Here is a 922,746-nt window from a genome sequence, read left to right as displayed (position 1 = left end):
GCGTTATCAGCCTCGTCAGAACCATCTACTGCCACAATAATGTTTTGATAGTTTACGTTCATAAGCATTCACTCCTTAAGTTTATCTACTTCTATTATATACCCAATTCATGCATAAGTTTAACTTTTCAATCAAATAATAGGGGGAAAAATAAGAAAGGAAGGAATAGAGATGCACAAACAAAATGAAAGTATACAGAATGATTTTCAATTTGATGAAAAAGGAAGCGAAGAAGTAACTGCCCAAGTGATGGAATCCTATAACGACGGTGCGGTTGATGCCTTCTTGGATAAAGAGCAGAAACAAATAAAGGACTAAACAAAAAAGACTGTAGGAAGAGCCTGAGCCTTAAATGATAGGCGAATAATAACTAATTCCACCTATCATTTAAGATAAACTAGTTTTAAGTTACTATGACCTGCGGCTGAATGGAGGAGGCTGAACCTCCATCAACGCTCTCCTGGTGGAAAGCAATATATACCATTCAGCCTGTGAGTACTGTTGCAAAACAAATCGTCCTTTTTAAATGAATAACTGCCCTAATTTTTAATCCATCATCTGCACTCAACTTGTTAGTAATTTCTTGGAATGTAGTAAGGCTGGTAGATAGGCTGAGGATAAGGGGCGTCTGCATAATAATTTTGACTAGAACTATTTCTACTAATCACTGGGCCAAGAATTGTTGTTTTATTAATGGGAGAGATGGTGGATTTCCACTTATGAAGATCCAATGAATAAGTATGTGCCATTAAGTCTGGAGGAGTTAGACGAAGTAAATCAGAGCCAAAGATTGCTTCAGGTGTAGGTGCATTGAATATAGCTAATAAATGTGTCTTATTTGTATTTGCGATTTCATAATGCCACCAGCCTTGGGGAACATTAGCTACTTGGCCAGGCGTAATGGTATAGTTTAGGATTTTTTTTGTAAAAGGATTTAATAGTGAAACAGTAGCAGAACCGGAAATGCAGTATACGAGCTCTGCCGCATTTTGGTGAATATGTGGTTCAACTACAATATCTCTGCTTAAATAGATATCTAGCAATGACACATTCTCTAACGAATTTAACTGTTGTTCTCCTAAAACATTAATATAATTATGACTATCTCTTGTGAAAAAATTACTTTTATTTACATCAAAATGGTATTGGATTTTTGGGTCTGTATAATCTACATATTTAACCATTCTCTTCTCCCCCATTTATTCCTTTTTAAGTTTAGGTATCTTATGTAAAATATAAATTTAGGTGCAAGTACATTAAAAGAGCAGATAATAGATTCGTTTTTTTGGGGGCATGAGTATTTCAATCACATATAAACCCCAACGATTATACGGAGATGCTAGGGGAAACTCCGAATTATCGTTGGGGTTATTTAGAAAACAGGTTTGTGGTTAACATCCGCATGACAGATATAAAAAAACAGGCGGATTTTCTTGTTTACCATTTATTGAATAATTTGAAGCTCTTTCGGAAATTTAGTTAAAATCTCCACTCCATCTTTTGTAACATAAACATCATCTTCTATCCGAACTCCTGCAACATTCGGTACATAAATTCCCGGCTCGATTGTATATACCATACCTTCTTGTAAAACTAGGGAATTTGTTTCAGTTAAGGAAGGGAATTCATGAACACTAATCCCTAATCCATGCCCTAAACGGTGAGGGAAAAACTCGCCATAACCTGCTTCTCTTATTGTGTTTCGAGCAGCTAGATCAACAGTAGCACAAGAAACGCCTGGCTTAGAGGCTTCAATCGCTGTAAGCTGAGCTTTTAAAACTGTATCATAAATATCCTTTTGCTTCTCATTAATGTCGCCAAATGCCACTGTTCTGGTTATATCGGAACAATATCCATCAACAACAACCCCTAAGTCAAATAATACTAGGTCTCCTTTTTTGATTTTTGTCTCTCCTGGATTACCATGAGGGGAAGCACCGTTCACACCAGTTAAAACCATGGTTGAAAAGGACATCTTACCAATTCCTTTTTTCTTCAATTCATATTCAATTGCAGCTAGAATTTCCATTTCAGATTTGCCTTCTGCTATTTCATTACAGCCTATTTCTATAGCGAAATCAGCCCATTTACAAGCTTCTTTTATCTTAGCTAATTCATCTGATGTTTTTATCATGCGCAAAGTATTAATTTTTTCTTCTGCTGAAACATATCCTTCAATGTTTGGAAATGACGTTTGAAGTGCCTGATATCTTGCCACATTCATGTGATCTATTTCAAGAGCTACTTTTGTTGTACGGTTTGTACGGCTTTGAACCATACTTTGAATAGCCTCCCATGGATTTTCTGTATCACTATAGCCGATGATATCATAGCTCCACCCAGCATTTTTAGCATCATTTGTTTCCATTGCAGGACAAACTAATATCGGATCGTTTTCTGGGAAGACAATCAAAGCCAATAATCTTTCATGTGGATCACTATAGAATCCGCTAAAATAGAAAATATTATCTGTAGAAGTTAAAAAAGTGAAATCAATTTCTTCCTGCTTCATCCAATTTGCTAGAGACGCTATTTTTTTTTTCAATTCAACCTACCTCCAAGTGTTTCTTAACAAGTCTATACTTTTTTTCATTTCCTTATATTGTAGGACCAGTTAAATATTATTCTTATCCTATAAGATTATCAACATAAGTCGTGTATGTAAATATTTAGACTTACGAAACTTTCTGTGTGATCAGATGCTTTAGCTAATTTTTAAATACTTTTTTTGTCCTTGTCCGCATAGGATAGTATCAAGGAGGTTTTAGCGACTATGAATAAGAATAGATATTTACTATGTATATTATTATGTGGTGTCCTTTTATATTATGGAATGCCAAGACTTTCTCCCTTCAGTAACGGGGCTGAAGGAATATTTTCGATTACATGGCTAGCCTTTGCCTTAATGGTAGTAGCGGGAAATTTAACTGCATTACTATATACCCCTAAAAAACCACGACCAGCCAAAAGGTCCTATAGTAAAGCACAGAAAAAGAAGAAAATCTATTATTACCAATAAGATGAAAAGAGGAGAGAGATAGAACTAAAACGAAAATCTATCTCCCGTTATCAATAAATAAGGGTCCGTATGCTGGTAAATGATTATGCGGGTCTTTATTGCCGATATCCGTATAATGTGGTTCGATTTATTTACGGCTGGAATTATTTTCTTCCAGCCCTTTTAGCATGTAATATTTTAATACCAATCAGATTTTTTTAAAGAAATAAAGATGTCCACAAAAGACATACTCCACTCAAAAAACAAAATGACTGAATGTTTTAATGGCGATTAACAGAGAATTCATTGAATACCCTAGTAGTTCACTCTATAATAAAGATATACAAGCTTTTTTCAATAGATTTTTTACCTAGGGAAATCATAGATATTAAAGAAGGCAGCTTTAAATGAAAGAAATTAATAGTTAGCCGAAAACTATTGAAACATAGATGGATAAATTGTAATAAATAGAAATAAATGGTATGAAAATGTCTAGTACAGGCAGTTTTCGCATAGAACAAACGAGAGAGTTTAACCAATAGAATTTTCTAAGTTTGTCTGCGAGAAGCAGTGTGCTTTTCTTAAAAGAGGGTGGTAATTTGGCTACAAAACATGAGCAAATATTAAATTATATTGATGAATTACAAGTAGGAGAAAAGATTTCTGTTCGACAAATTGCGAAAGCATTAAATGTAAGTGAAGGAACAGCTTATAGAGCGATAAAAGAAGCAGAGAATAAAGGGTATGTAAGTACCATTGAAAGAGTTGGTACAATTAGAATTGAACGAAAGAAGAAAGAAAATATTGAGAAGTTAACCTATGCAGAAGTAGTTAATATTGTGGATGGACAAGTTCTTGGTGGGAGAGCTGGTTTACATAAAACCTTAAATCGGTTTGTTATTGGGGCAATGAAATTAGATGCAATGATGCGTTATACAGGTCCTGGAAATCTCTTGATTATAGGGAACCGTGTGCGGGCACATGAACATGTATTAAAAGCTGGTGCTGCGGTTTTAATTACAGGTGGCTTCGATACAGAGGAACATGTGAAACGTTTAGCAGACGATTTGCAGCTCCCGATTATTTCAACAAGCTATGATACATTTACTGTTGCAACGATGATAAACCGGGCAATCTATGATCAGCTCATAAAAAAAGAAATTGTTTTAGTAGAAGATATTTTAACACCGCTTAAAGAAACGATTTACTTAAAGACAACGGATGATGTTGCTTTGTGGCATAAATATAATAAAGAAACGTTACACGGTCGGTTCCCAGTAGTGGATCATAGTTTAAAAGTACAAGGGATGATTACATCAAAGGATATCATTGGAAAATCGATGGATATGACGATTGATAAAGTCATGACAAAACACCCAATGACGGTTAGTGGCAAAACAAGTGTTGCTTCTTGTTCGCATATGATGGTATGGGAAGGAATTGAAGTCTTGCCAGTTGTAGATGAAGCAAACAAGCTAGAAGGGATTATTAGTAGACAAGATGTATTAAAAGCGCTGCAAATGAACCAAAGACAGCCTCAAATTGGCGAAACGATTGATGATATTGTCACAAAGCATGTCTTGTTGACTAAAGGAAAAAACAAAGGGGAAACAGCCTTTTCCTGTGAAGTAACTCCGCAGATGACGAATCACTTAGGGACCATATCTTATGGGGTGTTTACAACGATTGTTTCCGAAGCGGCGAACAGAGTACTTAGAGGGTTTAAAAAAGGTGATTTAGTTGTCGAAAATATGACCATCTATTTTATCAAGCCAGTTCAAATGGATAGTGTTATTGAAATAGTTCCCAAAATTTTAGAAGTTGGACGAAAATTTGGGAAAGTCGATGTAGAAGTTTTTAACCACGGAGTACTTGTTGGAAAAGCGATGATGATGTGTCAATTAATCGATCGTCATTAATGAAAGGAGAAATAAATGAAACAGAAAATACTAGATGCGATAAGAGCCTTTAATACTATCATTATTCATAGACATGTCCGTCCAGATCCAGATGCATATGGATCGCAAGGTGGATTAGCAGAAATTATAAAAACTTCTTATCCCGATAAAAACGTCTATACGGTAGGAAAAGAAGAAGCTTCCTTAAACTTTTTACGAAGACTCGATGTCATTGATGACAGCACCTATGCTGATGCGCTGGTCATTGTATGTGATACAGCTAATCAAGAAAGAGTATGTGACCAGCGCTATCTGACTGGGAAAATGCTAATAAAGATCGACCATCATCCAAATGATGATGCATATGGCGATATAGTTTGGGTAGAGACTGCAGCTAGTTCGACAAGTGAGTTGATCTATGAGTTTTATTTGTTTGGAGAAGATCAGGGGCTAAAGATGAGTGATGAGGCTGCAAGGCTGCTATATGCGGGAATTGTTGGAGATACTGGGAGATTTCTATATCCAAGTACATCGGAAAAAACATTTCTTTATGCCGGAGAATTAATCAAATATTCTTTTTCGCGCACAGAAATGTATGACCAAATGTATGAACTCGATCCCCATATTGTCAAGCTGAGTGGCTATGTTCTGCAAAATTTTCAAGTTCATGCAAATGGAGTAGCAAGTATGAAGCTCAATAAGGAAATATTAGCTCAATTTCAGGCAACTCCTGCAGAGGCATCGTTACTTGTTAGCAGTCTAGGGAGTGTAAAAGGTTTAAAAGCATGGGTCTTTTTTATTGAAGAAGCAGATCAAATTCGTGTAAGATTGCGTTCAAAAGGACCAGTTATTAATGGAATTGCAAAAAAATATAATGGTGGAGGACATCCAATGGCCTCAGGCGCAACCATTTATCAATGGGAGGATGCCTGTAAAGTAGTGAAGGATTTAGAAGCAGTTTGTAAATAAGGTAGTTTTCTTATGGCTTAATTATTCAACAAGAAAGAAAAAGGGTGCAATCCGTTACGTTATAATGGATTGCACCTCTTTTTAATCGCCAAAGGTGACTCTTAATTCGACATGAACCGTTGTATAAATAATCAACTCTGTTACTTTAAATTTATAACGCTTTTTATCGGAAACAACTACTTTGTTTTCAATCGACTTTTTTAACAGTGCGCGACTTTTATAGACCATATCGAGGTCTTTTGCAATAATGGTCGATAAATCTTCTTTAATGGCATCTTCCATTTCTAAGGCATTAAAGGGTTTAATATCATATTTTTCTTTATCTGTATTGTTTATCTTTACAACGATATCCTCCACTGTCAGCTTTTCTTCGGTCGTTTTATTTTGTGCAGCAAATTCCTCTTGCCATATTTTTTTCTCTCTTTCTAAATCCTCAATAGTTGCTTTTTGTGTTTTAATTTCCGAGCTATATCGTTCCTGCCATACACCAAAAATAAAGACAAAAATACACCAACTGATTACTCCACCGATAACCATTCCGGCAAAAAAACGTTGTACAGCCTGATTTTTATAATATGGTGGAATTCTCATTTATATATACTCCTGTGTAATCCACTTAATAATTGTAATGCCTGTATGAGCTCCTCCGAAAGCAGAAACGATTAATAAGATTTGTTTGAATAGGTCTTTTGTGCCAGCATCATAGATTCCTTTTTCAATCGTATCAATAGCATCAAAGGTCCCGCCAATCGCTGTAACAATCGCCCAAATTTTGATGATTCCAGAAATGCGTATGATTTCAGTAAGGAGTGGTTTTCCGGTTAGAAATGCAGCAAGTCCACCTAAAAGTGCGCCTCCTAAAATTACCCCTAAGGCAATAAAGTAGCTTTCGATGAAGGTAGGGAAGAATGGTTGTTGATTCATACGTTTACCTCTCTAACTTTTATTAGTTTTTGTTTCTAAGCAGGCAACAAATCAAATAGAATGAAGTCTTCTCCATAGAGCAAAATATTTATTCTCACGGTTGTATATTTTTCTCATATCTTGTAATCTTCTATTCTTCTTCTTATTATTATGGACAATCTATTGCATTTATGAATGAATTTAAAGGTCAATTATACAAGTGTTGAAGTTTCACGTCATTCCTTAATAAAGAGAACATATTTTCTTTTTTTGCTGTGAACATCTATAATGAAAGGAAAAAGTCTTTTATTTTGAGGCAAACTAATAAGATAGAATAACAATGATTGCTTTTTTAAGGGAATAGCCTTTAAAGTGGTAAAAAGGTTTGTAAATAAAGAAAAAATGACACCTTCTCTAGCATTTTTATATATTTTTTTGTTATAAGGAAAAAAATTTTTTAAGAAAAGTGGTGAATTAATTTATGTCTTTTATACATCTTCAAGTATCTAGTGCATATAGCCTTTTATCTAGCACGCTTTCGATAAAAGAGTTAGTTACAAATGCTAAAAAGCATGGCTATCGTTCTATTGCTTTAACAGATCGCAATGTGATGTATGGTGCAGCTTCTTTTTATAAAGAATCATTAAAGCAAGGGATAAAACCGATTATCGGACTAACAGTAGATGTAATAAGTGAATGGGAAGAAGATAATGTTTATCCATTGGTCTTATTAGCTAGAACTAGTCTAGGATTTAAAAATTTATTGAAAATTACGAGTGCTGTTCAAACAAAAAATCCACAGGGAATTCCTGTGAAATGGTTAAAGCATTATGCTAAAGGTCTCGTTGCAATCTCACCTGGATTTGATGGGGAGATTGAACAAAATTTACTGAGGGATGATACGGAATCAGCAAGAAATACATTAATGCTATGGAAGTCCATTTTTGAACCTGGTCAATGCTTTTTATCTATTCAAAGACACGGCATTGCGGTGGAAGATGCACTAAATGAAAAGTTACTCAGATTAGCTTCTGAAGAAAAAGTCAAGCTGGTAGCAACAAATAATGTATTTTACCTGGAGGAGGAGGACCATTTTGCTTATGAATGCTTAAAGGCAATCAAAAATGGGGAGAAGCTTTCCGATATAGAGCAAGATGAATGGAGTTCTAATCAGCATTATCTAAAAAACAAAGAAGAAATGATCACATTATTCAATGATCAACCAGATATTCTGGAAAACACATGGAAGGTAGGAGAGTCTTGTCAGATTGAAATGAATGGCATACTTGCTACCTTACCTAAATATACTGTACCTGCAGGAAAAAATGCTCTTAGTTATTTAAGAGAATTATGTATGGCTGGTTTAAATGACAGATATTCTCATCCTTCTCCAGAACACACAGCACGGTTGGAATATGAATTGGACATCATTGGGAGAATGAATTATAGTGACTATTTCTTAATTGTTTGGGATTTTATGAAGTTTGCGCGAGAGAACGGAATTCTAACAGGTCCTGGAAGGGGGTCAGCTGCGGGATCAATCGTTGCCTATGTTTTACATATTACAGATATAGATCCTATTAAATATCAATTGCTTTTTGAAAGATTTTTAAATCCAGAGAGAATTTCCATGCCAGATATCGATATTGATTTTCCTGATAATAAACGGGATAAAGTTATTTCATATGTGAAAAATAAATATGGAGAGCTGCATGTTGCGCAAATTATTACCTTTGGTACGCTTGCTGCTAAAGCAGCTTTGCGCGATGTTGGGCGAGCCTTTGGCTTATCTGTTAAAGAGTTGGATGAACTGTCAAGAATGATCCCATCTAAACTAGGTGTTAATCTCAAACAAAGCTATCAAGAATCCATCCGTTTGCAGCAATTTGTTGAATCATCTCCTCGAAATCAAAAACTATTTGATACTGCATGTAAAATCGAAGGGCTTCCAAGGCATACATCAACCCATGCTGCCGGCGTGGTTCTTAGTCAACAGCCCCTTGTTGATATTATTCCGATTCAAGGTGGTCATGACGATATTTATTTAACACAGTATAGCATGGAATATTTAGAGGAACTTGGCTTATTGAAAATGGATTTTCTTGGTTTAAGAAATCTTTCTTTTATTGAAGCTATTCTTGATATGCTTTATAAAGCAACAAAGAAAAGAATAGATATAAGAAAAATACCAATTGATGACCCAAATGTTTTCAAGCTATTAAGTAGAGGAGATACAACAGGGATCTTTCAATTGGAATCAGAAGGAATGCGCAATGTATTAAAGAGGTTACAGCCAACTAATTTTGAAGATATTGTAGCTGTTAATGCGCTTTACCGTCCTGGACCTATGGAGAATATACCGCATTACATCAATAGAAAACATGGCAAAGAATCGATTAACTATTATCATCCTGATTTAGAAGAGATACTAAAGAGCACCTATGGAGTGATTGTTTATCAAGAGCAAATTATGCAAATCGCTTCTAAAATGGCTGGGTTCTCACTAGGAGAGGCGGATTTGTTAAGACGAGCTGTGAGTAAGAAACAAAAGGAAATTCTGGAAAAAGAAAGAATTCATTTTGTAAAAGGAGCAGAAAGAAAAGGATATCATGAAAAAACAGCGAATGAAATATATGAGTTAATTGTGCGTTTTGCCAACTATGGTTTTAATAGAAGTCATGCAGTAGCATATAGTATGATTGCTTATCAGCTTGCCTATTTAAAAGCAAACTACCCCCTGTATTTTATGGCGGCACTATTAACATCTTCCCTTGGAAACACAGGGAAAATAATTCAGTATATTCAAGAGTTAAAACAGATGAATATTGAATTGACTCCGCCTTCTATTAATCAAAGTAATTACTTTTTCCGTGTAGAAAAGGATAAAATCCGTTATAGCTTAGCAGGCATAAAAGGTATTGGCGGAAATGTATTAAGAGAAATATTAAAGGCGAGAAGTCAGAAAAAATTTGAAGATTTGTTTGATTTTTGTATACGAGTTTCCCCGAAGACGGTTAACAGAAGAGTCTTGGAAATGCTTATTTATTCCGGAAGCTTCGATGAATTCGGAGTAGATCGTGCTATTTTGCTGGCATCTATTGATGTAGCCATACAGCACGCCCAATTAGTTCATCCAGAGGATGAAGAGCAAAATGATTTATTTAGTGAGGATGATTTCTTTTTTAAACCGAAATATGTAGAAGTAGAACCACTCAGAGTGGAAGATAAATTAGCTTTAGAAAAAGATGCCTTAGGATTTTACTTATCAGACCATCCTGTGTCTATCTATAAGCCGTATCAAGCAACTTTGCAAACCATTGCTATTAATGGAATGGAAGTAGGAAAAAAACATAAAAGCATTGTCTATATAACAGAAATAAATATCATTCGCACTAAAAAAGGGGAGCCGATGGCATTTATCCAGCTGAGTGATCAGAGCGGAGAAATGCAAGGTGTTATATTTCCAACTATTTTTAAGAAATATCAAAGTCTGCTTAACTCGGGTGAAATTGTATATTTGGAAGGGAAATGTGAAGAAAGAAACGGCAGTAAACAATTTGTTATTCAATTAGTTGAATCGATGAGGACGATTGTCCAGTCACTTTCTAAAAAGGAACATAAGTTGTTTATTAAAGTGATGAATGAGAAGCATATGATGAACCAAAGATTAGAGTTACTGGCGGTTATGAGAAAATTCCCGGGAACTACTCCAGTTATTATTCATTATGAAGAAACAGGAAAAAACATCGTTTTAAACGAAGAATATAAAATTTCACCAAGTAAGGAATGTATCGCTGAATTATCTACTTTACTAGGTACTAATCGCGTTTTCTTATCCGAATAAAACTTTACAACTTTAAAAAGTTGTTATATTGTTTAATAAGCTGACTGGTCAGACCACTTAGCCTAAATTTTTGGATTGGATATTTTGTACTTATACTTTATTTATTTTCTTATAACATTGCCAAAAAAGGCAAGAAAGAAGTGAGTGATGACATAAGGTGAATGAATCATCTTCAAAAGAATCCAAATTATATGTGGATATCGTGAATCATTTACGAGAAATGATTGATCAAAACGGCCTGAAACCAGGGGACAAGCTTCCCTCTGAACGAGTATTGAGTGAAACCCTGCATGCAGGCAGATCATCCATCAGGGAAGCTCTGAGAGCATTAGAGCTGCTTGGGCTGATTGAAACAAGAAAAGGGGAAGGAACCTTTCTTCGTGATTTTCAAGGTCATAAATTAGTAGAATTGATCAGTACTTTTATATTGCAGAATGATAAAGCAAAACAAGACGTTTTGGAAACAAAGAACTATATTCAATTAAATGCTCTATATATTGCCATGGAAAAAATTACAGAAGATGAATTGGCACATTTAAAACAGTTGGTAAATGAACGAGAAATATCAGAAAGTGAGTTTTTCTTTCAAATCATTAAAATAGCTGATAATTTCTTGGTCCATCGTTTATGGACTATTTTAAATGACTATTATCATTCACTAACAATTCCTGCGAAAGAATGGAAGAGGGAGGATTACCTCCTTCTTTTAGATTCATTAAAAAAAAAGAATCAAATGCAATTATGGAGTGTATTTAGTAATTACAATAATTTCAACTGATTATTGGTGCTTGGAAATGATAGGAATCCGATTCAAATCTAAATTGTTACTTATGGGGAGGTTTCCATATTGATTAAGGGAATATTTTCGAAATCAAAAAAACTTAAGTATGCAACATTACCTTCAGAATTATCAAAGAATGAAGTTCCAGAAGGGATTATGACAAAATGTTCTAATTGTAAGAAAATAATGTATACACGTGAATTACAGAAGAATCATAAGGTTTGTTTAAACTGTGGGTATCATCTGCCTATGAAGGCTTATGAAAGAATGAATTGCATTTTGGATGAAGCAACTTTTGTTGAGCTAAATGCAGAAATGAGAACCGGAAATCCTTTGCAGTTTCCTGGTTATGAAGATAAAATTGCCGGCGATATTAAAAAAACGAATATGAATGAAGCTGTTGTTACAGGAACAGGCGAAATAAATGGCAGAAAAGTAGTAATAGCTGTAATGGATTCTTCTTTCCGGATGGGAAGTATGGGTTCAGTAGTTGGAGAAAAAATTACCCTCGCTGTCGAAAAGGCTGATGAGCTTTCGGTACCCTTTATAATTTTTACGGCTTCTGGTGGAGCAAGAATGCAAGAAGGCGTGCTAAGTCTTATGCAAATGGCGAAAACAAGTGTAGCATTAAAACGATTTAGCGATAATGGCGGTTTATATATTACCATTATGACCCACCCAACAACAGGAGGCGTTTCTGCAAGCTTTGCCTCACTTGGAGATTATAATTTTGCTGAACCAGGTGCATTAATTGGTTTTGCGGGACGTCGTATTATTGAACAAACGATAGGAGAAGAGCTTCCGGAGGACTTCCAAACGGCAGAGTTTTTACTAAAGCATGGTCAATTAGATGCGGTAATACCTAGATTAGAATTAAAAGAGAAGCTTAGCCTCGTGCTTGAAATGCATCAAACAGGTGGTGAATTAGAATGGTAGGATTAGATTTTGATAAACCAATTAATGAATTGAAAGATAAAATCCAAGAATTAAAAGACTTCTCGGAAAATGCAAATGTTGATTTAAGTACAGAGATTGAAAAATTAGAAATACGCTTAAAAAAATTGGAAAAAGATGTATACGATAATATGAAGCCTTGGGATCGAGTTCAAATTGCTAGACATCCAAATAGACCAACGACCCTTGACTATATTCCCCATTTGTTTACCGATTTTATCGAATTACATGGAGATAGAGGCTTTGGAGATGATGAGGCAATTGTAGGTGGAATTGCGAAATACAAAGGATTACCAGTAACGATTGTCGGCCATCAAAGAGGAAAAGATACAAAGGAAAATATTCGCAGAAATTTTGGAATGCCTCATCCAGAAGGATATCGAAAAGCCCTGCGTCTAATGAAGCAAGCGGATAAGTTCAATCGTCCCATTATTTGTTTTATTGACACAAAAGGTGCATACCCTGGTAAAGCTGCAGAGGAAAGAGGACAAAGTGAAGCTATTGCCAAAAATTTATTTGAAATGGCATCGATGGAAGTCCCAATTGTCTGTATTGTAATTGGAGAAGGTGGTAGTGGTGGTGCTTTAGCACTTGGCGTTGGTAACCATATTCACATGCTAGAGAACTCCACATACTCAGTTATTACACCAGAAGGAGCCGCATCTATTTTATGGAAAGATGCTGGGCAGGCTAAACAAGCAGCTGAAAAAATGAGAATTACTGCACCAGACTTAAAAGAGTTAAGCATTATTGATTCCATCATTAAGGAAGTAAAAGGTGGAGCACACCATAATATAAAAGAACAAGCAGAACAAATTGATGAAGTATTATATGCATCTCTGAAAGAATTAAAAGGAATGACAAAGGAAGAACTTGTGAATCACCGCTATGCTAAGTTTAAAAATATGGGTATCTATTTAAATCATTGATAAGAGTTTTTAAACGAGACTAAGAATAAATATTCCAAGCGAAGATAACCCCCCATAATTATGCGGAGATAGTAAAACTATTTCGTATGATTGTTGGGGGGTTTTTATTCATTTTTTATGCGTCATAAAGGCTCTAATTTCCCATCCAGTGCATCGTTTGATTATAACGTAATGGACGAGTTCTATTCTAAACATACATAATCAAATAGCGGAAAACGTTTGTCCGATCCAATTTAGGAAGTATTTTTGTTTTTTCTTCTCTTTTTATTGGTATGAAAATGCGGTAAGAAGGTAAAAATGTAGTTTGCAGAATAAAAAATGTTTATTTTATTTTATTTTATTTTATTTTATTTTAAAACTATTAACACTATTTTTATGATTTTTCTTTTCTGAATGCCAGTTAATAGGTTTAAAGTTTGCGATAAGGGGAAATAGCTACAAAAATAGCGATAGATAAAACGTTTGCATTTTGCTGATTATTCCGTCTTTTATTTTTTTTTCATATTAAGTTGAGATACACGATTCTTCATGATATGGTAGAATTGTTTAATGGATAATTGGATAAATGCAAGATAAATTAATAGAGAAAAGCCAATTTCTTGATTAATTTACAAAAGTTAGCATTACATAAATTATATATGTAAATTTTGTGAAAAATGTTACAGACAAGTAATTTGTTATATAATAGTATATGTATGTTATGCTACATAATTTATTTGTTAATGAAATTATGAGGTGAGGAAATTGACAGTTAAAAGAATTGGTGTATTAACAAGTGGCGGTGACGCACCAGGAATGAATGCAGCTATTAGAGCCGTAGTTCGTAAAGCGATATTCCATGGTGTGGAAGTATATGGGGTAGTTGGTGGTTATGCTGGGCTAATTAGTGGCAACTTCAGAAAATTAGAAGTTGGTTCAGTTGGTGATATAATCCATCGTGGTGGAACCTTCCTTTTCTCTGCACGTTGTGAAGAATTTAAAACAAAAGAAGGACAACAAAAAGGGATTGAGCAATTAAAGAAACATAATATCGATGGACTAGTTGTCATTGGTGGAGATGGTTCTTATATGGGTGCGAAGGCGCTTACAGAACAAGGTTACCCTTGTGTTGGAGTTCCAGGAACAATTGACAATGATATTCCAGGAACAGAATTCACAATCGGTTTCGATACTGCATTAAACACAGTTATTGATGCGATTGATAAAATCCGTGATACAGCTACATCTCACGAGAGAACATTCATCATTGAGGTAATGGGAAGAAATGCTGGAGACATCGCATTATGGGCTGGTTTAGCTGGTGGTGCTGAAACAATTCTTATTCCAGAAGAAGGCTTTAACTTGGAGGAAATTGTAGGCAGATTGAAAAAAGGTCAAGAGCGTGGTAAAAAGCATAGTATTATTGTCGTAGCTGAAGGAGTAGCCAGCGGTGTTGAAATCGGTAAATTGATTGAAGAAAATACAGATTTCGATACTCGTGTGTCTGTGTTAGGACATATGCAGCGTGGTGGATCACCTACAGCCCAAGACCGTGTGTTAGCTAGTCGTCTAGGTGCATATGCAGTTGAGCTTTTAGTAGAAGGAAAAGGTGGAAGAGCTGTTGGTATCGAAAAAAATCAATTGGTTGATTATGATATCATTGAAGCGTTAGCACGTAAACATACGATTGATAATAATTTATATCACTTATCAAAAGAATTATCCATTTAAATCAGTAGGAATTTATGATTATCTAGTGCATTTTATGATTAGATCATCCATAAATTCCTAAAATGCTGTTTTAGTTCGCTATTATTTTTTACTAATATTTATCGGAGGTTATTATTAATGCGTAAAACGAAGATTGTATGTACTATTGGTCCTGCAAGTGAAAGCGTAGAAAAATTAACGCAATTAATGGAAGCTGGAATGAATGTTTCACGCCTTAACTTTTCACATGGTGATTTTGAAGAACATGGAGCAAGAATAAAAAACATTCGTGAAGCTGCTGAAATTACTGGTAACAATATCGCGATTCTTTTAGATACAAAAGGTCCGGAAATTAGAACAAACAACATGAAGGATGGCGCTATTGAACTAGTTGCTGGTAATGATATTATCGTATCTATGACAGAAGTTGAAGGTACTACAGAGAAATTCTCTGTTACTTACGAAGGTTTAATTGATGATGTGGAGCCAGGTAGCAAAATTCTATTAGATGATGGTTTAATCGGCCTTGAAGTAACGAAAATAGACAAAGCTGCTGGAGAAATACATACAAAAATATTAAATTCAGGGACTTTGAAGAATAAAAAAGGTGTAAACGTACCTGGTGTTGCTGTAAATCTTCCTGGTATCACGGAAAAAGATGCAAATGACATCCTTTTTGGTATTGAACAAGGAATTGACTTCATTGCAGCATCTTTCGTTCGTCGTGCATCTGATGTTCTAGAAATTAAGCAATTATTAGAAGATAATAATGCTTCTCATATCCATATCATACCTAAAATCGAAAACCAAGAAGGTGTGGATAATATTGATGAAATCCTTGAGGTTTCTGATGGGCTAATGGTTGCTCGTGGAGATTTAGGGGTAGAAATTCCTGCTGAAGAAGTACCATTAGTTCAAAAAATGCTAATTAAAAAATGTAATACATTAGGAAAACCTGTTATTACAGCAACACAAATGCTTGATTCTATGCAGCGTAACCCACGTCCAACTCGTGCAGAAGCAAGTGATGTAGCAAACGCAATTTTTGATGGAACAGATGCTATTATGCTTTCTGGAGAAACAGCTGCAGGATTATATCCTGTGGAAGCAGTACAAACAATGAATAATATTGCAGCAAGAGCAGAAGAGGCATTAAACTATAAAGAAATCCTCTCAAAACGCAGCAAAGATTCAGAGCATTCTATTACAGACTCTATCGGACAATCTGTTGCTCATACAGCGTTAAATTTAGAAGTAAAAGCAGTAATCACACCAACTGGCAGTGGTCATACTGCAAGAATGATTTCTAAATATCGTCCAGAAGCTCCAATTATTGCAGTAACATATGATGCAAAAATTCAAAGACAATTAGCGCTAGTTTGGGGAGTATATCCACGTCTTAGCCAAAAATCAGAATCAACAGATGAAATGCTAGATGTAGCAGTTCAAGAAGGTGTTAACAGCTCAATTGTTACACATGGTGATTTAGTTGTGATTACTGCTGGGCTTCCTGTGGGAGAAGCAGGTACAACAAACATCATGAAAATCCATGTAATTGGCGATGTACTTGCTAAAGGACAAGGAATTGGCCGCAAAACAGCCTTTGGTAAAGCAGTAATTGCTACTAGTGCAAAAGAAGCACTAGATAAAGTTAATTTCGGTTCGATTCTTGTAACAAATGCTACAGATCGCGATATGGTACCAGCATTAGAAAAATGCAGTGCCTTAATCGTTGAAGAAGGTGGCTTAACAAGTCATGCTGCGGTTGTAGGATTAAATATTGGAATTCCTGTTATTGTAGGAGTAGAAAACGCAACTAGCATCTTAAAAGATGGCTTAGATATTACAGTTGATTCTCGTAGCGGCTACGTATATAGCGGACATGCGAGCGTACTTTAATCTGTAAAGCATAAAAATTGGAAGAGTAGCTATACCTAATAATCATTAGGCAATGGCTACTCTTCTTTTTCAGTTCTTAAATATCCAAGGTATCGACTATAAGCAGCAACGCGTTATTACATTATTTAACAGGGAAAAGGAAGGCAGCTTACTATCAGACCAGATAAAAAAAAGGTATAATAAAAAAAGGAAATGAAAAGGAGGATGGTGACAATTTGAGAAATTTTATGATCAGCTTGCTGCTATTACCACTAATTGAACTTGTGGTTTTTCTGATAGCCGGAAACATAATTGGTATACCAGAAACCTTAATTATTGCAATAGGCACTGGAATTCTAGGCGGTATTTTACTGAAGAAACAAGGTTTAAAGGCGATACGTAATGTACAAATGCAAATAAATCAGGGAATCATGCCAGGAGATGCGATATTAGATAGCTTTTGTATTCTTATTGGCGGGCTTTTATTGCTGTTTCCAGGATTTTTAACAGATATTGCAGGTGTCCTTATTCTATTTCCGCCAACGAGAAGAATTGGAAAGAATTTATTTATAAGAAATATACAAAGAAAGCTGCAAAAGAGAAATCGAGTTACCATTATCCATTCATATAAATAAGAATAAAAGTAGAGGCTGAATTTTTTACAATTGTAAATAGTCAGGCTCTTTTTTTGGTTAAATAAAAGATAAAAATTTTAGATAGCAGAATAATTATTATGTTTATTTGTATAATGAATAAACAAAGTAAAAAGGATTTTTGGTATAATAAGTTGCAAATGGGGCGAAAGGCGATAAAAATCTATGTTCAGCTTATTAAGGAAATGGAATACACTCCGAAATCAAATTTTATTTGTATTTTTATCCGTAATGATAGTCGTGCTTTTATTTGTAAGTATATTGATATTTAATCAAGTATCTACTTTATTAGAAAATAATGCAGAAAAACAAATTCAGCAAGTCGCAGTGGAAGCAAGTGGAAGAATTGAGACACTGTATGAGCAATTAAATATGGCCTCGAAATTAGCGGCGACGAATGATAAAGTACAAAAGCTGCTAACAAAGGAATACGAACAAAAGAAAGTGACCTTCTATGAAAAACAAGAATTAATGGGCACTGTTAATACAGTTACAGCCAATTCTGATGGGATTTTTTCATTTCAATTATTTACCAGGGAACAGGAACGAATACTACCACTTGATGATGCAAAAATAATGACCGATTTGTATGCTAATTGGGTAGAAAAAGCGGACCAAGCAAAGGGAAGTCTAGTTTGGATTGGAGAAGATCCAAATGACAGCAATTATTTTCTTGCTATAAGAAGAGTAAATTTAATTAATCGCAGTTTTACAAATGGAGGGTATTTACTCTTTAGTATTTATGCTAATTATTTTCAGTTTGCTAATCAAACATTAACAGACAAAACGGATCAGTATTTTATTCTTTTAGATGAATTAAGTAAACCGATTATTACTAATTATGAGCAATCAAGTGAGTTCATTTTACAGACTAAGAAAAAAACGGTGCAGATAAATGAAAGGGATTACATGATTACGAAAAATTCTTCGTATATGACAGGATGGACTGTCCTTATTTTAACTCCCTATAAGACGCTAACGGAAGGCATAACGGTTGTGCGCACAAGCATTCTTCTTGCTGGCATAATTGGATTAATGATTTTCTTTGTATGCTCTTTTTTTCTTTCTAACATGATTACTCGCCCGATTATCCGCTTAACGAACACAATGAGATTTGCAAGTGAAGGGTCTTTGCCGCTGACACCAAAGATTCCCTCTGTAAATGAAATAAATGAATTAAATAGTACATACAATCAGCTCGTAAAAGAAACAAACCATTTAATCACCATGGTTTATCAAAAAGAAATTACTCGAAACCGTAGTGAATTAAGAGCTTTGCAAGCACAAATTAATCCTCACTTTCTATTTAATACATTAGATGCTCTCCATTGGTCATTAGAGGAAAATGACGAAGAAGAATTAGCCGAACTCGTTGTTACCATGTCTAATTTATTTCGCTATACCATTTCACGATCTACAGAGGATGAGTGGGTTCGCATAAAAGAGGAGATTGCCCATATTGAAGACTATATGGAAATAATGAAAATGCGATTTGGAGAACAACTGAATTGGCAAATACAGCTTCCAAAGGTATTTGAAGAAGTGAAAATCCCCAAATTTTTAATACAACCATTAGTAGAAAATGCTGTCCTGCACGGAGCAGAGAATAAGGTAGGACAATGTACTGTTGACGTTATTGTGCAACAAGGAGAGATAGATAATAACATAAAGGTAATAGTTAGAGATGATGGAATTGGCATAAGCGAGTCTAAATTAAAGCAGATTAAGGAATCGATGGAAAAGGAAGGAATTACTTCAATCACAGGTAAGGGAATGGCTATTTCTAATGTATATAAAAGGCTTACGCTCTATTATCAGGAAAGACAGCAAAAGGGATTAATGATAGAAAGTATGGAGAATAAAGGTACATTCATTTCTTTTGAAATTCCAAAAGATGGGGGTATGTAAGATGCATGCAAAAACAATATTGATTGTTGATGATGAACCGAGATCGAGAGAAGGAATCAAAAAAGCACTAGAGAATTGGTCTAGCGGTCAATATCAAATTTTAATTTCGGAAAATGCAGAATCGGCCATTGATATAATGCAAAAACAAAAAATAAATATTCTTCTAACAGATATTCGCATGCCTAAAATAACTGGAATAACGATGTTGAAAACTATCAAAAGCCAAAAACATCTGCCTGTTGTTATTGTTATCTCAGCATATTCAGAATTTGAATATGCGCAAGAAGCTCTTCGCTTAGGCGTTATTAATTATTTATTAAAGCCAATTAGTAAACAGAAATTAATAGAAGCCGTCGAAGATGCTCTTAAGATTGATAGAGATAAAGACAGAAATGATATTATCTCAAGAGTAGTTGATAATAAGCTGATTGATGCAAGAGTAACAAATGAATCAGTAAGAGAGCCAATCCAGAAAGCCTTGCAATATATTGATAATCACTTAAATGAGGAATTGACACAACGTGACGTAGCCGCCCATGTGTATTTGAATCCAAGTTATTTTAGTGTGCTGTTTAAGGAAGAGATTCGGTTAACGTTTAGTGAATATATCACCAGAAGAAGAATTCAGCATGCGAAAAATCTACTTATCTCCACAAAACTTTCCATTACGGATATTGCAGAAGAGTCAGGATACAAAACGGCCAAATATTTTATTAAAATATTTAAAGAATTAGAAGGAATAACACCGAGCGGTTACCGAAAAATAAATAACGAAAAATAATGAAAGGGCTTTCTAAAAATAGTAGAACTTTTCCTAATCATTGTTACCTTTTTTAGAAAAATCATTAATGATAGACTTTAGATTGTTAGAAGGAATAATTAAAAAGGAAAGTATAGGGGGTAGTTTAAATGTTTCATAGAAAAGCACTGTCAGCATGTCTATCTGTTGCTTTATTGCTGGTTTTAGTTTTAGCAGGATGTTCTTCATCCACATCTTCCAAAAATGAAAACGCTTCAAAAAATGGAGATAAAACAGTGATTAAATTCATGCATCTTTGGCCAGAGGGAAGTTCAAAAGCACAGTACACTATTGTAAACGATATCATTAAACAGTATGAAAAAGACCACCCAGATGTAAAAATTCAGACAGAAATTCTTGGAAACGAGCAATATAAAGATAAAATTAAAGTATTATCAGCTTCAAATGAACTACCAGATATTGGGGTGACATGGGCAGCAGGATATATGCAGCCGTTCGTTAAAGGAGAAATGTTTGCTCCGTTAGATGATATAATTGATAGCAATTTTAAAGACCAATTTGTTGCAGGTACAACAGAGGCATTTGCTATGGATGGGAAAACATATGGTCTTCCACTTGAATTAAATATCACACCTGTTTATTACAATAAAGAAATCTTTGAGAAATATAATTTAGAAGTTCCTGCAACGTATGATGAGTTTTTAAATATTGTTAAAACGTTAGCTGATAACGGCGTTACACCAATTACTTTAGGTAATAAAGACCGTTGGACTGGTTCTATGTGGTATATGTATCTTGCAGATAGAATTGGTGGGCCTGAAGTGTTAACGAATGCAATTAATCGTACTGGAAGCTTTGAAGACCCAGCGCTTGTTCAAGCAGCCGAAGAAGTAAAAAAATTAGTAGATATGGGCGGATTTGTCAAAGGGTTTAATGGTCTTTCAAATGATGAGGCAAAAGGGTACTTTATGAATGAACAAGCAGCTATGTATTTAATGGCGACTTGGGAATTGCCAAACTATACAACAAGCCCAGATGTTACGCAAGAATTTAAAGATAAAGTAGGATACTTTAAGTTTCCAACATATGTAGGCGGAAAAGGAGACATAAACAGTTTTGTAGGTGGCCCTGGGGTTGGACTATTTGTTTCTGAAAAATCAAAGGTAAAAGACGAAGCGAAAAAATTTGTCGCATATTTAGTAGAAGAATGGGGCAAAAATTCTGTTAAGGATGCAGGTGTAATTCCAGCGACAGTTGTAGACACTTCCAATATTGAACTAGATCAAATGTATATCGATATTTTAAATGACCTTGGAAATGCTTCTAATTTAACATTATATGCAGATGTTCAAATGAGCTCTAGTGTTGCACAAGTGCACTTAGATATGATCCAATCACTATTTGGCGGTCAGGCAGCACCAAAAGAATTTACAGCCAAACAAGAGCAAGCTTTAGCGGAAGAAGAATAATAAAGAATGGGTGGAATCTATCGAAAAAAAAGGTGGATTCCACTATTTAAAAGATAATCACTTTAGATAATTGGGAAGATACATTATTGATTTTTGAGAAAGCTCTGTTAAACGATGATATTGGTTACATGAATAACTCATGAACAATTATATATCATTTAACAAAGCTCCTCCCAATCAATAAGGAGGGAAAGCAGAAAATGAAAAACGTGATGTCAAACAAATGGGTAATCACTCTTTATGTGCTCCCTGCACTGTTGCTCATTTTGGTTTTAATCTATATTCCTATTGTATTAACAGGATATTATGGCTTAATGGATTGGGATGGTATCGGGGCTAAGACTTTTATTGGCTTAGATAATTATATACAGCTTATGAAAGATAAAATGTTCTGGTCTAGTACGTATCATTCCGTTTTATTAGCTGTTTTTTCTGCAGTAAGTCTTATTGCATATTTAGTAATTTCACTTATATTAGCAAGCAAGATTAAGGGAGCTGGAATTCTTCGCAAAATATATTTAATTCCGATGTTATTATCGTCTGTAGCTATTGCACAGCTATGGTTGAAAATTTTTGATCCAACAAATGGAATGCTGAACAAGCTTTTAACCATGTTTGGAGTAGAAAATACACCCTTATGGCTTGCGGATCCCAATTTAGTACTATACTCCATTTTCATTCCAATTGTTTGGCAATATGCTGGATTTTACATCATTATTTATTATGCAGCTTTAAAAGGAGTAGCAGATGAAATTATTGAGGCAGCTAAAATTGATGGGGCAACCCCATTACAAATTGCTTATAAAATCAAAATTCCATTAATTGCACCAGTAATAAAAGTAACTATTGTTTTAGCCATTGTAGGATCTTTAAAATATTTTGATTTAATCTATGTTATGACTGGTGGAGGACCAAATGGAGCAAGTGAAGTGATGGCCTCTTATATGTATAAAGAAGCATTCAAAACATATGATTTTGGCTACGGTAGTGCCATTGGCTTTGCGTTATTAATCATTTGTCTTGTGATGACATGGGTTATACAAAAATTAACAGCATCAAAAGAAGATGCTCAGTATTAAGGAGAGAGGTAATCATGAGTGAAGTAATCCTGAAAAAACAAAATAAAACTGAATTATCCACATCTCCTAAAACGAAAGGATCTCTGGGAAGTAAGATTGGATACGGTATTTTGTATCTAGTGCTTGGAGTAATTGCCATTTTTCAAATATACCCACTCGTTTGGTTATTCTTCTTTTCCTTAAAAACGAATCAAGAAGTTTTCGGCTTATCTCCATTTGCTCTTCCGAAAGACCCACAATGGGGGAACTATGTAAAAGTATGGACCCAAGGAAATATCAGCTTATATTTCTTCAATAGTGTATGGATTACAGTTGTAGCAGTAGTTTTGACGGTTATATTAGCAAGTTTTGTTACCTTTGCGATTACAAGAATGCACTGGAAGTTAAGTAAACTTGTTCTTGGTTTGTTTATGGTGGGCATTATGATTCCATTACATTCTACGTTAATCCCTTTATTTAGTTTTTTTAATAACTTGGAGCTAATTGATAATCCTATTTCTATTCTTTTATCCTATACAGCGTTTAATTTGCCGCTAACTATCATGATTTTATTAGGATTCTATCAGGCACTGCCAAGAGAATTAGAAGAGGCCGCTGTAATGGATGGTTGTTCGATTCACCGTATATTCTTTCAAATCACATTGCCAATGACGACTCCTGTTATGGCTACAGTTGTTATTATAAATATGATTTATAATTGGAATGAATTTGTATTTGTTAATACGTTCATTAGCTCTGATCAATGGAAGACATTAACAGTTGGTGTAAATAACTTCGTAGGTCAATATTTAACAGATTGGGGAGCAATTGGAGCAACTTTAATGATTAGCATTATTCCTATTTTAATCGCTTTCATTTTATTAAGTAATAAAATTGTAGAAGGTTTAGCAGCTGGGTCTGTAAAAGGATAATAAAGGGAGGGGTTCATCCGACTTCAAAATATTTTTTTGATGCGCACCATTCTCCGATTGGAGCATTCTCAAACTTTACATTAGGTTTTCCAGGTATAGGGGATGGATTAGAATTAGAATTTGGCCGTTCTCCGAAACACAATATTTAAATTGGTGCTTAAAAAAGGAACCATATCAAGCTTTTCCTATCAAGAAAGTATATACGGCTCTATGTGGAATGGCTCACATATCCAGAACCATCCATTTGGAGTTGGAGCGATCAAATAATTTCAGGAGAAATTGCGGGAAGCAAATATCATCCAAGAGGTGTAACAAACATACTTTGGTTAGACGAGCGGCAGAAAAGGTTCTAATCCGCAAATAAGAAAACAATGCTTAGAAGGAAAAAGAAAGAAGAGGGGATAGTATGACAACAAAACCAATGGGAAAATTATATACCATCTGTGAATGGATAATGAAGCTGGCTTCCGTTAATTTGTTATGGATTATGTTCACTGCAAGTGGTCTTTTCCTATTTGGTTTTATGCCAGCAACAGTTGCACTTTTTACCATTGTCCGTAAATGGTTTCGGAAAGAAACGGAAGTTCCTATTTGGAAAACATATCTATCTGTCTATAAAAGCGAATTTATCAAAAGTAATACTTTTGGATTCGTATTTATAGTGGCTGGTATAATCTTGTATGTAGATTACTATCTAATCTTAAATTTAGGGGGATTTATTCGGATTGTTTCCATAAGTATTTTACTACTTATTACATGCATATATGCTATCACTCTTTTATTCTTCTTTCCTGTCTATGTACATTATCAGTTAAGATTCATCGATTACTTTAAATACTCCTTTTTTCTAGGAATTCTAAATATCCATATTACATTATTGATTATACTTGGGTTAGCAGCAGATATTTTTCTATTATTATATATACCTGGACTTCTCCCTTTTTTTAGTGGAATTTCCGCAGCATGTATACTAATGTCGAGTAGTATTCTGCTTTTTCAGCGGTTGCAAAAACAGAATATGAATAAAGCGATCACAGAATAAGAGGAAGTCAATGACTTATTGATTATAAAATATAGTAAAAGTTGTAAAAAAAATATAGTTTGTATATTGAATAAACAAACTTGAGCGTGGTATAATTGGATTAACTTGATGGGAGAGATAGAATGACAACTATTCAAGAAGTAATAGATAAGTTATTGGAGCCCGCAAAAATGGTTGAATCCACAACAGATGTATTAATAAAAGGTTCAGCAGATTCTAATGTGAAAGGAATTGTAACCGCATTCATGTTGACGCAGCAAGTATTGGAGAAAGCGATATCTATTGGAGCAAATATGATTATAAGCCATGAAGGACCATTTTACAGCCATGAGAATTGGAAAAAATTATATGAGAAAGATTCAGTATACATGACTAAGCTCCAATTAATAGAAGATACTGCTATCCATATTTTTCGCTTTCATGATTATTATCATCGTTACAATCCAGATGGCGTTATGGCGGGATTAATTCAAAAACTGGAATGGGAGAATCATGTCGAAGAGCATCTGTCCATCGCAACCACTATTGTCACACCAAAGAAAACTGTCGCTGATATTGCAAAATACGTGAAAGATAAGCTTGATGCCCCGTTTGTAAGAGTTGTGGGGGAGTTATCCATGGAATGCCAAAGAATTGGCTTGTTAGCAGGTTATCGCGGAGGAGGCGAAGTAGTGATCCCTTTATTTCAAAATCAAAATTTAGACCTGATTATTGCAGGAGAAGGACCAGAATGGGAGTCTCCTGAGTATGTCAGAGATGCCGTCCAACAAGGAAAGAAAAAAGCATTTATCCTAATTGGCATGCAGTTAGTGAAGAACCTGGCATGGAATACTTAACCAATCTAATAGCAAATAATTTTCCGCATATTCCTGTACATTACATAAAAGAAAAGCCACTGTTTCAGATTATTTAAATAACAATATTTTTTTGGTTAATCTGCCATACTAGTATGGCTAAAATCAAGTTGACAAAAATCTACTTCATACAACAAGTTAAATTTTCTCATTTCACTGATCACTCCATTACCGAGATTATCATCATAAATATTGCTTGCACCATCTATTAGCTATTTTATAAGGGGTATTGATGCAAAATAAAGTAAGCGCTTTAATTTTTATGTGTGTTTGCTTCATCCTCTAAAAAGATGAAGCTTTATAATAGTCAGCTGCTATAGAAAGATTTAGCAAAAGGCTATAGATATTATTAAAACAGAGGGGGGTACTTATGGAAACAGAGGTTGTGCATTCACATGTAAATAAAACAATGAAGACAAAAAGAAACAAATTTAAAACAACATTAGCTGCAATTAGAAAGGATTGGCAGCTCTATTCATTATTAGTCTTACCGCTTATTTATTTAATTATTTTTAAATATGGTCCAATGTTAGGAAATGTTATTGCTTTTAGAAGATATATGCCAGGTGGAAAAATTTATGGTGAACAATGGGTTGGGTTTTATTACTTTAATATGTTTATTAACGACCCAGTTTTTTGGAATGTATTTAAAAACACATTAATTTTGGGCGGAATTACCTTGTTATTTTGTTTTCCTATGCCCATTATATTCGCTCTTCTTTTGAATGAAGTTAAATCCAAAAAGTTTAAGAAGTTTGTACAAACAGCTTCCTATCTACCGCATTTCTTATCTATTGTTATTATTGCTGGAATGATCTTGCAATTAACAGCTCTAAACGGTTCCATTAATGGAATAGTCGAATTTTTCACCGGAGAAAAAATAAGCTTTATCCAAAGTCCAGAATGGTTCCGGACAATTTATGTTACCTCTGAAGTCTGGCAAGGGATGGGATGGGGGGCCATTCTATACTTAGCGGCATTAACAACGATTGACGATTCCTTATATGAAGCAGCAAAAATTGACGGTGCGAACAGATGGAAACAAACCCTTCATATTACGATACCAGGGATATTGCCAACTATTGTTACCCTATTGATTTTGAATATTGGCAGCTTTCTTGCAATTGGCTTTGAAAAAATCTTATTAATTTATAACCCATTAACCTATGAAACTTCTGATGTTATTTCAACTTATTTATATCGTGTTGGTTTAGAATCCAATAATTTTAGCTATGCAGCAGCTATTGGATTATTTGAATCTATTATTGGCTTAGTGCTTGTATTAACGGCGAACAGCATATCAAGAAAACTAACAGAAAGAAGTTTATGGTAGGGAGGGAGATTTAATGAAAGAATCGAAACAGTACAAAGTTTTTAAAGTCTTTAATGTTTGTATTCTCTTAATTATTATATTTTGTACTTTATATCCATTTATAAATGTAGTTGCACAATCCTTTAGTAGTGAGTCTTATATTAATTCTGGACAGGTAAATTTAATACCAAAAGGATTCAATGTAGACACATATGAGAAGGTTCTTTCTGACACCATGTTTTGGATTAATTATAAAAATACGGTTGTATACACAGTGGTAGGCACAATAATTTCCATGTTTTTAACAACAATGTTTGCATATGCGCTTTCTAAAAGAAGATTAGTAGGACGCAGGTTTTTAACTGTATTTGCCGTATTTACGATGTTCTTTAATGGCGGCTTAATTCCCAATTATGTTTTAATCAACTCATTAGGCTTTGCCAATACAATGTGGGCTATTGTCATTCCGGGTGCAATTAGTATTTATAATATGCTGATCATGAAATCCTTTTTTGAAAATATGCCAGAAGAATTAGAAGAGGCAGCTTCTATTGATGGTTTAAGCACATATGGTATTTTACTAAAAATAGTATTGCCCCTGAGTAAAGCAGTAATCGCCACTATGGTGTTATTTTACGCAGTAGCTTATTGGAACTCTTGGTTCAGCGCTTTTATTTATATGGATAAAAAAGAATTATTTCCAGTAACGATTTATTTGCGGAATATGATTGCGGGAACAACAGGTGGAATGTCAGCAGGTGCTACTTCCGCTGATAATTTAACTCAAATTTCCGCTAATATTAAATCCGTAACAATGGTCTTAACGATATTGCCAATATTAACGGTATATCCATTTGTACAGAAATATTTTGTTTCGGGAGTAATGCTAGGCTCTATTAAATAGTCAAAATAGGACCTGCCAAAGTTAGGGAGTTCAGCGTAGGTTATTATTCCATATGCCTGTTTCAAGGAAACAACTTACGCTTTTCCTATATATATAAGGGGAGGAAATGCCATGAAAGAAAGTTGGAAAAAGGTTGGGTTATTTCTAGGTCTAATAGTGTTCGTAATAATTGCTGCTGCTTGTTCAAAGGATGATTCAGCAAGTAAGGAAGTGGAAGTAGCAACAAAAGGTGCAATGGAATCATATACCGCAGGTGACACATTTAAAGCAACAGAGCCATTTGATTTATCTATTTTATTTATGGATCAGCCGACATATCCGTATAAAAAAGACTGGCTATTATGGGATAAGATAAAAGAAATTACGAATGTTACCTTGAAGCCGACAATTGTTCCATTAAGTGATTATACGCAAAAGAGAAGTTTGTTAATTAGTTCAGGAGAAGCCCCAATCGTTATTCCAAAAACCTATCCAGGAGAAGAAGCTGCCTTCGTGGCATCGGGGGCGGCACTTCCGGTAAGCGATTACATTGATAAAATGCCTCACTTCAAAGAAAAAATTGAAAAATGGGATATGGGTCCAGAATTAGATACATTACGACAAAATGATGGGAAGTTCTATGTCTTGCCAGGTTTACATGAAGAGGTTTGGCCAGATTATACGTTAATTGTAAGAACCGATATCTTTGAAGAAAATAATATTGCTATTCCAACAACTTGGGATGAATTATATACAGCAATGAAGAAATTAAAAGAAATCTATCCAGATTCTATTCCATTCTCTGATCGTTTTACATTTAACAGTACACTAAATATTGCTGCAACAAGTTTCGGAACGAAAGCTGGTTGGGGATTTGGAAATGGATTATCGTATGATCAAGATGCTGATAAATTTGTGTATGCAGCAACAACAAATAACTATAAAGAAATGCTCACATACTTTCACAAATTAGTAGAAGAAGGATTGTTAGATGAAGAGAGCTTTACACAAAGCGATGATCAAGCGGTACAGAAATTTGTAACAGGAAAATCATTCATTATAAATGGAAATTCTCAAACAATCAACCTCCATCGAGTTGATATGGATAAAACGTTAGGTAAAGGGAAATATTCTATCTCCAAAATTACTGTTCCCGGCGGTCCTGCTGGTCAATTAATGTCAGGCTCTAGATTAGAAAATGGTGTAATGATTACCTCCAAAATTAAAGAAAGTGAAAACTTTGAAGCAATTCTTCAGTTTATTGACTGGCTATATTACAGTGATGAAGGGCAGGAATTCACTAAATGGGGAGTAGAAGGAACAACATTCACAAAGGAAGATGGAGTAAGAAAATTAATGGATGATATTAATTACAATGGATTAAATCCAAAGGGAACAAAGGATTTACGGGTTGACTATGGATTCTCTGGTGGAGTTTTTTCCTATGGAGGAACAACCGATTTACTTCATTCGATGATGAGTGAAGAAGAGATTAAGTTCCAAAATGATATGAAAGCAGTAAAAACACCAATTCCAACTGATCCGTTAATTCCATATTCAATTGAAGACAGAGAAAAAGCAACATTACAAAGTACACCTTTAAAAGACTATACGAATCAAAATACATTAAAGTTTATTTTGGGAACACGTGATTTAAGTGAGTTTGATGCTTTTGTAAAAGAATTACAAAGTCAAGGATTAAAGCAATATGTGGATACCGCAAATAAGACATATCAAGAATACAAGAAAAATAACAAATAAAATGGATAAGTTAATTCCTAGCCATCCTAATGAAGGGCAAGAAGAACTAACTTAAAACTACTCCTAAGAGTTCTGTTATGTGAGGCTAACCAGCAGTGGGGAATAAAGAAACACACACTGCTGGTAATATTATTATATTCTGAAAGAAGGTGACAGGGATGAAGCAGCAAAGAGAGTTTGGGCAAGGAATTTTATATACATTTTGTAATTATGTGTACTGGATTTTACTAACGAATATCTATTTTGTCGTAACAAATCTCATCTTTATTTTTTTCTTCATGACATTAACTCCATCGTTTTCAAATATACTCATCTATGCTCTTGCCTTAATACCGTCTGGACCTGCTATATCTGGACTGCTTTATTCGATGGAGAAATTAGTAAGAACGAAAGAGCTATCACCGACAACTGACTTTTTCTATGGATATCGATCGAATTTAAAAGGCACATTTTTTCTGTGGATAATAATCTTAGCTGTATTCTTTGTCTTATTCATCGACTTACAATACCTTCAAATAACCATAACACCAGTTAATCAAATCATTTTTATTGTTGTGCTTGCACTTACGCTTATCTGGACAATGCTTAGTATAAATATGTTAATAATTAATGCGAAATATACTTTTCGAATAAGGGATTTAATAAAGTTGTCTGCGTATTATCTATTCATAAAATGGAAAGAAACAATAGGTAATATATTGATTCTCTTTTTAACTGCTGTTGCAACAGTAATCACTACTGATTTTTTAATTGTTTTCATTGCTAGTTTGCTTGCATGGATAATGACGTTTAATTCTAGAGAGCTGCTTAAACATATAGATCGTAATTTTTTGAAAAGATCTCCTTCTAACAATATAAGTAAAAAATATGATGCACCACCTATTCGAGGTTCATAAATGAAAGAATCGAGATCGATTTTAAAAGTGTTTTAAAAGGAGAAGTACTAAGAAATGACTCTATATAAAAAATAGTTTAAAAACTCTTCATTTCATTCAAAAGAAATTTTGATTTAGAAGGATACATATAGATGGAAAGAGAAGTAGTTTAGAGATTATGAGAAAAAAGTTAGGAGGAAGATAAAATGTTACCATTAATGAAGAATTTATCCGGAAAAGTAGCAGTTATTACTGGAGGTGGGGGCGTACTTTGTGGCTGTATGGCGAAAGAGTTAGGCAGACAAGGAGTAAAGGTAGCCATTTTGAATCGTACATATGAAAAAGCACAAAAGGTAGCGGAGGAAATTAATAACGAAGGTGGTATGGCGATTGCTATAGCATGTGATGTTGTAGATGTAAATAGTGTGAAGGAAGCGGAAAAAATAGTCTTTGATACTTTTGGAAACTGCGACATTCTTATTAATGGGGCTGGAGGAAATCATCCAAAGGGAATTACTTCAGAAGAAATTCTGCGATTAGAAGATCTTGATAAAGAAGGAATTACTAGTTTTTTTGATTTAACAATGGAGGGATTCTCCTTTGTATTTAATTTAAATATAATCGGTACATTAATTCCTACCCAAATATTTTCGAAACAAATGGTTGGAAAAAGTGGAACAGTTATAAATATATCCTCTATGAGCGCTCCAAGTCCAATGACGAAAGTACCTGCTTACAGTGCAGCTAAAGCTGGGATAGAGAATTTTACAAAATGGTTAGCTGTTCATATGGCTGAAACAGGAATTAGGGTCAATGCAATTGCTCCAGGTTTTTTCTTAACAAAGCAAAATGAAGCACTGCTTAAAAATCCAGACGGGTCTTATACAGAGCGGACGAAGAAAATATTAGCTCATACACCAGTAAAAAGATTAGGAAAACCAGAGGACTTATTGGGAACATTACTATGGCTAGTGAATGAAGAAACAAGTGGATTTGTTACGGGGATTAGTGTGCCAGTTGATGGAGGATTTATGGCATACTCAGGTGTTTAAACATACTCTCTAATAATAACAGATTAAATTTTAAAAGATCTTCCACTAATCCTTAAAGAAATTGTAGATTTATAGTTTTATTTAGTCCCCTTAGTAGTAGGTTGAGGTAAATCCTCACTATTATCCTATAAATATAAATAGTTAAATATTCACTTTGGTAAACCCATCATTTTCTAGAATGGCCAGAAGCCGAGGTTAAACATAGGAAAAAAGATGGAACATGTTATCAAAATAATATTTCCCGGAAAATTTCATTATGCTCAACCAGTTGGGATTTTTGTATTCTATTTGGAGAATTTCTTTATCCAAGTATCTCTAAGCTTTTAGAAAGAGGCTAAATACTTATTCAACCTTGAGTCAGGAAGTAATGTTGGGATCTAACCGTGATTATTTATAAACGATAGCGGTCTATTCTAATGGGCAGTATTCGAAATTTTGTTAAGCTGAAGAATAATGTCTAAAATATTTTATAAAAGTAGAGAAGAGGAGAGATAAGAAAATCGTATAAAATGGAAATGTATTATTAGAAAGGATTATGGCATTTTTATAGGGATTCCTATCGAGTTGCCGCATAAATTGGACTTGAGTGGAAGAAATGAGCGGGAAAGAGAAGATGTTAATAAAATACAGCGCTTTTTTTCAGATAAGATATAAAATAGATGAAGCGGCATTTGTAGAGAAATCCCTTCATCCAAATGGATTAATTGCTACAAATGCAACGGCTTCCTTAGTGGCAGATGGACTTTTTCACCCTAAAAATGGCTGAATTTTTGGAATACATCGATTAAAAAAGGCGAAAGTATCTAAGGTGATAATTGTTTATCCTTTTCTAGTTTACTTGCTTTTAAGTAGTAAATATCGAATAATAAAGCCAAAATAACTTAATATATATATGCTTCATCTAAATTTAAAGAGATATTATTATTCTGGATGAAGCATAAATTTTAAAAAATTCTCAGTTGAGAAGGCTGCAGCACCTAATGCAGAGGAAGCAAAATTGATATCAGAGAATTGGATAGCAAGCTGGGAATGGTGAAAGGGTAGAGTATAATTGTTAATTATTTTTTTCACTTGTGGCTCTATCCATTTTTTAGCTAGGGTAAGTCGATTGCCAATAATGATTTGCTCTGGATTGAAGATATGAATAATATTAATAATTCCAGCACCTAGATGATAGCCAACTTCATTAAATAAATGGATAGCTTGGGTATTTCCTTGGTCGGCAAGCTCAATCAAATCATTCAAATAAACCTGACCATTTATGCTTAACTTTAATTCGACAGCTTTGTTAAGTAGATATTGTTCGGAAGCATAAAGTTCCCAGCAACCTTTATTGCCGCAGCGGCATTCTAATCCATCCTTTTGAATGGTCATATGGCCGATTTCTCCAGAATATCCGAGTGCTCCTTTATACAATTCTCCATTAATGATAATTCCAGCGCCAATTCCAATGGCTGCACTTACATAGATTAAATTTTGATAAGGCTGACCTACTCCGAATTTCTTTTCTCCATAGGCCCCAGTGTTTGCTTCATTTTCAACTAACACAGGAAGATGGAATTCTTCTTCCAGCTGGCTCTTTAGTGAAACATTATTCCAACCTAAGTTTGGAGCGAGGAGAATGTCACCGTCCATATTTGTAATCCCTGGTACCCCAATCCCTATGCCAATTACTCCATAAACAGATTTAGGAGCAGCGTTTATCAAAGTAGTAATAATCTTTTTTATTGTTCGGAGTGTATCTTCATAAGATAAATTTTCATATTTTTCATTTATACGGTATATGATATTTCCTTGCAAATCAGTTAAAATTCCTAAAATGTAGTTAACACCTAAGTCAATACCAATGGAATAACCGGCCATCTCATTAAATAGCAGCATAACAGGTCGTCTTCCGCCATTAGATTCACCATGTCCTGATTCATAGATCAATTGTTCGTTAATAAGCTCTGATACTAAGGAGGAAACAGTCCCTTTTGTTAATCCTGTTTGCTGGGCAATATCTGCTCGAGAAATAGGAGCAGTGTTCTTGATTAAATTTAAACAAAGTGACTTATTTTCTTTTTTTACTAACTGCTGATTCCAAGTAATATGCATCCTGTTCGCAATCCCCTCTTATTCTATTTCTGAACTTCATAGGAATATCATTTCTTTCCGAAAGGTCGTCCTCTACTAATTGATTAATTATACTACAGTTTATCTATTAACCAAACAGAGGGATTGATAAAGTTAGTTTGTTTATTTAATATACAAACTTATATGCAATTGATATAATTTCTATAGAAGTGGTTATCTATTTAGAGGAAAAATAGGGTATTTTACTTGAGAAAATTCTAGCTTCTTTTTTATAGTGGCCATTCAAGAAAAATCAAAAATATCATAGCTGGTGGAGGTGCTAATGGAAATGAATTATAGAAATTTAGGGGATACAGGTCTAAAAATCAGTGAAGTAAGTTTCGGTACATGGGCTATTGGTGGTTCATGGGGAAAAGTCGATGATACAGAGGCATTAAAATCCTTACATATGGCGATGGAAAAAGGCGTAAATTTTTTTGATACGGCCGATGTGTATGGAGATGGACATAGCGAAGAGCTTCTTGCTAAGGCAACGAAGGGGAAAGAGAATCAAATTCATATTGCCACTAAGTTTTGTCGTGGCGGCGATATTTTCGCAAATGAGACTTATTCGGAGGAAAGGGTACGCCAGTACTGTGAAAATAGTTTGAAGCGATTAAATAGAGAAACAATCGATTTATATCAAATCCATTGTCCACCAACAGAAATTTTAAAAGATGGGAGAGTTTTTGAAGTGCTTGATAAATTACAAGAGGAAGGTAAAATTCGCCATTATGGAGTAAGTGTCGAAACAGTGGAAGAAGGACTTATATGCTTGCAGAATCCTAACGTTAAGGCTCTACAAATAATTTTTAATATTTTTCGACAAAAGCCACTTGAGTTATTGATTCCTGAAGCAAAGAGGAAGGGGGTCGGTATTCTTGTGCGCCTTCCGTTGGCTAGTGGATTGCTTACTGGGAAATTTACAAAGGAGCATACTTTTGAGAAAGATGATCATCGTAAATTTAATGAGAATGGGGAAGCTTTTAATGTAGGAGAAACATTTGCTGGACTTGGATTTGAAAAAGGCGTTGCATTAGCAGATGAGCTTGCTTGGATTGGAGAAAGTCGTCAATCAATGGCAGCGGCAGCATTACGCTGGATATTGGATCAACCGAGTATTTCTTGTGTCATTCCTGGTTTCAAAAATCGTCAGCAAATCAATGAGAATTTAAAGGCATTAGAGGAAAAACCATTTAATACAGAGGAATTACAGAGATTGAGAACATTTTATGAGGAAAAGGTCAAAAACGCTATTAGAGGTCCTTATTAAATGGTTAACATACTAAGTATAGAAAAGGTGGGGCAAAACAAAGCGGCTTAGATATAGTCCTATGAAAAGTGAAGTATATTCAGTCTGCGGCTCGTTACTACAAACCTTTTTTAATGAATAAAAAATCAAACAATTATACGAAGTGTTTTTTAGCATCTCCGTATAATTGTTCGGTATAAATTGGTTGGAATGTTAATATTCCAGCTTCTTTTTTTATATGCGTTTATTTTGGTATTTCACTATCCCCTTTAATAAATTTCCATATATCATGAAATACATTTGCTCGATGCAGGGAAGTCACGATAACGAGGGAAACTGGACCAACAATAAGTCCGATAAAACCAAAAAGCTTAAAACCAACAAATAAGGCAATTAAAGTAGCTAATGGATCAAGTCCGATATTGGAAGAAAGGATTTTTGGCTCCATGATTTGTCTTTGAACTAAAACAATAATATATAGCACGGACAATCCAATTGCCAGCACAATCTGCCCTGTGATAATTTCGTAAATAATCCATGGAACAAAGATTAACCCTGTACCGAGATAGGGGATAATATCTACAATTCCAGTTAACAGTGCAATAGTAATAGCATAATCCACTCGAAGTATTAACAGACCAATTAGAATAATGACAGTCGTAATGGAAACAAGCGTTAATTGGGCTTTTAAAAAACCAAACAAAGCTTTTTTTAATTCAAAGAATACTGTTTTACCACTATTTAACCACTTGGAAGGAAAGAACTTTCCAAATTTTAATGATAACCGTCCCCAGTCCTTGCTGATAAAAAAAGTAGCTAATAGAGAAAAAATGAGGACGCTTGCTGCATTTGGAAACCAGGACAGGAAAATAGGAATATTAAGAAAGAAGGATTGTAAAAAATCTCCCATTACCGTTCCAACTTGTTCGCCCACTTTATCTATATTTGTCATAATGGTATCTTGTTGACCAGTACCGAGATTATTGAACGTTTGAGAAATTTTATTATATAATGGAATAATTTGCGCTGCGAACAAATCTTCTATGTATCGAATAATGATGTCTATATGTTTGGGAACAACTTCTCCAAGATAGGCAGCTCCTGCTACAATTTCAGCAATTAGTAAAGAAACCAAACCAGCAAAAACGGATAAAATGAGTAAAATACTTAAAACAACAGCAAAAGCCCTTGGTAATTTGCATTTGAATTGTAGAAAATTAACGAGTGGATTCATTAAAAAAGCAATCAGAAATCCAATAATAAAAGGATAAGTTACTTTGGATAAATAAAAAAAGCTAACAAATAATAGGAATGTAGCTGCTATCACTATGATAAACCGAATTGTTCGGTTAAGATAAGTTAAATTCAAAGTCAATCCTCCCGTTTTTAGTATAATAGAAAATGGGTCATTAGTGATTAGGAACTAGATATAGATTATATATATTCCTTTTTATTTATATTCTCTATACTTATGCTTTTTTAATCGAAATTCCTGCTTTTTAATTTAAATAAAGAAGAGAGAATTTTTAAGTCAATTGCTTTCGAAAAGGAGAGTTAGTTATGTTTTTATTTAGCCAGCCATATTTATTTCTATATTTGCTGTTAGCAATTGCTCTTATAGCTAAAAACAATTCCTTGATTATCGCAGTTATTTTCTTATTAGTGCTGAAACTAATTGGGGTAGATAGTAAGTTATTTTCATTGATTCAATCTAAAGGTATCAATTGGGGCGTAACGATTATTACGATAGCTGTTCTTGTTCCGATAGCCACTGGAGATATTGGTTTTAAAGATCTTACAGCTACCTTTAAATCACCGTATGCATGGATAGCTTTAATTTCTGGAATTATGGTTGCTCTGCTCGCAAAAGGAGGAGTTAGTTTACTAGCCGATTCTCCAGAAATTACAACAGCACTTGTTCTAGGAACTATTTTGTCTGTATCGGTTTTCAATGGAGTGGCAGTAGGACCATTGATTGGGGCGGGAATAGCGTATGCAGCCATTAAAGTAGTCGAGTGGATAACCTAATCCGCTCTCTTATTCTAATTTACCGTTGTAAGATAAAAGACAGGCTATAGGAATTTATGGTATAATTTTAAAAAGAAAGAAATATAGTGTAAAGGAGAATTAGAAAAAATTTTTTTTACTATATCTACAGTTTTTAAGTATAAAATATGAGACATTTTGAAGTTTTTTGTTTATAATGAATGTGTAGTTACAGTTTATCTCATCTATAACGTACCAAATAGTTTATTTTTTTAATTGAAAATGTAAGCATTTTCAATTAGTTTATGCTCACTTTAATTTTTGAAAAAAACTCCCTCCATCTTTTTATAAAATAAATCCGAATTACATTATTAATTGATTTTTTGGTACATATTCAGTTAATCTAACAAAATAGTAAACATTTATTTAAGATGAATTCCATTGTTTTGTTTTACAGATTTTCACAATATTGGTAACTACAACAGGGACAATACTGGGAGTTTGAATGAGTTGTACTAACTATTAAAGAAAAGTTGTAAAGGAGAGATATGTATGGCTGTTACAAAAGGGCTTGAGGGGATTATTGCTACAACATCTTCTATCAGTTCCATTATAGATGATTCACTTGCTTATGTGGGTTATGATATTGATGTGTTAGCAGAGCATTCCAGTTTTGAAGAAGTAGTGTTTTTATTATGGCATCAAAAGTTGCCAACTGATACGGAACTGGCAAAGCTAAAACAAGAATTGGCAGATAATGCTGAATTACCTGTTTCTTTGATTGAACAAATGAAGCTAATGCCATTAAATAACGTACATCCAATGGCAGTACTTCGTTCAAGTGTGTCTTTACTAGGAGCGTATGATGAACACGCCGATGCAATGGATTCTGAAGCAAACTATTTAAAAGCTGTAAGACTTCAAGCGAAAATTCCGACTATCGTAACAGCTTTTTCAAGATTAAGAAAAGGGCTGGAACCAATTTCGCCAAGAAAAGATTTAGGATTTGCTGCTAATTTCCTTTATATGCTTAATGGCAAAGAACCAGAGGCGATTGCTATTGAAGCCTTTAATAAAGCACTTGTACTTCATGCTGATCATGAATTGAATGCGTCTACATTCACTGCAAGAGTGTGTGTAGCTACATTGTCTGATGTATATTCTGGAATTACTTCAGCTATTGGGGCATTAAAAGGACCGTTGCATGGCGGGGCAAATGAGGCAGTAATGAAAATGCTGAAAGAAATCGGAAGCATTGAAAATGTGGAGCCATATATTCGAGAAAAGATGGCCAACAAAGAAAAAATAATGGGATTTGGCCATCGAGTATATCGAAAGGGCGATCCTCGTGCCAAACATTTAAAGGAAATGGCAAGAAAATTAACACAATTGACGGGTGAACCTCAATTATATGATATGAGTGTTAAGATTGAGACACTGTTAAAAGAAGAGAAAAATTTAGTTCCAAACGTAGATTTCTTTTCAGCTTCTGTTTATCATAGTTTAGGTATTGATCATGACTTATTCACCCCGATTTTTGCAGTAAGCAGAGTTTCTGGCTGGCTGGCTCACATTCTGGAGCAGTATGATAATAATCGCCTTATTCGACCTAGAGCAGATTATATTGGGCCAGAGCGTTTGGAATATATTCCAGTTCAAGAGCGATAAAAAAAGGATATAATTTCCCATAGAGTAATAGAATAATATATACTTAATGATGGGTTAATTTACTTTGCGTATTGGCGTTTTCCTTTTTTATTCGTCAGAATAGTAAATATAATTAGCTTATAAAAGCTTGTTATAATAAATTTATTTCATTCTTTTTCCAATGAACGTTGTTACATTGGAAAAGGAAACTATTTTTTACGGAGGGATAGAAACATGCAAGGAGAAAAAATTACAGTAGTAGATGGAGTATTAAATGTACCAGCAAATCCGATTGTACCTTATATTGAGGGAGATGGAATTGGACCAGATATATGGGCAGCATCATCAAGAGTTTTGGATGCAGCTGTTGAAAAAGCATACAATGGGGAAAAGAAAATTGTTTGGAAAGAAGTATTAGCTGGTGAAAAAGCATTTAATGAAACAGGGGAATGGTTACCTTCTGAAACATTGGATGTAATTAGAGAGTATTTAATTGCTATAAAAGGACCATTGACTACACCAGTTGGTGGCGGTATTCGTTCTTTAAACGTTGCCTTGCGCCAAGAATTGGATCTTTTTGTTTGTTTACGTCCAGTAAGATGGTTTGAAGGAGTTCCTTCTCCGGTAAAAAGACCTCAAGATACAGATATGGTTATCTTCCGTGAAAATACTGAAGATATTTATGCAGGAATTGAATATGAGAAGGGCTCAGAGGCTGCTTCTAAATTAATTAACTTTTTACAACAAGAGATGGGAGTTAATAAAATTAGATTCCCTGAAACATCTGGAATTGGAATTAAGCCGATATCAGAAGAAGGAACAAGTCGTTTAGTAAGAGCTGCGATTAATTATGCGATTAAAGAAGGTCGTAAATCGGTAACTCTAGTACATAAAGGAAACATTATGAAATATACAGAAGGCGCATTTAAAAACTGGGGTTATGAATTAGCTGAAAAAGAATTTGGAGATAAAGTATTTACATGGGCCCAGTATGATCGTATTAAAGAAGAACAGGGTTCTGATGCAGCAAATAAAGCGCAATCTCAAGCAGAAGCAGAAGGTAAAATCATTATTAAAGATTCTATTGCTGATATTTTCTTACAACAAATTCTTACTCGTCCAAAAGAATTTGATGTAGTTGCGACAATGAATCTAAACGGAGATTATATTTCTGATGCTTTAGCAGCACAAGTGGGTGGAATCGGTATTGCTCCTGGAGCAAATATAAATTACGAAACTGGCCATGCTATTTTTGAAGCTACACACGGAACTGCTCCTAAATATGCTGGTTTAGATAAAGTAAATCCATCTTCTGTTATTCTTTCAGGTGTTCTATTGCTTGAACATTTAGGCTGGACTGAAGCTGCACAATTAGTGATTCAATCCGTGGAAAAAACAATTGCTTCCAAAGTTGTTACATATGACTTTGCTCGTCTAATGGATGGTGCTACAGAAGTGAAATGTTCCGAGTTCGGTGATGAATTAATTAAGAACATGAATTAATAACAAATTGAAGAAGAGATTGTCTCATCTCTTCTTCCTTTTTGTCCAAAATAGAAGATTTACGGTATTGGATTAGAATGAGATAAGCTGGGAAAAGTATTTACTAAATAGAGTAAAAGGGGACTCTGCTTAGTATCTGCTTATTGGGGGCTTCATTCATTCTCGGTCTAATAAGGGGGAAATAATATGGTTAAACGTAAGAAAATTTCCATCATTGGTGGAGGCTTTACTGGGGCCACAACTGCTTTTTTGCTTGCTCAAAAAGAACTTGGTGATATCGTATTATTAGATGTTCCGCGAAATGAAAACTCCACAAAGGGAAAAGCATTGGATATGTTTGAAGCAAGTCCTGTACAAGGGTTTGATGCAAATATAACGGGAACTTCCGACTATAAAGATACAGCTGATTCTGATATTGTCGTAATAACTGCTGGTATGGCTAGAAAGCCGGGTATGAGTAGAGATGATCTTGTGCAGACAAATCAAGCAATTATGAAATCGGTAACTAAGGAAATTGTTCAATATTCGCCTAATTCTGTTATTATCGTGCTCACTAATCCTGTTGACGCTATGACATATACTGTTTATAAAGAATCGGGCTTTCCTAAAAATAGAGTAATTGGGCAGTCGGGTGTTTTAGATACAGCACGCTTTCGAAGCTTTGTGGCAATGGAGTTAAATCTTTCCGTTAAGGACATTACAGGATTTGTATTAGGCGGACATGGTGATGATATGGTTCCGCTTATACGGTATTCCTATGCAGGTGGTATTCCATTAGAAGCACTAATTCCAAAACATCGCTTGGATGAGATTATTGAAAGAACAAGAATTGGCGGAGCGGAAATTGTAAATTTACTTGGAAACGGAAGCGCTTATTATGCTCCAGCAGCTTCTGTGGTAGATATGTGTGAAGCTATAATTAAAAGTCAAAGACGTATCCTACCTACCATCGCTTATTTAGAAGGAGAATATGGCTATAACGATCTTTATCTAGGTGTACCTACAATTCTTGGCGGAAACGGAATCGAACAAATTATCGAACTGGAGTTAACAGAGGAAGAAAAGGCAGCTCTAGATAAATCTGTTCACTCCGTTCGTAGTGTATTGACAGTATTAAATTAAGTATAAAAGTCGGCAGCTCGATAAAAAAGAGCTAGCCGATTTTTTGTATTTCATTTAATCAATAAAGCTTGATGCTTTATCAGAGACGAATACGAAAAGGTTTAAGTACTATTTCCTATTTGTAAACAGGAAATAAATGTTTTTTCCATTTTTAGTGAACAATATATTATAATGAAAATAGGTATAAGGGGACTTTAGGGGAATTAACATATTTGGAGGCTGTATATGAAGAAAAAGGTTTTAGTTGTAGATGATGAACAATCTATCGTAACTCTACTTAAGTATAATTTACAACAGGCAGGTTATGATGTATTAACTGCCATGGATGGAGAAGAAGGATTGAATCTAGCACTAACTGCTAATCCAGATGTCATCTTACTAGATTTAATGCTGCCAAAAAAAGATGGGATGGATGTTTGTAAAGAATTACGCCAACAGAAAGTGTTAACTCCTATTTTAATGTTAACAGCTAAAGACGATGAGTTTGACAAAGTTTTAGGGCTTGAACTAGGTGCAGATGATTATATGACTAAACCTTTTAGCCCCCGTGAAGTCATTGCTCGAATTAAAGCTGTATTAAGACGAATTCAAATGCAAGTGCCAGCAGCCTCGGATGAAGTAGACGAAGAAGAGGACGATGGTATAAAAATAGGCGAACTAAGAGTTCTTCCTAATTATTATGAAGCATATTTCAAAGGAGACTTATTAGAGTTAACTCCGAAAGAGTTTGAGTTATTATTATATCTTGTAAAAAATAAGGGAAGAGTTCTTACAAGGGATCAACTATTAAGTGCAGTTTGGAATTATGACTTCGTCGGAGATACAAGAATTGTAGATGTACATATTAGTCACTTACGTGAAAAAATTGAAGAGAATACGAAAAAACCAATATATATTAAAACGATTCGTGGATTAGGTTATAAGTTAGAGGAACCAAAGTAAATGAAGAGCTTTAAATCTCGATTAATGGCGAGTGTTTTATTTACTATATTTATCGTGTTTTTGTTCGTAGCAATATTTATCGAATCATATAATAAAAAGACGTTTATGGACTCCTTTGACAGTCGATTGAAACGAGAAGGCACTTTAATCGCAAATCAAATAATGCAAAATGGCGAAGGGTTAGACATTAATAATCGTTTATTACAAGAATATAGCGAAGCATTAGATATACAAATTACTGTTATGGATGAAACTGGAGAGATTCTCTTCAACGAAGGAGAACTGCAGACAGATACAGAATATGAAAATCGAATGCAGAGACTGCTTTCAAATGAAAAAGCTAAAGCGGTAACTATTAATGGAAATCCTAACTTTCATTTTTATCAACAAAAGTTAACTGGTGAAGAGGGGAGATTAGGATATCTATTAATTGGTGCAAAAATCGAAGAAATAGAAAATGCTTATCAGCACATTAATTGGATTATTTTTGCTTCATTTTTCTTGTCGCTTTTAGTGATTTATTTAATTGGCTATAAATTAATTTATCGTTATATAAGACCCATTGAGTCGGCTACTAAAGTTGCTGTCGATTTAGCGAATGGTAATTATCATGCGAGAACCTATGAAGATCGAGTAGATGAAACAGGAGTACTTAGTTCTTCGCTAAATAAAGTAGCTAAAGATATGCAAGAGATGGTAAAAGCACAAGAAATTCAAGAAGATCGTTTAGGAACATTGATTGAGAGTATTAGTAGTGGATTACTATTAATTGATAGCAGAGGATATATCAATTTAATCAATAAATCCTATAAGGATATGTTCTTTGTCCGTTCTGCTGATTATCTCTATAAACAATACTACAAAGTCATTCCATACAGACAAGTGATGGATCTAGCGGAAGAAATATTTATGACTGAGCATAAGGTAATCCGAGAAATGACCCTTGAAATTAAAAATGAGAAAAAAAGTTTCCAAGTATACGGAGTGCCTATTATAGGGACGAATGACCGATGGATGGGGATTTTACTTGTTTTTAATGACATAACAGAATTGAAAAAGCTCGAGCAAATTCGTAAAGACTTTGTAGCCAATGTCTCACATGAATTAAAAACACCTATTACTTCTATTAAAGGCTTCTCGGAAACACTTCTTGACGGTGCTATGGAAGATAAAGAGACGTTAGAGGAATTTTTACGAATTATTTTAAAAGAGAGTCACCGATTACAGACGTTAATTCAAGACCTTCTCGATCTATCAAAATTGGAACAACACCATTTTGCCTTAAATAAAGAGGAGTTTAATCTGGTGGAAATTCTCAATAAAGCGACAAAAATGTTGAAAGGTAGAGCAGAAGCGAAAAATATTAAGCTATTTTTTCCTCAAGCGAATGAAATTATTCAAATTGAGGGTGATAGAAGTAGATTAACGCAAGTTTTTCTAAATCTTATAACGAATGCGGTCATCTATACCCCGAATGATGGAGAAATCACTGTCTATGTCGTGGAAAAGAAACGGAAAATCGAAGTGAAAATCCAAGATACTGGGATTGGAATAGAGCAAGAAGAAATTCCTAGAATATTTGAACGCTTTTATCGGGTGGATAAAGCGCGAAGTAGAAATTCTGGAGGTACTGGATTAGGACTGGCGATCGTGAAGCATTTAGTAGAACTTCATAGAGGAACCATTCAAGTAGAGAGTAAAATGGGAGAAGGAACGACCTTCACTGTTATTTTACATAAGGAATTTCCATTTTAGGAAATAGACTGGAGATTAAGTTTTTTAACCAAATATAATCCCAAACGATTATACGTAAAGTGCTGAAAATTTCGTATAATTGTTTGGGGTTTTAATTATTTTCAGAAAGAAGATTATCCTTTATCTCAGTCGATAGTCTCCAGTTTGTACACCGATAAACATCCTCCTCCGCTTTTCTACTTGTCTAGCTCTAGGTACCAGCGCCAGCTAAACTTCACGATTATCCCTACGATAAGTCAACATCCATTCACTAGCGTTCATGGTGTATCCTTTATCTTGAGAGAATCGCTCCAGTTTACAAGGCGCTAAACGGTACCTTCCGCTTTTCATTGTCTAGCTGCGGAGCCTATCGGTTAGCAAACTTCCGACGATCTCCCTACGATAAGTCAACATCGACTCTCTATCGTTCGTCGTGTATCCTTTATCTCAGTCGATAGTCTCCAGTTTGTACACCAATAAACAGCCTCCTCCACTTTTCTACCTCCTTTACATTGTTTTTACATTTGGTTTATGGTGGGTTTACACTTTGTTGGTACAATTATTTTTGAAGTCCCCCTTATCCATTTGGTTAAGGACTTAAGCTGAAAGCTACCCCGCTTTTGGCTTCCCCTTTTAATAGTGGGTATGGCAGGAAAGGAATCGTAAATGATTGGTGGTAGAATTGTGATCCTCTAATCCATGCCAGTGTCGATATACCTAAATTGTTTTTTTCTTCTGTAAAAATAGCGGAGTTTGTTGTTAAAAGATGTGTACTGCACGCATATTTCCTTGTAGGGTGAAATATGCACGTGTCTAGTAAGACCTCTTTTATCACAATCTCTGCTTTTTTACATTTATGAATATGTCATGTAAAATAAATAGTATTGAGTCGTGTAATAATCCCCGTTTATATACGAGAAAATATACCTTATTAAAAGGATGGAGGAGGATTTCTTGAAAAAGAAATTAATCTTAATTGACGGTAATAGTATTGCGTATCGAGCGTTTTTTGCTTTGCCTCTATTAAACAATGATAAAGGTGTGCACACTAATGCTGTTTATGGTTTTACTATGATGCTTATGAAAATTATCGAAGAAGAAAAGCCAACACATGCTCTTGTTGCCTTTGATGCAGGGAAAACAACTTTCCGTCATAAAACGTTTAGTGAATATAAGGGGGGGCGTCAAAAAACGCCACCAGAATTATCGGAGCAATTCCCTTATATTAGAGAGTTGTTGAAATCCTATGGTATCCATCATTACGAATTAGAAAATTATGAAGCTGATGATATTATCGGAACACTTTCTCTTCAAGGAGAAAAAGATGGTTTTGAAGTGGTTGTTATTTCTGGAGATAAAGATTTAACCCAATTAAGTTCGGATAAGACAACTGTCTATATCACCAGAAAAGGAATTACAGATATGGAGTCCTATACTCCAAGCCATATCCAAGAAAAATATGGACTGACACCTGACCGAATTATTGATATGAAAGGTCTAATGGGGGATAGCTCAGATAATATTCCGGGTGTTCCTGGTGTTGGTGAAAAAACAGCTATCAAACTGCTGAAGGAATTTGATTCCTTAGAAAATTTAGTCCAATCTATTGACAAAGTAAGTGGTAAAAAGCTGAAGGAAAAGTTAGAAGAATTTAAGGACCAAGCTTTAATGAGTAAAGAACTTGCTACTATTTTCAGAGAAGCTCCTTTAACCATAACATTAGAAGATACAGAATTTCCGGGCATGCAAATAGAGAAATTAAAGGAGATTTTTAAAGAACTTGGCTTTAATTCTCTTCTTGAAAAATTAGGAGATGCACCAGAAAAAGAAGAACTTGTATTAGAAGATATCGAATTTAAAACAGTGGAAAATATCACAGAGGATATTTTTTCTGATAGAAATATGATGTATGTTGAAGTACTAGAAGATAATTATCATTATGCACCTATTCTGGGAATTTCTCTTTTAAATGATAACGGCGCATACTATCTTCCAATTGACCATGCTTTAAAGTCGTCTGCTTTTAAAAATTGGGCAGAAGATGAAAAGAAAGAAAAGATTGTTTATGATGCTAAAAGATCGGAAGTATCGTTACGTCATCAAGGAATTCATTTAAAAGGAATTACATTTGATGTTCTTATCGCAGCATATTTAGCGGATCCTTCTGCAACCATTGAAGATGTTGCCTCTGTTGCTAAAAAATATGATTTTACTAATTTGCAATCAGATGAAGTATTTTATGGAAAAGGAGCAAAAAGAAAGGTTCCCGAACAAGAAATATTAGCAGACCATCTCGTGAGAAAAGCATTCGCTTTGAAGGCTATTCAAGAGAAAATGGAAGATGAATTGAGAAAGAACGATCAAGAAGCTTTATTTTACGATTTAGAAATGCCTTTAAGCTTGGTACTTGCTGATATGGAATCAACTGGAGTAAAGGTGGATGTATCTCGACTAAAAGCAATGGGGCAAGAGCTTTCCGAAAGGTTGAAAGAAATTGAAGGTCGAATTTATGAGCTGGCTGGTGAAACCTTTAATATTAATTCTCCGAAGCAACTTGGTGTGATTTTATTTGAAAAACTTGGATTGCCAGTTGTCAAGAAAACGAAGACAGGCTATTCCACATCTGCTGATGTATTAGAGCAACTTGCTAGTTCACATGAAGTAATTAGAGAAATATTAGAATATAGACAGCTGGGGAAATTGCAATCAACCTATATAGAAGGCTTGCAAAAAGTGGTCCATAATGGAAGAATTCATACAAGATTTAACCAGGTACTAACACAAACAGGTCGCTTAAGCTCGATTGATCCTAATTTGCAAAATATCCCGATTCGTTTAGAAGAAGGAAGAAAAATAAGACAAGCGTTTGTTCCGACAGAAGAGGATTGGGTTATTTTTGCGGCTGACTATAGTCAAATAGAGTTACGGGTACTTGCTCATATCGCTAATGATGAGAAATTAATCGAAGCATTTAGAGAAGATCATGATATTCATACAGAAACAGCTATGTCTGTTTTCCATGTAGAAGCTGACGAAGTAACCTCCAATATGCGGAGACACGCTAAAGCAGTTAACTTTGGTATTGTATATGGTATTAGTGATTATGGTCTTTCCCAAAGTCTGCATATTACAAGAAAAGAAGCGGCGAAATTTATTGAGCGTTACTTAGAAAGTTATCCAGGAGTAAGAAATTATATGGAAGAAATAGTAGCAGATGCAAAGCAAAAAGGCTATGTCTCCACTTTGCTTCAGAGAAGAAGATATTTAGCTGATATCACGAGCAGAAACTTTAATCTTCGCAGTTTTGCAGAGAGAACGGCGATGAATACACCAATCCAAGGAAGTGCAGCTGATATCATCAAAAAGGCGATGATTGATATGGCAAAGCGCTTGGAAGTAGAAGGTTTGAAAGCAAAACTATTGCTGCAGGTTCACGATGAATTGATTTTTGAAGCTCCTAAAGACGAAATAGACAAGCTAAAAGAAATTGTTCCAGATGTAATGGAACATGCAGTTGAATTAAGTGTGCCTTTAAAAGTGGACTATTCTTACGGCCCAACTTGGTATGATGCGAAATAATAAAGTCTTGTTTTCCAAAAGATTACTATTTTTTCAATGGTAATAATTAGGCGATGGTTTAAAGTAACAAATTTTACGAACCATAAAATACAAAAGAAATTTTTTACAAGAAAGGAGGAGATAGAAGTGCCAGAATTACCAGAAGTTGAAACGGTACGTAAAACGCTGAAACAGCTGACGCAAAATAAAATAATAAAAGAAGTGGTTGTATCATGGGCAAAAATGATTAAAAAACCAGAAAATGTGGAAGAATTTTCAGATGCATTGGTTGGTCAAACCATTTTAGATGTTAAAAGACGTGGGAAATTTATATTAATTGAAACAAATGATTTTACCATCGTCTCCCATTTGCGAATGGAAGGTAAATATGGAGTTTTTCAAGCGCAAGAGCCAGTTGATAAGCACACACATGTTATTTTCTTTTTTGAAGATGGTTCAGAGCTAAGATATAAAGATGTCCGGAAATTCGGTACTATGCATTTATTTAAAAAAGGGGAAGAATTAAACGCCATGCCCCTTTCCCAATTAGGACCTGAACCTTTTGCTGCTGACTTTACGATAGCGAATTTTTCAGAGCGTTTATCCAAAACGAATCGCAGTATCAAAACAGCATTGTTGGACCAAAAGATTGTGGTTGGGTTAGGAAATATATATGTAGATGAATCTTTATTCCGGAGTGGCATTCATCCGGAGAGAGTAGCAAGTTCTCTAGAAGAGAAAGAAATAGAAAAATTATATAAAGAAATCATTGCTACTTTATCTGAAGCGGTTGAAAAAGGTGGTAGTACGATCCGCTCTTATGTAAACACCCAAGGACAAATTGGAATGTTCCAGCTTGAACTATATGTATATGGTCGTAAAGGCCAAGAGTGCAAAGTATGTGGCCATACTTTAGAAAGAATTATAGTCGGTGGAAGAGGAACCGTTTTTTGTCCTAATTGCCAAAAAAAATAAAACAATAATCCTGAATTAACATTGGATGGGCTCTTTCCATATAGTATATTACTATTGATTTGGAAGGAGCTTATCTTTATGGTCCAGGTGTTTTCTCTTTTATTATTAGCAATCGCTGTTAGCATCGATAGCTTTAGTGTTGGTTTTACGTACGGACTTCGAAAAATGAAAATGCCCCTAAATTCTATTTTGATTATCGCCTGTTGTTCCGGTTTGACACTTCTGATTGCGATGTTAGTTGGTCATGTTATCTCAAGGATATTCTCCCCTTCGTTTGCAGAGAGTATAGGTGGGATTATTTTAATCCTATTAGGTGGTTGGATTCTTTATCAATATTTTAAGCCAAGCAAGGAAAAAGAAATACTAACAGAAGAAAAGAATATTATTAATTTTGAAATAAAATCTTTAGGGATTGTCATCAATATTTTAAAGAAGCCATTAACAGCCGATTTTGATAAATCAGGAACAATTACTGGGCTAGAAGCAGTTGTGTTAGGTTTCGCCTTGTCTTTGGATGCATTTGGAGCTGGAATTGGTGCTTCTATGCTAGGATTTCCTCCATTACTTTTAACGCTTGCTGTGATTTTTATGAGTACTTCCTTTGTTTTATTAGGGATTTATCTAGGGAGATTTCTTTCAGAGAAAAGTTATATGGATAAATTCTCCTTTATTCCTGGGATTATCCTAATCATTATTGGCATCTTTAAACTTTAATTTTTTATTTATGAAATTGGTTTTTTTAAGGCGGTGAACCTCCTTGGCTAATCGCCTTTAGAATTATCTATCTTCTTTCCTTTAAAAAGAGAAGGCTTTTTTCTCGATTTTGTTACATACTAAAAATCAATAAGGTAGGTATTTTTATGACGTTAATAGTTGGATTAACGGGAGGAATTGCGAGTGGAAAATCAACAATTTCCTCTTATTATCAATCACTAAATATTCCGATTATCGATGCGGACATTGAATCAAGACTCGCTGTGGAAAAAGGAGAACCAGCATATATAAAAATAGCGGCTCATTTTGGTAAGGAAGTTTTACATTCAGATGGAACGCTAAATCGCCAAAAGCTGGGAGAAATTATTTTTTCAAATGAAGAGGAACGGCGTGTGCTTAATAGTATTGTGCATCCTGATGTTAGAAGAAGGATGGAGGAGAAGCAGAGACAAGCAGTGGAAGCTGGCGAAAAAGTGGTGATTTTAGATATTCCCTTGCTGTTTGAAAATAAATTAAATCATACAGTTGATCGAACAATCTTAGTATATGTAGATCAGGATACTCAAATTGCGCGATTAATGAAAAGAAACGATTTAAGTTATGAGCAAGCGCTTAAAAGAATAAACGCTCAAATGCCGTTACAGGAGAAACTTGCACTTGCTGATGAAGTAATTAATAATAATGGATCGATGGAAGAGTCAATCCACCAAGCAAATAGAATTTTAAAAAAATGGGGAGTTTCCCCTCGCTGAATTTCATCTTTTAATAGAGAATTTTAGATAATTACTTGTACAAGCTTGTAATTTTATATAATATGAAGATAAGTATATACATGGAACAAAGAATTCGGAGCTGATAATAGAGATGAGATGTCCTACCTGTCAACATAATAACACCCGCGTTCTTGATTCACGACCAGTTGATGAGTATAAATCGATTCGAAGAAGAAGAGAATGTGAAGCTTGTGGGAATCGATTTACTACTTTTGAAAAGGTAGAAGAAATTCCTTTGATTGTAGTGAAGAAGGAAGGGACGCGTGAAGAATTTAGCAGGGATAAAATATTGCGCGGCTTAATAAGAGCTTGTGAGAAGAGACCGGTAGCTTTAAAACAATTAGAGGAAATAACAGCAGAAGTAGAGAAAGAACTTCGCAGTAATGCTGCTTCCGAAATAAAAAGTGAAGCAATCGGTGAGATGGTAATGGATCGACTGGCGAAAATCGATGAAGTAGCGTATGTACGTTTTGCATCTGTATATCGCCAATTTAAAGATATTAATGTGTTTATTGATGAATTGAAAGAATTAATTAAAAAAGATTAAAAAGTTACATGGAAAAGATTACTAAGGGAGCTAAAGATTTCTTTGGCTCTTTTTTGCCTTTCCTCCCTGTGGCGGAAAGGATTGAAATAGAAAGGAAGGATGAGTATGTCTCAGCATTGGCAAGACCTGCTTCCCGTCGATAGATATCGAGTAGCGGTGAATGGACTGTTGAGTGATTATGATCGAAAGACAATCACCTTCTTATATCAACCATTAATTGGGACAAAGTGTTTAGCTTTATACATGACCTTATGGGCAGAAGTGGAAGAAAATCGCTTGTGGTCTCTGACAAATACACATCATAGCTTAATGAATTTTATGAGTTGTGGTTTAAATGATATATATGAAGCAAGATTAAAGTTAGAAGGAATAGGTCTTTTAAAAACATATTTAAAGAAAGAAGATGGCAATCGGTCGTTTATCTATGAACTACAGCCGCCTTTATCACCAGCTCAGTATTTTCTTGATGGAATGTTAAATGTTTATTTATATAGAAAAATTGGAAAAGCACAGTATAGCAGATTGAAAAAATTCTTTTCGGATGAAAAAATCGTGGATCCTAGTTTTCAGCCCATAACGAAAGCCTTCCAAGAGGTGTTTGTGTCTGATCATAGTGGAGCTGTTCGAGCAATGCATGAATTAGAGGAAGAAGAGACTGCTGATCAAACCTATATGGGAAGAGAAGAACAAGTTGGAATACAAATTACTAAGAGCGATTTTGACTTTGAATTGTTATATGCAGGAATACACGATTCTTTATTATCGAAAAAGGCATTTACGAAAAAGGTGAAGGAAGCAATCCATAATCTTGCCTTTATTTATGGAATTGATCCGATTCAAATGAAGAATATTGTCATTAGTGCGATTAACCAACAGGATGAGATTGATATTGAAGAACTGAGAATAGCTGCTCGTGATTGGTATCAATTTCAACATAATGACTTGCTGCCGATGTTAGTGGATCGGAAACAGCCGCAAAAGGATTATTCATCAACTGATGCGCCAAAATCACAAGAGGAAGAATTAATCTATTATTTAGATCATACCTCCCCGCGTCAAGTGTTGAAGGACGTTTCAGGAGGGGCAGAACCTTCCAAAACAGATTTGCAAATAATCGAAGAAATAATGTTTTCGCAGAAGCTGCTTCCAGGTGTAATCAATGTACTAATTCAATATGTTATGCTAAAAACAGATATGAAATTGACAAAGGGATATATGGAGAAGATTGCTGGCCAATGGGTTAGAAAGAATATCCGTACAGTAAAAGAGGCAATGGCTCTAGCCAAAAAAGAGCATAAGCAATATATGGAATGGGCTCAAGGTAAAAAAAATCCACAGTCGAAGTCAACCCGAAAAGTTATTCGGACAGAAAAAATTCCCGAATGGTTTGGGCAAAATCAGGATAACGAAGGAACGAAGAAAACGGAGGGAAATACTTCTTCTAAGGAAGCAAACGATCAAGATTTGGAACAAAAAAAGCGTGAGCTGGAAGAACGCATAAAAAAATTATAATATCAGGTGGTGGAGTAAACGGTGGAAAGAATTAACGATACCTTAAAGAAATTTGGTGCGGGTAATAATTTTCAGGAACGATACCGTGCTATGAAGCAGGAAGTGCTTGCACATCCTGATGTAAGAGCCTTTCTACGAGAGCATGAGGATGAGCTTACTTCCAATGCGGTTGATGTTGGCATGATAAAGCTATATGAATATGCCAATCAAAGCAAAGCTTGTAATAAATGCCCTAGTCTTCAGGAATGTGTAAATATGATGCAGGGATACCATCCTAGTCTAGTAATAGTCAGAGGGAATATAGAGATTCAGTATGACCGTTGTCCCCGTAAGTTGACGGAAGATAATCAGAAGAAAAAAGAGAAGCTGATTAAAAGCTTATATGTACCAAAGGATATTCTAGAGGCTTCCTTTAATACCATTGATCTTGACGGAGAGAGAATGGAGGCAGTGGAAGCGGCTATCCGATTTGTAGAAGATTATAAACCTGGTGAAAGACATAAAGGGATCTATTTTTATGGAGAGTTTGGTGTAGGAAAATCGTATATTTTAGGAGCAATTGCTAATAAGCTTTCACAAAAGCAAATTTCCTCTATGATTGTATATGTTCCTGAATTATTTAGAGAAATGAAGAGCTCCATTGCTGATAGTACATTAAATGATAAAATCGAAAGTATAAAACGTGAGCCTATTTTAATGCTGGACGATATCGGAGCAGAAACAATGTCTAGTTGGATTCGAGATGAGGTGCTTGGGCCGATTTTGCAGTTCAGAATGTTAGAGAATTTACCAACGTTATTTACGTCCAATTTTGACTTTAGTGGCTTAGAGCATCATCTTACTTATTCGCAAAGAGGAGAAGAGGAAAAGATGAAAGCGATGAGAGTAATGGAGAGAATTCGTTATTTATCTACACCTATTCGCGTCAAAGGGAAAAATAAGCGACTATAATAAGTTAAAAAGTTTCAATTTCTATGAAGGAGAAATGTGTGTTGACGGAAATTTCAAATGCGGAAAAATTAGCAATAAAGCGATATAATCAGTTTCTTTTCTTTGTATCAATAACGATATTGTTATTGTTAATTCCCTTTTTTCTATCTTTTTACAGCCCGGGAATCTATAAGATAATCCTAGCGTTATTAGTATTTGGTTTAACCTATACGTATATAACAAAGAATAGAAGATTACTTGCATATATTAGAACTCGATGCGAAAAGCGTTCTATTTCGTTTCAAAAATTGTATATAGGATATATTATTTTGTATGCTCTCGTATTAGGAGCTATCCTATTTTTTTTATGATTGGTTTATAAAGTGGTGAGGACAGACTAAGTGGATAGTCTGTCTTTTTTGTTTTTTAACTATTTTTTATAATCGTCCATTAATCTGCATACATATTTTAAGTCTATTTTCTACCTCCCCCCCATATATATGAAATCGAGGACTTCTTTATAAAGGGGGGATACGGTTGATTGAAATTCAATTTCATGATCAAAAAGATGCTTTGAGATTTTTGCGCATACTGAAGAAACAGGTAAAATATGTGGAGTCGTTTGACAGAGTGGACGACGACAATAAGTGTATAGTCGTTAAAACAGATGGAAGCAGTCAGGAGATAAAGAAATGCTTAACCGCTTTTATCTTGCATATAAAAACAGATGATTGGGCGAGAGAAATATTAAAAAATCGTTATTTCTATATGGATGAACTAGAACAGCGGAGTATATTAGAAATACTTCACAGTTTAGTGGAGGAAGAGCGGGAAGGACTTACCACTTTAATAAAAGAGATAAACATAAAGAGTTGTCTTTCAGAGTGTATGAATAACTTCATAATAGAACAACATAAAGAATTTTCCTTTGATTCCTTTGTGACCTTTCGATTAAAGTCTTTTATTGGAAAGTTGATAAAATACATAGAATTATCGATTGATGAGTACAAAATGGAACAAGAATATCAGGTGTTTATTCATACTTTGCGAAATTCCCTTTCCAAAAAGGCTGCAAAAGTGAATCATATTCATGTGTTAATTGATCTAGAAATACAATTTTTTGATACAGAATACCGGGAAATTCCCCAGCAAGAGCTAATGATGCTGTATGATCAAAAAAATGTTGTTTCTTCTACCCATTATATCGATCCCTATTCTCTAGGACCATTGCTTGCGATCGCACCGAAAACTATCTTTTTGTATACAGAGGATAGAGAATTACCTATTGTGCGAACTATTTTAAATATTTTTGAAGAACGAGTACAACTTTTAGATAAAGAACAGTTTTTTCTAAGAATAAGCACACAGACAGAAATGAAGTAAGTTTCCCTTTAATTCCCTTGATTTTATGTCTAGAAAAGCATATAATAACGTACATAAATTAACTATAACTTATACATGTAATGATAAGGACAATAGTTTTCTTGTACGGTTTCAAGAGAGGGAAGGATGCTGGGAACTTCCTAACACGATAAGATTGCTTACCACCTTTAAACTTCAGTCAGGAACGGGATTATCCTCAGTAATGACTGGCGGTTTCAGCAGCCGTTATCTGTTTAAACTAAAGCCAGACATTTTCATTGTTTGGGAATTAGGGTGGAACCACGTGTTTTTACTATAAAACTCGTCCCTTCGCATAGGGATGGGTTTTTTTGCGTTTTAATCGGTTCTTATCGTACAAGAAAAGCTTAATGGCAAAAATAAAGGAGGAAGTTTCATGTCAGAATTAATTAAGATTACATTTCCAGACGGAGCGGTAAAGGAGTTTCCAGAAGGGACTACAACAGAAGATATTGCGGGTTCCATTAGCCCAGGCTTAAGAAAAAAAGCACTAGCAGGGAAAATTAATGGCTCTTTATATGATTTGAAAAGACCTATACTAGAGGATGCTTCTTTTGAAATCATTACACCGGATAGCCCAGATGCTTTAGAAATCTTACGCCATAGCTCTGCGCACTTAATGGCACAAGCTATTAAACGAATTTATGGAAATGTTAAGCTCGGTGTAGGGCCAGTTATCGAAAATGGATTTTACTATGATATTGATTTAGAGCAATCGTTAACACCTGAAGATTTACCGGCTATTGAAAAAGAAATGAAAAAAATTATTAACGAAAATCTGGAGATTGTCCGCAAAGAAGTAAGTCGCGCAGAAGCGATTGAGCTTTTTAAAGAAATGGATGATGAATATAAACTAGAGTTAATCGATGCAATTCCTGAAGACGAGACAGTAACATTATACCAACAAGGAGAATTTATTGATCTTTGTCGCGGTGTTCACGTACCATCTACTGGAAAACTAAAAGAGTTTAAATTGCTGAACATTGCAGGTGCATACTGGAGAGGGAACAGCGATAATAAAATGCTTCAACGTATTTATGGAACTGCCTTTTTTAAGAAGAATGAGTTAGAAGAGCACTTACGCTTTTTAGAAGAGGCAAAAGAAAGAGATCATCGCAAAATCGGAAAAGAATTAGATTTATTTATGACTTCTCAAAAAGTCGGACAAGGCTTGCCGCTATGGCTGCCAAAAGGCGCAACAATCAGACGCATTGTAGAACGTTATATTGTAGATAAAGAAGAGCGATTAGGGTATAACCATGTGTATACACCAATCATGGGAAGTGTTGATTTATATAAAACATCTGGACACTGGGATCACTATCAAGAAGATATGTTCCCTGTGATGGAAATGGATAATGAGCAGCTAGTTCTTCGTCCGATGAATTGTCCGCATCATATGGTTGTATACAAAAATGATATTCACAGCTACCGCGAGTTACCAATCCGTATCGCAGAGCTTGGCACAATGCATCGTTACGAAATGTCTGGTGCTTTATCTGGATTACAGCGTGTTCGTGGAATGACTCTAAATGATGCCCATATTTTTGTAAGACCAGACCAAATTAAAGATGAATTTAAGCGTGTTGTAAACTTAGTGCTAGAAGTATATAAAGACTTTAATATTACAGATTACTCGTTCCGTTTATCTTATCGTGATCCTGCAGATACAGAGAAATACTTTGATGACGATGCGATGTGGAATAAAGCACAAAGCATGCTGAAAGAAGCAATGGACGATCTAGGTCTAGATTACTTTGAAGCAGAAGGAGAAGCAGCATTCTACGGTCCGAAATTAGATGTGCAAGTGAAGACTGCCTTAGGAAAGGATGAAACACTTTCTACTGTCCAATTGGACTTTTTATTACCAGAACGCTTTGACTTAACATATGTTGGAGAAGATGGAAAGCAGCATCGTCCAGTAGTGATCCATAGAGGTGTAGTGTCAACAATGGAGCGTTTCATTGCATTCTTGATTGAAGAATACAAAGGAGCATTCCCTACTTGGTTATCACCAGTACAAGTACAAGTTATTCCAGTATCACCTTCTGTACATTTTGAATATGCAAAAAAGGTGCAAGAAAACTTACAAAGACACGGTTTCCGCGTTGAGCTGGATGAGCGCGACGAAAAAATCGGCTATAAAATTCGTGAAGCACAAATGAAAAAAATTCCATACATGCTAGTAGTGGGAGACAATGAAGTAGAAGACAAAGCCGTAAATGTCCGCAAATACGGAGAACAAAAATCAGAAACAGTTTCTTATGTAGATTTCTTAGAAAATTTAACACAAGAAGTGAAATTATCCAATTAAATGAGTTGTATTTCCAAGCCGGAATTTCTGATTTTCAACCTATATTCCGAGCTTTTCTGAATTTATGTATAAAAAGTATTGCATTGAATCCATTATTTTGATAAAATTTTTCTCGTTGTGATATTTCTTTCGTTGACTTATAGATATCAATTGTGATATAGTTACTAAGGTAAATTGAATACGAGTTTGAGGAAAAGAAGAAGCACCCGCTTCTCACCTGATTGACACAGATTCCAAGTAGTTAACAGGTATTACGTAAAACATTTTAGGTATTACTTTTGTTTCGTAAGTGTGGGTGAATTGATCATCCACACTTTTTTATTTGGATGATAAAGATTACAAAGCCTACGATGTCAACTTGGGAGTCAAGTGTCAATTAGTATCTAATCTAGAGAAGGTGACCTAGAATAGATTATTCTTGACCCGAACGTTGTATTCGTCATTAACCTTGGAGGTGTTTAACTATTAGCAAAGATATGATTTTAAATGAAGGCATTCGTGCTAGAGAAGTTCGTCTTATTGACCAAAATGGAGAACAGCTTGGGATTAAAACGAAATTTGAAGCTCTTGAAATTGCAACACGTGTTAATCTTGATGTGGTTCTTGTTGCTCCAAACGCAAAGCCGCCAGTAGCTCGAATCATGGACTACGGTAAATACAAGTTTGAACAGCAAAAGAAAGAAAAAGAAGCACGTAAAAATCAAAAAATCATTAATATTAAAGAGGTTCGCCTTAGTCCAACTATAGATGAGCATGACTTTAATACAAAGCTTCGTAATGCTATTAAGTTCCTAGAAAAAGGCGATAAAGTAAAAGCATCCATCCGTTTTAAGGGACGTGCTATTACACATAAGGAAATCGGTCAACGTGTACTTGTTCGTTTTGCAGAAGCTTGTGCAGAAGTTGCCACTGTGGAATCACATCCGAAAATGGACGGTCGAAGCATGTTCATGACTTTAGCGCCTAAAAACGACAAGTAAGAGGAGGAATACCAAATGCCAAAAATGAAAACTCACCGCGGAGCTGCTAAACGTTTCAAAAAGACAGGCTCTGGTAAATTAAAACGCTCAAAAGCTTATACTAGTCACTTATTTGCTAACAAATCTACTAAGCAAAAACGTAAACTTCGCAAAGCTGGATTAGTATCCAAAGGCGATTTCAAACGCATTCGTCATTTATTAGACAACATTAAGTAATTTTTTCAATATAGGAGGGAAATAATATGCCACGTGTTAAAGGCGGTACAGTTACACGCAAACGTCGTAAAAAAGTTCTTAAATTAGCTAAAGGTTATTATGGTTCAAAACATACATTATACAAAGTTGCAAACCAACAAGTAATGAAATCATTAATGTATGCATACAGAGATCGTCGTCAAAAGAAACGTGATTTCCGTAAATTATGGATTACTCGTATCAATGCAGCTGCTCGTATTAACGGTCTTTCTTATAGCCGTTTAATGCACGGATTAAAATTAGCTGGTATCGAAGTAAACCGCAAAATGCTTGCTGAACTTGCTGTAAGTGATGAAAAAGCATTTGCTGAATTAGCAACAGTTGCAAAACAAAACTTAAAATAAGTTTTTTAAAAAGAAGGTACCTTATACCTTCTTTTTTTCTATACTTTTTTGCGAAAGGGGAGAACATGTGATTACATATGTATTAATCTATTTGGCAGTCGTGAATATATTCGCTTACTCTCTAATGGGGATAGATAAAAAAAGAGCAATTAAGCATCAGTATCGGATAAGTGAAAAAACATTGTGGATTACTGCTATTCTATTTGGAGCGCTGGGTTTATTTATTGGAATGAAAAAGTTTCGTCATAAAACAAAGCATGTTTCTTTCAAATATGGTTTACCTCTCTTGACATTACTAGAAGCTGGGATTGTACTTTATGTACTAAATGTTTAGGCATATTCTCATCTCTTTTCTTATACACTGTAATAACAACATGATTCTTTAGAGCAGAAGGTGATAAGATGGAAGAGCAGTTATCAGTCCTATTTGTAATGGTAGAAGTTAGTGGGATATTAGCACCGATTATTTTTATTTTATTCCATACACTTCGGCAATTTTTGTTTATTCCTCCTATTCTAGTCTGTATTGCGGGAGGAGTTTTATTTGGAGTGACGCTTGGTACCATCTATTCTATTATCGGCTTAACCATTAATTGTCTCTTATTCTATGCGGTCATTCACCGCTTGCCAAAAACTCATAACAAACTATCTCATCTAAAAAAAAGATGGTTTGGTGAATATCGTAATTTAACACTCGGACAAATCTCCGTTTTAAGATTGATCCCTGTGTTTCATTATCATTTATTAAATTTCTGCTTGTTGGAAAAAAGAAAAAGTTTAAAGGAATATAGTAAAACTTCTTTTATAAGCAATATTCCTTTAGCATTTTTCTATACTATTTTTGGCCAATTTATCAGTCAATTCTCGTTGACAATGGTTGTGATCATTTTGTTTGCGTTAGCGATACTTGTTTATATCTTACGGGAAAAAATTACGGTAATAAAATGGAGAGAATTTTTTAAAGAGGCCCATGAATAAAAAGGAGAATTTAAGACCTTCTTTCTTAAATGAATATAACCCCTGAACCATTATACGAAGCTTTCTTGTATGCATGTATAATGGTTCAGGGGTTTATTTGGTTGATTACGGAAGTTCGAGCTTCCGTTATTTACGACTTTTTAAACCGTGTCCATTCGATTTTTGCCTTTGGATAGATAGACAATAGTGACTGTTCTATATCGGCTTTATCTTGAGTGGACAACTTTGTATTATAAGGATTTGTAGGAAAGAGTAAAATGTGATCCACTTCTTCAGCAGCAGCGTATTTTTCCCCCTCAAGCAAATGACCTTTATATGTTAGTAAGAGATTCATTCTTATATTATCTTTTTTATCAAACAAATAAAATGTTCCACGCTTTTGCGCGAATGTTAATCTTCGCTGCGGATTCGTTAAGAAAGAAGTGAGTCGAAATAACCCATAAATAAGAAATGAGAGAAGAACGATTAACAAAAGCCATTTCATAAAAGAGCCTCCAGTAACTTAAATTTTCAGGATTAACTAATAGAATACGAAAGAGAACATAAAAGGTTTCATTTTTAGAAAAATATTTTAAAAAAGAAATAAAAATAAATAGAAACAAAGAATTGATACATAATATAAGCAAGTGTTCTTTTCTATACCCGTAAGACGAAGGAGTAACCTCTTTTGAATAAAGCTATACTTAAGAAGTATCTTATACTTTGTACTATAATTATTTTCTAGTATAATGATGAAGAATATATTATATTGAGGGAGTCGAAATAATGGCGAAATTAGATGAAACATTAACAATGCTTAAAGACCTTACTGATGCAAAAGGGATTCCAGGAAATGAAAAAGAACCCAGAGAGGTCATGAAAAAGTACATAGCAGAATATGCAGACGAGGTAACAACAGATAATTTAGGAAGCTTAATTGCTAAGAAAGTTGGCCAAGCAAATGGACCGAAAATAATGGTTGCAGGTCATCTTGATGAAATTGGTTTTATGATAACCCGTATTGATGATAAAGGTTTTCTCTATTTTCAAACAGTAGGCGGCTGGTGGTCACAAGTAATGTTAGCCCAACGAGTAACAATTGTGACAAGCAAAGGAGAGATCACTGGTATTACAGGATCAAAACCACCTCATGTAATAAGTCCAGAAGCAAGAAAGAAACCAATCGACCTAAAAGATATCTTTATTGATATTGGCGCATCTTCTAAAGAGGAAGCAATGGAGTGGGGCGTAAAACCGGGCGATATGGTCGTTCCATATTTTGAGTTTACGGTTATGAATAATGAAAAAATGCTGCTTGCAAAAGCATGGGATAATCGTATTGGCTGTGCTATTGCGATAGATGTATTAAAGAATTTAAAAGACAGCAATCACCCTAATATAGTCTATGGTGTGGGCACAGTTCAGGAAGAGGTTGGCCTTCGTGGAGCGAAAACAGCTGCAAACTTTATTGAGCCGGACATTGGTTTTGGCGTAGATGTTGGTATTGCTGGTGATACACCAGGAGTAACAGAAAAAGAAGCATTAAGTAAAATGGGCAAAGGTCCTCAGATTATTTTATATGATGCTTCCATGGTGTCTCATAAAGGACTACGTGACTTAGTTACAGATACTGCTGATGAGTTAAATATTCCTTATCAATTTGACAGTGTGCCAGCAGGTGGAACAGACTCAGGCTCCATTCATTTAACGCATAAGGGAGTGCCGGCTTTATCTATCACGATTGCAACTCGCTATATTCATTCACACGCTGCAATGCTGCACCGTGATGATTATGAAAATGCTGTTAAGTTAATCGTTGAGGTAATTAAAAAATTAGATCGTGAAACAGTAAATTCATTAACATTTGCATAATTAAAAGGGAATTTGATTTTTTAATCAAATTCCCTTTTTTAAGAAGCTTTATCAACAAGTCATATATCTTATCCTAATAACCACATGATTTTTATTCTAGTGGAGGTATCTTAGTATTCAAGATCGCTGCCTTCCTTGCTTTGAGCAGACGGTTAATATTGATTACAATCGTTTTAACAGCAGCGTAAGTTGGTACTGCAAGAATCATTCCTAAAATACCTGCTAAATTTCCGGCTACTAATAACAGAATAATAATGGTTGCTGGATGTGTATCCAATCTTTTTCCAAGAATTAAAGGAGATAGAATATTTCCTTCAATCTGTTGAGCAATGGTAATGACGATAATAACTAGTAAGGCTTGTGTTGGTGATGTGAAAATAGCGATAATAACAGCAGGCGCACCACCGATTAATGGTCCAACATATGGAATCATGTTTGTTACAGCCACAAGTAAAGCCATTACAAGCGCATAATCAAGACCGATTATTAAATAACCAATCAAAGCCAAGGTTCCTACAAATAGAGCTACAATAACTTGTCCTTGTATGTAGGCAGCAATTGTTTCGCTTGTATCTTTGATAATATGTAATCCTTCTTTACGATAAGACGCAGGGAAAAATTTAGAGAGTGCCTCCGGAAATTTGCTGCCATCTTTTAAACAATAGAAAAGTAAAAATGGAACTGTAACAATTGTAATGGTGATATTAGTCATAGTACTAATGATTTTACCGATTCCATTTGTTATATTGCTTGGAATTGTTTGAGCATAGGCCTTTAGGTTTTCTGTTATATCTTCAATTTTTACATATTCTTGATTCATAATCCATTTGTACTGTTTTGTATCATTTAAGTATTGGAAATATTGCACTGCTTCATCAGCATATTTAGGTATATTTTTAAATAACTCACTAAATTCTTTGCTGATCATAGGTACGATACTGCCAATAACCAAAATCAAAATTCCGATAACACCAACATATAGAATAATAATGGCAAGTGTCTTTGGAATTTTATTTTTTTGCAAAAACTTAACGATTGGATTAAGTAAAAAGTATAAGAAACCAGTAATGATAATGGGAACAAAAAGAGTTGAAAATAACACTGCCACTGGTTTAAATAAAAATGAAATTTTTGTGCATAGATAAACAATCGCAACAATGATAAGAACTTGTAATAACCAATAATGAAACTTCTTTTTTGTCAAAATTTTTCACCTTTTTCATATTTTGTATAGCAAGTATAGCATATTCGCTCTATTTCTTGTAATGATAGTTATGCATTATATAAAACGATTATAGCACCCTATAAATCCATCATGATATTAACGAAATAGCTGGGAAAAAAGTTTCAAAAAAATATAAAAAATAATGGTATTTTGGGAAGGATATAGGTAGAAACAAAAAGAAATGATACAATCCACTCCAATTTGTTGAAAGGAGCAAAGGATTGTATCATCCTTTAACTTAAGCAAAAAAGCCGTGTTACTCAACATTGATAATTTTTAAATGGGAAATATTTAAGAAATTACGAATGTTTAAAGCGGTAGCGCCGAATAAAGATGCCTTAGAACCAAGACGTGAATTTTCAATGACAATATCTTTATTAAAAGAACTTTCTAGGTTATCACGAATGAATGAAAGTATATCAGGGACTCTTCGAATGACAGAACTATTCATGTATATAATCTTTGGAGCAAAAGAAGTCATTATATTATTTAACCCTTTTGAAAGATTATAGCAATGTTGCTGAATCAGTTCTTGTACTGCTAAATCATTAGCATAGTAATGCTCAGCTAATAAATCTGGCGTAACATCGGATAATTGTTTTAACTCTTTAAACTGCTCAAGAAGAACCTTATCGGAACAATATTGCTCTAAGCAGCCTTTATTTCCACAAGGGCAAGTTCTGCCATCTGGATAAAGAATAGAATGACCAACTTCACCAGCTCTTCCGTCTAAACCTGTAAACAATTGCCCATCAATAATAATTCCAGCACCAATACCACTATGGATACTTAAACTAATTAAGTTATTAAATTCTGTTGAAAAAGTAGACTCTCCAATGGCAGTTAAATTAGCTTCGTTTTCAATATGAATAGGATACTGATACAGTTTCGTTAACTCTTCATAAAGTTCTATTTTCTCTAAATCATAATAAGGAGTAAATAAAATATTATTTTTATTAACAATACCATGTATAGCAATCCCAATCCCAACGATACCATAGGTTGTCAGATTACTTATTTTTTCATATTTTTCAATAATATCAGAAATATGGGAAAGAACATTTTCTTTCTTAATAAACGTACCCCTTTCTTTATTATAAAAAACCACCTCTCCATCTAAATAAGTAACCATTGTAGAAATAAAGTCATAGCCAAGCTCTATGGCAATCGAAAGACCAGCTTTCTTATTTAGTTGTAAAAGAATTGGCTTTCTTCCCCCAGAGTGACTACTTTCGCCAATTCCGATTTCTTCTATTAGTTTCTCTTCAAGTAACTTCTTTGTTATATCAGAAACAGTTGCTTTATTTAACCCAATATTAGCCGAAAGGGTTGCCCGAGAGATAGGGGCATGCTGAACAATTTGCTCCATAACAAGAGAAGCATTTTGTTCTCTAATTACATATTTGTCTGTGACCATTATTTTCCTCCAAACAGTTTATCACCTAGTAACGATGTATGTATTGTTAGGTTACCATACTAATTATAATTCTTCTATCAAATTTGTTAATAAATTAACAAATTTGATATTGTAAGCGCTTGACAAAAAACGAAGTTAGATTTATGATGAATTCAGTTAGTATATTGAACTAACAAATAGAAAGTAAATTAAATAGATTTGTAGAAAATAGTTGAGAAAAGAAAAAGTAAGTTAAAGATGATCATGATTTTTATAACAAATAGGAGGGAATTAGAATGGAATTTTTTCCAATGATTAAAAAAGTAAAATATGAAGGACCAAAAACAGAGAATATTTATGCATACCGTCATTATAATCCAGAAGAAGTTGTATTAGGAAAAACGATGAAAGAACATTTGCGTTTCAGTATGGCATGGTGGCATACATTAACGCAGGATGGTTCTGATCCATTTGGTGCTGCTACAAATGTTCGTAACTGGTTTGGCGAAACACCAATGGAAACAGCAAAAAATCGTGTAGAAGCTGGATTTGAATTAATGGAAAAAATGGGTTTTGAATTCTTCTGCTTTCATGATGTGGATATTGCTCCAGAGGGCGATACGCTTCAAGAGTTCTTCGATAATTTAGATGTAATCACAGATTTAATTAAAGAAAAAATGGATCAAACAGGGATTAAATTACTGTGGAATACAGCTAATATGTTTACAAACCCTCGCTTTGTACACGGGGCTGCTTCTTCATCCAATGCAGAAGTTTTTGCGTATGCTGCAGCACAGGTGAAAAAAGGCTTAGAAATCAGTAAGAAGCTTGGCGGCAAAAACTATGTATTCTGGGGTGGACGTGAAGGATATGAGTCTTTATTAAACACAGATTTACAATTAGAACAAGATAATATGGCTCGCTTCTTCCATATGGCAGTTGATTATGCCAAAGAATTAAACCATGAAGTTCAGTTTTTAATTGAACCAAAACCAATGGAGCCATCCAAACACCAATACGATTTTGACGCTGCTACGGCAATGGCCTTCTTGCAAAAATACAATCTTGATAAACACTTTAAACTAAACCTAGAAGCAAACCATGCTACATTAGCAGGACATACTTTTGAACATGAAATGGCCGTTGCGAGAAGCTACAATGCACTTGGATCCTTAGATGCGAACCAAGGAGATGTAATGCTTGGATGGGATACAGATGAGTTCCCAACTAATATCTATGATACAACTCTGGCAATGTATCAAGTACTTGAAAATGGAGGAATTGCTCCAGGGGGTATTAACTTTGATGCGAAAGTTCGCCGTTCTTCATTCTCTATGGAAGATTTAGTGCTTGCACATATTGCTGGTATGGATACATTTGCACGCGGACTTAAATCAGCTGCAAAACTAAAAGAAGATGGTTTCTTCGATAAAGAAATTGAACGCAGATATAAGAGCTATACAACTGGAATTGGTAAATCTATTGTAGACGGAAAAGAAAATCTGAAAACATTAACTGAATATGCATTACAGCATGATCAAATTGAAAATGAGCCAAATCATCTAGAATTCTTAAAATCTCGTTTGAATGATTATTTAGTATAATACAAATAGAAAAACAAGTAGAATAACATCAATAAAAGGGGTGTCTCAAATAGAAGGAGTTGGCATCACAAGTTTATTAGTAGTAGCTCATTGAAAAAATCTACTAGAAATACTTGTGAAGGTCGAAATTTCTATGAATGAGACATCCCTTTGCATTGGTCTTCAGGAGGGAGCGTTTATAAATGTCATATGTAATAGGGATTGATTTAGGAACAAGTTCCTTAAAGGGATTGTTAGTGGATAAAGAAGGGAAGGTTCTTATCACAAAGAGCTCTGAGTATGAGCTTTTAACTCCACAGCCGAAGTATAGTGAGCAAAATCCAAATGTTTGGATAGAAGCATTAGACATTGTGCTAAAAGAAATTATTGAAGCATTTCCAGAAGCAGCATCCAAAACAGAAGGAATTAGTTTTTCTGGACAAATGCATAGCTTAGTTTTATTAGATGCAAATGGAACTCCCCTCAGAAATGCTATCTTATGGAATGATGTAAGAACAAGTAAGCAATGTCAGGAGATAATGGATAAGGCAGGACAAGAAGTTATTAGCATCACAAAGAACAAAGCACTAGAAGGATTTACCTTGCCTAAGCTGTTATGGGTAAAAGAAAATGAACCGACTATATGGGAACAAGCAAAGCACTTTCTATTGCCTAAAGATTTTTTAGGATTTTATTTAACCGGTAATAAGCAAATGGAGTATTCAGATGCTGCTGGAACATTAATGCTGAATGTAGAAGAAAAGATGTGGAGTGAATCAATTGCTGAATTATTTGATCTTCCTTTAGGTATTTTTCCTAAGCTTGTTGAGTCCTCTGACAAAATAGGCATAATGAAAGAAGAGCTTGCAAAAAAGTATGGCTTTACAAATGATATTGCTGTATTTTCTGGGGGAGCAGATAATGCCTGTGCAGCAGTTGGCGCAGGCATTGTTAAAGAAGGTATGGGATTAGCTAGTATCGGAACATCAGGTGTATTTCTTTCCTATGAACAAGATGGTAAAGAAGATTATGCAGGGAAAGTTCATTATTTCAATCATGCAATAAAAAACAGTTTTTATTCCATGGGGGTAACATTATCTGCTGGTTATAGTTTAAATTGGTTTAAAAATACGTTTGCAGCAGAGAAAAGTTATGATGAATTACTTGGAAATATTGATAATATTCCAATCGGTTCAGATGGATTAGTGTTTACTCCTTATATAATGGGAGAAAGAACACCCTATACAGATAGCCAAATAAGAGGCAGTTTTATTGGCATGGATGCAAGGCATACACTAGATAACTTTGCACGCGCTGTTGTTGAAGGTATTACTTTTTCATTGAATGATAGTAAGATTTTGATGGAGGAAAATGCGAATAAGCAGTTTGCACGCATTGTTTCCGTAGGCGGAGGAGCAAAAAACAGCAAGTGGCTACAAATTCAAGCAGATATTTTTAATACGCCAGTTGTTAATTTAACAGTGGAACAAGGACCAGGTTTAGGTGCGGCGATGGTTGCTGCAGTTGGATTAGGGTGGTTTGCAACGATGAATGAGTGTGTAGAAAAGTTCGTTCAATATAAAGAAGAATTTCAGCCTATTCCAGAAAATGTGAAAAAATACGAACAAGTATATAATATTTATAAAGAAGTTTATGCAGCGACGAAAGAAACTTCGCATAGACTACAAGCGTTAATGGAATAGTTTTTTGTTAAAAGGCTAAGCTGACATTTCTATAAGAAAAATCTTTATTAGGAAAAAACACGTAGCCTCCTCCTATGGGAGGCTCAGTGCTCGCCAGATGAAAGTGAAGTGTATTCAGTCTAACCTTCTATTCTAATGAATAAAAACCCGAATAATTATGAGAAAATCCTATTATATTGGCATTTCCCAATAATCGTTCGGGTTTATAATTGGAATAGTTGTTTTTACTTTAGTCCATTTTCTAATGTCTGCAGCATTTCTACTTTATCTTCTTCAGAAGAATTTTTCCAAATTACTTCGAATAAAACGCCTAAACCAGGCAGCATTTTTTCTTCTCCGTTTTGGATAGCATCCACGATTGTATCTTTTAATTCATCTTGAGAATTGCCAGAAACATTATGGATTATTGCATTACGTAAATTTAAATTCATAATAAGCACCCTTCTTTCTCATTGTTACCTATCCATATCCATTCACCTTATTGAATAATATGGAATAGAGTTTTTGTAAAACATATCTATTTTTAGCATTTCACTAATGGCGTTTATTATGTATTTTATTTACGCTATAATAAAAGCAATAGAGAATAATTGGTGATTGTGAAGGAGAATAGCAAGTGAAACACATACTTTCGGTAAAAAATCCACAAATTAAAGAATGGAAAAAACGATTAACAAAAAAGGAAAGAGATAAGACGGAAACGTTTTTGGTGGAAGGCTTTCATCTTGTGGAAGAAGCATTCAAAGCAAATTCTATTATTGATTTAATCGTTTCAGAGGAGATAGATGTACCTGCTTGGGATTATGGAGATACTCCGATAACGATCGTTACAAAAGAGATTATTAAAGAACTTTCAGATACAGAAACACCCCAAGGTATTCTGGCCTTATGTAAGCAGCAAAGCCATTTAGAAACTTTGTCTACTGCTCAAACCTTTATTGCGATTGATCAAGTTCAAGATCCCGGTAATTTGGGAACGATTATCCGCACAGCTGATGCAGCAGGGATCGATGCAGTCATTATCGGAGAAGGAACGGTTGATATATATAATCCAAAGGTAGTTCGATCAGGCCAAGGAAGTCATTTTCACTTGCCAATTATAAAAACAAATTTAGCATCGTTTATGGATGAATTAAAAGAAAGGAATATTCCCATTTATGGGACTGCCCTTGAAAATGGCAGGGATTATCGGGAGATAGAAAAAACAGCCTCATTTTGTTTAATTGTTGGGAATGAAGGCAATGGTGTAAGGAAAGAAGTATTAAGTAAGACTGATACAAACTTATATATACCAATTTACGGGAAAAGTGAATCATTAAATGTGGCAGTGGCAGCAGGTATTTTAATGTATTATTTTAAATAATGTGTTAGTTACAACCAAAAGCAAAAAAGGCATTTGAAAACTAATTAGATATATATTATAATTAAAATCAAATTACATGAATAAAGACATTGATGGAGAAAAGTAATTGATGATTTTTAATTAAGGGAGAAAATGCCGCAGACTGTAAGCATTTTTATTAAAAACATGAATGAAGTTCACCTCCTGAGTCGGCATCGGGACCATTTTTCTTGTTTTAGAAAGATGTAAAGATGTACCGGTATAGACTACCGTTATCCAAATGAAGTGAACTTGTTTTTATTATACATACAAGTTAATTAGGGTGGTACCGCGACAATAACCTCGTCCCTTTTTGGGGATGGGGTTTTTTTATGCCAATTTTCATGCGAGAACAAACCATATATAAGGAGGAAATGTAATGGAGGATAAATTAAAAGAATTGCAAGCTGAAGCACTAACACGCATTGAAAGCAGTAACGATATGAAAGAATTAAATGAAATTCGTATCGCATATTTAGGAAAAAAAGGCCCAATTACAGAAGTATTAAAAGGAATGGGCAAACTATCTGCTGAAGAAAGACCAAAGATGGGGGCGTTAGTCAACGTTGTTCGTGACGAAATTACTAGCCGCATTGAGGCTAAACAAAAGGCGTTAGAAGAAGCGCTCGTTCAAGAAAAAATTGCTTCTGAAACAATTGATATAACTCTACCTGGTCGTCCTGTTTCTACAGGTAATCACCATCCTCTAACAAGAGTCGTAGAAGAAATTGAAGATTTATTTATTGGAATGGGCTATACCATTGAAGAGGGTCCAGAAGTGGAAAATGATTACTATAATTTCGAAGCATTGAATCTGCCTAAGGATCACCCAGCAAGGGATATGCAAGATTCATTCTATATTACAGAAGAAACGTTACTTCGAACGCAAACATCACCAATGCAAGCAAGAACATTAGAGAAACATAAAGGGAAAGGACCAGTGAAGATTATTTGTCCTGGTAAAGTATATCGTCGTGATAATGATGACGCGACACACTCCCATCAATTTATGCAGATTGAAGGACTTGTGGTTGATGAAAACATTCGTATGAGTGATTTAATTGGTACGCTTGAAGTTTTTGCAAAGAAAATGTTTGGAGAAGATAGAGAAATCCGTTTACGTCCAAGCTTTTTCCCATTCACAGAGCCTTCTGTTGAAGTGGACATTTCTTGTTTTATCTGTAAAGGTGCTGGCTGCAGTGTGTGTAAAAAAACAGGCTGGATTGAAATTTTAGGAGCTGGAATGGTTCATCCAAATGTATTGGAAATGTCCGGTTTTGACTCTAAGAAATATTCTGGGTTTGCCTTTGGAATGGGGCCAGAGCGAATTGCGATGTTGAAATATGGAATTGATGATATTCGTCATTTCTATACAAATGATGTACGTTTCTTAAAACAATTTTCAGTACCGGAATATTAAGGGTGGAGGAGAAAAAATGTTAGTATCCTATAATTGGTTAAATGAATATGTAGATTTAAATGGCATAAGTCCTAATGAATTAGCAGAAAAAATTACAAAGAGTGGTATCGAGGTAGAAGGCGTCGAGGTTCTTGATGAAGGAATTAAAAATGTAGTAATCGGTTATGTTGTCGAGCGTGAACAACATCCGAATGCAGACAAATTAAATAAATGTTTAGTCGATGTTGGCGAGGGAGACCCAATCCAAATTATCTGTGGCGCTCCTAATGTAGATAAAGGCCAAAAGGTAGCTGTAGCAAAGGTTGGCGCAGTTCTTCCAGGTAACTTCAAAATTAAAAAAGCGAAGCTGCGTGGGGAAGAATCAAACGGGATGATTTGTTCCCTGCAAGAGCTTGGTATCGAAGGGAAAATTGTCGCAAAAGACTATGCACAAGGCATTTTTGTTTTTCCAAGTGATGTAGAGGTCGGAAAAAATGCATTAGAATATTTGCAACGAAATGATGCCGTACTAGAACTGGGGTTAACTCCAAACCGTGCTGATTGCTTAAGCATGCTTGGAGTAGCGTATGAAGTAGCTGCCATTTTAGAAAAAGAAGTAAAATTACCTAATACAGAATATCCAACAATTAACGAAAAAGCATCTGATTATATTAAAGTTTCAGTAGAAGAGAATGCAGATGTACCATTATATACAGCAAGAGTAATTAAGAATATCAAAATCTCTCCATCTCCATTATGGATGCAAGGAAAATTAATGGCTGCAGGAATCCGCCCACATAACAATGTGGTCGATATTACGAACTATATTTTACTAGAATATGGTCAACCGCTGCATGCCTTTGATTATGATAAAATTGGCTCAAAGGAAATTCTTGTAAGAAGAGCACAAAGTGGCGAAAAAATTACGACACTTGATGAAACGGATAGAACATTATCAGAAGATAATCTGCTTATTACGAACGGAAAAGAAGGAATAGCTGTTGCTGGTGTAATGGGTGGTGCGAATTCTGAAGTTCAAGCTGACACTACTACTGTTTTATTAGAATCTGCTTATTTTGACAGTAAAGTAATTCGCAGATCTTCTAAAGTAATTGGTTTAAGAAGTGAAGCAAGCGCAAGATATGAAAAAGGAATTGATCCAAATCGAGTACGTAAAGCTGCAGATAGAGCTTGTCAATTATTACAATTATATGCTGGCGGAGAAGTGCTTGAAGGGGAAGTCGCAGTTGATACACTCACTGCTGAGCCAAAAGTAGTTTCGATTACGCTCGGAAAAATCAATCAAACATTAGGAACAACATTAAAGACGGATGCAGTAACGGCTATTTTTGATAGTCTTCAATTTGCAACACAAATGGAAGGTGACACATTCACGGTAACTGTGCCAACAAGAAGAAATGATATTGTTATCGAGGCAGATTTAATCGAAGAGGTTGCCCGTCTTTATGGCTATGATAACCTGCCGAAAACATTGCCAATAGGTGCGGCTACACCAGGTTCTTTAACTGCTTATCAGAAAAAACGTCGTATGGCACGCAGATATTTAGAGTCAGCTGGATTATATCAAGCAATTACCTATTCATTAACAAATGAAGCGAAAGTGCATAGCTTTGCTTTAGAGAAAAGAAACCCAATCAAACTTGCAATGCCAATGAGTGAAGAACGTGCATTATTACGTCAAAGCATCGTGCCGCAGCTGTTAGAGGTGCTTAAATACAATGCAGCAAGACAAAATGAAAACATAGCTGTTTATGAAACAGGGGTTGTCTTCTTAGCGAATGGAGAACAGGAGCTTCCCGAGGAAAAAGAACATTTAGCTGGTGCAGTTACAGGCATTTGGAGTATGCATCCATGGCAAGGAGAGAAGAAAACTGTTGATTTCTTTGTTGTAAAAGGGGTATTAGAAGGGTTATTCCAAAAGTTAGGTGTTCATGAGCAAATTACATTTGCTAGAGCGGAATTGGATGGAATGCATCCAGGAAGAACAGCTGAAATCGTCCTTAATGGGGAGATCATTGGATTTGTCGGCCAAGTGCATCCGCAAATGCAAAATGATTTAGATTTAAAAGAAACGTATTGTTTCGAACTAGACCTAAGTAAGTTATTTGCTGTAGAAGTAGAAGCATTACATTATACGTCCATCCCTCGTTTCCCGTATGTAACAAGAGATATAGCACTTGTTGTAGAGAAGGACGTGTTAGCTGGTAGTCTTCAAGAAATTATTATTGAAGCTGGTGGAAAGTTACTAAAAGATGTTCAAGTGTTTGATTTATATGAGGGTGAAAAAATGGAAGCAGGCAAAAAATCGATTGCATTCTCCTTAACATATTTTGATCCAGAACAAACATTAACAGATGAAATGATTAGCAAGACTCATGATAAAGTACTTGCTGCAGTAGAAGAAAAAGCTGGTGCTTCGCTAAGAGGCTGAGGCGGATAAAAAACATCCCAGAGTTCAATTCTGGGATGTTTTTTAATTGAAGCTGGGACATAAGTATTTTCAACTAAATAACCCCGAACAATAATACGTACACATTAAAAAATATTCGATAATTGTTTAGGGATTTATATTTATTTTATTAAAGAAAATTTGGGTTATCACCCGCAAGACTAATAAACTTCGCTTTACAAGGGGCGAGCGCCCAACCTTCTCGGCGTATCGTGTGTCTGTAGTGTATGGGAACGAAATTGCTTCGACACTCAATTAGAGATCGTTCGTTTTTATCCATTTGTCCTAGCTTCTTTTGCGTTATTAAAATTTGTTACTTTATTTGCATTTTCGTAGCGGATGTAAGAGATAACAGTATATTATTGCGAAAACGGTTTCGAATAGTAATTCTTGTGAAGTCACTATTTATGGCGGGAATATTGAATAAATAAATTAAAACCACATATTTTTTTAAAAAAATTCTGTAAATTGGTTATTTTTATGTTGATTTTTGGAAGTAATGATATTATTATATGTTTTGTAAGCGATTTCTTTAATTGTTTACGAAACCGATTTCGTTGAAATTGAAATCTATCATTTTTGGGGGTGTTCATTTCTTTATAGAAATCTCATATTTGTGAAAAACTATTAAAATATTAAATAATTTGGGGGGTTATGATTTTGAAAAGAATGAAAAAGTTTGCTGCCTTAGGTTTATCGTCATTGCTTGCACTGTCTTTAACTGCTTGTAGTGGGAATGATACATCAAGTAAAACGAGTGGTAAAGATGAAAAAATCACGTTGGATTTTTGGACATTTGGCTCGACTGGTTATGAGGATTTAGCAAAAGAATACGAGAAAGAAAACCCAAATATTAAAATTAAAGTAAAAGCATCTGAAACAGCTGATCATCATGATGCGCTTTTTACCGCATTATCTGCTGGTAGCGGTGCACCTGATATTACAATGTTAGAGATTGACCAATTTGACCGTTTTAAAGTGGCTCAAGATCGTTTCGAAAATTTATATGATCTTGGTGCGAAAGATGTGAAAGACCAGTACTTGGATTGGAAATGGAAGAGTGGGGAAAACCAGGACGGAGATTTCTTATTTGGTCTTCCTACAGATATTGGACCTAAAGGGTTGTACTACCGAACAGACGTATTTGAAAAAGCGGGACTTCCAACTGATCCACAGGAAGTAGCCAATCTGATTAATTCACCTGAAGCATTTGAAAAAGCTGGATTACAAGTTAAAGAGAAAACAAAATTGCCATTTGTTGATAGTATTGAAATGGCATATAGAGCTTATCTAGATTCTGCCGAAACAGCTTACTTGACTACTGATAATAAATTAAATTTAGGAGCAGACAGTGACGTGAAAAAAGCATATGACTATGCTATTCGCTTAAATGAACTTGGAATCATAGGTAAATATGATATGTGGACTCCAGAGTGGGCAAATGCCGTTAACAAAGGTGAATTTGCGGCAGAGTTAGGAGCAGGATGGTTAAAAGGATGGATGGAAGGAAATGCTCCTGATGCTGTAGGAAAATGGAGAGTTGCTACATTACCAACTGAGTTTGCTGCAAACTGGGGTGGTTCATACATTGCTGTACCATCTGAAACAAAACATTCCCAAGAAGCTTATGATTTTATTGAATGGCTTGTATCACCAGAAAATCAATTAAAATCATTCCAAAGCCATGGATTATTCCCATCTGCCCAATCTGTATATGATATGGAAGAATTTAAGACGAATGCAGATGAATTCTTTGGTGGTCAAGCAACAGCTCCAGTATTTGCAGAAGCTGCAAAGGACATTAGTGGCATAGGATATAAAGGTGAAAAATATGCTTCCATCCACAGCGAAGTATTGAATGCGCTTAAGAATGTCCAAAATAAAGGAGCAGATCCAGAAAAAGAATGGAAAGCTGCAGTGAAGCGCGCAGAAGATTTATTAAGCCGTTAATCTAATATTTGTTCTATAAAAAACAGGGTCACTAAAATCTACTTACTTTTAAATAATACGAAAAAATCGGTCGGCTTACACATACGAGCCTCTAGCGAGAAAAAGGTTTGTGGTAGGCCGGCGATTCTTCACATATTGGTTTTTTTGTGAGGAAAAAGAATAGTGATTGATAGATAGGGAAGTTTGGACGTTTATATGGTACCATGCTCCCTTGAATATGAAAAGAGGTGGGGAAATGAATCCTATCAGTAATAAGGAAACTGTGAACACTATCAGTAAGAAGCAGCCTATTCATAAAAAGCAGAAAAAATTTAGGTCTGAGCAAAAAAAGGATATGCTGTCAGGATATTTATATATAGCGCCTTTCTTCATAATTTTTGCAGTTATCGGCCTATATCCTATGCTTTTTAGTATTTACCTAGCCTTTCAAAAATGGAATGGCTTAAGCCCGATGACATTTAACGGACTGGCTAATTTTGAGACTGTACTAACAGATCCTCTATTTTGGAAATCAGTTTATAATACGATAATTATAGGAATTATGGGAACAGCTCCACAGTTAGTCGTCGGCCTTATTTTAGCTTATTTGTTGAATATGGCTTTTCTTAAGTTTAAAAGTTTCTTTCGTGTAACAATTTTTATGCCCTATTTAACTTCAATGGTTGCTGTAGCCCTTATCTTTAGTGTGTTATTCAGTAATCATGAATCTTCTTTAGCCAATTATGTATTAACTCATTTCTTTGGACTTGACCCAATCCATTGGGCAGCCTCTGAATGGGGAACGAAAATTGCGATATCCATTATGGTGTTCTGGCGGTGGGTAGGATATAACACGATTATCTATCTAGCTGGAATTCAAGGTATACCAAATGATTTATACGAGGCAGCTACCATTGATGGTGCCAATAAATTTCATCAGCTTTTTTACATTACCATCCCAATGATGAAACCATTTATTATCCTAACGGTATTCACTTCAACAGTTGGTGCCATGCAGTTATTCTCTGAACCGACTGTATTTTTAGGAACTGATGCTTTCACAAGGGACGAAGCTATGACAATTGTTATGTACTTGTATAGAGATGCATTTAAATTGCAGTCATTTGGAACAGCATCCGCAACTGCAATCATTCTATTGGTTATCATTTCATTATTTGCTGTCATAAACTTAAGTTTAACGCAAGGATTTGGAAGAAAAAAGAGAGGTGTGGATAAATGAGTAAACATGACAAAAGAAAACGGAAAAAGTTTTCCATAGGCAGATTATCCATTTACTTATTTTTATTTATTGCTGCTATCGTTTCGTTGTTTCCATTTTACTGGATGTTTGTCATGGCAACAAGACCGAGTGCTGCCTACAATTCAATCCCGCCAACTTTAACACCAGGAAATATGCTGGTTGAAAACTTTAAAAAGGTATTAAGTCAAATTGATTTTTTTGGTGGGATGTGGAATTCATTTATACTGTGTTTGGTTGTAACAATCATAGTACTACTCATTAGTTCATTAGCAGGCTTTGCTTTTGCTAAATTTAGATTCCCGGGAAGAAACATATTTTTTATTGCGATTTTGGTAACCATGATTATTCCACCGCAATTAGGGTTAATCCCACAATACTTCTTAATTTCTAAAATAGGACTTCTAGATACCTTACAAGGAGTTATGATTGTATCCTTTTTAAATCCTTTAGGGATATTTCTAATGCGCCAATATATATCCGAGGGTGTTCCTGATGAATTAATAGAAGCAGCGAAATTAGATGGGTGTTCGAATTTCCGTATCTATTGGGGAATTGTATTACCGATTATCTTACCAGCGTTTGCTACTCTTGGGATTATTGTATTTACTGCTGTTTGGGGAGAGTTCTTATGGCAGTTTACGGTTTTAAGAGATCCGGAAATGTATACTATTCAAGTTGCATTGGCACAGTTGGGCAATACTCATAATATTGATTTCGGTATGATTTTATCTGGTGTGTTCTGGGCAACTGTTCCATTATTAGTCATTTTCTTATTATTTAACCGATTATTTATATCAAGTATTACGGAAGGGTCTGTGAAATAAAGACTATTTCCTGCCGTGCTATTGTTTCATTCTCCAACTTTTATTAATCTAATATTAGGAATGAATTTAGACGGAAATAGAAGGGATAAAACGATGAGTTTAACAATAAAGGACATTGCACAATTGGCAGGGGTATCACCATCAACCGTTTCGAAAGTATTAAATAATTATGGCGAAATAAGTGAGATGACTAGAAAAAAGGTCATGACAGTTATTAATGAAATGGGCTACGCACCAAATTTTTCGGCTCGGTCACTGGCAACGAAAAAATCAAGTCTCATTGGACTTATCTATGCAGGTAAAATCAATGTAGACATGACTCATCCATATTTTAATGAAGTTATTTCGACTTTTAAGAAAAATATTGGATTGCTTGGATACGATATCTTAATGTTTTCTAATGAACAATTTCAAGGAAGTTATTTAGCAAGATGCAAGCACTTTAATTTGGATGGTTGTTTGATAATTGCAGGTGAAGAAGTGGAGGATGCTACATTTGAACTTGCTGAGAGCGGTTTTCCTTGTATTGGAATTGATATTGAATTAGTTGGTCCAAAAGCGAGCTACGTCATGACGGACAATGTAAATTTATCAAGGAAGGTAGTAGAACATTTTTATTTGAATTCTCTTAGAAAAATTGGTTATATCGGCGGGATGAGTGAATCCGTCATTTCTAATCTAAGGTTAAAGGGGTTCAAGGATGCGATGAATCAGTTTGGCCTTGAAATCAGGGAAGATTGGATTCAATATGGAGATTACCATGAAGAAAGTGGTTATATCGCAATGAAGAGAATACTTGAGTTGAAAGATTATCCAGAAGCTATTTTTGCTGCATCCGACTTAATGGCTTTAGGTGCACTAAGTGCTATTAAGGAAGCTGGACTTCATACACCTAGAAATATCCGAATTGTAGGATGTGATGATATTGCTGCTTCCCGCTATAGCGATCCTAAATTGACCACGGTCAAACAGGATAAGGAGAAAATCGGTAAATTATCTGCTTTTATGCTAAATGACTTGATAGAAGGAAAATCAAAATTAAAGCCAGTGTATACCGACTCTGAAATTATTGTAAGGGAAACGTGTGGGACGAACAAAGCCTTTAGGTGAGTTCAGGACTGATTTAGGAGCTTTCTTACATGAATAATAAGACTTGGATGGATGTTAGGAGGTTTTTTGGTGAACTATTATGCAGTATTTGATGTGGGAGGCTCCGCAATAAAATTTTCGCTTATGGATGAATTGGGAAACTTTATAGAAAAGTCTTCTGTTCCAACTCCCAAAGACGGAATTGATTCTTTCGTGGATACAATCGAAACTGTGGTGAAGAATTTTCAAGAAAAGAATGAGATAATCGGCATCGCCTTAAGTATGCCAGGAGCAGTAGATGTAGAAACAGGATTTATTAAAGGAACCTCAGCTCTTCCTTATATTCATGGGCCAAATATAAGGAATGTCATCCAAGAACGGACAAAATTACTTGTTGAGCTTGAAAATGATGCTAATTGTGCAGGGTTAGCGGAGGGATGGATGGGTGCTGCAAAAGAAGTCGATGATTATATATGTATTGTAATTGGGACTGGTATTGGTGGTTCTATTTTTCTAGATAAGAAAATTCGTCATGGCAGCCATCTTTTTGGAGCAGAATTTGGTTACATGATTTTAGAGGATTATCTGAATCAGCCGCTAGGGGAATCATGGAGTTCTCTTGCAGCAACTGGAGGTTTAATTAAGCAAGTTGCGAAACGGAAAAATTTGGATCCGATTACTCTGGACGGGCAAATTGTATTTAAGATGGCAGACGAAGGTGACTGGGAAGTACAGGAAGAAATAGAGAAATTTATTAAGCGCTTAGCTGTAGGAATTTATAATTTACAATACATTATTGATCCGGCAAAAATTCTAATCGGAGGAGCAATCAGTAAACGCGAAGGGCTTATTGAACAGATTAACGAAAAGCTAAAAATTATGAAACCAACTGAAGAGTGTTTAAACATCCAAGTTCAGCCATGCCGATTTGGAAATGACTCGAACTTAATTGGAGCTCTATACCATTTCTTACAAAGAACATCTAGTCCGTTAAGTGGTGTAACTGAAGGGGAAATGAATATATCTTCTTTAAAAACTATTTCTAGTTAAGCACGAATAGAAATTGGATTATGGATTCTGTTGTAAGGTTTAAACATAGGGGATAATTGCTTTTTAGTATTTTTTCTCATTCTCATTCACTTCTAGAGCTGGAAGGAATGTCATTTACGTGTTATAAGTTCCAGTAGTAATTATTTGATTGCACATAAAATCATCCTTTCTTTTAATGTTGTGTGGTAACTTCATTTTACTAAAAAAGGATGATTTTTTTGTGCGTTTATTCAGAAATATATATGAAAGGGAGTCCAAAAAATTAGCTTTCACTCACATTTTGGACAGCCCCCCTTCTTACTATTTGAAGCTAGTTTTGTTCCAGCCTCTTATTTTATCAAGTGAATTATAATTCCTGCCCTTTATTAAAAGTCTTAAGATAGAATCTATTCGAATGACTTCCCTAGCAAGAATAATTCATGATATGATAGAAACTAGGATTCTTTAGAATGGAGGCATGGGCGTGTCAAATACCCCTAAAAATCGTACAAATGTTGATATATATGGAACACAATATACAATAATAGGGAAAGAACCTTCTAACCATGTTAGACTGGTTGCCTCCATAGTTGATGAAAAAATGCGTGAAATTCATGTTTTGAATCCCTCACTTGATACCAATAAACTTGCAGTACTTACCGCAGTAAATATAGTAAACGACTATGTAAAGCTAGAAGATCGAGTGAAAGAATTAGAGGAAGAATTAAAAAGAAGAGAAAAGGACTGACAATGTTCATGTTAGATATTATTTTGGTTATATTGCTGCTTTTTGGTCTTCTTAGAGGACTAAAAAGAGGATTTATTATGCAAATTATACACTTAACAGGATTTATTGTTGCGTTTATTGTTGCTAATAAATATTACATCCCGCTATCGCAAAAATTAACACTATGGATTCCATATCCAAATATAGGAGAAAGTAGTTTGCTGCAATCTTTTATTCAAACGGCAAATATAGAAGACGTCTTTTACAGAGGGTTCTCCTTTGTTGTGATATTTTTTGTGGTGAAAATCGTTTGGCAAATTATTGGAAGTATGATAGATTTTGTTGCTAGTATTCCAATCTTAAAACAGTTAAATACATGGGCTGGAGCGGTCCTAGGATTTGTCGAAACGTATTTGCTATTATTCCTTCTATTATTTATTTCTATTTTAATCCCGGTTGATTTTATTCAAGCTCAATTAAATGAATCCTCGGTTGCCGCATGGATGATAGAAAACACTCCATATTTTTCAGAGAAAATAAAAGATTTATGGTTTGATTATATGGCTTCATAGAAAGAGGAAACTCTTCTAGCTTTATATGTAGCTAGAGAGTTTTTTTGTTTAGTTTAAACAGGTACTACATAATTATTGAATTTATATAGTTCATGGTATGATAGGTAGATGAGAAGAAGAGTTATTTTACATATGTGGGTGATAAAGGATGATTACAAATAAAGATATTATTCGATTATTAGAGCAAATTGCGATATATATGGAGCTGAAAGGAGAAAATCCATTTAAAATCTCTGCCTTTCGAAAAGCGGCCAATACGATTGAAACAAGTGAATTGAACTTAACCGACATAACCGATCTAACGGAACTGCCGGGAATAGGAAAGGGAACAGCTGCTGTTATAGAAGAATATCTAAAAGAAGGCAAGTCGTCTGTTTTACAAGAGTTAAAAGACGAAGTTCCAAAAGGATTAATACCATTGCTGCAGCTGCCAGGTCTCGGTGGGAAAAAAATCGCAAAATTATATAAAGAGTTGTCTGTCGAAAATGCAGAGGATTTAAAAAATGCATGCTTAAAAGGAGAAGTGCAAGCATTAAAAGGTTTTGGCAAAAAGACAGAAGAAAAAATTATGGAAGCCCTTCAAAATGCCGGATCTCGCCCAGAGCGACTGCCAATTGCATTTATGATTCCGATAGCAGTCTCCATTGAGGAACAACTAGCTAAGATGGAAGGGGTTGTGCAATACTCTAGAGCCGGAAGTTTAAGAAGAGTTAGGGAGACGATTAAAGATTTAGATTTTATTGTCGCCACAAATGCTCCTGATCAGGTGAAAGAGCAATTGCTTCAGCTTCCGTCTATAAAAGAAGTAATAGGAGCAGGATTGACAAAAGTTAGTGTAATACTAGGGCTGGATTATGACGTTTCTATCGACTTTCGGTTAGTGAAACCAGAGGAATTTGCAACAACCTTACATCATTTCACAGGTTCAAAAGAACATAATGTGCGAATGAGACAGCTAGCTAAGGAACGCGGAGAAAAAATAAGCGAGTATGGCGTTGAAAATAATGAAACAGGCGAAATAAAAACCTTTAAGACAGAAGAAGCGTTTTATCATTATTTCGAACTGCCCTTTATTCCTCCTGAAATAAGAGAAGATGGAAAAGAGGTAGAAAATTATTCAGATGATAGTGAGCTTATTTCCTTGGAAGATATTAAAGGAGATTTGCATATGCATACCACTGCAAGCGATGGTGCACATACATTAGAAGAAATGATAGAAGCAAATCGAAAATTAGGCTATCAATACATGGCTATTACAGACCATTCTCAATATTTAAAGGTTGCCAATGGATTAACACCAGATAGAGTGAGAAAGCAAATAAAAGAAATTAAAAGGTTAAATGCTAAATATGAAGATATAACTATTTTAGCTGGTGCTGAGATGGATATATTACCAGATGGCACACTAGATTATGATGATGAATTATTGAAAGAATTAGATATTGTGATTGCCTCTATCCATTCTGCTTTTTCACAATCGAAAGATAAGATAATGAATAGATTAAAAGCTGCCATGGAAAACAAATATGTTGATATCATTGCACACCCAACTGGTAGGAAAATTGGCAAAAGAGATGGTTATGATGTTGACATGGAAATGCTCATTCAATTAGCGAAAGAAACGAATACTGTCTTGGAATTGAATAGTAATCCTAACCGCTTAGATTTAAATGCAGCACATGTCAAAATGGCACAGGATGCTGGCGTAAAGATTGTCATAAATACAGATGCTCATTATAAGCATGAGCTTAATAATATGGCCATCGGAGTATCCACCGCGAAAAAGGGCTGGATAAAAAAATCTACTGTATTGAATGCTATGTCCAAAGAGGAATTATTAGCCTTCTTATATAAAGGTAATTAAGTATGCTTGGATGAGAATGGGGGAATCTGCAAGGTATAGCTGTTTTCGCCTCCGTCCAAGTCATGACGTGAAAAGCATTCTCTCTGTTGAAAAGGGATAGCTTAATGGAAAAGAACGCTCTAAAAGTCAGAAGAACCAATAAAAAATATGATTAAACCCGAAATGGGGATAGCAAAGGAGATTACTCCATGCAGGAAAGAGTATTTAAAACGTTAGAATTTGATAAAATTAAAGATCAATTAATCGAGCATGCATCTTCTTCATTGGGAAGAAATAAAGTGGAGGAATTAGTTCCATCTACTGATTATAATGAAGTTGTAAGCTGGCAAGAAGAAACAGATGAAGCTGCTAAGGTATATCGCATGCGTGGATCCATCCCTCTTGATGGAATCTATGATATCCGCGCCCATGTGAAAAGATCCTCTATTGGCGGTATGCTTAGTCCAGCTGAATTAAATCAGATTGCCAGTACCGTTCATGCTAGTAGACAAATGAAACGATTTATTGAAGAATTTCATGAAGAAGAGCCTATTCCGATACTGTTTACTTTAACAGACAGTATCATGGTGCTTGTCGAAGTAGAAGAAGAAATCAAGATGGCTATTGATGAACAAGGTGCAGTGATGGATAGTGCAAGTGATGCCCTTAGAACATTAAGAAATCAGCTGCGTAGAAATGAATCAAAAGTACGAGAGAAACTAGAAAGTATGATTCGTTCTTCAAGTGCCCAAAAAATGCTGTCTGACAGTATTATTACAATCAGAAATGATCGGTATGTTATCCCGGTTAAGCAAGAATATCGAGGCAATTATGGGGGGATTGTTCATGATCAAAGTGCCTCTGGGCAAACCCTCTTTATTGAACCACAGTCTGTAGTGACACTAAATAATGAACTTCAAGCTATTCGGGTCAAAGAACAACAAGAAATTGATCGTATCTTAACGCAATTAACGGCACTCGTAGCACAATATGAAGAAGAGCTATTGCATATTGTCACTGTATTAGCAGAAATTGATTTTATGTTTACAAAAGCAAAATATGCTCATCGGTTAAAAGCATCCAAACCAAAAATTAATAATGAAGGAAAGATTGTTCTGCTTAAAGCGAAGCATCCACTTATACCGCCAGAGGTTGTGGTGGCGAATGATATTATTCTTGGGGATTCCTATACATCTATCGTTATTACCGGACCAAATACGGGCGGTAAAACAGTAACTTTAAAAACAGTAGGTCTATGTACTTTAATGGCACAAGCAGGCCTGCAGATTCCAGTATTAGACGGTTCGGAAATGGGCGTTTTTAAATCTGTATACGCAGATATAGGGGATGAACAATCCATTGAACAGTCTTTAAGTACGTTCTCTTCCCATATGGTTAATATTGTTAGTATTCTTGAAAAAGTAGATCATGAAAGTCTTGTTTTATTTGATGAGTTAGGAGCTGGAACAGATCCTCAAGAAGGAGCAGCTCTAGCTATTTCGATTCTCGATGAAGTAAACAAACGCGGAGCAAGAGTTATTGCGACTACTCATTATCCAGAGTTAAAGGCTTATGGATATAATCGCGAAGGCGTTGTAAATGCAAGTGTGGAATTTGATATTGAAACATTAAGCCCGACATATCGATTACTTATTGGAGTACCGGGAAGAAGTAATGCCTTTGAAATTAGTAAGCGGTTGGGCTTAAAGGAAGATGTGATTAATACAGCTCGGTCACATGTAAGCGAGGATAGCAATAAAATCGAGAATATGATTGCCTCCCTGGAGAATAGTCGTAAGCAAGCGGAAAGAGAGCATGAAGAAGCGAAAGATTTATTAAAACAAGCGGAAATGCTACATCGTGATTTACAGAAACAAGTAATGGAATATTACGAGAAGAAAGAAACACTGCAAGAAAAAGCAAAAAGAGAAGCGAAAGAAATTATCGAAAATGCTAAAAAAGAGGCCGAAGCTGTTATTGGCGATTTACGAAAAATGCAGCTCGAAAAACGAGCAGAAGTAAAAGAACATGAACTAATTGATGCAAGAAAACGTTTAGAGGATGCAACACCACAAATAGAAAGACAAAAACAACCAGCTGCGTCGAAGACGAACCATGTTTATCAGCCTGGCGATGAAGTAAAGGTTCTAACCTTTAATCAAAAAGGACAATTACTAGAAAAAGTTTCCGATAAAGAATGGCAAGTCCAAATTGGTATTATGAAAATGAAGGTCAAAGAAAAAGATCTTGAATTCATCAAAGCACCAAAGGTGGTAGAAACAAAACCACTAACCACGATAAAAGGAAAGGATTATCACGTTAGCTTGGAGTTAGATTTACGTGGCGAGAGATTCGAAAATGCTCTTGCTCGAGTAGAAAAGTATATAGATGATAGTCTGCTTGCTGGCTATCCACGAGTCTCCATTATTCATGGAAAAGGAACAGGAGCCCTTCGTTCAGGTGTTCAAGAGTATTTGAAAAATCATCGGGCTGTAAAAAGGATTCGTTTTGGAGAAGCAGGAGAAGGCGGCAGTGGTGTAACGGTTGTCGAATTTAAATAAACTTTCTTTTGGGAGAATAAAGGTAGAGGAGAAACCTTATGGCACAATTTTGGGAAAATGAATATGTAAAAACGGCCGGCGATTATAGTGTTGTTATTTTAAGCCTTGTTGTATTTTTAGCTATATTTGAACTTGTAACAAAATATAATAATTGGGATGAAATAAAAAATGGGAATCTAGCAGTTGCGATGGCGACAGGCGGGAAAATCTTTGGAATAGCGAATGTTTTCAGCCATTCGATTATGCAAAATGATTCTTTACTGAAAATGATTATCTGGGGTGTATATGGTTTTGTCCTATTGTTAATTGGTTATTTCATCTTTGAATTTTTAACCCCTAAATTTAATATTGACGATGAAATAAAAAATGATAATCGAGCAGTCGGCTTTATTTCTATGATTATTTCTGTTGGTTTATCTTTTGTAATTGGGGCAGGTATCTCTTAATAAATATAGTATTTTAAAGGGAGCTAGGACATAAAAATTCCAGCTAAAAAGCCAAACAAATCACATTCGCATGATTGTTTGGCTTTTTTAGTTACATTTAAAAAGGCTGTTTTTTATGCGGAATTGTGTCAATTAAGGGGAAAGTAGGCTTATACATAATCCAATGAATATGTTCCTCCATATAATAAGCTAGTACAACAATAGAATTAAATGGAGGAATTGTGTTGGAAACAGAGAAAAGATGGTTAAAACTTTATCCTGATCAAATTGCCAAAAATGTTTATTATCGTGCAGATACTCTCCCACAATTATTAAAATACGCGGCAAATGAGTATCCAAAACATAAAGCTATTCATTTTATGGGAAAAGAAATGACGTTTAAAACACTTTATAAGAAAACATTGCAATTTGCAGCATATTTGCAGCACTTAGGTGTAAAAAAAGGGGACAGGGTTGCAGTAATGCTGCCGAATATTCCACAAACAGTTATTAGTTTCTATGCAATCTTGCAGGCGGGAGCTATTGCTGTACCAGTAAATCCGCTTTATCAAGAGCGAGAAATAGAATTTATTATGAAAGATTCAGGGGCGAAAGTAATTATAACATTAGATATGCTCTACAACAGAGTGGAAAGAGTAATGAAGCAAACAGATCTTGAACATATTATTGTTACATCTATTAAAGATTATCTCCCATTTCCCAAAAATATTGTCTATCCATTCATTCAAGCGAAAGAGCAAGGAAAACCTCCAACAATTACATCATCAAACTCTACTCATCTATATACCCAAACATTAAAGTCCAAAGAATCAGTCCTAAAGGAAGTACCGATAAATTTTGAAGAAGATATAGCGATTCTACAATACACTGGCGGAACGACAGGTTTTCCAAAGGGAGTTATTCTCACCCATCAAAATTTAGTAGCCAATACTTCTATGTGCAGACAATGGCTATATAAGATGGAAAAGGGAAAAGAAAAAATGCTTGCCGTCATGCCATTATTTCATGTGTATGGACTTATGACAGTTCTTGTATTATCAGTAATGGAAGTATATAAAATGATTCTTGTTCCGAAATTTGATGCGAGTGGTTTGTTAAAAACAATCCATAAACAAAAGCCAACTGTCTTTCCAGGAGCACCTACTATCTACATTGGTTTAATGAATCATCCAGACATAAGCCAATACGATCTTTCCTCGATTAAAGGAGCGATTAGTGGTTCTGCTCCATTACCAGTTGAGGTTATTGAGAAATTTGAGGAAAAGACAGGCGGGAAAATAGTAGAGGGCTATGGATTAACGGAAACATCTCCTGTTACCCACGTGAATTTTCTTTGGGACAATGAAATTGTAAAAGGAAGTATTGGTGTTCCTTGGCCAGGGACTGATGCAGCTATTTTTTCATTAGAGTCAGGTGAAATATTGCCAGTGGGAGAAGTTGGGGAGCTTGCAATTAAGGGGCCGCAAGTGATGAAAGGATATTGGAACAATGATGAAGAAACCAATAAGGTTTTAAAAGATGGCTGGTTACTAACTGGTGATATCGCATATATGGATGAGAAAGGGTATTTTTATATCGTCGATCGGAAAAAGGACATTATCATTGCAGGCGGCTTTAATATCTATCCTCGTGAAATTGAAGAAGTTTTGTATGAGCACCCAGCTGTCATGGAAGCATCAGTTGTGGGAGTGAAGGATCCTTATAGGGGAGAGACAGTGAAAGCATTTATTGTATTGCGCGAAGGAATGACGGTTACAGAAGAAGAACTGAATCAGTTTATGCGTAGGAAATTGGCATCTTTTAAAGTACCTCGTATTTATGAATTTAGAGAAGAACTTCCGAAAACAGCAGTAGGAAAAGTATTAAGAAGACAATTGAAGAAAGAAAGTGAAGAAGAAAATGAGTAATGAATCATTGCAGATTGTGGTTTTATTATCGAGAACCGTTTCTCCTGAGGCTACCCTCGTACTTGAAGAAGAACAAGTACTGGTAGAGGAAAAAGAGTTTATCATCAATCCACCAGATGCGATAAGTTTAGAAGAAGCCCTACAATTAAAAGAAAAATATGGTGGGCATATAACGGTGCTGATGGTAAGTAAAAAAGAAGGAGAAAAGCAATTGAGAACAGCTTTAGCTATGGGAGCAGATCAAGCTGTTTTAATAGAATCTAATCCTGATGAAGATCATCCAGCTCATATAGCTAAAAAGATACAAGAATATTTGCAAAATATAGACTACGATGTTCTATTAGCAGGAGATTTTTCTACAGATGGAGCAACAAGTCAAGTAGGTCCTAGGGTTGCTGCTTTATTAGATATTCCCTACTTTGTGAAAGCAATTCGAATCGAACAAGAGGAAAAACATGCAAAAATTAAAAGAAATGCAGATGGAGACATCGAAACATATCAAGTTCCGTTTCCTTTTTTAGCTACCATTCCACAAAGTTTACACGTTCCAAGATTGCCATCACTTGCTGGGATCATGAAAGCAAAAAAGAAGCCTTTTCGATTTATCCAGGTAAAGGAAAACCACGCAAAAACGCTCAGCCACTATTCATATCCACAATTAAATCGTAAAAAAATGATGTTGCAAGGGGAAATAAAAGATCAAGTTGCTTCCTTATCCAAATTATTAAAGTCATTGTAATGGAGGAGTTAATATGAAGGGAAAAATCGTTGTGGTGGGAGAACATCAAGAAGGAAAAATTGCCTCCATTACCCTTGAGTGTATTTCAGCAGCAAAGGAATTAAAAACGGAGGCAGAAACAATTCTCTTGCTAATGGGAGAGGATATGAGAACGAACGCATCTGAATGGAATGAAACGGATGTCGATCAAATCATTATCGTGGAACACCCTTTGTTAGCTAGATTTTCGAATGAATCATATATAAAAGCCCTCTTATCTGTTTGGGAACAACTTGAACCCTCTATTCTTTTATGTGGACACAATGATATCGGCAGATCCATCTTCCCGTATTTAAGTGAGAAATGGAATCTACCCTTACTTTCAAATATAGAGAGTTTTGTCCTTCATGATAACAAACTGTCTATAACTCGGTCTGCTTATTCTGGTAAATTAACGGAACGAACAGAAGTGGAAGGTTCTTCTTTTCTTATAACAATAAAGCCTAAAAAATGGAAGCCTCTCCCAAAGAAGGAGAAAACAAAACCAGCTGTCCATTCTTTGAAAGTAAATATCGATAAGCCAGTAGCTACTTTAATTGGACTCGAACAAAAAAGAGAAAAGGCAGCTGGCTTAGTGGATGCAAAAATTATCGTGGGCGCTGGAAGAGGTATTCAAAATGAAGAGGGATTTGCACTAGTGAAGAAATTAGCTGACACTCTTGGAGGAACAGTCGGTGTTTCCAGAGGTGCAGTAGAATTAGGAGTATGTGATGCTTCCATTCAGCTTGGACAGACAGGAAAAACCGTGGCTCCAGATATATACATCGCCTGCGGAATTTCAGGGGCTATTCAACATCTTGTTGGCGTTACGTCTGCCAAAACCATTATTGCTATTAATAAAGATCCAAATGCTCCAATTTTTGAAGTAGCTGATTATGGGATTGTGGGAGATATTTTTGAAATAATACCTTCTTTATTAAAAGAATGGGAATGATCTAATTATAGGTGAATGTATTAGCTGATAGTAGGGGAAAATGATATTTGAAACATATTATTAGTATCATCAAAGAAACCATGGTATACTTTCGATATTGTTAGTTTATCAAATAAGGAGGCAAATTATAAATGGCCATTACACATGCAACAGATCAAACATTCCAAGAAGAAACAGGTTCAGGTGTAGTATTAGTAGATTTCTGGGCACCATGGTGCGGACCTTGTAAAATGATCGCTCCAGTTCTTGAAGAACTTGACGGCGAAATGGGAGATAGCGTAAAAATCGTTAAAGTAGATGTAGACGAAAACCAAGGATCAGCATCTAAATTTGGCGTAATGAGCATCCCAACTTTACTTGTTCTTAAAGACGGTGAAGTAGTAGATAAAGTAGTTGGATTCCAACCAAAAGAAGCTCTTTCTGAACTATTAGCTAAACATGTTTAATGAACTCTTTCTTTTTTTGAAAGAGAAAGACCTGTAGACACTCCTAGTGTCTGCAGGTTTTTTGATGGAGAAAATAAACTTGTGGTATAAAAGTGAAGCATAAGAATAATCCGATAAAAGCAGATCAAGTTATCAACATTACATCGCAATAAAATCCTAATTCTTCATGTAAGCATAAACCGTTTTCCCTAAAATATTCCCATTCCATACTTTTTCCTTGATGAATCGATGAAATTCTCTATAATTAGAGAAGATAGTATATATGTTCGTTTATAAGGTTTGTGAGCTGGGAGGGAAAATTGTGAACGACATCATTAAAAATAAATTAATGATCTTACCTGATCAGCCTGGATGTTATTTGATGAAGGACCGACAAGGTACCATTATTTATGTAGGAAAAGCAAAGGTATTAAAAAATCGAGTTCGCTCCTACTTTACAGGCTCTCATGATGGTAAGACATTAAGACTAGTCAATGAAATTGAAGATTTTGAATACATCATAACCTCTTCCAATATTGAAGCATTAATATTAGAAATAAATTTAATTAAGAAGCATGATCCAAAATATAATATTATGCTGAAGGATGATAAAAGCTATCCATTTATTAAATTGACGGCTGAAAGGCATCCAAGGCTGATTACAACTCGAAATGTAAAGAAAGATAAGGGCAAGTACTTTGGCCCATATCCAAACGTCCAAGCAGCAAATGAAACGAAAAAACTTCTTGATCGTATTTACCCTTTACGTAAGTGCAATGTGCTGCCAGATAGAGTTTGTTTATATTATCATTTAGGACAATGTTTAGCTCCTTGTGTAAATGAGGTTACCGAACAAGAATACAAGAAGATGACTGATGATATCACCAAGTTCTTAAATGGTGGATATAAAGATATTAAAAAAGAACTATCTGAAAAAATGATGGCAGCATCAGAAGAATTAGACTTTGAGCGCGCCAAGGAATACCGCGACCAAATCGCTCATATCGAAGCAACAATGGAAAAGCAAAAAATGATGATGACGGATTTAGTAGACAGAGATATTTTTGGCTATTCCTATGATAAAGGCTGGATGTGTGTTCAAGTATTTTTTGTTCGTCAAGGAAAGTTAATTGAACGCGACGTAAGTACGTTTCCAATTTATCAAGAGCCTGAAGAGGAAATGCTAACATATCTAGGTCAGTTTTATGAGAAAGCCAATCATTTTAAACCAAAGGAAATTTATCTTCCAGACGAGATCCAAGGAGATATTGTCGAAGAATTATTAAAAGTAAAAGTGATAAAGCCACAGAGGGGGCAAAAAAAGGAACTTGTATTATTAGCTAATAAAAATGCGAAGAATGCTTTAACAGAGAAGTTTGCATTAATCGAACGTGATGAGGAGCGTACGATAAAAGCAGTGGAAAACCTAGGCAGACAAATGGGGATTTACACACCTCTGCGGATTGAAGCATTTGATAACAGTAATATTCAAGGGACGAATCCGGTTTCAGCGATGATTGTCTTTATCGATGGAAAACCAGCGAAACGAGAATACCGCAAGTATAAAATCAAATCGGTAAAAGGACCAGATGATTATGAATCCATGCGGGAAGTAGTTCGAAGAAGATATCAGCGCGTTTTAAAAGAAGGGCTGCCACTTCCAGATTTACTATTAATTGATGGTGGAAAAGGGCATCTTGAAGCAGTTAGAGAAGTTCTACTCGATGAATTAAGCTTAGATATTCCAGTTGCTGGCTTAGTAAAGGATGATAAGCACCGCACTTCTCAACTACTATTCGGAAATCCATTGGAGATTATCCCGCTTGAGCGAAATAGTCAGGAATTCTATTTATTACAAAGAGTCCAAGACGAAGTTCACCGCTTTGCAATTACGTTTCATCGTCAATTAAGAGGGAAGAATGCTTTTCAGTCTTTATTGGATGACATTCCTGGAATTGGAGAAAAGCGCAGAAAATTACTTTTAAAAACCTTTGGATCTGTGAAGAAAATGAAAGAAGCTACGATCGAAGAATTTGTGGAAGCAGGTATTCCCGCAAATGTGGCTGAACAATTACTTGCTAAATTAAAGGAATAAAAAATTTATTTGTCGGAATGAATCCACTGTGCTATAATGATGGCAACTTATAACTTAATAAGTGAAGGTAGAGGTGCGAACTTCAAGAGTAATAATTCGGAGAAGAATGAGCTTCAGGGAAGAATTATGAAAGGGATAGATCGCCGAAGTAAGGAAAGTTCTCATGACTTTCTTTGCTGGTTTTGCATTGAATAAATGTAAGACTGTCAAAACAAGGAACTGTTTTGGAGAGCTATCTCACTGTTTGTGCATAAATATATTATATTCAACTGCACGGCAATGAGATATTCTCATTGCTTTTTTTATTTGTCTTTTATTCATTAAGATAGCCAAAGAGAAATAAAAAGTACATAAAGAAAAGTAATGAGAAATAAAAAGAAACCTCTAAGATTACAAGAAGGTAGGGAATGAAGTGGGATTAGTTGTACAAAAGTTTGGTGGTACTTCCGTAGGCAGTGCAGAAAGAATTCTTCATGTAGCAGAAAGAGTAATCGAAGAAAGAAATCGTGGCAATGATGTAGTCGTCGTCGTATCCGCTATGGGGAAAACAACCGATTCGCTTGTAACGCTTGCAAGTGAAATAAATCCAAAGCCATCTAAAAGAGAAATGGATGTCTTACTATCCACAGGAGAGCAAATTACCATCAGCTTACTATCTATGGCTTTACAGGCAAAAGGAGTAGACGCCATTTCCTATACTGGCTGGCAAGCAGGAATAGAAACAGAGGATGTTCATGGGAATGCGCGAATAGTAAAGATACAAACAGAAAAAGTACAAGAACAGCTACAACAAGGAAAAGTAGTAGTAGTTGCTGGATTTCAGGGAGTGACTGACACAGGGGATATAACAACACTTGGACGTGGTGGATCTGATACAACGGCGGTTGCGATTGCAGCAGCTTTAAAAGCAGATAAATGTGATATTTACACAGATGTAACAGGCGTTTTTACAACCGACCCTCGTTTTGTGAAAAGTGCACGAAAACTATTAGCGATTTCTTATGATGAAATGTTGGAATTAGCTAATTTAGGGGCAGGAGTCCTACATCCAAGAGCAGTAGAATATGCAAAAAACTATCAAGTACCATTAGTGGTTCGCTCAAGTATGGAACAAGAAGAAGGAACAATCATCGAGGAGGAAGTTTCCATGGAACAAAATTTAGTTGTACGCGGAGTGGCATTTGAGGACAATATTACGAGTGTGACGGTATTTGGCTTAAGAAATCCCTTAACAAGTCTCTCTACTATTTTCACCACCCTTGCGTCCCATCATATAAATGTCGATATTATTATTCAAAGCTTAACAAATGACCAGCTGACAAACTTATCTTTTTCGATAAAAGATAGTGACTTAGAAGAAACATTGAATGTGCTAGAAGAAAATAAAGCGGAATTAGGATACGATAAAGTAACTTCTGAACAAGGATTGGCAAAAGTATCGATAGTCGGTTCTGGAATGATTTCAAATCCTGGTGTTGCAGCAGATATGTTTAAAGTATTATCACAAGAAAAAATTATTATTAAAATGGTAAGCACATCCGAAATTAAAGTATCAACAGTAATTGAGAAAGAGAAGATGGTGAAAGCTGTAGAAATTCTTCACGATGCATTTGAATTAAGCAAATTGCCTGTGCATGCATAAGAAATGATTAGTAGAAGCAAAAAAGACTCCAAAGGAAGGAAGACTATTAAAATTCTTCTCTCCTTTAGAGTTCTTTTTACTCTTCTATAGGATCTTTACTATCCCAGCGAACCGTTATGGTTACTTTTTTTTCTTTTCTTTTTGGATCTTCAAAGGCTTCAGCAATAACCTTTTTTGTCTGTTCATATTGTTGAGCTAAATAACCTGCTTCTAATTGAAAGGTGCATTTCCCTTTTTCCTTTAATCTTTTTTCAATCAGCTCGCTGGATAATTGATAGATAATTTCATTTTTTGTTTGCTTAACTACTTCTAAATTTCCCCATCCGACTTTTTGAAAAAAAGCGTACGCTTCTTCTACAGCATTTAAAGGAAATAATCGGGCAATACGTTTACCGGCCCAATATAACAGATCAGGCGTATCCCGGCCTAATAATTCGGGGATAAGTATCTCTCGAATTAATTCATATCCATATGCGGGAACAGTAAGGGGATCTGACTCCACCTGTGTTTTTTCTTCTAAGGATGTTAAATCACTCAATATGCTCTCCTCTTTCTATGATTCTATTATATTTACATAATTACAAGATAGTCTCTTCATAAAAGTAATCATTTTGGCATTTGCAATATTTCCATACATTGGTTATGCCAAAAGTACGGAATCCAAATAAAATAGAATAAAATATATTGTCTAAATAGTATACTGTAAAAACGGAAAAAAATCATAAGAAAAGGGAACGATTTTTGAATTAGGGTGACTAAAAAACGGGAAAAATCTATTTGAAAATAAGCGATTTTTTAAATTATGTTTTAAAATATCTTTTCCTTTTAAAGGAAAAAGTTTTGCTTTCATAACGATAAAATCAATATTTGTTCATGTCCTTTGCATTGATTCTATTATTTGATTTGTATGTTAAATTTATGCGAAGAAGAGAAAAGAGGAAATTTTTCCTTTTTTTGGACATATAGATAGAAAAAAAGCGAAAGAAAATTTATTTAATGTATCCGTTTTCTTGACCGCATTTTTTTTTAAGAGTACAATTAAATTGTCACTAAATTGTAAGAATTTTTGGTTATGTTATCGCTTTATGGGCAATGGGAGTATGTCATCAATTAGGGGGGAATTTTATGGCAGCAAATCGAGAGTTTTTATTCAGAAGGCTTCACTCGTTATTAGGAGTGATCCCAGTAGGTGTATTTTTAATCCAACATTTAGTTGTCAATCACTTTGCAACTAGAGGTCCAGAAGCTTTTAACAAGGCAGCTGGCTTTATGGAGCATTTACCTTTTCGGTATTTTCTTGAAATTTTTGTAATATTTTTACCGATTTTGTATCATGCAATTTATGGAATTTATATTGCGTTTACAGCCAAAAATAATACAAAAAATTATAGTTTCTTTCGAAATTGGATGTTCTATATCCAAAGAGTGACAGGGATCATTACGTTAATTTTTATCGTTTGGCATGTTTGGGAAACAAGAGTAGCAGCTCAATTAGGCCAAGAAGTAAATTATGACATGATGAGTGAAAATTTAGCAAATCCTTGGATGCTTGCATTTTATTTAGTGGGTGTAATCTCCACGATCTTCCACTTCTCAAATGGTTTATGGTCATTCTGTGTAAGCTGGGGAATTACTGTTTCGCCAAAGTCTCAACGAATTAATACATATGTAACGCTAGGAATATTTGTTGCATTATCAATTGTAGGTGTACGAGCAATCTTCGCGTTTGTTTAATAAATACTAGATTAGTAGAGCAATAGATGAAGGAGTGAACGTTTGTTATGAAGAAAGGGAAAGTGATCATCGTTGGCGGTGGTTTAGCAGGATTAATGGCAGCAATCAAAGTAGCAGAGACAGGGACTCCTTTAGAATTATTTTCCCTTGTGCCTGTAAAAAGATCACATTCTGTTTGTGCTCAAGGCGGGATCAATGGAGCGGTGAATACAAAGGGAGAAGGAGATTCTCCATGGGAGCATTTTGATGATACGGTTTATGGCGGTGACTTCTTAGCAAACCAGCCACCGGTTAAAGCAATGGCGGAGGCAGCCCCGGGCATTATCCACTTGATGGACCGAATGGGAGTTATGTTTAATCGTACACCGGAAGGATTACTGGACTTCCGCCGTTTTGGAGGAACACAGTATCACAGAACCGCTTTTGCAGGTGCAACTACAGGACAACAGCTTCTATACGCATTGGATGAGCAAGTAAGAAGATACGAAGTCGACGGGCTTGTCGTGAAATATGAAGGCTGGGAGTTCCTTGGAATTATCACAGATGATGAAGGGGTATGCAGAGGAATTAAGGCACAGGATTTAAAAACAATGGAGATTAAGTCCTTCCCTGCAGACGCTGTTATTATGGCAACTGGCGGCCCTGGAATTATCTTTGGGAAATCCACAAATTCCATTATAAATACTGGTTCAGCAGCATCTGTTGTTTATCAGCAAGGAGCTTATTATGCAAATGGTGAATTTATTCAAATCCATCCAACTGCAATACCTGGTGATGATAAATTACGTTTAATGAGTGAATCAGCTCGTGGAGAAGGCGGTCGTATCTGGACGTATAAAGATGGAAAGCCATGGTATTTCTTAGAAGAAAAATACCCAGCTTATGGAAACCTTGTGCCAAGGGATATTGCCACACGCGAGATTTTCCATGTATGTGTCGATCAAAAGCTCGGCATCAATGGAGAAAACATGGTGTATTTAGATTTATCCCATAAAAATCCAAAAGAGCTTGATATTAAACTGGGCGGCATTATCGAGATTTACGAAAAATTCACTGGTGAAGATCCTCGTAAACTTCCGATGAAAATTTTCCCTGCTGTTCATTACTCCATGGGTGGATTGTGGGTAGATTACGATCAAATGACAAATATTCCAGGCTTATTTGCTGCTGGTGAATGTGATTATTCACAGCATGGAGCAAACCGCTTAGGTGCCAACAGCTTGCTTTCAGCAATTTATGGCGGCATGGTAGTAGGTCCGAATGCGGTTAAATATATAAGCGGATTAAGCAAAAGCGCAGAAGATTTATCATCATCCATATATGATTCCGCTATTAAAGCAGAAGAAGCTAAATGGCAGGGTATTTTGAAAATGGATGGAACAGAAAATGCCTATGTGCTTCATAAAGAGTTAGGGGAATGGATGACAGATAACGTTACAGTAGTTCGTTACAACGATAAGCTGCTGGCAACAGATGACAAGATTCAAGAGCTGTTAGAGCGTTATAAAAATATTAATATCAATGATACAGCAAAATGGTCTAACCAAGGAGGCGTATTTACGCGTCAATTAGAAAATATGCTTCAGCTAGCACGTGTGATTACCCTCGGTGCATATAACCGAAATGAAAGCCGTGGAGCACATTATAAACCAGAATTTCCAGAAAGAAATGATGAAGATTTCTTAAAAACAACAATGGCTAAATTTGTGGGCGCAAATGAGGCACCAGATTTCCATTACCAAGAAGTAGATACCTCCTTAATTAAACCGAGAAAAAGAGATTATTCAAAGCAAAAAGAGGGAGTGAAATAAAATGGGGGAGCAAAAAACAGTAACATTACAAATTGAAAGACAAGATGACCCTAATTCACCATCTTATGTAGAAGAATTTACTTTGCCTTATCGTCCTAATATGAACATTATTTCTGCATTAATGGAGATTCGCAGAAATCCAGTTACAAGCGACGGAAAAAAAACTTCTCCAGTTGCTTGGGATATGAACTGTTTGGAAGAAGTTTGCGGAGCCTGTTCTATGGTCATCAATGGTAAACCACGCCAATCCTGTACAGCGCTTATTGATCAATTAGAACAGCCGATTCGTCTAGAGCCAATGAGAACATTCCCTGTGGTGCGCGATCTGCAAGTCGATCGAAGCCGCATGTTTGACAGCTTAAAGAAAGTTAAAGCATGGATACCAATTGATGGCACATATGATTTAGGACCTGGGCCAAGAATGCCAGAGAAAAAACGCCAGTGGGCATATGAGCTATCGAAATGTATGACATGTGGAGTCTGCTTAGAAGCTTGCCCGAATGTAAATAGTAAATCTAATTTCATTGGACCAGCACCGCTTTCTCAAGTTCGTCTCTTTAATTCACATCCAACAGGAGAGATGAATAAAGAGGAAAGACTGCATGAGATAATGGGAGATGGCGGACTAGCTAACTGCGGTAACTCTCAAAACTGTGTGCAGTCCTGTCCAAAAGGCATTCCACTGACAACATCGATTGCAGCCTTAAACCGAGAAACAACGTTCCAAGCATTTAAAGAGTTCTTTGGAAGTGATCATTAAACAAAAGACCACCAGTTAAGGTGGTCTTTCTTGTGTTAATATTTTTCCTTAAATTGATGATAAGTGAACATGAATTCCTCTGCTATTGTTTGTTCCTCGCTAGCTAGTCTACTAACATTTGTCTCTAGATATTCAATGGCATCTTCCAGGGCTTGCAGATTCTCTGTTAAGATACGTTTATCTTCCTCATTTTTTATATCAGCAGTCTTTTGCCCGTAATCATACTGGTATAATGTATCATATACTTCATTATTACTGGCCGCTAAGGCCATTTTTCTTTGCAAGCATGGCAGACAAATTCCGCATGGTACTTTCGCTGATATATACCCATCTCCTCTCATCCGGAGACACTCTGCCGTGTTTTTTATTTGCAGCTTATATTCTTTAGGCATCTCATTGATCACACGATAGAAGGGGCGATGTAAGATAGGCGTTTGGATAGTCAAATCAAGCTCCAAACCGGAATAAAGAGCATTTAATAAATTAAATGTTTTTGGATGAGTAGCTTTAAGCAGTACATTCCCATCGATAGAAATGTCCTTATTAATTTTGCTATTTTGATAGACATATACATTGCCTTTCCCGTTAAAATATGTTTTTGCTGCTGCAATCGATACAAGCAAGCATATGCTTGCGGCTGATCGTTTTCTTCTGACCTTCTTGCAAATCGCCGAACCTAAATGAATGATCTCTCCAGAATCTGAAACATTACTGCGCAAAAAAGCAGCTAGTTTTTCCTGTTTACTCTGTTCATTGTTCATGTTTTTAAGTCGAATGTAGTCTGAGGCGATGGGCAGATCTGGGAATTTATTTTTCGCAACACCCACAAGTGATGCCATATCATCCAAAAACAATGTTACTTCCTGATTATTTGGAAGGAAAAATGATGGAGCCAACAGCGCTGCTTCATTTTGCTGGAAATTCAGATAAACTGGTTCATCCATTATCCAATCTATTAGCTCTTTTAAGACATCGTTATTTTTTTCCCAGAGACTTAAATTGAAAACAGGTACAATTAAGTGATTATTTTTTCGCGCCTTTTTCGTTTGTTGTTCAAAGTAAAATAGACTCCCCATAATCGTTACCATATCAATATATGGAGTACTGTTCTCTTCATAATCAAAATACATATCCTGAAGAATTTTTTTATGTAAATTTGTCAATAATTCAATGTTAAAGTCCATCTATATCACCAAAACTTTCTTTGATAACAGAAATTTACTACGATACCAAGGTTCATTGTTTAAATTATAACACGGTTTTTTAGAAAGTTTGGAAAAAGTGATTATAATTGCACGTACTACATTTTGACTATTTCATCCTGAAAATTCGTGTGTTGAAAGTTCATAAGTACGTAAAATTATAGTCAAATGATGGAAATGGAGTACTAATGATGAAAAACCGAAAAAACCTTTCCTAATTTGCTTAAATCCAGTCACTCCAAGGTGTCATCCTACATAATATATTCAGACTATAACTATACCCATCCCAAAGTTCATAGCTGGCAAAGGCAAGGAGGGTTACACTACTTGAAGGAGAATGAATTTACTCACAAGCCATTATTAACCAAAAGAGAAAGAGAAGTATTTGAGCTGTTAGTCCAAGATAAAACGACTAAGGAAATCGCGAGTGATTTATTCATAAGCGAAAAAACAGTTCGAAATCATATTTCTAATGCTATGCAGAAGCTGGGCGTGAAGGGGCGTTCACAGGCTGTTGTAGAACTCCTTAGAATGGGAGAACTAGAACTATAATAAAGAAGATGATCATGTATAAGCAGGCAGGAAATTCCACTCCTTACCCCGCTTATATGGGTCATCTTCTTTTTAATGTGAATAAGTAGTGGAATCATGGCTTTATTCGGCAATTTTTACATGGACATTAACTTTTCACCTTATACATTTACGAGGGGAGAATTGTAGATTATAATTAAAGGTACTGATTTATAGAAAATTGTCGGATATTCATTATATTTGTATATTTATATATGGGAGTTGTAATCATGATGACTGAAGAGAAAGATGTAAAGGAATACTTAGAGAATATAGCTACAATCGAAAAGGATATGCGCTACATATCTGGTATTATCAAACAAAAGGGGAGAGAGATTTTAAGTAATTATACGATGACTCCTCCTCAATTTGTGGCCTTACAATGGCTATTTGAAGAAGGAGATATGACGATTGGGGAATTATCTAATAAAATGTTCCTTGCGTTTAGTACTACGACAGATTTAGTTGATCGAATGGAAAAAAATCAGTTAGTCCAAAGAGTGAAGGATCCCAATGATCGACGTGTGGTTCGTATTCATATGCTAGAAGAAGGAAAAAGATTAATTGACGAAGTTATCAAGAAGCGTCAGGGCTATCTTCAAGAGGTATTAAATGAGTACTCAACGAAAGATATTGAAGAATTAAAGAAAAATTTTATGCGGTTACATCAAGTAATGCGAGAAAAATGAGGCGGTTTTTTGGAAAGAGCAATAGGGGTTATAGATTCTGGGGTTGGTGGATTAACAGTTGCAAAGGAGATAATGCGCCAGCTTCCTTTTGAAAATATCGTTTACTTAGGGGATACGGCAAGATGTCCATATGGCCCAAGAACGGGAGAAGAAGTGAAGAAATTTACATGGGAAATGACTAGGTTCCTGTTGAAGAAAAATATAAAGATGCTTGTGATTGCCTGTAATACAGCTACTGCGGTCGCACTAGAGGAGATACGCGAACAGCTGTCTATTCCGGTGATTGGCGTAATCGTTCCAGGTGCACGGACAGCAATAAAGGTAACGAAAAATAATTATATAGGCATGATTGGAACAATAGGTACTGTTCGAAGTCGGGCATATGAAACAGCACTAAAGAAGATTAATAATCGAGTTAGAACAGTTAGTTTAGCATGCCCGAAATTTGTCCCTTTAGTGGAGAGCGGCGAATATGATGGACCAGTCGCAAGGAAAATTGTGAAAGAAACGCTGTGGCCATTAAAGAATAAAGAGATAGATACTCTAATTCTTGGCTGTACCCATTATCCTTTGTTAGCAAAAGTTATACAGGAAGAGATGGGAAAAAAGGTTAAGGTAATTAGTTCTGGAGCAGAAACTGCCCGCGAAGTTAGTACTATTCTCAACCATCATGATGAACTTGCTTCTGAAGAGAATCAAGTAGAACATTATTTTTATACAACTGGATCAAAAGAGATGTTTGCCCGCATCGCGTCCAATTGGCTGAATCAAGAAATACATGCTGTTGAAACAGTTAAATTAACATAATAAAGAAGACTGCCTTCTGTCTCATTACATCATGTTTAGACGATTTTCTATCTAGACATTTTGCAATGAAAATAGGGAGACAGTCTTTTTTTTGAAAAAAATATCCTAAAGACGGTCTAAAAAAAATATAGGCTCGTATATATATTAGTACAAACTGTCTTAGGAGTGATGAAGATGTCTAAGAATAACAAATTGACCATTGTTTCAGCGGTTATCATATCATCTGTGTTGATCTCTGGTTGTAGCTTGTTAGGAGATAAAGAAAAAGTCGATCCACCGCAAACTACTTCGTATGAAGAGGATGCAGTTAAAAAGGAGGCGGACAAGGAAACGACAGGTGAAGTTGCGAAAGAGGATTCAATGCCAGTTGAATTATACTTAATGGATAAAAACGGGTATGTTGTTCCTCAAACTTTAAACCTGCCAAAAACGAATTCGATTGCAAAAGAAAGCCTGGAATATTTAGTTAAGGGTGGGAAAGTTTCTGAATTGCTGCCAAATGATTTCCAAGCAGTAATTCCTCAAGATACAAAAATAAGTATTAATGTAGATAAAGATAAAGTGGCTACTGTAGATTTTTCTAAGGAATTCAAAGAATACGAGGCTAAAGATGAAGAGAAAATCCTGCAATCCATTACATGGACATTGACACAATTTGATTCCATTGATAGTGTGAAACTTTCGTTAAATGGTCATGAGCTGACAGAGATGCCTGTAAATAAAACGCCAATTCAAGGTGCATTAACAAGAGCTGATGGCATCAACATTAATACAGATGATGTCACAGACATTACAAACACAAGACCATTGACTGTTTATTATATTGGCGGAGAGTTGGACTCCTATTATTATGTGCCAGTAACGAAGCGTATTAGCAATGGCGAAGAAAATAATGTCGCTGCTGCAGTAGGAGAGCTAATAGAAGGACCTGGTATGGGCGGAGCAGCAGCACTAACAAGTTTATTACCTAATGACGTAAAGCTGTTGGATGATCCAATTGTAGAAGATGGCAAGGTTACGTTAAACTTTAACGAGAATATATATTCTAGTGGCTTAAATGGAGAAGAAAAGGTACTGGCTGATGAAGTATTAAATTCATTAGTATTATCCTTAACAGAGCAAGAAGGCATTGAAAGTGTTGCTGTTACTGTGAATGGAGAAGCAGATTTAGTGAACGCAGAAGGGGAAAGCTTAACTAAACCAGTGACTCGTCCAGAAAATGTAAATACTGGCAGCTTCTAATATTAATGGGTAAAGGGGATGAGAATGGTTATATTCTTATCCCCTTCTTCGTATGAGCGTTATTTTTTAGGAGACAAAAACTTTCCTTAGCAAATAATAAATATTACCTTATCACTTTACATTCATTTGGTAAAACACCTTTTTGAATCCACGTTTCGACCATATGATTAAAAAAATCAGGCATAGCGAAAGATACTCCATGGCCAATATTAGGGATAATCACGCCGATTCCATTCGAATTTGCCTCCACAATATCTTTTGCGGATTTTTTCATCATGGCTTTTTCCTTTTCACCAACCGTAACCAATATTTTTCCAGTGGCCTCTGCAAAATTTTTAGGGAGTTGAAAGGACATATTTTCTTCCAATACTCGAACAAGGGTATCAGAACTTATTTGACAACTTTCTTCATAATATTTTTCAAAATAGTCATCGCTGATATATAGTGTACTGGCTTGCAGTTTGGAAAAGGTTTTATTTTGAATTAATGGGTAGGTTAATGCAATAGTAGGTTTTATTATTTTCTTTGCCCATAAAATCGGTCTAACTGAAGCGCTATTGATTATGGCAAGATTCATTATATCTGGTTTCATACTGATCATTTCCACAATGACTTGAGAACCTAAAGAAAATCCAATTAAGATTACTTTCTTTCCTCTGGCTTTATCTTCCACTAATTTAATTTATGCTTGTGCACTCCCTTTTATAGTAAATTTAACTTTATCATTATTCAATCCATGTTCAGGTAAGAGGGGAACAACACAGTGATAATGAGTGAAGTATTGAATTTGCTTATCCCACATCCAATCACTTACTCCACCACCATGTATAAATAGCATCAGTGGAGCACTTTTATCACCATATTCCTGATAGTGTAAAGACATGTTTTACCTCTTTTCTTTGATTAGTGGTATAAATTGGCTTGTTATAATAAATACGTTCTAAGGGTGAAATTGTTTCGTTCAAATGAAATAACAATTTTATTTGAAGGTGTTATTTTTATTTAGTGATAAGTGATTCTAGGAATAATGGTTTGCTTTCTGTAGGTGAGCGAATGGATATCATCGCATAAACTTCACAAAACTGCCTTTGGAAATAAGAAAGAAAGGGTATATACTGATATTAGACGGATGATTTTAAGCGTAGTAAACTATAAGAAAGTACATAATTTACATAGTTCAACATAAGAAAATAACAAATAGAGACTAAAGGAGTTTTACAATGAAAGAAATTATTATTGCAACTAAGAATACAGGCAAAGCAAAAGAATTTGTACAAATGTTTTCACCACTTGGCTATGAAGTAAAAACACTATTAGATTTCCCAGATGTCCAAGATGTAGAAGAGACAGGAACAACATTTGAAGAAAATGCTCTCCTTAAAGCAGAAACGATTTCTAAGCTGCTAAATCGTGTCGTTATTTCAGATGATTCTGGTCTTGTTATTGATGCATTAAACGGGAGACCAGGAGTATACTCCGCACGTTACGCAGGAGAACAAAAGAATGATCAAGATAATATGGACAAGGTTTTGCATGAATTAGAGGGTGTACCATTAGAAAAACGAACTGCTCGTTTTTGTTGTACATTAGCAGTTGCGATTCCAAATGAAGACTCCTTAACATTTACTGGAACTTGTGAAGGGGTTATTCTGGAGGAAAGAAGAGGAGAATATGGATTTGGCTATGATCCAATCTTTTATGTAGAAGCAGAAGAAAAGGCAATGGCGGAATTGCCGCCTGAGAAGAAAAATAAAATTAGTCATCGTGCAAACGCATTGAAAAAACTAAAAGAACAGCTTCCGACTGTTTTTAAAGAAGGGAAATAGAACTGGATGAAAATTTTGATTGTAAGTGACAGTCATGGATTGGTATCCGAGTTAGGTACTTTAAAAAAAAGACATGAAGAAGATGTCGAGTTATTTCTGCATTGTGGAGATTCTGAACTATCAGCAAGTGAAGAAGTGATGAAGGGATATATTACTGTTCAAGGTAACTGTGATTATGAAGACAAATTTCCAACAGAGACCACTCAAGAAATTGCAGACAAAAAGATTTTTTTAACACATGGACATCTATATGGCGTCAAATCCTCCCTTAATAACTTGCTGTATAAGGCAAAGGAAGTGGGAGCAAATATTGCCTGTTTCGGCCATTCTCATTTCTTGGGGATGGAAGTAGTTGATGATGTTCTTTTCATTAATCCCGGTAGTTTAAGACTGCCTAGAGGAAGAAAAGAACAAACATATGTTATTTTAACTATTGAAATGGACCGATTTGTAACGGAAGTTTATGATTTTTATAGTGGATTGCTACCAGAATTAACAAGTGAATTTCCTTTTTAGTCGGCTTTTTCCTAATGAGGAAGAAAAAAATTCCTCATTAGGAAAAAAAGCTTCACTAAACTATTGACTTTATGTTGCTATAATCATATAATAACTATTGTCCTCATAAGGACCGAATAAATACATAGCATGTCCCAGTAGCTCAGCTGGATAGAGCAACGGCCTTCTAAGCCGTCGGTCGGGAGTTCGAATCTCTCCTGGGACGTATTTTTGTAAGTATTTAAATAGATTGTTTCAGGATGTACGTTTGTATGTATTACAGATGAATAATGAACCAGAAGATTTGCTTAGAAGAACTATTCTAATTACCTGGTATATGATATACTATTAAAGGTAGTTATCGCTGAAATAATTAATTACAAATAAAACATGTCCCAGTAGCTCAGCTGGATAGAGCAACGGCCTTCTAAGCCGTCGGTCGGGAGTTCGAATCTCTCCTGGGACGTACCAATTAAGGATTCTGTCATGACTTCGGTCATCGATTCAGAATCCTTTTTTCTATTATCCAAGCATTTTTAAATGTGCTTGAAATAACCTCCAGTTTTAAATGTAACTGAAGGATTTTTATGTACAAGAAGAATAAATTTCACCTAATTAAAAGAAATTACTTCCTGGTCTACTTTTCTTAAAATAAAGTAGATAACGAAATCCTTTGGAACGGAGCATTGACTTTTTTATAATTAGAGGCTTGACTATAACGGAATAAGTTAGAGGTGAATTCTTCACTATTTAATAAATGCTGATTTCATATAGAGGTGAATTTAATCTCAAAAAAAAGAGGGTTTAGTCCACCCTCTTTTTCTATTTATACTTTTTTGCGTTCTACTGTTGTATTCATCGTTTGAGATGGCATAACTTCTACTTCATTATTATCGAAGTTTAATTTATTTAGCTTCTCTTCTTCTGATTCGGCGTCATTATCAAGAAGAACAATGTATTTCCCTTCTTGTAACTCTTTTTCATATGGCTCTGTATCAGTATCGGAAAAGAAAGTCTTTAACCGATCTAAAAAAGATGTGGGTTCTACTTCATCAATTCCACTTGCAGTGTCTACATTAGTCTCTTGCTCGATTAATGCAGTTTGTTCACTTCTTGTAATAACGGAAATATGATTTGGTGAATATCCTTTAGAGAGTAGTTCCTCAATAGCATTTACTGTAGCTTCAGGAGAATCATATATACCTACAATACTTTTTGTCATATACCTATTCCTCCTTTAAACAATTAATTCTTGCATATAGTATATATTCCCACTTATGAAAAGAATAAACGGTAAATATCTTTGGCAAAAAAGATTCCTTTTTATAATTGTTGACAAGTTTGTTTTTCAAATGGAAAGAAAATACTTCTATCTTATTTTAGAATAATGATGGAGAAATATCCTTTATTAAATCCTTTTATAAGCTCTTTATTAGTTATCTTTTTTAACAAACAATGTAAGAGTTGAAAAGATATAGCTCTTTCCTATTTAAGTGTTTGTTCGCGCTTAATTTCCAATCCCTTCAGGATACAAATTTCCAGGAAAGAGGATGATGAAATTACCTGCAAAGGTATAAAGAGAAATAAAATAGGTAATAATGGAAGTGAGAAAAATAATGTTCAGAAAATCACGTAAATTACTTGAAAACGCTTACTATTATTGTGTATAATAGATTTAAGTTAAATAAACAAGAAATGAAATAATGTGAATAGATGAACATTAATATAAAAAATGTAGAAGGAGATATGCACCATGATTCTCAAGGAATTAGGAAGAAGTAGGCTTATAGTCATTAACTATTATAAGAATGGATTATTAGAAACAATTAAAGGACAGGTTCAGAAGTTAAATCTCATCGATCAAACGATTGATTTAAAAGATGACAAAGAAAATACGTATCAAATCCGCTTATCGTGGATTCAAGATATTTGTGCTGTATCTTAATTTAACCCACTAATGCAATCGCTTTCTTCGGGAACGATTGCATTTCTTTTTTTAGGGAGAAGGTTCCATAATGAAAATACCATGTTAGATTTTTTAACACTTTTCTTTAAAAGAAAGAATTATTTTATTATAATGAGCACCATAGGAAAATGAAAATGTAAGAAAGTAGATATATTTTCAGTAAAAAAAGAATTTTAAAAAATTTTTTGAACGATTAAAAAGTACAGGCATTCTTTATAGACCAATAATGTAAGCGTTTCCTGATTAGTGGATTGTTGTTTAAATAATCAAATAATTCTCAAAAATGGTGTTGACTCTTGTTTAAATTCAGCGTAAGATAACCTCAATAAATGAAAAACACAAGATGTTTAACTTGTAAAAACATCCAAAAGACAACATGACAAACTGACTTTGTTTAACATAGTAAATATAGTAATTCGATGAAGAGGATAAGTAGTTTTCTATTTGGATTCCAAAGAGAGCCGGTGGTTGGTGTAAATCGGTGAACCAATAGTTAATGAACTCACCTCAGAGTGTTAGCTTGAAAGGTCTCCCTATTAGAGCTAACCGAGTGTTTCCACTCGTTATCAAAAGAGAACGAACCGTTCATAAAGTGCATACACATATCCGTTAGTGTATGAATGAGGGTGGTACCGTGGAAAGGAAATGCCTTTTCACCCCTTTGTTTACTAAAAAACCATTAGTAATCATTGGAGGTGGGAAGGTTTTTTTATTAGCAAAGCCTTTCTTGGTAGTATTTATGTAAAGTAGTAAGAAGTAAAAGGAAAGTATTTTAGGGAGGTTATACAAATGTTACAGGAGACTGCCTTTGAAAATACAAAGGCCCAAGTGAAACCGTTAACTGGTGCTGATCTCTTATTGCAGGCTTTGGAGAAAGAAAATGTAGAATTTATTTTCGGATACCCAGGGGGAGCTGTCTTACCAATTTATGATAGGATCTACGATTCGAAAATATTTCATGTTCTACCTAGACATGAGCAAGGCGGTATTCATGCAGCAGAAGGGTATGCGAGAATTTCCGGTAAACCAGGAGTAGTCATTGCGACATCAGGTCCAGGGGCAACTAATATTGTAACAGGGCTTGCCGATGCGATGATGGATTCATTACCGCTAGTTGTCTTTACAGGCCAGGTAGCAACAGGGGTGATTGGTACAGATGCTTTTCAAGAAGCAGACATTTTAGGGATCACTACCCCAATAACAAAATATAATTGTCAGGTTCGTAACCTTGAAGATATTCCACGAATCATTAAAGAGGCGTTCTATATAGCGACAAGTGGAAGACCTGGTCCTGTATTAATTGATATTCCAAAGGATATTGCTGCAACCATTTCGGATGTTCCTGCTGAACAGGATATTGAGCTTCCTGGTTATCAGCCAAAGACACAGCCGAATTACTTGCAGATTCGAAAATTAACTGAAGCTGTAAGTGCTGCAAAAAAACCAGTAATTTTGGCAGGTGCTGGTGTCAATTTTGCAAAAGCGAGTGCAGAATTACTGGAATACGCAGAACAACAACAAATTCCAGTTGTACACACGCTTCTTGGATTAGGCGGTTTCCCAGCTGATAATAAGTTGTTTGTTGGGATGGGAGGAATGCATGGGTGTTATGCCGCTAATATGGCCTTATATGAGGCAGATTTGTTAATCAATGTTGGAGCAAGATTTGATGATCGATTAACAGGAAATCTAGTTCATTTTGCACCAAATGCTATTAAAGCCCATATCGATATTGATCCAGCAGAAATCGGCAAAATTATCCCAACGAAAATTCCAATTGTTGCAGATGCGAAAGAAGCATTAACTATGTTAATAAAGCAAAAAGGCTTGCAATCAGACCATAAAGAATGGTTAGAAAAGATTGAAAATTGGAAAAATGAGTATCCGTATTATTACAAAGAATCCGATCTTCTAAAACCGCAGCAAGTATTGGAGATGCTCTTTGAAAAAACAAAAGGGGAAGCGATTGTTACAACAGATGTTGGACAGCATCAGATGTGGGCAGCGCAATACTATCATTTTAAAGAATCCAATCGATGGGTAACATCTGGAGGTTTAGGAACAATGGGATTTGGTCTTCCATCCAGTATTGGAGCGCAATTAGCAGATCCAAAAGCAACAGTGCTTGCAATCAGCGGGGATGGCGGCTTCCAAATGTGCAGTCAAGAGCTTGCCTTAATAAGAGAATTGAATTTGCCAATCAAGATTATTATCTTTAATAATCGGGCGTTGGGTATGGTAAGACAGTGGCAAGAAATTTTCTATGAATCTCGTTTTTCACATAGTAAAGAATCTTATCAACCGTCGTTCGTTGCTTTAGCAGAAGCATATGGAATAAAGGGATATCAGATCACATCAGTTGATGAAGCTGCTAATATTCTAGATGAAGTGTTAGCGATAAGAGAACCCGTGTTATTGGATTTCCGTATTGATCCAGATGAGAATGTCTATCCAATGATTGCACCAGGTAAAGGATTACACGAAATGGTAGGGATGAAGCCATGAAGAAAATAATTAGCCTAACTGTTATGAATAAATCTGGTGTGTTAAACCGAATTACTAATCTTTTTTCAAAACGAAACTACAACATTGAAAGTATATCGGTAGGGCATACGGAGCATGAAGGAATTTCAAGGATTACTTGTGTGGTGCATGTTGAGAGTGATGGCATCATTGAACAAATCACAAAACAGCTAAATAAGCAGATTGATATTTTGAAAGTGGTGGATATCACCGATCAAGCAATTGTCCAAAGAGAGCTAGCTTTAATTAAAGTACTTGCAACACCGCAGACAAGGCATGAATTATATTCTGTAATTGAACCATTTAGAGCTTCTGTAATCGATGTAAGTAAAGAAAGTCTCGTTATTCAAATTACAGGAGAATCATCTAAAATTGAAGCTTTTATTGAACTGCTTAGACCATATGGGATTAAAGAATTGGCTAGAACAGGCACAACCGCCTTCCCTCGTGGCTCTCAAAAAATAGCAGCTCATAAAAGTAACTATTCTATCGTTTAATTCTAATATTAAATAAATCTAATTTTACAGACGAAAGGGAGATTAATCATGGCAAAAATGTATTATAACGGAGACGCAAATTTAGGATATTTTAACGGGAAAACAGTTGCAGTGATTGGTTATGGATCACAAGGCCACGCACATGCTCTAAATATGAAGGATAGTGGTGTTTCAGTAATCATCGGGTTAAGAAAAGGGAATTCATGGAATAAAGCAGTGGAAGACGGATTTGACGTATTCCCAGTTGGAGAAGCAACAGCTAAGGCTGATATTGTGATGATTTTGCTTCCAGATGAATTACAAACAAAAGTATATAATGAAGAAATTAAACCTAACTTAACAAATCAAGCTTTAATGTTTGCCCATGGATTTAATATTCATTTTAATCAAATTGTCCCACCAAGTGAGAGTGATGTACTATTAGTTGCTCCTAAAGGTCCAGGTCACCTAGTAAGAAGAACATATGAACAAGAAGCAGGAGTTCCAGCATTATTTGCAATCTATCAAGATGTAACTGGTGAGGCGAGAGAGCTTGCACTTGCTTACGCAAAAGCGATTGGGGCATTACGTGCAGGTGCGCTGGAAACAACGTTCAAAGAAGAAACAGAAACAGATCTTTTTGGTGAACAAGCGGTTTTATGTGGAGGGCTTACAGCACTAGTAAAAGCAGGCTTTGAAACATTAGTAGAAGCTGGATATCAACCAGAATTAGCATATTTTGAATGTTTACATGAGTTGAAATTAATTGTTGACTTGATGTATGAAGATGGAATGGCGGGAATGAGATATTCTATTTCCGATACAGCACAGTGGGGCGATTTTGTAACAGGACCACGTATTGTTACAGATGAGGTGAAAAAAGAAATGAAAGCTGTTCTTACAGATATTCAAGAAGGAAAATTTGCAAAAGGATGGATTCTTGAAAATCAAGCGAATAGACCAGTATTCAACGCAATTAATGATAGAGAGAGCGAGCATCTAATCGAGAAGGTTGGGAAAGAATTGCGTGCAATGATGCCATTTGTTAAAAGCTCGCGAAAGAAAGAAGTGGTTGGTAGTGGCAAAAATTAAGATATTTGATACGACATTGAGAGATGGGGAACAATCTCCCGGCGTAAATTTAAATTTGGCTGAGAAGCTGGTTATTGCTGAACAGTTAGAAAAATTGAATGTAGATATTATAGAGGCAGGCTTTCCTGCTGCCTCTAAAGGTGATTTTCAATCTGTTCAACAAATTGCACGCACTATTAAAAATAGCTCTGTTACTGGTCTAGCAAGAGCAGTAACATCCGATATCGATGCTGCTTGGGAAGCATTAAAAGACGGAGCAGAACCGAGAATTCATATATTTTTAGCAACAAGTCCCATCCATCGGGAATATAAGCTAAAACTTTCGAAAGAGCAAGTGATTGAAAGAGCGGTTTCAGCTGTAAAGTATGCAGCCGAAAGATTCCCAGTTATTCAATGGAGTGCAGAGGATGCATGTCGGACAGAATTGCCTTTTTTAGCAGAAATAATAGAAGAAGTTATTCAAGCAGGAGCGCGGATTATTAATATTCCAGACACAGTAGGCTATATAACACCCAACGAATATGGAGAAGTTTTTCAATATTTAAAAAATAATGTGCCGTCTATTGACAAAGTTTCTCTCTCTACTCATTGTCATGATGATTTAGGGATGGCAACAGCAAACTCATTGGCAGCTATCGAAAATGGGGCAACACAAGTAGAATGTACGATTAATGGTATCGGAGAGCGTGCTGGCAATGCTTCTATGGAGGAAATTGTGGTAGCGCTTCATATTAGAAATGATCATTATCAAGAAAAGACAAGAATTAATTTAAAAGAAATTAGTAGAACAAGCGGACTTGTGAGTGAATTAACCGGTATGCTAGTTCCTGGAAATAAAGCAATTGTTGGTCGCAATGCCTTTGCTCACGAATCTGGTATTCATCAGGATGGTGTTCTTAAGGAGAAAACGACTTATGAAATTATTTCTCCAGAGCTTGTAGGCAATGTAAATAACAATAATATGGTTCTTGGGAAACATTCAGGCAGCCATGCATTCAAAACAAAGCTGAATGAACTAGGGCTGGGAGTGAATGAGGAAGATGTGAAAGATCTTTTTATGGCATTCAAGGATTTAGCAGACCATAAAAAAGAAATTTCTGATGAAGACATTATTGCTATTGTATTAGAGAAAAAGCTGGCTAAAGAAGAGAAATATTATGAGTTAGTGGACGTAAAGGTTCAACATAAAAATGATAATGAAGCAGATGCAACAGTGAAAATTTCCGGTCCGAAAAATGAACTGATTATTCAACATGGCACTGGTTCTGGAAGTGTTGAAGCATTATATAACACATTGGAAATGTCTATATCTGGCCAAGTGCAGTTGGAAGATTATCGAATTCAGTCACTGGGTGCTGGCAGAGATGCGTTAGCTCAAGTATTTGTCAGAGTTCAATATGACGAAAAAGAAAGTACTGGAAGAGGTTTAGACCAAGATGTATTAATAGCATCTGCAAAGGCCTATATAAATGCGATTAATAGAGGGATTCTTGCCAAAGAACAATTTCTTGAAAAGGTGTAGGATTCCGTGGCTAAAACATCAAGCTTTGATATAGGGAGCGAGTAGAAATGAAAAAAAGAATCGCCGTATTGCCAGGTGATGGAATTGGACCTGAAATAGTAGCAGGCGCTATAAAGATTTTGCAAACAATAGAGACATTATTTAGTCATCAGTTTGAGATTACATTCGCAGATATTGGTGGATGCGCGACAGATAAAACAGGTACGCCATTGCCTAATGAGACGATTGCCATTTGTAAAAATAGTGATGCAATTCTTTTAGGGGCAGTAGGGGGACCGAAATGGGATGCGCTTCCTGTTGAAAAACGTCCAGAACAAGGATTATTAAAAATAAGAAAAGAATTGAACTTATTTGCAAATATTCGTCCAACAACCTGTTATGAAAGCTTGGCGGAAGCATCTCCCCTTAAAGCAGATATTATTGAAGGAGTAGATTTGGTTGTTGTCCGCGAATTGACAGGCGGCATCTATTTTGGAAAGCCAAGCGAACGAACGACTATCGATGGGAAACCTGGTGCTGTAGATACACTATTATACAAAAATGAAGAAATCGAGCGAGTTATCGAGAAAGCATTTGAAATTGCTAAAACGCGTTCAAAAAAAGTTACATCTGTTGATAAAGCAAATGTTTTAGAGACTAGTAGAGTATGGCGGGAAATCGCAAGCAAAATAGCGGAAAAATATCCAGATGTTATGCTTGAACATATGCTTGTAGATAATGCAGCAATGCAGCTTGTTCGAAATCCAAAACAATTTGATGTGATTGTCACAGAAAATATGTTTGGCGATATCTTAAGCGATGAAGCATCTGTTTTAACAGGGTCATTAGGAATGCTGGCATCTAGCAGCATGTCAGCAGATGGACCATATCTTTATGAACCGATCCACGGATCTGCTCCAGATATTGCCGGAGAAAATATCGCTAATCCCCTTGCGACAATTTTATCTGTAAGTATGATGCTGCGATTATCTTTTCAAATGGAGAAAGAAGCTGCGATTATAGAAGAGGCGGTAAATAATGTTCTAAATCAAGGTTATAGAACAAGAGATATACTTTCACCGAATTGTAAAATTGTTTCGACAACTGCGATGGTGGAAGCAGTAGAGAAAGAAATTCATCAGCTTGTTAAAGTGACACAAGTTATATAAAAAGGCTGCTGTTATGCTGTGGGATTATGAGTTTGGCTGATAACAAGTTAGCTGAAAAAAATAGAAAACCACCTTGAGAACAGCTCAAATTTATGTGAAAACTGCACAACAGGCATATAAAAAAACACAGTTCGTCAAAAGTGGCAGTGATTGGATAAGGGACTAATATTAGAGAGAAATAGAATGTTAAAGGGCTTGTCAAAAGAATACTTTGACAGCCCTTTAATCAACAACAGGGAAAAAATATGGATTGGAGGGTAAAGTAATGGGAAAATCCATTATCGATAAAATTTGGGAAAAACATGTAGTACATAGAGAAGAGGGAAAACCGGATTTATTATATATTGATTTGCATCTTGTCCATGAAGTAACCTCACCACAAGCATTTTCCGGATTAAGAATGAAAAATCGCAAAGTGAGAAGGCCAGACCGAACGTTTGCCACAATGGATCATAATGTGCCAACGATTAACCGTTTTAAGATAGATGACGAAGTTGCCTTAAATCAAATGACGACATTAGAAAAGAACTGTTTAGAATTTGATATCCCATTAGCTGGTCTGCAAAGTCCGGAGCAAGGGATTGTTCATGTGATTGGTCCGGAACTTGGATTAACACAGCCAGGTAAAACAATCGTCTGTGGGGATAGTCATACATCAACACATGGTGCGTTTGGGGCGCTAGCATTTGGAATAGGCACAAGTGAGGTAGAACATGTACTCGCCACGCAAACATTATGGCAGACAAGACCAAAAACATTAAAAGTAGAGGTCAATGGAAATCTAGCATTTGGTGTAAATGCGAAAGATGTTATTCTTTATGTGCTTTCTAAGCATGGAGTCAACTTTGGAACTGGTCACGTTATTGAATATACAGGGGAAGTAATTCGCAATTTATCGATGGAAGAAAGAATGACTATATGTAATATGTCTATTGAGGGCGGAGCGCGTGCAGGCTTAATTTGTCCAGATGAAACGACTTTTGCCTATTTAAAAGGCAGAAAACACGCGCCGAAAAATTGGGAGGAAGCAGTACGAGAATGGCGTAATTTAGCTTCAGATGAGGATGCTATTTATGATAAAGTTATCACGATTGATGGCAATGATATTGCGCCAATGGTAAGCTGGGGTACCAATCCATCTATGACTGCTAAAGTAGACGAAAAGATTCCAACAGCAGATTCTTACCAAGAGGAAACGGATCGCCGCGCTTTACATAGTGCCCTTCAATATATGGGTCTAAAAGAAGGAATGGCGATCACCGATATCGAGATACAGCATGTGTTTATTGGTTCTTGTACGAATTCAAGAATAGAAGATTTAAGACAAGCTGCATCGGTGATTAAAGGACAAAAAGTTTTTCCAGGAGTAAGAGCACTAGTTGTACCAGGTTCACAGCAAGTTAAAAAACAGGCAGAAGCAGAAGGCCTAGATAAACTGTTTGTTGAAGCAGGGTTTGAGTGGCGGGATGCAGGATGCAGTATGTGCTTAAGCATGAATAACGATGTAGTTCCAAGCGGTGAGCATTGTGCTTCCACTTCTAATCGTAATTTTGAGGGAAGGCAAGGAGCTGGTGCTAGAACCCATTTAGTCAGTCCTGCAATGGCAGCAGTAGCAGCGTTAAATGGGCGATTTGTTGATATTCGCAAAATGAATGCAGAATTACAAACAACAGTGTAAAGGAGGAGTCTCTTATGAGTGGTTTTAAGAAGCTTTATGATAAAGCAGTAGCAATGGATCGAGTAAATGTGGATACAGATCAAATTATCCCTAAACAATTTTTGAAGCGTATCGAAAAGACTGGATTTGGTAGATTTGCGTTTTTTGATTGGCGCTATTTGAAAAATGGCGAACCGAATCCTGAATTTGAACTGAATCAACCTGAAAATCAAGGAGCCTCTATTTTAATTGCGAATAAAAACTTTGGATGTGGATCGTCAAGAGAGCATGCACCATGGGCATTGCAGGATTTTGGCTTTTCCGTTGTTATTGCTCCCTCTTTTGCAGATATCTTTTATCAAAACTGTTTGAAAAATGGGATGCTTCCTATTCAATTGCAGACAGACGAAGTAGAATATCTTTTAAAAGCTGCCCAAAGTCAACCCTATTTTCTTGATATAAATCTTGAAGATGAAACGGTAGAGGATGACCAAGGGTTCTCCACATCATTTTCTATTCATCCATATTGGAAAAAAATGTTGATTAACGGCTGGGATGAAATCGAAATCACCCTTCAATATAGTGATAAAATAGCAGAATACGAAAATAAAACCATTTCAAAGTAATCGAATGAAATAGATAGGACCCTTAGGAGATCACATTATTATTTTCTAAGGGTCTTTCCTTTTGCTTTATGGTTATTGTAGATTGAAAAAATTACTGCAACCACATTATGGAAGAGTCAAGTTGCATCTGAGAGAAAAAAAAGCTACACTAGCAACAAATAGAATATGTATAGGCGGTTAAAAGAATGAAGAAACGGGAGCAGGAAAAAAAGGATAACGTTGTTTTTTTTCCCGATTTAGATAAACGGTTATTGCAAAAAGGACTAGATGCAATTCAAGAAAAGCAATTCAAAGAGGCTATTTTATTTTTAGAAGAAGCAAAAGAGCGAAATCCATTTCATCGTGACATAAACATTGGACTCATTCTCGCTTACTATGAATTAGGATTGTTGGAACAGGCAAAACATCTAGCGAAAGAAACACTGAAACAAGATGACGGGGACTATATTCATGTACTTGAATTGTATATTATGATTCTGGTCCAGTTACATGAATATGAAGAAATAGTTACTACGATTGAAGGTTTGTTAGAAGAACACCAAATCCCAGCAAATAAAATAGAGCATTTCTCTAAAATGCTTTTATTTAGTAGAAAAATGGCTGAGTCTGCATCCCAGTCGCAAACAGATGATTATCGAGAAGAGGAATCTGAAGACATAAATAATAGCTTAATGAACTTAGGTGATCCACAGGAAGAAATGCTGCAAATAGCTAAAATGTCCAGCCAAAATATTCGTGCATATATAGAAGAAGTAAAGCAGTATCTTCTTGATATGGAGAAAAATCCTTTTTTAAAAACGATGCTAATCAATATTTTAAGAGAGCAAGAATATGAAAAAGAAATAGAAATTCAGAAGTTTGACCGAAAGATTGTCATACAACCAACAGCACTAAAGGATATGAAGGAACAGGAACAATATAAGAAAATTATTACTATTCTTGTTGATTATGTGGAAAGTAATAACCCTATTTTATTTGAAAATATTAAAATGTTAATTGATCGACAAATGTTTTTACTTTACCCATTTGCACTAGAAGAATACAAGGATGAAACATGGGCTGCGGCTTATCATGCAGTTGTAAACCAATATTTTGGCCAAGAGGATGAGGAAGAAATATTTGTATTATATGAACTAGATGAGACTGAATTTGAACAAGCAAAAACGTTTATTTATCAGTTGGAGCAAATTTCTTATCCTAATATTTAGGCAAGGATGTTGAAACAACTAGAACCTATGATATAATGTAATGGTTGCATTTAGAAAATGCGAAGATGCATATTTCTTACTAGATAACTTTTTTCCCATTAGGAGGTTCTTTCTGTTTCGATAGAAATAGTAGCCAAACAAGAATAAAGAAGTTAATCTATACATTAGTAGAAGTAATGAAAAAGTAGAATAGATTGTTGGAGGGAATTTATAGTATGTCAGCTAAATGGGAAGTTTTAGAAGGGAACCGCGGTGTTCTTACAATTGAATTAGATGCAGAAAAACTAAACGAAGGTTTAGATTTAGCATTTAAAAAAGTAGTTAAGCAAGTAAACATTCCAGGTTTCCGTAAAGGTAGAATTCCACGTGGAATGTTTGAACAACGCTTTGGTGTGGAGTCTTTATACCAAGATGCAATTGATATTCTTTTACCAGAAGCTTATGCAAATGCAATTGATGAAACTGGAATCGAGCCAGTTGATCGTCCTGAAATCGATGTAGAACAAATCGAAAAAGGAAAATCTTTAATTTTCAAAGCAACTGTTACTGTTAAACCTGAAGTAACATTAGGTGAATACAAAGGGTTAGAAGTACCTGCTGTAGAAACAACAGTTACAGATGAAGAAGTAGAAGCAGAAATTAAAGCATTGCAAGAAAAACAAGCTGAATTAGTAGTAAAAGAAGAAGGAACTGCTGAATTAGGAGATACAGTTGTTATCGACTTCGAAGGATTCCAAGATGGAGTTGCTTTTGAAGGTGGAACTGCTGAGAACTTCTCATTAGAACTTGGTTCAGGTCAATTTATCCCTGGATTTGAAGAAAAATTAGTGGGAGTTGCAACTGGTGAATCAACTGAAGTTGAAGTTACATTCCCTGAAGAATACCATGCTGAAGATTTAGCTGGTAAGCCTGCTACATTTAAAGTAACGGTTCACGAAATCAAAGGGAAAGAACTTCCTGAATTAGATGATGAATTTGCTAAAGATGTAGATGAAGAAGCAGAAACATTAGCTGAATTAAAAGAAAAAATTAAAACTCGTTTAGAAAATGATAAAAAACATCAAGCAGAGCACACAGTTCGTGATACAGTTGTAGAAAAAGCTTCTGAAAATGCGAAAATGGATATTCCATCAGCAATGATTGATACAGAAATTGACCGCATGATGAGTGAATTTGAACAACGTTTACAAATGCAAGGGATGAATCTTGAGCTATACTTCCAATTCTCAGGACAAGATGAAGCAGCACTTAAAGATCAAATGAAAGAAGACGCTGAGAAGCGTGTTCGTTCAAACTTAACACTTGAAGCAATCGTTGCTGCAGAAAACATCGAAGTAACAGAAGAAGAAGTGAATGCTGAACTTGAAAATATGTCTCAAATGTACAATATGCCAGTAGATGCTATTAAACAAGCACTAGGCGGCGTTGAAAACTTACAAATGGACATAAAAATGAGAAAAGCAATCGATTTCCTTGTAGAAAACAGTAAAACTGTTGCATAATAGAAGTAAGTAAAAAAACTAAGGCGCGACTATTTCGTGCCTTAGTTTTATATTAGTGTTAAATAACATATAATATGGGTAACTATAAAATAAGTTACTCTAACCGTACAGGAGAATACAATCAAATAAGAGATAATTTTCCAGATTTAAAGAAGCGAAATCTGGTTATGATTAAAGAAGTATATCCATTTTACCGTTATTGGATGATAGAGAACTGCAAATCCGAGTTGTATTATTTCCTGTACATTACTATCATGTGATACAATTCAATACATAACTGTTGAAAAAAGTAAAATTTGTTTCTGAACAAATAATAATCCGTAACGGTAAAAATATACAAAAAGAAGTTTTAAGGGGTGAAGGCATGTTTAAATTTAATGACGAAAAGGGCCAGCTAAAATGTTCATTCTGCGGAAAGACACAGGATCAAGTTCGTAAATTAGTTGCTGGACCTGGTGTATACATTTGTGACGAATGTATAGAACTATGTACAGAAATCGTAGAAGAAGAATTAGGGACAGAAGAAGAAGTAGAATTTAAAGATGTACCAAAGCCAGCAGAAATTCGCGATATTCTTAACGAATATGTAATTGGACAGGATCAAGCGAAAAAGGCTCTTTCTGTTGCAGTGTATAATCATTACAAACGTATTAACTCAAATAGTAAAATTGATGATGTAGAATTATCAAAAAGTAATATTGCGTTAATCGGACCAACTGGTAGCGGTAAAACACTTCTTGCCCAAACATTGGCAAGAATATTAAATGTACCATTTGCTATTGCAGATGCAACTAGTCTAACAGAAGCTGGATATGTAGGAGAAGATGTCGAGAATATTCTTTTGAAATTAATCCAGTCTGCAGATTATGATGTAGAAAAAGCAGAAAAGGGTATTATTTATATCGACGAAATTGATAAAGTAGCACGTAAATCTGAAAATCCTTCTATTACACGTGATGTTTCCGGTGAAGGGGTTCAGCAAGCATTATTAAAAATTCTAGAGGGTACCGTAGCAAGTGTTCCACCCCAAGGTGGCAGAAAGCATCCTCATCAAGAATTCATTCAAATTGACACAACGAATATTCTCTTTATTTGTGGTGGAGCATTTGATGGCATTGAACCAATCATTAAAAGACGCCTAGGTCAAAAAGTAATTGGATTTGGTTCTGATGGTAAACAAGCTGAAATAGAAGATAAAGATTTATTATCTAAAGTACTTCCAGAAGATTTATTACGTTTTGGGTTAATACCTGAATTTATTGGGCGTCTTCCAGTTATTGCTAGTCTTGGTCAATTAGACGAAGAAGCATTAATGGAAATATTAACAAAACCAAAAAATGCATTAGTAAAACAATTTAAGAAAATGATGGAATTAGATGATGTCGAATTAGAATTTGAAGAAGAAGCACTGAAAGAAATTGCAAAAAAAGCAATTGAAAGAAAAACAGGTGCACGCGGATTACGTTCTATTATCGAAGGCATTATGTTGGATGTAATGTTTGACCTGCCTTCAAGAGAAGACATTGTTAAATGCGTCATTACGAAAGAAACAGTAACGGATAATGCTTCACCTAAGCTTGTTCTAGAAGATGGAACAGTGGTGGATAAAGAAACAAAAACTTCAGCTTAACAACAGTTACAAGAAAGAATCAATGATATCTATCATTGGTTCTTTTTTTTGGTGAAAGTAGAAGGATGCAACAATTCCTCCAAGATCATACTCAATTTCTAATCATCAATTATCTTATCGTTCCTATATATTTTTTCCATGAAATCTTGTTTATTCCAACAAAGGGAAGGAGATACTATTTTTTATAGACAAGGCACAATTTGTATATAGTATTTATGGAAGAATTTATTTATAGACTGATATGACTGCCGAATTAAATGCTGGCATTCAGTCTAAAAAAAATTCCTTCCCATCCAAGCTGTAGGGATAGATACATATCGCTAACCATTGAAGGAAACTTGAGCTAATACATGTGCGAAGTTTTAAAACAACAAGATTTCAGGAGGTAATTTTTTTATGAGTTGGGCGGAGATTGCTTTATTTGTACAACTATTCTTTGGAATTATCATCGGACTATATTTCTGGAATTTATTAAAAAGCCAGAGAACCCAAAAAGTTTCGATTGATCGGGAATCAAAAAAAGAAATGGATCAATTAAGAAAGATGCGCGCCATATCATTAACGGAACCTCTTTCTGAAAAAGTACGTCCAACAAGCTTCTCAGATATTGTGGGACAAGAAGATGGAATCAAAGCTTTAAGAGCCGCTCTCTGTGGACCCAATCCCCAACATGTCATTATTTATGGACCACCAGGGGTTGGAAAAACAGCGGCAGCTAGGCTTGTATTAGAAGAAGCGAAGAAAAATCAGAAGTCACCCTTTAAACCAAACTCTGTATTTGTAGAATTAGATGCTACGACAGCTAGATTTGATGAAAGAGGGATAGCGGATCCATTAATCGGTTCTGTACACGATCCGATTTATCAAGGGGCTGGAGCCATGGGACAAGCTGGAATCCCACAGCCAAAACAAGGTGCTGTTACAAATGCACATGGTGGTGTTCTATTTATTGATGAAATCGGAGAATTACATTCTACACAAATGAATAAGCTTCTAAAAGTGTTAGAAGACAGAAAAGTTTTTTTGGAAAGTGCTTATTACAATGAAGAGAATACGCAAATTCCTTCTCATATACATGATATTTTTAAAAATGGACTTCCGGCTGATTTTCGGTTAATAGGGGCAACGACAAGAACGCCAAACGAAATACCTCCAGCAATTCGCTCAAGATGTATGGAAGTATTTTTTCGAGAATTAACGAAAGAAGAAGTGATTCAAATTGGCAAAAAAGCTGCTGATAAGGTGAAGATGCGGATAAGTGAGAAAGCCCTTGATACACTTTCTGAATATGCAAGAAATGGAAGAGAGGCTGTTAATATGGTCCAGATATCTGCTGGACTAGCAATTGGAGAAAATCGTGATTTTATAAAAGATGATGAAGTAGAATGGGTGATTCATTCTAGTCAACTTTCTCCAAGAATGGAAAGGAAAATTAATAACCATTCCGTTATTGGAGCGGTTAATGGACTAGCAGTATATGGTGCTAATATCGGGGCACTGTTGGAAATTGAGGTAACGGTAATTCCAGCAAAAGATGGAAAAGGAAGCATAAATATTACGGGAATTGTCGAGGAAGAGAGTATTGGTGGACAAGGCAAGTCTATTAGACGGAAAAGTATGGCGAAGGGTTCCATTGAAAATGTCATTACTGTTTTACGTTCTATGGATGTTCCCGCTGATCAATTTGATATTCATGTAAACTTTCCAGGCGGTATACCAATTGATGGACCCTCTGCGGGCATTTCAATGGCTACAGGGATTTATTCAGCGATCTACAAGCAACCTGTTGATCGCCAAGTAGCGATGACTGGTGAGATCAGTATTCACGGAAAAGTGAAGCCTATTGGCGGAGTTGTTGCAAAGGTGAAAGCTGCTAAAGCTGCGGGCGTTCAAAAAGTTATTATCCCGCAGGAAAATATGCAGGCGATATTAGAGGAAATAAAGGATATCACCATTATACCTGTGCAAACATTAAATGAAGTGTTGGAGAATGCGCTCCTTAAAGAAGAATGGAAAGAAGAAGCAATCCCAGCTTCCACCATTGCATTATCAAAGAAAGATAGTATCTAATTTTAAGCTAAAATGCTACTTAAATAAAGCATTGTCATGGTCGGCTAATTCGGTATAGGGAGAGTTAGTCGGCGTTTTTTTTGCGGAAAATAATCTAAACGAGCTTTATATGTATTTCGTGCAGAAAGATCCCTCTAAATGAAGGCTATATTTTCATAAATCCAATTATTATTATATAATTGAATATATATGTATAAGCATAAAAACAGTCTTTTTTCTTGAATGGAAATCGTTTAAATAAGCCATTTTAAATAAGGAAGGCTTGTTTTTAATTGCAATCTTCTCTTTTTATCTTTCTGCTTTCTTTAAGGAGCCATATCCATAAGGATCAGCAAAAAAATCGAGGGAGAAAAGTAGTTCTATTTTTACGGCTTGTCTAATAACCCTAGTTAATAGACACATTTTCATAAATAAGATAGAATTGTACAAAGCATTAGAATGCAAAGGGAGCCTATGTGGTAAATAATGATTAGAAATAGGCGATATAAGGAAAGAGATTTTTAAAGCTGGAGGTGCAACGTGATGGAGGAAAATAAAAAAACAGTAGTCCCCCTCCTGCCGCTTCGAGGTTTGCTGGTTTATCCAACGATGGTGCTTCATTTAGATGTTGGTCGTGATAAGTCAGTGCAAGCTCTCGAAAAAGCAATGGTAGAAGACCATTTAATTTTTCTTACAATGCAAAAAGATATGGATATAGATGAACCTGAAGAAGAGGATCTATATAAAATGGGAACTTTAACAAAGGTAAAGCAAATGTTAAAGCTGCCAAATGGAACAATTAGAGTTCTTGTTGAAGGGGTACAAAGAGCAGAATTAGAAGAATTGATAGAGGAAGATGGTTATTTTGCTGCAAGTCTACGTTTGTTTGAAGAAGAAACTACCAAAGACGTAGAAGATGAAGCATTAATGAGAACAATGCTTCAATATTTTGAGCAATACATAAAAATTTCAAAAAAAATATCGCATGAAACATATGCAGCTGTTTCCGATATGGAAGAGCCTGGAAGAATGGCTGATATCATTGCTTCCCATCTACCGATTAAATTAAAAGAAAAACAGCAAATTTTAGAAACTTTAAATAATAAGCAGAGAATGAATTATGTTATCGACATTATTCAAAACGAAAAAGAGGTGTTAAACCTCGAGAAGAAAATAGGTCAGCGCGTAAAGAAATCAATGGAAAGAACACAAAAGGAATACTATTTACGCGAACAAATGAAAGCCATTCAAAAAGAATTAGGCGACAAAGATGGCAAAACTGGCGAAGTCAGTACACTGCTTGAAAAAATTGAAGAGGCTGGTATGCCAGACCATGTAAAGGTAACTGCATTAAAAGAATTAGATCGCTATGAAAAAATTCCTTCCACCTCTGCAGAAAGTTCTGTCATCCGCAATTATATTGACTGGCTCTTGGCATTACCATGGACCAATGCAACAGAGGATGACTTGGATCTTATTAAGGCAGAAAAAATCCTTAATGACGATCACCATGGCTTAGAAAAGGTAAAAGAAAGGGTATTGGAGTATTTAGCTGTACAAAAGCTGACAAATTCTTTGAAAGGACCCATTCTTTGTCTTGCAGGACCTCCTGGAGTGGGGAAAACAAGTCTTGCTCGTTCGATAGCTCGTTCTTTAAATCGTAACTTTGTCCGCATCTCTTTAGGTGGTGTGCGTGATGAATCAGAAATTAGAGGGCATAGACGAACTTACGTTGGAGCGATGCCAGGAAGAATCATTCAAGGAATGAAAAAAGCAGAAACCATTAATCCAGTATTTTTATTAGATGAGATTGATAAAATGTCTAATGATTTCCGCGGTGATCCTTCTTCGGCCATGCTAGAAGTACTTGATCCAGAACAAAACCATAACTTCAGTGATCATTATATTGAAGAAACTTATGATTTATCGAAAGTTATGTTTATCGCAACAGCTAATAATTTAGCTACCATTCCTGGTCCATTACGTGATAGAATGGAAATTATCTCGATAGCTGGATATACAGAAATCGAGAAAATTCATATTGCGAAAGATCATCTATTGCCTAAACAAATTAAAGATCATGGATTATCGAAAGCACAGCTTCAAATTAGAGAAGATGGATTCCAGAAAATTGTTCGTCTCTATACTAGAGAAGCGGGAGTACGTACTTTAGAAAGACAATTAGCTACAATTTGCCGCAAAACAGCAAGAATGATTGTAACAGCTGAGAAGAAAAAAGTCGTTATTACAGCTAAAAATGTGGAGGATTTCCTAGGTAAGCCAATTTTTCATTATGGTCAAGCAGAGGAAGAGGATCAAGTTGGCGTAGCAACTGGCCTTGCCTATACTACAGTTGGCGGTGATACTTTGCAAATTGAAGTATCCTTGGCACCGGGAAAAGGTAAATTAGTCTTGACGGGAAAATTAGGGGATGTAATGAAGGAATCTGCCCAAGCGGCATTCAGCTATATACGTTCTAAATCGGAAGAGCTGGGCATTGATGCGAATTTCCATGAGAAATATGATATTCATATTCATGTTCCAGAAGGTGCTGTTCCAAAGGATGGTCCATCTGCAGGAATCACCATGGTAACCGCACTTGTTTCTGCTCTTTCTGGAAAGCCAATCAAGAAAGAGGTTGGAATGACGGGAGAGGTAACATTGAGAGGCCGTGTTCTTCCAATTGGAGGATTAAAGGAAAAATCTCTTGGTGCTCATCGTGCTGGATTAAAGACAATTATTATCCCGAAAGATAATGCGAAGGATATCGATGATGTTCCTGAAAGTGTAAGAGAAGAACTAGACTTTATCCTTGTTTCACATGTAGATGAAGTATTAAAACACGCGTTGAACGGAAGTGTAAATCTTTGAAAGTAAATCAAGCAGAAATAGTAATTAGTGCCGTAAAACCCAATCAATATCCGGAAGGAAATCTGCCAGAGTTTGCTTTAGCGGGTAGATCGAATGTTGGTAAATCTTCTTTCATTAATCGCATGCTTGGGCGAAAAGCGTTAGCTCGCATTTCCTCGAAACCAGGGAAAACACAAACATTAAATTTTTACTTAATTAATGAAATCATGCACTTTGTAGATGTACCTGGTTATGGATATGCAAAAGTTTCGAAAAAGGAACGAGAAGCATGGGGAAAAATGCTGGAAACGTATTTCACCTCAAGAGAACAATTAAAAGCAGTAGTTTTAATTACAGATCTTCGCCATCCGCCAACTGCTGATGATATTTTAATGTACGACTTTTTAAAGCATTATGGGATTCCATGTGTGGTAATTGCGACAAAAGCCGATAAAATATCAAAATCTCAATGGCAAAAACATTTAAAGGTAACAAAAGAAACATTAGGACTAAGTGCAGATGATTACCTTATCCTATTTTCTTCTGAAACTGGAGAAGGTAAAGATAAAGTTTGGTCATTACTAGAGCATTTAGCTAATAAATAAAAAAAGCGACTCACATCAGCTAGTAAGGTTGAAAAGTGAGTCGCTTTTTATATTTGTGTATAAATGAAATATTTTCCTGATTAGCCAGCCTATAGAACTTCCGACCCGCGGAAAGCGAAGAGGAAATCAGGCAGTGAGTTTTACTGAAAGACACCCTGCACTATGTATGAACATCTTTATTTCCCCTTTTTCGAAACTAAATAATATCCCCCCAGGATAATGAATAAAATAGGTATTAAATTATTTAACGTGTGAGGACTTATCTTTAAGAATGTTAGCGAACCAAGAATTTCTTGATAGAAGAGCAAAAGAACAGCTAACAAAAGAAAAAGAAGACCATTTAATAAGCCATGACCTGTTTTATGATTTTGAAGAATAAAGCCAAGGGCGATAATCAGAATAAAAGTGCCCGTATGATCAGGCCAAATAGCAAGTTTATTCACTAAGTGAAAGTGTAAACCAAAGCCAGTTAAAATCACACCTGGCAAAATGACGCCATAATCCTTTCCCCCATAACCTTGAAAAAGAAAAGCAATTCCAATGATAATTAACAGGGTTGGCCAAGTATACAGATTGGGTAGAATAGTAATATCAAATTCCTTTAAGATAAAATAAATTCCAAAACCGATTAATACGATACCAGAGAACCATTTTTGTGTTTTCATTATTTCCTCCACTTCCAAAAAACTAAGCTTGAATACATAGAAGATTTTTGTTACTGTACAATGAGTAAAGTGCTATATTGTACAAAAAAACGAATAAAATAACGATAATTTTGCAAAAGAAGTACAAACTATTATAGTAAATAACGTAAGTATAATTCTTTTTCTATTATCAATACTATATCTTACCATATGAATTCACAATTTGTTCACAATTAATAGGCAAATTGTTACCCATTTTTGAAATGATTTTGTTATAATAACTACATGTTAATAATTATTATAATTTAATCCATTTATATAAAGGGTTTAAAAATATTCGATAGGAAAAATTAGGTACTAACTTACTTTGGGGGTGTCATAAAGAAATGCATATAGTAGCTGTCGGACTAAATTTTAAAACGGCCCCAGTAGAAATTCGTGAACGTTTAACATTTGATTCAGAGCAAATAGGGGAAGCTATGAATCAATTACAAAATAAAAAAAGCATTTTAGAAAATGTGATTATATCAACATGTAATCGTACGGAAATATATGCAGTAGTAGATCAGCTTCATACTGGTCGCTATTATATCAAACAATTTTTAGCAGAGTGGTTTCAATTGGAACAAGAAGAGTTTGTTCCTTATTTATTTGTGTATGAACAAGATGGTGCATTAAACCATTTATTCCAAGTGACATGTGGCTTAAATTCCATGGTTGTTGGAGAAACACAGATTTTAGGGCAGATACGAACTAGCTTCTTAACAGCGCAATCCATTAAATCGACTGGATCGGTATTTAATCAGTTATTTAAGCAAGCTATTACCTTTGCGAAAAAAGCACATACAGAAACAGACATTGGTGCGAACGCTGTCTCTGTAAGTTATGCTGCGGTAGAATTGGCGAAAAAAATATTTGGGACCTTGCTAAATAAGAATGTCCTTATATTAGGTGCAGGAAAGATGGGCGAGCTTGCTATTCAGAATCTGTATAGCAATGGAGCAAAAAACGTAACTGTGATAAATCGCACATTTGAGAAGGCGGAAGTTCTTGCTCATCGTTTCGAAGGTCAGGCCAAACCAATGAATGAACTTCAATGTGCATTAATAGATGCAGATATTGTGATTAGTTCAACTGGATCCAATACATTTGTTATTACAAAGGCAATGATGAAGGCTGTGGAGAAAATTCGTAAAGGAAATCCGCTATTCATGGTTGATATTGCTGTGCCAAGAGATTTAGATCCGGAAATCGCGGAGTTAGATAGCGTATTCCTTTATGATATTGACGATTTGGAAGGAATTGTAGAAGCAAATCTGCAAGAACGACAAAAAGTAGCAGAAAAGATTATGATCATGATAGAGGCAGAAATTATCGAGTTTAATCAATGGCTTCACTTATTAGGGGTGGTGCCGGTCATTTCTGCTCTTCGTGAGAAGGCACTTGCTATTCAAAGTGAAACAATGAAAAGTCTAGATAGAAAACTGCCTAACCTTACTGAAAGAGAAAGAAAGATTTTAAATAAGCATACGAAGAGCATTGTGAATCAAATGCTAAAAGATCCAATTCTTCAAGCGAAGGAATTAGCGGCTCAACCTGATGCAGATCAATCGATGCAGCTATTTATGAAAATCTTTAATTTAGAAGCCGATGCACCGAAAGAAGTGAACGATATAGGAAGGAAAGAAGAAAAAGAAGCATTTTCTCCAATTGCACAGCCATCTATTCAAGTGTGATGGTGATAATGATTGGAGGGCTTATCCTGTGTGTGAATGAAGCACTTGATTCCTTTCCTTTAATCAGCCGATAATAAACTTTGTCGGGGCAGAGTTTCACTTTCCTTTTCCTAGGTTAAAATATAGATGGGGTTACAGAAATAAGAGTTATATTAAGTTAAAAAACTTGGTATTATGATCTTTTATGTTCGAAGGGGAAGCGTTGATGCAGGATATTTTTATGACTAGGCTCCATGAATTCACGATTATTCTTTATGCGTTATCTGTGCTATTATATTTTTTTGATTTTATGCATAATAACCAGAGAGCAAATCGAGTCGCTTTCTGGTTACTTTTATTTGTCTGGATATTACAATCATCTTTCCTAATTATCTATATAATGGAGATGAATAGGTTTCCGATTCTCACAATTATGGAAGGACTATACTTTTATTCTTGGGTATTGGTAACCTTTTCTTTGGTAATAAATAAGTGGTTGGAAATTGATTTTATTGTGTTTTTTACTAATGTTGTCGGATTTATTGTTATGGCAATACATACTTTTGCGCCTGCACGCGATTCTGCGATAACTCATGCGGAACAGGTTGTTTCTGAGTTACTGTTCATTCATGTAACAGCAGCCCTTTTAGCCTATGGTATGTTTACGATCTCTTTTATTCTTTCTGTTCTTTATTGTATACAATATGATTTATTGAAACAGAAAAAATGGGGAAGGAGAGTTATGCGGATCGCTGATTTAGCCAAACTAGAACATATATCTTACTTATTAAGTGTGTTTGGTGTACCATTATTATTAATTGGTTTAATTCTTGGGGTGCAATGGGCCATTATTCAAAAACCAGATTTTCTCTGGTATGATCCGAAAATAATCAGCTCCTTTATTGTGTTACTCGTCTATAGCAGCTTTTTGTATTTACGAGTTTCCCAAAAAATGAGGGGGAAAAATATTGCCCTCTTAAATATTGCTAGTTTTTTAATTATGTTAATTAATTTCTTGTTAGTAGGTAATTTTTCCACCTTTCATTATTAAAAGGAAGACTACATAACGGAAATGTTGGAGGTACTTTTATGCGTAAAATAATTGTTGGTTCGAGGAAAAGTAAGCTTGCCATTACTCAGACGAATTGGGTAATTAATCAGCTGAAGAAATTAGATTCTTCTTTTGAATTTGAAGTGAAGGAAGTGGTTACAAAGGGAGATGTTGTGCTCGATGTCACTTTATCCAAGGTTGGAGGAAAGGGGCTATTTGTAAAAGAAATCGAGCAAAGTATGCTGGATAAGGAAATTGATATTGCTGTTCACAGTATGAAAGATATGCCGGCTGAGCTTCCAAAAGGATTAACCATTGGCTGTATTCCTGAGCGTGAGGATTATCGAGATGCTTTGATTAGTAAAAATCATATCTCTTTAAAAGATTTAAGAGAAGGGGCAGTCATTGGGACAAGCAGCTTGCGAAGAGGTGCTCAATTACTTGCAGTTCGTCCTGACCTTGAAATCAAATGGATACGCGGAAATATAGATACCCGTCTAAATAAGCTAGAAACAGAAGAATATGATGCCATCATATTAGCTGCTGCTGGGTTAGCGAGAATGGGATGGACAAGTGATGTAGTGACAGAGTTTTTAGAGCCTGAAGTCTGCTTGCCGGCAGTTGGTCAAGGTGCCCTTGCTATTGAATGCCGTGAAGATGATAAAGAGGTATTAGAACTTCTAAGCAAGCTGTCCAACCAAGATACGACGCGTACTGTTTATGCAGAAAGAGCCTTTTTACAGCGTATGGAAGGCGGCTGCCAAGTTCCGATCGCAGGATTTGCACAAGTGAAAGAAAATGAAGTGTCATTAACAGCATTAGTTATTTCACCTGATGGGAAACAGATATATAAGGAAGAAGTATCAGGAGAAAATCCAGTAGAAGTAGGGGAGCAAGCAGCAGCCATTTTAACAGACAAAGGTGCAAAGGGCTTGATTGATCGATTGAAAGAGGAGAATATTATCGATGGCTAATCAGCTTCTTGGAAAAAAAATTCTCGTCCCACGATCAAAAAAACAAGCGAGTGTCTTGTCAAAGCAGATTATTGATTTAGGCGGTATTCCAGTTGAAGTACCATTAATCGCGTTTCGAGAAAAACAACTTCCAGATGAAGTAATTGCTTCTTTAAAAAATAAAGCATATGATTGGCTTGTCTTTACGAGCCGTAATGGAGTCGATGCTTTTTTTAAAGAAATGCACAGATTAGAATTAACCATTGTTGCTCAAATAGCCGTTATCGGTGAAAAGACGACAGCTGCTATTGCGGAATATGGGTATCAAGCAGATTTTATGCCGACATATTTTGTTGCTGAACAGTTTGCAACAGAGTTTGCAGCAGTGCTGGAAAAAAAACAGAGAGTTTTAATTATAAAAGGAAACAGATCAAGAGAATTTCTAGCAGAGCAATTAAAGAAAATATGTTTACAAGTAGATGAAGCTATATTGTATGAAACGTATTTCCCACTAGAGAGTGAAGAGCTGCTTGTTGATGAAATAAAGAAGAATGATATAGAGGTATTGCTTTTTACCAGTTCCTCCACCGCCCATCATTTTATGCAAATCATCAAAAAACATCAATTGATTGATAGGGTGGAAAGGTGTATTGTGATTAGCATTGGGCCAATCACAACAGAAACTTTGCACAGCTATGGGATGCATGTAACGATTACAGCAAAACCATATACAACTGATAGTATTCTGGAACATTTAGTGCAGTATTTAACAAAATAATTTGGAGGTAAGACCATGGTTGAATTTAAACGTCATCGCAGATTAAGACAATCTGCTTATATGAGAGCATTAGTGAAAGAAACATATGTACATTTGGATGATTTAATTTATCCGATTTTTATTACAGAAGAAGAAAATAGCAAGACTGAAATTTCTTCTATGCCTGGCATTTATCAGTTTTCAATTGATCGGTTGAAGGAAGAAATGGATGAAGTTCAGGCGCTGGGAATCAAATCTGTGTTATTATTCGGTATTCCAAAGGAAAAAGACGAATGTGGAACACAAGCATTCCACGATCATGGTATTGTTCAGGAAGGTATCAAATATATTAAAGCCAACTATCCGGACATGATTGTCATTGCAGATACATGCTTATGTGAATATACTAGCCACGGACATTGTGGTGTAATTGAAGCTGGAAGAGTGCTTAATGATGAATCATTAGAATTGCTTGTGAAGGCTGCGGTCAGCCAAGCGGAAGCTGGAGCGGATATTATTGCTCCTTCTAATATGATGGATGGCTTTGTAGCAGCTATTAGAAAAGGTTTAGATGAAGCTGGATTCATTGATATACCAATTATGAGTTATGCTGTAAAATATGCTTCTGCTTTTTACGGTCCATTCCGTGAAGCTGCTGATAGTACCCCACAATTTGGCGATCGCAAAGCCTATCAAATGGATCCCGCTAATCGTCTGGAAGCATTTAGAGAAGCAGAAAGTGATGTGGCAGAAGGAGCAGATTTTCTTATTGTTAAGCCAGGTCTTCCTTATTTAGATATTGTTCGTGATATGAAAAATGAATGGAATTTGCCGATTGTTACCTATAATGTAAGTGGAGAATACAGCATGGTAAAAGCTGCGGCACAAAATGGCTGGATTGAGGAAGATAGAATTATAATGGAAACTATGACTAGTATGAAACGTGCTGGAGCAGATTTAATTATCACCTATTTTGCTAAAGATGTTGCACGTATGTTAAAAGAACAATAAAGGAGGAAAGTTAAATGCGTTCCTATCAAAAATCAGAAGCTGCATATAAAGAAGCAGTAGAGTTAATGCCAGGAGGGGTAAATAGCCCGGTCCGTGCTTTTAAATCTGTTAAAAGAAACCCAGTGTTTATGGAGGCAGGGAAAGGCTCGAAAATCTTTGATATTGATGGCAATGAATATATTGACTATGTTTTATCATGGGGGCCGCTTATTTTAGGACATGCTGATGATCGAGTAGTCGAGGGAATTAAAAAGGTTGCTGAAAAAGGAACTAGTTTTGGAGCACCAACGTTAATTGAAAACGAGCTTGCTGCTCTTGTAAAAGAACGTGTGCCGAGTATCGAAATCGTTCGGATGGTTTCCTCCGGCACAGAGGCTACAATGAGTGCAATCCGTTTAGCTCGCGGCTATACGGGTAGAAATAAAATTCTGAAATTTGAAGGCTGTTATCATGGACATGGCGATTCTTTGCTTATTAAAGCAGGATCTGGGGTAGCTACACTTGGTTTACCAGATAGTCCTGGAGTGCCCGAAAGTGTTGCAGCAAATACGATTACAGTTGCTTATAATGATTTAGAGAGTGTAAAATATGCCTTTTCTATGTATGGGGAAGACATTGCAGCTATTATTGCGGAGCCGGTTGCGGGAAATATGGGAGTTGTTCCTCCAAAGCCAGGATTTCTGCAAGGACTGCGTGATGTGACAACAGAATATGGTGCATTACTTATTTTTGATGAAGTCATGACAGGATTCCGTGTGGACTACGGATGCGCACAGGGTTACTTTGGCATTACCCCTGATATAACTTGTCTCGGAAAAGTAATTGGAGGAGGATTACCTGTTGGTGCATATGGTGGAAAAGCAGAAATTATGAACCAAATTGCACCAAGCGGACCGATATACCAAGCTGGTACATTATCTGGTAATCCACTTGCAATGACAGCAGGTTTTGAAACAATATCGCAATTAACAAAAGATACGTATAAAGAGTTTATCCGAAAAGCGGATCGTTTAGAAGAAGGCTTAAAAGCAGCAGCTGCAAAATATGAAATTCCGTTTACAGTAAATCGTGCTGGCTCTATGATTGGTTTCTTCTTTACTAATGAAGATGTAAAAGATTATGAAAGTGCAAAAACATCTAATCTAGATTACTTTGCAGCCTTTTATAATAGTATGTTAGAACATGGCGTATTTCTTCCTCCTTCTCAATTTGAAGGGATGTTCTTATCTACGGCATTATCGGATGAGGATATTGAGCATACGATTCTTGCTGCTGAACAAGCTTTTTCTACGTTGAAAGCTTAAATTAAAACTGTAAAATAACTTATTAGTTATAGCAAAATAAAACAGCCTAAAATCCCCATGGCAATTTATCGGGATTTTAGGCTGTTTTAGTTGTTCCCATCTTTCTATGCGTTCAAATTACCTAGAACTGTCGATTTTTTGCCACTTTATGAAGGGAAATAGTATGTTATGATGCAACTATTAATAGGACAAGAAGGGATTTTTTCATGGATTCATTTGTAAAGATGCAGGACGTTAGTTTTACGTATGATCATACTACTATCTTAAATAAAATCAATTTGAATTTAGAAAAGGGCAAATCATATGCTTTAATTGGTAAGTCTGGAGTGGGGAAAAGTACACTTCTCCATCTTCTCGCTGGTTTCTTAAACCCAACGGAAGGAGAAATATTAATGGATGGGAAGAGAATCCAGCATCCACAAAAGGATATTGGCTTTATGTTTCAAGATTTAGGCCTTTTTCCTTGGTTAAATGTATTTGATGCTATTTCAATGCCTTTAAAATTAGATAATAGAAAAGCGAAACAGGAAATAAAGGATAGGGTAACAGCGTTAATAAGAGAAGTTGGGTTAAGTGGGATGGAGAGTAAATATCCAACGGAGTTAAGTGGAGGGCAGCAGCAAAGGGTAGCTTTAGCAAGAACACTTATTAATAAACCTGATTTGTTGTTAATGGATGAGCCAACATCTACATTAGATGAAATGACAAAAGAACAAATTCAACAGTTAATTGCTGAGCAGGTGGAAAAACGGCAGACCACGTTACTGTTTGTTACGCATAATATTGAAGAGGCAGTCCTTCTGGGGGAGTTTATTTTATTGCTACAAGAAAATGGGGATATCGAGACGATTGAAAATCCGCTATTTAGAGTAGAGAGAGCAAAGGACAATCTATCCTTCTATAAGGCTTGTATTGAAGTACGAAAAAGATTAGCGGCGGTACATGTATGAACAAAATTATGAAAAAAATCATCGTGAATCAACTATTCTTAGGTTTTATAAGTGTCGGTTTATTTTGGTATACTGTCTATTTTCTCCTCCAGTCTCACACTATCCCCTCCCCGCTTTTAACAGTTACTTATATGTGGCAAGAAAAATATATATTGCTTCTTCATTCAGGAGCTAGTTTGTTAAGAATTTTCATTGCTTTATTCATTTCTTTGGTAATAGGTATTCCAGTGGGAATTATTTTAGGGAAAAATAAGCGAGTTAATACCTGGCTATCCCCTTTTTTATATTATATATATCCAATTCCCAAAGTAGCATTTTTACCGATATTTATGATTTTGTATGGTCTGGGAAACCAGTCTAAAATCATGTTAATTATTTGGATTATTATTTTTCAAATCATTTTGTCTGTCAGAGATGGTGTCTTACAAATACCAGCAAGCTATTTCAAAGTGATGAACGGCTATCGGGCATCTATTTTCCAGCAATTTATCTATTTAATTTTTCCAGTAATACTACCAGCGATATTTACGGGGATAAGAATCAGCATAGGGATTAGTTTAGCAACCTTATTTTTTGCCGAAAACTATGCAACGACATATGGAATTGGCTACTATATTATCAGCGCTTGGACAAAAATGAATTATGAAGAAATGTTCGCAGGAATTGTAGCCTTAGGATGTATTGGTTTATTGCTATTTATTTTATTAGATAAACTAGAATTAAAAACGACACCTTGGAATTATAAGTAAAAAGAGATAAATATAGTTTAGGGGGAAGGGGATAATTTGCCCCATTTAAATTTAAGAAAGTAGGCTGGGGAAATCACCCGCAGATTGAATACATTTGGCTTGGTTTTCTCACAACTCTTATAGGAGCGTTTTAGGGCTTGTATAAATAAAAAGATTCTCCTATATGCTGCATGTATCAATGCAATCAATACGCAGTAAGGAGAATCTACTATGATAATAACCGTAATCAAAATAAATCAAGTATACTTGTATTCAGTCTGCTCTGTTTTCCTAAAAATTGTCCCTTTTAATTTGGCAACAAAGTAAAGTCGGTTAAATCTTCATAGGAATAGCTTTCTTTAATTTGCCCTTTCTCTTTTGTCCATTGAACAATGGAATCAAAGGAATTTTTTGGCACTACACTTGCATAAGGAAAGCTTTCTTTTGTTGTTAAATAGTTGCTCATAGCTTCAGGAAATTGGTATTTAGTTAATATATCAGCATATTCCTTTGCTTTTGTATTGTTCATATAGTCAATAGCTTCATTATAAGCTTTATAGAACGCTTTGATATCTGCTGGTTTAGAGGATATTAGTTCATCTGAAAATAGAATGGATCCTCCTTTAATTCCTGCATCTGTTGAGCTTCCTAAAAGGTGAGCACCTAGGCTGACTAGCATGCTAGCCTGTGGTTCTGTAAAGACAACTCCATCCACTTTGTCTGCCATAAGTGCTTCTGCACGACCAGAAAAAGAAGGGATTTCCACGATATTATAAGTGAAGTCTTCTTTCGCTGCAAAATCATCCATAATATATTCCAAGATAAAATTCGGCACAAGGGAAACATTTTTTCCATCTAACTCTTTCATCTCTGTCACTCCTGAGTTTGGAGAGGATAGTATTTTAAAATCTTCACTTATATCAGAAGTAATCTTCATCTTTATGCCATTTTCCATAAAAGCTGCTGCTGTCATGACATCTGCGATTGTTCCGTCTACTTCATTCGCTTGGATGGCAACATTTCGATCAGTTGGAGCAGAGAAGGATTTGATGGAAACCTTTATTCCTTCTTTATCAAAGTAGCCATTTTCCTTTGCTAAAATAATTGGTATTGCTGATTCTGCTGGCAAAATGCCGATAGTTAGTTCTTCACTGGATGGTTTTTCAGACGTGTTATTTTCTGGATTATCTGTTTTAGTTGTGGCTGTCTTTTCACAAGCAGCAGTAATTAAAACGAAAACGAAAACGAGTATGAAGGATAGTGTCCATATTTTTTTCATCATCTTCCTCCTAAATGGTTACAATTTTCTTAAATGCCTCTAAGTCTATTAAATAAGGAATGGCATTTCTTTTTAGTAAAAGGGAATTAGTCCGCATATCATTGTGACCATTTTCACAAGTGAATGCAAGTTTAAATTCTTTTTCTTTTAAAGTGAGTATATTGGATTCATTGAATAGGCCAAATGGATAGGCAAATACATTTTTATGGTTGATTAGAATATGTTCGTTGCATTCGTCTAGATCTTTGGCAAAAGTTTCTTTACTAGAAGTCATTAATAGACTTTCTGACTCACTTGTACGTATATGCATTTGATGTGTGTGATTGGCATATTCAAATACGTCTTTCATTTCCTCTAGGTCACTTGTAGATAAACAGACAGATTTATCTTTTGCAAATATGCGTTTGTTATCATGCAGCCATCCTGTTACCACAAATGCTGTTGCGTGAAATTGATATTTTTTTAGAATCGGGTAAGCATATTCTTTGATGGATTGAAAGCAGTCATCAAAAGTAAGTAATATTGATTTTTCGGGTAAGGAATTGCCTCCTTCATAATATGCCTTTACTTCCTCTAAAGATAAAGTGTGGAAACCATTGTTAAATAAATACTCCATTTGTTGTTCAAATTTTTCTAGTGTAATGAAAAGGGGAGAGGGCAAGAAATCCTTATATGCTTGTTTGACATCAATTGGATGGAGTTCTGCTGCTTGAAAATCTTCCTCTTTTCTTATTTCGTGGTACATTAACACAGAAAAAGCCATCATAAAACCTCCTCTTTAATAAAATGCAGAATTCCTGCATTTCCAATTTAAGTAATTTTGTTAACTTACAAAATCTTCTTTTATTATATCGGACCATAATGGGAAAAAACGGCTAGAAGTATAAATAGTTTTAACAATTTGGTGTATAAATTCAGAAAAATAAGATTTTTTGTTGAGATTCGATTCTTTCTTAGCCAAACAAATAAAAGAAATATTCATAAAGTGTTACAGATAATCATAAGTTTTTAAAGACAATAGTGATATACACGTGAAAGGAATGAGAGGAGGAGTCGCTTTGTCTCAAGAAAATTCGTCTATTTTACGGTTTTCATTGGAAGAGTCCGTCTGGTTTCAAAAAGGACAGGAAGTAGCAGATCTGCTTTCCATTTCACTTGATCCCAATATAACGATCCAAGAGAACGATCAGTATATTATCATTCAAGGCTCTTTAGAGCTTAGTGGTGAATACAAGCGCTACAATGAAGGGGAACAAGAAGAGGAGGAGGTTTTTAAGGCTCCTAAATTAGTTCATTCTGTAATGGAGAGAGAGGAAGGGGTATGTGAATTTTTACACCATTTCCCTGTTGATATTACGATTCCTCTTGAAAGAGTGACAAGTCTTGATGATGTGGAAATCGAGATTGACACTTTTGATTATGTTTTTCCCGAAAGAAGCTGCTTAAATTTAACGGCTGATTTAACTATTTCTGGCTTGGCTGCTGAAGAAGTGGAGGAAGATATAGCGGAGGAAATAGAAGAAGAGTTGGAAGTAGCACGGCATACGGAAAAAGAGGCAGAAATAGTGGAAGAGAAGGCAGAAGAAGTGGAACTAGTACGGGATCATTCGAAGGAAGAGGAGGAGGACGTTTTAACTGATTCCATAGAAGAACCTGTTGAAATTGCGGTTAGTCCATTTCAAATTGTTAGTCCCTTACTAGAAGAATTGCGTGAAGAGAAGGAAACAGAGGATGACTTATACTCTTCCTTCGAGTTAGAGGTTAGAAAGACTCCAGAAGAGGAGGATGAATGGAGCACAAACGAACATACAAAGATCCCTTATTTTTCTGAGGCAGTTAGAAAGGAGGATGAGACTACTCCTGCAGAGCCAGAGATGAAAGTTTCCATATTACGGAGTGAAGAAAAAGTATTTTCTGCAGAAGAAGTCTTTCAAAAACCAGATCACGAATCCTCCACTGAAGTAAAGCAAGAAGAGGTTGTTTTGGAAGAAGAGGAACTAGAAGAATCATCTTCTTCTCCTAATGAGGAGCCTAAAAAGAAGAAAGGCTTCTTTAATAAAACAAAGTCTCTTACTTTTACAGAGTTTTTTGCTAGAAAAGAAGAAGAGAAGCATACAAAAGTGAAAGTTTGTATTGTACAGCAAGGCGATACATTAGAAAAATTAAGTGACCGATATAATGTAAATATCCATGCATTGTTAAAAGAAAATCGCATGGAAGCAAATCAAGATATCTATGAGGGGCAAGTTTTGTATATTCCTAGGAATTTTGTAGAGAAATAGGGCACAAACAGCAGGCAGGAGAAAATCCTGCTTGACTGTTTTTCTTGGCTTTTCAACCGTCTTTTGCTCTTGAAGTTTAAACAGTAAGAGAGTGAAAGGAATTGGGGAGGAAAACAAAATAGAGTCGATTGTTAATCGAATATATGGTAAATGCCCGAATCGTCAACTAACCATCGATAGAAACGGAGAAGATGGCAGTTTCACTTTATGAGAAAGTGTGGGCGGATATGAATGAACAAAATATATTAAAGAAGTATACACCAATTTTGAAGCCATATGCAGTCGAACCGAATTTTGTAGAGGAGTTCGGAAAAGTAGCGAAGATTTACAGTAGTAAAGGAACTTTTGCTTTGAAACGAATGGATCCTCATCAAGGTGCAGATTTCACCCGTCATATTCGAATGCTATATCAAAAAGGATATAATCGGATTGTCCCGATCTATCCAGCTGTGGATGGAAGATACGCTATTTTTTATGACAATAAGCTGTTTTACTTAATGCCATGGTTACCAAATGAGGAAAGAGAGAATTATTCCAGGAAGCATCAGCAAATGTTTCGCGAGCTTGCACGACTTCATATCTTATCTTCGAAAGAAGTGAAAATTGAGAAGGAAGATCGACAGGAGCATTTTGAAAATACACAGTTAGATATTGAAAAAGAACAAGAGTTTTTAAATGGTTTTATTGAGCTATGTGAAAATAAAGAGTATATGTCACCATTTGAATTAATGTTCTGTCTGTATTACCATGACATTCGGCAGGCGTTGATCTATTCGGAAACAAAGCTAAAAGAATGGTATGAGGAAACGAAAGAAGATGAAAAGGCAAGAGTCTCCATTATTCATGGGAAACTGTCATCAGAGCATTTTCTTTATGATGATAGAGGATATGGTTACTTTACTAATTTTGAAAAAGCTAGGTATGGAACGGCAAGTCATGATTTACTTCCATTTCTCTCACGCTCCTTAAAAACTGGACCGAAGCAGAATGATGAATGCATTGAGTGGCTATATACGTACTTTAAGCATAATCCGTTAAAATACGATGAAATGCTATTATTTTTAAGTTATTTAGCTCATCCTGGCCCCGTTATTCGAGTTTGTGAGAAATATATGAAAGCAAATAAGAAAGACATTAATGAACGGAAATATGTTCAAAAGCTGCTTAAACAATATTGGCTTTTAAAAAATACCGAATATGTTGTCATGCGGGTGGATGAGATAGAAAGACAAAAAAAAGCACAGCAGGATGCTGCGGAACAAGCAGAGGCCCAGGATTAAAAAACTTGGGTCTATTATTATTGGGTACTATAATTGTCACCATTTTTTCTCGTGTTCATAAAGTAAAGACAAACAAAAAAAGGAAATGAATAAAATTAAAAAATTTAGGCAATCCTTATTGACGAGATTAAGTTATTTTCGGTAGTATAGCATATATAAAATAAATTATTAAAGCAATGACAGGGAGTAGTACAGTGTAAGTTGTTTCAAAGAGAGGAAATCATTTGCTGTGAGATTTCTATTCAACCCATTGGAAGGTAGCCCTCGAGCTTCTTTTGCGAACGGTGTGCTTATTAGTAAAAGACGGACAGTATCCGATATCATCTTTTAAAGAGCCAATACCTATTTTGTATTGGAAAAAAGGTGGTACCGCGAACAAACTCCATTCGTCCTTTTAAGACGAGTGGAGTTTTTTTATTTGCATTTAAAAAGTACAAAGGAACAGGATAAGGAGGAAATTAGGATGGAAATGAAAGAAATCTCCATGCCGACAAAGTATGATCCAGCATGTATTGAAAAGGGTCGCTATGATTGGTGGTTAGAAGGCAAATTTTTTGAGGCAAAGCCAGATGAAGGAAAAAAGCCTTATACAATCGTAATCCCGCCTCCAAATGTAACAGGTAAACTGCATTTAGGGCATGCATGGGATACAACATTACAAGATATATTGACAAGAATGAAAAGAATGCAAGGCTATGATGTACTATGGTTACCTGGAATGGACCACGCCGGTATTGCTACCCAAGCAAAAGTAGAAGAAAAGCTGCGCGCCCAAAATATTAGCAGATATGATCTTGGCCGTGAAAAATTTGTAGAAGAAACATGGAAATGGAAAGAGGAATATGCAAGTCACATTCGTGCCCAATGGTCTAAATTAGGTCTAGGATTAGATTATTCTCGTGAAAGATTCACATTAGATGAAGGGCTATCCAAAGCAGTTCGTGAAGTATTCGTTTCTTTATATAATAAAGGGCTTATCTACCGCGGAGAATACATTATCAACTGGGACCCAGCTACCAAAACAGCGCTCTCTGATATTGAGGTAATCTATAAGGATGTACAAGGTGCCTTTTATCATATGAAATATCCTTTAGCAGATGGATCTGGTTATATTGAAGTAGCGACAACTCGTCCAGAAACAATGTTAGGCGATTCAGGTGTTGCTGTTCATCCTAAAGATGAAAGATACCAGCATTTAATTGGTAAGAAAGTAGTTTTACCGATTGTAGGAAGAGAAATTCCGATTGTTGCGGATGATTATGTGGAAATGGACTTTGGTTCAGGCGCTGTTAAAATGACTCCAGCCCATGATCCTAATGATTTTGAAGTTGGAAACCGTCATAATTTAGAAAGAATCCTGGTAATGAACGAAGACGGTACAATGAATGAGCGTGCTGGTAAATATGAAGGAATGGACCGTTTCGAGTGTCGTAAACAAATCGTCAAAGATTTACAAGAAATGGGTGTTTTATTCAAAATCGAAGAGCATATGCATTCTGTTGGTCATTCTGAGCGAAGTGGGGCAGTAGTAGAGCCATATCTATCTACCCAATGGTTCGTTAAAATGCAGCCATTGGCTGATGAGGCAATCGCCTTGCAAGATAAAGAGGATCAAAAAGTTAACTTTGTTCCAAATCGCTTTGAAAACACATATATGCGCTGGATGGAAAATATTCGTGATTGGTGTATTTCTCGTCAGCTTTGGTGGGGACATCGTATTCCTGCTTGGTATCATAAAGAAACAGGTGAAGTTTATGTAAATCATGAAGCACCAGCAGATATAGAAAATTGGACACAAGAGACAGACGTATTAGATACATGGTTCAGTTCAGCGTTATGGCCATTCTCTACATTGAACTGGCCAAATACAGAGGCAGAAGACTATAAGCGCTATTATCCTACTGCTGCTTTAGTAACTGGATATGATATTATTTTCTTCTGGGTATCTCGCATGATTTTCCAAGGTCTTGAGTTTACTGGGGAAAGACCATTTAAAGATGTATTAATTCATGGACTTGTTCGGGATGAACAAGGTCGCAAAATGAGTAAGTCTTTAGGAAACGGTGTCGATCCTATGGATATAATTGCTAAGTATGGTGCAGACTCCTTACGTTATTTCTTATCAACAGGAAGTTCACCAGGTCAGGATTTACGTTTCAGTATTGAAAAAGTAGAGTCTACTTGGAACTTTGCGAATAAGATTTGGAATGCTTCCCGTTTTGCGTTAATGAACATGGATGGTTTAACGTATGATGAGATTGATTTATCAGGTGAAAAATCAGTTGCGGATAAGTGGATCTTAACGAGATTGAACGAAACAATTGAAACAGTGACACGTCTATCTGAACGCTATGAGTTTGGAGAAGTAGGAAGAGTCCTTTATAACTTTATCTGGGATGATTTCTGTGACTGGTATATTGAGATGGCGAAGCTTCCATTATACGGTGATGATGAAGCGGCAAAACTAACAACTCGCTCTATTTTAGCGTACGTGCTTGATAATACAATGCGTTTATTACATCCATTTATGCCATTTATCACAGAAGAAATCTGGCAAAACCTTCCGCATGCTGGCGAATCGATTACCGTTGCGGACTGGCCAGAAGTAAATCAGGCATTCACAGATGAGAAAGCTGCAAATGATATGAAACTGCTTGTTGAGATTATTCGCTCTGTTCGTAACAGCCGTGCAGAAGTAAACACACCAATGAGCAAGAAAATCAGCATTTTATTAAAAGCTAAAGATGAAGAGGTAAAAGCTACCCTTCTTGAAAATAAATCTTTTATTGAGCGTTTTTGTAACCCGGAAACATTAAGTATTGATACAGATATTGCTGTTCCGGATAAAGCTATGACGGCTGTAGTAACAGGTGCTGAAATCATTCTTCCTTTAGAAGGTTTAATTAATATGGAGGAAGAAATAGCTCGATTAAATAAAGAGTTAGAGAAATGGAATAAAGAAGTAGAACGTGTTCAAAAGAAATTAAGCAATGAAGGCTTTGTAAAAAAAGCGCCAGAAAAAGTAATTAACGAGGAAAAGGCAAAAGAAAAAGATTATTTAGAAAAACGTGCTGCAGTTGAAGCGCGTATTAATGAACTAAAAGGTTAATTTCATAGTAGAACGAAGGGTGTCTCCGCTATCAAACCTTTGAGGCACCCTTCTTCTATGGAGGAAGCATTTACTTTTCATAACACTAGCTAAAGTTAATTAGAGCATATACTGGCAATCATTAATCTTATAAGAGGGTGTAGCAATGTTTCATAATTATGAAGAAGCATTAAATTGGATTCATTCTCGTTTGCGTTTTGGAATAAAGCCTGGGTTAACAAGAATGGAAATGATGATGGAAAAGCTAAACCATCCGGAAAAACAGATAAAGACAGTTCATATAGGTGGAACAAATGGAAAGGGATCTACTGTAACTTACTTAAGAAATATTCTGCAACAAGCAGGATTAACAGTTGGAACCTTTACCTCTCCATACATCGAACAATTTAATGAGAGAATTAGTGTAAACGGAATACCAATTAGCGACGAAGAAATTTTAGTATTAGCAAATAAATTATTACCAATTGTCGAAGAAATGGATCAGATGGAGATTGGCGGACCAACTGAATTTGAAATTATTACAGCGATGTCTTTCTACTATTTTGCTTATATCAATAAAATAGATATTGTCATTTATGAGGTAGGATTAGGTGGTCGTTTTGACTCAACAAATATCATCTCCCCTTTGCTTTCTATTATTACAAGTATAGGATTAGACCATACAGCGATTTTAGGAGACACCTATGAAAAAATCGCCTTTGAAAAAGCTGGCATTATTAAAACAGATACACCGATTATTGCAGCAGTGAAACAAAAGGGTGCTCAAAAAGTAATCGTAAATCAGGCAAATGAAAGGAAAGCGCCTATCTATCTATTAGATAAAGATTTTATGATAGATAAATACCATTCAACACCTACTAGTGAATCATTTGGATTAAAGTCCATATTTTTTAAATGGGAAGATTTACAGATTACCATGTTTGGTAAGCACCAAGTGGAAAATGCATCACTAGCTGTAATGGGTGCCCATCTATTGCAGGATACCTTTGAATCCATAAATGAAGATAGTATTCGAAAGGGATTATTTCAATCCAAATGGCCTGGCAGATTGGAAATTCTGTCAGAACATCCTTTTGTCGTAGTAGATGGGGCACATAATGAAGAAGGAATCGATGCACTGGTAGATGTATTAATTAATCGCTATAAAGATAAGAAAAAGCATATTATCTTTGCAGCACTTTCTGATAAAAAAACGGACAAAATGATTGCTAAATTGGATCAAGTGGCAACAACAATTACTTTTGTTACATTTGATTTTCCACGAGCTGCAAGCAGCAAGACATTATATGAAGAAAGTAATCATCCATTAAAGGATCAGAACAGTGATTGGAAGAAAGCTATTCTCAATCAATTGGAAAAGCTTACAGCAGATGACCTATTCCTCATAACGGGATCTTTGTACTTTATTTCGGAAGTGAAGGAATTTTGGAAAAATTATCAGAAATAACTACATCGCTTAAAAAAATATAGATTATTAGAATAGAAAAAGGTAGTATATATTTATTAGGCTGAAAATGTGGGAATTTTAAGAATATGATGGGGTTTTCACTTTTCATATAGTAAATAAAAATGATGAAATACAAACTTAATTGATAGATGAATGGATATAAAAGGAAGGGGGAGATGTGTATGATTAACCCAGTCTACAAAAAATTAATATGGACAGTTTGGACACTCCTCCTTCCTTTTGGTTTGTGGTTTTCTTATACATTGTATCCTCCGCAAATTTATGATAAGGGTTGGGAGTTAGTTGCTTTTTTACTATTTATGACAATTGTCGCTAGTATGCCGATGATTATAAATGGCATTCCAGTGTTTTTTCTGCAATGGGCAACTTTATCTGTTTTCTTAATCTTTGGATTAGTTATGGAAATCATTCTTGTTCAAATCGCATTATTAGCTGTACTCTATCAAGCTAAATTAGATAGGAAGTCGCTATTCCGCTTACCGATGAATTCTATTATGTTTTTCCTTGTTTCCTTTATTAGTGGGATTATTTACTATAGTTTCGGAGGCGGACATGGATTTGATATTGCCTTAAATTTTAAATCATTTGCTTTAATTAGTGTATATCTCATTTCCTATCTCTTACTCAATACTTTGGGGATATTTTTTATTGTTCGCTTTATCTATAAGCGAAAGCAACGATTTATCACCAAGGATTTGGTGTGGGAAATATTCACAACGATTATCACATATCCGGTAGGCATCGCTTTATATCTTATGTATGAATATATCGGGCTAGCTGCCTTAATCTTAATCGGTGTTCCATTTATCACGTTATCACTTATTTTAAAACTATATCATTCTAGTCAAACGGCGAATGATTATTTACGGAAAACAGCAGAGATTGGCCATCAGCTATCTCAAAATTTGTATGTAAATGAAACAATCGATTTTTTTATCGAAAAGCTTTATGAATTATTTAAAGTTGATTTCGTGTTTATTCATCAAGTTAATACGAATGAAGATTTAGAAATGATATCACGTGTGGAGCAGCAAGAGAGATTACCTCTATTACCTGAAATAATGAAAGAAAATGAGGGGATTTGTGGGAAAGTGCTGGCGTCGAAAAAAGCAGAAGTATACCATTCTAAGCAGGAATGGCAGATCGTAAACAAGGGATATATGCCGGAGGGCGTTCAAAGTGTACTCTGTATGCCGCTAAATAAAAATAATAAAGTAATTGGTGTATTATTGCTGGGAAGCAGACAAAAGAAGGCATTTGCAAACATCAAGTTAATGGTTTTAGACCTTTTATGCAGCCAATTTGCCATTGCGCTTGAGAACGCTAAATATTTTGAAAAAACAAAGGAAAATAGTGAGAGGTGTGCTCTGACGAAGCTTTATAACTACCGCTATTTTGAAAAAATATTAAGTGAGCAGTTTACTAAATTGAATGAAAAGAATTTGGACAATCTTGCGCTCATCATGTTGGATATTGACCATTTTAAAGCGATTAATGATCAATATGGTCATCAAGCTGGAAATGAGATTTTAATAGGTTTCGCCAAAAGAATTCAAAATCTTATTGGTGACCACGGATTGGTTGCTAGGTATGGTGGAGAAGAATTTGTCATCCTATTAAGCAATATAGAGAATAAAGAAGCATTTGATTTAGCTGAGTTTATCCGCAAGAGGATTGCCTCTAGGCCATTTGTCATTAAACAAAATATCGACGATCGTCAACAAATAAAGAATGTAAATATAACTGCTTCCCTTGGATTAGCTTATGCGCCAGTAGATGCGGATGAGCCGTTAGCTTTGATTCGTCATGCGGATCGCGCATTATATGTGGGCGCTAAACGAGCAGGACGTAATCGTGTCGCAGGTTATGTAAAATAAAGGCTTCTTGCAAAAAGGATCGAATAACCTGAAAGTTTTTTATCTAACTGATGGATAGTTGGATGAAAAGACAATGAATTAAAAGCTCTTTGAACTTCCTAGGTGAAGTTCATTTTTTTTGGAGAATTTATCGTGAACGATTAGAGAATGTAACTTATTCCCCCTATAAAAAGGCTATACTAGTTCAAAAGTACTTGATATAATGATGGTAATATTGTGTTTATAAAATAAAACTAGTAAAAGGGTAATAAATAGGGGTGCGATTTTATGAGGAGAACGAAATTAGCTAGTAAATTTTTCATCGTGTTATTGATATTATTATTCATCTTACCTACTACAGAGACTAATGCATCTGCCACTACTCCATCTGTAGGCTTTTCTGTTACCCCATCTCAAAATATTATTGTAAAACCTAGTGGTGGAGTAGCACAAGGAAATTTAGATGTTCGTTTGACTCCAGAAGGGAAAGTGACCAGCAGCAATCGTTCTCCCATTGAATTAGCATTTGTATTCGATAAATCAGGATCGATGGACGAGCTTGGTTATAATCCAAATAAATTTAAAAGTGCAAAAAATGCAATTACACAGGCTGTTGATTACTTTAGTGAAGATCCGAATATATATGATAGATTCGCATTTATTCCCTTTTCAACGGATGTAGAAAAAGAAAAAATGGTTTATTTTCCTATTTATGCATATAATTCAGCGGATAATGTTAGAGAAAATTTAAAGACTATTAATAATGTAGCGAATCGTCTCGTTGCAACTGGGGGAACAAATTATACTCAGTCCTTTCAAACAGCGGGATCTATGCTGGCAAGCGGCAATAATAATGCTAATAAATATATTGTATTTTTAACAGATGGCGAACCAACTTCTTCTATTATGGAGGAAACATTTACAGATAAAGTTTGCACAAATTATTATTTCTGGCAAACATGTTCAAATAAGCAGGTTAAGGATACGGTTACGTATACTATTTATACAAATAACACTGCTAGAGCTGTTAGATCCAATGGAACTATCGTTTCAACAAGTTTAAGTTATGTGGAAAAAGCAATAAAATCTCATATCGAAACAGAAGTAAACAATCTTGCCGCCAATAACTATAAACTCTATTCCATCGGTTTTGGAACAAACAAGGAAGTAGATATGAGTTATTTGAATAAATTGTCCGAAACAACAGGCGTAACAGCCCAACAAGCATCTGAACAATCTATTGCAAAAATATTTGAGACGATTTCGGAAAAAGTAAATACACCTACTATTTCAGCTGCGATAAAAATAAATATTTCGAAGTTTGGTGACAAGGTCAAATTAAGTAATAATGCAAACGTAACAACAGATAGTGTGGGAGATATCATTATTAAGAAAGACATTCTTTTCCCTGTCAATCAAGATCCATCAGGTTCTATTGATATATCTTTGCCGTTGACTTTTAGTGAAACGGGAACGTATGTATTTGATGATATAACTTTGCAATATAAAGATTTAGACGGAAATACGCAAACAAAGAAAACAAGTACAACAATCCAAGTAAAAGAGGATGCGCCAGCTAGTTTTTCTTCGACCATGACGTTAGAACAAGTAGTAAATGAACTAAATGATTTAATCAAGACAAGCAATTCATCAGATAAAACGAATCATTTTAATGTCAAATACACGTTGAATCCAATTGGTCTTGTGAATAATACAGTAAGTGGCACGCTAGCTAATTTAATTATCGAACAACCACTACCAGATAGTGTATCCATAGTCACCACAGATAGCGTTAAAGAAATTACAAAAAATGGTAGTCGATATGCCGTTATTACTTTACCGAATGAGATTCATTACTCGAATGGAAGTTTTATTCCTTCGACAATCAATAGAACAGTTGAATATAAGATCAATTATGCTGTAAATAATTTAAGTATGCCAAGAGCAGACTTATATTTTAAGGATTCTCGTTTCCAGTTTATAAATGCCACAACTATATCTCCATCTGCGCAAACAATGAATATGAAAGTACAATTAAAAGAGTTTACGATGATTAAATATACTGGAGATGCAGCAGGGATAATCGAAAAAAGGGAACAAGAAACAAATAAGAAATTAGCTAATACCGAATATCCAAATGATTATAATCTTGCCAATAAGTCTGTAAAAGAAATGGTATTTGAACAAGAATCTAAAAATCAAACTATTGAAATTACGTATTCGGATAACAGTAAAGCATATTTGCACTTTTTACCTGACTTTGAATTAATTGGACAGGATACAAAAAAACATTATAAGAGTGGTTCTACTTCAACAGAGTTTATTGATACTGTATTAACCCAGAAAATACCAGGACAAGATGTGACTTATGCTTATAAAATCGATAACGGTTCTGGTAGTACTGGCTGGAAAACGTTCAAGTCAAAAGATAAAATCAGCATTGAAACATCAGGAGAAAATACAATATCGATTAAAGCAGCTGGTGGGTTTGCGAATAATACAGAGATCGTAAAAACGATTAAAATAGCATGGCCGATAACTTCCATAACAATCGAGCCTAATCCGATAGAAATAAACGTTGATGGCACAAAGAGTTTTACGATAACAATCGAGCCGAATAATGCTACGAATAAGACTTTGGATATAGCTGTGGCTAATCCATCTATCTCAAGCTTAATTCCTGGACAAAATACACTAATAGGAAATACAGCAGGAACGACTGAATTAATTGTGAAGACGACAGATGGATCCAACCTTATACAGCGGATTCCGGTGCATGTTAGAGATCCCTATGTAAAACTAGAGAATATTTCATTTACGAAGCCAGTTTATACAATCGAACGTAGTGCTGGAACAAATGACAAGCTTATAGCGGTAGATGATCTCTTAATCTTTAATCCTTCTAATGCGACAGATAAAGATATAGAACAAGTTCTGTCTAATGCTCCTGATACAGTGGAAGTAATTAGGCAGGATGGACAATATTATTTGAAAGCAGCAGATGTTGGTTATGCAGAAATAACCGCTATTGCAGAAAAGCAAAAAGATGGTACCCAGCCTAAAGATTCTACCCTTTTCAAAATAGTAAAAGAAAAGGAAGGAAATAATGGCAATGGAGAAGACGGAGATGGACGCTGGTAAATTGTTTGTACCCTAGCGGAACCAAAGATTGGGACACAAGTATCCCACAAGTAAAACCCGAATGATTACGGAGAGGTAAATGATATGCTCCCCTACAAGTAACCAGATTTTTATTTTTTAATCTGTCTACCTAAAGGGGAGCATATCAAAATAGCCTCTCGTGTAATTGTTCGGGTTTTTTATGATTTATAGGAAAGGTGTTTGTGGTTATCACTTTCAAACTAACTACAAATTATTCAATCACAAAATCATCTGGTATAATTTGTAGTCGATCTACTATAGGAAGTGCATCTATTCCTCTTAATAAAACATCTTGGTCATAATCAACGATAAATCGTGAAAGCATTCCTTCCCTTGAATTTGGGATATCAGAAATGGAAGAGAACTCTCTGTTGGCGCGAATTGCATTTATTTCGAGAGAATCTTTTGCAAAAACGCCACCCTTAATATAGAACAGGGAACCAACACCATATAATTCAGCTTTTTTTTCTGTGTAAAAGAAAGCTTTTAAAGGTTGGATGATTGTCTCCTCATCTGGAAGATAAGGAAAACCAGTTTCTTTCATTGGATGGAAATGATTAAACTCATTCATTCTTGTAATCGTAAGTTTTTCCTTAGCTAATAAAATGAGCTGTCCCACTTTTTGGGCATTCGTTCTTTTATCAATATATGGCAAGCCAAGAATATTAATATTGGAAACAAAGGTCTCATTTAATGTGTAAACAACAGAGTTAATTTTGACTATATCATTTTCTCCAGACTCTTCTCCTTTTTCATCTCCGTTTATAGTAAATGAATCTAGACTGATCATATTGCTATTTAAAGAAATGGTTGTATTTAAAGGACGGATATGGATAGACTTCCCTGTAAGAATATCTCCGTTGATGCTGACACCGTTATGAGGATTACTTTTATTGTTAGCCGCAGACTCGATATTTAAATCACCTGCAACAAAGAGATTTCCTTGTAAATTCATTTCACCATCAAAATTGATTAGATGTAAATCACCAGATACATAAATATTATTTGCTAACTTTAATTGGCTGTTGCTTACTAAATATAAATCACCGTTAACAACTAAGTCCTTATCGAATGTAATAGGATAATTGCTGCTGTTAATAACAGTATCTCCGTTGATGCTTACTTTTTCCTTGAAATCTAATGGATTATTGTCACTCTTAATCTGAAAACTATTGGAGAGACGTTTGAGAGAATCTCCTAATACAGAAGAAGGTGCTTCTTGCTCTGGGACATTTTCAATCAAGGGAGCACTGTTTGATTGACCGTTTACGATACTAGCTACTATGTTCTGAAGAAGACTTGGAAAATTAGCTGTTTCGCTTATATCTCTAATTGTTATATTGTTCAAATTATCATCTGTTCTTAACAAAGTATCCATTCGTTGGATAAAAGTACGATTATAATCAATATTAATAAATTGACTATCATGATTTAAAGAAGGTACTTCTCCTTTATAGAAATTCTTATCTTTCAGCACCGGTATTAAGTTTGCAGAACTACTATAAATATTACCGGTAATAGAAGGGGGAAGAGATGATTTTTCTTCTCTAGTACCATTTTTTAGCTGGTATTTCGCCCGATCACTAATTTGAAGCTGATTTGCATAAATATTGCCATTTACATTAGGTGATCCATTAATAAATAGTCCTTCTTCATTCTGTTTAGAGTAAGCTCCTAGCGCATACTTTAAAAAGCTAGGAAGGGGAGATAAAATTACTCGCTTCTTTAAGGTTCTTGTAATACTTCCTTCTGTTTCGTTAGGATTATTGGTTACAAGAATAATTTCTAGCACTCTGGTGAAATCTAATTCTCGATCGATCGTATAAGTACTATCCAAATCGTAGGTTTTTTTAGAACACGCTTTATTAGAAGGAATCTCTACTTTAGTAGCATCGCTTAAATCCACTACACTTAGACAACTAATCGATTCATTATACGTTTGATTTGTTAAAATTTTATTTAACGTTGGCATAATAACCATGGATGCAAGCTGTGTATCAAAAGAATCACTTACGATATATTGGTTATCGATCTGCCGATAATCTAAAGGTAAAGATTGTAAGGCATTAGCCATTTCATAGGTTATTTCTTCGAGTACTTTTTTGCTCTCATACGTAATATTGATGTCCGTTTCTCTCGTTTCTACCCTTTTTGTACTGCTTATACTAGATGCTACAATTGCCAGACCTATTGTTGTAAAAACTAATGAAATTAATAATACGGTAATTAGGGCGTTCCCTTTTTGATTCCAATTGAACATAAATGGTATTCTCCTTAAAAGCCAAATTGACTTTCTAAAGTTAAAGGTCGATTTAATCGTGCTTGATCGATGATAAAAGTGATATGGATTAACCCATGAAGGCAACGATTTTTATTTTCTGGGTCTGTTTTACTACAGGAAAGCCTTACTTTAGAACCGGTAAAATCCCCGCTTCCCTCTAGAATTTGATTATTGATCGAAACAGAAGTAATCGTTTCCTTTTTAAGCTGGTGGTCAACAAATGCAATACTACTTACTTTTGCATTCTCTGGTTTTATTTTTTCTTTATCATAAGTATAAAAAGAAGAATTCTCTTTAGTATTCTTCTCAAATACAGTCTTTTCTGTATCATATAAGCTGATTTTTGAATCTCCTTCTATCGTTACATAGTCAAAAGGGATGCTATTAAAGGAGTTCATCATCATAGAAACGGCATAATCAGCATCATCTCGGATTTGTCCTTCTATCTGAATTTTATTGTATAAGGATAAACCAGACTGAAAGACTCCATAGATGACTGGCAATACGATTGCAAGAATGGTGATGGCTGCCAATAGTTCATATAGTGTTATTCCTTTTTCATCGAAGATCCTCACTTTTGATGGCTCCCTCCATGGAAGTATTATACTCTTTTTTGTTTACACTCCATGTAACAGTTACTGTTAAAGGAATGAAAAAATTGCTGTAATTTTTATCTAAAATAGGCTTAATAATTACATGATAATCAATATTATTAATTTTAATAGGTGTACAGGATGCTTGATTATCTTTGTCCCAGATTACTTTATACTCATTATTGCAGATGAATAATTCACCTGTTGTCTCCTTATTATGATCTATTCTATTTTTTATGCTGATAAAGGAGTCTTCTTGGGTAGTTTGTTCCATGTATGTCAAAGCATTTCTAGCAACATTTATACCAGCAGTTTTTTTCTGATTAAGATTCGTATAAGAATAAGCTTGAGTAAAAAAGTTCATTATACCTAAAATGATTATACTAAGGATAGTAAGAGACAATAAAACTTCTATTAATGTTAATCCTTTAGAACTAGATATCAGCTTTGAAATTTTCATATTTTTTCCCTGCTTTCAAAAATGCTATTCTTATTATACAATACTAAATAGCTATTATATGATGAAAAGTATCAAAAAAATAATACAAAAGTTTTAGATAATTTACAAAAAATGTCGTATGATTAGATAAATGGTTCGAAAAGAGGAGGTGTATGAATGACTGTATACATTTTGGCGCTTATGTCCTTAATTTTTGTTGTGCCTGTTTTGTATTTCTTGCCATTAGGACTTTCGAATCGAGGGAAATTTACTATTATTGGATTAGCGTTTTGTATTTCTGCGATCGGATTACTTTCAAGGGAGCTATTTTCTTTCTGGCAAAGTATTTTAATTATGCTATTATTCCTTATTAGTGCAAGCTATCTTTTGTTGAAAAATTGGTCAACAATACTTTTTGTCATGCCAGAAGACGTAGAAGATTCTGTTATAGAGAAAAGACAAGAACCACGAGAAACAAAGGATTTAAAAACTACTCAGAATGACGTAGAACTAGAAGAGGATATTATTCCCTTTGTTCCAGAGGTAAATCAAGAAGACATTTTAACAAATGAAGCAGCTATCATTCAAGAGGAAACAGTCGAAAGCATAGGCATGAATCTTGATGTGATGAAACATTTAGAAGTTGTTAAACAGGAAGAAGAATTTTTACTTTCCATAGAGGAAGAAGTTATCGATAGAGAAATAGATAAAGAAATAGATAAAGAAATAGATAAAGAAATAGATAAAGAACCAGTAGAGACGAACTATCTAGCTGAAATTGAAAAAATGCTGGAAGAAAACGATCCTTCCACTGCTATTAAAACAAGCGAGGGAATTGACGAAGAAGATCAAATAGAGGAAATCTTTTTTTCTATTGGTGAGGATGCTGAAGTTGCAGTGTCAGTGGAAAAGATGGAACAGGAACAGCTCTGGAATGATCTAGCGGATAATGCCATAACGGAAGAGGAGAAAACAATCCTATCAGAAGAAATGACTGCTATAAGTGAACATATAGAGGAAGTGCAGGAGGATTCTGCTGTTGAAATGATGGATGAACAAGCAGAACTTTCACTGGAACAAAGCCAAGAAAATCAAATTGGATTAGATGGTGATAAACACGAAAATGTGGTAAGTGGCTTAGCTCATAAGATTATCAACAATACTTTAGCACAATTAGAACTGTTGCAGAATGCCATGGATATGGAAGAATTCGAGACTGTATTAACTCAGTGTTTGAAGAAGCCTATTCCTTTAAATGAATATTTTGCTTATTCTGCTTTGTTAATTGATGTATATGTTCAAAATAAGGAAGAGGGTAAATTAGAAAATTTATTATATTCGCTTAGAGAAAAATTTATGGAACAACCGATTGTATTAGAACAAATTAAATTTATGGAAGAAAAGTATCTGAAAGTATAGGGGAGATAGATTATGAAAATTAGCACACAGTTAAAAGGTTTACCGATTATCAGCATCTCTAACGGACAACAAGAAGGAAATGTACAGTCTTTAATCATTAATCCAGAAAAAGGTTTTGTGGATTTTTTAACACTAGAGCAAGAAGAATGGCAAGAGAGTATTCAAGCAATCCCTTTTAAAAAGGTGATCGGTGTAGGGGAATATGCTGTAACAATCGAAAGTGCAAACTCTATCATTGATTTAACACAGATTCCTATTGCTAGTGAGCTGGCAAGCAAAAAAATCGCGATTATTGATACAAATGTTATTACTAGAAAAGGAGATCTTGTAGGTAAAGTGACAGAGTATCAAATTGACGAAGAGACAGGTGAAATCATTGGACTTGTTTTGGAGGATCGAGAATCAGTCATTTCATCCGATATTGTTATCACCTATGGTAAAGATATTATTATTGTGAAAGAAGAAGTAGCTGCACCTTATTCTGTTCAAGAAGAAGCTGTATCTTCAAATGACCACTTATTCCAAGGGTTGGAAGTAGTGGAGCGAGAAGATGAAGCTAGTCTTAATGGGTTAAAAGAAAAACAAAGAGAATTATTGCTCAATAAACAAGTAACAAAAGATATTTATGCAGCAGATGGTGAATTGATTGCTGCGGAGGGTTCTATATTAACACTAGAGGATATTGAGAAAGCGCAAAATGCGGGGCCAAGTGTAGTAATTGATCTATCCATGAGTGTTAATGCATAACAAAAGGAGTCATTACTTCATGAAAAACGTTCAAAGTGTAAAGCTATTTGTAGCTATGGTAGTTACAACTGCATTTATTTTTAGTTTTTCGCATTTTGGTGTAAATGCATATGAAAGGATTTTTTCGACCAAGGAAGGTTATGCGGAGGGAACAACTGTAGGTGGAGTAGATATTTCTGGAATGTCACTAGAAGAAGCTTTAAAAGTATTGAAGGATTCTCAAAAAGAATGGCTTCAATCAACCTCCATAAAATTAAAATATAAAGAAAAAACAGTAGATTTTGCTACTGATTTATTTACATTCCAATTCCAAGAAAGTTTAGAAAAGATACATCAGGGCACAGACAATTCATTGATTGTATCGTTAAATCAAGATGATTTAATCGGATTACTTTATTCGATATCTCCCTATCTCATAGAAGAAGATGTTTTTTCTGTGAATAAATGGAATGATTCTTTAATAGCGATAGCTTCCCAGTTAGACAAAGGAAATCACGAACTTGCGCTTCAAGAATATCTAGTCAGCCAAAAGGAAGAAGAAGTAATCTTAACAGATACTACATTAGAAGTTAAGGAAAATAAGAAAAATGTCGCTAAATGGGTAAAGCAATTTCCGAGTATTAAAGTGGGTCAAGAAGAAACGGTCTCGTTGCTAGATATAATGGGAAAACAGACAGATTCTTATTCGGATACTACATTAAGTATGGTTGCGACAGCTCTTCATCAACTAGTTTTAACAACTAACTTTACTATTACAGAGCGGTTTATAAGTAATCAATTGCCCAACTATGCCCAATTAGGCTATGAAGCGAAAATCAATCAATCTAAAAAAATGGATTACCGGTTTTATAATCCTAATGCTGCTGCTTATCAGCTTCAATTCAAAATGTCTGGCAATAAATTATATGCGTCGATAGTGGGAGTTCCGTTTTTATTTAAATATGATGTCGTTCTCTCCGATCAGCAAGCATTTAAGCCTAAAACGGTTATCCGATTTGATTCTTTATTAGGGTTTAATGAATATAGGACCGTTTCAGAAGGAACAGATGGGCTTTTAATTAAAGTCTATCGTTTAGCCAAAAATGACGATGGAGTAGAAGTGAAAAAAGATTTAATGAGCGAAGACTTTTATCCTCCAATCAATAAAGTAGTTGCTTCTGGATTAATAAAAGAACAGGAAACAGTGATTGATACAGATAATGTCGAAGATTCACTCGATTTAAATGATCCTTCTGATTCTGAAGAAAACATCAAGGAGGAAGAGACGGATACCGATAATCCAACGACAGATAATCCTCCACAGACAGAATCGGATAATCAGCATGTAAAAGAAGATGAGGACAAGGAAGAGACTCCACAAGCAGTAATAGAAAAATAATAAGTATAGAAATCGGGAGCTAAAGCAATGAAACAAATAAGAAAGCGGTTAGGAGATTTGTTGGTGGAGGCTGGCTTGTTGACAGAAGATCAATTGCAGCAAGCACTTAAAGACAAGCATCCAGATCAAAGGCTTGGAGATAGTCTGCTTCAAAAGGGTTATATTACAGAACAACAATTGATCGAGGTATTAGAATTTCAATTAGGTATTCCACATGTTAGTTTGTATCGCTACCCTTTTGACCCAAAGTTATTTACGATCGTTTCAAAAGAAACAGCGAAAAGACAATTAATTATTCCGCTAAAAAAAGAAGGAGAAAAGTTATATGTGGCAATGGCTGATCCAATGGATTTTTATACAATAGATGATTTGCGCTTATCTACTGGTTTTCAAATTGAGACAGCTATTGCGACAAAAGATGATATTTTGCGTGCGATCAATAAATATTATGATATGGATGAAGGGTTTGAAGAGTTGCTGTCTGATAATGGAGCAGTTGGCGAAGATGTGAGCGATAGTATGGATGAACAACAAGATACGCCGATTGTCCGCTTAGTAAATCAGATATTATCGAATGCTGCTGCCCTAAAGGCAAGCGATATTCATGTGGACCCTCAAGAAACAAAAGTGGTAATCCGTTATCGGATTGATGGCGTATTGCGTATAGAAAGAGTTTTGCCAAAACATATGCAGAGTGTATTGATAGCACGGTTGAAAATTATGGCAAACTTGGATATTACAGAGCACCGCATCCCGCAGGATGGAAGAATGAAGTTTAATTTGGACTTTCATCCCATTGATCTCCGTGTTTCTACACTTCCGACTATTTATGGAGAAAAGATAGTTATGCGGATTTTGGATCTTGGAAGTACACTAAATGATTTAGATAAACTTGGTTTTAATAAAGTAAATTTGGCTAGATTTACAAATCTTATTGAGAAACCAACCGGGATCATACTTATTACAGGTCCTACAGGATCTGGTAAATCCTCCACACTCTATGCAGCACTAAACCGTTTAAACAGTGAAGAAGTCAATATTATTACAGTAGAGGATCCGGTAGAGTATCAATTAGAAGGAATTAACCAAATTCAGGTAAATACGAATGTAGGGATGACATTTGCAAAAGGATTACGAGCAATATTGCGTCAGGATCCTAATGTAATTATGGTTGGTGAGATACGAGATAAAGAAACAGCAGAGATAGCCGTGCGTGCTTCTTTAACTGGTCACCTTGTTTTTAGCACCTTGCATACAAATGATTCACTAGGCTCTGTTACAAGATTGTTAGACATGGGCGTAGAACCATTTTTAGTGGCTTCATCTGTAACAGGAATTGTGGCGCAGCGTCTTGTTCGTAAAGTTTGTAGAGACTGTGGACAAGTTCATGCTGCAACAGTAAGAGAAAAAGAAATCTTCGCAAAACGGGGGCTAACAATCGATAAAGTTGTTAGAGGAAAAGGGTGTGCTTCCTGTAATATGACGGGTTATAAAGGAAGGGTAGCTATTCATGAAGTGCTAGTTATCAATGATGAAATGAGAAAAGTCATTATGAATGGTGAATCTTTTTCTAGATTACGAGATCTTGCAATGAAAGCAAAAACTATCTTCCTAATTGATGATGGATTATTAAAGGTGAAGCAAGGAATTACGACTACAGAAGAAGTATTAAGAGTAGCTATCCCTGATTAGGAGGGACATTATTGAACCATAGTATTGATTACTTATTGAGAGTAGGCTTTGAATTAAAAGCTTCTGATATTCATCTTACAGTTGGTGTTCCTCCTGTTATGAGAATAAATGGAGATTTAAAGCGGTATGGGAAAAATAATTTAGAACCAAATGATACTGAGATAATGGCAAGAACAATGATTCCTGAGAAGTTATGGGAAGTATTCCAAGCTCGTGGTGAACTTGATTTCTCATACAGTTTAAAAGGAGTATCCAGATTTAGGGTTAATGTATATAAGCAAAGAGCATGCATTGCATTAGCTATTCGAGTTGTACCAACATCGATCCCTAGTCTAGATGATTTAAAGCTTCCTGCTATTATAAAGAAAATTGCTGAAAGGCCTCAGGGTCTTATTTTAATTACAGGACCAACAGGCAGTGGCAAGTCAACGACCTTAGCGGCGATGATTGCCTATATGAACGAAACTATGCGCAAGCATATTATCACATTGGAGGATCCGATTGAGTATTTGCATAAGCATGGAAAGTGTATTATTGATCAGCGGGAGGTTGGATTTGATACCAATAATTTTGCTAATGGCTTGCGAGCATCTTTGCGCCAAGATCCGGATGTGATTCTTGTTGGGGAAATGCGTGATTTAGAAACAATTCAAACAGCCATTACAGCAGCGGAAACAGGTCATTTAGTACTAGGAACACTGCATACATCAAGCGCTCCAGCAACCATTAACCGAATTATTGACGTTTTTCCGCCCGCACAGCAGGATCAAATTCGAATCCAGCTGGCTTCTGTTTTAGTAGGCATTGTAGCCCAACGACTATTCCCAACCCCAGATAAATCGGGAAGGGTTTCAGCAACAGAGATTCTTGTTAACAATTCAGCTGTAGCCAATTTGATTCGTAATGAAAAAATCCATCAGATTTTAAATATTATGCAAACCTCCAAAGCAGCTGGAATGCATACATTGGAAAGCAATGTAAAAGAATTAGTTCATGCTGGTGCTGTTTTAAGAGAGGCTGCACTTCCTTATCTACAAGAAAAGGAGCAATAAATATGGCTCGCTATAAATATACGGGAAGAGACCGAAAAGGAACAAAAAAAGGAATAGTAACAGCTTCATCCAAAAGAGAAGCGATGGTGCAGTTAAAAGAGAAAGGGATTAAGATAACAGAAATAAATGAAGTTCCTGAAACTCTTTTAACAAAGGAAATCACATTTGGCAGTCCTGTAAAGCTACAAGACTTTGTCATTTATTTACGCCAGTTCGCTACCCTGATAAAAGCAGGGATATCAGTAGTGGATGCAACTGCGATACTTGCTGAGCAAACAGAAAGTAAGGCATTGCGTAAGGCTTTACTAGTGGTAGAACAAGATTTAAAGGATGGGAATCCTTTATCTTCAGCAGCAGCGAAGCATAGAAAGGTTTTCTCCAGTATGTTTGTAAATATGATTCGTGCTGGAGAAGCTACAGGGAGTATGGATGAGACTTTAGAAAGATTAGCTAATCATTTTGAAAAACAGCATTACACAAAGCAAAAAATTATTTCAGCCCTAACTTATCCTATAGCGATTGCGATTATTGCTTTTATAGTTGTTATATTTTTATTGGTGAGTGTTGTACCAACGTTTGTGGATATGTTTGCTGATTTTGATAGTGAGTTACCCGCCATTACACAATTTGTTCTATCGGCAAGCAGCTTTATGCAAAAATTTTGGTGGCTTGTATCTTTGCTGTTGATCGCATTTATTATTGCTATCATGGTTATACGAAATAATAAAGCAGCGAAGTTTTATCTCGATTATTTTCTATTAAGAGTGCCGATTTTCGGAAAAATTCTGCAGAAAGCAGCGATTGCGAGAATGACACGCACACTTAGTTCACTATTTTCAAGCTCTGTTCCCATTTTACAGGCTATTTCGATAGTCGAAAGAGTTATTGAAAATGAAGTAATGGCCAAAGTCCTTGTTCAATCAAGAGGTGCGCTTGAACAAGGTCAGTCATTAACTGTGCCAATGAAAGCCCATTGGGTGTTTCCACCACTTGTGACGCAGATGATAGCAATAGGGGAAGAAACAGGTTCATTAGATGAAATGCTTGCAAAGGTAGCTGACTTCTATGAAAAAGAAGTCGATACAGCAACTGATCGACTAAAGTCCTTGATTGAACCTATTATGATTGTTTTTCTTGCAAGCATTGTTGGGACAATCGTGTCATCTATCCTAATACCAATGTTTGAGATTTTTAACCATGTCCAATAATTTTTAGCTGATTCTATTAAAAAAAGATATAATAAAAACACATAATCTAGTATAATAGTAATGGATTTAAAACAAAATATACCAATTTTAAGGAGAAAGATATATGCGTCAATTAATTAAGCAACGAATCAAAAATGAAAAAGGGTTAACACTTATCGAGTTATTAGCAGTTATTGTTATTTTGGGGATTATTGCTGCGATTGCAATTCCTAGTATTTCAGGAATTATTCAAAAATCAAAAGAAGATGCAGTTAAGGCTGATGCGATTACAATCCTTAATGCAGCTAAAAACTATGTTGCGGGTAATGATATGGCAAAAGGCGGTACTATTAATGATGAGGAGCTCTCAAGTTATGTTAGTGGTGTAAATTTAAAAGAATTTGGTAAGTATACTGTTACTGTAGGAGAAGGAGGCACAACTTTTGGTTTGAATGCTTCGGGAGTTAGTGCAGGGAAAATAGATATTACGTTCAATAATGCAACAATCGATCAAATTAATAAATCAAAAAAAGGCGAAACATCAATACCTAGCACGAAAGGTAGTTAATTTAGTTTCTTAAAGATAGGAGTTTAAATCGTGATCTACCTACTAATCTTCCTATACGGCATAACCCTAGGCTCGTTCTACAATGTAGTAGGCTTAAGGGTGCCATTAAATGAATCGATTGTTAGGCCGAGATCTCATTGTTCAAGCTGCGGGCGCATGTTATCAGTGATGGAACTTGTACCAGTTTTAAGCTATGTATTATTAAGGGGGAAATCAAAATGCTGTAAAGCATCGATTTCCCCCTTCTATCCTATATTCGAGCTTTTGACTGGTCTTCTCTTTGTCGTTAGTCCGCTTCTGCTTGGCTGGAGTTCTGAGCTGTTTGTATCCTGGACACTGATTTCTTTATTTATCATTATTACTGTTTCTGATTTGAAATATATGATTATCCCAGATAAAGTACTGCTGTTTTTTTCGATTGTTTTTATAATCGAACGATTCTTTCTCCCTTTGCATCCATGGTGGAGTTCCTTGCTGGGGGCAGCGGTTGGTTTTACGCTTCTTCTAGTTATTGCGATTGTATCAAAAGGAGGAATGGGGGGAGGAGATATTAAGCTTTTTGCAGTAAATGGCTTGGTTTTAGGGGCTAAGCTAGTTCTTGTCTCCTTTTTTCTTTCTACCTTTCTGGGGACAATTGGAGGCATTGTCGGAATGGCTATTGGTAAATCAAAAAAGAAACAACCAATTCCTTTCGGTCCGTACATAGCCTTAGGAACTCTCATAACCTATTATTTTGGTAATCAAATTATTCAATGGTATTTAAGTATTTTTCTTTAAATGGCTGATGCCTTTTTTGGGGAGCAATCTTTCTTCCTCCATCTAGTAACAATAAGGAGTTTTCAATATGGCATTAAATTTTAATTTTGGAAAAAATAAAGTAGTTAACTTAACCATAAAGGATCATGTAATTCGATTTGTGGAAATAAAGAATTCCCAAGATGTTGTAGTGCAAAATTTTGGAGAACGCTATTTGCCGCCTGGATTAATTCATGATGGAGTGATTCAGGATGTCGAGAATTTTTTATGGATTCTAGAAGAATGTGTGGATGAATGGAAACTATCAAAAAAACAAGTTCGTTTTCTAGTTCCTGACTCCTCTGTTGTCATTCGAAAGCTCCCTATTCCTGAAGATGTAAGCGAAGATGAAATTAAAGGGTACTTGTATATGGAACTCGGAACATCGATTCATTTGCCATTCGAGGATCCTGTATTTGATTATTATCTATTGAAAGGAAAAGAAAAGAATAAGCAGCAAATTATATTATTTGCTTCACCAGAAGAAAGTGTTGCCCAATATGCAGATTTACTAGAAGAGGCGAAATTATCGCCGCAATCTGCAGATGTATCCGCATTAGCTCTGTATCGCTATTTCTATCGCTCTGAAAAAGTCGAAGACAATGATATTATCATGTTAGTTGAAATTGATATTAAAACAGTGAACGCAAGTATTTTTGAAGAACATTATCCTTTATTGATGAGACATTTATTACAAGAAATGGAGGAAGACCACTGGACCGTTACGACAGAGAAGTCATCACAGCAAGAAAAGCTGACATTTACAGGTGATCATGCTGAAGTTTGGAATGGTCTTGAGGATGTTTATAAAGAATTAGAAAAAGTGATGAGCTTCTATCGATATACTTTAAATAAGGGCGACAAACTAGTAACAAAATTAGTAGTAACAGGAGATCATCCATGGCTTTCTGCCATTATTGAAAATATGGTGAATCGTTTTGAGATTCCTGTTCTTGAATTAAAAGTGAACCAATCAGATTCTAATAAGCCTATACCATCAAGTTTCCTTTTAAACATTGGTTTAGGATTAAAAGAGGTGTAAAAATGTTAGTAGAAATTAACCTCCTTCCTAAAAAAGAACGAAAGAGAAAGTCGCAATTGCTTTGGGTGATCCTAGCTTTCTTGATTACTTTTTTATTAATAGGCTTATTTATCTGGCAGTATATGACTAAAAAAGCTGAATTAGCGGCAACAGAAAATTCGTTAAAAATGACAACCAATCTGATTGATACATACAATCAGAGGTTAGAGAGCTACAAAAGTTCAGAGTCTGTCCAAAGCCTTGAATCAGCAATCAAGTGGGCGAATAATCAATCAGTGGATTATGTTCTATTTCTGCAGGAATTAACAAAGAATTTGCCGGAAAGAGGCTTTATTCAGGAATTAAAGGTATCTGATGATTATAAGACAAACATGATTGTCCAGTTTGATACTAAAAGTGATGCAGCCTATTATTTAAATTCTTTGCTTGAAATTAGCTGGATAGACGATGCGCTTTTAACGGAAGGAAAATCAACCGATGCACTTGAAAATAAAATTAGCGATCAAGTAGATCAAGTGATTGATAATTTAAAGCAATCAGAAGTGGAACCTCGCTATTTTGCAAGTTACGAATTTGTCCTAAATAAAGCAAAGCTGCGAGATGAAACCGAAAAGCAAAAAGACGAAAATGAAAAAGGGGAGGATTCCCCATGAGATTAAGCGATCATAAGCAAATGGTATGGTTTGCATTTAGCATTATTCTCCTAGCCTTAGGAGCGATATATAGTTATTATTGCTATTTAATGCCTTTAACCAATGAGCTGAACATGAAAAAAATGGAGCTGCAAATGACCGAGCAGCAAGCGGATATTTTGCAATCCAAACTAAAGTCGACTGGTTCAGAAACAAGTTCGAATACTATCGAGTTGCAGAAAAAGATACCGGTTAAACGGTTATTGGAACAGGCACTCCTTGAAATAGAAAAAGCAGAAATTATTTCTGATACGAATATATTAGAAATAAGTGTGAATGGATCCAACGCTGATGAAGAGGTTGCAAATGGAGAAGTTACTACAGCAGATAATGCAATCGATGATGCAAATAAGGAAGAAAATAGGGAAGCAGATGAAAAGAAAAATACAGAAGAAATCGTCCTCCCAAATGGAATCCATCAAACAACAATCAATATGCTAGGAGAAGCATCTACTTATTTTGAACTAGAAAAATTTTTAGAAAAAATAGAATCCTCTCAGCGTATTATGACCGTTGATTCTTTAAATATTACTGGACCAAAAGAAATCATCGCCGTTGAAGAAAGTGATCAACAAATAGATTTTGAACTAACGGTGTCTGTATATTATTATCCTACATTAAATGATTTAATAGAGGATCTTCCACAATTGGATACACCAAAGGTATCTGAACGAAAGAACCCTTTTGATACTGGAACATTAGAAAATAGTAAAGATCAATAGAGGAAGTGAAAAAAGAAGGTGGGTCTAGCGATGCTAATAACTAGACTAAATAATAAGGGATTTACCTTAATGGAATTGCTTGCTGTAATTGTCGTACTCGGAATAATAGCCGCAATAGCGATTCCCTCAGTCTTAAAAGTAATAGGAGAAATGCGCGATCGAGCTTTTATCGCAAACGCATGGAATATGAAGGAAGCTGCTGATTTTTATATTAAAGAAGCGACAACTAGTGGAGCAGGTGCAAAGGAAAGAATCACTTACTTTGAACTTGTTGAAAATGGGTATATGGGAACGTTTAATGATCCAGATACAGACCGAGAGTTAGTTCCATCAGATAAAAGCTATGTAACCCTTCAAAATAACATAGCGATTGCTGTTTGTTTAAAAGGGGAACATCGAAAGCTTTGTACAGAAGAAGAGGGAGTAGACCAAGCAATACAATATAAGGATCTTTCTCCAAGTCAGATTGTGTCTAACAACAACTGAATTTGACGAAATCATTCTATAACAAGACGACAAAAGTCTTGTTATTTTTTTTTGCTTGTATGATAGGATAAACGAAATAAATGGAAATGGGGGTAGGACGAGTGAATGAAAAACCGGAGAATCGCAAAACGATAACGATTAAGATCAACGGAAAAGACCGTCCATTCCAAAATAAGGACAATGAGGACACAGTAGAGCGGAGTGAACCTTCTGTTTTTTATAAGGACCAAAAGAGCGAAGGGAAAAAACAGGATATTTTTAGAGAAGAGTCTGCGGCTGGACAAGAAGCTGAATTTGAGGAAAGTTTTGATTGGATTTTGCCCGCACCAGAGGAAATTCCAGCAAAAAATAAAGAAAAAAGTATGTTTAGCTTTCAATCGTCTGTAAATAAAAAGGACAAGCAGCCATTAACAAAAGGCAAAAAGGAGAAAGAGGGAAAGAAAAAGCGGTTGCCAAAGGAAGTAATTGCCTCTATTTTCTTTGCTGTTTTTTTTGCTGTCATCTTAGGCACTAGCTTTGGATTTATTTTATTAAACATGGTAAACAATGATCAAAGCAGCACTACAAATGGAAAAATAACAGCTTCGGCCAATGATTCTTCCAATACAACTAAAGGTGGACAAGCCGTGTCGATAACAGAAAGTGCAACCAAACCGGATATTACTACATATGTCCTTCAAAAGGGAGTTTTCTCTAATGAAGAGCGTGCGAAAAGCGAGCAGCAGAAGCTGACAGATGCAGGGAAGAAGAGTCAAATTCTTCCCATAGATAAGCAGCAGTTTCTACTAGTTGGTGTTGTGAGTAATTTGGAGGATGCGAAAGCATGGCAGAAACAAGTAAAAGATACTTATGCAAAAGAGATGGTATTTAGTGGAAATGAAGTGAAAAATGTATCGAAAGAAGAGAAGGAGGTTATTGAAGGATCGTCCGCTATCTATTCTGCCATTCTGGAAATGGTAACAAGTGTTCAATTTAATCACTCTATTGCAACGGAGGATAAAAATAAGTTAGAGAAGGCACTCTCTCTTGTAGAAGAGAAAAAAACAGCCAAGTTGGCCAATGAAAAAGTTAAAAAAATGGCAGCCTATCTTTCCGAAGGTGGTGAGCTTACCATAAAATTAAAAGAAAAGAGCAGCGAGAACGAAATAGCGGAAATTCACCAGAAATTGCTAGACTACTTAGCTGTATATGTCTCACTATAAGGGAGTAGGGGAGCACATCGTCTATTAAGCGGTGGCTCCTTTCTTTTTGTAGAGGAGTTTATGGGGGAATGCTACCACACCCATACAGCTTCGAACTATTAACTAGAGCAAAGATTATCTGTCTAAATACAACTTAAAAGGCAAAAAATATCTTTTATATTAATTGTATAAATATTTCTACAAATTTCGTCATATTACATTTTATTTACTATTATATAAAAATTTCCGTTTCAAAATTGTGTATCGGCGAATTCTTTGATAGGATTAATCTGTATCTCACAATTTGAAATAGTAGGTAGGTGTTATCATGTTAAAGCAAACCCTCATATTGGCCTCTTCTTCTCCTCGACGAAAAGAGCTCCTTGAAGAACTCCAAATACCATTTGTAATATCCAGTAGTAATGTAGATGAAAGTTTCAATCCTTCTATTTCTCCTAATGAAATTGTCATGGAATTAGCGAGACGAAAGGTTGAAGCAATTTATGCCGATGAACAGTATCCATTTATATTAGGTGCTGATACGGTAGTATATCTTAATGGTGCGATATTAGGCAAGCCTGCTTCGCCTGAAGAGGCGTTTCGCATGTTAAGGGAACTTTCTGGCAAAACGCATTCTGTCTACACTGGTGTCGCCATTATGGCAAATGGAATATGTTCCACTTTTTATGAAAAAACAGACGTGTTATTTTGGGAATTAACAGATGATGAAACACACGATTACTTAGACACCGGGGAACCATTTGATAAAGCAGGTGCGTATGGAATTCAAGGAGTAGGCAGAACGCTCGTAAAAGAAATAAAAGGAGATTATTTCACCGTAGTCGGTCTTCCGATTTCTCGAACGGTACGCGAATTGAAGGCGAAAGGCTTCAATATGCCTAAATAAATCAAAGGTCCCTTATTCTTTTCTTCCCAAAAACCAATGATAGGGAGGAACTTAGAAAGAATGGATTCGCTATTAATAAGAGATTTTCCGAATGATGAACGACCAAGAGAACGTTTTGTGAAACAGGGACCAGAAAGTTTAGCAAATCATGAGCTGCTTGCTCTCTTGATTCAAACAGGTTCCAAAAATGAATCCGTATTAACATTAGCGAACAAACTTTTAGTCCATTTTGATGGGCTTCGCTTGTTGAAGGATGCAAGTCTTGATGAGTTAAAAGAAATGAAAGGAATTGGAACGGCAAAAGCAATTCAATTGATGGCAGCAATTGAATTGGGGCGGCGCGTTTCCAATTTAGAATTTACCGATCGATATTGTATTCGGTCACCAGAGGATGCTGCCAAATATATGATGAATGAAATGAGATTTCTAACTCAGGAGCATTTCGTCTGTTTATATTTAAACACCAAGAATCAAGTTATGCATAAGCAAGTCGTTTTTATTGGTAGTTTAAATGCTAGTATCGTCCACCCAAGAGAAGTATACAAAGAAGCATTTAGAAGATCTGCAGCTTCTATCATTTGTCTCCACAATCATCCATCCGGCGATCCGTCCCCCAGCAGAGAGGATATTGAAGTGACAAAAAGATTAGTGGAATGCGGAAAAATAATTGGGATTGATCTGCTAGATCATATCATAATTGGGGAAAATAAATTTATCAGCTTAAAAGAAAAAGGGTATGTATGATACTGTTCTTTTTTGTAGAAATAAGCTATAATATAATTTATGATTTTTTGGCTATTTATGTCTAAACATGACAAAATATAGATAAGTAACAATTAAAGGAAATTACAAAGAGGAGAACATCTACCTACTTTATAATATTGCATTAGTTTCAGAAAGGGAGATACATTTATGTTAGGTTTTGGAACAAGAGATCTTGGAATTGATTTAGGAACAGCGAATACGCTAGTTTATGTAAAAGGCAAAGGAATAGTACTAAGAGAACCGTCAGTTGTCGCACTACAAACTGATACAAAGAGCATTGTAGCGGTTGGTAACGATGCGAAGAATATGATTGGTAGAACACCAGGAAATGTTGTTGCACTTCGTCCGATGAAGGATGGTGTAATTGCAGATTATGAAACAACAGCAACGATGATGAAATACTACATTAAGCAAGCAACAAAGAATAAGGGCTATTTTTCTGGCAAACCGTATGTAATGGTTTGTGTACCATCAGGCATTACAGCTGTAGAAGAAAGAGCGGTAATTGATGCAACACGTCAAGCTGGTGCGAGAGATGCCTATACGATTGAAGAGCCGTTTGCTGCTGCTATTGGTGCTAATCTTCCTGTATGGGAGCCAACTGGTAGTATGGTTGTTGATATCGGTGGTGGTACAACAGAGGTAGCTATTATTTCCCTTGGTGGAATTGTTACTAGTCAATCTATTCGGATTGCTGGTGATGAGATGGATGACGCAATTGTTAATTATATTCGTAAAACGTATAATTTGATGATTGGAGAAAGAACTTCTGAAAGCATTAAAGTGGAAATTGGCAGTGCTGGAAATCCAGATCAAATTGAAAACATGGATATTCGCGGAAGAGACTTATTAACTGGTCTTCCAAAAACAATCAAAATTACTGCAGATGAAATTTCAAAAGCGTTAAAAGATACAGTTGCTGCAATTGTTGATGCAGTCAAAGTAACATTAGAAAAAACGCCTCCAGAACTAGCTGCAGATATTATGGATCGTGGAATTGTTCTAACAGGTGGTGGAGCATTGCTTCGTAATCTTGATAAAGTTATCAGTGAAGAGACAAAAATGCCTGTTGTTATAGCAGAAGATCCATTGGATTGTGTAGCTATCGGAACTGGTAAAGCTTTAGACCATATTCATTTATTCAAAAATAAAGCAAAAGATTCACGATAATTTTAGTAGAGGTGTAGAAGCATGCCACAGTTTTTTATGAATAAACGCTTGATTATTTTGCTTGTTAGCATCATTATTCTCGTGGCATTAATAGGGTTTTCATTAAGTAATCGAAATAAACTAACCTGGCCGGAACAATTCGTAAAGGACACTACCGGCTGGGTTCAAACCCTTGTATCTAGACCTGCCCAATATGTGGTGGGTTTTGTTGATAATGTCCAATCCTTGCAAGATACATATAAAGAGAATAAAGAATTAAAGGCAAAGCTAGAGGAAAATGCTCAGCTTAAATATCAGGTTCAAGGTCTCAAAAAAGATGTACAGTCATTACAGGAAACGTTGGAAGAAAAAGAGTCATTAAGTGACTATACAATTATGAAAGCAACGGTAATTCGGAGAAATCCTTCTCAATGGACAGAACTAGTTACCATCAATCGAGGAGAAAATGACGGCGTAGAGAAAAATATGGCTGTTATCACTTCTGCTGGATTAATAGGGAAAATAAAGTCAGTAGCACCTAATACTGCAACTGTACAGCTGCTTAGTTCTGAAGATCCAGCTAATCGCATTTCTGCTTTTATTCAGTCAAAAGAGGATGATAAAAAGAAGAAAGAAAAATCCGAAGTTTTTGGGATTATTGCTGATTATGATAAAGAAACAAAGCAATTAATTATGACTTGGGAAGAAGCTCCTAATGGGTTGAAAGTGAAAAAAGGTCAGCTTGTTACAACCTCAGGAATGGGTGGGGTCTTTCCAAAAGGGTTAGCTATTGGTACAGTAGATAAAGTAGAGCCAGATGAAAATGGACTGCAGAAAAAAGTATATATTAAGCCGGCAGCGGACTTCTATGATATTGAGCATGTGATGGTGGTAGACAGGGCAGCATTATCTCCTAAAGAGGAAGACCAATGAGAAAAGTTTTAATTGGCTGTTTAATTTCCTTTATGTTTATTTTTGAGAGTGTTTTTCTTGAGTTGCTCCCTACAGATCCTTTTGGTAAAAATTGGATTTTCGTCCCATACTTTTTGCTCATTACTATCCTTTTCTTTTCTGTTTATGGTAATAGAAATGTTGGTGTCATATATGGCTTTGTTTTTGGGCTGCTTTTTGATATTGTTTATACAGAAATTTTAGGTATCTATTTTTTTACTTTCCCTTTTATCATTTATATTTTTAATAAATTGATGAAAATTTTTCATAGTAATATTGTTGTTGTATCTGTAATGAATTTACTCGCTGTTTCGTCACTGGAAATGATTGTGTATCAAATGATAAAAGTGATAAATTTGACAACGATTGATTTTGCGAGTTTCCTTCATTTACGGCTTCTGCCGTCTTTAGGATTAAATCTTATTTTTATCATCATTGTCGCTTATCCTTATAAACGTTTATTTGAGAAGTATGCAGCAGAGTTAAAAGAATGATATAGTTAGAATGCATGATAATAAATTTCAGATTGGACATTAAGTTGTCAACAATCTGAAATTTATTTGATTAGTGACTATTTGTCTTTTGTTCTTTTTGAGAAGAAATATATTTAGCTCGAAAAGGAATTTTAAAAGCGTTTGTCGAATGATATAAAAAGGAATTAGAAATAAAGGTCTAAAGTCCTTACTCTTATATCATAGTGTTGATGAAAGACACTTGTTTAAAAAGTGAACGGAGAAGTAAAACATTATTTTTGCATGTTGAAACAGCATTTATGAAAAGCAGTAAGTGCTTTAAGTTAAAGTGCCAACCATCTATCAAATGAAATTGTTGGATCGATTAGGAGACAAGTATCATCTAATAGGCAGCATGATACTTATTTAGAATCGATAACCCTTCTTTATTTGATAAGGATGTTTGCGCTTTTTTATGCAAAGTGAGATTTATAAGTATAACGATATCCGAGCATTTGCGTCTTATATCTAAGGAACGATAGACTATTAGTATTGTTTGATAAAATAGATGTATTATGTCTATAGGTCCGTGCAGGATAAAGAGACGCTTACGCTTTTCTTACAGAGGTGAACAACTTGAAATGAAAAAAAGGCAACTAGTAACAATTAAAGGAACAAAAAATGGGCTGGGTTTGCATCTATATGATAATTGTTCGTACGAGGATTTACTAAAGGAATTACAGTATAAATTGAATGAGAGCTCCAGTCTACATAATGAAAATCGAGACATAAAAGTGACAGTAGAGCTTGGAAATAGATATGTAACAGATGAACAAAAAGAAACCATTGTTCATCTCATTCAGGAAAAACAAAACCTAACTGTTCAATCGATTAATAGTAATTTAGTGACAAAGAAAGAAGCGGAGAACTGGCTAAAACAAAATGAATTAAAATCGATAACCAGTATTGTGCGCTCTGGTCAAGTTTTAGAGGTGCCCGGTGATTTATTATTAATTGGAGATGTGAATCCAGGTGGAAAGGTAATCGCCGGCGGCAACATCTATATTATGGGACAGTTAAAAGGAATAGCTCATGCTGGATATAATGGGAAGGATGACGCGGTCATTGCTGCATCCGTTATGAAACCGACACAAATTCGGATTAGTCGTTTTATTGAGAGAGAGGTTGGAAATACCTTATCTGAAAAAACAAGAGAAATGGAATGTGCGTATGTGAATGACAATGTTATTAAGATTGATAGATTACAAGTACTACCACATTTAAGACCGAATTTGCTGAAATTGGAAGGAGGATATTAAGATGGGAGAGGCAATTGTTATAACATCAGGTAAAGGTGGAGTTGGAAAAACGACCACTTCTGCAAACATTGGAACAGCACTTGCGTTACAAGGGAAAAAAGTTTGTTTAATAGATACAGATATTGGCTTGCGAAATCTTGATGTCGTGATGGGATTAGAAAATCGTATCATTTATGATTTAGTAGATGTGGTGGAGGAAAGATGTAAAATTCATCAAGCGCTTGTGAAAGATAAACGTTTTGATGATCTATTATATTTATTACCTGCTGCGCAAACAAGTGATAAAACGGCTGTACGACCAAATCAAATGAGAGAATTAGTTCTCCGCTTAAAGCAAGATTATGATTATATCATCATTGATTGTCCTGCAGGAATTGAACAGGGGTATCAAAATGCAGTCGCTGGCGCGGATAAAGCCATTGTGGTTACGACTCCTGAAGTATCTTCTGTTAGAGATGCTGATAGAGTAATTGGATTATTGGAAAAAGAAGAGCAGATGGAACCTCCAATGCTTGTTATCAATAGAATTAGAAATCATATGGTAAAAAATGGTGATATGTTAGATGTTGATGAAGTAACCAGCCATCTCTCCATTGATTTATTAGGAATTGTTGCAGATGATGATGCGGTTATAAGAGCTTCTAACAACGGGGAGCCGATTGCTTTAAACCCAAATAGTAAATCTGCGATTGCCTACCGAAATATCGCAAGAAGAATTTTAGGAGAAACGGTTCCTTTGCAGCAATTAGAAGAAGAATCCAAAGGCGTGTTTGCAAAAATTAAGACGTTCTTTGGTGCTAAATAAATATAAAGATAGTAAATTTATACATGTTTAAATAAGTCGGTTGCGAAACAACTATCTGTTGATAAGCGATAATCGTAATAGCTAGCCCTGTAAAGAGATAAATTGATTCATGCGTAATCAATTTATTTCTTTACAGGGTTTTTTATATCAGTACCATTCTTTTATTCCCCTTTTATTAGTGGCATAACTTATAGCTCCTTAACATAAATATAGGGTAAAGAGGACAAGTATGTAAGGGGAGAGGAGTATATGGGGTCAAGAAATGATGAGGTTAGAAAAAAAATCGAAAGAAGAAGAAAAGAACGAGCGAGAATAGAAAAGAATATTGATAACCGAGTACTTTGGTCTGATGAAGAAGATACCTTCGACTATACATTTTCATCAAAAGAGGAAAATTACCCTCCTAAAATTCACCCTTTATTTCGAAAAGATTTATTTATGTTGAAAATTTTAGGAGCGGCTATTCTATTTCTTGCTGTTGCCATCATTGTAGACCATCCATCCACAAGATTAGGAAAAGTCGAAAATACGATTAGACAAGCAATGTCGACAGAATTTAATTTTATGGTTGTTGCAGATTGGTATGAAGAGAAATTCGGAAAACCATTAGCTTTTTTACCAGAACAAAAAGGAAAAGAACAAGATACAGAGCGATTGCAGCAATACGCTTTATCTGCTTCTGGTAAGGTATTAGAAGAATTTCAGAAAAACGGACAACGTATTGCGATAGAAACTGGAGTAGATACAACAGTACAATCTTTTAATGAGGGACAAATTACCTTTATTGGCGAGAAAGAAGGCTTTGGAAAAACAGTCGTTATAAAGCATAGTGATCAGAGTGAATCATGGTATGGCAACTTAGAAGAAGTGGATGTAAAGTTATATGAAAATATAAAAAAAGGAACAAAAGTAGGAAACGCTTCAAGATATGAAGGAGATGAAACATTAGGTCTATTCTTTTTTGCGATTAAGCAAAATGATGATTTTATCGATCCTCTACAGGTGATGGAAATTGAATAGGTTTTTTAGTGTTTTTAAGTATCTTCATATTCATCCACTATTATGGGTTGTCATTGCCATTGGGGTAATGACTGCCCATTTTTATGAATTATGCTTATTGTTTATGATTATTTTTATTCATGAATTAGGTCATGCGTTTGCTGCCGCATTTTTTTCGTGGAGAATAAAGAAAATATCTTTATTACCCTTTGGCGGAGTAGCGGAAATGGATGAACACGGAAATCGCCCTTTGCGAGAAGAGGCAATCGTTATTATATCTGGACCGATCCAGCATATTTGGCTGGTTGGATTAGGATTTCTTTTATGGCAGTGGGGGATTTTCACAGAATCTTTGTATCAAACCTTTATCCAATATAATTTTATGATTCTTTTCTTTAATTTACTTCCAATTTGGCCATTGGACGGTGGCAAATTAATGTTTCTTTTATTTTCCTTGAAAAATCCCTTTCCAAAATCTCATAAATATACACTTTATTTTTCTATTATTGGAACCTTAATCTTTCTGTTAATGGTTCTTATTATGATGCCGCAGAATGTAAATGCATGGATTATTATTAGTTTTTTAGTTTTTTCTATTTATTATGAATGGAAGCAAAGAAGGTTTTTGTTTATGCGATTTTTACTGGAACGATATTATGGAAAATCGAATGAATTAAGAAAGTTACTTCCCCTAGAAGTCCAAGAAGACGATTCGGTATTGGATGTATTAGAACGATTTCATCGAGGGTGTAAACATCCAATTATTGTAAGGTCCAAGCGGAAAGACAATGCGATTCTGGATGAGAATGAGCTATTACATGTTTATTTTAAAGAAAAGAACGTAACGGCGAAAATAAAAGAAATACTTTGCGTCTTATAGGATACATAGAGAAAACGGTGAATACTGACGATAGCTCTTTAGTTAGAGCATACTTGAAATTTGTCCAAGAATAGGTCCTTAAGTTTACTAAAACATTTCATCTAAGCTACAATAATAAGATAACCAGAAAAAGAGGATGTATGATATTGAATCAAGTAATCGTTAATATAAAAACTAGAGAAAATAGATTTGCTTATCTAATAGATGGGAAAGTAGAAAAAATGTATGTCCAGCAGCCGCAATATAAAACAACTGTTGGAAATATTTATTTGGGACAAGTGACAAAGGTAATTCCCGGAATGAATGCTGCATTTGTAGAAATTGGGGAAGGCAAAGGAGCCTATTTGCCGAGAGAGAAAATGATTTCATTTGTGCGGAGTGAGGGAACTTTAGAAGAGAAAAAAAAGATAAGTGTCTCCTCTTATATAAAACAAGGAGAACGAATATTAGTTCAAGTAATAAAAGATGCTGCGGGGCCAAAGGGTGCTAAAATAACGGGGATAATTGAAATTAGCGGAGAGCATTTAGTGTATATGCCTTATGGTCGATATGTGGCGGTCTCTAAAAAGATTCATTCTCATACTGCGCAAAAAGAGTTAAGAAATATAGGGAGTCGTATAAAAACAGACAACGAAGGCATAATCTTTCGCACAACAGCAGCGAATAGTTCAGAAGAAACATTAAGGTTGGAGCTTGAAGCATTACGGCAGGAATATAAAGGATTGGAACAAAAAGCTAGACAAAAGAAAATAATGCTTGTCCATGAAAATGATGAATTTACTAAACAGTTGAATATTCTCTTTAAGCAAATGAAAGAGGGAGAAATCATTGTCGATAGTCTAGAAGAGCGGAAAAATTGGCAAGCAATGTACCCCCATTTAACTGTTTCGTTTTATCAAGGTAGTGAAGATTTATTTTCTTATTACCATGTTGAAAGGGAAATAGATAAAGCTTTGAAAAGAGTTGTCTGGCTCCCAAATGGCAGCTATCTGATAGTCGATCAGGCAGAGGCTGCAACTATTATTGACGTAAATACAGGTAAATATGAAGGGAAACATCAGTTAGAGCAAACGGTCTTTCAAACAAATATGCTTGCTGCAAAGGAAGCTGCAAGGCAAATTAAATTAAGAGACCTTTCTGGTATTATATTAATTGATTTTATTGATATGAAGAGCGAGGAAGAAAAGAAAGTGATGGATATCCTAGAGAAGGAATTGCAGTCAGATAATAGACAATCGAAAGTAATTGGATTTACTTCACTAGGGATATTACAGCTCACCCGAAAGAAAACAATGAAATCCTTATCCGAAACACTGCAAAGTAAGTGTGTAATTTGCGAAGGCACAGGCTTGGTGAAAAGCGCAAGTAGTATGGCCTTTCAATTAGAAAGAGAGCTATGGGAATATCGCAATAAGGATATGGAACTTGTGGAAGTTATCGTCTCACAAGATGTCTATCCTCTATTTATGGGTGGAGGAAATAATCATAAAAAACGATTAGAGGAAGTATTAGGCTTTATGATTAAAATGGAAATAGCTGAGTTTCCAAAGCCAGACTATTTTATTCGAATGGTTAAATGATTCACCATAAAGCTAATAATAGAATATGATTGACAGTATCTTTTAAACATGTTAGTATTTTAATGTTGTTTGTAGCACCCGTGCTCTACAACCGCACATAGCAGGTAATGAAGCTTTTGCTTTTGCAAAACGCCTGTCATTGGCGAGTCTTAGTCTATTAAGGAGGTGCAGTTTAATGTACGCAATTATTGAAACAGGCGGAAAACAAATCAAAGTTGAAGAAGGTCAAGCTATCTACATCGAGAAATTAAACGGTGAAGCTGGTGACACTGTTACTTTTGATAAAGTTCTTTTCGTTGGCGGAGAAAATGTAAAAGTAGGAAGTCCAGTTGTTGAAGGAGCTACTGTTACAGCTAAAGTTGAAAAACAAGGCCGTCAAAAGAAAATCATCGTTTTCAAATACAAAGCGAAGAAAAATTATCATAAAAAACAAGGTCATCGTCAACCTTACACTAAAGTTGTTATCGAAAAGATCAACGCTTAAGGTTGAATTTGTATGATCGAAATTACGATTAACAAATCGAATGATGGTCTCATTCATTCCTTTACGATAAGTGGTCATGCTCTTTTTGCGAATAGTGGGGATGATATAGTGTGTGCTGGAGTATCAGCTGTTTCTTTTGGAAGCATTAATGCTGTTATTTCTCTTACTGGTATTACACCCATTATAAAGCAAGGAAAAGATGGAGGTTTTATTTCTTGTACGATTCCTGGAAATATTCCGGGAGAGACAAGAGATAAAATTCAACTTCTTTTAGAGGGAATGATTGTTTCTTTAGAAACAATTGAACGAGACTATGGAAAATACGTAACTATCACTTATAATTAAATAGGAGGTGGAACGAAATGTTAAGATTAGATCTTCAGTTTTTTGCATCTAAAAAAGGGGTAGGTTCTACTAAAAACGGACGTGACTCCATTTCTAAACGTTTAGGAGCTAAACGTGCAGATGGTCAATTAGTAACTGGTGGAAGCATTCTTTACCGTCAACGCGGTACAAAAATCTATCCAGGAGTAAACGTTGGTCGTGGTGGCGATGATACACTATTCGCAAAAGTTGACGGAATCGTTAAATTTGAGCGTCTTGGTCGTGATCGCAAACAAGTTAGCGTATACCCAGTAGCACAAGAAGCATAAGATAATGATCAGATAGGCTGGCTCGTTTAGGGTCAGCCTATCTGTTTGTTAAGGGATAAATTTTTTGATTAAGATGTATGTTGTGACCAGATTAGGTGGAGGATGATTTCAACACTTAGACAAAAAGCAGGAGGGGCTTTTTGTCTAAGTGTTGAAAAAAGAGAGAAATCAATTGCTTTTTCGTATGCAATCAAGAATAAAGGTTGCCTCTTATGTATATAGTTTGTTATTACCACAGTCTTCATACACTTCGCTTTCAACATTTCTTTATCAAATCAATCCAAAATAACTTGGTGTATAAATTGGATAGACCTTTTAGGAAACGGGAATTTTTTGTCCTTATTCATTATGAAAACCTAAAGTTCAAGTGGATATAATTTAGTGGCTACCGTGATGGAGATATCGTTTTTGTTCATTGATGATACATTTTTTGTTATACTTACTTAAAACAGTCTTCTAAGACTTAATAACCTTTGTAGGAGTACAAGAATGAATAAAGACTGGAATACGATAGAGTTTTTAAGACATGTTCGCCATGATTGGCTAAATAAAATTCAATTGATAAAAGGAAATTTGGATTTAAATAAACCGGATCGAGTAAAAGAAATTATTAATGATATTATTACAGAGACAAAACAAGAAGCTAAGTTATCTAATCTAAATATTCCACAATTTGCTACAAAATTATTAATTGCAAACTGGGAAAATTATTATTTTCGATTGGAATATGAAGTGTTGGCCGAAGAAAAATGTCGCGGGACAGAAGATGAAATACTTACCGAATGGACAACCTTATTTTTCCAAACGTTAAATCAATATAGCAAACCCTTTGCAGATAATCATCTATACATTTCCATTCATTCAATGGTGGAAGGATTTCGTTTGTATGTTGATTTTAACGGAGAGCTGCTAGATAGTGAATCCATGTTTCAATTTCTTCATCAACCTTTTTCTTATTTGAAATTGGAAAATATTGAAATGAGCAAGGACGAGCTCCTATTTGAAGTTTGGATGGATAGAGAGCAAACAGGTAAATAATAAGAAGGACTTGTTTGAATAGCATAAAAGGAAATTGTGATTTTTAGAAAAAATAGCTGCAAATGTTTGTAGGAATAAAATAATTGGTCCTTCTAGTGAGGAGAGCAACCCTCCTTTCATAAGGATTAATCCTTGTTACTATTAGACAAATAAGCTGCTTATGTTTTTCTTAATAGGAGGAAATAAATTTATGTTTGTGGATCAGGTTAAGATTTATGTGAAGGGCGGAGATGGCGGAAATGGTATGGTAGCTTTTCGCCGAGAAAAGTTTGTCCCAAAAGGTGGCCCAGCTGGTGGAGATGGAGGAAAAGGTGCAGACGTAATATTCCAAGTAGAAGAAGGTCTGCGTACTTTAATGGATTTCCGATATCAACGACATTTCAAAGCACCACGTGGAGAGCATGGGATGTCAAAAAATCAGCACGGTCGCAATGCAAAAGATATGATTGTCAAGGTTCCGCCGGGTACAATCGTTGCCGATGCGAATACAAAGGAAGTTATTGCAGATTTAACTGAGCATGGCCAACAAGCTGTAATTGCACGTGGCGGCCGTGGAGGAAGAGGAAATTCTCGTTTTGCAAGTCCATCTAACCCTGCCCCAGAATTATCGGAAAATGGGGAACCAGGTCAGGAAAGAGATGTTACTCTGGAGTTAAAGGTATTAGCAGATGTTGGTTTAGTAGGATTTCCGAGTGTTGGTAAATCTACATTACTGTCTGTTGTATCTGCTGCGAAACCTAAAATAGCTGACTATCATTTTACAACAATCGCCCCTAATTTAGGAATGGTGGAAACGGAAGATAATAGAAGTTTTGTTATGGCTGATTTGCCAGGGCTAATTGAAGGAGCACATTCGGGTATCGGATTAGGTCATCAGTTTCTTCGTCACATTGAACGTACAAGAGTTATTGTCCATGTGATTGATATGGCTGCTATTGAAGGCAGAGACCCATATGAGGACTATGTTACGATTAATAACGAGCTGCAGGAATACAATATGCGTTTATTAGAAAGACCGCAAATTATTGTTGCTAATAAAATGGACATGCCAGATGCAGAAGAAAACCTAAAAGTATTTAAAGAAAAATTGGAGGAGGACTATCCAATTTTCCCAGTGTCCGCTTTAACTAGATCAGGTCTGCGTGAACTTCTTTTTGCGATTGCGGATAAATTAGAGAATACTCCTGAGTTCCCATTAGAGGAAGTAGAAGAGGAAGCAGGTATTCACCGCGTTGTTTATAAACATGAAGTAGATGAGCGTCAATTCTATATTACAAGAGATCCAGATGGCAGCTTTGTTCTTTCAGGTGAAGGTATTGAAAAACTATTTAAGATGACAGATTTCTCCCGTGATGAGTCTGTTCGCAGATTCTCTCGTCAAATGCGCGGCATGGGCATCGATGAAGCATTACGTCAGCGAGGCGCTAAAGATGGAGATACTGTAAAGTTAATGGAATATGAATTTGAATTCATTGACTAAGAAAACATGGTTTAAAAAAAGATGAAAGATCTTCCCTCTCGTCAAAGCTGAATAATACGAGAGGGCAGTTTTTCATACGAAATAGAAAATAATGACTAATTCGAAAAAGTCTAGTTGTTAAACCAGAGTTATTTCTATCATACATAATTAGTATCCGTTATACCTTATAGGGGTGAGCAGATGAAACAAAGTAAAATAGATCATAAATTTTTTATAGTAAGAGAAGATGTACTGTCAGAGGCAATGCGCAAAACCTTAGATGCCAAAGAGCTCTTAGAAAGAGGAAAAGCAGAGTCTGTCCATGAGGCAGTAAAAAAGGTAGATTTAAGCCGAAGTGCATTTTATAAATATCGTGATACCATCTTTCCTTTCCACACAATAGTGAAAGAAAGATTGATTACGTTATTCTTTTATATTGAAGATCGATCGGGAACCTTATCTAAATTGCTAAGTGTTGTTGCTTCTGCTGGATGCAATGTACTGACAATTCATCAAACGATTCCACTGCAAGGAAGAGCCAATGTAACACTGTCGTTAAATACCGCAGAAATGGAAATATCCATTGATATGTTGTTAGAGCGATTGCGTATGCTTGAATTTGTGGAGAAAGTGGACGTTCTGAGTACGGGCGCATAAAAAGTCATTTATTTATAAGGAAATCCTGTTGTTATTAGGAAGATGGCTTTTTCAGTCAATCTTCTTTTTATAAAGGTTAAATTCAGAATAAATAATTTTTTTGGAGGAGAAAGAAGTGAAAGTAGGCTACTTAGGTCCAAAAGCAACATTTACAAATATGGCGGTAAATCAGCAATTTCCTGGGGTGGAATCCGTTCCTTTTCTAACCATTCCCAATTGCCTCGATGCTGTGATGGCAGATAAAGTGGATGTTGCTTTAGTTCCGGTTGAGAACACATTAGAAGGATCGGTCAACATTACATTAGATTATTTAATCCATGAAGTATTTTTACCTATTCATGGGGAAGTGACGGTTCCGATAAAACAACATATAATGGTTCATCCATTCCGGGAAGACAAATGGAGAGAAATAGAAGTAGTCTATAGTCATTCCCATGCAATTGCTCAATGCCATAAGTTTCTACATACAGAATTAAACGGGATTGCTTGTGAGTATATGACGTCAACAGCAGCAGCAGCACAGTTTGTTAAAGAAAATCCGCATATCAACGGGGCAGCTATTGGAAATTTGCTAACAGCTGAAGAATATGGTCTGAAGATTGTAAAACATAATATTCATGATTCAATGAATAATCATACCCGTTTTCTCATTTTATCGAAAAATCCTGTACATTATTCAGCAGCAACAAGTCATCTGGTTGGTCATAAAACAAGTCTTATGGTCACTTTGCCTGCCGATCGTTCTGGTGCTCTCCATCAAGTATTGTCTGCCTTTGCATGGAGAAAACTAAACTTAGTGAAAATTGAATCAAGGCCAACAAAAACTGGATTAGGGAATTATTTCTTTCTTATTGACTTAGATAGAAAAATGGATGACGTATTAATACCAGGCGCTATTGCAGAATTAGAGGCAATAGGCTGTGAAGTAAAGATACTGGGGAGTTATCCTTATTACATGACGGAATAGATAGAACCACTATACGAAGAATGCAAAAAAATCACTAATGACGATTAAAGTCTTAGTGATTTTTGTCATTTACCTTAAGCTTCTTCTTCCATTAAAAAATCTGCCTTTCGTAAAGCTTCTTCTGCCTCTAGTAATGTATCAAGGGATGGTGCGGTAATGGTATGCAGATGAATACCTGCCGTTAATTCAGATAAATAAGCAGCATTTGTATGCTTAATTTTCTTCATAAATTGTTTCACTTCTTTTCGATTAGAGACGAGGATAGAAGCCGTCAAATCGCCGTATACTGGATGTTCAATTGTGACATCCTTAACCGTTACTCCATTATCAACAAGGATATTTAACTCTTCCTCCGTTTTTTCTGGTGGATGATTACACGCAATAATTCTTTCGTAGAGCATCGGTTTTGATTCTTGTAAATATAAATAGCCTTGACTAGTTGCCAAAATTGGTTCGTTTTTCGCCTTTAGCAGTGTAATATCTCCAACAATTATTTGTCTACTAACATTTGTCAATTTTGAAAGTTCACTGCCAGTATAAGGTCGATTTTTCTCTTTTAGTAAAGTAAGAATATAAGCCCTTCTTTCTTCACCAAGCATTTTTTTTGATTCAGTCATCCAATCTCTCCTTTTGTTGCAGTTACTCTGATTAAAAAATTACCTTTTTTTATCTGCTATCTACGGTAAAGTCATTAACACAAATTTATTGGTATTTTATTTGAAAAATAGTGGCAGCTCCCTGTTTTGCTTGAAAGGCAGAACTCAGTATTTATTTTTCCTTCATTCTATTTTACCAAAAGAATATCTAAATGAATAAACCAAATTATTTTTCATAGGAAACGAATAAATTAATTGGCGAAAAGAAGGACAAAGATCTGAGCAATCTTTGTACGACTAGAACACATATTTTAAAAAAAAACGCATAGATTTTTGAATAGAATGATAACCATTTTGCCGTGTGAACATAGACTATATGGACATATGCATAGGAGGGAATCTATAGTGAAGATCCATATTGTTCAGAAAGGGGATACTCTTTGGGAAATTGCCAAAAAATATGGGGTGAATTTCGAAGAGTTAAAGTCGTTAAATTCCCAATTGACTAATACAGATATGATTATGCCTGGCATGAAAATTAAAGTTCCTACTTTAGGAGGAAGTATAAAGAAAGAAGCTCCTCAAATGGGAACAAAAAAAGAAATGCCGATTACAATGGAACCAATTGTGAAAGAAGCACCGAAAAAAGAAATGCCAGTAAAAGAAACACCAAAAAAAGAAATACCTAAAAAAGAAGTACCAAAGGAGAAACCTTTTACACCAAAAATGCCTACTCCAATCATTCCGGAAATTGATGTTACGAATTATTATTCCATGAATATGACTAATGTTGATGTAGATATTGATGTCGAAATGAAAGAAAAACCAGCACCAGTAAAACCAGCACCAGTGAAACCGGCACCAGTAAAGCCGGCACCAGTAAAACCAGCACCGACAAAACCTGTACCACCAAAACTTGCACCAGTTTTACCAAATCAAGAACCAATTCAAAAAGATGTATGTCCACCAATTGTCCCTTATCAGCCTTATTGTTATGAAGTATCGCCAATGATGCCAGGAAGCGGTTTTCCTCCAGGGGTTTGCCCGCCAGAAGGAGTTCCGGTTGAACAAATAGGATCCCAAGTTTATCCAACATTTCCTGGAGTAGAATATACAGAAAAACACCATTGGGAAGAGTCTTCTTCGTCCTATTCTGCTTTTATCAATCAGACACCTTCCCATGTTAATCATGCACCACAGCAAAATAATCAAAAACCATGGGTTCAGTATAGTCAGCTGCCTAAGGAGAATCTTCATCATAAAGTAGAAGAACCTTTTTCCCATGTAGCAGGTGCAGCGCATAAAGCAAATGCCCCTACCCACACAGCAGTTCATCCGACCATTACACTTCCTGTTAAAGAGGATTGTGGTTGTGGTGGTCCATCATTCCCTCCAGCAAGCAATTTTCAAGTAGAGGGAATGATGCAAGGAGCCGTTTCTGGAAAAGGAGGAATACCGCAAGGATTTAGTCCGGAAATGGGAGGCCATCCAATGGGCGGAGGATTTAATCCAGGAATGGGAGGAATGCCGCAAGGATTCGGTCCGGAAATGGGAGGCCATCCAATGGGCGGAGGATTTAATCCAGGAATGGGAGGAATGCCGCAAGGATTAGGACCAGAAATGGGAGGCTATCCAATGGGCGGAGGATTTAATCCAGGAATGGGAGGAATGCCGCAAGGATTTGGTCCGGAAATGGGAGGCCATCCAATGGGCGGAGGATTTAATCCAGGAATGGGAGGAATGCCGCAAGGATTTGGTCCGGAAATGGGAGGCTATCCAATGACGGGGGGATTCAATCCAGGAATGGATATGAGAGGAATACCGCAAGGGTTTAGCCCAGAATTAGGAGGTCATCCAATGGCGGGGATGTTCAATCCAGGAATGGAAATGGGAGGAATGCCACAAGGATTTGGTCCGGAAATGGGAAGCTATCCGACCGGATATAATCAATCTTCAATAAATCAATCTCCTTATCCTCAAGATGCTGTTGGAAATACGCCAAACTCCTATTCAACGGAAAATAATGGTCCAGTTCAAGAGGCGCCATCTTATGAAGGGCCGATTACTTCAGAAGTGGCATCACCTGCTTATGGACCGGGAGGGAATGCTCCAGTATTCACACCTCCTTATAATCCTACTATTGGGCAGCCGCCATTTATGAATCCATATGGCATGAATCAAGGTACTCCATTTGGAATGCCAAGATACCAAGAGGATGAAAGCAGTGATCTATGATTTTTTTCATAGAGGGGACGATACTTTTTATTATCGTCTCCTTTCTTTATTAGAAAAAAAAATACCGTTCCAAATCATCGAATTAAGCAGGATTAGAAATGATGTATACCTAATAAAAACGAAGCAATATTGGATAATTTTAAAAGGTTTTACTAGTTATCAAAAACTCAAAGTTCAAGTTGCTTTTACAAGAGCTCTTAAACAAGAAGGTTTTACACAGACATATCAATTTTATGAGTTCGAAGAGGAGCCAATTGTTATCGATAATAAAGTGTATGGGCTGATTGAATATCTTCCCCCACATAAAGATTCTTTTTCATATCATAGTAAGCGGAATAGACGGGAAGCACTTCAATTATTGGAACATTATTATTCGGTTACAGAGCGACTGGTAGAAATATATAAGTATATCTTGCCAACTTTTCATTTAATGAAAAAATTTGAACACAGACTAGAAGAATATCGAATGAATATACCAATTATTGAGCAATATGTAAAAAAAGACATAGTAAAGGAAATAATGGAATGGGCTGATTATTCATTTGGTTCAATAAAAAACAAAATAGACTATTTGGATACAAACCCAAACGTAATCCTGCATGGGGATGTTGCTCATCATAATTTCTTACGTGTTAGGAATAATGAATTATACTTAATTGATTTTGATTTAATTAGTATTGGTCCACGAATTGCAGACTATTTACAATTTGCTAATCGCATTCTTCCTGATATAGGATGGTCTATACAAGATTTACAAAGTATGCAAGGCTACGCCGATCTTTTTAAAGATAAATGGTTTTTAATGGCTTTAATATATCCGACAGATATTCTGAGGGAATGGAATAGAATAATCAGAAATAAAGATGTAGATAATGCCTACTTGTTAGAACAAGTACAATTATTAACAACCAATCAGTTTCACAAAAGGAAGAAATTTTATCAAAAACTGCAACAACTTGTAGGAACATAAGACATAAAAAAAGACTGGCTAGACTTTACAGTATGTTTCTTTCCGAACAGTAGAAGATAAAAGAGAGCAAGGAAATTGCTCAAGTTTTACATGAAGGGGAGAATTCTACTATGCGTAAAGTTAAACTAGTTGCTCCAGTTCTGTTGACATTGTCTTTTGGATTAACAGGTTGTGGTGTAAATGAGGATCAAACTGCTGATCGAAACCGCCTTAATAATACTAGGCCAATTGGATATTATTCAAATGAACAGCATGAAGGAAACAATGGCGTTGGGAATGCCGATAATGATGGACCAATTACAGAAATGATGGACCATACTTTTGGGGATGAAGGAAATACAAATGGATCCAATGTTCGGAATGTAAACAATAGAAACAGAACAAACGTAAGAAATGTAAATAATCACAACAATCGTGATAACGTAAATATAAATGATCAGAATGAAAGAGTATCTTATGACACAGAATTAGCTGAAAAAATATCCGATCGAGTTACTAAAATGGATAATGTAAAAAATGCACGTACGCTTGTTTATGGAGAGAACGTTTTAGTTGCATTGGAAGTGGAAAATACAAAGAATGTGGCCAAAACAAAAGCGCAGGTAAAAGACAAACTAAATGATTCACTAAACGGAAGAGACATTTCAATCATCACAGATAGAGGAATATTTAACAGTATAGAAGATATAAATCGTTCGATTCGAAATGGTCAGCCGCGGCAAACGATTAACCATAATATTGAAAATATTTTTCAGGATTTAAATCCAGCTAGAGACAATAGATAATAAAAAAAAACTAACTTTGAGTGGTATAACCACTTGGGGTTAGTTTTTAGTCCATTCGTTCTTTATTAGAAACATTTTAAAAGTGATAGACGAAATTCCCCCAAATATACAAGAAGAAAAGCATGATTATAATAGAAAAAATCGTTCTATATAATGAATTAGTTATTGAAATTACAGGAGAAAAGAGATATACTTTATAATGAAAAATATATTCGTTATAAAGAACTTATAAAATGTTAGTTAAAAGCCGAAAATGGCGGAGGGATATATAGTGAGAGTGCTAATCGTAGGTGGACAAGAGAATAAAATTAGACATGCTCTAATGCAAGAACTTTCAAACAAGCAAGTTTGTTACATAGTAGCTGATCGGAAAAAAGAAAATAGCATCCTGTCCTCTCTAGTTCATCATCAAGTAAACACTTTCTTGAACAAGATGGAATTAGCAGATTTAATGGAAAAGTATCAAATCGATTGTGTAATTGACTTATCAAATGAGCCAATTATGTCTAACAAAATGAAAGATTCCTTTGAACATTCAGAGAAGAATATTGCTCGTACGCTTGAAGTACTGGAGGCATGTGTGGAAGCTAAAGTAGGAAAAATTATTTTTCCGTCTACCATAGCAGTTTATGGGGACTTGGAAGATGTGATCACAGAGGATATGGCTTTACAACCCGTGCTATTTGAAGGATTATCGAAAAAGATAGTGGAGAAATATATACAACATTATCATACATTATATGGTCTCTCTTATACGATTTTACGATTTCCTATTTTATATGGAGAATATTCCTTCCAGAAGCAGAACGAAAGTATAGTGGAAACAACAATCAAAAATGTGTTGGAAAATCGTCCGTCTATTTGTTTTAAAGACGGAGAAGATAAGAAACATTTTTTACATATTAGTGATGCTGTTAAAGCCTTTATTTCTAGTTTAAATAAAGGCACGAATGAAATTTTTAATATTTGTCCGATGGAAAAATATTCAATGAAAGAAGTTGTCTCTATTATTCAGTCATTGATAAATGAAGATTCTCTTCCTCGCGTGGGTTTGAAAAAAGGAGAGAAAAGTAGAATTTCAACAAAGAAGGCACAAGTCCATCTTGGATGGCATGCTCAAGTGTCGTTTATAGAGGGGATTAGATTAGCGATGGTTAATATAAAACATGCCCTAAAACAGAAAAACGAACTATTGAAATAGGATTCATTATGATTCCACCTGGAGAGAGTTACTACGATACGCTATGAGAGAACCCTCTAATATAAGATTGCTAAAAATTAGGAATGAAATTATTTTTTATGGTGAGAATAATAGAGAGTAAGGTTGTTTAAAACCAAACTGTAGATTGACAGTACCTTATTTCCTTGGAAATAAGGCTGCTGTTGTGAGTAATGTGAAGAGGTGGTTATAATGAAAACCAGATTCCTTTTATTTTCAACTGTTTTTCTTGTCAGTATTCTTACTGTCTTTTTATCAAACGGACAAGTATATGGAAAGACTGGAAGCGGTGTCTCTCAAAATGAGAATCCTAAAAAATTGGAAGTCGTATTGCAAAGGATTTATTTAGACGGAGAAGTGAGTGAAGAAACAATAGAAGAGACAGTATGGTCGATGGAAGATTTCTGGTCAAAGTATGATAAATGGCAGCTGGTAGATATGACAAGCAGGGAGCTTGTTTTTAAACAAGAAGTTGATGATATATCTCCATTGTTGAAAACAAATGGTTATTTTGGCATTAATGAAGAAGGGATTTTAACCATTTATAATGGAAAACCGGCTGAAGAGAACATTATTCAGTCCTTTTTCCAGCTTGATTTAAAGAAGCTGGAGTCGAAACAACATGAAGATTTACAAAAAGGTATTCCGATTAAATCAAGAGATCGTTATGTAAAAGTACTTGAAACCTTTAAAAACTTAACAACAATTGAAACTACTAATTAAGGAATTATCAGTGAACAGAGGAAACACAGTAAACGTGTCGAATCTGCTCACTTTTTTTTGCGAGAATATTATGAAAATCATCTATAATAGCAGTTCTACAAAATAGTATGATAAAATAAGGGCTAGGATTTATCCCACACTTAAGGGGCACGGAGCCCTACTTTTGGAAGTTTTCTTTATAAGGGAGAGAATATAATTTGTACGAATATATAAAAGGGAATGTAGAATTTGTTGGACCAGAATACATCGTAGTGGAAAATAATGAGATTGGTTATCAGATTAAAACACCTAATCCATTTTCGTTTTCTGCCTTTTCTGGTAGTAAGATTACTGTATATACATACCATTATGTTAGAGAAGATAATATTAGCTTATACGGTTTTCGTTCGCAAGATGAAAAAGCTTTATTTACCAAGCTCCTTAACGTTTCAGGAATCGGACCTAAGGGAGCATTGGCTATTCTTGCATCTGGAGAACCGAGCCAAGTAATATCCGCTATTGAAGCGGAAGATGAAGCATTCCTTGTGAAGTTCCCTGGTGTTGGCAAGAAAACAGCAAGACAAATGATTTTGGATTTGAAAGGGAAACTAGCAGAGTTTATGCCAGATTTCTCCCCGGATTTATTTACAGTAGAAAGGCATGTAGCGAAAGCAGAAAGTGATTCAGCAATGGATGAAGCGATGCTTGCTTTAACCGCACTTGGATATTCGGAGAAAGAAGTCAAAAAAATTATCCCACATTTAAAGAAGGAACAGTTATCAACAGATGGTTATATCAAATTGGCATTGAAGCTTCTTTTAAAAAGATAAATGTGGATAAACGATTATCTAGAAGAAAGGAGTGAATGTTATGGATGATCGAATTATTTCAAGTGAAGCAGATACACAAGATTTATCATTTGAAAAAAGTCTTCGACCCATTCAATTACAGGAATATATTGGGCAAGATAAAGTAAAAGAAAATTTAAAAGTGTTTATCGAAGCGGCTAAATATAGAGAAGAGGCTCTTGATCACGTATTATTATATGGTCCCCCTGGTTTAGGGAAAACAACACTTGCAACGATTATTGCGAATGAAATGGGAGTTAATATTCGTACAACTGCTGGTCCAGCAATCGAAAGGCCAGGTGATTTAGCAGCAATTTTAACTGCCTTAGAGCCTGGGGATGTGTTATTTATTGATGAAATACATCGTTTGCCGCGAGCTATAGAAGAGGTCTTATATCCTGCCATGGAAGATTACTGTTTAGACATTGTAATAGGCAAAGGTCCCAGTGCTCGATCAGTTCGCCTAGATTTACCTCCATTCACTCTTGTTGGTGCGACTACTAGAGCGGGTTCCGTTTCTGCACCGTTAAGAGATCGTTTTGGGGTTCTGTCTAGATTGGAATATTATGAGGTAGATCAACTCAAAGATATTGTTTCCCGAACAGCAGATGTACTTCAAATTGGAATAGAGGACCTTGCAGCATGGGAAATTGCTAGACGATCAAGAGGTACACCTCGAATTGCGAATCGCCTTTTACGAAGAGTGCGGGATTTTGCACAAGTAAAGGGTGATGGAATGATTACGAAAGAATTGGCAGACCATTCCCTTGAACTTTTGCAAGTGGACCGTTTAGGGTTAGATCATATTGACCATAAATTATTACTAGGAATGATTTATAAATTTAAAGGTGGACCAGTAGGATTAGAAACCATTGCTGCAACAATTGGGGAAGAAGCACATACGATTGAAGATGTCTATGAACCATATTTACTGCAGATTGGTTTCTTGCAGCGCACTCCTAGAGGGAGAAGCGTCACACATCTTGTTTATGAACATTTAAATATAAAATTGGATTGATGGAAACATTTAAATAATAGAAAAGAATAAGCGGTATGAAGGACGAAAATAATGAATGATATTCCTAAGTATATAATGACTATTGGTGTGATTGTATTTCTTATTGGATTAGTAATGCAGTTTGTGCCGATTGGAAAACTTCCTGGTGACATTTTGATTAAAAAAGAGCATTCAACTTTTTATTTTCCAATTACAACTTGTATTGTGATTAGTATCATTTTATCTTTAGTTTTTTATTTTATCGGGAAATTTCGCTAAAAAAGATTGTATAAAAGAGAATAGGTGGACAGATATGAAAGTAGATTTATTTGATTTTTATTTACCAGAAGAATTAATTGCGCAGACGCCTTTAGAGGATCGTACAAGCAGCAGACTCATGATCGTTAATAAAGAAACTGGCGATTTAGAACATCGCAAGTTTAAAGATATATATGAGTATATTAATCCTGGAGATTGTTTTGTATTAAATGATACAAGGGTATTGCCAGCTAGATTACATGGTGAAAAAGAAGATACTGGAGCACATATTGAAGTTTTATTGCTGAAGCAGCAAAAAGATGACAAGTGGGAAACACTTGTCAAGCCAGCCAAAAGAGTCAAAGAAGGTACCGTTATTTCCTTTGGAGATGGAACACTAAAAGCAGTTTGTGTAAAAGAGTTGGAACACGGTGGGCGTATTCTTGATTTTCAATATGAGGGCATTTTTTACGAAATCTTGGATCAGCTTGGCGAGATGCCGCTGCCTCCCTATATTAAAGAAAAACTAGACGACCAAGATCGTTATCAAACTGTTTACGCGAAGGAAAGGGGTTCTGCGGCAGCTCCAACAGCTGGGCTCCATTTTACAACAGAATTGTTAGATGCACTAAAGAAAAAGGGTGTACATATTGCCTTTATTACTCTGCATGTTGGTCTTGGCACCTTCCGACCAGTAAACGTTGAGGATGTAGATAAACATGAAATGCATGCGGAGTTTTATCAGCTTAATAAGGAAACAGCTGCCTTATTAAATAGTGTAAGAGGTCAAGGCGGACGAATAATTTCTGTAGGTACAACCTCAACTAGAACGCTTGAAACAATTGCCTCTGCCAATAATGGTGAATTTGTAGAAAGTAGTGGATGGACAAGTATCTTTATTTACCCTGGATATGAATTTAAAGGAATTGATGGCATGATTACGAATTTCCATTTGCCTAAATCGACGTTAATTATGCTAGTAAGCGCACTGGCAGGAAGAGAGAACATTCTTCATGCGTATGAAACAGCAGTCAAAGAAAGATACCGCTTCTTTAGTTTTGGCGATGCAATGTTTATACAATAAGTAATCGATCATCATGATAGGTTATCAATTGCTTGAGTTTCGCAGTAATATTCTTTAGAATAATATAGTCGATTCTACTGTTTTTTAGTTACTAGATATTTTTTCATTAAAAACGGAAAATTAATCATGAATCTGAGAAAGATTCACTTTATATGAAGGAGAAAATAAATTTGACAGCAATACGTTATGAATTCATAAAAACTTGTAAGCAAACAGGCGCCAGATTGGGGATTGTCCATACGCCCCATGGATCTTTTGAAACGCCGGCTTTTATGCCAGTTGGAACGTTAGCAACAGTAAAAACAATGGCACCAGAAGATTTAAAAACGATGGGAGCAAATATCATTTTAAGTAATACCTATCATTTATGGTTAAGACCAGGTCATGACATTGTGAAAGAAGCAGGCGGGCTTCATAAATTCATGAATTGGGATAAAGCGATATTGACGGACTCGGGCGGATTTCAAGTCTTTAGTTTAAGTGATTTCCGCAAAATCGAAGAAGAAGGCGTACATTTTCGCAACCACTTAAATGGGGATAAATTATTCCTTTCCCCAGAAAAAGCAATGGAAATACAAAATGCCCTAGGGTCAGATATTATGATGGCATTTGACGAGTGTCCGCCCTACCCAGCAGAATACGATTATATGAAGAAATCAGTGGAACGAACTTCTCGTTGGGCAGAACGCTGCCTAAAGGCACATAAACGTCCAGAGGATCAAGGTTTATTTGGTATTATTCAAGGTGGAGAATACGAAGAGCTTCGCAAACAAAGTGCAAGAGACTTAGTTTCTTTAGATTTACCTGGCTATGCAGTCGGTGGATTATCAGTTGGGGAACCTAAGGATGTGATGAATCGTGTCCTTGAATTTACAACGCCATTAATGCCAGATAATAAACCGCGTTATTTAATGGGAGTAGGTTCACCAGATTCATTAATCGATGGTGCAATTCGTGGGATTGATATGTTTGACTGTGTGTTACCAACCAGAATAGCAAGAAATGGTACGGTGATGACAAGTGAGGGCCGTCTTGTTGTGAAAAACGCTAAATATGCTAGAGATTTTGGACCATTGGATCCTGAGTGTGATTGCTATACTTGTAAAAATTATAGCCGGGCATATATTCGTCACCTTATTCGATGTGACGAAACATTCGGAATAAGGCTTACATCTTACCATAATCTATATTTTCTGTTAAACTTAATGGAGAATGTCCGAGACGCAATCAGAAACGACCGTTTAGGAGATTTTAAAGAAGAGTTTTTCGAACGTTATGGTTTTAATAAACCCAACGCTAAAAACTTTTAATAGAGAATTTGAAAGGAGGGGAAATATAGATGGGAAATTTAGCTGGTTTACTACCGTTTATTTTAATGTTTGTACTATTCTATTTCTTGCTAATTCGTCCACAGCAAAAGCGTCAAAGAGCTGTGCGTGATATGCAAAGTAGCTTAAAAAAAGGGGACAAGATTGTCACGATTGGCGGCATGCATGCTACAATCGATGCAATTGATGAAGGAACGGTTGTATTAAAATCAAAAGATGGCTCACGCCTGACATTTGATCGTAATGCAATTCGTGAAGTAGTAGAATCCTCTGCTGCAGTAGCTAGTCCAACATTAGAAAAAACAGAACAATAAGTAAAAAAAGTGCAGTCTTAAAAAATAAGATTGCACTTTTGTATTTTATCGAAGGATTTTTGGTTATTTATTTTTTGGAAAGATTTACCCCCAAAATACCTCCCATCATACAAATAAGGGTATAACATACATGATAAATGGTTTGTTCTATCGTAAATAGTTGGTCAGAGCCTAGAAAGGAAAATAAAAAAATGATGATGGAATAGATGAACCCTGTGAGTCCCCCAAGAAACCAACCTCTTTCCTTACCTTTCCCTCCGGAAATAAAACCACCTGCAAATAAAGTTATAAAGGATACGGCTGTAATAATATATCGCAGGGATGATTCTTGAATAGATGTAAATCTTAATAATAGGGAAAAGAACAAACTGCTTGCTATTAACATAATGAAAATGGCAATTAGACCGTATAAAACAGAACTGCCAACATGTTTACTCTCTTCGATTGTAAACCTCTCCTTTCCAAAACATTTAAAGTTTTCTATAAAAGTTCTCTAGTACAAGCATATTCGGGAAGGAAGAAAATAGAATTAAAAAATATTTAAAAACACATTTTTCTCTCATCCTTATACTGCTGCTTTTCTGTATTATTTTTATCGTATGGAGCAGATTAAAAGAGAACATATTTGATCGGAGGAGATAATGTGGACCAGTATTTGATCATTTTGTTTAGAACGATTTTGATCTACTTTTTAATCGTTCTTATTTTTCGAATGATGGGAAAAAGGGAAATAGGGGAATTAAGCATATTAGATCTTGTTGTATTCATTATGATCGCAGAAATTGCTGTTGTTGCTATAGAAGATTATAAGGATCCCATTTTACCAACGCTATTCCCAATGTTTATCCTACTAGCCATTCAAGTGCTTCTAGCGTTCTTTTCTTTAAAAAGCAAAAAAATGCGTGATTTTATTGAGGGAGAACCAACATTAATTATCAAAAATGGTAAGATTGACGAAAAAGCAATGAGAAGCCAGCGCTATAATTATGATGACTTATTAATTCAGCTTAGAGAAAAAAATATCCGCAATATTGCAGATGTAGAGTTTGCCATATTAGAAACATCAGGTAAACTTTCTGTATTTGAAAAAGAAGAAAATAAGTCATCTATTACTATTCCATTAATTATGGATGGAATTATTCAAGAGAGCAACCTAGAGAGAATAGGAAAAACTAATCTATGGTTAAGACAGCAATTAAAAGATAAAGGATATGTTAATATAAAAAACATCTCCTTTTGCAGTTATCAAGACGGTGAATTTTATATTGATGTGATTGATCATTAAAGAAAGAACAACAGTGAAATCTTTCAGTAAAAAAGCAACCAGTGAGAAGCGGAATTCTCATTGGTTGCTACAGTTGAAAAAGTTTTAAGAAAAAAATGGACCAATCCAAGGGATTTTTGCTAAATCTTTTTTGTTCATTAAACGGAAAAGAAAAAGCAATATGATATAAAAGATACAGATTATACTAGTAATACTGATGATTTGTATCAGAATGGAAGGGAACGTTATTGTTTTGACTAAAAGAGAGCCAAGATAAGCAGTCAGCAAAATAACAAGCAGCATTTTTATATAATCTTTCACAATAATCGAGAAACTAATTGTTTTTAATATTGTAGCAAAATGAAGGATCGTTACTAAAACAAACCCAACAATTAAGGCAATAGCTACTCCGAAAATTCCAAACTCTGGTCGACTTGCAAGAATAAAAATTAATGCTGTTTTAACGGCTGCTCCGATAAAGCTGTTAATCATTGCTGCTCTCGCAAAATTTAAGGCTTGCAAAGTAGCCTGAAGTGGACCTTGGTAATAATTAAGAATAAAGAACGGTGCCATTAGCTGAATAAAGGAAGTGCCTCGCGTGCTTCCGTACATAACGGTCATTAAAGGCTCAGCCAACACATATAGGACTACAATGGCAAGTCCACCTGTCATAAAGGTGAATTTAAGTGCTTGCTGTAATAAATGTTCGATTAGCTTTAGTTGATTATTAGCTTTTGCTTCACTAATAGCAGGCACAAGAGATGTTGATAATGATTGAGTAAAGAAGGATGGCAGCATTAAGAGTGGGAGTGCAAAACCAGTTAATACTCCATATTGTTTTGTTGCATTGATAGCAGTAAGACCAGCTAATGATAAGCTATGTGCTACAACAATGGGTTCAATAAACCAAGCGATGCTGCCAATCATTCGGCTTCCTGTTGTTGGTAAAGCAATTGTCATTAGTTCTTGGAAAGTATTTTTTCCATTATGTACATAGTGGAAGAATTTTTTCCGTAAATGAAATTTTTTTTTCCATTTAAATGATGCTAGTAAATAGAATAAAGACGCTAGTTCTCCAAGAACAGAAGCGAGCATTGCCCCTGCAGCAGCATATTCGACTCCAAGAGGCAGAAAGGCTTTTGTTAAAGTCGCAATTAACGCAATCCGAACGATTTGTTCAATCACTTGAGAAATTGCAGCTGGCTTCATATTTTGTCTGCCTTGAAAATACCCTCTCAAAACAGATGAAACAGCGATTATTGGGATAATTGGCGTAATCGCAAGAAGTGGTAAAAGAGTTCTTTCATCTGTAAATAGGGTTTGAGAAAGATAGGGTGCTAAAAGAAATAAAGCTGGAGTAAAGATCACTGTTAGACCTAAAGTTGTACTTAAGGAAACGATTAAGATGCTCTTTACTTTTCGTAAATTCCCTTCGGCTTCGGCTTCGGCTACATTCTTAGAGATTGCTACAGGCAGTCCAAGCTGAGTGATGGTTACAACTAATATCATTGTCGGGTAAACCATCATGTAGAGTCCAACACCATCATCTCCGATAAATCGTGCGATAACAATTCGATTTATAAATCCAAGAACTCTAGTAATAAATCCTGCTATAAGTAAAATCATTGTTCCTTTTAAAAACTTAGACATTCTATTACCTGCCTTCTCAAATAGCGAATAATACTATACAATTATCTATATGCAACAGAGTGGACAAAGCATGACAAGGTTTTTTTATAAAAGTAAGTTTGTTGTAAGGAAGAGACGATATTTTATTGTTAGTATGAAAAAGGAATCATATTTTTTTCTAGGTAAAATGGTTTGCTTAGCATTATGGAGGTATAGAAGTAAAAGGAGATAGCTCCCATGTTTAAAAGTAAGATAAAATGACTGTAATGGAGTGAATAGGAATGTCGTCAACATCAACACACATATATGACCAATATCGTTCACAAGTTAAACCTGTATTAAACAGCAAGTTAGAAGAGTTTCACTTACTTGGCTATGAGACTATTAAGGAAGACGAGCTATGGGCATTTTTAACGAATAAAAAATGGAGAAAGCCCGCTCAAGATATCAGAATTTCGGAGCTTGTACAGGATATACTGAATGTTAAGGTAGTAGACTATATGAACTTTGCCACTATCGAGGCATATAAAACGGCAGATCTATTCTCTGTCTTATCAGAAGAAGAAAAAAAAGAATTACTGAAGTAAAGGAGTTTTATTAATCAGAAATTCTTCCATTATTCTTTTTTATAGTTGATGATGGTTTGGAGATGGTGGTAATAAAAGACAAGTCGTTAACTTTATGTGACAATTAGAATAACTTTACTAGTATATTTTTCTATACAAATTGACAGTCATGATAAACTGTTCCATAATGAGTTTATTCTAAGTTATAGAAGAAATTGTTAGTTTAATTACTGGAAAGAAGTGAGCCGCAGAAATAGAATAACAGCTGATTGCAAGGTTCATATTAAAAGAGGACATCATTTTTGATAAATAACAATGAATATGGCTAGTATTAGTTGAGGAAGTTTCTGCTTTGTATTTCATGAGGAGGATTAATACATAATGGTTAAACGCAGTAGAATTGTTGCTTTTTTGTTAATCATTGTCTTGGCGGCAGGATTAATGGGAGGAACAACAAATAAAATTTTGGACAATATTAAGCTTGGATTAGACCTTCAAGGTGGATTTGAAGTTCTTTATAAAGTAGAACCACTGGAAAAGGGGAAAGCGAAAATTGATGAAGCCGCTTTAAAAAGCACAGCTCAAGCTTTAGATAAAAGGATAAATGTTTTAGGAGTAAGCGAGCCTGTTATTCAAATAGAGGGAAAAGACCGAATAAGAGTGCAGCTTGCTGGTATAACAGATCAAAATGAAGCAAGAGAAATGCTTTCAACTGAAGCTAACCTAACATTCAGAGATATTCAAGATAAGAAATTACTAGATGGCTCTGATTTAGTGCAGGGAGGAGCAAGTCAAGAATTTGACCAGTATGGAAAACCTAGTGTTTCTTTAAAACTAAAAGATGCAAATAAGTTTAAAGAAATAACACAATCAGTTTTAGGTAGTCCGTTAGTCATCTGGTTAGACTTTGAAGAAGGGGATTCTTATAATGCGGAAGCAGCGAAAGAAGAACCAAAATTCTTATCTGCACCGATGGTAAGTGAAGTGATTAATTCGGATACTGTATCTATAACTGGTAATTTTACAGTAGATGAGGCGACCAGATTAGCTGAATTATTAAATGCTGGTGCATTGCCGGTTAAATTGACGGAAGAATATTCGACAAGTGTTGGCGCACAGTTTGGAGATCAAGCGTTAAAAGATACAGTATATGCGGGTATCATTGGTGTAGGCCTAGTATTTTTATTTATGCTTCTCTATTACCGTCTGCCTGGATTAGTTGCTATCATTACATTGTCCATCTATGTTTATTTAAATCTGTTGGTTCTTGATTTAATGAAAGGGGTATTAACACTTCCAGGAATTGCGGCACTTATTCTCGGTGTTGGAATGGCCGTAGATGCTAATATCATTACCTATGAAAGAATTAAGGATGAACTGAGGGTAGGAAAGTCGCTGCGAGCTGCTTTTCAAGCAGGTAATAAAAACTCCATCGGAACCATTTTTGATGCAAATTTAACTACCATTATAGCTTCGATTGTTCTATTTATTTATGGGACAAGTTCAGTAAAAGGGTTTGCTACACTCTTAATTGTTAGTATATTAGTAAGTTTTATTACTGCTGTATATGGTTCTAGATTATTACTCGGTTTACTAGTGAAAAGTAAATTGTTTGATAAAAAAATTACGTGGTTTGGAGTCAATCGTAAAGACATTAAACATATTAGCGAAAATTACGATACTTTAACATTGCCAACCAAATTTGATCGTCTTGATTTTGTAAAATATAAAAATGTATTTTTCACAATTTCTAGTGTTTTAATTGTGGCGGGAATTGTGATTATGTTTATATTCAAGCTTAATCTTGGAATTGATTTTGCAAGTGGATCTCGTATAGAAGTTATGGCAGATAAAGCATTAACAACTGCTGAAATTGAAGATCACTTAGATAAGCTGAATGTAAAAGCAGACGATATCGTAATTTCAGGTGACAAGCAAGATACTGCTGCTATTCGTATTAAGGGTGATTTAAGTCGAGCTAAAATTAATACGATAAAGTCAGAGTTTAATAAAACGTATGGGCATGATCCGAACGTCAGCAGTGTATCACCAACTGTTGGGAAAGAACTAGCTAAAAATGCCTTTAAAGCGATAATTTTTGCCTCCATCGGAATCATTATTTATGTGGCAATTCGCTTTGAAGTATATATGGGTCTTGCAGCTGTATTAGCATTACTGCATGATGCTTTCTTTATTGTCGTGATTTTCAGTCTCACACGACTAGAAGTAGATATTACCTTTATCGCTGCTGTGTTGACGATTGTCGGTTACTCGATTAATGATACGATTGTTACCTTTGATCGTATAAGAGAAAATTTAGCGAAGAAGAAGCGAATCAAAACACCACAAGAAATTAAAGATATTATCAACAGAAGTATTAGACAGACATTTGCACGTTCGATAAACACTGTAATAACGGTTGTGATTTGTGTAGTGGCTTTATTAATATTTGGAAGCAGTGCAATCACAAACTTCTCTTTAGCGTTACTAATTGGTTTAATTGGCGGTGCCTATTCTTCTATCTTTATTGCATCCCAGCTTTGGTATGTCTGGAAGAAGAGAGAATTAAAGAGAAAAGGTGTCTTAATTACGTATAAAGAAAAACGTCCAATTTCAGACGAGCCACAAGTATAAGACAAAACAAAAGCCTGTCTCCTAAAGGAGCGGGTTTTTGTATATTTGCTAAAAAAATCCTTGTTTATGATAGTGGAAAGATGGAAAATAGGAAATAATAGAACCAAAAAATACAAAGGGAGGGAAGTAAATGAAATTTCAATGGAATATGCTTTGGGGAATTATTTTTGCTTTAATCGTTGCGGTCTTTGCAGTTATTAATGTCGAACCGGTTTCCGTTAATTACTTATTTGGAGAAGGGGAATGGCCGCTTATTTTAGTTATATTAATTTCTGTTCTTCTTGGTGGATTAATCATTGGCTCTGCTGGAATTATTCGTATTTATTCATTGCAGCGTAAAATTAAAACATTGGAAAAAGAAAAAAAGGCATTAGAACAAAAATCGGATGATAAAAAAGAGAAGGAAAAGGTTCTAACAGATCTAAAATAAAAAGGGATGTCTGCAAGGAGAAATTCGTTGGAAGTGTTTACTTCGATTAATTTCTTCTCAGACATCTTTTTTGTCTATTTAGTTATTTGGAATGATAATTGAACAATTTTTTTAATATTAAAAAGTAATTATAAAAACAACCACATGTTTTTCCATTCTTCTTGCATTGAAAGGACTTCTTTTAACTTGTATAATAGTTAGATTGAGGTGATTGAATGTTACGTTCCAAAAAAAGATGGATACAAGAAGAAACTTCAAATAAAGAAAATATTTTACTATTAGCAGAAGAGTTAAAACTAGCACCAATTGTTGCCTCACTTTTATTGAAAAGAGGTTACCATACACCAGAGGAAGCAAAAGCCTTTTTATTTGATGATAATAATGATTTTCATGATCCTTTCCTGCTTTTAGGAATGGATATAGCCGTAGATCGAATACAAAAGGCAATTACTAACAAGGAATTAATTCTTATATTCGGAGATTATGATGCCGATGGAGTAACTAGCACGACCGTTATGATGAAAACATTAGAGGATCTTGGAGCCAATGTACAATTTTATATTCCAAACCGATTTACCGAAGGATATGGCCCTAATGAGAGGGCTTTTCGCTATGCTAAAAGCATTGGTGTTCAATTGATTATTACAGTCGATACGGGTATTGCTGCTGTTCATGAAGCGGAAGTGGCAAAGGAATTAGAAATAGACTTAATCATTACCGATCACCATGAGCCTGGACCAATATTGCCAGAGGCACTTGCGATTATTCATCCGAAGATAGAAGGCAGCGGATATCCGTTCCGTGATTTAGCAGGGGTAGGCGTTTCTTTCAAGTTATCTCACGCTCTTTACGGAAAAGTTCCCCATCATTTATTGCCATTTGCGGCAATTGGAACAATCGCTGATCTTGTCTCTTTAACAGGAGAAAATCGCCTTCTTGCGAAAAAAGGAATTAAGGCACTGCAAGAAACGGATAATATCGGTTTAAATGCATTATATCGTCAAATGAATATCGACAAAAATACGATTAATGAAGAAACAATCGGGTTTATGCTTGCTCCGCGAATTAATGCTATTGGCAGATTAGGAAATGCGGATCCGGCTGTTGACTTATTATTAACGGATGATTCAGAGATTGCAAAAGAACTAGCATTAGAAATGGAAGAAACGAATAAGGAAAGACAAGCGATTGTAAATCAGATAACATTGGAAGCGATGGAACAAGTGGACGAGCTCTATCCATTAAATGAAAATCGTGTTCTAATTGTAGGGAAAGAAGGCTGGAACCCCGGTGTAGTTGGGATAGTTGCTTCTAGATTGGTAGAAAAGTACTATCGACCAACGATTGTATTAAGTTATGACAAGGAAAAGGGAATAGCAAAAGGATCTGCTCGCAGTATTGAGGGATTTGATTTATATAAAAATCTATCGACGTGTAGAGATATTCTACCTCATTTTGGTGGGCATCCAATGGCTGCAGGAATGTCTTTAAAAATAGAAGATGTAGAAGTTCTTAGAGATAGTTTAAATAGATTAGCTTTTGAACAATTAACAGAAGAAAATCTCATTCCATTAACAAAGGTGGATGGCAGTTTTTCAATTAGTGATATATCTATTAAATCAATAGAGGAAATGCAAATGCTCGCCCCATTTGGAGTCGACAATCCCAAGCCAAAATTAACCTTCTGTGATCTAGAAATCGACAATATGCGGAAAATAGGTTCCAATCAAAACCATTTAAAGATTATATTAAAAGATAATGATTTTGAATTAGATGGAATAGGATTTGGAATTGGAGACCTATGTGATCATATCTCTCCAAGTGCAAAAGTTTCTGTATTAGGGGAGCTTTCGATAAACGAATGGAATAATCGTAAAAAACCGCAAATCTTTATTCAAGATATGGAGGTTGCTCATTGGCAGCTGTTTGACTATCGAAGTTTAAGAAAAGTGAATCAATTATACGAAGTAGTGCCTAAAAATGCCCAGTGGATTTTTTTTCATCAAGATTCTGTTCCTAAGGATATGGATGAACAAGTCTCTTATCAGGTAATTGAATCAATAGAGCAAGCAGCATTCCTAGAATCAATGAATAATGCTATGGTACTGGCAGATTATCCCCCTAGTTTGGATATGCTAAAAACATTGTTAACTAACAATGCCCCTGAAAGAATATATGCTGTTTTTTATAAACAACAAAGTGACTTCTTTAGTACAATGCCAACTCGTGATCACTTTAAATGGTTCTATGCTTTTTTAGCAAAACAGGGGAATTTTCACCTCCAAAAATTCGGTGGAGAGCTTGCTAGAAGAAAAGGCTGGAGTAAAGAAACGGTAGATTTTATGTCAAAGGTGTTTTTTGAATTAAATTTTGTTACAATGAAGGATGGATTTATTTCACTGAATAAGAATGTTCCAAAAAGAGATTTAACAGAATCTATCTCTTTTCAACAAAAACAAGCGCAATTTGAGCTGGAAAATGAATTAATTTATTCATCTTATGAACAACTTAAAAATTGGTTTGATCTTATTCTAAAGAAATCCGTCAATAATGAGGAGGAAGTAAAAGAATGGATTTAAAACAATATGTTACGATCGTTGAAGATTGGCCAAAAGAAGGGATCAGATTCAAGGATATAACAACATTAATGGATAATGGTGATGCATATAGATATGCAACAGATCAAATTGTAACGTATGCAAAAGAAAAAGAAATTGATCTTGTTGTAGGACCAGAAGCAAGAGGCTTTATCATTGGCTGTCCTGTTGCTTATTCGCTTGGAGTTGGCTTTGCTCCAGTTCGTAAAGAAGGAAAATTACCGAGAGAAACGATTAAAGTAGAATATGGATTGGAATATGGAAAAGACGTATTAACAATCCATAAAGATGCGATTAAACCAGGTCAACGTGTTTTAATCACAGATGATTTATTAGCGACAGGCGGTACAATTGAGGCGACAATTAAATTAGTCGAAGAACTTGGCGGGATTGTTGCTGGTATTGCATTTTTAATTGAATTGTCTTATCTTGAAGGACGTAAAAATTTAGACGGATATGATATTTTAACTTTAATGGAATATTAATCCACATACATGAAAAAAGGGCGCTGATTAAGCGCTCTTTTTCATAATCGAAAAGAAAAGAAAGAAAAAATTACTAGGAATAGGTAGAAATCGCCTTCATTCGACATTTTTCTTTCTTTCCGTATAAAATTTACTTCCAATCCCTTTACAATCTCCCTTTTTTTTTCGATAATAGTAATAATCATTCTAAAATAAATTTTATTCTTTTTTGTAATCTTGCATAAAAGTAGTAGGATAGAAAGAATGTCTAAAATATGCTAAATTTTAATAATATAATTGTAATATGAAAGGTGATTACATGGCGAACGATCAAGTATTAACCGCCGAACAAGTCATCGATAAGACTAGAGGATATTTAAACGAAGAGCACGTAGCTTTTATTGAAAAAGCTTATGACTATGCAAGAGAGGCTCATCGTGAACAATATAGAAAATCTGGGGAACCATATATTATTCATCCAATCCAAGTAGCAGGAATTTTGGCTGATTTAGAAATGGATCCAGCAACAGTAGCAGCAGGTTTTCTCCATGACGTTGTTGAAGACACGGAAATTACTTTACAAGATATAAGTAAAGCATTTAACAGTGAAGTGGCCATGCTCGTTGACGGTGTAACGAAGCTCGGTAAAATTAAATATAAATCACATGAAGAACAACAAGCAGAAAATCATCGTAAAATGTTTGTAGCGATGGCGCAGGACATTCGTGTTATCCTAATTAAATTAGCAGACAGACTTCATAATATGAGAACATTGAAGCATTTACCTGCAGAAAAGCAGCGTCGTATTTCAAATGAAACATTGGAGATTTTTGCCCCACTTGCTCATCGTCTAGGAATCTCTACTATTAAATGGGAACTAGAAGATACTGCATTACGCTATATGAATCCACAGCAATATTATCGTATCGTAAATTTAATGAAAAAGAAAAGAGCAGAAAGAGAACAATACCTAGATGAAGTAGTTACTGAAATTCGTGAAGGAACGGCAGAAGTAAAAATTCAAGCAGATATTTCCGGAAGACCAAAGCATATATACAGCATATATCGCAAAATGGTTTTACAGAATAAACAGTTTAATGAAATATATGACTTATTAGCAGTAAGAATTGTCGTCAACAGTATTAAAGATTGCTATGCCATACTAGGGATTATACACACAAGATGGAAACCAATGCCTGGGCGCTTTAAAGACTATATTGCGATGCCAAAGGCTAATATGTATCAGTCTCTCCATACAACTGTTATCGGTCCTAAGGGCGATCCTTTAGAAGTGCAAATTCGTACACAAGACATGCATCGAATTGCTGAATACGGGATTGCAGCTCATTGGGCATACAAAGAAGGAAAATCTGTAAATGAAGGATCCTCATTGGAAGAAAAATTAACATGGTTTAGAGAAATATTAGAATTCCAAGATGATTTCGTGAATGCCGAAGAGTTTATGGAAAGTCTGAAAATTGATTTATTTTCAGATATGGTTTTTGTTTTTACACCAAAGGGAGACGTGTTTGAGTTACCTTCTGGCTCTGTACCAATTGATTTTGCTTATCGTATCCATTCAGAAATTGGAAATAAAACGATTGGAGCAAAAGTGAATGGCAAGATGGTCACCCTTGATTACAAGTTAAAAACAGGCGATATTGTTGAAATTCATACGAGTAAACATTCGTATGGACCAAGTCAAGATTGGTTAAAAATAGCTCAAACATCCCAAGCAAAAAATAAAATTAGACAATTTTTCAAAAAACAACGTAGAGAAGAAAATGTCGAAAAAGGGAAAGAATTAGTTGAAAAAGAAATTCGTAATATGGAATTTGATTTGAAAGAAATTCTTACACCCGAAAATGTGAAGGCAGTAATTGAAAAATTTAATTTTATGACAGAAGAAGATATGTATGCGGCTGTAGGCTACAATGGAATTACAGCACTCCAAGTGGCCAATAGGTTAACAGAAAAATGGCGGAAGAAAAGAGATGCAGAACAGATTTCAACTATTTCAAATGCAGTTGCGGAATTAAAGTCTTTTTCCAATAATAAAAGGAGCGCTTCTGGTGTTCGAGTAACGGGAATTGATAACCTATTAATCCGTTTATCTCGCTGCTGTAATCCTGTTCCAGGTGATGACATAGTTGGCTTTATTACAAAAGGAAGAGGCGTTTCCGTTCATCGGGCAGACTGTACAAATATTGACACAGATGATGCGAAGGCACGACTAATTCCTGTTGAATGGGAAACGAATTTAAATAACCGCAAAGAATATAATGTTGAAATTGAAATAAGCGGCTATGACAGAAGAGGTTTATTAAATGAGGTTCTCCAGGCAGTTAATGAATCGAAAACAAATATATCGGCCGTATCTGGTAAGTCTGACCGTAATAAAGTTGCGACGATTAACATGAGTATTATGATTCTAAATGTCAATCATCTTCAAAAAGTTGTTGATCGAATCAAACAAATTCCAGATGTCTATTCTGTACGAAGAATAATGAACTAAGGAGTCTTAAATGTGCGTGTAGTATTACAAAGATCAAGAGAAGCAAAAGTAGAAGTAGACGGAGAGATAGTTGGCGCTATTGAGAAAGGATTCGTTCTTCTTGTAGGTATTACACATAGCGATACATTGGAAGAGGCTAAATACCTTGCAGATAAAATTGCCCATCTTCGTGTTTTTGAAGACGAGAATGGGAAAATGAATCAAAGTATTTTAGATAGGGAGGGAGCCGTTTTATCGATTTCCCAGTTTACCCTATATGGAGATACACGTAAAGGAAGAAGACCTAACTTTATGGATGCCGCTAAACCAGAGCAGGCAAAGGTGTTATATGATCAATTCAATAAACTTTTACGCAGCCATGGTCTAACTGTTGAAACAGGTATTTTTGGTGCGATGATGGATGTCCAGCTAATAAACGATGGACCGGTAACATTAATATTAGATAGTAAATAATGTTAAATGAATGCTTCCTATACAATTAAAAAAGGTTAGACCATAAGTAATCTGGATAGAAATAAAGCCAAACAATCACGAAAGCTCAGATGATTGTTTGGCTTTTATTTGCTTCTTATATGACCATTCATTTAACAGGCTTAATAACTAAAATAATTCTCTAAGCCATTATAGATAGCTGTAGTAATGGTCTCTTGATACTTGTTAGAAAGTAACGTTTGTTCTTCAGCAGGACTACTTAGATATCCCAATTCTAACAGAGAGGCAGGTTGTCTATTTTGCTTAAGGACGACATATGAATTTTGTCTAACGCCTCTATCCTTTCGATCTGTTGCTTCAATGATACTTTTATGTATGCTGGTAGCTAATTTTTTCTGATTTGATGTGTAGTAATAGCTTGTAACACCATTTACGGAACGATCACTGATGCTGTCATAATGGAGGCTGATAAAAGCATCTGCATGATAGAAATGGCTTATATCGACCCTTGTTTGTAACGGAATAAATAGATCGTTTTTTCTAGTTAGGATTACCTTTGCTCCAGAGGCTTCTAGTTTATTAGCAAGTAACTTAGCGGTACGAAGATTTAATGTCTTTTCAAGTGTTCCGACAAAGCCTATTGTGCCACTATCCTTTCCGCCGTGCCCAGGATCCAAAACGATTGTTTTTCCCTTTAAATCATTTGTAGCTGTAGTATTGGTAATTTGGGGATCATTTGATGCTGAATCTTCAACCAGCCATTCCGCAATATATCCAAATTCGCCGTCTGCAAGTTTAATTTTATACCAATCATCAATTATTTCTACTGCTTGAAAGGTTTCGCCGCTATCTGCGACAAGCAAGATTTTTGAATTGACGGTTGCATCGCTTCTAATATTTGTTCTATCGTAGAGAAGTTTAACTTTCTTATCGATTGTTTTTCCTTTTCTGCTTTCTATATCGCTGCTCTTTAAAAGATCTTTATGAACCCAGCCGATATTACCAGAGTATTGAATTTTTGCCCAATTAGATTCTTCTGCTATTATAGTAATTACAGTGCCAATGCTGATTTTTCCGATGATTTCTGCACTAGTAGATGGATTACTGCGAAGATTAATCTGATCTTCTGTAACAGTAGCTATTTCCTGTTTAGGCTTTTCTTGTACTCCTGTTTCTGTATGAATAGAAGAATCTTCAAACAGGAGATAATCATTGTGAACCCATCCAGACCCTAAATCTGTACTGATTTGATACCAATCGTTATTTGTGGAAAGGATGGTGACTTCAATTCCTTCACCTAAAGTGGTAATCACTTGATAATTTGTACCTGGTCCTTTTCTTAAGCGAAGACCATTCTCTGTAATCGTGGCTTTGTTTGAATGGGAAGTAATTGTTTCTTCTTCTTTTTCCATTGGGCCGTCATTTGTACTTTGTCCGTTTTTTGTTACTAAATAGGCGGCTACCCATCCAGTAGAAGAGGGAGTATATTGAATTTCAATCCAATCATTTTCTTCCTTTATTAAAGGATATGCTTTTCCTATCTCCATTTTCCCAATAACATTTTGATCAAGCCCTGGATTTTCTCTAACGTTTATGACCATATTAGCTTGAACAGTTGATTGATTTTCTGCTGATACAAGTTGATACTGTGTAGGAATGAAGAAGATGCTGACTAAAAGTAATAGCATCCATCTTATATTCTTCAAACAAGCTGCACTCCTTCCGTAATTGTCTAAAGCTGACTAGTATAATTTCACATACAATAAGATTCTACTTTTTGAAGGTATATTCCTTTATGCTATTCTTATTTTTTGTAATCAAATTTAGACAAGAAACTATTTTTTGATGAAATTTTTTAGCCTCTCATGGTAATACTATAAATAAATAACAGAAAAAAGGGTGAAATGCATGAGATTTGGTGAAAAAAGTTCATCAACTAGTGAAATTGATTCCAAATTACTAGGCGTCGATTTTCACGATTTTATTCAAAGAGAAGGAAATTCAAATGCGATTGAGCTAGCTTCTGAATTCGGACTTTCATTAGGGGAAGTAAAAAAGCTAAAGAAACAACTAGGAAAATTATAATAGAGCGGGAAATCATTTTCATATCCTATTGACAATACAATCTTTCCTATTTATTATTAATTAAATAATAATAAATAATCTAGTAAAGCCATTGATCGAGAAGAGTATCTAAGAGACACATGAACAGAGAGGAAATGTCATAAAGGCTGCAAGCATTTCTACATGATGACTTAGAGAAAGAACACTCAGGGAGGCTTTCTTCTGAAAATATTCTTCATTAGTAGGTAGAAACGTGCGCAGGCGTTAACTGCAAAGTGGAAGATTTAAGAAAATCTTCAATTAGGGTGGTACCACGGGAAAAATCTCGTCCCTTGTATTCAGATGGATGCAAGGGACGAGATTTTTTTATTTGAAATATTACAAATAAAGCGCGGATATCAGACGCTTTTCTAATAGCAGGGAGGATACATAAAATGCATATTAATATTCCAAGAGGAACCCAAGATATTTTGCCAGGGACTGTAGAAAAGTGGCAGTATATTGAAGGGAAAATTAAACAACTTTGTGATCGATATCAATATAGCGAAATCCGCACTCCTATATTTGAACATACAGAACTATTTTTACGAAGTGTTGGGGACACAACGGATATTGTTACAAAGGAAATGTATACTTTTGAGGATCGAGGAAAAAGAAGCTTAACATTAAGACCAGAGGGAACAGCGGCGGTTGTTCGTTCATTTGTGGAGAATAAAATGCATGGATATGCATCTCAGCCAATTAAGCTCTTTTATTTAGGGCAAATGTTCCGGTATGAGAGACCACAAGCTGGACGTTTCCGTCAATTTGTCCAGTTTGGTGTGGAAGCAATTGGGAGTAAAGATCCTGCTATTGATGCGGAAGTGATTGCACTTGCTTATTCCGTTTATCAAACAATGGGATTATCAAAGTTAAAGGTAGTTGTTAACAGTTTAGGTGATAAAGAAAGTAGACAAGCTCACCGTGAAGCGCTAATTGCACACTTTAAACCGAGCATCGGGGAATTTTGTCATGATTGCCAAACAAGATTAGAGAAAAACCCAATGAGAATCTTAGATTGCAAAAAGGATCATGAACATCCATTAATGAAGTCTGCACCATCCATCCTAGAGTACTTAAACGAAGAGTCAAAAGCATACTTTGAAAAGGTACAAAAATATTTAACGGCTTTAAACATTCCCTTTGTTGTTGACTCTAATTTAGTTAGAGGTTTGGATTACTATAACCACACAGCTTTTGAAATAATGAGTGAAGCTGAAGGATTTGGCGCCATTACTACATTATGTGGTGGAGGCAGATACAATGGCTTAACAGAAGAATTAGGCGGCCCTGAAGCTCCTGGAATCGGCTTTGCTATGAGTCTAGAACGATTACTTTCTGCCCTTGAAGCGGAAAAAATCGAACTACCTATTGAAAAGAAGGTGGATTGCTATTTAGTTTCATTAGGAGAAGAAGCAAAGGATTACACGGTAGGATTAGTAAATGAACTTAGACAGGCTGGTTTCTCTGCTGAAAGAGATTATCTTGATCGCAAAGTAAAGGCCCAATTTAAAGCAGCTGATCGTCTTCACGCTAAATATGTCGCTGTTTTAGGAGAAAATGAATTGCAAAACAACAAAATTAATTTAAAACAGTTAGAAACAGGAGAACAAAAAGAAATTCCGCTTACAGAGCTTGTAAGTGCGCTAAAAGACTTTGGCTCATTCTAAGCAAGGATGTTTTCTTTGTTTTTAATAGGAAAGCAAAGAAAGCATCTGAATGAGTCGTTAGGAAGATAAAAATGTGAATACACAAATGTTGATTATAGGGAGGATACTTCATGTTTGGAAGAACATATTTTTGTGGTGAAGTAACAGAAAAATCGATTGGTGAGAGTATTGTTTTAAAAGGATGGGTGCAAAAAAGACGTGATCTAGGCGGGCTGATTTTCATTGATTTACGTGACCGTACAGGTATCGTTCAGGTAGTATTTAATCCAGAGATAAATAAAGAGGCCATCGAAATCGCTGATAAGGTAAGAAATGAATTTGTATTAGATATAAAAGGAAAAGTAGTTGCGCGCCAAGAAGGTACAGTCAATGAAAACCTTAAAACAGGAAAAATTGAAATAATCGCCGATGAAATTAAAATCATTAATGAAGCAAAAACTCCTCCATTCGTTATTTCTGATCAAACGGATGTTACAGAAGATGTACGTTTAAAATATCGCTATTTAGATGTTAGAAGACCTGTTATGTTTGAAACCTTAAAAATGCGTCATCAAGTCACAAAAGTGATGAGAGATTTTCTTGATAGTGAAGGGTTTTTGGATATTGAAACACCAATCTTAACAAAAAGTACGCCAGAAGGGGCAAGAGATTATTTAGTACCTAGCCGAGTTCATCCAGGTGAATTCTATGCATTGCCTCAGTCACCGCAAATTTTCAAGCAATTATTAATGGTCGGTGGAGTAGAGAGATACTATCAGATTGCTCGTTGTTTCCGTGATGAAGATTTACGTGCAGATCGACAGCCAGAATTCACACAGCTTGATTTGGAAACAAGCTTTATGAGTCAGGAAGATATTATGAACATGATGGAAGCAATGATGGCAAAAATCATGAAAGAAGTTAAGAATATCGATGTGACGCTCCCATTTCCAAGAATGCCTTATGATGAAGCAATGAGTAGATATGGATCAGACAAACCAGATACTCGTTTTGAGATGGAATTAGTTGACCTTTCTGAAATAGTGAAAGAATCTAGCTTTAAAGTATTTGCTTCAGCAGTTGAAACAGGCGGTCAAGTAAAAGCAATAAATGTAAAGAATGCAAGTGGAAACTATTCTCGTAAAGATATTGATGCATTGACAGAGTTTGTAAAAGTGTATGGAGCAAAAGGTCTTGCTTGGTTAAAAGCTGAAGAAGACGGCTTAAAAGGGCCTATTTCTAAGTTTATTTCCGAGACAGAGCAAAAAGGCTTTGAGCAAGCGTTAAATATTGAAGCAGGAGACCTGCTTTTATTCGTAGCTGATAAAAAGAATGTCGTTGCCGATGCATTAGGAGCACTGCGTTTAAAATTAGCAAAAGAGCTAGATTTAATTGATCAAAGTAAATTCAATTTCTTATGGGTGACAGATTGGCCGTTATTTGAATATGACGAAGAAGAAGGCCGTTTTTATGCAGCACATCATCCATTCACAATGCCTCAAAGAGCGGATTTAGAATTATTGGATACGAATCCTGAAGCAGTGAAAGCACAAGCTTATGACATTGTGTTAAATGGTTATGAGCTAGGCGGTGGTTCTCTACGTATATTTGAAAAAGAAATCCAAGAAAAAATGTTTAGCTTATTAGGATTTACTAAGGAAGAGGCTTATGCTCAATTTGGTTTCTTATTAGAAGCGTTTGAATATGGAACTCCACCACATGGAGGAATTGCAATTGGTTTAGATCGCTTAATTATGCTGCTATCTGGGCGCACGAATCTTCGTGATACAATTGCATTTCCTAAAACAGCAAGTGCAAGCTGTCTTTTGACAAATGCTCCAAGTGAAGTAAGTGAAAACCAATTAACAGATTTACATTTATCTTTGCAACTGAATAAATAATGATTAAGAGACTGGAATAGAAGTATTCCACCAAATATAGACCCGAACAATTATGCGGAGATATCAACAATATTTCGTATGATTGTTCGTTTTTTTATGTCGAAAAAGACGTTTTGTGATTCTTTTCTGGAGCTAAATACGCATCGCTTTCCAACTGGCTAGCCCATGAGGTTTAGCTATGAGATTGATTCTCTTTACTTATTACATATTTTGTTCCAACTCTCTCTTTTAGTACTTGCAAAATTTATACCTATCATTCAATAGAAAAAATTTAATTCTTATCGGGAAACAAGGAAAGGGTAGTGGTAGCTGATAAAAATTTATGTTATATTTCTTAAGTAATAATTTTATTCTTTCAGAATGAGAATTCCTGATAAGGGAATATGTAAACATAATTAGCTGGTAGGAAAAATTAAATGGAGTTGAAAACAGATGTTGCATCAATTTTCGAGAAATGAGCTAGCCATTGGCAAAGAAGGGCTAGAGACAATGAAAAACAGTACGGTTGCTGTTCTAGGAATCGGAGGCGTTGGTTCCTTTGCTGCAGAAGCGTTAGCTCGTTCAGGCGTAGGAAAATTAATCTTAATTGATAAGGATGATGTGGATATTACGAATGTCAATAGACAGGTAATTGCATTATTATCTACAGTTGGCCGTCCTAAAGTAGATATTATGAAAGAACGTATTGCAGATATTAATCCAGACTGTGAAGTAATTGCATTGAAAATGTTTTATACCGAAGAAACGTATGAAGAAATTTTTGCTTATGGCTTAGATTTTGTCATAGATGCATCTGATACGATTGCTTATAAAATTCACTTAATGAAAGAGTGTTTAAACCGAAATATTCCAATCATTTCAAGCATGGGCGCTGCAAATAAAATGGATCCTACTCGTTTCCAAATTGCAGATATTAGTAAAACACACACAGATCCAATTGCAAAAGTTATTCGTACAAGACTTCGTAAAGAAGGAATTAGAAAAGGGATTAACGTCGTATTTTCAGATGAAAGTCCCATTGTAATTCGTGAAGATGTTCGTAAAGTGGTCGGAAAAGATAATGCGCCAATTCGAAAGGCGAAAATGCCTCCTTCTTCTAATGCGTTTGTTCCTTCAGTGGCTGGGTTAATAATGGCTAGCCATGTCGTAAAAGAGTTGCTAAAAGAGATAAAAATCACACGTGTAAAAGATGAGAAATAATACCATAAAATGGCGGTAAATGTTTCTGGATTGAAAAGAGATTGGAACATAAGTGTCTAGCTTCCTTTAAACCAAAACAATTATACGAAAATGCTATGAAAAGCTACGTATAATTGTTTTGTTTTTTTACATGGAGATTATGGTGACTTTTCGTTCATCTAAATGGTGAGAAAAAGAGCCGAAGCCTATTGACTAGTATCGGAGTATTAGTGTACTATGTAGATAATACACTAATACAATGAGGTGGTTTAAGTGAATTCGTTTAATGGGCTATTAAAAAAAGATTTAAAGCTTGGTCTTCCTTTTCTGTACACGAGTATTATTATTGTCAGTTTGGGATTGATAACGTCTATTGTACTATCTAGTTATTACAAAACAATTATGTTGGTCGCAATTTTTGCCATCACTTTCTGTTTTGCGCATGTGTTTTATCTTCCATCTTTTTTATTAACTTCTTTGAATATAGAAGGGAAAACACAATTATGGCTTCATAATCCAAACAGCAGCATAAAACTCCTTTTATCAAAATGGATTACAGGAATCCTGTATTCGATAATATCATTGTTTTTAATGTTTAGTGTGGCAGTGATTAGTATGTATGTTGGAGAATTGAAACTAGCTTTCAATCAAACAAATTTATTTTTTATGTGTTTAATCCTATTAGGAATATCCATATACCTCAGCAGCTGGGTCTTTTTCTCATGGACACTTTATCACAGCATGAAAAAAATCGTATGGTTGAATAAAATACGCTGGGTCGTTTTAATCCTTCTTTGGAATATTTGGAATATTGCTGTCTACTGGTTTAATAGAATCCCGGTTATTGATGCTCTTAAAAGGAAATCAGTAATTTCTGTAGACAATACACTTGCTTTTGAAGCACGTCGGGATTTTTTTAAGGCTTCTATAGAAACAACAGAGATATCTATTTTTTCATTATGCGGATATATTCTAACACTCTTCTTCTTATTTCTAATAGCTTCTTGGTTATTGGAAAAGAAAGTGGAGGTGTAGATTACCATGGGAGATGAATTTGAATCATCCAGACCAATTTACATGCAGATCGTAGAAAAAATTACACAGCAAATTGCACGCTATGAACGGATGCCAGGAGATAAGTTGCCATCTGTTCGAGAAATGGCTATTGCATCTGGAGTAAATCCAAATACGATTCAACGGACGTACGGTGAATTGGAAAGGATGAAGATTGTGGAAACGAGAAGAGGTCAGGGTACATTTATAACCGAATCAGAAGATATTATAGAGGAGCTAAGAACAAAGCTTCAACATGATTTACTGGAACAGTTTATTCGTAATATGCAAGAGCTAGGAATCAAAAAAGAAGAAATGGTTCAGTTATTAGAAATCTATCTTCAAGAGAAGAAGGGTGAAAAGTAAATGATACAATTTCGCAATGTAACCAAAAGATATGGTAGAGAGTATGCAGTGGAAAATGTAAATTTAACCTTAGAAGAGGGAAAAATTTATGGTCTTCTTGGTACAAATGGAAGTGGAAAATCAACCACGTTGAAAATGATTGCTGGTCTTGTCCAGCCGACTAATGGCAAGGTGTTAGTCAATGGAAAAAATGCTACGCGTAGAATTGCAGAGGATGTTTCATATTTAACGGAGCTAGACCGTTTTTATGAATCTTTTACTATTCAAGAAATGATACGATTTACAGCCTCGCAGTTTCATGATTTTCAGCTTGGCAAAGCGCAAGAATTACTAGAATTTATGCAGTTAGAGCAACATAAAAAAATAAAGAATCTTTCGAAGGGAAACAGAGGAAGACTGAAGCTTGTTCTTTGTTTAGCTCGGTCAGCGCCAATTTTATTACTCGATGAACCTTTTTCAGGTTTAGATCCACTGGTGCGGGAATCAATCGTTAAAGGATTATTAAACTATATTGATTTTGAAAAACAGACCGTTGTGATAGCAACACATGAGATAGTAGAGGTTGAATCCATTTTAGATAATATAGTTGTTTTAAATAATGGGAATGTAATCGCCAATCTTTCAGTAGAGGATTTAAGGGAAGAAAAAGGTCAATCCATTATCGAGTGGATGAAGGCAAATATAAACAAATGAAAGGCTGGTAAAAAATAGTGACATCCGTAGTGGAATTAAAAAATGTCTCAAAAATAATCAAAGGAAGAAAAATAATTGATTCGTTGAGTTTCCAAGTAGAAGCAGGAGAAGTATTTGGTTTTCTTGGTCCAAATGGTGCAGGGAAAACAACAACGATCCGGATGATTGTTGGTCTCATTAATATGAGTGATGGGGATATCACTATTTGCAAGGAGAGTGTTCGCGATCAGTTTGAGAAAGCAATCCAGCATGTTGGAGCCATTGTAGAGAACCCGGAAATGTACAAATTTTTGAGTGGGTATGAAAATCTTCTGCACTATGCTCGAATGGTGAAAGGTATATCAAAGCAAAAAATAATGGAGACAGTTGAATTAGTTGGTTTAAAAGATCGAATTCATGATAAAGTTCGCACTTATTCACTTGGAATGCGACAACGTTTAGGCCTTGCGCAAAGCCTTTTGCATGATCCTAAAGTATTAATCTTAGATGAGCCAACGAATGGATTAGATCCTGCAGGGATAAGAGAGATAAGAGACCATTTAAGAATGCTAGCTAGAGAGAGAAACATGGCAGTTATTGTTTCCAGTCACTTGTTATCAGAGATGGAAATGATGTGTGATCGCATCGGCATTATTCAAGAAGGTAAACTGGTCGATGTCCAGTTAGTAAAGGACTTTGTTGCAGTAGAGCAAGTATTTGAAATGGAGCTTCATCCTGTTGATAAAGCCATAAGTCATATACATGGAATGATGCCGGAAGTGCAAGTTATGCCAAAAGAGCAGGGAATTCATATTACGGTAACAAAAGAACAAATACCTGGAATAATAAAAGCACTTGCTTTACAGGACGTTCAGATTTTTGGCATAAAAGAAGTATCGAAAACATTAGAAGATCGATTTTTAGAATTGACTAACCACAGGAAGGATCTGAATTAATGCAGCTAATAAGAAATGAATGGATGAAGATATGGAAACGTCCAGCAACATTAGTAATGATCGTGCTCTTATTAATTGCTGTTTTATTGCTTGGTGCTTTTAATAAATATCAATCAAGTGGATTTTCTGTCCCTGATAATGAGAACTGGAAACATGGACTTGAATTAGAAAATAAGCGCTATAATGAACAGCTGGAAGATGAACACCTTCCTGAAGAAACAAGGAATTATTATACAAAAAAAATAGCTATAAACGAGTATAGAATTACACATAATTTTAGTACAAATGTAGAATACTCTGCATGGGATTTTGTTGCTGATAGTATCCAACTTCTTAGTCTTGCAGGCTTATTTACAATTATTATTGCAGCTGGAATCGTAGCAAACGAGTTTAATTGGGGAACGATAAAACTTCTCCTTATTCGTCCATTAAGCAGAATAAAGATTCTATTATCAAAATATTTAACGGTATTACTTTTCGGGTTTTTAACTATTTTTATCATCTTTGCCTTTTCTTTTATATTAGGTGCCATTCTGTTTGGACTGCCGAAAGAAGTGTATCCATATTTATTTTATTCCAATGGGGTAGTGAAGGAACAAAGCATTCTCATGCATTTAATAAGCTATTATGGATTAAATTCGATCAGTTTATTTATGCTCACTACAATGGCATTTATGATTTCTTCCGTTTTCCGGAATAGTTCACTCGCAATTGGGATATCGATTTTCTTAATGTTTATGGGTAATACAGTCACTTTATTATTAGCGAACTGGTTTGATTGGGCGAAATATTTATTATTTGCTAACACTGATTTAACACAATATTTGGAAGGAACTCCTTTAGTGAGCGGCATGACTTTGTCTTTCTCGATTACTATGCTCGTTATTTATTTTGTCGTATTCATCGGCTTAGCTTTTTGGGTGTTTAGGAAGAGAGATGTTGCGGCGTAATCATAGAATGAGGTCTTTTATGGACTTCATTCTATTTTTCTTCTTTCCTATCTTTACGTTATAATGGATGTAAGAAGTTAAACAAGAAGGTGTATAAATGAACGGGGAACCACTTGCTTATCGAATGCGCCCGACGAATCTTGATGAAGTAGTCGGGCAAAAGGATATTATCGGAAAAACAACCAGTTTATATAAAATGATTAAAAATGGTCATGTTCCATCGATGTTATTGTATGGAGAGCCTGGCATTGGGAAAACCTCGATTGCCTTTGCTATTGCTGGTACAACAAAATTACCTTTTATTGCACTAAATGCGACTACATCAGGAAAGAAGGATGTGGAAGCGGTAGTGGATGAAGCAAGATTGACAGGGAAAGTCATTCTTTTTTTAGATGAAATTCATCGTTTTAATAAAGCGCAGCAGGATTATTTACTTCCTCATGTGGAGAGAGGGGATATTGTTTTAATAGGTGCTACTACGGAAAATCCCTACCATGATGTAAATCCTGCGATTCGCAGTAGATGTGGACAAATCAAGCAGTTAAAAAGATTAACGGATGATGATATTGAAGAATTATTGCATCGAGCATTACAAGATGAAAAAGGGCTTGCGAATCTGTCCATTCAAATTTCAAAGGAACAAATTGCAAAAATTGCAAAAGGCACTAATGGAGATGCAAGAAAATCATTAACTCTTCTAGAGTCTATTGTCTATTCATCTGATAAAGAGGACGACGTTTTTATTATCAAGGATGATACCATTGACCAAATGATTGAAAAGGTCGGTGTTTTTGGCGATAAAAAAGGCTCGCATTTCTATAATTTATTATCTAGTCTGCAGAAAAGTATCCGAGGTAGTGATGTAGATGCCGCCTTATATTATCTCGCTCATTTATTAGAAACAGGAGATTTAGTTGCCGTAAATAGGAGATTGTTAGTCATTGCCTATGAAGATGTTGGCCTTGCCAATACATCTGTCGGCAATAATGTTTTAGCAGCAGTGACGGCGAGTGAGCGACTTGGTTTACCAGAAGCGCGAATTCCTTTATCTGTAGCGGTAGTGGAAATGTGTTTATCCTCTAAATCGAACGCAGCCTATAAAGCATTAGATGCCGCCATAGCAGATGTCCGCAATGGCAGAGTCGGGGATATCCCTATGCATTTAAGGGATGGTCATTATGAAGGAAGCAAGAAGTTAGGACATGTTGGGTATATTTATCCGCATGACTATCCAATTGGAACGTTTGGTGGATGGGTTGATCAAGAATATTTCCCGGAAAAACTTAAAGGAACTCAGTATTATCATCCAACTGAAGCTGGTGAGGAGAAGAAGCTGGGGGCAATATATGATAAGCTTAAAGGATTTAAAAAAAATAAATAAGCATAGACTTATATAATGGAGTCTAGTTAAATGACACGCACGAATGGTAAGGCAGTCATTTAACTAGGCTTCTTTTTTAAGGTTTTTTTAAAATTTCTAAACAAACATTTTCAAGAGATGGCAGATAAATATCGTTTCCGCCAATCTATATTTTTTGTTATAATCTTCATTTTTTCAATTATCTAAGAAAAATACTGACTTTCCTTTATTTTATAGATTGAAAAAGAGGCGTCTAAAGATTAAATTGAAAGTGCTTACATTTTAGTGAGCGGTTATTTCACTAACGAATAATTAAAAACAAGGGGTTGAAAAAATGAAAAAGTCGATTAAAAAAGTATTTTTGCTTCTTTTATGTATTCCGTTTTTATTAATTGGTTGTTCAAGCGAAAGTAATTCAACATCTGATGATGGGAAGGTTGATGGAAAAACCCAGATTAAAATTACATGGAGAGATGTAGGAGAGCATGATAAATTAAAAAAATATTTAACAAACACGTTTATCCCAGAATTTGAAAAAGAAAACCCAGACATAAAAATAGTTTTATCGCCGATTACAGCTAGTGAGGGGGATTATTTTTCTAAAGTGGCTTTATCGATGCAATCAGAAAGTACAGCACCTGATGTGGTTGCAGAAGACTCCTTTATGTTAAATTCAGATGCGAATGCAGGCTATCTCTTACCACTTGATGATTATGTGCGTGATTGGGATCAATGGCAATATTATACAGAAAATTTAAAGTCAGGTTCGATTGGAGAAGATGGGAAATTATATGCCATTCCAGGAACATCTGATTCTCGCGGGTTATGGTATAACAAAAATGTTTTCAAAAAAGCTGGTCTGCCGGAAGACTGGCAGCCTAAAAACTGGGATGAGATTATAGAAGCTGCTGAAAAAATAAAAGATTCAGCTAAGGATGTTATTCCTCTTTCTATGGGAGTAGCTAAAGCAAACGGGGAATCCGTATCGATGCAGACTTTTGAAATGCTGCTCTACGGGACAGACGATGTGTTATTTGATGCTGATACAAAGAAATGGCATGTGAATACAAAAGGAATAGAAGAATCCTTACAATTTATTGATCTAGTATATAATCAGAAAAAATTAGGACCGCCTCTATCTATTGCCATTAACAGCAACTATAGTTCCGTTTTATTCCAAGAAAAGTTCCCAAATGATGAAGCAGGAATTATATTAGATGGATTTTGGAATACAGGTAATTATACAGAAATAGGAGCAGTTCCAATGGATAATGTCACGGAACGATTTGGTTTTGCGGCCATGCCGACTCAAAATGGACAAGAGCCTGGCACTACGACTATGTCTGGAGGATGGACATGGGCAATTCCATCTAAAGCAAAAAATCCAGATGCTTCATGGAAGGTTATCCAAGCTTTAGGTGGGAAAGAACAGCAGGCAGCTCGCGCTGTTGCAGAAGGAAACTTAACAGTACGTGATGATTCAGCGGAAGTTCCCGCCTATAAAGAACAAAATTTCATTTCGGAAGCAACGGAGTATTTGAAGAATGCTCATTTCCGTCCTGCTAATGACAAATATCCGAATGTTTCCGTAGAAATACAAACGATGGTGGAGGCAGTCGCAACTGGTAGCAAGACACCAAAACAAGCTGCCGAGGATTATGCAAACAATGTAATCAGGATTGTCGGCGAAGAAAACGTAGTTAAATAACTGTACAAAAGGCTGAACACTTGACCAGCAGGGAAATTTACTCCCTATTCCTTGTATGGTCATCACCTGTTGTTATAGTGATAACCTTTTTAAAGGTGGGATGAAATTGGAAGCAGTATTAGGAAAAAAGCCAAAACGAAAAGGACAGTCGGATCATGTTAAGGCAGCTATTTTTCTCGCTCCGACCTGGCTTTTATTATTGATATTTTTCATTGGACCGATGCTATTAACATTACTTTTTTCATTTACAAACTTAGCTCTGACTGGTGCAGAAGCTAGTCAGCTAAGGTTTGTAGGATTTGAAAACTTTACCCGGATGTTTCAAGATCCCGACTTCCGTGTCAGTGTGTGGAATACAATTGTTTTTGTTTTTTTCTCAGCGGTGCTCGGACAATGTTTCTTTGGCTTTTTGATCGCCTTTTTAATGAAAGAGAAAAATAAAACATTTAGAAGAATTGTTGGTTTAATCATAATTGCCGCCTGGGTAACTCCAGAAGTTGTGGTAGCATTTTGCTGGGTGGCATTTCTTGGTGAAAGCGGAACTGCTAATTGGCTGTTGAGTCTTTTTGATATTAAACCGATTGCCTGGTTATTTACTTTCCCAATGGTGAGTGTTGTGATTGCGAATATGTGGAGAGGAACTGCTTTCTCCATGATGGTATTTCAAGCAGCTTTAGACGATATTCCAAAAGATGTGGAAGAAGCAGCCATTATGGATGGTGCCAGTCGATTTCAGGTTATTCGCTATATCACCATCCCTATGGTAAAAGGAACAATCGCCACAAATATGATGTTAGTTACGCTGCAAACACTTGGAGTATTTGCTTTAATTTATACAATGACTGGAGGAGGTCCAGGGGTAAGTACAGCAACGCTTCCTGTATTTATGTATAAACAGGCATTTGTCAGTTATCAGTTAGGCTATGGGACAGCGATTTCCTTTGTGTTATTAGTATTGGGTGCAATTGCCAGCTTCATATATATGAAAACCTTGAAAGTGAAAGTGTAGGTGAAGTGAGTTGGTTCAAAAAGGATATAGAGTGGAAAAACTTATTCATTATTTAATCTTGTCTATTCTGGCAATTTTGTTTTTGCTGCCGTTATTATGGATGCTATTTGCATCAGTGGATCCAGGGGCAATTCAGGCACTGAAGATGCCAGAAAAGATAACCTTAGACAACTTTAAGTCAATATTATCTGAAGCTGCGATTTTGCGTTCGTTTTTTATTGGAATAGGAATATCGACTTCACAGGCATTGTTGGTTGTGATTTTATGTGTGCTGGCTGCTTATCCATTGTCTAGGTATACATTAAAATATAAAAATAGTTTTATGATGACCATTTTGTTCATGACTTCCTTACCAATGACAGCCGTTATTGTACCGGTGTTTCAGTTATTTCTTTATTTGAAATTTCAAGATTCCTTGATAGCGATGACGCTTTTTTTAACAGCTTCTTCCTTGCCATATGGTATTTGGATGATGAAGAATTTTATGGATTCTATTCCCTTGGATTTAGAAGAATCAGCCTGGGTCGATGGAGCATCTATCTTTCAAGGAATAAAAAAAATTGTTGCTCCCTTAATGCTTCCCGGAATATTCACAGTTGCTATCTTTACTTTTACAGGCAGCTGGGGAAATTATTTTGTTCCTTATATCCTCATTCAAAGTCCAGAAAAGCTGCCGGCTTCTGTAACGATCTTTCAATTTTTCGGTAACTTTGGAATGGTTAATTACGGCAGGTTGGCAGCATTTTCAGTAATGTATACACTGCCTGTTGTTATTTTGTATACAATTTCACAAAATTTCATGTCAAAGGGCTTCAGTTTAGGTGGAGCTACGAAAGGATAGGGTGCTATGTTTTATACAATCGAAAAATTAGAAAATAGAATGAAAGAATTAAATCCTTACCGTTACATGGAAAGAAAAAGTCTTAACAATTGGAAAGCAAAAGAAAGCATAGAAGGAGCCGAGAAATATCCACCTAGTAATTCGACTGAGTGGCAAGACTTTTCGTTAGGCGATATTTGGGAAGGAAGGGACTATTATTTATGGATTCAAACAACGTTTAAAGTTCCTAAATCAGATGGAAGAATAGTCTTACTATTGGATTTTGGTCGAACAGGCGGCGGCTATAATTCCGGATTTGAATCCTTGCTTTTTGTGGACGGCCACCCATACCAAGGCGTTGACTCTAATCATAAAGAAGTCTTTCTTGACCCTGAATATTATGGAAAGGAAGTAACACTTTCCTTGAAATTATGGTCCGGATTGGAAGGTGGTGGACCTGAGCAAATCCAATCACATACATTTAAGGTGGCCGAATATGCAATTTTAAATGAAGAATGTGATGATTTATATTTTACTGCAGATTGTATTTTAAAAACGATTAAACAATTAAAAGAGGATGACCCAAAACGATATGAACTTTTGCCTTTATTAGAAAAAACCATGAAATATATCGACTGGTCCTATCCAGGGAGTCCTGCTTTTTATAAAAGTATAAATTTAGCTAATGATAATTTGCAAAAAGGAATAGACGCTTTAGAAAAGCGCGAGTTAGTGACAATCACCGCGATTGGTCATACCCATATTGATGTCGCTTGGTTATGGAGACTGAAGCATACAAGAGAGAAAGCCGCACGTAGTTTTTCGACTGTTCTACAGTTAATGAAGCAATATCCAGACTATATCTTTTTACAAACTCAGCCCCAACTCTATCAATATATAAAAGAAGATTATCCGGAGATCTATGAACAAATAAAAAATAGAATAGAAGAGGGCCGTTGGGAAATAGATGGTGCTATGTGGCTGGAAGCTGATTGTAATATACCATCTGGCGAATCACTAACTCGGCAAATTCTCCATGGAACACAATTTATAAAAAAAGAATTCCATAAAGATGTCCACTATCTATGGCTGCCAGATGTTTTTGGTTATTCATGGGCATTGCCTCAGATTTTAAAAAAGAGTGGGATAGATACATTTATGACGACAAAAATAAGCTGGAATCAATACAACCGGATGCCACATGATACTTTTGTCTGGCGGGGGATAGATGGATCAGAGGTGTTAACCCATTTTATTACTACACCAGAACCAGGAAAAGACTTAGTAGATAATCAATGGGCATCTCGCTGGTTTTATACGTATAATGGACAGTTGGAACCAGAAACAGTGTTAGGCAGCTATAAAGCTTATCGGAATAAAGATGTAAATAAACAACTGCTTATATCGTATGGGTATGGAGACGGTGGCGGTGGAGTCACAAGAGATATGTTAGAAAATCGCCGTCGTATGGATAAAATCCCGGGTCTTCCACATGTGAAAACAGGGCGTGCGGATGAATTTTTTCAACAGCTTCATGACACTATTGATTCTGCAGATAATTACGTTCATACATGGGATGGGGAATTATATTTAGAATATCATCGAGGAACCTATACATCTCAAGCCTTTGTCAAAAAAATGAATCGCAGATTAGAGTTAACTTTAAGAGAACTAGAAATTTTGTATACAGCTGTACAAGTATCAAAAGGAATTCATTATCCAAAGGAAGAAATAACGAACATATGGGAAGTGTTATTGCGTAATCAATTTCATGATATTATCCCTGGTTCATCTATAAAAGAAGTTTATCAAGATCATAAGGTAGAGATAGAAGAAGCGATGGAAAGCTCTACCCAACTCTTAGCACGGTTAGATGATGCAGCAATAAATCAATGGACTGTCTTTAACTCGGCTGGCTGGGTGAGAAAGGAATTAGTAACAATTGATAAAAAGGAATCTGGCAAATTTTTAACGGATTCTGGAGAAGAATTGGAAGCAGTGCCGTGTGAAGAAGGATATCTTGTCCAGACACCGACTATTCCAGCTTTCGGAACTTGTATTCTGAAATTTGAGCCGATGGAAGTAAAAAGAGTGGAAGCTCCTTTTGTAAAAGCAGTAGAAAGCGGTATAGACACGAATAATTATCTAATTCGCTGGAATGAGAAAGGACAGTTAATTAGCATTTATGATAAACAGTATCATCGCGAGGTACTTAAAGAAAATGGCTTTGGGAACAGGCTTCAATTATTTGAAGATAAACCAATGAACTTTAATGCATGGGATATCGACATATTTTATCAAGAAAAGTATAACGAGTTAGCCGCAGAATCGATTACCATTAAAGAACAAAACAACCTATACGCAAAGGTTGAATTTGTTTATTCATTTGGTACTTCGAGAATTATTCAATATATGCAGGTTTATAAACATTCACGTCGAATAGATTTTATTACAAAGGCAGATTGGAAAGAAAGGGAACAATTACTGAAAGCAGGATTTGATGTCGATATTCGCAATACTGTCGCAACGTATGATATTCAATATGGCAATGTCCAGCGACCTACACATTGGAATACCAGCTGGGATCTGGCGAAATTCGAGACAGTAGCACACCAGTGGGTGGACTATTCACAAAGGGACTATGGAGTCAGTATACTTAATGACTGTAAGTACGGCCATGATATAAAAGACCAAACAATGAGAATTACCTTATTAAAAGGGGGAATATATCCAGACCCATCAGCTGATATAGGAATGCATGAATTTACGTATAGTCTTCTACCACATACAGGAGATTTCGTAGATGGAAGAACGGTTGAAGAAGCTTGGGCTCTAAATCAGCCATTATCTATATTAAAAGGGAATCAAGTGAATCGGAGACTATTTAAATGGCATACAGAAGAAAGCGTATACATCGATGCTGTTAAAGCGGCGGAAAATGGTCAAGGGATTATATTACGAGTGCATGACCACCTAGGAAGTAATAGAGTGCTAACTTTAGAACCATTATTTGATTGTCGACAATGGAATGAAACAAATTTGCTGGAGAAAGACATGGAACCTCCTGTGGATATAGAGGGAAATATTACATTGGAGTTAAGTCCCTATGAAATAAAAACAATACGTATTGTATAAAGCTAATCATTTTTTTAGCGGTTAATAGGTGGAAGGCTTATTCCCACCTATTAATCATCTTTATACCATAAGTTTACATACCTCTTCTAAATATTGTTTTTTATTATAACTTAGAAAATATAATTGGAATAATAACAAAAAGAGGGGGATATTATGTTTCGGAAAACTATTTTTAAGAAATTATTTCTATCATTCTCCGTGGTTATCATTATCTATACTTCTATTATTTTATTTGTGACAATCTCGCAAGAATATTCCCAAAATCGGCTAGAAATAAATAAATTAAATGAAATGTTTTTGGAAAGAGAAAGTAATATAATTGACTATCGCCTAGATGTTTCCTTAAATGTAGTCAAGCTGTTATCCCAGCAAGATGTTATTGCAGAATTTTTAAAGGAAAATCAGTTTAATTATAGTATATATAGTAAATTGTTTAATGAGTTAACAGGCAATCATTTTTCAAATGATCAGTTAGGTTTTAATCTTGCTGTTTTAAAAGATTATGGGACAGATGTAACTAGTTCAGATGGTTATTTTTTGTTTAAAGACTATATGAAATTTATTCACATGGATGAAAATTTCACAGAATTAGAAGCTTTTATGGATTCAAAAGGAAACAATGATTTACAGTGTTATGACGCCAAAGATAAACTGGTTATTGTCAATAAAATCTATTATCAGCAGGAAAAGCAATATCTCTATTTTTTCATTGTGTGGGAGAAAAAGGACTTATTAACGAGCAATTTACCAGATACGAATAGTATTCTTGCGATTGTTAATAAGTCTGCCTTAGCCTCTACTACCATAAAGGGAGAAAACGTACTTGCTAGTTTTTTACCGGTGAAAAAAACCCATGAAAATCAAATTGTTTATCGTTCGGTTAATCAATACAATGGCTATCAAAAACGTTCCAATGCGATACCAACTATTCATTATTTATATATAACGAATGTACATACAGGAATTGGATTACCCATTCATACCCTTACAAGTATCGGAGTAATTTTATTTGTGCTCCTTTTGTTAGGTTTTGTTCTAACTACCACCTTAAGCAGAAAATCTTATTCACCCATTGAAGAAATTATCAAAAATATTAAAAGTGGAGAGGAAAAGAATAGTTCGGACAGTTATATAAAAAATGAGTTGGACTATATTATCTCTAAAATTCATACTATCAATAAAACCAATCAAAACTTAGTACAGCTCCAACAAAGCTCATTAGTTGATTTGCAAGAAAACTTTCTCAAAAACATTATTTATGAAAATTATGATAAGCAAAATATGGAGAGAAGGTTGAAACTCCTCCAATTAGATCCATTCTGTCAGGGTGGAATTCTTGTGATTATATCCATGCAGGGGATTTCTGAATGGGAATCCAATTTAAGTGAAGGGAATATTTTAACATTAAGAAAAAAAGTATTAGCTTTATTTAATGAAAAAGAAACCAATCAAAAATTTATTTCTTTTCCCATTGATTATAAACATTTTTGTTTGTTTTTTGCAGAAAAAAATCAGCACCTAATTTTAGATGTTTTACATCGAATGATTGGGAGGATAGAGCAAGAATTAGGAGTAGAAATCGTTTTTACCCTCTCGCAAGCCTTTTCATCGTTAATAGAATTACCAAAAATATTTAAAACTTCCTTTCAACTTATGGAACAGAAATATTCTTTTATTGATACAAAATCTCTATGCAGCAGCCATATTCCATTATCATCTGGGAAGGATTATTCCTATAGTGTAGAAACGGAAAGCATTTTAATAAATTTTATGCAGAAAAGAGAGCTGAAGTATGCCAAGAAGTTGATAAATGAGATAGTTGAAACAAATTTTAGAGAAGAAAGCATGGATATCTATAATATTTATGATTTTCGAAATGCTCTCATCAATACGATAAAGAGAATCTTGAATAAATGTAATCTGTCTTTTAGCGATTTTTTAAAGGATAATAAAGCTCTATTCTTTCATTTAAACAGTACAGATATCGAGATACTAAAGAACACCTTCATCGATATATTCAATGAGTTAATGTTACTTTTAGAAGAAAAACATTCCATTAAACTTTCCACTGTAGAAAATGTTCTTCGTTATATTCAAGAAAATTACACAAGCGATCTATCTTTAGGGGAAGTAGCAGATCATTTTCAATTAAGTGAATCCTATGTTAGCAAGTTGATTAAAGATCATTTAAAATCCTCGTTTAAAAATTATGTAAATCAATTAAAGGTAGAAAAATCAAAAATTTTATTGGAATCAGGTAAATATATGGTATCCGAGGTTGGCGAAATGGTTGGCTGTAAAAATGTGAATACTTTTATTAGGATTTTTAAGCAGCATGAAGGAATAACACCAGGAAAATATGTTATCAATAAAATGGCTAAAACATAAGAATTCTCAACCAAATAACCCCGCGTAATTATACGTACATACTAAGAGAAGTTCGTATAATTGTTCGGGGTTTTATTAATTTTAGAAAAAAGGTTCCGCAGCCTGAATACACTTCGCTTTCCATGGGGCGAGTGCCAAGCTTCCAGCAGGGCTTGGGATTTCTCGAATCTCCCATAGGAGTCTCCGTGTATTCAAGCTGCTTTGTATTTCCTAATAATTATATATTCTTTAAAAAAATGATGGAACGAGTTGGTTTCGCTACTAAATTAGAGATTGTTCGACTTAATTTATTATATATTTTGTTTGTCCCACTTCATTTATGTTAAAAAATTTTTAGTAGATATTTCGATTTTTTAAATAAATTTCTACCAATAATCCAAATTACTATTAAAATAGAAGAAAGATACTAGACGAGAAGGACGTGAAATGGTGAAAATTGATAAAATCGAAGTCCAACATGTAAAAATGCCCCTGGTTAGTCCGTTTAAGACAAGTTTTGGCGAACTGTTAGAAAAGGATTTTCTTATCATTAAAATATATAGTGGAGAGCACATTGGGTATGGAGAGTCTGTCGCTTTACCTGATCCTACTTATAGTGAGGAAACAACTGGAACTGTTATCTATATGCTAAACGAGTTTTTGATTCCCCTCTTGTTAAAAGACGAGATAACGCATCCAGATGAAGTTACAAAAAGATTCGCTCCAATCAGAAGAAATAATATGGCAAAAGCTGCTTTAGAAGGAGCAATATGGGATTTATATAGTAAGCAGCAAGGTATTTCTCTTTCAAAAGCGCTTGGAGGTGTTCAAACGTCGATTGATGTAGGGGTAAGTATTGGAATCGAACCAACTACTGATATGCTTTTAACAAAAGTGGAACGCTTTTTGAACGAGGGCTATAAAAAGATAAAAGTGAAAATTAAACCTGGCTATGACTTAGAGCCTTTAGCAAAAATAAGACAAACCTTTGGCTATGACATCCCGCTAATGGCAGATGCGAATTCTGCCTATACATTAGCAGATATTGAGCGAATCAAAGAATTAGATCCACTTAAGTTGATGATGATTGAACAGCCATTAGCATATGATGATATTATTGACCATTCTATTTTGCAAAGTGAGCTCGCAACACCTATATGTTTGGATGAAAGTATTCATTCTGTAGAAGATGCTCGAAAAGCGATTGAATTAGGAAGCTGTAAGATAATAAATATTAAAATTGGCCGTGTCGGCGGTTTGACGGAAGCAAAGAAAATACATGATGTATGTAAAAAACACGATATTCCTGTATGGTGCGGCGGCATGCTGGAAGGCGGAATCGGAAGAGCGCATAATATCGCGATAACCTCCCTTCCGGCATTTACTATTGCTGGGGATACATCTGCATCGAATCGATACTGGAAAAAAGATATTATTTGTCCAGAAGTCACATTGTCTACGCCAGGAAAAATAGAAGTACCAAAAGGAGCCGGCATTGGGTTCGACTTAAACGAAACAGTGATTAATCAACATTTAATTTCTAAGAAGGTATATGCTAATCCATTTATTTAATAAGGGGGAACAAAGACAGTGGATCCTTATATAATAAGAGAAGTAACCGAAAAAGCTGAAATCCAACTGGTAGTTTCCCTTCAAAATTCAATTTGGGGCAGGACGAATACTACTCCATTTCCATTTTTAGTTGCCTCCATTCAAAATGGAGGAATAATTATAGGGGCTTTTTTGAAAGAGGAACTAGTGGGCTTTTGCTACAGTTTCCCTGGTTTTCATCAAAAGGAAATCTATTTAGTGTCCCATATGATGGCAGTGAAGGAAGAGGATAGAAATGCTGGTTTGGGCTTTAAAATGAAAGAAAAACAAAAGGAAATGGCCTTGGAACGTGGCTATACGAAAATTATCTGGACTTTTGACCCGCTAGAATCACGGAATGCCAATCTAAATATAGCGAAACTAGGAGGGGTAGTGAAAACATATTATTCTAATCATTATGGAGACATGGAGGATGAATTAAACGGCGGTCTTCCTTCAGACAGGTTATTGTTAGAGTGGGACATTGGGAAACGATCGGATAATCGTCATCCGGAAGGGGAGCAAATTCACTCCCTTGTTACTTGGGAAACAAGGGGAGAAATCCCTATTCCTTTATCTTTTGATGTCCTATCCATAAAAGCGAATACCTATAAGGTTCCTGTTCCTAAAGATATACATACAATAAAAGAAATAGATTTTGCTGCAGCCGAAACGTGGCGTATAATGCATAGAAATGTCTTTACCCAATTGTTTGTAAGGGGATATATCATTCACAGCTTTCAAAAGACAAATGAACCAGTGAATTATTATATTGTAAGCTTAAACAAAGAGAATGAATGAAGCCATTTGAATTACGAATTACATATACGAGGAGGGGAAAAATGCACGAACAAATAGACAGCTGGGTAGACAGGAAAAAGGAACAGATAATAGCTATGTACCAGTTTCTTCATAATAATGCAGAAATAAGCTGGGAAGAAGTTGAAACGACGAAATTTATAAAAAATGAATTGGAGAAATTATCTATTCCCTATCAATTATTCGATGATCAAACTGGGATCGTTGGGGTATGGGGGAAAGAAAATAATCCTGTTATAGGGCTTCGAGCAGATATGGATGCGTTATGGCAGCAAGTGAAGGGAGAATGGAAGGCCAATCATTCATGTGGTCATGATGCACACACGACGATTTTGCTTTTTACTTTAAGATGTCTGAAGGAATTAGGCCAAGAACCAAAGGGGAGAATTAAGTGCCTGTTCCAGCCAGCTGAAGAGACTGGTGCAGGTGCAATTTCCTTTATTAATAAAGGGCTTTTAGATGATGTTGATTATTTATTAGGCTTACATGTACGACCAATTCAAGAAATGAGATTTGGAGAATGTTCTCCTGCAATTTACCATGGAGCAGCGGCAAGCTTTAAAGGAAAACTGTATGGAATGCAGTCACATGCCGCAAGACCGCATTTAGGGATAAATGTAATCGACAGTCTTACAGCTATTAATATGGCTATTCGTTCTATTCCACTAAATCCGATTATACCTGCCTCCGCGAAAATGACTTTTGCCCAGGCGGGAGGAAAGAATTTTAATATTATTCCCGATTATGCGGAGTTTGGCATTGATGTTCGTGCCCAAACCAATGAAGCGATGGAACAATTGATTTCCAGACTTGAAAGCCAAGTGAAACTAGCAGGTGAAGCGAATGGAGCTCGAGTAGAATTAGAACTACTATCCGACATGCCAGCAGCAAGACCAAATAAATCGATGGAAGAAATAGTAGCTAAGAGTATTAAAGAAATACTAGGAGAGAAAGGGCTTGTAAAGCCTCCAGTAACACCTGGTGGAGAAGATTTTCATTATTATGCGAAAGTAAAGGAACAACTGCAAACAACGATGATTGGCTTAGGCACAGATTTACAGCCCGGATTACATCATCCGGACATGTATTTTCAGTTAGAAAGCCTACTGCATGGGATAAAAATTATGGCTTTATCGACAGTCAAATTAATGGAAGAAAAACAATAGATTGAAGGGATTTCTTCTTTTGCTAAAGGAGGAATTCTTTCTTTTTAATCTAGAGATGCTTCTATATACAGCAATAAAAAAAGCAAGTTTAGCGAAAACGAAAAAATATGATATCCTATTGAATAGATAGGATATAAACTAATTATACTGGATAAAGAATGAATATCAGTTCTTTACTGCAACAATTATAAAAGTAATTATGCTATAATGCTTAATGGCAATTATACTGAAAAAACACTTACGATAGGGATAGCAAAAGGGGCACCAGATGAAATCATTAATAGGCCAAGATAAACCAGTTCAACGACTTTTTATTTTTATTATAGGGCTTTTGATTATGTCATTAGGCATTGTGTTAGTTATTACAGCAAATTTAGGTTCAGCCCCATGGGATGTCTTGAATATTGGATTGCATATTCAGTTTGGTCTGACCATCGGCAGCTGGGCAATAATAGTTGGTTTTTTAATCCTATTGATAGCTGCCATCCTTTCAAAAAAACTTCCTCCTTTTGGTGCTTTATTAAATATGGTGTTAGTAGGAGTATTTATTGATATTTTTCTACTTCTTCCCTTTATGAATACCCCTGCGACCCTTTATCAAAAATGGATTATGTTTTTAATTGGATTGATTATAATGGGCTATGGAATGGGATTCTATATTTCTGCGAAACTTGGTGCAGGACCGAGAGATAGTCTTATGATAGTCTTATCAGAAAAATTTGGCGGGAGTATTGCAAGAACGAGATTATTGATGGAGGCAATTGTTTTAATAGTAGGATGGATACTTGGTGGACCTGTATCATGGGGAACGATTATCTATGCTGCTTTAATAGGAAGAGTTGCGGGATGGAGTATCCCACAGTGTACTAAATGGACGAACTATATATTGGACCGAAATAAAAGAACGGTGAATAATATTCACCAACATAATATGGAGCGGGAGGCAAAATAATGAAGATATCTACTAAAGGAAGATATGGATTAACTATTATGATGGAATTAGCAAAGAAGCACGGAGAGGGACCGATTTCATTAAAATCAATTGCTCAAACCAATAATTTATCAGAGCATTATTTGGAACAATTAGTTGCTCCATTGCGTAATGCTGGTTATGTGCGCAGTATTCGTGGAGCGTATGGTGGATATGTATTAGGCGATGAACCTAATAAAATTACCGCTGGAGACATTATTCGTATATTAGAAGGGCCTATTAGCCCTGTCGAGGGAATCGAAGATGAAGAACCAGCCAAGAAAGCTCTATGGATGAAAATCAGAGATGCCGTAAAAGATGTATTAGATTCAACCACAATTGAAGACCTAGCTAACCATCAAGAAGATGATAGCACAGATGGTTATATGTTTTATATTTAAGAAGCTGCATTTTAGAAAAATGATGGCTGTTTCCGTATAATAGCAATCAAGTGTGTAGAAAGCTCTTTGTATGATTTTTTTTAAGTATTGGGCAAAAATAGAAAACTGAAATGATCACAACTAATTAATTGTAGGTGAATAACTTGGAACATATTTATGTGGATCATGCGGCAACTTCACCCATGCATCCAAAAGTAATCGATAGAATGTATGAAGTCATGAAAGATCAATTTGGCAATCCTTCAAGTATTCATGCCTATGGAAGACAGGCAAGAAATATATTGGATAAGGCTAGAGCAGTAGCTGCTTCTAGTATAGGTGCTCACGAAAATGAAATTATTTTTACTAGCGGTGGTACAGAGGCAGATAATTACGCTATCTTTGGAATTGCAGAAGGAAAAGAAGCAAAAGGAAAACATATTATCACAACGGAAATTGAACACCATGCCGTATTACATGCTTGCCAAGAATTAGAGAAAAAGGGCTACGAGGTTACTTATCTTTCTGTAAATGAATACGGACTAATAGATTTGAATGAATTCAAATCAGCATTAAGAGAAGATACAATTCTTGTTACGATTATGTATGGCAATAATGAAGTGGGTGCGATTCAACCGATAAAAGAAATTGGCTTATTGTTAAAAAATCATCCTGCTGTCTTCCATACAGATGCGGTACAAGCCTACGGTTTAGAAGATATTGATGTAAAAGAACAGCACATCGACCTTTTATCTGTTTCTTCTCATAAGATTAATGGTCCTAAAGGAATAGGGTTTTTATATGTTAAAAACGGCATTAAACTAAATCCTCAATTATTTGGTGGAGAACAAGAGAAAAAAAGAAGAGCTGGCACTGAGAACGTTCCTTCTTTAGCAGGCTTTCAGCTAGCAGTAGAAATTTCTCAACAGGATAGATTGCAAAAGAAAGAGCAGTTTAAAAAATATAAAGAAATCCTTACAGGTATCTTAAAAGATAATAATATTTCTTTTAAGCAAAACGGATTAGTTGATAATACCTTGCCACATGTTTTAAACTTAAGCTTTCCCGGTACAAATGTGGAAGCAATGTTAGTTAATCTTGACTTAGCGGGTATTGCTGCTTCTAGTGGTTCTGCATGTACTGCTGGATCAATCGAACCTTCTCATGTGTTAGTAAGCATGTTTGGCAAAGAATCGGAAAGAACAAAAAATTCCATTCGATTTAGCTTTGGATTAAATAATACGGAACAACAAATAGAAAAGGTCGGTCATGAGTTAGTCAAAATCATTAACCGTCTGACAAAATGATAACCTTCCCTTCCATGTAAAGGGAAGGGCTAAGGGGGAAATGGAAAATGGAAAAAGCACCAAAAGATACCCGTGTAGTAGTAGGAATGTCTGGTGGAGTTGACTCATCAGTTGCTGCACTACTTTTAAAAGAACAAGGCTATGATGTTATCGGTATATTCATGAAAAACTGGGACGATACAGACGAATTCGGTGTCTGCACTGCAACAGAGGATTATGAAGATGTCATTCGTGTCTGCAATCAGTTAGAGATTCCTTATTATGCGGTGAACTTTGAAAAACAATACTGGGATAAAGTGTTCACTTATTTTCTTGATGAATATAAAGCGGGGAGAACACCTAATCCCGATGTAATGTGTAATAAAGAAATTAAATTTAAAGCTTTCTTAGAGCATGCAATGAGTCTTGGAGCTGATTATCTTGCAACAGGGCACTATGCACAAGTAGTCAGAGAAGATGGTCAAGTGCGCATGCTTAGAGGGAAAGATGATAATAAAGACCAAACATATTTTTTAAATCAACTAACAGAAGAACAATTAAGCAAAGTAATGTTCCCTATTGGCGGTATGGAAAAATCAAAGGTTCGCGAACTTGCTGCTAAAGCAAATCTAGCAACGGCAACCAAAAAAGACAGCACAGGTATCTGTTTCATTGGAGAGCGTAATTTCAAAGAATTCTTAAGCGGATATCTTCCTGCGCAAAAAGGAAATATGGAAACAATGAATGGAGAAGTAATTGGCCGTCATGATGGACTTATGTATTATACAATCGGTCAAAGACATGGTCTTGGCATCGGCGGAAGTGGAGAACCTTGGTTTGTTATAGGCAAAGATTTAAAACGAAATGTCTTATTTGTTGGACAAGGCTTCCACCACGAATTGCTTTATTCTGACAGCATTATTGCGACCAATGTTAGCTGGGTATCAAAAGATCGCATTGGTACATCATTTGAATGCACAGCTAAATTCCGTTACCGTCAACCAGATAATAAAGTGACGGTAGAGGTTATCGATGAAAATACAGTCAAAGTTATCTTCCACGAACCAATTCGTGCGGTAACGCCAGGACAAGCAGTTGTATTCTATCAAGGAGAAGAATGCTTAGGCGGAGGAACGATTGATAAAGTGTTCCGTGATAATGAAAGATTAACATATGTAGGTTAAGGATGAACTGTCGACTAACATTAATTAGTCGACAGTTTTTACATATGGCAAAAAGCAGCTAGCAATTCTCCTGTAATAAGAGGATTTGCTAGTTGCTTTTCTCATTTTTTGATTAGAAAATATGCTATACTACCAATAAGAAATGGAGTGTTTTAAGATGGATAATAGTCAATTAGGAATACAATATATGCAAGAAGGTAAATGGGAAGAAGCAGCAAAGTTTTTTATGGAAGAGATTGAGAAGAATCCGAACAATGCTGTTTCTTATGTTAATTTTGGCAATGTTTTATCAGCTTTAGGAGATGATACAAGGGCATTATCTTTCTACCAAAAGGCGATTGAAATAGATGATACAACGGCAGCAGCCTATTATAGTGCAGGGACCGTTTATTATGAAAAAGAAAATTTAGAATCCGCAAAGAATATGTTTGAACTAGCATTAGAAAAGGGCCTCGAAACAAGTGATAATTTCTTTATGCTTGGACTTACTTATGTTGGATTAGATAAAGGGAAACTGGCAATTCCTTATTTTCAAAGAGCAGTGGAACTTAATAGTCAAGATGCGGAGGCATTCTTTCAGCTAGGGCTCTGTTTGGCACAGAATGAATATATTGAAGAAGCAATCACACAATTTCAATCCTGTATAGCATTAGATGCCACTCATGCAGATGCTTATTACAATTTAGGGGTTGCCTATGGTTTTAAAGAAAAAACAGCGAAAGCAGTTGAAATGTTCAATAAGGCGCTGGAAATTCAGCCAGATCATCTTCTTGCTGGTTACGGAAAGCAAATTATCGAAGAAAAGTAAGGGAAAGAGACATGAAATATAAAGGAAGAAAGGAGGAATTCAGTTGAACGAGCAGAACTCTTTGGATCTTTTTGAAAATGAAAAAAAGTATGTAAAGGGACGGCATCTTGTTACCATTTTTCACAATGAACAGAATCTTTACTCCGTGATAAGAATACGAGTTGATGAAACGAATCATGATTATGACGATAAAGAAGCGGTAATTACTGGCTATTTACCAAAGATGAACGAAGAAGAGACGTATACTTACTTTGGTGATTTTAAAGAGCATCCAAGATTCGGTTTACAGCTGCAGGCGACTTCCTTTCGAAAAGAAATGCCACAAACAAAGCAAGGTGTTATTGCTTATTTATCGAGCAACTTATTTAAAGGGATTGGGGAAAAAACAGCAGAGAATATTGTGGATACTTTAGGAGAAGAAGCAATCTCTAAAATCATGAATCAGCCATCGATTTTAGAGACAGTGCCCAAACTTGCATCAGATAAAGCGAAAATCCTCTATGATACATTAATGAAAAATCAAGGGTTAGAGCAAGCGATGGTTTCACTAAATCAATATGGGTTTGGTCCGCAATTGTCGATGAAAATTTATCAGGTATATAAAGAAAATACGCTAGAAATAGTCCAGACAAATCCATATAAATTAGTGGAGGATATTGAAGGAATCGGTTTTGGAAAAGCAGATGACCTTGGATCTCAGATTGGAATTACTGGGAATCATCCAGATCGATTAAAGGCTGGCTGTTTGTATATTTTAGAGCTGAGCAGTAATCAGGAAGGCCATGTCTATCTCCATGCGGAATTTTTACTAGAAAAAGTAAAAGCGCTGCTTGAAGAAAATCAAAAAGAGGAGATAGAATTTTCGCAAATAGCAGATCAGGTTATTCAGCTAGAGGAAGAAGGAAAAATTATAGTTGAGGATAAAAAAATATATTTACCTTCTTTGTTTTTTTCAGAAAAAGGACTTGTACGAAATATAAAGCGAGTAATGGAGCAATCTGAATATAAAGACCAATTTCCAGAATCGGAATTTCTGCTGGCGTTAGGAAACTTAGAGGACCGTATCGGTGTTCAATATGCTCCCTCTCAACGAGAGGCGATTCAAACAGCGCTTATGTCCCCGATGCTAATATTGACAGGTGGTCCCGGAACGGGTAAAACAACTGTCATAAAGGGAATTGTTGAATTATATGGTGAATTGCACGGTTGTTCTTTAGATCCTAATGATTATAAAAACGATGAACCCTATCCGTTTATTCTTGCGGCGCCAACTGGCCGAGCGGCTAAACGAATGGCGGAATCGACAGGTTTACCAGCAGTTACTATTCATCGATTGCTGGGCTGGAATGGCACTGGAACATTTGAACGGGATGAGGATCAACCTTTGGAGGGGAAAATCCTCATCGTCGATGAAACATCGATGGTTGATATTTGGCTAGCCCATCAATTATTTAAGGCTTTGCCTGAACATATTCAAGTAATTATTGTCGGAGATGAAGACCAGCTGCCATCAGTAGGGCCGGGCCAAGTATTAAAAGATCTGCTTGATTCAGCATGTATTCCTACGGTTAAGTTGAAAGATATTTATCGACAAGCCGAAGGATCATCGATAATCGAGCTGGCACATGAAATGAAAAAGGGCCAGCTGCCGGCTAATCTTCTTGTGCCCCAAGGGGATCGATCTTTTATAAAGTGCTCTTCCAGTCAAATTCCGCAGGCAATTGAAAAAATTGTTTTGAATGCGAAAAACAAAGGCTTCGCGCCAATGGATATTCAAGTATTGGCCCCGATGTATAGAGGACCAGCAGGAATTGACCGCTTAAATGCTATCTTACAAGAAATATTAAATCCTAATCCCGATGGCACCAGAAAAGAGCTGAAATTTGGAGAGGTTACATACCGGATCGGTGATAAAGTCCTTCAACTCGTCAATCAGCCAGAAAGCAATGTTTTTAATGGTGATATGGGTGAGATTGTATCGATTTTTTATGCGAAGGAAAATACGGAAAAGCAAGACATGGTTATTGTTTCGTTTGATGGAATAGAAGCAACCTATACGAGACAGGATTTAAATCAAATTACGCTGGCATATTGCTGTTCTGTCCATAAATCGCAAGGCAGTGAGTTTCCAATCGTCATCATGCCCGTTGTTAAAAGTTATTATCGCATGTTAAGAAGAAATTTAATTTACACCGGAATAACTAGAAGTAAACAATTTTTGATTCTATGTGGAGAACTGGAAGCAATGGAATTAGGTGTCAGCCGAAATGATGAACTAAACCGGCAAACAACCTTAAAAGAAAAGATCAAAGAGGCATTTGCTGATGTATATCAACCAGACGAGACGATGGAAATGACAAAAGAGAAGTCATTTGATTTATTGTATGAAGGTAAAATCAATCAAATCGATCCAATGATCGGAATGGAAAATATCACCCCATATGATTTTATGGAAGCATCCGAATCCTAAATTACTTAGGTACAAACTTTTTAAGAAAATCTCTATTTTTAAAAGAGAAATCCCCATATTAGGGGATTTTTTTTGCCAATGTTTGTACTACATGTTTTTAAGTTCTAGGTGAAAAATAGTAATGCTATCTTCTTCGAAAAAATCCAGTTGGATTCTAACTTGCCAATAAAAACAGCCAACTCCTAAAAACACTGGTATATTTGGACGGGATATAGAGCATAATGGGAATACTTACCTGGAAATTTCATGTTAAGTGGAATATTTCATGAAACGAATAAAGATGAGGTGTTTCCTATGCTCAAATGTCCAAATTGTCAGAGCAAAGATATTGGGAAAATTGGAATCAATCAATATTACTGCTGGAATTGCTTTATTGAATTATCGCTTACGAAAGGGATTATTCATACACATCAAGTAGAAGAAGATGGAAGCTTAAGTTCTTTAGACGACTTATTTGACGAAGATGAGCGTCGATTAAGCTAAGTTTGTCTTTGTGTAATCTTGGCGCTCACTTCCATATAAAAGGGGTGCAAAGTAATGGGTAAAGCGATAAATACAGCAATAGCTATTGGAGCTAGTGTAGTGGCACTTAGCTATATGCAAAAAAATAATATGATAAGTCAAAAACAACTGAAAAGAGTGCAGAGAAAAGTAATGAAGATGTTTTAATGGTGAGTCAGAAGATAAGGCTGGAAAAGAATTCCTGCCCTATTTTAACCCAAGCACTGATACGAAGAACTCAAAAAAATTTCGTATCAGCGCTTGGGCTTTTTCATTTTATTATTATGTTTTGAAATTATAGTCAAGCAGGCTTTCCATTGTGCAGCAGCCACTATGTGACGGAAACAAACATAAGTCGATTACACAGATAGTTTATTTGAAATGGAGAACTAGATAAAAAATGCATAAAAATTCCTATTATCTCTCACAATACATTAAGGAGGGAGGAAAGGAAATGGATATAAGAATAAAATGGTATTATCGATTAGGATTTACCTTATTACTTTTTATTGTTTTATTTATTTTTATAAAACTATCGCCGATATGGTTACCCATTTTAAGTCTTATAACAAAGGTTATAACTCCTTTTATTATTGGTGCGTTTTTTACGTACTTACTTCATCCAATAGTAGAATTATTACATAAAAAAGGTTTACATAGAGGATTGTCTGTTGCATTTATTTATATTTTATTTTTTGGCGGGATTGGATATGCAATCTATAAAGGTATCCCAATTCTTATTGATCAGCTGGAAGAGCTGACAGTTAGTGCTCCAAAACTTGCAGAGCGATATAAAGATTTAATTGATTCGATTCAAAATAAAATGGAGTCTTGGCCGCTCAATCTACAGGATAAAGTTGACCGTGGAATTGACATATTTGAAAGGAAAATGGAATCCCTTTTGAATAAAGTAATTAATGGGGCCATGGGGATTGTCAATTATTCGATTATAATTATGCTTATTCCCTTTATCTCTTTTTATATGTTAAAGGATATAAATGCGGTAAGAAAAGGCTTTAATGGATTAATTCCTAATAAATGGCGCAATAGTGCTCGCTTATTTTTAGAGGATGTAAATGAATCATTAGGCAGCTATATAAGAGGACAATTATTAGTTTGTACAATTATTGGAGTTATTTCTATGATTCTTTTTCTGATATTTCATATGAAATTTGCCCTTGTATTAGGAATGATCATAGGAATAACTAATGTCATTCCATACTTTGGACCGGTAATCGGAGCTGTTCCAGCATTAATTGTAGCAAGTACTGTTTCTGTGAAAATGATTATTATTGTCGTGATTATCATTATTATTCTGCAATTTCTCGAAGGAAATATATTATCGCCATATATAGTAGGGAAAAGCACTCATATGCATCCTCTGTTTATTATGTTTGCGCTATTGCTAGGAGAAGAGATAGGCGGGATGATTGGAATGATTGTAGCAGTTCCTTTATTATCAATTGTAAAAGTGGCCATCATTCATATGAAAACCCATTTTGGAAAAAAAGAACGAGAAATGAAACGTATATAAATAGACCAATATTGACAATACTGCCTAATAATCAGTATAATTCGAATGAAGCATATATCGATAAAATGGTGAGAGAAATAAGTAGATTATAGACCACTCTAAAGAGAGGAATTCCCTTTGGCTGAAAGGAGTTCTAGGTGAAGGATAATTGAAAGCTAATTCTTGAATGCAGCTAATCACTGCCGTTTTCCGCGTTAAGGAATATTGAGAGATGGATATTATTTTTTATTATTTTTATATATTTTTATCCATAATCAGGGTGGTACCGCGAGCAATACTTTCGTCCCTGTCCAGGGATGGGAGTTTTTTTTATGCCTTAAAACGGTAAACTTTAGTGGTTGTAGCAAATACATAAGAAAAAATAGGAGGATATGTGATGAAAAACTTAACTGGTGCAGAAATAAGAAGCAAATTTTTAGAATTTTTTCAGGGCAAAGGGCATGCGATTGAGCCAAGTGCCTCTTTAGTCCCTCATGATGATCCGTCATTATTATGGATTAATAGTGGTGTAGCTACTTTAAAAAAATATTTTGATGGTCGTGTTATTCCTGAAAACCCTAGAATAACAAATGCACAAAAATCAATTCGCACTAACGATATTGAAAATGTGGGCAAAACAGCGCGTCACCATACTTTCTTTGAAATGCTTGGTAACTTTTCGATTGGGAATTATTTTAAAGAAGAAGCAATCGAATGGGCTTGGGAGTTCTTGACAGATGAAAAATGGATTGGCTTTGATAAAGAGAAGCTTTCTGTAACCATCCATCCTGAGGATGAAGAAGCATATGTTTTATGGAGAGATAAAATTGGCATACCGGAGAATCGCATCATTCGCTTAGAAGGTAATTTCTGGGACATAGGTGAAGGTCCAAGTGGCCCTAATACAGAAATATTCTATGACCGTGGTCCAGAATATGGAAATGATATCAACGATCCAGAATTGTATCCAGGTGGAGAAAATGATCGTTACTTAGAAGTATGGAACCTTGTTTTCTCTGAATTTAACCATAATCCAGACGGCACTTATACACCACTGCCAAAGAAGAATATTGATACAGGTATGGGCTTGGAGCGTATGGCGTCTGTTGTTCAAAATGTTCCAACAAACTTTGATACAGATTTATTTATGCCGATTATTCGTGCGACTGAACAATTGGCAGATGCCGAGTATGGAAAGGATTCTTTAAGCGATGAAGCATTTAAAGTAATCGCAGACCATATACGTACAGTTGCTTTTGCGATAGGAGACGGAGCTCTGCCATCAAATGAAGGTAGAGGCTATGTATTACGACGTTTATTGCGCAGAGCAGTTCGTTATGCAAAGAAAATTAATATTAACAGACCATTTATGTTTGAATTAGTTCCAGTAGTTGCAGAAATTATGGTTGATTATTATCCAACTGTAAAAGAAAAGACAGAATTCATTCAAAAAGTAATGAAAAGTGAAGAAGAACGATTCCATGAAACATTAAATGAAGGTCTTGCAATTCTTTCAGAAGTAATGGAGAAAGCAAAAGACAATGGAGTTATTGCTGGAGAAGATATTTTCCGTTTGTACGATACATATGGATTCCCAGTTGAACTTACAGAGGAATATGCAGAGGAGCAAGGTCTGGCAATTGATCATGAAGGTTTTGAAAAAGAAATGGAAAGTCAGCGGGATCGGGCCCGCAAAGCACGTCAAGAAGTTGACAGCATGCAAGTTCAAAGTGGAGTGTTAGGCAATATTAAAGTAGAAAGTGAATTTATTGGTTATGACCAGTGGTCAACTGAAGCGCAAATCGTGGCTTTATTAAAAAATGGTCTAGAAGTAGAGAGTGCAGAAGCAGGCGATGAAATCCAGTTTATATTAGATAAAACGCCATTCTATGCTGAAAGCGGTGGTCAAATTGCTGACAAAGGAATGTTAAAAACCGATCATGTAACAATTAGGGTGGAAGACGTTCAGAAAGCGCCAAATGGTCAAAATTTACACAAAGGAATAATTGAAACAGGAGCTGTTAGGTTAAATGATCGATTAGCAGCTAAAGTGGATAGTAAAAATCGTTCCAAAATAGTAAAGAACCATACAGCAACTCATTTATTGCATCAGGCATTAAAAGACGTTCTAGGAACACATGTTAATCAGGCAGGATCTCTTGTACAACCAGATCGTTTACGTTTTGATTTTTCTCATTTTGGGCAAATTACTGCAGAGGAATTAGATGAGATTGAACGCATCGTTAACGAAAAAATATGGGAAAGTATAGCAGTCCAAATTGATTACAAAGATATCGAAGAAGCGAAAGCAATGGGTGCAATGGCTTTATTTGGTGAGAAATATGGAAAAGTAGTACGTGTTGTTCAAGTTGGTGAGTATAGCTTAGAATTATGCGGCGGCTGTCATGTTGATAATACTTCAGCAATTGGTTTATTTAAAATTGTTTCGGAAGCTGGAATTGGTGCAGGAACAAGACGTATTGAAGCAGTAACTGGACAAGCAGCATACCAACAACTGACAGATCAAATTCACTTATTAAAAGAAGCGGCGAATAAATTAAAAACAAGTCCCAAAGATGTTGCTACTCGCGTTGACAGTCTTCTTACAGAAGTAAAGCAATTACAACGGGAAAATGAATCACTTGCTGCAAAACTAAGCAATATTGAAGCAGGAAATCTTGTTGATCAAGTAAAATTAGTCAATGAAGTCCCAGTATTAGCAGCTTCTATCCCAAATGTAGATATGAATAATCTTCGTACAATGGCAGATGAATTAAAACAAAAAATAGATTCTGTCGTATTAGTACTTGGAAGTGTCAATGAAGGAAAAGTAAATATTATTGCAGGTGTAACCAAAGATTTAATGGATAAAGGTTTCCACGCAGGAAAGATAGTAAAAGAAGTAGCTTCCATTTGTGGAGGCGGCGGAGGCGGCCGTCCAGATATGGCTCAAGCAGGCGGTAAAGATCCTTCTAAATTAAATGAAGCATTAGAATTTGTACAAGAATATGTAAAATCCGTTTGATATTAAGGACAAGTAGTGTAAAATGTAGATAACTCTTAACAGAAATTGTTCGAAAAGGAAATGGGGTGTTCAAAATGAGCTCATTTGATAAAACAATGAGATTCAATTTTCCAGAAGAACCATATGAACATGATGTAAAAGAAGTACTTTATCAAGTATACGATGCATTGCAAGAAAAAGGCTATAATCCAATTAATCAAATTGTTGGTTATTTACTTTCTGGGGATCCTGCTTATATTCCCCGTCACATGGATGCACGCAATATCATCCGAAAATTAGAACGTGATGAAATTATTGAGGAACTTGTAAAGTTTTATTTAAAACAGCAACGAGAGGAATAGACTTATGCGATTAATGGGCTTAGATGTTGGCTCAAAAACAGTAGGAGTTGCTGTTAGTGATGCTTTAGGATGGACAGCACAAGGAATTGAAACAATTAAAATTGATGAAGAGAAAGAACAATTTGGGCTTGAACGTATTGCGTCCTTGATTGTTGAGTATGATATAGGTAAAATAGTGGTTGGACTTCCTAAAAATATGAATGGCAGCATAGGCTTTCGTGGAGAAGCTAGTCAAATGTACGGGCAGCTTTTAGAAGAACGATTTGAACTGCCGGTTGTTTTTTGGGATGAACGACTAACAACGATGGCTGCCGAAAGAATTCTATTGGAAGCAGATGTTAGTAGAAAAAAACGTAAAAAAGTAATCGATAAAATGGCTGCATCTATCATTTTGCAAGGATATTTAGACAGTCAAAAATAATGAGGTGGAAATATGGAACACGGCGAGACTAATACAATTACAGTTGTAGATGAACAAGGAAATGAACAATTATGTGAGATTCTATTTACATTTGAATCAGATGAATTTGGAAAATCATATGTATTATATTATCCTCTTGGAGATGAAAGCGATGATGAAGAAATCGATATCCACGCATCTTCCTTCATTCCAAATGAAGAAACAGGCGATGGTGAACTTTCTCCAATTGAAACAGAAGAAGAATGGGATTTAGTCGAAGAAATGTTAAATACATTCCTTGCTGAACAAGAAGAAGAGTAATAACAGATAGATGAAAAAAGAGTCCTTTTGGGCTCTTTTTTATTTTTTTGTGCACTTCTAGTCCCAGCTTTGAGTAGCATGTAAATTTCACTTAAAGCTACAACTTCCTTAGCAAAATATAGTATAATAGGTCGAGATATGTAAAAAATGTTTGAGTGGTGAGTGTCAAGGAGGGAAAAGATTGACGAATAATAAAGACGAGAACAATACAATAAATAGTAAGAAGGAGTTATTTATAGCTAATTTAAATCAGAGACAACAAGAAGCCAAATTAGTCAGAAGAGTCGTGGTCATTGTTGCCTTAGTATTAATTATGATTGTAGCAGTGGTAGGGACGTCTGGTTATTTTTACATAAAATCAGCATTAAAACCAGTTAATCCAGATAGTGATAAAGATATTGTAGTGGAAGTTCCGATCGGTTCTGGCGTGAGCACTATTTCTCAATTACTGGAAGATAAGGGGCTCGTAAAAAATGCAAAGGTGTTTAAATATTATGTGAAATTTAAAAATGAGTCGAACTTCATGGCTGGAGAATATCATATGAATCCATCTATGTCGATTCAAGAGATTATTGACAGCTTGAAAACCGGAAAAATTATGCAAGAACCTGTCTTTACCATGACAATACCTGAAGGAAGACAATTAAAAGAAATTTCCGCTATTATCGCGAAGAAAACAAATCAAAAGGAAGAAGAGATTTGGAAACAATTAAACGATGAAGCGTTTATCAAAGGGTTAATGGCCAAATATCCAGATTTACTAACAACAGAAATTTGGGCGAAAAATATCAAATATCCGCTAGAAGGCTATTTATTTCCTGCTACTTATTCTTATTATGAAGAAAAGCCAACATTGGAAGCGATTATTTCCGTTATGCTTGATAAAACAGAAAGTGTAGTAAAAGCATATGAAACGGAAATTGAACGAGATAAATTAACCGTCCATCAATTTTTAACAATGTCTTCGTTAATTGAAGAAGAAGCAACCAAAAATGTGGATAGAAAGAAAATTGCCAGTGTGTTCTATAATCGTATCGAACAAGGGATGCCATTGCAAACAGACCCGACGGTACTTTATGCATTAGGTGAGCATAAGGATAGAGTTTATTATAAAGATCTAGAGGTAGATTCGCCTTATAATACCTATCAAAATGTAGGCTTACCACCTGGACCAATTGCCAATGCAGGAACTGTTTCTATGGAAGCAGCACTGCATCCGGATGATACAGATTATCTCTATTTCTTAGCTTCGAAAGATGGAAAAGTGTACTTTTCTAAATCGCTTAATGAACATAATGAATTGAAAGCAAAATATATTACGAATGACTAACATTCTTCACCAAAAAACTACAGTCAAACAAAAAGATGTTTGGACTGTAGTCTTTTTTTAAAATTACGTTATATTGTTCGGAAAATTGTCATCTTTTATGTAGATTGCTATTGATATCTGAAGATTTATTAGCATTCTACTATATTTTATGATAAAATGGTACAAGTGTTTTTGAGTATACCTTTAATGAAATACCCAAATTATATACACTTTTTTGATGTGTTAGGTTCTTAATAAGAAGCTAACTATTTTTAGGTAGAAGACAAAAGGATAGGGCTTTATGGATTAATTAGGAGGGACTCATCCTTGCAAAATAAACAAATCCTGGAGTATATTGAAAATTTAATTCCAGAAAGAAATAACCAGATAAGTGAAATGGAACAATATGCGAAACAAAATGAAGTTCCCATTATGGAGTTAATAGGGATTGAAACATTATTACAATTACTACGAATTCAGCAGCCTAAAAAAATATTAGAAGTAGGCACGGCGATAGGATATTCGGCAATAAGAATGGCGGAAGCATTACCATCGTCTCAAATAGTTACGTTGGAAAGAGATGAACAAAGGTATTTAGTAGCGAAGGAAAATGTCGAAAAGTTAAAGCTTGAAGCACAAATTGTCCTATTACAAGGTGATGCCCTTGAATTAGGTTCTATAGTTCAGCAATATGGGCCGTTTGATGCTATCTTTATCGATGCTGCAAAGGGACAGTATCAAAAGTTTTTCGATCTTTACAGTCCGTTTTTATCGAATGACGGAATCGTGTATACAGATAATATATTGTTTCATGGTTTAGTGGCAGCAGAAGAGATAGATAGTAGAAACCTTCGTCAATTAGTACGTAAAATAAGAAATTATAATCAATGGCTTATGGGAAATCAGGATTATCACACAGCAATCTTGCCTGTGGGAGACGGTATTGCAATTAGTAAAAAGAGGGGATAAGAATGAAAAAACCGGAATTACTAGTAACGCCAACCAGTATAAACGATATAGAGCCGCTTATTGATAATGGGGCAGATGCTTTTGTTATTGGTGAACAAAAATTTGGTTTGAGATTAGCCGGTGAATTTAATCGGGATGATGTAAAAAAGGCAATTGAAATCGCACACCAAAGAGAGAAAAAAGTATATGTGGCTGTAAATGCAATTTTTCATAATGATAAAATTGAAGATGTAACAGAATATCTTCGGTTTTTAGTGTCTGTAAATGCGGATGCAATATATTATGGGGATCCAGCTGTTTTAATGCTTGCCAGAGAAGTTGCACCAAATATGAAACTGCATTGGAATACAGAAACAACAGGGACAAACTGGTACACGTGTAATTATTGGGGACGAAAAGGTGCAAAAAGAGCGGTCCTTGCAAGAGAAATTAGCATGGATGCCATCATTGAGACGAAAGAAAATGCAGAAGTGGAGATTGAAATCCAAGTTCATGGAATGACAACGATGTTTCAATCAAAACGTACTTTACTAGAACATTACTTTCAATATCAAGGGAAAGAAGTAGAATTGGAAGCAAGCAAATCAGATAAGAACTTCTTCTTGCATGATAAAGAAAGAGAAAACAAATACCCGATTTTTCAGGATGAAAATGGGACACATATTATGAGTCCAAATGACATTTGTATCATTGATGAGCTTTCAGACCTATTGGATGCTGGCATTGATTCATTTAAAATCGACGGTCTTTTGAAAGAACCAAGCTATATTCTTGCTGTTACTGGACTATATCATCAAGCAATGACTTTGTATTTAAATGATCCAGATCGATATGAAGAAGAAAAAGATCATTTACTTGCTGAGATAGAAAAAATTCAACCACCTAATAGACCATTGGATACAGGATTTTTCTTTAAAGAAACGGTTTACTAAACAAGTGGAGGAGAAGGGAAAATGACATTAGTTAAGGATCCTATTTCTGAAATAAGAGATGGAAAAAGAGTAATTGTAAAGAAACCGGAACTGCTAGCGCCTGCTGGTAATTTAGAGAAATTAAAAATTGCTGTTACATACGGTGCAGATGCTGTCTTTATTGGTGGACAAGAATATGGACTTCGTTCGAATGCTGGAAACTTCACTTTTGAAGAAATGAAAGAGGGAGTGGAGTTTGCTAAGAAATATCAAGCCAAAATATATGTTACTACCAATATATTTGCACATAATGAAAATATTGACGGTTTAGAAGATTACTTAATGGGCTTAAAGTCAGCAGGTGTACATGGAATTATTGTGGCAGACCCATTAATTATCGAGACATGCCGTAGAGTAGCACCTGAAATAGAAGTACATTTAAGTACACAGCAATCTCTTTCTAACTGGAAGGCAGTTCAGTATTGGAAGGAAGAAGGATTAGAACGGGTTGTGCTTGCTCGTGAAACAAGTGCAGAAGAGATAAAAGAAATGAAAGAAAAAGTAGATATTGAAATCGAAACGTTCATTCATGGCGCAATGTGTATCGCATATTCTGGTCGTTGTACATTGAGTAATCATATGACTGCTCGAGATTCTAACCGCGGCGGCTGTTGTCAGTCATGTCGCTGGGATTATGATTTGTACAAGCTAGATGGTGCGGAGGAAAAGCCTTTATTCTCTGAAGGTGATGCTCCTTTTGCGATGAGTCCAAAAGATTTAAAGCTTATCGAATCTATTCCACGTATGATTGAACTAGGCATAGACAGTTTAAAAATTGAAGGTAGAATGAAATCCATTCATTATATTGCTACAGTTGTTAGTGTATACCGAAAAGTGATTGATGCCTATTGTGCAGATCCAGATCATTTTGTCATTCAAGAGGAATGGCTGAGAGAACTAGATAAATGTGCAAATCGAGATACAGCACCTGCCTTCTTTGAAGGTCAGCCAGGGTATAAAGAGCAAATGTTTGGAAATCATAGCAAAAAGACCACTTTTGACTTTGCTGGTTTAGTGCTCGATTATAATGAAGAGACAAAAATAGTAACATTACAACAAAGAAACTTCTTCAAACAGGGGCAGGAAGTGGAGTTTTTTGGTCCAGAAATTGATAATTTTACAATGGTTGTTGATAAAATTTGGGATGCAGACGGGAAGGAAATCGATGCTGCAAGACATCCCTTACAAATTGTTAAATTTAAAGTGGACCACCCTGTTTATCCAAATAATATGATGCGAAAGGAGCTTTAATCAGCATGCAGCCGAAACCAGTAGTTATTGGTGTCGCAGGTGGCTCCGGATCTGGAAAAACAAGTGTGACCAAAGCTATATTTGACCATTTTAAAGGACATTCGATTTTAATGATCGAACAGGATTATTACTATAAAGATCAATCTCATTTACCATTTGAGGAAAGATTAAAAACAAATTATGACCATCCATTAGCATTTGATACAGAATTATTAATTGATCATATTCAAAAATTATTAGATTATGAAGCGGTGGAAAAGCCAGTATATAATTATGCTATGCATACTCGCTCTGATGAAACGATCTTAGTTGAACCTAAGGATGTAATCATTGTGGAAGGTATCCTCATACTGGAGGATGAAGGTCTTCGTGATTTAATGGATATGAAGTTATTTGTTGATACAGATGCAGATTTACGCATTATCAGAAGATTAATGAGGGATATCAAAGAAAGAGGTAGAACGATTGACTCTGTAATCGAACAATATGTTAATGTAGTTCGTCCCATGCATAATCAATTTATTGAACCAACAAAAAGATATGCAGATATTATAATTCCAGAGGGCGGTCATAATCACGTCGCCATTGATCTTATGGTTACTAAAATTCAAACAATTCTTGAACAAAAATCACTTTTATGAAACAATAGATAGTATTCATGCAAAATTTCTGAAAGATAGGCTGTTCCATTATAGACAGCCTATTTTTCCAAATATGGATTATGTAAGAAACCAATGGGGTAAAATAACGGGATGAGTAAAAGAAGCTTTCTGTAATGATATTTGATTATTTATAACCTATTGTTAATTTAACAAAAATCACTAATTAGTGAAAAAATGTTAAATCATTACAGACAATCTAATAGAAAATGCTTTCTTTTTTCTTCAATCCGTATTAAACTCATTCTATTAGAAAAAAAAGCGCGTCCATTTCTAAGTTGTCGTGCTGTTATCTTTAAATACATAATTATTAGGGGGTTTACAAATAGCTTCATGGCTATTCATTAATCCCATACTTGAAGGAGTGAAGATTTTGGCAATCGAAAAAGAATTTCCAATGACATTAGCAGGTAAAGAAAAATTAGAACAGGAACTAGAACAGTTAAAAACAGTTAAACGTAAAGAAGTTGTAGAACGTATTAAAATTGCACGTAGTTTCGGTGACTTATCCGAAAACTCAGAGTATGATTCTGCAAAGGAAGAACAAGCCTTTGTGGAGGGACGTATCACTACGATCGAAAATATGATTCGAAATGCGAAAATTATCTCGGAAGATGAGCTGGATCGCGACACGGTTTCCCTTGGTAGTTCTGTTACATTCGTCGAGCTTCCAGACGGTGAAGAAGAAACATATACAATCGTTGGTAGTGCGGAAGCAGACCCATTCGAAGGGAAGATTTCAAACGATTCTCCAATTGCTAAAAGCTTAATTGGCAAAAAAGTTGGCGATAAAGTAATTGTACAAACTCCAGGTGGAGAAATGAATGTACAAATCGTTACAATTAAATAAGTAATTTAATGGAATGGATAACCGAATAAAAAGTTATCACTGACTTGTTTATAAATGAGACACCTCGTCAACACTCTTGATGAGGTGTTTTATTTATGTGGAGAAAAAGAATAGTTGGCATCGGTATCCTTTTTTTATTTGCTTTATGTATATTGCTAGGAAGGCTAATACAAGTGCAGTTAATAGAGACAAATCATTTTACCAAGCATAATATTAATTTGGTGGAAGCAAGTGTAAAACAAAGATCACAAGAAATGCTTTTGGATAATGGTCGTGGAACCTTTCTTGATAAACATGGAAATTCACTTACACATCAGACAAAAGCAGTTTTAATATTATTTCCTTTTTTAAATAAAATGGATTGGGATAGCAAAAAAGTAGCGGATATTATTGGGACAAGTGAATACAATGTAAAGAATAGCATAATCGATGCAAAAGATCCGGTAGTCTTTGGAGGAAAGGAACCATTGGAATTAACAAGCAGGCAGATGTCTGCTATCAATCAACTGAAGATTCCAGGTGTTTTTGCAGCAGAGAAAAAGTTTCATATCAATAATACTATCGCTGAACAACTGCTAGGAATCACTGGTCAAAATGAAGAGCAATTAGGAAAGCGATATCCTGATAGAAAGCTGGGGGGTTCAACATTAATTGGATTAACAGGCTTAGAAAGAAGCTTTGATGAATTTCTTTTGCCTGATGGCGAATCGAAGCTTGTCTATCATGTGGATGCAAAAGGAGGACCACTCTTTGGCTTAAATGTTAAATATGTGGAACCAGCAAATCCCTTTTATCCTGTAAATGTACGCACCACCATAGACACGGATTTACAGCAGATGGCAGAAGACTTGGTAGATGAGCAAGGCATAAAGAAGGGTGGATTAGTTCTGTTAGATCTAGAGGATAATTCGGTTGCTGCAATGGTTTCTAGGCCGAAGATAAATGCAGCAGATCCTTATCAGACAGACGGAGTTAATAACTATATGCTAAAACAGCAGATTGTCGGCTCTGTCTTTAAAACAGTTATTGCAGCAGCTGCAATCGATCATAAATTAGATGATAACAATAAGCAATATGATTGTAGCAAGAAGATCAATGGCGAAGAAGATTTAACATATCAGCATGGGATGTTAAACTTTACAGAAAGCTTTGCGGTTAGTTGTAACAATACTTTTGGGACAATAGCGAAGGAGTTAAGTGATATAGATGAGAATTTAATCGAGGAATATGCAGCTAAATTATCGTTGACTAGTCTAGTGGGGTGGCGAGGCAGTGTTTTTCATTCTACTGATTTTAAACAGTTTAGTGGCGAAGAAATGGGAAGAGTTTTTTTGAATGAGGAAGCGAAAAGGGATAAGAACTATGTTGCATTAACGGGAATCGGACAGCATGAGGTACGGGTTACACCATTAGAAGTGGCAAATATGATGGCGACTATTGCTAGAGGAGGAGAAAAGGAAAGTGTCAGAGTTGTTTCAGATATTCAATACAAAAATGGCACAACCTTTTACTCCTTTGATAAGCAAGAGTTAGATGGAGAAAAAATATCTCCTTATACCGCCTCAAGACTCCAAAAATTACTAAGAGAAGTTGTTACAAACAATAAAGGAACTGGCAGATGGTTTCAAGAGCTACCCTATAAAGTTGCTGGAAAATCTGGAACCGCAGAAACTGGCGTATATAAAGAGGAGAAGCAGTTACATAATAAATGGTTTGCAGGTTATTTTCCTTATGAGAAGCCTAAATATGCCTTAGTAACAGTGAATTTAGATGTTTATTCAGATGAAGGCGGGGTCAATCAACTATTTGCAGAGGTGGTTAAAGGAATCGATAAAAAGCAGAAAAATGCAGCCTCCTAATACTCCGATAGGGTTCCTGCTTTTCTAAAAGTGTACTGCCATGTTAAAATATGTACAGTGAAAGAAGAAAAGTAAGAGTTAAATCAACTTATATAAAGAGGAAATGGAAAGGAAATAGGAGGAGAAACACCTTGAGTAATGAAATAAATAATGAAGGTAAAACAAGATACGCACAACGTTCCAAAAGAAAGAAAACGAATCTTATTTTAAATGGATTAATCGTTGCTGTGATTATACTAATTGTATTCGTATCGTATTCTATTTTTCATACAAATGATGAAAAAAATACAGCTAAAAATAAAGCAAACGAACCGAAATCAGGACAAGAAGTATCGGATGAGCATGAAACAGCTGCTTCGACGACTGAATCAGATAATAAAGAGGAGAACACTACTTCAGAAGAGGAAAAAGAATCTGATGGGGAGGAAATTGTCACAGAAGGCGGCAGTGACTCGAATGTTATTAAAACGATTGAGAATACTTCCTGGCAGCCTGTTGGAACATCCCAAACAGGAGAGCATGTAGCTACTTATTCAGAAGGGGTAGACTGGAACGAACAAATTAAAGCATTATCTTATGCAACCGGCTTAGATAGCGGGAATATGACTGTTTGGTTCCTTGGTAATAACAATCATGATCCTCAGAAGTCTATTGGAACAGTATCATCTAAAGATAAATCTGAAAAATATAGAGTATATATAGAATGGGTAGATGGAAGTGGCTGGAAACCAACGAAGGTAGAAGAAATAAAAGACTTAAATATTCGTTAAACTCGAACTGGAGAATAAAGCTCCAGTTCTTTTTTTTGTTTAAAACTGCTTTTTCATTTTAAAATGGACAACGGCTGTGTAATAAGGCCGACCATTCTCTAGTAAAGTAACTTGATGGGCGACAGAGTGTACTGATAGCAATATAGCTTTATTGACTTCTACTTGTTCATTGATTTTTTTCTCGATTGCTTTTAGACTCTCTCCTTCAAAAAACTCTACCTTATCTTCTATCATTTCTAATTGGATATTCATGCTTAAAACTTCCTTTCTTCCTAATAGTAAAAATATCATAACATAAGGAGACAATGGAATAATAATAATACATAAAAACAGTCTGATAAAAGATTGAAAATAGGGAATAAACTTACTATTTTTAACATCTTGATTACAAAAAGAAAGATATGATAAATTAAGAACAAGAAATATTTATAACCATAGTATACTTATAGGAATTATATATTTAAGATAACAGGGGTGCAATGCTATGGGAAAAGAGTTTCTTGAGATTTTTGAACAATGGGCGGATTCTTACGATGACAGTCTCACTAACAATAAAGAATACGAAGCTGTTTTTCATAAGTACGATTATATATTAAAAATGGTGGCAGAACGCGCCACAGGGCATGTTGTTGAATTTGGGCCAGGTACAGGAAATCTAACTGTTAAACTGATTGAGAAGGGTTTAACGGTTACTGCCATAGAACCATCGCCTGCGATGAGGAAGTTGGCGCTGGAGAAAATTAATACAAAAGCAACAATAATAGATGGGGATTTTCTTCACTTTAAGCTAGATCATCAACCAGATACCTTTGTAAGTACTTATGCTTTTCATCACTTAACCGATCAAGAAAAAGAAGAAGCGGTTAAACAGTATAGTAATCTCCTCCCTTTAGGTGGTAAAATAGTGTTTGCAGATACCATGTATGTCACTAAAGATGCGTACAATGAGGCAATTAAGAATGCCAAGGAGAAAGAGCAGCATCATTTAGCAGAAGACTTGCAAAGAGAGTATTATACAACAATTCCCATTCTAACTGAAATTTTAGAGAAGAACGGTTTTTCCACATATTTTGAGAAGATGAACGACTTTGTATGGATGATGGAAGGGGAAAAAATAAGCGAAAGAGGTAAGTGAATTGAAAATCGCAATAATCGGTGCAATGGAAGAAGAAGTAACTTTATTACGTGCAAAAATAGCAAATAAAAAAGAACAGACAATCGTTGGATTTCAGTTTATTGAAGGTGAATTATTTGGGAAAGAGGTTGTTTTACTTCGTTCCGGCATAGGAAAAGTGAATGCAGCAATGAGTACAACAATTCTATTGCAAACATTTAAACCAGACTATTTAATCAATACGGGTTCAGCAGGAGGATTAAATCCAACACTTGAAGTTGGAGACGTTGTTATTTCGAATGAAGTACGTCATCATGACGTAGATGCCACTATTTTTGGTTATGAATACGGCCAAGTTCCACAAATGCCAGCAAGCTTTAAGGCGAATGAAAGGTTAATTGCCGCAGCAGAACAAAGTGCAAAGGAAATTGGCAATCATTCTGTAGTGACAGGTTTAATTACAACTGGTGACTCTTTTATCAATCAACCAGAAAAGGCAGCCTTTATTAAATCAAAATTTGAGAATCTTCAAGCTGTTGAAATGGAAGCAGCTGCAATCGCTCAGGTTGCTTATCAACATAATATTCCATTTGTTATTATTCGCTCTTTATCTGATATTGCTGGGAAGGAATCCCATTTATCTTTTGACCAATATTTAGAAAAGGCGGCTGTTCATTCAGCAAATCTCGTATTAGGAATAGTTGAAAGAATATAAAGAAGGACAGAAGGGGAAACCCTTCCTTTCTTTCTTTTTAAATGCGAGTAAACAACTGTGAATAATAAGTTTAAAGAATTTTTTTGTTAGGAAGAAACTTGTTATATAGGGGAAAAATAAGTGGGAGGTGTGGAGTTTGAATGTTTATCGAAATGTACATGAGTTAATAGGTCATACACCAATGCTTGAATTGACTCATTTTTCATTACCTAAAAATGTTCATTTATATGCGAAATTAGAATTTTGTAATCCGGGTGGAAGCATAAAAGATAGACTGGGTTATGAATTAATTCAAGAAGCGATAAAGAGTGGAAAGCTTACTAAAGGTGGAACCATTATCGAGCCTACTGCCGGTAATACAGGTATTGGGCTAGCTCTTGCCGCATTAAATACAGGAATAAAGGTAATAGTTTGTGTGCCTGAAAAATTTAGTATCGAAAAGCAGGAAATTATGAAGGCATTAGGGGCGGAGATAATTCATACGCCTACTTCCTTAGGCATGCAAGGGGCAATTGAAAAAGCGAGAGAGTTGCAGCGGAACATACCTAATGCTTATGTACCAGGACAATTTGAAAATGAAGCAAATCCAAATACTTATTATAAAACACTGGGGCCAGAAATATGGGAGCAATTAAATCATCAGGTTGACATATTTGTTGCTGGTGCTGGCACAGGCGGTACTTTTATGGGAACAGCCCGCTATTTAAAAGAACAAAATCCAGCTGTCAAAGCGGTAGTAGTAGAACCAGAAGGCTCTATTTTAAATGGCGGGAAAAGTGGACCACATAAAACGGAAGGAATTGGGATGGAATTCATACCAGCCTATATGGATACCCGCTATTTTGACCAAATTTATACCGTTTCTGATTTAGATGCATTTGAGTATGTGAAGCTTGCAGCTCAAAAAGAAGGTTTGCTTGTAGGAAGTTCCTCTGGAGCCGCTTTATATGCCGCTGTACAGGAAGCGCAGAGAGCAGAAAGTGGCAGTAATATCGTTGTAGTTTTTCCAGACTCAAGTGATCGTTATATGAGCAAAAAAATATTTGATGGAGGGATTTAAATGAAAAGAAAAACAAAATTAATACATGGTGGAATTCCTGGAGACCCGCACACAGGAGCAGTCAACGTTCCGATTTATCAAGTAAGCACTTATAAACAAGACGGAATTGGCAATCATAAAGGCTTTGAATACTCTAGAACTGGAAACCCTACTCGCCATGCATTAGAAGAGCTTATCAAGGATTTAGAAGAAGGTACAAGGGGCTTTGCATTTAGTTCTGGTATGGCGGCAATTACTGCGGTTATGATGCTATTTAAGAAGGGGGATCATATCCTCTTAACAGACGATGTATATGGAGGAACCTTCCGTGTGATGACAAAGGTTCTAAATAAGTTTGGAATAGAGGCAACCTTTATTGATACAAGTGATATTAACAATATTCAAGAGGCTATAAAAGAAAATACAGTAGCTTTGTATATTGAAACACCAACGAATCCCTTATTAAAAATCACAGATATTGAAGCCGTTTCACGAGTCGCAAAAGAAAATGGATTATTAACGCTTGTTGATAATACTTTTTCTACTCCTTATTGGCAAACGCCATTAACATTGGGAGCGGATATTGTCCTTCATAGTGCCACAAAGTATCTTGGTGGTCATAGTGATGTGGTATCCGGCCTTGTTGTTGTAAAGGACGAAAAATTAGGAGAAGAGCTTCATTTTGTGCAAAATTCAACAGGAGGTGTGTTAGGACCCCATGATTCTTGGCTATTAATAAGAGGGATGAAAACACTAGGAATTCGAATGGAAGAGCATGAAAGTAATACAAGACAAATCGTTGCATTTCTAGAAAAACATCCAGCCATTACAAAAGTATATTATCCAGGACTGCCTGCACATCCAAACCATGAAATTAGCAAGAAACAAGCACTTGGTTTTGGAGGAATGGTAAGTTTTGATGTGGGAAGTGCCGAAAATGCTGATAAGCTGTTAGATAAAGTGAAGTATTTTACACTTGCAGAAAGTTTAGGGGCTGTAGAAAGCTTAATCTCAGTTCCAGCAAGAATGACACATGCCTCCATTCCTGCTGAAAGAAGAGCAGAGCTAGGGATAACAGATGGTCTTGTGAGAATTTCCGTTGGATTAGAAGATGTAGAAGATTTAATGGAAGATCTAAAACAGGCATTACAATAATGATTGACAAGAGATTTACGGATAGTAAACCTATTTGTAAATCTCTTTTTTATGGATGAATCGTGATGGAGAACAATAATATTTCCATAATATCACAATTTAGCTATTGATTTCATAAAGCTTATTCTACTATTCCTATGTTATGGTAATTATATAGTTTAGTAGAAAGTAGGGGAAGAAATGGAGAAAAAGATAAAAATTTTAACAGATAAGATATCTGATTATCAGCAATTTGGCACCGTTTTGCTAGCTGTTGGAGCATTTTTTTATATAGGAGTAATTATTCCTAAAATGGATAAGGTAACAGGTTATAATGAGGGCATGCTTATTACTTCGATTGTCTTCTTAAGTGTCTCGATTTTATTCTTTGCCAAAGCGAAGAAATTAAAAAAACTTTTGGATAAATGGAAAGAATCGTGATGGAGAGGAAAAGGATGTTAGACAATGAGATGCCAGCTAAAGCAACACCCGAACTTATAGGAAGTGGCTGTGGAAACTTCGTATAATTGTTTGGGTTTTTTATTTGTTTAAAGATTGCTTTATGATGTTTGTTGTTATCACGATCTGCGCTTGAAAGGAAGAGGAAGAAGGTAACAGAGAAACGAGATCAGTGCACGGAAGGAAGAGAGACCGAGAAAAAAGGTAAAAGAGTGTTTGCTGGTCAATGAAAAGAGACTTGAGATGCTGAACCCCTTTAATTGTTCCTCTGTCGACACCCTTGCGTAAATCCCTATCAAGGTTATTTTGCTCCTCTCTTTATTTCTTTACAATATAATGATAGCAATCTTGGATAACTTTATTCGTATTAGGACCTTCGATAATGTTGATCTTCAAGTTGTCATCACCTCATTAATCTATATGAAGTAATGGCTTGTACTTAGTAGTCTGAAAATTTGACTATTTAAGGCCTTTATTAAGAAAGTCATAGGCTTTGTTTACTAACTATTAGGTTATCCCTATATAACTGCGCTTATTGATCAATTAAAGCAGTTCCTCTAGTGTTGTGTGGAAAATATTCTTATATAATAAACAGGGCAGATTAGCACAAGTAGGGAAAATTTGGATTAATAAAGAATAAATATATTATTAAAGTGAATGGAGGCCGATATGATAAAAGAAAAAACACCATTTGTTATTGCCATTTCTGCTGTATCTGGAGGAGGAAAAACAACAATAACCAAGCTATTAAATCAGAAATTACATAATTCAAAGATACTGTTCTTTGATGAATATAATTTCAATGGTCCAGATGATATTATTAACTGGGTAGATAATGGAGGAGACGCTAATGATTGGGATGTAAGTCCTTTAATAAAGGACTTACAAGTTTTATTAACGGAATCGCTTGATTATATAATCTTAGACTTTCCATTTTCTTATAAACATAGTCAAGTAAGTAAATTCATTGATTTCTCCATATTTATTGATACTCCATTAGACATTGCATTGGCACGGAGAGTAACTAGAGATTTTTGCAATAGCTCAACGGAGGATATTTTATCGGAGATGAAAAATTACACTTCTAGAGGTAGGCGTGGTTATCTAAATATGCTTGAAACAATTAAACCTGATGCAGACTTTGTTATTGATGGTACATTACAAGCAGCAGAAGTAATAAATATTATACTGGATAATTTAAAAAATTAATCTCCTATCTTATCAGTAAAATTATTTGCAGCATTACATGTAAAGTAACCAGGTTCGTTGATTCAAGATGGATTAACGCAATTGGATATATATAAGTCTTCTGGGGAAGAATAGCGAATATAGTTAATGGTTATCTATATGAAATTTATAATACTTGTTATTTTATAAGAGGTGTTTAAATGAAAGACAACAAAAGGACAGCCATACTTATTCTCTCTGTTATAATTATCGTTGTAATTGTTTCAAATATTTTAAAGTAATAGATTAAATACCAGAAGAACCGAGCTGCCATAAGTTCTATGCAAAGGAAATAAACTTAGTGGATGCCGCGAGCTTCTTTTTTATTGTCCTTTATTCCCTTCTATATAGCCGAATGGAAAGACTATTCTTCCTCTTCATCAACTGTTTAAAAATAAGACTGTCCGCAAAAGTGGACAGTCTTATTCTTTTCCAAGTTCATTTATACTTAAGCAGATCCAAAACTCCTTGCGGTGGATGCAAAAATTGGGTGCATACAAACTAAAAGTCCCATTTTCCAAAACCTTGATTTAGAAATCAGATAGTAAGAAAAGGATCCAGATCACTAAACGGCCGAGGGTGCCTTTCTCGATACTCCTTTGGTGTACATTGTTTTATCTTTAGAAAGTTTCGATTGAATGAACGTATACTTTCATAACCACATAAAAAAGCTATCTCCGAGATATTTTTCTCTGAATAAATTAAAAGATAGGATGCATGATTCACTCTTGTTCCGTTTAAAAAATCAACAAAAGACATATTAACATTGTTGTTGAAATATTTCGATAAGTAATTATAATTGTACCCCAAGTTACTAGCGATATTTTTTAAAGAAATGGCTTCGGTAAAATGATTCTGGATGTAAGTTAATAATTTATGTAATAAATCTTGATCTTGCTTTTCTCCTTGAATTAAGCTTGTTTGTTCCATTAGCTCAGATAATAACAGATAAAGAGATGCTTTTTGTTCAAGAAGATTTGCATTATCGGTAAAAAGCGCCTTAGTGAACAGGGTATTGGCTGCCAATGATAGGTTAAAAATCGGATTTTTCAGGGAACTATTTTCTATCATCTTATAAAAAGTGGGGACATATTCAGGCGAAAAGACACAAATATTAGCACGAGAATGAGATTTTGTAATAAATGAATGAATTTCATAAGGCAATATTAATAAAAATTGTCCAGCCCTCACATGATAATTTTTTTGACTAATAATAACTTCCATTTCTCCCTCAAGGAGGAATAATACTTCAAAGCAACGGTGCAGATGACTTGGAAAGTTTAAATCAACCGTTTGATAGTTTGCTATTAAATTAAAATGGTGTGCTTCATATATTAACATACGAAAAAACCATCCTTTAGTGAATACTAAATTTTGTCTAGGATTATATAAGTTTTTACTTGTTGTGTCAAACCTATTGATGATAGATTTATTGGTAACATCGTTATTTTATTATATGAAAAGGAGACACGCTATGGAAAAACTTCGAATTGGAATGGTCGGCTATAAATTTATGGGTAAAGCACACAGTCATGCTTATCGGGATCTTCCACTCTTTTTCCCAAATACTGTTCATCCTGAAATGAAGGTTATTTGTGGACGAGATCAAAATGGTGTGACAGTTGCAGCCAAACAATTTGGCTGGGAGGAATATACAACCGACTGGCAGAGCCTCCTAGAACGAGATGACATTGATTTAATCGATATAAACGCACCTAGTAATGTACATAAAGAAATTACTATTGCCGCTGCTAAGGCCGGCAAGCATGTTTTTTGTGAAAAACCGTTAGCGCTTACATTGGAAGACTCACGTGAAATGCTTGATTTAGTGGAATCTGCTGGTATCAAACATATGGTTGGATTTAACTATCGCTTTGCCCCTGCTGTTATGCTCGCTAAGAAACTTATAGAAGAAGGACGTCTTGGAGAGATCTATCATTTCCGTGCTTGGTTTTTACAGGATTGGCTTGTAGATCCCAATTTCCCTCTAGCCTGGAGACTTCAAAAGGAAATTGCTGGTTCCGGTTCTCATGGGGATCTTGGAGCGCATCTCATAGATCTGTCTCACTATTTAATCGGAGATATTACAGAAGTTATCGGTATGAATGAGACCTTTATAAAAGAACGGCCAATTCCTTCACAGATGATGGGCTTATCAGCAAAAGGTAGTGATAGTGATAAAAAAGCTGAAGTGACTGTAGATGACGTGACACTATTTTTGGCTCGTTTTGCGAACGGTGCTTTAGGAAGCTTTGAAGCTACCCGTTTTGCTACAGGGCATCGCTGTACAAATTCTTTTGAAATCAACGGAAGTAAAGGAAGCGTTATCTTCGATTTTGAACGGATGAATGAGCTACAAGTGTATTTCACAGATGATAAGGAGGATGTGCAAGGATTTCGCCGTGTATTAGCAACTGACCCTTCGCACGCCTTTGCTGAAAATTGGTGGCCGCCAGGGCATACGATTGGCTATGAGCATACATTTATTCACGAGATGGTTGAACTTATGGAATCCTTCCGGCAAGATCGACAGCCTGTTCCGAACTTCCGTGATGGTGTAAAGTGCCAGGAAGTCTTAGAAGCCGTTGATTTATCCATTCAAAATCGTCAATGGATACGAATTTCTGACGTTTAAAAAAAGTTAAGGGAGTTGCTTATACTATGAAAAAAAATGCATTAATCGTTTGGGGTGGCTGGGATGGTCATCAGCCTGAACAGATAGCAGAAATTTTTAAAAGAATCCTCGAAGAAGAGAACTTCCAAGTAGAAGTATCTAATTCATTAGACTCCTACGCAGACAAAGAAAAATTAAAAGGGTTAGATCTAATTGTTCCCCACTGGACAATGGGAGAAATTGAAAAAAAGTATATCTTAAATATTTCTGAAGCAGTAGCTTCTGGTGTTGGTCTAGCTGGATGCCATGGTGGAATGTGTGATTCCTTTCGTAATAATGTTGACTGGCAATTTATGACTGGCGGTAATTGGGTTGCCCATCCTGGAAATGATGGCGTAGAGTACATGGTCAATATAAAACATACTTCTAGTCCACTATTAGAGGGGCTCTCGGATTTTAAAGTTACTAGTGAGCAATATTATCTTCATTACGATCCTGCCGTTGAAGTGCTCGCTACCACCCGCTTCCCGGTTATTCATGGACCACACTCTGCCAATAAAGCAGTAGATATGCCTGTAGTTTGGACCAAACGCTGGGGCTTGGGAAATGTGTTTTATAATTCATTAGGGCATCAAGCTAATATCGTTGCTATGCCAGAAGTTTCACTCATTATGCGCCGCGGATTTCTATGGGCCTCTGAAGGAAAAAAACGTATTGAAAATGTAGACACGGCTTCTAGTTATGAAAACGTACGTAACTATACAGGTATGGGGGACAGTCAATAAGGAAGGATACAGCAAATATTATAAGAAACATAATGAAGCGGAGGATTTCTTATGAGAAAACTTAAAATTGGCATCATTGGTTGTGGAAATATCAGTTCCATTTATATGGAAAACTGCCCGAAGCTTCCTTATCTCGAGCTTGTGGCTTGTGCAGATTTAGATACAGAGCGTGCCCGTTCTCAAGCCGAAAAATTCGGTATACCATTGGCCTATTCCGTTGCAGAACTACTCTCGGATCCAGAGATAGAACTAGTGATAAACTTAACAATTCCTAAAGCGCATGCCTCCGTAAGCATCCAGGCATTAGAGGCCGGTAAACATGTCTATACAGAAAAGCCACTTGCTGTGACACGCGAGGAAGGACAACTAATTTTAGAAGCTGCTAAAAAGCATAATCTTCTCGTTGGTAGCGCGCCAGATACCTTCTTAGGTGCTGGTATTCAAACTGCTGTTAATCTGATTGAGCAAGGAGAAATAGGAGTACCAATTGGTGCATCTGCCTTTATGATTGGCCGTGGTCATGAGCATTGGCATCCAGACCCTGCCTTTTATTATGATACTGGCGGCGGTCCTATGTTTGATATGGGACCGTATTACTTAACAGCATTAGTGGCTCTATTAGGACCGATTAAACGAATTTCTGGTTCCACTCGCATTAGTTATCCAGAAAGAACGATACTTAGCACACCAAAAGCAGGCACAAAATTAAAAGTATCAATACCTACGCATATTTCAGGAGTGATTGATTTCGCTTCAGGTGTAATTGGAAGCATTACAACAAGCTTCGATGCCTTCGGCGGTACATCATTACCTCCTATTGAAGTCTATGGAAGTGAAGGTACATTACTTGTTCCTGACCCTAACACTTTCAGCGGTCCTGTGAAAATAAGAAAACGGGACGAAAAAGAATTTAAAGAAGTTCCTCTTACTTATGGATATACCCAAAATAATAGAGGTCTAGGCGTTGCTGACATGGCCAGAGCAATTATTGAAGGTGGAAAATATCGCGCAAATAGTGATTTAGCCTATCACGTTTTAGAAGCAATGTATGGATTCCATGATTCATCAGATAATGGTCAGCATTATCTGATGAAAAGTACATGCGACCGCCCAAAATCCTTGCCCTTAGAGGGAAAGGAAGAGGAATTCGATTAAAAACACGAGCAAAATAAAAATATCTTCCCCTGTACTTCGAGCTTTTATCGAAGTACAGGGTTAAAATTAAAGACTAAACAATAAATTGCCTTTATCTCCTTGCTGGAGAAAATTTGATGAACGTAATCAATTACTATTATCTTGCCGATTAAGATATACCTTACTGCGAATCAATTCATCCATAGCCTTTCCTATAAACATCTCTTCTTCTTTGTTAAAAGCACTAGGAAATAAGTAAGGATTTGGCTCCTCAAAAGAACCTTCATTATTTTCGAGCTGTTTTCTCGCTACATCATCTAATAGTGGTTCTACTTTAGGTTTCATAACAGATATCATCTCTTCGATGTGTGCAAGAACGTTAGTATCATTAGGTGCCTTTCCTTCTTGAATAAATCGTTTCATTTTACCAGTCCATGTGGCCATTTCCTTTTCTAATTCAAGTTGCACCGTATGCGAGTGTAGCTTATTATGCACCGAATCGGACGAATGTTCACTAATCCAACGATTTCGAGCCTCCTCATTTTTCAAAGCATGAATGAGTACAAGCAACGAATCGTGATTGATGGGTTCGGGTCCGGAAACGATACTTTGAACGCGGGTAATGGCTTGTAAAACCGTTTCAATCTGTTTTCGCTTTTCTTCCAGCATCTGTGCCTGATTGACCAGTGTCATTGCTAAATTTTGCTCCGGTTGCTTAAGATATTCTGAAATTTCTCCAAGTGACAAATCCAAAAACTTTAGTATTAATATTTTTTGAAGCTGGGCGATGGAATTGTTGTTATAGATCCGATGTCCATGTTCTGTGTATCCAGAAGGTTTCAATAGCTCCATCTGATCATAGTGACGCAGTGTTCGTTCAGTGACTCCAGTTAGCTTTGCAAATTCTCCAATAGAGTAATTTTTCTCCATTGACATTTGTTATCACTCCCTTTCATATTGAACTTTAACACTTGACGTTACGTCAAAAGCAAGGGCTTTTTTAATTTTAATTTTATTATTAGGAAAATTTAAATTAATGATTGTCTGTTTATTACCAAATCTGATACATTAGCTGCCAGTAATTACAACATCCAACTAGTTTTTTTATAATACATTGCAACTTTTTTCGAATTTATCATTATTCTTGTTTTTTTTCATTAAAAATAGTTAACATACCTTGTCGTCCCCCTAACATCATTTCTTTTAACTTAGGCTTAAATTCTAATGCATGAGACACAGCATTAATTTCTGGTAATAAGACTAATCACCATGACCAACCAATGATTTCAGTTTACTTTAAAATAATAAAAAACATAATAAAAAAGATACCAAATAGTAAATCTTCTAATTGCCAAACTTCACCAAATCACTTACAATAAAAGGTATAAATGACCATATTTGGAGGTATTTATGAAAACAAAACAATTTACAATAGGTTATAATTGGGTTGTAACAATCCACGAAGAATATTCCTTATTCAAAGATTTAGCCAATGAATTTAAATACTCAGTTGTTGACTCAGATAATGAAACAATTACTATCTTTACAGTTTCTAATTCTCATGTAGATTTTGAACACACATCTTATAATCTACATCCTGTAGTTGGTTTCGATGACCAACGTACCATTGAAATCAAACATAAACCTTATGAAGAAGAATAAGGCATTGTGCCTTATTTTTTTGTATAAAAAAGACCTCACCAGTTAAGTGAAATCTCTAAAACTTTTGTTTTGGTAGTTTTTTTAATATATATAAAGTGATGTGCCTATTATGAGTAAAAAGAATCAAATTTTAGTTGCTATATTACTTATTATGATGTTAGTTTATTTTATTTGGGGAATGTTATTACCAACCTCTAGCTTATGGCTCAAAATTTTTAATTTATTAATCATGATTGGTTGGGGAATATTATTTTTTCGCATATGGAAAAGTAAACAAAAAGAATAACAAGATTATTTACTTTTCATTTTATTTTTATCTGCATAGGCAGGTTGTTTTAAAAGAAATATATCTAGTAAAATATTCTTCCACCTTTAACATATAAATTACCCATAAAATTTTGTTTAAAGGCTGTTCAGCTGATGAGATTATTAAAGTTCTAAAAATTTAATTTTGAAGAGAGATGATTCACATGGAAAGTTTATTGCAAAAGATTAATTTATTAAATTTAGTTACTGATATAACAGATTATAAGAATTTTATAGTAGCTGAAATCAATGATCATGTTTTGAGAATTGCTGTAATTGATGGTGAATTTCATTGGCATGAACATGACACTGACGAATTATTTATGGTTCTAGAGGGAGAACTCATAATCGACTTAGAAAACAATAAGACTATTAAATTACTACCTGGTGAAATTTTTAATGTACCAGCACATACACAACATAGAACCCGGTCTAATGGTAGAACTGTGAATCTCTGTTTCGAGAAAAAAGATAATGATATAAATGGATCCACTTATTAAGTGCCAATACCTTGATGCAGCTTGAATCAAAAAACGTATGCTCATCCAGATTCCAATATCATAAGCCGATTTCTTTTAGGGAGAATCGGCTTATTCTAACTAAAAATTTTTGAGGTATATTTTTGAATTATCTTTTACTGTTTTGCCATAGCTAAAAAAATAATGATGACAAAAATAATTACAAATACAATTATGATAATATTTAAGCGCTATTTTGAATTAATATTCTTTAAGAACCAAAGGCTTTTTGACTTTTATAATTTTTCTTTATCAGCTTGGTTTGGAAAGGGAAAAGCTGGAGAGATTATGATTGAATATAATTTTCTTTATAATAAAAATTCCATACCATGAATTTTCCATTTTCTAAGAACAGGAGATAAGACCCAAAAAAAGAACTTGAAAAAGACAAATTTGAATGTTGCTACCAGCAAAAATAGAACGTGTTTTCCTTGTCCTCATTCTACAAAAATTCCGCTTGCAATCAGATACTTCCTCAAGTTTTTGGCTCGAAGCCTTGTGAACATACTGCACAATGAAACACATTATTTCTTCCATTTGAACAGCAGGCAGAAATAACAAAAAACCCTAAAAAAGCGAGTGGAATATCCATTTTTTCAAAAAAAGGTTTACAAGATTGGCATTCGAGGATATAATTACCAATGTGAGAACAAAAAAATCGAAGGAGGTTGAATAAAATGATCAGAATTTTACCAGAATTAAACAATGTAGTACTAATTGAATATTTAACGTACACGAATTCAACCGCTTCGGAATGGGATTATTTATCTTAGTTTTCATTTAACTAAAAATATCCAACCGCAGGGTAATCGTGTCCTGCGGTTTTATTATGCCCTTTTTAAGCCGCAGATCAGTCTATTTGCGGTTTTTTTGTGCACTAACAAGAAAAAAATTCCATTTATGGAAAAATTTAAAGTTAGGAGTAAAAAAGATGACATTAAATCTAATTTTTTTAACAGTTACGTTTAAGAAAAAGCAATATACAAATGCAGAATTTTTACAAGAAATTGAAATGGAAAAGAGAATAGAAGAAAATCGCAGAAAACTACATGAAATGGGCTATAGGTTGTAAAACATTCACGTTTAGGAGGTGAAGACATGACCTTAAATATTTTCTTTATTACCATAACTATAAATAGGAAAAGACCGACGGAAGAAGAACAAAATCATTTACAAAAAATCGAGCAAATATTCGAAGAAACGAAAACAAAGCAAATTCGTTCTGGATATTTTTCGAATTTCCATTACTAATAATAATAGGAGGTAATAACTATGATAATAAATATGCTGTTTTTTACCATTACCGTTCATCCCAAAAAGATGACAGCAGAAGAAATTACTCATCAGCAAATGATTGAAGAAATCATGGAAGAAAATAGAAGAAAACAATATTCAATAATACGTTTCTAAGAAAAATAGAAAAAATATAAATTAAGGAGAGGTGGATAAAAATGTTTTTAATTATTTTACAGAGTCGACAATCAATCTTATGGGCGGATAAAGATACAGACTAACGTAGGAAAAGAAATGTAATGTAACAAGTTCACAAAACAGAAGTTCACCAGAAAGAAGAATACCGAAAAGAACAAGCAGTGGGAAATAGAAAGCCACACTACTTGTTCTTTTCTTATTTTTTTAAATAGCGATACTCTAATAATCGATTTAAATCATTCATTTGCTCTAGTAATTTTTGCCCTACATTTGTTTCAAGTACCTTTTTTCGTTTTAATTCTCTGTCTACTACTCTTTTTACCGATAAGACATCGGTACCATTTTCTAACACATCTTCTTTTGAAGTAAAGCGCTTATGGGCAACCAATTGCATGCCATAGGAATTATATAATAAGGTGTAACCGGCAATTCCTGTTTTGGATTGATAGGCTTTGGAAAATCCTCCATCTATCACAATCATTTTTCCATTCGCTTTAATTGGGTTTTCTCCATTAATTTCCGCAACAGGTGTATGACCATTTATAATATGCCCCTGATCAGGATTTAAATCAAATTCCTCCAAAATATGGCGGCATACCTCTTCGTTTTCCCGTAAGGAGTAGTAAGGATTCTTTTTTTCTTTATGTGTTTCTTTTTCTTTAATAAAATATCGTTCAAATGTAGTCATATCTTTTTTGCCAAATAACGAGGAATTTTCCCCAGTCCATAAATACCAAACTAAATCTGTTGCAAAGTCATCGGTTATTTCAGGATGATTAAAGCTATAACGCAAATAATATTCAAAAAGATCAAATAATTCTTTTCCTCGATAATCTTTCCCGTCAATACACATCGATTTCATTGTTCCATCTTCATTTAATGGAATACAACCATGGATTAATAAATTGCTATTATATCTTAAATATAAACTCCCCTTATTTATAAGAAAATGAATATGTTTTGCTAGTTTCTCAGAATGTTGAATCGAAAAAAGCAATTTATTGATTACTTGCTCCTCTTCTTCTAAGAGGAGAGATGGATCTTTCGGATCGATTGTATTAAAACAGGTATTTTCTAGTGAATAAATTCTGCCATTTAAATCAATGGTATTATTCTCATAATCGATTTTTTCTAGAAGCAGGCGGTGGTGCATTTGAAAATCAGGTCGTCTTTTAATAATAGGCATTTCAAGTTTAAATTGAATAATAGAAATAGCTTGATGAATTTTTGTGATTTGTAAAATATTTTCGTCTGTATTTTCTTTGGCATTCATTTTTGGACGAAAAGCTTTATTATCTTTATAATACTTATTTGCTAAGTTTAAGAGCGGACGTAAATTTATCCCATAGGCATCCTCGATAATATCTAAATTATCATATCTAGCACATATCCGAATAATATTAGCAAGACAGACTTTAGATCCTGCATATGCACCAATCCATAGAACATCATGATTCCCCCATTGAATATCCACGGAATGATAATCCATTAATGTATCGATGATTTTATCAGGGTATGGCCCCCGGTCGTATATATCACCAACAACATGCAAATGATCGACAACCAGTCTTTGAATAGTATAGGAAAGTCCGATAATTAGTTTATTAGCTTGTCCCAGTGTAATAATTCTGTTAATAATGCTTGAATAATAATCTGTTTTATTATTTAATTCATTTTTTTCATATAATAATTCTTCAATAATATAAACAAACTGTTGTGGTAATGCTTTTCGAACTTTTGAATTGGTATACTTGGAGGATGCATAAGAAACTAAGCGAATCATTCGTTCAATTGTATCCGCATACCATTGATCCAGTTCTTTTGTATGAACAAATGAATTCACTACTCTTTTCAATTTTTCTTCTGGATAATAAACCAAAGTGGCGAATTCATCGATTTCAGCACTGGAAAGCTCTTCTTTAAATAAATCGCGAATTTTTTCTTTCACATTTCCTGAACCATTTCTTAACACATGTTGAAAAGCGTGAAACTCACCATGCAAATCGCTGACAAAATGCTCCGTTCCCTTAGGAAGATTTAATATTGCGTCCAGATTAATGATTTCTGTTACTACTTTTTCTTCCGAATCATATTTTTCTGTAAGCAAATCTAAATATTTCGTATCCATTTGGTCCACCCCCGAGTAATAGAAAAAAAGTTATTAATATATGTATTATACAAGGTAATAAAGAGAATTTAATAAGATTTTAATAATAAATGGAAAATAATGCATAGCTTCGTATCGAACAAGGAGATCTTCTATGTTCAGCCTGTGAATTACTAGCAGCAAATAGCACCTTTACAGCCTGCCTTTTTATCGTAGAAAGGTATTTCCTGCTGATACCCACTATATGCAGACTATAAACCAAAATAAAATATATTTTCCAAAGTTTATTGTCGTTTGGACGTGCAAAACCTACTCTCTTTTCACATAGTAATGAAGTATAGGCAAATGTCCTTGAATGTGGAGGTGGAAAAATGTCTGGAATCTTATTGTCAATTGGGGCTTTACTCAAAGAATTAGTTTTTCTTGTGTCCTATGTAAAGAATAATGCATTTCCCCAACCATTATCAGCGAGTGATGAAAAAAAATATTTACGATTGATGGCTGAAGGAGATTCGCATGCAAGAAATATGTTAATAGAGCATAATTTACGCTTAGTTGCTCATATTGTAAAAAAATTCGAAAATACAGGTGAAGATTCTGAGGATCTAATTTCGATTGGAACCATTGGACTAATAAAAGGGATAGAAAGCTTTTCTGAAGGAAAAGGAACAAAATTAGCTACTTATGCTGCCCGATGTATTGAGAATGAAAACTTTATTACAGTAGGGGAGTGCGAGGTTCGGGATGAGAATAAGAGAAATAAAAAGGAACTTATTGTTCCTTTTTATTTGATTCGAGATGAATGTTATTATTTACCGCAATAGCAGCTTCATTTTTATTACTTTGAATTTCTTCATTTAAAAGCTCAATTTCCTCAGCAGAAATATTTATTTCTGGTTCTTCAGGTACATCTTCAGAATTAAGTAATTCTACATATATTTGATAAAGTGTATTTTTAAAATTAAAAGTTATATTATTTTGAGTTTCAGTATCAAATAGGTTTTTAATCGTTCGGATCCCAAGGCCATCTTCTTCATAAAATCCACTTGAAACAATATTAGTCTCGCATCTTTCTGGTCTTGATTTAAAATCAATAACCAGCTCAATAAATTCTGGCGTACTCTGGTTCTCAAATTTCATAGTTGCCATTGAAAAGTAAAAACCATTTTTGAGTGTACTTTTAACAAAGTTATTTTCAATTAGATTCTTACCATCTAATAAAGCGGAATTTATTCCTGCAAGTTGATCTTTACTAATGTCAGTCTCTTCTTCATCATTTTTATCTCTTTTTACCTTTAATTTCGTAATCTCCACTAAGCTCCATGATTCATGCTTATAATTAAAAAAATTATCAAAAAGAGATATTCTTTTTTTCTTTGTCAAATTTGATAAGCTTATTTCGGAAAAATTAAAGGAAAAATCATCCGAGTTTTTATGAACCTGCTTAATAACTTCTGTAACTTTTTTATAGTCATGGGGAGTTAGTAAACTAAAATCTAGACTAGTACTTTCACCCTGCTCATTGACATTTACAGTGATTTTTCTATTAGTAACATCTAATAAGTTAATTAAGCTTGGTTTGTATTCTGTATAATCAATTTCAAACATCCAAGTCCCATCGGGATTTGATAATACTGTAACTCGAGTATCCTCATCATTATCTAGTTTTTGTCCTGTAAGACTAGTAAGAGTAGATTTCAATTCATCTACTTGATTGGTAGGAATATTAATCCTACTAGTTTTTTTATAATTTGTTGGACTATCAATTTTTTCTTTTAAATCAACAATATTAGCCATTGAATAATAATAATCTGCACCAATCCTAGAAAGATCTTCTTTTCTGAATGCATGTACCAAAATTCCTTTTTCTTTTAAAAATGATTTTACGTCTCTTGTAGTTACATGCTTGTTTAGTACTCGTCTTAAGTGTGATCTATAGGGATAGTTCTTTATTTTCATATTTTATATACCTCGCGAAAAGGAATAATTTTCAGGAACATCTTTTAGAACTGTTAGATAATCAGCTTCTATACGCAAATAATGTCCCTTTTCTTCGTAATATTGATTTTTATCCCGAATAAACATTTCTATATGGTTTCTATATTTTGTTTGTTCTCCATAAAAATGAATTATTAATTTTTCAGCATCTTCAAACTGAAGCCTATCAAAACCTGAATATAAGAATTCTAATTCATCTTTTGTCGGCTCCGCAAAGAAAAACACATGGTGTACAATTTTATTTAAAGTTCCTAGTCTATTTCTTTCTTGATAATTACTTTTAGCAAAAATATATTTAGAGAATAATTGAATAAGAGTTAAGTGCTCTTTACGGTAGGGCATACTTTTTCCGCCACTATAATAATCACTTGGATAAAAAAATGCAAAATCAGTATATATATTGGATAGTTCTTTTTGTTTTTCCAATATAGAGCACCATTTTAATATTTCGGTATTACAGGCAATATGGATGGTGATTGGCTTTTTTCTTGTTTTAACTGTTAAACTTGTTAAGTATTCTCTAAATTTTTCTTCGTCATATAATGTTGGTTCATTACACCAAATCATCAGTAAACCTGTATCAATACTATTACTTCCTAGTGCCTTCAACTCGGCATTTTGGTCAGCACACTCTGTTGTCATGAAAACTTGATCGACAAATTGTTGCAATGTACTCGCAGTTATTCCACTCCATTTTCTATGCTTCGATTCAACAATGATACCTATATCTTTATTTTTATATGGGTCAAAATAAGTAAACAATAAATCTACACCATGGGGGTTCTTTCTATTAGTATCCCCTGTTTTATGTGCACTTCTATTTGTACATGGAATATCAAAGTTTGAGTCTCCAATCTGTTTCCATCCTAAACGAGAAAGTATATTTAGAGACTGTGTTGTCCAGCGATCCCCTTGATATTGTTGTTCTTCTGACATACTATTACTCCTTAAGGTTATTTAATGATTCTTTCACATTTTCATAATCAATCTCTCTATACTTATCCATATCAATAGTTGCGTCACCTTTTTTAAGATTAAAATTTATAAAGGCAACTTCATCTTCTTTAAAGTCAATGCATAATTGAAGCTCAGAAGGTGATGATTTTAATTTTTTAATCATGTTTAATGCATCTTGATTTGTTGAAAACTCTAAGGTTAGTGAAGGTAACTTTGTTTGAATAAAATTCACATTTTTATAGCTTAACTTTTTAATTGAGTAATTGTATTGGTTAAATTTTCTATAAATTGATTCAAGACTAATTGGATTATTAGTGATAGATAGATTACTGTATGTATCTATGTACTCTTCTAAAAGTCTGCTTGAATTTCTTGTTCCAGTGATTCTAATATCATACTTAATCTTTGAAAAATATAGTTCAGATTCATATAATTTTTGAGTGTTTTCTATAATCATTTTTTCAGTTCTATTATTATAAAGAAAGTCGGCTGAAGGGAGTTTTTTATAATAGTAAATACGAAAAAAATCATCTGAGTTCTCGAGGATATTAAAACCTTCGTTCTTAGTAGATCTTTTTATAGCATCATAAATGAATTTTTCAAAATCCACTATTGAATGATCTGTATTTAACTTTCTATATTTAATAGTGAACACCCCGCCACCTCCTTTATAATATATAAATAATCTTATAGCATTATAGCATATAAAATTTACCAGTTATATATTAATTTGCTTAAGATATCACCTCCCATAATAATGTAATAATAAGTCATTTTTTAATCTTTAATTAGTCTTTGATTAATTAAAACATCTCCAAACTCCACAATCGCTCCTTAATCTGAACAAACCCATCCACCTTATGTTTATAAATCAACTCTAACCGATAGTGTGCAAATTCCTCTGTCACAAGGAAGTGATCCGCAATGTCAGAAATAAGAATTGGTTCATTGATGGCGGTTTTATATAGTGCCTTTAAAAATTTATTAGGCATAAGCAGATAGGCAGCCATTCGTTTAGCCTGGTGTTCTTGTTTGTTGCGAATATACTCATCAGTTAATAGCTGTGAAGAATAGTGGGAATAGCAATGACAAAATTCTTCTGCAAGAAGAATTCTTTTTTCAATAGGGTCAAGCTCTGGCCGAATGAAGATGGTGCCGCGTCTACCCACAGTGTCAGGAATAGCGTAGGATTTTAGATGTTTGATAGACTCATAATCAAAATTAGGGTCAAAGAAGTTAACGTCTAATGGTTTGATATTGACTCCATATCGCCAGCAAATATCGTACATATCAATTTCATCTGGTTGCTGGTAGTTAAAATGTGAAAGGACTAGGTTTGCTTTTTTCTCCCATCTATCTGTGGTTGTCTTGATTTGTTGCATTATCTAACTCCTATAGTAGATGTTTTCATAGATTTCAATTAATTTTGGAAGGAAGTTGAAGGAGTATTTTGAAAAGACAAGTATATAGACCTATCTTCCTATAAATCCAAAATTAGTGCTTAATTACCATATGGATGTTAAAAATATACACGATTACAAGTAATCGTGTTATTCATCATCTAGTTCTCCAAATCCATATCCCTTTTTCTCATCATCATCTTCTTTTAGAAACATATCTCTAGCTTTCTGTAATCTGATGAGTTCTTTTATTTTCTTTTCTGGATCTTTAGCAAGGTCATGGAAAAGGATAGGGTGTTTCTTCAGTTCTTCGAAAATTTTATATTCTTCTTCAGTAAGGTTAATCTGCTGACCTGCAATAGTTATATTATTATGTCCTGAAATTAGATAATCGGTAGTTACCTCGAAAAAATTAGATATTTTTAATAAGGTATCATAATCAGGTTGACGATTTCCTTGTTCATACATTGCGTATGTGGTTCTACCTACACCAATAATTTTAGCAACATCTTCTTGTCTTAATTTGGCCTTTTTTCTTAATGATTCGAGCCTTTTACCAAGCATGTATTTTCCTTTCCCTTCCATACTTTTATTTTATTATAACGTCACAAAATGTGACTTGAAAAGTTTTTCTTCAAAATGTGTAATTTGATATTTACAAGTCACGAAATGTGTAGTATATTTTAATTACACAATATGTGACACAAAGAGAGGAGGCGGTTTATGAGACAGTGGTTAATTGATTTAAGAATTAAGAAAGACTTAACTCAATCTGAGGTTGCTAAACAAGCCGAAATAGCAAGATCAACTTATGCAATGATAGAGTCGGGAGATAGAAATGCATCAGTGACTGTAGCCAAAAAAATCTCTCAAGCTTTAGATTTCGACTGGATAATTTTTTTTGAAGATTAATGTCACGAAATGTGTATTTTGCTAAAAGGTAGTGATACTTGAATAAAAGATAGAACAAATTAAAACATTTCAGCCAATAAAGAAAGGTGGTACCAAAGTGAAAGTAACAGTCATAAAGGGCCCCAATTATAAATTAGCAGAGAGGGAAGCCCACAAAATAATTTACCGAATTATCAGCGATAAACTAAAAAAGGAATCCTTAAAAACTAACAAGGAGGCTATGTAATGAATCGATTAGTACCGACTATTCTAAATGGAAAAAGAGTTTTAACTACTGCTCAATTAGCTGAAGCTTATGGAACTGAACCAAGAATTATTAATAATAATTTCGGGCGTAATATCAGCAGATACAAGGCAGAGAAACATTACTTCCTTTTAGAAGGAACAGATTTAAAAGAATTTAAAAGGAATCATCAATTTGATGAATCGTTAAACAGAGTAAACAAACTTTATCTATGGACTGAAAAAGGGGCATGGCTCCATGCAAAGTCACTCAATACAGATCGGGCATGGGATGCATATGAAATGTTAGTTGATGAGTACTATACCATTCAGGAAAATGTTGTTCCACTATCCAAGGACCAAGCGCTTGTGACTGTATTACGAACTACAGCAGATTTGGTTGAGGGACATGAGTCCATAATTAAAGAACAACATGAAATTCGAAAATTAATTAGTCAAGTAGATCAGAAAGTAGACGAACAAATAACCTTAGATTATGGAGAGCAACGAAGACTTCAAAAAGGTGTGGCAACCAAAGTATATGAAGTCTGTGATGACCCTCAATTGCGGCCAAAATTATTTAGAGAACTTTACCGAGAAATAAAGGATCGTTTTGGCGTTGCTAGTTATAAAGATGTAAAACGAAAAGAATTACAGGCAGCTTTACGCTATATCGAAAATTGGATACCTAGAAAAGTATCTTAACCTATTAATATTGTATTCTTGAAAACTAAATAGATGGAGGCGAACAGAGTGGCGAACACTTTGAGCAAAACAAGACTTTACTCTCCTTCAGCGATAGGAGATATCTTAAGAATTTCAAGAGAGCGGGCACGTCAAGAGGAACAACGCACGAAAAAGTATATGGCCGAAGCCCTTGGAATTACAGTTGAAAGATTAACAAGAATGGAGCAAGGAACATCGCAAGTTCCCTTTGAAATTGCCCAAGAATGGTGCTCCATTCTAAAAGATTATACGGCATTGAAAAAAATCAAGCATATATACGGACTAGCATTACCGCCAGTAGATCCATGGCTTCTGCAATCAATTCCTAATCAATTAACTAATTTTATTCAACAAGCTACTGGTGCGATTGAAGCAGCTAAGAAATTGCTACATATGAGTAAACAACTAAGATACAACGATCCAATTTCAGAATCTATGAGGCATGACATGCTTAAATATGCGGAAGAAGTTCTAGACGTGCAACAAGCATCTGACTGTGTACTAGCTGCACTTCGAATAAATTGGGATCTAGATTACGAAATCCTCGTAAAGAACTGGATTCAAGAAGCGATTGCCGATAGAGTCATCATTCCGTCTGTATCACAGTTTGAAACGATTAGAAAAGAAACATTTTTCCAGGAACGTGCAGGGAGGTAATTATGGAAATCAATCAATTCTTGGAGCAGGACAAGAAAAAAGTAATAGCAGAGCATAGAGCAGCTATGGCATGCCTTAGTATAAGTGAACATGCATTAATGCTCGGAGATTTAAAGAAAGCAGAAAGATATGCAATTGATTATATAAAGTCGGTACGTGAACTAAAGAGAATGGAGCAACGAAAAGTGGACCGGGAAAAACTAGTTGAAGTAACGGAAAGATTAAAAAGCCAAGGTATTCTATCTGCGATTGTAATGAAAATATAAGGAGGGAAACAAGATGAAATTTATCTTATCTGCAAGCAAATTAATGAAGGCTAGGGAAGTAAGTAAACTTTGTAGAGAAATGAAAGCTAATCCAGCTTTATTACTTGATATAGAGTTTCAATATCGTAAGAAAATCTATGATTTACAAAAAGAAAAAGCAGCTAGCTAAGCGGCAACTTAACTAACTGCACAATCTCAAACAATAGATTAGCTTTATTTTATCACTGTTAAAACAGTGTGGCAAGAACTCTTGTTCCTGCCATGATGAACAGGAAATTCAAATATCCCCCTCATTTGAAGATACTTTCCTGTTTGTCATGGTGTGAATAAGCACCACATTGATCTTTGATAACGTTATAGAAAGGAGGAATTAGATTGCTAGAACATCCACTAATTACACAAATCAATCAACTTGGTTACCCAGCAGAATTGGAAGAAGAAATAGAACATGCTGGATTAGATTATTACGGTGATGAAATTATTGAAGGGGATTCAGTGGCTGAATATAACGGAGAGACCATTCTGCAAAGTAATTTGCAGAGATACTTGAATGAAGAGTTTGGTTTTATCTTCAAAACAGCAGAATAAAAGCCCACTTGGCAGAGTGGGCTTAAGTAAAGCACATGTATTAAAACACTTACTTCTATAGTAAACAGAATCTATAAAAAAATCAATGTTGGAGGAATGTTTAATGGCAATTAATGAAAATGCAATTCCCACGAAAGAAATGTCTCGGCATGATTGGTTATTAGCAAGAACAAAAGGTATAGGCGGAAGTGATGCAGGGATAATCTTAGGACTAAATAAATATCGTACTGCATTTGAATTATGGCTTGAAAAAACTGGACAAGTTGAGCCAGCTGAAATCAGTAACGAGGCAATTTACTGGGGAAATGAAATGGAAAATGTGGTTGCTAAAGAGTTTGAAAAAAGAACAGAGAAGAAGGTACGTCGCTCCAACTATATGTACAGTCATTCAGATTATCCATATATTATGGCTAACTTAGATCGCATGGTTGTTGGAGAATCCGCCATTTTAGAATGTAAAACAGCTTCAGCATATCTTGCTAAGGAGTGGGAAGCAGATGAAATTCCAGCAACTTATCTAGTTCAGGTCCAACACTATCTTGGAGTAACTGGAAAAGAAAAAGGATACATTGCTGTTTTAGTTGGCGGTAACAAGTTCATATGGAAAGAAATAGAGCGTGATGAAGAACTTATCAATATGATTTTTGAAGCAGAAAAGCATTTTTGGGAGCACCACGTACAGCAAGGTAATCCACCAGAACTAGATGGTTCAAGTGCAGCTGAACAGTATTTAAAAGAAAAATACGATAAAGCGGAGAAAGATAAAGAAATCATTCTTCCAACAGATTTTAAATCTTTACTTGAACAATACGAAAAGATTAAATCAGATGAAAAGTTAGTTAAAACTGCTAAGACAGAAATTGAAAATAAAATTAAAGCAGAGTTAAAAGATGCTGAAACAGGTATAGTTGATAGCTACATCGTTTCTTGGAAGAATCAAGTTCAAAACAGAGTGGATACTAAGACACTTAAAGAGAAGTACCCAGATGTTTATAAGAATGTGTTGAAGCCTTCTTCCTTCCGTAAATTCGCAGTGAAGGAGGCTAAATAATGGCTACTAATCAAGCGCTAAAGAACCAGTTAGCAAATAAACAAAGTGGAACACCACAGCAAGTATCAGCACAAAATTTAGGGTTGAAATCCTTGCTAAATACACCGACCATGCAAAAGAAATTTGAACAAGTTCTTTCAAAAAAAGCACCACAGTTTATGGCTTCTATTTTGAACTTATATAACGGAGATCCAGGTCTACAAGCTGCAGAACCAATGTCTATTATCTCGAGTGCAATGGTTGCTGCATCATTAGACTTACCAGTGGACAAGAACCTCGGTTATGCATGGATTGTTCCTTTCTACGACTCAAAAAAAGGAGTGAAAGCAGCACAGTTTCAATTAGGATACAAAGGCTATATCCAATTGGCCCTTAGAACAGGTCAATATAAGAATATTAACGTTAGTCCTATATATGAAGGTGAGTTAAAGCGTTGGAACAGAATTACGGAGGAACTGGAGCTAGACCTAGACGGAAAGGCTAGTGAAAAAGTAATCGGTTATTGCGGATTTTTTAAACTAACAAACGGCTTCGAAAAGACAGTCTATTGGACAAGAGATGAAGTAGAAGCTCATCGTATTAAGCACAATAAGATGAAGGATAAGAAGGCTATGAATAACGTATGGAAGTCTGATTATGATGCAATGGCCATGAAAACGGTAGTGAGAAATATGCTAAGTAAATGGGGAATTCTTTCTGTTGAAATGCAGAAGGCTGTTTCAGAAGACGAAAATGAAGAACGTGAATTAAAGGATATAACAGATGAAGTAGAAGAATCAACAATAGATGATAATGCAAACATTATTGATTATGAAATAGATAATGAATCAAAAGAAGAAAAGCCTAGTTTTGATCAAGGAAGTATTGATTTTGAATGATAGGTAATAAAGTTCCTTATCGTGTGCTCTTGCCAGAAAGACTGTTTAAAGAAGCGCAGGATAGGGACCATTTAAAGACACTTGTCCTACTGTATATGCGACATTATCCAGATTATGTTGTGAAATCTGTTAGAGATGGTTTTGCGATATGTTATAGGAGATAGGAGGGGTTAAACAGCATGAACTACATAAAAGAGCTTAACGCATTCTATGATTGGCTCGAAATAAATGAACTGTCACCATCAGCAATTAATTTATGGTATGCATTGATGCACATAAATAATAAGGCTGCATGGGCAGAAACATTTACGGTAGCCGAATCGGTGTTATGCGTTAAGACAGGTTTAACCGATCGTACCCTTCGAAAAGTAAGAAACGAATTGAAGCAAAAGAATAGAATTGATTTTATTTCTAGAAAAGGAGGAAGGGCTCCAATATATAGAGTCATTTCCTTCTACTCTACGGAAAATAATTCCGCGGATAGTTCCGAAGAAAATAAACCTACGGAAATAAATTCCGCAGATAGTGCCGGGGTTAGTGCCGAGGGTAGTTCCGTAGGTAGTGCCGGAGATAGTTCCGCATTAAATAAAAGAAAAGAAACTAAACCAAACGAAACAAATACAGCTGCTGTTACTAAGCGTTCAAATTATTTTGATGAATACATGATCTGCTTTAGTGGACAACCTTCTCCAATACAGATTCAGGAGATAAATAGCTTTATAGACAAAGATGGTCTACAAGAAGAGGTAATTTGCTTAGCATTCCGTAAAGCTTCAGAGAATGGCGCCAAGTATCCTTATGCCAGGTCTATCTTAAACAGCTGGTCTAAAAAAGGAATACGAACTGCTGAGGATGTCCAAAAAGAGCAAGAACAATTTGAGGCTAATCGTCAGCAACAAGCTAGCCAAAGGAAAGGCTTTGCTCCTATACGAAAAGAAAAAATACCAGAGTATTGGGACAGCGAAAATTCTCACGAAGAGCAGCAAATGGATTCTGACGAATTAGAAAAACGAAGAATCGCACTACAAGAACGTATAAGAGCATTGAAGTGAGCCTGAAAGGAGCACATATATGGCAAGAAATAAGTATGGCAATAAAAAGACAGTGGTAGATAATATCACCTTTGACAGCCAAGCCGAAGCTACGTATTACTTGCAGCTCAAATGGCTATTACAAGCAAAACAAATCAAGTCTTTTAAATGCCAACCTAGATTCCTTCTTCAAGAAGCATATACCAAACCAGATGGAACGAAAGTCCGAAAGATTGAATATGTAGCAGATTTTGAGATTCATAACTTGGATGGATCAGTGGAAGTAATCGACATCAAAGGAGCAGAAACGAAGGAGTTTTTGCTTAAGAAAAAGATTTATGAATATAAGTTCGATATTCCACTAAAGGTGCTGGCTTATGAGGAATCATTGGGCTTTATTGAGCTAGATAAACTAAAAAAACTAAGAAAGGGTGCTGTTAGTGGCAAGAAGAGTCGTAGTAACAAAAGCAGTCAGTCTCGATCGCGAAATATTACAAGTCCTAACAGTATACGAGGAAGGATTAGGCAAACAAGAAGTACGTAAGGAAAATCCATATAGCAAGAAACATGGGGTGCTATATCCAAGAGGTAAAAGTTATGAATACAAGTGAAATGATCCAAGGAATATGCGTGGATACTGCCAATACAACAGTACTAATAGAGGGCCAAACATACTTTTTATTTCCTAATGGTCCTAACTACTTTTATGTATCGGTATTCCCAGATAGTAAAGCGCATAAGGGGTGTTACCAATCAAGGTATTTTCAAATCATAAAAAAGATTAAAGAAGAATGGCCAGCAGAACCGAAAGGACCATGTTTGGTAAGTGATTATGACAAAGAGAAGGTCTATAAAGCACAGCTGGTATGGAGGAAGCCAGGATATAGAGGAACGGAGCTAAAAGAGTATTTTATTCGTTTGAAAGTAGAGTATCCAGAACAGAAATTAAAGATTAATTTGGTGGATAGCTGCTACTTCTATGATCAATACGAAAACGGACAATTCGAAGGTTTTAGAGGATGTTTTCCACTCCATTGGTTTGGAGAGATGGAGGAAGTACTAGACACTTATAACCAAGAGTTTAGTGAGAAGGAGCAAATAGTTGTCACAGAACCAGTTATAAATGGATATGAACAGTTATCCCTATTTGATTAAAAGAAGAGGGATTAATAGAATAAGAGACTTTAAAAGTCTCTCAAAGATAGAACAGGTGTTCGGGTAATACCTATTATACATCTTTGAGAGGAGAAAAGAAAATGAGTTTAAAAGAAAACACTATTTATCAAATGGATTGCTTAGAAGGAATGAAGTCTATTCCTGATAATTCAATCGATCTTATTCTATGTGATCTTCCTTACGGAACGACACAATGTAATTGGGATAGCATTATTCCGTTTGAACCACTTTGGGAACAATACAAAAGGGTTATTAAAGAAAATGGTGCTATTGTTCTTACAGCGAGTCAACCGTTTACTACAGCGTTAATTGCATCAAATATGAAGTGGTTTCGATACGAATGGATTTGGAAGAAAGGGAATCATATAACAGGATTTCCAAATGCAAACCGAATGCCATTGAAAAATCATGAAAATGTATGTGTATTTTATAAAAAATTACCAACGTATCATCCGCAGGGCTTAATACCAATACAGGCTAAGAAAGTGAAAAAAAGTCCTAAAATGAAAGTTCTAGGCGAACGAAATGCAACATTAACAAAATCACATTATGTAAGATACAAAAACTTTCCTAAGAGCGTTTTGGATTTTCCAAGAGATAGTAAAACCTTTCATCCCACTCAAAAACCTTTGTCGCTTTTTGAGTACATCGTTAAAACATACACAGATGAAGGGGAAATAGTTTTGGATAATTGTATGGGCGGATTTACAACGGCGGTAGCTTGTGACAATACAAATAGAAGATGGATAGGGTTTGAATTACAGAAAGAATATTGCGAGGTTGGGTTAGAACGCATCAATGAAAATAGAAAAAATCTGGGATTACCTATGGTAAAGATAGAAACACATATTTAATGATGGAGGCATATCAAGTGATTTTACCACTTGATATGCTTTGGAAAATACAGAGGATAAAGAAATAATATGAAATTCTAATATGATAAGCAGTTTATTTATTGCCCAGGATGCAAAACATTTGTTGCACCAAGTAAATTTCCGTCAGGATCTTGAAAACTAAAACCTCCATAGCCGTGGTTGGGATCAATATTTAATGTACCGACAAGTACGTCTTGCTCTTTAAGCCAACTATGAAACTCGGCTAATGAAGGAGTGAAGAAGTCGATTATGCTATGTACGTTTTCTGTAATTGTATTTTTGAATGATAGTTTGTTTAATTCTTCTGTTTCGACCAAGTAGATTGTTGGTACTCCTTTAGATTCAAATGTAAGCATAGCAGTAACACTATCTTGATAATGAACTTTTAAGTCAAAGATAGCTAAATACCAATCTAGTGATTTTTTTAGATTCGAAACCGGAATTTCCAAGGTTGCAACATGTGGTGTGAATTTACCCATTATAAGACCTCCTAAAATTAATCGTTATTTAATTATTAGCTAAAGAGATAAAATTTCCTTTATTTTATTCAAATAATATAAGAATTATTAAGTTTACTAGGTTCATTACGGATCACCATCACTAGTAGCAATGAGAGGAATAAAAGAATCTAGTTATACAAAATGTGAATTTGAAGAAGTTTAGTAATTTATGTGGGTTAGAAAGGAGTAAAAATGGTGATACCAAGAATTTTACATTATCCAGGTTCGAAATGGAGTATGGCCAGCTGGATAATTAGCCATATGCCTGAACATAAGACATACTTGGAACCTTTCTTTGGATCCGGAGCAGTGTTTTTTAATAAACCAAAATCAAGTATTGAAACAATAAATGATATGGATAGCAGTGTGGTTAATCTTTTTAAAGTCATAAGAGATAATCCGGAAAAGTTAGCCAAACTTATTGAATGGACACCTTTTTCAAGAGAAGAATATTATTCCTCCTATGAATTTGAGACAGGAAATGAACTCGAAGATGCAAGAAGATTCCTAGTTAGGTGCTGGCAAGCGATAGGAGCTAAAACAAGTGATAGAACAGGATGGAGAAGTCTTATTTCTTCAAATGGTCCAGATGTAGCAAAAGAATGGAGTAAACTTCCTGAAAAAATAATAATAGTTGCTAAACGTTTAAAGGAAGCACAAATTGAGCATCAACCAGCTGTAAAGTTGCTTGAAAGGTATCAGAGAAAAGAAGTTCTCATTTATGCAGATCCTCCTTATATATTGGAAACTCGAACTAAAAGACACTATAAACACGAAATGACAATAGAAGATCATATTGAGTTGTTAGATATATTAGACCAACATCCTGGTCCAGTTATTCTTTCGGGATATGCACATCAGGTTTATGATGAACGCTTAATTCATTGGCGAAGAGTAACTATGAAAGTATCTGCCGAAGCAGGAGCAAAAAGACAAGAAGTTTTATGGATAAATCCGATTGCAGCAGTACAAGGAAGTTTTCAAGAATCGTTATTTTAGGAGTGATCCTTTATGAGCATAACAAGCCTGTTAGATATGACAGTATGCTTGATGTGCAATGGACATGGGATGATTGGGAATAAGGTTTGTCAGAATTGTAAGGGTACTGGCGAACCACCTTTAAAATTCAAGCGTAAGAGTATGAAAGAGGGTGTCATATTGATAGGAAAAAAGATTAAAGCAATAAAAATAATGAACGTTAGAGATATAGAAGACGAATCAATTCCACCGACAATTATAAAACCAAATGACATTGGCGTTATTAAAGGAGTAGACGATTATCCTAACGGAAAAGCATATGAAGTGAAAATTAATGGAGAAGATATTTTTATTTACGGGATTTCCAATAGATATTGGGAGATCATTGACTAATCTTTTTAATTCGAAACTTATCCGCAGAAAGGAAGGGTGAAATATTGGACAAAGATAAACAAATAGATGAACTAATCACTATTGCATTATGGGCGATAAGAAGATTGCCGACAAACGGACAGAAACACTTTGCGTATCATGATTTACAAAAAGTTGTAGAAAAAAAAGACCATAAATACCGCGAGTATATTGATAAGTGTAAAGATGAAGTACTAATTGATTCACTAAAGGAAGGGTGAAGGGAAATGGTAATACATCATTTAAAAATACAACCGGAATATTTCGATTCGGTTTCAAAAGGAACCAAAAGCTTTGAGATAAGAAAAAATGACCGTAATTATAAGGTCGGAGATGTATTGCTACTTCAAGAATACATTCCTTCTGAAGCCAAGTTTACAGGTAGAGTACTAGATAGGAAGATTACCTATATTACTGATTATGCACAACAAGAAGGTTATGTTGTGATGGGAATTAAATAAGATTACAAAGTCAAGGGGAGAAAATATAAACTACAGGATTGCCTAACAAACAAGAATAACAGATAAATAAATTTAGGGAAGTGATCCTCATGAGGCTTAAAGAATTAGAGATTAATACTAGTACAATGCGCCTAGAAGTTGATATAATGGAACAAAAAGGAAGCTTTGCCATTGTTGTGTGTGATGGACGAGCTAAACTTACTAGGCTACCTGAACATGGAGAGACAAAGATTGTAACTCATCAGGGGAAGGTGAAGCGGGTTAAGTTTGATGAGGGGGAAGAGTTTTGATAACGTTTTTACCTTTGTTTTCTGCTTTTATAGGTGCTGTAGTAGCGCAATTATTAGCTCACGCTTTAACTAGTTGTAGAGAACGTAAAAAAAATAATAAAGAAATTTTTCAAGAATTCATTTCTCCATTTTTAAATGAAATAATGTTGTTTATTGAAACAGAGACTCGTTTTAGAAAAGAGCATGATGTAGAGAAAACAATAGACGGAACATCTTTATTAAGAGAAATTTTTACAAAAATAAAATATGGAAATTCTTACTTAATAAACGCAAAGATAAAATATGATTATTCAATTTCTTTTTTTAATGGGAAACAGGATACAACTAATAATCATATGTTAAGAGTATTTTTTTGGTTTCTTGATTACTCAAGATCTATTTTGAAAAGTATAATTAGCTCTGATGAGGATCTATTAATTAAAATAGTAAAAATACAGAAAAAGTGCGGCTTATGGATTATTTTATCAGATGCATTCACTTATGAAATAGCTACAGAAATTATGAATTGGAGTTGGACTTGGAATAAAGACTTTTATGAGTATATAAGTATTGAAGATATTCAAAATCTTTTAGAAGTTGAAGAGCATGAAAATTCTTATGCGATTAAAAAGCTTATAGAATCTATATATAAAGAATTTACTAATAGCAAAAATGAAATACCTAAAGAAATAATAACTAACTTTATTGAAAATGAATAAGTTCTACCAGCCAACTGGAGGACACTGAACAAGCGGTTAACACCGTTTCGTTTGGTGTCCTTTTTTATTTATCTAAATGAGGTGATAAAGATGAATCCGCCATTAAAAATACAGCTTAAAGAATGGGAAAAACAAAATCTTAAGACTCAATCACCTAAGAAAAAATTAGTTACAAAAAAGGAAGAAGGGCTTTCACATAGAGACTTAGAAGAGCTAATGGGTATGAGAAAGCCTACATATAGAAGACGTAATGGGGCATTAAGACAAAGGGGGTAATGGTGAATGGAGATAAATATTGCAGAATTAATTAGAGATTACCGAATGATGAAAAGAGAAATTGAAAGGTTACAAAGAATTATTTATGGGAAATCTGTACCTATGCGATCTTGGGGAGTGGCTCAATATGGGGTTGAAGCAACATTACCTCATGGAAGTTCTGGCAAAAGCCAAGCAGAATTGAGGGATATAGATATTCGAGAACAGAAGCAAATAATGAGATTGCAAGAATATCAACGAAAAGTGTTCGCCATTGAAAGTGCTGGGGATTTTCTAGATAAGGAAATACTGAAAATTGTTTATGATTGTATGCTTAGTGGAATGACTAGGCAGCAAATAGCGGTACATTTAGAAATTTCTAGAGATTCTGTTGATAAATTAAGAGCTGACATAAAGGCGCAAATCGGCACAAATACGACTTTTTCCAAACTTTTGCATGGTGAAAAATCGGCAGTGTAAAATGGAAGGCAGGACGGGGAAGCAGCTTATTAACTGCTTCCCCTAATTTTTATCTATAAGATTTAGAATCACTTAAAGCCCAAACTACAACCCATACGATGATCAAAAGCAAAATAAATGAAAATAAAAGTAAAATAAAATATGAGAAAAAGTATGCTGCAGCAACGATAAATCCTATACCCATTAAACCAGAAAGAACTAAAAACCAATTATTATAGTAGTTTCTATTGTGTGTAGCAAAGTAAATTAAAGAGATACCAACTAATAACCAAGAAATTAAACTTAATAAGTTTAAACCTGTATTTAGTAAGTAACCTCCAGGTGAAATGAAGTAGTATTTCATCAATTCAAATGGCGTTTCAGGTTTTGGTAATGCAGCATTATATAAAAATGCAAAATAACTGGAAATGCTGCTAAAAACTAATGAGAAAATAAAATTTGTTTTATTCTGTGTAATGGACGTAATAAAATCCCAAATTTTTTGCATATAATCCCTCCAATTTTTTTAGTAATAATAGCATTCGACTAAATAACTATAAAACCTTCAAATAAATTAAAAAAAGGTATTATTACCTAATAAAAAGTTTGGATTTTTGGGTTATTTTACTTACTTTATGCAGGAATATCTCTCCTTCTGTCGAAATAAGTACTAAAAGGAGAGATAAAAAGTGGAATTACATGAAGAAAGAAAAATCAAATATGATGGTTTAGAAATTCAAGTTAATATCTTTTTGTTGGATTACCATACACAAAAATTTAGAGTTTCTGTATTTTATCAGAAACACCAGGAAAGAGCTATATTTAGAGAGGGATATGATAAAGAAATGGTTATAGATCAAGCCATTGAAATCCTTAAATATAAGTATCCGTCTGGTGTAATGAAAATTATATGAAAAAAAGCATCCGTACGGGTGCTTTTTATTTTGTTTAAAAACAATTATCGGAGGTGGCAGGTGAATGTAAAATGAATTGGGAAGAAATCAGAAATGAGTTTGAAACAACAAACATTACATTGAAAGCACTGGCCGAAAAACATGATATCAAACTCGGTACATTAAAGAGCAGAAAAAGCAGAGAAGGATGGTCGAGAGGTGCACCAAAAAAAGAAGCAACCAAAGCTAAAAAGGATGCAACCCAAAAACAAAAGGTTGCAACCAATAAGATAAGAGATGCAGCTACTTCAGTTGAGGAATATGCTCCAGAATTATCACTTGATGACTTCTCAGAAGAGAGCGGATTAACTGATAAACAAAGCATGTTTTGTCTTTTTTATGTGAGAACTTTTAATGCGACACAGGCAGCAATCAATGCGGGGTATTCTCCAGCAACTGCTCATGTACAAGGTCCGCGCTTGTTAGGAAATGTTAGAGTTCGTGAGGAAATCAAACGAATTAAGCAAACAATGACAGGTGAGTTATTTATAGATGCTATGGATGTGCTAAATAAGTACATTAAGATAGCCTTTTCTGACATTACAGATTATCTCACTTTTGGCCAAAGAGAAGAGCCAGTTATCGGAGCGTTTGGGCCTGTTAAAGATGAGCATGATAATCAATTAATGCAAGAAGTAAACTTTGTAGATTTCAAGCATTCTAATGTAGTAGATGGAACACTTATTACAGAAGTAAAACAAGGCCGTGATGGTGTTTCTATTAAGTTAGAGGATAGAAAATGGGCATTAGACAAGCTATCGAAATACTTTGATCTATTCCCTGATGAGTTTAAACGGAAGATTGAGGAAGAGAAGCTTAAGATTGCTCACTTTAAACTTCATGGTAAAGAGGACGAGGATGAATATGAAGATGATGGATTTGAAGATGCTCTAAATGCAGTTACTTCGGAGGTGTGGTCAGATGGTAGTGACTCAACCGAAGAAGACAGTTAAAGAGTTTTCCTTTTTAACAAGAGCACCAAAGAAAAAGAAACCTGCGCCTTTTAAATTCAAGCCTTTTTCTATAAAGCAGAAACAAGTACTTACCTGGTGGAGAAAAGATTCGCCGATGAAAGATAAAGATGGAATCATTTGTGATGGTTCTGTTCGTGCTGGTAAAACAGTTGTTATGTCTTTATCTTATGTTATGTGGGCGATGGATACATTTCATGAATGTAATTTGGGTATGTCGGGTAAAACGATAGGCTCTTTTCGTCGTAACGTGATAACTCCATTAAAAAGGATGCTAAAGGCTAGAGGATATAAAGTTAAGGACCACAGAGCAGATAACTTCATGACTATTACTTATAAAGGTAAAACAAATTACTTTTATATTTTTGGTGGTAAAGATGAAGGCTCACAGGATCTTATACAGGGTATTACGCTTGCTGGGATGTTCTTCGATGAAGTAGCTTTAATGCCACAATCTTTCGTTAACCAAGCGACTGCTCGTTGTTCTGTTGACGGAGCGAAATTTTGGTTTAACTGCAACCCAGCTGGTCCATTTCATTGGTTTAAAGTTGAGTATCTAGACCAATTGAAAGAAAAGAACATGGTTCATATCCATTTTACAATGGATGATAATCTTTCACTTACTCACAAGACGAAAGAGCGCTATAAGAGGATGTATAAAGGTATATTCTATCAGCGCTTTATTCTTGGTTTATGGGTACTTGCAGAAGGTATTATTTTTGACATGTTCGATAAGGAAAAACATGTTGTTGCAACTGAAACAAGAAAATACTCCAAGTACTATGTCAGCATTGACTACGGTACTCAGAACCCGACAACTTTTGGTTTGTGGGGTCTTTGTGGTGATGTCTGGTATAAGACAAAGGAATATCATTATGATGGCCGTCAAAAGAGCAAACAAAAGACAGACCAAGAATATCTTGATGATTTAAAGGAATTTGTTGCAGATATCAGTAATTTTAGAGGGGTTATCGTGGATCCGTCTGCTGCTAGTTTTATTGCTCTGCTTAAAAAGAATGGATTTAAAGTAATTAAAGCCAAAAATGATGTATTAGACGGTATACGTAATATGGCGAGTGCTTTAAATAATTTAATGATCAAATACAACGATTGCTGCAAGGAAACATTTCGTGAGTTTTCCTCTTATATTTGGGATGAAAAAGCAGCTGATCGTGGAGAAGATAAACCAGTTAAACAGAATGATCACCAGATGGATGGTGACAGATATTTTGTAAATACGATTCTGTTTAATAGAAATAAACTTAGTACCATGGATAAAAAATCATTTGGTTTATAGGAGGTGATTACTTGCTGAAAATAAGAGTTAATAAAGCTGTTGGAATCACAGAAGATCTTATTACAAATATACTCGCTATGTGGGATAGTGGAAAAGAAAATGAACGTCTTTTAAAGCTAGAAAAGTATTATAAAGGCGAACATGATATTCTTGATCGTCCTATAGATGGAGATAAGCCGAATAATAAGTTGGTAATTAACTATGCAAAGCTTATTACTGACAATGCTACTGGCTATTTTATGGGCATTCCAGTTACTTACGAGAGTGACGAGAAAGAATTTATCAATAAAGTATTTGAAATCTTGGATGATAATTCGGAAGAAGATATCAACTTTGAACTTGCTAAAACCATGAGTAAGGCTGGAAGAGCTTATGAACTTATTTATGCAGATGAAGAAGCTAATGTCCGATTTAAGGAAATTGATAATAAATCAGTTATCCCTGTTTATACAGATGACATTCAAGAGAGGTTACTTTTCGCAATTAGACATTACACAAGTGAAGATATATCAACTGGTGACAAAACGAATAAAGCAGAGGTTTATACGTCTGATGAAATCATTTATTATGAGTCAACCTCAAATAAACTAACAGAAGTAGAAAGAAAAGAACATCATTTCGGAGAAGTGCCAATTAATGAGTACATTAATAATAATGAAATGATGGGTGATTTCGAAGTAGTTCTTTCTCTAATTGACGATTACAATAAATCTCAATCAGACACTTCAAATGATTTTGAGTACTTTACAGATGCCTATTTAAAACTTGTGGGAATGGATGCCACTGAATGGGATGACGTAAAAGAAATGAAGAAAAATAGGGTTATTATTGTTCCGCAAGAAGGAGATGCCGGATGGCTAATTAAAGAGGTCAACGATGCTGCAACGGAAAATTATAAAAATCGATTGCAGAATGATATTCATCGAATTAGCCAAGTACCTGATCTTACAGATGAAAAGTTTGCTGGAAATGTATCTGGTGAGGCAATGAAATATAAGTTATGGGGTTTAGAGCAAATAGCCGCAATTAAAGAGCGTAAATTTAAAAGCCCCTTAATTAAGCGCCTTAGATTGATTACTAACTTTTTAAATAAAAAAGGCGCCAATTATGATTACAATAAAATAAATCTTAAATTTCATCGAAATATCCCTAAGAACCTTATTGAATTAGTAGAGATGGTACAAGATTTAGGTAGTACTGTTAGTCAAAAGACAAAACTTGGTCTGTTGCCATTTATTGATGATGTGGATGCAGAGATTAATCGTATTCAAGAAGATGGAAAGCGTACAATAGGAGAAATTTATGACGGTGCAACTAAAATTATTTAATAGATTGGAGGGAGGAAGATGAATTTTAGTCAAGCTCTTGATAAATTAAAAAAGGGTGAAAAAGTTGCTCGTTCAGGTTGGAATGGTAAAGGGATGTTCATTTATCTAGTTCAAGGTAATGAAATTTCAGTACCTAATTTACGGAACGAAGCTTTAAAACATGTTGGAATGAATAGGGCTACTGCGGATAAAGTTAAAATCAATTCCCACATTGATATGCAATCAGCTGATGGTTCAATAGTCGTTGGATGGGCAGCTTCACAAATTGATATGTTGGCGGAAGATTGGCGAGTCGTTTAATAACGGCTTTTTATTTTGCACAAATTTCTGCAACTTACAGGCGCGAACTGTAAGGGGCATTAGGAGGATATAAAGATGTTTGTAAAAATTGGCGGTAAATTAGTTGGAGTACCATTAATGTCACCAGATACTGGTGGAGCAGGAGATGTTGGAGGGACTCAAGGAACAGATACTGGTACTGGGCAAGGGCAAAATAATCTCAATCCTGATGACGGAAAAGGAACAATCGAACTTCCTAAATCAGAAGAAGAATTAAAAAAGATACTACAGAGCGAATCCGATAAGAGGGTCACAGATGCTTTAAAAACAGCCCAAGCAAAGTGGGAAGCTGATTATAAGCAAAAGTTAGAATCAGAGAAAGCAGAGGCAGAGAAACTTGCTAAAATGACTGCTGCAGAGAAGGAGCAAGCACTTCTTGATAAACAGAAAAAAGAGATTGAGGATAGAGAAAGGGCCATTCAACAAAAGGAACTTAAGCTTGAGACAATCAACATTCTGAATGAGAAGAAGTTGCCTATTACATTTGCTGACCTTTTACTTGCTGATGATGCTGACAAAACAAAAGGAAATGTTGATACTTTTGAAAAAGCTTTTCGTGAAGCAGTTGATGCTGCTGTAACAGAAAGATTAAAAGGAAATACACCAGGTAGCGGTAGCACTAATCCTAATGTGGTCAACTATGGTCAAAAGGCTGCGGAAGCTAATAAACAAAATAATGCTTCTCTTGAAGAAGCTAGAAAATCTTATTTTAAGTAAGGAGGAAATATAGATGAGTAAATTTGTAACTACATCTTATACAAATAAAAAAGAAATTCTAAAGTTTCCAGATCATTACGTGAATGTTGCTGTAACTGTGAGTGACACAGGTGTTACAGCAAATTCTGACGGTAAGAAAATTGTACCTGCAGGAACGATTGTAGGTGGAGGTTTCTTAGCAGACGAAGCAGCTAATGCAGTTAAAGCTACAACGACAGAGGGTGAATCTAATGCAGAGGGTGTTCTATTTAATGATGTAGATGTAACTCATGGTCCAGCGCCTGGAGCAGTACTTATTCATGGGTTTGTAGCAATCGATAAATTACCTGCAGCACCTTCTGCAGAAGAACAAGCAGCATTAAAACAAATTACATTTTTGAAATAAGAGAGGAATGAATATATATGCCAACAATTTTTGATTTAGTAAATGCTCCAAATATCGCAACATATTATCAAGCTAATCCATCTAATACTATCCCTTATTTAGGAGCAACGCTTTTCCCAGCTAAGAAACAACTTGGATTAGATTTGAGTTGGATTAAAGGTTCTAAAGGATTGCCGGTTGCTTTAATGCCTTCTGCCTTCGATTCTAAGGCGACTTTAAGAGATCGAATTGGATTCGACAAAATCCAAACGGAAATGCCTTTTTTCCGTGAAGCAATGAGAATTGGTGAAAAAGATCGTCAAGAATTAAATCGTCTTTCAGCATCTAATTTAGATAGCATGATTATGCCTTTAATCAATAACATTTACGATGATGTTACGAACTTAGTAAATGGGGCAATGGTTCAGCCAGAGAGAATGATCATGCAATTACTTTCAACTGGTAAAATTGCAATCACAGCAAATCGCTTAAGTTACGATTACGATTATAAAATGTCTTCTGAACATAAAGAAACATTAACAGGTAGTGCGGTTTGGAGTGATTACACAGGTTCTGATCCAGTAAACGACATCATTGAATGGCAGGACAAAGTAGAAGATGATACAGGTGTCCGTCCTACGAATGCTATTTGTACTCGTAAAACTTGGAATTACTTGATGAAGAACAAGTCTATTCGCTTAGATATGAACCCTATTGGTGGGCAAAATATCATCATGACAGATGCAATGCTTAGAAGCTATTTATCTGAAAAACTAGGATTATCTGTTGCTGTTTATAACAAAAAATTCGCATTGCAAGATGGATCCACTAGCTTATTTTATCCAGATGATCATTTTACTTTGGTTCCAGATGGTAATCTTGGTAGCACGTATTTTGGTACAACTCCAGAAGAATCCGATCTAATGACTGGCCAATCTACTGCTGACGTTTCAATCATTAACACTGGGGTTGCCATTACTACAATCAAAGAACCGCATCCAGTAAACGTTGAAACAATTGTATCTATGATTTCACTGCCAAGCTTTGAAACGATCGATAACATCTTTATTGCAAAAGTTAACTAAGGAGAGGGGTATCCCTTTCCTATTTTATTTGAAAGGAGATAATGAAAATGGCTAAAAAAGAAACTGCGGAAGATAAAAAGGTAAGAGAAGACGAAGAAAAAAAGAAAGCTGAGGAATCAGCAAATCTTGAAGAGAATAATCAATCAGAAGTAGAAGAAACAGTTAAAGTGAAACTTAAAGAGAATATCAAATATAATACAGAACGATTTAAAAAAGGACAAAAAATAGAGATTAAGAAGTCTGATTATGATTCATTTTTAAAAGAAGGGCTTATCGATGAGAAATAAAGTCCTTGAAATTATTAAGCGACGACTAAAACTTGATGATGAGTCTCTAGATGATTTAATCATGGATTATATCGAACAAGCAGAATGGAAAATAAGAAACTATTGTAATCTTAAAGTGGTTCCAGAGGGATTATTGTTTACTTGGGCATCTATTGCTATAGACTTATTCAAAATAAATCATCCAAATGAGGAAGTAGTTCAAAGTATAACAGATGATTCATTCAATTCTTTTACTGTAGGGAAGTTTTCAACTACGAAAAATAGTGGCCAGAATCAAGGAACAACTAATAGTGCGGATAATTTACTTACTTCATATACTAGTGAATTAAACGCATTTAGGCGGTTGAAAACAATATGAATCCTGAAAAACAGCAAGAGTTATCAAATTCAGTTACAGAAATTTATCTTGCTATTGAGGAACAAATATTAATTAATTTTGCGAGACAACTAAAAAAAAGAAAAAGGCTGTTAAAACAAGATTCTATTGAGAAGTGGGCAGAATATCAACTATCTCAATTAGAAGCCTTATCACAACAAAACATCATCACTATAGCTAAATATAGTGGATTAGCAATCGATGAGATAACTAAGCTACTTCAAGAGATTGGATATGCTGCTGTTAATCAAGTTGATAAGGATTTACAAAAAGCGGTGAGACAAGGAGCTATTATCAAGCCACCAACAGAACCCAGATCTACAATTCAGCCTATATTATTAAGTTATCAGCAACAAGCAATAGATAAATTTAACATGGTTAATACAACCATGCTAGAACAGTCAAAACAACAGTATAAAGACGTTTTGAATAAAACAGTAGGGAAAGTATTAACAGGTACTATTACACCTCAAAAAGCGTTAAGAGAGACGGTTAGTGAATGGGCAGAAGATGGCGTTCCTGCTTTAATAGATAAAGCAAATAAGGAATGGACTCCTGAAGCTTATATAAATACAGTCGTGAGATCCATAAGTAATAGAGTTTCTAACACCATACAGGATAATCGAATGGATGAATATGGTGTTGATTTGATTGAAGTCTCAGCACATATGGGAGCAAGGCCACTCTGTGCTCCTTACCAAGGAAAGATATATTCTAGGAGTGGGAAAAGTAAAAAATACCCGCCATTCAGTGAAACTAGCTATGAAAAACATATAGCTGGTTTATTTGGCATCAATTGCGGCCATGTAAAGTATCCATTTATTGAGGGAGTTTCTGTTAAAAGAGAGATTGAAATCAATAAAGAAGAGAATGATGAAGCTTATAAATTGTCTCAACAACAGAGATATCTAGAAAGGCAAATTCGACATGCTAAAAAGCAATTAAATGTCTTAAGTGCTATGGGTGATGATGTAGGTGTACAAATGGCCAAGCAAAAAGTAAGAGAACGACAGGCTAATATGCGAAGATTCATAGATGAGACTGGAAGAACCAGAAGACGGAATCGAGAACAATTAGCTTAAATAATCCTAGAGTTTAAAGAGGTGTAAAAAGTGAATATACCTCCAATACCAAAGAAATTATTGATCCATACAATTGAATATGAAGAATTTGTAAAAGATGGCTCCTTTGGTGAAGAATTTGCACCAACTGAGACCATCTCTTATGTGTTGGTGCAACCATCTAGCAAGTTGCGAAGGGATGGTAATGGAGAAGAAGTCCAAACGCTTGGAGTAGTCTTTTTAGACGCGGTAAACACACCTAACTTTAAGCGTTTGAAAGAAAAGTCTAAAGTTAGATTTAAAAAGAAAGATTACCGAGTGATTGAATGCGAAAGCCTTTATGCATTAGATCCAGATACGCCCCACCATTATGAGGTGAGTTTGATATGACAAGGATTAGAGTACGAACTAATCTAAGCGGTATAGCTAGACAAATATCAAGAGCAAAAGAAAGAACTCAATACGCACTGGATACTCAGATTTTAAAAGATGATAACGAATTTATCCCAGCAGATACATGGAATTTACGTGATTCTTCTATACGTGGTTCTATTATTGGACAAGGAATATTGCAATGGTCAACCCCATACGCAAGAAATCTATACTATAACCCGCAATATAACTTTTCTTTGGATAAGAATCCTAAAGCGGGTGGTCTATGGCATGAACGTGCTAAAGCAGCATATGGAGATGACTGGACTAGACTTGCACAAAAAGAAATGGAAGATAACCTATGACAATGGATTTTTTAGAAAGATTAGTTTATTTATTAGATGCCCAAAAGTATTACTCAACGGTGCTATCTCCTATTCTTGGGACCGGAAATAGCATTGCAGTGACAACTTTACCATCGAGAACTTATCAATACTACATGGATGGATCATATAGCCAAGGATACGCCTTCCAAATCAGTACAAAGCATGAACAACAATTAACAGCACTAAATACATGTCAATTGATTGTTGATTTTTTAAAAGATAGAAAGTCTATACCTAGTGAAAACAATTCATATGAGTTTGAAGGAATAGACATTCAAACAAGCCCAAACCTTCTTATGAAGGATGATAAGTATTACATTTTCACAGCGCAACTAAGCGCAAATTTACTAGTTTACAAGGGGGATTAACAATGCCATTTCATTTAAACTATTTGACTACCTATAAAATCGGTGAAACAAAAGAAGAACTATTACCATTAGCTGCAGGTATCTCTACTGTTGATCCATCAAATGAGGAATCTACGGAAGAATACAGCTATTATGATGGAGCAGGCGGAACAGAAACAGAAACTACTGGATTAACTTCATCTTATGCATTCAGTGGTAACCGTAAATATGCTGACGATCCAGCGCAAGAACTAATTAGAAACAAATTATTTACGCTTGGTCAAGGTAGAGAAGTGTATTTTCAAGTAACAGAGCCGGATGGACGTGTAATTGAAGGTCCTGCAACATTACAAGATATCACTCCTCATGGTGGAGATGCGAATGCTCGTGCAACGTTTGAATTTACAGTTACGTTTAAAGGTCTTCCAACTGATACAAAGCCTGGTGAAACAGGAACACAAACAACTACAGAAGAATAATTAGGAGGTAACATATGTCTATTAATATTAATTTAAGTAACCAATCCATTATCCCCGTGAGATTCGGGGAATTTGATTTTAATGTAGATATCTCAGATGCTGGTAAAGAAAAGCTAATGGGATTAATCGAAGAATTTGAAAATCGAAATACAGATATCGGTGAGGTAAAAGATAAAGAATCATTTGCTAAAGCGATTGAAGAAACCAAATCTATTTTAAAAAGCATCTATGATCCATTATTCGGGGAAGGTTCATTTGATAAGATTTATAACAAGTATCCTGATGTGACTTTGCTCTCTAATAGCTTTATCGATGTTGCAAATGGTGTAATGGTCGAGTACGAAAAACGTACAAGACGAGAACAAAAAGATAATTATGTAGCAAATCTAAAAAAGTAAGTAGGTGAGGGCAATGTTTTCCCTTGCTCGAAAATTACAGAATTCGATAGATTATGATGGGGTTACTTACAAATTAAATTTAGCTTTTGATAATGTACTTTTAGTGTTTGATGTACTAAAGGATGATACCATTGATGATTTGTTCAAGGTAATTGTTATATTGGATTTACTTTTAATCGATGGTCATGAATTGCCTGACGAACAAATGGTTGAACTATATACACTCATTATGGAAACGGTCATCCTTCAAGGTAAAAAGCAAGAGATCAAACGAGACCTTGCTGGTAATGTCATTGATGAAGATGAGGATGATAAAAAACTATATAGCCTAGAAGAAGACGCACAGTATATCTATGCGTCTTTTTTATATGACTACAACATCAATCTTTTCAAAGAACAAGGTACATTACATTGGTTTGAATTTAACGCACTGCTAGCTTCATTAAGTGATGACACGATGTTTAAGCGGGTTATTGATATTAGACAACGTAAGCCAAATAAACACATGACTGCTGAAGAGAAAAGCAATCTTACGCAACTTAAAAAACTATATGCATTAAAGAAATCCCAAGAAGAAATTGAGTTTGAGGCAATGGATTTAGCGGAGAAGCAAGCTTACATCAAACAAAAGATGGCTGAGAGGGGTGAGTAGATGGCAGCAGATGGATCAGTTGTTATTGAGATATCCCTTGATGATTCAGACGTATCTGGTCAGATACGAGATATAGACCGTGACTTTAACCGTGTAGGAAGTAACTTTCCACAAACTTTTCGTAATAACATGAGACAAATACGTACTAGTCTAGGACAAATACGAACAAGCATTAGTGATACTTTTTCTGCTGCAGCCAACTCAATCCGTAATACATTTACCCGAGCTAATCCATTTCGTTCGATGTTTACTGGTTTGCGATCAGCAACTAGTAGTATAACTTCTCGGATGACAAGCGGTTTTTCTAACGCGTTCAGCCGTATGAGGAGTTCAGCAAGTAACTCAATCAGTCGTATGAGACAGGAATTTTCCTCTTTAGATCGCTCTGTCGAAAGTCCGTTGAAAAGCATGCTGAAAATGGCAGCAACAATAACTGGAATTACTGGTTTAATGAATTTAATGGGGCGGGCTATTAGTCGTGTAGATACGATAGATACCGCAACTAAATCATTAACGGTTCTAACAGGCTCCGCAGAAGATGCGAAGTTGGTTATGAACGACTTGGTTGATGCAATTGACGGCACACCAATAGCGTTAAATGATGTTGCCCTTGGAGCAAAGAAAATGGTGGCTGCAGGGATGAAAGCTGAAAAGGTAAAACCTGTTTTCAAGTCCATCGCAGATGCTGCCTATGGAGTTGGTGATGGCGCTCAATCTATAGACCAAATTACAAGCGCTATAGCTTCCATGCAATCAGCTGGGACGGTTTACGCAGATGATATTAATAGATTAGTAGATGCTGGGATACCAGCATGGCAAATGCTCGCTAACCAAACCAACCAATCAGTAGCTGATATTAAGAAAGACACATCTAAAGGTTTGCTAGAATCAAACGATGCAATCGATATGCTTGTTGATGGTATCCAGAATGGAACGGACGGTATTGCAGGAAGTACTGCTGCTATGGCTGGATTAGCCAAAACAGCAGGAGACACAATTTCTGGTTCATTCGGTAATATGCGAACAGCAATTGTTAAAATAATGGCCAACGTTGCAGACGTATTAAAAGGCGATATTATCAATGCCTTAAAAGGACTAACAAATGCTTTTAAAGCTGTTGCTCGTGTAACTGGTAGTGAAACTTTCGCTAATGGTTTAAGACGGATGGTAGACGCTTTGAAATTACTATCCCCTGCTTTACTAGGAGTAGTAACTGCCCTTGCGATATTTAGCACTTATATGGGAATGACTAAATTAATCGGTATGTTAGTAGGTGCCTTTACAGCGTTAGGAACTGCTATAGCAACCAATCCAGTTGTTGCATTGGTTGCAGCTCTTGGTGGATTAGCGGTAATGCTGGTCAATTTATATAAAACGAATGAAACTTTCCGGAATGGAGTACAAAAAACATGGTCCTTTATAACTGATATATACGAAAAATCATTAGAAGGGATTAAAACGGCCTTAGGTTCCATAATGCCAGGACTCCAAGCATTCGGTAATTGGTCAGCAGATAAACTAATTGCTGGCTTTGCTTGGTTAGGATCTGTTGGTGTAAAAGCTATAAGCGCAATTTCTGCAGGTCTGGCTATTGCAGGAGATGCTATTTCGTCATTCTTTGATTATTTTGCCAATAGTGCTGTAGGCCAAGCGGTTTTAAATGCATTGAAATTATCTTTTGAAAATATTACGAACGTTTTATTAACTCTTGTTCCTTTCCTTAGTAGACTAGCTCTTGGGTTCATAGGGGTTACAGGCCCACTTGGAATAGTAATTTCTTTAGCTATAACGTTTGCTGCTACACTCCTTAAAATGGGCGGTTTTTCAGCAGAAGGAATAAATAATGCGTTAAAAGATATTGGCAAAATGCTTATGGGAATCCTAGATACGGCACTAGTCTTAATTCCACAATTTATCAAAATCGGAGCCGATTTAATTGTTAAATTGATGGAAGGGATTGCTCAAAGTATTCCAAAACTTGTCGCTATCGCAGAGCAATTAATGAATTTTTTTAATGAAGCGATAACAACATATCTACCAATGATTATTCAAGTTGGTCTACAAATCATTACAGCAATAGCAAATGGATTAGTTCAATATTTGCCCATTATGATTAACTCATATATTTCCCTAGTGACTTTACTAGTCGATACGATCGCTCAATATTTGCCAACAATCATTAGTGTTGGTATAACAATTCTTACTAATTTACTGGAAGGTATTTTAACTGTACTTCCTGAGGTTATCAATACAGCAATTTTAATTATCACTTCTTTATTAGGGATTTTGGTTGATAATTTGCCAATGATTTTATCAGCCGGGATTGATATTCTGAATGCACTGATTGGCGGATTGACTGCTGCCTTACCTGCATTACTAACAGCAGCCCTAACGATTATTATATCTTTAGCAACGGCTCTTCTAGACAATTTACCGCAAATACTATCAGCTGGAATTGAATTACTGATGGCCTTGATTGATGGAATCTTGTCAATTCTTCCGATGCTTATTGAAACTGCACTAACCTTAATTATTACTCTTGCAACTGCTTTGATAAAAGCTTTGCCACAGATTATTGCAGCTGGTATAAAAATTCTAAATGCTCTTATTCAAGGAATTGTTCAGCTGATACCAGCATTAATTGCCTGTGCCTTAAAATTAATCATTACTTTAGCCGGTGCAATTATAAAAAATCTACCACAGATTTTGTCAGCAGGAGTAAAAATCTTGAAAATGCTTGTACAAGGAATCTTAAGTATTATAGGTACTTTGCTAAAAGCAGGAGCAGACTTGATTATAAAATTAGCAAAAGCGATAGGTGATAAGCTTTCAAAAATCAAGGACAAAGGAAAAGAAATAACAGGAAAAGTTGTTGATGGAATAAAAGGCACTATTTCTAAGATGGTTTCAATCGGTGAAGATATAGTCTCAGGCATTGTGGAAGGGATAGGAAATGGATTTGGATGGGTTAAGGATAAAATTAGCTCACTTGGTGGAAAAATTACAGATTGGGCTTCTAGCGTTCTAGGTATACATTCTCCATCAAGAGTTATGAGAGATGAAATCGGTAAATGGATTCCTGCGGGTGTAGCTGTCGGAATAGATGCAGATGCATCCAGAGTTGAAAAATCGATGAAGAATATGCTATCTATTCCTAAGTTTACTGCAGAAGGTGCATTAGGTATTAACGGTATTGGGCTAAACAATCAATTATCTGCAAGAAATCGTGTTAGAAGTGCTACGGTAAATAATTCTTCTAATTCTGATACTAAATCAAACATTGCTCAGAAGGTTGAAGCTGTGATAAATATTGGAGGATATCAAGCCAGAGGATTGATTGAATATATTTCTTCTCAACAAAGTAATAACAAAAAAAGAGATAAAAGAAATTTTAGTGGGGGTGTTTCATATTGAGTTTTAATATTACTTTTAATGGACATATTCTCCCTATTAGAGTCAGACAAGTTGGTGGAAGAGGTCCTATTAATCAAGAAGTTATCGGCCAATCTAAACCCAATTCCCCTGGTAGTTATTTTTTAAAGAGAAGATTAATAGAAAGGCAGATACCTGTTGATTTTGTGTTGACAAGTAGGGGATTAAGTCATACGAGAAAAATAATAGATGCCTTAAATAGTGTTTTATATGTTTCAGAACCATCACCAATTATTTTTTCTGATGAACCAGACAAAACTTATTATGGTTTAATGAATGGGAATCCGGATTGGGATGAGATTGTTTTTAGAGGTAGGGGAACCCTACCTTTTCTTTGTCCTGATCCATTAAAATATGGTCAAGAGAAAACAGTAGCATTGACAACAATTATTAACGAAGGAACAGCATCCTGCACACCAGTATTTAATATTGAATTTACAGCACCAGCAAATGAGTTTCGCGTTCAAAATGAGGATGGGAAGTTTGTTAGAGTCATATGGGCATTTGTGGCTGGTGATAAGTTAAAAATCGATTTCAAGAAAAGAAAAATCACGATTAACTATACCGTAAGAATGACAAGCTTAGATTTTAGTAGTAACTGGTTTGAATTGAGACCAGGAGAAAATAAATTGACGGTTACTCCTGCTGGTGTAGCTGCCACAACAATAACTTATACCCCGAGGTGGTTATGATATGTTAGAAAAGAGAATTAAAGAATTAGAAAAGAAAATATCGGTGGTAGAACAATTGAATTTGTCATTAGAAAGTAAAGTAGAATGTTTACAGGGAGAAGTAAAGGAACTGAGAAAAGAAAAAACAAGGCTTGAAAGTATTCTATCGCAATTTATTTCAAATCCCAGTCACTAACCATCAATTAGTGACTGGGTAAAACTTATTCGAATTTTAGAATGTGTTCTCTAGGTTGGGATACTTTATAACCTTGTGTTTCTGCTTCAGAAATAATTTCTTCTTTTGTCATAGAATACTGACGTACATCAATGGTAGGTACAAAGCTTCCCGGGCTTTTGAAATGCAATTGAAGATAATCATTTAAGTCTTCCCATGTGTATAATCTATTTTTCTCCGGTTTCGGGTCTAATTTAGACATATTTTTTCACCTCCTATCATACAAGATAGGAGTATTTTACCATATATAAGGTTTTCTAAAAGTTAAGAAAGGAGGAAACCTATGTCCAATTTATTAATATTTGATCCTGCAGACAATTTGCTTGCTATTTTATCGAATGAAGCAGAAGATGCATGTGCGTTTTGGGATGCACCATTTAAGGAAATGCTTAATCAAGGATCAACATTTGAGTTCATGGCAGACGGAGCACATGAAGATTCAAAATATATCATAGCTGAAAACCAAGTAGCTTTTATAGATAAAGACGGAGCATTTAGACTATTTGTAATTAAAGAACCTGAACGAATTGATGGAGAATCTGGACCAGAGATACACGCCATTTGTGAGCCTGCTATGCTTGAGCTAAACGACGAGATTATCACAGATGTAAGACCGTTTAATACAACTTTACGAGATGCACTTACGAGAGCATTAAATGGAGTACGATGGCAAGTCGGACAAACTGCCGAAGATTTCGGATTAAACTCTACAAACTTTTATTATATAAGTGTAACAGAAGCTATCGAGAAAATCGTAAATACCTGGGGTGGAGAAATCCGCGATAGAGTGGAAATACAAGGTAATAGAATTGTAGCCAGATATATTGATATTTTAACCATGCGTGGAACCAATACGGGTAAACGATGGGAAATGGATAAGGATATCTTAAGCATCCGGCACCAAGTGCAATCCTATCCTAAAACTGCTTTGTATGGTCGAGGTGCATCTTTAGAATTGGAAGATGAAGAAGGAAATGCTACTGGCGGTTTTTCCCGTAAAATCTCTTTTGCAGACGTAGAATGGAAAAAAGCTAAAGGAGATCCTGCTGACAAACCGCTGGGACAAGAATGGGTTGGCGATCCGGAAGCTTTAAGTATTTATGGCCGTCCAAATAAAGACGGTACCACTCGCCATCGATTCGGAATTTTCGAATCCAGTGAACAGGAAGACCCAGCACAATTATTATTAGAAACCTGGAACGCACTTCAAGAACAAAAGCATCCACTCGATAATTATGAGATGGATGTTTTTTTGATGGAAGAACTGACTGGATATGAACATGAGAAAGTTCGTTTAGGAGATATTACAGTAGCTATAGACCGTTCTTTTGCCAAACCAATTGAAGCAGAAGAAAGAGTGATATCCTTTGAATATGATGTTGCGGACCCAGACCATTCCGGAAAAGTAGAACTTGGTCAGTTTATTAATTTATATGACACGGAGATAGATAATCGTATTGACCAGCTAGAACGCAAAATCAATGATCGCTCTGGCATTTGGGATAAAGCTACTAAAGTAATCGACTCAGCTAATGGGAAAAATAAAAACTATTACAGTGCAGTAGAGCCCACAGGTGAATTTATTGAGGGAGATTTGTGGTTTAAGGTCATTGATGGAGAGTATACACAAACGTATCGATGGAATGGAGAACAATGGCAACTAATCGTGGATATGGATGTTAATGTCGCGAAAGAAGAGGCAGCAGAAGCAACAGAACGAGCAGAGGATGCTTTTAACAGAGCAAACGAGGCAACCGAAAATGCACAAAAAGCTATTGAAGATGCCCAAATTTCATTTGATAAAGCACAAGATGCATTAGATACGGCAAGTGCTGTTAATGGCATAGCAGTTGATGCGGTTAATGTGGCTAATACAGCTAAGCAAAATGCACAGAATGCTTTAAATAAAGCTAGTTCTTTAGAGACAGAAGTAGAGTCAATAAGTGATGATTTAGCAGAAGCAGGCGGTAAGATAACCACCATTGAACAAAATGTGGATACGATTAATAATTCTTTAACTACAACAATTAGAACGCTATCTAATTTAGATGGAGTTGTATCGGAACAGCAAACAGCCATTACTGCATTAGATGAAAAAATAGAGTTAAGAGCGACCAAGACAAGTGTAGACAAGCTGACAGGGCGTGTAACAAATGCAGAGAGTAATATTACATCTATGTCTGGACAAATTTCCCTAATGGCTAAGGCGGAAGATGTTTATACGAAAGCTCAAGTTGATTCTTCTTTGAAGGGAAAAGTTGATACGTCTACTTATACAAGCAAGATGTCTCAGATTGATTTAAGTATCAACGGCATTTCTAATCGTGTTTCTTCCACAGAGTCAAGCATAACTGGCTTAAATGGTGAGATAAATACCTTTAAAAGTAATGTGGCTAGTCTTGATATTAAGGCAGATAGTATAGTTTCTAGTGTAGCTGGTATATTGTCAAACTCTAATAATTTGATACCCGATCCAAGTTTTGAAAATGAAGCTTGGGACTTACCATCTAATTGCTCTTTTGTTGAATCAGATTTACACGAAGGAACAAAATGCTTAAAGGTAACAAAGGGTAATGGGTATTATAGACCAAAAAATCTTGCACTAAAGTACCCTGTTGCAAAAGGAACTATCCTAAAACTTTCTTGGTGGGTAAAGATGGTTTCCGGTACTACATTTGATACGGGCAACTTTAAGATTCGAATTGCAAGGATAGATGGAAGTTTAATTTCAGATTTACAGTTAGGTGGTGTTTTTACTAGTTGGACAAAGAGAGAACGCACTATAACTCTTCCATCGGATGTAACTGGTATATCAATTACTTTTCCTGTTTCAGTTAATGAAGGTACTGTTTATGTTGATGATATAAATGTGTCTGATGCTACAAATGAAATAGCAATTCAAACTCAATTCAGTACAATCGAACAAACAGTTAGCGGTATTATAACAAGGGTTGGTACTTCAGAAGGAAATATAAGTTCTTTACAACAAACTGCAAGCAGTTTAGCGAGCAGAATAACAAATGCTGAAGGAAGTATTTCTTCTATATCACAAACTCTAAGTGGTGTTCAAACTACAGTGTCTAATAAGGCGGATAAATCAACCGTTACCCAATTAGCTGGCGTTGTAGATACAAAGATTAGCACAACAGACGCAAATAATAAATTTGCTACACAAAGTCAGTTAACTCAAACTAATAACAGTTTAACTAGTACCATTTCAAGCTTATCAAGCGAAGTTGATAAAAAAGTAAGCAGGCTAGGCTATACAACTAGTAGTACTCAAGAAAATAATAGTGGTAAGTGGACATTGTTTGCAAGAACTAGAGTTGCTAGAAGATACCAACATGGAGAAATATCATTCGACATTACAGGTGGAGCAGATGGATCTTCAAGAGGTAAATTCGCATCATTATTTTTGAGACATAAACAGCAAAATGAATTAGGTATAGCAACTTTTGTAGATTTATCTTTATCTAATTCTAACTTTTTATCTAGCTCTGACTTTTTAGCTATATGCACTACTAATAATTCTAGCGGAGTTGTTGTAGAATATTACGTTAAAATAAGGTCTACTTATGAACAGTTTTATTTTCAGCCATTTAATGAGTCTGGAACTTTGGATAAAATAGAATATTTATCTAACCAAGGATTTAAAACTGATGCAGAATTACCAAGCGGAAATAGGTTCACTGGTATTAATAGCGGAGCATTAGGAAGAATTGTTACAGCTGAGTCCCAAATAACTCAACTATCTGATGCAATTAATCTAAGAGTTACAAAAAATGATATTATTAATCAGATAAACATTGATACAAGTGGGGTTCTTATACAAGGTAAAAAATTAGTTCTTGATGGAAATGTAACAGTCAACGGAACCTTCAAAGTAGGAAATGCTAATATCACATCAATTGATGCAGGAAAAATAACTGCAGGCACACTGGATGCTGCGAAAGTAAGTGTTGTAAATCTTAATGCCAGCAACATTAAAACAGGAACCTTAAGCGGGGTTACAATTCGTTCCGTATCGGGTGGAGATACAACTGAAATAAAAGGTGGTAACGTTTCGTCTACTGGAACATTCACTAGAACATTCGGAACGTCCAGTACCGCCACGTATATTTCTACTTTTGACTCATACAACGGTGTCGTTCGGGTGGGTATAACTAGCAAAAAATCAAATGGAGTGGAAAGGGTAGATTCTGCGGGTGGTAGAGCAACCATGCTGACCGATAAAGGAATAACAACACAGCGGGCAATTCATTCTGGTTCTTCCGACAAAAACGGCGCTAGATTCATAGATTTCTTCGCTGATGAAACATTAACTTCGGGTGTGCAAGGTTTGGGTATGCACATATTCTCGGGTCAGAGCATGAGGATTGAAGCAACCCAAGGAATCACATTAACTCGTGCTGGAAATAGTGATAATGTATTATTCGTTGATGGTGATATGAGGGCAAGACAAGCGCTTGTTAATACTATTCAATATAATAACGATTTTAGCGGCGTGAATATCTATATTAAACCGTCAGCAACTGGTGAAGTGAGATTTACAGCTGCAAACACTACGGAAAACTATGTTGATATAAGAGCAAGACAAGTTTTCTCAAACACCCTTCAAAATAATAGTGGTGTTGATGGCGGAAATATGTATATCAAACCTGCCGGAAGCGGAGAATTAAGAGTTACGAGGGAAAATACCACAGATACTTATCTTGATTTTAGAACTAGACAGGTATTTGCTAATACAATACAATATAACAATTTAGTTTCCGGGATAAATATTTATATTAAACCAAGCGCAACTGGAGAAGTAAGGGCAACAGCTGCAAATACCACAGATTCTTATGTTCCTGTGCGAGCGTCTGGTTTTCCCACTGCTTCCCTTGCTAAATATAAGCAGGATATTAGACCACATACTGATAGTGCGTTAGATGTTATCAATAGCGCCACGATTTACGATTATCGATTACGTTCCGAGGTAGAAGTTGGGAAGGATAGAATCAGAACTGGTCTGGTTATTGGTGAGAACTATAACACTCCATCATGTGTTATCGATGGAGATGGGGTTGAACAGTACATGATGAGCAGTTTAGCATGGCTAGGTATTCAAGAGTTGGATAAAAAATATAAAGCATTAGAAGTTGAAAACTTTGTTTTAAAACGCAGAGTAGAAGAATTAGAAAAAGCTGTTTATGCAGCATAAAAAAATTAAAAGCAAAGCTGATCGTAAAATTCGGTCAGCTTTTTATTATGGAGGAAAAGTCATGAAAATATCAATCAAAGTATCTTATTTACCCGCAGCAGTAGAATTTTTATATAACTTAACACTGAAAGGAAAACAATCTCGACATCGTTCTCGCTTTGTTAAAGCTATGCAAGAAAAGTGGAAACAAGTTGTGGAAGAAGAACAAGAATTGCTAAAAGAGTACGCAGGCACAGATGAGGAAGGAAACCCGAATAAAAAAGAAGATGGTTCATTTGATGTAAAAGATGTAAAAGGATTCAAAGAACAACAAAAAGAATTATTTGATGAACTTTTTGTCATTGAAGGAGGCGATGCCACTGGTTATTTAAAAACAGTGAAAGAAATCTTATTAGGTTATGACGGAGAAGTCAGCGGGAAAGATGCAGAAGTCTATGATTATCTTTATGAAGTCTTTGAAAATAGCGATGAGAACAAGGAGGAAAATAAATAATGATTACAATTGAAGTAACCAGCGTAAATATTGCATACAACAAAGGAACAGTCAGTGGGGTTAATGTTAACTTTTTTGCAACACATGAGCACCAAACAATCAATTTAAATGGATATATTCCTTTAACATTCGAGGAATACACTCCAATCGCGAATGACATCAGTGGTTTGCAAGCTAAAGTCAAAGAAAAGGTAATCGAATCTATTGTAGGAACAGAAGCCGAATAGGCTTTTTTATTATGTCTGGAAGGGATATGTGGAAATAGTAAAACAACAATTGGAGCAAAATATAGCTAAAATGAAAACGAGGGATACCAAACCAATAGGTATGTAATATAACTTGTAGAGGTGATATTTATGAAAGTAACATTTATAAATGATTTATTAAAAAGAAAAAAACAAAAGCAAAAGAAAGATAAAGATAAAGGTAACGAAAATTTTATTATTTTAGAAGCATATAATTTTCTGGAATTAATAGCATTAATAAATATATTTAAAGATGCTTCCACAAGGAGGAGTCTTTTTTGTGATTAATACATTATTTACATATTTTTTAGGTTAAAAGTATTGGTCTTAAAGTTCTAGACAATCTATCTTTAAAATGTTAATCTACTTGGGAATAATTACATATTGAAAGTGGGGAAATATTTTGAGAAAGATTGTGTCTTTATTTTTGGTATTTGTATTAGTAGTTTCTTTTATATTCACAGAAGGGTCTTCTCATATCTCAGCAACAACAGAGAATCCAAGTCCTATTGCAGAGTATAATTTTGATAATGATAATGGAACAACCGTTACTGACTCAACAGGAACTTTTAATGGCACAGCTAAAGGTGCTACTTTGGTTGATGGTTGGAATGGAAAAGCTAGAAGTTTTAACGGAACAAATAATTATTTAGAATTTAATAAAAAGGTGATTCCTGTGGGTGAAAAAAGTATTAAATTTATGTTTAAGAGGGATGGAATACCAAAACAAGAATTTGAGGTACTTTTATCAAACGTAAGTCAGGGTACAGAACAATATGGATTTCAAGTTGGAATTACTAATCTAGAAGGTGGATATCTATATGTTGATGGGACGAGCAATGGATGGGGAAAATTGTTTCCGCGTTTAAAAACAACTTCTTCCGAAAATATATTTGATAATAAATGGCATGAAATTTTATTTAGTTGGGATGGGAAAATTGGAACAGGAAATGCAAGGTTATATGTAGATAACAAACTTGTAGCAACTTCAGATAGTATAGCAGAGGAAAAAAATAATCAAACTTATAATTTATTTATTGGTGTTACGCCATCTTTAACTCATTATTTTAAAGGTGATTTAGATCAAATAGAAATTTATGATAAAGTGATAAATCCAAAAGTTGAGCAACCCGAGCAACCCGAAAAGAGTACAAATAAACTATATACAAGTGAAAAATCTTTCTACAAACTAACTTCAAATGGTGAAGTTTATGCATGGGGAGAAAATAGCTATGGTCAACTAGGTTTAGGTGATACAAGTAAAAGGACATTGTCTAAAAAAGAAAAAATAAATCTTCCAGAAAAAGTTACAGATATATCTGTTGGACAAAATTTTGTAATTGCATTAGGTGAAAGTGGAAAAGTATATGGATGGGGAGATAATTCTTCTGGGGTATTATCTGATGAAATAGGTAGTATTAAGAATCCAGTAGAAGTAGAATCTGAAATATCCGAAATCGTTAGCGAAGATTAATAAATTTATAGGTTTAAAGAGTCCTTATTATGGGGGCTCTTTTTTATGCCCTTTTAAGGAGGTGAGTCCATGATTTAGAAACGAAAAATGAGTAAGTTGTTTTAGTTAAAACTATATATTGGCTAAAAGTCATCAAACGATGCTTTTTATTATGCTATGAAAGGATAAGGGGAAAATGGAAAAACAACATGGATTAAGTATTGCGATAGGTGTAATTGGGGGAATTTGGTCAGTAATGGTGGGGAGTTTTGGTCTAGCGGTGTCAGTACTGTTGGTAGTAATGCTTGCTGATTATGTGACCGGAATATTTTGTGCGTTTGTTAATAAAGAATTAAATAGCGCAAAGGGGACAAGAGGCTTTATAAAAAAGTTGATTGTCCTTATTTTAATTGGTCTATTATATCTTATTGAAATATCTTTGAACGGAACTGCAGCTGGTGGAGAAGGAGCAGCATGGGCATACATTGCAATTGAATTTATAAGTATTACAGAAAACGCAGGAAAGATTGGCGTTCCACTGGGTCCATTAGGAAATATCATTGCAGTACTTAAAGAAAAAGTGAACGGTAAGTAAGAGTGGCTTTACGGCTGCTCTTTTTCTTTTATAAAATTATTTGGAGTGTGAAGGAAAAATGGTAAAAATTTTTATTGATGCAGGACATGGTGGTACTGACCCGGGAGCCGTGGGATATGGATTAAAAGAGAAAGAATTAACATTAAAAATTGCAAAAAAAATCCAAGCGTTACTAGGTAATTACCAAAATGTTAGTGTGAAAATGAGTCGCACTGGTGATTCTTCCCTTACCCTGAAACGGCGTACAGATGCAGCTAATGCATGGGGAGCAGACTTTTTTCTATCTGTTCATATTAATGCTGGTGGGGGTACTGGATATGAGGATTATCGATATAATGCCTTGTCAACTACAAGCACCACAGGTAAAATTCAAGCAGCAATTCACGATGCAGTAATGGCAGAATTAAAAGCATATGGGGTAAAAAATCGCGGCGCAAAATCAGCTAATTTCCATGTACTACGTGAAAGCAATATGTCAGCTGCACTTTCTGAAAATTTATTTATCGATACAAAGGCAGATGCTGATTTACTAAAACAAGATACGGTCTTAGATGCAATTGCACGCGGTCATGTTGTGGGATTAACTAAAGCTTTTAATCTAATAAAAAAGGGAACTAATAATCCAGCAAAAACAGTGATATCTCCATCTAAAACACCAGCGAAGCCTTCTGTTGTATACGAAGCGCATGTACAAGGAATTGGCTGGCAAGGTAAGAAAAAAGATGGTCAAACAGCTGGAACAACTGGACAATCCAAGAGATTAGAAGCCTTGACGGTTAAATTAGAAAATACTTCTGCAGAATTGGAAATGGAAGGACATGTACAAAAAATTGGTTGGACCAATCTTAGAACAGATGGAGAAGTAATTGGAACCATCGGAGAGAGTTTACGGTTAGAAGCAGTTAAAATAAAAGCTAAAGGGTTAGATATTCAATATAGAGTTCACGTAGAAAAAGACGGTTGGACAGCATGGAAGAAAAATGGAACAGTTGCTGGAACAACAGGCCAAAGTAAACGCATCGAAGCAATTCAAATTAAAATTGCATAAAATAATGCGGATGGATATAAAATAGTTATACAGCATGATTATCTCACACAGCCCTGCTCATTTGAGTGGGGCATTTTTGACTTTTAGAAAAACATTCCCAAAATCCATTGAATAGTTAAAATGGTAATAGTAATATTATACTAGAAATGGTCAAATTTACATACATTATTGGAGGTAAGAAATGAAAAAGAAGTTATTTTTACTTATAGCAACATTTACAGTTATTTTATCAAGTTTTTCTGTTTATCAGATTAAAACTAATAAAGTTGAAGCTGCAACTATTGGACAACAATTAACGGAACCAGAAGAAGGTTGGACTAGATACGAAGAAACAAATAAAGCCTTTATATATACAGGAACATGGAATATTGATAAGGGGACTTATAATTCTGGAGGATCAGGAAAGTTCTCTAGTTCAGCTGGTACGAAAATAACATTTTCTTTTAAGGGAACAGATATTAGAATAGTAGGTTTTAAGGATACAAATAGAACAACTGTTGTTAATGTTACTATTGATGGAGTTACAGAGAAATATAACCCAAGGGGTTCAAAGCTAAATAAAACTTTACTTTATGAAAAGACAGGTATGACCGATACTGTACATACTGTAGTTATAAGTAATCCAAACTCGGGAACTTCAAATTTTTATGATTTAGATGCTATTGATATTAATAAAGATGGTATACTACTTGAACCGGGTCAAAAATTAATTGATTCTATAGGTCTTGTTGAATCTGCATTAGAATTGAATGTTGGATCAAGTAAATCATTAGTAGTCACTATAGAACCTGAAAATGCAACTAATAAAACCATTAAATGGTCAAGTAGTAATCCTGAAATTGCGACTGTAGATGATAATGGAAATGTAATTGGAAAAAGTCCCGGGAAGGTCACTATTACAGCAGAAACTACTGATGGTAGTAATCTAAAAGCAACAGCTGAAGTGACAGTTAAAGAAGCAGAAGTAGAAGGTAATAAAGGTATCCTTAAATTAACTACCACTACTGGTGACTTGCATGAATATGACTTATCTAGAACTGAGATTAATAATTTCATAGCTTGGTTAGATAAAAAAGGAGAAGGTAAGCCATATTATGAATTTAAATTAAATGTAACAACTGGGAATATCAAATCAAGAACAGAATACATAATGTTTGATGAGATTGTCAGTTTTGTAATTGATGAATATTAATATTGGTGCCCTGCTCTATGGAGTAGGGCTTAGTATATATTTTTTTAACATTTTTTTGGGGTTGTATCCTTTTAAATAGTAGGATAATAATATATAATCTTTATATTAATAGCATAAACAAATAAACTAGAAAACAACAATAAAAGATTATAAAGGTAATACATAAAATTAAAATTAGACAAATATAAACAAAAAAACACGTACTGGCAGTACGTGCTAGAGCTCTAGTATATTCTCTGATAACTTAATAGTAACATATTTTGATTGAAAATGTCTAGACTAGAGCCCGCTAATAAGAATTAGAGGGGTAGGTTTTTTGTTTGAGTAATTATCCTAATGTACCGAAATTATATATTAACCAATTAGCAAAAGCTAACAAAGTTGTATTTTCTGGTAAAGATAGAGAAGTAGTGATTGATGGATTAATAGAAAAAAACCAAAAAGAAAAACTCAATTATCTAAATGAACAATTTAAATTTACGAGTCCTTATATGACAATATGTAAACCAGAATCTAATTTTCCAGATAAATCAAAAACACCAGAGTTATTTATTTCAACGTTAATAAAGGAAAATTTGATAACAAAAGAGAATATAAATACACAATGGCAACCAGAATTAGATTCTAACATTAAAATATGTGCAATAAAGCAAGATGGTTCTGCGGTGTACTTGAAATTTGTAGAGAGAAAAAGCTTTATGAGAAGATCTGGTTATGGAACCATACCTGACTTTTATGCGTCTTTTAGATCTGTAGTCATCCACTTTGGACAAGATGAAATAATCCAGTTAAGGTGCCCAAGCACTGAAGTGAAAAAGTATTCGGAACATGTAATGAAAATTATGGGCTTTGCTACACCTTTTAAATGGTTCCCTGTACCTAAACTAACAAAAGACAATGCGGTAGAGTTATGTACTATATTATCTGCTGGTGTTGCTTCAAGACATATCGCAATGCCATCAACAGTAGGAAGTTTAAAATTTAATGGGAAAAAGGGTGTCAACCTTTCAAATGATAAGACTTTTCACACAATAAATAAAGCTATTCAGGATATAGGTCTTCCGACAGATCAAACAATGGATGAAACATGCTTTTTTTCTTATGTAGATAATGTTACTGGCATAACAATCGAAGCTACTTTTGAAGTTAATATTCAATCTGGTTATTTTAAATTTACTAAACAAGTCCCTGAAGTAGTGTTTGATCATGTTTTAGAAGCTTTAGTAAAGGTTAATAATGGAAGTATTAATATAAAAGAAACGGCAGTAGCGAAAAATTAAAATTAAAGGGGGTTCATTATGTCAATACCAATTTTTGAAATATATGATGTACTATATAAATGGGCTACTAATGAACCTTCTATAGATGAATTCACCGTAGAAAACATATTAAATGCTGTAGGATTAGATTACTCTTTTTACGAAGAAATATATCGATATCTTATGTCAAAAAGCGGATATGAATTAATTCCCAAGAAGATTGTTTTATGTCCAGATAATCATAAATGCGATACCTTTTTGCTCGAAGAACCTATAGAGGGTGAATTGTTTGATTGTTTTTGTGGTCAAAATGAATTTGAAGCGCATAACTTATTATTGGTTTTCTCATTTACAGATGATTTTATAGAAAATGCTATAAAAAAAAAGGGCAATTTCAAGACCAGAGTGAAGACAAGGGAACTTATCTTAACATAAGACATTCAAAGCAGTTAATGATTTCGGATTTGGTTGAATTAGGTTTGCTAAAAGATGAAGGGAAAGGTGTATATATTTATATGGATAATAGAAGTGTAAATATTTCTGGTGGAACAAATAAAAATCTGAACATTACTACTGGTGATGGTGAAAGTCATCAAACTATAAACAATTATGAAAACGGGAAGGATAACGAGGAGTTAGATGTATTAATAAATAAACTTATAGAAGAAATAAAAAAAGGTCCTCAAGAAGAAGTAGAAGATGCTATGGAAAACGCTGAGAAATTAAGAACAGTTATTGAAAATGGGGATCAATCACGAGCAAAAAGAATATTTGGTTGGTTACCATCTGTCGTACAAGCAAGTACTGCAGCACTAGAATTAATTAAACTGATCAATGAAATGAATCCAGCATAATAAAGATAAAAAGACTTCTTTTTTATTAAAAGGGTCTTTTTTAATACTACTTGTGAACTTAGCAGAATTTATTTTCCCAAAAATGAATCCTTCTTTAAGATGATAGAATTTAAAGGATATGACGGTATCTCTGGAAGTAGAAAGTTAGCAGTTATCAAAAAATTCAGAAGATAAGGGGTAAACTATGGACGGTATAGTTGGTCCTTTAACTTAGAGTAAATTGTTTTAAATTTAGGGCATAATAACCATGATAACTTACAAAAACCATGCTGCCATAAAGCAGGGTTTTTGTATTTCAGGAAAGTAAGAAGACCTATATAGCTTCAATAATTACGACAAGATTAGGTGGAATTTAGATGGAAGGAGATGAATGAGACAATGGGCTTTTTAGGACCAATTATTAACGCACTTATAGCTTTGTTTAATAGTCTGATAGGAAAGAGAGAAAAGGAAAATCTGAATATAAAAGTGATCCTAGCACCAAGTAGTATTGGTGCAGGCAAAGAATATGCAAATGAATTTATTGTCATTAATCATTCTGTAAAAACAACTTTTATAACGAAAATATACATAGAGGAATACAAATTTAATAAATTTATTAGAAGAATCTTATGGATAAATGAAATAGATAATCCAAATCAAGATGAATCATTTAGAGATATTTTACCAAATGCAACTGTAAAAGAATTCCTTCCTTTATTTGAAGATTACATTGAGCCTAATACTTATGTAAGGCTGGCAGTATTTACAACGGAGAGAAAAGTATTCCGTTCTAATTTTTATTCCCCTGTTACTAATACTCCAATTAGTTATTTTGAGATTTTAAAAATAAAGTGGAAATTCAAGTTGAAAAAGAAAGATTCTAAATAATTGTGTTGTAAATATAAAAAAACTTAGCAATGAGGTTATTCATATTAATTGCCAACTTCATAAAAAGTTATTTATTTTGTCCATTTTGTGAACTACAAGGAAAAACGGATTATAAAAAAGAATCCATCCTAATAAAAGAAGGGAGCGAAGTATGAGTGTTATAAGACTATCTAAAAGCCATTTTATATATAATAATCAAATCCGCTGCACAATTTGCAATAGGAATATTTTGTTGAACGAAAAAATATATGTAGATACAGTACATACCCTAACACACCAACAATGCGGTTGTTATAGAAAAACAATCGACTCTGGAACTTTAAAAGAAATAATAGCTAAGCACCCAAAATGGTTTCCACTAGATCACTAATCTGCATGCCGATGGAAGAAGTAATAATTAAGTAACTTTTCTGTGTTATTCCTTAGATTGTGGTTGAAATAACGATGTACTTCATGATAGCCATCAAAATAGAAATTGTATTCCGTAAATGCTTCGTCACTTTCACCTTTGACCAGTTTCCAGTTTCGTTTATACATCTTTGTATTATTGTCTCGCATATCCTTTTGCACTTTTTTCATTGTATGTTCAATTAAGTTTAGATAGACTTGATTGAGTTTAAATGGTGCAGTCTCAGCTACCTTAAAGTCACGATCAAGCACGGTTAACAGCATTGGTAAATATATAGCATTCTCAAAAATGTCTCTTTCTTTATCATTAAGTCTACTCATAACATATGCTCCATTTATGCTTTTTCTACGTCCACAAGTTTTCTAAAAGAGATGTAATGTATATAATCTTTCTCGTCTTGAATACGCAGCTGGTTATTAAGGTAGTCAATATAAACAGTACGGCCAATCAAAGTATCTATATAACCGTTGTTAAAAAGGCTAAATTTAAGCAGTTGATTATATTCCATGCCTTCATGTATTAGTATGTCTATATCATTCAATTTATCCTCATCTAAAACAGGCTGTTCAATCTTATTTTGGCTCTCAATAACTTCTTTTACTCCTGCTACATGTTCAGGCAGCATCATCGCTACCCACTTTTTAGTACCCCGGTCTTTTAACATATCCCCAACTCCTTTTCGATAGGATAATTATATAAGAACAATTGTTCGGTTTCAATATTGTTTTCGAACGAATGTTCGTATATAATATATCCAAAAGGGAGGTAGTTTATGATGATAAAGCAACTAGAAAGAGCATTTGTGGAAGGTAAACCAATTGAAATTATCTATATTAAGAAAGATAATTCAGTGTCTCAAAGATCAATTTTAGTAAATAGAGTAACCGAAACATATATAAAGGCATATTGCTTAGCGAAGAAACAGCCACGTATCTTTAAAGTTGATTCCATCTTAGCTGCTTCCTTCAAAAAAGAGAAGTGGGAATTATTGCATGCATAAGCCTTTTTGAAAAACCATTTGACTTAGTCATTGGAACTTTATAAACGATGCACAAAAAAAATCCCCGCTCTTTGTAAGTGGGGATTACTATTATTATTGAAATGCAAAGTCTGCTCCGTGCTGTGCCTGTTCATTAGTAAATCCATCAAATACTAGTTGGTCAACAAGTCCAGACTGTGAAAAACTTGTGTAATCCAGATAGCTTTGTGCTGTCAGCTCTGCTTGTTCGTTCCAATCTACTTCCGTGTCCATTATTTCCATAGCATAGTTAATTGAGTCTTGTGAATAGCCTTCAAATGATAATTGATCAGCAAGTCCTTTATGACTGAAAGAAGTGTAGTCGATATATCCTCTAGCAGCACTTAAAGCATTAGCACCTTCAACTCCAGCGGCCGCAGCTTTCTTCTCTGCTGCTTCTTCTTCAGCTTTCTTCTCAGCTTCAGCTTTTGCCTTTTCTGCTTCTTCTTTAGCTTTCTTTTCTTCTTCCTCTTTGGCTTTTTTCTCTTCTTCAGCTTTTTTCTTTTCGGCTTCCTCAGTTGCAGCCTTTTTTTCGGCTGCTTTCTTCTCAGCTTCTTCTTTTCCAGCTTTTTCACTACTATCATTTGTTGAAGCTACTTCTTCACTTGTCTTTTCGTCTGTAGTTGGAGCGGTTTGATCAGAATCTTCGCCCATATTTGCTAAGGAACCGATAATGATGACCGCTAATAACCAAACCCACCACTTTTTATAAAATGGTTTTTTTACTTTCTCTTTCTTAGCCAAGTTGACTTCCCCCTAATTTCCTGTATTTATCTATCTAGCAACAGTATTTTACATTTACAGAGAAAATAATACTATAGATTCGACAAAACTAGACAAAAGGAAAATGATAGAAAAGACCCGACTCGTTTGAGAAGGGCTTCTTTTTATAAATCCAATAGTTGTTTCTTCTTGTCTTCAAACTCTTCTGCTGAAATAATTCCATCATCTAGTAATTCTTTGAATTTACGAATTTCACTTGCTGCATCTATTTTTTGCTGTTTTTCAGAATGACGAATACTTATCATGCTTGATAGTATAGAGTATTCATCAACGGTACATTTAACAGCTATTGTTAATTCTCTTTTCTCGTCTATATCATATAGTGTAACTTGGGCAACTGATTGATCTTTTTTTCCACTCCCCATTCCTGCACCAGCAATGGTTCCAAGTGGTCCAGCTACTAAGGTTCCAACCAGAGCACCACCAGCAATTTTTCCACCACTTCGTCCTTCTTGAAAGTTCCATTCTACATTAGTTACGTAATACTTTTTTGCTTTACTTTTATTAAGTAATAAATATACTTTAGTAATACCGTTTTCTAGTTGTCTAAAGCAGACGTACTGGTCATTACTAGCATTTTTCTTATTCAATATGAGAGAAGCGCCTGAAATAAGCCTTAAATCTAATTTGTTTATTACCTTTTCTTTATCATCTTTTGATTTTTTTGAAAATAACCCCAATTATATAACCTCCTTGATTATGTCATCTTAGAAAAAATAAGATGATTTTTCTATACATTCGACAAAAATAGACATGATTATAAGTCAAGATTCCATCCATTTATAAAAGTCATCAACTTTACAATTTAATAGACGAGCTAAAAGAAGTTTTTTTCTATATGAACATTTCCACATATAATCACCCATGTCTATATTTCTATATTTATTGAATAAAATCCTTTATGAAATATTTGGTCAAATAGTTAGGTATAAAATTATGATGAATTGTAGTCTAGGGTATGTATCCATAAATCTTCCCCTTATTTCTATCTTTATTGGCTGATGTAGGTAAAGCAATCTAGATACCTTTAATAGGCATTTTTTTATAACTAATAAATACAAGCTCTCACCTCATATAGATTAATGAGGTGATGACAACATGAAGGTCAACATTATCGAAGGTCCTAATACTGACAAAGTTATCCAAGATTGCTATCATTATATTGTAAAGAAATATAGAGAGGAGCAAAATAAACTTGATAGGAATTTACGCAAGGGTGTCGACAGAGGAACAATTAAAGGGATTCAGCATAAACGGCCAGATTGAAGAGTGCATTCAATTAGCTGGAAATGAAGAATACCTAAAATACGTTGATGAAGGAATAACTGGCGAAATAATGAATAGACCTGCTTTGACTAGATTACAAGACGATATTGAAAATGGACTTATTCATAAAGTGATATGTTATGATCCTGACAGGTTATCTAGAAAGTTATTAGTACAGCTAATGATTACGGAGACACTGCAGAAGAATAACGTAGAGTTGCAGTTTGTCAGAAGTGATTACAAAAACGACGCTGAAGGACAATTGTATTTCCAAGTTAGGGGTGCCTTTTCTGAATTTGATAAAGCTAAGATTAAACATAATACTATGACAGGAAGATATCGAAAAGCCAAGTCTGGCAAGGTTGTTAAAAACAATCATTTATATGGCTACCATTATAATAAAGAGAAAGAAACATACGAAATAAATGAAGAAGAAGCAAAAGTGGTCAAAATGATCTTTGACTATTACACCAATCCTAACAGTAAATTTCAGGGGATAAATGGTATTGCTCTACACCTAACAGATATAAGTATTCCAACAAAACGTGGTGCAAAGGTCTGGCATCGGCAAGTAGTCCGTCAAATATTGATGAATGAAGCATACACAGGTAATTATTATCAAAACAAATATGATACGGTTGGTAATTATGTAAAAAAACAAGCAGGGGAAAAAGTGGAATATGGAAAAATCAGGCCGGAAGAAGAATGGTTAAAAACGGAGATACCTGCAATTATTTCACTAGAACAATTTGAATATGCCCAGTCCCTATTAGAGCAGGGGAGAAGACGCCAAACAAAAGTTAGCTTTCATCAGTATTTATTATCTGGTCTAGTAAGATGTGATCGTTGCGGAGGAACTATGACAGGTAAAAAAACGAAATCACACGGTAAAGATTTTTTTATTTACACATGTCGTAAAAACTATGCTGGTTCAAAATCAAAGGGATGCGGTAAACAGATAAGTGAAAACAAATTAAATAAGTATGTATGGGACACTATAGTGGATTTACTCAGTGATCCAAAGAAAATTGCTGAATTTAGAGAACAAGATGAAAAGACCTATTTAAAAGAAGAAATGGAATATGTCTTAGCAGAAATAGAAAAAGCTAAAAAGGGCCGCAAGCGTTTATTCCAACTTGTCAGCCTAAGTGAAGATGATGATATGGATCTGGAAGAAATCAAAGAACAAATAAGAAATCTTCAAATAAAAGAAAAGAAGTTACAAGATAAGTATAACGAAATGTTAAATGAAAATGAAGTAGCTGCAGGTAAAGAACCAAGTGTGGTTGCCTTGGAATCTGCGATCAATATGTTTATGAAGAATAAGAAAAACGAATTTTCTTTTGAACATAAACAAGAAATATTGAGAAGGGTAATTAAAGAAGTAATTGTTGTAGACAGTGAGACTATAAATATACAAATCTTTTAATGTAGTACCCTATTGTAATCAAGAACGAAATCCTTATGCACCTGAGAGCTTTGAAAAAAACCAAAAAGGATGTTTCCCTGCATGATCCAATTGGTCAGGATAAAGAGGGGAATGAAATTAGTCTTATTGATGTTCTAAAATCAGAATCGGAAGATGTTGTCAATACGATTCAGTTGAATATGGAGCTTGAGAAAGTAAAGGAATATATTGATGTTTTAGATGAAAGAGAAAAAGAAGTAATCATCGGCAGGTTTGGTCTAGATTTAAAGAAGGAAAAGACGCAACGAGAAATTGCAAAAGAATTAGGGATTTCAAGAAGCTATGTTTCAAGAATAGAGAAAAGAGCATTAATGAAAATGTTCCATGAATTTTATCGAGCAGAAAAGGAAAAAAAGCGGAAAAATGAATAAAAACTTTACATAAGGATGTTCTATAGATTTGCATTCTTATGAGGAAATCGTTTTATATAGACACATCGATAACGTATTTAAAGGATAGAAGAGCAGCTTAGTCGCTTAGTTTTTTAAGGTTGACTAAGCGGCTTTTTCTATCTTTTATATTTTGCGTAATGAAGGGATTCTGTATTGTCGGTTGCTACCGTTTTTACAACTTCGCCTTGCCGATTTTTATAAATTTCATATTCACGGTAAACTTCCACTATAAACCCATCTTCTTCTTTTGTTTCTTCTAATTTATATTCAAGATCCGGAGCTCCAAATATTTCATCTCCATTACTGCTAACTTCTTGCTCTTCCTTTATAGCTCCGTAAAAGAGAACATTATTTTTGTTAATTTTTGCGGTTGGTGTTTCTATGTAAGCAATAAAACCCAATAGAATGATAATGGATATTAAAGAGATCTTTTTCATTTTGTCTCTCCTCCTTCCATACATTGTATGCATGTCCTTTAGAAGTATGCGAATAAGAAAAGGGGGAATGACTGCATAATTGGAAAATTTAATCATTTTTGGAGTGGGTAAATCATATCGTTAGAAAGGTACAGGCCTTCCTTTTTTTATAATGAGAAGGGAACATTAACAAACTTAGAATGCAAAAAATGTCTCACAAAAATTTTCACTTCTTGTAAATGTTTTATAACATTTGTAATATACATGAAATATAAAGATGCTGCAAAGCAGAAAAGATTAAAGTTTATCGAAGGGGTTGAAGACCTGTGTTTATGAGACATATACTATTCATTACATTATTGATATCCTTTATTAACAATTTCTGGCCCATTCCTAATATAGATGATTTGCAGGGTGTTGCATATCAAGAGGGTGCCGAAATTTCCATTTCTGAGCTAAAAGATACGGTAAGAAGTATGCAAAAAAAAGCTGATATCAACTCCTATTTAACGATGAAGCATGAAGTAGTAAGTGGGGAATTATATAACAATGAAGTTTGGAGATTTGACTTGGGTTTAAAAACACCATATCAATTTACTGCTGAAAATGACAGCATCGACATAGAAGGTCTGCAAAAAGGAATGGTTAAATTTATCGTGTTTTTTAGTTTTGGAGAAGATGAGAATTCCATTATCAGTAAGTCCATATATTATTGTGATGAAAATGATTCCATTCATGAGGTGAAATTTATCGAGAATACAGAAAGAGAGAGTATTATCTTTTCATAAAAGAAGTAAATCAAGAGAGAAAAATTATCTATCTTTTCAGCTCTGCCTATTATGCAAGCAGTTTCCCGGAGATAATAGGGGTAGATCTAACATTCGATATATAGGCTTTTAAACAAGCGAATTTTCACCACCTATCTATACTATTAGAAAGGTGGTGAAAAGCATGGTTAAAATTTTTATCGATCCTGGTCATGGTGGTTCAGATTCTGGTGCAGTTGGAAATGGGCTGCAAGAAAAAAATATTACCTTAAGTATTGCCCGACAGGTTAGAAGTTTTCTTCTGAATGAATATGAAGATGTGGAAATTCGGATGAGTCGCAATAATGATTCAACTGTAAGTTTACCCGCAAGAGTGAAAACTGCCAATAACTGGAATGCTGATTTTTATCTTTCTATTCATGTAAATGCTGGTGGGGGTAATGGCTTCGAAAGTTATATTTATCCGGGAGTTGGCGCACCTACGACCACTTATCAGAATGATATTCATAAGGTAGTTATAGATGAGACAGGATTTAATGATAGAGGAAAGAAAAAAGCAAATTTTCACGTATTAAGAGAAACAATCATGCCTGCTTTGTTAACAGAAAATGGGTTCATTGATACAGTAGCAGATGCGAATCAGCTAAAAGATAGTAATTTTATTACGAAGATTGCAAGAGGGCATGTCCAAGGATTAGAAACGGCCTTTTCTCTGCAGAAGAAGAAAAGTCAATCACCAATCTATCGTGTACAAATTGGAGCATTTAAGGAAAAGGAAAACGCAGAAAAAAAAGCAATGGAAGCAGCTGAAAAGGGATTTGATACAGCTATTTTATTTCAAAACAATCTGTTTAAAGTACAAATCGGTGCATTTAGTAATAGAACGAATGCGGAGCGTTTAGCAGAAAAAGCGAAGGAAGCTGGATTTCATACGTTTATATCTCCTTAGAAAGAGAAATAACATTTTTAAATAATTAGTGGATATATAGGAAAAAGTTAGAAACGGGACAATTGCCTAAAACATTCACAACAAATTAAGAATATTTTATAGAAAGAGAGGAGGAGAATAAATGGCTGGTTATGGATACCCAAACCAAGTACCAGCAGCTGTTCCGCTTGGTGGAATGGGACCTGCACCATTTGGCTATGGTGCCCCTTATCCTGCTTATGGCGGTGTATATGGTGGTTTCTGGTACGCATTTTTAATCATTCTTTTTATTGTTATCATTTTATTTTGGGGTTTTTGGGCATTTGGTAGTTTTTATCGCTAAGGGAAATAGAAAAAAAATTTAGATGTTGGAATAGTAAATATAGTGATTGCTGATGAAATAATGGACAATACAAGCAAGCTGCTTCATATCGACTCTAGCATCATGTATCTTTTTAAGATAACGATGCTTTTTCTTTTGTTATCAGAAATATTTTACTATTTTTACAGAAAGAATGGAAATATTTCGATAGTCAAACTATAATGACATAGTAGTAGCAGTGAAAGGAGTGGAGAAAAGTGAAGATAGAAGAATATCAAGCTACATGGGATTTAGAGGGTTTATTTCCTGGAGGAAGTAATTCTCAAGAGTTTAGAGAGCATTTAGCTATGTCAATGGATGAAATCGAAAAATTATCAGCATATGTACATAAGTATGAGCCATTACAGGAGACGGACAAAGATTCTTTGCAGCAAATTGTGAATCAGTTTGAAGTTGTCGCAAAAAAAGTAAGACAAGCAGGTGCTTTTGTCAGCTGTTTAGAGGCGCAGAATATGGAGGATAAAGGAGCAAGTACATTAAGAGGTAGAGTAACTGAATTAAGTGCTGTGTTTCAAAATGTGTTAACGGTTCTTGATGGGAAATTATCCTTATATAGTGATATGGAATGGGATTCCTTATTTAAAGGAAATAATCTAGAAGAACTTTATTTTGTGCTGTCAGAAAGAAGAGCGGCTGCTAAAGAAAAATTATCTGAAGAAGAAGAAACATTGATAAATAAATTAAGTGTTGATGGCTATTATGGCTGGGGCCAAATGTATGATACCGTCGTTGGGAAAATTCAGATTCCTTTTGATGAAGAAAATCTCTCCGTTGGACAAGCTGCCAATAAATTTTCAAATCCTGAACGCGCAGTTAGAAAAAAGGTGTTTAGAGAATGGGAAAAAGCATGGGACGCAAATGGGGAAATTCTTGCCAAAACATTAAACCATTTAGCTGGTTTCCGATTAAATGTTTATGGGATGAGAGGCTGGACTAATTTCTTAAAAGAACCGTTAGCGATTAATCGGATGCAAGAAGAAACATTGCAGGCAATGTGGAATGCAATTTCAAAGAAAAAACAGCCATTTGTACAATTTTTAAATAGAAAAGCTAAATTGTTAGGATTAGAAAAATTAAGCTGGTATGATCTGGATGCTCCTCTTGGTAAAATAGAAACAAAAATGTCTTACCAAGAAGGTGCCGAATTTATTATTAAACATTTCGAGCAATTTGGTACGGAAATGTCAGGATTCGCAAAGAAAGCGTTCGAAGAGAGATGGATTGAAGCAGAAGATAGAAAAGGGAAAAGGCCAGGGGGCTTTCACACCTATTTCCCTGAAAGTGCTCAGTCACGCATTTTTATGACGTATTCTGGTACGCCGTCAAATGTTTCAACTTTAGCCCATGAATTGGGCCACGGTTTTCATACATACGCTATGCGGGATATGCACACATTAAATAGAAATTATGCAATGAATGTGGCAGAAACAGCGTCTACATTTGCGGAAATGATAGTATCAGATGCAGCATTAAAGGCTGCATCATCAGAGGATGAAAAGCTGGTCTTATTAGAAGATAAAATTCAGCGATCTATAGCATTGTTAATGAATATTCATGCTCGTTTTCTTTTTGAAACAAGATTTTATGAAGAACGTCAAAATGGATTAATTTCAAAAGAGCAATTAAATATGTTAATGCTTAACGCACAAAAAGAAGCATATGGGGACGCTTTAGATGAATATCATCCTTCTTTCTGGGGCTCAAAATTGCATTTTTATATTACAGGTGTACCTTTTTATAATTTCCCTTATACATTTGGTTTTCTATTTTCACTTGGAATCTATGCAAAAGCATTGGATGAAGGAAAAGGCTATGAAGAGAAATACATTGCCCTATTAAGAGATACAGCAAGCATGACAGTAGAAGAATTGGCATTTAAGCACCTTCAAATTGATTTAACAAAAGAGGATTTCTGGAATAGTGCCATAGATCTTTGTATTAAGGATGTAGAAGAATTTTTAGCGTTAACGAATGAATGAAAGAGCTTTTAATCTGATTTTTCAAAGGATACAGTAAGGAATAGAATTACAGGCATTCGTTTAAAAGGAAAAATGTAGATAAAAGACCTCCTACATACCAAAAGCTGCTGGTGTGTAGGAGGTCTTAATTTTTTGATGAATAGCTTTAGTAAATGCTTAGATTTTTCTCCATTTGAAACTTCCAATCATCAGAATGGAAAGAATAAGCATAAGAAATAAATAAATATGGCTCGGTATAAAAGTGAAAAATAGACAGCTAAAGGTTAAAATACAGCCAGCTGCAGTTATCGGCAGGCCTGTAAAAAAACCATGACTTTCCGTAATGTTAAATCGAGCTAATCGAAAAGCGCCACACACAATATAAAGGACTGTAAAGAAAGATCCTGGTGCTCCCAACTCAAATAAAATACCTTGGTACACTAATAATGCCGGTGCTACCCCAAATGAAATGATATCACTCATAGAATCAAGCTGTTTGCCAAGCTCTGATTCGATATTGAATTTTCTGGCAGTCATTCCATCCAGTCTATCTGCTAATGCAGCGATAAAAATAAGCAGTAGACTTAATTGGAGATGTCCCTTTAAACTATAGATAATTGCAAAAGCACCTAATGAAATATTTGTTAAAGTTAACACATTAGCGAGTTGAGTTTTAATTTTCTTGATGGTTTGTTCTAAAACTCCATGTAAAAACATTAGATTCACTCCTAGTATGAAATGAATTGCATTTCATACAACTATTTTTTTATATAATCATATATAATTCTAATTAGTATATGATTATTCGTAAAGAAAAATTTTTATTTATTGGAGGATTGCTTCATTGAAAGAAACAATTTATCGATTTTGTATTGAACTGACAAATGGAAGATGGAGTTCCTATTTGATTAAGAAATTTGCTTATTCTAGATGGAGCCGATATATAATTCCTTCCTTTGCAAAAGTTTATAAAATAAATATAGAGGAAATGGACAAACAACTAAAGGAATACGGATCCTTGCATGAATTTTTTATTAGAAAATTAAAAGCTAACTGCCGAAATATTCATGCTGATCATGGAGAAATAATTAGTCCTGTTGATGCTGTGATTGAGGATATTGGAGAAGTAAGAGAAGATTGCTCTATTTTAGTTAAAGGAAAAACGTATTCTATTCATGAAATGCTTGGGGATGAAAAAACAGTGGATAAGTATATTGGTGGAACTTATTTAATATTTTATTTAAGCCCAAGTCATTATCATCGTATTCATTGTCCTGCCACAGGTACCGTAACAAATCGTTGGACACTTGGAAATAAATCGTATCCTGTTAATAAATATGGTTTAAAGTGGGGCAAATCTACCCTCTCCAAAAATTATCGTTCTATAACGGAATTAAAGACAGAGGAAGGAAACGGGATTTGTATTGTGAAGGTTGGTGCCATGTTTATTAACTCTATCGTCCTAAATCATAAGAAAGACCGCGTAGTTCAAGGAGAGGAAATTGCCTATTTTTCATTTGGCTCAACTGTTGTGTTGCTATTTGAAAAAAATACATTTAAACAGAAAGGCTTTCATTCCATTCCATATCCGGTTAAAATAGGAGAGGTTATTGGAGAGCTTCGCAAAGCGTAATGATACAAATTTAATAGTTTAAAAGAAAAACAGCCTTTTTAAGGCTGTTTTCAAATGGAATGTATAATTATTACTATTGGTTTAAGAGGAGACTTTTATCTTGTTGCTTAAAGAACGTCGGTGAATCTCTGTTTCGATGAGACGAATAAATTCAGGGCTTAAATTTAATTCCCTTGCTTTATGATAGGACTCAATCAATAATTCATCTGACAGTTTTCGCATGCCAGAAACACCTCCATTCGAATATAATGAGAAGATTTTCATAGAAAACATATATAAATGTAGTTGTTTTCAGTGTTGAAATAAGGTTTTAAAAAAATTTGCTGATTAAAAAGTGCATACAAGATGGATCAATCGACAATGTTTATCAGAAAACGAGCTTGTCTATGTAAAAAATTTGCTATGTAGAAAACACTTTTAATCTTCTTTTTTAGTAAATTAATCTTGGAAGTTTTTTGGATATTATATTGTATCCTTACTTTAACAAAAATAAACATAGAGAACAACTGTTCGTTTATCCACAGCGCTCAGTGGATAACCTGTGATTATTTTGTTGAGAACTATGTGGACTATATGTAAATCAATGGGTATTATGTGTATAATGTTATCCACATATGTTGAAAAATGCGTATTTTGTCGAAAATTATTTTGCTATTATTAAAAAAAGCAAGAATATGGTATCTTCTTTAAGAAGAAAAACGGTATAATATTATTTTCTTCTATCGCAAAAATGGTTACCATAACAATAGGAAGACATACTGGTTAAACTATAGAAATGAAAGAGTTAAGAGGTGTTTTTTAGTGTTAAATCAATTTTTGCCAAATCAGTTTGTTAAAAATATATTTGAAATTTCCCCAGATGATTTAAAGAAAAAAGGAATAAAAGGCATCATAACAGACTTAGATAATACGTTAGTAGAATGGGATCGCCCGCTTGCGACTCCACAAATAATTGAATGGTTTGCAGAAATGAAGAGAAATGACATTAAAGTCACAATTGTTTCCAATAATAAAGAAGCAAGAGTAAAGTCATTTTCTGACCCGTTGCATATTCCTTTTATTTTTGCTGCTAGAAAGCCGCTTGGCCGTGCTTTTAAAAAAGCTATCATGCAAATGAATATAAAAAAAGAAGAAGCAGTTGTAATTGGGGACCAATTATTAACAGATGTTCTAGGTGGGAATCGTAGTGGGTTTCATACCATTTTAGTCGTGCCTGTTGCGCAAACAGATGGGTTTATGACCAGAATTAATCGTAGAATCGAAAGAAGAATTTTAAATTGGTTTCGTAGAAACGGAAAATTAACTTGGGAGGATTAATACGTGACAGAAAGAATACATTGTATCGGCTGTGGAGTAGTTATTCAGACAGAGAACAAGAATGAATTAGGCTATGCACCTTCTTCTTCATTAGAAAAAGATGAGGTTATTTGTCAAAGATGTTTCCGTTTAAAGCATTATAACGAAGTACAAGATGTTTCTTTAACAGATGATGATTTTTTAAAGATTCTAAATGAAATAGGGAAAAGTGACAGCTTAATTGTAAAAATAGTAGATATTTTTGATTTCAATGGAAGCTGGCTACCTGGCCTTCATCGTTTTACTGGGAACAATAAAGTTATACTAATAGGAAATAAAGTAGATCTTTTACCAAAATCAGTGAAACATCAGAAGGTTATCAATTGGATGAAAAAAGAAGCGAAGGATTTAGGATTAAGACCAGAGGATGTATACCTTGTCAGTGCAGAAAAAGGAAAGAATATTAAAGAAGTACTGGATGCTATTGAATATCATCGCAACGGAAAAGATGTTTATGTAGTGGGCTGCACAAACGTAGGAAAATCTACTTTTATTAACCGAATTCTAAAAGAGGTATCTGGAGAAGAAAATGTAATTACTACATCACATTTTCCTGGTACAACGCTAGACATTATTGAAATTCCATTGTCGGATGGTAAATATCTAGTGGATACCCCTGGAATTATTAATCACCATCAAATGGCTCATTTTGTAGATAAAAAGGATTTAAAAATTATTACGCCAAAAAAAGAAATAAAATCAAGAATTTTTCAATTAAACGATCAACAAACGTTATTCTTTGGCGGCCTGGCTCGATTTGATTTTGTAAAAGGCGAGCGCAGTAGCTTTGTATGCTATTTCTCTAATGAAATAACAATCCATCGGACGAAGTTGGAAAAAGCAGACGAGCTGTATAAAAAACATGCGGGTGAATTATTGACACCTCCTAAAAGAGAGCATTTGGATGCTTTTCCTGAGTTGGTAAGGCATGATTTTTCTATAAAAGAACCAAAAACAGATATTGTGTTTTCCGGATTAGGCTGGATAACGATGAATGAACCGAATATTCAAGTTTCTGTTTATGTGCCTAAAGGGGTACATGCCTTGTTGCGTAAATCATTAATATAATCTGTTTTGCAATAAAGCAAGGGGAAAAGGAGAGCGGCTATTTATGAAGAACTATGCAGTAATTGGTGATCCAATTCAACATTCGATGTCACCTGTTATGCATAATGACCTTTTTCATTTCTATGGTTTCGATGCTGAAATGAAAAAAATGCATATTAAAACAGAGATGCTCGAAATGGGACTAAAAAGTTTGAGGGATAGTAATATAGATGGCTTTAATGTGACCGTCCCCCATAAACAAGCAATCATTCCCTTTTTGGACGAACTAGACCCATTGAGTGAAGCAATTGGCGCTGTTAATACGGTGGTTTGTAAAAATGGAAAGTGGGTTGGGTATAATACGGATGGAGATGGGTATTTAAGAAGTCTATTAGACCAGCTTACCGACTTGAAGCAGAAAAAAACATTGATTATTGGTAGTGGTGGTGCCGCAAGAGCGATCTATTTTTCATTAGCTAATTATGGAGTACACCAAATAGATATTTGTAATCGTACGCTTTCAAATGCAGAAAGGCTGAAAGAAGCCTGTCCTTTTCCAGTCGTAACTAATATACTGGAAGTTGCTTCAGTGGAAAAAAATCTTGAGGAATATGAACTTATCATCCAAACAACTTCCATTGGAATGTCACCAAAGATAGATGCTTCGCCTATTCAAGTAAGCAATTTGAAGAAGGGCACATTCGTTAGTGATATTATCTATAATCCATTAGAAACAAAAATATTAAAAGATGCAAAAGCCAAGGGCGCTATAACCCAAAATGGGATTGATATGTTTGTATATCAAGGAGCTTTAGCATTTGAGAAATGGCAAGGAATTTTCCCAGATACAGCTAGAATGAGACAAAATGTTTTAACACAATTAGGAGGATCATCATGTTAAGAGGTAAACAAAAAAGGTTTTTACGAGCAAAGGCACACCATTTAAGCCCTATATTCCAAGTAGGAAAAGGTGGCGTTAATGACAATATGATTAAACAAATAAGTGAAGCTTTAGAGGTAAGAGAGCTATTAAAGATAAGTATTTTGCAAAACTGTGATGAAGATAAAGATACGGTAGCAAGTGAGTTAGTAAACGGAACAAAAAGTGAGCTAGTTCAAATTATAGGAAATACAATTGTATTATATAAAGAATCAAAAGAAAATAAAACGATAAATTTACCATCATAAGTCGGTAGAAGAGGCGATTTTTTTGAAAAAAGTTGGAATATTAGGAGGGACGTTTGATCCTCCTCATATAGGGCATCTAATTATAGCAAATGAAGTACTGCACGCAAAAAAATTAGATGAAATATGGTTTATGCCAAATCAAGAACCTCCACATAAAATAAAAACAGGGACAGTAACAAATACTCAACGAGTAGAAATGTTACAATTATCGATAGAATCTACTTCCTCTTTTCGCATCGAAACGATGGAATTAGACAGAGAGGGAAAATCGTATACGTATGATACAATGAAGCTTTTAAATGAGGCTTACCCAAACAATGATTTTTATTTTATAATTGGAGCCGATATGGTAGAATATTTGCCAAAATGGTATAAAATTCAAGAACTTATGGAAATCGTACAATTCATAAGTGTAAACCGCCCAAAATATCAACTAGAAACGGAATACCCAGTGCAGTATGTAAAGGTTCCTGATATAAATATTTCTTCGAGCTTAATTCGTGAAAGAGTTAAGGAAGGGGAAACCATTTCCTTTTTAGTCAGAGATGAAGTAAAGAGATATATTGAGGAGAATCGTCTATATGAATCGTGAAGAAGCATTACAAATAGTAAAAGAACAAATAACGGAAAAGCGTTATATTCATACAATCGGTGTAATGGAAACAGCAATTAAGTTAGCGAATAAGTATGGTGGAGATGCTAAAAAGGCTGAAATAGCAGCGATTTTTCACGATTACGCAAAATTCCGCCCAAAGGAGGAAATGAAAAAGATTATCATACAGCAAAATATGGATCCTAATCTTTTGTTATTTCATTTTGAACTTTGGCATGCTCCAGTCGGTGCCTTTTTAGTTGAGAAAGAAGTCGGAATAAAAGATAGAGAAATATTAGATGCTATTAGATACCATACATCAGGAAGACCTGAAATGAGTATGCTAGAAAAAATAGTCTATTTAGCCGATTATATTGAACCTGGCCGAGCTTTTCCAGGAGTAGATGAAGTAAGAGAATTGGCCGAAGTGAGTTTGGAGAGAGCCTTTTTGCAAGCGGTGAAAAACACGATTATGTTTCTTATTCGGAATAATCGAGCTGTATTTCCTTTAAGCTTTGAAACATATAACAGTTATTGTATAAAAATGGAGGTTGATTGAATGGATGAACGTACTTTATTATGGACTGCTGTAAAGGCAGCTGATGACAAAAGAGCAGAGAATATTGTTGCCCTAAATATGAAAGGTATATCTCTTGTTGCTGATTATTTCGTAATCTGTCATGGTAATTCTGACAAGCAAGTACAGGCTATTGCGAATGAAATTAAAGAAAAGTCTGGTGAACTTGGAGTTACGGTTAAACGTTTTGAAGGTTATAATGAGGCAAAATGGATTTTAGTTGATTTAGGAGATATTATTGTCCATGTCTTTCACCGGGATGAAAGAACCTATTACAATTTAGAACGTCTTTGGGGAGATGCACCAGTGGAAAATGTGGAAAGTGTGATCAGTCAATGAGTTATGAGCAGTTTGCCTATCTTTATGATCGATTAATGAATGATGTACCTTATGAAAAGTGGATACAGCTTATCAAAAAGGCAGCAGATGATTATAAAGTTAATGGAGCAAACCTTTTAGACCTAGCCTGTGGAACAGGAGAGTTATCGATTAGGCTGGCCCAGACTGGTTATAATGTAACTGGGGTTGATTTATCGGAGGATATGCTGAGTGTTGCTCAAGCGAAGACGATGGAAGCAGGAGAATCAGTATTTTATATAGAACAAGATATGTCTCAGCTAGAGGGCTTACCTGTTTTCGATCTTATTTGTATTTGCTGTGATTCCATCAATTATTTAAGAACGGAAGAAGAAGTCATAAACACTTTTAAAAGTGTTTATGCCCATTTAGATGAAAAAGGCTTATTTATATTTGATGTACATTCCTTATATAAAATGAATCAATTATTTATCAATCAAACCTATACAGTCAATGATGAGGATTTAAGCCTTATATGGCAATGCTATGAAGGAGAATATCCTAATAGCGTCGAACATGATTTAAGTTTCTTTGAATTGGATGAAGCCTCAGGTTTGTATCGTCGTTATGATGAACTCCATTTTCAACGAACTTATTCTGTTGAACAGTATTCGAAATGGCTCGAACAAACAGGGTTTACTTTATTGAAAGTTACAGCAGATTTTTCTCAAGATACACTAGATGAAAAGGCAGAGAGAATTTTCTTTTATTGTAAGAAAAAATGAGATGTTTCCTCATTGTGAAGCAGGTTAGTATTTTGCAAGTAAATGCTTGGAAACATCCTTCCTACATATTGTCTTTTTATGGCGATAACGTAAAAAAGGGAAATGGTCCTTGGGTGGATCATTTCCCTTTTTCCTATTCTGATAGCAGCCTTTTGAAATTTCTTTTGAAAAAATTGAAATGGGAGAAGGAATTCGAATGGATAGAGTCGAAAGTAAGGAGGAGCATTATATATTTTTATGTCCTGTGACAAGATTTTTAAGGGATTGTTTATCATCCTCATATTTTGCCTGTGTTGCTTGAAATAATTGATTAAAAGTATCTCCTAATTGACGTTCCAAAACATTTATTCCTTCGCCTGTAATCCCGCCCTTTACACATACCTTTTCCTGTAATGTAGGTAAAGTGTAATAGCCCTTCTTTAATAATTCTCCTAAGCCAATAAGCATTTCACTAGCTAATTTTGTTGCCGTTTCTGTATCAATTTCTGTTTCATCCACTGCGCCTTCTATAAATCTTTGGGTAAGATAGCTGAAAAAAGCTGGTCCGCAACTTACTATATCAGAGGCAGCCCTCGTAATGTCATCTTCAATTTCTAATGGTGTCGAAAATTTTTCATACAAACTTTCTAAGTGTTTTTTCCACTCTTCCGTACAATTGCTTCCAAAGGAAAACAAAGAAACGCCTGCCAATGCTCTATTTGTAATGCTTGGGATAATGCGAGCAACAGAGCACCTAAATAAAGAATCAAGCTGGTCAGGGCTTATTGGACTAGTAATCGAAATAACGCATTTTTCTTCTGTTAAAACGGGAGAAATAGTATGGGCTACCTCATACATATCATGTGGCTTTACACATAAAAAGATAAGCTCTGCTTTTTTTGCTATTTCCATGTCACTATCGCATATATTTATGGTAGGATACTCTTCCTTAATTTCTAAAGCTTTGTTTCTTGTTCGATTGAAAATAAATAAGTCTTCGGGGGAAACAGCTTTTCCGTCAATCATTGATTCTATTAGTATTTTCCCCATATTTCCTGTACCAATCATTCCAATTTTCAATCTTCCATCCCCCCCTTATATTGAGCGTTTTCTCATATAACGATATGTCGCAGCATTTCAAAATATACCTGAAAGGATGATTAGTTATCATGGACTGGCTTCGTAAAAATAAGAAAATGATTTTCTTTTGTATAGGTGGTATCGTACTTTTATTGCTATATCGGTTTTACCCTATTTTTATCTCGAGTAATGAAGAAGAACAAATTCCCCAAGAAAACTTGTTTGCTGAAAGAAACATAGAGGAGAAGCCAGAAGAAGCATCGGAGGAAGACCCTCCTGTTACGGTAATGCTGGTAGATGTAAAAGGTGCGGTTAAGAATCCAGGTGTGTATGAAGCGAATGACGGAGAACGAGTGAATGATATGATTGAAAAGGCAGGCGGAATTTTGAAAGATGGTGAAAAAAACGCAGTGAATTTTGCAATGAAAGTGACAGATGAAATGATTATCTATGTTCCTTATATAGGAGAAGAAGGGGAAGCAGCTAATGGGAATGCAGTTGGTAACGAGACTGCCGTCCCTTCGAATGAAGGAACAGTAAATATTAATAAAGCAAGTGAAACAGAATTGCTTGAGTTACCAGGAGTGGGTCCATCTAAAGCAGCTGCCATTGTGGAGTATCGTGAACAGAATGGAGGGTTTTCTACAAAAGAGGATTTAAAAAACATAAGTGGAATTGGAGAGAAAACATATGAAAAATTAGAATCCTTTATTTCGATAAAATAAATCTCTTGTAGATTAGGGATACATATTCAAAGCAATATATTGATTTAAGCGCCATGAGCATCCTTTTCGTAATTGACTGGTGACATAGTTCTCGATAAACTTAATGAGGAATGAAAAGTAATAGTGTTTTTCTCAATTCGGTTTATTTATGGGAGTGAAAGTGAAAGTGGAAAGAATTTCATGGAATGAGTATTTTATGGCACAAAGCGAATTACTGGCTTTAAGAAGTACATGTACAAGATTGGCAGTAGGGGCAACGATAGTTCGAGATAAACGGATAATTGCCGGGGGGTACAATGGCAGTATAGCTGGTGGTGTTCATTGTATAGATGAAGGCTGCTATGTAATTGACAACCATTGTGTGAGAACAATCCATGCGGAAATGAATGCTATCTTACAATGTGCTAAATTTGGCGTTCCAACTGCTGGGGCGGATATATATGTTACTCATTTTCCTTGTCTTCAATGCTGTAAGGCAATTGTACAAGCAGGTATTAAAACAGTTTATTACGAATTGGATTATAAAAATCATCCATATGCGCTAGAGTTGTTTGAACAGGCTAATATTGAAACAGTACAGGTGGAAAGAAAAGAGCTTGAGAACAAAGAGGAGAAAAAGGCATTGGTAGAAGCGCTTGTAAAACAATTAAAAGAAAATAATGCAGATTCTGTAGAGATAGAGGCTTTGGAAAAAAGAGCGGCAGAATTATTCTCCATTATACCAACCACAAAGACGTCTATTTAATAAAACCTCTCTACTGCCGGTCTACAGCTGTCTCGTGAGGAGCGATTTATGATTCAAACAAAGTTATTGTACTTCGCAGTATCAGCTTTATTCGGCTTATTATGTGCCTATACACAACAGTTAATGGTCTATATCCTCTATTTTCTATTTATAGGATGGCTACTTCTAATGAAGAAAGGAAGTTGGAAATTAGCTGCTTTTCTGCTGTGTACATTTTTTTTGTTCGTTGTTCGAGGAAGTTATGATTATCATGGGAATAGCTCGAAAATAAAGGAGGATACTTCCTCTTTTTTCGTTACTTTTATAGAACCAGCTGAGATAGATGGAGATAGGTGGCGGGTAGTAGGTAGGGAAAAACGAACAGAGGAAAAACTGCTGCTTTCCTACAAAATAGAAACGAAAGCAGAAAAAGCTATTTTAAAAACGAAGAGGGTGATAGGAAAGACGTGCGCTATTAGGGGATCTTTATCACTTCCCTCTTCACAGCGAAATGAAAATGGCTTTAATTATCAGCAATACCTGGAAAATACTTCGATTTATTGGCTAGTATCAGTGGAAAATTTGGATTTAAGCAGCTGTGTGACAGAAAGAAATATTATTCTATCATTAAAGCAGCTAAGAGAAAAAGGGACTATTTGGATTGAAAATCATTTTTCAGAAACAACTATTCCAATTGCAGAAGCTTTAATTTTTGGTGATCGTAGTATGATGGAGGAAGATTTGCAAGATGCGTTTCAACGTATAGGCATTATTCATCTATTAGCTATTTCTGGTTCCCATGTCGTTGTTTTAATAGGTATCATTTATTTTTTACTAATACGAGTTGGTTTAACGAGAGAAAGGGCTAGTACTATTCTTCTGCTGCTTTTACCAATATATGCAGTTTTAACCGGGCTCAGCCCATCCGTAATTAGAGCTGTATTTACTGCTTTTATCCTCTTAGCCATTAATAAATTTTATACTTCCTCTCCTTTGCCGATGATCGATATAATTAGTATAGTATTTACCGTATATTTATTGATTCAACCAAGAATGTTATTTAACGTTGGATTTTTATTATCTTTTATCGTCTGTTTTTTTCTCATTGTATCATCCTCACTTATTAAAGAATATCATTCCTCAACCATTAAAATGTATTTCTTCCTGACATTTATTTCTGAATATGCTGTTATCCCTGTTATTCTATACTACTTTTTTGAAATTCCGACCTTATCCTTACTGGCAAATCTTATTTTTATCCCTTTTTATACGGTTATTATTTTGCCGTACTTACTTGTTCTCTATGTCCTATCCTTTATATTTCCACCATTTATTTCTTTTTTTTCTTTCCCATTAGATTTTATCATCCTGTTATCTGATAAGCTGGTGTTGAAATTATCGAGTTTTCCATTTAGTACCATTATATTGGGAAGGCCATCCTTATTTTTTTTATGCGCTTATAGTCTCAGCCTGCCCATATTCTTTTATTTATACGAGAATTTGGCGAAGAATTTAAGAAGGTGGTTATATTGTCTTCCACTTTTGCTTATGAGTGTTCAATTTATAAACAATGTCTATCCGTCAAAAGGAGAAATCACTTTTATTGATGTTGGGCAAGGGGACAGCATTCTTATTCAGCTGCCATTTAATAAAGGAACTTATTTAATAGACACCGGTGGTACTGTCAATTTCCCGAAAGAAGATTGGCAAAAAAGGAAAGACCCATATGAAGTGGGAGCCAAGACAGTTGTCCCCTTTTTAAAAAGTAAAGGGATTCGTACAATTGATAAATTAATTTTAACCCATGGTGATTTAGACCATATAGGCGGAAGTACTGCTATTATCGAACAATTACATGTAAAAGAAATAATGTATCCCAATGTGAAAGGAGATTGGTCTATAGAAGAAGAACACTTATTAAAATTAGTGGAAAAGAAACAAATCCCCATTCGTTTTATACAAGCAGGACAGAAGTGGAGTACAGGGAAGGAGTCTTTTATGGTTTTGGCACCAATAGAGAAGGAGAATTTAACAAAAAATAATAGTTCGATTGTCCTTTTTGCTAAGATCGCTGGCATTACATGGCTATTTACCGGAGATTTAGAAAAAGAAGGAGAACTAGCACTTATGAACAAATATCCGGATTTAAGAGAAATAGACGTTTTAAAGGTGGGACATCATGGTAGTAAAACTTCTTCAACAAGTGAATTTATGGAGCGACTTAAACCGAAAATTGCTGTTATATCAGTTGGGATAAATAATAGGTATCATCATCCCAGTCTGGATGTGCTCACTATTTTAGAGGATTATCAGGTGAAAGTATTCAGAACAGATGAAAATGGGGGGATTTCTTTTTATTTTTCGGAAAAAGGTGGCACATTTGAATTGCGAATTCCATAGAATATAGCAATAGTGAATGGCTATAATAATGGAAAAATGTCATCTAAATACCTATCCGATTGGAATAAAAAATACTTACCTATATGGACATGAATCGTACTGATTTTCCTTTGTTGTCAAGAGTTGACACAAATAGAATCTAGCCATTGGAGTACACTATTAATATAATTGCACCGTTACACATTAAGTATCCTAGGCCTTAATGTGTAACGTTAATTATAGATTGAAGGAAGGTCCTTAAGATAATCATTTCATTGCTGCTAGTAAATCTTCCTAGAGCTTATACCAAAGCTTTAGGAAAGAATTTCGTTAACAAGAGAGATGATGTCGAAAGGATCTTCTTTCTGTATGTAAATTTTCGAAAAGAAGGACAACTGTTAGGAATTTCGTATATAATAATTGATTAGGGATTGTTTTGTTGGAAAATAAGGAGCAATGGTTTTTTTAGGGAATGGGGAGAAGAAATGATCGAAGAATTATGGAAAAAAATAAAAAATAGAGATTTTTCTTTTGTCTATCTATTATATGGGCTTGAGTCTTTTCTAATAAATGAAACAAAATATTTATTATTGCAATCATTATTAAACGAAGAAGATGAGGATTTTAATTTATCTACATATGATTTGGAGGAAACACCAATAGAAGTCGTGATAGAGGATGCGGAAACAATCCCCTTTTTTGGCGAAAGAAAGGTTGTTGTATTAAATAATCCTTTTTTCTTAACTGCTGAAAAATCTAAGTCCAAAGTGGAACATAATGTAAAAAAACTAGAGGAATATTTAAAAGAACCATCTCCGTTTACAATTATGATTTTTATAGGAAGTTACGAAAAATTAGATGAGAGAAAGAAGATAACCAAACAACTAAAAACAGCTGCATCTATTTTAGAAGCGAAAAAATTAAATGAACAAGAACTAAAGAAATGGTTAAAACAACGTGCCGCATATAATCATGTAGAGATAAATGAAGATGGACTTGACACTATTTTAAGTCTCGCTGGAACTAATTTGTCTCTTTTGACAACTGAAATTGATAAGATGGCTTTATACGTCCAAGATTCAAAGTTAATTACGAAAGAGATTGTGGAAGAATTAGTTGCCAAATCGCTTGAGCAAAATATTTTTTCCCTTGTCGATAAAGTGATCTCTAAAAAAATAGATGAAGCCTTGCGGATATATTATGATTTATTAAAACAAAATGAAGAACCATTAAAGATTCTTTCTATCATTACGAATCAATTTCGTTTAATTTATCAAGTAAAAGGACTTGCGCAAAAAGGATATGGACAACAGCAAATTGCTAGTGTTTTAAAAGTTCATCCATTCCGAGTTAAATTGGCAGCAGGACAAGCTAATCGATTTACAGAAGAGGAATTAACAAAGTGTATCCGTCTATTTGCAGAAGGTGATTATCAATTAAAAACGGGAGCAATGCCTAAAAGCATGGTCATAGAAATGATTCTCTTTCAAATAGGACGTGGAGTATAAAGGCGATCTAAAACAATCTAAATGAGGTCGGACTGCCTCTGCGTTCCTATAGGTGTCTTGAGTGTGGTTACGATAAACTTTTTAACCTGAACAATTGTATGGAATTGTTCAGGTTTTTCTCTGTATAATTCTGCCCAAGCTTTATAAATAAAAAAAGACTATCAGGAAGATAGTCTTTTTTACTCATTATGCGTTTAAAGCATTTTTTCTTTTAGCTAAACGAGATTTTTTACGAGCAGCAGCATTTTTATGAATAAGACCTTTAGCAGCAGCTTTGTCTAACTTACTAGCAGCTTCTACAAAACTTTCATTTGCAGCAGTTGTATCATTAAGAGCAATAGCAGCTTCAGTCTTTTTAACAGCAGTACGCATTGCAGATTTAACTGTAGTGTTTTGAGCGTTACGAGCTTCACTAGTTTTCACACGTTTAATAGCAGATTTAATATTTGGCATTTACGTTCACCTCCTAAAACGAAGCATCAAGTTCATTATTTAAACTCGATATATACATTCCTAAAAAACTTAAAGAACAAGTGATATTTTATCAAACGAGGACTAATAATGCAATACCTCCAGTCAAATTGCACAATATGAATTTTTTTTGAGAGAAAGGCAATGCTAGTAATAATAAAATGATTCTTTGGATTGGAAGGGGATAACAATGGAGGAAAAACTTGATTTAAGCATGTATTCAGTACGAACAGATTTGGCAATTGAAGCAAAAGATTTAGCTTTACATAATCAAGGACTTGTTCAAAATGAACAAGATCAGTCACATCTAGATGGGGTAATCATCAAGGAGAAAGAAGAGAATGGTATTAAGATGTCCTATGTGGAGGTCACCGAAAAGGGAGAAGAACTAATCGGGAAAAAACAAGGAAAATATTTAACGATAGAAGTGTTAGGTATTAGACAGCAAGATACGAAATTGCAAGAAAAAGTAGAGCAAGTATTTGCAAAAGAGTTTTCTCAATTTTTAAAGCAGAGCGATATAAAAGAGGATGCATCTTGTTTATTAGTTGGTCTAGGGAACTGGAATGTTACACCTGACGCATTGGGGCCACAGGTTTGTGAGAATATACTTGTAACAAGACATTTATATGAATTACAGCCAGAAAGTGTAGAAGAGGGCTATCGACCGGTATCAAGCTTAGCCCCAGGTGTAATGGGATTAACAGGAATTGAAACAAGTGACATTATAAAAGGGGTTGTCGAGAAAACAAATCCTGATTTTGTAATTGTTATTGATGCTCTTGCATCCCGTTCCATTGATCGTGTGAATTCGACGATTCAAGTTTCCGATACAGGTATCCATCCTGGTTCTGGTGTAGGAAATAAACGGAAGGAACTAAGTAAAGAAACGTTAGGAAGACCAGTGATTGCTATCGGTGTTCCAACTGTCGTAGATGCAGTGTCTATTACAAGTGACACAATTGATTATATATTAAAGCATTTTGGTAAGGAGTTAAAAGAAGGAAATAAACCATCGAGAGCATTGGCTCCAGCTGGGTTGACCTTTGGTGAAAAAAGAAAATTAACGGATGAAGATTTACCAGAAGAGCAGCATCGTAAGACATTTCTAGGTATTGTTGGAACATTGCCTGAGGAAGAAAAGAGAAAGTTAATCTATGAAGTGTTATCACCAATTGGTCATAACTTAATGGTCACACCTAAAGAGGTCGATGTTTTTATAGAAGATATGGCGAATTTGCTTGCAAATGGTTTAAATGCCGCACTTCATTCAGCGATAAATCAAGAGAATGTAGGGTATAATACCCACTAAATTTACTAAAAGGGTTCTACCATTCCTAGTTACTTCATATATTTTCAATAGAGTTACTAGGGATGGTAGATTTGGAAAATACAAACTTGGTACTGATACTAAAGGAGATTGATCAAGTTGAAACTATATACATTAAGTGCTGTCGGAATTGTTTTGTTGATGTTTATTTGTGTATTATTTGGTATGCAGCAAGCAAATAGTAGGATTCACAAAATGAAAGGATATGAAGATGAGGGATTCCAAAGTGCTGTAGCTATAAATAAAGAGGATGGAAATTTAGAAGCGTCTGTCCTTGGACAAAATATCACTAGTCACGATCTGGATGAAAAGAAACAGCAATTAGAGGAAATGAAAGCTTTTAATTTATTGTCTAGCATCGGAAAAGGAGTAGCAGATACGATATCTTCTGTAGCAGAAAAAGGAGTCAATCTTGTTGCAGATATAATGGAAGAAAAAGAAAAATAAAAGACTGTTTAGTAAATCATTTTACTTTTCGTTGAATCTTATTCTTCACACTGCTATAATCAAAAATAGTGTACATGCGCGATTATTGTAGGAGTGAACTAAATGAACAGAGAAGAGATGTTAAAGAGACAATCAAAAATTAGAAATTTTTCTATTATTGCACATATAGATCATGGGAAATCAACTCTCGCTGATAGAATATTAGAAAAAACAAATGCACTTACAGCACGTGAGATGAAAGATCAGCTTTTAGATTCAATGGATTTAGAAAGAGAACGCGGAATTACGATTAAACTAAATTCCGTCCAATTAAAATATCAAGCAAAAGATGGCGAAATTTATACACTACATCTCATTGACACACCGGGACATGTGGATTTTACATATGAAGTATCTCGAAGCTTGGCTGCTTGTGAAGGAGCTGTATTAGTAGTGGATGCCGCTCAAGGAATTGAAGCACAAACATTAGCTAATGTTTATTTAGCGATTGATAATGATTTGGAAATTGTTCCGGTTATTAATAAAATTGACCTGCCAAGTGCTGATCCTGAAAGGGTTAGAAATGAAATTGAAGATGTTATAGGATTAGATGCTTCTGAAGCTGTGCTGGCTTCTGCGAAGGCTGGTATTGGGATAGAAGATATACTAGAACAAGTCGTAGAAAAGGTTCCAGCACCACAAGGGGATCCAGAAGCACCATTAAAGGCACTTATTTTTGATAGTTTATATGATGCTTATCGTGGCGTTGTCACTTATATACGTGTAGTGGATGGAACAGTTAAACCTGGTGATAAAATCAAAATGATGGCAACAGGAAAAGAATTTGAGGTTATTGAAGTAGGTGTATTTACACCAAAAGCAGTTAATACTGATCATTTATCTGTTGGAGACGTAGGTTTTTTAACTGCAGCAATTAAAAATGTTGGCGATACGCGAGTAGGTGATACCATCACTAATGCGAAGAACGGTGCAACAGAAGCGCTGCCTGGCTATCGTAAGCTAAATCCAATGGTTTATTGTGGTTTATATCCAATAGATAGTGCAAAATTTAATGATTTGCGTGAAGCATTGGAAAAATTAGAGCTTAATGATTCTGCATTACAATTTGAACCAGAGACATCTCAAGCATTAGGATTTGGTTTTCGTTGTGGTTTCCTTGGTTTGCTTCATATGGAAATTATTCAAGAACGTATCGAGCGCGAATTTAAAATTGACCTAATTACTACTGCTCCAAGTGTTATTTATGATGTTATTTTGACAGATGGAACAGAAATAAAAGTAGATAATCCATCAGCAATGCCAGATCCTCAAAAAATCGACAGAATTGAAGAACCATATGTAAAAGCAACGATGATGGCACCGAATGAATATGTTGGAGCAATTATGGAATTATGCCAGCAGAAGAGAGGTGTCTTCATCGATATGCAATATATGGATGAGACTCGCGTTAAAATTACGTATGAAATTCCTTTGTCGGAGATTGTTTATGATTTCTTTGACCAATTAAAATCAAATACAAGGGGATATGCGTCATTTGATTATGAACTTATTGGCTATAAAACATCGACGTTGGTGAAAATGGATATTCTGTTAAATTCAGAACAAGTAGATGCACTTAGCTTCATCGTTCATAAGGATTTTGCTTATGAAAGAGGAAAAGTTATTGTAGAGAAATTAAAAGAGCTTATTCCGCGTCAGCAATTTGAAGTGCCGATCCAAGCTGCGATAGGGCAAAAGATTGTTGCTCGTTCTACCATTAAGGCGATGCGCAAGAATGTATTGGCTAAATGTTATGGTGGGGATATTTCTCGTAAACGTAAATTGTTAGAGAAGCAAAAAGAAGGGAAAAAACGAATGAAACAAGTTGGTTCGGTTGAAGTACCGCAAGAAGCGTTTATGGCTGTATTACGTATGGATGACAATAATACGAAAAAGTAAAAATGACAATAAAAGCATTGCATGGTCATTATGCAAGAAACTTGCTAATCGCAACATGGACTGCTATAAGTAAAGGGGTAGGTGCCAGGTAGGTATCGACCTCTTTTCTTATTTTAATTGAAACAAATAGGAAAAAACTTGTTAGTTAAGATAGTTTAATTAATTTAAAGGTTGTGAAAAATTGATACAAGCAGCATATATCCATATTCCATTTTGTGAACATATTTGTCACTATTGTGATTTTAATAAAGTATTTTTAAAAGGACAGCCAGTTGATGAATACTTAGACTCTCTAGAGAAAGAAATGAAGCTAACCATTGAAAAATATGGACAACAAGAACTGTCAACGATTTTTGTCGGAGGAGGTACACCAACAAGCTTATCTGCATCCCAATTAGAAAGACTTTGTGGAATGGTGAATAAAGAACTTAAGCTTCGCCCGCAGCAAGAATATACGTTTGAAGCCAATCCTGGTGATTTAACAGAAGATAAATTAAAAGCTTTGTATGAAGGAGGCGTGAACCGCCTTAGCTTTGGAGTACAATCTTTTAATAATGAGCTGCTAAAGAGAATTGGCAGAACGCATAAAGCGGAAGATGTGTTTTCATCCATTGAAGCAGCTAAAAAAATTGGTTTTAATAATATCAGTGTTGACTTAATTTATAGTTTACCAGGTCAAACGTTAGAAGATTTTCAAGAAACATTAAAAACAGCATTTACATTAGATATTCAGCATTATTCAGGATATTCTCTAATTATAGAGCCTAAAACGGTCTTTTATAACTTAATGAGAAAAGGGAAACTACCTACACCCGGAGAAGATGTGGAAGCAGGTATGTACAGCGTCTTAATGGAAGAAATGGCAAGACATGGTTTTCAACAATATGAAATTAGTAATTTTGCGAAGCCTGGATTCGAAAGTCGGCATAATCTCACATACTGGAATAATGAAGAGTACTTTGGGTTTGGCGCTGGATCCCATGGTTATGTACATGGGAATCGCTATTCTAATTATGGACCTTTAAAGAAATACATGCAGCCTTTAGAACAAGGTGAGTTTCCGATCATGCATGAACATAAGGTAACCGCTATAGAACAAATGGAAGAGGAATTATTCCTTGGCTTAAGGGAAAATAAAGGAGTAAGTTTATCTTCATTTGAACAAAAATATAATAAAAATGTATTAGAGCTATTTGACAAGGAAATAAACGAACTAATAAGCAGAGAGCTTATTGAAATAGAAAGTGATTATTTAAAATTAACACATAAAGGCAGATTTTTAGGGAATGAAGTGTTTCAATCCTTTATTGGAGTTCTTGAATAATCATAATCTTGGTTTGTCAGGAAGTAGTATGCGAGAAGGGAAAAATTTCTTATAGAAATAAGGTTCAAATTATTGACACAGCCCCTTTGTTTTTGCTACTTTATATATAGATTTAGCACTCGTTAATAAAGAGTGCTAACAGAGGTGATTAATGTGTTAACTGATCGTCAATTATTAATATTACAGGTGATTATTGATGATTTTATTTCAACAGCACAACCAGTAGGCTCAAGGAGCTTATCAAAGAAAGAAAACATTACATTTAGCTCCGCCACCATTCGCAATGAGATGGCAGATTTAGAGGAATCTGGTTTTATCGAAAAAACCCACTCTTCTTCTGGGCGCGTTCCTTCAGAGAAGGGTTATCGTTTTTATGTTGATCATCTTTTATCACCACAGAAATTAAAGCGTTCAGAAATATTGAGAATTAACTCACTGTTTGCAGAAAAAATATATGAATTAGAAAATATTGTGCAAAAATCTGCTAAAATATTGTCTGATTTAACAAATTATACTACTATTGTCCTTGGGCCTGCCGTTAAAGAAAATAAATTGAAGAAAATTCAAATTGTTCCTTTAAACAACCATACGGCCATTGCTATTATTGTGACAGACTCAGGACATGTGGAAAACAGAATGTTTCACTTGCCAGATTCTATTCACGCAGGGGAAATAGAAAAACTAGTAAATATCTTAAATGACCGGTTAACGGGTGTGCCGATTGATAAGCTTCATAATAAAATCTATAAGGAAGTTGCTACCTTATTGAAACAGCATATTAGCAATTATGAGTATTTTATCAACTCTCTTTCCGAAACCGTGAAAATCGATACCCATGAAAAGTTATTTTTTGGTGGCAAGACAAATATTTTAAGACAGCCTGAATTTCATGATATTACGAAAATAAGAAATTTGTTGAATATGATTGAAAAAGAGGATGGAATACCTGAGCTCATTCGTAATAACTCATCCGATATTAGTATTAAAATCGGAAGAGAAAATAATAATACAGCAATGGAAAATTGCAGCATTATCTCTGCTTCTTATCGGATTGGGAATGAGCAAATTGGATCGATTGCCATTCTTGGCCCAACAAGAATGGAATATTCACGAGTTGTGAGCTTATTAAATATATTATCGAATGACCTGACAAAAGTACTCACTAATTTGTATCAAAAGTAACTTCTGTGGAATATTTAAAAGTGTGTAATGAAGGACTAAAGTTAGTAAATTTAAGATTGGTGAATTTCTATTTGCCAATCTGCACCGTTTTATGTAATTAATCCTTTAAGGGAGGTGAACAAGTTGGCAGAAGAAAAAGCAACGAACAATGCAGAGATGGAACAACAAGCAGCACAAGAAGACGTTAAAGTCGAAGAAACAGTTGAAGAAGTTTTCGAAGAGGTAGAAGCGTCTCCTTCCAATGAGGAAAATGTAGCTGAAGAATTAAAGGCTGCTAATGAAAAAATTGCAGAGCTAGAAGCTAAATTAGAAGAAGAATCTAATCGCTATCTTCGCCTGCAGGCTGATTTTGATAATTCACGCCGCAGATCAAGGCTCGATATGGAAGCGGCTCAAACATACAGAGCGCAAAGTCTTGTCATGGACTTATTACCAAGCATCGATAATTTGGAAAGAGCATTAAAAATTGAGGCAGTAGATGAACAAACACAAAGTTTATACACAGGTGTTGAAATGGTTTATCGCGGAATCCTTGAAGCTCTCAAAAAAGAAGGTGTAGAGGCTATCGAAGCAGTTGGAAAAGAATTTGATCCACATCTTCATCAAGCAGTAATGCAAGAAGAAGTAGAAGGAACGGATTCAAACATTGTGGTGGATGAGTTCCAAAAAGGGTATAAGCTTAAAGACAGAGTCATTAGACCTGCAATGGTGAAAGTAAGCCAATAAGCGTTACATATTAAAAAATAGGAGGGAAATTTCCATGAGTAAAATTATTGGAATTGATTTAGGTACAACAAACTCTTGTGTTGCTGTACTTGAAGGTGGAGAACCAAAAGTTATCCCAAATCCAGAAGGTAATAGAACATCTCCATCTGTAGTAGCATTCAAAAATGGAGAACGCCAAGTAGGGGAAGTTGCAAAACGTCAATCTATTACAAACCCAAACACTATTATGTCTATTAAACGTCATATGGGTACGGATTATAAAGTAGAAGTAGAAGGCAAAAACTACTCTCCACAAGAAGTTTCTGCGATTATTCTTCAATACCTAAAAGGTTATGCAGAAGAATACTTAGGAGAAAAAGTAACGAAAGCAGTTATAACAGTGCCTGCATACTTTAATGATGCAGAACGCCAAGCTACGAAAGATGCTGGTAAAATTGCTGGTTTAGAAGTTGAACGTATTATTAACGAACCAACAGCTGCAGCATTAGCATATGGTTTAGATAAAACAGACGAAGATCAAACTATCTTAGTATATGACCTAGGTGGAGGTACTTTTGACGTATCTATCCTTGAACTAGGAGACGGCGTATTTGAAGTAAAATCTACTGCTGGTGATAACCGTCTTGGTGGAGATGATTTTGACCAAGTAATTATCGATTATTTAGTAGACCAATTTAAAAAAGAAAATGGCATCGATTTAAGCAAAGATAAAATGGCTCTACAACGTTTAAAAGATGCTGCAGAGAAGGCTAAAAAAGATCTTTCTGGTGTAGCTTCTACACAAATTTCTTTACCATTTATCACAGCTGGAGAAGCTGGACCACTTCACTTAGAAGTAACTTTATCTCGTGCTAAATTCGAAGAAATTTCTGCTTCATTAGTAGAACGTACAATGGGACCAACTCGTCAAGCACTTAAAGATGCTGGTCTAAATGCATCTGAAATTGACAAAGTTATCCTTGTAGGTGGATCAACTCGTATCCCTGCTGTTCAAGAAGCAATTAAAAAAGAAATCGGTAAAGAGCCGCATAGAGGAGTAAATCCTGATGAAGTTGTTGCAATGGGTGCAGCTATCCAAGGTGGCGTTATTACTGGTGATGTAAAAGACGTTGTGCTTTTAGACGTAACACCACTATCATTAGGAATTGAAACAATGGGTGGAGTATTTACGAAGTTAATCGAACGTAATACAACCATCCCTACTTCTAAATCACAAGTATTCTCAACTGCTGCTGATAACCAAACAGCTGTAGATATTCATGTGCTTCAAGGGGAACGCCCAATGGCTGCGGATAACAAAACATTAGGCCGCTTCCAATTAGCTGATATTCCACCAGCACCACGTGGAATTCCGCAAATCGAAGTTTCATTTGATATCGATAAAAATGGTATCGTAAATGTTCGTGCGAAGGATCTTGGTACAAATAAAGAACAAACAATTACAATTAAATCTTCTACAGGCTTATCAGATGAAGAAATCGATAAAATGGTAAGAGAAGCAGAAGAAAATGCTGAAGCTGATAAAAAGCGTAAAGAAGAAGTGGAACTAAGAAATGAAGCAGATCAATTAGTTTTCACTACTGAAAAAACATTAAAAGACTTAGAAGGTAAAGTGGACGAAAGTGAAGTTGCAAAAGCAAATGAAGCAAAAGATGCTTTAAAAGCGGCTATCGAGAAAAACGAATTAGAAGAAATTCGTGCGAAAAAAGACGCTCTTCAAGAAATCGTTCAAGCTCTTTCTATGAAATTATATGAAGAAGCAGCACAAGCAGCACAAGCGGCTCAAGGTGCAGACGGCGGTGCATCCGATAAAGATGACAACGTAGTAGATGCAGAGTTTGAAGAAGTAAAAGACGATAAATAAAAGAAATAAAACCAATTACGTTTAGTGAAAAGTCAAAGTCAGGTTATCTTGACTTTGACTTTTCTTTTCAATCAGAAGTTTTTTAGCGATAATTAGGAAAGATAGCAATAAACTATTGTACTTTAGAAAAGCAAAATGATACAATAGCATCTATGTGAAAAGAATCGGGGAGTGGTAATCAATTATGGATAAACGGGATTACTATGAAGTCCTTGGAGTCAGTAAAGGGGCTTCTAAGGATGAAATAAAAAAAGCGTATCGTAAGCTATCAAAAAAGTATCATCCAGATATCAATAAAGAAGCTGATGCGAATGAAAAGTTTAAAGAAGTGAAAGAGGCCTATGAAGTACTGAGTGACGATCAAAAAAGAGCGCACTATGATCAGTTTGGCCATACAGATCCTAATCAAGGCTTCGGCGGCGGCGGAGACTTCGGTGGTTTCGGTGGTTTTGAAGATATTTTCAGCACTTTCTTTGGTGGTGGAGGATCAAGAAGAAGAGATCCGAATGCTCCTCGTCAAGGGGCTGATTTACAATATACGATGACACTATCATTTGAAGAAGCAGCATTTGGGAAAGAAACGGAAATTGAAATACCAAGAGAAGAAAATTGTGAAACATGTAATGGCACGGGAGCAAAACCAGGGACTAAGCCAGTTACATGTAAGCATTGTAGTGGTACTGGACAATTGAATGTGGAGCAAAATACACCATTTGGTCGTATTGTGAATAGAAGAACATGTAATTACTGTAATGGAACTGGTAAAGAGATTAAGCATAAATGTTCAACTTGTGGCGGAACTGGAAAAGTGAAAAAACGTCGTAAAATTAGTGTTAAAATTCCAGCAGGTATCGATGATGGTCAACAATTAAGAGTCTCTGGGCAAGGAGAACCTGGTATAAACGGCGGGCCAGCAGGTGATTTATATGTTGTGTTCCACATAAGAAGACATGACTTCTTCGAGCGTGATGGAGAAGATGTATACTGTGAAATGCCGATTACTTTTGTTCAGGCTGCACTAGGTGATGAAGTGGAAGTACCTACTATTCATGGCAAAGTGAAATTGAAAGTACCTGCGGGAACACAGACTGGAACAAAATTCCGCCTTAAAGGCAAAGGGATTCCAAATGTACGTGGATATGGCCAAGGTGACCAGCATGTAATCATTCGCTTAATTACACCTACAAAATTATCTGATAAACAAAAACAACTATTACAGGAATTTGCTGAAGTATCTGGAGATACTCCTCGTGGAGAAGAAGAGGACAGTTTTTTCTCTAAGGTAAAAAAAGCATTTAAAGGTGAATAATCAAAAAGGAGTTGGTAGAAATGAAATGGTCAGAAATCACAATTCATACGACAAATGAAGCGATTGAACCTATTTCAAATATTTTGCATGAAGCAGGTGCTAGTGGGGTAGTTATTGAAGATCCCTTTGAATTAATTAAAGAAAGAGAAGACCAATTCGGCGAAATCTACCAACTAAATCCTGATGATTATCCAGAAGAAGGCGTTCTAGTTAAAGCGTATTTACCAATCAATAGTTTTCTTGGTGAAACAGTAGAGGCAATTAAAGAAAATATCAATAATTTAGTACTGTTTAATATTGATATTGGATTAAATAAAGTTTCCATTATGGAAGTAAATGAAGAAGAATGGGCAACAGCTTGGAAGAAATACTATCATCCTGTTAAAATATCTGAGAAATTTACGATTGTACCTACCTGGGAGGATTATACACCAGTCCATACGGATGAATTAATCATCGAATTGGATCCAGGGATGGCTTTCGGTACAGGAACACATCCGACAACTGTATTATGTATACAGGCTTTGGAAAGAATAGTAAAAAAAGACGATGTGGTTATCGATGTTGGTACAGGATCTGGTGTGCTAAGTATTGCAGCAGCCATGCTGGGAGCTAAATCTGTGCTTGCTTTAGATCTGGATGAAGTGGCTGTCCGTTCTGCTAAATTAAATATTAAATTAAACAAAGTTCATGAGAAAACATCTGTCCGTCAAAATAATCTTTTAAGTGGTATAGAGGAACAGGCAGAGGTCATTGTTGCAAATATTTTGGCAGAGGTAATTGTTCGTTTTACAGATGATGTTTATCGTTTACTTCAAAAAGATGGTTTCTTTATTGCTTCTGGCATCATTCTTCAGAAAAAAGAAGAAGTAAAGGATGCTATTATCGCATCAGGCCTAGAAATAATAGAAACAGTACAAATGGAAGATTGGGTAAGCATTACCGCTCAGAAAAAGAGTTAATAGAAGAAAAACTTTCACAGCAACAAGCTATAAGAGTAAGCGTATATTCAAAAGGAAAAAGGGAAGTTTCGTCTTACGATTCTTCCTTCTCTATTGCTTAAAAGAAAGTAGGAATTCGATTGCAGCGTTATTTTGCTAAAAACGAAGAGGATACATTTTTTATTCAAGAGGACGATTATCATCATATTGTACGTGTGATGCGAATGGATATTGACGATGAAATATATTGTGTCAACAGTCTTCAGCAGGCAGCACGGTGCAGAATAGAAAAAATTTCCGAAAACGAAGTCATTGCAAAAGTGGTACAATGGTTAGAAGGAGAAATAGAATTACCTATTTCGGTTTCTATTGTGAGCGGACTGCCAAAAGGGGATAAGCTGGAATGGATTATCCAAAAAGGAACAGAATTAGGCGCTTTTAAGTTTATCCCTTTCATCGCAGCTCGCTCAGTCGTTAAATGGGATGAGAAAAAGGGTGGAAAAAAACTAGTTCGCTGGAATAAAATTGCAAAAGAAGCAGCAGAACAATCCCACCGAACCATGATACCAGAAGTAAGTTCTCCAATTAGTATAAAAGAGTTGATAAAACTTTCAGAAGGTTATAATGTAAAATTAATAGCCTATGAAGAAGAGGCAAGAGAAGGCGAATCGTCTGTGTTAACGAAAAGCTTGGAATCGATGACAAAAGGACAATCTATCCTTGCGGTATTCGGCCCAGAAGGTGGCCTGACTGAATCAGAAGTAGCATTATTAAAAGAGCATGGTTTTGTGACATGCGGACTTGGTCCAAGAATATTAAGAACAGAGACTGCACCATTATACCTATTGTCTGCTGTATCTTATCATTTTGAATTGATGGAGTGATAAAAATGCCAACAGTTGCTTTTCACACTTTAGGATGTAAAGTAAACCATTATGAAACCGAAGCGATCTGGCAGTTGTTTAAACAACAAGGCTATGAACGTGTAGAATATGAAAATATATCTGATGTATATGTTATTAATACATGTACCGTTACAAATACAGGAGATAAAAAGAGCCGCCAAGTAATTCGTCGTGCAGTTCGTAAAAATCCAGATGCAGTTATTTGTGTTACAGGGTGTTATGCCCAAACTTCTCCAGCAGAAATTATGGCTATTCCTGGAGTTGATATTGTAGTTGGTACACAGGATCGCGTGAAAATGCTAGAGTATATTACGCAGTATAAAGAAGAAAGACAACCAATAAATGCTGTTGGAAACATTATGAAAAATCGTGTGTACGAAGAAATGGATGTCCCTGCTTTTACGGATAGAACAAGAGCTTCCTTAAAAATCCAAGAAGGATGCAATAATTTTTGTACATTCTGTATTATTCCATGGGCACGGGGATTGATGCGCTCAAGAGATCCGCAAGAGGTTATTAAGCAAGCACAGCAATTAGTGAATGCTGGTTATAAAGAAATTGTATTAACAGGAATTCACACAGGTGGATATGGCTCAGATATGAAGGATTATAACTTAGCTAATTTACTGCGTGATTTAGAATCCCAGGTAAAGGGTCTAAAGCGCCTTCGTATTTCTTCTATCGAAGCAAGCCAAATAACAGATGAAGTGATTGAAGTCTTAGATAAATCAAAAATAATTGTAAATCATCTTCATATCCCGATTCAATCTGGATCGGATACTGTTTTAAAAAGAATGAGAAGAAAATATACAATGGAATTCTTTGCCGAAAGAATTACAAGATTAAAAGAAGCCTTGCCAGGATTGGCCATTACCTCTGATGTAATCGTTGGTTTCCCAGGAGAGACAGAAGAAGAGTTTATGGAAACTTATGATTTTATTAAAGAACATAAATTCTCTGAATTGCATGTGTTCCCATATTCAAAACGGACAGGAACACCTGCTGCGCGAATGGATAACCAAATTGAGGAAGATGTAAAGAACGAACGAGTACATCGTTTAATTTCGCTTTCTGATCAATTAGCAAAGGAATATGCGTCTAACTATGAAGGCGAGGTAGTAGAAGTTATTCCAGAGGAAGTCTACAAAGAAGATGGCAATGGAAAGCTTTATGTTGGATATACAGACAATTATTTAAAAGTAGTTTTCCCAGCAACAGAAGAAATGGTTGGGAAAATTGTGAAAGTCAAAATAACGAAAGCAGGCTACCCTGTAAATGAAGGACAATTTGTCCGTGTTTTAGAGGAAGTAGAAGATCAAGCTGCGATTGTTTCTTAAGTTTAGCCAGCTACAATTGTTTCCTTTTTGTTTTATAAAATTAATTTTAATAACTTTAATATGGAAGCTCTTTGTTCGTTCAAAGAGCTTGGCATATATTTTTAATTAGTACATATATCAAAGGAGAATCTTAATGAACATTGCTAAAATGATTGATCACACTTTATTAAAAGCTGATGCGACGAAAGAACAAATTGTGACTCTTTGTGAAGAAGCTAAGCAATACACATTTGCTTCTGTCTGCGTAAATCCAACATGGGTCAAAGCTGCAAGTGAATTGCTTAATAGAACAGAGGTAAAGGTATGTACAGTGATCGGTTTCCCTTTAGGAGCATCTACTTCAGCAACAAAAGCATTTGAAACAGAAGATGCCATTAAAAATGGGGCAACAGAAGTAGATATGGTTATTAATATTGGTGCTTTAAAGGATAAAAATTATGATTTAGTTAAAGAAGATATTAAAGCGGTAGTGGATGCGGCAAAAGGTAAAGCATTATCGAAAGTAATTATTGAAACTAGTCTCCTAACAAATGAGGAAAAAGAAATTGCTTGTAAATTAGCAGTAGAAGCAGGAGCTGACTATGTAAAAACATCAACAGGTTTCTCAACAGGCGGAGCAACTGTTGAGGACATTACATTAATGAGAAAAACGGTTGGACCAGATATAGGTGTGAAAGCTTCTGGAGGTGTACGCAGCAGTGAAGACACGGAGAAAATGATTGCTGCTGGAGCTACTAGAATCGGAGCAAGTTCTGGAGTTGCAATCGTGAATGGTTTGACAAGCAATAGTGATTATTAATATATCCTTTAAAAAAACCTTAGAAAACAAATAGGTGTTCTAAGGTTTTTTTTGTCAATCTAACGCTGCGTTTATTAATAACTTTCCATATAAATTTTTCGATAATTACTCGGGGTAGTGTTCATGATTTTTTCGAAGTTTCGATTAAAGCTGCGAATGTTTCGATAGCCAACCATATCGGCAATTTCGGTAATTTTACTATCCGTTGTTTTTAATAATTGAGAGGCTAACGTTACACGATGCCCATTTACAAAATCAACAAATGGTATATGCAGTATTTTTGTGAAAAATCTTGATAGGTAGGAATAATCGTATCCAAATTTTTGTGATAAATCTTTTAAGGAAAGTTCCTCGGTAAAATGATTTTGGATATAGTTGAGTAAATCATGTAATAAATAATCATCTCTCCGCGTTTCCTCTTTGAAAGAAGTTTGATTTAGCAATTCCGCACAAATTAAGTACAGAACCCCTTTTTTGGCAAACAGCGAACTATTATTGTTGAAGAATATCTCCTTTATCATCTCTCTTGTGGCAGCCTGTAACTGGAATATTGGATGAATTAAGTCTTTGTTTTTACTAAGCTGATAAAATTGATTAACCAATTCTGGAGAAAAGACATAAATCCAGGAGTGATTTTTCTGATTACTTTGTAAACTATGTATTTGATTCGAAAGAATGAGAGCGTTTTCTCCTTCGTGGAGAGTATAAGATTTATCTTGTATGGTAAGCTCCAGTGTGCCTTCATCAACCATCACCAGTTCCAAGCTGCGATGAAAATGAGGAAGGTTGGTAGGATTGAATGCTGATATACGATCAAAATCTCCATTTTGTCCAAAGTAATTTGATTGATAGTATAACATTCAATGTACTCCTTTCAAGTCAAATTTTGTCCATAATTATACAATTTAAGTACTAGTTACGTCAAACCTTCGTGACTAAAATTAATCTGTGATAAGAAAAGGTTTTCTCTTTTCTTATTATAGTATGTTGCATAACAATATAAAATGGTAACCGTTCACATTTATTGCGTTCATTCATGGCTAAAAAGGAGGATTAAGATTAAGTCATTTGCAGCCTGGTTGTAATAATTGGAGAACAATGCCAAGGATGGGAGAGAAAGTGAAAATGAATATAAACCTTGTATACACGCCCTTACATGTTTTAAGAGATATTATTGATTTTACTTAGTGAAAAAATTTTACCAAGCCAGTTAAAGGTAAATATCCATCATTAAGGAGGAATAAAAATCTCCTCCTCTGAAAGTTTATTTAAAAGTATATTTAGCTATCTTTTGAAATATTATTTTGGAAGTAAACAAATTAAAAAAAGAAAGAGTGTAGATTCCTATTGAATAATTACCAATGGATTTGGAGTTACGTAAAGAAGAATAAGAAAAAAGTAATTGTTGCATCCTTGATTTTATTAGCAAATTCTTTCTTTGTAGTGATTATTCCTATTTTAAGCGGAAGATTGATTGATGAAGTCATTGAGAATAATCAAGTCCAACTCTTAGTACCCATTTTACTAGCGATGATAGGAGCGACACTGATCAGAACCGTTACTCGATACATCTACCAAATGTTATACGAACATGTTGGTCAAGACGCACAGTTTGATATAAGACAAGATATGTATAAAAAGCTTCAAGAGCTTGATTTTGACTTTTTTAATCATAATAGAGTAGGAGATATTATGGCGAGAATGACAGGTGATATGGACGCTATACGCCATTTCGTTTCATGGGTCTGCTATAATATCGCTGAATGTGTTATCTGGTTTGTCGTTGCCATTATCGTAATGATGAACATTGATTGGAAATTAACGTTAGCATTACTCGCTGTTACACCGTTTATCTTTATTTTTACACAAAAAATGTCCAAAGCAGCTCATCCAGTATTTCTAGAAATCCGTGAAAGTTTTTCCAGACTGAATTCCATGGTGGAAGAAAATATTAGCGGCAACCGAGTAGTTAAGGCATTTTCCCGGGAAGAGTATGAAATCGAAAAGTTTAATCATTTTAATGATGATTATCGAAAACGTAACCTTGATTCTGCTAATGTTTCTAAAAAGTATTTACCATGGCTGGACGGATTTGCCGGAGTATTAGCTGTTATTACTTTATTATTAGGTGGCTTATTTGTGATTCAGGGGAACATGTCCATAGGTGACTTGGTTGCATTTAACGGGTTTATGTGGCTCTTAAATATGCCAATGCGCATGAGTGGATGGTTGATAAATGATGTACAGCGATTTAATGCATCTTGTGTAAAAATTAGAAATTTATTAATAACGGAACCACAAATTATGGTAGAAGACAAAAAGAAAGGCAAGAAAATTGCTGGATATGTAACGTTTAAAGATGTCTCTTTTGCGTTTTCCGATGACCCTGAAACCCCTATCTTAAAAAATGTATCCTTTACCGTCCGACCGGGGCAAACTGTTGGGATTTTAGGGGAAACTGGATCTGGTAAATCAACGCTTGTTAATTTAATTGCAAGATTCTATGATCCAACAGAAGGAGAAGTATTAATTGATCAAATAAATGCAAAAGAATGGCCAGTGAGGAAGCTTCGCGATCAAATTTCGATGGTTATGCAAGACATTTTTTTATTTTCAAATACTATTGAGGAAAATATCTCCTTTGGAAAACCATATTTAAACATGGAGCAAATTCAACGCGTGGCAGCAATTGCCGACGCCCATAACTTTATCGTTAAAATGCCGGAGGGATACGATACAATCGTAGGAGAGCGCGGAGTGGGATTATCTGGTGGTCAAAAGCAAAGGATCTCCTTAGCAAGAGCATTAGCGAAGGATCCATCTATCTTGATATTGGATGATACAACATCAGCTGTAGATATGGAAACAGAAAGTAAAATCCAAAAGGAATTAAATCAGTTGACACAAGATAAAACAACCTTCATAATTGCACACCGTATTTCATCTGTAAGGGATGCAGACTTTATTTTAGTTCTTGATAAAGGGGAAGTGAAAGAACAAGGGACGCATACAGAACTTGTTGCGAAAAAAGGGATGTATTACGATGTGTATAGAAGACAATTAGGATTAGTAGAGCAGGAAGAAGGAGGAGCAGCCATTGGCCCGTAATAAATTTAATGTCGACGAAGAATTAGAGACCGAATTTAACTGGAGTCACTATAAACGAATCGGTGCTTATATTAAACCTTATAAGAAGGCATTGTTTATTACATTGCTAATCATCTTAACAGCCAACGTGGCAGGAATGCTCGGTCCGTTTTTTACAAAAATAGCAATTGATGAAATTATCCCAGATAAAAATATTCCATTATTAATCGGGATTAGTATTTTATTTGTTCTTTCTCTATTTGTAATTGGTATATGTATGCGGTATCGCATTCAATGGATTACTCAGATTGGTCAAAATATTCTAAAGGATATGCGTTTAGATATTTTTCAGCACTTACAGAAGCTGCCCTTTTCCTATTTTGATAATCGCCCTCATGGGAAAATCTTAATCAGAGTCGTTAATTATATAAATACATTAAGTGATCTATTAAGTAATGGGCTGATAAACCTGATCTCTGATATCATCAGTGTAATTATAACGTTAATGTTTATGTTTGCCATCGACGCAAAACTAACATTATATAGTTTAGCACTTCTGCCGATTTTAGGAGTATTAGTATGGGTAATCAAAAATATGCAGAGAAAAGCGTATCAAGTGTTAAGCAATAAACAATCTAATATGAATGCCTATATTCATGAAAGTATTGCCGGCATAAAAATTACGCAATCCTTTGCAAGGGAAGAAGAGAATTTTGAAATTTTTGATGAAGTAAGCAATGAAACCCGAACATCTTGGCTTAAGGCAGTTTCAATCCAGTTTCTTCTATGGCCAGGTGTTCAAAATATCTCTGTTTTAACAACAAGTTTAATTTACTTCGTAGGAATACGGCAAATTGGGGTAGATGTTAGTACAGGTACACTTGTAGCGTTTATTGGCTATGTCAATAATTTCTGGAACCCAGTTATTAATATGGGGAACTTCTATAATGCGCTTATCACTGCTTCTGCTTATTTGGAACGTATTTTTGAAACTCTGGATGTTGAACCAGATATTAAGGATCAGCCAAAAGCAATCCCAATGCCAACGATTAAAGGGAATGTCACCTTTGAACGAGTTACCTTCCGTTATGAAGAAGGGAAAAACATACTTAGTGATGTCAGTTTTCATATTAATGCAGGTCAGAGTATCGCCTTAGTCGGCCCCACAGGTGCAGGTAAATCTACTATTATAAATTTGTTAAGTAGGTTTTATGATGTAAATGAAGGCAGTGTCAAAATTGATGGGATTGATGTAAGAGATGTAACATTAAAATCTTTACGGTCGCAAATGGGTGTGATGCTTCAAGATACCTTTGTATTTTCTGGAACCATTCTAGATAATATTCGCTATGGGAAGCTAGATGCAACGGAAGAAGAAGTGATTACCGCAGCTAAAATTGTTAGAGCACATGACTTTATAAAAGACTTAAAGGATGGATATCATACTGTTGTAGAAGAAAGAGGTAGTACTTTATCAGCGGGACAAAGGCAGTTAATATCTTTCGCAAGAGCCCTCTTGGCTAATCCTAAAATATTGATATTAGACGAGGCAACCAGCAGCATTGATACAAAGACGGAAGAACTTCTCCAAGAAGGAATTACTGAATTGTTAAAAGGAAGGACATCCTTCATCATTGCCCATCGTCTATCAACAATTAAAAATAGTAGTCAAATATTTTATGTGGATGGTGGGAGAGTTGCAGAAAAAGGCACACATGATGAGTTAATGGCACAAAAAGGATTGTATTATCATTTATATCAATCACAATATGATTTATTGAAGGTTATGTAAAAAAGGGCTGCAGACATATATCCATGTTTGCAGCCTTTTATAGCATTTCACCCCAATCCATCAGCTGTGTAATCGCATAATCAATTTGCCAAAGCGCTCCGCAAAGGGGAGAACTAGGAGCGAAGATAGAACATTAAATAACAGGCTTGCATGAGCTAATTGAACATCCATTTCTGCTGTCATATTTTTGACAATAGCAGCTAAATCATTGATAAACGGATAAAACAAAATGACCCCTCCAATATTTAACCAAATATGGGCATAAGCACAAAGTTTTGCACTTTTTTCTGTTCCTATTGATGCTAAAAAAGAAGTTATACAGGAACCAATATTAGATCCCAACATAATGGCTATAGCAATTTCAATCGGAAGCAATCCTGCTGATAAAAAGCCCATTATAATACCAATTGTCGCTGTACTTGATTGGATTAGGGCAGTTATAATAATGCCGACTACAAGGGCGATGAAAGGACGGTCTGCTAATGAAAGGAAAAACGAATTTAGAGCAGGATGATGTTCCATCATCCCAGCAAAATATTTAAAACCTCGCATTGTTGTAAAGACAATCGACATACCGAATAAAATGAAGCCGATACTTCTTAATTGATATTTGTTAATGATGATCAAGAGCACACCTAGGATGGCAAGCGGAAGTAGATAATTATTCATGTTAAACGTAATAAATTCAGTTGTGAAGGTGGTTCCGATATTTGTTCCTAAAATAATCCCGATAGATTGAGGAAAGGTTAAGACTCTTGCTGAAATTAGTCCAATCGTTAAAACCATAACGGCAGCGCTGCTTTGAAGAAGTGCTGTAATAATGATGGAAACAATTAACCCCTTCCATGGCTTATCTGTTAATTTTTCGAGCGAGTTTTTTAATGATTGAGAAGATAAATTAAATAAACCTGTCCGTAAGAGAGTCATCCCATAAATAAATAAAAGGATAAGGATAATAAAAAGTATAAGATAAATCATTCTAGGCTTCCTCCTTATTAGAACTATATGAAATAAAGAAGGTGGACATGTCATTTTTAGCTAATTAATGATGACAAAACTAGCTTCTTATACTAGATTTGACAGGGTGTTTAAAAACATGACTAGAGGGAAAAATACAAAAAGAGAAGGGATCGGAGGGAGAAAAAGGCTAATTCCTTGTATAAAACACCTTTTTTTTACGTTTTTTTAAAACAATTTGTCTAACAAGGTCAAATACAGTTGACCTTGTAACTTTGATATATTATAATGTCAAGGTACATGGAAACCATGTTGATGTTAGTGTGTTGTGTTCGGAGGGAGGGAAAGAGAATGTCTAAAACCGTCGTTCGTAAAAACGAATCGCTTGAAGATGCTCTTCGTCGCTTCAAACGTTCAGTATCAAAAACTGGTACTTTGCAGGAAGCTAGAAAGCGCGAATTCTACGAGAAACCAAGTGTGAAACGTAAGAAAAAATCAGAAGCAGCAAGAAAACGTAAGTTCTAAGAGAGGGTGTAGCAAAATTGAGTCTTCTCGAACGCTTAAATAATGATATGAAGCAAGCGATGAAAAACAAAGAAAAAGATAAACTAGTTGTAATTCGAATGATTAAGGCTGCCATTCAGAATGAAAGTATTAAGCTTGGTAGAGATCTTTCTGAAGAAGACGAGTTATCTGTCCTTTCTCGCGAAGTAAAACAACGCAAAGACTCCCTCCATGAGTTTGAGAAAGCAGGTCGTGAAGATCTTGTTGACAAAATACGTGCGGAGTTAAAACATGTTGAAATATATATGCCAGAACAACTTTCAGAAGAGGAGCTAGCAGAGATTGTGAAACAAGCAATCGCTGATACTGGAGCTTCTTCAAAGAAAGAAATGGGAAAAGTGATGGCTGCTTTAATGCCTAAAGTAAAAGGAAAAGCAGACGGTTCACTAGTAAATAAACTTGTACAACAACACCTTTCATAAATAAGTTTATGTTTTAAAGGCTGCAGATTATATCTGCAGCCTTTTTACATAGTTAAAAGATTTTCTGTTTTATCCATTTCTAATATAACATATAATAAAATTAGATGATTTTTATTAAATATAGTTAGATCTGTTAATTTCCTTTGCAGGACCATATTTTGTCCTTTGTTTTTCTCGATTTAAACGATAGAAATTATTAATTAAATAAAAATTAAAAAAAATGAAACTTTTTATTTAGTTAAACGTATACATAGCCATAACATTTTTCTATTACCATTTGGAAAGGAGGGAAAATTTGAGAAGACAAAAGAAAATATTGTTGATCCCTCTTCTTTTTATTTTTTTTCTATCCTTCATTCCTAGTATCATTTACGCTAATAATGAAGAAAAAGTATATGTAGTGCCAATAAAGGATACGGTTGAAAAAGGTTTAAGTCAGTTTGTAGATCGGGCAATTACCGAAGCAGAAGAAAATCAGGCTAGTGCGATAGTCTTTGATATGCATACACCTGGTGGAGATATATCTGCTGCTATTGAAATAGGAAAGAGAATTGCAGAAACTGACATAAAAACGGTTACTTTTATTAACCAAGATGCCATTTCTGCTGGTTCCTATATTGCATTAAATACCGATGAAATCTATATGGTGGAGGGAGGCAGAATAGGATCCTCTGGGGTGATAGACGGACAAGGGAATGCAGCAGATGAAAAGGCTCAGTCTTACTGGATTTCTGCCATGAAAGGGGCAGCAGAAAAAACAGGAAGAGATCCACTTTATGCAATGGCGATGGCAGATAAATCTATTTCCATTCCAGGTATGAAGGAAGCTGGCAAGTTTTTAACTTTAACTTCATCTGAAGCAGAAGAAATAAACTATTCCAATGGTACGGTAAATAGTTTAGAGGATGTGCTAGATCATTTAGGGATACAGAACGCAAAGATAGAAAAGGTTGATGAAAGCTTTGCAGTGAAAATTGCAAGGTTTGTAACAAATCCTATTATCATTCCTATATTATTATCAATTGGAAGTTTGGGATTAATCATCGAATTATATTCACCTGGGTTTGGACTGCCGGGAATAGCGGGAATTTCTGCTTTATTGCTCTTTTTCTATGGGCATCTAGTTGCAGGACTTGCGGGATACGAAAGTCTCATTCTCTTTGTGATTGGAATCCTTTTGATTATACTGGAGTTCTTTGTCGTCGGTGGAATAGCTGGAGCAATTGGGATTGTTTCTGTCATTGCTAGCATGTTTCTTGCAAGTGGAGATATTGCGGTCATCGGGATAAGTCTAGCAATCGCAATAGGGGTTTCCATTATAGCATCTATCTTATTAGTAAAGGTGTTTGGTAGAAAAATGAAATTCTTTAAAAAAATAATTTTAACAGACTCAACCAATACAGAAAGTGGGTATGTTTCTAATCAGAACCGCAATGATTTGATGGAGAAAACAGGAGTTACCTTAACTGCCTTACGTCCTGCCGGAGTCATACTTATTGAGGATGAAAGAATCGATGTGGTGAGTGATGGAAGTTTTATTGATAAGGGCAAGAAAGTAAAAGTAGTAAAAGCAGAAGGTTCAAGAATTGTTGTAAGGGAAATACTAACGATAGATATACAAAAGGAGGATGAGTAATGCTAGTAGGCGGATTTGAAATATTTTGGATTATTGTTGTAGTATTGGCAATTATTTTATTAGGGGTGCTATTAACATTTGTGCCAGTAATGCTCTGGATTTCTGCTTTAGCAGCAGGAGTGAGAATTAGCATTTTCACATTAGTAGGGATGCGTTTAAGAAGGGTTATACCAAGTCGTGTTGTAAATCCGTTGATTAAAGCCCATAAAGCGGGATTAAATGTAACAATCAATCAATTAGAAAGTCATTATCTTGCTGGTGGTAATGTTGATAGGGTAGTAAATGCGCTGATTGCTGCCCATCGTGCCAATATTGAGCTATCATTTGAAAGATGTGCTGCAATTGATTTAGCAGGACGTGATGTATTAGAAGCAGTGCAAATGAGTGTAAATCCTAAAGTAATTGAGACACCTTTTATTGCTGGTGTAGCGATGGATGGTATTGAAGTAAAAGCAAAAGCAAGAATTACAGTGCGTGCCAATATTGAGAGACTAGTAGGGGGAGCTGGAGAAGAAACAGTCGTAGCCAGAGTTGGGGAAGGGATTGTTTCGACAATTGGTTCTTCTGATAATCATAAAAAAGTATTAGAAAATCCAGATATGATTTCTCAAACAGTTTTAGCTAAAGGGTTAGATGCTGGTACAGCTTTTGAAATTCTATCGATTGATATTGCGGATGTAGATATCGGTAAAAACATTGGCGCTGAATTACAAACAGAGCAAGCAGAAGCAGATAAGAAAATCGCTCAAGCAAAAGCGGAAGAGCGTAGAGCGATGGCTGTTGCCCAAGAACAAGAGATGAAAGCAAAAGTTCAAGAAATGCGTGCGAAGGTTGTCGAAGCAGAAGCGGAAGTTCCTATGGCTATGTCTGATGCGTTGCGTTCAGGCAATATTGGAGTAATGGACTATATGAATTTACAAAATATCACGGCTGATACAGAAATGAGAGGCTCGATCGGTAAATTAACAGATGACCAGAAAAATAAAGGTGATAATGAGTAAACTTTAAGAAAGGGAGGGAAAAGATTTGGAAATTGTTCCAATAATAATCGGGGTTTTAGCTTTTCTCTTCAAAGTAATTTTTGAAAATGATAAAAATAAACAAGCGCCTAAGCCAACAAGACAACAGGTTCCCAAGTCTAAGCCTGTAATGCCTCAAGAGGTGAGAGAGCAGACGGTTATTCCACCAGTAGTTAAGCATAAGGAGCCGAGAAAGCAGCAGGTTGAAAAACCACTTTCTGAGCTGGAAAGGCTGCAAAGGGAAAATGCAAGTTTACAAAAGAAGATTAATATGATGGAAAAACAACGAAATCGAGTCGTTCAAGGACCAATTATAAATAAGAATCAACCTCTGGAAGAATCTGAAGGCTTATTTACAAAGGATAATATTGTTCAGGCGGTAGTGTTTTCGGAAGTATTAGCTTCGCCTCGTTCAAGAAATCCACATCGAGCTTCTATGCAACACAGCGTAACAAGCAGAAAATAAAAACATAGAGAGTTATTATCAAGCGTTATTTCTCTTTGGAGAAGTGATTTGCTAGATAATAGCTCTTTTTTTGTATAAAAGGATATTTAAAGAAAATCTCCACGAATGCGTGTCGTAAAAGTTTTTCTTAGCATAATGTAGGACTCCGTGAATATGATGATAGTAAGTGTAAGAAAGCGTACTGTCTATACAGAGAATCTCATAAAAGAGAGGAAAGGGGGTTCTTTTTTTATGGCTAAAAAATGGGGACACAACTTGCGGAACTGGATGATAAAAAACTTAGAACTTCCTCAAGATGTCATGATGGACTTACCTAGAATTACAATGATTGGACAAATACATATTTATGTAGAGAACCACCGAGGGTTAATAACCTTTTCAGATAAAGAATTGCGATTGCTTTTAAAACAAGGGCAGCTGTTGATTAAAGGAAAAGGGTTTGTTATTAAGACAATTTTACCAGAGGAAATATTATTAGAAGGGAAAATAGATCAAGTTTTATACATAAATGAATGATTTGGGAGGAAATTATGAAAAATCATTGGATAGAATATTTAACAGGGATTATTACAGTGAAAGCAACAGGCAAAGGTTTAGAAAGGTTTTTAAATAAGTTATTAAAAAATGGTATGTCTGTTTGGAACGTAAAGAAGCACGGACCGCAAGCTGTAACCTTTCAGATTAGTCTAAAGAATATCCATTCTCTTCGTCATTTAGTTAGAGGAAGCGGTATAAAAATAGAGTTTCAGCGCCGAGCTGGAGCTCCGTTTCTATATAAAAGAATGTGGAAAAATAGCGGTTTTGTACTCGGATTATTCCTTTTTTTAGGACTAGTTCTCACTTTATCTAATATGGTCTGGGGAATAGAAATCAAGGGAGCAAATCCTGCGACTGAATATCAAATTCGTAAGCAGCTGGATAAGATGGACATAAAAATTGGTAAATCGCAGTTTTTTGCGAAGGAATTAGATGAAATTCAGGCAGAATTAACAAATAATATTGATGCGATTACATGGATTGGTGTGGAGTTAAAAGGGACAACTTATCATTTCCAGGTGGTTGAAAAAAACGAGCCGAAGAAAAAGAAAGAAGCGGGCCCGCAAAATTTAATAGCAACGAAGAAAGCGACAATTGTAACAGATTTTGTGGAATCTGGTACAAAACGCTATGCCATCAATGAGGTTGTGAGAAAAGGACAATTGTTAGTTGCAGGCAAAATAGGAAATGAAGATCGTGTGAAGAGTGTATCTGCTAAAGGGAAAGTATGGGGAGAAGTGTGGTATACGACAAAAGTGACTGTTCCTTTGGAAACAACTTTCCAAGTATTTAATGGAGCGGAAAAGCAAAAAATTTATATGAAGCTTGGTAAGTGGAGTATTCCTGTATGGGGATTTGGCAAAATAGAGTATAAGGAATATGAGGAAGAGGAGAATGAGTCAAACGTTAAGTTCTTTAAATGGGAATTGCCAATTAAGATTGTAAATAAAACATATCGGGAAAAAGAGATTGTAATAAGAGGATATAGTGAGAAGGATGCTATCGAGAAGGGGAAGGAGGATGCGAGAAAGGATATTATGAAACGAATTGGTGAAGATGGGAAAATTAAGGAGGAAAAAATTTTACAACAAGATATAAAGAATGGTAAAGTTAAATTAAATATAGCTTTTACAACAATAGAAAACATTGCGAAAGCACAACCTCTAACTCAAGGAGATACAGAATGACAGAAGATTTAAAAACGATGAATGTAAAGTTGAAAGATCCAAACGAAGCAATTGCTTTACTTGGTAATGGAGATAGCAATCTGCAAGTGCTTGAAAAAGAATTAGATTGTAACATCGTAACGAGAGGAGAAACGCTGCTTGTTTCTTCTGAGAATCCTGATTCAATAGAGCTCGTTGGGGATATTGTTGATAAACTTTTACAAGTAATCCGAAAGGGTGTTTCCATCAGTCAACGAGATGTGGTATATGCGATCTCACTGGCAAAGAAAGGAACGCTTGAATATTTTGGGTCACTATACGATGAAGAAATAGCGAAAACGATTAAAGGAAAATCAATTAGAGTAAAAACGATCGGCCAAAGTGAGTATATACGCACTATTAGAAGAAATGATCTAGTTTTTGGGATTGGGCCTGCAGGAACAGGTAAGACTTATTTAGCCGTTGTGATGGCGGTAAATGCTTTAAAGAGCGGGAAAGTAAATAGAATTATTTTAACAAGACCTGCAGTGGAAGCGGGGGAAAGTTTAGGTTTTTTGCCAGGGGATTTGAAAGAAAAAGTAGATCCATATTTACGCCCGTTATATGATGCATTGCATGATGTGCTTGGTATGGAGCATACTGCTCGTTTGATTGAAAGAAATACGATTGAAGTAGCTCCACTTGCCTATATGCGCGGGAGAACACTGGATGATGCTTTTGTAATATTAGACGAAGCACAGAATACAACTCATGCCCAGATGAAAATGTTTTTAACAAGACTTGGTTTTGGATCCAAGATGGTGGTTACAGGGGATAAAACACAAATAGATCTGCCAAAGGGCGTGAAATCAGGATTAGTAGTTGCAGAACAAATTCTGCAAAACGTAAATGGGATCGGCTTTGTTCATTTAGAAGAAAGCGATGTAGTGAGACATCCATTAGTCGGAAAAATTATTCATGCGTATGGAAAGCAAGTTATGTAAAAGAAAGAAGGACAATATCTTAAGTTTATTTGAGCTTAAGGATATTGTCCTTCTTTCTATATTGGATTGGATACGTTCCGGATACATGAAATATTCGAAAAAGGATGAAAACGATCGAAAAAACTGTTATCATTTTACATATCATCAGATTTTTTTGTTTTTAATTATTGGTGGTTTTACTGATCTATTGAGGAAAGTGACAAGTGCTTGAAAATCAGCTTTCAGAAGGAGAATTTACATCTAGATAGGTTAAGGATTAAAAAATAGGTTTAAGATGATAGAATAATCAACTGAACCTATTTTTTTGAAATAGGAGGTAAATATGAACGTTTGGCAGAGAATGCGTAATAATTTAATAAAACTAATGAATATTACCTTTTTTAAAATAATTCTCTTTATTTTACTTGGTGTCATTTTATTCTTTACACTCTATGGAAACGTAAAGCCGGAAAAATTAAATGTACAGTTATTTTCTGTAGCGGATCAGACTATAAGGTCACCCATAACAGTGGAAGATAAAGAGAGTACAGAGAAAAAGAAGGAAGAAGCAAAAAATCAAGTACAGGATGTCTATGTTGTTAATAAAGAAATTGCTCAGAATCGTGTAGATTTAATATCTTCTATATTTGATTCTGTAACAGAAGTAAATAACGAAGTAGAGAAACAAATGGAAGAAAAAAGAAAGAAAGCAGAAGAGGAAGATAAGAATAAACAATCAATAAAAGAGCCATCCGTTGACGAGAAGCTTGAATTACTAAAAGGCAAGCTGACAAATGAAGTAACGAATGAAATTATGGACCGCTCTTTAAAATCGCTTATTCCTTATTCGGAAGATCAGTTAGAAATCGCAAAAGATATTACGGTAACAGCTATACATACAGTAATGAATGGTAAGATTCCTTCAGATGAGGTGGAGAATGCCAAAAAAAGAGTGGAGGATATCTTAAAGGTAAACGATGGTTTAACTTCTGATTTAAAGAGTGCAAGTATCGATTTAGGAAGATTTGCAATCATTCAAAATGAGTTCTACGATCCTACTGCGACAGAAGAAATGCGTCAGCAAGCTGTTGATGGTGTGGAGCCAATAAGAGTACTTCAAGGCCAAGTTCTTGTGGAAGAAGGCCAACTGATAAGTAGAGAGATACATAGACAACTTGAACTTGTTGGATTATTAGATAGCGATAATTCCATTCAGCCATTTATTGGTTTAGGTTTAATCATCTTGACGATGCTAGCGGCACTTTATTTTTATACACTTAAAAGAACATCGAAAGAGAAGGAGAATAATATCCAGTTCTATTTAATGTTCTTTCTTATAATTAGTGTAACGATTGTATTAATGAAAACAATAAGCGCCTTCCAACAGTTTGAATACACAGAGATTGGCTATATATTTCCAGCTGCTATGGCGGTTATGTTAATTAAGATATTAATGGAAGAAAAATCTGCTTTATTAGTAACGATTATTCTTGCGGTTTGTGGAATGATTATGTTTAATGAAGGAGTTGCTGGAACTTTTAATGTAGGAATGGGTATATATATTATTGCAAGTGGTTTAGCCAGTATTTTATTTTTATATAAAAGAAATCAGCGGACCAATATTCTTTATGCAGGATTCTTTATTTCTTTTATAAATATTGTTACGATATTAGCGATTTTATATTTACAAAACGGACATTATGGTGCAAAAGAATATGGTGTATTCCTTTTACTGGCCGTTATTTCCGGAATAAGTTCAGCTGTTTTAACAATCGGTTTCTTGCCTTTCCTTGAAACCGGGTTTGGGGTGCTTTCTACCATTAAGTTAATTGAGCTCTCTAATCCTAACCATCCATTATTACGTAAAATCTTAACTGAGGCACCTGGTACGTATCATCATAGTGTGATGGTTGCTAATTTAGCGGAATCAGCATGTGAAGCGATTGGCGCCAATGGGTTATTGGCAAGAGTTGGTTGTTATTATCATGATATCGGGAAAACAAAAAGGCCGCATTTTTTTATTGAAAATCAAATGAATATGGGAAATCCACATGACCGTATTCCTCCCCAGGCCAGTAAAAATATCATTATTGCCCACGCAACAGATGGAGCTGAGTTATTAAGAAAATATAAATTACCGAAAGAAATCGTCGATATTGCTGAACAGCATCATGGAACCTCCCTCTTAAAATATTTTTATTTTAAGGCAAAGGAAAAAGGGGGAGAGGTAAAAGAAAGTGATTACCGCTACCCAGGCCCAAAAGCCCAAACGCGTGAGGTAGCAATTATAGGAATTGCGGATAGTGTAGAAGCTGCTGTAAGAAGTTTAAATGCACCAACCACCGAGCAAATTGACTCTTTAATTAAGAATATTATTTCTGACCGTTTGCAAGATGGACAATTGGATGAATGTGATTTAACATTAAAGGAATTAGATATTGTTCGAAATACATTAAGTGAAACGTTAAAAGGAATTTTTCATTCACGAATCGAATATCCAGAAATGAAAAAGTAAAGGAAGTCGAATATGAATTTAGAAATTGATTTTATTGATGAAACAGAAAAAGTGAAGGAAAGTGAGATTGCGAAAATCGAGAAACTTTTACAATTTGCGGCCGGTAAACTAAATCTCCAAGGAGAAATTGAGCTTTCCATTACCTTCGTTCATAATGAACAAATTAAACAAATAAATAAAGAATATAGAGAAAAGGATCAACCGACAGATGTTATTTCTTTTGCGCTAGAGGAATTAGGAGAAGGCGAATTGGAATTGGTTGGAGAGGGACTTCCTAGAATGTTAGGAGATATTGTCATTTCTATCGATAAAGCGGAGGAACAGGCTAATGATTATGGTCATTCTTATATGAGAGAACTTGGATTTTTATCTGTTCATGGCTTTTTGCACTTACTAGGATATGACCATATGACAGAAGAAGATGAAAAAGTGATGTTTACTCTTCAAAAGGATATTTTAGATGAGTTCGGATTACAAAGATAAAAGAATTCGAAAGAACAGTCAATTATCCTCCTTCCGTTTAGCGATATTGGGAATACTAACTGCTATTAAACAAGAAAGAAATGTAAAAATTCATTTGGTTATTACCATTCTTGTTATTGTATTGGGCCTTTTAAATGATTTGTCTAAACAGGAATGGATGTTAATTGCTTTTTGTATTGGATTAGTAATTAGCCTAGAACTGATAAATACGGCAATAGAACGTGTGGTGGATCTTGTTACTAGTGAATATCATCCATTGGCAAAAGAGGCAAAGGACATAGCTGCTGGTGCTGTTTTTGTCGCAGCAATTCTTTCGATTGTGATTGGCGGAATCATCTTTATCCCGAAAATCTGGAGCGCTATAATAGGTTAGAGAATAAAAGCTATCTGATAAAAATTAAATCTTCAACAAATAGTTATTTGTTGAAGATTTAATTTTTAAAAGGTAGTTTTTTATTTTTGGGTTTTCTACGTTCATTAATAACTCCCTACTTCTTTCTCTTTATTGTGCTTCCAAATTAGTATATAATTTTAAGACAGTACATTTAACATCATATTAAGTGTTACTGAAGTTTGAAAACGTTCCATTTATTCTTTAAAATAATGTGTAAGGCGAGAATAGGGCTTACTAAAAAGAGATACTCACTAAAATGAAAATTATTTTAAAATAAATCTTAGCGCTAAAGGGGAAAGTATTTGGCTAAACAAGAACCTTTTCGGCTTGTGATATAGCCAAAAGTGAACTTGAAATAGCATGAAAAGCTGCTTAAAGAAAAGAGGGATTTGTATGAAAAAGGAACTTCTAATGGAAGAAGCAAAACTTGCACGTGATAAAGCGTATGTACCTTATTCAAAATTTAAGGTAGGAGCAGCTCTGCTTTCGGAAAAGGGTATCGTTTATCACGGTTGTAACATTGAAAACGCAGCGTACAGTATGACGAATTGTGCAGAACGAACGGCATTATTTAAAGCTGTGTCAGAAGGTGATACTACTTTCAAGAAGCTTGTTGTTGTGGCAGATACAGAGGGACCAGTTTCTCCATGTGGTGCTTGCAGACAAGTAATTTCTGAACTTTGTCCAAAAGACATGGAAGTAATATTAACGAATTTAAAAGGCGACGTACAAACATTAACTGTGGCAGAGTTATTGCCAGGAGCATTTTCACCGGAGGATTTAAATGAACATTAATAATCAAACAGAACACAAATCAGGATTTATCTCCATTATAGGAAGACCTAATGTTGGAAAATCAACCTTTTTGAACCGTGTAATAGGCCAAAAGATTGCGATTATGAGCGACAAGCCACAGACTACAAGAAATAAAGTTCAAGGTGTACTTACAACAGATGATGCACAGCTTATTTTCATTGATACACCTGGAATTCATAAACCGAAACATAGACTTGGCGATTTTATGATGAAGGTAGCGCAAAATACACTGAAAGAAGTGGATCTAATCCTTTTTATGGTTAACGCTGAAGAAGGCTTTGGTAAAGGGGAAGAATTCATTCTTGAGAAATTTCAGTCTGTAAAAACACCAATATTTTTAGTGATTAATAAAATTGATACGATTCACCCAGATCAATTATTTGCCATTATTGAATCATATAAAGAGAAGTATCCATTTAAAGAAATTGTCCCAATCTCTGCTCTAGAAGGAAATAATGTCGAAACATTATTAACACAAATCAAAAAGTATTTACCAGAAGGACCGCAATTTTATCCAGCTGATCAAGTGACAGACCATCCTGAACGCTTTATTGTTTCTGAGTTAATAAGGGAAAAAGCACTGCACCTAACAAGAGAGGAAATTCCTCACTCCCTTGCAGTAGTAATTGAAAAGATGGAGAGAAAATCAAACGATGTCATTAACGTAATGGCCACTATTATCGTTGAACGAGATTCTCAAAAAGGGATAATTATCGGTAAACAAGGTAGTATGCTGAAAGAAATCGGAAAAAGAGCAAGAACGGATATTGAAAATCTTCTTGGAAATAAAGTCTATTTGGAATTATGGGTGAAAGTACAAAAAGATTGGCGCAATAAAATGACACAATTGCGTGATTTTGGGTTTAGAGAAGACGAATATTAATAATTAGAACGGAACAGCTTTAAAGGCTGCCATAAGAAAAAATGGAATCCTGTTGTTCCCTTTATTGCAGCAATAGGAAAACGGATTAAACTAGAAGGCATTCGGTTATTTGAAAATTATACATGCAATCAATTAGCAATATTTTCGTCTCATGATTTTATAAAGACAGGCTATGATAAGATTAAGGTTGTAAACAGCTAGTTAAAAATCGAAAGGTGGGGTTTTACATGTTAGACTTTACCTGGAAAGTTTTTTCCCAAACAGGTAACATTGATACTTATCTACTCTTTAAAGAATTAGAAAAGCATAATCATGAAATACCAGGAATGCAAGAAGAGGAACTAGCGGAACTTGATTATCCCATTTCATAGTTACTGTCCTTATAGTAGGGGATGGTGAATGGTGATGCTCGAAAAGTGTGAAGGGATTGTAATTAGATCCATCGATTACGGTGAATCCAATAAAATAGTAACGTTGTATACAAGAGAATGGGGAAAGGTTGGGGTAATGGCTAGAGGTGCAAAAAAGCCAAACAGCAGGCTTTCTGCTGTAACCCAGCCTTTTGTCTATGGATATTTTCTCGTCCAGCGAAGTAGTGGATTAGGGCTTTTACAGCAAGGGGATATTATATCGAGTATGCGTTCATTGAAAGAAGATATTTTTCTTACTGCATACGCTAGCTATATAGTAGAGCTTACAGATAAATGTACGGATGAAAAAAAGCCAAATCCTTTTCATTTTGAATTATTATATCAAACGTTAAATTACATGAATGAAGAATACGATCCGGAAATATTAGTAAATATCTATGAACTAAAAATGTTAAACAGCTTAGGATTATATCCAATACTAGATCGCTGTGTTTTTTGCGGGGCGACAGAGGGGCATTTTTCGTTTTCTATCCGAGAAGGTGGATTAATCTGTCATCAATGCTTGGACAAGGACCCGTATCATTATAAAATCTCGCAGGCTACGGTAAAGCTACTTCGGATTTTTTATTATATGGATATTTCCCGTCTAGGTAGTATCTCTGTCAAAGATTCAACTAAGAAAGAGCTAAGTATGATTATTGATGCTTATTATGAAGAGTATTCTGGGTTGTATTTGAAATCTAAAAAATTTATTCAATCAATGAAAAACTTAGGGGATTCCTTTACATAAAAGTAATTGAATGAAGAGTGAATCTTCTTCGAGAATAAATCGAAGCAAGGTTGACAACTAATATTTTTTTCGTTATTATTCATGTAAATAAGAGTGTTGCATTGAAAAGAAAGTAGTACTTAATTCACCTCATGAAAAGCGAGCTTGGGATAGTGGAAGCCAAGTTCATGAGCATTAAGGAAGGCGTTCTTGGAGCAACTGCGTATGAAAGTGGCTGTATCTTACAGCAAATAGGGTGGAACCGCGGGTTAACTCTCGTCCCTATGTCAAGCAATATTTGGCATAGGGACGAGAGTTTTTTGTGTTCCTTACGAGAACATACTCTACATAAATCTATGCTGAATATACGTTTTATAAATTCGGAGGTGTAGGAAAGCAATGAATATTCAAAACATGATTTTAACATTGCAAAAACATTGGTCTGACTATGGTTGTATCCTAATGCAGGCATATGATGTAGAAAAAGGTGCGGGGACGATGAGTCCTTATACTTTTTTAAGAGCGATTGGTCCTGAGCCGTGGAATGTGGCTTATGTAGAGCCATCTAGAAGACCGGCAGATGGAAGATATGGAGAAAATCCAAACCGTTTATATCAGCATCATCAATTTCAAGTAATCATGAAGCCTTCTCCTGACAATATTCAAGAATTATATTTAGATTCTCTAAGAGCACTAGGGATTAATCCGTTAGAGCATGATATTCGCTTTGTAGAGGATAACTGGGAAAATCCTTCTCTAGGCTGCGCAGGTCTTGGATGGGAAGTATGGCTTGATGGAATGGAAATTACTCAATTTACGTATTTTCAACAAGTTGGCGGTATTGAATGTAAGCCAGTATCGGTTGAAATAACTTATGGAATTGAGCGATTGGCTTCCTATATTCAAGATAAAGAAAATGTTTTTGATTTAGAGTGGACAGATGGGTTCACAATCAAAGATATTTTTTATCAACCAGAATTTGAACATAGTAAATATACATTTGAAACGTCTGATACCGATATGCTGTTTAACCTATTCTCTATCTATGAAAAAGAGGCGCATAGACAAATGGACGAAGGGCTAGTACACCCTGCCTATGACTATGTATTAAAATGCTCTCACGTTTTCAACCTATTGGATGCTAAAGGGGCTATTTCTGTTACAGAAAGAACTGGTTATATTGGAAGATGCAGAAATTTAGCACGTAAAGTGGCAAAAACTTTCTACGAAGAAAGAGAAAAATTAGGATTCCCAATTTTAAAAAGTAAGGAGGGAAAAAGTCATGAATAAAAGAGACTTATTATTGGAAATTGGTTTAGAAGAAATGCCAGCTCGTTTTATCTCTGCTAGTATCCAATCATTAAAAGAGAAAATGGAGGCTTGGCTTGCGGAGAAACAATTGGGTTATGTTTCTGTTCAGGCTTTTTCTTCCCCGCGCAGATTGGCCCTTCTTGTTACTGATTTAGATGAATCGCAACAAGATATGGAAGAAGAAGCAAAAGGCCCTGCTAAACGTATTGCATTAAACGAAGCTGGCGAATGGTCTAAAGCAGCTGCGGGATTCACAAGAGGGCAAGGCTTAACAGTAGAAGACATCTATTTTAAAGAGATAAATGGTGTGGAATACGCTCATGTAAAAAAATTTATTAAAGGGAAACAGACAAGTGAATTATTATCAGAATTAAAAGAGTTAATTCTAAGCTTAACATTCCCGAAAAATATGCGTTGGTCCAATAATGAATTACGATATATTCGTCCAATTAAATGGCTTATTGCCTTATTTGGAGAAGAAATTATTCCATTCTCTATTACTAATGTAGAAACGTCTAATCAGTCACGTGGTCATCGTTTTTTAGGTGGAGAAATCGTCTTTCAAAACCCTTCTGATTATGAGAAGAAAATGTTGGCTCAATATGTGATGGTTAATGCAGCAGAACGAAAAGAAGCTATCGTTTCGCAAATAAAAAAATTAGAAGAAGAAAACAATTGGATTATTCCAATTGATGAAGATTTATTAGAGGAAGTTACTAATTTAGTTGAATACCCAACTGCTTTGTATGGTACTTTTGATGAGTCATATTTAGAGTTACCAACCGAAGTATTAATTACAAGCATGAAAGAACATCAACGCTATTTCCCAGTTAAGTCTAAGGAAGGAAAGTTGTTGCCTTATTTTGTAACTGTTCGGAACGGGGACCATCAACATCTTGACAAAGTTGCAAGGGGAAATGAGAAAGTATTAAGAGCTAGACTTGCTGATGCAGCCTTCTTCTACAAAGAAGATCAAAAGTTAGCGATAGACGATCTTCTAAAAAAACTAGAAGCAATCGTATATCATGAAGAAATTGGTACTTTAGCAGAAAAAGTAGCTCGTGTTCGCTTACTTGCTTATAAGTTAGCCGACGAATTACAGTTAACTTCTGAAGAAAAACAAGATGTCGACAGAGCTGCGCAAATTGCTAAGTTTGACCTTGTAACAAATATGGTTTATGAATTCCCCGAGCTGCAAGGATTAATGGGAGAACGATATGCTATTCAAAAGGGAGAAAAGGCATCAGTAGCGAACGCTATTAATGAGCATTATATGCCGCGTCATGCAGATGACGAAACAGCACCAAGTAATGTGGGGGCAGTACTTGCGCTAGCAGAGAAACTGGATACAATTGTTTCGTTCTTTAGTATTGGATTAGTACCAACTGGTTCACAAGATCCTTACGCATTAAGAAGACAGGCAACTGGAATTGTTCAGACCCTAATAGATAAAAACTGGAATATTCCAATTGAGCAATTGGTTGAACTGGCGATACAGGCTATAGAGAATGTGTCAAAAGTTTCCGGGCAAGAATTAGTTGATTCAGTGCTGTCATTCTTCAAATTACGTGTGAAATATATTTTACAAGAACAGGGCATCCGCTATGATATGATTGATGCAGTGTTGGCAGAAAAAATTGGTGGGGCTGCAAGTGTTTTAAGAAAGGCAAAAGTTCTTGAACTTCACAAAGATGATGCTAATTTCAAGGAAGGGATAGAAGCATTAAGTCGAATTATCAATATTTCTAATAAGGCAGTAACCGTTTCAGCGGTTGATTCTAGCTTGTTTGAAAATGAATATGAAAGTGATCTATATAATCGTTTTACAGCGGTTAAAGAAAAAATTAATACCAAAGTGGAAGAAAAAGAGTATTTTGAGTTATTGTTCTCTTTACAAGAAGCAATCTCTGCATATTTTGACCACACCATGGTAATGGCTGATAATGAGAAGATTAAAGAAAATCGCTTAAATCTAATGGCGGAAATTGCTGCATATATTAAAGGTTTCGCAAGTGTAAATGAAATAATTGTGAAGTAGTAACTAGATAGTTTAACAAAAAGCTAGGCAGGGGATTCCCCTACCTAGTTTCCTTTTGTTATGATTAGGCATAATGAATATGTACTTGAATGTTAAATATGGTTGTAGCAAAAGAGTTATCTTTAGATTCTTTTTCTTTTGATTCTGGCTATTTCGTATATAATAGTTAGTAGATATCGTTACCTAAATGAAGGTGGTGAATAGGAAATCGAACTGAATAAACGTCAAGAAAAAATTATTGAAATTGTAAAAGAAAATGGGCCGATAACGGGCGAGCATATTGCGGATAAATTAAACTTAACAAGAGCTACACTTCGACCAGATTTAGCGATATTAACAATGGCTGGATTTTTAGATGCAAGACCACGTGTAGGCTACTTCTATACAGGCAAGAACTCAGAGCGGCTAGTAATTGATAATATCCGTAATATTCTTGTGAAAGATTATTATTCACATCCAGTAGTTGTTCACGAGAATTCCTCTGTCTATGATGCCATTGTCATTATGTTCACAGAAGATGTTGGAACTATTTTTGTTATTGATGAAGCTTCCACATTAACTGGAGTTGTTTCCCGCAAAGATCTATTACGAGCAAGCATTGGTAAACAAGAGTTAAACTCTTTGCCTGTCGCGATTATTATGACAAGAATGCCGAATGTCACATATTGCTTTAAAGAAGAGATTTTAGTAGATGTTGGCTGCAAGTTAATGGATCACGAAATAGATGCACTTCCAGTTGTAGAAAAAAATGAAAATGGTCTTCTTGTAATAGGAAGAGTTTCGAAAACAAATATTACTAGGGCGTTTGTAGACTTGTCTAACAATCGTAAAGGAATTGTGGAGGAACATAATGACTGAAAGACAAATTATCTATGTTGTATCTGATTCAGTTGGTGAAACAGCTGAACTAGTAACAAAAGCAGCAATTAGCCAATTTTCTGGACATAACGTAAATGTATTAATTAAAAGATTCCCGTTTGTGGAAGATAAATCGAATATACATGAAGTAGTTATGCAAGCTAAAATGGAACATGGGATGATTGCTTATACGCTTGTTAAACCAGAAGTTCGCAATTATATGAGTGAATTGGCTCGCCAAGAAGGCGTATACGCCTGTGATATAATTGGTCCGATTATCGATCAATTCCAAGTTTTATGGGGAAAGACGCCTTTATATGAACCAGGGCTTGTCCGCAAACTTGATGAAGATTATTTTAAAAAAGTAGAAGCAATAGAATTTGCTGTGAAATATGATGATGGCAGGGATCCAAGAGGGTTAGAAAAGGCAGATATTATCTTAATTGGTGTATCACGAACATCCAAAACACCTTTATCGCAATTTTTGGCACATAAAAGAGTGAAAGTGGCAAATGTTCCAATCGTGCCAGAGGTTGATCCGCCAAAAGAACTTTTTCAAGTTCCAGCAAGTAAATGCTTTGGCTTAAAAATAAGCCCGACGAAATTAAACAATATTAGAAAAGAGCGCCTTATTTCTCTGGGTTTAAGTGATCAAGCAAGCTATGCGCAAATTGAAAGAATAAAAGAAGAATTAACCTATTTTGATGATATCGTAAATCGCATCGGCTGCCCGGTTATCGATGTTACGAATAAAGCAGTGGAAGAAACAGCAAATATTATACACAATTTATATTATCGCTCTAAGTATAATGCAGATAATTAGTTTTTTCTTATAAAAATAAGTGGTAAAGACTTGGTTCTCCAAAGTAGAATCAAGTTTTTCATTATGGCTGTTTTGTACTTATTATCCAACAGAAAAGTTCCTTATATTTTATTTTTTGTTCTAGTATGATCTAAAAGGAATAATTATAGATAAAAAAAGATGGAATTTCAAGCTGATTTATACTATAATAAAAAATTGTGATAAAAAAGTATCATGTTTTAGGTTTAGACTTGGCTTATTACGAATAAACTATTTATTGTGAGAAGTCAAGGGAAGGGATAAAAAAATTTTCGACATTACTTCTTTCGTGAAAAAATAATTTAGGAAGAAGGAATATGTGGAGTGATGTAGAATTAATAGTACATTAGGAAAACACATGATTTATGTTGATGCTGATTCCTGTCCTGTAAAAGAAGATATTGTCGAAATAGCTTCTTATTATCATTATGAATTACAGTTCGTTGCTTCCTACGCCCATATGAAGCGGGAGAATGACGGACAAAAATGGAAATATGTGGATAGTGATAAAGAAGCTGTTGATTTATTTATTATGAATGCTACCAAGAAACAGGATATTGTCGTGACTCAAGATATTGGCTTGGCCTCCACTTTATTGCTAAAGCAAGTTACTGTTCTTTCACCTAGAGGAGTAATCTATGAGGAAGAAACGATAAATACTGCATTAGATATGCGTTATTTATCTGCTAAAGCAAGGCGAAAAGGGGTATATGGAAAAGGGCCTAAACCATTTACAGAGGAGGATCGACAAAAATTTAGAAGAAATTTTATAAGGATTTTGTCGAAAAATGAAGGAGATTCGACTGGACACGTCGAATAATTCATTAAAGTAGGCAATAAGTAGGGAGATGTGTTAGAAAATGGTGGCGCGCATTCCTGAAGAAAAACTTAATGAAATTAAACAGGCAACTGATATTGTAGAGATCATTGGAGAACATGTATCCCTTACAAGACAAGGGCGCAATTTCATCGGTCTTTGTCCTTTTCACGGCGAAAAAACACCTTCTTTTACTGTATCGCCAGATAAGCAGATATTCCATTGCTTTGGCTGTCATGCAGGTGGAAATGTATTTACCTTTCTAATGGATTTAGAAGGCACTTCTTTTGTAGAAGTAGCTACAAGTCTTGCAGACAGAGCAAGCATTGATTTAGGAATTGAAATCAATGAATTGGAAAAAAAACCAGCTATCCCCAATGATTTACAGCAAATGATTGATGCACATGAATTATTATCTAAATTCTACCATCATTTGCTCGTAAATACAAAGGATGGTCAGCACGCATTGGAATATTTAACTAATAGGGGCTTTACATTACCTATTATTGAAAAGTTCCAAATAGGCTATACATTAAACTCTTGGGATTTAGCTGTGAAGTTTTTAGGGAAACGTAAATTCGATGTTTCACTACTAGAAAAAGCTGGTTTGATTGTAAAAAGTGAGAGGGATGAAAAATATTTTGATCGTTTCCGCGATCGGATCATCTTCCCAATCAGTGATCGAAATGGTAACACAATTGCGTTTTCGGGACGTGCATTAGGGGATAATAATCCCAAATATCTTAACAGTCCCGAAACACCAATTTTTAATAAAAGCAATACACTTTACAATTTTCATAAAGCAAGGCCGATTATAAGGAAGCTACAACAAGCTGTTTTATTTGAAGGGTTTGCAGATGTTATAGCTGCTAATAGAGCGGGAGTGGAAAATAGTGTTGCGACAATGGGTACGTCCTTAACGGAAGAGCATATCGCAATTCTAAAAAGAAACGCGCGAAATATAACGATTTGTTATGATTCTGATTCAGCAGGGATAGAAGCGGCCTTTCGTGCAGGACAGCTTCTTACTAAGGCTAATTGTGTTGTTAAAGTAGTAATGTTACCAGATGGAATGGACCCTGATGATTATGTGAACAAATTTGGGGAAGATAAACTACAGCAGGAAATTCTTCATGGAAGTATTCCTTTTATGGGATTTAAAATGCTGTACTATCGAAGAGGGAAAAATCTTCAAAATGAAGGAGATAAACTCGCCTATATAGAAGAAGTAATAGGAGAAATTGCTAAACTGGATAAGGCGGTTGAAAAAGACCTCTATTTAAGACAATTGGCGGATGAATTTTCGCTATCTTTAGAGGCATTAAAGCAGCAGGAAATGCAGATGGAACAATCAAGTCCAAATGAATATGTTGATGAAAAAACGGTTGTTCCTGTAAAACAATATACAGTAAAAAAAAGAGCAGCCGGATTATTACCCGCATATCATACTGCAGAAAAAAGACTGCTTGCACATATGTTTAAAAGTGAGGATATTGCCTACAAAGTGCAAAGCTCATTACAGGGAAGAGCATTTAATATTGATGAACATCAAGCAATTTTTACTTATCTCCTTGCTTTTTATGAAAAGGGTCTAGGCACTGATACAAGTTCATTTATGAATTTTATTGATGATCCAGATTTGCAGCGGATTGTAGCCGAGATCGAAATGATGGAAGTGAATGAAGAGGTAAGTGAATTAGAAATTAGTGATTATATGAAACAAGTTACTAATTATGAAAAACTGCTTGAAATAAAGGAAAAAAAACAAATGCTTAAAGAAGCAGAACGTCAAAATGACTATATAAAAGCTGCACAAATTGGCATGGAAGTTCTATTATTAGAAAAAACGTTAAAATAGGTATATTATTGTCTTGATTTTTTGGAAGGAGGGGGACATATGGCTGAAAAGTCTGCCCGTTCAAAAGAGATTGAAACGGAACTAACCCTTGATCAGGTAAAGGAACAATTAACAGAAGTAGGTAAGAAAACAGGTGTGCTCGCATATGATGATATTGCGGAGAAATTATCTAGTTTTGAATTAGATTCACACCAGATGGATGAGTTTTATGAATTTTTAGGTGATCAGGGAGTCGAATTAATTGGTGATGGAGAAGAAGAAGCTCCAAATGTCCAAGAACTCGCTAAAGGGGAGGAAGAATTCGATTTAAATGACTTAAGTGTTCCCCCAGGTGTAAAAATAAATGATCCAGTTCGTATGTATTTGAAAGAAATCGGAAGAGTTGATTTGCTTTCAGCAGAAGAAGAAATAAACCTAGCAAAACGTATTTTACAAGGTGACGAAGAAGCAAAACGTCGTTTAGCAGAAGCTAATTTACGTTTAGTTGTAAGTATTGCCAAACGCTATGTTGGCCGTGGAATGCAATTCCTTGATTTAATCCAAGAAGGTAACATGGGCTTAATTAAAGCTGTTGAAAAATTTGATTATGAAAAAGGATTTAAATTTAGTACGTATGCAACATGGTGGATTCGTCAAGCAATTACGCGTGCAATTGCCGACCAGGCAAGAACAATCCGTATTCCTGTTCATATGGTGGAAACCATTAATAAATTGATACGTGTTCAACGTCAATTACTACAGGATCTTGGCCGCGAACCATCTCCAGAAGAAATTGGAGAAGATATGGATTTATCACCAGATAAGGTAAGAGAGATATTAAAAATTGCTCAAGAGCCAGTTTCCTTAGAAACACCGATTGGTGAAGAAGACGATTCCCATTTAGGCGATTTTATTGAGGACCAAGATGCTACATCTCCTTCAGAGCATGCTGCATATGAATTGCTTAAAGAGCAATTAGAAGATGTATTAGATACACTAACAGATAGAGAAGAAAATGTGTTAAGATTGCGTTTTGGACTAGACGATGGTCGTACACGTACACTAGAAGAAGTTGGTAAAGTATTTGGTGTTACACGTGAGCGTATTCGTCAAATTGAAGCAAAAGCATTAAGAAAGTTAAGACACCCAAGCAGAAGCAAACGATTAAAAGATTTCTTAGAATAAGTTGCCAAAGGTTTAAGTGGTCTTCAAGTACGATCCTATAAAGAAATAGTTTACTTCCTGTAAGAAGTGGCTATTTCTTTTTTTTAAGGTTTTATTTTTTCTTGGTTTACTTAATTTAAACTACAGGAAGTGATACTTAAAAATGCAAGATCAGCGAAAAACGATTATTGTTAAGGAAATCGCTTATTGGAAAGAAAATAAAATGCTTCCAGAACATTATTGTGATTATTTACTTACCCTATATACTGAAGGTAATGGGGTAGAGGAAAATACAATTAGTAAAAAAAGAAGGGGTTTCTTACTTTCTTCTTTACTATTTTTTTCTTTCATCCCAATAACTATATTTTTATTATATTTTACTGAATTGTCTTTTATTTTGCAAATGGCTATTTCACTAATTTTTCTGATTTTTTGTTTTGTCGGTATTTTTTTGTATAATAAAAAACAGTTAAATGTAGATATCCCAGCCACTGTTGCTGCTATTATTTTTCTTTTATTTAGTGTAGCATTTGTTTTATACTTTTTTGTAAATGAAATAATATTTTTATATATCATTTTATTTCTTAATTGTTTATTTTGGTATATGTGCGGTAAAAGGTATAAACTGCTATATTTTACGATTTCTGCTTATATTGGAGCCTCTTTATTAGTCATACTTGTTGTATCCAAGTATATGTTTAACTAGAACTTGAAATGTGGGGGATATAATGAATACAGATAGATTATCAAAACGATTAGAAACCGTTGCTAAATACATACCTAGAAATTCAAAATTTGCGGATATTGGTTCAGACCATGCTTATTTGCCATGTTATATGGTAAAAAGAAAAGAGGTTCAGTCTGCCATTGCAGGTGAGGTGGTGGAAGGACCATATCAATCAGCGATTAAACAAGTAAAACAAGAAGGTTTAACTTCGAAAATATCTGTACGCAAAGGAAATGGTTTAGAAGTAATTGGAGAAAATGAAGTAGATTGTATTACCATTGCAGGAATGGGAGGGGCATTAATTACATCCATTTTGGAAAATGGAAAAGATAAATTACAATCTGTGCAGAGATTAGTCCTCCAGCCCAATATTAGTGCATTTTCAATTCGCGAGTGGCTATTAAAAAATAACTGGACTTTAGTGGCAGAAGAAATTTTAGAAGAGGATGGGAAAATATACGAGGTTCTAGTAGCGGAAAAAGGGGAATCTCCATCTTTATCCGAAGAAAGAGCCTTATTATTTGGACCATTTTTAATGAAAGAAAAAGATGCAGCATTCGTTAAAAAATGGAAGCTTGAGAAAAAGAACTGGCAAAGAATTCTTGATCAGTTAGAATCTGCACCTGACTCAGTGGAAAATACGCAGAAACGGACCGAACTACAGAATAAGATAAAATTAGTGGATGAGGTGATAAACAATGAAGAATATTAATGGTTATGAAATAATATCTTTATTTGAACAATTTTCCCCTAAAGTTTATGCAATGGAAGGAGATAAAATCGGGCTGCAGGTGGGAGACTTAAGTAGGCCAGTACAACGTGTTATGATTGCTCTAGACGTTCTCGATGAGGTAGTCGAAGAAGCAATATCTAAAAAGGTGGATTTAATCATTGCTCACCATCCTCCTATTTTTCGCTCTCTTTCTAAAATAACAATGGACAATCCTGCAGGAAAATTAATGCATAAATTAATTAAGAATGATATTGCTGTATATGCTGCTCATACGAATCTTGATGTTGCAAAAGGCGGGGTAAATGACCTTTTAAGTGACGCTCTAGGCATTCAGGATGCGGAAGTTTTAGTTCCTACTTATGAAGAAAAATTAAAGAAATTAGTAGTATATGTCCCGAAAGAACATGTAGAACAAGTGAAAAAGGCGATTGGCGATGCAGGCGCAGGATCAATAGGGAATTATAGTCACTGCGTTTTTTCGACGGAAGGAATTGGAGAATTTCAGCCATTGGAAGGAGCTGTTCCCTATATAGGAAGTGTTAATAAGCTGGAGCAAGTAGAAGAAGTCAAGATAGAATCGGTTTATCTTGCTTCGAAAGAAAAGAAAATAGTAAGAGCAATGGTAAAGGCCCATCCATATGAGGAAGTGGCTTATGATATTTATGATTTACAGATAAAAGGAGAGCAGTTAGGATTAGGGCGTATTGGAAGAGTAGAAGAGACAACACTGGGAGAATTTGCTGACCATGTCAAAAAAGTCCTTGATGTAAATGGAGTACGTGTAGTGGGGAATTTAGATTCTCGAGTTAAAAAAGTAGCAGTATTAGGTGGAGATGGCAATAAGTATTATTCACATGCTTTAATGAAAGGGGCAGATGTCTATATTACAGGGGATATGTATTATCATGTTGCCCATGATGCCCAAGCAGCGGGACTAAATATTATTGATCCAGGACACAATGTTGAAAAAGTGATGAAGAATGGTGTAACAAAAGTTTTAAAGAGGATGTGTGATGAGAAAGGATATGATGTGGAAATTTTCCCTTCCTTAACTCACACCGATCCTTTTACATTTGTATAATCTAGATTCAAGGTAAAAAGCGGACAAACTTTTGGAGGGAGACCAAGGGAATGTCTGCTTTTTTCTTTGTAAAGAAAGTATACAAGAGGCGTTTTTCAAGGGGGAACGCTGAAAAAGGAGTTGAACGCCGAAGTTAGAGAGAGAAAAGAGTAAAGCGGTGTTCATGAAAGGGATGAACACCGAAACCGAAGAGGGAAGAGAGCAAAATGGCGTTCATGAAAGGAATGAACGCCGAAATCGGAGAGGGAAGAGAGCAAAGTGGTGTTCATAAAAGGGGTGAACGCCGAAATTACCAGTGAAGGAAGAAAACAAGCGTTCATAAAGAGAGAATGTACCAAAATAAAAACAAGCACTCCATTTAAAGAAGAGAGCGCTTGTTCTATACATTATTTTGCCTTAACTTTCGGCAAAATCTTATTTAAAGGAACTTTCTTTTCAAATTGCCATGTTTTCTCGTCTTCTGGATCGTATTGGTCTAGAAAATTTATTACCTCTTTCGTAATAGGAGTCGGAGTGGATGCACCAGCAGTCACTGCCACACTGCTCGCTCCTTTCAACCATTCTAGCTTGAGTTCTGAGATGTCTGCTATGCGATAAGCAGTAGTATGGGCAATTTCTTCGGAAACTTGTGCTAATCGGTTAGAGTTATTGCTCTTAGGGTCGCCAACCACAATTAATACATCTGCTTCACCTGCTTGTTTAGCAACAGCTTCTTGTCTAACTTGAGTTGCTAAGCAGATTTCTTTATGAAATTCAGCTTGTGGAAATTTTTCTTTAATGCTTTCCATTAAATCAGCTACATCCCATTGACTCATCGTTGTTTGGTTTGTTACAAGGATTTTCTCATGGTTAATTTCTAAGCCGCTAAGGTCCTCAAGTGTCTCTACTAGTGAGACGGCGTGTGGAGCGACACCAACAGCTCCTTCTGGTTCCGGATGGCCTTTTTTTCCTATATAAATGATGTAATAACCTTCTTTAACCTTTTCGCTAATTAAATCATGAGTTTTGGTTACATCTGGACAGGTTGCATCCAATGTTACTAACCCTTTTTCTTTCGCTATTCTGCGGACTTCTGGTGATACACCATGGGCAGTGAAAATGATTGTTCCTGAATCAACTTTATCTAATATTTCTTTTCTATTTTCTCCATCTAATGTGATAATACCTTCCTCTTCAAATGCATCTGTTACATGTTTATTATGAACAATCATCCCCAGAATGTAGATGGGGCGAGGTAATGTTTTATCTAAAGCAGCATTTCGAGCAATTACCATAGCATCAACAACACCGTAGCAATAACCTCGTGGTGCAATTTTAATAACTTTCATTCTCCGATTCCTCCTGCATGATCCTACTATATAACAAATATATTAAGTTATAGATACTATTATTTCCTTTATAATATAACATGTTTATTATATATAACATAAGAGAGGTTTACAAAGCATAAGTGTCTGGAAAATAAGTTAGCCAAAAAAGGATAAAAAAATACTGACCAACTGAAGCAAAAACCGATCCAATTCAAATATACTGAATGGTTTTGCTAGTTATGGCCAGCCGAATTTATACATAAAGTTTTGGTTTTGAGGCACCAGTAGTTTTTTCTGGTAATGATTCTGTTTCTGTTTCCAAATCATGATGATCTGTTTCGGGATTTTTAATTTTTTTCTTAGTTTGTGGTTTGCTAGTAGTTTTTTTATTTATTTCCTTACTTGTCTTTTGCTCCGTTACTTCTGTCTCTTCTGTCTCCTTATTTGAACTTGTTAGTCCTCTATACATTTTCCATATCGCAGGGATGTTTTTCACCATTGGTCCATATTGGTTAATCATGGGACCGATTTGGCTTGCGGTATTAAGGAATTTTTGAGAATTAGCCAAAAATCCATTAATGGAGGAAGGGTTAGTTAACGTTTTTAGCAATCCACCGCCTCCAGAAGCGGCACTTCTTGCTCCAGCATTCGTAGCTGCCCCAGCAGCATTATTGCCTCCTCCAAGTAATCTTGATAATAGTCCTCCGCCTCCGCCATTTCCTCTGCTAGGCATTGTACCTCTCCCCATCGGTCCGCCAGGAAAATTTGAAGGACCTCTCATTCCTGGCATTCTTCCGCCCATTGGCGGTCCTTGAAACGGTCCACGCTGTCTTGGTGGCATCATATTTAAAACGCCTCCTTTCACTTATACTACTTTATAGAATATGCAACAGATACTAATATGTTTAGGTTTTAACAGAAAATCTGGATAGCTAGCAAAAGAAAGATAAAAGCTAGAAATAGAGTAAAATACATTGGTAAAAATAAAAAGGGCGCACGTTATAGCCTTTTAAGCGATTTTTTATTATAATTAAATGATGGACAAAAGAGCTATAGGTAAATGTCAAATCTGTGCACACTCATTTATCTGGCTAATAAGGAGTTTTTATATGAGTAATAATCTATTTAACCAATATGAATTAAAACCATTTATTATAGATGCAATTGATGAATTAGGTTTTTATGAACCGACAGAAATTCAGCAGAAGGTCATTCCACTTATCTTAAAAGGGGAAAGCGCCATTGGTCAGTCACAAACAGGGACAGGCAAAACGCATTCTTATGTTTTGCCAATCATTGAAAAAGTCAATCCGGAAAAGCAAGCAGTGCAAGCAGTTATTACAGCGCCGACCAGAGAATTGGCTAATCAAATTTACCAAGAAATACAGAAAATTACGAAGCATTCTGATCAGCCGATTTCTTCGCGATTATTTATTGGGGGAACGGATAAACAACGTTCGATTGAAAAATTAAAAACGCAGCCACAAATTGTTGTTGGAACGCCAGGTAGAATTAATGATCTTGTCAACGAGCAAGCATTATTTGTGCATACAGCAAAAATCCTTATTGTCGATGAAGCAGATCTGATGCTAGATATGGGCTTTATTGAAGATGTGGATCAAATTGCTGCAAAAATGCCTAAGGATTTAAGTATGTTTGTTTTCTCAGCAACAATACCTGAGAAATTAAAACCTTTCTTAAAGAAATATTTAGAAAATCCAACCTTTATTCATATTGAGCCAAAGCAGTTAACGGCAGCAAAAATTGAACATGTGTTAATTCCTTCTAGACATCGAGATAAAATTACAACGGTATATGAGGCATTAGTAAGCTTTAATCCTTATCTTGCTATTGTATTTACAAATACAAAACAGATGTGTGATGAAGTTGCAAATGGTTTATCAAGTAAAGGTCTTAAAGTTGCTAGAATTCATGGTGGCTTAACACCTCGTGAACGTAAAAAAGTAATGAAACAAATTCTTGATTTAGAGTTTCAATATATTGTGGCAACAGACCTAGCAGCAAGAGGAATAGATATTAAAGGAATCAGTCATGTTATCAACTATGAGCTTCCGTCAGACTTAGATTTTTATGTACACCGTGTTGGTAGAACGGCCAGAGCTGGTTATTCAGGTATAGCATTAACGATTTATGAGCCTTCCGATGAGGACAAGCTTAATCAATTAGAAAAACTTGGCGTTGAATTTAAGCATATGGATCTAAAAAAGGGTGAGTGGATTGAATTAGATGATCGCAATCGTCGAAAAAACCGCAAAAAACAAGTAGATGAAATTGATTTAAAGGCAAAATCCCTTGTCAAAAAACCGAAAAAAGTGAAACCGGGCTATAAGAAGAAAATGCAGCAGCAAGTAGAAACAATTAAAAAGAGAGAAAAGCGTATTAAGAGTAGAAGAAAATAGGGAAAGAGGAGAGATTGAATTGCTGAAAATAGGTTCACATGTATCAATGAGCGGGAAAAAGATGTTATTAGGCGCAAGTGAAGAAGCAGCCTCCTATGGGGCAAATACTTTTATGGTCTACACAGGCGCACCCCAAAATACGAGAAGAAAAAAAATAGAAGATTTAAATATTGCTGCAGGACAGCTTCATATGGAGCAAAATGGAATTGGCGATATTATTGTACATGCACCGTACATTATTAATATTGCTAATACTACGAACCCGGCAACCTTTGAATTGGGTGTAAATTTCTTACGCAGTGAAATCGAAAGAACAGAAGCGCTAGGAGCAAAACAAATCGTGTTACATCCCGGTGCTCATGTAGGTGCTGGTGCGGATGTAGGGATTAAAAAGATTATTGAAGGCTTGAATGAAGTACTTACAGGAAATGAAAACTTACAGATTGCTCTTGAAACAATGGCTGGAAAGGGCTCTGAATGCGGTCGTACATTTGAAGAACTAGCGATGATTATGGAAGGCGTTACACATAATGATAAATTATCTGTATGCTTTGATACATGTCATACACATGATGCTGGTTACAATATTGTCGAGGATTTCGATGGGGTTTTAGAGGAATTCAATCGAATCGTTGGAATAGATAAATTAAAGGTATTGCATATTAATGATAGCAAAAATATCGTTGGTGCAAGAAAAGATAGACATGAGAATATAGGGTACGGGCAAATTGGCTTTGATGCCTTAATGAAAATTGTTCATCATCCAGAGTTAGCGGATGTTCCAAAGATATTGGAAACACCGTATGTCGGTATCGATAAAACAAATAAAAAAGCGCCATATAAACATGAAATTGAAATGATTAAAAATAAAACCTTTAATGAAAACTTATTGCAAGAAATCCTAGAAAGTTAAAAAAACGCTCATCTGAGCGTTTTTTATTTCCATTAAGTAGATATTACTGTTCGGCAAATAAATTAAATAAATCATTTAGTTCTTTTGCTGTCGCAGGACTTGTTAATTTAGCTACCTCTCTAATTAATTGTGCACGTTCATTAGGCTTAAAAATATTTACCTTTCGGCCGTTAAGATGATTAGCAAGCTTTACTGCTTCTTCATTTGTAATTTTAATTTTGAATTGCTTACTGTATTTCAATAATTCAGTAGAGGTTATGTTGTTAATTTTATGATTGATTATGTTTTCAAAAATTTTCATGTCATCACTCCCCATTCTAACATATGTGGCGAATAACAAAAATGTGCTAACTTTTTTTGATTTCTTTGGCAAACTTATCTGGATGAGATATCTTTACAACAATCAATCGTTCTTGTATACTGATTTTGAATCATTTATTGTAAATAAATCGTAATGATTACTATAGATTTATATTTGTATATTGGGGAAATGAATATTTAGAGAGTATTATGTTTTTCTTCCTCATTATTCAATGAAATTATTTTAAAAAAGTGTAAGAGATGAGGTGGAGAAATGAATGTACAAACTGCACTTGATATTCTGAAGGAAAAAGGGTATAAACATACCGATAAAAGAGAAGATATATTGGCACTATTTTCTAATGAGAATAAATATTTAACAGCTAAGGATGTTCTGGAATCGCTAAAGGATGATTATCCTGGTCTTAGTTTTGATACAATTTATCGTAATTTATCCTTATTTGAAGAATTGGATATTTTTGAAATGACGGAATTAAATGGAGAGAAGCATTTTCGTTTTACTTGTTCGCACCAGCACCACCATCATCATTTTATTTGTTTAGATTGTGGAAAAACAAAAGAAATTATTACTTGCCCAATGGAAGAGCTATCAGAAAGCTTGAAAGGATACGATGTATCTGGTCATAAATTTGAGATTTACGGGAAATGCCCAGAGTGCAGAAATTAAAAAAACGAAGCATATCATAAGATATCGCTTCGTTTTTTTATAGAGATAGTATCTTGCAACGAATAAAGGAGTTATTTAACAGAAGACTTAGCCCATTCATCTACCCATTTTTTTGCTTCACTCCAAGAAGTTACGCGTTTAACACCCTTAGGAATCGGTTTCCGATTATAAGGTGTGTCAAAAAGAATAACTGGTATCCCTAATTCTTCATGGAGCATCACTGCATTATCATGCTTATCTTCAAAGAAAATATCAACCTTATTTTTTTGGGCGGCCGCTATTTTATGATGGGAACCAATTAACTCGATATGGTTAAAACTGATACCTTGATTAAGAAACCATTCTTTTGTCAATTCAAGCATTCCTTCGCCTCTAGCACTAATAAAGATAAGTTCATGTTGTTCAGCCCATTCTTGGAGAACAATATTTGCACCCTCTGCAAGAGGAGAGGCTGCATAAATTCTTGCCTCGTTTTCGATAAACCATTTGTCAAATTCCTCATTAGATACATTTACAAGAGGGTAAAATTCATACTGTACAACATCTTCTAGCGTAATATTTAATTGAAAGCTTTCATTTAAAAAAGGAACAAATGCAGCTGGGCTGGTTACTGTTCCATCAATATCGATTCCAAAACGCAATTTCTTCATTTTGTGCTCCTTTTCCACTGTTGTTCCTCTCTAGCTTACCAAATTATAAAGATAAGGAAAAGAAGGAAGAGAAAAATCATGTAAAACTTTAACAGACATAAGAATCAAAAACTTGGTGATGATAATAAATGCTCCTATGAAAGAAAGCGAGGGATTATCATGGCAGATCAAAATAGCAATGAAGGATATAGTCACGATTTTCAGGATAGAGAGCGAACTAAATCACCTGTAGATTATTTGGAAGAAACATCAGCAGAAATAACACCTCCAATGACTTATAATGCTACACCTCCGATGACCTCTGCTGATACACGCCCTGTCACCTCTGATGTAGAGGGGGACAGAGGAGTAGTAGGCGGTAAAGGGGTTGGTATTGCGGCGTTAGTAATTTCTATCCTATCATTATTTGTAATGCCTATCATTTTAGGGATTGTTGGGATAGTATTAGGTTTCGTCGCAAGAAGCAAAGGAGCAAGTTCATTAGGAACATGGGCTATTGCACTAGGTGCTATCTCCATTATCATTGGAATTTTTATTGCTCCATTCTTTTAGCAAGAAGCAATTAAAAAATCTAACCTCTTATTTGAGGTTAGATTTTCCTAAAGTTATGGCTGGACACTGATAGTATCCATCTCTTTTTCTTCTGCAGCTTTTTTTGCAAAGTATTCGGCTGCAATTGCATCGATTTCTTTCTTTAATTCTTCGACCATCGTATCTTCTGGAACCTTGCGGACTATTTTGCCTTTACGGAAAAGTAGGCCCTCTCCACGAGCTCCAGCAATGCCGATATCCGCTTCTCTTGCTTCTCCTGGTCCATTTACTGCACAGCCTAGCACAGCTACCTTAATAGGTGCCTTTATAGTAGAGATATAATCCTCTACTTCGTTTGCAATACTGATAAGATCAATTTCAATACGGCCGCATGTTGGGCAAGAAATTAATGTTGCAGCATTAGAGGAAAGTCCAAATGACTTTAACAGTTCTCTAGCAACTTTTACTTCTTCAACTGGATCAGCACTTAAGGAAATACGTAAAGTATTACCGATGCCTTTGCTTAAAATAGCACCTAACCCAGCCGCGCTCTTTACAGTACCAGCAAATAACGTACCAGATTCTGTTATTCCTAAATGTAGTGGGTAGTCAAAAGCCTTTGCTGCCTTTTCATATGCTTCTATTGCTAAGTTAACATCAGAAGCTTTCATGGAAACAATGATATCATGAAAATCAAGGTCTTCTAGTATTTTGATATGATGCAGGGCACTTTCAACCATGCCGTCTGCTGTTGGATATCCGTATTTCTCCAAGATTTTCTTTTCTAGCGAGCCGGCATTAACCCCAATTCGGATAGGAATTCCTTTCGCTTTTGCCGCTTTTACAACAGCTTCCACTTTTTCTCTTTTCCCAATATTACCTGGATTGATTCGGATTTTATCTGCTCCGCCTTCAATTGCTTTTAAAGCTAAACGATAATCGAAATGGATATCCACGACTAGTGGTATATTTATTTGCTTTTTAATTTCACTGATAGCATTTGCCGCACGTTCATCTGGACATGCTACGCGCACGACTTGACAGCCAGCTTCTTCTAAGCGTTTAATTTGGGCTACAGTAGCTTCCACATCATGTGTTTTAGTTGTGGTCATACTTTGGATAAATAATTCATTACTTCCCCCAATAGTAATATTACCTACTTTTATTGGTCGGGTTTTTGTACGATGTATAATTTCACTCAATGGTGATTCGCTCCTTTTATATTGGACAAGCCAAAATAATTTAGCTTTTTATTTAATTCTTGATATCCTTACCTATTGTATCAATGAAACATTGAAATTGACAAGAAACTTGCTGAAAAATACTTAGCTTTTTACTGGGAATACTTCTAGGATAGGTAAAAATGAACTTGTTGGTTAAAACAAAAAAACTTCCTCAAATTAGATTATTTTTGGAAGTTCTCTTTTATGCTATTTATAAATCGGAAATAGATAGGTTTGGCCAATTTGAATATCTTCCGGTTTTAATCCATCATTTAATTTTTGAAAGTCATTCACTACTGTCTCAAGACTAACGGATAAACCGCCAGTTGAATATTGTTCAACAATTGAAAGAACGGTGTCACCAGATTTTACTTTTTGCTCAAAGGATAAGGACGAATCTTGAGGAGTGCCCTGTGTCTCTATTGTAGGTTCTTGTTCTTTTTGGGAGGAGAGTGTGCCTTCGTTTAAATCAATATAGATGACATATATGGTAACTAGAACTGCAAAGGTAATAAAAAACCTTTTCATCGTAAATCCCCCTAAACTGATTATAGGAAATTATATGCTTGTCCACTATTGGTTAGAACCAATGAAAATGCTAGGAAGGTGGATATAGGTAAAAAGTCATAAAAATTAACATTAAATTACTTTGCCTTTACATGTCCTTAACAAATATTTGTGAAAATGTTTGAGTAGGGGGGACGAGGAGATGAATAAAATCAAGGACAGGAAAAAAGAAAACGAAAAGCTTTCTATTCAAAATCGGTTATTTCTGTTTATCTTACCGTTATTTATTATTACTATCTTAATCTTGACATTTATTTCTATTAATAGTTCTACCAAAATGACTATTAAGATGATGCATGAAAGATTAGAAAAAGAGGCAAATACTATTTACGTAATGGCACAAAATACGATGTTAATGTATGTTGGCCAAGAAGAAAAGTTCCAAACAAAAATGGAACAAATAATTAGAGATCAAGATGCTAGTTTTGCCCAAGAAGGTTTAAATGCCTCTTTTTTTGTACTCACAGAAAAGGAAGTCAAGCCTTTTAAAGTAAGTCAAACATCCAATTTTACGTGGGAGGACTCCTTCATTCAAAAGGTAACTGATTTAGAATCGGGAGTATTGGAAACGAAATGGAATGGACAAACATATACCGTTGCCTTTCAGCAAATTCAAGAATTGAAGGGGATATATTTATTAGCAGTTCCACAAGAAGAATACCTGCATAATGTAAAGCAATTAAAAAATAGTTTATTACTGTTTTCGGCATTGAGTATTATTGTTATTGCAATTGTTATTCGTTTTTTTGTTAAAACGATGGTAAGTCCCTTATTGAAATTACGGGAAATCATGCGGATTGCCAGAAATGGCCATTTAACAGAGGTAACATCCATTAAAAACTCGATACCAGAAATAAATTCGCTTATAAACAGTTACAATTTATTGATTAAGCGGTTAAAGCATGTCCTATCTGAGATGCAAGCAACAAGTGTTCATTTATCTAAAACAAACGATATATTACATACAGAAGCTGTGCAGATGATTGATAGTGGAGAAAACCTCACGGAAATGATAAATACGGTGAAAAATGGAGCTGAGCAGACAGCTATTAGCTCCGAACATAATATCAGTGTTTTTCAAGAAATGAAGGCATTAAGCGAGCAAATTGAAAAAAGCAGCCAGAAAATAAAGGAGCATACGGAAGAAATGAATCTTGCTGCCATTCATGGCGAAGAAAATATGAATAATTTGTTTGCCAGCCAACATGTACTGCAAGACAAAGTGAAAGTGATATATAGCAATAATGATTTATTAAATAACCATGCTTTATCGATTAAAAAGGTAGTAGAAGATATTAAAGGGCTGGCTGAACAAACCAAGCTTTTAGCTTTGAATGCCACATTAGAAGCGGCTCGAGCAGGCATCCAAGGAAAGGGATTTGCCGTAGTAGCTAATGAAGTAAGAAAACTAGCTGTTTTATCATCTAAATCCGCTGAGGATATTAAATCATTTACGCTCGATATGGATCAAATTATTCAAAAGTCATCATCTGATTTAGAAGATATTCAAATGAACTTCACGAAAAGTGCGGATTTAGTTCAAACAGCAACAGTTTCAATTGATCAGTTATTGGAGGGAATTTCTCTTGTTATTTTTGGGCTAAAAGATAACCATCATTTATTAAATGAACTCCAAGCTTTTTTTCCTAAAATGGAACATAGTACACTTCATGTTACATCGATTAGTCAACAAACACTTGCTAGTTCCGATGAAATGAAAAGGATAGGAGAAATACAGCAAGAGAGTATTCGCGTAAATGCCGAGATAAGCGCTAGATTAGCAACGTTAGTAGCCGCTTTAGAAGAGAATATTAAGATGGAGGAAAAAACTGCTCCTGAGGATGGGAGTGAATTAAATAGATAAACTGATGATTAAACCGCAATTGTAGCTTAATGTAGACAATTCCACTTTATAAATGAAAAAGCCAAACAATCGCACGAAGCGTTTATGATTGTTTGGCTTTATTTCTAAAATACCAAGAGTATTTTTCTTTATGGTTGCAGTGGCTTTTCTGTTTGTATTTCTTTAATAGCTAAGCAGACAAGGAATAAACTAATAAACCAATTTAATAAGTAGCCATTAGGAACAACTGTCTGTAAACAATCCATAATAGCAAAGAAAATTACTGGAATAGTGATACTGTAGACAGTGATTTTCCAGCATTGTGCATAAGTCAATCCTTTGCCGAATATTCTCGCGAAAAAGCTTCCAAACATAGAAAGCACAAGAGTTTGTAATGCTTTATAGAGAAGCATGAACAGAATGTAAATAACAACTAATATAATAATAAACACATAGGATAATGAATCCATTCCTTGGATAAAGTCAATGAGCTCCTCACTTGTCATTGTAAAGTTACCGAATGAGGAATATGCAAATGTTTGAGCTTGTCCAGAAGTTACTATTACGAATTCATTCTTTAAAAGGGCAACTGTATTTCCATAGGAACTAACCTTCGCGTGATCATAAGTTCCTGAGGAATCGACAATGATTGTTAAATCCGGCTTTTCAATAATAGTAGGTTCTTCATCATTATCTGTATGTAGGATATTATCACTTATTGTAAAAGAAGGTACTTCGTCCTCCATGGTTACACTAAACGTATGTATTGCTTCATTTATTCCCTTATTTAAATAATATAAATTAGGTAGTGATGCAATAATCGTCAAAAGCAACAAATAAATAATGGTTTTTCCGATACCTTGAAAACGGAAGCTTGCTATATCTTTTGGAGAATAGAGGCTTCGATAAAACTGCTTAAAAATATTCATTCTTACACATCCTTCAAAAGTTTCATTCCTATTGTATCTTTTTACAACCGATAGATACAAGTCCGAGCATTTGATTTGCAGAAAAAAGTGTGGTAAACAAGATGAATGGGTAACATAATAGATAAATAAGAAGAAAAGAGGATCGGTATGGATATTATTTATTGGACAATTATCAGTGTATTATTCATTATTGCGTTTATTGGATTGATTTATCCAATCATTCCAAGCGTGATCTTTATACTAGCCGGTTATCTTTTATATGGTCTGTTCTTTTCTTTCGAAGAACTTAGTATCCTATTTTGGATTATCCAAGGGATGTTTGTTATCTTATTATTCTTTGCCGATTCCGTATCTAATTGGATTGGAGTAAAGAAATTTGGAGGGACAAAGGCTGGTATCTGGGGAAGTACAATTGGATTACTTATAGGTCCTTTTGTTATTCCTGTGCTCGGAATTCTTCTTGGTCCATTTATTGGGGCAGTCCTAGCTGAGCTCGTTGTAAGTAAGACAAATTGGAAGAATGCCTTGAAAATTGGAGTAGGTTCATTAATAGGATTCCTAAGTAGTGTAGTAACAAAAGGAATTATCCAAGCAATCATGATTATTTATTTCCTCATTAAAATATAAAACAGGGTATAAGCTGAAATCCACAGACCTTCTTTCTGAAATTGATAAAACAACCTGAACGATTATTCGAAAGCATTGCCATTTCAGAATAATTGTTCGGGTTACTATTTGCTTAAAGTAAGTGTGTGCCAGCTTCTTTTAATTAAGTCCACAAATATCGACTGGACAATTTTGACAATCAACTGCTCTTTTTAAATAGGCAAGGTTTTTCACGGTGATTTTTTGGTTACTATAGTCTATTACTTCCCTTTCTCTTAAATCTTTTAATATGCGTTGAATCACTTCTCGTGTCCCAAAAGTTAAGTTTGCTAATTCTTGATGAGTGATAGGGATATCAATCAAAATGCCTTCATTATTTTTTATCCCAAAGGAATGACATAATCGGATTAAAATACTGTAAAGCCCCCCTTTTTTTCCATTCATAATAAGATCCTGGCATTTCATATGTGCTTTTAGATAGCCTGTACTTAACCAACTCGTAATAGAAGTTAATAAGACGGGGTCTTTTAATGCTAATTGTTCAAATTCTGTTCGGTCAATAGCAAGGACATCACAATCAGTCATACTTTTCGCAAAAAAATAGTATTTAGGAGAATGTTTAAATAATTGGTATTCCACTAATAACTCCTCATCATGAAGGATTTTAATGACGAATTCTTTTCCTTTTTCGTGTACTCTTCCAAGTGAAATGGTTCCATTTAATAATATATATATCTTTTGGACATGGTCTTTTTCTTGGAAAAGTAAAGTCCCTTTTTTTATATGTTCTATTTTTTCAATCTCAAAAAAATGTTGTATGAGTAAACTATATAATGATAGCTGCACTTCATTCATAGGAAAGCACTCCTTAAAAAGCCTCTTTTCTTGATTAAAAAACATTGTGAAATATTTGTCAATCTCAAAATGGAATATAATGGAATTGTAGAAAGTATAATAATTTTTAGGAATATCAGGAATGCTGATGCATTGGGCGAAAATGAAAAAATGACAATTTAACGAACTTATTCTAGGAGAATCTTAGTAGTATATTTATAAATAGGTAATACTTAAGGGTGATGTTAATCACAAGAGAATACAAAGCATTTTTACTTAAGGAATCGAAGAGAGATAGTTAATATATATAAAGAAATAAAATGCTTTTCTCCTTACTGATAGTTAAAGGAAAAAAACATTTGGTATTAGAACTTTAGATTCTTTTATTGAGACGTTTTAAAATGATAACAAATGGGTACTTTAAAAAGGGAATCTTTTCAAGCAAATTGATTGAAAGTAAGCACTTTATTTGATAAGGTATTGTTAAAGGCTTCTCATATAATAATTGTCGGAATAGGGCAAACTATTAGAGGGAAGAACATAATACATAAAATATTAGGAGGAATTAGACATGGCATATTCATTACCACAATTACCTTATGCTTATGATGCATTAGAACCACACATTGATAAAGAAACGATGAACATTCACCATACGAAACATCACAATACTTATGTAACAAATTTAAACAATGCATTAGAAGGAAATGATGAATTACTTTCTAAAACAGTGGAAGAGCTTGTATCTAATCTTGATGCAGTTCCAGAAGCTGCTCGCACTGCAGTTCGTAACAATGGTGGCGGTCATGCTAACCATTCATTATTCTGGGAAGTAATTTCTCCAAATGGTGGCGGTCAACCAACTGGTGATTTAGCTGCTGCTATCGACAGCAAGTTTGGAAGCTTTGAAAACTTTAAAGAAGAATTCTCAAAAGCTGCTACAACTCGATTTGGTTCTGGTTGGGCTTGGCTAGTTGTGAACAACGGTGAATTAGAAGTTACTAGCACACCAAATCAAGATAATCCATTAATGGAAGGTAAAACACCTGTTTTAGGATTAGATGTTTGGGAACATGCTTACTACTTAAATTACCAAAACCGTCGTCCTGAATATATTAGTGCATTCTTTAATGTTATTAATTGGGATGAAGTAGCAAAACGTTTTGCTGCTGCAAAATAAGAAATAGAAATGCAAAAACCTGTGAGCATATATTGCTTACAGGTTTTTTTTATTGTTCCATTTTATCAATCATAATTTGGTCTTATTTTCATAATTGTTAGTTTTTATATATAATGCATAACGAAATTTGTTTTGTTAGAAACTACTCTAGAACAAAGGGGAGTTTCTATGATGAAAATAGGAAAATTAATAGGTGATGTAGAGCTGACAAAAGATTTGAAAATTTTGTTGGTTACAGGAGGGCTGTACTCACTTAGTGTAGCACTTTCTAATACTTTCGTTAACGTGTTTCTATGGAAACAATCAGGTGAATTTAGAGATTTAGGCTTATATAATCTTGCTATCATTTTGTTGCAACTATTTACCTTTACACTTGCTGGCAGATGGGCGAAGAAAATTGACCGAGTTATTGTATTTCGAATTGGAGTAGCTTTTCTTACCATATTCTATTTAACAGTATTACTGATAGGAGACAAAGCATCATCGTTTCTGTTAGTACTAGGGGCCATTCTTGGAATTGGCAACGGATTTTATTGGTTAGCCTATAATGTCTTAACTTTTGAAGTAACAGAACCAGAAACGAGAGATTTCTTTAATGGTTTTTTGGGATTGTTAAATTCTGTTGCTGGTATGATTGGACCAATGATTGCAGGATATATTATCTCCCAGCTCACGAAGTCTACAGGGTATATGATTGTTTTTGGAATGTCTCTTGGTCTTTTTCTTCTCGCGGTTGTTTCAAGTTTCTTTCTAAAAAGACGGCCAGCAGAAGGTAAATATTTTTTTAAAAGAATTGTCAAAGAGCGAAAACATAATTATAACTGGAAATTGATTACGAATGCTCATTTTTTCCAAGGGTTACGAGAAGGTGTCTTTGCATTTATGATAACTGTCTTTGTTTATATAGCAACAGATAGTGAATTAGCTTTAGGAAAATTTGGGTTGATCAATTCAGGAATTTCCTTTATTGCCTATTATATTGTTTCAAGGACAGTCAAAAATAAGAATCGGAATAAGTCCATTTTAATTGGAGGAATAATGTTGTTCTTATCGATGTTTATTATTGTTTTTGACTTTTCTTATACGAAATTATTGATTTATGCAGGTATAATAGCTATTGCTTACCCATTAATTTTAGTACCTTACACCAGCTTGACCTTTGATGTTATCGGAAAAGGCTGGAAAGCAGGAGAAATGAGAATAGAATATATAGTAGTGAGGGAATTGTTTCTCAATCTGGGAAGACTTTTATCGGTTCTTCTTTTTATCATTGGCGTCAGTGTATTCAATCCAAATAAAGTAATCCCGATACTGTTATTTATACTAGGAAGTGGACATTCTGTGATCTATTTCTTTGCTCGAAAGATTAGGTGGAAAACAGCATAAAGCAAAAAAGGATTTGTCATATCTACAGATCCTTTTTTGCTTTATTAATAAGGTGAAGAAAAGAGTATTCAGTTAAATATAAAATAATCATATAGTAATCTTTGTAAATTTCCTTTAAAATAGAAAATAGGAAAGTTTTGGAGGAAAAGGTGGAATCGATCGTGGGGGAAAAAAAGAAAAAAAAGAGAAATCCAATACCTTTAAGAGTTAACATTATATTCTTTACGGTATTTTTATTGTTTTCAGCACTTATTTTAAGATTAGGATTTGTTCAGATTGTTTATGGAGATGAATATAAAAAGCAAGTCGAGAAGAAAGAGGACATTATCATCAGCACATCTGTCCCAAGAGGAGAAATCTATGATCGAACGGGAGAAAGCATTGTAAGTAATGTCGGTAAAAATGCGATTACCTATACGAATTGGAAAAAATATAAACCGAATGAAATGCGGGATACCGCCGAAGAATTAGCAAAAATTATTAAGATGGACAGTGAAAAAGATCTTAAAAAGATATCAGAAAGAGATAAAAAAGATTACTGGATTCTTATTCATCCGAAAGAAGCAAAGAAGAAAATACCCAAAAAAGAAAATGAGAAACTACAAGAACAATATAAGAATGACAATAAAGAATACCAAAAAGCATATGATGAGCTTTTGCGTGAGCGGATAACAGAAAAGGATTTAAACACACTTACAGATCTAGATATGGAAACATTAGCTATTTATCGGGAATTTCAAAGCGGATATTACTATACACCACATATTGTTAAAAATGAGGGGGTTACCGATAAGGAAATCGCTGTAATCAGCGAAAATTTGGACAAACTGCCAGGTGTCGATACAGTTCGGGACTGGGACAGAAAATATGATTTTGGGTCGACATTAAAAACCGTATTAGGGAATGTCAGTACTTCACAAAGAGGGGTTCCTGCAGAAGAAAAAGACAGCTATATAGCAAAAGGTTATAGCATGAACGATAGAGTCGGACTTAGCTATTTAGAAAAGCAATATGAAGATATTTTAAAAGGACAAAAGAAGAAAGTTAAGTTTATGAAAGATAAAAAAGATGAAATAGTTAATTCGGAAGTGATTGCCAATGGAGCTGCCGGTAATGACTTAGTATTGACAATTGATATGAAATTACAGCTAGAAGTAGAAAAAATTATTGAAGAAGAGCTGAAAAAGACGAAATATGGCTATGCTGGCACTCAATATTTAGATAGAGCATTTGTCGTATTAATTGATCCTCATACGGGTGAAGTATTAACGATGGCCGGAAAGCAGTTAGGCAAAGATGAGAAAACAGGCAAGCAAGTTGTGCAGGATTTTGCGTTAGGTAATATTACTACTTCTTATAATGTTGGCTCCGTTGTCAAAGGTGCAATGGTATTGACAGGATATAAGGAAGGGGTTATTTCTCCGGGAGCTCCCATACTAGATGCAACCATGCAAATTAAAGGATCGCCTCCTTTTAAATCATGGAAACCAATGGGCATGATCAATGATTTAACAGCGTTAAAAGAGTCATCTAACGTCTATATGGCTAAAACAGCTATTAAGATTGGGAAAGGGCATTATGGTTATATGCAGCCATTAAACATTGATTTGGAAGCATATCCTAAAATCAGGAATTCCTTTTCAGAATTTGGGTTAGGTATTCGGACTGGAATTGATTTACCAAATGAAACGGCTGGGTTGAGAGGAGTAGTGGATCCAAACCAGCCAGCAAACCTAATGTTCTTGTCGATTGGACAATATGATACGTATACGAACATGCAGTTAGCCCAATATGTTTCAACAATTGCTAATGGAGGGTATCGTATTCAGCCACACTTAGTGAAAGAAATACGTGAAACTTCTAAGGAAGAAGGGAAGTTAGGACCGATTGTTCAAGAAATTCAACCAAAAGTATTAAATAAGTTGGAATTGAAGCCTGGATGGATGGAGCAAATTCATAGAGGATTTCGTCTTGTTATGACAAGTGGTACAGGAGCTAAAGCTTTCGCGGGTTCTTCTTATAGTCCAGCGGGAAAAACTGGCACGGCTGAGGCCTTTTATGATGGACCATTAAGAAAAAATAGAGATGGAGAACCGCCCCAAGTAATGAATGTAAGCTTAATCACCTATGCGCCTTCCGAAAACCCAGAGGTTGCCATGGCTGTCATGGTTCCTTGGGTGTACACAACCAACAATGGACCATCACCAAACTTAACTATCGGAAAACGTGTTATGGATAAATATTTTGAATTAAAGAAAGAAAAAGAATAGATTAAGAGTTTCTTAAATAAAAAACACTATCTATGGGTATGTACATTGCTGCCTTTTAGATAGTGTTTTTGGTTTTTTTTGGATAAAAGAAAGGTGGATATATAGATGTATTTCCTCCCATATTAATGAATAACAGAGCAACTTATAGCAAGATTTGATACATTCAACAATCCTAGCATATTATTCCAATTAGTTATTAATAGAATAATCTACGATTTTCTATTACAATAGAAAAAGAATATCGAAGGAAAGTGTGATTAAACGTTGGGAAAAAAGAAAAAGAAAAAAACGATACCTGTACGTCTTAACATTATTTTCTTTTTTGTCTTTTTATTATTTTCAGCATTGATTCTGCGCCTAGGCTTTGTGCAGATTGTTTATGGTGAAGATTATAAAAGAGAATTAGAGAAAACAGAAGATGTTACAGTAAATACCTCTGTACCACGTGGCAAAATGTATGATGCAACAGGAAAAGTGATAGTAGATAATGTAGCAGAAAAAGCAATTACTTATACGAATTCTGGTGCGAAACAAGAAGATATGCTCAAAACCGCTGAATTACTTTCAAAATATATTATAAAAGATACGAAAAAGGTGACGGAGCGCGAGAAAAAAGACTATTGGATTATAAAAAATAAAAAAGAAGCGGAAAAGAAAGTCACTGAAAAGGAAAAAAAAGCTTTAGCTGAGAAGTATCCAGATCAAGAAGAATACAATAAGCAAGTGTATCAGTTGCAGCTGGATCGGATTACCGCGGAGGATATAAAAACACTTACTAATCATGATTTAGAAGTGCTAGCTATCTATCGTGAGTTTATCAGCGGTTATAAACTAACACCGCAAATGGTCAAAAATAAAGAGGTAAGCGACGAAGAATTTGCTGTAGTTAGTGAGAATTTAGAAGCCTTACCTGGTGTCGATACGACAACAGATTGGGAGAGATCCTATGCATTTGGGGATACCCTGAAATCTGTTTTAGGGAATGTGAGCTCCGCTGAAAGAGGACTGCCAGCAGAGAAATTAGATTATTATGTTTCCCGAGGATATAGCAGAAATGATCGGGTCGGTACCAGTTACTTAGAACTTCAATATGAGGATGTTCTTAAAGGGCAAAAAGAGAAAATCCGCAATAAAACAGACAAAAAAGGTAATATTGTTAGTACCGAAGTCATTACAGAAGGAAAACGTGGCAATGATTTGGTACTATCAATTGATATGGAGCTTCAATTAAAAATAGAAAAAATCATTGAGGAAGAATTAAAAAAAGCAAAAACATTTGCGGGAACGAAATTACTTGATCGTGCCTATGTTGTTTTAATGAATCCCAATACAGGGGATGTCCTGTCCATGGCAGGGAAACGACTAGTGAAAAATGATAAAACAGGTAAAATAGAAGTTCAAGATGATGCACTTGGTAATATTACAACTACTTACAACGTAGGTTCTGTTGTAAAAGGTGCAACTGTTTTAACTGGTTATAAAACAGGAGCGATTTCTCCTGGGACAGTATGGAATGATACACCTGTGAAAATTGGAAATACCATCAAAAAATCGTGGACGACAATGGGACCAATCAACGATCTTACCGCTTTACAACGCTCATCCAATGTTTATATGTTTAGAACGGTAATGAACATGGCTGGTGCTAACTATGTATACGGTAAACCACTATCTGTTTCATTAGCTGACTTCTCGTTAGTGAGAAATGAATTTGCCCAATATGGACTTGGAATCCGTACTGGTATTGATTTGCCGAATGAGCAAGTTGGCTTTAAAGGACAAGACACACTGCCAGGTTTCTTACTGGATTTATCCATTGGACAATATGATACGTATTCCAATATGCAGCTTGCCCAATATGTTTCCACCATTGCTAATGGCGGAAACAGAATGGAACCACATATTGTAAAAGAGATCCGCGAACCAGTGGCGGATGACAGTACACTTGGACCGGTAGTAGAAACAGTTAAACCAAAAGTATTAAATAAGGTTGATGTCAAACCTGAATGGATCAAACGGGTACAGCAAGGATTTAAAATGGTGGCACAAACTCCAAAAGGTACTGCTTATTCTAATCTAGGTGGAAAGGATTATTCACCTGCAGCAAAAACAGGGACAGCAGAGGCATTTTACGATGGACCTTCTCGCAGTGATTATGGAAAAGAACCGCCGCAAGTTATGAATTTAAGTTTAATCAGCTACGCACCTTCCGATAATCCAGAAGTTGCCATGGCTGTAATGGTTCCTTGGGCATACCAAGGAAGTGTGGATAATGGTGCCAATAAGAAAATTGGAGAACGCGTTTTGGATGCGTATTTTGATTTGAAAAAAGAAAGACAAAAAGAAGAGAAAAAAGACAAATAATAGGATCAAAAAGGACAAAACTAGCATTTACTAGTTTTGTCCTTTTTTTATTTGAAAAAGAGTACGAAAACCTTCTAAATTTACAATGTGTTTACATTGATTTACAAATAGTTAAAACCAAGTTAATACTAAAGTCTTATAGTTATCTTGTAAACAAAACAAGCATCCTTAGGGGGTAAAGAGAAAAAATGAAGAGCCTTAAAACAGTAGGATTGACAGCAATGATTGGAACAATGTTAGCATTATCAGCGTGTGGTGGAAATAACGACGCTAGTCCATCAAAGTCATCTGATTCATCAAAAGATAAAGGATCTGAACAATTATCAGGTCAAATCAAATTAGACGGATCATCCACTGTATATCCAATTATGGAAGCAATCGTTGAAGAATACCAAGCAGAGCAGCCCAACGTGAAAGTTTCTGTAGCATCATCTGGTACAGGTGGCGGCTTCAAAGCATTTATCGCAGGGGAAACAGATTTCAGTAATGCATCCCGTCCAATTAAGGATGAAGAAAAATCCGAGTTAGAATCAAAAGGAATTGACTATACAGAATTAAGATTAGCATATGACGGTTTATCTGTTGTGGTGAATAAGGATAACACATGGGTTGACCACTTAACTCTAGATGAATTAAAGAAAATCTGGCTTGAAGATGGTACAACCAAAAAATGGTCTGATATCCGTGAAGGATGGCCAGAAGAAGAAATTAAATATTATTCTCCAGGAACTGATTCTGGAACTTTCGATTATTTTGATGAAGTAATTTTAGAAGATCAGCCAATTGCTAAAGCAGCGACATTATCAGAAGACGATAATATTTTAGTACAAGGGGTAACAGGCGATAAAAACGCAATTGGATACTTTGGTTATGCTTACTATGCTGAAAACAAAGATAAATTGAAAGTAGTACCAATAGACGGAGGGAACGGCCCAGTTGAACCAACAAATGAAACGGTTGAAAGCGGCGAGTATTCTCCATTATCAAGACCATTATTCACTTATGTAAAAAATGAATCGGTGAAAAAAGAAGAAGTAGCTGATTTTGTAGAATTCATAATTGAAAATGCGGCTGATTTATCAGAAGACGTAGGCTATGTAAAATTGCCAGATGAGGAATACAAAAAAGATTTAGAATTAATCGAAGGACTTAAGTAATAAGTTTTGATGGAAAGCTTTGTACTTAGCTTTCCGTCTTGCTGTTGGATTAAGGGGGACTTAAAGCATGATTAAACAAACGACAAATGTGAATGCAAGATCTGTACAAGAGTTAATTGCTGAAAAAAAACAGAAAAATAATCTAAGTAAGATGTTAGAAAAAATTATGCCTAAAGTATTATTGATTACTGCAATCTTTTCGGTATTAACGACGCTCGGTATCCTATTTACATTAGTAATTGAAACATTTACTTTTTTCGAAAGAGTAAATATAAAAGAGTTCTTAACAAGTAAATCATGGTATCCATTTTCTGATCCAGGTTCTTTTGGAATCATGTCACTTGTGTCTGGGACATTAAAAGTAACGCTGATTGCTGGGATTGTTGCTGTGCCGATAGGGTTAGCATCTGCCATTTTTTTAAGTGAATACGCGAGTGATAGAACAAGAAGAATAATTAAGCCAATTTTAGAAGTACTTGCTGGTATTCCTACAATTGTCTACGGGTTTTTCGCTTTAACATTTATAACGCCATTACTTAGATCCATTATTCCTTCTTTAGAAATGTTTAATGCTTTAAGTCCAGGAATTGTTATTGGGATTATGATTACGCCAATGATTGCTTCTCTATCAGAAGATGCAATGAGTGCCGTTCCAAGGGCAATGCGGGAAGGAGCATTAGCAATGGGTTCTACTAAATTTGAAGTTGCTTTAAAGGTAGTCTTGCCTGCAGCAGTTTCTGGAATTGTTTCTTCCATTGTATTAGCTTTATCAAGAGCGATTGGGGAAACAATGATTGTCGCAGTTGCAGGAGGCAGTACACCTAATCTAAGCTTCAATGTAACAGAATCTATACAAACTATGACAGCCTATATTGTTCAAGTAAGTCAAGGAGATGCAGGATATGGAACAACGATTTATTACAGCATTTATGCGGTTGGATTTACCTTATTCCTATTCACTTTCTTGATGAATCTGCTTGCTCAGTACATTTCTCGTCGTTTTAGGGAGGAATATTAAGATGAAGTTAGTAAACCATTCAGAAGTTATTAAGCGAATGAAACCAAGATTAATGAAAAACGTCATAATGAAAGGATTATTCTTTAGCGCAACTTTATTTGGTTTAATTGTTCTGGGTGTCCTTTTTTATCGAGTATTGACTCAAGGAATTGGCTATTTAGATTTTCAGTTTTTAACAAGCCTGCCTTCCCGTAAACCTGAAAATGCAGGCGTCTATACCGCATTGATAGGAACAGTTTGGCTTATGGCAGTAGTTGCACCTGTATCACTTTTAATTGGAGTGGGCACGGCGATATATTTAGAAGAATACGCAAGTAAAAATAAATTCACGAATTTTATCCAGATTAATATATCGAATCTTGCAGGTGTACCATCCATTGTTTTTGGTCTATTAGGATTGACACTCTTTGTTCGTGCTTTATCACTTGGAACAAGTGTCCTTGCGGCAGGGTTAACAATGAGCTTATTAGTATTGCCAATCATTATCGTTGCATCTCAGGAAGCTATCCGATCCGTTCCTAGGGAATTAAGAGAAGCCTCCCTTGGTATGGGAGCAACGAAATGGCAGACAATTGTCAGAGTAGTCATGCCTGCAGCTATACCAGGTATTTTAACTGGAGGGATATTGGCACTTTCACGGGCAATTGGCGAAACTGCTCCACTAGTAGTATTAGGTTTACCTTTATTCCTAGCATTCTTGCCGAGAACTGTTTTTGATATGTTTACAGTGCTGCCAATGCAAATCTATAACTGGACCGGAAGACCGCAAGAAGAGTTTCAGAGTCTTGCAGCAGCAGGAATAATTGTTCTTTTAGTTTTATTGATTTTAATGAATTCTATTGCAGTATTGATTCGAAATAAATTTCAAAAACGTTATTAAACGTATAGGGGGAACTTCAAATGAGTACAGTCTTTGCAGATAAAATTAAGAAAGCAGTAGAAATGAATGCTACAGACGGTAGAGTGAAAAACTCTGTTTATAAAACAAATCAGCTTAATTTATGGTACGGGGATAACCATGCGCTGAAAAATATAGATTTAGACATAATCGAAAACGAAGTAACTTCTATTATTGGACCATCAGGCTGCGGTAAATCGACATATATCAAAACTTTAAATCGGATGATTGAATTAGTGCCAAGTGTAAAAACATCAGGTGAAATTAATTATCGTGGCAGAAATATTTTTGATAAAGACTATGGAGTGGAAGAATTAAGAACAAAAGTCGGAATGGTTTTTCAAAAACCAAATCCATTTCCAAAATCTATTTATGAAAATGTAGCATATGGACCAAAAATTCATGGGATACGAGATAAGAAAATTTTAAATGAGATTGTGGAGAAAAGTTTAAGAGGAGCGGCAATTTGGGATGAAGTAAAAGATAGATTACACCAAAATGCATATGGACTTTCTGGTGGACAGCAACAGCGCCTTTGCATTGCAAGATGTCTTGCGATTGAACCAGACGTTATTCTTATGGATGAGCCAACCTCTGCACTTGATCCAATTTCGACATTAAAAGTGGAAGAGTTAGTTCAAGAACTAAAAGAAAACTACAGCATTATTATTGTTACACATAATATGCAGCAAGCAGCACGTATTTCTGATAAAACAGCATTCTTCTTAAATGGAGAAGTAATAGAGTTTGATGTAACCGATAAAATATTCTCTAATCCAAAGGATAAAAGAACAGAAGATTATATTACAGGTAGATTTGGATAATTATTTAAGCTGAATTCAAAAAAAGGAGATCTTACTATGCCAGTTAGAGAGAAATTTGAAGCAGGGCTTAAGGAACTGCAAGAGAAACTGACAGAGCTTGGTGAATTTTCGATTCAAGCACTTGAAAGATCGTTAGAAGCACTTGAAACACAAAATATAGAAATGGCTTTAGAAATTATTGATGATGATGTAAAGGCTGATAATTTGTATGAAGAAATAAATGACTTTGCTATTCTATTAATTGCGAAGCAGGCACCTGTAGCAATTGATTTAAGACGTATAATTGTTGGAATTAAGATTGCAACCGATATTGAAAGAATCGCAGATTTTGCCGTTAATATTGCAAAAGCTACTATTCGAATTGGGAATCAAGACTTAGTGAAACCAATCATTCATGTAAAAAAAATGTTAGAGATTACTAATGAAATGCTGCGCTTATCCTTAACTGCTTATAATAAAGAAGACACAAAACTAGCTCGAAAAATCGCGGAGATGGATGATGAGGTAGATGGTTTAAATAAACAAGCGTTTGTGGAGCTTTTAGAAATTAGTAAAAATAAACCTGAGTATTTACAGCAAATTTCGCAATTGACATTTGTTTGTCGTTATTTAGAAAGAGCAGCAGACCATACAACTAATATAGCTGAGAATATTTTCTATTTAGTTAAAGGCAGACAATATGATTGGTAAATAAAAAAAGACTGGAACATAGGATTTCACCCCAAATATTATACGGAGATACTTACAACATCTCTATAATATTTGGGGTTTCATTATTTCATAGCTTTTAACTAGTTAGTGTGCTTCATTTATACTTAATAGCTAAATAAGGATTGTTCGACCTTTTAGATCACTTATTTAATTATGTTCCAGCTCGTTTATTTCGTAAGAGTTTCGGCAATTTTTTTATGACTCATGTCACTAGTTAAAGGAAAGCTGCCGACTTGAATTTTTGTATGGTAGCCATTATCAATTAAGTATGTTTCAAACTCTTCTTGATCTTTGACGATTTTTTCTTTATATAATAACTCAGCAATTTGAGAGATGCTCATACCACTTTTAACTTTTAACGTATAGGCAATGTTCTCGTGTTGTTCTTCTTTTGGCTCTTCCTGCTTCTTTTCTTTTGCTGCTGATTTTGCTTGTTCTTGTTTCTTCTCTGCTATTTGCTTTTGTAAATTCTTATATTCGACCTCTGCTAACACAGTAAAACCCTTTTTTTGTAGATAGGATGTTGCTTCAGATACACTAATCGTTGCATGTTCTTGACTTTTTTGTTCGAGATAGTAATAAAAACTACCAATAATGCTTGCTGAAAGGAGCATTCCGATGGCAAATGAACGTAAACTATACTTTTTCATTTAGTTACTTTTCGACCCTTTCCTTTATAATTTGCTGAACTTGAGTGATAGATAAGGAAGATTGATTGGCAATCTGCTCAATCGGTACTCCGCTTGCTGCAAGGGTCCAGACTTGGTTTTTAATAATAGCGTGAATGGGCTGTGGTTTATCCATTTCCATTGCGGATGGGTTTTTTAGGGTAGAAGATGGCTTTAAAGAAAAATCTTCCTCACCGATCATTAACTCTTCTTCTAATAGTTTTAATTTCTTTTTTATTTTGTATAGCTCTTGTACTTGTTGAATGGAAAGCTGATCTATTTCCTCTCGTAAATCTTTAATGGGATCACGAAGGAAAAGAGACAGAATAAGAAGGAATAAAGAAATTCCTATAATTACTAACATTACAATTAACATAATTCACCTCAGAATAAAATCTTCATTTCAAATGATATAAATAATAAGAGACCTAAAGAAGAACAATGCAAGCTAAAGATATTTTATCATTATCTATCGGTAATTCCTATTAAATCAAGATTGTGGATGACAATATTCGAATAGATCTGCGAAACAGTTAAGAATATGTCGTAATTCATCTTGAATTTTTAAAAACATATGTCGAATCGATGTTGTACTAGCTAATGGAAAAATGCAAAAAAAATTTTTTTGCATTATTACAATAAACGTACGTAAGTTTAAGCATATTCCGACAAAATCTGTTCGTTGTGGCAATGCCCATTCAGTGGTAACATAATAAATATAAATAGCGAACTAAATGGAATCTTGTATGCATATACTAGTAAATTGCGATCATACACCACAGAAATTAAATGACATTGGATAAATAAAATTTAGAAAGAGGTGCAATTTCTATTGATTGAACAAATTGTAAATTTAAGACGTAAAGGACTGTCTTTCCGGAAAATTGCCATCGAACTAAATTCAACTGTAGGAAAAGTACAATACCAATGGAAAAAATATGTGAAGGAACAAGAACATCATGGGAATGCTGGACAAGCCGAGGAGCAAAAGAATGTAATCCAAATGCAAAAGCAGGAATCATATATAACGGAAAGTTTTTGGACAAGCGTGGATTTATTAGTAAAGAAAAATGGGATGGAAGCTTGGTTAACATCGGAAGACACTGCATTAGTATTTTGGAGAATTCCCGAAGGAAAATGGCAGTTAATTTCAACTTATTATGATATTGATCCGGAAACTTGTTCGCTAGCAGTAAAGATTAATGATATAACTAGCATTATCTATAATGGAAGAAATGCGCATAATTCTCGCATTCTGCCTGTTGAAAATAGGCAAGAATCAGTTGTGTTACAAGACTTATCACCCAATAGAAGTTTTTGTTTCGAAATTGGGGTTCTTGATGTGTATCAATCCTTTTTACCGATATTACAGTCAAATCCTTTGCATACACCGAGAACTGCACATAACCAAACAGGCCAATTAGCAAAGGATTTACAGGAGTGGGAGAATGGGGATGTTTCTGTCCCAAATTGGATTGAACACGTAAGCACCTATAGCTATTATGAATTAGAAGAGCAAGAGGATGTGAAAAAGAAATGAATGGTTCCTATTTTCAATTGATTGTAATTAATAAGATTCCTTTTATGAACTATTTTTCAAAAGATAAACAGAAGAAAAAGGAATTATATGCGCAGACTATTAACTTTATCAAGTTTCTTTTCGAAACGGAAAAGAATCAACTTCCATATACCATTCAAATTGTTGTTCCGCCAATTTATCTCGAACAACTTGATGCGCAGTCATTTCGAGAAGAAATAACAGAATTTTTAGAAAAATACTATCCCGATGATGAATTGTATTCTTTCTGGATAGATAAAGAAACAAATCTATTAAAGGTTCTTAAATCGCTTCTCCAAGAAAAGCGGATCGAATTGCTGGCATGTCCCGCTTCCTTTTCGCCTTTATCAAATGTATCGACAAGTACAGGTATTCAATTACAAATAGAGTTAGGTTTATCCATTATAGATGATTATTTAGACTACCGGCCGACAGGATTTTGGTTTCCAGAAGGGAATTTTTCACCTGGTTTAGATTTATATTTGAAAAAAGAGAACTTTTCTTATAGCTATCTAAATAGTAGGACAATCGATCATAGTGATCCTTTACCGAGTGATACAGGTATTGCGGTTAAATCACCACATAATATTGTGTTCTTTCCTGTGGAAGAAAAGCTGTATCAACTTTTTAAAGAGGAGAAAGCAACAAAACAAGTATGGGATAAATGGATCTTAGATTTGCTAGAATCCTATCCTTCTTACATAAATGAGTCCATTTTAACTTTCCCAATTGATTTAGCTGATTATGTAAAGATACAAGACGAGTTGAATAAAAGTATTCGTTATTTAAATGATGAAGGCTATATGGTTCATATTACGCCTGAAACATATATAAAGCAATTCAGTCAAGGAATGGATTGTGTCCATCTCTGTGCTTCCTTCTTAGAGCGCAGAGGGAGAGAAGAGGTTGTTAAACATCGTTCTTCCTATGCTGCTTTAGCATTTTTGGAAAGAGAGCTTCATGAATGGAGACAAATTTCTTTACCGCCAGCAACTCATAGAGTACAGAAGCAGATGGAAAAGGAATGGTTGTTATTAAGCGCTCTCCTTTATCAAGATAATAATTGGACAAGTGAAGAAGTAACAAACCATCTAGAGGCGGCAAACAAATTAAACGGTTATTGGAAAGGACCAATCGATAAAGACTGGCTTTCCTTAAGAGAAAGTAAATATCCAATTTTAAATACAACGATACAGATCCATAAACCGGTTCGGTCTCAAAAGGAACCGACAAACAAGAAGAGTGTTTTAATCTTATCTTGGGAGTATCCGCCCAATATAGTTGGTGGTCTTGGTGCTCATGTAGTTGGGTTAACAAATAGCTTAATAAAAAATGGCTATGAAGTTCATCTTGTTACAGCACAAGAGATGAATAAAAATCCCGAAGACGTAGAAGAAAAGGCTGGATTATTTGTTTATCGGGTCAAGCCAATTTATAGTAAAGATCAAAACTTTATTCACTGGATTGGCGGCTTAAATTTAGCAATGTGGGATAAAGCAATAGAAATAGGAAAGAACACAACATTTGAATTAGTGCAGGCACATGATTGGTTAGTAGGTGCAGCTGCTATTTCTTTAAAGAATCAATTAAATGTTCCTTTAATAGCCACTATACATGCAACAGAGCATGGAAGAAACGGTGGTATCTATACAGAAATGCAGAAATTTATCCATAGGAAAGAAAGCCAGTTAATGGACACAGCTGATTCTTTAATTGTGTGCAGCGAATATATGCAGAATGAGTTAATGACAATTTTTGAAGTAGAACAAACGAAAATTAATATCATTCCCAATGGAGTAGAAATCTTGAAGAAGGGAGCCATATCGGCTGCTCCGGTTGAAAATTTTTCAAAGGACAACAAAAAAGTGGTTTTTGCTATGGGGAGATTGGTAAAAGAAAAAGGCTTTGGAACTTTATTAGAAGCAGCAAGAAAGTTGCATAAAAAGCGAAATGATCTATGTTTTGTTATTGCTGGAATCGGTCCAATGTATGATGAATATCAACAATTTATTGAAAGACATCAATTAGCAGAAAGTGTTCACTTAATAGGCTATTTGCAGGAAGAACAGAAGAATGCACTCTATGCACTAGCAGATATAGTTGTTATACCAAGTTCCTATGAGCCTTTTGGAATCGTAGCATTAGAATCCCTTGTTTTCGCTATTCCAACAATTGTATCCCAGACAGGCGGCTTAAAAGGAATCATTAAGGATAGAGAAACAGGACTATATATGGAACCAAATAATGCAGAAAACTTAGTAAAGAATATCGAGTATTTAGTAGAAAATCCAGCCGTGGGTAAAAAAATTGGTAAGAAAGGGCAAATATTAGTTAGCCAGCTTTTTAGCTGGAATCGAATTGGCGAAGAGACAAAAAGAATTTTTGATGAATTGATTGTACAGGCAAAGGTGAAGGAATCCATTTCTAATTAAAAATATTAGAGTAGGTGAAGGAAGAATGAAAATTGAGGCCAATTTACAAAAAGACTATCAAAGTGTTCAAAGAAAGTTATTAGTAAAAAAAATAACGACAACTCCTGGAATCTGGGTTGATGGAAAAACGTATTGGATTCAAAATGGTTATGAAAAATTAATACCAGAACATTCTATTTCCGTTCATGTAAAACAAATACACAAGCACTCAAAAATTCAATACAATGAGATTTTCGTCAGAAATCACTCTCAAGAACCGAAAAAAATGAAAGTTTTAGTTTTGAATTATTTTCCAAAAGCTTTTCATAATCATCTTTCTTTTGTATCACCTACGGAAAACGTCATCTATCATTCCATTGAGGAACAGCTATATTTAGTAAATGGAGAACATAATTCAAGCTGCATGGAACAGAGAACCGTACAACCTCTCTGGAATGTGCACACTGATCATATTTGGAGCAATAATCAAAATGGTACCCTCAAATATCAGCCTATGGCAAAAGGCTCCAGTGTAAGTATTTTTTCTTTAAATATGGAGGTAATGCCTCAATCAATTGGTATTAGTCGGGCTTGGTCCATTATGGGGACAGAAAAAAAGGATATTTTAGATATGAATCATATTCTAATGAAAACAAGTACTAGCATTTCCTAACAAAAGATGTTATCATATAAAAGTCGTATGCACGAACTAGCAACCTATAGTTTGGAGGGAAATAAACATGCGTGTAAACATTACGTTAGCTTGCACTGAATGTGGTGATCGTAACTACATTTCTAAAAAAAATAAACGAAATAATCCAGATCGTCTTGAGCTAAAAAAATATTGCTCAAGAGAAAAACGTACTACAGTTCATCGTGAAACAAAATAAGCAGAAGGGGGATATCCCTTCTGTTTTTTTCATATTTATAACGAAAATGTAAGGAAGGTGTACATAAAATGCAGGAAAAAAAACAATTCCGATCAGATATGATAAAACTACTCCAATCAATCAATAAACCACAATATGAGCATATGTCCTACCAAATAGCTTCCCAATTATATAATGATGCTTCCTTTATTTCTGCTAGTCATATAGGGATTACCATTTCCAAATTTCCTGAGGTGGATACATACCAAATTATTCGTACAGCTTGGCAATTAGGTAAAAAAGTAAGTGTTCCCAAGTGCATCCCTGCATCTAGACAAATGATTTTTCGCGAATTAGAGCAATTTAATCAACTTGAATCGGTTTATAGTAACCTGTTTGAACCAGTTATAGAAAAAACGAAACCAACAGATTCTAAACTAATTGATTTACTTCTTGTTCCTGGATTAGCTTTTTCGCCAAAAGGATATAGATTAGGATTTGGGGGCGGTTATTATGACCGCTTTTTGCAAAATTATGATGGACAAACAATATCACTAGCATTTTCTATGCAAATACAGCAGCAAATTCCCGTTGAGAATCATGATTTAGCTGTTCAGAAAATAATTACAAATGAAGGAATTATTTACGCAAATGAGTAGTATGATGTATGCAGTAGTCATTTTATTTGTCTCTTATTTGGCATATAAACGCAGATCATTAACGATGAGTGGCGCAATTGCGGCTTTTTTTGTTGGGAGCGGAATTGCGCTAGGATTTGGCTCTAAAGGATTAGTAGTTCTAGGAGTATTTTTTGTTTCTTCTAGTATGCTTTCAAAATATAAAAGCAAAACTAAACAGGCGATGGAGGACAAAACCAAAAAAGGGTCACAACGAGATGCATGGCAAGTTATGGCAAATGGAGGTTTTGCAGCAATTGTTGGTATCATCTATTATTTTGCAAAAGAATCAGTTTGGATTAGTGTATTCGCCATACTTCTTGCAGCTGCCAACTCGGATACATGGGCATCAGAGATTGGATCCTTAAGCAAGAAAAAGCCAATCTCTGTTCGAACGTTTAAACAAGCGGCCACTGGAACATCTGGAGCAGTCAGTGTCCTAGGAACAATTGCTGCATTTGCTGGATCACTCTTAATAGCGTTAACAGCGAATTTCTTATTTGCTTTGGAGTTTGGTAGTTTTTTTGTCATCCTTGTATTTGGATTCTTAGGTAATATCGTGGATACTCTTTTAGGTGCCTTTGTACAAGTGGAATATATATGTCCTGTTTGTGGTCGAATAGTTGAATCAAAAGTAGAATGTCACACTAACTTAGTGAAAATAAAGGGTTTTGCACTTTTTAATAATGATATGGTAAATGTTCTTTCCGGCTTCTTAGCTGCGTTGATATATATACTTTTCTTTTTGTAATAATTTTAATCACGTCAATACATTAACATTTTCATTCGTTTACACGGATAAAAAATAATATTATTACCAAACTAGTTAGTAGGAGGGATTTCAAAAATGTCAAAAGTATTCTCCATTTTACTAATTGTTTTAGGTGGATATTATTTATTTCAAAAACGGTATCGTGTCATTAATACGGTATTAAGAAGTCCATTTATTCGTAAATATGCAGTTAGAATATTAATGAATATTCCAAGTGTAAAAAGAATGACAATGAACTCTGTTTTTGGACGATCGCAAAATACGATTTATCAATGAATAAAAAAGAACAGATGCGACGGAAAATAGCGTTTAAATGAGCTGGGAATAAGTAGCCTGCACAAAAATAAGGCCGAACAATTACAAGAAGTAACGTAATTGTTTGGCTTATTGGCTTCTAAAAGTGTAAGGGACAGCTACTGTAAGCTTGAATACACAAGTCATGTTAATCCTATGCTCTGCTTTTAGACTGCCGAAACTCAGCTGTCTTGCTAATCTATGCCAAGGTGTACATTTAGTATTACAAGGATATCTTCTTGAACTGTTAAAGTGGTGGATTGTCTTTGTCTAGTCCTACAAGAATCCAACCTTCCTTTGATGGTCCATAAACTCCAAATGGTTTGACTCTTGCTGCATCAGAATTGTAACTTGTTGTCCACGGTGATGAACAATATGCTTAATGAGCCCCATTAAAATTTGAGCATTTGTTTCTTCTCTGCCAAAGGCTGATTGCACTTCCTTCAAGGATTCGTCTGTCCATTGTTCTTCTATCACTTTGATTGCAGTAGAACTGAGAAGTTTAAATGTATCGGTTATTTCTTTAGCTGCAGCAGGAATATTTTTTGCATTATCTAGTTCATTTATTTTCTGCCCGAATTTGAGCTAAATATTCCGGTCTTCCTAATGTACGACCTTCAGGGGAGACTTTTTGCTGTAAAGAATCATCGGTTAAACCTTCTAAAATCTTTTGAGTCAGCTCTCTGCCTCCCGCTTCCATTCTCTAATAAAATCTGCAATCGTTACATACATATTATAAAAGACCTCATAGTTAAATTTTAAAGATTTTTATTTGATACAGTAAGACTTTCCGCTTTTTGTATACGGTAATTGGTTGATATCCTTTGACATAGTGCTAAATAATTGCTATCTTAATATCTATTCGAACGTTCGTTCTCAAATGGATAATATCAAGATTTTGTTCATATATCAAATATCTTTAATTGGATTTTTTGAAAATATGATAAATAGATCCCAAAAAGGGAGAAGGTATACACAGAGTGTCCGCAACATAATGGTACCAATTGGTTACTTTGTTCTATCCTTTTTTCCTTTTACCAAATGTGTTTTTAATCTTTTTAAAAAGGTAATAACAAATAATAACGTTCATATCTTCAAGCGATATGCTTGTCGAATGTCACTTTCATTTATAAAATACATAAAATAAGCTAAAATGAAAGATGGATTTTGTGACATTTAAATGAAATGAAGGAAAAAAGAAACATATATAGTGTTGTTACATAGAAATCGTATTTCCTTAAAAAGCAACTATTTTTAAGAACTTGAAGAATATAGTGTCATTACCTTTCAGGATGTTCGGAGAGTAGGGAGAGAACAGATGGAGCTAGAACATTATAAGTATTGGAGAATCATCCATATACTAGTAAATGAATATCAGTATAAAATTATCTACTTATCAGAAGATCAACAAGAAATATGGCTAGAGGCTCAAGAGAATAAATCAAAATCTCCCGTTATTCGCTTATTTCAAATCGATATTAACTGGAGTAATTGGTTAAGCAGGGATATAGAAAGGACAGCGTTAAATGCTGAAAGGATAAGAAGTTCGCTGCATAGTCGTTCCCTTAGGGTGGTGAGCATTTATATATCTGCTTATCCGCCTGTAGATTCATATGAACATATTATCAATCCAGTATTTTTAAGCCCAAATAAAAAAATACAAATTGAAACAGTTCTTCTTGATCGATCCGTCCAAGACTGGGAAATAGGAGAGTATAAAATAGCAGAATTACAAGGTATGCCAGAAACGGAAGCAGAGCGAGAAACGCATATTCAAAAATATAAAGATGCTATCTTTACACGCTTAAGACAAAATGAAAAAAAAGAAAGACAGTTATTTAATTTTGGAAAACCATGTATCACGTATTTTTTCATTGCTATTCAAGTGATTGTATTTTTCTTAATGGAATTAAGTGGCGGAAGTACAAACAGTGAAACGTTAATTAGATGGGGAGCAAAAGTAAATTATTTAATTGCCAATGGGGAATGGTGGCGATTTGTAACACCTGTTTTTTTACATATTGGTATTTTGCATTTACTTATGAATTCCATTGCTCTATATTATGTTGGACCATTAATTGAGCGGATTTTTGGATCGAGCCGATTTATGTTTATTTATTTATTTGCTGGGTTTAGTGGGGTATTTGCTAGTTATTTATTAAGTCCGTCTTTATCGGCTGGTGCAAGCGGCGCGATTTTTGGCTGTTTTGGTGCACTTCTTTATTTTGCGTGGCGCTTTCCCCAGCTATTTTTTCGTGTAATGGGCTGGAATGTCATTATCATCATAATTATCAATCTTATTTTTGGTTTTACTATACAAGGAATCGATAATGCAGGACATATTGGTGGTTTGATAGGCGGCTTCTTAGCCACAGCGATTGTTCATTTTCCAAAGAAAAAAAACTGGAAAATCCAGCTTGGTGCCGCCTTTGTTACTATACTGCTTTTGGGAATAGGTGTCCTTTATTCATTCCATCAAGATGTATTGCAAAGACAAGAACAATCAGCCTATATGCTGATCCATGATTATATCCATGATGAGAAATTTCATCAGGCTGAATTGGCTTTGGAGAAACTGGAACCAAAGAATAATGAAGATTACTACTTTTTACTTTCTTATATTCAACTTAAGAAGAGTAATCTAAATGATGCAGAGAAGAACCTGCAAAAAACAATCGCGATAAATCCAGAATTTCATGAAGCATATTATAATTTAGCGGTTGTAAGTATATATAATAAGAACTTGGAAGAAGCAAGGAAGTATTTACAATCAGCGATAAATTTGGACGAAAACAATTCTAAATATCTTCTATTATGGGATAAAATTAAAGAGTAGATATTTGTTGTCTTAAAACAATTGACTCACCATCTACTGTTGTAAATAAGATAAGAAGATGGTTATCATTAATTAATAATACAGGAATAGAACTACCGATGGGATCAGCAATGGTTCCATCTTCTTTTATAACGCCAAGAAAATAATTTTTATAGAGCCCCTCTGTTAGTTGTCCAATTATTTTTGCGCTTTGTTCTTTTGAAAAGTTCGGGAGAGGTGCATCGTTATAGTTGATTAAGTCTGTAAGTAATAGTTTTGTATGATATTGCTCAGGTGAAATATGGAATTTTTTTAATACTTGAAGATAAGCATACTCTACATTGTTTAATGCTTCTTTCTCTAAGGTCTTTGCCCAATCCTTTTCTGTTAAGTTGCTGGCAGTATGAAAAGTTAGGGGAGCATTTTCAAACTTGGAGTTAATAATATATAAGTTGTCCGTGGAAGTTTTTTGTGAACTGAAAATTCTTTCACTACTATCGTGTATTTCCGCATAATGAAAAGTTATTGCTTGTAAAAAGTTACTTTCTCTTTCCACGATTGTTTTTTTTCCTGAAAGCTCCAAAGTGTTTTGTTTCCATTCTCCCATTGTGTTTATTAGTTTTCCATTTGCATACAATAAGCTCATATCCTGCCGTAAATATGCGACCTTATTAATGGATGAATGGCTCTCCCAAAGAATACTGTATTCATCAAATCTTTTTTTACTAAAAGTAAGAGTTGTGTTTGCTTTCGGAAAAGTGACAGTAGGATCAATCGGAAAATAGGTGATACTCTCCTTAGCAATCTGCTTTTGTTGAAAAATATAGAAAATAGAAATAAGGATAATAAGAGAAAGACTTAAACGAATAAAATCTTTTTTCATTATTTTCACCGCTCCATGTTAAGTATGCTCAAAATATGAGCCTGTCTCATCTATACTTCTTTAAATATATGTATGGAAAAGAAAATTATGATAAAAGAAGAAAGAGGAGGGAATATCTTTTGTTTTCTAGCTTTAAACATATATTTACTTTCCTAATAAGGGAAAAGAATCTGCTGTTGAGGAAACAGTCCGTATCCTTTATACTTAATTTGAAAACGATTAATTTATCACTTTATGCAAACCTTTGCAGTGGATAGAAAAAGAATGAAATCGAGGGGTACCATGCAAACAATTTATGACGTGCAGCAGTTTTTAAAAAAGTACGGGACAATCATTTATGTTGGAGATCGAGTAGGCGATTTACAATTAATGAAATCCGAAATTAAAGAATTATATCAATCTCAATTAATAAAAGAACAAGAATTCGATTCTGCTATGCGACTGCTTAATCAAGAAATACAATACTTAGAGGATAAGAGAAATCGGGGGAATGTGTGATGCAAGAAAAATGGGTAGCTGGAATAGATTTAGGCGGAACAACGGTGAAAATTGCTTTTTTATCTTTAAATGGCGATTTAATTGATCATTGGGAAATCCCGACAGATAATTCTGAGGAAGGGAAAAATATAACATCTGATATTGCAAAATCCATTGATGCTAAATTGAAGGAATTAGGTCATTCGAAAGAGGATGTTTTAGGTGCAGGAATGGGTGCGCCAGGTCCTTTTGATTATGAAACAGGAATTATTTTTAATACGGTAAATTTAGGCTGGCCCGATAATTTTCCTTTAAAGGCTCGCCTTGAAGCAGATTTAGGATTGCCAGTAACGATTGATAATGATGCTAACTGTGCTGCTTTAGGTGAAATGTGGAAGGGAGCTGGAGAAGGAGCAAAGGATTTAGTTTGCGTAACACTGGGGACTGGTGTTGGCGGAGGCGTTATTATTAATGGAGATATTGTGCAAGGCGTTAAAGGAGCTGCTGGTGAAATAGGTCATCTAACTGCAATTGTGGAAAATGGAGCTCCTTGTAACTGTGGGAAAACTGGCTGTTTAGAAACGATTGCATCTGCAACGGGAATTGTTCGTTTAACGAAAGAAAGATTAGCGGAAAGACATACATTAAGCGAGCTTCATTCGTTACTAGATCAAGAAGGGGCGATTACAGCAAAAGATGTGTTCGATGCAGCTAAAGGAGGGGACGAATTAGCTAATGAAATCGTTCAATTTGTTGCATTTCATTTAGGGCTAGTATTAGCAAATATTGCTAATACGTTAAATCCTGAGAAAATTGTCATAGGTGGAGGAGTATCAAAAGCTGGAGATGTCCTGTTAGATCCTGTAAAAGAGAATTTTATGAAATTTTCCTTTAAAAGTGTAGCAGAGTCAACTGTCATTGATGTTGCGACTCTTGGAAATACAGCAGGGGTAATTGGTGCTGCGTGGTTGGCTAAAAGTTAATCGAGCTAGGTACAAATAGATAGGATTATTAAGAATGAAAAAAATCTTCTTCCGTTTGGAAGGAGATTTTTTTTAGCTATTTTAAATGATAGGAATAATTACGATAAAATTTCTGAAACTTTTCGTCTGATTGGACGTTTAAAAAAGAGTAAGCTATTATAATAATACACAAAGATGAAAATTAGATTAAAATTTCATAAAGATTAGCTTTATATAATAAAAATATTGTAAAATGTGTAAAGTGATAATTTTCGAGATTTTGTTTGATCAATAGTTAGGAGGATTCACCATTGTTTAAGAAAAAATTGGAGTGGTCAAAGCTATCACTTATAACGATTGCAACAGTTTTACTATGGATTAAAACAAATATTGCCTATATTACAAGCTTTGATATTAAAATTGAAAATTGGATTCAACAATTCATATTAATCATTAATCCTTTAAGTTCCATATTATTTATACTAGGAATATCCATGTTTTTCTCAGAAAAAAATCAAAAGAGATATATATTAATTTCAAGTTTGATTCTCTCGTTTGTTTTGTACGCAAATGTGGTTTTTTATCGAGTTTATACAGATTTTTTAACTCTGCCGCTTTTATTTCAAACAAGTAATATGAGTGATTTAGGAAGTAGTATTAGAGAGTTAATCCATGTTACGGATATTCTTTTCTTTGTTGATATTATTTTGCTTATTGTCATTATGAAAAAGAAACCAGCCTTTGTAAAAATTCCGAAATACACAAGAGTTCACAAGAGTATTTTCTATTTACTTACGATAAGCTTAGCTTTTTTTAATCTAAGTTTAGCAGAAACGCAAAGAACGCAATTGTTAACTCGAACATTTGATAGAGAGCTTTTAGTGAAAAATATTGGAACATATAATTATCAACTTTATGATATTTTTCTGCAAACAAAGACTTCTGCACAAAGAGCATTTGCAGATGGCAGTGAATTAACAGATATGGTTAATTATAATCAGGCAAATTATACAGAACCAAATAAGGACATGTTTGGTATTGCTAAAGGTAAAAATGTAATCATGGTTAGTCTAGAGTCTACTCAGTCGTTTACAATCAATCGAGAAGTTAATGGCGAAGAAATTTCACCATTTTTAAATGATTTTATTAAACAGAGCTTCTATTTTGAAAATTTCTACCACCAAACTGGACAAGGTAAAACTTCAGATTCGGAATTCATTGTGGAAAATTCATTGTATCCATTAAGTAGAGGGGCTGTTTTCTTTACTCATTCTGGAAATGAATATCAGGCAACTCCTGAAATTTTAAATGAAAATGGATATTACACAGCTTCCTTACATGCAAATAATAAGAGTTTCTGGAATCGTGATATTATGTACCAAAGTATAGGATACCAACGATTTTATGAGATTAATGATTATGAGGTGAATGAGGAAAACTCTGTTGGCTGGGGGCTGAAGGATATTGACTTCTTCGAGCAATCAATCGCTCATTTAAAAGAAATGCCGCAGCCTTTTTATAGTAAATTTATTACGCTGACAAATCATTTTCCTTTTGAGTTAGAAGAGGAAGACAAATTTATCGAGCCATTAACAACCGGCAGTAAAACACTGAATAATTATATTCCTACTGTCCGTTATCAGGATGAAGCATTGAAAAATTTTATTGAGAAACTAAAAGAAGAAGGTCTCTATGAAAATAGCATTATTGTACTGTATGGAGATCATAATGGCATTTCGGAAAATCATAATAAAGCAATGAGTGAGTTATTAGGAGAAGAAGTGACTCCTTTTGTAAGCACTCAATTACAAAGAGTGCCTTTTGTTATCCATATTCCAGGAATGGAAGGGAAAACATTGTCAACAGTATCTGGTCAAGTGGATATCAAGCCGACTCTTCTTCATTTGCTCGGGATCGAGACAAAAAATGATATTCAATTTGGATCTGATCTTTTCTCTGATAACAAGGATCCGTTTGTTGTCTTACGAGATGGCAGCTTTATCACAAATGATTATGTGTATACGAAAGAAGTTTGTTATGATCGAGCAACTGGAGAAGCAGTCAATGGAGACGGGTGTGAGCCTTATATAGAGCAGGCGAATTTAGAATTGCAGTATTCTGATAGTATTATTTATGGAGACTTATTGCGGTTCTATGATAAAGAAAAAGGGATGCTTGAGATAGTGGAAGAAGCGAATAAAAAAGAGTAGAATGATGGAGCTTTGTGATAAATGTAGAAATACCTACTTTGTCACAAAGCTTTTTTTATGAATAAGAAAAAGTACCATAAGTAATGTTTTTTAGTGCGGTTCATATATATATAGGGAGAGGAGTGGGCATATGGAGATTAAATTGAGACCAGGAGATACACTTTGGTACTATAGTCAGCTTTTTATGGTTCCCTTGAATCTTATTTTAGACAGTAATCCTCATGTTAATCCGAATAAATTAGCAGCTTCAGAAACTATCCAAATACCTGGATTTGAATTACAGGTTCATAAGATAAAGCAGGGAGAAACTCTGTGGAAATTGGCAGGAGTAAGAAATATTTCAGTGGATAGTATTTTATTAATAAACCAACATGTAAATCCGAATAATCTTCAAGTAGGCGATGAAATTTATATTCCAAATCGCATTATTGGAAGAATAGTACAGGGAAAGAAAAAGTATGATTATCATTCCTTGCAAGTCGATCTAACTAGATTAAAGAAAATTTTTCCATTCATTCAAGTGAAGAGTATTGGTAAAAGTGTATTAGGACATAATATTGAGGAAATTAGAATAGGAAAAGGTACAAAAAAGGTTCATATAAATGCATCATTCCATGCCAATGAATGGATTACTACGCCGATTTTAATGGTGTTTTTGAATGATTTTTTATTATCTTTAACGAATGGGACAAATATTCATCGTGTTCATACAATGCCATTATATCAGTCTGTTGACTTATCCATTGTACCGATGGTCAATCCAGATGGAGTTAATTTGGTCTTAAATGGTCCTCCAGAAGAAGAGAAGGAGAAATTATTCTCGATAAATGGTGGAAGCACTGATTTCACTAGCTGGAAGGCAAATATCCGTGGGGTTGATTTGAATAATCAATTTCCGGCAAATTGGGAAATTGAAAAGGAAAGGAAAGAACCAAAATCGCCAGCACCAAGAGATTATCCGGGAGACACGCCATTGTCTGAACCTGAGGCTCAAGTGATGGCGAAGCTTGCGCATAAAGAGAATTTTGACTGTTTAATAGCATTGCATACGCAAGGAAAAGAATTTTATTGGGGCTATGAAGGGCTAGAGCCAGCAGAATCGCAAACGATAGCAAATGAATTTTATAGAGTGAGTGGATATAAAGCCATTCAAAATGTAGATAGTCATGCTGGTTATAAAGATTGGTTTATTCAAGAATTTAGAAAGCCAGGATTTACATTAGAGTTGGGAAAAGGGATAAATCCTCTTCCTCTATCTCAATTTACTGAAATCTATCATGACACATCAACGATTTTCTTAGCGTCTTTATATTTGTAGATTTACAGTAGATGAAATGTATGGAGTGTAAATAAGCACCTATTATGGAGGAATATTTCTCATTTTAGTAAAATATCAAAGCGTATTTGAAAAAAAGCCGAAAAAATCGGCTTTTTTATGTTACTATTCTATAGAGTAAATAAAACATGAAAAGTAGTATAGGAGTGTGAAAAATGTTTCCATTAGGTAAGAGAAACACACTAGGAATAGTTCTTCTCTTCACTTTTTTCACACTTATTCTGTCTGGCTGTGTACCAAGACAGAATAATTCAGCCAGTGAAAATGAAGCGAAGGACAAAAATATCAATAACAACACGATGCTTCCTCCTATTAGTCCAGTTGAAGGAGATTTTGAGCAAGTATATGGCTGGATAAAGAATGATACAATTTGTTATTCGGCGAAAGTAGAGGGTGTTAATAAAATTTACACTTATAACATCTATACTGGAAAGCATATTCCTTTATATGAATCGGTAACAGAATTGTCAAATGTGATACTCAATAAAAATCAACTTTTAATATACAATGCTCTTTCTGATGAAGAAGGAGAAATTCATATCATTGATATGAAGGGAAATGAAGTGCTTACTAGAAAATTGCAAAGCTATGAAACAGATTTTGCGTGGAATCCTTATAGTGAAAATGAACTATTAATTACTACTTTCACCAAGGATTGGGAAAGTAAAGTATCTGTATTGGATATTCAAGAAAATGAATTAAGTGATTTTCCTGTGTCTACGCCCTTTCCCCAATGGCAATCAAAGGAAAAAGTAATGTATTTAGAGTGGGACCAAAGCTCCCCTTCCTTTTACGCTCCTCTTAAAATTTTCAATTTGGAAACAAAAGAAGAAAAAGAATGGGACGTACCTGATATTTATTTTATAGAAGAGAAAAATGGTTATCTCCTTACTCTGGCCGGTTCATCTAAAGAAGAGGAAGCCATTTATACCTTTTATGATTCTGAATTAAAGAAGCAAGGAAGTGTCCGCTTACCTAGATTATCTAAATTTTCCAATTGGTTAGTACCAAACTATACTTTTTATGAGAATAAATTTCTTACTTTTGTTCCCAAAAATAGTGGTAATGCGGAAACTTATCAAGATGGCTTTAATCTTGTTGAAATAAATATGGAAACAGGTGAAAGCAAAAAGATAGATACGGAAATGGAATTAGAGGATCAGCCTATCCAAATTTCGAGTGATGGAAAATATTGTCTATTTGGTTATTATTATGAAAATATGCTGGATATGGAAACGGGCGAAATTAGCTCCTTATTTTCTACCACTATTCACAATAGTTGATGATGGCATAAAAATATGCCATCATAATCATGGAACATAATCAAGTATCTTTGTCTTATATATGGTTAAATATACGGTTGAAAGGAGAATATAGTTAATGGCAATTGTAGATGTAACAGTTATACCAGTAGGAACACAAACACCAAGTGTAAGTGCATATGTAGCAGATATACAAAAAGTGCTTATGGGTTATGAGGAAAAAGGGCAAATTCGGTTCCAATTAACGCCGATGAATACAATTATTGAGGGAGAGCTTCCTGTTTTATTTGAAGTAATCCAAGCTATGCATGAAGTTCCTTTTGAAAAAGGGCTTGTTCGTGTTTGTACAAATATCCGAATTGATGATAGACGGGATATTAGTAGAAAAATGGAAGATAAAGTAGAACGTGTTGTAAGTCAATTAGAGAGTAGATAGGAGGGGTTATGGGATGGAGTATAAACAAATTCCTTTAGGACCAATCCAGACAAATTGTTATTTAATATGGAATGAAAACAAGGATTGTTTGGTGATAGATCCTGGGGCAAATGGAGAAAAGTTAATAAAGATAATTCAGGAGTTAGGATTATCTCCTATAGCAATTCTGTTAACACATGCTCACTTTGACCATATTGGTGCAGTGGAAGATGTTCGGACAGAGTATAGTATTCCCGTATATGTACATAGCAAAGAGGAAGAATGGCTAATTAATCCGAAATTAAACGGCAGTGAAGCATTTAGGCTGCCGAATCCGATTGTAACAAGACCTGCTGAGCATTTCTTAGATGAAAATCCAAGCATGACAATCGGTGATTTTACCTTTCAAGTGATGGAGACACCAGGGCATTCTCCAGGCAGTGTTACGTTTTATTTTGAAAAGGAGAATTGGGCATTTGTAGGCGATGCCCTTTTCTATGAAAGTATCGGCCGAACAGATTTAGCTGGCGGGAATCAAAGAACATTGCTAACTAGTATCCATGAGAAGTTATTGAATTTACCTGAAGACACATTAGTGCTTTCCGGTCATGGCAGAAAAACGACGATTGAGCATGAAATGGACCATAATCCATATATTAATGGCTTTTAAATGAGAAAAAAGAGAAGGGGCTCCTTCTCTTTTTTTATTGCACGATCGTTTTATAAGCGCATTGATCACAACCAGTAATAATATTTTGTTTCTCGATTAACTGAACATCTTTAAACAAAGCTTCGAACATTCCTGTAAAGAAGGATTGGTGCATGGTACAAACTTTATTCTTATGTTCTACAGCTACTTCTTTAAATGGACAGTTATAAATTTCAAAATATAAAGAGGTTTGATCATCATTCCATTCCAATGCAGGTAACTGTCCGGTCATTAAACTAGCATTTTGTAATAAACGTATTTTATCCTCATTCGATAATAGTGCTGTGTTGTTTGTAATACGTGCAATCTCCTGCTCCATCATCTCTTTGCCAAATGTTTTTCCTGTTTCATAAAGTGCTTTGCTTCCCTCTGCTCCAAGACTTTCAAGCGTTTTCAATAAAATGCTGCTTAATAAATGATAATCTCGAAAAGGAAAGCTAAATTGAATAACTTCATCTGATAAACGATATAGTCTGCTGGGGCGACCACCTTTACCTGTTTTTTTTGTTTCCGAGTGTAGCATTCTTACATCTTCTAACTTAGATAAATGCAAGCGAGCTACATTTGGATGGATGGAAAATTCATCCGCTATTTCTTGAACAGTGACATCTTGATGACGTTTTGTAATGTACTGATAAATATAGAAACGAGTTGGATCTGATAAGACATTTGTAACTTTTAGTGTATTTTCCATATTAAATGTTCCTCCTGAGGACTAATTTTCTTTATTATAATATAGCAATCTACCATAAACATGGTTAAAACGATAAGTTTATAAAATGTTCACAACTTCACAAATGTTTTGTTCATAAATTGTACATATTCACTATTTGAAGCATGAGCAACGTTTTAAATAGATTATTAAAAGAGAAGTGGAACTTATTGTTAATTTTTATTGACAGATTTATTAATTAGATTATAATGAATATATGAACATATATTCATATAATGGAGGACGGTTGTTATGAGTTACGATGTAATAATAATTGGCGGCGGGCAAGCCGGGCTTGCGATGGGTTACTTTTTAAAGAAAAGCGGCTTATCTTTTCTCATAGTAGAAAAAGAAACATCTATAGGTGAAAGCTGGAGAAAGAGATATGATTCATTAACTTTGTTTACTCCACGTTTTTACAGTTCTCTTTCTGGATTTCCGCTGTATGGGGATTTGGATGGCTATCCCACAAAAAATGAAATAGCAGACTATTTATTTGATTATGCGACCACGTTTTCGCTGCCAGTTCAATTAAATACAGAGGTAAAGGAACTATCAAAGACAAAGGAAGGCTTTAAGGTAGTTACTAATGAGGGTGTATTAGCAGCTAAAAAAGTGATTATTGCTACTGGTCCCTTTCAAAAACCATTGATACCTTCGTTTGCTTCTAGTTTATCTGAAAATGTAGTCCAGCTTCATACATCGCAATATCATAATCCGAAACAAATTAAAGAAGGACCGGTTTTAATTGTAGGAGCCGGGAATTCAGGGGCGCAAGTTGCAGCGGAGCTTTCAGACAAATATTTGGTATACCTATCAGTAGGTCATAAAATTCGTTTTTTACCACAAAATATAGGGAATAAGAGTATTTTCTGGTTATTTGAGAAAATGAAAATATATAAAGCAAGTACCTATTCCAAAATAGGTCAATGGCTAAGGAAGAAACCAGACCCAGTTTTTGGATTTGAATTAAGAGCAAAAATAAAAAGTGGAGCAATAACAGTATTTCCTCGCACAGAAAGAATTGTCGATGATACTTTTGAGTTTATAGATAAACGCAGACTAAAAGTTAACACTGTTATCTGGGCTACCGGTTTTTATCATGATTATAGTTGGATTAATATTCCACAAGTAATAAATGTAAACGGAAATCCTATTCATAAGAAGGGAATAACGAATATTGCTGGATTGTATTTTTTAGGATTACCATGGCAAACAAATAGAGCTTCCAGTCTGCTTCAAGGAGTTGGGGATGATGCAGCATATATCTATCAACATTTACGGAGAAACATGTAAAAAGCAAGCAAATATCATTTTTTAGAAACAGGAGGAAGAAAAGATGGGACATTCTCATGGGCACGACCATAGTCATCATGGACATCATCATGGTTTCGAAGAAATAAGAGAAGGAAATAAAAAGGGCTTACTTATAGCGTTAATCATAACAACTGGTATTATGCTGTTAGAGTTTTTTGGTGGTTTACTTACAAATAGTCTTGCTTTATTGTCAGATTCAGGTCATATGCTAAGTGATGCAAGTTCTCTTTTTTTAAGCTTTCTAGCAATCTGGTTCGCCACACGACCTGCCTCTTCGAGTAAAACCTACGGCTATTATCGTTTTGAAATTTTAGCTGCCTTATTTAATGGTGTTACATTGTTTGTTATCGCCTTTTTTATCATATTAGAGGCAATCGAACGATTTTCCCAACCACCTGCTGTCTCAAGTGGAACGATGATGATAATAGCTGTAATTGGACTATTAGCGAATATGATCAGTGCCCTAGCATTATTGAGAAAAGGCGATGTAAAGGGCAATGTTAATTTGCGAAGTGCTTATTTACACATTCTAGGTGACGCATTGGGCTCTGTTGGCGCAATAATTGCAGGCTGCCTCATGATTTTCTTTAAGTGGTATATTGCTGATCCAATCATATCTGTTGTAGTTGCGCTATTAATTTTGAAAAGCGGCTGGGGAGTAATAAAAACGTCCATCCATATTTTAATGGAAGGAACACCAACCACTATTAATAAAGAAGAGGTAAAAAAGGAGTTGGAAGGAATCGCTGGAGTTATCGATGTTCATGACTTGCATATATGGACAATCACTTCTGGATTGGATTCACTAAGCTGCCATTTATTAATTGATGATAAGAGTGATAGTCAAGTAATTCTACAGGTCGCGATTGATCGTCTGAAAGCTAAATTTAATATGGAACATACAACCATCCAAATCGAAAAGTCACAGATTCGGCATGATGATATGAATGTATAATAAAAGGTAAAGCCTCGATCTACTCGAGGCTTTTTTACAAAAAAAGACCCAGAACACGGGTCTCTACTGGGCTAGCTGGATTCGAACCAACGAATGACGGAGTCAAAGTCCGTTGCCTTACCACTTGGCTATAGCCCAAAATAGTTGACATCTATAGTATGGATAGGAGCTGGCATTTTATACAGATTTGTTGAACTTCTTGGAAAGATTGTTAGTCAATGTAGTGATGGAAAAGGACAATACTATTGTATAAGTATATTCTGACATTAAATTTAGCAAAAAAATTAAAAAGAAAGAAGGAATTTACCCTTTTTTGTCGAAATACATATTTGAAAAATATAAAGGTGGTGTTAAATATAAGTGTTATCGATTGAAGCTCTAGCAAATCGTATTATATGTGAAGCAGTAGAACAGAATGCTACTGATATTCACATAACCCCAAAACAGAAGGAATCTGTTCTCCAATTTAGAATTGCCAATCATTTAATTAATTACTTAGTAATTTCAGCAAATGAATGTGACAAGTTGATCTCTCATTTTAAATTTACAGCTTCTATGGATATTGGCGAAAGAAGAAAACCGCAAAATGGATCCATTTCCACAACAGTCAAAGGTCAGTATATTGGCTTACGACTTTCAACCTTACCATCTCACCCTCATGAGAGTTTAGTAATTCGTATACTTTCCGACCAAAATATGCTTCCAATCTATCACATCTCTTTATTTCCAAATATTTCTCGTAAATTAATCTCCTTGCTAAAGCACGCACACGGATTAATAATTCTGACCGGTCCAACTGGATCAGGGAAAACAACAACACTCTACTCTCTCCTAAATGAAAATGCTCATCTTTATCAGCGAAATGTAATTAGTTTAGAAGATCCCATTGAAAAAACGCAGGAAAACGTTTTGCAAGTTCAAGTCAATGAGAAAGCAGGTATTACGTATTCCACTGGCTTAAAAGCAATTCTTCGCCATGATCCAGATATTATTATGGTTGGAGAAATCCGCGATAAAGAAACCGCTCATATTGCAATAAGGGCGAGTTTAACAGGTCATTTAGTATTGAGCACAATGCATACGAGGGATGCGAAAGGTGCGATTCATCGACTGCTAGAATTTGGTATTAAGGAGACTGAAATTGAACAAACCTTAATTGCTATTACTGCTCAAAGACTAGTTGAAATGGTGTGTCCATTTTGTGATCAAGATTGTTCTCCTAACTGTTACCGTTTAGATAACCGCTTAAAACGATCAACCGTGTTTGAAATGATAACAGGCAGGATGATTTCTGATATTCTCTATAACCGAAGAGAATATCAGAGAGCGAACTATAAATCACTAGGAGATATTATTTCCAAAGGGATAGCGCTAGGTTATATAAAGAAAGGAGAATATGAACGGTGGATTTATGATGAAGAATAATCATGCATGGTCTAATATAGAACAAGCGAAATTTTTAAAGTGTATTGGTGAGCTGCTGGATAGAGGTTATTCGATGGCGGAGGCAGTCCAGTCTTCTCGTTACTATATGCCTGATCGTCGATTGGAAGATATTAATGCGTGTTACGGTTCTTTAAAAGGAGGAGAGTCGTTTTTTGAGAATCTAGTAAGATTCAATTTTGATTATCAAGTGATAAGTTTTGTTTACTTTGCTGAAAAGCATGGCGGATTTGCTAGTGCTTTTCAAGATGCAAGTAGAATGATTCAGAATAAGCAAGATACGATAAAAAAATTAAAAAAAATCCTTACTTATCCTCTTTTTCTTTTGTGTTTTACCTTTGTTTTATTTTTCTTTGTTCAAAGTATCCTCATCCCGAAGTTTAATTCTATCTTTTTAACGATGAATATTAACAAGAATTTCTTTCTCCTGTTTCTCCAATTTATTGGTCACATTATTCCATTTCTTCTTGTTTTCTTATCCCTATGTTTTATTTCCGCGCTTCTCTACTATTATTTTTCCTATCTAGTATCCGTACAGTTAAGTTATTTATTATCAAGTGGTTTTTCGATTTATGAGTGTATGCAATTTTTTCTTGAAAATAAGGAGCAAAAACTATATTCCAAAATAGGCCAAATCACTATTTCACAGTTAAAAAAAGGAGTGCGACTTGAACAAGCTTTTGCTTCCTTTGATTTTTTGGAAAAAGAGCTATTACAAATTATTCAGCACGGCCAGGAAAATGGAAAGCTTGATCAGGAATTCTATTATTTCGGTAACTATTGCTTAACACAAATAGAAGAAAATTTACAAAAAACATTAAAAGTCCTTCAACCTACATTGTATACAGCTGTTGGAATTCTAATAATTTCTATTTATTTATCTGTGTTAATGCCAATGTTTCAATTACTGGACGGCTTTTGAAAGGAGAAAAAAAATGAAGAATGAGCAAGGATTTACCCTAATTGAAATGATGATTGTTTTGGTAGTTATTTCCATATTATTAATTATCACCATTCCCAATATAACCAAGCATAATTCCAAAATCAATAATACTGGGTGTGAAGCATTAACAAAGATGGTACAAGCAGAGGTTCAATCTTACTATATAGAGCATAAAGCATATCCAGAGAATCTTGCTAAACTAGAAGAGGAAAATTATATAACAGCAGACCAAAAAAAATGTCCCAATGGCAAGGAGTTAAATATTAAAAATGGAGTAATTACGACATCAGGTTCAGAAAATCCATGATAAATAATCAAAGAGGCTTTACGTTAATGGAAATGCTTGTTGCCATGTCTTTACTAGTTGTTCTTTCCTCTCTATCCATATTCCTTGTTACTTCCCAACAAACTTCTCTTAAAGAAACTCACTTCTTAGCGCAATTGGAAGGTGATCTTTATTATGCCCAAGCGTTTGCGCTAGAAAATCAAATCCCCATTCAAGTGAGGATATATCCAACTTTACATTATTACTACATGCGTGCTGATGCTGATACTGGGAATATTGTGGAACGTTATTATGCAGATGATGTTATATTTTCTACTAACGCGACACTTTCTTTTAACATTAATTCGAATGGTAATTTTTCGAAATTTGGCACATATGAATTTAGAATTGGTAAACAACCCTATAAATTAACCGTTTTAATAGGGAAAGGACGATTTTATGCGACTAAATTGTAATGGCTTTATGCTGCCGGATTATTTATTGTCCTTTACGATATGGCTGTTAATAGCGCTAACATGGATGCCGGTTTATATCCATGTGTTAAAACAGCTAGAAGATTCCGCGGATAGCAGGCTAGTAAATGAATTGTTTTATAACCATTTAATAGAGCTTAAATTAGAGGAAGTGGAGAGAGGGAATACGACGATTGAAAAAGAAGGAACAAGCTACTCGATTGTCTGGGAAAAAGATAGTATTGTCTGTTTGCAATATAAGGATGTATTTCAGAAAAACAAAAAAATCTGTGAAGTGTGGAAAGAATGAACAAATTAATACTTCATAATAATAATAAGGGCTATGTGTTGGCAGAAATGCTTCTTTCCTTTTTTATTTTCACGATTATTCTTACTCTCCTGTTAACTCCTTTGCGACTTATGCTTGACAAGCAGTTTTCGGAAAAAGAATTACAAGAAATGGAGTGGGAAGTGTTCATTCTTGAATTAAAAAAAGAAACAAAAATGTCACAAGGAATTTCTGTTTCAAACAATAAATTGGTACTCTATGTGGATGGCAGGGTTGTTACTTATGAAAAATATGGAAGCAGTGTTAGAAGGCGAGTAGATTCAACAGGGCATGAGGTAGCATTACAAGCCATTAACAAGGTAGAATTTATTATGCAGAAGAACGGATTTCGGGTTAAGGTAGTTGACCGATTTGGTATGGCAAAAGAGACTAGTATAAGATCTTATCTTACCTTTTTGGAGTGATGGGAATTGATTAAGAACAATAAAGGATTTATTTACCCATTATCTTTATGTGTATATATCCTTTTTATCCATTTTTTATTTATACTATATGGAATTTATGTAAATAAGAAGGGGATAGATTCAGGAGTCAAAAATAGCAATATTCAAGAATATTATTTTTTGTCTTCCTTAAAAGAAATCGAGCTAGACCTTTCAACAAAAGAGAATCCTGACCTTTCAGGTACAAAGAATTTTTTACATGGTAATGTCTTTTATACAATTGAAAAAAATTCGCGTACTACTTTTAAAATCGATTATCAATTAAAGATGCAAGGTGGGGTAAAGCCGATTTATGCGATAAGTTACTTTGATATAGAGCAGAATAAAATGACGAAATGGGTTGAATGAATAAAAAACAAACGATAGGGCTATCCTAGTACAAATGCTAGAGTAGGTGATTAGATGAATACCAATGATTATGTGAAGTATTTAACCCAAACATTTGTCCAGTACATGGATCAGCCCAAAGAAGAAAGAAAAAAATTAAGAGCGGAAAGAAAAGGACTGAAAGAACCTTTCATGCTGAGGTGGTTTGGGATTTTACCTTATTTAATTTTATTCAGTATCAAGCGTAGAAATGTAAAGAGATAGGTTTGGAAAGGAGTAGATGCTGCTTATGACAGCAATTTACTCCTTTTTTAATAAAGCTGATCTTTACGAAACAGCTTCTGAAGCCAAATAGAAGAGCCCGCCATTAATAATCGAAATATTAATCTTTGGCTCATATTGTTCCTGCAGGGCTAACCTTTCCGTTTCCAAAGTTTCTTGTTCTTCTTCCATATCCTCATAAAAATGCTCTAGCAATTCTAAATCCTTTTTCCACCTTTGCTTCGCTTCTTCTGCCCATAAATGCTCTTCTGCTAATAAAGATTGTTTTATCATATTCTCAATTCTTGTTATCCCACTTTTCGGCATGATTAAGGGAGAGAGCGTAAATGCATAATCAGGAATTTTGGCAGAAAGGTTCATTTTCTCCACTTTTGCCTGGAAATCTGTTGCTATTTGGCCATTGATGAGCTGCAGTCCAATCGATTGAAATACGTCTCGTTTTCTGTCACATTGATAGGAAATTTTCACATTAAGAGCAAGCCACGGTTGTAAAGGGGTTTGCTGCTTTCCATATGCTATCTTATTTTCATATAAACGAATATACTTTGATAAATTTTTTGCAGAAGCAAAAAGTTGATGAAGACGGGGAGACCCAAAGTGGATCAGTTCGCCCTTCAAATCCTCTGGTGCCAGCTTTGGATCAGTAATGAGGGTTAGACTGGCAGGATTCGGAACGCCGCCAGTCTTTTCAAGATAATGCCAATAAAAAGGTCGATTCATTAACTCCTTGTCCATTTCAATTGTTAATTGGACAGTTAGATAACCAGGTTTATTCTCCACTATCTCACAATCATTTGCGACAAAAAATCGTTCAAGAAATTGATGAATTTCCTGCTGCTTCATATGGCTCATCCTCCTTCATACTTTGTGCGAATTCAATCATGCTTGTTAAATTATCCATTTTTATTTTCATTTCTCCTTCTGATTTAGAGTGGGAGAAAATATCAATCATATAATCATCCATATTGCCAAAATCCAATTTCGTCAAAATATCATCTAGCTCGCCAATAACTTTTTCAAAAAGATGGATTTTTTCATAAAGTAATTTTAAAATATGATCTTCCACTGTGTCTTTTACGGCAAAATTATAAATCTTCACATCTTCTTTTTGACCAAGCCGATGAATCCGGCCAATTCTTTGCTCCAATCTCATTGGATTCCATGGTAAATCAAAGTTTATAATATGATGACAAAATTGGAGGTTGATTCCTTCGCCGCCGGCCTCTGTGGCAATTAATACTTGTGCATGATTCTGGAAGAGATCTCGCATCCAATCCTTTTTGCCGCGTTTAAATCCACCGCGAAATGGAACAGATGTAATACCGTGCTGCTTCAAAAACCATTGTAAATAAAGTTGTGTAGCCCTATATTCGGTAAAGATGATTACTTTATCATTAATTTTCTTAATAAGCTCTAGTGCCTTGTTTGCTTTTGAATTTTGCTGAACCGCTTCTACCTTTTTTACCAGTTCTTGTATTCTTTGTTGGAATTGTGGTGTTGGATTTTCCACTTTCTTCACCATGTTTTGCAGTGTATAATACACTGCTTCTCTGCTGGAACACGCCTCTCTTTGTAATGTAATCATCGAAAATGGACTGCGGGGATTTTCGATGTTGCTAGAAAGATTGGTTTCAGTTTTTAAATCTGCCAGTCCTTCATACAATGCTCTTTCTTCTTTTGTAAATTCAATAGGAACGGCTTCAACAATTCGTTTGGTCCATTCAATCCCTGTATCATGGCGTCTGTTTCTAATCATGACTTTATTGACCAATGCTTTTAGATTTTCATCATCATCAATGGAGCGAGCATCTTTTTTATATTTTTCATAGAAAGATGATTCGCTTCCTAGATGACCTGGCTTTAATAAAGATACTAAATTAAAAATTTCGCTAATTCTATTTTGGATAGGAGTAGCTGTTAATAGCAAACAAAATTTCTTTTTTAAATTTTGGACAAACTCATAGTTTTTTGTTTTATTATTTTTGAGTTTATGCGCCTCGTCAATAATCACCAAATCATAGTCCAGATTGTTTATAATATCACGATGCGGCTGTCTTTTTGCTGTATCAATAGAAGACACGACAATGTCGCATTGCTCCCAGACATAACTTTTGCGCTGAACCATTGCGGGAATATAAAATTTACTATTTAACTCATAAGCCCATTGTGTGACAAGAGAGGCAGGAACTAAAATCAGCACCTTTTTTACTAAACCACGAATCATGTATTCTTTTAGTATCAATCCTGCTTCAATCGTTTTACCAAGACCAACTTCATCTGCCAAAATAGCTTTTCCATTCATATCTTCTATTACTTTTTTCGCAACCTCCAGCTGGTGAGGCAATGGAGAAAGGTCTGATAGGTATTTAGGGGCTTGGAGACCTTCGAATTCTGGTATGATATTATGTTGTTCCACTTCTACTGCTAGCTTATATAGTTCCCAATTGGCCCATGGACCATCATCTGAAATTCGCTTTAATAGCTGATCATTCCACGAATCATCAAAATTGATTTGGAGTGTCATCGTTTATTCATCCTTTCTAATGTTTCCTCTGGTAAAGCTAAAATGTTATGTATATGAGAAATAAAAAAAGAAAGCTAGTAAACATAAAAACTTATTGCCACCTTTTCATTCGGATGTTAGGATAAAAGGGTAAAAAAGTTTTTAATTTTGTCACAATTTATTTATATTGGGACAAAACATGAACATTAAATGAGAAAAAATAAATATTAATCGTATTTTGCTAATTACATAAACAAACTTTATTTCTGGTAGTATTTAGTATGACCAATGGAGAAAATTTTATGAATCGCGGATGAGAAATAGGGGAGAGACTACGTTTGTAGCGCCGAAGGAGCAAGCAATATTATTTGTGAATCTCTCAGGCAAAAGAACTCTATTTGGACGCAGCTCTGGAGAGTGCTTACAAGTAAATGTGTAAGCCACCAAAGGGGACAGCCGACATTATCGGTAAACTTTCAGGTGCAAGGACAGAGCCCTTACTTTTTTAAAAGGGGGGTTTCTGTCTTTTTTTGCTGCCATTTTATGATATGCAATAAATGAGAATGTCTAATACATAGGGGAATGGAGTGCTGTTCATTGACTTTATTAAAGCAAACACCGTTATACGAAGTGTATAAACAGTATGGCGGAAAGACAATCGATTTCGGAGGCTGGGATTTACCTGTACAATTTTCTGGCATAAAACAGGAGCACGAGGCAGTTCGTACAAAAGCAGGCTTATTTGATGTTTCCCATATGGGGGAAATCGAAGTTAAAGGGAACGATAGTTTAGCATTTCTGCAAAAAATGCTTACAAATGATATTGGAAAAATCAATATTGGTGCTGCTCAATATTCAGCAATGTGCTATGAAAATGGTGGGACTGTAGATGATTTATTAACATATAAGCTAGCAGAGCATCACTATTTATTAGTTGTAAATGCATCCAATATCGAAAAGGATTTCGAATGGTTACAAAAGCATGCAAGTGGGGATGTACTCTTAACGAATTTATCTCAAGATATTGCTCAATTAGCACTGCAAGGTCCATTGGCAGAAGAAGTGCTAAGAAAAATAAACCCTTCTATTGATTATGCTTCAATAAAATATTTTCACTTTCAGAACCAGGTGAATGTAGCAGGTAAAGAAGTTCTTTTATCCCGTACTGGCTACACAGGTGAAGATGGATTTGAAATTTATTGTCAAAGTGAAGATGCTATTGACTTATGGAGTGAAATATTGACAGCAGGAGAGCCGTTAGGCGTACTTCCGTGTGGATTAGGGGCAAGGGATACTTTGCGCTTTGAAGCAGCACTTGCCTTGTATGGGCAAGAATTATCCGCTGATATCTCTCCATTGGAAGCCGGGATTGGATTTGCGGTTAAAGTAAATAAAGAAGCAGACTTTATTGGAAAAGAAGCTTTAATGAAGCAAAAAGAAGAAGGACCGATTAGAAAGTTAGCCGGTATCGAAATGGTAGATAGAGGAATACCAAGACATGGCTATAAGGTATATGCAAACGGATTATGTATTGGAGAAGTAACTACGGGTACACAATCACCAACCTTAAAGAAAAACATTGGTCTTGCATTAATTCAAAGTGATTATGCAGCAATAGATACAGAAGTAGAAGTCGAAATTAGAGGAAAGTATTTAAAGGCAAAAGTAACTAAAATTCCTTTTTATAAACGAAAATAATTTTTAATCTTTTTTTCTACAAATAAATCAAATGGGCTAATGACTGGGGGAAAAACGAATGAAGCATCGTTATTTACCGATGACGGAACAGGATCAAAAGGAAATGTTAGCGGCAATAGGGGTAAGTTCAGTAGAAGATTTATTTTCAGATATACCAGAAAAAGTGCGTTTTCAAGGAAACTATTCGATTAAACCGGCAAAAAGTGAATCAGCTTTATTGAAAGAATTAACAAAACTTGCCCAAAAGAATGCTGATGCAAAAGCGAATGTTTCTTTTTTAGGTGCAGGAGTTTATGATCACTATTCGCCTGTTATTGTCGATCATGTTTTATCACGATCTGAATTTTATACAGCCTATACTCCATATCAACCAGAAATTTCTCAAGGGGAATTACAGGCTATTTTCGAATTTCAGACAATGATATGTGAACTGACGGGAATGGACGTAGCAAACTCTTCTATGTACGATGGGGCAACGGCATTAGCAGAAGCAGGAATGTTAAGTGCAGGTACGACGAAACGGAAGAAAATTCTTCTCTCGAGTGCTGTCCATCCTGAGGCAAAAGAAGTAGTGAAAACCTATGCAAAGGGACAGTATATTGAGGTTATCGAGATTCCGCATAATGAGGGAATAACAGATATAGAAGCATTAGAGGAAATGGTAGATGATACAGTTGCAGCTGTGATGATCCAATATCCGAACTTTTTTGGGAGAGTAGAGCCGCTTAAGGATTTAGAAGCAATTATTCATGCTCATAAATCATTATTTGTTGTATCTAGTAATCCATTAGCTTTAGGGGCGCTGACTCCCCCAGGAAAATTTAATGCAGATATTGTCGTGGGGGATGCGCAGCCTTTTGGAATTCCAATGGGCTTTGGAGGTCCACACTGTGGTTATTTTGCTGTAACGTCAAAATTAATGCGTAAAGTGCCTGGGCGTTTAGTAGGGCAAACTGTAGATGACAATGGTCAAAGAGGTTTTGTGTTAACACTGCAGGCGCGAGAACAACATATTCGCCGTGACAAGGCAACTTCTAATATTTGCTCGAACCAAGCACTTAATGCATTAGCTGCTTCCGTTGCTATGACTGCACTTGGAAAACATGGCGTGAAAGAAATGGCGATTGCTAATATACAGAAAGCCCATTATGCTAAAACCAAATTAAAGGAAGCTGGATTTGAAATAGTGTATGAAGGACCCTCCTTTAATGAGTTTATTATTAAATGTAATTCCTCTATTTCGGCAGTAAACCGAGCATTATTAGAAAAAGGTATAATTGGTGGCTATGATTTAGGAAGAGACTTCAAACAATTAGAAAATCATATGCTCATTGCAGTAACCGAATTGCGTACAAAAGAAGAAATAGATGAATTCGTTGCAGAAATGGAGGATTATCATGTCTAATCAAAATCAACCTCTTATCTTTGAAAGCAGTACACCAGGCAGAATTGGCTATAGTTTGCCAGAAATGGATATTCCGGCAGTAGATCTTACACAATTACTGCCAAATGATTATATCAGAGAAGAAAATCCAGAATTACCAGAGGTCTCTGAATTAGATATTATGCGTCATTATACTGCATTGTCCAAACGAAATCATGGCTTGGATTCTGGTTTTTACCCACTAGGTTCGTGTACGATGAAATATAATCCGAAAATAAATGAAAATGTGGCAAGATTCAATGGGTATGCCCATATTCATCCGCTCCAAGAAGCGTCATCTGTACAAGGGGCTCTTGAGTTAATGTATGATTTACAACAGCATCTTGTTGAAATCACAGGGATGGATGAAGTAACCTTGCAGCCAGCTGCAGGTGCACATGGCGAGTGGACTGGGTTAATGTTGATTAGAGCATACCATGAAGCAAATGGAGATATGCATCGTACAAAGGTAATTGTTCCCGATTCTGCGCACGGAACCAATCCTGCTTCGGCAACCGTTGCTGGCTTAGAAACAATAACGGTTAAATCAAATGAACATGGACTTGTTGATCTAGTTGATTTAAAACGTGTAGTAGGAGAGGATACTGCAGCATTAATGTTAACAAATCCTAATACTTTAGGTCTATTCGAAGAAAATATTCTAGAAATGGCGGAAATAGTCCATAATGCCGGTGGAAAATTATATTATGATGGCGCCAATCTAAACGCTGTTCTTTCTAAAGCAAGACCTGGAGATATGGGTTTTGATGTTGTTCATCTAAATTTGCATAAGACATTTACAGGACCGCATGGCGGCGGTGGACCGGGTTCAGGACCGGTAGGAGTGAAAGCTGATTTGATTCCATTCTTGCCAAAGCCAGTATTGACCAAAGTAGGGGAAGAATTTGTATTAGATTACAATAGACCTCAATCGATTGGCAGAGTGAAGCCGTTCTATGGTAATTTTGGGATTAATGTCCGTGCTTACACGTATATCCGTTCTATGGGGCCAGATGGCTTAAAAGCGGTCACAGAAAATGCTGTATTAAATGCAAACTACATGATGCGTCGATTGGCTGAACATTACGATTTGCCATTTGATCGTCATTGTAAACATGAATTTGTGTTAAGCGGAAGACGGCAGAAGAAACTAGGTGTGAGAACACTTGATATAGCCAAAAGGCTGCTGGATTTTGGCTATCATCCACCTACTATCTATTTCCCGCTTAATGTAGAGGAGTGTATAATGATCGAGCCGACTGAGACCGAGTCAAAAGAGACATTAGACAGCTTTATCGATGCAATGATTCAAATTGCAAAAGAGGCAGAAGAAACACCGGAAATCGTTCAGGAGGCTCCACATACAACGGTAATCGGTCGCTTGGACGAAACATTAGCAGCGAGAAAACCTGTTCTGCGCTATACAAAGTAATTCGTCAGTGCTATGAAGCTATTTATATTTAAGTAATAAAAAAGCTGATGTCCATGTAAATTGGCATCAGCTTTCTTCTATATAATAATTCCTATAAGAGCATTATTATTTTTTTGCTTTAATTTTCCCTGTCCACTTTTTAAATCCGCCTTCTAATTGGGTTAAATCTTTGTACCCTTTACGATATAGAAATTGAGCTGCTCTCCCGCTTCTCATCCCATTTTGACAGTATAGGTATACTGGTTTATCAGGACGGATTTCACTTTTTCTCATCTTTAGCTGTGATAGTGGAATATTTCTTGCGCCAAGTACATGTCCTGCCTCATATTCGTTGGGTTCACGTACATCAATTAATTGTGCTTTTCTGTAGCCTTGACGGAATTCATCTTGGCTCACAGTTTTAACAATTCGGCGTTGATACAGCCACATCACTAATGAATATACAAGGAATGCGACTAAAATGATGAGAAGAGTATAAATCATTGTCAATTCTCATTTCTCCTTTCAATTACTTGCACTATCTCTATTATATCTATCAACTGGTATAGTAGTAAAGTAAATACTTACATGAGTCTTCTAAAGTTTCATAGAATACCACTTTTCTCATGCAAGTTACTTTTAAATAATCTGATATTTTGATATCCTTAGTAAGGATTTAGGAATACATCATACATAGAAAAAGAGGGTTCATCATGGTAAAAGAAACATGGAGATTTATTGATTCAGGCAATCATTCTCCTTCTTTTAATATGGCATTAGACGAAGCTTTATTAGAATGGCATTCTAAAGGAGTTTTTCCGCCGGTTATCCGTTTTTATGGCTGGAATCCTGCTACTTTATCTATTGGATATTTTCAGAAGGTAGAGAAAGAAATTGATTTAGATGCAGTGAAAGAATTGGGACTTGGATTTGTTAGAAGACCGACAGGCGGAAGAGGTGTACTGCATGAACACGAATTAACATACAGTGTTATTGTGTCAGAAGAACATCCTAATATCCCTAAAACAGTTACAGAAGCATATCGTGTAATTTCAGAAGGTATTTTAAAAGGTTTTCATTTTTTAGGTTTGGATGCTTATTTTGCAGTGCCGAAAACAGAAGAGCAGCGAAATAATTTAAAAAGCCCAAGATCCGCAGTATGCTTTGATGCTCCCAGTTGGTATGAATTAGTTGTGGAAGGCAGAAAAGTTGCCGGAAGTGCACAGACAAGACAGCAAGGTGTAATTTTGCAGCATGGTTCCATTTTACTTGATTTAGATGAGGATAAATTATTCCGTTTATTTAAGTATCCAAATGAACGTGTCAAAGAGAGAATGCAAAAAGCATTTAAGAGTAAAGCGGTGGCAATTAATGAGTTAACCACAAGAAATATTACCATCGAAATGGCGAAAGAGGCCTTTAAAAAAGGTTTTGAAGTAGGGTTAAATATTCAATTAGAAAACTATCAACTAACAGATGAAGAATTAGGATATGTTGAAAAAATCGCCAAAGAAAAATATGAAAAAGATGAATGGAACTTTAGACGATAACATCCTTAAACACGAAATTCTTTTATTAATGGAATTTCGTGTTTTTCTTTTGTAGACAAATGTTTATGTAAAAATATTTTGAGCTATTATCTCAATCGATTAAGCGCTCTATACCAATGGCTTATGCTTTTTTGTATGCTGCAAGTGCAAAAGAAGTTGAAAATCTTTTAAATAACCAGTTTTCTTCATTTCTCTTAACTTTTCTTTAAAATTTACTTATTTTATCATTTGACAAATTGGTTAACACTCTATCCACACACAATATATAGATGTTTTATGTTTGTTTATATACTATATATTGATTTCGCTGTTTTGGTGTGATAGATTAAGGTTATTGCAATACTAGACACCTATTGATAGATTTATCCCACTCTTAAACTTCTATAAAGGAGAGAAGGATAGATATCAACTGTTTGGAAAGGGATGTATGGTTCAATTAACCATGGTTATGGATGGGAGTTTCTTATTTAAGTATAAAAGAAATTTTTCATCAATTAGATAGCATTTTTATATGAGTGAAGGAGTTGTCCGTATGTCTACAATGTTAAGTCGGGGTATTAAATTAAATGTTGAGAAACTGAATAAGGATATTGCTTTATTTCCGGAGGTCTATCCAATTACTCCAGATATGAAGCTAACACATAAAGGCGTTTCTCGACTAGTAATGCTTGATCGTTATACGTATAAAGATACAGAGAAAATTACATTAACTGCTGGTGATTTTGTGGTTTTAACTATTAAAGAGGACCCTAAGTTTCCAGCAAGAGGACTTGGATTTATTCAAGAAATTGATCATGTCTTAAACACAGCAACAGTGTTAGTAGAAGAAGATTATCGTGGTGTGCTGGAAGGAAAAGAAGCAGAAACAGGAGTTGTCATTCGTTCTTTAGATGTTATTGAAAAACCATTGGAGATATATTATGAGCAAATCGCTAAGCGTAATGCAACTGGTCTAGCGTCAGTAGAAAAGACGGAAGAGAAAAGAAAAGAATGGTTCGAAAAGTTTTACCAGGAGCTTGTTAATTTGAACTTCATCCCGGCTGGTCGTGTGTTATATGGAGCAGGTGCAGGAACGGATGTTACATATTTCAATTGCTATGTAATGCCTTTTGTTCCAGATTCAAGAGAAGGTATTTCCGAGCATCGTAAGCAGGTTATGGAAATCATGAGTCGTGGAGGCGGTGTAGGAACAAATGGATCTACATTAAGACCGCGGAATACATTAGCAAAAGGAGTTAATGGAAAATCTTCAGGTTCTGTTTCTTGGTTGGATGATATTGCAAAATTAACCCATTTAGTAGAGCAAGGGGGATCTCGTCGTGGTGCTCAAATGATTATGCTAGCTGACTGGCATCCAGATATTATTGAATTCATTATTTCGAAAATGCAAAATCCTCGCATTTTACGGTTCTTGATCGATAATACACAAGACCAAACCATTAAAAAATATGCACAAGATAAATTAAAATTTACGCCATTAACGGACAAAGAGCGTGCCATGTATCGAGGCATTCTAAATTATAAGAATATCCCTGGCCAAGGTGGTTTTAACGAGGAAATTTTCAGGGATGCAGAAGAAAAGCTTTCAATCGGAGGGACATATTCTGTTCATCAGACAGAATTTTTAACTGGCGCAAATATTTCTGTCTGCTTAACAAAGGAATTTATGGAAGCGGTGGAGAAGGATGAAGAATATGCACTTCGTTTCCCAGATGTAGAAAGTTACGATAAGGAGCAAATGCAGCATTATAATGAAGAATGGCATAAAGTTGGTGATGTAAGAGAGTGGGAGGCAAAGGGAAATAGAGTTCGTATTTATCGTAAAATGAAGGCAAAGGAATTATGGAACCTAATTAATATCTGTGCAACTTATTCTGCAGAGCCCGGTATCTTCTATATTGATAATGCAAATGAAATGACAAACGCAACTAGCTACGGTCAAAAAGTTGTCGCGACAAACCCATGTGGTGAGCAGCCGCTGGCACCATATAGTGTATGTAACCTTGCTGCTGTTAATCTTGCAGAAATGGCAGATAAAGAAAACAAGACTGTTAATTTTGAGAAGCTTAAGAAAACAGTAGAAGTAGGCGTAAGATTGCAGGATAATGTTATTGATGCCACACCTTACTTCTTGGAAGAAAATAAAGACCAGGCTCTAGGAGAGCGTCGTGTTGGACTTGGAGTAATGGGTCTTCATGATTTACTCATATACTGTGAAACAGAATATGGCAGTGAAGAAGGAAATGTTTTAGTAGATAAAGTATTTGAAACGATTGCAACAACTGCATACAGAACATCGATTGACTTGGCAAAAGAAAAAGGCAGCTTCCCATTCTTACAAGCAGAAACAGAAGAGGGAGAAGCGGGATTACGCAATGCTTTTATTCATACTGGCTACATGAAAAAAATGCCTAAGGATATTAGAGACAATATTCTTCAATATGGTATCCGTAATTCCCATTTACTAACTGTTGCACCAACCGGAAGCACAGGTACAATGGTTGGGGTATCAACTGGTCTGGAACCATACTTTTCCTTCTCTTACTTCCGCAGCGGGAGACTTGGAAAATTTATCGAAGTAAAAGCAGATATTGTTCAAGAATATTTAGATGCACATCCAGAGGCAGATCCAGATAATCTTCCCAATTGGTTCGTTGCTGCAATGGATTTGGAACCTGAGGCTCATGCTGATGTACAATGCATCATTCAACGATGGATTGACAGCTCTATTAGTAAAACGGTAAATGCGCCAAAAGGTTATAGTGTAGAGCAAGTTCAGAAAGTATATGAGAGATTATACCGTGGCGGCGCTAAGGGTGGTACGGTATATGTTGATGGTTCACGTGACAGTCAAGTGCTTACATTAAAGGCAGAAGAGAATACATTCGAAGATATACTACTACAAAAACAGGAAAAAACACATGTTGTACTTGTTGATACAATAAATGAATTGCAATCAACAAACGTAACGATTGGGTCAGAGATAGGCGATACTTGTCCTGTATGCAGACAAGGCGTCGTCGAAGAAATTGGTGGCTGTAATACTTGTACGAATTGCAACACACAATTAAAATGTGGACTTTAATAAATATTAGGTATAGAAAAATGGCTGAATTGAAAACATCCCCCCAAAAAACCTCTTCTTAATATTAATGAAGAGGTTTTTTTATAGCTGAAAGTTGAGAATGAATTTATGTGATACTAAATAGGGACAGGAGAAGTTGCGTAAAAGTAGTATAACAGCTTATAGTAATGAATAGAACTCGGAGAGGATATATTGAAAAAGATATTCCTCCTAAACATTTTTGAAGCTTGGAGTTTTGCTATTAAAGCGATGAAACTTCTTAAAGGAGTGAAACAGATGAAAACTATTTCGATTTTAATTGCAGATGATGAGGAAGAGATTGCTGATCTGGTTGCAATCCATCTAGAAAAAGAAGGTTACAATTGTGTGAAAGTGCTTAATGGCCAAGATGCAATATTAGCTATCCAGACTCGGTCCATTGATTTGGTGATTTTAGACATAATGATGCCGATAATGGATGGATATGAAGTAACTCGCCTGATTCGGGAACAGTATAATATGCCTATCATTTTTTTGAGTGCAAAGACTTCTGATTTTGATAAAGTCCATGGATTAGTGATTGGAGCAGATGATTATATGACAAAGCCATTTATTCCCATTGAATTAGTGGCACGTGTGAATGCTCAATTACGACGATTTATGAAGCTGAATAATCCAATCGCAAACACTAATAAAACAATCTTGGAATTTGGTGAAATAGTCATTTCACTTGAGCAACGTACTGTGTTGCTTCATGGAGAAACGATTGAACTGACTCCGAAAGAGTTTGATATTTTACATTTGTTAGCTAGTCATCCGAAGAAAGTTTATAGTGTTGAAAATATCTTTCAAAAAGTATGGGGGGATGCATATTTTGAAGGAGCTAATACGGTGATGGTGCATATACGCACATTGAGGAAAAAGCTTGGAGAAGATAAGCGGAAAAATAAGATTATCAAAACTGTATGGGGAGTGGGGTATGCCTTCAATGGCTAAATTTATGCGCAGTTTTCGTACTAGAATAACTGCATTATTTGCTGCCAGTATGTTTCTGACAGGTATCATCACTTATTTCATTTATAAAGTGTTACAACTTTACTATCATACGATGGTTCAATATGGTGATTCACTAGTACTGCTTCGTCAATTCATCAAAAGTATTGGAGATTTTGCCTTCTTTTTTATACTATTTTTCTGCCTGTCCTTATTGTTTTTTTATATACTCACAAAGCCTTATTCAAATTATTTCAAGGATATATCCAATGGAATTCATTATCTTTCTCATGGGAACTTTAAACATAAAGTAATAATCCACTCAAATGATGAATTTGGAGATATTGGACAAGCAATTAATCGGGCTAGCGAGAAATTAGAAGAGGCCATACAAAGAGGCGACTTTTCAGAAAGTAGTAAGGAACAGTTAGTTGTAAATTTGGCTCATGATTTGCGTACTCCCTTAACTTCTATTTTAGGTTATTTAGACTTAATCCTGAAGAATGAGAAGTTGACTAAAGAACAACTAAGGCATTTTTTAACGATTGCTTATACTAAATCCCAGCGTTTAGAAAGATTGATTGATGAATTATTCGAAATTACTAGAATGAACTATGGCATGCTGCCAATTGATAAGAAGGAAATTAATATAAGTGATTTACTTCTTCAATTAAAAGAAGAGTTATATCCAATTTTTGAGAAAAATGATTTAATTGCTCGAATAAACATTAAGCCTAATTTACTTATTTGGGGAGATGGAGAGTTATTAGCTCGTGTATTTGAAAATCTTTTAACTAATGCTATTCGATATGGATATGATGGCCAGTATGTGGACATTAATGGTTTTGTTGAAGAAGATGTAGTAGTTGTTCAGGTTGTAAATTATGGAGATAGTATTCCGGCTGAAGAACACCCTTTTCTTTTTGATATGTTTTATACAGGTGATAAAGCACGAACTCAGCAAGAAAACAGCACAGGCCTTGGTTTATTCATTGCAAAGAATATTGTGGAGCAGCATAATGGCAAGATAAAAGCTGAAAGTAATTTGATACGTACTGTGTTTGAAGTACGTTTACCGCAGGAAAATGCTCCAATTGAAATTTTATAAAGAATTTAAGAAAAATTTAAACTTTACCCTACTCTTTTTTTAAAAAGTTGTCCCTATTCTATTATTTATAAGAATAAGGAGGATTTTAAAATGAAGAAGTGGGGATGTTTATTGTTATTATTAATAGGTGTGTTTTTTTTCTTTGTCTATAAAGAATCTCCTCTTTCAGATAAAATAGTGATTCAAAAAAACAGTGGATATTTAGAAAATCGCGCTAACGATGAGGGTTTACGAAAGATAAAGATTTCAAGAGAAATGGTCTTTCAAGGAAATTTGCTCTTGATTAATAATGAATTTCCGGTTCATCAAGAGAGTATAAAGTCAGATATTGTCGAGTTATTCAGGCATAAAGAATGGACACAGGGATTTGTACTGTTTGATAATGATATTAAATTGTCTAAGGAGGTACTCCATAAATTCTCAGAGATGATAGCTGCCGCTAAAAAGGAAGGGGTTGATCATTTTCTAATCAGTAGTGGCTTTCGAGACTTTGAGGAGCAAAATGTTCTGTATCATGAGATGGGGGCAGACTATGCTTTGCCGGCAGGCTATAGCGAACATAATTTAGGTTTATCACTTGATGTAGGGTCTACACAAATGAAGATGGAGGCAGCACCTGAAGGTAAATGGTTAGAGAATAACGCTTGGAGATATGGCTTTATATTACGTTATCCCAAGGATAAAACAGAAGTTACTGGAATTCAATATGAACCTTGGCACATTCGCTATGTTGGATTGCCGCATAGTGCAATTATGGCGGAAAAGGATTTAGTTTTAGAAGAATACTTAGCTTATTTAAAAGAAGAAAGAAACATTTCGATTACGCTAAATGAGAAAAAATATGATGTCTCTTATTATCCGCTCGCAAAAACTACGGATATTCATGTACCAGACAATCTTCACTATGAGCTATCAGGCAACAATATAGATGGTGTTATAGTGACAGTATTTGATGGGGAAACAAATTCTTCTCAGATGGATAGATGAGGGGATGCAAAATGTGATTAATAACGAAACGATTAATCCCAAAACTGTTTTACATGTAAAAGAAGGCTGTGAAATGTACAGCCTCTCAGACCATAGACAAACTCCTTGAAATTTGAGGTTTTGTCTATGGTCTTTTTTTATGACCTCTTCTAATGGGGTATTGATTTCCGCTACAGGGGTTCGCTTTCCATGGGGCGAGCGCCGAGCCGCTTCGTCGCATACGTGAACTGCACCCTAATTATTGGTAGAGAGAGTAATAGAAAGAAGTAGACATAAAAGGAATTCTTTTGATTTAAAGTAATAACTTCTTTCATTCTTAAATAAAATTCTAAAATTTTTAACTAAATTATCATAAAAATTAAAGTGTAGATATAAAATATTTTTAATAAAATTAATATTTTATTTTACTTTATTAAAAAATATGTTAAACTAATTTTGTGATAAATAGAAAGGAGTGAGGTTGTGTGGATATAAAAGATGTGCCAAACTGGATTTTAACCTTAGAAATTGAAGATCTAGAATTTATCAAGAAGTTTATTCTAACTTCAGGATCATTAAAAGAAATTGCCAAAATCTATGAGGTTTCCTATCCAACAGTTAGACTTAAACTTGATCGTTTAATAGATAAAATCAAAATGAATGATGTCGTGGAAAACGAAGAGTTTATTAAATTTATCAAAGGCCTGTCAATTGATGATCGTATAAGTGTGGAAGATGCAAAATTAATTATTGAAAAATATAAAAAAGAAAGGAATGAGACATAATGGATATAGATTTTTATGGCGTTTTTATTACTGCTGGTATTCTGGCTGTTCAGTTCTTCTTTTCAACTAGAAACAGTATTTACTGGGGAGCAGTTTTACCTTTACTTTATATTGGCTTTGTTACATGGATGCTGGCAACAGATCGAATCGAAAGTTTTATTGCATACATCCTTATTCTATTATTAGGAAGTTTATTTCTTCTTGCAGAATGGAATGGCGGAAGAAAGTATCTGCACGAAAAAAGAAGAAAAGAATTAGATAAAATGAAATCACATGATATGAAATAGCGAAAGCTTAGTAAAAGTACTTCAGAAGTATGTATATTGGCCGCGAATAAATACCTAAACAATAATGTAATGGCATTTACATATTATTGTTTAGGTATTTTGATTGCAAGATTGCAATATTTAATTCTTCTTTTCATTAAATTTGCAAATGTTTATATGATTTAGTTATGATTTACATTGTCAGGACCATACATACACTACTGGGAACAACTAGTTTTAATAAAATCCATAAGGTGGATAACCATACCCATAACTGTACGGTGGATACCCATAACCATAAGGTGGATAACCGTATCCTCCATATAGAGCTGGAGCAAGTAACGCGCCTGTTGCTAACCCGCCAAGTAATCCCAGTCCAAGTCCGAACCCAGGTCTTCCAAAGCCAAAGCCAGGTCTTCCGAAGCCAAAACCAGGTCTTCCGAAACCAAAGCCAGGTCTTCCAAAACCAAAGCCAGGGCGAATTCTCCTCACATCATTTGCATCAATGTAGTGATTTTGCATAATGATTCCTCCTCTTTTCTTTTTCGCTTCTTTTAACACCTAACCTCTAAACATACTACCTCTTTTTACTATCTTGTTTGCAAGGAAAAGTGCCTAGATTTTTCTGCTTTCAAAATAGTTTATGTGTTCCTGCACTAATTTGCTTGATACAAATGCCTAACTGCATACAGCAATTTTTAGTGGAGCTAAAGAGATGCTGATAAAAGCATGAACTTTTAACTTGTCTTCTGTACTATTTTTCACTTCGTAATACTAAATTTGAGGTAGGGAGGTGTAGGGATTCCATCTATATCTTTCGCCTTAACTGCTTTTAAAAGGAGTGATTAAATGTATATAGACGGGGTATTTTCTGGCGGAGGAATTAAGGGGCTGGCATTAGTTGGCGCCTATGAGGTAGTTGAACAGCGTGGCTTTAAATTTGCTAGACTAGCAGGAACTAGTGCAGGTTCCATTGTTGCAGCCCTAATTGCTGCAGGCTATACAAGCAGAGAGATAGCCCAGCTTCTTGAAGATTTAGATTTGAATATGTTTTTGGATGAAAGAAAGTTATTTATCCCCTTTCCTCTTGCAAAATGGTTCTTTCTCTATTGGAAATTAGGTCTATATAAAGGAGAGGAATTAGAAAAATGGATAGAAGAGAAATTAGCTGCAAAAGGATTAAGAACTTTTGCGGATATTCCTCCTCAAACATTACGTTTTATCGCTTCAGATATTACAAATGGCGTATTAATGATTCTGCCAGATGATCTACCGAAATACGGCATCAATCCTCAGACATTTTCCATTGCAAAGGCTATTCGAATGAGCTGTAGTCTTCCTTATTTTTTTGAACCAGTGATAATCGGCAGTAAGGCAAATAAAAATGTGATTGTCGATGGCGGTGTATTAAGTAATTTCCCAATGTGGTTATTTGATCAAGAAAATGTATTAAAAACACGACCGATATTAGGGATAAAGTTAAGTCATAATATCAAGGAGCATCCAAAACATAAAATCACAAATGCCATTGATTTATTCGCAGCCATGTTTGAAACAATGAAAGATGCTCACGATTCGAGATATATTTCGCGAAAGCATGAGAAAAATATCATATTTGTACCAACTGAAGGTGTTTTAGCAACAGAATTTGCGCTTACGAAAGAGGATCAAGCGAAGCTCATACAACTAGGGAGAGATTGTGCCATTAAATTTTTTAAATCATGGGCTTATTAAATTGTTTCTCTTATGAGGTGTATCGCTAATGATAAGAATATTAAAAAAGGAATCGAGCCCTTATAAGGAAGCTCGATTCTTCTTTTTGCTCTTCTTGCCTTCAATAACAGTCAAATGAGCAGTACTCTTACTTCTTTTATGCTTATTGGCTTTTATGGAAGAGGTTTTTGTTGATTGTTGTTGTCCAGAAGATGATCTGTCCCTTGTCTGTAGCCTTTTTTTTGATTGCTTTGCAGCTTTTAGAAAAGCTTTTTGCTCTTTTTTTTGTGGGCTAGATGTACTGAAATGGCGATAAATGAACCATATAATGGCACCAACAGCGACCATCACAACAATGTTTAGAAAAAATCCACTAGGATTTTTAATTAAATTTACAGATAGACCGATGAAAGCAAGGAAAATGATACTTCCAAATAAGATAAGTGAAAATCGGTTCTTCAAAAAAGCCACCTCCCTAAAAGCATGATAAGCATTTTTTCTAACTTTTAAACTATTAATAAGAAAAGTTTATTCAAAAAGGGTTAAATTGTTCACTTGAAAAAGTTTTCAGAAAAAAGATTTTTCGCATCGAAATGATATGAACCATTAAAAAAGGGGTAATCCCTTTTAAAAGATAATACCCATTGTTTCTATTTATTCAATCATTGTCTTGATAATTGTGCTTCTGTTTCTTCCTCGCGTCTTTTTAATTCATTAAAGGAAAGTATTGCTATTTCTACTTGATCATCGCTTGGTTCTTTTGTCGTTAATAATTGCAGCCATAGACCTGGCAAACCAAGATATTTTAACACAGGAACGTCTCTTAATTTATTCGTAATTTGAAGTACTTCAAATGAAATCCCGATAACTACTGGAATTAAAGCAATTCGGATTAATACTCTTTCTAACAGATTTTCTGGATAGAAGAATAGATAAAGGAATAAACCAACTATTACGGTGAAAAGGATAAAGCTTGATCCACAACGATAATGTAATCTAGAAGCTGCTTGCACATTTTGCACAGTCAAATCTTTCCCATTTTCATATGCATTAATTACTTTGTGTTCAGCTCCATGATACTGAAATACTCGTTTTATAATGGGAGTGAGGGACACAAAGTAAATATACCCAAGTAAAAGAATTAGTTTAAACAAGCTTTCTAACAATATTTGGGCAACATGACCAGAAATAATCGGCATAAATAAAGCTGCTAAAAAAGTTGGAATAAGCGTGAAAATGAATTTTCCGAATAGAAAGGATAGGACTCCCAGAACAGCGACTCCTAAAATCATCGATAATTTAGAAGGTTCTTGTTCTTCTAATTTATAATCTTCAGAAGGATCTAAATCAAACCGATCTGTTGAAAAATTTAAATGTTTTGTTCCATTTCCGCTCGATTCAATAATGGCAATAAGCCCTCTTAAAAACGGGATTTTTTTTAATTTTGTAAGTTTATCATTATACGTTCTTGGAAGATGAAAGTAATCTACAGACTGATCTTTTCGTCTAATCGCGGTGACATAATGATGTTTTCCACCAAACATGACACCTTCTACAACAGCCTGGCCTCCGTATAATGGTTTTTGTTCACTTGACATGTATAATTACACCAACCTCAGGATAAATTAGGTGAAAACAACAAGCTTCCTATTAAAGGGAAGAATATGAAGGTTGTAAATTCCCCTATTACTATATTACTAAAAAATTCAAAAAACCACTAGCAGGACATTCTTTTCTTCCATAATACTTTCTTCTAAATGATGTTAATCAGATATTTTGCAAGGAAAGAAAAGGAATGGGACATACTATTATTCGGAGGTGGATAGGATGGATAATCAACATGATTCACATGAAAAAGGCAGGCCAATGTCTTTTATTTCTTTAGTAATTTGGACAGGAATGTTTGGTGGAATATTCTGGACGCTTATCGGTTACATAGGATATATTTTTAATTTTACCGAATTACGCCCTAATTTTATTTTAGAACCTTGGGCGATTGGAAGCTGGAAATATGGATGGCTGGGAACGGTAATTAGCTTCATTGCCATTGGTTTTTTCTCCACTGGAGCAGCGTTTGCCTATTACCTTATCTTAAGAAAATTTAAAACCATTTACATAGGCATGGGGTATGGTATTGCCTTGTTTGTTTGTGTTTTTATTATTTTAAATCCCATTTTTCCAAGTATGGCGCCTTTTTTGGAATTAAAAAGAGATACAATCATTTCTTCGGTATGTTTGTATATTTTATATGGAGTTTTTGTTGGAACCTCAATCTCTTATGAAGAAAGTGAAATTCAGTTAAAAAAATGGAAGGACAAAAAAGCAGTTACGAATATGACAGGGAGAGAAGGGGACTAAGCCAATAGTATATTTGAAAAGGGGTAAACAGACTCTAATTTTCAGTTTCCTAAGATTGTGTTTTTTGGTCAGCTAGTTAGGGTAACTAAAATCTCTGTTTACATACAATTTCGCCTGTATTCTACCTGTATTTATGTTAAAATAATTAACATGAGTGTACTTTTTTCATCATTCAGATTTTTACCTTGTCTAGAATTGGGAAGGCTGAACCACGAGCCTCTAGGAAATGTATAAACTAAGGGAGAGGATTTTAATGGAGAAACTAAAGAGAATAAGAGAAGCGCTGACAGAGGTTGGGGCAGATGGCATTTTAATAACAAGCACTTATAATAGACGCTATGTAAGTAATTTTACAGGTTCCGCTGGAGCAGTCTTAATCAGTGGGGAAAAAGCGTTATTCATTACAGATTTTCGTTATGTAGAGCAAGCTGGTAATCAGTGTATTGGCTTTGAAATCGTGCAGCATAAAGGAGCGATTCTACAAGAGGTTGCTACTCAAGCAGAGAAATTAGGAATCAAGAAATTGGCATTCGAACAAGATTATACAACATTTACTCAGTTTAAGGAGTTAGAAACAGTAGTAAAAGGTGAATTAGTGCCTGTTTCAGGAATAATTGAAAAGTTACGCTTGATTAAGACAAATGAAGAGATTAAGATATTAAAGGAAGCTGCTAAGATTGCTGACGCTGCTTTCACCCATATTCTTGATTTCATCAAGGTCGGGAAAACAGAATTGGAAGTTTCGAATGAATTAGAGTTTTTTATGAGAAAATTAGGCGCCACTTCATCTTCCTTTGATACTATTGTTGCATCAGGAAAAAGATCTGCATTGCCGCATGGGGTAGCATCCGATAAAGTGATTGAAGCTGGTGACTTCATTACATTAGACTATGGTGCGTATTATAATGGATATGTATCTGATATTACGAGAACAATCGCTGTCGGTAACCCAGATGAGAAATTAAAAGAAATCTATGATATTGTTTTAACAGCTCAACTTAAGGGTATGGAAGGCATTAAACCAGGTATGACTGGTGTCGAAGCAGATGCACTTACTCGTGATTACATAACTGAAAAAGGATATGGAGAGTATTTTGGACATACAACAGGTCATGGAATAGGGTTAGAAGTCCATGAAGGACCGAATCTATCCTTCCGAAATAATGCTCCATTAGAACCAGGTATGGTAGTAACAGTAGAGCCAGGAATTTATATTCCAGGTCTAGGTGGAGTGCGTATTGAAGATGATACAATTATAACCGAAGATCATAATGAAGCTTTAACCCATTCAACGAAAGAATTGATTATTTTATAGGAGGATTACTGCATGATATCAGTAAACGATTTTAAAACAGGTTTAACAATTGAGGTAGACGGAGGAATTTGGCGCGTACTGGATTTCCAACACGTTAAACCTGGTAAGGGTGCAGCTTTTGTTCGTTCAAAATTAAAGAATTTACGTACAGGTGCTGTTCAAGAAAAAACTTTTAGAGCTGGGGAAAAAGTAGCGAAAGCACAAATTGATAACCGTAAAATGCAATATTTATACGCAAATGGTGACCAGCATGTATTCATGGATGTAGAATCTTATGACCAAATTGAACTTCCTGAAGCTGTTATTGAATATGAATTGAAATTCTTAAAAGAAAATATGGAAGTCCATATTATGATGTACCAATCAGAAACATTAGGGGTAGAACTGCCAAATACAGTTGAATTAGAAGTTACCGAAACAGAACCGGGTATTAAAGGAGATACTGCTTCTGGTGGTACTAAACCAGCTGTAATGGAAACAGGGCTAACGGTTCAAGTTCCTTTCTTCGTTAACCAAGGTGACCGTTTAATCATTAATACATCTGAAGCAAGTTACGTTTCACGCGCATAATTAGGCAGGGAAATCGGAAAATATACTTTATTTTCCATTTGCTTTTCTTTCCTTAATCATGTATGATAAAAACATAGAAGCTGCGTTGTACGTTATCGTATGAAGTTTCAACCTTTATCGATAATTAGGGAGTTCTATATTAAAGCAGGATCAGCAGGCCTAATGCCATTTGTCATTAGGACATATGATGAGAGCTTTTGCGAACACCCACCTGGTGGAGCAGGTTTTGAAACTCCATACATCAAAGCGGCAAATGCGGCAAAAAAGAAGGAAACCATTGGTTTCCTTCTTTTTTATTTTAATTGTTTTTTAGAAACCACTAATTTTTCTATTTTTATAACTAATATTTACAGCTATTTTTAATGGCATAATTGTTATTATTAAAATATGTAAGCGCAATCATATTTTAGAGGAATTTCATGCACTTCCGACAAAAAAACTATCAGTTGAATTTTGCAAATGATTAATCAAGCAACTGCAGAGCGCAGTGTAATATTATTTATTCCGAAGGGAAAAAGTATTCGCGACCTATGGAGAGGGAAAATTCTATCCATATACATCTGTTGTAATCAAACATTATTTAGGTAAGGGACAAGCGTTTTATGTAGATACAATGCTAGGAATTAGGGGAAGGGAGTTTTACTTGAGCTAGTGTTAGATGGACTATAGATCTCGCAATATCATCTACCAGAGGGTTAGAAACAATGCTGCGTAAGAAAAATGGTGAAAAGTTCATGTTCATTATAAATCATCGAAATAACTTATTTAAAAGAAAGGGGAGAGTTAATGATGACAAAATTAATTAATCGTTCCATCGCTGATCGTTGGGAAGATGGCCTATTAATTGGAAATGGAAAAATGGGGCTAGTTCTATATGGAACTCCAAGTGTCACTTATTTGGATTTTACAGTACAAGACCTATTTCTAAAAGATAATCAAATGCAAAAGCTGCCATATTTAGCTCCCCATCTAGAAGAACTTCGCTCCATTATAGATAAGCAAGGCTATAGGGAAGGAATTAGTTATTTTTATGAGAAAGCCCAAGAACAAGGCTATGAGGGTTTAACGATGAGTGATCCTTTTATACCAGCTGCTAGGTTCCTTATAGAGATTAAGCAAGATTCAATAGAAAATTATCAGCGGATCATTGATTTTCAAAATGGAATGATACAAGTAACTTATAATTCTTCAATAGGAGGCAAGGTAGAAGAAACCTTATTTGCCTCCAAAAAGGAAAATTGTATTTTTGGTAAAATTAAAAGTGAAAAACCGTTAACTGGAAGCGTTATTCCAGTTAATTGGAAAGAAATGAAAATGAAAGAGAAGATAACTGTCGCAGCGAATGATCAGTTAAAATGGGAACATAGATATCAAGATCAAACAGGCTATGATGTAATCTGGTCTATAGATTCCGCTGATGGGAGAATCATCCCTCAAAGAGATAGCCTGATGTTTCATGATTCTACCACCATCTATTTTACAATCCAATACGTCGAAAAAGTCAAAGAGGAAAGACAAGTCCATTGTTATGAAAAGGCAATTATAGAACACAAAAAGTGTTTTTCTAAAAAATTTAACGCTGTCAAACTGTTATTAACGGATGAACAAGAAACTATTTATCTTGAAGAAGTTCTCTCAGAAATGCGAACTCGAAAACAAATAACACCAGTATTTATGCAGCTTTTTTATCAAGCATCACGATATGTCATTCAATCAATGGCAAATGGAATTCCAACATTGCAGGGAATATGGTCGGGAACCTTACATCCTGCTTGGAGTGGTGATTATACATTTGATACAAATGTCCAGTTGGCTATTTCATCATTAGCAAGCAGTGGCTATTTTACAGAATATCGCAGCTTTTTTGAACGATTAAAACAGTATTACCCAGATTTTAGAGAAAATGCGCAATCCTATTATGGTTGTCATGGATTTTTGGTACCTGTACATGCCAGTACTACAGCAAAACATGTTCATTGGAATGAAGAATGGCCGCTCATTTTTTGGATATCAGGGGCCGGATGGCTCGCTTATTTTTATTATGAATATTGGCATTATACAAAAGATGCAGCTTTTTTGAAACATGAATGCATCCCTTTTTATGAAGAAGTGCTGGCATTTTATTTAGACTTTGCGCAGTGTAAAGAAGGAAAACTTCGCTTGTCCCCAAGCTATTCAGCTGAAAATGGAATGGGAGACAATACAACAATGGATATTGCGATTGTTAAGAGTGTGATAAAGTACTATATTGAGGCGAAAACCCAATTGGGTGACGAAGTGGCAAAGATTTATAAACAATTATATGAACAAATTCCACCTTACCGTTTGTTAGAGGATGGTGGTATAGCGGAATGGCTAGATCCAAGTACAGTAGAGAATGACAATCATCGTCATTTTTCCAATCTGTATCCACTGTTCCAAACAAAAGAGATTAATCAAGATACACCGGAATTATGGGAATCAGCAAAAATAGCTTTTCGAAAACGAATGGATTCTTGGTTAAATAATTTGGAAGGCGATACAACGTCTTCCCATGGGAGAATGCATGCAGCAATGTGTGCGATAAGTTTAGAGCAAACAAAAGAAGTAACAGAATCGTTGGAAGCACTTGTGTTGGAAAATGCATTTATGGATTCATTGGCGACTGCCCATTATCGCAATAAAAATATATTTAATGTAGATGCAAATGGTTCTTTGCCGAAAGTAATTCATGATTGCCTAATCTACCCGGAACATGATGATAGTGTCACCATCTTAAAGACGGTCCCATACTTTTTAAGCAGAGGAAAGGCTACTGGTATCTATTTACCTGATAATCTTTATGTTCAAGCATTAGAATGGGATTTAGAAAAGGGCAATGTTTCGGTCATTTTAGAAAAACGGGAAAATCGCTTTCCAAATGTGAATTTGGGTAATCATTATGATGTGAAAAAAGAGACCTCAGATCAAAAACTGATAAACAAAAGTAAGTGGCAATATACTTGGACTTGTACTTTTGATACATTGGAAAAAAGATAAGTATTTGATTAGTTCTTGCTATAAGTTGTGATGTGCAGTCCCATAACGAATAAGACATGGATATCGTCTTCTCCTAAAAAATAGTGTTGTCTAAGTAAAGAGGCGATAAAAGATGCATAGTAAATTTATACCTATAAAAAAAAGATTGATGCTAATGTTCTTAAGTGTAGTTATCCCAATATTTATTGTAGGTATTTATTTAACAATAAATATAAGGCAGGATATGATCGAGTCTCGAGAAAGAGATATACTGGTTGAAACCGAAAGAGTAAGGAAGGGGTTAGAAGATAATTTCACTTCCATTATCCAAATATCAGATTGGATATATCAGGATGAAGGCTTGGAAGAGCTAGTAACAAAAAGGTATGCCAATCCTAAGGAAATGATTGAAGGGTATAATGAATTCACTTTATTTGATTATTTTCTTAGGTATCATAGTAATTTAGCCAATATTCGATTTTTTGTGGATAATAAATCATTTATGACCAATTCGAACTTCGTTTTTGCAGATGAACAAATAAAAGAGACGGAGTGGTATGAAATGGCTCTACAGGGAAAAGGAAAGATTTATTGGTACAATTTAGTAGATCCAGTAACAGAGAAACCTTTTTTGGCATTAGTCAGAAGCGTATATAACTTGGAAAATCAGTTTCTTGGTGTTCTTGCCATTTATGTAGATGAGTTATTGTTAATGGATATATTAAATTCAGCAACAATTGATAACGCATTACTATTAGACAAAAAGCTAACGAATTTTCAATATACGAACCATACACCAAAAAAATACTTAACAAAACAATTGCAAAACAAAATGAAAAATCATCCAATAAATGTTGGGGATACTTATTCCATTGAAATGAAAGACACAAAACCATTTATATTTTATGGGCAGATGTTAGATTTGCCTAAGTCCATTACGAATCATTTTCAAGTAGTGACAGTAATGAATAATCAAGAAATATTGAACGAAGTAAATAAAATAATGATAAAGAGCTATACAATTATCGGTCTTGTTATGTTACTAGTATTATTTGTTATTAAAAGATATACGAGTTCCATGGATAGAAGGATATTACAATTAAAAGATTCTATGCATAAAGTGGCAAACGGTGATTTTGATATTCCGATAACGATTGATGGCAATGATGAAATAAGAGATATCTATAATCAGCTCTATACAACAATGGAAAGCTTAAGAGAATTATTACATAAAAATTATCAGCATCAATTACAAGAAAAAAACTGGCAGCTGCAGCAGAAGGAATCGGAATTTAAATTATTGGCGAGCCAAATTAATCCACATTTTCTTTATAATACATTAGAAATGATAAGGATGAGAGCATTAAAGAATAAGGATAAAGAAGTATCAGAAAGTGTAAAAATTTTAAGCAAACTTTTAAGAAGATCCCTTGAAAATAATCAGCAGAAATATGTGAAATTAAGTGAGGAAATTGATTTTTTACTGCTATATCTGCGAATTCAGCAGCTTCGCTTCGGAAATAGAATAAGATATGAAATTACATCAGATGTAAATACAGCACAATATCATATTCTTCCCCTTATCTTGCAGCCTATTGTTGAAAATGCATTTGTGCATGGGATTGAAGAAAAAGTAGAAAGTGGGCTTATTCTAATAAATATTGTGCAAATGGAAGAAGCTATTCATATTTTTATTCAAGATGATGGCAAAGGCATACCGAAAGAAAAATTAATCGAAATTCAACAAATATTACATAAAGAGAAAATAGGAAACCGTATTGGCTTGAATAATGTGAATGAAAGAATAAAAAGAATGTATGGAAAAAAATACGGACTAACAATAACTAGTACAGAAGGGAAGGGAACGATTGTAAAAGTTACCATCCCAATAAAAGCATAGGGGGCGTAAATAATGAAAAAAGTACTAATTGTTGATGACGAGCCGGTAATTAGAGAGGGGCTGCCTTATATTATTGATTGGCAGGAATATGGATTTGAAATTGTTGGTTCTGCCCAAAATGGGAAAGAAGGAATAAAACTAATTAAAGAATACCAGCCTGATTTAGTAATAACAGATATACGAATGCCTGAGATGGACGGGTTAGAAATGATACAGACTGCCCAAAAAAGAGGAGAAACTTTTTATTCTATTATTCTATCAGGATATTCAGAATTTACTTACGCTCAAAAAGCCATTCGCTTAGGAACAGTATCTTATTTGTTAAAACCAATAGATGAAGATGAATTAACAGATATATTGTTAGGGATACGCAAAAAAGTAGATAAACAGAAAGAGACGAATAATGATATCTACAATGTTCTAAGGAAAAATATTTTTGAAGGGGATTTTACACCCTGTACACAAGAATATAGGTTGGCTTGTTTAATACGTTTTTCAAACCAATCCATAGCAAGGGAATTTCAGACAAGAATAAGGGAGAATAAAAACGTTCTTTGTTATTTATTAACACACGATGATTATACGTATATATTGACACTAATTTTAGATGATTTTGATTTAAATACCTTGGAAAGGGAACTGCTGTCTATAGCTAGTCAAGAAGGGGAAGTTATACTTCAGTCTTCATGGCAAAATAAAAGCAGCCCTTTGAAACAGCTATATAAAGAGATAAGAAAGTTAAAAGATATTACCTTTTCTTATGCTAACTTAGGTCTTATTTCAAATGAAAGAATAAAAAGTTTACAAGCCAAAACTCATTTTACAGGAAATATAACAGAGCAGCTGTTAAAGGATATTTTGTATGATGGAGATCTTGCAAATTCTCTTTTTAAATATAAGGAAAACTTCCGTTATCATTCACTACATGAAAATGAAATCAAATGGAATGTCAGTAAGGAGTTCCAAAGTGTTGTAAATAACGTGATAGATACTATTAATCCAACAGATAGAGAGCGCTTGCAGGAAGTGGTAAATACTGCTGAAAAGAGTATCGCAAGAAGTAGAACGATGGAACAGTTAATGAAGGAAATGGAAAATAGTTATCGAGTGTTGCAGCAAATTGTGAATGAAAGCTTTAATAGAATTAATACTATCCAAGAAATAGAAAGATATACACAAAAACACTATAAGGAAGATTTAAATCTTAAAATTATATCAGAGCACTTTAATTATAACAACGCTTACATCGGCAAAAAATTCAAAAAAGAAACTGGAAAAAGCTACTCTCAATATCTAGATGAAATACGGATGGGCAAAGCAAAACAACTACTAAAAGATTCTAATTTAATGATTTATGAGATTGCAGAAAGAACAGGTTATGCTAATTTGGACTATTTTTATAAAAAGTTTAAGCGACATTGTGGCATGTCACCAAATGAATACCGAAAATTACAAGGTAATGGGTGAAGCGATGAATAGTAGGAAGCTTTATCAAACTCTAAATTACATATCCACTTTCTTTCTTTTGAATCTATGTTTTGTATTCAGTAACATATTATTCTTTACTGCTTTATTGCTTTTTCCATTTTCCCTAGAAAATATTATGCTGTTTTATATATCGCTTCTTCCTATGGGAGCAAGTCTCACTGCCCTTTTCTCCACTAACGGCCGATTGTTAAGAGAAGGAAGTATCACTCCGGTAAAAGATTTTTTCATGGATTATAAAACAAATTTTAAACTCAGTTTTATTTATTGGTTTATACAGTTAACCATCCTTTTAATCTTATTTGTTGATTTTTTTTATATGCTACAAAAAAATAATTTAATACTGGCTTGTGTAGTTGCTATTCTTTTAGCAATTGTCTTTATCACCACAAGTATTGGTCTTAGTGTATTAAGCAGATTTGAAAGTAATATGAAAACATTATTAAAAGCAGGACCGTTTATATTGTTGCGATTTCCAGGAAAAGCATTCTTACACTTATCCACTTCTGTTATTCTAGTTGTCTTTTTTTACTATGTCCCCGCTGTATCCTTTTTATTTGCTTTTAGCCTGTTCGGCTTTATTTTAATGTATTATACAAATCCGGTGCTGTATCGGCTAGAGAAGGAGTTAAAAAAATGAAAATCAGTCCAAAAAACTATCTATATATTTTTATCCCTCTAGTAATGTTTCTGATGGCAAGCTGCAATCAAGAAAAAGAACATGCTTCGCCTATAAAAAGCAGCATAAGCTTAAAAAACATCGAGCAGGCAAGTGAGCTGCGTATTAAACAACAGGACAGTTCGATAAAACTAAGCAAAGAAGGAAGTTATTGGACTGTAAAGGAACAGACTTTCCAAGATGATATGGCAAATCAATTTGTTCTAGCTTTATCAAGTATGAGAGGAGATAAAGTGAAAGAGCAGAAGGAAATGGATTTATTAATCGAGGTGGCAGCAGATCAATCACAAATGAAGTTATATAAAAAGAAAAATCAATATTATTTAGTGAGACAAAACCAAACTTATCAGCTTTCTTATGTTCCAAACCTTGTGAAATTCTACTCACCGATAATTTTTTCAGAAAGGAAGGCATTTCCACTAGAAGCAGATCAGATAAAAAAGATTGAATTTCGAGGAAAGCAAGCTCACTATTCCTTGAGTAAACAAACTACTTATTCATCGGTCGAAAAAGCACCCTTTATAAGTGGATGGTTTCTTCATGACTATTATTCACACGATTATTCAGTGGAATACAAAAAAATGGATGAAATCTTGTCTACACTTACACATTTAAAAGTATCAGATCCATTAAAAGAAATCGATCAAAGTAAGCTGACCAATTGGAAGGAGATTATTATTCAAGAAGAGGGTAAGGAATATACTTTACAATTGCTAAAGGATGAAAATAATCAATACTATGCGACCGTTAATAAAGAAAAAAAGCTTTTTTTCGTTCCAAAAGGGCAAATTGAAAATTTAGTAAATCACCCTTTTTCTATTATCGATAAGTTTCTGTGCCTTATTATGGCAGATGCTTTGAACAAGTGGACAATTGAAGGCAAACAATCAGAGCAGATTACTGCTTTCCATCGACTTAATAGTAAGTCAGATAAAATTATTTCTTCCTTTCAATTAAATAATAGAAATATAGACGAAGCAGACTTTCGAAATTTATATCAATATATTGCTGTACTATCTGCAAATGAGGAATATAAAGGAGAGGCATTAGAAAATAACCCTTATTTGAAAATGACGTACGATTTTACATCTGACGGAAGCGAACATAGTCGAAAACTAGAATTTTATCCATTGAAAACTAATGATAGTATGTTCGCTATTAAAGAAAATGGCAATATTGATTTTGTTATCAAAAAAGACCAATTAGTAACGATGCTTAAGCAAGTAAATGAATTTGATTAATCGAATAATTAGATGGCTGAATTCCTTTATATAGGGCAGCTTAGAAATATATCCAAGAGGCAAATTTGAAGTAGTACTTCTAGAAGAGAAATTTGCCTGTTATCAAAGTGCTCATTCAATCATGAGCACTTTTGGTTTATTACTGTTTGAAAGTATATATCAATAGATTAAACGCTTTCAAAACACTATTTTTTACTACTTACTACACTAAGAATTACTATTAAAAATGAAAGCGTAACCAATTATACTTTATCTATAAAGAAGTTACTTTAGTTAGGGAGTGGGGAGAGATGGAGATAGCACCTCTTGTTAAGCAAGAAAAAAAGCCCCAAAAGGAGAAAAAGATCACCTGGAAAAAGCTGAAAGATCAAAAAGTACTTATCATGATGGCACTACCCTTGGTAATTTGGCTTATCGTATTTTGTTATGTACCTCTTTTTGGATGGATAATGGCTTTTCAAGATTATAAGCCTGCATTAGGAGTTCTAGGATCCCCATGGGTTGGACTTAAGCACTTTAAAGCACTGTTTGAGGACGAATTGTTTTATCGGGCATTAATTAATACTTTGGGAATGGGTGGGTTAGGGATTGTTTTTGGAACCGCAAGTTCAATTGCTCTGGCTCTCTTATTAAATGAGCTCCGGTTCACAAGATTTAAGAAGTTTACACAGACCGTATCATACCTTCCGCATTTTGTATCGTGGGTAATTGTAGCAAACATTGTAACTACCATGCTTTCAACTAATGGAGCATTGAATGAATTATTATTGTCCCTCCATATTATTGATAGCCCAATACAATTTATGAGTGATCCCAATAAGTTTTGGTATATTGTCACATTCTCTGACGTTTGGAAAGAAATGGGATGGAATGCAATTATTTATCTCGCAGCAATGGTGAGTATCGATAAAGAAATGTATGAAGCAGCTTGGGTAGATGGAGCAAGTCGGTTTAAACAAATGATCCACATTACACTTCCATCTATCAAACCTATTATCCTTATACTATTAATTTTGAGTATTGGCAACCTTATTAATATCGGATTTGAAAAACAAATGCTGCTTGGAAATAATATCGTAGCAGATAAAGCGCTTGTACTGGACAAGTATGCTCTTGATTACGGTATTGGTATGTTTAGATATTCCTATGGTACAGCAATAGGAATTTTTAAATCAGTCGTTAGTATTATTCTTATCTTTATATTTAATAATATTGCCAAAAAATCAGGGAATGGCGGACTTATGTAAGGAGGCTAATATGAAAAATTTATTCAGGAAGAAAAAGAGCATAAATCGACCTACTGGCTTTGATGTAGTCATTGGAGCAATAATGATCATCATCATTATCGCCACACTCTATCCATTTTTAAATGTTCTAGCTATTTCATTAAATGATTCAGTGGATACAGCTAAAGGTGGTTTGCACATTTTGCCAAGGGAATTTACTTTTGCAAACTATATAGAAATCTTCAGCAATAATGATCAACTGCTGTTATCCTTTACCAATTCTGTTTTAAGAACAGTCATTGGTACTATTGCAGGAGTCTTATGTACATGTGTCATGGCTTATGTCATTAGCCGAAAAGACTTCATCTTTCGAAAACATCTTACAACATTGCTGATCGTTACGATGTATGTCAGCGGCGGGCTAATCCCTGGATATATTTTAATTCGCAATTTAGGATTGATTAACAGTTTTGCTGTTTATATTATTCCAGCATTACTAAGTGCTTTTAATGTAATCGTTATAAGATCCTTTATTGATAGTTTACCAGATGCACTGGAAGAATCAGCAAAAATAGACGGAGCAAATGATTTTGTTATATTTTACAAGATTATTATGCCGTTATGCATTCCAGCGATTGCTACAATAGCTCTTTTTATCGCTGTTGGTCAATGGAATAGCTGGTTCGATACCTATTTATATGCGAGGGGGAATGTTAATCTAACAACACTACAATATGAATTAATGAAGATTTTAGACAATGCTAGTGCACAATCAACGGGAAATGTCAGTAATTCAGCTATGGAGCAATTAAATGCAGGAAAAACTACTCCAGAATCTATTAAAATGGCAATCACTATTATTGCTACTGTACCTATATTACTAGTATATCCATTTCTGCAAAAATATTTTGTTTCAGGATTAACATTAGGAGCAGTGAAAAATTAATCAGCTAGGTTAGCCTATTTTGCTTATTATTAGGAGGGATTTTTAATGAAATGGAAGAAAATGATAATGGCAGGTTCGGTGTTTTCGGCAAGTCTGTTACTTGCAGCTTGTAATAATGCTGTTGATTCAGAAAAAGAGCAAGATGGAGACATTACAACCCTAACGTTTTTTAGTGCGGATTTAACGAAGGATGACAAATTTGATAATCCAGTTGCTAAAGAAATTACCAAAAAAACAGGGGTAAAGTTAGAAATTTCTCATCCGGTTGGTGGCGATACACAAGCAGTTCCTTTAATGATTGCAAGCGGCGATTATCCTGACTTAATTTTTGGCAAAGGCGATCTTAATAAATTAATTGATGCTGGAGCTGTTATCCCATTAGATGAACTGATTGAAGACAAGGGGGGAAATTTGAAAGCTCTGTATGGTGATCAACTAGTCCGCCTAAAGAACAATACAGAAGATCCGCAGATTTACCATGTGGGTACAGGCGGCATGACGAATACAGTATTAAATCCTAGCGGAACATTTAAAATACAATTAGAAGTATTAAAAGAATTAGGCTATCCAGAGATTAAAACTTTAGAAGATTACGAGAATGCTTTAAAAGCTTATAAAGAAAAGTATCCGCAAATCAATGGACAAGATACGATTGGCTTATCTTTATTAGGTAGTGACTGGAGATGGCTCATTACAGTAGGAAACCCAGCAGGATATGCATCTGGATATCAAGATGATGGGCAATGGCTGGTGGATGAAAGTACAGGCGAGACAAGATATAAATTCCAAGATGAGAAAGTAAAAGAGTACTTTAAATGGCTCAACCATATGTATGATGAAGGATTAGTAGATCCAGAGAGTTTTACTCAAAAATATGACACATATATCGCAAAAATATCTTCGGGTCGTGTCATAGGTTTAGCGGATCAAAACTGGGATATAAATGATGGAATTGCGGCCCTTAAAGCAGACGGCCAGTCGTGGAGAACTTACGCACCACTTCCTGTGACATTGGAAGAAGGTATTTTACAGCCAGATACAAAAGACTATGGATATACAGGTACGATTGGTGTTTCCATTTCCTCTACAAGTAAACAACAAGAAAAGGCTTTTGAATTTTTAGACTGGATGGCGTCAGAAGAAGCACAAATCTTAGTTAACTGGGGGATTGAAGGAGAAAACTATGAAATCAAGGATGGAAAACGTGTTGCTACCGATATTAAAGAATCGCAAACAGATCCTAATTATTCCCTTAAAACAGGAGTCGGGAACTATATTTACCCGTTTCCACAATGGGGAACAGGAGCAGTTGATTCCACTGGGCAACCAATATCAAGGTCTGATACGAAAGAATTAGCCATGTCGAATTACACTGAGGAAGAAAAAGAGGTTATAAGTAGTTATGGTCATGAAGTGTGGGCAGACTTCTTCCCATCCCCAGATGAATTAGGACAGACAAAGCACGGTCGTGCTTTTGAAATAGCTATTCCAGCAAGCAGTGATTTGACAGTGATTCAACAAAAGGCAGACGACTACACGACACAAGCAATTACTGATATTATCATTTCCCCTCCAAGTGAGTTTGAACAGAAATGGTCAGAAATGCAAACAAAATTAAAAGAGATGGGGATTGATAAAGCTAGTTCGGATATGACTGGATTAGTAAAAGATCGCATGAAGTTATGGGAGAATTAAAGATTTACTTTTATGGGTGAAACATCTGAGGAAATAAAAACTATTTCTTCTTTAAACGACTCTGTTGGAACAAAGCAGAATAGTTTTTCCTATCTTTCTACTGTTTCATCCCTTTAAGGGGAGATTGGTAATGGCTGTCATAAGTTTTGATGTAGGTGGAACATATGTGAAATATGGATTGATCGAAGACTCTCACATTGTTCAAAAAGGAAAATTCAAAACAGATAAGGTTGACAAAGATAGTTTTCTATCTAGTTTGGCTGCAAAAATAGAAGAATTGAGCCTGTTAGCATCTATTAAAGGAATAGGTATAAGCTTTCCAGGGTTTATTGATACAGTAAATGGAGTTCCTATTCTTGCAGGCGCAATTACTTCTATAAATGGAGTAAATATAGTAAATGAAGTAAAGAGAAGATTAACAATGGATTGTCCAATCTATATAGAAAATGATGCGAATTGTGCCGCTATAGCAGAAAAGTATAATGGTGCAGCAATTGATAATAATGATTTTATTCTCTTAACGCTTGGGACGGGAGTAGGCGGTGCGATTTACTATCAGAATCAAACAATGAAGGGTCACTCTTATCGAGCTGGTGAATTAGGTATGATGCTAACAGATTATGGGAGATTTCCGAATAAAACACTTCATGAGTTAGCATCCACAAGTGCACTTATCAGCCTTTATAAAGAAAAATATAGACTTCCGCCTGAAGTGGAAATAACTGGTGAAGAAATATTTTCTCTAATAAATGATTACAAGGTAGAAGCGATAATTAGAGAGTGGAGTAAGTACGTTGCGGTAGCGATATTTAATTCTGTCGTTATTTTCAATCCCGAGAAGGTTCTAATTGGTGGCGGCATAAGTCAAAATCCTGCACTATATCCTTATATAAACGAGGCATTAAACTCGATACCTTACTGGCAAGATTTCATGATACCTGTTGAAATTTGTAAGCATTATAATGATTCGGGTTTATGGGGGGCTTATATTTTAGTAGAAAACCATTTAAAGCAAGGGGAGTGTGAAAGAAATGAAATTTCTTAACGGCGGATGGTTAGTTAAAGACGGTTTTGAAGTGAATTATGCTACACATGTGTATTCGACAAGACAATCAAAAAATATCTTAACTTTATATGCTCCTTTTTCCTATATAAATCATAAAGGGTCAACATTAGATGGCGGGATGATGACCATTGAACTATTCACTCCACATCCAGATATAATCGGTGTCAGAATGTACCATTATAAAGGAACAAAAAAACTTGAGCCGTGTTTTGTGATCAATAAAAAAGAAATTGTTCCAGATATTTCAGAATCGGAATCTGCATATTCTTTTGTTGCTGGGGATTTAAGTGCCGTTGTGACAAAGGGAGAAACCTTTACGATAACTTTTAAATATAAGGGACGAATCCTTACAGAAAGCAATCCAAGAAGTAAAGGATATATTAAAGATCCACAGGGAGATTCCCATATCAGTGAACAATTGTCTATTGGTGTAGGAGAAAACATTTATGGCTTAGGAGAACGGTTTACTAATTTTGTGAAAAACGGGCAAACAGTCGATATTTGGAATGCAGACGGAGGGACTGGTACGGAACAGGCATATAAAAATATTCCATTCTATGTAAGCAGCAATGGGTATGGTGTATTTGTGAATACTCCAGGGAAAGCTAGTTTTGAAATTGGAAGTGAAAAGGTGTCGAAGGTGCAATTTAGCGTACCTGGTGAAATGATGGAATATTATGTAATTGGGGGCGGAAATCTAAAGCAAGTATTAGAAAATTATACTGACTTGACAGGGAAACCATCAATGCCGCCCGCATGGTCCTTTGGTCTTTGGTTAAGTACTTCCTTTTTAACAGATTATGATGAAAAAACAGTTACTTCTTTTGTAGATGGAATGGCAGAGCATGATATTCCTTTAGAAGTTTTTCATTTTGATTGTTTATGGATGAAAGAATATGAATGGTGCAATTTTACTTGGGATCAAGATATCTTTCCAGAACCTGAAAAGATGTTAGCGAGGTTAAAAGCAAAAGGATTAAAAATCTGTGTTTGGATTAATCCGTATATTGGCCAAAAGTCACCTTTATTTGATGAAGGAATGGAAAAAGGCTACTTCTTAACAAAAGCTAATGGTGATATTTGGCAATGGGATAAGTGGCAAGCAGGAATGGCAATTGTGGATTTTACTAATCCTGCAGCAGTAAAGTGGTATCAGTCCCAGTTAACCTCTTTGCTTGATATGGGAGTCGACTCTTTTAAGACAGATTTTGGCGAACGTATTCCAATAGATTGCGTTTATTATGACGGATCTGATCCGGAAAGAATGCATAATTACTATGCCTATTTGTATAACGAAGTAGTTTATAACCTTTTAGTAGAGGTGCGCGGCAAAGAAGAAGCCGTAGTCTTTGCCAGGTCTGCATCCGTTGGTTCGCAAAAGTTTCCAGTACATTGGGGTGGGGATAGTACTTCTGATTATCCATCAATGGCTGAAACACTTCGGGCAGGGTTATCTTTTGGCCTTGGCGGTTTTGGTTATTGGAGTCATGATATCTCAGGATTTGAGGCAGGAGCAACGCCAGATATTTATAAAAGATGGACGCAGTTTGGCCTATTATCTTCCCATAGCCGCTATCACGGAAGCTGGGAGTATAAAGTGCCTTGGATGTATGGAGAAGAGGCAGTGGAGGTTACACGCACCTTTACAAAATTGAAACTGAGTTTAATGCCATATTTAATTGCTCAATCTGTATATACTGCAGAAAAAGGGATACCTATGATGAGACCAATGGTTTTAGAGTTCCCACATGATATTTCTACTCATACTTTAGATCGTCAATACATGCTCGGAGATCATCTATTAGTAGCACCAATTTTTAGAGAAGACGGGAAAGTTAATTTTTATGTACCAGAGACAAAAGGAGTTTGGACCAATTATTTAACAGGAGAATTATATGAGGGTGGTCATTGGTATGAGCAATCGTATGATTATTTTACGCTGCCGTTATTGGTCCGCCCAAATAGCATTATTATCGAAGGAAGCTGCAGGGAACATGCAGTATATGATTATACGGAAAAGCCGAAGATTCACGTATATGATTTACATGAAAACCAACTCCTTTCAGCTGCGATATATAGCAAAGATGGAGAAAAACAAGCGAATGTCATGTTATCGAAAAAGCACGGGCAGTATGAAATAGAGGTTACTGGCATAAATAAATATGAAATTATTTTACATGGAGTAACGGATATTCCTCCAGCTCCAGAAGTGAAAGTAGAGAATAATTCCACCCGGATTGTTTCATCCAAACAAAAATGGACACTTGGCTAAACGAGTAGAAGGGTTAAGGAAAAGGAGGGACAGAAGTTATGTACCATAAACAACTAGATGACTTTCCAGCCGATTTTCTATGGGGTGCTGCATCAGCTGCGTACCAAATTGAAGGTGCTTGGAATGTTGATGGGAAAGGGCCTTCTATCTGGGATACTTTCTCCAAAATAAAAGGAAAAACATATGAAGGAACAACTGGAGATGTAGCCGTCGATCATTATCATTTATATAAGGATGATGTGAGATTGATGGCAGAAATGGGTTTAAGGGCATATCGCTTTAGCGTTTCTTGGAGCAGAGTAATTCCAGATGGTGACGGTCGTGTGAATGAAGCAGGCTTATTATTTTATGAAAGATTAGTAGATGAGTTATTGGCTAATAAAATTGAGCCGGTTATCACTCTTTATCACTGGGATTTACCACAATCATTACAGGATCGCTTTAATGGCTGGGAGTCTCGAGAAACAATTAAAGCTTTTAAAAAATATTGTGAAGTGTTATATCGTAGATTGGGAAAAAAGGTTACTTATTGGGTATCCATGAATGAACAAAATGTTTTCACCACACTTGGTTACCGATGGGCCATACATCCACCTGGAGTTACCGATTTAAAAAGAATGTATGAAGCCAATCATATTATTAATCTTGCAAATGCGGAAGCAATTAAGTTATTTCATGAATTAGTGCCGAATGGAAAGATCGGACCAAGTTTTGGATATGGACCGATGTACCCTTTAAATGCAGATCCAGCTAATGTATTGGCAGCAGAAAATGGCGAGTCCTTTAACAATGATTGGTGGCTAGATGTATATTGTAAAGGGACTTATCCAAGGTTTGTGAGGAAACAACTAGCGAGACTTGGAATTGCTCCCACGGTTTTGGAAGAAGATGAAATTTTATTAAAATCTGCTAAACCAGACTTTTTAGGTATTAATTATTACCATGGTGGCACAGCACAGCAGAATCGATTGGAGCTTTCTGACAAGGATTGTGAAAAAGAATTTTTAGGAACTGATCCATATTTAATGCAGCCTAAAAGCGGTCAAGCAGTTACTCCAGAGATTCCGATGTTTAATGCAGTCGAAAATCCATATTTGCAAAAGACAGATTGGGGATGGGAAATAGATCCAATTGGTTTTCGAATAGCATTAAGAAGAGTTCAAGCAAGATATGATTTACCAATTTTTATTACAGAAAATGGCTTAGGTGCTATTGATACAATTGCTGAGAATGGACAAATAAAGGATTATTACCGTATTGATTATTTAAAGAATCATATATTAGAAATGAAAAAAGCAATAACAGATGGAGTGGACATTATCGGATATTGCGCATGGTCTTTTACTGATCTGTTAAGTTGGTTGAATGGATATAAAAAACGTTACGGTTTTGTTTATGTAAATAGAACGGAGCATGAAGAAAAGGATTTAAGAAGGATACCGAAAGAAAGCTATTATTGGTATAAACAGCTTATTTTAGAAAATGGTGTGTCGATTAAATAGCGGAAAGCAACACCCTGTTTCAAAGAAGTTAATAAATAAACCCAACTCAGTCTTTTATTTCCAAAAAATAAGAGTTTGTCTACAGTCTAAGAGTAGGATAAATATAATTTATCCTACTCTTAGTTTTTGGCCAGGGTAAATTTTGTCTACATTTTTCAATTGATTCCATTCCTTTATTTTTCCTGCACTTGTATGAAAATTTTTTGCTATTCGGCTGACTGTATCTCCTTTTTTGACCACATAATAGACAGCCTTTTGGGAAGGTATTTTGATTTTTTGTCCGACTTTGATGATATCTTGGTTTTCTATCTGGTTAAAAGCACGTAGAACTTTAATCGTTGTCTTAAATTTTCTGCTAATTTGATACAGGGTATCCCCTTTTTTCACAATATATTCTGTATTATGTGAAGGGATTGTATTAGAATCTAATTCAAAATATGGTAATGGATTAACTGCGTTAGATTTATTGATATTCCAACGACCAATGTGTAATTCAAAGTGCAAATGCTGACCTGTTGATTCTCCTGTACTTCCCATAATGCCAATAACTTGTCCTTTTTTTACATAATCGCCAACCTTCACTTTTCGAGATCCTCTTTTCAAATGCGCATACACTGTTTCATATTCTTGTCCAGATATTTTATGAAGAATCATAATGCATTCTCCGTAACTTGCCGAGTAATAGGATCTGCTGACAATCCCGTCAGCACAAGCTTTAATTGCATTGATGCCATTGTGGGCAAAATCTATCCCAAAGTGCATGTTTTTACCAGTTGCACGAAATTCGTTTGATATATATGTCACGGAAGTTGGTTTAGAAAACATATCATATCACCTCATGATAGCATATGACGAAGTGGTTATAATTGGTTGGACTTTCCCTTTTTATTTCTTAGAAGGCATATCCCATAATCTCAGCAATTTTTCTGGGGATATCGGTGTTATCTAAAACACCATGAAATTCTTCTGCTCCTGTCCCAACTGCAAATACAACAATCATATTGCTTGTATGGCCGCCTGTTGAACTAAGCTGCTGGGTGAGTGGATGTACTATGCCTGCATGATAATGGTTCGCGATAATAGTGCCAATTTTCCAGTCCATTTGTTGTTCTCGATATACTTGTCCGTTATTTACTTTCGGATTTATTTGCAGCTGAAGCAGCTCATCTTTCCTGAGGTCTATTCCAGCATAGTCTTTAAAAACTTTCTTTATGCTTTTTGTCGTATAGCCATTTTTTGTTTTTTTCTTTATTAATTGCTGAGCCATATAATGAGGGGACGCTGAAACCTTTTTTAAACCACTAATATCTAACGCTTCTGTAGCAGATATGCCCATTGTTTCGTGATCTGCTGCAACAACAACCAATGTATCGTTTCTTTTATTCGCCCATTCCACACAGTACTTAACCACTTCATCAAATGCAACTGTTTCTTTCCATATACCAGTTATATCAGAAGCATGAGAGGCGTGATCTATTCGACCTCCTTCAATCATTGCAAAAAATCCTTTTTGTTCACTTGATAGCACGTCTAATGCCTTTTTCGTCATTTCTTCCAATGTTGGTTCAGTTGTTTTGATATGACTTCTATCAAGTTGAAAATTCAAATGAGCATCACCGAATAATCCAAGCCATTTTTGGGCATTCGTTTTTTCTAATTCCTCAGCGGTTGTTAGAAAATCATATCCAGCTTTTTTATAAGCACCGATAAGATCAATTCCTCGTTTATCCTTATGAGTAAAGTACTTTTTGCCTCCTCCCATGATAATATCCACCTTATTATTCAATTGTTGTATAGCAATTTCCTCCTGGTCTGCCCATCTATTATTGACGCTTGCGGTAAAGCTGGCAGGTGTTGCATCTGTAACAGAATTTGTCGTGATGATGGCCGTTTTTTTACCATCCTTTTTAAATTTGTCTAAAATACTATCTACATTTTTTCCTTCTGGTGTAATACCTATCATTCCATTATTTGTTTTCCTTCCTATTGCAAGGGCTGTTCCTCCAGCAGCAGAGTCTGTTACCCGATTATTGCTAGATGAAGTATGAACTATGGCAGTATAGGGAAGTGTTTCTAGAAAAAGTCTTCCATTTACTCCATGTTCAAATAATCGAGCAATCTCCATTTGTCCAATGCCCATACCATCACCGATGAGCAAAATAACATTTTTTGGTTTTTTCTGTTGTTCCTTGCTAAAAGCAGGCTTTTCTACCATTGTTTGCATGGAAAGAAAGAACCCTAAACTAATGGAAAGAAAGGCGATAAGTAGTCTTTTCAAGTCTTTTCCCCTCCTTTATTTTTTGCTTTTAATCCTATATAGCATTTGAAAAAAAACAAATTTTTAACCACTTGTAACTAAATGTCACTTTTTTTCTGAAAAAAAACTGAATTAATGAAGAGATGACATAAAAAAAGAAGACAAGCATACATTTTAATAAGTCATCCTATATATGTCATTACAAAGCAGCCAATTTAAACTAGGAAATTTCATTAAGGAGGAACTATTGTGAATACTATCTATTCTTTTTTGCCTAAAGCAATCGAAAATCATATTCTCACAATCCCTCCATCAGAAAGATTAGGGATGGAAGAGATTCGAGTTCGCATAGGTAGACCTTTAGAAGTATTTATAAATGGACGTTCTATCTTTTTTCCATTTATTGTTTCGAAAGAAGATGGGAACCAATTATTGAATAAAATCAGTCAGTATTCGGTCTATACAATGGAAGAAGAATTGAAAAGAGGATATATCACTATTCAAGGTGGACATCGGATTGGACTAGCAGGCAAGGTCATTTTACAAGATAGCAAAGTTAAGGCAATAAGGGATGTAGCATCTTTTAATATTCGAATTGCAAAGGAGCAAATTGGCATTGCTAATCCATTTATTCCTTATTTATATGATAAAGGGAAATGGCGTCATACGATGATTATTGGCCCTCCACAGACCGGGAAAACGACTTTATTGAGGGATATTGCTAGATTAATTTCTTCTGATACGGAAAATTCTTTGTTAAAACCAGCTAAAGTAGGAATTGTGGATGAGCGGTCTGAAATTGCCGGATGCTTGGATGGTATTCCACAAATGACATTTGGTCCCCGTGTAGATGTACTGGATGCTTGTCCAAAAGCAGAAGGAATGATGATGATGATTCGCTCCATGAGTCCAGATGTCCTCATAGTGGATGAGGTTGGTCGGAAAGAGGATGAAGAAGCAATACTAGAAGCAGTGAATGCAGGTATTCAATTAATAATGACTACACATGGTTCAAGCTTGGAAGAAGTAAAAAAACGACCAATGCTTTCTAGCATGATAAAAATGGGCATATTCGAACGTTATATTGAATTAAATAGAAGGAAAGGTCCTGGGACTGTGACAGCGATAAAAAATGGACAAGGCCAGTTATTGATGGATGAAATGAAGGTGAAATAAATGATTAAAATAATTGGTGCAATCTTGATCCTTGCTTCTACAAGCTGGGGTGGAATGGAATTTTCCAAGCTATTAAGTCAAAGACCAATGCAAATTCGCGCTTTAAAATCTGCTCTGCAATCTTTAGAGGCGGAGATTATGTATGGACATACCCCTTTGCATGAAGCGAGTAGACGATTAGCTGAACAATTAAGTGAACCATTACGTTCCTTTTTTGCGAGCTTTGCAGAACGCCTGCTTAAAGAGGATACAACAGTGAAAGAGGCATGGACAGCCTCTTTGCATGAGATTTGGAAAAAAACAGCGATGAAGGATTCAGAATTAGAAATTATGAAACAATTTGGAGAAACATTAGGAAGACATGATCGTTTTTCCCAGCAGAAGCAGATTATGTTAACACTTACCCATCTGGAAAGAGAAGAAGAGGAAGCAAGGGAAATACAAGGGAAATATGAAAAAATGATAAGGAGCTTAGGATTTCTTTCGGGTCTGCTGATTGTCATTTTATTGATGTAGTTTAGGAGGAGACTTTTATGGGTTTAGAGGTCGATATTATATTCAAAATCGCTGGTGTTGGAATCGTTGTTGCTTTTTTACACACAATCCTCGACCAAGTCGGCAAAAAAGAATATGCACAGTGGGTTACATTATTTGGATTTATTTACATTCTATTTATGGTAGCGAATATTGTAAATGACTTATTCCAGAAAATCAAAGCAGTATTTTTATTCCAAGGGTAAAGGAGGATATCATCATTGAAATTCTTCAAATAGTTGGAATTGCACTTGTTTCCACATTTTTAGCACTCGTTGTAAAAGAACAAAAGCCAAATATCGCCTTTTTATTAGTTGTTTTTGTCGGCTGTGCCATCTTTCTTTTTCTTGTAGACCAAATAGCTGCAATCATCCAAATGGTGGAAAGAATCGCATTGAATGCAAATGTAAATACCGTTTATGTCGAAACGATTCTAAAAATAATTGGTATTGCCTATATTGCAGAATTTGCTGTGCAAATTACAAAAGATGCGGGACAAGGATCGATCGCATCCAAGATTGAACTAGCAGGGAAGATATTAATATTGGCAATGGCTGTTCCGATCTTAACCGTCTTAGTTGAAACTATTTTAAATATGATTCCCAATTAACTTAGGAAACCGCTTATTTCGAGGTGAAAAAATTGAAAACAAAGCTGAAAGTCGTCCTACTCGTTATGGCAGCTCTCTTTTTTCTATATCAACCGATTGTACAAGCCTCACCTCATGAATCACCAGACTCTCAAGAAGCAGAAGAAATAAAGGAAGAAGGAATGGATCCGACAAAATTAGTTGAATCTCAACTAGAATCTCTGGATCTCAATGAATTAACAACTTTTTGGGATTCCATTAAAACAGAGTATGGTGGTTTTCTCCCAGAAAGTCAAAAAGGCAGTCTATATGATTTTATGACAGGGAATAAAAACTTTGATTTACAAGGGTTCTTCCATGGAATGCTTCAATTTGCTTTCCACGAGATTATTGTAAATGGCAAATTATTAGGTTCGTTAATTCTACTGACTATTTTTAGTGTCATGCTTCAAATGCTTCAGAATTCATTTGAGAAAAGCTCCATCAGTAAGGTGGCATATGCGATTGTCTTTATGGTTTTAATTATTCTGGCATTAAATAGCTTCCATGTCGCTATCACTTATGCCAGTGATGCTATTTCGAATATGACTCATTTTATATTAGCCTTTGTCCCGCTATTGCTGGCGCTTATGGCAGCCTCTGGCGGTGCCATATCTGCTGCATTCTTCCATCCGGTTATATTATTTTTGATGAATACAAGCGGTATGTTAATTGAATATATTGTGCTGCCTCTATTATTCTTATCAACGCTGCTTCATGTTGTCAGCAGTTTGTCCGAACAATATAAAGTTACTCAGCTAGCTAATTTGCTGCGTAATATTAGTATTGGGATTCTAGGGATTTTCTTAACTATCTTCCTAGGAGTAATTTCTGTGCAAGGAGCATCTTCTGCAATCACGGATGGAATTACAATCAAAACAGCTAAGTTTGTAACTGGTAATTTCATCCCGGTGATTGGACGAATGTTTACCGATGCAACAGATACAGTCATTAATGCTTCGTTATTATTAAAAAACACGGTTGGAATCGCAGGAGTAGTTATTCTCCTTCTTCTCGTAGCTTTTCCAGCCATAAAAATTTTAATGATTTCTTTTATCTATAAATTTGCAGCAGCGATTCTACAGCCAATTGGCGGCGGGCCTGTTATTAAATGTTTGGATGTTATTAGTAAAAGTGTCATTTATGTCTTTGCGGCACTTGCGATTGTATCCCTGATGTTTTTTCTAAGCATTACAGTGATCATTGTTGCTAGTAATCTAACGATGATGGTTAGGTAAAAAGGGGGCGAAAGAATGAATTTTATTACAGAATGGGTTACAAATATTATTCTATTTATTTTGTTAGCAACGGTCGTAGATATGCTACTGCCTAACTCTACCTTTCAGAAATATGCAAAGATGGTCGCAGGCCTGCTGTTAATAACCGTCATTTTAACACCTGTATTTAAGCTGATATCCAGTGACTTTGAAGCAGTGTTTTCAGCTAGTGCCATGGGTGAACCTGAACAAAAAAATATGAATAATTCCATTGAATTAAAAAAAAGAGAAATACAAGCCTCACTTGATGAATATACATTAAATAAAATGGCTGTCCAATTAAAAGAGGATGCAAATGAGGAGTTGATAGCAAATTACGGAATGGAGATTAATTCAATTCAATTATCAATTGACAAAGAAAAAGAGGGTGGCTTTCCTGCAAATCTAACTGAAATGGTTATTCATATGAAGGAAAGCCAGGATCCCAATAATGTTGTGGAAGCTGTAAACCCTGTTCGAATTGATACACAGCAACCTCTTCTTGATAAAAAGGAAACAAAGCAAATGGACACAGAAAGTATTATTTCCTTTCTTTCTGAAAAGTGGGAAGTGCGAAATGATGCAATTGTAATTATGTACGAAGGAGGGGAGGAGGGGAAAAATGGATAAAAAGGACAAAGGGCCATTAAGCTGGTTGAAAAATGTTCTGTCAAGCGACGGAAACGAAAAAAAACAGGGGAAAACCACTTATATTGTCATCGTTGTACTATTTGGAGCAGCCATTATGCTGTTAAGCAATATGTTCTTTAAAGACAATAAAGCTCAAGAAGTCGCTGCTTATAATAATGAAGCATCTTCTGAAGAGGCGGAAGAGACATTTGGGCAAAAAGCCAATAGTAGTAATTTAACCATTGCTGATTATGAAGAACAATATAAAAAAGAAATTAAAGAAGCCATATCAGCGATAGCAGGGGTTAAAGACGCTATTGTCTATGTAAATATAGAAGGATCAGAAAAGAAAGTATATGAAAAAAACCAATCCCAAACGATCCAGAAAACAGAAGAAAAGGATACTCAGGGAGGGAATCGAAATGTGGAAGAAACATCGAATGAAGAAACAGTTGTATTAGTACCGAATGGGGATAAACAAGTTCCGCTTGTAGTGGAGACGATGAAACCTAAAATTGCAGGAGTTCTCGTTGTTGCAAAAGGAGCTGGAGATATAAAAGTAAAAACGATGATTGTAGAAGCAGTTACTCGGGCGCTGGATGTTCCTAGTCATAGAGTTTCTGTACAACCTAAACAAAACTAAGGGGGAAGAATAGATGTTATTAAAAAAGCAAACGGTATGGTTGTTAACAATGTTAAGCTTGGTAGTGGTGTTATCGGTATACTATATTACTTCACCGGAATCCCGTGTAAATGAATTTGCAGCAACAGAGGATAATAATAAAGGGAAAAGCAATGATGCAGAAGAAGCAGCGAAAGATAGCAAAGGAGAAAGCACGGTTACTACTACTGATTCTGAAGCAGTTTTTGAACAAATGCGCCTAGATCTAATGGAACAACGTGACAAAATGAAAGAAGAGTTAGTAACTATTCAAGGATCTAAAGATAAAACTGCAGAAGAAAAAAATGAAGCAACTGAAAAAATCAACGAACTACAAGAAATGACAGATAATGAAAAGATAATGGAAAGCCTTATTAAAGCAGAAAACTATGAAGATGTACTTGTTCAGACTGCTGATGATGGCACAGTAAAAGTAACAGTGAAAGCAGAAGAACTTTCTGCAGATGCTGCCAATGAAATCGTTCAGCTAGTCCGCAAAAATATGGATGCACCAAATGCAAATGTTGCGGTAAAAATTGATCCGAAATAAATAGAGCTGTGAAGCAGCAAGGACAAGAAGAGGGGAAAAGCGAATAGTACGTTTAAAACTGTAGATCACTGCTAGAAAGTGACTACAGTTTTTTAAATAACTAAAAGCAGCAGGAAGAAGAATACCTATTTCCTCTAACATAATCTTATCACTATTCAAGAGTAAATTCGGTAAAGCGTACGAAGAGCAGCAGCCTCTTTAAAGGAATAAGCATGGAATTTTAAAATAATGGTTATTAGAGAAAAACTTCTGCTATTCATTCCTCCTCACGATAATTAATTTTTGCTCTTTTTAAAGTAAATATAATAGTAAGCGATTTCGGATTAATTGGTCAGCTTTGATTAGTTATTTTATAAAGATAGTGGTATGATAAGTAGGGAGAAAGAGAGATGATTTCCTACAGATTTAACTTTCTGAGAAAAATATGGAAAAAGATTTAGTAGCAAAAAAGTCATGTTTTAAAGATGCTTATTGAATTATCATAAGGTCTTATCGTATGATATTAGTATCTAGTCCTAATAGAATGTTTTAAGGGGTGCAATTATATGTTAAAGATTTCAGAAATTAAAGAACTAATAAAATTAATAGATGAATCGACTATTAGCAATTTTTTATATGAACAAGATGGCGTGAAAGTTGAAATTAAAAAGAACATGGTGGAAATAGCAGCACAAGCTCCAGTTGTGACAAAAACATTTCAACCAGAAGAAGTAAAAGCAACAAAAGAAGTAGCAGTGGAAAGTGTAGTTGCAGACACACCTGCAAAATCAAGTGATGATAACTTACATAAAATTACTTCTCCAATGGTAGGAACTTTTTATCAATCAGCCTCTCCAGACTCTCCTGCATTTGTAAAAGTGGGGGATAAGGTTACAAAGGATTCTGTTGTTTGTATCGTAGAAGCGATGAAATTATTTAACGAAATTACAGCAGAAGTAGATGGCGAAATTGTAGAAATCCTTGTAAAAGATGGAGAACTTGTTGAGTACGGGGAACCATTATTCCTAGTAAAGGCGTAACAAAGAGGGGTTAATCCATGATAAAAAAACTATTAATCGCAAATAGAGGAGAAATAGCTGTTCGTATCATCAGAGCTTGTCGTGAGCTGGATATTCAAACGGTAGCTATATACTCAGAAGCTGATCGTGAGGCTTTACATGTCCAAATTGCAGATGAAGCATATTGTGTTGGACCGAAAGCTTCAAAAGACAGTTATTTAAACTTTACAAACATAATTAGTGTAGCAACTTTAACAGGATGTGATGCTATCCATCCTGGATATGGTTTTTTAGCAGAGAATGCTGATTTTGCGGAACTTTGCAGAGATTGCAAAATCACGTTTGTAGGACCTAGTCCAGAGGCTATTAATAAAATGGGGACAAAAGATGTTGCAAGAGAAACAATGCGACAGGCTGGTGTGCCAATCGTACCTGGTTCCCAAGGCATTATTAAAGATGTAGAAGAGGGAATGGAACTTGCAAAAGAAATAGGATATCCAGTAATTATTAAAGCTACAGCTGGTGGCGGCGGTAAAGGTATCCGTGTAGCCAAAACGGAAGAAGAGTTGATTAAGGGGATTAACATTACCCAGCAAGAAGCATTAACGGCATTTGGTAATGCAGGTGTTTATTTAGAAAAATATATCGAGGACTTCCGCCATGTAGAGGTACAAGTGCTTGCTGATAATTATGGGAATGTCATTCACTTAGGCGAAAGAGATTGCTCGATTCAGCGAAGATTACAAAAGCTGTTGGAAGAAACACCATCTCCAGTATTAACCGAAGAAATGCGGGCGAAAATGGGAGATGCTGCTGTAAAAGCTGCAGCTGCAGTAAATTATACAGGTGCAGGAACTGTTGAATTTATCTTTGATTATCAGAATCAAGCATTTTACTTCATGGAAATGAATACGCGTATTCAAGTAGAACACCCAGTAACAGAAATGGTAACAGGTATTGATTTAATTAAAGAACAAATACTAGTTGCATCAGGTAAACCTCTTGAACATAATCAAAAGGATGTTACATTTACTGGCTGGGCAATTGAATGCCGTATCAATGCAGAAAATCCTGCGAAAAATTTCATGCCTTCACCAGGGAAAATTAAGATGTATTTACCGCCAGGTGGTTTAGGAGTACGTATTGATTCAGCTGCTTATCCTGGTTACACGATCCCACCGTACTATGATAGTATGATTGCGAAAGTGATTGCCTATGGATCTACTAGACAAGAAGCTATTTCCCGCATGAAACGAGCACTGAGTGAATTTGTAATCGAAGGTGTCGATACTACGATTCCGTTTCACTTAAATCTCCTTAATCATGAAAAGTTTGTGGCAGGCAACTTCAACACAAAGTTTTTAGAAATGTATGATTTAATGAAATCAGAAGATTAAAAGGAGGAATAGGTAATGAGCGAAACAACAAGTTTAGAAATGAACCAAGAGTATACTGGTCTAGGAAAAGTAGAAATTGCTCCTGAAGTAATTGAGGTTATCGCAAGTATTGCTGCTTCTGAAGTAGAAGGTGTAGCTCAAATGAGAAGCAATTTTGCAACTGGCGTCGTGGAAAAGTTCGGAAAAAAGCTCCATAACAAAGGGATAAAAGTCGACCTCAGTGAAGAAGGAATAAAAGTAGAAGTATTTTGCGTAATGAATTTTGGTGTATCTATTCCGCATGTTGCTCAGCAGATTCAAGATAATATTCGTCAAACATTAATCAATATGACTGGGTTGGAAACAGAGGAAGTAAATATTCATATTGTTGGTGTTCAGTTCGAAACAGCAAAACAAGAACCTGAATTACAGCAAGAAATGTAAGGAATAATACTTCCTAAAAATTAGCATAGAATGACTTTAAATAACAAAGGCTGAACAGGAAAGAATAAAATAGAAACTAATAGGTCTTCCTCTTAGTTTCTATAAGTTTTTTCTGGACAGCCTTTGTTTTTGTGAGAATGACCAGAATAGTAAACTAATTATAGGTTTTTTTCTCGTAAGATAGAGTTTTGTTTTTATTTATGCTATTATTCATGTAGCATAGATAAATAGGTTGTCTTAAACCTATGGAAGGATTTTAAAGGAGCTTAAATAATGAAGAGAAGAACTGCCAGAGAAAAGGCCTTACAGGCACTATTTCAAATTGATATTAGTGATATAGACAAAGAAACAGCAATAGAGCATGTATTAGAAGGAGAAAAATCTGATCCCTACCTTACAAAATTAGTGGATGGGGTATTAAATAATCAAGTTTCTATTGATGAAACGATAAAGCAATATTTAGAAAATTGGACGCTAGAAAGAATTGCAAATGTAGACCGAAACATTCTACGTCTAGCCACATATGAAATGATTTATGGACAAGCAGATGATGTACCTGTAAATGTTGCGATTGATGAAGCAGTGGAGATTGCCAAACTTTATGGTGATGATCAATCTGGTAGATTTGTTAATGGATTATTATCTAAGATAAAAGAAAATCAGTAATATTAAGAGAAACGTTGGTTTGATGAAAAAAGCTGATTAGTGGACAATGTAAATCTTTTATGCAATATCGGCAAATAAGATTTGTTATCATCCTAAATTGTTTCCTTCTATAACCTATAAACATGAATGATTAAGGGATGTGGTGTATGATACTACACCCCTTTTTCCATCCTGTATAAGGAGTTTTTATAAATGGAATCACGGTATTTAACAGTACATGCTTTGACGAAATACATAAAAAGAAAATTTGATGCAGATCCTCATTTACAGCAAGTCATGGTAAAAGGAGAAATATCCAATTTTAAGCAGCATTCAAGTGGGCATATGTATTTCACCTTAAAAGATGAAAAAGCCAGAATTTTAGCAGTTATGTTTGCCCGGAATAATCAGCAAATGAAGTTTACGCCTGAAAATGGGATGAAGGTGCTGATTAAAGCAAGTATTACCGTATACGAATCAAGCGGTCAATATCAAATGTATGTGGTTGATATGCAGCCAGATGGAATTGGTCAGCTCTATCTAGCTTATGAGCAGTTGAAAGCTAAATTGGAACAAGAAGGATTGTTTCTTGCAGACCATAAACAGACAATTCCTAAATATCCGAAAACAATTGGTGTTATTACCTCACCGACTGGCGCTGCAATTAGAGACATTATTACAACCATTAAAAGACGCTATCCGATTGCTAACATCCAGATTTACCCCGCGTTAGTACAAGGTGAAACAGCGGCTCCTTCTATTGTAAAGGCGATTCAACAGGCGAATGAACAGGAGTCTCCTGCAATTGATGTCCTCATAGTAGGCAGGGGTGGCGGTTCCATTGAAGAATTATGGGCTTTTAACGAAGAAATCGTTGCTAGAGCCATTTACACTTCCAGAATTCCCATTATTTCTGCTGTCGGTCATGAGACAGACTTTACCATTGCAGATTTCGTTGCAGATATGCGGGCACCGACACCAACTGGTGCAGCAGAGCTCGCTGTTCCTCATATCGATGAGCTGGTGGAAAGGATTTTGTCTAGACAAAGCCGTTTAATAAGAGGGATAAATGAAAAAGTAGAATTGCAAAAGTTACGTTTAAATAGAATTAAACGTTCCTATGCTTTTCGTTATCCTAAAGTTTTATACGATCAAAAAATGGAGCAATTAGACAAACAGACAGAATTATTAATACGTAATGTTCAAAGAGTTTTTGAGCAAAAGAATAATCAGCATCAATTAATAAAAAAGCAGCTAGTAAGGAATCACCCGCATCAATATGTGATGAAGGCCCAACAAGATTTGGCTAATTTACAAAAAAACATGATTCGTAATACGGAGCTTATTCTTCAAGCAAAAAAGCAGTCTTTTCTTTCGACAATAGGAAAGATGGATGCATTAAGTCCGTTGAAAATAATGGAAAGAGGCTACAATGTAGCATATGATCAAAATGGGAAATTAATAGCTAGTATAAAGCAAGTTAAGCCTAAGGAGCATATTGAATTAAACTTGGCTGATGGTACGGTAGAGGCAGAAATTATGGAGATAAAGGAGAGATAAACATGGCAACTAATCGAGAAAATAAGCCAACCTTTGAAGAAGCTATGGAAGAATTAGAACGAATCGTTAAAAAACTAGAAGAAGGAGATGTTCCATTAGAAGAGGCTATCAACACGTATAAAAAAGGAATGGAGCTTTCTAAATACTGTCATGAAAAATTAAAAAATGTCGAAGAACAATTAGCGGAAGTAGTGCTAGAAAACGGCAAAAAACAACCTTTTTCCATCGCTGAGGAGGAATAACACTTGAATAAAATTTCTTTGTCAGCATTTACAAAAAACTATAAAGAAGTACTGGAAAAAGAACTAAAGAAAAATGTCGAAAAGCTTAATGCTCCTTCCAGTTTAAAAGATTCTATGCTCTATTCCCTAAATGCAGGGGGGAAGAGAATCCGGCCGCTGCTTTTATTTGCTACCCTGCAAGCATTTGGAAAAGATCCACTTGAAGGTTTGCTGCCAGCAGCTGCCATTGAAATGATTCATACGTATTCTTTGATTCATGATGATTTACCAAGTATGGATGATGATGACCTGCGAAGAGGCTTACCGACGAATCATAAAGTTTACGGAGAAGCGACAGCTATTCTAGCAGGAGATGCACTTCTTACATATAGTTTTCAAATGATGACATATATGACAAAACAAAATATTCCATCTGAAAAGATTCTTACTAGTATTGGCTTTTTAGCAAAAGCAGCTGGAGCAGAAGGGATGGTAGGTGGACAAATTGCCGATATTGAAGGGGAAAGCAAGACGTTAAATCAAAAAGATCTTGAACATATACATCTACATAAAACAGGAAAGCTAATAGAAGTAAGTATTTTAATTGGCGCAATATTAGCAGATGCTGCTGACGCGGAGTTAGAAACATTAAAACGTTTTGCTTATCATCTAGGCTTAGCCTTCCAAATTAGAGATGACATTCTCGATTTGGAAGGGGATGAAGAAGTGATTGGAAAGCCAATTGGCAGCGATATGGATAACCACAAAAGCACCTATCCGAAAATATTAACTATGGATGGAGCAAAAAGAGAATTGGATCTGCATATTAAACAGGCTAAAGGTCTTCTAGCCGGTTTAAATTTTGATCGCTTTCTATTAGAAGAAATTACAGATTTAATTGCCTATAGAAATAATTAAAATATCCTCTTTAAACGGTTTAAAAGCTTTTTATAGATGGTATATAATAAAACTAAGCGAAATATATATAAGGAAAATTTAGAATAACGAATAACACATATCAGGGTGTCTCAATATTTGACATCACTAGAGCTTTTTCAAAAGATAAATTTGTAAAATGCGCTAGTGATGCTCCGCTTTGAGGCATCCTTCTTTTAAGCACGGAAAGTCCTCTGTGTGCTAACTATGTAGAATTACTACTATTATCAGTGAAGGAATGGTATAATACATATTTAATAATACGAATAAATTAGGTTTTTTGATAAAAATAAGGTATTCTAATATATAATACAATCTTGACAAAAAGAAATGGTTAAACGGAAGGAAGATATACCAATTAATGAGTGGTTTTCATCGCTTTATTGGTTATATACTGAATGAAAGTGAGTTGTTACAAATGGATTTAATGTCAATAGAAAATCCAGCATTTTTAAAAGGATTATCGAACGAGGAACTGAATATCCTTAGTGAAGATATCCGTCACTTTTTAATTAATAGACTTTCTCAAACTGGCGGCCATATTGGTCCGAACTTAGGAGTGGTGGAATTAACCATTGCTCTTCATAAATGTTTTGATAGCCCAAAGGATAAATTTCTTTGGGATGTAGGTCACCAATCTTATGTTCATAAAATATTAACTGGCCGTGCTAAGGATTTCGATACGCTTAGACAATACAAAGGCTTAAGTGGTTTTCCAAAAATGAATGAAAGTGAGCACGACGTATGGGAAACAGGTCATAGCTCTACTTCCTTATCTGCTGCAATGGGTATGGCTGTTGCAAGAGATTTAAAAAAGGAAGATTCCTACATCATTCCTATTATTGGGGATGGAGCTTTAACAGGGGGTATGGCTCTCGAGGCACTAAATCATATTGGCGATGAAAAGAAAAACATGATTGTTATCTTGAATGATAATGAAATGTCGATTGCTCCAAATGTTGGTGCTCTTCACCAAGTATTAGGCAGATTAAGAACTGCTGGGAAGTATCAATGGGTAAAAGATGAACTAGAAATGCTCTTAAAGAAAATTCCTGCCGTAGGTGGCAAGATGGCTGCAACTGCTGAAAGAATTAAAGATAGTCTTAAATATTTGTTAGTTTCCGGTGTTTTTTTCGAAGAGTTAGGTTTTACGTATTTAGGTCCAGTAGATGGTCATGATTATAACGACTTATTTGAACAGTTAAACTATGCAAAGAAAACATCTGGCCCAGTTTTACTGCATGTCATTACGAAAAAAGGCAAAGGATTTTCTCCAGCTGAAAAGGATAAAATCGGTACATGGCATGGAACAGGTCCTTATAAGATTGAGACAGGAGATTTTGTAAAACCTGCTATCACTGCACCTGCATGGAGTAAACTAGTGAGTGATACAGTGTTAAAGTTGGCAAGAAAAGACGAGCGAATCGTTGCTGTTACTCCTGCCATGCCAGTTGGTTCAAAATTGGAATCATTTGCAAAAGAATTTCCTAGTCGAATGCTTGATGTCGGGATAGCGGAACAGCATGCTGTAACATTAGCAGCTGGACTTGCCACACAAAAAATGAAGCCGTTTTTAGCCATTTATTCGACATTTTTACAAAGAGCATATGATCAAATGCTTCATGATGTTTGCCGCCAGAAATTAAATGTCTTTATTGGCATCGATCGTGCCGGCTTAGTAGGAGCAGATGGAGAAACCCATCAAGGTATTTATGATATTGCGTTTTTACGTCATATGCCAAACTTGGTTTTAATGATGCCAAAGGATGAAAATGAAGGGCAGCACATGGTAAATACGGCTATCCAGTACAATGATGGCCCAATTGCGATGAGATTTCCGCGGGGAAATGGGATTGGTGTGGAGCTTGATTCTACATTAAAGACGATTCCAATTGGTACATGGGAAGTATTAAGAGAAGGTTCTGATGCTGCAATTCTTACATTTGGAACAACGATTGAAATGGCAATGGAAGCAGCCAGCCAGCTTGAATTACAAGGGATTCATGTTAAAGTGGTAAATGCGAGATTCATTAAGCCGTTAGACGAGAAAATGCTTTCTGACTTATTGAAAAAGCAAATACCAATTTTAACGATTGAAGAAGCAGTACTGCAAGGCGGATTTGGAAGTTATTGTATCGAATATGCCCATGACCATGGTTATGGAGCAAATGTAATAGATCGCATGGGAATTCCAGATGAATTTATTGAACATGGAGATGTAAATTCATTATTAGAAGAAATAAATTTAACAAAAGAGGAAGTTGTAAAAAGAATTTCAGCCATTGCTAGAAAAAAACAAAAGAGGGCTTAGAGCATTCATGAAGAAAGAAAGAATTGATGTATTATTAGTTGAGCAAGGTTTATTCGAAACAAGGGAAAAGGCAAAAAGAGCTGTAATGGCTGGGATTGTCTACTGTGAAGAGAATAGACTAGATAAACCCGGTGAAAAAATAAATACAGATTCTAAGTTATCTGTTAAAGGAAAGACACTTCAATATGTGTCAAGAGGTGGCTTAAAGCTTGAAAAGGCACTTAAAATATTTGATGTCGATATGAAAGATAAAGTCTTACTTGATATTGGCTCCTCGACAGGAGGATTTACGGATTGTGCCCTGCAAAATGGTGCAAAACAATCTTATGCCTTAGATGTAGGCTATAATCAATTAGCGTGGAAGCTTAGACAAGATGAACGTGTGATTGTCATGGAAAGAACCAACTTTCGTTATGTAACTCCTGTCGATTTAAAAGGTGAGATGCCGAATATTGCTTCAATTGATGTTTCTTTTATTTCGCTAAAGCTAATTTTACCAGTTTTAAAGACACTATTAGTATCCGGCAGTGATGTTATTGCTTTAGTGAAGCCGCAATTTGAAGCTGGAAGAGAACAAGTTGGGAAAAAAGGGATTGTTAGAGACCGTAAAGTCCATGAGTCCGTTTTAGAGAAAATTATAGCTTTTTCTATAGAAGAAGGATATATTGTTAAAAACCTATCATTTTCACCAATTACAGGCGGAGATGGAAATATTGAATTTTTACTCCACCTCTATTGGGATGAGCGTGCAGAGGAAAAAACGCATTATTTTCAAATAAAAGAGACGGTAGAAGCGGCACATTCCGAATTGAAAGCAAAAAAAGAAACGGAAGAATAAGCTATGTAAAAGGGTTTGACTGCAGCAAGAGAACTATTAGTAACGTGGGATGCTAATAGAAAGGTTCTCCATGCAGGCTGACCCTTTTTGGTTTGTCTATCATGAATAAAGATAGAGCGGAGATGTAATTTGTTTTCTTTGTTCTTGTAAAAAGACGAACAAACACGGTAAAATAGATAAAAGGAAGATTGTCTAAAAAAATCGAATGAACGTATGATAAGGAACAAATACTTTTAATAAAAAGTGATACATATGGAATAAAAATGATAACCAATGATAAAGGATGGAATATATGAATAAGGGCCAGAGGCATATAAAAATAAGAGAAATCATTACGAATAATGATATCGAAACACAAGACGAATTAGTAGATGAACTGAAAAGTGCTGGATATAATGTAACACAAGCTACTGTATCAAGAGATATTAAAGAGCTGCATTTAGTGAAAGTGCCACTTCAGGATGGCAGATATAAATATAGCTTACCAGCTGATCAGCGCTTTAATCCATTACAAAAATTAAAAAGAATGTTAATGGATTCCTTTGTGAAAATCGATTCAGCTGAAAATTTGCTTGTCCTAAAATCACTGCCAGGGAATGCACAAGCGATCGGGGCATTAATTGATAATCTTGATTGGGATGAAATATTAGGAACGATTTGTGGAGATGATACTTGTCTAATTATTTGTCGCACTGCAGATGATGGCAAGAAAATTAGTGATCGTTTTCTTGATATGCTTTAATTTGGGGGGACATTAATTGCTAAGTGAATTATCGATTAAAAATTTTGCAATCATTGAAAGTCTATCCATATCATTTAAAAAGGGACTGACCGTATTAACTGGTGAAACAGGTGCAGGAAAGTCTATCATTATTGATGCGATCAATTTATTAGTTGGAGGACGCGGTTCGGCGGAATTTGTTCGCCATGGAGAAGAAAAAGCAGAAATAGAAGGGCTATTTTATATAGAAGACGGTCATCCTTGTTTTCAAAAAATGAATGAGTTTGGTATCGATATAGATGAGGGTGCTATTGTATTAAGAAGAGATATAGCTTTATCTGGTAAGAGTGTATGCCGGATAAATGGCAAGCTTATCACGATCGCTGTATTAAGAGAAATAGGTTCCACTTTAATTGATATTCATGGTCAGCATGAACATCAAGAATTAATGGATGAAACGAAGCACTTACAGTTGCTGGATACTTTTGCAATGGGAGAATTAGCTCCTGTTTTAGAAGAATATGAAGAAATTTATCGCTCTTATACACAAACTCAAAAGAAACTAATGAATTTAACAGAAAATGAACAGCAAATGGCTCAAAGACTTGATTTATTACAATTTCAGTTTAATGAAATTGAAAGTGCTCATTTGAAAATTAATGAAGATGATGAGCTGTTAGAAGAAAGGAAGAAATTAAGCAATTTCGAGAAAATTTATGATAGCATACAAACAGGCTATACTGCTCTTAGGGGAGAACAGAAAGGGCTGGATTGGCTTGGTGAGGTCATGGGGAATATGGAGGAAGCTGCAAGCTTAGACACTGAATACAAGGATATGGCTGAGTCTGTCTCCAATAGCTATTATATTTTAGAGGATATTGCTAGACAGATGAGAAGCGCTTTAGATTACCTAGAATATGACCCCGAAAGGTTAAATGAGATTGAAACAAGACTAAATGAAATCAATACCTTAAAACGCAAATATGGAAAAACAGTAGCAGAGATCCTAGTGTATGCTGCGAAAATAGAGGAGGAATTAGAAACATTACAAAATAAAGAAACCCATATCGATTTATTGGAAAAGGAGTTAGCTTCTCTTAAAAAAGATCTTTTAGTGGAAGCAAAGGAATTGACTGCCTTAAGAAAGAGAGCAGCTCTTCGTCTGACAGATAGTATTCATCAAGAATTAAAAGAGCTCTACATGGAAAAGACTGTTTTTGAAGTAAGAATTCATGCTGATGAGAACAATGTTACGAAAAAAGGGATAGATGAAGTGGAATTTTACATTTCTACAAATCCTGGAGAACCGTTAAAACCACTATCCAAAATTGTGTCCGGTGGAGAGCTTTCCAGAATGATGCTTGCTTTAAAAAGCATTTTCTCTAAGCATCAAGGGGTGACATCCATCATATTTGATGAGGTAGATACTGGGGTGAGTGGAAGAGTAGCACAAGCAATCGCTGAAAAAATCCACCATGTGTCGGTTGATTCTCAAGTGCTCTGTATTTCCCATCTGCCGCAGGTGGCAGCAATGGCAGATACCCATTTATTTATCGCAAAAAAAATTGAGGATGGCCGCACATCTACGTCTGTCACACCATTAGTGCAGCAAGATAAGGTAAAAGAGATCGGACGAATGATTTCAGGAGCGGAAATTACGGAATTAACAAAAAAACATGCAAAAGAACTGTTAAAATTAGCGCAAAAAGCTAAGAATAAAATATAGACACGTAAAACCTCTGTATATGTGCAGAGGTTTATTTTATTCTTATGAAGAGTTGTCTATTTTAATGGTGCGTGGGAAACTAATTGCAAGGAATATCCATTATGGGTAGGTATTTAAAATTTTTAACAGTTATAAATGATGCTGTTACAGGCAAACTTATAAATGTAGCCGGAGAAGTAGTGGTGAAAAGAAGCGAGGAGAGTGAAGTGAATTGAAAAGTGATATCCTTAGAAAAATAATTGGTGGGATTCTCCTTGTTTCATTAATATCTTTAGTATGTAATCAATCATTTCAAGAATATCTTCATATCCCAAAAAGCATTACATTGTTTGAAGGACAATCAATGGAGATCAACAATAGTGAGGCGATTTCTGTGACAGCAAATGTGGCAGACGAAGATTCGGTTGTTGCATTAAGTCAAGAAAAAGGGAAATTTTCCTTGCAAGGAAAAGTTAGTGGGAAAGATGAGATGATGCTTGAACTTGCAGGTTTTCCAATAAAAAAAGTGGATGTGAATGTTCTTAAAGACTTTAAAGTAATTCCCGGTGGTCAGTCCATTGGGGTGAAACTAAATACTGTTGGCGTACTGGTGGTTGGGCACCATCAGGTAAATACAGAAGAAGGAAAGCAATCACCTGGTGAAAAGGCCGGGATAAAAGTTGGCGATATGATAGTCGAAATAAATGGAATGAAAATAGAAAAAATGGCAGATGTAGCACCTTTTGTTCAAAAAGCAGGCGAAGGAAACAAACCTTTAGAGTTGGTTGTAAAAAGAGAGAAAGAGGAGTTTAAAACAAAGTTAATGCCCTTAAAGGAAAAAGGGGATAACATATTTAAATTAGGGCTTTATATAAGGGATTCAGCAGCTGGGATTGGAACAATGACTTTCTATCACCCAGATTCCATGAAATATGGAGCTTTAGGACATGTAATCTCAGATATGGATACAAAAAAACCAATCGTTGTGGATGATGGAGAAGTACTAAGATCTACTGTAACAAGTATTGAAAAAGGAAGTAACGGAAATCCTGGTGAAAAATTAGCGAGATTTTCAGAAGATAAAGAAATAATCGGGGATATCAAAACAAATAGTCCTTTTGGAATATTTGGTGTATTAAATAAACAAATTAAAAATGGAATAATGGATAAGCCGATGCCGATTACGTTATCAGACCAAGTGAAAGAAGGACCAGCGCAAATTTTAACAGTTGTGGATAATGATCAGGTGAAGCTATTTGATATAGAAGTAGTAAGCTCTGTACCTCAAAAGTATCCTGCAACAAAAGGGCTAGTCATCAAAGTGACAGATAAAGAATTATTAAGCAAAACAGGCGGTATCGTTCAAGGAATGAGCGGAAGTCCAATTATTCAAGATGGTAAGGTCATTGGTGCTGTAACCCATGTATTTGTAAATGATCCGACAAGCGGATATGGAGTTCACATTGAATGGATGTTAAATGAGGCAGGAATCGATATATATGAAAAAGGGCAAAAAGCTTCATAAAAATTAAAATGTCTCATGTAAAAGGATGAATCGACAATCCTTTTACATGAGACATTATACTACTACATATTTTGCATGATAAAATCTAACAAATAACCAACTGTGATAAACAATCCAAACATGGTGTTTGTTAAACCAGTGTTTTTCATGGCAATCGGTGTTTGGCTTCGATCTCCTTTGAAGCCCTTAATGGCATCTAATGGTTTTTTGAAACTAAGCAGTACGATTAATAACCAAGGACTAAAGAAACCGAGAGCAACGAAAATTATAATCCAGAGGTAGGATAAGATAAATAATGCCGCAAGTAGGTTAACCGCTTTGTTAAAGCCGATAAGTATAGCAATCGTTTTTCTGCCGCCTAATGTATCCTCTTCAATATCTCTAATGTTATTCGATAAATTAATCGCACCAATAAGAATAGCGATTGGAACAGAAATAAGGATGCTTTCTTGGCTAATGTGACCTGTTTGGATAAAGAAAGAGATAAGGATGAAGATACATCCCATACATATACCAGAAAACACTTCTCCAAAAGGTGTATAAGCTATTGGAAGCGGGCCTCCTGTATATAAATAGCCAATCGCCATACCGAGTAAGCCGACTAATGCAATCCACCAAGAAGTATTAGAACAAATATAAATACCTAAAAGTAGTGCAAGTATATATAGGCTGATCGCCATATTTAAAACTAATTTTGGCTTCATCCCATGATGAACAATTGCTCCGCCTATTCCTACTGAATCAGCAGTATCAATTCCTCTTACATAATCATAGTACTCATTAAATAAGTTGGTTGCGATTTGAATAATCAAACAAGCAAACATCATGGCAAAAAATAAACCCCAGTTTGTTGAGGCATGAGGGAAAGATAATACCGTACCAATGGAAACTGGTACAAAAGAAGCTGTTAACGTATGCGGTCTCGTTAGCTTCCATAGTATTTTATAAGTGTTGTTTTCCTTAGTGACGTTCTCCATAAAAAAATCCTTTCTATACTTTGGGAAAATGAAAACACAAATACTTAATAAATTTGTGCAACCTTTATCTTTTTTATGCAGATAAAGGTAAAAACAAAAAAACTAGACGTTTTTTTGTCCAACTTTAATAATACCGTATAAAGTTGTATCCCAACAAGAAAATATTCATAAAAAAGTCATAATTTTTTCTTCCAAATAAAGAAGTGTTTGGCTATATGGAAGATAAGTAACTTGATTGCTTTTGCTATAGCCTAGTGTTGTGTATAATATAGCCATAAAGATTTTTCGACAAAAAAATGAAATGTATCGAAATCAGTCGAAAACGTGAGAAAATGAGAGAATTAATAGGGTTTTTCCTATTTTTTAAGTTTTTTTTATAAAATCAAAGGATTTTTGGTTGCTTTGTCGAAAATGTCCTTTAGAATAAAAATATAGATAAAATTAGAGACATTTGGATTGAGGGAGGAAACAATCGTTGAAGAAAATAAAAGTATGCATTGTTGATGACAATCGTGAACTGGTAGGATTATTGGAAGAGTATATAGATGCTCAGGACGACATGGAAGTAATTGGTGTAGCGCATAACGGCCAGGAGTGTTTAGAACTAGTGGAGCAGCTTGAACCAGATGTGATGGTGCTAGACATTATCATGCCTCATTTAGATGGTTTAGCCGTATTAGAAAGAATGCGTCAAATGAATAAACCTATGCCTAACGTGATTATGTTAACTGCCTTTGGTCAAGAAGATGTTACAAAAAAAGCGGTTGAATTAGGTGCCTCTTATTTTATTTTAAAACCGTTTGATATGGAGTATTTAGCAAGCCATATTCGCCAAGTAAGTGGCAAAACAACCGGATTTGTCAGAAAATCTTCTTCTTCTTTCAAAACACAAGAACCAAAAACGAAGAATTTGGACGCAAGCATTACAAGTATTATTCACGAGATTGGAGTTCCTGCCCATATTAAAGGATACCTCTATTTACGCGAAGCCATTTCCATGGTTTATAATGATATCGAATTATTAGGATCCATTACAAAAGTATTGTATCCAGATATCGCAAAGAAATTTAATACAACAGCAAGCCGAGTCGAGCGGGCAATCCGTCATGCCATTGAAGTGGCATGGAGCAGAGGCAACATCGACTCCATCTCATCCCTATTCGGCTACACTGTCAGCATGTCCAAAGCAAAACCGACTAACTCAGAATTTATTGCGATTGTGGCAGATAAATTAAGGCTGGAACATAAGGCTTCTTGAGAGGGTTAGGGCTGTTGGTAGGAGAGGGTTTTAGAGAAACGGTAAATTGTTTACAACTTGTCACAAGTGATGTAGCCGATAACTTTACTGACCAACTAACAATATTTTAAATAGCAATTTATAAAAGCATCTCTTAGTTTATTGAGTTTGTATTAAACTCGATAATTTAGGAGGTGCTTTTTCTTTTGAGTATGAGCGAAATGGACTATCAAATCGATTCTTTTATGTTGTATTGCGATTCTAAACATTTATCCAAGAAAACCCTCGCGAGTTAAGAACAAACACTTTAACTCTTCGCAATGTACTTATAAAACGAGTTTAAGATTGATGATGCAAGTAAGGCCAAATCAAGTCATATTAGAAATTACATTAAGTATTTACAAGATGTGGTAAGTATACAGTGGTTGTTAAAGAGAGATGTATTAATTCCTAAAAAACCCCAATTTATTATATAGTAGTAATATATTCAATTAGGATAGTTCAGAATGTATATGAAAGTGAAAAGATTTGGAGTATTTTTCCTATGTTTCACATATTAATTTTGAAAAGTATGATGAGACATTTGGAATGGCTGAAATATTGAGCAACTAAAGAAAGAGAGTTTAGATATATCTAATGAAGAAGTCACAAAATCTTCAGATTTAATTAGTACGTTTTCAATTAGTAGAACTCTTTCTTGGTATCCAAGTCAAAATAAGCGAGATAAAATTGATGGTTGTATTTGAAAAAAATAAAGGATAATTATAGGGATACTTTATCAATTGCAGCTATTACAACTTTGGTTCAATATGCTAAGGATGGAAATTATAAAAAGATAGCTAAAAGAATATTAAAAATGGGTGTTAAAAATAATGCGCTATCAATGGCTGTTACTCTAGTATATTTCACACGCAATGTGTAGCTAAATATCACATTTGAAATAAAGGGGCTGAGGAGATTAGTATGTTTATAAAGAATTTTGTTTATTCTTTTGTTTACTATATAGGATGTTTGATGATAGACCATATCATAGTACTCCATCTAAAGTAGCAATTATTCTTTGCATTTACTACTTTTTCCTAAGTGTATATCATGGAATTATTAAAAAGTGGACTAAAAAAGAGAATGAATCTTAGTGAAGGAACCAAATTATTATTCTTTAAATTCTATAAAGATAGTTAATTTTCATAAAAAGAGGGTGGGACAAAACAAAATATATATTGGATAAAGACGAATAATCTCTAATTCAGTGGTGAAACCAATTCGTTCCTTTACACTACAGACACACGATGCGCGGGGGAGCAACCTAAGTCTCCTCGGTTAAAGCCTGTGGGGTCTTAGGCTTTGCTCTGCTTCCCGCAGGAGTCGAGTATCCTCCGTTCCATTTCACTCCTTTTTTAAAGCTTATTTAGTTTTTAAGCAAACTACAATTACTAGGAAAAAATAGAGCAGACTGAATACACGTAGACTCCTATGGGAGCTGCGAGAAAGTCCAAGACCCCGCAGGAACGAGGAGGCTTGGCGCTCGCCCCATGGAAAGCGAAGTGTATTCAGTCTGCGGGTGATTACCACAAATCTTTTTTCTTAAAATACATAAAAACCCCGAACAATTATAGGAATATTTTCTATGAACTGCCCCCTGTCAAGTAGACAGTGGAAATAATAAAAAAGATCTAAGCGGCTTTAACTCTGTATTCCATAGGGCTAAGGCCGTTTAATCGTTTTTGATATCTATTGTTATTATAAAATTGGATATAGTCATCTATCGCAAGAGAAAGTTCCTCAAAGGTCTTATATTTGTGTAAATAATACTTTTCGCATTTCAGTGTCCCCCAAAAAGACTCCATTGGACCATTATCAATACACTTTCCAACTCGTGACATACTGTGTGTTATCTCTGCCTCGTCTACTTTAAGCTTAAAACCTTTTGAAGTATACTGATACCCTCGATCACTATGGATAATTGGATGTTCTTCCTCCAATAAAAGTACGGTTGCTTGATCAAGCGTTTGGAATACAAGTTCATTATTATTCGAATGTCCTAAAACATAGCTAACAATGGATCCATCATAAAGATCCCGAATGGCACTTAAATATGCCTTCTTTGATGAACCATACTTAAATTCTGTCACATCCGTCACCCACTTTTCATTTGGTTTTGTTGCGGTAAATTCCCGATTTAAGATATTCTCTGCCACTTGTTGGGGAACGGAGCGTTTATAACGTTTTTTCTTGATACGAATGATCGAGCGTAAGCCAACCACTTTCATTAGTCGATAAATTCTTTTATGATTCAATCTTTCTTTAAACTGTCTATTCATGTGAAGGGTCATTTGGCGATAACCGAAGATGCCCTCCACTTTTTCATGGAGAATTTTCATCTCTTTCATGATTTTCTCATTCAATAGCTCTTGAGAAGAAGGAACGCGATGAAGCCACTTATAATAGGCGGATCGTGCAATTCCCGCTATTTCACTCAGTAATTGAATGCTTATATTCTCTTCCTGATGGATCTCTTGAATAGCGATATACTTATCCTCCGATTGGATTTGACTTATTTTTGCCTCCTTTCGATCTCCTCTAACTTTTTTAAAAATAAGTTTTCTGCACGTAATCGCTCATTTTCTCTTTCTAACTTCTTCATTTGAAGAGTTATTTTCTCCTCTTGAGTTAGCTCGGATTCCTCTTTCGTAGAACCACGCCTATCTTTCAATGCATCTACTCCGCCATCTTCATACTTCTTAACCCATTGATAGATTTGTTGATAAGAAACCTGATGAGTATTAGCTGCTTCTTGATAGTCTTTTTTGTTCCCTAAACAATCTAGCACAATTTGTATTCGTTCTTCCCAAGTCGTTTTTCTTCCCTTAGTCATAGAGCTCGTCCTTCCTTGTGACGTATCTTTTATTTCACTATGACTATTATACTTCTTAATCCACCTTCTAAGGACAGATGGATCTGATATTTCATACATTCTCGTAATTTCACGAATCGAGTAATTTCCAGAGGCATAATCTTGAATAGCGGATAACTTTAGTTCTTTAGAATACTTTTTCCAGGAAGAAGTCTCTTTTAGTCCTTCTAAACCGAATGTATCAAATTTATATTTCCATTCCAAAACGGTAGAAAAGTGCACCTTATAAATCGATGAAACTTGGAGTGACGAATTTACTTCCCCTAAAGCTTTCACTATTTGATATTTCTCTTCTACAGAATAAGATTTTCTAGGCATAAAAATACTCCCCTACAAGTAACCAGATTTTTATTTTTTAATCTGTCTACCTATAGGGGAGCATATCACTAATATGTACGTGTAATTGTTCGGGGTTATATTGGGTTGAAATACTTATGTCTGACCCTCTTTTATTTTGAAAATAACGTAAAAAATACTAAGGATAAAGTGTGTTTTAAATGTTAATATGGAAACTTAACAAAAGAAGATGTCAACTTATAATTATAAAAGTAACTATTAGAAATCAGCCGGATTCCATTTTGAATCGGGGTTACTTTAAAGGAGAGATTATAATGGAGACAATCGCTTTTAATGATTTCATGAAGGAAATTATAAGAAAGAAAAATACTACTCATCCAAAAGTAGAAATACGAAATCAGTTTCGCATTTAAAGGAGAAATCTCACTCCCCAACATTGGTGGATGAAAACTTACAGACAAAAAAGTCCATGGAAGTAAGTTAATTAGTAGGGTAGGCACATCTATTAATATTCCGTTATTGTTAGCTAAACTAGTCTTTGTTGAGTTATATTACCGCGATTATTTAACTGAGTAATCCAAAATAAGGAATTTATTTTAAAAAATTGAAAAATAATCGTTCAAAGATTTGCTTTCTGCAGATTAACCTGTTACTATTAAGGAGACTTATTTTTGTTCTTTAGAAAATAGTTGAGAAATACATATTTCTTTATTTTTTACTACGAGCAAGGATAGTAATACATTTGTGCATAAAGCACATAGGAGGAAACAAGAAATGGCTACAGGTAAAGTAAAATGGTTTAACGCAGAAAAAGGTTTTGGATTCATCGAAACAGAAGAAGGACAAGATGTATTCGTACATTTCAGCGCTATTCAAACTGAAGGTTTCAAAACTTTAGACGAAGGTCAAGAAGTAAGTTTTGACATAGAAGAAGGTCAACGCGGACCTCAAGCTGCTAACGTAGTAAAAAACTAATTTAACAAAAGTAATACAGGCTCTGACTTAGGTTAGGGCCTGTTTTTTTCATCTGACCAAAAACATTACATAAATGGCCATATATAATGAAGTTCTACATAAGGAAGTGATTTGTTATGACGAAAATATTTGCACACCGAGGTTTTTCGGCACATTATCCAGAGAATACAATGATGGCTTTTATCGAGGCAGAAAAGGCAGAGGCTGATGGGATTGAAATTGATATTCAAATGTCTAAGGATGGGGAAATAGTCATCATCCATGATGAAAAGGTAGATCGAACAACGAATGCTTCTGGCTATGTGCAAGCATTCAATTATAAAGAGTTAAGATCATTTAATGCAGGACATCGATTTAAGCAAGTCGAGAATGAGCCTATTCCCACTTTAATCGAATTGTTTGATTGGATGCAAGATAATGACATAATCTGCAATATTGAAATGAAGAATAACAAGATTGCTTATGAAGGAATGGAAGAGAAAACAATTGCTCTCATCCGCAAATACGGTTTTGAAAAAAGAATTATTTTCTCCTCCTTTAATCATTATAGTCTCGTACATACTTATCGCATCGCTCCAGAAATTGAAACGGCCCCTTTATTGTCTGATGGAATTTATCAGCCTTGGATTTATGCCAATGCTATAAATGCCAAAGGATTTCACCCTAATTATAAACGGATAAATCGAGAGATAATAAAATCTTCAGAAGAAAATAATATTAAAGTTAGGGCATATACGGTAAATAATCCGAAAACGATGCAAGCATTAATGGATGCTGGAATATCTGCCATTATTACAGATGAGCCAATTATTGCACGAACTGTCCTGACACAATCATAATATAATGGGTTTTCTGCTGTAATCTCTAGTTTAGAGAAGAGGCGGAAAACCTTTTTTTGCGAAAAAAGAATTCTTAAGCAACTATTTGAATACTTCTCCTTAACATGTTAGCGATCTCAAAATGTTAAAACAGACATAACCTTTTTACTTTTCAGAAATAAAAGAAAACGGGAAAAAAATTGCATATTTTTTAGGGAGTAGGTATAGTATAGATATGAAATATATTGCACGGATAGACAGATGGGAAGTGTGCGAATGATTGATCGAATGATACAGTCAACCTCTTATACGCTTTTTGATGAAATAAAGGAAGGCATAATTATAATAGATGATCGCGGCGTTATCTCTTATTTCAATAAAAGTGCGCAAAGTTTGATGCAGAACCAATATCCGCTTCAAATAGATCAGCATATTTTATCCGTTATCCCTAACAGTGGGATGATGAGAGTATTACATACGAAAAGAATAGAAGAGCAGAAAAAGTTTGCTATTTCTGAAGCGGATTATCTTCTTATTTCCCGTTATCCGCTAATAGGAAAAGATAATAATGTAATTGGTGCTGTAGCGGTTTTACAAGAAGAAAGCCAAAAAAGACAATGGATTGATAAAGATAGCCTTCAAATGCTGTTAACATTGCTTTTGCAAAAAAGTGCAGAAGCCTATCTTGTAGTAGATGAATTTGGCCATATTGTTATGCAAAATTCGTCATATAAAGAATTGGCTGTTCTCCTTGATCAGCAAAATAACCATCAATTAATGAGAAAAAATAGAGAAGAAGTCATTCAAACAAGAAGAGATGCAGAAATAACCATTCAGACAGACACCTTATGTTTAACGGTAAAAAGTACACCTATTATGGTGGATGGGAAATTAAAGGGCTGTTTGCAGATTCTTCATAATGAAACAGAAACGGCTCAATTAAAAAAAGAACTTCAACAGACAAAAGCCATTATCCGAGGATTAGAACAGAGCTTTCAGTTTGATGATTTTATATATCAGTCTCCATCCATGAACTTCGCTATTGAACAGGCAAAGTTGGCGGCAGGGAGTAAACAGGTTATATTTATCCGCGGAGAAGAGGGAACTGGTAAATTTATGCTTGCTAATGCCATTCATAATTGGAGCGAAAATAAGTTTCATCTATTTAAACGGATTTATCCGCAGAAGAATCGAGAACAATTACGAGCATTTTTAAGTACAATGAATTCTTTATCAAAAGGAACCGTATATCTTGAAAATATTACCTGTTTATCGATGGCAGAACAAACCTCTCTATTAAATAGACTGAAGGAATTAGCACAGGAAGAGAAGAAGCCATCCTTCCGCTTGATTGTTTCCTCCCCTATTAAGCTAGAAAAAGCATTAATGGCAGGGGACTTTTTAGAAGAACTTTATGATGAATTAATGAAATCAAATATATACTTACCACCTTTAAGGGAACGCAAAGAGGATATTTATCTGTTAGCGAAACATTTTCTTATCGAGTTGAACAAAGAAAACGGAAGATGGATAACAGAGATTGACCCAGAAGCACAAAAAGCTTTGAAAAATTATGGTTATACAAGGAATATCCTTGAATTAAAGGCAATCCTCCAGCTTTCAGTGATACAAGCTAGGGAAGAAGATTCCGTGCTTAAACTAGAGCATCTCGCGCTTCCGCAAGTAATAAAAAAACAACAAGCGGAATTTCAAGAGGATGCTAATATAGAAAATCAACCATTATCTGTCCTGGTAGAGAAATACGAGAAAGTTATAATCGAACAGACATTGAGAAAGCTAGATGGAAATAAAACACTAACAGCTAAAACATTGGGGCTGTCAGTCCGCAATTTATACTATAAATTGGATAAGTATCATTTAAATTAATTCTTTCTTAGGGGCTTATTAAAATGAGGAAATATCGTATATTGGTCATAAACCCACGGGCAGCAGTAACCGAAATCGCGTTATATGAAAATGAAGTGCCGATTATTGTAGACGATTTACATCATGAATACAATAAATTGCTAGAATTCTCTTCGATTGTTGCTCAATATAAGTATCGATCAGATGAGATTTTGTCTTATTTGGTGAATAAAGGAATAAACCTTTCCAAATTGGCAGCTGTTTGTGGAAGAGGTGGGCTCCTTAAACCAATTGATGGTGGAACTTATTCGATAAACGCTGCTATGCAGGAGGAGCTGTTTGCCCAAACAAGAGGAGAACACCCTTCCAATTTAGGAGCACTTATCGCTTATGAAATTGCTGAACATTTAGAGATTCCTTCCTATATAGTTGATCCAGTTGTTGTCGATGAAATGGACGATATTGCAAAGATTTCTGGATATCCGAGCATTACAAGAAAAAGTGTTTTTCATGCACTCAATCATAAAGCAACGGGAAGACGAGCAGCGATGGAGTTAGGCAAAAAATATGAAGAAGCACATTTGATTATTGCCCATCTTGGAGATGGAATTACAATCGGTGCACATGCAAATGGAAAAGTGATAGATGTAAATAATGGCTTAAATGGGGAAGGGCCATTTAGTTTGGAGCGGTGTGGTACTTTACCTCATGGTGATTTAGTTGATTTATGCTATTCAGGTAAATTTACATATGAAGAAATGAAGCATCAATTATTGTATCATTCTGGAGTAAAATCCTACCTTAGTAAAGCGCCTGAAGGTTCTTTTGATATAGAGGAAGAGCTTGGTAAACGAGATAATCCCAATATTCTTATTTATGAGGCGTTAGCTTATCAAATTGCTAAGGAAATTGGCAGTGCGAGCACCGTGCTTTTTGGCAAAGTAGATGCCATTATCTTAACAGGTGAACTAGCCTTTAGTAACCATTTTGTAAAATTAATTATGGAACGTGTTAATTGGATTGCAGATATAATGATATATCCAGGTGAAAACGAACGGCAATCTTTGGCAGAAGGTGTGTTAAGAGTATTACGTAAGGAAGAGAGACCAAAAGAATATGGAGAAAGAGAGGAGTGAAGGTAGATGGCTAAAGAGTATGATCTTGTCATTTTAGGAGGAGGAACGGGTGGTTATGTTGCAGCGATTCGTGCTTCTCAATTAGGTTTAAAGACAGCGGTGGTTGAAAAAGGCAAATTAGGTGGAACGTGTTTACATAATGGCTGTATTCCAAGTAAAGCGTTATTAAGAAGTGCAGAGGTTTATGCAACGGCGAAAAAAAGCGAGGAATTTGGGATTATCACCTCGGATATAAGATTAGATTTCAATCGGGTGCAAGAAAGAAAATCCACCATTATTAACCAGCTTTACAGCGGTGTTCAGTATTTAATGAAAAAAGGAAAAATTGATGTTTATGAAGGCAATGGAAGAATAATGGGCCCATCCATTTTTTCCCCCATGCCAGGTACTATTTCGGTTGAAATGAATAATGGAGAAGAAAACGAAATGCTGATTCCGAAACATGTAATCATTGCAACAGGGTCTCGGCCAAAAAGCTTACCTGGTCTAGAGATTGATGGTTCGACTGTCATTAGTTCAGAGGAAGCGCTGCAAATGGAAAAACTTCCTTCGTCCATTATAATCGTTGGCGGTGGAGTAATAGGGGTTGAATGGGCCTCTATGCTTGCTGATTTTGATGTTAAAGTAACTATTTTAGAATATAGTGACCGATTGGTGCCAACAGAAGATAAGGAAATTAGTAAAGAATTACAAAGAATCCTCAAGAAAAAGGGAATTCAGATTGTAACAGGTGCTAAAGTACTTCCAGAAACTTTGCAGAAGAATGTGGATAAAGTAATCATTCAAGCAGAAAAAAATGGTGAGGCCAAGTCATTTGAAGGGGAAAAACTGCTAGTATCTGTAGGCCGCATAGCAAATGTAGAAGGAATTGGTCTTGAAAATACCGACATTGCGGTTGTTCAAAATCAAATTCAAACAAATGAATACTATCAAACGAAAGAATCGCATATTTACGCAATTGGTGATTGTATAGGAGGATTACAGCTCGCACATGTTGCCTCCCATGAAGGGATAATCGCAGTGGAGCATATAGCCGGTGAAAAACCACATCCACTGGATTATAAAACAGTTTCCAAATGCATTTATACAAGTCCTGAGATTTCCAGTGTCGGATACACAGAAGAAGAAGCAATTGAGCTTGGGTATAAGATAAAAAAAGGCAAATTCTCCTTTAAAGCGATTGGAAAAGCGCTTATTTTTGGAGAACAAGATGGTTTTGTCAAAATAATTACTGATCAAGAAACCGATGATTTATTGGGTGTGCATATTATAGGTGCCCATGCAACAGATCTTATTGGCGAAGCAGCTCTTGCCAAAGTGCTAGACGCAACAGCCTGGGAAATTGGGAATACGATTCATCCCCATCCAACACTGACAGAGGCAATTGGAGAAGCAGCCCTTGCTGTTGAAGGGGAAGCCATTCATGGTTAATAAAGAAATCAAAAAATAATGTCTAGCTAAATAGGGGGAACAAACATGAATCAATTAGGAGGTAATAGTATGACAATGGTTCATAATCGCCATTTAGAGGCGGGATTAACGGATGATCAAGTATTAGAAATGTATGAGCAGATGCTCCTCGCACGAAGAATTGATGAAAGAATGTGGTTGTTAAATAGAGCAGGAAAAATTCCTTTTGTTATCTCATGTCAAGGCCAGGAAGCAGCCCAGGTAGGAGCAGCCTTTGCGTTTGACCGGGAAAAGGACTATATGCTGCCATATTATCGTGATCTGGGTGTTGTATTAACCTTTGGAATGACACCGAAGGAAATTATGTTATCAGGCTTTGCGAAAGCAGAAGACCCTAACTCAGGCGGAAGACAAATGCCAGGACATTTTGGTCAGAAGAAAAATAGAATCGTTACAGGTTCATCACCAGTAACGACTCAAGTACCTCATGCAGTGGGAGTTGCTTTAGCTGGGAAGATAGAAAAGAAGGATTTCGTAACCTTTGTCAGCTTTGGAGAGGGTTCTTCTAATCAGGGAGACTTCCATGAAGGGGCCAACTTCGCTGGTGTGCATAAGCTGCCTGTTATTTTTCTTTGTGAAAATAATAAATATGCGATTTCCGTTCCAATTGAAAAGCAATTAGGATGTGCAAATGTTTCTGACCGTGCAATTGGTTATGGCATGCCGGGATACACTGTAGATGGAAACGATCCAATTGAAGTGTATCGAGTGACGAAAGAGGCGGTTGATAGAGCAAGAAGAGGCGAAGGGCCGACTTTAATTGAAACGATTTCTTATCGTTTAACTCCTCATTCTTCTGACGATGACGACAGCAGCTATCGTGCGCGCGAAGAAGTCACAGAGGCTAAAGCAAAAGATCCATTATTCACTTTTAAAGCGTATTTGCTTTCTACAGGAATACTAACAGAAGAAATGGATCAAGAGTTAAATAAGAAATTGGCAGATGTGATCAATGAAGCAACGGATTATGCAGAAAAAGCACCATATGCACAACCAGAAGATACATTGAAATATGTATACGGGAATTAAGGGGGAAACAGAAAGATGCCAGTAATATCCTATATAGATGCAGTAACTCAAGCCATTCGTGAAGAAATGGAGAAGGATGACAAAGTATTTATTCTTGGAGAGGATGTAGGAGTAAAAGGTGGAGTATTTAAAGCGACAACAGGTTTGTATGATCAATTTGGAGCAGAGCGGGTAATAGATGCGCCTTTAGCGGAGTCGGCGATAGCTGGGGTAGGAATTGGAGCTGCGATGTATGGCTTAAAACCAATTGCCGAAATGCAATTTGCTGATTTTATAATGCCTGCTGTCAATCAAATTGTTTCAGAAGCAGCAAAAATAAGATATCGATCTAACAATGACTGGACATGTCCAATTGTTATTCGTGCTCCATATGGCGGCGGTATTCATGGTGCGCTTTATCATTCTCAATCTGTAGAAGCTATGTTTGCTAATACACCAGGACTAAAAATTGTTATGCCTTCTACACCATATGATGTCAAAGGGCTGTTAAAAGCTGCAATTCAAGACCCTGATCCGGTATTATTCTTTGAACATAAGCGTGCTTATCGATTAATTAAAGGTTTTGTTCCAGAAGAAGATTATGTGTTACCAATTGGTAAAGCAGATGTAAAGCGTGAGGGCGAAGATATAACAGTCATCACATATGGTTTATGTGTTCATTTTGCCTTGCAGGCTGCTGAAAAGTTAGCAGAGGATGGCATTTCTGCACATATTTTAGATTTGCGTACAGTTTATCCACTCGATAAAGAGGCTATTATTGAAGCCGCTTCTAAGACAGGCAAGGTACTGCTAGTAACAGAGGATAACAAAGAAGGTAGTGTTATTAGTGAAGTTGCAGCAATTATTGCAGAAAATTGTTTATTTGATTTAGATGCACCAATTATGCGTCTAGCGGCTGAAGATGTTCCGGCAATGCCATATGCACCAACAATGGAAAAATTCTTCTTGGTAACACCAGAAAAAGTCGAAACAGAAATGCGCAAGCTCGCAGAATTCTAAGTCGTACAACAAGGAGGGAAAAACAATGCCGATTGAAAAGATAACAATGCCTAAATTAGGTGAAAGTGTAACAGAAGGAACGATTAGTAATTGGATTGTTGCTGTAGGGGATGTCGTAAATAAATACGATCCTCTTGCAGAAGTAATGACCGATAAAGTAAATGCAGAAATTCCATCTTCTTTTTCGGGAACCATTAAAGAACTTCTTGCAGAAGAGGGGCAGACACTTGAAGTAGGGGAAGTAATTTGTACCATTGAAGTAGAAGGGGACAATACGCAGGTAGAGAAAGAAGCAAAAGCAGAATCGAAAGAAAAAACTGAAGCCCCCCTAACTGATGCTGCTCCAAGTCAAAAGGCAAGATATTCGCCAGCTGTTTTACGTCTTTCTCAAGAAGCGGGAATTGACTTAACGCTTTTAGCTGGAACAGGTGCAGGTGGAAGAATTACTAGAAAAGATGTTCAAAAAGCAATACAAGAAGGAGTTCCCCAAGTTCAAACAGAAGCAAAAGGCTCTGTTAATGGAACAGTTGATCATACTCCTCAACGAGAAACAATTGTACATAATGTGCCAGCAAGTGCAGGGGATAAGGAGTTTCCAATTACGGGATTAAGAAAAGCAATTGCTAACAATATGGTAAAGAGTAAACATGAGATTCCTCATGCTTGGACAATGATTGAAGTCGACGTTACTAAACTGGTTCAATATAGAAATAAAGTGAAAGACTCCTTTAAGAAAGAAGAAGGCTATAACTTAACATTCTTTGCTTTCTTTGTTAAGGCAGTTGCTCGTGCATTAAAAGAATTTCCGCAAATTAATTCGACTTGGGCAGGCGATAATATTATCCAGAAAAAAGAGATTAATATCTCCATTGCCGTTGCAACAGAAGATGCACTGTTTGTCCCAGTTATCAAAAATGCGGATGAAAAGTCGATAAAAGGAATTGCCAGAGAGATAATAGAACTTGCAAATAAAGCGAGAACAGGCAAGCTTACAGTTGATGAAATGCAAGGCGGCACATTTACTGTCAATAATACCGGATCATTTGGCTCCATTCAGTCAATGGGAATTATCAATCATCCTCAAGCAGCGATTCTTCAAGTGGAATCAATTGTGAAGAGACCAGTTATTAAAGATAATATGATTGCCATCTCTGATATGGTGAATTTATGTATGTCTCTCGATCACCGTGTATTAGATGGTCTTGTATGTGGAAGATTCCTACAGAGAATCAAGGAAATATTAGAGACAACGTCAGAGGAAACAACGCCAATTTATTAAAGAGTGTAATGAATAAAGAAGTTTTGCAAACAAATAAATTGAAAATGAATACTTTTTTTATAATAATGTAAAAAGAAGATATTTCATAAAAGGAGCGAAACGATGAACATTGATTTTAATTTATTCATGAATGATGTTGTCCGTCAAGCACGCCAAGAAATAGTAGAGGCTGGTTACGAAGAACTTACAACAAAAGAAGCTGTAGATGAAGCTTTATCCAAAAAAGGCACCACTTTAGTGATGGTTAATTCTGTATGTGGATGTGCAGGTGGAATTGCAAGACCAGCTGCAGGTTACTCCTTACATTATAAAAAAAGACCAGATCAATTAGTAACTGTATTTGCAGGACAAGATAAAGAAGCCACAGAACAAGCACGTTCTTATTTTACAGGTTTTCCTCCTTCCTCTCCGTCTTTTGCATTAATGAAAGACGGCGAACTTGTTAAGATGGTAGAACGCCATGAAATCGAAGGACATGATCCTATGCAAGTGGTAGAAAAACTACAAAATGCATTCGAAGAATATTGCACAGAAGTAAAATAAGCTTGCATGCACCCTGAAAGTTAAAGTGAAATTTGACTTAAGGGGTGTTTTTTTTATGGAAATAGAGGTTCAAATGATTTTACAGCAAGAAAAAAAGAGATTCAAACCTATATTAGATAAAGTTTTCGTCCTAATTTATCAAATACAACCTTTTGTTTGAAAATTTTATTTTTTCAGAATAGTATTTCATTTGGTGAATTTGTATAAATTGTATTGAATAATTATTAGTATGTGTTAAAATTCATATTGTTGCATGAATATAAATTAAAAGACTATCTTATAATTTGCGACAAACTACTAATATTAAAAGAGAATAAAAGCATAAGTAACTATAGGGGGATTTTAAGATGAAAAAATTATTAGCATTAATGCTGTTGTCTATAGTAGTCATTTTAAGTGCATGTGGTACTTCTACTGATGAAAAAGGTGCAAACAGCGGAAGCGGATCAGCTGATAAAAAAGTACTAGTGATGGGAACATCAGCGGATTATGCACCATTTGAATATATTGATACTGCAAAAAGTGATGAGATTATTGGTTTTGATATTGATTTAGCCAAAGCATTAAGCGAAAAGTTAGGTTACCAAATCCAAGTGAAGGATATGGATTTTAGCGGATTAATTTCTGCTTTACAATCTGGCAAAGTAGATTTAGTATTATCCGGTATGTCTCCAACACCGGAAAGAGCAGAAAATGTTGACTTCAGCGATATATATTTCACAGCAAAAGACTTAGTTGTAACGACAAAAGATAGCAATATTAAAACTGTTCAAGATCTTGATGGTAAAAAGGTTGGAGTACAACTAGGATCTATTCAAGAAGATGCAGCAAAAGAAATCGCTAAAACAGTAAAAGTTACAGTAGAGAACCGTGACCGTATTCCTCAATTAATTCAAGAAATTAAAGCAGGTCGTTTTGATGCAGCAATTATTGAGGATGTTGTTGCAAAAGGTTATTTAAATAAAGAGGATACATTAACATCTTTCCCAGCGAAGGAAGCAAATGAAGACGCTGGTTCGGCTATTGCATTTCCAAAAGGCAGCGACTTAACAGAAAAGTTCAATGCTGAATTAAAGAAAATGAAAGACAGCGGCGAAATTGATAAGTTAGTTGTAAAATGGTTTGGTAACTAAGATAAGGTAATTGCGGGGGATAGTTTAGGGCAGAATATGCCCTAAACATTTTCTTGTTTTTTAAGCTATATAATAGATAAAAACACCTCCGTTTTTTTAGAAAGGATTGAGATAGTAATGGGCTTAGATTTCCAACAATTTATTCCCTCTCTCCCATATTTGTTAAAGGGAATCACTGTGACTTTGCAAATTGTTGTGGTGGCTGGAATAATTGGTTTTGTATTAGGAATTATACTTTCGATATTTAAACTTAGTAAGCTGCCAGTCCTTAGCTGGATTGCTGCTATTTATACATCAGTTTTTAGAGGAACGCCCCTTGTTCTGCAATTAATGATTATTTATTTTGGGGTACCGCAATTAACTGGTATCCAAATTGAGCCAGCTGTTGCAGCCATTCTTTCCTTTGGCTTAAATTCAGCTGCTTATATTTCGGAAATTATTCGCGCTGGAATTTTAGCAGTAGATCGTGGCCAGAAAGAAGCTGCTATGGCGCTTGGTGTTTCCCCTAGGCAAGCGATGTTCGATTTAATTTTGCCCCAGGCTTTAAAGAACATTTTTCCAGCATTAATCAATGAAGCTGTTTCCTTAACAAAAGAGTCAGCGGTTGTTACTGTTATTGGTGTAACAGATATTATGCGTAGAGCCTATATAATGGGCGGAGAAAAATATGCATACTTGGAGCCGATGATTCTTGCCGGTCTTATTTATTACGTTCTAGTAATGATACTGACAACATTGGCAAAAGTAGTTGAAAGGAGAATGAGAAGAAGTGATTAATGTTGAAAATCTGCATAAATCCTATGGCTCGCTTCACGTTTTAAAAGGGATAAATACACAAGTAGAAAAAGGCGAAGTAGTGACGATTATCGGTCCTTCTGGGTCAGGAAAGTCTACATTTCTGCGCTGTATTAACTTACTTGAAGTACCTACCAAAGGAAAAGTAATAATTGATGGTACGGATATTACAGATAAAAATACAAATATAAAAAAAATAAGAGAAAACGTTGGGATGGTATTTCAACATTTTCATCTTTTCCCACACAAAACGGTTTTGCAAAACGTGACATATGCACCGATCAAAGTAAAGGGACTAAACAAGAGCGAAGCGGAAAAAATGGGGCAGGAGCTTCTAGCTAAAGTTGGTCTTGCTGATAAAGCGAATGTATATCCTAGCCGTTTATCAGGCGGACAAAAGCAAAGAGTGGCAATCGCACGTGCCCTTGCGATGAATCCAGAAGTAATCCTATTTGATGAACCAACGTCAGCATTGGATCCTGAAATGGTGAAAGAAGTGCTTGAGGTAATGAAGTCACTTGCAAACACCGGAATTACCATGCTTATTGTGACACATGAAATGGGCTTTGCCAGAGAAGCGGCAAATAGAGTTCTATTCCTAGATGGTGGAGTTGTAGTGGAAGATGCTCCACCAGCTGAGTTCTTTACCAATCCTAAAACAGACCGCGCCAAAGAGTTTTTGGAGAAAATGCTATAAAAATGTTAAACAGGTTTCTTAGTCGATAAGATCAAGAAACCTGTTTTTTTGATAAAAGAACTTTCTATTCCGTATAAAAATACAATAATCACACAAACTAAGAAAAAAAGAGAGTGTGATTGGATGTTAAAACTAGTTTTGTCTATTCTCTTAACAATTTCCCCCGTTTGGCCATTAGGGATAAATCCATTGCCAGGAGATCCTTTTCTCATTATTAATAAAAAAACGAATCAATTAACCTTGATAGATGAAAATCGAGTGCAGACAACGATAAGTGTTTCGACCGGTAAAAAAGAAGATTTAACGCCAGAGGGTTTATTTACGATAACAGTTAAAGCCGCAAATCCCTATTATCGAAAAAAAGATATTGTGGGGGGAGATGAGAATAATCCATTAGGGACAAGATGGATTGGTTTTGATGCAAATAACACAGATGGAAGAATGTACGGAATTCATGGAACAAACAATCCAGGAAGTATCGGGAAATACGTGTCACAAGGCTGTGTCCGTATGCAAAATGAGGCAATAGAATCTATTTATGATTTCATTCCTTTAGGAACAAAAGTGTTGATTACCAATTCAGATAAAGGTTTTCAAGAGCTAGCAAAGGAATATGGGGCCATTGAATAAAAGCGAAGAAGTTTTATCCTTCTTCGCTTTCTTATGGAAAATAAGCTTAAATTAAAATAACATTCCAATTCCAATCAACAGGGTAGATGCAAGCATAACAAAGATCATTAAATATACAACAATCTTTTGTAATCTATTTTTCTTTTTCTTCATAGTATCCTCCATGTCTTAACCATTCTTATTGTCTATTTTACTAAGAATAGCAGAATGGTACAACTATAAATAGATGGAATATTTGCTTGAGGAAACTTTTCTATTTTTATAAGAAGAAAAATGAGATTTCCCCCTCGTGAATTTTATTTGATGTTCTTTTTTTATAGGCGTATACTAATAATGTCACTAATTTTTGGAGGAACGAAAAATGATCAATCAAGAACGTTTATTAAATCAGTTTTTAGAACTGGTACAAATTGATTCGGAAACAAAATATGAAAAAGAAATCAGCATTGTACTAAAAAAGAAATTTGAAGAATTAGGCTTAGAAGTGATAGAGGATGATACTACAGCTATTACTGGTCATGGTGCAGGAAATTTAATTTGTACACTTCCAGCAACGAAAGAGAACGTGGATCCTATTTACTTTACCTCTCATATGGATACAGTAGTTCCAGGAGTTGGCGTAAAACCATCCATTAAAGATGGATACATAGTAACAGATGGCACAACAATACTTGGCGCAGATGATAAAACTGGTTTATCCGTTATGCTTGAAATACTTACAGTAATCAAAGAAAATAATATTTCTCATGGAACGATTCAATTTATCATTACAGTTGGTGAAGAATCTGGATTATTAGGCGCAAAAGCACTTGATCCAAAATTAATCCAAGCGAAATATGGTTATGCATTAGATAGTGATGGGAAGGTAGGAAATATCGTTGTGGCAGCACCGACACAAGCAAAAGTTAAAGCAACGATTCTAGGAAAAACGGCTCATGCTGGTGTGGCACCTGAAAAAGGAGTTTCCGCTATTACTATTGCATCAAAAGCGATTGCAAAAATGCCTTTAGGTCGTATCGATAAAGAAACAACGGCTAATATTGGCAGTTTTGCTGGTGGAAAACAAACAAATATCGTGTGTGATCATGTAGATATCCTTGCAGAAGCACGTTCATTAGTAGAAGATAAAATGCTTGCACAAGTAGCGAAAATGAAGGAAGCGTTTGAATCGGCAGCTAGTGAAATGGGCGGACAAGCAATTGTCGAAGTGGATGTTATGTATCCAGGCTTTAAATTTGGCGAAGGTGACCATGTTGTAGAAGTAGCGAAAAAAGCGGCTGCAAAAATTGGCAGAAGCTGTGAACTGCAACAAAGCGGTGGTGGAAGTGATGCCAACGTTATCTGTGGTTTTGGTATCCCAACAGTTAACTTAGCGGTAGGCTATGAAGAGATTCATACAACAAATGAAAAAATGCCGATCGAAGAATTAAATAAATTGGCTGAAATGGTACTTGCTATTATAGAAGAAGTAACTGGTCAATAATTATATGACGGAGTCGGGGTGCTTCCTTTAGGGAAGCACTCTTTTTAGTATAAATCAAACAAATGTTTCTATTTTTACTTGCATTTATCTAGAAAACAGAGGAAAATATTGTATAGGTAAATACTACTGTAAAAATAGAATCTTGGGGGAATATAAATGGAAGAAAAGAAGGTTGTTATATTTAAAGTAGCAAATGGAGAATATTCCGTAGATGTTTCTTATGTTATATCGATTGAAAAGGAAGAGCAGATTACTCCTGTTCCTCAATTGCCATCCTTTGTAAGAGGAATAAGAAAAGTAAGAGATGAGCTTATCCCTGTCATTGATTTGCAGATGGTTTTATATAATCAAAAAACAGAAGAAAATGAAAATAATAAATTAATTGTTGCGCGAACAGAAGATATCTCGTTTGCGATGATTGTAAATGATGCAAAAGAAATTCTTGATATAAAAGACGAAGTAATAAAAGAAGTCGGCATTTCTGCTTATCAGAAAACAGAATATATAACAGGTGTTCTTAATTTAGAAAATCGCTTGGTGTTAATGCTTGATCCAACTATTTTATTAGAAACACTTGAAGGTGTAAAAGAAATTAAAGACTATATGAAAAATCAGCCTGCGTAAGCAGTAAGATTTCTGCTAAAAGCAGAGGAATAAGAATAGAAGTGACTATAAATGATCATAAAGAATTGGTGAAAGCAAAATGAAAGAATTTTATCCGAAAAAGGGACGAGTTATTTTACATGTAGATATGAATAGTTTTTATGCATCTGTTGAAATGGCTTATGATCCACAGTTAAAGGGGAAGCCATTGGCAATTGCGGGAAATGAAAAAGAACGCAGAGGTATTATTGTCACTTGCAGCTATGAAGCAAGAAAATTTGGCGTAAAAACAACCATGCCTTTATGGGAAGCGAAGAAAAAATGTCCGGATTTAATTGTTTTGCCTCCAAATTTTGATCGTTATCGAACAGCATCTCTTGCAATGTTTCAAATTCTTCATGAATTTTCCGATATTGTCGAGCCTGTTTCCATTGATGAAGGATATGTAGATATTACACATTGCCATGAGTTAGGAACACCGATATATATTGCAAGAACGATTCAGAAACGAATTTTTGAACGGTTAGACTTACCATGCAGTATCGGGATTGCCCCTAATAAATTTCTTGCCAAAACAGCTTCAGATTTAAAAAAGCCGATGGGAATCACGGTTTTAAGAAAGCGGGATATTCCTAAAGTACTTTGGCCGATGCAAGTAGAAGAAATGCATGGTATAGGAAAAAAAACAGGGGGAAAACTAAGAGCAATTGGCATAGAAACCATTAAAGATTTAGCGATGGCTCAGTCTATTCCAATCAAAGCAACACTTGGCATCAATGGAATTCGCTTAAAGGAGAAAGCCAACGGAGAAGATAATCGGCCAGTAGATCCAGAAGCTGCCAATGAATTTAAAAGTATTGGCAATTCGACAACATTGCCGCGCGATGTCAAGAATCAGCAGGAATTATTTCAAGTATTGGCCTCCCTAGCGAATAAAGTGGCTACAAGAATGAAAAGAAAACATGTACATGCTAATCATTTATCTGTAACCATTCGCTATGGAAACAGAAAAAACTATTCCAAGAGCAAAAAATTAGCAAATCCAATAAAATCAGAGGAAGAGATACTTCAGATAAGCAAAGAGATTTTTACGACAGCATGGGATGGAAATCCTGTTCGTTTATTAGGTATAACAGCAGGAGATTTAATCGACAATAATATTGTAGTAAAACAACTTGATCTCTTTTCCTTTGAAAAAGAAGCAGCGAAAGAACCATTATGGACAGCAATAGATAAGCTGAAAGAAAAATATGGCGCTTCTATTATTGAGCCAGCATCAGAAAGAAATAATATTTCAAAAAAAGAAGAAGACATTGGTACCAAAACTAGTTTCAATAAAGATTTTTTGCAAGGAAAGAAATTTTAGTTAAGTTATATGTGACGAAAAAAATTTTTTGAAATAATCAAGAAAAGTAGTTGCATTTTAGTTGCATAACTTAAAAAATCTTGCTAAAGTTAAGTGAATTCTACTATAAGGATACATAGTTTAGAAGGGACGTTAGGAAAAAATGACAAAACAGCAATTTGGTGTAATCGGTTTAGCGGTTATGGGTAAAAACCTTGCTATGAATATCGAAAGCAGAGGCTATACTGTTTCCGTTTTCAACCGTTCAAAAGAAAAAACAGAAGAAATGCTTAAAGAATCAGAAGGCAAGAATATTGTTGGAACATATACATTAGAAGAATTTGTACAATCTTTAGAAGTTCCACGTAAAATCATGTTAATGGTTAAAGCTGGTCCAGCTACAGACGCAACAATCGAGCAATTAAAACCTTTATTAGATAAAGGCGATATTGTCATCGATGGCGGTAACACATTCTTTAAAGATACACAAAGACGTAATAAAGAGCTTAGTGAACTTGGTATTCACTTCATCGGTACAGGTGTTTCTGGCGGTGAAGAAGGAGCATTAAAAGGACCTTCTATTATGCCTGGTGGCCAAAAAGAAGCATACGAATTAGTTGCTCCAATTTTCCGAGATATTTCTGCAAAAGTTAACGATGAGCCTTGTACTACTTATATCGGTCCAGATGGTGCCGGTCACTATGTAAAAATGGTGCATAATGGAATCGAATATGGAGATATGCAATTAATCTGTGAAGCATACTTCATCATGAAGCATGTTTTAGGCTTAGAAGCACAAGAACTTCATGAAGTATTTGCAGAGTGGAATAAAGGGGAGCTAGACAGTTACCTAATTGAAATCACTGCAGATATCTTTACAAAAGTTGACGAAGAAACTGGTAAACCTTTAGTAGATCTAATCTTAGATACTGCTGGTCAAAAAGGAACTGGTAAATGGACAAGCCAAAGTGCTCTAGACTTAGGTGTACCACTTCCAATGATTACAGAATCCGTATTTGCTCGTTTCATTTCTGCAATGAAAGACGAACGCGTAAAAGCAAGCAAAGTACTTTCAGGCCCAGAAATTAAACCTTTCACAGGAGATAAAGCAGCATTTATCGAATCTGTACGTAAAGCTCTATACTTGAGCAAAATTGTTTCTTATGCCCAAGGTTTTGCGCAAATGAGAGAAGCATCTGAAGAATACGATTGGAACTTAAACTATGGCGAAATCGCTATGATTTTCCGCGGTGGTTGTATTATTCGTGCTCAATTCTTACAAAAAATTAAAGATGCATATGATCGTGATCCAGAATTGAAGAACCTTCTATTGGATCCATATTTCAGTGAAATCACTGAAAACTACCAATCAGCATTACGTGAAGTAATCTCTGGTGCTGTCTTAAACGGTATTCCTGTACCAAGCTTTGCAGCCGCATTATCATACTTTGATAGCTACCGTACAGCAACTTTACCAGCAAATTTACTACAAGCGCAGCGTGACTACTTCGGTGCTCACACATATGAGCGTCTTGATAAAGAAGGAATCTTCCATACGAACTGGATGGAAAAATAAGAATGGCGATAAAAAGCACACTACGATTTTATATGTAGTGTGCTTTTTTTTGAAGGAGAGGATGGAGTTTGAATGAACACCAAAAATAAGAGAGTGCAGAGGAAAAGAGGTGTTCACAAGATGGATGAAAGCCAAAAATAAGAGAAGGAGGAAGAAAAGAGGTGTTCATAGGTTGAATGAAGACCACAATGAAGAGAGAAAAGCAGAAAAAAGGCGTTCATCAGCCATTTTAGAACCAACCAAAAAAGAAAAAGGCAGTAAAGTGACCTTCATACATAAATTTTACGTATCCAAAGAATTTAAACAACTACAAAATCTACAAACAAATTACAACGAGAAGGCAAAAAAATATGCTGCTATAGCAAGCAGCACATTTATCTAGCAAACTATTTTTTCACAAAAATAAATAACTTAAAAGTAAAGCAATTTACCCTTTGAACGTTATTTCAATATAAACAATTTCCGATCTGCTGCCAATTCTAATGGGCGGTCCCCAGAATCCAAATCCAGAGGAAACAATTGCATGAAGCTGCTTCTTTTTCTTGTAGCCCCAATCTAATTCAAAAACTCGTTTGGTAATTAAATGGTTTGGTGCCATTTGACCACGATGTGTATGACCGGATAGAATAACATCAATCCCATCATTCATTGCTGCTTCCAGTTCATCTGGCTGGTGATCCATCATCATAATTGGTAGATGGTTACTTTCACTCTCAAGAAGGCTAGGAATGGAAAGTCTCTTTTGGTCCGTTTTATCTTTACGACCGATTAATCGAATGGTTTCATCAATAGTTACTTTTTCATCCATTAAGATGCGAATACCGATTCGGTTCATTTCTTCTAGAAAGGTTGGAATCATTTTGCCGTAATATTCATGATTACCTAATACCCCATAAATGCCTAAAGGAGCTTGTAATAGCTTTAATTGCTCTCCCATATTCTTTTTCAAAAAAGGAATAGGATCATCATCAATGATATCTCCAGGCAGTAAAATTAAATCTGGTTGTAAGCCGTTTATTTTCGTTACGAGACGGTTTAGATGACTTTTACCTGATAAAGTGCCAAAGTGCATATCAGAAGCCATAGCAATCCTCAGAGAGTCTCTTTTCGCTTGTTTTTTAGCTACTGCGAGTTTATAAGTTCTAATCACAGGAGAGTAAGCGTTAAATGTTCCGTAAATAAGTAAAAATAGAAGAATTGCTGCAGCAGCGCTTCCTACTATTTTGGTGGCATCTTCAGACGGAATAAATTGGTTTAATAAAAGCCATCCTAAATTAGCTAGTGGGAACAGTAAGATACCATATTCAAAAATGGCAAGCCAATACGCGCCAAGTATTTTAAATATGGTAATGGACTTAAGGAAATGGCTGATAATATATGCATAGGAGAAAAGAATAACTGCTCCAATATATATGGATGGATAGGTTAATAGTTTGAAGGAATCAAGCCATGCATAACCATTCCATCCTAAGTAGAAGACGAGTAAATTATATAAAAGGAATACGAGAATGACAGATAGGATTAATTTGATTTTTTTCATGAGAAACTCCTTAGATTGAAATCATAATTTAGGGAAAGAAAAAACGTGAATACAATAAGATTCACGTTTTTTTAGACAGTCACTTGAAGGGTGAGTTAGCAAACATCTACTTCAAATTGATTAACTGGCCACCAGAAGAAACCATCTTTTTCTAATAATTCATCTGCTTCTTTTGGTCCCATTGTACCAGAAGCATAATTAGGGAATTGAGTAGCAGGTGTTTGTTCCCATGCTTGGGAAATTTTATCCACATAGCTCCAAGATAATGCCACTTCATCCCAATGAGTAAAGTTAGTAGCGTCTCCATGCAAGCTATCGTCAATTAGCTTTTCATATGCTTCTGGCGTATTGATTCCTGCAATACCAGTATTAGCATAGCTTAGCTTGATTGGTGTTGCTTCCATATTCTGTCCTGCTTTTTTAGCGTTTAAATGTAAAGTAATTCCTTCTTCAGGCTGAATATGAATAACAAGAAGATTTGGTGTAATTTCTTGATTTGGACGATTATATAAATTCATTGGAATATCTTTAAATTGTACCACTATTTTTGTTGATTTACTTTCTAATCTTTTACCAGTACGGATATAGAATGGAACACCAGCCCAACGGAAGTTATCAATCATTACTTTCCCAGCGACAAAAGTTTCTGTGTTGGAGTTAGGGTCTACCATTTGTTCTTCGCGGTAGCTCGGTACCTCAACATCTTCCACAAGTCCTTTTCCATATTGTCCTCTTACAAAGTATTTATCAACTTCATCTACTTCAACAGAACGCATAGCACGGAAAACTTTCACTTTTTCTGAGCGAATCTCATCTGGTGTAAGTTTAATTGGAGGTTCCATTGCAAGTAGTGCAACCATTTGCAGCATATGGTTTTGGACCATATCACGAAGTGCCCCGCTTGTTTCATAATATCTTCCACGTTCTTCCACGCCTAATACTTCACTTGAAGTAATCTGAATGTTACTGATATAGCGGTTATTCCATAGATTTTCAAAAATTGCATTGGAAAAACGGATTGTTTCGATATTTTGAACCATCGCTTTTCCTAAATAGTGGTCAATTCGATATACTTCATCTTCAGAAAAGGCAGTACGAATTTGTTCATTTAGTTCTTTGGCTGATTCTAAATCATGACCAAATGGTTTTTCGATAATTAGACGTTTGTACCCTTTTACTTCTGTTAGTCCATCCTGCTTTAAATGAATCGCGATAGGACCAAAGAATTCAGGTGCCATTGCTAAGTAGAATACACGATTACCATTTAAACTATGTTTTACATCTAATTCATCAGCAATGTTTTTTAGCTCTACATAAGAACTTGAATCTGTAACATCATGTGAATGATAGCAGAAATAAGAAGCGAATGTCTCAAGATCATCATTTTTAGAACTTGCAATTGCTTCAGAAACAGAATTAACAACATTTTGCTTAAACTGTTCTTGTGTTAATGTTCTTCTCCCAACGCCTACAACCGCAAAATTTGCTAATTTTCCTTTTTTATACAATCGATAAAGAGAGGGGAAAAGTTTTCTATTGGCTAAATCTCCTGTTGCCCCGAAGATCATAATAAGTGCATTTGATGTTTGTTTTTCATTCACTTTCTTGTACCTCATTTCATTTATATATGTATGAAAATTATTAAATTGCTGTTTTACAAAGGTGCATTTTCTCTTAAATAATACATGTACCTATACAGTTATAAAATTTTATCTTTTTCTTAAGGAGATAGCAACAAATTTGTTTGTAATTTTTGCAAATATTTTTACTATTTGTATTTACAGCAGAAATTTTTCATTCATCCAACATGATATTACAATATATTAGCAAAAGTTACTAGTTAAAAGATTTAGGGATTTGGATAAACAGGCATTAGTAAAGTATACTTAATTCATCTATTCTAATTTAGTATTTAATGATACGCTTTTATTTATACAGTGGATTTCATGACAGGAAGAAAACGAAAGGGGATTAGCAAGCTTATTATGAAGTTGCAATTTTTAGGAACAGGTGCAGGTATTCCGGCAAAATCAAGAAATGTAACAGCGGTTGCTTTAAAGCTTTTAGAAGAGAAGGGGAGTATTTGGCTGTTTGATTGCGGAGAAGCAACGCAGCACCAGATTTTACATACCAATATTAAACCAAGAAGAATTGATAAAATTTTTATTACCCATTTGCATGGAGACCATCTATATGGTTTACCAGGTTTTCTCTCCAGTCGATCTTTCCAAGGAGGAGAGACACCACTAACGATATATGGACCGAAAGGAATTAAGGAATATGTACAGATCAGCCTTGCTGTCAGCAAAACTTTTTTAAAGTATGCGCTAAATATTATAGAAATCGATGAAGGTATTATTTTGGAAGAACATGATTTTATCGTAGAAGCAAAAATACTTGAGCATGGTGTTACAAGTTATGGCTATCGGATTATAGAAAAGGATCGACCTGGAAAATTAGATACAGCTAAATTAAAACAATATGGAATAATGCCTGGCCCTATTTATAAAAAAATTAAAGAGGGAGAAGACCTCATCCTTGATGACGGTACTGTCATAGGCAGCAAAACCTTTCTTGGCCCGAATATTAAAGGGAGAATTGTCACTATTTTAGGAGATACTAGAACTTGTGCTTCTGCTGAGGTTTTGGCAAAAGAGGCAAAAATATTGGTTCATGAAGCAACCTTCTCGGAAAAAGAAAGTTCCATAGCAACGGAATACTATCATTCTACAACGGTACAAGCTGCAAAAACAGCTAAAAGGGCAAATGTAGACTGTCTCATTCTAACACATATTAGTGCTAGATATGATCAAGCATTAACAGAACAATTGTTGCAGGAAGCGAGAGCCATCTTTCCCAATACATATATGGCAGAAGATTTTTCAGAATACGAGATATAAGCTAAAAAGGATGTTGGCAAAAAAGCACACAACATCCTTTCTATTTTTAAATAACGTTATTTAGACAGTTTAAGTTCTTCTGTAAGTGCTTTTCCCATCCTTTTTGATTGGGCCGCTGCCTCTTCCATACACGAAATGAATGCCTTCTGAACATCATATTGCTCAAGAATGTTTATTCCTGCTTCTGTTGTGCCACCAGGACTAGTTACATTCTTGCGGAGCTCAAGAGCACTCTTGGAGGACGATGCGATCATTTCTGCTGCGCCGAGGATTGTCTGCACTATCAACTCATTAGCTACTTCCCGATTTAGTCCGATTTTTACAGCTCCTTTTTCCATCGCTTCCACTAAATAATAGATATAAGCTGGGCCGCTACCAGAAAGACCGGTTACAGCATCTAATTGTTCTTCATGAACAAATGTAACGAATCCAACTGTTTCAAATATGTCAAGGACGAAAGTTTTTTGTGGTTCTTCTACAAAGGAGTTGAAGGCAATACCTGTTGCTGATTTCCCGACTGTTGCCGAAGTATTGGGCATAGCACGCGCAATGGGAACTTCCAGTCCGATCAGCCGTTGCAGACTGTCCATATTTACGCCAGCAAGAACAGAAATGAGCAGTGTTTCTTTTGTGATATAATTTTTCCATTGTACAGTAGCTTCTTTTACATCTTTCGGTTTCATTGCGAGAATAATGGCATCAGCTTCTCCAACTAATTTTTTTAAATCGAAAGAGTAGTCAACACCATAGCGATTTTGTAGTTCAATTAGTCTTTCTACATTCCCTCGGTTTGTGACGGTAATTTCTGTACTCTCCTGCAATTTACTAGAAACAATCCCAGAAATTAACGCTTCGCTCATAGAACCAGCACCAATAATAGCAATTTTCTTCATTTTTATTCCTCCTATAAAATCGTTGTATGGAAATAAGAAAACCTCTCGTCATAATGAAAGGACGAAAGGTTTTTTCCGTGGTACCACCTTAGTTCAATTATAATCTGCACATGCGCGTGATTATACAACTCTTTTCCGGTAACGACGGTTGACGTTTAGGTTTGCCTAACTACTCCTAAGTAGGTTCAATGAAATGAATCTTGATGAAGTTTTGCAGCCATAGAACTTCACTCTCTAGCAAGCCATTATCATTTACTAATCTTAATCATCGCATTCCTATGATAAATTTATTTGATTATGCAAGAAGAAAGGCTTGTCTGTCAATAGAAAAATAGAGTAGTGGGAAAATTAGTTCATTGATTGTATAATTAAATTTAGAATTTTACAAAAAAGGGAGATTCGTAATGGAGAGTAGAATAAATGGTTCTTATCTATATTTCTTGATAGATGATAATCTTATCTATTGCTACAAAATAGAGTCATACACATACATTACATTAGAGGACTTAAAAAAAACTAAGCATTCTGCTCTTTATAAAATTATAAATAGACAAGAATTTCAAAACTTTGAACATGAAAATAGTGAAGCAGTGCAAGGTCTAGGATTATTTTGGGATGAAGAAAGTTTAAAAGAAATAGTTACGTGCGTCAACAAAGCGATAAAAAAACAACAGAAGAGAAAAAACGTGAAACATAAAAAAGCTATTCATCTTGTCGCATCCCAATATATTGCAGGTAGATTAGCTGTTAATCTTCAAGAGAATGTCGAAGTGATCGGCTTAGATGGATCCTTTATGTTTGGACCATTACGTCAACTGGATGTACATAATGGTCAAAAGGAACGGTCTGAATGGATTTATAATAATATTAATCGAGAATTCGAGGAGAAAAATCCATACATAACTGCACTACAGAATAAAATGAATAGTTTAGATGACATTGATGATAAAAGACAAGTATATATATGGTATGGGAATAACATCGAAGAACAGCTAGCATTAAGATTTTTCATGTTTATATTTAAAAAAAGATCTAATCCTCTTTATCTTATCGATACAACAGAAGTCCTTAAAAAAATTGCACCAAATGAAAAGTCAATGATTCATACAGCAGAAATAAAAAACGAATTATTACAATCTATATTAGACCATATTGATAGCAGCTATATGGTAACAACTAATCAAAGAGAAGGATTAGCAACTGAGTGGCAATCGATAGCCAATGCTGATGAACTTTTAAGGATATGGGAAAACCAAGCGATTGTATCGGTGGATTTGGATTATTTTGATCAAACGATTGTTGAAGTACTGAAACGAATGAGTGAAAAGGAAAAATTAGATTATATCAAGACTAGTCAGCTTATTTGGAAAACGATAGAGGAAGAGCATCTTTATATGGATCCCGATTTTCTTGAATATCGGATTCGTCACCTTGTTTATTCAGGGGTGTTTAAGATGAAAGGAATTCCTAAGAATATGAGACGTTATTTTGTTTGTTTACAAAAAGAAGAGTGAAGTCTATGTTGTTATTTTGAACCTTCTATGTGAAAATGAGAAAGGAATCTTGTCTTTATTAAGGCTAAGAAAGAGAAAAGTAGGTTTTAATCGATATAATATATCAATATAATGATGATTATTTAGGAAATAAGTAAATGGGCATTTTTACATCATGCTTGTGCTTTTTGAGGTGGATAATGAAGGGATTAAATGGAAAGAACATTGTAATTACAGGTGCATCATCTGGCATAGGAGAAAAAATTGCTATAAAAGCTGCTCGTTTGGGGGCTCGTCCCATCCTTCTTGCTCGTTCAGAAGATAAGCTCGCTGCTATTTGCAAGAAAATAAATAATCAGTTTCCCGGACAAGCTATTTATTTTACTTTAGATGTAAGCAATCCGGAGCAAGTAAAGGAAGTCTTTGCTAAGATATATCAAGAGGTTGATTTTATTGATATTTTGCTCAATAATGCAGGATTTGGCATCTTTGATATGGTTCATGAAGCAAAGATGGAAGACGTTAATCGAATGTTTCAAGTAAATGTAATGGGGCTTATCGCTTGTACCAAAGAGGTATTGCCTTCGATGCTGCAAAATAATGGCGGGCATATCATTAATGTCGCCTCCCAGGCAGGGAAACTCGCTACAGCCAAATCAAGTGCCTATGCTGCGAGTAAACATGCTGTTCTAGGATTTACAAATAGTCTCCGACTGGAAGTAGCCAATTCAAATATAAAAATCTCTGCTGTAAATCCAGGACCAATCGAGACAAATTTTTTTCATACAGCTGACAAAACGGGGAATTATGTGAAGAATGTGCAGAAATTTATGCTTTCAGCTGATACAGTTGCTGAAAAAATAATAAAATTAATGCTACATCCAAAACGTGAGTTAAATTTACCTTTGTGGATGAATTGGGGAAGTGTTCTTTATAATCTATTTCCGGGAATTGCAGATAAGCTCGTTGGCGGGATTCTAAATAAAAAATAGAATTAGCTAAAGTGTATTCGTAATGTAACTATAAACAACATCTTGAACTAGATCATAAAGTTCATGGGCAGGATGTTGTTTTTTTAAAGCGATGATGTGGACTGCTAATCGTTCATATTCATGGAGAGGGAGTGAATTGGGTTCCATATGATATTGTTTAAGTGATTTCTGAATCATTTTTTTTATGAGTAATGTATTCATCTTATCTTTCCCTATTAATAAGTAGTTTTTCTTTTAAGTATAAAAAAATAGTATCTTTGTTCAAAGTATTATATACTAATTTTTATCTAATAAAAGGATTATCACTAATTTTTGATAAAATAAACGATAAGGCCAAACCTATAGGGAGATGAGATAAATGGAAAAAGCAACTTTTGCAGGTGGATGTTTCTGGTGTATGGTATCCCCATTTGAAGAACAGCCAGGTATTGGCGGCATTGTTTCAGGTTATAGCGGGGGGCATGTAGAAAACCCAACTTATGAACAGGTGAAAACAGGAACGACAGGACATTTTGAAGTAGTGGAAATCACTTTTGATCCTGAAATCTTTCCCTATGAACGTTTATTAGAGTTATATTGGCAGCAAATTGATCCGACAGATCCAGATGGTCAATTCCATGATCGCGGGCCACAGTATCGAACAGCGATTTTTTATCATAATGATAAGCAAAAAGAACTTGCAGAGAAATCAAAACAAGCTATGGCAGCAAGCGGAAAATTTAAAAAGCCAATTGTTACATTAATTGAACCAGCTGCCATCTTCTATCCAGCAGAAGACTATCATCAAGATTACCATAAGAAGAATAAGCAGCATTATAAAGAGGATAGAGAAAAGTCAGGAAGAGATGTATTTATCAAAGAACACTGGTAAAAAAAGAAAAAAGCGAATTTTGCTAGGAAAACTATCTTTAATGATAGATGTAGCAAAATTCGCTTTTTTGTATTTTATTCAAGCCTTTTGTACTATATTTTTTCCTAATAATCCTAAACAGTTTCGCCCTTCGAAGTTTTTTGTTTTTTAAGCTAAAGTATCGTCGATATATGTCGATATGATATAAGGATTAGATCAATGAAAAGAGGTAGCTTTAATGAAATTTTTACAAAATATCAATATTTCTAAAAAAATATTGATTATCATTATGTTTAGTACTATTGGACTAGTGCTGATCGGATTATTTGGAATATATGGTATAAAGGAGATGGCGAAAAGTTCTAAAGAAATGTATGAAGAAAATTTAATACCTAATACTTACATAGCAAAGATCCAAAACTATCGCCGCACAAACGACAGCTTAGTTATAGAGCTAATGATAACAGAGGATAAAAAGAGAAATGAAGAGTTATTAGAGACTATTAAAAGGAATTCGGAAGAATCGGATAAATATGTCAAAAAGTTAGATGCTATTTCGCTTTCCAAAAAAGAAGCGGATGAATATAAAATTTTTAAAGATGCCTATACAGGCTTTAGTAGTATTCAAGATGAAGTGATATCATTAGCAAACAATAATTTTAATGACTCAGCCTATAATCTTTATACGAAAAACCTTGAATCGAAGAGAAATATTATTAACAGTCAATTGGATGAACTCCAAACAGCAAATGAGGAAAATGCAGAACAGATATCAAATGAAAATAACAAGTATTATAAGACAATGCTATATATTTCTTGGGGAGTTATATTTGTTGCTGTAATACTTGCTGTATTATTAGGTCTCTATATATCCGCAATGATTGTCAACCCAATTAAACGTCTACAGGCTTTAATGGAAAGAGGAGGACAAGGAGATTTCTCTGCAAGATCAAGTTATCAGGCGAAGGATGAAGTAGGTTCTTTATCTGATAGTTATAATAGGATGGCGGATGGAATGAAGGGGCTTATTGAAATGTTATCGGAAACGTCCCATCATCTCGCTTCATCATCGGAACAATTGAGCTCCAGTTCAGAAGAAAGCAGTAAAGCAAGTGAACATATTTCAGAAACAATCCAGCAGCTTGCAGAAGGTTCTGAAACCCAAATGAGATTGATGGAATCAAGTACAGCTGGCATCCGTAATGTAAATGAAACGACTGGCCATATAACAGTGCGTGCAAAAAAAGTGGCTGAAACAGCAGAGCAGACAGCGGATGTATCGCTTGAAGGTGCAAAACGTATTTCAGAAGTAACGACACAAATGAAATCCATTAATAATAATGTGGTGACACTTGCTGAATCAATAGCTACATTAGAAACTAGAATAAATCAAATAGGAGATATTACTATGGTAATATCGGACATTTCTTCCCAAACCAATCTACTAGCATTAAATGCAGCTATCGAAGCGGCAAGAGCTGGGGAACAAGGAAAAGGTTTTGCTGTTGTAGCGGATGAGGTAAGGAAATTAGCGGAACAAACAGCAGGATCGGCTGAGCAAATTACTAATCTTATCAGCCAAATACAAATTGATTCTAAGAATACTTCTTTATCGATGACAACTGCTGCAAATGATGTAGATACAGGATTAACAATTGTTCAAGATGCAGGAGAATCATTCCATAGAATCGAACAATCTGTGCAAGAACTAGTTAAATTAGTAGAGGAAGTAAGTCAATCGCTTGATCAATTAAAAGAACATACTAATACGATTAGTGGTTCGATTTTGGAAGTGAATTCAATGGCAAGTGAAGCAGCAGCTAGTACAGAAAACGTATCTGCTGCAACCGAAGAGCAGGTTGCATCCATGCAAGAAATAGCAGCTTCTTCTACATCATTAGCACAATTAGCTTCTGATTTACAAGATAAGATAAAGCAATTTAAAATATAAAATTTCATAGAGAATTGCTTAAAATGTATGGCAGTTCATTTCATTTAGTATACGAATAGAGTATACAACAAATATAACCCCAAACCCTTATACGGAAATGGTAGTCAAAATTTCGTATAACGGTTCGGGGTTTTATTCAAAAGAAATGAAAGAATGATAGATTTAGAATTTGATCTAAGAGGTTATAACAAAAACTTTTTTATGGGTTCAAAGGAATATCGTATAGTATTATGCGTATTTAAAGATCGTTATCCTTTCGGCAGTATCTTCTAAATTAATATATTGTAAAATTAATCATAGTTTGAAGGAAAGTCGTAACATTTGGAGAAAGCTGGATAGTTTTTGTCACGATAAAATAAATTTGAGGAGGGGTAGCTATGAAAACTCACTATTATTTAGGTTGGTTTAACAATTTTTTCCCAGAGAAGCTAGGAAGAATATTGCAGGAGGATATAACTGATAGAAAATCGCTTGTAATGATCAGCTCGAATCCTCTTTGTGCTCAAGAGAAGGGGGCTACAGAACGATCTTGGCTTGACCAGGCTGGCATTATGTTTGATACATATCATTTAATTAATTATAGTGTTCAGAAAAAAGATGCGCATGCTCTAATCGAAAATGCTTCAGTTATATTCTTATTGGGTGGAGATACACTTAATTTAAATAGTTTTTTGAAGGAATATGAACTGTCGGATTTGATACGAAAAAGCAAGGCTGTTGTAATGGGGGCAAGCGCTGGTGCGATCAATATGTCCGCAAAATGGTTATGCTCTGAACACTTTGGCTATGAAGTGGAAATAAGCACTGTTTATGATGGAATTAGTCTTGGCAATTTTTCGGTTCTGTCTCATTTCGATCTAGAAAATAACCTTGCATTGGTTCAAAAGGAACTATCTTCTTTATCAGAGGAAATAGACATTTATGCATCGAATAAAGATTGTGTTGTACGAGTAAAGGAAGATAAAGTGGACATTTTTGGTGATGTGTATTTAATATCCCACTCAAAGATTCATAAATTAAAGGAGACACTCTAATTTATTTAGTAATATACAGAAAATTCTTATGTTAACTTCTTTTATTTTCCTATATTATGGTATGATTTAATTAAGAATAATGAGGGTTCGTTACTGAAAGGGAGGATATGAGTTGAGAAAGTATATTTTTACTGCATAGCAAAGGCTATGTAAAATGCATAATGTAGCTTTTGCTTATTTCTAATAAAACGAAAAAAATTATTAGGAGTGCAAAATGAGCTATAAAAACGCAATGGAACTTTTACCTTCTGAACTGTTGAAGGAGGTTCAAAAATATATCGATGGTGAATGTATCTATATACCAAGGAATGAAAGTAATAAGAAAAGCTGGGGGACTAACACAAGTACAAGGCAAGAATTGAAGGAAAGAAATAAGAATATATATAATGATTATCTAGCTGGTACTGATATGAATATATTAAGTGCAAGGTATTATTTATCTGTCAAGAGTATTCAAAGAATAGTATTAAAAGAAAAAAAGAATAATAGTTAAAATAAGCCAATGCGTTTTTAAGTGTCGCGTTGGCTTATTTTTATTTATGAGTTAAATATTAGGTGTATCTTACAGATTTAGCAAAATATAATTTAATGAGAATGCTAAGATTCTTTTATTAGATTATATTGGGGGGAAGCGGAGGATGGCAAAATATCAACTAATAAGTGACTATAAACATATCGAAACATATAAAGAAAGCTTTAATGAATTAGCTCAAAAGGTATTTGGAATAGACTTTAGTAAATGGGATGAAAATGGTTGCTGGAATGATAACTATATATGTTATTCGTTTATCTATAGGGAACAAGTAATAGCAAATGCCTCTATCAACAAAATGACCGTTGTGTGTAACGGGATTGAATATAAAGCTATTCAAGTTGGTACAGTAATGACACATCCTGAGTTTCGTAATCAAGGTCTTTCTAAAAAATTGCTGAACCATATCATTGAAAAGCATGAAAATGAAATAGACTTTATCTACTTATTTGCGAATGAAACCGTTTTGAACTTTTATCCAAAGTTTGGATTTGAAAAAGTACAAGAAAGCAGCTTTTCTCTTTGTATAGCTGATTTAAAAAAACAAACGGTGCCAACCAAGACCATACGCCAATTAGATATAGAAAATCTAAGTGATTTGCTACTGATGAAGGAATTTGCAAAGAAACGGACATCTATTTCAACCAAATTAGCTGTCGAAAATAACGAGCAACTATTAATGTTTTATTTTCTCCAAGTATTTAACGACGCAATTTTTTATATCGAAGAGGAAGACGTAATCGTTCTCTTTAAGAAGGAAGATGAGCAACTTCATATTTATGATGTCATCAGTAGAAAAGAAGTGGAATTGGAAACCATTATAAATTATCTAATTTCCGATGAAATAAAACGAATTCATTTCTATTTCACACCAAATGACAAGATTAAAAATATCGATACAAAATTTATAACAGCGAGTAATGATACATTGTTTGTCCGTCAATTACTAAAAGCTCTACCGAACCATTTCTTATTTCCTTTGACATCCCACGCATAAATTGTAAGAGAATATATATAAAGAGAAGGATAGAAATTAATATTCTAATTGGGGAAGTATGGAACAATCTACTTACATTAAACTAAAACGGGTAAGAAATTATATCAATGGGATGAGAAATGATCAAAAGGGAGTTAGAGGGAGTGTGGTAATAATTAAAGATACAGATATTATCTCTTCTAAAGGTTTTGGCTATGCTTGAAAACAATCCTCAAATAGCGGGATGGATGTGATTCTTTAAGAAAGGGAGATTTCTCGTGAATGAAATGGAAGTAACTCCATCAAGCAATACTTTAGACTACTAAGGATGATATATATTAGAATTAACGGAGTATTAGAAATATTAACGAAAGAGGGGATATAGATAATGGAAGTAAAACTGTTAACTCTGCAAACGAATAATATCAAAAAAATGAAGAGTTTTTATGTAGAGACTCTTGGATTTCCATTGATTAAGGAAGATAGTCATAGCTTTTGCATTAAAGCTGGTTCAAGCAAATTGAAATTTACATCAGAAAATGTATTGGGGAATCCATATTACCACTTTGCTTTTAACATTTTTGCTAATAAATTTGCAGAAGCAAAGTCGTGGGTAAAAGAAAGGGTTGCCTTAAATATTAATGATGAGGGAGAAGATGAAGTGTATTTTTCCAATTTCCAAGCTCATTCTCTCTATTTTTATGATCCTTCTGGAAATATAGTAGAGTTTATTTCAAGGAACTCTATTTCCGAACAAGATGAGGCTCCTTTTTCTATTGAAAGTGTTATAAACATCAGTGAGATAGGGGTAACGGTCAGTGATGTAGCAGCCGCAGGGAAAAGATTGATGGAAGTGGGAATTAATGAACGGGATAATAAACCTTTAGATCTAACATCCATCAACTTTATGGGAGATAAATCAAAAGGCATCTTCTTAATCCTTAATAAACCAGGAAGAGAATGGTTCTTCTCTAATAAAATTTCAGCTGTATTCCCTCTGGAAATTATCACCTCGCAGCATCACACAATTGTGGTTGATGTAGAAGGGAATTTAGAAGTTAGCTAGAATGAATATAAAAAATTTCTCCTTGTTGATAAATTCAGAGGTGGAAGAGAGAGCAATCACTATTATGGGTAGTCATTAGTTTAAAATATATCAATAATTCTAACTATTGTACTTATATATTAAAGAAGTTGAATAAAGAATGAAGATCTATAATTTTGCACAATAATGGCTATAAGTTACTTATTTCCTTTTTTTAAGAAGAATCCCCAGGTAGGGAGAAAAGGAACTACAAATACTAAACTACAATCATTTGAAAATGATTGTAGTTTAGTATTTGTAAATAACCAGTAAGTGGATAATACTAACTTTTGAGGTGCAGGATATTTTCTCAGATGGTTAATGATGTTAAGTTGGCAGGTTGTTGTATTTATATGGTCAGCAAAAAAAGTATCTGAAAGATTAATACCATCTAAATTTAATAGGAATTGAGTGGTGCAAAGGATCATCCTACTTTTATAAACATTGCATTGACAATCACTATAGCAAAATATAGACTCAAATTATAATCGGTAAATATGGAAATTAATGGACGGTGATCTGTTGATAGATGGAGGAGTGGCTGAATTGACTTTCAACAACATTTTAATCGTGGATGATCATGAGGAAATCATCCTATTGATGACAGATTTTCTTGAAATAGAAAACTATCAAGTCTATAGTGCAAAAAATACGAATGAAGCGAGTGATATATTACATCAAACAAAAATAGATTGTATTCTTCTAGACGTTATGATGCCAGGGATGGATGGCTTTAGTTTTTGTAAAAACATTCGCAAAGAATCTGATATCCCTATTCTATTTTTAAGTGCATATGAAACAGATACTGATAAAATTAGAGGTCTTACACTTGGAGCAGATGATTATATTGTTAAATCCGCTAGTCCTAGTGAAATAGTAGCTAGGATTAAAGCTGTTGAAAGAAGAATGAGTCTTACAAGAGATCGTGGCTCAGGGGAAAAAAAGATACTTTCCATCGGCAATCTAATATTAAACAAAAACACAAGGTCAGTAACAGTTGGTACACAAGAAGTGGACCTTACAGCCATTGAGTTTAATTTATTAGAATATTTTATGGAGAATGAAGGAATTGTATTATCCTATGAACAAATAATTGCAAGAATTTGGCATGATGAATTTACAGGGTATCACAGTGTCCGCGTTCATGTTGCTAATTTAAGGGAAAAACTAGCTGTTTTTTCTTCTATTCCGGAAATAAAAACGATTAGATCAGTTGGTTATCTATTACAAAAAGGATGATAACGTAAATATGCATAAAATAAGTTTTAAGTTATTGATTTTTATTAGCTTTCTCGTCATTTTTTTTGTTCCAGTATCAATAACAAAGTTAATTTTCCATAAAGTGATAGATAACCACTCTCAATTTGATGATATAACCTATGAGAGGAACGAGTGGATAGAGAAAAATGTTTTGGATATGGATGGAAGAGTATTCTTTGAAGAAGATTGGCGAGAGCAGTTAATCCATAAAGCGGAGGAAGATAATGTAGAATTATTTATAATCAATCGAGCAGGGGAAATAACCTATACAAAAGGAATAGTAGAATCCAGAAATGCATTAATTGATAAAAAGGATGATCAAACAACAGGCGTAAGATATGAACAATATGATTTTGGTGGTTTTGATCAATATAATATATATGCTGAAGATTCACTAATAGCTTCTGTATATATTAGTTACCCAATATCGGATCAGGCAGTGATTAATAACCATCCAAATTATGATCTCGCAATATTAACTGGGATAATTACAATTGTTGCTGGTTTGATTATCATCTTCTTTCATAAAAATTTGATTAAGCCATTGTATGCTCTTAATCGTTCTTCTCAACAAATCTCTAATGAAAATTATCATGTTACTTTGCCAGCTTCCAGAATTAAAGAAGTGAACAATAGTACAGAAGCTTTTATGAAGATGGCGCATAAACTTGAATTAGCAAAGCAGAAAAATAAACAGTTGGAGGAGGAAAGAAAACTATTTGTTTCTTCTATTGTTCATGATTTGAGAACACCTATTTTTTCGTTAAGAGGTTTCTTGGAAGGATTACAGAAAGGCATTATTACGAAAGAAAAAAAGAAAATACAATATGTTGAAATGTGTTTGAAACAAGCTGATCATTTGAATGAATTAGTTTCATCATTGGCTGATTATTCTAAAATTGAAGGACAAATTAAGCTGGAAAAAATAACCACTTTCACTATGCTAGATATAATATCTGACGTGAAAGAACTGTTGTATTATAGCTTGGCTCAAAAAAATATAATTGTTGAAGTAAATAATGTAACGAATAAGCAAATTAGTGGTGACTTTTCATTGCTGAAAAGAGCTTTTGAAAATATATTGGCTAATAGCATCCGCCACAGCCCAGAAAATGGAACAATCGAGGTTATAATAAAAGAGGATAAAGGTTATGTAGAGACCGTAATTGTAGATAATGGAGAAGGTTTCGTTGAAAGTGAATTGGATTATGTATTTAAACCATTATATAGAGGAGAATCTGCAAGAAGTGGTCCAAATCAAAGGATGGGACTAGGGTTAACCATTACACATGTAATCATTCAAAAACATGAAGGGATTATTAAAGCGACTAATGATAAGAAAAAAGGAGCAAAAGTGATTGTACGGATCCCTATTAATGGTTCAGCATAATATACTTCCTAAACAAAAAAGAATCGACAATGGAAAGAACTATCCATCCATTGTCGATTCTTTTTTTTCGAGTAAACGCAGGTAACTATTTTATTTTGATAGTAAATGAATGTTTCTTGATAGAATCTTGATAAATCTCTGATCCTGCCTTTATATTGCCTAATTATAATGGGAATGAAGGAGGGATTCACAATGAAAGTTCTAGAAGTCAACAGACTATCAAAAAAATATGGACATGGTTTAAGTGAAATAAGAGCTCTTGAGCAAATAAATTTAGAGGTTGAAAAGGGGGAATTTGTTGCAATAATGGGAACAAGTGGTTCAGGAAAATCGACATTGTTAAATATGATATCTGGGCTGGACACTTACGATGAAGGGGAGGTTCTTATAAGTGGTGAAAATATAAAAGGATATACCGATTATCAATTGACACGCTTACGAAGTGAAAAAATAGGGTTTATTTTTCAATTTTTCCATTTGATCCCTGTGTTATCAGTATTAGAGAATGTTACCTTGCCAGGAATGCTAAAGCAACACAAAAAAGGAGACATAGAGAAAAAAGCCATTGATATATTACAATTAGTCGGATTAGGCTCATTTATCCATTCTAAACCAACGCTGTTGTCAGGTGGTCAGCAACAAAGGGTAGCAATTGCCAGAGCACTAATAAATGAACCAGACTTGATTCTAGCAGATGAACCTACAGGAAGTCTTGATTCAAAAACATCAAAAGAAATGATGGCAATCCTGCAAAGATTCAGTCATATCTTACATCATACTATCGTGCTGGTAACACATGATCCAACTGTTGCTGCCTATGCAGATCGTGTAGTTTTTATGAGTGATGGGAAAATTGCGGATGTGCTTTCATTAGCTAACACGAATCTAGAATGTCAGGAGAAAATAAGAATTATCTCCTCGAAAGTAGAGGGTTTAGGTGTATGAAGCAATTATGTAAAGCAGCAGGGAAATTCTTGTTATTCCATAAAACGAGACATCTTTTTTTGATTATTGGTGTGACATTAGGTGTTGCCTTAATTATTGCTATACAAGTATTAATTGCTAGTATTGAAGCATCCAATGAAATAGCAATTAAGGAACAATATGGAGACTATGATTTAGTAGTAGGATATCAGACGGCAGAGAAATCTGTTTCAGCAGGTGAAATAGAAGAAATGGAAAATCTAGAATCAGTTGAGAAAACTACTCGCTTTCTATATCCATATTTAGACAAAGAGTCGGAAATGAATATGTTGGGGGAACCAATATATGCAGGTTTTGAGAATGAAGAATTAGCATTTGAATATCCTGTTGTCTCACTAGCAAAAGGTGCATTTCCCCAAAAAGAGGAAGTATTGGTTTCTTCCCAATATGCGAAACAACATCAATTAGAAATAGGCTCAACTGTGAAAATGAAATTCCCTCCTAATGGTACGAAAGAAGTGACTATATCTGGATTTACTGTAGATAATCAAGCACTAAGTAATATGGCTATTTTTGATTATGAATGGCTTCAAGAAGCAACTTCTAATGAGAATCATACGACGGCAGTGATTATCCAATTGGATAATCATGAAAATAAGCAAATGGTCATTAATCAATTACGTCAAATAAATCCAGATTTTTTTATCGACTCACGCAGTGAAATCGATAAGGAGCGAGAAAATATCGGCGGGATTGGTCCAGTTATACAAGGCCTTAACATTGCTATTTATTTAGTTAGTGCTTTAATTATCATTAGTACGATGCGTATGTCAGTTCAAGAGAAGCAAAAGGAATTGGCGACATTAAGAATATTAGGTTTTGAAAGAAAGCATATCTACTGTCTTGTACTGATTGAATCCTTGATATTAGGATTCATATCTTTAGTCGCAGGATTAATTATTGGGATTTTGCTTCCTGTAGGAGCACTCGATTTGTTTATAGATAGGATGAATGTCGGGCATGGTGTGATTATCTTCCCATGGTCTGACTTGTTAATGAATTTAGGAATATTTAGCCTTGTCATTTTATTTTCTTCACTTGTTCCTGCTTATCAAGCAAGTTTAGCACCGCCGGTAGTTGCTTATCGTGGTTCAACCAAAGTTCAGGCTTTATCCAAAAGATACACCGTAATAAGTATAGCTATTAGCTTGGTTACTGCTGTTGCCTATTTGATAAATGTTTACTTCATACAGAGCAAATCAATGTTTGTGATAAACGGAGTGTTATTCATTGTTTGTGCGTTTACGAGTATACCGCTTATGTTTGCTTTCAGTGTTAAATTGTTAGATTGGATTGCTAAGTTTATTAGGATACCAGTAGAATTTCTATTAGCCGCTCGAAATTTATTAAGGCAATTAAACAGGAATGTACAGCTTTCAGCCATTTTTACAATTGGTATTGTCATTACGGTAATTGGAATGGTTATTTTAACAACTATAAAAGATGAAACGACTGATATGATAAAAGAGAACAATCCAAACGATTTGAGAGTAATTTCCGTTGCTTCAGAATTAGCAGAAGGATTTCCGTACTCTTTCTATGAAAAGGTGGAGAAAGATCCTGATCTAGAAGCATTTTACTATACGAATGAAGTGGTATTCTTAATAGAAAATCTTCCTCCAAATAAAAGGGAATTGTCTGAAGTAGTATTAGGCATTAGTGGAACAGACCTTCAACATAGTTTTGATTCTGGTAGTATTAAGACTGATGGTTTATCAACTCCAGAAGAGATGAGTGAAAATGGTGTTATGCTAACAGAACAAACGGCTGATGAGTATGGATTTAATATAGGAGATACTATTATAGTGAATGTGTCAGAGGATTTTAATGAGTTAGATGAAAAAGAGTTTGTAGTAGAAGGAATTATTACTGATACAGAGCATATAGGGGATGCTGACTATCATTTTTTTACAACTAGAGAAAATATGAAGGCAATGTTTGGGATTGACACACTTTACCAGGTAGAAATGAACATTCTTCACGGAGATAAGAAAGAAAAAGTTAAGTCGATTCAAGCCTTATTACAGGATCCTGCATATTCTAATACAATTCTCTATAGCCGTGCTGAAGAGTTGACAGAGTTGGAGCAGCAGTTCCTTCAACGAGTATTCCTTCTTTACTTGGCAGTAGCCATGATTATTATATTTACTGTTATTGGGTTAATGAACAGTACTGCCAGCAGTATTAAAGAAAGATTGAAAGAACTTAGTATGTTGCGAGTATTGGGGAGTACTAAGAAAAGGTTACTTTCATTATTACTAATGGAAGGCGCATTACTAACAACAACAGCTGGTGTATTAGCGATTGGATTATCCACTTTATCGGCATATTGCTTCATTCAAGGCTTAGATGCCAATACATTTGCAGTATTACCAAAACTTCTGTTGGGATTATTTTTCTTATCACCTTTGATTGGTTTAGGAGCAGTCTTAATTCCCGCAAAATTAGCGACAAGATTAGACCTAATGAAAGGAATGAGAGAATAACTTGATTAAATTTGATAAAGTTATAGTTTTAAATCTCTTGATAACAATTAATTGATTGCGGCTTGCTTTTTTCAAAAGTTCCAGTTATTAATGAGGTTCTAACCTGTTTATTGTGTAGAAGATGGAACAAGTTTGTAAAATAAAACTGTACCTTCATTAGGTGCAGTTTTTAGTTGGGATAACTAGTCTATGAAAAAATGTCATGTATAATTGACACTTATTTAAAACGTCATATATAATGTACTTACAGGTCTTCGTGAAAGGATGTCTAACTTGAACAAGGTCAAAGAGTATAGGAAACATTGCAGCTTAACCCAAATTGAACTCGCCAAGAAAGTAGGAGTAGCAAGACAGACCATTAATTTAATTGAGAATGATAAATATAATCCCTCTTTGTCTTTATGTATTTCCTTAGCCAAGGAGCTTAACACAGACCTTAATACACTATTTTGGGAGGATAATACTAATGAGGAATAAGATACTTAATCGTTTTATAGGGGTTTATGATGATCGAGATGAATACCAGCTCTATGAAATCCATAAAGAATTAGCCTTTTCTGGAATTATGCTGTGGTATTTGACCACACTATTAATGATTATGAGTCTCATTATCGACACAATTCATCATACACTTTCATTTGCAACTCCATCGCTTTTCATTATTAATATGATTTATGCAATTCTGACACTTATAAAAATAAGAAAGAAACAGCTTGATGAAACGGATTGTGCTTCTATAGAAGAGTACGAAGAAAAGAGAAAGCAATTGAAAAAATCGTCGTTCCTAGCTGGCATTCAATGGGGCTTAAGTATGTTAATTTTGATGGAATATGTATTTCCATATTTGTCAACAGGCGAATTAAACCTTGAGTGGTGGAACGTATTAATCTGGCTTTTAGGTGGAATGTTATTTGGTATGACAATGTATTTGTTCTCTAAATCAAAGCTGCAGAAACACTTTTGATTTAGTTCGGCTTTTGCTGTAAGATCCTGAACATATGATACTCGCTTTTAAAGAGAGCGTATGTTTCAAAATGTATAATAAAACGAACATTATACTAATTATTGATAAACATAGAGATATGGAAGAAAGGTTGTAATTATTATTTTAGCAGTATTTTCTCCTGTTTCTTTCATTTTGCTGTCCTTTACTTATGTTGGATATAATAATGCTGGATATGCAGACAAATAGGATTACCCTTATTCTTATAGTTAATGGAATAAAAAAATTAGTTTAGATTGATGGCAAAAGTCCTTGAGAGAAATCCTATTCTCAAGGACTTTTGTATTTTTGTCATATTCAAGATCTAATTATAAGGAAAAGCACTAACGAGTATGTATATTTAGTATTATTCCTCTGTATAAAACGCTGCTTTCGAAGGCTGTGTATTAAAGATAAATAATATAATTGTTACTGCAAACATAATGGTGCTTCCTAATATGATAACAGACTTAATGGAAATCATTTCAGCCATTATCCCAAAAAGTATGGTCGAAATAATGATAAAAAAGGCTTCAATGCATCTGTACACACTACCAATCCTTCCCATTATATGTACGGGAATATTATTTTGATAAAATGTGTTAAATCCGGTGTTAAGAAAAGCCATAGAAAAGGAAAGGATAAAAAAACCAATTGCTGCTATCAAAAAATTAGCAGAAAATGCATAAATCAGATATCCGATCGATACCATTAAGGATCCAAGACCAATCAGCCAAGAGGTAGCAACCTTTTTAACAATTATGATATTTACTAGTGCGCCAACAATTATCCCCGCACCAGCAATACTCACCAGAAATCCATAATCTCTCTCTGACAATAGAAGCACTTCTCTCGAAAACGCTGCTTCCAGTGAATCTACAGCAGTTGCCAAAACCATCACTGTACTAAAGAGTAAATAAATAATGATAATATACAGGTGGTTCCGGCTAAAATCGACAACTAATCTCCAATCTTGTTTTAAAATCTTTAAAGTTATTTTTTTATCTTCTGTTTCAATAAAATCATTTTTTTCAATATTTGGCATAATAAGTGTGATAAGAGCTGAAATGAAAAGGGCTATTGCATTACTATAGATGGCAAAATTAGGTGTGCCAATCATAAATAGCATTCCCGCTATGGCAGGCCCTATCACAAATGCTCCAGAATCAATTAAGCTTCGAAGTGAATTAAACCTTTTTCTTTGATCTGGAGGAATTAACTTGGTAATGTACGGTACTGACGTTTGTTCATACATGGAACTAGCTACATTAATAAAAAAAACGAGTGTATAAATGGCAGAAAGAGATGCTAGGGAAGGCAATAAGGCAATGAACACTGCTTGGAATATATTCAGCAAAACCATCAGATGTTTTTTATTCAATCGGTCTATTAAACTACCGGACCAAAAGTTTGTAAAAAATGCAGATAGAGCCCTAAGTATATACAACCCCGAAACAGCAAGTACTCCCATCCTATCAAGAACGATTAAATTTAGTGCTATAAAATAGACCCATTCTCCAATACTGGAAACACCAATGCTTGATAATAAGATAGAAGGGTATTTCCACGACTTCACTAACTTGTTTATACGCAATTTATTTCCTCCTTAAAAATGTAAAATTGGATAATAAAAAAACTCACCCCCAAGATTTTAGTCTTGAGGACGAGTTGCTGCGCGCCGTGGTGCCACCCCAGTTTGACAATATGTTACCATATTATCCTTTGTAGGTACGGTATGAAGTCCATACGTATACCCTAGCTCGATAACAGGAGCACCTGTCACACCATCACCTATATGGATCCGATGTGCCGCTCAGAGGCTTGCTTCCAACCATTATTCCTACTCCTTTCCACCAACTGGAGCTCTCTTTGAAGAATTGCATGATTGTACTCTTCTCTTCATCGCATGTATTTGTTTATGGCATTTTAATGTTATTTACCATATCAAACCTTCTAGGGGATGTAAAGAAATTTTTAAAAATAATGAAATAATAATTATTATAATGAATGTGTATAGTTTCTCTTTTACGAAGGGGCAATATGAGCTTTTCAAGAAGGCGATCTTATAATAAAGAATTATAAGAAAAGCCATCGTTTCGATGGCTTTATCTGAATACATTATTATATAGTAGAATTAATGTTGTTAAGCCTTAAATTTTAACTTTGCACATATTCCTTTAAAAAATCATCAACGGCTTTTTCATAAGCCTCTTTGTTCTCATTATAGCTTTGAGCATGTGTACCATTAACAGCAAAAAATAATTTTTTAGGACCTTTCTTTTTATCGAAAAGTTTTTGCGTCATTTCTGGCAAGATAAAATCATCTTTCTTGCTATGGATAAATAACATCGGACTTTTTATTTTATCAATGACAGAGATAGGAGAAATATCTTTAATGGAATAGCGAGCTCTGGCACGTAAAAATAAATTAGCGATAGGAATAAAGATTTTTCCAGGTAGTTTTATTTCCTGTTTGATGACATAATCTAAAAGCTCCTTGAAATCGGAAAATGGACAATCCGCAATATAGAAATCGGCGCCATCCTCGATTCCGCCAGCATAAAGAATCATTGTTGCTGCACCCATCGATTCACCATGAATCCCTAAAAGAATATCTTTTCCTTTTTCTTGTTTAAGCCAATCAACAATTTGCTTTAAGTCAAATTTTTCGTAATAGCCAAAGCTTGTATTTTTCCCGCCCGACTCTCCATGTCTGCGATGATCGTAAATAATACCATTGAAGCCTCTTTCTAAAAATAAGTTCATATATTTAATCGAACTCGTTTTATTTTCCGTGACTCCATGGGAAATGATGACATATTTCTTCGTATCAAAAGGCTCTACTAGGATTGCTTTTAAATCATAACCATAAGGAGAAGGAATGGTAATTTCTTGTTTAGTTAAATTTTCATAAGAAACAGGGTCTAATCTGCCAGCTTCTTTTTCTCTATTTACAATAAAGTCATTGTCTTTTTTCTTCATATACATTAATCGATTGGAACAGTATAAACCAATGGAAGTAATAAATAATAACACAGAAAACAAATAACGAAACAGCTTTCTCAAACCGATTCCTCCAGTAAGTTGAAAAATTTAGCAGAAACTAATTTGAGTGTATCATTTCTTTAGAAAGAAACAAAATGGACAACTTCTTTAATTATCAAAAATTAGACTTATACAGATGGCTGTTATGATAAAAAATTTTATGCAAAATGAAATAAATGGTTACAGATAAAGATAGCTGGGAGAGAGAAAAGCCACACCTTCTTAGAAGGTGTGGTGTGGCTTGGACTACTGTTTAGAATTTTGTCTGTTTGTTGGATGGATGGCCTTTTCTAATTCTTCTGCGGCAATTATTTGTTTGACAGTATCTGCATTAGGCTTACCAGCTTGACTGTAGCCTTTGTCGCGTTTCTGAGTCATCATGCTTCCCCTCTTTTTTATAGAAGTGAAGATACTTGCAATCGTCTTCGTATCCAATTCTCTAATATAACTTGAGTAAAAAAATATGTTATTATACATACAGCATAGTAAAAAGAAGGGTGAATTATGGCAGAACATCATTTTTATTTAAAAGCGGATTGGCCAGGATATCGAAATGATATTGGGACAATCGAAAGTGGCAATTTAAAAACAAAAATATCGATTCCAAAAGAAATGGAAGGACCTGGTGTCGGTACTAATCCAGATGAAATGCTTCTCGGAGCAGCAGCAACTTGCTTTATTATTACACTTGCTGCAATGATGGAAAGAAGTCGACTTGAGAAGGAAAGCTTAACATTAGAATCAGAAGCAGTAGTTGATGTCACAAACGGTGTATTTACTTACCAGAAAATTATTCATCGCCCGAAGATTGTGCTCAAAAAAGAGGCTGCTGAAAAAGACATAAAGCTTGCAGCAAAACTTGCCCATAAAGCGGAAGAAAGCTGCATGATTACAAGAGCAATTAAAGGGAATGTAGAAGTCGAATTAGAAGAAACAATAGAACTTGCACTGTAAAATCCAAAGAAGGAGGGGGATTCAGATGGCAAAGCAGCGGAGACATGTACAAAAAACAAAACAGGAGGATAAGCCTGTTACATTAGGGGATCTTCTAAATGAACAGTTAGCAGATCAACTGAAAAATAAAAAGCAAGAACTAAAACAACAAGAAGAGGCCAAGCAAAAAGCAGAAGAAGAAAGAAAAAGAGAAGAACGTCGACAAAGAGAAAAAAATAAAAGTTTTGAAGAACTGTTAAATGAAAATGCGATGAATTGGAAGGATTTTAAGTAAGAAGAAAAGGATATCGATTAAGGTATCCTTTTTTAATAATTACTTTATTTCTGTTATTTTGGTGAAATTTTTTTCTTTTATTTGACTATTTTTGGGGTGAAGCAAAGCTTGGAATTCTTGAAATAACGCAGCAATTTCCGTTTGTTCATTGATTAAAGCAATATTGGCATGATAGTCTTGTTCACTCTGATAGGTCGTGATTTCCAGCCATTTTGTCGGATCATCATTACTTTGTAAATAGGTTGTTGTTGAATCGATATACTTGCGATAGATGTTGCTTGCTTTCTCTTGAATACAGAAATATTCTTTGATTTTATCGGTTGGTATATGATATTCATATACTTTTACATACATTTACTCTCCTCCTTCGATTTTAATTAATTAGTAATTCTTATTTTAGCATGTTTACAAAGACATTTAGTGAGAATGTATCAGGATAAGAATATTTGAGCTGAATATTCTGTGGATTTGATCTGTATAAATGTTTGTTTTGCCTATAAGATAGGGAAAAAAGAGTAAAGTTGAATCGAATTTGGAGATGATAGAGTGGTAAACTTGCAATTAAAGGATAGAGAAAACATAGTCGAACGGAAAATTCGCTATGATTCTACCATAGAAGAATATCAATGCAAACTTCTTCAATCGGATAAAAGGAAAATCACTCTCTTGCATCAAGTGGAAAAGTCATTTGAAATGAGGAAAGGCAAACAAAAACTAGTTATTCCGAAAGGGACCTATACGTTTGCTTATTATTGGTTGGATCAGCCATATAATTTATACTTTTGGCGAGATGCAACTGGAAAATATTTAGGAGCGTATTTCAATATTGTGAGAAAAAATTGGTTTCAAAATGATATGGTTATCTATGAAGATTTAATTATTGATATTGTCGTTAAACCTAATCAAATGTATTATATTTTGGATCAAGAAGAATTACCTCAACCCATTGAAACGTTTGAAAAAGGGTTTGTTCAAAAAGCATTACAACAATTGTTAAAGCGGAAAGATGGTATTCTTGCAGAGGTATCTAGAGAAACAGCAGATTTGTTTCGCCTATAAAATGGAGCTATGTACGTATTTTTAAAGGGAAGCTCCAGATCATTGCAGCAAACTTTAGAATATCCTAAAAAATATAGTATGCTCATCTTTCTTTTGTTAAAATTTAACTTAAATTGGCAGGCTTTATTTGAAAGGATGAAGAGCTTGACTATTACCCACGAATTTGGAATCATTGAAAATTTCAATAAACAGTATGTATATAATCATTACACTCCAGATATTTATGATTGTATACCTGTAAATGATGATTTTATACAAGAGCTGATAAAACCATTAGCGATGATGAAAACATACTTCCAACATCTGAACGACCGGCTAAAGGTTTAGCCTATTACGGAATAACACTTATTCCTCCTGAATCGTTACCATTTTTTTTAGATATCGTTGCGTCTAAAAAATCAGGGCAGCTTATTGATCTAGCTCGAAAAATAACAGCAGCGCAGGAAGCAGAAAAATACATGATTCACTATGGGATTTAAGCCATAGTAAATCATGTAATTTTGTCGCTTTATTTTTTACTTTTACCTTGAAAATAAGGAATATCTAGAAACGTAAGACCTATTGCTAAGCCAAGAGAGGTAAAAGAAAATGCAAAAGTCTTCTGATTCGGATGAAAAAAATAAGAAAATAGATAATTAACTAAGCTGAATAAGAGAAACAGGCAAATACATTGCGATACCTTCTTTGCCAATAAAGACCAGCTAAAGTTTTTCTTCCACGTGAATACTGCCATCCATAGTAAGTAAAATATAAAACAAAATAGGAATATGATATATCCAATGATAAAATAAAAGGGAAAAGTGGTAGTAAAATCTTTATAGATAAAATAAAAAGCTATTCCAGTTAGGAGGAAAAAAATAATATATAAAAAAGGGTTAGCCTGCTAAAAAAATTATTCATATTACACCTTTTTCTAACATTTATTAATGCTATGATTCTAGTATTACACTACAATAATTATAAGCGAAAGTGGTAGATTAATCCAGCAGGCTAAAATAAATGTCAGTAAGAGAGTTAAACTTCATCCTCATCATCCAAATCTCTTCCTTTTTTATTCCGTAAATAATAAGTATAAAGTACAGGTATGATCCCGCATATAAATACTATTCCGCCAATAAGAACACCATTTAAGATACGCTCTCTATCAGAGAGGATTATTAGAATTCCAATAAGCACGGAAAGCAGAGTGACAATAGTAATAGAAAGAGATAGTCCCTTTTTAGGGTCCTTTTTGCTGTTTTCATGATCGACGCTTATATTCATTGATAGATAGGCTGAAATGATGCTAGTAATAATAAATACATACCATAACGGATTGTCTCTCATTCCAACTAAGCCTTTTGTAATAAGGTCATAGCCTAATATGCCAATAATACCAAGCGTTTGAATGATATAGGCTACTTTAATATTTTGTAAGTTTTTCATAATTAGACGTTCATCTTTTATTTTTTTCACTTTTCTTCCTCCTTGTCTACCCAAAATAATTCATCTAATGTTCTGTTGAGGGAATAACAGAGCTCAAGACAAAGTTTTAAAGTAGGATTGTATTTTCCTTTTTCAATAAGACTGATTGTTTGACGAGTAACGCCAATCTTATCTGCTAATTGCTGCTGGGTTAAATCTGCTTGAATTCTTGCAATTTTAATATGGTTCTTCAAGGCAATCCTCCTTATTGATGGAATGTATATATTACATTATAACTAATATATATTGCTAAATGCAATATATATATTCCGTTTGATGATTGTGATTCCATAAAAAAGAGAGAATCACTACTTAAATTCTCACTTTTTTATCTTCTATTTCTTTGTGAACGTCATTACTTCTTGCAAATTTGGAATAGAAGAGGAGGCCCCTTTCCGTGTTACAGCAATTGCAGCAGCTTTTGCAGCCATTTGCAAGGCATGTTTTATTTCCGCCTGCTGGGAAACTTGACTTAAAAAGTATCCTAAAAAGGTATCGCCAGCAGCGGTTGTATCAACTGCATCTACTTTAAAAGCGGCTTGTCTATGTTCTTCTAAACTATCTTTATAAATTACGCCTTCATTGCCCAATGTTAAGACGACTTTTAGCTGCTTGTTTAAGGATAAAAGCTTTTGAAAAATCTTGTCATTTGTATGTTCATTCGTAATGGCTTTTGCTTCTATTTCATTTAATATTAAGTAATCAATTTTTGAAAAATCTAGGTTGGTAATTGTCTCATCGATAGGTGATGGATTAAGAGCAATCTTTAATCCTCTTTTGTGTGCAGTTTCCACTATGTATGCTAAATCGTTTATTTCATTTTGCAATAACAGTAAATCGTTCTGGGAAAAATTCGCTAAAACTTGGTTAATATGATTGATCGTTATTTCTTTATTTGCTCCGCCTAATAAAAGAATACAGTTTTCACCACTAGCAGAGACTTGAATAATGGCGTGGCCAGTTGTGTTCCCATTCTCACAAATCCAATCAACATTTACATTTGCTTCCGCTAATACTTCTTTTAAAAATAAGCCGTCTTTTCCAATATTCCCTCCGTGGTATACTTGTGCTCCAGCTTTAGCAAGTGCAATTGATTGATTTAATCCTTTTCCGCCCGGAAATTCTTCATAATTCGTAGAAGATAAAGTTTCGCCAGCAGAAACAAAGTGAGGAACCGAATATACTTTATCAATATTTAAAGAACCAAAATTCAAAATCTTCAAGTCTTTCCCCCCATAGTTTTTAACTTATTTATAGAATATCACTGATTTTACTTTAAATAAACGGGTTAAGTTTGTTAAAGTAATAAGATAAGAGGAATTATTAGGAAATTTTAGGAGCGTTTTGGGTAGTAAGCAAGACATGAAAACTGATTGGTTAAAGGCTTATTTATAAGGAGGAGCAAAATATGAAGCATGCCTTAATTATTGGAGGCACAGGAATGCTTTTTGATGTGTCTGGATGGCTGGCTGAGCAAGAGGATTGCAGATTATCTATTGTTGGCAGAAAAGCTGCCCCAATAAATAGTTTAATAGATAACCTGGACGATAAAACGAAAATAACCCCCTTACTGGTTGATTATACAAATCACACTGCGTTTAGGGAGAAATTAGAATGGTCTATACAACAGAATGGACCAATTGATTTGGTTGTAGCATGGGTTCATTCGATAGGAAAAAATGCTTTGAATATAGTAAAGGACGAACTTTCCGAAAGCAGACAGAATTGGCGTTTGTTTCACATTACTGGGAGCAGCTCGGATTTGTCCAAAATAAAGAAGGAACTAACGATTCCCCCTAATTGCAGCTATCATCAGATTCAATTAGGATTTATTGTGGAGAATAGCGTCTCCAGATGGCTTACACATAAAGAGATTTCAGCTGGGGTGATTGATGCCATAAAAAATAATTGGAAGAGAAAAGTAGTAGGTGTAGTGGAACCATGGGAGAAAAGACCATAGACAGTGTTTAAAAAGGAAATGGAGGAAAAAAGATGTCAGAAGATTTTTATTGTGACGAAGTTCTTAGTGGAAAAACAAAGGTTAGAAAAGTGATGGAAACTGAAAATGTGTTAGCATATTATCATACAAAACCCTTTTATCCAGTTCATATAGTAGCAATTCCCAAAAAACACATCGCTTCTCTTATTGCATTAGAAGAAGGAGATAATCATTTACTATTGGAGCTTTTGGGCGTTGTAAAGCAAGTAGCTGCTACCGTGACAAAGGAACATGGTGCATGCAGAGTTATCACCAATCTTGGCAAGTATCAAGACTCCAAACATCTTCATTGGCATATTGTTCATGGCAAACCGCTAAGGTAAATGGTCGAATCTAAAAATATAGTAAAATATCATTATTCATTTCAAATACTGAATATTTCTGAAACGGAAATTATTTAATAAGGGAGATTACAAGCTAGGAAGGGGCGCCCCCTATCCTTATGTTCACTATTGAAAAAGGGTTTTATGGAAACTTCATCGGTAAAAGGAATAAAAACCATTTTGTTGTTCAGAAATGGTAGATTAGGAGATCTAGAAATGCTAACCCTTTACATAACAAGACATGGAGAAACACAGTGGAATATAGAAAAAAGAATGCAAGGATGGAGTGATTCAGACTTAACGGAAAAAGGAAAAAAGAATGCAGTATTATTGGGTGAAAGATTGAAAGAGATAGAATTTGCTGCAATCTATACAAGCCCTAGTAAAAGAACGGTCGCAACAGCAAACCTTATAAAAGGAGATAGGCAGATTCCGATTATTTTCGATGATCATTTAAAAGAAATTAATATGGGAAAATGGGAAGGAAAGAAAGCAGAATATTTGAAAGACAGCTATCCAGAAGCATTTGCCCTTTCTTTTGGAATGCCCCTCATCGTTACAAATCCAGCGATGGCGAAGATTTTTTTGCAGTGGAAAAGAGGGTTAAACAAGCATTAAATATAGTGAAAGAAAATTATGCTTCGGGTAATGTTCTGCTTGTAACGCACTCCGTGGTGATAAAGTTATTACTAGCAATTTTTAAAGAGCTGCCAATGGAGAAAATCTGGGAACCACCTTTTATTCATGATACTAGTCTTACTGTTATAGAAATCAACGGTGATATGGGCAGGATTGTATTAGAAGGGGATCTATCACATCGGGTGTAGAGATATTTTGACTACTCCTGTTTATATTTTTTACCACCATTTTATGCTTAAGGCATTAACTTTTTAGATGACTATTTATATAAAATGTTGAGGACGGGAAAAAGATAAAATATGGAAGAAGATTACCGATAAAAAAGAAGAAAGGAGAATTAATGTCGTTTAAAATCAGCAAAAAAAGATTTAAAAATAATTGAAAGCTTGAATTTCAATTGTCTTTTATATTAAGTATAAAATTAATGAAACTAAACAACGATTATAGAGAGACTTACAGGGGGAGAGTTTTTTGCGAAAAAAAGTGCATTTATTTATAGCTATTATACTGCTGTTATCATTATTTGTTCCTTATGGTTCTAACAGCAAAATAAAGGCAGCTTCAAATGCGATATCGATTAATTTCCAAGCAGATGATGCAGTGATTGATCCAAATCGCCCATATATTTATATGGTAGAAACAGGTAAGCCTATTTTGCATAGAGTAAATTATCTAACGGGAGAAATAAAAAAGATAAATCTTAAATACCCAGCAGAAAAAGTGGAAGTATACAAGGACAAAGTCTATGTGACTCAGCATTTAATGAAACATTCATATTATACGGAAAAGGGCTTAAAAGGAGCCATTGCAGAAGTGGATGCCGGAAGTTTTACTTTATTAGATACCTTTCCAATATCCACAGATCCATGGGATATTGCGATCGATCAGAATGGCTACCTTTATATAACTCCTGGTTCTAATCAATGGGAAACTATTAAGGTTTATTCCTTAAATTCGAAAAAAGAAGTAGCAGAAGATGCTGGCGATGATAATACATCCATTTACATGGAATCTAGTATTTCCTACAATGAAAAGTTACACCGTCTTTATACATTGGACTCAGCAATAAGTCCAATAGATGCCTATGCCTATCTAATTGATAATGGCAAGATTGTAGACCATTATGACTCCCCATATCACGGAGACTATCATTTAAGCTCGGAAATGGTTATAAGCCCAGACGGACAATATATGTACAATATGAATGGGGTTGTATTTCGTTTATCAACTGTACAAGAAGAGGATATGACTTTCGATTTTGAATTTAGGATGGCCTATGATGAGGAAAATAATGAATATGAAACTTTTAATGACATTGCCTTTGATGATTCTGGAAGAAGAACTTATATAGCTAGTAGTTTTGGGGGAATAGATGTTTATGGCTATGGATCTGCCGATTATTACTATTCATTAAAAGAAGATTATTTTGTTCATTCTCTCTTTTATCAAAATGGATTAATTGCTATCTATGAAGATGAGAACGGAAATAACTATGTAGAGTATATGAAAAACACTGAGCCGTCTTCCTTTGAATTAACGGATTCATTGTTTTATGATGTTAAAAATGACGTGTGGGCAAGTTTAAGACAAGATAATAGTAATCTGGAAATCGATTCTGAACTTTTATTCTTTTTTAATCAGGGGATTAGATGGAAGGATAGAAATGGAATAACTCTTATGGAGGGGGATAAGAAGATTCCTATTCAAATAGAGTCTGATGATAATTATTTGCATATACTCCCAGAATTATTAACAAAGGGAAAAAAATATAAATTAACGATAAATAAAAATGCTATTAGCGGTTATGCAGGCAAAAGCTTGGATCGTGATATTGTCATAACATTTGGAACGATTGTTGAACCAGTGTCAGAGGTGTTTCTGGAAAAAGATAGTTCACAAGCACCCAAGATGTATACATTTATTGGAGGAACTACGGGAGGAAGCAATCCTCTATATGAGTTTTATATAAAAGACGGGAATAATTGGAAAAAAATACAAAGTTATAGTAGGAATAATAAGCTAGAATGGCAGCCAGCAGGTACTGGAACTTTTCAATTTAAAGTATATGCGAAAAGTTCTGGTAGTAGGAATCTCTATGATTCTGTACGCGAGTTTAGCCAAAAAGTTACAGATACAATAAAGCCGAGTATTACTATTACACAAAAAACTAAGAAACCAACAAACCGAGATATAGAACTCCAAATAACCGCAAAGGATAATTTTGGAATTCGGTATATCCAGCTACCTGATGGGAAGAAAGTGAATAATGAAAACGTAAAGTACATGGTGAAAAAGAATGGAACATATACCTTTACTGTTGTAGATTTGGGAGGAAATAAACAGGTTAAGTCTATAACCATAAAAAATATCGATAAAACACCTCCAAACGAACCTCAAATTAAGGAAGTTACAGATAAGTCGACAACTGTATCAGGAAAAGGAGAAGTAAATGCAAAAGTTGTAGTACTGGCAGGTAAAAAGGAACTAGGAAAAAGTACAGTACAAAAAGATGGTCGTTTCCAAATAAAGATTTCAAAACAAAAGGCAGGAACCAAATTAGTAATTAAGATAATAGACGCAGCTGGGAATAGTACATCCAAAGCAATAAAAGTTATCGACAAGACTCCTCCAGCAAAGCCAAAGATTACGACAAATGTAACATCGAAGACGACACTTATTGCTGGAAAAGCAGAAGCGAACGCAACTATTACTATTTATAATGGAAAGAAATTCGTGCAAAAAACAACAGCTGATGCAAAAGGTTCCTTTAAAATGACAATCAAAAAACAAAAGAAAAATACAAACTTATTGATATATGCACAAGATAAGGCAAAGAATAAGAGTCAAGCAACAAAAATAAAAGTGAAATAAAATAATAGGATATCGTTTGTGTAAGGAAAGGCGATATCCTATTATTATAGTTTTTTCCATAGTTTCTATAATTCGAAGTTTTGGCAGAAATGAGTGAACATTTTGCGATGGGGAGTGGAGAAACATTTTGAATAAAATAGAGCTGATTGAATTAACCGCAGAAAATATACAAGCAAATGGCTGCTATTGTTTAAGAAGCAAACAGAAGTCAACAGGCTATCAAGCAAAAAAAGCATGGTTAATAGATCAATTTGGACAAGGATTGAAATATATTCAACTAATGGAGAATGACAAGCTGGCCGGTTTTATTGAATATACACCCATAGAACATTCCTCCAGAGTAGTATATGGGGAAAATTACTATGTCATCCATTGTCTATGGGTAAATATAACGGGTAAAGGCTATGCAACTCAGCTAATTGAAAAGGTAATTCAAGATGCAAAAAATCATAAAAAGGATGGCGTTATCGTGGTAACAAATCCAACAACCTCTTGGACGCCAAGCAAGGAAGTTTTCTTAAAAAAAGATTTCACTGAACTAGAAGATGCTCCCTATGGATTCGAGTTATTAGTCTACAAAATAAATGAAGCAGCAAATCCATATTTTCCGAATGATTGGGAAGAACGACTGACACTTCATAACAACCAATTAACCATTCTCCGCACAGCGCAATGCCCCTATATCGATATAGCCATCGATAATGTAATAGAAGCAGCTAGTAAATTACAAATAAAGGCAGAAATTCACCATCTCCAAACACGTGAAGAATTATTAAAGCTGTCGCCAACTCCATATGGTGTTTATGGAGTGATTTTTATGAATAAATTAGTCGCTTATCACCGGCTTACAGTTCATTCTGCGATGAAAAGAATGAAGGAATTTATATAAACAGAGAATTACCGAAAGTGGACCTCTTTGCAGGAATCCACTTTTTATTTTTGAAAATATTTAAAAAAAGTAAAACTTTTTAGAACTCTATCCGTCTATACATAGAATTTTTAATAAAGGAGGGGAAATGGTGGAAAATGAGAAAGATAAAATCATCTTAGAATGGTATGAAAAGTTTGGAGAAGCTATTTTTAAATATATTTTCATCATGATTCAAGATTATCAGCAGGCAGAAGATTTAACAAACGATACTTTTTTGAAAGCTTTTATCCACTTGGAAACATTTAAAAGGGATGCAAGTGAAAAAACGTGGCTGTATCGGATTGCTCATAATCTCACCGTCGATATGATTAGAAAAAAGAAGCCGGTAATACTGCTAAAAGAAGCTTTTTTATTTAAAAAAGATGAGAATCCATTACCTGAAGAGATGCTGCAGATCAGAGAACAATCATTAGAAATTTACAAGGCGTTAAGTACCTTGAAATCAACTTATCGAGAAATCATTATTCTAAGAAAATTAAAAGAATTCTCTATTGAAGAAACGGCAGGGATTTTAGGATGGTCAGAGGCTAAAGTGAAGTCGACCTTATTTCGAGCCATGAGAGCTTTGGAGAAAGAATTAAAAAAGGAGGGAGAATTAAATGGAAAAATTATATAAGGAACAACTAGATGCAGAATTGAGGGACTTAGAAGCTGATATATATTGGAATAAAGAACGAAAAGATGCTTTGCATTTAAAGCTGAAGGAGCAGATGAAGAATAATCGGAAAACGAAAAATGCACTTCAACCATTCCCTTTTGTGGCAATTATAGGAGCGGCAGTGATTCTCTTTCTTTTCACTCAAATGGAAATGGAATCACTCCCATTTGAAAAAGGGGCAGCAAAAAATGCAGCTTTCGATATGGAAGCGGATCAAGATGAAAGAGTAGTTTTTACAGTTGAAGAGCAGAATAAAATCGAAAATAAAACAACTGTTTATCTATCAGAGGAAGCGATATTACCATATAACCTAAATACTAAAAATTTATCTTCCATTGTAGTTGTCGGTGAACCAAAAATAAGTGCGAGAAAAGAAAAGCGTTCCATTCTAGTTAATGTTGATTATCCGTTAAAGAATGGCCAATATTTTTCTATCCATTCAGAAAAAAAGCCTAATAATATGCGAGGAAACGGAATAAATAGTGTGGTGAAAAAAGAATACGAGATCACGATTAATAATCAAGAGGCTGTTTTAGTAGATATGGAGAAAAAGCCAAAATTAATACTAAAAACAGATAGATACCAATATACTATCTCGGGTGTAAAAGATGTAAGAGATTTAATCAAAATTGCCGAAATGATAGAATTTTATTGAAGAACAGAATGATAAATTTGTGATTGGAAAATTAATTGTTATTGCTAGCGAGGAAAATCCGAATGGTAAAAATAAGGGAGAGTTAATACATTGAGAAATAGGGGTTCTGTTGTTATTAGCCAAGGGAACAAATTTTGTTTAATTAAAAGAGTAAGAGATAATTCCGTTTATTTTGTTTTTCCTGGCGGAGGAATTGAAGCAGATGAAACGCCCTGAGCAAGCAGCTAAACGGGAAGCATTCGAGGAGTTAGGGGTAACTGTCGAACTAAAAGAATGCCTTGTAGAATTAGAGAAGCAAGGAACTCAGTATTTTTTTCTAGCTGATATCATTCATGGAACGATTGGATCAGGGCAAGGTGAAGAGTTTACTAATTCTAATCGAGATCGTGGCACTTATTTGCCTATGTGGGTAGACATAGATGATTTAACCGTTATGGATGTAAAACCTAATGTCGTAGCTAAAAAAGTGCAAGAATATTTTGCTAGAAAGCATTCATCTTAGAAAAAGTGACCTTTTTTATCGAAGGTCACTTTGCTTTTTTGGTTTTGGAAATTTAATCATATTTTGAGGTTTAATGGTATAATTTTGAAGGGGAGCGAACCGAGTTTTGATCTTAAAAAGCTTATGCTAAAAAAGCATCATAACAGGTTGACTGGTATGAATTTGTATTTTGGAAATTGTTTTGGCTGACAAAGTTGACAAATAAAAAATAGGTAGGCAGACGACATGAAAATAGAAATACGAACATCGCAAGAGAAACCAATTAAATGTTTGGGATAACATTTTTTCTATATCCTGCTCCGTTCTTTCCTTCCACCATCCTGCATTTTTATATAGTTCTATCACCTCGCAAGCCTTCTGTAGGTGCATGGGAAAAGAACAAGCTCATTGGGTTTGCAAGAGCAATATCGGATGGGATTTTTAGAGCGTATATAGAGGATGTTGTTATTTCCAGCTCCTTTAATCGGAAAGGAATTGGCATAAAGCTAATTGCTAAAATGGTAGATGAATTATCTAATATTGATGTTATCAGTTTATTTTGTGAGGAAGATTTAATTTCCTTTTACAACAAGAATGAGTTTAAAAAAAGCAACTCACAGTTTGTCATGCATAAAGTAAAGAAATGAAAATGGATTATACTTCCCTAGTTTTTGATAGGAGTGAGAATTTGAATTTAATAGAAAATATAATTGCAATGAAGGAACAAGAGTTAAAGTACTTCTTAGGAAATGATAAATTGGATGAAATAACATCGGATGAAAAAACAAAACAGAAAGTCATCCTGTCCATGCTTAAACATATTGGCTCCCCTGATAGCGAGTTAAGAGATAACTTGATTTATCAAACATTTTGTCAGTTTATATTGGAATCCAAACTAGATAACGATCTATTAATTGAAATATTAGATATTTGTATAAGTGATCAATTTTTATTTAAAGGAATTGGCGAAAAGAATACAGATTCTGTTTTCACTCGTTCTTTCACCTCTTTATTAATAGCACTTATACTTTATCAAGATAATCGCGATGATTTCTTATCAAGGGCAAAGATCCTTGAAGTGAAGGATAAGTTGATTAGCTATGTACATCTTGAAAAAGATGTGAGGGGATATGTTAGAGAAAAAGGATGGGCCCATAGTGTTGCACATGCAGCAGATGCTTTCGATGAACTTGTCAAAAATAAAAAAATGAAGCAAAGTAATTATCCAGAAATAGTGAAGGCGATTTTGGGTAAAATCTATCAGTCGGAGAGTGTCTATATTCATGATGAAGAAGAACGCATGATTATTCCCATTGTACAAATGGCAGATAACGGTTTAGAGAAGGAAGTGTTGGAATCTTGGATAAAAAATAGGAGGAAGGAGTTAGAGAAAGATAAGAATGAATTAGAGGAAGAAAATTATTGGTTCTTGGTAGCGAATTGCAAAAATTTCTTAAAAAGTTTATCGTTGACAATAATAGACAAACCTTCCTTATCTTCTCTACACCCAGTCGTACTCCATGCTATAAAGGAGATTTATTAACGATGGACTGGATACTATTTGATACGCCAGATTATTTACAGGGAGGTAGTGCTAAACAGCAGCAAGCATATTTAGCATTGAAGAAATTAAAAATAAATGAAATTTTACATTCTTATAAGCCAATTCTTTGCGGAACCATTCCAATTGGAGTGGATATAGAGTCTTCCGACTTAGATATTATAATGGAAGTCTACGAATTTGAAATTTTTAGCCAGATTGTCATCGATTATTTTGGAAAAATGAATCATTTTCGCCTAAAAAGATTAATGATTAGAGAAGTGGAAGTAATAAAAGCAAATTTCTATTTTGATGGCTTTGAATTTGAATTGTTTGGTCAGCCTATCCCGGTTAAGCAGCAATATGCGTATCTCCATATGATAATTGAACACGCCGTTTTAAGGATAAATCCATCCGTAAAAGAAGAAGTACTTATACGAAAGAAACAAGGCTATAAAACAGAGCCAGCTTTTTGTCAGGTTCTAGGATTAAAAGGTGATCCTTATCAGGCGCTGATAGAATACGGGAAAGCAAAGAGATTCATTTAAGTATCAGCAGAAAAAGGCAGGGACAACAGTGGAAAGAAAAATAATCGGTGAATGGAAGTTTTATCAATCTACGAAAAATATTCAAAATAAAGACAAAATTGTAATCTTATATCATGGTTGGGGTGGAACAGCGAAGGGATACATAGAGTTGGCCGAAGAAGTTGCTCAAGAAGGGTATGGCGTATTAATTCCTGACATCCTATATCACGATGAAAGATTTCCTTTAGAAGATCACTTTGATTACAACATTACTCAGCAGTACTTTTGGGATACTATTTTCCATACTATTGATGAATTCAATGATTTTTTAGGCGTAGTAGGAATAAAGAAAAACAGTATCATATTAATAGGCAATTCAATGGGGGGATTTATAGCAAATGGTATTTTTGCGAAAGAGCCTGACATAAGTGGCTTGGCAAACATCAATGGCTCGGGTTCCTTCCTCCTTACAGAAAAATTATTTCGTATACGAGATGATAGAGAAGAGATGTCTCAAGAAGAAGAGAAGTTATTAAAGAAATACGATCCAATAAACACAACGAGGAGTCTATCACCAGTTCTTCTTATGCATGGAGATAGTGATACGATAATTCCAATCGAGAGTCAAGAAAATTATTATAAGTATCTTAGCCAGGAGAAGGGAAGAACCAATGTGGAGTGGGGAATTTTTGAAAAAGTGAATCATGCATTTACACCCGAAATGGTAGAGAAACTTATTGCTTGGTTAAAGGAAATCAAAAATAAGGATGAGTGGATAAGATGGACTTAATATTTATACGACATGGAGAGGGAGAACACACACTTAACCTTCCTGCTAGTTTACAAAAAAGAAATCCTTCTCTCACAAAAAAGGGGAGGGATCAAGCTAATAAGCTAAAGGAACGTTTGCCTTTAACCACTCAGGATATTGTGTTTATTAGCCCCTTAGTAAGGACATTGGAAACAGCTATGCTATGGACTGATGGAGTCGATTGTAAAAAAATAGTAACTCCTTATGTTTCTCCAAGGATGTTCCCTCTCTTAACGAATAAACAAACCTTGCCTTGTGATCTAATGATGGAAAAGGAGAAAATACTAGATATTTTTCCTGTCTTTGAACTAGACGACAATCCCCCTGAGTCATTATGGGAGAACGGATTTAATACTGTTATAGATAGTGAATTTACAAGACAGGCGGAAGAATTTTTAGCAAATTGTAGACATTTAAAAAAAGAGAAAATCTATATTGTTTCACATGACGGCACCATTACTTCCTATCGCCAGTTAATATTAGGGAGACCGTTAAGTAGAGATGATTTTCCGAAAGAGACAGGGTGGTTTCAGATATCATGTTGATTAGGATGGGTGTGTATACCGGTAAAAAGAAAATTTGGTAATCATAAAAACTGGAAACGGATAATAGAAAAGCAATATGCTCAAACGTTTATGAAGACGGAAGAGTTTACAGGATATTTGGCGCTCTTTCATTCAATAAAGGTAGTGGAGTCAGTAACAAAAAGGTATGATCAGAAAGCTGTGTGTATCCTTGAAGATGGCTATATGTGGCTTCATCAGTTTCCCTTATATAAACATCATTCTGTCACTACTATGTTTAATGCAAATGGTGATATTGTGCAGTGGTATATTGATATTTGTCTGGAAATTGGAATAGAGAAAAATGTTCCTTGGATGGATGATTTGTTTTTAGATATTGTAATGCTTCCATCTAACCAAATTTATTTACTGGATGAAGAGGAGCTGGAAAATGCATATAAAGAAAATTCAATCACGAAACAACAGTATAACCTAGCATGGAAAGAAGCGAACGGCATTATAGAACAATTAAAGCGGGATCAATTCCCCTTATTAGCATTAGCTAAAGTACAGAAAAAACAAATGGAGAGGCTGTTAAAATAATTAGAAAGCTTCCTTATACCAATTAATTTATTAAACCAGACAGTTCCAAATTTATACTTTTTTAATTTGAAAGTGTTTTGTCTTTTTATAAGTTTACTAATATTTCTCTCCTTTATCTAAATTTCAATATGAAAAGAAAGGTTAGTAGGGGAGGCTGAACAAAAAAGTAGATGAAAACCACTAAACTTCAAGTGGTTTTCATAAATTTATATTAAACACCCATTATAAGCGTTCCTAGTATGTGGTAAAAAATAGGGAACAAAAACAATACTACATTGGCAATTATACCTACTAGTGATAGGGTATCTCTATTCCGTTTATACCCTAAAAAGCCGATGACTGCTCCAAATGGACACAAAAAGAGCGGCATAAGAACAGGTAACCCTTGAATCTTCTCCAACGGAATGATGTCTGTAAAAAAATTAAGAATCAATAGTCCAAGGACAATAGGAAAAAGAATCGACAGTACACCTAAAAGGCTGCTTTTATTACTTTGGTTTTCTCTGATATTCTGATGCACATTCATACTCCTTTCAGATTTGCTTTTCATAAATTCATTTTTTGAAAACATGACAAGATAAAACTTTATATGTATACTTTACTATACAATTATTGGAAGTGTATGTAATTTTTTAAAAAAAGTTGTATTTTTACATTGAATAAAAGGGAGAATAATTTTGCTAATATCTGATAAACTGTACGGGAATTTTGAGATAGAAAAAGTTTTAATAGAATTAATAGAAAGTAAGCCAATCCAGCGATTAAAAGGAATTCATCAAGGAGGAGCAAGTTATTTAGTAAATGAAAACTGGAATGTAACGCGCTATGAGCATTCAATTGGGGTTATGCTTTTAATCCGAAAGCTTGGAGGTTCGATAGAGGAACAAATTGCTGGTTTATTGCATGATGTGTCTCATACTGCCTTTTCCCATATTATTGACTTTGTCTTAGATAAACAGAATGAGAATTATCATGAGGAAATATTTCTTTCTGTGATAAAAGATTCTGAAATACCGATAATCTTAGAAAAATATCATTATGACTATGAGAAAATAATCGGAGACGATTCTAAATGGACGATTTTGGAGCAGCCTGCACCAAAATTATGTGCCGATCGTGTGGACTATACATTACGGGATATGTATACATATGGAAAAATATCGTTAAAGGAAGTAGAGGGATTTTTAGAAAATGTTGTAATAGTTGAAGGGAAAATGTGTTTACAACATGTCGATTCGGCAGAATGGTTTGTTGAAACCTATTACAAAGAGGTCATCGATTTTTTCATGCATCCATTAAATATTTATGGATATGACCAGTTAACAAAAGTTTTAAAAGCAGCTTTAGCTCATAGCATCATACAATTTTCCGATTTTTTAGGGGAGGATAAGGAGTTAATTCATAAAATAAGTACAGCCAAGAATGTGGAGCTCCAAATGCTATGGAATAAGCTCCATCCCAGTGTGAAAGTAATCGAAGATGAAGAGGATTTTGATATCCATTTAAAGAATAAGGTTCGACTTATTGACCCATTAATTTTCTGCCGAAATAAACTAATAAGTGCTTCAAGCCTTTCGCAAAAAATTCAAGGGATGAATCATGCAGCTTTGCAAAAAGCGAAGAAAGGTGCTTATGTAAAAGTGATAGAATCGTAAGAGTTTGATGATCAGTTTTTTTATTGTTTTTTTCATCACTTTGTACTCTAAATGATGTCATTACTCAAAAGTAAAAGGGCGGAATTTACAATATGTCGAATTCGGCCTTTTTACTTTTGCTTTCTGTTTATAGAAATGATGGTGTAATTACTTTTAATTGAAATGTTGTTTTACTAAATACTTAAATGGATCCAGATCAGAATCATTCTGTTTCTCCATTTCAGCTAATAATCTTTGAGCGGTATTCTTTGCAAGATCTTTGTTACTTATCATGTCATTAACTACTAAATTAGTTAGTTCTTCAAAAGAATTATAGACAACATCTGAATCTTTATTAAGTTTAATAAAATCAAATAGTATTTTAATTAAAGACTCTATTTCCTCCATTTGTCCTACCCATAAAGATATTCCATATATTATTTCCTCAGAATCATTGCTTTGGATTAAATTTTTTGCGTTTTCTAATGAAATTTCATCCTCATATTGTTCAAAGTCCTCATCTTCATATTCATGTATATATAAAGAATCTATCATTTCGGTATATGAATTAAAAACAACTTCTATTAAATCAAAATCAGTATCAATAAATGTTATTTTCGGTTCCGTTTTACTAGTTCTATAGTCAAGAACAATCCAATAGTGACCATCTCCACTAATAATTACAAAACTGTCTTCCTCAATTCCCCATTCTTTTAATAATTCTTTTGTTTGAAGTATACCTTCGCCTTTTTTTATACCGTATAAAAAAGGGACTGGAATATGATCATCTGCCCAAGAATTTTGAAATTTAACTGGTAGAGCATCGTCTATTAGCGAACCGCCATTTCTAATTTTTAAATGGTTTATATATTCCTCAGGTAATTTGCATAATAAGCACTTTTCAGCAAAATCAATATCTTCTTGGGTGATTGCATCTAATGTATAATAGTCATCTTCTAAATTCCAAATTTTTTTCATAATTATCATTCTCCCTTCTACTAGTTTAATATATCATTATATGTTTAAAATGGAAAAAAAAGCTAGAAAGTCCTGATGATGTTAAAAGTTATAAATGAAGGTAGTTATGAAGAAAAAGGGGGTTTTTTACGAGTATTTTTCAAGTAACGATAAAAGAGACATTTCCTTAAGCAGCAAATGTCTCTTTTACTTTCCATTAGATTTTTTTCAGATAAACATAGCTTACTTTATCATATTCCATTTTCTCTTCATAAAAGCGATGGGCATCGATTCGCTGTAAACCAGAGGATAAAGACACGATAGGATAGTCATTAGCGACAGCCCACTCATGAACATAGTTTAATAATACCTTTCCATATCCTTTCGACCGATGCTTGCTGTCTGTAATTAATTCGCATACCCAGATGAATTTGCCGTTATACAAGGTTATCATAGGCATAAACCCACAAAGGGCGACAATTTCATTCTGATTATAAAGTGCAATCAAACGGTAGTCTTCTTTTTGAACAGACTCTGACACTAATGTAAGATAAGTATCCAAATTTAATTGCGTTCTCAATTGTTTCATAACAGGAAAAGCTTTTTCCCATTCTGCTTCAGAAGTTAATTCTTTAATAAGTAATTGGTCATTTAACATATCCAATCCTCCCTTTCTATCTCTAATGTAATGGCAATCTGGTATAATCTAAAGTGCCAGAATTGTTCTTTTTAAAGGTATCAGCTGAAGGGGAGGAGTGGATACTAATGCTAGAATTAACACCAATTTTACAGAAGGATAGTGGAAAGCCCCTTTATATGCAGTTAGCGGATTTTATTAAACAAGAAATTATGAATAAACATATTTCACCGAATGAAAAATTGCCATCGAAAAGAAAGCTGGCGGAACATTTGCAAATTAGTTTAAACACAGTCCAATCGGCCTATGATCAACTTTGTGCAGAAGGATATGTGGAAAGTATTCCGCGAAAAGGATTATTTGTATTAACTATTGATGAAGAATTTCGTAGCTGGCTCGATACTGAAGAGAATAAGGAAAAGCAAAAGGTGGAACAGGCAAAGCCTGTGAAAATAGACTTTAATTCAGGAAATGTCGATAGTAGCTATTTTCCCTATACTACTTGGAGAAAACTTTCTATGCAATCGATATATGAAGACCAAAACTTCTGGTTTTCGAATGGAGATCCACAAGGGGAATTTAATTTAAGAGAGCAGATTGCTAAACACTTATATGCGACAAGAGGCGTAAACTGTCATCCCGACCACATTATTCTAGGTGCAGGTACGCAAATGCTAATTGGGTTAATTGGTTTATTGATCGGAAGGGATAAAACATACGCCCTTGAAAATCCGGGCTATCATCGAATTAGAGTAGTTTTTCAAGATATGGGGATTAAAGTTTTACCAATTTCGGTTGATGACAATGGCATGAATGTTTCGCAATTGAATGAGAGTAAAGCAAATATTGCTTATGTAACGCCTTCTCATCAGTTTCCTTATGGAATGATTATGCCTATTACACGTCGATTAGAATTGCTTAAATGGGCAGAAAAAAACGGAGGTTATATAATAGAAGATGATTATGATGGGGAGTATCGCTATAAAGGAAAGCCGATTCCGGCACTTCAAGGACTAGATAAGAACAATCGGATTATTTATCTAGGAACCTTCTCAAAATCCTTAATTCCATCTCTGCGCATAAGCTTTGCTGTCCTCCCGAAATCTTTATATTCTACATATAGGAAGCATTTTACCGTGTATAAACAGACTGTTTCTCGCATGCACCAAGACACTTTATATCGTTTTATTAAAGAGGGCCATTGGAATAGTCATTTAAATAAAATGAGAACATTATATCGAAAGAAGCGCCAAGTATTACTGCAAACGATTCAACATCATTTAGGTGGATTTGTAAAAGTGATTGGAGAAAATGCTGGCCTTCATATTGTTTTAGAAGTTCATACTGAGTGGACAGAAACACAATTAATAGAAAAGGCATTGATCTTTGGAGTTAAGGTATATCCGCTTTCCTTGTATTACTTTGAGAAACGCTATACAGGTAATCCAAAAGTAATTTTAGGGTATGGGGGATTAACAGACACAGAAATGGAAGAGGGTATTGGTTTACTGAGAAGTGCTTGGGAGATCGGGAGTGATTAATGAAATTAGCTAAACAAAAGCCATTTTTAAGATGACTTTTGTTTAGGAATTTTAGATTATTCTTGCGGGAAAATTATCGATATGTATCATGAGTAGGTGTAAACAAATCCTCGGCAGAATTGCGAACTATGGAAAAATGATCGACATTATAATGGCCATGTAATATTGTATTGTGATGTTTTATAATGGTCTCGGCAGAAAGGATAGAAGAATCAGTTGTGGAATGGCCATCCCCAACTAGCGTGACATCCATATGATTAACCGTTGCTGTTCGGACCGCTGTATCAATACAATAAGGAGTTTCGCAACCCATAATAACAAGATGGTGCATTTCTTTTTCCTGTAGATACTCTAATAAACCTGTTCCATAGAACGCATTGGTTGCATATTTATCAAAGATTTTAACTTCGCGAGGGACATTTATATCGGAGTGAATGTCAAATCCAGGTCCTTTTCCTCCTGCAACATCTTTATCTCTTACAAAAATGATCTCTATCCCTGATTCAATAGCTTTCTTTATTACTAAATTGATTGTTTCTAATAAACCTTGTTTGTTATAGACTCCTTTTGTTTCCGCATTTCCTTCAACCAGCTCTTGTTGTACATCAATAATTAATAATGCTTGATTCAATCGAAAAACCCCTTTAAACAAGAATAGTAGTAGCTTTTTAACTACGATATTATATTCGCGATTGGAGAGAGCTTTTCCTTTTGGAGATTAAGGAAGGTTAAATAAACTTTTAGAGGCTTTTTATTCCAAGTATTAATTTGAAGGATTTTCTATTTTTAGTAGCTTTTTTAAATCCTTCTTTTGAGTCGATAATAAGCACTGTTTTTCCAACCCAAATTCTAGTATATAATGATTGAAATTTAATAGGTCTCTTTATTCCTTTTTCCTCAAACTCTGTTCCATCTTGTAATTCTGTTTCTGTTCGTATAAGCCATTTGTTGCCTATACCAAATTCTATGTATTTCAAAGTGATTCCTCGTTTCTACTATTTAGTTAAGGTGTTATTTCGATAAGAATAATATATTGGTGTTAAAATCATCGTTCATAACCAAGATGAACACCGCTTTTCAAGAGACAGAGCTCAAAAAAAGGTGTTCATAAGCAAGATGAAAACAACTATTCAATAGATAGAGCCCAAAAAAGGTGTTCATATTTGAGATGAAAACAACTATTCAATAGATAGAGCCCAAAAAAGGTGTTCATATTCGAGATGAAAACAACTATTCAATAGATAGAGTAGAAAAAAGGTGTTCATAGGCAAGATGAAAACCATTATTCAAGAGACAGAGCTCAAAACTAGCGTTCATAACCAAGATGAGCCCCACCTTTTCAAAAACAGTGAGTAATATCAGCATTCATCCATCATAAAAATGGTTCATAGAAAATTCCATGAACCATTCGGGGAACAAGCTCCGAAAAAACACTTATCCTATTAACGATGTGCTTCATAAACAGATGCTTTGGAAATTTTTTTAATGAATGCTAGTTCATCCGCAGATAGAGGGGCACTGTTAACTGCTTTTGCGTTAGCGCGAAGCTGTTCTGCTGAGCTTGCTCCTGCAATGATGCTAGCGACGGCGGGATGAGCTAAATTATATTGCACGGCAGCCTCTGTAAGTGTACGATTATCTAAGAATTTCTGTTCCAGTGTTTGTAATACTTCTGTCAATTCTTCTCGAGAATAATCTAAATAGCCTTTCTCCGATAGTTTTTCGCGATATTTAGGACTTAAAAGACCTTTTGCAACCGGTCCGCGAGTGACAACACTAATATTGTTTTCGGCAAGTAATGGCAGTGCTTCTTCCTCAGGACGTCTGTCCAAAATGCTGTATTGCATCATGACAGAAACAATTGAAGAACGTTTCACATATTCGCGAATGACATTGGGACGAATGGAGGAAATACCATAATAATGAATAAATCCTTCTTCTTTTAATTCTTCAAATGCCTCAATCGTTTCCTCTATTGGATCTTCCATCGTGCCTCCGTGCAGCTGATATAAATCAATATAATCTGTGCCAAGGCGCTTTAGGCTTTGTTTTACTTGTTCTTTAATATAGGCTTTACTTGCATCCCAAACCCAGCCTTCTTGTCCTTCTTCCCACTTATTGCCTACCTTTGTAGCAAGAATGACATCTTCGCGATTATTCTTGAAAAACTGACCGAGCAATTGCTCATTTTTCCCTTGATCATATAGATCCGCTGTGTCAAAATAATTAATTCCTTCTTCAAGTGCTGCTTCTAAAATTGGGAAAGCAGTTTTTTCTTCGGTACCGAGACTCATACAGCCTAGACCTAATTTGGAAACAAATAAGTTAGAATTGCCTAATTGAGACTTTTGCAAAATTGAACACCTCTCCATTAAAGATATCTCTTATTGTACGAAAGATGCTGTTTATTCACAAAGAATATGGCTTATTTTTGAGAGCTGTCAGCATTTGCGTTTATCCAATCTTTTACATAAGTAAATTCCGTTTGGTATTTTTTAAGAATATAGCGGATTTCCCAAGCCTTTCCTGATAAAATAATTCCTTTTTCCTGGATATATACTTTCAAAAGCTTCCCCCAATCCTTTCCATTGAACAGAAATGAAGTATAATAATCTATATGTCAGAGCTTTGGCTTAATAGAACAGGAGTGTGTCAAATGAGTACATTGGAAGAAAAAACATTAAAAACAGAGCATATTTATAGTGGGAGAATCATTCAAGTTCAAGTGGATGAGGTCGAATTGCCGAATGGGAAAACGTCCACGCGAGAACTTGTAAAGCATCCAGGCGCGGTTGCTGTAATAGCGATAACGGATGATAATAAACTAGTTATGGTAGAACAATATAGAAAGCCGCTTGAAAAAGTAATTGTGGAGATTCCTGCTGGGAAATTAGAAAAAGGCGAAGAACCAGCTCTTTGTGCTAGAAGAGAGTTAGAAGAAGAGACGGGATATGAATGTGAATCTCTAGAATTGGTAAGCTCATTCTATACTTCCCCAGGATTTGCTGATGAAATTATTCATGTATATGTGGCAAAAGGATTAAAGCAAAAAGAAAATGCAGCAGGACTTGATGAAGATGAGTTTGTGAATGTATTAGAAATTTCACTAGATGAGGCATTGGAATTTATCAAAGAAAAGCGTATTTTTGATGCTAAAACGATTTTTGGGGTACAATATTTACAAATTGCAAATTTAAAGGAGTAAAAATGAATTCGTATTACACTGATTTACATATCCATATTGGTAGAACAAAGAGCGGGAAACCGGTAAAAATAACAGCATCAAGAAACTTAACTTTAACGGCAATCATAGAATATGCCAGTAAGCAAAAAGGTCTTGATATGATTGGGATCATTGATTGCCATTCTCCTGAGGTAATATTGGAAATGGAGGAGTTAATAGCACAAGGGAAGATGCTGGAATTAGCCGATGGTGGGGTGAGAATGGAAGAAATCACGATTATTCTTGGCTCAGAGCTCGAAATATATGATTCTTTCTGTAAGGGTCCTATTCATGTGCTATGCTATCTACCGACGTTGGCTAAAATGAGGGAATTTTCTAATTGGATTTCTCACCATATGAAAAATGTAACATTAAGCTCGCAGCGCCTTTATATCAGTGGAAAAGAATTACAGTATAAAGTAAAGGAATTAAATGGACTATTCGTTCCTGCCCATGTCTTCACACCGTTTAAAAGTTTATATGGTAGCGGAGTTAATCGTTCCTTTAAAGAAGTTTTTGACGAGAAAATGATTGATGGGATTGAGCTTGGTTTGAGTTCTGATACCGAGATGGCAGACCAAATCGCAGAATTACATTCTTTTTCATTTATAACCAATTCTGATGCTCATTCTTTAGAAAAAATGGCTCGGGAATATCAGGTCATGGAAATGGAGGACGCTTCTTTTGCTGAATTTGCAAAAGTACTTCATCAAGAAGACGGTAGAAAAATCATTGCCAATTATGGATTAGATCCGAAATTAGGTAAATATCACGAAACAGTTTGCATGAAATGCTATGCTCCATTCTCGGAAACGACAGGGATCTGCACAGAATGCGGAAGTCATAAATGGGTAAAAGGGGTGGCAGCAAGGATTAGCGATTTAAAAGATGCAGCCAGTGCACCTAGTAGACCTCCGTATATTCATCAAATACCGTTAGAATATATACCTGGATTAGGAAAAAAAACGCTGCAAAAATTACTCGATTATTTTTCAACTGAAATGCAAATCATTCATGAAGCCCCCTATGAAAAACTAGTGGAGATTGTGCCAAAGAAAGTGGCAGATTATATTGTTGCAGCAAGAACGGGAATGGTAGACTTGCAAGTTGGCGGGGGCGGCAAATACGGCAAGGTCAGAGTAGATAAGTAATATCAAAAATCCCACATAATCATTTGTGGGATTTCTTCATTATGTCAAAGAATAAAGACAAATATCTCTTAATTCTTCTGTATCGGCACTTAGTGTCTCATTTTTCAAAATTCCATCTAATGAGAAGCCGAGTTTTTCTGGGATAGCACGGCTTTTCATGTTGGTGGAATCTACTCGTATCTCAATACGATTAGCCTCAAGAGTACTTTGTGCGAACTTTATTAATGCTTTTGTACTTTCGGTAATATAGCCTTTTCCTGTATGAGCTGAATCACACCAATAGCCAATTTCAAACACGCGGACTTTCCAATCGATTGAATGTAGACCGGTTGATCCAATAAATTCATTTGTTGCTTTTAAATAAATATGTAATCGAATATCTTCTCTTAAAATATATTTGGCATATGATTCTCGTACGCCTGCTTCCACTTCTTCTAGTGTTTCCTCCTGATTGGCAAAACTCATCCAAGGTTTAAAGTCTTCTTTTGACCGCTGAATGCTTTCATATACATCTTTGCCATCTCCTGGCATACAGGGGCGTATGACTAGCCTTTCTGTTTCGATCGTTTCTGGTAAATCGATTAATACTGGTTTCAAAACACTCACCTCAATTTGTTAATCTATCTATCTCTATAATCAATAATATAATAATCTGATTATTTTTTCATTTCTATTAATAATAGATTTATAGTCATATGCCCTTTTTTTTTGCATAAACATTAACTAACAGACTTGGCGGGAGGAAAGGCAATGAAAAAGAAAAAATATCAGAATATCCTAGTGAATCATATACGCGATCATTCCTCAATTTACTTATTTATCATTGTATTGTTTTTAATGGGGGTTATTTTTGGTGCAATTGTAGTGAATAGTTTGTCTCTCTCCCAAAAGGAAGATCTCTATTATTATTTAACACAGTTTTTTGGACAGGTTTCGAATGGACAAGTAGCGGACAGCAAAGATTTGTTTTTTCAAAGCTTTTCGCATAATAGTAAGTATATTGGTTTTATTTGGCTGTTAGGTATTTCGATCATAGGATTGCCTATTATTTTAATTCTACTATTTATTAAAGGAATGGTAGTTGGTTTCACAGTTGGCTTTTTAGTAAATCAAATGGGATGGCATGGATTTCTACTATCATTTGTGTCGGTTCTGCCGCAAAATCTAATTGTTATTCCAATTTTTATAATTTCTGCTACACTATCAGTAGCATTCTCTTTTAAAATGATTCGCCAGCAGTTTATGAAGAAAAAGGGAGAACCAATGCTGCCGCTGTTTGCTAGATATACTATTCTTCTAATAATGGCCTTTATAGTAATCGGCATTGCTGCTGCAGTAGAGGCATATATTTCGCCATTATTAATGAAAGCTGTCATTAATATGGTACAATCTATTATTATTACTATCCCTTTTTAATAGAGGGGTGCTGCTTCATTCATTATCGTTGATAGTCATTGTAAATTAATAATTATTATTAATTGTTATTTATAATAATTTTTATTAGGATTCTTTTCCTACTTCTGTTATAATGAGATGGACAGTGGCTAGGGAGGGACTTTCGGAATGGAAAGTAGAATAGATAGAATAAAAAAGCTGTTGCATTCTTCGAGCTATAAATTAACTCCCCAAAGGGAAGCAACAGTTCGAGTATTATTAGAAAATGAAGAAGACCATCTCAGTGCAGAAGATGTTTACTTACTCGTTAAAGAGAAATCTCCTGAAATTGGATTGGCAACCGTATATCGCACACTTGAACTACTTACGGAATTGAAAATTGTTGATAAAATAAATTTTGGTGACGGTGTTTCTAGGTATGATTTGAGACAAGAAGGTGCAGCCCACTTTCATCACCATTTAGTATGTATTGAATGTGGAGCAGTGGATGAAATTCAAGAAGATTTACTAGGAGATGTAGAGAAATTAGTAGAGCGTGACTGGAATTTTAAAATTAAAGATCATCGTCTAACATTTCATGGTATTTGTCATCGTTGCACGGAAAAAAACGAGGATGTTTCATCCGCAGAATAAACCTTTTCAGTTGAGAAGGTTTTTTATTTTTGTTATTTACTAATTCAAAGAAGGAATGTTACCTTTATCACATATTCATAGGATATCAAATGAAAACGAAGGGGGAATTTAACGCTTTAAATAATATTTATTTCTATTATAATAAGAATAATAGGTCCATTAGGTATATTAAATGTCCAATCTGGCATAGCTTGTATTATAGAAGTTATGGAGGGATTTTGGATGAGATGGACAAAAGCAATTATAAATACACTAAAAGTATTTCTCCTATTTACAGGATGTACGATTCTTTTTTATTATGCAATCGTTTGGTTTAATCAAGAATATCAACAACTACATCGCTATGATGAGCCATCAGGTTCTGCCATCAAGGTGAATGCAGATAATAGTCTGGAAACAGAAAAATATTCATGGAGGGATCGAATATTCCTGTTTTACTTAAATGGGGAATAGTCCTATGGAAGATCAATTAAAAGATTTTATACATTATTTATTAGTGGAAAAGGGTTTAGCGAGTAATACACTTGTATCATATGAAAGAGACTTAAAAAGCTATATAAAATATATGAAAAATGTAGAACAATGTAATCTCAAAGAAATACAGCGTTCCCACATTATTCGCTTTTTAGGTTTTTTAAAGGACCAAGGAAAGTCCTCTAAAACAATCGCACGACATATAGCATCTATTCGTGCATTTCATCAATTTTTATTCCGGGATCGTGTGCTTGAAGAGGATCCAACTGTACATATTGAAACACCGCAGGCAGAAAGAACATTGCCTAAAGTTCTATCCATGGAGGAAGTAGAAGCACTGCTTGATTTTCCTCATAAAAATGACCATTATGGACTCAGAGATAAAGCGATGCTTGAGCTTCTCTATGCAACAGGAATCCGTGTGAGTGAGTTGATCAATTTAAATATGGATGATGTTCATCTTACAATGGGGTTTATCCGCTGTATCGGAAAAGGGAACAAAGAAAGAATCATCCCTATTGGCGGAGCAGCTACGAGGGCATTGAAGGATTATTTGCATCAAGGGAGACCAACATTTTTAAACCAAAAGAAATCCACGGAGCATTCCTTGTTTCTAAATCACCATGGCAATCGATTAACAAGACAAGGCTTTTGGAAAATTTTAAAGCGTTTAGGGAAGGAAGCCCATATTGAAAAAGAAATAACACCGCACACATTAAGACATTCGTTTGCAACTCATTTATTAGAAAATGGTGCTGATTTAAGAGCGGTGCAGGAAATGCTCGGTCATGCTGATATCTCAACAACTCAAATATACACCCATGTAACAAAAACTAGATTGAAAGATGTATATAGTCAATTTCATCCTCGTGCCTAGTGGGCGGGAGATAGTTTTTGTTTAAAAGGGTAAATAGTAAGGAGAAAAAGACACTGTCAGCAAACTTATAAAACAGTAGCAGGAAAAGTATAGTTTACGGATAGCTCCTGGATAAATTGAAGTCTTGGGGCTATTTTTGTTGTAATTAAATGTACTCTTCCTCATCAGCTTCATTCAAATATAGTTTTTTACTCGGATCCATTTCCATATATTTTGTTTATTCGGATAAGAATCCTTTAAGTATTTGTATCTTTCTAAAAGTCCTCAATTCTAAGTATTCTTTCAATAAATCCTCATTAAGAAAACTCCTTTTTCGTTATTTAACTTTCACATTTATAAAAGCAATAAAATATTAAATCCATTTCATCCTTATAAGGCTCAAGGATTGCAGGATTTCAAAAAATATACTAAGGAGGATAGAATCTGATTTAGAAAATTTAGTAGGAAAAAGCAAAATTAGCCTTTGATTGAGTCAGTCTTTCCGGCTTCAAAATTATTAGTAGACAGCATTTGAATGAAGGGGTATTTAGGAAAATAAAGGAATATAAGTAAGTCTTTGGTATTTAGCTATTTTTAACCTTATCATTTCCAATTCCCTCATTTATAATATATGTATGTAAAATATTTACATGGCAGGGAGGGAGCCATTTGAATGATAGAAAACAGTTAAAGGCGTTGGCAATGAAAAAAATAGCTCAGCTCATGGTTTCTTTATCCGATGAATCAAAGGGGAAATATCGTGCGGCAATCCATGCGTTTGCTGACTTATATTTGGAGGACGAGCTCGTCTTTCGGGAACTCTATTTTGCTTATAAGCAAGGGCTCCGTTCCTATGATATAAAGAGCACTAACCAGGAGGCCATTTATTATAGAAAAGAGGATAAGGAGCATGTGATTCAGTTTAGACAGTCCCATTATCGTTTACAGGACCATCTTTTCTTCCCCTTCGTTACTTCCTGCATAGAAATAATGAGAGAAGTGCTGCCATTAGGGTCAGTTGTGGAACTGAATCCGCTTTACTTTCTGCCAGAACAGCAAACTTCTTCAGCAGCCAAAATTGTCATCACCAAGCGTTATACCGTTCCAACAGGTTATCAAACGTTTTTTCCGTACGGCGGTGTGGTTTATCCTGTAGGAGAAATGAAGAAAGATGCCATCCTTTATTTCACAGAGCCTTTGATTACAAATGTCATACATATGGGTTTTAAAGATGAGAGGGAAGAAGCATTTGAACTGCTTATGAAAGAAGAGCTAGTTGTAGAAAAAAAGATGACATCGATTGAGTTTTCCGCACAGGACATGCAATCGTTACAAGTGGAAATGGAAAGAGCTGGTGAAAGATAATGGCAAACTATACGTCAGGCTTTTCCTCTAGCTTAGTATCAAATATGATCTCTTTTTTGGAAGATGCCAAAGAGGGCATACAGAAAAATTTTGAGCAAATGGACTTAGAAAATGCCTCTGTGGAAGAAGAGATGCGGGAAAAAATAGAAGAAATGATTATAGAACTGAATCGACTGATTGTCGCTATTGAATCCGTTCCTTTTAGATGAGAAAATAGGAGAGAGGAGTTTACCATTGGGAACCGCACAGATAAAGATGGATATCCGTGAGTTACAGGCTACTTTACAAACCCTGCAATCCAGTATCGATGAGTTTAGTAGTTACACAGACACCTTTCGTACGGGCACAAGAAATCAGCTGAAAAACTTTCATTCTGATTTCATTGATAAAGTAGATGCTATTCTGGATCATATGAATAATGATGTAAATAAAGAGTTAGTAAAAAATATGCATGCTGTCTATACAGCCGGTAAAAGCATATTGGAAGAAATGACAAAGGCAGACGAAGAAATCAGCAAGGACATTCGGAGCGGCCAGTCATGAAACGGGACTTAAAAATTAACTATGGGATTCTGGATCAGATTATTGAACAGCTTCATACATATAAGCGGGCCCTTCATCAGATGCACACTTCTCTCCATACGATAGCTGGCTATACAGAGAGGAACGCGGGAAAGAGTCTGGAAGCCTGGGAAGATCTTATGCAGGAATCCAAGAAAACGATTAATAGCTACCAGACGCAAATAGAGGATTTATTAACATTGTTTGAAAACTATGTGGCTGATACCACTGCCTATATTACCCCTATTTCCAGAAACAGCATGATGAGAGTCGATCGGAACGATATTTGGGGAAATCTCACCCAGATTGAATGGGGAGTAACCTATAGACTTAGCCGCGCCATTCAGGAAACGTATCGGTCCCCCAGCCTTCTATTTAGTCTGTTTGACGATACAGATCCGGAAGAAAAAGAGCGAAGCAGATATAATAAACAACAGCTGGAAAGCATTCGAAATGATATGGAATCTGTTCAATCCAAGCTAAAAAATAAAATGGAAGAGCTGTGGGATCTCTATGAGTCAAAAGTAAAAAAGTATGAAAATACAGATGATGAATATGCAAACAAGGCCTCTCAGGTCAAGGATCGTTATACAACCTTCTCTGAAAAGGTAAGCGATGTGATTTCTGTAACAGCAGAGGGAGCTTGGGATTTTGTAAAAGGGCTCGCAGTAGCGATTTATGAGATAGCCAAAGGCCTTATTACGCTTGTGATCGATGCTGGAATCGTGGCCGCATCAGGAATAATTCCAGATTCTATAGAGCCGGATTTTCTAAAAAAAGCTTCTACGAAAAGGATAGAGAGTGCTACAGAAACGCTCGATGCGGTTATACACGATCCCGTAATCGTCCTTGAATCGATGGCGCAGTCTATAACAGACACCGCCGAAAAAGAAGGGATCATGTATGTATCGGGAAGTGCAGCCACTTCCTTCCTCCCATATGTCGGCCAAGCAAAATACCTAAAGCTGTTAAAAGGAGAAAAAAGTAAAAATAAAGCCAACGAAATCCGTTCAGCCATTTCACAAAAAACAACAAAATCGCTCCAACGAATCGATGGAAGCAAGAAAGAGAACAGCCTATGGCCTAATGGCATAAAAAATAGTGGAAAACAATATGTCCAAGAAGTTACCCACTTCTTTAGACAAAACTTTATGCCCAATCCGTCCTTCCAACTAAGTACAGCGAATCAGGCTCCTATCAATGTGTGGAGCAGAGCCACAATAGAAAATCGGATGGATTCAATCGTTCCAGCCTCTTTGAGGAAAGTGGAAGGGAAGGAGACTACTAAGGGTATAGATAATGCTAATCATCCTATAAGAACTTATAGGAATGCTGATTTAAAAAAATTAGAAGAAAAATATACTGCAGACTCAAGAATTACAGTAGAAATGCCTTATGTGGGCAAGGGTAAAGCAGGAACCAATTCAGAAGGCTGGTTACGTGATAAAGACTTTTATTGGAAAGAAATAATGAATAAACATCCAGAAAGTTTAAGTAAAGCAAATAAACAAAAAATTCAATTGGGTTTCTCTCCGATAAATGATAAAACATTTAGAGAACACTTCCCTCAATATGATATAAAGGAATTATATAATGATAAATTAATCCATCATCATGTAGGTGGGGGTGGTCAAGCAGTTGCAGTGCCTTCCAAGCTACACCCAGGAACAGGTGGTATACATAATGCGGAAAAAGCTGCAGGTGTTTGGGGAAATGACAGTGAGTATGCTGAATTACTTGAAAAATTTTTAAATAAGTAAAGGGTGATAACTTTGTCAATAAAAGAAGCAATGCAGATATACTTTCAAATGAGAAAAGAGATAGCTAATGAAGGTTTAGATTTTTTATTTAAAACACCAATTAGTAGTGAAGATAACCTAATAATTTATGATGGAGAAGTTGATGAGGAAGAATATATCTCATGGAAACCTGTAGAAAGGACTGTTTCACAGGACTTTACAAGTTTAGAAGATGAATTTGATATAAAATTGCATAAATCAATAGTTGAATATTTTAACTCATATTGGTTTGCAGATTTAGATGGATTTTATCAGGAACACTATATTGCATTAGAGCCTGTGCTACCGAATAGCGAGATAAGTTCATTCCGAGAGTCACTGAAAGGATATAAAGAAAATCATGGGGATAGTTTAAAGAAGATACCTATTGGGATTGAAGGGAATGGTTTGTTGGTGGTTATTGAGAACAATAATGGAATAATACAATTAGAAGATTTTGAAAGAGGGACATTTGAGCATATTGCTGAGAATATCCAAGAATTAATAGGGAATTTGAGACTGAAGAGATAGAATTTTATTTAGTGTCAAATATCTCAACAAGGATAAGTACACAATTATGTATCAGAAACTAACCGTTAAAGAACTAGTTGAACTAGTAAATAAAATATATAATCCTATGCTATCTGATGAAGAGGTAAGTGAATATATAGAAATCTTAGAAGAAAATGTTCCTCACCCTGCTCCCAGTGACTTATTTTTTTGGAACGATGAGGATTTATTACCAGAGGAAGTAGTGGAGATTGCATTAGCATATAAAGAAGAAAAATAATTGTATTTAGAATACTCTTTGTAGAACCTTGAAGGGCTATTTACTTCAAGGTTTCTTTTTTTATGCGGGGCTACCCAGTGTCGAACAATTCCGATTTATTTAGAGAAAAGGAGATAATACATGTAAGCCCTATATAATGTTTTAATAAATCCTTTAGTACGTACAACACTTATAAAACGTATGCCCTATCTACTCTTTATTTTATTAAGCAAATAACCATAATATCATCAGCTACCACCATTTCAATTGTTCAAAACCTTACCTTCGCTTTCTCACTGCCTTTTAAATTTTTTCGCAACTTTTACGTACATAGAACGATGACTATAGTAAGAAGACTACTCCACCTCGATTAATTCCTGAATGTCGATGTCTAACACTTTGCATACTGTTTCTAATGTTGATAGATATACCCTATCTACGTTTTCTGAACAAAGGTGACTGATAGTATTAGGCCGCAGCCCTGTCATACGTGCTAATTCACGTTGTGAAAGGTCACGTTCTTTTAGGATTTCCTTTAGCTTGATTGTAATAGGCATGGTACTTCCCTTCCTCTTATTCATGTTACTTTTAAGATACACAATAAATTTGTATCGGTAAAGGGGTTGATTGTATCGCTAAAGCTGCATACAATAAATTTATATTAAATATAGCGGCTAAGCGTTACGTTAATCCTAATTTGCGTAACGGAGGGGGAAAATACCATGAAAGTTATCGGATATATTCGAGTATCTACACAAGGTCAAGCAAGGGATGGATACAGCCTTGCTTACCAAAAAGATGAAATAAAGGCATACTGTCAGGCTCAAGGATATACGCTTTTACGCTTGTTTAAGGACGAGGGTATCAGTGGGGCTAAAGTAGACGAAGAAGCGTTAGAAGTGGACAGATTAGGCTTTCAGGAGATGTTGGAGTATCTCACCCATCAAAAAAAGGTGGATTATGTTGTCACACTGAATACAAGCCGTTTATGGCGGTCAGACATTGTGAAAGTGTTGGTTCATCGGGAATTGAAAAAGTATGGAGTAGACATCCGGAGTATTGAACAACCGCAATACAGTATCCATAAGAAAGACCCTAGCGATTTTTTAATCAATGGTTTAATGGAGTTATTAGACCAATATCAACGATTAGAAATCTCTTTAAAGCTAGGGAGAGGGCGGAATAAGAAAGCCCAACAGGGCGGCTATGCAGGTGGAAATGTCGCATTAGGCTACAAAGTGGAAAAAGGCAAGAAAATCCTTGTCATAGATGATAGACAAGCCAAAACCGTACAACGAGTGTTTGACTTAAAGGAGCAGTATCCTTCATGGTCATTAACTCACCTAGCGGAACATCTGAATGAGGAAGGTCATCGAACAAAACAAGAAAAGTTGTTTACTAAAGTCCAAGTCAAAAGGATTTTAGATAGAAAAGCCTTTTATAGTGGGTTATACCACTATGGTGAAATAATAGCAGATGGCAAACATCAAGCCATTTTATAACGGTTAACAGATAGAGAATGGATAGGCTTTCGTACCCTTGCGAGTCCCTAGAGACTAACGCTCGACCTAAGGTTGCCGACATTCTCTGTCTTACTTTAATCGTTCCATTCTAATATAGGGGTGAAGTTTTCTGATGAAAAGAGATAAGCATATTTATATTGGATTAGATTTACACAAGTTCCAACATACAGCGGTGATAGTGGATTGTTGGTTTGAGAAGTTAGGAGAAAAGACCATTCAAAACAAACCAACCCAACCGCCTTTCCTAGCTTACTAGAATATGTGAATAGGTATCTTACAGAAGGCTTGACCCCTGTATTTGGATTAGAAGATGTGGGCGGCTATGGCAGGGATGTAGCGTTATATCTGATAGAACAAGGATATTTCGTGAAATTTGTTAATTCCTCTCTATCCAACTCCGAACGTAACAGCTATGCGATGACCCAAAAGAATGATAGTTGGGACGCTCAATGTGTAGCAAATGTTTTAATCCGACAGCTACCTCATTTACCTGACACTTCACCATCTGACATTCATTGGGTAATCGGTCAACTTGTAGGCAGAAGAAACGCTATAATAAAAGCACAAACAGCATTAAAAAATCAACTCCACATTCAATTAAACTATCATTACCCAAGCTATAAGGATTTCTTTTCAGAAGTAGATGGAAAAACAGCTTTAGCCTTTTGGGAAAGCTATCCTTCGCCTTCTCATTTGAAGGGGGTAACAATGGAAGGCTTACGAACATTCTTACTAGAAGCAAGTAACAACGCTTGTTCAACTAGAAAAGCAGAAAAGATATTATTATTTGTTCAAGCTGATGGTGAAGTAAAAAGAGAATATCAGACATCTAGAGATTTTATCATTCAAAGCATGGTTAGAAATATCAGCTATACCAAACAGGAGATTAAGAAGATGGATACAGAGTTAAAGGTAACCATTCAAAAGTTAGGTATGCAGCTTGAAACCATGCCAGGGATTGATACGGTGACTGCCTCCGCTTTAATTGCAGAAATCGGTGATATTCATCGTTTCACCAATTCTGATAAACTAGCAAGGTATTCAGGCGTAGCCCCTATTAAGATGGGTTCGGGCGGTAAGGAAACGATGAAGAAAACAAAACAAGGCAACCGAAAGCTGTATGATGTTTTTTACAACCTAGCTGTTCAACAAGTTCAAGTAAGTAAGGGGAGTAAAATTCCTCGTAATCCTGTGTTTTATGCTTACTATAATCAAAAGCAAAGTGAAGGGAAATCCAAGTCACAAGCCCTTCTCTGTATTATGAGGAGATTAGTCAGAATTGTCTATGGTATGATGAAAAATAAAACGGCTTATATTCTGCTAAGAATGCCTGAAACGAAGGCAAGTTAATCAGTTTGGGTGGTGGTTGAATAGACTGCCATCCTTTTATTAAGTACTTATTTAGATATTCCTAAGGGTACGGTTAAAGATAAGGGAGTTAGTGAAACTAATTTAAGAAATATTGATGATTTTATAAATGGTAACAAGAAATTTGATGAAGTCATTGAAGACTATGCAAAAGTATATAAAGAACATGTTGATTTAAACAAACCTTGGTCTTGGGATGATACTATTCCGAGTGGAGATAGCTTGTCTTCTGCTCAAAAAAGAAAGATAAAAGAAATGGCTATAGAAAAAGGACATATTCCTGAAATAAAGGTTACAAAAGCAGATGGTATGAGGTATGGATTTGCCGACTTTGCAAGTGCAGGTATTGTAGAAGAGACTGTTCAGCTACCAGAGAGATTTTGGAAGTTATCGGATAAAGAACAGTTTAAGTGGTTAGACGAACAAATTGGTGGTACAAGAAAAGGGATGACGTGGCATCATACGGAGGTTCCTGGTAAAATGGAGCTAGTCCCCTTTGGAATTCATAATATTACACCTCATAGTAGTGGAAGGACAAAAGGTATGTGGGCCGACGCTCCAAGATAATAATATTGAGGAGGTATAGTAATGGAATTTAAGGATGGTTCAATAATTTATCCCTTGCCGGACGATACTTTGCTTTCTGAAAAGGAAGGTAAGTGGAGAATAAATTTACCAGAGACGTATAAAGAATTTATAAAAAAATATAATGGTGGTACTCCTATAAAGGATAGTTTTAAGTGTAATAGCCATATTTATGCGATTGATAGGTTTTTATGTATTTTAAAAATAACCGGTGAAAGAGATGATGAGTATTACGATATAGGAGTAGTTAGAACACAACTAGACGAAAGAATTGTTTTTGATGAAAATTTAGTAGGTACTGAACTGCTACCAATAGCTGTTTTATTTGCAGGTGACTTTGTTTGCTTAGACTATCGTAACAATGTTGAAGAGCCTATTGTATGCGTTTGGAATCATGAAGAGTCTTCAGATTTAAATCCTATAACATATATTGTAAGTAATAGCTTTGAAGAATTTTTAAATATGTTAACAGAATAGATACTTGTTGGTAGTATCTAAACCTTGATATAATGCCCGTAAGTTAGTAACACTTATTTAATTTACTTTAAGCACTTGATTGTCTAATAGGCAACAGGTGCTTTTTGTTTTTTGTGAGAAATTTAAGCTTTGGTCTACATGAAAAATGCTAATGAAAATTCATAATTCATGATGGTTATACCATCAAGGCATTTGTTTTAATACTGTGTTTGTGAAAATAATAAGATAAATAGGTGAGACTACATTTTTACATGCAAAGAGGACTTATTATACTACAAAACCACAAACTAAAGACAACAATGACAAAGCTCGTAGTGCTAAACGATACAGATACATAAATCTAGTAAAAAGAAAGTGAGGATTTTTGAGTGAGACAAAAAGAAAATGATTTACATGAAAATCGAAAGCTCATGATGGTTGTACCATCAAGGAGTATCGTTTTAATACTTGGCGGGACTGAATAAGAAAGAGAAATGGGCGAGATGACATTTTACATAGCAGGGGTAGTTATGATATGGAATGGTTGACAAACTAACGAGTGACAAAGCTCGTGGCGATAAAAGGTAGGTTACGTAAGAAGGTTACTAGTATAGCAACAGGGCCAGACAAAAATTGGGTTGTATTTTTACAAGAGACGGTCGTATAATACTCGCTATTCGCTAAAAAGCGTTACGAAAATTAAAATTTATGTAACGGGAGGGTGAAAAGTTGAACATTGTTGGGTATATACGAGTCTCAACTCAAGGTAAGGCAAGAGATGGATATAGCTTGAAATATCAAGAAGATGAAAATTAAGCGTTTTGTAAAGAACAAGGCCTGAACTTGATTATATTTTTAGAGAGGAAGGAATTAGCGGCGCCAAATTGAATGACGAAGCATTTGAAATAGACAGGGTGGGCTTACAGGAAGAAAGAGAACGAAGTAGATATAATAAACAACAGCTGGAAAGCATTCGAAATGTAGTTATAAAACGATCCTACAATCGTCCTTGAATTGATGGCGCAGTCTATAACAGACACCGCCGAAAAAGAAGGGATTATGTATGTATCGGGAAGTGCAGCCACTTCCTTCCTCCCATATGTCGGCCAACAAAATACCTAAAGCTGTTAAAAGGAGAAAAAAGTAAAAATAAAGCCAACGGAATCCGTTCAGCCATTACACAAAAAACAACAGAATCGCTCCAACGGATCGATGGAAGCAAGAAAGAGAACAGCCTATGGCCTAATGGCATAAAAAATAGTGGAAAGCAATATGTCCAAGAAGTCACCCACTTCTTTAGACAAACCTTTATGCCCAATCCGTCCTTCCAACTAAGTACAGCGAATCAGGCTCCTATCAATGTGTGGAGCAGAGCCACGATAGAAAATCGGATGGATTCAATCGTTCCGGTCTCTTTGAGGAAAGTGGAAGGGAAGGGAACTACTAAGGGTACGGGTAATGTAAAGCACTTAGATGATGTACCTAGAATAAAAAAAATTGAAGTGAACTTTAATAGAAATGTAAAACATGATCCTGAAGAGTTTACAAGACAATTAAAAGACCAAGAAAAAGGAATGAATGAACTAACAGTTGATGAGTATTTAAAAAATCGTGAGAAGTATATTGAACAAGGGCGTGCAATTGAAGGTAACGCTGCACAACAAGCAGCTAGAGAAGAAGCTTATGTACAAAAGATAAATGAACTACAAAGAGAAGGATTAACGTTATCGAAAGCTAAGAAACAAGCTAAGGAGTGGTTAGATACTCAAGCTGCACTTCACAACCCAGACCAGATAGCAGGAGGAAAGGCAGAAGTAATAGGAGGTTTGGGAGATAAGAGAATAAATTCATCAATAGGTAGTCAATGGCGGTATAGAATTGATATTGTTGATGAACAAATCAAGGAATTAGCAAAAAGTATGACACCAGAACAACTAAAAAATACTTATTTGAATGTGAAATTAACACATTAGTGGGAGGAGTATAAATGGAAAAATACTTAAAAGATTTTAAATTGCATAATAAAGTTCCGAGTGAAATCATTGAGAAATATAGGCAACTGGTACCAAATGAAATTATAGATTTATGGAGTAATTATGGATTTGGTACATTTATGCAAGGGTATTTTAAAAGTGTAAATCCAGAGGAATTTAAAGAGATTTTGGGAGAGACTAGTCAAAGATACAAGGATTCAGTTGTGTTGTTTGCTACAGGTATGGGTGACCTAGTTATTTGGTCAGATGGATATGTTAGACTAATTAATTACAGGTATGGTGTGGTAAAGACAATTATGTTTACATTTGAATTTTTCTTTCAAAATATTAATGATTTGGAATTTAAAGATGAAGACTTGTCTTGGCAACCTTATCCTGAAGCCCTTAAACAATATAGTGAGTTGGATTATGATGAGTGCTTCGGTTATACACCGCTATTAGGTTTAGGTGGAGCAGAAAAAGTAGAGAATCTAAAAAAAGTCAAACTAAAGGAACATATTCTTATTATTACTGAATTTATGGGACCAGTTCAGTAATATTCAGAAGTATGTTACAGAATTAACTATACACTTGATTCTTATTAGGAATTAGGTGTTTTTGTTTTTTTTTAGAAATCTTAACTTTGGACGTTATTGGATATTACTTTTTACTGAAATTCATAGCTTAAAACAACACACTTTACGTTACGCATTGTTTATCGCCACGAGCTTTGTCGTTCTCGTTAGTTTTTTCAACAACTACCCCTGCCATATAAAATGTCATGTCGCCTATTTATCGTACTTCTCACAAAATCCAAATATAAAATCAATACTCCATGATGGTACTACTTCATTGCTTAAGAAAATTAACTTATAGTTGTATTTTTACTAGAGACGGTCGTAAAATATTCGCTATTGGTTTTAAAATGGTAAATATTTAATCCGCTAGTGAAAAGATAAGATTGTGGTAGGAAGGAATGAATGATTTATATTTTTTAAAACCAAAAGTATCAGGTGACCATGGGGAATATACCATTTAGGGAATAGAAGAAGAAATTGCACAGAAGAGAGGGGATATCAGAACAGATAAAATATTTACATTATGAATTTGAAGGATGGATAGGAGCTAACCTTTTAGAGCCAACTCCTGCCTTCATCGTGTCAAGTAAACTTGGAACAGAATTAGAGAATAGTGATTTTATCGATTACAAGGTCAGATGAGTTTATAGAAATATATCCAGATAAAGAAATTCCATATTTAGCAGACTTATTCTGCTTGGTAAAATGGAAGTAGAAGAAGAGAATTTTAAAAATTTGGTGAGGACATCATTTCTGTTTACCCCCTAAAGGCGAGTTAGTTGTAACTCTTCCACCTCTAACACAGGAATAAATTATATAAAACCATAGAGATATAAACAATTAGACTGACCTAGCAATATGGTGCAGTGATATAACATCTTTGAGTTAGTACTTTGTTTAAGTGTACCGTTCGAAGGTGTTTTATGGTGTTCATTGATTTAGGTTAGTCAACTTCGAACAGTGTTCTTTTTTCTTTTTATATGAAAAAAGGTATAATGAAGAAGAAAATAGAAAACAATTTTTATTTTTCCAAAGTGAAAGATAACAATTTTGAAAAAGATGTCAGACTTCTGACGATTATGCTATAATTTTTATGGTTAATAAAGATACATATAGTAGGACAAAATAGGGTTAAATGAAATGGTAAAAGGAGGAAAAAGATGTCTACATATAAATATAATCGTGTTTTCCTAATTGTAATGGATTCTGTAGGGATTGGCGAGGCACCTGATGCGAAAAAATTTAATGATGAAGGAGCACATACATTAGGGCATATTGCTCAAAGAATGAATGGTCTTCATATGCCGAACATGGCGAAATTAGGTCTTAGTAATATTGAGGAAATTGCTGGTGTTGAGCGGGCTGATACTCCAATTGCTTATTATACAAAAATGCAAGAAGCATCAAACGGAAAAGATACCATGACTGGACACTGGGAGATAATGGGTCTAAACATTGCGACACCATTCCGTGTATTCCCGGAAGGATTCCCAGATGAACTATTAAATGAAATCGAAGAAAAATCTGGACGCAAGATCATTGGAAATAAACCAGCTAGTGGAACAGAAATTCTAGATGAGCTAGGCGAAGAGCATATGAAGACTGGTGCTTTAATCGTCTACACATCAGCAGATTCTGTGCTGCAAATTGCTGCACATGAAGACATTGTTCCTTTAGATGAATTGTATCGTATTTGTGAATTAGCAAGAGAATTGACACTCGATGAGAAATATATGGTTGGTCGTATTATTGCTAGACCATTTATTGGCGAGCCAGGCGACTTTAAACGTACTGCAAATCGTCATGACTATGCTCTAAAGCCATTTGATCGAACTGTAATGAATGAATTGAAAGATAATCAAATTGAGAGTATTGCTATTGGAAAAATCTCTGATATTTATGATGGAGAAGGTGTGACAAAATCATTGAGAACCGTCTCCAATATGGATGGGATGGACAAACTAGTTGACACACTAAAAATGGATTTTACAGGTTTAAGCTTCTTAAATTTAGTAGATTTTGATGCTTTATTTGGACATAGAAGAGACCCAATTGGCTATGGAAAGGCATTAGAAGAGTATGATGCTAGACTGCCAGAAGTATTGGAATTACTGAAGGAAGATGATTTATTAATCATTACCGCTGATCATGGAAATGATCCGATCCATCATGGAACAGATCACACAAGAGAGTATGTACCATTATTAGTATATAGCAAATCATTAAAGGAACCGAAAGAGCTGCCGCTACGTAAAACGTTTGCTGATATTGGAGCAACAGTAGCAGATAATTTCAGCGTAAAGATGCCAAAGCATGGCACAAGCTTCTTAAATGACTTAATATAAGGGGAATAAAAAATGAATTATACGATGATTAAGCAATCAGCTGATTTTTTAAAACAAAAATATGCGAAAACACCTAAAATTGGTTTAATTCTAGGCTCAGGCTTAGGCGTTCTTGCAGGGGAAATCGAAAATCCAGTAAAAATACCTTATGAAGAAATTCCAGAATTTCCGGTATCAACAGTAGAAGGTCACGCTGGACAACTTGTATTCGGTACAATTAAGGGAATCGAAGTGGTAGCAATGCAAGGTCGTTTCCACTTTTATGAAGGGTATACATTTGATAAAGTAACTTTCCCAGTTCGCGTTATGAAGGAATTAGGAGTAGAAAAATTAATTGTAACCAATGCTGCAGGCGGGGTGAATGAAAACTTTGCACCTGGTGATTTAATGCTAATCTCTGATCATATTAATAATATGGGCACCAATCCATTAATCGGACCAAATGACAGTAAGTTAGGGGTGAGATTCCCTGATATGTCAGAAGCATATTGCAGAAATCTGCGTGATACAGCACGCAAGGTCGCAAGCAGTATTGGACTGAGTATTCAGGAGGGTGTCTATGTGGGAAACACAGGTCCATCATATGAAACGCCAGCAGAAGTAAGAATGCTTCGCGTATTAGGCGGCGATGCAGTGGGGATGTCGACTGTTCCGGAAGTAATAGTCGCTCGTCATGCAGGTCTGAAAGTATTAGGGATTTCTTGTATTTCTAATATGGCTGCAGGTATTCTAGATCAACCACTGAATCATGAAGAAGTAATCGAAACAACAGAAAAGGTAAAAGCAAATTTCCTGCAATATGTGAAAGAGCTAATTAAACATATAGGTGCATAATGAAGTTTTCATCCTAAAGAGTTACTGATTTACCGGTAACTCTTTAGACAGATATATTTTTACACCGTTTACATAAATAAAAAAATTAAAAAAAGCAGTAATTTGACTTGAATTTTTGCAATTTTAAAGAAAAAAATTCCATACATATGAAGGAGAATTCAAATTATGGCATTCAGAATGGTCGATTTAATTGAGAAGAAAAGGAACGGTTTAGAATTATCCAAAGAAGAAATCTCTTTTATTATTAAAGGCTATACAGATGGAACGATTCCTGATTATCAAATGAGTGCATTTAGTATGGCTGTGTTTTTTCAAGATATGACAGCAGCTGAACGTGCTGAATTAACAATGGCAATGGTTCATTCAGGAGATGTCATTGATTTATCTGCCATTGAAGGAATTAAAGTGGATAAACATTCAACTGGGGGAGTTGGCGATACTACCACATTAGTATTGGGACCATTAGTGGCATCAGTAGGTGTTCCAGTGGCGAAAATGAGTGGAAGAGGACTCGGTCATACTGGTGGAACCATCGATAAATTAGAATCAGTAAAAGGTTTCCATGTGGAAATAGAAAAAGAGGAGTTTATTGACCTAGTAAATAAGAATAAATTAGCGGTTATTGGACAAAGTGGGAACCTCACTCCTGCTGATAAGAAGTTATATGCTTTACGAGATGTAACCGCGACTGTTAACAGTATTCCATTGATTGCCAGCAGTATCATGAGTAAGAAAATTGCAGCAGGTGCAGATGCCATTTGCTTAGATGTGAAAACAGGTGCTGGAGCATTTATGAAAACATTGGATGCATCTAGAGAGCTTGCTGAAGCAATGGTGCAAATAGGGAATAATGTGGGCAGGAAAACAATGGCTGTTATTTCTGATATGAGTCAGCCTTTAGGATATGCAATCGGAAATGCACTAGAAGTAAAAGAGGCAATTGATACATTAAAGGGGCATGGACCAGAAGATTTGACGGAACTATGTTTAACTTTAGGGAGTCATATGGTCTATTTAGCTGGAAAGGCAGAATCAACGGATAGAGCGAGAGAAATGCTGCAAGAGGTAATAGATAATGGCAAAGCGCTCGAAACGTTTAAAATTTTCTTAAGTTCCCAAGGTGGAGATGCTTCTGTTGTGGATCAAACAGATTTATTACCTAAAGCTAAATTTATTACGGAGCTTCCAGCAAAAGAATCAGGCTATGTCGCAGAAATAACAGCTGACAGCATTGGGACTGCTGCTATGTTATTAGGAGCTGGCCGAGCAACAAAAGACTCAGAAATTGATCTGGCGGTAGGCTTAGTTTTACGCAAGAAAATAGGAGATAAAGTGGAGGCTGGCGAATCACTCGTTACGATTTATAGCAATACGGAAGAAGTAGACGATGTAATAAAAAAATTGGATGAAAATATTAAGCTTTCACCAAATGAAGTAAAAGCTCCTACGCTAATTTATGAAATAATTACAGAATAAGAAGAAAAGACTCACGATTGAAGCTAATAGCTGATCATTTGTGAGTCTTTTGCTTTCTTTATTGAAGAGGAATAGCTAAAGTTTTATTGTATTCTTTCACATAATGCAATCCGCCAATATGCAGTTCCAGCGGCCGAGATTTTGTGTCAAATAGCAATGATCGCTCATTATTAATTGTTCCATCCTTGTTAGTTATCAACTGGTGATTGGTTGTTGTTTTTAAAGGAATTCTTTCTTGCTCTTCATTGATAATACTTACTTTATCTAATAAAACAGAATCACTCGAGGAGATACTTATTGATAGCATATCATTTAACTGGATGTTCTTTATAGTTACTTCATCATTCTCTAATGGTATTACTCTATTTTCTTCTTTTCCTGTAAGCGCAATGGATTTATTTATCGATTTATAACCGATAAAGTCTTTCATGAGAATTTCGAGTGAATGGATATCTTCTGGAAGGCCATCATATTCAATCGAAAATGTATTGTTTTTGTTAATGGATGAAGAAGTAGTATAGCCTTCTTGGGAGAGAGGCTGACCATTTGCGACTAGCTCTACTCCATTAAAACCATGATTGAGCCGGTCATAATTGTCGACATGAAACGTGCCTTCTATAACCGTTTGAGTAGGAGTAGCTGTGATTCTTTTAAAATGAATAGTACCTTTATCTACATTCCATTTTTTATTGATAGATTGCTTCATTTTTGTTTGTAATGCTTCCTTATGATTATAGGGAAAGGAGATATCAGTTGTACCTTCCATTGTTTCATCATCTTTCCAGTAAACATAGTGCAGCTGGAGCTTTTTCGAAAAAGCATTAATGGGATCAAAATTTAATATTCCCGTGATTTTTGTTTTGTCATCATTTTTTTCAAAAACAGAGCTATTCATTTTTGCATTTGTAAAAAAGCCAGTAATGTTCCTTGGTGAAAAAATGTGATCTAGATCATCTGGCAAGCCTTTATCATTTTCTAATGTAATATAAACAACCAATCTATTTTCATCGGACATAAGTCCATTGATTGTTAATATAGTACCATTTTCTAATAGATAAGACTTCTCAATATTTTGCCCAAATCCTTTGTCATTTAAATCTTTTAAGGATTGATTCATAATGGTATCGAATCCTAACAGTTTTTTGCCGTAATAAGCCAATGCACTTGATTGATACGTCATAAAAATTAATAGAATTATTGCAGCAGCAGAAAAGAGAAACCATCTCTTTAGGTTAGGAGAGTTTGTTTTTTTATCAAAAAGTGCTTTGCTTAGTCGCTGTTCTAATTCTGGCGGAGCTGTTATTTCTGCGATTTTCTTTTTTTCCTCTAGTAGTTTATCCTCTAAAGATTCCACTTATCTTCCCCTCCATACATCTTCTTTAATCGTTTTAAGCCATTGTGTATTCTGGATTTTACTGTGCCGGTAGATACTTTCATGATGCTGGCAATCGTCTCATTATCGAAATCGTGAAAGTACTTTAGCTTGATTGCTTCCGCTTGGACTGGGGTTAATTTTGTTAATAATTGTACAATGTCTAGTGTTTCCACTGAATATTTATAGGGATCGGTTGTATGTAAAAGATTGTGCTGCTCTAAGTCATCCATAACTATTTCTCTACGTTTCTTTTTTAATTTCCCCTTACAAATATTCACTAAGATAGTTTTACTCCAGCTATAGAAAGATTCAATTTTTTCGAGCTGAGCAATTTTCTCATATAAGATGATGATCATTTCTTCCATTGCATCCATCGCATCATGAGAATTCCCCATATAGGAATATGCTAGACGATAATAATCGTCTTTTTGCTGCATCACTAATTGAAGCAAGGCTTTTTTATTCCGCTTTTTTGCCTTCTGTACAAGTTGTTCATCATTCATGTCTTCACCTCTCGCTTATAAGAGTATTTTATCGTTTAAAAAGTTCATTTTTTTGTATTTAATATATGAATATTTTCAGGACAACAAAAAGACACCCAATGGCTTGCAATCTGCCATTGGGTGTTTCCCCTTATTGTTTCGTTAAGATTACTGGTCCATTAGCTGTAATGGCTAAGGTATGTTCATATTGCGCAGAAAGGCTGCCATCAACAGTTCGTGCTGTCCATCCATCCAAATCAACCTTGGCATGATACATACCGATATTTAGCATTGGTTCAATGGTAATAACCATCCCCTCTTTAAGAGGTGTCCCAACGTGTGGAGGACCATAGTGAGGGATTTGTGGGAGTTCGTGCATTTCTCTGCCAATCGCATGTCCTACAAAATCTCGCACTACCCCATAACCTTTTGCTTCAGCGAACGTTTGAATGGCATGGGAGATATCTCCTACTTTGTTTCCAATGACCGCTTGTTCTATCCCTATGTATAATGCCTCTTCGGTTGTTTTTAATAAGTTTTTTGCCTCTTCGGAGATATTCCCAACCGCATAAGACCAGGCGGAATCAGCAAGCCATCCATCTAAGTTTACTACCATATCTATCGTAACAATATCTCCATCTTTTAAGGGGCTTTTGGAAGGAAAACCATGACAGATTACATCATTAATAGATGCACAAGTTGCAAAAGGATAACCGTGATAGCCCTTTTGTTCTGGAGTGGCTCCTCTTTGTAAAATAAAGTTTTCCGCAAATGCATCGATTTCTTCCGTAGTAATGCCTGGTTTGATTAACTTTTTAATTTCTTTATGACAATCAGCAAGAATTTCTCCTGCTTTTCTTATTTTTTCAATTTGCTCAGGTGTCTTTAAATGAATCAATTGTTATCCTCCTTTGAACTCTATTCATTATAACCTAGATCAGTAAACTAGCCTAACGATACCTATGAAATGCATGAAACATTCTATCTTCCTTTAGTGCTATTCAAATTATTTCATGAATATTCTTCATTGGCTGTATAAACTTGTTTTTTTTGGAAAAAATGGATGCTATATAGAATGGAGGGTCAATAGATGAAACGCATCATATCATTGTTAATCATTACCTGTTTTATGACATCAATTTTGGCACCGGGCACTTTAGCTGCTGAGAAAAAGCAAGAATTAGTTGAAAATGTAAAATCAGCCATTTTAATTGATCGAGATACAGGAACTATTATGTATGAAAAAAACAGCGAGGAAAAACTTCCTCCTGCCAGTATGACAAAAATAATGACGATGCTTCTGATCATGGAAGCAATTGATCAAGGAAAATTAAAGTTAGATGAGAAAATACGTACAAGTGAGCATGCGGCATCTATGGGAGGCTCACAAATTTTCCTTGAACCTGGGGAAGAGATGACAACCGAGCAAATGTTAAAAGGAATTGCCATTGGATCTGGAAATGATGCAGCTGTAGCAGTTGCGGAAAGATTAGCAGGATCTGAAGAAGAGTTTGTTCAATTAATGAACGAAAAAGCAAAAGAATTAGGCTTAGAAAGCACCAAGTTTCAAAATGTGACAGGACTTCCAGTAACAGATCATTACAGTTCTGCAAAAGATATGGCATTAATGGCAAAGGAATTGCTTAAATATGAAGATATAACGAAATTTACTGGCACATATGAAGATTATTTAAGAGAAGATACTGATAAGAAGTTTTGGCTAGTTAACACAAACCGTCTTGTTAAGTTTTATCCAGGCGTGGACGGATTAAAAACAGGATTTACAGCTGAAGCAAAATATTGTTTAACCGCAACTGCTATGAAAAATGGAATGCGTGTAATTGCAGTTGTTTTCGGTGCGCCAACCTCGAAAGAAAGAAATGCTCAAGTAACAAAAATGCTGGATTATGCATTTAGTCAATATGAAACACATCCTTTGCATAAACGAGAAGAAGCGATTGGTAAAGTAAAAGTAAGCAAAGGATCAGAGAAAGAAGTGACAGCCGTTACGAGCGAACCAATTTCTATCTTAACGAAAAAAGGGGAGCAAATCGATAAATTAGAGAAGGAAATTACGATGAATAAAAAATTAAAAGCTCCAATTGAAAAAGGGCAGGAAATTGGAAAAATATCCTATAAAAAAGACGGGAAAACCCTTGTGACAAGTCCGTTGGTAGCACAAAAAGAAGTGAAATCAGCAAAATGGTGGACATTATTTAAACGCTCTGCAGGAATGTTTACAAAAACAGAATAGTTTTATTTCTTTTGTCGAATTCATTTATATTCCTTCTGTTTTTAGCGAAAGAACACTAGTTTTGTCTGTGGAGAAGGAAATTGCATGAAAACCTAGAATAGTTTCTTTAAACCAAATAAGGAGGCTATTCTAGTGAGTCTTAATATTGAGTTGGAAATAAAAAATAATGTACTTTGTATACGCCTATCTGGGGAATTGGATCATCACTATGCAGAAGAATTACGGACAAAAGCAACAACTGCAATCGAGAGCTATAGTATTCGTCATATCGTGTTAAATCTTGAACATTTAACGTTTATGGATAGTTCTGGCTTAGGAGTTATATTGGGAAGATATAAGCAAATTAAACAGCTTGGAGGAGAAATGGTCATTTGTGCTATCTCCCCAAGCGTTCAGCGTTTATTTGATATGTCTGGCATGTTTAAAATTATGAAGCTGGAAACAAATGAAGAATTTGCCCTACAACGATTGGGGGTAGCTTAAGATGAGAAACGAAATGCACATTCAATTTAGCGCACTCAGCCAGAATGAATCATTTGCACGTGTAACGGTTGCTGCATTTATTACACAGTTAGATCCAACAATGGATGAATTAACGGAAATTAAAACAGTTGTTTCAGAAGCAGTGACTAACTGCATTATCCACGGTTATGAAAATGATCCGAATGGAATTGTTTATATTTCTGTTATATTAGAAGATTCATACATTGATTTAACCATCAGAGATGAAGGGAAAGGAATTTTCGATGTAGAGGAAGCAAGACAGCCATTATTTACGACAAAACCAGAGCTTGAACGATCTGGTATGGGATTTACCATCATGGAAAATTTTATGGATGAAATCGAAATTCAGTCAAGTCCAGATAGCGGAACAGAGATTCGTCTGCGTAAGCATTTAATGAAAAGCAAAATGCTAAGCAATTAAGGAGAATCGTCTATGGATGTGGAGGTAAAGAAAGATAATAAGGAAACGTATCTAAAAGACCATGAAGTCAAGGACTTAATAAAGCGAAGCCAAGATGGAGATCAATCAGCAAGAGATACTATCGTTCAGAAAAATATGCGTCTTGTTTGGTCAGTCGTGCAAAGATTTTTAAATAGGGGATATGATCCTGATGATTTATTTCAAATAGGATGTATCGGGCTATTAAAATCAGTTGATAAATTTGATTTAAGCTATGATGTAAAATTTTCTACCTATGCAGTACCAATGATTATCGGAGAAATTCAACGATTTATCCGTGATGATGGGACGGTAAAGGTTAGTAGATCGTTAAAAGAATTAAGTAATAAAATTCGAAAGGCGAAGGACGAGTTATCGAAGCAATATGGCAGAACACCAACAGTCGGGGAACTTTCCGAGTTTTTAGAGATACCTCCAGAAGATATCGTTCTCGCACAAGAAGCTGCAAGAGCGCCATCCTCGATTCATGAAACTGTTTATGAAAATGATGGCGATCCCATTACATTACTGGATCAAATAGATGATGGTAATGAAGGAAAATGGTTTGATAAGATTGCTTTACAGGAAGCTATTAGGGAGCTTGATGAACGAGAGCGTCTGATTGTTTATTTACGATATTATAAAGATCAGACTCAATCCGAAGTAGCAACGAGGCTAGGGATTTCTCAAGTTCAAGTTTCTAGGCTGGAGAAAAAAATATTAATACAAATGAAAGAGCAAATGGATCTTTAAAGGAAATAGCCGCAAGTCCGCATCGTGGATTAGCGGCTATTTTGTTTTTATATAAAAAGTGAAAAAATTACCATTTAACAGACTTTCATAATTTTATCATGATAATCGAATACTACAGTCATGGTGAAAACAACGTGTTAGGACGTGAAAAAATGGCAGAGACAATATATATCAGAATGAGACATCGCATTCAAAAAAAGTCAAATGAACGGATATTTCTGAAAGACCTTGCACAAATAATTGCAACAGATGAATTGCTGTCTACACTAAAGGATGTATGTCTATACCATATTACAGAACAAGATAAGAATATAATCATTATTGATAGTACGCTAGTTATTCGTGAAATTAAAAAAATCCATAAAGAAGTTGAAATCCAACTAATTGGACCAGCTCAAACGATCATTGAGGTTGTTTTTAAGAAGAGAAAAGTGACACTTCCGTTATTTATCTTGGTTTGGCTATTACTTTTTATTGGTTCTGGATTAACGATTATGAACTTTCATGAAGATGTAAGCATGCAATCTGTTCATCAGAGAGTTTATAAAATGATTACAGGGAAGGAGATTGAAAAACCATTAATTTTTCAGATTCCTTATTCTGTAGGATTAGGTCTTGGAATGGTCATTTTTTTCAACCATGTGTTTAAGAAACGCCTTAATGAAGAGCCTAGTCCATTAGAAGTGGAAGTATTCAATTATCAGCAGTCCTTAGATCAGTACATGATTATGCATGAAAATAAAGAAAGCATAAAAAAACTAGATGATCATTAATATCTTATTTGTAATCTTTGTCGGTTTAGCGTGGGGAATAACCGTTGGGGCTGGTTACGTTGCCTTTTTAACCGTATTCGGTATTATCCCAAGACTGACACAGCTAACAAAAACATTTAGTAAGATTTATGCATATGAATGGGCTGCTGTTTTAGGAGCTGTTTCTGGGACACTTGCTTTTTTGAGAGAACCTAGTTTTTCCTTACCATCATTTCTGCTTATCATAATGGGCATTGCTGGAGGAATTTATATTGGGATGATAGCAGCAGCATTAACAGAAGTGCTGGATGTATTCCCCCTTTTAGCAAAGCGAATTGGAATTGATGACAAGTTATTGGTATTAATGATGGCTCTTGTATTTGGTAAGATCTTTGGCTCCTTATTTCATTGGGTATATTTTATTCCTTGAGGCTGAATGTAATGGAGACAGAAAGGAAGTATGGGAAATGGAAAATAGGAGAAAGGTAATCCTTATAACAGATGGAGATGAATATGCCAGAAGAGCTGTTGAAATGGTTGCAAAGGAGATTGGGGGAAGATGTATTTCTACCTCCTTCGGTAATCCAAGTAATCATAGCGGAGAGGAAATATTATCTTTTATTAAGCAAGCAAAAAATGATCCAGTCTTAGTCATGTTTGATGATAGCGGCTTTGTGGGAGAAGGAAATGGCGAGAATGCACTAAAGTACATAGCTACTCATCCTGATTTAGAAGTCTTGGGAGTACTTGCAGTAGCAAGCAGAACAAGACGAGAGGAATGGACAAAAATAGATGTTGCCATCGACCAAGATGGTGAATTGACGCCATATGGTGTTGACAAATATGGAATTCCAGAAATGGAGTTAGGAAGAGTTAATGGAGATACTGTGTATATTCTAGATGAATTAAATCTTCCCCTTGTTGTTGGTATTGGGGACATTGGGAAGATGGGGAAAAAGGACTCTTATGAAAAAGGCGCCCCGATTACACGGAAAGCAGTAGAATATATTTTAGAAAGAAGTGGTTTTTATGAGCAGCAAGACAGAAAAGAAGATCCAAATATACGAAGAACTAGATAAAATCGAAAAGTATATGAAGGATCGGGTCGGGCTTGGAACTAGCTTCGATCTGGGTGTTCGAAAATTTAAAGTAATGCGAAAAGAAGTTAATTTATATTATGTAAATGGATTATGCGATAGTGTGTTGATTGCAGAATTATTGGAGCAGCTACTATTTTTAAATGATGCGGATCGTAAATCACAAGCAAGAGATACATTTGATATTATTCAGAATCAATTGGTCCACCAAAGTGTACAAGTTATTGAAAAAATGGATGAATTAGTCGACCAAGTTCTGTCTGGATTAGTAGCAGTTGTTATTGAAGGTTATGATCATGGTCTTATTATTGATGTGCGAAGTTATCCAGGAAGAATGCCAGAAGAACCCGATACGGAAAAGGTAGTCAGAGGTTCACGTGATGGGTTTGTTGAGAATATTATCGTAAACACTGCCATCACAAGAAGAAGAATTAGAGATGAACGATTACGCTTTGAAATTATGAGAGTGGGAGAGCGTTCTAAAACCGATATTGCCGTAGGGTATATTGATGGAGTGGCGGATCCTGATTTAATTGAAATTGTAAAAAAGGAAATGAAAAACTTAAAAACAGATGGACTAACAATGGCTGATAAAACGATTGAAGAGTTTTTATTAAAGCAAGGCTATAATCCTTATCCTCTCGTAAGATATACGGAACGAGCAGATGTAGCTGCAACTCATTTATTAGAAGGCCATGTCATTATCTATGTCGATACATCTCCAAGTGTCATTATAACACCAGCTACTTTTTTTCATCATTTGCAGCATGCAGAGGAATATAGACAATCACCTATGGTTGGAACCTTTGTGAGATGGGTTCGGTTTTTAGGGATTATCGCCTCTATCTTTTTCCTGCCATTTTGGTTTTTAGCTGTGCTGGAGCCATCCCTGCTGCCAGAAAGGCTTGCTTTTATCGGACCAAATGAAACAACAAACATTCCAATTGTTGTACAGATTTTCATTGCAGATCTCGGGCTTGAATTTTTAAGGATTGCGGCCATTCATACACCAACACCATTGTCAACCGCAATGGGATTGATAGCAGCTGTTCTCATTGGCCAAATTGCGATTGATGTAGGACTATTTGTTCCAGAAGTTATTCTGTATGTATCAGTTGCTGCAATTGGTAACTTTGCTACACCTAGTTATGAACTTGGGATCGCTAACAAAATTGTTCGGCTTGTCTTGTTAATCGTTGTAGCTATTTTTCATACTCCTGGCTTTGTTATTGGAATGACCCTGTATCTTCTATTCTTAATTCGAACAACAACATTAAATGTGCCTTATCTATGGCCATTTATTCCTTTTCATCCAATAGCTTTGGCCCAAATTATCATTCGCCGTGCTGTTCCAGGAAATAAAATTAGACCAAGTCATTTGCATCCACAGGATCGATTTAAGAGGTAGTAAAAGTATATTTATGCGGACAGATTACTTCTTATTAATAGAGGGAATAATCTGTCCGCTCCTTTGTTAAATTAGCTGAACAGCCACTTGAGAATTGGCTGAATTTATGGTACATTTGGATAATTAAACAGAGTTATTAATAAAGTGAAACTTTCATTAGCGCTCCTTTCACAAGTTTATCACAGTGAGACTAATGTTAATTATGATGATATTTATATGTTTCACACACAGACAAGTTCTTCGTTAAGTAGACTGTCTGTTTTTAATAGGAGATATAATTTTATAGAAGAATAGAGGGGAATCCATGCACTATTACGGAACTTCAAAAGTGAACGATGCAGGTCATCTTGAAATAGGTGGAGTCGATACACTGGAATTAGTCGAAAAATTTGGAACACCTGTTTATGTATATGATGTTGAATTAATTAGAGAAAGGGCGAAAGGTTTTAAGGAGACTTTTGATCAGCTTGGAGTAAAAGCGCAAGTGGCTTATGCAAGCAAAGCTTTTTCTACTATAGCAATGGTTCAACTAGCAAACGAAGAAGGCTTATCATTAGATGTAGTTTCCGGTGGTGAGTTATATACTGCAATTGCTGCAGATTTCCCTGTAGAAAGAATTCATTTTCATGGGAATAATAAAAGTAAAGAAGAACTATTGATGGCAATTGACGAACAGATTGGCTGCATTGTTGTCGATAATTTTTATGAGCTTGAAATGCTTACTCAACTATGTGAAGAAAAAAATAGGAAAATGTCGATCTTACTAAGAGTGACGCCTGGAATTGAGGCACATACTCATGATTATATTTTAACTGGTCAAGAAGATTCTAAATTTGGGTTTGATTTACAAAATGGACAAGCAGAAAAAGCGTTGTTAGAAGCGATTAAATCGCCGTTCATAGAGGTACTAGGCCTTCATTGTCATATTGGGTCTCAGATTTTTGATACAACAGGTTTTGTTCTCGCTGCCCAAAAAATAATGGCACATTTATCAGAATGGAAAGCCAATCATCATTTTGAATCAAAAGTATTAAATTTAGGTGGTGGATTTGGTATTCGTTATACCGAGGAAGACCAGCCTATTCAGCCAGCTGAGTATGTAGAAGTAATTATCAAGGAAGTAAAAGAACAAGTAAACAACTTAGAAATGCAAATGCCGGAAATTTGGATTGAGCCAGGCAGATCTCTTGTAGGGGATGCAGGAACGACTTTATATAAAATCGGTTCACGAAAGGAAGTACCGAATGTTAGAAAATATTTAGCAATTGATGGAGGAATGAGCGATAATATTCGTCCTGCTTTATATCAGGCCAAATATGAAGCAGTGCTGGCAAATAAACCGCTGCAAGCCCCAGATGAAACAGTTTCCATTGCAGGAAAATGCTGTGAATCAGGAGATATGCTTATTTGGGACCTTCCTTTACCTAAAGCAGGCGATCATGATGTACTTGCTGTATTCTGTACAGGAGCATACGGATATTCGATGGCAAACAATTATAATCGAATCCCAAGACCACCTGTTGTGTTCGTGGAAAATGGAGAAGCAAGAGTGGTAGTGAAGAGAGAATCATTTGAAGATTTATTACGCTTAGACTTGCCATTAAAAGAAACAGCTTCATTAAAAAAATAAAGCTAAAAAAGGGAGTCGCTAAGACTCCCTTTTTTACTTGAGTAAATAATAGTTAAGAGAAGAAAGATTTGATTGCTTCAACAATACTTGTAAAGACTTCTTTAATCTTTGCTAAAAATCCTTTTCCTTCTTCGCTTTCTAAATAGCCCGTTAATTTATCCTTTGCTTCACTCAGCTGATTTCCAACTTGATTCCAGTCAATATTAAGTTCTTTTAATTTATTAAAGAAGGAAATAAGACTTTGAAGCTGTTCATCCGTTAAACTGATATTTAATTCTTTAGCAGAATCTTGAATAATTGTTTGTATTTCTTCAACTGTTTTTGGTTTTTGCTCTGCTATTTGCTCCTTCACTTTAGCCATTAAAGCAGTGGCTTCCTCTTGGCCAATATCTTCCCCTAAATTAGCTGTCTCCACCATCTCTTCATTGGCAGCTTGCTTTACGTCTTCTGGGATAACAGTATCTGTAGAGACTTCGTATGCTTTAATAATTCCTGTTAATGCAGCTGTACCAGAAACTTCAATAGGCGCAGTAATATAAATTTTTGCATCCTTTACCCCGGCAGTAATCAAGGCATTAATATACATTTCGTCCGTGACCCAATTAATATTTTTGGTAGTAACTTGAATTCCAGTACCTTTGTCCCCGATTGTAATGGCCGAAGAAGAGATTGCTCTAGTACCAATTAACGATTTTGAAATGTACTTTCCTAAATATTGATGCTCTTCTTTATTAGAAACAGTAATAATTTCTGCATCTTCAGGTGCTTTCATTTCAGTTAATAAAAGCTGTTTTTGTTCGGCTGTTAAGTTTTCACCAAGTGTAACAATCATGTCCCCAACTGCTACATCAGCATAAGCTGGAATCGGTATTAATAGTAAGAAAGCTAGAACCATCCATATCCATTTATTTTTTTTCATTCGTTTACCTCCTGTTTTCCTTCTGCAGAACTAGGTGAAAAGTAGCGCTATCCATATTTGATAAAATAGCATAAATTTCCGTGATCTAAAATAACTACATCTAATAGACGTAATTCAACTACAATAAGTTTCTTATTTTAGTTTTATTGTCTTCTTTCCCTTTATTATTCACCGTAACTCCTGAAAAAATGAAGTTTTTGTGTAGCTTTTTAACATATATATGCATATTTTATATAGTATTAAATAAATTTAAAGTGGTAAATAATTTGATTTAGATTGGAAAGTAAAGGTTTTTTCCTTTTAGAAGCTAGATAGTTATTTTCTCAATATCTTTATGTATAGAATTCAGAGTTGCTTTGTTCGGGCTAACAAGAAAGCAATCAACGGGCAGGAATATTAAGAAGTAAAGCTAGTAAAGGGAACGGTAATAGTAATAAATGTTTAAAATATTTAGTGGCTAGCTATTTAGAAATGAAGACGAGGAGGGACAAGCAGAATTTTAGAAGTCCTCAAAAAATTCTCTTCAAAGATGTATACGGAAGAAAGACTTGGATAAATAGTATTATCTCTATAAGGGTAATTTGGCATGGATAGAATGAATCCTTATGCTTAAAAGATTTTCATTGAAGAATACCGCTAATTTATGTATGATAGAACCAATAACATTTATCATATTTTTGGGGCGGTCCTAAATGATTCTTACAAAAAGGAAGAGGATGGTAAAAATTCGTTTCAGTTTCGTACAGATGAAAAATTTTTAATTTAACATCAGGAGATTGATTGAATCTTATTTTTGATGGGAAAACTGTTAGTGAATATGTTTTAAAAATAATGAGGGATATTAATGATTATTCGATATAAAAAGGCATTTGAAAAGATTGCAATGGGATTGCTTTCTTTTATGCCTGCAGAAAAAGATTTAAAAGTATTACAACAAACAATTAAACAATATGAGTCGGAAGAAAATTGGCAATTATTTTTATGGAAGGAAGAGGAAGATATTATTGGCTTAATAGGCGTTATCTTTGAAGATGAATCTTCCATTACCATCCAGCATATAACTGTTAATCCATCTCATCGCCATCAAGGTGTTGGAAAAGCTATGGTTCAAGCTGTTAAAGGTCTTTATCCGAACCGTACATTAAAATCAAATGAATTAATTGTCAATTTTTTATCTAAGTGTAACGATGGTGTTCAAGTAGATAAATAAAAAAGAGGTGTTTTCTAGGAAGAATCCATTGAATTGGTTCTTTAAGAAAACACCTCTTTTGTGATAAGGACGGCACTATTAAAGGTGCTTATCCTTTTGTTTTCTTAGAAGCAGTGCGTTTTCTCGTTCCTTTATAACCATACTTCTATCTCGGCTTATATGACGATGAATGATTTCAAAAGGAACGGGCTCACTATTTTTCCATTTCAGTCCCTTTATATGTGCTGATTCGATACAGTTCATTTCTAAGTTAGGGTCTGTAAATGGTAAATGATAGGTACAGAAGGCATGATGCTGTTTAATATGCTTTTCTTGTAGCTTTAATAAAAGAAGTAATTTTGAGGCATCGAGACCTAATTTCTTAATTATTTCCTGCTTCTTTTCTAATAACTGCATACTTTTTATAAGCGTTTTTTCTGCTCCTTTAAAATTTTTTCGGCGATGATGATAGGCAGATACTGCTAAGAGAATAAATCCTACCCAAATAGAATCTTTATTGCCACTATCGACTTTTTTCCAATATTCCTCTAAAATTTCATGACACTCAAAATAATCTTGATCGCAATGAAAATGTACAAGAAACTCTATATATTCATTTGGATACATTATTATCTCCTTATTCTTTACTGAAATTAAAATGGGGTTAAAGGATCCATTACATGTCTGTTATTATATCGATAAATGATAAAAAATGTAACGATAAGACTTAAAATTAGGGAAATGGTGATTTTTCTGTTGGATAACTATTGTGTTTCGTTTATATTAATACTATCATTATTAAGTTAAAGGGATTCTATTAGGATTTTGGTGAGAATAATGCAATATAATGTGAAAATTGATAGTTTTGAAGGACCATTAGATTTACTTCTTCATTTAATCAATAAATTGGAAATTGATATTTATGATATTAACGTCGCAGAAATTACCGAACAATATTTAGATTATGTTCATGCCATGCAAGTGTTACAATTAGACGTAGCGAGTGAATTTTTGGTGATGGCAGCAACTCTTTTAGCGATTAAGAGTAAAATGCTTTTACCAAAGCATGAAGAAGAGTTATTAGATGACGATTTAATGTATGAGCCGGAAGAAGATTCGCGAGAAGAGCTAATTGAGAGGTTAGTAGAATATCGTAAATTTAAAGAGGCTGCAGATGATCTAAAAGAGATGGAATTGGAAAGAGGGCTTATATTTACGAGACCTCCAAGTGATTTATCAGATTTTAACGTAAGTAATGAAGAAAGCATCAAACAAGAGTTAGATGTTTCTTTATATGATATGCTTGCTGCCTTTCAAAAATTGCTAAAACGTAAAAAGTTACAGTCACCGTTAGCAACAAAAATCACGCGGCAAGAAATTCCAATAGAAAGTCGAATGGAAGAAATTGTCGGGTTTTTAAGAACTAGAAGAGAGAGAACATCTTTTGAAGACCTTTTTCCAGTCGCCACAAAATCACATATTGTCGTGACTTTTTTGGCAATTTTAGAACTTTTAAAGCGTCGACAAATATTTGTAGAACAAGAAGGAAACTTTGCAGATATTTTTGTAATGGGAAAGGAAGTTGAATAACAGATTGAAAGTGAATGATTGGAAAGCAATCGTTGAAAGTCTTCTCTTTGCCGCGGGAGATGAAGGATTAACGATCAAGCAATTAATGCATGTTTTAGATATGGAGCAATTAGAAGTAGAACAATTAATAGATGAGCTAATAAAAAATTATCGTAAGGATAAAACAAGAGGAATTTCTATTATTGAAATCGCTGGTACGTATCAATTTGCCACAAAGAAAGAGCATTCGGATTATCTAAAAAAGTTAGTGGAATCCCCACATGCATCTACCTTATCACAGGCAGCTCTTGAAACATTGGCAATCATTGCATATAAGCAGCCGATTACACGTGCAGAAATTGAGGAAATTAGAGGGGTGAAAACGGAAAGACCTCTTCATACGCTTTCAGCAAAAGCGCTCATTAAAGAAGTGGGTAGAGCAGAGGGAGCGGGAAGAGCCATTCTATATGGAACAACCAAAGAATTCTTGGATCACTTCGGATTAAAGAATATTGGGGAATTACCTCCATTGACAGAAAAGGAAGAAGAGTTTAATCAAGAAGAGGCTGATTTGTTTTTTGAATCGTTTCAGCAAATAGAAGAATAAAAAAGGAGTATCTAGGCAGTGGCTTAGATACTTTTTTATTATTTTAAAAAAGAAGGTTTATCTTTTGCTCGAATAATTGTGTCCAAATTCCACGCATTTAAGAAAAACTACCATAGAGTACATCCAACAAGATCAGTAAAGAGGTAATTTAAAGACATGATGCTCATCCTTTTATCATACCTTTTATAAGAACGATAATGGAGGAAATGGAGTTGGCACATAGATGAGTAGTTATAATGAATATGTTAGAAATGTGTTAATTTGGAACCAGGAATTAAAGCAGTTATTAGAATCGGAAGAAGTTCAAAAGGAAGAGAGTATTTGGAAAAGGCTTGATAAATTTTCGCAGTTAATGGAAGGTGTTCAAAGAAAACCAATTGAAACAGAGGAATTAATTAGAATTCAGCATGAAGCAGAAGAGCTTCATGAACAAATGGAAAGCTATTTTGCCCAAAGACAACAGCTTGGAACAATATTTATAAAGGAGCCGACAATTGCAGCAGGAGAGCATCAATTGCCGCAGTTAGCATATGCTTATGATGCCCTAGAACCTTATATTTCAAAGGAGATTATGGAGCTCCATCATCAAAAGCATCATCAATCCTATGTGACAGGACTGAATAAGGCAGAAGAGAAACTAAAAGAGGCAAGAAAAAATAATGATTTTGCCCTTGTGAAACATTGGTCTAGAGAGCTGGCATTTCATGGTTCAGGACATTATCTCCATACAATTTTTTGGAATAATATGAGCCCTAATGGTGGAGGCAAGCCCAAAGGTGCATTAATGGAGGAAATAAGGAGCTATTTTGGTAGTTTTAATGCTTTTAAAAATCACTTTTCAGAAGCAGCAAAAGCGGTGGAAGGTGTTGGTTGGGCGCTTTTAGTATGGTCTCCAAGAGCAAGGCGCCTAGAAGTTCTTCAATCCGAACGACATATGCTGTTAACCCAGTGGGACACCATTCCATTATTAGTACTTGATGTTTGGGAACATGCATACTATTTGCAATACAAAAACAATAGAGGCGATTATGTAGATAATTGGTGGAACATTGTTAATTGGAAAGATGTTGAAAATCGATTTTTAAAAGCAAGTGAATTGAAATGGCGCCCCTATTAAAGGGAAGTCATAACTATAATTTAAAAATAACAGAGATATATGCTATAAAATATGCAGTCCCTTTTAGGACTGCATATTTTATTTGCTAGGAAGCTCTATTTATTAGTCATATGCTTGTCTTTTTTTTCATAAACTTGTACAAACCATTAAAGGAGACGAGGTTGTGTTAAATGAAATTACGTAAACTTATTATTCTTACAATCATTACCTCCATTCTGTTTCTCGCTATTCCCCAAAAAAGCAGTGCACAAATGTATGTAAGTGCACAAAGTGCGATATTAATGGAACAAGATTCTGGACGAGTTATTTTTGAAAAGGACGCACATACAAAAAGAAGGATTGCTAGTATAACAAAAATAATGACCGCGCTCCTTGCGGTGGAGTCTGGAAAATTAGAGGATACAGTGACTGTTAGTAGTAATGCAATTAGAACGGAAGGATCATCTATCTACTTACAGGAAGGGGAAAAAATTAAGCTTGAAGATCTTGTATATGGATTGATGCTTCGCTCAGGAAATGATGCCGCAGTTGCTATTGCTGAAACTGTTGGTGGAAGTCTAGATGGCTTCGTCTATTTAATGAATCAAAAAGCAGAAGAAATCGGCATGAAAAACACTCATTTTGCTAATCCCCATGGACTTGATGATCATGAAGACCATTATTCTACAGCTTACGATATGGCACTGCTTACCCGTTACGCAATGAATAATGATACATATAAAAAAATTGCTGGGACAAAAAGCTATCGTTCGGAAAGTACAAACAATGAGTGGGATCGGGTCTGGAGGAACAAAAACAAACTTTTAACAAGTCTATATGAACATTCAACAGGAGGAAAAACAGGGTATACAAAGAGAGCAAAAAGAACATTGGTCAGTACAGCGGAAAAGGATGGAGTAGAATATATAGCAGTAACGTTAAATGATCCGGATGACTGGGATGATCATATTAATATGTTTGAAACCGCGTTTAAAACATATAAAAAAGTGCAGGTACTTGAGGAAGGGAAAATAAAAACAGTTAAAAATAAATTTTATAAAAATAAAGTATATATAAAGTCTGATTTAGAATACCCAGTGACAGAGAAAGAAGAAGATTTATTTAAGGTTGAGTATAGTTTGACAAAGGTGAAGAAAGAATGGGAAAAAAATCAGGAGGAAGTACCTGAAATAGTAGGAGAAGCAAAAATATATTTAGATAGTAAACTTGTAGATAGTGTTCCTATTCATTTTAAAAACACTAAGGCAAAAGAATCAAAAAGCTTTCTAGATTATTTTAAGAATATGTTTACAGCAATGACTGGGGTTGGCAAGCATGGTTAATTATATTTGGGCAGCGCTAGCTATTATAGGAATTGTTTTTGCAGCAGTTAATGGAACGATGGATGAAGTAAATAAAGCGATTTTTTCTGGAGCAAAAGAAGCGGTAACAATATGTATTGGGCTTATAAGTGTTTTGGTTTTTTGGCTGGGGATGATGAAAATAGCAGAACAGGCTGGGTTACTTCAAAAGCTTACAAATCTATTTAGACCAATAGTAGCAAAGCTTTTTCCCGAGGTTCCAAAAAACCACCCAGCAATGGGGTATATATTATCGAATATGATTGCTAATATATTTGGGTTAGGTAATGCTGCAACACCTCTAGGGATTAAAGCAATGGAAGAATTGAAAAGATTGAATGGGGGCAAGAATTCAGCAAGTAACAGTATGATTACTTTTCTTGCCTTAAATACGTCATGTATTACTTTAATTCCGACAACAGTTATTGCTATCAGAATGAATTACCATTCTGCTTCTCCGACAGATATAGTAGGCCCAACAATTATTGCAACCATTTTCTCCTGTATAGGCGGGATTTTAATTGATCGCTATTTTTACCATAAGAGAATGAGAAAAGGGTGATGAGTGATGGAGATAGTATCTTTAATTTCATTGTGGATGATTCCTTCCCTCATCGGGTTTATTTTACTGTATGGAACATTTAAAAAGGTTCCAACATATGAAAGCTTTGTTGAAGGTGGAAAAGAAGGAATACAAATTGCGTTCTCCATCATTCCCTATTTAGTTGGAATGCTTGTTTCTATCTCCATTTTTCGCGCATCTGGGGCATTAGAATTTTTTATGAGTTTTCTTAAGCCTGTATTAGACTTTATCGGCGTTCCCTCCGAAGTAGCACCATTAGCAATTATAAGACCAATATCAGGAAATGCAGCATTGGGAATGACAAGTGATTTAATCGCAACATATGGTCCAGATTCCTTTATCGGCAGGCTTGCATCTGTCATACAAGGAAGCACCGATACCACTCTTTATGTATTGACCGTTTATTTTGGGGCAGTAGGGATAAAGAAAATGGGGGATGCCTTGAAAGTTGGATTACTAGCGGATCTTATTGGATTTATTGCTGCAATTGTAGTTGTAACTTTAATGTTTGGTAAATAATCATAAAATGTCTTAGGGAAAGTTTGGGTATTGGAACTTTTCCTAAGGCATTTTTTTGTTGTATGGCAGATTCTTTCTCTTTCTATGAGAGTTCTAAAAGATTGTTAAGGTTAATGAGAAAAAATAACAACCAACTATATAAAAATTCTTATTTAATGAGTAGATCCCTAATTTTAAAGATTTCTTTGAAATTTCGTCCATTTATGTCATAATTCATAGGAATGGCAAAAAAAGAACGATCAAGGTTTTGAAATTAGTCTATTTTCATAATAGGATAAAAAATAAACGCTTATAAAATATTTTGTAATATGATCAATCATTTTTTACTGTTGAGAAATTGGATGAGGTGATTTAGATGGAAAGACTACAAAAAGTAATTGCACACGCTGGAATTGCATCAAGAAGAAAAGCAGAGGAATTAATTCTTGACGGAAAAGTAAAAGTTAATGGGAAAACAGTGAAAGAACTAGGTGTGAAAGTAGGTTCTAATGATAAAATTGAGGTAAGTGGAATTCCTGTTGAGAGGGAAGAACCAGTTTATTTTATCCTTTATAAACCAAGAGGGGTAATTTCTAGTGTCAATGATGATAAAGGAAGAAAAGTTGTAACGGATTATTTTTCTGAGATTGAAGCAAGAATTTATCCTATAGGACGATTAGACTATGATACTTCAGGTATCATTCTTTTAACAAATGACGGGGAATTTGCAAACCTTATGATGCATCCAAAAGGAGAAATTGAGAAGGTATATGTTGCAAAAGTCAAAGGCATCCCTGCTCGTGAGAAAGTAAAGCAACTCGAAAGAGGGATTATGCTAGAGGATGGAAAAACAGCCCCTGCCAAGGCGAAAATTCTCTCTGTTGATAAGAAAAAAGGAACAAGTATTGTCGAACTGAAGATTCACGAAGGAAGAAACCGCCAAGTCAGAAGAATGTTTGAAGCGATTGGAACACCTGTAATGAAATTAAAAAGGGAAAGATATTCATTCCTAAATTTAAATGGCTTGCAGCCTGGAGATGCTCGTGAATTAACTGCACATGAAGTGAAATTACTAAGAGCAGAAGCGCAAAAGAAAAAAGGATAAACTGTATATATTTTCGTATTCTCCAGCGTCTATATCCTTGTATTGCATAACAATGTTTACCTACTTAATACGACAGAAATTACACAAAAATGTTCATAAAAGTTTCACATATTGCAATGGATGATAACAATATCTACATGATAATAATGCTATAATAATTGTGGAAGATTAGATAAATCATTTATATAAATTACAATGTTATTGGAGAAATGCAGTATAAATAATAAACGATAAGATAAATAGCTATTACAAATAGACATGGCATTTATTTATACATGCAGCTAACGAAACAATAAAAAAGATAATCGTTTCGTGTATTTTTGTTAGGAGGGTATGAACGATGGAGAAAGAAATAAAAATCCTAGTGGTAGATGACGAAGAAAGAATTAGACGTCTTCTAAAGATGTACTTAGAAAGAGAAGAGTTTATTGTGGAAGAAGCGGAAGACGGAATGAGCGCTCTTTCTAAGGCATTAAACACAGATTATGATGTTATCTTACTCGATCTAATGATGCCTGGTAAAGATGGTATGGAGGTATGCAAGGAGCTAAGAGAAAAGAAGACTACTCCAGTAATTATGCTTACAGCCAAGGGAGAAGAAGTAAATAGAGTTCAAGGATTTGAAGTCGGAACAGACGACTATATCGTAAAGCCATTTAGTCCAAGAGAGGTTGTTCTGCGAGTAAAAGCTTTATTACGCCGCTCTACCAAAACGACTTTTGAGCAAAGCGATAGTTCTTCAAAAGATGTCATCATCTTTCCAGCATTGACTATTGATCATGATGCACACCGCGTATTGGCTAGTGGGAAAGAGGTAAGTTTAACTCCAAAAGAATATGAACTGCTATATTTCTTAGCTAAGTCACCAGATAAAGTATTCGATAGAGAATTACTCTTAAAAGAAGTATGGCATTATGAATTTTTCGGTGATTTAAGAACGGTTGATACACATGTTAAACGATTAAGAGAAAAGTTAAACCGTGTATCAGAAGAAGCAGCAAGCATGATTGTAACAGTTTGGGGAGTAGGATATAAGTTTGAGGTTAACAATGGATGAAGTTTTGGCGGAGTGTAGTATTTAAGCTTTGGATTACTTTTTTATTGTTGGTCTCCGTTGTATTAACGATTCTAACAATTATGCTTCTTGAGTATTTTGAGCAGTATTATACCGAGCAGACGGAAACAGAATTAACAAATACCGCCACAAAAATATCGGAAATAATGAAAGAGCATAATAATCAAATAGGTTTGGAAATTGTAGGAGAACTACTTGATCATTCAACAGGAGCTGTCATCGTTTCCTCTCCAGATCAAGTGTATTATTATCCAGAGAGTGGCTTGCAAGAACTTTCTTATTCTTTCATACAGGGCAATGAAGACTTAAACAAGGTGATGACAAGCAATAAGACAGCAGTTGTAAGGACAGAATTAAACAATAAAGACAATACACCTGAACAAGTAGCGATTGTCGGATCCCCTCTCCATGTGAATGGAGAGGATGGAGCTGTTTTTATTTATCAGTCCTTACAATCGATGAATGAATCTAAACAATCTACCGCCAAATTTATTGTGTTAGCAGCTGTTATTGCGATTATTCTAACAACGATTTTTGCTTTTTTCCTACTAACAAGGATTACTGCTCCGTTAAGGAAGATGAGAGAAGCTGCATTTGAAGTTGCCCAAGGTAATTTTGCAGCTAAGGTTCCCATTATGGCACAGGATGAAATTGGCGAACTTTCCATCGCATTTAATGAAATGGCGAAAAGGTTAAATTTTAATATGAACGCCTTAAGTCAAGAAAAGGAGCAGTTAGATAATATACTAAGTGGAATGGCAGACGGAGTGCTAACCCTTAATCGAAATGGTAGTTTATTGCTTACGAATCCTCCTGCTGAGAAATTTTTGCAGCATTGGTATTATGAAAAAGGCGAATTAAGTGATATGCAAGCACAAATCCCAGAAGAATTACGTAAATTGTTCCAGCTTGCTGTTCATACTGGTAATGAACAAATAGATGAAATCACTTTACAGGGAAGAAACTGGGTAATGATTGTCAGCCCTTTATATGATAAGAAGGATATTAGAGGAGCGATTGTCGTCATTCGCGACATGACAGAGGAACGTAAATTAGACAAGCTACGGATCGATTTTATAGCCAATATTTCTCACGAATTAAGAACACCTATAAGTATGTTACAAGGATACAGTGAAGCGATTGTCGATAATATTGCTGAGTCAGAGGAAGAAAAGAGAGAGATGGCTCGAATTATTTATGATGAATCATTACGTATGGGTCGTTTAGTCAATGAATTTTTAGATTTAGCCAGAATGGAAACAGGTTATCTTGAATTAAGGAAGGAAACAATTGATCTATACCCATATATTAATCGGGTAGCGAGAAAGTTTAATGCCATCGCTAAAGAAAAAGAAATCACCTTTACTGTCTCTATATCGGAGGATATTGGGGAGTACGAACTTGATCCAGATCGTATCGAACAAGTTCTAACCAATATAATGGATAATAGTATGCGCCATACACCAAGTGGTGGAACAGTTTTTTTAAGAGGCAGATCGGATGATTATGGAGTGTATCTAGAAGTAGAGGATACCGGTTCTGGAATTCCAGAGGAAGATTTACCATATGTCTTCGAGCGCTTTTATAAAGCAGATAAAGCTAGAACAAGAGGTAATGCTGGGACAGGCTTGGGATTAGCTATTGTCAAAAATATTATTGATTCCCATGGGGGAGATATATCTGTTTATAGTAAATATGGTCGAGGAACGACATTTTTTATCTTTTTACCTCGAAATAAAGAAGAAAATTAGAGAATGTGGCGATTCTTCTTGATTCACAAGAAACAATTTAACATAATAGAACGTATGGGGTGTCTAAAAAAGTATTTGACCCTGCAAGCTATTTTTCCATTTTGTATGTATGAAATTATTACATACAGATATAACTTGTGAGGTCAAACTTTTCAGGGCATCTTTTCTTGTGTTTACGTACTAATGGGATAAAGGAAATTAGAATAATTACATATAAGTAGTGAAACTAAATAAGTTAAACTTACGACTAATATAGTGAACGGGGGAGGGAATGAGATGAACTCCGTTTTTGATGAAATCTATAATAAGTATCATCATGACGTTTTTCAATTTTTATTTTATATGGTAAACCATAAAGAAACGGCCGAAGATTTAATGCAAGAGGTCTATATTCGTGTACTTAAATCTTATCATCGCTTTGAGGGGAAAAGCTCTGAGAAAACCTGGTTATTTAGTATTGCAAGAAATGTCGCAATTGACCACTTTCGCAAACAAAAAAATTGGAAAGACCGTATTATGGATAAATTCGACTGGTCGAAACAGCAAGTAAAAGCAGAAGGATTTCTGCCAGAAGAAATCACCTTGCAAGCAGAAGAAGTAAAAGGTGTTTATCATGCCTTACAATATTGTACAGTAGACCAACGAATGGTTATTGTGTTTCGGTATATTCAAGAATTATCTATTGCGGAAACAGCCAAAGCACTAGGATGGACAGAAAGCAAGGTGAAAACAACCCAGCACCGTGCCTTAAAAGCACTGCGCAACTTTTTAGAAGAGTATGATGGAAAGGAGGATTCTTATGCCGAAACAAAAGTGGAATGATGACAAAATAAAACTGGTGCTTAAACAGATGCCATATATAAAAGATGAGAGAAGTCCAGAATTTATCTATCGTACAATCCAAATGAAAAAGAAGAGCGAACGGAAATCGCGAAGAATAATGCCCGTACTGGCGACCGTATGTACGCTTATGCTCCTGTTCATTATTAGTCAAAGCTTCTTTGATAGTAATAGAGAGGACTCTTTTAAGCGTGAAAGCAAGATGGCTGATAATTCTGCTGAAATGAAAAATAAAAGCTATGATATAGCTGAAACCGCTGAAAGTGAAAATTATGACATGACAGATGAACAAGGAGAAAGGCTCACTACTTCACTCATCCCATCGGCTATTTACGAGGATGAGGTAGGAAAGCAAGAATTATTAACGTACCCAATACCAGATAAAAATGTCCAAGTCATTGTTCCTGTCAGCATTTTAGTGGAAAATCCAAATAAGCTGTCTAGATTTGATTTGTATGTGGAAAACGTGAAGAAAGTAATCGGCGTCAACAAACAGTTAAGCAGCTATTTCCCAATTAGTCCAGAGATGTTTGCATATGATTTAAAAGATGATTACATCGAAGTAAATGTGAAACAGGGAATTTCAAATTTTGGTTCTCATTCCGAAGACTTTTTTAATACAATGGTTCAGCAGCAACTACAAACCATTGGCGCCAAGAAAATGGAGTTTTATACAGACGGTAAACTAGGAGCAGTACTAGGAAATCGCGAAGAAACAAGTATTGAGTATAAACCGTTAGAGAATAGAGCATATTTTCTTTTAGAGAATGATGAACAAGATGATCAACCATTATATGTGCCTTGGGAAAAGCCATATGATACGATTGAAAATGCTTTTGATGCCATGGAAAATAATATAGACACACATGGTTTGTCAGCTTCCATCCCTGATACTATTGATATTGATAAGGTTTCAAAAGACGAGAGCAAGGGAGAATTAGTTGTTCATTTATCTAATGAAAGTAAAATGGAAGAAGATCAAAAAACATTACATGCAATTGAGTCCATTTTATTAACAGCAAAAGATTTTAAATATTCTACAGTAAAGTTTGAGAATACCAATGTTAAAGAAGTAGGTGGATTTGAGCTAACGAAAGAATTAGATGTTCCGGTTGCCGCCAATAAAGTTGATATTGAGCAATAATAAAAGAGAATTTTTTTGTATTAGTGAAGTTATATTAGAGATAATATTACAATAGTTCATTTTACGTGCTTTAGCACTTTATATAGAGAAAAAACATATTAAGATGGGTTGGGACATAAGTATTTCAACAAATATAACTCCGAACAATTATACGTATATCCTAAAAAATTCGTATAATTGTTCTGGGTTTTATTCATTTAAGAAAGAATGCTTTTTTTCATCACCTGCAGACTGAATATACTTCGCTTTCCATTGGGCGAGCTCCGATCCGCTTTGTCATTTCACTCTACAAAATTATAATAGTAAATGATTGAAATTTAAGATAACTGATATATAAATAGAGATGCATAATCTTTATTTAACTTATCAGCTATATCCCACAATAGACCGACAATAACTCCTGAAAAATGGATATTCCATATAAATGAGTCATGTCAGTATCGCTAATAATACTTAAATTAGTATTAACTACCCATCCCGCTACTCCTCCAGCGGTCACACTCACAACTGTTAAGCTTCCACTTCTCCTTTGTATATTCTTTTTCACACAGAACTCTCCTTTAAATAGCTTTGTTACTACTAGTATTAATTGACTATTTTTATGCCTAACTCCCTAAAAGACAATTTTTTCCTTTTTGTTAGTATAGTTAAGGACAATTCCTTATCATCTATTTTGTTTTAACATAAATTTACAAATTAGTTTCCAATAAGAATTACAGAAAGAAGGCATCTTTTTTTGATTAATTATGTATGAATATCCATAGTCATCTATACATAAAAAAGAAAATATCGAAAATCCAATATGCGGTCTGCTAATGGCTTTGTTCTTTTTTACGTTAATCTCCTCCTTAGACTTCATCGTAAAATTCCTTTTTTATGGAAGTTTTTTATTACCTTAGAATAAAATCAGAAAGAATGTAGACAATATATCGTGTCTCTTTTCCAATTAAAATCAGCTATTGGCACATACATAAAAAATAGATATGCATTTTTCTCTATGCATTCTATAGTTCTAACCATTAACATGTACTCATAAGTTGAAAGAGAAGATTGGATAGGGACAGATAGAAACTTGCCTGCAAGTAATTTTTCTATCTTTGCAGGCGGTTAAAACTTACATAGAATGCAGATAAGTGAATAGGATAGCGCGTTAAGTACTTTTTTAAAGAAACCTTCTCTTCTTGAAGAGTTCTTTATAAACCATTGATACAATACTTTACAACCAAAAGAGAATAGGTAGTATTCAACTGAAAACGGTCATAAATAGGCTGTTGAACACGGACAGAATAGGAGGATACCAAATGGGAGACTATATTAGGAGAATACTTATTGCTGCTATCATGCTTTTGTTCATTAGTTTATTGTTTTTAGGAGGGAAGCATTCTCAAGCACAGTCTTTCTCCTTAGCGGAACGAACAAAAACATGGACATGGCCAAGTGAAGGAATAATCACGGATACCTTTAATACTAGAAATGGTACACATAAAGGAATAGATATTGCAGGCGATTTGGGAGAGGACGTTTATGCAGTTGATGAAGGAATTGTAACCAGATCTTATTATTCCCAATCTTATGGAAATGTTGTTTTTGTTAAACATAAAAATGATCTTGAAACGGTCTATGCTCATTTGAATAAACGATTCGTAAAGGAAAAGCAATTGGTGAAAAAGGGTGAAGTAATTGGTGAAATGGGCAATACAGGACAGTCTTCTGGCGTTCATTTACATTTTGAAATACATAATAAAGAGTGGACTGTTGCAAAAGAAAATGCTATTAATCCAATTTTAGTTTTAGGAGATGTAGAGGTAGGGCAGACTGTGAAAATAGCTGTGGAGGAAGAGAGTGAGGCTGTCATAACAGAGCCATCCGAAAACCTTACCCACACACCACATTCGAACTTAGTTCACGAGGAAGAAAAGAAGTTAGAAGAAGAATACATAAGGAGAAGTATTAAGGAAATGGAAATTAATATAGAAGAGAATAACTCGGAACTATCAACAATACCCTATAAAAAAGCAAGTATTTATTTAAAAAGTAGTAAGTATCTTTTAGGAGAAACAAGCGAGGATTATACATAGAAGCTATATATGGAAAGATACAGAATTTCGCTTTTATGGAGGAAAAACCGCGAAAAGAGTTCACAAGATACTATTTTTTTAAGGAATAAATATAATAGTATTTTGTGAACTCTTTTTGAGTTTAAATGGCATATATTTGTGAATTTATGAACAAAATTTGAAATTATAAGCAAACTTCTTCACAAATATTTATTCCTTAGGGTATAATAACTTATGTAATAAAACAAATTAATATTGGTCTATCTTCGGGGCAGGGTGAAATTCCCGACCGACGGTGATGAGTTTGTACTCAAAGTCCGTGACCCTACTACGGTAGGTTGATTTGGTGAAATTCCAAAACCGACAGTAAAGTCTGGATGGGAGAAGATGGAGGTTCTGCAATCGTTCAAATTATCTGTTAAGAACGTTTATTGAGTTTGCGTACCTTTAATTACTCCCTCAAGTCTCTAGAGCTTGAGGGTTTTTATTTGGCGCATTCCTAAAAAATTGCTGAATCTTTCTTCTTAGGTAGATGGATCCTAATTAGAAGGAGAGAAAAAAATGAAGAAAAAAATGAATGTAAGAAAGTATGTTTTAATTGGGATGATGAGTAGTTTAGCCTATGTGCTAATGATGCTTAAATTTCCAATCCCACCATTTCCAAGTTATTTAAAAGTTGATTTTAGCGATATTCCAGCATTAGTTGCCGCACTTATTTTAGGACCAGGGGCTGGAATATTAGTTGAGTTGATTAAAAATATATTAGATTATTTAATAACCGGAAGTGATACTGGAATTCCTGTTGGTCATTTCGCGAATTTTATCGCTGGAATTTCTTTCATCTTACCGACTTATTTTATGTATAATGCGATTAAATCCAAAAAAGGAATGGCTATCGGCTTAGCCCTTAGTATTATCATAATGACGGGATTATTAAGTTTGTTTAATTACTTTATTATGCTGCCATTCTATAATACATTAATGAAAATACCGACTGATACAACTTTATTAAAACAAACGGTTCTTTCAGCTATTATTCCATTCAATTTGTTAAAAGGAGTAATTATTTCTATCATTTTTGCATTAGTATTCTCAAAAATGGGTGTATGGATTAATAAACAAATCCCTTCTAGGAATGTTTAATCAAAAAACAGTTCAGTGTCTATCTGAATTGTTCAGTTTGTCGACAAAAGGGGATCAGAATGTTTTCATTCTGATCCCCTTTTGTAATTTATGGTCTTTTTTTTGTTATTTTATTGTATTTTGATCTATTCTTTATGCTCTTCTTAAGCTGTTACCGGGCTCACCCAAGTCCAGTTGGCCATTTTCTTTTGCATCTGCGAAAACACGTTCAATCGTTTCTTTTCGCTTGGCATAAATTTTTTTGATAACTTGTTTATGTCGAAGGTGATCTGCTTCTTCCACATACTTTTCCCATGCATGTCTTTGAATGAGTTTTTGGTAACTAAGTGATTTGGTGGAACAAGTTGATCTAAAGCAATCATTTCTACTTTGACCTCTTTGAATAGAAGAATGTTTTGGAAAGCATGATTTCACCTCTAAAAAATATCTATATTTTAAACCAGAGCAGTTAAAATTCTAGACTAACTTGATGAAACCAGGTTGATTGGAGCGGAAGGGGGGAGACTCCTAGGGAAGATGCGAGAAAGTCCGAGACCCTGCAGGAGCGTATGCGACGAAGTGGCTCGGCGCTCGCCCCATGGAAAGCGAACCCCTGTAGCGGAAATCAACACCTTATTAAAAAAGGTCACAAAAAAGACCATAGGCAAAACCTCAAATTTCAAGGAGTTTGTCTACAGTCTGAAACAGTTTAAATAAAAAGAACAGAAAGGAATCATTATCCCTTTCTGTTCTGTGTATGATAAAGAGCGCTATTCGAATTTAAGAGGATCTCCATCAAAGGATTCGTCGCTCACTTTAATCGAATCTGTCGGACAACCTTCAAAAGCATCTAACATATCATCTAATAATACTTCAGGTACTTCCACTGTTCCTTGATTATCATCTAACATAACGAAAGCAATCCCTTCGTCATCGTAGTCATAAATATCAGGTGCCGCTGCTCCGCAAGCTCCACATGCAATACATGTGTCTTTATCAACAATTGTATATTTTGCCATGAGTAAAAAAACCTCCAGTGTTATTCATACGGAGTATATACATGACTAGCATACTCCTTACTATTATCTTATTGTAAGACTGAATCTTTAACTTTTCAATATAAAAGAAAGATAAAAAGTAGAAAGTAAGGACTACCTTCCTTAAAATAGTCAAAAACTCAAACGCTTTCCATTATATTTAAAGCCCTTTTTATTGAAAAATATGTGAAGGATATGTGATCAAAGTACACTAAAAAATAAAATTCATGGTAAAATATAAGAAATGTTACAAACAAATTTCAACAAAATTTGTCAAACTGAAGGAAGAGGAAAATATGTCCTTTATTAAAATAATCATTTTAAACTGTCTATATAAAATGAATGGAGAAAGAACTATTTACTCTATTCTTCATATATTAAATGGAAAAAAGTCATCACAAACCATCCAAGATATTCATATCTTTCAGCTGACCTCTTTATTTCAGGCATTCCCTTTATTAACAAGAGAGCAACTGGATCAAATAATTTATACCTTATATAAGGAAGAATGGCTAGAAAAAACTGGAGAAAATCATTATTTAGTTAAAAACGATAGAAAGCTAGAATTAGAAGTATTATTGAAGGATAATCCATTTCCAAAAGATTTAAAAGGCTGGAGATATCATTCATTAACTGGGCCATATTGGCAAAGACTTTCATTATTTGTACAAGTTACTTCTCACTTATCGAAAAAAAGTAATCATTATATGCCGATACAAAGAAACCCTGCAGCACAACTATGGTTGAAGAATACCTTACATACTATGTCGTCTATAGATAGAAGTGAAATGAATCGCTATCTCTATCAGGAAATAGTTGACTGTCTGGAAGAGAGTGAATTAGATCCGCTCATTCTTATTATCCGACTTACCGGAAGTGATAGAATAGGTCTAACTTCAGAGCAAGCAGCAATAGAATTGGAACTAGATCCATACTATTATCAGCTATCTTTCCTTGCTATTCTTCATTACATGATAGAGAAAATTCTATCTAATAAGGGGGAGTTTCCACTGTTAAGTCAAATGATTAAAGAAAGTAAGAAACCATTTACCCTGACAGAGTCAACGGCTAAAACATTTAATTTAATCCAAAAGGGGTTAAGTATCGAGCAAATTGTTCGTGTGAGAAATTTAAAACAAAGCACAATTGAAGATCATATTATTGAAATACTATTGAATGTGCCTAACTTTCCTATAGATAATTTAGTGAGCAGCGAGAATATATCAAAAATCAAAGCATGTATGGAAAAATCGCCTTCTAAATCTTTAAAGGTGATAAAGCAGCAGTTAGCAGATGTTTCTTACTTTGAGATACGTGCAGTGATGGCAGGATACGGTGATTTTTCATGAATTTAGAAGCAATCTTAAAAAACTACTATCAGTTAAGTGCCTTTCGAGGTGGGCAAAAAGAAACGATAGAATCCATTCTTAACAAGAGGCACACATTAGCGATGCTGCCAACGGGGACAGGAAAGTCTCTATGTTATCAATTAGCTGGCAGGCTTATGGAGGGAACAGTAATTATTATTTCTCCTCTCTTGTCACTAATGCAGGATCAAGTGGAGCAAATGAAAATGAAAGGGGAAAAAAGAGTCGTTGCTTTAAATTCCTTTTTGAACCCAGCAGAAAAGAATAAAGTATTACGGCAAATTCAGCAATATAAGTATATCTTTATATCCCCAGAAATGATTTCATTGCCACATATCATAGATCAGCTGCAAAAAATGAAAATTAGTCTATTCGTTATAGATGAAGCACATTGTATTTCCCAGTGGGGATACGATTTTCGACCGGATTATCAAAAATTAGGGGAGATTCGACAAAAAATAAATAATCCCTTAACATTAGCTCTAACAGCAACCGCAACAGAAGCGGTTCGTGAGGATATCATAAAGTCTTTACATTTAGAAATGGTTGAAGAAATCATTTATTCTGTCGATCGAGCAAATATTGCTATAAATCTAGAGGAAGTCTCACACGTTCAAGGAAAAATGGATAAGCTTTTAGAATATATTCAAAGGCTTGATGGACAAGGCATTGTGTATTTCTCTAGCAAAAAGCTAGCTGAACAAACAGTAGCGTTTTTGAAAGAAAAATCTTCCAAACGAATAATGGCATACCATGGCGGCATGACGCAAGAAGATCGTATTCTTGTTCAACAGCAATTCCTAGCAGGACAATTAGATGTTATATGTGCAACAAGTGCCTTTGGAATGGGAATAAATAAAGAGGATATTCGCTTTATTATTCACTATCACCTGCCCACACAATTAGAATCCTATCTTCAGGAAATAGGCAGAGCTGGTAGAGATGGCAAACCGAGTGTATCCATCATCTTGTATACTCCAGGAGATGAGTGGATTGCTTATCAGTTGATTGAATCGGAATTGGCGGACGAATTACAAATTAATAAATGGAAAGCACGCTTAAAAAATTTCCCTTCATTTGAAGCATGGCAGAAAAAAGAAGGCTATCAATTAGAAATGCTCTTTACCGAGACCCAATGGCGCGTGTTGGAGTCTTATATTGAACCGAATAATAAAACGGTCTCCGAGCTATTGCATTCTCTAGATTTATATAACAATTTTAGAGAAAATCGGGTAAATGAAAAAAGACGAAAAGTGCAAGATCTAATGGAATGGCTACATTCTATATCTTGCCGGAGAAGGTATATATTAGAGTATTTCGGAGAAAAGTACGAAAGCAAAGAAAATGAAAATTGCTGTGATAGATGCGGAATAGATTTATCTAATTTCTTTCATAAAAAAAGCATGGAGGATGACGAGGTACTAGTGGATTGGAAGAATCAGCTGGCATTTATTTTAAATATAGTAAAGTAGGATATATAAATGAATAAAGCAAAATATACGGCCATAATTAATCAATTGTCAGACCGAGACTTAATAAAAAATGTATATATAACACAGTTTCTTCTCCTTATCATCACTTTCATACTGTATATTTTTGTTTTTCAATCGAACCCTCCATTAACAACAGTATTTAAGTATGAACAGACAGATTTTATCATTGGTTTGATAGCAGGATTAGCAATAACAGGAATAGATATTTTCTTGATGATACGATTTTCTAAACATTACCACGATGATGGTGGTGTGAATAAGCGAGTCTTTGAAAATAGGAATCCTTTTCATATTGCATTCATCGCATTAATGGTAGCATTTTGCGAAGAAATACTATTTAGAGGAGTAATCCAAACGAATTTAGGGCTGCTGCTAAGCTGTCTCCTTTTTGCTATGATGCATTACCGCTATTTATTTAATCCTTTTTTATTTATGAATGTCATTTTGGTAAGTTTCGTTATCGGTGTCTTATTTGAAGTAACAGAAAATCTCTGGGTGACAGTGATTATGCATTTTCTTATTGATTTCTTACTCGGTTGTATTATTCGGTTCAAGTTATTTCAAACGAGTTAAGTACATCAAGGGGAATGTCATGGAATAACCGCTCCTTTTTGTTAGGGGATTTTGGGGAATTGTAAGGATGGGATGTTTATGAAGAAAGAGGATCCATATAGAGTTCAGGCACAATTACAAAAACAAAGATTAAAGAAAGTGACAAGTGAAGAAGAAGTACCAGTAACAGAGGAAAGACAAGACTCTTCCCTCCCATCAAGAAGTACTGTTCACAAGAATAAGAAGAAAAAATTAAAGATACCAATTATTAGCTTGTTAGCATTTTTATTTATTTTATTACCAGTAGCTGTATTATTAGTATTAAATGGGAAAGATATTTCCAATCTTTTATCAACCGAGAATACTTCAGGATTATTTGAAAATGTAAATATTCAAAAAGGGTACTCACCTAATAATAAAACAACACCTGACGATAGTGACAATAATCAAGATGAACTCGTAATTGTAAGTAATTCAACAGTGAAAAAAGAAGAAGAAATTCCTGAAGATAATTTGAAAGAAAAAGCTGAAGAAAAGGCTGAAGAAAAGGAAAAGGAAGCAGAGAAACAAAAAGAACAAAAAGAACAAAAAGAACAAAAGCAACATTCAGAGAAAAAGATAGATAAGGAGCAGAAGCAAAAAGAAAAAGAAAAGAATCCTAGTCAAACAAATCCTAATGAAAAAATTGTGTACCATACAGTAGCAAAGGGTGAAAATTTATATCGAATAGCTTTAAAATATTATCCAAATGGAGATGGTATGGGGAAAATTAAAGCAGCTAATAATATGACAACAGATCAGGTGCAATTAGGGCAAACGCTGAAAATTATCATTGAACCATAATAACTTATTCTAACTTGTCCTTCCTCCACATATAGTTAAGTAAAGATGTTGAAATTGTTGTTTATACATTACAACGCTATTGGTAAATCAGACTTAATGTGCTATATAAAGGAGGAAGTGACTTTGGAACGATCAATCTTCCCTGAAAGGTATGATTTGGATGGTACGACGAAAAAGGTTCTCATAAAAATCATTGAGAAAAAGAAAAAATATGATAAATTAAAAAATCGACATTTGCTTATTATGTGGTTTACTATCTTTGCCTCATTCTGTTATTTTATTTGGTTATATAAACACATAGCTATACCATATTCACATTCATTTGCAGTCATGTTTTCCGTATATGTAAAAGAGAGTGAAAATTTATATCTCTTATTTCTATTGATTGGTGCATTTGGGTATATGAATGTGTTGAGACAAAAAAGAGATAAAGCGGAAAAGGAATACCATGACTTACGCTGTGAATTTATTGACAAAAGCAAAGATTTATTCGGAAATAGTGAGACTTGGAACGTTCGGCATGAAATATATAATACAATCAAAGATTCATATGATATCAATTTATTCCATCAAGCAAAGTGACAATTAGTTAGGTGGAAGATTACATATCCTGTTACTTATTTAAATATCTGCTTTATATCTATAAGTAGTTAGGGTAAAAACAAAGCAGACTAAAATACACGTAGACTCGTATGGGAGCTTGCAACAAAGTCACCCGCAGAAACGCAGAGATGAGGAGAATTGGCTCTCAGCCCATGCAGAGAGAAGGGTATTCAGTCTGCGAGTGATTATCGGAAAAGCTGAAACAATCATACGTAATATGGTTAGCATTTCTATATTAAGGTTGCGATTTCTCTTTGGATGGAAAACTTGGAGCCCTGCACTGTATTTATATAAAGCGAATACTAAAATATCTTTCGTTGGGCACGATCTTCTTTGATAATTTCTACTGCTTCTCTAAATCGTTGCGAGTGGACGATTTCTCTTTCTCTTAGAAAACGAAGGCTATCATTTAAATCTGGGTCATCACTCATATTAATAATCCATTGATAAGTAGCTCTTGCCTTTTCTTCCGCTGCTATATCTTCATACAGATCTGCGATTGGATCTCCTTTAGCTTGTATGTATGTTGCCGTCCAAGGATTTCCAGCAGCATCATGGTAGAATAAGGCGTGGTCGTGATTGACATAATGGTCACCAAGTCCAGCAGCTTTTAGCTGATCTGGAGTGGCATCCTTTGTCAGTTTATAGATCATAGTCGCGATCATTTCTAAATGAGCAAATTCTTCTGTTCCTATATCTGTTAATAATCCAATAACCCGATCAGGTATGGAATACCGCTGATTTAAGTATCTTAATGCTGCTGCTAGTTCTCCGTCTGCTCCTCCATATTGCTCAATTAAAAATCTAGCAAGCATAGGATTACAAGTACTTACTTTAACGGGATACTGTAATTTTTTCTCGTATATCCACATATCTTTTCATTCTCCTTTATCGCAAAATTATTTAGAAACATATCTTCTTATACTTGCCAAGGCCAAGGAGCAGCATCCCAATCCCATGGAGAACCAGATGGGCTATTTCCAAATTGTAATAAGGGCCCAAAATTATTTTCATATATTTTTTTGAATTTTTCTCTTTCTTTTACATAATGGTTAAATTGATTTATGGCATCTTGATCATAATGATGAGTATCTAAATATAAAGTAAGTTCAACTAATACAAAGTCTACAGCTTGAAGCTGCTCTAATAATTGATAATATTCTGGTGGCAACTGCTTCATTGTCTTTTCACTCCCTTTTCGTTTTTTCATATGGACTGAAATATGGGTCATAGAATGCTTTCCATAATGTTCCTGCTTTTAATGCTTCCATTGGACTAAATTGGGGCAGATTTGGTGGCTGAAAACCTAAAAATAAATTAGGCGGTGTGGAAAAAACTTTTGTTTTTATGGGTGGGCAAGGATCAAATGGACTGATATAAGGCTGATATTCTCTGTAAAATGAAGACATAGATTTCCCTCCTTTTTTTAATTTACTTTACATCTTATGTTGAAAGATTTAGTTACATGCTTGCTTTTAATAAAGTAGCAAATTCGTTTTGGTTTAAGTATGAATAACTGAAGGGAAGGAAAAAGAGAAGCAGAAATTCTTGAGTAAATTACTTATCATTAGGAGCTATATAGATGGGGAGTGAATAGAGAAAAATTTTCTTAAAAATGGTATTAAGTGTAAGAGGTGTATTAAAATATAAACATCATCCTTTGTAAGATGGGGAAGTTAGGGGGACTTTATGATATATGTACTAGTTGGATTTGTTTTACTTGTTTCGGCAGGGATTGCTTTAATTTTACATATGAGAAAAATTGCAAATGAAAATCATGTTAAATATGAGATGTTTTATTTTCCAAATTTCCCTGCTTCCTTCCGTGAAATCACCCTTTTCTTTATTTCAGATATCCATAGAAGATCAATTGATGATTCCGTTATTAATGAGGCGGTGGATGTAGCTGAGATAGTCATTATAGGCGGAGATCTTTTAGAGAAGGGAGTTAAGTTAGAGAAGACACGCGAAAATTTGCGGAAGTTAAAAAAAATCGGTCCTGTTTATTTTGTCTGGGGAAATAATGACTACGAGATAGACCGAGATGTTTTGGAGACTTTATTACTAGATGAAGATATTATTTTATTGAATAATAAAGCAATAACTTTTCAATCTGCAGATGGGGAAAGCTGGTCCTTGCTCGGTATTGAAGATTATTCATTAGAATATGATGATTTAGAAAAAGCGTTAGAGCAAGTGGGGAATAGTGATTTTAAAATATTAGTCAGTCACAATCCGAAAATAGTGGAAAAGATGGAAGAGAAGGAACAGATTTCCTTAGTGTTAAGTGGTCATACCCATGGTGGCCAAATTCGAATTTTGGGATTTGGTCCATACGAATTAGGAGGAACGAAAGTGGTTGGAAATACTACTATATTTGTCAGTAATGGATATGGCACGACAAGTATTCCATTAAGGCTCGGCGCACATCCAGAAACTCATATTATCAAGATTCAACATAAACAAATGGACAATTAAATTTAAAGCATTATTACGATTTGACCAATATTTCTTTTTTGAATCGGTTGGCTCTTATATATATCATCCTCCACTTTGTAATATTACTCACCGATTCCTGCTTTCATTCATAAACTAAATTAAGAGTTTTTTCAAGGAGCAGGCAGGAGGCGTAGTCATGCGTTTGGAGAGATTGAATAGTAACAGAATTAAAATCCATCTGACCACAGATGATTTGTATGAACGTGGATTGACCAAGGAAGATATATGGAAAGACTCGATAAAGTGGCAGTATTTTTTTCATGAAATGTTAGAAGAAGCAAATGACATATTTGATATGGAGATACACGGATCGGTAGCTGTTGAGATATTTTCCATGAAAGCCCAAGGAATGGTAATGATCTTAACAATAACTGAAACTGAATTGGATAAGGAAGAATTATTATCAGAGGGCTTTTTAGAGATGCAAGTAACGGTAGAAGAAACAGTGGATATATTATATGAGTTTACAGATATAGAATATGTAATAGATGCGGTAAAACAGTTAGAGCAAAACAATTTTAAGGGTGGTTCTTTATATAATTTAAATGAAAGGTATTATTTATGCTTTGTCGATATTTCTTCATTTAAAGAAGAACAAATTATTGCTATTCTAAGTGAATTTGGAGAAGTGAGTTTAAAGAGTATATATATAATTGAAGAATATGGGAATGTCATCAAAAAAGATAATGCTATTGAAACATTAGTGCATTTTTTTTAACCAGCTATTTTTAAGATAGAACAATTCCAATTTTTGAAGTTAATCTCAGATAACGGGGATATAGGAACTTCGACGGAGTTTGGAATTATCTATCTTTTTTTGTGTGTTTAAAGGGGATTTTGTACATAAAAATTTCTAAGTTGATGATTGGTAAAACTTGTTGAAAGTGTTAAAATGAAATGGGGAAGATACATAATAGTATTTTACCACTAAATTTTTGTTTAGCCTCAGGGAAAAGCTGTATGGGAAAGTGTAGAAGAAAAGGAAATAATGATAATTAAATGAGGGTGAGGTAGGACAAAGAATCGTTTAATTGAATATACTGATACTAGCAATGAGGAAAAAACAGTTTATCACAGTAAAAAAAGAATATATTATGGAATGAAAGCCTTCTGAAGGAAGGGATTCGTTTAAATCTAAATAAGTAAATAAATGATCTTGCATAATGTAAGTAAAAGTGTATACTATGCTTTGAATTAGCAACTAATTTTGTATTTATGTTTTGCATTCTATTGAAGCTAAATAATTATTCTTATAAAGAAGAACTGCAGTGGATAACTACAAGTAGTTTTTTAGGAGGATTTATTAATGGTAGCCAACAAATCTAATGAGAAGAATCATGTAGAAGAGCAACACGATGTTTTGAAATCAACACAAACAGTAATTCATAAAGCTTTGAATAAACTTGGATATTCAGATGAAGTTTATGAATTATTAAAAGAGCCGATTCGAATGATGACAGTCAAAATACCAGTGCGAATGGATGATGGGACTGTAAAAATCTTCACAGGCTACCGCGCTCAACATAATGATGCCGTGGGACCAACAAAAGGGGGAATTCGTTTTCATCCTAATGTTACGGAAACAGAAGTGAAAGCACTCTCTATTTGGATGAGTTTAAAATGTGGAATCGTTGATCTTCCTTATGGTGGCGGAAAAGGAGGCATTATCTGTGATCCACGTGATATGTCTTTTCGTGAATTGGAAAGATTAAGCCGGGGCTATGTACGAGCAATCAGCCAAATTGTTGGACCAACTAAAGATATTCCAGCTCCAGATGTTTTTACAAATTCACAGATTATGGCATGGATGATGGACGAGTATAGCCGAATTGATGAATTTAACTCCCCTGGATTTATCACAGGCAAACCACTTGTATTAGGTGGTTCACAAGGAAGAGAAACTGCTACGGCTAAAGGTGTTACTATCTGTATACGCGAAGCAGCAAAAAGAAGAGGCATAGAGATAGAAGGAGCACGTGTCGTCGTCCAAGGTTTTGGGAATGCGGGCAGCTTTTTGGCTAAATTTATGCATGATGCTGGAGCGAAGGTCATTGGTATTTCGGATGCGTATGGTGCTTTACATGATCCAGAAGGATTAGATATTGACTACTTACTAGATAGACGAGATAGTTTTGGCACTGTTACAAACTTATTTAATAATACCATCTCAAATAAAGAACTATTGGAGTTGGAGTGCGATATTTTAGTGCCTGCTGCGATAGAAAATCAAATCACAGAACATAATGCAGATAATATTAAAGCAAGTATTGTGGTGGAAGCAGCGAACGGACCAACTACATTAGAAGCTACTCGCATTTTAACAGAAAGAGGAATTTTATTAGTTCCGGATGTTTTAGCTTCAGCTGGAGGAGTAACTGTTTCTTATTTTGAGTGGGTACAAAATAATCAAGGGTATTATTGGACAGAGGAAGAAGTGGAAGAAAGACTGGAAAAAGTAATGAGTAAGTCCTTTAAAAACATCTATGATACTGCCGAAATACGTCGAGTTGATATGAGGTTGGCAGCATATATGGTGGGGGTTAGAAAAATGGCGGAAGCATCTAGATTCCGCGGTTGGATATAAATTTGATTAAATCTATTGCTGATTTTACAAAAATCTCCTATCCTTATAGGTAGGGGATTTTTTATATTGGACCTTTTTAGAGGTACGCCTTTTCTGTTATGAATCATCTATTAGCTAAAATAAATGCATAATAGAAAAGAAAGGATTTTGTTAGAAGAGGCTAACCTTTTTGTAAAATGTTAGGAGTGACTATGTTGAAACGAGAAGAAGCAATTATCATTGGTGCTGGTCCCTGTGGTTTAGCAGCAGGGATCGCCTTAAAGGCAATAAATATAAATCCGTTAATCATTGAAAAAGGGAATGTTGTAAATGCCATACATGGTTATCCAACTCATCAAACCTTTTTCAGTACAAGTGAAAAACTGGAGATTGGGGATGTCGCCTTTTTAACAGAACAATATAAGCCCAATCGGAATCAAGCATTAGTTTATTATCGCGAAGTGGTAAAAAGAAAAGATCTTCGTATCCATGCGTATGAAGAAGTATTAGACGTCAATAGAACAGAGGGACAGGAGTTTCTTGTAAAAACAAAAAAAGAGGAGTATATCGCTCCTTACGTTATTGTTGCTACTGGTTATTACGATAATCCCAATTATATGAACGTTCCAGGCGAAGACATGGATAAAGTAATGCATTATTTTAAAGAGGCACACCCTTATTTCAATCATGATGTAGCGGTAATTGGCGGGAAAAATTCAAGTGTGGATGCTGCGATTGAGCTAGTCAAAGCTGGTGCAAGGGTAACCGTTTTGTATAGAGGGAACGAATATTCCACTAGTATCAAACCGTGGATTTTACCTGAATTCGAGTCTTTAGTCCGCAAAGGAATAATTAAAATGGAATTTCAGGCAAATGTTGTCGAAATAAAAGAGGGATCTCTTCTGTATGAAGTAAATGGAAATCTTCATGAAATAAAAAATGACTTTGTTTTTGCAATGACCGGATATCATCCTGATCATGCATTTTTGAAAAAAATGGGGATAGAAATTGAGAAAGAAACAGGAAGACCTGTATTTGATTCGGAAACCATGGAAACAAATGTGGAAGGAATATTTATTGCTGGGGTAATTGCTGCTGGAAATAATGCGAATGAAATCTTTATTGAAAATGGTAGATTTCATGGTGTGCAGATCGCAAAAGCCATACAAGAAAAAAATAAATGAGACCGTGCAACTCTTATATAAGGGAAAAGGGGAAATAAAATGTTGGCGATTTTTTCAGCCGGAATTGCACCAGGTTTAGCATTATTAAGCTATTTTTATTTAAAAGACCAATACGGTTCCGAGCCAATATCACTTGTCATGCGGTCTTTTATTACAGGGGCACTTCTTGTGTTTCCCATAATGTTTATCCAATATGTTTTTCAAGCAGAGCATGTCATTCCAGAGGGAATTTGGAGTTCCTTGCTTACTACGAGCTTACTGGAAGAATTTTTTAAATGGTTTATTGTTTTTTATACAGCGGTGAAGCATGCCGATTTCGATGAGCCTTATGACGGGATAGTCTATGGGGTTGCCGTGTCCTTAGGATTTGCTACTATGGAAAATATTTTGTATTTAGTGGCAAATGGACTGGAGTATGCAATCGGGAGAGCCTTGCTTCCTGTATCCAGTCATGCCCTTTTTGGGGTTATTATGGGTTATTATTTTGGAAAAGGTAAATTTATTGTGCCTAGAGGGAAATGGCTTGTCTATTCCTTGCTTGTTCCTTTTCTGCTTCACGCTATATACGATTATATTGTATCTCTAGAGAAAAATTGGCTGATCTTCATCACTCCTTTTATGTTTTATTTATGGTGGTTAGGCCTTAGAAAGGTGAAAAGTGCTAGAGAATTAAGCAGCGGACATATTCGAAGAATGACAGGGACATAATAGGAATAAGGTAAAGGGAATATTTACCACAATGAAAGGGGAATGGTTAAAATCCTCTTTGGAATAAGTATTTGAAGTATCTAGTATGTAAAAAAGTAGAGTGAAGTCATTCACTCTACTTTTTTTTTGTATAAAAATCCAATTGCTACAAAAAATACAGTTAATGTTAATAGTAATTAGTTATGGGGGTAATAAGCATGAATAAAAAGTTTTTACTCACAAAAATATCAATCATCCTTTTTGTTATGTCAGGACTACTAGTATTTCCTTATGCTGAACAAAAAGTACATGCTTTTTCCAATCAGGTTATTCAGCATGGAGCGGTAGGAGATGATGTTATTGAATTGCAATCAAGACTTCAATATGTAGGATATTATAATGGGAAGATTGATGGGGTATTTGGTTGGCAAACCTATTGGGCGTTAAGAAATTTTCAATATGAATATGGTTTGCCGATAGATGGATTAGCCGGTACGAAAACGAAGAATAAGTTAGCAAGTGCAACGAAATACAATGAGCAATTTGTCAAGGAACAGATAAATCGCGGGAAAAAGTTCTCCCATTATGGAGGAGTAGATTTAGAAAAGCAAAAAATGCCTTCTTCGAACAAAAACACTGCAAAAAAGCAAAACGAAACAGTACAAAAGAAAACAAATAATAACAGTCAAACAGCTAAACAAAATAATGCATCTAGCAACAACGATACAACTAATAAAAGTAGTAATCAAGGTACTACTAACAACAATAATGCGCCAAAGAATACTGCTAATACAAATGGCGGAGAAAATACAACTGGAAAAAAACCTACTGCAGCAAATGTTCCAAATGGTTTTTCGCAAAATGATATTCAAATAATGGCGAATGCTGTATATGGTGAAGCAAGAGGGGAGCCATATGTAGGACAAGTGGCTGTTGCAGCAGTAATTTTAAACAGAGTTAATAGTGCATCATTTCCCAATACTGTATCAGGGGTAATCTTTGAGCCGCGTGCATTTACAGCAGTTGCTGACGGACAGATATGGTTAACGCCTAATGAACAAGCAAAAGAGGCAGTTTTAGATGCAATAAATGGGTGGGATCCTACAGGACATGCGTTATATTACTTTAATCCAGATACAGCAACAAGTGGATGGATCTGGGGTCGACCACAAATTAAACAAATAGGTAAGCATATATTCTGTAAATAGTGGGGTGAGACAATGTTAAGAGGAATATTAATAGGAGTATTAACACTCGGAGTCGCAGGGGTGGCCTTTTGGGGCTATCAGGAACATAAAGAGAAAAATGCTGTATTATTAAACGCAGAGAATAACTACCAGAGAGCTTTTCATGATTTAACCTATCAAGTAGATTTGCTTCATGATCAAATTGGGACAACTTTAGCAATGAATTCACAACAATCTCTGTCTCCTGCATTGGCAGAAGTATGGCGAATTACTTCGGAAGCCCATTCCGATGTAGGTCAACTACCATTGACATTACTACCATTTAATAAAACAGAAGAGTTTCTAGCGAAAATCGGTGATTTTAGTTATCGGACAGCGGTAAGAGATTTAAATAAAGAACCTTTATCGGAAGAGGAATCAAAAACATTAACAAAGCTGTATAAAGATGCAGCAGACATTCAAGATGAATTACGAAACGTGCAGCACTTAGTACTGGAAAAAAATCTTCGCTGGATGGATGTTGAGATGGCATTAGCTACCGATAAACAATTAGATAATACCATTATTGACGGTTTAAAAACGGTTGAAGATAAAGTAGAAGGTTATCAGGAAACGAGCTTTGGTGTGACAAATGTAAACATGGAAAAGAAAGATGAAAACTTTAAAAATTTAAAAGGGAAGATAATTACAGAAAAAGAAGCAAAGGAAATCGCAAAAGAATTTGCAGATTTTAAAAATCCTGTTGATGTAAAAGTCACAGAAAGTGGCAAAGGATCAAACTACGGTTTTTATAGTGTTTCTCTTAAAGAAAAGGGAACAAATGTAGAAGCTAGTATGGATATCACGAAAAAAGGAGGATATCCAATATGGTCAATTGTCTCACGAGAAGTCAAGAAAGATAAAATAAGTCTAAATGAAGCAAGTAATCAAGCAGTTAAATTTTTAAAAGAACATAAATTTAAAAATCTAGCGTTATTCGAAAGTATGCAGTATGAGAATATTGGTGTGTTTAATTTTGTCACCGAAATAGATGGGGTGAAAATTTACCCAGATAGTGTCAAAATGAAAGTTGCCTTGGATAATGGAAATATCATTGGTTTTGCAGCAGAGGATTATTTAATAGCAAATAAAGAAAGAGAAATAAAAGATCCGGTTATTTCCAAACAAGATGCACGCAAGAAAATTAATAAACAAGTAAAAATAATGGATGATGGATTGGCAATCATCTTAAATGACTTGAATAAAGAAGTATTATGTTATGAATTTATCGGGACATTAGGTGAGGACACTTATCGAATTTATATAAATGCCGATAATGGAGTGGAAGAGAAGGTAGAGAAGTTAAAAAATGCTGAACCTGTATATGAAGAAGTTGTGTAATTAGAAAGTCGCTGTCAACAAACTTTTATAAAAGGATGTTGACAGCTTTTTTAATTATTAGTAAATAAAAGCGGAATGATTGAAGTGATAAGGGAAGGGACGGTATTGCCAAATATAAAACGTTCATGTAATAATGATACATAAAAGTAGGTATTTTGATATAATTTACCAAATTGATTATTAGGACTTTAAGTCTAGGAAGGTAATTTTCTAAACGATTTATATATGGAAAAATTAGGTTGTCTAGCATTAAGATATTTATATAATTAAGAAGGAAAGTGTGAGATAAAGTGATTTCAATTGGAGATACGTTAGTAATTGAACCGATTCATGGCGAAACAAAAGTAGAACAGTATAAAAGTCGTATTTTAGGAGTCGAGGAGAAATCAATCAGTATTGAATATCCAATTCACCTTGAAACAAATAAGCTTGTTTTTCTCATGAATGGAGCACAGTTAAGGATTAACTTTGTAACAAACGAAGGTATCGCTTATTTATTTCATTCAGAAGTTATCGGTAGGAAAAAAGAGAATAATGTTCCACTGTTAATCCTTTCGCTTCCTTCTGATGATCAAATGATTAAGATTCAGCGACGACAATTTGTAAGAATTGAAACAAGTGTTGATATGGCTATCCATCCTTTCAAGAAAGAGAATACTGTCGAACCATTTACAACTGTTTCGTTGGATTTTAGTGCAGGCGGGGCTGCAGTAATAGTTCCTAAACATATAAATCTGCAGCAAAATAGTAAAATTAAAGTTTCGGTAGTCTTACCTTTACAAAATGGTGAGTATAATTATTTACATTTATCTGCGGAAATAAAAAAAATCTTCGAATACAACGAACAGAACTATAAAATGGCTATTGAATTTTTGGACGTCGATCCAGTTGATCGTCAGTCGATGCTGAGATTCAGCTTTGACCGTCAACTTTCGCTAAAAAAGAAAGGGCTTGAAATTTGAATAAAGGCATGCATTTACTCCGATACTATTCCTATAATCTAAATTTTAAATGACTCTAGCTTTTGTGTATAAGAAAAGTAGGAAAAGGAGTTGCATGGAGTGAAAACGGTTGAAAGAATTTTAATAAAGATTATTGGTCTTCAAATTGCCTTTTTTATTATAGGCCAAATGCTTCATACTTGGGACTTTATACCGGAAATAAGAACAATCACTCAATATGAGGGTGTAATGGATTCTAATTTTGTCTCCTTTCTTGAGACCTTTGGAAGATAAGGATGATTTTTCTTAAACTTCCTATCCAAAGAGATAGATAAAAGAAAAGGATTTAATGATAAAAAGTCGAAAGAATATGTTAAAATAAAAGAAAGTGAAGCCATAAAAGCAAAACTTGCTCTCCCTATTATAATAATGTTCTCTTTTATGAATAGGACTAGCTAAGGTTTCCGATTCCTTTTAGAGGAGAAATAGAATAGGAGAATTTTTAATAAGTTAATTGGTATTTTTGAGCCAGTAGTTCAGGAGGATTTATGGAAAAGAAAATTAGCATTGCAATTGATGGACCTGCAGCAGCAGGGAAAAGTACTGTTGCAAAGATTGTTGCGGAACAATTAGGATACATTTATATTGACACAGGTGCTATGTATAGAGCATTAACCTTTAAAGCAATTAATCATCATTTAAATTTAGAAGATGAAAAAAGTTTAATAAATATGTTAAATGAAACAGTTATTGAGCTTTTCCCAGGGGAACATGGACAGCTAATCTTTTTAGATAACCATGATGTCACAAAGGAAATTCGTTCAAGTGAAGTAACAAACTCTGTTTCCATTGTTTCTAAACATAAGCTTGTGAGGGAAGAAATGGTAAGAAGACAACAAATGTTTGCTGTAAACGGTGGGGTGGTAATGGATGGTAGAGATATTGGAACCCATGTTATTCCAACCGCTGAAGTAAAGGTCTTCCTTTTAGCTTCTGTTGATGAAAGAGCAATTAGAAGACATAAAGAGAATGTGTCAAAAGGATACCAATCAGATTTAGAACAATTAAAACAAGAAATTGCTGCAAGAGATAAATTAGACTCAGAACGTGAAATTGCACCATTGAAGAAAGCGGACGATGCAATTGAGTTGGATACTACTTCCTTATCCATAAATGAGGTAGTCGAAAAAATCATGGGGTTAACTAGAGAAAAAATAAGCAATTAATGAAAACGAAAGCAAAAAATCACTTAATCTTTCAAACTAGTCTAGTGTTTCTTACTTGACAAAAAAAGAAGTTTGTAAGAACTTTAAAGAGAAGGTTTCTTATAAATCGTAAGGATGATTAATTTATTTTCGGTTGCCTGAACATTTTTCTAGAATGTTCAGGCACTATAGAGTTGAAGGAGGAGTACATATGTCTGAGGAATTAAATGATGTAGTTGTAAATAATTATACTGTCGGAGACGTAGTAAGTGGTCAGATTACGAAAGTGGAAGAGAAACAGGTAATTGTTGCAATCAGCGACAGTAAACTCGATGGGATCATACCAATAAGTGAATTATCTAGCCTGCACATTGAAAAAGCGAGTGACGTAGTATCTGAAGGAGACAAACTTGAATTAGAAGTAATTAAAGTGGAAGAAGATGCTCTCGTTTTGTCAAAAAGAAAAGTGGATGCGGAAAAAGCATGGGATCAGCTTGAAGAGAAGTTTAATTCTGGCGAAGTGTTTGAAGCAGAAGTAAAAGACGTGGTAAAAGGCGGACTTGTGGTTGATCTTGGTGTCAGAGGCTTTGTACCTGCCTCCTTAGTAGAAGCTCATTATGTAGAAGATTTTTCTGATTATAAAGGTAAGACCATTTCTTTTAAAATTGTAGAATTGGAAAAAGACAAGAGTCGCCTTATTTTATCCCATCGTGCAGTTGTTGAGGAAGAGAAAAATAAACAAAAACAAAACCTCCTTGACTCAATTGAAGTTGGCGAAACACTAACAGGTACCGTTCAAAGAATTACAGATTTTGGTGCTTTTGTTGATTTAGGCGGTATTGATGGATTAGTTCATATTTCTCAATTATCTCATGATCATATTTCTAGTCCGACAGATGTAGTTCAAGAAGGACAAGAAGTAAAGGTGAAAGTATTAAGTGTTGATCGTAATAATGATCGTATCTCTTTATCTATTAAAGAAACACAGCCAGGACCGTGGGCAGACATTGCAGAGCGCGCTGAAAAAGGTAGCGTTCTAGATGGAACTGTAAAACGTATTGTTTCCTATGGAGCTTTTGTTGAAGTGTTCCCAGGGGTTGAAGGTCTTGTTCATATATCTCAAATTGCCCATAAGCATATTGGAACACCTCACGAAGTATTAAAAGAAGGACAGAAAGTCCAAGTAAAGGTTTTAGATGTGAATGAAGAAGAACAACGTCTTTCTTTAAGTATTAAAGAATTAACAGAAAAAGAAATAGACGAAGAAGAAGTGTATGAACTTCCTGAGGAATCAAAAGGTTTCCAATTAGGTGATATGATTGGAGAGCAATTGAAAAAATTAAAAAATTAATGTTATGGAATCAAGAGGTGGCCATTTTGGCCACCTCTTTTGTATTTTACTTATTATCGTTAAGTAATCTTCCTTCTTCTGGACTTTGTAACCGAGTGGAACCATTATAATGAAGTGCTTGATCACGATCAGATTCTACTCTTTTACTATTTTTTAATTTTTTTTCCTGTCTATCTTTACCCATTTACAATGCCTCCTGCTTTTTTATTTCCATTATAAAATGGATGTTCTCCTTCTTTTCTTTCATAGAAGTTCTTTTTATTATTCTTCCGAAGGCAGAAAACTACTTAATGAAAAAATTTCCTGAAAAAAATTTACAGAATAGTCACTATGCGCTCTTCTAACTTTTTCGTTTAAATTACATAGTTCCGAGACATAATGGAAAAATAGAGGAGAGTGAGGATGTGGAAGGATCAATCTTTTTATTTTGTACATGGTGTATCTGGATAATAACAACGTTTTTTATGGACAAAAATAACCCAAGCCGAACGAAATATTCTATTTACATATTAACAGCAATTATTTTAAGTCCTTACCGTTGGGAATGGCAAGGAATAAGTTGCTCTATTTTGCTCCTGATTGTGTTAATAATGTCTTTTTTTTATACAGGTACTTTGCGGTGGAAGAACTGTATTTATACGATTATTTCATCTTTTTTTATGATGTTAGCTTATGTTACATATGAGTTAATGGCCATTATTGATCCTGTTTGGGTATTTATTCCAGGTGTGTGGCTGAAAACAAGTATATTATTTACATTCCTTATCTTGTTACATAAAAATATATTTTGCCAAATACTTGTTTTGCTGATTGGAAGTATTAATGGGGAGATGGTTTTAAGCTTCCTTATAAGAAACTATCAGATGGATTATTCCATTGGATCAATGGCCTTTTTCGACTTTTTAACACTTGGTTTGCTAGGACTGATTTCACTTTATTACTTAAAAATAACACTTGCAAGATGGGAAAATTATGTATTTTTGCTTGAAAAGGAGAGACAAAAAAACTTATGAGCAATTTCGTTTATCCAATTTTATTTGGAGTGATTGTTGGAACATTGTTAAGGATGTTTATGCTGCGCACGGATTATAGACAATACCCGACTTATTTGCATGGAAAAATCATTCATATAGCGTTAGGTTTTATTGCAGCAGGTTTAGGTTCGGTTGCAATACCATCGATATTAAACAAGGATTTTACGGCAGTAACATTTCTTACTGTTGCAGCGTCTCAATTTCGAGAAGTTAGAAATATGGAGAGAAATACATTAACAGAACTAGATAGTTTTGAAATGGTACCAAGAGGAAAAACATATATTGAAGGAATCGCGATTGCTTTTGAAAGTAGAAATTATTTAGTAATGTTTGCAGGATTAGTCAGCACGTTTGGATATATTGTTTTCAATATATGGACAGGAATACTTGCAGCGATTATTTCGGTAGTCATATCGAAGAAACTAATGTCTGGTGGTCAATTAAAGGATATAGTGGATATAGAATATGTTCAACCTACGTTTAAAGGGGCTGGTTTACATATTGATACTATTTACATTATGAATATTGGGTTACCGGAGCGACAGAAAGAAGTGTTGAAATATGGAATGGGATTTATTCTCACACCTAAGAATTTTAACGCGAGAACCACCATTGCAAATTTAGGGCAAAGACAAGCTATTTTATATGATGTTACAACAGCTCTTGGGGTATACCGTGACTCCGGAACACCTGCGCTAGTGCCTCTGGCAAAAAGAGACCTTGAAGATGGGAGAGTAGCTGTTTTTGTGTTACCCCAAATACATAATGAAAAAAAAGCTATTCGCATCATTGGTGCAGTTCCAACTCTAGAAAATGCGATTCGCATGCCAAGTAAGCGTGAAGAAAGGGAGGATGAGTTAGAATGACTATAGAGAAATACATTTTAGCCTCCATAACAACTAATCCAAATAAAGTTGCTCCAGGGAGCGGTGTATTTTATTGCCAAGATACAAAGGAATTAGAAACCGTAGCGACAAATTTAGAAGCGATATTAGATGGGATTGCCCATAAAATCAGCGAGGAAGTTTTTATTATTGTAAGACATTAATTCTCATAAGAGAAGTATCAAAAAGTAAGCTTATACAAAAGAAATATAGTTTTATGTTGCTAGGTTAACATCTGTTTGATAAACTATTTTAGTTAGGGGTCTGCCTCTCAGTTTAAGGGTTAGTCCCTATTTTACTATTTTTGTTAAAGGGTATTACTTGAGCAATCGATTATTGGTTTCGTTTTGAATCAGTTTTTAAGACGTTTTTAAAACGAAGCTATAAAAACGGAAAGTACAAAAAGCTTTAGTGCTTACGTTCATAAAAGAAATAAATAATCTAAGAATGTTCTTTAACATCGTGATTACCTTGAGATGTTTATGCTAAGGAATCATGCTGCATGGATAGAATGATTATGTATATGAAGGGATGATAGCGATGGCGAAACCAGTTATTGCGATAGTTGGACGACCGAATGTTGGGAAATCTACTATCTTTAATCGGATAGTAGGAGAACGTATTTCTATTGTAGAAGATATACCAGGAGTAACGAGAGATCGTATCTATAGCTCGGCAGAATGGTTAAATCATGATTTTAACCTTATTGATACAGGAGGTATTGATATTGGAGATGAACCATTTTTAGACCAAATACGTATGCAGGCAGAAATCGCAATAGAGGAAGCAGATGTTATTATTTTTATAACAAACGGTCGGGAAGGTGTTACTTCCGCAGATGAAGAAGTGGCGAAGATTTTGTATAAAGCGAAAAAGCCTGTTGTGCTAGCTGTTAACAAAGTAGATAATCCAGATATGAGAGAGCAAATTTATGATTTTTATTCATTAGGCTTTGGAGAACCGTTTCCGATCTCTGGTTCACATGGATTAGGACTTGGAGATTTATTGGATGAAGCTGCAAAGCATTTTCCTAAACGTGATACAAAGGATTATGATGATGATGTCATTAAATTTTCGCTTATTGGACGACCAAATGTAGGAAAATCTTCATTAGTGAATGCAATGCTAGGCGAAGAGCGCGTAATCGTAAGTAATGTTGCAGGAACGACTCGTGATGCAATTGATTCCCAAGTAACGGTTAATGGCGAAGAATTCGTGATTATCGATACAGCTGGAATGAGAAAAAAAGGAAAAGTATATGAGTCTACAGAAAAATACAGTGTACTTAGAGCATTGCGAGCAATTGAAAGATCGGATGTTGTTTTAGTAGTTATTGATGGGGAAGAAGGAATTATTGAACAAGATAAAAAAATTGCTGGTTATGCTCACGAGGCAGGAAGAGCAGTTATTATTGTCGTAAATAAATGGGATGCAGTAGAAAAAGATGAAAAAACAATGAAAACCTTTGAACAAAATATAAGGGAGCATTTCTTATTCTTAGATTATGCACCAATTGTATTCTTATCTGCGAAAACGAAAAAACGTATTCATACTTTAATTCCGATGATTAAAGTTGCCAGTGAAAATCATACACGCCGAGTGGAAACAAGTGTGTTAAATGATGTTATAATGGATGCGGTTGCGATGAATCCAACTCCAACAGATAAAGGAAAAAGGTTAAAAATATACTATACTACCCAAGTTGCGGTTGGACCGCCTACTTTTGTTGTTTTTGTAAATGATCCAGAATTGCTTCACTTTTCTTATGAGCGATTTTTAGAAAATCGGATTAGAGATGCCTTTGGTTTTGAAGGAACACCGATTAAAATATTTGCAAGAGAAAGAAAATAAAAGAGGTGGAAAGGATGAAAGATAAAAAATCCGTAGCAATGATTGGTGCTGGAAGCTGGGGGACAGCACTATCATTAGTACTTGGCGACAATGGTCATACTATTCATATTTGGGGAAAAGATGAGAAAAATATTGCAGAGATAAATAATTTACATCAAAACAGTAAATATTTGCCTGGAATTACCTTACCCAATGAAGTAAAAGGCACCACTTCGTTAGAAGAGAGTGTTCATGATGTGGATATCATTGTTTTAGCTGTACCAACAAAAGCGATGCGTGAGGTAATTCCTCAATTACTCCCGTATATTAACGAACCAAAAACGTTCGTCCATGTAAGTAAAGGAATTGAACCCGGTACATTACTTAGAATTTCTGAAATAATGGAGGAAGAGATACCTGAAAGCATCCGAAAGAGTATTGTTGTACTCTCTGGACCTAGCCATGCGGAGGAAGTAAGCTTACGTCATCCGACGACTGTTACAGTATCTTCTAAAAATATGAAGGAAGCTGAACTGGTACAAGATTTATTTATCAATCATAATTTTCGAGTGTACACAAATCCGGATCTTATTGGTGTAGAAATTGGCGGGGCATTGAAAAATATTATTGCGGTGTGTGCAGGGATTGCAGATGGATTAGGTTTTGGTGACAATGCTAAGGCCGCATTAATTACAAGAGGACTTGCTGAGATGGCAAGACTAGGTACAAGAATGGGAGCAAATCCACTTACTTTTGCTGGTTTGACCGGGATTGGAGATTTAATTGTTACTTGTACAAGTGTTCATTCCAGAAACTGGCGAGCAGGTAATATGCTTGGAAAAGGTCATGCACTAGAAGAAGTGCTGGAGCAAATGGGAATGGTTGTAGAAGGAATCCGAACAACGAAAGCAGCTCATCAGCTTTCCGAAAAATACGATGTTACGATGCCTATCACAAATGCATTATTCGAAATTTTATTCAATGGAAAAGATGCGAAAGAAGCAGTCGAAAGCCTAATGGCCAGAGGAAAAACGAATGAAATGGAAGATTTAATAAACATTCTTGCTTCTCAGTACATAGAATAAGGAAAAGATGTGTACTTTGTAAATCCTTTCTTATGAAAGGAGAATGAACGAAATCTTTTTATGGAAATTTAGGCGTTTTAATGGTTCGAAAATGTATGTAATAACATAAAATGCTTTGAAGCAACCTAGTGGAATGAACAGGGTTTGGGTTAAATAGTCAATGGAAATCAAAGTGAGAAGTTTCCCCTACTTCTTACTTTGATTTTTTTTGTTTTTCGCCGCTTTGCTGCATTTGAACGATATATGTCATTGCAACAGATTGGCAAGTTTAATAGACTGGCCGATAATCAGTTCCTCTTTTCTAGTTTTTTATAGATGATTGTGAACAAAAAGTGTCATATCCCTTCTCTTCTTGTATATATTGAAGAGAAGGTTTTATTTATTCATACACAGAAAAAATGGGATTAATATAGCTTATAAATGAATTCATGCTAGTTTCATAAAAATAAAACGTATGGATGGGCATCATTTTTACGTTCATAAACAAAGGTCTTATTACTTTAAAATAAAAACTAGCAAAAAAAAGGGGGAGAAAATAAAAAATAAGGCATAAAGAGATAGGACAACATCATAAATATATATTGTCTAATAGTATTAAATGGATAATTCTATCCCATGTACTAGGAAAAGTTCAGGAGGGGATCACTTGGAAAAGGTAAATATTTTTAAAGATATTGCCGAAAGAACGGGCGGTGATATTTACTTAGGTGTAGTAGGAGCAGTACGTACCGGAAAATCAACTTTTATAAAAAAATTCATGGAATTGGTTGTTATCCCAAACATGGACAATGAAGGTGATAGAGCTCGGACTAAGGATGAGCTTCCACAAAGTGCAGCAGGAAAAACAATTATGACAACAGAACCAAAGTTCGTTCCAAATCAAGCGGCCTCTATTAAAGTAGATGAAGGATTAGAAGTGAATATCAGGCTTGTAGATTGTGTCGGCTATACTGTGCCGGGAGCACAAGGTTATGAGGATGAAAACGGCCCTAGAATGATCAATACACCATGGTATGAAGAGCCTATTCCATTTCATGAAGCTGCTGAAATAGGAACAAGAAAGGTTATTCAAGAACACAGTACAATTGGAGTCGTTATTACAACGGATGGTACGATTGGTGATATTCCAAGAAGTAACTACCTAGAAGCCGAGAATAGAGTAATTGAAGAGTTAAAAGAGGTTGGTAAACCATTTATTATGATTATAAATAGTGCTCAGCCATATCATCCTAATACGGATGCTCTAAAACAAGAGCTTTCCGAAAAATATGATATTCCAGTTATCGCCATGAGTGTAGAAAGTATGCGCGAAGCAGACGTGTTAAATGTTATGCGTGAAGCGCTATTCGAGTTTCCAGTTTTAGAGGTAAACGTAAACTTACCAAGCTGGGTAATGGTATTAAGAGAAAATCATTGGTTAAGAGATAATTATCAAGAAGCAGTAAAAGAAACGGTTAAAGACATTAAGAGATTAAGAGATGTGGATAGAGTAGTTTCGCAATTTAGTGAATATGAATTCATTGAAAATGCTGGTCTTGCAGGTATAGAAATGGGGCAAGGTATCGCAGAAATTGATTTGTTTGCCCCAGATGAATTATATGATGATATCCTCAAAGAAATTGTAGGAGTGGAGATTAGAGGAAAAGACCACCTACTAGAATTAATGCAAGATTTTGCACATGCTAAAACAGAATATGATCAAATCTCAGATGCTTTAAAAATGGTGAAACAAACTGGGTATGGCATCGCAGCTCCATCATTAGTGGATATGAGTTTAGATGAACCGGAAATCATTCGTCAAGGCTCTAGATTTGGGGTTAGATTAAAAGCCGTTGCGCCATCTATCCATATGATTAAAGTGGATGTAGAAAGTGAATTTGCACCAATCATTGGATCAGAAAAGCAAAGTGAGGAATTAGTAAGATACTTAATGCAAGATTTTGAAGATGATCCGTTATCCATCTGGAATTCAGATATTTTCGGAAGAAGTTTAAGTTCCATCGTCCGGGAAGGAATACAAGCAAAATTGTCCTTAATGCCAGAAAATGCACGTTATAAACTGAAAGAAACATTAGAAAGAATTATTAACGAGGGCTCTGGTGGACTCATAGCAATTATTTTGTAAGGACTCTATTCTAGAGTTCTTTTTTTGATGAATGAATAAAAAGGCTTTTCTTTTATTATAAATATACGCGTTTATTACATTGTTGGTACAACGGGAGAATAGTTCCATTTCCGCTCAAATTATGGATGGAATTGGTAAAAATATGGTTTTAATGTTACGCTTTTATTTCAAAATAAGAAAATATTGCTATCAATATATAAAATTTCTTGATATGCAGAAATGATTATGATAATCTTTTAAAGGAATTAGCGTTATAAAAGGTTTCTTAATCTTTATTAAAAGCTTAAGGCTTTTCATACTGGCATTTCTTTTTAGTAGAAACCAATTGGTCTCAATTAAGAAAAAATTCAGTAGGACGTATATAATTCCGTTAATTTGTTTACAAATAAAGATATGAAACTAATTTTTAGCTTTTATTTGAAACACTCGGGAGGAGGTGAAAGGCATGAACAAGACAGAATTAATCAATGCAGTTGCTGAAGCAAGTGAACTATCAAAAAAGGACGCTACTAAAGCAGTTGACGCTGTTTTCGATACAATTTTGAATGCTTTAAAAGATGGTGATAAAGTACAACTTATCGGTTTCGGTAACTTTGAAGTACGTGAGCGTGCGGCTCGTAAAGGTCGTAACCCACAAACTGGTGAAGAAATTGAAATCGCAGCAAGTAAAGTTCCTGCTTTTAAACCAGGTAAAGCACTTAAAGACGCAGTGAAATAATTACATACAATAATAGTATTTCACTAAAACCGCGAAAATTATCGCGGTTTTTTTCTGTTGTTTTTTCATGGTGCAGAGTAACAAAACTGAATTATGTTCAGTTAATTCGGAAAAGATAAAGCAGAACCTTTACTAAGTGCCAATTGTATCCCTTTACTTTTTCTTGTGATATAATAATTAGAATATGTGATAGAAATGGAAAGTGGCTTTTTAAAAAAGTTTACTTTGTTAATTTGTAGTTCTAAGATAGATAGACAATCTTTCGAGAGATGGTTTCACTTGTCTTAATTAAAAGTAGATGCGAGAAACAAAATTATAGAAAACCAGGAATAAATGGGGAACAAGGGTGATGTTATGGTTATGCAGGAATTAATAGAAAGTGTAAAAAAAAGAGTGATTGAGCGAACTTCGAATCATTATTTGCAAAAACATATACCAAATCCAGTTATAGATGAACATAAGATATTACTAATTATATCTGTCCTTTTAGAGGCAAATATAAAAAAGCAAGAAATAATTACATATGCAGCAACTATTACACTTATACAAATTGCCCTTGATACCCATGAGCTTGTTACAAATGAAAAGATGCATAAAGGGAACGAAAGAAATCGACAGTTAACAGTATTAGCAGGGGATTTATATAGTGGGCAATATTATAAAATATTAGCGGAAATCGAAGACTTTAAAATGCTTAAAATCCTAGCAGAAGGAATTAAAGAGGTAAATGAGAATAAAATATTCTTTTATCAACAGAATGATAAAACAATAGAGCAGGTAATAGAAAGTCTGAAAAATATTGAGGGAGCATTAATTAAAAAGCTTGTGGACTTTTATCAATTAGATCGATGGAACTCACTTATAGAGGAATACTTGTTTCTTTATCGAATACGCAAAGAACAAGAATTATATGACAGCACACAAAGATCAATTGTCGTCGAAACATTTTATAAGTATGAGAATAAAAACCATTTATTATCTATAAGTGATAAAGCTACCGTATTAGATAAATATCTAAAAGAGACAAGTTCACGACTAGAAGAGATGCTAGAAAATCTTCCTGAATTACAAACGGTGTTTAGAGAAAATACCTATCAATTATTAAATGCTTTAAATAAACAACAATTGTACGTAGAGGAAGGGTAATTAAAAATGCAGGAGCAACAGTCTAAAGAAGAAAAGGTACATAATGTATTTGAAAAGATTTATGGTAATTACGATAAAATGAATTCAGTCATTAGCTTTCAGCAGCATAAACTATGGCGAAAAGACACGATGAAGAGAATGAATGTTCCTAAAGGAGCAGCATGTTTAGATGTATGCTGTGGAACAGCTGATTGGACAATTAGCTTAGCAGAGCAAGTTGGACCAAACGGTAAAGTAGTTGGACTTGATTTTAGTGAGAATATGCTGAGTATCGGCAAACAAAAGACAGCGGAATATGATAATATTGAGCTTATTCATGGGAATGCTATGGAATTGCCGTTTCCTGATAATCAGTTTGATTTTGTGACAATTGGCTTTGGATTGCGAAATGTTCCAGATTATTTAACTGTTTTAAAAGAAATGCGAAGAGTTGTAAAACCAGGTGGATTGGTAGTTTGTTTAGAAACGTCCCAGCCGACAATGCCAATCTTTAGACAGGGATACTATTTCTATTTTCGCTACATTATGCCGGTTTTCGGGAAATTATTTGCGAAAAGCTATAAGGAATATTCATGGCTTCAGGAATCGGCACGTGATTTTCCAGGTATGAAAGAACTAGCTGAGATGTTTCAAGAAGCTGGACTAAAAAAAGTGACATATAAGCCTTATTTTGGTGGTGTTGCTGCGGTTCATTTAGGTTATAAATAATTATGCAATCATAGGGGAGAGTCTAAATCAAAATCCAAAGAGCAATATTTGGATTTTGATGGGGGACTACATTTTAATCCTGTATTCTTGGCCATGTATTTAGACTCTTTTTTCATAAATAGGATTAAATTTATACATAAGCATTTTTATGCTGGATAATTATTTCAAAATATCGATACAAGTTGGGTGAGTAGTTAGTGAAATTAAAAATGATGTACTCATTTTTGAATTCGGATATAGATAAGATTGAGAAAGCTTTGGAAGAAACGGTACAGGCGAACTCTTCCATTTTAAGAGAATCATCGTTACATTTATTGCAAGCAGGCGGCAAAAGAATACGTCCGATATTCGTATTGCTTGCTGGACAGTTTGGTAACTATGATATTCAAATTATAAAAAAGGCTGCTATTTCATTAGAATTAATTCATATGGCATCTTTAGTTCATGATGATGTTATAGATGACTCCGATTTAAGGAGAGGGCAACCAACGATTAAAGCAAAATGGGATAATAAAGTTGCCATGTATACAGGGGATTATATTTTTGCTAGGTCAATAGAAATTATGAGTGAGATAGATAAGCCTGCTGCTCACAAAGTCCTTGCTAATACGATAGTGGAAGTATGTATCGGTGAAATTCAGCAAATAAAAGATAAATACCGATTTGATCAAAATATAAGGGATTATTTTCGACGAATTAAGCGGAAAACGGCTTTATTAATATCGGCAAGCTCATTAGTTGGGGCCATTGTTTCTGATGTAGAGGAAGAGTATCAACAAAAGTTATATCGATTTGGCTATTATGTTGGAATGTCCTATCAAATTATAGATGATGTTCTCGATTTTGTTGGTACGGAAGAAGAATTAGGAAAACCTGCTGGTGGAGATTTACTTCAAGGAAATATTACCTTGCCTGTTTTATTCGCGATGGAACAAGAAAAAGTGCGCGATAAAGTGATAACTGTTCATGAGAGAATGTCCAAGATAGAGTTAATGGAAATTATCTCCATGATCAAAAATACAGATGCTATCGATCGTTCCTTGCAGGTTAGTGATTTGTATTTAAAAAAGGCTTTGCAAACTATTCGTGATTTGCCAAATGGAAAAGCAAAATCTGCACTTAATAATATCGCTAAATATTTAGGGAAGCGCAAATTTTAAAGGAATAAGCAAACCTTTTGAACCTTTTTTTCATGAAAGCGTTTTTAAATTTCTTTTGCATAAATTGGATTTTTGTGGTAAGTTTTTCATGAATGACCATGTTACTAGTCTAATACATATGGTAGGAGTGAGCTTATGGAAAGAACATTTCTAATGGTAAAGCCAGATGGGGTACAAAGAAATTTAATTGGGAAAATAGTAACCCGTTTTGAAGAGAAAGGTTTTCAACTTGTTGGTGCAAAGCTTATTCATATTACAGAAAATTTAGCGGAACAACATTATGCAGAACACAAAGGCAAGCCGTTTTTTACTCAATTAGTAGATTTTATTACTTCAGGTCCTGTTTTTGCAATGGTTTGGCAAGGAGAGGAAGTCATTGCAAAGGCTAGAATGATGATGGGAAAAACGGATCCTTTGGAAGCTTTGCCTGGTACGGTACGTGGAGATTTTGGGGTAGTAAAACATAAAAATATTATCCATGGATCTGATGGTTTTGAAAGTGCCCAAAGGGAAATTGCGCTATTCTTTAAAGAAGAAGAGTTAGTAGAGTATAAGAAACTATTAGATGGTTGGATTTACTAATATAGCTTACTTAGCTGTCCTATGCAGGGCAGCTATTTTATTTGAACGATCAAACTAAGAAACTGGGTACCGTGGAGTATGTACGCCAATAACCAGTCGCTTCCGCTTTTCAATGTATGGCTCCAGCTCCTATCGTCTAGCAAACTTCGGCCGCTTCCCTACGATAAGTCAACATCGATTCACTAACGTTCATCGTGTTTCCTTTATCTCAGTCAGTGCCCTCCAGTTTGTACACCGATAACCAGTCGCTTCCGCTTTTCTAGTAATTATATGAATAATCGGAATAAAATTTGGCCGTTTTGTGGGAAAATCGTATATACTTAAAAAGTAGTTGATTTTATTATACTTGTGAGGAATTTTAAATGGAGAAGGATTTTCAAGAGTTTATAAAGAATTTTTACAGATTATCTGGAATAGATTTGTCTTTATACAAAGAAGCACAAATGAAAAGAAGGTTGACTTCTCTTTATGAAAAAAGAGGTTTTACTTCTTTTGAAGATTATTTTAAAGCGATACATAAGGATAAACATTTATTGGACGAGCTATTAGATCGAATGACAATTAATGTTTCTGAGTTTTACCGTAATTATAAACGCTGGGAAGTACTGGAGAAAAAAATCTTACCATCTCTTCTACAATCAAAAGCACAATTAAAGGTTTGGAGTGCAGCTTGCTCAACAGGAGAGGAGCCGTACACTTTATCTATGCTTCTTTCTAATGAAATGAAATGGAGAGACTTTCAAATTCTTGCGACCGATATTGATATTAACGCCTTAGACAGGGCCAAGAAGGGGGTTTATTTAGAACGAGCATTAAACGAAGTACCAATCGCTCAGAAGGATAAATATTTTGAGAAAGATGGTGCAATGTTCAAAATAAAAGAGGAAGTAAAAAGAAATGTAACATTTAAGAAGCAAAACTTATTATCGGATTCGTTTGGCGGACCATTTGATTTAATTGTATGTAGAAATGTTCTCATCTATTTTACAGAGGATGCAAAAGATTTACTTTACCATAAATTTTCTCAAGCATTAAGACCTGGTGGGATTTTCTTTGTGGGGAGTACGGAGCAAATTTTTACACCTGCTAAATATGGATTTGAGACAGCAGATACTTTTTTTTATCGGAAAATATAAGTTAATGGCAAAACAACATGGCAAAAATTATTGTTGTTTTGCCATTGTTTACATGATTGCTATTTTTCTTATGGATAGGATAATCACGTGGTAATATTTTACGAGGATTTTTAGATTTTCACTATTCATAACAGGATTGGTATGTTATATTGGAACATAATCACTTTAAAGCGTTGAAGGGAGAAAGGATTCATTATGAGATATTTAACATCTGGGGAGTCACATGGTCCCAAATTAATTACAATTATCGAAGGACTTCCGGCTGGAATGCCTTTATTAGCTGAAGATATAAATAAGGAGTTAGCTAGAAGGCAAAAGGGGCATGGCAGAGGAAGAAGAATGCAAATAGAAACCGATACCGTTGAAATTGGCGGCGGTATTAGACATGGCTATACGTTAGGTTCACCGGTTTCATTGATTGTAGAAAATAATGATTGGAAGCATTGGACCAAAGTTATGGGACAGGATCCAATTGATGAAGCGGAAGCAAACGAAATCAAACGAAAAATAAGTCGTCCACGTCCAGGACATGCAGATTTAAATGGCGCCATTAAATATGGTCATCGTGATATGAGAAATGTATTAGAGAGATCTTCTGCCCGTGAAACGACAGTTCGTGTAGCAGCAGGGGCGGTGGCGAAAAAGCTCCTTGACTTACTAGGGATTAAAGTTGCCTCACATGTTGTCGAAATTGGTGGTATAAAATCAAATATAACTAATTATGAGTCGATTGAAAAACTTAAGGAAATTACGGAAAATTCTCCTGTTCGCTGTTTAGATGAAGAAGCAGGCTTAAAAATGATGCATGCCATTGATGAAGCGAAAGCAAATGGCGATTCCATTGGCGGTGTAGTAGAAGTAATTGTGGAAGGTATGCCGATTGGTGTGGGAAGTTATGTACACTATGACCGTAAATTAGATGCGAAGCTTGCTGCTGCAATCATGAGTATAAATGCATTTAAGGGAGTAGAAATTGGGATAGGATTTGAAGCTGCTAGAAAGCCAGGAAGTGAAGTCCATGATGAGATCATATGGGATCAAGAAAAAGGTTATTCTCGCAGAACAAACCGTCTAGGCGGCTTAGAAGGTGGAATGACAAATGGTATGCCAATTGTTGTAAGAGGCGTTATGAAGCCAATTCCTACCCTATATAAACCATTAAAGAGTGTAGATATCGATACAAAAGAAGAATTTACAGCAAGCATTGAACGCAGTGATAGTTGTGCAGTTCCAGCAGCATCCGTAGTAGCAGAGCATGCTGTTGCTTGGGAGCTTGCTGCAGCTATTGTCGATCAATTTTATGCTGATCGATTTGAAGGGCTTGCAGCTAATATTGCTGAGCACAATAGACACGCGAGGGAATTCTAATGCAGACTGTTTCCATTCAAACAACGTCGAAACAATATGATGTATGGATCGGAGAACGTGTTATTGATGGGCTTTCGGCATTCCTGCAAAAGGAATTTGTTGATGTAACAAAAGTTTTAATTATTACAGATGAGTCAGTTGAAAAGTTGCACCTGAAAACGGTAGAAAAGAAACTTTCCTCCTTTCCTGTCATTAGCTATATAGTGCCAGCAGGAGAAAAGGCAAAAACTTTCGATGTTTTTTATGCTTGTTTGACCTATATGCTAGAACAGCACCTTGATCGTAAATCGCTAGTATTAGCATTAGGTGGCGGAGCGGTCGGTGATTTAGCAGGCTATGTAGCTGCTTCCTTTATGAGAGGAATTCCTTTTATTCAAATCCCAACCACTATTTTAGCTCATGATAGTGCGGTTGGCGGGAAAGCGGCTATAAACCATCCTTTGGGTAAAAACATGATTGGTGTTTTTAATCAGCCAGAAGCTGTTTTTTATGATACAACGTTTCTATCTACGCTGCCGCTTCAAGAACTTCGATCTGGGTTTGGAGAGGTAATCAAGCATGCGTTAATTAGTGATATAACCTTTTATCAAGAACTACATAGCAAGATAAGTGATTTATCACAAGTAAAAATAGCTTATTGGTCTGAAATTCTTGAGAAAGGTATTCTTGTTAAACAAGCGATTGTTGAAAAAGATGAAAGAGAAACAAGCGTACGCGCCTTTTTGAATTTTGGGCATACATTAGGGCATGCAATTGAGGCAGAGATGGGGTATGGAAAATTTACTCATGGAGAAGCTGTCGTGATTGGAATGATATTTGCGTTAAGATTAAGCAAACGAGAATACGACATAGTATTTTCGATGGAGGAGTATATAAAGTGGCTTAAACAGCTAGGATATACTTGTGATATTCCAAGTGATCTGGAAATAGAACGTTTAATTGATCGAATGAGACAGGATAAGAAATCTATAAATGGAACAATACGTTTTGTCCTTTTGAAAGAAATAGGTTTTCCTGTTCTAGTAGAAGTGACTGAAGAGGTAATTAGAGAAGAATTAGGGTTATTTAAAGGTGGGAAGTAGATGATTAGAGGCGTTAGAGGAGCAATAACGGTTAAAAACAATATCGAAGCAGAAATTCTCTCTGCGACAGAAAGACTTTTTAAAGAGATGATAAACGCAAATAAGATAAAGGCATGTGATGTAGCATCCGTATTTTTGTCGGTTACAGATGATATAAATGCTGCTTTCCCAGCTAAAATTATTCGTATGCAAGAAGATTGGACATATGTTCCAGTTATGTGTATGAAAGAAATAGCTGTTCCTTTTGCATTAGAAAAGTGTATTCGGATTATGATGCATTGGAACACGGAGCTGCCGCAGGATGAAATACAGCATACTTATTTAGAAAAAGCGATTCAATTAAGACCAGATTTAACAAAACAATAAACTTGAGGTGAATATAATGAAATGGAAACAGCAGCTTTTAGGGTTGAAAGCTTACCAACCTGGTAGAACGATAGAAGAAGTGAAAAAACAATTTAATCTCGATCATATTGTTAAGCTTGCGTCTAATGAGAATCCATTTGGGAGTTCTCCAAAAGTATTAGAGGCTTTAAAAAAAGTCGATGGCTCTTATGCATTGTATCCCGATGGATATGCAACAAACCTCCGCTATGCATTAGCTGAGTTTTTAAAGGTTAAACCAGAAGAGCTAGTATTAGGAAATGGTTCAGATGAAATTATTTTAATGATATCTAGAGCCTTGTTAAGACCAGGCTTAAATACGGTAATGGCTAGTCATACATTCGGGCAATATAAGCATAATGCAGTCGTTGATGGAGCAGAGGTTCGAGAAGTTCCTCTAACAGAAAAAGCAGAACATGATCTGCCTGCAATGCTTAAAGCTATTGATGATAATACTAGTGTTGTCTGGCTATGCAGTCCCAATAATCCAACCGGTACATATATTCCTGAGAAGGACTTACTTGCTTTTCTAGAAAAAGTTCCAGAGGATGTGCTTGTAGTACTTGATGAAGCGTATTACGAGTATGTAGTGGCGGAAGATTATTATGAAGCTATTTCGCTTACACGACAGTTTAATAATCTAATCGTTTTACGAACATTTTCAAAGATATATGGTCTTGCAAGTTTCCGTGTAGGATATGGTGTTGCCAATGCTAGCTTATTAAACACATTAGATCCGGTAAGGGAACCATTTAATGTTAATACATTAGGGCAGATTGCAACAGAAGAAGCCCTAAAGGATCAAGAGTTTGTGGAATCTTGTCGTCAGAAAAATAGAGAAGGTCTTGAACAGTTATATCGTTTCTGTGAGGAAAATAATTTATCCTACTTCCCATCACAAACAAATTTTGTGCTAGTTGATTTCAAAATAGATGGGGATGAAGTATTTCAATACTTAATGAGTAAAGGGTATATTGTCCGTTCAGGTGTTCCATTGAATTATCCAACCTCTGTTCGAATTACAATAGGCTCAAAAGAAGAAAACGATGGTTTGATTGAAGCAATGAAACAGTTTCTTGCTGAAAAGAAAGTGGCGCAATAACAATTGGGAATAGAAGGCGGTGATAGAATGAACGGTCGCGTCTTCATAATAGGTTTAGGACTTATAGGTGGATCGTTAGCTTTATGTATAAAAAAAGAACACCCAGAAAGCATCATTACAGGTTTTGATATTTCCGTGGATAATTTGAAATTAGCCAGTATGATGGGGGTTATTGATAATCTTTCAACAACGATTGAAGAAGGTGCAAAAACTGCTGATTTGATTATTCTTTCTACACCAGTTAAAGAAACAGAAAAAATCATCGAAATACTTTCTAAAATAGAATTGAAAGAAAAAGTTATAATCACAGATGTTGGAAGCACTAAGTCTGTTATTACAAAAAAGTCACAAGTACTATTAGATAAAAACGTTACTTTTATTGGGGGACATCCAATGGCTGGCTCCCATAAAAGTGGTGTTTCAGCATCAAAAGTACTTCTTTTTGAAAATGCTTTTTATTTATTAACTCCCCATGAAAAAATTGAGGATCAGCATGTTCAGTGTTTATTAAAATGGTTACAAGGCACAAATGCGAAATTTCTTGTTATTTCTCCTGAAGAGCATGATTTGTTAGCTGGGGCTATCAGTCATATGCCGCATATAGTTGCTGCATCACTTGTACATCAAGCAGATCAGATTAGTGAAAAGCATAAACTAGTAACTAGGTTAGCAGCCGGAGGATTTAGAGACATTACAAGAATCGCTTCTAGCAGCCCTTCTATGTGGCGGGATATATTAATACATAATAAAAACGTGTTAATTGAGTTAATGAATGAATGGAAAAAAGAAATGGACAGAGTCCTTACTCTCATTGAAAATGAACGTGCCGAAGAATTATATGACTATTTTTCCCGAGCGAAAAAGGTAAGAGATGGTTTGCCCCAAGATCAAAAAGGGGCAATCCCAGCTTTTTATGATTTATATGTGGATGTACCGGATTATCCAGGGGTTATATCTGAGATTACAGGTTATTTAGCTCAAGAAAAAATAAGTATAACGAATATTAGAATAATGGAAACCAGAGAAGAGATATTCGGGATTCTGGCAATTAGTTTTCAAACCGAAGAAGATAGAATAAGAGCACAGAAGTGTATCGCTGCCTATTCTAATTATGATACTACGATAGGATAGAAGGATGTGAAGCTATTGGACTTAATCACACTTAATACAAAAAATCGAGGCTTAAAAGGAGAAATTGCAGTCCCTGGTGACAAATCAATTTCTCACCGCTCGATTATGTTTGGATCGATAGCAAATGGGAAAACAACGGTTACAAATTTTCTATTAGGCGATGACTGCTTAAGTACTATCGCTTGTTTCCGGAAGCTAGGTGTACTAATAGAACAAAATGAAAAAGAAGTGGTAATACACGGAAAAGGAATGGAGGCATTACAAGAGCCAAAAGATATTTTGGATGTTGGGAACTCAGGGACAACTATCCGCTTGCTAACAGGAATATTATCCGGTTTACCATTTCATAGTACGCTAATTGGTGATTCATCCATTGGCAAACGGCCAATGACAAGAGTTGTTGCTCCTCTAAGAGAAATGGGGGCAAAAATTGATGGCAGGGAAGACGGAAAATATACTCCTTTATCCGTTCGAGGCGGTAATTTACAGAGTATTACCTATCGATTACCAGTAGCAAGTGCTCAAGTTAAATCAGCCATTTTATTTGCAGGTCTGAATGCAGATGGAGTTACAAAAATAATAGAGCCCGTACCTACTAGAGATCATACCGAAAGAATGATCCAGCGATTTGGAGGCGAAATTAGCAGAAAAGACAAGGAGATTTTTGTAGAAGGTGCTCAAAAGCTTTCTGGAACTGATATTCATGTCCCAGGTGATATTTCTTCTGCAGCCTTCTTCCTTGTAGCTGGCTGCATCGTTCCTAACAGTAAAATTTCATTAAATAATGTCGGTCTTAATCCTACTAGGACTGGTATACTAGATGTTCTTCATAATATGGGAGCATGCATGGAGATTCATAAAAATGATACCGATGTATTTGAACCTACAGGAACGATTACCGTGTCTACAAGTGATTTAAAGGGAACAACGATTGAGGGCGAGATTATTCCGAAGTTAATTGATGAAATTCCAATTATTGCTTTATTAGCTACCCAGGCTGAAGGGGAAACGGTTATAAAGGATGCTCATGAGCTTAAGGTGAAGGAAACGAATAGAATTGATACAGTAGTAACCGAGTTAAAGAAATTAGGTGCGGATATACAAGCAACGGAGGATGGGATGATTATCCGGGGAGGGAAGAAGCTTATCGGAACGAAAGTGGATTCTCATGGAGATCATCGTATCGGTATGATGCTGGCGATTGCTGCACAGATTTGTGAAGGAGAACTTATCCTTCAAAATGCTAAGGCAATTTCAGTATCTTATCCTTCGTTTTTCGAGCATCTCAATGCATTATCAAATGGATAATAACAGAGGACGTCGATGAACATATTATGTTTATCGGCGATTTTTTTCCTGACGATAAATAAGATTAAAATCATGCAGGAGGAATATTTGCAAACTTTAAATCATAGCTTGTCTTAAAAAGACTAGGTGGTGATTTAGGATGCAGTATATCATCGAAAATATACATTTATTAAAGAGGCAGCGAGTAAAAAAGACCTCCATTCTAATTGAGGATAACAGGGTGGAATTGATGAGAGATACATTTCACTCTTATCAATATATGCGAATGGATGGTTCCCCTTATATGATGACTCCCACCACAGTTATGCTTGATAATCACGTCACGCGAATTCTTTCCTATACTCAACAAAAACAATACATTGAAGAAAATTTAATTAAAAAAGGGTGTACAACCTTGCTGTTTTATTTAGAGGTTAACAGAGAAAGGGAATTGCCGTTACAAGTGAAAAAAATGAAGAATCCTTTGTTAAACTGTGCGATTGATTATGTTGCTGGAGTGAAAATTCCTTTAAAACTGCTATCACCAAGTTTTATACGAGGATGCAAAAGAGAAAAAATCCCTGTTATATTTATCGAGGTAGAAGATATAAAAGCGTTATACCAAGTACCTTGGGGATGGATAAAAGAAGCCCTGTTCCCCTATAACGCTCCATTAGTTCCGATTTTTTTAACGAAAGATCCACAAGAAAAGAAAATAGCACAAAATATGTGGTCAATCTTAATGAGAGATGTTAAAATACCCTCTATTCCCCATGAGATAAATGAAGGAATAGCAATAGATTATCATGATTTAGTGAAAATGGGGATATATCCATTTAAAGGGAATGTGTATCAAGGTGGAGAAGTAACATATAATTTATTTGCTATGGATGATTCAATCATAAATATTGAAGAAAATGATTTGTTTCATTATCATTATGATAGAATACAAATGACCATACACAAAGGCAAATGTATTCGAGCGGGGGATAAAGTGTTTTACCGCCCTGGATTTGGTGAATTACTGGAAGTAAAAGTACCTTCCTTCCTGACAGTATAGAAGGGGATTAGAGAGGATTATTATATGGAAAGAGTTAATGAAATTATTTCTTTATTAGAGGACGGTCAACAAGACAAAGCATTAAAATATTACCAGGATGTATTAAAATCGGGAAATAATGAAGAAAGGTTTGTGCTGGGTGAAGAATTATTTCAGTTAGGCTTTTTGGAGGAAGCTAAAGATTTATTCTTAGTTTTACTGGAAGCTTACCCAGAAGAAGGGGAATTACTTGTTCTTGCTGCGGAAGTAGAAATGGAAATAGGCAATGAAGAAGCCGCGATTTCTTATTTAGAACAATTAAACCCGAATGATCCTTCATTTCCTCAAGCTTTGCTATTGCTTGCTGATCTCTATCAAATGGATGGGTTATATGAGGTTAGCGAACAAAAACTAAAAGAAGCGCAAAAAATTTTACCAGATGAAGTAATTATCGATTTTGCGTTAGGTGAATTATATGCAGAACAAGGAAAAATTACCGAGGCGATTAAGTCCTACCAAAAGGTGTTACCGAAAGAGGAAAATATCGCTGGCGTAAATATAAATGGGAGAATTGCAGATAATCTAAGTGCTGGGGGAGCATTTGAAGATGCTATTCCTTATTATGAAAAAGCGCTCGAGGAAAAAGTCGAGATTAATACGCTCTTTAATCTTGCTTTGACTGCATCGCAAGCAGGATTATATACAATTGCTATAAATCGGTTTGAAGAGGTAAAAGCACTAGATCCTTCTTATCATTCCTTATATCTCTATTTAGCTCGCAGCTATGAGCAGGAAGAAATGCTGAATGAAGCGTATAATACAGTTATCGAGGGAATTAAGCAAGATGAGTTTAATAAAGATTTGTACTTATATGGTGGTAAATTGGCTTTAAAACGTGGTGACGAGCAAAAGGCTGAGGAACATTTTAGAGAAGCGCTTGCAATAGATCCTGAATACACAGAAGCAGTTCTTTTATTAAATAAATTATTTTTAACACAAGATCGATTTGATGATGTCCTAGAGTTAATTGAGATGATGGATAACCAAGAAATAGAAGAACCTCAATTACATTGGGATGCTGCTAAAGCATTTCATGGAATCGAAAAATATTCAGAGGCATTAAACAAATATCAATTAGCATATACTTTCTTTAAAGAACTTCCAGATTTTCTATATGATTATGGATATTTTCTTTTAGAAGAAGGAAAAAGAAAGGATGCTGCCGAAATTTTTAATATGCTTTTACAAACAGATCCAAGTAATGAAGAGTATATTGAAATATTACAACGCCTTACGGATAACGAATAAAGTTATTGGATGAACCAGATTTAATAATAACGTTGTCAAAAGGCTTATCAAGTGCAAAGAGAATTGTCATTTCCTTAGACGCAGGTAAAACAGGTTGGATAGTAAAAATTTGTTGCAAGCAGAGGAGGGAATTACAAAATGAAAACCCCTGTATCTGTCAACGAGAAAAAAGACTTCATTCGTTGGTTTTTGAATCACTATCAATTGAAGAGACGGGAATGTGTATGGATTTTAAATTATTTAATGAGTCATGATCAATTGATGGAAAAAGTCCATTTTGTTGAAAATGCAGAGAAATGTCCAAGAGGTTTAATTATGTCCACGCATTGTGTAGATGAAGTACCTTTTAGATTTTATAAAGAAAATGTGATGACTACAGATGCAGAAAAGTCTTTTCATGATATCCGCCTTAATCGTGATGAAGATATTTATATTCAGCTTAATTTTTATGCATCGAATCAAGTTCATCAATATGCAGCTGTGTTAGTTGAAAATCCATTTATGCCGAAAAAACTGCAAATTACCGAAAAAGATAAAATGATTGCAGAACAATTTTTAGTGAAGAGTATAGAAAAATTCCAAAAAGAAAAACTTCTCCAATTAATTGATGAGGCATTAGACAATGGCGATAAAGAGATGTTTATTACCTTAACAAATCAATTGAAGTTCTTTCAAAATAAATGAAAAAGCAGTTAGTCCCGTAAAGCTGATAATAGACTTTGCGGGATTATTTTAATATCGATAGATTTTCCGATACTTTATAAACTATGGTAAAATAGGACGATAAAGATAGAAAAAGGAGAAAAAGTGTGAGAAGCATTTACATGATATTAAGTAATCGATCTTTTATTGGACTATTACTCGCTATTAACCTCTTCGGAACGGTTTATGGCTATTATTGGTATAGATATCAGTTGGCGGAAACACCGGCGAAATTTTTATTGTTTGTACCTGATAGTCCAACGGCAAGCCTTTTTTTTGTGCTAGTATTGATCGCGTTTTTATGGAGAAAAAACTGGCCGCTAATGGAAGCGCTGGCAGTAGTAACATTATTTAAATATGGTATATGGGCAGTAGTTATGAACTTCCTTGTTTATTTTGAAACAGGAAAAATTGGCATTGATTCATGGATGCTCATTATTTCACATGGGGCAATGGCCATTCAAGGATTATTATATATTCCTTTTTATCGTTTTAAATGGGGGCATATTATTCTCGTAGCGATTTGGACATTGCATAATGATGTGATAGATTATGTGTTTAAAATGATGCCTAAATATAGTGTATTAGATCAATATATGGCAAATATCGGCTACTTTACTTTCTGGCTCAGTGTTTTAAGTCTATCGATTGCCTATTATGCCTATAAAAAGAGCGAGGAATTACAATGGAGGATTCAATAGAATTGCATTTTTTTTAGTCTAACCTTGTCCAACTCATCATACATTTTTAATAGTAGATAGAGGAGGGACAAGAATGAAGGCTAAATTGGTTATGTTGTTAATGATATTGATTTTACTTTTGCCTATTTCTTTTTCTGTATATGCAGACCAAAAAACGCCTGCAAAGGAATTGGATGAACTAGATACGCTTTCAGATGAGGTATTACAGCTTGTACGATCAGAACGTTATGAGGATGCAAAAAAAATTCTTGATTATTTTTCGAACCAGTTTAGCTCAGTTAGTGTAAATGGAAGTCCATTTACAGTAGATGAACGGAGGATTTTAACTGGTACACATGATGAAGCGGTAGAGGCAATCACTAATCAATCAATTAAAAATGACGAACGGATAAATTCGGTAACGAAATTTCGATTGGCGGTTGATGCTGTTTCATCAGGTGAACAACCTTTATGGACACAGATGGAAGAACCTGTTATGTCAACCTATCGAGAGATGAAGGATGCTATCCTTTTAGATGATAAGGAAAAATTTGATGAAAAGTTAGATTCTTTTCTATCGTTATATCAAATTATTTATCCAAGTCTTAAGCTGGATGTTTCCGCCGCACAATTTCAAGAATTAAACTCCCTTGTAGAGTTTATGAATACGTATCGATTACAAGTTTTTAATCAACAAGGCGATTTGGAGGAAGTAACCCAATTAGAAAGTGAATTGCAGGATGTTTTTAATCAACTCTATGAAGATGAGGCAGATCCCTCTTTATGGTGGGTAATTATTTCGACCGGAAGTATTATTATCCTTACTTTATCCTACGTTGGCTGGCGGAAATATCTCGGGGATAAAGCGGAAAAAAGAAAAACAAAAAAGGGATAATATTTGACTTTGGTGTTTTTCCTGCTTACAATAAAAATATACTACAAGAAATAATAGGGGGAAAAACATGATTTTTATATATTTTATTCTAATAATTCTCATCCCTATTTGGGCACAAATGAAGGTGAAGAGTGCATACAAAAAATATTCCAAAGTAGCTTCTTCCTCCCATATGTCCGGTAGAGAGGTAGCGAGAAGAATATTAGATTCTAATGGGCTTTATGATGTATCTGTCGAGGAAACAAGAGGGGTATTGTCTGACCATTATGATCCCCGTTCTAAAGTTGTCCGTTTATCTACTGATAACTATCATGGGCATTCAGTAGCAGCTGCTGCTATTGCAGCACATGAAGTTGGTCATGCTATCCAAGATCAGCAAGAATACTCTTTCTTACGTTTTCGTTCTACATTAGTTCCAGTTGCTAATTTTGGAAGCAATGCATCGTGGATATTTATCTTAATTGGAATGTTTGCAAGACTTCCAGAGATGATGTTATTAGGTATCATCTTAATGGCGGCCGGCGTATTGTTTCAATTTGTTACACTTCCAGTGGAATTTAACGCATCTAACCGTGCGATGGATCAAGTTGTGTCATTAGGGATTATAAGAAACGATGAGGAAAGAGAAACGAAAAAAGTGTTGAATGCAGCAGCATTAACATATGTGGCAGCGGCAGCAGTTGCTGTTCTCGAACTAGTTCGTTTGCTGTTGATTTATACAGGAATGTTAAGAGATGAATAGAAATTAAAAATAAGCTGGGCTTTAATTTATCCAGTCGAAACTAAACCCAACCAATGATACGAAAGCCTTTCGTATCATTGGTTGGGTTTTTTCTCCATCAAAAAAGAAGATTTGTGGTATTACACGGAACTTTTTATGGGAGAGAAATATCTTGATGAATCAAGTTCTTTGAATTTTGAGTTTTTAGAAAATTATAGATTTTAAAAGATGCTAGGTGTATAATAAACAATGCCATTTACATAAAAGAAAACAAAAGAAAGAAGGGTTTTTTTGCAAACTGCTGAATATGTACAAGGGAAAAAGCGGCAGGAGATGACTATTTATCGGATTTTATTTGCGATAAGTCTTGGACATTTTTTGAATGATTGTATGCAATCGGTTGTGCCTGCCTTATTTCCTGTTATCCAAAAGTCAATGGAATTAAATTATACACAAATTGGTTGGATTGCCTTTGCATTAAACATTACATCCTCTATTTTACAACCTGTGTTTGGTGTTTTGGCAGATAAAAGGCCAGCACCATATTTATTGCCGATTGCAATGTTCTCAAGCTTAATCGGAATGCTGGGCCTTTCTCTCGCTCCAAATTTTTACTTGGTCTTATTATCCGTTTTATTTATTGGATTTGGTTCCGCTATCTTCCATCCAGAAGGATCTCGTGTTTCTTATATGGCAGCCGGAGCGAAACGCGGGCTTGCCCAATCAATTTATCAAGTGGGCGGAAATGCAGGTCAGTCATTAGCACCTGTATTTACTGCTTTTATTTTTGTACGAACAGGTCAATTCGGAACCATTTGGTTTACTCTTCTAGCTACAATTGGCATGATTGTATTATTTCAAGTATCAACTTGGTATAAGAGAGAATTGTATATTAGAAATCCACAAAGGAAACAACAAGGAAAGCGGGAATTTGTTGTTAATAAAGAAATTATTCTGGCAATATGTTTATTAATTTTCCTTGTATTTGCACGTTCGTGGTATGGAGCGGGAATGAGTAATTTCCTTCACTTTTATTTAATAGAGAAGTTTGGCTTAAGTATTGAAAATGCGCAAATATTCGTTTTTGTGTTTTTACTTGCTGGTGTAATTGGGACTTTTCTTGGTGGACCATTGGCAGACCGCTTTGGGAAAAGAACGATTCTTCTCTTTTCTTTAATCGGATCTGCACCGTTTGCTATACTGCTCCCACATATGCCGTTTTGGCTAATAGGACCTATATTATTTATCATCGGCTTTATTTTACAGTCTAGTTTCAGTGTGACCGTTGTTTATGCACAAGAGCTGCTTCCAGGTATGATTGGCCTTGTGTCTGGCTTAATTGTAGGGTTAGCATTTGGAATGGGGGCACTTGGTGGAGTAATCTTTGGTGTTATTGGAGACGCATTTAGTTTGCAAGCAATTATGATTATTTGTAGCCTGCTGCCGCTATTAGGAATATTGACATATTTACTGCCGACGGATAAGCGGGTTAGTGAAATTCATTCCTCTTTAAAATAAGGTAATAGCTAGAATATCATTTCTTATAGACGGCGAGAGAAGCTTCGGCTTTGAGATAATTATAATCTAAATAGATCGTACGTTCGTTTTTTTATGCTATAATTGCCCTAAAAGAAAATAGGAGGAGTTGGGATGGCACTAACAAATCTAAATGTAAAAGAACGAATGAATCATTATAAGATAGCTGGTTTAAGCATAGCGGTAATACAAGATGGAAAACTTAGTTGTATCAAACAGTATGGCATGAAGGAATCAGGTGAAACGGATAAAATTAATGAACAGACACGCTTCCATTCTGCTTCTATAAGCAAGTTTGTGACAGCTATGCTGGTTTTAAAGCTAGTAGAGACTGGACTGCTTGATTTAGATGAAGATGTTAATGTTAAACTTAGCTCCTGGCATTTAACAGCAAATAAACAGATAAAAGGCAAAAAAGTAACTTTAAGAGATCTTTTGAGTCACCAATCAGGTATTATTGACCCAGAAGGTAGTTTTAGTGAATGGAAAGAAAACGAGGAGGTTCCTCCTATGATAGACATATTAGAAGGAACTTCCGTATTCAATCGGCAGAAAATACAGATTAGTTGTGAACCAATGAGTGCATTTCATTACTCGGACGCTGGCTTTTGCATTATTCAACAACTGATTGAAGATACTTTGCAGAAATCTTTTCACATAGTATTAAAAGAATTTCTCTTTCAGCCTTTACATATGAATCAGAGCTGTATTGATATAAGAGGTGTCGAAAATATTTCTTCTGGTCATGATAAAAAAGGACAGATTGTCTACGGAAACTACCCCTTTTATCCTTATCCAGCAGCCTGTGGTATTTGGACTACTCCCGCTGATTTAGCGATTTTAGTATTGGAATTAATGAATGCTTTGGAAGGTAGAAGTCAATTAGGATTATCGAGAAAAAATGCTAAGGATATAATCAGTCCGCAAGGGAACAAAAATTGGATCGGACTGAGCGTGTTTTTAGATAGTTCTAATAACGAGGTGGAAATTTCTTCATTAGGATGGGGGATTGGGTTTCAGAGCATGCTTGTAGCTTACCCATTATTAAAAAAAGGCGCGATAATTATGACAAATACTGATTTAGGTGTACATCAAATGAAAGGGATAATAGGAGAGATCTATCATTCTATTTTTGGCAATGATTATTAAGTCAATAGTAAGAACAAAAAAATTGTATTCATCGTTGCGAGTATTTTCTTTCATTAAATGCAAAGTGAATACAATTTTTTAGTTTATTTCTCGAGAGGCTGTTTATATTCATCTAAAGTGAAACCTTCACCCATTACGTCATGGACGACACTAACCGATACAAATGCATGTGGATCTATGCTTGTAATGATGCTTTTTAAACGAACAATTTCTGTTTTTGCGACAACACAATAAAGTACTTCGCGATCTTGTTTAGTAAAAGAACCATGTCCTTTTAATACAGTAACACCACGATCCATTCCACTCATTATCTTATTAGCGATTTTTTCGTTATCGTCAGAAATGATCATTGCTCCTCTAGCTGCATATGCGCCTTCTTGAATAAAGTCGATTACTCTTGCCCCAACAAAAACAGCAACCAATGTATACATTGCTTCTCTGTATGATAGATAGGTGATCAACGAAAGCGTAATGACACAAAAGTCAAAAAAGAACATGGTTTTTCCCATACTCCATCCGAAATACTTAAACCCTAATCTAGCTATAATATCAACTCCGCCAGTTGTCCCTCCATAGCGGAAAATAATACCTAAGCCGACACCAATGAATGTTCCTGCAAATAAAGCAGCTAGAGTCAAATCTTCAGTGAGGGGAATATGTAACTCGATCTTTGGAAGCTGAAAAAACCAGAGGAAAATAGACACTGCTACGGTTCCAATAATCGTGTAAATAAAAACATTTCTTCCTAATAACTTCCATCCAATAAAAAATAAAGGGATATTTAGCAGTAAATTTGTGATGGAAGGATCCCAATTCCATAATGCATATAATAAAAGCGTAATACCAGTAAAACCGCCTTCTGCTAAATTGTTCTGCATATTGAAATGAACAATACCGAAGGAAAATATCGCAGATCCTAAAAGGATGAACAAGATATTTTTAACTTTAATACTTTTAAACATCGACTCGCCTTCTTTCTTAGACAAAATGCATTATTATTATTAGCGTATCCATTATATCGAATCACATGCAGTTGGGCAATCTAGCAGATAAGCAAGAAAAAATAATGTTAGGTAAATAAAGACAAGCATTTTTAGGTACTTATATCAATATCGTCAAAAATGTTTGTAAAAATGGTTTAGATTAGCTAACATGGAATTGGATAAGATTACTTATTGACTAGAGGTGCTTATATTGAATCAGGAAAAAACGGTGAAAGACATACAAAGAGAAGTAGATGAATACATAGGACAATTTAAAGAAGGTTATTTCAGTCCGCTGGCTATGCTTGCCCGTCTGACAGAAGAGTTAGGAGAGCTGGCTAGAGAAGTAAACCATTACTATGGGGAGAAACCAAAAAAAGAAACGGAAACAGAGAAAGAAATTACGGATGAAATGGGGGATATGCTGTTCGTGTTAACTTGTTTAGCCAATTCACTTAATATCGATTTAGAAGAAGCGCATAATCGTGTTATGCATAAATTTAATACACGAGATAAAGATCGTTGGACAAGAAAAGATCAATAAAGACAAAATACATACTAAGGAGTTAGGACATTGAATAAAGTAAAAATCGTAATCGCAGGACCTAGAGGCAGAATGGGAAAAGAAGCAGTTTATTTAATGGGAAGAACAGAGAATTTTGAACTTGTTGCAGTTTTAGATCATAAGAATGAGGGGAAAAGCTTAAAAGAGATAGAAGGCTTTGCTTCTTATGATGTACCAGTATATACGGATATAGAAACATGTCTACAAACAGAAAAGCCGGATGTACTTATTGATTTAACAACGCCTGAGTTCGGGATGCATCATGCTAAAACAGCTTTAAGCTATGGCGTTAGACCAGTAGTAGGAACAACCGGATTTACTAAAGAAAACTTAGCCGAATTAGAAAAATTATGTGAAGAAATGAATCGCGGCTGTATCATTGCGCCAAATTTTGCTTTGGGTGCTGTGTTAATGATGAAATTCTCTAAAATGGCTGCACGCTATTTTGCAGATGTGGAAATTATGGAAATGCATCATGATCAAAAACTGGATGCACCATCTGGAACTGCTGTAAAAACAGCCGAGCTTATTGCGGAAGTAAGAGAAAGCAAGAAACAAGGTCATCCAGACGAAAAAGAGACCATTCCAGGAGCAAGAGGCGCAGATTTTGATGGAATGAGAATACACTCTACACGTCTGCCAGGCTTAATTGCCCATCAACAGGTTATGTTCGGATCAGATGGAGAGTCATTAACCATTAGACATGATTCTTATAATCGGGCTTCCTTTATGTCAGGTGTTAAATTTGCAGTAGAAGAGGTATTAAAGGTAAATGTATTGATATACGGTTTAGAAAATATTATGGAGTAGGAGTGGAATTAGGATGAACATTGCTTTAATTGCTCATGATAAAAAGAAAAATGACATGGTTGCTTTTGTTGTTGCTTATAAAAATATATTTGCAAAGCATACTTTATACGCAACTGGAACAACAGGTGGTAGAATTCAAGAAGCAACAGGGTTAGATGTACATCGTTTTCATTCAGGACCACTCGGCGGTGATCAAGAAATTGGCTCGTATATTGCTAATAATGATATGGATATGGTTTTTTTCTTTAGAGATCCTTTAACAGCACAGCCTCATGAACCTGATGTTACAGCATTAATCCGTTTATGTGATGTTTATTCTGTTCCTCTAGCAACAAATATGGGAACTGGAGAAGTATTAATTCGAGGACTCGAGCAAGGTGACATAGATTGGAGAAAGATAGTTCATGGAAAGACAGAACCAGTGGCAAAAAAATTCACAGAAAAACTCAATGATAACTGATGAAATAGATATACTCGCTTTTGGTGCTCATGCCGATGATGTAGAAATCGGCATGGGTGCAACCATTGCAAAATATGCCGCACAGGGGAGAAAGATTATAATTTGTGATTTAACAGAAAGTAATCTTTCTTCAAATGGCACAGTACAAAGACGTAAACAAGAAGCGGAAAAGGCAGGAGAAGTCTTGGGGATTGCTGAAAGGATTACATTGCAGATTCCTGATCGAGGTTTATATCTAGAAGAAAATGCTATAAAAAAAGTAGTGGAAGTGATTCGTACATACAAACCAAAGTTAGTGTTTTCCCCTTATTGGGAAGATAGACATCCGGATCATGGAAATTGCACCAGAATTGTGAAGGAAGCAGTCTTTTCAGCAGGTATAAAAAACTATCGGGTTGGAAATACATCAGCACATAAAGTACAGAATCAATACTATTATATGATAAATGGTTTTCATAAACCTGATTTTGTTATTGATATTAGCGATTATATGGAGCAAAAGCAAGCTAGTCTAAATTGTTATCAAAGTCAATTTGTTAAAGGCGAAAACAGTGTGGAAACCCCATTAACAAATGGTTATATTGACACAATAGAAGCAAGAGAAAAACTGTTTGGCAAAGAAGTTGGTGTGATTTATGCAGAAGGATTTATAAAATCTAAGCCAATATTATTAAATCAAGATTTATTAGGTGGAGACAAATGAAAAAATTAAAAATCGGCATTACCTGTTATCCAACAGTTGGCGGATCAGGGGTTATTGCAACAGAATTAGGAAAGATGCTGGCTGAGAGAGGACACGAAATTCACTTTATTTCTTCCAGTATTCCTTTTCGTTTAAATAAAATGTATCCGAATATTTATTACCATCAAGTGGAAGTAAATCAATATGCTGTTTTTCAATATCCGCCATACGATTTAGCATTAAGCAGCAAAATGGCAGAAGTCATTAATCGAGAAGAGTTAGACTTGCTGCATGTTCACTATGCAATCCCACACGCTGTTTGTGCTATATTAGCAAAACAGATGAGCAACAGGGACGTCAAAATAGTTACAACGCTTCATGGCACGGATATAACAGTACTAGGATATGATCCATCACTTGCAGCGGGAATACGTTTTGGAATTGAAAAATCAGATCTAGTAACAGCAGTTTCTAATTCATTAATCGCACAAACTCATGAAGTAATTGAGCCAAACAAAGAAATACTCCCTGTTTATAATTTTATTGATGAGCGAATTTATCGTAAAGTCGACGCAAGTCATTTGAAAAAAGAACTGGCAATTTCCGATACAGAAAAAGTTGTTATTCATGTCTCTAATTTTAGAGGAGTGAAAAGAGTTACGGATGTTGTACAAGCATTCAAACAAATCGCAAATCAGATTCCAGCAAAACTATTGCTTGTTGGTGATGGACCGGAAATGTCGAAGGTGACCAAATTAGTGGATGAGCTCCAATTAAGACAAAAGGTATTATTCCTTGGCAAACAAGAGAATTTGGAGGAGCTCTATTCTTTAAGTGATCTCATGCTGCTTCTTTCGGAAAAAGAAAGCTTCGGTTTAGTGGCATTAGAAGCGATGGCGTGCGGGGTTCCCGTCATAGGAACAAATGTCGGCGGTATTCCCGAGGTAATTGTTCCAAATGAGACAGGCTATATTTGTGAACTTGGAGATATAGAAGATATTGCTGAGCATTCGATCAAGCTGTTAACGGATGAAAAAAAGCATGCCCAATTTTCACAGCGTTCGATTTCGAGAGTACGAGATTATTTTAAGGCCGATATCATCGTTGACCAATATATAGAGATTTATAAATCTATTTTAGAAACTGGTGAAATGAATGATAAATCCGTTTAAAGAAGCTCTCCCGATTATTAATAAAATCGAGGAAGCGGGTTATGAAGCATATTTTGTAGGAGGAGCAGTTCGCGACCATTTATTAAATAAGCAAATTCATGATATCGATATCGCTTCTTCCGCAACGCCGGAAGAAATTAAATCGATCTTTCCTCACACTATTGATGTGGGGATTGCCCATGGAACCGTGATGGTAATATGGGATCAACATACATATGAAATAACAACTTTTCGAACAGAATCCACATATCGAGATTACCGCAGACCAGAGCAAGTATATTTTGTACGAGAGCTAAAAGAAGATCTAAAACGCCGTGATTTCACCATTAATGCAATGGCAATGGATAAAAACGGCCATGTCATCGATTATTTCAATGGGAAAGAATCCTTAGAAAAGAAAGAAATTAAAACAGTTGGCAATCCGAACGAACGTTTTCAAGAAGACGCGTTAAGAATAATGAGAGGAATTCGGTTTGTGAGTACTTTAGGCTTCCACCTAGAGACAGAAACGCTGAATGGCATTAGAAATAATCGACAGCTGCTTTCAAAAATAGCGGTAGAGAGAATAACCGCTGAATTTGAAAAACTATTACATGGTCCATGGTGTTTGGAAGCTTTAGAAATTATGGTAGAAACTAAGATGTATCAAATTTTACCGATGCTATCCTCAGAAGAAAAAGGGATTTCTAAATTCGCAAAATTACCGCTGACCAAGCTTGAATTGCTAGAAAAATGGGCTGTTTTACTTTTATGTCTAGGAAGGAAGGAGAAGCACCAGATAGAATTGTTTTTGCGAGCATGGAAGTTATCGGTCAAGCAAATAAAGACTATTCAAAAGCTAATATATTGGATGCTGCAAAGAGAACAGATGACTAATTGGTCTAATCAGGCGCTGTATTTTGCTACATTATCTGTTGCGGTTAGTGTGGAAAAAATGTATCAACTTTTAAAAAATAACGAGGTAAACATAGATATTGTTCATCTAGAAGAAAGGTATGAGAAGCTGCCGATTAAATCAATGGAAGAACTTAAAATTGGCGGAAACGATCTATTAAGCTGGACAGAAAAAAAACCTGGTCCGTGGATAAAAGATGTTCTCTCCTTAGTGGAAAGGAATGTCGTAGAAGAAAAGCTTTCTAATGACAAGCAATTAATAAAGGAGTGGCTGAAACAATGTCATCAGATATAAGAAAAGGATTAATTGAAGCCTTTACTAATAACCCTGATCAATATTTATCTGGTGAATCGCTAGCAGAACTTTTAGGGTGTTCGCGAACAGCCATTTGGAAACATATTGAGTCATTGCGAAAAGATGGCTTTATATTAGAAGCTGTCCGCAAAAAAGGCTATCGAATTATCAGTTCACCAGAAAAAATAGTGCCGGATAAAATTTTTTTTGGCTTAAATACGAAGTACATGGGAAGAAATATTCATTTTGAAGACTCGGTGGATTCTACTCAAACTATTGCCCAGAAACTTGCGCTGGAGGGAGCAGAAGAGGGAACATTAGTGATAGCAGAAGAGCAATTAGGGGGCAGAGGACGGTTAGAAAGAAAATGGCAATCACCTAAATATAAGGGAATATGGATGAGTCTTATTTTAAAACCGAACATACCGATAATGAGAGCGCCGCAGCTGACATTGCTGACAGCTGTTGCAGTCGTCCAAGGAATTCATGAAGTAACTGGGGTGCAAGCAGATATTAAATGGCCAAATGATCTTTTATTGCATGGAAAAAAACTAACAGGCATCTTAACAGAAATGCAAGCAGATAGTGATAGAGTTCATTCGTTGATCATCGGAATAGGAATTAATGTGAATCAGCAGCTTGAGGACTTTGAGAAAGATCTCCAATCAAGTGCCACTTCTATTTATCTAGAAACACAAAAGAGCTGGGATCGGGCAGAACTTATCCAAGGAATCATGCTGCAGCTGGAAAAATTATATCAGCTTTATTTAGAGAAAGGTTTTTATCCAATCAAGCTTCTGTGGGAAAGCTATTCGGTGAGTCTAGGACAAAAAGTGACGGCTAATACGCTGAATGGAAGCATAGCGGGACTTGCAAAGGGTATTACAGAAGATGGTGTTTTGCTACTTGAAGATGAGCAAGGTGTTATGCATTCGATTTACTCTGCGGATATTTTGTTGGAAACGTAATTTGCCCATAGTCAGGATAGAGAAATATTTGTTATAATGCTTTTGTCGGGCAGTATCTTAATGAACTGCACCAGTTTGTTTGAATGTGCATAAACCATAATTTAATCTGCCTAGATCCACAATTGGACAAGGACAGAGGGATGAAAATAGACATATAAAACAATCCTTCTATGCTTTGTAGAAGGTTTTTTTTTCGTTTAAAGCCATTCCCTCTTCCTATTTAAAAGGAGGAAAACTTAGTGAAAGCAACAACTGATTTTATCAAAATGAAGCAGAAGGGTGAAAAAATTACGATGCTCACCGCATATGATTACCCTTCTGCTAAATTAGTTGAACAAGCAGGAACAGATTTAATATTGGTAGGGGATTCCTTGGGAATGGTTGTACTTGGATATAATTCTACCGTTCCAGTAACAATGGATGATATGATTCATCATGGAAAAGCGGTTAAACGCGGTGCTGAAGATACGTTTATCGTCATTGATATGCCGTTTATGAGCTATCATTTATCTCGTCGCGATACTTTATTAAATGCAGCAAGCTTGATCCAAGAAACAGGTGCAAATGCAGTAAAACTGGAAGGCGCAGACGATGTAATTGAACAAATCAACTATTTAACAAATGCCGGTATTCCAGTGATGGCGCACTTAGGTTTAACCCCTCAGTCAGTAGGTGTATTAGGTGGTTATAAAGTACAAGGAAAAAGTTCGGATGAAGCGAAGCGGCTTATGGATAATGCATTAAAATGCCAAGCGGCAGGAGCTTTTGCGATAGTATTGGAGTGTGTGCCGATGCAAGTTGCTAAAGAGGTGAGTAAGAGACTGGATATTCCTACAATCGGTATCGGAGCTGGAAGTGAAACAGATGGGCAAGTTCTTGTTTATCACGATTTGATCACATATGGTGTGGATCGAGTTGCAAAATTTGTAAAACAATATGCAAATGTCAATGAAGCTATTTCTCTTGCAATCGATCAATATATTTCTGAAGTGAAAATGGGGGCTTTTCCAGAAATGAAGCATAGCTTTCAGATGAAAGCGGAAGAAATAAAAAGCTTATATGGAGGAAACACCCAATGAATATCCTCACAGATCCGAAGCAATTACAGGATATAACTACTTCGTTACAAAAGAATCAAGTAACCATTGGCTTTGTGCCGACAATGGGGTATCTACATGAAGGACATCGAGCACTGCTTAAAGCTGCAAGAGAACAAAATGAAATTGTTATTATGAGTGTATTTGTCAATCCACTGCAATTTGGGCCAAATGAAGATTTTGCCTCCTATCCAAAAGATTTTGAACATGATAAACAAGTGGCAATGGAAGAAGGAGTAGATTATTTATTTCATCCATCTGTGGAAGAAATGTATCCAGAGCAAATGTCTGTGACTGTTAAAGTGGAAAAACGCACGAACTGTTTATGTGGTAAGTCAAGACCTGGTCATTTTGATGGAGTAGCAACTGTATTAACGAAGTTATTTCATTTAGTTCAGCCTACGAATGTTTATTTTGGTAAAAAAGATGCACAGCAAGTCGCAGTGGTAGATGGATTAATAGAAGATTTTCATTTTCCTATTAATCTAGTTGCGGTTAATACGGTAAGAGAAGAAGATGGCTTAGCAAAGAGTTCTAGAAATGTTCGCCTTACGCCAACCGAAAGGCAAGAGGCAGGTATTTTATATAAAGCTCTTAGTATAGCTAGAAGTGAATTAATAAAAGGAACTGCAGATAGAGAAACATTAAAAAATTCTATTATTGCTTTCATTGAAAGAGAGTCAAGCGGCAAGGTTGACTACTTTGAGATATTATCCTATCCCCAATTAGAGACATTAAAGGAGCTAAATGGGAAGATTATTATTGCGATTGCAGTCCAATTTAGTAAAGCAAGGCTAATAGACAATATAATTTTTGAATTAGACAATGCATCTAGATAAACATATGACTATAATGGAGGGTTATCCTTATGTTTCGGATAATGATGAACGGAAAAATCCATCGAGCTACTGTAACAGAAGCAAACTTAAATTATGTTGGCAGTATTACAATTGATGAAGATATTTTAGATGCGGTTGGAATGGTAGCGAATGAAAAAGTTCAAATTGTAAATAACAATAATGGTGCAAGATTAGAAACATATATTATCCCTGGTGAAAGAGGAACTGGGGCGATTTGTTTAAACGGTGCAGCCGCAAGATTAGTTCAAGTAGGAGATATTGTTATTATCATTTCTTATTGTTATGTTTCAAATGAAGAGCTTACCCAGCATAAGCCTAAAGTAGCGATTATGGATGAAAACAATCGTATTACAACTATTCTTCAGCAAGAACCAGAGAAAACAGTGCTATAACAACAGAAAAAACTTAAAACCAAAATAATTATATAAATATTGCTTAATATGTACGTATATGATTCGGATTTCTATTTGGTTGGAATATTTATGTTCCAACCTTTTTTTCGTTTATTTTTCTCTAAAGTGTAAAAGTAACGAAAAAAAAGCACAATAAAAGAATCATTACATAAAGCAGGAACATCTTTCCCTTTTTTCATTTTTATGATACCGTTTGATTGACTGAAAGTTTGAGGTGGACGTAATGAGTAACAAATTTGTAGTAGTTGATTTGGAGACAAACGGTAATTCTCCGAGAAAAGGGGATCGAATCATACAGTTTGCAGCGGTGGTTATAGAGAATGGGAAGATTGTTGAGGAGTACTCTTCCTTACTTAATCCTCTTCAGCCGATAACTCCGTTTATTGAAGAATTAACTGGAATCACAGATGAAATGGTGGAATCAGCACCAATTTTCGAAGAAATAGCAGACAAAATTGTTCATTTATTAGAAGATGCTTATTTTGTTGCACATAATGTTTTATTTGATTTATCTTTTTTAAATGAAGAGCTAGAACAGGCAGGTTGTAGACAATTTTATGGCCCTATCCTTGATACAGTCGAACTAGCAAGGATTTTATACCCTACAGCAGACAGTTATAAATTAACAGACCTTGCCGCACAGGAAGGGATTGTCCATACAAGACCACATCAGGCTGATAGTGATGCTTATGTGACAGCAGAACTATTGCTTTTATTGCTAAAGAAACTGAATGCACTGCCTCAAGTTACGACAAAGCAATTAGAATTTCTAAGTTCATCGCTAAAAAGCGATTTAGATATTTATTTACAAACATTACTTCAAGAGAAACAATCAAAAGTTGAGTATATACCTGAAAGCTGGGAAGTATATCGTGGATTAACACTTAAAAGATTACCTAATAATTTGATTAGTAGCCAAAGTAAAGATTATACCGTTTCTTTTGATGTAAATAATGTTGAAAAACGAATGAAAGATACTTTGTCTTTTTATCAAAAAAGAGAAGGACAGCTAGAAATGATGAATGCCGTTCATCAAGCACTAACAAGTAATCAGCATGGGCTTATTGAAGCTGGTACCGGTGTCGGAAAGTCTCTTGGTTATTTAGTGCCAGCAGCTTATTTTTCGATAGAGAATAAAGAGCAAGTTATTATTAGTACATTTACAACTCAGTTACAGGAACAACTGTTTCATAAAGACTTGCCTTTGCTTAAAAGAATTCTTCCGTTTCCTATTACTTATACGCTTTTAAAAGGCAGAAATCACTATATTAGTTTAGATAAATTTGAAATATCTCTAAAGGAGCAAGAGGATAACTATGATATTGTTTTAACAAAAATGCAGATTTTAGTGTGGTTAACCGAAACCGAAACGGGAGATAAAGATGAATTAAATTTAACAAGCGGTGGAATAAATTATTGGGAAAAAATAAAAAATGACGGAAATTTTTCATTACCAATTTCAAAAGAATGGGCCCAGAAGGATTTTTATCGGAGAACCCGGAATGCTGCTCAAAAGGCTAATATGATTATTACGAATCATGCTTTGCTTGTAAAAGATCTAACAGCAGATCAACATTTGCTTCCATCTTATCATTATGCCATTATCGATGAGGGCCATCATTTTGAAAAAACAGCTACTAAGCATTTTGGTTTCCGCTTTTCATATGTAGCCGTACGATTAAGTATCAATGCGATTGGGACGACAGATCAAAAGCAGCTTATGTATCATTTAGAACATTTGCTAGGTGATTTATCTCTAACGGAAAAAGTGGAATTCAATCAATTTATTTTATCGTTACATGTAGAATTAGATGAACTGTTTCGTGCTGTTCTACGTTATGTGAAAAAAACAAATCAGTCAAGTAAAGAAGGAAAAGGCAGCTACCGTTTAAAGAAAACCGAAACAGGAGATTGGAATGCAGTCAAAAGCGTTGCAGAGAGAATGGTTTTTCTATGGAAGGATGGAAGAAACGCGCTTGGAGAGAAAGTGCTTCGATTAAAAGAGCAAAATAGAAAATTTAGCTCTTCGCAAATGCTTGTAGTTGAACGAATTGAATCGATATTAAATGACTGGCAAATATATATTAATCATTTGCGAGAGATGTTTTTGCGTGAAGGAGACAATATAGCCTGGTTGGAAGCAGATAAGAAAAGTTTTCCTAATAATGCTGTTTTGTATACACAGCCATCTTCTGTTGCAGAACCTTTACAGAATCGTTTTTTTAATCAGAAACAAAGTATTGTTTTTACCTCCGCAACTATAACTGTAAATAATTCATTTGATTACTATTTGAAAGTTTTAGGGCTAGGGAAAAACCAGTTAGAGGTTCAAATTGATTCCCCATTTAAGTATGAGAAACAAGTACAGCTGCTTATTCCAACAGATGTACCCGAAGTGAATACAGTCTCATTAAATGAGTATGTATCGACTATTGGCGAACAAATCATTAATATCGCGCAAGCTACAAAAGGGAGAATGCTTATTCTTTTCACAGCAAATGATATGCTGAAAAAGACATATGATTACATGAAAGAAAGTGGCTGTCTAGAAGAATATGCTATTTTGGCCCAAGGAATTACTAATGGAAGCCGAATGAGATTAACACGTAATTTTCAACGATACGATAAGGCGATATTATTGGGAACAAATAGTTTTTGGGAAGGCATTGATATTCCAGGAGAGGACTTAACCTGCCTAATTATTGTTAGACTTCCCTTTTCTTCACCAGAAGATCCTTTAACAGAAGCGAAAAATGAACGCATTAAGAAAGAGGGCGGAAATCCGTTTTTAGAAAATAGTCTTCCAGAGGCAGTTTTGCGATTTAAACAAGGATTCGGAAGATTAGTTCGTACAGAAGAAGATAAAGGATTTATAATTGTATTTGATCGGCGCATTGTTTCCACTTCTTATGGGGAAACATTTTTAAAGTCTATCCCTGCTGTACCAATTAAGCAGCAAAATAATGCCGAAATGGTCGAGTTTATTGAAAAGTGGCTGAAGTAGAAGTAGATAACCCTTCTGTTATCTTATTAATGCAGCTTGCATACACATCAACTTTTAAAAGAACAGAATTTCTGTTAAAAAATAGAAAAGGAAGTGGATGCAGGCTGGTCATTTCTAGAAAAAACTACTGATTATTAGTATTATTATTTCTTTCTGTTTATAAATCCTGTTATAATAACCTATGTATAAAATATTGTATTAAAGAAGTGATGAAAAATGAAGAAATGGATTTGGATAATTGTCGTTGTTGTTCTTATTGGACTAGCTGTAAGTATTAATACATATGTTCAAGCGATGAAGCCTGTTAAATCTGCAAGGGAAGTAGCGGAAGATATTGCTAAGAAAGAAGTCGATTTGAAAGAAGTCGACAACTTTCAATTATATAATGGCAAGGAAGCCTATTATATTTTAGAAGGTAAAAACGATGATAATAAGGATATTATTGTTTGGATTAATGAAAAAACCCATAAAGTTACCGAGAAATTGAAAAAAGATGGGCTGACCAAACAAGAAGCGCTTAATATATTATTATCGAAGCAGACGCCAGAAAAAGTCAATCATGTGCGTTTAGGAATGTATGATGGCATACCGGTATGGGAGATCTATTCTCATACAAATAAAGACTCCATAAACTATCATTGGATAGACTTTGAAACAGGAGAAATTCTTTTAACAATTGAAAATTATTAACCAATAGGAGTGGTAAATAACAATGAAAATTCAGTTAGCACAAAGAGTGAATGCATTAACTCCATCAACAACTTTGGCCATTACTGCAAAAGCAGCTAGTTTAAAAGCAGATGGTCATGATGTGATCGGTTTAGGAGCTGGAGAGCCTGATTTTAACACTCCTCAAAATATTATTGACGCTGCAGTTAGAAGCATGAATGAAGGACATACAAAATACACTCCAGCATCAGGTTTACAAGCATTAAAAAAGGAAATTGCGGCAAAGTTAAAGCGAGATCAACAGCTGGATTATGAAACAAATCAGATTATCGTCACAAATGGAGCAAAACATGGATTATATACTTTGTTCCAAGTAATTTTGGACAAAGGGGACGAAGTTATTATCCCTACGCCTTATTGGGTTAGTTATCCAGAACAAGTGAAGCTGGCAGAAGGAGAGCCTGTTTTTATTAAAGGTTATGAATCAAATGAATTTAAGATTACCCCAGAACAATTAAAAGAGGCTATTACTTCCAAAACGAAAGCAATCATTATCAATTCACCAAGTAATCCAACTGGAATGATCTATACAGAAGAAGAATTAAAAGCAATTGGGGAGATTTGTCTAGAACATAATATTTTAATTATATCTGATGAAATTTATGAAAAGTTAGTTTATGGAGATAACAAGCATGTATCAATTGCTTCTTTATCCCCTGAGCTGAAGAAAGCCACTATTATTATCAATGGGGTTTCAAAATCTCACTCCATGACTGGCTGGAGAATTGGCTATGCAGCGGGTTCTAAAGAAATTATTACAGCGATGACAAATCTAGCGAGTCACAGTACTTCTAACCCGACGACACCATCTCAGTATGCAACGATAGAAGCATATGCAGGCCCGCAAGATTCAGTCGAAGAAATGCGTCAAGCATTTAATAAGCGCTTAGATATTATTCATGAAAAATTAAATAATATTCCTGGGTTTTCATGTCTAAAACCCCAAGGAGCGTTTTATCTTTTCCCTAATGTGCAAAAGGCTGTAGAATTAACTGGATTTAAGTCTGTAGATGAGTTTTCAACAGCTTTATTAGAAGAGGCATTAGTAGCAGTTGTTCCAGGTTCAGGATTTGGAGCAGATAGCTACATCCGACTATCTTATGCAACATCACTTGAAAAACTAGAAGCAGCAGTAACGCGAATGGAGCAATTTGTCGAAAAAAAAATCGTCGTTAACAAGTAAAGTTTTATTAGTAGAGTATGCCCACAAAGATACTATTTCTTTTAGGGCATTCTTTCTTTTTCTGTTATTTATTTTTGAAGAGAAATTGACCGGAGTAGGATTAAATAAAAGAAAAGTCGTTGTATACGCTAATATTATCTTGGAAGGTGATCGATAGTGTTGATTGTCTGCAGATGTAAAGGTATAATGTTTTGGTAGAATATTTTTTTATGGTGTAGAATGATTTCTATTAAATCTGCTACTAAGAGTAGAAACAATCGGTCGTTAATCCCATTTATTTTTCTATAGGGTGTACCGAAGTATCTATTTAAGTACATATATTTATTTGTTTTTGGAGGAGTTAATCGTGATTAAAGCAACTATTGCCGAGTTACCAAAATATGTTGATAAAGAGGTTAAAGTAGGCGCGTGGATTGCCAACAAGCGTTCTAGCGGAAAAATTGCCTTTTTACAACTTCGCGACGGATCAGGATTTGTACAAGGAGTTATTGTCAAAAGTGACGTAGCAGAGGAAGTTTTCCAAACAGCTAAATCAATTACTCAAGAATCATCTGTATATGTTACTGGTACTGTTCAAAAGGATGAACGTTCTCCGTTTGGGTATGAGTTATTAGTAACAAATATTGAATTGATTCATACTTCAACAGATTACCCGATAACGCCAAAAGAACATGGAACAGAGTTCTTGATGGATAATCGTCATTTATGGTTACGTTCTAAGCGCCAGCATGCAGTAATGAAAGTAAGAAATGAAATAATTCGTGCAACATATGAATTTTTTAATGAAAACGGCTTTGTAAAAGTCGATCCACCAATTCTGACAGGAAGTGCTCCTGAGGGTACAACAGAACTATTTGCAACTAAGTATTTTGAGGAAGATGCTTATCTGTCACAAAGTGGACAACTTTATATGGAAGCAGCTGCAATGGCTTTAGGAAAGGTGTTTTCATTTGGCCCTACATTCCGTGCCGAAAAATCTAAAACTCGTCGTCATTTAATCGAGTTTTGGATGATTGAGCCTGAAATGGCATTTGTAGAGTTTGATGAGAATTTAGAAGTTCAAGAACAATACGTATCATATGTTGTTCAATCTGTGTTGAAAAATTGTCAGCTTGAGCTTAACACTTTAGGAAGAGATGTTTCTAAATTAGAGAAAATCACTGCTCCTTTCCCTAGAATAAGCTATGACGATGCAATCACATTCTTACATGAAAAAGGCTTTGATGATATCGAATGGGGAGATGACTTTGGGTCTCCGCATGAAACAGCGATTGCGGAAAGTTTTGATAAGCCTGTGTTTATCACACATTATCCAACTAAAATTAAACCTTTCTATATGCAGCCAGACCCTGAAAGAGAAGATGTTGTCCTTTGCGCAGATTTAATTGCTCCAGAAGGCTATGGTGAAATTATTGGTGGTTCTGAGCGTATCCATGATATGGATCTATTAAATAAACGTGTAGAAGAGCATCAGCTAGATCCAGAAACATACAAATGGTATCTAGAACTAAGAGAATATGGTTCAGTACCTCATTCTGGTTTTGGTCTTGGATTAGAAAGAACAGTTGCTTGGATTACAGGAGTGGAGCATGTTCGTGAAACGATTCCATTCCCAAGATTATTAAATCGTCTATATCCTTAATCAACAAGGGTAGAAAATACGGAAAGTTTAGGAGGAAGACCTCACAGCGAATACACAGTGTGAGGTTTTCATCTTTGATAACATTCCTTGTTTTCTCCCTTCTTCTTTTTGTTAACTATTGCTAGGTTTGGGTGATTTTCATTATTACATGCTTATTGCCAACATGATATACTTAATTAGAGGTGTCCTTATGAATAAAACAATTTTTTTAAAATGGCTGCAAGAAGGGAATGTAAATATTCCTTCCACACTTCTAACACATTACAAACATTTAAAAATAGATGAAAAAGAATTAGTTCTTTTACTGCAAGTACATTATTACTTAGAACGAGGGAAGGATTTTCCGACCCCTGCAGAAATAGCTGCGCAAATGACGATAGATATTAATGAATGTCATGAATTATTGAGTCAACTTATCCGCAAAGGCTTTATCGACATATTAGATGGAAATAGTGATACTGGAATCCGATTTGAGAGATATTCATTAGAGCCTCTTTGGAATAAATTAATTGAGCAATTTCTCCTAAATAATAAAAAAGAAGAAGAAGCTTTAATAGAAAAAGAAGAATCAGATTTATATACTTGTTTTGAAAGAGAATTTGGAAGACCATTGTCTCCTTTTGAAATTGAAACGTTAAATATGTGGGTTGACGACGATCAGCATGAAATAGTAATTATAAAAGCAGCGCTTAGGGAAGCTGTGATTTCAGGTAAATTAAATTTTCGTTATATTGACCGAATCTTGTTTGAATGGAAAAAGAACGGAATTAAGACAATCGAGCAAGCAAAGAGCCATGGGAAAAAGTTTAGACAGCATCAATCTGTTGGTTATAAAGCAGAACAATCAGAAGAATCTTCTAACAACAAGACTGTGCCATTTTATAATTGGTTGGATCAATAATCTTTTGATGGAGAAGAAGGATGTATAGGCAAAAATAAGCAGGAGGCTCCTTTTTTCTTTCCTCCTGAGTACTAATTGTTCTTCCTAATATAGGATAAAAAGTAGCATACTTGTGTAAAAAAGCAACATTGAAAGCTAGGATTGTCACTAGAATAACGTTTAGACTTTCATTAAAACATCTATCAAATAGAAAGATTTCTTAGGTAGATAGATGTTAGTCTTACTATTCTTAGGATGACCCTTTTTTTTATAGAGAGTAAGTATATTCATTTCGGAGGATCACATGTTAAAAAAAGATGAAATTAGATATTGTCTAGATACGATGGGAGAGATGTTTCCAGAAGCGCATTGTGAATTAGTTCATTCTAATCCGTTTGAATTAGTGATTGCCGTATCATTATCTGCCCAGTGTACCGATGCCCTTGTTAATAAGGTAACAAAAAATTTATTTCAAAAATATAAAACACCAGAAGATTATTTGAGTGTTCCCTTAGAAGAATTACAGAATGATATTCGTTCGATCGGCTTATATCGAAATAAAGCCAAAAATATTCAAAAACTATGCCAAATGGTTTTAGACAAATATAATGGGGAAATACCAATGGATCGGGATGAACTGATTAATTTACCTGGTGTCGGAAGAAAAACGGCTAATGTCGTTGTTTCTGTCGCTTATAATATTCCCGCTATTGCTGTTGATACACATGTGGAGAGAGTTAGTAAGCGATTAGGTTTTTGTCGTTGGAAAGACTCCGTTTTAGAAGTAGAGAAAACACTTATGAAAAAAGTTCCCAAAGAGGAATGGTCTGTAACGCATCATCGTATGATCTTTTTTGGAAGATATCACTGTAAAGCTCAAAACCCGCAATGCGAGGCTTGTCCACTACTAGCATTGTGCCGAGAAGGGAAAAAGAGAATGAAGACGAAGGGGATAGTCTAATGGCTAACAATCAATTAGATGCACCACCTGAGCTTATATATGGACCGTTCCCAGCTGTAAAGCAATTTCCTAGTATCGCTCCGGATAGCTTTGAACTAATGCCAGCTTTTTTGCATGAGGCTAATTACTATCATAATAAGGTAGTTTATCAGCCATGGAACAAAGCAAACTTTTCTGAGTGTGTAAAATTGGTTTTTGATAAGTGGAGACAGCTTAAACAGGAAATACAATTATTTGTGAAAGAAAGAGATTCTAATAGGCTTCAACAAGGACTAACGATTGGAGTGGAATACTTTTTAGAATGTTTATATTGGGTTAACGAAAAACCGGTCACATTTAAAAATGGTTTAGTAGATCCTAGTTTAGAAGTAAAACCTTTCAATTTAGAAGATCGACTTCAGTTTATATTAAAAAGATTAAATGGTTATCATTCCTTTAAACAGCTGGATGAGCTATATAAAGAATTAGAAAAACAGTTTGCGATTAAATTAGTAAGATTAAAGAGAAGCAATTAAATAGTAGAAAAAGCTGGAACATAAATGTTCTATCAAAAAAACCCCAACCAATTATACGGAGGTGATAACTTTGTATAATTGGTTGGGTTTTTTATTCATTAATAAAAGAGGTCAGGTTAATTTAACTAATTATTTAACAGGGGGAGGGAAGTCCCCGCTGTTGGAAGTTCGTTTTATTGAGAATCATTTTGATTTTGTTCTCTATTACGGTTCTGGTTCTGGTTCTGGTTAGGTTCATTACTATTAGGATGATTATTTTGTCCAGTATTATTGTTACCAGTATTGTTATTATCATTATTGTTATTGTTATTGTTATTGCCATTGTTGTTCTCGCCATTATTACCATTGTTATTGCCATTGTTGTTATCTTGATCGTTGTGATTTTCATCCCCATTGTCTGAGTCATCATTGTCGCCATTATCTTGATTGTCCTCAGAATCTTCGCCGTTAGGATCGTCTTGCTTATCCTCGTCATCTATTGTCTCATTCGGTTCCTCTGGCGGCTGTTCCTCAATTTTTTCTGGTACAGTAATACTAGCAGACGCAGGATCACTTTCTTGATCACCTTTAATTGCTTTTACGGCGAAGTTATAGGTGCTGCCAGGAGTAGGTTTAGCGATTTTTAAACTTGTGTCAGAAGTGACAGTTAATTGCTCACTAGCTCCACCATCTACACTGACGCTGACATCAAATTTAATGCCATCTTTTTTGCCATAATTCCAAGATAAGTCAATTTCATCACTGTTTTCATTATAACTAGCTTTTACTCCATTTGGTGCATCTGGTTTATTATATTTCTGTGATACCTCATTAAGAATATTTCCTTTTACCGCATATTCGGTCAGTATTTGACTACTTGGTGTATAGGAACTTGCTAACCGCGCCGGATAGGTTCCTTTCTCAATTTTAACGGTTTCCACACTATCTGGTTTCTTGAAATCCGCTGTTTCTACCCCTTCAGAAATATGTCCCATGACAGCTTTGAAAATTTGTTGGGCAACTTTCTGATTAGCACCAGGCGTGAGTGGATTTTTTCGTTCCGTATATCCGGTCCATACAGCCATGGTGAAATTCGTTGTGTAACCAGCGAACCAGGCGTCAGGAACACTTTTAGAATTCGTTATGCCCCATTTAGTTCGTTCTTCTTGTGAATAGTTGGTTGTTCCTGTTTTACCAGCAACAGGCAATCCAGGAATATTTGCAAGTTTTCCTGTTCCATCGCTGCTTGTAAGAACGCCTTTTAGCATATCAGATATAAGGAATGCTGTATAATCCTGCATGACAACTTTTGATTTAGGTTCCATATTTATCTTTGTACCATCTTTTAATTTAAAGGATCGCACAGCATGAGGTGCATTATATACTCCTTCATTACCAAAGGCGCTATAAGCTCCAGCCATTTCTAGTGTGCTAGCTTCAAACGCTCCGATTGCATATGATTCATATGCTTCCTCAAGCGGGATACCAAGATTCACGGCAAATTCTTTAGCATTTTCAGCACCAACAGCTTGGAATGCTTTAAGAGCAGGGATATTTCTTGACATTTCTAACGCTTTTCGCATAGTCATAGAGCCTTTATAGCTGTTATCCCAGTTGCTTATCGGTGTTCCGTCTGAATAGGTACTGCGTTCATCTACGATTGTTTGATAAGTACCCCATTTTAAATGTTCAATTGCTGGACCATAATCTAAGATTGGCTTAGCTGTTGATCCTGGCTGGCGCTTCATATCTGTTGCATAGTTTGTGCCTAGCTTTACTTCAGGATCACGATCTCCGCCAAGTGCTAAAATACCGCCTGTTTTTGTATCCAACAATGTAATTCCAGCTTGGAAATCTTTGTCAGGGAAAGGAACGATTTCTCCTTCATACATTAATTTTTCCACATATTCCTGAGCTTTCTGATCCATTGTTGTATAAATTTCTAATCCATCTGTAAATACATTAACATCCGGATATTTTTTCTCAATTTCGGCAATAACTTGTTTTATAAATGGATCAAATGGCAAGTCATTTGATTTACGTTTTTCTTTTGCCACTAATGTATCTTCCACAGAAGTCTTTTGAGCTTTTTCCATTTCCGCTTTAGAAATATAGCCATGCTGGTGCATTAAAGATAAGACGATATTACGTCTTTTCTCTGCTCTTTCCGGATTATTAAACGGATTATACGCATTTGGCGCCTGTGGCATTCCTGCTAAGAGGGCAGCCTCAGGTAAGGTTAATTCATCTAAGCTTTTATCAAAATAGACTCTGGCTGCGGTTTTCACGCCGCTCATATTTTCAGACATAAAGATTTTATTGACATACATTTCAAATATTTCTTCTTTTGAGTATTTCCGTTCTAATTCAAGAGCCAGCCATGCTTCTTGTGCTTTTCGGCTTAATGTTTTTTGCGGCTGGTTAAAGAAGAAGTTTTTCACTACTTGTTGTGTAATCGTACTTGCTCCTTCAGAACCAAACCCATCTCGGAAGTTTGCAATAACAGCTCCGCCTAGGCGAATAGGATCAATTCCATGATGCTTAAAAAATCGCGAATCCTCGGTTGCGATAAACGCATCTTTCACTAAATCAGGAATATCTTCATAGTTTACATAGTCTCGGTTTACGGCACCTACTTTGGCTATTTCATCATTGTTTTTGTCATAGATAGTAGAAGAAATAGGATCCTTTAATGTCTCTGGATTTAATTCAGGTGCGTCTTTTACCATAATAGCAAAGGTCACACCACCGGCAATAATGCCGATAATGCCGATTGTTAATAAAATAAGCAGAACGCGCTTAAACAAATTCTTGCCGCTTTTTTTCTTTGCTTTTTTAGGAGCTTTTTTCTTAGAGGCTTCAAGTTGTTTACGGCGCTCCTCTCGCGTTTGATATTTATCTGTCATAATTATTCCTACCTTTCTTTCTAAAAACAAAAGGAATTAGTTAAAATCATAAATAGTATCGATTACTTTTATATAGTCAATTCGAGGTCGGTAACCTAGGCTGATGGAATGACCATTGCTTGCTAATTCTTGTTTTGTAATCGATTTTCTTCCCCCATTTATCATTCTTTCCCAAAATACAAATAGTTTTTCTGCATCTAAATAGAATATTTCATTAGTTTCAGAAAAGGAGATAATGACAAAGCAAATTCCTTGTTGCTCACATACCAACCGCATATGCTTGATTTGGTGTTCATGGAAGTTATTCAGCGGAAAGGAAGTTGTATGCTTCGTTTCTTTCGCTTCAAAGTCAATATATTTACCTCGATAAACACCATTATAGTCTGTAGTGGAAGCTTGTTTAAAATAGGCTTCTTTTATTACAGCAGCACTTCTTTTAGGGTAATCGACTTGGACTATTTGAACAGGCGTCGGCTTTTTATGTATGACTGCCTTTCCAAATTCTAAATAGTATTTATTGGTTTCGTTCAGATCATCCTCTAGTGTCATACCTCGATTACTATAATTTACCTTTTGGGGCGGCTTGGTATGTACGTTTTTTAAAGGAGTGTACCTTTTCCCATTTGGATAATGAATCTTCATTTTTTCACCTCACAAAGATTCTTTCAAAGTATAACTTATTGCAATCAACAAACAATAATACCATAAAGCGTTCATAAGAGGTGAACAATTTGATAGGTAAAAAATCATATTTTTCTTCATTGGAAGAAGAAAAACTTATTAATAGAATAAGACTAATTACCGATAAGTGCAACTTTGACAATATTTCGAGAACGAAAGCATATCTCCACTATTATAACAAACATAAAGAAATACAATGGGCGTTTCTTGCGAGTCAGGTTTCCCGAAATGCAGGCTGGAATATGTGCGATTTGAATGGAACTTGGCTCCCACAAGTAGTTAGTCAAGAAAAAAGACAGCAAATATTCTTAACTTACGAGAAAGCTAATTGGCTGATCTTTCATGATGCATACCCCCAATTATTACTCTATGAATATTCGACGAAAAAAAACTTGCCAATGTTTCATTTATTAAAATTTTTTCAAGTTTCCTCTTTTATGGAAGAAGAATGGAATTTCTATTGGGAGAATAAAAATAAGAAAAGATTAATGAATAGCTTAATTATTAATGAACAAAATGTTATTCAACAGCCTGTCATAGAAAACACAACAATTAAGCATCATGTTTTTCATTATCTTCCATATCTTTTTCAAGATTTTTTCCATTTTAACGCAGTCCTTTTTCCAACTTTGCAAGGAACACTTTATGGGGCAAGCGTTTCTAACTTCACATCACTAAGCGAACGGATTAAGCTTGGCAATACTTTAGCAAGTCTTTTATTTAAACCTAATTTATATCAAGAGTTTTATGATTTTGCAAGAAAAATAGAACATACAGGTTCGAGGAGTGATTATGAAAAATACATATACCCAAATTTAACCAATACGACACCTATTTTACGAGCTGCTTATCCAGTAGTGAGGCATCAATATATATTAAGAAATGATTGGTTTAAAAAGAATATCAAGAAAAAGTGGCGCATCCTGAAGGAACAGAAAGAACCTTTTCATATTACTGATTGGTATCTGAAAAAACAGCAGCAATTACATGCGCTTATTCGTCAGAAAAACAAATGGTTAACCTAATATTTGCTTAATCTTGTCGAAATTTAAACCAGTAATAAGAATATGTACTTTCTTTGCCGAATCTCTTCTAGTTTTGTCAACGATGCAGGATAGTTGCTAAAAAAAAAGAAAGAGTATATATCAAAATAGCCTGGAGGGATTTGCATGGAAAATGCTTATACAAAAGAAAAGTTATTGAATCTGTTAGAGGAAATCCAAGAGGAATTAGATACATTGGATGCAATGCTTTTAAATTCCTTTAATCAAAACATGCATCTTGTGAAGGAGCATATTACTTCTTTAAATGACATAGAAAGAGGAATCACTACTATGGAGAAAAAAATGGCAGCCAGTAAATTAACTATTCATACAGATGGTCCGCGACAACAAATGCCTCTTTACTTGAACTTGGCAAAGTAAATCGTTAAAATAAAATCATTAACGATAATAGGTAAAAATGGAGTGGCAAAATTGACGGAAAATCATCAATTGATGGAATATACAACTAAGCTTCTAGAAGCAGTAGAGTATGCATTAGATACGTTTTATAAAGTGAAGGAATCAGGAGTTGATAAGGATTTTTATGAGATTGTCCGACCTTTTGCCAATCAGATTAAAGAGCTTAATGATAAATGGAAGGAAATGGCGACAGAGTGGGTGCAGAAATCTAAGCCTGATTATTTGAATAAGATCCAAATAAATACAGCCGCTGATCATATTGAAATTATTTCCATTCAGGCATTTTTTACGCAAACAAGTAAAAAACGCTTTCTTGATTCAGCGAAATCTGTAAAATATATACTGCAAACATTACTGGATGCGTTAAAAAATGAAACGAAATAAGGATTAGTAAAAGGGAGATGAAATTTCTCTTTTTTTTTTTGCTTTTTTGTTAAATTTAAATTCCTGTTCCTTCTGAGATAACATAGAGGTCAAATTATTGGTACATCAATGCACAGTATAGGCGTTATTATCATATAGTAGATAAGGATATCTTTAACGTGGGAGGATAGAATTTCATGAATAAAGCATCTAATCAACAAAGCTGGAACATGCCACCTTATCAGACCGCTTATACGCATCCTGTGTCATCTGATAACAGACTATATCATCCATATATAAATCAAGGACAGTGGAATGGAGCAGGCATGAATGGACAAAATTTTTACAACATGCCACCAATGCAGCCGAATTATCAAAATAACCAATCGAATTATTACCACCCGCAAAATGCTTATAAAAACAATACACAAGATATATTCCAAAATCCACTTCATTATATGGAGAACAGTGAACTGAACCAATACACACCCAATTATATGAATCAAAGTCAAGGCTTTATGAATCCATATCCAAAGCAGTCCTTTATTCCGAAAAAACAAGGAAATATGAAAAGCATTATGAATTCTTTTAAATCACAAGATGGTTCTTTAGATTTTAATAAAATGATGGATACTGCAGGAATGATGATGAATGCAATGAATCAAGTAACAGGATTGGTAAAAGGAGTCGGGGGAATCTTTAAGGTGTAACATACCTTTAGGAAGCAATAAGCAGAGGCTGTCATGCGACAGCCTCCATTTCTTTTTCTCTACTACCAGCGGTGTGCTTTTGCATTACTTCTTAGAATGATATTATTCTGAGACATTTGCGTATGCCCATTTACTTGGGATTTAGAACGTTTAGGTCTCGTCCAATTGTGATGAAAAAGCGCAGAATGAGAATCTAACTGATCTCTATAACTCATCATATCACCTCAGGAAGTAAGATTAGAAAGAAATAGAAGGGATAGAAAAAGGATCTCTCCTTCTACCGTATGGAAGGAGAGGATATTCTTTTAACACCCACTATTAATATGTGCAGAGAAAGGAGAATTTACTCTTTCTGAATTTATGGATTAGTCTCGATCTTCAATCATAATTTTTTTTCCTTTTTGTTTAGGGACTTTAATCGTAAGCAATCCATTTTGATAAGATGCCGTTACTTTTCTTTCATCAATTGGATGAGGAAATGCAATGCTTCGGCTGTTTCTTTTATACGTTTTACTTGTATGAAATGTTTTAGTCTGCGAATTTTCCTCTGTTAAAATTTCCTGATGATTAATACTGATAGTTAAATAATGATCATAGATGTCCAATTGAATTTGTTCTTTATTAACTCCAGGCAGCTCTGCCTTAATAATCGTAGCACCTTCTGTTTCATTTACACTCAGTGGAAAAGCCATATTGGGAAATGGGTTACTAAAAAATTCATCCATTTGCTGCAGAAAGTTTTTCACTGGCTTTTCCTGAAAAAACTGATTCATAGAACGCATGAACCCATTTAATGGCTGCGGTGTTTTTTCTTTTTTGTTTGGATCCATTGGGAAATTGGATGACATAATAAATTCACTCCTTACACTTAAAATATGAATGAAAGCTTTAAGTATTTCTTTTTTGCTTTAAAAATGGATATACTTTTTCTACTATCCTATGCCCAATAGCTTGAATTGGTGTTTGGGTGTAAATTTTTTGAAATTCTATATAGTCAGAGGATGTTTCGTTCATCCATATAGAAAAAAAGTGATATATTAAAGGAAAAAGAAAGAAAGGAAGTTTTTAAAGATGAATCATATTGTAGTTGACAATGAACAACTATCCTATATAGAAGAAGGAAACGGAGAAACCGTTGTATTAATTCATGGTTTTTGTGGCAGTGTCGATTATTGGGAGTATATCATTCCACTCCTTTCTGAAAAGTATCATGTAATAGCAGTAGATCTAAGAGGACACGGCAGCTCTACCTATAGCGGTGAACCATTTGAGATAGAAGACTTAGCAAAGGACATAAATAGGCTGTTAAAAAAATTAGAGATAGAAAAAGTATATATGTTTGGTCATTCACTTGGGGGCTATGTAACATTGGCCTTTGCTGAACTTTTTGCAGAGCATTTAAAAGGCTTTGGCTTAGTACATTCCACTGCCTATTCTGATACAGAAGAAGGGAAAGAAGGCCGATTAAATGCTATTCGTAAAATCCAAAATTTTGGAATAAAAGAGTTTGTCAATGGGTTAATTCCTAATTTATTCGCAGATGAGTCACTAATGAATTTACCTGATGAAGTAGAAAAAGCAAAAAAAATTGGCTATCAAACCGATGGAATTGCGGCGATGGAGACACAAGCAGCAATGAGAAAAAGACCAGATAGAAATGGTGTAGTTGAACAGGCGAAGATTCCTGTTTTACTTATAAAGGGAACGAAGGATAAAGTGGTTTCCTTAGATCGCGTTACTTCTGCTTCAAATAGGAATGTCTCAGAAGTGCAATTAGAAACAGGGCATATGAGTATGCAGGAAGCACCAGAGAAGCTGGCAAATGCGATTCATTCCTTTATTTCGTCAAATAGTAAATAATGGCTGTTTTTTTCTTGTTAAAATCTCTTTCAAATCGAACGTCTATTCGATAAAATAGATGTATTAGAGGTGAAACAAAATGAAAGTACGTAAAAATCTTCAAGAAATTATAAAGGATTTAAAAACAAAAGATGAATATAAAGAGAGAATTTCTTTTTGGCATACAATTGAAGCGAAAGAGGCTGTTACCGTTCCGCTTCCAGATGATTTAATTCCTAATTTAAAAGATGCTTTGCAAAAGCGCGGGGTCACCCGGTTATATACACATCAACATTCCTCGTATCAGGCAATTCGAGAAGGGAAAAGCATCGTTGCTGTCACCCCAACAGCATCAGGTAAAACGCTTTGCTACAATCTGCCTGTCATCCAGTCGATTGCCGAGGACAAAAACGCCCGAGCATTATATATGTTTCCTACAAAGGCACTTGCACAGGATCAGAAAAGCGAATTGAATGAATTAATTGAAAGTGCAGAACTACAAATAAATAGTTATACATATGATGGAGATACACCTGCTTCTATTCGGCAGAAAGTTCGAAAAGCTGGCCATATTGTTATTACCAATCCAGATATGCTTCATTCTGCCATTTTGCCCCATCATACAAAATGGGTATCTCTATTTGAAAATCTTAAGTACGTCATTATCGATGAGCTCCATATATACAGAGGTGTATTCGGGAGTCATGTAGCCAATGTAATCCGTAGATTAAAGCGGATTTGTGCATTTTATGGCAGCAATCCTATTTTTATATGTACATCTGCTACGATTGCAAATCCAAAAGAATTAGCGGAAAACTTAACAGAACAACGTGTCCAATTAATAAATAACAATGGTGCTCCAAGTGGAAAGAAACATTTTGTTTTTTATAATCCTCCTATTGTGAATATCCCTTTGAATATAAGGAGAAGTGCTACTTTAGAAGTACGCCAATTAGCAGGAGAATTGTTGAAAAATAAAATTCAAACGATTATTTTTGCCAAAAGCCGTGTACGAGTAGAGATATTGCTTACGTACTTACAGGAACTTGTCAAATTTCAGCTTGGACCTAAATCCATCCGCGGCTATCGAGGCGGCTATTTGCCAACAGAAAGAAGAGAAATTGAACAGGGATTACGTCAAGGCAATATTTATGGTGTGGTCAGTACAAATGCGTTAGAGCTAGGAGTGGACATTGGACAACTTCAAGCTTGTGTCATGACTGGATACCCTGGTACAATTGCAAGTTCGTGGCAGCAAGCAGGAAGAGCAGGCCGCAGGCATGATGAATCCCTTGTTATTATGGTCGCTAGCTCAAGTCCTCTAGATCAGTATATGGTGGCAAATCCAGATTATTTCTTTAGCAGAAATCCAGAAACGGCGAGAATAAATCCTGATAATCTTATTATTCTCATTGATCATATGAAATGTGCAGCTTACGAACTTCCTTTTAAAGAAGGGGATACTTTTGGCAATTGTGAGATTACCGAAATACTTGAATTTTTAACAGAAGAGCGCATTCTTTTTCAAAATGGGGATAAATGGTATTGGATGAATGATTCTTTTCCAGCTCATAATATTAGTCTCCGTTCTGCTTCTCAAGAAAATATCGTTATTATTGATATTTCGGATGTAAGTAAAAGCAGAGTAATTGGCGAAAGCGATCGCTTTTCAGCGATGACATTATTGCATGAAGAAGCAATTTATATGCATCAAGGAATACAATATCAAGTAGAAAAGCTTGATTGGGAAGAAAAGAAAGCATATGTCCGCGAGGTAAGTGTTGATTATTATACAGATGCAAATTTAGCGGTATCCTTAAAAGTGTTAGAAGAAGATAATAAAAGCAACTATCTAAAAGCAGAAACCGGATTTGGTGATGTCAGCATTGTTGCAATGAGCACTATTTTTAAAAAAATAAAATTTGAAACCCATGAAAATATTGGCTCTGGCCCGATTACTCTGCCAGAAGAGGAGCTCCATACAAATGCAGCATGGATATCTTTTCAGCCAAGTGATTTGGTATGGGAACAAGAGCAAACAGAACAGGGTCTATTAGGGGCTGCTCATGCATTAAAGCATATTGCCCCATTACTTGTCATGGCAGATCCACAAGATTTGCATGTAGTCCCACAAGTAAAAGCAGAACATAATGAAAAAGCAACAATCTTCTTCTATGACCAATATCCTGGCGGGATTGGTTTAAGTAAGAAGATATATGAAGAAATGCCTGCCGTATTAAAAGAAGCAAAAAAAATGGTGAAAAATTGTTCCTGTGAATATGGCTGTCCTTCCTGCATAGGGACAGAGAGCCATGCGCATAACAGTAAAAGAGATGTAGTGAAAATTCTCTCGCTTTTAGAGAATAGTGAGATTTCCATATAAGGGGATTAAAATGTCTATTAAAAATAAATTGAACAGAATGAAGACACATCTAAAAAAAGAAGAGCAGACCATACTTGTGAAAAATCTCGAAGCAAAAAAGGGGACAATCCCCTTTATGAAGGAGTGGGAACAGGAAAATGTCTTGCCTTATTGGTTGGATAGTGAATACTGCTTAATTCGAGAAGTGCGCTATCCTCTCGATTATAAACACGGGAACTATACATTTCGAGATTTTTGTGGGGTGGTTGATGAATGGAATAAGGTAAGCTATGATCATCCCCTTTCTGCAAAAGGACATCAGACCAAGGATTTATTCTTTTTTGATACAGAAACAACAGGACTTGGAGGCGGTGCAGGCAATACTATTTTTATTCTTGGTTATGCTCAGCTACAACAAGAGGAGATCGTTTTAAAACAGCATGTATTGCCACATCCTGGAGCAGAAGTGCCTTTATTTAATAGTTTTTTAGAGAATGTAGACTATACAACTCTCGTAACCTATAACGGCAAGGCCTTTGATTGGCCGCAAGTGAAAACAAGACATACGTTAATTAAGGAGCATGTACCAAAGCTTCCTGAATTTGGTCACTTTGATTTGTACCACGCTTCCCGCCGTATGTGGAAGCATCGTTTAGAAAGAACAAAATTATCTATAGTGGAAGAAGAAATTCTCGGGGTAAAGCGGGAGAATGACATTCCTGGGTTTCTTGCTCCAATGATTTACTTTGATTTTGTAGAAAGAAAAAATCCTGAAGGAATGCTTGGCATCTTAAAGCATAATGAAATAGATATTCTTTCTTTAATTACCTTGTACACCCATCTAAGCAGTCAATTGTTAAGAAAAGATCAAAAAATCAGTGCAAGAGAGACTTTAGAGGTAGGGAAATGGTACGCAATTATCGGGCAAACAAATGTTGCCAAGCAAAACTTAGAGAGTATTAAGGAGCAGAATAAAGAAGAGCTTTTAGAAGCAGCTTTTTTATTAGCTAAGGAGTATAAAAGAGAGAAGAAGTTTGAGGATGCTCTTGGTTTGTGGCAAAAAATTGCGGAAACATATACAGGGAAGTCGAATCAGGTCATGGTTATTCAATCATTAATTGAACTAGCAAAATTCGCTGAACATAAAGAGAAAAATCCTCAAAGAGCATTACAATTCACAAAAAAAGCGCAAAATCTACTTTATAAACAAGAAACATTAGGGAAGATGGAACAAGAACTTCAAAAAAGGCACGAACGTCTAGTTAGAAAACTGCATACGATTAAATGAAATCAATAATTCCATTAATCACCTAGTTGTATGTACTCTCGTTCCCTATTAAAATAGGAATGTATTCATTAAGTGAAATAATATTCTCTTGAAAGAAGATAGGGAAAAGAAGTATTTTTCATAGAATGATAAACAGTCTAAATGAAATACTAATGGAGTGAACGAATTGTATAAAGTAGTTATGTGTTTATTTTTTGTGCTTGTTTGTTTAACCATCATCTTGTTTTCAACACTAAAAGACAGCTTTTACGCTTTTCTTTTATACAATTTTTTGCATCGATAAACAAAGCTTTAAAAAACATGACAAAATAGGTGTTTGTATTAGTACAAGATTATCTCTTTCAACATAAGTTGTTACTGTAAGATAACTAAATTATTTGAGAGGAGATTTTCTTATGCATTGTAAACCTAATCATATTTTACCTGCAGTAGTTCATCCGACAAAATGTTGCGTGAATAACACTTTTACAAATAATATTGTGCCGCATATTCACCCAACTCACACTACTACTGTAAATCATGTGAACTACGAGCACCAACATTTCTTCCCGCATACTCAATCTAGTGAGACAGTAGTAACTAATACTCAAGCTAATATGGGTCCTGCTCCAGCTCCATTCCCAACTGCACCTGCTGTTCCTCAAATGGGAGGAACTCCATTTACAGCAACTGGTCAATTCTTCCCAGGTCAAGCTGGTATGTCTGGAATGCCTGGTGGATTTCCATTCAGAAAACGATAAGGAAAAAACACAAGGTGCTTTTTAAGTTTCTTGTAGTTTGTAGACAAAGAGGACCAGAATGTTTTCATTCTAGTCCTCTTTGTCATTTCGGGTCTCGTATTATTATATTGTGTTATTTGCTATACAACGGAATCATTTTCCTTAAGTTGCACACTAATGAGAACACGAGGCATTGCTGCAAACTCGTTTATGTTTATATAAAAATGTGTGGAAATTTATTGGGTAGATTATTTTCATTCATTTTATCAAATACTTATCATATAATGAATCTGTAATGATAGACTGGCTGCGAAACAGCAATCTTTGGCTAAAAAAATATAAATTCTTTATGGGATAATATATTTATGATATATTTTATATAACTACTGTAATTGTGAAGGAGTTCCTTAGATTATTATGAAAATAGCCGTCATTTCTGGCTATAAGCCTTTCGAAATTGGAATATTTAAGCGAGACGAATTAGCAGCCGAATACATAAAGATAGCGATTAGAAAGAACTTGCAAGCACTGCTCGAAGAAGGACTCGAGTGGGTATTAATAAGTGGCCAGCTTGGAACAGAGCTATGGGCTGCAGAAGTAGTATACGATTTGCAGATGGAAGAATATCCAGACTTAAAACTAGGGGTGATTACACCTTTCCTTGAACAGGAACAGAATTGGAAAGAGGCTAATCAAGAATGGTATGAAGAAATAATCTTGCAAGCTGATTTTGTTGATTCTGTTTCGAAGAAGCCCTATGAAAGTCCCCAGCAATTAAAAGATAAGAATATTTTTTTACTAACAAAAAGTGATGTGTTACTGCTTTTTTATGATGAAGAGAACCCTGGCAGTCCTAAGTACTTATATGAGCTAGCACAAAAGTATCAGGAGCAAAACTCATATGAAATTCGCAAAATTCAATTTTCAGATCTCCAAGATATTGTAGAAGAAGCAAGGTTTCAGGACGAGTATTAATAGATTTATTGACAAAATGGCGTTTCTTTGAAAAAATAATTGAGATAAATGGTAATCGACTGAGGTGAGCGATAAATGCTATCAGATAAAATGAAATTAACAGCAAAAGATATTTTAGAAAAAGAATTTAAAACAGGTGTAAGGGGCTATAAACCAGAAGAAGTTGATAAGTTTTTAGATTTAATTATTAAAGATTATGAAACCCTTCACCAAGAAATTGAAGAACTGCAGCAAGAGAATTTACGTTTAAAGAAGCTGGCAGAGGAAGCTAGTCGTAGACAGCCTGCTCCAACGACAGCCGGAACTACAAACTTTGATATTTTAAAAAGGTTATCTAATTTAGAAAAGCATGTATTTGGAAGTAAGTTATATGATTAATGTTTTTAAACTTTCTATGCAGTATTATAGTTGAAAAGCTAATAATTTCCTATAATAACCATTGCATTAGATAGGTAAAACAACTATAATAGCTATTGTATCAATAAAACGCTTTGGTAATCGCTGCAAACCTTGTTTGTAGAGGAAAGTCCATGCTCGCACAAGCTGAGATGCTTGTAGTGTTCGTGCCTAGTCAAAAAATAAGCTAGGGCAGCATCTTTATGCTGACGGCAGGGAAAATACCTAAGTCTTCGGATATGGTATGAATACTTTGAAAGTGCCACAGTGACGTAGCTTTGTCAGAAATGACAAGGGTGGAACGAGGTAAACCCCACGAGCGAGAAACCCAAATTATGGTAGGGGAACTTTCTCTGAGGAAATGAACGGAAGAGAAGGACAGAAATTATTTTCTGTAGATAGATGATTACCGCCTTAGTACGAGATGAAAAGTCGCATGAGTACAAAGGAACAGAACATGGCTTATAGAGCGTGATATTGATTATAATGATAATAACATGACAAAGGGTGACACGTAGATTTGTGTCTGATATGCTGGGAGAATTTTTTTCTAATCAGTATGTCATTCATATAATCTGGTCATCCTTTTTATATGGAATATACATACTAATTTGAAGCTATAGAACAAGCAATAATGATACATAAGAAAATACAGCTAAAATGATGATAAAGGAGTCGTTATGAGAAATTTTGACTTAATAGCTACTGCAGCAATGGGACTTGAAGCAATAGTTGCAAAAGAGGTAAGAGAGCTAGGCTATGAATGTTCGGTGGATAATGGTAAAGTTTTATTTAAAGGCGACGAAAAGGCAATTGCAAGAAGCAATATGTGGCTTCGTACTGCTGATCGTGTAAAGATTAAAGTTGCTGAATTTAAAGCAACAACCTTTGATGAACTTTTTGAAAAAACAAAAGCGATAAAATGGGAAGAATATCTTCCAGTAAATGCACAATTCCCGGTTTCAGGTAAATCTGTCAAATCAAAGCTTTTCAGTGTGTCAGATTGTCAAGCAATAGTTAAAAAGGCGATTGTTAATCGGATAAGCACTCATTATAAGAAAACAGGTTGGCTAGAGGAAAACGGCGCGTTATTTAAGATTGAAGTTGCTATTTTGAAGGATATTGTTACATTAACGATTGATACTTCAGGACAAGGACTCCATAAAAGGGGGTATCGCGCAGGACAAGGGGAAGCACCTTTGAAAGAGACACTTGCTGCTGCTTTAATTTTATTAACTAATTGGACAGCGGATCGACCTTTTGTAGATCCTTTTTGTGGATCTGGTACCATTCCAATTGAAGCAGCTTTAATCGGGCAAAATATCGCACCAGGCTTTAATCGTGATTTTATCTCGGAAACATGGGATTGGATGCCAAATGAAGTATGGGAAGAGGTACGTCAAGAAGCAGAAGAAAACGCAAATTATGATCAACCACTTGAAATCATTGGAACTGATATCGATCATCGGATGATTCAAATAGCGCAAGAAAATGCTTTTGAAGCAGGACTGGGAGACCTTATTACCTTTAAGCAAATGCAAGTAAAAGATTTTACCACAATGAAAGATAATGGTGTTATTGTAGGCAATCCGCCATATGGAGAGCGGTTAGGAGATAAACCGTCTGTTCAAAAAATGTATCAGGAAATGGGACAAGCATTTGCACCACTTGAAACATGGTCTATTTATATGCTTACAAGTGATGAAGAGTTTGAAACACATTATGGCAGAAAAGCGACGAAAAAACGCAAACTATTTAACGGATTCATTCGAACAGATTATTATCAATACTGGGGCAAGCGAAAAAGAGACTAACACATAAAGTCTGCTTTTTAGAAAGTTACATCTTATAAATAAGTATATTTTTTGAGTAACAGTATATATTTATTCTATACGTAATTTTCTGGAGGGAAGTTTTATGAAAGATAGTAATATAGATTATACAAAAATAATCGGTGCGTTAAATTCTTCGGTAAATCTAATAGAAGAAGAAGGTATTGCTGATCAAGCTGTTTTACAGCAATTATCAGCAGCACAACAAATGGTTCAGCAGGCCATGACTTATTCCTTATCAAGAGATAGAGGATAAGAAAAAGCAGGACGAAGATATTCCAAAATAATTAATAATGAAATGATGTAAGAGAGGGTGCCTGATTCTTTTGGAGGCAACCCTCTTTTCACTTGAATATTGCAGTCAAATTGACTATGATTAAGGTTCGTCATGAAAAAATTAAGTAAATTATTCATTGCTTATTAAATAGATAAAGATTAAAGACAAGCAGCATAATTCGTAGGTCGGAGGGGTTTACATGCAAAATAGCATGCCATTTGAAGTATCAAAAACAGAATCATTTTATGAGAAGCTGGGAGAGTGGATTGGCGATGTCTTTTATGACATTCTTCCAGAAGCAGGTTATGAACTACGAGATGAGCAAGTATATATGGCTTATCAATTAGAAAAAGCGTTTAAGGAAAAGAAAACAATTTTTGCAGAGGCTGGAGTAGGAACTGGAAAGACCTTTGTCTATTTATTATATAGCATTTGTTATGCCCGTTATGTAAACAAGCCTGCCATTATTGCTTGTTCAGATGAGACGTTAATTGAACAGCTAGTAAAAAAAGAAGGCGATATTGCAAAGTTAGAGCAGGCGCTTGGATTAAACATTGATGTTCGTTTAGCTAAATCACGAAACCAATATTTATGCTTAACTAAACTGGATCAAAAAATTACATTGGAAGATACGTATAATACAATTTATGACAGCCTTCCAGATTTTGTGCACGGAACAGGATCATTACAATCTTTTTCACCATATGGAGACAGAAAAGATTATCCAGATTTAAATGATAAGGATTGGGAAGGGGTAGCATGGGATTCCATGCAAGATTGTTTTACTTGTGATAAACGCCATCGCTGTGGGCAGACATTACATCGAGATTATTATCGTAATGCTAAAGATTTAATCATCTGTTCCCATGATTTTTATATGGAACATATTTGGACAAAAGAAGCTAGAAAAAGAGAAGGACAGCTTCCTTTATTACCTGATAGTGCTTGTGTTGTTTTTGATGAAGGACATTTATTAGAATATGCTGCCCAAAGTGCATTAACATACAGATTGACAGAGCAAAACTTAGAAAATCTATTAACACGTTTAATGGCAAACGATGTACGTGAGAAAACCCTAAATATTATTGAGGAAACTATTTATCAAAATGAACAGTTTTTTAGAGAACTAACAGATGCATCCTATAAAACAGAAGGTTCAGATAAACAGGAAATCAAAAAAACAGATCGAGTAATCCAAGCAGGTAAAAAATTGGCAGGCTATATTTCTGAGCTAGAAGAAGAGCTTGTCTTTGAAAGTGAAATGTATGTTATCAATGAGTATGACTTAAAAGTGGTAGAAGAGTATTTAGAGCAGATTTCTCATTCGTTAGGTCTATTTTTAAAGGAAATGAATGGAATAACCTGGTTTGAGGAAAATAACGGGGAAAGAACGCTTGTTATTATGCCAAGACTTGTTCAAGATATTATGCAAGAAGAAGTATTTAGTCAACAAAAACCGATTATCTTCTCTTCGGCAACATTATCTGAGAATAAATCCTTTGAATATATGGCCAAAAGTATTGGCGCAGCTGATTATTTATCGTTTTCTGTTGATTCTCCGTTTGATTATGAAGAGAATATGGCTGTATATATTAAGTCATTCAATCAGAATGAAGACACAGAAAAACAAGCATATTGTTATGAAGAGTTAATAAAAGCAGAAGGTCGATCTCTTGTTCTTTTCAATAGTAAAGAAGATTTAGCTAGGTTTAAGGACAATCTGCCAAAGGAATTTTCCTTACCGATATACTTTGAGGGGGAAAGAGAAATTAGTACCCTTGTTTCAAAATTTCAAAATGAGGAAAATTCAATCCTTTGTGCAGTAAATCTATGGGAAGGACTAGATGTACCTGGAAGATCATTAGAAAACGTATTTATCTATTCTTTGCCATTCCCTCCAAATGATCCGGTTTATAAAAGTAAGCGTGAAAATGTAGAAAATCCTTTTCTAGAAGTTGATTTGCCATATATGGTTTTAAGGCTGCGTCAAGGTGTTGGTCGCTTAATCCGTACACATGAAGATAAAGGTACGATTCATATATGTATGGATGCAAATGTAGCAGGCCTAGTAAAGAATGCTGTAATAGAGGCTTTACCAGTAACAGCAATGTAATTGGTTCAATAATAAAAAGGCTCATAAGAAATTCTAAGTTGTTATCGAACAATGCATGAATAATCTTATGAGTTTTTTTGTATGTTCATTCTTTTATAGGATGGGCCGATTCTGCAAGGGATAACTACAAATCTTCTTTATTAGGAAGAAAAAGTATACAATTATACAAGGTTTTCAAGGCACATTCATCTAATTGTTCGGTTTTATATTTGCTTGGATTACTTATGTCTCAACTCCAAACAATATGTTAAGATAAAATCATACAGATAAGAAAAGGGGAGAGTATATTGTCTATTAATCAAAAAGAAATGGAAGAACAATTTATAAATTATGTGAAGAAGATAGGGGCTTACAATGAAGCACTTGCTCTAATTTACTGGGACTTACGTACAGGTGCCCCAAAAAAGGGAGTAGACCAACGAACAGAAGTAATCGGTGTCCTATCCTCTGAATTATTTGAATTATCAACTTCTGAAGAGCTAGAGTCCTATCTTACTGTCCTTTCTGAGGAAAGTATCCAAGCTCAATTATCACCAATTACAAGAAAGACAGTTGAAGAAATGAAAAAGGAATTTGATCGCAATAAAAAAATTCCTGCAGAGGAACATAAAGAATATGTGATGCTCCAATCAAAAGCGGAAAGTGTATGGGAAGAAGCGAAAGAAAAAGCGGACTTTTCCTTGTTTCAGCCTTATTTAGAAAAATTAGTAGAGATGAATAAACGATTCATTGAATATTGGGGACATAAAGAAAATAAATATGATGTTTTATTAGATATGTATGAGCCTGGTATGACAGTTGCTGTTTTAGATGAAGTATTTTTAGATGTAAAAGATAAAATTATACCGTTAGTTCATAAAATTGCGGCTTCAAAAAATCCCCCGACTACTGATTTTTTATATCAGACATTTCCAGCAAAAAGTCAAGAGGCATTTAGTCTTGATGTATTAAAACAAGTAGGATACGATTTTGACGCTGGACGTTTAGATAAAACGGTGCATCCATTTGCGACTGGAATCAATCCTGGCGATGTTCGAATTACAACTAAATATGATGAATCTGACTTTAGAGTGGCGGTTTTTGGAACAATCCATGAAGCAGGTCATGCACTGTATGAACAAAATATTTCGAAAGAGCTTATCGGAACACCATTATGCACAGGTACCTCAATGGGTATTCATGAATCCCAATCACTATTTTATGAAAATTTTGTGGGAAGAAATCTTGCGTTCTGGAAGCATAATTATGAAGCTTTGAAATCATTTGCTAATGGTCAATTTGATGATGTGAGTGTCGAAGACTTTTATCGAGCTATTAATGAATCCAAGCCGTCATTGATTAGAATTGAAGCAGATGAGCTAACATATCCATTACATATTATGATTCGTTACGAAATTGAGAAAGGCTTATTTGATGGTGATTTCGAAGTGAAGGATTTGCCGGCGATATGGAATGAAAAGTATCAATCTTATTTAGGGGTAGTTCCTGAAAATGATGGAGAAGGAGTACTCCAAGATGTGCATTGGGCAGGGGGAAGCTTTGGATATTTTCCATCCTATGCTCTAGGCTATATGTATGCTGCCCAACTAAAGCAAGTGATGGAAAAAGATATACCTGATTTTGATGCTTTATTAGAGCAGGGTAACTTGCTTCCTGTTAAAGAGTGGCTGAATGAAAAAATTCATCGTTTTGGGAAAATGAAAAAACCGCTCGAAATATTAAAGGATGTAACAGGGGAAGGATTAAACGCCCAATATTTAATTGATTATTTATACAAAAAGTATAGTGATGTTTATCAACTAGATCTGTAATAAATATATTCCTCAATCGTGATAATATAACTTAACTTTTGGGGCATGTTTTTTATAAAAGTAGCTCTCAATAAACCAGAATATAAGCAAAACGGTTAAACTTCTCTCGTTTCCGCACATATTCCACAAATGATAAATATACTAATATATGTTTATGAAGAAGTGGGTGTGATTTATATGGTAAATTATTATTGTAGCTACTGCCTGACTATCTATAAAGAAAAGACAATATGTAAATGCTGCGGGCATAAAGCGGAGAATCTAATAAAAATAGAAGTACAAAGCCATACGGATAGTAAGTAAACAGTAAAAAAAGCAGAAGAAAATGTTTATTCTGCTTTTTTTCGTTTGTTCTATGATAATATGCAATAAGAGTGATCATCATATGGAAAATAACAAACTAGTTATGAGACAAAAAAATTCTGCAAGCTAAAAGATTCTTGAAACAATCCTTTAATTCTCTAAAATTAGCACTATGTTTAATTGACCAATATTTTGAAGTGAAATCGGCAGGGTTAGAGCCTTATCAAACCCTGACAGCTTCGTTTGACCTGCTAAAACAGTAGGCGGTGTAATATCCATTTCAATTCCACTTTGAGATACAAATGTAGATAAATTTCCAGCAAGCATATTACCTAATTCCCCAGAGAAAGATTCCAGCATTGGCCCTTCCAAGAACATTCCATACATGGATTCGCCAATCTTACCAAAAACCTGTTCATTTCCGTCGATAATAATTCGACCACGGAAATCACCTGTTAATCCTATTAAAACCCCTAAAGATTGTAAAATAAATGGTGATACAGTTAAACTTGGCTTCTCAATTTGTTGTTCGCAGGGAATAACACCTTTTACAGCTTCTATAGTTGCGTTTAAAATTTCAGTAGTACTTTTTGTTAATGTCACTTACTATTCCCCCATCCGTATGATAAAAATATCTTATCATAAATTAGACCTATTTTGTTTATATTTTTTTCGGTAAATAGGTTGTTTTTCATGGTACATATTTCCTATTTTTGTTGATATATCAGGTCTTTTGGGAAAAAATACTAAAAATTGAATAACTTTTTTCTTATTGAAAATGATTTTCAATAGTGATATTATTTAATTGAGATAGAGAATTATTCTCAGCTAAAAAGATAGGGGTGTAACGAATGATTGCTTTTCCAATTGGTTTGACACTTATCAGTTATTTATTTGTTATGAAATACGTTTTACATAATACTATAAAAGCTACGAAATAATAGAAATAACTAATATAAAAGGATTGTATACTGTTTTTTCATTTCAGCACTTTTTACCTGCTTGTAGGAGTGCTGAAAAGGAGAAACAGTTTTTTATTTTTATTTAAACAATAATAATCGAAAAATATTTTCTTATCTTAACGTCAAAAGTATCAGAAGTCCTCGAATAATAAGGAAAATGGACCAAGTTTATTTTGTCTTCGCTTTCAACTTTCAGTTTATTTTACTTTATTGTTATGTGGAAAATAGTTAAAATAAAAGAAATACATAGATGAAAAGGAGTATATCATGCTTTCAACGAATATAGACACATTACATAAATGGGCAGCATTTTACCAATATTTTTTGGCATATGATGATCAACAAACTGCGCAAAGATTACAAGAGCTTATTAAAAAAGCGACAAGACAAGAATTTATTGCAACTTTTTGTGGACATTATTCTGCCGGGAAATCAAGCATGATTAATAACCTAGTTGGTACAACAGTTTTACCAACAAGTCCTATTCCCACAACAGCCAATATAATCCGAGTAAAAAAGGGTGGCAAGCAGCTGAAAGTTTTATACCATTCTAATCAAGCAGATGTTTACAAAGAAGTGCTTGATATCAAAACAGTTTTACAGGCAGCAGAAAGAGTGGAAAATATAAAAGAATTAGAGGTTCAATTAGATACGGAGCTGCTAATAAAAAATGCTATTTTAATGGATACCCCAGGAATAGATAGTACAGATCAAGCTCATCAATTAGCAACGGAATCTAGTATTCATCTTGCAGATATTATTTTTTATGTAGTTGATTATAATCATGTTCAGTCGGAAATCAACTTTGACTTTACAAAGCAGCTTGTGGAGTCAGGTAAGAAATTTGTGTTAATTGTTAATCAGATGGATAAACATCGAGAAGCAGAAATTTCGTTTGCAGATTTTAAGCAAAGTGTATATGATTCTTTTTTATCTTATGGGATAAAGCCAGAGAAAATATTCTTTACCACCTTAATCGAAACGAATTCTTTCTATCAAGGATTGAAAGAATTAAAGAACTATATTATGAGAAAAATGGAAGAACAAGAATTAATACTGCCTTACTCTCTGGAAGAATCCTTTCAAAAGCTATATAAAGATCATATTTCCTTTATAGAAACAAAGAATGCTGAAATAATCGCTCCCTTCGAGGACCAATTATTAGAATTAACAGAAGACGAGTATCATTCTTTAGAAGCAACCTTAGAGACAACCAAAAAAGCCATCCAAACAATGGATGAGGATGAAAATAAAACAGTGATGTCATTAGAAAATGAGTGGCATTCGATTATTAAGAATGCCTATATCATGCCATATAATCTTCGGGAACTAGCTAAATTATATCTAGAATCAGAACAGAAAAATTTTAAAATTGGCCTATTTGGCAGTAAAAGCAAAACGCAAAGGGAAAGAGAAGATAGACTTTCAACTTTTTACATAGAATTGGAAAAGCTTGTTCAAATTCAATTAATAACACCATTATCTCAGTTTTTTGAGAAACAGGGTAAGGCAGAGTTCTTTTCGCAAATTAAAGGACTTACATCTATTTTAAGTACCCAGACATTAAAAGCGTTAGTAAATAAAGAGGCACAGCTTTCCGAAAATTATGTTCTAGTCTATTGTGAAACAGTTGAAAATGATTTGAAGCAGTCTTTCAGAAAAGAAATCACCCAACTCTTTAATCAATGGAAAGAACAACGACAGCAGCAATTACAGAAAGAAAAAGAAAATCTTTTAAAAGAAGAGAAGAAATGGCAAGAGTTTGTAAACTGTAAGATGAAAAAAGAGGAGATGGAGACCAAATGGCAAGAGTGGAAAGAAGAGCTTGAACATCTTTGTGAAATACAAAACGTGGATGCGAGCATTTTGCGAAGGTTACTTGAAACTAACGAGGAAGAGATAACTTATCGGTCACTATCCTCTCCTAAAACAAAAACCGTACAAAAGAATATAAAACCTGCTGAAGTTCAAAAACAAATCGAAAGTAAGGAAATGGATACAGATTTATTATTAAAACAGCTGCGTTTTTTAAGCAGCAAGCTACAACAAGTAAAGGGATTTGCGCATATAGCGAAAAATTTATTCCATAAAGCTGCCATTATTGAAAATCGAACATATACTATATGCTTATTTGGAGCTTTTAGTGCTGGAAAATCTTCATTTGCCAATGCATTACTTGATTATCCCATTTTGCCTGTGTCACCAAACCCAACAACTGCTACAATAAACAGAATATTACCAATTGATGACGAACATCCACATAAAACAGTTATTGTTAAATGGAAGTCAGAGTCAGAAATGCTTAGAGAAATAAATGACTATTTACAGCTAGTGAAGGAAGAGGCAAGTTCTTTAGAAGCTGCACAAAAGATAATAAACACGCTCGCGGCTAATCCAATGGAGAGATATGCCAATGAATTTCGCTATCTTCAAGCTTTCCTAAAAGGGTATTCTGACCATCGTCATTATTTAGGCAGTGAGATCAACATTGAATTAGAAGAACTTGCAAATTATGTGGCAATAGAAGAGACCTCTTGTTTTGTGGCATCCATTGATGTTTATTTTGATTGTAAGATTACGAGAAAAGGAATAACACTTGTTGATACTCCAGGAGGAGACTCCATTAACAGCAGACATACGGAATTAAGCTTTGAATTTATGAAAAAAGCGGATTGTATTTTTTATGTCAGCTACTATAATCATGCATTTTCCAAAGCAGACCGCGCGTTTTTAATGCAGCTTGGACGATTAAAGGATGCTTTTGAAAAAGATAAAATATTCTTTGTCATTAATGCAATTGATTTAGCAAAGAATGAAGAAGAGCAAGCAGCAGTAGAGGAGTATCTACAAGAACAATTGCAATTATACGGGATACGTTCGCCAAGAATTCTTCCTGTTTCTAGTCTCTATTATAAGCATGATGTTTATGGAAAGTGGATGAAAAAAGCAGAAGAGCAAATGTATGACTTTATCGAACATGAGTGGCTGTCCATGATGCTTCAATCTGCTCAGAAAGATTACGTGGAAACAATAGATTTATTAAAAAAATTGGTAGAATCAACTTTTGCGAAAAAAGAAGTAGCAGAACAAGAGTTATCGAGATTGAAGGAGGAAAAACGGATCATTCTATCTCAAATAGAAAATAAAGATTTCCAGGATACACTGGCAAAATTCAAAATGGAAGTAGAGGAACAATTGTTTTATTTAAAGCAAAGAGTGATGTTTCGTTTTCATGAATTAATGAAGGAAGCTTATCATCCATCAATCTTACGAGGAGACAATAAGAAAAGGGAATTATCGCTTGCGACTACTTCGTTTCTCATTCAATTGAATTTTGAATTTGAACAAGAGTTACGAGCAGTAAACCTAAGACTAGATCAACTCTTTTATAAACAAAGAATAGAAGGTTATGAGGAAGTTCGGCATTTGATTCAGTCTATTAATGAAGAAATTCGTTTACAAGAAGAAATAGAAAGAGAGTTAGAATCTAATATAACTTTCCATGCCCCTTTTAAAGAATTAGATACTATCCTTAATAAAATTGGCATGAAATATTACAAAAATCCGAAGAGTTTTTTTGAAAAGAATGAACGAAAGAATATGGGAGTAGAAATGGAACAATTGGTTGATGAGCATGGTAACATATATATAAAAGAACAAATTAACTCCTTTTTTGCTATTTATAAAGAATTATTTGCACAACATTTTGATATACTTCTTGTTAATCTAAAAGAACAAGTAGCCGAATATTATGATGGAAAAACAGCGTTATTAACTGAACATGAAAATATTGAAAAACTAGAGTGGATTATTAAAGAATCAACACAAACAGAGTTTGCGCAGCAAACGAACTAGAAATGAGAACAGTAGTGGAGGAATAATGATGGAATTTGTAAAAAGTGTTGATTGGTTAAATAAAAACATAGATCAGGATGCGATTAGAGTGATTGATTGTCGCTGTGATTTAAAGAATCCTGATGCAGGTTCAGAATGGTATAAAAAAAGTCATATCCCAAATAGTGTTTATTTTCATCTGGAAAAGGATCTTTCCGATCCAATCAGTAATCATGGGGGACGGCATCCATTGCCAGCCATAGAAGAGTTTGTTCATAAGTTAGAAAATATAGGGGTTGGTAAAGATACAACAGTCATCGCCTATGATAATGGAGAAGGGGCATTTTCCGGAAGACTTTGGTGGTTAATGAACTATATAGGTCATTCGAAAACATATATTTTAGATGGTGGCTATAAGGAATGGCTAAAGAAGGACTATCCGACCTCACAAGAAGTCCCTGCATTTTCAAAGAGTAATTTTTCTCCTCTTATTCAGTCTCATATGATTGCCACTTATGAGGAGGTTTTAGCACTAGTAAAAACAAAAGACCAAGATAAGATATTGATTGACTCTAGAGAGCATAAAAGGTATACAGGAGAAATAGAGCCAATTGATAAAAAAAAGGGACATATCCCAGGAGCAATAAACTTTGTATGGACAGAAGGGATAGAGAACGGCTTCTTTTTAACAGAAAGGGAGCAAAAGAATAGATTCTCTTCTCTAGATGCGAATAAAGAATATATTGTCTATTGTGGTTCTGGCATTACTGCTACTCCTAATTATATTTCCTTAAAAATGGCTGGACTAGATAAGGTCAAGCTTTATCCAGGCAGCTTTAGTGATTGGATTTCTTATGAAGAAAATGAAATTGAAACCTGTTCGCCAATTGACTTGAAAGAGGAAAATTCCCTTTGAAAAATATGGAGAATAAGACTATCTTTTGATGAATACGGGAAATGAACAAAAATAGAGCCAAACATTCAAACTTTTAAGTGATTGTTTGGCTTTATTTCCTTGCGGCGGATCCGAATGCTCTCGCTAGTTTTTTAGAGGCTGTCCTCAATATTTATATTCTATTATTTATCTATAGTGTACTTACCTATGAATGACTAAATTATTTTGTTTATATTGTTTGAAATTCAACCGTCCCCCTTTTTCTAAAGGCGCATTTTTCATTAGGGAATAAGATAATAAAAGAAAAACGATTGATAATCCAAATAAGATGGTAACAAATTTTAAATGATGCTCCAAAAATGTAGTTATTAAAGAGCTCATGTCACCAAAAACTACGGCAATTGTTCCGATTATTAGCAGTATTGTAGATACAGCGAGTAAAAATGCTGTGCCATAATTAAACCAAACTGTCTTTGCTATCATTCCTAAACTAAATAAAAAGAAAATCCAAGAAAAATCTATCCAAAAATAAATAAGCCAGTTCGTGGTATGGATGAATTTTGCGAAATGAAAAAGATAATTGCTGCTTGTTAATAGGGTAGTGAAAAAATAGAATAAATTAAGAATTACTCCACCCAAAACACTATAAATGACTGCGGAAAGATAGAAAGCTAATACAAACTGCTTTCTCGTCCCTCCTAATGAAAGGATATATTGATAACCACTAAAATTAATAAATGGGTATAAAAGAAAAACGACAAATAGGGGACCGAACAAGATAAAGGAACCAGATTCTGCTACACCCATATATCCTAGAACATTATAAAAAACAAACAGAGCAAAAGTAATAAAAACGTTGATATAAAATGTCATGCTCATTTCGCGCATCATTAATCGGAATGGTCCTGTAAAAGTATTCATATTTTTTGTCCCTCTTTTCTTGTTGTATAGTTAACAAGATAATCCTGTAATTTAGCTTTTTCTATAGTAACACCTGCATCTTTTGCTTTGGATATCCAGTTGTCCGAATAGACGTCGTCCATCATCACAGTCATTTGTTTTCCGAGTTTTCTTTTCTCTAAAATGGGATATCCTTCTATTAAAGGCTCGATTGCTGAAGCTAATCCAGATAAATGAATCCCACGACTCTTTAATTCTTCTGTTTCCTCATATCGTACGATTGTCTGCTCGTTAATGACGGCAATTTTTTCACACAATGCTTCCATTTCATCAATATGATGTGTCGATAAAATGATTAAACGTGGATCTTCTTCATACGTATTTAAAAGTGCGTTATAGAACTGTTTTCTCATATGAGCATCCAGTCCATTTGTAGGTTCGTCCATGATCGTTACAGGTGATTTACTAGCTAACCCAAGGATGATTTGTAACATCGTTTGCATTCCTTTAGAAAAATTCTTGATTTTCTTTTTTCGTGGAAGTTCGAAAAGAGAAACCAGCTGTTCGGCTAAATCTGCATCCCAGTTTTTATTAAATAATGGACCGAAATATAAGGCATCTTCGACATTCCAAAGAATAGAGAATGGATGATTTTCTTGTATATAAGTGATATTGTGCATTGTTTCTGTATTATTATATGGGGTAATCCCACTTACATTGATTCTTCCAGCATCAATATTCTCCATACCCGCTAAAAGTTTCATAAACGTTGTTTTACCAGAACCATTTCGACCCCAGAGCCCCATGATGATTGGTTCTGTTTCCTCTATACTTACATTCCGCAGAGCAGGCGTATTTCCATATGAAAAAGAGACATTTTCGAGTTTAATCATGCTTATAATCCTCCTTAATTATTTTTAATAATTCTTCTTTTTTTAATTCAAGACGCTTTGCTTCCTCAAACATTGGTTTTAAATAATCGTTGTAGAATTCTTCTTTTCGCTTTTCAAGTAACTTTTGCTTAGCATCTTTAGAAACAAACATTCCAACTCCGCGCTGCTTATATACATATCCAGCTTCCACTAATGCAGCAAGCCCTTTTTGTACCGTTGCACGATTCACTTGATAAAATTTAGAAATTTCGGTGGTGGATGGAATTTGGTCACCTTCTAACAACTCACCTTCGACGATTTCATTTGCAATCATATCTGAAATTTGCTGGAAAATAGGTTTTGAGTCATCAAAAACAGCTTTCACGATCTGCCCCTTCCTTATATTGTTGATTGGTTGATTAGTTGTGTAATCAACTATAAAACAATAACAAAATATTGTCAATATACTTAAGCGGATATTTATTCTTTTAAGTAAGTAATAGAAAAAGAAAAAGCTACCAGCCACAATTTTTGGAGATTCTGTTATAATGAACTAATGGATATAAAGGAGAGATGCATTTTGAACAAGGAGAAACAGGCAAACCTAATGTTAGTAGATGGAATGGCGCTATTATTTCGTGCATTTTTTGCTACAGCAGTAACAGGTCAATTTATGGTCAATACAAAAGGAATTCCAACAAATGCGATTCATGGTTTTGTAAAACACTTTTTCACAGCGATTGAACATTTTAATCCCTCTCATGTGGCGGTTTGCTGGGATATGGGGAGTACAACATTTCGCACAGAAATGTATCCTTCGTATAAAGCGAATCGTTCGGAAGCCCCAGTTGAACTCATTCCACAATTTGATTTAGTAAAGGAAGTTGTCGAAAGTTTTAATGTACCGAATATAGGTGTAGCAGGATTTGAAGCAGATGATTGTATAGGAACGATCGCAAAGCAAATGAAAGGGGAAGCAAATGTCATTATTCTTACAGGAGATCAGGATATCCTTCAATTATTAGATGACCATATTTCCGTAGCTCTATTAAAGAAAGGCTATGGTAATTATATGCTTTATACACCTTCTAGTTTTCAAGAAGAAAAAGGAATAACGCCAAAACAAATGATTGATTTAAAAGGCTTAATGGGCGATACAAGCGACAATTACCCAGGAGTAAAAGGCATTGGCGAAAAAACAGCATTGAAGCTGCTGCAAGTTCATGAGAATATCGAAGGAATTCTAGCTAATTTATCCCTTCTTACAAAGGGACAACGAACAAAGATTGAAGCGGATCTTGAAATTCTCCATTTAAGTAGGCAATTAGCAGAAATTAAATGTGACGTACCAGTGAGCTGTTTGTTAGAAGAAAGTTATCTAAATATCAATCCAGAAAGTGCAGTAAAAAAATTCGAAGAGCTAGAGTTTAAAAGATTTCATCATTACGTAGAAAAGAAAGAAGCACTTACTTTATTTTAATAACAGATTAACCCAAAAGATTAGGCGGAATGTTAATGGAATGTTTCGTATAATCTTTTTTTATTCGTTTTGTTTTTTAAAGGGAAACTAGACATTTACATTTTTACAGCATAACTTTTTCTGTTCCTTTGTTCTATGTCTATATAAATTTGTAAGAAGGGGGAAAAGAATAAGAGAAGCTGGATGAGGCTTTAATACAGCCCCATCCTCATAGCGAGGTTACTGGAATATCATTATTTTGTATTTTTCTTTTTCGCTGCATTTTCCAATTTACTTTTTGGAGATGGAGTTATATCGGCGTCTTGACCGTAGCCTTGTGGATTTACTCCTCCAGCTGTTTTTCCTCTGTTTCCATGGTTTTTACTCATTATATTCACCTCATCAACTAGTTGTGGAAATAAAAATTCATTCATAGTATGAACAACCAAGAATAATATCATCCATAAAGAAAGAGACTATTTAAAAGAGGTGATGACGATGAATAAGGGCATTTATGTTGCTTTAATTAGTATTGGGTTGGCACAGTTTCTAAAGATACCTATACAATTTTTAAAAACAAAGAAGTGGGATAAAGGCTTGTTTTTTCAAACAGGCGGTATGCCAAGCTCTCATTCGGCAGGCGTATCTTCTCTTACAACATTTATAGCATTAAAGCGTGGTTTACCAACAATTGATTTTGCTTTGTCTTTAATTTTTGGCTTAATTGTTATGTATGATGCACAAGGGATTAGAAGACAAACAGGTGAATTAACATTAAAAGTAAATGATTTAGGCGAGTTAGTCGATAAAATTAATAAAGACAAAAATATCGCCTTTAAGGAGCAGCAGCCAAAAAAACTGAAAGAAATGCTTGGCCACCAGCCTCAAGAGGTGTTAGGAGGAGCTTTATTAGGGGTACTAGTTGGTTTTCTTGGACATTTATTTACAAAAAAGAAACGTTCATTACTGCGGTGGTAAACGAAAGGCTAGAGAAATAAAGTTCTTATGTTCTCTAGCCTTTTTAATTGTATAACTAGAATAAGAAAAATAGGTGACAAACGTTTGGAAAGAGACGGAAAAATGTTGAAAAAGCTAGAAAATTGTCGTGATATAAAGTAACATATAGGTAAAAGGATAGAGGGGAATGTACGTTAAGTTTGAAAACGGTAGAGGAATTTTTGCTCTTTTTAGAAAGTAAAGGCTTTTCCTTTGGTGAAGATGTGATAGGTTTTATTTATTTTGGTAAAGCATATACAAATGCTACAGATGAACTTGTCATAACTGCAATTGAATGTACTTTAAAAATACAAAAAAAATTTGATGGCAGTTTTTTCGTTTCCTTACTCGAGATGTTTAACGACAACGAATTGAAAACAAAAAAAGAAGTAATCGGCTTTATAAAAAGAAATCACTTATTTCCCCTCTAGAAAAAGAGGGATATTATTTTCCATCCAGAAAAGAGGATATTTCGATCCAGTTATCAGATAACCCGAGCGATTATACGAGAAAGCTATTAGAAAATTCGTATAATCGCATGGGTTTTTGCTCTTTTTAAGGCATTCCAAAAGGTTGTTGCATATCGCATCCTACATCCTAAATAACCTTCGCGTTTGCAGCTGTAATCCTGCACCTGAATAGTCTAAATGCTGTTTCATTAATCATATGCGGTTACTTAACTAACTTTAGGGAAAACATAAATAACCAAATATATAATCGCAGCTCTACTTACTAGTTTTATTAACGATTGTTTTACCAAGCCTTTACTTGGTGCCAACCTCTTTTTTATCCGCTAATTATTGGGTTTTATTATATGATTAAATCACTATTTTCTAAAAAAATCCCGTTTGAAAGAAATGTATATTTTATTGCTTTTGATGGGAAGGCTTAAAACAGAAAGGATGAAAACTTCCTTATTTATTTTTTCTAATGGCAATTCTTGCTAATTCGTCTGCTGTTTTATTCTCATTACTTGGAATCCATTTAATAAAGAATAATTCTAATTGACTGATAAGCTTTAAAGCTTGCTCTAAAAGCGGAGCAAATTTTTTGTTTTTCGCAAATTCCTTTTCCACTGCACGACTTACTAGTTCCGAATCAGTACGAAAACTTACGGTAAGATAATTATTATGGATGCAGATTTCTAATGCTTTAATCAATGCATAGTATTCCGCTTCATGATTACTCATTGAACCAAGAGGAAATGAATATTTATCCGCAGAACCATGGCCTTTTATGAAGACACCGGCACCACTTGGACCAGGATTTCCAGCACTAGCACCATCTATATAAACTTCAATCATTTTGCTACCTCCAAAAAATTTGATATGATTAAGCAATGATTATGTACGATCTGTGACTATTTTACTTTCATACTAATTGTATAAATTGTATATATATCATTAAACTTATATCGACTTATTAGGTGTGAGAAGTTTCCATCAGGATAGGAAATGAAAAATAAATAAGAAATAGGATGTAAAATATTATAAATGAAAAGATTGGTTTCTAAAAGTCCGTTGTTTTTGCAATAGTTTCAGTAGATGACATACTGTGAAGTTCTAATTGATAAGCTATTTTTTACGGAGATGGGAGAAAGTGAGAGATCATACAGCTGGGGAGAAAACAAAAAGGTTCTTGAGCTCCTTAATCAATCTTTATAAAAACCGTATAGTTAGGTGAATTTTTGATATCTTTTAGCAGAATAGTTTATTTTCCCCTCCATTAACGGACAATAAGAATAGTCCGGCCCTTATTGACGTCATTCTATATGTAGAAAGGTTGTTCCGTAATGAAATACAAATTAGAATATAAATTTCAAATGAAGAAAAAGAAAGATTTTATCTACTTTACATCAGATTGGATTCAATCAAGTATGGCTCTCGAAGCAGGGGATGAGTTGGAAAAACGCAATGATGTAGCAGATATTCTTTTTTATGATGAAAAAGGCACAAGCTGGACATTAAAAGAATTACGAAAGCTAAATGAAGAATTAGAAGAAGAGCCACATGACTTTACGATTTATTTTGATGGAGGTTACCATAAAGAAACGAAAACGGCGGGGATTGGCGCCGTACTTTTCTTTCATCAAGGAAAGAAAAAATTTAGAGTTAGGGCAAATGAATTATTTCATGATATCCTCTCCAATAATGAAGCTGAATATGCTGCTCTTTTCCACGCATTAAATCTTTTAGAAGAATTGGAAGTCAAGGGTGTTACTTGTGAAGTGAAGGGGGATTCTCAAGTAGTATTGAAACAATTAGAAGGCGAGTGGCCATGCTATGAAGAAGATTTAAATAATTGGCTCGATCGGATAGAATCGAAAATCAAAACTTTACATTTAAGTATGGTTTATACTTCAATTGGCAGAAACGACAATAAGGAAGCAGATAAACTGGCAACTCAAGCATTAGAAGGGAAACGTATCTATAGCAAAATGCAATTGCTCTAATCGGCAAGTAAGTAGAAAGGAGTGGTGGAGCTTGCAAAGAAAAGAACTGATGAAAGAAGCAGATGAATTAATGCAAGATTATTGTAAAGATTGTTTTTTATATCGCCAAAACAAAGTAGAGTATGGTAAAAGGAGAGCTCACCGCTTTTGTATTTCGCAATGTACGGTGGGAAATAAGCTAAGGGAATACGGGGAAAAACTATCCAGTTCAAAGTGATGGGGTCACTTTTTCCATAAGCAAAAAATAAAAGGGGATTTTTCAAGAAGAAAACTCCTTGAAAAATCCCCTGAATACTATTATTAATTATAGTTTAACAACATTAGCAGCTTGAGGTCCACGGTTTCCTTCAACGATTTCGAAAGAAACTTCTTGTCCTTCTTCTAATGATTTAAAACCTTCGCCTTGAATAGCAGTGAAATGTACGAATACGTCATCTCCGCCTTCAACTTCGATGAAGCCAAATCCTTTTTCGTTATTGAACCATTTTACTTTACCGTTTTGCATAATAAATTTCCTCCTAAGCCTTTCAAGACACATGAATTGTGCCTATAAAATAAATATTTTCATAGAACAAAATAATAATAGAAAATAATTATTCTGAATTTTGTTAAATGATGTCTATAATATACACGATTACCCATATGTAGTCAAGGTTTCTAAGCGTTTTTTCGGAAAACTTAATTAAATTTTTGGAAGGGTTTTCTTATAAAGTGAATAAAAAGAAAACGAATACATAGAAGAATTAAATATGGTGTGATTCAAAATAAATGGATGATAATATGATACTTGGATGAGAAAAAGAGGAGGGATCTGAAAGAGGTCTTTACCCAAACTACAATGTTACATAAATAATGATTTTCCACATATGATGAAATAGCAGTTTTGTTTTTTTTTTAGGAATTAGAATAAGAGGGTGGCTTAATGTATCGATTTTCAATTGAAAAGGAAAATTGGATTTTGCGATTTACCCCAAATATTGTTCTCGAGGAAGACAGTAAGGAAGCGTTAGTAAAAAGTATTCTTCAATTAGGGAGTGTGCTGCCTAGCTTTTCACATGGGGAGTCGTTTGTCATTTTGGTAAAAAAAATCGGGTTAATCGTATTCATTGTAGAAAAAATCCCATCTCTTATTTTAACTGTATCAAACATAATTGAAAAAGAAAATTGGTATATCCAAACAGACAGCAAAATTAAGAAGTACTTTATGTAAACTAGCTGACAGCTAGTTTTTTTATATGACGAGAAAAATTATTTTTTTAAAACTGTGCGCGCTTTCATTGTTGTACTTGCGGAGTTCAATTCTGACAGGCTTTTAAAAGGAGTTTGTTAAGCAAAAATTTCCTGTGAAAAAAAGCAAAAATTATTCTTGAAATCATTGAATTATAGGGGGAAATGTGTTTTTATTAACATGATTACTATTATATAACTGAGTTTATTTTTATGAAATAAACCCAAAACAAGAAAAGTAAAAAATAAATAAAAGGGAAGATTTATTAAAATGATTGAAACGATTGTAAAGAGCAGTCAAAGTCCGTATTATGAAATTTCCAGAGAAGACCAGATGATCCTTAGTCCATTTGAAGGAACTGTTAGTGAGATTCTAATGAAGGAAAAAGCTTATTTCTATGAGTGGGAACCTATTTTGACTATTAGAACATTAGCAGGAGAAATAAAAGATGTCAGTGTTCCATTTAGTGGATCTGTGGTGCAACTTTTAGTAAAAGCTGGTGATAAAATTGCAATAAATACGAGGTTAGCTTCTTTACAGGATGATTTATTAGTTACTGGTTGTGATTGATGATGCGAATGCATAGAGCTTTGCGAAATCTGAAAAAATATAAAATTGGTTATCGAACTTTTAAAACAGCAGTTGCGGTAAGTATAGGAATAACTATCGCCCAGTTTTTTCACTTAGATTTCTATGTATCTTCAGCAATTATAACCATACTTTGTGTTCAAAACTCGAAGAAAAAGTCTTTGCATAGTGCATTTTCACGTTTTATCGCATGTATACTTGCCATTCCATTTTCCTATGTTTTCTTTGAGGGTATGGCATATGAACCGTATATCATTGGTTTATTATTGCTATTATTTATCCCAACCACTGTCTTACTTAAGGTAAATGAAGGGGTTGTAACAAGTACTGTTATTATCCTCCATATATATTCCACCAACCATATGACTTGGGACGTTGTTCTTAATGAATGGGGATTAATCGTAATTGGAATAGGAGCAGCATTACTTGTTAATAGCTATATGCCTAGTCTAGATAAGGAAATGAAAGTTCATCAAAAAGATATAGAGTACTATTTTAAAGCATTATTGATGGATATGGTTGTTTACTTGCGGACAAATGAAATCACAGAAGAGTATGCTTCAAAATTAAAGCGTGCATCTGATATTGTACAATGTGCAAAATCAGTCGCCTATCGTGATGTTGAAAATCATTTTACTCGAAAAGAGAATTATTATTATCATTACTTCACAATTCGAGAAAAGCAATTAGAGATCATATCAAGGCTTTTTGATCGGATTTTATCTGTAGAGACATTAGATAATCAACGAGAGCTTGTGGCAGACTTTCTGGAAGAACTTAGTTTATGTGTCCATTCAGGAAATACAGCCGTATTATTTTTGAGTAAACTGCAAAGAGTAGAAGAGCTGATCAAGCATGATAAACTGCCTGATGACTGGGATTCATTTGAAGAACAGGCGCATGTCTTTTTTGTTTTAAAAGAATTAGAACAGTATTTACAAATTAAAAAATCCCTGAAGGTGGCATATTAGTTACTATAGGAAAGACGGAGGCCATGTTCTCCGTCTATTTAGTATGGAAGGAACCCCCTTTTTGTATGGTTAAATCAGTAGCAAAAATATAGTAATCTTATAAGTTAATTGAAAATACCTCAATATCCTCTAGTTGCATTTCTACAGCTTTTCCCCTTTCTATACAATTATCTTTTTTGCGATTATAATATTATTTTGTATAAAATAACAAGGAACGTAAGTTATGAAAAAAGGTGATATAGATGAAATTAATATTGGCAGAAAAACCATCTGTATCGAAAAACATTGCAGATGCTTTAAAAATAAAAAACAGACAAGATGGTTATTTTGAAGGAAATGGCTATATTGTTACATGGGCTTTTGGCCATTTATTGCAGTTAAATGATGCAAAAGATTATGATGAAAAAATGTCTACATGGAAATTAGAAAATTTTCCATTTATCCCTCCAAAATTTCAATACAAAGTAAAGTCTGATCCGAAAGATAGAGACAAACCTGACCGTGGAGCAGAAAAACAACTGAAAATTATTCATAGATTAATAAAAAGACAAGATGTAGATTCCATTATATCTGCATGTGACTATGATCGAGAAGGACAACTCATTGGAGATAGTATTATTTATAATTTAAAAACGGAAAAAGAAGTTTACCGCCTATTGCTGAATGAATGGACACCTAATGAAGTATTGAATGGATTAAATAATCTTCGCTCTAATAAAGAGTTACGTCCTCTTCAAGATGCTGGTGTCAGCAGACAATGGGCCGATTGGTTAATTGGTATTAATTTAACCTCTGTGGCAACTTTGAAATATCAAAAAGGCAAAGGGAAGGCATTAAATATTGGAAGAGTTTTATTGCCAACTCTTAAAATCATTTATGATCGTGATAAAGAAATCGAAAATTTCGTTCCAGAAAATTATTATAAACTGCAGGCAACGTTTATGACAGAAAACGGAAGCAGTTATATAGGTACTTATACTGAAAAAAAAGAAGAAAAGTTTAAAGAAGAACTATATTTGAAAGAAATAGAAGAACAGATTAAAGGCAAAACAGCAATTGTAACAGATAAGAAAGTGCAAAAGAAAAAGGAATATCCGCCTTTTTTGTTTAATCTTTCTAATCTTCAAGGCTATATAACTAGCAAATATAAGGGATGGACGGCCGATAAAGTATTAAAAGTTGCGCAAAGTCTTTATGAAAAGAAGTATATCACGTACCCAAGAACAGCGAGTATTGCCCTGGAAGAAAGTCTAATTGCAAAAACACAAAAAGTGGTAAATCTCCTCGCAGCAGATTTACCATTTAAAAATGAAGTGAAATTTGTTCCATCCAAACGGATTTTTGATAATAAAAAAGTGGAAAGCCACAGTGCGATTATTCCTACTTATGTCCTCCCAAAAAAATTAAGCCAAGAGGAAGAACAAGTATATGTAGCGATAAAAAATCGGTTATTAATGCAATTTATGCCTGTTGCTGAGGTAGAAGAGACAAGAATCATCACAAGCATGAATCATGTGGAATTAAAAGGTAGCTTTGTAACAAAAGGAAAAGTTCAATTAGTAGAGGGTTGGAAAAAGATTGAGAATATACAATCGAAAGATGTTATGCTTCCGTTAGTAAACTTGCAAGAAGAGGTTTTTACACAAAAAGCAGCCACTAGCACCCATACTACACAGCCGCCAAAGGAACATACGGAAAAGACACTGCTTCGGCTGATGGAAACTTGCGGAAAAAATTTTGATGCGGATACAGAGGAAGATGTATTATCCATTTTAAGCGGATTTAGCATTGGGACGCCAGCTACTCGCGCTGAAACGATCAAAAAACTCAAAGATATCGGTTATATAGAAGCAAAAAATAAAAGCTTAGTTTGTACGGAGTTAGGAAGAAGAATGGTCGAAATTTTTCCGATTAAAGATTTGTTTAACTTAGATTTCACAGGAAGACTTGAAAAAGCACTTTATGATATTGAAAAAGGACAATTTAGTAAACAACAATTTTTGCAAATAATTAGCAGCTTCACAACAAACGCGGTGGAAACAATAAAGAAGGAAGAAGATATCATTATCCAAGAAGTTACATATGCTAAGGCCAAAACAGAAGTATTGGGAAAATGTCCCCTTTGTGGTCATGCTGTTATAGAAGGAAAAAAGGGGTTTGGCTGCAGTAACTGGAAAAATGGCTGTAAATATGTCATTTGGAAAAATGATAAATTTCTTGCGACCATGAAGAAGAAGCCGACGAAAACGATGGTTAAAGCACTACTCAAGAATGGGAAAGCACCAGTTAAAGGATTAATTAGCAAAAAAGGAAATAAATTTGATGCTATCATGAAATATGAGAAGAATCAGGATAACGAGTATTTTAGTTGGAAAATGGAATTTCCCGAATAGATTTTGCTACAAATTTGCAACAGTGCTAAAATAGAAGGGTATAGCACATTGGAATTTTACATAAGGAAACAGTCTTTTTAGAAGGTTGTGTTAGAAAGAATCTTGTTTCCTTATTTTTTTTATAGTAAAATGCTTAAGAAACACTTTTATACCATCCTAGTTTAACTAGCTTATCCTTAAAACGCTTATTCCCTCTATAAAGAGGCGAATTTTTTGTTTGAACAGGTATTTACATACATATAACGTAGACAAGCATGATGGAATAGAATAGAAAAAAGGAGTAATCCTGGTAAAGGAGGGGTTGAATTGCCGACACCTAGTATGGAAGACTACATTGAGCGCATTTACAACCTAATAGAAGATAAAGGATATGCACGAGTATCAGATATCGCCGAAGGCCTATCTGTCCATCCCTCCTCTGTAACAAAAATGGTTCAGAAATTGGATAAGGATGAATATCTTGTTTATGAAAAATATAGAGGCTTGGTTTTGACCCCAAAAGGAAAGAAAATCGGTAAACGATTAGTGTATAGACATGAGCTTTTAGAGCAATTATTACGAATTATTGGGGTTAAAGAAGAAAATATTTATAATGATGTGGAAGGAATAGAACACCATTTAAGCTGGGACTCTATTGATCGTATTGGGGATTTAGTGCAATTTTTTGAAGAAAATCCACAACATGTAGAAGAGTTAAAAATAATCCAACAAAAAAACGATTCGATCGAATAAAGGAAGGGCAATTTTCTCTAGGTGTGTGCTTTAATAAAGCAGAATAAACGCCTACAGAGAATTGCCCTTGATTTTTTAAGAAACTGTTAAAAAATAGGTGGATAATTGTCAAAGTTATCTATTATCGAGTAGGATAAATCTTCTTGCTCTCTTTCATTTTCCACAACATCTACTCCATCAATTACCCCAGTTTCGATATCAAGCAAAGCTTTTCGATAGGAAATTACTCTACCATTAGATGTTTTAAAACTAATAATGTCTCCCATATAATTTCGCTCTACTGCAACAATTTTTTCCATAATTAGCCCCTTTCCTTCGTAATCACATATGATTTTTTTCTTACCAATTAATGTATATAAAATAGTATATACAAACACGTTTAAAATTATCATGAATTGCCGGCTGCAGTGATAGATTATAGAAGAAAATATATTTAACCTTACCCTATATTTTTATTTTCATGCAACTAGCTAAATGATATCCTTAAATTAACAATTTTAGAAGAGGTGAGAAAATGGGGAGATATGACTTAGAGGAATTTTTAGCTAAGACAGAGCAGCAAGATAAAAATGAAGGAGTTTTCGAACTAGAAACTGAAAGAATGCTTGAAATTAATTTAACAAATAAAATTTGGGCGAAAGCAGGAAGTATGGTTTCTTATCGAGGAAACATTCGTTTTACCCGCGAAGGTATTTTGGAACATGGAATAGGTAAAATGTTTAAAAAAGCGTTAACTGGTGAAGGTGCTTCCTTAATGAAAGCAGAAGGAACGGGGAAACTTTACTTAGCTGACCAAGGAAAGAAAATATCCATTCTCCGTTTAAATGGTGATTCTATCTTTGTAAATGGAAATGATTTACTGGCATTTGAGCCGTCTATCAAATGGGATATTAAGTTAATGAAAAGAATTGCCGGGATGCTATCTGGCGGCTTATTTAATATCAACCTGTCAGGAAGTGGCATCGTCGCCATTACGTCACATTACGAACCATTAACGTTAAGAGTTACTCCAAATAACCCGGTATTCACAGATCCTAATGCGACAGTTGCTTGGTCGGGAAGTCTACAACCAGAATTTGTAACAGACATAACTCTTAAATCGTTTTTTGGGAGAGGCAGCGGAGAATCTATTCAAATGAAATTTTCCGGAGAGGGCTTTGTGGTTATTCAGCCATATGAAGAAGTTTATTTTTCGAATAATGGAGGAAATAACAGCTAAATAGTCTATCATTAAAAAACCCAAACGATAATCTTCGTTTGGGTTTGAATCTTATGTGCCAGTCTTTTTTACTTGGTGCATTTTTATTTCCACTCATAAGGTGTTTCTTGATAGACATAATAATTCAGCCAGTTCGAAAATAGTAAATGAGCATGGGATCGCCAGCTATTTAATGGCTTTTTACTCGGATTATTCTCGGGAAAATATCCAAGAGGCAGATGAATGTTTAAACCTTTTTCTTTATCTCGTTTGTATTCTTCAGCAAGTGTGCTAGCATCATACTCTAAGTGACCAGTAACCATGATTTGTTTGCCTTTATTTCCACTAATAATAAAGGCGCCAGCTTCATCAGAGGCAGACAGCAGCTCAAGGTTTGGGTGTGCATTGATTTCTTCACTTGATACATTAGTATATCTTGAATGTGGAGCTAAATAGCTGTCATCAAAACCACGCATTAATTTATCTGACGGATTTAATACATGGTGGGAATAAATTCCATAACACTTTTGATCCAGTTCATACTTATTAATCCCAAAATGGTGAAATAAAGCTGCTTGTGCACCCCAGCAAATATGTAAAGTAGATGTCACATTTGTTTTCGACCATTCCATTATTTGGGTTAACTCATCCCAATAATCTACTTCTTCAAAACTCATTAATTCAACAGGGGCCCCTGTAATAATCATTCCATCGTATTTATTTGTTTTTATTGCTGCAAAATCGCGATAAAATTGTTCTAAATGATAGGAACTTGTATTCTTTGATTCATACGATGCTGTTCTTAAAAAGGAGATATTGACCTGCAAAGGAGTGTTACCAAGCAATCGCAATATTTGCACCTCCGTTTTTTCTTTTTGAGGCATTAAGTTTAATATTAATATGTTTAATGGTCGAATATCCTGGGTTCTTGCACGCCCTTCTTCCATTACAAATATATTTTCATCTTCCAGTATTTCTCGTGCTGGCAAAAGTTGAGGAATTCTAATAGGCATAAAGGTATGTCTCCTCCTAAAGTTATAATCGTCTTTTCAGTAATGTCAGTGGTGCTTACTGCATTTTTTTCATAACAATCGGTTTTAAACGATAAATTAGTTATTACTTTCTCCCATCAATATCATAGCTTATTATAAGTTTGATTTGAATATGTCGCAATCATAATGTTTTGAATTTTTGAAAGATATTATATAATCTTTTGGAAGGAAGAAATGTTAAAAAGGATTAGTGGATACATAATAAGTATGTTTGTAAGATAATGATTTTGTCGAAACGTGTATGTATCACGTCTCATTTAATGTACAATGTTAAAAGGAAGACCGAAATTAGCAGAGGATAATCATGGAGGTATAGACGTAAATGAAATCTGACATCGAAATTGCTCAACAAGCAGTTATGAAACCAATAATACATATTGCTGAGAGGCTTGGTTTATCAGAAGATGATCTTGAATTATATGGAAAATATAAAGCGAAAATCACAGCATCTACCTTAAATAAGTTGAAAAAGAATAAATCAGGTAAACTTATCCTTGTGACGGCTATTAATCCAACTCCTGCTGGCGAAGGCAAATCAACTGTTACAGTTGGATTAGGGGATGCGTTGAATAAATTACAGAGAAAAACCGTCATAGCAATGAGAGAACCATCTTTAGGTCCAACAATGGGCATAAAAGGAGGGGCTGCAGGGGGCGGTAAAGCACAGGTATTACCTATGGAGGATATTAATCTGCATTTTACTGGAGATCTTCATGCCATTACAACAGCAAATAATGCGCTGGCAGCTTTAGTAGATAATCATATACATCAAGGGAATGAATGTCGTATTGATCAGCGCCGTATAGTCTGGAAAAGAGCAGTTGATCTAAACGATCGTGCGCTGCGAAAAGTAGTGATTGGTTTAGGTGGTCCATTACAAGGAGTTCCGAGAGAGGATGGCTTTGACATTACGGTTGCTTCTGAAATTATGGCTGTATTATGTCTGGCTGCAGATATTAAGGATTTAAAAGTTCGATTAGCTCGAATGGTCGTTGCGTATAATGTAGACAGGGAACCTGTAACCGTGGGAGATTTGAAAGTAGAAGGTGCGCTTACATTACTACTAAAAGACGCAATTAAACCAAACTTGGTTCAAACAATCGAGCATTCTCCAGCGATTATTCATGGCGGTCCGTTTGCCAATATTGCCCATGGCTGCAATAGTGTCATAGCAACTGCTGCTGCTGCCAAATTAGGAGATTATGTTGTCACAGAAGCTGGATTTGGTGCGGATTTAGGAGCAGAGAAATTTTTAAATATTAAGGCTAGAAATAAAGAGATAGATCCGGAAATCGTCGTGATAGTTGCGACAATTCGTGCCTTAAAAATGCATGGAGGAGTAGCAAAGAAGGAGCTTGGGGTTGAAAATATAGAAGCGCTGCGAGCAGGTTTCGCTAATTTACAAAAGCATGTGGACAGTATTAAAGAATTCGGTTTACCTTTTGTTGTAGCTATTAATAAATTCGTAACAGATACTGAATTAGAAATTAGCGTGTTAAAAGAGCTTTGTGAACAAGCACAGATTCCCGTTGCTTTAACAGAGGTTTGGGAAAAAGGTGGAAATGGCGGTATAGAGCTTGCTCAAAAGGTTTTAGCGATTCTCGAAAAGAAAGAACAAAGTTTTCAACATTTATATTCGCTTAATACTACGATAGAAGAGAAAGTGCATGCGATTGCAACAAAAATTTATGGTGCGAATAGGGTAGAATATTCTTCTAAAGCAAAGAAACAGATTGCCGACTTTGAAAAATATGGTTGGGGACATCTTCCTATTTGTATGGCGAAGACACAATATTCTTTATCGGATGATCCATCATTAATTGGCAGACCAGAAGGATTTTCGATTACAATTCGTGAATTCAAGCCATCTATTGGGGCAGGCTTCCTTGTAGCACTCACTGGTGAAGTCATGACAATGCCAGGGTTACCGAAAACTCCTGCTGCTTTAAACATGGACGTTGATGAAGACGGTAAAGCAGTTGGATTGTTTTAAAATACGGTTGTATTTAGGAAAAAGGAGAACAAAGGATGTTTGATCCCACTGCGTTTGAAAATATGAGAACAGTAATGGAAGGCTTAATATATGATAAAGATTTAGATGGCGATATTATTGTCTTAGATCGAAATGATGTATTTAATAGTAGTAAGCTATCAAGAAATTATACCATTACTTTTCGATTGAAAAATCAACAAAATGCTAAGCTAATGTTTGAATTATCCGCTGATTTACAAAATTTATCGGCGGAACTATTAGAAAGTGTAAAAAAAGAAAAATGGATTGGTGCTACCGTTTATATTCATCTTTTTTTACGCCATAAGCAAGACAAAACTCTTTATCCACTATTACAGCAATTAGTGGAAGATATATGGGGAAAAGACTTGAAGATTAGGCAAGAAATCAGCTATCAGCCACTTGAGGCGGAGCAAACGATACTGAATCATATTACGATTGATTTTAATCGTTTAATCACAGAAGAACAGATAGATGATATGATTACGATGATGGAATTTATGGAAAAAACTTTAGCTGCCCTTCAATCGATTGATTCATTATTAACTGTATAAGGAGATTGTAAAATGAGCATTTACGATTTTAAAGTAAAAACGATGGATGGAAAAATGCAGGCATTAAGCGATTTTAAAGGGAATATCATATTAATTGTGAATACTGCAAGTAAATGTGGTTTTACTCCTCAATTTAAAGAGCTGCAAGAATTGTATCAAAAGTTTAAAGAGGAGGGGTTTGTTGTTCTAGGTTTTCCAAGTAATCAATTTATGAGTCAAGATCCGGGAACGAATGAAGAAATAAAATCATTCTGTGAAATGAATTACGGTGTGACTTTTCCGATGTTTGCTAAAATTGATGTGAATGGAAAAGAGGCAGATCCTCTTTATCAATATTTAACAAAAGAAGCACCAGGTACATTAGGTGTGAAAGCAATCAAGTGGAATTTTACGAAGTTTCTTATTGATCGAAATGGAAATGTCGTGGACCGCTATGCACCAAGTACAAGTCCTAGTGAGATAAAAGCGGATATTGAAAAGCTCATCCGATAACAGAAAAAAATAGGGATCTTCTGCTTTTAGTGAACGAACACCCTTTCACTAAAGGGCTGAAGATCCTTATTTTTTATGATAAGGAACGATTAACGATAAGAAAAGAGGCGGATAAATCCACTTTTTTTCTCCTTTGTTTCCCGCTCATTGAGATCGGCCAGCTTCTTTTTTCTAGATTTAGCATAGTATTGTTCCTCTTTTTCTTTTAGAACAATTGGATTTTCTAATAAAGTTATTTTTCTTTCTTGACTGGCAATATGTTCTTGTTGAAATTCGATATGCTCTTGCTGCTTTTTTAGTTGCTGTACTAATACTTGATTGAAATTTTTTTGAAGTTCTAATTCTTCTTTGATTGTTTGTAAATCTTGAAGAATTTTTTCCGTAGCTTCAGCGGCAATGGGGATAGAGGGTAAAGGGCTTGTCAGCTCATCTTCAATTTGTCTTAAAGACATTTGTTTTTCATTACGCATTTGTTTAACTTTTACTAAAATGTCTAAGCTTTTTTGATCGAAATATCGGTAGCCATTTTCGCCAATAATAACTGGTATGAGTGTTTTCAATTCTCTTAACCAATTTCGAACAACTCCAGGACCTTCATTAATATATTCTGCAGCTTCCTTCACACTTAATAATTTGCTGTTTTCTTCCTTAATCGTAAGTTCTTTTGATTGTACGCTTAACATTCTACACACCCCTCATTATAAAATAATCGAAACAGACCAATGGCAAGAAGGACGTTTAAAACCCTTGTCTTTATAATTTTCGCGAAAAGAAAAAAAAATCCTTTGACGAGCTTTGTCTAGTTTTGTTGGATATACATAATTATTAGAAAAATTATTATTATGGTATCTTTACAAAAATTCTCAATAATAATACGATAGAATAGGAATATTGGAAAAACATTCCTACAATAAAGAAAGGAGGAGTTAGGATGAATACAAATAAAGAAGTAACAATGCAAACAAAAATGGAAAATAAGAGGAAAGAGGGTTCTTAGTGGAAAAGATAATCAAGGGTTCAGAGGCAATTAAAATAGTAAGCTACCATGATGGTCTTGCTGGTAAAGTGGCCGACATGTGGACAAAAAGTAAAGATTCTTGGGGAGGAACAGGAAAAACAGAAGAACAAGTACGCGATCAACAGCAAAGCTCAGATAATATTGATACATTCTTAGCTGTTATAGGAGAAGAAGTAGTAGGGTACTGTGGTTTTTCTGTTTATAAAGAAGATGCAGGGGCCTTGTATGTTCCTTTATTAAATGTTCGTCCAGATTATCATGGCAAGAAAATTGGTAAGCTGCTTTTACTGCATGCCCTCAATGCAGCGACAGAATTAAAATGGCCAAGACTTGATTTATATACTTGGGCAGGTAATCTTAAGGCAGTTCCATTATATAAACGCTGCGGTTTTTTTTGGGAGGATAATGACCAATATACTCATCTTATGAATTTTATCCCAACTGTCCGAAATGATGAAGTAATGAATCATTATTTAAAGAACATGGATTGGTATGCAGATTTAAAAAGAAATCTTGAAATAAAGCCAGATGGGATGCTTAAAAGAGGTTTTACACATTATGAATATATTTGGCAAAAAGAAACAGAGACTGTTGTTGTAAAATTTGAAAAAACAAGTAGAGGAATCTGCTCTTTGGAAACAAAGGATTTTCAGATTGAATTAACAATGGACAATCATAAATGTATAGAAGAAATAGAGCATAAGGTCTATTTAAAGATGAAAAATAAAACAGCAAACCCGCTTTCCTTAGAAGCATTGGCAGATAATCAGGGCAGAATTCAATGCAGTTTTCAAAGTTCTCAAGAGATAAAGGGTAATCAAGAAATAGCGATTTCTTCTCCCTTTACGATTAAAAAAGGAGAAGAACCTGTAGATGGAAAGACCTTTCCAGCATTAAAGGTTACAGTTAGAATTAATGGATTAGAAACAAGCTTACAACTGGGGGTTTTCCCGCAAGCGCCTATTTCTATAGAGGGAAAGGAAATAGAGGCCATTTTAGCGAATGGAATGAAGACTTACTTAGATTTAGAGATTAGTAATAATTTAGAAAAAGATATTAATGGATATTTCACCATTCCCAAAAATGGCCACTTATATTTTGAAGGGGATAAGTATTCATTCGCACTGGCTAAAAAAGCGAAGAAGTGGATTCGAATTCCGGTTCAAGTGAAGAGCTGCGGCAGTTTTAAAGAAAAAATCATAGGAGAAATTGTGGAGAATGAGCAGGGGATTTTAACATTTGAAAAGGAAATTGCGCTTGCCTTAAAAGGGATTGGCGAACAGTTTGTAGTAGAACAAGAAAAGAGTTGGCAGGTTTATAATGGTCCACATCAACTTACCGTAAGCAAAATAGATCTTACGACAGAAATTGCTCATACAGACTTTGCTCTTTTTGCACCGTCTATTGGAAAGCCTTATTCCAATGAGCTGTCTAAACAAAAGCCATATAAAGTTCGTACAGAAAAGACTGGAAACAGTATTAAACTAGAGCTATTCTTTAAGTCTAATGCTTTTCCGTATCTGGATATTATGTTAACAAATCAGCTCTTTGCAGAAGGGTTGATTAAACGTTGGATAACAATTACTAATAATAGTTTGGAAGAAAAAGAAATCAGTGTACAGGAAACATTTTTTGACATATGGCAGAATCTCTATTTCCCTTTAAATGGGGAAGTTGTTTCCTTTAATGAATGGAACCTAGTACAACCTTTTGAATTAAATTCAAAGGATATAACGGGGAATTGGTATTTTACTTCTCCAAACTCTACCCCATTCGGTGTTGCATGGGCTAAAGAGGCCCGCATCAAAATGGATAATTGGAAGGTGCATGTAGAGGCGACAAGCATACTCGGAAAAAATGAATCCGTTGCTTTTTCGCCCATTAGTGTAAATATCGGTGCCTATCGTAATTGGCAGCAATGGGAGTTAGCAGCAGAAGGGTTACAGAGAGAGCACGCAAGTACTGTTACCCCAGGATTTAAGGTTGAATTTAATGAGGCAAATCTCATTATAGATAGAGATAATGACTTAAAAGTACGAATAAAGAATTATAGTAATCAAGCAATACAAGGTGAAATGACCATAACAATGAATGAAAGACAGGGAGATTCACAGAGAATTGATACGGGGGCATCAGAAATCTACCAAATTCAGCCTCAAAGGGATCTTCAATTAGGGCTAAACACAGTGAAAACAACCATTTCTTTGCCGGCAAAAATAATAGATAACGATGATTTATTTTTTGTGCCAAGCAGAAAGAACATGACAACAGAAGTGAAAATAGAAGAAGGAGTTACCGTATACCATGTTTCGAATGGAATAGTATCTTTTAAAGCTTCTCCTGCTTACTATCCAGGCGTCTATTCTTTAGTAGTAAATGGGAAGGAATGGTTGGAGCATGCTTTTCCTAAGCCTATCGCAAAAAGTTGGTGGAATCCGTGGTGTGGAGGTATAAAAAACGGTCCGCCAGATTTAAATGTATTTTCTCTCTTAAAGGAAGAGACAGCTTGTGCATTTACTAGTCTAAAAGATATCCATCATAACGAATGGACTGGTGTGAAGCTGGTAACAACGATAAGGCATCATGAGAAATGGAAGGGGTTAAAGTATGAACAATATTTCCTTACAATGCCAGGGATTCCTTTGCTCATTACATTTATAGAAATAATCGATGATGCAGGCAGACGTATGGCAGAAGAAGAATGGCATACAAACCTATTTATCACTTGCAATGAGGAGGAAAAAGCTGTTCTCCATATTCAGGATAACAAGGTGAGTACGAAACAATATATGGTTGCTTCAGAAGAGCAAGAAGTTAATATAAAGGGTCATTCCTATTTATCGCTAGAGCAAGAAAAGTGTTATTATATTGCAAGTGATAAATCAAAAGGTATAGATTTTTATAGTAATAAAGATGTGATACAGTTGATTTCCTATGCTAAGTGCAGAAGAACAGAGAACCGCTTATTTACAGAACCAACCTATCTTCTGTTTACCGAGGGGGAATTACAGTCTTCTTTAGTTAATAAGGTAAGGCAAATAGCATTTTCAGAAAGGGAATACGTAGATGAAAATAATTGATGCCCATATACACTACTCAAATATTGGATCGTTTAAAGAGACAGCTCGAGATCTTTCCTTTGTAGATTATAGTTATAATGGCTTGAAAGAAGAGATGAGGAAGGCTGATATTGTCCTTGCGATTGGGATGGGGGTTACAGAAACGCCGGAGATGGGCTTTCCTGATTATAAGGCCCAGACTCCAATGGGATTAGATTTGGACTTATTGGTTCCAGACAATGTCGTCTGCTGTGCTGGGATAAATCCATATGATATGGATTTATCGGCACAAGAACGATTAGAGCAGGAGATTCAAAAGCCACATGTTGTGGGAATAAAAATTTATTTAGGCTACTACCCTTTTTATGCCTATGATGAAGTATATGAACCTGTTTATCGACTAGCAGAAAAGTATCAATTACCAGTTGTGTTCCATACTGGAGATACATACTCTGAAAGAGGATACTTAAAATATAGTCATCCTCTAGCAATTGATGAAGTGGCTGTGAAACATCGTAATGTGAATTTTATGATGGCACATTTCGGTGATCCTTGGACATTGACTGGTGCGGAAATTATTTATAAAAATTCGAATGTATATGCCGATTTATCTGGTTTAATCGTTGGAACAAAAAAAGAACTGGAAGAAGCACATGAAGGGATTTTTCTCGATCATTTACGCCATGCATTAGTTTTTGCCCAATCATATGATAAATTGCTTTTTGGGACAGATTGGCCGCTAGCCCCATTTGAACCATATATAGAGTTTATAAAAAAGCTCATTCCAGAAACTTACCATGAAGACGTATTTTATCGAACAGCATTGAAGGTATTTCCAAAAATAAAGCCCTTTTTAAGTAAGAAATAGGAAATGAATAATTAAACGAAAGCCGGTGTAGAATAGTTTTATTTTCTACTCCGGCTTTCATATTTATATTGATTGTTCTTTCATATTCGAAAAACTACTTTTCATGATACAATATGGACATAATAGATTGCTGGATGTGAGAATAAATGAAGCTTATTACGAAAGTAGAAAATATAATAAAGCAAGAGATGGAGAATGATGCTAGTGGTCACGATTGGTATCATGTAGATAGAGTACGTAAAATAGCCTTATTACTTTCAGAAAAAGAAGGAATTGGGTATTCTCATACTATTGAACTATCTGCGTTATTGCATGACATTTCAGATGAAAAATTAAATAAATCAAAAAGCGAAGGGCAACGGAGATTAGCAAATATACTAATGCAGATTCCAATTGCGAATCAAGAGAAGGAACAGATTAAAGCTATCATCGAAACAGTTGGCTTTAAAGGAGGAAATGGGATAACTCCCAATGGCCTGGAGGCAAAAATAGTCCAAGATGCTGATCGATTAGATGCGATTGGAGCACTTGGCATCGCTCGTACTTTTGCTTATGGAGGAAGTATAGGAAGTCCTATCTATGATCCACATATAGCAGTAAGGGAAAAGATGACAGAAGAAGAATATCGAAAAAACAACTCATCTTCTATTCACCATTTCTATGAAAAACTATTGAAAATTAAAGACCATTTACATACAGACAGTGCTAAAAAAATGGCCGTGGAAAGGCATCAATTTATGGAAAGCTTTCTAAAAGAATTTTATAAAGAATGGAATGTACAAAATGAAGAGTATTTCAATTGAAAATGTAACAAAGACATATGGAGAGAAAAAGTTATTTGAAAACATCTCTTTTTCAATAAGTGAAAAAGAACGGGTAGGTTTAATTGGCATCAATGGAACTGGGAAATCATCCTTATTAAAAATTGTTGCAGGAATAGATATTCCAGACGAAGGAGATATCATAGCACCCAAGGATTTTCGTATAGCCTATTCTGCCCAAAGTCCAGAATTAAATCCAGATCTTACCGTATTAAACCAAGTATATGCTGGTGATGCACCGGTTTTAGCATTAGTTAAAGATTATGAAGCAATGATAATGGAAATCAACCATGATCCTGAGAACAATAAGCTTCATGAAAAATTATTTGATTTACAAAAAAGAATGGATGCTTTAAATGGCTGGGAAGTTCATACAAATGCAAAGACGGTATTAATGAAGTTAGGTATTACTAATTTTAATAAGAAGATTGGCGAATTGTCAGGCGGGCAAAAAAAACGGGTTGCTTTAGCACAAGTTCTGATTCAAGAACCAGATTTGCTTATTTTAGATGAACCGACAAATCATCTTGATTTTGAGGCAGTTAAATGGCTGGAAGATTATTTAAGCAGGTACACAGGAGCACTATTATTAGTAACGCATGACCGCTATTTCTTAGATCGTGTCACAAACAGAATGTTTGAATTAGATGGGGGCAATTTGTATAGCTATAAAGGCAATTACGGTGACTTTTTACAGGCCAAAGCTATCAGGGAAGAAAATGAAGCAGCTACTCTTGATAAGCAAAAGAATTTATTTAGAAGAGAATTAGAATGGATTAGAAGAGGGGCAAAAGCGCGTTCTACTAAACAAAAAGCCAGAATTCAGCGTTTTGACGCATTAGATGATAAATTAGCTAATGTTAAAGCTAAAGATAAATTAGATATCTCCTTGAAAGGTAGTCGATTAGGTAAGCAAGTCTTTGAATTGCTGGGGGCAAACAAACGTTTCCACGATAAAATAATCTTAAATAATTATAATTTGCTTGTAAAACCAGGGGATAGAATTGGAATAATTGGTAAAAACGGGACTGGTAAATCAACTTTCTTAAATATTTTAGCAGGCAAGGCACCCCTTGATTCTGGCGAAAGAATCATTGGTCAAACAGTAAAAGTGGCTTACTATACGCAAGAAAATGAAGATATGGATACATCTAAAAGAATGATTGAATTTCTAAAAGAAACGGCTGAAGTTATAGAAGCCTCCGATGGAAAAGTCATTACAGCTGCCCAAATGCTGGAAAGATTCTTATTTCCTCTTCATACCCATGGAACGATTATTGGGAAGCTATCTGGTGGGGAAAGAAGAAGACTTTATTTGTTGAAAATACTAATGGGAGAACCAAATGTACTCTTATTAGATGAGCCGACAAATGATTTAGATACACAAACATTAATGGTTCTGGAAGATTATTTAGAAGATTTTAATGGTGTGGTTATTACCGTATCCCATGATCGCTATTTTCTCGATAAGGTTGCTGAACAACTGTTGATTTTAAAAGGAAATGGTGTTATCGACACCTATTATGGCAATTACAGTGAATATTTAGAGGTGGAGAGAAAAGAAGATCAACAAATAAAAGATAAAACAGAAATACCACTTGCTAAAAAGGAAGTAAAAGAGAAAAAAGTAAGACTAAGCTATAATGAACAAAGGGAATGGGCAACCATTGATGAGAATATCGAAAAAGTCGAAGAAAGATTAGCTAAAATAGAAACAGAATTAGCCGAGACTGGCAGTGACTTCGAAAAAGCAGCTGAGTTAATGAAAGAGCAAGAACAATTAAATAACCAATTAGAACACCTAATTGAACGCTGGAGCTATTTATCTGAAATCGCTGATAATTCGTAGAAAAGCTGTTTATTTTCGATATAGCATTAAGCGTGATAAGATAAATGTTGAAAAAGAGGGGGATGGAAAATGAGAATTATTTCTATAGAGCCAACACCAAGTCCTAATACGATGAAAATTAATTTAGACCAAGAGCTGCCAATGGGAAAAAGTAATAATTATAAGGTTGATAATTCAGCGGAAGCACCTGAATTAATTCAAAATATCCTTTCCATTGAAGGGATTAAAGGGGTTTACCATGTAGCTGATTTTCTAGCGGTTGAAAGAAATGCCCGCTATGATTGGAAAGAATTACTTTCAAAAGTGCGGAATGTCTTTGGGGAGGACGAGGCTACAGAGGAGTCAAAAGAGATAAATGAACATTATGGAGAGATAAATGTTCAAGTTCAAATGTATAAAGGGATTCCCATGCAAATTAAATTATCGGATGGCACTGAAGAAAGAAGGTTCGGTTTACCTGATTCTTTTATTCAAGCAGTATCAGAAGTTCGTACACCTGAAGATAATGTAGTAATGACTCGTAAATGGAAAGATTTCGGCGTGCGCTACGGTGACTTTGAGGAAATTGGGCATGTAATGGTGGAAGAACTTGTTGCAGCATATCCACAAGAGCGAATTAATGCGATTATTGAGCATGCAAAAAATCCGCAAACTGAAGCAAATGAAAAACCGGTACGAGTGCGAACAAGGCTGTCATTTGCAGATTTAGAGAATCCAGATTGGAAAGTTAGATATCAAAAGCTGGAACAAAGCGAAGATCCTACAGTAGATGATATTCCTGTACTAACGAAAGCATTAGATGATGAAAAACCATCTATCCGCAGACTTGCGACTGTCTATCTTGGAATGATTGAAGATACAGCTGTTCTTCCTTCCTTATATAAAGCATTAAAGGATAAAACGGTAACAGTGCGGCGTACTGCAGGAGATTGCTTATCCGACTTAGGGTTTCCAGAAGCAATGGAAGAAATGATCCATGCATTAGATGATAAAAGCAAGATTGTTCGATGGAGAGCCGCTATGTTCTTGTATGAAGTTGGAGATGAGAGAGCATTGGCTGCACTTAAGGCTCATGAGGATGATCCAGAATTTGAAGTGAGCTTACAAATAAAACTAGCAATTGAGCGAATTGAACTAGGAGAAGAAGCAAAAGGTTCTGTTTGGAAACAAATGACCGAAGCGCGAAAATAAGCTGTAACTATATTTTCCTAATGCTAAAGATTGTACGAAAAACATTTCTAATGTATATTTAGGAATAGAATATACGTATATTATGGAGGGATTACTTATGTCAATGGCATATGATGAGTATATGAAACAAGTGGTAAAACCGATGAGAGCAGAATTAACCCAAGCAGGCTTTGAAGAATTGCTGACAGAAGACGCTGTGGAACAATTTATTGAAACAAACAAAGGTACTTCTTTAGTAGTGGTTAATTCTGTTTGTGGTTGTGCTGCAGGTTTAGCAAGACCAGCAGCAACGCAGGCAGTGCTTGCATCTGAAAAAAAGCCAGATCAACTAGTAACAGTATTTGCTGGCCAAGATAAAGAGGCAACAGCAAAAATGCGCGAATTTTTCGGGGATATTGAGCCTTCTTCTCCGTCCATGGCATTAATCAAAGATAATAAAGTTGTTCATTTTATTCATCGCTACGATATTGAAGGAAATTCAATGGAAGCAATTATGGAAAATCTTGTATCAGCTTTTGAACAATATTGCTAAAAACTTGGTTCATGAGAATAAAGGGTTACCTTTTTTCTCATGGACTTTCTTTTTTAGGTTTTTTGTATAGGGTTTATATTCGTCGATAGATAATTTAAATTTATCTATTTTATAATGATGACCTAATCTTAACATGATTCGTATTGAATATAGTATTACATAGAAGTAGGAGAAAAAATATGATTGTAACAACTGCCGGTAGGACAAATAAGGACATGCAAATTCTCGCAGATAGAATTGCCAAAGACTTCAACTGCAGATATGTCAGGAGAGAAAAAGTATCTATTCAGCACTTAAAAGAGCAATATCAATCAGATATTCTGATAATTGGGAAAAATAGATTTGAGTTCTGTTCGTTAAATGGAGAGGAGCCTTTCTTTTTTCACCCAAATTCAGCAGTCTTTCGAATAAAAAGGCTGATGAATAAGGAAAATGATCCTTTTATTGACGCAACCAATTTAACAAAGGGAAAGAGTTTCTTAGATTGTACTTTAGGACTTGCTTCAGATAGTATTGTTGCAAGTTATGTCGTGGGCAGTAGCGGAAAAGTGGAAGGATTAGAAGCGAATCAAGTGATTGCTTTTCTTGTAAAAGTAGGTTTGAAAGAATGGGAGACGAGTAATGCCGCTGTTGATGAGGCAATGCGAAGGGTTACAGTCAAGCATATTAACGCATTAGAGGCACTTGCTCGAAAAGAAGACAATAGTATAGATTGCGTATATTTTGATCCTATGTTTGAGGAAACTATTTCATCAGCTGGAATCAACCCGTTAAAACAACTAGCACTTTATGAAGAAGTGTCGGTAGAATTAATCAATCAAGCAAAGCGAGTGGCGAAAGAAAGAGTCGTATGGAAAGATCATTTTAGGAGCAGCAGATTTAACCAATTTCAATTTGAACAGGTGAAGCGTAAAACAGCTAAATTCCATTATGGAATCTGGTTAAAAAAAGAATAATAAAAAAATAACCTCTATGATAAGGATAATAGTAGAAGATTAGCTAGTAAATAATATATACTTATTCTATAAATATTTTTTCATATATTAACATCAGGATGCGGAAAGCGAGGTGTAATAAATGCCTAATTGGCTTCGTAAAAGCCTGGTCGTATTTGTTTCTATTTTAACGTTTGGTCTTGTTTCACCATCACCAGCAACCTTTTTAAATAATAATAATAATGATAAGAAACCAATTGATGAGCGAGAAGTACCATTTGCTAGAGAAAGTATCGAAGATGAAGCGATATTTGTTGATAGTACTGAGGGAAATTTCTCAAGAGCAGATTTTATCAGCAATATGATGAAGGAAGCAGAAGCACAAAGCTATTTAAAATTCGGGCCAAAAATTAAACCAGTAATTGAAGATGAATTTCGTTTAGTTGTTCTTCCAAATATGGAAAAAGCAATTAATGAAGTAACGCATATTTTTCCAGAAGAAGAGTTAAGTTATTTAACAGTAACTGAATTTCCTGCTGCAGGTACAAGTGAACGGATATTTCATATTACGAGAGATAACGAGGATATTATCCGATTTCATGTAAGAAGGGATCGTCCCCCACAGGAAGGTTATTATTTTAACTTCCATTACCACACGTATCATGATCAATTCCAAACTCATTATGCACTTGGAGAAATTTACTGGGATAAAAATACTCCGCCAAAGTGGATGAGCTAAAAAGGGGAAATTGAAACTTTTTTATCTATGATTACGTAAAGGAACTATACTGAAAAAACTTGGAGGTAGAAAGATTATGGCAATTAGTTTATCCAAAGGACAAAAAGTAGATTTAACAAAAGGCAATCCTGGTTTATCAAAAGTAATTATTGGTTTAGGCTGGGATTTAAATAAGTATGATGGCGGAACTGATTTTGATTTAGATGCTTCTGTATTCTTACTTGGCGAAAATGGAAAAGTAACAAATGATGCTGACTTTGTATTTTACAATAATCCATCAGGTGGAAATGGTGCGATTGTTCATTCCGGAGATAATCGTACAGGCGCAGGCGAAGGAGACGATGAACAAATTATCGTAGATTTAAAAAGTATTCCAGCTAATATTCAACGTGTTACTTTTACGATTACCATTCATGATGGAGAAGCAAGGAATCAAAATTTCGGACAAGTTTCTAATTCATTTGTACGTATTGTTAACGAAGAATCTAATGAGGAATTGATTCGTTACGATTTAGGAGAGGATTTCTCTATTGAAACAGCGTTAGTTGTTGGGGAACTATATCGTCATAATAATGAATGGAAATTTAGTGCTATTGGCAGTGGTTACCAAGGTGGTTTAGCTGCATTAGCAACAGACTTTGGTCTGCAAATTGGCTAAGACTTTATAAGCATATTTTAGGAGGAACCTTTTTTCATGGGGATATTTGAGACGATTATAGATACATATGCGCAGTTTTTTAACTGGCAAATGTGGGGTGAGGTACTAACAGACCCAGTCAGCTGGGGCTATATTGGAACACTTGTAATATTGGAAGGCTTGTTATCAGCGGATAATGCATTAGTTCTTGCCGTGATGGTTAAGCATTTACCACCAGAACAAAGAAGAAAGGCGTTGTTTTACGGGTTACTAGGTGCATACATATTCCGCTTTATAGCTATCGGTATTGGTGTTTATTTAATCGAATTCTCATGGGTGAAAATACTAGGAGCGGCCTATTTGGCCTATCTCTCTATTAAGTACTTCGTGGATCGTAAAAAAGCTGCGAATCAACCAGAAGACGGAGAAGAAGAGAATAAAGGAATCAACAAAAATGGAATTCTTATTCGCACATTCGGATTATTTTGGGGAACGGTAATTTCTGTTGAATTAATGGATATTGCCTTTTCAGTGGATAGTGTTTTAGCAGCATTTGGTGTCAGTAACCAAGTGTGGGTATTATTACTGGGTGGTATTCTTGGTGTGCTTATGATGCGTGGTGTAGCGGGTGTTTTCCTTAAATTAATTGATAAAATTCCAGAGCTGGAAGCAACTGCTTATATTCTAATCTTGATTATCGCAGTTAAGATGCTATTAGGCGTTTTTGATATTCACATCGAACATATTTATTTCTTCGGATTGTTAGTAATAGCATTTGGAGCAACTTTCGTTATTCACTTTAAAAATAAAAAGAAAGCAGAACAACAAGGCGAGGCTTAATAATTTTTGAGGATATTTCTAGTTTCTGTCAATAGTTAGTACTAGGGATATCCTCTATTTTATTAATAAGAAAACTTCTTTGCTGTAACCCTTCCCGAAAACCTCTATAAAAACCTTATGGATGCAGCTAAAGCCATTCATAACGAAATAATACTCAAAAAATGAATTTTATAGTAAAATAGTAATAATTATCCTCTTTCAAACAAAACTATTTATTTGTGAATTTTCAGAATAGTATATAAATGGAATGAAAATACTGGAATGGAGCAAAGGAAATGAAATTATTCTCTGACTTAAATGAAAAACAATTGGAACGTCTTTTCTTCAAATTACCAGAAGAGGTGTTTAGCACTTCGGAGAAAGAAGTATTATCCTACGCACTTGCTTCGACATTGTATATGCCTGCAACTAGACCTAATATTTATCAGGACTTATTGAGAAAGAAACATCCTGCTTTAACCTCTATGGTTATTTGTCTGGAGGATTCTATTGGCGATCATGAGGTCGATTTAGCAGAAAGAAAATTAGTAGAAGAGTTAACCGATATTGATCATGCTATCCAAAATGGCTCCCTGATAAAGAGTGAATTGCCATTGATTTTTATTAGAATCCGTTCCATTGCGCAGTTTTTAAGTTTAATGGATATACTTGGTGATAAGATCGCTTTATTAACAGGTATTGTAATACCAAAATTTGAAGCAGAAGCAGGAGAAATTATTTTAAAGGAATTACAAAAATATAACAAGCTCGGATACTGTTTATATGCAATGCCGATATTGGAAACGAAAAAAATAATTGAAAAAGAAACGCGAATGAATGAGCTTCTCTCCATAAAAAAAGTGCTTGATGATTATAAGCACTTAATTTTAAATGTTAGAATAGGTGCAACTGATTTTTGTGGATTATATGGGATACGTAGAAGCCCAGAAACAACCATATATGATATTGCCATTATTCGAGATTGTATTTCAGATATTATTAATATATTTACACGGGCAGATAGTGCCTATGTTGTTTCTGGACCAGTCTGGGAGTATTTTACGACGAAAGAAAGATTTCTAATTCCTCAATTAAGAGAGACACCTTTTCGAAAACGTTATGGAAAAGCAGGAATGAGTATGCGAACACAGCTAATTGATAAACATATGGACGGATTAATAAGAGAAGTTATGATGGATATAACGAATGGATTAACAGGGAAAACGATTATTCATCCGACCCATATAAAGCCAGTTCAGGCATTAAACGTTGTTTCCTATGAAGAATATTTGGATGCATTAAATATTATGGATAGCAATAATGGAGAAATTGGTGTTATAAAAAGTAGTTTCTCCAATAAAATGAATGAAATTAAGCCTCATTTATATTGGGCGCAAAAAATTATTTTAAAATCAAAGGTTTACGGGGTGTTCCATGAAGGATTTACATACATTGACTTACTTAAACAAGAAAATTTCATTACCAATCATTGATCATTTACAGATGGACATTTATGTTAAAGAAAATCCATTTCAGCTTCCTATCGAGGACTTTTTTAAAATGGCTGCAAGAATCAATAAAAGACGGGCGTTTTTATTTGTCAGTAGACTACTGGGAAAGCATTTGCCAATAGAACCAAAAAAAGGTCTGCTAACAGGTTTTATGCTTGCAGCGAGATATGAAGAAATTATGACAGGAAAGCACTCACCGCAAAAGGAGAAATTATTGGAGATTTATCATGATTCCTCTTTGCCTTTCCTGGATAAGCCTTTTATCCAAAAAGAAGTTTGCAATCCTATTATTATTGGCTTTGCCGAAACAGCAACTGCACTTGGCCACTCTTTTTTCAAGGCTTTTAAACAAGCATCCTTTTTTCATACCACAAGAGAAAAGATTAACGAGCTGGATCCAATCATTTCATTTGAAGAAGAACATTCACATGCCACTTCCCATCGATGTTACGTAAAAACGGATATTCTTGCTAATAATCGGGAAATAATTCTCGTTGATGATGAACTCACAACTGGAAAAACAGCGATTAATATTATCCGAGATCTCCATAGAAACTATCCAAGAGATAAATATACGGTGGCATCCATTCTCGATTGGCGCTCTAATAAATGGCAATTAGAAATGAAAGCTCTTGAAGAAGAGCTGCAAATAACGGTGCAATCTGTCTCCTTATTGAAAGGTAGTTTTGAATTAGTTGGGGAGCAAATAAATCTTACACCTAAAATGGAGAGTTTGGTAACAAATGAAGGGAATCCATTGATAGAATATATTAGTCTAGAAAATTATGTGAAAGATCGCATTGTGCCATTGACGTCTTCAAATCTTGCGGGTGAGTGCAATAGCTTCCGATATTTAAAGGATACTGGCAGGTTTGGGATTCATACAGAAGAAGGAACAGATGATTGGATAAAAGAGGCTGCAAAGATGCTCAAGAAGAAGAGGAGGGGAACTAGTCTTTGTGTCGGAACAGGAGAATTTATGTATATACCCATGAAGTTAGCTAGCTTCATGGGGGAAGACATATCTTATCAATCGACTACAAGAAGTCCAATTTATCCACATAATGAAGAGCATTATGGAGCTCAAACAGCATATTGTTTTGCAAATCCAGAAGATAAAGAGATTGTAAATTTCTTATATAATGTAAAGCCTAATCAATATGATGACATATTTTTATTCTTTGAGAGAAATGTGAAAGAAGATAGCTTAAAAGAGCTGCTGACGGCATTAAAAGCAGTTCAGGTAAAAAAGATTAATATCGTCTATTTTAGCGGGAGGTAAAGATGCATTTAAACATAAATGAGCAAGTGAAATTCGGATCTTATAATAGTGAAGATGTCATTTTTCTTTTGAAAAATTTAAACGGAATTATACTAGAAGGTTCCACCGAGGAACGAGAAAAAAAGATTCAAAGTGGAGCACATTATAGCGAAACATTACCAATCGAATATAATCCACCAGAACAGTATTTACAGCTTTTTTGGAAGACACTGCATGATTATAAAGATAAGGTAGCACTTAGTACCGCAGTTGTCGCAGAGCAGATTTATCGTAAACATGGAAAACAAACGGTCTTAGTTTCATTAGCAAGAGCTGGTACTCCTATTGGGATATTAATTAAGCGATATTTAAAAGAAAAATATCATGTTTCTTTACCGCACTATAGTATTTCGATCATCAGAGACAGAGGGATAGATGAAAATGCCATTAAGTACATATTAAAAACACATAAAGGATCTGCTATCCAATTTATTGATGGATGGACAGGTAAAGGAGCTATTTCAATTGAATTAACAAAAGCCTGTGAAAGTTTTTTTAATAAATATCAGGTTCACTTAGATGATACATTAGCTGTACTGGCAGATCCAGGATACTGTACTACACTCTATGGTACGAGAGAAGATTTCTTGATACCGAGTGCTTGCTTAAATTCTACTGTGTCTGGACTTGTCAGCCGTACCGTACTAAATGAAAGATATATTCAAATGGATGATTTTCATGGTGCTAAATATTATCAGGAATTAGAGCCATATGATGTATCAAATATTTATTTAGATAAAATTACTGAGGCTTTTCAAAATATTAATTCAAAGCAAGTTGAAGAAAGAATGAATGAGAATGGCTTTGATCAATCCGTTGATTTTCGAGGGATGAAAGAAGTTCTAGCCATTAAGGAGGAATTTCATATTGAGAGCACGCATTATGTTAAACCAGGCGTTGGAGAAACTACAAGAGTCCTTTTAAGAAGAGTGCCATGGAAGGTTTTAATGAAAGATCCGGATAGTCCTTATGTGCAGCACATCGTTTTGCTTGCCGAAGAAAGAGGCGTAGAAATAATTCCATATCCCCAAATGAGCTATACATGCTGCGGTTTGATTAAAAAGGTTGTGCAAGAGGGATGAAATTATTTGCATCTGACTTAGATCGAACATTAATTTATTCCAAACGTGCTTTAGAAGAAATGGAAACTCCTTGGAATCAATCGATGATTGGGGTCGAAGAGAAGAATGGGAAGTATGTCTCTTTTATGACAAAGGAGAGCTATGGTTTATTGAAAGAGATTGCTTCCCACTATTTATTTATTCCTGTGACAACAAGAACATATGAGCAATATAAGCGGATCTTTATATTTGAAAGAGATGTACCGGTATCTTACTGTGTAACCAGTAACGGGGCAAGAATACATCATAATGGAGAAATCATGAAAGAGTGGGAAGAAAGGCTAAAGCGGAAGCTTGGTGTGGAATGTATCGAAAAAGAGGAGATATTGGAAATGCTCCGAGAGTATTCTCTCCCTGGAGAATTGAAAATTGCTGATAATCTTTTCTTTTATTATGTGCTAAATACCACTATAGACTCCGATTTAAAAATACAACTAGCAAAAATAGCAGCAGCAAATGGCTGGAATATCTCATTGCAAGGAAGAAAGCTTTACTTTATGCCGAGTCCTGTTTGTAAAGGAGAGGCAATAAAGTATATAAAGGAACGAGAAGGAATCGAGCAAACAATTGGAGCTGGAGATTCCTTATTGGATCTACCTTTTTTAAATATATGCCAAACAGCGTTTATTCCTAGGCATGGCGAGTTAATATGTGGTGAATCAAGTAGATACTCTCATAAAGCCACAGCTCATAAAGGTGCGTCTGCTGGAGAAGAAATCTTAAGAAAAGTTTATAAAGAATTTACTCTTTAACGACTCTAAGGCGACCGAATCACGGTCGCCTTAGAGTCGTTAAAGAGATGGATTTGAATGAAGATAAATATATTTTATAGATCATCAGGTGAATCTTTTATCAATTTGAGCAATAAACAATAAATGGCGACAAAGAATAAATAGCAGCAAACAAATATAATAATCCCAAATAAGATAGATTCGAAAAAGATGGCCATAAAAAAACTAATTATTAGAGAAATAAAGATTAAATCAATAAAAACATACATGTTGGAAGATAGAACATTTTGCACATAATTTAAATCTGTCTCAATTTCATGATATGTGTATTTTCGAAAAAATGATCTCATAGTTAGCACCTACTCGCCTATTGTACTGTATTATATGCACAAACAGAAGGTTAGGTGCTAAAAACACAGGTTGAAGAGTATAAAGAAAAATCTTACGAAAGATTTCAGTGTGACGATAAAATGATTTAGTAAAATTAAATGGGATTTTTATGTGCTGCTTGTGGTGGTTAGGGGGGAACTCCTGTAGGATAAGCGGGATAGCCTGAGACCTTGCAGTCTGAAAGCAGAACGCGGCTAAGCGTGAACCCCTGAAACAAAAAGCAATAACCCTATACATAGGATATACTATAGACAAACTTATAATTCTAAAATTCTGTGGGTTTATATACAGTTTAAAATCTTACGAAAGATTTCTTTTCGGACTACAAAAAATGAAACTTTTTTATTAAAAATTCGTAAATAAATATAAAGTAGAATGTTTAGTGTTTACAAGGAGCTATGCTATGATAAAGATAGAAAGTTATCTTTGGTTTAAAATTAGGAAGTGGAGAAAATGAATAAAGACTTTTATACCATTAATAATATAATACTTCCATTGTCTGAAGAAAACTGGTTTAAACTTTTGCTAAAGCCTATTAAAGAAAGACCATTATATGATACCAGTAATCGTATATTTACTTTCGGGCAGGCAGTCGTTAAACTACTGGGAATATCGCTAGACGAGGATGAATATTATAATCAGCTGTTTAATTGGATACATAAAGATAATACTGGTTTACACTTATTAACAGATGAAACACTCGATAGGACAATCGATAATCAGCATTTCCAATCTATTCAAAAAGTATTTAATCGAATGAATGAGCAGAATTTATCCATTAATCGATTTGTTGCTTTTCTTGACGGAGAGAATGTACTGATAAAATCCTCTGTTCCAGCTATTCATCGGAAATTGCGGGAAAGTTTTATTAAAGTAATTCAGCATTTCGCAGAATTGGAAGAAAACGGCTTGAAAAATAAGGATTTAAGAAGATTAGTAGTGGATATTGTAAAATGGTCGATTAATCATTTACAGCCTGTCTTAGAAGAAACCGAATTAAATGAAAATATGCCTAAGTTTCTTTGGTATGGTGATGCAAGTAAAAGTCAGTCCTATTTTATCTATTATCTCCTTACCATTGGGTGTGATATTGTAATGGTTCATCCTAATGGCACAGATATTTTAGAAAAGTTAAAGCTAGATAAGGAGCTGTTTTTTCAGCATCAATATCCACAACGGAAAGAACCTGAAAGCTTTCCTACAGAAGAAAGAAAAAGAACAGCGACTGTAGCATATCGAGCGTCAAAGGAAATTGAGAGTATACTGCATCATGAGGGATCCAATCTTTATAAACCATGGCAATTTAGAGATTATATCCCCTTTTCGGTTACCCTAAAAACTACATATGATGAAATTTTTCTTTTGGAGAAAGAGCTTGCTATGATTCGACCAAACTTTGAAGTGAAAAATGGAGAAGTGCATATCCCTGCTATTTTTGCTAAAATATTTGGTGTAAGTAAAAATCGCAAAGAATACTGGGATCGTATTCACGGAATAGTCAATCGAGAGGATACGCTATTGATTAAAGATTTTCCGTTTACAAGAGCAATTATTAGCGATTACCGATATCATTATCGCGGAGCGCTGGGAAGAAACGGTTTACTTGATCCGGAAAAGATGATGAGTGCCCATTATTGGAATTATAAACAGCTGCCAACCGGCTTACAAAAAGGGATAGCTGCTGCAATTTCAAGAGTATGCTCAAGACCAGTACTTATAAAACAATCGGATGAATCAGATGAAGATGTAGCAATTTTTCTATTTTCACAATGTTTACTTATACCAGATGAACTTTTAAAAATGCTTCAAAAATTTGATTACTCTCAAGAAGTACCAAGTATTGTATTATTTAAAACAGAAAAAAGCGGCGTATTCACGCGAGAAGATGCAGCAATGTTAATTTTAATGAATGCATTGGGTGTTGATATTATTATTTATAATCCACCTGGACATGTCGATATGGAGAACTTTATACAAGACAATTTATTTGATGCCCATTGGCTCGAGGACGTTGTATTTGATATGGAGTATAAAGAGCCATCCTTTTTGAAAAGGGGACTGTTTGGCGGATTTTTAAAGAGTAGAAAGGGAGATAATGGATGAACATGCAACCATCAAATATAAACAATGCGGATAACCAGGTCGCAGAATTATTAACAGAAGAAAAAGTATCAGAAATTAAATTAGCGCTTAGAAATGAGCCAGAAGTGCAAAAATTGGCCCAGTCTATTGATGAAAAGGATCAAATTCAGATTCTTGAATTCGGGAAAGAGCCGGCAACGCAAATTTCAAAATTCTCCGATAAAATTCTTAACAATATGAGAACTACTAAAGTGGAAGATTCCGGAGAATTATTAAAACAGCTCGGCAGAATAATGGATAAATTTGATAAGAAAGATTTTGAAGATGCGTCAAAAGGTTTCTTTGGCAAACTGTTTAAAAAAAGCGAAAAGATTATGGAAAAACTTTTTGGGAAATATCAGTCTATGGGACAAGAGATTGATAAAGTATATGTTGAAATATCGAAATATCAAAATGAAATGGTTGATTCGACGACGATGCTTGATGAAATGTATGAGCAAAATTATCAATATTATTTGACGCTCGAAAAATATGCAGTTGCAGGGGCAATGAAGTCGGAAGAATTAAAGACACAAGTGCTTCCGCAAATCGAAGCTAAAGCAACTGCTGGAGATCAATTAGCGGGTATGCAGCTCGACTCCCTTAGAAATGCGATAGAGCTCCTTGATCAGCGGGTTTATGACTTAGAAATGGCCAAAATGGTTGCTCTGCAAACAGCACCGCAAATACGTTTGCTTCAAAGAGGAAATACAAAATTAATTGGAAAGATTAATTCGGCATTTGTTACGACGATTCCAATTTTCAAAAATGGACTAATCCAAGCTGTTGCTGCCAAAAGACAAAAATTAGTCGCAGATAGCATGAGTGAACTGGACAGAAGAACAAATGAAATGCTTGTCAAGAATGCGCAAAATATATCCCAGCAAAGCGTCGATATTGCAAGACTTGCAGGAAGTCCCAGCATTAAGATTGAGACGATTGAAGAATCTTGGAATATTATTATAAAAGGAATGCAAGAAACAAAAACAATTGAAGAAGAAAATAAGCGGTTAAGAGAAGAAGGCACAAAGAAATTAGAAGAATTACAAAATAACTTTAAGCAAATGAAACTTCAAGGTTAATGAGAGAGATAATTCCAATCACTTTTTATGAATTATCATGAGAATAATTGATAAGAAAAGTGTTTCGAAACTCTATAAAGTTTAGCTGCATTGATTGAAATGGATATATTTTCTGAGGCGAGAAATTGTCTTAGAAAATATATCATCCATCTTAACATAAATCGGGAAAGATACTAGTTTATTACTAGGAGTTTGATTGCACTTTAGAATCATAAGATAGTAGAGAAATATTAAAAGACGTTATTTTAGAGCTAAATAATCGGTGTGAATTAGTGTTAAAATAAAAAACTTTAAAAAAGTAAAATTATATCATACATAGGAGTTGGGAATATTGGCGATTAATTTGCAAAAAGGTCAGAGAGTTGATTTAACAAAAGGGAATCCAGGATTAAGCAGAATTTTAATTGGACTTGGTTGGGATCCTGTTCAACAAAATAAGGGCGGGGGCTTATTCGGTTCTCTTTTTGGTGGAGGACAGGCAGCAAGTATTGACTGTGATGCATCTGTAATTATGGTAAATGAACAAGGAAAGGTTCAAGCAAATAGTGATGTTATTTATTTTGGCAATTTAAAAAGTCGCGATGGCAGTGTAATCCATTCAGGCGATAATTTAACAGGTGACGGGGATGGAGATGATGAACAAATCCGCGTTGATTTAAGTAAAGTTCCTGCACATATACATAAACTCATATTTGTTGTTAATATTTATGATGCAGTAAAAAGAAGACAAGATTTTGGAATGATTCAAAATGCCTTTATTCGAATTGTTAACCCATTGACGAATCAATCACTTATTCACTACAATTTATCAGATGATTATGCAGGGAAAACTAGTGTAATAGCTGGAGAATTATACAGACATGGACAGGATTGGAAGTTTGCGGCTGTTGGCACAGGTACAAATGCTGGTAGTTTAGGAGAGTTGGTTAAATCGTTTTCATGATAGGGGTAAAGCAATAGTAATTTGAGGATCCATCTATTATTTGACGAGGGAGGAATAGAAATTGAGTATTAATCTTTCTAAAGGACAACGAATTGATTTAACTAAAACAAATCCAGGCTTAACAAGAGCAATTATTGGATTAGGCTGGGATATTAACCAATATGACGGTGGGGCTGGCTTTGATTTAGATGCATCGGCATTTATGGCCGATGACAATGGGAAAGTGATAAATGATGTGGATTTTATCTTCTATAATAATCTTATTCATCCTAGCGGCGGTGTGGAACATACAGGTGATAACCGTACAGGAGAAGGCGATGGGGATGACGAGCAAATCATTATCGATTTCACAAAAATCCCTGCACATGTAAGCAAAATTGGGATTGCAGTAACCATCCATGACGCTGAAGCAAGAAGACAAAATTTTGGACAAGTTTCAAATGCATTTGTTCGCGTTGTAAATGAAGATAATAATATGGAGATTCTCCGATTTGATCTAGGGGAAGATTTTTCAGTTGAAACAGCTGTGATTGTATGCGAACTTTATAAACATGGCGGAGAATGGAAATTTAACGCAATAGGTAGCGGCTTTTCTGGAGGACTTGCTGCACTATGTCGGAATTATGGTTTAGAGGTTTAATGAGGAAAACTATTAAAATTTTGTCTTGATTTTTCTCCTTGCTGACATATGTCCAAAAGAGTGAACATAGAAGTATGCGGTGATTTCTCTATGTTTTATTCTTTTGGATTTTTTTAGGAATTCTTACCCAATATTAACTAGTATTTTGCGTTGACTCCCCATGATATAATTTTAATAGATTAGTATATTCTTATCCGATGAATGAGTAATGGATAAAAAGTGCAGTCGGTTTATTGGGGAGGAAGAGGGATGAGATGGCTCAAAAGATTGGCACCAGTAGGAATGATAGCAGCAACCAGTATTCTTATGGGAAACTCACAGCTTCCAAATAATGAAACATACTTAAAAAATCTGTCTGATTTAACAGTTGTTAAAGCACATCTTTCCACCGATGCAAAAGAAAATTTAGGGAATATTATTATACTGCCTGATGCGAAGTTTGACCAAACAGAAGCAGCTACTATAATTGAAAGATTAAATAAGTTACCTCCTACGCTATTAAATAAGATACAATCTAGTGGAATAAAGGTGAAATTATTTACAGGTAAATTAACAGATAATAAAACGGCACAGAAATTCGCTGGTATTATTCCTAGAGGATACACCTCCCAAAAACCATGGGATGATGTACCTGGTATTGGGGGAGGCAAGGTTGTGCTAGTGAAGATTGGCGCAAGCGAAAAGGGAAAAGGTCATAGTTCAGTTAATTTAGAGTATCATGAATTAGCCCATTCTATTGACTATAAAATTTTAAAATATGGAAGTAAAACAGAAGGATATAAAGCAATATGGAATGAAGAAAAAAGTAGACTATTTCCAACTAGACAATATTTTCTACAATATGCGGAAGAATATTTCGCCGAAACATTTGCTATGTTTTATGTTGGTGGAACGGAAAAGGAAAAACTTTTTGAGTATGCTCCAAAAACATATCATTATATCGCTTCTATTCAATAGCTTGATTAATAAAAAAAGGGTGTTTAAAAAATGAGACAATATTTAGATCTATGTGAACATATTTTAACAAATGGTGTAAAAAAAGAAGATCGTACAGGAACTGGAACCATTAGTACGTTCGGATATCAAATGCGCTTCGATCTTTCCGAAGGTTTTCCTTTAATTACGACAAAAAAGCTTCATTTACGTTCAATTATCCATGAATTACTTTGGTTTTTAAATGGTGATACTAATGTGAAATACTTACAAGATAATAATGTCCGCATTTGGAATGAATGGGCAGATGAAAAAGGGGATTTAGGTCCTGTTTATGGTCATCAGTGGCGTTCGTGGACGACAAGAGAAGGGAATACAATTGACCAAATTTCGGAATTAATTCATGCCATCAAAACAAATCCTGATTCAAGAAGACTAATAGTGAGTGCTTGGAATGTAGGAGATATTGAGAAAATGGCATTACCACCTTGTCATTGTTTATTTCAATTTTATGTAGCAGAAGGCAAATTATCTTGTCAATTGTATCAGCGATCAGCAGATGTATTTCTAGGAGTGCCTTTTAATATAGCTTCCTACGCCTTACTAACACATATGATTGCACAAGTTTGTGATTTAGAGGTAGGAGAATTCGTGCATTCATTTGGTGACGTTCATATTTATACGAACCATATTGAGCAAGTAAAGCTGCAGCTTACGAGAGATCCTAAGCCGTTGCCACAGTTGAAAATTAACCCAAATGTAAAAGATATCTTCTCATTCGAATTTGATGATTTTGAAATTATCAATTATGAAGCCCATCCTCATATTAAAGGAGCAGTAAGCGTATGATTTCTTTAATTGTTGCCATGGATCGTAACAATGTAATAGGAGTAAATAATCAATTACCTTGGCATTTGCCGAATGATTTAAAGTATTTCAAAAGAATAACAACTGGGCATCCAATCGTAATGGGTAGAAAAACAAGGGATTCAATTGGCAGAAATTTGCCTAATCGTGAAAATGTCATCATAACGAGAAATTCTGCCTATCAGTGTGAAGGCTGCACGATTCTCCATTCTATTCAAGATTTTTATGAGTGGTGCAAAGAGAAACAGACTGAGGAAATTTTTATTATTGGCGGAGCGGAGCTTTTTGCAGAAACAATTAAGAAAACAGATAGATTGTATTTAACACAAATTGATCATGAATTTTCAGGAGATACCTTTTTTCCGGCATTAAATTGGCAGGAATGGAAGCTGGTAAGTGAAAAAAAAGGGGAAGTTGATGACCAAAATATTTACCCGCATACCTTTTTAGTTTATGAGAGAGTGTGAGAAGGGAAAAAAAGACTAGAACATAAGTATTCTAACTACCGATAAAATGGAGAAGCTTGGAAAAAACAAAATATATAATAGATAAAGCGAACTAGCTCTATTTTGTGGAGATATAAATTCGTTTCATTTCACTTCGTTTTTAAAGATCATTAAGGTATATTTTTTAGAAAACTAATATTGTTAGGGTAAAAATGGAGATGACTGAATACTCGTAGACTCCATTGGAAACTCCGAGAAAGTCCAGAACCGCAGGAATGAGGAGGCTTGGAGCTCGCCCCATGGTAAGCGAAGTGAATTCAGATTGCTGGTGATCACCACAAACCTTTTTACTTAAAATTAATAAAACCTCGAACAATTATACCAACTTTTCTTAGAATATACGTATAATTGTTCGAGGTTATTTGGTTGAAAATACTTTTATCCAGTTTTATTTTAATAAATATTGCTAGATATTGATACAACATGAAAGAAGTGATACTTTCAGGGCTTCAGAATGTATCGACGATTTATAGAAATTCACTGGAAGCCTGAGTATATGAAAATTTCTCTGCAACTAAATGATTGCTGCAATTCATATCTATAATTGTAGAAAAGGACTTGAATAGATTTTGGGAAGATAATTATTAAAAACTCCTACCCTAGGATAATCAATTGTCTTTTTTTATTGCATATTTAAATTTATCTCCGCGTAAAACTTGTTTGGAAATATGCAAGGGATTGTTATGTGTGTCATAAACCTTATCTTTTACCAACATGAGAGCAGAGCCCCGAGGTATATCTAATAAGTTGGATTCTTCCAATGTCGCATAACAAATTTCAATTGTTTTACTGCCTGTATAAGGGAGGATATTGTACTTATCTTTTAAAACTGCATAAAGGGATCCATTCAAATTTTCATCTTTTAATGAATCAAACTTTTGGGTGAAAAATACAGTTTCAATTCCAATCGGTAAATTATCCACAATCCGGAGTCTTTCGATAATTAAAATATCCTCTGGTTCCTTCAAATTAAAGAATTCTATTTCCTGCTCTGTAGCTTGACGATAATAAACTTTTTGTGTTTTGGTTGTTAAAGTTTTTCCAAGTGTCTCTACGTTGCTAGTAAAACTCATAAAAACTCTATTATTTTGTTTAAGCATTGGGGCAGCTACAAATGTCCCTTTTCCATGAATTTTAACAAGTAAATCTTCTTCTACTAATAGTGAAATTGCTTTTCTAACAGTACTTCTGCTTATTTCGTACATTTCACTTAATTCGAATTCTGAAGGAATACGCTCATCTTGTTTAAATTTACCCTCATAAATATCTTTTCTAATTGTTTCCGCTAATTGGTGATAAAGTGGTTTGCTACTAGTTATATTTAAATTTTCCATATAAATGCCTCACTAACAATTTTAGTTATATAATACCTAAAAATGCATACAAGTGCAAATGAGGTATTTTTAAAACTTGTATTCTGTTGTATTTAAAAATAGAGAGATTTTTCATAAAAAACAAAATGAAAACCATTTCCTTTGTAAAACTTGTATGCAGATATATCTAAAATATGTTTACATATAGTAAAGTATATGCTAATATGAACTTGTTCTTATGCAGACATCATAGGACATCATAAAATGAAAAGGAGATAGTTAAAATGAATGTTAACGAAATTTTAGTAGAGATTTTAGAGAAGAAAGAAAATGTTGGAATTAAAAATGTTGTTTGGATTGCAGCGGGTGGATCTAATGGTGGTTTTTATCCAGCACAATATTTTATGGATAGAGAATCAACAACCGTTCGCTCACAAATGTTTTCTAGTAATGAATTTGTTTATGCTCCGCCAAAATTTTGTGGTCAAGATACATTAGCAGTACTATGCTCAATGAGAGGAACTCCTGAAACAATAGAGGCTGCTAAAGTGGCCAAAGAACTTGGTGCTACAACAATTGGATTATATGTCGAACCTTCCGGATTAACAGAGACATGTGAATATAACATCCAATATGAGAGCATTGCGATTGATTCAAGTAAAACAGAAAGGGTCAATTCCAGTTTCGGTTTGCAGATTGCGATCACACTATTGCATTTATTGGAGGATTATGAGGGATACAATGATGCGATGGAAGCCTTTGAAATAGTAGATACTATTTATAGAGATGCTGTGGAATATACAACCCCTCTGGCAAAAGCTTGGGCGGAACAAAACAAAAACGAACAAAGTATCCACGTTATGGCAAGTGGTCCAGCAATGGGTTCTGCATACATATTCTCCATATGCAATCTAATGGAAATGGTGCAAAAGGATTCCCCTACTGTAAATAGCTGTGAATTTTTCCATGGACCGTTTGAAACTATTGATAAAAACACTTCGGTATTTTTATTAGCCTCTGAGGGAAGGGTACGGCCTGCGGATGAAAGAGCAATTAAGTTTTTAAAGAGATATGGCGGAGAAAAAGTATATGTCCTTGATGCTAAAGAATTGGGAATTAATAGAATCAAAGACTCAGTTTCTGAATATTTTAACCATATTTTATTTTCCCCTATTCTAAATAATGTGTTTCTAAGACAGTTATCTTATGCTACGAAAAATGATTATATGACCCGTAGATATATGTGGAAGGTTCAATATTAAGGGAGTTTTCTAGAAACTATTTTTATATAAATTCAGTATGTCATCTTTAAAAGGAGGTAGTCTATTTGAGGAGATTTTTACTAGCCTCACACGCCAATTTTGCAGAAGGAATATACGGTTCCTTGAAATTAATCATGGGAGATCAGTCTAATGTCGATTTTCTTTGCGCATATATGACAGAAGATTTTGACTTAAATAAGGAAATATCTTTCATTATAGAAAACTTAAAAACAGAAGATGAATTAATTGTTGTAACCGATCTCCTTGGTGGAAGTGTTAACAATGAATTTATGAACTATGTTAATAGAATGGATAAGAAAGTCTTCGTAGTATCAGGACTTAATTTAGGATTATTAATTACCCTGTTATCAAGACAAAATGAAGAGAAGGATATAGGACAACTTATTGTTGAATCAATAGATGAATCCAAGGAATCTATTTGTTTATGCAATAAAATCTTAGAAGATTCTCAAAATATAGATGACGAGTTTTAGAAATGAGGGAAGGTTATGATCTTATTAACAAGAGTGGATCATCGATTATTACATGGACAAGTTGCTGTTTCTTGGACGTCGATGCTTGGTGCAGATTGCATTTTAATTGCCAATGATGAACTAACGAAAAATGACTTAAAAAAAACAACAATGAAGTTAGCTAAACCGGCTAACGTTAAATTAGTCATAAAAAATATTGAGGATTCGATTAGAGCAATTCAAAGTGGAGCAACCGAAAAATATAAATTATTTATTGTTGTTGAATCTATTGAAGATGCTGCTAAGTTATCAGAAGCCATTCCAGAAATAAAGCAAATTAATTTAGGTGGAATAAAGGCAAAAGAAGGATCAAGAAATATTTCGAAAGCAATTAATGTCTTACCAGAGGAAGAAAAATTACTGAAAGAAATGCTGATGCGAAATGTGGAAATTGAGATAAGACAAATTCCTAATGATAAGAAAATTTTGGCCAAAAATATACTGTAATACATATAGAAAAGGGTATTCCTGCCCTTTTTTATATGCAAGCATTTAGTTTTTTGGGTGTTATTTAAATAAGCATTAATAAGGAGGGACAAATAGTGTTAGAGGTTATATTAATATTTCTCATTGCATGTTTTGGATATAGTGATTATTTTACAGGAAAAACATTACAAACACGCCCGATTGTTTTAGGACCTCTTGTAGGATTGGCATTAGGAGATATAGAAGCTGGATGTATAATTGGTGCCACTCTGGAGTTAGCGTTTATGGGGGCTGTCGGTGTTGGAGCGGCACTTCCACCCGAGGTCGTTTCAGGGAGTGTTCTTGGTACAGCTTTTGCTATTATTGGGCATAAAGATGCTGGGATGGCAGTCGCATTAGGATTACCGATCGCTATGCTTGTTATGATGCTCCGCAACTTTCTTTTTATCGCTATTGTACCGTTATTTGCAAATAAGGCAGATAAGTATGCGACAGAAGGAGATCTTAAAGGGGTAAGCAGAATGCATTGGTATGGTGGTATTTTTGGAATGTATCTTCCTTTAGCAATTTTGACCGCGCTTTCATTCTATTTAGGATCCAGTGTAATGGAAAATATTTTAAATATGATCCCAACATTCATTCAAGATGGACTATCTATTTCAGCGGGAATTCTGCCAGCACTTGGTTTTGCTATCCTGCTTCGGATGATTTTGAATAAAAAAATTGTTCCGTTTTTATTCATTGGTCTTATCCTAACAGCTTATCTTAATTTGCCTGTTCTTGCTGTAGCTATATTAGCTGTTTGTATTGTTTTCATTATGTCTCATACGAATGAAAAACAGATGGCTGCCGGAAATAATGATATGGAGGTAGAGGATGATGACTTCTAATAGGAGTAATGTTACTGATAATAGTTCTATCGAAAGGAAAGCGGATGAAACTATGGGAATTACTAAAAGTGACTTAAGGAAAGTCTTTTGGAGATCCTTACCTTTTGAAATTTCATGGAACTATGTAAGACAAGGACATATGGGATTTGCTTCCTCTATGATTCCTATCATTGAAAAACTATATAAAAATAACAAAGAAGAGAGAGCAAAGGCCTTACAAAGGCATATGGAATTTTTTAATATTACGGTTTATTTTTCAACATTAGTACTAGGTATTATAACAGCAATGGAAGAAAAAAGAGCAAGGGATCCCAAAAACTTTGATATCGATTCAATCAATAATGTGAAAGTAAGTTTGATGGGTCCATTGTCAGGAATAGGCGATTCAATTTTCTTAGGAACACTTCGCATTATTGCAGCAGGAATTGGGGCATCACTAGCCTTAAATGGAAGTCTTTTGGGTGCCATTCTTTTTTTACTGATTTACAATATCCCAGCACTTGGAATGAGATATTTTGGAATGATGAAAGGTTATGAACTGGGAGCGGGTTTATTAGATAAAATTCAAAAGTCGGGTCTAATGGAGAGGATTACAAATTCCACCGCGATACTAGGTTTAATGACAATAGGGTCAATGATTGCGACAATGGTTGTTGTAAAAGTACCTCTGAAATTTGGTTCTGGTGATGCTGTGACGAAAGTACAAGATATCTTAGACGGAATCATGCCTAGTCTCTTACCTATTGGTGTTACTTTTTTAATTTACTGGTTGCTTGGCAAAAAAATTAAGACAACTTGGCTGTTAATGGGAATTATCATTGTTTCAATTATTTTTGCATGGTTAGGCATCCTTGCCCCATAAAAAGTTTTTATCTTAAATCAAAGTGGCAGGGATTTGTTCCTGCCATTTTTGCAATAACCTTTTTTGAAGATAAAAAACCTATCATATTGATAGGTCAGACTGTGGACAAACTGAGATATGATTACTTCGTCACCTTATTCATAACGGAACATCAAGGAATGTTAAAAACTTGCTTCTATACATAAAGATACACACAAAAATACATTAAAGCACTCCCTGCTAATACGAATAGGTGCCAAATAGCGTGGAAGTAGGGAATCTTTTGCATGACATAGAAGATGCTTCCGATCGTATATAAAAGCCCGCCGCCTACGAGAAGCATAAAACCAGTTGTGCCAATGGCATGATATAACGGGACAATAGCCATTACTATCAGCCAGCCCATAATAACGTACAAAATGGTGGAAGTAACTATATATTTTTTTACATAATAACATTTAAAGACAATACCAATAATGGCCAAAGCCCATACGATTCCAAATAGTGTCCAGCCTAACCCGCCACGGATAGCAACTAAAACAAAAGGAGTATAGGTACCTGCGATTAAAAGATATATAGAAGAATGATCGAGTATCTCGAAAAAGTCCTTCACTTTCTCATGGGTAATGCTATGCAATAGGGTGGAGCATAAATATAGGATAATCATGGATGCTCCAAAAATAGAGAAACTGACGATTCTCCATGGGTTATCTGTTTCAACAGCATTAATGATCAGCATCACTAATGCAGGTATACTTAAAAGAAAGCCAATCCCGTGGGTAATACTATTTGCAATCTCTTCTTTTAATGAGAAATCTTTAATCGAAAAATTCATAATTTTATTCACTCCTTATCCCCTAATTGTAATGGATTTCTTTCATAAAAACAAACAATTGCCGAATACGCTGCAATCAGATAATTTTACGTGGTCAAAAAAGTTTAAAAAAAATGAAAATTTAAAATTTTGTTAGTGATAAAAGAATAATTCATGATATAATGTACAAATTAAAATGGTTAGAAATGAGGGTGTGGAAATGGAACAAAATGTAATGAAAAAATGGGTGCAATTGGAGGATATTATTATTGCATACCAAGGTATTAAAGACATAGTAGCCCATACTCCCTTACAAAAAAATTATCGGTTATCCGAAAAATATGATTGCAACATTTATCTAAAAAGGGAAGATTTACAGCATGTTCGTTCCTTCAAACTAAGAGGAGCATTTTATTCCATGAAGATGCTGGAAAAAGAGAAAATGAAAAATGGCGTAGTATGTGCAAGTGCAGGGAATCATGCACAAGGAGTGGCCTATTCTTGTCGTTATTTAAATGTGCATGGAAAAATATTTATGCCTGCAACAACTCCAAAGCAAAAGGTCACACAAGTTAAAATGTTTGGCAAAGAAAATGTAGAAATTGTTTTAATAGGGGATACTTTCGATGATTCATATGTAGAAGCAGTAGCGTGTGCAGAAGCGGAAGAAAGAGCATTTATCCATCCATTTAATGATGAAAATGTTATTGCTGGTCAAGGGACAATGGCAATCGAAATGATGAATGATATTGATGTCCCGATTGATTTTGTGTTTGCAAGTATCGGTGGCGGTGGCTTAATGGCAGGGTTAAGTACATACATGAAAAGCGTTTCTCCAGCAACGAAAATGATTGGTGTAGAACCAGCTGGTGCCCCTTCGATGAAGGAAGCCTTAATTAGAAATAAAGTAGTAACATTAAATAAAATTGATAAATTTGTAGATGGGGCAGCAGTCAAGAGTGTTGGACAAAAGAATTTTGAAATTTGCAGAGATTATGTAGATGATATCGTGTTAGTGCCTGAAGGCAAAGTATGTACATCGATTTTGTCTTTATATAATGAGCATGCCATAGTCGCTGAACCAGCTGGAGCTCTTCCAGTTGCTGCGCTAGACTTGTATAAGGAAAAAATAAAAGGCAAAAATGTTGTGGTTGTCATTAGTGGTGGTAATAATGACATTGATCGCATGCAGGATATTAAAGAACGCTCTTTATTATATGAAGGTTTATTATATCACTTTATTGTTAATTTTCCGCAAAGAGCAGGTGCACTAAGAGAGTTTTTAGATGATGTTTTGGGACCTGATGACGATATTGTTCGATTTGAATACGTCAAAAAGAATAATAAGGAAAGTGGTCCTGCACTTGTAGGTTTAGAACTGAAAAATAGGGATGATTACAGAGAATTAATTGAACGAATGGATAAAAAAGGATTTCCGTATACGGAAGTGAATAGAGATTCTAACTTATTCCATTTACTGGTCTAATCCATCTAATATGGCCATGCGCGTTGTTATTGAGCGCATGGTTTTTTGAGCATGCATTTACTTTTTAAAGCGTTTTGAGTTCAGTTATTTCGTCAGAGATTGTGATGCGATTCACAGGTTACGAAATGCTTAATTTGTGGTATAGTGGATAATAGATGCTCAAAAAAATACAAAGCAGCATAGGAATATAATAAAAATAAATGTATAATAAAGTAAGCGCTTAATTGAAAAATGAATGATTAATAGGAAGTGTGAAATGAAAAAAATCAAAATTGTAACAGATTCAACGGTAGATTTATCACAAGAAATTTTAGAAAAATATGAAATTGAGGTAGTATCTTTATCTATTTATGTTGATAACAAATCATATTTGGATCGAGTAGATATTTCACCAGCGGAATTTATCGATAAGATGATAGCAGCAGATGAGCTACCTAAAACCTCCCAGCCATCTGTTGGCACTTTTGTGGAAAAATATGATGAACTTGCAGACGAAGGCTTTGATATAATTTCCATTCATATGACTGGTGGAATGAGTGGGACAGTAGAATCAGCTAAAAGTGCCAGCCAATTAACAAAGGCAACCGTCTTTGTTGTAGACTCAGAATTTATTTCTAAAGGTTTATCTTTTCAAGTATTAGAAGCAGCAGAAATGGTAAAAAACGGGCATAACGCAGCCGAAATTTTGCAAAGATTAAATCATGTGAAAAAACATACGAAACTTTTTGTTGTAGTAGATACATTAGAGAATTTAATGAAGGGCGGAAGAATAGGAAAAGGGAAAGCGTTTCTAGGTTCTTTATTAAATATTAAACCCATTGCAACTCTAGAGGACGGTGTATATACACCTGTAGCAAAGGTACGAAGTCGTTCACAAGCAGTGAAATATTTAGCTAATGCCTTTGCGGAAGACAACATAGGAAAAAAGATCAAAGGGGTAGGCATTACACACGCTGGCAGCCTAGATGTTGCGCTTAAATTGAAAGAAGCAATAGAAAAGGCTACTGGTTTTAATAGAGTTGATATTGACTATACAACTCCTATCATTTCCACCCATACGGGACCAGGGGCAATCGGGTTTAGCTATTATATGGAATAATCATTCTTTTATTGTAGGATTCAGCAAAAGGCAGATTGCTGCTCGACAAAAAGAATGTTGTGGGTTATAGGAATATAAAAACAATAAAAGCCAAACAATCATAGGAACATCCTGTGATTGTTTGGCTTTTTCTGTCTAAATAAGTTATATCTGAAACACTTTGATTTTGTGAGGATAAATGTAGAATCCTCTTATTCATTAGAAGGAAAGAGCAATTCATACCTCCTCTTTTTTTAAAATTAGTGAATTAAAAAAATGGGGTAATTAAAGGGAATTTAAGTGAAAATGTCGAATCAACATATAAATTAAGATAACGAACATAAATAACGATATATAATTCAATTGTAATTGGGAGAAGTAGTTTCAAGTATAGTATGTCTTTTGTAACCAAGGAATATAAGAAATAGGTGGCCAGTATGATAAAAAAATATAATACTATTCCGTTTGCAAATAAATATCAAGTTGTTTCTTTTTTTCTGCCCTTTTTTCTTCTCATGCTTTTTGTAACATTCATATTCTATTACCAGTATAAAGAGTGGAAGACATATTTTGAAAAGGATGGGGAAGAAATTTTAACATTATTAAGTGATAATGTTTCCTTGCATATGGGTGAATCGAAAAGGACTGATTCTAAGCAACTACTTCATAATATAATCAACTCTCCAGATTTTAATAAAAGCATTTTGGAAATAAAGGAACGCATTTATATATCGGTATTAGCAGAAAATGAGAAGCAAAATCATATAGCTGTTATCTCACAGCAAAATCAAAAAATAGGAATTCATTATGTTGATAGACTAGCAGAAAATATAATGCCTGTATATAAGAGAACAATTACTATGCATGAAGTTCAGCACAGTAGCATATACAAACTTAATAAAGACCATTATAAGAGTTCCTTCATTCCTATTTATGATAAAAAAGGCCATTTGGTGGGCGTTATTGGAATGGAAAGGAAACTCAATGACCAGTTCTATTTTCTGAAAAAACTCGCACTTCAAATGATATTTTTCTTTTTAATTAGCTTTATCTTTCTGTTTATTTATATAAGAAACTGGTTAAATAAAATCCTTCACCCTATTAACAAAATGATGGTAGGTTTGAATGAAATAAGTGGTGGGAATTTTGATGTTAAAATGGAGATAAATGAGAACTCAGAATTACAAGGGTTGATGAAAAATTATAATGAAGTTGTTGCTAATCTTGCGTCTCTTTTCTATCGTTTAACCAATACTGCAAAAGAGCTTGGAACAATATCAAAGGATTTTCAACTAACTACAATGGAAGAAGCACTTATGCAAATGGATAATATTGTAGATTACTTGAAAATGAATAAGGAATTACAAAGAGCGGAGAAAATGAATGCAGTTGGTCAGCTTGCTGCATCTGTTGCTCATGAAATAAGAAATCCGATGACTGTCGTCAAAGGTTTTTTGCAAATTTTTTATGCAAAAGAACATATGAGTGAAGAAGAAAGAACATATATTAAATTAATGATTGAGGAAATGAATCGCGCAGAAACAATTATTAATGATTATTTATCTTTAGCAAAGCCTGATGTGGAACAATCACAAAAGGTTGATGGAGCAGCATTGGCAAATAAAGTCATTGACTTAATGCACTCTTATGCAATGATGGGCAAAGGTATTCACTTTAAAAAGAATATTCAACAAGTATACCTAGAAGCTAATAATAATGAATTAAAGCAAGTACTTATAAATATTTTAAAAAATGCAATTGAAGCAATGAAAAATGGAGGAACGATAACTATTAACCTTTATCCAGTAAAGAAATATGGGGTATTTGAAATAGAGGATACTGGAATAGGAATGACAGAAGAAGAGATAAACCGATTAGGTACTGCATTTTATTCGTTAAAAGAAAAGGGGACTGGGATGGGTTTAATGGTTTGTTATCAGATGGTTGAGCAGATGAAAGGACATATTGAAGTACAAAGCGAAAAAGGAAGGGGCACGTTATTTAGAATTTTCATCCCTCTCTATCTTAATGAGTAAAAAAAGTAATTCTCCTTACATATGGATGAATTTAGAGTTTCCTAAAAGAAAAAGTTTAAATAAGAGAATTTTTTACTTATTTCGCAGTGATTAGGATGCATATTGGGAGCTTATTGGAAAAAAATAAGTGCATAAATTCATTTCGAATTCTCTTCAATATGCTATACTATAAAAAATGAAGGTAGGTGAAAAGATGAAAAAACCATTTACCTTTCTTGTTTTATTATTTTCTCTTTTAATGCTTGTTTCCTGCTCCAATCAGACACTCTATAATACAGAAAAAGATATGGTAGTTTTGAATAAAAAGGATATACCAGTCAGTTTTTTACCAAAAGAATTAGCAATAGTATCTGTTGGAGATTCTCTTACACAAGGTGTTGGTGACAGCACTGGAAAAGGGGGATATATTCCATATCTGCAAACTTTACTTGAAGAAACTAAAGGAGTAAATAAGGCAGATTTTTTGAATTATGGGGTAAGAGGCAACAGGTCCGATCAGTTATTAAAAAGAATTAAAACAGAGGAAGTTAGTGAGTCAATTAAAAAAGCAGATGGTGTAATTATTACTATTGGTGGAAATGATATTATGAAAGTTGTACGAAATAATATTACCAATTTGCAAATGGATTCTTTTAAGGCACAATTAAGCGAATATGAAGATAATCTAAATAATGTTTTGGCTAGTATACGAGAATACAATCCTAAAGCTGTCGTAATAGTAGTTGGGGTCTATAACCCATTTATCAAGATGTTTTCCGATATCAAAGAAATGAATCAAATTGTGGCCGATTGGAATAGTACAAGTGAAAGGGTATTAGCAAAATATGAGCATACATATTTCGTGAGTATCGAGAATATTTTTGAAAATCCAACATCAGATTTACTTTATGAAGATTATTTTCATCCTAATGACAAGGGATATCAACTTATTGCTGAAGCCATCTATGAAAAGATGTTAACAGCGCCACTAGCTGATATACTGGAGAATTTGCAGACGGAGAATTGAGGAGAAAAGGTTGTTTAAGAACAAGTGGAAACTAGCATTTTTAACATTAGCAGGTGTTCTTGTACTTGGTATCATTTATATAGCGATAATGATATTTAAACCAGTTGAGAAGACACCGATATTAAAGCAGCAAGGAGAAGAAGTTCCATTTGCTGTTACAACAAATCGTGAGGATTTGACGAAGCTAATTAATCATTTTCTAGAAAAAGAAGGACTTAATGGTCCGATTCATTATGAAATAAATATAGCGGATCAAGTAGAGCTATATGGTACGATGCCGATTTTTCAAACAGATATTCAAATGAAATTAACCTTTGAACCAATAGCATTAGAAAATGGGGATTTATTATTAAAACAAAAAGAAATAAGTATTGGTCATCTGCCGTTACCCGTATCTTATGTAATGAATTTCATTGAAAATCAATATAATTTTCCAGATTGGGTTGATATTCAGCCAAATGAAGAAGAAATATATGTTCATTTAACTAAGATGGACTTGAAAAACGGAATGTTAGTAGAGGCGAAAACATTTGATTTAGAACAAAATATAATTCAATTTAATTTATTGCTGCCAACTGAATAAGTAAGAATGAAAGGCTATTTCTAAAAAGTCTCCTATCCCAAATGTATGGATTATTGGTGGGAGATTTTGAGAATAGCCTCTTTATGCTAACAGGAAAAAATTAATAATTCACAAGTTTTTTCATCGGTTCCTTCGACAATAAATCCACTATATGTTTTATCGGCTTCTAATTGGAGAGCAGGAAATTTCTTTAATACTTCCTTTGTTTCTGTATTTCTTGCTTCTAAATAGACAGTCATTGGAAACAATCCTAAATAAGAACTTGCTCCTTTATAAGGAATGGATGGAAATACGATATCTCCTTTTTGAACCGCGATATCAATGGTTGGCAGGTTTTCTGCCAGTTGAATAATTCGTAGTTTTGTTTCGTTTGCTGGTACAATTGGAAATTCAGGAAATGAATGTATTGTTAGGTTTCTTTCATTGCCAGCAAGAGCAAAAGTATGATATGCATTACAATCAATATTCAATATTTGACTGGATAATGGATCTATCTGCTTCCCAGTTTCATATATATCCAGTTGATATTTTCCAGCAGGCAATGTTAATTCATTGCTCATCGTTTTAAAGGATACTTCTCTTAACAGACATATACCATTCATGTAAATATCAACAGCAGGCAAGTTATTAGTGCCTTGTAAAAACCTGACTTTCCCATATTCATTTTGCCTTTGGATGTCCGAGACAATAGCAGACTTACTTTCCTTCTTTAAAGCATGGGTTAAGCTTTGAAGATGCTTATGATAATAATATACATGTAATTCAGGATTCGTATATTTATAGTAATCACTTAATACGTTATACATTCCAGCTTCTTGGATGGAGTGAAAATGATCTCTTGTCATGGAACTTCCCCCTAATATTCATAATTCTCTTACTTTCCATTACGATTTAAAAGTAAATCCAGCTTGACAGATGAAGAAAAGAGTCTTCTGAAAATAGAATATGCTAAAGATTAGGGAGAGTGCCTAATAAAATAGGCTTTACAATTTAATTGAATATTTATATAATAAAATTAATAAATGAAAGGGGCTGATGTCTTATGAGTAACAATACATTTTTTAAATCGTTTATTCATATAGCATACAGCCCAAACGGTTACGTCAATAAATGAGTATTTGTCATCTATAGATAGACGATAAGTTCTTATGTGGAGACTTCTAAATGTTTGTAGGGAAACCATGGGCTGTATGCACCATGGTTTTTTAATTTACAAATATTTGGAGGTCTATACATGGAATTAACCCAGATTGGTTTTAACGAAACTATTAAAGAAGCGTTTGAAATGGTTGCAAAGGAAAATCAAATAATTGGCAGAATTTCTTTAGAACAGAAAAGAATGTATCGAGTGTGGACGGAATATGGTGAGCTTTTATGTGAAGTATCCGGAAAATTAGCATACACTGCACAGTCAAGAGAAGAATTACCCGCAGTTGGCGATTGGGTGATTGTTTCGCCGAGAATTCTTGAAGAAAAAGGAACCATTATAAACATATTACCTCGAGTAAGCAAATTTTCTAGAAAAGTAGCAGGTAATAGTACCGAAGAACAAATAGTAGCAGCCAATGTTGATACTATTTTCTTAGTTAATTCATTGAATGAAGATTTAAACATAAGAAGAATAGAACGCTATTTAACTTTAACATGGGAAAGTGGAGCAAGTCCGGTCATTGTTTTAACGAAAGCGGATTTAGTAGATGATATTAGTGAAAAAGTCACTTTGGTAGAATCAGTAGCTTTTGGTATTCCTATTATAGTAGTAAGTATTGTAAATAACATTGGATTAGAAACGTTGAAAACATTTCTTTCTCCTGGAAAGACAGTCGCTTTATTAGGTTCATCTGGTGTCGGGAAATCTACTTTAACAAATTATCTATGCGGATACAATAAACAGGAAGTCCAAGGAATTAGAGAGTCCGATGCAAAGGGAAGACATACTACTACAAATCGAGAGATGGTTTTGTTGCCGAATAGTGCAGTATTAATTGATACTCCAGGAATGAGGGAGCTGCAATTATGGAATAGTGAAGAGGGTATTTCTAATAGTTTTTCTGAAATAGAAGAATTTGCAGCATATTGTAAATTCCGAGATTGTCAGCATGAAAAGGAAATTGGCTGCGCAGTAAAGCTTGCTATTGAAAATGGGAAAATCGAAGAAGAACGATTACTTAGCTATAAAAAGCTGTTAAGAGAACTGGCTTTTCTTGAGAGACGACAAGATAAAAAAGCACAATCAGATCAAAAGAAAATATGGAAAAATAGGAATAAACAATTTAAGAAGAAGTAGTTACTTGATTGTTTTTATAAAAAATCCCTTGGTCTTATGAATCAGGGGATTTACGTTTCTTTTAGAGACTTAATTTTTGCATATTTCTCTTATAAACATTAAGCTAATAGTGTGAAATCATGGAGATAAGGGAATAAAAAAGAGGAGAAAGTTATTTAGGGGGGTATAGATGTGAAGGAAAATGTAAAAGTGGCAACATTTGCAGGAGGATGTTTCTGGTGTATGGTTAAGCCTTTTGATCAGGAGCCAGGGATTATCAAAGTTGTTTCTGGGTATACAGGAGGACATAAAGAGAATCCAACCTATAAAGAAGTTTGTTCTGAAACGACGGGACATTATGAAGCAGTCCAAATTACATATGATCCAGATGTTTTTTCATATGAAAATTTGCTTAGTATTTATTGGCAGCAAATTGATCCAACTGATGCAGGGGGGCAATTCTATGATCGCGGTCAATCCTATCAAACAGCAATCTTTTACCATAGTGAGGAACAAAAGCAAGCAGCTGAAATATCTAAACAACAATTAGAATCAAGTGGTAGATTTAGTAAACCGATTGTAACAAAAATTCTTCCAGCATCTACTTTTTATCCTGCGGAGGATTATCACCAGGATTATTACAGAAAGAATCCTGAACATTATAATCGTTATCATATTGGATCAGGACGTGCAGCATATATTCAAGAGAATTGGAGAGATGAGTAATGGAAAAAGACAAACTAAAAGAAAAATTAACACCCATACAATATGAAGTAACACAAAACAATGGAACAGAACCACCATTTCGTAATGAATATTGGGATGAATTTGGTGATGGGATTTATGTCGATATTGTTTCAGGAAAACCATTATTCAGTTCCCTTGATAAATATGATGCTGGCTGTGGATGGCCAAGTTTTACAAAGCCAATTGATGAAGAAGAATTAACGGAAAAGAAAGACACTAGTCATGGAATGATACGCACAGAAGTGAGAAGTAAGGAGGCTGATTCTCATCTTGGTCACGTATTTAATGATGGTCCGCAACCTACAGGCTTACGATACTGCATGAATTCAGCAGCGATGAAGTTTATACCAAAAGAAGAATTGGAAGAAAAAGGATACGGTAAGTATTTAAGTTTATTTAGATAATAGAAGAAAGGGGGATGCCATGATAGGTATCCCCCCCTTTCTTCAAGGAAGTATTTTTGCTAATTAGTGATAATAGAAGATATTTGGATCAAATGTTGATCGGTTATATTATATCTTGATTTATGTGCGGAAATTTGAAAAGTAACCTTATGATCCGTATTTTTTAGACCGCTAGTGACATAGAGTGATCTTTCTTTTTTAAATGGCCACCATGTGGAAATAGTAGTTACATAGTTATTGTCTATAAATACATCCATCATTCCACCCTTTTCACTTCTGATTACGTTTACTCCTAAAAAAGAACCACTAAAATGATATTCAATATTTGCGCCAATTTTACCGGATGTATAATAACCATCTTTTTTTCGGAAAGAAGGGTCGATTAAATCAATAGGATAACTGGTTTTCATCTTCAAACTAGATACTTCATTAACAGGTATAGTAGAAGTCAGTACTTTCTTTTTATCGTGAATTGCTTTTTGCAGCGTATTAACGACTTCTTGAGCATATAGATAATATCCATAGTCATTTGGGTGTACAAGATCATTTGTTAATCGTTCAGTTGATAATCTAGATTCTCGAAAAGGAATTCTCATATCAATATTTGTTGCATAAAAGTTTTTAGATATCTGTTTTATAACGTTCACAAAGTCCTCATTATCTAGACTGCTTTCTGTAATTGTTATTAATTCTGCATCAGGATAACGGAGGACAACCTCTTCTAATAAAGACTGATAAAAGAAATAAAATTGCTTATCATCCATATATTTTCGATCATTTTCTCCAAATACAATAAATACTAAATCAATATTTTTAGATAAACTATTTTTCAATTTATATAATCCTTCAAATGCAGTGGCTCCGCTTTGTACTACTAACTGTTTTTTAAATGAGCCTCCATATTTTTCTGTTAAGCTCCTTTCCATAAGGTGAAACCATTTTCGATGATTGTTGCTTGCCCCTGAACTCCTGCCAATACTATCGCCTACAATTAAATAGTTCACTTGTTTTCCATCCGTAATTTTTTTGTAAACATTTCTTTTCGGTTGTTCAGAATGAACTAATGCATATGCCATGCTGGTTATGACAATAAAAATAAGAGAGTAAATAAAATATTTCAATCCTTTTTTCATTTTTCTATTTTCTTACCCTCCTTATTAATTAACGAATATCCTGTTCATTAAATTACCCTACAGAAATACAAGGTAACCAGTAATTTTATTGTATTTTGAATGAGAAGAAATTTAGGCTCTTCGAACAATTACTATTGAATGAATTTAAATTCAACTAAATCACTTGCACCATTATTTTCAATTATGTATAGTATACGTTATATCTATCGATCAAGGAAGGTGAGATCATGACTAAATCTTTTTATCATTTTCTTATGAAGTTTAGACATCCCGAACCAAATGATCAAATTAGCGAATTTGCGAATGAAGCTTATCTTGATCATGATTTTCCCAAAAATAGTTTTGATTATGATGAAATAAGCGATTATCTAGAATTAAATGGTCATTATCTTCCGAGCATGCGTATTTTTGATGAGGCATGGGAGAAATATTTATTTCAAGAAGAAAAGAAGAATTATAGCTATTGAAAACATCCAACCACAATTTGTTTGGATGTTTTTTTATCTTCTTAATGTTGCCTGTCTAAAAGGTTAATTATTCCTTAAATAATAAGAAGAAAAAAAGGAAGAGCTGATGCTTGTACTTAAACATTGGAAAGTATTCTTCCTTTTAACCTATACACATATAATGAATAAACCGTTTAAGGAGTGACAATAACACAATTAGGAAGATAGAGAATTTTTATGCGCGAATAGTGGTTTGTTGCATATGATAGTAGTACCAAATAAGTGAAAGTATAGCCGGAAAAGGATGGAAATTACATGGTAATTGAAGATAGGATAATATTCCTTTAATATCCCCCATCTTCATGGATCAAATATTCTATTCAAGAGTGTGGGGGAAAAACGCATAAGTAGCAGTGCCACACAATCTTGTTTAGAGAGGATTTGTTATTATGGCGAATCGAAAAAAACCAAAATTCAAAATTGGTGATACAGTCGTGATCACGATATATGGAACGGTCGGAAAAATCACGGATGTAAAAAATCTTATTTACAGTAAGTGTGAAGTGTTGGTATAATTGACTTTAGAGGTGATTGACTAATGCTTGCTGCACTATATTTACGATTATCAAGGGACGAAGAACAAAAAGGACTAGTAGAAGCCCTTCATAATCATAGAGAGGCTCTAATAAAATTAGCTGAAAACAATAACTTGCAATATGATATATATCAAGAAGTATCAAGTGGAATGAATTCAACAAGGGTGGAATTGAATAAATTATTAGAAAATATCCACGAATACGACTATGTTTTATGCATGGATATTGATCGTTTGACTAGGGATAATGTTTATGCAGAACAATTAAAACAAATCTTTTATATGAATGACATAAAAATTTTAACTCCAACAGGAGAAATAGATTTTAATAACGAATCCAATGATTTATTATACAGCTTTTCTAGTCTATTAGCTAACTACGAATGGAAACAAATTAGGAAAAGAATGAGTAGAGGAAGGTTAGCGGCTGCCGGTCAAGGTAAATGGGTAGGAAGCAATCGGGTTCCATTAGGATACAAGAAAAATAAAGAAAAAAAGTTAGAAATAGAAGAAAACGAAGCTAAGATTGTTAGATTTATTTTCAACAAACTATTGGAGGGATATTCTGCTCATCGGATAACAATAGAATTAGACAAGTTAAATTGGAGAACAAAAAGAGGGAAAACAATCACTACCACTCATATTTCTCTAATGCGAAAAAATCCAGTTTATTATGGTACAGTCGCTATGAAGAGAAGGGTTAATGGTAAAGTAGTGGATGAAGTTTTTGTAGAAAATGCCCATGAGGGAATTATTTCAAAAGAGACATTTCTAGCCCTTCAAAAAACAAGAGTTAAAGATCAAAAGTTTAATTTACGAGAAAAAGGCACTGTACATGTTAAGTTGCACGGATTAATTTATTGCAGTGTGTGTAAAAGAAGAAGATATATTCGAACTGATGGAAAAACCAACACATATTATATTAAATCATGCGGTAGTAAAATAGTGACTGATGTATGTACTGATAGGGGACGTAAATATGATGAAATCGAAAAACTTGTTTTTGAAGACATTAAGCGAGAAAAAAAGTCACTAGAAAAGAAAAGAGATATACTCCTTAAAAGTGATGATAATCAAGAAATTAAAAACTTAGAAATAAGAATCAGTTCTTTAAAAGCTAACAGAAATAAGTTGAATACCAGAAAGAAAAATCTACTAGTAATGAGATCTGATGGTGAAATTTCAAAGAGTGAATTCGAAGAGTTTAAAAATGAGATAGATGAACAATTGAAATCAGTTGAAGGCGAAATAGAGTTACTAGAAATAAAAAAGAACTCTGTTAAAAACAGAGATGAAGAGATAAATAGATTAAATTATATTATTAATCAAATCGATTTTATTGATGATATGAATACTATAGAAGTTAACGCCTTTCTTAAAACGATTATAAATAAAGTATACTTCACTTCTAATGAGTCTAAGTTAGATAGTACAGCAAAAGGTTTGAAAAACAGAGAAAATTTTACTGTGGAAATAGAATATAAAGAATAATATATGTTTGCTATTTAGTGTCAAAGTTGTGAGTCTTTCTTTAAAAATTCCTAATAAAATTTAACTTTTATGGAAATAGTATTATTACCACTGTTTATCACCAAGAGTTACTTCATGAAGAATAGGAATCCAGTGAGGTTAGTCTCCATTTCCTCACTGGGTTTTCTTATGTTATTTAGATGCTGCTTTAACTTCTTTGACTACAGCTTCAATTAATTGATTCAACTCTTCTTCACTAATTTTAATTTTCTTAGATGCTAAGAGATCTAATAATTGTCCTTTTGCAATTTCGAACTTTTCTTCACCTTTTAATTCATGTGAAACTTGTTCTACTGCATTGACAACGATTTTAACTAAACCTTTATTATGTTCTAATTTAGCAAGCAAACCTTTTTGTTTTAAAAATTTAGTCACGTAAGTTGTGATAATACCAGCGAATGCAACTAACACAGTTGATAATAATTCAATAAATTGACTTTGTAATAATTGCTGAATAGCTTCCATTTCATATTCCTCCTAAGAATTAATAATAAAAATCCCCAACTGAACAAACAGAAGTGGATTGGTACCTTAAACTAATTTAATCTGAATAGCTTCAACACGTTTAGATAGACCTGTAGTTCCAGCAGCTTCACCATTTTTCTTCCAAGGTGTCCAACCGTCTTTTTCTACATGAACACGATATTGGATATCTAGCCCTTTAGCTTTAATTTTAACTGCTTCAAGTCGTAAGCTTTCTCCAATAGTCCCAACTACCTCACCGTTAGTTCTAAAAGTAGTCCAACCTAAACCTTGAACATGAGCTTCCATTTCTATCTTAGCATCACTGTTTTCTAATTTAACTGTTAACGCTTCTAGCCGTTTAGATTGACCTGTAGTACCTGCAGTTTTACCATTGGATACTTTACCTTGCCATCCAATTCCTTGAACATGAGCTTCATAAACAATAGAAGGGGATTTAGCTTTAACCTCAGTAGGTTTAGTATTTTTAATAGGAGTAGTAGGTTTAGGAGTAGCTTTCTTCTTTAAACCTTTCCATTTAGCAATAGCATCAGCAATACCTTTTCCAACGTCTTTGAGCACTGCATCACTACGAAGTTTACTGATATCAGTTGTAGAGTCCATAAAGCCACCTTCGATTAATATGGCAGGCATTTTAGTCTCACGAGTAATATGTAGATCAGAGAATTTAATTTTGCGATCACGCAAACCATATGTTTTTACTAGAATAGGTTGAACTGCTTGAGCCATTTCTAATGCTTGACCTTTGATTCCAGTTTGAACATGAGTTTCAACTCCGCCCCAATTTCCCCATTTACCACTATTAGCGTTGTGGTGGAAGGAGATATAAATATCCACTTTATCAGCATTAGCTTTATCTGTACGTGTTTTTAATGGTACGTCTGTTTTACCTGTCGGATCATCATAACGTTTAACTTCAACGCCTTCATATTCTTTCATTTTAGATATAAAAGCACACAGTACCCTATCGTTAAAATTCCATTCGTATTCTCCATCAGGAGTACGTTTTCCAGGAGTTACTCCAAAACCACCGTGACCAGCACAAGTTCCAATTTTAAAAGTCATTACAAATTCCTCCTAATTATTTTTTTTTTGCATATAAAAAAGGAGTCTCCGATTTCTCAGAAACTCCTTAAATGCCAAACTATTAAATTGTTTATTTCTTACACTTCTATAAAAACATATTGTAAATATAATAAACGTTCTTTAAAATGAACGATATAGGACATTATAAAGAAATGTTGAGGTGTAAAGATGAAAAAAGAGATAATAAACGAAATATTCTTATTGAGAAGTATTTCATGTTTAGCAGTCGTGTTAATTCATTCTATTGGATTTGCATTAGAAAACGTCGACCACTATAGCTCACTAGATGAAAAAGTGTTAGCAATTATAAGAACCATTTTAAATTTTGGAACACCAACTTTTATTTTCATTTCTGAATTTTTACTAGCTAAATCATATTCAGATGGAGTTCCAAAAGGTTTCTTCATAAAAAGGTTTAGATTTTTATTAATTCCTTATATTTTTATGGCTTTCTTTTACGCTTTGATTGATATTCAAAATAATGAGATGTCATTTTTGTTTTCCAATATTCTAATAGAAACTTTCAAAAATATTTTTCTAGCTGATTATACAGGATATTTTGTTGTAATTATCTTCCAGTTCTATATTCTTCACGCATTATTAAATAAAACTTTAAAGAAGTATAAACCAACAATGGTACTAACTATTTCTTTACTTATTAATCTAATTTACTTAGGTTTTTTCAATTTTACAAACCCTCTATCAGAATATATTTGGTATTATTCTAGTTGGATGCCATTTGTAGGATGGGTATTTTATTTTACAATGGGATATTATTGCGGCACCCATTATCAATATTTTAAAACTTTGTTGAATAAGTATAAATTGTTAGTTTATATAATGCCTTTATTGACGCTAATATTTGTATTGGGTTTAAGATACACAGGGTTACTAACAATACCGTCTTCTAAGACAGTAGGGATACTAATATTTACACCAACAATGATTTGCTTAATTGTACACATATCTCTAAAAATGAAGAGAATACCTTATCTAATGCTTGTAATAAATAATTGTTCATTTAGCATATACTTATTACATATTGCATTAATCAATGTACTAAGCTCTCTAATAAACAAACTTTCGTTTTTAAATATATATCTGTTTACAATGTTTATATTTTTAATAGCTCTATCTACGTCCATACTAGTAGCTATAATATTTAATAAACTACCTTATGGAAAATATGTAATTGGAAATATACAGAGACCAATAATATTACAAAAACAACAAGAAAAAACCTATGTATCACTGCTAAGAAAATTCAAAATAATTTAATGAAAAAATAGAGTTCTCTATTTGTTTAGAGAACTCATAAATTTGTAACTAAATCTAATGATTGAAGCGATATAGTATCGTAAATGTAATCAGCAATTTTTTCATGTCCGCTTTGATTAGGGTGGAAATGATCAGAAAAATAATCGTCCCATTTATTTAAAAGAATTGATACATCTACAAGCTTTATTCTATTCTCGAATTTAGTAGAATAATCAAAAATCCATTCCTTGTATTTTTCCAAAGAAGAGAGGGAGCAGGGATAATAACGTTCATCTATACCACAATGTGATACGAGAATAATATCTGCTTTAGTATTATTAACCAAACCCTCAATAAACTGACTAAAGTAAATCTTAAAGTCTTCCAGTGGAGTCAATTGCATCCCACCATCGTATTCAATCAATTTATTCTTGACTCTCCATCTAAGAGCAGACTCTATTTTTTGATACTTACCTTTAAATAACTTAGAAGAAAAATACGGTCTTGGGTCTAACCAACCAATTTTTCTATATTTTTTAGGCATAAATTTCAAAGAATTATTAGTAGGACGAACAATTGATTCAGTTATCCCGTGCATAACAAATACATAGTTAGGATTTAAAGATATAATATCTTCAAGCTTATAAGCAGATTCTTTAACTTGCATAGCACTTCCTGCGAAATTAAACAATTCTGTTTCCAAATTAGCAACATTGTTGAATTTTTGAGCAATTAAATCAATGTACGAATGATCACTAACTCCTAGACCTTGGGTAATAGAGTCCCCACAAGAAACAATTTTCAATTCATACCACCCCTTTGGTTAATACCATAATTATACAATGGGCTAACCAATATTATCCAATGTTTTTTTTAAATTAAACCCCTTGAATAATAATATTAGAATTGTAAACTAAGCCAGAAGCTATTTTAGAAATAGTGATATCATTTCTAGTAACAGATATTGGGATGTCGGTTGGATTTAGAATATATGGGTTAGTTACAAACGGGATATCAAATGATAAGGTAAGGTTGGCATCTGCATCATGTTTAAAGTTCGATAGTCTAACTACATATGTTTTAATATCAGGACTTGTGATACTTTGGTGCAATCTCATACTACCCGAAGTGCTTCCATTAAGAGATTTAATTGTAATGTCGTTTGGATATAGCAAATTGGTAAATGGGAAGTCGGATACATTGAATTTACCAATCCAACGTGCAGTATTTTGTGCTGTCTTAAAAGCTTTATTAGAACCATTTCCTTTAAAAGGATTAAGTCCTGGTTCGTATATTATAACATCATGACAGTATCCCACGACCACAGATGATTCTGCGACTCTTGATTGGATTTTATAAGATGAATTCCATGAAAAACCAACGTCAATAAATTTTGAATTACTTATGCCATTTCCGTTTATATTGGAGTACTGTTCAGTGTATATAGCAGCATTACCGATAGATTCGAATCTTACGTGATCAAATAATACATCAACTAAAAAATCTTTATTTGTAGCTGTTCCCTGTTCCTGATATATTCCATAAGGAGCAAATCCTACATGAGTTCTAAGGATAGTGCCTCCACCGGACATATTTGCATCAGAAGAAACCCCAATACTTGCCATTTGAGCTCCTGTAAAATCGCAGTCAAAATAAAAATTATCTCCATTATCCTTTTGTATGAATAGATTGTAAAAATTATTGGTACTTTTAACGTTCACTAAACTACAATGACCACCAATGGTATCTATTATTACACCTTTATCAAACCGCTCAACTCGAATATTTTCAATCTTTTGTGAACCTATAATTTGTATACCATCACCATTAGCATTTTTAGTGCCAATGACCCAACTGCCTTTACCAACTAAACTAAAATCTCGTAAGGTACATTCTCTTCGTAAAGTACTAGGGTTGGTAATTATAGCTGGAACATTAGTGCCTAATGATTTAGTAAGTCTTAATTTAGTGGCTTGTATCCCTGAACCTTCAAGGATTATTCCTCCTAAATTTAACTGACTCGAAAAGTTGTATGTGCCTTTCGAGAGCTTTAATTTTCCACTTCCACCGTTGAAAAAGTTAATTGCTTTTATGAATGCTGCAGTACTATCATAACCAGGTGATTCCTCATCGATTTTAGCGCCAAACATTTCTAAAGAGATAAACCCTTCGATTTTTTTATTAATATTTTTTATTTTTGAATCTGAATTGTTAGGGTCTAAATAAAAACCAGACATAAATTCACCTCCTTTGCTAGTATGCAGCAGACCAAATATACTGAATTCCAGGCTCCTCTATTTTGAAACTGTATATTTTAGGATCAACCTCATTGGAAGTAAAACCTTGCCCAGCTTCTCTAAATTGTCTAGAGCCATTAATCACTATATGACAATCTTGATAATTTTTAAAACTAAATTTATAAAAACTAAATTTAACATTTATCCATGTTTCGTCTGTTGGAGGTACAATTTCTATATTTTCTGTAGAGGTAAGGATATCTTCTGCACCCATAAAACCAGAACCAATTTGAACAGTCATGATCAAACCTCCTTATAAAAAAATAAAGAGTCTTCGTATTAACGAAAACTCTAAAATTACTAAATTAAAGTATAGGGGAGGGGACTTACAATAAAAGTCACCTTTTATTTAATAAATACATAAATAATTCGTTATTTTAATCCGAATTTTACTGATAAATAATATGTAATTAGAGTGATGATAATAGCACCTATACCTGTAAATGCCCATTTTAATATTTTACTAGGTTTAATTGTTGTTTCATCTGCAGCTTGTTCAATTGCACCAACTCTAGTATTAATTTCACCCAAATCTGTTCTCAGCTCTTGTTGCGCATGATTAAGACTGGTTAAATTGCTATTAATATTATTCAAAGTTTCTGTTATTTTAACATTTGAGTCAACTTGCATTTTAAATATGGTGTTTAACTCAATTTGCGATTCATTTTTTTCAATTTGCTTTTTAATCAGAGTATCGTGTTCTTTTACTGAGCTTTCTAATACAGCTACTTTAGACTCTAAGGATTGTGTCACAAATATTTCACTCCTAACTCACTATAATATAAATACTTATCACCTCGCTTGTACAACAATGGCAAGCTGAAATGCGAAAAGACTACTTGGGTTGTAGAAAAAAGAAGTAGTCTTTTATAATAGTTTTTCCAACTCTATTTGAATGGTTAACTGAACATAATTTAGACAGTCCCATCTCCTATAGATTCATATTCATCTATTTCATCTTCAGCTCCTTCAAACTCTGGTAATGTCTTGATGTACCCATAAATTTGAGCGTGAATTGATTTAGCATCAGGTGAAATATCGGGCTCAAATATAAATTGCCGTGACATCACTGTAGATTCTCCTCTACGACGCTTATAATCAAGTTGAAAAGTAATTAAGTTCTTTTCCCATCTAAATGAACGTACCTGAACGTAACCTCGCACAACCTCGTAAGCCTCACTTCTTTCCATCATAGTAACTGATGGATCACCAAGTAACGGTGCAACATTAATACCTGGCGGTACTATATAATTTACAATAATAGCCATATTTTACCTCCTTTATTATCACACCCAAACCCCGCCATTCCATACAAATTCTTCTTTGCTTCTTTGTCCTATTCTAAAATTATTTGGCACTGAGACAAATTCACCACTTACAATTCCAACATCATTATCATACGAAACATTACGAACAACTAAACGCTGTCCTACGAAAGCTCCTTTTCTAAAGTTACCAATACTCAAGCCTGGTAAAATCGGATCTACCGGTGCATAAATGGTTGGACTAGCAGTTAAAGAAGTGGCATATAACAATGTTAAACCATCTCTCCCAATGGTTTGTGTTTGAATGTTTGATGTAACGATCGGGTAGTCTACAAGGACGTCTTTTATTCCGAAAGTGTCCGCAGCTTCTAAATCTCCGTCTACTCTGTAAGCTCTAAGTTTAGTTATTGCTGTGGAAGTATCTCCTGTGAAAGTGTTTGTGTAAGACACATTCCCTTTAATTAGGGTTAAATCATAGAAGTAAGCTTCAGCATCGGCTAGGTGAACAAATCGGAACGAATTTCCTTTATATTGAGAACAATTCATTTCAATCATTCTACCTTCAATTACACCATTATCTACATTTATTATTCTACAGTAATCCACTATAGAAGCTCCCAAAGTAAAACGCACATTGAGCATACGGAGATTAGCATAGGAGACTTTAAACACTTCATTCCCTGTCTCAAGTGAACTAAGGAATGAATTCCTTAAAGTAACGTTTAATTTACGTCCAGCGCGACCTTGAATCATCCCAGATCTAAATTTTGTATTACGAGCAACAAAATTCTCTATAAGAGCATTGTCGGCTTCTTGAAAAAGATAGAATCCAAACAAATCTGATTCCGATGTACATCCTCTCAAAACTGAATCTGTACTCCTTAATTGAAAACCTGCTCCTAATGAATCTGCACCCTGAAGAGTACCGAAACTTCTACAGTCATTAAACTCTATATTGTAGGCTTCTCTATGTGTATCAAATGGAGCGTTAGTACATCCATGACCTTCACAATTATTGATCCTTGCAAATGCCGTATCCCCATATTCTCCAGCTGTTGTTGTATACCCATGTCTCACATTTGTAAATGTACAGTTTGAAACCAATCCAGCATAAGAACCTTGATCATTTACTCCGTAACCAATATTCCCGTTTGCTGGATCGTTAGTTAGATTGGATGCCTGCATTTTATCAACTTTATACATAAAGCAAGATGCAAGTTTTAAAAGTTCTCCGCCGCCTTTTATTGACATTGTACTGAGAAAAGTTGGAAATACAGAATGTTCAACTGATACAAAAGGTGCTTTATTATCAATTACATTGGTCGTATCAAACTGAGCATTCACTAATTCTAATTTGTCTCCTTTTAATTTATAAACTTTTGGTTGATTGTCATGAATATGTCTTAAAGTAGTGTTTAGATATAACTTATTACCTTCGATATACGAAACTATTCCAAATTCCGCTCGTTTAACTGCTGCTCCAGTTGTGTAAATAAGAGATTCAGAGATAATCCTAACTACATCTCCAACAGAATATTCCACCGTAGACGTAACAGTAAGCACACTGACCGGCGTTGTAGGATACTTTGGAGATTTATCAGTAGTGATATTGAGAATATTAATTTTCTCAGTTATTCTTCCCTTATAGATAAATGCGCTTTGATTTTCAGAAGTGACTATTACAGCGTCAGGGTCGAAAGTGATTCGCAAGTTTTTTTGAGCTAAATTAGCACCATTTACTACGTACCTGCCAGCTGGAACATAAATTGATGAATGTTCAATCGAAGCTTTTTCGAAGGCTTCAGCACAATTTATACTTTCATCTCCCAGTGCCCCATATTTTTTTATATTTACACCAAGGTCATCGATATTATTGTTTAACTCGTTAATTTGTAACATTCTTTGTTGGCTTTCATAAACCACTTTTTCATTAACTTCTACTACATCTTTATCAATAGAATCAAACCTATTTTTTAAAGATGTATATGTATTACCATTCTCTCCAATATATGCGTCTTCAATCTTTTTTTGATCTGCATTTATTCTATCTCTTGCAACAGGATATACTTTCCCATTTCTGTCAGTTCGTACATCTACAATTTCATCAGGCTGAGGATTCTCTCTAATTAGAGTATCAACTCGATTCTTTTGTTCTAAGTCTAATCTATCTAAATCATTTAGTTTTCTCGATAATACCCCGAATTCATCATCTAATAAATAAATACGAGTAGAAGGGAAGTATATTACTCCTTCTCCTAGATAAGTGAAAGTTAAACTTTTTCCCTCGTTAGAAGAATTGAATGAAACCAAACCATTTAAATAGTCCACTTGAAATTCATTATTTGCAAGAATGGTGAAGTTGGAATCAGTTTGTTCTTGCCAATTAACATCAAATCCAGTAACAATTACACGTTCAGCTTTATTCGGAATCTCTCTGAGTTGTGCTTTACCATCTAATATAGTTATGACTTCTTTTAATGGTTTGAAAGGATCGTCAGGAGTATTTTTTCTTTTCATAAATCGAATAGGGTCATTGTATATTTCCTCATAATAATTGTTCATTTTCTTCACCTGCCTCCTCATTGATTGGTGGTATGTAATAAGCCTTATAGTAATATTTAATATTCAATTTGTTCCCATACATATTTTCATCATTCCCTGTGTAAAAACCATTGATAGTTAATTGTCCATAAATTAGTGACAAATCATTGCTAATACTTGATAAGAATAGATTGTTGTTTGTAGACATAAAAAAACCTCCCAAAACGGAAGGAATAAATAGGCTATTATCTGTGTCAACTGTTGTATAAATCTCCACTAAACTAGGAGTGAAGGGAAGGGGAATTAGTTTATTGTTAGTTCCATCCCCTATGTAATTTCCAATTGTGAATTTATGGGTGTTTCCTAAATTACTTGTTGGTACATTACCAGTTTCATCTAATATCGCAAATCGTTGAGGAGTAAAACCATCTAGAGTTTTGGCATCCCCTGAAATATCTGCAAAAATCATCCCATATTCATCTCTTACTGGAATTGTAAAAGGTAATTTATCTACACTAGCATAATAATCATCTAACGTACTGGATGAACCAGATTTCACATTTTTAAGTTCTCCATTTTCATCTGCTATTTTTATTTCTTGTGTGGTTGGATTAATAAATACGGTTTGTTTCGCTTCGACAATTTCTGGTTCTTTATCTGCTGTTAAAAAAGTAGTGCCGTTAACTTTCCCATTCAAAAATCCATTAACTACGACAGTCTCGCTGGGTAGATAAGGCATGTTTGGAAAGTTCAACATGTCTGAATATATGATTCTATTTTTATTTATGTCAGGATCGACTTCCCTGTACGCTCTAATACCTAAAGTGTGATAATCAACCGGAGACTTGTTGGTAAAAGATATTGTTCTAGTTTCGTAGGAAACTCTCTCTTTTTCTTCTTTTGCAATTGTTGAGCCAAATGTATAAGTTTCATCCAAAGGACTAGAATACAAAAAGATTTCAAAACCATCAATGTCATGTTCATTTAATCCAGTGATATCATAATTAGGATAATCCCATCTAACAGATATATTTACTGACCCATTATTATTTAACCTATGTGTAACAGAGTCTATTGGGAAAGTGGGGGATACCGGCATAGTAGAATTCCTATCATTTCTAGTATTAAAATTAGTTACCGTTTTATTAATAATTGATTTTGTATAAGACCAATCAGCCTTCATTTGATCTACTTCAATAAACTTTAATGCTATTTGGTCTTCTGGAGTTATAGCAATACGTTTACCATTTGAAACATTTACATTTAAACTATCGGATTCATAGTCTATGGTATATTCTAAGATTTTCACCTCTACATATGTACCAATATCATCTTGTTCAACTCTTATTATGTCTCCGATACCAAAACGATCCCAGTTATGTTGTTCAGATACAATTTCAAAGAAATTAACTACATTCATTGAAATATCAATAGAAGGGGAATTGTTTTCCTCTAAATATTTTCTTCCTTCACTCATCAAATCATTTTCATCAGTGATATTAGAATCAGACCATTCGCCTTCGTGAATATAACTTTCTAGTTCATTTAGTTGTCTCTCAGTAAAATTACCTTCATATGACAGACTAACTTTAACAGAGGTGATTTTTGCATCAATATCCTTAATGTCATTTTCGATAGATTTGATTGATGATTTTACATTTCTAATTTCCGTTTCCTTTTGTGTCCTTTGCTTATTTAATTCTTTCAATGAACCACCAGTATCTTTTGTCCATTGAATATTATCAAGAATTATTTTTAATTCAGAATTTAATATAGTCAGTTTGTTACTTTCTTTTGTCAGAGACTCTTGTTTCGATTTCTTTTTAGAAAGCAAATCTCTCAATGTAGAATTATTATTTTTTAGTTTTTCATTATATGCTTTCATTGCTTCATTTAAATCTTCGCTCATAACATCGTAGTAGTAGCTAAAATCATCTATATAACTTTTACCTGTCGGATTAACGGACACAACAGTTAAATCATCAGCACCTTTTAGAGTTAATCTAGTAATAAGATCATCTTCATCCAAGGTTTCCTCAATACTTTGTAAGTAATTTTCGTTTGAAATTACAAAACCTTTATATTTAGAAACTTCTTCTTCCTTGTAAAAATTAACCGTGCAATTTATAGTATCAAACACCAATATAGCTTTAAATGTATCTGCAATTTCAACAAGAAATTCTAGTTTGGTTTTACTCGATACAGAAAACTTACGATATTTTTCATTAAATTCAGGATTAATATACCCTATAGTCCAACCAGTACCTTTTAAACAATCGGTTGTTACTTGTTTACAAGTGTATGAGATAACATCATACCCAATTATTTTTTTCCAACTTAACTCATATTCACGGCTCTTGCAATTAACAACTAATTCAACACGTTCGTTTACGGATTTAATTTTACTAACTACCACGTAATCTTCACGATATATTTCTTGTTCGGATTGAACATCGTAAAGTACTGCACGAATAAAATTACGCTTGTTGAACTTTTTTATGTTCGGATTCCGTCTTAGTTTTCCGTTCATATTAATTATGTACGGCACAATGAAAGACATGTCATTACGATCATTGAATCGAATTGTTTGTTTCTTACTATAGGAATCTTCTAATTCTCCAACAACCATTCCTTGTGGGTTCATTAAAAACAATCTTAGCTTTCGAGGACGTTTTCCATAATCAACATAATATTGAAGCAAATTTTCACCTCCGTTCTATAAAGTTAACGATTTGTACATATACTCATATTGAAACTTCAAAATACATTTTCCATGAATTTTGAAACGGTTTTTACCATATGGAAGAGAAAGGTAAATATTATTAAAGTCAGAATATCTTTCAATACCTAAACTGGACTCAATGATAGTATTTTTTGAATATATAGAAATTTTTTCTCTATCCTTAAGATTATTCAAAATGAATGGTGAATTAGGTTTTAGTGAATTTGTAATACGAATTGAACCATCACCAATTTTTATAATCTCCATATAAGGTTTAATTTCGGATCTTCCACGATTAAATATTTCAAATGTATTTTCCTCTTGCTTAGAAAAATCAAATATCGGTTGAATAATAGGACTATATGTATAAGGAGAATCACATCTAAAGGTAATTGTAAAATATCCTTGTTTTAAGCCATTATGAATCATAGAAGGGGATTCAATAGGAATTACTTTGAATATTCGATTTAGATTTTCGCTAAAAGCAAGAGTCCCATATTGTTCTAAATCCAACCAGTCACAAATTTCTTCTATCAATTCATCGTTCCATGGTTCCTCAAAATAAAAACTTAGTGGTGGAAGAGTAATTGGTTCTTTTTCTACACGATTAAGATAGGGGATAGGATTGCCCATTACCTTTTGCTCTACAATAGAGCGAGTTCCCATCATTGTTTCTTCCATTAATCCAGAAGAAGTATTAACATTTATTAGTTTAAAATCTATTGATTTGCGCCCATTGAGTATGAAATATAAACTTTCCTTAATCAAAAATATCACCTCACTTCTATAGAAAAAGAGTCGACAAACGCCGACTCCTATTTTTTAAATTTAATACCTTGGTTTTTCATGAAATTAATTGTATTTGCTCCAAAACTTTCAGCCTCTGCTTTAGTACCTGAACCTTTATACTCTAAAGTGATTGTGTTGTAATAGGTATCTCCTACAGTTGAAGTAGATGGAGAGAGGGTAGGTACACTCGGTAATTTAAAGTTAGTTAATAAATTCATAGTTGCAGATGCTAAAGACTTACCAATATCCATACCATTTAAAGTTTTCGCCAAATCTTTAGATTTTTCAATAGTAGTAAGTAAGGTCTTAGTATCAGGTTTATCAGTGATTAATTCACCTTCATGAACAATCATCGCTTTACCTTCTGACCCCCAATTCGGAGTCATGCCACCATTTTTAGCTTGAGCAATCTTAATAGGCTTATAGTCTTTACCGTTTAAATATCGGTTTGCTTGGTTGATTAAATCTATAAGGTTGTTAGATATAGCCTTTCCCATAATATTAGAATTAGCTTTAATATTAGTGAAATACTTATTCAAATCCTTTTGAATCTGACTAGCATTTCCATTGATAATGTCAGAGCGCATTTTAGCAAACTTACGTTCATCATTCACGAGATTATCAAATTCCTCTTGAATAGAATCCTTTTGAGTATTTAGATTATCGATTCTAAGTTGTTTTTCTCTGTCGGATTGCATGTCAGCTAAGGATTCATCCATTTCAGCCAATTGATCTTGCAGCTCTTTAACTTTAGCGATACCTGCAAATGAGTCATCTAAAGAATATTTCGCAATATCATCTAATAACTTTTGTCGTTCACTTTGTTTTTTAGCTAAATCTTTTGAGTATGATTCATCGTCATCTTTCTTATTGATAGCATCAATCATTTTATCAATAGTCTTAATACGAGTGTCTTTAATAGATTCCGCAGCTTGCTTGTAAGTATCGATAATTGAATCAGCCATTTGTTGACGCTGATCCAATAATTGCTTTTCAAGAGAAGTCATATCCTGGGTACGTTGAAGTAAATCATCTGATAATTGAGCTTTTTGTGCTTCAGTTAAGGCTTTGTTGTTTTTGATTTGCTCTTTCAGATATTTTATAGCTTCTTGCTCATAACCAAACTGTTTACGAAGTAGCTTTTCTTTCTTTAATTGTGCATCCGTCCACTTATTAGAAGACTCTGTTTCATAACTTTGAACAAGGTCAATTTGCGCCAGGTCGTCTTCGAGTACAACTTTCTTGTAGTCAATTCCAGCAAGAACAGAGTTAACTAACTCCATTTGAAGTTCATTGATTTGTTGCTGTATCTGTAATGCTTCTTCTTGCATACTCAATATATTAGACTTAGCTTGGTCAATAGCTTGTGCTTTATCTGCTACGTCACTAGATGTTTCTGCACTAGCTGAACCAGTAGGGGTAGTACCGGCATATTTTGCATATATGCTATTGGCATACTTTTGACGATTTGCTAAAGCATCTCCACCTGAACGCTCGAACGCTTTTTCAAATAGAAGGGCAGCATCGTTAACTCCCATATTCATGAAAGCATTCATACCACCATTTTTATTGATTATGGATTTAGTTGTGGGATCTGCACCGTTTAATTCCTTCCATAACCATTCAAGTTGAGTGTTAAGGTTGGTATAACTAGTACCTTGAGAGCCAGCAAAGTTTTTAAGTCCACTTAAACGTCCACCTAACCATTGAGCGATACCAGTAGCACCTGATAATCTATTAACTGCAGTGGTTGAAAAACCAGATTCTTGACGTAAATTACCCATAATACCAGCAGTTGCAGAATCAGAGAAACCTTTAGACTTAAAGAAATTCCAAACAGACGCTTCAGTACTTCCTCCACTTGCATAGTTGGAAGTAGAAGGGGAAGTGGTACTTATAGTTGTCTTAGTACCTTTAGCAACTATATTTCCTGATTTAATTTGCTTGTTAAGGCTATTAACTTCAGCATTCATTAACTTCAATTGCTGTTCTTTAAGTTTGATTTCCTGTTTAATTGCATCCTGGTATTTCTTAGAACGCTGTGGATATTCACTTTTAATTTTATCCACTTTAGCTAATGCAAGACCTAACTCTTCCATTTTCTGCTTATATTTATCAGTTGTATATGTAGATTTTTCATTAGCTTTGCTAGTTTTATCTGAGGAAGATTCAGCAGATGTGCCAACTTCAGTTAATCCTGCTGAAGCAATAGCCGACATTTGGTCTAGAGCCTCATATGCTGATTTGATGTCATTGATACCAGAAGTAATACCTTCATATTGATTTTGAACAACAGTAGAACCATGCATAGCTCCAGTCTGGTCAGTATTTAATCCAGCCATTTTACGAGCACGTTCTTCCTCAGCTTTAGCCAATGCTTCATTTGCTTGTGCAACGGTTAAAATGCCTTTTACTTCAACACCAAAGTTTTTAAGTTTAGTTTTTAAACCTTCAGCCTGAGCCTGAACTTCACGTTTTTGTGCCTCGATCATTTGCTTATATGAAGCAACTTTAGCATCACGAAGTTTAAGGACTGCTTCTCGATTGATTTTAATTTGACCGTTTTCCACGCTGATTGCAGAAGCCAAGTCTTTTTCTTTAGCGATAAGTTGCATGGCTTCATTAGAAGTAATTGATTTACCCTGTGCAGTTTTTTCAAGCAAATCATTCAATGGTGAAACTTCATCTGATAGGGCAGTATAAGCATCCGTCATACTTGCAGTTATTGCCGCTTGATAATCTCCAGCTTTTGCCGTTTCAAGTATGATGTCTCTAATAGCTTCGAAATCACCTTTTGCGTCTTGAAGTCTAGATGATAAATCTTCGTATTCGCCCGAAACTTCTCCAACTATTTCACCATTCTCATCCCAAATGACTTTTTGACCTTTAGCTGCATCCGAAACACCGTTTATACTGTCTTTTACTTGTTGGAAGGATAATTCTAGATTTCTTGAACCGCCTTCAGCAACATTATAAGAAGTAAGTAGATCATCTAAATCAGCTTTAGCAATCTTATAGGCATTCTCATCATTATTTGTTACAGCATTTTGCATTTTCTTCATAGCAGAAGCTACATTGGTTGCAAAAGTATTCAGTTCTTCAGCAGAAGCACCCGAAACATCAAGTGAACTAATAACACTGTTTACTTTAGCAGTAATAGAAGTATCAATAGTTATGTCAGTGAAATAAGAGTCTACAGTTTTCTGCAACTCTTCACGTAATTTCATTTGTTGTTCATTGTATTGACGTTTTAATTCAGTAATTTCAATTTCAATCTTTTTCTTATCTTTGGTTGAATAATTAACACCGCTAACTCCAGCTTTATGATCAAGAGCTCGATTCTTTTTATCAATTTTACTGTCTATTTTATCTGCTGATTTTAATGCAGATTGGATATTGTCTTTTGCTTCGAGTTGTTGTAGTTCTTTCTTTTGACGAACAAGTTCTTTAGTATACTCAATTTCTTGTTCAAGAGCTTCTCCGACTTTTAAGACGGCATTTCCTTGTGAGTCATAATGATCAACAAGAGAAGGGAGGAGTCCAGCAAGTTGTTGTGATACTTGTAAGTACTCTTTTTCTTTATCACTATTAAAATTGCCTGAGTTTTTAGCTTCAGTTAATTCTTGATATTTCTTTAATAATTCATCAGTTGCTTGTTTATTAGCTGTTAATGACTCAACCGTTGTATTCTGAATTTGTTCATATTCTTGTTGCTTTTGTTTAGCTTCGGCAAAGTGATTTGTTATTTTTTCGATAGCAAAACCTAAAACAGTTAATATAACACCTACACCCGTTGCCACCATTAAACCACGTAATGCTGTTTTAAATACAGCAGTAGCTATAGCTGCTCTTGACATACCAGCTTCCAAACCAAATAAAGAAGTTGCAGTGCCAGCTAGAGAAACATTTCCAGTAAGAAGGGCAGTAGACATTCCTCGAACATTCTTACTTAGTAATACTGTTGCGACACCAGCAGTTCCCATTACAATAGGTAATACTCCAATTACATCTATTACATCACCAGTAGTTTTTAGAAAATCTCCAAATTCTTCAGTAGCCACAATTAAAGTATCAGATATTAGTGCATCTCCAGCACTTACTGCCAAAGATGTAAAGGCGTTAGATAGGCGGTTAATACGGGCTTGTAGAGATTCTGAATATTTTTCTTGCTCACGCATAGCAGATCCAAAGCTATTAGCAGCTGTTTCAGATGCTTCTTGAGCTATCGAGTAGTTGTTCATTAAGGCGTTGAATCTCGATAGTTGATACATGCCAGCACCTTTTACACCTACGTTTTGTTTTTCAGCGTCTGAGAGGGTGTTCCATTTAGCCGCAATTTCATCTAAAATTTGACCGGTTGGCTTTAGTTTTCCATTAGCATCATTTATTGAAATACCAATATCATTTAATGCACCAATTGCTTGAGAATTATTTGTTAATCTAGCAAAAATAGTTTTTAAAGAGTTCACTCTGTTACTTTCACCAATAAAGGTTACTGACCATAGTTAATTATATGGCGGTAAGGCACTTCAACCTTACTCTCTATGTCTCCATAGAAGTTCAGACTATCGCTTCATTCTATCAAGAATGTCTCTTCACTTAGTCGTTCACGCTGCAATTACGCTTGCGCCCTGTCTCCCTCGACTAAACGTTAGGGGTTCCAAGTCAATCAGAAGAGATTTAATGTCAGCAATTCGACATTTACCGACAATATTTCCGCTTTCCCTTGTAGTACTTGCAATGGCTGTTGTGTAACCAATTAAATCATTTAATTCTACATTGAAAGTAGATGCAGTACTACCTGCTTTACGAATAGAATTTGCTAAATCAAGGGTAGTGACTGCGTAATTGTTCATTTTTACCCTGTGTTTCCACATATTTTTAAGAGGGGATTAGACTATCTCTTGTAGTGATCGAATCACCACCTCGGCACTTCCCATAGAAGAATTTCACTTATATAGTACGAATTTCATCTCCATATCAACAGACGTAGGAGGTATATTCTAGTCGTTACACCTTCAAGAAAGTTTCCTTCCAAGCTTGGCACGGTATTGTCATATCTTTTCAGACTTAGAGTTTCACCGTTAGCGTTCATCCGAACACACCCTAGATTTCTAGGTTCACCGAGTTTTCACTATGCTATCACTAACATAGGCGACTACAATTAATCGACTTCGTTCAATTTATCAGCTATCTGAGCAGAATCTTCCGCAGCTATATTGAAATTGAGCATTGCTGCAGTAAGAGTGTTGACAGTATCATCTGGAGTTAAATCCGAGACGTTTTGTAGGATTTGAGCTGTTCTGGTTATGTAAGATAATTGATCTTCCGACCAGCCCATCCTACCGAAAGCACCTTGCATATCAAGAATATCACCGATTTTATTAGAGAGTTGATCACCTAAAACAATAGATTCCTTCATCAATTCATTAAACTTGTAATCGGGCAAATCCAAGACTCTTCGCAAATTGGTCATCTTTGTATCAAGTTCAACCACTTGATTAGTCATGTCTTTAATAGTATTAACAAATCCATAAAATGCACCGTAAGTCAGCATACCAACTGAAATAAAACTAAATGCAGATTGTACTCTTTCGCCAAATGTTCTAGCTTGAGCACCTGCATTTCTTGCTTCTGAGGTTATTTCATTAAACCTTAAAGACATTTCACGTAATCTTTGATTTAATTGAGGAGTTCTAGCTGTTAATGAGTTTATTGACTGTAAGTAAGCATTCAACTGAGCCGTTTGGATTGAGTTTAAATTAGAGTTAGCTTTAAAGTTGTTTACTTTTAATTCTGCTTCACGTTGAGCTAAAATCAACTTATTTTGCATTTCTCTAACTTTATTAACGTTATCAATGTTTTGTTTAAGTCTATTTAATTGTTCGATATTCTTAGCACTATTAACTGCATTGTTTAATCTAGATAAACTTTCAGAAGATATTTTACCTTCACTGTTTAAAAGTCTAAGAGTATCTTTTAATTTATTTTTACTATTAATCAAAGTTTCTGTTGCTTTACGCTCTTGATCTAAATTCTGTACGGTTTTAACAGAAGTAACATCACCATTGACATTAGAATTTACAGTTGTGTTAGTAAATCCATTCTTGAATGTATTAGAAGTAGAGGTACCGTTATTGGTCTGAGTAGTAACTTGTTTTTGTTTCTGTCCAAGTTTATCATACGCTACTTGTAATTTATTTGTATTTTCAATTTCCTTTTGAGTAGCTTTATTCTTATTATTAATACGAGTTATTTCTTTTTGAATAATTTCTCCACTTTTTAACTGTTGAGAAATCCTTTCTTTTGTAACGCCATTCACATCTTTAGTAATTGTTTTTTCTTCTTTAAGAACTCTATTCAATTGAGAAGAGATATTCTTATAGTTTTCCATAGCTTTAGTATAATCTGAAAGAGACTTTACTACTTTATCATCAAGCTGGATATTTAGTTTAATCTTTGATAAATCTTTTTCTATTTTGGATATTACTTTATTTACTTCGGTAATAGTAGCTTTAGAATTCAAAGTACCTATAATTCTAAGTTTTAAATCTGACATTAAGACATCTCCTTTCTAAAAAAGTGCATAAAAAAAAGAGATGCTCTTATCAGAACACCTCTAGACAGATACTTTATTATTTGTTTTTCGTATGGCTATTTCTAATAAACTGTGCCAAAACTCTGCACGTTCATAAGCTGTTTTATATTCAATGCCATTCTTATCGAATCCTTCGAATGCATTAACACCCATTTGCTTAGGAGTGGGTAGAAAATCAAAAGTAAGATTAGGATTTTTAAAATCGTCTATTCTAATTTTTAATTGTATTGCTTTCACTTTCTCAATTTTAGATGTAGTAGGGGAAGATCCACCAATAATTGCACCAACTCCACCGGCAACCATACCCCCAATAATAGCTCCTCCAATTTGATTACTTCTGGATGCTTTGAAAATAGTATCATTATCCATTTTGATTTCAGAGTCCATAATTTGATCAAATCTAATCTTACTTTCAACTATCTGTTTTTCTTTATCAAACTTATAAATTTTAAACATTTGTAATTCTTCATTTACTGCAATTTTTTCATCAATTGTAGAGTAAGAATGATCAGCATTAAATTCTTTGTCATATTCAGTTAAAATACGGTTTTTATTCATGTTTTCTTCAGCAAGTTTACGATTTCTGTTTCGAGACGGTCTAAAAGCCAACAATATACCACCTAATATGAGCAACATCACACCAAACGGTTCCCAAGTATCTATAAATAAAAACGAACAAGATATAATACCATATATTATCCAAATAGAATTTCTTTGTTTACTGCTCATATTAGTTCATCACCCTCGTAAATATAGTTACTTCCATAATATCACATCACATGTAAATTGTAACTATAGGGAAGGGGGAGAGAACATAAAAAACCCCACCAAGTAAAGGTGGAGTTTCAATCCAGGTATACCGTGGCTGGACTTACGTTAAAAAACTGCCCTTCCACCCATACCGTTATTTAATCTATACCCAAAAACAAATTAAATTATTCCTGTAAAATGAGAAAAGAGACTAAAAATAACTTTTAATCTCTTTCATTCGTAATATTGTAGCTGGTTTTACTTCAAAAAAGAATACCCTTCTACAGTTCTCAATTTTTATGTAACAAGGCTGGTTTTATGCTATCGCTACCCTTCCTTAAATTCATATTATCATTTTGCCAAAAGATTGTCAAACTAATATTCAATAATTAATAGATTATTATCGTATTGAATAGTAGCGTTTACTCCAAAAAGATTTTTAGTTATTTCTACTATATCACTATTAGTCAACCAATATAGGTCTTTCTTATTACAAGTTATTTTTGATCTGCCATTATTAGTACTAATAGCAAAGAAATTTTCTTGGGTAACTTCATCATCAACAAACTGCCTTAAATAACGATTTACGTTATTATAAGCTTTTAGATACTTATCATATTCTTTCTCAGCCTTTTGTTTTGACAAGGTAATATACTCTAATACCTTTTTATTCAATTCAGTGAATTCCTCTGGAGTTACCTTTAAAGCTTTTCCATTAACTAACCATCTATTTTTGATATCTCTTTTGTGCATGATCTGCATCTTATCAATTCTAGCTATAGAATTAGTTGATGATAACTTTTTCCCAGACCCAAACTTCCTAATTTTGTTCATTTTTTCTTTCGTATAAGAAGTAAGTGGTACAACAAGGTAGATTTGATCCTCTTTTAATGTTCTAACTATAATAGAAGGGTGTTTTCCGCTGAATTCTGAGCTTTGTGCCCCTTTATAATTCACATTGTAAATACCACCGTTAATTAATTGTTGCATTAAATTTACACCTCCCATCATTCTGTCTATTTTACCATATTAAGAGAATAGCGGGGAGGAAATTATTCGAAATAAAGAACATTTTGTCGGTTGTTGCGGTTGCCTGGGAAATTAACCATCACTCTAATTAGTAAATAGGACAGGGGAGATGAAGAGTGGGGATTCGTCATCTTTCTTCGCATATGATCAGTATGCTGCACCACTGCCAAATATTAAACTTTCCATAATACCCATGACCGTTTCTCTCTATGTAATAATTAAAATATTTCTCTCTTACTCTTCAACAGTATCTAAAATTCCTTCGCCAACTATTTCACAGATATCTACTTTATGACGTTCACCTTTGTAATCCACATAAAATAACTCATAATGATTATTTATATCCGGGGTAAACTTATAGTTAGCTTGTTCCAATGCTAATGTCTCATCGTCACTTTCGGTTTTAATCCCTATTATAAAACTAACCTTACCGAACACCATTGCCATTCTCATTTCTCCTTTATATTTATTTTCATATGTATGTTCGTTTCTTTGTTGTTCTTTTATAATATCGTATAAACGATATATCGTCAATACGATATTAAGATATTTTTAAATTTACCTTTTTAAACATATAAGTTATTATAAGATTATAGACATTATAGGGGAGTGGAAAATGAGAAAAGAATTACTAGGTTATCAACCTATTTTCACATTAAAACAAACTTTAAAAGAGAGAAATATAACTCAAGCTGAACTTGCAGAAATGACAGGTTTAAGACCTAATGCGATTAGTAATATCTGCAGAGGTTACGTTGACAGAATTAGCATTTCCCATATTACAAAAATATGTCAGGCGTTAGAAATAGAAGATGTAAATATGATTGTAACTGTATCTAAACAATACGGATATGTTGCTCCAAAAGAGACAGAATTAAATGGATTAATGGTAGCTGAATCAGAAAACCCGTATAACAGAGAAGACGAATAAACATCTAATAAAACAGCACTTTTAACTTATCGTAAACACAAGAAGGCATTGGAATTGTCCAGTGTCTTTTTGTATGCACAATCTATTTGTACATTACCATTATTAGTGATTAATAATGGCATAGGGATTTAGTACATAAATTGAATATAAAAATGGACTAAAAAGAAAGAAGGGGAGATGTCGACTTCTCCACCTTCGTATGCATAGGGTTAATAGCAAATAAACGCTATTAAGTTGCAACCTAAATTGAGTTTATTTTAACTATGTAAGAATGAGAATATTTCATCTAATGATTTTTCTTTAAAATCATTAGGGTAAATGAATAAATAATTCACGCCTGAATTGATTAGCATAATTTCCTTTTCATGCATTCTTTTATTATATGTAACTTCAATCTTATTGATTAAGTTAGTTTTATACCTATCCATCATGCCAGCTACTTCTATGTAATATTTAACACCGTTATGTATGACTAGATAATCACAATCTTTATTTCCAGTATATTCTTCAATAAATCTATTATATTTAACACTGCGAAAATATGAGCTATTATACACATAACCTTTTTCTCGTAGATATGTAGAAGTCTTATACTCAAAATTAGAAAAAGTTTCTTCACCGTCCTTAAACTCATAATACATTCCCATTGAAGATTTTGGAGCTTCAAATCCAATAGACTTTATGAAATCTCGAACAGTCATTCCCAAATCTTCTCTAAAATGCTTTGTGTATGTTGATATTGAAGCACAAACATCAGATGCCGCTATATCTTGGTATGTAATTATTCTTCTTCCTTCATTTTCATAAATAGCATTGCATAATTGAATTATATCTTCTTTTAATTTTTCTATATTAGTTATAAATGTTTCTAATCCATAATGTTTTAGAGCGTTAGTCCATGAACCAAATCTATTCTGGTAACACCAAAAAGAAGGATAGTCACTGTTATTGAATTCTTGTAAAGTTGGAGATCTTCCAAATTCATCAACAAATTTTCTCATATATATTTCTAATTGTTCATCAGTATATTGGATAGTATGTTTCGGTTTATATCCCATTTCAATTATAGCTTCATTAAATCCACCGAATAAACGTCTAAAGTCACTTCTAATTGGATAACCAGGTAATTTTTCTAATTTACTTAGAGTAGGAATTTCACCGTAATCATCTATATATTTTTCTATGCATATCTTAATAGTATTTTTCGTAAATGCTATATTTTTAGGGAGTGGTTTGTTTCTAACTTGAAAATTTTCAATACTCCTGTAGGGAAATCCAGCAGCAACAAGTGCATTACCAAATGAGCCGAATTTACTTACAAAACATTTTCTAGATGGGTAGTCTCTATTTTTTATGTCAAAATCTTTACTAATTGGAGGTCGTCCAAACTCATCATTAAACCTTTTAATTTCTTTTATTAGAAATTCCTTTGTGTATTTTGTTTTATTGGGTTTTAATGGGAATCCTAATATTTTATTTATGTTCATAAAATTTGTAAAACGATATTTAATTGTAGCTAATGATGGTAAATTATTTTCTTTAGCGTAAGTTCTATATTCGTTATAGGAAGGTTGCCTTCCATAATAATCATAGACAGTTTTATAGGAAGTAAGTAAATCTTCTTCAGTAAAAACAAGGTTTGCCAATTTTTCATCTCCAATACAAAAAGCACTCACCTATTTAGATGAGTGCTACATGATATGTAATTTATTTTTATTAAAATGCATCATCAATATCATCGTCATCATCACGAATAACATATATTTGTGTAGTTTCAGATGATTTATGTCCTAAAACCTTTTGTGCAGTTTTGATATCTTTACCATCTATCGCTACAATGTGAGTGGCACGAGTCGAGCGCAGTTGGTGAGGGTGAACTCTCCTTCCAACAATTTCACTGAATATTTCATGGCACCAATAGTTAAATGCAGTAGGGGAGAGGGGATCAACTTTCCCATCTTTAGTTTTCTTCACGAATACCAAATCACAATCATCTTCACCGCGGACTTCTAACCATTTTTTAACTGCCTCCATAGCAGCGTCACCCATAACAAGCTTTCTAACGTTTCCTTCACGTCCCTTACCTTTACAACGGATAGAATTCGTCATATAGTAATCTTTGAAATTTCCATCTTTATCTTTAACTTTGTCATAAGTAACTACTTCTTTAAGAAGTTGTGCTGTTTCACTTCTACGACATCCTGACTCATAGCTAAACATCACATATGCGACCATTTGCCATTCTTCACGTTCTTTTAAAGTATCAACCAATAAATCTAATTCTTCTTTAGTTAGTGGTTGTTTTTCATTCCTAAGAGCACGCGGTGGGTTAGGAATCTTTTTATTGTATATATTACGGAATAGGGGATAATCTTCGTTATAATATAATTCAATAAATCCACATAAACTAGAAACAGATGAACGTTTAAATTTAACGGCATTGGAAGATAAGTCTCTACTCATAAGAAAGTTTTGATAACGTAAAGCATCTCTAGGTTTTAGGTCAGTAATTGATTTATTTTCACAATTGTCCTTTACCCATCTAAAGAAAATTTTTAAAGATGATTGGTATTGTCTAAGTGTCTGCGGGGACAAATGTTGTTGTTCAAGAAATTCATTTGTAATTCTTTTATTAAAGGGATGACAAGCTTCCCACTCTTCTTCAGTAACTTCTTTAATTTTTTCTACGCGTTTACCCAATTTCTCACCTCCTATAAATTATTCAATATCTAATCCACGAGCTTTAAGCGCCTGTTTCATAGTTTTCGTATGTAAGTCTCTACTTAAAATTTCTTTCTCTGTTTCCTGAGTGAATGGGCGAGGGGAGGTATATTGATCAGCGGTACCGTCACGGTTAGATGTATATTCATATCCCTTACCATATTCAATGCCTTCACTTATCTCATATCCATTTGCCCCTTTAGTTATGTTCTCAACAGATAATTCAATACCGTCTCCAACACGCTTAACATCGACTTTCATATTATCTCTAGATTTCAACCCACCATCGTCACGTCTTCGTTTATAAACCCAAGGTTCACCATCTTCAGTTCCTGGTCTATAAGCATCATATACTGTTTTATCAATAGCTTTCTGTTCCTCATCTTTGACCATTTCAGCCATTTCATGGTTCATAATGTCTCTAAGATGATTCTTCTCAACGTGTTTTAATAGTTTTGCTATACTATCAAACTCCATTTATATCAATCCTAACTACACCATAGGTATTTGTTTCTTTTGTCTAAAGGCTGATTCAATCAACTCTCCATTTTTTAAATCTAATTTAGAAACCTCATCCTGAACCATATCTTGTAATTTAGTAATGTACTCAAATTGTGCAATGTGTTTAGCTGCATAGTGATATACCTTATTAATTTCAGTAGGGGAGAATAAGTCATTCAAAATAAATTCAAATGCACTTTCATCATTATCCACACGTAAATCAATTAGTGCGTTCATTTCTCCCAATACATCATTAAAAGTAGTTGCTTTTAATTGTGATTTAAAATGAGTAAAGTGTTTAATAATGAAGAAATTTATAAGAGCAAAAGCAATTTTATCAGTAACTTTAACTTTCTCATCTTTAGTAGATAATACTTTCTGCAATTCTTCATGTAATTCATATATTTTTGTATGAGGGAAGAGAGGATAGAATGTGATAGTAGAACCGTCATCAAGCTCATACTTTTCTGTTTCGTGTACTTCTTTAACTTTTTTCTTAGTTAATTTCAAATCGGTGGATTTACCCATGATATTATTTTCCTCCTTTTAATCCTAAAAAAAGAGGACTCCGAAGAATCCTCAATGTAATTTATTTATATATTAAGCTTCATCGTCATTTTCAAAGATATAATCAATGTAAGTACCTTCACCTGAAGCATCTTTGACTTCATACATATCAAAGACAATTTCAAGATTAGTAGCTTCAGTACCGCTCATAGTAAAAGTCATGTTTTGTTGAGGTTTCGCCTTATAGACTGTCACATGACAAGGGTAATCACTATCATCTTCTTGGTTTCTAGCTAAACCTGTTCCATAAATCGCCACAGTCTTAGGGAATTTAGTTGATTTAACACTAACTCTATTAGAAGTTGCAGGGGCTGCGTATTGATAGAAAGCAATAACTTCTTCACCATTTACAGCAGGAGTAGAAATATCCACTTCTTTAGCTGTTACACCAGTAATTGTTAACTCTTCCCCGGTGTCACGTAGACCTTTCAATTTATATAATTTTACGTTTCCAACAGGTGTTTCTGATAATGTAACGGAAGGAGCTCCGTCAGTTTCAGTTATTTTTAATACTTCTCGTTTAAAGATTGAACCAACACCTTTACCTAACTCTTCTCCAGTTAAAAGTGCTAGTAAATTTAAATCCACCAAAGGAACTGTTAATGTAAAAGTACCTGCTTTTGAGTGATCAAAAGACATCTGCTTAGCATTACCACGTCCGCCAGTTAAATCCAATCTTTCTCCTGTAACTTCATTAGTTGTTGCTTGTGCATAATCAACAAAAGCAACAGGATTCTTTGTTTTAAAGTCGACGATATTAACGTCTAATACTTCCTTAATCCCATATTGTAAACCCATTGGATAATTCCTCCATTATAATTTAATTTTATTATTACCAACTACCCAATGCTTCATTTCTTTCCTATCTTTTTCAGACATATGAGGTAGATGGATATAATCGTTATGATAGTTGTCCCAAAGCACTAGTCTTAAATACTCAAGATATAATTGGTTAACTGTTAACTCCCAAACATTTAAAATACTAATATTTTTACTATTACTCGCAACAATAGAAATTGTATCTGCTAAAGTTAAACTGTCATTACCAGTCTTTTTTTGAATTTCACTTTTAACTTTGTTTAATCTTTCAAGTAATGCGTTAGCTTTTTTATTGGCAGGTTTATAATTTTCAGCAGAATCACTTCTGAAGTTCTGTTTAGATAAAACATCTCTTAAACGTAAAAAATCTTCCTCTTTCAAAGGAAGATGGTTGTTATTATTAATTAAATAAAAATTTCTAGTTGCTTCGTCGAAAAATGAATCAGTCCTTAAAAAGACTCTAATTGCATTAGTCACAATTTCTCTCATATTCAAATCTACTTCTAGTAACTGAATGAAAAACTGATATTCTGTTAATTTGGAATGAGAAACTCTTTCTTCATAACTTAGTTCGTTAATAGGTATGTGGTTTTTACTCATTAATAATCCGTTCAAACAGAGAACATATAAATCTTCACCCAATTCAGAGATTTCTCCGAGAGTGAGAGGATGAACTAAAATATTATCGATTAACTGAATAGGGGAGCCTTTTAATATTTTCAGATCATCACTCATTTTCTAAAACTTCCAAACTCATATACGCACTTGTAACCAACATAATTTCTAGGTACACCTGATATTATATTCCCACCAACATACTCTAATTTCCCAAACACACCTTTAACTTTTGCATTTACTAGTAAGTCGTTTAACCTATCAGTAATTCTAGAGGAACGAAAATCTCCATTCTCATAATCAATATGACATAGTATATCAATATGTATTTCTTGATCTGCAGTAGCGTAATTATTTCGTTCAGGAGTTCTTCTTCCTGGATAAATAAATAATCTGCACAATTTTATAGGCTCCAAATCATCAACTTTCACTGACTTCATAATATGCTTATTTTGAATATCAGATAATTCTTCAGGTGGTTTGTCTATAATATTTGGTAGAGTGGGGGATAGGGGATCAGGAATACCTTCAGCAAAATTCTCTGGTTTTAGAGTTAATAATCTTAATAAATCTTCATCTTTCCTAATATGTATAAATGTGCTGAGAATGTCATCATATAAGCCCATTATGAAGTCACCTCACTTGGTATAATATCAGCCGTAATTGTCATTAATCCAACCTCATTAATCACCTTAGTTTTATCAACGTTGACAATTTTGTAAGTATTGTCATACATCATAAACTCAGAGTTATCTTTAACATTGGAAATTGGTTGATATTTCATTGTTATAACAATTCGACCATCAGGAAGATTTAGCTGACTATTTTTCTCTCTATCTTTTATACTAGATTCCACAATACAGGGTACTAAGAATTCTTCTCCACCAACCCATTGATAAACAGGATCTCCAAACTTATCTCGAATGACGTTTCCTTGATCATCTCGCATTAAAACTTTCGTTTTATCAGTAATGGCGGGGAAGAAGGAGTTACAAATCTTCATATCTGCTTTTCGATAAATTTTGTTATCCTCTGGAATTGTCACAACTAACCAATCTTGCTTATTGATGTTTAATATGTTCCCACGTTCTATATCTGCAATATGCCCGATAACTCTTTTAGTTTCACTATCAGAATCGTATTTTTGATAAATCAATACTCTAATAGGAGTAGGATAGCTTTCTACAAATGCTTCATAAGATTCAAAACCATTAAGAGAATGTTCTAATAAGGTCATTCCGTCTCGATGTATTTTATCATTGGTATTTATGTTGTGATAATTACTATAATCCTTCATCTTCATCACCACAAATGACTAGTTGACTTATCTTGGAAACATCAGCGCTAACAGTAAGGATAATATCTCTCAATTCAACCAAATCCGGCTCATCTAATAATCTTTTACCTAGATAATTCTCCAACTTATATAAGATTGAATTATTTCTCTTACTAATTCTTGAACAATAAGCATACAACGATTCAATCTCAATAGTTCCGTCATTTTTAATTATTTTTACTTTAAGGTTGCTCATAAGAAATCAACCTCCGTATTCATGATTAAACGGTCAATAGTTTTATCTTGGAGTTCAATAGATGATTTAAGAGAGTTAAGTTGAGTGCTGAAGTTTTTTAAGCCTACATCTTTCGAGAAAGGCTGCCAAAGATTCTCAAAGTATGTCTTTTGGTTAATTAAAAATATATAACGAATATAGTTTGCTAAAATCAAAAGGTGATCTTGTGTTATTTCTTTATTTAGCGTTTCTTTAACATCATCGCAAATTAGGTCTGTTCTCAGTCTGTTATTCATATACATGACTGCATTTCTGATAGATTCATAAATTGCTTTATTCGTTTGAGGTAAATCTAAATCGGATACTTTACAATTATTTAGAAAGGTAGTCCAAATTTCATCATAAGAAGTCATTTATCATCACCCCTTATTCGAATAGAAGAGAAGGGTCAATATTCATCCAATTAGCTAAGAAATCAATTTTACCTTTAGTTAAATCATCTTTTAGTGTAGCAGCAACTTCTAGAACAAATTGTTTTTCTGAATCAACGGTAATTTTGTTTAAAGATGCTTTCATTTTATTGATATTGCCTTCTAATAATTTTTTAATTTCTTCATGAGAGTGAGTGTTATTTTCATATGTTTCAATCTCTGCGATACCATCTTTTAGTTCCGTTGTAGTTTCATTCTGATCCATAATTACCAATTCGCCTTTGTCAAAACAAATAGTACTCATAGTTAACCATTCAACTACCTCACGAGGTACTTCTTTTACATCAGGTTTACCATTTTTACTACCATTCCATGTATACTGACGATTTGATCCATCCCCATCATATCTAACAAAATAAGATGTGTTTCTATATCTACCTAATTTAACTTTATCTGTCATATAAATTATCCTCCTTATTATCCTAAGAAAGGAGTAAGTTTTTTCTTACCCCTTGTAATTTATTTTTATAAAAAATTATAAAGTAACTGCAGATTGCTCTTCAATAATCCCGATAGCCTCACCAAATAATAGGTTAACTGCAACATCTTGAGTAATTTTCATCATAACTCTTTCATCTTCAATATCTGTAGCAGTTTGTTGACGTAATCCACCATACTCAACGATAGAGAATGGTTTTTGTTCTACTCCACCGGCAAACATGTAACCTTTATTTACTGGAAGCTCAACTTTAGAGTTAGTAGCATCAGTGAATGGGTTTACCAAGTTGACCGCAGTAGTACGAGCGATAGTTGCTGGATTTAATGCTGTTAATAATTCATCTTTAATACCATCAGTTAAAAGGTTTTTCAAAGTAGAATCTGTAGCTTGTTGCATAGCAAAATAGTCAATCAATAAAGCATCTGCAACAAATACAGGACGACCACCATAACGTTGAAGTACAGAAGCCACTTTATTGTATTGTGCAATTGTCAAGTTAGCACCTGTTACAACGTTTTTACCTGGGATCTTACCACTTGTAATAGCTGTAGCAGTAAGTTCATTGATCTTATCAAGGAATAAACGTACTTTTGCATTAGCAACGTCATTGATTAATTTGCGGAAATATTCTTCTGATTCCTTAACTAAATCAAGTGGCTCATAATAGAAACCAGTAGATAGGTGAACAGGAACTGCTACGATAGACTTTTTACCTTCTACACGTACTAAATCTACACCAGAACCAACAGCAGACCAAACTACCTTAGCTTTGTTCTTTTGTGGAATCTTTAATTCTACTAAATCACCGCGATTACGATTTTCCACTTTAGCAAATAAAGAAAGAAGGTTAGTCACCATAGGTTTTGCAATTTCATCTGCCATTTCTACAACTAAAGTGTTAAATTGATGCAATGCAGAAGGATCTGGAGTTTGTGAACCATCGCCGAATACTTTAGTAATATAAGCTTTAATATCAGTTGAATCCTTTTCTTCCATTTTGTTATTGTATACACGGCTAAACAAGCCTTTTAATTTAGAGTTATCTAGTGTCATTATTAAATCTCCTTATAAGTTATTTTTTTAATTAGGCTTCAATTACTTCAAGACGCACAGTTGCAGCACCTAAAGTGTATTCCATGTCATCTTCACTATTTACTACTAAGAACTTAGCAGAAGATCCTGCGTAGTCTTCATGAGCTGATCCAACTTCAGAAATAATAAATTTCTTAGTAGCAGGATCAAAGTGAGCAACCTGTCCTTTAGCAACAGCAGAAACGCCAGTATTTAATGTGAATGCAGATGTTTCAAATCGAGTATAACCTGGTTCGAAAATTACGATTCTCGCACGTTCTCCAACCCCGTTATAGAAATCAACCATTGCTTCACCTAAATATCTCACTTCAGGAGTAGCAATTAAGTATGCCTTCTTATCAATAGCTGATAATTGTTTCGCAGTACGTTCTCCATCGGCATTGAAACCAAGTTCAACAAGTGTGAAGTTATCAATATCTGCTCCTTCAACTAAAGCACCATGCGCTAGTGTTTTGATTTTCATAGAATTTAAGTTACCAACAGTATGAGTGCCTACCTCAGTTAAGGCTTTTAAAATACGACTTGCCATTGTTTTATTCCTCCAATTTGTAATTTAATTGTTTTATTTAGAATATCTACTATCAAAGTCATCACTAGCAGGAATAAGGTTTTCTCTCTTACTAGAAACTTCTCTGATAACATTTTCCTCTGGTTTAGCTTGTTCAAATACTACTAAATCTACTAAAATACTGTTTAACTGTAAGATTGCTTGTTTACCATCTTCATTTTCGTAGATAGATTTACTTAATAGTTCTTGAACTTCATCTGAAGCAAATGTATCACTTGCTTTCAATGCTTCAAATTTCTTAGAGTAGAATTCTTTCTTCTCATTAAGTTTTTCCTCATTTTGTTTTGCTTCAAATCGAGTCTTGAAAGGCTCTAATTCAGAAACTTTAGTAGTTAGCTTGATAACCTTTTCAGAAGCACTATTGAATTTGTTTTCAATATCATTTTTCGTTTCTGTTAAACTATTAACTTGTGTTTGTAACTCAGTAATAGTCTGATCTTTCTCGTTGAGTTGAGATTGAACGGATTCAGGAACAATCTCTTCCCAGTTCCGAGTTAGAAATACTTCCACTTTTGAATCAAAATCAATTTCAACATCATTTTCTGATTTTGTATAGTTTAACTTAAAGTGTTTATCATACGAATTTTCTTCAGACCAACTATATAAATTCACAATAAAGTAAGTTTCGTACACATCTGAAATCCACGAATCTTCATTTTCACCAAGTGTAGCATCTAATTTAGCGTACAATTTTGAGCGAATATCACTATGCGATAATTCAAACACTTTCTTAAATTTTTCCACTTTATTTACCTCCTTGTCGTTCAATTGTTTATCAATATTTTCTTGATTAACTGCTTGAGCAACTAATTTTGTTATCTTAGAAACGTCGTAAGCAGGATAGACTTTTTGATGATCGCCACGTTCTTCAGAGTTCAAAATGCAGTGTCCTTCATAAACATATGAAAGAATTTCTTCAACTCCATCTTTAAACAAGTAACTATCATATAGAATTTCCATACTTGAAACTACATCAATTCCCTTATCATTCCATTCTTTTAGTAAACCAATGACATTGGGGAATCTAGAAGCCCATAATATTCCTTTACCAATAACAACTTCTTTTTCTTGACCATTTTCATCAAGAATAGTCGATATGTAACCATCTTCAGTAAAAACTCCTATAGGTACTGTATCCAATCCTAATATGGTGTCACCAGATTTTCTGTCTTGATCCAAATAAAGTTCATGAGAGCCAAGAGCATCATCTTCTGCACCACTCTCTGAAACTGGATGATATTTACAAACAATAGGCATATCTTTTAAAGTATGTAAGGTCTTTAATGCAGTCTCTTTTGAGATTATTGAATTATTATGACTAACTTCGAAATCATGTAGTATAAACTCGACTTCTTTTTTAGTCGGATTATCAGTATCTTGGATAGAATTTAATTTAATATCAAATAATGCTCTCTTTTTTTCCAATATCTCACCTCCTTAAAGAGAGAAAAATAACTAAGTAGGGGAGTTGTTCCCATCTATAGTTTTAGATTGAATAGTGTTTTCGTTTGTCGGATCGTCAACAGAAGGAGCACCTCCGTTACTATCAGACATTGTATATGTCGATTGATAAGGTTTAATTTTAGTTTGTAACTTAAGTTCCTCAGTCTCGTACAATGTTTGTTCAAGATAAGATTCCCATGAAACGCCAGCCAAATGATCAACAACATGCTTAATAGACCAACCTTTATCATTAAGTTTGATCAATACATCTAATTTTTCTTTTAGTGTCAACGGAGTTTCTTTGTCATAAACGAGATAATAATTATCTGATTGAGAGGAAGGGAGAACTAAATTAAACAATTTTTGATAAACTTCTTGTTCAATATCTTCAAGTAATACGCCTAGTCGCTTATAAATTGTATCTAAGTTCAATTTAGCAGTAGAGTAATTTCCTGTATTACCATTAAGTATCGCTCCAGAAATACCATAGCCAGCCTGAATATCATTGTTGATATGTTCAAATTTATCGCCGTCCAATCCATCTGCTTTAACATCTGGGAAGGTTAAATCCGCATATTCAGGTATCGTTACAACTGTAACACCGTTTTGTTGATTCTTCTCTAATGCTGCTTTAACTCCGGAATGGATTTTCTTTTTAAGTTTTGGGTTTAATTTCATATTGGCATATTCAGGATTTTTTTCACTACCAACAGTTAATACTGCTACAGCATTAATAATTTTATTAGCTATAGAACTTTCAACATCTTTTAATTTCTTTTTATGTAAAACATCATATAATCCTGGAGTAATCCAGGAAGTTCCTAAACTTTGGTTTCTTTTTAAAGTACCAGTTCTCAATGTAAAAGTTCTATCTTGAGGTAAATCTTTATATTGGTAATCAATAGGATTTTCTAAGTATTTATCATAATCAGATTTAGTCACGAAAGGGGATAGGTTTCTAAATTGAATGTTGCGATTAAAATCTGTCATTTCACTAAACCAACCCATGTCAATTACGCATAACCAATCGCCGTTTTGTCTATACGCAGGGAAGACATACTTCATTTCATCAAAAATATAAGGGTGTGGTTTTGATTTATCACCAATCCACATGCCGACTAGTGTTCCTGCAGCAGTTGTCTGTTTCAATAAGTCTCTTGTTAGTTTTTTATGTTTAACTTTATGTAGTATCTTATTTAAAGTAGATATGTGTTTGTCGTTGTTTTTCGGTTTATCGAAAGAGTCTAATTTATAATTCAATGTCGGTAAAGATTCAACTAGCTCAAATAGTTGATGCGTTTCTGCAGTAGTAATGTAATAATATTGGGCTAAATCTTCAATTTCTTTTTGGAATTTATCTGGGTTTGAAAAGTATTCTTTTAATTTATCTGCCCCGATTTCTGTTACTATCCCATTAGAAAATAAATTTGCTACAAATCCTTCCATATAAGTACCCACATATTCTGAATAGTCATTAAAGGCTCTTTTGTATTCATCCGATTCAATATCTATTTCTTTAATAAGTTGCTCAGTCATCTTACACCTCCTAACTTTTTTGTTATTTAATTTATATTAGAAGTATACTATTTCGTCATCAGAATCATACTCAACAACTTCTTCCCGTTCTAAAAATAGGAATATGTAATATAATGCATACGCCAATGCAGAATATCTATCTTTGTCTATCTTTTTTTGAACCTGTTCAACAGTTATGGATTTTTGAGTGGATTTAAGTTTTAAATTCGAAACTTCATCTATTAAATATTGAGTGTGTATATGCGCTCTTTCTTCATCTGTATCAGCTTGAGTAGAGGTGGATTTGTTCTTAATATCATCATACACCTTTAACATTTTTAACTTTTCAGTTTCAACATAATCAATAAATGCTCGGATTATATCACCGTTTATTCCTTGTGCAGTTAAATCATAAATTACTTTTGGCGCAGTAGGTACATCAGGTTTTTGATCAGTATTGATAGTAGCAAAGCAACCAAGTTCTTCATTTGTTTCAGTATCTGTCACTTCTTCTAAGAGTCTATCAATTAACCCTTTACCAATTACGTTTCCATCAATAACTATTGCTTTAACTCTAGATTTTGATAAATCCAAATTTCCACCGTAATTATAAAACAACCGTTTAACTATAATACTTTGTTCTTTAAAACTAAGTCCATTTGGTGGTTCTATAATATTTACTAGTTGAATTTGTCTAATTACTCCATTGTTACTTCTAATTATCTTCAAAACTACAATAGCAGTTTTATTATTACTTTGGGAGTTACTTCGTGCTACGTCAATGCCAAATATATATTCATTCAACTCGTAGTTACCTTTTTTATCTTTAGGACAAAATAACTCAGCTTTTTTTAAAGTTCTAATTTTTAATAGCTTTGATATATTAATTAATGCTCCATCGGTAGCTCCGACCCATTTAGATTCATAGTTCATGGCAAATGCAGTGGCAGAAGTAGTAGGATCTTTCTTTTTAGCTAGAATTTGAGTTCTTGTTTCCCCACGTCCGAAATGACAAGGCAGCTCCCAACTTGCCCCTAAGACAATTTTACCTTTCAAATCAGCCATTTCATCCAACATATTTAATATTCTGTTAAATTCATCAGATCCACGATATCCAGAAGTTGTTAAATAATTAATCATTCCATTTAATTCATATGGATTGACGGCGGATAAAGCGCCGATAGTCCTTCTTGGTACGTTCACAACTGGTTCCAATACATCTTTGAATAATTCGTTATTTAATAATGCTGATTCTTCCACGTTTAATCTTCTTTTACGCTGTCCTTTTGTAGATTGAGCATTTGCTAGTATTGAATAAGTACCGCCTGATTTAAAAATAACTTCAACGCTATCCTTTGTGAAACTAGGCGATTTAGCTAGCTCGTTTTTCATCAATGGAAACCACTTCATTATTTCATTGTGTTTTTCTTCACTAATTGATGCGGCATTCTCTTTTGTTTGAGCTGACATAGCAATTGTAATATCAGGAAACCATATACATGTGTGATATATAGACATTAATTCCAACATAGTTTTTCCAAACCCACGGGGGAACACTCCATAGGTACTAACAAATCTACTCATTGCACGTAGGAACACTCTCTGGTCTAAATCTAGCCTCATTCCGCCTTTTTCAGGCTTTATTAAGTCATACCATAAATCAGGGAACCATCTTGACCATTGAACAAACTCTACCCATTTATCTAAATTTCTTTCAAATGAGTCCATTTTATATTCATTTGGTTGAACAGGGGAGTTAAAGTTAGGGTTATCATCAAGTCTAGAACTTGATTTCGTATATTTAAAATTATCATTTTGGAAATTTTTATAGTTAGACACAGTTATTCCTCCCTCATAGAAGGATCGCTATCTAACTCTTGTTTTTCGTAATCTTTTCTTCTAATCTCGTAAAATTCATAAATATCTTTATAATCTGCTTCTGCTAACCCCTTTAAATCACGAACATAATTTATATAGCACCATAACACAATATCTGGCTTATCTTTAGGCTGTGACGTGAATTTGGGTAAAACTGGTATAATGTCAACTTTCTCTTCGACCATTCTCGCAAGCTGTCCGAAACCATCTAATCCTTGTGATAAATCAGCTTTGCTCATTTGAGAAGGTTTTAATTTACCTGCTTCGGCAGTATCTTTAGCCATTGCAGCCCAATCTTTAGCTTCTTTGAAGTCTCCTCTAGCCTTAGCTAAAGTTTCCTTGACTTTGTTTACACAATATTCCCTTAAGCATTCTTCATGCATTGTAGTAACTAACTGGAAGCTCGGTTTTAATTGGTTGAATTTCTTTTCAAATAAGAAATACTCGTCATCAGGATATCCATAGCCATACTTTTCTTTTAGATATTCCAAATGTTCAATATCGATATTTTCATTAACTTCATCTTGTGAAAGTTCTTGTGAATCAGTAATTTTTGTATTAGAAGATGAAGGAGTGTTGTTAAATGTACTGTGTTTCCATCCTTTTCCATCGAAATTAGAAAGAGAATTAGCCATTCTCATATATGTTGCAAAAGTATCAGTTTTACTGTTTTCGGCAGACTCCCAATGTGTTACATCAAACATGATGTCAAATTGTCTTAATATCGAATAAATGCTTTCCATATCATCATAATTTACAGTACTTTTCAAACAAGCTTTACAAATAGGTAGTTTCCCGATTTTCTCATATAGCTTATTCTTAGTATTATAGAAACTAGTTTCTTTAATTTTTTCATTATCACATGACATACAGCGTAAATACTTATTTGGATCTTTCTTAGTAGCCATTCTTGTATCTCCTTTCTAAAATAATCCAGAGTTAATCCATTTCAAGAAAGCACTTAAACGAGCAGTAAAAGGAGGAGAAGGTGTAAGCACACCAAAAAAAAATACTCAGCAAATGTTCTCTGGGAATGGATTAAATTAAAAAGCCGAGAAGAAACTAATCTCCTCGACCTTGGGAATAAAGTATGTATAAGTCAAAATAAAACCTTGATTTTAAGCTATTCATCTATGTCTTCTAATGAGTCATTTTCAAACTGACAAACTTCTTCTAAATTAGATAACGTCTGTCTAGCTGAAGTAATTAAGTATTGTTTTAATGACCAATAGGAAACTTCTTCTGCAAATAATTCTAAAAACTCTTTCACCGAAACACCTTTGTTAAGGTTGTAACTAATCATTTCAGTAAAATCTTCAATTATATCTTCCAATGTTTCAGAATTATCCGGTATCAAAACTAAATTTGGATATTCTTCCATGTTATTACCTCCACGAACATAATAGGGAGGAAGCGGATAGTTATTTACGAACCATCATACCTAATGTAATTTATTTTTAATTTAGAATGATGCTGTAAGAGATGGAACGACCTTTGCCACTTTCATATATTGATAAATTAGCTCCAGCTTTAGCGCCTGTCATTAGAGAATCACTATATTCATCAGAACCCATAATGGAATCTAACTGAACAACTTCAACATTATTAGTATTTGTTTCTGCAACCGTCAAAGAGCTTCCATGATGAAAATGTGATACATATAGATAATCAAAGAATTTACGTTTCATCATTGATAAGTCTTTAATTGCATTCTTTTTACCTTTTAATTGATGACCATGACAAGCAATAATGTTAAATCCTAATAGTTCAAAATCTACGAATCCTTCATCATATAATGGAACTTCGATTCTTTCGTTATCCTTCAGCATATCATGAATATAAGTAGCAATAATGCGCTCTACATCTTCTTTTGGCATTTCTCCACGGCTAGTATTATGTACACGTAATTCTGTATGATTCGCACTAGGGATATGTATATATTTAATCTTCACATATTTAGATAGCTCTTTAAGCCATTCAACTTTGTATCTTGAGTATTTAATTACTTGATCGACAAATCCATATTGAAGAGCAGTTAACTGAGATACTCTTAGCGCCATACCTTCAACAGAGTCAGCACCATTAAGAACGACTAATTCATCTAACCCTTCTCTGCGAATTATATCAACTGTTTCTGAAAGTAATTTATTCATTCTATCTAAATAGATTTGTTCGTTATATGCATTATTATTACTAATAAACTCTTTACCAAAATGCTCGTCACCAAAACCTAAGATAGCGGCTTTATTTTCTCTATTAACTTCTAATAGTTCAAATTGTGGGGGAGGGAGAGTACCTATATTTTCAATAGTTTGGCTAACATACTCAAAAAGCAAGTCTTTTCTAGATTTTACTCTAGCAATTTTGTTATATTCCCCACGAACAACTTGTAGTTTTTTACGTTCTTCTAGTAACTCGATTTTCTTTAACTCTAATTCATTAAGAATCTCATCATCTTGAATATTATTAATCTTACATTCCTCAATATATTTTTTGTACTCGTATAATCCATAAGCTGTTTTACGCAAATGATCGTGATGACAGTCCAATTGAAGAATGTCTCTTATTTCAGCCCAATCTATATCAATTTCTCTTTCGAGTTTCATTGAAATTAGGCGAAGTTTCCATTCAAAATCACTTTCACCGTCTTGACGTTGTAAAATAGGGGAGTCTATCATCTATTAGACCTCCTCAACAACAGGAGCTTCATCTTCATATGAAACTGCAATAGAAACTTTTCTACCATCAAATTGCTTCAACATTTCCTTTAAATCATAAGTGAATTCTCCACCATCTTTTTCATCAATATCAACCACAGTAAGATCTTTAATATTTAGAATACCAACTCTATTACTTGTCTTAGTGTCTAGATTTTTCTTTTTTGCAGCCATTGTAAATCTTCCTCCTTTTATATCCTTTTAATTCTTAAAACAAAAATATTCCCCTAATCGAGTGAAAAGGGGAGAAGTGTATATAGTGCAATTTATTTACTTTTAATGTGAGAGTAGAGCGTCTAAGCGTGTAGTTTTTGCCACACAGTCACTTTCTATTTTACTTCTTGTAATTTATTTACTGTATCTAGCACTTGGTCAGCCAATAGACTGAAAGCCCCACGATAATTAGTTTCTAATTTATGATACGTGACATTAAATCCTTTAAAATGTTTCATATAAACTTCAAATGGCGTTAAACCACCGTATCTTTTAAGTTTTGTGTTATCAACCTGAAGTGTGGATCCAATCACTACTACCTTACAGGTAGAATCTACTCTTGTTAAAAGGGTTTGTAGTTCATGTAAATCAAAATTTTGACTCTCGTCAATTACTACATATGCGTTCTTAAATGTTACACCTCTGCTGTAAGAACTAGACATGGCATAAACTTTCGGAATTCCTTCTTCGTCATTAGACCACTTTTCAAAAAGGGACGGGTGGACATAATCCATCGCATCAATTAATGGTTGCATATAAGGCGATTCTTTAGCTTCTGTTGTTCCAGGTAAGAATCCTTGATCACGAACTGCAACAGTATTTCTTATGTAAATTAACTTATCATATGTTCCTATTTCAACTTCATAAATACCAGCTAAGACAGCTAATGTTGTTTTTCCTGTGCCTGCCGGACTATTACAAAAACATCCATGAACAATATCAACGGGACTCCACAAACTTTGCATATAAGCGTACTGATGTTTATCTGATAGAACATTAAAACCTTTTTCAGCTAACCATTTCCAACGAATGTCACCATATTTGTTTCCCATTGATAAAAACCCCTTATTTAGTATTTTAATTTCTAAGGCAGGATAGGAGGGAAGTGAGGGGATGTCATTTACCTATCCTTAATGTAATTTATTTATATTTAAAAATATAAAATGATAGTTTTATTGTACTTCTTTCTTTCATATACAAAAATAGACTACTAGTCTTGAAAACTTATGTGTACCAATAGTTTCAGCGTTTTTCTAAATGCTAACATTTTTTCTTCGTTTATTTCTCATTATTTTTTTCTGGTATTCATTACGATGGATTTTCCAGCAATCTGTACAATGAGACTTTCGGTTGCTTGTCAATTTAATTATTTTTCTACATTCCTCACAATTCCCATATTTACCTTCGCCTATATATTTTAAATACTCAAATATGTAATCATCAAAATTTGTAATAGTAATAATTGTATCCCCATCTTTTTCAGCAAACTTAACCCAACGTTTACTACCCATATTAATATCAATCAACTCTTTAGAAGTAAGAGACTGTAATAATTCCAACTTAGTTTTAGAGTTAATATTCAATTTACAAAGACGATATAAGTCTTCAATACTAATTTCAAACTTTCTATAACCATAAAACTTATACAATACAAGCATTACAAAAGCTAATTTCTGCTCATTTAATTTTTCAAGCTTTTGTATAATATCTAATTCATTTTTAGTAATTTCAACTTTAATTCCGGTTGTAAATTTACTCTTTTTAGCAATGTCGACTGTTTTATTAATAATCTTATACCATTCTTCAATAGAGAAGAAGTCAACATACTTTTCGCAAAACTCAACCACTTTACTCTTAACCTCGTCATGTTGTAATCCTTCAGCATAATAATACTTTGATAAGATTAATAATTCGTATACATTCTTATGGTTAGTCATGAAACCTTTCTTTAACATGTTTTCTGCATATTTTTTTTCATCAAATATAATCAAACTACCACCCTTTGCAATGAATATTTTTTACCTAAATAATCCGTTCCATTAGAATCACTCATTGGAATCTCAATTAACTTATCACTTTTCGATTCTAGTGTTTCTAAAATTCCATTTATTCCTATGCTCCAAGCAAACTCTTTTGGTTCAGAAGGGTAGAGGTAGTAAACAATATAAACTAGATAGTTAGCTAGCTCTCTTTGATTAGGGCATATTAATTCTGCTTCATGTCTAATCCCTTCATAAAATTCATTTACTTGTTTATCATGTTCGTTATCTTGATCAATCTCAAAATCTATATATTTAAGAATATTGTTTTTATGCTTAAAGTGTCTTTTCTTCTTAAATTTCTTATATAACTCAATCAACTGATTCAGTTTCTTTATGTCCAAAGGAATACTTTTGTCATAGAGAATCTCAAACATTTCATTTGCATTCTCAGTATTCTTAGGACGTTTATATTTAAAATCAATCTTCTCAACCATCGAACAAAGAACATTCATAACTGCGTTGTTTTTTATTACAGGCATTCGTCTATAATAATCAGATACATAATACATTTCTTGAGAAGATTTATCTTGTTTCTTCAAGAGTTGATCAAGACTACATCCGAATTTCTCTTTACATGTGCGTTCACATTTCTTTTTATACTCATTATATTCGTTTCGTAATTTATCATAGACATAAATCATGAAATAAGGTTTCCGATTGGCAACCAATGAATTATGCTTATATTTATCTTGTTTAGTTTGCTCGTCATCATCTTCATATAAGTATTCACGTTTCTTCCAATCAGAAGGGAATGGTTTCATCTTAATCCCCTTAGCTTGATCGATAGAATCTCCAATATATCTCCTTAGTAATTTAATTCTATCTAGAAGTATCTGATACTCTTCGGAATCTTCCTTAAAGTTTGCCAACATAGAAATAAATGTAGTTGAATAATTAGTTATACTACCTACTTTAGAATCGAAACTTCTCAAGTCTGTTTTTACTAAATTAGCTGCATTTAACTTTTGAGGTGGGGCAGATGCCTTATCATACGTAATAACGTTTTTATCTGGGTAAATATTATTCATAATGATTTCGTTATCAGTTGTAAAAACAATATCATAGTCCCAGTCAGAATCGCTGTGACGTATAGTATCAGTTCCCCAACAATTATAAACAATCCCTGATTTTATGTATTTATACCATTCTCTAGTATCCTCATTTTTCTTGAAATTAAGTATATTATGCTCATGAAAATCAACCATAGGACTTCTACATGCATCCACTTTCGATACGTTTCTTTCATTCCAAAAATGGGAATAGTGTTCAAATTCACCAAGTAGACCTGTGACATCTTTCCGGTTGAAAGCCCATTGTGCTTGACCGTATGGATCGGAAACCATGCATTGATAATTTGCTCTGCACCATAGTCTGCCAATCTTAGCCTCTTGGATTTTAGTAGCTATTCCATCATATAATTTTTTCTTTATGTAAGGGTCGTTTAACAACTTGTCATTATATAAAACAGCTTTCACAAAATTACTATTTGTTCTATCAAATATATGCGAAAGAGTGTCGCCTTCAGTGGAATTACCTAATAGGAAGAGAAGAGAGTGTAATTTGTCACCTTCACAAATATTCTTAATCCAATTGACTGTTGGTTCAATTAACTTTTCAATTTTTTCGTTAGATAGATTAAGAGTTTGTATGTACTGATAATTACTTAGACTCATTTCATTATCGTTTTTAGGATTTACTTTTGTAACTCCCCATGAATGTTTATGTAATTCATGCAATTGAGTGTATTGATCCCAAGACGAATAATATTTATACATCTTGAATTGGGATGTACTAAGTAATATATCGATCTCGGATATATCCCATTCTTTACCGTAGTAATCTAATATCTTATTAGTTTTAGCAATTTCAGAAGCATACTTATGAAAATCAAAAGTACAGAGCATTCCTTTAATAAAAGCAGTTCTTATGCCAAACTGAGAAGGAAGGTAGTCTAACTCTAAATCTTTTTGCCATTTAGCAGCGAAAGAAGGGGAGATAAGACCTTGACCATCCCAAAGGTTAGGAACGAACTCGAAATCATCTCGCTCCCTAATTTTACGAATTTCTTTCCCGTTATCATCTGTAATATCTTCAATCCAATCGACAGTTTTAATTAATTTATATTCTTCGCAATCTGGTATTAAACAAACTCGAGGAGTGCGAACAGGGTAGGTAGCAGACATATGTAGACCGAAATAAGCATTATACTTCGCAACGTTTATTTTATCTATTTTCAATCCACAATTTAATTTTCTTTCTAATTCTTCTTTAATTTCCACATTGACGAAAGAAGCAGTATTTCTACGAGATTGTCCAGCGCCAGAACTTAGACGCAAATATGTAATACCATTGACTTGCATTCCATTTTTACAAATATGTTTATAAGTACGTTTATCGTCTACTTTGACATTTACTATATCAGGGACAAAAAGAATACTGTCTATTTCTTGTTGAAGAGTATGTATTTCATTAGCATTGATTTCTTTATCTTGTTTTAATTTATTCCTTTTATTTGTCAACTCATTCAATCTTTTAGAGTCTAATTTCTGATTCCTTATATGCCTAATAGAGCGAAATACTTGATTGTCACCTATTTGTACTAACTCTCCGTTTAATCTAGCTTGATGAACTGTTAGTTTATCAATTTTACAATCAGACTCATTAAGACGGGAAGTAGTAATTTTAAATACGTGATATTGTTGTAGTTTTATCAATTATTTTCCTCGCTTTCTTTAAGTTGTCTTCGTTTTTTTCTACACTCCTTACATCTTTTGGGTATTATTAAATCACGTTTGATATAGTACTTCAATTCAGCAAATTTAATAAAAAATCCCTTATGACAATCTATGCATTCTTTCTTAACTTTCTTATTTTTGATGTTTAGTGAGTTATATATGACGTTATCTAATTGTTCAACAGTGCTAAATTCGTTTATTCTGTTTGTTAACCATATTGCTTTAATCAATCTTAAATCGTATTCCACAGCAATATAATATTCATAGTGAGAAAATACGTCATAGCTTTTGTAAGGGTGTCTTCGTGATCCATTATAATATGTTTTACTTTTCTTACGCTCTTTATGTTTAAGAGTAATATAGATATCATTATCAAAATTTTTATATTTGTCATTTAATCTTTTTACAAATTGCGCAATCTTATTATTTTCAGAAACCAAAGTATTAAATTTGACTATATCATCAAGAGACTTAATTCTTTTATATTCGCTATATAAATTTCCACATATCGCCTTTTTTAATAGCGACATAATAACATCTTTGTCATCAGTGCTAAATGTATCTATTATCATCGCCATTTCAATAGCATCCTTATTTCCTTCTTTATACCTAATAACATCGTCCCAAAACCAATCTAACTGTTTTATTCTCGATTTTATTTTTTCATCATTTTCATATTTATATAAATATTCTTTATGTTTGCCGATTGTATTATAATAAGAATCGTTTCTCTTTGTGTTAAAACACTTTCCTTCATAAAATAGCGCCTTAAATTTAGGAACTTTCTCTTTTAACATTAATTGCTTTATATCAATTTCTACAACGATATCTCTCAATTCTAGCCAAATGTCTATGTAGTCTTTAACATCCTTGTCATTACTGTATTTCATTTCAAAGAAAATTCGATTTCCGCATTCAGTTAATACTGTGACATCTGGATTATACGTTCTCTCACTCGTTTCATATTCTTGCTCGACTAAAACTTTACTTACTACATAATCTCTCTCCTTATCAGAAACTACGGTAAACTTATCACCTTTTTCTAAGAACCTGTTCTTATACCACCAGTGGATCATTGTTTCGTTATTACACTTGTCTTTATCCAAATGTGCAAAATGCTGAGACATATGTTTTGATTTAATTGCTCTAGGTATTACATCTGATCCGCAAACAGGACATAGGAAGTGGTTTCGCTTATTACTTTCATTAATTTCATTTATAGTAATTATTTCACCATCTTCATTCTTAGCGAACCAGATGGTCACATTCTCATAACTCAAATAAATTATCTCTCCTTTTGTAATTTATTTATATTCAATATCAATTTTATGATCAATAATCCTATGAATTATCACAAAAACTTTGACTGTAATATGGAAGTAGTATACTTACAAGGTATTTCACTTCGCTTGATAAAATTACCTATATTAATTTATTTATATTTAAAATCCATAATATGTATTCATTTCTCTAATAATCTCATTAATTAGCTTTCTATGTTTCTTTGTATCTATGTATTCGCCTTGCCACTTAAACACCTGATAAAAGAGTTCCATTTCGTAAGAAGCAGATCCTTCTAGCATCATTTCCTCAACATAACTTATCACCTCACTTAAAGTATGTCGTTTCATCTTGCTGACCATTCATTTCACCTCCTGTTTTTATGTAATTTAATTATATTTTAAAGATAAAAAATATCCCTTGTCTTTATTTTACATTACAAATTGAGTATTTGTCAATTTAATTATATTTAAAACAATATGAGGGAAGAAACAAATTATTCTTCATCGTCTATGTATACAAATAAATCATCAACCTTACAATTCAATATGTAGGCAATTTTGAATGCTGTTTCAATCGGTGGATTGTTATGACCATTTTTCCAATTAGTTATTGTCTGTTTGCTGACAGCTAATCTTTGAGCAAGTTCGGTATTACTCATATTAGCTTCTGCTAGTTTTATCTTTAGTTTTGATTCCAACATTATAAGTTCCCCCATTGTTTCTACCCTCCTTTAAAATATACTTGTCTAAAATGATTATAGCAAGTCTATTAAGAAAAGTACAATTATTTTTATAAAAGTACAGCAAAATTTATATTTTTCTCTTGCGTACTGCTTGTTTTTAAGTTTATACTCTAAATCAGATAGACGAATATCATAGAAAATATTCAACTATTTCTAGCGATAGTCAAAAATATTTAAAGATGAAGGAGGTAGTCGTCATAATTACCGATACTTATTTTTACGAAATAGTAGACAGTCTAACAGTTAAGGATTTCTTTTTGCTCAGTTATTTAACAGAGAACAATGCAACTGAGAAATTTAAATCAATCAAAAGAAGAAAAGTTGCAGAAGACATGTTAAACAGTGATGCAAGGATCACAGAAGCGACACTAAGAAAATGCCTTTATCGTTTAGAACCAATGAAATTTATTGAAATAGTAAGAGAAGAAAAGGAATTTAAGATGTTCGTTACACCAAGAGGAATAGAAGCGTTACAAATCAAATTGGAAAATGAGGGGGAATAATATATGTATTTTGGATTCATAGGTCTTGGGCAAGCGGGAGGAAACATTGCTGATTTAGCAGCTAAGCATTTTTACACTAGTGTAGCGATAAATTACTCAGAAACTGATTTAAAATCAATTACTAATATACCTGAAGATATGATTCACTCTTTATTAGGTAGCGAAGGAGTAGGTAAAGATAGAGAATTAGCAAAACAATTAATGAGAGATAACTGGGAGTCAACTGTAAACTTTGTTAAAAAGCATTTATCCAAACCATCAATTGAAGTTATTTTAGTCCCATTCGGTACAGGTGGGGGAAGTGGTTCAGGGATGAGCTCGTTATTATTAGAAATACTATCTAACGAGATGCCTGATAAGACATTTGTAGCTTGTCCGATTTTACCTGCCAACAATGAAACACTCAATAATAAACTAAATTCGTTAGAGGCTCTTAGTGAGTTATCCGATTTAGACTTTTGCGTTATTCCAATTGACAACAATACAGTCCTAACCAATAGTAACACTTTTATCTCTAAAAATATCATTTATAAGAAAACTAACGAGGAATTCATTTCAATGATTAATAAGCTGCTAGAATACACAAATAAAAGCAGTGAAAATGGAGTGATTGATAGAAAAGATTTGCGACAAATATTCTCGGTGAAAGGAGTGTCAGTCATAGGTGTAGCAAAAGTTATGGATGTTTCAGGGACAGCATTAACAACTAATCATTTTGCTAAGAAAATACAAGAATCATGGATTAACAGTATATTTGCTCCTATTGAATACGATCAAGTAATTAGAGCGGGAGTTATTTTCAATGGAGATGACTACTTAATGGAACTTATGGATTATGATGAAATATTTAATGTTTTTAAAAATAAGCGTCCGTATGATCTTTTTGAAGGAAACTATAAAGAGAAAAGAGGAGAAGTAATTTCTATCCTTAGTGGTCTACCTTGGGTTAACTCAAGAATGCAAGAATTAGATACATTAGCAGATGAAGAAGAGAATACTCTTAATGAAATCAAAGTTGTTGAGTATAAGCCAAAAGCTAGAAAGAAAAGCGTAATTCCAGCAAGAAGTAGTAGCGTTAAGGCAAAAAGTAATCCTACTGATGTTTTTAATAAATATCTTCGTTGATATCTATTTATTTCTAGCAATATTTGAAAATATTCGCCACAGCAGGAGTGATAATATGAAAATTTATCAGCATAAATGTAAATCGTGTAATCGAGAATATAAAGGTGTTAACAAATTTCCAAGTATCTGCACAGAATGTAAAAGAATAATTATCGAGTGGTATTCTACTATTGATTTACTAATAAAAGAAGGAATGACACCTGAGACTGTTTTAGAAAAATTAAAACTATCCCCTCCTAAATAAGAGGGAGGGGTAATTATTACTCAATTTATAAAAACAGTCATATTTTCCAACATGCAAATCATATAATTTTCCCGAAGGATAAAACCTTTTGACGTAGGGAAAATTTTAGATAGCTTGTTTAGAACGGTAATAATCCAATTGTAATCAACGTTAAACCAACCCCAATTAAAGTCGCAGTTATCATCTTAGATTCCACCTTTCCATTTTGTCTTGTTTTAATATCTCCTAAATACAATTAAATTATTCTTTGAAGCGGGTGAAATGATGATTCCTTTTTTCGGTATGCTTTTTACAACTATTGTTTACTGGGCTTTCGGTTTTAAACATGTAAAAAGAATGGAGGATAAGAAAAATGATCATAAGGATTAACGGTGAAGAAATCAACGAAAAAATACATCGTGAAATTATAGATATATCCGAGTATTTACCAAAGACTAAAAAAGAAGCAAAGAAGATGAAAAAGTTAGCAACGTGGTTATGGGGAATTTCGGGAGTGATGATGTCTCAAAGTAGAGTATTTGCTTCTACTACAGGTGGAATGAACATTTGGAATAGTATGCAACCCTTATGGGATGTTTTCAAGGATATTAGCATGGTTTGTGGGACGTTGGCACTCTTTATCGGAGTAATTACATTTTTGTTTAAACGTAACGCAGGTAAACAAGTCATATTGACTTCAGTCATTGTTATTGCAGGATGTTTCTTAATTCCTTCAGCAGTTATGTTATTTGCAATAATAGGTAATATGCTGAATGATGTTTTAACAGAAGCTTTCCAGAATATGAATTTCAAAGATAGTGTAAAGGTGGGAGGATAATGCTAAAGAAAATAGTCTTTACTATTATTGGATTTATATTTGGATATTTAATCGGTTTTCCTCATGGCATCTATTACACTGTTGAAGCAAACGATAATTACTTTTTACTTAAAGCGATCTCTGTTATTAAGGCTGTGATTGACTTATGAAAATTATTATGTTGGGGCATTTAAATGATCCATTAATAAAAAAGAAAGTAATTAAGAATGCATTTCCTATGAAAGTGCCTATTAAAGTAATTAGAACTGATGAAACCAAAGTAAAGTCCAAAATAACTTTGCCAAAGATTAATAAAACTGACCTAAAATTCAATCTAAAAATTAAGCGTACCCCACTTGTAACCTACAAAATGAAACCAACCCCATCAACAACAAATGAAAAAGTATTTCTATTGTTGGATTATTTGTCAGACACATTTCAAGAATTAGCTTATATGGGAAGTCAATTTAAGTTTAGTGAAGAAGGTATTACATTGCCGACTCAAAACAAATTATTTTTTGAAACTAAAATTACGAATAGTGAATACACAAATTATGTTACTTTTCCTAAATCTATAGAAGAAGAAACCTTACAAACAATGAATTTTACATGGCATAAAGCTTCAAAAATTAAGGTGGAAAATCCTATCCCAGAAAGATCAAATACCACGGTTGCATTTGATATAAGACTCAAGCATACATCTGCATTAGCTTTATCGATGGATAAAAGGTTGAAAGAAAAACCTATACGAGAATTGATAGAGCAATCTCAATCAATCAAAAAAGGCGAAGAGGTATTTATTCAATTTGGTATACAGCCAGCAGAATTTGATTGGTGGAAAGAAGCCAAGCGAAGAAAAGAAGGATTGTCAAAGAGAGTTGCAGTCACCGAATCAAGTAATACAAAATTAGGAGCCCCTGCTTTTGATTGCTGCCTACGAGTTATTGTAAAAGGAGAGAGTATAAGAAGATCTGAAATGATTTCAAGAGGGATAATACTAGCCCTAAAACAGTTAAATGGAGATAATGAGCTTATTGAATGTAAGATTAAGAACGGAAAATTAGCAAAATGGTACAAAAAATACCTTGTATCTAGAAAAATCGAAACGTATTTATTGAACTTTAACAAAAGAATGTTGTTAACCAGAAAAGAAATTAAAAACTTTATTAAATTACCTGAAAGAAATATACAAAAAGACTTTAACTTAGGTATTGATGAAAGACAAGAATTGTCTGTGAATAAAATGTTAACTAAAAAGGACGGTATTTTAATTGGTCATACGGAAGACAAAGGCAAACAAGTTGAGATAAGGTTACCAAGTGATAACTTAGATGCATTGTGTAATACAAATATTCTAACCGGCTCTCCCCGTATGGGAAAAGATACTGCTGCTATTAATATGATAGTTGAATTTGCTAACACAATAAATGCTGGAGCTATTGTACCTGATGTAATTGATGAAAAAGGAAATGGTCGTGGGATGTGTGATTCTTTATTAGAATCCTTACCTAGTGACAGGATAATCGACATTAATCTAGGTGACTATAATAACCCTGTGTATTTTGGATTAGAGGATGTAGCAAATTTAATTGGAATTAATGGGATGAATGTGATAGCGGACAATTTCACTAAAGTATTAGGATTAGAAGATACTACAACATCTCAAGAAATTTGTTCTTTAATAGCCAAGGTGTGCAAATGTAATCTTTACGATATGTATTGCTGTCTTAAGTCTAAACAATTTGCTAACAGCATGTATGAAATCGTAAAGGAGGAAGACGAATTATTAGCTCTAGAATATTATCATGATTTCTTAAATGCTAAAAATGATAAGGCAATTGCTACCGTCAAAACCAGACTTAAAATGATTCTTGGTAATCCTCATTTTAAACATATGATTGCACAAGAACCAAACAAGAATATGGATATTGAAAAATGGATTAGAGAAAGAAAGATAGTTCTTCTAAGAATGAAAAAAGTAGATATAGGAGACATATGTGTTCAAATACTAATGTACTTACTAACGATGAAAGTGTTTTGGATAAAGAAAATCATTCAAACTGATGATCCAACATTAATCGTATTTAATGAACCACATCAGTTTATGTCAGACGGGTTCCAAGAGTTAGCTGAGTCTATGATGGCGGAATGTCCAAAATATAGACTATGCATCAATTGGCTTTTTCATAATCCTAACCAGCTACCTGATAAGCTTTGGAATATTATGAGATCTAGCAGCTGTAATAATTTCATATTTAAAAACACTAATTGGAAAATATATAACGACTTAAAAGAGCAGCTCCTACCTATAGAAGTAGAAACAGCTATGAAAACCAATCGATATGAATCTATATTTATGCCTTTTATTAACGGAATGCAATTAGATCCATTTTTTGTGAAAATGCTACCTCCACCAATAAAAAGGGGAATAAGATACTCAAATTGTCATTTAACTGAAGAACATACAAAGATATATGGTACTCCTGTTGAGAAAGTTAGAAAACGTATTATGGAAATTGAATTAGCGATGTACAGTGAAAGTGCTTAACGTTTTTTGTCGCAAAAATAAGGTATAATTTTCATATAATATATTAAAAGGGGAAAGCAAATGAACAAAAATAAAAGAGACTATTTAATACGCACTTTTTCTCGAACCAAGCGAAAAGATTATGAGAACTATATTCTTAATCGAATTTGGACTAAGTTAGATAGACTTGATATAAAACCAGTAACTCAACAGTATGTTAAAAGAGCAGATGGTAAGTACGCATTAATCGATTTATTTTTTCCTCAAATAAACTTAGGGATAGAAGTGGATGAGGCATATCACTTAGGAAATGTTCTTAATGATGAAGTAAGAACTTATGAAATTGGCAAGTTATTTCAAGCTGTAAAAGAGAAAGAGATAATTATTGAAAGAATAGATGCAAGTCAGGAAATCGATGACATTCATAATAGAGTGGATAAACTTGTAAATTTAATAAATGATTTAGCCTCAAGAAATAATATTACAGCTTGGGAAGAAATTGAAGACTATACTAAATCAGCTAAAAGTAATGGAATTATCAGCATTAAGGATAATTTTACGTTCGATAGAACAGTGGATATAATAAATTGTCTTGGAAGAGAGTATAAAGGATTCCAACAAGGAGGCTTAAATTTAAACGATGAGTATTCGCTATGGTTTCCACATTTATCATATGATTTAGGGGACGGTACACTCTCTGACAGAAACGGATGGATGAATCTGATTAACTCTGACTGGACTGAAATTACTGAAAAACATGTGGATGAAAATAATGAATTAAATATGAAATTCTATGTAAGAAATAGAATTACATTCATGAAGCTAAAAGATCCAGTGTTCAAAACAAATAAGTATCAATTTGTCGGTATTTTTAAACCAGTGGTCAATGGGAACCATGCGATATTTAAGCGAATTTCTGATGAAGTGGATTTAAAACCGTATCTTATTAAACCAAAACGGCAGGTATAAGTCTTATCTGCTGTTTTCTCTTTGCTTAGAATCAATTCTAAACCAGCTAACAAGCTCCCTAGTAGGTTTAAATGTATATGTACTTGTATCTACCTTGGTATTATAGAAAACCAATTATGGAGCACATTGAAACGCTAAAGAGGTATGTTAATTTAATTATAATTAAGTATTGTATTTTAAATATAAATAAATTACAATTAAAAGCATAAGATATATAAAGGAGAGGATTATTTGACTGAACTAAATGAACAACAGAAAGCTGCAGTTGAAGTTACAGAAGGGGCTTTTGGTGTAATTGCAGGGGCAGGAAGTGGGAAAACACGTATTATATTAGAAAGGGTTAGGAATTTAGTTGTTAACCATGATGTACATGAAGAAAAGATACTAGCTATTAGCTTCACCAATAAAACTGCTACTGAATTAAAAAACAAATTGTCAAAAATGGGATTTAATGATATCCATGTAGGAACATTTCACGCTATATGTGGAAGAATTTTAGCTAAAACAGGGAGTTACATCAATAGTAGAAACTTAATTAAGGATTGGCAAATTGAAAATGAGTTTAAACGAATTGATCAAAAGGTGAATACTTCAGAAGTTTTATCATGGATTTCTTATCAAAAGAACTATATGAGAATGCCGAATGATGAATTTGTATATAAAGAGACAAACTATACAGAAGAAGTTTTAAGAATGTTTTACCATACATATGAAGAACTTAAGAAAAAGAAACGACTATGTGATTTCGATGATTTTTTATTAGAATGCTATAAAGTATTAAAGGAGAATCCAGATTTAACGGATTATACATATGTTCTAATTGACGAGCATCAGGATTCAAACCTTGTACAAAATGAGTTGCTAAAATTGTTAGCAAAGAAGGGGAACATATTTGCAGTGTATGATATTCGCCAGTCAATCTATAGCTTTAGAGCGGGAAATCTAGAGTATGCGATGCAATTTCAAAAGGATTGGAACGCTAAGATTCTTCACTTGGATATTAATTACCGTTCAGCTAGAAATATTGTAAACTCTGCCAATGAATTCATACGACCTTATTTTGAAAACTTTGATCATTACCAGGATTCTATTGCAAACTCAGAAGAAGATGGAGAAATTACATTACATACATATCAAACAAGAGAAGACGAAGCCATTAAAGTAGTTGACCATATTGAGAGATTAATAGAAGAAGGGGAAGAGTTAAAAGAAATATCTGTATTATATCGTATGAATGCACATGCTGCTCATATTGAAAATGAACTTAGAGCAAGGGAGATTGACTACGATATTACATCTACAGATTCATTTTTCCAAAGAAAAGAGATACTGGCTATTATGAGTTATTTAAGATTGGTACATAATTTGCAAGATGACGCAGCTTTTATAAATGTTTGGAATTTAAGGAACGATTCATTAAAATTCTTTAAGAATACAATATTGAAAGATGTGCAAGATCAATCCGCTAAGAACAGCTTATCTTTATATGAAAATTTCTTGGATTATAAGTTTGACGTTAAGTGGCATTATGAAAAGAAGAATCAATTTGAACAGAATATAAGTAGGTTGAGAATGCAGAAGGAACGTAACATAGGAATTAAAAGTTTGATTGATAATATAATTAAATTGTTTAAATTAAAGAACTACATATATGAAACTTATACTAATGAGGAAGAAATCCAGGAACGATTGAAAAATATGAACATATTAAAAGGGTTTGTTAAGACTGACAACTTGGAAGAGTTTATCAATTACGTTTATGGAACGAATTTGAGTAAGAAAGCTAAGAAGAATAGTGTTAAGTTGATGAGCGTTCATTCCTCAAAAGGTCTTGAGTGGAACAGTTGCTTTCTAGTTGGAGTAGAAGAGAAGAAGTTCCCCCATGAAAAGGCAAAGTTAGATGAAGAAAGTAGGCTCTGGTATGTTGCTGTGACGAGAAGTAAGAAAAATCTTTATGTGAGTCAAATTGGAGAAGGATCTGTATTCATTGATGAGTATTTTGGTGAGAGGTTAGTCAGGAGTTAAATATGATTAAATTACATAATTAAGTGAAGAATTTAATTTTAAGGTAAATAATTACATAGCAAATTCACTTTAGGTGGTTCAGATAATGAGCTGCCTATTTTTTATGGAGAAAATCGGAAATGGATAAGGTAGTAATTTGAAGTAAATTATAGATAAATGGAGTATAACGCTTGTTTTGAGATAGAAATATGGTGCGAGTAGAATATTTGGTCAAATTTAAGGTTATATGACAGGTGGAAAATAGAGTGATCGAATTAGTGTAAAATAAGCCCCCGATAGAGGTGTATCGTCGATAGGGTAAATATGAGATTGAAATAGGGGATGAAGTGTTGATACATAAGGGTTTATGAGGTGTTTACGATAGATAAATTAGTGATTATCGAGGTGGAGTATCGTTCAGCCCTTGGGAGAGTAAGGCTGAAGCCACTTTTTGGTGTAAAAATGGTAAAATTGAGAAAATGAGAGGTGAGAGAAAGTCAATGGTATCAAGGGTTCTATCGACATGTTCCGATAGACTTTCCGATAGAAATAAGCTGAAAATGAGGAAAATTGGGATGAAATGGAAAAATAACTATGGTGTGTGGATGGAAGTGTTAGGGGTAAATGTCTAGTCACATAATTGGTTAAAAATGTAAACTATGCCCCCTCTATATTACCATTTATTAGTAGAAAATAGCCTATTTTTACTCAAAAAACCCGATAGAATAACCATTCCATAGGGATATAGGAAATAAATGTAAGTTAAATTTAATTGATCCAGCAGCTAATACGCACGCATGAAAAGGTGAGTGAATGGTAAACTTTGTAAAATTTTAAATTTGAAAATGATAAAAGTTAAGCTGTTTAGTGTATTTTTACACCGTCGCACGATAACCGTTATGCGCAGATTAATGTCTTTGTTATACATATAATAGAACATATAATAGAACATATAATAATCCAACTAGTCATACTTGTCTAATAAAAAACTTTAAATATAATTAAATTACTACTATACAAACTCTTGTAAATGTGATATTATAGAGTAGTAGAGTTCTATTCTTTTTTAAGTGACTCTAATACAATTGATTTAACAAGAAAGGAGATGTCTAATGACTTAGCATATCAACAATTCAAATCCTCACATCTTATAACTTCTGTCCTTAGAGTAATCAATCTACCGTAAGCAAATACTTACATATCCATTATCATACATAGACGATTAATATATAAACGAATTACATAATGGAGGCAATACATATGAATAAGAATGATTTCTTTTTCTGTTATAGCTTAGAGTTATCTAACTTCCTTAGAGGTAAGAAGATAGAGTTTATCACAATAGCACAGAACCCACATACATCTAAACTCTTCACACTTTTCCCTAAGAGCGATAGGTTAAACACAGCTATACAGGAATACAAACAATTGAATAAAGAAAACTAATCACCGGTCAAGGAGTAATCAAAATGAGTATTCAATTAGATTTCAATGATCCGTATTCCAAGACGTATGGTAATCAATACATAGAGAAAATGAAGTACCTTGTCAAAGTAATTATGGAATATGAGACAGGAGAAGATGTATTTAATGTATTAAACTTTGAGACTGGATTAGGTAAATCTTATACAGTAAACAGATTGCTAAATGAGATACTTAATATTCAATCTCTACCAGGATTCAACAAGCCAAACGATAACTATTTAGTGGTTAAGAAATTCAACGAGGATTCTATTCAAAGTGTAGACTTTATCAATCTATTAGACATACACGATGATGCAATAGCGATCACACATGAAAACTGGAGTCAATGGAGAAAGAAGTTGCATAAGCTTAAAGATAAGAGAATGGTATTCATATCTCATCAACGTTACATAAAACTATGTGAAAATGAAAAAATTAAAAATGCGTTTGCAGAAGGTAGGAAGACTTTAATTATAGATGAAAAAGTTAACTTTCCTATATTCACATTCAACAAGAAAAAAGATGCTGTTATTTATGAAATATTGCCAACTGAGCTAAAACCAACTTATCTCAAAGTAGTCAAATCATTAGGAAACTTCATAGATAAACAAATTGCACTGAAACAGACTAATAAAGTATTTACTCATAAGTTTAAGTTACATCCTGCAACACTTAAAAACTTTCTCAGAGAAGCAAACTTAGCATTAGACAATTACACGATAAGTAACTCAGATCACAGGAAAGTATTAGCAGAGTTCATAAACGAAATACCTTTCTTCTTTGAGAACATATTACTTTATAACTCTGGTAACTTATCAACTAGAAATCCATCACATAAACATTGGGGATTGAAGAATAACATTATACTAGATGCTTCAGCTAAGATTGATGGAGTTTACACTTGTAATCCAAATAAATTTAAACTACTTGACCAAACTAGAATCATTGATCATACTGAATCAACATTCAACGTATACAATTATAACTCTTCTAAATCCAATGTTATCAATCATAAAGCTAACTATTTTAACGAATTAATTGATAAGATAATTAGCACTCAACAACCAGAAGATAAAATCCTATTGGTTAGTCATAAAGAATTGGCAGAAAACTTACATGAAAGAATAATAAGAAATCATCCTAATGTTACTGTATGGAAAGATAAAGACGATAAGGAAAACGATCCAGATTATGATAATCAATCCATTGCGATTAGCTGGTATGGAAACTTGATAGGTAAAAACTGGGCTTCAGATTTCAATAAAGTTTGGTTAATCAGCACACCTAATTTACCACTTGAACATTATCTAATACAATTTCTTCATTATTCCGATGACAAGATAGGTAATAAATCAACTCAAGTGTATAGAGGTAAATATAAAAATGCTATCTTTAAGAGTATACAGAATGGTTATATCGCAGCAGAAATGTATCAAACATTAAAAAGGATACAAAGGAATCCTAATCCTAAAGGTGAATTTAATTTAGTTGTACAAAATGAAGATATAATTAACGCTGTTTTTTCACAGATTAAAAATGTTAATTATTATGGTGAGATGAAAGAATTAGAATTTAGTAGACAGATAGAAGAAGAGAAACAACTCAATAAGAAACCTGATCAAGTAGATTTATTTATTCAAAATTTAAACGTTATAGATAAAGGGATATACAAAAAATCTGAAATATCTGAAAGGTTAAAGATTGCTAAATTGAACAGAGTCCTTTCGGACGCAAGAGTAAAAGTTTTACTTGGTTCACGTTTAGTTATCAATAATCGCACAATCGAAATACTGTAACAATTCACCCACTCATATAACTTGAAGAAAGAAAGTCTTCTTTCTCCTTCACTTTACCTAACAGTAAAGATGTTATAATTATTATCTTATTTTAATCACCTTAAAGTGGACATTTTAAATATAAATAAATTGAAAGTAAGGGCATTTTTTAACAAACTTTGCTTTACTTTTTCGTCAATCAACCTCCTTTGAAGTCAACTGTATCAAGGGTTTAAAAGCAAAGTGGACATTTCTACTATTATATAATAAAGAAATTTGTCCACTTTCTTGAAAAGGTTACTGTATTGTTTCAGATGGGAAAATGTAATTTTCACAAGAGGTGTTTACACCGCACAACATATGAGCATCAGTCAGGTAGGGTGAAGGATAGAAGGGGGCAATAAAAATGAAAAGGAAGGTAACTAATCAATGAGAAAAGATGAAGTTAAAACTGTATATTGTTACGATGAAAATAAAAACGTCATCCATCACACGAAAGCAATCAAAGGTAATAAATATTTCTGTATCGATTGTGCAGCAGAATTAATTTGTAAGCATGGTGAAGTATATCAAAAGCACCTAGCACATAAGAATACAGATAACTGTGGAGGAACAGGAGAATCGATTGTACATAAACACTGGAAGAATAATCTGTTTGTTCCTGGAATGTTTATTAATTTATCAGAAGGTTATCATCACAACGAAGTCGAGATAATAGAAGTAATCAACAATGTATCATTAAGTAAACGTTACAACATGGACTGGGATCGAGATATTAAAGCAGATGTCATATTGATAACTGAACAAGGTGAAATTATAGTAGAAATAAATTACAAAGGAAAAAGTAAGTTTCCTAAATTGGTTGATTACTATAACACTCTTAATGTGTTAGAAGTATTTGAGGTAACTGTTCCTAGAGTAATTAATTCTACATTGAAATGGTATAGCTTAAATCAATATAACAAGGAACTTGAAGCTAAACGAAGAGAAGAAGAAAGATTAGCAGAAGAGAAACGCAAACGAGAAATATTATACAAAACTCAATCAGAATTAAGACAAAAGAGAGTGAATGAATTATATTACTCACCATCTCTACATGAAGCGTATGAAATGGGATTGTATCAAGATGAAGAAGTAGAAGTGATGATCAACTTTAAAAATAAAGTAACTCAACATGATAATACTAACTTTAGACTAATTGGAATGTATGGCACTCAAAACAATTACAATGAAATTAAATTGAACTTTGACACAGAGTTATTGGATATAAGTAAAGATGGAATTAGAATGTATCTTAAGTCAGAAGTGGAAGAGTATGCTAAGAATAAAAAGAAATAAAAAATGTAATTTATTTTTATTAAAAAGCTTTACACATACAATTGTGTGTGTTATATTTATATCAGAAGGAAATAATAAAAATAAATTATTAATATATAAGGGAGTTGTTCGAAATGTTATATAGAAAAATTGGAACCATTGATAATATATTTCAAATTCCATTTGATAAAAACCTGATAATAACCGGGAGAATAGGAAATAGCTGGTCGTATCAAATGCCAGGAGTTTTTAAGAAAAATGAAAATAAAATAGTATTCAGAAATGAACACGAAATATCTACTGTAATAGATAAAAATACAGAAATTAGTTTGAATATATTGGAAAAGATATAATCTCATCTTTTAATATAAATAAATTATAATTGAAGGGGATGGTTAAAGTGACGAAAAATGAAAAAATCAAAAGAATTAATTTTGCAATTAAAGAGACTAATGAGTTATTAACCAAAGCAATTGTATCATTTGAAAATAGTTTGAAGGTTTTAGAAATAGAAAAAGCTGAAAATTTAGAGCTAGGTAACGATGATTCTTGTAATGACCATGCGTACAAATATGTTAAAGAAAGAGAAGAAAAAGTTAATTGGTTAAAAAATCATATTAAAGATTTGGAAAATATGTTGATAAGTATAGGTTGAGTACTTTTCAACATTGATTCTGAATTACTGTTTGAAAATTATTAAAATGTAAGTTTTATCTAATGAGAAACTATTTTAAATATAATTAAATTAACAATTGAAACTTATGTATATTCGATTTATAATAGAAGTAACAAGAAAATGAAGACAAGGAAAATAAAAATAATTTACATAAAGGAGAAGTTAATATGCTTGATATTAAAAATTGCACTGATTATCTAGAGGGAAATTACTTTACTGATATTACTTTCATTTCAGAGGATCAAGGGAACATATACTTTACTGCTTATGATGAAGATGAGGATCAATTAGCCTATATCATGTTTCAATTTATGAATGATGATAGCTGCTTTGTTAATATGAAATATGCAGAAAATGAACCTTACATGACATTGGAACAGTTAGTGAAATAATCCATCATTAAATTAAAAGGAGATGTGTTAGTAAATGAATAAAATGATTAGCGAATTGATGATAATGGAAACAGAAAAAGAGCAGACAGAAATTAAACTCAGAGAGCAAATTAAAAGTATTAGAAATACTCTTGATAATCTAGAAAGAAAATTAGACAGCAATGAAAATTTTTATGAATTTGATGGGCTGCAAGGAAACGGGAATAATATAGATTTATATTTTACTAAAATTGTGACTTATGATAAAGCTATTTCTAGATTTAAAGATTATATTGAAAAGTCTCGATGAAATAAGGATTTTAATTAAAGAGGAGAATGTAAAAATGGAAATGACAAAAGAGAATCTATTTGAAGTATTAGTGGAATTCTTTGGGTTAAATGATTCAGATGGGACTTATGTTTATGACTTAACTAGAGTTAAAGAAGCTTACTCAGTAGGTACGATGACGATGGATGATTTCGTGGAATTTGATGAAGAGAGATGTGATGAATTAGCAAATTATCTTTGGGATAAGTTTTCTAAATAGTTATTATAAAATGAATCATTTAAAGTAATTCAGAATTAGATATGCAAATTTAGTATTTACTCTACATATCTAATTCTTATAATTTTATATTAATTTAACTGAATGGGATACTTTCAATGTTTTACCAGTGGCATCTTTAAGAGCTTCTCTTAGATTGCCCATTAAAATATCTTTAAGAATTTCATCATTGCCTACAAAAAGTCCACAAGTCATATTACCTAAGTTTATTGCTTTCTTTTCAATTTCTTTTCTTTCGTCAGGATGAAGAATGTAACCACCTGTAAATTCTTCAGTGAATTTATAAACATCTATCATTGTTTGGGCTTGCAATTGATATTCTGGTTTCATAATATCATCTCCTTCTATATGATAATCTATAAGCTATCACAACATGAAGGTGAAGGAAAGAAAAAGTTATAATTTAATCTATAAAAGGAGTGTTTTAATTGGATTATAAAAGAGAATATTTTTGTGAATGGATGAAAGATGAGAAGTATGAAAAAGCCCTATTGCTTTGGCTTTGGTATGATTATCAAACTGAAACTTATGACCTTTCACTATGGGGAATTATGCCATCAAAATTTGATGAAACAATGGTAGTATTTAATAATTATGAAGCTAAGAAATTAAGTTCTATTAATGCAGAAAGAGTAAGAAGAGAAATGAATAGTATTGCCGATAAACACGAAATAGATTATGAAACAATGATATTGGCAAAGAATGATTCATTCAGAGGAAGAATGAAAATGCAAGCAAGATTAGAATTATATTTAGAGTATGAGAAAATGGGAAAGTTTAATTTTATTAATAGCTAATGAAATTACAGTTTTAAAAAAAATAAATTACAATTAAAAAGGAGATTTGTAAATGGATAAGTTCGGAGATAGAATGAAAGATTATGAGAATGCTTATAGAATCAATTTGCCAAAGAGATTGCCAATTGTATTAAGAATTGATGGCACGCACTTTCATACATATACAAAAGGAATGAAAAAGCCATTTGATGAGGATATAACTAATGCCTTCTGGGAAACTTGTAAGTATCTAGCTAAGAATATCATGGGATGTAAAATTGTTTATCATCAATCAGATGAAATTAGTTTACTGCTTACTAACTATGATAAATTAACAACTCAATCATGGTTTGATAACAACTTACAAAAGTTAGTCTCCGTATCGGCATCTATGGCTACTGCTAAATTTAATGAGGTGATGAGAGAAAGATACCCAGAGAAATCATTAGCTACATTTGATAGTAGAGCGTGGGTATTACCTCATGATGAAGTATGTAATTACTTTTTATGGAGACAACAAGATGCAACTAAGAATAGTATTTCAATGGTTGCGCAAGCTAAATTTCCACATAAGCAATTACAAGGATTAAATGGTAAACAAATGCAGGATAAACTAATGCTAGAAAAAGGTGTTAACTGGAATGATATTCCTGTTTGGCAAAAGAGGGGAGTTTGTATTACTAAACAGTATTTTGAAAAGAATGGGGCTTTAAGAAGTACATGGGGAGTCGATCATGAAACGCCTGTTTTCTCACAAGATAGAAATTACATTGAGCAATATGTTTACTTAGAGAAAGGAGAATAAACTATGGCTAAAATTGAATTAACCGTAAAACAAATTATGAATCTAGGGTTATGGGATAAAGTTTGTGATTATAAGGGTTGGGAACCATGGATTCTTAATGAAGGGAGAATAGATGAGAATGAATTAGTGGAGTTTGATGATGAATTTAAGAAAGAAGAAAAAGAAATAAATCTCCATGAAGCAATAGACTTAATGTTAGCGGGTTCAGATATAAAAGTGTTATTTAATAATGGGAATTATCGTTATATAGGTTTATGTGATGATTTAGGAAACCTTACTTTCTCAGAATTACTTGATGTTAAATTGTACTTAGTACGATAAGGATGATAAATGTACGATTTTATGCGATATAAAAAAATTGATATTATAAAGGAGGAATATGTTGTGATCAATATAAATGAAATTTTTGATAAAATTTATGATTCTATAACAAGTGCACTTACTGATGGGTATGATACAGAAAAAATACTAATTTCACAAGAAGTATATGATGCATTTAAACAAGAAAGTGAAAGAGCATTCGGTTCAGGTAATGGTGAATTTGACCACTTAGTAGGGTATCCAGTAGAAATTAATAATGATATAGATAATTATATGGTAGTAGTTAAGGAAATGACTTTATAAAAATAAATTATAATAGAGGTGCGATGAATTGGAAAAGAAAGAAATTTCTATATTAGGAAGTATGGATTATTCTACACTTCTGCAACAGATAGTTGCCACTAATGCTATTAATAAGTCTAAATTGACTAAAAAACAATTAGAGAAAAGAGAACGAGAATCAAAAAAGCGTGAAGAAATAAGAGTAAGAAAGGCAAAAGTAATAAATAATATTTGTCCTGATTGTGAAGGTAAATTATCTAGAGGTAAGAAAGAAAAGAAATTAAATTACGAAAGAACTTGGAAATGTAATTCTTGTGAATTTTCATTCAAGAGTAATGGTGAAAAGGTTATATAAAGTGCCTTTAAAAGGAGAGTGAAATAAGAGTGAAAGAGATATTAATTGGATTAAAATACTTATCTTATATATCGTTATTCATATTATTTATGTTATACATGTATTTAAATTTCCCTGTCTTTTTCGGTATAGTAACATTGTTAATGATAATTGTCATTATTGCTTTAATACTAGGATGGGCAGTAAAATCAATTAGAGGCGACTATGATTGAAAGTAAATAAAAATAATTTAACGAAAAGGAATGATTAAATGGAATTTAGTGAATTAGTAACAAAAAGTTTTCAATTAAAATTAACAATTAATGAGGCAATAGATTTATGGAGAATAGTCAGTGAAGCAGAAAGAAATGGAAATCAATCAGCAAGTAAATTTGTTAACGAGTTATATTCCTTTGCAGAAGACTCTAATCATTACATAGAAAAATACAAGGATGATTTAGATGCGTAAACCTAAGAAAGAATCAACTAAAGATAGATATAGCGTTTTAGAAGGTAATCCATCAAGAGAAGAACGTATACAAGCCTTATTGAATGGCAATATCATTCAAGTAGATACTCATAGAACTATGTATTATAAGCTAGACAAGTATCATAAATTACGTTTTAGCTATACAAATCATCCTGACAGTTTTCATCCTTTTCATGAAGGATTTAATTACTATCATGTGCTAGATGATTATGATTTACCAGGAGGAAATAGAAAGAAGAGAATTATTATTCTTGAGGACAAATAAAAAAGAAGATGCTATAAACTCTTCTGATACTATTATATTTTGGTTAATAGTTGTGTATGCAAAGGGTATTAGAAATGGTAAGGGAATCTGGTATTTAATTAGTACATCAGATAATTATTGATTATTAATACAGGAGTGAATTTATGGAAGAATATAGATACATGTCAATTGATGAATCTGAATTTATAGATGATTATTATAAGGGGATTAAGCTTTATAAATTAGATCAATTAGGTAAAGAAGGATGGGAATTCGTTTCTGTAATTAATGGTGAATGTATTTTTAAAAAGAAACTTGAAGATGAATCCGCTTTATAAAGTATACCGTAACACTAAACGAAACGTGTAGAAATCGTGATCAGGTGGAAGGTACTTTAAAAGAAATTAAGTTAAGAAAGGTTTACGATTAATTGAAGGTGATCAAATGAAAAAGAGTAAACAAGACGATGAACTAATACAATTATTGCTGGACAAACCAAAGTATAAATACTTAGAAAAAGAAGGATATTTGGAAGTTAGTACAAAGGAATTCGGAAATATTTTAGTACTTGAGAAAAGTTCATTGCAACCTAGGAAATTTAATAATAAAGCTGAAGCATATGAGTACATTAATGGGAATTTATAGGCGTTAACAAAGTAATAAATATAACATATCCCAAAAGTGTTATAGATAACTACTATTCATTAAAAGGAGGGAAGTAAACTATTGTTTTCTAAAAAGTGTCCATATTGCAGAGGTAAGAATTTATATTTAAAACAAACTTCTCTTGTTGTGAAATACGGTTGTCGTGATTGTGACAAAAAAGTAAAACTTATGAGAGAAAATGGTATGAGTGACAAAGATATTATGAAAGTAATTAAGTAACCATACGAAACAACTGCTTAGATAACTATTATGAGGTAATGAGGTGTTAATTTGAGCAGCTTTATATCTAAACAACCAAATGGATTATATTGTCGCTTCTCCACTGTAGTAGACTGTCCCACACATTGGAATATGACAAGAGAAGATTATCTAAATAATGTTTCAGGAACAGTCAGAAACAGGGATGAAGGGGAACTAATCTTACGTGACCATTTACTGCCTTTTACAGAAATCATAGAGCGTTTTGTTCCTAATAATATGTGTCAGAAAGAATTTGATAATTTACTATTAATAATGAGTAGATGACAATTAATTAATAACTTGAAGAGAAAAAGTAGATGAATAGTAAGAAAACTAATTTACATATTGCTAAACTTTTAGGAAATGATTGAAATTAATAAAAAAAGAAGAGTCTCTCGCACCGGCTGGGTTTATCCCACTCAGATGCCGGATTGAGCTCTTCTTAGGTATATTGTATTAGAAAATGATTCGTATGTAAAGGATAAATTTACTAGTAAAAGAGTAGTACTTATTATAGGAGGATGTTAATTTGAATCAAATAGAAGTGCTTAGATTTAATAATCAAGAAGATTATGATCAATGGTTAGATAATCTCAATCAAGAGACAAGAATTTTAATGAATAAAACTTATCGATATTACATAAATGAATGTTCAACCACTGGAGCAAAAGAAATTTTTAGAGATTGGTGGAATGGTACTTCTATATCTAATGAAGAATATAAGAACAGATATAGCAAGGAAGATTATAAACAAGCTGAAGATTGCGTATTAGAAGCTTGTAGTAGAGGATTCGGATAAAACCCATGTTTTAAAACATTTTTTAGTCCGTTTTTACCGTTTTATGGTAGTATAAAGCTAAAAAGGGAGAAAAATATGGACACATATTCAGTGAGAGAAGAGTTAATTAGAGTTATTGAAAGACACTTTCCGAATGTGAACTTTAAGTTTAATGAAAAAGAAAGGCTTTCACATAGAAGAATAAATGCTAAGCCATATTCTAATAAGAAGCGTTGGATAATGCTAGATGCAAATGAGAATTACTTACATGTTACTTTTGATCATCTAAAAGGAGACATTAGTGAACAAGAATTAAAGAATTTAAATATTACTTATAAAGGCAAAGAGTTTAAAGAGAAAACAAGAATACATTTAAATGATAATGAAGATGCTGTAGAATTGTATGTATTTGAAAATGAAATTCCAGAATTCAATAACTCTAAATTTATTGAATTCTTACACAAACATTATTCATCATATGTTAGAAGGGTTAGTTAATATGAATAGATACTTTGATCCTGGAACTAGACCAGGGGGATAAATTCCTATGGACAGCAATCTTTTATTTAGCTAAAATATTAAAGAACTAACTCCAAAATAGTTCATCTGCAATAAGAACGTAATTCATGGGCGTGAGTTGCGTTCTATTTATATAGTATTTAATAAAAATAAATTATAAAAAAAGTGAATTTAATTGGAAAATACTATTGTGTTTATAACTTATATGTTATAAAATATTATTTAGAAAGTAATTAAGAAGGTGAATGAACTGGATTTTTCAAAATTAGATGAAGAAAACAAAAAAGACTTTGAGCAATATTATTTAGAGTTTTATAAAAATTGTGTTGTTCAGATTAGAAAGAGAATGGTAGAGTTGGATGTTACACAGAAAGAAATTGAGGAAATAACAGGTCTAAAGCAGCCGGTAATATCAAGATTATTGAATATGGATGTTATTCCTAGACTGGACACACTTCTAAAGGTAACTTGTGCATTAGGTATTGATATTGAATTAAAGTAGAAAGGGAGGGAAATGTATGGAAAATGAATTTGTTCAACTGATGAAAAGGCTCGATGAATCAGATATTGAAGAAGCACAAAACAGAGACTTTGACCATATGACGTATGCTTTAAAAGATTTTACTCAAACTCTATATGATTTGCTTGGTTCGGTTGATGAAGGCGAAGAAACGGGGGTGACGAAAAAGGACATAAGAAAAAGAAAGGCTATATTAGATACGGCTTTCACATATCTATACGCATCTGCTGATGACATAAGAAAATTTCTTGAAAATGAATATGCGGAAGAGTTGAATAAACCTCAATTCAAGCACCTTAAACAACTCTGAATAAAACTGCTCATTTATCTCACAGATTAAAACAATAGGAGGTTCTTAAAATGAAAAAGATAAAAATAATAAGCACAATTTCAATGTCACTTACTGAAGGAGATATGTATGAAGTAATTAAACAGAGTGAATGGAAGGATGATGACGGGAATTTGAATATCTCAATCACTGTTTTAGATAATGAAGGCGATGAGATGTTGATTGTAAATAATGATGAAGCTAAATACCAATATATTAATGTTATGTAATGTGTTAAAACAAGTCTTTTATGCGGAAGTAAGGTGGAATAAATATGGAATATCCATACGGTGGAAATTGGATATAAACTAGATTAGGATGGGAGGCTACTACACTATGTTGCAAGCATTGTTGGAAGAGGCAGGAATACATCCTGATTATATAACAAAGCTCAAAACAGAAAAATTAAAAAGTAGCGATTATTTATATGATGTGTACGATTATATCAATAAACAATCAAATTATTTAGTTCCGGTTGATAAGATAAAAGGTATTAGTACATGTAGAAGTACTGTTGGTGTATCATGGTTTGATAATCTAGATAATTACAAAGAACATAATATTGAAGAGAAGACGGTATTTCTATTTTTAGACAAGATTCAGAATGAACCAATTAGTAAATTACATGAGTCTTTTACTTCAGGGGAATATTCAAGAGAGATTAAATTTTACTATTTTGTAGATGATGATGAGTTTTATACAGTTACAGGAGGAAGTCACAGAACACTATTTGCCAAGATTACTAACAGTCAATATATTTTATCAGATATAGAAGTTTTTAAAAAGAATCCTATAAAAGCTAAAAATTATGCTAGATATAAGGATGCAAGAGACGGGCTATTCAAAGTTATTGCGAAGTATAACCTTGAAATGATAAAGGATGATAAATATAATTCGGTGCTTGATGATACATTCTTTATTGAATATAAGGAAAAGATATTAAAATACATAGAAATCCCTAAAGTGTATAATTACTCTAATACAGAATCTATTAATGAATCAGTTTCCATTATAAACAAAGAAATAAGCTATTTAGAAGATTTATTTAACACAGTCTTGTTTGTATCAAAAATTCCTAAAATATTTCGTAGTATGTACATTAATTATAAGCTTTATTTTGATAAATTTAATTTATATAAGAATGTCAAATATTTAGTTGAATCAGATTGGAAGATTAATTAATTATTATTTTTCGATATATAGATGTTTTGTTTGATTTACACATCAATGAAGAGTGAGAGAAACAATAAAATGACAATTTGAATGTATTTTATATCTATTAACTAAAAGGGGAATCAATTATGAGTAACATTGAATCTGTATTAAATTTTATAACTAAAAACCCTTCACAATACTATTGTGATGATTGTCTATCAGAAGTATTGTCTATAACTCCTAGGCAACAAATTAATCAAATCTGTCGCAAATTAGAAAAAGGGAATACTTTAATAAGAGAAGTTGATCAATGTTCTAATTGCTCAAAAGATAAAATTCTTAATAAAGTTAGATAAAAGAAATATTTTAAGAAGTGTTTTTTAATGAGAGAATTATATGAAGTTGTCTCTAGAATAGATAAAGGATTATCAAAAGAAGATATCACAACTATTATAAATATCGCTGATGAAATGCCTAACGAATTCCAAGAAATGATGCGAGAAAAAGAACGTGTTATGTATGGTTTATAATTTCTTTAAAGAATTACTAGATAGAAAAAAATTTGAGAAGGTGGATTAATATGTATACAGCGATTGTAGAATTTGATGGGTTGACCGAAGTTTATCATATGACTGAATATAACAAGGAAATAAAAGATGCTATTGAATATTTAAATACTTATGGTGAAGATTCGGTGGTTTTTGTTTCAAAAGGGGAGGTTGTTGAGGTATCTTATGAAGTATTTACCTTAGAATCAATAATCAAGAGATTTGAAGATAGCGAGTTTTTTGAGGCATATTGTGATGAGTCTGAAAGAGAATTGATGGAGAATTATAAGAAGTTATTAAGAAAAATAGAAATAAAATAACACTCTAATTTTAAATATAAATAAATTGAAATTAATGCGTGTATGGTGATATAATCTATTTATAAAATAAATTAAATTCAGGTGATTATATCATGAAAGCATATGCATTGCTTATTAGACGTTATACAGATGAATTTCAGGAAGCAGCCTGGCATTCATCACATAGTTTTGACACCTTAGAATCAAGTTATAATGCAAAAATTGACCGAATACAGCAGAGATTATATAGGGAGTATGGTCTAGATACATCGACATTTATTGCGCTTAAAGAGCAAGCTATGACTTTTTAAATAAAAATAAATTAAATAATAGGAGTTGGTTTAAATGGGTATTTTGTTTCTTGCACCAGTAATGTTGATTAGTTTGTTTATTGGGATTGGTATTTGTGAGAAGAAGGAAATCAAACTAGATGAGAAAATAATTAAATTATTTGAAGAATGAGATGTTTTTGTAGAAGTGGACTATTAACAATGTTATAGCACATTTGTTTTTCTTTTAGGCAAGAATACTTTGGGAGGTTATTTAATTGAGTAGAAAATGTCCAACTTGTGAGTTAATTAAAACAAAAGGAATATTTATAGATGGTGTATGTGACAAACATCCAAATGGTCAAAAAGATCCTTTTTTCAAAGGGTTTAGTTGGTTTAAGAAGAAAGTTAATCATGTTAAAAACTAAGTTTTATTGAAAATAAATTAAAAAATAAGGGAGATTGAGTTAAATGGGAATGTATACGGGATTACGCTTTAAGGGTATTGTAAAACCAGAATATCGGGAAATGATTAAAGAAATTAATGACGGTGCTGACTGGAGCGACTTTGCGGAAAAGTTTCCATTTTTAACGAATTATGCAAGTTTAGATAGAGCCGAGTTTATTCCTAGAGGTTCACTTGCTTATATGCCCGATTCTTGGGAAGAAGGAAAGTTTCCTAACCAAGAAGCTACAGATGGATTTGAAAGAAATATTGATTTGAAAACAGGATATTGGACTTTTCAATGTAGCCTTAAAAACTATAATCAAGAAATGCAACAATTCTTCAGTGAAGTACTACTAGAAATTATCGACTCTGTAGACCATATAGAGTATTACTATGAAGAATGGGCTAGAAGTAAATTCTACGAACTGAAAGATGGTAAAATTGTTAATAGTGATAGAAAAGGAATTCTCTATGGCTATGAAGGTGAAGAAGAAAACAGTTATTGGGGTTATTAAATTAAAATTCTAATTTTATACAGAGGGGAAATGATGAATATGAATATTGAAACAAAAAGATATGATGTTACTGAAATGTATATTGAAGATAAAAGCTACAGAGTTGTAATGGATTTTATTAAAGAAAAACGGAAAGAGGGTTTTCTTGCAACTAATCCTGTAACTTATTACGGAAAGTATGGCAACGAAGAAGATAAAACGTGGCATAGTACATTGACTAAAAAAGTAGAATTTAAACACTTTACGATTGGATAAAATGTTGATTTTAAATAAAAATAAATGTAATAGGTGACTTATGACGGTTGATGAAATGATCGATAATATCCAGGAAGGGCAGATAGCTAAAGCAACATATCAATTTGCTACTTGGTACGTAATCATGAGTGATGGCGAATTATATTACTGTAACAAGTATGGCGAGAAGATAAAGAAAGCTATGGTTTCTTATTGGAATGTTCAGGCTGAGTGGGAACTATTATAAAGGAAGAGTAGATAACTATTATGAATAGAAATGAGGTAGCTAAATGACTGAACAAGAGTTAAAAGAAATTGAATCAATTATTAAAGAAATGCCTGAATCTTGGTTTTTCCATGAACAAGCAAATTCTCTCATTAATACAGTTAAAGAACTGAAAGAAGAGAATCAACAACTTGAAACAGAATTAATGATATTGAGATAAATGAATAAAAGACAAAAGAAGAAATTACTATGTCGAGCAATCAGAGAACTTAATAATGATGTCGCAAAAGACTTAGGAGAACCAAGAATAACTGATAAAGCAGTTTTGGAAGTATACAAAAGAATTAAAAATGATAAACGAGCAGTAGACCAAACAATAATGGATTACAAAGTATATATCTTGTGGTAAAAATAACTGATGCACAGTACGAAACAACGGTGTAATAGATAACAACTGCGACATATAGAAAGGATGGTTACTAGTGAGATTAAAATTAAAAGATAAACATGGTATTGAAATAAACGTAGGTAACAAAGTCCTTTTTAAAGGTAATTTATATGATATTGATGTAAACCCATTTAATTCAAGACTAGTCATTGATAATGACTGTGGTCAAGAATATTTAGAATATGTCCATTCTGAATGTGAAGTCGTTAGTGCGTAGTTCAAAACTAATATGTGGCAAGAAAGGAAGGGGTATTACTGAAAAATTAGAAGGGATTATCGCTAAACATACAGACTTGGATAACGATTTATCTATGGATGATAAGACTTGGCTAATACAAACTGTTGACCAACTAATCAAAGAAAATGAGTGTATGAAATTAAAAATAAAGAATCAAAGAATGGAACTCCATAAATATCAAACAGATAAGTTAATGGGATGGTAATTCTCAATAAGAAAATAACTTACATTAAAAATCTCATTTTAATAAAAAAGGGAGAGGTAAATATGAGAGTTTATGAATTAATAGCATTACTACAGAAAGAGCCACAATTTAACAAGGTAAAGATTGATGATGGACAGTATGTGAATGATATTGAAGAAGTAGAAACTGATCATAGAGACTATACGATTATCAGACCATTATAGAAAAAATGAGATTAGGAAGTGAATTAGTATGAAAGAAGTTTATCATTGTTATTTAAACGGAAGTTTCTACGGGGCTGGCAGCAAAGAGTATATGAAAGAATTATTTATTGATTATGTGGTTACATGCGAAATGTACGGTAAGGATAAGTGTAGTTTTGAAATAGTTAAGAAGGATTTAAATAAAGTTAGAAAGAAAATAATCTTTGAAACTATAAATGATAACAAAGATGCATTGAGTCAATCGGAAGATTAATTAGAATCTAATATATAATAGGAAGGGGGGTTATCTATGAAAGAATGTGCGGTTGATGGATGTAAAGAAGTTCAAGTTTCAAAAGGTTATTGTAAAAAACATTATCGCATTTACAATAAATACGGCAATCCTTTAACAGAACCTAAGAGAAAAGTGACTAGTATGAAGTCAAGTGGAAAGGTAGTTATAATTGAAGATGTTGAATACAAAAGATGCAATGTATGTGATGAATTAAAAGAACTGACTCAGTATTACAGTAGTGAAAAAGAAAGTAAAAGTAAGGGGAAATACACTTATTATCATCCAGAATGTAAAGCCTGTGCTATAAAAAGAGCTAGAGGTTGGTATGTATCAAATCCAGAAAAAGTGAAAGTTTCCTCAGATAAATATGCTGCAAAAGAAAATGTTAAAATTAGAAGAAGAAAGAGAGCATCTCAAGCTAGAGAAGAAGGAAAGTATAAAGAATGGCAAAAAATGAATAAAAATAAATTATATAATTACGGATTAGAAAGAAGAATGCATAAGGAACATGCTATATCCGATACTGAATGGTTTGAGTGCCTTGATTTCTTTAATAATAGTTGTGCGTATTGTGGAATCAGTGAGGGAATGGCGTTTGAACTATATGGACAATTACTACATAAAGAACATTTAGAACATGATGGAGCAAATGATATTACTAATTGTGTGCCAGCATGTAAGAGTTGTAATGGTTCTAAACATACTTTTCAATTCAATGATTGGTTTCAAGAAGGAAATCCAGTATATAACAAAAGAAGGTATAATAAGATTGTTAAATGGATATTAAGTTTTTCTAAATAAATGATTGATTTGATTATAAATAATTGACACAAATAAAGAGGAGGGTGTATACATGTGCAAAGGTACTACCAATTGGGAAGATGTACATATTATTCCGGTAGAAAAGATTCCTAATGAAACGTTTGATAAGCTCAATAAAGGTTGGGTGTTATCTCATGGAGGAATACCAGTTGACTCCTGTATTGGAGAAGAAATGGAAGAATTAATTGTTAAAGGGATTTATACGTTAGGCTGCTGTTGTGGTCATGGATCAATGCAATCAAATGCATTAGCAAGTTCAACCGAATGTCATAAACTAATTAAATTAGGATATAATGTAAAAACGTTTAAAGATGGAATTGTTATCTTTAATTTAAAAAGTGGTACACAAGATGAATGGGAAGGTGTACTCTAGTGCACAAAAACAAGAATATTGATTATGCTGTTAGTTTTAAAATGGATATAATTAACGCAATCGAAAATGAAGAATCTCCTTTATTAAGCGAGAAGGACGTTAACGTTATGGACTGGCTAATTAATCAAGCTAAAAAGGCAGAGTTTTACGAATCAGCATTGCTGCGAATAGGTGAAAATAAAGTGAATGACCCACAAGAACATGCTTTTATGACTATATTTGAAGGTAAACAAATTTATGAACAATTCCCATCTGAGAGAAAAAATAAATTACATAGAAAAGGAGTAAAAGATGAATGATCTAACTGTATACATTAGTACTGAAATTTTAGCTAAGTACGATAATTATATTGTATTAGCTGTATATATGGATGGTAAGTTTTCAAATACATTGACTATAGATTTAAACTCACTATAAAAACAGACTTTTAAATGGAGAAAGCTGACTATAAGGGTAAATAAAGTCCTAAAGTCAGCTTGAGAATATTAATTAATCATATTGTTTATACCTAGAAAATTTATATAAGAATTCCCAATATTCATCAGCAAAACCACTTTCTGCCCATAATTCACCGTAAGCATCAATATGTGCTTGTATAATTTGCTTTTTAGTCTTTCCTGGAGCGGTATACCAAGGAATCTTCTTACTCATTCTTTGAGTGATTTGGTAGTGATAATTGTATTTTGGTATGAAAATAGCTAACATTTTACCACTACTTGTACCTAGTTTACTAGCAAATCTCTTTTCAAAAATATGATGTCTTTCCCATCCTTTTCCTTTATAATTTTTAGGAGCAGAAATATTTTGTAGAGCGCTATATTTTCTTATACCTTTAGATAGCGCAGGTTTAAGTACAGTAGTGCTACCTTCTATCATTCTCTTAACGCCACTTACAGCAGGTATACCTGGGAATACAACAGCGGCTCCATCAGCAACTACCCAAAAACCATTCCAAAAAGTTTTGTTCTTCTTGTATTCTTTTAAAGATAAAGTAAAACTAGCAATATCAAAAATTGTATCTACTGCGAACAAACTGACATCAGAATTAATTGGAGCTTCTATTAACTGAGTAGATAGATAATATTTTACTTGTTGGATATTGCCTTCCAAATCAGTATAGTTTAATAGTAAACCATTGGTTGGTTTAAATTTAGGATTGAGATTTTTTATTTCTTGTAATTCACTTGGCTCAAGAGAAACTAATTCATAAGATGCGTTAATATCATCACTTGATAATATCAAATCATCTAAATAGCCATTCAATGAGAGTGGAGTAATTTGTTCTCCTAAGATTAAAGATGATGTTTCTTTGTCAATAGTTCCAAAAGTAATTTTTAATTGATTGCTAACTGGAACTGTATTACTCCGGATTTGATTTTCGTTTGCGGAAATACTTGATGGTAATAAAGAGAAACATAAAAAAACTATAGATATGGTTACTAAAAGGAATTTTATACTTTTATTCTTCATTATAACCTCCAAATTGGTAATATTTACTAAGAGCGCTCTTGTAATTATATTAGCATATATTGTAAAATACTAGTAGATATTTTTAAAAAAAAGTGTGGAGTATTTAAAAGAAGGAGGGATATTCTATGAGAGTTATTTATAGTGTATTAAGAGAAATTGATAAAGGTGAATCTTTACCGACTGCAGAAGACTATGGTTTTAAGCAGAGAGAATTTGAAAATTTTATATTTGATTTGGAAAAAGGAGGATATGTTGAAAGAGTACTTAGAATGGATACGTTTTTCTCTTTGAAGCCAGCGAGATTAACCAAAAAGGGACATGATCTTGTAGAGGAATACAAGGAGCTAGAGAAGTCTTACCCGAAAAACAAGAAAGATATTATTAAGTGGATACAAGTTGATAAAGAAATGTACTCTAATGACGCTGAGGAAGAAGACTATTAATCTATAAAAATAATTTATGAGGCTGGGAAGATAACAATTAAAACAGGGATTTCATAGTGTGAGAAATGATATAAATCTAAAAAAAGAAAAGAGAGAATTATGCTGACTGAAAAATACAACCTTAATCAAGCAACTTTAGATTTTATGAAAGAGTTAACTAAAACAATTGAAACCAGTAAGGTTATGACTAATAAGGAACTAATTGAGATGTTCAATCAATCGAGATTCTATAATCCTGTAGTTGAAAATTATTATACTACATCTAGACAAAAGTCCATATGGTTTGCTATACATAGATTAAGTGATTGCTGGAAGAAGTTAGGAAGAGGACAATACCAAAGAATTTAGCCCATAAAAGGGCTATTTATTTTGAAAATAATGGTATAATGACGGGGAATAGGAGATGATGAAATGAGTCTTAAAAGTGTTTTGAACGGTAAAAACGAGTATGACAAAGAATTTCAAAGAATTATTAGAGAAATTATACCTAAGAAAGTAGATTTCAAAACGTTATCAGGTAAAGCAGCATTTTCCAACGAATATAGTTCGATAGTAAAATATCAGCTATCTAAATCAACAAATAGTGCAATTATTGGTACGGCGTTCGACTACTTAGCTAGAGTATTGACGTATAGGTATATAGACTTCACAAACAAAAGAGCATTAGACGGTTTAATTGCTAAAAGAGGACTTGAGAATTTAGAGAGATTTATTATAAAAGATAACTCTAGAGCCAAGAGAAGATTAAATAAAAGTTATAAAAAGGGAATAGCATCTATGCTTAAATTTATTAAAGGAAAAAAAGAAGTTGAGGAAATAATATCTGCTGCATGTTTATTTGCAAAGTTGGAATTATATCAAAGATCCGCTTATCCTCCTACAGAAATTGAGAATTATTTAATTAGAAATCATAATGACGAAGAGGTAATTATGGATTTAATTAAACTGTGTAAAGTTTATGAGGAAAGATTTTTAGTTAGAAGCGTAATTTCTCCTAGTAGTACGGTAATAGCAAATCCTTCTTTCGGAATAGGTTCTGCATTAGTTGGAGGTGCAGATGCAGATATAATTATTGATAATACTCTCTATGATTTTAAGACAACTAATAAGAATGGTTATAATTGGAAAGAAATTGCACAAGTATTTAGTTATGCCTTGTTTCATAACATCGCTAAGAGATGCGAGGATACCCTTTACTTATATAAAGAAATAGAAATTAATAGAATTGCTTTATATCATGGTAGATTTGGAGAAATTGAATATTTCGATTTGAATAATATTGATAAAGAGACTTTAAAAAAAGCAGAGAATGAGATTATTAAGAATCAGTTGAAAAATCCTTCCGTAGTAGTGAATTTGACAAGAAACAATATCGATATAAAAAGATTGAAATTTACTGAGTATGTAAAGGGGTAGATAGCTATCTCTTTTATTTTTTCATATAATTTCCATATTAACACTTGTTTAAATATAAATAAATTGATATAATATTATCTAATTAGAAGAAAACTTCATAGAGTTGTCACCATTTTTTAATGGGAGTGGAAGGATATGATTAAAGGTAGTCGAGTTGTAGTAACGAGTGAGAATAGCTTATTTGAAGCATATAAAGGTGTTGTTTTGAAAAGAGATCGATTTTATATTCATGTGCAGCTAGATGATCATCCATTTGTTGAGAAGTTTGTAGAAGACGAATTAATGGTAATTGATGAAGTAGAAATCCATTAAAGAAAAGGAGACTCTATGAGCAGAATATTTCAATGTTATGCGGATAGTGATTATATTGTCGATTTAAATGAAATCGTCATCGCTAAGACAGATGAAGAAGCAAGAAGTAAATTTGAAGAGTTACTAAGTAAATTGAATTTGTGTTTTGGAGAGATTCATGTAATTGAATTAGAAATAGCCCTAGAATAAGGGCTATGGATACATATTATATACTCTTAGTCATACCACATTGGCGACATTTTCTATAGAGTTTACCATTTTTTATCGAGTTCTCAAAATGAGAATTGTTACAGTGGTCACATCTGCCTGCACTTTTGTCAGGATACTCACTATAATCATAAATTTTATCTTTATCAAATTGTTCCATTGTATCACCTACTGAAGTTAATAGGGTAATCATAGCAGAAATTAAGGAGGAGTAATAGATGTTAGCGGACATTAATAATATTAATTACATTAAAAATATAAATAAATTTCATATCGTGGTTGAGTATTCTCGGCTTCCTATTGAGACATTTGATACAGAGGATGAAGCTCAAGACTTCATAAGAGGTTATTTAAGTGGGTTAGAGTTAACTGAGTCTATGAGATTAGGAAAATATTTTAGACTTTGTGTTGAGTTTGATATAAAGGATGGAGTAAAATATTACAGAGTAAGTGAATTTATGGAAACTATATATAAAAATAGCTAAATTGAGAGGGGAAATCGATATGAAAGAAAAGGGATTGATATAATGAAAAATAAGAAGGTTAAACAACTATTAAGTAAGTGGAGCTATTGGCAAAAAGCTCTATCAGTTCCTATGGTGATAATTACTTTTATTTCTACGATTTTATCATTTATTGATATGGACTCAAAGTATAAATTATACATTCTATTAACTTTGATTTTTTTAACAGTAGTATATTTTATTTTCTTTGTAAGATTTACTTCAAAACTTGAAAGTATAACTCTTAACATAGAAGGATCTTTATTAGAAGTTTCCGAAGGAGATATTTTTAATCAGGATAATGATAATTTTAAAGTTATAGGGTTTAATGAATTTTTTGATACCCAAGTAGATGACGAGATTATTTCTTCTAATTCATTACATGGTCAATATTTACTAAAAAAATACCCTACTAAGGAAAATATTAAATCGTTTAATAGAAGAGTAAGAAATGATTTGAGATTTCAAATGCAAGTTAAAGATAAAGGTGTAACACGTCCTTTAGGTGGAAATACCACTCGCTATGAATTAGGAAGCATATTTAAAGATCAAGATTATTTTTTGGTTTCTTTCTCAAAATTTAATGATAAAAATGAAGCTAATTTAAAGTTAACTGAGTATGCTAATTGCTTATTAAAATTTTGGGACGAAGTGAATTCTTTATACAATAGACAAACTGTTGTACTCCCCCTACTCGGTTCAGGTATTACTAGACACAAAGATTTTGTAGCAACAAACCAAGAGTTATTAGATGTGATAATATGGACATTTAAAATTAGTAAAGTGAAGTTTAGAGAACCCTCTAAAGTTAAAATCTTAATTCATAATAGCCAACTTGAAACTATTAATTTTTATAAACTAAAGGAGTTTGAAACTAATGGCATATAGAAATGGCACATATGTAGCATTTAATGGTATGGGAACTACAGATCCTACTAAAAGCGATATGAAATTCTATGGACTATTGCAAAGTTGGGACGGACAAAACAATATGGATTTTAAGTTTAACGATAGTCATAAAAAAACGTATAGTGTGTACGATACTAGTTCGATTAATACTTTAAAGGATAGATTACAAGAAAGATTCAGATCATCTAAAAATATGTTATTAATAGTTTCTGAATTTACGAGTGTTAATAGAGGAATGCTTAATTGGGAAATTGAACAAGCGGTTGACGTGTATCGACTTCCGATAATAGTTTGCTACACAGGATATGAAAGTATTCTAAACCCGAATAGTCATGTGAAAAAGCTACCGAAGTCACTAATAGAAAGGATACAAAATAGCAGTGTAAAAGCAATACACATTCCATTTAGAAAAATAGCAATTAGCACTGCAATAAACCAATTTAGTATTGTAAACAATCAATATCCGAGAGGTTCATATACGCATTATACTAAAGAAACATATGAAAGATGGAAGGGAAAATAAATGAGACATTTTATTCCATAAAAAGAAGAGTAGAATAAACATCTACTCTAATGATATAATATAAGCATTCAATAATTACACTAGTCCCATTTGATAGCTGCAACTATCTATGGGATTTTTTATTCTTCTTCATTGTAGATATGTAAGTTAACAATGTCCAATAAAGGTAACTCAGCTTGTAAACCAGTGCATGTTTCAAAGTGCAAAGTCGCTTTGGCGAATAAATTTTCATCTAATTCTTCCATAGCTTCTAATGAATCCTTAAACATTTTTGTGTAGAAAATCCCTTTAAATTCACCATATAACTTCATGCTTCTTTCCCCTCCTTATATAATCTTAGTGTCATGTGTCGAAACACAAGACTTTATAAGTTTAAGATTATATTAATCTGTGTATTTTGTCAACACGATTATTTTTAATGTGTTGTATTTTAACACAAAATAGTATAATATTAATACAGGTGATGGAAATGAGTAATAAATTAGGTGAATTTATTAGATCAGTTAGGCTTGAAAAAGATATTTCATTGAGAAAACTAGCTGAAATATCAGATGTTAGTTTTTCTCATTTAAGTAAGGTTGAAAGAGGAGATCATGTTCCTTCTAAAGATATAATAGAAAAACTTTCTGCTTCATTAGAAGTCTCAGAATACGATTTATTAATATTAGCTGGATACCAAACTGAAGCAGAAACTCGATTTTGGATAGAGGTATTTGAAGAAACCATATCGGACGAACGTTATTTTAAGTTCATCAAGGATTTACGTATCTTTTCTGAAGTCGATATGAGTGTGGAAGCTATAAAATTTAGAAATGAATATATGCATGGATCTAACATGAGTGATGAACAAAGAGAAATTATTTCTGAGTATTTCTTTGCGGTAGCTAGTAGAACAGAAAGAAAACCAATTAAACATTCTAATAGATTAGTAAGTGAAGTAAAAGAAGAAATTGGTGAAGAATATTTGAAATGGATTGAACTTGCAGATAAGCTCAGCAAAAAAGGATACACGCCTGAATCTGTTATGTATAGACTAGAAGAGTTAGATGAAATAGAAACAGATTTAAGTAATTTACTTATAAAAATTAGAATTAAAGACGCTAAGAAAAAGGGTATATGGTGATATAGGGCGGAGGATTAATTTCCTCCAAAGAATTATAAAATTAAATATAAATAAATTAACAAAAAACTATTGACGTTTAAATATAAATAAATTACAATAATTACATAAGTTGATTAATTATTTGAAAGAGGAATTGAGATGGACGAGATAAATATATTGGTCTTATCCCTTAAGAGAAAAACAACGGAATGATTGCATCATAAAAGGGTTGAAAGTAGAATTTTTGCCCAATTACATATAAAACAGTATAAGGGAAAAGTGCGGAATTAGTTATTTAGTAACAAATGGTGTACCTGTATATAGTCTGGTAAATATAGTAAAATATTCTTAGAATTCTTAAAAAGAACGAGGGTGGAAATGATGAAAAGTTTGAAGCAAAGAATGTTAAACGATATCGAAGCTACTAGAGGAATGGCTACTAAAATGGCTAAACTTGCAGGTTACGCCACTGCTAATAAATTTACAACTATGTTAAAAAAAGAAGATGGTGACATCGAAAAGTTTGGTGGATTCGTAAGAGTAGTCCATGAAATGTATCCGGAAGAAAAGTTCACTTACATGGAAGAGTTTGCTAAGACATTGAACCCAAACAGAATAACGGCAAGGTTTATGCTGGAGTATCTTACTTTGTATAGGTTAGAAAACGCAAGAGATGAATTATTACTTGACATGGAGAAATGTAATAATGAAGAAAGTAAAGAGTGGGCTTTCGTATACGGCATGGATATTAAGTTGACAAGGGGAGATATTCGAGTATCCGATGTAGTATCTAGTTTAAGTCAACGCTCTTATGGATCAGTTGAAATGTCTATTTACTCAGAGATTGTTAAATTCTATGCTTATTATGATATGAGAAACATCTACATGATGAATAATACTTATGATGACCTTAAAGAGAAAATTAAAAATATATCTAATGAGTATGTTAGAAGTAATTATTACGCCAGAGTATTTTTGATTGAAGCAGATATAACTTTACATACAAATAAAATTGGTCAACTAAGAGAAAAGTTATTCGTTATGGAAAATTCTCTTGACCCAATTAAATCATTAGCATATTTACAAATAGGCAATTCATATATGTTTTCTAATTATGACAAAGCAAGAGAGTGTTATCTAAAAGGTATGGATTGTGCTACAGAAAAATCCGAGGTGGAATTAAAGAAAAGCATAAACTTTTTAGCTATTTTATGGGATAAATTCGAAGACTGTATTGAGGATAATGATAGAGCGAATAAGCTGTTTTATTACGCTAAGAAAAATAAAAGTATGGGTATTAACTTAAGTGAGAAGGTTAACATGGAAGAATTAAACGATCATCAAAAGGGATTCCACTATTATTATCTTGGCTTATTACTGGAAGATGAAAACATGTTCTACTTATCAATCGAATCTTTTAATAATGTAGATGAGTGTTTTTATAAACAATTACCTTTAAACGAATTAAAGAAAGTATGCAATAATCCATATTTATTGAAAGCATTAGGAGCATAAATACTTCATTTTTGAAAGGAGGTGAAAAAATAATGAAGAAAATTACTAAAGTTTTACTAGCAACATGTGTAGTCCTTGCAATAGGTTTTGGAGTCGTAAAAACAACAGATGTGGAAAAGAAAGCTAATTTAGAAATCACAACTGGAACAGCTGATGTTAAAGATCCAGGTGGTGGCGGTCGTCCATAAGCGAACTCATAATTACATATTTTCTTGATTTAAACTGTGGTGTTATCCTAATTAAAGGGTAACACCATTTGTATTTTAACCGAAAGATACCGGTAATAAGAAAAGAGACAATCGGTACTAAATACAAATAAACTCAAAGGGGATAATGAAAATGAAAGAAAAATATACATTAGCAAGATTACAAGCAGCTTACTTAGCAATTACACTTAGAAAGGAACAAACAAAGGGTATTGGAGTTTGTTTACATTGCTGGCAAAGTGGATGTGACTGTGAAAACAATGGAGATATAAAGAGCGATCCGTTTATCAACTTAACTGAAGAGCATACACTCAGTACGTATCTGGTTGCTAATTGATGTTTGTTTTAAAAATAAATAAATTAACACTTTACACTTCCGTCTCATAATGATAAACTTTAATTAAGAGATAAGTCGGAGGTGTATTTGGGTTGTCGAATATAATTAATTTGAACGATAGAAGAATAGAAAAAATGTATATAGATTTTTATAAACATGGAGGACTTGATCTTAGATTAGATAATGTACCTTATAGCAAAATTAATGGAAAAGTTGTTAGAATCAGAAAAGATTCATCTGCTTTTCTTTATAAAACTGCTAGATAAAATACTCATTCACTTTACATATATTCGAATTCATAATCATAATAATAAATTGAAAATTATACAAATAGTTATTGCTTAAATATAAATAAATTGTTAGAATATAATTAAGTTAAAGGTGAAGTGAGTGAAATTGCTTCATTTTTTAGTATATTCGTATAGACAGGAGGACAGTTATTTAATTGTATTAAAGATAAATAAATTAACGAAGGAGAAAGAATGGGGAAAAGATATGGTAGAAACAACATTAGATAAGGAGTTTTTAATCAAGTTAATTCAGAATAATACATCTTGGTCAGAGAGCCTACTTAGAGGATTAAAGGAAGAAAGTTTACAAGAAATATATGAATACATAGAATCTGGTGTAGTAATAGGTAAGGCTAAACTTACAATGAATGATCAAAGGTATCAAGTGGTATTCAGAATACCAAAGCAGATAGCAACGGAAATGAATGTAAGTTATGGAGATTGGTTTGGAGTTAAGTTAAATATTGATACGCAAGAAGTAGCATTTGATAAACATGGGAAGAAATTGTTGAAATTAGGTAAGGGTAATAAATTATTACTACCAAGTACATTAATGAGTAAGAATCTATTAAGACCGAAAGATGATGTGTTAGTTAGAGTGGATGGGGACAGAATCATAATAAAGTCATTTACAAATTATCAATAAGTTATACATATAATATAAATAAATTATAAAAATTAACAAGAGAATAATTGGATAATTTAGCAGTAGCATTATAAAAGATTCGTTTTAAAGGAAGGAGAATAGTATTGATAAGACCGGTCAGACAAGAGATAGGTATTTTATTTAGCAAGTTAGATTCATTCTATGGGGAAATATATAGCTTTAAAAATAATTTAGATGAAGTTAGAGAATTTATGTACGGGTTAAAACATCAGGACTGCTTAAAACTCTTGAAAATTGATGGATGGAAAGTTCTAAATTACAGTATGAATAGATGGGTCATGAATAGAGATATAAGTTGATGAGGAGGAGTTCATATGTCGTTTCAAAGTGAACATGAAATTATTATAGATAAATTAGCAGATATCAGAGATTTATTTGATGAATCAGACATGGAAGCAGAAGGTCATGGGATGGAGGATTCTATTGCAAGTCCTTACGCTGTAGCTTGTTATGCTGAAAGTAAGATGAAGAGATTGATAGCGGAAGTAGCATATTTAAAAAGAGAAAATGAGTTTCTATACGGGACGTTAACTCAGATTTCTGATGTTATTGAAAAGGGAAGGTATCGTAACAGTACATTATATTATGGAGGATAATTCATGAAATATAAATACGGCGTTTTAGAAGGAATAGTTCATAAAGAATACGGCACAGTTTATAGGTTTCTTGATGAAAAAGGAAAGGTTACTAATTTCGATTTTGGAATGAATCTGATTGATTGTTTAAATATATTAGGGAAATATAGATGGGAATTAAAATTACAGAATAATAGAAATGACTATATCCTTGTGAAAGAAATTTAAATTAAAGTACCAGTTTTAAAGTGAAGGAGATGAGGAACTATGAAAGGATTAAATTTTAATGTTACTTTGAGCAAAGAACAAATTGATGAGATTGCAGATGTAACTGCAGATAAGGTACTACTTACAAAACAAAATAGGCATGATACAGAAGAGTGGAATAGAAGTGAAATTAAAAGCTTAAAAGCACAAATTTCTCATAGGGATAAGATGATTGTTGAAAGAGAAGTAACTATAGAAAGGCTGAAAACACTAGCTAACAAAATTAGGAAAGAGCTTGAATTATACAAAGAAAAATATGGGGATATAAATTGAAATTAAATTAAATCATATGTTTGTCAATATAAGAAAGGTTACTTTTTCACGGTTTCCAAAAGGGATATTTAGGAATAATTATTTTATTGAATATCGAACGTATATTCGTATATAATAAGAAGAACAAATGTTCTTTAAGGAGACAAAAGCATGAAAGAAAAAGTGATATTCCTTGTAGATATGGAATCATTTTATGCGACAGTAGAAAAAGTTACTAATAATCAATATAAGGATAAACCGTTAGTTGTAGCCGGTGATCCGAAAAAAAGAAGTGGGATAATCTTAGCAGCATGTCCGTTAGCAAAAAAATTTGGAATTAAAACTGCTGAGCCATTAGGAGAAGCGATAAAAAAGTGTCCTGAAGTAGTGGTTGTAAAACCTCATATGCAAAGATACATTGATGTATCAATTGTAATCAGTAGCATTATGGAAAGATACACGGATATGATCGAACCATTTTCAATTGACGAGCAATTTATGGATGTTACAGGTAGTCAAAAACTGTTTGGATCTCGATATGAAATAGCAAAATTGGTACAAGAATCTATTTTTAATGAAACAGGAGTTAGAGCAAGGATTGGAATTGGAAAAAATAAAATTTTAGCTAAACTTGCTTGTGATAACTTCGCCAAAAAGAATCCAGAAGGAATATTTGAAATTAGGGAAGACAATTTACATATGCTATGGGAACTTCCTATCGGAAAAATGTTTGGTGTAGGAAGTAGAATGGAGAAGCATTTGCAAGGAATGGGTATTTTTAAAATCGGAACACTAGCTAATTTTCCTTTAGAGATACTAAAGAAGAGATGGGGAATAAACGGAGAAGTATTATGGCAAACGGCAAATGGGATAGATTATTCTCCAGTTAAAGTGACAACACATTCTAAGCAAAAAGCAATAGGGCATCATATGACTTTGCCAAGAGACTATGAAACGGCTGATGAAATTAAAATAATACTTTTGGAATTAAGTACCGAAGTTGCTAGAAGGTGTAGAGCTAAAGGATATTTAGGAACGACAATAACTTGTAGCATAAGAGGTGCTGATTTTGATTTCCCAACAGGATTTTATAGACAGATGACATTAACCTTTCCGACTAATTATGATTTAGATATCTTCAACGGTGTATATAAACTATTCTTGGATAACTGGGATAGACGACCTATTAGAAGTGTCGGAGTATCAATAACAAATCTACAACAAGATGAAGAGTATCAGATTGACTTATTTAATGATTATTTGCCAAAAGAAAATCTAAATATTGCAATAGATAAAGTTTGGAATAAGTATGGAAGAACTGCTCTTTTTCGAGCATCTTCACTAACTAAAGCAGGGCAAGCAACTGAAAGAGCGAAGAAAATAGGCGGACATTATAAGTAAAAAAGGGTGGTAATTATCATGGCTAGTAAATTGACTAAAGGTGCAAATTTAAGATGGGAATCGAGTAGAATGATGCTACCTGAACATGTAGAACAGTTTAATCAATATAACAGAAGTAAAACGAAAATAACTAAGCCGATTGTTGATGAGCAAAAACTTGAAGAGATAAACAATGTTTTGCAAATTGCAATAGAAGATTATACGCCTGTGTGTATTGAGGTGTTTAAACACGGTAAGATACAAGAATTTCGTTGCTACATCAATAAATTCGATAATATTACGAAAAAATTGCATATTACCAACGAAGAGGGAAAAATCAAAGTGGATTTAGAAGAGGTAGTCGATATCAATCTTAGTTGAAGAGTGAGATTGATATCTCACTTCTAAATTAATAAAAATAAATTGAAGATAAAATGATCCTAATACTAGGAATTAGGAGGTTAGGAAATGAGTTTAAATAGGTTTTCAAAAGAAGAAATGGATGATATCTTAATTAAATTTGATAACTACGAGATAAAGTTTACGAATCACCTACTAGGAGATGAATACTTCTATTTTATGGATGAGAATGGTTTAGTGGTTTATTATGATTTAATAAATTCTCAAGTTATAGATAAATATCGAAATGAGTATACATCATTCATAACTGAATATGAGAGTAAACTAAATAAGAGAATTGAAGAAATTGTATTGAAAGCTGATAAAGATTGTTGCGACTTTCATTAAAAAGTAACTTTTAATACATAAATAGATTATAAGAAAAGGGTGTCTAGGTATGCTTATTGATGGATCGGAATTAAGGAAATGTTGGAATTGTGAGAAGTTTACATATAAGATCAGTTTATCTTTCGAAACAGCCATTTGCTCTGAAGAGTGCGATAATCAAAAATGGAAAGAATACGAGGAAGAATTAAAAAGAATGAATGATGATGGTTTATTTATTGATATATAAAATAAAAGACCGATTTTAAAGGAGGATAGAGAATTTGACTGTACATGTCTTAGTAAAAATAACTGATTCTTGTAAAATAGAGACTAATGTTATTTCAGAGGAAGAAGACAATTGGGAAGGGGTATATAGAGAATTAACTTCTAATGGATGGAAGCACTCATGTACTAGAAAATTTGAAATAGGGGGAATTTAGTGGAAGAAAAACATATCTATCCAAATTGTAACATCGAAATGAAGTTAAATTACCAAATCGGATTGGGACGAAAGAGGTCAAATATTCGTACCTAGTATAGAATGTGATATTGGTTCATTGGGATGGGAAGTTGATTGGAAAGAAGATTAAAGAGAGGTGGTTAGCGTGATTACAAAATTAATTAAAGGGTCAGAAGGAAATGTAAAAGCATATGCCTTTAGATTCTTAGGAAAGTCGTGGATTGTGGCTGTCTCAGAAACTAAATGGCATTCGGGTGAAAAGTATAAGCGCACTCCAGTTTGGATGTCGAATTTAGGAGGCACTATCCCTGCGTTGTTTATCTGGAAAGTAGCAATTGGTTTTGATAATAGAAAACAGATAAAAAAGTAATTTTAATAGGTTAGGAGAATGAAAAAATGGATCAAGATGTATCGAAAATGTGGGGGAAATCAATAAGCGTTTCAGTGATTGAAAGACTTACACAGTTAGAAAATGAAAATAAATTATTAAGCGCTGCTCTAGAGGAGATTGCAAAAGAAACAGGTACTCCTTATGCCGATACAGCGCAAAAAGCACTAGATGAGGTGAGAAAGTGAGTCATTTGGATAATATTATAAATCGTAAAGCAAAAGGTTGGCGTAACATAACAATGAAAGAGTTTGATAGAGACATTAGAGAACTTCAAATGGAGTATAAATGTAGAAAAGAAGAATCTGATTGGTTAATTAAAATTAGAGAAGATTTAAGTGATATTGAGTTTCCACCAGGTGTCCATGAGTATGCTATTGCTAAACCAGAAGGTATTTATCAAATGGCAATGGAGTTGAAGAAGCAATATAACATACTTAAAGATGGATTAAATCAAATTGCTGAACATAAAAATACACTTTATGGTGCGATTGCTCAAAGTACGTTGAATAAGGTGAAACAATGAAATATCATGTTACTCCAAAACAAGCAAAAGAAGTCACAGAAGAACAGTTTTACTCAATGTTTAATGACATAGCACCTAGAGATGATTGGGCTAATTATCATCACAGGAAAATGGACGTTGGTAAAATGATTGATTGGTTAGATTATGTAAGTATACATAAAGGTTTTAATGAGTGGTTTGTAACTTGTTACGAAGTTGAGTACACGGGTAATGAGTTAGTAGATGCTTTGTGGGAAGCTGTTAAAGATAACTTAGAATAAATGAATGTTTTTAATAAAAATAAATTTCAAGAAGGTGAAGGCGTTGTTTAAAGGTTTCTGTGTTGGAGTATGGACTGCATTAGCTATTTTAATGAATTCTTATAGTTACATTAACAACGAAAGAGAAATGATGTATATAAGTTCAATTCTATTGATGGCTACATTTTTCGCCTTCGGATTAGCCTTAGGTGAGTTTAATAGAAATAAAAAGGTAAGAGGTGAAATTAAGAAGTGAAATTAGCAAATGCTGATGAGTTTATAGTATGGGCTGAAAAAAGAATGGCGGCTTTAGATCACGAAATACTTAGAGACTTTGGTGGTGGGATGACAAATAAATTAGGTCGTTACAATGAATTAAAGGCTATTAAGGAAATGTTTGAGCGAGGAGTTTTCATTATTGGAGATGAAAAGCCATGAATATACTCAAAGATATACATAGAAATAAATTAAATTACATAAAACAATTTGAAAAGACTGTTAAGGAGTCATTGAAGATGATTAAGTGTAGAAAAGACAAGGAGGAGAAAACTTGAGAGATAATGTTAAACATTATAGTATTGAGTTTGGAGGCAATAAAAGACTGGATATATCGTTATATATAGGAAATTTTATTAGCAGAATATCAATGGAAGTTTGGACAAAAGGTGTACATCATACTAATATCACGAGTCAATATACATATCTAAATTTCGAAAAGATTATGCCGAGGAAATTAGGTGAGAAAATAGCGAGGTATCAAATAAACAAACAAGCAGAAAGATTAACAGGGAAAAAGTTTTTCTAAATTCAGTTTAGGAGGAATTAAGATGATTAAGATAAAAGCCCTTGGTACCGGTGGAGCATTTACAAAGCACTACCACAATAACTATGTGTTTGAATTAGGAGATAGGAAGTTGTTACTAGATGCTGGAACTACGCTTAGATATAGTTTAAATGAATCCGGATATAAAGAGTCCGATATTACAGATATGGTAATTACTCATTTACATTCTGACCATGTTGGAGGACTCGAAGAATTTGCGCAGCGATGCAAGTGGATTTATAATCATAAGCCGAATTTATGGGTGAGATCAGATTTGCTACAAGGTTTGAGCAATATTCTTTCATATGGTTTATGTACTGATGGCTTGTCTATTCAAGATTATTTTAACATTCAGTATGTTGAAGATGAATTTATGATAGGTAGAACATATGCTGTTGAAATGGTGAAAACGGACAATTTACATTCACAAGGAATGCTCTCTATGGGATTGAAGATAAATGAATTAGGAAGTAATAATATTGTGTTTACAAGTGATATAGCTAAGCATGAGGTTGCTCAATTCGATGGGGTTATCGATGATTCAACTGCAGCGTTGTTCCATGATATTTCACTGATTCCTAATCCAGTACATTCTTATATAGAGGATGTAGTTAAATATTATGAAGGTAAAATTGATTTAGATAAAATATACGGAATGCACTACCAAGATGATGTTGATATCGAAGAAGTTGAGCAGAAATACGGAATTAATATGGTGAGAAAGAATAGATATTACTGCTTCTAATTACATTAAAACTTATAATTTAAAAATAGACGCTGTTGTCCACATGTTTTTTTGCTATGATAAAGATAAAAATATGGAGGCGATCAAGTGGAAAATTTTAAAGTGGAAAAAGTAACCCATTTGGTAAATGGTGAAGAAAACATCGAAATTATTGAGAATGACTTTGAAGGAATTGATGAAGCAGTTGAGCACTATCTAGAATACAATACATCAAAATTTCCTGTTAATGCTAATAAAGTTACATTTTATATATGCGAGGAAGATGATAGTGGAACTGTAATATACAGCAAATTTAAAAACAAATGGTATGGAAGTGAATATCGCTTTAACTTTAAAGGGTATTATCAAGATAATCTTTTATTTTCAATTGAGGGAAATGAGGTTGATATTGCAAATTATCTATTTAATAATATTGATAAAATCAATACCGAATGTAATTTGAAACTGGATATAGACGATTTTAAGTCGAAAATTGTTCCTTATAATGACATAATAGAAGATTTATTAGAAGAAATGAATACAGGCGAAGCGGAATTTGAGTTATTGGACATTTAACATTAGATAAAGTTGAATAAGACCATTTATCAGGATGGTCTTATTTATATACTAGTAAGCAAAATTAGTGATGAAGATATGTTAAAATCATAGTTTTAAAGGACTATCAAGAAGCCCATTTATGAAAAGAGGGTATTCTCAATAGTCCTTTTTTAGTTAAGTTTCTATATTTTACAGTTAGGTTTAATTGAGGATATAAATAAATAAACTTATCATCTTCTCTAATCTTCAATTCCTTCTGAATTCTATATAACTTTGAACGTTCAGATGGAGGCATGAATTCTAATATTCCTGCGTATTTCCCATCCTCAAAACTAAGTAACACTCCAAATTTATCTTTTCTTAATCCGCTAATCTTAACTGTTTCATACTGATAATTTATAACTTTCAACCAATCGTATGAACGTTTATCGATCTGATATGTTGAATTAGATTTTTTCAGTACAATACCTTCTAACCCTTGCTGCTTAATTAAATCAAAGTAAGCTATGCCATTACTTTCTATCCATTTAGTTTTAGTTAGCAGAGGAGTGTCTACTTTAATTATCTGATTAAGAATTTCTTTACGTTCAAGTAAGCTGCGATTAGTAACTTTCTCATTTTTATAATAGATAACATCGAATACTACATATGAAATTATAGATTCTGACCTTCTAGACATGAATTTTTCCATCATAGCTTCGAAATCTGGCTTACCTTGAGAATTAGTAACTATCACCTCACCATCCAGGACAATGTTGTCTGGGATGTTTAAATTGAGTAATTCAGGAAACTTTGAAGTTACTTCATTTTTATGACGAGTATATAATTTAGTAATACCATTGAACTTAGAAAGTGTAAGTCTAATGCCATCAAATTTTAGTTCAGTAATATATGAAGAATCATTGAAAGGTTGCTCTGATTTGTGTAATAACATTGGAGAAACATACATATAAAAACACCTCGTATATAAGTATAAGGGAATGTAATTAAGTTATCATTGGTGTTTAAGAGGTATCATAGGAATTTAATGGGTTAATAAGATTTTGTTGTCAATAGATAGAAACATGTAAAAGATACCAATTATTTTATAGACAATAATAAGTATCTTTGATAAAATATAATTAAATTACTGTGTGAATGTAATTACATAAGTTTATAATATAAATAAATTGTTAATAATCTAAAGGAGAGATAATAATGAGAAGTGCTGATGTAGACTTAACTCAGGGGGATTTTGGGGAATGGGTTATCAGAGGTAATTCAAATGGTAACATCAAACTAACTCAAAAGAATATAGATTTTCTATATAATTTAATAAAAGAACTGAAATCTAAGAAGAATGAAGCATTGAGAGGAGGAAGAGTAAATGTTAGCTGAAAGAAATAATCAAGTGATTATATTAAATAGTGATTTAGTTTATGATCAGATTGAACGTTTTCTTATCAAGAAAGAACAAAAGAGTGTTGGAACTAGAAAGTCTTATGAAACTGACATTAGGATATTCTTTCAGTTTATAAAAAACAAAGATGTCAAATATTTAACTAGAGATGATGTGAATTTAACAATTGATGATTTTGAAGATTTTATAAATTATCATCAGAAAAATGAGATATACAGCAATAAAACAATTAATGGGAAAGTATCTGCAGTTAAAAGTTTGTTAAAATATCTAAAAGTTAAAAAGTTAATTGATGATGATTTATCTTATTTCAGCGAAATTACTACATTACCAGAGAAAAGAAATTCGTATGGTATTTTGACACTTGATGAAGTATTGAAATGGGCAGAATTAGCCTTGACTGAAAAGCATAAACCCAAAGAAAAAAGACTGTTAATTCTTCTAGCTTTAGATACATGTATAAGAAAAGAAGCAATTCTAAAACTCAAATGGTCAGATTTTGAAGTCAAAGAGAATCATGTAATAGTAAAGGGAATAGATAAAGGAAACAAAGAATTCAGGCATGATATATCTGAGAAGTTTTATAATGAGCTATTAGACATCAAAAGTGATTCAGACTTAGTGTTTAATGGAATAAGTAACAGTATGATTCATGATATGATTAAAAGGTTCAAACAACAAACAAATATAGAATCAAATAGAAATATTGTGTTTCACTCTATTCGTAAAGCTGGTGGAACTTTTAGATATAAGGCAAGTGGCGGAGATATAGTATCAGTTCAAAGAGCTTTAGGACATTCAGACTCTAAAGTCACATCGTTATATTTAGGAGAAACAACTTCTAATTCTTTGGGGGCAATAAGTTCCATTAGTGACATTGATTCTGAACTATATAAAAAAGTTGAGCATGAAATATTAATTAAAGTCATTGAGAGTTTAAGTGAGACTGAAAGGTACTTATTGAACAAAAAGATTGAGAAGATGGTATAAAGTAAGTAAATTAACTGCTAATAATACATGTTAAAGGTTTACACTATTGATTAAATATAATAAACTTAAAATAATGATATATTAAGGAGAATAAGTGGTGATAAATGTGTCTACAAATATACATGAATTAAAAGAAAATTTGATATCTGTAATTAAAAATAAAAAAATTAAAAGAAAAAGAAAAACTATCCAAAGTATTAAAACTGGTTTGCAAAAGTACGATTTATTAAATATTCAAGAAACAATTAACAATCCAGACGTTGAGATACCTAATATGAAAGAAGTTGAATTACTTTTATTAGCAGAACAGTTGTTTATTGAAACGTCGGAAGAGAACATCAAACCTTCGAAATACTTTTCTGAATATGAGATGAAAAGAGCAAGGCAATATAGAGGAACTAGTGAATTAGATGAAGAAATTGAGTTCCCTTATACTTTCAAAAATGTAAATATGATTGATCATGACACATTTAACTTTGAATTAAGCTCAAGAGAAATTGCTAGATTATCTAATTCAAGAAAACTTCATTATAATTTTAACATTCAACGTGAATCGCAAAAGAAAAATATAAATGGCAGAATTGTTGAAGAGATAACAGTAATTCCTGAAAGTGTATTGCAAATTAAGAATAATATTATAAAGGGGAAACAATACCCAAGTCAGTTGATTATCAATGCTGCAGTTTTTTCGGCAGATGATGGAATGAACGAATTAAAGTATGACCCAGCAGAAAGAACTTTAACTGTAATGCCTGGAACTATTTTAGATATAGCAGACGGATACCACCGTACAAAAGGATCTGAAATGGCATATTCTGAGGATAAGAATGCTGAAGTTATATTTACGATTTTATTAACTAACTATCCAGACGATAAAGCAAAAGAAATGGTAGGGCAACATTCTTTAGCTACTCCTATTTCAGATGAGCGAAGACTTGAAATGATGAACTCTGGATTAGGCGACGAAGTTTTAAATAAATTTTTAAAAGAATCTCTATTAGATGAAAAAGTCGGAAGAGGTAAAGAATTAAATAAAAATTTAAATGAAGTTGTTAAATATTCAACTTTGAGAAATACAATCCAAAACTTCTTTAATTTAGAGAGAACTGGAGATAGATATAGGGTAGCGGATTATTTAAAAGAATTTTTTAATATACTGATTGAAGAAACAGATAGTAAAAACAAAGAAAATAGTATGTTAAATGAAGAAATAATGTATGTGGGATTCATTATTTTAGCTAGTAGAATGATGAATAAACAAATGAAAGCATATGAAGTCTTAGATATTTTGGAAGTAGTGGACTTCAGAAAAGACGATGATATTTGGAAAGAATTCGAAATAGTGGATTCTAAACTAAATGTTAAAAACAGCATAGAAAATATGGAGAAATTAATAGATAATTTAATATAAAAGTTAATATTGGGGAGAAATGATATGCAAACTTTGGATCAAATATATAACCCAGAAATCAAAGAGCAATTTATCAAAGAAAATAATTATGAAGGAGGTAGTGCGAACACAGTTAGATACTTTTTTGCAAAAACTGGTTATATTGAACATATACTTAAAAAAGATTTATTTAATTTTAGTTTGATTGAGGTTGAAAAAGCACTCTACAATGCAAATCCACTTAATTATGATATGGGAAAACAATATGTCAATTGGATAAATAAGTACCTTACTTGGGCAGTAGGAGAAAAAGCGTATCGAGATAATAACGATAACGTAATCAAACCTTATGTAAACGATAAACAATGGATAAAAAAATTTATTGATCCAAACAATAGAATTCATTTTACTAAAGATGAAATACTAGATATGATTAAAAACGAAAGCACACAATCTAAAGTTTTAACTATGCTAATTTTTGATGGAGTGTTTGGCACTCAAATGAGTGAGATAAGAAACTTAATGAAAAAAGATATTAATTGGGAAAAGAAAACTGTAACTATATCAGACAGAAATGGCGCTGAAATCAAATTAAGTGATGAAACAATCGAATATCTAAAAATTTTAACTGAGTCAAATATCGATAGAAGAAGAACTGAAGATGGTGGAATTAAAGACTATGTGTTAGTTAATAACGATTATGTAATGAGCCCTGTCATATCTCAAAAGGCAAGAGAAGACTATAATGAGCCTGTAAGTTATCCAACTTTATTAACTAGATTCGTTAGCGAAGTTAATGACTACGATATTAAATTAACGCCAGTTGGATTAAACAGATCCGGAATGATCTATCAAGGATACCTCATGTCAAAAGACTCAGGAATACTAACTAAAGAGCAGCAAAGAATTATTGGAGAAAATTACAATACAAGTAGGTATAGTGCAGGAAAACGCGCTATTAATTTATCTCATTTGCGCAAATGGCTGAACGCAGACAATATAGAAGAATTATATGATATAGAAGTTGAAGTTGAAGCATAAGTAGCCCTTTAATGGGCTATTTGTCATTCATAAAAAAGATACCAATTAATTATAGTGAAATAATTGGTATCTTTGACCAAAAAATATCTGAATTGTCAATATGTTCGACAAACATTCATTCAATTCGACAATAAAAGACAAAGACAAATGTTTATTGCTGTTGTAAAATGGGTATATGGAATACTTCTTTTAGTACTATATGAACTTTTGTTGTCTATATAGACAACAACGGACTAGAGCGAAAGTAATGCAAAACTTACTAACGCCCTAGCCTACTTAAATATTCCACTCGTATAAGTCATCAATTTTACAGTTAAGAGCTCTCGAAATTATTCTTGCTGTAGCTAATGACATTGCTCTATCTTTTGAGATGTACTTACTGATTTGTGCTTTATCAATACCAGTTTTGACAGCAAGATCAGTCTTAGTCATCCTTTCTTTACGTAGTAAATCTTCAAGTAGGCATTTTCCAAAAATATCATTTTGGTTCATTGGGAAATGCCTCCCGTATATGAAAATAGTACCAACTCAGTATAGCATAGAAATATTTGTATTAATAGTTAGATATAGTTCTTTATGACGAATAAATTAATTGATTATGAACGCTAGAAATAGTATACTAATAAATAGAACAAATGTTCCTATTGGGAGGGGGATCGAAAATAGATAGGAATAAACAACGAAAAGCACAATGGGGGAGACTTATGAGCACTATAACAACTGTCGGGAAGATGGAAATTGGATTTGTGCATGAAGCTAAATTAAAGGTTGAAGAAGTTTTAGAGTTACTCAATAAAGATGACATAGTGAGAGCAGATTTACAAATGTGGACAAGTGATGGAAAACTACATAAGTTTTCTCTAGCTGAAATTATTGGAATAGTTATTAATCATATGGAATCAAATGACGATAAAGAAAATGAAAAAATCGTCAAGCTGGCACTTGACGATAATGAACTAAAATTGTGAAATATATCAATCACGTAAGTAATTATACCATAGACTATAGTCAAAAATAAACTATAAATACTCTACTGCTTAAAATGCATAAAGTACACCACGAATCAATTGCAGAAGTCGTGGTGTTTTATTTTAGAAAATTTAAAAATAACACTTGTGTTTTAAATATAAATAAATTACAATTAATATATAATATTTATTAAAGGAGGATAGACGGTTTTGCTGGTAGAAGAGAAATTAAGAAAAACGATCACGAGCTTAGAACGAACATTAATTAATCTTGAGAAGGGTGATAAATTAGCAGCTAAGTGCGATTTGGATCATGCAAGAGATTACATAGACGAAGGATTTTGGTTACTTTATGATGAGATTAAAGATAAAATTTAAATAAAAATAAATTATTAAGGTGGATAAATTTACTATATGGAATTAACTAGTATAAATGTTGAGTTCCTTAGATAACTATTGCGAAGGAGATGGAATAAATGGTTGAAGTCAAAAAAGGAAACAAAGTGATGTTTAAAACAAACTTTGGTGAGGTGCCTAATCAATTGAATACAGCAACAGTTACAAGAGTCGCTAAGGATATGAGTTGGATAGATGTGAGTAGTTTTTGGGGAAGAAAAAGAGTGCCAAATTTAGGCGATAACTTCAAAGTAGTTAATGAATAGTACGAAACTTAGGTACGTTAAATGTGTAGTTTTATTAAAAATAAATTAAGTATGGGAGGATATAAAAGTGAGGAAAATCCAGACTTTTCATGATGTTTGGGTAAATTGGTTTGAAGGAGAAGAAAACGGATATAATGTTTGTCACTTTCATGAATGGAGAAAAGATGATTGGGTTGAATTATTGGATCAAGTTCCGTTATTGAAGGTAAGTAATGAATTTTTTAATTACATAGAAAATAATATGGATGACTTACCACCTAAGCTACTCGACGATGTATATCAAAAAGGCTATCTAAGAAAAAACCATGAGAGAATTCAATTGGATTATTGTTTTATAATATCAGATGGAACCGAGGTGTTAGTGGTAGATACTAATGGAACTAACCGTCCCATAAAAAAGAGTAGGATGATTCCAAGACAAGAGGCATTAGTTTATGAAGCTTTAGATTATAGTGAGTTAAGTATTTATGAATATGACAGAGTAACAAAGGAATATGGAAATCTAAATATTCATCCTAAATATTTAATGGGATTGACTAGGAAAGAAAGAAATCTCAAGCAATTATTGCTAATGGCAATGGATCAATTAAAAGGTAATGAAAGTTTAGAAGAAATTAAATATTGGTATGGTGAATGGTTTGAAGCTAAATTAGAAACAGACTGCGATAACTTTATTACTCTTTTTAATAACTTAATTAAGTCAGTATATATTGGATGGAGTAGTAAACATGAAAAGTTATGCGAGGGTTTAGTTAAAAATTCATTATTTCTCAAGAAGTTATGGGACATTGAAATGGAAGCAGTGGCACGATAAAAAGATTCATTTATAGGGAAGTGAGAAATTTATGAAGTCAAAAGTTTATGATAATGGATTAGTTATAAAATATAGAAAATCAGCAATCATATTTGAAAATGTGAACGGTAAAAAAGAAAAAGAATAATGTTTTATGTACAAGTTTTCACCTGATGAGTTTAAAGAGTTTGTTGTAGATATTGAAAAGTTTGCAAATGAATCATGGTCGAATATTGTTGCAAAAGAAGCAAATAGCCACGGTTCAGATTATGAGGAATACTATGATCGAAAATATGATGATAATGGTAGTCTGTATATTGAAGATGAAGGGATAAGGATCATTGCTCCGTATTGGTCAGTTGACACTTTATATCAATTTAATAAACCAAAAATTCAATCGTTTCTATTTAATTTAAAAAAATAAATTATAGGAGGAGTGTTAATTTGCACATTGATCTTAAAAATAAGTACCGACAATTAGAGGATGGAAAATACATAGTGTTGACAAATGAAATTATCAATAGTGACGTTGTTTTGCCGGTTATGACACCAGGGAAAATTGTGCACACAAAAAACCAAGTGGAGGCTGATGTGTGGTTTCACAGTTTTAATGGTTACGAAGATAAGATTGATTTAGAATCAGGTTTTCATAAAAATGGTTCATTTAGAGGTATAGTTTTAAATGTAAATGCTAATCAATTCGCCATTAGATTTGATTACTTGGAGCATGGTCAAATTGTTATATGGGAAGAAAAGTTAAGTAGCGTTCCGTTCTTTTCTCCAATAGGGCACATGAGAAAACCTTCTAATTCTTATAGACGGAATAAAGATGGAGAAATGGAAAGACAGTTTCATTATATTGTTAGAGATTTAATTGACTATTTGGAAGACGCCTTTACAACTTGGATTGAAGATAATCTAGAAACGAGAGAAGTTTTAGAATGGGAAAAAGAAAATGGAGATTATCCAGAAGAGTATGACTGGGTTTTTACCAATGAATCTCAAATAAAATTTACGAAAATGCAAGATGAATTAAACTTAGAGTTTGCAAAAGCGACTGGGTTATACTATTACTTTATGGGCGGGACAATAGAAGGCTAAATAAAACATGTAATTTATCGAAAGTAAATTGCATAAAGGAGGGTGAACATTGACGGAGGAAGAAAAAGCTGAAAGATTAAGAGTTAAAAGAGAAAAGAAATATAATGAAACTCATAAGTTTATAAATGAAATTGACTATAAAATTTGCATCATATGTTGTGAATGGAAGACTATTGATAATTATTATGCGAATAAAAGTAATAAAGTTGACGGACTGCATCCATACTGTAAGAAATGCACCATAAAGAAAACTTCTGAGAATAGAGATATTGAGCGTACATATGAATTAAATAGATATTACTATAAAACCAGAGAGAGTATAAGAGAAAATAGAAGAATGTCAAATAAAAAGATGAGGGATAGTGGTAAGTTAAAAGCATGGCAAATGAAAAATAAAGATAAAATTAAAGAATACAATTTGAAAAGACAGCAAAATAAAATTCATGAAATATCAACTGAAGAATGGGAAGAATGTAAAAATTACTTTAATTATAGATGTGCTTATTGTGGTTTGAAAATTGAAGAGCATTATAACGCCTACAAAGGTAAATTGAAATGGACTGATTTTCATAGAGATCATTTTAACCATACAGGTGCAAATGACTTGAGTAACTGTGTACCATCTTGTAAAAGTTGCAATTCTAGAAAAAGTGAAATTGATTTTGAAGAATGGTACGAAAGCTACAAAGAAATTCATAATGAAGAAAGAAAAATTAAAGTATATCAGTGGTTAAATATGGATTACGAAAAATATATAATTAAAATATAATGCGAATTTGATATGAAAAGGAGTAGAAATGATGAAGGTTGTAATTACTAAGCAATCAAAAGAAGACGGGGGTTTGGGTTGGTGGTACGATAATAGAGTTGGAGAAGTGTTTGATGTTTATCCAGATCCTAAAAGAGAAAGCTATTACTATACTAAAACTGAACATAAAGGAAAGACTGAAGAATTACATATTAGAAAAAAAGATTGTATAGAGTTGGATTATGGATATGTTGATGAAAAAACATATGATAAAGTCCATATGGCTTACAGTTTGATGAAAGACTTACTAATTGAGATGAACGGTTTTGGAGATTTAGAGGGGTATGATGTTTCAGATATATTCCAATTAATCGGTGAATTAGAGAAAGATAATTAAGATAAATTTGGGTTTTTAATGTAAATAAATTATATAGAGAGGAGATTATATGAAGCTATACAAAGATAGAATATTGCTTCCGTATCCAGAAAGTACAATAAATAAGGTTAAAACAATGTTCCAAATGAGGAACGAGGGTAGCACACTACAAGAAATAGGTAATACATTTAATGTTACTCGGGAGGCTGTTAGATTAATACTAAAAGGGGAATCATATAAAGACATTATAGAACGATATAACCTTAAAGTGGAAAATATGAAACAAATAAGATTTGGTTATTTTACCAAACAACAGTTATTGTATATTTCCAAAAGTATTAATGAAGGAGTAGAAATAGATTTAATTTCTCAAGAATTAAAAATATCGGAGGCAACATTAAGAAAACACATTCTTAAAAATAAGGAAGTGGAGAAGTTCTTAAGAAACAATGAAGTCGATGTGAAAAAATTAAGACAGTGTTTTGATAACCGTGACTTTTCTAAGAATGATATAATTAATATTTTTAAATTATATGGAGAAGGGAAATCACAAAGCGAAATAGGGAAATTATATGGTGTTCGTCAAACACATATTTCAAATATTTTGAGAGGTGAGTATTACATAAAAGAAATTAAGGAATTAGGATTAACTCCAGTTTATACAAACTTAAAAGAAGAGAATATCATATACATATTTAGTTTATACAATTCAGGATTGAGCCAATCTGAAATTGCTAAAAAATTGAATGTTACAGTAGGCACTATTAACCTCAACCTAAACGGGAAGTCAAATTTCTCAAAGAAAATAATTGAAAAATACAAGTTAACAAAAAGAGAGTTGAGTAATAATAATCTTGTACGTAAATTATCGGAGGAACAAGTATTAGAAATCTTTAAATTACGTAACGAAGAAAACTTATCATATTTAAAATTAGCGAAACGGTTTAACTTGGGGCGAAGTTCAATTATTAGAATTCTGAACGGTGAAACGTATGCTGACATTTCTAAGAAACATAATTTACTAGATAATAAATGAAATTCCGAATTTAAAAGAAAAGGAGAACTCTAGATGAGCGGGGAAAAGTTAAGAAAATTCTTAGAAGAACTAGCAGATTTAGAAGAAAAACATGGCGTATACATAGCTGCAGATTATGAGGAATTTATCGACTATGATTGGGAAGAGAGTCCTTATGTTGCTAGTGTATCAGCACATTTAATTTATACAGACAAGGAAGGTAATAAAATATCAGAAAATGAAATTGAATATTAATATGAAAGTCAGAATTTATTGTAATAGGAGGTTGAATAATGGAAGATTGGTGCATTAATAGAATTCAAACAAAAAAACGTGGAAACATGGAAATTTATGAAAATGTACTATTGAAGTTATTTAATAAAAAATTAAATTGGAATCAAGTGAAAGAATTAAATAAAGATAATTTGAGAAAATTAATGGTTACATTGGAACGAGATATAAAAATAGAAAACTCGAAATTAGACATACACAAATTAGCAAAGGCAATACAAACCTCAAGGAGTGGGGCTGGGGGAAGCGCTATGACTTCATATGAATGCAAGTTTTGTGGCAGCGAGGCGGTATGGGTTAATACAGCAGTCCCTAATATTTGCCTTGATTGTGCTACACAAATGGCTGAGAATATGGTTGCTTTCGAGTTAGATATATTTAAAGAAATAAAAGCATGATTTAATTAAAAATAAATTAAGATAAGGAGAAAAATTCGATGTCTATAGTTAACTATTATAACTTAGTTTCCAAAGGTACTAATCACATGTGCCATGTAGTTAGCGAGAATGAAGGGAAGTCTATTTCAGAAAAGTCTCGAACAGATATAATACTAACTACACAATACATAGCTGATAATGCTGCAGAGCCATGGAAAAGTCTATATGAAAAAAAGTTAGAAGAGAATTATGAACGAAGATGGAATGAATTGAAACTTTGGTTAATGAGATATCCGTTATCTAAAACGGTGGAAGATGTGTTGATAGTAATGTCAATTTTAGATAATGGAAAAGATATACGAGACTATAAACCAAAATACATACAGCAACTTGAAAAGGAAGTCCTATTAGAGAAATAGGATGATATAAAGTTAAAATTAGTCAATTAATAAAAATAAATTACATAAACTTTCATAATAATAACACCACTTACACCACCACGTCATACTATGTATTATCAAACATGAGGGAGATAATACAATGATAAAATTTGAAACGATAATAATTGAATTACTTGAAAGTGAAAAAGCTGAAAATAAATGTTCGTATTGCTGGAAAGAAACTAAGGAAAATTATTGTGAAAATTGTGATGTAAAGGTGGATGATTGGCATGAACTTATCTAAAGTGAAATATATTTGCGAGTTTAATAAGGAACTAGGAATAGAAGAATATTATAAGAGAGTTTACTTAAATGAAAGTAATATTTGGGGAATTAAGCGAAAAATAACAAAAAGTACTTTTACAAAGAGGAAGAATGAAGGGTATAAGGTTGAATATTATAATATAACCTTTGATTTCAGTGTAATTAGTGACATGATCTTAGATGTAAACAGCTTATTATACGTTGCTGAAATGACTAATGATGAAAGTTGGATTAATTAATTAGAAGTAAAGAAGAAAACTTTGATGAGTTTATTAATTAAATAGAAACTATACAACCACTACCACATATACTTATACCACTAATAAGAATTGGAGTGGTGGAGAATGAGCATAAAGCAGCGATTAACAGAATGGAAAAAAGAAAGTCCCATTAGAAAATATAGGGCACAGCAAGGATTATCTCAAGCAGATTTAGCTTCTATATTAGGAGTAGCAGCATATACACTTCAGCGTTGGGAAGAAGGAGCAATGAACCCTGGTGAGAAAAATATAAGTAAATTGAATGAAATCATTCCGGAATTTGAAAAGCTATGGGGAGAGTGGAAGAGTGATAAGCCAACTATGTGAGGGGTTATTCCCTTGCATAGAAATATAAAACGGTTATTTTAATGGGAGGCGTATTAGTGAGCATTTATTATGTTAATTGTAGCGGAATTACAGGAGTGAAAGAGAAAGAATTTGATTCATTAAGAGAAGCAAATAATTACTATGTAATTTGTAAAGAAGAAAAAGAATGGAATCATGTAGAATTAACAAAGCAACTAAAAGCTTATTTACCTGACACAGGAGAAGAGTTTGTATAAAAACATATTTTAGGAGGAAACAAGATGAGAATATTATATTTTAATATCATGAATGGGAAGTGTGTACCTTCATACACTTGCTTACCTTCACACAGAGCGTTTATTTCAGGTTCGAAAATACATAGCATTGAAACTAGTTATGCAGCTTCAAATATATATCATAAAGGCTATGATTGGTTTAGAGAGTCTGTTAAAGAAGAGAATTATGACTGGAGTAAACGTCATCCCCATTTATTGGCTTCTTTAAAGAAACTTGCACTAAAAGAGTCATTGAAGCATCCATTTAAATATTCTAATTTTAAGCAAGTGAATCCTAGATTCCCATTTGTCTTAGTTTGGAACAATGATAATAGTGTATCTGAGGACGGACAATAATAAGGAGGGTTTAGATGTTGTTAAGTAAAGAAGAACGTATTGTCTTATTAAAATATAGAATTGAAGTGGAAAGAGTTAAGACATTATTTGGATTCTATAAGAGTTATGCTACTGGTGAGGATAGGATTAGAAATCTCAAAGGTAAAATAGTGAAATTAGGTGGAGATCCAGAGGGAAAAATATTTATATAAAACATCAGTTTTATATAAATAAATTATAATAGGAGGTAATAAATATGTTATTTTGGGGAGCGGCAGTCATAATAGGGATATACTTAATTTACGGCATTATTGAATATATAAATTGGGGAGGTTTTGATGAAATTATAGAAGCTTTTATTGGAGGAGCTTTATTATCTTTATTATACTGTGTAATTTTATTCGTAATAGTAATGTTTTTACCATATACATATACTCAATCTCATTCGTTTGAAATTTATGCTTTGAAAGATAATTCATCAATTAATGGAAGATTCTTCTTGGGAACAGGTAATGTGGACGGTAATCAAGTTTATAGTTTTATTAAGAAGGAGGATGGAGGGAAAAAAGTATCCTCGATCTCTGTGGATTCAGCTATTGTATATGAAGGTGAAAATGAATCACCACGTATAGATGCATATGATCCTCACATAAAAAGCAAAATAGCTAGAAAATTATTTGGTGATATGGCATTCGGTGATAGTAAATATAAAATTTATATTCCTGATAATTCTATGATTAATGAATATAAAGTAGACATGGAATAAAAACCACATTTTATAATATATAAAACTAAAAATAAATTAAAATAATAGTTGATATTAAAATATAAATAAATTACAATTAATACATAAGAAAATAATTTGCTCTGAGTTGAGGGTTCAGAGTAGAGTTGATAACTAAAGCGTATAAAAAATTAAACAATGGAGGAATTAGGAATGAAAAAGTATGAAGTGGAACTAAGTATTACTCAAACATTTACAACAAAAGTGGTTGTAGAAGGAGACTTTAAAGATGATAAAGACCCAGCAATTATAAAAAAAGCTGAACATAAAGCCGATACTATGAATCATGAACATTGGAATTATATCGAAACTGAATTTGAAGCAGATAATATCAGGAATATACCGAATAATCTATCGCCTTATCACTATAGATTATTAGAATGTGGTTACCCTTTGAATAAAGTTATAAAGTATTCAAATGAGGATGCTGAATCTGAATTAGATGCAATTGGAATTTCTATCTAATAAACCATACGAAACAACGAAGCGGTTGAAAGGAGTAATAGAATGGCGAAAAGTAATAAACAATTAATAGATGAGCGGAGACAAGTAATTAATCCTAAAAAATCCAATTATTCTGTTGTATGTAATAGATGTGGAAAAGTGCTTGGAAAAACTGATGAAATTCCCGACGTTGCTGTTTGTTTAAAGTGTTATTACCAAAAGGACTAATTACTCTGTAATTAAGTCACAATACAATTATCTTTTTATTAGGAAAGGAGAAGTGTGCATGTATTCACCAGAAGAAGCGAAAGTTGAAAACATAAAGCTAGATGTTTATAAATTTGATGATGGAGAGGTTCATTACATTTTAGCCTATACAGAAGAACAGGCGAGAGATTACTTTGAAAACAAATACTCCGACCCTTGTAACCGTGAAGATTATGAATTAGATAAGATAGTAACATATGAAGAATTAACCAATAAGAATTTTCAAAATGATGACAAAGAGCCGAAATACGTTTCATTAATTGAAATTATTGAAGACTCAAGGGAGTTTGGAATACCAAGAGTACTTGCATCGAGTGTTTATTGATAGATACATACATATAAATTAACGATTGGACTAATCTTTATCTAAAGTTAAAAGGAGGTTGTCAAATGTCATTAAAACAAGCGCTATTAGAAACGATTAGTGAGCACTACATATATGAAAACAAATTTAGAATAGTACATGTACATGAATCATTAGCTGAAGCAATAAGAAATTGTGGTGAAGAATTCCCAAGTGCGTTAGATTTATCCCTATTTAACCAAGAGGTTGGCTTACCAGTGGTAAAAATAGTAGAAGAAAAATTAGATAATTTAATTAGTTATTCAAATGGGGATTGATAAGTTCTAGTTGAAGTAAATAAATTAAATAAGGTGGAAAAATTTATGAAGATAGAATTTACAACTACTCTAAACAACCGTTTTTTTATTGAAATTGAGGGAGGTTTGAAGGATTTTCAAACTAAAATAAATAGTGATGAATGGATATTAGCAGAGTCAGACGTTTATGTCAGAACAGATAGTATTATTAGCTACTGTGAAGCCATTGATTTTGTAGCTCAAACAATATAAAAGTAAATTTTTATTAGATGAGTGGGGGAAATAATGTGGAATTTTTAAACAAATTAAGCTTCGGAACACCAAATGGACTAACAAACGGTGATATCGAAAGAGTAAAGAATAAAGTGTTAGAGACTTTTGATTGGCTTTCAAGTGTATATCTTGATATTCAAGAAATAGAGTTAGCTAAAATTGATGGAATAATTGATTTCATTTTTGATGACACATGCTTTGATCAAAGAGTTAGAATTATATTTCATAAATCTGGAGTTGGAATTACTGTTACATCAAATGACCCTAATGTAGCAATAGACGTATTTAACTCATTGTGTCAGCTAGAGTGGGGATGGATTGAAGTTTAATATTAAAAGAGGAGGGAGATGGATAATGTTAATTGCAGGATTTTTTCAAGCGAATTCGGTGATACGAAATGAAATGGCTAAACAATTTAAAAAGAAAAACTATAACCTTAAAGAAAAGCGATTTATCGTAAATAAAGTTTTAGGTTATAGTCCTAATTTTAAAGATATGACAATTGCAGAAATGGAGTCAGTAATAAATTATTTAGTAGATGAAAAATAAAAATAAATTACGATAAAGCTAATTATATATGGGATTAAGGAGGGGAAAGAGAGTGAAAGCATCTTTTTATGAATATAAACTAGTGACGAAAATAGTATATGGAAACTATGAGAACTGTGGTAAACCAGAACAGAAATATAATGATGTTGATGTAAATATTAATAAATTTATAGCTGAAGAAGGCATTGAACCCGCTGATTTAATTGACATTAAGTATGCCCATGGAGAAGGTCAATCAGAAGGTTCTGCATTAATAATATATAGAAAGTAACCTGATAATATCGACCTTTTATAAGGTGATATTCATTCATCATTAAACTTTTTGGAAAGTTACCGATAATAAATATAAGATAATACTTATTATAAAAGGTGATATTATGAATAGTATTTGGAATGCAGAACAAGACATTATGTTAGCAGAAACAGTATTAAGGCATATCAGAGAAGGTAGTACAGCTATAAATGCTTTTGAAGAAGTAGGTAAGAAACTAAACAGAAGCCCAGCATCGTGTGGATATCGATGGAATAATACAGTAAGGTTTGAGAAAGAGAATGAAATTAACGATGCTAAGAAGTACAGATACAATCTTAAATATGGAAAGGCTAATTAAATTACCTATAAAAAAATAAATTAAATATAAAAAGGAAGATACGCATGTTTCTAATTAGAGATGGATCAGGTAGAGAATATAATAAAGTTAGCATTCCGGCTGCAGTATATGACTCAAGAGACAACGTACTGTTGAAGATTGGTGAAAGAGAAGATATGCTTTCCTACTTCGATTTAGTTCAGAACAAATATAGAAAAGAAGGTTTTCATGATATTGCAAATGATATTTCATACATGGAACTCCCTAAAGACCAAGATGAGATAGATAAGGTATTTCAAATATGTGATTACATAGGGAAATTACACGCAAAAAGACTAAATTAGTATTGAAACTTGAAGTTTAAAGGAGATAAATGCAATGGATATAGTAATTAATTTAAAAAGTGGAAGAACATACAATATCGAAACTCCTACAAATAAAAACTTTAATGATGCTATTAATGAAATGTTGAGTGGTGGAGGGAAATTTATTGCTTTTAGTGATCTTGTCATTGCAATAGATGAAATTGAATCGATACAAGAAGTAAAAGATATCTGATAAATCGTGGCTTTTATTACAAGCGAAGGAGGTAAAATAGTGGAGACTGTTACGATATCAGTTGATAGATATAACACATTACTGGAGGCAGAGAAAGATGAAACTTGGCTAAAAGAAAGAGAAGTCCATAGGGTTAATGACTTAAAGAGTAAAATAGAAAATCTATACACTTTAGAGCATCATGAAAGATACGGAGGAGAAATGTACGTAAGAATAGATAAATTGAATTTACTTGGATTATTAGGTTTGAATTTCAAAAAGGAAGATGGGATAAATAAAGTTTTTTTCGAATTCGTAGACAGAGGGTTGTTTATAGATAGCAACAGTAGATTCTAATAAAGTGTAAATTTTATTCTAAAATTAATTATATTTAGGAGGATTAAAAATGACTAATTACTTAACAACAGGACAAATGATTGACCTATTAGAAATTGGAAGAATAGGAGAATGTGTAAATGCTCCGGTAGCTAACAAGAAAAAGAAACAGGTAATTATTGATGGCTTAGACTCAAACTTAAAATATCGTGATGGATATGAATTTAAATTTACACCTTTCATGAGGAAAGAGGCAAAATGGATTATTCTTCCTAAATATGTATCTTTAGAAGAAGCTATTGAATATTTAAGAGATGGCGGAGTCGTTACAATGTACATTAGGAATATCGAACATTCATTCAGTAAAGAAAACTATTTTACATCTTTCGTAGAAAAAGGAATTTCAATAGATGATTTCTTAGTTGCTAAATGGTCAATATAAGAATGAAATACATAATTAATGGATTTGCTAATGTTGTAGGCTGGATAGGAATCGGATTGTTTATGGTTGGAGAAGCTCTAATGTATTTGTCTGATGGAATGAGGAAATAAATTATAAAAATTGGATGTGATTAATTGAAACTAACTAAAGCATTTGTAGTAAGTGATATTCACGGTCAATATGATCAGTTTATTGAATTGCTTCAGCATTGGGATAGAGAAACACAAAAGCTATTAATACTAGGAGACATGATTGACCGAGGTAAGAATTCATTGAAAGTAGTTCAGGAAGCTATGAAGCTCACACAGTTATACGGAAACCAAGTGATTGTATTAAAAGGAAATCATGAAGATATGCTGCTGAACTTTTTAGATGAGCCTGGACACGAATATGGTGAGCTTTTCTTTAGAAATGGCGGTAATACAACAGCTTGGGAGTTTGCTGGTGATGAACATTTAATGTTCAAGAGTTATGTAGAAAGAGCTGAATTAATTAAGCAGCGTAAAGATGAAATAAACTTTATCAGAAATACAAGAGATTATTATGATTTTGGAGATGTATTGTTTGTTCATGCCGGTATTGATCCGTACTTAAGTGATTGGAGAAAAACTGATACACATAAATTCTACTGGAATAGAGGATGGTGGAATCATAAAAACGAGACAGGTAAGACAATAGTTTATGGTCACACTCCTACACAATTGATACATAAGGATAAAAGTAATGATATTTGGATTGACGAGGCAAATAAATACATAAATATTGATGGTGGATGCGTATTTGGTGGTCAATTGAACGGAATAGTTATTGATAATGAAGGTAATTTGTTAGAAAAATATTTTAAGTAGGAGGGGATAAAATGTTCGATACACTTTCTATTTTTAACGCATTTATAGCAGGATTGTGTATTGGTTTTGCAATCTACTCATTTATCGATAAGAATAAATTACTTTCAATAATGCTAATGATAGTGGCTTGCTTAAATATTGTATCAGTATTCGCATAATACGGGAGGTAAGAAAATGGACATACATATTCAGAAACTTATTAATAGTGACTATGAAATATTAGAAAAGTTTGGCTGGCTTTTATATAATCGTGAAGATCAAAATGCAGGGCTATCGCAAGAAGAAGTCTATGAGTTAATGAAAATACTAAATGAAGATACAATGGAAAAAGAATATAGAGCTGCTTATGAAGAAGGTATGAGTGATGGAATTTGTGAATAGGTATAATGAATAAGTATGCGTTATGTGAAAACTTATACAGTGTTTATTCGTAAAATATTAATAATTAAACATTAAATACATAATAAATTGAGGATTTTAAAGGAGGGTAACAATTGAAGAAAACTTTGATTGAAAAAGTATCAATAGGATTTATCATATTTGTATTTATAATGATGATTGTAATGTTTGCAGCTTATATTATTGTAGGGGTTAATTTATTCAATAATCCTGAATCAGTAGGATCATGGTTATCAAGTTTAGTTAATGGATTTAAGGGAAATTAAATATAAATAAATTACAAATATCTATTGTTTAAACATAAATAAATTGCTATAATATAAAAGTAGAGAAAAGGAGTTGGTTAGATTGATAGTTAGTGGTCTTGATCCACCGGCAACTCTGTAATAAATAATATCAAATAAAAGGAGGAGAAAAATGAAAATTGTCCTAAAGGAGCATGAAGCATTAACTATAGTTAATGAAGGTGGGGAACTGTTATTTGAACAGAAACCAAAAGTGCAGCAGATAGTTGTACATAATAATATTACAGTTCAAAATCAAAAAGAAGCATCGGAGCTTGCGAATTATCTAGTAAATAAGGTTAGAGCAAAGGGAATAAGCATTTAAAATAAGCCTTTTATCGTAACGAATATAAATAAATTACATAACGAAAACAAATTAAAGGATATCAAGGAGGAAATTATACATATATGGCTAGATTATATAACACATTTGAATTTATCGGTGAGCTAAATATTCCAAAGAATGAGGATAAGTTTCACGATGTTAAGTTAAGTGATAGTGGATGGGAGGGGCATCGCTTAAACTTTGCAGTACAAGAATCTAAAACGAATGGTGTATTTGTTGAAATGTATGGTGGATTCTCTAAAGCTAAACAAAATAAGGTTTACTCATTTAGCAAAGGCACTGAGAGTGAAAATGGAACAAAATTAGAAATTCCTTGGGAAGATCGACTGCGAAAAGAAACAGTTGACATGGTTGCAGACTTCAAAAAAATTGTTATTGATTTTACGACTGATAGTAAGTTGAAAGAAGAGATTAACAGTATTCGTTATGATATTAGAAATCTAGAGTACAAAGAAAGTTTATCAGGAGAAGAACACGCTAAATTAATGGACTTACATACTAAGCTAACTGAAAAAGCACCAGATAGACATGAATTTATTCACGAATACGATGCGGTTGTTTTCTTTGCTGAAAATGTTGGGAAATATAAGGATAATAAATTTAGGGTAACAGGAAATGTTGAATACCAAGAACATAAAGGAAGATTCTTTAGAAAGTTTAGACCTACTACATTAGAAATCGTTCCATCAGACACACCTTCAAAATTAAGAGCAACGATGGATTTATTCTTCACTAAAGATGCTATTGATGATAAAGATTTCGACAAAGAAAAGAAAGTATACATAGAAGCTTACGTATTAAGTTATGACAGTAATGCTAAGAAAGATATGTTTTTCCCACAACAAGTCGTAATTAACGCAGGAAAAATTGATTTTAATAATGAAATGCACGTTAAAAGATTCAATTTCTTGAAAAATAAATTTTCTGTAAAAGGAAAAGGAGTATTCCACTTACCTTGGGAGGTAAATGTATTTAGAGGTGCAGATAGAGTTGAGTTTACAGAAAAAGACCTAACGCCTGCTCAAAGAGAAGCGATTGAATTTGGTCTAGGTAAGCTAGATGATTATGCTCCAAAAGGTGGAGTACTGGGAGAAACCACAGAAGAAAACAGATTAGTAAAACCATTGTTAAAGACTTTTGATAATGTAAATAACTTTATCGATGGTGCAGTAGAATCAAGTTATGATGTAGATGACTTGGCTTATGTCAGTGAATCTAACTTAGTTAGCAGTAAGCCAGTAGAAGATGAAAAGAAAGAAGAATCAAAAGCTCCACAACTAGAAGATTTAGATGATTTGTTTGCTTAATTAAAACATAATCGTAACAAGTGGGACTATAAATTTAGTCCCTGAATAAAAATAAATTAAAATAAAAGGAGAAATGTGAATTGGGTAGAAAATTTGGGAAAAAGAATGTAATTAAAATTGATCCTTTAGCTTACAATATTGGTTTAATTGGTGAATCTGGTATTGGTAAATCTACGTTGATTGTTGAATTTTGTGAGAGATTAGCAGGAGAAGATGGATATATCTTAGCTAACATTGGTAAAGAAGATGGCGTAGATGCTATCCCTAATGCTATTTATGAAAATATTCCTGATTGGGAAACATTTGAAGAGTTTGCAGATGACATTATCGAAAATCGTTCAACAGATTATAAAGATCTAAAAGTTATCGTGTATGACACTATTGATGAGTTATTTCGAATTGCAGAACCAGAAGTAATTAGACTACATAATAAGACTTATCCTGATAAGAAAACTAACTCAATTAAAGCTGCATTTGGTGGATTTATGGCAGGTGAAGATAAAGCTATCGAATTAGTTCTTGATAAGATTTGGGAGTTAAAATCAGTTGGTGTTCAAATGATTGTGGTAGGACATACAAAACGAAAAAACCAAAATGATGTAGCCACTGGTGAAGAATATGAAACACTTACAGCAAATTTAACAAATAGATACTTTAATGCTATTAAAACTAAATTACATGTATTAGGTGTTGCTTCTATTGATCGCTCAATTGAAAAACAACGCATTAAACAAAAAGTCGGTGCTGATAAGATTGTAGGTAAAGTAACTGGGGAAAGTCGAATCATCACTTTCAGAGACGATAACTTTAACATTGACTCTAAATCCCGTTTTAATGAAATCACTCCTCAGATTGACTTGAATGTAGACCAATTTATTGAAGCGATAGAGGATGCAATTAAAAAAGCACATGCTAAACAAAAAGGTGCAAAATCACTTGAGGTAACTAAGAAAGAACAAGAAGTTGCGAAAGAAAAGGAAATTGAACAGATTGTGGAAGAGACAAATAAGAATAAGATTAATACAGAAGAAAACGAAGAACTCATTATAACCATCCAATCTACTTTTGGTAAAGCTACTGACGAAGTCAAGGCTAAAGTGAAAAATGTAATGGATACCTATGGATTTAGTTCTTTTAAAGAACCTGAATCAATTCCAACTGCAGGGTTAAAAGAAATTGTTAGTTTACTAGGTTAATAACTACATATGGGGGAATGGAAACATTCCCTTTTTAATATATAGGGGTGAATAAATTGGCTAGAAAATGTACTTGTCAGATATGTAAGACGAAAGGAAATACTGATTCTTTTTATAAAGTTACTGATGATAAAGGCAAAAATAAGTATTACTGTAGTCAACTAGAATATGAAAGTTACACTTTAGAAAAAGAGAAAAGAAACAATTTAATGAAATTTATAGCAGAAGAAGTATTAGGTTATGAGGAAGGACAAATAGTTCCTCCTGTTTTAATAAAAAAAATTGGTACAATGAATCAGTTTTATGATTATGAAGTAATCCAAAAGTGTTTTGAAGTTAACAAAGAAACAATAGAATACTGGTTAAATAATAAAAATTTTACAAGTGAATATGGAATGATCAGTTATATTCTAAAAATTATTGAGGGGAATATTAATGATATCCATAAACAATGGAAGTATCACAAACAACAAACTATAACAATTGAAAATACAGATTTAGATGTAAATATTATCAACCAAATAGAAACAATAGTTCCAAAAACTAAACCAGTTGATAATGGCATTCTAGACTTTTTAGATGATAATGATTTATGAAATGGATGTGAATTGTATTGAATCAAATTGATAACTATCCAAGTGAACTAGTAAGTAATAGAGAACATATAGAAGCTTCATTTGTATTTTGTTTATGGAGGAATCCAGAGCTCTATGGTGATTACGAAAAGGATGTTATGGCTGATAGAGACTTATTAACTGAAGATGGTAGATTCTATTATTCTCTTGGGTTAGAAATGTATAACTTGGAATATAAGAGTTTTGATGATGCTAGTATTTATAGTTACATTGAGGGTAAAGAAGTTCTGAAAAATGGATTTACAAGAAGAGGTGGTTATAAAACAGTAGACGAAATCAAGAAAATTCTAAATGAAGATAATGTAGACAGATACTATGATGAGCTTGTTAAAAGTAATATGTTATTGAAATTACATGATAAGGGGTTCAATGTAACCAAAGAACTAACAAGGTTTCAAAAAATGACTAGTAAGAATCTTTATGACTACTATGAATATCAATTGGACAATGTTTTCTTAAATAGAGGATCAGGAGTTAAAATTGAAGATTTAGACTTTGAAGATGATTTTATAGAAGCGTGTGATACAGGTGAAGAAATGGGACTCAGTTATGCGGCAACATGTCCGTTATTAAACTATCATACTCTAGGATTACATAGATCAAATGTTCAGATATTTGCAGGATTCTCAGGTACTGGTAAAACAAGTTTTTGTATTAATTCATACATATTACCTATCCTTGATCAAGGTGAAAAAGTAACTATCATCGCAAACGAGATGAATAAGAGAGCTTGGCAACATATTCTAATGGCTACAATACTTAGTCAAAAGTTAGGTTACTTTGGTCTTCCACGTAAGAAGCAAAAAATGGGTAACCTAACCGATGAACAAAAAGAAAAAATGCAAGAAGCAAGAGAATATTATAACACTCATTATAAAGGTAGATTAAAGTTTGCTAAAATTTATGATTACAGTATTGATGATGTTAAAAAGATTATTAGAAAAATGGCTAAACAAGGTTTCAATTACTGCTTGTATGATACTTTTAAATCCGAAGATTCTTCATCAGCAACAATGACAGGAGAACTTATTGAGTCATCCAAGCAACTTTTACAGATCGCTGAAAAAGAAGATGTAGGAATAATTATAACAATGCAATTAGCTATTTATATGGAGAACACGAGATATCTAACAGCAGCTTGTTTATCAGGTGCTAAAGGAGTTAAGGAAGTTGTTTCTGAGTTAGTACTAACTAGACAAATATGGGAAGATGAATTAAATGGTGAAAAGTTTGATATCCAAGCATACAGATTTAAGAAAGATGCTCAAGGGAAATTTACCAAAATTAAAGAAGAGATAATATTAAAACCAGATAAAAAGTATATGATTGTGTTCCTGGACAAAACAAGAAATGATGAAGGTGATACTACATTACTTTATCAGTTTGACGGAGCGTGGAATAAGTGGATTGAAATCGGATATTGTACACCTAAACATCAAAGGTAGGAATATGAAATGGACGTATTCTCTTTAAAAAACTACATAATTGATAATCCAGATTACATTGAGTTAGTGTTAGAAGAAGTCGGCTTCCATAAAGTAAAAGATATCGGTAAAGAATATCGATGTGCATTAGACGAACATACTAACCCAACAGCAGTGAAAGTTAATAAAAAAACACTATCTTCTTCCTGTTATTCAATCAATTTAAAGGGAGATTTAATAGTTCTGGTTCAATATAAATTAAATTTAAGTTTTCCCAAAGCTATTAAGAAAATCGCAGAATTAGTTGATTTTAAACATGAAATACATAATAAGCAATATAAATTACCTTTTGGTGGATTTTATAAAAACATACAAAAACTCAGAGACATAGAAGGAATAGACATTGAAACATACTCTTGTGATTTATTAAATCGATTTGAATTAGCACCAAATTTACTATTCTATGAGGATGGTATACTTCCTCATATTCAAACTCAATATGAAATTGGCTATGATAGTTTAACCAGAAGAATATCAGTTCCGTGGTATTCATTTGATGGAAATCTTTGTGGAGTTATGGGTAGGTTGAATAAAAAAGTGATAAATGATGAAGAAGTAAAATGGTTTCCTATTGTGCCTTTTCCTAAGTCAAAAACCTTGTATGGCTTTGTTAATAACTATCATACTATTTTAGACAAAGGGATTGTTATGATTGGTGAATCGGAAAAACATACTATGAGTTTAGCAAGTAAGGGATTAAATGTTGGGATCTCATTGGGTGGAAGTTTTATGAGTGAAATACAAGCTAACCATATTAAAAGTCTTTTTCCTAAAACTATTATACTCATGTTAGATGAAGGGTTAGAGGAAGAACATAGTATTGAAATTGCTAAACAATTAAAGAGTAATAAATTTTATAAAAATAATGTTGGATATGTGTTTGATAAGAAAAACAAATATTTGCCTTTAGGTAGTAAGATGGCTCCCAGTGATTTAGATAAAAATAAATTAAATAACTTGGTGAAAGAATGCACAGTTTGGTTATAAGGAGATGGTAAATTGAACGCTAAAGAGAAATTAGAGGAATTGTATGAGTCAGGAGCTAAGGTATATTCTCATTCCAAACTAGGAACTTTTAATAATTGCGAATACGAATATTACAATACATATGTTAAGAAAAACAGAGGAATTGATAATATCTATACGTTATTAGGATCTGAGTTGCACGATAACATAGAGAAAATTTATAAACAAGAGAGCGATATAGATAAGTTTAAGGAAAGTTATCTTAACAAATTAGTAGAGTTAGATATACTAGGTGTTAAATTTCCAAGTGAAAAGATAGGAGACTCTTGGAAAGCAGATGTAGGACACTTTATAGATAACTTTAATAAAATTGACAAGAAGATGTTACTCGAAAAACTAATTGTATTTGAAGTTGTGGATGGGATTTGGATGCAAGGATATATCGATAGCATATCTCCAAGTGATCAAGGAAAACCGTTTGTTAATATTATTGATTGGAAAACATCAAGTAAGTTTGCTGGAAAGAAGTTAAATGAAGCTGGTAGACAGTTATTAATGTATAAATTAGGACTAGAAGCTACGAGTAATTACAAAGTAGATAAAGTTATGTGGTTTATGATCAAGTATCTATATGTTTGTAATGTACAAAAGAACAAAAAGATAAAAAGAAAAATGTGTAGTCGTGGTAAATGGGTTAAAGAAATGAGAGCTAATCTAGAAAAAGATCTTTATAACTTAGAATTAGATGACTTTGAAATTGAGTTACTTTTAGATAAGTCTGTAGAAGATAATAATATCGATTGTATGCCACAACAAATAAAAGATAAGTATTGGTTAGAAGATTGTTTTATTGAATATGAAGCATCAGATGAGAAGTTAGATGAATTAAAAGAACATGTTATCAAAACCATAGCAGCTATTGATAGCAAGGATAAAAATAATGAATATGACTGGAAACCGATTGAGATAGATAAATATAATTCATTTTACTGTAGTACTCTATGTGGTCACAGAAAAACATGTCCATTTTATAAGAGATTCCTAGAGGAAAATGCTGATTCATTTGATAAGAAAAATAAGAAGGATGATTTTGAGGATTTGTTTAGTTGAGGGAGGTGAAAATCAATGCAAACATTCAGAAAGATATTTTATGACTTCGAGTGCTTTCAAGATGATTGGATGGTGGTAATAGTTGATTATGATACTAGAAAAGGGAAAGTAATAATCAATGATGTAGAATTGTTAAGAAAGTTTTATAATATGTTTAAAAATGATATCTGGATTGGATATAACAGTCGTGGATATGATCAGTACATATTAAAAGGTATATTATTAGGTATGAATCCAGCTTTCATAAATAAACGAATTATCATTGATGGAGTTAAAGGTCACAATGTAGTAAGAGAAGGTTATAAGATTCCACTAAATAATTTTGACATTAGTACAGGTTTTCATAGTTTGAAGCAATTAGAGGGTTTCATGGGAAGTAGAATTAAAGAAAGCTCTGTTTCTTTTGATATTAATAGACCACTAACATCAGATGAAATGAAAGAAGTAGTTGATTATTGTAAACATGATGTTCTTCAAACAATTGAAGTTTTTGAAAATAAAGTTGAAGAATTTGAATCTCAATTAGCTTTAATAGAAGCTTTTAATCTAAGCATGTCACAATTCACGAAAACAAAAGCCCAATTATCAGCCTTTATAATTGGAGCAGAAAAGCAACCTGATAGAGGAGATGAATTCAATTTAAGCTTTCCTGATACATTAAAAGTGGAGAAATATAAGGAAATTGTCGATTGGTACAAAGATCCAGAGAATATGAATTATAAAAAGAAATTAAAAATTGATGTAGCTGGAGTTCCTCACATTTTTGCTTGGGGAGGAATTCATGGAGCGTTACCTAAATATAAAGATGAAGGAATAATCTTATGTGCTGATGTGGCATCGCTCTATCCTTCACTGATGATTGAATATGGATACATAAGTAGAAATGTAAATGAACCTAATAAATTTAGGGAAATTAGGGATAAACGTTTAGAACTAAAAGCTAAAAAAGATCCTAGACAGTTACCTATGAAAATCGTAATTAATGCAAACTATGGTGCTATGAAAGATCAGTATAACCCTTTATATGACCCGTTGATGAGTAATAATGTATGTTTAGCAGGTCAGCTATTACTATTAGATTTGATTGAAAAAGTAGAACCGTATGCTAAATTAATTCAATCAAACACAGATGGTATATTCTTGAAGGTAGATAAAGAAGAAGATATATCTATTATTAAACAAGTTGCTGCAGAATGGGAAAAAAGAACAAGACTTGATTTAGAATGGGAAGTATTTGAAAAGATATATCAGAAGGATGTAAACAACTATATTATTATCGACAAGAATGGTAAATACAAATCCAAAGGAGCATATGTTAAAAAATTAAATAACTTAGATTATGACTTACCTATTGTAAATAAAGCATTAATTAACTATTTTACCAAAGGTATAGCTGTGGAAGAGACGATTAATAACTGTAATAAGTTAAGGGAATTTCAAAAGATAGTAAAAGTATCTCGTTTATATCTTCATGCTTTACATGGTGATGAAAAACTTCCTGAAAAAGTGTTACGTGTGTTTGCTTCTAATGATCCAAATGCAAAGGGAGTGTTTAAAGTGAAATTGAAAATGAAAGATGGTGTTGAACAAGAAGTAGCTGAGAAAATCGGAAATACACCAGACAAATGCTTTATAAATAATGAAGATGTAAAAGAGTTAGAAGTACCAGATTATTTAGATAAGAACTATTACATAGAAATAGCGCAAAAGAGGTTAAATGATTTCTTGGGTATCCCTAATAAGAAAAAGACTACAAAACGTAAGAAAAAGGATGAAGAAATAGCTTAATCTGATAAAACTTAAATTTTATAGTAAAAATAAGAGGAAAGTTTGTGAAATGCTTCTGCAAACGTTGATATATCAAGGGTGAAAATCATTATTTTTCACAAAGTAATTAAATATAAATAAATTACATAAAATACTTCCAATTTGTAGAAAGTCGTGTTAAAATATAAATAAATTAACAGATTGTAAGTTTGAGAGGATGGTGATGAAGCCTTTCTATCCACGAAAGGTACGCTTATGAAGAAAAAACTAATTGCAACAGGATTGATCACAGTTTTAGCTGCATCAAATGGTTATATGACATATACATACATAAAAGACACCGAAGCATTAAAGAATGACATAGCACAATCACAACAAGATAATAAAGAGAAAGATGAACAAATATCATTTATAGGTAATAATATAATTAAATTGCAGAATGATTTAAAAAACAAGATTACTGAAAATGAAAAACTAACAGTTGAGTTAAAAGAAGCTGAAGGTAAACTCAAAAAGCAAGATAGTCAGATTGATAAACTGGAACAAGAGTTAGAGAAAGCTAAGAAAAGGAATGAGAGTCCCTCGATAAGCTCTAATTCAAAGCAATATTTAGTTACTGCGTATACAAATGGGAAGGAATCAACTGGTAAGAGTCCTGGTGATCCAGCATACGGTAAGACAGCAAGTGGCACTACTACACAAGAAGGAAGGACATTATCTTGTCCACCAGAATTAAAAGTAGGTACAAAATTAAAAATTGAAAATGTAGGTATTAGAGTTTGTGAAGACACAGGAAGTGCAATAAAAGGTAATCGATTAGATTTATACATAGCGGATTTAAACAAGGCGTTGGATTTTGGAAAACAATTACTAAATGTTGAAATTATTGATTAGAAGGAAGGGAGAACATTGAGAATATGGCTTTATGAAGTCGGAGAAAAACTTATAATTAATGAGAAAGTAAAAAGATATTTACCTTATGCGGTAGGCAAAGAAGTTACAGTAATCGAAAAACTAACAAATGGTTCATTTGATTATTTAGTTGTAGACGAACATAAGAATGAATATAGAGTAAGAGAAGTTGAACTTGATAGATTGGGAGATATGTATATGGATAAACAACTTGGTAAATTTGAGATAATCGCTACAGAGTTAGGTAAATTTACAGATGAAAAGAATAAACAATATGGATCTTCAGTAGATGCTACATATGAAATGATGCTTGTGTTAATGGATAGATATAAGAATGAAGACAGTACATACACAATACCAAAGGAACTCATTAAGCAGATGTTGTTAACTGTAAGGGTGATGGATAAACAGAATAGGATCTTCAACAATCCGTCTGGAAAAGGTGATTCTGAATCTCCGTGGAAAGATATTGTAGGTTACGGATTAATTGGAGTTAATATGACAAATAAATAAAATTAAATTACTAATTAGAAAGGAGGTGTATTCTTGATAATCAAACTTTATGAAAGTTTAAATTTAAAGTGGTATCAGGAATTACCATTAATATTGATTGCTTTCTATACAAATGGCTTTACTGTTCAAGTTGTAATTTCACAATATGAGTTATTTAAAATTATTTGGAAGTATGGGGCAGCAATTTGTTACTCATTAGGAGTGTACATAATTCTAGTTTTAGTATTTGTAAGTTTGAGAGATTTAGTGGTAAAGAAAATTGCAACAAAATAACTCTTTTAAAGGGAATAGGAGGTGTCATTGAATGAAAAATGATTTAAAGGATTTAGGTTTGCATGATTTACTTGAAGATTTAGGTCAAAATGCGATCGATACCAAGATTGGGAATTCATCTGATTCTTTTGGTAAGGCAATTAGAATAGCGTATGAAATTGAAGATAGATTCCGTAAAAAGGAAAAAGAAATTCAAAGGTTGAAAAATGAAATTGGGAAAGCGATCTACAATTTAGCAAATGAAGATATTAGTGATGGTAGAGTAGTGGACGAAATAAGAATTGAACTAATAAATTTAATTAAAATATGAATTTTAATTGAAAATAAAAATAATTTAATAAGAGGTGAGGGATATGATTGATTATAAAACATGGGAAGAATTCCGTAACAATGGTTTAATGTGGTTTGTTAATACAACTCTACATGTATTTGGTTGGACTTTAATCTATGATCCAAAAAGTAAATCTGTTTACCCTGCAAGGTGTAAATTCAGAGGATTTAGTGAAGATGTGAATACTGATGGATATAAAAAAGTATCAAGTTATCTAAAGCGGAATATTGATGAGTTAGAAAAAGAAGCAAATGAATAAATCAAAAAAACATAGGGTGACGACCAAAGCGTCAAGGAGGATTTATAAAATGGATAAAAATTTAGAATTATCAACAAAAGTTTTAGAAAAAGTAGAAAATGAATTAATCAATAAAAATTTTAAGTCAGTCAAATTATTGCTTCAAGGATATCGAAAACAAATTGATAATTCAACTAGTCTTCGATCATTTACAGAATTTAACTTTGCTGATTTAAAAGTTACTGACATGCATCATAAAAAATTAATAGAATTAATTCTAAAAGCACAAGAACTACTTGAAGAAATGTTAGATGCCGATGATTACCTTTCTATAAATGCTTTAACACTAATTATAGGTGATTTACAATTTGCAAAACATTCTATGGACTTTTCAAGTAATAGAAGTGCATGCACAAGTTTAAAAATGCAAACAACAGAAGATTATGATGTTGATAAAGGCAGACCAATAGAATAATAGACTGATTACATACACAGCAAAGGAGAGATGTTCCTTGTCTCTCCTATTAGATAAAAGAAAGGAATACTAACTATGACAAAGTTAGAACAATTACTCAATCAATATTACGCCACAGAAGATATGTCTTTAACAAATATTATTTATCAAATTAGAGAAGATCAAGAACATAGTGATGTTGTGAATGAGTTTGTAAGTTTACTGGGTTGGCTAAATAAACAAATTCAGATATAAAGAATATTTGACAATTGAGGTGACAAGATGAATGTTTTACAAGAATTCAAAACTACTAAACAACTAGTATTACATGTGTTAGAACACTATCCAGAGACACGGAACAGTGACAATAAGCTATATATTCAGGCTGCTAAGTTACTTGGAGCTGTAACATTGGATGATTTAAATAAAATTAAATTGAATTTAATAAGTGTACATAAATTGAGACAGCAGATTCAGAACAAAGATGGACTATTTCCATCAACAGATGAAATTAGATACATAAGAAATGAACGTGAAAAGGAAATCAGAAAATATATGATTAGTTGAGGCGAGTTAAATGGACGGATGGCTTATTGTTCTATTAATTATTTTATTAGCTTCAACTGGGAAGCAAGAAGACGAAGGAGACAAATGGAGAAAGTGTATCTTTCAACTTGTGGTAATTACAAACATCACTATTGGAATATTATTAAAAAGTTAATAAATGACATATGAAAGGAGGTGATTATATTAAAATATATAAAACTGTAATTGCTCCAATAAATTGTTCAAACAAAGATTATTATTATTTACTAAATTGTAACAAGTTATCAGCACAGGTATGGAATTACATAATTGAATTAACAGAAAAATACAGGAATGAGAATAATGGAAAATGGTTGGATCGAAATCAGTTACAAAAGTTAACTAAAAAGTGTGTTCCGTTACATTCAAAAGGTATCCAACATGTTATTAATAAGTATTTATATGCACGAGATTCAGCATTAAAAGCCAAACAAGGAAATGGAGAAAACAATAAATACCCACATAGAAAAAAGTTATTTTATACTACTGGATGGGATGTTCAATCTGTTAAAGTAAGAGGAAATAAATTATTGCTATCTAAACCCACTGTTCAAAGGGGAGGTAAACAACATAAACAAAAGCCGGTAAAATTATATGTTAAATCAATTCCAGAAAACATAGTTGAAGTTGAATTAGTATACAAAAAAGAATTAATGATAGCAATGAAATACATAGAACACTCAGAGAAAATACAAATTAAATCAAACAATCATGCTTCTATTGATCTAGGAGAAATTCATTCTATAACATCTATTGATTCATATGGTAATGCGCTTATTATCACAGGTCGTAAGATGAGAACTGTTAAACAGCATAGAAATAAGATTCAAGCAGACATTTATAGAAGAATGAGTAAGTGTAAGAAGGGGAGTAGACAATACAAGAAATATATGAAGGCTTTAAAGAACATGAAATGGAAGTATGATAATAAAATATTGGATTGCGTTCATAAAATATCTAAATTGTATTTAGATTATTGTATCTTGAATAATGTTTCTACTGTTTATTATGGTGATTTAGATTCAGCTACAAGAAATACTAAAAAGAGAGCAAATAAATTTGTAGGGCAAAAATTAAATCAATGGAATTATGGAGAGTTAGTTAAACAGTTGGAAAATAAATTAAACAGATATGGGATTGTGACGATGAAAGTTAAAGAATATTATACGTCTCAAAAATGCCCTAGCTGTAAATCGCTGAATAAACCTACTAAAAGAAATTATACGTGTAAGTGTGGTTACAAACAACACAGAGACATTGTTGGAGCTATGAATATCCTAAATGACAACAGTGAGATTGAAATAAGTCGGTATATAAATAAAAAGTATCTACAAATTACGTAAGTATGAGTAGTAAATGCTGATGTTAGCAGTCACTAGATTAATAGTGTAGCCGTTAGATACGATAACGGAAAGATTGGTAGGTTCAATCTCTAACAAAAGTTGGTTTTTATTGGATTTTAAATAAAAATAAATTACAATATAAAGGAGAAATGATTTTGGATTATAATAAAAAGAACTTAGTGAAATCGCCATTAAATTATGCAGGAGGTAAATATAAATTATTGGATAAGATACTTCCTCATTTCCCTAATGAAATTGAGACTTTCATTGATTTATTTACTGGAGGGGCAAATGTAGGCGTTAATATTAATGCAGATAAGATAAATTGTTTAGATGTGAATCCACATGTAATAAAAGTGCTAAATTGGTTTAAAGCGACTAACCCCGAAAAAGTATTATCCGAGGTTGAGAGTGTAATAGAGGAATATAATCTAACTAATACATTTAGAAATGGTTATGAATATTACGGAACTAATAGCAATAAAGGCGTTGCTAAAGTAAATAAAGAAAATTATTATAACTTAAAAGCTGACTTTAATATGGGAAGAAAGGATTCAGCTACTTTGTATACTGTAATACTATACGCTTTTAATAACATGATAAAATTCAATAAACAAGGTGATTTCAATACTGCTGTTAATAAAAGAGATTTAAATGGAAATGTAGTTAAAAATATATTAAGATTCGTAGAAACAATACATAATAAGAATATTAGGTTTACTGCAGATGATTTTAGAAATTTAAATGTAAATAAATTAAATGATAAAAGTTTGGTTTTTTGCGACCCACCATACCTTGTGACTGAAACAAGTTATAATAATATTTGGACTGAAAAAGAGGAGCAGGACTTGTTGAAGTTCTTAGATGACTTAAATCAAAGAGGAATTAAATTTGTACTTACAAACGTACTAAATAAAGGTGAAAAAAGAAACGAGCTTTTAATTAATTGGTCAGAAAAGTATAATACATATGATTTACATAACAACTATAACAATTGTGTTTATAATAAGTCAGATAAAGATGTTGAATATACTGAAGTATTGATTAAGAATTTTTAATACATAAAAAGGAAATTGAAATGCAAGTGCAGAATTCTAATATTAAAAGATAAGTTGGGAGTTAAATACATATGAGTGTTAGAATTCTGCATTGTAGTAAATCGATAAATAATTATAATATTTGTGTCAAAGAAAAAGTGGTCGGATTTTCTAAGCGACTAGCTGAAACAGGTGATCTAATTTATATTGTTGTGAAACATGATAAAGTTACATATTGTGGAGTAAGAGGTGTCATCGGTGAACAAACAGATTATAAGCCCTGGGAAAATTCCGAGTTATATGTTCAATCATTTAATTTGGAAAACATAGAGTACTGTAAACCTTTCAATTTAAGTATACTTGCGTCAGTTGGAGGTAAATCTTGGGGGATTAAATATACTCAAGCTTCCAAAGCCATACGAGATGAAGAAGCAATCAATTTACTTAACGAAGAATTTAACGTTAATAAAACCAATGAGTTCCATTCATTTTTAGAAAACGACCATGAGGATGTGGTTATAGAAGACGAGACTCTGGAAAATGTTGATAATGATGAACTAGATATTATGGGTACTTTTTTAACAGTAAAATTCCATAGTGAGCAACATAAATCAAGAGGGCTAGAAACACTAGTAAATAAAAATTTCTACAATCTATTCGAAGAGTTTAAGCCAAGAAATACTATTCTAATTACTGATAATAGGAAGTTTTCCACTTCAACTATGACAGATGAAAACACAAATAAAAATATAAATGGGATAAGCGGTATACCTGATGCTTTATTGATAAGTTTCAGTAAGTCAAGAAAGATACCATTGCAAATAAATCTCATAGAATACGAATGCTATGGTGAAGGTAAACTTAAACCTATGCAAAAATTTGATTACTTAAATGGTCACATCATACCCCAGTTGATGAGATTTGCCTCAGCTTTCAGTGTTGTTACAGATACGAGAATTAGAGAAAATACTATTAAATCTTGGGCAGATAAAATCATGAATGAATTTGTTTATGAGGATCAGTCCATATCTGATAAAGTTTCAAACTGGGTTAGAACTATTTATCCCAACATTAATGAACAAAAGATTTCCTATGAGTTTAGTAAAATGTTATTGGATGCTTTCAATACTCAATTAAGAATAATGTTAATAATAGATGAGCTTACTTCAGAACAAAAAGAAACTATTCGGAATGTAATTAACTCTTTTAAGCTAAGTAGTCAAAACAGCATTGAGTTTTTAGGTTATGTAGTTAGGCTGGAACAAAGAATCAATGTGATTGATAGTAACTCAGAGTATGCATTATCAATCCAAAAATAATAACTAGATGTAGTGGTTTCCGATTTGCGGAGCTACTACATCTAGCATACCAATCTGATAAAACTACAATTTTATATAAATAAATTACAAAAAAGGAGTGATCGAATGCCAACATTCCTAATGCTACTAGGTTTTCTAACATATTCGTACTTACTATTCGCTTTAGATAATCTACATACATGGTACAAATATGAAAGAAAAATGCCAATCCAGTATCAAACACATCGTAAATGGTGGAAAATCTAATAATTGAAAGAAGGGAAGGTAATGGGTTTTGTAGTAGGTGATGAAGTATTTGCTAACACACTAAATCGTAAAGGTACAATTGTTGATCAACGTGAAAGAGTTGGTGAAGAAGGAGTAATTGAATATAGAGTACAATTTGAAAAATACCTTAATCAATGGCTTGTTGAGAGTCAAATAACACATGTATACGAATTTAATAACGAATTTGAACAATCGCTGCGTGACTTACTTATTGACATAAACTTATTACATAATCCTACCGAATTACAAATAGTGAGAGATTTATATAATCAAAAATTTGATTTGTTAAAGGGGAAATAATACATATGAATAAAGATATGATCGACTTCCACATTGAAAATGCTGAAATCTACGTTGGTGCATTATTAGGCGAATTAGAAGGAAATGAAAATATTACTGAGGAAGAGTACCGTAAATATGAAGTATTGTACAATAAGTTTCTAGATCAAATGAGATTAGCTAAGAATTTATTACCGGACGAAGAAAATACATACGAACCATTTGATAAATTTTAAAACTAAATATAAATAAATTAATGAAAACTATTTACTTTTAAATATAAATAAATTACAATATAAATACAAGTTGAGTGATAGAGAGAGTTGCTAAACAGTAACTCTCTAACAAGAAAGAAGGTGAGAGAAATGATCTGGTTAGTTTCAGGTATTGTACTCATCATCTTTATGGCTATCATGAGTTTAATGGCATCAGGAAGTAGAGACGATGACTTATTCAACCGTGACGATATCGCTTGGCTGGAACAATTAAACAATAAGGAGGATAAGATAACATGAGTAAATTAGTTGCAATTAAACTTCGAATTGAACGACTTAAAAAGGAGCTAGAAAAATCAGAGGAAGAGTTAGAGATAGCTTACAGAAAGTTAGATGAAGAAATGGAGAGGGAAGAAAGTCTGGCAGTTGTGGTATAATACCTTCGGGTGATTATATTGAAGGCTAATATCAGTGAAGAAATAGAAAATGCAATTCATGACAAAATTATTATTGATTTAACAATAAACTATTTAGAAAGTAGAATAGTTAAGTCACAAAAGGAAAATAAAATTGGATATGCCAAACATTTGGAATACATAAGAAAACTGATCATCAATGAAAGAATTAACATTAGCAAATTTCTGAAGGATAACGGAGTGAAAATATACGATCCGATTCCAGACGATGACGGAATTTTTGTTCAATATGATTTTTCAGTTAAAGTGAATGGTGGTTATAAAGAAGGTTATAATCGATATTGGAGAGCTGCATTAAAGAATCACATTAGAACTAAATTAGAACCCTATTTTGTTAAGAGTAAGGATGAATTAAAATGAACTGTCCAATCTGTGAAGGCATTATGGAAGGTAAAACAAGCACAATTGAAATTTCATGGGATAAGAAAAAGAAAGAAAAGCTATATATTACATCACATAACAACTGTTCAGATGGTTTAATGAAAGAATTAAGACAATTAGATATTGATGAATATGATAGACAGGGAATAATAGATAAATATAATCTTAGTATGGGAGAGTAGAAAATGAAAAGGAAAAAGGGGAATAAGCTGTTGAAATTCCTCATAATCCTTACAATAGTCGCATTCTTAATCACACTAGTAGATATGTCTATGAGGTTAGTAGCAATAAACAAAGAGTTGAATGATCTTTATGTTAAACATCACAACTTAGAAAATAAGCTGAGTAGAATTGATGAACGTTACGCTACAGTTTTAAAAAAGCAGCAAGAACAACTTAATGAAATGAATAATGTTAGTGAGATTGAAAGAGAGGAATCACATACATATTATGAAGAAGAAAATAATTGGGATTGGAATTTAGATACTTATTCATTATGGATGACATCAATATTAGCTGGAGTTGGAGCATTTCTAACGAAGGGGAAATGGATTAAAGGGTTTTAAATACAATTAAATTAAAATGAGGTGGATAATTATAATGGATTTGAGAAAAGCTTACAAACTGGTAATAAAGCATCAGTTGGAACTGTTAGAAGAAGAGGGAAGATGGCAATTCGCTCAAGGTCAAATAGAAGAGCTATCCGAAAAACTCCACGATGACGTTGACTTTCTTGAAGATATCCAGGATTCAATTGAAGAGTATTTGGAAGACTTTGGAGAAAATTACGATTTGTTTTAAATTTATACTTTTATCTTAAAAAGAGGGGAGTGTTATATATGAGAGAAATCAAATCAATAGGATTGGCATTGGAAAATTGCGAAGCGTTGGAATTTAAAAGAGAGGATATAGGAAGATTCAATGTTGTAGATATTAAAAGGTCTATTTCGAGAAGCGCCACGAATAGCGTATCAGAATATCTAACATCAGAAGAAGTATACCTTCAACTTTCATCAAAAGCTAATAAGCATTCTACATTTACTTGTACATGGCATGATGGAGAAATTTCTCCTTTTGAAAGACTTTTGCAACATAAAGATATTGTAGCAATCGACATTAATTACCAAGACGGTACCAATGAATATATTTATGTTAAGTGGAAAGGTGAATCTGTTTATACAAATGAGATTGAAACTGTAAAAATGAACAACCACACTGGCGATTTATACATAGTTATTAGTGAAAATGAAAATGTTGAAAGTTATTTTAGGGCATCTTTGGAGGAAGAAGAAGCAATGGCTTGGCATTTATATTTAGAAGAATAATAAAAATTCTCTATTTTGGGAGGTGAATATTATAGCAAACTTTAAATATGCTGTAAAAAATGGTGACGATATTCTAGGATTAATGTGGGATGTTGGCAATGGGAGAGAGATATTTGTTATGTATGGAAATACATTAGATATCAATCATTCATTGGAAATCAGGGATTCAGATGGCAATGATATAAAAGAGGTTGAATTGATAGATTTACTATCAGAAATATTGCCAAGATAAATCTCACCTTTTATTAGATAAATTAAAACTGAAGGAGGAATTAATTATGAAAATGTTCATATGGCAATACAATGACCAAGTTTCACCTAATTATCATTCTGGTGGTGGATTAATGGTAATCGCTGAAAATGAAGACCATGTTAAAAAACTAATTCAAGCCGATGAAGATATAGCGATAACAGAAAAAGAGTGGAAAGAAGTAATAATTTACGAATTAAAAAATGAAGAAGAACCAAAAGTGTTCGTATTTCCCGATGCAGGATGTTGTTAAATTACTACACAGTATGGAACAAGTACGATGAATTTTAAGGAGGTGATCTAATGGATATTACAACTATTGACGAGAAAATGTTCGATGCTGACGATCAAAGTAGAGGGGAAGACTTCAAGACTGTTACTATCGAAGATTTATTAGAAATGTACAAATAAATAAAAATAAATTACAAAAAGGAGAATAGCGGTTGTCTAAATTAGTTGCTTTTAAGCCTAATGTCGGAACAGTCACGGTAGCAACAGAACCAGGAAGTATACTCCAATTCGATCATGAAGTCTACTATAGTAAGGGAGATTATATATTCACTGGATTAGATGGAAAACAGCATATCATACCAGATAGCAACATTGATGATTACATAGAAGTAGAAATCAAAAAGAAGAAAATAGATAAGAATGCTATGGCAAATGCTTATGCGAATATGGAAAATTGGTTAAGTGAAACAGAAGAAGATAATACATATATAAATGGTACGAGAGATTTAGCAGAATTGAAAAAGAAATAACTTATATAAAGAAAGTAGGAAAGCCATATGGTTAAAGTTACAGTTTATACGAAACACGGTTGTCCACAATGCGATATGACTAAAAGAGTGCTAGAAGGTGAAGGTGTTAATTTTAACACTATCAATGTTGAAGAGGATGAAGCAGCTTTAAATTATGTTAAGAATGATCTTGGATTTAGTTCAATGCCTGTAGTTGTTGCAGAAGGTATAGAACCGTTTTCAGGATTTAGACCGGATTTATTGCAGGCGTTGAAGTAAATGGAAATTGCTTTTCTATCATTAACTGGGAACGTAAGGAGTTTTGTAGATAAACTTGAATTCGATTCAACTGAAATTCCTTATAGTAACCCATTTGTGAAAATGAATAACGATTTTATAGTCGTAGTCCCTTCATACGATAGTGAAATAACTGAATTAATTAGTGACTTTCTAGAGTATAAAAATAACGTAAAGTATTTAAAAGGTGTGGTAGGAAGTGGGAGCTTGAATTATAACAAACAATATTGTTTTAATGCTCATGAAATTTCTAAGAAATACAACTCCCCACTATTATATACTTTTGAATTTAGTGGTATTGAACAGGATGTAATAAACTTTAAAAAGGAAGTGAAGCTGATTGAAGTCTCCAGAACTACAAAAGAAGACTAAAGAGGATACATATTTTAAACTAAACAATCTAGTTAATATACCTAAAGATGGAAAGATACAATTAGACAAAGATAAGGAAGCGGTTAAAGCATATTTTTTAGAATATGTGAATCCTAATACGGTATTCTTTCATACTTTAGATGAAAAATTAGACTATTTAATTGAAAATAACTATATAAAAGAAGATTTCTTAGGATTGTATGAGAGAAAATTCATTAAGAAATTATTCAAGTCTATTTATAATAAGAAATTTAGATTTCGATCTTTCATGGGAGCATATAAATTTTATTCTCAATACGCTTTGAAAACTGATGACGGAAGTAGGTTTCTAGAAAGATATGAAGATAGAATCGCTTTTAATGCACTTGCATTGGGAAATGGGGATCAACAATTAGCTTTAGACATTGCGGATGAGATGATTAATCAACGATATCAAGCAGCGACCCCAACGTTCCTTTCCATAGGTAAAGCTAGGGCTGGTGAAATGGTGAGTTGCTTTTTGTTGACACTGTCCGACGATATGAATTCAATAGGAAGAGCCATTAATTCAGCTTTACAATTATCTAAACTTGGCGGAGGAGTAGGCATTTCATTAAGTAATATTAGAGCCAATAATGATCCAATCAAAGGTGTTGATGGATTAGCAGACGGTGTAGTTCCTATTATGAAACTATTTGAAGATGCTTTTTCTTACGCCAATCAAAGTGGGGCACGAGATGGCGCTGGTGTGGTGTATTTGAATGTGTTTCATCCTGATGTAGTAGACTTTCTATCAGTAAGAAAAGAGAACGCCGACGAAAAAATTAGAATTAAGACTCTCTCCTTAGGGCTAATTGTTCCAGACAAGTATTATGAATTGATAAAGAATAACGAATACATGTATTTATTTTCACCACATGATGTAGAAAAAGAATATGGCAAGCCTTTTTCATATGTTGATATTACTAAAGAGTACGAAAATATGGTAAACAACCCAAATATCAGAAAAACTAAAATTAAGGCGAGGGAACTAGAAACCGAGATTAGTAACCTACAAAATGAGAGTGGGTATCCTTACATAATTAATATTGATACAGTAAATAAAGAAAATGCAGTTGATGGAAATATTTTAATGAGTAATTTGTGTTAACGGTAGCACCTTCATACAGCAATGTATGTAGCAAACTCTGCTAAACGGGGAAACTCTCATTGAGACAATCCCGTAGGAAAGAAACACTCAATGTGTGGAAAATCTCTAACGACTAGTCGAGAGACGTAGGGTATAAGCGATTGGTACTCGAAACGCAGAGATTCCTTATCCAAGGAATATGATATAGTCTCATCTGTATGGTGACATGCAGCAGTTCATAAGAGAACGTATATGAAGTAGCGATTCATATAGAAGACAAATGACCGAAATATTTCAAGTTCAACAAGATTCTAAAATAAATAATGATCAAACTTTCGAAAAGTTAGGTAATGATATAAGCTGTAACTTGGGTTCTACTAATGTTGTCAATTTGATGAACTCACCTGATTTTGGAAAGTCGGTTAGGACGATGTTAAGAGCTTTAACTTATGTAACTGATAATTCAAATATAGATGTAGTGCCTAGTGTGAAGAACGGTAATGACATGTATCATTCTGTAGGTTTAGGAGCAATGAACTTGCATGGATTTTTAGCAAAAAATGAAATTCAATATGGTTCGCCTGAAGCACTAGAATTCACTGATACTTATTTTAAATTACTAAACTACTGGACGTTGGTAGAAAGTAATAATATTTCTTTTGAAACTGGAATTAAATTTTATGAGTTCGAGAAATCAAAATATGCAGATGGTACCTACTTCGATATGTATTTAAATGAATCTGAAACTGGATTTAGATACTCAAAAGTCGAAGAATTATTTAAAAATATATTTATCCCTAAACATAAAGATTGGGAAGAATTGAAGTCAAAAGTAATGCAACATGGGCTTTATAACGGTTTTAGGCTTGCGACTGCACCAACTGGTTCTATTTCATATGTTAATGAAGCTACGGCATCCATCCATCCAATAACTCAACGTATTGAAGAAAGAACTGAAGGGAAAAGGGGGAAGGTTTATTATCCAGCTCCATATTTATCCGACAAAACAATCGAATATTATCAATCTGCATACGATATGGATCAGCGAAAAATAATTGATACCTATGCAACTGCACAAAAACATGTTGATCAAGGTTTAAGTATGACTTTGTTTATGCGTTCAGAGTTACCTGAAGGGATGTATGAATGGAAAGTAGGAAGTGAATACCCTACTAAGAAAACAACTAGAGATTTAAGTATTCTACGTAATTATGCATGGAAACAAGGTATTAAATCAGTTTATTATATTAGGACTTTTACAGATGATGGTGAAGAAATTGGTGCTAACTTCTGTACTAATTGTTCAATATAAAAGGAGGATGATGAATTGACAGTCTATAAAGAAGCTATAAACTGGAATGCAATAGAAGATATGCTTGATAAAATCACTTATGAAAAACTAACTGAGCAATTTTGGTTATCAACTAGAATGCCAGTTTCAAAAGATAAGTCAGATTGGACTAAGCTACCTGATATTGAAAAAAGGCTAGTGGAAAAAGTGTTTGGAGGGTTAACTGTTCTAGATACATTACAGTCTGAGGATGGAATTGATGCACTAAGAAAAGACGCAGCAACTCAACATGAAATTGCAGTATTGAATAACATTCAATTTATGGAATCAGAACATGCTAGAAGCTACTCTTCCATATTCAGCACACTTAATACAAAAAAAGAAATAGATGATATTTTTAGATGGGCTAGGGAGAATGATAAACTGCAATACAAGGCAAAGGTTATTAATGAAGTTTATAAAAACGGGACTCCCTTACAAAAGAAAATAGCCAGTGTTTTTCTAGAATCTTTCTTATTCTATTCGGGCTTTTATACACCTTTATATTATCTAGGCAAAGCTAAGCTAATAAACGTAGCAGAAGTAATTAAGCTTATAATTCGTGATGAATCAGCCCACGGGGCATACATAGGATATAAATTTAAAGTAGCTTTTAATAAACTATCTAATACAGAAAAAGACGAGGTACAATCGTGGGCTTACACATTATTATATGACCTTTATGAAAACGAAGTTAAGTATACAGAAGATTTGTATGATCAAGTTGGATGGACTGAAGATGTGAAGGTATTTTTACGATACAACGCTAACAAAGCTTTGATGAATCTAGGATTATCGCCATTATTTCCAGACACTGCAGATGACGTAAATCCTATTGTTATTAATGGATTGTCTACTGGAACAACTAATCATGATTTCTTTTCAACAGTAGGAAACGGTTATTTACTTTCAGTAGTTGAGGATATGAAGGACTCAGATTACGATTATTAAAAATAAATTATACAAAATAGAAAAATAAAAACTTAATCAGCCAGTTAGTTATGGGGATGGCTTTCTGACTGATTAATTAAAACTATATATAGTATTTACTTCCGATGATGTAACAACATATTGATTGAGAATTGCATTAAAAGATGGATTTTATTAGAGGTTATACTAGCTATTAGTTAGTGGTAAAATAGAAAACGTTACGTAAATTTAGAATAGATTAAAGGGGTATTATACATATGACATTAAAAATTAAAATTAAATACTTTAATAAGGATTTACCAAAAGTGAACAAAATAGAGAAAGGTGACTGGATTGATCTAAGAGCAGCTAAAACTGTAGAAATTAAAAAAGATGAGTTTAAACTTATTCCACTAGGTATTGCAATGGAATTACCTGAAGGGTATGAAGCCCATGTAGTTCCTCGTTCAAGTACATTTAAGCACTTCGGTATTATTGAAACTAACTCAATGGGAATAATTGATGAATCCTATAAAGGGAATAATGATCAATGGTTCTTTCCAGCGTATGCATTGAGAGACACTGTTATCAATCAAGGTGAGCGAATTTGTCAGTTTAGAATTATGGAGAAAATGCCAACAGTTGAGTTTGAAGAAGTTGAAACATTGGATAATGAAGATCGTGGTGGGCATGGAAGTACAGGCACAAAATGATAGAGTGAAGGAGGGTTATTCTCTCCTTTTAATTTAAAAAATTTATTATTGTGAGGTAAATATGTCAATCGGAGACAGAACATTAAAAAGTAACTTAGAGAAAATATTACTAAGTGGTAAATCAGATATCGGTCAGAATGTTAGACCTAAATGGGCAGATGGTACTCCGGCTTATACATATAAAACTTTCGGAGTATTAAATGAATATGACTTAGAAAAGGAGTTCCCTATTGCTGGTTTACGTCCTACTGCTTGGAAAAGTGGACTGAAAGAAGATTTATGGATATACCAAGATAAATCCAATGATGTTCAATTACTTGAAGAAAAATATGGAGTTAGGTATTGGAGAAGTTGGGCGAATGAAGAAAATAATCTAGGTCTTGCTTACGGTAGACAGATGGCTAAGGAACATAAATATAAGGAAGGTTACTTTGACCAAATTGATAGATTAATTTTCGATTTAAAAAACGATCCTTATAGTAGAAGAATGATTACAAACTTGTATAATCATGAAGATTTACATGGAATGACTCTTTATCCATGTGCATTCTTAACTATGTGGGACTATGATGGTGAAAGGTTAAATATGACTTTAGTTCAGCGTTCTTCAGATTACCTAGTTGCAGGTAATATTAATGTTACTCAATATGCTTTACTTCAACATATGATTGCACAATCAACAGGATTTAAAGTAGGTAAGTTCCATCATTATATTAACAATTTACATATTTATGACAGACACTTAGAGCAAGCAAAGGAGATATTAAACAGAGAAGAAACCATTGCGCCTAATCTGATAATTGATGATTCAATTAAGAACTTTTATGATTTTAAACCAGAGCATTTTGCTTTAGAAGGATATCATCCACACTCTCAAATGAAATTAGAGGTGGCAATTTGAGTATTAATTTAATCGTATGTATGGACAGATGCTCTGCAATTGGTTATAAGAATAAACTCCTTTCACATCAATCAGCAGATTTAAAACGTTTCAAGCAGCTAACACAAGGTCACTTTATATTAATGGGGAAAACTACATATTTAAGTATTGGCAAGCTATTACCGAACAGACATAATATCATACTTTCCAGGAATAAAAAGTTTCATGTTCCTGGAGCGTTTATACGCCATTCCATTGAGGATGTTATAAAGGAATATAAGCTAAACAATAATGAACAAGAGTTATACATAATAGGCGGACAAGAAGTATATATGGAAGCTATCAAGTATGCGAATAGACTATACGTAACTATAATTGATCACGAATTCGATAAGGCTGACACATATTTTCCTAGTATTGATATGAATGAGTGGAAGGTAATCGACATTGAGAAACACCTATCAGATGAAAAAAACGATTATGATTATAGTTTCGTAACATATGAAAGAATTTAAATATAAATAAATTAAATAAAGGGTGATTGTTTGGCTAAAAACTTGGGGAAATCATTTGAAGAACAACTAAAACAATCGGCAGTTGATCAAGGTATATACATATACAGAATTAAAGATGTACCTCAAATGATGTTAAAAAGAGGAGCAAGAGTATCTAAGAATGACTTTGACTCTTTCATTTATAAGAAGCCTAATCTGTTTCCTATTGAATTGAAATCAACTAAAGCAAAAAGCATTTCATTTAATGAAAAGATTATAAAAAATCATCAAATTAAAGCTTTAGAAGATGCATCTAAATATGATGGATTGATTGCTGGGTTCATAATGAACTTTAGAGATTTTGATAATGAAACTTATTTCATACATATTAATGAATTTGTGAAACTGAAATATTATGCTGAGAATCAAATAAAAGATCATAAATATAAAAGTAAATTAAATAAGTCAAGTATTAGTTTGGATAATTGTCGAGAGATTGGTGTACCTATATTAAATAGGAAGAAACAAGTTAAGTATACATATTACGTGAATAAGTTATTAGATGAATTAATCGAGAGATACGGAGATAAATAGAGTAATAGGACAAATCTTGAAAAACATAAGAATTATTAAAATCCATTTATAGGGTGAGGTATATTGGGAGGTAAGATAATTAGACTGAATGAACCAAATCACGAATTGATGTTAAAAGGTTTGATTAGGTTAGTTGAAAATTGCGAAGCGATAGAAAAACAAAAAAAAGAAAATAATGAGAAAAAGCTATATAACCCTTCTTGACAAAGAGGGTTATTTTTTTAAAAAATTCGTTACTGTATATAAAAAATTTAATAGATGTAAAATATTTGGATCATATGCATGTATATGAAGTAAATAAAAGTGAAGGTTTATATTTGGAATCCAGTTTGCAAATGCTTTCTGAGTATGATGGTGAAATTATGGATTCAGAGAAGATTGATATTGAATTTCGCTTCTTTATTGGTGATTTAGTCAAAGTGAAAGGATATGGATCCAATCTTTTTAAAATAATGGGGTTTCGAACAGAAATTTGGAGATATAAAAACGATGCATGGGAAGATGTAATTTATGAGCTTTCTAGAGTAAGTGATGGAGAATGGCTAGAAGCAGGGGAAGATGAATTAACCCTAGTAGCAGATGCAGATAGTGCAGATTCATTTATACAAAAATTAGGACTACTTTATATATTGGATAAAAAACAAAAATCCATTGAGTTAAAAAAGGCGAATAGCTCTTTCCAGCAGACCGAAAAAGAATTATTAGAAAGAAGTAAGGAGAAGAAAGAGCTCATTGACGGATTGCTAGATATCTATAATGATTACAGTATTTTATATTCTTTATTTAAAGATACCGAATATGAGCAGGTTATGAAGTTAACCCTTCGAAAACTCAAGTTGGTCAGCAGCAGATCTGATAAAGATAATGAAACGAAAATCTAGAATAATAGATAGATAAACATCGGTATGCTGCTAATGACTAGAAGGGAAAAAAGCTTTTGTAAAAGGGAATGAAAAATAGTGAGGATTTCACTGTTTTCCTTGTTCAAATCTATTTTTATTTTTTCGACTACGAATTGGATTTTATTCATTATTAAATGCCTCCCTTTTTTATTTAAACTATATGTAGACCTGATGCAAAGCATGTCTATTTTTTCAATTAATTTGCTATATACTAGATAATATTTCTTGAAAAAAAGCCTGTTTTATCAGATAATTTTATTGTGAAAGCATTTTTTTCTTAATGTCACATATATTCTTTAAAAAAGGGGGGCGATAAGCATGAAAGAAATCGACGTAATTATTGATACTGAGGAAATAGCAGAGTTTTTCTTTCGTGAGCTAGTAAAAAGGGGATTCGTTCCTACTGAAGGTGAAATGGAAGAATTGGCTGACATTACATTTGAATATTTATTGGACAAATGCATTATTGACGAAGAACTTGATGAATAAAGATAATAAAAATGGTGAGGAAATCTCACCATTTTTTTATACCTAATTTTATAGCACTCTAATAGCTTGAAAGGTCATATTATCGTTTGCGTCCCGTTGCAGAGTATTCTTTTCCATGCGCTTCCTGTTCTGCAATAATAGCCTCTTTTGGTATATGATTATTCTTCTTTGGAGAATTAATCCTATTTCGATGTTTTTTACCCATTATAATCCCCCTCATGACAGAATCCTTTATTTTCCTATAAAATAGGATAAAATTAGTTTTGCCTCTCTTAGTGTAGGAAAACTAATTTTAGTATAACCTCATCAAAAATTTGTTATGCTAAAATTAAATATGTTTTACAGCATATTAGAATATGATATAGTACAAATAGTGAAGTTTTCATAAGCATGTAATATTTGGATTGAAACAATGAAATGAGTGTCAATTGGAGGAAATAAAAATGAGTGTACATATTGGTGCAAAAGAACAGGAAATTGCAGAAACTGTCTTACTTCCAGGGGATCCATTAAGAGCAAAATATATTGCTGAAAATTTTCTAGAAGATGCAGTGTGCTATAATGAAGTTCGTAATATGTTTGGTTATACAGGGACATATAAAGGAAAAAGAATTAGTGTACAAGGTACAGGGATGGGTGTTCCATCTATTTCTATCTATATTAATGAGTTAATTAGCAGCTATAATGTCCAAAACTTAATTCGTGTTGGAACATGTGGTGCAATCCAAAAGGATGTAAAAGTAAGAGACGTCATTCTTGCAATGAGTGCTTCAACGGATTCTCAAATGAATCGTTTAACCTTTGGAGGAGTAGATTACGCGCCAACAGCGGACTTTGATTTGCTGAAAAAAGCGTATGATAGTGGATTGGATAAAGGACTATCTTTAAAAGTAGGAAATGTCTTTACCGCAGATATGTTTTATAACGATAATTCTGAGCTGGAAAAATGGGCGAAATATCAAATCTTAGCAATAGAAATGGAGACAGCTGCACTTTATACGATAGCTGCTAAATTTAATCGTAAAGCCCTTTCTGTTTTAACTGTAAGTGATCATATCTTAACTGGCGAAGAAACAACAGCACATGAAAGACAAACAACATTTAATGAAATGATTGAAGTGGCTTTAGAAGCAGCAATAAAATAATTAGCAATAGAAAAAGGTATGCTTTTTGCATACCTTTATAAAATCCAGTAGTGTAGAAAATTTAATGATATGTAAGGTGACATAAATGAAGAAATCAGTAGCTATCTCATCTTTAGCATTAGCGATTGCAATGTTAACAGGGTGTGAAAAAGTAGATTTAAAATCAATACAAGACAAAGTTTCTTTTTGGGATAAAACTGAAAAGGAACAAGAAGTGGAAACACCAGTTAACAAAGAGGATCAGGTCAAGGATGAGGAGCAACAACCTTCTGAGACAGTGTCAGAGGAAGAAAAAACACCTTGGACACTTGAATCTATTTTTTTTAATGACATAAAAGAGGTTGATGGAAGAAAGATCATTCAAAATCCAACAAATATTGTTTCTCTTGTTAATAAAGAATTCGGCTTACCAGATGGCTATGCTCCAAAGGATTTAGTGAGACCAAATGTTGAATTTTCCTTTGGTAATCAGGATATTGAAAAAAGTTATATGAGAAAAGAAGCAGCAAAAGCGTTGGAGGACATGTTTAACGGTGCAAAGAAAAGTGGCATTACACTTTATGCAGTTTCTGGTTATCGTTCTTACAACCGTCAAACGGAGGTCTATGATGCGGAGGTTAGCCGGGTTGGAAAAGAGAAGGCGGTACAAGCAGTTGCGTACCCTGGAAATAGTGAACATCAAACAGGACTTGCAATGGATATATCAAGTGAGAGTGCCAACTTCTTATTAACAGAGGAATTCGGAGAGACGAAAGAAGGAAAATGGTTAAAGGAAAATGCTCATTTATATGGCTTTATTCTCCGTTATCCGAAAGGGAAGGAGAAAATCACACAATATGAATTTGAACCGTGGCATTTTCGATATGTAGGTAAAAAATCTGCAAAAGATATTCATGAAAATGACTGGACCTTAGAAGAGTACTTTAAGGTCGTTCGAAAAATATAAGCTAGGGCGCAGAAAAGGAATACCACATCAATCATTCCTTTTCTGTTCCCTATTAATAGAAGAATTTCCTTATATTTGATTAAGTAAAAATAAACGTGGTATTCTATTTGCATACATAGTGTAAAACTCTCTTGGAAACGAAAGTGGTGAAGTATTTGGATAACAGTAACAATAATACAGAAAAAGAAATAGAGCAAGAAAGCGAACAAGGATATATAAAAATTAAGAAGTTTTATTTTGTCATGCTTTTATTTGTAGTAGTCATTGCCGCTGCTGGGATTACAACGATTGCTTTTTCTTTTGGTGATGAGCCTGCTGTTACGGTAAATAATCAGAGGGAAGAATTCAATAAACTGTATACAGCGTATGATACATTAATGGATAACTATTACAAGGATTTAAATTCAGTAGATTTAGTGAATGGTGCTATTGACGGGATGTTTACAGCACTTGATGATCCATATTCTGATTATATGAATGAAGAAGAGGCTGCAAACTTCCAACAAAGTATTTCTTCCTCTTTTGAAGGCATAGGAGCAGAAATTCAGCAATTAAATGATAGCATTGTAGTAGTATCGCCAATAAAAGGATCACCAGCTGAAAAGGCAGGAATTAAACCGAACGATAAAATTCTTACAGTAGATGGTGAGTCATTACAAGGAATGAGTTCTTCAGAAGCTGTTCTTTTAATTCGTGGTGAAAAAGGGACAAATGTAGAATTAGAAATAGAACGGTCTGGTGCAAGTGAACCGTTAAAAATAACGATTACAAGAGATACGATTCCGATTGAGACTGTTTATGGAGAAATGGGTAAAGATAAAATTGCTAAAATCCAAATAACAAGCTTCTCGGAGCATACAGCAACGGAATTAGTCGATATCTTAAATAAATATCAAGAGGATGGTATGAAAGGTATTGTCCTTGATTTACGTCATAATCCAGGCGGTTTATTAGAAGAAGTAAAGAAAATTGCTGGTTTATTTGTCCCAGATGGGGAAATTATTTATCAAATCGAACATAAAAATGGAACTGTAGAAAAAGTTACTTCGCAAAATAGCAGTAATATGGACATTCCACTTGTTGTGTTAATCGATGGTGGAAGTGCAAGTGCCTCAGAAATATTAGCTGGTGCGGTTAATCAATCTGCCAATGTTCCACTTGTTGGCGTTAAGTCGTTTGGTAAAGGAACCGTTCAACAAGCAAAAAGTTTCACAGATGGAAGTAATATTAAATTTACGGTAGATAAGTGGTTGACACCAAATGGTAGCTGGATTCATGAAAAAGGGATTGAACCATCCTATAAAGTAGAACTTCCAAGTTATGCAAGCTTAACAATGATTAATCCAGAAAGTAAATTGAAAAAAGGCAGCAATTCAGAAGAAGTTAAAACGGCGCAAGAAATGCTAAAAGCATTAGGATATGATGTAGACAATACAAATGGCTATTTTGATGATAGTACGGAAAATGCTGCAAAAGAATTTCAAAAGAAAGAAAAATTAAAAGAAGATGGAATTATTACCGGAGAAACAACAACAGAATTAATGAATAAACTCCGGGAAAAACTTCAAAAATCAGATACACAAATGAAAAAAGCGATAGAAGTATTAAAAGATGAAATGAAAAAATAAGATCTTCATGGTAAAGGGTGACAGACAATTGTCATCCTCTTTTTCTTAGGCTGTTTTCAAAAAGTAAGCATGCTCTTTTTTCAAAAATTATTATAAATAAAGGAAGATATAAGATGAAACAGACAGATATATACGTCCTCTCCGGATTTTTAGGTAGTGGAAAAACAACATTATTAAAAGAAATATTAAAAAAAGAGAAAGAGCTTGGCAGAAAAGTGGCTGTCTTAATGAATGAATTAGGCAGGATTTCCATTGACTCTAATGAAATAGATGGTGATATTCCATTAAAAGAGTTACTTGGTGGGTGTGTATGCTGCACGATCCAAGATGAAGTGGAAGCACAAATACAAACATTATTAGTGGAAGAAAAACCAGATGTTATTTATTTTGAAACAACTGGAGCTGCTCATCCTGTTGAAACGATAGATGGGATTCTTTCTCCTCTTTTTGCCAATCGTCTACGATTCAAAGGAATCATAACAGTTATAGATGGAAGACAGTGGCTTGAGCGATCAGCTTTAAACGCACCAATTCAACAACTTATTCTAGAGCAAGCAAGGCATGCAAGTATATTAATTATTAATAAAGAAGACGAGTTAACAGAAGCTGAAAAAGCAAAAATTAGCTTTGAGCTTCAATCGATTAATCCACATGCTTTTAGTTTGCTGACTACTTATTCCAAATTCCCTTTTGAAAAATTACTCCAAATGGAGAGCCATTACTATAAGGATATCGAAAAAACATCCATCCATTCTTTGCATTTAAGTACATTTGTTTATACATTCCAAAAGAGCATTGGAGCAGACCAATTTGAAGATTTCTTAAGAGAGCTGCCTGATACGATCTATCGCATAAAAGGATATGTTCAATTTCACCAAGCAAAACATCCAGACTTATTTCAATATTCATACGGCATGCCTTTATTTATGAGAGAAGACATGAAAATGCCACTGAATATGGTGTTTATTGGAGAAAATGTCGATTGGAAGAAGATAGGGGCAGCGTTGGATCAATTATAAATAGCATGATATTTTAACAATTGAAGATAAATCAGAGTACGGAGAAGAAAATAGGGCAAACTTTCAATAGGAAATCATATTGAAGGTGGTTTATTGTGAACAAGAAAAAATTCCTATTACTTTTTCTTTGTTGTATTCTTATAGCTCCGGCACCTTTAGTGATGGGAGCCGAAGAAAATATTTCTTCCCCGATTAGTTTTGATATTCAATTATTACCATGGAATGCCATTAATGAGATTATTCCAAAATATAGCAAATTTACTATTTTAGATATTGAAACAGGTAAGCAGTTTAAGGTACAACGGAGAGCGGGCAGCCAACATGCAGATGTACAGCCATTAACTGTAAAAGATACAAAGATAATGAAAGGTATTTATGAAGGGAAATGGAGTTGGAGAAGAAGAGCGATTCTCATTATGGTAAATGATCAATGGTTCGCAGCTTCCATGCATGGCATGCCTCATGGAGCAGGTGCCTTAGCAAATAACTTTCCTGGACATTTTTGTGTGCATTTTTTAGGGAGCACAACACATAAAACAGATAAGATGGATTTTTCTCATAAATTAATGATCTATAAAGCAGCAGGTCAATTAAGACAGTACTTAGAACAAATGAATCCCAATGATGTAGTCAAAGCCTTTATCGCAGGGATAAAAGAAAAAGATGCAACCATTTTATCATACATTACAACGAAGCAAGATTGGTCTTCAGAACTAGCTATGATAGAGAATATCAAAATAAATCGTTTAAGTGTGGTTAATCCTGAAGTTTATGAGCAGGCGCTGCAAGTTACTCTTACCATTGAATGTAATGTATATATGAAAAATGCCAGAACAAGAAATATAAAAAAAGATCTAGTATTAGTTCGGACTTCACCATTAGAAGGATGGAAGGTAAAAGTGAAGGAACATCCGTTTGAATAGTTCAGGTAAAAGATAGAGAGTGGGACATAAGTAATTCAACCAAATCTAACTCCGAACAATTATACGTACACACTAAAAAATTCGTATAATTGTTTGGTTTTTTTATTTATTTTAAGAAAGAAGGTTTGTGGTAATCACCCGCAGCCTGAATACACTTCGCTTTCCATGGGGCGAGCGCCAAGCCTCCTCTTTCCTGTGTGGTCTTGGACTTTCTCGCAGCTCCCATAGGAGTCTACGTGTATCATGGCTGCTCCATTTAGTTTCTTTTGAAATAAATGCTGGAAAGAAATAATCTTTAAAAACGGTGTGAAATGGAATGTCTGTAACGTAATGGGACGAGTTGGTTTCACCTCTAAATTAGAGATTGTTCGTCTTTAACCATTATATATTTTGTTTTGTCCCACCCACATTTTTTACCATTATGCTTAAATCCGTTTATTATCCTTTCATTTCTCCAAACTTAATAAAGGTTTTTTCATCTTCAACCAAACCACAAGCAGCGCATTGAATTCGATAATCTGGACCAGTATATCCCATATGAAAAGGAGATAAATTCTCAGATGAATATTCCTCTATAACATTGCCTGTTTGCGGATCTAGCTTAACGGATTGAGGAACTTGCTGAATAATATTAAAGCGACTGCGATTTGTTTTGCAATTGGGGCAGCAATACGGTTTGTTCATATCAATACTCCATTCTTTATAAGGTATTTTAATCCATATTAGGTTTCCAAATTTACCGTTTTTTATGCATTCTAAGGAGTAAGAATAAACACTGAAAGCTTGTAATAAACCCTAAATTTTTGTAAACTGTTTGTCTTTAATGTTATTTAAAGTTAGTCCAAAAAAGTTTGTCAAGGATGTTTTTTAATCTAAAATATAGTTCAGTTACTATAAAATATAAAAAAAGGATTTTATAACCATTCATATTTTGTAGAAACAAAGGGAGATAAATTAGTTGATATAGCTATTAACCTATTATATATCCCTTTTTTACCCATGTGAAATGATTCCAATTTCTTTCTATTGGTTTTAATATCCAGAAATATGACAAAAAAACGTATGGTATGATGTTGTTGTAAGTCGAAACAACAAAATCTACGACTATTTCGATTTGGATAACCAAGGAGGAAATAAACAATGAAAAAGAAGAATTTAATTTTTTCAGTGGCAGCTGCTTCAACATTATTGATGGCAACTCCACTAGCAAATAAAGCGGAGGCTTCAACGATTCAACCACAAGAAGCTAAAACAATCTATCAAGCACACAATCTTTCAGAAGAACAGTTAAATAAAATTTTCCATAATATATCTTCTAATTATCATATAGATATAGATAAAGTTTTGAACGAGTTAATAGGATCTATGGATAACCAACAGGCTTTTTATCCTGTTACTAAACAGAAGGAAACATCAAAAGAAGTACAAAAAGAAACAGTCAAACCAAAAGAAGTACAGAAAGAAACAGTCAAACCAAAAGAAGTACAGAAAGAAACAGTCAAACCGAAAGAAGTACAAAAAGAAACAGCGAAACCAAAAGAAACTAGTAATGTACAGCAGCAACCAAATTCAAAATCTAATACAACACAACAAAATACTACCCCTGAATCTACAAAAAGCAATTCAGCTAATGCAAGTTCTTCCGTGAGCGCATTTGAAAAGCAAGTAGTAGATTTAACGAATAAAGAAAGAGCGAAGAATGGATTGCCAGCACTTACTCTAGATAATGAATTAAGTAAAGTTGCAAAAGCAAAGTCACAAGATATGAGTGCAAATAATTATTTTGATCACACAAGCCCAACATACGGAAGCCCATTTGATATGATGAAACAATTTGGTGTAACGTATAAAGCAGCCGGAGAAAATATTGCCAAAGGTCAAAGAACGCCAGAAGAAGTAGTAAATGCATGGATGAATAGTGAAGGTCATCGTGCGAATATTTTAAGCAATAAATTTACCCATATTGGTGTTGGTTATGTAGAAAATGGTAATTATTGGACGCAGCAATTTATTGGTAAATAAAGTATAAATTCCGCAACTTTAAAAATACAGCTTCAATCTATTGATGATGAGGCTGTATTTTTTTGTGTCCGGATATATTTTTATCTGAAAAATGGAAATTCTAGAATAAGCGCTATTATTAATCAAAATAGTGGTATTTTTGATTAGAAATTTATATAATGATTTTTCCTGAATATCTACTTTTATATAAAGCAAAATAAAGAATAGGACATCAGGTAATAAATTATTGTATAGGAGAAATTATTTGTGGAAATTAGACAAGGACATATAGATGATTTACCAGTTATTATGGAGATTGTAAAAAAGGCTTTGGTCATTATGCAAGAAGAAGGTAATGATCAATGGTCTCATAAATATCCAAACGAAGCCAGCTTCCTGGCTGATATGGAAAACAATAATCTATTTGTAGCTATTATGGATGATAAAGTCGTTGGTTCTATTACAATAGATCGAATTGGCGGTAAAAATTATGAGAAAATTGATTGGAGTTATGATAATAAGGAATATATGGTTTTACACCGTTTAGTTGTTGATCCTGATATTCGTGGAGGCGGCATTGCAAGTAACTTACTAGCATTTGCTGAAGTGTATGCGATTGAACAAGATATTTTTTACTTAAAAACGGATACATATTCATTAAATGATAAGGCCCAAAACTTATTTGTGAAGAATGGATATAATAAGGTTGGTTCAACATTTTTTGATGGAAAAGACAAACCGTTTTATTGCTATGATAAATTATTTCTATAATTATTATCGGTAAATTTAAAGAGGATAATTAGTCGGAGGGAAGTTACTTTCCCTCCTTTTCTTTATAGGGAAAAGAAAGCTGTAATATTCCATTATCATATTTCTTGTCAATATCTTTTTGATTTACATAATTGGGTATTGTTATATTTTTAATAAAATGTTTGTTTTGCCGTTCTTTTAAAAGATAGGCACAATCAGGAATAATGGTTTGGTAATAACCTTCAATACATAAAAGATTGTTATTTAAATGTATCGAAAGCTGATTCATATCTATTCCTGGTAACTCTATGTCAATATAATATCGAGAATGGAATAGATAAAAATCGCAAGCAGGAAACGCATCACTATTTTTTATGGATGCAGATGGATGGGAGAACCATGCTTTTTCATTTGATCCAAACATATCTTTCCAGTAGTCTTCCTTATGACTATTCTCTGAAAATTGATAGATTTTTTTTAAGTTATCAAAACTCATAAAAATCTCCTCTTTCTATTAATTCATTTCTGTAACATCAATCTCTGAATAGTGAATATCAATATTCTTTTGAATTCTTATTTCTAAAATATCATCTTTATAAAGTGCGACAGATCCTTTTTTTCGAACAATTGCTGGAAGTGTGATTGTGTGTTTATCTTCAAATAAGGGGATATGCTGTATAATAAGTTGATTGGATGTATAGAAAATCTTAATATGCTCTAACCAGCTGCTATCAAGAATAGGAATTCTGACATAGACATGATGATGTGTTTCAAAAACAACATAATTAAATTTCTCGGCATGGTTAAGATTATCGTTACGATAATTTGCTCCTTTTGAAAAGCTCTGAAACATTTTCTCTGGTTCCATTTTTTGTAGAGATTCAGGCATAAGTTTATCCATCATTTCTTGCACATACTTTTGGATATCTTGCGGATTCATTTGATCCATTCTACTTTTGGCATCTTTATTAAAAGGGAATAAATTCCACGGGAACATTGGAAATTCATCCTTTCTCACTTACAAATATATGCTTATTTTTTATTGTATTCACATATGCCAAAAGTGTGTATTTGCCTAAAGGGAGATTTAGGGCAGGAATTCATTTTCATCTCATAAAAAAGAACTGCGTTAATTGACACAGTTCGGTGTTAATTTTCATATTGTTTATCACTAAATTTGTGTTTTTGAATTTTAAATAGTCTGCTTGTTAAGAAAATTGCACCGGTTGCAAGGCCGATAATGAGTCCAATCCAATAGCCAAAGGGTCCTAAGTTAGTGTAAGTGGCAAGAAGATATCCGCTAGGCAGACCTATTACCCAATATGATAGAAAACTCATGATAAGGGTAACATTTACATCTTTATACCCTCGTAAAGCTCCTTGAATTGGTGCTTGTATTGCATCAGATAGTTGAAAGAATATCGCATAAATAAGAAAGTGGGCTGTTAAATGGAGAACCTCCCAGTCATTCGTATAAATACCAGCAATGTTAGTTCGAAACGTCAAAAGAATCATTCCGCTAATAAATGCGATGATTACAGCAAGTCCAACACCTAACCAACTATAGGCTTTAGCATCTTTTGTTCGTCTAGCTCCAACTTCATAACCAACAAGAATGGTTAAAGCAGTAGAAATGCTGAGGGGAACCATATACAAAAGAGAAGCGAAATTAATAGCTGATTGGTGGGCAGCAATTGTATTGGTATCATAATTGCTCATTAAAATCGTGACTGCGCTAAAAATACTTGTTTCAAAGAATACAGAAAAACCAATCGGGACGCCAATTGTCAATATTTCTTTCCATTTATTCCATGATACGGCCGGAAATTGGCTAAATAACTGAAAAGCTACAAAAGGATTTTTTTTATGGACGATATAAACCGCAATAAAGAGCATTACCCAATAAGTAATACTAGTTGCATACCCAGTTCCCACTCCGCCTAATTCGGGGAAAATCCAAATGCCATTGATTAGTGCAAAATTTAAGAGAATATTAATCGGTATTGCGATTAGCGTTATAAACATGGTAATTTGCGTCTGGCCAAGAGAATCAATAAAAGAACGCAGTACAAAGTATAGAAAAATAGGAATAATTCCGGTACTCAATGCGATTAAGTAATGATATGCGACTCTATAGACATCCTGTTCTAAGCCAAGATTTGCAAGAATCGAATCTAAACAGAAATAACCAATAATTAATAAGGCGATAGCCATACTAAAAGATAAGTATGCTGCTTGGATAACAGAAAATGATACCCCTTTTTGCTCGTTTTTTCCTATTAATTGGGAGACAATCGGAGGTAAAGCAAGCAATATACCACTAAGTCCTGTATATATTGGCGTCCACAAGGAGCTGCCTACTGCTACTCCAGCTAAGTCAACCGGACTATAATGTCCAGACATCGTTGTATCAAAAAAGCTTAATGCAAAAATACCAACCTGGGTAACCAGTACAGGAAATAAAATAATAATCATTTGAGATAGCTTTTGTTTGATAGAATATGTTTGTTTCATCTGCTTGTCCTCTTTCTTTACAATAACGTTTCGTATTATACCATAAATAGGGTGATTGAAGGAGAGAAAAAACGAAAACTTCAAATTTGTTCGTAAAATAGAGGGGGACAACCGCGTTTATTTTTTGGCTTGCAAAGTAAAAGTACTCCCATTATTATGAAGATTCAAAGGATAGGATAGTTTTCTCTAATTATAACAGGATAACAAATACTGATTAATGTGTTTGTTTTTTGTTACCTTTCCCATAAATATATAAGTATATGCTTATATGTAGCATAAATAAGGGGGGAAAATGATGAAGAAAAACCAATCTTTACCTGTATTATCTAAAAAAGAGACAGCAGATGTATTAAAACTGTTAGGAGATAAGACAAGATTATCTATTGTAAGTTTGTTGTCCGAAAAAGCATTTTGTGTATGTGAATTGGTAGAAATATATAATATGTCGCAGCCAGCTATTAGTCAGCATCTCCGTAAAATGAGAGACTTAGAGATTGTTAAAGAACAAAAGAAAGGTCAATGGGTTTTTTATTCATTAAACAAGACATGTAAATATTATGGACTGATAAATGAAATTTTACAATTTTTATCAAATGGATGTGAGGATATAACAGTATTGGAATAAAAAGGGATTAAAATTATATGTAACTAATGGAGGGAGTCTTAATTTGCTACACACATTTTTGGCAATTATTATTTTTCTATTAACATTAACATTTGTGATTTGGCAGCCCAAAAATCTTTCTATTGGTTGGTCTGCTTGTGGGGGAGCAATATTCGCTTTATTAGTCGGGGTAGTGGATTTTAATGATGTTGCAGATGTGACTGGAATTGTTTGGAATGCAACACTTGCATTTATTGCTATTATCATCATTTCCCTTATTTTAGACGAAATAGGTTTTTTTGAATGGGCAGCACTACATATGGCTCGAATGGCTAATGGAAGCGGGCTAAAAATGTTTTTTTATGTTTCCCTTTTAGGTGCTCTTGTGGCAGCTTTATTCGCAAACGATGGTGCAGCGCTTATTTTAACCCCGATTGTGCTGTCGATGGTTCGAGCATTAAAGGTAGAAGAAAGAATGGTTTTTCCATTTATCATGGCAAGTGGGTTTATTGCAGATACAACCTCTTTGCCTCTAGTCGTCAGTAATTTAGTAAATATTGTTTCTGCAGATTTTTTTGAAATCGGATTTGTTGAATATGCTTCTAGAATGATTATTCCCAATTTATTTTCCTTATTGGCAAGTATGCTTGTTCTATATATCTACTTCCGCAAGAGAATTCCTGAAATGTATGATTTAAACCATCTAAAGTTGCCGGCAGAAGCTATTAAGGATCCGCAAATGTTCCGATTTTCTTGGATAATCTTAGCCTTTCTACTAATTGGATATTTTGGCAGTGAATTTCTTGCGATTCCGGTATCCGCTGTTGTTGGCAGCCTTTCACTTGTTTTTCTTGTTTTTGCCAGACGAAGCAAAGCAGTATCCATTAGCAATGTAATAAAAGGAGCGCCGTGGTCAATCGTTTTCTTTTCTATAGGAATGTATGTAGTCATTTACGGACTTCGTAATGTAGGCTTAACTGGCTTGTTATCAAATCTTATTCAAACTGCTTCCGACCATGGACTGTTTCTTGCGACAATAGGGATGGGATTTCTTGCGGCTGTTATTTCTTCTATTATGAATAATATGCCCACTGTTTTGATTGATGCTTTAGCTATAGCGGATACAAATGCAGCAGGAGTAATAAAAGAAGGCTTAATTTATGCTAATATTATCGGTTCGGATTTAGGACCAAAAATTACGCCGATTGGTTCATTAGCTACTTTATTATGGCTTCATGTATTGTCTCAAAAAGGGGTAAAGATTTCATGGGGAACCTACTTTAAGACAGGGATAATTTTAACCATTCCAACCCTTATGATTACATTAATTGGTTTATACTTATGGCTATCAATCATTTCTTAATAGACATTAGAAAAATCGTTTATGGGGTAACAGTACAGGAAAAGATAAATTATAAAATACACTATTGTTTATAGGAGGATGATCATGAAAATTGTTATTATAGGATCAGTAGCGGCAGGTACTTCAGTAGCAACAAAAGCACGCAGAAATGACGAGCAGGCAGAAATCACACTTTATAATGCAGATTATGACATTTCTTACTCCGGTTGTGGAATTCCTTATTTCTTAGGCGGAGAAGTTGATGAATTAGAAACTTTAACACCGAGAAATCCGGCTTGGTTTAAGAAACGATATAATGTTGATATTCTTGTACGGCATGAGGTTATCGCTATAGATGCAAAGCGGAGAAAGATTCAAGTGAAAAACTTGAATACAAGTGAAGTAATTGAGGATATTTATGATGTATTAGTATTTGCAACAGGAGCATCACCCTACACTCCAGCAATGGAGGGGGCAGATAAAGATCATGTTTTCCACATTCGAACCATTCAACATACAAGTGCTATTGACCGATTTATAAAAAAGAACGAGCCAAAAAGAGCTGCGATTATAGGGGCAGGGTATATTGGTTTAGAGATGGCTGAACAGTTAACAAATAGAGGGTTAGATGTTACATTAGTACAACGCAGTGATCACATATTATCACATATGGATATAGATATTGTTACATATGTAGAAGACCATCTAGAAAAAAAAGGAGTTAACCTTCTATTGAATGAGGAAGTTAGTGAAATAACTACTAATGAAATAAAAACAAAATCAGGAAATATTATAGAAACAGATTTGGTTATTTTAGCAACAGGGGTTCGGCCTAATGTTCAGTTAGCAGAGTCAATCGGTGTAAATATAGGACATTCTGGAGCTATTGCCGTAAATAATAAGATGCAAACTAACTTACCTGATGTATATGCGGTAGGGGATGTTGCTGAGAGCTATTCCCTTATAACCGGGAAACCCCTATATCGGCCATTAGGAAGCACAGCAAATAAAATGGGCAGAATAGCCGGTGATGTGATAACCGGAGGATCATTAGAACATAGAGGAATTTTAGGAACTGCTATTCTTCGTGTTTTTGACTTAGCTGTTGGACAAACTGGTATGAACGAAACGGAAGCATTGGAGGAAGGCTATGATATAGAAGTTCTTCATAATATCAAGCCTGCTAGAGCTGAATATTTGGGTGGCAAACAATTAGTAATCAAGGCAATTGCCGATCGGAAAACAGGCAGAATATTGGGTGTACAAATAGTAGGGGAAGAAGGTGTCGATAAAAGAATAGATGTTTTTGTTACAGCCATTACATTTAATGCAAAAGCGGAAGATTTATTTCATCTTGATCTTGCATATGCGCCGCCATTTAGTACGGCAAAAGATCCTGTCATGTATACTGGGATGGCTTTGCATAATGCAATTGAAAAGAAAAATCAATTAATCACGCCAAAAGATTTAACCGCAAGAATAGAAAAAGAGGAATCCATTCAAGTTATTGATACACGAGCTGCACAACAATTTAATGTGTCATGTGTGGATACCGCTATTAATATCCCTTTGGGCGATTTGCGAGAGAAATGCAAGGAGCTAGATCCAAATCGGCTCACTGTTACTTATTGTAATAGTGGTGTAACCGGAAATGCTGCCCAAAATATCCTGCGTAATTTAGGATTCATGAATATCTATAATCTTTCTGGTGGAAATAAGAATTATCAAAGCTATAAAAAGAAGCAATAAATTACTATAATCTTTCAATCAGAGGCGGGGATGAATATATGGAGGGTTTTTTTCATCCAATTCGCTGACAATATTATAGAAGAATAAAATAAGATCAGTGATAGTTATTCTCCTATCGACTGATCTTATTTTATTATCGGAGCTAAATTACGCCTCTCTGCAATCATTTGTCGTCTCTTCCGTATTTTGACGTAATGTGTATAGAGTAAATAAATCTTTAGGAATTTCAAATAGTTGATAAGGGATCCCAGAAGTATTTAAAATTTGTAACAAATTACTTCTTGTTTCATTTGCAGAAACCACATAGGGAAGCTTTTCAGCTGCTTTTAGTGAGCGGATATTATTGCTTCTAATTCGCATTAATATGCTTTCGATATTCAGCTCAAAAAATGCTTCAGCAAAAAATAAATCTTTTGCTATTTGATTGTATCCCATGCCGTGATAAGGTTTTCCTAACCAAGTTCCGAGGAAACCGATATTTTCGTTTATATCATATAGATTTATGGTTCCAATCGGATTTTGCCATTCATCTAATATCGTTCTAGAAATGAGTTCCCCTCTTTCTTCCGCTTCTATAGTCTGTTTGGTAAGAAAAAGGTATTCTTCATAAGAAGAAGCTTTTTGACGCACGAAAGGGAAGACATCAGGATGCGTCATTAAAGGATATAATGCTTGACATTCTTCAAGATCTCTTTTTTTTAACACAATAATCCCTCCATTTGAGAGCAGAACTTATTCATGCATAAGAAAAAGCCCACCCTCGAAATTTTTAATCCAATTGAAAAAAAATTTCGGGGTGGGAATCGAACCCACTAGAACCAAAGCGGTGGCGCACCATTTGCCTTCCCATCTTTAAATATTATCTCATGATAACAAATTACTTTTCTATATCATACAAAATTTCGGTGAAATTGAAAATAGGAAAATACAAACAAATTGTAAAAAATTAATGAATCATTGTAAAGAAAGATAAACTAATTCACAATAGCAGAAAGGGTTTAACTCTTGCCGATAAAGTATATAAACAGGCAAGAAAGAATGATAAATGTCACGGATGAAAGCTTATTTGAATTAATTGGACAATTATTATGAGAAAATGAAACATTTATATAGAATAATCGTATATAATAACATAGCAATTATTATTTTAGTTGGAGGTTTCTTTCATGGATTTAAATAAAGACAGATCATCAAATGATGATAGAGTTTTTGCGATGTTGATTTATGTGTCTAGTTTTTTTACTACTTTTATCGGACCATTAGTTATCTGGCTCGTGAAGAAAGATTCGCCTTTTGTGGATTATCATGGTAAAGAATATTTTAACTTTTTAATTTCCTATGCCATTTATTCCTTCATAGCATGGATTCTTGTGTTTCTTTTAATCGGATTTATTATTTTACCAATAATCGGAATTATGGCATTTGTATTTACAATCATTGCTGCTATTAAGGCTTATGAAGGCCAGGATTATCATATTCCTTTAACGATTCGTTTTATCAAATAATATAGATCATTAACCTTTTTATAATGGCAGCTTATTCGTTTAAATTAGCGACCAATTTCGGTGACTCGCTTTTTAACGAATAGGCTGGCATTTTATTTTTTCTCACATATACATACCAATGTGCTGAAAAAGCTCAACTTCCCTGCATGAACATATAAACCACCATCTACTTCTTCGGTTTTTATATTACCACATTCAAACCTTAATAATAGGTAACATGATAGTTTAGACTCTTTTAAAATTTTTCTTCTAATTAATCATAGATTTCATTAGAAATTAATAGAATAAAAAGAAAGAGAAAGATAAGTGCACAGTCGCGCTAACCTTTCATTATAAGAATGGATATAAAGGAGTCTTCATGATGAATATTGAAAAATATTATAAATATACAGCCATATCTTCCTTGAACGCTAGTTTAATTAGTTGTATTCCTATCTTTCTTTTTATAGGCATCTTTCTATTTAATCATTCAAATATCATTTTTCTTTACCTTTTAGTCCCATTCGCAATATACAGTGTAATTTGCTTTAGTCAATTTTATTTACATAAACGACGTTTAGAGAAAATGGAGAATTTTTTCTCCGCGGGACAAGCAAGATCAATTTTGAAAACAAATACGGTGGTTTTATCTTTTTTACCTGCGCCATCCTTAAGAATGGTTGTTTTTGATAGAGATGGACAAGAGATAGGAGAAATAAAAGATGAAAAATTCTCGATTATTCGTTGGTATTTGCCGTTCTTATTCGATCGATTTTATACAAAATCGTATGGCTTTTATAATACACAAGGGGATCTCCAATATGTTTTTACATTAAAAAAAGATAGAATAGATATAAAAAATAAGGATAAAAAAATAATCAGCAGAATTCTAGAAATAAAGACAGAAAAACGATTAGTGATCCAATTTCTTTATGGGGAAGACACAATCATAATGAAAAAAACCTTTGGACAAATGGAGTATCAGTTTGAGCAAGAAGATGGTCATAAATTGGCCCAGTTAAGAAAGGGCTGGATGCCAAAAGAGTGGGCCAAACGTTTTCAAGATCCTAATCTGCCGCTATTGTCAATTGATCACCATGCGTCTGATAAAGAAATTATTCACCTCTATGCTATATTGACAAAGTTATTCGCTTATACGAATCATTAATATGGATGGAGTTTTAGAACAGAAAGTTTTTCTTTGATAAGCTGATTTAAGGAAAAATGACTAAATAATAAGAAATAGCAATAAGGAAAATAGGAAAAAATGAGTATTTTCTCCTAAAAAACATTGGCAAAACATTGGCAATCTGCTATTATAATTTCTTGTGGCTACCTTATTGAATGCTAAAAGTCATGTCAGTCTTTGACATGCTTTACTTGCATTTTATAGGGGAAGCGGGTAGGGAGAGGGATACAACTAAATAGGTATATCAGATGAAAGATTATATTTTTTCATTTTTTCGGCTAAAAGAAAGTCAAACATCCATTAAACAAGAGGTGCTTGCAGGGTTTATTGGTTTTTTTACTGTTGTATACATCGTGGTAGTAAACTCCTTAATCTTAGCAGAAGCAGGTATTCCATTGGAAGCAGCAATCATTGCAACCATTTTAACATCCGTTGTTGGCTGTTTTTTAATGGGTTTTTATGGAAATGTGCCAATTTTGCTTGTACCAGGTATGGGTATCAATGCGTTATTTTCTTATACCATTGTAAATTCAATGGCTCTAACCTGGCAAGAAGCGTTGGCAGTAGTGTTTGTTTCTGGAATTCTCTTTATGATTGTTGCTTTTACGAAACTAGCTAGAATTGTCAGTGATTCTATTCCTGTTTCATTAAAAGAATCGATTAGCGTTGGTTTAGGTCTATTTTTAATGCTAATTGGATTGGAAAAAGGCGGGATAGTAGAAAGAGGAACAAATTCAATTATTGCCTTGGGATCTTTTAATGATTTACATGTACTAGCAACAGTACTCACATTTTTAATAAGTATTATTCTATTTTTAAGAAATGTGAAGGGAAACTTTCTGATCACGATTATTGTTGGTACTTTCATTGCTTGGATGTTTGGACTGATCAATGTAAATGCAGGAAGTGGCCAGTCGGTTCACCTTCAAGAATACAAAAGTGTGTTTGGTCATCTGTCTTTTGAAAAACTTGCATCGATTCCTTTTTGGATTGCCGTATTTTCTCTTACAATGGTCCTTGTGTTTGAGAATATTGGATTGGTCAACAATCATGTCCAATTTATAAACAAATCTGAGCGATTTCAAAAAGCTTTTCGAGCTACTTCTATTTCTGTCTTTCTATCTAGTTTATTTGGCACAAGTCCAACAGTAGCTACAGTTGAAAGCTCAGCAAGTATGACCGCTGGTGGAAAAACAGGTTTAACAGCTGTAACGACAGGTATTCTGTTTATTTGTTCAGCATTTTTTATTCCTGTCATAAAATTAATTCCAGATAGTGCGATTGCACCAATTTTAATTATTATTGGAGGATTAATGCTACAGAATATCCGAAATCTGGATTTAAAGGATTTAAGTGAAAGTTTTCCTAGCTTCTTTATTATTGCGATGATTCCGTTTACGTACAGTATCGCAGATGGCATGGCTATTGGGTTTATTCTTTACCCAATTTTAAAGATTGCTTTAGGTAAAGCGAAAGAAGTATCACTGCCTTTGTATTTCATATCCTCATTATTTTTGATTAATTTTTTACTTCAATATACACATTAATAGCAAAATCACTTCTGAAATTAGAAAGTCATTTTCTTTTTTCAGAAGTTGTTACTAGCTGTCTAACTATACTCGTTTTTGTGCATAAGCTTTTTGTCTCTATAGCTTTACTCTATTTAATGGTATTTTAAACTGCCCTGTATTTTTAGAATTCCCCGTTTTATTCAGCTTTTAGAAAAATAGAATGTAAAAAAGTTCTTTTTTCTGGATTAGCTATCATTTTGATTATATATAGCCTTGAATCAAAGAATCTTTTCTCCATTCCCTTTAAATACAACCTAGATGACCCCTAAACATTAACGATGACATTTCTGGTAAGAATTTTATTTTCTTACAAGCAAGGTTCGACAACCTTCTACTAATAAATTTATTAAAATGACAATAACTAAGCGCAAAAAGATTGACGGAGGTAAATAAATGGAAGTTTTTGTGGCGAGACAGCCACTATTTAATCGAATGGAAGAAGTTTATGGATATGAACTACTATATAGACATAATAATATTAATTCCTTCCCCAATATAAATGGTGATCAGGCGACAACAAATGTTATTATTAACAGTTTTCTTAATATTGGCATAGATAAATTATCAGACGGTAAACCTTGTTTTATTAATTTTACTGAGAATTTATTAGAACTTAAACTTCCTACATATTTTCAGCCAAGGGATATTGTAATAGAGATTCTAGAAACTGTTGTTCCAAGTCAAAAAATTATAGATATTTGTTTAGAACTCAAACAATTAGGCTACAAATTGGCTTTAGATGATTTTAATTTAGAGAAAAGTAACCCATACTCCTATTCTTTACTGCTATTAGCAGATATGGTTAAAATCGATTTTCAACATACGACTAAAGAAGTGCGAACAGAATTAGAAGCGATTGCTAAAAAGCATCACATTGAATTAATTGCTGAAAAACTTGAGACAAGTACGGAGTATGAACAAGCTAGAAACAGCGGCTATCATTATTTTCAAGGTTATTATTTTTCAAGACCAGTCATCATGTCTTCCCATGATGTGCCAACCTATATGACGGCATATTATAAGATCCTTGAGCTATTACATGATGAAAATCCAGATATAACCCGTATTTCTAAATTGATTGAACAGGATATTTCTTTATCATATAAGTTATTGAAATTAATTAACACACTAGGATATGGAGTAAAGCAAAAAGTAACCAGTATTAAACATGCCATTGTATATATTGGGCTTAGAGAACTTCGAAAATGGATTTATATTCTTACAGTTAGGGAAAAGGACTGGAAGAATGGAATTTCTTTAGAAGTGATTCATAATTGCTTAATACGTTCTAAAATGTGCGAAGCGGTAGCAAAACTTATACCGGGAAGAATAGAATATGGAAGTTTTTTTTTGACGGGAATGTTCTCTCTTATGGATACCATTATGAACAAGGATATGGATACCATTCTTTCCGATCTACCATTGGATGAGACAATTGTACAAGCTTTATCAGGACAGAAAAATGTTCAATATGATGTGCTTCAATTGGTCATTGCAGCAGAAACAGCTGACTGGTCGGGAATTGCACTTGGTTGTAAAGAATTGGATATTCAAGAAAAGGAATTGTTTAAAGTATATGCAGAATCTATTTCATGGGCAAAGAAGCTATTAGATGATGATTTATATGGATGAATGGTAATAACCTTAACGACTTGACTAAAAGCTGTTAAGGTTTTCTCTTTTTTGGGGCAAGGAAGAATTGATTGCAGGTTAGACAAAGGAACAGTAAAATAAATAAGAAACAAATATAGCTTGGAGGAACGATGAAATGAATATAAAAATTACAAAATGTCATGGAAGTGGCAATGATTTTTTAATAATAGATGAAATTTCAGACGCCTATCAGTTTACCGAAGAAGAAAGAGCAGAAATAGCTAAAACGCTATGTAATAGAGCTTCTTCTTTAGGAGCGGATGGTATTCTTTTTGTAATGCCTAGTCAAGTTGCTGATGCAAGAATGAGAGTTTTTAATGCCGATGGTTCCGAAGCATCGATGTGTGGAAATGGTATTCGTTGTGTCGCTCGATATGTTTGTGAACTCCTTCAGGTAGAGGAAGCGATGATTGAAACAATGAAAGCAAATTTAGAAGTGAAAAATGAAACAGATATTTATCCGGATATCCCAACGTATTTGGTAGAAATATCTCCTGTATCTTTTCAGACGAAGGATCTGCCGCTTGAGGTAGAATCGACTACACTAATAAATGAGAAAATTCCGGGGTTAAATAAAGATTTATTATTTACTGCTTTAGCTGTACCTAATCCGCATTTAATTACACTTGTAGATAAGGCAATACTTGATTCGGATATTCAAGAAACGATAAGTAAATATGTGAATGGTCCGAATGAGTATTTTCCAGACGGTGTAAATGTTAGCTTTGTTTCAATATTAGAAAAAGGAAGTATTTATGTGCGTACATACGAACGAGGAGTAGGGTTTACAAATGCTTGTGGGACTGCTATGTCTGCTTCCACTCTTGTTTCCATACTAAATGGGTTTAATGAAAAAAATACCTATGTGGATGTGTATAATAATGGGGGCAAAGTTCGCTGCTATGTACATTATCAAAATGATCAATATCGAATTGATTTAATTGGCAACGCTACTTATGTATATCGTGCAGATGTATCATTTGAATGGGATACAATAGAAAACTATGCCGTAACGAATAAGATATATTTCGAGGAAGAAGCTGTTCAATATAAAAAACTACAACAAGAAGCAAAGCAATATGTCGAAAATCATTTAAAATAAATTTGGAGAGAACAGTAGTTGGTTAGTATGGAAGGATAAGGTTAGGTCTATTCAACATTCTGTTATGTGGAATAGAAACTGACCTTTTTGTTATAGATGATAAAGTGATTAGAAAATGGACAAACTTCATTTCTAGCATTATTAGTAGTTAAACAGCAAGGTTAAGAGCGTCAAAAAAATTAAAAATAGATTAGTTTGTTGACAAAATGATTTTAGAAAAGTTAAAAATGATTTTTATGCGCTGCTTGTAGTCTAAGGGGGAGACTCCTGCGTGATTAGCGAGACAGTCTTATACCCTGCAGACTGAAGGCAGACCGCGGCTCAGCGCGAGCCCGACGGGAAGCAATATCTCATCTCTATTCGAAGAAATTAAAAAATATCCTAAAGACCAACTACTATTTCTAAAATTCTGAGGTTTGTTTGCAGTTTGAGATAGATAAGATCCTTGTATAATTTTGTTCTATTAGCAAATGGTAAGAATAAAAGGAATAAAAGCACATGAAACCAATAAAGCCATTTGAACCACTACTAACAGAAGCAATTCCAAAAGGGGATCAATGGATTGCTCAAGTTAAGTGGGATGGAACAAGAATTCTCTCCTACTATGATGGAGAGGACACAAAATTATTTAATCGAAAGAAAAATGAAAGAACGCAGCAATATCCTGAATTATTAAAGACCGGTTCCTTTGTACAGGCAAAAAATTGTATTCTCGACGGCGAAGTCATTGCTTTACAGGATGGGAAACCATCCTTTTATGAAGTAATGAGACGGGACAGAGTGCGAAAACTTGAGCGATTAAGTGAGCTACAAGAGGAAATCCCGATTACCTATATGATTTTTGATATCCTGTTCCTCGATGGACAGTGGCTGGTAGACAAACCATTACTGGAAAGACAAAAAATATTGCATGAAAAAGTAGCTGAGACGAAAGATATTCGTCTAGTTGAAAACTTTACAGATATGCGAGGTTTATTTGCTGTTTGTCAACAACATCAGTTAGAAGGAATTGTCTGCAAGGATCTTAGTAGTTCCTATGTTCTGGGCGGAAAGGATGCCAGATGGCTTAAGCGAAAAAAAGAGCAGGATTTAATCGCTATAGTGGGAGGAGTAACATTTAAAAATAAAACGGTCCATTCTCTCCACCTTGGGTTATTTGATGAGTCGGGGAAGCTGGTTTATATTGGAAGTGCTGGTTCGGGTAAATTGACCGCAAATGACTGGGCTGCTGTCTCAAAAGCGATTGAGCCAATCATTATAAATGAGAGTCCTTTTGCTAATCTCAGGAAAGCGAAAGATGGAGTCTGGCTGCGGCCAGCACTTACTGTCAAAATCTCCTTTTTAGAATGGACAGAAGGCAGAACATTAAGGCATCCGGTCATCGAGTCATTTGTCACTATCCCCATTGAAGAATGCAAATTAGTATAACAACATGCATAGCCAGAATTATTCTAGAAATAGGCCCAAACATTAGACAGAAAAATTTCCGTTCCTTTGTTTGGGCGTTTTATTGTCTTTATGTTTGCATACAAGGATATGATTAGAAAGTTTTCGCAATCATCTATTCAGATTTTTTTCTGCCCTTCAGTGTTTTGGACATTTGTTAACACATCTAGTACTTGACGAAAAGGTTGTTTTTCTTTTGCCGCAAAATAACCAGCGAAGGAATGAATCCCTTTTTGTAGTCTTTGTAAAACAACGTCCATTGAAAATTGGCGAGGATGTAAATCTTCCGTTAATTCATCCCATTCAATTGGGCATGCAACATATCCTCCTTTATTACCGCGAATAGAATAGGGAGCGATAATTGTTTTTCCTTCACTATGTTGGATGTAGTCAATGTATAATCTGTTTTTGCGGTTTTTCTTTAATCGTTCTATGGTGAAAAGCTCTGGATTTTCCGCAATCATATAGTTTGCAATAAATTCTGTGAATAAACGTACTTCTTCATAAGTAAATGTTTTTTCTGGAAGTGGTAAATATACCTGAATTCCTTTATTTCCTGATATTTTCACAAAAGATAAAAGATGTAATCGTTCCAAAATCTGTTGTAGAACTTTTGCCGCTTTAATAGCCATATAAAAATGTTCCACAGAAGGCGGATCTAAATCAAAGACAATTTCAGAAGGCATGCTATTAGAATAAATGGTTTCAAATGGTATATGAAATTCAAACGCTAATTGATTTCCAAGCCACATAAGCGTTTCTAGGTTATTGCAAATGATATACTCTATGTCGTCGTTCTTATATGTTTGTACATAAGATGGAGCGTAGTCTGGACATTGTTTTTGATAAAAAGATTCTCCAAATAAACCATGGGGAAATCGAATCGTAGTCAATAAGCGATTTTCTAAAAAAGGAAGTAAATATGGACTGACCTCTTTTAAATATAAAATATAATCGAGTTTCGTAATCGTGGTGTTGGGAAATAGAGGTTTATCAGCATGAGTAATAGGCGTAGACTCTGTTGCGACCAGTTTCTCTAATGTACAGTCTTTCCAATCTATATTATATAAAAATTGGATAAAAACGGGGTTGCTCAGTTTATACTGTTGAAAGGAGGAAAACTGTAATTCTACGCAAATTCCTGGATTTAAATAATATAAATCGTCATCTTCCTTTATAGCATGTTCTTTTATAATCTGTATTAATGCTGTTTTTTCTGCTTTTTTTAAGCCTTTTTGAAAAGAACCTACAGTGATAATATTCTCGTTTCCAACGACACTGACACCAAATGAGTCTGTTTTTTTATAATAATTACTAATAAAAAATGCAGCTGTATGCATTTGTCTATCCTCCTGATTTATCTAACTCTTATTAGTATATCTATTTAAGTACATAGTATGAACAGTGTCTGCTGCCAATAATTAAATAGTATGAAAAAAAAACGGTGACACAATGTATAAATAGATAGAAGAAAAAGTGATGAATATTGCTTTTTTTCATAAAAGAAATATTGTGTTCAACTAATAAGATTGGAGATTAATTATGCATACAATGTGGAAAGGAAATATAAGTTTTGGATTAGTAAGCATACCGATTAAGCTGCATTCAGCAATAGAAGATAAA

General features: G+C 34.3%; 977 protein-coding genes, 3 tRNA genes, 2 other RNA genes, 11 pseudogenes, 4 riboswitches and 10 other annotated features (2 of these 1007 running past the window's edge). Of the genes and pseudogenes, 813 read left to right on the top strand and 180 right to left on the bottom strand.

The window, feature by feature from the left end; translation table 11 throughout:
• Positions 1–62, bottom strand: partial view of a universal stress protein gene (locus NSS71_RS12650; RefSeq protein WP_341151741.1) — the start only. Its footprint begins 385 nt before the window's first position; only the first 62 of its 447 coding nucleotides appear in the window; the start codon lies at positions 60–62; its stop codon lies off the left edge, out of view.
• A 109-nt stretch (positions 63–171) separates the two neighbouring features.
• On the opposite strand from NSS71_RS12650, the gene NSS71_RS12645 reads away from it, so the two are divergent.
• On the top strand, positions 172–318 hold the full coding sequence (locus tag NSS71_RS12645) for a hypothetical protein (RefSeq protein ID WP_156485418.1): 147 nt from the start codon (positions 172–174) through the stop codon (positions 316–318).
• Between the two features lie 254 nt (positions 319–572).
• Here NSS71_RS12645 and NSS71_RS12640 read toward each other — a convergent pair whose 3' ends face one another.
• On the bottom strand, positions 573–1,184 hold the full coding sequence (locus tag NSS71_RS12640; protein ID WP_047941851.1) for a cupin domain-containing protein: 612 nt from the start codon (positions 1,182–1,184) through the stop codon (positions 573–575).
• Between the two features lie 260 nt (positions 1,185–1,444).
• Entirely contained in the window at positions 1,445–2,545 is a 1,101-nt protein-coding gene (locus NSS71_RS12635; RefSeq protein WP_341151740.1) for a M24 family metallopeptidase, read from the bottom strand.
• 228 nt (positions 2,546–2,773) lie between these two features.
• On the opposite strand from NSS71_RS12635, the gene NSS71_RS12630 reads away from it, so the two are divergent.
• From NSS71_RS12630 to NSS71_RS12620, 3 genes are all read left to right on the top strand, one after another.
• Positions 2,774–3,019: a hypothetical protein gene (locus NSS71_RS12630; protein ID WP_095322763.1), complete on the top strand. Its 246-nt coding sequence runs from the start codon at positions 2,774–2,776 to the stop codon at positions 3,017–3,019.
• A gap of 578 nt (positions 3,020–3,597) precedes the next feature.
• On the top strand, positions 3,598–4,917 hold the full coding sequence (locus NSS71_RS12625) for a CBS domain-containing protein (protein ID WP_047941853.1): 1,320 nt from the start codon (positions 3,598–3,600) through the stop codon (positions 4,915–4,917).
• A gap of 15 nt (positions 4,918–4,932) precedes the next feature.
• On the top strand, positions 4,933–5,865 hold the full coding sequence (locus NSS71_RS12620; protein WP_061798728.1) for a DHH family phosphoesterase: 933 nt from the start codon (positions 4,933–4,935) through the stop codon (positions 5,863–5,865).
• Positions 5,866–5,946: 81 nt separating this feature from the next.
• Here NSS71_RS12620 and ytrI read toward each other — a convergent pair whose 3' ends face one another.
• A complete protein-coding gene (gene ytrI, locus NSS71_RS12615) occupies positions 5,947–6,456 on the bottom strand; it encodes a sporulation membrane protein YtrI (RefSeq protein WP_047941855.1) in 510 nt (169 codons plus the stop codon).
• Complete coding sequence (locus NSS71_RS12610; RefSeq protein ID WP_016202788.1) at positions 6,457–6,789, bottom strand: YtrH family sporulation protein; 333 nt, start codon at positions 6,787–6,789, stop codon at positions 6,457–6,459. It lies immediately after the preceding gene.
• 460 nt (positions 6,790–7,249) lie between these two features.
• Between NSS71_RS12610 and dnaE the strand changes: the two genes are divergently transcribed.
• From dnaE to NSS71_RS12510, 20 genes are all read left to right on the top strand, one after another.
• Positions 7,250–10,612, top strand: coding sequence for a DNA polymerase III subunit alpha (dnaE, locus tag NSS71_RS12605; RefSeq protein ID WP_341151739.1), 3,363 nt, complete (start codon positions 7,250–7,252; stop codon positions 10,610–10,612).
• A gap of 157 nt (positions 10,613–10,769) precedes the next feature.
• Positions 10,770–11,390: a FadR/GntR family transcriptional regulator gene (locus NSS71_RS12600; protein ID WP_082138306.1), complete on the top strand. Its 621-nt coding sequence runs from the start codon at positions 10,770–10,772 to the stop codon at positions 11,388–11,390.
• Positions 11,391–11,459: 69 nt separating this feature from the next.
• Positions 11,460–12,329, top strand: coding sequence for an acetyl-CoA carboxylase, carboxyltransferase subunit beta (accD, locus tag NSS71_RS12595; RefSeq protein WP_047941858.1), 870 nt, complete (start codon positions 11,460–11,462; stop codon positions 12,327–12,329).
• Entirely contained in the window at positions 12,323–13,276 is a 954-nt protein-coding gene (gene accA, locus NSS71_RS12590; RefSeq protein WP_341151738.1) for an acetyl-CoA carboxylase carboxyl transferase subunit alpha, read from the top strand. The genes accD and accA overlap by 7 nt, the downstream gene beginning before the upstream one ends.
• 744 nt (positions 13,277–14,020) lie before the next feature.
• Positions 14,021–14,986 carry a 6-phosphofructokinase gene (gene pfkA / locus NSS71_RS12585; RefSeq protein WP_217275753.1) on the top strand — a complete coding sequence of 322 codons (966 nt, stop codon included), beginning with the start codon at positions 14,021–14,023 and terminating at the stop codon, positions 14,984–14,986.
• Positions 14,987–15,103: 117 nt separating this feature from the next.
• Entirely contained in the window at positions 15,104–16,864 is a 1,761-nt protein-coding gene (pyk, locus tag NSS71_RS12580; RefSeq protein WP_047941860.1) for a pyruvate kinase, read from the top strand.
• A gap of 215 nt (positions 16,865–17,079) precedes the next feature.
• Positions 17,080–17,478, top strand: a complete 399-nt coding sequence (locus tag NSS71_RS12575) for an FxsA family protein (RefSeq protein WP_047941861.1) — start codon at positions 17,080–17,082, stop codon at positions 17,476–17,478.
• A gap of 183 nt (positions 17,479–17,661) precedes the next feature.
• Positions 17,662–19,404 (top strand): sensor histidine kinase, encoded by a 1,743-nt coding sequence (locus NSS71_RS12570; protein ID WP_341151737.1) that lies wholly within the window; start codon positions 17,662–17,664, stop codon positions 19,402–19,404.
• A gap of 1 nt (position 19,405) precedes the next feature.
• Positions 19,406–20,185: a response regulator transcription factor gene (locus tag NSS71_RS12565; protein ID WP_047941863.1), complete on the top strand. Its 780-nt coding sequence runs from the start codon at positions 19,406–19,408 to the stop codon at positions 20,183–20,185.
• 128 nt (positions 20,186–20,313) lie between these two features.
• Positions 20,314–21,633 (top strand): extracellular solute-binding protein, encoded by a 1,320-nt coding sequence (locus NSS71_RS12560; protein WP_047941864.1) that lies wholly within the window; start codon positions 20,314–20,316, stop codon positions 21,631–21,633.
• A gap of 200 nt (positions 21,634–21,833) precedes the next feature.
• Positions 21,834–22,712, top strand: a complete 879-nt coding sequence (locus tag NSS71_RS12555; protein ID WP_095258042.1) for a carbohydrate ABC transporter permease — start codon at positions 21,834–21,836, stop codon at positions 22,710–22,712.
• Positions 22,713–22,726: 14 nt separating this feature from the next.
• Positions 22,727–23,623, top strand: a complete 897-nt coding sequence (locus NSS71_RS12550; RefSeq protein ID WP_047941866.1) for a carbohydrate ABC transporter permease — start codon at positions 22,727–22,729, stop codon at positions 23,621–23,623.
• Positions 23,624–24,029: 406 nt separating this feature from the next.
• Positions 24,030–24,665 carry a YesL family protein gene (locus NSS71_RS12545; RefSeq protein ID WP_047941867.1) on the top strand — a complete coding sequence of 212 codons (636 nt, stop codon included), beginning with the start codon at positions 24,030–24,032 and terminating at the stop codon, positions 24,663–24,665.
• Between the two features lie 122 nt (positions 24,666–24,787).
• The gene (locus NSS71_RS12540; RefSeq protein WP_336045180.1) at positions 24,788–25,501 is read left to right on the top strand and encodes a Nif3-like dinuclear metal center hexameric protein; all 714 of its coding nucleotides are present in this window, start codon (positions 24,788–24,790) and stop codon (positions 25,499–25,501) included.
• Between the two features lie 388 nt (positions 25,502–25,889).
• Entirely contained in the window at positions 25,890–26,852 is a 963-nt protein-coding gene (locus NSS71_RS12535; protein ID WP_061798712.1) for an ABC transporter permease, read from the top strand.
• A gap of 13 nt (positions 26,853–26,865) precedes the next feature.
• Positions 26,866–27,735, top strand: coding sequence for a carbohydrate ABC transporter permease (locus NSS71_RS12530; RefSeq protein WP_047941871.1), 870 nt, complete (start codon positions 26,866–26,868; stop codon positions 27,733–27,735).
• Between the two features lie 111 nt (positions 27,736–27,846).
• Positions 27,847–29,475: an ABC transporter substrate-binding protein gene (locus NSS71_RS12525; protein ID WP_047941873.1), complete on the top strand. Its 1,629-nt coding sequence runs from the start codon at positions 27,847–27,849 to the stop codon at positions 29,473–29,475.
• A gap of 158 nt (positions 29,476–29,633) precedes the next feature.
• Positions 29,634–30,371 (top strand): YesL family protein, encoded by a 738-nt coding sequence (locus NSS71_RS12520; RefSeq protein ID WP_047941875.1) that lies wholly within the window; start codon positions 29,634–29,636, stop codon positions 30,369–30,371.
• A gap of 185 nt (positions 30,372–30,556) precedes the next feature.
• The gene (locus tag NSS71_RS12515) at positions 30,557–31,402 is read left to right on the top strand and encodes an SDR family oxidoreductase (RefSeq protein ID WP_047941876.1); all 846 of its coding nucleotides are present in this window, start codon (positions 30,557–30,559) and stop codon (positions 31,400–31,402) included.
• A gap of 595 nt (positions 31,403–31,997) precedes the next feature.
• Positions 31,998–32,168 (top strand): hypothetical protein, encoded by a 171-nt coding sequence (locus NSS71_RS12510; protein ID WP_186325646.1) that lies wholly within the window; start codon positions 31,998–32,000, stop codon positions 32,166–32,168.
• A gap of 155 nt (positions 32,169–32,323) precedes the next feature.
• On the opposite strand, the gene NSS71_RS12505 is transcribed toward NSS71_RS12510, so the two are convergent.
• The gene (locus NSS71_RS12505) at positions 32,324–33,499 is read right to left on the bottom strand and encodes an ROK family transcriptional regulator (protein ID WP_061798707.1); all 1,176 of its coding nucleotides are present in this window, start codon (positions 33,497–33,499) and stop codon (positions 32,324–32,326) included.
• A 307-nt stretch (positions 33,500–33,806) separates the two neighbouring features.
• Here NSS71_RS12505 and NSS71_RS12500 point away from each other — a divergent pair, with 307 nt between their 5' ends.
• On the top strand, positions 33,807–34,790 hold the full coding sequence (locus tag NSS71_RS12500) for an aldo/keto reductase (RefSeq protein WP_095258050.1): 984 nt from the start codon (positions 33,807–33,809) through the stop codon (positions 34,788–34,790).
• Positions 34,791–35,013: 223 nt separating this feature from the next.
• Here the strand turns inward: NSS71_RS12500 and ytvI are convergent, their stop codons facing one another.
• Positions 35,014–36,138, bottom strand: a complete 1,125-nt coding sequence (ytvI, locus tag NSS71_RS12495) for a sporulation integral membrane protein YtvI (RefSeq protein ID WP_047941878.1) — start codon at positions 36,136–36,138, stop codon at positions 35,014–35,016.
• Between the two features lie 191 nt (positions 36,139–36,329).
• Between ytvI and NSS71_RS12490 the strand changes: the two genes are divergently transcribed.
• From NSS71_RS12490 to NSS71_RS12395, 20 genes are all read left to right on the top strand, one after another.
• Positions 36,330–36,797 carry a DUF441 domain-containing protein gene (locus NSS71_RS12490; protein WP_047941879.1) on the top strand — a complete coding sequence of 156 codons (468 nt, stop codon included), beginning with the start codon at positions 36,330–36,332 and terminating at the stop codon, positions 36,795–36,797.
• A gap of 510 nt (positions 36,798–37,307) precedes the next feature.
• Positions 37,308–38,423, top strand: coding sequence for a citrate synthase (gene citZ / locus NSS71_RS12485; RefSeq protein WP_047941881.1), 1,116 nt, complete (start codon positions 37,308–37,310; stop codon positions 38,421–38,423).
• Positions 38,424–38,636: 213 nt separating this feature from the next.
• Positions 38,637–39,905, top strand: a complete 1,269-nt coding sequence (gene icd / locus NSS71_RS12480; protein ID WP_047941882.1) for an NADP-dependent isocitrate dehydrogenase — start codon at positions 38,637–38,639, stop codon at positions 39,903–39,905.
• 186 nt (positions 39,906–40,091) lie between these two features.
• The gene (gene mdh, locus NSS71_RS12475; protein WP_047941883.1) at positions 40,092–41,027 is read left to right on the top strand and encodes a malate dehydrogenase; all 936 of its coding nucleotides are present in this window, start codon (positions 40,092–40,094) and stop codon (positions 41,025–41,027) included.
• 225 nt (positions 41,028–41,252) lie between these two features.
• Positions 41,253–41,969, top strand: coding sequence for a response regulator transcription factor (locus NSS71_RS12470; RefSeq protein ID WP_047941884.1), 717 nt, complete (start codon positions 41,253–41,255; stop codon positions 41,967–41,969).
• Positions 41,970–43,724, top strand: a complete 1,755-nt coding sequence (pnpS, locus tag NSS71_RS12465) for a two-component system histidine kinase PnpS (RefSeq protein ID WP_047941885.1) — start codon at positions 41,970–41,972, stop codon at positions 43,722–43,724.
• A gap of 933 nt (positions 43,725–44,657) precedes the next feature.
• A complete protein-coding gene (gene polA, locus NSS71_RS12460) occupies positions 44,658–47,282 on the top strand; it encodes a DNA polymerase I (RefSeq protein WP_053215650.1) in 2,625 nt (874 codons plus the stop codon).
• Between the two features lie 126 nt (positions 47,283–47,408).
• On the top strand, positions 47,409–48,236 hold the full coding sequence (mutM, locus tag NSS71_RS12455; RefSeq protein ID WP_047941888.1) for a DNA-formamidopyrimidine glycosylase: 828 nt from the start codon (positions 47,409–47,411) through the stop codon (positions 48,234–48,236).
• A 78-nt stretch (positions 48,237–48,314) separates the two neighbouring features.
• Complete coding sequence (gene ytaF / locus NSS71_RS12450) at positions 48,315–48,950, top strand: sporulation membrane protein YtaF (RefSeq protein ID WP_047941889.1); 636 nt, start codon at positions 48,315–48,317, stop codon at positions 48,948–48,950.
• A gap of 146 nt (positions 48,951–49,096) precedes the next feature.
• Positions 49,097–49,702, top strand: a complete 606-nt coding sequence (gene coaE, locus NSS71_RS12445) for a dephospho-CoA kinase (RefSeq protein ID WP_047941890.1) — start codon at positions 49,097–49,099, stop codon at positions 49,700–49,702.
• Positions 49,703–49,814: 112 nt separating this feature from the next.
• Positions 49,815–50,270, top strand: a complete 456-nt coding sequence (nrdR, locus tag NSS71_RS12440; protein WP_047941891.1) for a transcriptional regulator NrdR — start codon at positions 49,815–49,817, stop codon at positions 50,268–50,270.
• 105 nt (positions 50,271–50,375) lie between these two features.
• Positions 50,376–51,782, top strand: coding sequence for a replication initiation and membrane attachment family protein (locus NSS71_RS12435; RefSeq protein ID WP_047941893.1), 1,407 nt, complete (start codon positions 50,376–50,378; stop codon positions 51,780–51,782).
• Between the two features lie 21 nt (positions 51,783–51,803).
• On the top strand, positions 51,804–52,733 hold the full coding sequence (gene dnaI / locus NSS71_RS12430; RefSeq protein WP_047941895.1) for a primosomal protein DnaI: 930 nt from the start codon (positions 51,804–51,806) through the stop codon (positions 52,731–52,733).
• Positions 52,734–53,249: 516 nt separating this feature from the next.
• Entirely contained in the window at positions 53,250–54,095 is an 846-nt protein-coding gene (gene ytxC / locus NSS71_RS12425; protein WP_047941897.1) for a sporulation protein YtxC, read from the top strand.
• Positions 54,096–54,166: 71 nt separating this feature from the next.
• Positions 54,167–54,407 (top strand) — a binding site (T-box leader).
• Between the two features lie 82 nt (positions 54,408–54,489).
• Positions 54,490–56,427, top strand: coding sequence for a threonine--tRNA ligase (gene thrS / locus NSS71_RS12420; RefSeq protein ID WP_047941898.1), 1,938 nt, complete (start codon positions 54,490–54,492; stop codon positions 56,425–56,427).
• A 188-nt stretch (positions 56,428–56,615) separates the two neighbouring features.
• Positions 56,616–56,753, top strand: a sequence feature (ribosomal protein L20 leader region).
• Between the two features lie 150 nt (positions 56,754–56,903).
• The gene (gene infC / locus NSS71_RS12415; protein WP_016201804.1) at positions 56,904–57,407 is read left to right on the top strand and encodes a translation initiation factor IF-3; all 504 of its coding nucleotides are present in this window, start codon (positions 56,904–56,906) and stop codon (positions 57,405–57,407) included.
• A gap of 15 nt (positions 57,408–57,422) precedes the next feature.
• Complete coding sequence (gene rpmI, locus NSS71_RS12410; RefSeq protein WP_016201803.1) at positions 57,423–57,623, top strand: 50S ribosomal protein L35; 201 nt, start codon at positions 57,423–57,425, stop codon at positions 57,621–57,623.
• A gap of 26 nt (positions 57,624–57,649) precedes the next feature.
• Positions 57,650–58,006, top strand: a complete 357-nt coding sequence (rplT, locus tag NSS71_RS12405; RefSeq protein ID WP_031534824.1) for a 50S ribosomal protein L20 — start codon at positions 57,650–57,652, stop codon at positions 58,004–58,006.
• A 67-nt stretch (positions 58,007–58,073) separates the two neighbouring features.
• Complete coding sequence (locus NSS71_RS12400) at positions 58,074–58,340, top strand: DUF1294 domain-containing protein (protein ID WP_082138309.1); 267 nt, start codon at positions 58,074–58,076, stop codon at positions 58,338–58,340.
• A gap of 68 nt (positions 58,341–58,408) precedes the next feature.
• Complete coding sequence (locus NSS71_RS12395) at positions 58,409–58,984, top strand: TVP38/TMEM64 family protein (protein ID WP_047941900.1); 576 nt, start codon at positions 58,409–58,411, stop codon at positions 58,982–58,984.
• A gap of 130 nt (positions 58,985–59,114) precedes the next feature.
• On the opposite strand, the gene NSS71_RS12390 is transcribed toward NSS71_RS12395, so the two are convergent.
• Positions 59,115–59,468, bottom strand: coding sequence for a hypothetical protein (locus NSS71_RS12390; protein WP_047941901.1), 354 nt, complete (start codon positions 59,466–59,468; stop codon positions 59,115–59,117).
• A 281-nt stretch (positions 59,469–59,749) separates the two neighbouring features.
• Between NSS71_RS12390 and NSS71_RS12385 the strand changes: the two genes are divergently transcribed.
• On the top strand, positions 59,750–60,835 hold the full coding sequence (locus NSS71_RS12385; RefSeq protein WP_047941902.1) for a M42 family metallopeptidase: 1,086 nt from the start codon (positions 59,750–59,752) through the stop codon (positions 60,833–60,835).
• 91 nt (positions 60,836–60,926) lie between these two features.
• Here NSS71_RS12385 and NSS71_RS12380 read toward each other — a convergent pair whose 3' ends face one another.
• A complete protein-coding gene (locus NSS71_RS12380) occupies positions 60,927–62,039 on the bottom strand; it encodes an AI-2E family transporter (RefSeq protein WP_047941903.1) in 1,113 nt (370 codons plus the stop codon).
• A gap of 277 nt (positions 62,040–62,316) precedes the next feature.
• Complete coding sequence (locus NSS71_RS12375; RefSeq protein ID WP_061798701.1) at positions 62,317–63,477, bottom strand: ROK family protein; 1,161 nt, start codon at positions 63,475–63,477, stop codon at positions 62,317–62,319.
• A gap of 275 nt (positions 63,478–63,752) precedes the next feature.
• Here NSS71_RS12375 and xylA point away from each other — a divergent pair, with 275 nt between their 5' ends.
• Positions 63,753–65,060: a xylose isomerase gene (gene xylA, locus NSS71_RS12370; RefSeq protein ID WP_047941906.1), complete on the top strand. Its 1,308-nt coding sequence runs from the start codon at positions 63,753–63,755 to the stop codon at positions 65,058–65,060.
• Between the two features lie 182 nt (positions 65,061–65,242).
• Positions 65,243–66,742, top strand: coding sequence for a xylulokinase (gene xylB / locus NSS71_RS12365; RefSeq protein ID WP_047941908.1), 1,500 nt, complete (start codon positions 65,243–65,245; stop codon positions 66,740–66,742).
• Positions 66,743–66,966: 224 nt separating this feature from the next.
• On the opposite strand, the gene sspI is transcribed toward xylB, so the two are convergent.
• Complete coding sequence (gene sspI / locus NSS71_RS12360) at positions 66,967–67,173, bottom strand: small acid-soluble spore protein SspI (protein ID WP_047941909.1); 207 nt, start codon at positions 67,171–67,173, stop codon at positions 66,967–66,969.
• A gap of 185 nt (positions 67,174–67,358) precedes the next feature.
• Here sspI and NSS71_RS12355 point away from each other — a divergent pair, with 185 nt between their 5' ends.
• From NSS71_RS12355 to NSS71_RS12265, 19 genes are all read left to right on the top strand, one after another.
• Positions 67,359–68,105, top strand: coding sequence for a TrmH family RNA methyltransferase (locus tag NSS71_RS12355; RefSeq protein WP_061798699.1), 747 nt, complete (start codon positions 67,359–67,361; stop codon positions 68,103–68,105).
• An 80-nt stretch (positions 68,106–68,185) separates the two neighbouring features.
• Positions 68,186–68,437, top strand: a binding site (T-box leader).
• A 65-nt stretch (positions 68,438–68,502) separates the two neighbouring features.
• Positions 68,503–69,543, top strand: a complete 1,041-nt coding sequence (gene pheS, locus NSS71_RS12350) for a phenylalanine--tRNA ligase subunit alpha (RefSeq protein ID WP_061798697.1) — start codon at positions 68,503–68,505, stop codon at positions 69,541–69,543.
• A 16-nt stretch (positions 69,544–69,559) separates the two neighbouring features.
• Positions 69,560–71,974, top strand: coding sequence for a phenylalanine--tRNA ligase subunit beta (pheT, locus tag NSS71_RS12345; RefSeq protein WP_047941913.1), 2,415 nt, complete (start codon positions 69,560–69,562; stop codon positions 71,972–71,974).
• 687 nt (positions 71,975–72,661) lie between these two features.
• The gene (locus tag NSS71_RS12340) at positions 72,662–73,942 is read left to right on the top strand and encodes an ABC transporter substrate-binding protein (protein ID WP_047942147.1); all 1,281 of its coding nucleotides are present in this window, start codon (positions 72,662–72,664) and stop codon (positions 73,940–73,942) included.
• Between the two features lie 235 nt (positions 73,943–74,177).
• Positions 74,178–75,161, top strand: coding sequence for a carbohydrate ABC transporter permease (locus NSS71_RS12335; protein WP_217275553.1), 984 nt, complete (start codon positions 74,178–74,180; stop codon positions 75,159–75,161).
• Positions 75,158–76,006, top strand: coding sequence for a carbohydrate ABC transporter permease (locus NSS71_RS12330; RefSeq protein WP_047941915.1), 849 nt, complete (start codon positions 75,158–75,160; stop codon positions 76,004–76,006). Before NSS71_RS12335 ends, NSS71_RS12330 begins: the two co-directional genes overlap by 4 nt.
• 93 nt (positions 76,007–76,099) lie before the next feature.
• Positions 76,100–77,116: a LacI family DNA-binding transcriptional regulator gene (locus NSS71_RS12325; protein WP_047941916.1), complete on the top strand. Its 1,017-nt coding sequence runs from the start codon at positions 76,100–76,102 to the stop codon at positions 77,114–77,116.
• Between the two features lie 69 nt (positions 77,117–77,185).
• Complete coding sequence (locus NSS71_RS12320; protein ID WP_144546659.1) at positions 77,186–78,145, top strand: ROK family protein; 960 nt, start codon at positions 77,186–77,188, stop codon at positions 78,143–78,145.
• A gap of 463 nt (positions 78,146–78,608) precedes the next feature.
• Complete coding sequence (zapA, locus tag NSS71_RS12315; RefSeq protein WP_047941918.1) at positions 78,609–78,872, top strand: cell division protein ZapA; 264 nt, start codon at positions 78,609–78,611, stop codon at positions 78,870–78,872.
• 8 nt (positions 78,873–78,880) lie between these two features.
• Positions 78,881–79,423, top strand: coding sequence for a CvpA family protein (locus NSS71_RS12310; RefSeq protein WP_047942150.1), 543 nt, complete (start codon positions 78,881–78,883; stop codon positions 79,421–79,423).
• 148 nt (positions 79,424–79,571) lie between these two features.
• On the top strand, positions 79,572–81,287 hold the full coding sequence (gene polX / locus NSS71_RS12305; protein ID WP_047941919.1) for a DNA polymerase/3'-5' exonuclease PolX: 1,716 nt from the start codon (positions 79,572–79,574) through the stop codon (positions 81,285–81,287).
• 188 nt (positions 81,288–81,475) lie between these two features.
• On the top strand, positions 81,476–83,827 hold the full coding sequence (locus tag NSS71_RS12300; protein WP_047941921.1) for an endonuclease MutS2: 2,352 nt from the start codon (positions 81,476–81,478) through the stop codon (positions 83,825–83,827).
• A gap of 38 nt (positions 83,828–83,865) precedes the next feature.
• Positions 83,866–84,273, top strand: a complete 408-nt coding sequence (locus NSS71_RS12295; RefSeq protein WP_047941922.1) for a DUF350 domain-containing protein — start codon at positions 83,866–83,868, stop codon at positions 84,271–84,273.
• Between the two features lie 224 nt (positions 84,274–84,497).
• Entirely contained in the window at positions 84,498–86,180 is a 1,683-nt protein-coding gene (locus tag NSS71_RS12290) for a long-chain-fatty-acid--CoA ligase (protein ID WP_047941923.1), read from the top strand.
• A complete protein-coding gene (locus NSS71_RS12285; RefSeq protein WP_141232338.1) occupies positions 86,161–86,919 on the top strand; it encodes an electron transfer flavoprotein subunit beta/FixA family protein in 759 nt (252 codons plus the stop codon). Before NSS71_RS12290 ends, NSS71_RS12285 begins: the two co-directional genes overlap by 20 nt.
• A 13-nt stretch (positions 86,920–86,932) precedes the next feature.
• Positions 86,933–87,892 (top strand): electron transfer flavoprotein subunit alpha/FixB family protein, encoded by a 960-nt coding sequence (locus NSS71_RS12280; RefSeq protein ID WP_047941924.1) that lies wholly within the window; start codon positions 86,933–86,935, stop codon positions 87,890–87,892.
• Positions 87,893–88,023: 131 nt separating this feature from the next.
• Positions 88,024–88,338, top strand: coding sequence for a thioredoxin (gene trxA, locus NSS71_RS12275; RefSeq protein ID WP_047941926.1), 315 nt, complete (start codon positions 88,024–88,026; stop codon positions 88,336–88,338).
• A gap of 301 nt (positions 88,339–88,639) precedes the next feature.
• Positions 88,640–90,412, top strand: a complete 1,773-nt coding sequence (uvrC, locus tag NSS71_RS12270) for an excinuclease ABC subunit UvrC (RefSeq protein WP_341151736.1) — start codon at positions 88,640–88,642, stop codon at positions 90,410–90,412.
• Positions 90,413–90,472: 60 nt separating this feature from the next.
• Positions 90,473–90,655: riboswitch (Lysine riboswitch) on the top strand.
• Positions 90,656–90,824: 169 nt separating this feature from the next.
• On the top strand, positions 90,825–92,054 hold the full coding sequence (locus tag NSS71_RS12265; RefSeq protein WP_144580429.1) for an aspartate kinase: 1,230 nt from the start codon (positions 90,825–90,827) through the stop codon (positions 92,052–92,054).
• Between the two features lie 76 nt (positions 92,055–92,130).
• On the opposite strand, the gene NSS71_RS12260 is transcribed toward NSS71_RS12265, so the two are convergent.
• On the bottom strand, positions 92,131–92,592 hold the full coding sequence (locus NSS71_RS12260) for a YslB family protein (RefSeq protein WP_047941929.1): 462 nt from the start codon (positions 92,590–92,592) through the stop codon (positions 92,131–92,133).
• 587 nt (positions 92,593–93,179) lie between these two features.
• Between NSS71_RS12260 and NSS71_RS12255 the strand changes: the two genes are divergently transcribed.
• Genes NSS71_RS12255 through sdhB form a run of 3 tightly spaced genes read left to right on the top strand, consistent with a single transcriptional unit; the run spans position 93,180 to position 96,359 of the window.
• On the top strand, positions 93,180–93,788 hold the full coding sequence (locus NSS71_RS12255; protein WP_047941930.1) for a succinate dehydrogenase cytochrome b558 subunit: 609 nt from the start codon (positions 93,180–93,182) through the stop codon (positions 93,786–93,788).
• A 47-nt stretch (positions 93,789–93,835) separates the two neighbouring features.
• The gene (gene sdhA / locus NSS71_RS12250; RefSeq protein ID WP_047941932.1) at positions 93,836–95,599 is read left to right on the top strand and encodes a succinate dehydrogenase flavoprotein subunit; all 1,764 of its coding nucleotides are present in this window, start codon (positions 93,836–93,838) and stop codon (positions 95,597–95,599) included.
• Between the two features lies 1 nt (position 95,600).
• A complete protein-coding gene (gene sdhB, locus NSS71_RS12245; RefSeq protein WP_047941933.1) occupies positions 95,601–96,359 on the top strand; it encodes a succinate dehydrogenase iron-sulfur subunit in 759 nt (252 codons plus the stop codon).
• A 35-nt stretch (positions 96,360–96,394) separates the two neighbouring features.
• Here the strand turns inward: sdhB and NSS71_RS12240 are convergent, their stop codons facing one another.
• Positions 96,395–97,543: a hypothetical protein gene (locus tag NSS71_RS12240; protein WP_341151735.1), complete on the bottom strand. Its 1,149-nt coding sequence runs from the start codon at positions 97,541–97,543 to the stop codon at positions 96,395–96,397.
• Between the two features lie 345 nt (positions 97,544–97,888).
• Here NSS71_RS12240 and gerE point away from each other — a divergent pair, with 345 nt between their 5' ends.
• From gerE to NSS71_RS12220, 4 genes are all read left to right on the top strand, one after another.
• The gene (gerE, locus tag NSS71_RS12235; RefSeq protein WP_016201768.1) at positions 97,889–98,113 is read left to right on the top strand and encodes a spore germination transcription factor GerE; all 225 of its coding nucleotides are present in this window, start codon (positions 97,889–97,891) and stop codon (positions 98,111–98,113) included.
• A 248-nt stretch (positions 98,114–98,361) separates the two neighbouring features.
• Complete coding sequence (locus NSS71_RS12230; RefSeq protein ID WP_047943546.1) at positions 98,362–98,820, top strand: MarR family winged helix-turn-helix transcriptional regulator; 459 nt, start codon at positions 98,362–98,364, stop codon at positions 98,818–98,820.
• Positions 98,821–98,829: 9 nt separating this feature from the next.
• Positions 98,830–99,627, top strand: a complete 798-nt coding sequence (gene racE / locus NSS71_RS12225) for a glutamate racemase (RefSeq protein WP_047943547.1) — start codon at positions 98,830–98,832, stop codon at positions 99,625–99,627.
• 174 nt (positions 99,628–99,801) lie between these two features.
• Positions 99,802–100,869 carry a GerMN domain-containing protein gene (locus NSS71_RS12220; RefSeq protein ID WP_047943548.1) on the top strand — a complete coding sequence of 356 codons (1,068 nt, stop codon included), beginning with the start codon at positions 99,802–99,804 and terminating at the stop codon, positions 100,867–100,869.
• A gap of 103 nt (positions 100,870–100,972) precedes the next feature.
• Here the strand turns inward: NSS71_RS12220 and NSS71_RS12215 are convergent.
• A pseudogene (locus NSS71_RS12215) lies at positions 100,973–101,752 on the bottom strand (alpha/beta fold hydrolase).
• Between the two features lie 337 nt (positions 101,753–102,089).
• Here NSS71_RS12215 and NSS71_RS12210 point away from each other — a divergent pair.
• From NSS71_RS12210 to NSS71_RS12195, 4 genes are all read left to right on the top strand, one after another.
• Complete coding sequence (locus NSS71_RS12210) at positions 102,090–102,695, top strand: XTP/dITP diphosphatase (RefSeq protein WP_047943550.1); 606 nt, start codon at positions 102,090–102,092, stop codon at positions 102,693–102,695.
• Positions 102,696–102,701: 6 nt separating this feature from the next.
• Complete coding sequence (locus NSS71_RS12205; protein WP_047943551.1) at positions 102,702–103,211, top strand: metallophosphoesterase family protein; 510 nt, start codon at positions 102,702–102,704, stop codon at positions 103,209–103,211.
• A 131-nt stretch (positions 103,212–103,342) separates the two neighbouring features.
• Positions 103,343–103,416: transfer RNA gene (locus NSS71_RS12200), tRNA-Arg, on the top strand.
• Between the two features lie 166 nt (positions 103,417–103,582).
• Positions 103,583–103,656: transfer RNA gene (locus tag NSS71_RS12195), tRNA-Arg, on the top strand.
• A 360-nt stretch (positions 103,657–104,016) separates the two neighbouring features.
• Here NSS71_RS12195 and NSS71_RS12190 read toward each other — a convergent pair.
• The gene (locus tag NSS71_RS12190) at positions 104,017–104,412 is read right to left on the bottom strand and encodes a general stress protein (protein ID WP_047943552.1); all 396 of its coding nucleotides are present in this window, start codon (positions 104,410–104,412) and stop codon (positions 104,017–104,019) included.
• A gap of 531 nt (positions 104,413–104,943) precedes the next feature.
• Between NSS71_RS12190 and NSS71_RS12185 the strand changes: the two genes are divergently transcribed.
• From NSS71_RS12185 to yihA, 14 genes are all read left to right on the top strand, one after another.
• Positions 104,944–105,135 (top strand): YolD-like family protein, encoded by a 192-nt coding sequence (locus tag NSS71_RS12185; RefSeq protein ID WP_047943553.1) that lies wholly within the window; start codon positions 104,944–104,946, stop codon positions 105,133–105,135.
• A gap of 431 nt (positions 105,136–105,566) precedes the next feature.
• Positions 105,567–105,820, top strand: a binding site (T-box leader).
• A gap of 125 nt (positions 105,821–105,945) precedes the next feature.
• A complete protein-coding gene (gene ilvB, locus NSS71_RS12180; RefSeq protein ID WP_047943554.1) occupies positions 105,946–107,661 on the top strand; it encodes an acetolactate synthase large subunit in 1,716 nt (571 codons plus the stop codon).
• On the top strand, positions 107,658–108,176 hold the full coding sequence (gene ilvN / locus NSS71_RS12175; protein WP_047943555.1) for an acetolactate synthase small subunit: 519 nt from the start codon (positions 107,658–107,660) through the stop codon (positions 108,174–108,176). The genes ilvB and ilvN overlap by 4 nt, the downstream gene beginning before the upstream one ends.
• Positions 108,177–108,224: 48 nt before the next feature.
• Positions 108,225–109,247 carry a ketol-acid reductoisomerase gene (gene ilvC, locus NSS71_RS12170; protein WP_061798688.1) on the top strand — a complete coding sequence of 341 codons (1,023 nt, stop codon included), beginning with the start codon at positions 108,225–108,227 and terminating at the stop codon, positions 109,245–109,247.
• On the top strand, positions 109,234–110,769 hold the full coding sequence (locus NSS71_RS12165; RefSeq protein ID WP_061798685.1) for a 2-isopropylmalate synthase: 1,536 nt from the start codon (positions 109,234–109,236) through the stop codon (positions 110,767–110,769). The genes ilvC and NSS71_RS12165 overlap by 14 nt, the downstream gene beginning before the upstream one ends.
• 47 nt (positions 110,770–110,816) lie before the next feature.
• A complete protein-coding gene (leuB, locus tag NSS71_RS12160) occupies positions 110,817–111,917 on the top strand; it encodes a 3-isopropylmalate dehydrogenase (RefSeq protein WP_047943558.1) in 1,101 nt (366 codons plus the stop codon).
• A gap of 265 nt (positions 111,918–112,182) precedes the next feature.
• On the top strand, positions 112,183–113,595 hold the full coding sequence (leuC, locus tag NSS71_RS12155; RefSeq protein ID WP_341151734.1) for a 3-isopropylmalate dehydratase large subunit: 1,413 nt from the start codon (positions 112,183–112,185) through the stop codon (positions 113,593–113,595).
• Between the two features lie 14 nt (positions 113,596–113,609).
• Positions 113,610–114,200: a 3-isopropylmalate dehydratase small subunit gene (leuD, locus tag NSS71_RS12150; protein ID WP_047943560.1), complete on the top strand. Its 591-nt coding sequence runs from the start codon at positions 113,610–113,612 to the stop codon at positions 114,198–114,200.
• A gap of 185 nt (positions 114,201–114,385) precedes the next feature.
• The gene (locus tag NSS71_RS12145) at positions 114,386–115,408 is read left to right on the top strand and encodes a tetratricopeptide repeat protein (protein WP_047943561.1); all 1,023 of its coding nucleotides are present in this window, start codon (positions 114,386–114,388) and stop codon (positions 115,406–115,408) included.
• 215 nt (positions 115,409–115,623) lie between these two features.
• Complete coding sequence (gene tig, locus NSS71_RS12140; RefSeq protein WP_047943562.1) at positions 115,624–116,910, top strand: trigger factor; 1,287 nt, start codon at positions 115,624–115,626, stop codon at positions 116,908–116,910.
• Between the two features lie 364 nt (positions 116,911–117,274).
• Complete coding sequence (clpX, locus tag NSS71_RS12135; RefSeq protein ID WP_047943563.1) at positions 117,275–118,540, top strand: ATP-dependent protease ATP-binding subunit ClpX; 1,266 nt, start codon at positions 117,275–117,277, stop codon at positions 118,538–118,540.
• A gap of 396 nt (positions 118,541–118,936) precedes the next feature.
• Positions 118,937–120,610, top strand: coding sequence for an ATP-dependent protease LonB (lonB, locus tag NSS71_RS12130; protein ID WP_047943564.1), 1,674 nt, complete (start codon positions 118,937–118,939; stop codon positions 120,608–120,610).
• A 522-nt stretch (positions 120,611–121,132) separates the two neighbouring features.
• Positions 121,133–123,460 (top strand): endopeptidase La, encoded by a 2,328-nt coding sequence (lon, locus tag NSS71_RS12125; protein ID WP_047943565.1) that lies wholly within the window; start codon positions 121,133–121,135, stop codon positions 123,458–123,460.
• Entirely contained in the window at positions 123,457–124,044 is a 588-nt protein-coding gene (gene yihA / locus NSS71_RS12120; protein ID WP_047943566.1) for a ribosome biogenesis GTP-binding protein YihA/YsxC, read from the top strand. The genes lon and yihA overlap by 4 nt, the downstream gene beginning before the upstream one ends.
• A 176-nt stretch (positions 124,045–124,220) precedes the next feature.
• Here the strand turns inward: yihA and NSS71_RS12115 are convergent, their stop codons facing one another.
• Positions 124,221–124,709, bottom strand: coding sequence for a LiaI-LiaF-like domain-containing protein (locus tag NSS71_RS12115; RefSeq protein WP_047943567.1), 489 nt, complete (start codon positions 124,707–124,709; stop codon positions 124,221–124,223).
• A 365-nt stretch (positions 124,710–125,074) separates the two neighbouring features.
• Between NSS71_RS12115 and hemA the strand changes: the two genes are divergently transcribed.
• The 8 genes from hemA to NSS71_RS12075 all read left to right on the top strand — a co-directional run bounded on the left by hemA (position 125,075) and on the right by NSS71_RS12075 (position 133,178).
• Positions 125,075–126,424, top strand: coding sequence for a glutamyl-tRNA reductase (gene hemA, locus NSS71_RS12110; RefSeq protein ID WP_047943568.1), 1,350 nt, complete (start codon positions 125,075–125,077; stop codon positions 126,422–126,424).
• A 205-nt stretch (positions 126,425–126,629) separates the two neighbouring features.
• Complete coding sequence (locus NSS71_RS12105) at positions 126,630–127,454, top strand: cytochrome C assembly family protein (protein ID WP_047943569.1); 825 nt, start codon at positions 126,630–126,632, stop codon at positions 127,452–127,454.
• 38 nt (positions 127,455–127,492) lie between these two features.
• A complete protein-coding gene (gene hemC, locus NSS71_RS12100; protein ID WP_061798674.1) occupies positions 127,493–128,428 on the top strand; it encodes a hydroxymethylbilane synthase in 936 nt (311 codons plus the stop codon).
• Positions 128,421–129,185, top strand: coding sequence for a uroporphyrinogen-III synthase (locus tag NSS71_RS12095; protein WP_061798672.1), 765 nt, complete (start codon positions 128,421–128,423; stop codon positions 129,183–129,185). The genes hemC and NSS71_RS12095 overlap by 8 nt, the downstream gene beginning before the upstream one ends.
• A gap of 15 nt (positions 129,186–129,200) precedes the next feature.
• Positions 129,201–130,175: a porphobilinogen synthase gene (hemB, locus tag NSS71_RS12090; RefSeq protein WP_047943572.1), complete on the top strand. Its 975-nt coding sequence runs from the start codon at positions 129,201–129,203 to the stop codon at positions 130,173–130,175.
• A 14-nt stretch (positions 130,176–130,189) separates the two neighbouring features.
• The gene (gene hemL / locus NSS71_RS12085; RefSeq protein WP_341151733.1) at positions 130,190–131,479 is read left to right on the top strand and encodes a glutamate-1-semialdehyde 2,1-aminomutase; all 1,290 of its coding nucleotides are present in this window, start codon (positions 130,190–130,192) and stop codon (positions 131,477–131,479) included.
• Between the two features lie 206 nt (positions 131,480–131,685).
• Positions 131,686–132,429: an ABC transporter ATP-binding protein gene (locus NSS71_RS12080; RefSeq protein ID WP_341151732.1), complete on the top strand. Its 744-nt coding sequence runs from the start codon at positions 131,686–131,688 to the stop codon at positions 132,427–132,429.
• A complete protein-coding gene (locus NSS71_RS12075) occupies positions 132,426–133,178 on the top strand; it encodes an ABC transporter permease (RefSeq protein ID WP_235844484.1) in 753 nt (250 codons plus the stop codon). The genes NSS71_RS12080 and NSS71_RS12075 overlap by 4 nt, the downstream gene beginning before the upstream one ends.
• 286 nt (positions 133,179–133,464) lie before the next feature.
• On the opposite strand, the gene NSS71_RS12070 is transcribed toward NSS71_RS12075, so the two are convergent.
• A complete protein-coding gene (locus NSS71_RS12070) occupies positions 133,465–134,436 on the bottom strand; it encodes an ABC transporter substrate-binding protein (protein ID WP_341151731.1) in 972 nt (323 codons plus the stop codon).
• Between the two features lie 10 nt (positions 134,437–134,446).
• Positions 134,447–135,202, bottom strand: coding sequence for a polysaccharide deacetylase family protein (locus NSS71_RS12065; RefSeq protein ID WP_341151730.1), 756 nt, complete (start codon positions 135,200–135,202; stop codon positions 134,447–134,449).
• Between the two features lie 292 nt (positions 135,203–135,494).
• Between NSS71_RS12065 and spoVID the strand changes: the two genes are divergently transcribed.
• The 6 genes from spoVID to NSS71_RS12035 all read left to right on the top strand — a co-directional run bounded on the left by spoVID (position 135,495) and on the right by NSS71_RS12035 (position 147,572).
• On the top strand, positions 135,495–136,718 hold the full coding sequence (gene spoVID, locus NSS71_RS12060) for a stage VI sporulation protein D (protein ID WP_047943577.1): 1,224 nt from the start codon (positions 135,495–135,497) through the stop codon (positions 136,716–136,718).
• A 191-nt stretch (positions 136,719–136,909) separates the two neighbouring features.
• The gene (gene ysxE, locus NSS71_RS12055) at positions 136,910–137,998 is read left to right on the top strand and encodes a spore coat protein YsxE (protein ID WP_445668933.1); all 1,089 of its coding nucleotides are present in this window, start codon (positions 136,910–136,912) and stop codon (positions 137,996–137,998) included.
• 167 nt (positions 137,999–138,165) lie between these two features.
• Positions 138,166–138,395, top strand: a binding site (T-box leader).
• Between the two features lie 66 nt (positions 138,396–138,461).
• Entirely contained in the window at positions 138,462–141,107 is a 2,646-nt protein-coding gene (locus NSS71_RS12050; protein ID WP_341151729.1) for a valine--tRNA ligase, read from the top strand.
• Positions 141,108–141,252: 145 nt separating this feature from the next.
• Positions 141,253–142,554, top strand: coding sequence for a bifunctional folylpolyglutamate synthase/dihydrofolate synthase (locus tag NSS71_RS12045; RefSeq protein WP_341151728.1), 1,302 nt, complete (start codon positions 141,253–141,255; stop codon positions 142,552–142,554).
• A gap of 182 nt (positions 142,555–142,736) precedes the next feature.
• Positions 142,737–144,452 carry a sensor domain-containing diguanylate cyclase gene (locus tag NSS71_RS12040; protein ID WP_053215746.1) on the top strand — a complete coding sequence of 572 codons (1,716 nt, stop codon included), beginning with the start codon at positions 142,737–142,739 and terminating at the stop codon, positions 144,450–144,452.
• A gap of 267 nt (positions 144,453–144,719) precedes the next feature.
• Positions 144,720–147,572 carry a vWA domain-containing protein gene (locus tag NSS71_RS12035; protein ID WP_341151727.1) on the top strand — a complete coding sequence of 951 codons (2,853 nt, stop codon included), beginning with the start codon at positions 144,720–144,722 and terminating at the stop codon, positions 147,570–147,572.
• Between the two features lie 232 nt (positions 147,573–147,804).
• Here the strand turns inward: NSS71_RS12035 and NSS71_RS12030 are convergent, their stop codons facing one another.
• The 3 genes from NSS71_RS12030 to NSS71_RS12020 are packed head-to-tail and all read right to left on the bottom strand — an operon-like array spanning position 147,805 to position 150,927.
• A complete protein-coding gene (locus tag NSS71_RS12030; RefSeq protein ID WP_341151726.1) occupies positions 147,805–149,853 on the bottom strand; it encodes a hypothetical protein in 2,049 nt (682 codons plus the stop codon).
• Positions 149,854–149,867: 14 nt separating this feature from the next.
• Complete coding sequence (locus NSS71_RS12025) at positions 149,868–150,449, bottom strand: type II secretion system protein (protein ID WP_172865362.1); 582 nt, start codon at positions 150,447–150,449, stop codon at positions 149,868–149,870.
• Complete coding sequence (locus NSS71_RS12020; protein WP_047943583.1) at positions 150,433–150,927, bottom strand: type IV pilus modification PilV family protein; 495 nt, start codon at positions 150,925–150,927, stop codon at positions 150,433–150,435. Before NSS71_RS12020 ends, NSS71_RS12025 begins: the two co-directional genes overlap by 17 nt.
• A 156-nt stretch (positions 150,928–151,083) precedes the next feature.
• On the opposite strand from NSS71_RS12020, the gene NSS71_RS12015 reads away from it, so the two are divergent.
• The 30 genes from NSS71_RS12015 to pheA all read left to right on the top strand — a co-directional run bounded on the left by NSS71_RS12015 (position 151,084) and on the right by pheA (position 178,932).
• The gene (locus NSS71_RS12015) at positions 151,084–152,325 is read left to right on the top strand and encodes a hypothetical protein (protein WP_144580365.1); all 1,242 of its coding nucleotides are present in this window, start codon (positions 151,084–151,086) and stop codon (positions 152,323–152,325) included.
• A 12-nt stretch (positions 152,326–152,337) separates the two neighbouring features.
• Positions 152,338–153,072, top strand: a complete 735-nt coding sequence (locus tag NSS71_RS12010) for a PRC-barrel domain-containing protein (protein ID WP_341151725.1) — start codon at positions 152,338–152,340, stop codon at positions 153,070–153,072.
• A gap of 19 nt (positions 153,073–153,091) precedes the next feature.
• Positions 153,092–154,450: a VanW family protein gene (locus NSS71_RS12005; protein WP_172865360.1), complete on the top strand. Its 1,359-nt coding sequence runs from the start codon at positions 153,092–153,094 to the stop codon at positions 154,448–154,450.
• A gap of 27 nt (positions 154,451–154,477) precedes the next feature.
• Complete coding sequence (locus tag NSS71_RS12000; protein ID WP_095258082.1) at positions 154,478–156,142, top strand: GspE/PulE family protein; 1,665 nt, start codon at positions 154,478–154,480, stop codon at positions 156,140–156,142.
• An 11-nt stretch (positions 156,143–156,153) separates the two neighbouring features.
• On the top strand, positions 156,154–157,194 hold the full coding sequence (locus NSS71_RS11995) for a type IV pilus twitching motility protein PilT (protein ID WP_341151724.1): 1,041 nt from the start codon (positions 156,154–156,156) through the stop codon (positions 157,192–157,194).
• A gap of 2 nt (positions 157,195–157,196) precedes the next feature.
• Complete coding sequence (locus NSS71_RS11990; RefSeq protein WP_047943589.1) at positions 157,197–158,402, top strand: type II secretion system F family protein; 1,206 nt, start codon at positions 157,197–157,199, stop codon at positions 158,400–158,402.
• Between the two features lie 103 nt (positions 158,403–158,505).
• The gene (locus NSS71_RS11985) at positions 158,506–158,949 is read left to right on the top strand and encodes a prepilin-type N-terminal cleavage/methylation domain-containing protein (RefSeq protein ID WP_172865358.1); all 444 of its coding nucleotides are present in this window, start codon (positions 158,506–158,508) and stop codon (positions 158,947–158,949) included.
• A 30-nt stretch (positions 158,950–158,979) separates the two neighbouring features.
• A complete protein-coding gene (locus tag NSS71_RS11980) occupies positions 158,980–159,726 on the top strand; it encodes a prepilin peptidase (RefSeq protein WP_341151723.1) in 747 nt (248 codons plus the stop codon).
• 67 nt (positions 159,727–159,793) lie between these two features.
• Entirely contained in the window at positions 159,794–160,786 is a 993-nt protein-coding gene (gene pilM / locus NSS71_RS11975; protein WP_047943592.1) for a type IV pilus biogenesis protein PilM, read from the top strand.
• A 2-nt stretch (positions 160,787–160,788) separates the two neighbouring features.
• Positions 160,789–161,439: a PilN domain-containing protein gene (locus tag NSS71_RS11970; protein ID WP_047943593.1), complete on the top strand. Its 651-nt coding sequence runs from the start codon at positions 160,789–160,791 to the stop codon at positions 161,437–161,439.
• A complete protein-coding gene (locus NSS71_RS11965) occupies positions 161,436–162,200 on the top strand; it encodes a pilus assembly protein PilO (RefSeq protein ID WP_095258087.1) in 765 nt (254 codons plus the stop codon). Before NSS71_RS11970 ends, NSS71_RS11965 begins: the two co-directional genes overlap by 4 nt.
• 30 nt (positions 162,201–162,230) lie before the next feature.
• Entirely contained in the window at positions 162,231–162,686 is a 456-nt protein-coding gene (locus NSS71_RS11960) for a type II secretion system protein (RefSeq protein ID WP_061801231.1), read from the top strand.
• Between the two features lie 101 nt (positions 162,687–162,787).
• The gene (locus NSS71_RS11955) at positions 162,788–163,888 is read left to right on the top strand and encodes an SPOR domain-containing protein (RefSeq protein ID WP_061801230.1); all 1,101 of its coding nucleotides are present in this window, start codon (positions 162,788–162,790) and stop codon (positions 163,886–163,888) included.
• A 307-nt stretch (positions 163,889–164,195) separates the two neighbouring features.
• Entirely contained in the window at positions 164,196–164,774 is a 579-nt protein-coding gene (locus tag NSS71_RS11950) for a Maf family protein (protein ID WP_341151722.1), read from the top strand.
• 60 nt (positions 164,775–164,834) lie between these two features.
• Positions 164,835–165,518, top strand: coding sequence for a RadC family protein (gene radC, locus NSS71_RS11945; protein WP_095258089.1), 684 nt, complete (start codon positions 164,835–164,837; stop codon positions 165,516–165,518).
• Positions 165,519–165,686: 168 nt separating this feature from the next.
• The gene (locus NSS71_RS11940) at positions 165,687–166,709 is read left to right on the top strand and encodes a rod shape-determining protein (protein ID WP_047943598.1); all 1,023 of its coding nucleotides are present in this window, start codon (positions 165,687–165,689) and stop codon (positions 166,707–166,709) included.
• 21 nt (positions 166,710–166,730) lie between these two features.
• Positions 166,731–167,621 (top strand): rod shape-determining protein MreC, encoded by an 891-nt coding sequence (gene mreC / locus NSS71_RS11935; protein WP_047943599.1) that lies wholly within the window; start codon positions 166,731–166,733, stop codon positions 167,619–167,621.
• The gene (mreD, locus tag NSS71_RS11930; protein ID WP_251687519.1) at positions 167,618–168,133 is read left to right on the top strand and encodes a rod shape-determining protein MreD; all 516 of its coding nucleotides are present in this window, start codon (positions 167,618–167,620) and stop codon (positions 168,131–168,133) included. Before mreC ends, mreD begins: the two co-directional genes overlap by 4 nt.
• Positions 168,134–168,732: 599 nt before the next feature.
• Positions 168,733–169,410 (top strand): septum site-determining protein MinC, encoded by a 678-nt coding sequence (gene minC, locus NSS71_RS11925; protein WP_047943601.1) that lies wholly within the window; start codon positions 168,733–168,735, stop codon positions 169,408–169,410.
• 1 nt (position 169,411) lies between these two features.
• Entirely contained in the window at positions 169,412–170,215 is an 804-nt protein-coding gene (gene minD, locus NSS71_RS11920; RefSeq protein WP_047943602.1) for a septum site-determining protein MinD, read from the top strand.
• 249 nt (positions 170,216–170,464) lie between these two features.
• Positions 170,465–171,235: a M23 family metallopeptidase gene (locus NSS71_RS11915; RefSeq protein ID WP_047943603.1), complete on the top strand. Its 771-nt coding sequence runs from the start codon at positions 170,465–170,467 to the stop codon at positions 171,233–171,235.
• A complete protein-coding gene (locus NSS71_RS11910; protein ID WP_047943604.1) occupies positions 171,228–172,094 on the top strand; it encodes a M50 family metallopeptidase in 867 nt (288 codons plus the stop codon). The genes NSS71_RS11915 and NSS71_RS11910 overlap by 8 nt, the downstream gene beginning before the upstream one ends.
• Positions 172,095–172,240: 146 nt before the next feature.
• Positions 172,241–173,674, top strand: a complete 1,434-nt coding sequence (locus tag NSS71_RS11905; protein WP_341151721.1) for an Rne/Rng family ribonuclease — start codon at positions 172,241–172,243, stop codon at positions 173,672–173,674.
• 79 nt (positions 173,675–173,753) lie between these two features.
• Positions 173,754–173,834, top strand: a sequence feature (ribosomal protein L21 leader region).
• Between the two features lie 15 nt (positions 173,835–173,849).
• Positions 173,850–174,158: a 50S ribosomal protein L21 gene (gene rplU / locus NSS71_RS11900; RefSeq protein ID WP_016201698.1), complete on the top strand. Its 309-nt coding sequence runs from the start codon at positions 173,850–173,852 to the stop codon at positions 174,156–174,158.
• 12 nt (positions 174,159–174,170) lie between these two features.
• Positions 174,171–174,503 (top strand): ribosomal-processing cysteine protease Prp, encoded by a 333-nt coding sequence (locus tag NSS71_RS11895; RefSeq protein WP_047943606.1) that lies wholly within the window; start codon positions 174,171–174,173, stop codon positions 174,501–174,503.
• A gap of 17 nt (positions 174,504–174,520) precedes the next feature.
• Positions 174,521–174,811 (top strand): 50S ribosomal protein L27, encoded by a 291-nt coding sequence (gene rpmA / locus NSS71_RS11890; RefSeq protein ID WP_016201696.1) that lies wholly within the window; start codon positions 174,521–174,523, stop codon positions 174,809–174,811.
• 489 nt (positions 174,812–175,300) lie between these two features.
• Positions 175,301–175,849 (top strand): Spo0B C-terminal domain-containing protein, encoded by a 549-nt coding sequence (locus NSS71_RS11885; protein WP_061801224.1) that lies wholly within the window; start codon positions 175,301–175,303, stop codon positions 175,847–175,849.
• A 190-nt stretch (positions 175,850–176,039) separates the two neighbouring features.
• Positions 176,040–177,329 carry a GTPase ObgE gene (obgE, locus tag NSS71_RS11880; protein ID WP_047943608.1) on the top strand — a complete coding sequence of 430 codons (1,290 nt, stop codon included), beginning with the start codon at positions 176,040–176,042 and terminating at the stop codon, positions 177,327–177,329.
• A 180-nt stretch (positions 177,330–177,509) separates the two neighbouring features.
• Entirely contained in the window at positions 177,510–177,965 is a 456-nt protein-coding gene (locus NSS71_RS11875; protein ID WP_047943609.1) for an ACT domain-containing protein, read from the top strand.
• Positions 177,966–178,080: 115 nt separating this feature from the next.
• Positions 178,081–178,932 (top strand): prephenate dehydratase, encoded by an 852-nt coding sequence (pheA, locus tag NSS71_RS11870; protein WP_095258093.1) that lies wholly within the window; start codon positions 178,081–178,083, stop codon positions 178,930–178,932.
• 74 nt (positions 178,933–179,006) lie between these two features.
• Here the strand turns inward: pheA and NSS71_RS11865 are convergent, their stop codons facing one another.
• Positions 179,007–179,549: a transcription repressor NadR gene (locus NSS71_RS11865; RefSeq protein WP_047943611.1), complete on the bottom strand. Its 543-nt coding sequence runs from the start codon at positions 179,547–179,549 to the stop codon at positions 179,007–179,009.
• A gap of 384 nt (positions 179,550–179,933) precedes the next feature.
• Between NSS71_RS11865 and safA the strand changes: the two genes are divergently transcribed.
• The 11 genes from safA to yajC all read left to right on the top strand — a co-directional run bounded on the left by safA (position 179,934) and on the right by yajC (position 190,268).
• A complete protein-coding gene (safA, locus tag NSS71_RS11860) occupies positions 179,934–181,763 on the top strand; it encodes a SafA/ExsA family spore coat assembly protein (RefSeq protein ID WP_341151720.1) in 1,830 nt (609 codons plus the stop codon).
• Complete coding sequence (locus NSS71_RS11855) at positions 181,753–182,733, top strand: phosphotransferase (protein ID WP_176474077.1); 981 nt, start codon at positions 181,753–181,755, stop codon at positions 182,731–182,733. Before safA ends, NSS71_RS11855 begins: the two co-directional genes overlap by 11 nt.
• Before the next feature lie 110 nt (positions 182,734–182,843).
• Positions 182,844–183,518: a YhcN/YlaJ family sporulation lipoprotein gene (locus tag NSS71_RS11850; RefSeq protein ID WP_047944292.1), complete on the top strand. Its 675-nt coding sequence runs from the start codon at positions 182,844–182,846 to the stop codon at positions 183,516–183,518.
• Positions 183,519–183,789: 271 nt separating this feature from the next.
• Positions 183,790–184,719, top strand: coding sequence for an NAD-dependent epimerase/dehydratase family protein (locus tag NSS71_RS11845; protein ID WP_341151719.1), 930 nt, complete (start codon positions 183,790–183,792; stop codon positions 184,717–184,719).
• Positions 184,720–184,929: 210 nt separating this feature from the next.
• A complete protein-coding gene (locus NSS71_RS11840; protein ID WP_095258100.1) occupies positions 184,930–185,460 on the top strand; it encodes an intercompartmental signaling factor BofC in 531 nt (176 codons plus the stop codon).
• 197 nt (positions 185,461–185,657) lie between these two features.
• Positions 185,658–186,269 (top strand): Holliday junction branch migration protein RuvA, encoded by a 612-nt coding sequence (gene ruvA, locus NSS71_RS11835; RefSeq protein ID WP_047944295.1) that lies wholly within the window; start codon positions 185,658–185,660, stop codon positions 186,267–186,269.
• 40 nt (positions 186,270–186,309) lie between these two features.
• Entirely contained in the window at positions 186,310–187,305 is a 996-nt protein-coding gene (ruvB, locus tag NSS71_RS11830) for a Holliday junction branch migration DNA helicase RuvB (RefSeq protein WP_047944296.1), read from the top strand.
• 51 nt (positions 187,306–187,356) lie between these two features.
• A complete protein-coding gene (locus tag NSS71_RS11825) occupies positions 187,357–187,563 on the top strand; it encodes a DUF2905 domain-containing protein (protein WP_047944297.1) in 207 nt (68 codons plus the stop codon).
• A gap of 34 nt (positions 187,564–187,597) precedes the next feature.
• On the top strand, positions 187,598–188,626 hold the full coding sequence (gene queA / locus NSS71_RS11820; RefSeq protein WP_341151718.1) for a tRNA preQ1(34) S-adenosylmethionine ribosyltransferase-isomerase QueA: 1,029 nt from the start codon (positions 187,598–187,600) through the stop codon (positions 188,624–188,626).
• A gap of 170 nt (positions 188,627–188,796) precedes the next feature.
• Positions 188,797–189,936: a tRNA guanosine(34) transglycosylase Tgt gene (gene tgt / locus NSS71_RS11815; protein WP_061800802.1), complete on the top strand. Its 1,140-nt coding sequence runs from the start codon at positions 188,797–188,799 to the stop codon at positions 189,934–189,936.
• A gap of 29 nt (positions 189,937–189,965) precedes the next feature.
• On the top strand, positions 189,966–190,268 hold the full coding sequence (gene yajC / locus NSS71_RS11810; protein WP_047944300.1) for a preprotein translocase subunit YajC: 303 nt from the start codon (positions 189,966–189,968) through the stop codon (positions 190,266–190,268).
• Between the two features lie 67 nt (positions 190,269–190,335).
• On the opposite strand, the gene NSS71_RS11805 is transcribed toward yajC, so the two are convergent.
• Complete coding sequence (locus NSS71_RS11805; protein WP_082138430.1) at positions 190,336–190,713, bottom strand: TIGR04086 family membrane protein; 378 nt, start codon at positions 190,711–190,713, stop codon at positions 190,336–190,338.
• A gap of 198 nt (positions 190,714–190,911) precedes the next feature.
• Between NSS71_RS11805 and NSS71_RS11800 the strand changes: the two genes are divergently transcribed.
• On the top strand, positions 190,912–191,553 hold the full coding sequence (locus NSS71_RS11800; protein WP_047944302.1) for a DUF421 domain-containing protein: 642 nt from the start codon (positions 190,912–190,914) through the stop codon (positions 191,551–191,553).
• Between the two features lie 84 nt (positions 191,554–191,637).
• On the opposite strand, the gene spoVB is transcribed toward NSS71_RS11800, so the two are convergent.
• A complete protein-coding gene (gene spoVB, locus NSS71_RS11795) occupies positions 191,638–193,182 on the bottom strand; it encodes a stage V sporulation protein B (protein ID WP_341151717.1) in 1,545 nt (514 codons plus the stop codon).
• Between the two features lie 260 nt (positions 193,183–193,442).
• Here spoVB and NSS71_RS11790 point away from each other — a divergent pair, with 260 nt between their 5' ends.
• The 7 genes from NSS71_RS11790 (at position 193,443) to dtd (ending at position 202,820) form a co-directional block, all read left to right on the top strand.
• Positions 193,443–193,748 carry a post-transcriptional regulator gene (locus tag NSS71_RS11790; protein ID WP_047944304.1) on the top strand — a complete coding sequence of 102 codons (306 nt, stop codon included), beginning with the start codon at positions 193,443–193,445 and terminating at the stop codon, positions 193,746–193,748.
• A gap of 360 nt (positions 193,749–194,108) precedes the next feature.
• Positions 194,109–196,361 (top strand): protein translocase subunit SecDF, encoded by a 2,253-nt coding sequence (secDF, locus tag NSS71_RS11785; protein ID WP_047944305.1) that lies wholly within the window; start codon positions 194,109–194,111, stop codon positions 196,359–196,361.
• Between the two features lie 130 nt (positions 196,362–196,491).
• Positions 196,492–196,791 carry a LapA family protein gene (locus tag NSS71_RS11780; RefSeq protein WP_047944306.1) on the top strand — a complete coding sequence of 100 codons (300 nt, stop codon included), beginning with the start codon at positions 196,492–196,494 and terminating at the stop codon, positions 196,789–196,791.
• Positions 196,792–197,006: 215 nt separating this feature from the next.
• Entirely contained in the window at positions 197,007–199,370 is a 2,364-nt protein-coding gene (gene recJ / locus NSS71_RS11775) for a single-stranded-DNA-specific exonuclease RecJ (protein WP_341151716.1), read from the top strand.
• Positions 199,361–199,873, top strand: coding sequence for an adenine phosphoribosyltransferase (locus NSS71_RS11770; RefSeq protein ID WP_047944308.1), 513 nt, complete (start codon positions 199,361–199,363; stop codon positions 199,871–199,873). The genes recJ and NSS71_RS11770 overlap by 10 nt, the downstream gene beginning before the upstream one ends.
• A gap of 298 nt (positions 199,874–200,171) precedes the next feature.
• Positions 200,172–202,367 carry a RelA/SpoT family protein gene (locus tag NSS71_RS11765; protein WP_047944309.1) on the top strand — a complete coding sequence of 732 codons (2,196 nt, stop codon included), beginning with the start codon at positions 200,172–200,174 and terminating at the stop codon, positions 202,365–202,367.
• Between the two features lie 12 nt (positions 202,368–202,379).
• Positions 202,380–202,820 (top strand): D-aminoacyl-tRNA deacylase, encoded by a 441-nt coding sequence (dtd, locus tag NSS71_RS11760; RefSeq protein WP_047944311.1) that lies wholly within the window; start codon positions 202,380–202,382, stop codon positions 202,818–202,820.
• Between the two features lie 140 nt (positions 202,821–202,960).
• Here dtd and NSS71_RS11755 read toward each other — a convergent pair whose 3' ends face one another.
• A complete protein-coding gene (locus tag NSS71_RS11755) occupies positions 202,961–204,505 on the bottom strand; it encodes an N-acetylmuramoyl-L-alanine amidase (RefSeq protein ID WP_095258104.1) in 1,545 nt (514 codons plus the stop codon).
• 202 nt (positions 204,506–204,707) lie between these two features.
• Here NSS71_RS11755 and NSS71_RS11750 point away from each other — a divergent pair, with 202 nt between their 5' ends.
• The 39 genes from NSS71_RS11750 to NSS71_RS11560 all read left to right on the top strand — a co-directional run bounded on the left by NSS71_RS11750 (position 204,708) and on the right by NSS71_RS11560 (position 249,439).
• Positions 204,708–204,884, top strand: a complete 177-nt coding sequence (locus NSS71_RS11750) for a hypothetical protein (protein WP_047944312.1) — start codon at positions 204,708–204,710, stop codon at positions 204,882–204,884.
• An 82-nt stretch (positions 204,885–204,966) separates the two neighbouring features.
• Positions 204,967–205,199, top strand: a binding site (T-box leader).
• Positions 205,200–205,297: 98 nt separating this feature from the next.
• Positions 205,298–206,572 (top strand): histidine--tRNA ligase, encoded by a 1,275-nt coding sequence (hisS, locus tag NSS71_RS11745; protein ID WP_047944313.1) that lies wholly within the window; start codon positions 205,298–205,300, stop codon positions 206,570–206,572.
• Positions 206,573–206,682: 110 nt separating this feature from the next.
• The gene (gene aspS / locus NSS71_RS11740) at positions 206,683–208,452 is read left to right on the top strand and encodes an aspartate--tRNA ligase (RefSeq protein WP_095322633.1); all 1,770 of its coding nucleotides are present in this window, start codon (positions 206,683–206,685) and stop codon (positions 208,450–208,452) included.
• Positions 208,453–208,884: 432 nt separating this feature from the next.
• A complete protein-coding gene (locus tag NSS71_RS11735) occupies positions 208,885–209,652 on the top strand; it encodes a tRNA threonylcarbamoyladenosine dehydratase (RefSeq protein WP_047944315.1) in 768 nt (255 codons plus the stop codon).
• 252 nt (positions 209,653–209,904) lie between these two features.
• A complete protein-coding gene (locus NSS71_RS11730; RefSeq protein ID WP_095258106.1) occupies positions 209,905–210,666 on the top strand; it encodes a hypothetical protein in 762 nt (253 codons plus the stop codon).
• Positions 210,667–210,672: 6 nt separating this feature from the next.
• Positions 210,673–211,050, top strand: coding sequence for a GntR family transcriptional regulator (locus tag NSS71_RS11725; protein ID WP_341151715.1), 378 nt, complete (start codon positions 210,673–210,675; stop codon positions 211,048–211,050).
• A complete protein-coding gene (locus tag NSS71_RS11720) occupies positions 211,051–211,743 on the top strand; it encodes an ABC transporter ATP-binding protein (protein ID WP_047944318.1) in 693 nt (230 codons plus the stop codon).
• 17 nt (positions 211,744–211,760) lie between these two features.
• Entirely contained in the window at positions 211,761–212,678 is a 918-nt protein-coding gene (locus NSS71_RS11715; protein WP_341151714.1) for an ABC transporter ATP-binding protein, read from the top strand.
• Complete coding sequence (locus NSS71_RS11710; RefSeq protein WP_341151713.1) at positions 212,678–213,628, top strand: ABC transporter permease; 951 nt, start codon at positions 212,678–212,680, stop codon at positions 213,626–213,628. Before NSS71_RS11715 ends, NSS71_RS11710 begins: the two co-directional genes overlap by 1 nt.
• A gap of 97 nt (positions 213,629–213,725) precedes the next feature.
• Positions 213,726–215,009 (top strand): replication-associated recombination protein A, encoded by a 1,284-nt coding sequence (locus NSS71_RS11705; RefSeq protein ID WP_061800797.1) that lies wholly within the window; start codon positions 213,726–213,728, stop codon positions 215,007–215,009.
• 313 nt (positions 215,010–215,322) lie between these two features.
• Positions 215,323–216,696, top strand: coding sequence for an extracellular solute-binding protein (locus NSS71_RS11700; RefSeq protein WP_341151712.1), 1,374 nt, complete (start codon positions 215,323–215,325; stop codon positions 216,694–216,696).
• A 106-nt stretch (positions 216,697–216,802) separates the two neighbouring features.
• The gene (locus tag NSS71_RS11695; protein ID WP_201781404.1) at positions 216,803–217,705 is read left to right on the top strand and encodes a carbohydrate ABC transporter permease; all 903 of its coding nucleotides are present in this window, start codon (positions 216,803–216,805) and stop codon (positions 217,703–217,705) included.
• Between the two features lie 10 nt (positions 217,706–217,715).
• Positions 217,716–218,546, top strand: a complete 831-nt coding sequence (locus NSS71_RS11690) for a carbohydrate ABC transporter permease (RefSeq protein ID WP_047944325.1) — start codon at positions 217,716–217,718, stop codon at positions 218,544–218,546.
• Positions 218,547–218,552: 6 nt separating this feature from the next.
• Entirely contained in the window at positions 218,553–221,660 is a 3,108-nt protein-coding gene (locus NSS71_RS11685) for an alpha-mannosidase (protein ID WP_341151711.1), read from the top strand.
• 153 nt (positions 221,661–221,813) lie between these two features.
• Positions 221,814–224,048, top strand: a complete 2,235-nt coding sequence (locus NSS71_RS11680; protein WP_095258107.1) for a helix-turn-helix transcriptional regulator — start codon at positions 221,814–221,816, stop codon at positions 224,046–224,048.
• A gap of 429 nt (positions 224,049–224,477) precedes the next feature.
• Entirely contained in the window at positions 224,478–225,599 is a 1,122-nt protein-coding gene (menC, locus tag NSS71_RS11675) for an o-succinylbenzoate synthase (RefSeq protein ID WP_047944342.1), read from the top strand.
• Positions 225,600–225,617: 18 nt separating this feature from the next.
• On the top strand, positions 225,618–226,418 hold the full coding sequence (locus NSS71_RS11670; protein ID WP_341151710.1) for a GNAT family N-acetyltransferase: 801 nt from the start codon (positions 225,618–225,620) through the stop codon (positions 226,416–226,418).
• 41 nt (positions 226,419–226,459) lie between these two features.
• Positions 226,460–227,602 (top strand): M20 peptidase aminoacylase family protein, encoded by a 1,143-nt coding sequence (locus NSS71_RS11665; protein WP_053215791.1) that lies wholly within the window; start codon positions 226,460–226,462, stop codon positions 227,600–227,602.
• A gap of 268 nt (positions 227,603–227,870) precedes the next feature.
• Positions 227,871–228,554: a YczE/YyaS/YitT family protein gene (locus NSS71_RS11660; protein ID WP_047944329.1), complete on the top strand. Its 684-nt coding sequence runs from the start codon at positions 227,871–227,873 to the stop codon at positions 228,552–228,554.
• Complete coding sequence (gene cymR, locus NSS71_RS11655) at positions 228,554–228,973, top strand: cysteine metabolism transcriptional regulator CymR (protein WP_047944330.1); 420 nt, start codon at positions 228,554–228,556, stop codon at positions 228,971–228,973. Before NSS71_RS11660 ends, cymR begins: the two co-directional genes overlap by 1 nt.
• Before the next feature lie 143 nt (positions 228,974–229,116).
• Positions 229,117–230,259 (top strand): cysteine desulfurase family protein, encoded by a 1,143-nt coding sequence (locus tag NSS71_RS11650; RefSeq protein ID WP_341151709.1) that lies wholly within the window; start codon positions 229,117–229,119, stop codon positions 230,257–230,259.
• A gap of 47 nt (positions 230,260–230,306) precedes the next feature.
• Positions 230,307–231,422, top strand: a complete 1,116-nt coding sequence (gene mnmA, locus NSS71_RS11645) for a tRNA 2-thiouridine(34) synthase MnmA (protein ID WP_144580327.1) — start codon at positions 230,307–230,309, stop codon at positions 231,420–231,422.
• Between the two features lie 157 nt (positions 231,423–231,579).
• Positions 231,580–232,230, top strand: a complete 651-nt coding sequence (locus NSS71_RS11640) for a tetratricopeptide repeat protein (protein ID WP_047944334.1) — start codon at positions 231,580–231,582, stop codon at positions 232,228–232,230.
• Positions 232,231–232,273: 43 nt separating this feature from the next.
• Positions 232,274–234,700, top strand: coding sequence for an SF1B family DNA helicase RecD2 (recD2, locus tag NSS71_RS11635; RefSeq protein ID WP_341151708.1), 2,427 nt, complete (start codon positions 232,274–232,276; stop codon positions 234,698–234,700).
• A 294-nt stretch (positions 234,701–234,994) separates the two neighbouring features.
• On the top strand, positions 234,995–235,183 hold the full coding sequence (locus NSS71_RS11630) for a hypothetical protein (protein WP_144547312.1): 189 nt from the start codon (positions 234,995–234,997) through the stop codon (positions 235,181–235,183).
• A gap of 54 nt (positions 235,184–235,237) precedes the next feature.
• A complete protein-coding gene (locus tag NSS71_RS11625; protein WP_341151707.1) occupies positions 235,238–235,369 on the top strand; it encodes a DUF3918 family protein in 132 nt (43 codons plus the stop codon).
• A gap of 286 nt (positions 235,370–235,655) precedes the next feature.
• Positions 235,656–236,735, top strand: a complete 1,080-nt coding sequence (locus NSS71_RS11620) for an AI-2E family transporter (protein ID WP_047944336.1) — start codon at positions 235,656–235,658, stop codon at positions 236,733–236,735.
• A gap of 59 nt (positions 236,736–236,794) precedes the next feature.
• Positions 236,795–237,026: a binding site (T-box leader), on the top strand.
• A gap of 85 nt (positions 237,027–237,111) precedes the next feature.
• Entirely contained in the window at positions 237,112–239,739 is a 2,628-nt protein-coding gene (alaS, locus tag NSS71_RS11615) for an alanine--tRNA ligase (protein ID WP_341151706.1), read from the top strand.
• Between the two features lie 74 nt (positions 239,740–239,813).
• Positions 239,814–240,080 carry an IreB family regulatory phosphoprotein gene (locus NSS71_RS11610; RefSeq protein WP_047944338.1) on the top strand — a complete coding sequence of 89 codons (267 nt, stop codon included), beginning with the start codon at positions 239,814–239,816 and terminating at the stop codon, positions 240,078–240,080.
• A gap of 4 nt (positions 240,081–240,084) precedes the next feature.
• Positions 240,085–240,501: a Holliday junction resolvase RuvX gene (ruvX, locus tag NSS71_RS11605; protein ID WP_047944339.1), complete on the top strand. Its 417-nt coding sequence runs from the start codon at positions 240,085–240,087 to the stop codon at positions 240,499–240,501.
• A 12-nt stretch (positions 240,502–240,513) separates the two neighbouring features.
• The gene (locus tag NSS71_RS11600) at positions 240,514–240,801 is read left to right on the top strand and encodes a DUF1292 domain-containing protein (RefSeq protein ID WP_047944340.1); all 288 of its coding nucleotides are present in this window, start codon (positions 240,514–240,516) and stop codon (positions 240,799–240,801) included.
• A gap of 181 nt (positions 240,802–240,982) precedes the next feature.
• The gene (gene mltG, locus NSS71_RS11595; protein WP_082138417.1) at positions 240,983–242,131 is read left to right on the top strand and encodes an endolytic transglycosylase MltG; all 1,149 of its coding nucleotides are present in this window, start codon (positions 240,983–240,985) and stop codon (positions 242,129–242,131) included.
• A gap of 306 nt (positions 242,132–242,437) precedes the next feature.
• Positions 242,438–243,079: an O-methyltransferase gene (locus NSS71_RS11590; RefSeq protein WP_341151705.1), complete on the top strand. Its 642-nt coding sequence runs from the start codon at positions 242,438–242,440 to the stop codon at positions 243,077–243,079.
• Between the two features lie 2 nt (positions 243,080–243,081).
• On the top strand, positions 243,082–244,011 hold the full coding sequence (locus tag NSS71_RS11585) for a peptidase U32 family protein (RefSeq protein WP_095322641.1): 930 nt from the start codon (positions 243,082–243,084) through the stop codon (positions 244,009–244,011).
• A gap of 21 nt (positions 244,012–244,032) precedes the next feature.
• A complete protein-coding gene (locus NSS71_RS11580) occupies positions 244,033–245,301 on the top strand; it encodes a peptidase U32 family protein (protein ID WP_047944030.1) in 1,269 nt (422 codons plus the stop codon).
• Between the two features lie 5 nt (positions 245,302–245,306).
• Positions 245,307–245,942, top strand: a complete 636-nt coding sequence (gene udk / locus NSS71_RS11575) for a uridine kinase (protein WP_047944031.1) — start codon at positions 245,307–245,309, stop codon at positions 245,940–245,942.
• Positions 245,943–246,333: 391 nt separating this feature from the next.
• Positions 246,334–246,810: a transcription elongation factor GreA gene (gene greA, locus NSS71_RS11570; RefSeq protein WP_047944032.1), complete on the top strand. Its 477-nt coding sequence runs from the start codon at positions 246,334–246,336 to the stop codon at positions 246,808–246,810.
• Between the two features lie 95 nt (positions 246,811–246,905).
• Entirely contained in the window at positions 246,906–248,669 is a 1,764-nt protein-coding gene (locus tag NSS71_RS11565; protein ID WP_341151704.1) for a peptidoglycan D,D-transpeptidase FtsI family protein, read from the top strand.
• A gap of 131 nt (positions 248,670–248,800) precedes the next feature.
• Positions 248,801–249,439, top strand: coding sequence for a DUF1510 family protein (locus NSS71_RS11560; RefSeq protein WP_053215773.1), 639 nt, complete (start codon positions 248,801–248,803; stop codon positions 249,437–249,439).
• Positions 249,440–249,478: 39 nt separating this feature from the next.
• Here the strand turns inward: NSS71_RS11560 and NSS71_RS11555 are convergent, their stop codons facing one another.
• Positions 249,479–249,691 (bottom strand): YrzA family protein, encoded by a 213-nt coding sequence (locus NSS71_RS11555; protein ID WP_061800767.1) that lies wholly within the window; start codon positions 249,689–249,691, stop codon positions 249,479–249,481.
• A gap of 232 nt (positions 249,692–249,923) precedes the next feature.
• Here NSS71_RS11555 and NSS71_RS11550 point away from each other — a divergent pair, with 232 nt between their 5' ends.
• The 6 genes from NSS71_RS11550 to NSS71_RS11525 all read left to right on the top strand — a co-directional run bounded on the left by NSS71_RS11550 (position 249,924) and on the right by NSS71_RS11525 (position 255,109).
• A complete protein-coding gene (locus NSS71_RS11550) occupies positions 249,924–250,574 on the top strand; it encodes a class I SAM-dependent DNA methyltransferase (protein ID WP_095258113.1) in 651 nt (216 codons plus the stop codon).
• A gap of 1 nt (position 250,575) precedes the next feature.
• Positions 250,576–251,268, top strand: coding sequence for a 5'-methylthioadenosine/S-adenosylhomocysteine nucleosidase (gene mtnN / locus NSS71_RS11545; protein WP_047944036.1), 693 nt, complete (start codon positions 250,576–250,578; stop codon positions 251,266–251,268).
• Between the two features lie 136 nt (positions 251,269–251,404).
• Positions 251,405–252,328 carry a cysteine synthase A gene (cysK, locus tag NSS71_RS11540; protein WP_095322339.1) on the top strand — a complete coding sequence of 308 codons (924 nt, stop codon included), beginning with the start codon at positions 251,405–251,407 and terminating at the stop codon, positions 252,326–252,328.
• Positions 252,329–253,462: a bifunctional cystathionine gamma-lyase/homocysteine desulfhydrase gene (locus NSS71_RS11535; protein ID WP_251687550.1), complete on the top strand. Its 1,134-nt coding sequence runs from the start codon at positions 252,329–252,331 to the stop codon at positions 253,460–253,462.
• A gap of 180 nt (positions 253,463–253,642) precedes the next feature.
• Entirely contained in the window at positions 253,643–253,882 is a 240-nt protein-coding gene (locus NSS71_RS11530; RefSeq protein ID WP_082138418.1) for a YrhC family protein, read from the top strand.
• Positions 253,883–254,569: 687 nt separating this feature from the next.
• Positions 254,570–255,109 carry a hypothetical protein gene (locus NSS71_RS11525; protein WP_341151703.1) on the top strand — a complete coding sequence of 180 codons (540 nt, stop codon included), beginning with the start codon at positions 254,570–254,572 and terminating at the stop codon, positions 255,107–255,109.
• A 555-nt stretch (positions 255,110–255,664) separates the two neighbouring features.
• Here the strand turns inward: NSS71_RS11525 and NSS71_RS11520 are convergent.
• On the bottom strand, positions 255,665–256,468 hold the full coding sequence (locus NSS71_RS11520; RefSeq protein WP_341151702.1) for a helix-turn-helix transcriptional regulator: 804 nt from the start codon (positions 256,466–256,468) through the stop codon (positions 255,665–255,667).
• A 133-nt stretch (positions 256,469–256,601) separates the two neighbouring features.
• Here NSS71_RS11520 and NSS71_RS11515 point away from each other — a divergent pair, with 133 nt between their 5' ends.
• From NSS71_RS11515 to NSS71_RS11505, 3 genes are read left to right on the top strand one after another with little or no spacing between them, the layout of a single operon-like run.
• Positions 256,602–257,762 (top strand): Gfo/Idh/MocA family protein, encoded by a 1,161-nt coding sequence (locus NSS71_RS11515; protein ID WP_341151701.1) that lies wholly within the window; start codon positions 256,602–256,604, stop codon positions 257,760–257,762.
• A 26-nt stretch (positions 257,763–257,788) separates the two neighbouring features.
• Positions 257,789–258,526, top strand: a complete 738-nt coding sequence (locus NSS71_RS11510; protein WP_047944042.1) for a ThuA domain-containing protein — start codon at positions 257,789–257,791, stop codon at positions 258,524–258,526.
• Positions 258,527–258,577: 51 nt separating this feature from the next.
• Entirely contained in the window at positions 258,578–259,681 is a 1,104-nt protein-coding gene (locus tag NSS71_RS11505; RefSeq protein ID WP_047944043.1) for a Gfo/Idh/MocA family protein, read from the top strand.
• A 126-nt stretch (positions 259,682–259,807) separates the two neighbouring features.
• On the opposite strand, the gene NSS71_RS11500 is transcribed toward NSS71_RS11505, so the two are convergent.
• Positions 259,808–260,596: a MerR family transcriptional regulator gene (locus NSS71_RS11500; protein ID WP_047944044.1), complete on the bottom strand. Its 789-nt coding sequence runs from the start codon at positions 260,594–260,596 to the stop codon at positions 259,808–259,810.
• A 474-nt stretch (positions 260,597–261,070) separates the two neighbouring features.
• Here NSS71_RS11500 and NSS71_RS11495 point away from each other — a divergent pair, with 474 nt between their 5' ends.
• From NSS71_RS11495 to NSS71_RS11475, 5 genes are all read left to right on the top strand, one after another.
• Positions 261,071–261,322, top strand: coding sequence for a hypothetical protein (locus NSS71_RS11495; protein ID WP_061800755.1), 252 nt, complete (start codon positions 261,071–261,073; stop codon positions 261,320–261,322).
• Positions 261,323–261,804: 482 nt separating this feature from the next.
• The gene (locus NSS71_RS11490; RefSeq protein ID WP_047944105.1) at positions 261,805–262,128 is read left to right on the top strand and encodes a cupin domain-containing protein; all 324 of its coding nucleotides are present in this window, start codon (positions 261,805–261,807) and stop codon (positions 262,126–262,128) included.
• Positions 262,129–263,077: 949 nt separating this feature from the next.
• Positions 263,078–263,218, top strand: a complete 141-nt coding sequence (locus NSS71_RS11485) for a YrzI family small protein (RefSeq protein ID WP_095258117.1) — start codon at positions 263,078–263,080, stop codon at positions 263,216–263,218.
• 26 nt (positions 263,219–263,244) lie between these two features.
• Complete coding sequence (locus NSS71_RS11480) at positions 263,245–263,397, top strand: YrzI family small protein (protein ID WP_082138420.1); 153 nt, start codon at positions 263,245–263,247, stop codon at positions 263,395–263,397.
• Positions 263,398–263,418: 21 nt separating this feature from the next.
• On the top strand, positions 263,419–263,556 hold the full coding sequence (locus NSS71_RS11475) for a YrzI family small protein (protein WP_082138421.1): 138 nt from the start codon (positions 263,419–263,421) through the stop codon (positions 263,554–263,556).
• A 217-nt stretch (positions 263,557–263,773) separates the two neighbouring features.
• On the opposite strand, the gene NSS71_RS11470 is transcribed toward NSS71_RS11475, so the two are convergent.
• Positions 263,774–265,705 (bottom strand): fructose-bisphosphatase class III, encoded by a 1,932-nt coding sequence (locus tag NSS71_RS11470; RefSeq protein ID WP_047944050.1) that lies wholly within the window; start codon positions 265,703–265,705, stop codon positions 263,774–263,776.
• 350 nt (positions 265,706–266,055) lie between these two features.
• Here NSS71_RS11470 and NSS71_RS11465 point away from each other — a divergent pair.
• Positions 266,056–266,394: pseudogene (locus NSS71_RS11465) on the top strand (sigma factor); the annotation flags it as partial.
• A 61-nt stretch (positions 266,395–266,455) separates the two neighbouring features.
• Here NSS71_RS11465 and NSS71_RS11460 read toward each other — a convergent pair.
• From NSS71_RS11460 to NSS71_RS11440, 5 genes are all read right to left on the bottom strand, one after another.
• Positions 266,456–267,643: a hypothetical protein gene (locus tag NSS71_RS11460; protein WP_341151700.1), complete on the bottom strand. Its 1,188-nt coding sequence runs from the start codon at positions 267,641–267,643 to the stop codon at positions 266,456–266,458.
• Between the two features lie 3 nt (positions 267,644–267,646).
• Positions 267,647–268,618, bottom strand: coding sequence for a hypothetical protein (locus NSS71_RS11455; RefSeq protein WP_172867560.1), 972 nt, complete (start codon positions 268,616–268,618; stop codon positions 267,647–267,649).
• 4 nt (positions 268,619–268,622) lie between these two features.
• On the bottom strand, positions 268,623–269,294 hold the full coding sequence (locus NSS71_RS11450; protein ID WP_341151699.1) for a hypothetical protein: 672 nt from the start codon (positions 269,292–269,294) through the stop codon (positions 268,623–268,625).
• A gap of 148 nt (positions 269,295–269,442) precedes the next feature.
• Complete coding sequence (locus tag NSS71_RS11445) at positions 269,443–270,021, bottom strand: ImmA/IrrE family metallo-endopeptidase (RefSeq protein WP_341151698.1); 579 nt, start codon at positions 270,019–270,021, stop codon at positions 269,443–269,445.
• Between the two features lie 168 nt (positions 270,022–270,189).
• A complete protein-coding gene (locus tag NSS71_RS11440; RefSeq protein ID WP_341151697.1) occupies positions 270,190–270,603 on the bottom strand; it encodes a helix-turn-helix domain-containing protein in 414 nt (137 codons plus the stop codon).
• Between the two features lie 159 nt (positions 270,604–270,762).
• On the opposite strand from NSS71_RS11440, the gene NSS71_RS11435 reads away from it, so the two are divergent.
• The 12 genes from NSS71_RS11435 to NSS71_RS11380 all read left to right on the top strand — a co-directional run bounded on the left by NSS71_RS11435 (position 270,763) and on the right by NSS71_RS11380 (position 278,400).
• Positions 270,763–270,951, top strand: coding sequence for a helix-turn-helix transcriptional regulator (locus tag NSS71_RS11435; RefSeq protein WP_341151696.1), 189 nt, complete (start codon positions 270,763–270,765; stop codon positions 270,949–270,951).
• A 225-nt stretch (positions 270,952–271,176) separates the two neighbouring features.
• Positions 271,177–271,878, top strand: coding sequence for an ORF6N domain-containing protein (locus NSS71_RS11430; RefSeq protein ID WP_341151695.1), 702 nt, complete (start codon positions 271,177–271,179; stop codon positions 271,876–271,878).
• A 48-nt stretch (positions 271,879–271,926) separates the two neighbouring features.
• The gene (locus NSS71_RS11425; protein ID WP_172867339.1) at positions 271,927–272,556 is read left to right on the top strand and encodes a helix-turn-helix domain-containing protein; all 630 of its coding nucleotides are present in this window, start codon (positions 271,927–271,929) and stop codon (positions 272,554–272,556) included.
• A 2-nt stretch (positions 272,557–272,558) separates the two neighbouring features.
• A complete protein-coding gene (locus NSS71_RS11420; protein WP_341151694.1) occupies positions 272,559–272,822 on the top strand; it encodes a hypothetical protein in 264 nt (87 codons plus the stop codon).
• A 13-nt stretch (positions 272,823–272,835) separates the two neighbouring features.
• Positions 272,836–272,991, top strand: a complete 156-nt coding sequence (locus tag NSS71_RS11415; RefSeq protein ID WP_167555745.1) for a hypothetical protein — start codon at positions 272,836–272,838, stop codon at positions 272,989–272,991.
• Between the two features lie 206 nt (positions 272,992–273,197).
• Positions 273,198–273,410 (top strand): YqaI family protein, encoded by a 213-nt coding sequence (locus tag NSS71_RS11410; protein WP_061801140.1) that lies wholly within the window; start codon positions 273,198–273,200, stop codon positions 273,408–273,410.
• A gap of 103 nt (positions 273,411–273,513) precedes the next feature.
• A complete protein-coding gene (locus tag NSS71_RS11405; protein WP_341151693.1) occupies positions 273,514–274,461 on the top strand; it encodes a YqaJ viral recombinase family nuclease in 948 nt (315 codons plus the stop codon).
• Entirely contained in the window at positions 274,461–275,339 is an 879-nt protein-coding gene (locus NSS71_RS11400) for a recombinase RecT (RefSeq protein ID WP_336045307.1), read from the top strand. Before NSS71_RS11405 ends, NSS71_RS11400 begins: the two co-directional genes overlap by 1 nt.
• A 179-nt stretch (positions 275,340–275,518) precedes the next feature.
• A complete protein-coding gene (locus NSS71_RS11395; protein WP_341151692.1) occupies positions 275,519–276,391 on the top strand; it encodes a DnaD domain-containing protein in 873 nt (290 codons plus the stop codon).
• Positions 276,392–276,410: 19 nt separating this feature from the next.
• Positions 276,411–276,914, top strand: a complete 504-nt coding sequence (locus NSS71_RS11390) for a DUF1064 domain-containing protein (protein ID WP_341151691.1) — start codon at positions 276,411–276,413, stop codon at positions 276,912–276,914.
• A gap of 53 nt (positions 276,915–276,967) precedes the next feature.
• Entirely contained in the window at positions 276,968–277,525 is a 558-nt protein-coding gene (locus NSS71_RS11385; RefSeq protein WP_341151690.1) for a hypothetical protein, read from the top strand.
• A 101-nt stretch (positions 277,526–277,626) separates the two neighbouring features.
• Positions 277,627–278,400 (top strand): DNA-methyltransferase, encoded by a 774-nt coding sequence (locus NSS71_RS11380; protein WP_047944068.1) that lies wholly within the window; start codon positions 277,627–277,629, stop codon positions 278,398–278,400.
• A gap of 98 nt (positions 278,401–278,498) precedes the next feature.
• On the opposite strand, the gene NSS71_RS11375 is transcribed toward NSS71_RS11380, so the two are convergent.
• On the bottom strand, positions 278,499–278,900 hold the full coding sequence (locus tag NSS71_RS11375; protein WP_047944069.1) for a VOC family protein: 402 nt from the start codon (positions 278,898–278,900) through the stop codon (positions 278,499–278,501).
• A gap of 213 nt (positions 278,901–279,113) precedes the next feature.
• Between NSS71_RS11375 and NSS71_RS11370 the strand changes: the two genes are divergently transcribed.
• The 8 genes from NSS71_RS11370 (at position 279,114) to NSS71_RS11335 (ending at position 282,494) form a co-directional block, all read left to right on the top strand.
• Entirely contained in the window at positions 279,114–279,920 is an 807-nt protein-coding gene (locus NSS71_RS11370; RefSeq protein ID WP_061801145.1) for a DNA adenine methylase, read from the top strand.
• A gap of 12 nt (positions 279,921–279,932) precedes the next feature.
• Positions 279,933–280,292 (top strand): hypothetical protein, encoded by a 360-nt coding sequence (locus NSS71_RS11365; protein ID WP_341151689.1) that lies wholly within the window; start codon positions 279,933–279,935, stop codon positions 280,290–280,292.
• Between the two features lie 44 nt (positions 280,293–280,336).
• Positions 280,337–280,531, top strand: a complete 195-nt coding sequence (locus NSS71_RS11360) for a hypothetical protein (RefSeq protein WP_341151688.1) — start codon at positions 280,337–280,339, stop codon at positions 280,529–280,531.
• A 6-nt stretch (positions 280,532–280,537) separates the two neighbouring features.
• The gene (locus NSS71_RS11355) at positions 280,538–280,771 is read left to right on the top strand and encodes an ASCH/PUA domain-containing protein (protein WP_341151687.1); all 234 of its coding nucleotides are present in this window, start codon (positions 280,538–280,540) and stop codon (positions 280,769–280,771) included.
• An 89-nt stretch (positions 280,772–280,860) separates the two neighbouring features.
• On the top strand, positions 280,861–281,061 hold the full coding sequence (locus NSS71_RS11350) for an XtrA/YqaO family protein (RefSeq protein WP_341151686.1): 201 nt from the start codon (positions 280,861–280,863) through the stop codon (positions 281,059–281,061).
• On the top strand, positions 281,058–281,759 hold the full coding sequence (locus NSS71_RS11345) for a hypothetical protein (protein WP_341151685.1): 702 nt from the start codon (positions 281,058–281,060) through the stop codon (positions 281,757–281,759). Before NSS71_RS11350 ends, NSS71_RS11345 begins: the two co-directional genes overlap by 4 nt.
• A gap of 90 nt (positions 281,760–281,849) precedes the next feature.
• Entirely contained in the window at positions 281,850–282,035 is a 186-nt protein-coding gene (locus NSS71_RS11340; RefSeq protein WP_341151684.1) for a hypothetical protein, read from the top strand.
• Positions 282,036–282,041: 6 nt separating this feature from the next.
• Positions 282,042–282,494, top strand: a complete 453-nt coding sequence (locus tag NSS71_RS11335; protein WP_341151683.1) for a sigma-70 family RNA polymerase sigma factor — start codon at positions 282,042–282,044, stop codon at positions 282,492–282,494.
• A gap of 49 nt (positions 282,495–282,543) precedes the next feature.
• Here the strand turns inward: NSS71_RS11335 and NSS71_RS11330 are convergent, their stop codons facing one another.
• The gene (locus NSS71_RS11330) at positions 282,544–282,981 is read right to left on the bottom strand and encodes a hypothetical protein (RefSeq protein WP_341151682.1); all 438 of its coding nucleotides are present in this window, start codon (positions 282,979–282,981) and stop codon (positions 282,544–282,546) included.
• Positions 282,982–283,162: 181 nt separating this feature from the next.
• On the opposite strand from NSS71_RS11330, the gene NSS71_RS11325 reads away from it, so the two are divergent.
• The 20 genes from NSS71_RS11325 to NSS71_RS11230 all read left to right on the top strand — a co-directional run bounded on the left by NSS71_RS11325 (position 283,163) and on the right by NSS71_RS11230 (position 298,184).
• Entirely contained in the window at positions 283,163–283,387 is a 225-nt protein-coding gene (locus NSS71_RS11325) for a hypothetical protein (RefSeq protein ID WP_341151681.1), read from the top strand.
• A 71-nt stretch (positions 283,388–283,458) separates the two neighbouring features.
• A complete protein-coding gene (locus NSS71_RS11320) occupies positions 283,459–284,379 on the top strand; it encodes a terminase small subunit (RefSeq protein ID WP_341151680.1) in 921 nt (306 codons plus the stop codon).
• Positions 284,348–285,694, top strand: coding sequence for a PBSX family phage terminase large subunit (locus tag NSS71_RS11315; protein WP_341151679.1), 1,347 nt, complete (start codon positions 284,348–284,350; stop codon positions 285,692–285,694). Before NSS71_RS11320 ends, NSS71_RS11315 begins: the two co-directional genes overlap by 32 nt.
• Positions 285,695–285,705: 11 nt before the next feature.
• Positions 285,706–287,022: a phage portal protein gene (locus tag NSS71_RS11310; protein WP_341151678.1), complete on the top strand. Its 1,317-nt coding sequence runs from the start codon at positions 285,706–285,708 to the stop codon at positions 287,020–287,022.
• An 18-nt stretch (positions 287,023–287,040) separates the two neighbouring features.
• Positions 287,041–287,322, top strand: a complete 282-nt coding sequence (locus NSS71_RS11305; RefSeq protein WP_328283267.1) for a DUF2829 domain-containing protein — start codon at positions 287,041–287,043, stop codon at positions 287,320–287,322.
• A gap of 75 nt (positions 287,323–287,397) precedes the next feature.
• Positions 287,398–288,078 carry a DUF4355 domain-containing protein gene (locus tag NSS71_RS11300; RefSeq protein ID WP_341151677.1) on the top strand — a complete coding sequence of 227 codons (681 nt, stop codon included), beginning with the start codon at positions 287,398–287,400 and terminating at the stop codon, positions 288,076–288,078.
• A 13-nt stretch (positions 288,079–288,091) separates the two neighbouring features.
• On the top strand, positions 288,092–288,463 hold the full coding sequence (locus tag NSS71_RS11295) for a hypothetical protein (protein WP_341151676.1): 372 nt from the start codon (positions 288,092–288,094) through the stop codon (positions 288,461–288,463).
• A 17-nt stretch (positions 288,464–288,480) separates the two neighbouring features.
• The gene (locus NSS71_RS11290) at positions 288,481–289,527 is read left to right on the top strand and encodes a major capsid protein (protein WP_341151675.1); all 1,047 of its coding nucleotides are present in this window, start codon (positions 288,481–288,483) and stop codon (positions 289,525–289,527) included.
• 47 nt (positions 289,528–289,574) lie between these two features.
• Positions 289,575–289,814: a DUF7210 family protein gene (locus tag NSS71_RS11285; protein ID WP_341151674.1), complete on the top strand. Its 240-nt coding sequence runs from the start codon at positions 289,575–289,577 to the stop codon at positions 289,812–289,814.
• A complete protein-coding gene (locus tag NSS71_RS11280; protein ID WP_341151673.1) occupies positions 289,804–290,172 on the top strand; it encodes a head-tail connector protein in 369 nt (122 codons plus the stop codon). The genes NSS71_RS11285 and NSS71_RS11280 overlap by 11 nt, the downstream gene beginning before the upstream one ends.
• Complete coding sequence (locus NSS71_RS11275; RefSeq protein WP_341151672.1) at positions 290,169–291,272, top strand: phage minor capsid protein; 1,104 nt, start codon at positions 290,169–290,171, stop codon at positions 291,270–291,272. Before NSS71_RS11280 ends, NSS71_RS11275 begins: the two co-directional genes overlap by 4 nt.
• A 30-nt stretch (positions 291,273–291,302) precedes the next feature.
• On the top strand, positions 291,303–291,641 hold the full coding sequence (locus NSS71_RS11270; protein ID WP_341151671.1) for a putative minor capsid protein: 339 nt from the start codon (positions 291,303–291,305) through the stop codon (positions 291,639–291,641).
• Complete coding sequence (locus NSS71_RS11265; RefSeq protein ID WP_341151670.1) at positions 291,638–291,988, top strand: minor capsid protein; 351 nt, start codon at positions 291,638–291,640, stop codon at positions 291,986–291,988. Before NSS71_RS11270 ends, NSS71_RS11265 begins: the two co-directional genes overlap by 4 nt.
• A complete protein-coding gene (locus tag NSS71_RS11260) occupies positions 291,985–292,377 on the top strand; it encodes a hypothetical protein (protein WP_341151669.1) in 393 nt (130 codons plus the stop codon). Before NSS71_RS11265 ends, NSS71_RS11260 begins: the two co-directional genes overlap by 4 nt.
• A 2-nt stretch (positions 292,378–292,379) precedes the next feature.
• On the top strand, positions 292,380–292,835 hold the full coding sequence (locus NSS71_RS11255) for a phage tail tube protein (protein WP_061796058.1): 456 nt from the start codon (positions 292,380–292,382) through the stop codon (positions 292,833–292,835).
• Positions 292,836–292,849: 14 nt separating this feature from the next.
• On the top strand, positions 292,850–293,233 hold the full coding sequence (locus tag NSS71_RS11250; protein WP_341151668.1) for a hypothetical protein: 384 nt from the start codon (positions 292,850–292,852) through the stop codon (positions 293,231–293,233).
• A gap of 13 nt (positions 293,234–293,246) precedes the next feature.
• Entirely contained in the window at positions 293,247–293,885 is a 639-nt protein-coding gene (locus NSS71_RS11245) for a Gp15 family bacteriophage protein (RefSeq protein WP_341151667.1), read from the top strand.
• Positions 293,886–297,299, top strand: coding sequence for a tape measure protein (locus NSS71_RS11240; protein WP_341151666.1), 3,414 nt, complete (start codon positions 293,886–293,888; stop codon positions 297,297–297,299).
• On the top strand, positions 297,296–298,009 hold the full coding sequence (locus tag NSS71_RS11235; RefSeq protein ID WP_341151665.1) for a distal tail protein Dit: 714 nt from the start codon (positions 297,296–297,298) through the stop codon (positions 298,007–298,009). The genes NSS71_RS11240 and NSS71_RS11235 overlap by 4 nt, the downstream gene beginning before the upstream one ends.
• A 1-nt stretch (position 298,010) precedes the next feature.
• The gene (locus tag NSS71_RS11230) at positions 298,011–298,184 is read left to right on the top strand and encodes a hypothetical protein (protein WP_341151664.1); all 174 of its coding nucleotides are present in this window, start codon (positions 298,011–298,013) and stop codon (positions 298,182–298,184) included.
• Between the two features lie 25 nt (positions 298,185–298,209).
• Here the strand turns inward: NSS71_RS11230 and NSS71_RS11225 are convergent, their stop codons facing one another.
• Positions 298,210–298,425, bottom strand: a complete 216-nt coding sequence (locus NSS71_RS11225) for a hypothetical protein (protein ID WP_061796074.1) — start codon at positions 298,423–298,425, stop codon at positions 298,210–298,212.
• 81 nt (positions 298,426–298,506) lie between these two features.
• Between NSS71_RS11225 and NSS71_RS11220 the strand changes: the two genes are divergently transcribed.
• From NSS71_RS11220 to NSS71_RS11165, 12 genes are all read left to right on the top strand, one after another.
• A complete protein-coding gene (locus NSS71_RS11220; RefSeq protein ID WP_341151663.1) occupies positions 298,507–303,426 on the top strand; it encodes a phage tail protein in 4,920 nt (1,639 codons plus the stop codon).
• Between the two features lie 61 nt (positions 303,427–303,487).
• A complete protein-coding gene (locus NSS71_RS11215; RefSeq protein WP_156485373.1) occupies positions 303,488–303,919 on the top strand; it encodes a hypothetical protein in 432 nt (143 codons plus the stop codon).
• The gene (locus tag NSS71_RS11210; protein ID WP_341116397.1) at positions 303,919–304,146 is read left to right on the top strand and encodes a hypothetical protein; all 228 of its coding nucleotides are present in this window, start codon (positions 303,919–303,921) and stop codon (positions 304,144–304,146) included. Before NSS71_RS11215 ends, NSS71_RS11210 begins: the two co-directional genes overlap by 1 nt.
• A 129-nt stretch (positions 304,147–304,275) precedes the next feature.
• Entirely contained in the window at positions 304,276–304,452 is a 177-nt protein-coding gene (locus tag NSS71_RS11205; protein ID WP_341151662.1) for a hypothetical protein, read from the top strand.
• A 115-nt stretch (positions 304,453–304,567) separates the two neighbouring features.
• Complete coding sequence (locus NSS71_RS11200) at positions 304,568–305,638, top strand: LamG-like jellyroll fold domain-containing protein (protein WP_341151661.1); 1,071 nt, start codon at positions 304,568–304,570, stop codon at positions 305,636–305,638.
• A gap of 175 nt (positions 305,639–305,813) precedes the next feature.
• Positions 305,814–306,212 carry a phage holin family protein gene (locus NSS71_RS11195; RefSeq protein ID WP_341151660.1) on the top strand — a complete coding sequence of 133 codons (399 nt, stop codon included), beginning with the start codon at positions 305,814–305,816 and terminating at the stop codon, positions 306,210–306,212.
• Positions 306,213–306,270: 58 nt separating this feature from the next.
• Positions 306,271–307,260, top strand: coding sequence for an N-acetylmuramoyl-L-alanine amidase (locus NSS71_RS11190; RefSeq protein WP_341151659.1), 990 nt, complete (start codon positions 306,271–306,273; stop codon positions 307,258–307,260).
• Between the two features lie 181 nt (positions 307,261–307,441).
• The gene (locus NSS71_RS11185; protein ID WP_341151658.1) at positions 307,442–308,452 is read left to right on the top strand and encodes an Ig-like domain-containing protein; all 1,011 of its coding nucleotides are present in this window, start codon (positions 307,442–307,444) and stop codon (positions 308,450–308,452) included.
• 320 nt (positions 308,453–308,772) lie between these two features.
• Positions 308,773–309,732: a hypothetical protein gene (locus tag NSS71_RS11180; protein WP_341151657.1), complete on the top strand. Its 960-nt coding sequence runs from the start codon at positions 308,773–308,775 to the stop codon at positions 309,730–309,732.
• Between the two features lie 18 nt (positions 309,733–309,750).
• Positions 309,751–310,146, top strand: coding sequence for a hypothetical protein (locus NSS71_RS11175; RefSeq protein WP_341151656.1), 396 nt, complete (start codon positions 309,751–309,753; stop codon positions 310,144–310,146).
• A gap of 80 nt (positions 310,147–310,226) precedes the next feature.
• Complete coding sequence (locus NSS71_RS11170; protein ID WP_341151655.1) at positions 310,227–310,565, top strand: hypothetical protein; 339 nt, start codon at positions 310,227–310,229, stop codon at positions 310,563–310,565.
• A gap of 366 nt (positions 310,566–310,931) precedes the next feature.
• Complete coding sequence (locus tag NSS71_RS11165; protein WP_341151654.1) at positions 310,932–311,435, top strand: hypothetical protein; 504 nt, start codon at positions 310,932–310,934, stop codon at positions 311,433–311,435.
• A gap of 366 nt (positions 311,436–311,801) precedes the next feature.
• On the opposite strand, the gene NSS71_RS11160 is transcribed toward NSS71_RS11165, so the two are convergent.
• Both NSS71_RS11160 and NSS71_RS11155 read right to left on the bottom strand, forming a co-directional pair.
• On the bottom strand, positions 311,802–312,164 hold the full coding sequence (locus NSS71_RS11160; RefSeq protein ID WP_341151653.1) for a hypothetical protein: 363 nt from the start codon (positions 312,162–312,164) through the stop codon (positions 311,802–311,804).
• A gap of 14 nt (positions 312,165–312,178) precedes the next feature.
• Positions 312,179–312,508: a YolD-like family protein gene (locus NSS71_RS11155; RefSeq protein ID WP_095259006.1), complete on the bottom strand. Its 330-nt coding sequence runs from the start codon at positions 312,506–312,508 to the stop codon at positions 312,179–312,181.
• Positions 312,509–312,616: 108 nt separating this feature from the next.
• Between NSS71_RS11155 and NSS71_RS11150 the strand changes: the two genes are divergently transcribed.
• A complete protein-coding gene (locus tag NSS71_RS11150; RefSeq protein WP_445668932.1) occupies positions 312,617–312,844 on the top strand; it encodes a WYL domain-containing protein in 228 nt (75 codons plus the stop codon).
• A 93-nt stretch (positions 312,845–312,937) separates the two neighbouring features.
• Here the strand turns inward: NSS71_RS11150 and NSS71_RS11145 are convergent, their stop codons facing one another.
• Together NSS71_RS11145 and NSS71_RS11140 are read right to left on the bottom strand one after the other, a co-directional pair.
• The gene (locus NSS71_RS11145; RefSeq protein WP_341151652.1) at positions 312,938–313,606 is read right to left on the bottom strand and encodes an Ltp family lipoprotein; all 669 of its coding nucleotides are present in this window, start codon (positions 313,604–313,606) and stop codon (positions 312,938–312,940) included.
• A gap of 143 nt (positions 313,607–313,749) precedes the next feature.
• Positions 313,750–314,325, bottom strand: coding sequence for an SHOCT domain-containing protein (locus NSS71_RS11140; RefSeq protein ID WP_341151651.1), 576 nt, complete (start codon positions 314,323–314,325; stop codon positions 313,750–313,752).
• A gap of 515 nt (positions 314,326–314,840) precedes the next feature.
• Between NSS71_RS11140 and NSS71_RS11135 the strand changes: the two genes are divergently transcribed.
• Positions 314,841–316,340: a recombinase family protein gene (locus NSS71_RS11135; protein ID WP_341151650.1), complete on the top strand. Its 1,500-nt coding sequence runs from the start codon at positions 314,841–314,843 to the stop codon at positions 316,338–316,340.
• Between the two features lie 17 nt (positions 316,341–316,357).
• Positions 316,358–316,750, top strand: a pseudogene (locus tag NSS71_RS11130) (sigma-70 family RNA polymerase sigma factor); the annotation flags it as partial.
• A 137-nt stretch (positions 316,751–316,887) separates the two neighbouring features.
• Here the strand turns inward: NSS71_RS11130 and NSS71_RS11125 are convergent.
• On the bottom strand, positions 316,888–317,208 hold the full coding sequence (locus tag NSS71_RS11125) for a hypothetical protein (protein ID WP_047941334.1): 321 nt from the start codon (positions 317,206–317,208) through the stop codon (positions 316,888–316,890).
• 311 nt (positions 317,209–317,519) lie between these two features.
• Between NSS71_RS11125 and NSS71_RS11120 the strand changes: the two genes are divergently transcribed.
• From NSS71_RS11120 to NSS71_RS11105, 4 genes are all read left to right on the top strand, one after another.
• On the top strand, positions 317,520–317,975 hold the full coding sequence (locus tag NSS71_RS11120; RefSeq protein WP_144546687.1) for a hypothetical protein: 456 nt from the start codon (positions 317,520–317,522) through the stop codon (positions 317,973–317,975).
• 163 nt (positions 317,976–318,138) lie between these two features.
• Positions 318,139–318,903 carry an N-acetylmuramoyl-L-alanine amidase gene (locus NSS71_RS11115; RefSeq protein WP_047941332.1) on the top strand — a complete coding sequence of 255 codons (765 nt, stop codon included), beginning with the start codon at positions 318,139–318,141 and terminating at the stop codon, positions 318,901–318,903.
• Between the two features lie 121 nt (positions 318,904–319,024).
• Positions 319,025–319,225, top strand: coding sequence for a hypothetical protein (locus NSS71_RS11110; protein WP_047941331.1), 201 nt, complete (start codon positions 319,025–319,027; stop codon positions 319,223–319,225).
• A gap of 236 nt (positions 319,226–319,461) precedes the next feature.
• Positions 319,462–321,243: a M3 family oligoendopeptidase gene (locus NSS71_RS11105; protein ID WP_341151649.1), complete on the top strand. Its 1,782-nt coding sequence runs from the start codon at positions 319,462–319,464 to the stop codon at positions 321,241–321,243.
• 156 nt (positions 321,244–321,399) lie between these two features.
• Here the strand turns inward: NSS71_RS11105 and pssA are convergent, their stop codons facing one another.
• Entirely contained in the window at positions 321,400–321,939 is a 540-nt protein-coding gene (gene pssA / locus NSS71_RS11100; protein WP_047941329.1) for a CDP-diacylglycerol--serine O-phosphatidyltransferase, read from the bottom strand.
• A 127-nt stretch (positions 321,940–322,066) separates the two neighbouring features.
• Between pssA and NSS71_RS11095 the strand changes: the two genes are divergently transcribed.
• Positions 322,067–322,855 (top strand): phosphatidylserine decarboxylase, encoded by a 789-nt coding sequence (locus tag NSS71_RS11095; RefSeq protein ID WP_047941328.1) that lies wholly within the window; start codon positions 322,067–322,069, stop codon positions 322,853–322,855.
• Positions 322,856–322,936: 81 nt separating this feature from the next.
• On the opposite strand, the gene NSS71_RS11090 is transcribed toward NSS71_RS11095, so the two are convergent.
• Positions 322,937–323,077, bottom strand: coding sequence for a sporulation histidine kinase inhibitor Sda (locus tag NSS71_RS11090; RefSeq protein ID WP_016202937.1), 141 nt, complete (start codon positions 323,075–323,077; stop codon positions 322,937–322,939).
• A gap of 555 nt (positions 323,078–323,632) precedes the next feature.
• On the opposite strand from NSS71_RS11090, the pseudogene NSS71_RS11085 reads away from it, so the two are divergent.
• From NSS71_RS11085 to NSS71_RS11050, 8 genes and pseudogenes are all read left to right on the top strand, one after another.
• A pseudogene (locus NSS71_RS11085) lies at positions 323,633–324,172 on the top strand (YqeG family HAD IIIA-type phosphatase); the annotation flags it as partial.
• A gap of 3 nt (positions 324,173–324,175) precedes the next feature.
• Positions 324,176–325,279, top strand: a complete 1,104-nt coding sequence (gene yqeH / locus NSS71_RS11080) for a ribosome biogenesis GTPase YqeH (protein ID WP_047941326.1) — start codon at positions 324,176–324,178, stop codon at positions 325,277–325,279.
• Positions 325,280–325,322: 43 nt separating this feature from the next.
• Complete coding sequence (gene aroE / locus NSS71_RS11075) at positions 325,323–326,159, top strand: shikimate dehydrogenase (RefSeq protein ID WP_047941325.1); 837 nt, start codon at positions 325,323–325,325, stop codon at positions 326,157–326,159.
• Entirely contained in the window at positions 326,153–326,446 is a 294-nt protein-coding gene (gene yhbY, locus NSS71_RS11070; RefSeq protein ID WP_016202941.1) for a ribosome assembly RNA-binding protein YhbY, read from the top strand. Before aroE ends, yhbY begins: the two co-directional genes overlap by 7 nt.
• A 22-nt stretch (positions 326,447–326,468) precedes the next feature.
• A complete protein-coding gene (locus NSS71_RS11065) occupies positions 326,469–327,038 on the top strand; it encodes a nicotinate-nucleotide adenylyltransferase (RefSeq protein WP_047941324.1) in 570 nt (189 codons plus the stop codon).
• The gene (gene yqeK, locus NSS71_RS11060; RefSeq protein WP_047941323.1) at positions 327,028–327,597 is read left to right on the top strand and encodes a bis(5'-nucleosyl)-tetraphosphatase (symmetrical) YqeK; all 570 of its coding nucleotides are present in this window, start codon (positions 327,028–327,030) and stop codon (positions 327,595–327,597) included. The genes NSS71_RS11065 and yqeK overlap by 11 nt, the downstream gene beginning before the upstream one ends.
• Complete coding sequence (rsfS, locus tag NSS71_RS11055; protein WP_047941322.1) at positions 327,598–327,954, top strand: ribosome silencing factor; 357 nt, start codon at positions 327,598–327,600, stop codon at positions 327,952–327,954.
• Positions 327,951–328,697, top strand: coding sequence for a class I SAM-dependent DNA methyltransferase (locus NSS71_RS11050; RefSeq protein ID WP_047941321.1), 747 nt, complete (start codon positions 327,951–327,953; stop codon positions 328,695–328,697). The genes rsfS and NSS71_RS11050 overlap by 4 nt, the downstream gene beginning before the upstream one ends.
• Positions 328,698–328,922: 225 nt before the next feature.
• Here NSS71_RS11050 and comER read toward each other — a convergent pair whose 3' ends face one another.
• On the bottom strand, positions 328,923–329,756 hold the full coding sequence (comER, locus tag NSS71_RS11045; protein ID WP_047941319.1) for a late competence protein ComER: 834 nt from the start codon (positions 329,754–329,756) through the stop codon (positions 328,923–328,925).
• 89 nt (positions 329,757–329,845) lie between these two features.
• Between comER and NSS71_RS11040 the strand changes: the two genes are divergently transcribed.
• The 4 genes from NSS71_RS11040 to holA all read left to right on the top strand — a co-directional run bounded on the left by NSS71_RS11040 (position 329,846) and on the right by holA (position 335,092).
• Positions 329,846–330,481: a helix-hairpin-helix domain-containing protein gene (locus NSS71_RS11040; protein ID WP_047941318.1), complete on the top strand. Its 636-nt coding sequence runs from the start codon at positions 329,846–329,848 to the stop codon at positions 330,479–330,481.
• A 166-nt stretch (positions 330,482–330,647) separates the two neighbouring features.
• Positions 330,648–331,226, top strand: coding sequence for a ComE operon protein 2 (locus NSS71_RS11035; protein WP_047941317.1), 579 nt, complete (start codon positions 330,648–330,650; stop codon positions 331,224–331,226).
• A gap of 48 nt (positions 331,227–331,274) precedes the next feature.
• A complete protein-coding gene (locus tag NSS71_RS11030) occupies positions 331,275–333,605 on the top strand; it encodes a DNA internalization-related competence protein ComEC/Rec2 (protein ID WP_328283460.1) in 2,331 nt (776 codons plus the stop codon).
• A 464-nt stretch (positions 333,606–334,069) separates the two neighbouring features.
• Positions 334,070–335,092, top strand: coding sequence for a DNA polymerase III subunit delta (holA, locus tag NSS71_RS11025; protein WP_061798625.1), 1,023 nt, complete (start codon positions 334,070–334,072; stop codon positions 335,090–335,092).
• Positions 335,093–335,278: 186 nt separating this feature from the next.
• On the opposite strand, the gene rpsT is transcribed toward holA, so the two are convergent.
• A complete protein-coding gene (gene rpsT / locus NSS71_RS11020) occupies positions 335,279–335,545 on the bottom strand; it encodes a 30S ribosomal protein S20 (protein ID WP_016202952.1) in 267 nt (88 codons plus the stop codon).
• A 208-nt stretch (positions 335,546–335,753) separates the two neighbouring features.
• Here rpsT and gpr point away from each other — a divergent pair, with 208 nt between their 5' ends.
• From gpr to deoC, 12 genes are all read left to right on the top strand, one after another.
• Positions 335,754–336,875 carry a GPR endopeptidase gene (gpr, locus tag NSS71_RS11015; RefSeq protein WP_047941315.1) on the top strand — a complete coding sequence of 374 codons (1,122 nt, stop codon included), beginning with the start codon at positions 335,754–335,756 and terminating at the stop codon, positions 336,873–336,875.
• Positions 336,876–336,992: 117 nt separating this feature from the next.
• Complete coding sequence (locus NSS71_RS11010) at positions 336,993–337,340, top strand: DUF3679 domain-containing protein (RefSeq protein ID WP_328283461.1); 348 nt, start codon at positions 336,993–336,995, stop codon at positions 337,338–337,340.
• A gap of 102 nt (positions 337,341–337,442) precedes the next feature.
• Positions 337,443–339,278 carry a translation elongation factor 4 gene (gene lepA / locus NSS71_RS11005; protein ID WP_095258987.1) on the top strand — a complete coding sequence of 612 codons (1,836 nt, stop codon included), beginning with the start codon at positions 337,443–337,445 and terminating at the stop codon, positions 339,276–339,278.
• Positions 339,279–339,459: 181 nt separating this feature from the next.
• The gene (hemW, locus tag NSS71_RS11000) at positions 339,460–340,602 is read left to right on the top strand and encodes a radical SAM family heme chaperone HemW (protein WP_047941312.1); all 1,143 of its coding nucleotides are present in this window, start codon (positions 339,460–339,462) and stop codon (positions 340,600–340,602) included.
• Positions 340,603–340,755: 153 nt separating this feature from the next.
• Positions 340,756–341,784, top strand: a complete 1,029-nt coding sequence (gene hrcA, locus NSS71_RS10995) for a heat-inducible transcriptional repressor HrcA (RefSeq protein WP_047941311.1) — start codon at positions 340,756–340,758, stop codon at positions 341,782–341,784.
• Between the two features lie 123 nt (positions 341,785–341,907).
• Entirely contained in the window at positions 341,908–342,510 is a 603-nt protein-coding gene (grpE, locus tag NSS71_RS10990) for a nucleotide exchange factor GrpE (protein ID WP_172865805.1), read from the top strand.
• Between the two features lie 34 nt (positions 342,511–342,544).
• Entirely contained in the window at positions 342,545–344,374 is a 1,830-nt protein-coding gene (gene dnaK / locus NSS71_RS10985) for a molecular chaperone DnaK (protein WP_047941310.1), read from the top strand.
• 184 nt (positions 344,375–344,558) lie between these two features.
• Positions 344,559–345,683 carry a molecular chaperone DnaJ gene (gene dnaJ / locus NSS71_RS10980; RefSeq protein WP_047941309.1) on the top strand — a complete coding sequence of 375 codons (1,125 nt, stop codon included), beginning with the start codon at positions 344,559–344,561 and terminating at the stop codon, positions 345,681–345,683.
• A 20-nt stretch (positions 345,684–345,703) separates the two neighbouring features.
• Positions 345,704–346,645 carry a 50S ribosomal protein L11 methyltransferase gene (gene prmA / locus NSS71_RS10975; protein WP_047941308.1) on the top strand — a complete coding sequence of 314 codons (942 nt, stop codon included), beginning with the start codon at positions 345,704–345,706 and terminating at the stop codon, positions 346,643–346,645.
• Positions 346,646–346,764: 119 nt separating this feature from the next.
• Positions 346,765–347,508, top strand: coding sequence for a 16S rRNA (uracil(1498)-N(3))-methyltransferase (locus NSS71_RS10970; RefSeq protein WP_047941307.1), 744 nt, complete (start codon positions 346,765–346,767; stop codon positions 347,506–347,508).
• A 5-nt stretch (positions 347,509–347,513) separates the two neighbouring features.
• Positions 347,514–348,866, top strand: coding sequence for a tRNA (N(6)-L-threonylcarbamoyladenosine(37)-C(2))-methylthiotransferase MtaB (gene mtaB, locus NSS71_RS10965; RefSeq protein WP_095258985.1), 1,353 nt, complete (start codon positions 347,514–347,516; stop codon positions 348,864–348,866).
• A gap of 133 nt (positions 348,867–348,999) precedes the next feature.
• Positions 349,000–349,665: a deoxyribose-phosphate aldolase gene (deoC, locus tag NSS71_RS10960; protein WP_047941305.1), complete on the top strand. Its 666-nt coding sequence runs from the start codon at positions 349,000–349,002 to the stop codon at positions 349,663–349,665.
• Between the two features lie 74 nt (positions 349,666–349,739).
• Here the strand turns inward: deoC and NSS71_RS10955 are convergent, their stop codons facing one another.
• Positions 349,740–350,525 (bottom strand): AraC family transcriptional regulator, encoded by a 786-nt coding sequence (locus tag NSS71_RS10955; RefSeq protein WP_047941304.1) that lies wholly within the window; start codon positions 350,523–350,525, stop codon positions 349,740–349,742.
• Positions 350,526–351,012: 487 nt separating this feature from the next.
• On the opposite strand from NSS71_RS10955, the gene NSS71_RS10950 reads away from it, so the two are divergent.
• On the top strand, positions 351,013–352,773 hold the full coding sequence (locus tag NSS71_RS10950; protein ID WP_047941303.1) for an ABC transporter ATP-binding protein: 1,761 nt from the start codon (positions 351,013–351,015) through the stop codon (positions 352,771–352,773).
• Entirely contained in the window at positions 352,763–354,544 is a 1,782-nt protein-coding gene (locus NSS71_RS10945) for an ABC transporter ATP-binding protein (protein ID WP_047941302.1), read from the top strand. Before NSS71_RS10950 ends, NSS71_RS10945 begins: the two co-directional genes overlap by 11 nt.
• A gap of 60 nt (positions 354,545–354,604) precedes the next feature.
• Here NSS71_RS10945 and NSS71_RS10940 read toward each other — a convergent pair whose 3' ends face one another.
• Positions 354,605–355,522, bottom strand: coding sequence for a Na/Pi symporter (locus NSS71_RS10940; RefSeq protein ID WP_047941301.1), 918 nt, complete (start codon positions 355,520–355,522; stop codon positions 354,605–354,607).
• Positions 355,523–355,852: 330 nt separating this feature from the next.
• Here NSS71_RS10940 and rpsU point away from each other — a divergent pair, with 330 nt between their 5' ends.
• The 25 genes from rpsU (at position 355,853) to NSS71_RS10815 (ending at position 379,911) form a co-directional block, all read left to right on the top strand.
• Positions 355,853–356,026, top strand: a complete 174-nt coding sequence (gene rpsU, locus NSS71_RS10935) for a 30S ribosomal protein S21 (protein WP_003152957.1) — start codon at positions 355,853–355,855, stop codon at positions 356,024–356,026.
• 17 nt (positions 356,027–356,043) lie between these two features.
• Entirely contained in the window at positions 356,044–356,487 is a 444-nt protein-coding gene (locus NSS71_RS10930; RefSeq protein ID WP_047941300.1) for a GatB/YqeY domain-containing protein, read from the top strand.
• A 295-nt stretch (positions 356,488–356,782) separates the two neighbouring features.
• The gene (locus NSS71_RS10925; protein WP_061798607.1) at positions 356,783–358,123 is read left to right on the top strand and encodes an NfeD family protein; all 1,341 of its coding nucleotides are present in this window, start codon (positions 356,783–356,785) and stop codon (positions 358,121–358,123) included.
• The gene (gene floA, locus NSS71_RS10920; RefSeq protein WP_341132773.1) at positions 358,123–359,124 is read left to right on the top strand and encodes a flotillin-like protein FloA; all 1,002 of its coding nucleotides are present in this window, start codon (positions 358,123–358,125) and stop codon (positions 359,122–359,124) included. The genes NSS71_RS10925 and floA overlap by 1 nt, the downstream gene beginning before the upstream one ends.
• Positions 359,125–359,149: 25 nt before the next feature.
• Positions 359,150–359,608, top strand: a complete 459-nt coding sequence (locus tag NSS71_RS10915) for a hypothetical protein (RefSeq protein ID WP_047941298.1) — start codon at positions 359,150–359,152, stop codon at positions 359,606–359,608.
• Positions 359,609–359,839: 231 nt separating this feature from the next.
• The gene (gene yqfC, locus NSS71_RS10910; RefSeq protein ID WP_016202973.1) at positions 359,840–360,124 is read left to right on the top strand and encodes a sporulation protein YqfC; all 285 of its coding nucleotides are present in this window, start codon (positions 359,840–359,842) and stop codon (positions 360,122–360,124) included.
• 14 nt (positions 360,125–360,138) lie between these two features.
• Positions 360,139–361,332, top strand: a complete 1,194-nt coding sequence (gene yqfD, locus NSS71_RS10905) for a sporulation protein YqfD (protein ID WP_047941297.1) — start codon at positions 360,139–360,141, stop codon at positions 361,330–361,332.
• Complete coding sequence (locus tag NSS71_RS10900; RefSeq protein WP_047941296.1) at positions 361,329–362,294, top strand: PhoH family protein; 966 nt, start codon at positions 361,329–361,331, stop codon at positions 362,292–362,294. The genes yqfD and NSS71_RS10900 overlap by 4 nt, the downstream gene beginning before the upstream one ends.
• Before the next feature lie 322 nt (positions 362,295–362,616).
• Positions 362,617–364,788: an HD family phosphohydrolase gene (locus tag NSS71_RS10895; protein WP_047941294.1), complete on the top strand. Its 2,172-nt coding sequence runs from the start codon at positions 362,617–362,619 to the stop codon at positions 364,786–364,788.
• Between the two features lie 12 nt (positions 364,789–364,800).
• A complete protein-coding gene (ybeY, locus tag NSS71_RS10890) occupies positions 364,801–365,271 on the top strand; it encodes an rRNA maturation RNase YbeY (RefSeq protein WP_061798598.1) in 471 nt (156 codons plus the stop codon).
• On the top strand, positions 365,249–365,644 hold the full coding sequence (locus tag NSS71_RS10885; RefSeq protein WP_047941292.1) for a diacylglycerol kinase family protein: 396 nt from the start codon (positions 365,249–365,251) through the stop codon (positions 365,642–365,644). The genes ybeY and NSS71_RS10885 overlap by 23 nt, the downstream gene beginning before the upstream one ends.
• A 414-nt stretch (positions 365,645–366,058) precedes the next feature.
• Positions 366,059–366,460 (top strand): cytidine deaminase, encoded by a 402-nt coding sequence (locus NSS71_RS10880; RefSeq protein WP_047941291.1) that lies wholly within the window; start codon positions 366,059–366,061, stop codon positions 366,458–366,460.
• Positions 366,450–367,364, top strand: coding sequence for a GTPase Era (era, locus tag NSS71_RS10875; protein WP_217279781.1), 915 nt, complete (start codon positions 366,450–366,452; stop codon positions 367,362–367,364). The genes NSS71_RS10880 and era overlap by 11 nt, the downstream gene beginning before the upstream one ends.
• 227 nt (positions 367,365–367,591) lie before the next feature.
• Positions 367,592–367,735, top strand: coding sequence for a YqzL family protein (locus tag NSS71_RS10870; RefSeq protein WP_082138270.1), 144 nt, complete (start codon positions 367,592–367,594; stop codon positions 367,733–367,735).
• A gap of 34 nt (positions 367,736–367,769) precedes the next feature.
• On the top strand, positions 367,770–368,525 hold the full coding sequence (gene recO, locus NSS71_RS10865) for a DNA repair protein RecO (protein WP_047941379.1): 756 nt from the start codon (positions 367,770–367,772) through the stop codon (positions 368,523–368,525).
• Between the two features lie 378 nt (positions 368,526–368,903).
• Positions 368,904–369,794 (top strand): glycine--tRNA ligase subunit alpha, encoded by an 891-nt coding sequence (gene glyQ / locus NSS71_RS10860; protein ID WP_047941289.1) that lies wholly within the window; start codon positions 368,904–368,906, stop codon positions 369,792–369,794.
• Positions 369,787–371,853: a glycine--tRNA ligase subunit beta gene (glyS, locus tag NSS71_RS10855; RefSeq protein WP_341151648.1), complete on the top strand. Its 2,067-nt coding sequence runs from the start codon at positions 369,787–369,789 to the stop codon at positions 371,851–371,853. Before glyQ ends, glyS begins: the two co-directional genes overlap by 8 nt.
• A gap of 207 nt (positions 371,854–372,060) precedes the next feature.
• On the top strand, positions 372,061–372,711 hold the full coding sequence (locus NSS71_RS10850; protein WP_047941287.1) for a helix-turn-helix transcriptional regulator: 651 nt from the start codon (positions 372,061–372,063) through the stop codon (positions 372,709–372,711).
• Positions 372,704–373,534, top strand: coding sequence for a pyruvate, water dikinase regulatory protein (locus NSS71_RS10845; protein ID WP_047941286.1), 831 nt, complete (start codon positions 372,704–372,706; stop codon positions 373,532–373,534). Before NSS71_RS10850 ends, NSS71_RS10845 begins: the two co-directional genes overlap by 8 nt.
• A gap of 376 nt (positions 373,535–373,910) precedes the next feature.
• Positions 373,911–374,372 (top strand): YaiI/YqxD family protein, encoded by a 462-nt coding sequence (locus NSS71_RS10840; RefSeq protein ID WP_082138269.1) that lies wholly within the window; start codon positions 373,911–373,913, stop codon positions 374,370–374,372.
• A 40-nt stretch (positions 374,373–374,412) separates the two neighbouring features.
• Positions 374,413–376,227, top strand: coding sequence for a DNA primase (gene dnaG, locus NSS71_RS10835; RefSeq protein ID WP_172866551.1), 1,815 nt, complete (start codon positions 374,413–374,415; stop codon positions 376,225–376,227).
• Between the two features lie 39 nt (positions 376,228–376,266).
• Positions 376,267–377,391: an RNA polymerase sigma factor RpoD gene (gene rpoD, locus NSS71_RS10830; protein ID WP_047941284.1), complete on the top strand. Its 1,125-nt coding sequence runs from the start codon at positions 376,267–376,269 to the stop codon at positions 377,389–377,391.
• Positions 377,392–377,533: 142 nt separating this feature from the next.
• Complete coding sequence (locus NSS71_RS10825; protein ID WP_047941283.1) at positions 377,534–378,076, top strand: hypothetical protein; 543 nt, start codon at positions 377,534–377,536, stop codon at positions 378,074–378,076.
• Positions 378,077–378,098: 22 nt separating this feature from the next.
• Entirely contained in the window at positions 378,099–378,809 is a 711-nt protein-coding gene (locus tag NSS71_RS10820) for a tRNA (adenine(22)-N(1))-methyltransferase (RefSeq protein WP_095258978.1), read from the top strand.
• Positions 378,796–379,911 carry a Nif3-like dinuclear metal center hexameric protein gene (locus NSS71_RS10815; RefSeq protein WP_341151647.1) on the top strand — a complete coding sequence of 372 codons (1,116 nt, stop codon included), beginning with the start codon at positions 378,796–378,798 and terminating at the stop codon, positions 379,909–379,911. The genes NSS71_RS10820 and NSS71_RS10815 overlap by 14 nt, the downstream gene beginning before the upstream one ends.
• Positions 379,912–380,297: 386 nt before the next feature.
• Here NSS71_RS10815 and NSS71_RS10810 read toward each other — a convergent pair whose 3' ends face one another.
• Positions 380,298–381,239 carry a 4-hydroxy-3-methylbut-2-enyl diphosphate reductase gene (locus NSS71_RS10810; RefSeq protein ID WP_047941280.1) on the bottom strand — a complete coding sequence of 314 codons (942 nt, stop codon included), beginning with the start codon at positions 381,237–381,239 and terminating at the stop codon, positions 380,298–380,300.
• A 235-nt stretch (positions 381,240–381,474) separates the two neighbouring features.
• On the bottom strand, positions 381,475–382,065 hold the full coding sequence (vrrA, locus tag NSS71_RS10805) for a VrrA/YqfQ family protein (RefSeq protein WP_341151646.1): 591 nt from the start codon (positions 382,063–382,065) through the stop codon (positions 381,475–381,477).
• 265 nt (positions 382,066–382,330) lie between these two features.
• On the opposite strand from vrrA, the gene NSS71_RS10800 reads away from it, so the two are divergent.
• Positions 382,331–383,641 (top strand): DEAD/DEAH box helicase, encoded by a 1,311-nt coding sequence (locus NSS71_RS10800; protein WP_047941279.1) that lies wholly within the window; start codon positions 382,331–382,333, stop codon positions 383,639–383,641.
• A gap of 19 nt (positions 383,642–383,660) precedes the next feature.
• Complete coding sequence (locus NSS71_RS10795; RefSeq protein WP_047941278.1) at positions 383,661–384,554, top strand: deoxyribonuclease IV; 894 nt, start codon at positions 383,661–383,663, stop codon at positions 384,552–384,554.
• Between the two features lie 43 nt (positions 384,555–384,597).
• Here the strand turns inward: NSS71_RS10795 and NSS71_RS10790 are convergent, their stop codons facing one another.
• The gene (locus tag NSS71_RS10790) at positions 384,598–384,855 is read right to left on the bottom strand and encodes a DUF2624 family protein (protein ID WP_016202998.1); all 258 of its coding nucleotides are present in this window, start codon (positions 384,853–384,855) and stop codon (positions 384,598–384,600) included.
• Positions 384,856–385,128: 273 nt separating this feature from the next.
• Here NSS71_RS10790 and NSS71_RS10785 point away from each other — a divergent pair, with 273 nt between their 5' ends.
• A complete protein-coding gene (locus NSS71_RS10785) occupies positions 385,129–385,542 on the top strand; it encodes a Fur family transcriptional regulator (protein ID WP_047941277.1) in 414 nt (137 codons plus the stop codon).
• 71 nt (positions 385,543–385,613) lie between these two features.
• Here the strand turns inward: NSS71_RS10785 and NSS71_RS10780 are convergent, their stop codons facing one another.
• Entirely contained in the window at positions 385,614–386,192 is a 579-nt protein-coding gene (locus NSS71_RS10780; RefSeq protein WP_061798579.1) for a 5' nucleotidase, NT5C type, read from the bottom strand.
• 159 nt (positions 386,193–386,351) lie between these two features.
• On the opposite strand from NSS71_RS10780, the gene NSS71_RS10775 reads away from it, so the two are divergent.
• On the top strand, positions 386,352–386,744 hold the full coding sequence (locus NSS71_RS10775) for a DUF4190 domain-containing protein (RefSeq protein ID WP_061798577.1): 393 nt from the start codon (positions 386,352–386,354) through the stop codon (positions 386,742–386,744).
• A 53-nt stretch (positions 386,745–386,797) separates the two neighbouring features.
• On the opposite strand, the gene ispG is transcribed toward NSS71_RS10775, so the two are convergent.
• On the bottom strand, positions 386,798–387,916 hold the full coding sequence (ispG, locus tag NSS71_RS10770) for a flavodoxin-dependent (E)-4-hydroxy-3-methylbut-2-enyl-diphosphate synthase (protein WP_171510336.1): 1,119 nt from the start codon (positions 387,914–387,916) through the stop codon (positions 386,798–386,800).
• A 237-nt stretch (positions 387,917–388,153) separates the two neighbouring features.
• Positions 388,154–388,474 carry a LysM peptidoglycan-binding domain-containing protein gene (locus tag NSS71_RS10765; protein WP_061798573.1) on the bottom strand — a complete coding sequence of 107 codons (321 nt, stop codon included), beginning with the start codon at positions 388,472–388,474 and terminating at the stop codon, positions 388,154–388,156.
• 181 nt (positions 388,475–388,655) lie between these two features.
• On the opposite strand from NSS71_RS10765, the gene NSS71_RS10760 reads away from it, so the two are divergent.
• Complete coding sequence (locus NSS71_RS10760; RefSeq protein WP_144545170.1) at positions 388,656–390,377, top strand: methyl-accepting chemotaxis protein; 1,722 nt, start codon at positions 388,656–388,658, stop codon at positions 390,375–390,377.
• Between the two features lie 26 nt (positions 390,378–390,403).
• Here NSS71_RS10760 and NSS71_RS25705 read toward each other — a convergent pair whose 3' ends face one another.
• Together NSS71_RS25705 and NSS71_RS10755 are read right to left on the bottom strand one after the other, a co-directional pair.
• On the bottom strand, positions 390,404–390,463 hold the full coding sequence (locus NSS71_RS25705; RefSeq protein WP_369988355.1) for an SWIM zinc finger family protein: 60 nt from the start codon (positions 390,461–390,463) through the stop codon (positions 390,404–390,406).
• A 42-nt stretch (positions 390,464–390,505) separates the two neighbouring features.
• The gene (locus NSS71_RS10755; RefSeq protein WP_095322366.1) at positions 390,506–391,285 is read right to left on the bottom strand and encodes a DUF1189 domain-containing protein; all 780 of its coding nucleotides are present in this window, start codon (positions 391,283–391,285) and stop codon (positions 390,506–390,508) included.
• A 147-nt stretch (positions 391,286–391,432) separates the two neighbouring features.
• Here NSS71_RS10755 and NSS71_RS10750 point away from each other — a divergent pair, with 147 nt between their 5' ends.
• Positions 391,433–391,912: a DUF456 domain-containing protein gene (locus NSS71_RS10750; RefSeq protein WP_047941271.1), complete on the top strand. Its 480-nt coding sequence runs from the start codon at positions 391,433–391,435 to the stop codon at positions 391,910–391,912.
• A 138-nt stretch (positions 391,913–392,050) separates the two neighbouring features.
• Here the strand turns inward: NSS71_RS10750 and NSS71_RS10745 are convergent, their stop codons facing one another.
• Positions 392,051–392,746, bottom strand: coding sequence for a Crp/Fnr family transcriptional regulator (locus tag NSS71_RS10745; RefSeq protein WP_341151645.1), 696 nt, complete (start codon positions 392,744–392,746; stop codon positions 392,051–392,053).
• Between the two features lie 550 nt (positions 392,747–393,296).
• Between NSS71_RS10745 and NSS71_RS10740 the strand changes: the two genes are divergently transcribed.
• The 9 genes from NSS71_RS10740 (at position 393,297) to phoU (ending at position 404,512) form a co-directional block, all read left to right on the top strand.
• Positions 393,297–393,905 carry a superoxide dismutase gene (locus tag NSS71_RS10740; RefSeq protein WP_061798570.1) on the top strand — a complete coding sequence of 203 codons (609 nt, stop codon included), beginning with the start codon at positions 393,297–393,299 and terminating at the stop codon, positions 393,903–393,905.
• A gap of 168 nt (positions 393,906–394,073) precedes the next feature.
• On the top strand, positions 394,074–395,291 hold the full coding sequence (locus NSS71_RS10735) for an MFS transporter (protein ID WP_341151644.1): 1,218 nt from the start codon (positions 394,074–394,076) through the stop codon (positions 395,289–395,291).
• Between the two features lie 149 nt (positions 395,292–395,440).
• The gene (locus NSS71_RS10730; RefSeq protein WP_235844480.1) at positions 395,441–397,561 is read left to right on the top strand and encodes a peptidoglycan D,D-transpeptidase FtsI family protein; all 2,121 of its coding nucleotides are present in this window, start codon (positions 395,441–395,443) and stop codon (positions 397,559–397,561) included.
• 264 nt (positions 397,562–397,825) lie between these two features.
• The gene (locus NSS71_RS10725; RefSeq protein ID WP_061798565.1) at positions 397,826–399,925 is read left to right on the top strand and encodes a peptidoglycan D,D-transpeptidase FtsI family protein; all 2,100 of its coding nucleotides are present in this window, start codon (positions 397,826–397,828) and stop codon (positions 399,923–399,925) included.
• A gap of 188 nt (positions 399,926–400,113) precedes the next feature.
• Positions 400,114–401,082: a PstS family phosphate ABC transporter substrate-binding protein gene (locus NSS71_RS10720; protein ID WP_341151643.1), complete on the top strand. Its 969-nt coding sequence runs from the start codon at positions 400,114–400,116 to the stop codon at positions 401,080–401,082.
• Between the two features lie 67 nt (positions 401,083–401,149).
• Entirely contained in the window at positions 401,150–402,100 is a 951-nt protein-coding gene (gene pstC / locus NSS71_RS10715) for a phosphate ABC transporter permease subunit PstC (RefSeq protein WP_047941266.1), read from the top strand.
• A gap of 1 nt (position 402,101) precedes the next feature.
• Positions 402,102–402,980, top strand: coding sequence for a phosphate ABC transporter permease PstA (pstA, locus tag NSS71_RS10710; RefSeq protein WP_061798559.1), 879 nt, complete (start codon positions 402,102–402,104; stop codon positions 402,978–402,980).
• Between the two features lie 62 nt (positions 402,981–403,042).
• Positions 403,043–403,822: a phosphate ABC transporter ATP-binding protein PstB gene (gene pstB, locus NSS71_RS10705; protein ID WP_235844481.1), complete on the top strand. Its 780-nt coding sequence runs from the start codon at positions 403,043–403,045 to the stop codon at positions 403,820–403,822.
• A 36-nt stretch (positions 403,823–403,858) separates the two neighbouring features.
• Positions 403,859–404,512, top strand: coding sequence for a phosphate signaling complex protein PhoU (gene phoU, locus NSS71_RS10700; RefSeq protein WP_061798557.1), 654 nt, complete (start codon positions 403,859–403,861; stop codon positions 404,510–404,512).
• Between the two features lie 188 nt (positions 404,513–404,700).
• On the opposite strand, the gene NSS71_RS10695 is transcribed toward phoU, so the two are convergent.
• A complete protein-coding gene (locus tag NSS71_RS10695; protein WP_172864770.1) occupies positions 404,701–405,183 on the bottom strand; it encodes an endolytic transglycosylase MltG in 483 nt (160 codons plus the stop codon).
• A 4-nt stretch (positions 405,184–405,187) separates the two neighbouring features.
• A complete protein-coding gene (locus NSS71_RS10690) occupies positions 405,188–405,577 on the bottom strand; it encodes a hypothetical protein (RefSeq protein WP_047941261.1) in 390 nt (129 codons plus the stop codon).
• Positions 405,578–406,033: 456 nt separating this feature from the next.
• On the opposite strand from NSS71_RS10690, the gene NSS71_RS10685 reads away from it, so the two are divergent.
• From NSS71_RS10685 to NSS71_RS10655, 7 genes are all read left to right on the top strand, one after another.
• On the top strand, positions 406,034–406,741 hold the full coding sequence (locus NSS71_RS10685; RefSeq protein WP_172864772.1) for a DUF4912 domain-containing protein: 708 nt from the start codon (positions 406,034–406,036) through the stop codon (positions 406,739–406,741).
• On the top strand, positions 406,738–409,191 hold the full coding sequence (locus NSS71_RS10680; protein ID WP_341151642.1) for a glycosyltransferase: 2,454 nt from the start codon (positions 406,738–406,740) through the stop codon (positions 409,189–409,191). The genes NSS71_RS10685 and NSS71_RS10680 overlap by 4 nt, the downstream gene beginning before the upstream one ends.
• Before the next feature lie 25 nt (positions 409,192–409,216).
• Positions 409,217–409,843, top strand: a complete 627-nt coding sequence (locus NSS71_RS10675; RefSeq protein WP_341151641.1) for a hypothetical protein — start codon at positions 409,217–409,219, stop codon at positions 409,841–409,843.
• Positions 409,844–409,910: 67 nt separating this feature from the next.
• Positions 409,911–410,060, top strand: coding sequence for a 50S ribosomal protein L33 (gene rpmG / locus NSS71_RS10670; RefSeq protein WP_016204868.1), 150 nt, complete (start codon positions 409,911–409,913; stop codon positions 410,058–410,060).
• A gap of 68 nt (positions 410,061–410,128) precedes the next feature.
• Entirely contained in the window at positions 410,129–410,698 is a 570-nt protein-coding gene (locus NSS71_RS10665; protein WP_095322370.1) for a 5-formyltetrahydrofolate cyclo-ligase, read from the top strand.
• Positions 410,691–411,467 carry a DUF92 domain-containing protein gene (locus NSS71_RS10660; protein WP_047941257.1) on the top strand — a complete coding sequence of 259 codons (777 nt, stop codon included), beginning with the start codon at positions 410,691–410,693 and terminating at the stop codon, positions 411,465–411,467. Before NSS71_RS10665 ends, NSS71_RS10660 begins: the two co-directional genes overlap by 8 nt.
• A gap of 96 nt (positions 411,468–411,563) precedes the next feature.
• The gene (locus NSS71_RS10655) at positions 411,564–411,764 is read left to right on the top strand and encodes a hypothetical protein (RefSeq protein ID WP_047941256.1); all 201 of its coding nucleotides are present in this window, start codon (positions 411,564–411,566) and stop codon (positions 411,762–411,764) included.
• A gap of 265 nt (positions 411,765–412,029) precedes the next feature.
• Here the strand turns inward: NSS71_RS10655 and NSS71_RS10650 are convergent.
• A pseudogene (locus tag NSS71_RS10650) lies at positions 412,030–412,514 on the bottom strand (DinB family protein).
• Positions 412,515–413,100: 586 nt separating this feature from the next.
• Between NSS71_RS10650 and NSS71_RS10645 the strand changes: the two are divergent.
• The gene (locus tag NSS71_RS10645) at positions 413,101–414,618 is read left to right on the top strand and encodes a rhomboid family intramembrane serine protease (RefSeq protein WP_341151640.1); all 1,518 of its coding nucleotides are present in this window, start codon (positions 413,101–413,103) and stop codon (positions 414,616–414,618) included.
• Here NSS71_RS10645 and NSS71_RS10640 read toward each other — a convergent pair.
• Positions 414,608–415,480: a hypothetical protein gene (locus NSS71_RS10640; RefSeq protein WP_095322372.1), complete on the bottom strand. Its 873-nt coding sequence runs from the start codon at positions 415,478–415,480 to the stop codon at positions 414,608–414,610. The genes NSS71_RS10645 and NSS71_RS10640 overlap by 11 nt on opposite strands.
• Before the next feature lie 282 nt (positions 415,481–415,762).
• Here NSS71_RS10640 and NSS71_RS10635 point away from each other — a divergent pair, with 282 nt between their 5' ends.
• The 7 genes from NSS71_RS10635 (at position 415,763) to NSS71_RS10605 (ending at position 422,812) form a co-directional block, all read left to right on the top strand.
• Positions 415,763–415,978 carry a YqgQ family protein gene (locus tag NSS71_RS10635; RefSeq protein ID WP_047941253.1) on the top strand — a complete coding sequence of 72 codons (216 nt, stop codon included), beginning with the start codon at positions 415,763–415,765 and terminating at the stop codon, positions 415,976–415,978.
• Positions 415,978–416,940, top strand: a complete 963-nt coding sequence (locus NSS71_RS10630; RefSeq protein WP_047941252.1) for an ROK family glucokinase — start codon at positions 415,978–415,980, stop codon at positions 416,938–416,940. Before NSS71_RS10635 ends, NSS71_RS10630 begins: the two co-directional genes overlap by 1 nt.
• 290 nt (positions 416,941–417,230) lie before the next feature.
• Entirely contained in the window at positions 417,231–419,129 is a 1,899-nt protein-coding gene (locus NSS71_RS10625; RefSeq protein WP_061798537.1) for an LTA synthase family protein, read from the top strand.
• A 130-nt stretch (positions 419,130–419,259) separates the two neighbouring features.
• Positions 419,260–420,447, top strand: a complete 1,188-nt coding sequence (locus NSS71_RS10620) for a M14 family metallopeptidase (protein ID WP_047941250.1) — start codon at positions 419,260–419,262, stop codon at positions 420,445–420,447.
• 173 nt (positions 420,448–420,620) lie between these two features.
• Positions 420,621–421,748 (top strand): YqgU-like beta propeller domain-containing protein, encoded by a 1,128-nt coding sequence (locus tag NSS71_RS10615; protein ID WP_061798534.1) that lies wholly within the window; start codon positions 420,621–420,623, stop codon positions 421,746–421,748.
• A gap of 97 nt (positions 421,749–421,845) precedes the next feature.
• A complete protein-coding gene (locus NSS71_RS10610; protein ID WP_047941248.1) occupies positions 421,846–422,163 on the top strand; it encodes an MTH1187 family thiamine-binding protein in 318 nt (105 codons plus the stop codon).
• Between the two features lie 13 nt (positions 422,164–422,176).
• The gene (locus tag NSS71_RS10605) at positions 422,177–422,812 is read left to right on the top strand and encodes an MBL fold metallo-hydrolase (RefSeq protein ID WP_047941247.1); all 636 of its coding nucleotides are present in this window, start codon (positions 422,177–422,179) and stop codon (positions 422,810–422,812) included.
• Between the two features lie 34 nt (positions 422,813–422,846).
• On the opposite strand, the gene NSS71_RS10600 is transcribed toward NSS71_RS10605, so the two are convergent.
• A complete protein-coding gene (locus NSS71_RS10600) occupies positions 422,847–423,545 on the bottom strand; it encodes a helix-turn-helix transcriptional regulator (protein WP_341151639.1) in 699 nt (232 codons plus the stop codon).
• A gap of 270 nt (positions 423,546–423,815) precedes the next feature.
• Here NSS71_RS10600 and NSS71_RS10595 point away from each other — a divergent pair, with 270 nt between their 5' ends.
• Together NSS71_RS10595 and NSS71_RS10590 are read left to right on the top strand one after the other, a co-directional pair.
• Positions 423,816–424,859 (top strand): flavin-containing monooxygenase, encoded by a 1,044-nt coding sequence (locus NSS71_RS10595; RefSeq protein ID WP_341151638.1) that lies wholly within the window; start codon positions 423,816–423,818, stop codon positions 424,857–424,859.
• Positions 424,860–424,902: 43 nt separating this feature from the next.
• Positions 424,903–425,835, top strand: coding sequence for a cation diffusion facilitator family transporter (locus NSS71_RS10590; protein ID WP_341151637.1), 933 nt, complete (start codon positions 424,903–424,905; stop codon positions 425,833–425,835).
• Positions 425,836–425,901: 66 nt separating this feature from the next.
• On the opposite strand, the gene NSS71_RS10585 is transcribed toward NSS71_RS10590, so the two are convergent.
• A tRNA-Gln gene (locus NSS71_RS10585) sits at positions 425,902–425,973 on the bottom strand.
• A gap of 222 nt (positions 425,974–426,195) precedes the next feature.
• Between NSS71_RS10585 and comGA the strand changes: the two genes are divergently transcribed.
• Genes comGA through NSS71_RS10545 form a run of 8 tightly spaced genes read left to right on the top strand, consistent with a single transcriptional unit; the run spans position 426,196 to position 430,342 of the window.
• The gene (gene comGA, locus NSS71_RS10580; RefSeq protein WP_061798515.1) at positions 426,196–427,260 is read left to right on the top strand and encodes a competence type IV pilus ATPase ComGA; all 1,065 of its coding nucleotides are present in this window, start codon (positions 426,196–426,198) and stop codon (positions 427,258–427,260) included.
• On the top strand, positions 427,247–428,200 hold the full coding sequence (locus NSS71_RS10575) for a type II secretion system F family protein (protein ID WP_341151636.1): 954 nt from the start codon (positions 427,247–427,249) through the stop codon (positions 428,198–428,200). The genes comGA and NSS71_RS10575 overlap by 14 nt, the downstream gene beginning before the upstream one ends.
• A gap of 13 nt (positions 428,201–428,213) precedes the next feature.
• A complete protein-coding gene (gene comGC, locus NSS71_RS10570; protein ID WP_047941179.1) occupies positions 428,214–428,528 on the top strand; it encodes a competence type IV pilus major pilin ComGC in 315 nt (104 codons plus the stop codon).
• Positions 428,525–428,962 carry a competence type IV pilus minor pilin ComGD gene (comGD, locus tag NSS71_RS10565; protein ID WP_082138260.1) on the top strand — a complete coding sequence of 146 codons (438 nt, stop codon included), beginning with the start codon at positions 428,525–428,527 and terminating at the stop codon, positions 428,960–428,962. Before comGC ends, comGD begins: the two co-directional genes overlap by 4 nt.
• A complete protein-coding gene (locus NSS71_RS10560; RefSeq protein WP_341151635.1) occupies positions 428,946–429,269 on the top strand; it encodes a hypothetical protein in 324 nt (107 codons plus the stop codon). Before comGD ends, NSS71_RS10560 begins: the two co-directional genes overlap by 17 nt.
• A complete protein-coding gene (gene comGF / locus NSS71_RS10555) occupies positions 429,266–429,712 on the top strand; it encodes a competence type IV pilus minor pilin ComGF (protein WP_235844479.1) in 447 nt (148 codons plus the stop codon). Before NSS71_RS10560 ends, comGF begins: the two co-directional genes overlap by 4 nt.
• Positions 429,713–429,718: 6 nt before the next feature.
• Entirely contained in the window at positions 429,719–430,099 is a 381-nt protein-coding gene (comGG, locus tag NSS71_RS10550; protein WP_061798510.1) for a competence type IV pilus minor pilin ComGG, read from the top strand.
• A gap of 54 nt (positions 430,100–430,153) precedes the next feature.
• Positions 430,154–430,342: a YqzE family protein gene (locus NSS71_RS10545; protein WP_341151634.1), complete on the top strand. Its 189-nt coding sequence runs from the start codon at positions 430,154–430,156 to the stop codon at positions 430,340–430,342.
• Positions 430,343–430,405: 63 nt separating this feature from the next.
• On the opposite strand, the gene NSS71_RS10540 is transcribed toward NSS71_RS10545, so the two are convergent.
• On the bottom strand, positions 430,406–431,203 hold the full coding sequence (locus NSS71_RS10540; protein ID WP_341151633.1) for a YqhG family protein: 798 nt from the start codon (positions 431,201–431,203) through the stop codon (positions 430,406–430,408).
• Positions 431,172–432,884: a DEAD/DEAH box helicase gene (locus tag NSS71_RS10535; protein ID WP_061798499.1), complete on the bottom strand. Its 1,713-nt coding sequence runs from the start codon at positions 432,882–432,884 to the stop codon at positions 431,172–431,174. The genes NSS71_RS10540 and NSS71_RS10535 overlap by 32 nt, the downstream gene beginning before the upstream one ends.
• Before the next feature lie 292 nt (positions 432,885–433,176).
• Positions 433,177–433,268: riboswitch (glycine riboswitch) on the top strand.
• Between the two features lie 2 nt (positions 433,269–433,270).
• A riboswitch (glycine riboswitch) is annotated at positions 433,271–433,358 on the top strand.
• 102 nt (positions 433,359–433,460) lie between these two features.
• On the opposite strand from NSS71_RS10535, the gene gcvT reads away from it, so the two are divergent.
• Genes gcvT through gcvPB form a run of 3 tightly spaced genes read left to right on the top strand, consistent with a single transcriptional unit; the run spans position 433,461 to position 437,416 of the window.
• Positions 433,461–434,561 (top strand): glycine cleavage system aminomethyltransferase GcvT, encoded by a 1,101-nt coding sequence (gcvT, locus tag NSS71_RS10530; protein ID WP_144545198.1) that lies wholly within the window; start codon positions 433,461–433,463, stop codon positions 434,559–434,561.
• Between the two features lie 58 nt (positions 434,562–434,619).
• Entirely contained in the window at positions 434,620–435,966 is a 1,347-nt protein-coding gene (gene gcvPA, locus NSS71_RS10525) for an aminomethyl-transferring glycine dehydrogenase subunit GcvPA (RefSeq protein ID WP_047941170.1), read from the top strand.
• A complete protein-coding gene (gcvPB, locus tag NSS71_RS10520) occupies positions 435,959–437,416 on the top strand; it encodes an aminomethyl-transferring glycine dehydrogenase subunit GcvPB (protein ID WP_047941169.1) in 1,458 nt (485 codons plus the stop codon). The genes gcvPA and gcvPB overlap by 8 nt, the downstream gene beginning before the upstream one ends.
• Before the next feature lie 105 nt (positions 437,417–437,521).
• Here the strand turns inward: gcvPB and NSS71_RS10515 are convergent, their stop codons facing one another.
• Positions 437,522–437,899 (bottom strand): rhodanese-like domain-containing protein, encoded by a 378-nt coding sequence (locus NSS71_RS10515; protein ID WP_047941360.1) that lies wholly within the window; start codon positions 437,897–437,899, stop codon positions 437,522–437,524.
• A 209-nt stretch (positions 437,900–438,108) separates the two neighbouring features.
• Here NSS71_RS10515 and NSS71_RS10510 point away from each other — a divergent pair, with 209 nt between their 5' ends.
• The 7 genes from NSS71_RS10510 to NSS71_RS10480 all read left to right on the top strand — a co-directional run bounded on the left by NSS71_RS10510 (position 438,109) and on the right by NSS71_RS10480 (position 446,148).
• Positions 438,109–438,945 carry a lipoate--protein ligase family protein gene (locus tag NSS71_RS10510; protein WP_341151632.1) on the top strand — a complete coding sequence of 279 codons (837 nt, stop codon included), beginning with the start codon at positions 438,109–438,111 and terminating at the stop codon, positions 438,943–438,945.
• A gap of 532 nt (positions 438,946–439,477) precedes the next feature.
• Positions 439,478–442,030 (top strand): vitamin B12-dependent ribonucleotide reductase, encoded by a 2,553-nt coding sequence (locus tag NSS71_RS10505; RefSeq protein WP_336045054.1) that lies wholly within the window; start codon positions 439,478–439,480, stop codon positions 442,028–442,030.
• Between the two features lie 276 nt (positions 442,031–442,306).
• Positions 442,307–443,005: a response regulator transcription factor gene (locus tag NSS71_RS10500; RefSeq protein WP_047941359.1), complete on the top strand. Its 699-nt coding sequence runs from the start codon at positions 442,307–442,309 to the stop codon at positions 443,003–443,005.
• The gene (locus NSS71_RS10495) at positions 442,998–444,110 is read left to right on the top strand and encodes a HAMP domain-containing sensor histidine kinase (protein ID WP_095258974.1); all 1,113 of its coding nucleotides are present in this window, start codon (positions 442,998–443,000) and stop codon (positions 444,108–444,110) included. Before NSS71_RS10500 ends, NSS71_RS10495 begins: the two co-directional genes overlap by 8 nt.
• A 90-nt stretch (positions 444,111–444,200) precedes the next feature.
• Complete coding sequence (gene vanY, locus NSS71_RS10490) at positions 444,201–445,097, top strand: VanY-A/VanY-F/VanY-M family D-Ala-D-Ala carboxypeptidase (RefSeq protein ID WP_047941165.1); 897 nt, start codon at positions 444,201–444,203, stop codon at positions 445,095–445,097.
• Positions 445,098–445,561: 464 nt separating this feature from the next.
• A complete protein-coding gene (locus tag NSS71_RS10485; RefSeq protein ID WP_061798489.1) occupies positions 445,562–445,861 on the top strand; it encodes a DUF2089 family protein in 300 nt (99 codons plus the stop codon).
• Positions 445,861–446,148: a hypothetical protein gene (locus tag NSS71_RS10480; RefSeq protein WP_341151631.1), complete on the top strand. Its 288-nt coding sequence runs from the start codon at positions 445,861–445,863 to the stop codon at positions 446,146–446,148. The genes NSS71_RS10485 and NSS71_RS10480 overlap by 1 nt, the downstream gene beginning before the upstream one ends.
• A gap of 216 nt (positions 446,149–446,364) precedes the next feature.
• Here the strand turns inward: NSS71_RS10480 and NSS71_RS10475 are convergent, their stop codons facing one another.
• Positions 446,365–446,649: a hypothetical protein gene (locus NSS71_RS10475; protein WP_047941162.1), complete on the bottom strand. Its 285-nt coding sequence runs from the start codon at positions 446,647–446,649 to the stop codon at positions 446,365–446,367.
• A gap of 327 nt (positions 446,650–446,976) precedes the next feature.
• Here NSS71_RS10475 and NSS71_RS10470 point away from each other — a divergent pair, with 327 nt between their 5' ends.
• Positions 446,977–447,861: a patatin-like phospholipase family protein gene (locus tag NSS71_RS10470; protein WP_095258947.1), complete on the top strand. Its 885-nt coding sequence runs from the start codon at positions 446,977–446,979 to the stop codon at positions 447,859–447,861.
• A gap of 60 nt (positions 447,862–447,921) precedes the next feature.
• Here NSS71_RS10470 and NSS71_RS10465 read toward each other — a convergent pair whose 3' ends face one another.
• A complete protein-coding gene (locus NSS71_RS10465; RefSeq protein ID WP_235844478.1) occupies positions 447,922–448,311 on the bottom strand; it encodes an SA1362 family protein in 390 nt (129 codons plus the stop codon).
• A 191-nt stretch (positions 448,312–448,502) separates the two neighbouring features.
• On the bottom strand, positions 448,503–449,438 hold the full coding sequence (locus tag NSS71_RS10460; protein WP_095258946.1) for a DUF1385 domain-containing protein: 936 nt from the start codon (positions 449,436–449,438) through the stop codon (positions 448,503–448,505).
• Between the two features lie 229 nt (positions 449,439–449,667).
• Here NSS71_RS10460 and NSS71_RS10455 point away from each other — a divergent pair, with 229 nt between their 5' ends.
• From NSS71_RS10455 to NSS71_RS10385, 15 genes are all read left to right on the top strand, one after another.
• The gene (locus NSS71_RS10455) at positions 449,668–450,198 is read left to right on the top strand and encodes a YqhR family membrane protein (protein WP_047941157.1); all 531 of its coding nucleotides are present in this window, start codon (positions 449,668–449,670) and stop codon (positions 450,196–450,198) included.
• 253 nt (positions 450,199–450,451) lie between these two features.
• The gene (locus NSS71_RS10450; protein WP_095258945.1) at positions 450,452–451,513 is read left to right on the top strand and encodes a M24 family metallopeptidase; all 1,062 of its coding nucleotides are present in this window, start codon (positions 450,452–450,454) and stop codon (positions 451,511–451,513) included.
• A gap of 12 nt (positions 451,514–451,525) precedes the next feature.
• Positions 451,526–452,083: an elongation factor P gene (efp, locus tag NSS71_RS10445; protein ID WP_047941155.1), complete on the top strand. Its 558-nt coding sequence runs from the start codon at positions 451,526–451,528 to the stop codon at positions 452,081–452,083.
• A gap of 74 nt (positions 452,084–452,157) precedes the next feature.
• A non-coding RNA gene (gene ssrS, locus NSS71_RS10440) (6S RNA) lies at positions 452,158–452,349 on the top strand.
• A 520-nt stretch (positions 452,350–452,869) separates the two neighbouring features.
• Complete coding sequence (locus tag NSS71_RS10435; RefSeq protein ID WP_336045187.1) at positions 452,870–455,101, top strand: glycosyl hydrolase family 95 catalytic domain-containing protein; 2,232 nt, start codon at positions 452,870–452,872, stop codon at positions 455,099–455,101.
• 112 nt (positions 455,102–455,213) lie between these two features.
• Positions 455,214–456,980: a cache domain-containing sensor histidine kinase gene (locus NSS71_RS10430; protein WP_061798475.1), complete on the top strand. Its 1,767-nt coding sequence runs from the start codon at positions 455,214–455,216 to the stop codon at positions 456,978–456,980.
• A gap of 12 nt (positions 456,981–456,992) precedes the next feature.
• Positions 456,993–458,447 carry a response regulator transcription factor gene (locus NSS71_RS10425; RefSeq protein WP_341151630.1) on the top strand — a complete coding sequence of 485 codons (1,455 nt, stop codon included), beginning with the start codon at positions 456,993–456,995 and terminating at the stop codon, positions 458,445–458,447.
• Positions 458,335–459,105: a DUF624 domain-containing protein gene (locus tag NSS71_RS10420; RefSeq protein ID WP_082810043.1), complete on the top strand. Its 771-nt coding sequence runs from the start codon at positions 458,335–458,337 to the stop codon at positions 459,103–459,105. Before NSS71_RS10425 ends, NSS71_RS10420 begins: the two co-directional genes overlap by 113 nt.
• Positions 459,102–460,385: a hypothetical protein gene (locus NSS71_RS10415; RefSeq protein WP_047941146.1), complete on the top strand. Its 1,284-nt coding sequence runs from the start codon at positions 459,102–459,104 to the stop codon at positions 460,383–460,385. Before NSS71_RS10420 ends, NSS71_RS10415 begins: the two co-directional genes overlap by 4 nt.
• A gap of 290 nt (positions 460,386–460,675) precedes the next feature.
• Complete coding sequence (locus NSS71_RS10410) at positions 460,676–461,632, top strand: ABC transporter permease (protein ID WP_061798469.1); 957 nt, start codon at positions 460,676–460,678, stop codon at positions 461,630–461,632.
• A gap of 10 nt (positions 461,633–461,642) precedes the next feature.
• Positions 461,643–462,557 carry a carbohydrate ABC transporter permease gene (locus NSS71_RS10405; RefSeq protein ID WP_341151629.1) on the top strand — a complete coding sequence of 305 codons (915 nt, stop codon included), beginning with the start codon at positions 461,643–461,645 and terminating at the stop codon, positions 462,555–462,557.
• A gap of 45 nt (positions 462,558–462,602) precedes the next feature.
• On the top strand, positions 462,603–464,252 hold the full coding sequence (locus tag NSS71_RS10400) for an ABC transporter substrate-binding protein (protein ID WP_336044524.1): 1,650 nt from the start codon (positions 462,603–462,605) through the stop codon (positions 464,250–464,252).
• Between the two features lie 130 nt (positions 464,253–464,382).
• Positions 464,383–465,297 carry an ROK family protein gene (locus tag NSS71_RS10395; protein ID WP_336044522.1) on the top strand — a complete coding sequence of 305 codons (915 nt, stop codon included), beginning with the start codon at positions 464,383–464,385 and terminating at the stop codon, positions 465,295–465,297.
• Entirely contained in the window at positions 465,284–467,590 is a 2,307-nt protein-coding gene (gene yicI / locus NSS71_RS10390) for an alpha-xylosidase (protein ID WP_336044519.1), read from the top strand. The genes NSS71_RS10395 and yicI overlap by 14 nt, the downstream gene beginning before the upstream one ends.
• Before the next feature lie 38 nt (positions 467,591–467,628).
• Complete coding sequence (locus NSS71_RS10385; RefSeq protein ID WP_061798461.1) at positions 467,629–469,092, top strand: glycoside hydrolase family 1 protein; 1,464 nt, start codon at positions 467,629–467,631, stop codon at positions 469,090–469,092.
• Positions 469,093–469,200: 108 nt separating this feature from the next.
• Here the strand turns inward: NSS71_RS10385 and NSS71_RS10380 are convergent, their stop codons facing one another.
• Positions 469,201–469,917, bottom strand: a complete 717-nt coding sequence (locus NSS71_RS10380) for a M23 family metallopeptidase (RefSeq protein ID WP_336044514.1) — start codon at positions 469,915–469,917, stop codon at positions 469,201–469,203.
• 67 nt (positions 469,918–469,984) lie between these two features.
• Complete coding sequence (locus NSS71_RS10375) at positions 469,985–471,370, bottom strand: alkaline phosphatase (protein WP_341151628.1); 1,386 nt, start codon at positions 471,368–471,370, stop codon at positions 469,985–469,987.
• A 228-nt stretch (positions 471,371–471,598) separates the two neighbouring features.
• On the opposite strand from NSS71_RS10375, the gene spoIIIAA reads away from it, so the two are divergent.
• The 20 genes from spoIIIAA (at position 471,599) to spoIVB (ending at position 490,064) form a co-directional block, all read left to right on the top strand.
• The gene (gene spoIIIAA, locus NSS71_RS10370; protein ID WP_095258935.1) at positions 471,599–472,525 is read left to right on the top strand and encodes a stage III sporulation protein AA; all 927 of its coding nucleotides are present in this window, start codon (positions 471,599–471,601) and stop codon (positions 472,523–472,525) included.
• Positions 472,526–473,041 (top strand): stage III sporulation protein SpoIIIAB, encoded by a 516-nt coding sequence (gene spoIIIAB / locus NSS71_RS10365; RefSeq protein WP_341151627.1) that lies wholly within the window; start codon positions 472,526–472,528, stop codon positions 473,039–473,041. It begins immediately after the preceding gene.
• Positions 473,042–473,058: 17 nt separating this feature from the next.
• On the top strand, positions 473,059–473,265 hold the full coding sequence (spoIIIAC, locus tag NSS71_RS10360) for a stage III sporulation protein AC (RefSeq protein WP_016204918.1): 207 nt from the start codon (positions 473,059–473,061) through the stop codon (positions 473,263–473,265).
• Between the two features lie 8 nt (positions 473,266–473,273).
• Positions 473,274–473,669, top strand: a complete 396-nt coding sequence (gene spoIIIAD, locus NSS71_RS10355) for a stage III sporulation protein AD (protein WP_336044534.1) — start codon at positions 473,274–473,276, stop codon at positions 473,667–473,669.
• Positions 473,670–473,692: 23 nt separating this feature from the next.
• Positions 473,693–474,925, top strand: coding sequence for a stage III sporulation protein AE (gene spoIIIAE / locus NSS71_RS10350; protein ID WP_047941133.1), 1,233 nt, complete (start codon positions 473,693–473,695; stop codon positions 474,923–474,925).
• A gap of 15 nt (positions 474,926–474,940) precedes the next feature.
• A complete protein-coding gene (gene spoIIIAF / locus NSS71_RS10345) occupies positions 474,941–475,573 on the top strand; it encodes a stage III sporulation protein AF (RefSeq protein WP_061798454.1) in 633 nt (210 codons plus the stop codon).
• Positions 475,566–476,216, top strand: a complete 651-nt coding sequence (spoIIIAG, locus tag NSS71_RS10340) for a stage III sporulation protein AG (protein ID WP_047941131.1) — start codon at positions 475,566–475,568, stop codon at positions 476,214–476,216. Before spoIIIAF ends, spoIIIAG begins: the two co-directional genes overlap by 8 nt.
• Positions 476,217–476,229: 13 nt before the next feature.
• Positions 476,230–476,784, top strand: a complete 555-nt coding sequence (locus tag NSS71_RS10335; RefSeq protein ID WP_047941130.1) for a SpoIIIAH-like family protein — start codon at positions 476,230–476,232, stop codon at positions 476,782–476,784.
• A gap of 545 nt (positions 476,785–477,329) precedes the next feature.
• Positions 477,330–477,803 (top strand): acetyl-CoA carboxylase biotin carboxyl carrier protein, encoded by a 474-nt coding sequence (gene accB, locus NSS71_RS10330; protein WP_047941129.1) that lies wholly within the window; start codon positions 477,330–477,332, stop codon positions 477,801–477,803.
• 17 nt (positions 477,804–477,820) lie between these two features.
• On the top strand, positions 477,821–479,179 hold the full coding sequence (accC, locus tag NSS71_RS10325; protein WP_047941128.1) for an acetyl-CoA carboxylase biotin carboxylase subunit: 1,359 nt from the start codon (positions 477,821–477,823) through the stop codon (positions 479,177–479,179).
• A gap of 15 nt (positions 479,180–479,194) precedes the next feature.
• Positions 479,195–479,602 carry an Asp23/Gls24 family envelope stress response protein gene (locus NSS71_RS10320; protein WP_047941127.1) on the top strand — a complete coding sequence of 136 codons (408 nt, stop codon included), beginning with the start codon at positions 479,195–479,197 and terminating at the stop codon, positions 479,600–479,602.
• 273 nt (positions 479,603–479,875) lie between these two features.
• The gene (gene nusB / locus NSS71_RS10315; RefSeq protein WP_047941126.1) at positions 479,876–480,268 is read left to right on the top strand and encodes a transcription antitermination factor NusB; all 393 of its coding nucleotides are present in this window, start codon (positions 479,876–479,878) and stop codon (positions 480,266–480,268) included.
• Between the two features lie 192 nt (positions 480,269–480,460).
• Positions 480,461–481,807, top strand: coding sequence for an exodeoxyribonuclease VII large subunit (gene xseA / locus NSS71_RS10310; protein ID WP_341132687.1), 1,347 nt, complete (start codon positions 480,461–480,463; stop codon positions 481,805–481,807).
• 2 nt (positions 481,808–481,809) lie between these two features.
• Positions 481,810–482,049, top strand: coding sequence for an exodeoxyribonuclease VII small subunit (locus NSS71_RS10305; RefSeq protein WP_341151626.1), 240 nt, complete (start codon positions 481,810–481,812; stop codon positions 482,047–482,049).
• Positions 482,050–482,052: 3 nt separating this feature from the next.
• Complete coding sequence (locus NSS71_RS10300; protein ID WP_061798448.1) at positions 482,053–482,946, top strand: polyprenyl synthetase family protein; 894 nt, start codon at positions 482,053–482,055, stop codon at positions 482,944–482,946.
• A gap of 436 nt (positions 482,947–483,382) precedes the next feature.
• The gene (dxs, locus tag NSS71_RS10295; RefSeq protein ID WP_341151966.1) at positions 483,383–485,275 is read left to right on the top strand and encodes a 1-deoxy-D-xylulose-5-phosphate synthase; all 1,893 of its coding nucleotides are present in this window, start codon (positions 483,383–483,385) and stop codon (positions 485,273–485,275) included.
• Between the two features lie 7 nt (positions 485,276–485,282).
• A complete protein-coding gene (locus NSS71_RS10290) occupies positions 485,283–486,113 on the top strand; it encodes a TlyA family RNA methyltransferase (protein WP_047941122.1) in 831 nt (276 codons plus the stop codon).
• A gap of 292 nt (positions 486,114–486,405) precedes the next feature.
• On the top strand, positions 486,406–486,855 hold the full coding sequence (gene ahrC / locus NSS71_RS10285; RefSeq protein WP_047941121.1) for a transcriptional regulator AhrC/ArgR: 450 nt from the start codon (positions 486,406–486,408) through the stop codon (positions 486,853–486,855).
• 16 nt (positions 486,856–486,871) lie between these two features.
• On the top strand, positions 486,872–488,560 hold the full coding sequence (recN, locus tag NSS71_RS10280; RefSeq protein WP_341151625.1) for a DNA repair protein RecN: 1,689 nt from the start codon (positions 486,872–486,874) through the stop codon (positions 488,558–488,560).
• Between the two features lie 211 nt (positions 488,561–488,771).
• A complete protein-coding gene (gene spoIVB / locus NSS71_RS10275; protein WP_047941119.1) occupies positions 488,772–490,064 on the top strand; it encodes a SpoIVB peptidase in 1,293 nt (430 codons plus the stop codon).
• A gap of 62 nt (positions 490,065–490,126) precedes the next feature.
• Here the strand turns inward: spoIVB and NSS71_RS10270 are convergent, their stop codons facing one another.
• Entirely contained in the window at positions 490,127–491,041 is a 915-nt protein-coding gene (locus tag NSS71_RS10270) for a 1,4-dihydroxy-2-naphthoate polyprenyltransferase (RefSeq protein WP_047941118.1), read from the bottom strand.
• Positions 491,042–491,516: 475 nt separating this feature from the next.
• Between NSS71_RS10270 and spo0A the strand changes: the two genes are divergently transcribed.
• Both spo0A and NSS71_RS10260 read left to right on the top strand, forming a co-directional pair.
• Positions 491,517–492,299, top strand: a complete 783-nt coding sequence (spo0A, locus tag NSS71_RS10265; protein WP_047941117.1) for a sporulation transcription factor Spo0A — start codon at positions 491,517–491,519, stop codon at positions 492,297–492,299.
• 721 nt (positions 492,300–493,020) lie between these two features.
• Positions 493,021–493,200 carry a hypothetical protein gene (locus tag NSS71_RS10260; RefSeq protein WP_144545222.1) on the top strand — a complete coding sequence of 60 codons (180 nt, stop codon included), beginning with the start codon at positions 493,021–493,023 and terminating at the stop codon, positions 493,198–493,200.
• 751 nt (positions 493,201–493,951) lie between these two features.
• Here NSS71_RS10260 and NSS71_RS10255 read toward each other — a convergent pair.
• A protein-coding gene (locus NSS71_RS10255) for an IS3 family transposase (RefSeq protein WP_152680057.1) occupies positions 493,952–495,510 on the bottom strand; the annotation gives its coding sequence in 2 pieces (ribosomal slippage) (positions 493,952–494,871 and positions 494,871–495,510; 1,560 coding nt in all).
• Positions 495,511–496,263: 753 nt separating this feature from the next.
• Between NSS71_RS10255 and NSS71_RS10250 the strand changes: the two genes are divergently transcribed.
• The 13 genes from NSS71_RS10250 to NSS71_RS10190 all read left to right on the top strand — a co-directional run bounded on the left by NSS71_RS10250 (position 496,264) and on the right by NSS71_RS10190 (position 508,859).
• Entirely contained in the window at positions 496,264–496,464 is a 201-nt protein-coding gene (locus tag NSS71_RS10250) for a cold-shock protein (RefSeq protein WP_047941113.1), read from the top strand.
• 116 nt (positions 496,465–496,580) lie between these two features.
• Positions 496,581–497,303: a glycerophosphodiester phosphodiesterase gene (locus NSS71_RS10245; protein WP_047941112.1), complete on the top strand. Its 723-nt coding sequence runs from the start codon at positions 496,581–496,583 to the stop codon at positions 497,301–497,303.
• A 255-nt stretch (positions 497,304–497,558) separates the two neighbouring features.
• Entirely contained in the window at positions 497,559–499,169 is a 1,611-nt protein-coding gene (locus tag NSS71_RS10240) for a sigma 54-interacting transcriptional regulator (RefSeq protein ID WP_341151624.1), read from the top strand.
• Between the two features lie 23 nt (positions 499,170–499,192).
• On the top strand, positions 499,193–500,284 hold the full coding sequence (gene buk, locus NSS71_RS10235; RefSeq protein ID WP_341151623.1) for a butyrate kinase: 1,092 nt from the start codon (positions 499,193–499,195) through the stop codon (positions 500,282–500,284).
• Between the two features lie 6 nt (positions 500,285–500,290).
• Positions 500,291–501,715: a dihydrolipoyl dehydrogenase gene (gene lpdA, locus NSS71_RS10230; protein WP_341151622.1), complete on the top strand. Its 1,425-nt coding sequence runs from the start codon at positions 500,291–500,293 to the stop codon at positions 501,713–501,715.
• Positions 501,716–501,790: 75 nt separating this feature from the next.
• The gene (locus NSS71_RS10225; RefSeq protein WP_047941355.1) at positions 501,791–502,783 is read left to right on the top strand and encodes a thiamine pyrophosphate-dependent dehydrogenase E1 component subunit alpha; all 993 of its coding nucleotides are present in this window, start codon (positions 501,791–501,793) and stop codon (positions 502,781–502,783) included.
• A gap of 15 nt (positions 502,784–502,798) precedes the next feature.
• Positions 502,799–503,782, top strand: coding sequence for an alpha-ketoacid dehydrogenase subunit beta (locus NSS71_RS10220; protein WP_047941108.1), 984 nt, complete (start codon positions 502,799–502,801; stop codon positions 503,780–503,782).
• A 25-nt stretch (positions 503,783–503,807) separates the two neighbouring features.
• Complete coding sequence (locus NSS71_RS10215; RefSeq protein WP_341151621.1) at positions 503,808–505,061, top strand: dihydrolipoamide acetyltransferase family protein; 1,254 nt, start codon at positions 503,808–503,810, stop codon at positions 505,059–505,061.
• Between the two features lie 102 nt (positions 505,062–505,163).
• Entirely contained in the window at positions 505,164–505,604 is a 441-nt protein-coding gene (locus NSS71_RS10210) for a BrxA/BrxB family bacilliredoxin (RefSeq protein WP_047941106.1), read from the top strand.
• 347 nt (positions 505,605–505,951) lie between these two features.
• On the top strand, positions 505,952–506,737 hold the full coding sequence (locus tag NSS71_RS10205; protein WP_047941105.1) for a transporter substrate-binding domain-containing protein: 786 nt from the start codon (positions 505,952–505,954) through the stop codon (positions 506,735–506,737).
• A gap of 117 nt (positions 506,738–506,854) precedes the next feature.
• On the top strand, positions 506,855–507,514 hold the full coding sequence (locus tag NSS71_RS10200) for an amino acid ABC transporter permease (protein ID WP_061798429.1): 660 nt from the start codon (positions 506,855–506,857) through the stop codon (positions 507,512–507,514).
• Complete coding sequence (locus NSS71_RS10195) at positions 507,507–508,229, top strand: amino acid ABC transporter ATP-binding protein (protein ID WP_047941103.1); 723 nt, start codon at positions 507,507–507,509, stop codon at positions 508,227–508,229. Before NSS71_RS10200 ends, NSS71_RS10195 begins: the two co-directional genes overlap by 8 nt.
• A gap of 123 nt (positions 508,230–508,352) precedes the next feature.
• Positions 508,353–508,859 (top strand): L,D-transpeptidase, encoded by a 507-nt coding sequence (locus NSS71_RS10190; RefSeq protein WP_061798427.1) that lies wholly within the window; start codon positions 508,353–508,355, stop codon positions 508,857–508,859.
• 51 nt (positions 508,860–508,910) lie between these two features.
• Here NSS71_RS10190 and prli42 read toward each other — a convergent pair whose 3' ends face one another.
• A complete protein-coding gene (gene prli42 / locus NSS71_RS10185; RefSeq protein WP_152679997.1) occupies positions 508,911–509,012 on the bottom strand; it encodes a stressosome-associated protein Prli42 in 102 nt (33 codons plus the stop codon).
• A gap of 208 nt (positions 509,013–509,220) precedes the next feature.
• On the opposite strand from prli42, the gene NSS71_RS10180 reads away from it, so the two are divergent.
• The 5 genes from NSS71_RS10180 (at position 509,221) to NSS71_RS10160 (ending at position 514,248) form a co-directional block, all read left to right on the top strand.
• Positions 509,221–510,342: a tripeptidase T gene (locus NSS71_RS10180; protein ID WP_341151620.1), complete on the top strand. Its 1,122-nt coding sequence runs from the start codon at positions 509,221–509,223 to the stop codon at positions 510,340–510,342.
• 156 nt (positions 510,343–510,498) lie between these two features.
• A complete protein-coding gene (locus NSS71_RS10175; RefSeq protein WP_047941099.1) occupies positions 510,499–510,966 on the top strand; it encodes a chemotaxis protein CheW in 468 nt (155 codons plus the stop codon).
• 79 nt (positions 510,967–511,045) lie between these two features.
• Positions 511,046–512,311, top strand: a complete 1,266-nt coding sequence (locus tag NSS71_RS10170) for a DNA polymerase IV (RefSeq protein ID WP_341151619.1) — start codon at positions 511,046–511,048, stop codon at positions 512,309–512,311.
• Positions 512,312–512,453: 142 nt separating this feature from the next.
• Positions 512,454–513,866: an NADP-dependent phosphogluconate dehydrogenase gene (gndA, locus tag NSS71_RS10165; protein ID WP_047941097.1), complete on the top strand. Its 1,413-nt coding sequence runs from the start codon at positions 512,454–512,456 to the stop codon at positions 513,864–513,866.
• Between the two features lie 124 nt (positions 513,867–513,990).
• On the top strand, positions 513,991–514,248 hold the full coding sequence (locus NSS71_RS10160) for a hypothetical protein (RefSeq protein WP_341151618.1): 258 nt from the start codon (positions 513,991–513,993) through the stop codon (positions 514,246–514,248).
• A gap of 45 nt (positions 514,249–514,293) precedes the next feature.
• Here NSS71_RS10160 and NSS71_RS10155 read toward each other — a convergent pair whose 3' ends face one another.
• Both NSS71_RS10155 and zwf read right to left on the bottom strand, forming a co-directional pair.
• On the bottom strand, positions 514,294–515,406 hold the full coding sequence (locus NSS71_RS10155; RefSeq protein ID WP_095322406.1) for a metallophosphoesterase: 1,113 nt from the start codon (positions 515,404–515,406) through the stop codon (positions 514,294–514,296).
• Positions 515,407–515,501: 95 nt separating this feature from the next.
• Positions 515,502–516,974, bottom strand: a complete 1,473-nt coding sequence (zwf, locus tag NSS71_RS10150) for a glucose-6-phosphate dehydrogenase (protein ID WP_047941354.1) — start codon at positions 516,972–516,974, stop codon at positions 515,502–515,504.
• A 417-nt stretch (positions 516,975–517,391) separates the two neighbouring features.
• On the opposite strand from zwf, the gene rnz reads away from it, so the two are divergent.
• Positions 517,392–518,306, top strand: coding sequence for a ribonuclease Z (rnz, locus tag NSS71_RS10145; protein WP_341151965.1), 915 nt, complete (start codon positions 517,392–517,394; stop codon positions 518,304–518,306).
• A 56-nt stretch (positions 518,307–518,362) separates the two neighbouring features.
• On the opposite strand, the gene proC is transcribed toward rnz, so the two are convergent.
• Entirely contained in the window at positions 518,363–519,199 is an 837-nt protein-coding gene (gene proC, locus NSS71_RS10140) for a pyrroline-5-carboxylate reductase (protein ID WP_047941094.1), read from the bottom strand.
• Between the two features lie 54 nt (positions 519,200–519,253).
• Positions 519,254–519,477 (bottom strand) — a binding site (T-box leader).
• Positions 519,478–519,603: 126 nt separating this feature from the next.
• Here proC and NSS71_RS10135 point away from each other — a divergent pair.
• Together NSS71_RS10135 and NSS71_RS10130 are read left to right on the top strand one after the other, a co-directional pair.
• Complete coding sequence (locus NSS71_RS10135) at positions 519,604–520,713, top strand: DUF1835 domain-containing protein (RefSeq protein ID WP_341151617.1); 1,110 nt, start codon at positions 519,604–519,606, stop codon at positions 520,711–520,713.
• 179 nt (positions 520,714–520,892) lie between these two features.
• On the top strand, positions 520,893–521,684 hold the full coding sequence (locus NSS71_RS10130; RefSeq protein ID WP_047941092.1) for an SDR family NAD(P)-dependent oxidoreductase: 792 nt from the start codon (positions 520,893–520,895) through the stop codon (positions 521,682–521,684).
• Positions 521,685–521,690: 6 nt separating this feature from the next.
• On the opposite strand, the gene NSS71_RS10125 is transcribed toward NSS71_RS10130, so the two are convergent.
• Positions 521,691–521,885: a YqzH family protein gene (locus NSS71_RS10125; protein WP_047941091.1), complete on the bottom strand. Its 195-nt coding sequence runs from the start codon at positions 521,883–521,885 to the stop codon at positions 521,691–521,693.
• Between the two features lie 157 nt (positions 521,886–522,042).
• On the opposite strand from NSS71_RS10125, the gene msrA (NSS71_RS10120) reads away from it, so the two are divergent.
• The 12 genes from msrA (NSS71_RS10120) to NSS71_RS10065 all read left to right on the top strand — a co-directional run bounded on the left by msrA (NSS71_RS10120) (position 522,043) and on the right by NSS71_RS10065 (position 535,195).
• Positions 522,043–522,555 carry a peptide-methionine (S)-S-oxide reductase MsrA gene (msrA, locus tag NSS71_RS10120; protein WP_047941089.1) on the top strand — a complete coding sequence of 171 codons (513 nt, stop codon included), beginning with the start codon at positions 522,043–522,045 and terminating at the stop codon, positions 522,553–522,555.
• A gap of 217 nt (positions 522,556–522,772) precedes the next feature.
• Positions 522,773–524,485, top strand: coding sequence for a methyl-accepting chemotaxis protein (locus NSS71_RS10115; protein ID WP_303984724.1), 1,713 nt, complete (start codon positions 522,773–522,775; stop codon positions 524,483–524,485).
• A gap of 377 nt (positions 524,486–524,862) precedes the next feature.
• The gene (locus NSS71_RS10110; RefSeq protein ID WP_047941086.1) at positions 524,863–525,519 is read left to right on the top strand and encodes a Type 1 glutamine amidotransferase-like domain-containing protein; all 657 of its coding nucleotides are present in this window, start codon (positions 524,863–524,865) and stop codon (positions 525,517–525,519) included.
• Between the two features lie 214 nt (positions 525,520–525,733).
• Positions 525,734–526,012, top strand: coding sequence for a CD3324 family protein (locus tag NSS71_RS10105; RefSeq protein ID WP_047941085.1), 279 nt, complete (start codon positions 525,734–525,736; stop codon positions 526,010–526,012).
• A 145-nt stretch (positions 526,013–526,157) separates the two neighbouring features.
• Positions 526,158–527,048, top strand: a complete 891-nt coding sequence (locus NSS71_RS10100; RefSeq protein ID WP_341151616.1) for a GNAT family N-acetyltransferase — start codon at positions 526,158–526,160, stop codon at positions 527,046–527,048.
• 367 nt (positions 527,049–527,415) lie between these two features.
• On the top strand, positions 527,416–528,093 hold the full coding sequence (locus NSS71_RS10095) for a VOC family protein (RefSeq protein WP_341151615.1): 678 nt from the start codon (positions 527,416–527,418) through the stop codon (positions 528,091–528,093).
• Between the two features lie 564 nt (positions 528,094–528,657).
• A complete protein-coding gene (locus tag NSS71_RS10090) occupies positions 528,658–529,350 on the top strand; it encodes a response regulator transcription factor (RefSeq protein ID WP_235850124.1) in 693 nt (230 codons plus the stop codon).
• A 10-nt stretch (positions 529,351–529,360) separates the two neighbouring features.
• Positions 529,361–530,761: a sensor histidine kinase gene (locus NSS71_RS10085; protein WP_341151614.1), complete on the top strand. Its 1,401-nt coding sequence runs from the start codon at positions 529,361–529,363 to the stop codon at positions 530,759–530,761.
• A 192-nt stretch (positions 530,762–530,953) separates the two neighbouring features.
• Positions 530,954–531,706, top strand: coding sequence for an ABC transporter ATP-binding protein (locus tag NSS71_RS10080; RefSeq protein ID WP_047941079.1), 753 nt, complete (start codon positions 530,954–530,956; stop codon positions 531,704–531,706).
• Positions 531,703–534,231 carry an FtsX-like permease family protein gene (locus tag NSS71_RS10075; RefSeq protein WP_341151613.1) on the top strand — a complete coding sequence of 843 codons (2,529 nt, stop codon included), beginning with the start codon at positions 531,703–531,705 and terminating at the stop codon, positions 534,229–534,231. Before NSS71_RS10080 ends, NSS71_RS10075 begins: the two co-directional genes overlap by 4 nt.
• Before the next feature lie 273 nt (positions 534,232–534,504).
• Positions 534,505–534,708 carry a helix-turn-helix transcriptional regulator gene (locus NSS71_RS10070; RefSeq protein ID WP_047941077.1) on the top strand — a complete coding sequence of 68 codons (204 nt, stop codon included), beginning with the start codon at positions 534,505–534,507 and terminating at the stop codon, positions 534,706–534,708.
• Positions 534,698–535,195, top strand: coding sequence for a DUF3278 domain-containing protein (locus NSS71_RS10065; protein WP_047941076.1), 498 nt, complete (start codon positions 534,698–534,700; stop codon positions 535,193–535,195). The genes NSS71_RS10070 and NSS71_RS10065 overlap by 11 nt, the downstream gene beginning before the upstream one ends.
• 385 nt (positions 535,196–535,580) lie before the next feature.
• Here the strand turns inward: NSS71_RS10065 and NSS71_RS10060 are convergent, their stop codons facing one another.
• The 3 genes from NSS71_RS10060 to NSS71_RS10050 form a co-directional block, all read right to left on the bottom strand.
• Positions 535,581–536,801: an MFS transporter gene (locus tag NSS71_RS10060; protein WP_047941352.1), complete on the bottom strand. Its 1,221-nt coding sequence runs from the start codon at positions 536,799–536,801 to the stop codon at positions 535,581–535,583.
• A gap of 68 nt (positions 536,802–536,869) precedes the next feature.
• Positions 536,870–537,125, bottom strand: a binding site (T-box leader).
• 245 nt (positions 537,126–537,370) lie between these two features.
• Positions 537,371–538,279, bottom strand: a complete 909-nt coding sequence (locus NSS71_RS10055; protein ID WP_047941075.1) for an alpha/beta hydrolase — start codon at positions 538,277–538,279, stop codon at positions 537,371–537,373.
• Between the two features lie 225 nt (positions 538,280–538,504).
• Positions 538,505–538,639 (bottom strand): hypothetical protein, encoded by a 135-nt coding sequence (locus tag NSS71_RS10050; protein ID WP_268876247.1) that lies wholly within the window; start codon positions 538,637–538,639, stop codon positions 538,505–538,507.
• A 123-nt stretch (positions 538,640–538,762) separates the two neighbouring features.
• Here NSS71_RS10050 and NSS71_RS10045 point away from each other — a divergent pair, with 123 nt between their 5' ends.
• Both NSS71_RS10045 and NSS71_RS10040 read left to right on the top strand, forming a co-directional pair.
• A complete protein-coding gene (locus NSS71_RS10045; protein ID WP_047941073.1) occupies positions 538,763–539,212 on the top strand; it encodes an OsmC family protein in 450 nt (149 codons plus the stop codon).
• Positions 539,213–539,237: 25 nt separating this feature from the next.
• Positions 539,238–539,486 carry a YqkE family protein gene (locus NSS71_RS10040; protein ID WP_047941071.1) on the top strand — a complete coding sequence of 83 codons (249 nt, stop codon included), beginning with the start codon at positions 539,238–539,240 and terminating at the stop codon, positions 539,484–539,486.
• Between the two features lie 39 nt (positions 539,487–539,525).
• Here the strand turns inward: NSS71_RS10040 and NSS71_RS10035 are convergent, their stop codons facing one another.
• On the bottom strand, positions 539,526–539,840 hold the full coding sequence (locus tag NSS71_RS10035) for a hypothetical protein (RefSeq protein WP_047941070.1): 315 nt from the start codon (positions 539,838–539,840) through the stop codon (positions 539,526–539,528).
• 192 nt (positions 539,841–540,032) lie between these two features.
• Between NSS71_RS10035 and NSS71_RS10030 the strand changes: the two genes are divergently transcribed.
• Both NSS71_RS10030 and NSS71_RS25700 read left to right on the top strand, forming a co-directional pair.
• Positions 540,033–540,545, top strand: a complete 513-nt coding sequence (locus tag NSS71_RS10030; protein WP_235850123.1) for a DUF402 domain-containing protein — start codon at positions 540,033–540,035, stop codon at positions 540,543–540,545.
• A gap of 144 nt (positions 540,546–540,689) precedes the next feature.
• On the top strand, positions 540,690–540,872 hold the full coding sequence (locus NSS71_RS25700) for a hypothetical protein (RefSeq protein ID WP_369988174.1): 183 nt from the start codon (positions 540,690–540,692) through the stop codon (positions 540,870–540,872).
• Between the two features lie 687 nt (positions 540,873–541,559).
• Here the strand turns inward: NSS71_RS25700 and NSS71_RS10020 are convergent.
• The 3 genes from NSS71_RS10020 to NSS71_RS10010 form a co-directional block, all read right to left on the bottom strand.
• Positions 541,560–542,000 (bottom strand): hypothetical protein, encoded by a 441-nt coding sequence (locus NSS71_RS10020; RefSeq protein ID WP_047941068.1) that lies wholly within the window; start codon positions 541,998–542,000, stop codon positions 541,560–541,562.
• The gene (locus tag NSS71_RS10015) at positions 541,997–542,203 is read right to left on the bottom strand and encodes a helix-turn-helix transcriptional regulator (RefSeq protein WP_047941067.1); all 207 of its coding nucleotides are present in this window, start codon (positions 542,201–542,203) and stop codon (positions 541,997–541,999) included. Before NSS71_RS10015 ends, NSS71_RS10020 begins: the two co-directional genes overlap by 4 nt.
• Positions 542,204–542,344: 141 nt before the next feature.
• Positions 542,345–543,232 (bottom strand): ribokinase, encoded by an 888-nt coding sequence (locus NSS71_RS10010; protein WP_047941066.1) that lies wholly within the window; start codon positions 543,230–543,232, stop codon positions 542,345–542,347.
• 185 nt (positions 543,233–543,417) lie between these two features.
• Between NSS71_RS10010 and NSS71_RS10005 the strand changes: the two genes are divergently transcribed.
• The 15 genes and pseudogenes from NSS71_RS10005 to NSS71_RS09935 all read left to right on the top strand — a co-directional run bounded on the left by NSS71_RS10005 (position 543,418) and on the right by NSS71_RS09935 (position 554,550).
• Positions 543,418–543,969 carry a short-chain dehydrogenase gene (locus NSS71_RS10005; protein ID WP_047941065.1) on the top strand — a complete coding sequence of 184 codons (552 nt, stop codon included), beginning with the start codon at positions 543,418–543,420 and terminating at the stop codon, positions 543,967–543,969.
• Between the two features lie 32 nt (positions 543,970–544,001).
• On the top strand, positions 544,002–544,331 hold the full coding sequence (locus tag NSS71_RS10000) for an HIT domain-containing protein (RefSeq protein ID WP_047941064.1): 330 nt from the start codon (positions 544,002–544,004) through the stop codon (positions 544,329–544,331).
• A gap of 216 nt (positions 544,332–544,547) precedes the next feature.
• Positions 544,548–544,949 (top strand): histidine phosphatase family protein, encoded by a 402-nt coding sequence (locus NSS71_RS09995; RefSeq protein ID WP_235844476.1) that lies wholly within the window; start codon positions 544,548–544,550, stop codon positions 544,947–544,949.
• The gene (locus NSS71_RS09990) at positions 544,922–545,158 is read left to right on the top strand and encodes a histidine phosphatase family protein (RefSeq protein WP_235844475.1); all 237 of its coding nucleotides are present in this window, start codon (positions 544,922–544,924) and stop codon (positions 545,156–545,158) included. The genes NSS71_RS09995 and NSS71_RS09990 overlap by 28 nt, the downstream gene beginning before the upstream one ends.
• 283 nt (positions 545,159–545,441) lie before the next feature.
• Positions 545,442–547,841 carry an Ig-like domain-containing protein gene (locus tag NSS71_RS09985; RefSeq protein ID WP_053215600.1) on the top strand — a complete coding sequence of 800 codons (2,400 nt, stop codon included), beginning with the start codon at positions 545,442–545,444 and terminating at the stop codon, positions 547,839–547,841.
• Between the two features lie 127 nt (positions 547,842–547,968).
• Positions 547,969–548,730, top strand: a complete 762-nt coding sequence (locus tag NSS71_RS09980) for a GNAT family N-acetyltransferase (protein WP_047941063.1) — start codon at positions 547,969–547,971, stop codon at positions 548,728–548,730.
• A gap of 127 nt (positions 548,731–548,857) precedes the next feature.
• Complete coding sequence (locus NSS71_RS09975; RefSeq protein ID WP_047941062.1) at positions 548,858–549,388, top strand: RNA polymerase sigma factor; 531 nt, start codon at positions 548,858–548,860, stop codon at positions 549,386–549,388.
• On the top strand, positions 549,372–550,085 hold the full coding sequence (locus NSS71_RS09970; RefSeq protein ID WP_047941061.1) for a DUF4367 domain-containing protein: 714 nt from the start codon (positions 549,372–549,374) through the stop codon (positions 550,083–550,085). The genes NSS71_RS09975 and NSS71_RS09970 overlap by 17 nt, the downstream gene beginning before the upstream one ends.
• A 90-nt stretch (positions 550,086–550,175) precedes the next feature.
• Positions 550,176–550,587, top strand: a pseudogene (locus tag NSS71_RS09965) (NUDIX hydrolase).
• A gap of 266 nt (positions 550,588–550,853) precedes the next feature.
• Positions 550,854–551,213: a GNAT family N-acetyltransferase gene (locus NSS71_RS09960; protein ID WP_053215599.1), complete on the top strand. Its 360-nt coding sequence runs from the start codon at positions 550,854–550,856 to the stop codon at positions 551,211–551,213.
• A 41-nt stretch (positions 551,214–551,254) separates the two neighbouring features.
• Positions 551,255–552,109: a DUF2785 domain-containing protein gene (locus NSS71_RS09955; protein WP_053215598.1), complete on the top strand. Its 855-nt coding sequence runs from the start codon at positions 551,255–551,257 to the stop codon at positions 552,107–552,109.
• Positions 552,110–552,111: 2 nt separating this feature from the next.
• Positions 552,112–552,654, top strand: coding sequence for a DUF4269 domain-containing protein (locus tag NSS71_RS09950; protein WP_047941060.1), 543 nt, complete (start codon positions 552,112–552,114; stop codon positions 552,652–552,654).
• 28 nt (positions 552,655–552,682) lie between these two features.
• The gene (locus tag NSS71_RS09945; protein ID WP_235850598.1) at positions 552,683–553,423 is read left to right on the top strand and encodes an alpha/beta hydrolase family protein; all 741 of its coding nucleotides are present in this window, start codon (positions 552,683–552,685) and stop codon (positions 553,421–553,423) included.
• Positions 553,414–553,989 carry a histidine phosphatase family protein gene (locus tag NSS71_RS09940; protein WP_047941058.1) on the top strand — a complete coding sequence of 192 codons (576 nt, stop codon included), beginning with the start codon at positions 553,414–553,416 and terminating at the stop codon, positions 553,987–553,989. The genes NSS71_RS09945 and NSS71_RS09940 overlap by 10 nt, the downstream gene beginning before the upstream one ends.
• A 9-nt stretch (positions 553,990–553,998) precedes the next feature.
• Complete coding sequence (locus NSS71_RS09935) at positions 553,999–554,550, top strand: DUF402 domain-containing protein (protein WP_236691774.1); 552 nt, start codon at positions 553,999–554,001, stop codon at positions 554,548–554,550.
• A 211-nt stretch (positions 554,551–554,761) separates the two neighbouring features.
• Here the strand turns inward: NSS71_RS09935 and NSS71_RS09930 are convergent, their stop codons facing one another.
• On the bottom strand, positions 554,762–555,070 hold the full coding sequence (locus NSS71_RS09930) for a hypothetical protein (RefSeq protein ID WP_235850459.1): 309 nt from the start codon (positions 555,068–555,070) through the stop codon (positions 554,762–554,764).
• 157 nt (positions 555,071–555,227) lie between these two features.
• Between NSS71_RS09930 and NSS71_RS09925 the strand changes: the two genes are divergently transcribed.
• Positions 555,228–556,205 (top strand): HD domain-containing protein, encoded by a 978-nt coding sequence (locus tag NSS71_RS09925; protein WP_061798380.1) that lies wholly within the window; start codon positions 555,228–555,230, stop codon positions 556,203–556,205.
• A gap of 153 nt (positions 556,206–556,358) precedes the next feature.
• Here the strand turns inward: NSS71_RS09925 and NSS71_RS09920 are convergent, their stop codons facing one another.
• Both NSS71_RS09920 and NSS71_RS09915 read right to left on the bottom strand, forming a co-directional pair.
• Positions 556,359–557,162: an SMI1/KNR4 family protein gene (locus NSS71_RS09920; RefSeq protein ID WP_053215559.1), complete on the bottom strand. Its 804-nt coding sequence runs from the start codon at positions 557,160–557,162 to the stop codon at positions 556,359–556,361.
• A gap of 196 nt (positions 557,163–557,358) precedes the next feature.
• Positions 557,359–557,799, bottom strand: a complete 441-nt coding sequence (locus NSS71_RS09915; RefSeq protein WP_047940297.1) for a GNAT family N-acetyltransferase — start codon at positions 557,797–557,799, stop codon at positions 557,359–557,361.
• Positions 557,800–557,906: 107 nt separating this feature from the next.
• Between NSS71_RS09915 and pdxR the strand changes: the two genes are divergently transcribed.
• Positions 557,907–559,319: a MocR-like pyridoxine biosynthesis transcription factor PdxR gene (pdxR, locus tag NSS71_RS09910; protein WP_336044930.1), complete on the top strand. Its 1,413-nt coding sequence runs from the start codon at positions 557,907–557,909 to the stop codon at positions 559,317–559,319.
• Positions 559,320–559,392: 73 nt separating this feature from the next.
• Here pdxR and NSS71_RS09905 read toward each other — a convergent pair whose 3' ends face one another.
• From NSS71_RS09905 to mciZ, 4 genes are all read right to left on the bottom strand, one after another.
• Positions 559,393–559,950, bottom strand: coding sequence for a cysteine hydrolase family protein (locus tag NSS71_RS09905; protein ID WP_047940299.1), 558 nt, complete (start codon positions 559,948–559,950; stop codon positions 559,393–559,395).
• Positions 559,951–560,059: 109 nt separating this feature from the next.
• Positions 560,060–560,296, bottom strand: a complete 237-nt coding sequence (locus tag NSS71_RS09900; protein ID WP_047940300.1) for a DUF3977 family protein — start codon at positions 560,294–560,296, stop codon at positions 560,060–560,062.
• A 465-nt stretch (positions 560,297–560,761) separates the two neighbouring features.
• Positions 560,762–561,673 carry an aldo/keto reductase gene (locus NSS71_RS09895; RefSeq protein ID WP_144545271.1) on the bottom strand — a complete coding sequence of 304 codons (912 nt, stop codon included), beginning with the start codon at positions 561,671–561,673 and terminating at the stop codon, positions 560,762–560,764.
• Positions 561,674–561,744: 71 nt separating this feature from the next.
• A complete protein-coding gene (mciZ, locus tag NSS71_RS09890) occupies positions 561,745–561,885 on the bottom strand; it encodes a Z-ring formation inhibitor MciZ (protein WP_047940302.1) in 141 nt (46 codons plus the stop codon).
• Between the two features lie 90 nt (positions 561,886–561,975).
• On the opposite strand from mciZ, the gene NSS71_RS09885 reads away from it, so the two are divergent.
• Complete coding sequence (locus NSS71_RS09885) at positions 561,976–562,524, top strand: NUDIX hydrolase (RefSeq protein ID WP_341151612.1); 549 nt, start codon at positions 561,976–561,978, stop codon at positions 562,522–562,524.
• A 2-nt stretch (positions 562,525–562,526) separates the two neighbouring features.
• On the top strand, positions 562,527–563,693 hold the full coding sequence (locus tag NSS71_RS09880) for an endonuclease Q family protein (RefSeq protein WP_047940304.1): 1,167 nt from the start codon (positions 562,527–562,529) through the stop codon (positions 563,691–563,693).
• Between the two features lie 39 nt (positions 563,694–563,732).
• On the opposite strand, the gene NSS71_RS09875 is transcribed toward NSS71_RS09880, so the two are convergent.
• Positions 563,733–564,290 carry a GNAT family N-acetyltransferase gene (locus NSS71_RS09875; RefSeq protein WP_047940305.1) on the bottom strand — a complete coding sequence of 186 codons (558 nt, stop codon included), beginning with the start codon at positions 564,288–564,290 and terminating at the stop codon, positions 563,733–563,735.
• Between the two features lie 153 nt (positions 564,291–564,443).
• Between NSS71_RS09875 and spoIIM the strand changes: the two genes are divergently transcribed.
• The 10 genes from spoIIM to NSS71_RS09825 all read left to right on the top strand — a co-directional run bounded on the left by spoIIM (position 564,444) and on the right by NSS71_RS09825 (position 571,545).
• Positions 564,444–565,109, top strand: coding sequence for a stage II sporulation protein M (gene spoIIM, locus NSS71_RS09870; RefSeq protein ID WP_047940306.1), 666 nt, complete (start codon positions 564,444–564,446; stop codon positions 565,107–565,109).
• A gap of 147 nt (positions 565,110–565,256) precedes the next feature.
• Complete coding sequence (fur, locus tag NSS71_RS09865) at positions 565,257–565,721, top strand: ferric iron uptake transcriptional regulator (protein ID WP_047940307.1); 465 nt, start codon at positions 565,257–565,259, stop codon at positions 565,719–565,721.
• 222 nt (positions 565,722–565,943) lie between these two features.
• Positions 565,944–566,174: a YqzK family protein gene (locus NSS71_RS09860; RefSeq protein WP_047940308.1), complete on the top strand. Its 231-nt coding sequence runs from the start codon at positions 565,944–565,946 to the stop codon at positions 566,172–566,174.
• A gap of 4 nt (positions 566,175–566,178) precedes the next feature.
• Positions 566,179–567,072 carry a site-specific tyrosine recombinase XerD gene (gene xerD / locus NSS71_RS09855; RefSeq protein WP_047940679.1) on the top strand — a complete coding sequence of 298 codons (894 nt, stop codon included), beginning with the start codon at positions 566,179–566,181 and terminating at the stop codon, positions 567,070–567,072.
• Positions 567,073–567,720: 648 nt separating this feature from the next.
• Entirely contained in the window at positions 567,721–568,416 is a 696-nt protein-coding gene (locus tag NSS71_RS09850) for a DUF4176 domain-containing protein (protein ID WP_341151611.1), read from the top strand.
• Complete coding sequence (locus tag NSS71_RS09845) at positions 568,416–568,625, top strand: hypothetical protein (protein WP_341151610.1); 210 nt, start codon at positions 568,416–568,418, stop codon at positions 568,623–568,625. The genes NSS71_RS09850 and NSS71_RS09845 overlap by 1 nt, the downstream gene beginning before the upstream one ends.
• A 25-nt stretch (positions 568,626–568,650) precedes the next feature.
• A complete protein-coding gene (locus NSS71_RS09840) occupies positions 568,651–568,959 on the top strand; it encodes a hypothetical protein (protein WP_047940544.1) in 309 nt (102 codons plus the stop codon).
• On the top strand, positions 568,956–570,737 hold the full coding sequence (locus tag NSS71_RS09835) for a hypothetical protein (RefSeq protein WP_341151609.1): 1,782 nt from the start codon (positions 568,956–568,958) through the stop codon (positions 570,735–570,737). The genes NSS71_RS09840 and NSS71_RS09835 overlap by 4 nt, the downstream gene beginning before the upstream one ends.
• A 30-nt stretch (positions 570,738–570,767) precedes the next feature.
• Positions 570,768–571,286, top strand: coding sequence for a SecY-interacting protein Syd (locus NSS71_RS09830; RefSeq protein WP_026906920.1), 519 nt, complete (start codon positions 570,768–570,770; stop codon positions 571,284–571,286).
• A gap of 46 nt (positions 571,287–571,332) precedes the next feature.
• Entirely contained in the window at positions 571,333–571,545 is a 213-nt protein-coding gene (locus tag NSS71_RS09825; RefSeq protein ID WP_095259578.1) for a bacteriocin immunity protein, read from the top strand.
• Between the two features lie 335 nt (positions 571,546–571,880).
• Here the strand turns inward: NSS71_RS09825 and NSS71_RS09820 are convergent, their stop codons facing one another.
• Entirely contained in the window at positions 571,881–572,081 is a 201-nt protein-coding gene (locus tag NSS71_RS09820) for a helix-turn-helix domain-containing protein (RefSeq protein WP_095259577.1), read from the bottom strand.
• A 165-nt stretch (positions 572,082–572,246) separates the two neighbouring features.
• On the opposite strand from NSS71_RS09820, the gene NSS71_RS09815 reads away from it, so the two are divergent.
• The 10 genes and pseudogenes from NSS71_RS09815 (at position 572,247) to NSS71_RS09770 (ending at position 582,662) form a co-directional block, all read left to right on the top strand.
• Positions 572,247–573,026 (top strand): recombinase family protein, encoded by a 780-nt coding sequence (locus NSS71_RS09815; RefSeq protein WP_095259576.1) that lies wholly within the window; start codon positions 572,247–572,249, stop codon positions 573,024–573,026.
• A gap of 282 nt (positions 573,027–573,308) precedes the next feature.
• The gene (locus tag NSS71_RS09810) at positions 573,309–574,397 is read left to right on the top strand and encodes an IS110 family transposase (RefSeq protein WP_445668931.1); all 1,089 of its coding nucleotides are present in this window, start codon (positions 573,309–573,311) and stop codon (positions 574,395–574,397) included.
• A 240-nt stretch (positions 574,398–574,637) separates the two neighbouring features.
• On the top strand, positions 574,638–574,982 hold the full coding sequence (locus NSS71_RS09805; protein WP_235850159.1) for an HNH endonuclease signature motif containing protein: 345 nt from the start codon (positions 574,638–574,640) through the stop codon (positions 574,980–574,982).
• Positions 574,983–575,003: 21 nt separating this feature from the next.
• Positions 575,004–575,477, top strand: coding sequence for an SMI1/KNR4 family protein (locus NSS71_RS09800; protein ID WP_095259574.1), 474 nt, complete (start codon positions 575,004–575,006; stop codon positions 575,475–575,477).
• 708 nt (positions 575,478–576,185) lie between these two features.
• A pseudogene (locus tag NSS71_RS09795) lies at positions 576,186–576,385 on the top strand (recombinase family protein); the annotation flags it as partial.
• A gap of 573 nt (positions 576,386–576,958) precedes the next feature.
• Positions 576,959–577,429, top strand: coding sequence for a polymorphic toxin type 15 domain-containing protein (locus tag NSS71_RS09790; RefSeq protein WP_144580901.1), 471 nt, complete (start codon positions 576,959–576,961; stop codon positions 577,427–577,429).
• Between the two features lie 14 nt (positions 577,430–577,443).
• On the top strand, positions 577,444–577,986 hold the full coding sequence (locus tag NSS71_RS09785) for a T6SS immunity protein Tdi1 domain-containing protein (RefSeq protein ID WP_095259127.1): 543 nt from the start codon (positions 577,444–577,446) through the stop codon (positions 577,984–577,986).
• Positions 577,987–579,167: 1,181 nt separating this feature from the next.
• A complete protein-coding gene (deoB, locus tag NSS71_RS09780; RefSeq protein WP_047940309.1) occupies positions 579,168–580,352 on the top strand; it encodes a phosphopentomutase in 1,185 nt (394 codons plus the stop codon).
• Between the two features lie 12 nt (positions 580,353–580,364).
• On the top strand, positions 580,365–581,186 hold the full coding sequence (locus NSS71_RS09775; RefSeq protein WP_144544859.1) for a purine-nucleoside phosphorylase: 822 nt from the start codon (positions 580,365–580,367) through the stop codon (positions 581,184–581,186).
• A 165-nt stretch (positions 581,187–581,351) separates the two neighbouring features.
• The gene (locus NSS71_RS09770; protein WP_047940311.1) at positions 581,352–582,662 is read left to right on the top strand and encodes a pyrimidine-nucleoside phosphorylase; all 1,311 of its coding nucleotides are present in this window, start codon (positions 581,352–581,354) and stop codon (positions 582,660–582,662) included.
• Between the two features lie 58 nt (positions 582,663–582,720).
• On the opposite strand, the gene NSS71_RS09765 is transcribed toward NSS71_RS09770, so the two are convergent.
• The 3 genes from NSS71_RS09765 to map all read right to left on the bottom strand — a co-directional run bounded on the left by NSS71_RS09765 (position 582,721) and on the right by map (position 585,417).
• Positions 582,721–584,016, bottom strand: coding sequence for a DUF4179 domain-containing protein (locus NSS71_RS09765; protein WP_047940312.1), 1,296 nt, complete (start codon positions 584,014–584,016; stop codon positions 582,721–582,723).
• Positions 584,004–584,540 (bottom strand): RNA polymerase sigma factor, encoded by a 537-nt coding sequence (locus tag NSS71_RS09760; RefSeq protein WP_047940313.1) that lies wholly within the window; start codon positions 584,538–584,540, stop codon positions 584,004–584,006. The genes NSS71_RS09765 and NSS71_RS09760 overlap by 13 nt, the downstream gene beginning before the upstream one ends.
• A gap of 130 nt (positions 584,541–584,670) precedes the next feature.
• Positions 584,671–585,417, bottom strand: coding sequence for a type I methionyl aminopeptidase (gene map / locus NSS71_RS09755; protein WP_047940314.1), 747 nt, complete (start codon positions 585,415–585,417; stop codon positions 584,671–584,673).
• 192 nt (positions 585,418–585,609) lie between these two features.
• Between map and NSS71_RS09750 the strand changes: the two genes are divergently transcribed.
• From NSS71_RS09750 to lysA, 9 genes are all read left to right on the top strand, one after another.
• Positions 585,610–586,773 carry a D-alanyl-D-alanine carboxypeptidase family protein gene (locus NSS71_RS09750; protein ID WP_047940315.1) on the top strand — a complete coding sequence of 388 codons (1,164 nt, stop codon included), beginning with the start codon at positions 585,610–585,612 and terminating at the stop codon, positions 586,771–586,773.
• 132 nt (positions 586,774–586,905) lie between these two features.
• Entirely contained in the window at positions 586,906–587,256 is a 351-nt protein-coding gene (gene spoIIAA, locus NSS71_RS09745) for an anti-sigma F factor antagonist (RefSeq protein ID WP_047940316.1), read from the top strand.
• A gap of 1 nt (position 587,257) precedes the next feature.
• A complete protein-coding gene (spoIIAB, locus tag NSS71_RS09740; RefSeq protein ID WP_047940317.1) occupies positions 587,258–587,698 on the top strand; it encodes an anti-sigma F factor in 441 nt (146 codons plus the stop codon).
• A 12-nt stretch (positions 587,699–587,710) separates the two neighbouring features.
• Complete coding sequence (gene sigF, locus NSS71_RS09735; protein WP_341151608.1) at positions 587,711–588,469, top strand: RNA polymerase sporulation sigma factor SigF; 759 nt, start codon at positions 587,711–587,713, stop codon at positions 588,467–588,469.
• A gap of 152 nt (positions 588,470–588,621) precedes the next feature.
• Positions 588,622–589,242, top strand: a complete 621-nt coding sequence (locus NSS71_RS09730) for a stage V sporulation protein AA (protein WP_061798632.1) — start codon at positions 588,622–588,624, stop codon at positions 589,240–589,242.
• Entirely contained in the window at positions 589,232–589,651 is a 420-nt protein-coding gene (locus NSS71_RS09725; RefSeq protein WP_152679991.1) for a stage V sporulation protein AB, read from the top strand. The genes NSS71_RS09730 and NSS71_RS09725 overlap by 11 nt, the downstream gene beginning before the upstream one ends.
• Before the next feature lie 37 nt (positions 589,652–589,688).
• Positions 589,689–590,300, top strand: a complete 612-nt coding sequence (locus NSS71_RS09720; RefSeq protein ID WP_047940319.1) for a stage V sporulation protein AE — start codon at positions 589,689–589,691, stop codon at positions 590,298–590,300.
• Entirely contained in the window at positions 590,251–591,726 is a 1,476-nt protein-coding gene (locus NSS71_RS09715; RefSeq protein ID WP_047940320.1) for a spore germination protein, read from the top strand. Before NSS71_RS09720 ends, NSS71_RS09715 begins: the two co-directional genes overlap by 50 nt.
• 304 nt (positions 591,727–592,030) lie before the next feature.
• Positions 592,031–593,356, top strand: coding sequence for a diaminopimelate decarboxylase (lysA, locus tag NSS71_RS09710; protein ID WP_047940321.1), 1,326 nt, complete (start codon positions 592,031–592,033; stop codon positions 593,354–593,356).
• A 52-nt stretch (positions 593,357–593,408) separates the two neighbouring features.
• Here lysA and NSS71_RS09705 read toward each other — a convergent pair whose 3' ends face one another.
• Entirely contained in the window at positions 593,409–594,275 is an 867-nt protein-coding gene (locus NSS71_RS09705) for a DUF1002 domain-containing protein (protein ID WP_047940322.1), read from the bottom strand.
• An 844-nt stretch (positions 594,276–595,119) separates the two neighbouring features.
• Here NSS71_RS09705 and NSS71_RS09700 point away from each other — a divergent pair.
• Complete coding sequence (locus NSS71_RS09700; protein ID WP_047940323.1) at positions 595,120–595,485, top strand: GNAT family N-acetyltransferase; 366 nt, start codon at positions 595,120–595,122, stop codon at positions 595,483–595,485.
• A 78-nt stretch (positions 595,486–595,563) separates the two neighbouring features.
• Here NSS71_RS09700 and NSS71_RS09695 read toward each other — a convergent pair whose 3' ends face one another.
• Positions 595,564–596,091: a DUF309 domain-containing protein gene (locus tag NSS71_RS09695; protein ID WP_047940324.1), complete on the bottom strand. Its 528-nt coding sequence runs from the start codon at positions 596,089–596,091 to the stop codon at positions 595,564–595,566.
• Between the two features lie 210 nt (positions 596,092–596,301).
• Between NSS71_RS09695 and NSS71_RS09690 the strand changes: the two genes are divergently transcribed.
• From NSS71_RS09690 to NSS71_RS09640, 11 genes are all read left to right on the top strand, one after another.
• Positions 596,302–597,054: a segregation/condensation protein A gene (locus NSS71_RS09690; protein ID WP_082138214.1), complete on the top strand. Its 753-nt coding sequence runs from the start codon at positions 596,302–596,304 to the stop codon at positions 597,052–597,054.
• 4 nt (positions 597,055–597,058) lie between these two features.
• The gene (gene scpB, locus NSS71_RS09685; protein ID WP_047940325.1) at positions 597,059–597,640 is read left to right on the top strand and encodes an SMC-Scp complex subunit ScpB; all 582 of its coding nucleotides are present in this window, start codon (positions 597,059–597,061) and stop codon (positions 597,638–597,640) included.
• A 223-nt stretch (positions 597,641–597,863) separates the two neighbouring features.
• Positions 597,864–598,757 carry a superoxide dismutase gene (locus NSS71_RS09680; protein WP_047940326.1) on the top strand — a complete coding sequence of 298 codons (894 nt, stop codon included), beginning with the start codon at positions 597,864–597,866 and terminating at the stop codon, positions 598,755–598,757.
• A 170-nt stretch (positions 598,758–598,927) separates the two neighbouring features.
• Positions 598,928–600,079, top strand: a complete 1,152-nt coding sequence (locus NSS71_RS09675) for a D-alanyl-D-alanine carboxypeptidase family protein (protein ID WP_341132650.1) — start codon at positions 598,928–598,930, stop codon at positions 600,077–600,079.
• Positions 600,072–600,659, top strand: coding sequence for a nucleoside recognition domain-containing protein (locus NSS71_RS09670; protein WP_047940328.1), 588 nt, complete (start codon positions 600,072–600,074; stop codon positions 600,657–600,659). The genes NSS71_RS09675 and NSS71_RS09670 overlap by 8 nt, the downstream gene beginning before the upstream one ends.
• 6 nt (positions 600,660–600,665) lie before the next feature.
• The gene (locus NSS71_RS09665) at positions 600,666–601,199 is read left to right on the top strand and encodes a spore maturation protein (RefSeq protein ID WP_095259116.1); all 534 of its coding nucleotides are present in this window, start codon (positions 600,666–600,668) and stop codon (positions 601,197–601,199) included.
• A 355-nt stretch (positions 601,200–601,554) separates the two neighbouring features.
• A complete protein-coding gene (gene rluB, locus NSS71_RS09660) occupies positions 601,555–602,283 on the top strand; it encodes a 23S rRNA pseudouridine(2605) synthase RluB (protein ID WP_047940330.1) in 729 nt (242 codons plus the stop codon).
• Positions 602,284–602,623: 340 nt separating this feature from the next.
• Positions 602,624–603,340 carry a response regulator transcription factor gene (locus NSS71_RS09655; RefSeq protein ID WP_047940331.1) on the top strand — a complete coding sequence of 239 codons (717 nt, stop codon included), beginning with the start codon at positions 602,624–602,626 and terminating at the stop codon, positions 603,338–603,340.
• Positions 603,337–605,109 (top strand): ATP-binding protein, encoded by a 1,773-nt coding sequence (locus tag NSS71_RS09650; protein WP_095322326.1) that lies wholly within the window; start codon positions 603,337–603,339, stop codon positions 605,107–605,109. Before NSS71_RS09655 ends, NSS71_RS09650 begins: the two co-directional genes overlap by 4 nt.
• A gap of 276 nt (positions 605,110–605,385) precedes the next feature.
• A complete protein-coding gene (gene sigX / locus NSS71_RS09645; protein WP_047940333.1) occupies positions 605,386–605,931 on the top strand; it encodes an RNA polymerase sigma factor SigX in 546 nt (181 codons plus the stop codon).
• A complete protein-coding gene (locus NSS71_RS09640; protein ID WP_047940334.1) occupies positions 605,909–607,093 on the top strand; it encodes a GerMN domain-containing protein in 1,185 nt (394 codons plus the stop codon). The genes sigX and NSS71_RS09640 overlap by 23 nt, the downstream gene beginning before the upstream one ends.
• Positions 607,094–607,463: 370 nt before the next feature.
• Here the strand turns inward: NSS71_RS09640 and NSS71_RS09635 are convergent, their stop codons facing one another.
• On the bottom strand, positions 607,464–607,640 hold the full coding sequence (locus NSS71_RS09635) for a hypothetical protein (protein ID WP_235844472.1): 177 nt from the start codon (positions 607,638–607,640) through the stop codon (positions 607,464–607,466).
• Positions 607,641–608,394: 754 nt separating this feature from the next.
• Here NSS71_RS09635 and NSS71_RS09630 point away from each other — a divergent pair.
• Complete coding sequence (locus NSS71_RS09630; RefSeq protein WP_341151607.1) at positions 608,395–609,171, top strand: M23 family metallopeptidase; 777 nt, start codon at positions 608,395–608,397, stop codon at positions 609,169–609,171.
• A 237-nt stretch (positions 609,172–609,408) separates the two neighbouring features.
• A riboswitch (FMN riboswitch) is annotated at positions 609,409–609,543 on the top strand.
• Between the two features lie 168 nt (positions 609,544–609,711).
• The gene (locus tag NSS71_RS09625) at positions 609,712–610,293 is read left to right on the top strand and encodes an ECF transporter S component (protein ID WP_047940335.1); all 582 of its coding nucleotides are present in this window, start codon (positions 609,712–609,714) and stop codon (positions 610,291–610,293) included.
• Positions 610,294–610,476: 183 nt separating this feature from the next.
• Here NSS71_RS09625 and NSS71_RS09620 read toward each other — a convergent pair.
• Both NSS71_RS09620 and NSS71_RS09615 read right to left on the bottom strand, forming a co-directional pair.
• Positions 610,477–610,647, bottom strand: a pseudogene (locus NSS71_RS09620) (transposase); the annotation flags it as partial.
• 395 nt (positions 610,648–611,042) lie between these two features.
• Positions 611,043–611,291 (bottom strand): ferredoxin, encoded by a 249-nt coding sequence (locus tag NSS71_RS09615; protein WP_047940337.1) that lies wholly within the window; start codon positions 611,289–611,291, stop codon positions 611,043–611,045.
• Between the two features lie 314 nt (positions 611,292–611,605).
• On the opposite strand from NSS71_RS09615, the gene NSS71_RS09610 reads away from it, so the two are divergent.
• The 5 genes from NSS71_RS09610 (at position 611,606) to NSS71_RS09590 (ending at position 616,146) form a co-directional block, all read left to right on the top strand.
• Entirely contained in the window at positions 611,606–612,658 is a 1,053-nt protein-coding gene (locus NSS71_RS09610; RefSeq protein WP_061798295.1) for a helix-turn-helix domain-containing protein, read from the top strand.
• Entirely contained in the window at positions 612,655–614,148 is a 1,494-nt protein-coding gene (locus NSS71_RS09605; protein WP_047940339.1) for a RecQ family ATP-dependent DNA helicase, read from the top strand. Before NSS71_RS09610 ends, NSS71_RS09605 begins: the two co-directional genes overlap by 4 nt.
• A gap of 9 nt (positions 614,149–614,157) precedes the next feature.
• Complete coding sequence (locus tag NSS71_RS09600) at positions 614,158–614,742, top strand: CPBP family intramembrane glutamic endopeptidase (RefSeq protein WP_047940340.1); 585 nt, start codon at positions 614,158–614,160, stop codon at positions 614,740–614,742.
• A gap of 78 nt (positions 614,743–614,820) precedes the next feature.
• On the top strand, positions 614,821–615,564 hold the full coding sequence (locus NSS71_RS09595; RefSeq protein WP_341151606.1) for a LysM peptidoglycan-binding domain-containing protein: 744 nt from the start codon (positions 614,821–614,823) through the stop codon (positions 615,562–615,564).
• A 123-nt stretch (positions 615,565–615,687) separates the two neighbouring features.
• Positions 615,688–616,146, top strand: coding sequence for a DUF2663 family protein (locus NSS71_RS09590; RefSeq protein ID WP_047940341.1), 459 nt, complete (start codon positions 615,688–615,690; stop codon positions 616,144–616,146).
• A 323-nt stretch (positions 616,147–616,469) separates the two neighbouring features.
• Here NSS71_RS09590 and NSS71_RS09585 read toward each other — a convergent pair whose 3' ends face one another.
• From NSS71_RS09585 to NSS71_RS09575, 3 genes are read right to left on the bottom strand one after another with little or no spacing between them, the layout of a single operon-like run.
• Positions 616,470–617,039 (bottom strand): manganese catalase family protein, encoded by a 570-nt coding sequence (locus tag NSS71_RS09585; protein WP_047940342.1) that lies wholly within the window; start codon positions 617,037–617,039, stop codon positions 616,470–616,472.
• 47 nt (positions 617,040–617,086) lie between these two features.
• Positions 617,087–617,347, bottom strand: coding sequence for a spore coat protein CotJB (locus NSS71_RS09580; RefSeq protein ID WP_047940343.1), 261 nt, complete (start codon positions 617,345–617,347; stop codon positions 617,087–617,089).
• Positions 617,348–617,354: 7 nt separating this feature from the next.
• Positions 617,355–617,576: a spore coat associated protein CotJA gene (locus NSS71_RS09575; protein ID WP_047940344.1), complete on the bottom strand. Its 222-nt coding sequence runs from the start codon at positions 617,574–617,576 to the stop codon at positions 617,355–617,357.
• Positions 617,577–617,856: 280 nt separating this feature from the next.
• Here NSS71_RS09575 and NSS71_RS09570 point away from each other — a divergent pair, with 280 nt between their 5' ends.
• The 11 genes from NSS71_RS09570 (at position 617,857) to rpsA (ending at position 629,164) form a co-directional block, all read left to right on the top strand.
• The gene (locus NSS71_RS09570; protein WP_341151605.1) at positions 617,857–618,645 is read left to right on the top strand and encodes a metallophosphoesterase; all 789 of its coding nucleotides are present in this window, start codon (positions 617,857–617,859) and stop codon (positions 618,643–618,645) included.
• A 157-nt stretch (positions 618,646–618,802) separates the two neighbouring features.
• Entirely contained in the window at positions 618,803–619,384 is a 582-nt protein-coding gene (locus NSS71_RS09565) for an adaptor protein MecA (protein ID WP_341151604.1), read from the top strand.
• A 588-nt stretch (positions 619,385–619,972) separates the two neighbouring features.
• Positions 619,973–621,250 carry a Glu/Leu/Phe/Val family dehydrogenase gene (locus NSS71_RS09560; protein ID WP_047940347.1) on the top strand — a complete coding sequence of 426 codons (1,278 nt, stop codon included), beginning with the start codon at positions 619,973–619,975 and terminating at the stop codon, positions 621,248–621,250.
• Positions 621,251–621,444: 194 nt separating this feature from the next.
• Positions 621,445–622,413 (top strand): YpdA family putative bacillithiol disulfide reductase, encoded by a 969-nt coding sequence (locus NSS71_RS09555; RefSeq protein WP_047940348.1) that lies wholly within the window; start codon positions 621,445–621,447, stop codon positions 622,411–622,413.
• 39 nt (positions 622,414–622,452) lie between these two features.
• Positions 622,453–623,121: a glutamic-type intramembrane protease PrsW gene (prsW, locus tag NSS71_RS09550; protein ID WP_047940349.1), complete on the top strand. Its 669-nt coding sequence runs from the start codon at positions 622,453–622,455 to the stop codon at positions 623,119–623,121.
• A 197-nt stretch (positions 623,122–623,318) separates the two neighbouring features.
• Positions 623,319–624,308 carry a spore cortex-lytic enzyme gene (gene sleB, locus NSS71_RS09545; protein ID WP_061796524.1) on the top strand — a complete coding sequence of 330 codons (990 nt, stop codon included), beginning with the start codon at positions 623,319–623,321 and terminating at the stop codon, positions 624,306–624,308.
• A gap of 12 nt (positions 624,309–624,320) precedes the next feature.
• Positions 624,321–625,667 carry a germination protein YpeB gene (gene ypeB, locus NSS71_RS09540; protein WP_047940350.1) on the top strand — a complete coding sequence of 449 codons (1,347 nt, stop codon included), beginning with the start codon at positions 624,321–624,323 and terminating at the stop codon, positions 625,665–625,667.
• Positions 625,668–625,957: 290 nt separating this feature from the next.
• Positions 625,958–626,629 carry a flagellar brake protein gene (locus NSS71_RS09535; protein WP_047940351.1) on the top strand — a complete coding sequence of 224 codons (672 nt, stop codon included), beginning with the start codon at positions 625,958–625,960 and terminating at the stop codon, positions 626,627–626,629.
• Positions 626,630–626,728: 99 nt separating this feature from the next.
• On the top strand, positions 626,729–626,902 hold the full coding sequence (locus NSS71_RS09530) for a DUF5359 family protein (RefSeq protein WP_047940352.1): 174 nt from the start codon (positions 626,729–626,731) through the stop codon (positions 626,900–626,902).
• A 254-nt stretch (positions 626,903–627,156) separates the two neighbouring features.
• Positions 627,157–627,834 carry a (d)CMP kinase gene (gene cmk / locus NSS71_RS09525; protein WP_095259104.1) on the top strand — a complete coding sequence of 226 codons (678 nt, stop codon included), beginning with the start codon at positions 627,157–627,159 and terminating at the stop codon, positions 627,832–627,834.
• A gap of 190 nt (positions 627,835–628,024) precedes the next feature.
• Positions 628,025–629,164 (top strand): 30S ribosomal protein S1, encoded by a 1,140-nt coding sequence (rpsA, locus tag NSS71_RS09520; protein WP_047940354.1) that lies wholly within the window; start codon positions 628,025–628,027, stop codon positions 629,162–629,164.
• 46 nt (positions 629,165–629,210) lie between these two features.
• Here rpsA and NSS71_RS09515 read toward each other — a convergent pair whose 3' ends face one another.
• Complete coding sequence (locus tag NSS71_RS09515) at positions 629,211–629,348, bottom strand: YpzI family protein (protein WP_082138218.1); 138 nt, start codon at positions 629,346–629,348, stop codon at positions 629,211–629,213.
• 220 nt (positions 629,349–629,568) lie between these two features.
• On the opposite strand from NSS71_RS09515, the gene NSS71_RS09510 reads away from it, so the two are divergent.
• The 26 genes from NSS71_RS09510 to NSS71_RS09385 all read left to right on the top strand — a co-directional run bounded on the left by NSS71_RS09510 (position 629,569) and on the right by NSS71_RS09385 (position 655,956).
• Entirely contained in the window at positions 629,569–630,177 is a 609-nt protein-coding gene (locus NSS71_RS09510; protein WP_047940355.1) for a YphA family membrane protein, read from the top strand.
• Positions 630,174–631,064 carry a YIEGIA family protein gene (locus NSS71_RS09505; RefSeq protein ID WP_047940356.1) on the top strand — a complete coding sequence of 297 codons (891 nt, stop codon included), beginning with the start codon at positions 630,174–630,176 and terminating at the stop codon, positions 631,062–631,064. Before NSS71_RS09510 ends, NSS71_RS09505 begins: the two co-directional genes overlap by 4 nt.
• Positions 631,061–631,246, top strand: a complete 186-nt coding sequence (locus NSS71_RS09500) for a capping complex subunit for YIEGIA (protein WP_047940357.1) — start codon at positions 631,061–631,063, stop codon at positions 631,244–631,246. Before NSS71_RS09505 ends, NSS71_RS09500 begins: the two co-directional genes overlap by 4 nt.
• A 376-nt stretch (positions 631,247–631,622) precedes the next feature.
• Positions 631,623–632,933, top strand: a complete 1,311-nt coding sequence (der, locus tag NSS71_RS09495) for a ribosome biogenesis GTPase Der (RefSeq protein WP_047940358.1) — start codon at positions 631,623–631,625, stop codon at positions 632,931–632,933.
• A gap of 14 nt (positions 632,934–632,947) precedes the next feature.
• Positions 632,948–633,997: an NAD(P)H-dependent glycerol-3-phosphate dehydrogenase gene (locus NSS71_RS09490; RefSeq protein ID WP_095259102.1), complete on the top strand. Its 1,050-nt coding sequence runs from the start codon at positions 632,948–632,950 to the stop codon at positions 633,995–633,997.
• Between the two features lie 646 nt (positions 633,998–634,643).
• A complete protein-coding gene (gene spoIVA / locus NSS71_RS09485; protein WP_047940360.1) occupies positions 634,644–636,122 on the top strand; it encodes a stage IV sporulation protein A in 1,479 nt (492 codons plus the stop codon).
• A 445-nt stretch (positions 636,123–636,567) separates the two neighbouring features.
• Positions 636,568–636,840 (top strand): HU family DNA-binding protein, encoded by a 273-nt coding sequence (locus NSS71_RS09480; protein ID WP_016203034.1) that lies wholly within the window; start codon positions 636,568–636,570, stop codon positions 636,838–636,840.
• A gap of 360 nt (positions 636,841–637,200) precedes the next feature.
• Positions 637,201–637,986 (top strand): heptaprenyl diphosphate synthase component 1, encoded by a 786-nt coding sequence (locus NSS71_RS09475; protein ID WP_341151603.1) that lies wholly within the window; start codon positions 637,201–637,203, stop codon positions 637,984–637,986.
• A 6-nt stretch (positions 637,987–637,992) separates the two neighbouring features.
• Positions 637,993–638,694 carry a demethylmenaquinone methyltransferase gene (locus NSS71_RS09470; RefSeq protein ID WP_047940362.1) on the top strand — a complete coding sequence of 234 codons (702 nt, stop codon included), beginning with the start codon at positions 637,993–637,995 and terminating at the stop codon, positions 638,692–638,694.
• 197 nt (positions 638,695–638,891) lie between these two features.
• The gene (gene hepT, locus NSS71_RS09465) at positions 638,892–639,854 is read left to right on the top strand and encodes a heptaprenyl diphosphate synthase component II (protein WP_095320626.1); all 963 of its coding nucleotides are present in this window, start codon (positions 638,892–638,894) and stop codon (positions 639,852–639,854) included.
• Positions 639,855–639,989: 135 nt separating this feature from the next.
• Entirely contained in the window at positions 639,990–640,436 is a 447-nt protein-coding gene (gene ndk, locus NSS71_RS09460) for a nucleoside-diphosphate kinase (RefSeq protein ID WP_047940364.1), read from the top strand.
• Between the two features lie 362 nt (positions 640,437–640,798).
• Entirely contained in the window at positions 640,799–641,572 is a 774-nt protein-coding gene (locus NSS71_RS09455; RefSeq protein ID WP_047940365.1) for a CheR family methyltransferase, read from the top strand.
• Between the two features lie 195 nt (positions 641,573–641,767).
• On the top strand, positions 641,768–642,940 hold the full coding sequence (gene aroC / locus NSS71_RS09450) for a chorismate synthase (protein ID WP_341151602.1): 1,173 nt from the start codon (positions 641,768–641,770) through the stop codon (positions 642,938–642,940).
• On the top strand, positions 642,940–644,022 hold the full coding sequence (gene aroB, locus NSS71_RS09445) for a 3-dehydroquinate synthase (RefSeq protein WP_341151601.1): 1,083 nt from the start codon (positions 642,940–642,942) through the stop codon (positions 644,020–644,022). The genes aroC and aroB overlap by 1 nt, the downstream gene beginning before the upstream one ends.
• Entirely contained in the window at positions 644,023–644,388 is a 366-nt protein-coding gene (aroH, locus tag NSS71_RS09440) for a chorismate mutase (RefSeq protein WP_047940369.1), read from the top strand. It begins immediately after the preceding gene.
• A 16-nt stretch (positions 644,389–644,404) separates the two neighbouring features.
• Positions 644,405–645,508, top strand: coding sequence for a histidinol-phosphate transaminase (gene hisC, locus NSS71_RS09435; protein ID WP_047940370.1), 1,104 nt, complete (start codon positions 644,405–644,407; stop codon positions 645,506–645,508).
• Between the two features lie 27 nt (positions 645,509–645,535).
• On the top strand, positions 645,536–646,639 hold the full coding sequence (locus NSS71_RS09430; protein ID WP_047940371.1) for a prephenate dehydrogenase: 1,104 nt from the start codon (positions 645,536–645,538) through the stop codon (positions 646,637–646,639).
• A gap of 15 nt (positions 646,640–646,654) precedes the next feature.
• Complete coding sequence (gene aroA, locus NSS71_RS09425; protein WP_047940372.1) at positions 646,655–647,947, top strand: 3-phosphoshikimate 1-carboxyvinyltransferase; 1,293 nt, start codon at positions 646,655–646,657, stop codon at positions 647,945–647,947.
• A gap of 139 nt (positions 647,948–648,086) precedes the next feature.
• A complete protein-coding gene (locus tag NSS71_RS09420; RefSeq protein ID WP_047940373.1) occupies positions 648,087–648,986 on the top strand; it encodes a hypothetical protein in 900 nt (299 codons plus the stop codon).
• A 24-nt stretch (positions 648,987–649,010) separates the two neighbouring features.
• The gene (locus tag NSS71_RS09415) at positions 649,011–650,273 is read left to right on the top strand and encodes a tetratricopeptide repeat protein (protein ID WP_047940374.1); all 1,263 of its coding nucleotides are present in this window, start codon (positions 649,011–649,013) and stop codon (positions 650,271–650,273) included.
• Between the two features lie 138 nt (positions 650,274–650,411).
• Positions 650,412–650,957, top strand: coding sequence for a ReoY family proteolytic degradation factor (locus NSS71_RS09410; protein ID WP_047940375.1), 546 nt, complete (start codon positions 650,412–650,414; stop codon positions 650,955–650,957).
• Positions 650,958–651,082: 125 nt separating this feature from the next.
• Positions 651,083–651,676, top strand: coding sequence for a DUF1405 domain-containing protein (locus tag NSS71_RS09405; protein WP_047940376.1), 594 nt, complete (start codon positions 651,083–651,085; stop codon positions 651,674–651,676).
• A gap of 73 nt (positions 651,677–651,749) precedes the next feature.
• Complete coding sequence (gene ypjB / locus NSS71_RS09400; RefSeq protein WP_047940377.1) at positions 651,750–652,550, top strand: sporulation protein YpjB; 801 nt, start codon at positions 651,750–651,752, stop codon at positions 652,548–652,550.
• A 67-nt stretch (positions 652,551–652,617) separates the two neighbouring features.
• The gene (locus NSS71_RS09395) at positions 652,618–653,292 is read left to right on the top strand and encodes a zinc metallopeptidase (protein WP_047940378.1); all 675 of its coding nucleotides are present in this window, start codon (positions 652,618–652,620) and stop codon (positions 653,290–653,292) included.
• Between the two features lie 312 nt (positions 653,293–653,604).
• Positions 653,605–654,789: an MFS transporter gene (locus NSS71_RS09390; RefSeq protein WP_144544932.1), complete on the top strand. Its 1,185-nt coding sequence runs from the start codon at positions 653,605–653,607 to the stop codon at positions 654,787–654,789.
• Between the two features lie 132 nt (positions 654,790–654,921).
• Entirely contained in the window at positions 654,922–655,956 is a 1,035-nt protein-coding gene (locus tag NSS71_RS09385) for a serine hydrolase domain-containing protein (protein WP_047940379.1), read from the top strand.
• An 83-nt stretch (positions 655,957–656,039) separates the two neighbouring features.
• Here the strand turns inward: NSS71_RS09385 and NSS71_RS09380 are convergent, their stop codons facing one another.
• Positions 656,040–656,918, bottom strand: a complete 879-nt coding sequence (locus NSS71_RS09380; protein ID WP_047940380.1) for a YitT family protein — start codon at positions 656,916–656,918, stop codon at positions 656,040–656,042.
• Positions 656,919–657,150: 232 nt separating this feature from the next.
• On the opposite strand from NSS71_RS09380, the gene NSS71_RS09375 reads away from it, so the two are divergent.
• From NSS71_RS09375 to NSS71_RS09295, 17 genes are all read left to right on the top strand, one after another.
• Positions 657,151–657,483, top strand: a complete 333-nt coding sequence (locus NSS71_RS09375; RefSeq protein WP_047940381.1) for a nucleotide pyrophosphohydrolase — start codon at positions 657,151–657,153, stop codon at positions 657,481–657,483.
• A gap of 30 nt (positions 657,484–657,513) precedes the next feature.
• Positions 657,514–658,314: a 4-hydroxy-tetrahydrodipicolinate reductase gene (gene dapB, locus NSS71_RS09370; RefSeq protein WP_341151600.1), complete on the top strand. Its 801-nt coding sequence runs from the start codon at positions 657,514–657,516 to the stop codon at positions 658,312–658,314.
• Positions 658,315–658,327: 13 nt separating this feature from the next.
• The gene (gene mgsA, locus NSS71_RS09365; RefSeq protein ID WP_047940383.1) at positions 658,328–658,774 is read left to right on the top strand and encodes a methylglyoxal synthase; all 447 of its coding nucleotides are present in this window, start codon (positions 658,328–658,330) and stop codon (positions 658,772–658,774) included.
• Positions 658,764–659,477 (top strand): bacillithiol biosynthesis deacetylase BshB1, encoded by a 714-nt coding sequence (gene bshB1, locus NSS71_RS09360; RefSeq protein ID WP_047940688.1) that lies wholly within the window; start codon positions 658,764–658,766, stop codon positions 659,475–659,477. The genes mgsA and bshB1 overlap by 11 nt, the downstream gene beginning before the upstream one ends.
• Positions 659,474–660,628, top strand: coding sequence for an N-acetyl-alpha-D-glucosaminyl L-malate synthase BshA (gene bshA, locus NSS71_RS09355; RefSeq protein WP_095259092.1), 1,155 nt, complete (start codon positions 659,474–659,476; stop codon positions 660,626–660,628). The genes bshB1 and bshA overlap by 4 nt, the downstream gene beginning before the upstream one ends.
• The gene (locus NSS71_RS09350; RefSeq protein ID WP_095322310.1) at positions 660,612–661,817 is read left to right on the top strand and encodes a CCA tRNA nucleotidyltransferase; all 1,206 of its coding nucleotides are present in this window, start codon (positions 660,612–660,614) and stop codon (positions 661,815–661,817) included. The genes bshA and NSS71_RS09350 overlap by 17 nt, the downstream gene beginning before the upstream one ends.
• Positions 661,802–662,785: a biotin--[acetyl-CoA-carboxylase] ligase gene (locus NSS71_RS09345; RefSeq protein WP_095322309.1), complete on the top strand. Its 984-nt coding sequence runs from the start codon at positions 661,802–661,804 to the stop codon at positions 662,783–662,785. The genes NSS71_RS09350 and NSS71_RS09345 overlap by 16 nt, the downstream gene beginning before the upstream one ends.
• Before the next feature lie 239 nt (positions 662,786–663,024).
• Positions 663,025–663,864, top strand: coding sequence for a 3-methyl-2-oxobutanoate hydroxymethyltransferase (gene panB, locus NSS71_RS09340; protein WP_047940387.1), 840 nt, complete (start codon positions 663,025–663,027; stop codon positions 663,862–663,864).
• Positions 663,861–664,721: a pantoate--beta-alanine ligase gene (panC, locus tag NSS71_RS09335; protein WP_341151599.1), complete on the top strand. Its 861-nt coding sequence runs from the start codon at positions 663,861–663,863 to the stop codon at positions 664,719–664,721. The genes panB and panC overlap by 4 nt, the downstream gene beginning before the upstream one ends.
• A 29-nt stretch (positions 664,722–664,750) precedes the next feature.
• A complete protein-coding gene (gene panD / locus NSS71_RS09330; protein WP_341151598.1) occupies positions 664,751–665,134 on the top strand; it encodes an aspartate 1-decarboxylase in 384 nt (127 codons plus the stop codon).
• A 244-nt stretch (positions 665,135–665,378) separates the two neighbouring features.
• Positions 665,379–668,159, top strand: coding sequence for an ATP-dependent DNA helicase DinG (gene dinG, locus NSS71_RS09325; protein ID WP_341151597.1), 2,781 nt, complete (start codon positions 665,379–665,381; stop codon positions 668,157–668,159).
• Positions 668,160–668,375: 216 nt separating this feature from the next.
• Positions 668,376–668,849, top strand: coding sequence for a cell wall elongation regulator TseB-like domain-containing protein (locus tag NSS71_RS09320; protein ID WP_047940391.1), 474 nt, complete (start codon positions 668,376–668,378; stop codon positions 668,847–668,849).
• A 22-nt stretch (positions 668,850–668,871) separates the two neighbouring features.
• Positions 668,872–670,071: a pyridoxal phosphate-dependent aminotransferase gene (locus NSS71_RS09315; protein WP_047940392.1), complete on the top strand. Its 1,200-nt coding sequence runs from the start codon at positions 668,872–668,874 to the stop codon at positions 670,069–670,071.
• A 346-nt stretch (positions 670,072–670,417) separates the two neighbouring features.
• Positions 670,418–671,713 carry an asparagine--tRNA ligase gene (gene asnS, locus NSS71_RS09310; RefSeq protein WP_047940393.1) on the top strand — a complete coding sequence of 432 codons (1,296 nt, stop codon included), beginning with the start codon at positions 670,418–670,420 and terminating at the stop codon, positions 671,711–671,713.
• 190 nt (positions 671,714–671,903) lie between these two features.
• Complete coding sequence (locus NSS71_RS09305) at positions 671,904–672,614, top strand: DnaD domain-containing protein (RefSeq protein ID WP_251687730.1); 711 nt, start codon at positions 671,904–671,906, stop codon at positions 672,612–672,614.
• Between the two features lie 283 nt (positions 672,615–672,897).
• Positions 672,898–673,554, top strand: coding sequence for an endonuclease III (gene nth / locus NSS71_RS09300; RefSeq protein WP_047940395.1), 657 nt, complete (start codon positions 672,898–672,900; stop codon positions 673,552–673,554).
• The gene (locus NSS71_RS09295; protein ID WP_053215562.1) at positions 673,554–674,069 is read left to right on the top strand and encodes a YpoC family protein; all 516 of its coding nucleotides are present in this window, start codon (positions 673,554–673,556) and stop codon (positions 674,067–674,069) included. Before nth ends, NSS71_RS09295 begins: the two co-directional genes overlap by 1 nt.
• 173 nt (positions 674,070–674,242) lie before the next feature.
• On the opposite strand, the gene NSS71_RS09290 is transcribed toward NSS71_RS09295, so the two are convergent.
• Complete coding sequence (locus tag NSS71_RS09290) at positions 674,243–676,954, bottom strand: PBP1A family penicillin-binding protein (protein WP_341117889.1); 2,712 nt, start codon at positions 676,952–676,954, stop codon at positions 674,243–674,245.
• Positions 676,955–676,990: 36 nt separating this feature from the next.
• Positions 676,991–677,596, bottom strand: coding sequence for a Holliday junction resolvase RecU (recU, locus tag NSS71_RS09285; protein WP_047940397.1), 606 nt, complete (start codon positions 677,594–677,596; stop codon positions 676,991–676,993).
• An 89-nt stretch (positions 677,597–677,685) separates the two neighbouring features.
• On the opposite strand from recU, the gene NSS71_RS09280 reads away from it, so the two are divergent.
• From NSS71_RS09280 to NSS71_RS09265, 4 genes are all read left to right on the top strand, one after another.
• Complete coding sequence (locus NSS71_RS09280; protein ID WP_047940398.1) at positions 677,686–678,660, top strand: DUF2515 domain-containing protein; 975 nt, start codon at positions 677,686–677,688, stop codon at positions 678,658–678,660.
• A 144-nt stretch (positions 678,661–678,804) separates the two neighbouring features.
• Positions 678,805–679,059: a hypothetical protein gene (locus NSS71_RS09275; RefSeq protein ID WP_047940399.1), complete on the top strand. Its 255-nt coding sequence runs from the start codon at positions 678,805–678,807 to the stop codon at positions 679,057–679,059.
• A 51-nt stretch (positions 679,060–679,110) separates the two neighbouring features.
• Positions 679,111–679,482, top strand: coding sequence for a YppE family protein (locus tag NSS71_RS09270; protein WP_047940400.1), 372 nt, complete (start codon positions 679,111–679,113; stop codon positions 679,480–679,482).
• 176 nt (positions 679,483–679,658) lie between these two features.
• Positions 679,659–680,171, top strand: a complete 513-nt coding sequence (locus tag NSS71_RS09265; protein WP_095259081.1) for a YppG family protein — start codon at positions 679,659–679,661, stop codon at positions 680,169–680,171.
• A 62-nt stretch (positions 680,172–680,233) separates the two neighbouring features.
• Here NSS71_RS09265 and NSS71_RS09260 read toward each other — a convergent pair whose 3' ends face one another.
• Together NSS71_RS09260 and NSS71_RS09255 are read right to left on the bottom strand one after the other, a co-directional pair.
• A complete protein-coding gene (locus tag NSS71_RS09260; protein ID WP_082138221.1) occupies positions 680,234–680,386 on the bottom strand; it encodes a YpzG family protein in 153 nt (50 codons plus the stop codon).
• Positions 680,387–680,536: 150 nt separating this feature from the next.
• Positions 680,537–681,019 (bottom strand): Hsp20/alpha crystallin family protein, encoded by a 483-nt coding sequence (locus tag NSS71_RS09255; protein ID WP_047940401.1) that lies wholly within the window; start codon positions 681,017–681,019, stop codon positions 680,537–680,539.
• A gap of 223 nt (positions 681,020–681,242) precedes the next feature.
• On the opposite strand from NSS71_RS09255, the gene NSS71_RS09250 reads away from it, so the two are divergent.
• From NSS71_RS09250 to NSS71_RS09200, 11 genes are all read left to right on the top strand, one after another.
• The gene (locus NSS71_RS09250) at positions 681,243–682,031 is read left to right on the top strand and encodes an alpha/beta fold hydrolase (RefSeq protein WP_047940402.1); all 789 of its coding nucleotides are present in this window, start codon (positions 681,243–681,245) and stop codon (positions 682,029–682,031) included.
• A gap of 79 nt (positions 682,032–682,110) precedes the next feature.
• Complete coding sequence (locus NSS71_RS09245) at positions 682,111–684,393, top strand: DEAD/DEAH box helicase (RefSeq protein WP_144580847.1); 2,283 nt, start codon at positions 682,111–682,113, stop codon at positions 684,391–684,393.
• A 10-nt stretch (positions 684,394–684,403) separates the two neighbouring features.
• Positions 684,404–685,660: a ribonuclease H-like domain-containing protein gene (locus NSS71_RS09240; RefSeq protein WP_144580845.1), complete on the top strand. Its 1,257-nt coding sequence runs from the start codon at positions 684,404–684,406 to the stop codon at positions 685,658–685,660.
• Positions 685,661–686,055: 395 nt separating this feature from the next.
• A complete protein-coding gene (locus tag NSS71_RS09235; RefSeq protein WP_047940405.1) occupies positions 686,056–686,400 on the top strand; it encodes a CotD family spore coat protein in 345 nt (114 codons plus the stop codon).
• Positions 686,401–686,796: 396 nt separating this feature from the next.
• Positions 686,797–687,354, top strand: a complete 558-nt coding sequence (locus NSS71_RS09230; protein WP_095322300.1) for a DUF1273 domain-containing protein — start codon at positions 686,797–686,799, stop codon at positions 687,352–687,354.
• A 75-nt stretch (positions 687,355–687,429) separates the two neighbouring features.
• The gene (gene gpsB / locus NSS71_RS09225; RefSeq protein ID WP_047940407.1) at positions 687,430–687,732 is read left to right on the top strand and encodes a cell division regulator GpsB; all 303 of its coding nucleotides are present in this window, start codon (positions 687,430–687,432) and stop codon (positions 687,730–687,732) included.
• A gap of 108 nt (positions 687,733–687,840) precedes the next feature.
• Positions 687,841–688,220, top strand: an RNA gene (gene rnpB / locus NSS71_RS09220) — RNase P RNA component class B.
• A 210-nt stretch (positions 688,221–688,430) separates the two neighbouring features.
• A complete protein-coding gene (locus NSS71_RS09215; RefSeq protein ID WP_144544890.1) occupies positions 688,431–689,564 on the top strand; it encodes a THUMP domain-containing class I SAM-dependent RNA methyltransferase in 1,134 nt (377 codons plus the stop codon).
• A 103-nt stretch (positions 689,565–689,667) separates the two neighbouring features.
• Entirely contained in the window at positions 689,668–689,838 is a 171-nt protein-coding gene (locus NSS71_RS09210; RefSeq protein WP_156485380.1) for a hypothetical protein, read from the top strand.
• A gap of 220 nt (positions 689,839–690,058) precedes the next feature.
• On the top strand, positions 690,059–691,972 hold the full coding sequence (locus NSS71_RS09205; protein ID WP_047940409.1) for an ATP-dependent DNA helicase: 1,914 nt from the start codon (positions 690,059–690,061) through the stop codon (positions 691,970–691,972).
• A gap of 308 nt (positions 691,973–692,280) precedes the next feature.
• The gene (locus tag NSS71_RS09200; protein ID WP_369988352.1) at positions 692,281–693,783 is read left to right on the top strand and encodes a carboxypeptidase M32; all 1,503 of its coding nucleotides are present in this window, start codon (positions 692,281–692,283) and stop codon (positions 693,781–693,783) included.
• Between the two features lie 453 nt (positions 693,784–694,236).
• Here the strand turns inward: NSS71_RS09200 and NSS71_RS09195 are convergent, their stop codons facing one another.
• Positions 694,237–694,689 carry a chemotaxis protein CheX gene (locus NSS71_RS09195; RefSeq protein ID WP_047940411.1) on the bottom strand — a complete coding sequence of 151 codons (453 nt, stop codon included), beginning with the start codon at positions 694,687–694,689 and terminating at the stop codon, positions 694,237–694,239.
• Positions 694,690–695,315: 626 nt separating this feature from the next.
• On the opposite strand from NSS71_RS09195, the gene NSS71_RS09190 reads away from it, so the two are divergent.
• Both NSS71_RS09190 and NSS71_RS09185 read left to right on the top strand, forming a co-directional pair.
• On the top strand, positions 695,316–698,903 hold the full coding sequence (locus NSS71_RS09190) for a dynamin family protein (RefSeq protein WP_047940412.1): 3,588 nt from the start codon (positions 695,316–695,318) through the stop codon (positions 698,901–698,903).
• Between the two features lie 28 nt (positions 698,904–698,931).
• A complete protein-coding gene (locus NSS71_RS09185) occupies positions 698,932–699,798 on the top strand; it encodes a sulfurtransferase (protein WP_047940413.1) in 867 nt (288 codons plus the stop codon).
• 180 nt (positions 699,799–699,978) lie between these two features.
• Here NSS71_RS09185 and NSS71_RS09180 read toward each other — a convergent pair whose 3' ends face one another.
• From NSS71_RS09180 to NSS71_RS09170, 3 genes are read right to left on the bottom strand one after another with little or no spacing between them, the layout of a single operon-like run.
• On the bottom strand, positions 699,979–700,698 hold the full coding sequence (locus NSS71_RS09180; protein WP_047940414.1) for a hypothetical protein: 720 nt from the start codon (positions 700,696–700,698) through the stop codon (positions 699,979–699,981).
• Positions 700,695–701,570: an ATP-binding cassette domain-containing protein gene (locus tag NSS71_RS09175; RefSeq protein WP_095259077.1), complete on the bottom strand. Its 876-nt coding sequence runs from the start codon at positions 701,568–701,570 to the stop codon at positions 700,695–700,697. The genes NSS71_RS09180 and NSS71_RS09175 overlap by 4 nt, the downstream gene beginning before the upstream one ends.
• Complete coding sequence (locus NSS71_RS09170) at positions 701,563–701,934, bottom strand: GntR family transcriptional regulator (RefSeq protein WP_047940416.1); 372 nt, start codon at positions 701,932–701,934, stop codon at positions 701,563–701,565. Before NSS71_RS09170 ends, NSS71_RS09175 begins: the two co-directional genes overlap by 8 nt.
• A 222-nt stretch (positions 701,935–702,156) precedes the next feature.
• Here NSS71_RS09170 and NSS71_RS09165 point away from each other — a divergent pair, with 222 nt between their 5' ends.
• On the top strand, positions 702,157–703,029 hold the full coding sequence (locus tag NSS71_RS09165; RefSeq protein WP_235844428.1) for a 5'-3' exonuclease: 873 nt from the start codon (positions 702,157–702,159) through the stop codon (positions 703,027–703,029).
• A 233-nt stretch (positions 703,030–703,262) separates the two neighbouring features.
• Here NSS71_RS09165 and sspL read toward each other — a convergent pair whose 3' ends face one another.
• Complete coding sequence (gene sspL / locus NSS71_RS09160; protein ID WP_047940691.1) at positions 703,263–703,397, bottom strand: small, acid-soluble spore protein L; 135 nt, start codon at positions 703,395–703,397, stop codon at positions 703,263–703,265.
• A gap of 109 nt (positions 703,398–703,506) precedes the next feature.
• Here sspL and NSS71_RS09155 point away from each other — a divergent pair, with 109 nt between their 5' ends.
• Both NSS71_RS09155 and NSS71_RS09150 read left to right on the top strand, forming a co-directional pair.
• Positions 703,507–703,986 carry a divergent PAP2 family protein gene (locus tag NSS71_RS09155; protein WP_047940418.1) on the top strand — a complete coding sequence of 160 codons (480 nt, stop codon included), beginning with the start codon at positions 703,507–703,509 and terminating at the stop codon, positions 703,984–703,986.
• Between the two features lie 179 nt (positions 703,987–704,165).
• Positions 704,166–704,435 carry a DUF6123 family protein gene (locus NSS71_RS09150; RefSeq protein WP_047940419.1) on the top strand — a complete coding sequence of 90 codons (270 nt, stop codon included), beginning with the start codon at positions 704,166–704,168 and terminating at the stop codon, positions 704,433–704,435.
• 483 nt (positions 704,436–704,918) lie between these two features.
• Here NSS71_RS09150 and NSS71_RS09145 read toward each other — a convergent pair whose 3' ends face one another.
• The gene (locus NSS71_RS09145) at positions 704,919–705,308 is read right to left on the bottom strand and encodes a reverse transcriptase-like protein (protein ID WP_047940420.1); all 390 of its coding nucleotides are present in this window, start codon (positions 705,306–705,308) and stop codon (positions 704,919–704,921) included.
• Between the two features lie 488 nt (positions 705,309–705,796).
• Between NSS71_RS09145 and NSS71_RS09140 the strand changes: the two genes are divergently transcribed.
• Positions 705,797–706,456, top strand: coding sequence for a reverse transcriptase-like protein (locus NSS71_RS09140; protein ID WP_095320643.1), 660 nt, complete (start codon positions 705,797–705,799; stop codon positions 706,454–706,456).
• A gap of 31 nt (positions 706,457–706,487) precedes the next feature.
• Complete coding sequence (locus tag NSS71_RS09135; protein ID WP_047940422.1) at positions 706,488–706,673, top strand: zinc-finger domain-containing protein; 186 nt, start codon at positions 706,488–706,490, stop codon at positions 706,671–706,673.
• A gap of 87 nt (positions 706,674–706,760) precedes the next feature.
• Here NSS71_RS09135 and cspD read toward each other — a convergent pair whose 3' ends face one another.
• A complete protein-coding gene (cspD, locus tag NSS71_RS09130; RefSeq protein ID WP_009332654.1) occupies positions 706,761–706,961 on the bottom strand; it encodes a cold-shock protein CspD in 201 nt (66 codons plus the stop codon).
• Positions 706,962–707,378: 417 nt separating this feature from the next.
• Between cspD and NSS71_RS09125 the strand changes: the two genes are divergently transcribed.
• The 5 genes from NSS71_RS09125 to mntR all read left to right on the top strand — a co-directional run bounded on the left by NSS71_RS09125 (position 707,379) and on the right by mntR (position 712,368).
• Positions 707,379–707,666 (top strand): hypothetical protein, encoded by a 288-nt coding sequence (locus NSS71_RS09125; RefSeq protein ID WP_047940423.1) that lies wholly within the window; start codon positions 707,379–707,381, stop codon positions 707,664–707,666.
• Between the two features lie 288 nt (positions 707,667–707,954).
• On the top strand, positions 707,955–708,254 hold the full coding sequence (locus NSS71_RS09120; RefSeq protein ID WP_047940424.1) for a hypothetical protein: 300 nt from the start codon (positions 707,955–707,957) through the stop codon (positions 708,252–708,254).
• Entirely contained in the window at positions 708,254–709,243 is a 990-nt protein-coding gene (locus NSS71_RS09115) for an aromatic acid exporter family protein (RefSeq protein ID WP_235844424.1), read from the top strand. The genes NSS71_RS09120 and NSS71_RS09115 overlap by 1 nt, the downstream gene beginning before the upstream one ends.
• A gap of 242 nt (positions 709,244–709,485) precedes the next feature.
• Positions 709,486–711,636: a type IA DNA topoisomerase gene (locus NSS71_RS09110; RefSeq protein WP_047940425.1), complete on the top strand. Its 2,151-nt coding sequence runs from the start codon at positions 709,486–709,488 to the stop codon at positions 711,634–711,636.
• A gap of 306 nt (positions 711,637–711,942) precedes the next feature.
• A complete protein-coding gene (gene mntR, locus NSS71_RS09105) occupies positions 711,943–712,368 on the top strand; it encodes a transcriptional regulator MntR (protein ID WP_047940426.1) in 426 nt (141 codons plus the stop codon).
• Between the two features lie 86 nt (positions 712,369–712,454).
• Here mntR and NSS71_RS09100 read toward each other — a convergent pair whose 3' ends face one another.
• On the bottom strand, positions 712,455–712,667 hold the full coding sequence (locus NSS71_RS09100; RefSeq protein ID WP_047940427.1) for a DUF3892 domain-containing protein: 213 nt from the start codon (positions 712,665–712,667) through the stop codon (positions 712,455–712,457).
• Positions 712,668–712,882: 215 nt separating this feature from the next.
• Here NSS71_RS09100 and NSS71_RS09095 point away from each other — a divergent pair, with 215 nt between their 5' ends.
• Positions 712,883–713,587: an AIM24 family protein gene (locus NSS71_RS09095; protein ID WP_095320644.1), complete on the top strand. Its 705-nt coding sequence runs from the start codon at positions 712,883–712,885 to the stop codon at positions 713,585–713,587.
• A gap of 83 nt (positions 713,588–713,670) precedes the next feature.
• Here the strand turns inward: NSS71_RS09095 and metA are convergent, their stop codons facing one another.
• Positions 713,671–714,579 carry a homoserine O-acetyltransferase MetA gene (gene metA / locus NSS71_RS09090; protein ID WP_047940429.1) on the bottom strand — a complete coding sequence of 303 codons (909 nt, stop codon included), beginning with the start codon at positions 714,577–714,579 and terminating at the stop codon, positions 713,671–713,673.
• 361 nt (positions 714,580–714,940) lie between these two features.
• Between metA and NSS71_RS09085 the strand changes: the two genes are divergently transcribed.
• From NSS71_RS09085 to NSS71_RS09075, 3 genes are read left to right on the top strand one after another with little or no spacing between them, the layout of a single operon-like run.
• Entirely contained in the window at positions 714,941–716,611 is a 1,671-nt protein-coding gene (locus NSS71_RS09085) for a formate--tetrahydrofolate ligase (RefSeq protein ID WP_095259075.1), read from the top strand.
• A gap of 35 nt (positions 716,612–716,646) precedes the next feature.
• Complete coding sequence (locus NSS71_RS09080) at positions 716,647–717,183, top strand: hypothetical protein (protein ID WP_047940431.1); 537 nt, start codon at positions 716,647–716,649, stop codon at positions 717,181–717,183.
• A gap of 12 nt (positions 717,184–717,195) precedes the next feature.
• Positions 717,196–717,675 carry a glutathione peroxidase gene (locus NSS71_RS09075; protein WP_047940432.1) on the top strand — a complete coding sequence of 160 codons (480 nt, stop codon included), beginning with the start codon at positions 717,196–717,198 and terminating at the stop codon, positions 717,673–717,675.
• A gap of 89 nt (positions 717,676–717,764) precedes the next feature.
• On the opposite strand, the gene NSS71_RS09070 is transcribed toward NSS71_RS09075, so the two are convergent.
• Positions 717,765–718,358, bottom strand: coding sequence for a MerR family transcriptional regulator (locus NSS71_RS09070; RefSeq protein ID WP_061796447.1), 594 nt, complete (start codon positions 718,356–718,358; stop codon positions 717,765–717,767).
• Between the two features lie 313 nt (positions 718,359–718,671).
• On the opposite strand from NSS71_RS09070, the gene NSS71_RS09065 reads away from it, so the two are divergent.
• The 21 genes from NSS71_RS09065 (at position 718,672) to NSS71_RS08965 (ending at position 742,270) form a co-directional block, all read left to right on the top strand.
• Complete coding sequence (locus tag NSS71_RS09065) at positions 718,672–721,773, top strand: GNAT family N-acetyltransferase (RefSeq protein WP_047940434.1); 3,102 nt, start codon at positions 718,672–718,674, stop codon at positions 721,771–721,773.
• Positions 721,760–722,620: an amidohydrolase family protein gene (locus tag NSS71_RS09060; RefSeq protein WP_047940435.1), complete on the top strand. Its 861-nt coding sequence runs from the start codon at positions 721,760–721,762 to the stop codon at positions 722,618–722,620. Before NSS71_RS09065 ends, NSS71_RS09060 begins: the two co-directional genes overlap by 14 nt.
• 146 nt (positions 722,621–722,766) lie before the next feature.
• Complete coding sequence (locus NSS71_RS09055; RefSeq protein WP_047940436.1) at positions 722,767–723,423, top strand: HD domain-containing protein; 657 nt, start codon at positions 722,767–722,769, stop codon at positions 723,421–723,423.
• Complete coding sequence (abc-f, locus tag NSS71_RS09050; RefSeq protein WP_047940437.1) at positions 723,404–725,290, top strand: ribosomal protection-like ABC-F family protein; 1,887 nt, start codon at positions 723,404–723,406, stop codon at positions 725,288–725,290. The genes NSS71_RS09055 and abc-f overlap by 20 nt, the downstream gene beginning before the upstream one ends.
• 69 nt (positions 725,291–725,359) lie before the next feature.
• Entirely contained in the window at positions 725,360–726,481 is a 1,122-nt protein-coding gene (locus NSS71_RS09045) for a conserved virulence factor C family protein (protein WP_061796442.1), read from the top strand.
• 97 nt (positions 726,482–726,578) lie between these two features.
• Positions 726,579–727,013: a BrxA/BrxB family bacilliredoxin gene (locus NSS71_RS09040; RefSeq protein WP_047940439.1), complete on the top strand. Its 435-nt coding sequence runs from the start codon at positions 726,579–726,581 to the stop codon at positions 727,011–727,013.
• A 179-nt stretch (positions 727,014–727,192) separates the two neighbouring features.
• The gene (locus NSS71_RS09035) at positions 727,193–727,969 is read left to right on the top strand and encodes a class I SAM-dependent methyltransferase (protein ID WP_047940440.1); all 777 of its coding nucleotides are present in this window, start codon (positions 727,193–727,195) and stop codon (positions 727,967–727,969) included.
• A gap of 121 nt (positions 727,970–728,090) precedes the next feature.
• Complete coding sequence (locus tag NSS71_RS09030; RefSeq protein ID WP_047940441.1) at positions 728,091–728,687, top strand: YpjP family protein; 597 nt, start codon at positions 728,091–728,093, stop codon at positions 728,685–728,687.
• Between the two features lie 76 nt (positions 728,688–728,763).
• Entirely contained in the window at positions 728,764–729,345 is a 582-nt protein-coding gene (locus NSS71_RS09025; RefSeq protein ID WP_047940442.1) for a TerD family protein, read from the top strand.
• 36 nt (positions 729,346–729,381) lie between these two features.
• Positions 729,382–730,164: a TerC family protein gene (locus tag NSS71_RS09020; RefSeq protein WP_047940443.1), complete on the top strand. Its 783-nt coding sequence runs from the start codon at positions 729,382–729,384 to the stop codon at positions 730,162–730,164.
• 275 nt (positions 730,165–730,439) lie between these two features.
• The gene (locus NSS71_RS09015) at positions 730,440–731,636 is read left to right on the top strand and encodes an HpcH/HpaI aldolase/citrate lyase family protein (protein WP_047940444.1); all 1,197 of its coding nucleotides are present in this window, start codon (positions 730,440–730,442) and stop codon (positions 731,634–731,636) included.
• Complete coding sequence (locus NSS71_RS09010; RefSeq protein WP_172885238.1) at positions 731,578–732,936, top strand: phosphoribosyltransferase family protein; 1,359 nt, start codon at positions 731,578–731,580, stop codon at positions 732,934–732,936. Before NSS71_RS09015 ends, NSS71_RS09010 begins: the two co-directional genes overlap by 59 nt.
• 2 nt (positions 732,937–732,938) lie before the next feature.
• Entirely contained in the window at positions 732,939–734,057 is a 1,119-nt protein-coding gene (locus NSS71_RS09005; protein ID WP_047940445.1) for a cysteine protease StiP family protein, read from the top strand.
• Positions 734,054–734,848: an HAD family hydrolase gene (locus NSS71_RS09000; protein WP_047940446.1), complete on the top strand. Its 795-nt coding sequence runs from the start codon at positions 734,054–734,056 to the stop codon at positions 734,846–734,848. The genes NSS71_RS09005 and NSS71_RS09000 overlap by 4 nt, the downstream gene beginning before the upstream one ends.
• 822 nt (positions 734,849–735,670) lie before the next feature.
• Positions 735,671–737,320 (top strand): YceG family protein, encoded by a 1,650-nt coding sequence (locus NSS71_RS08995; RefSeq protein ID WP_047940447.1) that lies wholly within the window; start codon positions 735,671–735,673, stop codon positions 737,318–737,320.
• Positions 737,317–738,420: a toxic anion resistance protein gene (locus NSS71_RS08990; RefSeq protein WP_095259065.1), complete on the top strand. Its 1,104-nt coding sequence runs from the start codon at positions 737,317–737,319 to the stop codon at positions 738,418–738,420. Before NSS71_RS08995 ends, NSS71_RS08990 begins: the two co-directional genes overlap by 4 nt.
• Positions 738,421–738,751: 331 nt before the next feature.
• Positions 738,752–739,363 (top strand): TerD family protein, encoded by a 612-nt coding sequence (locus NSS71_RS08985; protein ID WP_047940448.1) that lies wholly within the window; start codon positions 738,752–738,754, stop codon positions 739,361–739,363.
• Positions 739,364–739,424: 61 nt separating this feature from the next.
• The gene (locus tag NSS71_RS08980; RefSeq protein ID WP_047940449.1) at positions 739,425–740,003 is read left to right on the top strand and encodes a TerD family protein; all 579 of its coding nucleotides are present in this window, start codon (positions 739,425–739,427) and stop codon (positions 740,001–740,003) included.
• Positions 740,004–740,252: 249 nt separating this feature from the next.
• On the top strand, positions 740,253–740,960 hold the full coding sequence (locus tag NSS71_RS08975) for an anthrax toxin lethal factor-related metalloendopeptidase (RefSeq protein ID WP_061796437.1): 708 nt from the start codon (positions 740,253–740,255) through the stop codon (positions 740,958–740,960).
• A 30-nt stretch (positions 740,961–740,990) separates the two neighbouring features.
• Positions 740,991–741,785, top strand: coding sequence for a thymidylate synthase (locus NSS71_RS08970; protein WP_047940451.1), 795 nt, complete (start codon positions 740,991–740,993; stop codon positions 741,783–741,785).
• Positions 741,782–742,270, top strand: coding sequence for a dihydrofolate reductase (locus NSS71_RS08965; RefSeq protein ID WP_047940452.1), 489 nt, complete (start codon positions 741,782–741,784; stop codon positions 742,268–742,270). The genes NSS71_RS08970 and NSS71_RS08965 overlap by 4 nt, the downstream gene beginning before the upstream one ends.
• A 647-nt stretch (positions 742,271–742,917) precedes the next feature.
• Here NSS71_RS08965 and NSS71_RS08960 read toward each other — a convergent pair.
• Positions 742,918–743,643, bottom strand: coding sequence for a GntR family transcriptional regulator (locus NSS71_RS08960; RefSeq protein ID WP_095322281.1), 726 nt, complete (start codon positions 743,641–743,643; stop codon positions 742,918–742,920).
• Between the two features lie 263 nt (positions 743,644–743,906).
• Here NSS71_RS08960 and NSS71_RS08955 point away from each other — a divergent pair, with 263 nt between their 5' ends.
• The 5 genes from NSS71_RS08955 to NSS71_RS08935 all read left to right on the top strand — a co-directional run bounded on the left by NSS71_RS08955 (position 743,907) and on the right by NSS71_RS08935 (position 747,595).
• On the top strand, positions 743,907–744,884 hold the full coding sequence (locus tag NSS71_RS08955; protein WP_095322280.1) for an SIS domain-containing protein: 978 nt from the start codon (positions 743,907–743,909) through the stop codon (positions 744,882–744,884).
• Between the two features lie 65 nt (positions 744,885–744,949).
• Complete coding sequence (locus tag NSS71_RS08950; protein ID WP_095322279.1) at positions 744,950–745,378, top strand: PTS sugar transporter subunit IIA; 429 nt, start codon at positions 744,950–744,952, stop codon at positions 745,376–745,378.
• Between the two features lie 15 nt (positions 745,379–745,393).
• The gene (locus tag NSS71_RS08945; RefSeq protein ID WP_095322278.1) at positions 745,394–745,864 is read left to right on the top strand and encodes a PTS sugar transporter subunit IIB; all 471 of its coding nucleotides are present in this window, start codon (positions 745,394–745,396) and stop codon (positions 745,862–745,864) included.
• 95 nt (positions 745,865–745,959) lie between these two features.
• Positions 745,960–746,733 (top strand): PTS mannose/fructose/sorbose/N-acetylgalactosamine transporter subunit IIC, encoded by a 774-nt coding sequence (locus NSS71_RS08940; RefSeq protein WP_095322277.1) that lies wholly within the window; start codon positions 745,960–745,962, stop codon positions 746,731–746,733.
• Between the two features lie 52 nt (positions 746,734–746,785).
• On the top strand, positions 746,786–747,595 hold the full coding sequence (locus NSS71_RS08935) for a PTS system mannose/fructose/sorbose family transporter subunit IID (RefSeq protein WP_217989367.1): 810 nt from the start codon (positions 746,786–746,788) through the stop codon (positions 747,593–747,595).
• A 175-nt stretch (positions 747,596–747,770) separates the two neighbouring features.
• Here NSS71_RS08935 and trhA read toward each other — a convergent pair whose 3' ends face one another.
• Positions 747,771–748,409 carry a PAQR family membrane homeostasis protein TrhA gene (gene trhA, locus NSS71_RS08930; protein WP_095322275.1) on the bottom strand — a complete coding sequence of 213 codons (639 nt, stop codon included), beginning with the start codon at positions 748,407–748,409 and terminating at the stop codon, positions 747,771–747,773.
• 199 nt (positions 748,410–748,608) lie between these two features.
• On the opposite strand from trhA, the gene ilvA reads away from it, so the two are divergent.
• The 5 genes from ilvA (at position 748,609) to NSS71_RS08905 (ending at position 754,577) form a co-directional block, all read left to right on the top strand.
• Positions 748,609–749,874 (top strand): threonine ammonia-lyase IlvA, encoded by a 1,266-nt coding sequence (ilvA, locus tag NSS71_RS08925; protein WP_047940454.1) that lies wholly within the window; start codon positions 748,609–748,611, stop codon positions 749,872–749,874.
• Between the two features lie 256 nt (positions 749,875–750,130).
• Positions 750,131–750,973 (top strand): DegV family protein, encoded by an 843-nt coding sequence (locus NSS71_RS08920; protein WP_341151596.1) that lies wholly within the window; start codon positions 750,131–750,133, stop codon positions 750,971–750,973.
• 416 nt (positions 750,974–751,389) lie between these two features.
• Positions 751,390–752,988, top strand: coding sequence for an ATP-binding protein (locus tag NSS71_RS08915; protein ID WP_095322274.1), 1,599 nt, complete (start codon positions 751,390–751,392; stop codon positions 752,986–752,988).
• Between the two features lie 193 nt (positions 752,989–753,181).
• Entirely contained in the window at positions 753,182–753,994 is an 813-nt protein-coding gene (locus tag NSS71_RS08910; RefSeq protein WP_047940456.1) for an SGNH/GDSL hydrolase family protein, read from the top strand.
• 10 nt (positions 753,995–754,004) lie between these two features.
• A complete protein-coding gene (locus NSS71_RS08905) occupies positions 754,005–754,577 on the top strand; it encodes a YpmS family protein (RefSeq protein ID WP_047940457.1) in 573 nt (190 codons plus the stop codon).
• Between the two features lie 86 nt (positions 754,578–754,663).
• Here the strand turns inward: NSS71_RS08905 and NSS71_RS08900 are convergent, their stop codons facing one another.
• Positions 754,664–755,422: a DUF4397 domain-containing protein gene (locus tag NSS71_RS08900; protein WP_341151595.1), complete on the bottom strand. Its 759-nt coding sequence runs from the start codon at positions 755,420–755,422 to the stop codon at positions 754,664–754,666.
• 389 nt (positions 755,423–755,811) lie between these two features.
• On the opposite strand from NSS71_RS08900, the gene rsgA reads away from it, so the two are divergent.
• The 3 genes from rsgA (at position 755,812) to msrB (ending at position 757,994) form a co-directional block, all read left to right on the top strand.
• Positions 755,812–756,864 (top strand): ribosome small subunit-dependent GTPase A, encoded by a 1,053-nt coding sequence (rsgA, locus tag NSS71_RS08895; protein WP_341151594.1) that lies wholly within the window; start codon positions 755,812–755,814, stop codon positions 756,862–756,864.
• A 171-nt stretch (positions 756,865–757,035) separates the two neighbouring features.
• Positions 757,036–757,569, top strand: coding sequence for a peptide-methionine (S)-S-oxide reductase MsrA (gene msrA / locus NSS71_RS08890; RefSeq protein ID WP_082138222.1), 534 nt, complete (start codon positions 757,036–757,038; stop codon positions 757,567–757,569).
• Complete coding sequence (gene msrB / locus NSS71_RS08885; RefSeq protein WP_047940460.1) at positions 757,569–757,994, top strand: peptide-methionine (R)-S-oxide reductase MsrB; 426 nt, start codon at positions 757,569–757,571, stop codon at positions 757,992–757,994. The genes msrA (NSS71_RS08890) and msrB overlap by 1 nt, the downstream gene beginning before the upstream one ends.
• A gap of 59 nt (positions 757,995–758,053) precedes the next feature.
• On the opposite strand, the gene NSS71_RS08880 is transcribed toward msrB, so the two are convergent.
• On the bottom strand, positions 758,054–759,127 hold the full coding sequence (locus NSS71_RS08880) for a GDSL-type esterase/lipase family protein (RefSeq protein ID WP_144580814.1): 1,074 nt from the start codon (positions 759,125–759,127) through the stop codon (positions 758,054–758,056).
• Positions 759,128–759,354: 227 nt separating this feature from the next.
• Here NSS71_RS08880 and NSS71_RS08875 point away from each other — a divergent pair, with 227 nt between their 5' ends.
• From NSS71_RS08875 to NSS71_RS08865, 3 genes are all read left to right on the top strand, one after another.
• The gene (locus NSS71_RS08875) at positions 759,355–759,594 is read left to right on the top strand and encodes a YozE family protein (RefSeq protein ID WP_047940462.1); all 240 of its coding nucleotides are present in this window, start codon (positions 759,355–759,357) and stop codon (positions 759,592–759,594) included.
• A gap of 428 nt (positions 759,595–760,022) precedes the next feature.
• Positions 760,023–760,148, top strand: a complete 126-nt coding sequence (locus tag NSS71_RS08870; RefSeq protein ID WP_341151975.1) for a hypothetical protein — start codon at positions 760,023–760,025, stop codon at positions 760,146–760,148.
• Between the two features lie 23 nt (positions 760,149–760,171).
• Positions 760,172–761,659, top strand: a complete 1,488-nt coding sequence (locus tag NSS71_RS08865; protein WP_341151593.1) for a recombinase family protein — start codon at positions 760,172–760,174, stop codon at positions 761,657–761,659.
• Positions 761,660–761,830: 171 nt separating this feature from the next.
• Here NSS71_RS08865 and NSS71_RS08860 read toward each other — a convergent pair whose 3' ends face one another.
• Entirely contained in the window at positions 761,831–762,163 is a 333-nt protein-coding gene (locus NSS71_RS08860; protein WP_341151592.1) for a phage holin, LLH family, read from the bottom strand.
• 66 nt (positions 762,164–762,229) lie between these two features.
• Positions 762,230–763,246, bottom strand: coding sequence for an N-acetylmuramoyl-L-alanine amidase (locus tag NSS71_RS08855; protein ID WP_341151591.1), 1,017 nt, complete (start codon positions 763,244–763,246; stop codon positions 762,230–762,232).
• Positions 763,247–763,435: 189 nt separating this feature from the next.
• Between NSS71_RS08855 and NSS71_RS08850 the strand changes: the two genes are divergently transcribed.
• A complete protein-coding gene (locus tag NSS71_RS08850; protein WP_341151590.1) occupies positions 763,436–764,545 on the top strand; it encodes an acyltransferase family protein in 1,110 nt (369 codons plus the stop codon).
• A 34-nt stretch (positions 764,546–764,579) separates the two neighbouring features.
• Here NSS71_RS08850 and NSS71_RS08845 read toward each other — a convergent pair whose 3' ends face one another.
• The 14 genes and pseudogenes from NSS71_RS08845 to NSS71_RS08780 all read right to left on the bottom strand — a co-directional run bounded on the left by NSS71_RS08845 (position 764,580) and on the right by NSS71_RS08780 (position 782,962).
• Complete coding sequence (locus NSS71_RS08845; RefSeq protein WP_341151589.1) at positions 764,580–765,329, bottom strand: SGNH/GDSL hydrolase family protein; 750 nt, start codon at positions 765,327–765,329, stop codon at positions 764,580–764,582.
• 73 nt (positions 765,330–765,402) lie between these two features.
• On the bottom strand, positions 765,403–766,761 hold the full coding sequence (locus NSS71_RS08840) for a hypothetical protein (protein WP_341151588.1): 1,359 nt from the start codon (positions 766,759–766,761) through the stop codon (positions 765,403–765,405).
• A 16-nt stretch (positions 766,762–766,777) separates the two neighbouring features.
• On the bottom strand, positions 766,778–767,062 hold the full coding sequence (locus NSS71_RS08835; RefSeq protein ID WP_341151587.1) for a hypothetical protein: 285 nt from the start codon (positions 767,060–767,062) through the stop codon (positions 766,778–766,780).
• Positions 767,063–767,193: 131 nt separating this feature from the next.
• Entirely contained in the window at positions 767,194–767,574 is a 381-nt protein-coding gene (locus NSS71_RS08830) for a hypothetical protein (RefSeq protein ID WP_341151586.1), read from the bottom strand.
• Between the two features lie 161 nt (positions 767,575–767,735).
• A complete protein-coding gene (locus NSS71_RS08825) occupies positions 767,736–768,089 on the bottom strand; it encodes a hypothetical protein (RefSeq protein ID WP_341151585.1) in 354 nt (117 codons plus the stop codon).
• An 18-nt stretch (positions 768,090–768,107) separates the two neighbouring features.
• Positions 768,108–770,648, bottom strand: coding sequence for a hypothetical protein (locus NSS71_RS08820; RefSeq protein ID WP_341151584.1), 2,541 nt, complete (start codon positions 770,646–770,648; stop codon positions 768,108–768,110).
• The gene (locus tag NSS71_RS08815) at positions 770,632–773,328 is read right to left on the bottom strand and encodes a DUF7359 domain-containing protein (RefSeq protein WP_341151583.1); all 2,697 of its coding nucleotides are present in this window, start codon (positions 773,326–773,328) and stop codon (positions 770,632–770,634) included. The genes NSS71_RS08820 and NSS71_RS08815 overlap by 17 nt, the downstream gene beginning before the upstream one ends.
• Before the next feature lie 15 nt (positions 773,329–773,343).
• Positions 773,344–774,117 carry a phage tail protein gene (locus NSS71_RS08810; protein WP_341151582.1) on the bottom strand — a complete coding sequence of 258 codons (774 nt, stop codon included), beginning with the start codon at positions 774,115–774,117 and terminating at the stop codon, positions 773,344–773,346.
• A 47-nt stretch (positions 774,118–774,164) separates the two neighbouring features.
• Entirely contained in the window at positions 774,165–778,607 is a 4,443-nt protein-coding gene (locus tag NSS71_RS08805) for a phage tail tip lysozyme (protein WP_341151581.1), read from the bottom strand.
• 234 nt (positions 778,608–778,841) lie between these two features.
• Positions 778,842–778,991: pseudogene (locus NSS71_RS25695) on the bottom strand (phage tail tape measure protein); the annotation flags it as partial.
• Between the two features lie 311 nt (positions 778,992–779,302).
• A complete protein-coding gene (locus tag NSS71_RS08795) occupies positions 779,303–780,697 on the bottom strand; it encodes a phage tail tape measure protein (RefSeq protein ID WP_341151579.1) in 1,395 nt (464 codons plus the stop codon).
• Positions 780,698–780,757: 60 nt separating this feature from the next.
• Positions 780,758–781,465 (bottom strand): immunity protein, encoded by a 708-nt coding sequence (locus tag NSS71_RS08790; protein ID WP_341151578.1) that lies wholly within the window; start codon positions 781,463–781,465, stop codon positions 780,758–780,760.
• Between the two features lie 396 nt (positions 781,466–781,861).
• The gene (locus NSS71_RS08785; protein WP_303984657.1) at positions 781,862–782,476 is read right to left on the bottom strand and encodes a type II toxin-antitoxin system PemK/MazF family toxin; all 615 of its coding nucleotides are present in this window, start codon (positions 782,474–782,476) and stop codon (positions 781,862–781,864) included.
• A gap of 273 nt (positions 782,477–782,749) precedes the next feature.
• Positions 782,750–782,962 (bottom strand): hypothetical protein, encoded by a 213-nt coding sequence (locus NSS71_RS08780; protein WP_341151577.1) that lies wholly within the window; start codon positions 782,960–782,962, stop codon positions 782,750–782,752.
• A gap of 169 nt (positions 782,963–783,131) precedes the next feature.
• On the opposite strand from NSS71_RS08780, the gene NSS71_RS08775 reads away from it, so the two are divergent.
• Positions 783,132–783,446: a helix-turn-helix domain-containing protein gene (locus tag NSS71_RS08775; protein WP_341151576.1), complete on the top strand. Its 315-nt coding sequence runs from the start codon at positions 783,132–783,134 to the stop codon at positions 783,444–783,446.
• 257 nt (positions 783,447–783,703) lie between these two features.
• Here NSS71_RS08775 and NSS71_RS08770 read toward each other — a convergent pair whose 3' ends face one another.
• From NSS71_RS08770 to NSS71_RS08645, 26 genes are all read right to left on the bottom strand, one after another.
• Complete coding sequence (locus NSS71_RS08770; RefSeq protein ID WP_341151575.1) at positions 783,704–785,092, bottom strand: homing endonuclease associated repeat-containing protein; 1,389 nt, start codon at positions 785,090–785,092, stop codon at positions 783,704–783,706.
• Between the two features lie 70 nt (positions 785,093–785,162).
• Positions 785,163–786,146, bottom strand: a complete 984-nt coding sequence (locus NSS71_RS08765; protein ID WP_341151574.1) for a tyrosine-type recombinase/integrase — start codon at positions 786,144–786,146, stop codon at positions 785,163–785,165.
• Positions 786,147–786,164: 18 nt separating this feature from the next.
• The gene (locus NSS71_RS08760) at positions 786,165–786,644 is read right to left on the bottom strand and encodes a hypothetical protein (RefSeq protein ID WP_341151573.1); all 480 of its coding nucleotides are present in this window, start codon (positions 786,642–786,644) and stop codon (positions 786,165–786,167) included.
• Positions 786,645–786,659: 15 nt separating this feature from the next.
• Positions 786,660–787,196: a hypothetical protein gene (locus NSS71_RS08755; protein ID WP_341151572.1), complete on the bottom strand. Its 537-nt coding sequence runs from the start codon at positions 787,194–787,196 to the stop codon at positions 786,660–786,662.
• Between the two features lie 72 nt (positions 787,197–787,268).
• Positions 787,269–788,033, bottom strand: a complete 765-nt coding sequence (locus NSS71_RS08750; RefSeq protein WP_341151571.1) for a hypothetical protein — start codon at positions 788,031–788,033, stop codon at positions 787,269–787,271.
• A gap of 15 nt (positions 788,034–788,048) precedes the next feature.
• Positions 788,049–788,789 carry a hypothetical protein gene (locus NSS71_RS08745; protein ID WP_341151570.1) on the bottom strand — a complete coding sequence of 247 codons (741 nt, stop codon included), beginning with the start codon at positions 788,787–788,789 and terminating at the stop codon, positions 788,049–788,051.
• Positions 788,786–789,295, bottom strand: a complete 510-nt coding sequence (locus tag NSS71_RS08740) for a hypothetical protein (RefSeq protein WP_341151569.1) — start codon at positions 789,293–789,295, stop codon at positions 788,786–788,788. The genes NSS71_RS08745 and NSS71_RS08740 overlap by 4 nt, the downstream gene beginning before the upstream one ends.
• Positions 789,295–789,966, bottom strand: coding sequence for a hypothetical protein (locus NSS71_RS08735; RefSeq protein WP_341151568.1), 672 nt, complete (start codon positions 789,964–789,966; stop codon positions 789,295–789,297). Before NSS71_RS08735 ends, NSS71_RS08740 begins: the two co-directional genes overlap by 1 nt.
• Positions 789,953–790,201: a hypothetical protein gene (locus NSS71_RS08730; protein ID WP_303984654.1), complete on the bottom strand. Its 249-nt coding sequence runs from the start codon at positions 790,199–790,201 to the stop codon at positions 789,953–789,955. Before NSS71_RS08730 ends, NSS71_RS08735 begins: the two co-directional genes overlap by 14 nt.
• Positions 790,198–790,593: a hypothetical protein gene (locus tag NSS71_RS08725; protein WP_303984653.1), complete on the bottom strand. Its 396-nt coding sequence runs from the start codon at positions 790,591–790,593 to the stop codon at positions 790,198–790,200. Before NSS71_RS08725 ends, NSS71_RS08730 begins: the two co-directional genes overlap by 4 nt.
• A 13-nt stretch (positions 790,594–790,606) precedes the next feature.
• On the bottom strand, positions 790,607–791,071 hold the full coding sequence (locus tag NSS71_RS08720; protein WP_095328574.1) for a hypothetical protein: 465 nt from the start codon (positions 791,069–791,071) through the stop codon (positions 790,607–790,609).
• Positions 791,072–791,146: 75 nt separating this feature from the next.
• On the bottom strand, positions 791,147–792,163 hold the full coding sequence (locus NSS71_RS08715) for a hypothetical protein (protein WP_095328575.1): 1,017 nt from the start codon (positions 792,161–792,163) through the stop codon (positions 791,147–791,149).
• A 31-nt stretch (positions 792,164–792,194) separates the two neighbouring features.
• Positions 792,195–792,731: a hypothetical protein gene (locus NSS71_RS08710; protein ID WP_303984652.1), complete on the bottom strand. Its 537-nt coding sequence runs from the start codon at positions 792,729–792,731 to the stop codon at positions 792,195–792,197.
• A 33-nt stretch (positions 792,732–792,764) separates the two neighbouring features.
• Positions 792,765–794,195: a hypothetical protein gene (locus NSS71_RS08705; protein ID WP_341151567.1), complete on the bottom strand. Its 1,431-nt coding sequence runs from the start codon at positions 794,193–794,195 to the stop codon at positions 792,765–792,767.
• Positions 794,196–794,225: 30 nt separating this feature from the next.
• Complete coding sequence (locus tag NSS71_RS08700) at positions 794,226–795,749, bottom strand: hypothetical protein (RefSeq protein WP_341151566.1); 1,524 nt, start codon at positions 795,747–795,749, stop codon at positions 794,226–794,228.
• 36 nt (positions 795,750–795,785) lie between these two features.
• Positions 795,786–797,567, bottom strand: a complete 1,782-nt coding sequence (locus NSS71_RS08695) for a hypothetical protein (RefSeq protein ID WP_303984649.1) — start codon at positions 797,565–797,567, stop codon at positions 795,786–795,788.
• A 2-nt stretch (positions 797,568–797,569) separates the two neighbouring features.
• A complete protein-coding gene (locus tag NSS71_RS08690; protein WP_303984648.1) occupies positions 797,570–798,514 on the bottom strand; it encodes a hypothetical protein in 945 nt (314 codons plus the stop codon).
• Positions 798,515–798,729: 215 nt separating this feature from the next.
• Positions 798,730–798,987: a hypothetical protein gene (locus NSS71_RS08685; RefSeq protein ID WP_341151565.1), complete on the bottom strand. Its 258-nt coding sequence runs from the start codon at positions 798,985–798,987 to the stop codon at positions 798,730–798,732.
• Between the two features lie 76 nt (positions 798,988–799,063).
• Positions 799,064–800,284, bottom strand: coding sequence for a hypothetical protein (locus tag NSS71_RS08680; RefSeq protein WP_341151564.1), 1,221 nt, complete (start codon positions 800,282–800,284; stop codon positions 799,064–799,066).
• Positions 800,285–800,287: 3 nt separating this feature from the next.
• Positions 800,288–800,497 (bottom strand): YonK family protein, encoded by a 210-nt coding sequence (locus NSS71_RS08675; RefSeq protein WP_341151563.1) that lies wholly within the window; start codon positions 800,495–800,497, stop codon positions 800,288–800,290.
• Positions 800,498–800,652: 155 nt separating this feature from the next.
• Positions 800,653–801,369 carry a PhoH family protein gene (locus tag NSS71_RS08670; protein ID WP_341151562.1) on the bottom strand — a complete coding sequence of 239 codons (717 nt, stop codon included), beginning with the start codon at positions 801,367–801,369 and terminating at the stop codon, positions 800,653–800,655.
• A 201-nt stretch (positions 801,370–801,570) separates the two neighbouring features.
• Complete coding sequence (locus NSS71_RS08665; protein ID WP_341151561.1) at positions 801,571–802,308, bottom strand: hypothetical protein; 738 nt, start codon at positions 802,306–802,308, stop codon at positions 801,571–801,573.
• Positions 802,305–805,073 carry a hypothetical protein gene (locus NSS71_RS08660; protein ID WP_341151560.1) on the bottom strand — a complete coding sequence of 923 codons (2,769 nt, stop codon included), beginning with the start codon at positions 805,071–805,073 and terminating at the stop codon, positions 802,305–802,307. Before NSS71_RS08660 ends, NSS71_RS08665 begins: the two co-directional genes overlap by 4 nt.
• Positions 805,070–806,374, bottom strand: a complete 1,305-nt coding sequence (locus NSS71_RS08655; protein WP_341151559.1) for a competence protein CoiA family protein — start codon at positions 806,372–806,374, stop codon at positions 805,070–805,072. The genes NSS71_RS08660 and NSS71_RS08655 overlap by 4 nt, the downstream gene beginning before the upstream one ends.
• Positions 806,375–806,536: 162 nt before the next feature.
• Entirely contained in the window at positions 806,537–806,737 is a 201-nt protein-coding gene (locus NSS71_RS08650; protein WP_341151558.1) for a hypothetical protein, read from the bottom strand.
• A gap of 134 nt (positions 806,738–806,871) precedes the next feature.
• The gene (locus NSS71_RS08645; protein ID WP_235850195.1) at positions 806,872–807,093 is read right to left on the bottom strand and encodes a helix-turn-helix transcriptional regulator; all 222 of its coding nucleotides are present in this window, start codon (positions 807,091–807,093) and stop codon (positions 806,872–806,874) included.
• Positions 807,094–807,299: 206 nt separating this feature from the next.
• Here NSS71_RS08645 and NSS71_RS08640 point away from each other — a divergent pair, with 206 nt between their 5' ends.
• From NSS71_RS08640 to NSS71_RS08570, 15 genes are all read left to right on the top strand, one after another.
• A complete protein-coding gene (locus NSS71_RS08640) occupies positions 807,300–807,623 on the top strand; it encodes a hypothetical protein (protein ID WP_303984638.1) in 324 nt (107 codons plus the stop codon).
• 3 nt (positions 807,624–807,626) lie between these two features.
• Complete coding sequence (locus NSS71_RS08635; RefSeq protein WP_341151557.1) at positions 807,627–808,748, top strand: cell division protein FtsZ; 1,122 nt, start codon at positions 807,627–807,629, stop codon at positions 808,746–808,748.
• Between the two features lie 55 nt (positions 808,749–808,803).
• Positions 808,804–808,992, top strand: coding sequence for a hypothetical protein (locus NSS71_RS08630; RefSeq protein WP_303984636.1), 189 nt, complete (start codon positions 808,804–808,806; stop codon positions 808,990–808,992).
• Between the two features lie 352 nt (positions 808,993–809,344).
• Positions 809,345–809,809 (top strand): hypothetical protein, encoded by a 465-nt coding sequence (locus NSS71_RS08625; RefSeq protein WP_341151556.1) that lies wholly within the window; start codon positions 809,345–809,347, stop codon positions 809,807–809,809.
• Complete coding sequence (locus NSS71_RS08620) at positions 809,809–809,958, top strand: hypothetical protein (RefSeq protein WP_341151555.1); 150 nt, start codon at positions 809,809–809,811, stop codon at positions 809,956–809,958. The genes NSS71_RS08625 and NSS71_RS08620 overlap by 1 nt, the downstream gene beginning before the upstream one ends.
• The gene (locus NSS71_RS08615) at positions 809,955–812,336 is read left to right on the top strand and encodes a hypothetical protein (RefSeq protein ID WP_341151554.1); all 2,382 of its coding nucleotides are present in this window, start codon (positions 809,955–809,957) and stop codon (positions 812,334–812,336) included. The genes NSS71_RS08620 and NSS71_RS08615 overlap by 4 nt, the downstream gene beginning before the upstream one ends.
• Before the next feature lie 60 nt (positions 812,337–812,396).
• Positions 812,397–813,284, top strand: coding sequence for an AbaSI family restriction endonuclease (locus NSS71_RS08610; RefSeq protein WP_341151553.1), 888 nt, complete (start codon positions 812,397–812,399; stop codon positions 813,282–813,284).
• Between the two features lie 231 nt (positions 813,285–813,515).
• A complete protein-coding gene (locus tag NSS71_RS08605) occupies positions 813,516–815,309 on the top strand; it encodes an ATP-dependent helicase (protein WP_341151552.1) in 1,794 nt (597 codons plus the stop codon).
• Positions 815,310–816,757: 1,448 nt separating this feature from the next.
• Positions 816,758–818,548 (top strand): hypothetical protein, encoded by a 1,791-nt coding sequence (locus NSS71_RS08600; protein WP_341151551.1) that lies wholly within the window; start codon positions 816,758–816,760, stop codon positions 818,546–818,548.
• 408 nt (positions 818,549–818,956) lie between these two features.
• Complete coding sequence (locus NSS71_RS08595) at positions 818,957–819,865, top strand: competence protein CoiA family protein (protein ID WP_341151550.1); 909 nt, start codon at positions 818,957–818,959, stop codon at positions 819,863–819,865.
• Positions 819,866–819,978: 113 nt separating this feature from the next.
• A complete protein-coding gene (locus NSS71_RS08590) occupies positions 819,979–820,197 on the top strand; it encodes a hypothetical protein (RefSeq protein WP_341151549.1) in 219 nt (72 codons plus the stop codon).
• 47 nt (positions 820,198–820,244) lie between these two features.
• Positions 820,245–820,499 carry a hypothetical protein gene (locus tag NSS71_RS08585; protein ID WP_341151548.1) on the top strand — a complete coding sequence of 85 codons (255 nt, stop codon included), beginning with the start codon at positions 820,245–820,247 and terminating at the stop codon, positions 820,497–820,499.
• Positions 820,500–820,687: 188 nt separating this feature from the next.
• Positions 820,688–820,912: a hypothetical protein gene (locus tag NSS71_RS08580; protein WP_341151547.1), complete on the top strand. Its 225-nt coding sequence runs from the start codon at positions 820,688–820,690 to the stop codon at positions 820,910–820,912.
• Positions 820,913–820,946: 34 nt separating this feature from the next.
• Positions 820,947–821,201, top strand: a complete 255-nt coding sequence (locus tag NSS71_RS08575; protein ID WP_341151546.1) for a hypothetical protein — start codon at positions 820,947–820,949, stop codon at positions 821,199–821,201.
• A gap of 34 nt (positions 821,202–821,235) precedes the next feature.
• Complete coding sequence (locus NSS71_RS08570) at positions 821,236–821,439, top strand: hypothetical protein (protein WP_341151545.1); 204 nt, start codon at positions 821,236–821,238, stop codon at positions 821,437–821,439.
• 84 nt (positions 821,440–821,523) lie between these two features.
• Here the strand turns inward: NSS71_RS08570 and NSS71_RS08565 are convergent, their stop codons facing one another.
• Positions 821,524–821,787: a hypothetical protein gene (locus tag NSS71_RS08565; RefSeq protein ID WP_341151544.1), complete on the bottom strand. Its 264-nt coding sequence runs from the start codon at positions 821,785–821,787 to the stop codon at positions 821,524–821,526.
• 98 nt (positions 821,788–821,885) lie between these two features.
• On the opposite strand from NSS71_RS08565, the gene NSS71_RS08560 reads away from it, so the two are divergent.
• From NSS71_RS08560 to NSS71_RS08400, 33 genes are all read left to right on the top strand, one after another.
• Positions 821,886–822,254, top strand: a complete 369-nt coding sequence (locus tag NSS71_RS08560; RefSeq protein ID WP_341151543.1) for a hypothetical protein — start codon at positions 821,886–821,888, stop codon at positions 822,252–822,254.
• Between the two features lie 52 nt (positions 822,255–822,306).
• A complete protein-coding gene (locus NSS71_RS08555) occupies positions 822,307–823,038 on the top strand; it encodes a tRNA(His) guanylyltransferase Thg1 family protein (RefSeq protein ID WP_341151542.1) in 732 nt (243 codons plus the stop codon).
• Between the two features lie 3 nt (positions 823,039–823,041).
• Positions 823,042–823,359, top strand: coding sequence for a hypothetical protein (locus NSS71_RS08550; RefSeq protein ID WP_341151541.1), 318 nt, complete (start codon positions 823,042–823,044; stop codon positions 823,357–823,359).
• A 63-nt stretch (positions 823,360–823,422) separates the two neighbouring features.
• Positions 823,423–823,662 (top strand): hypothetical protein, encoded by a 240-nt coding sequence (locus NSS71_RS08545; RefSeq protein ID WP_341151540.1) that lies wholly within the window; start codon positions 823,423–823,425, stop codon positions 823,660–823,662.
• A gap of 28 nt (positions 823,663–823,690) precedes the next feature.
• Complete coding sequence (locus NSS71_RS08540; protein ID WP_341151539.1) at positions 823,691–823,996, top strand: hypothetical protein; 306 nt, start codon at positions 823,691–823,693, stop codon at positions 823,994–823,996.
• 250 nt (positions 823,997–824,246) lie between these two features.
• The gene (locus tag NSS71_RS08535; RefSeq protein WP_341151538.1) at positions 824,247–824,444 is read left to right on the top strand and encodes a hypothetical protein; all 198 of its coding nucleotides are present in this window, start codon (positions 824,247–824,249) and stop codon (positions 824,442–824,444) included.
• Positions 824,437–824,730: a hypothetical protein gene (locus NSS71_RS08530; RefSeq protein WP_341151537.1), complete on the top strand. Its 294-nt coding sequence runs from the start codon at positions 824,437–824,439 to the stop codon at positions 824,728–824,730. Before NSS71_RS08535 ends, NSS71_RS08530 begins: the two co-directional genes overlap by 8 nt.
• A 143-nt stretch (positions 824,731–824,873) precedes the next feature.
• Positions 824,874–825,047 (top strand): hypothetical protein, encoded by a 174-nt coding sequence (locus NSS71_RS08525; RefSeq protein ID WP_341151536.1) that lies wholly within the window; start codon positions 824,874–824,876, stop codon positions 825,045–825,047.
• A 106-nt stretch (positions 825,048–825,153) separates the two neighbouring features.
• Positions 825,154–825,354 carry a hypothetical protein gene (locus NSS71_RS08520; protein WP_341151535.1) on the top strand — a complete coding sequence of 67 codons (201 nt, stop codon included), beginning with the start codon at positions 825,154–825,156 and terminating at the stop codon, positions 825,352–825,354.
• Positions 825,355–825,645: 291 nt separating this feature from the next.
• Positions 825,646–825,900 (top strand): hypothetical protein, encoded by a 255-nt coding sequence (locus tag NSS71_RS08515; protein ID WP_341151534.1) that lies wholly within the window; start codon positions 825,646–825,648, stop codon positions 825,898–825,900.
• Between the two features lie 244 nt (positions 825,901–826,144).
• Positions 826,145–826,414 (top strand): hypothetical protein, encoded by a 270-nt coding sequence (locus tag NSS71_RS08510; RefSeq protein WP_341151533.1) that lies wholly within the window; start codon positions 826,145–826,147, stop codon positions 826,412–826,414.
• Positions 826,415–826,489: 75 nt separating this feature from the next.
• Positions 826,490–826,891: a hypothetical protein gene (locus NSS71_RS08505; RefSeq protein ID WP_341151532.1), complete on the top strand. Its 402-nt coding sequence runs from the start codon at positions 826,490–826,492 to the stop codon at positions 826,889–826,891.
• A gap of 262 nt (positions 826,892–827,153) precedes the next feature.
• Positions 827,154–827,414 carry a helix-turn-helix domain-containing protein gene (locus NSS71_RS08500; protein WP_341151531.1) on the top strand — a complete coding sequence of 87 codons (261 nt, stop codon included), beginning with the start codon at positions 827,154–827,156 and terminating at the stop codon, positions 827,412–827,414.
• A 16-nt stretch (positions 827,415–827,430) separates the two neighbouring features.
• The gene (locus NSS71_RS08495; RefSeq protein ID WP_341151530.1) at positions 827,431–827,742 is read left to right on the top strand and encodes a hypothetical protein; all 312 of its coding nucleotides are present in this window, start codon (positions 827,431–827,433) and stop codon (positions 827,740–827,742) included.
• Between the two features lie 50 nt (positions 827,743–827,792).
• Positions 827,793–827,990, top strand: a complete 198-nt coding sequence (locus NSS71_RS08490; protein WP_341151529.1) for a hypothetical protein — start codon at positions 827,793–827,795, stop codon at positions 827,988–827,990.
• 106 nt (positions 827,991–828,096) lie between these two features.
• Entirely contained in the window at positions 828,097–828,942 is an 846-nt protein-coding gene (locus NSS71_RS08485) for a hypothetical protein (protein ID WP_341151528.1), read from the top strand.
• A gap of 119 nt (positions 828,943–829,061) precedes the next feature.
• On the top strand, positions 829,062–829,271 hold the full coding sequence (locus NSS71_RS08480) for a hypothetical protein (RefSeq protein ID WP_341151527.1): 210 nt from the start codon (positions 829,062–829,064) through the stop codon (positions 829,269–829,271).
• A gap of 27 nt (positions 829,272–829,298) precedes the next feature.
• Positions 829,299–829,445, top strand: coding sequence for a hypothetical protein (locus NSS71_RS08475; RefSeq protein WP_341151526.1), 147 nt, complete (start codon positions 829,299–829,301; stop codon positions 829,443–829,445).
• 50 nt (positions 829,446–829,495) lie between these two features.
• On the top strand, positions 829,496–829,783 hold the full coding sequence (locus NSS71_RS08470; RefSeq protein WP_341151525.1) for a hypothetical protein: 288 nt from the start codon (positions 829,496–829,498) through the stop codon (positions 829,781–829,783).
• A gap of 92 nt (positions 829,784–829,875) precedes the next feature.
• Entirely contained in the window at positions 829,876–830,073 is a 198-nt protein-coding gene (locus NSS71_RS08465) for a hypothetical protein (protein WP_341151524.1), read from the top strand.
• Between the two features lie 236 nt (positions 830,074–830,309).
• Positions 830,310–830,459 (top strand): hypothetical protein, encoded by a 150-nt coding sequence (locus NSS71_RS08460; RefSeq protein WP_341151523.1) that lies wholly within the window; start codon positions 830,310–830,312, stop codon positions 830,457–830,459.
• A 43-nt stretch (positions 830,460–830,502) separates the two neighbouring features.
• On the top strand, positions 830,503–830,994 hold the full coding sequence (locus tag NSS71_RS08455; RefSeq protein ID WP_341151522.1) for a hypothetical protein: 492 nt from the start codon (positions 830,503–830,505) through the stop codon (positions 830,992–830,994).
• Positions 830,995–831,024: 30 nt separating this feature from the next.
• The gene (locus tag NSS71_RS08450; RefSeq protein ID WP_341151521.1) at positions 831,025–831,249 is read left to right on the top strand and encodes a hypothetical protein; all 225 of its coding nucleotides are present in this window, start codon (positions 831,025–831,027) and stop codon (positions 831,247–831,249) included.
• Positions 831,250–831,304: 55 nt separating this feature from the next.
• Positions 831,305–831,475 carry a hypothetical protein gene (locus NSS71_RS08445; protein WP_341151520.1) on the top strand — a complete coding sequence of 57 codons (171 nt, stop codon included), beginning with the start codon at positions 831,305–831,307 and terminating at the stop codon, positions 831,473–831,475.
• Between the two features lie 43 nt (positions 831,476–831,518).
• Positions 831,519–831,674 (top strand): hypothetical protein, encoded by a 156-nt coding sequence (locus NSS71_RS08440; protein ID WP_341151519.1) that lies wholly within the window; start codon positions 831,519–831,521, stop codon positions 831,672–831,674.
• Positions 831,675–831,863 (top strand): hypothetical protein, encoded by a 189-nt coding sequence (locus NSS71_RS08435; protein ID WP_341151518.1) that lies wholly within the window; start codon positions 831,675–831,677, stop codon positions 831,861–831,863.
• A 73-nt stretch (positions 831,864–831,936) separates the two neighbouring features.
• Positions 831,937–832,119 carry a hypothetical protein gene (locus tag NSS71_RS08430; RefSeq protein WP_341151517.1) on the top strand — a complete coding sequence of 61 codons (183 nt, stop codon included), beginning with the start codon at positions 831,937–831,939 and terminating at the stop codon, positions 832,117–832,119.
• Entirely contained in the window at positions 832,112–832,345 is a 234-nt protein-coding gene (locus tag NSS71_RS08425) for a hypothetical protein (RefSeq protein WP_341151516.1), read from the top strand. Before NSS71_RS08430 ends, NSS71_RS08425 begins: the two co-directional genes overlap by 8 nt.
• Before the next feature lie 62 nt (positions 832,346–832,407).
• Positions 832,408–832,548, top strand: coding sequence for a hypothetical protein (locus NSS71_RS08420; RefSeq protein ID WP_341151515.1), 141 nt, complete (start codon positions 832,408–832,410; stop codon positions 832,546–832,548).
• Between the two features lie 28 nt (positions 832,549–832,576).
• A complete protein-coding gene (locus NSS71_RS08415; protein WP_341151514.1) occupies positions 832,577–832,801 on the top strand; it encodes a hypothetical protein in 225 nt (74 codons plus the stop codon).
• Between the two features lie 36 nt (positions 832,802–832,837).
• Positions 832,838–833,623: an HNH endonuclease signature motif containing protein gene (locus NSS71_RS08410; protein ID WP_341151513.1), complete on the top strand. Its 786-nt coding sequence runs from the start codon at positions 832,838–832,840 to the stop codon at positions 833,621–833,623.
• Positions 833,624–833,675: 52 nt separating this feature from the next.
• A complete protein-coding gene (locus NSS71_RS08405; RefSeq protein ID WP_341151512.1) occupies positions 833,676–834,017 on the top strand; it encodes a hypothetical protein in 342 nt (113 codons plus the stop codon).
• Positions 834,017–834,316, top strand: coding sequence for a hypothetical protein (locus NSS71_RS08400; protein ID WP_341151511.1), 300 nt, complete (start codon positions 834,017–834,019; stop codon positions 834,314–834,316). The genes NSS71_RS08405 and NSS71_RS08400 overlap by 1 nt, the downstream gene beginning before the upstream one ends.
• A gap of 190 nt (positions 834,317–834,506) precedes the next feature.
• Here NSS71_RS08400 and NSS71_RS08395 read toward each other — a convergent pair whose 3' ends face one another.
• Positions 834,507–835,487 (bottom strand): hypothetical protein, encoded by a 981-nt coding sequence (locus NSS71_RS08395; protein ID WP_341151510.1) that lies wholly within the window; start codon positions 835,485–835,487, stop codon positions 834,507–834,509.
• Positions 835,488–835,612: 125 nt separating this feature from the next.
• Between NSS71_RS08395 and NSS71_RS08390 the strand changes: the two genes are divergently transcribed.
• The 7 genes from NSS71_RS08390 to NSS71_RS08360 all read left to right on the top strand — a co-directional run bounded on the left by NSS71_RS08390 (position 835,613) and on the right by NSS71_RS08360 (position 839,800).
• Positions 835,613–835,930, top strand: coding sequence for a hypothetical protein (locus NSS71_RS08390; RefSeq protein WP_341151509.1), 318 nt, complete (start codon positions 835,613–835,615; stop codon positions 835,928–835,930).
• A gap of 411 nt (positions 835,931–836,341) precedes the next feature.
• Positions 836,342–837,346: a hypothetical protein gene (locus NSS71_RS08385; RefSeq protein ID WP_341151508.1), complete on the top strand. Its 1,005-nt coding sequence runs from the start codon at positions 836,342–836,344 to the stop codon at positions 837,344–837,346.
• Between the two features lie 135 nt (positions 837,347–837,481).
• On the top strand, positions 837,482–837,658 hold the full coding sequence (locus tag NSS71_RS08380) for a hypothetical protein (RefSeq protein WP_341151507.1): 177 nt from the start codon (positions 837,482–837,484) through the stop codon (positions 837,656–837,658).
• A gap of 15 nt (positions 837,659–837,673) precedes the next feature.
• Positions 837,674–837,847, top strand: coding sequence for a hypothetical protein (locus NSS71_RS08375; protein WP_341151506.1), 174 nt, complete (start codon positions 837,674–837,676; stop codon positions 837,845–837,847).
• A 236-nt stretch (positions 837,848–838,083) separates the two neighbouring features.
• On the top strand, positions 838,084–838,350 hold the full coding sequence (locus NSS71_RS08370) for a hypothetical protein (protein WP_341151505.1): 267 nt from the start codon (positions 838,084–838,086) through the stop codon (positions 838,348–838,350).
• 42 nt (positions 838,351–838,392) lie between these two features.
• Positions 838,393–839,256, top strand: a complete 864-nt coding sequence (locus NSS71_RS08365) for a macro domain-containing protein (protein ID WP_341151504.1) — start codon at positions 838,393–838,395, stop codon at positions 839,254–839,256.
• Complete coding sequence (locus NSS71_RS08360; RefSeq protein ID WP_341151503.1) at positions 839,246–839,800, top strand: TIR domain-containing protein; 555 nt, start codon at positions 839,246–839,248, stop codon at positions 839,798–839,800. Before NSS71_RS08365 ends, NSS71_RS08360 begins: the two co-directional genes overlap by 11 nt.
• Positions 839,801–839,919: 119 nt before the next feature.
• On the opposite strand, the gene NSS71_RS08355 is transcribed toward NSS71_RS08360, so the two are convergent.
• A complete protein-coding gene (locus NSS71_RS08355; protein WP_341151502.1) occupies positions 839,920–840,111 on the bottom strand; it encodes a hypothetical protein in 192 nt (63 codons plus the stop codon).
• A gap of 158 nt (positions 840,112–840,269) precedes the next feature.
• Between NSS71_RS08355 and NSS71_RS08350 the strand changes: the two genes are divergently transcribed.
• From NSS71_RS08350 to NSS71_RS08245, 22 genes are all read left to right on the top strand, one after another.
• Positions 840,270–840,923 (top strand): helix-turn-helix domain-containing protein, encoded by a 654-nt coding sequence (locus tag NSS71_RS08350; protein WP_341151501.1) that lies wholly within the window; start codon positions 840,270–840,272, stop codon positions 840,921–840,923.
• Positions 840,924–841,280: 357 nt separating this feature from the next.
• Positions 841,281–842,417 (top strand): AimR family lysis-lysogeny pheromone receptor, encoded by a 1,137-nt coding sequence (locus tag NSS71_RS08345; protein WP_341151500.1) that lies wholly within the window; start codon positions 841,281–841,283, stop codon positions 842,415–842,417.
• A gap of 32 nt (positions 842,418–842,449) precedes the next feature.
• Positions 842,450–842,605 (top strand): hypothetical protein, encoded by a 156-nt coding sequence (locus NSS71_RS08340; protein WP_341151499.1) that lies wholly within the window; start codon positions 842,450–842,452, stop codon positions 842,603–842,605.
• Positions 842,606–842,756: 151 nt separating this feature from the next.
• On the top strand, positions 842,757–842,960 hold the full coding sequence (locus NSS71_RS08335; protein ID WP_341151498.1) for a hypothetical protein: 204 nt from the start codon (positions 842,757–842,759) through the stop codon (positions 842,958–842,960).
• 92 nt (positions 842,961–843,052) lie between these two features.
• Positions 843,053–843,226: a hypothetical protein gene (locus NSS71_RS08330; RefSeq protein WP_341151497.1), complete on the top strand. Its 174-nt coding sequence runs from the start codon at positions 843,053–843,055 to the stop codon at positions 843,224–843,226.
• Between the two features lie 124 nt (positions 843,227–843,350).
• Entirely contained in the window at positions 843,351–843,896 is a 546-nt protein-coding gene (locus NSS71_RS08325; RefSeq protein WP_341151496.1) for a hypothetical protein, read from the top strand.
• A 335-nt stretch (positions 843,897–844,231) separates the two neighbouring features.
• Complete coding sequence (locus NSS71_RS08320; protein WP_341151495.1) at positions 844,232–844,513, top strand: hypothetical protein; 282 nt, start codon at positions 844,232–844,234, stop codon at positions 844,511–844,513.
• Positions 844,514–844,516: 3 nt separating this feature from the next.
• On the top strand, positions 844,517–844,720 hold the full coding sequence (locus NSS71_RS08315; RefSeq protein ID WP_341151494.1) for a hypothetical protein: 204 nt from the start codon (positions 844,517–844,519) through the stop codon (positions 844,718–844,720).
• A 39-nt stretch (positions 844,721–844,759) separates the two neighbouring features.
• Complete coding sequence (locus NSS71_RS08310) at positions 844,760–845,032, top strand: hypothetical protein (protein WP_341151493.1); 273 nt, start codon at positions 844,760–844,762, stop codon at positions 845,030–845,032.
• A 150-nt stretch (positions 845,033–845,182) separates the two neighbouring features.
• Complete coding sequence (locus NSS71_RS08305) at positions 845,183–846,412, top strand: DNA polymerase IV (protein WP_341151492.1); 1,230 nt, start codon at positions 845,183–845,185, stop codon at positions 846,410–846,412.
• A gap of 18 nt (positions 846,413–846,430) precedes the next feature.
• A complete protein-coding gene (locus NSS71_RS08300; RefSeq protein ID WP_341151491.1) occupies positions 846,431–846,772 on the top strand; it encodes a YolD-like family protein in 342 nt (113 codons plus the stop codon).
• A gap of 87 nt (positions 846,773–846,859) precedes the next feature.
• On the top strand, positions 846,860–847,138 hold the full coding sequence (locus NSS71_RS08295) for a hypothetical protein (RefSeq protein WP_341151490.1): 279 nt from the start codon (positions 846,860–846,862) through the stop codon (positions 847,136–847,138).
• 49 nt (positions 847,139–847,187) lie between these two features.
• Positions 847,188–847,364, top strand: a complete 177-nt coding sequence (locus NSS71_RS08290) for a hypothetical protein (protein WP_341151489.1) — start codon at positions 847,188–847,190, stop codon at positions 847,362–847,364.
• Positions 847,365–847,398: 34 nt separating this feature from the next.
• Positions 847,399–847,557, top strand: a complete 159-nt coding sequence (locus NSS71_RS08285) for a hypothetical protein (protein ID WP_341151488.1) — start codon at positions 847,399–847,401, stop codon at positions 847,555–847,557.
• Between the two features lie 165 nt (positions 847,558–847,722).
• Positions 847,723–847,947: a hypothetical protein gene (locus NSS71_RS08280; RefSeq protein WP_341151487.1), complete on the top strand. Its 225-nt coding sequence runs from the start codon at positions 847,723–847,725 to the stop codon at positions 847,945–847,947.
• 26 nt (positions 847,948–847,973) lie between these two features.
• Positions 847,974–848,153 carry a hypothetical protein gene (locus NSS71_RS08275; protein ID WP_341151486.1) on the top strand — a complete coding sequence of 60 codons (180 nt, stop codon included), beginning with the start codon at positions 847,974–847,976 and terminating at the stop codon, positions 848,151–848,153.
• Positions 848,150–848,491 (top strand): hypothetical protein, encoded by a 342-nt coding sequence (locus NSS71_RS08270; RefSeq protein ID WP_341151485.1) that lies wholly within the window; start codon positions 848,150–848,152, stop codon positions 848,489–848,491. Before NSS71_RS08275 ends, NSS71_RS08270 begins: the two co-directional genes overlap by 4 nt.
• Entirely contained in the window at positions 848,488–848,751 is a 264-nt protein-coding gene (locus NSS71_RS08265; protein WP_341151484.1) for a hypothetical protein, read from the top strand. Before NSS71_RS08270 ends, NSS71_RS08265 begins: the two co-directional genes overlap by 4 nt.
• A gap of 231 nt (positions 848,752–848,982) precedes the next feature.
• Positions 848,983–849,168, top strand: a complete 186-nt coding sequence (locus NSS71_RS08260) for a hypothetical protein (protein ID WP_341151483.1) — start codon at positions 848,983–848,985, stop codon at positions 849,166–849,168.
• Between the two features lie 112 nt (positions 849,169–849,280).
• Positions 849,281–849,535: a hypothetical protein gene (locus tag NSS71_RS08255; protein ID WP_341151482.1), complete on the top strand. Its 255-nt coding sequence runs from the start codon at positions 849,281–849,283 to the stop codon at positions 849,533–849,535.
• A 22-nt stretch (positions 849,536–849,557) separates the two neighbouring features.
• Positions 849,558–850,298, top strand: coding sequence for an MBL fold metallo-hydrolase (locus NSS71_RS08250; RefSeq protein ID WP_341151481.1), 741 nt, complete (start codon positions 849,558–849,560; stop codon positions 850,296–850,298).
• An 87-nt stretch (positions 850,299–850,385) separates the two neighbouring features.
• Positions 850,386–850,853, top strand: coding sequence for a hypothetical protein (locus NSS71_RS08245; protein WP_341151480.1), 468 nt, complete (start codon positions 850,386–850,388; stop codon positions 850,851–850,853).
• Positions 850,854–850,959: 106 nt separating this feature from the next.
• Here the strand turns inward: NSS71_RS08245 and NSS71_RS08240 are convergent, their stop codons facing one another.
• Complete coding sequence (locus tag NSS71_RS08240; protein WP_341151479.1) at positions 850,960–851,784, bottom strand: ATP-dependent DNA ligase; 825 nt, start codon at positions 851,782–851,784, stop codon at positions 850,960–850,962.
• Between the two features lie 248 nt (positions 851,785–852,032).
• On the opposite strand from NSS71_RS08240, the gene NSS71_RS08235 reads away from it, so the two are divergent.
• From NSS71_RS08235 to NSS71_RS08220, 4 genes are all read left to right on the top strand, one after another.
• Positions 852,033–852,212 (top strand): hypothetical protein, encoded by a 180-nt coding sequence (locus NSS71_RS08235; protein WP_341151478.1) that lies wholly within the window; start codon positions 852,033–852,035, stop codon positions 852,210–852,212.
• A complete protein-coding gene (locus NSS71_RS08230; RefSeq protein WP_341151477.1) occupies positions 852,202–853,224 on the top strand; it encodes a tyrosine-type recombinase/integrase in 1,023 nt (340 codons plus the stop codon). Before NSS71_RS08235 ends, NSS71_RS08230 begins: the two co-directional genes overlap by 11 nt.
• 97 nt (positions 853,225–853,321) lie before the next feature.
• A complete protein-coding gene (locus NSS71_RS08225) occupies positions 853,322–854,635 on the top strand; it encodes a hypothetical protein (RefSeq protein ID WP_341151476.1) in 1,314 nt (437 codons plus the stop codon).
• A 24-nt stretch (positions 854,636–854,659) separates the two neighbouring features.
• Positions 854,660–855,655: a phage lytic cycle repressor MrpR family protein gene (locus NSS71_RS08220; RefSeq protein WP_095328651.1), complete on the top strand. Its 996-nt coding sequence runs from the start codon at positions 854,660–854,662 to the stop codon at positions 855,653–855,655.
• 276 nt (positions 855,656–855,931) lie between these two features.
• Here NSS71_RS08220 and NSS71_RS08215 read toward each other — a convergent pair whose 3' ends face one another.
• Entirely contained in the window at positions 855,932–856,147 is a 216-nt protein-coding gene (locus tag NSS71_RS08215) for a helix-turn-helix domain-containing protein (protein WP_095328652.1), read from the bottom strand.
• A gap of 212 nt (positions 856,148–856,359) precedes the next feature.
• On the opposite strand from NSS71_RS08215, the gene NSS71_RS08210 reads away from it, so the two are divergent.
• From NSS71_RS08210 to NSS71_RS07825, 78 genes and pseudogenes are all read left to right on the top strand, one after another.
• Entirely contained in the window at positions 856,360–856,623 is a 264-nt protein-coding gene (locus tag NSS71_RS08210; RefSeq protein WP_341151475.1) for a hypothetical protein, read from the top strand.
• A 210-nt stretch (positions 856,624–856,833) separates the two neighbouring features.
• Entirely contained in the window at positions 856,834–857,001 is a 168-nt protein-coding gene (locus NSS71_RS08205) for a hypothetical protein (protein WP_341151474.1), read from the top strand.
• A 98-nt stretch (positions 857,002–857,099) separates the two neighbouring features.
• On the top strand, positions 857,100–857,285 hold the full coding sequence (locus NSS71_RS08200; protein ID WP_341151473.1) for a hypothetical protein: 186 nt from the start codon (positions 857,100–857,102) through the stop codon (positions 857,283–857,285).
• 76 nt (positions 857,286–857,361) lie between these two features.
• Complete coding sequence (locus NSS71_RS08195; RefSeq protein WP_095328677.1) at positions 857,362–858,099, top strand: DUF3603 family protein; 738 nt, start codon at positions 857,362–857,364, stop codon at positions 858,097–858,099.
• Between the two features lie 133 nt (positions 858,100–858,232).
• Positions 858,233–858,502: a hypothetical protein gene (locus tag NSS71_RS08190; protein WP_341151472.1), complete on the top strand. Its 270-nt coding sequence runs from the start codon at positions 858,233–858,235 to the stop codon at positions 858,500–858,502.
• 20 nt (positions 858,503–858,522) lie between these two features.
• A complete protein-coding gene (locus NSS71_RS08185) occupies positions 858,523–859,179 on the top strand; it encodes a hypothetical protein (protein WP_341151471.1) in 657 nt (218 codons plus the stop codon).
• A gap of 49 nt (positions 859,180–859,228) precedes the next feature.
• A complete protein-coding gene (locus NSS71_RS08180; protein ID WP_341151470.1) occupies positions 859,229–859,948 on the top strand; it encodes an HNH endonuclease in 720 nt (239 codons plus the stop codon).
• Positions 859,949–859,976: 28 nt separating this feature from the next.
• A complete protein-coding gene (locus tag NSS71_RS08175) occupies positions 859,977–860,324 on the top strand; it encodes a hypothetical protein (RefSeq protein ID WP_341151469.1) in 348 nt (115 codons plus the stop codon).
• Between the two features lie 49 nt (positions 860,325–860,373).
• Positions 860,374–861,339, top strand: a complete 966-nt coding sequence (locus NSS71_RS08170; RefSeq protein WP_341151468.1) for a hypothetical protein — start codon at positions 860,374–860,376, stop codon at positions 861,337–861,339.
• A 33-nt stretch (positions 861,340–861,372) separates the two neighbouring features.
• Complete coding sequence (locus NSS71_RS08165; protein WP_341151467.1) at positions 861,373–861,573, top strand: hypothetical protein; 201 nt, start codon at positions 861,373–861,375, stop codon at positions 861,571–861,573.
• Between the two features lie 38 nt (positions 861,574–861,611).
• A complete protein-coding gene (locus tag NSS71_RS08160) occupies positions 861,612–862,007 on the top strand; it encodes a hypothetical protein (protein ID WP_341151466.1) in 396 nt (131 codons plus the stop codon).
• Positions 862,008–862,045: 38 nt separating this feature from the next.
• The gene (locus tag NSS71_RS08155) at positions 862,046–862,405 is read left to right on the top strand and encodes a hypothetical protein (protein ID WP_341151465.1); all 360 of its coding nucleotides are present in this window, start codon (positions 862,046–862,048) and stop codon (positions 862,403–862,405) included.
• A gap of 121 nt (positions 862,406–862,526) precedes the next feature.
• On the top strand, positions 862,527–862,670 hold the full coding sequence (locus tag NSS71_RS08150; RefSeq protein WP_341151464.1) for a hypothetical protein: 144 nt from the start codon (positions 862,527–862,529) through the stop codon (positions 862,668–862,670).
• Positions 862,657–862,929 (top strand): hypothetical protein, encoded by a 273-nt coding sequence (locus NSS71_RS08145; RefSeq protein WP_341151463.1) that lies wholly within the window; start codon positions 862,657–862,659, stop codon positions 862,927–862,929. The genes NSS71_RS08150 and NSS71_RS08145 overlap by 14 nt, the downstream gene beginning before the upstream one ends.
• Positions 862,930–863,034: 105 nt before the next feature.
• A complete protein-coding gene (locus NSS71_RS08140) occupies positions 863,035–863,277 on the top strand; it encodes a helix-turn-helix domain-containing protein (RefSeq protein ID WP_341151462.1) in 243 nt (80 codons plus the stop codon).
• A gap of 56 nt (positions 863,278–863,333) precedes the next feature.
• On the top strand, positions 863,334–863,513 hold the full coding sequence (locus NSS71_RS08135; RefSeq protein WP_341151461.1) for a hypothetical protein: 180 nt from the start codon (positions 863,334–863,336) through the stop codon (positions 863,511–863,513).
• 24 nt (positions 863,514–863,537) lie between these two features.
• Positions 863,538–863,888 carry a hypothetical protein gene (locus NSS71_RS08130; RefSeq protein WP_341151460.1) on the top strand — a complete coding sequence of 117 codons (351 nt, stop codon included), beginning with the start codon at positions 863,538–863,540 and terminating at the stop codon, positions 863,886–863,888.
• A 14-nt stretch (positions 863,889–863,902) separates the two neighbouring features.
• Positions 863,903–864,079, top strand: a complete 177-nt coding sequence (locus NSS71_RS08125) for a hypothetical protein (protein ID WP_341151459.1) — start codon at positions 863,903–863,905, stop codon at positions 864,077–864,079.
• Positions 864,080–864,123: 44 nt separating this feature from the next.
• Positions 864,124–864,633, top strand: coding sequence for a hypothetical protein (locus NSS71_RS08120; RefSeq protein ID WP_341151458.1), 510 nt, complete (start codon positions 864,124–864,126; stop codon positions 864,631–864,633).
• Positions 864,634–864,804: 171 nt separating this feature from the next.
• Positions 864,805–865,116, top strand: a complete 312-nt coding sequence (locus tag NSS71_RS08115; RefSeq protein ID WP_341151457.1) for a hypothetical protein — start codon at positions 864,805–864,807, stop codon at positions 865,114–865,116.
• Positions 865,117–865,158: 42 nt separating this feature from the next.
• On the top strand, positions 865,159–865,323 hold the full coding sequence (locus tag NSS71_RS08110) for a hypothetical protein (RefSeq protein WP_341151456.1): 165 nt from the start codon (positions 865,159–865,161) through the stop codon (positions 865,321–865,323).
• A 58-nt stretch (positions 865,324–865,381) separates the two neighbouring features.
• A complete protein-coding gene (locus tag NSS71_RS08105) occupies positions 865,382–865,687 on the top strand; it encodes a hypothetical protein (protein ID WP_341151455.1) in 306 nt (101 codons plus the stop codon).
• 65 nt (positions 865,688–865,752) lie between these two features.
• Positions 865,753–865,983: a hypothetical protein gene (locus NSS71_RS08100; protein WP_341151454.1), complete on the top strand. Its 231-nt coding sequence runs from the start codon at positions 865,753–865,755 to the stop codon at positions 865,981–865,983.
• A 45-nt stretch (positions 865,984–866,028) separates the two neighbouring features.
• Positions 866,029–866,214 (top strand): hypothetical protein, encoded by a 186-nt coding sequence (locus NSS71_RS08095; protein ID WP_341151453.1) that lies wholly within the window; start codon positions 866,029–866,031, stop codon positions 866,212–866,214.
• Between the two features lie 35 nt (positions 866,215–866,249).
• The gene (locus NSS71_RS08090; protein WP_341151452.1) at positions 866,250–866,564 is read left to right on the top strand and encodes a hypothetical protein; all 315 of its coding nucleotides are present in this window, start codon (positions 866,250–866,252) and stop codon (positions 866,562–866,564) included.
• Between the two features lie 25 nt (positions 866,565–866,589).
• Positions 866,590–866,784 (top strand): hypothetical protein, encoded by a 195-nt coding sequence (locus tag NSS71_RS08085; RefSeq protein WP_341151451.1) that lies wholly within the window; start codon positions 866,590–866,592, stop codon positions 866,782–866,784.
• A gap of 52 nt (positions 866,785–866,836) precedes the next feature.
• Positions 866,837–867,055, top strand: coding sequence for a hypothetical protein (locus NSS71_RS08080; protein ID WP_341151450.1), 219 nt, complete (start codon positions 866,837–866,839; stop codon positions 867,053–867,055).
• Positions 867,056–867,161: 106 nt separating this feature from the next.
• Positions 867,162–867,365 (top strand): annotated as a pseudogene (locus NSS71_RS08075) (RsfA family transcriptional regulator); the annotation flags it as partial.
• A gap of 74 nt (positions 867,366–867,439) precedes the next feature.
• Positions 867,440–867,718, top strand: a complete 279-nt coding sequence (locus NSS71_RS08070) for a hypothetical protein (RefSeq protein ID WP_341151449.1) — start codon at positions 867,440–867,442, stop codon at positions 867,716–867,718.
• 34 nt (positions 867,719–867,752) lie between these two features.
• Positions 867,753–867,932, top strand: a complete 180-nt coding sequence (locus NSS71_RS08065; RefSeq protein ID WP_341151448.1) for a hypothetical protein — start codon at positions 867,753–867,755, stop codon at positions 867,930–867,932.
• Positions 867,933–867,971: 39 nt separating this feature from the next.
• Entirely contained in the window at positions 867,972–868,268 is a 297-nt protein-coding gene (locus NSS71_RS08060; RefSeq protein WP_341151447.1) for a hypothetical protein, read from the top strand.
• A gap of 49 nt (positions 868,269–868,317) precedes the next feature.
• A complete protein-coding gene (locus NSS71_RS08055; RefSeq protein ID WP_341151446.1) occupies positions 868,318–868,689 on the top strand; it encodes a hypothetical protein in 372 nt (123 codons plus the stop codon).
• 134 nt (positions 868,690–868,823) lie between these two features.
• A complete protein-coding gene (locus NSS71_RS08050) occupies positions 868,824–869,537 on the top strand; it encodes a metallophosphoesterase family protein (protein WP_341151445.1) in 714 nt (237 codons plus the stop codon).
• 174 nt (positions 869,538–869,711) lie between these two features.
• On the top strand, positions 869,712–869,918 hold the full coding sequence (locus tag NSS71_RS08045) for a hypothetical protein (protein ID WP_341151444.1): 207 nt from the start codon (positions 869,712–869,714) through the stop codon (positions 869,916–869,918).
• A gap of 113 nt (positions 869,919–870,031) precedes the next feature.
• A complete protein-coding gene (locus NSS71_RS08040; RefSeq protein ID WP_341151443.1) occupies positions 870,032–870,202 on the top strand; it encodes a hypothetical protein in 171 nt (56 codons plus the stop codon).
• A 151-nt stretch (positions 870,203–870,353) separates the two neighbouring features.
• Positions 870,354–870,545 carry a hypothetical protein gene (locus tag NSS71_RS08035; RefSeq protein WP_341151442.1) on the top strand — a complete coding sequence of 64 codons (192 nt, stop codon included), beginning with the start codon at positions 870,354–870,356 and terminating at the stop codon, positions 870,543–870,545.
• An 83-nt stretch (positions 870,546–870,628) separates the two neighbouring features.
• Positions 870,629–871,873, top strand: a complete 1,245-nt coding sequence (locus NSS71_RS08030) for a hypothetical protein (protein WP_341151441.1) — start codon at positions 870,629–870,631, stop codon at positions 871,871–871,873.
• 80 nt (positions 871,874–871,953) lie between these two features.
• The gene (locus NSS71_RS08025; RefSeq protein WP_341151440.1) at positions 871,954–873,069 is read left to right on the top strand and encodes an AAA family ATPase; all 1,116 of its coding nucleotides are present in this window, start codon (positions 871,954–871,956) and stop codon (positions 873,067–873,069) included.
• A 56-nt stretch (positions 873,070–873,125) separates the two neighbouring features.
• A complete protein-coding gene (locus NSS71_RS08020) occupies positions 873,126–873,665 on the top strand; it encodes a hypothetical protein (RefSeq protein WP_341151439.1) in 540 nt (179 codons plus the stop codon).
• 17 nt (positions 873,666–873,682) lie between these two features.
• Positions 873,683–875,149 carry a DnaB-like helicase C-terminal domain-containing protein gene (locus NSS71_RS08015; RefSeq protein ID WP_341151438.1) on the top strand — a complete coding sequence of 489 codons (1,467 nt, stop codon included), beginning with the start codon at positions 873,683–873,685 and terminating at the stop codon, positions 875,147–875,149.
• 9 nt (positions 875,150–875,158) lie between these two features.
• A complete protein-coding gene (locus NSS71_RS08010) occupies positions 875,159–876,175 on the top strand; it encodes a hypothetical protein (protein ID WP_341151437.1) in 1,017 nt (338 codons plus the stop codon).
• Between the two features lie 12 nt (positions 876,176–876,187).
• Positions 876,188–877,264 carry a PD-(D/E)XK nuclease family protein gene (locus NSS71_RS08005; protein ID WP_341151436.1) on the top strand — a complete coding sequence of 359 codons (1,077 nt, stop codon included), beginning with the start codon at positions 876,188–876,190 and terminating at the stop codon, positions 877,262–877,264.
• Positions 877,265–877,279: 15 nt separating this feature from the next.
• Positions 877,280–879,052, top strand: coding sequence for a hypothetical protein (locus tag NSS71_RS08000; protein ID WP_341151435.1), 1,773 nt, complete (start codon positions 877,280–877,282; stop codon positions 879,050–879,052).
• Positions 879,053–879,286: 234 nt separating this feature from the next.
• Complete coding sequence (locus tag NSS71_RS07995; RefSeq protein WP_341151434.1) at positions 879,287–879,925, top strand: 3D domain-containing protein; 639 nt, start codon at positions 879,287–879,289, stop codon at positions 879,923–879,925.
• Positions 879,926–879,940: 15 nt separating this feature from the next.
• Positions 879,941–880,456 carry a YorP family protein gene (locus NSS71_RS07990; RefSeq protein WP_341151433.1) on the top strand — a complete coding sequence of 172 codons (516 nt, stop codon included), beginning with the start codon at positions 879,941–879,943 and terminating at the stop codon, positions 880,454–880,456.
• Between the two features lie 33 nt (positions 880,457–880,489).
• Positions 880,490–880,729, top strand: coding sequence for a hypothetical protein (locus NSS71_RS07985; protein ID WP_341151432.1), 240 nt, complete (start codon positions 880,490–880,492; stop codon positions 880,727–880,729).
• Positions 880,730–880,760: 31 nt separating this feature from the next.
• Positions 880,761–881,039: a hypothetical protein gene (locus NSS71_RS07980; RefSeq protein ID WP_341151431.1), complete on the top strand. Its 279-nt coding sequence runs from the start codon at positions 880,761–880,763 to the stop codon at positions 881,037–881,039.
• A gap of 43 nt (positions 881,040–881,082) precedes the next feature.
• Positions 881,083–881,319: a hypothetical protein gene (locus NSS71_RS07975; RefSeq protein ID WP_341151430.1), complete on the top strand. Its 237-nt coding sequence runs from the start codon at positions 881,083–881,085 to the stop codon at positions 881,317–881,319.
• Positions 881,320–881,368: 49 nt separating this feature from the next.
• Positions 881,369–881,773: a hypothetical protein gene (locus NSS71_RS07970; protein ID WP_341151429.1), complete on the top strand. Its 405-nt coding sequence runs from the start codon at positions 881,369–881,371 to the stop codon at positions 881,771–881,773.
• 75 nt (positions 881,774–881,848) lie between these two features.
• Positions 881,849–882,007: a hypothetical protein gene (locus NSS71_RS07965; RefSeq protein WP_341151428.1), complete on the top strand. Its 159-nt coding sequence runs from the start codon at positions 881,849–881,851 to the stop codon at positions 882,005–882,007.
• A 27-nt stretch (positions 882,008–882,034) separates the two neighbouring features.
• Positions 882,035–882,319 carry a hypothetical protein gene (locus NSS71_RS07960; RefSeq protein ID WP_341151427.1) on the top strand — a complete coding sequence of 95 codons (285 nt, stop codon included), beginning with the start codon at positions 882,035–882,037 and terminating at the stop codon, positions 882,317–882,319.
• Between the two features lie 10 nt (positions 882,320–882,329).
• On the top strand, positions 882,330–882,473 hold the full coding sequence (locus tag NSS71_RS07955) for a hypothetical protein (protein ID WP_176474166.1): 144 nt from the start codon (positions 882,330–882,332) through the stop codon (positions 882,471–882,473).
• 10 nt (positions 882,474–882,483) lie between these two features.
• Complete coding sequence (locus NSS71_RS07950) at positions 882,484–883,680, top strand: RNA-guided endonuclease InsQ/TnpB family protein (RefSeq protein ID WP_341151426.1); 1,197 nt, start codon at positions 882,484–882,486, stop codon at positions 883,678–883,680.
• Positions 883,681–883,835: 155 nt separating this feature from the next.
• The gene (locus NSS71_RS07945; RefSeq protein WP_341151425.1) at positions 883,836–884,738 is read left to right on the top strand and encodes a Dam family site-specific DNA-(adenine-N6)-methyltransferase; all 903 of its coding nucleotides are present in this window, start codon (positions 883,836–883,838) and stop codon (positions 884,736–884,738) included.
• 71 nt (positions 884,739–884,809) lie between these two features.
• A complete protein-coding gene (locus tag NSS71_RS07940; protein ID WP_341151424.1) occupies positions 884,810–886,036 on the top strand; it encodes a hypothetical protein in 1,227 nt (408 codons plus the stop codon).
• 105 nt (positions 886,037–886,141) lie between these two features.
• On the top strand, positions 886,142–886,282 hold the full coding sequence (locus NSS71_RS07935) for a hypothetical protein (protein WP_163186950.1): 141 nt from the start codon (positions 886,142–886,144) through the stop codon (positions 886,280–886,282).
• 21 nt (positions 886,283–886,303) lie between these two features.
• Positions 886,304–886,603 carry a hypothetical protein gene (locus NSS71_RS07930; protein WP_341151423.1) on the top strand — a complete coding sequence of 100 codons (300 nt, stop codon included), beginning with the start codon at positions 886,304–886,306 and terminating at the stop codon, positions 886,601–886,603.
• Positions 886,604–886,608: 5 nt separating this feature from the next.
• The gene (locus NSS71_RS07925; RefSeq protein ID WP_341151422.1) at positions 886,609–886,818 is read left to right on the top strand and encodes a hypothetical protein; all 210 of its coding nucleotides are present in this window, start codon (positions 886,609–886,611) and stop codon (positions 886,816–886,818) included.
• Positions 886,819–886,947: 129 nt separating this feature from the next.
• On the top strand, positions 886,948–887,097 hold the full coding sequence (locus NSS71_RS07920; RefSeq protein WP_341151421.1) for a hypothetical protein: 150 nt from the start codon (positions 886,948–886,950) through the stop codon (positions 887,095–887,097).
• Positions 887,094–887,234 carry a hypothetical protein gene (locus NSS71_RS07915; RefSeq protein ID WP_341151420.1) on the top strand — a complete coding sequence of 47 codons (141 nt, stop codon included), beginning with the start codon at positions 887,094–887,096 and terminating at the stop codon, positions 887,232–887,234. Before NSS71_RS07920 ends, NSS71_RS07915 begins: the two co-directional genes overlap by 4 nt.
• 18 nt (positions 887,235–887,252) lie before the next feature.
• Positions 887,253–887,633 carry a hypothetical protein gene (locus tag NSS71_RS07910; protein ID WP_341151419.1) on the top strand — a complete coding sequence of 127 codons (381 nt, stop codon included), beginning with the start codon at positions 887,253–887,255 and terminating at the stop codon, positions 887,631–887,633.
• Positions 887,630–887,836, top strand: coding sequence for a hypothetical protein (locus NSS71_RS07905; RefSeq protein WP_341151418.1), 207 nt, complete (start codon positions 887,630–887,632; stop codon positions 887,834–887,836). Before NSS71_RS07910 ends, NSS71_RS07905 begins: the two co-directional genes overlap by 4 nt.
• Positions 887,837–887,839: 3 nt before the next feature.
• Complete coding sequence (locus NSS71_RS07900) at positions 887,840–888,220, top strand: hypothetical protein (RefSeq protein ID WP_341151417.1); 381 nt, start codon at positions 887,840–887,842, stop codon at positions 888,218–888,220.
• A 34-nt stretch (positions 888,221–888,254) separates the two neighbouring features.
• Positions 888,255–888,455 (top strand): hypothetical protein, encoded by a 201-nt coding sequence (locus NSS71_RS07895; protein ID WP_341151416.1) that lies wholly within the window; start codon positions 888,255–888,257, stop codon positions 888,453–888,455.
• 38 nt (positions 888,456–888,493) lie between these two features.
• Complete coding sequence (locus NSS71_RS07890; RefSeq protein WP_341151415.1) at positions 888,494–888,979, top strand: hypothetical protein; 486 nt, start codon at positions 888,494–888,496, stop codon at positions 888,977–888,979.
• Positions 888,980–889,001: 22 nt separating this feature from the next.
• Positions 889,002–889,211: a hypothetical protein gene (locus tag NSS71_RS07885; protein WP_341151414.1), complete on the top strand. Its 210-nt coding sequence runs from the start codon at positions 889,002–889,004 to the stop codon at positions 889,209–889,211.
• Between the two features lie 46 nt (positions 889,212–889,257).
• Positions 889,258–889,482, top strand: a complete 225-nt coding sequence (locus NSS71_RS07880; protein ID WP_341151413.1) for a hypothetical protein — start codon at positions 889,258–889,260, stop codon at positions 889,480–889,482.
• Positions 889,483–889,672: 190 nt separating this feature from the next.
• Complete coding sequence (locus NSS71_RS07875; RefSeq protein WP_163186934.1) at positions 889,673–889,990, top strand: hypothetical protein; 318 nt, start codon at positions 889,673–889,675, stop codon at positions 889,988–889,990.
• 27 nt (positions 889,991–890,017) lie between these two features.
• Positions 890,018–890,248 (top strand): glutaredoxin-like protein NrdH, encoded by a 231-nt coding sequence (gene nrdH, locus NSS71_RS07870; RefSeq protein WP_341151412.1) that lies wholly within the window; start codon positions 890,018–890,020, stop codon positions 890,246–890,248.
• The gene (gene nrdI / locus NSS71_RS07865) at positions 890,249–890,638 is read left to right on the top strand and encodes a class Ib ribonucleoside-diphosphate reductase assembly flavoprotein NrdI (protein ID WP_341151411.1); all 390 of its coding nucleotides are present in this window, start codon (positions 890,249–890,251) and stop codon (positions 890,636–890,638) included.
• A complete protein-coding gene (locus tag NSS71_RS07860; RefSeq protein WP_445668930.1) occupies positions 890,607–891,767 on the top strand; it encodes a ribonucleotide reductase N-terminal alpha domain-containing protein in 1,161 nt (386 codons plus the stop codon). The genes nrdI and NSS71_RS07860 overlap by 32 nt, the downstream gene beginning before the upstream one ends.
• Positions 891,768–892,026: 259 nt before the next feature.
• Complete coding sequence (locus NSS71_RS07855; RefSeq protein WP_445668929.1) at positions 892,027–893,058, top strand: ribonucleoside-diphosphate reductase subunit alpha; 1,032 nt, start codon at positions 892,027–892,029, stop codon at positions 893,056–893,058.
• A 15-nt stretch (positions 893,059–893,073) separates the two neighbouring features.
• Positions 893,074–894,027, top strand: a complete 954-nt coding sequence (gene nrdF / locus NSS71_RS07850) for a class 1b ribonucleoside-diphosphate reductase subunit beta (protein ID WP_341151410.1) — start codon at positions 893,074–893,076, stop codon at positions 894,025–894,027.
• A 236-nt stretch (positions 894,028–894,263) separates the two neighbouring features.
• Entirely contained in the window at positions 894,264–894,698 is a 435-nt protein-coding gene (locus tag NSS71_RS07845; RefSeq protein ID WP_341151409.1) for a dUTP diphosphatase, read from the top strand.
• A 61-nt stretch (positions 894,699–894,759) separates the two neighbouring features.
• On the top strand, positions 894,760–895,599 hold the full coding sequence (thyA, locus tag NSS71_RS07840) for a thymidylate synthase (RefSeq protein WP_341151408.1): 840 nt from the start codon (positions 894,760–894,762) through the stop codon (positions 895,597–895,599).
• Positions 895,596–896,093, top strand: a complete 498-nt coding sequence (locus NSS71_RS07835; RefSeq protein WP_341151407.1) for a dihydrofolate reductase — start codon at positions 895,596–895,598, stop codon at positions 896,091–896,093. The genes thyA and NSS71_RS07835 overlap by 4 nt, the downstream gene beginning before the upstream one ends.
• Before the next feature lie 30 nt (positions 896,094–896,123).
• Positions 896,124–896,666 carry a Holliday junction resolvase RecU gene (locus tag NSS71_RS07830; protein WP_341151406.1) on the top strand — a complete coding sequence of 181 codons (543 nt, stop codon included), beginning with the start codon at positions 896,124–896,126 and terminating at the stop codon, positions 896,664–896,666.
• 242 nt (positions 896,667–896,908) lie between these two features.
• Positions 896,909–897,547, top strand: a pseudogene (locus NSS71_RS07825) (hypothetical protein); the annotation flags it as partial.
• On the opposite strand, the gene NSS71_RS07820 reads toward NSS71_RS07825, so the two are convergent.
• A complete protein-coding gene (locus NSS71_RS07820; RefSeq protein WP_186440699.1) occupies positions 897,544–897,696 on the bottom strand; it encodes a hypothetical protein in 153 nt (50 codons plus the stop codon). The pseudogene NSS71_RS07825 and the gene NSS71_RS07820 overlap by 4 nt on opposite strands.
• Positions 897,697–897,886: 190 nt before the next feature.
• Here NSS71_RS07820 and NSS71_RS07815 point away from each other — a divergent pair, with 190 nt between their 5' ends.
• Positions 897,887–898,057, top strand: a complete 171-nt coding sequence (locus NSS71_RS07815; protein WP_082138223.1) for a YozD family protein — start codon at positions 897,887–897,889, stop codon at positions 898,055–898,057.
• A gap of 79 nt (positions 898,058–898,136) precedes the next feature.
• Here the strand turns inward: NSS71_RS07815 and NSS71_RS07810 are convergent, their stop codons facing one another.
• A complete protein-coding gene (locus NSS71_RS07810; protein ID WP_095259060.1) occupies positions 898,137–898,262 on the bottom strand; it encodes a hypothetical protein in 126 nt (41 codons plus the stop codon).
• A 238-nt stretch (positions 898,263–898,500) separates the two neighbouring features.
• Between NSS71_RS07810 and deoD the strand changes: the two genes are divergently transcribed.
• The 5 genes from deoD to NSS71_RS07785 all read left to right on the top strand — a co-directional run bounded on the left by deoD (position 898,501) and on the right by NSS71_RS07785 (position 903,718).
• Positions 898,501–899,202 carry a purine-nucleoside phosphorylase gene (gene deoD / locus NSS71_RS07805; protein WP_047940464.1) on the top strand — a complete coding sequence of 234 codons (702 nt, stop codon included), beginning with the start codon at positions 898,501–898,503 and terminating at the stop codon, positions 899,200–899,202.
• Between the two features lie 85 nt (positions 899,203–899,287).
• Positions 899,288–900,148, top strand: a complete 861-nt coding sequence (locus NSS71_RS07800; RefSeq protein WP_144544906.1) for a M15 family metallopeptidase — start codon at positions 899,288–899,290, stop codon at positions 900,146–900,148.
• Between the two features lie 155 nt (positions 900,149–900,303).
• Complete coding sequence (locus tag NSS71_RS07795; protein WP_285850767.1) at positions 900,304–901,776, top strand: lmo1851 family serine protease; 1,473 nt, start codon at positions 900,304–900,306, stop codon at positions 901,774–901,776.
• Between the two features lie 113 nt (positions 901,777–901,889).
• A complete protein-coding gene (locus NSS71_RS07790; RefSeq protein WP_047940467.1) occupies positions 901,890–902,795 on the top strand; it encodes a CobW family GTP-binding protein in 906 nt (301 codons plus the stop codon).
• 95 nt (positions 902,796–902,890) lie between these two features.
• Positions 902,891–903,718: a hypothetical protein gene (locus tag NSS71_RS07785; RefSeq protein ID WP_341151405.1), complete on the top strand. Its 828-nt coding sequence runs from the start codon at positions 902,891–902,893 to the stop codon at positions 903,716–903,718.
• A gap of 438 nt (positions 903,719–904,156) precedes the next feature.
• On the opposite strand, the gene NSS71_RS07780 is transcribed toward NSS71_RS07785, so the two are convergent.
• A complete protein-coding gene (locus NSS71_RS07780) occupies positions 904,157–904,402 on the bottom strand; it encodes a hypothetical protein (protein WP_047940468.1) in 246 nt (81 codons plus the stop codon).
• Positions 904,403–904,858: 456 nt separating this feature from the next.
• Between NSS71_RS07780 and NSS71_RS07775 the strand changes: the two genes are divergently transcribed.
• Positions 904,859–905,740, top strand: a complete 882-nt coding sequence (locus NSS71_RS07775) for a CAP domain-containing protein (RefSeq protein ID WP_144580809.1) — start codon at positions 904,859–904,861, stop codon at positions 905,738–905,740.
• Positions 905,741–905,986: 246 nt separating this feature from the next.
• Positions 905,987–906,490, top strand: a complete 504-nt coding sequence (locus tag NSS71_RS07770) for a GNAT family N-acetyltransferase (protein WP_047940470.1) — start codon at positions 905,987–905,989, stop codon at positions 906,488–906,490.
• A gap of 43 nt (positions 906,491–906,533) precedes the next feature.
• Here NSS71_RS07770 and NSS71_RS07765 read toward each other — a convergent pair whose 3' ends face one another.
• The 3 genes from NSS71_RS07765 to NSS71_RS07755 form a co-directional block, all read right to left on the bottom strand.
• Positions 906,534–906,965, bottom strand: a complete 432-nt coding sequence (locus tag NSS71_RS07765; RefSeq protein WP_047940471.1) for an Hsp20/alpha crystallin family protein — start codon at positions 906,963–906,965, stop codon at positions 906,534–906,536.
• Between the two features lie 18 nt (positions 906,966–906,983).
• Positions 906,984–907,466 (bottom strand): Hsp20/alpha crystallin family protein, encoded by a 483-nt coding sequence (locus tag NSS71_RS07760; RefSeq protein WP_047940472.1) that lies wholly within the window; start codon positions 907,464–907,466, stop codon positions 906,984–906,986.
• Positions 907,467–907,618: 152 nt separating this feature from the next.
• A complete protein-coding gene (locus NSS71_RS07755) occupies positions 907,619–908,983 on the bottom strand; it encodes an MATE family efflux transporter (RefSeq protein ID WP_047940473.1) in 1,365 nt (454 codons plus the stop codon).
• A 292-nt stretch (positions 908,984–909,275) separates the two neighbouring features.
• Here NSS71_RS07755 and NSS71_RS07750 point away from each other — a divergent pair, with 292 nt between their 5' ends.
• From NSS71_RS07750 to NSS71_RS07740, 3 genes are all read left to right on the top strand, one after another.
• Positions 909,276–909,608: an ArsR/SmtB family transcription factor gene (locus NSS71_RS07750; protein ID WP_061796405.1), complete on the top strand. Its 333-nt coding sequence runs from the start codon at positions 909,276–909,278 to the stop codon at positions 909,606–909,608.
• 43 nt (positions 909,609–909,651) lie between these two features.
• Positions 909,652–910,950 carry an arsenic transporter gene (locus NSS71_RS07745; protein WP_047940475.1) on the top strand — a complete coding sequence of 433 codons (1,299 nt, stop codon included), beginning with the start codon at positions 909,652–909,654 and terminating at the stop codon, positions 910,948–910,950.
• An 84-nt stretch (positions 910,951–911,034) separates the two neighbouring features.
• Complete coding sequence (locus NSS71_RS07740) at positions 911,035–912,678, top strand: FAD-dependent oxidoreductase (RefSeq protein ID WP_047940476.1); 1,644 nt, start codon at positions 911,035–911,037, stop codon at positions 912,676–912,678.
• A 147-nt stretch (positions 912,679–912,825) separates the two neighbouring features.
• On the opposite strand, the gene NSS71_RS07735 is transcribed toward NSS71_RS07740, so the two are convergent.
• Positions 912,826–913,383: a GNAT family N-acetyltransferase gene (locus NSS71_RS07735; protein WP_047940477.1), complete on the bottom strand. Its 558-nt coding sequence runs from the start codon at positions 913,381–913,383 to the stop codon at positions 912,826–912,828.
• Positions 913,384–913,844: 461 nt separating this feature from the next.
• On the opposite strand from NSS71_RS07735, the gene NSS71_RS07730 reads away from it, so the two are divergent.
• The 6 genes from NSS71_RS07730 to NSS71_RS07705 all read left to right on the top strand — a co-directional run bounded on the left by NSS71_RS07730 (position 913,845) and on the right by NSS71_RS07705 (position 921,105).
• Positions 913,845–914,183: a DUF4870 domain-containing protein gene (locus NSS71_RS07730; RefSeq protein WP_047940478.1), complete on the top strand. Its 339-nt coding sequence runs from the start codon at positions 913,845–913,847 to the stop codon at positions 914,181–914,183.
• A 604-nt stretch (positions 914,184–914,787) separates the two neighbouring features.
• Positions 914,788–915,330, top strand: coding sequence for a hypothetical protein (locus NSS71_RS07725; protein WP_141231669.1), 543 nt, complete (start codon positions 914,788–914,790; stop codon positions 915,328–915,330).
• Positions 915,331–915,599: 269 nt separating this feature from the next.
• Positions 915,600–916,898 (top strand): NCS2 family permease, encoded by a 1,299-nt coding sequence (locus tag NSS71_RS07720; RefSeq protein WP_061796404.1) that lies wholly within the window; start codon positions 915,600–915,602, stop codon positions 916,896–916,898.
• A 417-nt stretch (positions 916,899–917,315) separates the two neighbouring features.
• Positions 917,316–918,554 (top strand): EAL and HDOD domain-containing protein, encoded by a 1,239-nt coding sequence (locus NSS71_RS07715; protein ID WP_047940481.1) that lies wholly within the window; start codon positions 917,316–917,318, stop codon positions 918,552–918,554.
• A gap of 136 nt (positions 918,555–918,690) precedes the next feature.
• Entirely contained in the window at positions 918,691–919,677 is a 987-nt protein-coding gene (gene dapF / locus NSS71_RS07710) for a diaminopimelate epimerase (RefSeq protein WP_061796399.1), read from the top strand.
• Between the two features lie 498 nt (positions 919,678–920,175).
• The gene (locus NSS71_RS07705; protein WP_047940484.1) at positions 920,176–921,105 is read left to right on the top strand and encodes an ATP-dependent DNA ligase; all 930 of its coding nucleotides are present in this window, start codon (positions 920,176–920,178) and stop codon (positions 921,103–921,105) included.
• 137 nt (positions 921,106–921,242) lie between these two features.
• Here the strand turns inward: NSS71_RS07705 and ligD are convergent, their stop codons facing one another.
• Positions 921,243–922,463: a DNA ligase D gene (gene ligD / locus NSS71_RS07700; RefSeq protein WP_061796393.1), complete on the bottom strand. Its 1,221-nt coding sequence runs from the start codon at positions 922,461–922,463 to the stop codon at positions 921,243–921,245.
• 202 nt (positions 922,464–922,665) lie between these two features.
• On the opposite strand from ligD, the gene ku reads away from it, so the two are divergent.
• Positions 922,666–922,746: the 5' end (the start) of a non-homologous end joining protein Ku gene (gene ku, locus NSS71_RS07695; protein ID WP_047940485.1), read on the top strand. It continues 756 nt past the right edge of the window; the window shows 81 of its 837 coding nt (coding positions 1–81); its start codon is at positions 922,666–922,668; the stop codon falls past the right edge of the window.

Origin of the sequence: Niallia sp. FSL W8-0951 (assembly GCF_038006525.1) — a bacterium.
In the GTDB taxonomy this organism is placed as follows: domain Bacteria; phylum Bacillota; class Bacilli; order Bacillales; family Cytobacillaceae; genus Niallia; species Niallia circulans.
The sequence above is the reverse complement of the archived record's forward strand: the minus strand, read 5'-3'. Positions and strand labels throughout refer to the sequence as shown.

What these genes read in the sequence shown, in the direction of transcription:
- NSS71_RS12645 (WP_156485418.1), top strand. Translation starts at nt 172, where the DNA reads ATGCACAAACAAAATGAAAGTATACAGAATGATTTTCAATTTGATGAA.
- NSS71_RS12640 (WP_047941851.1), bottom strand. Translation starts at nt 1,184, where the DNA reads ATGGTTAAATATGTAGATTATACAGACCCAAAAATCCAATACCATTTT.
- NSS71_RS12630 (WP_095322763.1), top strand. Translation starts at nt 2,774, where the DNA reads ATGAATAAGAATAGATATTTACTATGTATATTATTATGTGGTGTCCTT.
- NSS71_RS12620 (WP_061798728.1), top strand. Translation starts at nt 4,933, where the DNA reads ATGAAACAGAAAATACTAGATGCGATAAGAGCCTTTAATACTATCATT.
- ytrI (WP_047941855.1), bottom strand. Translation starts at nt 6,456, where the DNA reads ATGAGAATTCCACCATATTATAAAAATCAGGCTGTACAACGTTTTTTT.
- NSS71_RS12610 (WP_016202788.1), bottom strand. Translation starts at nt 6,789, where the DNA reads ATGAATCAACAACCATTCTTCCCTACCTTCATCGAAAGCTACTTTATT.
- dnaE (WP_341151739.1), top strand. Translation starts at nt 7,250, where the DNA reads ATGTCTTTTATACATCTTCAAGTATCTAGTGCATATAGCCTTTTATCT.
- accA (WP_341151738.1), top strand. Translation starts at nt 12,323, where the DNA reads ATGGTAGGATTAGATTTTGATAAACCAATTAATGAATTGAAAGATAAA.
- pyk (WP_047941860.1), top strand. Translation starts at nt 15,104, where the DNA reads ATGCGTAAAACGAAGATTGTATGTACTATTGGTCCTGCAAGTGAAAGC.
- NSS71_RS12570 (WP_341151737.1), top strand. Translation starts at nt 17,662, where the DNA reads ATGTTCAGCTTATTAAGGAAATGGAATACACTCCGAAATCAAATTTTA.
- NSS71_RS12565 (WP_047941863.1), top strand. Translation starts at nt 19,406, where the DNA reads ATGCATGCAAAAACAATATTGATTGTTGATGATGAACCGAGATCGAGA.
- NSS71_RS12560 (WP_047941864.1), top strand. Translation starts at nt 20,314, where the DNA reads ATGTTTCATAGAAAAGCACTGTCAGCATGTCTATCTGTTGCTTTATTG.
- NSS71_RS12555 (WP_095258042.1), top strand. Translation starts at nt 21,834, where the DNA reads ATGAAAAACGTGATGTCAAACAAATGGGTAATCACTCTTTATGTGCTC.
- NSS71_RS12550 (WP_047941866.1), top strand. Translation starts at nt 22,727, where the DNA reads ATGAGTGAAGTAATCCTGAAAAAACAAAATAAAACTGAATTATCCACA.
- NSS71_RS12545 (WP_047941867.1), top strand. Translation starts at nt 24,030, where the DNA reads ATGACAACAAAACCAATGGGAAAATTATATACCATCTGTGAATGGATA.
- NSS71_RS12540 (WP_336045180.1), top strand. Translation starts at nt 24,788, where the DNA reads ATGACAACTATTCAAGAAGTAATAGATAAGTTATTGGAGCCCGCAAAA.
- NSS71_RS12535 (WP_061798712.1), top strand. Translation starts at nt 25,890, where the DNA reads ATGGAAACAGAGGTTGTGCATTCACATGTAAATAAAACAATGAAGACA.
- NSS71_RS12530 (WP_047941871.1), top strand. Translation starts at nt 26,866, where the DNA reads ATGAAAGAATCGAAACAGTACAAAGTTTTTAAAGTCTTTAATGTTTGT.
- NSS71_RS12525 (WP_047941873.1), top strand. Translation starts at nt 27,847, where the DNA reads ATGAAAGAAAGTTGGAAAAAGGTTGGGTTATTTCTAGGTCTAATAGTG.
- NSS71_RS12520 (WP_047941875.1), top strand. Translation starts at nt 29,634, where the DNA reads ATGAAGCAGCAAAGAGAGTTTGGGCAAGGAATTTTATATACATTTTGT.
- NSS71_RS12515 (WP_047941876.1), top strand. Translation starts at nt 30,557, where the DNA reads ATGTTACCATTAATGAAGAATTTATCCGGAAAAGTAGCAGTTATTACT.
- NSS71_RS12510 (WP_186325646.1), top strand. Translation starts at nt 31,998, where the DNA reads ATGAGCGGGAAAGAGAAGATGTTAATAAAATACAGCGCTTTTTTTCAG.
- NSS71_RS12505 (WP_061798707.1), bottom strand. Translation starts at nt 33,499, where the DNA reads ATGCATATTACTTGGAATCAGCAGTTAGTAAAAAAAGAAAATAAGTCA.
- NSS71_RS12500 (WP_095258050.1), top strand. Translation starts at nt 33,807, where the DNA reads ATGAATTATAGAAATTTAGGGGATACAGGTCTAAAAATCAGTGAAGTA.
- NSS71_RS12490 (WP_047941879.1), top strand. Translation starts at nt 36,330, where the DNA reads ATGTTTTTATTTAGCCAGCCATATTTATTTCTATATTTGCTGTTAGCA.
- citZ (WP_047941881.1), top strand. Translation starts at nt 37,308, where the DNA reads ATGGCTGTTACAAAAGGGCTTGAGGGGATTATTGCTACAACATCTTCT.
- icd (WP_047941882.1), top strand. Translation starts at nt 38,637, where the DNA reads ATGCAAGGAGAAAAAATTACAGTAGTAGATGGAGTATTAAATGTACCA.
- mdh (WP_047941883.1), top strand. Translation starts at nt 40,092, where the DNA reads ATGGTTAAACGTAAGAAAATTTCCATCATTGGTGGAGGCTTTACTGGG.
- NSS71_RS12470 (WP_047941884.1), top strand. Translation starts at nt 41,253, where the DNA reads ATGAAGAAAAAGGTTTTAGTTGTAGATGATGAACAATCTATCGTAACT.
- pnpS (WP_047941885.1), top strand. Translation starts at nt 41,970, where the DNA reads ATGAAGAGCTTTAAATCTCGATTAATGGCGAGTGTTTTATTTACTATA.
- ytaF (WP_047941889.1), top strand. Translation starts at nt 48,315, where the DNA reads ATGGTCCAGGTGTTTTCTCTTTTATTATTAGCAATCGCTGTTAGCATC.
- coaE (WP_047941890.1), top strand. Translation starts at nt 49,097, where the DNA reads ATGACGTTAATAGTTGGATTAACGGGAGGAATTGCGAGTGGAAAATCA.
- nrdR (WP_047941891.1), top strand. Translation starts at nt 49,815, where the DNA reads ATGAGATGTCCTACCTGTCAACATAATAACACCCGCGTTCTTGATTCA.
- NSS71_RS12435 (WP_047941893.1), top strand. Translation starts at nt 50,376, where the DNA reads ATGTCTCAGCATTGGCAAGACCTGCTTCCCGTCGATAGATATCGAGTA.
- thrS (WP_047941898.1), top strand. Translation starts at nt 54,490, where the DNA reads ATGTCAGAATTAATTAAGATTACATTTCCAGACGGAGCGGTAAAGGAG.
- infC (WP_016201804.1), top strand. Translation starts at nt 56,904, where the DNA reads ATGATTTTAAATGAAGGCATTCGTGCTAGAGAAGTTCGTCTTATTGAC.
- rpmI (WP_016201803.1), top strand. Translation starts at nt 57,423, where the DNA reads ATGCCAAAAATGAAAACTCACCGCGGAGCTGCTAAACGTTTCAAAAAG.
- rplT (WP_031534824.1), top strand. Translation starts at nt 57,650, where the DNA reads ATGCCACGTGTTAAAGGCGGTACAGTTACACGCAAACGTCGTAAAAAA.
- NSS71_RS12395 (WP_047941900.1), top strand. Translation starts at nt 58,409, where the DNA reads ATGGAAGAGCAGTTATCAGTCCTATTTGTAATGGTAGAAGTTAGTGGG.
- NSS71_RS12390 (WP_047941901.1), bottom strand. Translation starts at nt 59,468, where the DNA reads ATGAAATGGCTTTTGTTAATCGTTCTTCTCTCATTTCTTATTTATGGG.
- NSS71_RS12385 (WP_047941902.1), top strand. Translation starts at nt 59,750, where the DNA reads ATGGCGAAATTAGATGAAACATTAACAATGCTTAAAGACCTTACTGAT.
- NSS71_RS12375 (WP_061798701.1), bottom strand. Translation starts at nt 63,477, where the DNA reads ATGGTCACAGACAAATATGTAATTAGAGAACAAAATGCTTCTCTTGTT.
- xylA (WP_047941906.1), top strand. Translation starts at nt 63,753, where the DNA reads ATGGAATTTTTTCCAATGATTAAAAAAGTAAAATATGAAGGACCAAAA.
- xylB (WP_047941908.1), top strand. Translation starts at nt 65,243, where the DNA reads ATGTCATATGTAATAGGGATTGATTTAGGAACAAGTTCCTTAAAGGGA.
- sspI (WP_047941909.1), bottom strand. Translation starts at nt 67,173, where the DNA reads ATGAATTTAAATTTACGTAATGCAATAATCCATAATGTTTCTGGCAAT.
- pheS (WP_061798697.1), top strand. Translation starts at nt 68,503, where the DNA reads ATGGAGGATAAATTAAAAGAATTGCAAGCTGAAGCACTAACACGCATT.
- pheT (WP_047941913.1), top strand. Translation starts at nt 69,560, where the DNA reads ATGTTAGTATCCTATAATTGGTTAAATGAATATGTAGATTTAAATGGC.
- NSS71_RS12340 (WP_047942147.1), top strand. Translation starts at nt 72,662, where the DNA reads ATGAAAAAGTTTGCTGCCTTAGGTTTATCGTCATTGCTTGCACTGTCT.
- NSS71_RS12335 (WP_217275553.1), top strand. Translation starts at nt 74,178, where the DNA reads ATGAATCCTATCAGTAATAAGGAAACTGTGAACACTATCAGTAAGAAG.
- NSS71_RS12330 (WP_047941915.1), top strand. Translation starts at nt 75,158, where the DNA reads ATGAGTAAACATGACAAAAGAAAACGGAAAAAGTTTTCCATAGGCAGA.
- NSS71_RS12325 (WP_047941916.1), top strand. Translation starts at nt 76,100, where the DNA reads ATGAGTTTAACAATAAAGGACATTGCACAATTGGCAGGGGTATCACCA.
- NSS71_RS12310 (WP_047942150.1), top strand. Translation starts at nt 78,881, where the DNA reads ATGTTAGATATTATTTTGGTTATATTGCTGCTTTTTGGTCTTCTTAGA.
- polX (WP_047941919.1), top strand. Translation starts at nt 79,572, where the DNA reads ATGATTACAAATAAAGATATTATTCGATTATTAGAGCAAATTGCGATA.
- NSS71_RS12300 (WP_047941921.1), top strand. Translation starts at nt 81,476, where the DNA reads ATGCAGGAAAGAGTATTTAAAACGTTAGAATTTGATAAAATTAAAGAT.
- NSS71_RS12295 (WP_047941922.1), top strand. Translation starts at nt 83,866, where the DNA reads ATGGCACAATTTTGGGAAAATGAATATGTAAAAACGGCCGGCGATTAT.
- NSS71_RS12280 (WP_047941924.1), top strand. Translation starts at nt 86,933, where the DNA reads ATGAAGGGAAAAATCGTTGTGGTGGGAGAACATCAAGAAGGAAAAATT.
- trxA (WP_047941926.1), top strand. Translation starts at nt 88,024, where the DNA reads ATGGCCATTACACATGCAACAGATCAAACATTCCAAGAAGAAACAGGT.
- NSS71_RS12255 (WP_047941930.1), top strand. Translation starts at nt 93,180, where the DNA reads ATGGCAGCAAATCGAGAGTTTTTATTCAGAAGGCTTCACTCGTTATTA.
- sdhA (WP_047941932.1), top strand. Translation starts at nt 93,836, where the DNA reads ATGAAGAAAGGGAAAGTGATCATCGTTGGCGGTGGTTTAGCAGGATTA.
- sdhB (WP_047941933.1), top strand. Translation starts at nt 95,601, where the DNA reads ATGGGGGAGCAAAAAACAGTAACATTACAAATTGAAAGACAAGATGAC.
- NSS71_RS12240 (WP_341151735.1), bottom strand. Translation starts at nt 97,543, where the DNA reads ATGGACTTTAACATTGAATTATTGACAAATTTACATAAAAAAATTCTT.
- NSS71_RS12230 (WP_047943546.1), top strand. Translation starts at nt 98,362, where the DNA reads ATGATGACTGAAGAGAAAGATGTAAAGGAATACTTAGAGAATATAGCT.
- NSS71_RS12220 (WP_047943548.1), top strand. Translation starts at nt 99,802, where the DNA reads ATGTCTAAGAATAACAAATTGACCATTGTTTCAGCGGTTATCATATCA.
- NSS71_RS12210 (WP_047943550.1), top strand. Translation starts at nt 102,090, where the DNA reads ATGAAAGAAATTATTATTGCAACTAAGAATACAGGCAAAGCAAAAGAA.
- NSS71_RS12205 (WP_047943551.1), top strand. Translation starts at nt 102,702, where the DNA reads ATGAAAATTTTGATTGTAAGTGACAGTCATGGATTGGTATCCGAGTTA.
- NSS71_RS12190 (WP_047943552.1), bottom strand. Translation starts at nt 104,412, where the DNA reads ATGACAAAAAGTATTGTAGGTATATATGATTCTCCTGAAGCTACAGTA.
- NSS71_RS12185 (WP_047943553.1), top strand. Translation starts at nt 104,944, where the DNA reads ATGATTCTCAAGGAATTAGGAAGAAGTAGGCTTATAGTCATTAACTAT.
- ilvB (WP_047943554.1), top strand. Translation starts at nt 105,946, where the DNA reads ATGTTACAGGAGACTGCCTTTGAAAATACAAAGGCCCAAGTGAAACCG.
- ilvN (WP_047943555.1), top strand. Translation starts at nt 107,658, where the DNA reads ATGAAGAAAATAATTAGCCTAACTGTTATGAATAAATCTGGTGTGTTA.
- ilvC (WP_061798688.1), top strand. Translation starts at nt 108,225, where the DNA reads ATGGCAAAAATGTATTATAACGGAGACGCAAATTTAGGATATTTTAAC.
- leuB (WP_047943558.1), top strand. Translation starts at nt 110,817, where the DNA reads ATGAAAAAAAGAATCGCCGTATTGCCAGGTGATGGAATTGGACCTGAA.
- leuC (WP_341151734.1), top strand. Translation starts at nt 112,183, where the DNA reads ATGGGAAAATCCATTATCGATAAAATTTGGGAAAAACATGTAGTACAT.
- leuD (WP_047943560.1), top strand. Translation starts at nt 113,610, where the DNA reads ATGAGTGGTTTTAAGAAGCTTTATGATAAAGCAGTAGCAATGGATCGA.
- NSS71_RS12145 (WP_047943561.1), top strand. Translation starts at nt 114,386, where the DNA reads ATGAAGAAACGGGAGCAGGAAAAAAAGGATAACGTTGTTTTTTTTCCC.
- tig (WP_047943562.1), top strand. Translation starts at nt 115,624, where the DNA reads ATGTCAGCTAAATGGGAAGTTTTAGAAGGGAACCGCGGTGTTCTTACA.
- clpX (WP_047943563.1), top strand. Translation starts at nt 117,275, where the DNA reads ATGTTTAAATTTAATGACGAAAAGGGCCAGCTAAAATGTTCATTCTGC.
- lonB (WP_047943564.1), top strand. Translation starts at nt 118,937, where the DNA reads ATGAGTTGGGCGGAGATTGCTTTATTTGTACAACTATTCTTTGGAATT.
- lon (WP_047943565.1), top strand. Translation starts at nt 121,133, where the DNA reads ATGGAGGAAAATAAAAAAACAGTAGTCCCCCTCCTGCCGCTTCGAGGT.
- NSS71_RS12115 (WP_047943567.1), bottom strand. Translation starts at nt 124,709, where the DNA reads ATGAAAACACAAAAATGGTTCTCTGGTATCGTATTAATCGGTTTTGGA.
- hemA (WP_047943568.1), top strand. Translation starts at nt 125,075, where the DNA reads ATGCATATAGTAGCTGTCGGACTAAATTTTAAAACGGCCCCAGTAGAA.
- NSS71_RS12105 (WP_047943569.1), top strand. Translation starts at nt 126,630, where the DNA reads ATGCAGGATATTTTTATGACTAGGCTCCATGAATTCACGATTATTCTT.
- hemC (WP_061798674.1), top strand. Translation starts at nt 127,493, where the DNA reads ATGCGTAAAATAATTGTTGGTTCGAGGAAAAGTAAGCTTGCCATTACT.
- NSS71_RS12095 (WP_061798672.1), top strand. Translation starts at nt 128,421, where the DNA reads ATGGCTAATCAGCTTCTTGGAAAAAAAATTCTCGTCCCACGATCAAAA.
- hemB (WP_047943572.1), top strand. Translation starts at nt 129,201, where the DNA reads ATGGTTGAATTTAAACGTCATCGCAGATTAAGACAATCTGCTTATATG.
- hemL (WP_341151733.1), top strand. Translation starts at nt 130,190, where the DNA reads ATGCGTTCCTATCAAAAATCAGAAGCTGCATATAAAGAAGCAGTAGAG.
- NSS71_RS12080 (WP_341151732.1), top strand. Translation starts at nt 131,686, where the DNA reads ATGGATTCATTTGTAAAGATGCAGGACGTTAGTTTTACGTATGATCAT.
- NSS71_RS12075 (WP_235844484.1), top strand. Translation starts at nt 132,426, where the DNA reads ATGAACAAAATTATGAAAAAAATCATCGTGAATCAACTATTCTTAGGT.
- NSS71_RS12070 (WP_341151731.1), bottom strand. Translation starts at nt 134,436, where the DNA reads ATGAAAAAAATATGGACACTATCCTTCATACTCGTTTTCGTTTTCGTT.
- NSS71_RS12065 (WP_341151730.1), bottom strand. Translation starts at nt 135,202, where the DNA reads ATGATGGCTTTTTCTGTGTTAATGTACCACGAAATAAGAAAAGAGGAA.
- ysxE (WP_445668933.1), top strand. Translation starts at nt 136,910, where the DNA reads ATGGCAGTTTCACTTTATGAGAAAGTGTGGGCGGATATGAATGAACAA.
- NSS71_RS12050 (WP_341151729.1), top strand. Translation starts at nt 138,462, where the DNA reads ATGGAAATGAAAGAAATCTCCATGCCGACAAAGTATGATCCAGCATGT.
- NSS71_RS12045 (WP_341151728.1), top strand. Translation starts at nt 141,253, where the DNA reads ATGTTTCATAATTATGAAGAAGCATTAAATTGGATTCATTCTCGTTTG.
- NSS71_RS12040 (WP_053215746.1), top strand. Translation starts at nt 142,737, where the DNA reads ATGATTAACCCAGTCTACAAAAAATTAATATGGACAGTTTGGACACTC.
- NSS71_RS12035 (WP_341151727.1), top strand. Translation starts at nt 144,720, where the DNA reads ATGAGGAGAACGAAATTAGCTAGTAAATTTTTCATCGTGTTATTGATA.
- NSS71_RS12030 (WP_341151726.1), bottom strand. Translation starts at nt 149,853, where the DNA reads ATGTTCAATTGGAATCAAAAAGGGAACGCCCTAATTACCGTATTATTA.
- NSS71_RS12020 (WP_047943583.1), bottom strand. Translation starts at nt 150,927, where the DNA reads ATGAAAATTTCAAAGCTGATATCTAGTTCTAAAGGATTAACATTAATA.
- NSS71_RS12015 (WP_144580365.1), top strand. Translation starts at nt 151,084, where the DNA reads ATGACTGTATACATTTTGGCGCTTATGTCCTTAATTTTTGTTGTGCCT.
- NSS71_RS12010 (WP_341151725.1), top strand. Translation starts at nt 152,338, where the DNA reads ATGAAAATTAGCACACAGTTAAAAGGTTTACCGATTATCAGCATCTCT.
- NSS71_RS12005 (WP_172865360.1), top strand. Translation starts at nt 153,092, where the DNA reads ATGAAAAACGTTCAAAGTGTAAAGCTATTTGTAGCTATGGTAGTTACA.
- NSS71_RS12000 (WP_095258082.1), top strand. Translation starts at nt 154,478, where the DNA reads ATGAAACAAATAAGAAAGCGGTTAGGAGATTTGTTGGTGGAGGCTGGC.
- NSS71_RS11990 (WP_047943589.1), top strand. Translation starts at nt 157,197, where the DNA reads ATGGCTCGCTATAAATATACGGGAAGAGACCGAAAAGGAACAAAAAAA.
- NSS71_RS11985 (WP_172865358.1), top strand. Translation starts at nt 158,506, where the DNA reads ATGCGTCAATTAATTAAGCAACGAATCAAAAATGAAAAAGGGTTAACA.
- pilM (WP_047943592.1), top strand. Translation starts at nt 159,794, where the DNA reads ATGGCATTAAATTTTAATTTTGGAAAAAATAAAGTAGTTAACTTAACC.
- NSS71_RS11970 (WP_047943593.1), top strand. Translation starts at nt 160,789, where the DNA reads ATGTTAGTAGAAATTAACCTCCTTCCTAAAAAAGAACGAAAGAGAAAG.
- NSS71_RS11965 (WP_095258087.1), top strand. Translation starts at nt 161,436, where the DNA reads ATGAGATTAAGCGATCATAAGCAAATGGTATGGTTTGCATTTAGCATT.
- NSS71_RS11960 (WP_061801231.1), top strand. Translation starts at nt 162,231, where the DNA reads ATGCTAATAACTAGACTAAATAATAAGGGATTTACCTTAATGGAATTG.
- NSS71_RS11950 (WP_341151722.1), top strand. Translation starts at nt 164,196, where the DNA reads ATGTTAAAGCAAACCCTCATATTGGCCTCTTCTTCTCCTCGACGAAAA.
- radC (WP_095258089.1), top strand. Translation starts at nt 164,835, where the DNA reads ATGGATTCGCTATTAATAAGAGATTTTCCGAATGATGAACGACCAAGA.
- NSS71_RS11940 (WP_047943598.1), top strand. Translation starts at nt 165,687, where the DNA reads ATGTTAGGTTTTGGAACAAGAGATCTTGGAATTGATTTAGGAACAGCG.
- mreC (WP_047943599.1), top strand. Translation starts at nt 166,731, where the DNA reads ATGCCACAGTTTTTTATGAATAAACGCTTGATTATTTTGCTTGTTAGC.
- mreD (WP_251687519.1), top strand. Translation starts at nt 167,618, where the DNA reads ATGAGAAAAGTTTTAATTGGCTGTTTAATTTCCTTTATGTTTATTTTT.
- minC (WP_047943601.1), top strand. Translation starts at nt 168,733, where the DNA reads ATGAAAAAAAGGCAACTAGTAACAATTAAAGGAACAAAAAATGGGCTG.
- minD (WP_047943602.1), top strand. Translation starts at nt 169,412, where the DNA reads ATGGGAGAGGCAATTGTTATAACATCAGGTAAAGGTGGAGTTGGAAAA.
- NSS71_RS11915 (WP_047943603.1), top strand. Translation starts at nt 170,465, where the DNA reads ATGGGGTCAAGAAATGATGAGGTTAGAAAAAAAATCGAAAGAAGAAGA.
- rplU (WP_016201698.1), top strand. Translation starts at nt 173,850, where the DNA reads ATGTACGCAATTATTGAAACAGGCGGAAAACAAATCAAAGTTGAAGAA.
- NSS71_RS11895 (WP_047943606.1), top strand. Translation starts at nt 174,171, where the DNA reads ATGATCGAAATTACGATTAACAAATCGAATGATGGTCTCATTCATTCC.
- rpmA (WP_016201696.1), top strand. Translation starts at nt 174,521, where the DNA reads ATGTTAAGATTAGATCTTCAGTTTTTTGCATCTAAAAAAGGGGTAGGT.
- NSS71_RS11885 (WP_061801224.1), top strand. Translation starts at nt 175,301, where the DNA reads ATGAATAAAGACTGGAATACGATAGAGTTTTTAAGACATGTTCGCCAT.
- obgE (WP_047943608.1), top strand. Translation starts at nt 176,040, where the DNA reads ATGTTTGTGGATCAGGTTAAGATTTATGTGAAGGGCGGAGATGGCGGA.
- NSS71_RS11875 (WP_047943609.1), top strand. Translation starts at nt 177,510, where the DNA reads ATGAAACAAAGTAAAATAGATCATAAATTTTTTATAGTAAGAGAAGAT.
- NSS71_RS11865 (WP_047943611.1), bottom strand. Translation starts at nt 179,549, where the DNA reads ATGACTGAATCAAAAAAAATGCTTGGTGAAGAAAGAAGGGCTTATATT.
- NSS71_RS11850 (WP_047944292.1), top strand. Translation starts at nt 182,844, where the DNA reads ATGCGTAAAGTTAAACTAGTTGCTCCAGTTCTGTTGACATTGTCTTTT.
- NSS71_RS11840 (WP_095258100.1), top strand. Translation starts at nt 184,930, where the DNA reads ATGAAAACCAGATTCCTTTTATTTTCAACTGTTTTTCTTGTCAGTATT.
- ruvB (WP_047944296.1), top strand. Translation starts at nt 186,310, where the DNA reads ATGGATGATCGAATTATTTCAAGTGAAGCAGATACACAAGATTTATCA.
- NSS71_RS11825 (WP_047944297.1), top strand. Translation starts at nt 187,357, where the DNA reads ATGAATGATATTCCTAAGTATATAATGACTATTGGTGTGATTGTATTT.
- queA (WP_341151718.1), top strand. Translation starts at nt 187,598, where the DNA reads ATGAAAGTAGATTTATTTGATTTTTATTTACCAGAAGAATTAATTGCG.
- yajC (WP_047944300.1), top strand. Translation starts at nt 189,966, where the DNA reads ATGGGAAATTTAGCTGGTTTACTACCGTTTATTTTAATGTTTGTACTA.
- spoVB (WP_341151717.1), bottom strand. Translation starts at nt 193,182, where the DNA reads ATGTCTAAGTTTTTAAAAGGAACAATGATTTTACTTATAGCAGGATTT.
- NSS71_RS11790 (WP_047944304.1), top strand. Translation starts at nt 193,443, where the DNA reads ATGTCGTCAACATCAACACACATATATGACCAATATCGTTCACAAGTT.
- secDF (WP_047944305.1), top strand. Translation starts at nt 194,109, where the DNA reads ATGGTTAAACGCAGTAGAATTGTTGCTTTTTTGTTAATCATTGTCTTG.
- NSS71_RS11780 (WP_047944306.1), top strand. Translation starts at nt 196,492, where the DNA reads ATGAAATTTCAATGGAATATGCTTTGGGGAATTATTTTTGCTTTAATC.
- recJ (WP_341151716.1), top strand. Translation starts at nt 197,007, where the DNA reads ATGTTACGTTCCAAAAAAAGATGGATACAAGAAGAAACTTCAAATAAA.
- NSS71_RS11770 (WP_047944308.1), top strand. Translation starts at nt 199,361, where the DNA reads ATGGATTTAAAACAATATGTTACGATCGTTGAAGATTGGCCAAAAGAA.
- NSS71_RS11765 (WP_047944309.1), top strand. Translation starts at nt 200,172, where the DNA reads ATGGCGAACGATCAAGTATTAACCGCCGAACAAGTCATCGATAAGACT.
- NSS71_RS11750 (WP_047944312.1), top strand. Translation starts at nt 204,708, where the DNA reads ATGAGATTTGGTGAAAAAAGTTCATCAACTAGTGAAATTGATTCCAAA.
- hisS (WP_047944313.1), top strand. Translation starts at nt 205,298, where the DNA reads ATGCATATTAATATTCCAAGAGGAACCCAAGATATTTTGCCAGGGACT.
- aspS (WP_095322633.1), top strand. Translation starts at nt 206,683, where the DNA reads ATGTTTGGAAGAACATATTTTTGTGGTGAAGTAACAGAAAAATCGATT.
- NSS71_RS11735 (WP_047944315.1), top strand. Translation starts at nt 208,885, where the DNA reads ATGTTGCATCAATTTTCGAGAAATGAGCTAGCCATTGGCAAAGAAGGG.
- NSS71_RS11725 (WP_341151715.1), top strand. Translation starts at nt 210,673, where the DNA reads ATGGGAGATGAATTTGAATCATCCAGACCAATTTACATGCAGATCGTA.
- NSS71_RS11720 (WP_047944318.1), top strand. Translation starts at nt 211,051, where the DNA reads ATGATACAATTTCGCAATGTAACCAAAAGATATGGTAGAGAGTATGCA.
- NSS71_RS11710 (WP_341151713.1), top strand. Translation starts at nt 212,678, where the DNA reads ATGCAGCTAATAAGAAATGAATGGATGAAGATATGGAAACGTCCAGCA.
- NSS71_RS11705 (WP_061800797.1), top strand. Translation starts at nt 213,726, where the DNA reads ATGAACGGGGAACCACTTGCTTATCGAATGCGCCCGACGAATCTTGAT.
- NSS71_RS11700 (WP_341151712.1), top strand. Translation starts at nt 215,323, where the DNA reads ATGAAAAAGTCGATTAAAAAAGTATTTTTGCTTCTTTTATGTATTCCG.
- NSS71_RS11685 (WP_341151711.1), top strand. Translation starts at nt 218,553, where the DNA reads ATGTTTTATACAATCGAAAAATTAGAAAATAGAATGAAAGAATTAAAT.
- NSS71_RS11680 (WP_095258107.1), top strand. Translation starts at nt 221,814, where the DNA reads ATGTTTCGGAAAACTATTTTTAAGAAATTATTTCTATCATTCTCCGTG.
- NSS71_RS11665 (WP_053215791.1), top strand. Translation starts at nt 226,460, where the DNA reads ATGCACGAACAAATAGACAGCTGGGTAGACAGGAAAAAGGAACAGATA.
- NSS71_RS11660 (WP_047944329.1), top strand. Translation starts at nt 227,871, where the DNA reads ATGAAATCATTAATAGGCCAAGATAAACCAGTTCAACGACTTTTTATT.
- cymR (WP_047944330.1), top strand. Translation starts at nt 228,554, where the DNA reads ATGAAGATATCTACTAAAGGAAGATATGGATTAACTATTATGATGGAA.
- mnmA (WP_144580327.1), top strand. Translation starts at nt 230,307, where the DNA reads ATGGAAAAAGCACCAAAAGATACCCGTGTAGTAGTAGGAATGTCTGGT.
- NSS71_RS11640 (WP_047944334.1), top strand. Translation starts at nt 231,580, where the DNA reads ATGGATAATAGTCAATTAGGAATACAATATATGCAAGAAGGTAAATGG.
- NSS71_RS11630 (WP_144547312.1), top strand. Translation starts at nt 234,995, where the DNA reads ATGCTCAAATGTCCAAATTGTCAGAGCAAAGATATTGGGAAAATTGGA.
- NSS71_RS11625 (WP_341151707.1), top strand. Translation starts at nt 235,238, where the DNA reads ATGGGTAAAGCGATAAATACAGCAATAGCTATTGGAGCTAGTGTAGTG.
- NSS71_RS11620 (WP_047944336.1), top strand. Translation starts at nt 235,656, where the DNA reads ATGGATATAAGAATAAAATGGTATTATCGATTAGGATTTACCTTATTA.
- alaS (WP_341151706.1), top strand. Translation starts at nt 237,112, where the DNA reads ATGAAAAACTTAACTGGTGCAGAAATAAGAAGCAAATTTTTAGAATTT.
- NSS71_RS11610 (WP_047944338.1), top strand. Translation starts at nt 239,814, where the DNA reads ATGAGCTCATTTGATAAAACAATGAGATTCAATTTTCCAGAAGAACCA.
- ruvX (WP_047944339.1), top strand. Translation starts at nt 240,085, where the DNA reads ATGCGATTAATGGGCTTAGATGTTGGCTCAAAAACAGTAGGAGTTGCT.
- NSS71_RS11600 (WP_047944340.1), top strand. Translation starts at nt 240,514, where the DNA reads ATGGAACACGGCGAGACTAATACAATTACAGTTGTAGATGAACAAGGA.
- NSS71_RS11585 (WP_095322641.1), top strand. Translation starts at nt 243,082, where the DNA reads ATGAAAAAACCGGAATTACTAGTAACGCCAACCAGTATAAACGATATA.
- NSS71_RS11580 (WP_047944030.1), top strand. Translation starts at nt 244,033, where the DNA reads ATGACATTAGTTAAGGATCCTATTTCTGAAATAAGAGATGGAAAAAGA.
- udk (WP_047944031.1), top strand. Translation starts at nt 245,307, where the DNA reads ATGCAGCCGAAACCAGTAGTTATTGGTGTCGCAGGTGGCTCCGGATCT.
- NSS71_RS11565 (WP_341151704.1), top strand. Translation starts at nt 246,906, where the DNA reads ATGTGGAGAAAAAGAATAGTTGGCATCGGTATCCTTTTTTTATTTGCT.
- NSS71_RS11555 (WP_061800767.1), bottom strand. Translation starts at nt 249,691, where the DNA reads ATGAATATCCAATTAGAAATGATAGAAGATAAGGTAGAGTTTTTTGAA.
- NSS71_RS11550 (WP_095258113.1), top strand. Translation starts at nt 249,924, where the DNA reads ATGGGAAAAGAGTTTCTTGAGATTTTTGAACAATGGGCGGATTCTTAC.
- NSS71_RS11535 (WP_251687550.1), top strand. Translation starts at nt 252,329, where the DNA reads ATGAAAAGAAAAACAAAATTAATACATGGTGGAATTCCTGGAGACCCG.
- NSS71_RS11530 (WP_082138418.1), top strand. Translation starts at nt 253,643, where the DNA reads ATGGAGAAAAAGATAAAAATTTTAACAGATAAGATATCTGATTATCAG.
- NSS71_RS11525 (WP_341151703.1), top strand. Translation starts at nt 254,570, where the DNA reads ATGATAAAAGAAAAAACACCATTTGTTATTGCCATTTCTGCTGTATCT.
- NSS71_RS11520 (WP_341151702.1), bottom strand. Translation starts at nt 256,468, where the DNA reads ATGTTAATATATGAAGCACACCATTTTAATTTAATAGCAAACTATCAA.
- NSS71_RS11515 (WP_341151701.1), top strand. Translation starts at nt 256,602, where the DNA reads ATGGAAAAACTTCGAATTGGAATGGTCGGCTATAAATTTATGGGTAAA.
- NSS71_RS11510 (WP_047944042.1), top strand. Translation starts at nt 257,789, where the DNA reads ATGAAAAAAAATGCATTAATCGTTTGGGGTGGCTGGGATGGTCATCAG.
- NSS71_RS11505 (WP_047944043.1), top strand. Translation starts at nt 258,578, where the DNA reads ATGAGAAAACTTAAAATTGGCATCATTGGTTGTGGAAATATCAGTTCC.
- NSS71_RS11500 (WP_047944044.1), bottom strand. Translation starts at nt 260,596, where the DNA reads ATGTCAATGGAGAAAAATTACTCTATTGGAGAATTTGCAAAGCTAACT.
- NSS71_RS11495 (WP_061800755.1), top strand. Translation starts at nt 261,071, where the DNA reads ATGAAAACAAAACAATTTACAATAGGTTATAATTGGGTTGTAACAATC.
- NSS71_RS11485 (WP_095258117.1), top strand. Translation starts at nt 263,078, where the DNA reads ATGACATTAAATCTAATTTTTTTAACAGTTACGTTTAAGAAAAAGCAA.
- NSS71_RS11480 (WP_082138420.1), top strand. Translation starts at nt 263,245, where the DNA reads ATGACCTTAAATATTTTCTTTATTACCATAACTATAAATAGGAAAAGA.
- NSS71_RS11475 (WP_082138421.1), top strand. Translation starts at nt 263,419, where the DNA reads ATGATAATAAATATGCTGTTTTTTACCATTACCGTTCATCCCAAAAAG.
- NSS71_RS11470 (WP_047944050.1), bottom strand. Translation starts at nt 265,705, where the DNA reads ATGGATACGAAATATTTAGATTTGCTTACAGAAAAATATGATTCGGAA.
- NSS71_RS11460 (WP_341151700.1), bottom strand. Translation starts at nt 267,643, where the DNA reads ATGAAAATAAAGAACTATCCCTATAGATCACACTTAAGACGAGTACTA.
- NSS71_RS11455 (WP_172867560.1), bottom strand. Translation starts at nt 268,618, where the DNA reads ATGTCAGAAGAACAACAATATCAAGGGGATCGCTGGACAACACAGTCT.
- NSS71_RS11445 (WP_341151698.1), bottom strand. Translation starts at nt 270,021, where the DNA reads ATGCAACAAATCAAGACAACCACAGATAGATGGGAGAAAAAAGCAAAC.
- NSS71_RS11440 (WP_341151697.1), bottom strand. Translation starts at nt 270,603, where the DNA reads ATGCTTGGTAAAAGGCTCGAATCATTAAGAAAAAAGGCCAAATTAAGA.
- NSS71_RS11435 (WP_341151696.1), top strand. Translation starts at nt 270,763, where the DNA reads ATGAGACAGTGGTTAATTGATTTAAGAATTAAGAAAGACTTAACTCAA.
- NSS71_RS11430 (WP_341151695.1), top strand. Translation starts at nt 271,177, where the DNA reads ATGAATCGATTAGTACCGACTATTCTAAATGGAAAAAGAGTTTTAACT.
- NSS71_RS11420 (WP_341151694.1), top strand. Translation starts at nt 272,559, where the DNA reads ATGGAAATCAATCAATTCTTGGAGCAGGACAAGAAAAAAGTAATAGCA.
- NSS71_RS11415 (WP_167555745.1), top strand. Translation starts at nt 272,836, where the DNA reads ATGAAATTTATCTTATCTGCAAGCAAATTAATGAAGGCTAGGGAAGTA.
- NSS71_RS11405 (WP_341151693.1), top strand. Translation starts at nt 273,514, where the DNA reads ATGGCAATTAATGAAAATGCAATTCCCACGAAAGAAATGTCTCGGCAT.
- NSS71_RS11400 (WP_336045307.1), top strand. Translation starts at nt 274,461, where the DNA reads ATGGCTACTAATCAAGCGCTAAAGAACCAGTTAGCAAATAAACAAAGT.
- NSS71_RS11395 (WP_341151692.1), top strand. Translation starts at nt 275,519, where the DNA reads ATGAACTACATAAAAGAGCTTAACGCATTCTATGATTGGCTCGAAATA.
- NSS71_RS11390 (WP_341151691.1), top strand. Translation starts at nt 276,411, where the DNA reads ATGGCAAGAAATAAGTATGGCAATAAAAAGACAGTGGTAGATAATATC.
- NSS71_RS11385 (WP_341151690.1), top strand. Translation starts at nt 276,968, where the DNA reads ATGAATACAAGTGAAATGATCCAAGGAATATGCGTGGATACTGCCAAT.
- NSS71_RS11380 (WP_047944068.1), top strand. Translation starts at nt 277,627, where the DNA reads ATGAGTTTAAAAGAAAACACTATTTATCAAATGGATTGCTTAGAAGGA.
- NSS71_RS11375 (WP_047944069.1), bottom strand. Translation starts at nt 278,900, where the DNA reads ATGGGTAAATTCACACCACATGTTGCAACCTTGGAAATTCCGGTTTCG.
- NSS71_RS11370 (WP_061801145.1), top strand. Translation starts at nt 279,114, where the DNA reads ATGGTGATACCAAGAATTTTACATTATCCAGGTTCGAAATGGAGTATG.
- NSS71_RS11365 (WP_341151689.1), top strand. Translation starts at nt 279,933, where the DNA reads ATGAGCATAACAAGCCTGTTAGATATGACAGTATGCTTGATGTGCAAT.
- NSS71_RS11355 (WP_341151687.1), top strand. Translation starts at nt 280,538, where the DNA reads ATGGTAATACATCATTTAAAAATACAACCGGAATATTTCGATTCGGTT.
- NSS71_RS11350 (WP_341151686.1), top strand. Translation starts at nt 280,861, where the DNA reads ATGAGGCTTAAAGAATTAGAGATTAATACTAGTACAATGCGCCTAGAA.
- NSS71_RS11340 (WP_341151684.1), top strand. Translation starts at nt 281,850, where the DNA reads ATGAATCCGCCATTAAAAATACAGCTTAAAGAATGGGAAAAACAAAAT.
- NSS71_RS11335 (WP_341151683.1), top strand. Translation starts at nt 282,042, where the DNA reads ATGGAGATAAATATTGCAGAATTAATTAGAGATTACCGAATGATGAAA.
- NSS71_RS11330 (WP_341151682.1), bottom strand. Translation starts at nt 282,981, where the DNA reads ATGCAAAAAATTTGGGATTTTATTACGTCCATTACACAGAATAAAACA.
- NSS71_RS11320 (WP_341151680.1), top strand. Translation starts at nt 283,459, where the DNA reads ATGAATTGGGAAGAAATCAGAAATGAGTTTGAAACAACAAACATTACA.
- NSS71_RS11315 (WP_341151679.1), top strand. Translation starts at nt 284,348, where the DNA reads ATGGTAGTGACTCAACCGAAGAAGACAGTTAAAGAGTTTTCCTTTTTA.
- NSS71_RS11305 (WP_328283267.1), top strand. Translation starts at nt 287,041, where the DNA reads ATGAATTTTAGTCAAGCTCTTGATAAATTAAAAAAGGGTGAAAAAGTT.
- NSS71_RS11300 (WP_341151677.1), top strand. Translation starts at nt 287,398, where the DNA reads ATGTTTGTAAAAATTGGCGGTAAATTAGTTGGAGTACCATTAATGTCA.
- NSS71_RS11295 (WP_341151676.1), top strand. Translation starts at nt 288,092, where the DNA reads ATGAGTAAATTTGTAACTACATCTTATACAAATAAAAAAGAAATTCTA.
- NSS71_RS11290 (WP_341151675.1), top strand. Translation starts at nt 288,481, where the DNA reads ATGCCAACAATTTTTGATTTAGTAAATGCTCCAAATATCGCAACATAT.
- NSS71_RS11285 (WP_341151674.1), top strand. Translation starts at nt 289,575, where the DNA reads ATGGCTAAAAAAGAAACTGCGGAAGATAAAAAGGTAAGAGAAGACGAA.
- NSS71_RS11280 (WP_341151673.1), top strand. Translation starts at nt 289,804, where the DNA reads ATGAGAAATAAAGTCCTTGAAATTATTAAGCGACGACTAAAACTTGAT.
- NSS71_RS11275 (WP_341151672.1), top strand. Translation starts at nt 290,169, where the DNA reads ATGAATCCTGAAAAACAGCAAGAGTTATCAAATTCAGTTACAGAAATT.
- NSS71_RS11265 (WP_341151670.1), top strand. Translation starts at nt 291,638, where the DNA reads ATGACAAGGATTAGAGTACGAACTAATCTAAGCGGTATAGCTAGACAA.
- NSS71_RS11260 (WP_341151669.1), top strand. Translation starts at nt 291,985, where the DNA reads ATGACAATGGATTTTTTAGAAAGATTAGTTTATTTATTAGATGCCCAA.
- NSS71_RS11255 (WP_061796058.1), top strand. Translation starts at nt 292,380, where the DNA reads ATGCCATTTCATTTAAACTATTTGACTACCTATAAAATCGGTGAAACA.
- NSS71_RS11250 (WP_341151668.1), top strand. Translation starts at nt 292,850, where the DNA reads ATGTCTATTAATATTAATTTAAGTAACCAATCCATTATCCCCGTGAGA.
- NSS71_RS11245 (WP_341151667.1), top strand. Translation starts at nt 293,247, where the DNA reads ATGTTTTCCCTTGCTCGAAAATTACAGAATTCGATAGATTATGATGGG.
- NSS71_RS11240 (WP_341151666.1), top strand. Translation starts at nt 293,886, where the DNA reads ATGGCAGCAGATGGATCAGTTGTTATTGAGATATCCCTTGATGATTCA.
- NSS71_RS11230 (WP_341151664.1), top strand. Translation starts at nt 298,011, where the DNA reads ATGTTAGAAAAGAGAATTAAAGAATTAGAAAAGAAAATATCGGTGGTA.
- NSS71_RS11225 (WP_061796074.1), bottom strand. Translation starts at nt 298,425, where the DNA reads ATGTCTAAATTAGACCCGAAACCGGAGAAAAATAGATTATACACATGG.
- NSS71_RS11220 (WP_341151663.1), top strand. Translation starts at nt 298,507, where the DNA reads ATGTCCAATTTATTAATATTTGATCCTGCAGACAATTTGCTTGCTATT.
- NSS71_RS11215 (WP_156485373.1), top strand. Translation starts at nt 303,488, where the DNA reads ATGAAAATATCAATCAAAGTATCTTATTTACCCGCAGCAGTAGAATTT.
- NSS71_RS11210 (WP_341116397.1), top strand. Translation starts at nt 303,919, where the DNA reads ATGATTACAATTGAAGTAACCAGCGTAAATATTGCATACAACAAAGGA.
- NSS71_RS11205 (WP_341151662.1), top strand. Translation starts at nt 304,276, where the DNA reads ATGAAAGTAACATTTATAAATGATTTATTAAAAAGAAAAAAACAAAAG.
- NSS71_RS11195 (WP_341151660.1), top strand. Translation starts at nt 305,814, where the DNA reads ATGGAAAAACAACATGGATTAAGTATTGCGATAGGTGTAATTGGGGGA.
- NSS71_RS11190 (WP_341151659.1), top strand. Translation starts at nt 306,271, where the DNA reads ATGGTAAAAATTTTTATTGATGCAGGACATGGTGGTACTGACCCGGGA.
- NSS71_RS11185 (WP_341151658.1), top strand. Translation starts at nt 307,442, where the DNA reads ATGAAAAAGAAGTTATTTTTACTTATAGCAACATTTACAGTTATTTTA.
- NSS71_RS11175 (WP_341151656.1), top strand. Translation starts at nt 309,751, where the DNA reads ATGTCAATACCAATTTTTGAAATATATGATGTACTATATAAATGGGCT.
- NSS71_RS11170 (WP_341151655.1), top strand. Translation starts at nt 310,227, where the DNA reads ATGGATAATAGAAGTGTAAATATTTCTGGTGGAACAAATAAAAATCTG.
- NSS71_RS11165 (WP_341151654.1), top strand. Translation starts at nt 310,932, where the DNA reads ATGAATGAGACAATGGGCTTTTTAGGACCAATTATTAACGCACTTATA.
- NSS71_RS11160 (WP_341151653.1), bottom strand. Translation starts at nt 312,164, where the DNA reads ATGAGTAGACTTAATGATAAAGAAAGAGACATTTTTGAGAATGCTATA.
- NSS71_RS11155 (WP_095259006.1), bottom strand. Translation starts at nt 312,508, where the DNA reads ATGTTAAAAGACCGGGGTACTAAAAAGTGGGTAGCGATGATGCTGCCT.
- NSS71_RS11150 (WP_445668932.1), top strand. Translation starts at nt 312,617, where the DNA reads ATGATGATAAAGCAACTAGAAAGAGCATTTGTGGAAGGTAAACCAATT.
- NSS71_RS11125 (WP_047941334.1), bottom strand. Translation starts at nt 317,208, where the DNA reads ATGAAAAAGATCTCTTTAATATCCATTATCATTCTATTGGGTTTTATT.
- NSS71_RS11120 (WP_144546687.1), top strand. Translation starts at nt 317,520, where the DNA reads ATGAGACATATACTATTCATTACATTATTGATATCCTTTATTAACAAT.
- NSS71_RS11115 (WP_047941332.1), top strand. Translation starts at nt 318,139, where the DNA reads ATGGTTAAAATTTTTATCGATCCTGGTCATGGTGGTTCAGATTCTGGT.
- NSS71_RS11110 (WP_047941331.1), top strand. Translation starts at nt 319,025, where the DNA reads ATGGCTGGTTATGGATACCCAAACCAAGTACCAGCAGCTGTTCCGCTT.
- pssA (WP_047941329.1), bottom strand. Translation starts at nt 321,939, where the DNA reads ATGTTTTTACATGGAGTTTTAGAACAAACCATCAAGAAAATTAAAACT.
- NSS71_RS11090 (WP_016202937.1), bottom strand. Translation starts at nt 323,077, where the DNA reads ATGCGAAAACTGTCAGATGAATTATTGATTGAGTCCTATCATAAAGCA.
- aroE (WP_047941325.1), top strand. Translation starts at nt 325,323, where the DNA reads ATGAAGAACTATGCAGTAATTGGTGATCCAATTCAACATTCGATGTCA.
- yhbY (WP_016202941.1), top strand. Translation starts at nt 326,153, where the DNA reads ATGTTAAGAGGTAAACAAAAAAGGTTTTTACGAGCAAAGGCACACCAT.
- yqeK (WP_047941323.1), top strand. Translation starts at nt 327,028, where the DNA reads ATGAATCGTGAAGAAGCATTACAAATAGTAAAAGAACAAATAACGGAA.
- rsfS (WP_047941322.1), top strand. Translation starts at nt 327,598, where the DNA reads ATGGATGAACGTACTTTATTATGGACTGCTGTAAAGGCAGCTGATGAC.
- NSS71_RS11050 (WP_047941321.1), top strand. Translation starts at nt 327,951, where the DNA reads ATGAGTTATGAGCAGTTTGCCTATCTTTATGATCGATTAATGAATGAT.
- NSS71_RS11040 (WP_047941318.1), top strand. Translation starts at nt 329,846, where the DNA reads ATGGACTGGCTTCGTAAAAATAAGAAAATGATTTTCTTTTGTATAGGT.
- NSS71_RS11030 (WP_328283460.1), top strand. Translation starts at nt 331,275, where the DNA reads ATGATTCAAACAAAGTTATTGTACTTCGCAGTATCAGCTTTATTCGGC.
- holA (WP_061798625.1), top strand. Translation starts at nt 334,070, where the DNA reads ATGATCGAAGAATTATGGAAAAAAATAAAAAATAGAGATTTTTCTTTT.
- rpsT (WP_016202952.1), bottom strand. Translation starts at nt 335,545, where the DNA reads ATGCCAAATATTAAATCTGCTATTAAACGTGTGAAAACTAGTGAAGCT.
- gpr (WP_047941315.1), top strand. Translation starts at nt 335,754, where the DNA reads ATGGAGGAAAAACTTGATTTAAGCATGTATTCAGTACGAACAGATTTG.
- lepA (WP_095258987.1), top strand. Translation starts at nt 337,443, where the DNA reads ATGAACAGAGAAGAGATGTTAAAGAGACAATCAAAAATTAGAAATTTT.
- dnaK (WP_047941310.1), top strand. Translation starts at nt 342,545, where the DNA reads ATGAGTAAAATTATTGGAATTGATTTAGGTACAACAAACTCTTGTGTT.
- dnaJ (WP_047941309.1), top strand. Translation starts at nt 344,559, where the DNA reads ATGGATAAACGGGATTACTATGAAGTCCTTGGAGTCAGTAAAGGGGCT.
- prmA (WP_047941308.1), top strand. Translation starts at nt 345,704, where the DNA reads ATGAAATGGTCAGAAATCACAATTCATACGACAAATGAAGCGATTGAA.
- mtaB (WP_095258985.1), top strand. Translation starts at nt 347,514, where the DNA reads ATGCCAACAGTTGCTTTTCACACTTTAGGATGTAAAGTAAACCATTAT.
- deoC (WP_047941305.1), top strand. Translation starts at nt 349,000, where the DNA reads ATGAACATTGCTAAAATGATTGATCACACTTTATTAAAAGCTGATGCG.
- NSS71_RS10955 (WP_047941304.1), bottom strand. Translation starts at nt 350,525, where the DNA reads ATGTTATACTATCAATCAAATTACTTTGGACAAAATGGAGATTTTGAT.
- NSS71_RS10940 (WP_047941301.1), bottom strand. Translation starts at nt 355,522, where the DNA reads ATGATTTATCTTATACTTTTTATTATCCTTATCCTTTTATTTATTTAT.
- rpsU (WP_003152957.1), top strand. Translation starts at nt 355,853, where the DNA reads ATGTCTAAAACCGTCGTTCGTAAAAACGAATCGCTTGAAGATGCTCTT.
- floA (WP_341132773.1), top strand. Translation starts at nt 358,123, where the DNA reads ATGCTAGTAGGCGGATTTGAAATATTTTGGATTATTGTTGTAGTATTG.
- yqfC (WP_016202973.1), top strand. Translation starts at nt 359,840, where the DNA reads ATGGCTAAAAAATGGGGACACAACTTGCGGAACTGGATGATAAAAAAC.
- yqfD (WP_047941297.1), top strand. Translation starts at nt 360,139, where the DNA reads ATGAAAAATCATTGGATAGAATATTTAACAGGGATTATTACAGTGAAA.
- NSS71_RS10900 (WP_047941296.1), top strand. Translation starts at nt 361,329, where the DNA reads ATGACAGAAGATTTAAAAACGATGAATGTAAAGTTGAAAGATCCAAAC.
- NSS71_RS10895 (WP_047941294.1), top strand. Translation starts at nt 362,617, where the DNA reads ATGAACGTTTGGCAGAGAATGCGTAATAATTTAATAAAACTAATGAAT.
- ybeY (WP_061798598.1), top strand. Translation starts at nt 364,801, where the DNA reads ATGAATTTAGAAATTGATTTTATTGATGAAACAGAAAAAGTGAAGGAA.
- NSS71_RS10885 (WP_047941292.1), top strand. Translation starts at nt 365,249, where the DNA reads ATGAGTTCGGATTACAAAGATAAAAGAATTCGAAAGAACAGTCAATTA.
- NSS71_RS10880 (WP_047941291.1), top strand. Translation starts at nt 366,059, where the DNA reads ATGAAAAAGGAACTTCTAATGGAAGAAGCAAAACTTGCACGTGATAAA.
- era (WP_217279781.1), top strand. Translation starts at nt 366,450, where the DNA reads ATGAACATTAATAATCAAACAGAACACAAATCAGGATTTATCTCCATT.
- NSS71_RS10870 (WP_082138270.1), top strand. Translation starts at nt 367,592, where the DNA reads ATGTTAGACTTTACCTGGAAAGTTTTTTCCCAAACAGGTAACATTGAT.
- recO (WP_047941379.1), top strand. Translation starts at nt 367,770, where the DNA reads ATGCTCGAAAAGTGTGAAGGGATTGTAATTAGATCCATCGATTACGGT.
- glyQ (WP_047941289.1), top strand. Translation starts at nt 368,904, where the DNA reads ATGAATATTCAAAACATGATTTTAACATTGCAAAAACATTGGTCTGAC.
- glyS (WP_341151648.1), top strand. Translation starts at nt 369,787, where the DNA reads ATGAATAAAAGAGACTTATTATTGGAAATTGGTTTAGAAGAAATGCCA.
- NSS71_RS10845 (WP_047941286.1), top strand. Translation starts at nt 372,704, where the DNA reads ATGACTGAAAGACAAATTATCTATGTTGTATCTGATTCAGTTGGTGAA.
- NSS71_RS10840 (WP_082138269.1), top strand. Translation starts at nt 373,911, where the DNA reads ATGATTTATGTTGATGCTGATTCCTGTCCTGTAAAAGAAGATATTGTC.
- dnaG (WP_172866551.1), top strand. Translation starts at nt 374,413, where the DNA reads ATGGTGGCGCGCATTCCTGAAGAAAAACTTAATGAAATTAAACAGGCA.
- rpoD (WP_047941284.1), top strand. Translation starts at nt 376,267, where the DNA reads ATGGCTGAAAAGTCTGCCCGTTCAAAAGAGATTGAAACGGAACTAACC.
- NSS71_RS10825 (WP_047941283.1), top strand. Translation starts at nt 377,534, where the DNA reads ATGCAAGATCAGCGAAAAACGATTATTGTTAAGGAAATCGCTTATTGG.
- NSS71_RS10820 (WP_095258978.1), top strand. Translation starts at nt 378,099, where the DNA reads ATGAATACAGATAGATTATCAAAACGATTAGAAACCGTTGCTAAATAC.
- NSS71_RS10815 (WP_341151647.1), top strand. Translation starts at nt 378,796, where the DNA reads ATGAAGAATATTAATGGTTATGAAATAATATCTTTATTTGAACAATTT.
- NSS71_RS10810 (WP_047941280.1), bottom strand. Translation starts at nt 381,239, where the DNA reads ATGAAAGTTATTAAAATTGCACCACGAGGTTATTGCTACGGTGTTGTT.
- vrrA (WP_341151646.1), bottom strand. Translation starts at nt 382,065, where the DNA reads ATGATGCCACCAAGACAGCGTGGACCGTTTCAAGGACCGCCAATGGGC.
- NSS71_RS10800 (WP_047941279.1), top strand. Translation starts at nt 382,331, where the DNA reads ATGAGTAATAATCTATTTAACCAATATGAATTAAAACCATTTATTATA.
- NSS71_RS10790 (WP_016202998.1), bottom strand. Translation starts at nt 384,855, where the DNA reads ATGAAAATTTTTGAAAACATAATCAATCATAAAATTAACAACATAACC.
- NSS71_RS10785 (WP_047941277.1), top strand. Translation starts at nt 385,129, where the DNA reads ATGAATGTACAAACTGCACTTGATATTCTGAAGGAAAAAGGGTATAAA.
- NSS71_RS10780 (WP_061798579.1), bottom strand. Translation starts at nt 386,192, where the DNA reads ATGAAGAAATTGCGTTTTGGAATCGATATTGATGGAACAGTAACCAGC.
- NSS71_RS10775 (WP_061798577.1), top strand. Translation starts at nt 386,352, where the DNA reads ATGGCAGATCAAAATAGCAATGAAGGATATAGTCACGATTTTCAGGAT.
- NSS71_RS10765 (WP_061798573.1), bottom strand. Translation starts at nt 388,474, where the DNA reads ATGAAAAGGTTTTTTATTACCTTTGCAGTTCTAGTTACCATATATGTC.
- NSS71_RS10760 (WP_144545170.1), top strand. Translation starts at nt 388,656, where the DNA reads ATGAATAAAATCAAGGACAGGAAAAAAGAAAACGAAAAGCTTTCTATT.
- NSS71_RS10755 (WP_095322366.1), bottom strand. Translation starts at nt 391,285, where the DNA reads ATGAATATTTTTAAGCAGTTTTATCGAAGCCTCTATTCTCCAAAAGAT.
- NSS71_RS10750 (WP_047941271.1), top strand. Translation starts at nt 391,433, where the DNA reads ATGGATATTATTTATTGGACAATTATCAGTGTATTATTCATTATTGCG.
- NSS71_RS10745 (WP_341151645.1), bottom strand. Translation starts at nt 392,746, where the DNA reads ATGAATGAAGTGCAGCTATCATTATATAGTTTACTCATACAACATTTT.
- NSS71_RS10740 (WP_061798570.1), top strand. Translation starts at nt 393,297, where the DNA reads ATGGCATATTCATTACCACAATTACCTTATGCTTATGATGCATTAGAA.
- NSS71_RS10735 (WP_341151644.1), top strand. Translation starts at nt 394,074, where the DNA reads ATGATGAAAATAGGAAAATTAATAGGTGATGTAGAGCTGACAAAAGAT.
- NSS71_RS10720 (WP_341151643.1), top strand. Translation starts at nt 400,114, where the DNA reads ATGAAGAGCCTTAAAACAGTAGGATTGACAGCAATGATTGGAACAATG.
- pstC (WP_047941266.1), top strand. Translation starts at nt 401,150, where the DNA reads ATGATTAAACAAACGACAAATGTGAATGCAAGATCTGTACAAGAGTTA.
- pstA (WP_061798559.1), top strand. Translation starts at nt 402,102, where the DNA reads ATGAAGTTAGTAAACCATTCAGAAGTTATTAAGCGAATGAAACCAAGA.
- pstB (WP_235844481.1), top strand. Translation starts at nt 403,043, where the DNA reads ATGAATGCTACAGACGGTAGAGTGAAAAACTCTGTTTATAAAACAAAT.
- phoU (WP_061798557.1), top strand. Translation starts at nt 403,859, where the DNA reads ATGCCAGTTAGAGAGAAATTTGAAGCAGGGCTTAAGGAACTGCAAGAG.
- NSS71_RS10695 (WP_172864770.1), bottom strand. Translation starts at nt 405,183, where the DNA reads ATGAAAAAGTATAGTTTACGTTCATTTGCCATCGGAATGCTCCTTTCA.
- NSS71_RS10690 (WP_047941261.1), bottom strand. Translation starts at nt 405,577, where the DNA reads ATGTTAATTGTAATGTTAGTAATTATAGGAATTTCTTTATTCCTTCTT.
- NSS71_RS10680 (WP_341151642.1), top strand. Translation starts at nt 406,738, where the DNA reads ATGAATGGTTCCTATTTTCAATTGATTGTAATTAATAAGATTCCTTTT.
- NSS71_RS10675 (WP_341151641.1), top strand. Translation starts at nt 409,217, where the DNA reads ATGAAAATTGAGGCCAATTTACAAAAAGACTATCAAAGTGTTCAAAGA.
- rpmG (WP_016204868.1), top strand. Translation starts at nt 409,911, where the DNA reads ATGCGTGTAAACATTACGTTAGCTTGCACTGAATGTGGTGATCGTAAC.
- NSS71_RS10665 (WP_095322370.1), top strand. Translation starts at nt 410,129, where the DNA reads ATGCAGGAAAAAAAACAATTCCGATCAGATATGATAAAACTACTCCAA.
- NSS71_RS10660 (WP_047941257.1), top strand. Translation starts at nt 410,691, where the DNA reads ATGAGTAGTATGATGTATGCAGTAGTCATTTTATTTGTCTCTTATTTG.
- NSS71_RS10655 (WP_047941256.1), top strand. Translation starts at nt 411,564, where the DNA reads ATGTCAAAAGTATTCTCCATTTTACTAATTGTTTTAGGTGGATATTAT.
- NSS71_RS10645 (WP_341151640.1), top strand. Translation starts at nt 413,101, where the DNA reads ATGGAGCTAGAACATTATAAGTATTGGAGAATCATCCATATACTAGTA.
- NSS71_RS10640 (WP_095322372.1), bottom strand. Translation starts at nt 415,480, where the DNA reads ATGAAAAAAGATTTTATTCGTTTAAGTCTTTCTCTTATTATCCTTATT.
- NSS71_RS10635 (WP_047941253.1), top strand. Translation starts at nt 415,763, where the DNA reads ATGCAAACAATTTATGACGTGCAGCAGTTTTTAAAAAAGTACGGGACA.
- NSS71_RS10630 (WP_047941252.1), top strand. Translation starts at nt 415,978, where the DNA reads ATGCAAGAAAAATGGGTAGCTGGAATAGATTTAGGCGGAACAACGGTG.
- NSS71_RS10620 (WP_047941250.1), top strand. Translation starts at nt 419,260, where the DNA reads ATGGAGATTAAATTGAGACCAGGAGATACACTTTGGTACTATAGTCAG.
- NSS71_RS10615 (WP_061798534.1), top strand. Translation starts at nt 420,621, where the DNA reads ATGTTTCCATTAGGTAAGAGAAACACACTAGGAATAGTTCTTCTCTTC.
- NSS71_RS10610 (WP_047941248.1), top strand. Translation starts at nt 421,846, where the DNA reads ATGGCAATTGTAGATGTAACAGTTATACCAGTAGGAACACAAACACCA.
- NSS71_RS10605 (WP_047941247.1), top strand. Translation starts at nt 422,177, where the DNA reads ATGGAGTATAAACAAATTCCTTTAGGACCAATCCAGACAAATTGTTAT.
- NSS71_RS10600 (WP_341151639.1), bottom strand. Translation starts at nt 423,545, where the DNA reads ATGGAAAATACACTAAAAGTTACAAATGTCTTATCAGATCCAACTCGT.
- NSS71_RS10595 (WP_341151638.1), top strand. Translation starts at nt 423,816, where the DNA reads ATGAGTTACGATGTAATAATAATTGGCGGCGGGCAAGCCGGGCTTGCG.
- NSS71_RS10590 (WP_341151637.1), top strand. Translation starts at nt 424,903, where the DNA reads ATGGGACATTCTCATGGGCACGACCATAGTCATCATGGACATCATCAT.
- NSS71_RS10575 (WP_341151636.1), top strand. Translation starts at nt 427,247, where the DNA reads ATGATGAAGAATAATCATGCATGGTCTAATATAGAACAAGCGAAATTT.
- comGC (WP_047941179.1), top strand. Translation starts at nt 428,214, where the DNA reads ATGAAGAATGAGCAAGGATTTACCCTAATTGAAATGATGATTGTTTTG.
- comGD (WP_082138260.1), top strand. Translation starts at nt 428,525, where the DNA reads ATGATAAATAATCAAAGAGGCTTTACGTTAATGGAAATGCTTGTTGCC.
- NSS71_RS10560 (WP_341151635.1), top strand. Translation starts at nt 428,946, where the DNA reads ATGCGACTAAATTGTAATGGCTTTATGCTGCCGGATTATTTATTGTCC.
- comGF (WP_235844479.1), top strand. Translation starts at nt 429,266, where the DNA reads ATGAACAAATTAATACTTCATAATAATAATAAGGGCTATGTGTTGGCA.
- NSS71_RS10545 (WP_341151634.1), top strand. Translation starts at nt 430,154, where the DNA reads ATGAATACCAATGATTATGTGAAGTATTTAACCCAAACATTTGTCCAG.
- NSS71_RS10540 (WP_341151633.1), bottom strand. Translation starts at nt 431,203, where the DNA reads ATGAAGCAGCAGGAAATTCATCAATTTCTTGAACGATTTTTTGTCGCA.
- NSS71_RS10535 (WP_061798499.1), bottom strand. Translation starts at nt 432,884, where the DNA reads ATGACACTCCAAATCAATTTTGATGATTCGTGGAATGATCAGCTATTA.
- gcvPA (WP_047941170.1), top strand. Translation starts at nt 434,620, where the DNA reads ATGAAGCATCGTTATTTACCGATGACGGAACAGGATCAAAAGGAAATG.
- gcvPB (WP_047941169.1), top strand. Translation starts at nt 435,959, where the DNA reads ATGTCTAATCAAAATCAACCTCTTATCTTTGAAAGCAGTACACCAGGC.
- NSS71_RS10515 (WP_047941360.1), bottom strand. Translation starts at nt 437,899, where the DNA reads ATGATTTATACTCTTCTCATCATTTTAGTCGCATTCCTTGTATATTCA.
- NSS71_RS10510 (WP_341151632.1), top strand. Translation starts at nt 438,109, where the DNA reads ATGGTAAAAGAAACATGGAGATTTATTGATTCAGGCAATCATTCTCCT.
- NSS71_RS10505 (WP_336045054.1), top strand. Translation starts at nt 439,478, where the DNA reads ATGTCTACAATGTTAAGTCGGGGTATTAAATTAAATGTTGAGAAACTG.
- NSS71_RS10500 (WP_047941359.1), top strand. Translation starts at nt 442,307, where the DNA reads ATGAAAACTATTTCGATTTTAATTGCAGATGATGAGGAAGAGATTGCT.
- NSS71_RS10495 (WP_095258974.1), top strand. Translation starts at nt 442,998, where the DNA reads ATGGCTAAATTTATGCGCAGTTTTCGTACTAGAATAACTGCATTATTT.
- vanY (WP_047941165.1), top strand. Translation starts at nt 444,201, where the DNA reads ATGAAGAAGTGGGGATGTTTATTGTTATTATTAATAGGTGTGTTTTTT.
- NSS71_RS10480 (WP_341151631.1), top strand. Translation starts at nt 445,861, where the DNA reads ATGGATATAGATTTTTATGGCGTTTTTATTACTGCTGGTATTCTGGCT.
- NSS71_RS10475 (WP_047941162.1), bottom strand. Translation starts at nt 446,649, where the DNA reads ATGCAAAATCACTACATTGATGCAAATGATGTGAGGAGAATTCGCCCT.
- NSS71_RS10470 (WP_095258947.1), top strand. Translation starts at nt 446,977, where the DNA reads ATGTATATAGACGGGGTATTTTCTGGCGGAGGAATTAAGGGGCTGGCA.
- NSS71_RS10460 (WP_095258946.1), bottom strand. Translation starts at nt 449,438, where the DNA reads ATGTCAAGTGAACAAAAACCATTATACGGAGGCCAGGCTGTTGTAGAA.
- NSS71_RS10455 (WP_047941157.1), top strand. Translation starts at nt 449,668, where the DNA reads ATGGATAATCAACATGATTCACATGAAAAAGGCAGGCCAATGTCTTTT.
- NSS71_RS10450 (WP_095258945.1), top strand. Translation starts at nt 450,452, where the DNA reads ATGGAGAAACTAAAGAGAATAAGAGAAGCGCTGACAGAGGTTGGGGCA.
- efp (WP_047941155.1), top strand. Translation starts at nt 451,526, where the DNA reads ATGATATCAGTAAACGATTTTAAAACAGGTTTAACAATTGAGGTAGAC.
- NSS71_RS10435 (WP_336045187.1), top strand. Translation starts at nt 452,870, where the DNA reads ATGATGACAAAATTAATTAATCGTTCCATCGCTGATCGTTGGGAAGAT.
- NSS71_RS10430 (WP_061798475.1), top strand. Translation starts at nt 455,214, where the DNA reads ATGCATAGTAAATTTATACCTATAAAAAAAAGATTGATGCTAATGTTC.
- NSS71_RS10425 (WP_341151630.1), top strand. Translation starts at nt 456,993, where the DNA reads ATGAAAAAAGTACTAATTGTTGATGACGAGCCGGTAATTAGAGAGGGG.
- NSS71_RS10420 (WP_082810043.1), top strand. Translation starts at nt 458,335, where the DNA reads ATGAGATTGCAGAAAGAACAGGTTATGCTAATTTGGACTATTTTTATA.
- NSS71_RS10415 (WP_047941146.1), top strand. Translation starts at nt 459,102, where the DNA reads ATGAAAATCAGTCCAAAAAACTATCTATATATTTTTATCCCTCTAGTA.
- NSS71_RS10410 (WP_061798469.1), top strand. Translation starts at nt 460,676, where the DNA reads ATGGAGATAGCACCTCTTGTTAAGCAAGAAAAAAAGCCCCAAAAGGAG.
- NSS71_RS10405 (WP_341151629.1), top strand. Translation starts at nt 461,643, where the DNA reads ATGAAAAATTTATTCAGGAAGAAAAAGAGCATAAATCGACCTACTGGC.
- NSS71_RS10400 (WP_336044524.1), top strand. Translation starts at nt 462,603, where the DNA reads ATGAAATGGAAGAAAATGATAATGGCAGGTTCGGTGTTTTCGGCAAGT.
- NSS71_RS10395 (WP_336044522.1), top strand. Translation starts at nt 464,383, where the DNA reads ATGGCTGTCATAAGTTTTGATGTAGGTGGAACATATGTGAAATATGGA.
- yicI (WP_336044519.1), top strand. Translation starts at nt 465,284, where the DNA reads ATGAAATTTCTTAACGGCGGATGGTTAGTTAAAGACGGTTTTGAAGTG.
- NSS71_RS10385 (WP_061798461.1), top strand. Translation starts at nt 467,629, where the DNA reads ATGTACCATAAACAACTAGATGACTTTCCAGCCGATTTTCTATGGGGT.
- NSS71_RS10380 (WP_336044514.1), bottom strand. Translation starts at nt 469,917, where the DNA reads ATGTTTTCTAAACCAACTTCCGTGACATATATATCAAACGAATTTCGT.
- spoIIIAB (WP_341151627.1), top strand. Translation starts at nt 472,526, where the DNA reads ATGATTAAAATAATTGGTGCAATCTTGATCCTTGCTTCTACAAGCTGG.
- spoIIIAC (WP_016204918.1), top strand. Translation starts at nt 473,059, where the DNA reads ATGGGTTTAGAGGTCGATATTATATTCAAAATCGCTGGTGTTGGAATC.
- spoIIIAF (WP_061798454.1), top strand. Translation starts at nt 474,941, where the DNA reads ATGAATTTTATTACAGAATGGGTTACAAATATTATTCTATTTATTTTG.
- spoIIIAG (WP_047941131.1), top strand. Translation starts at nt 475,566, where the DNA reads ATGGATAAAAAGGACAAAGGGCCATTAAGCTGGTTGAAAAATGTTCTG.
- NSS71_RS10335 (WP_047941130.1), top strand. Translation starts at nt 476,230, where the DNA reads ATGTTATTAAAAAAGCAAACGGTATGGTTGTTAACAATGTTAAGCTTG.
- accB (WP_047941129.1), top strand. Translation starts at nt 477,330, where the DNA reads ATGTTAAAGATTTCAGAAATTAAAGAACTAATAAAATTAATAGATGAA.
- accC (WP_047941128.1), top strand. Translation starts at nt 477,821, where the DNA reads ATGATAAAAAAACTATTAATCGCAAATAGAGGAGAAATAGCTGTTCGT.
- NSS71_RS10320 (WP_047941127.1), top strand. Translation starts at nt 479,195, where the DNA reads ATGAGCGAAACAACAAGTTTAGAAATGAACCAAGAGTATACTGGTCTA.
- nusB (WP_047941126.1), top strand. Translation starts at nt 479,876, where the DNA reads ATGAAGAGAAGAACTGCCAGAGAAAAGGCCTTACAGGCACTATTTCAA.
- xseA (WP_341132687.1), top strand. Translation starts at nt 480,461, where the DNA reads ATGGAATCACGGTATTTAACAGTACATGCTTTGACGAAATACATAAAA.
- NSS71_RS10305 (WP_341151626.1), top strand. Translation starts at nt 481,810, where the DNA reads ATGGCAACTAATCGAGAAAATAAGCCAACCTTTGAAGAAGCTATGGAA.
- dxs (WP_341151966.1), top strand. Translation starts at nt 483,383, where the DNA reads ATGGATTTAATGTCAATAGAAAATCCAGCATTTTTAAAAGGATTATCG.
- NSS71_RS10290 (WP_047941122.1), top strand. Translation starts at nt 485,283, where the DNA reads ATGAAGAAAGAAAGAATTGATGTATTATTAGTTGAGCAAGGTTTATTC.
- ahrC (WP_047941121.1), top strand. Translation starts at nt 486,406, where the DNA reads ATGAATAAGGGCCAGAGGCATATAAAAATAAGAGAAATCATTACGAAT.
- NSS71_RS10270 (WP_047941118.1), bottom strand. Translation starts at nt 491,041, where the DNA reads ATGGAGAACGTCACTAAGGAAAACAACACTTATAAAATACTATGGAAG.
- NSS71_RS10250 (WP_047941113.1), top strand. Translation starts at nt 496,264, where the DNA reads ATGGCTACAGGTAAAGTAAAATGGTTTAACGCAGAAAAAGGTTTTGGA.
- NSS71_RS10245 (WP_047941112.1), top strand. Translation starts at nt 496,581, where the DNA reads ATGACGAAAATATTTGCACACCGAGGTTTTTCGGCACATTATCCAGAG.
- NSS71_RS10240 (WP_341151624.1), top strand. Translation starts at nt 497,559, where the DNA reads ATGATTGATCGAATGATACAGTCAACCTCTTATACGCTTTTTGATGAA.
- buk (WP_341151623.1), top strand. Translation starts at nt 499,193, where the DNA reads ATGAGGAAATATCGTATATTGGTCATAAACCCACGGGCAGCAGTAACC.
- lpdA (WP_341151622.1), top strand. Translation starts at nt 500,291, where the DNA reads ATGGCTAAAGAGTATGATCTTGTCATTTTAGGAGGAGGAACGGGTGGT.
- NSS71_RS10225 (WP_047941355.1), top strand. Translation starts at nt 501,791, where the DNA reads ATGGTTCATAATCGCCATTTAGAGGCGGGATTAACGGATGATCAAGTA.
- NSS71_RS10220 (WP_047941108.1), top strand. Translation starts at nt 502,799, where the DNA reads ATGCCAGTAATATCCTATATAGATGCAGTAACTCAAGCCATTCGTGAA.
- NSS71_RS10215 (WP_341151621.1), top strand. Translation starts at nt 503,808, where the DNA reads ATGCCGATTGAAAAGATAACAATGCCTAAATTAGGTGAAAGTGTAACA.
- NSS71_RS10210 (WP_047941106.1), top strand. Translation starts at nt 505,164, where the DNA reads ATGAACATTGATTTTAATTTATTCATGAATGATGTTGTCCGTCAAGCA.
- NSS71_RS10205 (WP_047941105.1), top strand. Translation starts at nt 505,952, where the DNA reads ATGAAAAAATTATTAGCATTAATGCTGTTGTCTATAGTAGTCATTTTA.
- NSS71_RS10200 (WP_061798429.1), top strand. Translation starts at nt 506,855, where the DNA reads ATGGGCTTAGATTTCCAACAATTTATTCCCTCTCTCCCATATTTGTTA.
- NSS71_RS10190 (WP_061798427.1), top strand. Translation starts at nt 508,353, where the DNA reads ATGTTAAAACTAGTTTTGTCTATTCTCTTAACAATTTCCCCCGTTTGG.
- prli42 (WP_152679997.1), bottom strand. Translation starts at nt 509,012, where the DNA reads ATGAAGAAAAAGAAAAATAGATTACAAAAGATTGTTGTATATTTAATG.
- NSS71_RS10180 (WP_341151620.1), top strand. Translation starts at nt 509,221, where the DNA reads ATGATCAATCAAGAACGTTTATTAAATCAGTTTTTAGAACTGGTACAA.
- NSS71_RS10175 (WP_047941099.1), top strand. Translation starts at nt 510,499, where the DNA reads ATGGAAGAAAAGAAGGTTGTTATATTTAAAGTAGCAAATGGAGAATAT.
- NSS71_RS10170 (WP_341151619.1), top strand. Translation starts at nt 511,046, where the DNA reads ATGAAAGAATTTTATCCGAAAAAGGGACGAGTTATTTTACATGTAGAT.
- gndA (WP_047941097.1), top strand. Translation starts at nt 512,454, where the DNA reads ATGACAAAACAGCAATTTGGTGTAATCGGTTTAGCGGTTATGGGTAAA.
- NSS71_RS10160 (WP_341151618.1), top strand. Translation starts at nt 513,991, where the DNA reads ATGAAAGCCAAAAATAAGAGAAGGAGGAAGAAAAGAGGTGTTCATAGG.
- NSS71_RS10155 (WP_095322406.1), bottom strand. Translation starts at nt 515,406, where the DNA reads ATGAAAAAAATCAAATTAATCCTATCTGTCATTCTCGTATTCCTTTTA.
- zwf (WP_047941354.1), bottom strand. Translation starts at nt 516,974, where the DNA reads ATGATCTTCGGGGCAACAGGAGATTTAGCCAATAGAAAACTTTTCCCC.
- rnz (WP_341151965.1), top strand. Translation starts at nt 517,392, where the DNA reads ATGAAGTTGCAATTTTTAGGAACAGGTGCAGGTATTCCGGCAAAATCA.
- proC (WP_047941094.1), bottom strand. Translation starts at nt 519,199, where the DNA reads ATGAAGAAAATTGCTATTATTGGTGCTGGTTCTATGAGCGAAGCGTTA.
- NSS71_RS10135 (WP_341151617.1), top strand. Translation starts at nt 519,604, where the DNA reads ATGGAGAGTAGAATAAATGGTTCTTATCTATATTTCTTGATAGATGAT.
- NSS71_RS10130 (WP_047941092.1), top strand. Translation starts at nt 520,893, where the DNA reads ATGAAGGGATTAAATGGAAAGAACATTGTAATTACAGGTGCATCATCT.
- NSS71_RS10125 (WP_047941091.1), bottom strand. Translation starts at nt 521,885, where the DNA reads ATGAATACATTACTCATAAAAAAAATGATTCAGAAATCACTTAAACAA.
- msrA (WP_047941089.1), top strand. Translation starts at nt 522,043, where the DNA reads ATGGAAAAAGCAACTTTTGCAGGTGGATGTTTCTGGTGTATGGTATCC.
- NSS71_RS10115 (WP_303984724.1), top strand. Translation starts at nt 522,773, where the DNA reads ATGAAATTTTTACAAAATATCAATATTTCTAAAAAAATATTGATTATC.
- NSS71_RS10110 (WP_047941086.1), top strand. Translation starts at nt 524,863, where the DNA reads ATGAAAACTCACTATTATTTAGGTTGGTTTAACAATTTTTTCCCAGAG.
- NSS71_RS10105 (WP_047941085.1), top strand. Translation starts at nt 525,734, where the DNA reads ATGAGCTATAAAAACGCAATGGAACTTTTACCTTCTGAACTGTTGAAG.
- NSS71_RS10100 (WP_341151616.1), top strand. Translation starts at nt 526,158, where the DNA reads ATGGCAAAATATCAACTAATAAGTGACTATAAACATATCGAAACATAT.
- NSS71_RS10095 (WP_341151615.1), top strand. Translation starts at nt 527,416, where the DNA reads ATGGAAGTAAAACTGTTAACTCTGCAAACGAATAATATCAAAAAAATG.
- NSS71_RS10085 (WP_341151614.1), top strand. Translation starts at nt 529,361, where the DNA reads ATGCATAAAATAAGTTTTAAGTTATTGATTTTTATTAGCTTTCTCGTC.
- NSS71_RS10080 (WP_047941079.1), top strand. Translation starts at nt 530,954, where the DNA reads ATGAAAGTTCTAGAAGTCAACAGACTATCAAAAAAATATGGACATGGT.
- NSS71_RS10075 (WP_341151613.1), top strand. Translation starts at nt 531,703, where the DNA reads ATGAAGCAATTATGTAAAGCAGCAGGGAAATTCTTGTTATTCCATAAA.
- NSS71_RS10065 (WP_047941076.1), top strand. Translation starts at nt 534,698, where the DNA reads ATGAGGAATAAGATACTTAATCGTTTTATAGGGGTTTATGATGATCGA.
- NSS71_RS10050 (WP_268876247.1), bottom strand. Translation starts at nt 538,639, where the DNA reads ATGATGACTCAGAAACGCGACAAAGGCTACAGTCAAGCTGGTAAGCCT.
- NSS71_RS10045 (WP_047941073.1), top strand. Translation starts at nt 538,763, where the DNA reads ATGGCAGAACATCATTTTTATTTAAAAGCGGATTGGCCAGGATATCGA.
- NSS71_RS10040 (WP_047941071.1), top strand. Translation starts at nt 539,238, where the DNA reads ATGGCAAAGCAGCGGAGACATGTACAAAAAACAAAACAGGAGGATAAG.
- NSS71_RS10035 (WP_047941070.1), bottom strand. Translation starts at nt 539,840, where the DNA reads ATGTATGTAAAAGTATATGAATATCATATACCAACCGATAAAATCAAA.
- NSS71_RS10005 (WP_047941065.1), top strand. Translation starts at nt 543,418, where the DNA reads ATGAAGCATGCCTTAATTATTGGAGGCACAGGAATGCTTTTTGATGTG.
- NSS71_RS10000 (WP_047941064.1), top strand. Translation starts at nt 544,002, where the DNA reads ATGTCAGAAGATTTTTATTGTGACGAAGTTCTTAGTGGAAAAACAAAG.
- NSS71_RS09995 (WP_235844476.1), top strand. Translation starts at nt 544,548, where the DNA reads ATGCTAACCCTTTACATAACAAGACATGGAGAAACACAGTGGAATATA.
- NSS71_RS09975 (WP_047941062.1), top strand. Translation starts at nt 548,858, where the DNA reads ATGGTGGAAAATGAGAAAGATAAAATCATCTTAGAATGGTATGAAAAG.
- NSS71_RS09970 (WP_047941061.1), top strand. Translation starts at nt 549,372, where the DNA reads ATGGAAAAATTATATAAGGAACAACTAGATGCAGAATTGAGGGACTTA.
- NSS71_RS09960 (WP_053215599.1), top strand. Translation starts at nt 550,854, where the DNA reads ATGTTTGGGATAACATTTTTTCTATATCCTGCTCCGTTCTTTCCTTCC.
- NSS71_RS09950 (WP_047941060.1), top strand. Translation starts at nt 552,112, where the DNA reads ATGGACTGGATACTATTTGATACGCCAGATTATTTACAGGGAGGTAGT.
- NSS71_RS09940 (WP_047941058.1), top strand. Translation starts at nt 553,414, where the DNA reads ATGGACTTAATATTTATACGACATGGAGAGGGAGAACACACACTTAAC.
- NSS71_RS09920 (WP_053215559.1), bottom strand. Translation starts at nt 557,162, where the DNA reads ATGAAAAAAATTTGGAATTTAGAAGATGACTATTATACATTAGATGCA.
- NSS71_RS09915 (WP_047940297.1), bottom strand. Translation starts at nt 557,799, where the DNA reads ATGTTAAATGACCAATTACTTATTAAAGAATTAACTTCTGAAGCAGAA.
- pdxR (WP_336044930.1), top strand. Translation starts at nt 557,907, where the DNA reads ATGCTAGAATTAACACCAATTTTACAGAAGGATAGTGGAAAGCCCCTT.
- NSS71_RS09885 (WP_341151612.1), top strand. Translation starts at nt 561,976, where the DNA reads ATGAGTACATTGGAAGAAAAAACATTAAAAACAGAGCATATTTATAGT.
- NSS71_RS09880 (WP_047940304.1), top strand. Translation starts at nt 562,527, where the DNA reads ATGAATTCGTATTACACTGATTTACATATCCATATTGGTAGAACAAAG.
- spoIIM (WP_047940306.1), top strand. Translation starts at nt 564,444, where the DNA reads ATGAAAAAGAAAAAATATCAGAATATCCTAGTGAATCATATACGCGAT.
- fur (WP_047940307.1), top strand. Translation starts at nt 565,257, where the DNA reads ATGGAAAGTAGAATAGATAGAATAAAAAAGCTGTTGCATTCTTCGAGC.
- NSS71_RS09860 (WP_047940308.1), top strand. Translation starts at nt 565,944, where the DNA reads ATGAGATGGACAAAAGCAATTATAAATACACTAAAAGTATTTCTCCTA.
- xerD (WP_047940679.1), top strand. Translation starts at nt 566,179, where the DNA reads ATGGAAGATCAATTAAAAGATTTTATACATTATTTATTAGTGGAAAAG.
- NSS71_RS09845 (WP_341151610.1), top strand. Translation starts at nt 568,416, where the DNA reads ATGGCAAACTATACGTCAGGCTTTTCCTCTAGCTTAGTATCAAATATG.
- NSS71_RS09835 (WP_341151609.1), top strand. Translation starts at nt 568,956, where the DNA reads ATGAAACGGGACTTAAAAATTAACTATGGGATTCTGGATCAGATTATT.
- NSS71_RS09830 (WP_026906920.1), top strand. Translation starts at nt 570,768, where the DNA reads ATGCAGATATACTTTCAAATGAGAAAAGAGATAGCTAATGAAGGTTTA.
- NSS71_RS09825 (WP_095259578.1), top strand. Translation starts at nt 571,333, where the DNA reads ATGTATCAGAAACTAACCGTTAAAGAACTAGTTGAACTAGTAAATAAA.
- NSS71_RS09820 (WP_095259577.1), bottom strand. Translation starts at nt 572,081, where the DNA reads ATGCCTATTACAATCAAGCTAAAGGAAATCCTAAAAGAACGTGACCTT.
- NSS71_RS09815 (WP_095259576.1), top strand. Translation starts at nt 572,247, where the DNA reads ATGAAAGTTATCGGATATATTCGAGTATCTACACAAGGTCAAGCAAGG.
- NSS71_RS09800 (WP_095259574.1), top strand. Translation starts at nt 575,004, where the DNA reads ATGGAATTTAAGGATGGTTCAATAATTTATCCCTTGCCGGACGATACT.
- NSS71_RS09785 (WP_095259127.1), top strand. Translation starts at nt 577,444, where the DNA reads ATGGAAAAATACTTAAAAGATTTTAAATTGCATAATAAAGTTCCGAGT.
- deoB (WP_047940309.1), top strand. Translation starts at nt 579,168, where the DNA reads ATGTCTACATATAAATATAATCGTGTTTTCCTAATTGTAATGGATTCT.
- NSS71_RS09775 (WP_144544859.1), top strand. Translation starts at nt 580,365, where the DNA reads ATGAATTATACGATGATTAAGCAATCAGCTGATTTTTTAAAACAAAAA.
- NSS71_RS09770 (WP_047940311.1), top strand. Translation starts at nt 581,352, where the DNA reads ATGGCATTCAGAATGGTCGATTTAATTGAGAAGAAAAGGAACGGTTTA.
- NSS71_RS09760 (WP_047940313.1), bottom strand. Translation starts at nt 584,540, where the DNA reads ATGAATGATGAACAACTTGTACAGAAGGCAAAAAAGCGGAATAAAAAA.
- NSS71_RS09750 (WP_047940315.1), top strand. Translation starts at nt 585,610, where the DNA reads ATGAAACGCATCATATCATTGTTAATCATTACCTGTTTTATGACATCA.
- spoIIAB (WP_047940317.1), top strand. Translation starts at nt 587,258, where the DNA reads ATGAGAAACGAAATGCACATTCAATTTAGCGCACTCAGCCAGAATGAA.
- sigF (WP_341151608.1), top strand. Translation starts at nt 587,711, where the DNA reads ATGGATGTGGAGGTAAAGAAAGATAATAAGGAAACGTATCTAAAAGAC.
- NSS71_RS09730 (WP_061798632.1), top strand. Translation starts at nt 588,622, where the DNA reads ATGGCAGAGACAATATATATCAGAATGAGACATCGCATTCAAAAAAAG.
- NSS71_RS09725 (WP_152679991.1), top strand. Translation starts at nt 589,232, where the DNA reads ATGATCATTAATATCTTATTTGTAATCTTTGTCGGTTTAGCGTGGGGA.
- NSS71_RS09720 (WP_047940319.1), top strand. Translation starts at nt 589,689, where the DNA reads ATGGAAAATAGGAGAAAGGTAATCCTTATAACAGATGGAGATGAATAT.
- NSS71_RS09715 (WP_047940320.1), top strand. Translation starts at nt 590,251, where the DNA reads ATGAGCAGCAAGACAGAAAAGAAGATCCAAATATACGAAGAACTAGAT.
- lysA (WP_047940321.1), top strand. Translation starts at nt 592,031, where the DNA reads ATGCACTATTACGGAACTTCAAAAGTGAACGATGCAGGTCATCTTGAA.
- NSS71_RS09705 (WP_047940322.1), bottom strand. Translation starts at nt 594,275, where the DNA reads ATGAAAAAAAATAAATGGATATGGATGGTTCTAGCTTTCTTACTATTA.
- NSS71_RS09700 (WP_047940323.1), top strand. Translation starts at nt 595,120, where the DNA reads ATGATTATTCGATATAAAAAGGCATTTGAAAAGATTGCAATGGGATTG.
- NSS71_RS09695 (WP_047940324.1), bottom strand. Translation starts at nt 596,091, where the DNA reads ATGTATCCAAATGAATATATAGAGTTTCTTGTACATTTTCATTGCGAT.
- NSS71_RS09690 (WP_082138214.1), top strand. Translation starts at nt 596,302, where the DNA reads ATGCAATATAATGTGAAAATTGATAGTTTTGAAGGACCATTAGATTTA.
- NSS71_RS09680 (WP_047940326.1), top strand. Translation starts at nt 597,864, where the DNA reads ATGAGTAGTTATAATGAATATGTTAGAAATGTGTTAATTTGGAACCAG.
- NSS71_RS09675 (WP_341132650.1), top strand. Translation starts at nt 598,928, where the DNA reads ATGAAATTACGTAAACTTATTATTCTTACAATCATTACCTCCATTCTG.
- NSS71_RS09670 (WP_047940328.1), top strand. Translation starts at nt 600,072, where the DNA reads ATGGTTAATTATATTTGGGCAGCGCTAGCTATTATAGGAATTGTTTTT.
- NSS71_RS09665 (WP_095259116.1), top strand. Translation starts at nt 600,666, where the DNA reads ATGGAGATAGTATCTTTAATTTCATTGTGGATGATTCCTTCCCTCATC.
- rluB (WP_047940330.1), top strand. Translation starts at nt 601,555, where the DNA reads ATGGAAAGACTACAAAAAGTAATTGCACACGCTGGAATTGCATCAAGA.
- NSS71_RS09655 (WP_047940331.1), top strand. Translation starts at nt 602,624, where the DNA reads ATGGAGAAAGAAATAAAAATCCTAGTGGTAGATGACGAAGAAAGAATT.
- NSS71_RS09650 (WP_095322326.1), top strand. Translation starts at nt 603,337, where the DNA reads ATGAAGTTTTGGCGGAGTGTAGTATTTAAGCTTTGGATTACTTTTTTA.
- sigX (WP_047940333.1), top strand. Translation starts at nt 605,386, where the DNA reads ATGAACTCCGTTTTTGATGAAATCTATAATAAGTATCATCATGACGTT.
- NSS71_RS09640 (WP_047940334.1), top strand. Translation starts at nt 605,909, where the DNA reads ATGCCGAAACAAAAGTGGAATGATGACAAAATAAAACTGGTGCTTAAA.
- NSS71_RS09630 (WP_341151607.1), top strand. Translation starts at nt 608,395, where the DNA reads ATGGGAGACTATATTAGGAGAATACTTATTGCTGCTATCATGCTTTTG.
- NSS71_RS09625 (WP_047940335.1), top strand. Translation starts at nt 609,712, where the DNA reads ATGAAGAAAAAAATGAATGTAAGAAAGTATGTTTTAATTGGGATGATG.
- NSS71_RS09615 (WP_047940337.1), bottom strand. Translation starts at nt 611,291, where the DNA reads ATGGCAAAATATACAATTGTTGATAAAGACACATGTATTGCATGTGGA.
- NSS71_RS09610 (WP_061798295.1), top strand. Translation starts at nt 611,606, where the DNA reads ATGTCCTTTATTAAAATAATCATTTTAAACTGTCTATATAAAATGAAT.
- NSS71_RS09605 (WP_047940339.1), top strand. Translation starts at nt 612,655, where the DNA reads ATGAATTTAGAAGCAATCTTAAAAAACTACTATCAGTTAAGTGCCTTT.
- NSS71_RS09600 (WP_047940340.1), top strand. Translation starts at nt 614,158, where the DNA reads ATGAATAAAGCAAAATATACGGCCATAATTAATCAATTGTCAGACCGA.
- NSS71_RS09595 (WP_341151606.1), top strand. Translation starts at nt 614,821, where the DNA reads ATGAAGAAAGAGGATCCATATAGAGTTCAGGCACAATTACAAAAACAA.
- NSS71_RS09585 (WP_047940342.1), bottom strand. Translation starts at nt 617,039, where the DNA reads ATGTGGATATACGAGAAAAAATTACAGTATCCCGTTAAAGTAAGTACT.
- NSS71_RS09580 (WP_047940343.1), bottom strand. Translation starts at nt 617,347, where the DNA reads ATGAAGCAGTTGCCACCAGAATATTATCAATTATTAGAGCAGCTTCAA.
- NSS71_RS09575 (WP_047940344.1), bottom strand. Translation starts at nt 617,576, where the DNA reads ATGTCTTCATTTTACAGAGAATATCAGCCTTATATCAGTCCATTTGAT.
- NSS71_RS09570 (WP_341151605.1), top strand. Translation starts at nt 617,857, where the DNA reads ATGATATATGTACTAGTTGGATTTGTTTTACTTGTTTCGGCAGGGATT.
- NSS71_RS09565 (WP_341151604.1), top strand. Translation starts at nt 618,803, where the DNA reads ATGCGTTTGGAGAGATTGAATAGTAACAGAATTAAAATCCATCTGACC.
- NSS71_RS09560 (WP_047940347.1), top strand. Translation starts at nt 619,973, where the DNA reads ATGGTAGCCAACAAATCTAATGAGAAGAATCATGTAGAAGAGCAACAC.
- prsW (WP_047940349.1), top strand. Translation starts at nt 622,453, where the DNA reads ATGTTGGCGATTTTTTCAGCCGGAATTGCACCAGGTTTAGCATTATTA.
- sleB (WP_061796524.1), top strand. Translation starts at nt 623,319, where the DNA reads ATGAATAAAAAGTTTTTACTCACAAAAATATCAATCATCCTTTTTGTT.
- ypeB (WP_047940350.1), top strand. Translation starts at nt 624,321, where the DNA reads ATGTTAAGAGGAATATTAATAGGAGTATTAACACTCGGAGTCGCAGGG.
- cmk (WP_095259104.1), top strand. Translation starts at nt 627,157, where the DNA reads ATGGAAAAGAAAATTAGCATTGCAATTGATGGACCTGCAGCAGCAGGG.
- rpsA (WP_047940354.1), top strand. Translation starts at nt 628,025, where the DNA reads ATGTCTGAGGAATTAAATGATGTAGTTGTAAATAATTATACTGTCGGA.
- NSS71_RS09515 (WP_082138218.1), bottom strand. Translation starts at nt 629,348, where the DNA reads ATGGGTAAAGATAGACAGGAAAAAAAATTAAAAAATAGTAAAAGAGTA.
- NSS71_RS09505 (WP_047940356.1), top strand. Translation starts at nt 630,174, where the DNA reads ATGAGCAATTTCGTTTATCCAATTTTATTTGGAGTGATTGTTGGAACA.
- NSS71_RS09500 (WP_047940357.1), top strand. Translation starts at nt 631,061, where the DNA reads ATGACTATAGAGAAATACATTTTAGCCTCCATAACAACTAATCCAAAT.
- der (WP_047940358.1), top strand. Translation starts at nt 631,623, where the DNA reads ATGGCGAAACCAGTTATTGCGATAGTTGGACGACCGAATGTTGGGAAA.
- NSS71_RS09490 (WP_095259102.1), top strand. Translation starts at nt 632,948, where the DNA reads ATGAAAGATAAAAAATCCGTAGCAATGATTGGTGCTGGAAGCTGGGGG.
- NSS71_RS09480 (WP_016203034.1), top strand. Translation starts at nt 636,568, where the DNA reads ATGAACAAGACAGAATTAATCAATGCAGTTGCTGAAGCAAGTGAACTA.
- NSS71_RS09475 (WP_341151603.1), top strand. Translation starts at nt 637,201, where the DNA reads ATGCAGGAATTAATAGAAAGTGTAAAAAAAAGAGTGATTGAGCGAACT.
- NSS71_RS09470 (WP_047940362.1), top strand. Translation starts at nt 637,993, where the DNA reads ATGCAGGAGCAACAGTCTAAAGAAGAAAAGGTACATAATGTATTTGAA.
- ndk (WP_047940364.1), top strand. Translation starts at nt 639,990, where the DNA reads ATGGAAAGAACATTTCTAATGGTAAAGCCAGATGGGGTACAAAGAAAT.
- NSS71_RS09455 (WP_047940365.1), top strand. Translation starts at nt 640,799, where the DNA reads ATGGAGAAGGATTTTCAAGAGTTTATAAAGAATTTTTACAGATTATCT.
- aroC (WP_341151602.1), top strand. Translation starts at nt 641,768, where the DNA reads ATGAGATATTTAACATCTGGGGAGTCACATGGTCCCAAATTAATTACA.
- aroB (WP_341151601.1), top strand. Translation starts at nt 642,940, where the DNA reads ATGCAGACTGTTTCCATTCAAACAACGTCGAAACAATATGATGTATGG.
- aroH (WP_047940369.1), top strand. Translation starts at nt 644,023, where the DNA reads ATGATTAGAGGCGTTAGAGGAGCAATAACGGTTAAAAACAATATCGAA.
- hisC (WP_047940370.1), top strand. Translation starts at nt 644,405, where the DNA reads ATGAAATGGAAACAGCAGCTTTTAGGGTTGAAAGCTTACCAACCTGGT.
- NSS71_RS09430 (WP_047940371.1), top strand. Translation starts at nt 645,536, where the DNA reads ATGAACGGTCGCGTCTTCATAATAGGTTTAGGACTTATAGGTGGATCG.
- NSS71_RS09420 (WP_047940373.1), top strand. Translation starts at nt 648,087, where the DNA reads ATGCAGTATATCATCGAAAATATACATTTATTAAAGAGGCAGCGAGTA.
- NSS71_RS09415 (WP_047940374.1), top strand. Translation starts at nt 649,011, where the DNA reads ATGGAAAGAGTTAATGAAATTATTTCTTTATTAGAGGACGGTCAACAA.
- NSS71_RS09410 (WP_047940375.1), top strand. Translation starts at nt 650,412, where the DNA reads ATGAAAACCCCTGTATCTGTCAACGAGAAAAAAGACTTCATTCGTTGG.
- ypjB (WP_047940377.1), top strand. Translation starts at nt 651,750, where the DNA reads ATGAAGGCTAAATTGGTTATGTTGTTAATGATATTGATTTTACTTTTG.
- NSS71_RS09395 (WP_047940378.1), top strand. Translation starts at nt 652,618, where the DNA reads ATGATTTTTATATATTTTATTCTAATAATTCTCATCCCTATTTGGGCA.
- NSS71_RS09390 (WP_144544932.1), top strand. Translation starts at nt 653,605, where the DNA reads ATGACTATTTATCGGATTTTATTTGCGATAAGTCTTGGACATTTTTTG.
- NSS71_RS09385 (WP_047940379.1), top strand. Translation starts at nt 654,922, where the DNA reads ATGGCACTAACAAATCTAAATGTAAAAGAACGAATGAATCATTATAAG.
- NSS71_RS09380 (WP_047940380.1), bottom strand. Translation starts at nt 656,918, where the DNA reads ATGTTTAAAAGTATTAAAGTTAAAAATATCTTGTTCATCCTTTTAGGA.
- mgsA (WP_047940383.1), top strand. Translation starts at nt 658,328, where the DNA reads ATGAACATTGCTTTAATTGCTCATGATAAAAAGAAAAATGACATGGTT.
- bshB1 (WP_047940688.1), top strand. Translation starts at nt 658,764, where the DNA reads ATGATAACTGATGAAATAGATATACTCGCTTTTGGTGCTCATGCCGAT.
- bshA (WP_095259092.1), top strand. Translation starts at nt 659,474, where the DNA reads ATGAAAAAATTAAAAATCGGCATTACCTGTTATCCAACAGTTGGCGGA.
- NSS71_RS09350 (WP_095322310.1), top strand. Translation starts at nt 660,612, where the DNA reads ATGATAAATCCGTTTAAAGAAGCTCTCCCGATTATTAATAAAATCGAG.
- NSS71_RS09345 (WP_095322309.1), top strand. Translation starts at nt 661,802, where the DNA reads ATGTCATCAGATATAAGAAAAGGATTAATTGAAGCCTTTACTAATAAC.
- panC (WP_341151599.1), top strand. Translation starts at nt 663,861, where the DNA reads ATGAATATCCTCACAGATCCGAAGCAATTACAGGATATAACTACTTCG.
- panD (WP_341151598.1), top strand. Translation starts at nt 664,751, where the DNA reads ATGTTTCGGATAATGATGAACGGAAAAATCCATCGAGCTACTGTAACA.
- dinG (WP_341151597.1), top strand. Translation starts at nt 665,379, where the DNA reads ATGAGTAACAAATTTGTAGTAGTTGATTTGGAGACAAACGGTAATTCT.
- NSS71_RS09320 (WP_047940391.1), top strand. Translation starts at nt 668,376, where the DNA reads ATGAAGAAATGGATTTGGATAATTGTCGTTGTTGTTCTTATTGGACTA.
- NSS71_RS09315 (WP_047940392.1), top strand. Translation starts at nt 668,872, where the DNA reads ATGAAAATTCAGTTAGCACAAAGAGTGAATGCATTAACTCCATCAACA.
- NSS71_RS09305 (WP_251687730.1), top strand. Translation starts at nt 671,904, where the DNA reads ATGAATAAAACAATTTTTTTAAAATGGCTGCAAGAAGGGAATGTAAAT.
- nth (WP_047940395.1), top strand. Translation starts at nt 672,898, where the DNA reads ATGTTAAAAAAAGATGAAATTAGATATTGTCTAGATACGATGGGAGAG.
- NSS71_RS09295 (WP_053215562.1), top strand. Translation starts at nt 673,554, where the DNA reads ATGGCTAACAATCAATTAGATGCACCACCTGAGCTTATATATGGACCG.
- NSS71_RS09290 (WP_341117889.1), bottom strand. Translation starts at nt 676,954, where the DNA reads ATGACAGATAAATATCAAACGCGAGAGGAGCGCCGTAAACAACTTGAA.
- recU (WP_047940397.1), bottom strand. Translation starts at nt 677,596, where the DNA reads ATGAAGATTCATTATCCAAATGGGAAAAGGTACACTCCTTTAAAAAAC.
- NSS71_RS09275 (WP_047940399.1), top strand. Translation starts at nt 678,805, where the DNA reads ATGGAAAATGCTTATACAAAAGAAAAGTTATTGAATCTGTTAGAGGAA.
- NSS71_RS09265 (WP_095259081.1), top strand. Translation starts at nt 679,659, where the DNA reads ATGAATAAAGCATCTAATCAACAAAGCTGGAACATGCCACCTTATCAG.
- NSS71_RS09260 (WP_082138221.1), bottom strand. Translation starts at nt 680,386, where the DNA reads ATGAGTTATAGAGATCAGTTAGATTCTCATTCTGCGCTTTTTCATCAC.
- NSS71_RS09255 (WP_047940401.1), bottom strand. Translation starts at nt 681,019, where the DNA reads ATGTCATCCAATTTCCCAATGGATCCAAACAAAAAAGAAAAAACACCG.
- NSS71_RS09250 (WP_047940402.1), top strand. Translation starts at nt 681,243, where the DNA reads ATGAATCATATTGTAGTTGACAATGAACAACTATCCTATATAGAAGAA.
- NSS71_RS09245 (WP_144580847.1), top strand. Translation starts at nt 682,111, where the DNA reads ATGAAAGTACGTAAAAATCTTCAAGAAATTATAAAGGATTTAAAAACA.
- NSS71_RS09240 (WP_144580845.1), top strand. Translation starts at nt 684,404, where the DNA reads ATGTCTATTAAAAATAAATTGAACAGAATGAAGACACATCTAAAAAAA.
- NSS71_RS09235 (WP_047940405.1), top strand. Translation starts at nt 686,056, where the DNA reads ATGCATTGTAAACCTAATCATATTTTACCTGCAGTAGTTCATCCGACA.
- NSS71_RS09230 (WP_095322300.1), top strand. Translation starts at nt 686,797, where the DNA reads ATGAAAATAGCCGTCATTTCTGGCTATAAGCCTTTCGAAATTGGAATA.
- gpsB (WP_047940407.1), top strand. Translation starts at nt 687,430, where the DNA reads ATGCTATCAGATAAAATGAAATTAACAGCAAAAGATATTTTAGAAAAA.
- NSS71_RS09215 (WP_144544890.1), top strand. Translation starts at nt 688,431, where the DNA reads ATGAGAAATTTTGACTTAATAGCTACTGCAGCAATGGGACTTGAAGCA.
- NSS71_RS09210 (WP_156485380.1), top strand. Translation starts at nt 689,668, where the DNA reads ATGAAAGATAGTAATATAGATTATACAAAAATAATCGGTGCGTTAAAT.
- NSS71_RS09205 (WP_047940409.1), top strand. Translation starts at nt 690,059, where the DNA reads ATGCAAAATAGCATGCCATTTGAAGTATCAAAAACAGAATCATTTTAT.
- NSS71_RS09200 (WP_369988352.1), top strand. Translation starts at nt 692,281, where the DNA reads ATGGAAGAACAATTTATAAATTATGTGAAGAAGATAGGGGCTTACAAT.
- NSS71_RS09190 (WP_047940412.1), top strand. Translation starts at nt 695,316, where the DNA reads ATGCTTTCAACGAATATAGACACATTACATAAATGGGCAGCATTTTAC.
- NSS71_RS09185 (WP_047940413.1), top strand. Translation starts at nt 698,932, where the DNA reads ATGGAATTTGTAAAAAGTGTTGATTGGTTAAATAAAAACATAGATCAG.
- NSS71_RS09180 (WP_047940414.1), bottom strand. Translation starts at nt 700,698, where the DNA reads ATGAATACTTTTACAGGACCATTCCGATTAATGATGCGCGAAATGAGC.
- NSS71_RS09175 (WP_095259077.1), bottom strand. Translation starts at nt 701,570, where the DNA reads ATGATTAAACTCGAAAATGTCTCTTTTTCATATGGAAATACGCCTGCT.
- NSS71_RS09165 (WP_235844428.1), top strand. Translation starts at nt 702,157, where the DNA reads ATGTTAGTAGATGGAATGGCGCTATTATTTCGTGCATTTTTTGCTACA.
- sspL (WP_047940691.1), bottom strand. Translation starts at nt 703,397, where the DNA reads ATGAGTAAAAACCATGGAAACAGAGGAAAAACAGCTGGAGGAGTAAAT.
- NSS71_RS09155 (WP_047940418.1), top strand. Translation starts at nt 703,507, where the DNA reads ATGAATAAGGGCATTTATGTTGCTTTAATTAGTATTGGGTTGGCACAG.
- NSS71_RS09145 (WP_047940420.1), bottom strand. Translation starts at nt 705,308, where the DNA reads ATGATTGAAGTTTATATAGATGGTGCTAGTGCTGGAAATCCTGGTCCA.
- NSS71_RS09140 (WP_095320643.1), top strand. Translation starts at nt 705,797, where the DNA reads ATGAAATACAAATTAGAATATAAATTTCAAATGAAGAAAAAGAAAGAT.
- cspD (WP_009332654.1), bottom strand. Translation starts at nt 706,961, where the DNA reads ATGCAAAACGGTAAAGTAAAATGGTTCAATAACGAAAAAGGATTTGGC.
- NSS71_RS09125 (WP_047940423.1), top strand. Translation starts at nt 707,379, where the DNA reads ATGTATCGATTTTCAATTGAAAAGGAAAATTGGATTTTGCGATTTACC.
- NSS71_RS09120 (WP_047940424.1), top strand. Translation starts at nt 707,955, where the DNA reads ATGATTGAAACGATTGTAAAGAGCAGTCAAAGTCCGTATTATGAAATT.
- NSS71_RS09115 (WP_235844424.1), top strand. Translation starts at nt 708,254, where the DNA reads ATGATGCGAATGCATAGAGCTTTGCGAAATCTGAAAAAATATAAAATT.
- NSS71_RS09110 (WP_047940425.1), top strand. Translation starts at nt 709,486, where the DNA reads ATGAAATTAATATTGGCAGAAAAACCATCTGTATCGAAAAACATTGCA.
- NSS71_RS09100 (WP_047940427.1), bottom strand. Translation starts at nt 712,667, where the DNA reads ATGGAAAAAATTGTTGCAGTAGAGCGAAATTATATGGGAGACATTATT.
- NSS71_RS09095 (WP_095320644.1), top strand. Translation starts at nt 712,883, where the DNA reads ATGGGGAGATATGACTTAGAGGAATTTTTAGCTAAGACAGAGCAGCAA.
- metA (WP_047940429.1), bottom strand. Translation starts at nt 714,579, where the DNA reads ATGCCTATTAGAATTCCTCAACTTTTGCCAGCACGAGAAATACTGGAA.
- NSS71_RS09085 (WP_095259075.1), top strand. Translation starts at nt 714,941, where the DNA reads ATGAAATCTGACATCGAAATTGCTCAACAAGCAGTTATGAAACCAATA.
- NSS71_RS09080 (WP_047940431.1), top strand. Translation starts at nt 716,647, where the DNA reads ATGTTTGATCCCACTGCGTTTGAAAATATGAGAACAGTAATGGAAGGC.
- NSS71_RS09075 (WP_047940432.1), top strand. Translation starts at nt 717,196, where the DNA reads ATGAGCATTTACGATTTTAAAGTAAAAACGATGGATGGAAAAATGCAG.
- NSS71_RS09070 (WP_061796447.1), bottom strand. Translation starts at nt 718,358, where the DNA reads ATGTTAAGCGTACAATCAAAAGAACTTACGATTAAGGAAGAAAACAGC.
- NSS71_RS09060 (WP_047940435.1), top strand. Translation starts at nt 721,760, where the DNA reads ATGAAAATAATTGATGCCCATATACACTACTCAAATATTGGATCGTTT.
- NSS71_RS09055 (WP_047940436.1), top strand. Translation starts at nt 722,767, where the DNA reads ATGAAGCTTATTACGAAAGTAGAAAATATAATAAAGCAAGAGATGGAG.
- abc-f (WP_047940437.1), top strand. Translation starts at nt 723,404, where the DNA reads ATGAAGAGTATTTCAATTGAAAATGTAACAAAGACATATGGAGAGAAA.
- NSS71_RS09045 (WP_061796442.1), top strand. Translation starts at nt 725,360, where the DNA reads ATGAGAATTATTTCTATAGAGCCAACACCAAGTCCTAATACGATGAAA.
- NSS71_RS09040 (WP_047940439.1), top strand. Translation starts at nt 726,579, where the DNA reads ATGTCAATGGCATATGATGAGTATATGAAACAAGTGGTAAAACCGATG.
- NSS71_RS09035 (WP_047940440.1), top strand. Translation starts at nt 727,193, where the DNA reads ATGATTGTAACAACTGCCGGTAGGACAAATAAGGACATGCAAATTCTC.
- NSS71_RS09030 (WP_047940441.1), top strand. Translation starts at nt 728,091, where the DNA reads ATGCCTAATTGGCTTCGTAAAAGCCTGGTCGTATTTGTTTCTATTTTA.
- NSS71_RS09025 (WP_047940442.1), top strand. Translation starts at nt 728,764, where the DNA reads ATGGCAATTAGTTTATCCAAAGGACAAAAAGTAGATTTAACAAAAGGC.
- NSS71_RS09020 (WP_047940443.1), top strand. Translation starts at nt 729,382, where the DNA reads ATGGGGATATTTGAGACGATTATAGATACATATGCGCAGTTTTTTAAC.
- NSS71_RS09015 (WP_047940444.1), top strand. Translation starts at nt 730,440, where the DNA reads ATGAAATTATTCTCTGACTTAAATGAAAAACAATTGGAACGTCTTTTC.
- NSS71_RS09010 (WP_172885238.1), top strand. Translation starts at nt 731,578, where the DNA reads ATGAAGGATTTACATACATTGACTTACTTAAACAAGAAAATTTCATTA.
- NSS71_RS09005 (WP_047940445.1), top strand. Translation starts at nt 732,939, where the DNA reads ATGCATTTAAACATAAATGAGCAAGTGAAATTCGGATCTTATAATAGT.
- NSS71_RS09000 (WP_047940446.1), top strand. Translation starts at nt 734,054, where the DNA reads ATGAAATTATTTGCATCTGACTTAGATCGAACATTAATTTATTCCAAA.
- NSS71_RS08995 (WP_047940447.1), top strand. Translation starts at nt 735,671, where the DNA reads ATGAATAAAGACTTTTATACCATTAATAATATAATACTTCCATTGTCT.
- NSS71_RS08990 (WP_095259065.1), top strand. Translation starts at nt 737,317, where the DNA reads ATGAACATGCAACCATCAAATATAAACAATGCGGATAACCAGGTCGCA.
- NSS71_RS08975 (WP_061796437.1), top strand. Translation starts at nt 740,253, where the DNA reads ATGAGATGGCTCAAAAGATTGGCACCAGTAGGAATGATAGCAGCAACC.
- NSS71_RS08970 (WP_047940451.1), top strand. Translation starts at nt 740,991, where the DNA reads ATGAGACAATATTTAGATCTATGTGAACATATTTTAACAAATGGTGTA.
- NSS71_RS08965 (WP_047940452.1), top strand. Translation starts at nt 741,782, where the DNA reads ATGATTTCTTTAATTGTTGCCATGGATCGTAACAATGTAATAGGAGTA.
- NSS71_RS08960 (WP_095322281.1), bottom strand. Translation starts at nt 743,643, where the DNA reads ATGGAAAATTTAAATATAACTAGTAGCAAACCACTTTATCACCAATTA.
- NSS71_RS08955 (WP_095322280.1), top strand. Translation starts at nt 743,907, where the DNA reads ATGAATGTTAACGAAATTTTAGTAGAGATTTTAGAGAAGAAAGAAAAT.
- NSS71_RS08945 (WP_095322278.1), top strand. Translation starts at nt 745,394, where the DNA reads ATGATCTTATTAACAAGAGTGGATCATCGATTATTACATGGACAAGTT.
- NSS71_RS08935 (WP_217989367.1), top strand. Translation starts at nt 746,786, where the DNA reads ATGGGAATTACTAAAAGTGACTTAAGGAAAGTCTTTTGGAGATCCTTA.
- trhA (WP_095322275.1), bottom strand. Translation starts at nt 748,409, where the DNA reads ATGAATTTTTCGATTAAAGATTTCTCATTAAAAGAAGAGATTGCAAAT.
- ilvA (WP_047940454.1), top strand. Translation starts at nt 748,609, where the DNA reads ATGGAACAAAATGTAATGAAAAAATGGGTGCAATTGGAGGATATTATT.
- NSS71_RS08920 (WP_341151596.1), top strand. Translation starts at nt 750,131, where the DNA reads ATGAAAAAAATCAAAATTGTAACAGATTCAACGGTAGATTTATCACAA.
- NSS71_RS08915 (WP_095322274.1), top strand. Translation starts at nt 751,390, where the DNA reads ATGATAAAAAAATATAATACTATTCCGTTTGCAAATAAATATCAAGTT.
- NSS71_RS08910 (WP_047940456.1), top strand. Translation starts at nt 753,182, where the DNA reads ATGAAAAAACCATTTACCTTTCTTGTTTTATTATTTTCTCTTTTAATG.
- NSS71_RS08900 (WP_341151595.1), bottom strand. Translation starts at nt 755,422, where the DNA reads ATGACAAGAGATCATTTTCACTCCATCCAAGAAGCTGGAATGTATAAC.
- rsgA (WP_341151594.1), top strand. Translation starts at nt 755,812, where the DNA reads ATGGAATTAACCCAGATTGGTTTTAACGAAACTATTAAAGAAGCGTTT.
- msrB (WP_047940460.1), top strand. Translation starts at nt 757,569, where the DNA reads ATGGAAAAAGACAAACTAAAAGAAAAATTAACACCCATACAATATGAA.
- NSS71_RS08880 (WP_144580814.1), bottom strand. Translation starts at nt 759,127, where the DNA reads ATGAAAAAAGGATTGAAATATTTTATTTACTCTCTTATTTTTATTGTC.
- NSS71_RS08875 (WP_047940462.1), top strand. Translation starts at nt 759,355, where the DNA reads ATGACTAAATCTTTTTATCATTTTCTTATGAAGTTTAGACATCCCGAA.
- NSS71_RS08870 (WP_341151975.1), top strand. Translation starts at nt 760,023, where the DNA reads ATGGCGAATCGAAAAAAACCAAAATTCAAAATTGGTGATACAGTCGTG.
- NSS71_RS08865 (WP_341151593.1), top strand. Translation starts at nt 760,172, where the DNA reads ATGCTTGCTGCACTATATTTACGATTATCAAGGGACGAAGAACAAAAA.
- NSS71_RS08860 (WP_341151592.1), bottom strand. Translation starts at nt 762,163, where the DNA reads ATGGAAGCTATTCAGCAATTATTACAAAGTCAATTTATTGAATTATTA.
- NSS71_RS08855 (WP_341151591.1), bottom strand. Translation starts at nt 763,246, where the DNA reads ATGACTTTTAAAATTGGAACTTGTGCTGGTCACGGTGGTTTTGGAGTA.
- NSS71_RS08850 (WP_341151590.1), top strand. Translation starts at nt 763,436, where the DNA reads ATGAAAAAAGAGATAATAAACGAAATATTCTTATTGAGAAGTATTTCA.
- NSS71_RS08840 (WP_341151588.1), bottom strand. Translation starts at nt 766,761, where the DNA reads ATGTCTGGTTTTTATTTAGACCCTAACAATTCAGATTCAAAAATAAAA.
- NSS71_RS08835 (WP_341151587.1), bottom strand. Translation starts at nt 767,062, where the DNA reads ATGACTGTTCAAATTGGTTCTGGTTTTATGGGTGCAGAAGATATCCTT.
- NSS71_RS08825 (WP_341151585.1), bottom strand. Translation starts at nt 768,089, where the DNA reads ATGGCTATTATTGTAAATTATATAGTACCGCCAGGTATTAATGTTGCA.
- NSS71_RS08820 (WP_341151584.1), bottom strand. Translation starts at nt 770,648, where the DNA reads ATGAACAATTATTATGAGGAAATATACAATGACCCTATTCGATTTATG.
- NSS71_RS08795 (WP_341151579.1), bottom strand. Translation starts at nt 780,697, where the DNA reads ATGTCAGATTTAAAACTTAGAATTATAGGTACTTTGAATTCTAAAGCT.
- NSS71_RS08790 (WP_341151578.1), bottom strand. Translation starts at nt 781,465, where the DNA reads ATGAGCAGTAAACAAAGAAATTCTATTTGGATAATATATGGTATTATA.
- NSS71_RS08785 (WP_303984657.1), bottom strand. Translation starts at nt 782,476, where the DNA reads ATGCAACAATTAATTAACGGTGGTATTTACAATGTGAATTATAAAGGG.
- NSS71_RS08780 (WP_341151577.1), bottom strand. Translation starts at nt 782,962, where the DNA reads ATGGCAATGGTGTTCGGTAAGGTTAGTTTTATAATAGGGATTAAAACC.
- NSS71_RS08775 (WP_341151576.1), top strand. Translation starts at nt 783,132, where the DNA reads ATGAGAAAAGAATTACTAGGTTATCAACCTATTTTCACATTAAAACAA.
- NSS71_RS08760 (WP_341151573.1), bottom strand. Translation starts at nt 786,644, where the DNA reads ATGGAGTTTGATAGTATAGCAAAACTATTAAAACACGTTGAGAAGAAT.
- NSS71_RS08755 (WP_341151572.1), bottom strand. Translation starts at nt 787,196, where the DNA reads ATGGGTAAATCCACCGATTTGAAATTAACTAAGAAAAAAGTTAAAGAA.
- NSS71_RS08750 (WP_341151571.1), bottom strand. Translation starts at nt 788,033, where the DNA reads ATGGGTTTACAATATGGGATTAAGGAAGTATTAGACGTTAATATCGTC.
- NSS71_RS08745 (WP_341151570.1), bottom strand. Translation starts at nt 788,789, where the DNA reads ATGAGTGATGATCTGAAAATATTAAAAGGCTCCCCTATTCAGTTAATC.
- NSS71_RS08740 (WP_341151569.1), bottom strand. Translation starts at nt 789,295, where the DNA reads ATGGGCTTATATGATGACATTCTCAGCACATTTATACATATTAGGAAA.
- NSS71_RS08735 (WP_341151568.1), bottom strand. Translation starts at nt 789,966, where the DNA reads ATGAAGGATTATAGTAATTATCACAACATAAATACCAATGATAAAATA.
- NSS71_RS08730 (WP_303984654.1), bottom strand. Translation starts at nt 790,201, where the DNA reads ATGAGCAACCTTAAAGTAAAAATAATTAAAAATGACGGAACTATTGAG.
- NSS71_RS08725 (WP_303984653.1), bottom strand. Translation starts at nt 790,593, where the DNA reads ATGACTTCTTATGATGAAATTTGGACTACCTTTCTAAATAATTGTAAA.
- NSS71_RS08720 (WP_095328574.1), bottom strand. Translation starts at nt 791,071, where the DNA reads ATGACAGATAAAGTTAAATTAGGTAGATATAGAAACACATCTTATTTT.
- NSS71_RS08715 (WP_095328575.1), bottom strand. Translation starts at nt 792,163, where the DNA reads ATGACACTAGATAACTCTAAATTAAAAGGCTTGTTTAGCCGTGTATAC.
- NSS71_RS08710 (WP_303984652.1), bottom strand. Translation starts at nt 792,731, where the DNA reads ATGGCAAGTCGTATTTTAAAAGCCTTAACTGAGGTAGGCACTCATACT.
- NSS71_RS08700 (WP_341151566.1), bottom strand. Translation starts at nt 795,749, where the DNA reads ATGACTGAGCAACTTATTAAAGAAATAGATATTGAATCGGATGAATAC.
- NSS71_RS08690 (WP_303984648.1), bottom strand. Translation starts at nt 798,514, where the DNA reads ATGGCTACTAAGAAAGATCCAAATAAGTATTTACGCTGTATGTCATGT.
- NSS71_RS08685 (WP_341151565.1), bottom strand. Translation starts at nt 798,987, where the DNA reads ATGGAAGAATATCCAAATTTAGTTTTGATACCGGATAATTCTGAAACA.
- NSS71_RS08680 (WP_341151564.1), bottom strand. Translation starts at nt 800,284, where the DNA reads ATGATAGACTCCCCTATTTTACAACGTCAAGACGGTGAAAGTGATTTT.
- NSS71_RS08675 (WP_341151563.1), bottom strand. Translation starts at nt 800,497, where the DNA reads ATGGCTGCAAAAAAGAAAAATCTAGACACTAAGACAAGTAATAGAGTT.
- NSS71_RS08670 (WP_341151562.1), bottom strand. Translation starts at nt 801,369, where the DNA reads ATGGGAAACAAATATGGTGACATTCGTTGGAAATGGTTAGCTGAAAAA.
- NSS71_RS08650 (WP_341151558.1), bottom strand. Translation starts at nt 806,737, where the DNA reads ATGGTCAGCAAGATGAAACGACATACTTTAAGTGAGGTGATAAGTTAT.
- NSS71_RS08645 (WP_235850195.1), bottom strand. Translation starts at nt 807,093, where the DNA reads ATGGGGGAACTTATAATGTTGGAATCAAAACTAAAGATAAAACTAGCA.
- NSS71_RS08640 (WP_303984638.1), top strand. Translation starts at nt 807,300, where the DNA reads ATGAAGGAGGTAGTCGTCATAATTACCGATACTTATTTTTACGAAATA.
- NSS71_RS08635 (WP_341151557.1), top strand. Translation starts at nt 807,627, where the DNA reads ATGTATTTTGGATTCATAGGTCTTGGGCAAGCGGGAGGAAACATTGCT.
- NSS71_RS08630 (WP_303984636.1), top strand. Translation starts at nt 808,804, where the DNA reads ATGAAAATTTATCAGCATAAATGTAAATCGTGTAATCGAGAATATAAA.
- NSS71_RS08625 (WP_341151556.1), top strand. Translation starts at nt 809,345, where the DNA reads ATGATCATAAGGATTAACGGTGAAGAAATCAACGAAAAAATACATCGT.
- NSS71_RS08620 (WP_341151555.1), top strand. Translation starts at nt 809,809, where the DNA reads ATGCTAAAGAAAATAGTCTTTACTATTATTGGATTTATATTTGGATAT.
- NSS71_RS08615 (WP_341151554.1), top strand. Translation starts at nt 809,955, where the DNA reads ATGAAAATTATTATGTTGGGGCATTTAAATGATCCATTAATAAAAAAG.
- NSS71_RS08610 (WP_341151553.1), top strand. Translation starts at nt 812,397, where the DNA reads ATGAACAAAAATAAAAGAGACTATTTAATACGCACTTTTTCTCGAACC.
- NSS71_RS08600 (WP_341151551.1), top strand. Translation starts at nt 816,758, where the DNA reads ATGAGTATTCAATTAGATTTCAATGATCCGTATTCCAAGACGTATGGT.
- NSS71_RS08595 (WP_341151550.1), top strand. Translation starts at nt 818,957, where the DNA reads ATGAGAAAAGATGAAGTTAAAACTGTATATTGTTACGATGAAAATAAA.
- NSS71_RS08590 (WP_341151549.1), top strand. Translation starts at nt 819,979, where the DNA reads ATGTTATATAGAAAAATTGGAACCATTGATAATATATTTCAAATTCCA.
- NSS71_RS08580 (WP_341151547.1), top strand. Translation starts at nt 820,688, where the DNA reads ATGCTTGATATTAAAAATTGCACTGATTATCTAGAGGGAAATTACTTT.
- NSS71_RS08575 (WP_341151546.1), top strand. Translation starts at nt 820,947, where the DNA reads ATGAATAAAATGATTAGCGAATTGATGATAATGGAAACAGAAAAAGAG.
- NSS71_RS08570 (WP_341151545.1), top strand. Translation starts at nt 821,236, where the DNA reads ATGGAAATGACAAAAGAGAATCTATTTGAAGTATTAGTGGAATTCTTT.
- NSS71_RS08565 (WP_341151544.1), bottom strand. Translation starts at nt 821,787, where the DNA reads ATGAAACCAGAATATCAATTGCAAGCCCAAACAATGATAGATGTTTAT.
- NSS71_RS08555 (WP_341151542.1), top strand. Translation starts at nt 822,307, where the DNA reads ATGGATAAGTTCGGAGATAGAATGAAAGATTATGAGAATGCTTATAGA.
- NSS71_RS08550 (WP_341151541.1), top strand. Translation starts at nt 823,042, where the DNA reads ATGGCTAAAATTGAATTAACCGTAAAACAAATTATGAATCTAGGGTTA.
- NSS71_RS08535 (WP_341151538.1), top strand. Translation starts at nt 824,247, where the DNA reads ATGGAATTTAGTGAATTAGTAACAAAAAGTTTTCAATTAAAATTAACA.
- NSS71_RS08530 (WP_341151537.1), top strand. Translation starts at nt 824,437, where the DNA reads ATGCGTAAACCTAAGAAAGAATCAACTAAAGATAGATATAGCGTTTTA.
- NSS71_RS08525 (WP_341151536.1), top strand. Translation starts at nt 824,874, where the DNA reads ATGGAAGAATATAGATACATGTCAATTGATGAATCTGAATTTATAGAT.
- NSS71_RS08520 (WP_341151535.1), top strand. Translation starts at nt 825,154, where the DNA reads ATGAAAAAGAGTAAACAAGACGATGAACTAATACAATTATTGCTGGAC.
- NSS71_RS08505 (WP_341151532.1), top strand. Translation starts at nt 826,490, where the DNA reads ATGGACACATATTCAGTGAGAGAAGAGTTAATTAGAGTTATTGAAAGA.
- NSS71_RS08495 (WP_341151530.1), top strand. Translation starts at nt 827,431, where the DNA reads ATGGAAAATGAATTTGTTCAACTGATGAAAAGGCTCGATGAATCAGAT.
- NSS71_RS08490 (WP_341151529.1), top strand. Translation starts at nt 827,793, where the DNA reads ATGAAAAAGATAAAAATAATAAGCACAATTTCAATGTCACTTACTGAA.
- NSS71_RS08485 (WP_341151528.1), top strand. Translation starts at nt 828,097, where the DNA reads ATGTTGCAAGCATTGTTGGAAGAGGCAGGAATACATCCTGATTATATA.
- NSS71_RS08480 (WP_341151527.1), top strand. Translation starts at nt 829,062, where the DNA reads ATGAGTAACATTGAATCTGTATTAAATTTTATAACTAAAAACCCTTCA.
- NSS71_RS08475 (WP_341151526.1), top strand. Translation starts at nt 829,299, where the DNA reads ATGAGAGAATTATATGAAGTTGTCTCTAGAATAGATAAAGGATTATCA.
- NSS71_RS08470 (WP_341151525.1), top strand. Translation starts at nt 829,496, where the DNA reads ATGTATACAGCGATTGTAGAATTTGATGGGTTGACCGAAGTTTATCAT.
- NSS71_RS08465 (WP_341151524.1), top strand. Translation starts at nt 829,876, where the DNA reads ATGAAAGCATATGCATTGCTTATTAGACGTTATACAGATGAATTTCAG.
- NSS71_RS08455 (WP_341151522.1), top strand. Translation starts at nt 830,503, where the DNA reads ATGGGAATGTATACGGGATTACGCTTTAAGGGTATTGTAAAACCAGAA.
- NSS71_RS08450 (WP_341151521.1), top strand. Translation starts at nt 831,025, where the DNA reads ATGATGAATATGAATATTGAAACAAAAAGATATGATGTTACTGAAATG.
- NSS71_RS08445 (WP_341151520.1), top strand. Translation starts at nt 831,305, where the DNA reads ATGATCGATAATATCCAGGAAGGGCAGATAGCTAAAGCAACATATCAA.
- NSS71_RS08440 (WP_341151519.1), top strand. Translation starts at nt 831,519, where the DNA reads ATGACTGAACAAGAGTTAAAAGAAATTGAATCAATTATTAAAGAAATG.
- NSS71_RS08435 (WP_341151518.1), top strand. Translation starts at nt 831,675, where the DNA reads ATGAATAAAAGACAAAAGAAGAAATTACTATGTCGAGCAATCAGAGAA.
- NSS71_RS08420 (WP_341151515.1), top strand. Translation starts at nt 832,408, where the DNA reads ATGAGAGTTTATGAATTAATAGCATTACTACAGAAAGAGCCACAATTT.
- NSS71_RS08415 (WP_341151514.1), top strand. Translation starts at nt 832,577, where the DNA reads ATGAAAGAAGTTTATCATTGTTATTTAAACGGAAGTTTCTACGGGGCT.
- NSS71_RS08410 (WP_341151513.1), top strand. Translation starts at nt 832,838, where the DNA reads ATGAAAGAATGTGCGGTTGATGGATGTAAAGAAGTTCAAGTTTCAAAA.
- NSS71_RS08405 (WP_341151512.1), top strand. Translation starts at nt 833,676, where the DNA reads ATGTGCAAAGGTACTACCAATTGGGAAGATGTACATATTATTCCGGTA.
- NSS71_RS08395 (WP_341151510.1), bottom strand. Translation starts at nt 835,487, where the DNA reads ATGAAGAATAAAAGTATAAAATTCCTTTTAGTAACCATATCTATAGTT.
- NSS71_RS08390 (WP_341151509.1), top strand. Translation starts at nt 835,613, where the DNA reads ATGAGAGTTATTTATAGTGTATTAAGAGAAATTGATAAAGGTGAATCT.
- NSS71_RS08385 (WP_341151508.1), top strand. Translation starts at nt 836,342, where the DNA reads ATGAGTCTTAAAAGTGTTTTGAACGGTAAAAACGAGTATGACAAAGAA.
- NSS71_RS08380 (WP_341151507.1), top strand. Translation starts at nt 837,482, where the DNA reads ATGATTAAAGGTAGTCGAGTTGTAGTAACGAGTGAGAATAGCTTATTT.
- NSS71_RS08375 (WP_341151506.1), top strand. Translation starts at nt 837,674, where the DNA reads ATGAGCAGAATATTTCAATGTTATGCGGATAGTGATTATATTGTCGAT.
- NSS71_RS08370 (WP_341151505.1), top strand. Translation starts at nt 838,084, where the DNA reads ATGTTAGCGGACATTAATAATATTAATTACATTAAAAATATAAATAAA.
- NSS71_RS08365 (WP_341151504.1), top strand. Translation starts at nt 838,393, where the DNA reads ATGAAAAATAAGAAGGTTAAACAACTATTAAGTAAGTGGAGCTATTGG.
- NSS71_RS08360 (WP_341151503.1), top strand. Translation starts at nt 839,246, where the DNA reads ATGGCATATAGAAATGGCACATATGTAGCATTTAATGGTATGGGAACT.
- NSS71_RS08355 (WP_341151502.1), bottom strand. Translation starts at nt 840,111, where the DNA reads ATGAAGTTATATGGTGAATTTAAAGGGATTTTCTACACAAAAATGTTT.
- NSS71_RS08350 (WP_341151501.1), top strand. Translation starts at nt 840,270, where the DNA reads ATGAGTAATAAATTAGGTGAATTTATTAGATCAGTTAGGCTTGAAAAA.
- NSS71_RS08345 (WP_341151500.1), top strand. Translation starts at nt 841,281, where the DNA reads ATGATGAAAAGTTTGAAGCAAAGAATGTTAAACGATATCGAAGCTACT.
- NSS71_RS08340 (WP_341151499.1), top strand. Translation starts at nt 842,450, where the DNA reads ATGAAGAAAATTACTAAAGTTTTACTAGCAACATGTGTAGTCCTTGCA.
- NSS71_RS08335 (WP_341151498.1), top strand. Translation starts at nt 842,757, where the DNA reads ATGAAAGAAAAATATACATTAGCAAGATTACAAGCAGCTTACTTAGCA.
- NSS71_RS08320 (WP_341151495.1), top strand. Translation starts at nt 844,232, where the DNA reads ATGTCGTTTCAAAGTGAACATGAAATTATTATAGATAAATTAGCAGAT.
- NSS71_RS08315 (WP_341151494.1), top strand. Translation starts at nt 844,517, where the DNA reads ATGAAATATAAATACGGCGTTTTAGAAGGAATAGTTCATAAAGAATAC.
- NSS71_RS08310 (WP_341151493.1), top strand. Translation starts at nt 844,760, where the DNA reads ATGAAAGGATTAAATTTTAATGTTACTTTGAGCAAAGAACAAATTGAT.
- NSS71_RS08305 (WP_341151492.1), top strand. Translation starts at nt 845,183, where the DNA reads ATGAAAGAAAAAGTGATATTCCTTGTAGATATGGAATCATTTTATGCG.
- NSS71_RS08300 (WP_341151491.1), top strand. Translation starts at nt 846,431, where the DNA reads ATGGCTAGTAAATTGACTAAAGGTGCAAATTTAAGATGGGAATCGAGT.
- NSS71_RS08295 (WP_341151490.1), top strand. Translation starts at nt 846,860, where the DNA reads ATGAGTTTAAATAGGTTTTCAAAAGAAGAAATGGATGATATCTTAATT.
- NSS71_RS08290 (WP_341151489.1), top strand. Translation starts at nt 847,188, where the DNA reads ATGCTTATTGATGGATCGGAATTAAGGAAATGTTGGAATTGTGAGAAG.
- NSS71_RS08275 (WP_341151486.1), top strand. Translation starts at nt 847,974, where the DNA reads ATGGATCAAGATGTATCGAAAATGTGGGGGAAATCAATAAGCGTTTCA.
- NSS71_RS08265 (WP_341151484.1), top strand. Translation starts at nt 848,488, where the DNA reads ATGAAATATCATGTTACTCCAAAACAAGCAAAAGAAGTCACAGAAGAA.
- NSS71_RS08250 (WP_341151481.1), top strand. Translation starts at nt 849,558, where the DNA reads ATGATTAAGATAAAAGCCCTTGGTACCGGTGGAGCATTTACAAAGCAC.
- NSS71_RS08240 (WP_341151479.1), bottom strand. Translation starts at nt 851,784, where the DNA reads ATGTATGTTTCTCCAATGTTATTACACAAATCAGAGCAACCTTTCAAT.
- NSS71_RS08235 (WP_341151478.1), top strand. Translation starts at nt 852,033, where the DNA reads ATGAGAAGTGCTGATGTAGACTTAACTCAGGGGGATTTTGGGGAATGG.
- NSS71_RS08230 (WP_341151477.1), top strand. Translation starts at nt 852,202, where the DNA reads ATGTTAGCTGAAAGAAATAATCAAGTGATTATATTAAATAGTGATTTA.
- NSS71_RS08220 (WP_095328651.1), top strand. Translation starts at nt 854,660, where the DNA reads ATGCAAACTTTGGATCAAATATATAACCCAGAAATCAAAGAGCAATTT.
- NSS71_RS08215 (WP_095328652.1), bottom strand. Translation starts at nt 856,147, where the DNA reads ATGAACCAAAATGATATTTTTGGAAAATGCCTACTTGAAGATTTACTA.
- NSS71_RS08210 (WP_341151475.1), top strand. Translation starts at nt 856,360, where the DNA reads ATGAGCACTATAACAACTGTCGGGAAGATGGAAATTGGATTTGTGCAT.
- NSS71_RS08200 (WP_341151473.1), top strand. Translation starts at nt 857,100, where the DNA reads ATGGTTGAAGTCAAAAAAGGAAACAAAGTGATGTTTAAAACAAACTTT.
- NSS71_RS08190 (WP_341151472.1), top strand. Translation starts at nt 858,233, where the DNA reads ATGTACAAGTTTTCACCTGATGAGTTTAAAGAGTTTGTTGTAGATATT.
- NSS71_RS08175 (WP_341151469.1), top strand. Translation starts at nt 859,977, where the DNA reads ATGATGAAGGTTGTAATTACTAAGCAATCAAAAGAAGACGGGGGTTTG.
- NSS71_RS08170 (WP_341151468.1), top strand. Translation starts at nt 860,374, where the DNA reads ATGAAGCTATACAAAGATAGAATATTGCTTCCGTATCCAGAAAGTACA.
- NSS71_RS08165 (WP_341151467.1), top strand. Translation starts at nt 861,373, where the DNA reads ATGAGCGGGGAAAAGTTAAGAAAATTCTTAGAAGAACTAGCAGATTTA.
- NSS71_RS08160 (WP_341151466.1), top strand. Translation starts at nt 861,612, where the DNA reads ATGGAAGATTGGTGCATTAATAGAATTCAAACAAAAAAACGTGGAAAC.
- NSS71_RS08155 (WP_341151465.1), top strand. Translation starts at nt 862,046, where the DNA reads ATGTCTATAGTTAACTATTATAACTTAGTTTCCAAAGGTACTAATCAC.
- NSS71_RS08150 (WP_341151464.1), top strand. Translation starts at nt 862,527, where the DNA reads ATGATAAAATTTGAAACGATAATAATTGAATTACTTGAAAGTGAAAAA.
- NSS71_RS08145 (WP_341151463.1), top strand. Translation starts at nt 862,657, where the DNA reads ATGAACTTATCTAAAGTGAAATATATTTGCGAGTTTAATAAGGAACTA.
- NSS71_RS08140 (WP_341151462.1), top strand. Translation starts at nt 863,035, where the DNA reads ATGAGCATAAAGCAGCGATTAACAGAATGGAAAAAAGAAAGTCCCATT.
- NSS71_RS08130 (WP_341151460.1), top strand. Translation starts at nt 863,538, where the DNA reads ATGAGAATATTATATTTTAATATCATGAATGGGAAGTGTGTACCTTCA.
- NSS71_RS08125 (WP_341151459.1), top strand. Translation starts at nt 863,903, where the DNA reads ATGTTGTTAAGTAAAGAAGAACGTATTGTCTTATTAAAATATAGAATT.
- NSS71_RS08120 (WP_341151458.1), top strand. Translation starts at nt 864,124, where the DNA reads ATGTTATTTTGGGGAGCGGCAGTCATAATAGGGATATACTTAATTTAC.
- NSS71_RS08115 (WP_341151457.1), top strand. Translation starts at nt 864,805, where the DNA reads ATGAAAAAGTATGAAGTGGAACTAAGTATTACTCAAACATTTACAACA.
- NSS71_RS08110 (WP_341151456.1), top strand. Translation starts at nt 865,159, where the DNA reads ATGGCGAAAAGTAATAAACAATTAATAGATGAGCGGAGACAAGTAATT.
- NSS71_RS08105 (WP_341151455.1), top strand. Translation starts at nt 865,382, where the DNA reads ATGTATTCACCAGAAGAAGCGAAAGTTGAAAACATAAAGCTAGATGTT.
- NSS71_RS08100 (WP_341151454.1), top strand. Translation starts at nt 865,753, where the DNA reads ATGTCATTAAAACAAGCGCTATTAGAAACGATTAGTGAGCACTACATA.
- NSS71_RS08095 (WP_341151453.1), top strand. Translation starts at nt 866,029, where the DNA reads ATGAAGATAGAATTTACAACTACTCTAAACAACCGTTTTTTTATTGAA.
- NSS71_RS08085 (WP_341151451.1), top strand. Translation starts at nt 866,590, where the DNA reads ATGTTAATTGCAGGATTTTTTCAAGCGAATTCGGTGATACGAAATGAA.
- NSS71_RS08070 (WP_341151449.1), top strand. Translation starts at nt 867,440, where the DNA reads ATGTTTCTAATTAGAGATGGATCAGGTAGAGAATATAATAAAGTTAGC.
- NSS71_RS08065 (WP_341151448.1), top strand. Translation starts at nt 867,753, where the DNA reads ATGGATATAGTAATTAATTTAAAAAGTGGAAGAACATACAATATCGAA.
- NSS71_RS08055 (WP_341151446.1), top strand. Translation starts at nt 868,318, where the DNA reads ATGACTAATTACTTAACAACAGGACAAATGATTGACCTATTAGAAATT.
- NSS71_RS08045 (WP_341151444.1), top strand. Translation starts at nt 869,712, where the DNA reads ATGGACATACATATTCAGAAACTTATTAATAGTGACTATGAAATATTA.
- NSS71_RS08035 (WP_341151442.1), top strand. Translation starts at nt 870,354, where the DNA reads ATGAAAATTGTCCTAAAGGAGCATGAAGCATTAACTATAGTTAATGAA.
- NSS71_RS08030 (WP_341151441.1), top strand. Translation starts at nt 870,629, where the DNA reads ATGGCTAGATTATATAACACATTTGAATTTATCGGTGAGCTAAATATT.
- NSS71_RS08010 (WP_341151437.1), top strand. Translation starts at nt 875,159, where the DNA reads ATGGACGTATTCTCTTTAAAAAACTACATAATTGATAATCCAGATTAC.
- NSS71_RS08000 (WP_341151435.1), top strand. Translation starts at nt 877,280, where the DNA reads ATGCAAACATTCAGAAAGATATTTTATGACTTCGAGTGCTTTCAAGAT.
- NSS71_RS07995 (WP_341151434.1), top strand. Translation starts at nt 879,287, where the DNA reads ATGAAGAAAAAACTAATTGCAACAGGATTGATCACAGTTTTAGCTGCA.
- NSS71_RS07980 (WP_341151431.1), top strand. Translation starts at nt 880,761, where the DNA reads ATGAAAAATGATTTAAAGGATTTAGGTTTGCATGATTTACTTGAAGAT.
- NSS71_RS07975 (WP_341151430.1), top strand. Translation starts at nt 881,083, where the DNA reads ATGATTGATTATAAAACATGGGAAGAATTCCGTAACAATGGTTTAATG.
- NSS71_RS07970 (WP_341151429.1), top strand. Translation starts at nt 881,369, where the DNA reads ATGGATAAAAATTTAGAATTATCAACAAAAGTTTTAGAAAAAGTAGAA.
- NSS71_RS07965 (WP_341151428.1), top strand. Translation starts at nt 881,849, where the DNA reads ATGACAAAGTTAGAACAATTACTCAATCAATATTACGCCACAGAAGAT.
- NSS71_RS07960 (WP_341151427.1), top strand. Translation starts at nt 882,035, where the DNA reads ATGAATGTTTTACAAGAATTCAAAACTACTAAACAACTAGTATTACAT.
- NSS71_RS07955 (WP_176474166.1), top strand. Translation starts at nt 882,330, where the DNA reads ATGGACGGATGGCTTATTGTTCTATTAATTATTTTATTAGCTTCAACT.
- NSS71_RS07950 (WP_341151426.1), top strand. Translation starts at nt 882,484, where the DNA reads ATGAAAGGAGGTGATTATATTAAAATATATAAAACTGTAATTGCTCCA.
- NSS71_RS07940 (WP_341151424.1), top strand. Translation starts at nt 884,810, where the DNA reads ATGAGTGTTAGAATTCTGCATTGTAGTAAATCGATAAATAATTATAAT.
- NSS71_RS07935 (WP_163186950.1), top strand. Translation starts at nt 886,142, where the DNA reads ATGCCAACATTCCTAATGCTACTAGGTTTTCTAACATATTCGTACTTA.
- NSS71_RS07930 (WP_341151423.1), top strand. Translation starts at nt 886,304, where the DNA reads ATGGGTTTTGTAGTAGGTGATGAAGTATTTGCTAACACACTAAATCGT.
- NSS71_RS07925 (WP_341151422.1), top strand. Translation starts at nt 886,609, where the DNA reads ATGAATAAAGATATGATCGACTTCCACATTGAAAATGCTGAAATCTAC.
- NSS71_RS07920 (WP_341151421.1), top strand. Translation starts at nt 886,948, where the DNA reads ATGATCTGGTTAGTTTCAGGTATTGTACTCATCATCTTTATGGCTATC.
- NSS71_RS07915 (WP_341151420.1), top strand. Translation starts at nt 887,094, where the DNA reads ATGAGTAAATTAGTTGCAATTAAACTTCGAATTGAACGACTTAAAAAG.
- NSS71_RS07905 (WP_341151418.1), top strand. Translation starts at nt 887,630, where the DNA reads ATGAACTGTCCAATCTGTGAAGGCATTATGGAAGGTAAAACAAGCACA.
- NSS71_RS07900 (WP_341151417.1), top strand. Translation starts at nt 887,840, where the DNA reads ATGAAAAGGAAAAAGGGGAATAAGCTGTTGAAATTCCTCATAATCCTT.
- NSS71_RS07895 (WP_341151416.1), top strand. Translation starts at nt 888,255, where the DNA reads ATGGATTTGAGAAAAGCTTACAAACTGGTAATAAAGCATCAGTTGGAA.
- NSS71_RS07890 (WP_341151415.1), top strand. Translation starts at nt 888,494, where the DNA reads ATGAGAGAAATCAAATCAATAGGATTGGCATTGGAAAATTGCGAAGCG.
- NSS71_RS07880 (WP_341151413.1), top strand. Translation starts at nt 889,258, where the DNA reads ATGAAAATGTTCATATGGCAATACAATGACCAAGTTTCACCTAATTAT.
- nrdH (WP_341151412.1), top strand. Translation starts at nt 890,018, where the DNA reads ATGGTTAAAGTTACAGTTTATACGAAACACGGTTGTCCACAATGCGAT.
- nrdI (WP_341151411.1), top strand. Translation starts at nt 890,249, where the DNA reads ATGGAAATTGCTTTTCTATCATTAACTGGGAACGTAAGGAGTTTTGTA.
- NSS71_RS07855 (WP_445668929.1), top strand. Translation starts at nt 892,027, where the DNA reads ATGACCGAAATATTTCAAGTTCAACAAGATTCTAAAATAAATAATGAT.
- NSS71_RS07845 (WP_341151409.1), top strand. Translation starts at nt 894,264, where the DNA reads ATGACATTAAAAATTAAAATTAAATACTTTAATAAGGATTTACCAAAA.
- thyA (WP_341151408.1), top strand. Translation starts at nt 894,760, where the DNA reads ATGTCAATCGGAGACAGAACATTAAAAAGTAACTTAGAGAAAATATTA.
- NSS71_RS07820 (WP_186440699.1), bottom strand. Translation starts at nt 897,696, where the DNA reads ATGAATAAAATCCAATTCGTAGTCGAAAAAATAAAAATAGATTTGAAC.
- NSS71_RS07815 (WP_082138223.1), top strand. Translation starts at nt 897,887, where the DNA reads ATGAAAGAAATCGACGTAATTATTGATACTGAGGAAATAGCAGAGTTT.
- NSS71_RS07810 (WP_095259060.1), bottom strand. Translation starts at nt 898,262, where the DNA reads ATGGGTAAAAAACATCGAAATAGGATTAATTCTCCAAAGAAGAATAAT.
- deoD (WP_047940464.1), top strand. Translation starts at nt 898,501, where the DNA reads ATGAGTGTACATATTGGTGCAAAAGAACAGGAAATTGCAGAAACTGTC.
- NSS71_RS07800 (WP_144544906.1), top strand. Translation starts at nt 899,288, where the DNA reads ATGAAGAAATCAGTAGCTATCTCATCTTTAGCATTAGCGATTGCAATG.
- NSS71_RS07790 (WP_047940467.1), top strand. Translation starts at nt 901,890, where the DNA reads ATGAAACAGACAGATATATACGTCCTCTCCGGATTTTTAGGTAGTGGA.
- NSS71_RS07780 (WP_047940468.1), bottom strand. Translation starts at nt 904,402, where the DNA reads ATGAACAAACCGTATTGCTGCCCCAATTGCAAAACAAATCGCAGTCGC.
- NSS71_RS07775 (WP_144580809.1), top strand. Translation starts at nt 904,859, where the DNA reads ATGAAAAAGAAGAATTTAATTTTTTCAGTGGCAGCTGCTTCAACATTA.
- NSS71_RS07765 (WP_047940471.1), bottom strand. Translation starts at nt 906,965, where the DNA reads ATGAGTTTTGATAACTTAAAAAAAATCTATCAATTTTCAGAGAATAGT.
- NSS71_RS07760 (WP_047940472.1), bottom strand. Translation starts at nt 907,466, where the DNA reads ATGTTCCCGTGGAATTTATTCCCTTTTAATAAAGATGCCAAAAGTAGA.
- NSS71_RS07755 (WP_047940473.1), bottom strand. Translation starts at nt 908,983, where the DNA reads ATGAAACAAACATATTCTATCAAACAAAAGCTATCTCAAATGATTATT.
- NSS71_RS07750 (WP_061796405.1), top strand. Translation starts at nt 909,276, where the DNA reads ATGATGAAGAAAAACCAATCTTTACCTGTATTATCTAAAAAAGAGACA.
- NSS71_RS07740 (WP_047940476.1), top strand. Translation starts at nt 911,035, where the DNA reads ATGAAAATTGTTATTATAGGATCAGTAGCGGCAGGTACTTCAGTAGCA.
- NSS71_RS07730 (WP_047940478.1), top strand. Translation starts at nt 913,845, where the DNA reads ATGGATTTAAATAAAGACAGATCATCAAATGATGATAGAGTTTTTGCG.
- NSS71_RS07720 (WP_061796404.1), top strand. Translation starts at nt 915,600, where the DNA reads ATGAAAGATTATATTTTTTCATTTTTTCGGCTAAAAGAAAGTCAAACA.
- NSS71_RS07715 (WP_047940481.1), top strand. Translation starts at nt 917,316, where the DNA reads ATGGAAGTTTTTGTGGCGAGACAGCCACTATTTAATCGAATGGAAGAA.
- dapF (WP_061796399.1), top strand. Translation starts at nt 918,691, where the DNA reads ATGAATATAAAAATTACAAAATGTCATGGAAGTGGCAATGATTTTTTA.
- NSS71_RS07705 (WP_047940484.1), top strand. Translation starts at nt 920,176, where the DNA reads ATGAAACCAATAAAGCCATTTGAACCACTACTAACAGAAGCAATTCCA.
- ligD (WP_061796393.1), bottom strand. Translation starts at nt 922,463, where the DNA reads ATGCATACAGCTGCATTTTTTATTAGTAATTATTATAAAAAAACAGAC.